784 protein-coding genes, 11 tRNA genes, 1 other RNA gene, 7 pseudogenes and 2 riboswitches are annotated in these 911,813 nt (G+C 72.2%); of the genes and pseudogenes, 388 read left to right on the top strand and 415 right to left on the bottom strand.

What is annotated here, in order from left to right:
• Positions 1-632: 632 nt before the first annotated feature.
• From whiA to uvrC, 4 genes are read right to left on the bottom strand one after another with little or no spacing between them, the layout of a single operon-like run.
• Positions 633-1,625, bottom strand: a complete 993-nt coding sequence (whiA, locus tag AMK11_RS00845; RefSeq protein WP_043374250.1) for a DNA-binding protein WhiA — start codon at positions 1,623-1,625, stop codon at positions 633-635.
• Positions 1,616-2,707: a gluconeogenesis factor YvcK family protein gene (locus tag AMK11_RS00850; RefSeq protein ID WP_073721665.1), complete on the bottom strand. Its 1,092-nt coding sequence runs from the start codon at positions 2,705-2,707 to the stop codon at positions 1,616-1,618. The genes whiA and AMK11_RS00850 overlap by 10 nt, the downstream gene beginning before the upstream one ends.
• Positions 2,704-3,720 (bottom strand): RNase adapter RapZ, encoded by a 1,017-nt coding sequence (rapZ, locus tag AMK11_RS00855; protein ID WP_073721667.1) that lies wholly within the window; start codon positions 3,718-3,720, stop codon positions 2,704-2,706. The genes AMK11_RS00850 and rapZ overlap by 4 nt, the downstream gene beginning before the upstream one ends.
• On the bottom strand, positions 3,717-5,864 hold the full coding sequence (uvrC, locus tag AMK11_RS00860) for an excinuclease ABC subunit UvrC (RefSeq protein ID WP_073721669.1): 2,148 nt from the start codon (positions 5,862-5,864) through the stop codon (positions 3,717-3,719). The genes rapZ and uvrC overlap by 4 nt, the downstream gene beginning before the upstream one ends.
• 396 nt (positions 5,865-6,260) lie before the next feature.
• On the opposite strand from uvrC, the gene AMK11_RS00865 reads away from it, so the two are divergent.
• A complete protein-coding gene (locus AMK11_RS00865) occupies positions 6,261-7,211 on the top strand; it encodes a hypothetical protein (protein WP_073721671.1) in 951 nt (316 codons plus the stop codon).
• 24 nt (positions 7,212-7,235) lie between these two features.
• On the opposite strand, the gene AMK11_RS00870 is transcribed toward AMK11_RS00865, so the two are convergent.
• A complete protein-coding gene (locus AMK11_RS00870) occupies positions 7,236-7,661 on the bottom strand; it encodes a Rieske (2Fe-2S) protein (protein ID WP_073721673.1) in 426 nt (141 codons plus the stop codon).
• A gap of 231 nt (positions 7,662-7,892) precedes the next feature.
• Here AMK11_RS00870 and AMK11_RS00875 point away from each other — a divergent pair, with 231 nt between their 5' ends.
• The gene (locus AMK11_RS00875; RefSeq protein WP_073721675.1) at positions 7,893-8,957 is read left to right on the top strand and encodes a LacI family DNA-binding transcriptional regulator; all 1,065 of its coding nucleotides are present in this window, start codon (positions 7,893-7,895) and stop codon (positions 8,955-8,957) included.
• On the top strand, positions 8,954-9,862 hold the full coding sequence (locus AMK11_RS00880) for a carbohydrate kinase family protein (protein ID WP_073721676.1): 909 nt from the start codon (positions 8,954-8,956) through the stop codon (positions 9,860-9,862). The genes AMK11_RS00875 and AMK11_RS00880 overlap by 4 nt, the downstream gene beginning before the upstream one ends.
• A gap of 289 nt (positions 9,863-10,151) precedes the next feature.
• On the opposite strand, the gene uvrA is transcribed toward AMK11_RS00880, so the two are convergent.
• Positions 10,152-13,193 carry an excinuclease ABC subunit UvrA gene (gene uvrA / locus AMK11_RS00885; RefSeq protein WP_073721704.1) on the bottom strand — a complete coding sequence of 1,014 codons (3,042 nt, stop codon included), beginning with the start codon at positions 13,191-13,193 and terminating at the stop codon, positions 10,152-10,154.
• A 223-nt stretch (positions 13,194-13,416) separates the two neighbouring features.
• Between uvrA and AMK11_RS00890 the strand changes: the two genes are divergently transcribed.
• Together AMK11_RS00890 and AMK11_RS00895 are read left to right on the top strand one after the other, a co-directional pair.
• Positions 13,417-14,103, top strand: a complete 687-nt coding sequence (locus AMK11_RS00890) for a maleylpyruvate isomerase family mycothiol-dependent enzyme (protein ID WP_073721706.1) — start codon at positions 13,417-13,419, stop codon at positions 14,101-14,103.
• Between the two features lie 54 nt (positions 14,104-14,157).
• Entirely contained in the window at positions 14,158-14,814 is a 657-nt protein-coding gene (locus AMK11_RS00895; RefSeq protein WP_073721708.1) for an MBL fold metallo-hydrolase, read from the top strand.
• A 34-nt stretch (positions 14,815-14,848) separates the two neighbouring features.
• On the opposite strand, the gene aroQ is transcribed toward AMK11_RS00895, so the two are convergent.
• Complete coding sequence (gene aroQ, locus AMK11_RS00900) at positions 14,849-15,322, bottom strand: type II 3-dehydroquinate dehydratase (RefSeq protein WP_073721710.1); 474 nt, start codon at positions 15,320-15,322, stop codon at positions 14,849-14,851.
• A 104-nt stretch (positions 15,323-15,426) separates the two neighbouring features.
• Here aroQ and AMK11_RS00905 point away from each other — a divergent pair, with 104 nt between their 5' ends.
• Complete coding sequence (locus AMK11_RS00905; protein ID WP_073721712.1) at positions 15,427-16,473, top strand: S66 family peptidase; 1,047 nt, start codon at positions 15,427-15,429, stop codon at positions 16,471-16,473.
• 30 nt (positions 16,474-16,503) lie between these two features.
• Here the strand turns inward: AMK11_RS00905 and AMK11_RS00910 are convergent, their stop codons facing one another.
• From AMK11_RS00910 to AMK11_RS00935, 6 genes are all read right to left on the bottom strand, one after another.
• A complete protein-coding gene (locus AMK11_RS00910) occupies positions 16,504-17,604 on the bottom strand; it encodes a calcium:proton antiporter (RefSeq protein ID WP_073721714.1) in 1,101 nt (366 codons plus the stop codon).
• 185 nt (positions 17,605-17,789) lie between these two features.
• Positions 17,790-18,791 carry a TerC family protein gene (locus AMK11_RS00915; protein ID WP_079187144.1) on the bottom strand — a complete coding sequence of 334 codons (1,002 nt, stop codon included), beginning with the start codon at positions 18,789-18,791 and terminating at the stop codon, positions 17,790-17,792.
• Between the two features lie 261 nt (positions 18,792-19,052).
• Positions 19,053-21,089, bottom strand: coding sequence for a TerD family protein (locus tag AMK11_RS00920; RefSeq protein ID WP_073721718.1), 2,037 nt, complete (start codon positions 21,087-21,089; stop codon positions 19,053-19,055).
• A 70-nt stretch (positions 21,090-21,159) separates the two neighbouring features.
• The gene (locus AMK11_RS00925; protein WP_073721720.1) at positions 21,160-21,738 is read right to left on the bottom strand and encodes a TerD family protein; all 579 of its coding nucleotides are present in this window, start codon (positions 21,736-21,738) and stop codon (positions 21,160-21,162) included.
• A 141-nt stretch (positions 21,739-21,879) separates the two neighbouring features.
• Entirely contained in the window at positions 21,880-24,024 is a 2,145-nt protein-coding gene (gene uvrB, locus AMK11_RS00930) for an excinuclease ABC subunit UvrB (protein ID WP_073721722.1), read from the bottom strand.
• 40 nt (positions 24,025-24,064) lie between these two features.
• The gene (locus tag AMK11_RS00935; protein ID WP_073721724.1) at positions 24,065-24,943 is read right to left on the bottom strand and encodes an MHYT domain-containing protein; all 879 of its coding nucleotides are present in this window, start codon (positions 24,941-24,943) and stop codon (positions 24,065-24,067) included.
• 290 nt (positions 24,944-25,233) lie between these two features.
• Here AMK11_RS00935 and AMK11_RS00940 point away from each other — a divergent pair, with 290 nt between their 5' ends.
• Both AMK11_RS00940 and AMK11_RS00945 read left to right on the top strand, forming a co-directional pair.
• Positions 25,234-26,142, top strand: a complete 909-nt coding sequence (locus AMK11_RS00940) for a glycerophosphodiester phosphodiesterase (RefSeq protein ID WP_073721726.1) — start codon at positions 25,234-25,236, stop codon at positions 26,140-26,142.
• Positions 26,143-26,176: 34 nt separating this feature from the next.
• Entirely contained in the window at positions 26,177-26,731 is a 555-nt protein-coding gene (locus AMK11_RS00945) for a methylated-DNA--[protein]-cysteine S-methyltransferase (RefSeq protein ID WP_073721728.1), read from the top strand.
• Positions 26,732-26,761: 30 nt separating this feature from the next.
• Here the strand turns inward: AMK11_RS00945 and AMK11_RS00950 are convergent, their stop codons facing one another.
• Complete coding sequence (locus AMK11_RS00950; RefSeq protein ID WP_073721730.1) at positions 26,762-27,190, bottom strand: VOC family protein; 429 nt, start codon at positions 27,188-27,190, stop codon at positions 26,762-26,764.
• A 157-nt stretch (positions 27,191-27,347) separates the two neighbouring features.
• Here AMK11_RS00950 and AMK11_RS00955 point away from each other — a divergent pair, with 157 nt between their 5' ends.
• Both AMK11_RS00955 and AMK11_RS00960 read left to right on the top strand, forming a co-directional pair.
• Positions 27,348-28,256 (top strand): pseudouridine-5'-phosphate glycosidase, encoded by a 909-nt coding sequence (locus tag AMK11_RS00955; protein ID WP_073721732.1) that lies wholly within the window; start codon positions 27,348-27,350, stop codon positions 28,254-28,256.
• Complete coding sequence (locus AMK11_RS00960) at positions 28,253-29,173, top strand: carbohydrate kinase family protein (protein ID WP_079187146.1); 921 nt, start codon at positions 28,253-28,255, stop codon at positions 29,171-29,173. The genes AMK11_RS00955 and AMK11_RS00960 overlap by 4 nt, the downstream gene beginning before the upstream one ends.
• 361 nt (positions 29,174-29,534) lie before the next feature.
• Here AMK11_RS00960 and AMK11_RS00965 read toward each other — a convergent pair whose 3' ends face one another.
• Positions 29,535-30,329, bottom strand: coding sequence for a methyltransferase domain-containing protein (locus tag AMK11_RS00965; RefSeq protein WP_073721734.1), 795 nt, complete (start codon positions 30,327-30,329; stop codon positions 29,535-29,537).
• Between the two features lie 220 nt (positions 30,330-30,549).
• On the opposite strand from AMK11_RS00965, the gene AMK11_RS00970 reads away from it, so the two are divergent.
• Entirely contained in the window at positions 30,550-31,677 is a 1,128-nt protein-coding gene (locus AMK11_RS00970) for a magnesium and cobalt transport protein CorA (RefSeq protein WP_073721736.1), read from the top strand.
• A 24-nt stretch (positions 31,678-31,701) separates the two neighbouring features.
• On the opposite strand, the gene AMK11_RS00975 is transcribed toward AMK11_RS00970, so the two are convergent.
• Entirely contained in the window at positions 31,702-32,334 is a 633-nt protein-coding gene (locus AMK11_RS00975; RefSeq protein ID WP_073721738.1) for a uridine kinase, read from the bottom strand.
• A 163-nt stretch (positions 32,335-32,497) separates the two neighbouring features.
• Between AMK11_RS00975 and AMK11_RS00980 the strand changes: the two genes are divergently transcribed.
• Together AMK11_RS00980 and AMK11_RS00985 are read left to right on the top strand one after the other, a co-directional pair.
• Positions 32,498-32,977: an anthrone oxygenase family protein gene (locus tag AMK11_RS00980; protein ID WP_073721740.1), complete on the top strand. Its 480-nt coding sequence runs from the start codon at positions 32,498-32,500 to the stop codon at positions 32,975-32,977.
• Positions 32,978-33,104: 127 nt separating this feature from the next.
• Positions 33,105-34,595, top strand: coding sequence for a glutamate synthase subunit beta (locus AMK11_RS00985; RefSeq protein WP_073721742.1), 1,491 nt, complete (start codon positions 33,105-33,107; stop codon positions 34,593-34,595).
• Positions 34,596-34,702: 107 nt separating this feature from the next.
• On the opposite strand, the gene AMK11_RS00990 is transcribed toward AMK11_RS00985, so the two are convergent.
• Together AMK11_RS00990 and AMK11_RS00995 are read right to left on the bottom strand one after the other, a co-directional pair.
• Entirely contained in the window at positions 34,703-34,978 is a 276-nt protein-coding gene (locus AMK11_RS00990) for a DUF397 domain-containing protein (protein WP_073721744.1), read from the bottom strand.
• Entirely contained in the window at positions 34,979-35,839 is an 861-nt protein-coding gene (locus AMK11_RS00995; RefSeq protein WP_073721746.1) for a helix-turn-helix domain-containing protein, read from the bottom strand.
• A gap of 224 nt (positions 35,840-36,063) precedes the next feature.
• Between AMK11_RS00995 and AMK11_RS01000 the strand changes: the two genes are divergently transcribed.
• From AMK11_RS01000 to AMK11_RS01010, 3 genes are all read left to right on the top strand, one after another.
• Positions 36,064-36,705 (top strand): ATP-binding protein, encoded by a 642-nt coding sequence (locus tag AMK11_RS01000; RefSeq protein WP_073721748.1) that lies wholly within the window; start codon positions 36,064-36,066, stop codon positions 36,703-36,705.
• Positions 36,696-37,136: a hypothetical protein gene (locus AMK11_RS01005; protein WP_073721750.1), complete on the top strand. Its 441-nt coding sequence runs from the start codon at positions 36,696-36,698 to the stop codon at positions 37,134-37,136. Before AMK11_RS01000 ends, AMK11_RS01005 begins: the two co-directional genes overlap by 10 nt.
• Before the next feature lie 280 nt (positions 37,137-37,416).
• The gene (locus tag AMK11_RS01010) at positions 37,417-39,282 is read left to right on the top strand and encodes an ABC transporter ATP-binding protein (protein ID WP_079187241.1); all 1,866 of its coding nucleotides are present in this window, start codon (positions 37,417-37,419) and stop codon (positions 39,280-39,282) included.
• A gap of 28 nt (positions 39,283-39,310) precedes the next feature.
• Here the strand turns inward: AMK11_RS01010 and AMK11_RS01015 are convergent, their stop codons facing one another.
• The 5 genes from AMK11_RS01015 to AMK11_RS01035 all read right to left on the bottom strand — a co-directional run bounded on the left by AMK11_RS01015 (position 39,311) and on the right by AMK11_RS01035 (position 43,947).
• Positions 39,311-39,499 carry a hypothetical protein gene (locus AMK11_RS01015; RefSeq protein ID WP_073721754.1) on the bottom strand — a complete coding sequence of 63 codons (189 nt, stop codon included), beginning with the start codon at positions 39,497-39,499 and terminating at the stop codon, positions 39,311-39,313.
• 155 nt (positions 39,500-39,654) lie between these two features.
• Positions 39,655-40,344 carry a DUF899 domain-containing protein gene (locus tag AMK11_RS01020; RefSeq protein ID WP_073721757.1) on the bottom strand — a complete coding sequence of 230 codons (690 nt, stop codon included), beginning with the start codon at positions 40,342-40,344 and terminating at the stop codon, positions 39,655-39,657.
• Between the two features lie 128 nt (positions 40,345-40,472).
• A complete protein-coding gene (locus tag AMK11_RS01025; protein ID WP_073721759.1) occupies positions 40,473-41,852 on the bottom strand; it encodes an amidohydrolase in 1,380 nt (459 codons plus the stop codon).
• On the bottom strand, positions 41,833-42,819 hold the full coding sequence (locus AMK11_RS01030) for a hypothetical protein (protein ID WP_073721761.1): 987 nt from the start codon (positions 42,817-42,819) through the stop codon (positions 41,833-41,835). The genes AMK11_RS01025 and AMK11_RS01030 overlap by 20 nt, the downstream gene beginning before the upstream one ends.
• Before the next feature lie 351 nt (positions 42,820-43,170).
• On the bottom strand, positions 43,171-43,947 hold the full coding sequence (locus AMK11_RS01035) for a nucleotidyltransferase domain-containing protein (protein ID WP_073721763.1): 777 nt from the start codon (positions 43,945-43,947) through the stop codon (positions 43,171-43,173).
• Between the two features lie 157 nt (positions 43,948-44,104).
• Between AMK11_RS01035 and AMK11_RS01040 the strand changes: the two genes are divergently transcribed.
• Complete coding sequence (locus AMK11_RS01040; protein ID WP_073721765.1) at positions 44,105-44,518, top strand: RidA family protein; 414 nt, start codon at positions 44,105-44,107, stop codon at positions 44,516-44,518.
• Here the strand turns inward: AMK11_RS01040 and pip are convergent.
• Both pip and AMK11_RS01050 read right to left on the bottom strand, forming a co-directional pair.
• Entirely contained in the window at positions 44,478-45,512 is a 1,035-nt protein-coding gene (gene pip, locus AMK11_RS01045; protein WP_073721767.1) for a prolyl aminopeptidase, read from the bottom strand. The two genes, AMK11_RS01040 and pip, sit on opposite strands and share 41 nt — an antisense overlap.
• Before the next feature lie 40 nt (positions 45,513-45,552).
• Entirely contained in the window at positions 45,553-46,266 is a 714-nt protein-coding gene (locus tag AMK11_RS01050; RefSeq protein WP_073721769.1) for a uracil-DNA glycosylase, read from the bottom strand.
• A gap of 74 nt (positions 46,267-46,340) precedes the next feature.
• Between AMK11_RS01050 and AMK11_RS01055 the strand changes: the two genes are divergently transcribed.
• Positions 46,341-46,898, top strand: a complete 558-nt coding sequence (locus AMK11_RS01055; RefSeq protein ID WP_073721771.1) for an RNA-binding S4 domain-containing protein — start codon at positions 46,341-46,343, stop codon at positions 46,896-46,898.
• A 31-nt stretch (positions 46,899-46,929) separates the two neighbouring features.
• Here the strand turns inward: AMK11_RS01055 and AMK11_RS01060 are convergent, their stop codons facing one another.
• The 5 genes from AMK11_RS01060 to rpsA form a co-directional block, all read right to left on the bottom strand.
• Positions 46,930-47,406 (bottom strand): DoxX family protein, encoded by a 477-nt coding sequence (locus AMK11_RS01060; RefSeq protein WP_073721773.1) that lies wholly within the window; start codon positions 47,404-47,406, stop codon positions 46,930-46,932.
• Between the two features lie 136 nt (positions 47,407-47,542).
• Positions 47,543-47,923, bottom strand: a complete 381-nt coding sequence (locus AMK11_RS01065; protein ID WP_073721775.1) for a tetratricopeptide repeat protein — start codon at positions 47,921-47,923, stop codon at positions 47,543-47,545.
• Positions 47,924-47,973: 50 nt separating this feature from the next.
• Entirely contained in the window at positions 47,974-48,600 is a 627-nt protein-coding gene (gene coaE, locus AMK11_RS01070; RefSeq protein WP_073721777.1) for a dephospho-CoA kinase, read from the bottom strand.
• A gap of 45 nt (positions 48,601-48,645) precedes the next feature.
• Positions 48,646-49,584 carry a PAC2 family protein gene (locus AMK11_RS01075; RefSeq protein ID WP_073721804.1) on the bottom strand — a complete coding sequence of 313 codons (939 nt, stop codon included), beginning with the start codon at positions 49,582-49,584 and terminating at the stop codon, positions 48,646-48,648.
• A gap of 197 nt (positions 49,585-49,781) precedes the next feature.
• Positions 49,782-51,284, bottom strand: a complete 1,503-nt coding sequence (rpsA, locus tag AMK11_RS01080) for a 30S ribosomal protein S1 (protein ID WP_073721806.1) — start codon at positions 51,282-51,284, stop codon at positions 49,782-49,784.
• A gap of 302 nt (positions 51,285-51,586) precedes the next feature.
• Between rpsA and AMK11_RS01085 the strand changes: the two genes are divergently transcribed.
• Both AMK11_RS01085 and AMK11_RS01090 read left to right on the top strand, forming a co-directional pair.
• Positions 51,587-52,501, top strand: coding sequence for a class I SAM-dependent methyltransferase (locus AMK11_RS01085; RefSeq protein ID WP_073721808.1), 915 nt, complete (start codon positions 51,587-51,589; stop codon positions 52,499-52,501).
• A 61-nt stretch (positions 52,502-52,562) separates the two neighbouring features.
• Positions 52,563-55,199: an ATP-dependent RNA helicase gene (locus tag AMK11_RS01090; RefSeq protein ID WP_073721810.1), complete on the top strand. Its 2,637-nt coding sequence runs from the start codon at positions 52,563-52,565 to the stop codon at positions 55,197-55,199.
• Positions 55,200-55,277: 78 nt separating this feature from the next.
• On the opposite strand, the gene AMK11_RS01095 is transcribed toward AMK11_RS01090, so the two are convergent.
• Positions 55,278-57,107 (bottom strand): lytic transglycosylase domain-containing protein, encoded by a 1,830-nt coding sequence (locus AMK11_RS01095; protein ID WP_073721812.1) that lies wholly within the window; start codon positions 57,105-57,107, stop codon positions 55,278-55,280.
• 237 nt (positions 57,108-57,344) lie between these two features.
• Here AMK11_RS01095 and AMK11_RS01100 point away from each other — a divergent pair, with 237 nt between their 5' ends.
• On the top strand, positions 57,345-58,199 hold the full coding sequence (locus AMK11_RS01100) for a DUF4184 family protein (RefSeq protein WP_073721814.1): 855 nt from the start codon (positions 57,345-57,347) through the stop codon (positions 58,197-58,199).
• A gap of 793 nt (positions 58,200-58,992) precedes the next feature.
• On the opposite strand, the gene polA is transcribed toward AMK11_RS01100, so the two are convergent.
• Positions 58,993-61,719, bottom strand: coding sequence for a DNA polymerase I (gene polA / locus AMK11_RS01110; RefSeq protein ID WP_073721816.1), 2,727 nt, complete (start codon positions 61,717-61,719; stop codon positions 58,993-58,995).
• Between the two features lie 132 nt (positions 61,720-61,851).
• On the opposite strand from polA, the gene AMK11_RS01115 reads away from it, so the two are divergent.
• From AMK11_RS01115 to AMK11_RS01155, 9 genes are all read left to right on the top strand, one after another.
• Complete coding sequence (locus tag AMK11_RS01115; protein WP_073721818.1) at positions 61,852-64,131, top strand: FdhF/YdeP family oxidoreductase; 2,280 nt, start codon at positions 61,852-61,854, stop codon at positions 64,129-64,131.
• 84 nt (positions 64,132-64,215) lie between these two features.
• Positions 64,216-64,704 (top strand): PaaI family thioesterase, encoded by a 489-nt coding sequence (locus tag AMK11_RS01120; RefSeq protein WP_073721820.1) that lies wholly within the window; start codon positions 64,216-64,218, stop codon positions 64,702-64,704.
• 106 nt (positions 64,705-64,810) lie between these two features.
• Positions 64,811-65,422 (top strand): hypothetical protein, encoded by a 612-nt coding sequence (locus AMK11_RS01125; RefSeq protein ID WP_241846878.1) that lies wholly within the window; start codon positions 64,811-64,813, stop codon positions 65,420-65,422.
• Entirely contained in the window at positions 65,419-66,030 is a 612-nt protein-coding gene (locus tag AMK11_RS01130) for a Tat pathway signal sequence domain protein (protein ID WP_073721822.1), read from the top strand. The genes AMK11_RS01125 and AMK11_RS01130 overlap by 4 nt, the downstream gene beginning before the upstream one ends.
• A gap of 287 nt (positions 66,031-66,317) precedes the next feature.
• Positions 66,318-67,559, top strand: a complete 1,242-nt coding sequence (locus tag AMK11_RS01135; RefSeq protein WP_073721824.1) for a branched-chain amino acid ABC transporter substrate-binding protein — start codon at positions 66,318-66,320, stop codon at positions 67,557-67,559.
• A gap of 120 nt (positions 67,560-67,679) precedes the next feature.
• Positions 67,680-68,612, top strand: a complete 933-nt coding sequence (locus AMK11_RS01140) for a branched-chain amino acid ABC transporter permease (protein ID WP_073721826.1) — start codon at positions 67,680-67,682, stop codon at positions 68,610-68,612.
• Positions 68,613-68,617: 5 nt separating this feature from the next.
• Complete coding sequence (locus AMK11_RS01145; protein ID WP_073721828.1) at positions 68,618-70,444, top strand: branched-chain amino acid ABC transporter permease; 1,827 nt, start codon at positions 68,618-68,620, stop codon at positions 70,442-70,444.
• Positions 70,445-70,448: 4 nt separating this feature from the next.
• Entirely contained in the window at positions 70,449-71,366 is a 918-nt protein-coding gene (locus AMK11_RS01150) for an ABC transporter ATP-binding protein (protein WP_073721830.1), read from the top strand.
• Positions 71,363-72,079: an ABC transporter ATP-binding protein gene (locus AMK11_RS01155; RefSeq protein ID WP_073721832.1), complete on the top strand. Its 717-nt coding sequence runs from the start codon at positions 71,363-71,365 to the stop codon at positions 72,077-72,079. The genes AMK11_RS01150 and AMK11_RS01155 overlap by 4 nt, the downstream gene beginning before the upstream one ends.
• Before the next feature lie 65 nt (positions 72,080-72,144).
• Here AMK11_RS01155 and AMK11_RS01160 read toward each other — a convergent pair whose 3' ends face one another.
• Positions 72,145-72,801 (bottom strand): ANTAR domain-containing response regulator, encoded by a 657-nt coding sequence (locus AMK11_RS01160; RefSeq protein ID WP_073721833.1) that lies wholly within the window; start codon positions 72,799-72,801, stop codon positions 72,145-72,147.
• Between the two features lie 98 nt (positions 72,802-72,899).
• On the opposite strand from AMK11_RS01160, the gene AMK11_RS01165 reads away from it, so the two are divergent.
• Positions 72,900-72,983: transfer RNA gene (locus tag AMK11_RS01165), tRNA-Leu, on the top strand.
• Positions 72,984-73,069: 86 nt separating this feature from the next.
• A complete protein-coding gene (locus tag AMK11_RS01170; protein WP_073721834.1) occupies positions 73,070-73,849 on the top strand; it encodes a hypothetical protein in 780 nt (259 codons plus the stop codon).
• Positions 73,850-73,851: 2 nt separating this feature from the next.
• On the opposite strand, the gene pyk is transcribed toward AMK11_RS01170, so the two are convergent.
• The gene (gene pyk / locus AMK11_RS01175; RefSeq protein WP_073721836.1) at positions 73,852-75,288 is read right to left on the bottom strand and encodes a pyruvate kinase; all 1,437 of its coding nucleotides are present in this window, start codon (positions 75,286-75,288) and stop codon (positions 73,852-73,854) included.
• 220 nt (positions 75,289-75,508) lie between these two features.
• Here pyk and AMK11_RS01180 point away from each other — a divergent pair, with 220 nt between their 5' ends.
• Positions 75,509-77,323 (top strand): bifunctional metallophosphatase/5'-nucleotidase, encoded by a 1,815-nt coding sequence (locus tag AMK11_RS01180; RefSeq protein WP_073721838.1) that lies wholly within the window; start codon positions 75,509-75,511, stop codon positions 77,321-77,323.
• Between the two features lie 28 nt (positions 77,324-77,351).
• Here AMK11_RS01180 and AMK11_RS01185 read toward each other — a convergent pair whose 3' ends face one another.
• The 4 genes from AMK11_RS01185 to AMK11_RS01200 all read right to left on the bottom strand — a co-directional run bounded on the left by AMK11_RS01185 (position 77,352) and on the right by AMK11_RS01200 (position 83,271).
• On the bottom strand, positions 77,352-78,764 hold the full coding sequence (locus AMK11_RS01185) for a lysine N(6)-hydroxylase/L-ornithine N(5)-oxygenase family protein (protein ID WP_073721840.1): 1,413 nt from the start codon (positions 78,762-78,764) through the stop codon (positions 77,352-77,354).
• Positions 78,761-80,131, bottom strand: coding sequence for a pyridoxal phosphate-dependent decarboxylase family protein (locus AMK11_RS01190; protein WP_073721842.1), 1,371 nt, complete (start codon positions 80,129-80,131; stop codon positions 78,761-78,763). Before AMK11_RS01190 ends, AMK11_RS01185 begins: the two co-directional genes overlap by 4 nt.
• Positions 80,132-80,304: 173 nt before the next feature.
• On the bottom strand, positions 80,305-82,803 hold the full coding sequence (gene pepN / locus AMK11_RS01195) for an aminopeptidase N (RefSeq protein WP_073723822.1): 2,499 nt from the start codon (positions 82,801-82,803) through the stop codon (positions 80,305-80,307).
• A gap of 129 nt (positions 82,804-82,932) precedes the next feature.
• Positions 82,933-83,271, bottom strand: coding sequence for a chorismate mutase (locus AMK11_RS01200; RefSeq protein ID WP_073721844.1), 339 nt, complete (start codon positions 83,269-83,271; stop codon positions 82,933-82,935).
• Between the two features lie 113 nt (positions 83,272-83,384).
• Between AMK11_RS01200 and AMK11_RS01205 the strand changes: the two genes are divergently transcribed.
• A complete protein-coding gene (locus AMK11_RS01205; RefSeq protein ID WP_073721846.1) occupies positions 83,385-84,284 on the top strand; it encodes a hypothetical protein in 900 nt (299 codons plus the stop codon).
• Positions 84,285-84,314: 30 nt separating this feature from the next.
• Here AMK11_RS01205 and AMK11_RS01210 read toward each other — a convergent pair whose 3' ends face one another.
• Entirely contained in the window at positions 84,315-85,037 is a 723-nt protein-coding gene (locus AMK11_RS01210; protein ID WP_073721848.1) for a vWA domain-containing protein, read from the bottom strand.
• Positions 85,038-85,190: 153 nt separating this feature from the next.
• Here AMK11_RS01210 and AMK11_RS01215 point away from each other — a divergent pair, with 153 nt between their 5' ends.
• Together AMK11_RS01215 and AMK11_RS01220 are read left to right on the top strand one after the other, a co-directional pair.
• A complete protein-coding gene (locus AMK11_RS01215; RefSeq protein WP_073721850.1) occupies positions 85,191-86,126 on the top strand; it encodes a rhomboid family intramembrane serine protease in 936 nt (311 codons plus the stop codon).
• A gap of 13 nt (positions 86,127-86,139) precedes the next feature.
• The gene (locus AMK11_RS01220) at positions 86,140-87,042 is read left to right on the top strand and encodes a chitosanase (RefSeq protein ID WP_073721852.1); all 903 of its coding nucleotides are present in this window, start codon (positions 86,140-86,142) and stop codon (positions 87,040-87,042) included.
• Positions 87,043-87,155: 113 nt separating this feature from the next.
• Here AMK11_RS01220 and AMK11_RS01225 read toward each other — a convergent pair whose 3' ends face one another.
• From AMK11_RS01225 to AMK11_RS01235, 3 genes are all read right to left on the bottom strand, one after another.
• Positions 87,156-88,619, bottom strand: a complete 1,464-nt coding sequence (locus AMK11_RS01225; protein ID WP_073721854.1) for a glutamate synthase subunit beta — start codon at positions 88,617-88,619, stop codon at positions 87,156-87,158.
• The gene (gltB, locus tag AMK11_RS01230; RefSeq protein ID WP_073723824.1) at positions 88,612-93,150 is read right to left on the bottom strand and encodes a glutamate synthase large subunit; all 4,539 of its coding nucleotides are present in this window, start codon (positions 93,148-93,150) and stop codon (positions 88,612-88,614) included. The genes AMK11_RS01225 and gltB overlap by 8 nt, the downstream gene beginning before the upstream one ends.
• A gap of 436 nt (positions 93,151-93,586) precedes the next feature.
• The gene (locus AMK11_RS01235) at positions 93,587-94,318 is read right to left on the bottom strand and encodes a VIT1/CCC1 transporter family protein (protein WP_073721856.1); all 732 of its coding nucleotides are present in this window, start codon (positions 94,316-94,318) and stop codon (positions 93,587-93,589) included.
• 233 nt (positions 94,319-94,551) lie between these two features.
• Between AMK11_RS01235 and AMK11_RS01240 the strand changes: the two are divergent.
• From AMK11_RS01240 to AMK11_RS01265, 6 genes and pseudogenes are all read left to right on the top strand, one after another.
• Positions 94,552-95,538, top strand: a pseudogene (locus AMK11_RS01240) (ADP-ribosylglycohydrolase family protein); the annotation flags it as partial.
• A 506-nt stretch (positions 95,539-96,044) separates the two neighbouring features.
• The gene (locus tag AMK11_RS01245) at positions 96,045-97,310 is read left to right on the top strand and encodes an ADP-ribosylglycohydrolase family protein (protein WP_073721873.1); all 1,266 of its coding nucleotides are present in this window, start codon (positions 96,045-96,047) and stop codon (positions 97,308-97,310) included.
• Entirely contained in the window at positions 97,307-98,488 is a 1,182-nt protein-coding gene (locus AMK11_RS01250) for an ADP-ribosylglycohydrolase family protein (RefSeq protein ID WP_198941281.1), read from the top strand. The genes AMK11_RS01245 and AMK11_RS01250 overlap by 4 nt, the downstream gene beginning before the upstream one ends.
• Positions 98,476-99,855 (top strand): ADP-ribosylglycohydrolase family protein, encoded by a 1,380-nt coding sequence (locus AMK11_RS01255; protein WP_073721875.1) that lies wholly within the window; start codon positions 98,476-98,478, stop codon positions 99,853-99,855. The genes AMK11_RS01250 and AMK11_RS01255 overlap by 13 nt, the downstream gene beginning before the upstream one ends.
• The gene (locus AMK11_RS01260; RefSeq protein ID WP_073721877.1) at positions 99,837-101,066 is read left to right on the top strand and encodes a CaiB/BaiF CoA transferase family protein; all 1,230 of its coding nucleotides are present in this window, start codon (positions 99,837-99,839) and stop codon (positions 101,064-101,066) included. Before AMK11_RS01255 ends, AMK11_RS01260 begins: the two co-directional genes overlap by 19 nt.
• Positions 101,063-101,887, top strand: coding sequence for an HpcH/HpaI aldolase/citrate lyase family protein (locus AMK11_RS01265; RefSeq protein WP_073721879.1), 825 nt, complete (start codon positions 101,063-101,065; stop codon positions 101,885-101,887). Before AMK11_RS01260 ends, AMK11_RS01265 begins: the two co-directional genes overlap by 4 nt.
• Positions 101,888-101,905: 18 nt before the next feature.
• Here AMK11_RS01265 and lgt read toward each other — a convergent pair whose 3' ends face one another.
• From lgt to hisI, 11 genes are all read right to left on the bottom strand, one after another.
• Entirely contained in the window at positions 101,906-102,922 is a 1,017-nt protein-coding gene (gene lgt, locus AMK11_RS01270; RefSeq protein WP_073721881.1) for a prolipoprotein diacylglyceryl transferase, read from the bottom strand.
• Between the two features lie 73 nt (positions 102,923-102,995).
• Complete coding sequence (locus AMK11_RS01275; protein WP_073721883.1) at positions 102,996-103,766, bottom strand: DsbA family protein; 771 nt, start codon at positions 103,764-103,766, stop codon at positions 102,996-102,998.
• A gap of 86 nt (positions 103,767-103,852) precedes the next feature.
• Positions 103,853-104,668 carry a tryptophan synthase subunit alpha gene (gene trpA, locus AMK11_RS01280; RefSeq protein ID WP_073721885.1) on the bottom strand — a complete coding sequence of 272 codons (816 nt, stop codon included), beginning with the start codon at positions 104,666-104,668 and terminating at the stop codon, positions 103,853-103,855.
• Entirely contained in the window at positions 104,665-105,948 is a 1,284-nt protein-coding gene (gene trpB, locus AMK11_RS01285; protein ID WP_073721887.1) for a tryptophan synthase subunit beta, read from the bottom strand. Before trpB ends, trpA begins: the two co-directional genes overlap by 4 nt.
• A gap of 106 nt (positions 105,949-106,054) precedes the next feature.
• The gene (gene trpM / locus AMK11_RS39185; protein ID WP_079187153.1) at positions 106,055-106,231 is read right to left on the bottom strand and encodes a tryptophan biosynthesis modulator TrpM; all 177 of its coding nucleotides are present in this window, start codon (positions 106,229-106,231) and stop codon (positions 106,055-106,057) included.
• Positions 106,232-106,253: 22 nt separating this feature from the next.
• On the bottom strand, positions 106,254-107,063 hold the full coding sequence (trpC, locus tag AMK11_RS01290) for an indole-3-glycerol phosphate synthase TrpC (RefSeq protein ID WP_073721889.1): 810 nt from the start codon (positions 107,061-107,063) through the stop codon (positions 106,254-106,256).
• 127 nt (positions 107,064-107,190) lie between these two features.
• Positions 107,191-107,631 carry a DUF2752 domain-containing protein gene (locus AMK11_RS01295; RefSeq protein ID WP_073723828.1) on the bottom strand — a complete coding sequence of 147 codons (441 nt, stop codon included), beginning with the start codon at positions 107,629-107,631 and terminating at the stop codon, positions 107,191-107,193.
• 152 nt (positions 107,632-107,783) lie between these two features.
• Entirely contained in the window at positions 107,784-108,035 is a 252-nt protein-coding gene (locus tag AMK11_RS01300) for an HGxxPAAW family protein (RefSeq protein WP_073721891.1), read from the bottom strand.
• Positions 108,036-108,189: 154 nt separating this feature from the next.
• Positions 108,190-108,831 (bottom strand): TIGR02234 family membrane protein, encoded by a 642-nt coding sequence (locus tag AMK11_RS01305; protein ID WP_073721893.1) that lies wholly within the window; start codon positions 108,829-108,831, stop codon positions 108,190-108,192.
• A 62-nt stretch (positions 108,832-108,893) separates the two neighbouring features.
• Complete coding sequence (locus AMK11_RS01310; RefSeq protein ID WP_073723830.1) at positions 108,894-110,384, bottom strand: anthranilate synthase component I; 1,491 nt, start codon at positions 110,382-110,384, stop codon at positions 108,894-108,896.
• Between the two features lie 20 nt (positions 110,385-110,404).
• On the bottom strand, positions 110,405-110,803 hold the full coding sequence (gene hisI, locus AMK11_RS01315) for a phosphoribosyl-AMP cyclohydrolase (RefSeq protein ID WP_073723832.1): 399 nt from the start codon (positions 110,801-110,803) through the stop codon (positions 110,405-110,407).
• Between the two features lie 82 nt (positions 110,804-110,885).
• Between hisI and AMK11_RS01320 the strand changes: the two genes are divergently transcribed.
• On the top strand, positions 110,886-111,521 hold the full coding sequence (locus tag AMK11_RS01320; RefSeq protein ID WP_073721895.1) for a TIGR03085 family metal-binding protein: 636 nt from the start codon (positions 110,886-110,888) through the stop codon (positions 111,519-111,521).
• A 380-nt stretch (positions 111,522-111,901) separates the two neighbouring features.
• Here AMK11_RS01320 and AMK11_RS01325 read toward each other — a convergent pair whose 3' ends face one another.
• The 11 genes from AMK11_RS01325 to hisD form a co-directional block, all read right to left on the bottom strand.
• The gene (locus tag AMK11_RS01325; protein ID WP_073721897.1) at positions 111,902-113,173 is read right to left on the bottom strand and encodes an MFS transporter; all 1,272 of its coding nucleotides are present in this window, start codon (positions 113,171-113,173) and stop codon (positions 111,902-111,904) included.
• The gene (locus tag AMK11_RS01330; protein ID WP_073721898.1) at positions 113,166-113,753 is read right to left on the bottom strand and encodes an ArsR/SmtB family transcription factor; all 588 of its coding nucleotides are present in this window, start codon (positions 113,751-113,753) and stop codon (positions 113,166-113,168) included. The genes AMK11_RS01325 and AMK11_RS01330 overlap by 8 nt, the downstream gene beginning before the upstream one ends.
• Positions 113,754-113,812: 59 nt before the next feature.
• Complete coding sequence (locus AMK11_RS37900; RefSeq protein WP_158070962.1) at positions 113,813-113,965, bottom strand: hypothetical protein; 153 nt, start codon at positions 113,963-113,965, stop codon at positions 113,813-113,815.
• Positions 113,966-114,030: 65 nt separating this feature from the next.
• Positions 114,031-114,786 carry an imidazole glycerol phosphate synthase subunit HisF gene (gene hisF, locus AMK11_RS01335; RefSeq protein WP_073721899.1) on the bottom strand — a complete coding sequence of 252 codons (756 nt, stop codon included), beginning with the start codon at positions 114,784-114,786 and terminating at the stop codon, positions 114,031-114,033.
• Positions 114,783-115,187, bottom strand: coding sequence for a RidA family protein (locus AMK11_RS01340; RefSeq protein ID WP_073721900.1), 405 nt, complete (start codon positions 115,185-115,187; stop codon positions 114,783-114,785). Before AMK11_RS01340 ends, hisF begins: the two co-directional genes overlap by 4 nt.
• Positions 115,184-115,909, bottom strand: coding sequence for a bifunctional 1-(5-phosphoribosyl)-5-((5-phosphoribosylamino)methylideneamino)imidazole-4-carboxamide isomerase/phosphoribosylanthranilate isomerase PriA (gene priA / locus AMK11_RS01345; RefSeq protein WP_073721901.1), 726 nt, complete (start codon positions 115,907-115,909; stop codon positions 115,184-115,186). Before priA ends, AMK11_RS01340 begins: the two co-directional genes overlap by 4 nt.
• Before the next feature lie 17 nt (positions 115,910-115,926).
• Positions 115,927-116,580, bottom strand: coding sequence for an imidazole glycerol phosphate synthase subunit HisH (hisH, locus tag AMK11_RS01350; RefSeq protein ID WP_073721902.1), 654 nt, complete (start codon positions 116,578-116,580; stop codon positions 115,927-115,929).
• Positions 116,571-116,735 carry a hypothetical protein gene (locus tag AMK11_RS38090; protein ID WP_198941282.1) on the bottom strand — a complete coding sequence of 55 codons (165 nt, stop codon included), beginning with the start codon at positions 116,733-116,735 and terminating at the stop codon, positions 116,571-116,573. The genes hisH and AMK11_RS38090 overlap by 10 nt, the downstream gene beginning before the upstream one ends.
• Positions 116,736-116,738: 3 nt before the next feature.
• On the bottom strand, positions 116,739-117,332 hold the full coding sequence (gene hisB, locus AMK11_RS01355) for an imidazoleglycerol-phosphate dehydratase HisB (protein WP_073721903.1): 594 nt from the start codon (positions 117,330-117,332) through the stop codon (positions 116,739-116,741).
• The gene (locus AMK11_RS01360; protein ID WP_073721904.1) at positions 117,329-118,438 is read right to left on the bottom strand and encodes a histidinol-phosphate transaminase; all 1,110 of its coding nucleotides are present in this window, start codon (positions 118,436-118,438) and stop codon (positions 117,329-117,331) included. The genes hisB and AMK11_RS01360 overlap by 4 nt, the downstream gene beginning before the upstream one ends.
• Positions 118,435-119,778, bottom strand: coding sequence for a histidinol dehydrogenase (hisD, locus tag AMK11_RS01365; protein WP_073721905.1), 1,344 nt, complete (start codon positions 119,776-119,778; stop codon positions 118,435-118,437). The genes AMK11_RS01360 and hisD overlap by 4 nt, the downstream gene beginning before the upstream one ends.
• A gap of 200 nt (positions 119,779-119,978) precedes the next feature.
• On the opposite strand from hisD, the gene AMK11_RS01370 reads away from it, so the two are divergent.
• The 4 genes from AMK11_RS01370 (at position 119,979) to ybaK (ending at position 124,284) form a co-directional block, all read left to right on the top strand.
• A complete protein-coding gene (locus AMK11_RS01370; protein ID WP_073721906.1) occupies positions 119,979-121,556 on the top strand; it encodes an oxidoreductase in 1,578 nt (525 codons plus the stop codon).
• Between the two features lie 433 nt (positions 121,557-121,989).
• A complete protein-coding gene (locus AMK11_RS01375) occupies positions 121,990-123,015 on the top strand; it encodes a hypothetical protein (RefSeq protein ID WP_073721907.1) in 1,026 nt (341 codons plus the stop codon).
• An 11-nt stretch (positions 123,016-123,026) separates the two neighbouring features.
• On the top strand, positions 123,027-123,767 hold the full coding sequence (locus AMK11_RS01380; RefSeq protein WP_073721908.1) for an LON peptidase substrate-binding domain-containing protein: 741 nt from the start codon (positions 123,027-123,029) through the stop codon (positions 123,765-123,767).
• A gap of 13 nt (positions 123,768-123,780) precedes the next feature.
• Entirely contained in the window at positions 123,781-124,284 is a 504-nt protein-coding gene (ybaK, locus tag AMK11_RS01385) for a Cys-tRNA(Pro) deacylase (RefSeq protein ID WP_073721909.1), read from the top strand.
• A gap of 572 nt (positions 124,285-124,856) precedes the next feature.
• On the opposite strand, the gene AMK11_RS01390 is transcribed toward ybaK, so the two are convergent.
• From AMK11_RS01390 to AMK11_RS01405, 4 genes are all read right to left on the bottom strand, one after another.
• Complete coding sequence (locus AMK11_RS01390) at positions 124,857-125,552, bottom strand: AAA family ATPase (RefSeq protein ID WP_073721910.1); 696 nt, start codon at positions 125,550-125,552, stop codon at positions 124,857-124,859.
• 34 nt (positions 125,553-125,586) lie between these two features.
• A complete protein-coding gene (locus tag AMK11_RS01395) occupies positions 125,587-126,411 on the bottom strand; it encodes an ABC transporter permease (RefSeq protein ID WP_073721912.1) in 825 nt (274 codons plus the stop codon).
• Between the two features lie 133 nt (positions 126,412-126,544).
• On the bottom strand, positions 126,545-127,519 hold the full coding sequence (locus AMK11_RS01400; RefSeq protein WP_073721914.1) for an ABC transporter ATP-binding protein: 975 nt from the start codon (positions 127,517-127,519) through the stop codon (positions 126,545-126,547).
• A 144-nt stretch (positions 127,520-127,663) separates the two neighbouring features.
• Positions 127,664-128,881, bottom strand: a complete 1,218-nt coding sequence (locus tag AMK11_RS01405; RefSeq protein ID WP_073723834.1) for an NYN domain-containing protein — start codon at positions 128,879-128,881, stop codon at positions 127,664-127,666.
• Positions 128,882-129,116: 235 nt separating this feature from the next.
• Between AMK11_RS01405 and AMK11_RS36625 the strand changes: the two genes are divergently transcribed.
• A complete protein-coding gene (locus AMK11_RS36625) occupies positions 129,117-129,284 on the top strand; it encodes a hypothetical protein (RefSeq protein WP_079187155.1) in 168 nt (55 codons plus the stop codon).
• A gap of 91 nt (positions 129,285-129,375) precedes the next feature.
• Here AMK11_RS36625 and dnaE read toward each other — a convergent pair whose 3' ends face one another.
• On the bottom strand, positions 129,376-132,915 hold the full coding sequence (gene dnaE / locus AMK11_RS01410; RefSeq protein WP_073721916.1) for a DNA polymerase III subunit alpha: 3,540 nt from the start codon (positions 132,913-132,915) through the stop codon (positions 129,376-129,378).
• A gap of 246 nt (positions 132,916-133,161) precedes the next feature.
• On the opposite strand from dnaE, the gene AMK11_RS01415 reads away from it, so the two are divergent.
• The 4 genes from AMK11_RS01415 (at position 133,162) to AMK11_RS01430 (ending at position 137,974) form a co-directional block, all read left to right on the top strand.
• The gene (locus tag AMK11_RS01415; protein WP_073721918.1) at positions 133,162-134,502 is read left to right on the top strand and encodes a DUF2252 domain-containing protein; all 1,341 of its coding nucleotides are present in this window, start codon (positions 133,162-133,164) and stop codon (positions 134,500-134,502) included.
• A gap of 86 nt (positions 134,503-134,588) precedes the next feature.
• Positions 134,589-135,296, top strand: coding sequence for a hypothetical protein (locus tag AMK11_RS01420; protein WP_073721920.1), 708 nt, complete (start codon positions 134,589-134,591; stop codon positions 135,294-135,296).
• A gap of 88 nt (positions 135,297-135,384) precedes the next feature.
• Positions 135,385-136,185 carry a DsbA family protein gene (locus tag AMK11_RS01425; protein ID WP_073723836.1) on the top strand — a complete coding sequence of 267 codons (801 nt, stop codon included), beginning with the start codon at positions 135,385-135,387 and terminating at the stop codon, positions 136,183-136,185.
• Between the two features lie 103 nt (positions 136,186-136,288).
• Positions 136,289-137,974: an alkaline phosphatase D family protein gene (locus tag AMK11_RS01430; RefSeq protein WP_073721922.1), complete on the top strand. Its 1,686-nt coding sequence runs from the start codon at positions 136,289-136,291 to the stop codon at positions 137,972-137,974.
• On the opposite strand, the gene AMK11_RS01435 is transcribed toward AMK11_RS01430, so the two are convergent.
• The gene (locus AMK11_RS01435) at positions 137,959-138,612 is read right to left on the bottom strand and encodes a dienelactone hydrolase family protein (RefSeq protein WP_073721924.1); all 654 of its coding nucleotides are present in this window, start codon (positions 138,610-138,612) and stop codon (positions 137,959-137,961) included. The genes AMK11_RS01430 and AMK11_RS01435 overlap by 16 nt on opposite strands.
• 60 nt (positions 138,613-138,672) lie before the next feature.
• On the opposite strand from AMK11_RS01435, the gene AMK11_RS01440 reads away from it, so the two are divergent.
• Positions 138,673-139,797, top strand: a complete 1,125-nt coding sequence (locus tag AMK11_RS01440) for a mechanosensitive ion channel family protein (protein ID WP_073721926.1) — start codon at positions 138,673-138,675, stop codon at positions 139,795-139,797.
• Between the two features lie 321 nt (positions 139,798-140,118).
• Here the strand turns inward: AMK11_RS01440 and AMK11_RS01445 are convergent, their stop codons facing one another.
• From AMK11_RS01445 to AMK11_RS01465, 5 genes are all read right to left on the bottom strand, one after another.
• Positions 140,119-141,705 carry a Na+/H+ antiporter gene (locus tag AMK11_RS01445; protein ID WP_073723838.1) on the bottom strand — a complete coding sequence of 529 codons (1,587 nt, stop codon included), beginning with the start codon at positions 141,703-141,705 and terminating at the stop codon, positions 140,119-140,121.
• Between the two features lie 89 nt (positions 141,706-141,794).
• Positions 141,795-142,277, bottom strand: coding sequence for a GNAT family N-acetyltransferase (locus tag AMK11_RS01450; protein WP_073721928.1), 483 nt, complete (start codon positions 142,275-142,277; stop codon positions 141,795-141,797).
• A complete protein-coding gene (locus tag AMK11_RS01455; protein ID WP_073723840.1) occupies positions 142,274-143,218 on the bottom strand; it encodes an RluA family pseudouridine synthase in 945 nt (314 codons plus the stop codon). The genes AMK11_RS01450 and AMK11_RS01455 overlap by 4 nt, the downstream gene beginning before the upstream one ends.
• A 44-nt stretch (positions 143,219-143,262) precedes the next feature.
• Positions 143,263-143,859, bottom strand: coding sequence for a signal peptidase II (lspA, locus tag AMK11_RS01460; protein ID WP_073721930.1), 597 nt, complete (start codon positions 143,857-143,859; stop codon positions 143,263-143,265).
• 90 nt (positions 143,860-143,949) lie between these two features.
• Positions 143,950-144,663, bottom strand: a complete 714-nt coding sequence (locus AMK11_RS01465) for a TraR/DksA family transcriptional regulator (RefSeq protein ID WP_073721932.1) — start codon at positions 144,661-144,663, stop codon at positions 143,950-143,952.
• Between the two features lie 559 nt (positions 144,664-145,222).
• Between AMK11_RS01465 and ileS the strand changes: the two genes are divergently transcribed.
• Positions 145,223-148,369 (top strand): isoleucine--tRNA ligase, encoded by a 3,147-nt coding sequence (gene ileS / locus AMK11_RS01475; RefSeq protein WP_073721964.1) that lies wholly within the window; start codon positions 145,223-145,225, stop codon positions 148,367-148,369.
• Positions 148,370-148,638: 269 nt separating this feature from the next.
• Here ileS and divIVA read toward each other — a convergent pair whose 3' ends face one another.
• The 16 genes from divIVA to rsmH all read right to left on the bottom strand — a co-directional run bounded on the left by divIVA (position 148,639) and on the right by rsmH (position 166,496).
• Positions 148,639-149,820 carry an apical growth/hyphal branching protein DivIVA gene (gene divIVA, locus AMK11_RS01480; RefSeq protein WP_073721966.1) on the bottom strand — a complete coding sequence of 394 codons (1,182 nt, stop codon included), beginning with the start codon at positions 149,818-149,820 and terminating at the stop codon, positions 148,639-148,641.
• A gap of 55 nt (positions 149,821-149,875) precedes the next feature.
• Positions 149,876-150,160, bottom strand: coding sequence for a YggT family protein (locus AMK11_RS01485; protein WP_019328007.1), 285 nt, complete (start codon positions 150,158-150,160; stop codon positions 149,876-149,878).
• Positions 150,161-150,240: 80 nt separating this feature from the next.
• The gene (gene sepF / locus AMK11_RS01490; protein ID WP_073721968.1) at positions 150,241-150,882 is read right to left on the bottom strand and encodes a cell division protein SepF; all 642 of its coding nucleotides are present in this window, start codon (positions 150,880-150,882) and stop codon (positions 150,241-150,243) included.
• 129 nt (positions 150,883-151,011) lie between these two features.
• Complete coding sequence (locus AMK11_RS01495; RefSeq protein ID WP_073721970.1) at positions 151,012-151,731, bottom strand: YggS family pyridoxal phosphate-dependent enzyme; 720 nt, start codon at positions 151,729-151,731, stop codon at positions 151,012-151,014.
• A 6-nt stretch (positions 151,732-151,737) separates the two neighbouring features.
• Positions 151,738-152,466 carry a peptidoglycan editing factor PgeF gene (gene pgeF / locus AMK11_RS01500; protein ID WP_073721972.1) on the bottom strand — a complete coding sequence of 243 codons (729 nt, stop codon included), beginning with the start codon at positions 152,464-152,466 and terminating at the stop codon, positions 151,738-151,740.
• Positions 152,463-153,671: a cell division protein FtsZ gene (gene ftsZ, locus AMK11_RS01505; protein ID WP_043373968.1), complete on the bottom strand. Its 1,209-nt coding sequence runs from the start codon at positions 153,669-153,671 to the stop codon at positions 152,463-152,465. Before ftsZ ends, pgeF begins: the two co-directional genes overlap by 4 nt.
• Before the next feature lie 287 nt (positions 153,672-153,958).
• Positions 153,959-154,753 (bottom strand): cell division protein FtsQ, encoded by a 795-nt coding sequence (gene ftsQ / locus AMK11_RS01515; RefSeq protein WP_073721976.1) that lies wholly within the window; start codon positions 154,751-154,753, stop codon positions 153,959-153,961.
• 25 nt (positions 154,754-154,778) lie between these two features.
• A complete protein-coding gene (gene murG / locus AMK11_RS01520) occupies positions 154,779-155,873 on the bottom strand; it encodes an undecaprenyldiphospho-muramoylpentapeptide beta-N-acetylglucosaminyltransferase (protein ID WP_073721978.1) in 1,095 nt (364 codons plus the stop codon).
• A gap of 6 nt (positions 155,874-155,879) precedes the next feature.
• Complete coding sequence (ftsW, locus tag AMK11_RS01525) at positions 155,880-157,250, bottom strand: putative lipid II flippase FtsW (protein WP_073721980.1); 1,371 nt, start codon at positions 157,248-157,250, stop codon at positions 155,880-155,882.
• Positions 157,251-157,327: 77 nt separating this feature from the next.
• Positions 157,328-158,734: a UDP-N-acetylmuramoyl-L-alanine--D-glutamate ligase gene (gene murD / locus AMK11_RS01530; protein WP_079187244.1), complete on the bottom strand. Its 1,407-nt coding sequence runs from the start codon at positions 158,732-158,734 to the stop codon at positions 157,328-157,330.
• 11 nt (positions 158,735-158,745) lie between these two features.
• On the bottom strand, positions 158,746-159,837 hold the full coding sequence (gene mraY / locus AMK11_RS01535) for a phospho-N-acetylmuramoyl-pentapeptide-transferase (protein WP_073723842.1): 1,092 nt from the start codon (positions 159,835-159,837) through the stop codon (positions 158,746-158,748).
• Positions 159,837-161,252: a UDP-N-acetylmuramoyl-tripeptide--D-alanyl-D-alanine ligase gene (locus AMK11_RS01540; RefSeq protein WP_073721984.1), complete on the bottom strand. Its 1,416-nt coding sequence runs from the start codon at positions 161,250-161,252 to the stop codon at positions 159,837-159,839. The genes mraY and AMK11_RS01540 overlap by 1 nt, the downstream gene beginning before the upstream one ends.
• A 49-nt stretch (positions 161,253-161,301) precedes the next feature.
• Entirely contained in the window at positions 161,302-162,822 is a 1,521-nt protein-coding gene (locus AMK11_RS01545; protein WP_073721986.1) for a UDP-N-acetylmuramoyl-L-alanyl-D-glutamate--2,6-diaminopimelate ligase, read from the bottom strand.
• A gap of 194 nt (positions 162,823-163,016) precedes the next feature.
• Complete coding sequence (locus AMK11_RS01550) at positions 163,017-164,984, bottom strand: peptidoglycan D,D-transpeptidase FtsI family protein (RefSeq protein ID WP_079187156.1); 1,968 nt, start codon at positions 164,982-164,984, stop codon at positions 163,017-163,019.
• Complete coding sequence (locus AMK11_RS01555) at positions 164,981-165,514, bottom strand: septum formation initiator family protein (protein WP_073721988.1); 534 nt, start codon at positions 165,512-165,514, stop codon at positions 164,981-164,983. Before AMK11_RS01555 ends, AMK11_RS01550 begins: the two co-directional genes overlap by 4 nt.
• 25 nt (positions 165,515-165,539) lie before the next feature.
• On the bottom strand, positions 165,540-166,496 hold the full coding sequence (gene rsmH, locus AMK11_RS01560) for a 16S rRNA (cytosine(1402)-N(4))-methyltransferase RsmH (RefSeq protein ID WP_073721990.1): 957 nt from the start codon (positions 166,494-166,496) through the stop codon (positions 165,540-165,542).
• Between the two features lie 428 nt (positions 166,497-166,924).
• On the opposite strand from rsmH, the gene AMK11_RS01565 reads away from it, so the two are divergent.
• The 4 genes from AMK11_RS01565 to AMK11_RS01580 all read left to right on the top strand — a co-directional run bounded on the left by AMK11_RS01565 (position 166,925) and on the right by AMK11_RS01580 (position 172,683).
• The gene (locus AMK11_RS01565) at positions 166,925-167,473 is read left to right on the top strand and encodes a beta-class carbonic anhydrase (RefSeq protein ID WP_079187157.1); all 549 of its coding nucleotides are present in this window, start codon (positions 166,925-166,927) and stop codon (positions 167,471-167,473) included.
• Between the two features lie 248 nt (positions 167,474-167,721).
• Complete coding sequence (locus AMK11_RS01570) at positions 167,722-168,762, top strand: AAA family ATPase (RefSeq protein WP_073721994.1); 1,041 nt, start codon at positions 167,722-167,724, stop codon at positions 168,760-168,762.
• Positions 168,762-170,129 carry a DUF58 domain-containing protein gene (locus AMK11_RS01575; RefSeq protein ID WP_073721996.1) on the top strand — a complete coding sequence of 456 codons (1,368 nt, stop codon included), beginning with the start codon at positions 168,762-168,764 and terminating at the stop codon, positions 170,127-170,129. The genes AMK11_RS01570 and AMK11_RS01575 overlap by 1 nt, the downstream gene beginning before the upstream one ends.
• Positions 170,130-170,292: 163 nt before the next feature.
• Positions 170,293-172,683 (top strand): transglutaminase family protein, encoded by a 2,391-nt coding sequence (locus AMK11_RS01580; RefSeq protein WP_073721998.1) that lies wholly within the window; start codon positions 170,293-170,295, stop codon positions 172,681-172,683.
• A 134-nt stretch (positions 172,684-172,817) separates the two neighbouring features.
• Here AMK11_RS01580 and AMK11_RS01585 read toward each other — a convergent pair whose 3' ends face one another.
• The 3 genes from AMK11_RS01585 to AMK11_RS01595 all read right to left on the bottom strand — a co-directional run bounded on the left by AMK11_RS01585 (position 172,818) and on the right by AMK11_RS01595 (position 175,327).
• The gene (locus AMK11_RS01585; protein ID WP_073722000.1) at positions 172,818-173,219 is read right to left on the bottom strand and encodes a spore wall synthesis complex protein; all 402 of its coding nucleotides are present in this window, start codon (positions 173,217-173,219) and stop codon (positions 172,818-172,820) included.
• Between the two features lie 278 nt (positions 173,220-173,497).
• The gene (locus AMK11_RS01590) at positions 173,498-174,325 is read right to left on the bottom strand and encodes a class I SAM-dependent methyltransferase (RefSeq protein ID WP_073722002.1); all 828 of its coding nucleotides are present in this window, start codon (positions 174,323-174,325) and stop codon (positions 173,498-173,500) included.
• A gap of 369 nt (positions 174,326-174,694) precedes the next feature.
• Positions 174,695-175,327, bottom strand: a complete 633-nt coding sequence (locus tag AMK11_RS01595) for an SAV_6107 family HEPN domain-containing protein (protein ID WP_073722004.1) — start codon at positions 175,325-175,327, stop codon at positions 174,695-174,697.
• Positions 175,328-175,502: 175 nt separating this feature from the next.
• On the opposite strand from AMK11_RS01595, the gene AMK11_RS01600 reads away from it, so the two are divergent.
• From AMK11_RS01600 to AMK11_RS01615, 4 genes are all read left to right on the top strand, one after another.
• Positions 175,503-176,297, top strand: coding sequence for an ATP-binding cassette domain-containing protein (locus AMK11_RS01600; RefSeq protein ID WP_073722006.1), 795 nt, complete (start codon positions 175,503-175,505; stop codon positions 176,295-176,297).
• Complete coding sequence (locus AMK11_RS01605) at positions 176,269-178,353, top strand: YhgE/Pip family protein (protein WP_073722008.1); 2,085 nt, start codon at positions 176,269-176,271, stop codon at positions 178,351-178,353. Before AMK11_RS01600 ends, AMK11_RS01605 begins: the two co-directional genes overlap by 29 nt.
• Positions 178,354-178,408: 55 nt before the next feature.
• Positions 178,409-179,038, top strand: coding sequence for a TetR/AcrR family transcriptional regulator (locus AMK11_RS01610; RefSeq protein ID WP_073722010.1), 630 nt, complete (start codon positions 178,409-178,411; stop codon positions 179,036-179,038).
• Between the two features lie 466 nt (positions 179,039-179,504).
• Positions 179,505-181,013, top strand: coding sequence for a phytoene desaturase family protein (locus AMK11_RS01615; RefSeq protein WP_073722012.1), 1,509 nt, complete (start codon positions 179,505-179,507; stop codon positions 181,011-181,013).
• 37 nt (positions 181,014-181,050) lie between these two features.
• Here the strand turns inward: AMK11_RS01615 and AMK11_RS01620 are convergent, their stop codons facing one another.
• From AMK11_RS01620 to AMK11_RS01645, 6 genes are all read right to left on the bottom strand, one after another.
• A complete protein-coding gene (locus AMK11_RS01620; protein WP_073722014.1) occupies positions 181,051-182,031 on the bottom strand; it encodes an SCO2102 family sporulation regulator in 981 nt (326 codons plus the stop codon).
• Positions 182,032-182,087: 56 nt separating this feature from the next.
• Positions 182,088-183,011 (bottom strand): methylenetetrahydrofolate reductase [NAD(P)H], encoded by a 924-nt coding sequence (gene metF, locus AMK11_RS01625; protein ID WP_073722016.1) that lies wholly within the window; start codon positions 183,009-183,011, stop codon positions 182,088-182,090.
• Positions 183,012-183,122: 111 nt separating this feature from the next.
• Positions 183,123-183,779, bottom strand: a complete 657-nt coding sequence (thiE, locus tag AMK11_RS01630; RefSeq protein WP_073722018.1) for a thiamine phosphate synthase — start codon at positions 183,777-183,779, stop codon at positions 183,123-183,125.
• A gap of 174 nt (positions 183,780-183,953) precedes the next feature.
• Positions 183,954-184,319: an Rv2175c family DNA-binding protein gene (locus AMK11_RS01635; RefSeq protein WP_073722049.1), complete on the bottom strand. Its 366-nt coding sequence runs from the start codon at positions 184,317-184,319 to the stop codon at positions 183,954-183,956.
• Between the two features lie 41 nt (positions 184,320-184,360).
• On the bottom strand, positions 184,361-185,620 hold the full coding sequence (locus tag AMK11_RS01640; RefSeq protein WP_073722051.1) for an NAD(P)/FAD-dependent oxidoreductase: 1,260 nt from the start codon (positions 185,618-185,620) through the stop codon (positions 184,361-184,363).
• A 32-nt stretch (positions 185,621-185,652) separates the two neighbouring features.
• Positions 185,653-186,003 (bottom strand): hypothetical protein, encoded by a 351-nt coding sequence (locus AMK11_RS01645; protein ID WP_073722053.1) that lies wholly within the window; start codon positions 186,001-186,003, stop codon positions 185,653-185,655.
• 52 nt (positions 186,004-186,055) lie between these two features.
• A riboswitch (TPP riboswitch) is annotated at positions 186,056-186,167 on the top strand.
• On the opposite strand from AMK11_RS01645, the gene thiO reads away from it, so the two are divergent.
• The 5 genes from thiO (at position 186,165) to AMK11_RS01670 (ending at position 191,480) form a co-directional block, all read left to right on the top strand.
• Positions 186,165-187,373 (top strand): glycine oxidase ThiO, encoded by a 1,209-nt coding sequence (gene thiO, locus AMK11_RS01650; RefSeq protein WP_073722055.1) that lies wholly within the window; start codon positions 186,165-186,167, stop codon positions 187,371-187,373. (Overlaps the previous riboswitch by 3 nt.)
• Positions 187,370-187,570 (top strand): sulfur carrier protein ThiS, encoded by a 201-nt coding sequence (thiS, locus tag AMK11_RS01655; RefSeq protein WP_073722057.1) that lies wholly within the window; start codon positions 187,370-187,372, stop codon positions 187,568-187,570. The genes thiO and thiS overlap by 4 nt, the downstream gene beginning before the upstream one ends.
• 2 nt (positions 187,571-187,572) lie before the next feature.
• Positions 187,573-188,370: a thiazole synthase gene (locus AMK11_RS01660; RefSeq protein WP_073722059.1), complete on the top strand. Its 798-nt coding sequence runs from the start codon at positions 187,573-187,575 to the stop codon at positions 188,368-188,370.
• Positions 188,371-188,572: 202 nt separating this feature from the next.
• Positions 188,573-190,543 carry a Stk1 family PASTA domain-containing Ser/Thr kinase gene (gene pknB, locus AMK11_RS01665; protein ID WP_073722061.1) on the top strand — a complete coding sequence of 657 codons (1,971 nt, stop codon included), beginning with the start codon at positions 188,573-188,575 and terminating at the stop codon, positions 190,541-190,543.
• A 46-nt stretch (positions 190,544-190,589) separates the two neighbouring features.
• Positions 190,590-191,480: a deoxyribonuclease IV gene (locus tag AMK11_RS01670; RefSeq protein ID WP_073722063.1), complete on the top strand. Its 891-nt coding sequence runs from the start codon at positions 190,590-190,592 to the stop codon at positions 191,478-191,480.
• Positions 191,481-191,498: 18 nt separating this feature from the next.
• On the opposite strand, the gene AMK11_RS01675 is transcribed toward AMK11_RS01670, so the two are convergent.
• Positions 191,499-192,146: a sulfite oxidase-like oxidoreductase gene (locus tag AMK11_RS01675; RefSeq protein WP_073722065.1), complete on the bottom strand. Its 648-nt coding sequence runs from the start codon at positions 192,144-192,146 to the stop codon at positions 191,499-191,501.
• 182 nt (positions 192,147-192,328) lie between these two features.
• Between AMK11_RS01675 and bfr the strand changes: the two genes are divergently transcribed.
• Positions 192,329-192,832 carry a bacterioferritin gene (bfr, locus tag AMK11_RS01680; protein WP_073722067.1) on the top strand — a complete coding sequence of 168 codons (504 nt, stop codon included), beginning with the start codon at positions 192,329-192,331 and terminating at the stop codon, positions 192,830-192,832.
• Here the strand turns inward: bfr and AMK11_RS01685 are convergent, their stop codons facing one another.
• Positions 192,833-193,066: a (2Fe-2S)-binding protein gene (locus AMK11_RS01685; protein ID WP_073723846.1), complete on the bottom strand. Its 234-nt coding sequence runs from the start codon at positions 193,064-193,066 to the stop codon at positions 192,833-192,835.
• Between the two features lie 170 nt (positions 193,067-193,236).
• The gene (locus AMK11_RS01690; protein WP_073722069.1) at positions 193,237-194,589 is read right to left on the bottom strand and encodes a class II 3-deoxy-7-phosphoheptulonate synthase; all 1,353 of its coding nucleotides are present in this window, start codon (positions 194,587-194,589) and stop codon (positions 193,237-193,239) included.
• Between the two features lie 105 nt (positions 194,590-194,694).
• Between AMK11_RS01690 and AMK11_RS39190 the strand changes: the two genes are divergently transcribed.
• Together AMK11_RS39190 and AMK11_RS01700 are read left to right on the top strand one after the other, a co-directional pair.
• On the top strand, positions 194,695-194,751 hold the full coding sequence (locus AMK11_RS39190) for a trp operon leader peptide (protein ID WP_073723848.1): 57 nt from the start codon (positions 194,695-194,697) through the stop codon (positions 194,749-194,751).
• Between the two features lie 106 nt (positions 194,752-194,857).
• Positions 194,858-196,741 (top strand): anthranilate synthase family protein, encoded by a 1,884-nt coding sequence (locus tag AMK11_RS01700; protein WP_073722071.1) that lies wholly within the window; start codon positions 194,858-194,860, stop codon positions 196,739-196,741.
• On the opposite strand, the gene AMK11_RS01705 is transcribed toward AMK11_RS01700, so the two are convergent.
• The 5 genes from AMK11_RS01705 to AMK11_RS01725 all read right to left on the bottom strand — a co-directional run bounded on the left by AMK11_RS01705 (position 196,693) and on the right by AMK11_RS01725 (position 201,630).
• Positions 196,693-197,688 (bottom strand): 2-hydroxyacid dehydrogenase, encoded by a 996-nt coding sequence (locus tag AMK11_RS01705; RefSeq protein ID WP_073722073.1) that lies wholly within the window; start codon positions 197,686-197,688, stop codon positions 196,693-196,695. The two genes, AMK11_RS01700 and AMK11_RS01705, sit on opposite strands and share 49 nt — an antisense overlap.
• Positions 197,689-197,783: 95 nt before the next feature.
• The gene (locus AMK11_RS01710; RefSeq protein WP_073722075.1) at positions 197,784-198,812 is read right to left on the bottom strand and encodes a 6-phosphofructokinase; all 1,029 of its coding nucleotides are present in this window, start codon (positions 198,810-198,812) and stop codon (positions 197,784-197,786) included.
• A gap of 57 nt (positions 198,813-198,869) precedes the next feature.
• The gene (locus AMK11_RS01715; protein WP_073723850.1) at positions 198,870-199,517 is read right to left on the bottom strand and encodes a response regulator; all 648 of its coding nucleotides are present in this window, start codon (positions 199,515-199,517) and stop codon (positions 198,870-198,872) included.
• Between the two features lie 22 nt (positions 199,518-199,539).
• Positions 199,540-200,781, bottom strand: coding sequence for a MacS family sensor histidine kinase (macS, locus tag AMK11_RS01720; RefSeq protein WP_073722077.1), 1,242 nt, complete (start codon positions 200,779-200,781; stop codon positions 199,540-199,542).
• 63 nt (positions 200,782-200,844) lie between these two features.
• Positions 200,845-201,630 carry a lysophospholipid acyltransferase family protein gene (locus AMK11_RS01725; protein ID WP_073723852.1) on the bottom strand — a complete coding sequence of 262 codons (786 nt, stop codon included), beginning with the start codon at positions 201,628-201,630 and terminating at the stop codon, positions 200,845-200,847.
• Between the two features lie 192 nt (positions 201,631-201,822).
• Between AMK11_RS01725 and AMK11_RS01730 the strand changes: the two genes are divergently transcribed.
• Together AMK11_RS01730 and AMK11_RS01735 are read left to right on the top strand one after the other, a co-directional pair.
• Complete coding sequence (locus AMK11_RS01730) at positions 201,823-202,626, top strand: alpha/beta hydrolase (RefSeq protein WP_073722079.1); 804 nt, start codon at positions 201,823-201,825, stop codon at positions 202,624-202,626.
• Entirely contained in the window at positions 202,619-203,278 is a 660-nt protein-coding gene (locus AMK11_RS01735) for a hypothetical protein (protein ID WP_073722081.1), read from the top strand. Before AMK11_RS01730 ends, AMK11_RS01735 begins: the two co-directional genes overlap by 8 nt.
• A 14-nt stretch (positions 203,279-203,292) precedes the next feature.
• On the opposite strand, the gene AMK11_RS01740 is transcribed toward AMK11_RS01735, so the two are convergent.
• From AMK11_RS01740 to AMK11_RS01765, 6 genes are all read right to left on the bottom strand, one after another.
• Entirely contained in the window at positions 203,293-204,045 is a 753-nt protein-coding gene (locus AMK11_RS01740; protein WP_073722083.1) for an endonuclease/exonuclease/phosphatase family protein, read from the bottom strand.
• A 128-nt stretch (positions 204,046-204,173) separates the two neighbouring features.
• Positions 204,174-205,127 carry an ROK family glucokinase gene (locus tag AMK11_RS01745; protein WP_031035803.1) on the bottom strand — a complete coding sequence of 318 codons (954 nt, stop codon included), beginning with the start codon at positions 205,125-205,127 and terminating at the stop codon, positions 204,174-204,176.
• Positions 205,128-205,181: 54 nt separating this feature from the next.
• Positions 205,182-205,718, bottom strand: coding sequence for a DUF5304 domain-containing protein (locus AMK11_RS01750; protein WP_073722085.1), 537 nt, complete (start codon positions 205,716-205,718; stop codon positions 205,182-205,184).
• Positions 205,719-205,774: 56 nt separating this feature from the next.
• Positions 205,775-206,950 carry an ArsA family ATPase gene (locus AMK11_RS01755; RefSeq protein WP_073722087.1) on the bottom strand — a complete coding sequence of 392 codons (1,176 nt, stop codon included), beginning with the start codon at positions 206,948-206,950 and terminating at the stop codon, positions 205,775-205,777.
• Between the two features lie 159 nt (positions 206,951-207,109).
• A complete protein-coding gene (locus AMK11_RS01760; RefSeq protein ID WP_073722089.1) occupies positions 207,110-207,544 on the bottom strand; it encodes an SRPBCC family protein in 435 nt (144 codons plus the stop codon).
• Between the two features lie 139 nt (positions 207,545-207,683).
• The gene (locus AMK11_RS01765; protein ID WP_073722091.1) at positions 207,684-208,439 is read right to left on the bottom strand and encodes a metallophosphoesterase family protein; all 756 of its coding nucleotides are present in this window, start codon (positions 208,437-208,439) and stop codon (positions 207,684-207,686) included.
• Between the two features lie 364 nt (positions 208,440-208,803).
• Here AMK11_RS01765 and AMK11_RS01770 point away from each other — a divergent pair, with 364 nt between their 5' ends.
• Positions 208,804-210,600, top strand: coding sequence for an AMP-dependent synthetase/ligase (locus AMK11_RS01770; RefSeq protein WP_073722093.1), 1,797 nt, complete (start codon positions 208,804-208,806; stop codon positions 210,598-210,600).
• 145 nt (positions 210,601-210,745) lie between these two features.
• Here the strand turns inward: AMK11_RS01770 and AMK11_RS01775 are convergent, their stop codons facing one another.
• Complete coding sequence (locus AMK11_RS01775; RefSeq protein WP_073722095.1) at positions 210,746-211,888, bottom strand: glycosyltransferase family 4 protein; 1,143 nt, start codon at positions 211,886-211,888, stop codon at positions 210,746-210,748.
• Positions 211,889-212,018: 130 nt separating this feature from the next.
• Here AMK11_RS01775 and AMK11_RS01780 point away from each other — a divergent pair, with 130 nt between their 5' ends.
• Complete coding sequence (locus AMK11_RS01780; protein ID WP_073722097.1) at positions 212,019-213,260, top strand: glycosyltransferase family 87 protein; 1,242 nt, start codon at positions 212,019-212,021, stop codon at positions 213,258-213,260.
• Here AMK11_RS01780 and AMK11_RS01785 read toward each other — a convergent pair.
• The 5 genes from AMK11_RS01785 to AMK11_RS01805 all read right to left on the bottom strand — a co-directional run bounded on the left by AMK11_RS01785 (position 213,217) and on the right by AMK11_RS01805 (position 218,830).
• A complete protein-coding gene (locus tag AMK11_RS01785; protein ID WP_073722099.1) occupies positions 213,217-214,410 on the bottom strand; it encodes a hypothetical protein in 1,194 nt (397 codons plus the stop codon). The two genes, AMK11_RS01780 and AMK11_RS01785, sit on opposite strands and share 44 nt — an antisense overlap.
• A gap of 273 nt (positions 214,411-214,683) precedes the next feature.
• Positions 214,684-215,697, bottom strand: coding sequence for a C40 family peptidase (locus AMK11_RS01790; RefSeq protein WP_073722101.1), 1,014 nt, complete (start codon positions 215,695-215,697; stop codon positions 214,684-214,686).
• Positions 215,698-215,909: 212 nt separating this feature from the next.
• Positions 215,910-216,950 (bottom strand): C40 family peptidase, encoded by a 1,041-nt coding sequence (locus AMK11_RS01795; RefSeq protein ID WP_073723854.1) that lies wholly within the window; start codon positions 216,948-216,950, stop codon positions 215,910-215,912.
• 231 nt (positions 216,951-217,181) lie between these two features.
• Complete coding sequence (locus AMK11_RS01800) at positions 217,182-218,525, bottom strand: NYN domain-containing protein (RefSeq protein WP_073722103.1); 1,344 nt, start codon at positions 218,523-218,525, stop codon at positions 217,182-217,184.
• A gap of 65 nt (positions 218,526-218,590) precedes the next feature.
• Positions 218,591-218,830, bottom strand: a complete 240-nt coding sequence (locus tag AMK11_RS01805; RefSeq protein ID WP_019327945.1) for a hypothetical protein — start codon at positions 218,828-218,830, stop codon at positions 218,591-218,593.
• 159 nt (positions 218,831-218,989) lie between these two features.
• On the opposite strand from AMK11_RS01805, the gene AMK11_RS01810 reads away from it, so the two are divergent.
• From AMK11_RS01810 to AMK11_RS01840, 7 genes are all read left to right on the top strand, one after another.
• A complete protein-coding gene (locus AMK11_RS01810; RefSeq protein ID WP_073722105.1) occupies positions 218,990-219,760 on the top strand; it encodes a rhomboid family intramembrane serine protease in 771 nt (256 codons plus the stop codon).
• Positions 219,757-220,038: an Lrp/AsnC family transcriptional regulator gene (locus tag AMK11_RS01815; protein ID WP_073722107.1), complete on the top strand. Its 282-nt coding sequence runs from the start codon at positions 219,757-219,759 to the stop codon at positions 220,036-220,038. The genes AMK11_RS01810 and AMK11_RS01815 overlap by 4 nt, the downstream gene beginning before the upstream one ends.
• 77 nt (positions 220,039-220,115) lie before the next feature.
• On the top strand, positions 220,116-220,433 hold the full coding sequence (locus AMK11_RS01820; RefSeq protein ID WP_073722109.1) for a small secreted hydrophilic protein: 318 nt from the start codon (positions 220,116-220,118) through the stop codon (positions 220,431-220,433).
• Complete coding sequence (locus tag AMK11_RS01825) at positions 220,351-221,844, top strand: sensor histidine kinase (RefSeq protein ID WP_198941283.1); 1,494 nt, start codon at positions 220,351-220,353, stop codon at positions 221,842-221,844. Before AMK11_RS01820 ends, AMK11_RS01825 begins: the two co-directional genes overlap by 83 nt.
• Positions 221,845-221,863: 19 nt before the next feature.
• A complete protein-coding gene (locus tag AMK11_RS01830; protein WP_073722113.1) occupies positions 221,864-222,529 on the top strand; it encodes a response regulator transcription factor in 666 nt (221 codons plus the stop codon).
• Positions 222,530-222,586: 57 nt separating this feature from the next.
• On the top strand, positions 222,587-224,002 hold the full coding sequence (locus AMK11_RS01835; protein WP_073722115.1) for an SLC13 family permease: 1,416 nt from the start codon (positions 222,587-222,589) through the stop codon (positions 224,000-224,002).
• A gap of 28 nt (positions 224,003-224,030) precedes the next feature.
• Complete coding sequence (locus tag AMK11_RS01840) at positions 224,031-225,263, top strand: glycerate kinase (RefSeq protein WP_073723856.1); 1,233 nt, start codon at positions 224,031-224,033, stop codon at positions 225,261-225,263.
• Here the strand turns inward: AMK11_RS01840 and AMK11_RS01845 are convergent.
• The 6 genes from AMK11_RS01845 to ctaE all read right to left on the bottom strand — a co-directional run bounded on the left by AMK11_RS01845 (position 225,188) and on the right by ctaE (position 232,295).
• Complete coding sequence (locus AMK11_RS01845) at positions 225,188-226,570, bottom strand: aminotransferase class V-fold PLP-dependent enzyme (protein ID WP_073722117.1); 1,383 nt, start codon at positions 226,568-226,570, stop codon at positions 225,188-225,190. The genes AMK11_RS01840 and AMK11_RS01845 overlap by 76 nt on opposite strands.
• 146 nt (positions 226,571-226,716) lie before the next feature.
• A riboswitch (SAM riboswitch) is annotated at positions 226,717-226,833 on the bottom strand.
• A gap of 84 nt (positions 226,834-226,917) precedes the next feature.
• Positions 226,918-227,982: an anthranilate phosphoribosyltransferase gene (gene trpD / locus AMK11_RS01850; protein ID WP_073722119.1), complete on the bottom strand. Its 1,065-nt coding sequence runs from the start codon at positions 227,980-227,982 to the stop codon at positions 226,918-226,920.
• Positions 227,983-228,113: 131 nt separating this feature from the next.
• The gene (gene qcrB, locus AMK11_RS01855) at positions 228,114-229,751 is read right to left on the bottom strand and encodes a cytochrome bc1 complex cytochrome b subunit (protein ID WP_073722121.1); all 1,638 of its coding nucleotides are present in this window, start codon (positions 229,749-229,751) and stop codon (positions 228,114-228,116) included.
• On the bottom strand, positions 229,748-230,803 hold the full coding sequence (gene qcrA / locus AMK11_RS01860; RefSeq protein WP_073722123.1) for a cytochrome bc1 complex Rieske iron-sulfur subunit: 1,056 nt from the start codon (positions 230,801-230,803) through the stop codon (positions 229,748-229,750). The genes qcrB and qcrA overlap by 4 nt, the downstream gene beginning before the upstream one ends.
• Positions 230,800-231,609, bottom strand: coding sequence for a cytochrome bc1 complex diheme cytochrome c subunit (gene qcrC / locus AMK11_RS01865; RefSeq protein ID WP_073722154.1), 810 nt, complete (start codon positions 231,607-231,609; stop codon positions 230,800-230,802). The genes qcrA and qcrC overlap by 4 nt, the downstream gene beginning before the upstream one ends.
• 65 nt (positions 231,610-231,674) lie before the next feature.
• Positions 231,675-232,295: an aa3-type cytochrome oxidase subunit III gene (gene ctaE, locus AMK11_RS01870; RefSeq protein ID WP_029393865.1), complete on the bottom strand. Its 621-nt coding sequence runs from the start codon at positions 232,293-232,295 to the stop codon at positions 231,675-231,677.
• 188 nt (positions 232,296-232,483) lie between these two features.
• On the opposite strand from ctaE, the gene AMK11_RS01875 reads away from it, so the two are divergent.
• Complete coding sequence (locus AMK11_RS01875) at positions 232,484-232,885, top strand: response regulator transcription factor (protein WP_073722156.1); 402 nt, start codon at positions 232,484-232,486, stop codon at positions 232,883-232,885.
• A gap of 114 nt (positions 232,886-232,999) precedes the next feature.
• Here the strand turns inward: AMK11_RS01875 and AMK11_RS01880 are convergent, their stop codons facing one another.
• The 4 genes from AMK11_RS01880 to ctaC form a co-directional block, all read right to left on the bottom strand.
• Positions 233,000-234,277 (bottom strand): L,D-transpeptidase, encoded by a 1,278-nt coding sequence (locus AMK11_RS01880; protein WP_073722158.1) that lies wholly within the window; start codon positions 234,275-234,277, stop codon positions 233,000-233,002.
• Positions 234,278-234,407: 130 nt separating this feature from the next.
• Positions 234,408-234,806 carry a cytochrome c oxidase subunit 4 gene (locus AMK11_RS01885; RefSeq protein ID WP_073722160.1) on the bottom strand — a complete coding sequence of 133 codons (399 nt, stop codon included), beginning with the start codon at positions 234,804-234,806 and terminating at the stop codon, positions 234,408-234,410.
• Positions 234,803-236,536, bottom strand: coding sequence for an aa3-type cytochrome oxidase subunit I (gene ctaD, locus AMK11_RS01890; protein ID WP_073722162.1), 1,734 nt, complete (start codon positions 236,534-236,536; stop codon positions 234,803-234,805). The genes AMK11_RS01885 and ctaD overlap by 4 nt, the downstream gene beginning before the upstream one ends.
• Positions 236,533-237,492: an aa3-type cytochrome oxidase subunit II gene (gene ctaC / locus AMK11_RS01895; RefSeq protein WP_073722163.1), complete on the bottom strand. Its 960-nt coding sequence runs from the start codon at positions 237,490-237,492 to the stop codon at positions 236,533-236,535. The genes ctaD and ctaC overlap by 4 nt, the downstream gene beginning before the upstream one ends.
• Positions 237,493-237,796: 304 nt before the next feature.
• Here ctaC and AMK11_RS01900 point away from each other — a divergent pair, with 304 nt between their 5' ends.
• A complete protein-coding gene (locus AMK11_RS01900; protein ID WP_073722165.1) occupies positions 237,797-239,179 on the top strand; it encodes a cysteine desulfurase/sulfurtransferase TusA family protein in 1,383 nt (460 codons plus the stop codon).
• Positions 239,180-239,264: 85 nt separating this feature from the next.
• Here AMK11_RS01900 and AMK11_RS01905 read toward each other — a convergent pair whose 3' ends face one another.
• Entirely contained in the window at positions 239,265-240,239 is a 975-nt protein-coding gene (locus AMK11_RS01905) for a carbohydrate kinase family protein (RefSeq protein ID WP_073722167.1), read from the bottom strand.
• A 132-nt stretch (positions 240,240-240,371) separates the two neighbouring features.
• Between AMK11_RS01905 and AMK11_RS01910 the strand changes: the two genes are divergently transcribed.
• Together AMK11_RS01910 and AMK11_RS01915 are read left to right on the top strand one after the other, a co-directional pair.
• Positions 240,372-240,581, top strand: coding sequence for a hypothetical protein (locus AMK11_RS01910; protein ID WP_073722169.1), 210 nt, complete (start codon positions 240,372-240,374; stop codon positions 240,579-240,581).
• A gap of 70 nt (positions 240,582-240,651) precedes the next feature.
• Positions 240,652-242,163, top strand: a complete 1,512-nt coding sequence (locus AMK11_RS01915; protein ID WP_073722171.1) for a hypothetical protein — start codon at positions 240,652-240,654, stop codon at positions 242,161-242,163.
• A gap of 92 nt (positions 242,164-242,255) precedes the next feature.
• On the opposite strand, the gene AMK11_RS01920 is transcribed toward AMK11_RS01915, so the two are convergent.
• Complete coding sequence (locus AMK11_RS01920; protein WP_073722173.1) at positions 242,256-242,612, bottom strand: iron-sulfur cluster assembly accessory protein; 357 nt, start codon at positions 242,610-242,612, stop codon at positions 242,256-242,258.
• A 252-nt stretch (positions 242,613-242,864) separates the two neighbouring features.
• On the opposite strand from AMK11_RS01920, the gene nadA reads away from it, so the two are divergent.
• Together nadA and AMK11_RS01935 are read left to right on the top strand one after the other, a co-directional pair.
• Positions 242,865-244,049 (top strand): quinolinate synthase NadA, encoded by a 1,185-nt coding sequence (nadA, locus tag AMK11_RS01930; RefSeq protein ID WP_073722175.1) that lies wholly within the window; start codon positions 242,865-242,867, stop codon positions 244,047-244,049.
• Positions 244,050-244,152: 103 nt separating this feature from the next.
• Complete coding sequence (locus AMK11_RS01935; protein WP_073722177.1) at positions 244,153-245,667, top strand: DUF4246 domain-containing protein; 1,515 nt, start codon at positions 244,153-244,155, stop codon at positions 245,665-245,667.
• A 22-nt stretch (positions 245,668-245,689) separates the two neighbouring features.
• On the opposite strand, the gene AMK11_RS01940 is transcribed toward AMK11_RS01935, so the two are convergent.
• From AMK11_RS01940 to AMK11_RS01965, 6 genes are all read right to left on the bottom strand, one after another.
• Positions 245,690-246,487 carry an SMI1/KNR4 family protein gene (locus tag AMK11_RS01940; protein WP_073722179.1) on the bottom strand — a complete coding sequence of 266 codons (798 nt, stop codon included), beginning with the start codon at positions 246,485-246,487 and terminating at the stop codon, positions 245,690-245,692.
• 87 nt (positions 246,488-246,574) lie between these two features.
• Complete coding sequence (locus AMK11_RS01945; RefSeq protein ID WP_073722181.1) at positions 246,575-249,688, bottom strand: efflux RND transporter permease subunit; 3,114 nt, start codon at positions 249,686-249,688, stop codon at positions 246,575-246,577.
• A gap of 156 nt (positions 249,689-249,844) precedes the next feature.
• A complete protein-coding gene (locus AMK11_RS01950; RefSeq protein WP_073722183.1) occupies positions 249,845-250,531 on the bottom strand; it encodes a response regulator in 687 nt (228 codons plus the stop codon).
• Positions 250,528-251,769 carry a sensor histidine kinase gene (locus AMK11_RS01955; protein WP_073722185.1) on the bottom strand — a complete coding sequence of 414 codons (1,242 nt, stop codon included), beginning with the start codon at positions 251,767-251,769 and terminating at the stop codon, positions 250,528-250,530. Before AMK11_RS01955 ends, AMK11_RS01950 begins: the two co-directional genes overlap by 4 nt.
• Before the next feature lie 104 nt (positions 251,770-251,873).
• On the bottom strand, positions 251,874-252,158 hold the full coding sequence (gene pspAA / locus AMK11_RS01960) for a PspA-associated protein PspAA (RefSeq protein ID WP_073722187.1): 285 nt from the start codon (positions 252,156-252,158) through the stop codon (positions 251,874-251,876).
• Positions 252,159-252,178: 20 nt separating this feature from the next.
• The gene (locus AMK11_RS01965; protein ID WP_274535659.1) at positions 252,179-252,964 is read right to left on the bottom strand and encodes a PspA/IM30 family protein; all 786 of its coding nucleotides are present in this window, start codon (positions 252,962-252,964) and stop codon (positions 252,179-252,181) included.
• Between the two features lie 271 nt (positions 252,965-253,235).
• Between AMK11_RS01965 and AMK11_RS01970 the strand changes: the two genes are divergently transcribed.
• The 3 genes from AMK11_RS01970 (at position 253,236) to AMK11_RS01980 (ending at position 255,809) form a co-directional block, all read left to right on the top strand.
• Entirely contained in the window at positions 253,236-253,874 is a 639-nt protein-coding gene (locus AMK11_RS01970; RefSeq protein WP_073723858.1) for a DUF3043 domain-containing protein, read from the top strand.
• 83 nt (positions 253,875-253,957) lie between these two features.
• A complete protein-coding gene (locus AMK11_RS01975) occupies positions 253,958-254,659 on the top strand; it encodes a class I SAM-dependent methyltransferase (RefSeq protein ID WP_073722191.1) in 702 nt (233 codons plus the stop codon).
• Between the two features lie 73 nt (positions 254,660-254,732).
• Positions 254,733-255,809: a S1C family serine protease gene (locus AMK11_RS01980; RefSeq protein WP_073722193.1), complete on the top strand. Its 1,077-nt coding sequence runs from the start codon at positions 254,733-254,735 to the stop codon at positions 255,807-255,809.
• Between the two features lie 37 nt (positions 255,810-255,846).
• Here the strand turns inward: AMK11_RS01980 and AMK11_RS01985 are convergent, their stop codons facing one another.
• A complete protein-coding gene (locus AMK11_RS01985; protein ID WP_073723860.1) occupies positions 255,847-256,077 on the bottom strand; it encodes a hypothetical protein in 231 nt (76 codons plus the stop codon).
• 172 nt (positions 256,078-256,249) lie between these two features.
• Between AMK11_RS01985 and AMK11_RS01990 the strand changes: the two genes are divergently transcribed.
• The gene (locus AMK11_RS01990) at positions 256,250-257,449 is read left to right on the top strand and encodes a bifunctional adenosylcobinamide kinase/adenosylcobinamide-phosphate guanylyltransferase (RefSeq protein ID WP_073722195.1); all 1,200 of its coding nucleotides are present in this window, start codon (positions 256,250-256,252) and stop codon (positions 257,447-257,449) included.
• Here AMK11_RS01990 and AMK11_RS01995 read toward each other — a convergent pair.
• Positions 257,438-258,016 (bottom strand): class I SAM-dependent methyltransferase, encoded by a 579-nt coding sequence (locus AMK11_RS01995; protein ID WP_241846879.1) that lies wholly within the window; start codon positions 258,014-258,016, stop codon positions 257,438-257,440. The genes AMK11_RS01990 and AMK11_RS01995 overlap by 12 nt on opposite strands.
• 313 nt (positions 258,017-258,329) lie before the next feature.
• On the opposite strand from AMK11_RS01995, the gene cobT reads away from it, so the two are divergent.
• Complete coding sequence (gene cobT / locus AMK11_RS02000; protein ID WP_073722199.1) at positions 258,330-259,391, top strand: nicotinate-nucleotide--dimethylbenzimidazole phosphoribosyltransferase; 1,062 nt, start codon at positions 258,330-258,332, stop codon at positions 259,389-259,391.
• 57 nt (positions 259,392-259,448) lie between these two features.
• Here the strand turns inward: cobT and AMK11_RS02005 are convergent, their stop codons facing one another.
• Complete coding sequence (locus AMK11_RS02005; protein ID WP_073722201.1) at positions 259,449-260,186, bottom strand: hypothetical protein; 738 nt, start codon at positions 260,184-260,186, stop codon at positions 259,449-259,451.
• Positions 260,187-260,246: 60 nt separating this feature from the next.
• Here AMK11_RS02005 and AMK11_RS02010 point away from each other — a divergent pair, with 60 nt between their 5' ends.
• Entirely contained in the window at positions 260,247-261,032 is a 786-nt protein-coding gene (locus AMK11_RS02010) for an adenosylcobinamide-GDP ribazoletransferase (RefSeq protein ID WP_073722203.1), read from the top strand.
• Between the two features lie 2 nt (positions 261,033-261,034).
• Here AMK11_RS02010 and AMK11_RS02015 read toward each other — a convergent pair whose 3' ends face one another.
• Complete coding sequence (locus AMK11_RS02015) at positions 261,035-261,820, bottom strand: endo alpha-1,4 polygalactosaminidase (RefSeq protein WP_073722238.1); 786 nt, start codon at positions 261,818-261,820, stop codon at positions 261,035-261,037.
• A gap of 240 nt (positions 261,821-262,060) precedes the next feature.
• Between AMK11_RS02015 and AMK11_RS02020 the strand changes: the two genes are divergently transcribed.
• From AMK11_RS02020 to AMK11_RS02050, 7 genes are all read left to right on the top strand, one after another.
• Positions 262,061-263,587: a leucyl aminopeptidase gene (locus tag AMK11_RS02020; RefSeq protein ID WP_073722240.1), complete on the top strand. Its 1,527-nt coding sequence runs from the start codon at positions 262,061-262,063 to the stop codon at positions 263,585-263,587.
• A gap of 287 nt (positions 263,588-263,874) precedes the next feature.
• On the top strand, positions 263,875-265,263 hold the full coding sequence (gene lpdA / locus AMK11_RS02025) for a dihydrolipoyl dehydrogenase (protein WP_073722242.1): 1,389 nt from the start codon (positions 263,875-263,877) through the stop codon (positions 265,261-265,263).
• A 64-nt stretch (positions 265,264-265,327) separates the two neighbouring features.
• A complete protein-coding gene (gene sucB / locus AMK11_RS02030) occupies positions 265,328-267,109 on the top strand; it encodes a 2-oxoglutarate dehydrogenase, E2 component, dihydrolipoamide succinyltransferase (RefSeq protein ID WP_073722244.1) in 1,782 nt (593 codons plus the stop codon).
• A 208-nt stretch (positions 267,110-267,317) separates the two neighbouring features.
• Positions 267,318-267,941 (top strand): GntR family transcriptional regulator, encoded by a 624-nt coding sequence (locus AMK11_RS02035; RefSeq protein ID WP_073722246.1) that lies wholly within the window; start codon positions 267,318-267,320, stop codon positions 267,939-267,941.
• A gap of 374 nt (positions 267,942-268,315) precedes the next feature.
• Positions 268,316-271,018, top strand: a complete 2,703-nt coding sequence (gene aceE, locus AMK11_RS02040) for a pyruvate dehydrogenase (acetyl-transferring), homodimeric type (RefSeq protein ID WP_073722248.1) — start codon at positions 268,316-268,318, stop codon at positions 271,016-271,018.
• A gap of 74 nt (positions 271,019-271,092) precedes the next feature.
• Positions 271,093-272,088 (top strand): helix-turn-helix transcriptional regulator, encoded by a 996-nt coding sequence (locus tag AMK11_RS02045; protein ID WP_073722250.1) that lies wholly within the window; start codon positions 271,093-271,095, stop codon positions 272,086-272,088.
• Between the two features lie 263 nt (positions 272,089-272,351).
• Positions 272,352-272,873, top strand: coding sequence for a DUF4240 domain-containing protein (locus AMK11_RS02050; protein WP_073722252.1), 522 nt, complete (start codon positions 272,352-272,354; stop codon positions 272,871-272,873).
• On the opposite strand, the gene AMK11_RS02055 is transcribed toward AMK11_RS02050, so the two are convergent.
• Complete coding sequence (locus AMK11_RS02055; protein WP_073723862.1) at positions 272,874-273,608, bottom strand: peptidoglycan recognition protein family protein; 735 nt, start codon at positions 273,606-273,608, stop codon at positions 272,874-272,876.
• Between the two features lie 275 nt (positions 273,609-273,883).
• Between AMK11_RS02055 and AMK11_RS02060 the strand changes: the two genes are divergently transcribed.
• Positions 273,884-275,068 carry a MarP family serine protease gene (locus tag AMK11_RS02060; RefSeq protein WP_073722255.1) on the top strand — a complete coding sequence of 395 codons (1,185 nt, stop codon included), beginning with the start codon at positions 273,884-273,886 and terminating at the stop codon, positions 275,066-275,068.
• 21 nt (positions 275,069-275,089) lie between these two features.
• Here AMK11_RS02060 and AMK11_RS02065 read toward each other — a convergent pair whose 3' ends face one another.
• Positions 275,090-275,584 (bottom strand): GNAT family N-acetyltransferase, encoded by a 495-nt coding sequence (locus tag AMK11_RS02065; protein WP_073723864.1) that lies wholly within the window; start codon positions 275,582-275,584, stop codon positions 275,090-275,092.
• Between the two features lie 71 nt (positions 275,585-275,655).
• Here AMK11_RS02065 and AMK11_RS02070 point away from each other — a divergent pair, with 71 nt between their 5' ends.
• On the top strand, positions 275,656-276,573 hold the full coding sequence (locus AMK11_RS02070; protein ID WP_073722257.1) for a TIGR01777 family oxidoreductase: 918 nt from the start codon (positions 275,656-275,658) through the stop codon (positions 276,571-276,573).
• A gap of 223 nt (positions 276,574-276,796) precedes the next feature.
• Positions 276,797-278,200: an NAD(P)/FAD-dependent oxidoreductase gene (locus AMK11_RS02075; RefSeq protein WP_073722259.1), complete on the top strand. Its 1,404-nt coding sequence runs from the start codon at positions 276,797-276,799 to the stop codon at positions 278,198-278,200.
• Positions 278,201-278,287: 87 nt separating this feature from the next.
• Here AMK11_RS02075 and AMK11_RS02080 read toward each other — a convergent pair whose 3' ends face one another.
• Together AMK11_RS02080 and AMK11_RS36630 are read right to left on the bottom strand one after the other, a co-directional pair.
• Entirely contained in the window at positions 278,288-278,653 is a 366-nt protein-coding gene (locus AMK11_RS02080) for a hypothetical protein (RefSeq protein WP_143194557.1), read from the bottom strand.
• The gene (locus AMK11_RS36630) at positions 278,640-282,128 is read right to left on the bottom strand and encodes an ALF repeat-containing protein (RefSeq protein ID WP_158070963.1); all 3,489 of its coding nucleotides are present in this window, start codon (positions 282,126-282,128) and stop codon (positions 278,640-278,642) included. The genes AMK11_RS02080 and AMK11_RS36630 overlap by 14 nt, the downstream gene beginning before the upstream one ends.
• A 264-nt stretch (positions 282,129-282,392) precedes the next feature.
• On the opposite strand from AMK11_RS36630, the gene AMK11_RS02130 reads away from it, so the two are divergent.
• Positions 282,393-282,905, top strand: coding sequence for a hypothetical protein (locus tag AMK11_RS02130; RefSeq protein WP_241846880.1), 513 nt, complete (start codon positions 282,393-282,395; stop codon positions 282,903-282,905).
• A gap of 79 nt (positions 282,906-282,984) precedes the next feature.
• Positions 282,985-285,099: an FG-GAP-like repeat-containing protein gene (locus tag AMK11_RS02135; RefSeq protein WP_073722263.1), complete on the top strand. Its 2,115-nt coding sequence runs from the start codon at positions 282,985-282,987 to the stop codon at positions 285,097-285,099.
• Positions 285,100-285,214: 115 nt separating this feature from the next.
• Here AMK11_RS02135 and AMK11_RS02140 read toward each other — a convergent pair whose 3' ends face one another.
• A complete protein-coding gene (locus AMK11_RS02140) occupies positions 285,215-286,681 on the bottom strand; it encodes a regulator (RefSeq protein ID WP_073722265.1) in 1,467 nt (488 codons plus the stop codon).
• 234 nt (positions 286,682-286,915) lie between these two features.
• Between AMK11_RS02140 and lipB the strand changes: the two genes are divergently transcribed.
• The 4 genes from lipB to AMK11_RS02160 all read left to right on the top strand — a co-directional run bounded on the left by lipB (position 286,916) and on the right by AMK11_RS02160 (position 290,151).
• Entirely contained in the window at positions 286,916-287,716 is an 801-nt protein-coding gene (gene lipB / locus AMK11_RS02145) for a lipoyl(octanoyl) transferase LipB (protein WP_073722267.1), read from the top strand.
• Between the two features lie 212 nt (positions 287,717-287,928).
• Complete coding sequence (lipA, locus tag AMK11_RS02150) at positions 287,929-288,882, top strand: lipoyl synthase (RefSeq protein ID WP_073722269.1); 954 nt, start codon at positions 287,929-287,931, stop codon at positions 288,880-288,882.
• A 267-nt stretch (positions 288,883-289,149) separates the two neighbouring features.
• The gene (locus tag AMK11_RS02155) at positions 289,150-289,365 is read left to right on the top strand and encodes an SCO2195 family GlnR-regulated protein (RefSeq protein ID WP_073722271.1); all 216 of its coding nucleotides are present in this window, start codon (positions 289,150-289,152) and stop codon (positions 289,363-289,365) included.
• An 81-nt stretch (positions 289,366-289,446) separates the two neighbouring features.
• The gene (locus AMK11_RS02160) at positions 289,447-290,151 is read left to right on the top strand and encodes a DUF4191 domain-containing protein (RefSeq protein ID WP_073722273.1); all 705 of its coding nucleotides are present in this window, start codon (positions 289,447-289,449) and stop codon (positions 290,149-290,151) included.
• A 90-nt stretch (positions 290,152-290,241) separates the two neighbouring features.
• Here AMK11_RS02160 and AMK11_RS02165 read toward each other — a convergent pair whose 3' ends face one another.
• Positions 290,242-290,709 (bottom strand): RDD family protein, encoded by a 468-nt coding sequence (locus AMK11_RS02165; RefSeq protein WP_073722275.1) that lies wholly within the window; start codon positions 290,707-290,709, stop codon positions 290,242-290,244.
• A gap of 254 nt (positions 290,710-290,963) precedes the next feature.
• Between AMK11_RS02165 and glnA (AMK11_RS02170) the strand changes: the two genes are divergently transcribed.
• Together glnA (AMK11_RS02170) and AMK11_RS02175 are read left to right on the top strand one after the other, a co-directional pair.
• Positions 290,964-292,373, top strand: a complete 1,410-nt coding sequence (gene glnA, locus AMK11_RS02170; protein WP_073722277.1) for a type I glutamate--ammonia ligase — start codon at positions 290,964-290,966, stop codon at positions 292,371-292,373.
• Between the two features lie 173 nt (positions 292,374-292,546).
• Positions 292,547-292,807, top strand: a complete 261-nt coding sequence (locus AMK11_RS02175; protein WP_073722279.1) for an SCO2583/SCO2584 N-terminal domain-containing protein — start codon at positions 292,547-292,549, stop codon at positions 292,805-292,807.
• Positions 292,808-292,828: 21 nt separating this feature from the next.
• On the opposite strand, the gene AMK11_RS02180 is transcribed toward AMK11_RS02175, so the two are convergent.
• Complete coding sequence (locus tag AMK11_RS02180; protein ID WP_073722281.1) at positions 292,829-293,668, bottom strand: SDR family oxidoreductase; 840 nt, start codon at positions 293,666-293,668, stop codon at positions 292,829-292,831.
• 93 nt (positions 293,669-293,761) lie between these two features.
• Between AMK11_RS02180 and AMK11_RS02185 the strand changes: the two genes are divergently transcribed.
• Together AMK11_RS02185 and AMK11_RS02190 are read left to right on the top strand one after the other, a co-directional pair.
• Positions 293,762-294,133 carry a winged helix-turn-helix transcriptional regulator gene (locus AMK11_RS02185; RefSeq protein WP_073722283.1) on the top strand — a complete coding sequence of 124 codons (372 nt, stop codon included), beginning with the start codon at positions 293,762-293,764 and terminating at the stop codon, positions 294,131-294,133.
• A gap of 92 nt (positions 294,134-294,225) precedes the next feature.
• The gene (locus tag AMK11_RS02190) at positions 294,226-295,422 is read left to right on the top strand and encodes a winged helix DNA-binding domain-containing protein (RefSeq protein ID WP_073722285.1); all 1,197 of its coding nucleotides are present in this window, start codon (positions 294,226-294,228) and stop codon (positions 295,420-295,422) included.
• 58 nt (positions 295,423-295,480) lie between these two features.
• Here the strand turns inward: AMK11_RS02190 and AMK11_RS02195 are convergent, their stop codons facing one another.
• The gene (locus AMK11_RS02195) at positions 295,481-295,795 is read right to left on the bottom strand and encodes a hypothetical protein (protein ID WP_073723868.1); all 315 of its coding nucleotides are present in this window, start codon (positions 295,793-295,795) and stop codon (positions 295,481-295,483) included.
• A 175-nt stretch (positions 295,796-295,970) separates the two neighbouring features.
• On the opposite strand from AMK11_RS02195, the gene AMK11_RS02200 reads away from it, so the two are divergent.
• From AMK11_RS02200 to AMK11_RS02235, 8 genes are all read left to right on the top strand, one after another.
• Positions 295,971-296,330, top strand: a complete 360-nt coding sequence (locus AMK11_RS02200; RefSeq protein ID WP_073722287.1) for an arsenate reductase family protein — start codon at positions 295,971-295,973, stop codon at positions 296,328-296,330.
• 102 nt (positions 296,331-296,432) lie between these two features.
• Positions 296,433-297,062: a hypothetical protein gene (locus AMK11_RS02205; protein WP_073722289.1), complete on the top strand. Its 630-nt coding sequence runs from the start codon at positions 296,433-296,435 to the stop codon at positions 297,060-297,062.
• Positions 297,063-297,285: 223 nt separating this feature from the next.
• A complete protein-coding gene (glnII, locus tag AMK11_RS02210; RefSeq protein WP_073722291.1) occupies positions 297,286-298,326 on the top strand; it encodes a glutamine synthetase in 1,041 nt (346 codons plus the stop codon).
• Positions 298,327-298,438: 112 nt separating this feature from the next.
• Positions 298,439-299,368 carry a DUF6891 domain-containing protein gene (locus tag AMK11_RS02215; protein WP_073722293.1) on the top strand — a complete coding sequence of 310 codons (930 nt, stop codon included), beginning with the start codon at positions 298,439-298,441 and terminating at the stop codon, positions 299,366-299,368.
• Between the two features lie 266 nt (positions 299,369-299,634).
• Positions 299,635-300,639 carry an SDR family oxidoreductase gene (locus AMK11_RS02220; protein WP_073722295.1) on the top strand — a complete coding sequence of 335 codons (1,005 nt, stop codon included), beginning with the start codon at positions 299,635-299,637 and terminating at the stop codon, positions 300,637-300,639.
• Positions 300,640-300,764: 125 nt separating this feature from the next.
• Positions 300,765-302,039: a sensor histidine kinase gene (locus AMK11_RS02225; protein ID WP_073722297.1), complete on the top strand. Its 1,275-nt coding sequence runs from the start codon at positions 300,765-300,767 to the stop codon at positions 302,037-302,039.
• Entirely contained in the window at positions 302,024-302,677 is a 654-nt protein-coding gene (locus AMK11_RS02230; RefSeq protein ID WP_073722299.1) for a LuxR C-terminal-related transcriptional regulator, read from the top strand. The genes AMK11_RS02225 and AMK11_RS02230 overlap by 16 nt, the downstream gene beginning before the upstream one ends.
• Positions 302,678-302,811: 134 nt before the next feature.
• On the top strand, positions 302,812-304,320 hold the full coding sequence (locus tag AMK11_RS02235; protein ID WP_073722301.1) for a DUF1996 domain-containing protein: 1,509 nt from the start codon (positions 302,812-302,814) through the stop codon (positions 304,318-304,320).
• A gap of 84 nt (positions 304,321-304,404) precedes the next feature.
• Here the strand turns inward: AMK11_RS02235 and AMK11_RS02240 are convergent, their stop codons facing one another.
• Positions 304,405-304,833, bottom strand: coding sequence for a hypothetical protein (locus AMK11_RS02240; protein ID WP_073722303.1), 429 nt, complete (start codon positions 304,831-304,833; stop codon positions 304,405-304,407).
• Positions 304,834-304,994: 161 nt separating this feature from the next.
• Here AMK11_RS02240 and AMK11_RS02245 point away from each other — a divergent pair, with 161 nt between their 5' ends.
• The 3 genes from AMK11_RS02245 (at position 304,995) to AMK11_RS02255 (ending at position 308,226) form a co-directional block, all read left to right on the top strand.
• Positions 304,995-305,480, top strand: a complete 486-nt coding sequence (locus AMK11_RS02245) for a tetratricopeptide repeat protein (protein ID WP_241846881.1) — start codon at positions 304,995-304,997, stop codon at positions 305,478-305,480.
• A gap of 44 nt (positions 305,481-305,524) precedes the next feature.
• Positions 305,525-307,456 carry a hypothetical protein gene (locus tag AMK11_RS02250; RefSeq protein WP_073722307.1) on the top strand — a complete coding sequence of 644 codons (1,932 nt, stop codon included), beginning with the start codon at positions 305,525-305,527 and terminating at the stop codon, positions 307,454-307,456.
• Between the two features lie 80 nt (positions 307,457-307,536).
• The gene (locus AMK11_RS02255; protein ID WP_073722309.1) at positions 307,537-308,226 is read left to right on the top strand and encodes a TetR/AcrR family transcriptional regulator; all 690 of its coding nucleotides are present in this window, start codon (positions 307,537-307,539) and stop codon (positions 308,224-308,226) included.
• Here AMK11_RS02255 and AMK11_RS02260 read toward each other — a convergent pair.
• From AMK11_RS02260 to AMK11_RS02270, 3 genes are all read right to left on the bottom strand, one after another.
• The gene (locus AMK11_RS02260) at positions 308,223-308,579 is read right to left on the bottom strand and encodes a 5-carboxymethyl-2-hydroxymuconate Delta-isomerase (RefSeq protein ID WP_073722311.1); all 357 of its coding nucleotides are present in this window, start codon (positions 308,577-308,579) and stop codon (positions 308,223-308,225) included. The two genes, AMK11_RS02255 and AMK11_RS02260, sit on opposite strands and share 4 nt — an antisense overlap.
• A 232-nt stretch (positions 308,580-308,811) precedes the next feature.
• Positions 308,812-314,229 carry a pullulanase-type alpha-1,6-glucosidase gene (gene pulA, locus AMK11_RS02265; RefSeq protein ID WP_073722313.1) on the bottom strand — a complete coding sequence of 1,806 codons (5,418 nt, stop codon included), beginning with the start codon at positions 314,227-314,229 and terminating at the stop codon, positions 308,812-308,814.
• A 142-nt stretch (positions 314,230-314,371) separates the two neighbouring features.
• A complete protein-coding gene (locus AMK11_RS02270; protein ID WP_079187168.1) occupies positions 314,372-315,745 on the bottom strand; it encodes an alpha-amylase in 1,374 nt (457 codons plus the stop codon).
• A gap of 191 nt (positions 315,746-315,936) precedes the next feature.
• Here AMK11_RS02270 and AMK11_RS02275 point away from each other — a divergent pair, with 191 nt between their 5' ends.
• Entirely contained in the window at positions 315,937-316,953 is a 1,017-nt protein-coding gene (locus AMK11_RS02275; protein ID WP_073722315.1) for a hypothetical protein, read from the top strand.
• Between the two features lie 43 nt (positions 316,954-316,996).
• Here the strand turns inward: AMK11_RS02275 and AMK11_RS02280 are convergent, their stop codons facing one another.
• From AMK11_RS02280 to AMK11_RS02295, 4 genes are all read right to left on the bottom strand, one after another.
• A complete protein-coding gene (locus AMK11_RS02280; protein WP_073722346.1) occupies positions 316,997-318,685 on the bottom strand; it encodes a glycoside hydrolase family 13 protein in 1,689 nt (562 codons plus the stop codon).
• Positions 318,686-318,799: 114 nt separating this feature from the next.
• Positions 318,800-319,714, bottom strand: a complete 915-nt coding sequence (locus AMK11_RS02285) for a sugar ABC transporter permease (protein ID WP_073722348.1) — start codon at positions 319,712-319,714, stop codon at positions 318,800-318,802.
• A 13-nt stretch (positions 319,715-319,727) separates the two neighbouring features.
• Positions 319,728-320,732: a carbohydrate ABC transporter permease gene (locus AMK11_RS02290; protein ID WP_073722350.1), complete on the bottom strand. Its 1,005-nt coding sequence runs from the start codon at positions 320,730-320,732 to the stop codon at positions 319,728-319,730.
• Positions 320,733-320,850: 118 nt separating this feature from the next.
• Positions 320,851-322,122, bottom strand: coding sequence for an extracellular solute-binding protein (locus tag AMK11_RS02295; RefSeq protein ID WP_073722352.1), 1,272 nt, complete (start codon positions 322,120-322,122; stop codon positions 320,851-320,853).
• Positions 322,123-322,534: 412 nt separating this feature from the next.
• On the opposite strand from AMK11_RS02295, the gene AMK11_RS02300 reads away from it, so the two are divergent.
• Positions 322,535-323,569 carry a LacI family DNA-binding transcriptional regulator gene (locus AMK11_RS02300; protein WP_073722354.1) on the top strand — a complete coding sequence of 345 codons (1,035 nt, stop codon included), beginning with the start codon at positions 322,535-322,537 and terminating at the stop codon, positions 323,567-323,569.
• Between the two features lie 95 nt (positions 323,570-323,664).
• Positions 323,665-324,528, top strand: a complete 864-nt coding sequence (locus tag AMK11_RS02305; RefSeq protein WP_073722356.1) for a phosphatase PAP2 family protein — start codon at positions 323,665-323,667, stop codon at positions 324,526-324,528.
• 10 nt (positions 324,529-324,538) lie between these two features.
• On the opposite strand, the gene AMK11_RS02310 is transcribed toward AMK11_RS02305, so the two are convergent.
• A complete protein-coding gene (locus AMK11_RS02310; protein WP_073722358.1) occupies positions 324,539-327,541 on the bottom strand; it encodes a bifunctional [glutamine synthetase] adenylyltransferase/[glutamine synthetase]-adenylyl-L-tyrosine phosphorylase in 3,003 nt (1,000 codons plus the stop codon).
• A 136-nt stretch (positions 327,542-327,677) separates the two neighbouring features.
• On the opposite strand from AMK11_RS02310, the gene AMK11_RS02320 reads away from it, so the two are divergent.
• From AMK11_RS02320 to AMK11_RS02330, 3 genes are read left to right on the top strand one after another with little or no spacing between them, the layout of a single operon-like run.
• Positions 327,678-327,941: a type II toxin-antitoxin system Phd/YefM family antitoxin gene (locus tag AMK11_RS02320; protein WP_043373664.1), complete on the top strand. Its 264-nt coding sequence runs from the start codon at positions 327,678-327,680 to the stop codon at positions 327,939-327,941.
• On the top strand, positions 327,938-328,192 hold the full coding sequence (locus AMK11_RS02325; RefSeq protein WP_073722360.1) for a Txe/YoeB family addiction module toxin: 255 nt from the start codon (positions 327,938-327,940) through the stop codon (positions 328,190-328,192). The genes AMK11_RS02320 and AMK11_RS02325 overlap by 4 nt, the downstream gene beginning before the upstream one ends.
• A gap of 52 nt (positions 328,193-328,244) precedes the next feature.
• Positions 328,245-328,691 carry a VOC family protein gene (locus tag AMK11_RS02330; protein ID WP_073722362.1) on the top strand — a complete coding sequence of 149 codons (447 nt, stop codon included), beginning with the start codon at positions 328,245-328,247 and terminating at the stop codon, positions 328,689-328,691.
• A 4-nt stretch (positions 328,692-328,695) separates the two neighbouring features.
• Here AMK11_RS02330 and AMK11_RS02335 read toward each other — a convergent pair whose 3' ends face one another.
• From AMK11_RS02335 to AMK11_RS02345, 3 genes are all read right to left on the bottom strand, one after another.
• Positions 328,696-330,450, bottom strand: a complete 1,755-nt coding sequence (locus AMK11_RS02335; RefSeq protein ID WP_073722364.1) for an NAD+ synthase — start codon at positions 330,448-330,450, stop codon at positions 328,696-328,698.
• A 69-nt stretch (positions 330,451-330,519) separates the two neighbouring features.
• The gene (locus tag AMK11_RS02340) at positions 330,520-331,146 is read right to left on the bottom strand and encodes a DUF305 domain-containing protein (RefSeq protein ID WP_073722366.1); all 627 of its coding nucleotides are present in this window, start codon (positions 331,144-331,146) and stop codon (positions 330,520-330,522) included.
• Positions 331,143-331,817, bottom strand: coding sequence for a DUF3105 domain-containing protein (locus AMK11_RS02345; protein WP_073722368.1), 675 nt, complete (start codon positions 331,815-331,817; stop codon positions 331,143-331,145). The genes AMK11_RS02340 and AMK11_RS02345 overlap by 4 nt, the downstream gene beginning before the upstream one ends.
• A 287-nt stretch (positions 331,818-332,104) precedes the next feature.
• On the opposite strand from AMK11_RS02345, the gene glnA (AMK11_RS02350) reads away from it, so the two are divergent.
• Positions 332,105-333,466 carry a type I glutamate--ammonia ligase gene (glnA, locus tag AMK11_RS02350; RefSeq protein ID WP_073723872.1) on the top strand — a complete coding sequence of 454 codons (1,362 nt, stop codon included), beginning with the start codon at positions 332,105-332,107 and terminating at the stop codon, positions 333,464-333,466.
• Between the two features lie 499 nt (positions 333,467-333,965).
• Here glnA (AMK11_RS02350) and AMK11_RS02355 read toward each other — a convergent pair whose 3' ends face one another.
• From AMK11_RS02355 to AMK11_RS02365, 3 genes and pseudogenes are all read right to left on the bottom strand, one after another.
• Entirely contained in the window at positions 333,966-334,511 is a 546-nt protein-coding gene (locus tag AMK11_RS02355; RefSeq protein WP_073722370.1) for a hypothetical protein, read from the bottom strand.
• A 23-nt stretch (positions 334,512-334,534) separates the two neighbouring features.
• Entirely contained in the window at positions 334,535-335,827 is a 1,293-nt protein-coding gene (locus AMK11_RS36635; RefSeq protein ID WP_158070964.1) for a HEPN-associated N-terminal domain-containing protein, read from the bottom strand.
• Between the two features lie 281 nt (positions 335,828-336,108).
• Positions 336,109-337,149 (bottom strand): annotated as a pseudogene (locus AMK11_RS02365) (tyrosine-type recombinase/integrase); the annotation flags it as partial.
• A 98-nt stretch (positions 337,150-337,247) separates the two neighbouring features.
• On the opposite strand from AMK11_RS02365, the pseudogene AMK11_RS02370 reads away from it, so the two are divergent.
• Positions 337,248-337,996 (top strand): annotated as a pseudogene (locus AMK11_RS02370) (transposase).
• Positions 337,997-338,002: 6 nt separating this feature from the next.
• Here AMK11_RS02370 and AMK11_RS02375 read toward each other — a convergent pair.
• Positions 338,003-338,716 (bottom strand): NUDIX domain-containing protein, encoded by a 714-nt coding sequence (locus AMK11_RS02375; RefSeq protein WP_079187171.1) that lies wholly within the window; start codon positions 338,714-338,716, stop codon positions 338,003-338,005.
• 53 nt (positions 338,717-338,769) lie between these two features.
• Entirely contained in the window at positions 338,770-339,840 is a 1,071-nt protein-coding gene (locus AMK11_RS02380) for a DNA cytosine methyltransferase (protein WP_073722376.1), read from the bottom strand.
• A 143-nt stretch (positions 339,841-339,983) separates the two neighbouring features.
• Here AMK11_RS02380 and AMK11_RS02385 point away from each other — a divergent pair, with 143 nt between their 5' ends.
• From AMK11_RS02385 to AMK11_RS02400, 4 genes and pseudogenes are all read left to right on the top strand, one after another.
• The gene (locus AMK11_RS02385) at positions 339,984-342,080 is read left to right on the top strand and encodes an ATP-binding protein (protein ID WP_107429629.1); all 2,097 of its coding nucleotides are present in this window, start codon (positions 339,984-339,986) and stop codon (positions 342,078-342,080) included.
• Between the two features lie 372 nt (positions 342,081-342,452).
• Positions 342,453-342,539: pseudogene (locus AMK11_RS39195) on the top strand (glutamine synthetase); the annotation flags it as partial.
• Positions 342,540-342,703: 164 nt separating this feature from the next.
• Entirely contained in the window at positions 342,704-342,856 is a 153-nt protein-coding gene (locus AMK11_RS37905; RefSeq protein WP_158070965.1) for a hypothetical protein, read from the top strand.
• A 397-nt stretch (positions 342,857-343,253) separates the two neighbouring features.
• Positions 343,254-343,487 (top strand): hypothetical protein, encoded by a 234-nt coding sequence (locus tag AMK11_RS02400; protein WP_073722380.1) that lies wholly within the window; start codon positions 343,254-343,256, stop codon positions 343,485-343,487.
• 118 nt (positions 343,488-343,605) lie between these two features.
• Here AMK11_RS02400 and AMK11_RS02405 read toward each other — a convergent pair whose 3' ends face one another.
• Together AMK11_RS02405 and AMK11_RS02410 are read right to left on the bottom strand one after the other, a co-directional pair.
• Positions 343,606-344,424, bottom strand: a complete 819-nt coding sequence (locus AMK11_RS02405) for a class I SAM-dependent methyltransferase (protein ID WP_073722382.1) — start codon at positions 344,422-344,424, stop codon at positions 343,606-343,608.
• Positions 344,421-345,758 carry a helix-turn-helix domain-containing protein gene (locus tag AMK11_RS02410; protein ID WP_073723876.1) on the bottom strand — a complete coding sequence of 446 codons (1,338 nt, stop codon included), beginning with the start codon at positions 345,756-345,758 and terminating at the stop codon, positions 344,421-344,423. The genes AMK11_RS02405 and AMK11_RS02410 overlap by 4 nt, the downstream gene beginning before the upstream one ends.
• Before the next feature lie 104 nt (positions 345,759-345,862).
• Here AMK11_RS02410 and AMK11_RS02415 point away from each other — a divergent pair, with 104 nt between their 5' ends.
• Genes AMK11_RS02415 through AMK11_RS02425 form a run of 3 tightly spaced genes read left to right on the top strand, consistent with a single transcriptional unit; the run spans position 345,863 to position 347,825 of the window.
• Positions 345,863-346,363: an ATP-binding protein gene (locus AMK11_RS02415; protein ID WP_073723878.1), complete on the top strand. Its 501-nt coding sequence runs from the start codon at positions 345,863-345,865 to the stop codon at positions 346,361-346,363.
• On the top strand, positions 346,360-347,475 hold the full coding sequence (locus AMK11_RS02420) for a hypothetical protein (RefSeq protein WP_073722384.1): 1,116 nt from the start codon (positions 346,360-346,362) through the stop codon (positions 347,473-347,475). The genes AMK11_RS02415 and AMK11_RS02420 overlap by 4 nt, the downstream gene beginning before the upstream one ends.
• Positions 347,472-347,825: an ASCH domain-containing protein gene (locus AMK11_RS02425; protein ID WP_073722386.1), complete on the top strand. Its 354-nt coding sequence runs from the start codon at positions 347,472-347,474 to the stop codon at positions 347,823-347,825. Before AMK11_RS02420 ends, AMK11_RS02425 begins: the two co-directional genes overlap by 4 nt.
• A 51-nt stretch (positions 347,826-347,876) precedes the next feature.
• Here the strand turns inward: AMK11_RS02425 and AMK11_RS02430 are convergent, their stop codons facing one another.
• The 3 genes from AMK11_RS02430 to AMK11_RS02440 all read right to left on the bottom strand — a co-directional run bounded on the left by AMK11_RS02430 (position 347,877) and on the right by AMK11_RS02440 (position 351,266).
• Positions 347,877-348,779 carry an alpha/beta fold hydrolase gene (locus tag AMK11_RS02430; RefSeq protein WP_073722388.1) on the bottom strand — a complete coding sequence of 301 codons (903 nt, stop codon included), beginning with the start codon at positions 348,777-348,779 and terminating at the stop codon, positions 347,877-347,879.
• 96 nt (positions 348,780-348,875) lie between these two features.
• A complete protein-coding gene (locus AMK11_RS02435) occupies positions 348,876-350,102 on the bottom strand; it encodes an MFS transporter (protein WP_073722390.1) in 1,227 nt (408 codons plus the stop codon).
• Between the two features lie 111 nt (positions 350,103-350,213).
• Entirely contained in the window at positions 350,214-351,266 is a 1,053-nt protein-coding gene (locus tag AMK11_RS02440; RefSeq protein WP_079187172.1) for an endonuclease/exonuclease/phosphatase family protein, read from the bottom strand.
• A gap of 315 nt (positions 351,267-351,581) precedes the next feature.
• Here AMK11_RS02440 and panB point away from each other — a divergent pair, with 315 nt between their 5' ends.
• The 3 genes from panB (at position 351,582) to AMK11_RS02455 (ending at position 354,534) form a co-directional block, all read left to right on the top strand.
• Positions 351,582-352,457 (top strand): 3-methyl-2-oxobutanoate hydroxymethyltransferase, encoded by an 876-nt coding sequence (gene panB / locus AMK11_RS02445; protein ID WP_073722392.1) that lies wholly within the window; start codon positions 351,582-351,584, stop codon positions 352,455-352,457.
• Between the two features lie 215 nt (positions 352,458-352,672).
• A complete protein-coding gene (locus AMK11_RS02450) occupies positions 352,673-353,707 on the top strand; it encodes an ATP-binding cassette domain-containing protein (RefSeq protein WP_073722394.1) in 1,035 nt (344 codons plus the stop codon).
• Positions 353,704-354,534, top strand: coding sequence for an ABC transporter permease (locus AMK11_RS02455; RefSeq protein WP_073722396.1), 831 nt, complete (start codon positions 353,704-353,706; stop codon positions 354,532-354,534). The genes AMK11_RS02450 and AMK11_RS02455 overlap by 4 nt, the downstream gene beginning before the upstream one ends.
• Positions 354,535-354,561: 27 nt before the next feature.
• Here AMK11_RS02455 and AMK11_RS02460 read toward each other — a convergent pair whose 3' ends face one another.
• A complete protein-coding gene (locus AMK11_RS02460; protein WP_073722430.1) occupies positions 354,562-358,236 on the bottom strand; it encodes an AfsR/SARP family transcriptional regulator in 3,675 nt (1,224 codons plus the stop codon).
• Positions 358,237-358,396: 160 nt separating this feature from the next.
• Here AMK11_RS02460 and AMK11_RS02465 point away from each other — a divergent pair, with 160 nt between their 5' ends.
• Positions 358,397-359,194 (top strand): site-2 protease family protein, encoded by a 798-nt coding sequence (locus AMK11_RS02465; RefSeq protein WP_073722432.1) that lies wholly within the window; start codon positions 358,397-358,399, stop codon positions 359,192-359,194.
• Here AMK11_RS02465 and AMK11_RS02470 read toward each other — a convergent pair.
• Both AMK11_RS02470 and npdG read right to left on the bottom strand, forming a co-directional pair.
• Positions 359,184-359,375: a hypothetical protein gene (locus tag AMK11_RS02470; protein WP_073722434.1), complete on the bottom strand. Its 192-nt coding sequence runs from the start codon at positions 359,373-359,375 to the stop codon at positions 359,184-359,186. The genes AMK11_RS02465 and AMK11_RS02470 overlap by 11 nt on opposite strands.
• 76 nt (positions 359,376-359,451) lie before the next feature.
• Positions 359,452-360,159, bottom strand: coding sequence for an NADPH-dependent F420 reductase (gene npdG, locus AMK11_RS02475; RefSeq protein ID WP_073722436.1), 708 nt, complete (start codon positions 360,157-360,159; stop codon positions 359,452-359,454).
• A gap of 163 nt (positions 360,160-360,322) precedes the next feature.
• Between npdG and AMK11_RS02480 the strand changes: the two genes are divergently transcribed.
• Positions 360,323-360,925 carry a hypothetical protein gene (locus AMK11_RS02480; protein ID WP_073722438.1) on the top strand — a complete coding sequence of 201 codons (603 nt, stop codon included), beginning with the start codon at positions 360,323-360,325 and terminating at the stop codon, positions 360,923-360,925.
• 33 nt (positions 360,926-360,958) lie between these two features.
• Here the strand turns inward: AMK11_RS02480 and AMK11_RS02485 are convergent, their stop codons facing one another.
• A complete protein-coding gene (locus AMK11_RS02485) occupies positions 360,959-361,189 on the bottom strand; it encodes a hypothetical protein (RefSeq protein WP_073722440.1) in 231 nt (76 codons plus the stop codon).
• Positions 361,190-361,247: 58 nt separating this feature from the next.
• Here AMK11_RS02485 and map point away from each other — a divergent pair, with 58 nt between their 5' ends.
• Positions 361,248-362,108 carry a type I methionyl aminopeptidase gene (map, locus tag AMK11_RS02490; RefSeq protein ID WP_073722442.1) on the top strand — a complete coding sequence of 287 codons (861 nt, stop codon included), beginning with the start codon at positions 361,248-361,250 and terminating at the stop codon, positions 362,106-362,108.
• Between the two features lie 131 nt (positions 362,109-362,239).
• A complete protein-coding gene (locus AMK11_RS02495) occupies positions 362,240-362,887 on the top strand; it encodes a biliverdin-producing heme oxygenase (RefSeq protein ID WP_073723882.1) in 648 nt (215 codons plus the stop codon).
• 82 nt (positions 362,888-362,969) lie between these two features.
• On the opposite strand, the gene AMK11_RS02500 is transcribed toward AMK11_RS02495, so the two are convergent.
• The 4 genes from AMK11_RS02500 to AMK11_RS02515 form a co-directional block, all read right to left on the bottom strand.
• Positions 362,970-363,185 (bottom strand): hypothetical protein, encoded by a 216-nt coding sequence (locus AMK11_RS02500; RefSeq protein WP_073722444.1) that lies wholly within the window; start codon positions 363,183-363,185, stop codon positions 362,970-362,972.
• Between the two features lie 98 nt (positions 363,186-363,283).
• Positions 363,284-363,928 carry a PhzF family phenazine biosynthesis protein gene (locus AMK11_RS02505; RefSeq protein WP_073722446.1) on the bottom strand — a complete coding sequence of 215 codons (645 nt, stop codon included), beginning with the start codon at positions 363,926-363,928 and terminating at the stop codon, positions 363,284-363,286.
• A gap of 182 nt (positions 363,929-364,110) precedes the next feature.
• Complete coding sequence (locus AMK11_RS02510) at positions 364,111-365,670, bottom strand: HtaA domain-containing protein (RefSeq protein WP_073722448.1); 1,560 nt, start codon at positions 365,668-365,670, stop codon at positions 364,111-364,113.
• Between the two features lie 52 nt (positions 365,671-365,722).
• The gene (locus tag AMK11_RS02515) at positions 365,723-367,171 is read right to left on the bottom strand and encodes an HtaA domain-containing protein (protein WP_073722450.1); all 1,449 of its coding nucleotides are present in this window, start codon (positions 367,169-367,171) and stop codon (positions 365,723-365,725) included.
• A 102-nt stretch (positions 367,172-367,273) separates the two neighbouring features.
• Here AMK11_RS02515 and AMK11_RS02520 point away from each other — a divergent pair, with 102 nt between their 5' ends.
• From AMK11_RS02520 to AMK11_RS02535, 4 genes are all read left to right on the top strand, one after another.
• Positions 367,274-368,296: a heme/hemin ABC transporter substrate-binding protein gene (locus AMK11_RS02520; protein WP_073722452.1), complete on the top strand. Its 1,023-nt coding sequence runs from the start codon at positions 367,274-367,276 to the stop codon at positions 368,294-368,296.
• Positions 368,293-369,384, top strand: coding sequence for a FecCD family ABC transporter permease (locus AMK11_RS02525; RefSeq protein WP_073722454.1), 1,092 nt, complete (start codon positions 368,293-368,295; stop codon positions 369,382-369,384). The genes AMK11_RS02520 and AMK11_RS02525 overlap by 4 nt, the downstream gene beginning before the upstream one ends.
• Positions 369,381-370,259 (top strand): heme ABC transporter ATP-binding protein, encoded by an 879-nt coding sequence (locus tag AMK11_RS02530; protein WP_079187174.1) that lies wholly within the window; start codon positions 369,381-369,383, stop codon positions 370,257-370,259. The genes AMK11_RS02525 and AMK11_RS02530 overlap by 4 nt, the downstream gene beginning before the upstream one ends.
• A gap of 100 nt (positions 370,260-370,359) precedes the next feature.
• Positions 370,360-371,349 carry a hypothetical protein gene (locus AMK11_RS02535; RefSeq protein ID WP_073722456.1) on the top strand — a complete coding sequence of 330 codons (990 nt, stop codon included), beginning with the start codon at positions 370,360-370,362 and terminating at the stop codon, positions 371,347-371,349.
• Positions 371,350-371,361: 12 nt separating this feature from the next.
• Here AMK11_RS02535 and AMK11_RS02540 read toward each other — a convergent pair whose 3' ends face one another.
• Both AMK11_RS02540 and AMK11_RS02545 read right to left on the bottom strand, forming a co-directional pair.
• A complete protein-coding gene (locus AMK11_RS02540) occupies positions 371,362-372,093 on the bottom strand; it encodes a bifunctional DNA primase/polymerase (protein ID WP_073722458.1) in 732 nt (243 codons plus the stop codon).
• Positions 372,094-372,212: 119 nt separating this feature from the next.
• Complete coding sequence (locus AMK11_RS02545) at positions 372,213-372,854, bottom strand: TetR/AcrR family transcriptional regulator (RefSeq protein WP_073722460.1); 642 nt, start codon at positions 372,852-372,854, stop codon at positions 372,213-372,215.
• A 114-nt stretch (positions 372,855-372,968) separates the two neighbouring features.
• Here AMK11_RS02545 and AMK11_RS02550 point away from each other — a divergent pair, with 114 nt between their 5' ends.
• Positions 372,969-373,178, top strand: coding sequence for a DUF6243 family protein (locus AMK11_RS02550; protein WP_198941284.1), 210 nt, complete (start codon positions 372,969-372,971; stop codon positions 373,176-373,178).
• An 85-nt stretch (positions 373,179-373,263) separates the two neighbouring features.
• Here AMK11_RS02550 and AMK11_RS02555 read toward each other — a convergent pair whose 3' ends face one another.
• From AMK11_RS02555 to AMK11_RS02565, 3 genes are all read right to left on the bottom strand, one after another.
• Positions 373,264-374,250, bottom strand: coding sequence for a small ribosomal subunit Rsm22 family protein (locus tag AMK11_RS02555; RefSeq protein WP_073722464.1), 987 nt, complete (start codon positions 374,248-374,250; stop codon positions 373,264-373,266).
• Between the two features lie 383 nt (positions 374,251-374,633).
• The gene (locus AMK11_RS02560) at positions 374,634-375,803 is read right to left on the bottom strand and encodes a serine hydrolase domain-containing protein (protein WP_198941285.1); all 1,170 of its coding nucleotides are present in this window, start codon (positions 375,801-375,803) and stop codon (positions 374,634-374,636) included.
• A complete protein-coding gene (locus AMK11_RS02565; protein ID WP_073722466.1) occupies positions 375,770-377,077 on the bottom strand; it encodes a multidrug effflux MFS transporter in 1,308 nt (435 codons plus the stop codon). The genes AMK11_RS02560 and AMK11_RS02565 overlap by 34 nt, the downstream gene beginning before the upstream one ends.
• A 116-nt stretch (positions 377,078-377,193) precedes the next feature.
• Between AMK11_RS02565 and AMK11_RS02570 the strand changes: the two genes are divergently transcribed.
• Entirely contained in the window at positions 377,194-378,216 is a 1,023-nt protein-coding gene (locus AMK11_RS02570; RefSeq protein ID WP_073722468.1) for a Gfo/Idh/MocA family protein, read from the top strand.
• Here AMK11_RS02570 and AMK11_RS02575 read toward each other — a convergent pair.
• On the bottom strand, positions 378,203-379,858 hold the full coding sequence (locus AMK11_RS02575) for an alkaline phosphatase D family protein (RefSeq protein ID WP_073722470.1): 1,656 nt from the start codon (positions 379,856-379,858) through the stop codon (positions 378,203-378,205). The genes AMK11_RS02570 and AMK11_RS02575 overlap by 14 nt on opposite strands.
• Positions 379,859-379,990: 132 nt before the next feature.
• Here AMK11_RS02575 and AMK11_RS02580 point away from each other — a divergent pair, with 132 nt between their 5' ends.
• Positions 379,991-380,782, top strand: a complete 792-nt coding sequence (locus tag AMK11_RS02580; RefSeq protein WP_073722472.1) for an SDR family oxidoreductase — start codon at positions 379,991-379,993, stop codon at positions 380,780-380,782.
• Between the two features lie 255 nt (positions 380,783-381,037).
• Here the strand turns inward: AMK11_RS02580 and AMK11_RS02585 are convergent, their stop codons facing one another.
• The gene (locus tag AMK11_RS02585) at positions 381,038-381,364 is read right to left on the bottom strand and encodes a nuclear transport factor 2 family protein (protein WP_073723888.1); all 327 of its coding nucleotides are present in this window, start codon (positions 381,362-381,364) and stop codon (positions 381,038-381,040) included.
• Between the two features lie 183 nt (positions 381,365-381,547).
• On the opposite strand from AMK11_RS02585, the gene AMK11_RS02590 reads away from it, so the two are divergent.
• Genes AMK11_RS02590 through AMK11_RS02600 form a run of 3 tightly spaced genes read left to right on the top strand, consistent with a single transcriptional unit; the run spans position 381,548 to position 383,663 of the window.
• Positions 381,548-382,090: a DoxX family protein gene (locus tag AMK11_RS02590; protein ID WP_073722474.1), complete on the top strand. Its 543-nt coding sequence runs from the start codon at positions 381,548-381,550 to the stop codon at positions 382,088-382,090.
• A 39-nt stretch (positions 382,091-382,129) separates the two neighbouring features.
• A complete protein-coding gene (locus AMK11_RS02595; RefSeq protein WP_079187177.1) occupies positions 382,130-382,546 on the top strand; it encodes a MazG-like family protein in 417 nt (138 codons plus the stop codon).
• 25 nt (positions 382,547-382,571) lie between these two features.
• Positions 382,572-383,663, top strand: a complete 1,092-nt coding sequence (locus AMK11_RS02600) for a PASTA domain-containing protein (RefSeq protein ID WP_143194560.1) — start codon at positions 382,572-382,574, stop codon at positions 383,661-383,663.
• Positions 383,664-383,742: 79 nt separating this feature from the next.
• Here the strand turns inward: AMK11_RS02600 and AMK11_RS02605 are convergent, their stop codons facing one another.
• Positions 383,743-384,726: a polysaccharide deacetylase family protein gene (locus AMK11_RS02605; protein ID WP_073722478.1), complete on the bottom strand. Its 984-nt coding sequence runs from the start codon at positions 384,724-384,726 to the stop codon at positions 383,743-383,745.
• Between the two features lie 34 nt (positions 384,727-384,760).
• Positions 384,761-385,759 carry a glycoside hydrolase family 11 protein gene (locus tag AMK11_RS02610; RefSeq protein ID WP_073722480.1) on the bottom strand — a complete coding sequence of 333 codons (999 nt, stop codon included), beginning with the start codon at positions 385,757-385,759 and terminating at the stop codon, positions 384,761-384,763.
• Positions 385,760-386,091: 332 nt separating this feature from the next.
• Here AMK11_RS02610 and AMK11_RS02615 point away from each other — a divergent pair, with 332 nt between their 5' ends.
• The gene (locus AMK11_RS02615; protein WP_073722482.1) at positions 386,092-387,141 is read left to right on the top strand and encodes an LLM class flavin-dependent oxidoreductase; all 1,050 of its coding nucleotides are present in this window, start codon (positions 386,092-386,094) and stop codon (positions 387,139-387,141) included.
• 117 nt (positions 387,142-387,258) lie between these two features.
• Here the strand turns inward: AMK11_RS02615 and rnpB are convergent.
• Positions 387,259-387,662, bottom strand: an RNA gene (rnpB, locus tag AMK11_RS02620) — RNase P RNA component class A.
• 60 nt (positions 387,663-387,722) lie between these two features.
• Positions 387,723-388,289, bottom strand: a complete 567-nt coding sequence (locus tag AMK11_RS02625; protein WP_073722484.1) for a Uma2 family endonuclease — start codon at positions 388,287-388,289, stop codon at positions 387,723-387,725.
• Between the two features lie 177 nt (positions 388,290-388,466).
• On the opposite strand from AMK11_RS02625, the gene AMK11_RS02630 reads away from it, so the two are divergent.
• The 4 genes from AMK11_RS02630 to eda all read left to right on the top strand — a co-directional run bounded on the left by AMK11_RS02630 (position 388,467) and on the right by eda (position 391,408).
• Positions 388,467-389,228: a MerR family transcriptional regulator gene (locus tag AMK11_RS02630; protein WP_073722486.1), complete on the top strand. Its 762-nt coding sequence runs from the start codon at positions 388,467-388,469 to the stop codon at positions 389,226-389,228.
• Positions 389,225-389,851 (top strand): hypothetical protein, encoded by a 627-nt coding sequence (locus AMK11_RS02635; protein ID WP_073722488.1) that lies wholly within the window; start codon positions 389,225-389,227, stop codon positions 389,849-389,851. The genes AMK11_RS02630 and AMK11_RS02635 overlap by 4 nt, the downstream gene beginning before the upstream one ends.
• A gap of 35 nt (positions 389,852-389,886) precedes the next feature.
• Complete coding sequence (yaaA, locus tag AMK11_RS02640) at positions 389,887-390,669, top strand: peroxide stress protein YaaA (RefSeq protein WP_073722490.1); 783 nt, start codon at positions 389,887-389,889, stop codon at positions 390,667-390,669.
• Positions 390,670-390,742: 73 nt separating this feature from the next.
• Positions 390,743-391,408, top strand: coding sequence for a bifunctional 4-hydroxy-2-oxoglutarate aldolase/2-dehydro-3-deoxy-phosphogluconate aldolase (eda, locus tag AMK11_RS02645; protein WP_073722492.1), 666 nt, complete (start codon positions 390,743-390,745; stop codon positions 391,406-391,408).
• Here eda and AMK11_RS02650 read toward each other — a convergent pair.
• From AMK11_RS02650 to AMK11_RS02660, 3 genes are read right to left on the bottom strand one after another with little or no spacing between them, the layout of a single operon-like run.
• On the bottom strand, positions 391,383-392,732 hold the full coding sequence (locus AMK11_RS02650) for a bifunctional RNase H/acid phosphatase (protein ID WP_073723890.1): 1,350 nt from the start codon (positions 392,730-392,732) through the stop codon (positions 391,383-391,385). The two genes, eda and AMK11_RS02650, sit on opposite strands and share 26 nt — an antisense overlap.
• A gap of 47 nt (positions 392,733-392,779) precedes the next feature.
• Positions 392,780-393,523 (bottom strand): zinc ribbon domain-containing protein, encoded by a 744-nt coding sequence (locus AMK11_RS02655; protein WP_073723892.1) that lies wholly within the window; start codon positions 393,521-393,523, stop codon positions 392,780-392,782.
• Positions 393,520-394,386, bottom strand: a complete 867-nt coding sequence (locus AMK11_RS02660; protein ID WP_073722494.1) for a Nif3-like dinuclear metal center hexameric protein — start codon at positions 394,384-394,386, stop codon at positions 393,520-393,522. Before AMK11_RS02660 ends, AMK11_RS02655 begins: the two co-directional genes overlap by 4 nt.
• 201 nt (positions 394,387-394,587) lie before the next feature.
• On the opposite strand from AMK11_RS02660, the gene AMK11_RS02665 reads away from it, so the two are divergent.
• A complete protein-coding gene (locus AMK11_RS02665; protein ID WP_073722496.1) occupies positions 394,588-395,823 on the top strand; it encodes a hypothetical protein in 1,236 nt (411 codons plus the stop codon).
• Between the two features lie 97 nt (positions 395,824-395,920).
• The gene (locus AMK11_RS36645) at positions 395,921-396,088 is read left to right on the top strand and encodes a hypothetical protein (protein ID WP_079187178.1); all 168 of its coding nucleotides are present in this window, start codon (positions 395,921-395,923) and stop codon (positions 396,086-396,088) included.
• Positions 396,089-396,160: 72 nt separating this feature from the next.
• Here AMK11_RS36645 and AMK11_RS02670 read toward each other — a convergent pair whose 3' ends face one another.
• Entirely contained in the window at positions 396,161-397,039 is an 879-nt protein-coding gene (locus AMK11_RS02670; protein WP_073722498.1) for a MaoC/PaaZ C-terminal domain-containing protein, read from the bottom strand.
• Positions 397,040-397,201: 162 nt separating this feature from the next.
• Between AMK11_RS02670 and AMK11_RS02675 the strand changes: the two genes are divergently transcribed.
• The 4 genes from AMK11_RS02675 to AMK11_RS02690 all read left to right on the top strand — a co-directional run bounded on the left by AMK11_RS02675 (position 397,202) and on the right by AMK11_RS02690 (position 401,377).
• Positions 397,202-398,149, top strand: coding sequence for an ABC transporter ATP-binding protein (locus tag AMK11_RS02675; RefSeq protein WP_073722500.1), 948 nt, complete (start codon positions 397,202-397,204; stop codon positions 398,147-398,149).
• Positions 398,146-398,865 carry an ABC transporter permease gene (locus tag AMK11_RS02680; RefSeq protein ID WP_073722502.1) on the top strand — a complete coding sequence of 240 codons (720 nt, stop codon included), beginning with the start codon at positions 398,146-398,148 and terminating at the stop codon, positions 398,863-398,865. Before AMK11_RS02675 ends, AMK11_RS02680 begins: the two co-directional genes overlap by 4 nt.
• A 28-nt stretch (positions 398,866-398,893) precedes the next feature.
• Positions 398,894-400,102, top strand: a complete 1,209-nt coding sequence (locus tag AMK11_RS02685; protein ID WP_073722504.1) for a sensor histidine kinase — start codon at positions 398,894-398,896, stop codon at positions 400,100-400,102.
• Positions 400,103-400,804: 702 nt separating this feature from the next.
• Positions 400,805-401,377: a response regulator gene (locus tag AMK11_RS02690; protein WP_241846901.1), complete on the top strand. Its 573-nt coding sequence runs from the start codon at positions 400,805-400,807 to the stop codon at positions 401,375-401,377.
• 7 nt (positions 401,378-401,384) lie between these two features.
• Here the strand turns inward: AMK11_RS02690 and AMK11_RS02695 are convergent, their stop codons facing one another.
• Positions 401,385-402,827 (bottom strand): MFS transporter, encoded by a 1,443-nt coding sequence (locus AMK11_RS02695; RefSeq protein WP_073722583.1) that lies wholly within the window; start codon positions 402,825-402,827, stop codon positions 401,385-401,387.
• A gap of 229 nt (positions 402,828-403,056) precedes the next feature.
• Between AMK11_RS02695 and AMK11_RS02700 the strand changes: the two genes are divergently transcribed.
• From AMK11_RS02700 to AMK11_RS02720, 5 genes are all read left to right on the top strand, one after another.
• Complete coding sequence (locus AMK11_RS02700; protein WP_073722585.1) at positions 403,057-404,823, top strand: MFS transporter; 1,767 nt, start codon at positions 403,057-403,059, stop codon at positions 404,821-404,823.
• A 107-nt stretch (positions 404,824-404,930) separates the two neighbouring features.
• The gene (locus AMK11_RS02705; protein ID WP_073722587.1) at positions 404,931-405,596 is read left to right on the top strand and encodes a class I SAM-dependent methyltransferase; all 666 of its coding nucleotides are present in this window, start codon (positions 404,931-404,933) and stop codon (positions 405,594-405,596) included.
• A gap of 22 nt (positions 405,597-405,618) precedes the next feature.
• A complete protein-coding gene (locus AMK11_RS02710; protein ID WP_073722589.1) occupies positions 405,619-406,623 on the top strand; it encodes an N-acetylmuramoyl-L-alanine amidase in 1,005 nt (334 codons plus the stop codon).
• Between the two features lie 158 nt (positions 406,624-406,781).
• Positions 406,782-407,654, top strand: a complete 873-nt coding sequence (locus AMK11_RS02715) for a DUF5336 domain-containing protein (protein WP_073722591.1) — start codon at positions 406,782-406,784, stop codon at positions 407,652-407,654.
• Between the two features lie 99 nt (positions 407,655-407,753).
• Positions 407,754-408,044, top strand: a complete 291-nt coding sequence (locus AMK11_RS02720; RefSeq protein ID WP_073722593.1) for a hypothetical protein — start codon at positions 407,754-407,756, stop codon at positions 408,042-408,044.
• 4 nt (positions 408,045-408,048) lie between these two features.
• On the opposite strand, the gene AMK11_RS02725 is transcribed toward AMK11_RS02720, so the two are convergent.
• Genes AMK11_RS02725 through AMK11_RS02735 form a run of 3 tightly spaced genes read right to left on the bottom strand, consistent with a single transcriptional unit; the run spans position 408,049 to position 411,232 of the window.
• Complete coding sequence (locus tag AMK11_RS02725; protein ID WP_073722595.1) at positions 408,049-409,137, bottom strand: prenyltransferase/squalene oxidase repeat-containing protein; 1,089 nt, start codon at positions 409,135-409,137, stop codon at positions 408,049-408,051.
• Positions 409,134-409,868 carry a class I SAM-dependent methyltransferase gene (locus AMK11_RS02730; RefSeq protein ID WP_073722597.1) on the bottom strand — a complete coding sequence of 245 codons (735 nt, stop codon included), beginning with the start codon at positions 409,866-409,868 and terminating at the stop codon, positions 409,134-409,136. Before AMK11_RS02730 ends, AMK11_RS02725 begins: the two co-directional genes overlap by 4 nt.
• Complete coding sequence (locus tag AMK11_RS02735; RefSeq protein ID WP_241846882.1) at positions 409,862-411,232, bottom strand: glycosyltransferase family 4 protein; 1,371 nt, start codon at positions 411,230-411,232, stop codon at positions 409,862-409,864. The genes AMK11_RS02730 and AMK11_RS02735 overlap by 7 nt, the downstream gene beginning before the upstream one ends.
• A 181-nt stretch (positions 411,233-411,413) precedes the next feature.
• Between AMK11_RS02735 and AMK11_RS02740 the strand changes: the two genes are divergently transcribed.
• The 7 genes from AMK11_RS02740 (at position 411,414) to AMK11_RS02770 (ending at position 418,588) form a co-directional block, all read left to right on the top strand.
• Positions 411,414-412,142: a TetR family transcriptional regulator gene (locus tag AMK11_RS02740; protein WP_073722601.1), complete on the top strand. Its 729-nt coding sequence runs from the start codon at positions 411,414-411,416 to the stop codon at positions 412,140-412,142.
• 234 nt (positions 412,143-412,376) lie between these two features.
• Complete coding sequence (locus tag AMK11_RS02745; RefSeq protein ID WP_073722603.1) at positions 412,377-413,636, top strand: prenyltransferase/squalene oxidase repeat-containing protein; 1,260 nt, start codon at positions 412,377-412,379, stop codon at positions 413,634-413,636.
• A complete protein-coding gene (locus AMK11_RS02750) occupies positions 413,633-414,289 on the top strand; it encodes an SCO2322 family protein (protein WP_073722605.1) in 657 nt (218 codons plus the stop codon). The genes AMK11_RS02745 and AMK11_RS02750 overlap by 4 nt, the downstream gene beginning before the upstream one ends.
• A complete protein-coding gene (locus AMK11_RS02755) occupies positions 414,276-415,442 on the top strand; it encodes an energy-coupling factor transporter transmembrane component T (protein WP_073722607.1) in 1,167 nt (388 codons plus the stop codon). The genes AMK11_RS02750 and AMK11_RS02755 overlap by 14 nt, the downstream gene beginning before the upstream one ends.
• Entirely contained in the window at positions 415,439-417,130 is a 1,692-nt protein-coding gene (locus AMK11_RS02760; RefSeq protein WP_073722609.1) for an ABC transporter ATP-binding protein, read from the top strand. Before AMK11_RS02755 ends, AMK11_RS02760 begins: the two co-directional genes overlap by 4 nt.
• Complete coding sequence (locus tag AMK11_RS02765) at positions 417,127-417,978, top strand: ECF transporter S component (RefSeq protein WP_073722611.1); 852 nt, start codon at positions 417,127-417,129, stop codon at positions 417,976-417,978. Before AMK11_RS02760 ends, AMK11_RS02765 begins: the two co-directional genes overlap by 4 nt.
• Before the next feature lie 196 nt (positions 417,979-418,174).
• On the top strand, positions 418,175-418,588 hold the full coding sequence (locus tag AMK11_RS02770; RefSeq protein ID WP_073722612.1) for a transglycosylase SLT domain-containing protein: 414 nt from the start codon (positions 418,175-418,177) through the stop codon (positions 418,586-418,588).
• Positions 418,589-418,691: 103 nt separating this feature from the next.
• Here AMK11_RS02770 and AMK11_RS02775 read toward each other — a convergent pair whose 3' ends face one another.
• Genes AMK11_RS02775 through AMK11_RS02785 form a run of 3 tightly spaced genes read right to left on the bottom strand, consistent with a single transcriptional unit; the run spans position 418,692 to position 420,414 of the window.
• The gene (locus AMK11_RS02775) at positions 418,692-419,078 is read right to left on the bottom strand and encodes a hypothetical protein (protein ID WP_073722614.1); all 387 of its coding nucleotides are present in this window, start codon (positions 419,076-419,078) and stop codon (positions 418,692-418,694) included.
• Entirely contained in the window at positions 419,075-419,338 is a 264-nt protein-coding gene (locus AMK11_RS02780; protein ID WP_073722616.1) for a hypothetical protein, read from the bottom strand. Before AMK11_RS02780 ends, AMK11_RS02775 begins: the two co-directional genes overlap by 4 nt.
• 56 nt (positions 419,339-419,394) lie before the next feature.
• On the bottom strand, positions 419,395-420,414 hold the full coding sequence (locus tag AMK11_RS02785; protein WP_073722618.1) for a GlxA family transcriptional regulator: 1,020 nt from the start codon (positions 420,412-420,414) through the stop codon (positions 419,395-419,397).
• Between the two features lie 147 nt (positions 420,415-420,561).
• Between AMK11_RS02785 and AMK11_RS02790 the strand changes: the two genes are divergently transcribed.
• From AMK11_RS02790 to AMK11_RS02800, 3 genes are all read left to right on the top strand, one after another.
• Complete coding sequence (locus AMK11_RS02790) at positions 420,562-421,152, top strand: cysteine hydrolase family protein (protein WP_073722620.1); 591 nt, start codon at positions 420,562-420,564, stop codon at positions 421,150-421,152.
• The gene (locus AMK11_RS02795) at positions 421,152-421,838 is read left to right on the top strand and encodes a cysteine hydrolase family protein (protein WP_079187181.1); all 687 of its coding nucleotides are present in this window, start codon (positions 421,152-421,154) and stop codon (positions 421,836-421,838) included. Before AMK11_RS02790 ends, AMK11_RS02795 begins: the two co-directional genes overlap by 1 nt.
• 95 nt (positions 421,839-421,933) lie before the next feature.
• Positions 421,934-423,571: a hypothetical protein gene (locus AMK11_RS02800; protein ID WP_073722622.1), complete on the top strand. Its 1,638-nt coding sequence runs from the start codon at positions 421,934-421,936 to the stop codon at positions 423,569-423,571.
• Here AMK11_RS02800 and AMK11_RS02805 read toward each other — a convergent pair.
• Entirely contained in the window at positions 423,525-425,684 is a 2,160-nt protein-coding gene (locus AMK11_RS02805) for a bifunctional glycosyltransferase 87/phosphatase PAP2 family protein (protein ID WP_073722624.1), read from the bottom strand. The two genes, AMK11_RS02800 and AMK11_RS02805, sit on opposite strands and share 47 nt — an antisense overlap.
• Positions 425,685-426,104: 420 nt before the next feature.
• Here AMK11_RS02805 and proP point away from each other — a divergent pair, with 420 nt between their 5' ends.
• Both proP and AMK11_RS02815 read left to right on the top strand, forming a co-directional pair.
• On the top strand, positions 426,105-427,541 hold the full coding sequence (gene proP / locus AMK11_RS02810) for a glycine betaine/L-proline transporter ProP (RefSeq protein ID WP_073722626.1): 1,437 nt from the start codon (positions 426,105-426,107) through the stop codon (positions 427,539-427,541).
• A 456-nt stretch (positions 427,542-427,997) separates the two neighbouring features.
• Positions 427,998-428,669 carry an O-methyltransferase gene (locus AMK11_RS02815; RefSeq protein WP_073722628.1) on the top strand — a complete coding sequence of 224 codons (672 nt, stop codon included), beginning with the start codon at positions 427,998-428,000 and terminating at the stop codon, positions 428,667-428,669.
• Positions 428,670-428,696: 27 nt separating this feature from the next.
• Here the strand turns inward: AMK11_RS02815 and AMK11_RS02820 are convergent, their stop codons facing one another.
• Positions 428,697-429,089 (bottom strand): FHA domain-containing protein, encoded by a 393-nt coding sequence (locus AMK11_RS02820; protein WP_073722630.1) that lies wholly within the window; start codon positions 429,087-429,089, stop codon positions 428,697-428,699.
• An 87-nt stretch (positions 429,090-429,176) separates the two neighbouring features.
• Between AMK11_RS02820 and AMK11_RS02825 the strand changes: the two genes are divergently transcribed.
• Positions 429,177-429,584, top strand: a complete 408-nt coding sequence (locus AMK11_RS02825) for a J-domain-containing protein (protein WP_073722632.1) — start codon at positions 429,177-429,179, stop codon at positions 429,582-429,584.
• 10 nt (positions 429,585-429,594) lie between these two features.
• On the opposite strand, the gene AMK11_RS02830 is transcribed toward AMK11_RS02825, so the two are convergent.
• Together AMK11_RS02830 and AMK11_RS02835 are read right to left on the bottom strand one after the other, a co-directional pair.
• Entirely contained in the window at positions 429,595-430,080 is a 486-nt protein-coding gene (locus AMK11_RS02830) for a hypothetical protein (RefSeq protein WP_073722663.1), read from the bottom strand.
• A gap of 5 nt (positions 430,081-430,085) precedes the next feature.
• Positions 430,086-430,757, bottom strand: coding sequence for a hypothetical protein (locus AMK11_RS02835; RefSeq protein ID WP_073722665.1), 672 nt, complete (start codon positions 430,755-430,757; stop codon positions 430,086-430,088).
• A gap of 163 nt (positions 430,758-430,920) precedes the next feature.
• On the opposite strand from AMK11_RS02835, the gene AMK11_RS02840 reads away from it, so the two are divergent.
• Together AMK11_RS02840 and AMK11_RS02845 are read left to right on the top strand one after the other, a co-directional pair.
• A complete protein-coding gene (locus AMK11_RS02840; protein WP_073722667.1) occupies positions 430,921-431,418 on the top strand; it encodes a GNAT family N-acetyltransferase in 498 nt (165 codons plus the stop codon).
• A gap of 125 nt (positions 431,419-431,543) precedes the next feature.
• Positions 431,544-432,749, top strand: a complete 1,206-nt coding sequence (locus tag AMK11_RS02845) for a peptidoglycan-binding domain-containing protein (protein WP_073722669.1) — start codon at positions 431,544-431,546, stop codon at positions 432,747-432,749.
• Positions 432,750-433,145: 396 nt separating this feature from the next.
• Here the strand turns inward: AMK11_RS02845 and AMK11_RS02850 are convergent, their stop codons facing one another.
• Entirely contained in the window at positions 433,146-433,811 is a 666-nt protein-coding gene (locus AMK11_RS02850) for an HAD-IA family hydrolase (RefSeq protein WP_073722671.1), read from the bottom strand.
• A 142-nt stretch (positions 433,812-433,953) separates the two neighbouring features.
• Positions 433,954-434,535 carry a TMEM165/GDT1 family protein gene (locus AMK11_RS02855; protein WP_073722673.1) on the bottom strand — a complete coding sequence of 194 codons (582 nt, stop codon included), beginning with the start codon at positions 434,533-434,535 and terminating at the stop codon, positions 433,954-433,956.
• A gap of 433 nt (positions 434,536-434,968) precedes the next feature.
• Between AMK11_RS02855 and AMK11_RS02860 the strand changes: the two genes are divergently transcribed.
• The 4 genes from AMK11_RS02860 (at position 434,969) to AMK11_RS02875 (ending at position 438,930) form a co-directional block, all read left to right on the top strand.
• The gene (locus tag AMK11_RS02860) at positions 434,969-435,613 is read left to right on the top strand and encodes an HNH endonuclease family protein (RefSeq protein WP_073722675.1); all 645 of its coding nucleotides are present in this window, start codon (positions 434,969-434,971) and stop codon (positions 435,611-435,613) included.
• A gap of 97 nt (positions 435,614-435,710) precedes the next feature.
• The gene (locus AMK11_RS02865) at positions 435,711-437,405 is read left to right on the top strand and encodes an alkaline phosphatase D family protein (RefSeq protein WP_073722677.1); all 1,695 of its coding nucleotides are present in this window, start codon (positions 435,711-435,713) and stop codon (positions 437,403-437,405) included.
• A 236-nt stretch (positions 437,406-437,641) separates the two neighbouring features.
• Complete coding sequence (locus tag AMK11_RS02870; protein WP_073722679.1) at positions 437,642-438,097, top strand: DoxX family protein; 456 nt, start codon at positions 437,642-437,644, stop codon at positions 438,095-438,097.
• A gap of 194 nt (positions 438,098-438,291) precedes the next feature.
• Positions 438,292-438,930, top strand: coding sequence for a DedA family protein (locus AMK11_RS02875; RefSeq protein ID WP_073723896.1), 639 nt, complete (start codon positions 438,292-438,294; stop codon positions 438,928-438,930).
• Positions 438,931-439,020: 90 nt separating this feature from the next.
• On the opposite strand, the gene AMK11_RS02880 is transcribed toward AMK11_RS02875, so the two are convergent.
• Both AMK11_RS02880 and AMK11_RS02885 read right to left on the bottom strand, forming a co-directional pair.
• Positions 439,021-439,254 carry a DUF2277 domain-containing protein gene (locus tag AMK11_RS02880; RefSeq protein WP_073722681.1) on the bottom strand — a complete coding sequence of 78 codons (234 nt, stop codon included), beginning with the start codon at positions 439,252-439,254 and terminating at the stop codon, positions 439,021-439,023.
• 4 nt (positions 439,255-439,258) lie between these two features.
• The gene (locus tag AMK11_RS02885; protein WP_073722683.1) at positions 439,259-439,792 is read right to left on the bottom strand and encodes a GNAT family N-acetyltransferase; all 534 of its coding nucleotides are present in this window, start codon (positions 439,790-439,792) and stop codon (positions 439,259-439,261) included.
• Positions 439,793-439,908: 116 nt separating this feature from the next.
• On the opposite strand from AMK11_RS02885, the gene AMK11_RS02890 reads away from it, so the two are divergent.
• Positions 439,909-440,265, top strand: coding sequence for a hypothetical protein (locus AMK11_RS02890; protein WP_073722685.1), 357 nt, complete (start codon positions 439,909-439,911; stop codon positions 440,263-440,265).
• 124 nt (positions 440,266-440,389) lie between these two features.
• Here AMK11_RS02890 and AMK11_RS02895 read toward each other — a convergent pair.
• A tRNA-Val gene (locus AMK11_RS02895) sits at positions 440,390-440,464 on the bottom strand.
• A gap of 224 nt (positions 440,465-440,688) precedes the next feature.
• Here AMK11_RS02895 and AMK11_RS02900 point away from each other — a divergent pair.
• The 3 genes from AMK11_RS02900 (at position 440,689) to AMK11_RS02910 (ending at position 443,296) form a co-directional block, all read left to right on the top strand.
• Positions 440,689-441,483 carry a DUF4097 family beta strand repeat-containing protein gene (locus tag AMK11_RS02900; protein ID WP_073722687.1) on the top strand — a complete coding sequence of 265 codons (795 nt, stop codon included), beginning with the start codon at positions 440,689-440,691 and terminating at the stop codon, positions 441,481-441,483.
• 71 nt (positions 441,484-441,554) lie between these two features.
• Positions 441,555-442,961 (top strand): hypothetical protein, encoded by a 1,407-nt coding sequence (locus AMK11_RS02905; protein ID WP_073722689.1) that lies wholly within the window; start codon positions 441,555-441,557, stop codon positions 442,959-442,961.
• Positions 442,962-443,071: 110 nt separating this feature from the next.
• Complete coding sequence (locus AMK11_RS02910; RefSeq protein ID WP_073723898.1) at positions 443,072-443,296, top strand: FmdB family zinc ribbon protein; 225 nt, start codon at positions 443,072-443,074, stop codon at positions 443,294-443,296.
• Positions 443,297-443,385: 89 nt separating this feature from the next.
• Here AMK11_RS02910 and AMK11_RS02915 read toward each other — a convergent pair whose 3' ends face one another.
• Positions 443,386-444,030: a response regulator transcription factor gene (locus AMK11_RS02915; RefSeq protein WP_073722691.1), complete on the bottom strand. Its 645-nt coding sequence runs from the start codon at positions 444,028-444,030 to the stop codon at positions 443,386-443,388.
• Positions 444,021-445,163 (bottom strand): sensor histidine kinase, encoded by a 1,143-nt coding sequence (locus AMK11_RS02920; protein ID WP_198941286.1) that lies wholly within the window; start codon positions 445,161-445,163, stop codon positions 444,021-444,023. The genes AMK11_RS02915 and AMK11_RS02920 overlap by 10 nt, the downstream gene beginning before the upstream one ends.
• Before the next feature lie 132 nt (positions 445,164-445,295).
• Between AMK11_RS02920 and AMK11_RS02925 the strand changes: the two genes are divergently transcribed.
• Positions 445,296-446,126 (top strand): DedA family protein, encoded by an 831-nt coding sequence (locus AMK11_RS02925; RefSeq protein ID WP_073722695.1) that lies wholly within the window; start codon positions 445,296-445,298, stop codon positions 446,124-446,126.
• Here AMK11_RS02925 and AMK11_RS02930 read toward each other — a convergent pair.
• The 3 genes from AMK11_RS02930 to AMK11_RS02940 all read right to left on the bottom strand — a co-directional run bounded on the left by AMK11_RS02930 (position 446,044) and on the right by AMK11_RS02940 (position 450,743).
• Positions 446,044-446,856 (bottom strand): HAD family hydrolase, encoded by an 813-nt coding sequence (locus AMK11_RS02930; RefSeq protein WP_073722697.1) that lies wholly within the window; start codon positions 446,854-446,856, stop codon positions 446,044-446,046. The genes AMK11_RS02925 and AMK11_RS02930 overlap by 83 nt on opposite strands.
• Positions 446,856-449,480, bottom strand: coding sequence for a phosphoribosyltransferase (locus tag AMK11_RS02935; protein WP_073723900.1), 2,625 nt, complete (start codon positions 449,478-449,480; stop codon positions 446,856-446,858). The genes AMK11_RS02930 and AMK11_RS02935 overlap by 1 nt, the downstream gene beginning before the upstream one ends.
• A gap of 96 nt (positions 449,481-449,576) precedes the next feature.
• Positions 449,577-450,743 (bottom strand): HpcH/HpaI aldolase/citrate lyase family protein, encoded by a 1,167-nt coding sequence (locus tag AMK11_RS02940; RefSeq protein WP_073722699.1) that lies wholly within the window; start codon positions 450,741-450,743, stop codon positions 449,577-449,579.
• 207 nt (positions 450,744-450,950) lie between these two features.
• Between AMK11_RS02940 and AMK11_RS02945 the strand changes: the two genes are divergently transcribed.
• Entirely contained in the window at positions 450,951-451,859 is a 909-nt protein-coding gene (locus tag AMK11_RS02945; RefSeq protein ID WP_073722701.1) for a TerD family protein, read from the top strand.
• A 48-nt stretch (positions 451,860-451,907) separates the two neighbouring features.
• Here the strand turns inward: AMK11_RS02945 and AMK11_RS02950 are convergent, their stop codons facing one another.
• The 6 genes from AMK11_RS02950 to AMK11_RS02975 all read right to left on the bottom strand — a co-directional run bounded on the left by AMK11_RS02950 (position 451,908) and on the right by AMK11_RS02975 (position 456,454).
• Positions 451,908-452,645, bottom strand: coding sequence for a TerD family protein (locus tag AMK11_RS02950; protein WP_073722703.1), 738 nt, complete (start codon positions 452,643-452,645; stop codon positions 451,908-451,910).
• A gap of 164 nt (positions 452,646-452,809) precedes the next feature.
• A complete protein-coding gene (locus AMK11_RS02955) occupies positions 452,810-453,952 on the bottom strand; it encodes a DUF475 domain-containing protein (RefSeq protein ID WP_031020227.1) in 1,143 nt (380 codons plus the stop codon).
• Positions 453,953-454,001: 49 nt separating this feature from the next.
• Positions 454,002-454,577 carry a TerD family protein gene (locus AMK11_RS02960; RefSeq protein WP_073722705.1) on the bottom strand — a complete coding sequence of 192 codons (576 nt, stop codon included), beginning with the start codon at positions 454,575-454,577 and terminating at the stop codon, positions 454,002-454,004.
• Positions 454,578-454,689: 112 nt separating this feature from the next.
• Positions 454,690-455,265 carry a calcium homeostasis/redox stress adaptation protein gene (locus AMK11_RS02965; protein WP_053130137.1) on the bottom strand — a complete coding sequence of 192 codons (576 nt, stop codon included), beginning with the start codon at positions 455,263-455,265 and terminating at the stop codon, positions 454,690-454,692.
• Positions 455,266-455,420: 155 nt separating this feature from the next.
• Positions 455,421-455,879 (bottom strand): peroxiredoxin, encoded by a 459-nt coding sequence (locus AMK11_RS02970; protein WP_073722707.1) that lies wholly within the window; start codon positions 455,877-455,879, stop codon positions 455,421-455,423.
• A gap of 137 nt (positions 455,880-456,016) precedes the next feature.
• Complete coding sequence (locus AMK11_RS02975) at positions 456,017-456,454, bottom strand: DUF3052 domain-containing protein (protein WP_007449195.1); 438 nt, start codon at positions 456,452-456,454, stop codon at positions 456,017-456,019.
• 411 nt (positions 456,455-456,865) lie between these two features.
• Between AMK11_RS02975 and aceE (AMK11_RS02985) the strand changes: the two genes are divergently transcribed.
• Positions 456,866-459,622, top strand: coding sequence for a pyruvate dehydrogenase (acetyl-transferring), homodimeric type (gene aceE / locus AMK11_RS02985; RefSeq protein WP_073722711.1), 2,757 nt, complete (start codon positions 456,866-456,868; stop codon positions 459,620-459,622).
• 464 nt (positions 459,623-460,086) lie between these two features.
• On the opposite strand, the gene AMK11_RS02990 is transcribed toward aceE (AMK11_RS02985), so the two are convergent.
• Positions 460,087-461,703, bottom strand: a complete 1,617-nt coding sequence (locus tag AMK11_RS02990) for an MFS transporter (RefSeq protein WP_073722713.1) — start codon at positions 461,701-461,703, stop codon at positions 460,087-460,089.
• A 155-nt stretch (positions 461,704-461,858) separates the two neighbouring features.
• Here AMK11_RS02990 and AMK11_RS02995 point away from each other — a divergent pair, with 155 nt between their 5' ends.
• The 3 genes from AMK11_RS02995 (at position 461,859) to AMK11_RS03005 (ending at position 464,760) form a co-directional block, all read left to right on the top strand.
• Entirely contained in the window at positions 461,859-462,512 is a 654-nt protein-coding gene (locus AMK11_RS02995) for a TetR family transcriptional regulator (RefSeq protein WP_107429647.1), read from the top strand.
• 94 nt (positions 462,513-462,606) lie between these two features.
• Positions 462,607-463,815 carry an alpha/beta hydrolase gene (locus AMK11_RS03000; RefSeq protein WP_073722717.1) on the top strand — a complete coding sequence of 403 codons (1,209 nt, stop codon included), beginning with the start codon at positions 462,607-462,609 and terminating at the stop codon, positions 463,813-463,815.
• A 75-nt stretch (positions 463,816-463,890) separates the two neighbouring features.
• Positions 463,891-464,760 (top strand): DUF4429 domain-containing protein, encoded by an 870-nt coding sequence (locus AMK11_RS03005; RefSeq protein WP_073722719.1) that lies wholly within the window; start codon positions 463,891-463,893, stop codon positions 464,758-464,760.
• A gap of 104 nt (positions 464,761-464,864) precedes the next feature.
• Here the strand turns inward: AMK11_RS03005 and AMK11_RS03010 are convergent, their stop codons facing one another.
• Both AMK11_RS03010 and AMK11_RS03015 read right to left on the bottom strand, forming a co-directional pair.
• On the bottom strand, positions 464,865-465,881 hold the full coding sequence (locus AMK11_RS03010) for an aldo/keto reductase (protein WP_073722721.1): 1,017 nt from the start codon (positions 465,879-465,881) through the stop codon (positions 464,865-464,867).
• Entirely contained in the window at positions 465,878-466,363 is a 486-nt protein-coding gene (locus tag AMK11_RS03015; RefSeq protein ID WP_073723904.1) for a MerR family transcriptional regulator, read from the bottom strand. Before AMK11_RS03015 ends, AMK11_RS03010 begins: the two co-directional genes overlap by 4 nt.
• A 97-nt stretch (positions 466,364-466,460) precedes the next feature.
• On the opposite strand from AMK11_RS03015, the gene AMK11_RS03020 reads away from it, so the two are divergent.
• From AMK11_RS03020 to AMK11_RS03030, 3 genes are read left to right on the top strand one after another with little or no spacing between them, the layout of a single operon-like run.
• Positions 466,461-466,931 (top strand): GNAT family N-acetyltransferase, encoded by a 471-nt coding sequence (locus tag AMK11_RS03020; RefSeq protein WP_073723902.1) that lies wholly within the window; start codon positions 466,461-466,463, stop codon positions 466,929-466,931.
• Positions 466,932-466,949: 18 nt separating this feature from the next.
• Positions 466,950-467,771: a serine hydrolase domain-containing protein gene (locus tag AMK11_RS03025; RefSeq protein WP_073722723.1), complete on the top strand. Its 822-nt coding sequence runs from the start codon at positions 466,950-466,952 to the stop codon at positions 467,769-467,771.
• A 1-nt stretch (position 467,772) separates the two neighbouring features.
• Positions 467,773-468,183 carry a hypothetical protein gene (locus tag AMK11_RS03030; protein WP_073722725.1) on the top strand — a complete coding sequence of 137 codons (411 nt, stop codon included), beginning with the start codon at positions 467,773-467,775 and terminating at the stop codon, positions 468,181-468,183.
• A gap of 4 nt (positions 468,184-468,187) precedes the next feature.
• Here AMK11_RS03030 and AMK11_RS03035 read toward each other — a convergent pair whose 3' ends face one another.
• Entirely contained in the window at positions 468,188-468,850 is a 663-nt protein-coding gene (locus tag AMK11_RS03035) for a pirin family protein (protein ID WP_079187255.1), read from the bottom strand.
• 62 nt (positions 468,851-468,912) lie between these two features.
• Here AMK11_RS03035 and fasR point away from each other — a divergent pair, with 62 nt between their 5' ends.
• From fasR to AMK11_RS03060, 5 genes are all read left to right on the top strand, one after another.
• Positions 468,913-470,118: a fatty acid biosynthesis transcriptional regulator FasR gene (gene fasR / locus AMK11_RS03040; protein WP_073722727.1), complete on the top strand. Its 1,206-nt coding sequence runs from the start codon at positions 468,913-468,915 to the stop codon at positions 470,116-470,118.
• Positions 470,119-470,207: 89 nt separating this feature from the next.
• The gene (locus AMK11_RS03045) at positions 470,208-471,146 is read left to right on the top strand and encodes an ACP S-malonyltransferase (RefSeq protein ID WP_073722729.1); all 939 of its coding nucleotides are present in this window, start codon (positions 470,208-470,210) and stop codon (positions 471,144-471,146) included.
• Between the two features lie 16 nt (positions 471,147-471,162).
• A complete protein-coding gene (locus AMK11_RS03050; RefSeq protein WP_073722731.1) occupies positions 471,163-472,194 on the top strand; it encodes a ketoacyl-ACP synthase III in 1,032 nt (343 codons plus the stop codon).
• A gap of 79 nt (positions 472,195-472,273) precedes the next feature.
• Complete coding sequence (locus AMK11_RS03055; protein WP_019326292.1) at positions 472,274-472,522, top strand: acyl carrier protein; 249 nt, start codon at positions 472,274-472,276, stop codon at positions 472,520-472,522.
• Between the two features lie 87 nt (positions 472,523-472,609).
• Entirely contained in the window at positions 472,610-473,899 is a 1,290-nt protein-coding gene (locus AMK11_RS03060) for a beta-ketoacyl-[acyl-carrier-protein] synthase family protein (protein WP_073722733.1), read from the top strand.
• Between the two features lie 87 nt (positions 473,900-473,986).
• Here AMK11_RS03060 and AMK11_RS03065 read toward each other — a convergent pair whose 3' ends face one another.
• The gene (locus tag AMK11_RS03065; protein ID WP_073722735.1) at positions 473,987-474,481 is read right to left on the bottom strand and encodes a DUF3145 domain-containing protein; all 495 of its coding nucleotides are present in this window, start codon (positions 474,479-474,481) and stop codon (positions 473,987-473,989) included.
• A 257-nt stretch (positions 474,482-474,738) separates the two neighbouring features.
• On the opposite strand from AMK11_RS03065, the gene AMK11_RS03070 reads away from it, so the two are divergent.
• The 3 genes from AMK11_RS03070 to AMK11_RS03080 all read left to right on the top strand — a co-directional run bounded on the left by AMK11_RS03070 (position 474,739) and on the right by AMK11_RS03080 (position 478,436).
• Entirely contained in the window at positions 474,739-475,665 is a 927-nt protein-coding gene (locus tag AMK11_RS03070; protein ID WP_073722737.1) for an SGNH/GDSL hydrolase family protein, read from the top strand.
• A 227-nt stretch (positions 475,666-475,892) separates the two neighbouring features.
• Positions 475,893-476,870 carry an aldose epimerase family protein gene (locus AMK11_RS03075; protein WP_073722738.1) on the top strand — a complete coding sequence of 326 codons (978 nt, stop codon included), beginning with the start codon at positions 475,893-475,895 and terminating at the stop codon, positions 476,868-476,870.
• Positions 476,871-477,149: 279 nt separating this feature from the next.
• Positions 477,150-478,436 carry a pyroglutamyl peptidase gene (locus AMK11_RS03080; RefSeq protein ID WP_198941287.1) on the top strand — a complete coding sequence of 429 codons (1,287 nt, stop codon included), beginning with the start codon at positions 477,150-477,152 and terminating at the stop codon, positions 478,434-478,436.
• Here AMK11_RS03080 and AMK11_RS03085 read toward each other — a convergent pair.
• The 3 genes from AMK11_RS03085 to AMK11_RS03095 all read right to left on the bottom strand — a co-directional run bounded on the left by AMK11_RS03085 (position 478,408) and on the right by AMK11_RS03095 (position 480,866).
• Positions 478,408-479,211: an EI24 domain-containing protein gene (locus tag AMK11_RS03085; RefSeq protein WP_073722754.1), complete on the bottom strand. Its 804-nt coding sequence runs from the start codon at positions 479,209-479,211 to the stop codon at positions 478,408-478,410. The two genes, AMK11_RS03080 and AMK11_RS03085, sit on opposite strands and share 29 nt — an antisense overlap.
• Positions 479,212-479,324: 113 nt before the next feature.
• Positions 479,325-479,744: an organic hydroperoxide resistance protein gene (locus AMK11_RS03090; protein WP_073722756.1), complete on the bottom strand. Its 420-nt coding sequence runs from the start codon at positions 479,742-479,744 to the stop codon at positions 479,325-479,327.
• A 99-nt stretch (positions 479,745-479,843) separates the two neighbouring features.
• A complete protein-coding gene (locus tag AMK11_RS03095; RefSeq protein WP_073722757.1) occupies positions 479,844-480,866 on the bottom strand; it encodes an NADP-dependent oxidoreductase in 1,023 nt (340 codons plus the stop codon).
• A gap of 104 nt (positions 480,867-480,970) precedes the next feature.
• On the opposite strand from AMK11_RS03095, the gene AMK11_RS03100 reads away from it, so the two are divergent.
• Positions 480,971-481,411, top strand: coding sequence for a MarR family winged helix-turn-helix transcriptional regulator (locus AMK11_RS03100; protein WP_073722759.1), 441 nt, complete (start codon positions 480,971-480,973; stop codon positions 481,409-481,411).
• A gap of 51 nt (positions 481,412-481,462) precedes the next feature.
• Here the strand turns inward: AMK11_RS03100 and AMK11_RS37285 are convergent, their stop codons facing one another.
• The gene (locus AMK11_RS37285) at positions 481,463-482,191 is read right to left on the bottom strand and encodes an SCO2400 family protein (protein WP_073722761.1); all 729 of its coding nucleotides are present in this window, start codon (positions 482,189-482,191) and stop codon (positions 481,463-481,465) included.
• A gap of 214 nt (positions 482,192-482,405) precedes the next feature.
• On the opposite strand from AMK11_RS37285, the gene AMK11_RS03110 reads away from it, so the two are divergent.
• The 8 genes from AMK11_RS03110 (at position 482,406) to AMK11_RS03145 (ending at position 492,738) form a co-directional block, all read left to right on the top strand.
• Positions 482,406-483,572: a mandelate racemase/muconate lactonizing enzyme family protein gene (locus AMK11_RS03110; protein WP_073722763.1), complete on the top strand. Its 1,167-nt coding sequence runs from the start codon at positions 482,406-482,408 to the stop codon at positions 483,570-483,572.
• A complete protein-coding gene (locus AMK11_RS03115) occupies positions 483,569-484,573 on the top strand; it encodes a zinc-dependent alcohol dehydrogenase (protein ID WP_073722765.1) in 1,005 nt (334 codons plus the stop codon). The genes AMK11_RS03110 and AMK11_RS03115 overlap by 4 nt, the downstream gene beginning before the upstream one ends.
• Positions 484,574-484,738: 165 nt before the next feature.
• Entirely contained in the window at positions 484,739-485,710 is a 972-nt protein-coding gene (locus AMK11_RS03120) for a hypothetical protein (protein ID WP_073722767.1), read from the top strand.
• Between the two features lie 95 nt (positions 485,711-485,805).
• Positions 485,806-486,918: a multiple monosaccharide ABC transporter substrate-binding protein gene (gene chvE / locus AMK11_RS03125; protein WP_073722769.1), complete on the top strand. Its 1,113-nt coding sequence runs from the start codon at positions 485,806-485,808 to the stop codon at positions 486,916-486,918.
• 32 nt (positions 486,919-486,950) lie between these two features.
• Positions 486,951-488,510: a multiple monosaccharide ABC transporter ATP-binding protein gene (gene mmsA / locus AMK11_RS03130; protein ID WP_073722771.1), complete on the top strand. Its 1,560-nt coding sequence runs from the start codon at positions 486,951-486,953 to the stop codon at positions 488,508-488,510.
• Entirely contained in the window at positions 488,507-489,748 is a 1,242-nt protein-coding gene (mmsB, locus tag AMK11_RS03135; protein WP_073722773.1) for a multiple monosaccharide ABC transporter permease, read from the top strand. Before mmsA (AMK11_RS03130) ends, mmsB begins: the two co-directional genes overlap by 4 nt.
• 65 nt (positions 489,749-489,813) lie before the next feature.
• Positions 489,814-490,962 carry an aldose epimerase family protein gene (locus AMK11_RS03140; RefSeq protein WP_073722774.1) on the top strand — a complete coding sequence of 383 codons (1,149 nt, stop codon included), beginning with the start codon at positions 489,814-489,816 and terminating at the stop codon, positions 490,960-490,962.
• 102 nt (positions 490,963-491,064) lie between these two features.
• Positions 491,065-492,738, top strand: a complete 1,674-nt coding sequence (locus AMK11_RS03145; protein ID WP_073722776.1) for a pyridoxal phosphate-dependent aminotransferase — start codon at positions 491,065-491,067, stop codon at positions 492,736-492,738.
• A 36-nt stretch (positions 492,739-492,774) separates the two neighbouring features.
• On the opposite strand, the gene AMK11_RS03150 is transcribed toward AMK11_RS03145, so the two are convergent.
• Entirely contained in the window at positions 492,775-493,743 is a 969-nt protein-coding gene (locus AMK11_RS03150; RefSeq protein WP_073722778.1) for an arabinan endo-1,5-alpha-L-arabinosidase, read from the bottom strand.
• 243 nt (positions 493,744-493,986) lie between these two features.
• On the opposite strand from AMK11_RS03150, the gene AMK11_RS03155 reads away from it, so the two are divergent.
• On the top strand, positions 493,987-495,552 hold the full coding sequence (locus AMK11_RS03155; protein ID WP_073722780.1) for a substrate-binding domain-containing protein: 1,566 nt from the start codon (positions 493,987-493,989) through the stop codon (positions 495,550-495,552).
• A 24-nt stretch (positions 495,553-495,576) separates the two neighbouring features.
• On the opposite strand, the gene AMK11_RS03160 is transcribed toward AMK11_RS03155, so the two are convergent.
• Positions 495,577-496,230 carry a DUF4360 domain-containing protein gene (locus AMK11_RS03160; RefSeq protein ID WP_073722782.1) on the bottom strand — a complete coding sequence of 218 codons (654 nt, stop codon included), beginning with the start codon at positions 496,228-496,230 and terminating at the stop codon, positions 495,577-495,579.
• 206 nt (positions 496,231-496,436) lie between these two features.
• Here AMK11_RS03160 and AMK11_RS03165 point away from each other — a divergent pair, with 206 nt between their 5' ends.
• Positions 496,437-499,163, top strand: a complete 2,727-nt coding sequence (locus AMK11_RS03165; RefSeq protein WP_073722784.1) for a beta-galactosidase — start codon at positions 496,437-496,439, stop codon at positions 499,161-499,163.
• Between the two features lie 11 nt (positions 499,164-499,174).
• On the opposite strand, the gene arfA is transcribed toward AMK11_RS03165, so the two are convergent.
• Genes arfA through AMK11_RS03190 form a run of 5 tightly spaced genes read right to left on the bottom strand, consistent with a single transcriptional unit; the run spans position 499,175 to position 504,857 of the window.
• Positions 499,175-500,680, bottom strand: coding sequence for an arabinosylfuranosidase ArfA (arfA, locus tag AMK11_RS03170; RefSeq protein ID WP_073722786.1), 1,506 nt, complete (start codon positions 500,678-500,680; stop codon positions 499,175-499,177).
• Between the two features lie 49 nt (positions 500,681-500,729).
• Positions 500,730-501,704: an arabinan endo-1,5-alpha-L-arabinosidase gene (locus tag AMK11_RS03175; protein ID WP_443333920.1), complete on the bottom strand. Its 975-nt coding sequence runs from the start codon at positions 501,702-501,704 to the stop codon at positions 500,730-500,732.
• Entirely contained in the window at positions 501,701-502,564 is an 864-nt protein-coding gene (locus AMK11_RS03180) for a carbohydrate ABC transporter permease (protein WP_073722788.1), read from the bottom strand. Before AMK11_RS03180 ends, AMK11_RS03175 begins: the two co-directional genes overlap by 4 nt.
• A complete protein-coding gene (locus AMK11_RS03185; protein WP_073722790.1) occupies positions 502,561-503,502 on the bottom strand; it encodes a carbohydrate ABC transporter permease in 942 nt (313 codons plus the stop codon). Before AMK11_RS03185 ends, AMK11_RS03180 begins: the two co-directional genes overlap by 4 nt.
• A gap of 2 nt (positions 503,503-503,504) precedes the next feature.
• Positions 503,505-504,857, bottom strand: a complete 1,353-nt coding sequence (locus AMK11_RS03190) for an extracellular solute-binding protein (RefSeq protein ID WP_073722792.1) — start codon at positions 504,855-504,857, stop codon at positions 503,505-503,507.
• 237 nt (positions 504,858-505,094) lie between these two features.
• On the opposite strand from AMK11_RS03190, the gene AMK11_RS03195 reads away from it, so the two are divergent.
• The 3 genes from AMK11_RS03195 to AMK11_RS03205 are packed head-to-tail and all read left to right on the top strand — an operon-like array spanning position 505,095 to position 508,311.
• Positions 505,095-505,697 carry a toxin-antitoxin system, toxin component family protein gene (locus AMK11_RS03195; protein WP_073722794.1) on the top strand — a complete coding sequence of 201 codons (603 nt, stop codon included), beginning with the start codon at positions 505,095-505,097 and terminating at the stop codon, positions 505,695-505,697.
• Positions 505,694-506,920 (top strand): MAB_1171c family putative transporter, encoded by a 1,227-nt coding sequence (locus tag AMK11_RS03200; RefSeq protein WP_073722796.1) that lies wholly within the window; start codon positions 505,694-505,696, stop codon positions 506,918-506,920. The genes AMK11_RS03195 and AMK11_RS03200 overlap by 4 nt, the downstream gene beginning before the upstream one ends.
• Positions 506,917-508,311, top strand: coding sequence for an FAD-dependent oxidoreductase (locus tag AMK11_RS03205; protein ID WP_079187184.1), 1,395 nt, complete (start codon positions 506,917-506,919; stop codon positions 508,309-508,311). The genes AMK11_RS03200 and AMK11_RS03205 overlap by 4 nt, the downstream gene beginning before the upstream one ends.
• 595 nt (positions 508,312-508,906) lie before the next feature.
• Here AMK11_RS03205 and AMK11_RS03210 read toward each other — a convergent pair.
• Both AMK11_RS03210 and AMK11_RS03215 read right to left on the bottom strand, forming a co-directional pair.
• A complete protein-coding gene (locus AMK11_RS03210; RefSeq protein WP_073722798.1) occupies positions 508,907-509,764 on the bottom strand; it encodes an SMP-30/gluconolactonase/LRE family protein in 858 nt (285 codons plus the stop codon).
• Positions 509,761-510,534, bottom strand: coding sequence for an IclR family transcriptional regulator (locus AMK11_RS03215; RefSeq protein WP_073722800.1), 774 nt, complete (start codon positions 510,532-510,534; stop codon positions 509,761-509,763). The genes AMK11_RS03210 and AMK11_RS03215 overlap by 4 nt, the downstream gene beginning before the upstream one ends.
• Positions 510,535-510,692: 158 nt before the next feature.
• On the opposite strand from AMK11_RS03215, the gene AMK11_RS03220 reads away from it, so the two are divergent.
• Entirely contained in the window at positions 510,693-511,286 is a 594-nt protein-coding gene (locus AMK11_RS03220; protein ID WP_079187185.1) for a hypothetical protein, read from the top strand.
• Here the strand turns inward: AMK11_RS03220 and AMK11_RS03225 are convergent.
• Complete coding sequence (locus AMK11_RS03225) at positions 511,283-512,152, bottom strand: ATP-grasp domain-containing protein (protein WP_073722804.1); 870 nt, start codon at positions 512,150-512,152, stop codon at positions 511,283-511,285. The genes AMK11_RS03220 and AMK11_RS03225 overlap by 4 nt on opposite strands.
• 4 nt (positions 512,153-512,156) lie before the next feature.
• Positions 512,157-512,864 carry a FadR/GntR family transcriptional regulator gene (locus AMK11_RS03230; RefSeq protein WP_073722806.1) on the bottom strand — a complete coding sequence of 236 codons (708 nt, stop codon included), beginning with the start codon at positions 512,862-512,864 and terminating at the stop codon, positions 512,157-512,159.
• A gap of 197 nt (positions 512,865-513,061) precedes the next feature.
• On the opposite strand from AMK11_RS03230, the gene AMK11_RS03235 reads away from it, so the two are divergent.
• From AMK11_RS03235 to AMK11_RS03245, 3 genes are all read left to right on the top strand, one after another.
• Complete coding sequence (locus AMK11_RS03235; RefSeq protein WP_073722808.1) at positions 513,062-514,414, top strand: SLC13 family permease; 1,353 nt, start codon at positions 513,062-513,064, stop codon at positions 514,412-514,414.
• 62 nt (positions 514,415-514,476) lie between these two features.
• The gene (locus tag AMK11_RS03240) at positions 514,477-515,934 is read left to right on the top strand and encodes an acyl-CoA synthetase (RefSeq protein WP_073722810.1); all 1,458 of its coding nucleotides are present in this window, start codon (positions 514,477-514,479) and stop codon (positions 515,932-515,934) included.
• Positions 515,927-517,300, top strand: coding sequence for a carboxyl transferase domain-containing protein (locus tag AMK11_RS03245; protein ID WP_073722812.1), 1,374 nt, complete (start codon positions 515,927-515,929; stop codon positions 517,298-517,300). Before AMK11_RS03240 ends, AMK11_RS03245 begins: the two co-directional genes overlap by 8 nt.
• 236 nt (positions 517,301-517,536) lie before the next feature.
• Here the strand turns inward: AMK11_RS03245 and AMK11_RS03250 are convergent, their stop codons facing one another.
• The gene (locus AMK11_RS03250; protein ID WP_073722814.1) at positions 517,537-521,211 is read right to left on the bottom strand and encodes a S8 family serine peptidase; all 3,675 of its coding nucleotides are present in this window, start codon (positions 521,209-521,211) and stop codon (positions 517,537-517,539) included.
• Between the two features lie 226 nt (positions 521,212-521,437).
• On the opposite strand from AMK11_RS03250, the gene AMK11_RS03255 reads away from it, so the two are divergent.
• The 8 genes from AMK11_RS03255 to AMK11_RS38095 all read left to right on the top strand — a co-directional run bounded on the left by AMK11_RS03255 (position 521,438) and on the right by AMK11_RS38095 (position 532,268).
• Positions 521,438-521,824, top strand: a complete 387-nt coding sequence (locus AMK11_RS03255) for a CU044_2847 family protein (RefSeq protein WP_073723914.1) — start codon at positions 521,438-521,440, stop codon at positions 521,822-521,824.
• Positions 521,821-523,482 carry a VMAP-C domain-containing protein gene (locus tag AMK11_RS03260; RefSeq protein ID WP_073722816.1) on the top strand — a complete coding sequence of 554 codons (1,662 nt, stop codon included), beginning with the start codon at positions 521,821-521,823 and terminating at the stop codon, positions 523,480-523,482. The genes AMK11_RS03255 and AMK11_RS03260 overlap by 4 nt, the downstream gene beginning before the upstream one ends.
• A gap of 70 nt (positions 523,483-523,552) precedes the next feature.
• Positions 523,553-524,578 carry an AAA family ATPase gene (locus tag AMK11_RS03265; protein ID WP_073722818.1) on the top strand — a complete coding sequence of 342 codons (1,026 nt, stop codon included), beginning with the start codon at positions 523,553-523,555 and terminating at the stop codon, positions 524,576-524,578.
• The gene (locus AMK11_RS38945) at positions 524,578-528,513 is read left to right on the top strand and encodes an SAV_2336 N-terminal domain-related protein (RefSeq protein WP_073722820.1); all 3,936 of its coding nucleotides are present in this window, start codon (positions 524,578-524,580) and stop codon (positions 528,511-528,513) included. Before AMK11_RS03265 ends, AMK11_RS38945 begins: the two co-directional genes overlap by 1 nt.
• Positions 528,514-528,644: 131 nt before the next feature.
• Positions 528,645-529,694 carry a rod shape-determining protein gene (locus tag AMK11_RS03275; RefSeq protein WP_073722822.1) on the top strand — a complete coding sequence of 350 codons (1,050 nt, stop codon included), beginning with the start codon at positions 528,645-528,647 and terminating at the stop codon, positions 529,692-529,694.
• Between the two features lie 79 nt (positions 529,695-529,773).
• Positions 529,774-531,201, top strand: coding sequence for a GAF domain-containing sensor histidine kinase (locus AMK11_RS03280; protein WP_073722824.1), 1,428 nt, complete (start codon positions 529,774-529,776; stop codon positions 531,199-531,201).
• A 176-nt stretch (positions 531,202-531,377) separates the two neighbouring features.
• A complete protein-coding gene (locus AMK11_RS03285) occupies positions 531,378-532,046 on the top strand; it encodes an ANTAR domain-containing protein (protein WP_073722826.1) in 669 nt (222 codons plus the stop codon).
• Positions 532,047-532,124: 78 nt separating this feature from the next.
• Complete coding sequence (locus tag AMK11_RS38095) at positions 532,125-532,268, top strand: hypothetical protein (protein ID WP_198941288.1); 144 nt, start codon at positions 532,125-532,127, stop codon at positions 532,266-532,268.
• 55 nt (positions 532,269-532,323) lie between these two features.
• Here AMK11_RS38095 and AMK11_RS03290 read toward each other — a convergent pair.
• From AMK11_RS03290 to AMK11_RS03300, 3 genes are all read right to left on the bottom strand, one after another.
• Positions 532,324-532,397 (bottom strand) — tRNA-Ile (locus AMK11_RS03290).
• 189 nt (positions 532,398-532,586) lie between these two features.
• Positions 532,587-532,659: transfer RNA gene (locus tag AMK11_RS03295), tRNA-Asn, on the bottom strand.
• A 5-nt stretch (positions 532,660-532,664) separates the two neighbouring features.
• A tRNA-Asn gene (locus tag AMK11_RS03300) sits at positions 532,665-532,737 on the bottom strand.
• 150 nt (positions 532,738-532,887) lie between these two features.
• Between AMK11_RS03300 and AMK11_RS03305 the strand changes: the two genes are divergently transcribed.
• The 5 genes from AMK11_RS03305 to AMK11_RS03325 all read left to right on the top strand — a co-directional run bounded on the left by AMK11_RS03305 (position 532,888) and on the right by AMK11_RS03325 (position 538,800).
• Positions 532,888-533,187, top strand: coding sequence for a hypothetical protein (locus tag AMK11_RS03305; protein ID WP_073722828.1), 300 nt, complete (start codon positions 532,888-532,890; stop codon positions 533,185-533,187).
• Between the two features lie 55 nt (positions 533,188-533,242).
• The gene (locus AMK11_RS03310) at positions 533,243-534,697 is read left to right on the top strand and encodes a xylulokinase (protein WP_073722830.1); all 1,455 of its coding nucleotides are present in this window, start codon (positions 533,243-533,245) and stop codon (positions 534,695-534,697) included.
• 141 nt (positions 534,698-534,838) lie between these two features.
• On the top strand, positions 534,839-536,572 hold the full coding sequence (locus AMK11_RS03315) for an ABC transporter ATP-binding protein (RefSeq protein WP_073722832.1): 1,734 nt from the start codon (positions 534,839-534,841) through the stop codon (positions 536,570-536,572).
• The gene (locus AMK11_RS03320; protein ID WP_073722834.1) at positions 536,572-538,500 is read left to right on the top strand and encodes an ABC transporter ATP-binding protein; all 1,929 of its coding nucleotides are present in this window, start codon (positions 536,572-536,574) and stop codon (positions 538,498-538,500) included. The genes AMK11_RS03315 and AMK11_RS03320 overlap by 1 nt, the downstream gene beginning before the upstream one ends.
• 36 nt (positions 538,501-538,536) lie before the next feature.
• Positions 538,537-538,800, top strand: a complete 264-nt coding sequence (locus tag AMK11_RS03325; protein ID WP_073722836.1) for a hypothetical protein — start codon at positions 538,537-538,539, stop codon at positions 538,798-538,800.
• Between the two features lie 10 nt (positions 538,801-538,810).
• Here the strand turns inward: AMK11_RS03325 and AMK11_RS03330 are convergent, their stop codons facing one another.
• From AMK11_RS03330 to AMK11_RS03350, 5 genes are all read right to left on the bottom strand, one after another.
• Positions 538,811-539,920 (bottom strand): RNA polymerase sigma factor, encoded by a 1,110-nt coding sequence (locus tag AMK11_RS03330; RefSeq protein ID WP_107429634.1) that lies wholly within the window; start codon positions 539,918-539,920, stop codon positions 538,811-538,813.
• 244 nt (positions 539,921-540,164) lie between these two features.
• Entirely contained in the window at positions 540,165-542,108 is a 1,944-nt protein-coding gene (gene dnaG / locus AMK11_RS03335) for a DNA primase (protein ID WP_073722838.1), read from the bottom strand.
• Between the two features lie 29 nt (positions 542,109-542,137).
• Entirely contained in the window at positions 542,138-543,403 is a 1,266-nt protein-coding gene (locus AMK11_RS03340) for an NAD(P)/FAD-dependent oxidoreductase (RefSeq protein ID WP_073722840.1), read from the bottom strand.
• 145 nt (positions 543,404-543,548) lie between these two features.
• Positions 543,549-544,823: a deoxyguanosinetriphosphate triphosphohydrolase gene (locus AMK11_RS03345; protein WP_073722842.1), complete on the bottom strand. Its 1,275-nt coding sequence runs from the start codon at positions 544,821-544,823 to the stop codon at positions 543,549-543,551.
• Positions 544,824-544,937: 114 nt separating this feature from the next.
• Positions 544,938-545,717, bottom strand: coding sequence for a sirohydrochlorin chelatase (locus tag AMK11_RS03350; protein WP_073722844.1), 780 nt, complete (start codon positions 545,715-545,717; stop codon positions 544,938-544,940).
• Positions 545,718-545,883: 166 nt separating this feature from the next.
• On the opposite strand from AMK11_RS03350, the gene AMK11_RS03355 reads away from it, so the two are divergent.
• From AMK11_RS03355 to AMK11_RS03365, 3 genes are all read left to right on the top strand, one after another.
• Positions 545,884-546,570, top strand: coding sequence for a SanA/YdcF family protein (locus AMK11_RS03355; RefSeq protein WP_073722846.1), 687 nt, complete (start codon positions 545,884-545,886; stop codon positions 546,568-546,570).
• Positions 546,571-546,677: 107 nt separating this feature from the next.
• Entirely contained in the window at positions 546,678-547,055 is a 378-nt protein-coding gene (locus AMK11_RS03360) for a hypothetical protein (protein WP_143194561.1), read from the top strand.
• A gap of 202 nt (positions 547,056-547,257) precedes the next feature.
• Positions 547,258-549,558, top strand: a complete 2,301-nt coding sequence (locus AMK11_RS03365; RefSeq protein WP_073722849.1) for a molybdopterin oxidoreductase family protein — start codon at positions 547,258-547,260, stop codon at positions 549,556-549,558.
• Here AMK11_RS03365 and AMK11_RS03370 read toward each other — a convergent pair.
• Positions 549,515-549,961, bottom strand: a complete 447-nt coding sequence (locus AMK11_RS03370) for a gamma-glutamylcyclotransferase family protein (protein WP_073722851.1) — start codon at positions 549,959-549,961, stop codon at positions 549,515-549,517. The genes AMK11_RS03365 and AMK11_RS03370 overlap by 44 nt on opposite strands.
• 132 nt (positions 549,962-550,093) lie before the next feature.
• Between AMK11_RS03370 and AMK11_RS03375 the strand changes: the two genes are divergently transcribed.
• From AMK11_RS03375 to AMK11_RS03385, 3 genes are all read left to right on the top strand, one after another.
• A complete protein-coding gene (locus AMK11_RS03375; protein ID WP_073722853.1) occupies positions 550,094-551,740 on the top strand; it encodes a M4 family metallopeptidase in 1,647 nt (548 codons plus the stop codon).
• Between the two features lie 248 nt (positions 551,741-551,988).
• Positions 551,989-552,522, top strand: a complete 534-nt coding sequence (locus tag AMK11_RS03380; RefSeq protein ID WP_073722855.1) for a hypothetical protein — start codon at positions 551,989-551,991, stop codon at positions 552,520-552,522.
• Between the two features lie 122 nt (positions 552,523-552,644).
• Positions 552,645-553,274: a class F sortase gene (locus AMK11_RS03385; RefSeq protein WP_073722857.1), complete on the top strand. Its 630-nt coding sequence runs from the start codon at positions 552,645-552,647 to the stop codon at positions 553,272-553,274.
• A gap of 19 nt (positions 553,275-553,293) precedes the next feature.
• Here AMK11_RS03385 and AMK11_RS03390 read toward each other — a convergent pair whose 3' ends face one another.
• Positions 553,294-554,076 carry a sulfite exporter TauE/SafE family protein gene (locus AMK11_RS03390; protein ID WP_073722859.1) on the bottom strand — a complete coding sequence of 261 codons (783 nt, stop codon included), beginning with the start codon at positions 554,074-554,076 and terminating at the stop codon, positions 553,294-553,296.
• 165 nt (positions 554,077-554,241) lie between these two features.
• On the opposite strand from AMK11_RS03390, the gene AMK11_RS03395 reads away from it, so the two are divergent.
• The 5 genes from AMK11_RS03395 to AMK11_RS03415 all read left to right on the top strand — a co-directional run bounded on the left by AMK11_RS03395 (position 554,242) and on the right by AMK11_RS03415 (position 560,130).
• Positions 554,242-555,483, top strand: a complete 1,242-nt coding sequence (locus AMK11_RS03395; protein ID WP_073722861.1) for an NAD(P)/FAD-dependent oxidoreductase — start codon at positions 554,242-554,244, stop codon at positions 555,481-555,483.
• Entirely contained in the window at positions 555,483-558,095 is a 2,613-nt protein-coding gene (gene nirB, locus AMK11_RS03400) for a nitrite reductase large subunit NirB (protein ID WP_073722863.1), read from the top strand. Before AMK11_RS03395 ends, nirB begins: the two co-directional genes overlap by 1 nt.
• Positions 558,092-558,457, top strand: a complete 366-nt coding sequence (gene nirD / locus AMK11_RS03405; protein ID WP_073722865.1) for a nitrite reductase small subunit NirD — start codon at positions 558,092-558,094, stop codon at positions 558,455-558,457. The genes nirB and nirD overlap by 4 nt, the downstream gene beginning before the upstream one ends.
• A gap of 106 nt (positions 558,458-558,563) precedes the next feature.
• Positions 558,564-559,511: an SMP-30/gluconolactonase/LRE family protein gene (locus tag AMK11_RS03410; protein ID WP_073722867.1), complete on the top strand. Its 948-nt coding sequence runs from the start codon at positions 558,564-558,566 to the stop codon at positions 559,509-559,511.
• A 154-nt stretch (positions 559,512-559,665) separates the two neighbouring features.
• Positions 559,666-560,130, top strand: a complete 465-nt coding sequence (locus AMK11_RS03415) for an excalibur calcium-binding domain-containing protein (RefSeq protein WP_073722869.1) — start codon at positions 559,666-559,668, stop codon at positions 560,128-560,130.
• 143 nt (positions 560,131-560,273) lie between these two features.
• On the opposite strand, the gene ppdK is transcribed toward AMK11_RS03415, so the two are convergent.
• Complete coding sequence (ppdK, locus tag AMK11_RS03420; RefSeq protein ID WP_073722871.1) at positions 560,274-563,003, bottom strand: pyruvate, phosphate dikinase; 2,730 nt, start codon at positions 563,001-563,003, stop codon at positions 560,274-560,276.
• A 495-nt stretch (positions 563,004-563,498) separates the two neighbouring features.
• On the opposite strand from ppdK, the gene AMK11_RS03425 reads away from it, so the two are divergent.
• Positions 563,499-565,274, top strand: a complete 1,776-nt coding sequence (locus AMK11_RS03425) for a CDP-alcohol phosphatidyltransferase (RefSeq protein WP_073722873.1) — start codon at positions 563,499-563,501, stop codon at positions 565,272-565,274.
• Here AMK11_RS03425 and dusB read toward each other — a convergent pair whose 3' ends face one another.
• From dusB to AMK11_RS38345, 3 genes are all read right to left on the bottom strand, one after another.
• Positions 565,275-566,441, bottom strand: a complete 1,167-nt coding sequence (dusB, locus tag AMK11_RS03430) for a tRNA dihydrouridine synthase DusB (protein WP_073722875.1) — start codon at positions 566,439-566,441, stop codon at positions 565,275-565,277.
• Positions 566,442-566,522: 81 nt separating this feature from the next.
• On the bottom strand, positions 566,523-570,887 hold the full coding sequence (locus AMK11_RS03435; protein WP_073722877.1) for a cation-translocating P-type ATPase: 4,365 nt from the start codon (positions 570,885-570,887) through the stop codon (positions 566,523-566,525).
• 9 nt (positions 570,888-570,896) lie between these two features.
• Positions 570,897-571,616, bottom strand: coding sequence for a hypothetical protein (locus AMK11_RS38345; protein ID WP_241846883.1), 720 nt, complete (start codon positions 571,614-571,616; stop codon positions 570,897-570,899).
• A gap of 201 nt (positions 571,617-571,817) precedes the next feature.
• Here AMK11_RS38345 and AMK11_RS37910 point away from each other — a divergent pair, with 201 nt between their 5' ends.
• Both AMK11_RS37910 and AMK11_RS03445 read left to right on the top strand, forming a co-directional pair.
• Positions 571,818-571,976: a hypothetical protein gene (locus tag AMK11_RS37910; protein ID WP_158070966.1), complete on the top strand. Its 159-nt coding sequence runs from the start codon at positions 571,818-571,820 to the stop codon at positions 571,974-571,976.
• 119 nt (positions 571,977-572,095) lie between these two features.
• A complete protein-coding gene (locus AMK11_RS03445; protein ID WP_073722879.1) occupies positions 572,096-573,160 on the top strand; it encodes a chitinase in 1,065 nt (354 codons plus the stop codon).
• Positions 573,161-573,166: 6 nt separating this feature from the next.
• Here AMK11_RS03445 and AMK11_RS03450 read toward each other — a convergent pair whose 3' ends face one another.
• Together AMK11_RS03450 and AMK11_RS03455 are read right to left on the bottom strand one after the other, a co-directional pair.
• Positions 573,167-573,784 (bottom strand): LysE family translocator, encoded by a 618-nt coding sequence (locus AMK11_RS03450; protein ID WP_073722881.1) that lies wholly within the window; start codon positions 573,782-573,784, stop codon positions 573,167-573,169.
• A gap of 209 nt (positions 573,785-573,993) precedes the next feature.
• Positions 573,994-575,376, bottom strand: coding sequence for a glycine--tRNA ligase (locus AMK11_RS03455; protein WP_073722883.1), 1,383 nt, complete (start codon positions 575,374-575,376; stop codon positions 573,994-573,996).
• Positions 575,377-575,545: 169 nt separating this feature from the next.
• Here AMK11_RS03455 and AMK11_RS03460 point away from each other — a divergent pair, with 169 nt between their 5' ends.
• Genes AMK11_RS03460 through AMK11_RS03475 form a run of 4 tightly spaced genes read left to right on the top strand, consistent with a single transcriptional unit; the run spans position 575,546 to position 578,740 of the window.
• The gene (locus AMK11_RS03460) at positions 575,546-576,547 is read left to right on the top strand and encodes a zinc ABC transporter substrate-binding protein (protein ID WP_073722885.1); all 1,002 of its coding nucleotides are present in this window, start codon (positions 575,546-575,548) and stop codon (positions 576,545-576,547) included.
• Between the two features lie 37 nt (positions 576,548-576,584).
• Complete coding sequence (locus tag AMK11_RS03465) at positions 576,585-577,355, top strand: metal ABC transporter ATP-binding protein (RefSeq protein WP_073722887.1); 771 nt, start codon at positions 576,585-576,587, stop codon at positions 577,353-577,355.
• Positions 577,355-578,257, top strand: coding sequence for a metal ABC transporter permease (locus AMK11_RS03470; protein ID WP_073722889.1), 903 nt, complete (start codon positions 577,355-577,357; stop codon positions 578,255-578,257). The genes AMK11_RS03465 and AMK11_RS03470 overlap by 1 nt, the downstream gene beginning before the upstream one ends.
• A 60-nt stretch (positions 578,258-578,317) precedes the next feature.
• A complete protein-coding gene (locus tag AMK11_RS03475; protein ID WP_073722891.1) occupies positions 578,318-578,740 on the top strand; it encodes a Fur family transcriptional regulator in 423 nt (140 codons plus the stop codon).
• On the opposite strand, the gene AMK11_RS03480 is transcribed toward AMK11_RS03475, so the two are convergent.
• The 5 genes from AMK11_RS03480 to AMK11_RS38350 all read right to left on the bottom strand — a co-directional run bounded on the left by AMK11_RS03480 (position 578,737) and on the right by AMK11_RS38350 (position 581,610).
• Positions 578,737-579,468 (bottom strand): YoaK family protein, encoded by a 732-nt coding sequence (locus AMK11_RS03480; protein ID WP_073722893.1) that lies wholly within the window; start codon positions 579,466-579,468, stop codon positions 578,737-578,739. The genes AMK11_RS03475 and AMK11_RS03480 overlap by 4 nt on opposite strands.
• A 90-nt stretch (positions 579,469-579,558) precedes the next feature.
• Positions 579,559-580,389 carry an isoprenyl transferase gene (locus tag AMK11_RS03485; RefSeq protein ID WP_073722895.1) on the bottom strand — a complete coding sequence of 277 codons (831 nt, stop codon included), beginning with the start codon at positions 580,387-580,389 and terminating at the stop codon, positions 579,559-579,561.
• Between the two features lie 18 nt (positions 580,390-580,407).
• On the bottom strand, positions 580,408-581,154 hold the full coding sequence (recO, locus tag AMK11_RS03490) for a DNA repair protein RecO (RefSeq protein ID WP_073723916.1): 747 nt from the start codon (positions 581,152-581,154) through the stop codon (positions 580,408-580,410).
• Positions 581,155-581,176: 22 nt separating this feature from the next.
• A complete protein-coding gene (locus tag AMK11_RS03495; protein WP_073722897.1) occupies positions 581,177-581,407 on the bottom strand; it encodes a hypothetical protein in 231 nt (76 codons plus the stop codon).
• Positions 581,404-581,610 carry a hypothetical protein gene (locus tag AMK11_RS38350; protein WP_073722899.1) on the bottom strand — a complete coding sequence of 69 codons (207 nt, stop codon included), beginning with the start codon at positions 581,608-581,610 and terminating at the stop codon, positions 581,404-581,406. The genes AMK11_RS03495 and AMK11_RS38350 overlap by 4 nt, the downstream gene beginning before the upstream one ends.
• Positions 581,611-581,725: 115 nt before the next feature.
• Here AMK11_RS38350 and AMK11_RS03505 point away from each other — a divergent pair, with 115 nt between their 5' ends.
• From AMK11_RS03505 to AMK11_RS03520, 4 genes are all read left to right on the top strand, one after another.
• Entirely contained in the window at positions 581,726-582,559 is an 834-nt protein-coding gene (locus AMK11_RS03505; protein ID WP_073723918.1) for a helix-turn-helix domain-containing protein, read from the top strand.
• On the top strand, positions 582,541-582,738 hold the full coding sequence (locus tag AMK11_RS03510) for a DUF397 domain-containing protein (RefSeq protein ID WP_073722901.1): 198 nt from the start codon (positions 582,541-582,543) through the stop codon (positions 582,736-582,738). The genes AMK11_RS03505 and AMK11_RS03510 overlap by 19 nt, the downstream gene beginning before the upstream one ends.
• Positions 582,739-582,753: 15 nt before the next feature.
• Positions 582,754-583,233, top strand: a complete 480-nt coding sequence (locus AMK11_RS03515) for a cupin domain-containing protein (RefSeq protein WP_073722903.1) — start codon at positions 582,754-582,756, stop codon at positions 583,231-583,233.
• A gap of 104 nt (positions 583,234-583,337) precedes the next feature.
• Complete coding sequence (locus AMK11_RS03520) at positions 583,338-584,819, top strand: alpha/beta hydrolase (RefSeq protein WP_073722905.1); 1,482 nt, start codon at positions 583,338-583,340, stop codon at positions 584,817-584,819.
• Here the strand turns inward: AMK11_RS03520 and AMK11_RS03525 are convergent.
• The 9 genes from AMK11_RS03525 to AMK11_RS03565 form a co-directional block, all read right to left on the bottom strand.
• Complete coding sequence (locus tag AMK11_RS03525) at positions 584,807-585,484, bottom strand: response regulator transcription factor (protein ID WP_073722907.1); 678 nt, start codon at positions 585,482-585,484, stop codon at positions 584,807-584,809. The genes AMK11_RS03520 and AMK11_RS03525 overlap by 13 nt on opposite strands.
• Positions 585,481-586,758, bottom strand: a complete 1,278-nt coding sequence (locus AMK11_RS03530) for a sensor histidine kinase (protein ID WP_073722909.1) — start codon at positions 586,756-586,758, stop codon at positions 585,481-585,483. Before AMK11_RS03530 ends, AMK11_RS03525 begins: the two co-directional genes overlap by 4 nt.
• A 70-nt stretch (positions 586,759-586,828) precedes the next feature.
• Complete coding sequence (locus AMK11_RS03535; RefSeq protein ID WP_079187186.1) at positions 586,829-588,931, bottom strand: MMPL family transporter; 2,103 nt, start codon at positions 588,929-588,931, stop codon at positions 586,829-586,831.
• Between the two features lie 152 nt (positions 588,932-589,083).
• On the bottom strand, positions 589,084-590,199 hold the full coding sequence (locus AMK11_RS03540) for a hypothetical protein (RefSeq protein WP_073722913.1): 1,116 nt from the start codon (positions 590,197-590,199) through the stop codon (positions 589,084-589,086).
• 91 nt (positions 590,200-590,290) lie between these two features.
• A complete protein-coding gene (locus AMK11_RS03545) occupies positions 590,291-591,271 on the bottom strand; it encodes an SCO2521 family protein (RefSeq protein WP_073722915.1) in 981 nt (326 codons plus the stop codon).
• A 1-nt stretch (position 591,272) separates the two neighbouring features.
• The gene (locus tag AMK11_RS03550) at positions 591,273-592,238 is read right to left on the bottom strand and encodes an SCO2522 family protein (protein ID WP_073722917.1); all 966 of its coding nucleotides are present in this window, start codon (positions 592,236-592,238) and stop codon (positions 591,273-591,275) included.
• Positions 592,235-593,152, bottom strand: a complete 918-nt coding sequence (locus AMK11_RS03555) for an SCO2523 family variant P-loop protein (RefSeq protein ID WP_073722919.1) — start codon at positions 593,150-593,152, stop codon at positions 592,235-592,237. Before AMK11_RS03555 ends, AMK11_RS03550 begins: the two co-directional genes overlap by 4 nt.
• Before the next feature lie 2 nt (positions 593,153-593,154).
• On the bottom strand, positions 593,155-594,999 hold the full coding sequence (locus AMK11_RS03560; RefSeq protein ID WP_073722921.1) for an SCO2524 family protein: 1,845 nt from the start codon (positions 594,997-594,999) through the stop codon (positions 593,155-593,157).
• A 54-nt stretch (positions 595,000-595,053) separates the two neighbouring features.
• The gene (locus AMK11_RS03565; RefSeq protein ID WP_073722923.1) at positions 595,054-595,824 is read right to left on the bottom strand and encodes an SCO2525 family SAM-dependent methyltransferase; all 771 of its coding nucleotides are present in this window, start codon (positions 595,822-595,824) and stop codon (positions 595,054-595,056) included.
• 274 nt (positions 595,825-596,098) lie between these two features.
• Here AMK11_RS03565 and AMK11_RS03570 point away from each other — a divergent pair, with 274 nt between their 5' ends.
• The gene (locus AMK11_RS03570; protein ID WP_073722925.1) at positions 596,099-596,662 is read left to right on the top strand and encodes a GNAT family N-acetyltransferase; all 564 of its coding nucleotides are present in this window, start codon (positions 596,099-596,101) and stop codon (positions 596,660-596,662) included.
• On the opposite strand, the gene AMK11_RS03575 is transcribed toward AMK11_RS03570, so the two are convergent.
• Both AMK11_RS03575 and leuA read right to left on the bottom strand, forming a co-directional pair.
• Positions 596,659-597,354 carry a TerB family tellurite resistance protein gene (locus AMK11_RS03575; RefSeq protein ID WP_073722927.1) on the bottom strand — a complete coding sequence of 232 codons (696 nt, stop codon included), beginning with the start codon at positions 597,352-597,354 and terminating at the stop codon, positions 596,659-596,661. The two genes, AMK11_RS03570 and AMK11_RS03575, sit on opposite strands and share 4 nt — an antisense overlap.
• Before the next feature lie 184 nt (positions 597,355-597,538).
• Positions 597,539-599,260, bottom strand: coding sequence for a 2-isopropylmalate synthase (leuA, locus tag AMK11_RS03580; protein ID WP_073722929.1), 1,722 nt, complete (start codon positions 599,258-599,260; stop codon positions 597,539-597,541).
• 334 nt (positions 599,261-599,594) lie between these two features.
• Between leuA and AMK11_RS03585 the strand changes: the two genes are divergently transcribed.
• The 9 genes from AMK11_RS03585 to era all read left to right on the top strand — a co-directional run bounded on the left by AMK11_RS03585 (position 599,595) and on the right by era (position 607,128).
• On the top strand, positions 599,595-600,671 hold the full coding sequence (locus AMK11_RS03585) for a M4 family metallopeptidase (protein ID WP_073722931.1): 1,077 nt from the start codon (positions 599,595-599,597) through the stop codon (positions 600,669-600,671).
• A 21-nt stretch (positions 600,672-600,692) separates the two neighbouring features.
• Positions 600,693-600,959: a protealysin inhibitor emfourin gene (locus AMK11_RS03590; RefSeq protein ID WP_073722933.1), complete on the top strand. Its 267-nt coding sequence runs from the start codon at positions 600,693-600,695 to the stop codon at positions 600,957-600,959.
• A gap of 57 nt (positions 600,960-601,016) precedes the next feature.
• Positions 601,017-602,333 carry a GH1 family beta-glucosidase gene (locus tag AMK11_RS03595; RefSeq protein ID WP_073722935.1) on the top strand — a complete coding sequence of 439 codons (1,317 nt, stop codon included), beginning with the start codon at positions 601,017-601,019 and terminating at the stop codon, positions 602,331-602,333.
• Between the two features lie 121 nt (positions 602,334-602,454).
• Entirely contained in the window at positions 602,455-603,534 is a 1,080-nt protein-coding gene (locus AMK11_RS03600; RefSeq protein WP_073722937.1) for a PhoH family protein, read from the top strand.
• A 12-nt stretch (positions 603,535-603,546) separates the two neighbouring features.
• Positions 603,547-604,044 (top strand): rRNA maturation RNase YbeY, encoded by a 498-nt coding sequence (ybeY, locus tag AMK11_RS03605; protein ID WP_073722939.1) that lies wholly within the window; start codon positions 603,547-603,549, stop codon positions 604,042-604,044.
• A complete protein-coding gene (locus AMK11_RS03610) occupies positions 604,041-605,345 on the top strand; it encodes a hemolysin family protein (RefSeq protein WP_073722941.1) in 1,305 nt (434 codons plus the stop codon). Before ybeY ends, AMK11_RS03610 begins: the two co-directional genes overlap by 4 nt.
• Positions 605,342-605,713 (top strand): MmcQ/YjbR family DNA-binding protein, encoded by a 372-nt coding sequence (locus AMK11_RS03615; RefSeq protein WP_073722943.1) that lies wholly within the window; start codon positions 605,342-605,344, stop codon positions 605,711-605,713. The genes AMK11_RS03610 and AMK11_RS03615 overlap by 4 nt, the downstream gene beginning before the upstream one ends.
• A gap of 37 nt (positions 605,714-605,750) precedes the next feature.
• Positions 605,751-606,104, top strand: coding sequence for a cytidine deaminase (locus AMK11_RS03620; RefSeq protein WP_073722945.1), 354 nt, complete (start codon positions 605,751-605,753; stop codon positions 606,102-606,104).
• Between the two features lie 70 nt (positions 606,105-606,174).
• Positions 606,175-607,128: a GTPase Era gene (gene era, locus AMK11_RS03625; RefSeq protein ID WP_073723920.1), complete on the top strand. Its 954-nt coding sequence runs from the start codon at positions 606,175-606,177 to the stop codon at positions 607,126-607,128.
• A 34-nt stretch (positions 607,129-607,162) separates the two neighbouring features.
• On the opposite strand, the gene AMK11_RS03630 is transcribed toward era, so the two are convergent.
• Positions 607,163-608,299, bottom strand: coding sequence for a carbohydrate kinase family protein (locus tag AMK11_RS03630; RefSeq protein WP_073723922.1), 1,137 nt, complete (start codon positions 608,297-608,299; stop codon positions 607,163-607,165).
• A gap of 349 nt (positions 608,300-608,648) precedes the next feature.
• On the opposite strand from AMK11_RS03630, the gene AMK11_RS03635 reads away from it, so the two are divergent.
• Positions 608,649-610,001 (top strand): MFS transporter, encoded by a 1,353-nt coding sequence (locus AMK11_RS03635; RefSeq protein WP_073722947.1) that lies wholly within the window; start codon positions 608,649-608,651, stop codon positions 609,999-610,001.
• Between the two features lie 3 nt (positions 610,002-610,004).
• Here the strand turns inward: AMK11_RS03635 and AMK11_RS03640 are convergent, their stop codons facing one another.
• The 5 genes from AMK11_RS03640 to AMK11_RS03660 are packed head-to-tail and all read right to left on the bottom strand — an operon-like array spanning position 610,005 to position 616,086.
• The gene (locus tag AMK11_RS03640; RefSeq protein WP_073722949.1) at positions 610,005-611,003 is read right to left on the bottom strand and encodes an adenosine deaminase; all 999 of its coding nucleotides are present in this window, start codon (positions 611,001-611,003) and stop codon (positions 610,005-610,007) included.
• A gap of 20 nt (positions 611,004-611,023) precedes the next feature.
• Positions 611,024-611,929 carry a ribonuclease Z gene (locus AMK11_RS03645; protein ID WP_073722951.1) on the bottom strand — a complete coding sequence of 302 codons (906 nt, stop codon included), beginning with the start codon at positions 611,927-611,929 and terminating at the stop codon, positions 611,024-611,026.
• A gap of 23 nt (positions 611,930-611,952) precedes the next feature.
• Positions 611,953-612,306, bottom strand: a complete 354-nt coding sequence (locus AMK11_RS03650) for a histidine triad nucleotide-binding protein (protein ID WP_073722953.1) — start codon at positions 612,304-612,306, stop codon at positions 611,953-611,955.
• A 54-nt stretch (positions 612,307-612,360) separates the two neighbouring features.
• Complete coding sequence (locus AMK11_RS03655; RefSeq protein WP_073722955.1) at positions 612,361-615,558, bottom strand: S41 family peptidase; 3,198 nt, start codon at positions 615,556-615,558, stop codon at positions 612,361-612,363.
• Positions 615,559-615,603: 45 nt separating this feature from the next.
• Positions 615,604-616,086, bottom strand: a complete 483-nt coding sequence (locus tag AMK11_RS03660; protein WP_073722957.1) for a hypothetical protein — start codon at positions 616,084-616,086, stop codon at positions 615,604-615,606.
• 98 nt (positions 616,087-616,184) lie between these two features.
• On the opposite strand from AMK11_RS03660, the gene AMK11_RS03665 reads away from it, so the two are divergent.
• Positions 616,185-616,556, top strand: coding sequence for a hypothetical protein (locus tag AMK11_RS03665; protein WP_073722958.1), 372 nt, complete (start codon positions 616,185-616,187; stop codon positions 616,554-616,556).
• 9 nt (positions 616,557-616,565) lie between these two features.
• Here AMK11_RS03665 and AMK11_RS03670 read toward each other — a convergent pair whose 3' ends face one another.
• From AMK11_RS03670 to hrcA, 4 genes are all read right to left on the bottom strand, one after another.
• Positions 616,566-617,315, bottom strand: a complete 750-nt coding sequence (locus AMK11_RS03670) for a 16S rRNA (uracil(1498)-N(3))-methyltransferase (RefSeq protein WP_073722959.1) — start codon at positions 617,313-617,315, stop codon at positions 616,566-616,568.
• Positions 617,312-618,397, bottom strand: a complete 1,086-nt coding sequence (locus AMK11_RS03675; protein WP_073722960.1) for a nitronate monooxygenase — start codon at positions 618,395-618,397, stop codon at positions 617,312-617,314. Before AMK11_RS03675 ends, AMK11_RS03670 begins: the two co-directional genes overlap by 4 nt.
• A 259-nt stretch (positions 618,398-618,656) precedes the next feature.
• Positions 618,657-619,793: a molecular chaperone DnaJ gene (dnaJ, locus tag AMK11_RS03680; protein ID WP_073722961.1), complete on the bottom strand. Its 1,137-nt coding sequence runs from the start codon at positions 619,791-619,793 to the stop codon at positions 618,657-618,659.
• Entirely contained in the window at positions 619,794-620,810 is a 1,017-nt protein-coding gene (gene hrcA / locus AMK11_RS03685) for a heat-inducible transcriptional repressor HrcA (RefSeq protein ID WP_073722962.1), read from the bottom strand.
• Positions 620,811-621,004: 194 nt separating this feature from the next.
• Here hrcA and AMK11_RS03690 point away from each other — a divergent pair, with 194 nt between their 5' ends.
• Together AMK11_RS03690 and AMK11_RS03695 are read left to right on the top strand one after the other, a co-directional pair.
• Positions 621,005-621,739: an MBL fold metallo-hydrolase gene (locus tag AMK11_RS03690; protein WP_073722963.1), complete on the top strand. Its 735-nt coding sequence runs from the start codon at positions 621,005-621,007 to the stop codon at positions 621,737-621,739.
• Between the two features lie 34 nt (positions 621,740-621,773).
• Positions 621,774-622,592 (top strand): DUF3097 domain-containing protein, encoded by an 819-nt coding sequence (locus tag AMK11_RS03695; RefSeq protein WP_073722964.1) that lies wholly within the window; start codon positions 621,774-621,776, stop codon positions 622,590-622,592.
• Here AMK11_RS03695 and AMK11_RS03700 read toward each other — a convergent pair.
• The 5 genes and pseudogenes from AMK11_RS03700 to lepA all read right to left on the bottom strand — a co-directional run bounded on the left by AMK11_RS03700 (position 622,570) and on the right by lepA (position 630,668).
• Positions 622,570-622,978, bottom strand: a pseudogene (locus AMK11_RS03700) (Uma2 family endonuclease). The gene AMK11_RS03695 and the pseudogene AMK11_RS03700 overlap by 23 nt on opposite strands.
• Before the next feature lie 76 nt (positions 622,979-623,054).
• Positions 623,055-624,287, bottom strand: coding sequence for a radical SAM family heme chaperone HemW (gene hemW / locus AMK11_RS03705; protein ID WP_073723924.1), 1,233 nt, complete (start codon positions 624,285-624,287; stop codon positions 623,055-623,057).
• Between the two features lie 43 nt (positions 624,288-624,330).
• Entirely contained in the window at positions 624,331-626,412 is a 2,082-nt protein-coding gene (locus AMK11_RS03710; RefSeq protein WP_073722965.1) for a SpoIIE family protein phosphatase, read from the bottom strand.
• A 195-nt stretch (positions 626,413-626,607) separates the two neighbouring features.
• A complete protein-coding gene (locus tag AMK11_RS03715; RefSeq protein ID WP_073722966.1) occupies positions 626,608-628,485 on the bottom strand; it encodes an AMP-dependent synthetase/ligase in 1,878 nt (625 codons plus the stop codon).
• Between the two features lie 314 nt (positions 628,486-628,799).
• On the bottom strand, positions 628,800-630,668 hold the full coding sequence (gene lepA / locus AMK11_RS03720; RefSeq protein ID WP_073722967.1) for a translation elongation factor 4: 1,869 nt from the start codon (positions 630,666-630,668) through the stop codon (positions 628,800-628,802).
• A 252-nt stretch (positions 630,669-630,920) separates the two neighbouring features.
• Between lepA and rpsT the strand changes: the two genes are divergently transcribed.
• Positions 630,921-631,187, top strand: a complete 267-nt coding sequence (gene rpsT, locus AMK11_RS03725) for a 30S ribosomal protein S20 (protein ID WP_073722968.1) — start codon at positions 630,921-630,923, stop codon at positions 631,185-631,187.
• A 220-nt stretch (positions 631,188-631,407) separates the two neighbouring features.
• Here the strand turns inward: rpsT and holA are convergent, their stop codons facing one another.
• The 4 genes from holA to AMK11_RS03745 all read right to left on the bottom strand — a co-directional run bounded on the left by holA (position 631,408) and on the right by AMK11_RS03745 (position 634,550).
• Complete coding sequence (gene holA / locus AMK11_RS03730) at positions 631,408-632,397, bottom strand: DNA polymerase III subunit delta (protein ID WP_198941289.1); 990 nt, start codon at positions 632,395-632,397, stop codon at positions 631,408-631,410.
• Between the two features lie 42 nt (positions 632,398-632,439).
• Complete coding sequence (locus AMK11_RS03735; RefSeq protein WP_073723928.1) at positions 632,440-632,685, bottom strand: hypothetical protein; 246 nt, start codon at positions 632,683-632,685, stop codon at positions 632,440-632,442.
• A gap of 15 nt (positions 632,686-632,700) precedes the next feature.
• Positions 632,701-633,582: a YceI family protein gene (locus AMK11_RS03740; RefSeq protein ID WP_079187193.1), complete on the bottom strand. Its 882-nt coding sequence runs from the start codon at positions 633,580-633,582 to the stop codon at positions 632,701-632,703.
• A 146-nt stretch (positions 633,583-633,728) separates the two neighbouring features.
• Positions 633,729-634,550, bottom strand: a complete 822-nt coding sequence (locus AMK11_RS03745; protein ID WP_073722970.1) for an arylamine N-acetyltransferase family protein — start codon at positions 634,548-634,550, stop codon at positions 633,729-633,731.
• Between the two features lie 98 nt (positions 634,551-634,648).
• On the opposite strand from AMK11_RS03745, the gene AMK11_RS03750 reads away from it, so the two are divergent.
• Entirely contained in the window at positions 634,649-635,272 is a 624-nt protein-coding gene (locus AMK11_RS03750) for a histidine phosphatase family protein (RefSeq protein WP_073722971.1), read from the top strand.
• Between the two features lie 43 nt (positions 635,273-635,315).
• On the opposite strand, the gene AMK11_RS03755 is transcribed toward AMK11_RS03750, so the two are convergent.
• The 5 genes from AMK11_RS03755 to leuS form a co-directional block, all read right to left on the bottom strand.
• Positions 635,316-637,904 carry a ComEC/Rec2 family competence protein gene (locus AMK11_RS03755; RefSeq protein ID WP_079187194.1) on the bottom strand — a complete coding sequence of 863 codons (2,589 nt, stop codon included), beginning with the start codon at positions 637,902-637,904 and terminating at the stop codon, positions 635,316-635,318.
• Complete coding sequence (locus tag AMK11_RS03760) at positions 637,901-638,941, bottom strand: ComEA family DNA-binding protein (RefSeq protein WP_073722972.1); 1,041 nt, start codon at positions 638,939-638,941, stop codon at positions 637,901-637,903. Before AMK11_RS03760 ends, AMK11_RS03755 begins: the two co-directional genes overlap by 4 nt.
• Before the next feature lie 126 nt (positions 638,942-639,067).
• Entirely contained in the window at positions 639,068-639,913 is an 846-nt protein-coding gene (locus tag AMK11_RS03765; RefSeq protein WP_073722973.1) for a DegV family protein, read from the bottom strand.
• A 72-nt stretch (positions 639,914-639,985) separates the two neighbouring features.
• The gene (locus AMK11_RS03770) at positions 639,986-640,744 is read right to left on the bottom strand and encodes a hypothetical protein (RefSeq protein ID WP_073722974.1); all 759 of its coding nucleotides are present in this window, start codon (positions 640,742-640,744) and stop codon (positions 639,986-639,988) included.
• Positions 640,745-640,948: 204 nt separating this feature from the next.
• The gene (leuS, locus tag AMK11_RS03775; RefSeq protein WP_073722975.1) at positions 640,949-643,834 is read right to left on the bottom strand and encodes a leucine--tRNA ligase; all 2,886 of its coding nucleotides are present in this window, start codon (positions 643,832-643,834) and stop codon (positions 640,949-640,951) included.
• A gap of 494 nt (positions 643,835-644,328) precedes the next feature.
• Between leuS and AMK11_RS03780 the strand changes: the two genes are divergently transcribed.
• Together AMK11_RS03780 and AMK11_RS03785 are read left to right on the top strand one after the other, a co-directional pair.
• Positions 644,329-645,594: a ferric reductase-like transmembrane domain-containing protein gene (locus tag AMK11_RS03780; RefSeq protein ID WP_073722976.1), complete on the top strand. Its 1,266-nt coding sequence runs from the start codon at positions 644,329-644,331 to the stop codon at positions 645,592-645,594.
• Complete coding sequence (locus AMK11_RS03785) at positions 645,591-647,204, top strand: NADH-quinone oxidoreductase subunit NuoF family protein (RefSeq protein ID WP_073722977.1); 1,614 nt, start codon at positions 645,591-645,593, stop codon at positions 647,202-647,204. The genes AMK11_RS03780 and AMK11_RS03785 overlap by 4 nt, the downstream gene beginning before the upstream one ends.
• A gap of 74 nt (positions 647,205-647,278) precedes the next feature.
• On the opposite strand, the gene AMK11_RS03790 is transcribed toward AMK11_RS03785, so the two are convergent.
• The 10 genes from AMK11_RS03790 to AMK11_RS36680 form a co-directional block, all read right to left on the bottom strand.
• A tRNA-Ala gene (locus AMK11_RS03790) sits at positions 647,279-647,351 on the bottom strand.
• Positions 647,352-647,478: 127 nt separating this feature from the next.
• Positions 647,479-647,712 (bottom strand): hypothetical protein, encoded by a 234-nt coding sequence (locus AMK11_RS03795; protein ID WP_003976229.1) that lies wholly within the window; start codon positions 647,710-647,712, stop codon positions 647,479-647,481.
• Positions 647,713-647,715: 3 nt separating this feature from the next.
• A complete protein-coding gene (locus AMK11_RS37300) occupies positions 647,716-647,889 on the bottom strand; it encodes a hypothetical protein (protein WP_107429636.1) in 174 nt (57 codons plus the stop codon).
• Between the two features lie 201 nt (positions 647,890-648,090).
• Positions 648,091-648,163: transfer RNA gene (locus tag AMK11_RS03800), tRNA-Ala, on the bottom strand.
• A 145-nt stretch (positions 648,164-648,308) separates the two neighbouring features.
• Positions 648,309-648,980, bottom strand: a complete 672-nt coding sequence (locus AMK11_RS03805; RefSeq protein WP_073722978.1) for a histidine phosphatase family protein — start codon at positions 648,978-648,980, stop codon at positions 648,309-648,311.
• Entirely contained in the window at positions 648,977-649,423 is a 447-nt protein-coding gene (gene rsfS / locus AMK11_RS03810; protein WP_073722979.1) for a ribosome silencing factor, read from the bottom strand. The genes AMK11_RS03805 and rsfS overlap by 4 nt, the downstream gene beginning before the upstream one ends.
• 81 nt (positions 649,424-649,504) lie before the next feature.
• Positions 649,505-651,271 carry an LCP family protein gene (locus AMK11_RS03815; RefSeq protein ID WP_073722980.1) on the bottom strand — a complete coding sequence of 589 codons (1,767 nt, stop codon included), beginning with the start codon at positions 651,269-651,271 and terminating at the stop codon, positions 649,505-649,507.
• A gap of 17 nt (positions 651,272-651,288) precedes the next feature.
• Positions 651,289-651,999 (bottom strand): nicotinate-nucleotide adenylyltransferase, encoded by a 711-nt coding sequence (gene nadD, locus AMK11_RS03820; protein WP_073722981.1) that lies wholly within the window; start codon positions 651,997-651,999, stop codon positions 651,289-651,291.
• 74 nt (positions 652,000-652,073) lie between these two features.
• Positions 652,074-652,241, bottom strand: a complete 168-nt coding sequence (locus AMK11_RS36675; RefSeq protein WP_079187195.1) for a hypothetical protein — start codon at positions 652,239-652,241, stop codon at positions 652,074-652,076.
• 152 nt (positions 652,242-652,393) lie between these two features.
• A complete protein-coding gene (locus AMK11_RS36680) occupies positions 652,394-652,555 on the bottom strand; it encodes a hypothetical protein (RefSeq protein WP_079187196.1) in 162 nt (53 codons plus the stop codon).
• Positions 652,556-652,697: 142 nt separating this feature from the next.
• On the opposite strand from AMK11_RS36680, the gene AMK11_RS03825 reads away from it, so the two are divergent.
• Positions 652,698-653,864 carry a M48 family metallopeptidase gene (locus AMK11_RS03825; protein ID WP_073722982.1) on the top strand — a complete coding sequence of 389 codons (1,167 nt, stop codon included), beginning with the start codon at positions 652,698-652,700 and terminating at the stop codon, positions 653,862-653,864.
• A gap of 49 nt (positions 653,865-653,913) precedes the next feature.
• Here the strand turns inward: AMK11_RS03825 and AMK11_RS03830 are convergent, their stop codons facing one another.
• The 5 genes from AMK11_RS03830 to proB form a co-directional block, all read right to left on the bottom strand.
• Positions 653,914-654,984, bottom strand: coding sequence for an SCO2583 family membrane protein (locus tag AMK11_RS03830; RefSeq protein ID WP_073722983.1), 1,071 nt, complete (start codon positions 654,982-654,984; stop codon positions 653,914-653,916).
• An 86-nt stretch (positions 654,985-655,070) separates the two neighbouring features.
• Entirely contained in the window at positions 655,071-655,649 is a 579-nt protein-coding gene (locus AMK11_RS03835; protein ID WP_073722984.1) for an SCO2584 family spore wall biosynthesis protein, read from the bottom strand.
• A gap of 133 nt (positions 655,650-655,782) precedes the next feature.
• The gene (locus tag AMK11_RS03840) at positions 655,783-657,069 is read right to left on the bottom strand and encodes a glutamate-5-semialdehyde dehydrogenase (RefSeq protein WP_073722985.1); all 1,287 of its coding nucleotides are present in this window, start codon (positions 657,067-657,069) and stop codon (positions 655,783-655,785) included.
• Positions 657,070-657,907: 838 nt separating this feature from the next.
• Entirely contained in the window at positions 657,908-658,384 is a 477-nt protein-coding gene (locus tag AMK11_RS03845; protein WP_241846903.1) for a hypothetical protein, read from the bottom strand.
• A 145-nt stretch (positions 658,385-658,529) separates the two neighbouring features.
• Positions 658,530-659,636, bottom strand: coding sequence for a glutamate 5-kinase (gene proB / locus AMK11_RS03850; RefSeq protein WP_073722987.1), 1,107 nt, complete (start codon positions 659,634-659,636; stop codon positions 658,530-658,532).
• A gap of 478 nt (positions 659,637-660,114) precedes the next feature.
• On the opposite strand from proB, the gene AMK11_RS03855 reads away from it, so the two are divergent.
• Positions 660,115-662,157 (top strand): hypothetical protein, encoded by a 2,043-nt coding sequence (locus AMK11_RS03855; protein ID WP_073722988.1) that lies wholly within the window; start codon positions 660,115-660,117, stop codon positions 662,155-662,157.
• 42 nt (positions 662,158-662,199) lie between these two features.
• Here AMK11_RS03855 and galE read toward each other — a convergent pair whose 3' ends face one another.
• A complete protein-coding gene (gene galE, locus AMK11_RS03860; protein WP_073722990.1) occupies positions 662,200-663,171 on the bottom strand; it encodes a UDP-glucose 4-epimerase GalE in 972 nt (323 codons plus the stop codon).
• Between the two features lie 263 nt (positions 663,172-663,434).
• Here galE and AMK11_RS03865 point away from each other — a divergent pair, with 263 nt between their 5' ends.
• The 5 genes and pseudogenes from AMK11_RS03865 (at position 663,435) to AMK11_RS38360 (ending at position 670,861) form a co-directional block, all read left to right on the top strand.
• Positions 663,435-665,684 (top strand): bifunctional glycosyltransferase/CDP-glycerol:glycerophosphate glycerophosphotransferase, encoded by a 2,250-nt coding sequence (locus tag AMK11_RS03865; RefSeq protein ID WP_073722992.1) that lies wholly within the window; start codon positions 663,435-663,437, stop codon positions 665,682-665,684.
• A 19-nt stretch (positions 665,685-665,703) separates the two neighbouring features.
• A complete protein-coding gene (locus AMK11_RS03870) occupies positions 665,704-668,583 on the top strand; it encodes a bifunctional glycosyltransferase/CDP-glycerol:glycerophosphate glycerophosphotransferase (protein WP_073722994.1) in 2,880 nt (959 codons plus the stop codon).
• Positions 668,580-669,725: a glycosyltransferase family 4 protein gene (locus tag AMK11_RS03875; protein ID WP_073722996.1), complete on the top strand. Its 1,146-nt coding sequence runs from the start codon at positions 668,580-668,582 to the stop codon at positions 669,723-669,725. Before AMK11_RS03870 ends, AMK11_RS03875 begins: the two co-directional genes overlap by 4 nt.
• Before the next feature lie 151 nt (positions 669,726-669,876).
• Positions 669,877-670,638 (top strand): annotated as a pseudogene (locus AMK11_RS39085) (acyltransferase family protein); the annotation flags it as partial.
• A 61-nt stretch (positions 670,639-670,699) separates the two neighbouring features.
• Positions 670,700-670,861 (top strand): hypothetical protein, encoded by a 162-nt coding sequence (locus AMK11_RS38360; protein ID WP_241846908.1) that lies wholly within the window; start codon positions 670,700-670,702, stop codon positions 670,859-670,861.
• Between the two features lie 54 nt (positions 670,862-670,915).
• Here the strand turns inward: AMK11_RS38360 and obgE are convergent, their stop codons facing one another.
• From obgE to AMK11_RS03970, 17 genes are all read right to left on the bottom strand, one after another.
• Positions 670,916-672,352: a GTPase ObgE gene (gene obgE / locus AMK11_RS03885; RefSeq protein ID WP_073723000.1), complete on the bottom strand. Its 1,437-nt coding sequence runs from the start codon at positions 672,350-672,352 to the stop codon at positions 670,916-670,918.
• A 116-nt stretch (positions 672,353-672,468) separates the two neighbouring features.
• Positions 672,469-672,723, bottom strand: coding sequence for a 50S ribosomal protein L27 (gene rpmA / locus AMK11_RS03890; protein WP_003976205.1), 255 nt, complete (start codon positions 672,721-672,723; stop codon positions 672,469-672,471).
• 14 nt (positions 672,724-672,737) lie between these two features.
• Positions 672,738-673,058, bottom strand: coding sequence for a 50S ribosomal protein L21 (gene rplU / locus AMK11_RS03895; protein WP_007449531.1), 321 nt, complete (start codon positions 673,056-673,058; stop codon positions 672,738-672,740).
• A 214-nt stretch (positions 673,059-673,272) separates the two neighbouring features.
• On the bottom strand, positions 673,273-674,334 hold the full coding sequence (locus tag AMK11_RS03900; protein ID WP_073723002.1) for an iron-containing alcohol dehydrogenase family protein: 1,062 nt from the start codon (positions 674,332-674,334) through the stop codon (positions 673,273-673,275).
• A gap of 151 nt (positions 674,335-674,485) precedes the next feature.
• Positions 674,486-678,649 (bottom strand): ribonuclease E/G, encoded by a 4,164-nt coding sequence (locus AMK11_RS03905; protein WP_073723003.1) that lies wholly within the window; start codon positions 678,647-678,649, stop codon positions 674,486-674,488.
• Between the two features lie 273 nt (positions 678,650-678,922).
• Positions 678,923-679,699: a TIGR03936 family radical SAM-associated protein gene (locus tag AMK11_RS03910; RefSeq protein ID WP_073723005.1), complete on the bottom strand. Its 777-nt coding sequence runs from the start codon at positions 679,697-679,699 to the stop codon at positions 678,923-678,925.
• Between the two features lie 428 nt (positions 679,700-680,127).
• Positions 680,128-681,687: a trypsin-like serine protease gene (locus AMK11_RS03920; RefSeq protein ID WP_073723009.1), complete on the bottom strand. Its 1,560-nt coding sequence runs from the start codon at positions 681,685-681,687 to the stop codon at positions 680,128-680,130.
• 220 nt (positions 681,688-681,907) lie between these two features.
• On the bottom strand, positions 681,908-683,866 hold the full coding sequence (locus AMK11_RS03925) for a TIGR03960 family B12-binding radical SAM protein (protein ID WP_073723011.1): 1,959 nt from the start codon (positions 683,864-683,866) through the stop codon (positions 681,908-681,910).
• Positions 683,867-683,953: 87 nt separating this feature from the next.
• Positions 683,954-685,153 (bottom strand): rod shape-determining protein RodA, encoded by a 1,200-nt coding sequence (rodA, locus tag AMK11_RS03930; RefSeq protein ID WP_073723013.1) that lies wholly within the window; start codon positions 685,151-685,153, stop codon positions 683,954-683,956.
• Positions 685,150-687,465, bottom strand: coding sequence for a penicillin-binding protein 2 (gene mrdA, locus AMK11_RS03935; protein ID WP_073723015.1), 2,316 nt, complete (start codon positions 687,463-687,465; stop codon positions 685,150-685,152). Before mrdA ends, rodA begins: the two co-directional genes overlap by 4 nt.
• 52 nt (positions 687,466-687,517) lie before the next feature.
• Positions 687,518-688,189: a rod shape-determining protein MreD gene (gene mreD / locus AMK11_RS03940; protein ID WP_073723017.1), complete on the bottom strand. Its 672-nt coding sequence runs from the start codon at positions 688,187-688,189 to the stop codon at positions 687,518-687,520.
• 13 nt (positions 688,190-688,202) lie between these two features.
• On the bottom strand, positions 688,203-689,180 hold the full coding sequence (gene mreC, locus AMK11_RS03945; RefSeq protein ID WP_073723019.1) for a rod shape-determining protein MreC: 978 nt from the start codon (positions 689,178-689,180) through the stop codon (positions 688,203-688,205).
• Positions 689,181-689,346: 166 nt separating this feature from the next.
• A complete protein-coding gene (locus AMK11_RS03950) occupies positions 689,347-690,366 on the bottom strand; it encodes a rod shape-determining protein (protein ID WP_030381728.1) in 1,020 nt (339 codons plus the stop codon).
• Between the two features lie 339 nt (positions 690,367-690,705).
• Positions 690,706-691,119 carry a nucleoside-diphosphate kinase gene (gene ndk / locus AMK11_RS03955; protein WP_073723036.1) on the bottom strand — a complete coding sequence of 138 codons (414 nt, stop codon included), beginning with the start codon at positions 691,117-691,119 and terminating at the stop codon, positions 690,706-690,708.
• Positions 691,120-691,200: 81 nt separating this feature from the next.
• On the bottom strand, positions 691,201-691,557 hold the full coding sequence (locus AMK11_RS03960) for a DUF4233 domain-containing protein (RefSeq protein ID WP_073723038.1): 357 nt from the start codon (positions 691,555-691,557) through the stop codon (positions 691,201-691,203).
• Positions 691,558-691,565: 8 nt separating this feature from the next.
• Positions 691,566-693,089, bottom strand: coding sequence for a bifunctional tetrahydrofolate synthase/dihydrofolate synthase (gene folC / locus AMK11_RS03965; RefSeq protein ID WP_073723040.1), 1,524 nt, complete (start codon positions 693,087-693,089; stop codon positions 691,566-691,568).
• Between the two features lie 158 nt (positions 693,090-693,247).
• Complete coding sequence (locus AMK11_RS03970) at positions 693,248-695,899, bottom strand: valine--tRNA ligase (RefSeq protein WP_073723042.1); 2,652 nt, start codon at positions 695,897-695,899, stop codon at positions 693,248-693,250.
• A gap of 137 nt (positions 695,900-696,036) precedes the next feature.
• Here AMK11_RS03970 and AMK11_RS03975 point away from each other — a divergent pair, with 137 nt between their 5' ends.
• Entirely contained in the window at positions 696,037-696,990 is a 954-nt protein-coding gene (locus tag AMK11_RS03975; RefSeq protein WP_073723044.1) for a hypothetical protein, read from the top strand.
• Positions 696,991-697,060: 70 nt separating this feature from the next.
• On the opposite strand, the gene clpX is transcribed toward AMK11_RS03975, so the two are convergent.
• From clpX to AMK11_RS04000, 5 genes are all read right to left on the bottom strand, one after another.
• A complete protein-coding gene (gene clpX, locus AMK11_RS03980) occupies positions 697,061-698,347 on the bottom strand; it encodes an ATP-dependent Clp protease ATP-binding subunit ClpX (RefSeq protein ID WP_073723047.1) in 1,287 nt (428 codons plus the stop codon).
• Positions 698,348-698,539: 192 nt separating this feature from the next.
• Positions 698,540-699,220 carry an ATP-dependent Clp protease proteolytic subunit gene (locus AMK11_RS03985; RefSeq protein WP_073723049.1) on the bottom strand — a complete coding sequence of 227 codons (681 nt, stop codon included), beginning with the start codon at positions 699,218-699,220 and terminating at the stop codon, positions 698,540-698,542.
• Between the two features lie 83 nt (positions 699,221-699,303).
• Entirely contained in the window at positions 699,304-699,909 is a 606-nt protein-coding gene (locus AMK11_RS03990; RefSeq protein ID WP_073723932.1) for an ATP-dependent Clp protease proteolytic subunit, read from the bottom strand.
• Between the two features lie 360 nt (positions 699,910-700,269).
• Positions 700,270-701,664, bottom strand: a complete 1,395-nt coding sequence (tig, locus tag AMK11_RS03995; protein ID WP_073723051.1) for a trigger factor — start codon at positions 701,662-701,664, stop codon at positions 700,270-700,272.
• 168 nt (positions 701,665-701,832) lie between these two features.
• Positions 701,833-701,909 (bottom strand) — tRNA-Pro (locus tag AMK11_RS04000).
• Positions 701,910-702,082: 173 nt separating this feature from the next.
• Between AMK11_RS04000 and AMK11_RS04005 the strand changes: the two genes are divergently transcribed.
• A tRNA-Gly gene (locus AMK11_RS04005) sits at positions 702,083-702,153 on the top strand.
• Positions 702,154-702,240: 87 nt separating this feature from the next.
• Here AMK11_RS04005 and AMK11_RS04010 read toward each other — a convergent pair.
• Entirely contained in the window at positions 702,241-702,435 is a 195-nt protein-coding gene (locus AMK11_RS04010) for a hypothetical protein (RefSeq protein WP_073723053.1), read from the bottom strand.
• Positions 702,436-703,098: 663 nt separating this feature from the next.
• Here AMK11_RS04010 and AMK11_RS04015 point away from each other — a divergent pair.
• A complete protein-coding gene (locus tag AMK11_RS04015; RefSeq protein ID WP_073723055.1) occupies positions 703,099-704,283 on the top strand; it encodes an acyltransferase family protein in 1,185 nt (394 codons plus the stop codon).
• 36 nt (positions 704,284-704,319) lie between these two features.
• On the opposite strand, the gene AMK11_RS04020 is transcribed toward AMK11_RS04015, so the two are convergent.
• Positions 704,320-704,748, bottom strand: a complete 429-nt coding sequence (locus tag AMK11_RS04020; RefSeq protein WP_198941304.1) for an HD domain-containing protein — start codon at positions 704,746-704,748, stop codon at positions 704,320-704,322.
• 90 nt (positions 704,749-704,838) lie between these two features.
• A complete protein-coding gene (locus AMK11_RS04025) occupies positions 704,839-706,086 on the bottom strand; it encodes a PP2C family protein-serine/threonine phosphatase (RefSeq protein ID WP_073723057.1) in 1,248 nt (415 codons plus the stop codon).
• A gap of 162 nt (positions 706,087-706,248) precedes the next feature.
• Between AMK11_RS04025 and AMK11_RS04030 the strand changes: the two genes are divergently transcribed.
• Positions 706,249-707,502: a GNAT family N-acetyltransferase gene (locus AMK11_RS04030; protein WP_073723059.1), complete on the top strand. Its 1,254-nt coding sequence runs from the start codon at positions 706,249-706,251 to the stop codon at positions 707,500-707,502.
• 16 nt (positions 707,503-707,518) lie between these two features.
• Here AMK11_RS04030 and AMK11_RS04035 read toward each other — a convergent pair whose 3' ends face one another.
• Positions 707,519-708,337 (bottom strand): Fpg/Nei family DNA glycosylase, encoded by an 819-nt coding sequence (locus tag AMK11_RS04035; RefSeq protein ID WP_073723061.1) that lies wholly within the window; start codon positions 708,335-708,337, stop codon positions 707,519-707,521.
• 79 nt (positions 708,338-708,416) lie between these two features.
• Entirely contained in the window at positions 708,417-708,902 is a 486-nt protein-coding gene (locus AMK11_RS04040) for a ribose-5-phosphate isomerase (protein WP_073723063.1), read from the bottom strand.
• A gap of 205 nt (positions 708,903-709,107) precedes the next feature.
• Between AMK11_RS04040 and AMK11_RS04045 the strand changes: the two genes are divergently transcribed.
• Entirely contained in the window at positions 709,108-710,550 is a 1,443-nt protein-coding gene (locus AMK11_RS04045) for an amino acid permease (RefSeq protein ID WP_073723065.1), read from the top strand.
• Between the two features lie 83 nt (positions 710,551-710,633).
• Here the strand turns inward: AMK11_RS04045 and AMK11_RS04050 are convergent, their stop codons facing one another.
• The gene (locus AMK11_RS04050; protein WP_073723067.1) at positions 710,634-711,215 is read right to left on the bottom strand and encodes a biotin transporter BioY; all 582 of its coding nucleotides are present in this window, start codon (positions 711,213-711,215) and stop codon (positions 710,634-710,636) included.
• A 332-nt stretch (positions 711,216-711,547) separates the two neighbouring features.
• On the opposite strand from AMK11_RS04050, the gene AMK11_RS04055 reads away from it, so the two are divergent.
• On the top strand, positions 711,548-712,933 hold the full coding sequence (locus tag AMK11_RS04055; RefSeq protein WP_073723069.1) for an amino acid permease: 1,386 nt from the start codon (positions 711,548-711,550) through the stop codon (positions 712,931-712,933).
• A 115-nt stretch (positions 712,934-713,048) separates the two neighbouring features.
• On the opposite strand, the gene AMK11_RS04060 is transcribed toward AMK11_RS04055, so the two are convergent.
• From AMK11_RS04060 to AMK11_RS04075, 4 genes are all read right to left on the bottom strand, one after another.
• Complete coding sequence (locus AMK11_RS04060; protein WP_073723071.1) at positions 713,049-715,256, bottom strand: S1 family peptidase; 2,208 nt, start codon at positions 715,254-715,256, stop codon at positions 713,049-713,051.
• 34 nt (positions 715,257-715,290) lie between these two features.
• Positions 715,291-715,794 (bottom strand): hypothetical protein, encoded by a 504-nt coding sequence (locus AMK11_RS04065; protein WP_073723073.1) that lies wholly within the window; start codon positions 715,792-715,794, stop codon positions 715,291-715,293.
• Positions 715,795-716,060: 266 nt separating this feature from the next.
• Positions 716,061-716,447 carry a hypothetical protein gene (locus tag AMK11_RS04070; RefSeq protein ID WP_073723075.1) on the bottom strand — a complete coding sequence of 129 codons (387 nt, stop codon included), beginning with the start codon at positions 716,445-716,447 and terminating at the stop codon, positions 716,061-716,063.
• Positions 716,447-719,875: an ALF repeat-containing protein gene (locus tag AMK11_RS04075; RefSeq protein WP_241846884.1), complete on the bottom strand. Its 3,429-nt coding sequence runs from the start codon at positions 719,873-719,875 to the stop codon at positions 716,447-716,449. Before AMK11_RS04075 ends, AMK11_RS04070 begins: the two co-directional genes overlap by 1 nt.
• Before the next feature lie 389 nt (positions 719,876-720,264).
• Between AMK11_RS04075 and AMK11_RS04080 the strand changes: the two genes are divergently transcribed.
• Positions 720,265-720,906 (top strand): superoxide dismutase, encoded by a 642-nt coding sequence (locus AMK11_RS04080; RefSeq protein WP_073723077.1) that lies wholly within the window; start codon positions 720,265-720,267, stop codon positions 720,904-720,906.
• A gap of 117 nt (positions 720,907-721,023) precedes the next feature.
• On the opposite strand, the gene AMK11_RS04085 is transcribed toward AMK11_RS04080, so the two are convergent.
• Positions 721,024-721,809 (bottom strand): SAM-dependent methyltransferase, encoded by a 786-nt coding sequence (locus AMK11_RS04085; protein ID WP_073723079.1) that lies wholly within the window; start codon positions 721,807-721,809, stop codon positions 721,024-721,026.
• Positions 721,810-721,920: 111 nt separating this feature from the next.
• Entirely contained in the window at positions 721,921-722,559 is a 639-nt protein-coding gene (locus tag AMK11_RS04090; RefSeq protein ID WP_073723081.1) for a mycothiol-dependent nitroreductase Rv2466c family protein, read from the bottom strand.
• Positions 722,560-722,704: 145 nt separating this feature from the next.
• On the opposite strand from AMK11_RS04090, the gene pepN (AMK11_RS04095) reads away from it, so the two are divergent.
• Complete coding sequence (gene pepN, locus AMK11_RS04095) at positions 722,705-725,287, top strand: aminopeptidase N (protein WP_073723083.1); 2,583 nt, start codon at positions 722,705-722,707, stop codon at positions 725,285-725,287.
• A 206-nt stretch (positions 725,288-725,493) separates the two neighbouring features.
• On the top strand, positions 725,494-726,558 hold the full coding sequence (locus tag AMK11_RS04100) for a hypothetical protein (protein ID WP_073723085.1): 1,065 nt from the start codon (positions 725,494-725,496) through the stop codon (positions 726,556-726,558).
• Positions 726,559-726,681: 123 nt separating this feature from the next.
• Here the strand turns inward: AMK11_RS04100 and AMK11_RS04105 are convergent, their stop codons facing one another.
• Together AMK11_RS04105 and AMK11_RS04110 are read right to left on the bottom strand one after the other, a co-directional pair.
• Positions 726,682-727,833, bottom strand: coding sequence for a serine hydrolase domain-containing protein (locus AMK11_RS04105; RefSeq protein WP_198941290.1), 1,152 nt, complete (start codon positions 727,831-727,833; stop codon positions 726,682-726,684).
• Between the two features lie 100 nt (positions 727,834-727,933).
• Positions 727,934-728,401 carry an NUDIX hydrolase gene (locus AMK11_RS04110; protein WP_073723940.1) on the bottom strand — a complete coding sequence of 156 codons (468 nt, stop codon included), beginning with the start codon at positions 728,399-728,401 and terminating at the stop codon, positions 727,934-727,936.
• 267 nt (positions 728,402-728,668) lie between these two features.
• Here AMK11_RS04110 and AMK11_RS04115 point away from each other — a divergent pair, with 267 nt between their 5' ends.
• Positions 728,669-731,965: a S8 family serine peptidase gene (locus AMK11_RS04115; protein WP_073723087.1), complete on the top strand. Its 3,297-nt coding sequence runs from the start codon at positions 728,669-728,671 to the stop codon at positions 731,963-731,965.
• A 67-nt stretch (positions 731,966-732,032) separates the two neighbouring features.
• Here the strand turns inward: AMK11_RS04115 and AMK11_RS38365 are convergent, their stop codons facing one another.
• Together AMK11_RS38365 and AMK11_RS04125 are read right to left on the bottom strand one after the other, a co-directional pair.
• On the bottom strand, positions 732,033-733,229 hold the full coding sequence (locus AMK11_RS38365; protein WP_241846886.1) for a hypothetical protein: 1,197 nt from the start codon (positions 733,227-733,229) through the stop codon (positions 732,033-732,035).
• A gap of 1 nt (position 733,230) precedes the next feature.
• Positions 733,231-733,767, bottom strand: a complete 537-nt coding sequence (locus tag AMK11_RS04125; protein ID WP_198941291.1) for an RNA polymerase sigma factor — start codon at positions 733,765-733,767, stop codon at positions 733,231-733,233.
• A gap of 349 nt (positions 733,768-734,116) precedes the next feature.
• Here AMK11_RS04125 and AMK11_RS04130 point away from each other — a divergent pair, with 349 nt between their 5' ends.
• Complete coding sequence (locus AMK11_RS04130) at positions 734,117-735,133, top strand: aspartate-semialdehyde dehydrogenase (RefSeq protein WP_073723089.1); 1,017 nt, start codon at positions 734,117-734,119, stop codon at positions 735,131-735,133.
• Here the strand turns inward: AMK11_RS04130 and AMK11_RS04135 are convergent, their stop codons facing one another.
• The gene (locus AMK11_RS04135) at positions 735,134-735,610 is read right to left on the bottom strand and encodes a DUF1203 domain-containing protein (RefSeq protein WP_073723091.1); all 477 of its coding nucleotides are present in this window, start codon (positions 735,608-735,610) and stop codon (positions 735,134-735,136) included. It abuts the gene before it with no gap.
• Positions 735,611-735,723: 113 nt separating this feature from the next.
• Between AMK11_RS04135 and pepN (AMK11_RS04140) the strand changes: the two genes are divergently transcribed.
• Positions 735,724-738,312, top strand: a complete 2,589-nt coding sequence (gene pepN, locus AMK11_RS04140) for an aminopeptidase N (protein ID WP_073723093.1) — start codon at positions 735,724-735,726, stop codon at positions 738,310-738,312.
• 55 nt (positions 738,313-738,367) lie between these two features.
• Here pepN (AMK11_RS04140) and AMK11_RS04145 read toward each other — a convergent pair whose 3' ends face one another.
• Entirely contained in the window at positions 738,368-739,291 is a 924-nt protein-coding gene (locus tag AMK11_RS04145; protein WP_073723095.1) for a LysR family transcriptional regulator, read from the bottom strand.
• 277 nt (positions 739,292-739,568) lie between these two features.
• Between AMK11_RS04145 and AMK11_RS04150 the strand changes: the two genes are divergently transcribed.
• Both AMK11_RS04150 and AMK11_RS04155 read left to right on the top strand, forming a co-directional pair.
• On the top strand, positions 739,569-741,098 hold the full coding sequence (locus AMK11_RS04150; protein ID WP_073723097.1) for an FG-GAP-like repeat-containing protein: 1,530 nt from the start codon (positions 739,569-739,571) through the stop codon (positions 741,096-741,098).
• A 107-nt stretch (positions 741,099-741,205) separates the two neighbouring features.
• Entirely contained in the window at positions 741,206-742,546 is a 1,341-nt protein-coding gene (locus AMK11_RS04155) for a hypothetical protein (protein WP_143194562.1), read from the top strand.
• A gap of 48 nt (positions 742,547-742,594) precedes the next feature.
• Here AMK11_RS04155 and AMK11_RS04160 read toward each other — a convergent pair whose 3' ends face one another.
• Together AMK11_RS04160 and AMK11_RS04165 are read right to left on the bottom strand one after the other, a co-directional pair.
• The gene (locus AMK11_RS04160) at positions 742,595-743,521 is read right to left on the bottom strand and encodes a DMT family transporter (RefSeq protein ID WP_073723101.1); all 927 of its coding nucleotides are present in this window, start codon (positions 743,519-743,521) and stop codon (positions 742,595-742,597) included.
• 36 nt (positions 743,522-743,557) lie between these two features.
• Complete coding sequence (locus AMK11_RS04165; RefSeq protein ID WP_073723944.1) at positions 743,558-744,523, bottom strand: EamA family transporter; 966 nt, start codon at positions 744,521-744,523, stop codon at positions 743,558-743,560.
• A gap of 104 nt (positions 744,524-744,627) precedes the next feature.
• On the opposite strand from AMK11_RS04165, the gene AMK11_RS04170 reads away from it, so the two are divergent.
• Complete coding sequence (locus tag AMK11_RS04170) at positions 744,628-745,140, top strand: MarR family winged helix-turn-helix transcriptional regulator (RefSeq protein WP_073723103.1); 513 nt, start codon at positions 744,628-744,630, stop codon at positions 745,138-745,140.
• A gap of 88 nt (positions 745,141-745,228) precedes the next feature.
• On the opposite strand, the gene AMK11_RS04175 is transcribed toward AMK11_RS04170, so the two are convergent.
• From AMK11_RS04175 to AMK11_RS04185, 3 genes are read right to left on the bottom strand one after another with little or no spacing between them, the layout of a single operon-like run.
• A complete protein-coding gene (locus AMK11_RS04175; protein ID WP_073723105.1) occupies positions 745,229-745,510 on the bottom strand; it encodes a hypothetical protein in 282 nt (93 codons plus the stop codon).
• Positions 745,511-745,533: 23 nt separating this feature from the next.
• The gene (gene malQ, locus AMK11_RS04180; protein WP_073723107.1) at positions 745,534-747,846 is read right to left on the bottom strand and encodes a 4-alpha-glucanotransferase; all 2,313 of its coding nucleotides are present in this window, start codon (positions 747,844-747,846) and stop codon (positions 745,534-745,536) included.
• A gap of 9 nt (positions 747,847-747,855) precedes the next feature.
• A complete protein-coding gene (locus AMK11_RS04185; RefSeq protein ID WP_043372889.1) occupies positions 747,856-748,161 on the bottom strand; it encodes a hypothetical protein in 306 nt (101 codons plus the stop codon).
• Between the two features lie 230 nt (positions 748,162-748,391).
• Between AMK11_RS04185 and AMK11_RS04190 the strand changes: the two genes are divergently transcribed.
• The 3 genes from AMK11_RS04190 (at position 748,392) to AMK11_RS04200 (ending at position 750,021) form a co-directional block, all read left to right on the top strand.
• The gene (locus AMK11_RS04190) at positions 748,392-748,925 is read left to right on the top strand and encodes a PadR family transcriptional regulator (protein WP_073723108.1); all 534 of its coding nucleotides are present in this window, start codon (positions 748,392-748,394) and stop codon (positions 748,923-748,925) included.
• Positions 748,926-749,071: 146 nt separating this feature from the next.
• Complete coding sequence (locus AMK11_RS04195) at positions 749,072-749,803, top strand: class I SAM-dependent methyltransferase (protein WP_079187264.1); 732 nt, start codon at positions 749,072-749,074, stop codon at positions 749,801-749,803.
• A complete protein-coding gene (locus tag AMK11_RS04200) occupies positions 749,800-750,021 on the top strand; it encodes a hypothetical protein (protein ID WP_073723110.1) in 222 nt (73 codons plus the stop codon). Before AMK11_RS04195 ends, AMK11_RS04200 begins: the two co-directional genes overlap by 4 nt.
• Before the next feature lie 99 nt (positions 750,022-750,120).
• Here AMK11_RS04200 and AMK11_RS04205 read toward each other — a convergent pair whose 3' ends face one another.
• Positions 750,121-750,657, bottom strand: a complete 537-nt coding sequence (locus AMK11_RS04205; protein ID WP_019325428.1) for an HNH endonuclease — start codon at positions 750,655-750,657, stop codon at positions 750,121-750,123.
• Positions 750,658-750,966: 309 nt separating this feature from the next.
• On the opposite strand from AMK11_RS04205, the gene AMK11_RS04210 reads away from it, so the two are divergent.
• The 14 genes from AMK11_RS04210 to AMK11_RS04275 all read left to right on the top strand — a co-directional run bounded on the left by AMK11_RS04210 (position 750,967) and on the right by AMK11_RS04275 (position 770,565).
• A complete protein-coding gene (locus AMK11_RS04210) occupies positions 750,967-752,064 on the top strand; it encodes a mechanosensitive ion channel family protein (protein ID WP_107429637.1) in 1,098 nt (365 codons plus the stop codon).
• A gap of 203 nt (positions 752,065-752,267) precedes the next feature.
• A complete protein-coding gene (locus tag AMK11_RS04215) occupies positions 752,268-753,482 on the top strand; it encodes an ROK family transcriptional regulator (RefSeq protein ID WP_073723112.1) in 1,215 nt (404 codons plus the stop codon).
• A 62-nt stretch (positions 753,483-753,544) separates the two neighbouring features.
• Entirely contained in the window at positions 753,545-754,882 is a 1,338-nt protein-coding gene (locus tag AMK11_RS04220; protein WP_073723114.1) for an ABC transporter substrate-binding protein, read from the top strand.
• 6 nt (positions 754,883-754,888) lie between these two features.
• Positions 754,889-755,833, top strand: coding sequence for a carbohydrate ABC transporter permease (locus tag AMK11_RS04225; RefSeq protein WP_073723116.1), 945 nt, complete (start codon positions 754,889-754,891; stop codon positions 755,831-755,833).
• The gene (locus AMK11_RS04230; protein ID WP_073723118.1) at positions 755,830-756,720 is read left to right on the top strand and encodes a carbohydrate ABC transporter permease; all 891 of its coding nucleotides are present in this window, start codon (positions 755,830-755,832) and stop codon (positions 756,718-756,720) included. The genes AMK11_RS04225 and AMK11_RS04230 overlap by 4 nt, the downstream gene beginning before the upstream one ends.
• A gap of 7 nt (positions 756,721-756,727) precedes the next feature.
• Positions 756,728-757,993: a 6-phospho-beta-glucosidase gene (locus tag AMK11_RS04235; RefSeq protein ID WP_073723120.1), complete on the top strand. Its 1,266-nt coding sequence runs from the start codon at positions 756,728-756,730 to the stop codon at positions 757,991-757,993.
• Positions 757,984-758,955, top strand: coding sequence for an N-acetylglucosamine kinase (locus tag AMK11_RS04240; protein ID WP_073723122.1), 972 nt, complete (start codon positions 757,984-757,986; stop codon positions 758,953-758,955). The genes AMK11_RS04235 and AMK11_RS04240 overlap by 10 nt, the downstream gene beginning before the upstream one ends.
• A gap of 213 nt (positions 758,956-759,168) precedes the next feature.
• Positions 759,169-760,635 carry a hypothetical protein gene (locus tag AMK11_RS04245; RefSeq protein ID WP_073723124.1) on the top strand — a complete coding sequence of 489 codons (1,467 nt, stop codon included), beginning with the start codon at positions 759,169-759,171 and terminating at the stop codon, positions 760,633-760,635.
• Positions 760,636-760,694: 59 nt separating this feature from the next.
• Positions 760,695-761,744: a glutamate ABC transporter substrate-binding protein gene (locus tag AMK11_RS04250; RefSeq protein ID WP_073723126.1), complete on the top strand. Its 1,050-nt coding sequence runs from the start codon at positions 760,695-760,697 to the stop codon at positions 761,742-761,744.
• Between the two features lie 52 nt (positions 761,745-761,796).
• On the top strand, positions 761,797-763,134 hold the full coding sequence (locus AMK11_RS04255; RefSeq protein ID WP_073723128.1) for a hypothetical protein: 1,338 nt from the start codon (positions 761,797-761,799) through the stop codon (positions 763,132-763,134).
• Between the two features lie 22 nt (positions 763,135-763,156).
• On the top strand, positions 763,157-765,829 hold the full coding sequence (locus AMK11_RS04260; protein ID WP_073723130.1) for a serine/threonine-protein kinase: 2,673 nt from the start codon (positions 763,157-763,159) through the stop codon (positions 765,827-765,829).
• A gap of 3 nt (positions 765,830-765,832) precedes the next feature.
• Positions 765,833-767,182 (top strand): PP2C family serine/threonine-protein phosphatase, encoded by a 1,350-nt coding sequence (locus AMK11_RS04265; RefSeq protein WP_073723948.1) that lies wholly within the window; start codon positions 765,833-765,835, stop codon positions 767,180-767,182.
• Between the two features lie 113 nt (positions 767,183-767,295).
• Positions 767,296-768,642, top strand: coding sequence for a vWA domain-containing protein (locus AMK11_RS04270; RefSeq protein WP_073723132.1), 1,347 nt, complete (start codon positions 767,296-767,298; stop codon positions 768,640-768,642).
• Positions 768,643-768,690: 48 nt separating this feature from the next.
• Positions 768,691-770,565, top strand: coding sequence for an FHA domain-containing protein (locus tag AMK11_RS04275; protein WP_073723134.1), 1,875 nt, complete (start codon positions 768,691-768,693; stop codon positions 770,563-770,565).
• Between the two features lie 25 nt (positions 770,566-770,590).
• Here AMK11_RS04275 and AMK11_RS04280 read toward each other — a convergent pair whose 3' ends face one another.
• Positions 770,591-771,568: a methyltransferase domain-containing protein gene (locus AMK11_RS04280; protein WP_073723136.1), complete on the bottom strand. Its 978-nt coding sequence runs from the start codon at positions 771,566-771,568 to the stop codon at positions 770,591-770,593.
• 63 nt (positions 771,569-771,631) lie between these two features.
• Here AMK11_RS04280 and AMK11_RS04285 point away from each other — a divergent pair, with 63 nt between their 5' ends.
• The 4 genes from AMK11_RS04285 to AMK11_RS04300 all read left to right on the top strand — a co-directional run bounded on the left by AMK11_RS04285 (position 771,632) and on the right by AMK11_RS04300 (position 779,487).
• On the top strand, positions 771,632-772,045 hold the full coding sequence (locus AMK11_RS04285; RefSeq protein WP_073723138.1) for a globin: 414 nt from the start codon (positions 771,632-771,634) through the stop codon (positions 772,043-772,045).
• A 164-nt stretch (positions 772,046-772,209) separates the two neighbouring features.
• Positions 772,210-775,611 (top strand): ABC transporter permease, encoded by a 3,402-nt coding sequence (locus tag AMK11_RS04290; protein WP_079187206.1) that lies wholly within the window; start codon positions 772,210-772,212, stop codon positions 775,609-775,611.
• Between the two features lie 77 nt (positions 775,612-775,688).
• Entirely contained in the window at positions 775,689-778,418 is a 2,730-nt protein-coding gene (locus AMK11_RS04295; RefSeq protein WP_073723952.1) for an FtsX-like permease family protein, read from the top strand.
• A 109-nt stretch (positions 778,419-778,527) separates the two neighbouring features.
• Positions 778,528-779,487, top strand: coding sequence for an ABC transporter ATP-binding protein (locus AMK11_RS04300; protein ID WP_073723954.1), 960 nt, complete (start codon positions 778,528-778,530; stop codon positions 779,485-779,487).
• 35 nt (positions 779,488-779,522) lie between these two features.
• Here AMK11_RS04300 and AMK11_RS04305 read toward each other — a convergent pair whose 3' ends face one another.
• Genes AMK11_RS04305 through ettA form a run of 3 tightly spaced genes read right to left on the bottom strand, consistent with a single transcriptional unit; the run spans position 779,523 to position 782,289 of the window.
• The gene (locus tag AMK11_RS04305) at positions 779,523-780,203 is read right to left on the bottom strand and encodes a hypothetical protein (protein WP_073723140.1); all 681 of its coding nucleotides are present in this window, start codon (positions 780,201-780,203) and stop codon (positions 779,523-779,525) included.
• Entirely contained in the window at positions 780,200-780,622 is a 423-nt protein-coding gene (locus tag AMK11_RS04310) for an acyl-CoA thioesterase (protein WP_073723142.1), read from the bottom strand. Before AMK11_RS04310 ends, AMK11_RS04305 begins: the two co-directional genes overlap by 4 nt.
• 2 nt (positions 780,623-780,624) lie before the next feature.
• Entirely contained in the window at positions 780,625-782,289 is a 1,665-nt protein-coding gene (ettA, locus tag AMK11_RS04315; protein WP_073723144.1) for an energy-dependent translational throttle protein EttA, read from the bottom strand.
• A gap of 216 nt (positions 782,290-782,505) precedes the next feature.
• On the opposite strand from ettA, the gene AMK11_RS04320 reads away from it, so the two are divergent.
• Positions 782,506-783,276, top strand: a complete 771-nt coding sequence (locus AMK11_RS04320; protein ID WP_073723956.1) for a hypothetical protein — start codon at positions 782,506-782,508, stop codon at positions 783,274-783,276.
• Between the two features lie 33 nt (positions 783,277-783,309).
• Here the strand turns inward: AMK11_RS04320 and AMK11_RS04325 are convergent, their stop codons facing one another.
• The 4 genes from AMK11_RS04325 to AMK11_RS04340 form a co-directional block, all read right to left on the bottom strand.
• Positions 783,310-784,728: a Cys-Gln thioester bond-forming surface protein gene (locus tag AMK11_RS04325; protein WP_073723146.1), complete on the bottom strand. Its 1,419-nt coding sequence runs from the start codon at positions 784,726-784,728 to the stop codon at positions 783,310-783,312.
• Between the two features lie 262 nt (positions 784,729-784,990).
• Positions 784,991-785,470, bottom strand: coding sequence for a single-stranded DNA-binding protein (locus tag AMK11_RS04330; protein WP_073723148.1), 480 nt, complete (start codon positions 785,468-785,470; stop codon positions 784,991-784,993).
• 277 nt (positions 785,471-785,747) lie between these two features.
• Positions 785,748-787,955 carry a YfjP family GTPase gene (locus tag AMK11_RS04335; protein WP_073723150.1) on the bottom strand — a complete coding sequence of 736 codons (2,208 nt, stop codon included), beginning with the start codon at positions 787,953-787,955 and terminating at the stop codon, positions 785,748-785,750.
• 3 nt (positions 787,956-787,958) lie between these two features.
• Positions 787,959-789,566 carry a dynamin family protein gene (locus AMK11_RS04340; protein ID WP_073723152.1) on the bottom strand — a complete coding sequence of 536 codons (1,608 nt, stop codon included), beginning with the start codon at positions 789,564-789,566 and terminating at the stop codon, positions 787,959-787,961.
• A 321-nt stretch (positions 789,567-789,887) separates the two neighbouring features.
• On the opposite strand from AMK11_RS04340, the gene AMK11_RS04345 reads away from it, so the two are divergent.
• Positions 789,888-789,963, top strand: a tRNA-Arg gene (locus tag AMK11_RS04345).
• Between the two features lie 37 nt (positions 789,964-790,000).
• Positions 790,001-791,011, top strand: a complete 1,011-nt coding sequence (locus AMK11_RS04350) for a D-2-hydroxyacid dehydrogenase family protein (protein WP_073723154.1) — start codon at positions 790,001-790,003, stop codon at positions 791,009-791,011.
• On the opposite strand, the gene AMK11_RS04355 is transcribed toward AMK11_RS04350, so the two are convergent.
• Entirely contained in the window at positions 790,984-791,592 is a 609-nt protein-coding gene (locus tag AMK11_RS04355) for a DUF2087 domain-containing protein (protein WP_073723156.1), read from the bottom strand. The genes AMK11_RS04350 and AMK11_RS04355 overlap by 28 nt on opposite strands.
• Before the next feature lie 202 nt (positions 791,593-791,794).
• Here AMK11_RS04355 and AMK11_RS04360 point away from each other — a divergent pair, with 202 nt between their 5' ends.
• Positions 791,795-792,100 carry a chaplin gene (locus AMK11_RS04360; RefSeq protein ID WP_073723158.1) on the top strand — a complete coding sequence of 102 codons (306 nt, stop codon included), beginning with the start codon at positions 791,795-791,797 and terminating at the stop codon, positions 792,098-792,100.
• 70 nt (positions 792,101-792,170) lie between these two features.
• Here AMK11_RS04360 and AMK11_RS04365 read toward each other — a convergent pair whose 3' ends face one another.
• From AMK11_RS04365 to chpG, 6 genes are all read right to left on the bottom strand, one after another.
• Complete coding sequence (locus AMK11_RS04365; protein ID WP_073723160.1) at positions 792,171-793,037, bottom strand: tyrosinase family protein; 867 nt, start codon at positions 793,035-793,037, stop codon at positions 792,171-792,173.
• The gene (locus tag AMK11_RS04370; protein ID WP_079187207.1) at positions 793,021-793,635 is read right to left on the bottom strand and encodes a tyrosinase family oxidase copper chaperone; all 615 of its coding nucleotides are present in this window, start codon (positions 793,633-793,635) and stop codon (positions 793,021-793,023) included. Before AMK11_RS04370 ends, AMK11_RS04365 begins: the two co-directional genes overlap by 17 nt.
• 104 nt (positions 793,636-793,739) lie before the next feature.
• Positions 793,740-794,252: a hypothetical protein gene (locus AMK11_RS04375; RefSeq protein WP_073723164.1), complete on the bottom strand. Its 513-nt coding sequence runs from the start codon at positions 794,250-794,252 to the stop codon at positions 793,740-793,742.
• A gap of 101 nt (positions 794,253-794,353) precedes the next feature.
• Positions 794,354-794,635 (bottom strand): hypothetical protein, encoded by a 282-nt coding sequence (locus AMK11_RS04380; protein WP_073723166.1) that lies wholly within the window; start codon positions 794,633-794,635, stop codon positions 794,354-794,356.
• 241 nt (positions 794,636-794,876) lie between these two features.
• Complete coding sequence (locus AMK11_RS04385; RefSeq protein ID WP_073723168.1) at positions 794,877-795,638, bottom strand: hypothetical protein; 762 nt, start codon at positions 795,636-795,638, stop codon at positions 794,877-794,879.
• Positions 795,639-795,912: 274 nt separating this feature from the next.
• Positions 795,913-796,152: a chaplin ChpG gene (gene chpG, locus AMK11_RS04390; protein WP_073723170.1), complete on the bottom strand. Its 240-nt coding sequence runs from the start codon at positions 796,150-796,152 to the stop codon at positions 795,913-795,915.
• A 328-nt stretch (positions 796,153-796,480) separates the two neighbouring features.
• Between chpG and AMK11_RS04395 the strand changes: the two genes are divergently transcribed.
• The 8 genes and pseudogenes from AMK11_RS04395 to AMK11_RS04430 all read left to right on the top strand — a co-directional run bounded on the left by AMK11_RS04395 (position 796,481) and on the right by AMK11_RS04430 (position 806,635).
• Complete coding sequence (locus tag AMK11_RS04395; protein WP_073723172.1) at positions 796,481-797,755, top strand: glycosyltransferase; 1,275 nt, start codon at positions 796,481-796,483, stop codon at positions 797,753-797,755.
• Positions 797,752-799,200 (top strand): exopolysaccharide biosynthesis polyprenyl glycosylphosphotransferase, encoded by a 1,449-nt coding sequence (locus AMK11_RS04400; RefSeq protein WP_073723174.1) that lies wholly within the window; start codon positions 797,752-797,754, stop codon positions 799,198-799,200. The genes AMK11_RS04395 and AMK11_RS04400 overlap by 4 nt, the downstream gene beginning before the upstream one ends.
• Positions 799,197-800,522, top strand: a pseudogene (locus AMK11_RS04405) (O-antigen ligase family protein); the annotation flags it as partial. The gene AMK11_RS04400 and the pseudogene AMK11_RS04405, both read left to right, overlap by 4 nt.
• 473 nt (positions 800,523-800,995) lie before the next feature.
• Positions 800,996-802,789: a murein biosynthesis integral membrane protein MurJ gene (murJ, locus tag AMK11_RS04410; RefSeq protein WP_383581357.1), complete on the top strand. Its 1,794-nt coding sequence runs from the start codon at positions 800,996-800,998 to the stop codon at positions 802,787-802,789.
• Between the two features lie 91 nt (positions 802,790-802,880).
• Positions 802,881-803,570: a polysaccharide deacetylase family protein gene (locus tag AMK11_RS04415; RefSeq protein ID WP_073723960.1), complete on the top strand. Its 690-nt coding sequence runs from the start codon at positions 802,881-802,883 to the stop codon at positions 803,568-803,570.
• Between the two features lies 1 nt (position 803,571).
• The gene (locus tag AMK11_RS04420) at positions 803,572-804,732 is read left to right on the top strand and encodes a glycosyltransferase (protein WP_073723176.1); all 1,161 of its coding nucleotides are present in this window, start codon (positions 803,572-803,574) and stop codon (positions 804,730-804,732) included.
• Entirely contained in the window at positions 804,729-805,460 is a 732-nt protein-coding gene (locus AMK11_RS04425) for a lipopolysaccharide biosynthesis protein (protein WP_241846887.1), read from the top strand. Before AMK11_RS04420 ends, AMK11_RS04425 begins: the two co-directional genes overlap by 4 nt.
• Positions 805,461-805,507: 47 nt before the next feature.
• A complete protein-coding gene (locus AMK11_RS04430; protein ID WP_073723178.1) occupies positions 805,508-806,635 on the top strand; it encodes a GNAT family N-acetyltransferase in 1,128 nt (375 codons plus the stop codon).
• A gap of 28 nt (positions 806,636-806,663) precedes the next feature.
• Here the strand turns inward: AMK11_RS04430 and AMK11_RS04435 are convergent, their stop codons facing one another.
• Entirely contained in the window at positions 806,664-807,872 is a 1,209-nt protein-coding gene (locus AMK11_RS04435; protein ID WP_073723180.1) for a glycoside hydrolase family 26 protein, read from the bottom strand.
• Positions 807,873-808,013: 141 nt separating this feature from the next.
• Between AMK11_RS04435 and AMK11_RS04440 the strand changes: the two genes are divergently transcribed.
• The gene (locus AMK11_RS04440; RefSeq protein WP_073723182.1) at positions 808,014-809,306 is read left to right on the top strand and encodes a carboxylate--amine ligase; all 1,293 of its coding nucleotides are present in this window, start codon (positions 808,014-808,016) and stop codon (positions 809,304-809,306) included.
• A gap of 84 nt (positions 809,307-809,390) precedes the next feature.
• Here AMK11_RS04440 and AMK11_RS04445 read toward each other — a convergent pair whose 3' ends face one another.
• The 3 genes from AMK11_RS04445 to rdlA all read right to left on the bottom strand — a co-directional run bounded on the left by AMK11_RS04445 (position 809,391) and on the right by rdlA (position 811,225).
• A complete protein-coding gene (locus tag AMK11_RS04445) occupies positions 809,391-810,179 on the bottom strand; it encodes a chaplin (protein WP_073723184.1) in 789 nt (262 codons plus the stop codon).
• A 135-nt stretch (positions 810,180-810,314) separates the two neighbouring features.
• Complete coding sequence (gene chpD / locus AMK11_RS04450; protein WP_073723186.1) at positions 810,315-810,542, bottom strand: chaplin ChpD; 228 nt, start codon at positions 810,540-810,542, stop codon at positions 810,315-810,317.
• Between the two features lie 290 nt (positions 810,543-810,832).
• Entirely contained in the window at positions 810,833-811,225 is a 393-nt protein-coding gene (gene rdlA / locus AMK11_RS04455; RefSeq protein ID WP_073723188.1) for a rodlin RdlA, read from the bottom strand.
• Positions 811,226-811,487: 262 nt separating this feature from the next.
• Between rdlA and rdlB the strand changes: the two genes are divergently transcribed.
• Positions 811,488-811,880 (top strand): rodlin RdlB, encoded by a 393-nt coding sequence (rdlB, locus tag AMK11_RS04460; RefSeq protein WP_073723190.1) that lies wholly within the window; start codon positions 811,488-811,490, stop codon positions 811,878-811,880.
• An 84-nt stretch (positions 811,881-811,964) separates the two neighbouring features.
• On the opposite strand, the gene AMK11_RS04465 is transcribed toward rdlB, so the two are convergent.
• The 4 genes from AMK11_RS04465 to AMK11_RS04480 all read right to left on the bottom strand — a co-directional run bounded on the left by AMK11_RS04465 (position 811,965) and on the right by AMK11_RS04480 (position 819,327).
• Positions 811,965-813,893 carry an AMP-dependent synthetase/ligase gene (locus tag AMK11_RS04465; RefSeq protein ID WP_073723192.1) on the bottom strand — a complete coding sequence of 643 codons (1,929 nt, stop codon included), beginning with the start codon at positions 813,891-813,893 and terminating at the stop codon, positions 811,965-811,967.
• A gap of 144 nt (positions 813,894-814,037) precedes the next feature.
• Positions 814,038-815,606: a vWA domain-containing protein gene (locus AMK11_RS04470; protein WP_073723194.1), complete on the bottom strand. Its 1,569-nt coding sequence runs from the start codon at positions 815,604-815,606 to the stop codon at positions 814,038-814,040.
• Positions 815,607-815,797: 191 nt separating this feature from the next.
• The gene (locus AMK11_RS04475) at positions 815,798-816,679 is read right to left on the bottom strand and encodes an ABC transporter permease (RefSeq protein WP_073723196.1); all 882 of its coding nucleotides are present in this window, start codon (positions 816,677-816,679) and stop codon (positions 815,798-815,800) included.
• 2 nt (positions 816,680-816,681) lie between these two features.
• The gene (locus AMK11_RS04480) at positions 816,682-819,327 is read right to left on the bottom strand and encodes an alpha/beta fold hydrolase (protein ID WP_073723198.1); all 2,646 of its coding nucleotides are present in this window, start codon (positions 819,325-819,327) and stop codon (positions 816,682-816,684) included.
• Between the two features lie 207 nt (positions 819,328-819,534).
• Here AMK11_RS04480 and AMK11_RS04485 point away from each other — a divergent pair, with 207 nt between their 5' ends.
• A complete protein-coding gene (locus AMK11_RS04485; protein WP_073723200.1) occupies positions 819,535-820,395 on the top strand; it encodes a hypothetical protein in 861 nt (286 codons plus the stop codon).
• A 64-nt stretch (positions 820,396-820,459) separates the two neighbouring features.
• On the opposite strand, the gene mmsA (AMK11_RS04490) is transcribed toward AMK11_RS04485, so the two are convergent.
• Positions 820,460-821,962, bottom strand: a complete 1,503-nt coding sequence (gene mmsA / locus AMK11_RS04490) for a CoA-acylating methylmalonate-semialdehyde dehydrogenase (RefSeq protein WP_073723202.1) — start codon at positions 821,960-821,962, stop codon at positions 820,460-820,462.
• A 758-nt stretch (positions 821,963-822,720) separates the two neighbouring features.
• On the opposite strand from mmsA (AMK11_RS04490), the gene AMK11_RS04500 reads away from it, so the two are divergent.
• Complete coding sequence (locus AMK11_RS04500) at positions 822,721-822,912, top strand: helix-turn-helix transcriptional regulator (protein ID WP_073723204.1); 192 nt, start codon at positions 822,721-822,723, stop codon at positions 822,910-822,912.
• A 50-nt stretch (positions 822,913-822,962) separates the two neighbouring features.
• Positions 822,963-823,544 (top strand): GNAT family N-acetyltransferase, encoded by a 582-nt coding sequence (locus AMK11_RS04505; protein WP_073723206.1) that lies wholly within the window; start codon positions 822,963-822,965, stop codon positions 823,542-823,544.
• Here AMK11_RS04505 and AMK11_RS04510 read toward each other — a convergent pair.
• Complete coding sequence (locus AMK11_RS04510) at positions 823,531-824,568, bottom strand: zinc-dependent alcohol dehydrogenase family protein (protein ID WP_073723208.1); 1,038 nt, start codon at positions 824,566-824,568, stop codon at positions 823,531-823,533. The genes AMK11_RS04505 and AMK11_RS04510 overlap by 14 nt on opposite strands.
• 187 nt (positions 824,569-824,755) lie before the next feature.
• Between AMK11_RS04510 and AMK11_RS04515 the strand changes: the two genes are divergently transcribed.
• Together AMK11_RS04515 and AMK11_RS04520 are read left to right on the top strand one after the other, a co-directional pair.
• The gene (locus AMK11_RS04515) at positions 824,756-824,995 is read left to right on the top strand and encodes a heavy-metal-associated domain-containing protein (RefSeq protein WP_073723210.1); all 240 of its coding nucleotides are present in this window, start codon (positions 824,756-824,758) and stop codon (positions 824,993-824,995) included.
• 34 nt (positions 824,996-825,029) lie between these two features.
• Complete coding sequence (locus AMK11_RS04520) at positions 825,030-827,306, top strand: heavy metal translocating P-type ATPase (protein WP_073723212.1); 2,277 nt, start codon at positions 825,030-825,032, stop codon at positions 827,304-827,306.
• Positions 827,307-827,904: 598 nt separating this feature from the next.
• On the opposite strand, the gene AMK11_RS04525 is transcribed toward AMK11_RS04520, so the two are convergent.
• Together AMK11_RS04525 and recD2 are read right to left on the bottom strand one after the other, a co-directional pair.
• On the bottom strand, positions 827,905-829,194 hold the full coding sequence (locus AMK11_RS04525) for a citrate synthase (protein WP_073723214.1): 1,290 nt from the start codon (positions 829,192-829,194) through the stop codon (positions 827,905-827,907).
• Positions 829,195-829,438: 244 nt separating this feature from the next.
• Positions 829,439-831,694 (bottom strand): SF1B family DNA helicase RecD2, encoded by a 2,256-nt coding sequence (recD2, locus tag AMK11_RS04530; protein WP_073723216.1) that lies wholly within the window; start codon positions 831,692-831,694, stop codon positions 829,439-829,441.
• 66 nt (positions 831,695-831,760) lie between these two features.
• Between recD2 and AMK11_RS04535 the strand changes: the two genes are divergently transcribed.
• The gene (locus AMK11_RS04535; RefSeq protein WP_073723218.1) at positions 831,761-832,333 is read left to right on the top strand and encodes a Uma2 family endonuclease; all 573 of its coding nucleotides are present in this window, start codon (positions 831,761-831,763) and stop codon (positions 832,331-832,333) included.
• 27 nt (positions 832,334-832,360) lie between these two features.
• Positions 832,361-833,002 carry a hypothetical protein gene (locus AMK11_RS04540; protein WP_073723220.1) on the top strand — a complete coding sequence of 214 codons (642 nt, stop codon included), beginning with the start codon at positions 832,361-832,363 and terminating at the stop codon, positions 833,000-833,002.
• Here AMK11_RS04540 and AMK11_RS04545 read toward each other — a convergent pair.
• The gene (locus tag AMK11_RS04545; protein ID WP_073723964.1) at positions 832,956-833,153 is read right to left on the bottom strand and encodes a DUF397 domain-containing protein; all 198 of its coding nucleotides are present in this window, start codon (positions 833,151-833,153) and stop codon (positions 832,956-832,958) included. The two genes, AMK11_RS04540 and AMK11_RS04545, sit on opposite strands and share 47 nt — an antisense overlap.
• Positions 833,154-833,158: 5 nt before the next feature.
• Positions 833,159-833,995: a helix-turn-helix domain-containing protein gene (locus tag AMK11_RS04550; protein ID WP_073723222.1), complete on the bottom strand. Its 837-nt coding sequence runs from the start codon at positions 833,993-833,995 to the stop codon at positions 833,159-833,161.
• A gap of 218 nt (positions 833,996-834,213) precedes the next feature.
• Here AMK11_RS04550 and AMK11_RS04555 point away from each other — a divergent pair, with 218 nt between their 5' ends.
• Complete coding sequence (locus AMK11_RS04555) at positions 834,214-834,624, top strand: ATP-binding protein (RefSeq protein ID WP_073723224.1); 411 nt, start codon at positions 834,214-834,216, stop codon at positions 834,622-834,624.
• 56 nt (positions 834,625-834,680) lie between these two features.
• Positions 834,681-836,051: a HEAT repeat domain-containing protein gene (locus AMK11_RS04560; protein WP_073723226.1), complete on the top strand. Its 1,371-nt coding sequence runs from the start codon at positions 834,681-834,683 to the stop codon at positions 836,049-836,051.
• Between the two features lie 18 nt (positions 836,052-836,069).
• On the opposite strand, the gene AMK11_RS04565 is transcribed toward AMK11_RS04560, so the two are convergent.
• Positions 836,070-836,687 (bottom strand): TOPRIM nucleotidyl transferase/hydrolase domain-containing protein, encoded by a 618-nt coding sequence (locus tag AMK11_RS04565; protein ID WP_073723228.1) that lies wholly within the window; start codon positions 836,685-836,687, stop codon positions 836,070-836,072.
• Between the two features lie 126 nt (positions 836,688-836,813).
• On the opposite strand from AMK11_RS04565, the gene AMK11_RS04570 reads away from it, so the two are divergent.
• Entirely contained in the window at positions 836,814-837,617 is an 804-nt protein-coding gene (locus AMK11_RS04570) for an ArsR/SmtB family transcription factor (RefSeq protein WP_073723230.1), read from the top strand.
• Positions 837,618-837,630: 13 nt separating this feature from the next.
• On the opposite strand, the gene AMK11_RS04575 is transcribed toward AMK11_RS04570, so the two are convergent.
• The gene (locus AMK11_RS04575) at positions 837,631-838,563 is read right to left on the bottom strand and encodes an RNA polymerase sigma-70 factor (protein WP_107429649.1); all 933 of its coding nucleotides are present in this window, start codon (positions 838,561-838,563) and stop codon (positions 837,631-837,633) included.
• Positions 838,564-838,740: 177 nt separating this feature from the next.
• On the opposite strand from AMK11_RS04575, the gene AMK11_RS04580 reads away from it, so the two are divergent.
• The 6 genes from AMK11_RS04580 to rbsD all read left to right on the top strand — a co-directional run bounded on the left by AMK11_RS04580 (position 838,741) and on the right by rbsD (position 845,318).
• On the top strand, positions 838,741-839,244 hold the full coding sequence (locus AMK11_RS04580) for a carboxymuconolactone decarboxylase family protein (protein WP_073723234.1): 504 nt from the start codon (positions 838,741-838,743) through the stop codon (positions 839,242-839,244).
• Positions 839,245-839,453: 209 nt separating this feature from the next.
• Positions 839,454-840,500, top strand: coding sequence for a LacI family DNA-binding transcriptional regulator (locus AMK11_RS04585; protein WP_073723236.1), 1,047 nt, complete (start codon positions 839,454-839,456; stop codon positions 840,498-840,500).
• The gene (locus tag AMK11_RS04590) at positions 840,497-842,032 is read left to right on the top strand and encodes a sugar ABC transporter ATP-binding protein (protein WP_073723238.1); all 1,536 of its coding nucleotides are present in this window, start codon (positions 840,497-840,499) and stop codon (positions 842,030-842,032) included. Before AMK11_RS04585 ends, AMK11_RS04590 begins: the two co-directional genes overlap by 4 nt.
• Positions 842,022-843,980, top strand: coding sequence for an ABC transporter permease/substrate-binding protein (locus AMK11_RS04595; RefSeq protein WP_073723240.1), 1,959 nt, complete (start codon positions 842,022-842,024; stop codon positions 843,978-843,980). The genes AMK11_RS04590 and AMK11_RS04595 overlap by 11 nt, the downstream gene beginning before the upstream one ends.
• Positions 843,981-844,029: 49 nt before the next feature.
• On the top strand, positions 844,030-844,932 hold the full coding sequence (locus tag AMK11_RS04600) for a ribokinase (RefSeq protein WP_073723242.1): 903 nt from the start codon (positions 844,030-844,032) through the stop codon (positions 844,930-844,932).
• Positions 844,929-845,318, top strand: a complete 390-nt coding sequence (rbsD, locus tag AMK11_RS04605) for a D-ribose pyranase (protein ID WP_073723244.1) — start codon at positions 844,929-844,931, stop codon at positions 845,316-845,318. Before AMK11_RS04600 ends, rbsD begins: the two co-directional genes overlap by 4 nt.
• 196 nt (positions 845,319-845,514) lie before the next feature.
• Here the strand turns inward: rbsD and AMK11_RS04610 are convergent, their stop codons facing one another.
• Genes AMK11_RS04610 through AMK11_RS04620 form a run of 3 tightly spaced genes read right to left on the bottom strand, consistent with a single transcriptional unit; the run spans position 845,515 to position 848,659 of the window.
• The gene (locus AMK11_RS04610; RefSeq protein WP_073723246.1) at positions 845,515-846,363 is read right to left on the bottom strand and encodes a sugar phosphate isomerase/epimerase family protein; all 849 of its coding nucleotides are present in this window, start codon (positions 846,361-846,363) and stop codon (positions 845,515-845,517) included.
• Positions 846,360-847,511: a dihydrodipicolinate synthase family protein gene (locus AMK11_RS04615; RefSeq protein WP_073723248.1), complete on the bottom strand. Its 1,152-nt coding sequence runs from the start codon at positions 847,509-847,511 to the stop codon at positions 846,360-846,362. Before AMK11_RS04615 ends, AMK11_RS04610 begins: the two co-directional genes overlap by 4 nt.
• Positions 847,508-848,659 (bottom strand): Gfo/Idh/MocA family protein, encoded by a 1,152-nt coding sequence (locus tag AMK11_RS04620; protein WP_073723250.1) that lies wholly within the window; start codon positions 848,657-848,659, stop codon positions 847,508-847,510. The genes AMK11_RS04615 and AMK11_RS04620 overlap by 4 nt, the downstream gene beginning before the upstream one ends.
• 223 nt (positions 848,660-848,882) lie before the next feature.
• On the opposite strand from AMK11_RS04620, the gene AMK11_RS04625 reads away from it, so the two are divergent.
• Both AMK11_RS04625 and AMK11_RS04630 read left to right on the top strand, forming a co-directional pair.
• On the top strand, positions 848,883-849,929 hold the full coding sequence (locus tag AMK11_RS04625; protein ID WP_073723252.1) for a LacI family DNA-binding transcriptional regulator: 1,047 nt from the start codon (positions 848,883-848,885) through the stop codon (positions 849,927-849,929).
• Between the two features lie 173 nt (positions 849,930-850,102).
• The gene (locus tag AMK11_RS04630) at positions 850,103-850,903 is read left to right on the top strand and encodes a sugar phosphate isomerase/epimerase family protein (protein WP_073723254.1); all 801 of its coding nucleotides are present in this window, start codon (positions 850,103-850,105) and stop codon (positions 850,901-850,903) included.
• Between the two features lie 12 nt (positions 850,904-850,915).
• On the opposite strand, the gene abc-f is transcribed toward AMK11_RS04630, so the two are convergent.
• The gene (gene abc-f / locus AMK11_RS04635) at positions 850,916-852,550 is read right to left on the bottom strand and encodes a ribosomal protection-like ABC-F family protein (protein WP_073723256.1); all 1,635 of its coding nucleotides are present in this window, start codon (positions 852,548-852,550) and stop codon (positions 850,916-850,918) included.
• A gap of 559 nt (positions 852,551-853,109) precedes the next feature.
• Between abc-f and AMK11_RS04640 the strand changes: the two genes are divergently transcribed.
• Together AMK11_RS04640 and AMK11_RS04645 are read left to right on the top strand one after the other, a co-directional pair.
• Complete coding sequence (locus AMK11_RS04640; protein ID WP_073723258.1) at positions 853,110-854,957, top strand: glycoside hydrolase family 3 protein; 1,848 nt, start codon at positions 853,110-853,112, stop codon at positions 854,955-854,957.
• Between the two features lie 142 nt (positions 854,958-855,099).
• Complete coding sequence (locus tag AMK11_RS04645; protein ID WP_073723966.1) at positions 855,100-855,753, top strand: hypothetical protein; 654 nt, start codon at positions 855,100-855,102, stop codon at positions 855,751-855,753.
• Positions 855,754-855,807: 54 nt separating this feature from the next.
• Here the strand turns inward: AMK11_RS04645 and AMK11_RS04650 are convergent, their stop codons facing one another.
• The 4 genes from AMK11_RS04650 to AMK11_RS04665 form a co-directional block, all read right to left on the bottom strand.
• Positions 855,808-857,232 (bottom strand): S28 family serine protease, encoded by a 1,425-nt coding sequence (locus tag AMK11_RS04650; RefSeq protein WP_073723260.1) that lies wholly within the window; start codon positions 857,230-857,232, stop codon positions 855,808-855,810.
• Between the two features lie 118 nt (positions 857,233-857,350).
• Entirely contained in the window at positions 857,351-857,743 is a 393-nt protein-coding gene (locus tag AMK11_RS04655; protein ID WP_079187211.1) for a hypothetical protein, read from the bottom strand.
• Positions 857,744-857,835: 92 nt separating this feature from the next.
• Complete coding sequence (locus tag AMK11_RS04660) at positions 857,836-861,579, bottom strand: ABC transporter ATP-binding protein (RefSeq protein ID WP_073723262.1); 3,744 nt, start codon at positions 861,577-861,579, stop codon at positions 857,836-857,838.
• Between the two features lie 96 nt (positions 861,580-861,675).
• The gene (locus AMK11_RS04665; RefSeq protein ID WP_073723264.1) at positions 861,676-862,686 is read right to left on the bottom strand and encodes an esterase-like activity of phytase family protein; all 1,011 of its coding nucleotides are present in this window, start codon (positions 862,684-862,686) and stop codon (positions 861,676-861,678) included.
• A gap of 90 nt (positions 862,687-862,776) precedes the next feature.
• On the opposite strand from AMK11_RS04665, the gene AMK11_RS04670 reads away from it, so the two are divergent.
• The 3 genes from AMK11_RS04670 to AMK11_RS04680 all read left to right on the top strand — a co-directional run bounded on the left by AMK11_RS04670 (position 862,777) and on the right by AMK11_RS04680 (position 866,313).
• Positions 862,777-863,148 carry a hypothetical protein gene (locus AMK11_RS04670; protein ID WP_073723266.1) on the top strand — a complete coding sequence of 124 codons (372 nt, stop codon included), beginning with the start codon at positions 862,777-862,779 and terminating at the stop codon, positions 863,146-863,148.
• Between the two features lie 86 nt (positions 863,149-863,234).
• The gene (locus AMK11_RS04675) at positions 863,235-865,352 is read left to right on the top strand and encodes an ArnT family glycosyltransferase (protein ID WP_073723268.1); all 2,118 of its coding nucleotides are present in this window, start codon (positions 863,235-863,237) and stop codon (positions 865,350-865,352) included.
• Positions 865,353-865,500: 148 nt separating this feature from the next.
• Positions 865,501-866,313 carry an endonuclease I family protein gene (locus AMK11_RS04680; RefSeq protein ID WP_073723270.1) on the top strand — a complete coding sequence of 271 codons (813 nt, stop codon included), beginning with the start codon at positions 865,501-865,503 and terminating at the stop codon, positions 866,311-866,313.
• A gap of 12 nt (positions 866,314-866,325) precedes the next feature.
• Here AMK11_RS04680 and AMK11_RS04685 read toward each other — a convergent pair whose 3' ends face one another.
• The 3 genes from AMK11_RS04685 to AMK11_RS04695 are packed head-to-tail and all read right to left on the bottom strand — an operon-like array spanning position 866,326 to position 870,504.
• Positions 866,326-868,011 (bottom strand): thiamine pyrophosphate-binding protein, encoded by a 1,686-nt coding sequence (locus tag AMK11_RS04685; RefSeq protein ID WP_073723272.1) that lies wholly within the window; start codon positions 868,009-868,011, stop codon positions 866,326-866,328.
• On the bottom strand, positions 868,008-868,976 hold the full coding sequence (speB, locus tag AMK11_RS04690) for an agmatinase (protein ID WP_073723274.1): 969 nt from the start codon (positions 868,974-868,976) through the stop codon (positions 868,008-868,010). The genes AMK11_RS04685 and speB overlap by 4 nt, the downstream gene beginning before the upstream one ends.
• 52 nt (positions 868,977-869,028) lie before the next feature.
• A complete protein-coding gene (locus AMK11_RS04695; protein WP_073723276.1) occupies positions 869,029-870,504 on the bottom strand; it encodes a sodium:solute symporter in 1,476 nt (491 codons plus the stop codon).
• 194 nt (positions 870,505-870,698) lie between these two features.
• On the opposite strand from AMK11_RS04695, the gene AMK11_RS04700 reads away from it, so the two are divergent.
• Positions 870,699-872,204, top strand: coding sequence for a PucR family transcriptional regulator (locus tag AMK11_RS04700; RefSeq protein ID WP_073723278.1), 1,506 nt, complete (start codon positions 870,699-870,701; stop codon positions 872,202-872,204).
• A 35-nt stretch (positions 872,205-872,239) separates the two neighbouring features.
• Here AMK11_RS04700 and AMK11_RS04705 read toward each other — a convergent pair whose 3' ends face one another.
• Complete coding sequence (locus AMK11_RS04705; RefSeq protein ID WP_073723280.1) at positions 872,240-873,463, bottom strand: RNA-guided endonuclease InsQ/TnpB family protein; 1,224 nt, start codon at positions 873,461-873,463, stop codon at positions 872,240-872,242.
• Positions 873,464-873,799: 336 nt separating this feature from the next.
• Here AMK11_RS04705 and AMK11_RS04710 point away from each other — a divergent pair, with 336 nt between their 5' ends.
• Positions 873,800-874,597: a phosphatase gene (locus tag AMK11_RS04710; protein ID WP_073723282.1), complete on the top strand. Its 798-nt coding sequence runs from the start codon at positions 873,800-873,802 to the stop codon at positions 874,595-874,597.
• On the opposite strand, the gene AMK11_RS04715 is transcribed toward AMK11_RS04710, so the two are convergent.
• The 4 genes from AMK11_RS04715 to AMK11_RS04730 all read right to left on the bottom strand — a co-directional run bounded on the left by AMK11_RS04715 (position 874,581) and on the right by AMK11_RS04730 (position 878,337).
• Positions 874,581-875,555, bottom strand: coding sequence for a cation diffusion facilitator family transporter (locus AMK11_RS04715; RefSeq protein WP_073723284.1), 975 nt, complete (start codon positions 875,553-875,555; stop codon positions 874,581-874,583). The genes AMK11_RS04710 and AMK11_RS04715 overlap by 17 nt on opposite strands.
• A 5-nt stretch (positions 875,556-875,560) precedes the next feature.
• The gene (locus AMK11_RS04720; RefSeq protein ID WP_073723286.1) at positions 875,561-876,433 is read right to left on the bottom strand and encodes an acyl-CoA thioesterase; all 873 of its coding nucleotides are present in this window, start codon (positions 876,431-876,433) and stop codon (positions 875,561-875,563) included.
• A gap of 19 nt (positions 876,434-876,452) precedes the next feature.
• A complete protein-coding gene (locus tag AMK11_RS04725) occupies positions 876,453-877,610 on the bottom strand; it encodes an acyl-CoA dehydrogenase family protein (protein WP_073723288.1) in 1,158 nt (385 codons plus the stop codon).
• Between the two features lie 112 nt (positions 877,611-877,722).
• Complete coding sequence (locus tag AMK11_RS04730; RefSeq protein WP_073723290.1) at positions 877,723-878,337, bottom strand: SACE_7040 family transcriptional regulator; 615 nt, start codon at positions 878,335-878,337, stop codon at positions 877,723-877,725.
• Positions 878,338-878,443: 106 nt separating this feature from the next.
• On the opposite strand from AMK11_RS04730, the gene AMK11_RS04735 reads away from it, so the two are divergent.
• From AMK11_RS04735 to glmS, 13 genes are all read left to right on the top strand, one after another.
• Entirely contained in the window at positions 878,444-880,060 is a 1,617-nt protein-coding gene (locus AMK11_RS04735) for a carboxyl transferase domain-containing protein (RefSeq protein WP_073723292.1), read from the top strand.
• Positions 880,061-880,097: 37 nt separating this feature from the next.
• Positions 880,098-882,029, top strand: a complete 1,932-nt coding sequence (locus tag AMK11_RS04740) for an acetyl-CoA carboxylase biotin carboxylase subunit (protein ID WP_073723294.1) — start codon at positions 880,098-880,100, stop codon at positions 882,027-882,029.
• Positions 882,026-882,994 (top strand): hydroxymethylglutaryl-CoA lyase, encoded by a 969-nt coding sequence (locus AMK11_RS04745; protein ID WP_079187212.1) that lies wholly within the window; start codon positions 882,026-882,028, stop codon positions 882,992-882,994. Before AMK11_RS04740 ends, AMK11_RS04745 begins: the two co-directional genes overlap by 4 nt.
• 5 nt (positions 882,995-882,999) lie before the next feature.
• Positions 883,000-884,160 (top strand): acyl-CoA dehydrogenase family protein, encoded by a 1,161-nt coding sequence (locus AMK11_RS04750; RefSeq protein ID WP_073723296.1) that lies wholly within the window; start codon positions 883,000-883,002, stop codon positions 884,158-884,160.
• A gap of 120 nt (positions 884,161-884,280) precedes the next feature.
• Entirely contained in the window at positions 884,281-885,327 is a 1,047-nt protein-coding gene (locus AMK11_RS04755; protein WP_073723298.1) for an ABC transporter substrate-binding protein, read from the top strand.
• Between the two features lie 34 nt (positions 885,328-885,361).
• Positions 885,362-886,222, top strand: a complete 861-nt coding sequence (locus AMK11_RS04760; protein WP_073723300.1) for a siderophore-interacting protein — start codon at positions 885,362-885,364, stop codon at positions 886,220-886,222.
• A gap of 188 nt (positions 886,223-886,410) precedes the next feature.
• Positions 886,411-887,853 carry a lysine decarboxylase DesA gene (gene desA / locus AMK11_RS04765; RefSeq protein WP_073723302.1) on the top strand — a complete coding sequence of 481 codons (1,443 nt, stop codon included), beginning with the start codon at positions 886,411-886,413 and terminating at the stop codon, positions 887,851-887,853.
• Entirely contained in the window at positions 887,837-889,120 is a 1,284-nt protein-coding gene (locus tag AMK11_RS04770) for a lysine N(6)-hydroxylase/L-ornithine N(5)-oxygenase family protein (RefSeq protein ID WP_073723304.1), read from the top strand. The genes desA and AMK11_RS04770 overlap by 17 nt, the downstream gene beginning before the upstream one ends.
• A complete protein-coding gene (locus AMK11_RS04775; RefSeq protein ID WP_073723306.1) occupies positions 889,117-889,671 on the top strand; it encodes a GNAT family N-acetyltransferase in 555 nt (184 codons plus the stop codon). Before AMK11_RS04770 ends, AMK11_RS04775 begins: the two co-directional genes overlap by 4 nt.
• Positions 889,668-891,440 (top strand): IucA/IucC family protein, encoded by a 1,773-nt coding sequence (locus AMK11_RS04780; RefSeq protein WP_073723308.1) that lies wholly within the window; start codon positions 889,668-889,670, stop codon positions 891,438-891,440. Before AMK11_RS04775 ends, AMK11_RS04780 begins: the two co-directional genes overlap by 4 nt.
• 100 nt (positions 891,441-891,540) lie before the next feature.
• Positions 891,541-892,422 carry a DUF4429 domain-containing protein gene (locus tag AMK11_RS04785; protein ID WP_073723310.1) on the top strand — a complete coding sequence of 294 codons (882 nt, stop codon included), beginning with the start codon at positions 891,541-891,543 and terminating at the stop codon, positions 892,420-892,422.
• Positions 892,423-892,498: 76 nt separating this feature from the next.
• Complete coding sequence (locus AMK11_RS04790; protein WP_073723312.1) at positions 892,499-892,756, top strand: hypothetical protein; 258 nt, start codon at positions 892,499-892,501, stop codon at positions 892,754-892,756.
• 54 nt (positions 892,757-892,810) lie between these two features.
• Positions 892,811-894,628 carry a glutamine--fructose-6-phosphate transaminase (isomerizing) gene (glmS, locus tag AMK11_RS04795; RefSeq protein WP_073723314.1) on the top strand — a complete coding sequence of 606 codons (1,818 nt, stop codon included), beginning with the start codon at positions 892,811-892,813 and terminating at the stop codon, positions 894,626-894,628.
• A 125-nt stretch (positions 894,629-894,753) separates the two neighbouring features.
• Here glmS and AMK11_RS04800 read toward each other — a convergent pair whose 3' ends face one another.
• Complete coding sequence (locus AMK11_RS04800) at positions 894,754-895,314, bottom strand: GPR1/FUN34/YaaH family transporter (RefSeq protein WP_073723316.1); 561 nt, start codon at positions 895,312-895,314, stop codon at positions 894,754-894,756.
• A gap of 130 nt (positions 895,315-895,444) precedes the next feature.
• Positions 895,445-895,972 carry a universal stress protein gene (locus AMK11_RS04805; protein WP_073723318.1) on the bottom strand — a complete coding sequence of 176 codons (528 nt, stop codon included), beginning with the start codon at positions 895,970-895,972 and terminating at the stop codon, positions 895,445-895,447.
• Between the two features lie 322 nt (positions 895,973-896,294).
• On the opposite strand from AMK11_RS04805, the gene AMK11_RS04810 reads away from it, so the two are divergent.
• The 4 genes from AMK11_RS04810 to AMK11_RS04825 all read left to right on the top strand — a co-directional run bounded on the left by AMK11_RS04810 (position 896,295) and on the right by AMK11_RS04825 (position 899,113).
• A complete protein-coding gene (locus AMK11_RS04810; RefSeq protein ID WP_073723320.1) occupies positions 896,295-896,645 on the top strand; it encodes a hypothetical protein in 351 nt (116 codons plus the stop codon).
• 387 nt (positions 896,646-897,032) lie between these two features.
• On the top strand, positions 897,033-898,220 hold the full coding sequence (locus AMK11_RS04815; protein ID WP_073723322.1) for a helix-turn-helix domain-containing protein: 1,188 nt from the start codon (positions 897,033-897,035) through the stop codon (positions 898,218-898,220).
• A 110-nt stretch (positions 898,221-898,330) separates the two neighbouring features.
• On the top strand, positions 898,331-898,933 hold the full coding sequence (gene orn, locus AMK11_RS04820) for an oligoribonuclease (RefSeq protein ID WP_073723324.1): 603 nt from the start codon (positions 898,331-898,333) through the stop codon (positions 898,931-898,933).
• 107 nt (positions 898,934-899,040) lie between these two features.
• Positions 899,041-899,113 (top strand) — tRNA-His (locus AMK11_RS04825).
• 149 nt (positions 899,114-899,262) lie between these two features.
• Here AMK11_RS04825 and AMK11_RS04830 read toward each other — a convergent pair.
• Positions 899,263-900,318: a LacI family DNA-binding transcriptional regulator gene (locus tag AMK11_RS04830; RefSeq protein WP_073723326.1), complete on the bottom strand. Its 1,056-nt coding sequence runs from the start codon at positions 900,316-900,318 to the stop codon at positions 899,263-899,265.
• 364 nt (positions 900,319-900,682) lie between these two features.
• Here AMK11_RS04830 and AMK11_RS04835 point away from each other — a divergent pair, with 364 nt between their 5' ends.
• From AMK11_RS04835 to AMK11_RS04850, 4 genes are all read left to right on the top strand, one after another.
• Positions 900,683-902,008, top strand: coding sequence for an ABC transporter substrate-binding protein (locus AMK11_RS04835; protein ID WP_073723328.1), 1,326 nt, complete (start codon positions 900,683-900,685; stop codon positions 902,006-902,008).
• Between the two features lie 5 nt (positions 902,009-902,013).
• Complete coding sequence (locus AMK11_RS04840; RefSeq protein ID WP_073723330.1) at positions 902,014-903,024, top strand: carbohydrate ABC transporter permease; 1,011 nt, start codon at positions 902,014-902,016, stop codon at positions 903,022-903,024.
• Positions 903,025-903,036: 12 nt separating this feature from the next.
• On the top strand, positions 903,037-903,948 hold the full coding sequence (locus AMK11_RS04845; protein WP_073723332.1) for a carbohydrate ABC transporter permease: 912 nt from the start codon (positions 903,037-903,039) through the stop codon (positions 903,946-903,948).
• Between the two features lie 189 nt (positions 903,949-904,137).
• Positions 904,138-905,577: a GH1 family beta-glucosidase gene (locus tag AMK11_RS04850; protein WP_073723334.1), complete on the top strand. Its 1,440-nt coding sequence runs from the start codon at positions 904,138-904,140 to the stop codon at positions 905,575-905,577.
• Positions 905,578-905,648: 71 nt separating this feature from the next.
• On the opposite strand, the gene AMK11_RS04855 is transcribed toward AMK11_RS04850, so the two are convergent.
• Entirely contained in the window at positions 905,649-907,061 is a 1,413-nt protein-coding gene (locus AMK11_RS04855; RefSeq protein ID WP_073723336.1) for a sensor histidine kinase, read from the bottom strand.
• Positions 907,058-907,777: a response regulator transcription factor gene (locus AMK11_RS04860; RefSeq protein ID WP_073723338.1), complete on the bottom strand. Its 720-nt coding sequence runs from the start codon at positions 907,775-907,777 to the stop codon at positions 907,058-907,060. The genes AMK11_RS04855 and AMK11_RS04860 overlap by 4 nt, the downstream gene beginning before the upstream one ends.
• A 119-nt stretch (positions 907,778-907,896) precedes the next feature.
• On the opposite strand from AMK11_RS04860, the gene AMK11_RS04865 reads away from it, so the two are divergent.
• Positions 907,897-908,469: a hypothetical protein gene (locus AMK11_RS04865; protein WP_073723972.1), complete on the top strand. Its 573-nt coding sequence runs from the start codon at positions 907,897-907,899 to the stop codon at positions 908,467-908,469.
• Positions 908,470-908,506: 37 nt separating this feature from the next.
• On the opposite strand, the gene AMK11_RS04870 is transcribed toward AMK11_RS04865, so the two are convergent.
• Positions 908,507-909,376: a spermidine synthase gene (locus tag AMK11_RS04870; RefSeq protein ID WP_073723340.1), complete on the bottom strand. Its 870-nt coding sequence runs from the start codon at positions 909,374-909,376 to the stop codon at positions 908,507-908,509.
• 79 nt (positions 909,377-909,455) lie between these two features.
• Complete coding sequence (locus AMK11_RS04875; RefSeq protein WP_073723974.1) at positions 909,456-909,839, bottom strand: hypothetical protein; 384 nt, start codon at positions 909,837-909,839, stop codon at positions 909,456-909,458.
• A gap of 298 nt (positions 909,840-910,137) precedes the next feature.
• On the opposite strand from AMK11_RS04875, the gene AMK11_RS04880 reads away from it, so the two are divergent.
• Positions 910,138-911,559 carry a hypothetical protein gene (locus AMK11_RS04880; RefSeq protein WP_073723342.1) on the top strand — a complete coding sequence of 474 codons (1,422 nt, stop codon included), beginning with the start codon at positions 910,138-910,140 and terminating at the stop codon, positions 911,557-911,559.
• Positions 911,560-911,813 lie beyond the last annotated feature (254 nt).

Below are 911,813 nucleotides of genomic sequence, written 5' to 3' on the forward strand. Positions count from 1 at the left end.
GTGCGGTGGGGGCGGGCCCTGTGGGGCGAGGTCGGCCCATGTGTGGCAGGGGCCCGTGTGTGTCGGGGGGGGGAGGGCGCGTGCGGTGGGCCGTCGTGTGTTCGGTCGCGCGACGAGCTCGGCTGTCCGGTCGGGCGAGGGGCTTGCCTGCCAGGTCGGCTGATGGGCTTGCGGGCCCGGTCAGCCGACGGACTTGCGGGGCCGGTCGGCCGCGACGGACCTGCGTGCCCCGTGAGGCGACTGGCTTCCGTGCCCCGTGCGGCGGCCGGTTTGCGGACCCGGTCGGCCGACGAGCTTGCGCGCCCGAAAGCCAACCAGCCTGGCTGCCCAATCGACCGACCGGCTAACAGACCCCGCAAGCCGACCAACGTGCAGACCCCGACAACCGACGCACTCCACGCGCCCGAAAGCCGACCAGCCTGCCTGCCCAATCGACCGACCGGCTAACAGACCCCGCAAGCCGACCAACGTGCAGACCCCGACAACCGACGCACTCCACGCGCCCGAAAGCCGACCAGCCTGCCTGCCCAATCGACCGACCGGCTAACAGACCCCGCGAGGCGGCCGGCTTGCAGACCCGGACAGGCGGTGGGCTGCGCGCACCCGGCGGCCGACAGGCTCTGCGCGTTCGGTCAGCCGACGAGGTTGTCGGCCAGCTCCTCCTCGCCGAGGTTGGCGTCGGTGCCGGGGATGCCGAGGTCCGAGGCCCGCTTGTCGGCCATGGCCAGCAGGCGGCGGATGCGGCCGGCGACCGCGTCCTTGGTCAGCGGCGGGTCGGCGAGGGCGCCCAGCTCCTCCAGCGAGGCCTGCTTGTGCTCCATCCGCAGCCGGCCCGCGGCGGCGAGGTGCTCCGGGACGTCGTCGGCGAGAATCTCCAGGGCCCGCTGGACCCGGGCCCCGGCGGCGACGGCCGCACGGGCGGAGCGACGCAGGTTGGCGTCGTCGAAGTTGGCGAGGCGGTTGGCGGTGGCCCGGACCTCGCGGCGCATCCGCCGCTCCTCCCAGGCCAGCACCGAGTCGTGGGCGCCGAGCCGGGTGAGCAGGGCGCCGATCGCGTCGCCGTCGCGGACGACCACCCGGTCCACACCGCGCACCTCGCGGGCCTTGGCGGCGATCGACAGCCGGCGGGCGGCGCCGACCAGGGCGAGCGCGGCCTCGGGGCCCGGGCAGGTGACCTCCAGGGAGGAGGACCGGCCGGGCTCGGTGAGCGAACCGTGCGCCAGGAACGCGCCACGCCAGGCGGCCTCCGCGTCGCAGGTGGCCCCCGAGACCACCTGCGGCGGCAGACCGCGGATCGGCCGGCCCCGCCCGTCGACCAGGCCGGTCTGCCGGGCGAGCTGGTCACCGCCCGCGACCACCCGAACGACGTAACGCGAGCCGCGGCGCAGCCCGCCCGGCGCCATCACGATCAGCTCGGAACTGTGCCCGAAGATCTCCAGAATGTCCCGCTTGAGCCGGCGCGCCGCGTTCGCCGTGTCCAGCTCCGCCTCGATCACGATGCGCCCGCTCACCAGGTGAAGGCCGCCGGCGAACCGCAGGACGGCGGAGACCTCCGCCTTTCTGCAGCAGGTCCGGGTGACGGGGAGCCGGGAGATCTCGTCCTTCACCGCTGCCGTCATCGCCATGGGCCGATCCTTCCATGCATCCGAAAAATACGGTCGTACGCGGCGGCCAGCAGCTCCGGGTCGTGCCTCGGGGTCCCGTCGGTCCGGGCGACCGGAGCCAGCTCGACCGCGGCGCCGAACCGTTTCGCGGCATCGGTGAGCGAGTCACGGTCGGGCACGGCGGCCTCGTCGGCCAGCACCACGTCCAGGGCGAGTTTAGGGGCGTGTCGTCCCAAAACCTCCAAATGACGCTGCGGTGAGAAGCCCTCGGTTTCCCCGGGCTGCGGCGCGAGGTTCAGGGAGAGCACCCGGCGCGCCTTGGTCTCGACGAGCGCGTCCAGCAGGTCGGGTACGAGCAGGTGCGGGATGACCGAGGAGAACCAGGAGCCGGGGCCCAGCACCACCCAGTCCGCGTCCAGGACGGCGTCCACCGCCTCGGGGACGGCCGGCGGGTCGTTCGGCACCAGGTGCACGGACTGCACCTCACCCGGGGTGAGGGCCACGGTCGCCTGCCCGCGCACGGTGTCCACCTCGTCGGGCCGCTCCGGGTCGTGCCCCTTGACCAGGGCCTGGAGCTCCAGCGGCACCGCGGACATGGGCAGTACCCGCCCGTGCGCGCCGAGCAGCTTGCCGACCAGGTCGAGGGCCTGGACATGGTCGCCGAGCTGCTCCCACAGGGCGACGATCAGCAGATTGCCGACCGCGTGTTCGTGCAGGTCGCCCTGGGACTGGAAGCGGTGCTGGATGACGCGGGCCCAGGTCTGGCCCCAGTCGTCGTCGCCGCACAGCGCGGCCAGCGCCTTGCGCAGGTCGCCGGGCGGCAGCACACCGAGCTCGTCACGGAGGCGCCCGCTGGAACCGCCGTCGTCGGCCACGGTGACGACGGCGGTGAGGTCGCCGGTGATCCGGCGCAGTGCGGCCAGTGAGGCGGACAGGCCCATGCCGCCGCCGAGGGCGACGACCTTGGGCTGGGTGCCCCGGCGGCGCGGCTTGCCGCCGCGCGCCTGCTCGGGCCGGGCGGCGCGGGCCTCGGCGGGTCTGCCGCCGCGCCCTTCGGGCACCACCCGGCGCAGCCTGCTCAGCCGCGGAGTACGTCCTGTCATTCCCGTCCCATGTCCCGGTGGACGACCACCGTCTCCACGCCCTCGGCGGCGAGCCGGGCGGCGAGCTTCTCCGACATGGCCACGGACCGGTGCTTGCCGCCGGTGCATCCGACGGCGACGGTCACATAGCGCTTGCCCTCCCGACGGTAACCCGCGGCGATCATCTGGAGCAGCTCGGTGTAGCGGTCGAGGAACTCCTTGGCCCCCGGCCGGCTGAGGACGTAGGAGGACACCTCCTCGTTCAGGCCGGTGAACGGGCGCAGCTCCGGGACCCAGTGCGGGTTGGGCAGGAAGCGCATGTCCACGACCAGGTCGGCGTCGACCGGGAGGCCGTACTTGAAGCCGAAGGACATGACGGTGGCCCGCAGCTCGGGCTCCTCGTCGCCGGCGAACTGGGCGTCCATCTTGGCGCGCAGCTCGTGCACGTTGAGGCTGGAGGTGTCGATCACCAGGTCGGCGTCGCCGCGCAGCTCGCGCAGCAGCTCCCGCTCGGCGGCGATGCCGTCCACGATCCGGCCGTCGCCCTGGAGGGGGTGCGGGCGGCGCACCGACTCGAAGCGGCGGACCAGGGCGTCGTCGGAGGACTCCAGGAAGACGATCCTGCGGGTGACACCGCGGGCGTCGAGGTCGGCGAGCGATTCGCGCAGGTTGTCGAAGAAGCGCCGGCCGCGGACGTCGACGACGACGGCGATGCGCGCCACGTTGCCCTGCGAGCGGGCGCCGAGCTCCACCATGGTGGGGATCAGCGCGGGCGGCAAATTGTCGACGACGAACCAGCCGAGGTCCTCCAGACACTTGGCGGCCGTCGAGCGGCCGGCCCCGGACATGCCGGAGATGATCACCAGCTCGGGGATGGCCGCCTCGTGCGCCCCGGCTGTTTCCTTGCCCGTACTCACCTGTGCTCCGTCGTTCTGGCGCGGGCCCGGTCCGGCCGTCCGCGGGTCCGCGTCCTCGCCGGCCGTGCCGTGGGCCTGTTCTCGTCCCGCTGTGGGCTGTGCCTCGTGCTCGGTCATCTCTCCTGCCCCCGTCGTTCGTCCGGGGTGCCCGCGGGCACGGGCTCCCCCGGGGCATCCGCCGTCGTCTCGGGTGCCCCGTCCTCGTCATCCATGATCTCCCCGGTCGCCGTGTTCACGGCGGGTGCGGCCGGAGTGGCCCGCGCGAGGGCCACCGCGACGGTCTCCGCCGTCTTGCGGCCTATGCCGGGCACCTCGCAGATCTGGTCGATCGTCGCCGACCTGAGCTTCTTCACCGAACCGAAGTGCTTGATCAGCGCCTGCTTGCGGGTCTCCCCCAGTCCGGGCACGTCGTCCAGGGGGCTCGACCGGAAGCGCTTGGCGCGCTTGGCGCGCTGGTAGGTGATCGCGAAGCGGTGGGCCTCGTCCCGGACCCGCTGGAGCAGGTACAGGCCCTCGCTGGTGCGGGGCAGGACGACCGGGTCGTCGTCACCGGGCAGCCACACCTCCTCCAGGCGCTTGGCGAGGCCACAGACGGCGATGTCGTCGATCCCCAGCTCGTCCAGTGCCCGCTGGGCCGCCGCGACCTGCGGCTGCCCGCCGTCGACGACGACGAGCTGGGGCGGGTAGGCGAAGCGCTTGGGGCGGCCGTCGTCGTCCTTGAGGGCGGGGCCGTCCACGAGGGCCTCGCCGTCGTCCTGGGCGGCCCGGCCGTCCGTGAGCGGCCGGCCGTCGGCGCGCCGCTCGGCACCGTCTGCTTCCGCCGCATCGGGGTCCGGGCCATCGGCCCACTCGCCGGTCTTCTCCTTCTCGGCGAGGTAGCGGCGGAAGCGGCGGGTGATGACCTCGTGCATGGAACGGACGTCGTCCTGTCCCGCGAAGCCCTTGATCTGGAACCGGCGGTATTCGCTCTTCCGGGCCAGCCCGTCCTCGAAGACGACCATGGAGGCCACGACGTCGTCGCCCTGGAGGTGCGAGATGTCGTAGCACTCGATGCGCAGCGGGGCACTGTCCAGGTCCAGGGCCTCGGCGATCTCCTCCAGCGCGCGCGAGCGCGTGGTCAGGTCGGAGGCGCGCTTGGTCTTGTGCAGGACCAGCGCCTGCTGGGCATTGCGCTGGACGGTCTCCATCAGTGCCTTCTTGTCGCCGCGCTGCGGGATGCGCAGCGACACGCCCGATCCCCGGCGCCCGGTCAGCCACTGCTGGACCGGCTCCACCGGGTCGGGCAGGGCGGGGACCAGGACCTCCTTGGGAACGGCGTCCCCGGTCTCCTCGCCGTACAGCTGCTGGAGGGCGTGCTCGACCAGGGCGCCGGTGGTGATCTCCTCCACCTTGTCGGTGACCCAGCCGCGCTGACCGCGCACCCGTCCGCCACGCACGTGGAAGATCTGGACGGCCGCCTCCAGCTCGTCCTCGGCGACCGCGATCAGGTCGGCGTCGGTCGCGTCGGAGAGCACGACCGCGCTCTTCTCCATGGCCTTCTTCAGGGCTCCGATGTCGTCGCGCAGGCGTGCCGCCCGCTCGTACTCCATGTCCTCGGCCGCGTCGGCCATCTGCCGCTCCAGACGGCGCAGATAGGTGCCGGTGCGGCCCGCCATGAAGTCGCAGAACTCCTCGGCGAGCTCCTGGTGGTCCTCGGGGGAGATCCGCTCCACACAGGGCGCGGAGCACTTGCCGATGTAACCGAGCAGGCAGGGGCGGCCGGTGCGGGCCGCGTTCTTGAAGACGCCGGCGGAGCAGGTGCGCACCGGGAAGACGCGCAGCAGGAGGTCGACCGTGTCGCGGATCGCCCAGGCGTGTCCGTACGGCCCGAAGTAGCGCACGCCCTTCTTCTTGTGGCCGCGCATCACCTGCACGCGCGGGAACTGCTCGTTCATCGTCACCGCGAGGTACGGGTAGCTCTTGTCGTCGCGGTACTTGACGTTGAACCGGGGGTCGTACTCCTTGATCCAGGAGTACTCCAGCTGCAGCGCCTCGACCTCCGTGGACACCACCGTCCACTCCACGGAGGCGGCCGTGGTGACCATGGTGCGGGTGCGGGGGTGCAGGTTCGCCAGGTCCTGGAAGTAGTTCGCCAGGCGCTGGCGCAGGCTCTTCGCCTTTCCGACGTAGATCACCCGGCGGTGCTCGTCACGGAACCTGTACACCCCCGGGGAGTCCGGGATCTCACCCGGCCTGGGGCGGTAGCTGGAGGGGTCGGCCATGACTCACACCCTACTGGCGGGGACCGACACCGCGGCGGGGCTGTGGACGATGGGCCGGGGCCCCTGTGGACAACCCTCCGCCAGGGCCTGTGGCCACCGGTCGCGCGGGCTTGTGGAGGCCCCGGCGGGCGGCCGGGGAGAGACGGTCCGGGGCCAGCCGGTCACGCCGGGTGCCCTTGGGACGCCCGGCCCGTGCGTTCTCGGCCAGGAGCGCGTCACGGTCGGGCTTCAGGTGTTGTCGGGGCCAGGCCAACACGCTTCAATGCGGGGGGACTCGGGGCCCTGAAGCGCGGCGTACGGATGTGCAGACCCCTGCGCCGCGACCGGGGGCGGCCCCGGTCGATCCGCGCCGAACGGTCTGACCAGCCGTCGTGTCCTTCACAGAAAGGCCCCTGCATGCCGCACGCCACCCAGCACCTGGACGTCGCCACCGCGGAACTCGACTCGGCCCTGCGCGGTGGCCCCTTCCACGTGGCCCTGCGCGCCGCGATCGCCGCTCGCGGACTGCCGCTGCAGCGCGTGCAGCACCATCTGTCGCGCCACGGGGTGAAGGTGGGCGTCACGAGCCTCAGCTACTGGCAGCAGGGCGCCCGGCGCCCCCAGCGCCCGGAGTCGCTGCGGGCCGTGCGGGCCCTGGAGGAGATACTCCAGCTGCCCGAGGAGTCGCTGATACGTCTGCTGGCCGAGGCCGGGGAGGACCCCTCGGACCGGCGGCCCGCCGCCCGCTCCTACCGCGCCCACGTGGAGGCCTCCGGCGTCTTGGAGCGGCTGCTGGCCGAGCTGGACCATCCCTCGTCGGACGGCGGGGTGCACGTCCTCGGGCACCACGAACGGATCCGGATCGGAGCCCGCCGCGAGCTCGCCGCCCGCGAGTCGCATCACATCGTCCGCGCCCACCGCGACGGCGTCGACCGCTTCGTCGCCGTCCACCACGGCGACCCGGGCTGCGCTCCCGCGCGGATGACCGTCCACGCGCTGGAGAACTGCCGCACGGGACGGGTCCGCACCCATCACGACACCGGTGTGCTGGTGACCGAGCTGCTCTTCGACACGCGTCTGCGGACCGGCGACACCCACCTCTTCCGCTACGGCGTCGAGGACGGCACGGCGGGCGTGAGCCGCGAGTACACCCGTGGGTTCGGCGCGGCGGGCGGGCAGTACGCCCTCCAGGTGCGCTTCGACGCGGCGGCCCTGCCGGTGCGCTGCCACCGGTTCACGCAGCACTCGCCGGCGGCTCCGCGCGGCGGCCGGCAGGAGCTCGTCCTCAGCGGGCAGCACCACTCGGTGCACCTCGTGGAACCGCGGATGCGGTCGGGGATGCTGGGGATCGGGTGGGACTGGGAGTGAGCGGGCGGTTGCGGTCCGGGCCGGTCAGGTCCCGGGGCTCGCGACGATCCGGCCCTGCTTGACCTCGACCGGCAGCTCGATGAGCGGCACGGTCGCCGGGGCGTGCAGCACCTCACCGGTCCGGGCGTCGAACTCGCTGCCGTGACAGGGGCAGACGAGTTTCGTTCCCTGCAGCTTCCTGATGGGGCACCCCGCGTGCGTGCAGACCGTGCTGAACGCCTTCAGGGAGCCGTCGTCTGCCCGGCTGACCACGACGTTGTGGTCGCGGTCCAGCTTCGTCGCCCCCTTGGCGACAGTCCCGTCCGCGCCGAGGTCGACGGGTGCGGTCGGCCGGGCGGGCGCGGCACCGTCGTCGCCCGGTGAGCAGGCGGCCGCACCGAGTCCGGCGACGGGCGTGAGGGCCGCCGTACGCAGGACGGTACGGCGGCTCGGGGCGGGACGGCCAGGCATGGGGGCTCCACTGGTCAAGAGGGGGTACGGGCCGACGATATCCGGCTGCCGGAGCCGCTCCGCGGGGTGGGTCGGCGTGGACGCGTAGACGTGCGGAAGGCATACGAGAGGGGTGCGTAAACGCTTGCGCAAGCGTTTACGCACCCGCAGGGGATGGGGTACGGTCCCGCCACCGGCCACGCGCGTGCCGTACCGAGGCCGACGCGCGGCAGCACACGAGGGGAGCCGCCGATGGCCACCATGGCCGATGTCGCGCGAAGCGCCGGTGTCTCCGTGGCGACCGTCTCGCACGTGCTCAACGACACCCGTCCGGTGCTCCCGCGCACCCGGCAGGCCGTGCTGGACGCCATCGAGGAACTCGGCTACACCCCGAACACCCTCGCCCGCTCCCTGGTGACCTCCCGCACCCGTTCCATCGGGCTCGCGGTGTCGGCGATCAGCAACCCGTACTTCACGGAGATCCTCCAGGGCGTCGAGGCCGCCGCCCTGGAACACGGTTACGGCCTGCTCATCGCCGACCCGCACGACGATCCCGGACACGAGCGCAAGGTGGTCCGGCTGCTGCACGAGCGGCGCGTGGACGGCATGATCGTCGCGCCCTCCGCCGACCCGCGCGCGCTCGTCGCGTATCTCGGCCGCCACCGCGTTCCCGCCGTGTTCCTCGACCGGGTCGTGGACGTCCCGGACGGCGACGGTACTCCGCGCTTCGACCAGGTCTGTGCCGAGGGCGCCGAGCCGACGGCCCTGCTGGTCACCCATCTCGCCGGGCTCGGCCACCGCAGGATCGGCCTGGTCGCCGGCCGGCCGGGGCTCAGCACGACGCGCGAGCGGATCACCGGCTACCGGCACGGCCTCGCCGCCGCCGGGTTGCCCTTCGACGAACGGTTCCTGGTCCACGGCGACTCCGAGGCGGCCGGCGGGGAACGGGCCGCAGCGGCCCTGCTGTCCCTGGCGGTGCCGCCCACCGCGCTGGTCACCGCCAACAACGCGATGACCATCGGAGCGCTGCGCGCCGTACGGGACCGTGGGCTGTCCGTGCCCGGCGACCTCGCACTGTGCTGCTTCGACGACTTTCCCTGGGCGGACCTCTTCTCCCCCCGGCTCACGGCCGTGGCGCAGCCCAGCAGGGAGCTCGGCGCCCGGGCCGTCCGGCTGCTGCTGGAACGCCTCGCCGAGCCGGACCGGCCCGCCCGGACGGTGCGGTTGCCGTGCGCCTTCGTGCACCGCACCTCGTGCGGCTGCCCCGAGCAGTCCGAGCAAGTTCCCGTAATGGTTCACGAAAGGACGCTCCCGTGATCGTCGTCGCCGGTGAGGCCCTGATCGACCTGGTCCCGCAGGGGACGGGAGCCCTGGCCGCACTGCGGCCGGCGCTCGGCGGCGGGCCGTACAACACGGCCGTCGCGCTCGGCCGCCTCGGCTCCCCCGCCGCTTTCTGCTCCCGGGTGTCGTACGACGCCTTCGGCGAGGCCCTGCTGGAGCGGCTGCGCGAGACGGGCGTGGACGTGTCCCCTGTGCAGCGCGGGACCGAGCCGACGACGCTCGCCGTGGCCTCGGTGGACGCGGACGGGTCCGCCGCGTACTCCTTCTACGTGGACGGGACGGCGGACCGGTTGTTCGCTGTGCCCGCCGCGCTGCCGTCCGGTACCCGGGCGGTGTCCTTCGGCACCTGCTCGCTGGTGCTGGAGCCGGGCGCGAGCGCCTACGAGGAACTGTTGCGCGAGACGGCCGCGCGGGGCCTGTTCACGGCGCTGGATCCCAACATCCGGGCCGGCCTGATCCCCGACCCCGACGCCTACCGGGCCCGGTTCAAGAGCTGGCTGCCGTCCGTGGCCCTGCTGAAGCTGTCCACCGAGGACGCCGAATGGCTCGGCGGCACGCCCCGGGAATGGCTGGCGGCCGGCCCGGCGGCGGTCGTGGTCACCCGGGGCGGTGCCGGACTGACGGCGTACACCCGTGACGGGGGCGAGTACACGGTGCCCGGCGAGCGGGTCGACGTGGTGGACACGATCGGCGCGGGCGACACGGTGAACGCGGCGCTGCTGCACGGCCTCGCGGTCCGGGACGCCCTCAGCGCGGAGGCGGTGTCCGCACTGGGCGCGGAGGGCTGGGCCGGGCTGCTGGGCTTCGCCGCCCGCGCGGCGGCGGTCACCTGCTCGCGGGCGGGCGCGGAGCCGCCGTACGCCCACGAGGTGGCCGGCTGAACGCCGAGAACCTACCCCTCGACCAGGGTGTCGGGCCAGGGGCGGGGACTGGACCATGGAGGGCGAGCTGACCCGTCCGGTGACGTGCGCCGTGGAGTCGACGGGCTGGGTGCCATGTCCGTCGGTGGGGACGGGCGGCACGCCGGGTCCGAGACGACGGGTGAGATCCGGCAGGGCGACTTCGGTCTGGTCTTCGCTCCGGGCGCCGGCGGGTACCTGAGCGGCCAGGTCGGGCGAGCGCCGAGCCGGGCTCCACGGGATCGTCCGTGGAGCCCGGCTCGGCTCCGGTTCAGGCCTTGCTCGTCCGCGCCGTCTTCTTCGCGGCGGGCTTCGCGGCCGTCTTGGCGGTCTTGGCCGGCTTGGTGGCGGGCTTCTTCGCCGCCGTGCCGGTGACCGCCTTGGTGGTGGTCTTCGTGGCGGACGCCTTGGCCGCCACCGTCTTCGCCGCCGCCTTGCGCGGGGCCTTCACCGGGGCCGCGTCGCTGATGCGGTCCGCGCCGAGGATGTCCCGCAGGAACTTGCCGGTGTGGCTGGCGGGCACGGCGGCGACCTGCTCGGGCGTGCCCTCGGCGACCACCAGGCCACCGCCGGCGCCGCCCTCGGGGCCCATGTCGACGACCCAGTCGGCGGTCTTGATCACGTCGAGGTTGTGCTCGATGACGATGACCGAGTTGCCCTTGTCGACGAGGCCGGACAGGACGGTGAGCAGCTTGCTGATGTCCTCGAAGTGCAGACCGGTGGTCGGCTCGTCCAGGACGTAGACCGTGCGCCCGGTGGAGCGGCGCTGCAGCTCGCTGGCGAGCTTGACGCGCTGAGCCTCACCGCCGGAGAGGGTGGTCGCGGACTGGCCGAGCCTGACGTAGCCGAGGCCGACGTCCTTGAGGGTCTTCATGTGCCGGGAGATCGCGGGGACCGCCTCGAAGAACTCCGTGGCCTCCTCGATCGGCATGTTGAGCACGTCGGCGATGGACTTGCCCTTGTAGTGGACCTCCAGGGTCTCCCGGTTGTACCGGGCGCCGTGGCAGACCTCGCACGGGACGTAGACGTCCGGGAGGAAGTTCATCTCGATCTTGATGGTGCCGTCGCCCGCGCAGTTCTCGCAGCGGCCGCCCTTGACGTTGAAGGAGAAGCGGCCGGGCAGGTAGCCGCGGACCTTCGCCTCGGTGGTCTCGGCGAACAGTTTGCGGATGTGGTCGAAGACGCCGGTGTACGTCGCCGGGTTGGACCGCGGGGTGCGGCCGATGGGCGACTGGTCGACGTGCACGACCTTGTCGACGAGGTCGTCGCCGTCCACGCGCGTGTGCCGGCCGGGCACGTTGCGCGCGCCGTTCAGTTCGCGGGCCAGGTGGGTGTACAGGATGTCGTTGACCAGCGTCGACTTGCCGGAGCCGGAGACGCCGGTGACGGCCGTGAAGACACCGAGCGGGAAGGAGACGTCGATGTCCTGGAGGTTGTTCTCGCGGGCGCCGTGCACGGTGAGCTGCCGGGCCGGGTCGCGGGGGCGCCGGATGTCGGGCAGCGGGACGGCCTTGCGGCCGGACAGGTAGAGGCCGGTCTGCGACTCGGCGTTGTCCAGCAGCTCCTTCAGGGAGCCGCTGTGGACCACCTTGCCGCCGTGCTCGCCGGCGCCGGGGCCGATGTCGACGATCCAGTCGGCGACCTTGATGGTGTCCTCGTCGTGCTCGACGACGATGAGGGTGTTGCCCATGTCGCGTAGCCGGACGAGGGTCTCGATCAGCCGGTGGTTGTCGCGCTGGTGCAGGCCGATGGACGGCTCGTCGAGGACGTAGAGCACGCCGACGAGGCCGGAGCCGATCTGGGTGGCCAGGCGGATGCGCTGGGCCTCGCCGCCGGAGAGGGTGCCGGCCGCGCGGTTCAGCGAGAGGTAGTCCAGGCCGACGTCGACCAGGAACCGCAGCCGCTCGTTGACCTCCTTCAGGACGCGCTCGGCGATCTTCTTGTCGCGGGCGTTGAGCTTCAGCTCGCCCAGGAAGTCGGCGCAGTCGCTGATGGACATCGCCGAGACCTCGGCGATCGACTTGCCCATGACGGTGACCGCGAGGACGAGCGGCTTGAGGCGCGTGCCCGCACAGGTGGGGCAGGGCACCTCGCGCATGTAGCCCTCGAAGCGCTCGCGGCTGGCGTCGCTCTCGGCCTCGCTGTGCCGGCGCTTGACGAAGGGGATCGCGCCCTCGAAGGCCGTGGTGTAGCGGCGCTCGCGCCCGTACCGGTTGCGGTAGCGGACCTCGACCTGGGTCTTGTGGCCGTTGAGCAGGGCCTTGCGGGCGCGCAGCGGCAGACCGGCGAAGGGGATGTCGGTCCGGAAGCCGAGGGCGTCCGCGAGGGCACCGATCAGGCGGCCGAAGTAGTCCTTGGTGTGCCCGTGCGACCAGGGGTGGATGGCGCCCTGGTCGAGGGACTTCTCCTCGTCGGGGACGATCAGCTCCGGGTCGACCTCCATGCGCGTGCCGATGCCGGAGCAGTCAGGGCAGGCGCCGAAGGGCGAGTTGAAGGAGAAGGAGCGGGGCTCCAGCTCCTCGAAGGACAGGTCGTCGTACGGGCAGTACAGGTGCTCGGAGTACATGCGCTCGCGCTCGGGGTCGTCCTCGGGGAGGTCGACGAAGTCGAGCACGACCATGCCGCCGGACAGGCCGAGCGCGGTCTCCACGGAGTCGGTGAGCCGGCGCTTGGCGGAGTCCTTCACCGTGAGGCGGTCGACGACCACCTCGATGGTGTGCTTCTCCTGCTTCTTGAGCGTGGGCGGATTCGAGAGCTGGATCGTCTCGCCGTCCACCCGCGCGCGGGAGTAGCCCTTGGTCTGGAGGTCGGAGAAGAGGTCGACGAACTCGCCCTTGCGCTCGCGCACCAGCGGCGAGAGCACCTGGAAGCGGCTGCCCTCCGGCAGCTCCAGGACCTTGTCGACGATGGCCTGCGGCGACTGGCGCGAGATCGGCCGGGAGCACTGAGGGCAGTGCGGCTTGCCGATGCGCGCGAAGAGCAGGCGCAGGTAGTCGTAGACCTCGGTGATGGTGCCGACCGTGGAGCGCGGGTTGCGGGAGGTCGACTTCTGGTCGATGGAGACCGCCGGGGAGAGTCCCTCGATGAAGTCGACGTCCGGCTTGTCCATCTGGCCGAGGAACTGCCGGGCGTAGGAGGAGAGCGACTCCACGTAGCGCCGCTGGCCCTCGGCGAAGATGGTGTCGAAGGCCAGGGAGGACTTGCCCGACCCGGACAGGCCCGTGAAGACGATGAGCGAGTCACGAGGCAGGTCGAGCGAGACGTTCTTCAGGTTGTGCTCGCGCGCGCCACGGACGATGAGACGGTCGGCCACGCCGGTCCGCACCTTTCTTGAGAGAAGTGACAGGGGCGAGGCCCCCGTCTTTCTCAGACTAGGGGGAGCCACTGACAACGCCGGTCGGATTCACCGGTTGTCAACAAACCCCGACTTCCCAGCATGCCCGACGCCGCTTCCGACCATATAGCACGTGCATTCGAATTGCGGGGGTCGTCCACAACCTTCACCCGAAGGTGTGGCGCGGTCTAGGGTCAGCATCATGATTGATCACGCTCATGACCTGGAGTCTGTACGTGACGCTACCGAGCGGCTGCTCGGCGCGGTCGGGAAACTGGACAACGCGTCCGTGACGGAGTCGTCACGGCTTCCCGGCTGGAGCCGTGGCCACGTCCTCGCCCACCTCGCCCGCAACGCGGACGCCCTTGTGAACGTCCTCGAAGGACGCCCCATGTACGTCTCCGGCGAGTCCCGGGACGCCGACATCGAACGGGACGCGCCGCGCCCCCTCGACGCCCAGCTCGCCGACGTGCGCGAGAGCGCGGCCCGCTTCCAGGACGCCGCCGCCGTTCCCGCGGACTGGTCGCGCACGGTGGAGCTGCGCAACGGGATCACCGACTCGGCGTCCCGGCTGCCGTTCCGGCGCTGGGTCGAGATCGAACTGCACCACGTGGACCTGGGCATCGGGTACGAGCTGGAGGATCTTCCGGCGGAGTTCACGGAGCGGGAGACCGACTTCCTCGCCGCACGGTTCGCCGGACACCCGGACGTGGTGCCCACCCGGCTCACCGACGGCACGCGCGCGTGGCGCACGGGCCGGGAGGCGGAGGCTCCCGAGGTGACCGTCACCGGACGCCCGGCCGACCTGCTCGGCTGGCTCGCCGGACGCCGCGCGGGCTCCGCGCTGACGGTGGAGGGCGGCCCGCTGCCGGCGCTGCCTCCGTTGTAGCGCCGCCCCCGGGAGGCGGTCTGCGGGCCACCTCCCGGCGCTAGGCTGGCTTTCATGACGTACAGCGGAGAGGTCAGGGTCGGCGGACCCGCCGACGTGCACGAACTCAAAGACCTGATGATCACCAAGGTCGCGGTCGGCCCGATGGACAACAACGCCTATCTGCTGCGCTGCCGGGCCACCGACGAGCAGGTGCTGATCGACGCCGCCAACGACGCGCGCACGCTGCTCGGCACGATCGGTGACGACGGCATCGCCTCCGTCGTCACCACCCACCGGCACGGCGACCACTGGCAGGCGCTCGCCGAGGTCGTCGCGGCCACTGGGGCCCGCACCCACGCCGGCCGGCACGACGCCGAGGGCATCCCCGTGCCGACCGACGTCCTCCTCGACGACGGCGACACGGTCCGGGTGGGGCAGGTGGAGCTCACGGCACGCCACCTGGCCGGACACACTCCGGGCTCCGTCGTCCTGGTGTACGACGACCCGCACGGGCATCCCCATGTGTTCACCGGGGACTGTCTCTTTCCGGGTGGTGTGGGCAACACCCATGACGATCCCAAGGCGTTCGCGAGCCTGATCCACGACGTGGAGACCAAGGTCTTCGATGTGCTCCCGGACGAGACGTGGGTCTATCCCGGGCACGGCAAGGACACCACGCTCGGCGCGGAACGGCCGCACCTGCCGGAGTGGCACGCGCGCGGCTGGTGAGCCCGCGCGGCACGCAGGGGCAGCTCCCGGCGCCTCAGGCCCGGGCCGTTCCCGCCCCGGCCAGCACCGCGATCCGCTCCACACCGAACACGTACCCCTGCACACCGCACCCCGCGATCACCCCGTCCGCGCGCTGCGACACGTAGGAGTGGTGCCGGAACGACTCACGCTGGTGAATGTTGGAGATGTGGACCTCCACCACCGGCAGGCCGTCGCAGGTGTTGAGCGCATCCAGGATCGCGACGGAGGTGTGCGAGTAGGCTGCGGGATTGATCACGATCCCGCAGTGGTTCAGCCGGGCCTCGTGGATCCAGTCGACCAGTTCGCCCTCGTGGTTGGACTGCCGGAAGTCCACCGTGCCGCCGTGTGCCGCCGCCGCCTTCACGCACCGCGCCTCGACGTCGGCGAGGGTGTCGGAGCCGTAGATCTCCGGCTGGCGCTGGCCCAGCAGGTTCAGGTTGGGGCCGTTGAGGATCATGATCGGGGCGTTGGCCAGGGTGCGGGGCACGGTTCCTCCGGTCCGTTCGGGTGCGGCGGTCCCCGTACGGGCCGCCGCTCGGACCCCGGTTTATCACGGTGCGCCGGCTGCCCGGCCGGCCCTACCCTCCGTCCATGACGATGATCGAGTATCCGCCCAAGCCGTCGCCCGGCGACCGCGTCGCGGTGATATCGCCCTCCTCCGGGCTGCCGGGGCTCTTCCCGCTCCCCTACGAGCTGGGCCTGGAGCGGCTGCGCAAGGAGTTCGGTCTGGAGCCCGTCGAGTATCCGGCGACGCGGAGGATGGGTTCGACGCCGGCCGAGCGGGCCGCCGACGTCCACGCCGCCTTCGCCGATCCGGAGATCAAGGCCGTCATCGCGTCGATCGGCGGTGACGACCAGATCACCGTCCTGCCACTGCTGGACCGGGAACTGATCCGGGCCAACCCGAAGCCCTTTTTCGGCTTGAGCGACAACACCAACCTGCTCGCCTACCTGCGCAACACGGGCATCGTCGGTTACCACGGCGCGAGCGTCATGGTGGAGCTGGGACGTCCCGTCGCCATGCACCCGCAGACCGCCGACTCGCTGCGCGCGGCGCTTTTCACCTCCGGCCCGTACGAGTTTCGGCCCGCCGAGCACGTCAACGACGTCAACCGCGACTGGGCCGACCCGGCCACCTTCGAGGCGGAGCCGTCGATGCGGCCCGGTTCGGGCTGGTCCTGGGTGAACGCCGGCCGGGTGGTCGAGGGACGGACCTGGGGCGGCTGCCTGGAGATCCTGGCCTGGCTGCTGATGGCCGACCGGGAGATCGCCCGCGACCCGGCGGAGTACGAGGGCGGCGTGCTGCTCCTGGAGACCTCGGAGGAGATGCCGAGCGCGACGGAGGTCTTCCGCACCCTGCGCAACATGGGCGAGCGCGGGCTGCTCGGCCGCTTCTCCGCGCTCTTGATGGCCCGCCCGAAGACCTGGTCCTTCGAACGCCCCAACAGCCCCGAGGAGGGCGAACGGTACGCGGCTCAGCAGCGCGAGGCGGTGCTGCGGGCGATGCGGGTCTACGCCCCCGAGGCCACGATCGTCTTCGACGTGGACTTCGGCCACACCGATCCGCAGGTCGTCGTCCCGTACGGGGGGACCGTGCGGGTCGACGGGCCCGCGCGGCGCATCACCGTCACGTACTGACGCTCCCCGCGTTCTGGGGACCGGCCGGTGCTAGGGATTAATCGCCAACTCCAGGTACGCCGCGAACAGCACCAGGTGGACGCCTCCCTGCAAGGGCGTGGCACGGCCCGGGACGACCGTCAGCGAGGCCACCACCACGGTCAGGGCGAGCAGCACCATGTGGACCGCTCCGAGCCCGAGGACCAGCGGCCCGGAGAGCCACAGGGAGGCGAGGGCGACGGCCGGGATGGTCAGGCCGATGCTGGCCATGGCCGAACCGAGGGCCAGGTTCAGGCTGGTCTGCACCCGGTCGCGGCGCGCGGAGCGCACCGCGGCGATGGTCTCGGGGAGCAGGACGAGCAGGGCGATGACGACGCCGACGACGGCGTGGTGCAGCCCGGCGGCCTCCACCCCGTCCTCGATGGTGGGCGACACCCCTTTGGCCAGGCCGACCACGCCGATCAGAGCCAGGGCGAGCAGCACCAGGCTGATCAGCGCGGTGCGGGCGGACGGCGCGTGGGCGTGGTTCTCGACGGTGATCACCTCGCCCTGCCGGGTGATCGGCAGGAAGTAGTCGCGGTGCCGCACGGTCAGGGTCGCGATGAACAGGCCGTAGAGGACGAGTGAGGAGAGCGCCGCGAAGGTCAGCTGCACGGTGGAGAACTCGGGGCCGGGCGCACTCGTGGTGAACGTCGGCAGCACCAGACTGAGCGTGGCCAGGGTCGCGACGGTCGCGAGGGCGGCGCCGGTGCCCTCCGGGTTGAAGACCGCGGTGCCGTGCCGCAGGGAGGCGACCAGGAGGCTGAGGCCGACCACACCGTTGCAGGTGATCATCACGGCCGCGAAGACGGTGTCCCTGGCCAGGGACGCGCTCTTGTCTCCGCCGTCGGCCATCAGGGTCACGATGAGCGCGACCTCGATGACCGTGACGGCGACGGCGAGGACCAGGGACCCGAAGGGCTCACCGACCCGGTGGGCGACCACCTCTGCGTGATGGACGGCGGCGAGGACGGAGACGGCGAGGACGATCGTCAGCAGGGCGACGACGGCCCCGGGCAGATCGCGTCCCCAGGTAAAGACCAGCAGTACGACCGCGACCACGGGCGTGACGGCCGTCCATTGGGTGAGGAACTCCCTGGGACGAGTGATCATGACGCGATCGTCGCAGAGGGCGACGGCCCCGGCATGCGCTGTGACGCGGACCGGGCCAACGAGCCGGGCCGACCACAGCAGCTTCGAGGGCTCCTCACGGCCCTGACGGAAGAGCGGCGGGCGGCTCCTCGCCGCCCGCCGCTTTCGGTGGTCACTCCCGCCCGTGGTGAGGCGGGTGTTTCCGGTCAGGCCTCGATGCTGTCCTTCGGGGCGTCGTCGCTCTTGCTCTCCGCGGCCTCCGCCTCGGCCTGCTTCTTGGAGGCTCGCAGGCTGGTGATCGTGGTGACGATCAGGACGGAGCAGATCACGCCGAGCGAGACCGGGATGCTGATCTCGGGGACGTGGACCCCGGACTCGTGCAGGGCGTGCAGCACCAGCTTGACGCCGATGAAGCCCAGGATGACCGACAGGCCGTAGGAGAGGTGCACCAGCTTCCTCAGCAGACCGCCGAGGAGGAAGTACAGCTGTCGCAGACCCATCAGGGCGAACGCGTTGGCCGTGAACACGATGTACGGGTCCTGGGTCAGGCCGAAGATCGCCGGGATGGAGTCGAGTGCGAAGAGCACGTCGGTGGTGCCGATCGCGAGCATCACGACCAGCATCGGGGTCATGACGCGCTTGCCGTTCTCCTCGATCCACAGCTTGGTGCCGTGGTAGCGGTCGGCGACACCGAAGCGGCGCTCGGCCGCCTTGAGCAGCTTGTTCTCCTCGAACTCCTCGTCCTCCTCGTCGGCACGGGCCTCCTGGATGAGCTTCCAGGCCGTGTAGATGAGGAAGGCGCCGAAGATGTAGAAGACCCAGGCGAAGTTGGCGATGATCGCGGCACCCGCCGCGATGAAGACGGCCCTGAGGACCAGGGCTATGAGGACACCGATGAGGAGCACTCGCTGCTGGTACTGCGAGGGCACCGCGAACTTCGCCATGATCAGGATGAAGACGAAGAGGTTGTCCACGCTCAGGGACTTCTCGGTGATGAAGCCCGCGAAGAACTCGCCGGCGGGCTGGCCGCCGCCGAAGATGAGCAAGCCGACTCCGAAGAGGCCCGCCAGGGCGATCCAGACGGCCGTCCAGATGCCGGCTTCCTTGATCGATACGTCGTGCGGCTTGCGGCCGATGAAGAAGTCGGCCCCGATCAGGAGGGCGAGGCCCACCACGGTCAGGACCCACAGGGTCATGGAAACTTCCACTACTACGCCTCCGGCAGTACGTCACACGGCAGATGTCAGCGTCGTCGCTGCCGGAGGTCTCTTCCACCCCGGGTGCCCGGGACGCGTGACGCGTCCGGAACCCACGGGCCGACGCCCCGGGATCTGGCCTGATCCGTATTGACGGGTACGCCGCAGTAGTTGGCAGGGAGTACTCCCCTCCGTACGGACGACAGTACCCCATTCCCCAAGGGAAGGTAAAGAGATTCGCAAATAAAGCCCAAAAGGGCAGCTCAGAACCCTTTACCTAGGCCACGAACGGCGGGCTGCGGCGACCTGGCCGAGCACCTGCCGGAGCACCTGGCTGCCGGGCGGGACGAGCGAGGGCTCGTACGTCCAGGCGTGCCCCACCCACGGGTCGGCGAGGTGGTCGTCGGCGACGGGCGTCAGCCGGAGCAGCGAACGCCACAGCGGGTCGAGCAGCGGTCCGTACCCGGCGGAGTCCTCACGGTCGGCGACCAGCATCAGGTGGACGCCGACGGCCGGTCCCTCGTCGGCGAGGTAGCGCAGCTGGTTCACCGCCCGGTCGTCGAAGCCGTGCGGGAATTCGTTGACGATCAGGAGCTGCTGGGAGGTGTCCAGACCGGGCGGGAGCGCGTCGGGAGCGCCGCCGCGCAACGCCATCTGCACCAGGTCGACGCGCTGGGTCAGGCGCGCGAGCACGTCCGCGGTCCCGGCGGCGCCCAGGGCCGGCGGGGCGTCGAGCACCCCGGACTGCACCAGGGGTGCCAGCGGCTGCGTCCCCGATCCGGCCGGGTCGACGACGTGCACGGTGAACTCGCCCGCCGGGTAGACGGCGAGCAGCCGGGCCGCGTGTGCGACCGCGGTCTCCAGACCCAGGCGCCGCGTCTCGTGCGGGTCGGTGTACGAGCCGTCCAGCGAGGCCGCACGTCCGCTGTCGATCCACAGGCCGCGCTCCAGCGGCAGCCGGACCAGCATCGGAATGCGTATGCGGTCCGCCTCGGACAGATGGAGGTCGCCCAGCCTGACGGCCATGGGGATCTCCATGGGCACGCGGTAGGCGTGCCAGACGGGGCTGTCCCAGCGCGCGTAGGCCGTCGGCAGGGCCGGCTCGACGACCTCTGCCTCGGCCGCGAGCTGGGCCACGTCCCGGTCCAGGGCCTCCCCGGCCTGTGTCACGAGCTGCTCGTGCCGGGCGCGGGCCGCGTCCCGGGCGGCGTCGCCCTGACCGCCGATCCGGTTGCGCGGGTCGGAAAGGACCTGGTCGAGCTCCTTCTCCATGCGTGAGTCCGCGAAGTCCACGGCGCTGCGGTAGGCGGCAGTCGTGCGGGCCAGGTCCTCGAACATGCCCCAGACCTGGTTGTAGAGCCGCTCCTCCATGGACCAGCCGGTGGCGTCACCCGCGACTGGTGGTGCGGGCTGCCCGGGTGCGGGCGGCGGCGCGGCCGGCGGAGGCGGGGGCGGAGCGCCGTGCTGCCGGCGGGGGTGGCTGTAGTCGATCGGGCCACCGCCGGTGGCCGCGGACTGCTGGCGGGTCGCGGAGGGATCCGCCGTGGTGCCCGGGTACGGCTGTGGCGTGGCGTGCTGTCCCGGGGCCGCGGGCGTCTGTCGTGCCGGCGGGCCTTGGGGGTCGGTCTGCGGCGTGGGTGGCACGCCGCCGGTGGCGCCGTGGGCCGCGGCCGTGCCGGGATCGTGCGCCGAGGCGGTGGCGGGCCGGGAGCGGTCCCCGTCGGGCATGCGGGGCGGGGGTGCCGGCACGGAACGGGCCAGACCGCGGGCCACCGCGTCCTGGATGTCGCCGGCGAGGCGGTGGGCCTCGGGCAGGTTCTGGTCGGTGAACAGCTCGGCGAGCCCGCCCGCGTAGCCCTGGCCGACGGCGCGCACCTTCCAGGCGCCCTGGCGTCGGTAGAGCTCCAGCGCGACGACGGCCGACTCGGCCTCCAGGCCGGTGAGGGTGTAACTGGCGACCTCGTCGCCGTCGAGGCCCGTGACGGCGACGAAGGGGGCGGCCACGGCTCCGAAGCGGGCAGGTCCCTGGCCGCCGTCGGGCAGGGCGAGCAGCACGCTGACACGGTGCACGGCGTCCGGCACCGCGTCCAGGTCGACCGCGAGGCGGTGGTCGGCGGCGGCCTGCCGGGAGACCTCCAGCCCCGGCAGGGTGGGCGTGCCCGGGTGTGCCACCCGTTCGACGCCGTGGACCTCGCCGTTCTCGTCGCCGAGCGTGGCTCCTGCCACGACCGGCGTGCCGGCCGAGACCCGGATCTCCAGGCGAGCCCGGGGAAGCGGGTGGTTCTGTCCCCGCGTCAGCTCGGCCGTCATCGCCTTTCCCCCTGTGTCACTCGTGCTCACTCGTGCGTCTGTGTCACGCGCGGCGCCCGTGCTGCGTCCGTTACAGGACCGGCAGGATCGCCGGCATCAGGTCCTGGAAGGTGCGGCCGTTGGCCGGGGAGCCGATGGCGGTCATCGACCAGCCCTGCCCCACCCGGTGCACCTTCGCCATGATCTGGGCCGTGAAGGCGCCGCCGCCGGCCAGCGTGTAGCGGGCGAGCTCCTGCCCGTTGGTCTCGTCGACCAGGCGGCAGAACGCGTTCTGCACTTCCTGGAAGGTCTGGCCCGTGAAGGAGTTCACGGTGAAGACGATCTGGTCGATGTGGACCGGAACGCGCTGCAGGTCGACGAGGATCGCCTCGTCGTCACCGCCCTGGCCGACGCCGCCGACGAGGTTGTCCCCGGTGTGGCGCACCGAGCCGTCGTCGCTCACGAGGTGGCGGAAGAAGACGACGTCCACGGGCTGCTTGTCCGCGAACAGGACGGCGGAGGCGTCCAGGTCGATCTCCCGCGTGCGGGAACCGAACAGGCCGCGCCGGGGAGCCGCCTGCCAGCCGAGACCCATGCGCACCGACGTCAGGCTGCCGCCGTCGTCCTTCTGCAGACTGATGGCCTGACCCTTGGTCATATTGACGGTCACGCGCTGATCCCCTCTCGAGCTGTCCCCTGTTGCCGCGGCGCCCGCGGTTGACCAGAACCCTACGCAGGGGCACTGACAGCGCCCCACCCAGGACCGCACTTTGTGTCGGTCTTGCAACACAGTGCGTGCCCGGGTGGGCCGTCAGGCCAGGCCTGCCTCCTTCATCTGGCGCAGCTCCTTCTTCATCTCGGAGACCTCGTCGCGCAGCCGGGCCGCGATCTCGAACTGGAGGTCCGCGGCGGCGGCCCGCATACGGGTGGTGAGGTCCTCGATCTGTGCGGCCAGCTCGGCCGCCGGACGGTCGGTCACCGGCGTCTCCTTGGCCTTCCCCCTGCCCTTGGCCGCCTTGCCGCCGGTTGCCGCCTCGCCGCCGAGGGAGGGGACGGGGGCCTTGGCTCCCTTGCCCTCCTTGACCTGCCGATAGCCCGAGCCGAGCAGTTGCTCGGTGTCGATGTCCTCGCGGGCGATCTGCGCGACGATGTCGTTGATCTTCTTGCGGAGGGGCTGCGGGTCGATACCGTTCGCCTGGTTGAACGCGACCTGCTTCTCGCGGCGGCGGTTGGTCTCGTCGATCGCCTTCTCCATCGCCGGCGTGATCTTGTCGGCGTACATGTGGACCTGGCCCGACACATTGCGCGCGGCACGGCCGATGGTCTGGATCAACGAGGTGCCGGAGCGCAGGAAGCCCTCCTTGTCGGCGTCCAGGATCGCCACCAGGGAGACCTCCGGCAGGTCGAGGCCCTCCCTGAGCAGGTTGATGCCGACCAGGACGTCGTACTCGCCGGCGCGCAGCTCACGCAGCAGCTCGACGCGGCGCAGGGTGTCGACGTCGCTGTGCAGGTAGCGGACCTGGATGCCGAGCTCCAGGAAGTAGTCGGTGAGGTCCTCGGCCATCTTCTTGGTGAGCGTGGTGACCAGGACGCGCTCGTCCTTCTCGGTCCGCGTGCGGATCTCGTGCACCAGGTCGTCGATCTGGCCCTCGGTGGGCTTGACGACGACCTCCGGGTCGACGAGGCCCGTGGGGCGGATGATCTGCTCGACGGCGCCGTCCGAACGGGAGAGCTCGTAGGCGCCCGGGGTGGCCGACAGGTACACGGTCTGCCCGATGCGCTCCTGGAACTCCTCCCACTTCAGCGGGCGGTTGTCGAGGGCGGAGGGCAGCCGGAAGCCGTGGTCGACCAGGGTCCGCTTGCGGGAGGCGTCGCCCTCGTACATGGCGCCGATCTGCGGCACGGTGACGTGCGACTCGTCGATGACGAGGAGGAAGTCGTCCGGGAAGTAGTCCAGCAGGGTGTTCGGCGGGGAGCCGGGCGAGCGGCCGTCGAAGTGCATCGAGTAGTTCTCCACGCCGGAGCAGGAGCCGATCTGGCGGAGCATCTCGATGTCGTACGTGGTGCGCATCCGCAGCCGCTGCGCCTCCAGGAGCCTGCCCTGCTTCTCCAGCTCGGTCAGGCGCTCGGCGAGCTCCTTCTCGATGTCGTTGACGGCCCGCTCCAGGCGCTCGGGGCCCGCGACGTAGTGGGAGGCCGGGAAGACGTAGAGCTGCTGGTCGTCGCTGATGATCTCGCCGGTGACCGGGTGGAGGGTGGACAGGGCCTCGATCTCGTCGCCGAACATCTCGATGCGGACGGCGAGCTCCTCGTAGACCGGGAAGATCTCGATGGTGTCGCCGCGCACCCGGAAGGTGCCGCGGGTGAAGGCCATGTCGTTGCGCGTGTACTGGATGTCCACGAAGCGGCGCAGCAGCTCGTCCCGGTCGTACTCCTCGCCGACCCGGAGGGGGACCATGCGGTCCACGTACTCCTGCGGGGTGCCGAGGCCGTAGATGCAGGAGACGGAGGCGACCACGACGACGTCACGGCGGGTGAGCAGCGAGTTGGTCGCGGAGTGGCGCAGCCGCTCCACCTCCTCGTTGATCGAGGAGTCCTTCTCGATGTAGGTGTCCGACTGGGGGACGTAGGCCTCGGGCTGGTAGTAGTCGTAGTACGAGACGAAGTATTCGACGGCGTTGTTCGGCAGGAGCTCGCGGAACTCGTTCGCCAGCTGGGCGGCCAGGGTCTTGTTCGGCGCCATCACGAGGGTGGGGCGCTGGAGCTTCTCGATCATCCACGCGGTGGTGGCGGACTTGCCGGTGCCGGTGGCGCCGAGCAGGACGACGTCCTTCTCGCCCGCCTGGACACGCCGCGCCAGCTCGGCGATGGCCGCCGGCTGGTCGCCGTTGGGCTGGTAGGGGCTGACGACCTCGAAGGGCGCCACCGTGCGTTCGATCTGGGAAACGGGCCGCATGGGTTCCACGGTACGGCCACCCACTGACAACCGGCCCGGATCAGCGGTTCTGCGGGGTGCGGGAGCGGCGGTGCGCGAGGGGGCGGCGGGTGCGGAGCGCGGGACGGTGCGCCGGGCGGGGGACCGTGCGCGGGGCCGCGGAGTGGGCGGGGATGCCGGGCTTCCGCTCGACGGGGACCCCGGCGGGCTTCCCCGTGACCATCAGCGGATCGAACATCACCACCACGGCGGCGAGGAGGAGGAAGGCGAGGGGGCCGATCAGCATCGGGGCGAGCAGTTCGGCGGGCGACCCGCCGGTGCCGGGGTCGGACGTACCGTGGACGTGGACCTCCAGGGCGGCCATGCCGGTGTAGTGCATGCCGGTGACGGCCAGCCCCATGACGAGGCTGGCTCCGACGCTCCACAGGAAGCCCCGGACCTGTCCGGCCGCCCACAGGGCGGCGGTAGCGGCGGCCATGGCTATGACGACGGACACGGCCACGGTGAAGTTGTTGTAAGTCAGCTGCCCGTCCAGGCGCATGCCCGCCATGCCCAGGTAGTGCATCGAGGCGATACCCAGGCCGGTGATGGTGCCGCCGGTGAACAGGGCCGTTCCCCGCGCCCCCCGGTAGCCGACGATGAAGACGCCCACGCCCACCATGACGATGGCGACGGCCAGGCTGGCGAAGGTCATCAGCCAGTCGTAGCGGACCGGCGTGTGTTCGATCGTGAACCCCATCATCGCGATGAAGTGCATGGTCCAGATTCCGGAGCCGATCGCCGCCGAGCCGAGGGCGAGCCATCCGGGACGCCAGGAGCGGGTGACCCGCAGGGATCTGGTGGTGCAGCGCAGCCCGAGGGCACCGCCGAGGCAGGCCATGAGGTAGGCCACCAGCGGTGTGACCAGTCCGTAACTGAATCCGTCGACCGTGCCTTGCATCTGCGGCCGCCCTTCCGCGTTCCTGCTGCCCGGATACACCCCGGATTGTCCCGATGTACACCCCCTCCCAGAGCCGAATGAACGGCCAGGGTCGAGGCAGAGAGTATGACGCCCACCGGAATGGTCGAACGATTCTCCTGCAAAGAATCACGGCCCTGCCCCACTTGTGCCGCCCCGGTGAGCGGAGTTGAGCATCTCCATTCAGCCCGCGGCCACTCCGCACCCCTCTTCCGTTGACTCTCTGATGTCACAGTGATGCTGTCCGTGATCGCTCGACGCGAGGAGCACGCATGTACGCACGCGCAGTCGCCGTGACGACCACCGCGTTCCTGGGGGTCGCCCTGCTGACTCCCCTCTCCCACGCCCGGGCCCCCCAGAGCGGTGAGGACGACGGGCCCGTGGTCGTCGCCCACCGGGGCGCTTCGGGGTACGCGCCGGAGAACACGCTGGCCGCCGTGGACCGGGCCGCCGAGCTGGGCATCCGCTGGGTCGAGAACGACGTCCAGCGCACCAGGGACGGCGAACTCGTGGTCCTCCACGACGACAGCCTGCGGCGCACGACCGACGTGGAGGAGGTCTTCCCCGACCGCTCTCCGTGGAAGGTGAAGGACTTCACCGCCGCGGAGATCGCCAGGCTGGACGCGGGGAGCTGGTTCGGTCCCGAGTACGCGGGCGCGCGCGTGCCGACGCTGGAGCAGTACGTGGAGCGGGTGGAGGACAACCACCAGAAACTGCTCCTGGAGCTGAAGAATCCGGAGCTGTACCCGGGCATCGAGGAGCAGACCCTCAAGGTGCTCGCCAACGAGGGCTGGCTCGACCGGCGGCACGTGGCGGGCCGGCTGGTCGTGCAGAGCTTCAGCGCGGACAGCGTCCGGACCGTCCACGAGCTCAAGCCGGCCGTCAAGACCGGATTCCTCGGCACGCCGTCCGTGTCGGACCTGCCCGAGTACGCGGAGTTCGCCGACCAGATCAACCCCTCGCACGGCTCGCTCTCCATGAGCTACGTCTCCTCGGTCCACGCGTTCACGGGACCGCACGGCCGTCCGCTGGAGGTCCTCACCTGGACGGTCGACGACGCGGCCACCGCCCGGCGGGTCGCCGGGTACGACGTCGACGGCATCATCACCAACAAACCCGACGTGGTGCGCGAGGCCGTGGGTGAGGACGAGGACCGGGGCGGTCTCCTCACCGGTTGGTGACCCGTTGTCAGTGGCCGGCTTTACCGTTGGGCGCATGGACAGCAATGGGCAGTACGAGCAGCGGATCGTGTGGACCGTCGTCGACACCGGCATCGGTCCACTGCTGCTGGCCGCCACGCGCGACGGCCTGGTCAACGTCGTGTTCCACGCCACCGGCGCCGTGCGCGGCAAGGCCCTCGAAAGACTGGCGGCCCGGCTGGGCACGGAGCCCGTCGAGGCGCCCGGCTCCCCTCTGCTGACCGAGGCGATACGGCAGGTGGAGGCCTACTTCGCGGGTCGGCGTCGTGATTTCGACCTGCCGCTGGACTGGTCGCTGATCTCGGGCTTCAACCGGGAGGTGCTGCGCGCGCTGGCGTCCGGCGTCCCGTACGGCTCGGTCGTCGGTTACGGCGACCTCGCCGGCCGGGTCGGCCAGCCGGGCGCCGCTCAGGCGGTGGGCACGGCCATGGGGGCCAATCCGCTGCCGGTCGTGGTGCCGTGCCACCGGGTCGTCGGGAGTGACGGCGGCATCGGCGGGTTCGGGGGCGGCGTGGACACCAAGCGGCAGTTGCTCGCGCTGGAGGGTGTGCTGCCCGAGCCGCTGTTCTGAACGACCGCCCGGCGTGCTGGTGGGCGGGGGCTACTCGTAGTGCCGCGCCTCGATGATGTTGCCGTCCGGATCTCCGAAGTAGAAGCTGCGCTTCGCCAGGCCGCGTGCGCCGTAGGAGTCGTGCGACAGCTCGGACACCGGAACGGACTGCTCCGTCAGGCGGGCGCGGAGTGCGTCGAAGTCGTGCGGTGACAGGGAGACGCAGATGTGGTTGACGGGGTGGCCCGCGCTCGTGTCGGCGCCGGGGATCATTCGCATCCGGTCCGCCATGGAGCGGGGCGCGAGATCGAGGATGGTCTCCTCGTTGAGGCGCACGGAGGGAAAGCTCGCGGTTCCCGCGGCGTACTCGGTGATCCGCAGGGGCTCCGTCCCCAGGGTCTTCTCGTAGAACCCGGCCGAGGCGACCGGGTCGCGCACCCAGAGGACTATGTGGTCGAGGCGTGTCGTGTGGTCCGTCATGCGCTCAGACGTCATGCGCCCAGACTCCTTTCCTCCCGGGCGAGCCGCAAGAGGCCGCTCGTGGAGCGGGGAAAGTCCGGCCCGCGCCCGGGTGCGGGTTTGGCCCGCTCCCGCGCCCGCCAGGGATGAGGAAGGACCGACGACAGGAGGCGGGCGCGTGACCCTGGTGGTGTCGGAAGAGGTACGGGCGGCGATCGGCGCGCGGCGCCCCGTGGTGGCCCTGGAGTCCACGATCATCGCGCACGGGTTGCCACGCCCGCGCAATCTGCGGGTGGCACGGGAACTGGAGGAGGCGGTCAGGGAGGAGGGCGCGGTACCGGCGACGATCGCCGTGCTGGACGGACGGCCTCACGTCGGCCTGGACAAGCAGCAGTTGGAGCGGGTCGCGAACGAGGACGGCATCCGCAAGCTGGGCCACCGGGACCTGCCGCTCGCGGTGGCCACCGGCGCGAGCGGAGCGACCACCGTGTCGGCGACCGCCCTGCTGGCGGAGCTGGCCGGGGTGCGGGTGTTCGCGACCGGCGGTCTCGGCGGCGTGCACCGGGAGTGGACGGCCACCCAGGACGAGTCCGCCGACCTGGGCCTGCTGGCCCGCACCCGGATCACGGTGGTCTGCGCGGGGGTGAAGTCCATCCTGGACGTACCGGCGACACTGCAGCGGCTGGAGACGCTGGGCGTCGCGGTCGCCGGATACGGTACGGACCGCTTCCCCGGCTTCTACCTGTCCGACTCGGGACACCCGGTGGACTGGACGCTGGACACCCCGGCACAGGTGGCGGCCGTCATGCGGGCCCAGGACTCGCTGCGCGGCCCGCGGTCCGCGCTCGTGGTCGCCAACCCCGTTTCCGAGGAGGAGCAACTGGATCCCGCGCTCCACGCGCGGGTGCTCGCCGACGCGCTGCGGGCGTGCGACGCGGAGGGGATCACGGGCCAGGCGGTCACCCCCTTCCTCCTCGCCCACCTGGTACGGCACACCGACGGGGCCTCATTGGAGGCCAATCTGGCGGCGGTGCGCGGGAACGTGCGGCTGGCGGCACGCGTCGCGGCGGCCTGGGCCGGGGCATGACCGGGGCGGGACGGGGCGGCGCGCTGCTGGTCGTCGGGGACGTGGTGACGGACGTCGTCGCCCGGCACCGGGGACCGTTGACCGCCGGCACGGACACGGCCGCCGCGATCCGCCGACTGCCCGGCGGGGCGGGTGCCAACGTGGCCTGCTGGGCCGCGTACGCCGGGTGCCGGGACGTCCGGCTGCTGGGACGGGTCGGTTCGGACGCGGCGGGCTGGCACCGGCGGGAGCTGACGGCCCACGGCGTGCGTCCCCATCTGGTCGTCGACTCGAGCGCACCGACGGGGACGGTGATCTGCCTGGTCGACACGGGCGCCGCGGCCGAGCGGACGTTCCTGACGGACAGCGGGGCGTCCCTGCGGCTGGACCCCGGTGACTGGTCGGACGCGCTGCTCGACGGTGCCGCCCGGCTGCACCTGTCGGGCTACCTCCTGTTCTCGGAGCCGAGTCGCGCCCTGGTGCCGGTCGCCCTGGCCGCCGCGCACGCGCGTGGGGTGCCGGTGAGTCTGGACCCGGCGTCGGCGGGGTTCCTCACCGAGCTGGGCGTCGACCGGTTCCTCGACCTGGTCGAGGGAGTGGGCATCCTGCTCCCCAGCCGTGACGAGGCGTGCCTGCTGACCGGGTTGCCCGACCCGGTCGACGCCGCGGCGAAGCTGAGCCGGCACGTTCCGTTGGTGATCGTCAAGCAGGGCGCGGAGGGAGCCCTGGTCGCCCGGTCCGGCACCGTGTGCGCGCGGGTCCCCGCCGTCCCGGCGTCGCCACGGGACAGTACCGGCGCCGGCGACGCCTTCACCGGCGCGTTCCTCGCCGCCCTCCTCACGGGCGCGACACCGGAGGAAGCGGCCACCGCGGGGTGCCGAGCCGGGGCGAAGGCGGTCGAGCGCGTGGGGGCGAGACCTCCGGGAGCGGTGGGCTGAGGACCGACGGCACGGCCTCGGGCAAGGGGCTCGCGAGTGGCTTCCGTGGGCCGCCGGCGCGCCCGTGCCCAGCGCATACCGCACCGTCCGGGAAGGCCGGGAGTCCCACGGACCGCTGACGGCTCGCGGCACACGTCGTACGGGCCTACGACAGCCGCCGACCAGGGCGAAAGCGGTCGAGCGGATAGGGGCCAGACCTCCGGAAGCGGTGGGCTGAGGACCGACGGCACGGCTCCGGGCAAGGGGCTCGCGAGTGGCTTCCGTGGGCCGCCGGCGCGCCCGAACCGTTCAGGAGGGCCCCGTTGACGGCGCACGTCGCATGTGGCCGACGACAGCCGTCGGCCGGCCCGGGTCCGCTCCCCTATGCCTTGCGTCCCCACGCGGAGATCATCGGCGCCATCGCCAGGTCCATGCTGCCCGACGCCACGTTCGCGAGGTGCCGGTCGATGTCGTCGTGGGTGGCCGCACCCGCGGCGACCAGTTGGTCGCGGACCTGACGGACCGTCGCGGACTCCAGAGCGGCGCACGCGGGCGAGGTGACCGGGAAGTAGGCGTCGGCCTCCACGCGGCGCAGCCCTGCCTCCCGGAGCAGACGCGGGATGCGGCGGCCGTAGGACAGGTCGGCCCCGCGACGGGCCAGCAGCTGGCGGAAGCCGTGCCGCAGCCGGTTGGCCAACTGCTGCTCGGGACCGTGCTCGTCGGGACAGAGCAGGGGCTGCAGCGCGGGGTCGGCGTCCTCGACCAGGAGCCGGCCACCCGGCCGCAGGGCCCTGATCATGGACCGCAACGCCCGATCGCGGTCCGGCACATGGACCAGGACGAGTCGGGCGTGCACCAGGTCGAAGCCCTCACCCGGCGGTTCCTCCGCGCCCACGTCGTGCACGCGCACCTCGACGGGATGGCGACCGGCCGGTGCGACCCGCGAGGTGTCGATGTCCGTGGCGAGGACCCTGCCGGTCGGCCCCACCCTCTTGGCCAGCCAGGACACCACGGAGGTGCCTCCGGCCCCGACCTCCCAGCAGCGCCACCCGGGCCCCACGCCGAGCGCTTGGAGGTGTCGGAAGGTCGTGGGGTCGAAGAGGGTGGCGAAGGCGTCGAAACGCTCCGCCGCCTCGGTCTGCCGGTTGTCGAGGAGGTACCCGTCGGTTCGCGTCATGCGGCGATCATCCCAGTTGTCCCGCTTGCCCGAAGTGGTCGACGCTCCGACCGCGGAGCAGGAGGGGGCTGGACGGGGTTCCGAACCACCCGTCCACAGCCGGGAACAAAGCGGAATGCTCCCTTTCCACAGGCCCGTCCGCCGTCCGCGCCGGCCTGGCAGACTGGCGCGCCAAGGCGCGGGAAGCACGGCGCGAGGGGACCCACGCGGGGAGACACGGATGACGATGGCAGGGAATCTGCGGAAGGTCACGGGCCTGGGACGGACCGGCGGCCTCCGCAAGGTGGCACGGCTGGCCCGACGGCGCCCGCGGGTGGACCTGAGCCACCCGGCCCGCTCGCCGCTGGGTTCCTCGGTGGTGAACTGCGTGACCTACCGGGACGGTGTCCGCACCCCTGAGGGCGGCGACCCGGTCCGGGTTGTGGAGCGGATGCGCAGGCGGGGAGACGGTTTCGTCTGGCTGGGTCTGCACGAGCCGACGGACCAGGAGTTCGCGGGCGTGGCGGACCTCTTCGACCTGCATCCACTGGCGGTCGAGGACGCGATCGAGGCCCACCAGCGCCCGAAGGTGGAGGGGTACGGCGAGACGCTCTTCGCCGTGTTCAAGACCGTCTGCTACGTGGAGCACGAACAGCTCACGGCCACGAGCGAGGTGGTGAGCACCGGCGAGATCATGGTCTTCGTCGGCCGGGACTTCGTGATCACCGTGCGGCACGGGCGGCACGGCTCACTGGGCCCCCTCCGGGAGGGGCTGGAGTCCGACCCGGTGCAGCTCGCCAAGGGGCCGTCGGCGGTGCTGCACGCGATCGCGGACCACGTGGTGGACGACTTCCTCAGTGTCATCGAGGCGTTCCAGGCGGACATCGACCATGTCGAGACGGAGGTGTTCGCGGAGCACGGCGCACGAGTCGACCCGGGCCGGATCTACCAGCTCAAACGGGAACTCCTGGAGCTGCGGCGGGCCGTGGTGCCGCTCGGCCGACCGCTGGACGAGCTGGCCACGCGGCCGGTCCGGGTGGTCGAGCCGGAGATACAGGCGTACTTCCGGGACGTCGCCGACCATCTCCTGCGGGCCGCGGAGCAGATCGCGGCGTTCGACGAACTGCTCAACTCCATCCTCCAGGCGCACCTCGCCCGGGTGACGGTCGCGCAGAACGAGGACATGCGGAAGATCACCGCCTGGGCCGCGATCATCGCCGTGCCCACGATGGTCTGCGGGGTGTACGGCATGAACTTCGACCACATGCCGGAACTCGGCTGGCGGTACGGCTACGGCATGGTCATCGCCGTCATAGCCGTCGCCTGCGTGACGCTGCACCGTGGGTTCAGGCGCAACGGCTGGCTCTGAGCGGGGGCGGAACCGGCCGGCGGCTCAGCCGTTCCACGCGGGATGCCGCGGATCGTCGGTGCGCACCAGGACGTCGGCGGCGGCCGAGGGGTCGGTCTCCTCCTCGTAGCGCTCGAAGGCGGGAAGGGTCCAGTGCTCGGAGTCGGGGGTGCGGCGGCGCAGGGCTTTGGGGGTGAGGACGAGGTGGACGCTGAGGTCGAGGGGGAACCAGTGACGCAGCAGGAAGGGGCCGTGCAGCAGCAGCGCGCCACCGGACGGGAGGTGGACGTAGGGGCTGCGGGTGGCGCGGTCGGTGACCGGGTCCCACAGGTCCGGCAGCACACGTCCGTCGCCGCCGGGTCCGAGCGGGTCGAAGACCTCCCGCCACAGGGCACCGGTGTCGTACCAGCCGCTGTAGTAGGACTCCGCGTCCTGGCGCCCGTACTCCAGCCGGACCGAGGCGGGACGCAGGAAGCCCTCCGTCCCGACGACGAGGGAGGGGCGGCCGCGGATCCGCAGCGCTTCGGACACCCGCTGGGCGAGTTCGCCGGGGCGGGCGGCGGGGGCGCCGTCGAAGGCGACGCGTGGCCGGTCGCCGCCGTCGGCGGGCTCGAGGTCGAGCAGGCGCTCGGCGAGCAGGTCGCCGAGCCTGTCCCAGGTGATCGCTTCCAGTCGCACCCGCCCATGATGCTCCGCCCACCCGTCCGCCCGCGTGGACGCTCGCACATGCGCCCGCGTCGACCGGCCATGGTCACCATGGCCGCACCGAGGTTGACTTGGGGTCGTCGACGGCCGCCGGTACCGCGCGGGCATCGACTCGACGGGTGGGAGCTGACAGGACATGATCGACGGACCGTACCTCGTGCTGACGGTGCTGGGCGTGCTCGGCGCCGGCCTGACGGCAGGCGTCTTCTGCGCCTTCTCGACGTTCGTGATGCGGGGGCTCGCGGCGCTCCCTCCAATGCAGGGGGTCGCCGCTATGAACGCGATCAACACGGCCGCGGTGAGGCCGCCCTTCATGCTCGTGTTCCTCGGGACGGCGGTACTGGCCGCGGTGATCGCCGTGGTGACGTTCGTGCTGTGGCCGGACGGGGCAGCGGTGGAGCTGCTGCTGGGCAGCGTGCTCTACCTGCTCGGGTCGTTCGGGGTGACCGCGGCCGCCAATGTGCCACGCAACACCGCGCTGCTGCGGCTGGAGCCGGGCACCGCGGAGGCGGCCGGTCAGTGGCCCACGTACGTTCGTCGGTGGACGGCGTGGAACCACGTTCGCACGGTCGCCTCCGCCGCTGCCGCGGTGGCGTACGTGCTTGCCCTCGTCTGAGGGGGCGCGCGCCACCGGCGAGAGCCACCGGGCACGCTGCGCACGGAGCCGGCGGGCCGTATCGTGGCCGCAGGAGCGAACACCGCCCCGACGCGCACGGCCGGCCCCGCAGGCAAGGAAGACGGTCATGGCCGATCCCAAGGGTTTCCTGACCACGCCCCGCCAGGAGTGGCCCCGGAGGCCGGTCGGAGAGCGGGTGGGGGACTGGGACGAGGTGTACGTCCCGGGGGCCCTGCTGCCGATCGTCGGCCCGCAGGCCGACCGCTGCATGGACTGCGGCGTCCCCTTCTGCCACGAGGCGTGCCCGCTGGGGAACCTGATCCCGGAGTGGAACGACCTGGTCTCCCGTTCGGACTGGCGGGCGGCGAGCGACCGGCTGCACGCCACGAACAACTTCCCCGAGTTCACCGGCCGGCTCTGCCCGGCGCCGTGCGAAGCGGGCTGTGTGCTCGCCATCAACCAGCCGGCCGTCACGATCAAGAACGTCGAGTGCGCGATCGCCGACAAGGCATGGGAGGAGGGGTTCACCCCGCCGCGGCCGCCGGACCGGCTGTCCGGCAGGACGGTGGCGGTGATCGGGTCGGGGCCCACCGGACTCGCGGCGGCACAGCAGCTGACCCGGGCCGGCCACACGGTCGCCGTCTACGAGCGGGACGACAGGATCGGCGGGCTGATGCGGTACGGCATCCCCGAGTTCAAGATGGAGAAGCACCATCTGGAGCGGCGCATCGGGCAGATGCGGGCCGAGGGGACGCGGTTCCGCACGTCGACGGTGGTCGGACGGGACGTGGACGCCGCCGGACTGCGGGCCCGCTACGACGCGGTGGTGATCGCCACCGGGGCGACCGCGTGGCGCGAACTGGCCGTGCCCGGCCGGGAGCTGGCAGGTGTCCACCAGGCGATGGAGTACCTGCCCCTGGCCAACCGGGTGTGCGAGGGCGATCTGGAGCGCTCTCCGCTGTGCGCCGCCGGGAAGCACGTCGTCATCGTGGGCGGTGGTGACACGGGCGCGGACTGTCTCGGCACGGCGGTGCGGGAGGGGGCCGCCTCCGTGACCCAGCTGGACATCTACGCGCGACCGGGCCCGGAGCGCGACGAGGGGGCCGAGCCGTGGCCGACCTATCCACGGCTGTACCGGCTGTCGGCCGCCCACGAGGAGGCACGGGACCTGCGGTACGCACCGGCGGCGGACGCGGACGCGCGGCTGTTCGCGGCGTCCACGCTCCGTTTCACCGGTGACGCCGAGGGACGTGTGCGGTCGCTGCACCTGGTCGCCGTGGACGCCGGCCGCCGGCCGCTGCCCGGAACCGAACGCTCACTCCCCGCCGACCTGGTCCTCCTCGCCCTGGGCTTCTCGGGCCCGGACCGGGAGGACGGGCTGGTCGGCGGACTGGGGCTGGAGATGGAGCCCCGGGGCACGATCGCCCGGGACCGGGGGTTCGCGACCAACGTCCCGGGCGTGTTCGCGGCCGGGGACGCGGCGCGCGGGCAGTCGCTCGTCGTGTGGGCGATCGCGGAGGGGCGGGCGGTGGCGGCGGCCGTCGACCGCCACCTGTCCGGCGGCAGTACCCGGCTGCCGGCACCGGTCGGCCCGTACGACCGGCCGATGACGGCTTGAGCACTCCGCGAAAGCCCCTCCGACAAGATGTCGAGTTTTCCCTTGAGTCCTGCTGGACCAGTACAAACAGATTTAGAACAGGCAGAACAAGCAGCAACAGAGCACGTTCAGGAGAGCAGGAAGTCCGCCTCTCCCGCCTTCGCTCCCTCGATGAAGGCCGTCATCTCGTCGGAGGTGTAGATCAGCGCGGGGCCGTCGGGGTCGGTGGACTGCCGTACGGCGATCCGGCCGTCGGAGAGCTTCATGGCCTCCAGGCAGTTCCCTCCGTTGCCGCCGCTCCACGGTTTGTGCCAGCCTTCGCTGCCCAGCTCACGGGCGGGCATGCCGTTGTAGATCCGCTCGCTGCGGTTGCGTGGCGAGCGCTGGGGTTTGATGTGACTCATTCACAGCTCCTTGCGGAGGTCCCGGAGGATCTCCTTCGTGCGGTGTGCCGTGGCGGCCTGCGCCGCCATGCGGTCCATGACCTCGAGGTGGGTCGCCACCTCCGCGCGCGCGTCGAGGTAGACGGCGCCGGTCAGGTACTCGCTGTAGACCATGTCCGGCAGTTCCGGCATGGCGAATCGGAAGAGGACGAAGGGGCCGTACGTTCCCGGGTGCGGCCCGTTGGAGAACGGGGCGATTTGCAGCGTCACGTTGGACAGCTCCGTCGCCTCCAGCAGTCTGTCGATCTGGGCCCGCATCACCTCCGGCCCGCCGACGGGGCGGCGCAGCGTCGTCTCGTCCATCACGGCCCAGAACCTGGGTGCGTCCTTGCGGGTGAGCAGTCCCTGGCGCTGCATGCGCAGGTCGACGTGGCGTTCGATGTCGTCGGGCCGGGTCTGCCCGATCGCTCCGGAGCGGAGCACCCCGCGCGCGTAGTCCTCGGTCTGCAGCACCCCGGGGACGAAGTGGGGCTCGTAGGAGCGGATCAGGGAGGCCGCGCCCTCCAGGCTGACGTACATCGAGAACCAGCCCGGCAGGATGTCGTGGAAGCGCTGCCACCATCCGGGTCTGTTGGCGTCCTCGGCCAGCTGGACGAAGGCGTCGGCCTCCTCGTCGCCGATGCCGTAGGCCTTCAGCAGGAGCTGGAGGTACGGGATCTTGAGGGCCACCTCGGCCATCTCCATCCGACGTACCGTGGCAGGGGCGACGCGCAGGACGCGGGCGGCTTCCTCGCGCTTGAGACCGGCGCGTTCGCGCAGGTCCAGCAGGCGCCGGCCGAGGACGACCTGGCCGACCGTCGGCGCCGACCGGGGCTCGCTCACCGCCCACCTCCTGAAGATCCCGAAGAGCCCGTTGCGTCTTGGTGCCGCACAGCCCGGCGGCGCCATTCGAAGACCTTTTCGAAAGCCCGTGCAGACCTTCGGTGACCTGAAGTGGCGCCGCTCGACGTGCTGTTGCGAGCAGTGTGCCACGGCCTTGCAGACCGTCACACCGCACTCTGCATTTTTCAGAGTGACACTTGCCAAGTGTTCACGACGGGGCGATAGTGGCAAGCGTGATTCCGTCCGCGCCCTTAGGAACAGAGGCCACCGCGGGCTCCCTGGGCCTCGCCGCCGCCGTGGGAGCCGGCCCTTCGGGGGCCACCGCCGCCGAGCGCCGGTTCCGGTTCGAGCTGGCCGCACATCCAGGGTCGCCCGCGCAGGCCAGACGCCTGACACGCGCCCGGCTGAACGGCTGGTCGGTGTGCGAGGACACCTGCGACACCGCGGCCCTGGTCGTCTCCGAGCTGGTCACCAACGCGATCGTGCACACCGCGAGCCGGCACATAGTGTGCGAGCTGCACGACGGTGCCGACCTGGTGCGCATAGCCGTACGTGACGAGGGGTGCGCCCCCGGTCAGCCACACCCGCAGGCCGGTCAGCAGCCCGAGGACGAGCACGGCCGGGGCCTGCTCCTCGTCGACGCCCTGTGCGACGCGTGGGGCGCCCACGAGCACGGGCCCGGACTTCTGGTCTGGGCGGAGCTGCCACGCAAGGCCGACGGCCCGCGCGACCCGGCGGAGCCCCACAACGACCTGGGCTGGGGCGCCCGCCCCAAGCCCGGCCCGGCCGACGGCACGGGCGACGACGGCGAGGCGGAGGGACGCCACCCGCAGGCCCGCCGCGGAACGGGGACCGCATGGCTGTGAGGGCTGCGTCCGGCATCCGGCCACTCGGCCTCGACACACTGGTCCGCCTCCAGCGGCGGCTGGACGCCCCCGGGACGCCCCGGCGGCTGCTCGTACCGGACGGAATGACGGCCCCACTGGGCTGCGACGCGGTGGCGGTGCCCGCCCGTTTCGGCCCCCTGGTGATGCCCCGGCTGCCGCGCGTGGGCTGCGTCTACGCCGACGACGCGCACTGGTGGTGGATCGTCCCGTCCGACTCCGACTACGCCCTGGAGTGGCCCGCCCCCGCGCGGTACGCCACCGGCGCGGTCGTCCCCGACTCCCCGGACGTCCCCGGGCTCATCCACCGGCCGGACGGCACGGTTCCGTACACCCCGCCCATCCCGCTGTACCTGGCGCTGTGCCGGCTGACGAACACGACGCCGACCTGGTCGCGTCCGGTGAGCGCATAGCGCTGCCGCGCGCCGGGGCGGGCAGGCTTCTGGGGTCCACCCCCGCCCCCCCCCCGGCCCACCCCCGCACGCCCCCTTCCGGCGCGCCCGGGCCGGGAGTGCGCCCGCGCGCTCCAGGCTCCCCCCCGCCCGCGCCCTGCCCGCAGGCGCCCCCGCCCCGCGATAGTGGCCGTCCGTCCACGATCGGGGGAGGCAGACGGTGCGCAGGAAGGACGGCACGGAAGCGGCGGGGGTGTCGGAGTCGGAGCGGCTGCTCTTCGGCGGCCCGCTGCGCTACGACATGGGCTGGAACCAGCACGCGGACGCCTTCCTGGAGCTGGGTTTCCGGGCGATGCTGACCAGGCTGCCGTCCCTGCTGGCGTCCAGCCTGCGGCTCGCCCGGCAGGCCGACCCGCAGGCCGCGCGGACGGTACTGGCGGCCGAGGTGGGCCGGGGTGTGGCGCAGGCGGTCAGTCTGCTCGCGGTCAACAGCGTGCTGGCCGGACTGATGGCCGACGGGCCGATCGAGGACCGGCTGCGCGGGGCCGCCCCGGCGCTGGTCACGGTGGCCGTGGTGATGCTGGTCGCGGCATTGCTGCGGGCGGCGTCGACGTACGCGACCGGGCGGCTCGAGCCCAAGGTGGAGCGGGTGGCCACCGAGCGGTACCTGGAGCGGGCGGCGGCCGTGGAGCTGTCCGCGATCGAGGATCACGCCTTCCACAAGCTGCTGGACACCGCCCAGTACGGTGCCGCCTCCGCGCGACGCATGATCTCGTACGGCACGCGCGTGGTGAACGCGATGATCTCGCTGATCGCGGCGGCGGGCGTGCTGGCCGTGCTGCACCCGGTCCTGCTGCCGCTGCTGCTCACGATGACGCTGCCGAGCGCCTGGAGCGCGCTGACCCTCGCCCGCCGCCGGTACGAGTCCTTCCACGCCTGGGTGCAGCACGAGCGGGCGGGCCGGCTGCTGGCGAGTCTCCTGATCGAACCGGCCGCCGCCCCCGAGATCCGGGTGCACGGAGTCGGCCCGTTCCTGCTGCGCCACTTCCGGGCCATGTCGGAGACCGCTGAGGCTGAGCAGGCGCGGCTGGCCCGGCTGGCCGCCCGTACGGGGCTGATCGCGGCGGCGTGGACGGGGCTGGCGACGGCGGCGACGTACGCGACGCTCGGCGGGCTGCTGCTGGGCGGCGCGATGGCCCTGTCGGTGGCGGGCACGGCCGTGATCGCGATCCGCACCGGCTCGCAGAGCCTCGGCACCCTGGTCGTGGAGGTCAACGCGCTCCACGAGGAGGCCCTGTTCGTCGGCGACCTGGAACGGCTGCACGTGGAGGCGGCCGACCGGGCCATCCCGGTGGGCGGCGCCGCGCTGCCCGAGGACCCGAAGGAGATCCGCTTCGAGAACGTCACGTTCCGCTACCCGGGCGACGCGGCCCGCCCGGCCCTCGACGACGTGACGCTCTCCCTGCCGCTGGGCCGCATCGTGGCGCTCGTCGGGGAGAACGGCTCGGGCAAGACGACCCTCGTCAAGCTGCTGGCCGGGCTGTACACGCCGGACGCGGGCCGCGTCACGTGGGACGGCGTCGACGTGTCGACGGCGGACCGGCACGCGCTCGCCGAGCGGGTCGCGATGGTGGCGCAGGACTTCAAACGGTGGCCGTTCACCGCGCGGGTGAACGTCGCGGTGGGCCGCTCCTCCGTGCCGCTCGGCGAGGAACGCGTGACCGCGGCGGTCGCCGAGGCCGGGGCCGAGGAGGTGGTCGCGGACCTGCCGCGCGGCCTGGACACCCTGCTGGCCCGGAACTTCAGCGGCGGTCACGAGTTGTCCGGCGGTCAGTGGCAGCGGGTCGGGATCGCGCGGGCGGCGTACCGGCAGGGCAGCATCCTCATCGTGGACGAGCCGACGGCGGCCCTGGACGCACGGGCCGAGCTGGAGGTCTTCGAGAAGATCCGCGCCCTGGCCGCCAGCGGGCAGACGGTCGTGCTGATCACCCACCGGCTGGCGTCCGTGCGCCATGCCGATCTCGTCCACGTCCTCGACCAGGGCCGGCTGGTGGAGTCCGGGACACCGGACGAACTGCTGGCGGCCGGCGGGGTCTACGCGGAGCTGTACTCACTGCAGGCGGAGCAGTTCACCAGCCGGCCGGTGCCCGCCCCGCGGGCCGGCTGACGGGAGCCGCCTCCCGGATGTCCGCGGGTCAGGCGGCCACGCCGGCCACGGTGTCGCCGCCGCGCACGATGACCAGGAACGTGTCCGTGGCGAGATCCATGACGACCTCGGCGGGCAGGCCCTCCAGACGGCGGGCCTGCGCGAACTCCTCAGCCGGCCATGATCCTCGCGGTCCGCCGGCGGGAAAGCGTTCGAGCACCGTTCGCCCGTTCACCATCCTGCACCTCCATGTAGCGCTGTACTCGTAGAGTTAAACGCCAACCATGGAGCGAAAGCCTCGCGCGGTGATGGTACTGAGACATAGTTGACACTCGTTCACCGCAAAGTGTGAGCGGCGCCTCATCCATTTGACTCGAACCGCTACCGTGCGTGTCAGTCCTCGTACTCGTCGTGGTACCGGATTCCCTCACTGCCCGCAGGCGCCCCGAGAGCCGACGCACGTCCCTCGGGTTTCTCCCACTGCTCGCGCCGGCCGAGCGCGGTCAGGTCGAGGAGGCTGGTGGTCGAGCCGAGCCCGTCGAGACCCCGCTCGTACGTCGAGTAGGTGTGGAAGACCCGCTCGCGGTCCCGCAGGAAGCAGCTGAGCCCGGGGCGCTCGACGAGCTCGCCCTCGTGCTCCAGGGTCACCTCGAAGTCGGTGTTGAAGTCGCAGACGTACGACGAGTACCAGGGCAGGGTCCAGCCCATCCGCGCTTTGAACGGCAGGATCTTCGGGTACGGCGCCCGGGAGACTGCCGCGAACGACGTGCCGCGGGCCCGCAGGTGCGCGAGGTGCCCGAGCTGGTCCAGGAAGGCGGAGCAGCTGCGGCAGCCGGCGTCCCACTCCGGCGCGAACATGAAGTGGTAGACGACGAGCTGGTCGCGGCCCTCGAAGAGGTCGAGCAGCGTGGCCTTGCCGTCGCCGCCCTCGAACACGTACTCCTTGTCGACCTCCACCATGGGCAGCCCGCGCCGCTCGGCGTTGAGCGCGTCGCGCGCGCGTGTGGCCGCCTTCTCCTTGGCCAGTAAGGCCTCGCGCGCCGCGCGCCAGTCCGCGCGGCTGACGATCTCGGGCAGCGACATGGGCTCCAGCTCCTCCTGTGCGACAAGCGACGGTCCGTCGGGGTGGTGACCGTCGCACGGAGCGGAACTCATCGCCGCCCGGCGACATTTTTTTCGCGGCGGCGCCCGTAACCCGCTGACCTCGCCTTTCAGGTGTCGTACTCCTGGATGCGGCGGCCGTGGCGGCGGTCGGTCAGCGCGGGCAGCCGCTCCCCCAGTTCGCGCACCACCGCGGGGACGTCCAGGGTCAGCAGCTCGCGGTCCCGCATGAGGACCCGCCCGTCGACGATCGTCGTGCGCACGTCGGCGGAGCGCGCGCTGTGCACGAGGGTGGCGGCGAGATCGTGCACGGGCTGCGTGTGCGGGCCGGTGAGGTCGACGAGGACGAGGTCGGCCCGCCGCCCCGGCGCGATGCTTCCGACGCTGTCGCCGAGCCCGACCGCGCGGGCGCTCTGCAGCGTGGCGTGGTGCAGGGCCTGGCGGGAGGTGAGCCAGCGGGGGTCGCCCTCGGTGGACTTCTGGACGAGGGACGTCAGCGCCATCGACTCCCACACGTCCAGGGAGTTGTTGGAGGCGGCGCCGTCCGTGGCGAGTCCGACCGGGACGCCGATGTCACGCAGGGCGCGCACGGGTGTGGTGGTGGGCCAGGCGAACTTCAGGTAGCCGCGCGGGGCGGTGGCCACGGCCGTACGGCCGCTCGCGCGCGCGAGGAGCGGGAGGTCGTCCTCGGTGATGCCGGTGCCGTGGGCGATGAGCACGTCGGTGTCGAGGATGCCGGTGCGCTCCAGGACCGCGATCGGGGTGGCGCCGTGCCGGGCGAGGCTGGTGTCGGTCTGGTCGCGGTTCTCGGCGGCGTGCAGGTGCACGGGCAGGCCGTGGTCGCGGGCGAGGCCGGCGGTGGCCGCGAGGTCGGCGTCGGTCACCGTGTAGGGGGCGTGCGGGGCGAGGGCGGTCGCGATCCGGCCGCCGGCAAAGCCCCGGTGCCGCAGCGCGAACTCCAGTGACGCCTCCCGCCCTTCGGGTCCCTGCGAGGAGAAGTACGCCTGCCCCAGCAGCGCCCGCATTCCGCACTCGGCGACCACCGCGGCGACGGTGTCCATGGCGAAGTAGTGGTCCGCGAACGTCGTCACTCCCGCCCGGATCATCTCGGCGCAGGCGAGCCGGGCGCCCAGTTCCACGTCCCGTTCGCCGAGGTTGGACTCGACCGGCCAGACGACGTCGTTGAACCACTCCTCGGTGGGCAGGTCCTCGGCGAGGCCGCGCAGGGCGACCATCGGCGCGTGCGTGTGGCAGTTGATCAGCCCGGGGAGGGCGACCTGACCGCGGGCGTCGATGCGCTCGGCGGCGGGCAGGCCGTCCACCGCGGCGGCGGTGGTCACGGAGTCGATCACTCCGTCCCGTACGACGACGGCCGCGTCCTCCGCGAAGCCGATCCGTTCCCGCTCGTCGTGGACGAGGACGGTGCATCCGGTGACGATCAGGTCGGCGGGCGTCTCGCGGGGGCGCTTCTCATGGGAAGGAGGCGTCATCACGCCAACGTACGGGAGCGGCCCGCCCGGCCTCACGCCGCTGCGGAGTCGTTCTTCTCTTCCGTGGGCTTCGCCTCACAATGTCGGCGAGATCGGCTTCAGCAACGGTCCCCTGCCAGGCATTCTTGCTGAACCAGGCCGCCCCCACCGTTGTGGGTGTGATGTCATGATGCTTCGCGTACAGGGCGAGGTAGCACCCGACGCAAGGCCGTTTGACACCTGCGGTGTTGTCGGGTCTGACCATCGGCCGGTCCTCATCCTGATGCTTTTTGGCAAAGTGCTCATCGATGCGCCGTACCGCGTGGTGGCCGTCGTCCTCGTGAGGATCGGGCACATGCACGGTGCGTCCCCGGAGATCGGCGAGTTCCGGAAAGCGCTCCGCCGCCTTCTTGGCCGCGTACTCAGGGTCGTCCTTCGACACAACCTCCGGTTTCGCCAACCGCTCACGAGCCTGGCTCTCGTGACGCTCCTCGCGATCACTCCCCGGCTTGCCCGCCTCCATCTTCAGCAGCGCCCCCACGAATTCGCGGACGGTCCGGTGCTCGGCGGCCAGTTTCGTCAGCTCGGCATTGACCGAGTTGACGTTCGACGAAATCCAGAGCTTTCCGTTTTCGGCAAGACTCGCCTGAACCTCGACACCCCCGGCATGACGACGGAGTGCCGTCGTGGCGATCCACCGGACAGCCCGCAGCGGCTTGTTCTCGAAAACCCTCGACGGACGTTCGTTGGATTTCCCGCCGTAGATCTTCTCCGCGGCCGGAGAGAGCTTCTGCTTGGAAGCGGCACCCTCCTTCTCGACGGGCAGATGCAGCGTGAGGCTCGCGTTGGCGCCGTAATTCCTCCACCCGTACTCGTCCACCAGGATCCTGACGACCGGGCTCATGAGCGCGTAGGGGAGGATGTCCTCGTTGAAACCGCCCTTCGAGGAAGGGGCGGTCTTCTGCTTCTTCGTCTTGGCGCGCTGCACGGTCGGCTGCCCGACGCGGAGCCGGCACCGTGCCGGTGCTGTCCATGCGCCCATGGGTGGCCGCCCTGGCGGAGCATCCGGGCGAAGCCGCGTTGCCCGCGCTGCGTTGCAGCGGAAGCGGTCCCTGCGGCGCGGAGGGTTCCGGCCGCCGCTGCACGGGCGCCGCCCGAACGGCCCGGACCTGCTCCGACTCCTCCCCCTTGCCCCGTCCGCCGTTCGTGGACATCCGCACGAGCAACCTCTCTCACCTGGCCGTCTGCCTGACGTTCCTCTCTATCCGAGCCCGGCGCGTGAGCAGGCCCCTGAGGGCAACTGTGGCCCCCTTCAGGGCAGAAAGGGCGCGGCGTCGCGTCACCCGTGCCGGGCTGTCTGTACTGCCCGGCCGAGCAGCGTCTCGCAGTCGCCGATCGCCCGCGCCAGGCTCATCGGTTCCGGCGTCAGGTCCGCCACCAGCGCGTCGACGCCCTCCAGCCCGGCGCGCCCGGTCAGCCCCTTCTCGTTCGTCACCCACTCCCCCCGCGCCGCCAGCACCGCGTGTGCCGTCTGGGCGGTGGCGAGGGCGATCGCGCCGGCGACCTGGGTGAGGGCGCCCTTGGGCGCGTGGCCCGCCTTGGCGTAGGCAAGGGTGGCGGCGGCCGCACCGTGCCAGCGGTCGGGGGCGGTGGTCCGGAGGGCCTCGGGGTAGGCGGGGCGGGGCAGTTCGCCGCGCAACACCTCGTTGATGGCCAGTTCCGCGACCACGAGGTACGTCGGGATGCCGGCGAGGTGGAACATCAGCGGCTCGATGCGGAAGCGACCCGCCTCCGCCTCCGCCGTCTCATGTTCGACCGCGTCGAGATCGCGGTAGTGCAGGTCGACCCGGCGGTCGTCGATCGTCAGCCAGGCGCCGCCGTTGAAGACTCCGCCGCCCCAGGCGCCGATCTCGGAGACCTCGCCGGCCCAACCGAGGGCGCGGACGTCGTCGGGGTCGAAGGCGCCCCGGTAGTAGACCGCCAGGTCCCAGTCGCTGCCGGGCCCGTGGGTGCCCTGGGCCCGGGAGCCGCCCAGGGTGACCGCCCGGACGGCGGGCAGGGCGGCGAGCCGGTCTGCGGTCGTGTCGAGGAAGGCCTGGTCCGGGAGGGAGGGCACTGCGGAGGGCTCCTGGTGGTTGGGGCCGGCGTGGTGAGCGGGGTGGGAGTCGGCAGCATAGGCGGCCCGAGCGCGGGGAGCGAGGGAAATTCGGGTGCGGCGGGGGCGGGGTGAGCGGACGATCGGGGCGTTGTCCGTTCGTCTCCCTGGAGCCCGCATGATTCAGCGCGTCACCGTACCGGGTCTGTTTCCGCCGCCCGCCTACTCCCACGCCTCCGTCGTCGAGGCGGGGACGAAGCTCGCCTTTCTCGCCGGGGCGGTTCCGCTCGACGCCGAGGGAAAGCTGGTCGGTGAGGGCGATCCGGTCCGGCAGGCGGAGCAGGTGATCGCGAACCTCACCGAGCAGCTGCACGCCGTGGGCAGCGGGCCGGAGCACGTCCTGTCGACCGACGTGTACGTCGTGAGCACCGAGACCGCCGCGCTGTCCGCCGTGTGGGAGGTCGTCGAGGCGTCCGGGCTCAGTACCGGGCCGCATTCCTCGACGCTGCTCGGGGTCGCCTGCCTCGGGTACCCGGGGCAGCTGGTGGAGATCACGGCGACGGCGGTCGTGCCGGAACGGACGACTCCGTGAGCCAGGGGGAAGGGCCGGTGCTCTGGGCCCCGGCCCGGGCGTACTTGTCGGTCGCCGCCCGCAGCGCCTCGTCACCGACCGCTCCGGCGTCGTGTCCGGCCTCGTCCACGACCACCAGCTCGCTGTCCGGCCAGGCGTGGTGGAGCCTCCATACGATGCCGAGGAGGTTGCCGAAGTCCAGGCTACCCTGCACCAGGGTGCCCGGGATGCCCTTCAGCAGGTGCGCGTCCCTCAGGACCACGCCCTCGTCTTCGCCCTCGCCCTCGCCGAGGAAGTGATCGTTGCCCCAGTAGTGCGTGACCGTGCGGGCGAAACCCCTGCGGAACTCCGGGTCCTGGAACCGGGCGACCGAACCGGGCGGTGCCGGGATCGTCGCCGTCTCCCAGTCGGTCCAGGCACGCGCCGCCCGGTCGCGCACCGCGGCCTCGGGCGACTCCAGGAGACGGTTGTACGCGGCGGCCAGGTTGCCGTCGCGGTCCTTGGGGGGCAGCTCGGCGAGGAACCGTTCGTGGGCGTCGGGGAAGATCTTGCCCAAGCCGCGCGTCAGCAGGTCCACCTCGGCTCGGGAACCGGTCGCGACCCCGGTCAGCACCAGCTCGGACACCACTCCCGGGTGGGTCTGCGCGTACCGCAGGCCCAGCACCGAGCCCCACGAGACGCCCCACACCAGCCACCGTTCGATGCCCAGGTGGGCGCGCAGCCGCTCCAGGTCGGCCAGGAGGTGGGCGGTCGTGTTGACGCTCATGTCGGTGTCGTGGGCGCTCGCGCGGGGCAGCGACCGTCCGGCGCCGCGCTGGTCGAGCAGGACGATCCGGTAGGCGGCGGGGTCGAAGTACCGCCTGAGATTCGGGCTCGTCCGGCTTCCCGGTCCTCCGTGCAGGACCAGCGCGGGCTTGCCGTGCGGGTTCCCGCTGGTCTCCCAGTAGACGTGGTTGCCGTCGCCCACGTCGAGCATGCCGTTGTCATACGGTTCGATCACCGGATAGAGGCCCATCTGAGCACCGTAGCCCGGCGACCGGAACCGCTCATCCTCTTTACCGGGCGGTCAGCCCTGCCGTCCGGGCCGCCGTGCGCAGCACCTCCCGGAGCATCTCGGGGGTGAGCCGGCCGGTGAACGTGTTGCGCTGGCTGACGTGGAAGCAACCGAAGAGGTGCAGCGCGGGCCCGTCGGCGGCGTCCAGCGTGACCTGCCCCCCGTGCGCGAAGGCGGGGCGTGGCCGGGGCACGGTCCAGCCGGCCCCGGCGAACGCCGGCAGCGCGGCCTGCCAGCCGAAGGCGCCGAGTACGACCACGGCGCGCAGCGTCGGCCGCAGCAGTCCCAGCTCCTGGACGAGCCAGGAACGGCAGGTGTCCCGTTCGGTGGGGGTGGGCTTGTTGGCGGGCGGAGCGCAGTGCACCGGCGAGGTGATGCGCACGCCGTACAGCTCCAGGCCGTCGTCGGCGGCGACCGCGGTGGGCTGTGAGGCGAGGCCCACGTCGTACAACGCCTGGTACAGCACGTCCCCGGAGCGGTCACCGGTGAACATCCGGCCGGTGCGGTTGCCGCCGTGGGCCGCGGGGGCCAGGCCGATGATCAGCAGCCGCGCGTCCGGCGGGCCGAAGCCCGGCACCGGCCGGCCCCAGTAGGTCCAGTCGGCGAAGGCCGCCCGTTTGGTACGGGCCACCTCCTCCCGCCAGTCGACCAACCGTGGGCAGGCCCGGCACCCGGCGATCCGCCGGTCGAGTACGGAGAGGCCGCTGGTGTCCATGCCTCCACCGTAGGTCCAACCCGCCCCCGGAAATGGCGGCCCCTCCCGGTGGGCCGGGCGGTTAAGGTCGAGGCATGGCTTCCGAGCATGACGAGGGCAGGAACGGCGGGACGGCCGGAACCGGTACGGGCGACGGCGGTGCCGCCACGTCCGGGGCCCCGCTCCCTGACCCGGACCCGAAGACCGCCGCCGCGATCGCCGCCGCCGAGGCGGCCGGGCCGCAGAGCGGCGAGAGCGTCCGCGTGGACAGCTGGATCTGGGCCGTCCGGCTCATCAAGACCCGTTCCCTCGGCGCGACCGCCTGCCGAGGCGGCCATGTCCGGGTGAACGGCGAGCGTGTGAAACCCGCGTACTCACTGCGCGTCGGGGACGAGGTCCGCCTGCGCCACGAGGGCAGGGAACGCGTCGTCGTCGTGAAGCGGCTGATCCGCAAGCGCGTCGGTGCACCGGTCGCCGTCCAGTGCTATCTCGACAACTCCCCTCCGCCCCCGCCCCGCGAGGCCGTCGCCCCGGCCGGCATCCGCGACCGGGGCGCCGGCCGCCCGACCAAGCGCGACCGCCGCGAGCTGGAACGGCTGCGCGGGCTGGAGAGCCTGAACCAGGCCCGCAGGGAGGCCCGGACCAAGCCCTGAGAGCGTGCGGCCGCGCACGTGCCCGGCCGGCTCAGGCGCGCCGTGTCCGTACCCGTCGGAGAAGGTCCTCGTTGTGTCCGCGGCGGGCCCAGGCGATGATCAGGAGCGGCACCATGAGGATGACGGGTGTCGCGGCGTTGGCTCCGTCGAAGTAGGTGAGCTGGACGACGAACGCGCCGGCCATCAGAGCGCTGAGGGCCGTCGCGGCCACCGACTGGAGTACGGGGACCAACAGGGCGATCGCGCCCGCCAGTTCGAGCGCGCCGATGGTGAACATGCCCGCGTTGCCCCAGCCCATGTCGGCGAAGATGTCGGCCGCCGAGGAGTGCGCGATCAGCTTGGGCAGGGCACTCGCCACGGCGAAGAACACCGCGAGGAGCACCTGCACCGCACGCAGGACGATCCGGGCGCCCCGCCCACGGCCCGGTGCGGCGGACGTCGCCGAGGCCGCGGAAGCGGCAGGGCCCGCGGGGGTGGTGGGGACGGTGGAGGCGACGGGCTGAGACATGGGGCTCTCCTGGTGAGCGGTCCGTGATGCTGTCGGAATGTAGACCGCCCGCCGGCCCGGAACTCATCGCTCGCCTCGCGTGCGGTCTCGCATCGCGACCGCACCGGTAGGCCGGCGCGGACCCGCCCCCGGCCCGTCAGGAGTCGAAGCGCGCCTGCTGCAGGTACTCCGGGTTCGGGTCCAGTGCCGCCGCCAGCCGGAAGTGGCGGCGTGCCTGCTCGCCGCACCCCCGGCGTTCGTAGGTGCGGGCGAGGGCGAAGTGGGCGAAGGCGTTGTCCGGTTCGCGCTCCAGGACGATGGTGAACTCCAGCTCGGCCGGTCTCAGCTGGGCCGCCGCGAAGAAGGCACGCGCGCGCAGCAGCCGCGCGGCCGTGTTCTCGGGATGGGCGCCGATGACCCCGTCGAGCAGTTTCACCGCGCCCCGCGGGTCCCGCGCCGCGAGCAGTTGCTCGGCCGCGCGGAAGTCGATGACATCGGTCTCGGGCGTACGTCCGGTCGATCCGCTGGTGTCGGGCACGGCAGAAGTCCTTCCCTCGCTGGAAGGGATCAACGCCCGTGTGGCTGCCGCTATTCCTGGCCCCGGGGTGACCGGCGCGGCTCGTGCGCCCTGCGGGTCAGCTCGGCCCACACCTCGTCCACGCGGCTCCGCAGCCGGTCCAGCGGTACATCGTTGTCGATGATCACGTCGGCGATCTCCCGGCGCTGCTCGCGCGTCGCCTGGGCGGCCATGCGGGCCCGTGCGTCCTGCTCGGTCATGCCCCGCAGCCTTACCAGCCGGTCGAGCTGGGTGGCGGGGTCGGCGTCGACGACGACCACCAGGTCGTACAGCGGGGCCAGGCCGTTCTCGGTGAGCAGGGGCACGTCGTGGACGACGACGGCGTCCTCGGCGGCGGCCTCCTCCAGGGCCCTGGAGCGGTCGCCGACCAGAGGGTGCACGATCGAGTTGAGCGTGGCCAGCCTCTCCGGGTCCGCGAACACGATCGAGCCGAGTTTCGGCCGGTCCAGGCCGCCGTCCTCGGCCAGCACCTCCTCGCCGAAGGCCGCCACCACCGCGTCGAGCCCCGGGGTGCCCGGGGCGACGACCTCGCGTGCGATCCGGTCCGCGTCGATCAGTACGGCACCGTGCTCGACGAGCAGCCGCGACACCTCGCTCTTGCCGGCGCCGATTCCGCCGGTCAGGCCAACCTTCAGCATGAGCGGAAGCTTAGGGCCTGCCCGTGACGGCCCGGCCGAGGGGAGTCAGTTGTCGCCCTCCCGTTCCGCCAGGAACCGTTCGAACTCGCGGCCGATCTCGTCCGCCGAGGGGATCTCGACGGGCTCGGCGAGCATGTTGCCGCGCGTCTCGGCACCCGCGGCGGCGTCGTACTGGTGCTCCAGGCCCTGGACGAGGGCGGTGAGCTCCTCGTCGCCCTCCTGGATCTGCCGGTCGATCTCGGTCTGGGTGCGGTGGGCCTGCGTGCGCAGGGAGTGCGCGATGCCCGGCAGGACCAGGCCCGTCGCCCCGGTGATCGCTTCCAGGACGGTCAGCGCCGCGTCGGGGTACGGGGAGCGGGCGATGTAGTGCGGGACGTGCGCGGCGACGCCCAGCACCTCGTGGCCGGCCTGCATGAGGCGGTACTCGACGAGTGCCTCGGCGCTGCCGGGGACCTGTGCCTCCTCGAAGGGGCTGGAGTGGCCGGGGACCAGGTCGGTGCGGGTGCCGTGCGGGGTGATGCCCACGGGGCGGGTGTGCGGGACGCCCATGGGGATGCCGTGGAAGTTCACCGACAGACGGACGCCGAGCCGCTCCACGATCTGGCCCACGGCCGCGGCGAAGCGCTCCCACTCCACGTCCGGCTCGGGGCCCGACAGCAGCAGGAAGGGCGCTCCGGTGGCGTCCTGGACGAGCCGCACCTCGAGAGTGGGCTCCTCGTAGTCCGTCCAGGTGTCCCGCTTGAAGGTCAGCAGCGGCCGGCGCGCCCGGTAGTCCACAAGCCGGTCGTGGTCGAAGCGGGCGACGACCTGGTGGGGCAGCGAGTCGAGCACCTGGTCGACGATCTGGTCGCCGGTCTCGCCGGCGTCGATGTATCCGTCGAAGTGGTAGAGCATGACCAGTCCGGCCGACTCCTGGGCGAGTGCCATGTCGACGACGGCCAGGCCCTTCGGCTCCCATGCGTACAAACCCTGCGGATCAAGCACAGTGACCGCTCCCCTCCTCGTGTTCCTACGTCACAACGTCCGCGCGGGGACCGGCATTCCCGGTCGGGCCGGATCCAATCTCGCCGGCGTGCGGGCAAGGCTGAGACAAGGCAGAGACGAGACAAGGCTGAGGGGCCGCACCTCGAAAGGTACGGCCCCTCAGTCAACGGTCAGGCCTCAGCGGCCTCCGCCTGCGTTCAGCTCTGGCCGCCGGCCAGCTTCTCGCGCAGGGCGGCCAGCGCCTCGTCCGACGCCAGGGCGCCGGAGTTGTCGCCACCCTCGGAGGAGTACGAGCCGCCGCCACCGGACGCGACCGGAGCCGCACCCGCGGTGTCGCCACCCTCGGCAGCGGCCTTCTCGTCCGCCTCGCGGGACTTGATGACCTGCGCCTGGTGCTGCTCGAAGCGCTGCTGCGCCTCGGCGTACTGGGTCTCCCAGGCCTCGCGCTGGGTCTCGTAGCCCTCGAGCCAGTCGTTGGTCTCGGGGTCGAAGCCCTCGGGGTAGATGTAGTTGCCCTGGTCGTCGTAGGACGCGGCCATGCCGTACAGGGTCGGGTCGAACTCGACCGCCGTCGGGTCGGCACCGAAGGACTCGTTGGCCTGCTTCAGCGAGAGGCTGATGCGACGGCGCTCGAGGTCGATGTCGATGACCTTGACGAAGATCTCGTCGTTGACCTGGACGACCTGCTCCGGGATCTCCACGTGGCGCTCGGCCAGCTCGGAGATGTGGACCAGACCCTCGATGCCCTCGTCCACGCGGACGAACGCACCGAACGGAACCAGCTTCGTGACCTTGCCGGGCACGACCTGGCCGATCTGGTGGGTGCGGGCGAACTGCTGCCACGGGTCTTCCTGGGTCGCCTTCAGCGACAGGGAGACGCGCTCGCGGTCCATGTCCACGTCGAGGACCTCGACGGTGACTTCCTGGCCGACCTCGACGACCTCGGACGGGTGGTCGATGTGCTTCCAGGACAGCTCGGAGACGTGGACCAGACCGTCGACGCCACCCAGGTCCACGAAGGCACCGAAGTTGACGATCGAGGAGACGACGCCGGACCGCACCTGACCCTTCTGGAGGGTGGTGAGGAAGGTCTGGCGGACCTCGGACTGGGTCTGCTCCAGCCAGGCACGGCGGGACAGGACCACGTTGTTGCGGTTCTTGTCCAGCTCGATGATCTTCGCCTCGAGCTCCTTGCCCACGTAGGGCTGGAGGTCGCGGACACGGCGCATCTCGACCAGGGAGGCCGGGAGGAAGCCGCGGAGGCCGATGTCGAGGATGAGACCACCCTTGACGACCTCGATGACGGTACCGGTGACGATGCCGTCCTCTTCCTTGATCTTCTCGATGGTGCCCCAGGCACGCTCGTACTGGGCGCGCTTCTTCGAGAGGATCAGGCGGCCTTCCTTGTCCTCCTTCTGAAGGACCAGGGCCTCGATCTCGTCGCCGACGGCAACGACCTCGTTCGGGTCGACGTCGTGCTTGATCGAGAGCTCGCGGCTCGGGATGACACCTTCGGTCTTGTAACCGATGTCGAGCAGGACCTCGTCCCGGTCGACCTTCACGATGACGCCGTCGACGATGTCGCCGTCGTTGAAGTACTTGATCGTCTCGTCGATCGCGGCGAGGAAGGCTTCCTCGTTACCGATGTCGTTGACCGCTACCTGCGGGGTGGTGGCGGTGGTCTCGGTGCTGCTCGTCATGTGGGAAAGGGCTCCGGTACGGACATTGAGTCGTAGGTACTGCTTACGCCGGGAGCCCGTTTCGCTCTGCAGAAGCCGGACAGCCAAGTAAGCGTCACCGAAAACCGCTGGTGACGCCTCGAGAACCGAGGGGACATACAACAGATGCGAGCGCGACCTGCTACGTCTGAGGTGCGCAGGCCCGCAGCGCAACTTGTAGCATACGGGGGCAGCCGGGCAGGGTCAATGCGCGAAGCCGCACACCCGGGGCGGATCGCCCCATTCCCGGCACAATTGCCGCCCCCCGAGGCCACACGGACCCCTTGGGCGCGCCTCGCGACACGCGGGGCCGGCGGCGCGGAAGCCCGCAGACTAGTACGAGGGAGCCGGTCATCCAAGAGCCCGTAGTGTCCGAGGCAGCGTCCGAAGCCGGAGCCGGCGGACCCGCCGAGCCCGAGGCCACCCGGCGTGCCGCCGGTGTGACGGAGAGCGCCCGCGCCAACCGCGGCTGGTGGGACCGCAACGCGGACGAGTACCAGGTCGAGCACGGCACGTTCCTCGGCGACGAACGCTTCGTGTGGTGCCCCGAAGGGCTGGACGAGGTGGAGGCCGAGCTGCTCGGCCCGCCGGAGGAGCTCAGGGGCAAGGACGTACTGGAGATCGGTGCCGGCGCCGCCCAGTGCTCGCGCTGGCTGACCGCCCAGGGCGCCCGTCCGGTGGCGCTGGACCTCTCGCACCGCCAGCTCCAGCACGCGCTGCGCATCGGCTCCTCCTTCCCCCTGGTCTGCGCGGACGCCGCGGTGCTGCCCTTCGCGGACGGCTCCTTCGACCTGGCGTGCTCGGCGTACGGGGCGCTGCCCTTCGTCGCCGATCCGCGGCTGGTGCTGCGGGAGGTGCGCCGGGTGCTGCGGCCCGGGGGCCGCTTCGTCTTCTCGGTGACGCACCCGCTGCGCTGGGCGTTCCCGGACGAGCCGGGCCCCGAGGGGCTGTCGGTGTCCGCCTCGTACTTCGACCGCACGCCGTACGTCGAGCAGGACGACGAGGGCGGCGCGGTGTACGTCGAGCACCACCGGACGCTCGGCGACCGGGTGCGGGACGTGGTGACGTCCGGGTTCCGGCTGGTGGACCTCGTCGAACCGGAGTGGCCGGACTGGAACACCTCCGAGTGGGGCGGCTGGTCGCCGCTGCGCGGTCACCTGATCCCCGGGACGGCGATCTTCGTCTGCGAGCGGGACTGAGCCACCGTCGCCCGGCACGCGCGCGTGGAGGGCGGTTTCGCCGGCGTACGACACTGGGGACGTGATCCGTTACGACGCCCTGGCCGCCCTGCCCGTACGCGGTGCCCTGCCCGCCCTGCACGACGCCCTGGAGGGGCACGGCACCGCGGTGCTGGTCGCGCCGCCCGGCACCGGCAAGACGACGCTGGTGCCGCTCGCGCTGGCGGGGCTGCTGGACGAGGGGCCCGCGCGGCGCGTGGTGGTGGCCGAGCCGCGGCGGATCGCGGCGCGGGCTGCGGCCCGGCGGATGGCGTGGCTGCTGGGCGAGAAGCCCGGCGGGAGTGTCGGGTACACCGTGCGCGGCGAGCGGGTCGTCGGGCGCCACGCGCGCGTGGAGGTCGTCACGACCGGTGTGCTGCTGCAGCGGCTCCAGCGGGATCAGGAGCTGACGGGCGTCGACGTGGTGGTGCTCGACGAGTGCCACGAGCGGCATCTGGACGCGGACACCACGGCGGCGTTCCTGTGGGACGTGCGGCAGACGCTGCGGCCGGAGCTGCGTCTGGTGGCCGCCTCGGCGACGACCGACGCGGAGGGCTGGGCCCGGCTGCTGGGCGGCGCGCCGGTCGTCGAGGCCCAGGGCGCGTCGTACCCCGTGGAGGTCGTGTGGGCGCCCCCGGTCCGCCCGGTCCGGCCGCCGCACGGCATGCGGGTGGACCCGGCGCTGCTCGCGCACGTGGCGTCGGTGGTGCGCCGGGCGCTGGCCGAGCGGGCCGGGGACGTGCTGTGCTTCCTGCCCGGGGTCGGGGAGATCGCCCGGGTCGCCGGACAACTGACGGGTCTCGGGGACGTCGACGTGCTCCAGGTGCACGGGCGGGCGCCGGCGGCCGTGCAGGACGCGGTGCTGGCCCCCGGGGCACGGCGCCGGGTGGTGCTGGCGACCGCGGTGGCCGAGTCGTCGCTGACGGTCCCGGGCGTGCGGGTGGTCGTGGACGCGGGGCTGGCCCGGGAGCCTCGGGTGGACCACGCGCGGGGGCTGAGCGCGCTCACGACGGTACGTGCCTCGCGCGCCGCCGGGCGGCAGCGGGCGGGGCGTGCCGGGCGTGAGGCGCCGGGCACGGTGTACCGCTGCTGGGCGGAGGCCGAGGACGCCCGTCTGCCGCGCTTCCCCGCGCCGGAGATCAAGGTGGCCGACCTGACGGCGTTCGCGTTGCAGGCGGCCTGCTGGGGCGACCCGGACGCGTCCGGGCTGGCGCTGCTCGATCCGCCGCCGGGCGGGGCGATGGAGGCGGCCCGGTCGGTACTGACGGCCGTGGGCGCGGTGGACACCACCGGTCGCGCCACCGGGCGGGGAGCACGACTGTCCCGCCTCGGGCTGCATCCCCGGCTGGGGCGGGCGTTGCTCGACGCGGAAGGTGCGGGAGCGGACACGGGCTCGGGAACGGACACCGGGCTTCCCACGGGCACGAGCACCAGTGCAACGGCCGCCGAGGGTGCGGGTGACCGGGGCTCGGACGCTCGCGTCGCCGGCAGTCAGGGGGCCGACTCCGTCGTCCCAGGGGACCGCGTGGCCGAGGTGGTGGCGCTGCTCAGTGAGGAGCCTCCACGGGAGTACGGGGACGATCTGGTGGCCGCGCTGCGCGCCGCTCGGCGTGGGGGCGACGCGTACGGGGCGCGGTGGCGGAGCGAGGTCCGACGGCTGCGGACCGCCGGGCGGGGCTCCGGCCCCGGCGTGGCCCGGGACGTCACCGACGACACCGTCGCCGGGTTGGTGACCGCGCTGGCGTTTCCGGAGCGGGTGGCCAGGAAGGACGGCGGTTCGTACCTCATGGTGTCCGGCACCCGGGCCGAGCTCCCGGAGACGTCGGCACTGCGCGGGGCCCCCTGGATCGCCGTGGCCGTGGCCGACCGGCCCGTGGGGAAGGGGCACGCGCGCGTACAGCTCGGCGCGGTCGTCGACGAGGCGACGGCCCGGCTGGCGGCGGGGGCGCTGCTGGAGGAGCGGGACGAGGTCCACTGGGCCGGCGGCGACGTCGTGGCGCGGCGGGTCGAACGGCTCGGGGCGGTGGAGCTCACGGCGCGGCCACTCGCCGCCCCCGACTCCTCCCTCGTACGGGACGCGCTGCTGGAGGGGCTGCGGCGGGAGGGGCTCGGCCTGCTGCGTTGGCCGGCCGACGCGGAGGTGCTGCGGCAGCGGCTCGCCTTCCTGCGGCGACGGCTCGGCGACCCCTGGCCGGACGTCTCGGACGACGCGCTGCACGCGCGCGTGGACGAGTGGCTGGAGCCCGAGCTGAGCCGGGCCCGGCGACGGGCCGACCTGGCGCGGATCGACGCCGGGCAGGCACTGGCGCGGCTGCTGCCCTGGGCCTCGGGCGAGGCGGCACGGCTCGACGAGCTGGCACCGGAGCGGATCACCGTCCCCAGCGGGTCCAGGATCAGGATCGACTACGGCGACCCCGCGCGGCCGGTCCTCGCGGTGAAGTTGCAGGAGATGTTCGGGCTGGAGCAGTCGCCCGAGGTCGCCGGGGTGCCGCTCCTCGTCCGTCTCCTCTCCCCCGCCGGCCGCCCGGCCGCGGTCACCGCCGACCTGGCCTCCTTCTGGAGGGACGGCTACAACGGCGTACGGGCGGAGCTCCGCGGCCGCTACCCGAAGCATCCGTGGCCCGAGGACCCGGCCACGGCGGAGCCGACGCGGCACACCAAGGCCCGGCTCGGGAAGTGAGCGGACGACGACGTGCCCGAGGGGCGCCCCCGCCGAAGCGGAGGGCGCCCCTCGGTCGTGCGCGCGGGAGCCGCGCGCCTACGCGTCCGGCTCGGTCGACGGCTCGGTGGAGGGGCTGGGCGAGGCGTCGGGCGACTCGGGCGACGGGCTCGGCGTCGGCTTCGCCTCGGCCACCTTCAGCTGGACGTCGAGCGTGGCGCCGCCCGCGGTGGTCAGGCGCAGCACGTACGTGCCGGCGGTGTCGTCCGCGTACAGCTTCGGCAGTGTCAGCAGGCCCTTGGCGTCGGTCTTCAGGCCGGTCAGGGTGCGGACGGTCTTGCCGTCGGCGTCCTTGAAGTAGGGGCCCTTGTCGTTCTCGGCCGGGTTGAGCGCCGACTTGATGAGCGTGGCGGTGACGGCGACCTTGTCCGCGGCGGCGCCCTTGTACGTGGCCTTGACCCCGACCCGGTCCGCGAACTCGCCGCCGGGCGTGCAGGTCAGCTCGGTCGCGTCGGTGCGCGCGAGGGCGTCGGCGACGCGCTCGGTGACGGTCGCCTTGTAGTCGACGCCGGGGACCATCCGGCCGGCGACGGCGGCCCGCACCGTGAAGGCACCGGTCTTCTCGCCCGCCACCAGCGCGGGTGCGACCGCCACACCGGAGGCGTCGGTGGTGGCCACGGCCACCTTTTCGCCGCCGGTGAAGGTGGCGTCCGTGTCGCCCAGGATCGTGAAGCGGATCCGTACCTTGCCGACGGTCTTTCCGGCCCTGGTCTCGGCGCGGGTGCTGATCTTCTCGGCGAAGGTGTCGCCGGCGATGGCGGTGAGCCCGGTGGTGCCCGCGTTCTCCAGGTGGTGCACCGTGTCGGTGGGGGTCTGGTTGTCGGGCGGGGTCTCGGGGTCGGTCGGGTCCGGCGTCTCCGGACCCGGGGAGCCGGTGCCGGGGTCTGCCGGGTCCGAAGGGTTGGTGGGGTTCGTGGGCTTGCCGGACCCGGTGGAACCGCCCGGCCTGTCCGGGCTGGGCGACGGCGTGCCGGGGGGCGTGGGGCGTGTGCTCGGGCCCGTACCGCTCGGCGACGGGTCGGGCCTGTTCGCCGCGCCGTCGTCGCTGCGGTTCCCGGGCAGGGCGCCGGTGCCGTCCGGGATCTCGTGGGTGCCCTTGCGGTAGTGCTCCAGCCAGGACAGGACCGTGTGCAGGTAGTCCCGCGAGTTGTTGTAGCTGAGGATCGCGCGGTCGAGGTCGGCCTGGTCGGACAGGTCCCAGCCGTTGCGGCACAGGTAGTGACCGGCGGCGAGCGCGGCGTCGTAGATGTTGTTGGGGTCTTCCTTGCCGTCACCGTTGCCGTCGCGGGCCGCCCAGGCCCAGGTGGACGGGATGAACTGCATGGGGCCGACGGCGTTGTCGTAGGCGCTGTTGCCGTCGTAGACGCCGTTGTCGGTGTCCTTGATGAGCGCGAAGCCGTTGCCGTCGAGCTGCGGGCCGATGATCGGACTGGTCGTGGTGCCGTCGGCGGTGACGCGGCCGCCGCGGGCCTGTCCCGACTCCACCCTGCCGATGGCGGCGAGGAGTTGCCAGGGCAGGTTGCAGCCGGGCTTGGACCGGCGCAGCGCCGACTCGGCCTTCTTGTAGGCGTCGAGGACGGTGGCGGGGATACCCCCCTCGGACGGTGTCCGGGCCGCGGGGGTGCCGATGGTCGGCGCGGGGCTCGGGCTGTTCAGCGGCGGCAGGTCCGTGTAGTACGGCGAGTTGCCGGTCGCGCTCTCCTCGGCGGGCGTGTCGGAGGCCGGCACGTTGTCGGAGGTGGTCTGTCTGCCGTTGGCGTCGGTCGTCACGTTGGGCGCCTGGGACGCGGACAGGGCCGCGACCGCGACCGCCGCGACGGTGGTGGTGACCGCCGCCTTGCGGAGCCTCCTGTCGAAATGCGCCGCCATAGAGTGAACCCCTCCCGTGGACGCCCGCGCGTCCGTCCGTCTTCGGCTGTCGTACTCGCCCGTCGTACCCGTCCTGTTGCGACGACCGGTGCGCGCCGGTGGTTGCGCCGCAACTTTCCCCGCGCGGTGCTCGTCTGTTCGATCAGCACGGTGCCGCAGGCGACCCTACGACAACTTGCTTTGCACGGGGACCCGTTCGTGCCCGATATTCACCAGTTGGCCATAAGAGGAGTTTCGTTGCCGTTCACCCTCAGTCACGCCGCCGCCGTCCTGCCCGCGCTCCGGGGGGACGGGACCGGGCGGGGGCGGCTAGTGCCGGCCGCGCTGGTGGCGGGGACGTTTGCGCCCGACATGACCTACTACGCGGCGAGTTTCCTGTCCGGGGCGATGGAGTTCGGGGACGTCACGCACTCCTTCCCGGGTGTGTTCACCGTCGATGTGGTCATCGCCTGGGCGCTGGTGGGGCTGTGGCTGGTCGTGCGGGAGCCCCTGGTGGCCCTGCTGCCGCCGTCCCGGCAGGGGCGGGTCGCCGCCCTGCTGCGGTGCGGGGCGCCGCGCGCGCGTGTGCGGCCGTCGCTGCTGGTGTGGTGGTACGTGTCGGCGGTGCTGGGGGCGTCGACCCATGTGGTGTGGGACGCGTTCACGCACCTCGACCGGTGGGGGATGAAGGTGTTCCCCACCCTCGGCCGGGAGATCGCGGGCTCTCCGCTGTACTGGTACCTCCAGTACGGGGGTTCCGCCGTGGCGGCCGTCGTGCTCGCCGTGTTCCTGGCGCGGGCGCTGCGCCGGACGCCCCGGACCGGCGCGTCGCACGTTCCGGTGCTCCTGGTGCGGGACCGGTGGTGGGCCGGGGCGGTGCTCGGCGGTTGTGCGGTGGCCGGGGCGGTGCGGCGGGCCGTCCGGTGGTGGGACTACTGGGGTGATGTCGCGAAGCCCTGGGAGCTGATCCCCACGGTGTGCTTCGGGGCGGGCGCGGGGCTCCTCCCGGGGCTGCTGCTGTACGCCGTGGCGGTCAGGGTGTGGCGTCCGGCCCAGGTCCCCGCCGTCCCGGCAGGCGCCGGTACCGAACCGGACCGCCGGGTCGCGCCCTGAGCGTGTCGGTGCTCGCGACGAACACGGTGAAGGTGTGCGCGGGCCGGGTCCGCGGCAGCAGGGTGAGGGCGAGCGCCACGTAGCCGCGGGCGAGGTCCGCCCACAGGCGCCAGGCGGGCGTCTCGCGCGGGGACGCGGCGGCCCGGTCCCGGCGGAGGAGCCCGCGGCGGAGGTCTGCCGTGGTGCGGCGCAGGGCCGTCGTGAGGGTGGTGGGGGTGCGGCCGGTACTCGCGCCCGGTGCGAAGACCGGGACCGGCAGGAGTGGCACGCGGGCGGGTCGGTCTGTGCTTGCCCGTCCCGGTGCGGTCCGGTGGTGGAGCATGCGTATACCCATGCCCGCATCCTCACGGGAGCCGGGGGCGGGGGGCGCTTTCGCGGGGGCCACCTGAGTGACGGGCCCTGCCGGGCGGGCGGGCGTTCCCCTCCGGGTCGGTGGGCGACCGCGCATGTGCCGGGCGCGGGGGCGCCGGTGAACTGCGTTCCCTCCCGGGCAAAGGACGGCGGTGTACGTGCCGGGCCTGGTCGGCGACGGTTCCGGGCTTCGGCGAGGGCGATGACGCGGCGATGTCAGCGAGCGACGGCGTACGGGCCGGGCGCGGTCGCCGGGCTTGGGCGAGGGCGATGTCAGCGGCGCGGGACGGTGAGCTGGAGGCGTTCGCCGCGAGCGCGCAGCCCCGCGCCGCTCCCCCGCCTCCCTGCCGACCGACCCCGTCCGCCGGCCACCCGCCCACCGTCCGTCCGCCGTGCCCCGGCGAGCGGCGACCGGCGACCGGCGACCGGCGACCGGCGCAGGCTAGTGCGCTGCCGACTCCCAGTCCGGGCCCGCGCCCACCGAGACGCCCAGGGGGACCCTGAGCTGCACGGCGTCGGCCATTTCGCGGCGGACGAGTTCCTCCGCCGCCGCGCGCTCGCCGGGGGCGATCTCCAGGACGATTTCGTCGTGGACCTGGAGCAGCATGCGGGAGGTGAGGCCGGCCTCGCGCAGCGCCTTGTCCACATTGAGCATGGCGATCTTGACGATGTCGGCTGCCGTGCCCTGGATCGGCGCGTTCAGCGCCATGCGTTCGGCCGCCTCGCGGCGCTGGCGGTTGTCGCTGTTGAGGTCGGGCAGGTAGCGGCGGCGGCCGAAGAGCGTCGCCGTGTAGCCCGTCGCCCGTGCCTCGTCGACGACCCGGCGCAGATAGTCCCGCACGCCGCCGAACCGCTCGAAGTAGGCGTCCATCAGGCCGCGGGCCTCGGCCGCCTCGATGTTCAGCTGCTGGGAGAGACCGAAGGCCGACAGACCGTACGCCAGTCCGTACGACATGGCCTTGATCTTGCGGCGCATCTCCGCGTCGACCGCGGACTGCTCGACGGAGAAGACCTGCGCGGCGGCGGTGGTGTGCAGGTCCTCGCCGGAGGTGAAGGCCTCGATCAGGCCGGCGTCCTCGGAGAGGTGCGCCATCACGCGCAGCTCGATCTGGCTGTAGTCGGCCGTCATCAGCGACTCGAAGCCCTCGCCGACGACGAAGCCGCGGCGGATCGCCCGGCCCTCGTCGGTACGGACCGGGATGTTCTGCAGGTTCGGGTCCGTGGAGGAGAGGCGGCCGGTCGCGGCGACCGTCTGGTTGAACGTGGTGTGGATGCGGCCGTCGGCGGCGATCGTCTTGATCAGGCCCTCGACCGTGACCCGCAGCTTGGCCTGCTCCCGGTGGCGGAGCATGATGACCGGCAGTTCGTTCTCGGTCTGCGCCGCGAGCCACGCCAGGGCGTCCGCGTCCGTGGTGTAGCCGGTCTTGGTCTTCTTGGTCTTCGGCAGGTTCAGCTCGCCGAAGAGGACTTCCTGGAGCTGCTTGGGCGAGCCGAGGTTGAACTCGTGCCCGGCCGCCGCGTGCGCCTCCTTCACCGCCTGCTGCACGGCGCCGGCGAACATCTGCTCCATGGCCTGGAGGTGCTCCCGGTCGGCCGCGATACCGTGCCGCTCCATGCGGGCCAGCAGGGCGGACGTGGGCAGCTCCACGTCGCGCAACAGGTCGGCGGCGCCGACGTCCGCCAGGCGGCCCTCGAAGGCCTCGCCCAGGTCGAGGATCGCGCGGGCCTGCACCATCAGGGCCTCGGCCTCCGCGCCGTCGTCCGCGCCGAAGGCGAGCTGGCCGTCGGCCGCGGCGGCGGGCGCCAGCTCGCGGTGCAGGTACTCCAGGGAGAGCGCGTCCAGGTCGAAGGAGCGGCGGCCCGGCTTGACCAGGTAGGCGGCGAGCGCGGTGTCCATGCCGACGCCGGCGACGCTCCAGCCGTGCTCGGCGAAGACGCGCATCGCGCCCTTGGCGTTGTGGAAGACCTTGGGCCGGTCCGGGTCGGACAGCCAGGCCGCGAACGCCGCCTCGTCGGCCTCGTCCAGCTCCGTCGGGTCGAACCAGGCGGCCTTCCCGTCGGCCGCGGCGAGCGCGACCTCGGCGACCGAGCCGGTGCCCAGCGCCCAGGTGTCGACCGTGGCGACGCCGAGGGGCTGCGTGCCGTGCCCGGCGAGCCAGCCGGCCACCTCGCCGGTGCCCAGCACGGTGCCGTCTAGCTCCACGCCGTCCGCCACGACCGGGGTCGCCTCGGCCTCCTCGGCGCCCGGGTCGACGGCGTACAGCCGCTCCCGCAGGGACGGGTTGCGGATCTCCAGGGTGTCCAGGATCACCGCGACGCCCTTGCGGTCGTACGCAGTCCGCTCCAGGTCGGTGACCGTCTTCGGCAGCTCGACCCGCCGCTCCAGCTCGGTGAGCCGGCGGTTGAGCTTCACGGACTCCAGGTGGTCGCGCAGATTCTGCCCGGCCTTGCCCTTGACCTCCTCGACGCGCTCCACCAGCTCCGCGAAGGACCCGAACTGGTTGATCCACTTCGCGGCCGTCTTCTCGCCGACGCCCGGAATGCCCGGCAGGTTGTCGGACGGGTCGCCGCGCAGGGCCGCGAAGTCGGGGTACTGGGCGGGGGTCAGCCCGTACTTCTCGAAAACCTTCTCCGGCGTGAAACGGGTCAGCTCGGAGACACCCTTGGTCGGATACAGCACCGTGGTGTGCTCGCTGACCAGCTGGAAGGAGTCCCGGTCGCCGGTGACGATCAGGACGTCGAAGCCCTCGGCCTCGGCCTGCGTGGCGAGCGTGGCGATGACGTCGTCGGCCTCGAAGCCCTCGACGGCGAAGCGCTGCACGTGCATGGCGTCGAGCAGCTCGCCGATCAGCTCGACCTGCCCCTTGAACTCGTCCGGGGTCTTGGAGCGGTTCGCCTTGTACTCGGTGAACTCCTGCGACCGCCAGGTCTTGCGGGAGACGTCGAACGCCACCGCGAAGTGGGTCGGCGCCTCGTCACGCAACGTGTTGGCCAGCATCGACGCGAAGCCGTAGATCGCGTTGGTCGGCTGGCCCGTCGCGGTCGTGAAATTCTCCGCGGGCAGCGCGAAGAACGCGCGGTACGCCAGCGAGTGCCCGTCCATGAGCATCAGGCGCGGACGGTCGCCGCCGGAGGTGTTGTCGGTCTTCTTCGCTGCTGTCTCTGCCACGTCCCCGATCCTGCCACGGACCACTGACACTCGGCCCCGCGCTCGCCGTCGGCACGGCCGGGCTCCCTCACTGTCACAGGGACGTGCGAGGATCGGAGACGTACCTCACACGCGTAAGCGAAGGAGCGCGCGATGGCCACCAAGCCGCCCACGGGTGATCCGGTCCAGGACGCCCCGCAGGTCACCGAACCCCAGCACGCGGCGGCGGGCATCCCGGCCATCGGCCACACCCTGCGGATCGCGCAGCGGCAGATGGGCGTGAAGCGCACCGCGCTGACGCTGCTGAGCGTCAACCAGAAGGACGGCTTCGACTGCCCGGGCTGCGCCTGGCCCGAGCCGGACCACCGGCACAAGGCGGAGTTCTGCGAGAACGGCGCGAAGGCCGTCGCCGAGGAGGCCACCCTGCGCCGGGTCACCCCGGAGTTCTTCGCCGCGCACCCCGTGGCCGACCTCGCCACCCGCAGCGGGTACTGGCTGGGCCAGCAGGGACGGCTCACGCACCCGGTGTACCTGCCGGAGGGCGGCGAGCGCTACGAGCCGGTGACCTGGGAGCGCGCCTTCGACATCGTGGCGGAGGAGATCGCCGCCCTGGACTCGCCCGACGAGGCCGTCTTCTACACCTCCGGACGCACCAGCAACGAGGCCGCGTTCCTCTACCAGCTCTTCGCCCGTGAGCTCGGCACCAACAACCTGCCCGACTGCTCCAACATGTGCCACGAGTCGTCCGGCTCGGCCCTGTCCGAGACCATCGGCGTCGGCAAGGGCAGCGTCCTGCTCGAGGACCTCTACAAGTCGGACCTGATCATCGTGGCCGGCCAGAACCCGGGCACCAACCACCCGCGCATGCTCTCCGCCCTGGAGAAGGCCAAGGCCAACGGCGCGAAGATCATCAGCGTCAACCCGCTGCCCGAGGCGGGGCTGGAGCGCTTCAAGAACCCGCAGACCCCCAAGGGGCTCACCGCGGGCGCCGCGCTCACCGACCTGTTCCTGCAGATCCGCATCGGCGGCGACCAGGCCCTGTTCCGCCTCCTCAACAAGCTGATCCTGGAGACCGACGGCGCGGTCGACGAGGCGTTCGTCGAGCAGCACACCCACGGGTACGAGGAGTTCGCCGAGGCCACCCGCGCCGCCGACTGGGAGGCGACGCTCACGGCGACCGGCCTCACCCGCGCGGAGATCGAGGAAGCCCTGCGCATGGTGCTCGCCTCGAAGCGCACCATCGTGTGCTGGGCGATGGGCCTGACCCAGCACAAGCACTCCGTGCCCACCATCCGCGAGGTCGTCAACTTCCTCCTGCTGCGCGGCAACATCGGCCGTCCGGGCGCCGGCGTCTGCCCGGTGCGCGGCCACTCCAACGTGCAGGGCGACCGCACCATGGGCATCTTCGAACGCCCGGCGCCCGCCTTCCTGGACGCCCTGGAGAAGGAGTTCGGCTTCGCCCCGCCGCGCGAGCACGGCTACGACGTCGTACGCGCCATCCGCGCGATGCGCGACGGCGAGGCGAAGGTGTTCTTCGCCATGGGCGGCAACTTCGTCTCCGCCTCCCCCGACACGGAGGTCACCGAGGCGGCGATGCGCCGGGCCCGGCTCACCGTGCACGTGTCGACGAAACTCAACCGCTCGCACGCCGTCACGGGCGCCCGCGCCCTGATCCTGCCGACGCTCGGCCGCACCGAGCGGGACCTCCAGGGCGGCGGCGAGCAGTTCGTCACCGTCGAGGACTCCATGGGCATGGTGCACGCCTCCCGCGGCCGGCTGGAACCGGCGAGCGCCCACCTGCAGTCCGAGCCGGCCATCGTGTGCCGGCTGGCCCGCCGGGTGCTGGGCGAGCGCAGTGCCACGCCCTGGGCGGAGTTCGAGAAGGACTACGCGACGATCCGCGACCGCATCGGGCGCGTGATCCCCGGCTTCGAGGACTTCAACGCGCGCGTGGCCCGCCCCGGCGGCTTCGCCCTGCCGCATGCCCCGCGCGACGAGCGCCGCTTCCCGACGGCGACCGGCAAGGCCAACTTCACCGCGGCACCGGTCGAGTACCCCGAGCTGCCCGAGGGCCGGCTGCTGCTGCAGACGCTGCGCTCGCACGACCAGTACAACACCACGATCTACGGCCTGGACGACCGCTACCGGGGGATCAGGAACGGCCGCCGGGTCGTCCTGGTCAATCCGGAGGACGCCCGCGGGCTCGGCGTCCGGGACGGCGCGTACGTCGACCTGGTCGGCGAGTGGAAGGACGGTGTGGAGCGGCGGGCGCCCGGCTTCCGCGTCGTGCACTACCCGACGGCCCGGGGCTGCGCGGCGGCGTACTACCCGGAGACCAACGTCCTGGTGCCCCTGGACGCCACCGCGGACACCAGTAACACCCCGGCCAGCAAGTCCGTCGTCGTCCGTCTGGAACAATCGGCGACCGACTGAGCGTTTGCTCAGAGGTGTCGGCGGTCCGCCCCACGGGCCGCCCGGCGCCCACCGCAGATCGAGCGACGAAACGGAGCCGGGCCCATGGGCGAGCAGCAGCAGGTGCAGTTCCCGCAGGAGGTCATCGACGAGTACGCCGTGCTCGGCGTCGACCTGCCCGCACTCTTCTCCGCCGGGCACCTCGGGACGCGCATGGGCGTCCAGATCCTCGAAGCGTCGGCCGACCGGGTCGTCGGCACCATGCCGGTCGAGGGCAACACCCAGCCGTACGGGCTGCTGCACGGCGGCGCCTCGGCGGTGCTGGCCGAGACGCTGGGGTCGGTCGGCTCGATGCTGCACGGCGGCGCCTCCAAGATCGCCGTCGGCGTCGACCTGAACTGCACCCACCACCGCGGGGCCCGCTCCGGTCTGGTCACCGGGGTGGCCACGCCGGTGCACCGGGGCCGGTCTACCGCGACGTACGAGATCGTGATCAGCGACGAGCAGGACCGCCGCGTGTGCACCGCCCGGCTGACCTGCCTGCTGCGGGACGTGAAGCCGGGCGACGGGGCGCAGGCCGGCGCGAGGGCCTGAGCGGCGCGACGGCCCGACGGGCGCACGGCCCGACGTGTGCACGGCCCGGTCGGCGCTTCGCGCGCACGGCATTGCTCCCGGCCACCCGGCGCCCTAACTTCGGGGCATGGGACGGGGAGAGGCCCCCTGGCCGGGGGCGACGGCTCGGCGGTTCCGCTTCGCCTCCGCACGGACCCCGTCCACGCGGATCACGTCCACGGCACGCGTGCCCCGACGGCGCGCGCCCGCGCGGCTCGCGCCCGGACGCCCGGTCCCCCCACGGCCGACTTCCCGGCGCACCGGGCCCTTCCGGGTCATCCCCGCCCTGCTCGCACTGGCGCTGAGCCTGCCGACCGGCGCCCTGGCCACCGCCTGCGGCAACTCCCGCACCACCGGGACCCCTTCCGCCGTCGCCACGGAAGCGACCGCGCCACTGCCCGCATCCGCATCGGCATCCACATCGGCTCGGCGCAGCCTCTCCCCCACGGAGTTGTGCACGACCGCCGTCCGTTACTGGGCCCGCCGGGCCCTCGACGGTGCCACCCCCTACGGCGACTACCAGTCGATGGGCCTGTCCAACCGTCAGTACGGCATCCTGCGCGAGGTCGTGGACGCCGCGCAGGCCGCGAAGCGCGACCGGGGAAGCGGAGCCGCACAGACACTGATCGACCGTCAGGCCCAAGCCGGGTGCGCCGAGCAGTACCGCGACGGCGTCCCGGCCGACGGACCGTGGCAATGACCGGCACCGGCCCCGTGGAGCCGGGCGAGGGCACCCGCGCCCGGGACGCCGCCGACGCTCCCCGGCCACCCGCCCGGCCGCGTGGACGCCTGGCCCGGCGCTACGCCGACCACCGCCGGGCCGTCCTCGCCACCGCCGCGATCCTCGCCGTACTGGCGGGCAGCGGTTACCTGTACGCGAGCCGGCCACGGCAGCCGGCCCCTCCCCCGCCGCCGTACCCGGTCCACGCGGTGGACCTCGTCTACCTGGACGCGGTGCCCGGCCCGGGCGGCGCCGATCCCGGCGCCTTGAGCTTCGCGGTACGGCTGAGCGTGCGGTCCGGCCCGCCCGTCACCGTGACGCGTCTGGACCAGCCCTACGAGGGCCTGTCGATCACTTCGTCGCCCGCGGCACCTTTCCAGACAAAGTCGCATTCGGCCCGCAAGATCATTGTCACGCTGAGGGTGACGGAATGCGAAAAAGCACCCCGGAACCTCGGCTTCCCTTTCCTGGATGTAACACTGCGTAATACGCGCGCAATCCAGGCCCACAGTTTCATCCTCGGATCAGACTATGCACAGGACCTCTCCGAGGCCCTCCGGATCGCCTGCAGCAACGAATCCAGGTAATCACCAAAACGCCCCAGACACCTGAACTCGCCCGGCCAGTCCTGCGGGTTCTCATCATGCGGACAGGGCGAATCGGCCGGAATTCCGCCCTTCTTCCCAGCCAGTACCGCTCTGCATTACCCCGTGTCATAACAAGAGCGTCACAGCCTGAGTCAGACCCTCCTCCACGTTCCCCACACACGCTTAGAGTCACGGCCAGTCACCGCGCAGTCGGATTGTCACTTCGGCCCAGCGTTCGACTCGGCCGCTTCCACGGGGACGCGGCTGCGCCAGGGAAAGGACTGATCGTGCGTCAACGTTCGCTCATCGCCATCACCGCCGCTCTGGCAGCGGGAGCGCTCACCCTCACCGCCTGCGGCTCGCGCGACGACGACGGCGGCTCGGACTCCGGCAACGGCGGCAGCGGTGGCGGCACCACCGTCGTCATCGGCGTCGACGCCCCGCTGACCGGCGACCTGTCCGCCATGGGCCTCGGCATCAAGAACTCCGCCGACCTCGCCGCGAAGACCGCCAACGAGGAGAAGTACGTCGACGGCATCACCTTCAAGGTCGAAGCCCTCGACGACCAGGCCCAGCCCTCCGTCGGCCAGCAGAACGCCACCCAGTTCGTCGCCAACGACGAAGTCCTCGGCGTCGTCGGCCCGCTGAACTCCTCCGTCGGCGAATCCATGCAGAAGGTGTTCGACACCGCCAAACTGGTCCAGGTGTCCCCGGCCAACACCGGCCCTTCCCTCACCCAGGGCCCCGACTGGCGCACCAAGAAGGAACGGCAGTACGACTCGTACTTCCGCACCGCCACCACCGACGCCATCCAGGGCCCGTTCGCCGCGCAGTACGTCTACAACGACTTCAAGAAGAAGAAGGTCTTCGTCATCGACGACAAGAAGACCTACGGCGCCGGCCTCGCCGCCACCTTCACCGACGAGTTCAAGAAACTCGGCGGCCAGGTCGTCGGCACCGAACACATCAACCCGGACACCAAGGACTACTCCGCGGTCGCCACCAAGGTCAAGAACTCCGGCGCCGACGTCGTCTACTACGGCGGCGAATACCCGCAGGCCGGCCCGCTCAGCAAGCAGATCAAGGCCACCGGCGCCAAGATTCCCCTGGTCGGCGGCGACGGCATCAAGAGCGCCGACTTCATCAAGCTCGCCGGCGCCTCCGGCGTGGGCGACCTCGCCACCTCCGTCGGCGCCCCCGTCGAAGACCTCCCGTCCGCCAAGGAATTCGTCGCCAATTACAAGGAAGCCGGCTACAAGGAGCCCTTCGAGGCCTACGGCGGCTACTCCTACGACTCCGCCTGGGCGATCATCGAAGCCGTCAAGACAGTCGTGGAGAAGAACGACGGCAAGCTCCCCGACGACGCCCGCACCAAGGTCATGCAGGCCATGCAGAACGTCTCCTTCGACGGTGTGACCGGCAAGGTCTCCTTCGACGAATTCGGTGACACCACCAACAAGCAGCTCACCGTCTACGCCGTCAAGAACGGCACCTGGAGCCCCGTCAAGTCCGGCACCTACACCGGCTGACCAACCGGCACGACGCCCGCACCACCGAAGAGCCGCGCGGGGCGCTGCACCACTGGCGCCCCGCGCACTCACGCATCCGGCCACATCCGTCGAACATCCGAAAGTCTCGGAGGACATGCGGTGAACGAACTGCCGCAGCAGCTGGTCAACGGCCTGCTACTGGGATCCATGTACGGGCTGGTCGCCATCGGCTACACAATGGTCTACGGCATTGTCCAGCTCATCAACTTCGCCCACGGCGAGATCTTCATGACCGGCGCCTTCGGCGCACTCACGGTCTACGTGTACATCCTGCCCGACGGCACCTCCATGCTGATCGCCCTGCCCCTGATGATCATCGGCGCCGTCATCGTCTCCGTGACCGTCGCCGTCGGGGCGGAACGGTTCGCCTACCGCCCGCTGCGCGGCGCACCCCGGCTCGCCCCCCTCATCACCGCCATCGGCCTCTCCCTCGCCCTCCAGCAGGCGATCTGGGCCTGGTACCCCGAAGCCAAATCCGCCCGCACCTTCCCCCAGATCGACGGCGGCCCCTTCCACATCGGCAACGTCACCCTCCAGACCGGCGACATCTTCGTCTTCACCGCCGCCCCCATCAGCATGGCCATCCTCGCCTACTTCGTCATGCGCACCCGCACCGGACGCGGCATGCAGGCCACCGCCCAAGACCCCGACACCGCCAAACTCATGGGCGTCAACACCGACCGCATCATCGTCATCGCGTTCGCCCTGGGCGCCGTCTTCGCCGCCGTCGGAGGCGTCGCATACGGCCTCGAATACGGCCAGATCGACTTCAAGATGGGCTTCATCCTCGGCCTCAAAGCCTTCACCGCCGCCGTCCTCGGCGGCATCGGCAACATCTACGGCGCCATGATCGGCGGCCTCGTCCTCGGCGTCGCCGAAACCCTCGCCACCGCCTACATCGCCGACGTACCCGGCCTCGACCAGTTCGGCAGCCAGTCCTGGGCAGACGTCTGGGCCTTCATCCTCCTCATCCTCGTACTGCTGTTCAGGCCACAAGGACTGCTCGGCGAACGCGTTGCGGACAGGGCGTGACACCAATGACCACACAGACCACCGCACCCAAGACCACCGACGCGTCCGCCGCCCGCGACACCACCGGCCTCATCGGCATACCCCCGCACATAGGACGAGCCCTCGCCACCGGCGGCGGCGCCCTCACCGCCGCCTCCACCTTCCTCGCCTGGACCTGGACCGCCGAATTCCCCGGCGACCTCACCGTCTACGGCTACCCCGGCGGCCTCCAAGTCCTCGTACTGATCGCCGGCGCCCTCACCGCCCTGTTCGGCCTCGCGTCGTACGACATCAAGGGACTGCGCTGGCTCGTACCCGCCGGCGCCGACGCCGCCCTCAAATTCGCCGCCCTCGCCGCCTTCGCGACCACCTGGTACACAGTCATCGCGATCAGCGCCCAACTCGGCGGCCTCGTCAACCTCGAACCCGGCGGCTACATCGCCGCAGCCGTCACCCTCACCACCCTCCTCGGCGCACTCGCCCTCCCCTTCGAACGCCCCGCACCCGACCCCTTCGACCCCGACGACACCGGCTGGGAACAGTTCAAACACACCACCTCCCAGAACTGGCAGACCATCAGGGCAGCCTTCACCACCGGCACCCCCCGCCCCGCCCGCCCCCTGCCCTCCTACGCCGAAATCCTCATCATCGTCGGCATCCTCGCCGCCGCCCTGACCGTCTTCACCTACGGCATCGGCACCGAATACGACGAACTCTTCATCGGCTTCCTCATCGTCGCCGGCCTCGGCTTCACCGCCCTCCACCGCGCCGGCCTCATCGCCCAAGCCACCGAAATCACCGCCCGACACCAGTCCATCACCATCTGCGGCGCCTTCATCGCAGCCGCCTGCTTCCCCTTCACCCAGTCCGACGACCGCTACGCCACCCTCGGCGTCTACATCCTGATCTTCGCCACCGTCGCCCTCGGCCTCAACATCGTCGTCGGCCTCGCCGGCCTCCTCGACCTCGGATACGTCGCCTTCCTCGGCGTCGGCGCCTACGCCGCCTCCATGGTCTCCGGCTCCCCCAGCTCCCCCTTCGACCTCCACCTCCCCTTCTGGGCAGCCGTCCTCGTCGGCGCCGCCGCCTCACTGATCTTCGGCGTCCTCATCGGCGCACCCACCCTGCGCCTCCGCGGCGACTACCTCGCCATCGTCACCCTCGGCTTCGGCGAAATCTTCCGCATCACCGCCAACAACCTCGACGGCACCTCAGGCCCCGACGTCACCAACGGCTCCAACGGCATCTCCTCCATCCCCGACCTCAACGTCCTCGGCTTCGACATGGGGACCTCACACGACATCGGCGGCTTCACCATCGGCCGATTCGCCAACTACTTCTTCCTGATGCTCATCATCACGGCCGTCGTCGTCCTCGTCTTCCGACGCAGCGGCGACTCCCGCATCGGCCGCGCCTGGGTCGCCATCCGCGAAGACGAAACCGCCGCCCTCGCCATGGGCATCAACGGCTTCCGCGTCAAACTCATCGCCTTCGCCGTCGGCGCCTCCCTCGCCGGACTCGCCGGCACCGTCCAAGCCCACGTGACCTACACCGTCACCCCCGAGCAATACCTCTTCGCCGGCACCACCCCACCCAACTCCGCCTTCCTCCTCGCCGCAGTCGTCCTCGGCGGCATGGGCACCATCGCCGGCCCCCTCATCGGCGCCGCACTGCTCTTCCTCATCCCCAACAAACTCCAGTTCCTCGACGACTACCAGCTCTTCGCCTTCGGACTCGCACTCGTCCTGCTCATGCGCTTCCGCCCCGAAGGCCTCGTCGCCAACCGACGCCGCAAGCTGGAATTCCACGAAGAAGCCGACGCGCCCACCACCCTGAGCAAGACAGGGGCCTGACCACATGACCACCGACACCACCACCAAGGACACCAACCCGGGCACACCCGCCCCCGGCACCACCGTCCTCGACGCACGCGGCGTCACCATGCGCTTCGGCGGCCTCACCGCCGTCAACAACGTCGACCTCACCGTCAACAGCGGCGAAATCGTCGGCCTCATCGGCCCCAACGGCGCCGGCAAAACCACCTTCTTCAACTGCCTCACCGGCCTCTACATCCCCACCGAAGGCGAAGTCCGCTACAAGGGCACCGTCCTGCCCGCCAAATCCTTCAAGGTCACCGCAGCAGGCATCGCCCGCACCTTCCAGAACATCCGCCTCTTCGCCAACATGACGGTCCTCGAAAACGTCCTCGTCGGCCGCCACACCCGCACCAAAGAAGGCTTCTGGTCCGCCGTCCTGCGCGGCCCCGGCTTCCACAAGGCCGAAGCCCACTCCCGCGAACGCGCCACCGAACTCCTCGAGTTCGTCGGCCTCGCCGACAAGGCCGACCACCTCGCCCGCAACCTCCCCTACGGCGAACAACGCAAGCTCGAAATCGCCCGCGCCCTCGCCAGCGAACCCGGCCTCCTGCTCCTCGACGAGCCCACAGCCGGCATGAACCCCCAGGAAACCCGCGCCACCGAAGAACTCGTCTTCGCCATCCGCGACAAGGGCATCGCCGTCCTCGTCATCGAGCACGACATGCGCTTCATCTTCAACCTCTGCGACCGCGTCGCCGTCCTCGTCCAAGGCGAGAAACTCGTCGAAGGCGACAGCGCCACCGTCCAGGGCGACGAACGCGTCATCGCCGCCTACCTCGGCGAACCCCTCGCCAACGACCCCGGCGCCGCCGAAGCAGCCGAAGTCGAAGCCGCCGAGGCCCACGCCCAGGCCGACACCACCACGGACACCGCGGCCGGCAAGGAGAACGACCGATGACCGCACTCCTCGAGGTCGAAGACCTCCGCGTCGCCTACGGCAAGATCGAAGCCGTCAAAGGCATCACCTTCAAGGTCGACGCAGGCGAAGTCGTCACCCTCATCGGCACCAACGGCGCCGGCAAGACCACCACCCTGCGCACCCTCTCCGGCCTCCTCAAGCCGGTCGGCGGACAGATCAAATTCGGCGGCAAGTCCCTCAAGAAGGTCCCCGCCCACCAGATCGTCTCCCTCGGCCTCGCCCACTCCCCCGAGGGCCGGCACATCTTCCCCCGCATGACCATCGAGGACAACCTCCGCCTCGGCGCCTTCCTCCGCAACGACAAACCAGGCATCGAAAAAGACATCCAGCGCGCCTACGACCTCTTCCCCATCCTCGGCGAACGCCGCAAACAAGCCGCCGGCACCCTCTCCGGCGGCGAACAGCAAATGCTCGCCATGGGCCGCGCCCTCATGTCCCAGCCGAAGCTCCTCATGCTCGACGAACCCTCCATGGGCCTCTCACCGATCATGATGCAGAAGATCATGCAGACCATCGCCGAACTGAAATCCCAGGGCACCACCATCCTGCTCGTCGAACAGAACGCCCAGGCCGCGCTCTCCCTGGCCGACCAGGGCCACGTCATGGAAGTCGGCAACATCGTCCTCTCCGGCAGCGGACAAGACCTCCTCCATGACGAATCCGTCCGCAAGGCCTACCTCGGCGAAGACTGAACCCACCCGGACACGGCAGAGGCCCGCGCCCCCACACCGGGGACGCGGGCCTCAACCGTACGCACTCAGCCCTTCGACGCCTTCTTCTCCTCAGCGTCCTGAATGACCGCCTCAGCAACCTGCTGCATCGACATCCGCCGATCCATCGACGTCTTCTGAATCCACCGGAACGCCGCCGGCTCCGTCAGCCCGTACTCCGTCTGCAACACCGACTTCGCCCGGTCCACCAGCTTCCGAGTCTCCAACCGCAGACTGAGGTCGGCGACCTCCTTCTCCAGCGCCTTCAACTCCGTGAACCGCGAGACGGCCATCTCGATCGCCGGAACGACATCACTCTTGCTGAACGGCTTCACCAAGTACGCCATCGCACCGGCGTCCCGCGCCCGCTCCACCAGGTCACGCTGCGAGAACGCCGTCAGCATCAGCACCGGCGCGATGCTCTCCTCGGCGATCTTCTCCGCCGCGGAGATGCCGTCCAGCTTCGGCATCTTCACGTCCAGGATCACGAGGTCGGGCTTGTGCTCACGGGCCAGCTCCACGGCCTCCTCACCGTCACCGGCCTCGCCTACGACGGAGTAGCCCTCCTCCTCCAGCATCTCTTTGAGATCCAGTCGGATGAGCGCCTCGTCCTCGGCGATGACGACACGGGTCGTCAGCGGAGGCACGTGCGACTTGTCGTCGTCGTTCACGTCGGCGGGCTGGGGCGACTCGGGGGCGGTCACGTGGGCGCTCCTTGTTCCGGGGCAGGCGGTACTGCTTCCAAGAGCCTACCTAGCTGCGGCTGACGAGGGTGAACCGGTACACTCCTGATGGCTGACCAGCCGGGTTGGCGGAACTGGCATACGCGGATGTCTCAAACACATCTGTTCGAAAGGACATACGGGTTCGAGTCCCGTACCCGGCACAGACATCAAAAAGCGGAAGGTCACGTTCGCGTGATCTTCCGCTTTTTGATACCCCGAGTGACTGCAGTTAACTCAGTGTGTCCCCATGGAACAGCACAGTCCTTCGATCCGCGCACACGCTGTCGCGCTCATGAACCAGGGAATCCCCAACCACGTTGTTGCCGCACGGCTCAAGATCCCACGGGGCACCGTGAGCTGGTGGCGCAGCGAGGACCGCAGAGCGCGCGGCGAGGCGTATAGGCAACCAACCGATTGCCCTCGGTGCACAGGTCGCCAGTTCGACGAGGTTGCGTACGCCTACCTACTGGGCCTGTACCTGGGCGACGGTCACATCGTCTCGAAGCCCAGCCAGCATCACCTGTCGATCTTCTGCGACGCTACACAGACCGGTCTGATCGAAGCAGCGGCAGACGCCATGCGCAAGGTCATGCCACTACCCAGCGTTCGTCCACGCCGGAAACCTGGGTGCGTGGAGGTCAAGTCGTACACGAAGCATTGGTGCTGCATGTTCCCTCAGCACGGCCCCGGAAAGAAGCACGAGCGCACGATCGCCCTTGAGGCGTGGCAACAGATCATCGTTGACGCGCACCCTTGGGAGTTCATCCGGGGCCTCATCCACTCTGACGGCTGCCGTATTACCAACTGGACTACGAAGACCGTCGGCGGCGTTCTCAAGCGCTACGAGTACACGCGCTACTTCTTCAGCAATAAGTCGGACGACATCCGCGGGCTGTTCACCAGCGCCCTAGCCACGGTCGGCGTCGAGTGGACCACCCTCGCCCGAGGCAGCGACCCCTTCAACATCTCCGTAGCCCGCAAAGCCTCCGTAGCCCTCATGGACGCCCACGTCGGCCCCAAGTACTGAACCTACTTGGGACTGTCGTCCTCGCCGATGTGGTGCACCCGCACCAGATTGGTCGTGCCCGACACCCCCGGCGGTGAGCCGGCCGTGATGACCACGACGTCGCCCTTCTCGCAGCGCCCGTAGCGCAGGAGCAGCTCGTCCACCTGGTCGACCATCGCGTCCGTGGAGTCGGCGTGAGGGCCGAGGAAGGTTTCCACGCCCCAGGTCAGGCTGAGCTGGGAGCGGGTCGCCGGTTCGGGGGTGAAGGCGAGGAGGGGGATGGGTGAGCGGTAGCGGGAGAGGCGGCGGACGGTGTCGCCGGACTGGGTGAAGGCGACGAGGAACTTGGCGTCGAGGAAGTCGCCGATCTCAGCGGCCGCGCGGGCGACGGCGCCGCCCTGGGTGCGGGGCTTGTTGCGTTCGGTGAGGGGTGGCAGGCCCTTGGCGAGGATGTCCTCCTCGGCCGCTGCGACGATCTTGGCCATGGTGCGGACCGTGTCGACAGCGTGCTTGCCGACGCTGGTCTCGCCGGAGAGCATCACCGCGTCGGTGCCGTCGATGACGGCGTTGGCGACGTCGGAGGCTTCGGCGCGGGTGGGGCGGGCGTTGTCGATCATGGAGTCGAGCATTTGGGTGGCGACGATGACGGGCTTGGCGTTGCGCTTGGCCAGTTTGATGGCGCGCTTTTGGACGATGGGGACCTGTTCGAGGGGCATTTCGACGCCGAGGTCGCCGCGGGCGACCATGATGCCGTCGAAGGCGGCGACGATGTCGTCGATGTTCTCGACGGCCTGGGGTTTTTCGACCTTGGCGATGACGGGGAGGCGGCGGCCTTCTTCGTCCATGATGCGGTGGACGTCGAGGACGTCGCGTCCGCTGCGGACGAAGGACAGGGCGATGACGTCGAAGCCGGCCCGGAGGGCCCAGCGGAGGTCGTCCTCGTCCTTTTTGGAGAGGGCTGGGACGGAGACGGCGACGCCGGGGAGGTTGAGGCCCTTGTGGTCGGAGACCATGCCCCCTTCGATCACCTTGGTGTGGACGCGGGGGCCGTCGATGTCGGTGACCTCGAGGCAGACCTTGCCGTCGTCGACGAGTACGCGCTCACCCGGCGTGACGTCGGCGGCGAGGCCGGCGTAGGTGGTGCCGCAGGTGTGGCGGTCGCCCTCCACGCCCTCCTCGACGGTGATGGTGAAGGTGTCGCCGCGTTCAAGGAGTACGGGTCCTTCGGTGAAGTGGCCGAGTCTGATCTTCGGGCCCTGAAGGTCGGCGAGGGCGCCGACGCTGCGGCCGGTTTCGTCGGCCGCTTTTCGGACACGCCGATAGCGCTCTTCGTGTTCGGCGTGGGTGCCGTGGCTGAAATTGAAGCGGGCGATGTCCATTCCGGCGTCGACCAGGGCTTTGATCTGGTCGTACGAGTCGGTGGCGGGCCCCAGGGTACAAACGATCTTTGCTCGGCGCATGTGTCGAGCCTATGACTTACTGCCGGGTAGCGAATTGGCCACGCATGACCACTCAACAACCGTTGAGTAAAGGGTTATTGACAAGTGTTGAATTGTGCGGCCGTCCGCTCCGATGAGCACGTGACCTGGCCTCCACCCCCTTGACAGGGGGCATGTTCAGGACAGAATCTACGCGCGTTGCCGACTCGTGCACGGGTCACTGAACCGAGGAGAGCCAGCCATGCCGTTGAACCGCCGGAAGTTCCTGAGCAGGTCCGCAGTGACGGGGGCGGGTGTCGCGCTGGCCGGTGCGGCGGCGGCTCCGGCGGCCGAGGCGGCCCCGGTCGACAAGGGTCACAAGGGCCGTCGGAAGCCGAAGCGCTACGCCCTGACGATCCTCGGCACCACCGACCTGCACGGGCACGTCTTCAACTGGGACTACTTCAAGGACGCCGAGTACGCCGACTCGGCGGGCAACGCGCAGGGCCTGGCGCGTGTCTCGACGCTGGTGAACCAGGTCCGGGAGGAGAAGGGCCGCGGCAACACGCTGCTGCTGGACGCGGGTGACACCATCCAGGGCACCCCGCTGACGTACTACTACGCCAAGGTCGATCCGATCACCGCGAAGGGTGGTCCGGTGCATCCGATGGCGCAGGCGATGAACGCGATCGGGTACGACGCGGTGGCGCTCGGGAATCACGAGTTCAACTACGGCATCGAGACGCTGCGCAAGTTCGAGGAGCAGTGCGATTTCCCGCTGCTGGGTGCGAACGCGGTGGACGCGAAGACGCTGCGGCCGGCTTTTCCGCCGTACTTCATGAAGACGTTCCGGGTGAAGGGGGCGCCGCCGGTGAAGGTGGCGGTGCTGGGGTTGACGAATCCGGGTATCGCGATCTGGGACAAGGCGTACGTGCAGGGGAAGCTGGCGTTCCCGGGTCTTGAGGAGCAGGCGGCCAAGTGGGTGCCGAAGCTGCGTTCGATGGGTGCGGACGTGGTGGTGGTGTCGGCGCACTCGGGGTCGTCGGGTACGTCGTCGTACGGTGATCAGCTTCCGTATGTGGAGAACGCGGCGGCGAATGTGGCGCGGCTGGTGCCGGGGATCGACGCGATCCTCGTCGGGCACGCGCACCAGGAGATCGCGGAGCTGAAGGTCGTCAACGAGGAGACCGGGAAGACGGTGGTGCTGTCGGAGCCACTGTGTTACGCCGAGCGGCTGACTCTGTTCGATGTCGAGTTGTTCTTCGAGCGGGGCCGGTGGCAGGTGGAGTCGGTGCGGGCGTCGCTGCGGGATTCGGCCACGGTCGAGGACGATCCCGCGATCACGAGACTGCTGACGGACGAGCACGAGAAGGTCGTGGCGTACGTCAATCAGGTGGTCGGTACGGCGACGGAGACGTTGACGACGGTGGAGGCGCGGTACAAGGACGCGCCGATCATCGATCTGATCACCAAGGTGCAGGAGGACGTGGTCAGGGAGGCGCTGGCGGGTACGGAGTTTGCGTCGCTGCCGGTTCTCGCGCAGGCGTCGCCGTTCTCGCGGACTTCGGAGATTCCGGCGGGTGAGGTGACGATCCGGGATCTGTCGAGTCTGTACGTGTACGACAACACGCTGGTGGCGAAGTTGATGACGGGTGCGCAGTTGCGGGCGTACCTGGAGTATTCGGCGGAGTACTACGTGCGGACGGCGGCGGGGGCGCCGGTGGACGTGGCGAAGCTGACGAATGCGAACGGTCGTCCGGACTACAACTACGACTATGTGTCGGGGCTGACGTACGAGATCGATGTCGCGCAGGCGCCCGGTTCGCGGATCAGGAATCTGGCGTACGGGGGTGTGCCGTTGGTGGACGGCGCGGAGTTCGTGCTGGCGGTGAACAACTACCGGGCCAACGGTGGTGGTGCGTTTCCGCATGTGGCGTCGGCCCGGGAGTTGTGGTCGGAGTCGACGGAGATCCGTACGCGGATCGCCGAGTGGGTGACGGCGAAGGGTGTGCTGGATCCGGCGGACTTCGCGTCGGTGGACTGGCGGTTGACGCGGGAGGGTGTGCCGGTGTTCTGAGTTCGGTGTTTCTGGGGGTGGTGCGGCCTCAGATTCCTTCCACCAGCGGGGTGAGTGTCCGGTGGTCGCGTGCGGAGGGGATCTGGGGCTGTGCGTTTTCCAGGCCGAAGGTGGTGAAGGCGGTGCGGGTGGGGAGGGGGTAGGGGTTTCGGCCGGTGAGGTCGTTGAGGATGGTGGCGCTGCGCCAGGCGGCGAGGCCGAGGTCGGGTGTGCCGACGCCGTGGGTGTGGGTTTCGGCGTTCTGGCAGTAGACGTGGCCGGTGACGGAGGGGTCGAGGCGGAGTCGGAAGCGTTCGTCGATGCGGGGGCGTTCGTGGCTGTCGCGGCGCATGTAGGGGTCGAGTCCGGCGAGGATGCGGCTGAGGGGGCGTTCGCGGTAGCCGGTGGCGAGGACGACGGCGTCGGTGGTGAGGCGGGTGCGGGTTTTCTGCTGGTCGTGTTCGAGGTGGAGTTCGATTTTGGTGGTGGCGATGCGTCCGGCGGTGCGGACGTGGACGCCGGGGGTGAGGACGGTGTCGGGCCAGCCGCCGTCGAGGGTGCGGCGGTAGAGCTCGTCGTGGATGGCGGCGGTGGTGTCGGCGTCGATGCCTTTGTGGAGTTGCCATTGGGAGGCGATGAGGCGGTCGCGGACGGGTTCGGTGAGGGCGTGGAAGTAGCGGGTGTAGTCGGGGGTGAAGTGTTCGAGGCCGAGTTTGGAGTACTCCATGGGGGCGAGGGCTTCGGTGCGGCCCAGCCAGTGGAGTTGTTCGCGGCCGGCGGGGCGGTGGCGTAGGAGGTCGAGGAAGATTTCGGCGCCTGACTGGCCGGTGCCGATGACGGTGACGTGTCCGGCGGTGAGGAGGGTGTCGCGGTGCTGTAGGTAGTCGGCGGCGTGGAGGACGGGGACGCCGGGGGTGTCGACGAGGGGTCTGAGGGGGTCGGGGACGTGGGGTTCGGTGCCGATGCCGAGGACGACGTTGCGGGTGTGGGTGCGGCCGAGGGCTTCGGCTTCGCCGTCGGTGCCGAGTTGGGTGTAGTCGACTTCGAAGAGGTGTCGTTCGGGGTTCCAGCGGACGGCGTCGACCTGGTGGTGGAAGTGGAGGGTGGGGAGGTTGTCGGCGACCCAGCGGCAGTAGGCGTCGTATTCGGCGCGCTGGATGTGGAAGCGCTCGGCGAAGTAGAAGGGGAAGAGGCGTTCGCGGGTTTTGAGGTGGTTGAGGAAGGTCCAGGGGCTGGCGGGGTCGGCGAGGGTGACGAGGTCGGCGAGGAAGGGGACTTGGATGCGGGCGCCGTCGATGAGGAGGCCGGGGTGCCAGTGGAAGGTGGGGCGCTGGTCGTAGAAGGCGGTGTCGAGTTCGGTGAGGGGGTCGGCGAGGGCGGCGAGGGAGAGGTTGAAGGGGCCGATGCCGATGCCGACGAGGTCGCGGGGGGTTTCGGGGGTGTGGTGGGTGGGGGTGGTCATCGCTCGGTGGGTCCTTCCAGGGCGTTTTCGACGTGGGTGAGGAGGGTGGTGAGGTCGTCGGGCCGGGTGTGGGGGTTGAGGAGGGTGGCTTTGAGCCAGAGGCGGCCGTCGGTGCGGGCGCGGCCGAGGACGGCGGTGCCGGTGGTGAGGAGGGTGCGGCGGGCGGCGGCGACGGTGGTGTCGGTGGCGTGGGCGGGCCGGAACAGGACGGTGCTGATGGTGGGTGGGGCGTGCAGTTCGAACCGGGGGTGGGTGTCGACGAGGGTGGCGAAGTCCTGGGCGAGGGCGCAGACCTGGTCGATGAGCGCGCCGAGTCCGCTGCGGCCGAGGGTGCGCAGGGTGACGGCGATTTTGAGGATGTCGGGGCGGCGGCTGGTGCGGGTTGAGCGGCTGAGGAGGTCGGGGAGGCCTGCGTCGGTGTCGTCGTCGGCGTTGAGGTAGTCGGCGTGGTGGTGGAGGGCGGTGAGGTCGTCGGGGTTCTTGATGGTGAGGAGGCCGGCGGCGATGGGTTGCCAGCCGAGTTTGTGGAGGTCGAGGGCGGTGGTGTCGGCGGCTTCGAGTCCGGTGAGTTTGGTGCGGTGCCGTTCGCTGAAGAGGAGTGCTCCGCCGTAGGCGGCGTCGATGTGGAGGCGGGCGTGGTGGGCGGTGCAGCGGGCGGCGATGTCGGGGAGTGGGTCGATGAGGCCGGTGTCGGTGGTGCCGGCGGTGGCGACGACGAGGTGGGGTCCGGGGATGTGGGTGAGGGCTTCGTCGAGGGCGGCGGGGTCGAGGGTGCCGTTCGGGGCGGGGACGGTGACGGGGTCGGGGAGGCCGAGGAGCCAGGCGGCGCGGGGTACGGAGTGGTGGGCGTTGGCGCCGTGGACGAGGCGTAGGCCGGCGCCGTGTCGCTCGCGGGCGAGGAGGGCGGCGAGCTGGTTGGACTCGGTGCCGCCGGTGGTGACCAGGGCGTCGGTGGCGCCGGTTTCGTGGGCGAGGGCGCGGGTGACGAGGGCTTCGAGGGCGGTGGCGGCGGGGGCCTGGTCCCAGGAGTCGAGGGAGGGGTTGAGGGCGCTGGCGGCGAGGTCGGCGGCGGTGGCGACGGCGAGGGGTGGGCCGTGGAGGTGGGCGGCGCAGTGGGGGTGGGCGGGGTCTGCGGTGCCTTCGGCGAGTGCGGTGACGAGGGTGTGGAGGGCGTGGGGGTCGCCGTGGTCGGGGAGGATGTGACCGGCTGCGGCGGTGATGCGGGCGGTGACGGTGTCGGGGCCGCCGGTGGGCAGGGGGCCGCGGCGTGCGGCGGTGCCGGTGCGCAGGGCGTCGAGCACGGTGTCGAGCAGGGGCCGCAGGGTGTCGGGGCCGTGCGGGCCCGAGGCGAGGGGCGGCTGGCCCATGGGCTGTCCTCCGGGCGCGGGGACTGGGGGTTACAGCTTGGACGTGGTGGCGTCCGTGCGCCCGGACAGCTCAACGATCACAACCCGAAAGGGGTATTCGTGGGGCCGGTTCCCGTGTCGCGGGGTGGGGAACCGGCCGTGTCCGTCGTCAGTCGGCCGTCAGTCAGCGGTCGTCAGTCGGCGGCCGATTCCCGTACGCGCAGTGCGCGGGCGAGGTCGTCGAGCTGGTCGGTGAGTTTGCGGCGCAGGGCGGGGATGGGGTCGGCGTCGTCGAGGCATTCCTGGCCGAGGCGCAGGGTGTCGGGGTCGATGGCGTGGGCGGGGAAGGCCCAGCGGCCGGCGGCGTCGGCGATGGCGGGGCCGCGGCGGGCGGCGACGGCGACTGCTTCGGCGTAGTAGCGGGGGACGTAGTCGTGTACGAGGTCGGTCTGTTCGGGTTGCCAGAAGCCTTGGGCGGTGGCGGTGAACAGGTAGTTGGAGAGGTCGTCGGTGGCGAACATCGCTTCCCAGGCGCGCTGTTTGGCTTCGGGGTCGGGGAGGGCGGCGCGGCAGCGGGCGGCGCCTTCCTGGCCGGTGGCGCTGGGGTCGGTGGCGAGTTCGGCGGCGATGGCGGTTTCGTCGGTGGCGCCGAGGACGGCGAGGCGGGTGAGGATGCGCCAGCGCAGTTCGGGGTCGAGTTCGGGGCCGCCGGGGACGGTGCCGTCGGCGAGCCAGGCGGCGATGGTGTCGGGGTGGGCGGCGGTGGCGATGCGGTGGCGTACGGCGATGAGGCGCAGGCCGGGGTGGTCGCCGTCCTCGGTGCGGCGGATGAGGTCGCGGCAGAGGTCGGTGAGGGTGGTGAGGGCGGCGGGCCGCTGTTGGGGGGTGACGTAGCGGTCGGCGACCTGGGTGCCGGCGAAGGTGAGGACGCCGTCGACGAGGGCGAGGTCGGTTTCGTGGGGGAGGTGGGTGCGGGCGATGTCGAGGTAGTCGGTGGGGGCGAGTTCGCCGTCGCGTACGGCGTCGCGCAGGGCGTTCCAGACGACGGCGCGGGTGAGGGGGTCGGGGAGGCCGGAGAGTCCGGTGCGCAGGGTGTGGAAGGAGTCGGTGTCGAAGCGGATCTTGGCGTAGGTGAGGTCGCCGTCGTTGAGGACGGTGAGGGCGGGGCGTTTGCCGATGGGCAGGGGTTGGTTCTGCGGGATGTCGATGTCGAGGCGGCGGCGGAGGGTGAGGCGGCCTTCGTCGGTGAGGTCGCGGTCGTAGAGGCCGGCGGCGATGCGGTGGGGGCGGCTGCCGGTGTGGTCGACGGTGAGGGCGCGGTCGCCGTTGTCGCCGGTGATGCGGGGGGTGAGGGTGTCGACGCCGGTGGTGCGCAGCCAGGCGTCGGCCCAGGCGTGGACGTCGCGGTCGGTGGCGGCGGCGAGGGAGTCGATGAAGTCGGCGAGGGTGGCGTTGGCGAACTTGTGGCGTTCGAAGTGGGTGTTGATGCCGGCGAGGAAGTCTTTCTCGCCGAGCCAGGTGACGAGTTGGCGCAGGGCGGAGGCGCCCTTGGCGTAGGAGATGCCGTCGAAGTTGAGGAGGGCGGAGGCGGTGTCGGGGACGTTTTCGGGGGCGACGGGGTGGGTGGAGGGGCGCTGGTCGGCGTCGTAGCCCCAGGGTTTGCGGGTGACGCCGAAGTCGGTCCAGGTGTGGGTGAAGCGGGTGGCTTCGGCGGTGGTCTGGTAGCCCATGTATTCGGCGAAGGACTCGTTGAGCCAGATGTCGTCCCACCACTTGAGGGTGACGAGGTCGCCGAACCACATGTGGGCCATTTCGTGGGCGATGACCATGGCGCGGGTCTGGCGCTGGGTGTCGGTGACGGCGGAGCGGAAGACGAATTCGTCGCGGAAGGTGACGAGGCCGGGGTTCTCCATGGCGCCGGCGTTGAATTCGGGGACGAACGCCTGGTCGTAGGAGTCGAAGGGGTAGGGCTCGGTGAACTTTTCGTGGTAGCGGTCGTAGCAGCTGCGGGTGATGTCGAGGAGTTCGTCGGCGTCGGCGTCGAGGTGGGGGGCGAGGGAGCGGCGGCAGTGGATGCCGAAGGGCAGGCCGCGGTGTTCGGTGCGTACGGAGTGCCAGGGGCCGGCGGCGACGGCGACGAGGTAGGTGGAGATGCGGGGGGTGGTGGCAGCTTTCCAGTGGCCGTCGCCGGTGTGTTCGGTGGTGCCGTTGGCGAGGACGGTCCAGCCTACGGGGGCGGTGACGGTGAGGTCGAAGGCGGCTTTGAGGTCGGGCTGGTCGAAGGCGGCGAAGACGCGCTGGACGTCGTCGAGGAAGAGCTGGGTGTAGACGTAGGTCTCGCCGTCGGCGGGGTCGGTGAAGCGGTGCATGCCTTCGCCGGTGCGGGAGTAGCGCATGGCGGCGTCGACGCGCAGTTCGTGCTCGCCGGGGGTGAGGTCCTTGAGGGCGAGCCGGTTGTCGTCGAGGGCGGCGGGGTCGAGGGGGTGTCCGTCCAGGGTGACGGTGCGCAGCTCGGCGGGCTTGACCTCGACGAAGGTGTCCGTGGTGGGGGTCGCGTCGCGCACGGTGAAGCGGATGACGGTGCGGGAGTCGAAGGTGTCGTCGCCACGGGTCAGATCGAGGTCGATCGTGTAGTGGTGGACGTCGAGGAGGCTGGCACGGGTCTGCGCTTCGTCGCGCGTGAGTACGGACATGGACGCCATGCTGCCTGATGGTGTGGGCAGGGCACAGGGGCGGTTCGGTACGCGGGGTATGTCCGGTCCGTTGTGGGGGTGCCGCGCTCCCCGGCGTGCGCCCCCGAGGGGGCGCCGGGGTCGGGGTGGTCAGGCGGGGGTGTTGCCGTTGTGTTCGGCGATGCGCTCGTGGTGGTGGATGACCTCGGCGATGATGAAGTTGAGGAACTTCTCGGCGAACGCCGGGTCCAGTTTGGCGCTCTCGGCGAGGGCGCGCAGGCGGGCGATCTGCTTGGCCTCGCGGGCCGGGTCGGCGGGTGGCAGCTGGTGGCGGGCTTTGAGGTGGCCGACCTGCTGGGTGCACTTGAAGCGCTCGGCGAGCATGTGGACGACGGCCGCGTCGATGTTGTCGATGCTGTCCCGCAGCCGGGCCAGTTCCTCGCGGACGGCGGGGTCGACGGCACCGGTACCGGTGTTGCTGGTGGTCATGGGGGCTCAGCCTACGGGCGGACGCCGGGCTGTCGCAGGCCGTCTCAGGCGCCGAGAACCGGGGTGCTGCTCGTACAGTGGTGTGGAGGGTTCAGGCGTCTTGGGGGTCGGGCGTGGCGAACGGTGGACCGGTCGAGCACGGTTTTCCGCATCTGGAGACGGTGCGGGCCGCCGTCACCGCGCTGTACCGGCGGCTGTCGTACGACACCGTCCGGACGTTCTCGGCGAGCGTGCCGCCGGCCGATGTGGCGTTCTGCGACACGGATGATCTGTATCTGGGTACGCAGCGGGTGGCTCATGAGCTGGTGCGGCACTACCGTCTCCCGGACGCCCGGATGATCGTCTCCTTCCGGGAGATGACGCATGCGGCGCATGTCGAGCTGACGGCGGGGCCTGAGTACTTCATCGAGCTGAACGCCCGTTTCCGCACTCATCGCCGGGACATCGGGGCGGCGCTGGCGCACGAGGTGATGCACGTGTACCTGCACCGTCTGGACCTGTCCTTCCCGGGGACGCGGGACAACGAGATCCTCACGGACACGGCGACGACGTATCTGGGTGCCGGGTGGCTGCTGCTGGACGCGTACCGGGAGGACGGGGCGTCGTCGCAGAAGCTGGGGTATCTGACGCCGGAGGAGTTCGGGTACGTGCTGGCCAAGCGGGCGCTGGTGTTCGGTGAGGATCCGTCGGTGTGGTTCACCAGTGCGCAGGCGTACTCGGCGTACGTCAAGGGCATGGCGCGGGCGCGTCGGGACGAGCGGCAGCCGCCGCTGACGGCGGCCGGCTGGGCGGGCCGCCGCCGGTATGCGCGGGATCGCCGGCACGCGCAGGATCCGCACGCCTCGTCCGTTCCGCCGGGGGACGGCCCGTACGCGTTCACTTCGCAGGGGCGCGGGGCGCTGCGGGTGTCGTTCCCGTGTCCGACCTGTCACCAGCGGATCAGGGTGCCGGTGCGGGGGCGGGTGCGGGCGCGGTGCGGGTTGTGCCGGACGGTGCTGGAGTGCGATACGTGACCCGGGCGCCGGGGCGTTCCCGGGCGGCTCCTATGTCCGTACGATGCCCTGCGCCCGTGCGGCCAGCAGCCACTGGGGGAACTCGCCCACCAGGTGGTCGTACAGTTCGGTGTCGGTGAGCTTCTGGGGGTCGTGGCCGGCGTGGAAGAAGCCGGCGTTGTCGACGATCCGCTTGGTCGGCACCGCCAGTTCGTCGAGTTTGCGCAGGTACTCGAACTGGCGGCTGCCCGGGTCGCCGAAGCCGACGAACTGCCAGAACAGCGGGAGCGGTGCCGCCTTGCACAGGTACCGTTCGGCGGCGAGCCGGTTGACGGGGCCGCCGTCGGTCTGGAAGACGACGAGGGCGGGGTGGTGGGCGCCGCTGTCGAGGTAGTGGTCGATGACGGCGTCCATGGCCAGGTGGTAGCTGGTCTTGCCCATGTGTCCGAGGCCGGCGACGATCCGCTCGATCCGTCCGTGGTGGTCGGCGAGGGCGATCTCGGTGACGGCGTCGACGTCGGTGGAGAAGAACACCACGGGTACGGTGCCGTCGTCGTCGAGGTGGGCGGACAGTCCGAGCACGCGGTCGGCGAGGGCCTGGACGCTGCCGTCCTTGTAGTAGGGCTTCATGGAGCCGGAGTAGTCGACGACGAGGTAGACGGCGGCCCGGGTTCCGTCGAGGCCGTGTTTGGTCAGGGACACTCCGGCGCTCTTGTACAGGTCGACCAGTGCGGGCGCTGTCTCCCGCACCTTGGTGAGACTGATCGCGGCCATGTGGTTTCCCCCGTCGTCCCCGGACTCTTGGCGTGTGGCTGCCGAGGTTACGGCACGGCGCACCCCGCCTCTCAGCTTGTCCACAGGCGTTCGCTATTTTGTTCGCCGCCGTCCCCACCGGCTCACCGTCCGTCCCGCCCCGAGGAGCCGGCCGTGGATTCCGAGTCCACCGTCACGACCTGTTACCGCCATCCCGCGGTGGAGTGTCATGTCCGCTGCACCCGTTGCGAGCGGTTCATCTGTCCCGACTGCATGCGCGAGGCACCCGTCGGTCACCAGTGCCCCGAGTGTGTGAAGGAGGGGGCGCGGTCGGTCCGGCAGGCCCGGACCATCGCGGGCGGCCGGGTCTCGGCGACGCCCGTGGTGACGTACGTGCTGTTCGCGCTGAACGTGCTGGTGTACCTGGCGGAGGTGGTGCGGCCGGAGATCGTGGACCGGTTCTCGATGGTCGGTGCGCGGCTGGTCGGCCCGGAGGGTGGTCACCTGACCGCCGACGGGGCGTACTTCGTCTTCGGGACGCTCCGGACGGAGGGTGTGGCCGGTGGTGAGTGGGAGAGGATGCTCACCAGCGCCTTCCTCCACGTGTCGCCGTTCGAGGGCGCGTTCGGGATCCTGCACATCACCATGAACATGGTGGCGCTGTGGCAGTTGGGGCGGGTGGTGGAGCTGATGCTCGGCCGGCTCCGCTTCGTGGTCCTGTACGTGTTGTCGGCGCTGGGCGGTTCCGTCCTGCAGCTGGTCCTGGCCGATCCCGGGCAGTCCTCGGTCGGGGCGTCGGGCGCGGTGTTCGGCGTGGGGGCCGCGTACTACGTTCTGCACCGCCGGCTGGGCGCGGACATGGCGGCGGTCAACCGTTTCATGGTGCTCCTGCTGCTGTGGCTGGTGGTCTCGGCCGGGTTCACCTCCTGGCAGGGGCACCTGGGCGGTCTGCTGGCGGGCGGCGCGGTGGCTATGGCCTTCCCCTACGCGCCCCGGGACGGACGCCGGGCCTTCGTGCAGACGGGGGCGTGCGTGGCGCTGCTGGCGCTGCTGGCGGTCGCGGCGGTGAGCAGGGTGACGGAACTGACAGGCCAAGGCATTCCCCTATGAGAGGTATTCCCCGATGAAACGTGCCGGTGTGCTGCTCCTCGCGGCCGTTCCCGTGATCGCCACGGGGGTGTACTTCGTGATGCCGACGGACTCGGCCGACGCCCCGGTGACGCCTCCGGTCGCCTCCGCCCAGTCGTCCCGGCAGGACGCCAAGAGCCGGGCGGAGCAGGAGCGGGAGGCGGACGACGCGCTGATCGCCGGCCTGCCGCCGGGGCTGGCCGACCCCGCGAAGAAGGAGCTGGCCCAGCAGCTGGTGTCCAGTGCCGAGAACTCGACGACGAAGTGGCGCACCTCGTACGGGACGATCGAGGACCTGGGCGACGGGTGCGGTTACACGGCGGGCATCATCGGTTTCTGCACCGGCACGCACGACCTGCTGACGCTGGTGGAGCGCTACACGAAGGCGCACCCGGGCAACGGACTGGCGGCGTACCTGCCCGCCCTGCGCGAGGTGGACGGGACCGACTCCCACGAGGGTCTGGACCCGGGCTTCCCGGACGCCTGGCGGGCGGAGGCCGGGAAGCCGGAGTTCCGGAAGGCGCAGGAGGAGGAGCGCGACCGGGTCTACTTCGAGCCGGCGGTGCGCCTCGCCAAGCTGGACGGTCTCGGCACGCTCGGCCAGTTCGTGTACTTCGACGCGATGGTCTTCCACGGTCCCGACACGGACGCCGAGGGGTTCTACGGGTTGCGCGAGCGGGCCATGGAGAAGGCGAAGACGCCGGCCCGGGCCGGTTCCGAGAAGGCGTACCTCAAGGCGTTCCTGGACGTCCGCCGCGAGGCCATGCTGGCCAGGCGTCCGGGCAGCGACACGTCCCGCGTCGACACCGCGCAGCGCCGGTGGCTGCGGGAGGGGAACCTGGACCTGGACGTGCCGCTGGTGTGGGAGATGTACGGGGACACGTACCGGCTGCCGTAGGCGTCGGCGGGCGCATGCGACGGCGCCTGCCCCTTTGTCCGGTCGGGGACAGGGCAGGCGCCATCAGTGTTCCGTACGCCTTTGTACGGGACGTTCTTCGGTTGTTCCGTCCGTCAGACCGCGAGGGCGCGGTCGGTCGGCCGGATCGGGGCCGGCAGTTCGCTGGCCCCGGTCAGGAAGCGGTCGGCGCCGCGGGCGGCGGAGCGGCCCTCGGCGATCGCCCAGACGATGAGCGACTGGCCGCGGCCGGCGTCACCGGCGACGAACACACCCGGCACGTTGGTCTGGAAGTCGGCGTCCCGGGCGATGTTACCCCGTTCGTCGAGCTCCAGGCCGAACTGGTCGACCAGGCCGTTGTCCCGGTCGGTGCCGGTGAAGCCCATGGCGAGGGTGACGAGCTGGGCGGGGATCTTGCGCTCGGTGCCCGGCTTCGCGGTGAGCTTGCCGTCGACGAACTCGACCTCGCTCATGTGCAGCCACTGGACGTTGCCGTCCTCGTCGCCCTCGAAGTGGGTGGTGGAGACGGCGTAGACCCGCTCGCCACCCTCCTCGTGGGCGCTGGTGACCTTGTAGAGCATCGGGAAGGTCGGCCAGGGCTGGCGCACCGCGTCCCGTTCCTCACCCGGCCGGGGCATGATCTCCAGCTGGGTGACGGAGGCGGCACCCTGGCGGTGGGCGGTGCCCACGCAGTCGGCGCCGGTGTCGCCGCCGCCGATGACGACGACGTGCTTGCCCTCGGCCGTGATCGGGGGCGCCACGTAGTCGCCCTCCTGGACCTTGTTGGCCAGGGGCAGGTACTCCATCGCCTGGTGGATGCCGTTCAGCTCGCGGCCGGGGACCGGCAGGTCGCGGGCGGTGGTGGCGCCGGCGGCGATGACGACGGCGTCGTAGCGCTTCTTCAGGTCGGTCGCCTTGAGGTCGCGGCCGATCTCGACGCCGGTGCGGAAGCGGGTGCCCTCCGCGCGCATCTGCTCGATGCGGCGGTTGATGTGCCGCTTCTCCATCTTGAACTCGGGGATGCCGTAGCGCAGCAGGCCGCCGACGCGGTCGGCGCGCTCGTAGACGGCGACGGTGTGGCCGGCCCGGGTGAGCTGCTGGGCGGCGGCCAGGCCCGCGGGGCCGGAGCCGATGACGGCGACGGTCTTGCCGGACAGGCGCTCGGGGATCTGCGGGGCGACGTCCCCGGTCTCCCACGCCTTGTCGATGATGGAGACCTCGACGTTCTTGATGGTGACCGGCGGCTGGTTGATGCCGAGCACGCACGCCGACTCGCAGGGGGCCGGGCACAGGCGGCCGGTGAACTCCGGGAAGTTGTTGGTGGCGTGCAGGCGTTCCTGCGCGGCCTGCCAGTCCTCGCGGTAGGCGTAGTCGTTCCACTCGGGGATCAGGTTCCCGAGCGGGCAGCCGTTGTGGCAGAACGGGATGCCACAGTCCATGCAGCGGCTGGCCTGCTTGCTGATGATCGGCAGCAGGGAGCCGGGGACGTAGACCTCGTTCCAGTCCTTGACGCGCTCCGGGACCGGGCGGGTCTGGGCGACCTCGCGCCCGTGGTTCAGAAAGCCCTTGGGATCAGCCATTGGTCGCCGCCTCCATCATCTTCTCGGTGATCTCGGTCTCGGAGAGACCGGCTCGCTCGGCGGCGTCCTTGGCGGCGAGCACTGCCTTGTACGTGCTGGGGATGATCTTGCTGAAGCGCTCCACGGAGTTGTCCCACTCGGCGAGCAGCTTCGCGGCGACAGTGGAGCCCGTCTCCTCCTGGTGCCGGCGCACGACGTCGTGCAGCCATGCGCGGTCGGCGTCGTCCAGCGCCTCGACGGCGCCCACGTTGCCGGAGTTGACGTTGTCGCGGTCCAGGTCGACGACGTAGGCGATGCCGCCGGACATGCCGGCCGCGAAGTTGCGCCCGGTCTCGCCGAGGACGACCGCGTGGCCGCCGGTCATGTACTCGCAGCCGTGGTCGCCGACGCCCTCGGAGACGACCGTCGCGCCGGAGTTGCGGACGCAGAAGCGCTCGCCGACCTTGCCGCGCAGGAACATCTCGCCGCCGGTGGCGCCGTAGCCGATGGTGTTGCCGGCGATGGTGGAGTACTCGGCGAGGTGGTCGGCGCCCCGGTCCGGGCGGACGACGATCCGGCCGCCGGAGAGGCCCTTGCCGACGTAGTCGTTGGCGTCGCCCTCCAGGCGCAGCGTGATGCCGCGCGGGACGAAGGCGCCGAAGGACTGGCCGGCGGAGCCGGTGAAGGTGATGTCGACGGTGTCGTCGGGCAGGCCCCCGCCGCCGAACTTCTTGGTCACCTCGTGGCCGAGCATGGTGCCGACCGTGCGGTTGATGTTGCGGATGGCGACCTGGGCGCGCACCGGCGCGGCGTCGGTGGCGTCCGTGGCACCGAGCGCGTCGGAGGCGAGCTTGATCAGCTGGTTGTCGAGGGCCTTCTCCAGGCCGTGGTCCTGGACGATCGCCTGGTGGCGCAGGGCGCCCTCGGGCAGTTCGGGCACGTGGAACAGCGGCTCCAGGTCCAGTCCCTGTGCCTTCCAGTGGTCGACGGCGCGGGTGACGTCGAGGGTTTCGGCGTGGCCGACGGCCTCCTCGATGGAGCGGAAGCCCAGCTCGGCGAGGATCTCGCGGACCTCTTCGGCGATGAACTGGAAGAAGTTCACCACGTACTCGGCCTTGCCGGAGAACCGGTCGCGCAGCACCGGGTTCTGGGTGGCGATGCCGACCGGGCAGGTGTCGAGGTGGCAGACGCGCATCATGACGCAGCCGGAGACGACGAGCGGGGCGGTCGCGAAACCGAACTCCTCGGCGCCGAGCAGCGCGGCGATGACGACGTCGCGGCCGGTCTTGAGCTGGCCGTCGGTCTGGACGACGATCCGGTCGCGCAGGCCGTTGAGCAGCAGGGTCTGCTGGGTCTCGGCGAGGCCCAGCTCCCAGGGTCCGCCCGCGTGCTTGAGCGACGTCAGCGGGGAGGCGCCGGTGCCGCCGTCGTGGCCCGAGATGAGGACGACGTCCGCGTGCGCCTTCGACACACCCGCCGCGACCGTGCCGACGCCGACCTCGGAGACCAGCTTGACGTGAATCCGCGCCTGCGGGTTCGCGTTCTTCAGGTCGTGGATCAGCTGGGCCAGGTCCTCGATGGAGTAGATGTCGTGGTGCGGTGGCGGGGAGATCAGGCCCACGCCGGGCGTCGAGTGCCGGGTCTTGGCGACCCACGGGTAGACCTTGTGGCCGGGCAGCTGGCCGCCCTCGCCGGGCTTGGCGCCCTGGGCCATCTTGATCTGGATGTCGTCGGCGTTGACCAGGTACTCGGAGGTCACGCCGAAGCGGCCGGAGGCGACCTGCTTGATCGACGAACGGCGCGCCGGGTCGTACAGGCGCTCCGGGTCCTCGCCGCCCTCACCGGTGTTGGACTTGCCGCCCAGCTGGTTCATGGCGATGGCGAGGGTCTCGTGCGCCTCCTGGGAGATGGAGCCGTACGACATGGCGCCGGTGGAGAAGCGCTTGACGATCTCGGAGACGGGCTCGACCTCGTCGACGGAGATCGGCTGCCGGTCCGACTTGAAGCCGAACAGGCCGCGCAGCGTCATCAGCCGCTCGGACTGCTCGTTCACGCGCTCGGTGTACTTCTTGAAGATGTCGTACTTGCCGGATCGCGTGGAGTGCTGGAGGCGGAAGACCGTCTCCGGGTCGAACAGGTGCGGCTCGCCCTCGCGGCGCCACTGGTACTCGCCGCCGATGTCCAGGGCGCGGTGGGCGGGCGCGATGCCGCTGGCCGGGTACGCCTTGGCGTGGCGGGCGGCGACCTCCTCGGCGACGACGTCGATGCCGATGCCGCCGATCTTGGTGGCGGTGCCGTTGAAGTACTTCTCGACGAACGCCTCGTCCAGGCCGACGGCCTCGAAGACCTGGGCGCCGCGGTAGGAGGCGACGGTGGAGATGCCCATCTTGGACATGACCTTGAGGACGCCCTTGCCGAGGGCGTAGATCAGGTTCCGGATGGCCTGCTCGGACTCCATGCCGGGCAGGAAGGTGCCCGCGCGGACCAGGTCCTCGACGGACTCCATGGCCAGGTACGGGTTGACCGCGGCGGCGCCGTAGCCGATGAGCAGGGCGACGTGGTGGACCTCGCGGACGTCGCCGGCCTCGACCAGCAGGCCCACCTCGGTGCGCTGCTTGGTGCGGATGAGGTGGTGGTGGACGGCGGCGGTGAGCAGCAGCGACGGGATCGGGGCGTGCTCGGCGTCCGAGTGGCGGTCGGAGAGGACGATGAGCCGGGCGCCGTTCTCGATGGCGGCGTCGGTCTCGGCGCAGATCTCCTCTATGCGCGCGGCGAGCGTGTCGCCGCCGCCGTGCACCCGGTAGAGGCCGGAGAGGGTCGCGGCCTTGAAGCCGGGCATGTCGCCGTCGGCGTTGATGTGGATGAGCTTGGCCAGCTCGTCGTTGTCGATGACCGGGAAGGGCAGCAGGACGCTGCGGCAGGAGGCGGCCGTCGGGTCGAGCAGGTTGCCCTGGGGGCCCAGCGAGGAGCGCAGGGAGGTGACCAGTTCCTCGCGGATGGCGTCCAGCGGCGGGTTGGTGACCTGCGCGAAGAGCTGGGTGAAGTAGTCGAAGAGCAGCCGGGGCCGGTCGGAGAGCGCGGCGATGGGCGAGTCGGTGCCCATGGAGCCGATCGGTTCGGCGCCGGCCTTGGCCATCGGCGCGAGGATGACGCGCAGCTCCTCCTCGGTGTACCCGAAGGTCTGCTGGCGGCGGGTGACCGAGGCGTGGGTGTGGACGATGTGCTCGCGCTCGGGCAGGTCGGACAGCTCGATCTCGCCGGCTTCCATCCACTCGCCGTAGGGCTGCTCGGCGGCGAGCTGGGCCTTGATCTCGTCGTCCTCGATGATGCGGTGCTCGGCGGTGTCCACGAGGAACATGCGGCCGGGCTGCAGGCGGCCCTTGCGGACGACCTTCGCGGGGTCGATGTCGAGGACGCCGACCTCGGAGCCGAGGACGACGAGGCCGTCGTCGGTGACCCAGTAGCGGCCGGGGCGCAGACCGTTGCGGTCGAGGACGGCGCCGACCTGGGTGCCGTCGGTGAAGGTGACGCAGGCGGGGCCGTCCCAGGGTTCCATCATCGTGGAGTGGAACTGGTAGAAGGCGCGCCGGGCCGGGTCCATGGAGTCGTGGTTCTCCCACGCCTCCGGGATCATCATCAGCACCGAGTGCGGCAGGGAGCGCCCGCCGAGGTGCAGCAGCTCCAGCACCTCGTCGAAGGAGGCCGAGTCGGAGGCGTCCGGCGTGCAGACCGGGAAGAGCCGGTCCAGGTCGGAGGAGGCCCCGAAGACGTCGGAGACGAGCTGGGACTCGCGGGCGCGCATCCAGTTGCGGTTGCCCTTGACCGTGTTGATCTCGCCGTTGTGCGCGACGAAGCGGTACGGGTGGGCGAGCGGCCAGCTCGGGAAGGTGTTGGTGGAGAACCGGGAGTGCACGAGCGCGATCGCGGAGGCGAAGCGGCGGTCGGACAGGTCCGGGAAGAAGGGCTCGAGCTGGCCGGTGGTCAGCATGCCCTTGTAGACGATGGTCCGCGCGGACAGCGACGGGAAGTAGACCCCGGCCTCGCGCTCGGCGCGCTTGCGCAGCGCGAAGGCTCGGCGGTCGAGGTCGATGCCCTGCGAGGCGCCGTCGGCCACGAAGATCTGGCGGAAGACCGGCATGGTGGAGCGGGCGGTGGCGCCGAGCAGCTGCGGGGCGACCGGGACCTCGCGCCAGCCGAGGACGCTCAGGCCCTCCTCGCCGGCGATCGTCTCGATGCGCGAGACGGCGTCCTCGGTGCCGTCGACCGGCAGGAAGGCGATGCCGACGGCGTACGCCCCGGCCTCGGGCAGTTCGAATCCGGCCACCTCGCGGAAGAAGGCGTCGGGCACCTGGGAGAGGATGCCGGCGCCGTCGCCCGAGTCGGGCTCGGAGCCGGTGGCGCCGCGGTGCTCGAGGTTGCGCAGCACGGTGAGTGCCTGGTCGACCAGGTTGTGCGATGCCTCGCCGGTGAGAGTGGCGACGAAACCGACGCCGCAGGCGTCGTGCTCGTTGCGGGGGTCGTACATACCCTGCGCAGCAGGGCGAGCATCCATGAAGGACCAGTTCTGGCCATTCGCGGAGTGCTGGGACGGCTGGCGCGGCGTACGCATCGGCTCTCCCGTCGTCGTCATCTGGCATGTGCAAGTGCCGAGGGACGACGTTGGCCCTCTGCGTGGGATCAAAATTTGGTGCAGGTTACATGATGGGGCGGTTCTCGGGAAGCGGGATAATCCGTTCCACCATGCGGACACCGGGGGTTGCGGAGGGGGTTCCGTACCCGGCGGTGGAGGCTTTGGGGACCGAGGCGGACAGATCGGTGTCCGTCGGCCCGAGGGCGCGGAGGGAGCTTCGTCGCCCACTCCGCGGGTGCGCGGTGGGCCTCGTTGCTCACAGCGCTTTCGGCTCATGCCCGGGGATCACGCGCTCGAAACCAGCGAGTAGCAACTTCTGCGACTACTTATGCGGTCCGTCGCATAAGTCCGAGCCGGGCTATCCTACGGCCGTTCCGAACAGGCTGCCCAGGGCGTACGTCACACCGGCCGCGGCGCCACCGAGGGCGAGCTGCCGCAGACCGCTGTACCACCAGCTGCGCGCCGTCACCTTGGCGACCACCGCGCCACACAGGAACAGACCGGCCAGCGCGAGCAGGACGGCGGGCCACAGCGCACTGGCGCCGAGCAGGAACGGCAGGACGGGAAGCAGCGCGCCGAGCGCGAAGGATCCGAACGAGGACACGGCCGCGACCAGCGGGGACGGCAGGTCGGAGGGGTCGATGCCCAGCTCCTCGCGGGCGTGTATCTCCAGCGCCTGCTCGGGGTCCCGGGACAGCTGCCGGGCGACCTCGCGGGCGAGGCCGGCGTCCACGCCCCGCGCCTCGTAGAGCGCCGCGAGCTCGGCCTCCTCGTCCGCCGGGTGCTTGCGCAGCTCGCGGCGCTCGACGTCCAGCTCGGCCTCGACGAGCTCGCGCTGCGAGGCGACGGAGGTGTACTCGCCGGCCGCCATGGAGAAGGCGCCGGCGGCGAGGCCCGCGAGTCCGCTGATCACCACGGTCTGCTGACTCGCCGTACCGCCGGCGACACCGGCCATCAGGGCGAGGTTGGAGACCAGGCCGTCCATGGCGCCGAAGACGGCGGGGCGCAGCCAGCCGCCGTTCACGTCGCGGTGGGTGTGGTTGTCGCGGTGCGCCTCGTGCAGCGGCGCCTCGGTCTCGATGATGGCCATGCGGGCCCCCCGGAGAACTAGTTTGGACTGGGTCTACTTTTTAACAACACCCAATCTACGCCGCTCATTTCCGCTCCGCCAGCAAGGAAAGGCTGGGCTTACCTGCGGTTTTACCCTTTCTCGCTCATCCGTGATCTTGCCTGCACAGATGTCGTCCGGGTGACGCTCGGGCCCGCGAGGCTGCGACGCGCGCGGCGCCGGGGACACATCCGCAAAGGGAGAGGAGAGGCCGCATGGCATCCACCGCCTGCATTCCCCCGGCCCCCGCGCCCGGGGACGCCGTCGGACTCCGTGAGCGGGCCCGGGGCGCGCTGCTGGGCCTGGCCGTCGGGGACGCCCTCGGAGCGCCGGCCGAGAACATGAAGCCCTCCGAGATCCGCGCCCGCTGGGGACGCATCACGGGCTACGTGGCCCGCGAGCCGGCCGGCACCGACGACACCGAGTACGCGATCTTCTCCGGTCTGCTGCTGGCCCGGTACGGCGCCGCGCTCACCCCGGCCCATGTGGAGGCGGCCTGGCACGAGTGGATCGCGGACCGGGAGGAGGGCCCGTTCCGGGGCGCGGGCTTCAGCGAACGCGGCACCCTGGAGAACCTGCGCCGCGGGCTGGCCGCGCCCATCTCCGCGCAGCACCGCCACGCGTGGAGCGACGGGCTCGCGATGCGAGCCGCGCCGCACGGCGTGTTCGCGGCGGGCCGTCCCGCCGAGGCCGCCCGGCTGGTGGCGATCGACGGCTCGGTCAGCCACGACGGCGAGGGCATCTACGGTGGCCAGGCGGTGGCGGCGGGGGTCGCGGCGGCGATGGCGGGGGCGCCGACCGACGCGGTGGTGGCCTCCGCGCTGGCCGTCGTCCCGGAGGACTCCTGGACGGCCCGCTGTCTGCGCCGGGCGATGACCGCGGCCCACCTCGGCGAACGCGCCGTCCGCTCCGCGGTGGTCATCGGCGGTTACCCCTGGACCGACCTGGCCCCCGAGGCGGTCGCCCTCGCCTTCGGCGCGTACGCGGCGGCCGACGGCGACTTCACGGACGCGGTACTGACGGCCGTCAACATGGGGCGCGACGCCGACACCACGGCGGCGGTGGCGGGCGCCCTGGCCGGCGCGACCCGGGGCGCCGCCGCGATCCCGGCCGAGTGGGCGTCGGCGATCGGCCCGGCCCGCGGCAGCTGCCTGCCGGCGATGGCGGGGCACCATGTGCTGGAGGTGGCGGACCTGCTGACGCGGGCGGCGGCTCCCGCGGGGGCCGCCGGGGCCCTCACGGCGGGCGAGGACGGCGTACCGGACGGGTACGGCGCGCCCTCCGGCACCCCGGGCGACGGCCCCGCGCCGGGTGGCCCGCCGGAGATCACCGCCCCCGTACACCCTGTACCGGCCGGGCCTCCGGGCCGCGCCCCCGCGCGGACCACACCACCAAGCCCCCACGCGAACGCCGCCCGGCGCCAGGCGAGCACCGACATCACACGGACCGTCCCACCCACCGCCACCGCCACCGCCACCGCCACCGCCACCGCCACACCGATCGAGCCACCCACCGCGGCACACAACGCCGTATCCACCGACGGAGACCCGTCGTCGGCCGGCACCCCCAGTACGGGCGGCCGAGGCGTGCGGGACGCGGAAGCACTCACCGTCGGACGGACCGCCGTACCCGCCGGCACAGCCGACCCGGCCCCGGAACGGGCCCTGCGCGCGCACCCCGGTGACGAGGTCGCGGCGGAGGCGGCAACATGAGCAGGGGGCGACCCGGCGGGGAGGAACCGGTCACCACCGCGTACGTCGCCACGGCCGACGCGCCGGACGCGTCCCCGCCCGCCGGGAGCGGGCACCGGCCGGTGTCCGAGGCCGCCGCCCCGGCGACCCGCGCCGCCGGTGACCGCGTCGAGGGCCTCCTCCTCGGGCTGGCCGCCGGAGACGCCGCCGGGTGGCCCGCCGCCCGGCACCGGGCCGCGCGGATGCCCGAGTGGACCCGCCGCCTCACCCGCGAGCTGGACACCTTCGCCGAGCAGAACGCCACCACCACCCTCCCCGTGCCCATCGCCCTGAACCAGCCCCCGGAGCCGCTGCGCCTCGGCCCCTCCGACGACGCGGAGTGGGCGGCGTTCGCGGCGGAGGCGGTGCTGCGGGCCGGGGACGACGGCGCGCTCGGGGACCTGAGCCGGGAACGGCGGATGCGGGCCGCGATCGACCTGACCTGGAACGCCGCCGCCAGCGAGGTGGCCGCGGCAACGGAACGCGCCCCGGAGCCGGAGTCGGCGGTACTGCCGCTGCGGGCCCGCATCTCGGTCCGGGCCGGGCTCGGCAACCTCGCCACCGGACTGCGCCCGCCCGCCACCGGCCACGACAACCCGCACTACTTCGACGACGCCGCCTGCGTCCGCGCCTGCGTCCTCGCCGTCGCCCACCCAGGCGACCCGCGGCCCGCCGCCGATCTGGCCGAGTTCGACGCCCGCTACACCCAGGACGGCGACGGGGTGCACGGCGCCCGCGCCATGGCGGCGGCACTGGCCCGCGCCCTCGGCGGCGGCGACGTACGCGCCTGCGTGACGGCCGCGCTCGCCGAACTGCCCCCGGAGACGGAGATCGGCCGCAACGCCCGCCAGGCACTGGCCCTCGCGGCGGACGCGGAGAGCACCTTCGCGCTGGTCCCGCTGCTGGAGCACCAGATCGTCGACCACGTCTACAGCTACGGCATCGCCGCCGCCGAGACCGTCCCGGTCGCCCTCGCCCTGACCGTCGCCGCCGAAGGCCGCATCGCGGAGGCGGTACCGGCGGCGGCCTGCCTCTCCCGGGTCGCGGACTCCGCCCCCGCACTGGCCGGCGCCCTCACCGGCGCGCTGGGCGGCGGCGCGGCGATCCCCGCCTCCTGGCGCGAGACCTGCCGCATCCTCCCCGGCTGCGTACTGCCCCGGCTCACCGGCACCGACCTGGTCGAACTCGCCGGACTCCTGCACGCACGCACCGGCCCCGATCGGAAAGGACCGCACCTGACATGAGGGACGACATGAGGACGCCCGGCTCCCCCACCGCGTCCCTGGAGGAACGCGTCACCGGCGCCCTCGTCGGCGCCGCCGTCGGTGACGCGCTCGGCGGCCCCGTCGAGGGCTACTCCCCCGCCCAGATCCTCGAACGCCACGGCGGCCGCGTGCACGGCGTCGTCGGCCCCTGGAACGGCGACGACTGGCGCACCGCCCGCCCCATCGCCCCGTACCACAAGGGCGACGGCCACGTCACCGACGACACCCTGATGACCCACGCGCTGGTCCGGGTGTACGGCACGGTCCGCGACCACCTCGACGCCCACGCCGTCGCCGAGCACCTGGTCCCGGACCTGATGACCAACCCGCGCTGGATCCCGGAGCTGGAGGCCGAGGCCCTCCCCCTCCAGCGGATCTTCCTGGCGGAGAAGTGGCTGGTGGCCCGGCTCCACTACGGCCACGTCGACCCGCGCGAGGCCGGCACCGGCAACATCGTCAACTGCGGTGCCGCGATGTACATGGCCCCGGTCGGACTGGTCAACGCCGCGAACCCGGCCGCCGCCTACGCCGAGGCGCTGGACGTCGCGGGCGCGCACCAGTCGTCGTACGGCCGTGAGGCGGCCGGTGTCCTCGCGGCGGCGGTGGCCGCGGCCTGTGTGCCCGGCGCGACGCCGGACTCGGTGGTGGCCGCCTGTCTGTCGCTGGCGAAGGACGGCACGCGGGCGGCGATCGAGGCGGTCTGCGAGGTGGCCGCGCGGTACTCGGACTTCGAGTCGGCGCTGACGCCGCTGCGGGAGGCGGTCGCCCCGTACGACACGGTCGGCCCGGACTACCGCGCACCCTCGCTCGGCGCCCGCCGCCCGTCCCGGCTGCACGCGATCGAGGAACTGCCCGTCGCCCTCGGCATGCTGGTCGTCTCCGGCGGCGACTGGCGGCACGCGGTCCTCGGCGCGGTGAACTACGGCCGCGACTGCGACTCCATCGCCACGATGGCGGGCGCGCTGGCCGGGGCGCTGGGCTCACCGGTGCCGGAGGACTGGGCGAAGACGGTGGCCGAGGCGAGCCGGCTCGACCTGTGGGAACCGGCGGCGACGCTCACCCACGTCGCCCGTGAGGTCTTCGAGCGCGACGTGCGGCGGCGCCGCGCCCACGAGGAGGCGTTCGCCGCGATCGGAGGCGCGGGATGCTCCGGCTGACCTGGGTCCAGCCCGAGGACCTGATCGGACACGAGCTGCGCCAGGCGCGGCTGGACGGCCGCAATCCCTCGGCGGTCGCGGCCCGCTGGCGGGCGGCGGGCGGCAGCGAGGCCCCGCCCCGGGCAGGCGCCGCCACCCGGCCGGCCTCCCGTTACCTCCGCCTCCTCGCGAACGACCTCCTGGACGAACTCGCCGACCTGCCCAGCCCCATGGCGGACACCGAGCCGACGGACCTCGACCGGATCAGGGCGCTGTGCCCCGACTGGCCGCCCCCCGCGACCGCTCCCGGGTCCGTGTCCCCGGCCCGGCTGGAAGCCGCCTGGCTCGGCCGGGCCGCTGGCTGCCTCCTGGGCAAACCCGTCGAGAAGCTCCCCCTGACCGGCATCCGCCTCCTCGGCCGGGCCGCCGGCAACTGGCCCCCGACCGGCTACTTCACCGCCCGGCAAGTCCCGGCCGGCCTCCTCGCCGCCCACCCCTGGAACCGCCGCTCGGCGCCCACGTCCCTGGCCGAGAACATCGACGGGATGCCCGAGGACGACGACCTCAACTACCCCCTCCTCAACCTGCGCCTCCTGCGACGCCACAGCCGGGCCTTCACCACCGCCGACGTCGCACGGGTCTGGCTCGACGAGCTGCCCGCCGGCCGCACCTTCACCGCCGAACGCGTCGCCTACCGCAATCTGCTCAGCGGCCTCGAACCCCCGCTCACCGCCCGCCACCGCAACCCGTTCCGCGAGTGGATCGGCGCCCTGATCCGCGCCGACGTGCACGGCTGGACCAACCCCGGCGACCCGGCCGCCGCCGCCGAACAGGCCCACCGGGACGCCGTCCTCACCCACACGGCCAACGGCGTGTACGCGGCCATGTTCGCGGCGGCCGTCCTCGCGACCGCCGCGACCGGCGCGCACGACGTCCACGCCTGTCTGCGCGCCGGCCTCGCGGTCGTACCGCCCGGCTCCCGCCTCGCCGAAGCCGTCCGTCACGCCGTCCACCTCGCCGGGACCCACTCCGACTTCGACACGGTCGTGGACGCCCTGCACGCCCGCCACTCCCCCACCCACCACTGGGTGCACGCCGTCCCCAACACCGCGCTGCTCGCCGCCGCCCTCACCCACGCGGACGGCGACTTCACCGGCTCGGTCTCCCGCGCGGTGTCCGGCGGCTGGGACACCGACTCCAACGGCGCCACCGCCGGCAGCGTCGCCGGACTCCTCGCCGGTTCGCCCGCCGCGCTGCCCGAGCACTGGACGGCCCCGCTGAAGAACCGCCTGGCCACCTCGGTCGGCGACTTCGACGGCATCGGCTTCGACACCCTCGCCCACCTCACCCACCGGGAGGCCACCCGCCCATGCCCGAGCCCCGCGTGACCGCCACCCCCGCCACCCCGGCCGCCGCACCACCGCTGAGCGGCCTGCGCGTCCTCGACCTCGCCACGCTCTTCGCGGGCCCGCTGGCCGCCACCATGCTCGGTGACTTCGGCGCCGAGGTGATCAAGGTGGAGCATCCGAGCCGCCCCGACCCGTCCCGGGGCCACGGCCCGTCCAAGGACGGCGTCGGCCTGTGGTGGAAGGTGCTGGGCCGCAACAAGCGCACCATCACCCTCGACCTGTCCAAGCCCGCCGGCCGCACCACCCTGCTCCGCCTCGCCGCGACCGCGGACGTCGTCGTCGAGAACTTCCGCCCCGGCACCCTGGAGAAGTGGGACCTGGGCTGGGACGAGCTGTCCGCCGTCAATCCGCGCCTCGTCCTCACCCGCGTCACCGGCTTCGGCCAGTTCGGCCCGTACGCGCGCCGCCCCGGCTTCGGCACCCTCGCCGAGGCCATGAGCGGTTTCGCCGCGATGACCGGCGAGCCCGACGCGCCCCCTACGCTGCCCCCGTTCGGCCTCGCCGACTCCATCGCCGCCCTGGCGACCGCGTACGCCGTGATGACGGCGCTGGCCGCCCGGGAGCGGACCGGCGAGGGTCAGGTGGTCGACATGGCGATCATCGAGCCGATCCTGACCGTGCTGGGCCCGCAGCCCACCTGGTACGACCAGCTCGGCCACGTCCAGCCCCGCACCGGCAACCGCTCCCAGAACAACGCCCCGCGCAACACCTACCGGACCGCCGACGGCACCTGGGTCGCCGTCTCCACCTCGGCCCAGTCGGTCGCCGAGCGCGTGATGCGCCTGGTGGGGCGGCCGGAGCTGATCGACGAGCCCTGGTTCGGGTCGGGCGCCGACCGGGCCCTGCACGCCGACGTGCTCGACGCGGCGGTCGGCGACTGGATCGCCCGGCACGGCCGTGCCGACGTGCTCGCCGCGTTCGAGAAGGCCGAGGCGGCCGTCGCCCCGGTGCAGGACGTGCGGGACGTGATGGCCGACCCGCAGTACCAGGCCCTGGACACCGTCACGACGGTCGACGATCCGGAGCTGGGTCCGCTGCGCATGCAGAACGTCCTCTTCCGGCTCTCCGCCACCCCGGGCGCGATCCGCTGGGCGGGCCGCCCGCACGGCGCGGACACCGAGGAGGTGCTGACCGGGCTGGGGCTGACCCCGGCGGACGTGAAGGAGCTGCGTGAGGAGGGCGTCGTATGACCGCACCCCCGCTGACCTGGCTGTACGCCCCCGGGGACCGGCCCCCGGTGGTCGCCAAGGCGCTGGCCGCGGGCGCCGACGTGGTGGTGATCGACCTGGAGGACGCGGTCGCCCCCGACCGCAAGGAGTACGCCCGCGGGGCCACCGCCGAACTGCTCACCGAGCCGCAGCCGGTGCCGGTGCACGTCCGCGTCAACGCCCTGGACGGCCCCTTGGCCGCGGCCGACCTGGCGGCGCTGGCCGCGCTGCCGGGGCTGTCCGGGCTGCGGCTGCCCAAGGTGACCTCCCCCGAGCAGGTCACCGGCGTCGCGGCGGCCACCGGCGGGCCGCCCCTGTACGCGCTGCTGGAGACGGCCCTGGGCGTGGAGCGGGCGTACCGGATCGCCGCCGCCCACCCGTCACTGCGCGGCATCGCGCTCGGGGAGGCCGATCTCCGCGCCGACCTGGGGGTACGCGGGGACACGGGGCTGGACTGGTCGCGTGCGCGGGTGGTCGTGGCCGCGCGGGCGGCAGGGCTGGCACCGCCGTCGCAGACGGTGCATCCGGACACCCGGGACCTGGAGGGTCTGGCGGCGTCCTGCGCGCACGGCCGGGCCCTGGGCTTCCTCGGCCGCGCGGCGATCCACCCCCGCCAGCTGCCGATCATCGAGCGGGCGTACCTGCCGACCGAGCGGGAGCTGGAGGAGGCGGAGACGATCGTGAAGGCGGCCACCGCGCAGCCGGGGGCGCTGGCGCTGCCGGACGGGCGGTTCGTGGACGCGGCGGTGGTGGCGACGGCCCAGCGCACGCTGTCACTGGCGCGGCGGCCCGCACTGTCGTGACAGACGTACGCTGCGCGGTCAGCCCTTCTTGGCGGAGTCGGCCCCGTCCTTCACGTCCTTGGCGGCGTCCTCGGTGTCACCGGCGGCCTCGGTGTCATCGACGTTCCTGGCGTCCTTGGCGTCCTTGGCGTCCGCCGATTCGCCGCCCTCGGTGTCGTCCTGGGGGTCCTTCGAGTCGGTGGCCGCGTCCGCCTCCACGGCGTCGCCGCCGGACGGTTCCGCGCCGGGCTCGACCACGGCCTCGCGACCCGGCCGCATCCGCGCCGAGAGCACGATGTAGACCACGGCGAGCAGGAAGACGAACAGCGCGGTCCAGTTGTTCAGCCGGAGGCCCAGGATGTGGTGGGCGTCGTCGACGCGCATGTACTCGATCCAGAAGCGGCCCGCGCAGTAGGCCGCGACGTACAGGGCGAACGCCCGTCCGTGGCCGAGCTTGAAGCGGCGGTCGGCCCAGATGACGAGCAGGGCGACGCCGATGCACCACAGGGACTCGTACAGGAAGGTCGGGTGGTACGTGCCGGGCACCCGTCCGTCGGCCGAGGAGGTGATCTCCACGGCCCAGGGCAGGTCGGTGGGCTTGCCGTAGAGCTCCTGGTTGAACCAGTTGCCCCAGCGGCCGAGGGCCTGCGCGAGGGCGATGCCGGGGGCGACGGCGTCGGCGTAGGCGGGCATCGGGATGCCCCGGCGCCGGGCGCCGATCCAGGCGCCCAGCGCACCGAAGGCGATCGCACCCCAGATGCCGAGTCCGCCCTCCCAGATCTTGAAGGCGTCGACCCAGTCACGGCCCTCGCTGAAGTACAGCTGGTAGTCCGTGATCACGTGGTAGAGCCGGCCGCCGATCAGACCGAAGGGAACGGCCCAGACAGCGATGTCGGCCACCGTGCCGGCCCGGCCGCCGCGGGCGATCCAGCGCTTGTTGCCGAGCCAGACGGCGACGAAGACACCGATGATGATGCAGAACGCGTAGCCGCGCAGCGGAACGGGGCCGAGGTACAGCACCCCGCTCGACGGGCTGGGAATGAAGGCAAGTTCCATGGCAGGGTCGACGCTACCGTGTCGGGCGGCACCCGCGTCGGGCAGCCCGGCTACGGGTCCGTAACACCGTCCCTCACTTGTTGGCGTCCGCCACCAGTCGCTTGAGCTTGGCGGGGGTCATGGAGCGGTCCTGGTAGATGTTCTTGCCGTCCAGGAGGACGGTGGGCGTGCCGCTGAAGCCGCCGGTGCGGAAGGCCTCGTTCGACTTCTCCACCCAGCTGTTGTGCGTGCCGTTCTTCACACACTTCTGGAAGAGGGCGGTGTCGAGGCCGTCGACCTTGCCCGCCAGGTCGATCAGCTTGTCCTCGTCGGCGTAGGCGTCGTCGGTCTCGGCGGGCTGGTTGGTGAACAGCACGTCGTGGTAGGCCGGGAACTTCCCGGCGTCCTGGGCGCAGGCCGCGGCGTTGGCGGCCTTGCGGGAGCCCGTGCCGCCCATGTTGCCGTCGATGATGGTCGCCAGGTGGTACTCGACTTTGAGCTGTCCGGCGTCGGTCAGCTCGTGGATCGTGTCGCGGTACGCCAGCTCGAAGGCCTTGCAGGCCGGGCAGCGGAAGTCCTCCCAGATGACGAGCGTCGACCCGGCGCTCTCCTTGCCGACCGGGATGGCGAGACTGTCCTTGCCCTGGGCGCCCGAGGGCGCCACGACCGGGCCGGAGGCCTCGCTGTCGTCCTGGCCCGTGTTGGCGGCGATCACGCCGACCACGGCCGCGAGCCCGAGGACGCCCACCACGCTCGCGCCGACGATCAGCGCGCGGCGGCGCTTGTCCCTGGACTTCTGCTTCTCGCGCTCGGCCGCAAGCTTCTGGCGGGCGGTGCGCTTTCCCTCTCGGTTCTTCTCGCTCACACCCCGCAGAACGAACCGGGGAGGCGCACCGCGCCTCCCCGGTCCCAGGTCCACCCGTACGAGGGACCCCTGTCACATGCGTGTCGTCACGCCTGTCCGCGCACGCCCTTCGCCAGGTCGGCGGCGAGCGCGCGGACGCCCTCCACGCCGGCCGCGTCGTCGGGGGCGTCCAGCATGCGCTTGACGAACGCCGAGCCGACGATCACTCCGTCGGCGAAGCGGGCGACCTCGGCGGCCTGGGCGGCGTTGGAGACGCCGAGCCCGACGCAGACCGGGGTGTCGGTGGTGGCGCGGGTGCGTCGCACCAGGTCCTCGGCCTGTGCGCCGACCGATTCGCGGGTGCCGGTGACGCCCATCAGGGAGGCGGCGTAGACGAAGCCGCTGCCGGCCGCGGTGATCTCGGCGAGTCGCTCGTCCTTGCTGCTGGGCGCGACCACGAAGACGGTGGCGAGCCCGTGCTTGTCCGCGTGCTCCCTCCACAGGGCCGACTCCTGGACCGGCAGGTCGGGCAGGATGCACCCGGCGCCGCCCGCCTCGGCCAGCTCGGCGGTGAAGCGCTCCACGCCGTAGCGGTCGATGGGGTTCCAGTACGTCATGACGAGGATCGGCTTGCCGGTGGCCGCGTGGGCCTCCCGGACCGTCCGCATCACGTCGGCGATCTTCACGCCGCCGCGCAGGGCGATGTCGTCGGCGGTCTGGATGACCGGGCCGTCGAGCACCGGGTCGCTGTGCGGCAGGCCCACCTCGACGACGTCGGCGCCGCCGTCGATCACGGCCTTGATCGCCGCGATGCCGCCGTCCACGGTCGGGAAGCCGGCCGGGAGGTAGGCGATGAGGGCGGAGCGGCCCTCGGCCTTCGCCGCGGCGAGGGTCTCGTCCAGCAGCCGTACGTTCCCGCTCACTTGGCGTCCCCCTCGATCTCGGCGGTGCCGGAGGCGTCCTCGGCGACCTCGGCGTCGGTGTCGTACAGCCCGAAGTAGCGGGCGGCGGTGTCCATGTCCTTGTCGCCGCGGCCGGACAGGTTGACGACGATCAGTCCGTCCTCGCCCAGCTCCCTGCCGACCTCCAGTGCACCGGCCAGCGCGTGGGCGCTCTCGATGGCCGGGATGATGCCCTCGGTGCGCGACAGCAGGCGCAGCGCCTGCATGGCGGCGTCGTCGGTGACCGCGCGGTACTCGCCGCGGCCGGAGTCCTTGAGGTGGGCGTGCTCGGGGCCGATGCCCGGGTAGTCCAGGCCGGCCGAGATCGAGTACGGCTCGGTGATCTGGCCCTCGTCGTCCTGGAGGACGTAGGACCGGGAGCCGTGCAGGATGCCGGGCTCGCCCGCGGTCAGGGTCGCCGCGTGCTCGCCGGTCTCCACGCCGTGTCCGGCGGGCTCGCAGCCGATGAGGCGGACGTCGGTGTCGGGGATGAAGGCGTGGAAGAGGCCGATGGCGTTGGAGCCGCCGCCGACGCAGGCGATCGCGGCGTCGGGGAGGCGTCCGGCCTGCTCCAGGAGCTGCCGGCGGGCCTCGACGCCGATGACGCGGTGGAAGTCGCGCACCATCGCCGGGAAGGGGTGGGGGCCGGCGACCGTGCCGAAGAGGTAGTGGGTGTGGTCGACGTTGGCGACCCAGTCGCGGAACGCCTCGTTGATCGCGTCCTTCAGCGTGCGGCTGCCGGACTTCACGGCGATGACCTCGGCGCCGAGCATGCGCATGCGGGCCACGTTGAGGGCCTGGCGGCGGGTGTCGATCTCGCCCATGTAGATCGTGCAGTCCAGGCCGAAGAGCGCGCAGGCGGTGGCGGTGGCCACGCCGTGCTGGCCGGCGCCGGTCTCGGCGATCACGCGGGTCTTGCCCATGCGCTTGGTGAGCAGGGCCTGGCCGAGCACGTTGTTGATCTTGTGCGAGCCGGTGTGGTTCAGGTCTTCGCGCTTGAGGAAGATCCTGGCTCCGCCGGCGTGCTCCGCGAAGCGGGGCACCTCGGTGAGGGAGGACGGGCGGCCGGTGTAGTGGACGAGGAGGTCGTCCAGTTCACGGGCGAACTCGGGGTCGGACTTGGCCTTGTCGTACTCGACGGCGACCTCGTCGACCGCGGCGACGAGGGCCTCCGGGATGAACTTGCCGCCGTACGCCCCGAAGTAGCCTTCGGGGCTGGGGGTTTGACCCTCGGGGTCGGGGATGAAGAAGTTGCTGGGCATGCGGGTACCTCACGGTGAGTGTCTGGTGGGGACTAATCGCCGTGGGGGCGGGGACTCGTTGTCGGCTGCCGGCCGTCGGTGGCTTGTCGCGCAGTTCCCCGCGCCCCTAAAAGACGGGGCGTTGCCATCGCTGTCCGTTTACCTGCCCAGGCTCGTCTCCGATGACGTACCGCACCCTGCGGCCGTGCACCCTGCGGGCGGGCGCGCGGCAGCCTCGGGGCCGGCAGCCGCGCGCGAGGCGGGCGTACGGGTCCCGGGCGGCCGGGGCGAGCGGAAGAGTCATCGGGAGCAAGCCTACCGGGATGTCAGCCCCGGCCGTGGCGGAGTGCCGGGTGTTCGCCGGCGGCGACCAGGTCGGCGACGGCGGTCTTGGGGTCGCGGCCGGTGACCAGGGACTCGCCGACCAGGACGGCGTCGGCGCCCTCGTTGGCGTAGGCGATGAGGTCGTGCGGGCCGCGGACGCCGGACTCGGCGACCTTGACGATGTGTGCGGGGATCTCCGGGGCGACCCGCTCGAAGGTGCCGCGGTCGACCTCCAGCGTCTTCAGGTTGCGCGCGTTGACGCCGATGACCTTGGCGCCGGCGTCCACCGCGCGCTCGACCTCGTCCTCGTCGTGGACCTCGACGAGCGGGGTCAGTCCGATGGACTCGGCGCGCTCGATCAGCGACTCCAGGGCCGGCTGCTCCAGGGCGGCGACGATCAGCAGCACCAGGTCGGCGCCGTGCGCGCGGGCCTCCCAGAGCTGGTACGAGGTGACGATGAAGTCCTTGCGCAGGACCGGGATGTCCACGCGGGCGCGGACGGCCTCCAGGTCGGCCAGCGAACCGCCGAAGCGGCGCTGCTCGGTCAGGACGGAGATGACGGCGGCGCCGCCCGCCTCGTAGTCCGCGGCGAGGCCGGCCGGGTCGGCGATGGCGGCCAGCGCGCCCTTGGACGGGCTGGAGCGCTTGACCTCGCAGATGACCTTGACGCCGTCGCCGCGCAGGGCGGACACGCCGTCCTTGGCGGGGCGTGCCTTGGCCGCGCGCTCCTTGAGCTCGTCGAGGCTGACGCGCGCCTGCCGCTCCGCGAGGTCGGCACGGACTCCGTCGATGATCTCGTCGAGCACACTCACGCGAGCGGCCCCCTTTCAGACGGCGGTACGTATCGGAACGTATGGTCACTGCGATGGTATCCGGAGCGGGGCGCCGGTCCCGCATCCGGTTGACCCGGGGTCCACTACCTGGACACCCGGCGGATGATCAAGGTCGGAGCCAGCCGCCGAACGGCAGGTTCCGGACAACCGTGAAGGCCAGCATCAGCGCGCCCGCCGCCCAGAGGTGGACCGGGCCGAGGTCGATCCGCATGGGCCGGCCGCGCGCCGCGCGGACCACCCAGACGGTCCAGAGCACGGCGAGGCCGACGTAGGCGAGGACGGCCGGGGCGTTGGCCTGCAGTGCGGTCGGCAGGTCTCCGTGGACGAACGCGTGGGCGCTGCGCAGGCCGCCGCAGCCGGGGCAGAGGACGCCCGTGAAGCGCAGCAGGGGGCAGACGGGGTAGTGGCCGGGTTCGTTGGGGTCCACGCTTCCGACGTAGGCGAAGGCGCCGGCCACGGTCGCGAGCACGGCGGCCGGGACGGCCAGGCGGCCGAGGAGGGCGGGTCCGCGAGTCGCCGCGGGGGGCACCGTCGTGTCCTGGGTCATGGTCGTGCCCTGGGTGAGGGTCCTGCTCGGCGTCGGTTTCCCGGTCTCGGCGTCCACCCTGCGCATTCTGCCTCCGGGCGGCCCCGCACGCACGCGAGGGGCGGACCGGCACGAGCGTGCCGGGCCGCCCCTCGGGAGGTGTCGTCGCCGGGTCAGCCCTTGGCGCCGACCGGCTTGCTGTCGCCGGTGACCTGGTGCACGGGGTGGGTGTGGCGCGGCTGGCCGAGGCCCATCATCCGCATGATGCCGCCCACGGCACCGCCGAGGAGCACGACCACCATGCCGGCCCAGAAGCCCACCGGCTGGGCCGCCACCATGAACACGCCCGCGATGCAGAAACCGATGAAGGCGATGATGACACCCGTCCAGGCGGCCGGGGTGTGACCGTGGCTGCTGCCCGCCATTGCTTGCTCCTCGTTGCTGTGTGCCAAGTCTGAGCAGGACGCTCGGGATCATTGTCCCGCACGGGCGCGCGCGCCGTGAGCGGGGGTGCTCCCCTCGCCTGCGTGGCGCCGGACCTCGTCCCGGGTGCCCAGGAGGGGGCGGGTGAACCGCGGGTCAGGCGCCGGTCGGGTCCTCGCCGCGGTCGAGGGCCTTCCAGAGGTCCTCGGGGCGGTCCGGATCGACGGTCTGCGGCTTGCGGCGCGGACGCGGCGTGCCGTCGCGCTCGTAGCGGCCGGACATCGCGGGCCACAGGCGTCCGTAGCGCAGGGCGAGCAGCCCGGCCAGCAGCAGCAGCGCGCCGCCGGCGGCCGCGACGTACGGCCAGGCGGTGTGCGTGAGGGCGTCCACGGTGGCCGAGGTGTCGCCGGCGGCCTCGGCGGCCTTGTCGTCCAGGGCGGAGCTGTCGGAGGCGCCGGCCAGGGCGGCGACGACGGTGCCGGCGCCGCTGAGCGCGAGCACGGCGGCGACCGCGAACCGGCCCGCGCGGCGCACGGCGAAGACGGCGACGAGCGCGGCGAGGCCGACTATGGCGAGCGCCGCGGGTACGCCCGTGACGTCGCTGCCCTTGGCGGTCAGCGGGAACGCGCCGCCGGCCACCGTCGCGGTGCCCTCCGACCACTCCTGCCGGGTGGCGAGCAGGGCGACGCCGGCGCCGAGCGCGCCGCACAGCAGGGCGACGGCGAGGCTCCGGCGGCCGGACCGGGCGGGTCCTGCGGCTGGGGTTCGGGGGTGAGGAACAGCTGTCACGTACTCCACTATCACCCGAACCCCGGGCGAACCGTCACCCGGGGTTCGGAATCCGTGGCGTGAGAATGGCCCTATCGCCCCAGCCGGTTGGCCGTGTGCACCGCGCGGAGCACCGCCGCGGCCTTGTTGCGGCACTCGGTGTCCTCGGCGACCGGGTCGGAGTCGGCGACGACGCCGGCGCCGGCCTGGACGTAGGCGGTGCCGTCGCGCAGCAGGGCGGTGCGGATGGCGATGGCGGTGTCGGAGTCGCCCGCGAAGTCGAGGTAGCCGACGCAGCCGCCGTACAGGCCGCGCCGGGACGGTTCGAGTTCGTCGATGATCTGCAGGGCGCGCGGCTTGGGGGCGCCGGAGAGGGTGCCGGCCGGGAAGCAGGCGGTGAGGACGTCGAAGGCGGTGCGGCCGGGGGCGACGCGGCCGGTGACCGTCGAGACGATGTGCATGACGTGCGAGTACCGCTCGACGGACATGAAGTCGACGACCTCCACCGAGCCCGGTTCGCAGACGCGCCCCAGGTCGTTGCGGCCGAGGTCGACGAGCATCAGGTGCTCGGCGCGCTCCTTGGGGTCGGCGAGCAGTTCCTCGGCGAGGGCCTGGTCCTCCTGCGGGGTGGCGCCCCGGGGGCGGGTCCCGGCGATGGGGTGGACCATGGCGCGCCCGTCCTCGACCTTGACCAGCGCCTCCGGCGACGATCCGACGACGTCGAAGCCGTCGAGGCGGAGCAGGTACATGTACGGGGAGGGGTTGGTGGCCCGCAGTACCCGGTACACGTCCAGGGCGCTCGCCGTGCACGGTGTCTCGAAGCGCTGGGAGGGGACCACCTGGAAGGCCTCGCCCGCGCGGATGCGCTCCTTGATGTCCTCGACGGCTTCCTGGAAGTCGGTGCCGCCCCACAGGGCGGTGTACTCGGGCAGCTCGGAGGGCGGGAGGGCGGCCGGGGGCTGGGCGACCGCGCGTGTGAGGTCGGCCTCCATGGCGTCCAGGCGGGCGACCGCGTCGGCGTAGGCCTCGTCAACGCCGGTCTCCAGGTCGTTGTGGTTGATCGCGTTGGCGATCAGCAGGACCGAGCCCTCCCAGTGGTCCATGACGGCGAGGTCGCTGGTGAGCAGCATGGTCAGCTCGGGGAGCTTCAGGTCGTCCCGCTCCCCGGGGCCGACCTTCTCCAGGCGGCGCACGATGTCGTAGCCGAGGTAGCCGACCATGCCGCCGGTGAAGGGGGGCAGCCCCAGGTCGTGCGCGAGGTCGCGCGGGGTGTGCAGGGTTTCGACGGTGGCGCGCAGGGCGGCGAGCGGGTCGCCGCCGGTGGGGACGCCGACGGGCGGGGTGCCCTGCCAGTGGGCTTCGCCGTCCTTCTCGGTGAGGGTGGCGGCGCTGCGGACGCCGACGAAGGAGTACCGGGACCAGGAACGGCCGTTCTCCGCGGACTCCAGGAGGAAGGTGCCGGGGCGTTCGGCGGCGAGCTTGCGGTAGAGCGCGACCGGGGTGTCGCCGTCGGCGAGGAGCTTGCGGCTGACCGGGATCACCCGGCGGTCGGCGGCCAGCTTGCGGAAGGTGTCGAGGTCCATGACGTCCATGGCGGCAGACCCTACTGATCCGCGCCGGGCGTCTCGGCACCCGCGCCGTCCCCGAGCAGGACATCGGCGTCGAAGCAGGTGCGGGCGCCGGTGTGGCAGGCGGCGCCGACCTGGTCGACCTTGACGAGGACGGTGTCGGCGTCGCAGTCCAGGGCGACCGACTTCACCCACTGGAAGTGCCCCGAGGTGTCGCCCTTGACCCAGTACTCCTGGCGGCTGCGCGACCAGTAGGTGCAGCGCCCGGTCGTCAGCGTGCGGTGCAGTGCCTCGTCGTCCATCCAGCCGAGCATCAGCACCTCCCCGGTGTCGTACTGCTGGGCGATGGCGGGCAGGAGGCCGTCGGCGCTGCGCTTGAGGCGGTCGGCGATCTCCGGGGCGAGCGGGCTGGGCCGCCGGGAGCTGCTGGTCATGGGCCCCATTGTGCCGCGCGGGACCGACACACCCCGGGGGCGTCCATTGGGCGGACCCGGCGGACGGCCGTAGGCTGACTCCATGTCGACTTTCGCCAAGCGTGAACGACTTCTGCTCGCGGACCTGTTGGAGACTGCGGGGCCGGACGCGCCCACGCTCTGCGAGGGCTGGCGCACCCGTGACCTCGCCGCCCACCTGGTGGTGCGCGAGCGCCGGCCGGACGCGGCCGGGGGCACCCTGATCAAGCAGCTGGCGTCCCGGCTGGACCGGGTCATGGACGAGTACGGCACGAAGCCGTACGAGGAGCTGATCCAGCTGATCCGCACGGGCCCGCCCCGCTTCTCCCCCTTCCAGCTCAAGCAGGTCGACGAGGCGGCGAACACGGTGGAGTTCTACGTCCACGCCGAGGACGTCCGCCGCGCCCAGCCGGACTGGTCGCCGCGCGAGCTGGACCCGGTCTTCCAGGACGCCCTGTGGTCCCGCCTGGAGCGCGCCGCGCGGCTGATGGGCCGGGGCATCCCGACCGGCCTGGTGCTGCGCCGCCCGAACGGCCAGACGACGGTCGCCCACCGGGGCACGCCGGTGGTGACGGCGACGGGTGAGCCGTCCGAGCTGCTGCTGTTCGCGTACGGGCGGCAGAGCGCGGCGAAGGTGGAGCTGGAGGGCGAGGAGGACGCGATCGCCAAGCTGCACGAGACGAAGCAGCTGGGGATCTGAGGCGACCGGGCGGGCGCCCGGCAGGCGGGGACCCTGGGCGCCGGGCGACTGCCCGGCCATCGGGAGCTGTGGCCGTCGGGTGGCTGGCCCGGAAATCGAGGGCCTGAGGCACCGGCCGACGGCCCCGGCAGCCGGGGATCTGAGGCGACCGGGCGGCTGGCCCGGCATCCCGGGACCCGAGGCCGCCCGGTGACTGCCCCAGCCCTCGGGAGCTGTAGCCGCCGGGTGGCTGGTCCGGAAATCAAGGGCCCGAGGCACCGGCCGACGGCCCCCGCAGCCGGGGATCTGAGGCGACCGGGCGGCTGGCCCGGCATCCCGGGACCCGAGGCCGCCCGGTGACTGCCCCGGCCCTCGGGGAGTCGGGGCCGGCCGCGCGGTGGCTACCCCGGCAGTTCGGCCCGCCGTACGCCCGGTGCGGCGAGGGCGACGACGCCGCCGAGCGCGCACACCGCGGCGCTGACGGCGAAGACCGGGCCGGTGCCCCAGACGCCGACGGCGGCGGCGGACAGCGGCATGCTCAGCGGTGCCACACCCAGGCTGACGATGCCGCCGACGGCGGTGACGCGGCCCAGGTAGGCGGGGTCGGACTGGGTCTGCAGCAGCGCCCCGCACATGGCGCCGCTGAGCCCGGTGAGCAGTCCGACGGCCACGGCGATGCCGACGGCCGCGGGGAGGCCGGGCGCGTGCGGCAGGGCACCGATCGCCGCCGCGCCGGGGACGAGGGCACCGGCGGCGACGCTCCCGGCGCGCGGCACGCGTCCCCGTACGGTCAGCAGCAGGGCGGCGACGCCGGCACCCGTCCCGAACCCCGCGAGCACCCAGCCCATCCCGGAGGCACCCCAGCCCCGCTCGTCGGCGAGCAGGGTGAGGCCGACGTTGAGGGGGCCGACGAAACCGAGGTCGCCGAGGGCGATGGCCACCATCAGCGGGCCGAGGACGCGGTGGCGGCGGACGTAGCGGAGCCCGCCCACCAGGTCCCGCCAGGCGGTGGTGTCCCGCGCGGCGGTCGTGTCGTCGGCCGGCAGCTCGCGCATCCGTACGGAGAGCAGCAGCGGCACGGACACGGCGATCAGCAGCCCCGCACCCGCGAAGGCCGCCGCCGCGCCGCCGACCGCCACGCCGAGCCCGCCCAGCGGGGCGCCCACGACGGCCGCGAACCGGATGGCGAGGCCGCGCATGCCCTGCACGCGGGCGAGCTGGTCCTTGCCGGTGATCCGCGCCGGGAGCGCCCCCACGGCGGGCATGAACACGGCATCCACGGCGCCGAAGACGACGGCGAGCAGGGCGAGGAGCCACAGCCCGGGGTCGGTCGCGAAGAGCACGGCGGCGACCGCCAGCACGGTGACGCACCGTACGGCGTCACTGCCGATGACGACCCGCCGGGGCCCGAACCGGTCGGCGACCACCCCGCCGCCCAGCATCAGCAGCGCCCGCGGCACCGCACTCACGGCGGTGACGATCCCCGCCTCGGCGGGACTGCCGTTCTGTACGGCGGCCCAGGACAGCGCCAGGTAGAAAACGGTGTCCCCGACCATCGAGGCGGTGTAGGCGGCGACCCAGCGCAGGACGTTGGGGTCGCGGTGGGCGGGCACGGAGAGGGGGACGGTGGCGGATATGTGTGCGTCCGACGCGGACGCGGTCGCCTCAGACACGGAACGGGAACCCGTACACGTGCAGCGCGACGTTCTCGCGCCCCTCGGTGTCGCCGGCGGCTTCTGCGACCCGGCCCTTCTCGTCGTACTTCTTCGCCAGGGCGAGTAGTTCGGCGCCCAGTTCGGCCAGTTCGGCCGGGGTCAGGCGGAGCAGGGACTCGTTGTCCGGGGCGGCGGAGTTCCACTCGGGTCCCCAGGTGGGGCGTTCGTCGAGGTAACGGCCGTACATCACGGCTCGCTGCTCGTGGAAGAGGCGGGTAGCGGCGAGGTGGGCGGCCGCCCGCTCGGGAGCGTCGCGGAAGTTCTCGTCGTGGATGCTCACGCTGCCCGAGGAGGGCTGCCACCAGCGTTCCCGTCCGTCCGCGCGCTGCGGCTCAGCCTCCTCGATCAGTCCGTGTTCGGCCAGTTTGCGCAGGTGGTAGCTGACCAGGGAGACAGCCTCGTCGACCTGCTCGGCGAGCTGCGAGGCGGTCGCCGTCCGCGCCACGCACAGCGACCGGTACAGCTGCATGCGCAGAGGGTGGGCCAGGGCCTTGAGGGTGCCCAGGTCGGTGATGGGGCGGTTCTCCTGGCGGGTCATGGCAGCACCGTAACCGCGAAAGAAAAACTGCGCAACGAATCTTGCGCAATTTTCCTTTCCTAACCTGCCGCGTTGCGCCGCTGCCGTCTGGCCATCACACCCTCGACCAGGACGTCGTGCGCGAGCCGCTCGACGGCGACACCCCGCCGCCGAGCCGCCGCTCGCAGCTCACTCAGCTCTTCCTCGGTGAAGTCGATCGTGATCTCAGCCATAAGGGCACGTCAGAAGCGGAACCACTCCTGGTCCCATGTCCGCCACCGACGGGCGACGCCCCGAACTACCGAACGGGATGCCCCGCCCCCCGCAGCGTCTCCTTCACCTGCCCGATCCGCAGGTCGCCGAAGTGGAAGACGGACGCCGCCAGGACCGCGTCCGCGCCCGCCTCGACCGCGGGGGCGAAGTGGGCGAGGGTGCCCGCGCCGCCCGAGGCGATGACCGGGACGGTCACGTGCTTACGGACCGCCGCCAGCATCTCCAGGTCGTAGCCGTCCTTCGTGCCGTCCGCGTCCATCGAGTTGAGCAGGATCTCGCCCGCGCCCAGTTCGGCGGCGCGGTGCGCCCACTCCACCGCGTCGATGCCGGTGCCGCGCCGGCCGCCGTGCGTGGTCACCTCGAAGGTGCCGGCCTCGGTGCGGCGGGCGTCGACCGACAGGACGAGGACCTGGCGGCCGAAACGCTCGGCGATCTCGCGGATCAGGTCGGGGCGGGCGATGGCGGCCGTGTTCACGCCCACCTTGTCCGCACCGGCCCGCAGCAGCTTGTCGACGTCCTCGGCGGTGCGCACCCCGCCGCCGACGGTCAGCGGGATGAACACCTGCTCGGCGGTGCGGCGCACCACGTCGTAGGTCGTCTCGCGGTCGCCCGACGAGGCGGTGATGTCCAGGAACGTCAGCTCGTCGGCGCCCTCGGCGTCGTACACCTTGGCCATCTCGACGGGGTCGCCCGCGTCGCGCAGGTTCTGGAAGTTGACGCCCTTGACGACCCGGCCGTTGTCCACGTCCAGGCAGGGGATGACTCGGACCGCCAGGGTCATGAATCCACGGCTCCTCTATACGCTTCCACTTCGACTGACACCAGAACCCGCGAGTCGATGAAGCCCTCCACGACCAGCAGGGTCGTGACCGGGCGTACGGAGTCGAACAGCTCCTTGTGGGCGCGGCCCACCTCATCGACGTCGCGCGAATGTGCCAGGTACATACGGGTCCGGACCACGGACTCGACACCGAGTCCGAATGCGCCGATCGCCTCGACCGCGGTACCGAAGGCCACCTTGGCCTGTTCGTACGGGTCGCCCTCGCCGTACAGCATGTCGCCCTTGAAGGCGGTCGTGCCCGCCACGACGACTCGGTCACCCGCCGCCACGGCACGTGCGAAACCGAAAGAATCTTCCCAGGGACTTCCGCTCTGCACGCGCCGTACGGCTTCGGATGTCATGGCGACACAGCCTCCAAGGCTTCTTCCAGGGTGAACGCCTTCGCGTACAGGGCCTTCCCGACGATGGCCCCCTCGACACCGGCCGGGACGAGGGAGGCGATCGCGCGCAGGTCGTCCAGGGACGACACGCCGCCCGACGCCACGACCGGACGGTCGGTGGCCGCGCAGACGTTCTTGAGGAGGTCCAGGTTGGGGCCCTGGAGGGTGCCGTCCTTGGCGATGTCGGTGACGACGTAGCGGGCGCAGCCCTCCTTGTTGAGGCGGTCCAGCGTCTCGTACAGGTCGCCGCCGTCGCGGGTCCAGCCGCGGCCCCGGAGCGTGGTGCCCCGTACGTCCAGGCCCACCGCGATCTTGTCGCCGTGCTCGGCGATGACCTTGGCGACCCACTCGGGGGTCTCCAGGGCGGCCGTGCCGAGGTTGACGCGGGTGCAGCCGGTGGCGAGGGCGGCGGCGAGGGTGTCGTCGTCGCGGATGCCGCCGGACAGCTCCACCTTGATGTCCATCGCCTTCGCGACCTCGGCGATCAGCTCGCGGTTGTCCCCGGTGCCGAAGGCGGCGTCCAGGTCGACCAGGTGCAGCCACTCGGCGCCGGAGCGCTGCCAGGCGAGGGCCGCGTCCAGCGGGGAGCCGTAGGAGGTCTCGGTGCCGGACTCGCCGTGCACCAGGCGGACGGCCTGGCCGTCGCGGACGTCGACGGCGGGGAGGAGTTCGAGCTTGCTCATCTCTACCGGGCTCATCTCTACAGGGTCTCGATCCAGTTGGTGAGGAGCTGGGCGCCGGCGTCGCCGGACTTCTCGGGGTGGAACTGGGTGGCCCACAGGGCGCCGTTCTCCACGGCGGCCACGAAGGGCTTGCCGTGGGTGGACCAGGTGACCTTGGGCGCGGCGATCAGCGGGTTGTGCGTCTCCAGGGACCAGTCGTGGACGGCGTAGGAGTGCACGAAGTAAAAGCGGGCGTCCGCGTCCAGGCCGGCGAAGAGCTGGGAGTCGGCCGGTGCCTCGACGGTGTTCCAGCCCATGTGGGGGACGACGTCGGCCTGGAGGGGGCCGACCGTGCCGGGCCATTCGTCCAGACCCTCGGCCTCGACGCCGTGCTCGATGCCGCGGGCGAACAGGATCTGCATGCCGACGCAGATGCCCATCACCGGACGCCCGCCGGCCAGCCGGCGCTCGACGACCCAGTCGCCGCGGGCGGCCCTCAGGCCGTCCATGCAGGCGGCGAAGGCGCCGACCCCGGGGACCAGCAGCCCGTCGGCGTTCATGGCCTTGTCGTAGTCACGGGTGATCTCGACGTCGGCTCCCGCGCGCGCGAGTGCGCGCTCGGCGGAGCGGACGTTGCCGAAGCCGTAGTCGAAGACGACGACCCGCTTGGAGTTCGCAGAGGTCAATTCCACACCTCCAGCCTCAGGACGCCGGCGAGGAGGCACATGCCGGCACCGATGGACAGCAGCACGATCAGGCCCTTGGGCATCTGCTGCTTGGCGAAGGAGATGATGCCGCCGATGAAGAACAGGCCGACGACGATCAGCGCGGTGGACGTGCCGTTCATGGGTTACAGCGCGCCCTTCGTGGAGGGCAGGATGCCGGCCGCGCGGGGGTCGCGCTCCGAGGCGTAGCGCAGGGCGCGGGCCAGCGCCTTGAACTGGCACTCCACGATGTGGTGCGCGTTGCGCCCGTAGGGCACGTGCACGTGGAGGGCGATCTGCGCCTGGGCGACGAAGGACTCCAGGATGTGCCGGGTCATCGTCACGTCGTACTCGCCGATCATCGGCGCCATGTTCTCGGGCTCGGTGTGCACGAGGTAGGGGCGGCCGGAGAGGTCGACGGTGACCTGGGCGAGGGACTCGTCCAGCGGGACCGTGCAGTTGCCGAAGCGGTAGATGCCCACCTTGTCGCCGTGGGCCTGCTTGAAGGCGGCGCCCAGCGCGAGGGCGGTGTCCTCGATGGTGTGGTGGGAGTCGATGTGCAGGTCGCCGTCGGTCTTCACGGTCAGGTCGAACAGACCGTGCCGGCCGAGCTGGTCGAGCATGTGGTCGTAGAAGCCGACGCCGGTGGCGATGTCGGTCTTGCCGGTGCCGTCGAGGTCGATCTCGACGAGGACCGAGGTCTCCTTGGTCGTGCGCTCCACGCGTCCCACGCGGCTCATGTGTTCTGCTCCTTCTTGACTTCACGGACCGCGTCGAGGAACGCGTCGTTCTCCTGCGGGGTGCCGGCGGTGACCCGCAGCCATCCCGGTACGCCGTTGTCCCGGACCAGTACGCCCCGATCCAGGATCCGCCGCCACGCCTCGTGGGAGTCCGCGAACCGTCCGAACTGGACGAAGTTGGCGTCGGACTCGGTCACCTCGTAGCCGATGGCGCGCAGTTCGGCGACCAGCCGGTCCCGCTCGGCCTTGAGCTGCTCGACGTACTTCAGCAGCGTGCCGGTGTGTTCCAGGGCGGCCAGCGCGGTCGCCTGGGTGACGGCGGACAGGTGGTACGGCAGCCGTACGAGCTGGACGGCGTCGACGACGGCCGGGTGCGCGGCGAGGTAGCCGAGGCGCAGGCCCGCCGCGCCGAACGCCTTCGACATGGTGCGGGAGACGACGAGGTTCGGGCGGCCGTCCAGCAGCGGCAGCAGCGAGGCGCCGTGGCTGAACTCGATGTAGGCCTCGTCGACCACGACCATGGAGGGCTTGGCGGCCTGTGCGGCCTCGTAGAGGGCGAGGACCGTCTCGGCCGGGACCGCGTTGCCCGTGGGGTTGTTGGGGGTGGTGATGAAGACGACGTCCGGGCGGTGCTCGGCGATCGCCTTCTCGGCGGCGGGCACGTCGACGGTGAAGTCCTCGTGGCGCGGGCCGGAGATCCAGCCGGTGCCGGTGCCGCGCGCGATGAGGCCGTGCATCGAGTACGACGGCTCGAAGCCGATCGCGGTGCGGCCGGGCCCGCCGAAGGTCTGGAGCAGCTGCTGAATGACCTCGTTGGAGCCGTTGGCCGCCCAGACGTTGGTCGCGTCGAGCGGGTGGCCGGAGGTCTCGGTCAGGTACCGGGCCAGCTCGGTGCGGAGCTCGACCGCGTCCCGGTCCGGGTAGCGGTTGAGGTGGCGGGCGGCCTCGCGGACGCGCTCGGTGATCCGCTCGACCAGCGCGTCGGGCAGCGGGTAGGGGTTCTCGTTGGTGTTCAGCCGTACCGGCACGTCCAGCTGGGGCGCGCCGTAGGGGGACTTGCCGCGCAGCTCGTCCCGTACGGGGAGGTCGTCGATGCCGAACGTCACTTGCTCTCCGGGACCTTCCACTCGAACCTCGCCTTGACCGCCGCACCGTGCGCGGGCAGGTCCTCGGCCTCCGCCAGCGTCACCACGTGGTGCGCGACCTCGGCGAGGGCGTCGCGCGTGTAGTCGACGATGTGGATGCCGCGCAGGAAGGATTGCACGGACAGGCCCGAGGAGTGGCAGGCGCAGCCGCCGGTGGGCAGGACGTGGTTGGACCCGGCCGCGTAGTCGCCGAGCGAGACGGGCGCCCAGGGGCCGACGAAGATCGCGCCGGCGTTGCGGACGCGGTCGGCGACGGCGGCGGCGTCGGCGGTCTGGATCTCCAGGTGCTCCGCGCCGTACGCGTCGACGACGCGCAGGCCTTCGTCCACGCCGTCGACCAGGACGATCGCGGACTGGCGGCCCTTCAGGGCCGGGACGATCCGGTCGTCGATGTGCTTGGTGGCGGCGACCTGGGGCGCCAGCTCCCGCTCGACCGCGTCCGCCAGCTCCGCGGAGTCGGTGACCAGGACGGCGGCGGCCAGCGGGTCGTGCTCGGCCTGGCTGATCAGGTCGGAGGCGACGTGCACCGGGTCGGCGGTGGAGTCGGCGAGGATCGCGATCTCGGTCGGGCCGGCCTCGGCGTCGATGCCGATCTTCCCGGTGAAGAAGCGCTTGGCGGCGGCGACCCAGATGTTGCCGGGGCCGGTGACCATGTTGGCGGGCGGGCAGGACTCGGTGCCGTACGCGAACATCGCGACGGCGGTGGCGCCGCCGGCCGCGTACACCTCGTCGACACCGAGCAGGGCGCAGGCGGCGAGGATCGTGGGGTGCGGGAGGCCACCGGCTGGGTCATTTTCAAAAGCGGGGGCCTGCGCCGGGGAGGCGAGGGCGATCGACTCGACGCCGGCCTCCTGCGCGGGCACCACGTTCATGATCACGGACGACGGGTAGACCGACCGGCCGCCGGGCGCGTACAGCCCGACCCGGTCGACCGGCACCCACTTCTCGGTGACCGAGCCGCCGGGGACGACCTGGGTGGTGTGCGTGGTGCGGCGCTGCTCGCGGTGGACGAGACGGGCGCGGCGGACGGACTCCTCCAGCGCGGCACGCACGGCCGGGTCGAGCTCCTCCAGCGCGCGCGTGAGCGCGGCGGCCGGGACCCGCACCTGGTCCAGCTTGACGCCGTCGAACTGCTCGGCGAAGTCGATCAGCGCCGCGTCGCCACGATGATGCACGGCCTCGCAGATCGGGCGCACCTTATCCAGGGCGGCCGCGACGTCGAAGTCGGCTCGGGGCAGCAGGTCGCGCAGGGCGGGACCCTCGGGGAGGGCATCGCCGCGCAGATCGATTCGGGAGATCACGGAACCAATTCTCTCAGACCCGCGTCGGACACCGTCCGCACGTATCAATGGCTGATACAGAACGCGACGGCCCGGCGCGGACCGTGGCGGGAACCGGCGGTTCGTACTCACTTTGAGTGTTCAGGTGGTCACCCAGTGGGCATGAACGGTTGTACGAAGGGTGAGCGACCGGCGAGTAGTTGGGGAGGGAGTGAAGCGCCGTGACCGAGGGGGCCGGCCACCGTGACGGAGAGCTGCCGGACGACCTGACGGCCGCCGAGGCGGGCATGTGGCAGGCCTTCCGCAACGGCAGCGTGTACGACCTGTCCAGCGGCGACGCGCTCGTGGACGACCCGCACGGCGGGCACCCCTGGGGGGCGGAGCGGACCGTGCGGGCCCGCATCCTGTGCTGGCTGCTCCTCGACGGTCCGCCCGCGCTCGCCGGCCGGGTCTCCTCGCTCCAGCTCGTGGGCGTGCGGATCAGCGACACGATGGACCTCGCGGGCGGCACGGTGGAGCCGTACGTCGAGCTGCGGGCGTGCCGTTTCGACCGGGAGGTGGTGCTGCCGGAGACCCGGTTCACGACGGTGCGGCTGGTGGACTGCTCGGTGCCGCGCCTGGAGGCGGCCCGGTTGCAGACCGAGGGCGACCTGCACCTGCCGCGCTGCCGGTTCCGCGGCGGCATCCGGCTCACCGACGCCCAGATAGGCACCGACCTGCTGCTCAACCAGGCGGTGGTGCACCGGGACCGCAGCGGCCGCGCGATAGCCGCGGACGGCATGACCGTCGGGCAGGACCTCCAGGCCGAGATGCTGGAGTCGCACGGCGAGGTGAGCCTGCGCAGCGCCCAGGTCGGCGTCTCACTGAGCCTGCGCGGCGCCCGGCTCCTCAACCCGTACACGCGGCACGCGCTGAACGCCCCGCAGCTGACGGTGGAACGCACGCTGTACATGACTCCGGCCGGGCTGGGCAGTCCGCTGCTGCGCGGCACCACCCCCGCCCAGGGCACCCGCATCCAGCGCTTCGAGTGCGAGGGCGGGGTGCGGCTGGACGACGGGCGGTTCGGCGACGCCGTCGACTTCGAGCACGCCCGGTTCACCTTCACCGACGACCAGGAGCTGTCACTGCGCCGGGTGCAGACGCCCGAGCTGCGCTTCCTCGGCGAGCGGCCGGCGCGCGGGCGGGTGGTGCTGTCGGGGGCGCGGGTGGTGAACCTGATGGACCGGGCGGACAGCTGGCCCGGCCCCGGCCGGCTGCACATGGGCGGCTTCGCCTACGAGAACCTGGTGCCGCGGGGGCCGTTCCCGCTGGAGAAGCGGCTGCGGTGGGTGGGCGCCGCGACCGCCGAGTACAACCCGGAGCCGTACGAGCGGCTGGCCGCCGTACTGCGGGCGGGCGGCGAGGACGAGGACGCCCGCGAGGTGCTGCTCGCCAAGCACCGCCGGCGCCGCGAGAGCCTGCCCGTCGCCGCGAAGCTCGTGGGGTACGCCCAGGACTGGACGGTCGCCTACGGCTACCGGCCCGGCCGGGCGGCGGTGTGGATGGCGGTGCTGTGGGCGGCGGGCTCGCTCGCCTTCGCCCGCGCGGACCCGCCCCCGCTGAAGGCCGGCGAGCACCCGGACTGGAACCCGGCCCTCTTCGCCCTGGACCTGCTCCTGCCGGTCATCGACCTGGGCCAGGTCGGCTTCTGGCAGCTCCGCGACGGCTGGCAGTGGCTGGCGACGGCCCTCATCCTGCTGGGCTGGATCCTGGCGACGACGGTGGCGGCGGGGGCGACACGGCTGCTGCGCAGGAGCTGAGCCCTCCGGGGGTGCGGCGTGGGCCTCCGCGGCCTCCGTAGGCGCCGGCGGGCCGTGGAGGGCTTCTCGTCAGCGGCGACCGTGGGCCATGCCGGCTCGCGGCCAGGGTGACGCGGTTCGCCGTTGAGGTAGCGGTTCCGTGTACCGCGCGGGGTGTGCGCCCTGGCAGAGCCGTCAGCGGCCGTCTGCACCGGCGGGACCACCCGCACCGCCACCAGCACCAGCACCAGCACCAGCACCAGCACCTTCTGCACCCGGCGCACCGCAGGCCATCAGCCGCACTGTCTGCACCTGACACACCACCCGCGCCGCGGGATGGCCGCGCCGCCCCATCCCGCGACGAAGGCCCCGCGCTGGTACGGGCCGCACCCGAACGGCCGAAGGCGGTGCACCACCGCACAACCATCGCGAACCGTCGGCCGTCGTACTGGCCATGCTGCGCGCGTTCCTCCGGACGGCGGCCCGGGCCCGTTCTCGGGCGTCCCGGCCCGCCCAAGACGACGACGTGCTCCTCGACGCCCCCGACGACCGTCTCGCCCCCGCCCTGGTCGCGGCGGCTCACGGTGAGCACGCCGCCGCGGCCGCTCTCCTCGCCGCCACCCGTGAGCGGGCCGAGTGGGAGCACCGGGACCGCTACGCGACCGGGCTCGCCGCCTTCGCCCGCTCCCGCACCGAGTGGCTGGAGAGCTGGCGCGCCGCCGCCCCGGGTGACCCCGACGCGCTGCTGGTCGAGGGCCGGCTGACAGTGGACCGCCACTGGGACTCGCCGGCCCGGGCGGAGCTGCTGCGCCAGGTGGCCCCCGAGGTCACGGCAGCCGCCGAGGCCGCCGGACCCGACCCGGTGCCGTGGCGGACCGCTCTGGACGCCGCGCGGGGCGCCCGCGCCGGACACGCGGAGTTCGAGCGGCTGTGGGCGCAGGCGGTACGCCGGGCCCCGCACCACTACGGCTGCCACGTGTCCGCCCTGGAGTACCTGGCCGCCGCCTCGCCGGGCGCGTACCGCGAGTGCCTGGACTTCGCCGAGACCGCCGCGCAGGACGCGCCGGGGGACTCGCTGTTGCGGGCGCTGCCCCTGCGTGCGGCCTTCGCCTGTCTCACCGCGGGCGGCGCCGACGACCCGGCCGGCGCGCACCGGGACCGCCTTGACGCGGCCGCCGACCGTGCCATCGCCCTCTCGGCGGCCCATCCGGCGGCCGACCCGTGGCCTGCCGGGCTGCGCAACCTCCTGGCGTACGTCCTGCTGCGCCTGGAGCGCCGCCAGGACGCCGCCGAACAACTGCGTCTGACCGGCCCGTACGTCACCTCCTTCCCCTGGGACCAGGACGCGGAGGACCCCCTCGGCCGCTTCCTCCAGGTGCGTGCGGACGTCCGCACGGCGGCGGCCTCCGCACCGGGTACGGCGGGTTCAGGTCATCCACGAAGTGGGCGCGGCGGGCGCGTCCGCGCGGACGACCATTAGGCTTCTGCGTCGTGACCACCGTCCGGCTTCCGCTCTTCCCCCTGAACTCGGTTCTGTTCCCGGGGCTGGTGCTCCCGCTCAACATCTTCGAGGAGCGCTATCGCGCCATGATGCGCGAGCTGCTGAAGACCCCCGAGGACGAACCGCGCCGGTTCGCCGTCGTGGCGATCCGCGACGGCCACGAGGTGGCCCGGACCGCGCCCGGCCTGCCCGATCCGACGGCGCTGCCCGAAGTCGGCCCGGCGGCCGGGTTCGGGCCGGACCCGCTCAAGGCGTTCCACAAGGTGGGCTGCATCGCGGACGCGGCGACGATCCGCGAGCGCGCCGACGGCACCTTCGAGGTGCTGGCCACCGGCACGACCCGGGTGCGGCTGCGCTCGGTGGAGGCCTCGGGCCCGTTCCTGACGGCCGAGCTGGAGCCGCTGGACGAGGAGCCCGGCGACGAGGCGGGCGCGCTGGCCGAAGGCGTGCTGCGGTCCTTCCGTCAGTACCAGAAGCGGCTGGCGGGGGCCCGCGAGCGGTCGCTGTCGACCGGCGCGGAGCTGCCGGACGAGCCGGGCGTGGTCTCCTACCTGGTCGCCGCCGCGATGATGCTGGACACCCCGACGAAGCAGCGCCTGCTCCAGGCCCCGGACACGGCCTCCCGCCTGCGTGACGAGCTGAAACTCCTTCGCTCGGAGACGGCGATCATCCGTACGCTGCCGTCGTTGCCGTCGTCGGACCTGACGCGCGGCCCGACGAGTCTCAACTGAGGTACTGGCCCGGATGGCGAAGAAGTCCAGGAAGCAGCAGCAGTCCGGTGGCACCCCGGCGACGGTGGCGCTGACGGCGGCCGGGGTGGCGTACACGGTCCACGCGTACGACCACGACCCCGCGCACCCGTCCTACGGCGAGGAGGCGGCCGAGGCGATGGGCGTCAGTCCGGAGCGGGTCTTCAAGACCCTGGTGGCGGACGTGGACGGCGCCCTGACCGTCGCGGTGGTGCCGGTGGCGGGCCAGCTGGACCTGAAGGCGCTGGCGGCCGCGGTGGGCGGCAAACGCGCGGCGATGGCCGACCCTGCCCTGGCCGAGCGGACCACGGGCTACGTGCGGGGCGGCATCTCGCCGCTGGGCCAGCGCAAGCGGCTGCCCACGGTTCTGGACGCGTCGGCGTCGGGCCACACCACGATCTGCGTCTCGGCGGGCCGCCGGGGACTGGAGGTCGAGCTCTCCCCCGAGGACCTGGCCGGGCTCACGAACGCGATCCTCGCCCCGATCGGCCGCGCGTAGCACTCGACGACCGCGCCCCCGGACGACGGACGCGCGGCCCGCATCACCATCGGCCGCAAGCGCTCCTTCGACGCGCACAGCACCCCTCACCCGAACGACCACGCACAACCCGTCGACAACGCGCGGCCCACACCACAATCGACCGCACACACCCCTCCGACCCTCACACGCCCCTCACGCGCACGACCCCGCCGGCGAGCACGCGATCCGCCCTCCGACCGTCCGCGCACACCCCTCGACGAACACGCGCCCCCGCCCCATCAACCGCACACAAGTCCGCCGGCAAGACGCGACCCGCTCTCCGACCGCCCGCGCACACCCCCACGACGAACACGCGCCCCCACCCGACCGCGCACAACCCATCTACGAACGCGCCCCCACCCCGATCGACCGCGCACAGCCCATCCACGAACGCGCGCCCCGCTCCCGACCGACCGCGCACACCCCCTCGACGGGCGCGCGGTTCTCCGCTAATCAGACAGGACATGTCGAAGCGAACGCGCAAACGGAAGTGGCGCACCAGGAAGGGCAGGGCCAACCACGGCCGCCGCCCCGCATGACAGGCGGTCCGCCTACGCGGACTTCTCCCCGTACGGCGCGGGCCACGGGTCGGGCTCCGGATCGCGGGGCCCGAACAGCCCGGTCAGGCCCAGGTGGACCACCAGCGCCGCGATCGGCCACGCCAGCAGCGCGCCCTCCGCCCCCAGCTTGAGCGGCGCCGGGAACGTCACGCCCTTGCCCACGTCCTTCGCGTGCGCGATGACGTCCTGGGTCGGCCCGAGCCAGAGCCCGAACCGCCAGGCCAGCACCGAGCCGAGCAGCCCGCCCGCGCCCAGCGCCACCACCAGCGGCACGCCCCCGCGCCGCCGCAGCAGGAACACGGCCACCGCGCTGAGCGCACCGAACGCGAGCGCGAGCAGCGTGAAGGTGCCGTCGACGCCGACCGACTGCTCGCCCTCGGACTCCTTGAGGTAGACCAGCCACCGGTCGCCGACCACTTCACCGACCAGCGGCACGCTCGGCGCCAGCTGCCACCACAGCACGCCCAGCAGCAGCCCGGAGAGGGTCACCGCCGCCACGGTCACGGCCGCCTGCCGTACTTCGCTCAGCATTCCGGGGCCGTCCTGTTCTCCGTGCTCGCCGTGCGTGCCGTACGGGGCGCCGGGCGGGGTGCCCACCGCGTGCGCACCGACGGGCGGCGGCACCGGGCCGCCCTGGTACGACGAGCGTTCGTTCGGGGGCGGTGGCGGAGTCAGAGGAGCGGTCACCCCGCCATCGTGCCAAACCCGCCTGTGCGGCGCTTCACCGGACGGCGGCCCGGCGGTACGCCCAGGTCGCGACGGCCAGCGAGATCACGCCGACCACGGCGCACACCGCGAGGTCGCCGAGGACGAAGGCCCAGTCCGGCCGGCCCCCGAACGTACGCGCGAAGGCCTCCACGCCGTACGTCGAGGGCAGCAGGTCCCGTGCGAGGCGGACCACCTCGGGCATCCGCTCGGCGGGCAGCACGCCCAGCAGCAGCGCCGCCGACATGCCCAGCTGACCGAGAAGGGTGGCGAACTCGGGCCGGGGCGCGAGCAGCCCCAGGGCCGCGCCCAGCCCGGCGAGCGCGGCGCCCGCCAGTGGGATCACGGCCACCAGCACCCACAGATGGGTCATCGGCAGCCCGAACAGCAGGCACCCGAACACCGCCGTCACCACGGTCCCCGGCACGGTGAAGGACGCGTACGCGCCCGCCGCGCCCAGCACCACCGCGGCCGGCGGCACCGGCAGCGTCGCGTAGTGGTCGAGGCCGCCGCTGGCGCGCAGCTGCCCGAAGTACTGGGCGAGGAGGTTCAGCGCGACGAAGGCCACGACGAGCACCGCCGATCCGGCGACCACGGCCCGCGCCTCGCCGCCGCCGTCCACGACGCCCCGCATCAGGATCATGATGCCGATCGACTGGAAGGTGGCCACGAACAGCAGCGGGATGCGCGCGACCCGGGCCCGGGACAGCTGCGCCCGGTACACGGCCACCAGGGAGGGCCACAGCCGCGCCTTGGGCCCGAGCTCGGCCGCGCCGACGGCGCCCTGCTCCTCGGCGGCCAGGGCACCGCCCGGCAGAACATCGGCGGGTACGACACTCACGTCGCGCTGCTCCCCTTCGTCGGGTCCTTCGAAGCTCGCTGGGGGTCGGGGTCGTCCGTCACGGCCGTCCCGGTGGGTACGGATGCGGCGGCCGGTGTGCTCACCCTGCCCCCGCTGCTCGCCGTCGGGGTGTTCACGCCCTCACCAGCCCCTGCCGCGCGGCGCCGCCCAGCGCCAGGTACACGTCCTCCAGGCTGGGCGTGGCGAGGGTGAAGTCGTCCAGGGCGGCGAAGGCGGCGCCGCCGGTGACGGTGGCGACGACCGCGCGGGCCTCCTCGGGGGCGAGCCGGAGCGTCCAGCGGCGTCCGGACTCGGCGGCGCGGTCGCGCAGGGCGGCGACCTCGGGGACGTTCAGCGGTGCGCTCTCGCGCCACACCAGGTCGACGCGGACCTCGCCGGCGACCCTCTCCTTGAGGCCGGAGGGCGTGTCGCAGGCGATCACGCGTCCCCGGTCGAGGACGGCGACCCGGTCGAGGACGGTCTCGGCCTCGATGACGTTGTGGGTGACGAGCAGGACGGTGCTGCCGGACTCGGCGCGCCGCCGGTCGACGGCCGCCCACACGGCGCGCCGGGCCACCGGGTCCATGCCGGTGGTCGGCTCGTCCAGGACGAGCAGCGGGCGCTCGCCCACCAGCGCGGCGGCGAAGCAGGCGAGGCGGCGCTGGCCGCCGGAGAGCTTCTTGATCGGGCGGGAGGCGAGCGGGGTGAGGCCCAGCTCGTCGAGGACCGCGTCCCGCTCGGCGCGCGCCTGCCGCACCTCCAGGCCGCGCAGCCGCCCGGTGGTCTCCGCGGCGAGCGACACGGTCAGCTCGTCCAGGGCGCTGGACTCCTGCCCGAGGTAGGCGAGGATGCGGGCGGCCCGCTCGGGGTGGCGCACGATGTCGTGGCCGAGGATCTCCACGCTGCCGCTGTCGGGCCGCATCAGGCCGGTGAGCTGGCGTACGAGGGTGGACTTGCCGGCGCCGTTCGGTCCGAGCAGGCCGAAGATCTCACCGCGGCGGATGTCCAGGGTCACGTCGTCGGTGGCGCGGACCTCGGGAGTGGCGGGAACGCCGCGCCGGCCGCGTACCGCCGGATAGGTCTTGGTCAGTCCGCGCACCGCGCACACGGCATCGCCACCGGGTCGAGGTGCCTGTGCCGCGCGCGTACTCACAAGGGACGAGACTACGGGGTCCGTCCCCCCGCCCCGCCCTCGGGTCCGCCCATAAGTGTCGATTCAGCCGCGGGAGGGCCGGACGGGCCCCGGAGGGCCTTACTCCGGCGCGGGGGTGCGCTCGGTCGCCGTACGGACGTCGACCTCGCGCCAGAAACCGGCCCGGATCGCGTACCGGTCGTGCTCGTCGATCTGGTCGTCCTTGTGGGCGAGCAGGCCGAAGCGGGCGGCGTAGCGCAGCAGCTCGCCGTCGACGCGGTGCGGGATGCGGGGGTACATCCCGGACAGCCGCTGCAGGTGGCCGTGGTCGCCGAGGCGCTCCAGCCAGCGGCGGGCGAAGACCTGGCCGACCTCGTAGGGGTCGCCGCCGACCGTGGTGATGTCCTCCTCGCGGTCGGCCCAGCGCTGCTCGGCCGTGGTGAGCTGGGCGAGCGTCGGCATGGAGGCGGCCTCGGCCGGTTCGGCGGCGGGCCGGTCGACCCAGCCCTTGTCGGAGGACCAGCGCAGGGTGGCGGAGGTCGGGGGGTGCGGGGCGGGGTGGGCGCCGGGGGCGCGCAGGGCGGCCAGGTCCTTGGGGGTGGGGACGCCCTTGGGGGGTGCCGCGCGCTCCTCGGTGCCGTTGCGCGCGGTGTCGGGCCGTACGGGGTGCTCGGGTTCCCGGGCGGGCCGCTCGGTGGTCGCGGAGAGGGCGGATTCGGGCAGCGGCGCGGAGAGGATCGCGGCGATCTCGGGGCGGGGCACGGGCGGCGGCGCGCAGATGCCGCCGAACTCCTTGGCGCGTACGGCCTTGGTGATCCACGCACGGTCCAGGACGCGGCGCTCGTCGGCCTCGGCGACCAGGTCCTCGGACTGGTTGTAGTCGCCGTCGGCGGCCTGGACGGCCCACAGGTGGACGGCGACGCCGTGCTCCTTGGCGGCCATCATGCCGGGCAGCAGGTCGCCGTCGCCGGTGACGAGGACGACGTCGGAGCAGGCGCGGTTGCGGGCCAGTTCGGTGAGCTCGGCGTGCATGGCGGCGTCCACGCCCTTCTGCGCCCAGCGCCCGTCGCTGCGGGTGAGGGCGCCGAGGCGGACGGTGACCCGGGGCATCACGCGCAGTCGGCGGTGCTCGGGCTGCGGGACGCGGTCGGGGGCACCGTCGAACCAGTAGATGCGCAGCAGAGGCTGCCGCGTGTCCGACTCGGCGCGGTCGCGCAGACCCTGGATGAGGGCGGCGTGATCGACGGTGATGCGGGAGCGTGAGGGCTCACCGGCGAGGAGACTGGCGGCGGCCCCCAGCAGATACCCGGCGTCCACCAGGACGATGCAGCGGTCCACGCGATCCACCCTCTTTCCGGGAGGTTTGCTTCGGGCTTCCTTCGAGTCTGCCCGACCACGCGGAGGTTAACGGCGCGAACTCGATCTTCGGCGTGGCGTTTCCGCACCCCGCCGCGGATTCGGCACCCTGACGGCCGCGTCACGCACGGTAATTGCCCGATATGCGTTCTTTGTTGGGCTGTGTGAATCTGAAATCGGCCCTGGCCCCTAGATCCCCCTCAGGAGGTAGATCACCATGGCCAAGAACAAGAACAACCGTGACCGTAAGCAGCCCCAGTCCGCGCGTACCCCGCAGTCCGCCGAGTCCGCCGTCATGGACCGCGAGGAGCAGCACTCCCCGCAGCTGACGACGCCCGGCGACGCCGCGTCCCGCAAGCGGCAGAAGCGCTTCGGCCACAACTGACACCCGTGCGACGGGCCGTGGCGGCCCCGCACCGACGAGGGGCGCACCCGGAGACCGGGGCGCCCCTCGCTCGTTGCGGCCGCCGTCCCGCTCAACCCGCCAGGCAGGACGGGCCCAGCAGCACCTTCAGGTCGCCGAACAGGGCCGGGTCGGGCTTGACCCGGTGCCGGTCCAGGCGCAGCACGGTCGTCTTCGTCGGCCCCTGGAGCTTGATCCGCACCTCGCTGTCGCCCCGGTGGTGGGTGAGGATCTCGCCGAGACGGCTGACCATCGGCGGGGTGACCCTGGTCGCCGGGATGGTGAGGACCACGGGCGCGTTGGTGCCCGCGTTGGACAGGTCGGGGACCATCAGTTCCATCGCGACCAGCCGCGGCACGTCCTCGCGCTTGTCCAGGCGCCCCTTGACGAACACCACGGCGTCCTCGACCAGTTGCGTGGACACCAGCTGGTAGGTCGCCGGGAAGAACATGCACTCAATGGAGCCGGCCAGGTCCTCGACGGTGGCGATGGCCCAGGCGTTGCCCTGCTTGGTCATCTTGCGCTGGAGGCCGGAGATGATGCCGCCGATGGTGACGACCGCGCCGTCGCCGAAGTCACCGCCGGTGAGCTGGGAGATGCCCGCGTCGGCCTTGTCGGACAGCACGTGCTCCAGGCCGAAGAGCGGGTGGTCGGAGACGTACAGGCCGAGCATCTCCCGCTCCTGGGCGAGGAGGTAGGTCTTGTCCCACTCGTCCTCGCCGAAGACCACGTCGAGTCCGAAGCCCGGTTCGTCGTTCGCCTCCTCGCCCATGCCGCCGAAGAGGTCGAACTGTCCCTCGGCCTCCTTGCGCTTGACCGCGACCACGTTGTCGATCATCGGCTCGTACTGGGCGGTGAGGCCCTTGCGGGTGTGGCCCATCTCGTCGAAGGCGCCGGCCTTGATCAGCGACTCGGTCGTGCGCTTGTTGCAGACGACCGCCTCCACCTTGTCCAGGTAGTCGGGGAAGGAGGCGTACTTCCCCTTGGCCTTGCGGCACCGGATGATCGACTCGACCACGTTGGTGCCGACGTTGCGCACGGCGGAGAGGCCGAAGAGGATCACGTCGTCGCCCTGCGCGGCGAAGTTCGACATCGACTCGTTGACGTTGGGCGGCAGCACCTTGATGCCCATCCGCCGGCACTCGTTGAGGTAGACGGCCGACTTGTCCTTGTCGTCCTTGACCGAGGTGAGCAGAGCGGCCATGTACTCGGCGGGGTGGTTCGCCTTGAGGTACGCCGTCCAGTAGGAGACCAGTCCGTACGCGGCCGAGTGCGCCTTGTTGAAGGCGTAGCCGGCGAAGGGGACCAGCACGTCCCACAGGGCCTGGATGGCCTCGTCGCTGTAGCCGTTCTTCCGGGCGCCGGCCTGGAAGATGACGAAGTTCTTCTCCAGTTCCTCGGGCTTCTTCTTGCCCATCACGCGGCGCAGGATGTCGGCCTCGCCGAGCGAGTAGCCCGCGATGATCTGGGCGGCCTTCTGCACCTGCTCCTGGTAGACGATCAGGCCGTAGGTGACCGCCAGGACCTCCTGGAGGGGCTCCTCCAGCTCCTTGTGGATCGGCGTGATCTCCTGGAGGCCGTTCTTGCGCAGCGCGTAGTTGGTGTGCGAGTCCATGCCCATCGGGCCGGGACGGTAGAGCGCGGAGACGGCGGAGATGTCCTCGAAGTTGTCGGGCTTCATCAGCCGCAGCAGGGACCGCATGGGGCCGCCGTCGAACTGGAAGACGCCGAGCGTGTCGCCGCGCTGGAGCAGTTCGAAGGTCGTCGGGTCGTCCAGCGGCAGCGACAGCAGGTCGAGGTCGATGCCCTTGTTGGACTTCACCATCTTGACGGCGTCGTCCATGATCGTGAGGTTGCGCAGGCCGAGGAAGTCCATCTTCAGCAGGCCGAGCGACTCGCACTGCGGGTAGTCCCACTGCGTGATGGTGACGCCGTCGGTGTGCCGGGTCCACAGCGGGGCGTGGTCGACGATCGGCTCGCTGGACATGATCACGCCGGCGGCGTGCACGCCCATCTGCCGCACCAGTCCCTCGACGCCCTTGGCGGTGTCGATGACCTTCTTGACGTCCGGCTCGTTCTCGTACATTCCGCGGATCTCGCCGGCCTCGCCGTAGCGCGGGTGGGCCGGGTCCGTGATGCCGCTGAGGTCGATGCCCTTGCCGAGGACGTCGGCGGGCATCGCCTTGGTGAGGCGGTCGCCCATCGCGTACGGGTAACCCAGCACGCGCGCGGAGTCCTTGATGGCGTTCTTCGCCTTGATCTTGCCGTACGTACCGATCATGGCGACCTTGTCGGCGCCGTACTTCTCCGTCACGTACCTGATCACCTCGACGCGCCGACGCTCGTCGAAGTCGATGTCGACGTCGGGCATGGAGACGCGCTCGGGGTTGAGGAACCGCTCGAAGATCAGGCCGTGCGGGATGGGGTCGAGGTCGGTGATGCCCATGGCGTACGCCACGATCGAGCCGGCCGCGGAGCCTCGGCCGGGGCCGACCGCGATGCCCTGGTTCTTCGCCCACATGATGAAGTCGGCGACCACGAGGAAGTAGCCGGGGAACCCCATCTGGATGATGACGTCCATCTCGTACTCGGCCTGCTTCTGGCGGTCCTCGGGGACCTGGCCCGAGAAGCGGCGCTCCATGCCGCGGCGGACCTCCTCCTGGAACCAGGTGATCTCCGTGAAGCCCTCGGGGATGTCGAACTTCGGCATGAGGTCGCGCTTCTCGAACATGCCGGTGGTGTCGATCATCTCGGCGATCAGGCGCGTGTTGGCGCAGCCCTCCTGCCAGGCGTCGGAGGAGTCGATGGCGTACATCTCGTCCGTCGTCTTCAGGTAGTAGCCGGTGCCGTCGAAGCGGAAGCGGTCCGGGTCGGAGAGGTTCTTGCCGGTCTGGATGCAGAGCAGGGCGTCGTGGGCGGTCGCCTCGTGCGCGTAGGTGTAGTGCGAGTCGTTGGTGACCAGCGGGGGGATGCCGAGCTTCTTGCCGATCCGCAGCAGGTCCTCGCGCACCCGGTGCTCGATGTCGATGCCGTGGTCCATCAGCTCCAGGAAGTACCGGTCCTTGCCGAAGATGTCCTGGTAGTCGGCGGCCGCCTTCACGGCCTCGTCGAAGTGGCCGAGGCGCAGCCGGGTCTGCACCTCGCCGGAAGGGCAGCCGGTGGAGGCGACGATGCCCTCCGACCACTGGGAGATGGTCTCCTTGTCCATCCGCGGCCACTTCTGCAGCCAGCCCTCGGCGTACGCGTCGGAGGAGAGGCGGAAGAGGTTGTGCAGTCCCGTGCTGTTCGTCGCCCACATGGTCTTGTGGGTGTAGCCGCCGGAACCCGAGACGTCGTCCCGCTTCTGGTGCGGCTGGCCCCACTGGATCTTGCGCTTGTTGCGGCGGGACTCGGGCGCCACGTACGCCTCGATGCCGATGATCGGGGTGACGCCGGCCTTCTGCGCGGAGTGGAAGAAGTCGTACGCCCCGTGCAGGTTGCCGTGGTCGGACATGGCGATGTGCGTCATGCCCATCTCATTGCAGGCGTTGAACATGTCCTTCAGCCGCGCGGCACCGTCCAGCAGCGAGTACTGGGTGTGGACGTGCAGGTGCGTGAACGGCGGCTTGGACACGTTCGGCCTCCTGGGAGAACTCTGGGCGACGGGCTGACGACGGGGTGCGGACAGTCCGGGGGTCAGCGTCGAAGTCTATGCCTCGCCACTGACACTCCGGGGACTTCCCCGCGTACCTTCGAGGGGCGGGTCCGCGCGTCGGTGCGGACACCCGGACGCGGGCACTCCCGCACCCCTTCGAACGTTGGTCCGAGTGGAGATCCGCTCCACCAGTCACAGCACCATCCGCACCAGGAGGCACCCGGCATGTCGGTCCCGCAGCTCAACGAGGAGCACCGCGGCGAGGAGATCCTCGCCGTCTTCGACGCCGCCTTCGGCCGGCTGCTGGCCGCGGATCCGGCGGCGTTCCGCGTGAAGTTCCGGAAGATGGCCGCCTCGGCCTTCGCGTTCTACCGCGGCACCGCATGCCTCTTTTACCACGATTTGACCGAGGACAAGGAGTTCGGCTCCCAGGCCGGCGGCCCCTACCTGGACGACCGGACCTCCCGGGTGTGGATCCACGGCGACCTGCACGCGGAGAACTTCGGCACGTACATGGACTCCACCGGCCGGCTGATCTTCAATGTCAACGACTTCGACGAGGCCTACGTCGGCCCCTTCACCTGGGACCTCAAGCGCTTCGCCGCCTCCGTCGCGCTGATCGGGTACGCGAAGGCGCTCAGCGACGAGCAGATCACCGAGCTGGTGCGGGTGTACGCGGAGGCGTACCGGGAGCGGATCCACGCCCTGGCCACCGGCGCCAAGAGCGACGAGGTGCCGCCCTTCACGCTGGACACCGCCGACGGGCCCCTGCTGGGCGCCCTGCGCGTCGCCCGGTCCCTGACCCGGTTCGGCCTGCTGGAGTCGATGACCGAGATCCGCGACTTCGAGCGCCGCTTCGCCCCGGGCGGCGGCTCCATCGAGCTGGACGCGGCCACCCGCTACAAGGTGCTTGCGGCCTTCGACGGCTACCTGGAAACCCTCCCGGAGTCCTCCCTGGCCCGCCCCGACTCCTACCGCGTCAAGGACGTCGTCGGCCGCCGCGGCATCGGCATCGGCTCGGCCGGCCTGCCCTCGTACAACATCCTCCTGGAGGGCAACAGCGACGCCCTGGAGAACGACGTCGTGATCTACATCAAGCAGGCCCAGACCCCGGCGGTCTCCCGGCACATCACCGACCAGGCGATCCGGGACTACTTCCAGCACGAGGGCCACCGCACGGTGATCTCCCAGCGCGCCCTCCAGGCGCACGCCGACCCGTGGCTGGGCTGGACCGAGCTGGACGGCGCGGGCCAGCTGGTCGCCGAGGTCTCGCCGTACGCCGTCGACCTGGACTGGGGCGACATCGACGACCCGGAGGAGATCTCCGAGGTCGTCGCCGACCTGGGCCGGGCCACGGCCGCCATGCACGCGGCGGCGGACGACCAGTCCGGGGAGTCCCTGGTGCCGTTCTCCACGGAGCGGGCCATCGACGCGGCGATCGCGGCGGACGAGGAGGGGTTCGTGCCCCTGCTCGTCGACTTCGCGCACCGGTACGGGGCACGCGCGCGTGCCGACCACCAGACCTTCGTGGACCTCTTCCGCAACGGCCGGATCCCGGGTCTGTGACCATTCCGGTTCGGTAACCGTCACCCTTCTCACAGGAATCCTTTAGGGGTCCCTTACCGGACCCCGTGACACACTCTTCTATCGCTATGGACATATCCGGAACCCCGCTCAGAGCCGTACGCGCGGCGCTGTTCACGGCACTCGTCGTGACGCTCAGCACCGCGTCGCACGTGCTGCTGTCCGGGGTTCCGCTGCCGCTGCCCACGGTGGCGGCCGTCGGCGCCGCCGTGTTCCTGATCGCGTACGCCCTGGCCGGGCGGCGCGAGCGCGGCTTCGGGCGGATCGCGGCCCTGCTGATCCCGCTGGAGCTGGCCGCCGACACGGTCTTCACCACCGGCCAGCACGTCTGCTACGGCAGGGCGGGCGGCCCGGTCGCGGGCCCGCTGCGCTCGGTCGGCTTCGACGTGCTGTGCGGCGACGGGACCGGCGTCCACGCCGGGGTCGCCGCCCCGCTGACCCGGGTGACCGGCGCCGAGACCGACCGGCTGGCGACCGCGCTCGCCGACGCCGACCCCCGGACCGCCTGGCTGCTGCTCGGCGCGCACGTCGGGGTCGGGCTGCTCGCGGCGGCCTGGCTGCGGCGCGGCGAGCGCGCGCTGGCCCAGCTGCTGAGCGCGGTGGCCGCGACCACCTTCCGGCCGCTGCTGCTGGCCGTCGCGGCGGTGAACGTCCGCCGGGCCCCGGCGGTGCGCCGCCCGGCGGCCCTGGCCCACCGCACCGCCGGCGCCCGCGAGGCGATCCTCACGCACTCCCTGGGACGGCGCGGACCGCCGTGCTCGGTCGCCTTCGTGTGACCCGTCACGCGAAGGCGACCGAGCACGAGCAGTCCCCCGTACACATCCCGCACACCCCCGTGTGCGCGTCCCCGGAGAGATCACCACCATGAGCAAGCGGAACAGTCAGGCGGCGAAGTCGGCGGCCCGTGAGCGGCTGCGCCTGGAGCGCGAGCGCCAGGCCAAGCGCGACAAGGTCAAGCGGCAGGTCATCGTGGCCTGCTCGATCGTCGGCGTGCTGGCGATAGCCGGCGGCATCAGCTACGCCGTCGTCCAGAGCAACCAGCCCTCGAAGTGGGAGGAGGCCGCCGACGCCAAGGTGGTGGCCCCGGCCAACACCTCCGGCAAGAACGGCACCACGGTCACCCTCGGCGAGTCCAAGAGCGACAACGTCGTCCACCTCTACGAGGACCCGCGCTGCCCGGGCTGCGCCAACTTCGAGCAGACCATCGGCGAGGCCGTCAACAAGGGCATGGAGGACGGCACCTACAAGCTTTCCTTCACCATCGGCACCTTCCTCGACGGCAACCTCGGCGGCGAGGGCTCCAAGAACGCCCTCAGCGCCCTCGGCGCCGCGCTGAACGTGTCCCCCGAGGCGTTCATCGACTACAAGACCGCGCTGTACTCCGCCGAGTACCACCCGTCGGAGTCGACGGACAAGTTCGCCAAGGACGACTACCTGATCAAGGTCGCCGACTCGGTCGACGCCCTGAAGGACAACAAGAAGTTCCAGGACGCCGTGGAGAAGGGCACCTACGACGCCTGGGCGATGAAGATGAGCGACGCCTTCCAGAAGGCCGAAGACGTCCAGTCGACCCCGACCGTCAAGATCAACGACAAGGTGATCGAGACGCCGGGCACGGACGCCGAGTGGCAGAAGGCGCTCAAGGACGCGGGCGTCACCAAGTAGGCAGCGTCAAGCGGCGGGCACCAGCCGTACGCACGTCGACGAGCGGGCGAACTTTTGCGAGTTCGCCCGCTCGGGCGCATACCGATCAGTAACCTGATCGTCCGTGACCAGTCGACACAGATCATCCGAGACCAACGTCCCGTCGTCCGCCGAACGCACGGGCACCCGTTCACCGAGCCGCCGTACGGTCGTCAAGGCCGCGGCGGCCGGCGCCGTTCTGGCGGCCCCGCTCGCCGCCGCCCTGCCGGCCGGTGCCGCCGGCGCCGCCCCCGCCTTCCTGCACGGCGTCGCCTCCGGCGATCCGCTGCCCGACGGCGTCCTGCTGTGGACCAGGGTGACGCCGGTCCCCGGGGCCGTGCCGGGCTCCGGAACCGGCCCCGACACCGAGGTGAGCTGGGTCGTCGCCGAGGACAAGGACTTCACGAACGTCGTCGCCAAGGGCTCGGTCACCGCGACGGCCGCCTCCGACCACACCGTGAAGGCCGACGTCCGGGGCCTGGCGCCCGCCACGGACTACTGGTTCCGCTTCTCCGCCGGCCCCACCGACTCCCCCGCCGCCCGCACCCGCACCGCCCCCGCGGCCGGCGCCGCGGTGCCGGGCCTGCGCTTCGGCGTGGTCTCCTGCGCCAACTGGGAGGCCGGCCACTTCTCCTCGTACCGCCATCTCGCGGCCCGCGGCGACCTGGACGCCTGGCTGCACCTGGGCGACTACATCTACGAGTACGGCACCGGCGAGTACGGCACCCGCGACACCGTCGTACGGCCGCACGCGCCCGCCCACGAGATCCTCACCCTCGCCGACTACCGCGTCCGGCACGGCCGTTACAAGACCGACCCCGACCTGCAGGCGCTGCACGCCGCCGCGCCGGTCGTGGCGATATGGGACGACCACGAGATCGCCAACGACACCTGGTCGGGCGGCGCCGAGAACCACACGGAGGGCGCCGAGGGGGCCTGGGCGGCACGCCGGGCCGCCGGCAAGCAGGCCTACTTCGAGTGGATGCCGGTCCGCCCCGCGATCGCCGGCACCACCTACCGCAAGCTGCGCTTCGGCAAGCTGGCCGACCTGTCGCTGCTGGACCTGCGCTCCTTCCGCTCCCAGCAGGTGGCGCTCGGCAACGGGGAGGTCGACGACCCGGACCGCAGCATCACTGGCCGCGCCCAGATGGACTGGCTGAAGTCCTCACTGGCCTCCTCCGACACCACCTGGCGGCTGGTGGGCAACCCGGTGATGATCTCGCCGTTCGCCATCGGCTCGATCCCCGCCTGGCTGCTGAAGCCGCTGGCCGAGCTGCTGGGGCTGCCCAAGGAGGGCCTGGCCCTCAACACCGACCAGTGGGACGGCTACACCGACGACCGCCGCGAGCTGCTGGCCCACCTGCGCGCGAACGCCGTCCGCAACACGGTCTTCCTGACCGGCGACATCCACATGTCCTGGGCCAACGACGTGCCGCACAACGCCGCCACATACCCGCTGTCCGCCTCGGCCGCCACGGAGTTCGTCGTCACCTCGGTGACCTCCGACAACCTCGACGACATCGTGAAGGTCCCCGAGGGCACCGTCTCGGCGGTCGCGGCGCCGGTGATCCGGGCCGCCAACCGGCACGTGCACTGGGTCGACACCGACCGGCACGGCTACGGCGTGCTGGACGTCACGGCGGAGCGGACGCAGATGGACTACTACGTCGTCTCCGACCGCACCGACCCGGACGCCACGTCGAAGTGGGCCCGTTCGTACCGCACGCGCAGCGGCACGCAGCGGGTGGAGCGGGTCTACTCGCCCGTCTGAGCCCCGGTCTCCGCCCCGGTCTCCTGGAGCGAGTCGAGGAAGCCGAGGGCCACCCGCCAGGTGGCCTCGGCGGCCTCCGCGTCGTAGTCCGGCAGCTCGGGGTCGGTGTAGAGGTGGCCTGCTCCGGCGTATCTGTGCACCTCGACGTCGGCGCCGATGCGGCCCATCTGGAGATACCAGGCGCTGAGCCAGTCGTCGGTCTCGAAGGCGTCCGGCTCGGCGACGTGCAGCTGGACCGGCAGCTCGTCGACCGAGGCATTGGGCGCGATGTCCGACGTGCCGTGCAGCAGGAGCAGGCCGCGCGCCCGGTGGTCGCCGAGGGCGAGGGTCTGGGCGATCGAGGCGCCGAGCGAGAAGCCCGCGTACACCAGTCCCCGCTCGGAGTAGGGCGCCGCGGCCAGCACCGCGCGCTTGAGCAGCTCCTCCCGGCCGATCCCGTCCTGGTGGGCCATGCCCTCCTCGACCGTGTCGAAGGTACGGCCCTCGAAGAGGTCCGGGGTCCACACCTGGTGCCCGGCGTCGCGCAGCCGGTCGGCGGCCTGCCGGACCGCGGGCCTCGGGCCGAGGGTCGAGTGAAAGAGCACGATGTTCATGAGGCCATGGTGCCAGCCGGGTGTGACAACGCGTTCGGCGGCGATGCCCGGGGCGGGACGGAAGTCACAGGTTCACCGCCCGGCGGGTCCGGTTACGTTCGAGGGATGGAGACGATACTCCGCCCGCTGACCGTGGTCGGCGGCTCGATCCTGCTGACCCTCGTCATCGGATGGGCCACCGACCTGCTGCTGCGCAAGGCCGACGCGCGGCATCCCGAGACGCCCCTGTGGGGGCTGCTGCGCCGTGCCCGCATCCCGTACCAGGTCATGCTGTGCGCCGCGCTGCTGAGAGGGTCGTACGTCGAGGCACAGGTGTTCCCCGAGCACCGGTCGGCGGTCGGCCGGGTGCTGACGCTGCTGCTGATCGGTTCGGTGGCCTGGCTGGTGACCCGGATCGCCGCCGCGGTCGTCGAGACGTCGTACTCCCGCTACGCCCACGCGCACGCCCAGCGCAACCCCGCCCGGGTGCGGCGGGTGCGGACCCAGGTGTCGCTGATCATGCGGGTGGTCACGGCGGTCGTCGGTGTGGTCGCCGTGTCGGCGATGCTGCTGACGTTCCCGGCGATGCGCGCGGCGGGTGCCTCGCTGCTGGCCTCGGCCGGCATCCTCGGCATCGTCGCCGGTGTGGCCGCCCAGTCCACGCTCAGCAACATGTTCGCCGGGTTCCAGATCGCCTTCGGCGACATGGTGCGCATGGGCGACACCGTGGTGGTGGACGGCGAGTGGGGCACGGTCGAGGAGATCACGCTCACGTTCCTGACCGTGCGGACCTGGGACGAACGGCGGATCACGATGCCGGTGTCGTACTTCACGTCCAAGCCGTTCGAGAACTGGTCGCGCGGCACCCCGCAGATGACCGGGACCGTCTACTGGCACCTGGACCACACGGCGCCCCTCGACGCGATGCGCGAGCGGCTGCGCGACATCCTGCGCGAGTGCCCCGCCTGGGACGGCCGCGACTACAACCTGACTGTCACGGACACCACCCCGAACACCATGCAGGTGCGGGCCCTGGTGACCGCGAAGGACGCGGACGACATCTGGACGGTACGGGTCACGGTGCGCGAGGGGATGATCCGCTGGCTGGCCGACGAGCACCCGTACGCGCTGCCCCGCATCAACACCTCCGACGCGGCCCTGCGCCCGTCCGCCGACGGCGTCCACCGCCCCCGCCGCTCCCCCGACGGCAGCCCCCGCCGCTTCCCGGAACAGCCGGCGAAAAGCCTGTGAACTCCGGCCCGGAGCGACGGGCCGCACCGGGCCCGCGGGTCACACCCGGACCGACGGAACGAGCCCCGGACCGACAGAACACACCGGACCGACGGACCGCACCAGACCGACGGGCCACGCCCGGGCCGGGCGTAACGGGCCCGGGGCCGACGGGCCGGGCCATGTCCGGCCCGGCGACACGGTCACCGGCCCGGCCCGGCTCGCCCCGCCCGAGGGCACAGGATCTACGGGCCCGGACACCACTGCCGCCCGGTCGCACGCCGCCTCCACTCCCGCCCTCCCGCCCGGCGCCCGCGGCGCCGCCGCCCGTGAGGACCGGCCTCACCTCATGCTGCGCACGTCCAGGTGGCGCAGTACCCGGTCGACGATCTCCGGGTCCGCGCCGGGTTCGCTGCGGGCGGCCAGCACCTCGTGGCGGGCCGCGCTCAGCATCTCGCCCTGGATGCGGCGGATCCGCTTCACCCGGCGGGCCCGCTGCTCCTGGGCCGCGCGCCGCTCCTCGTCGCCGACGTCGGGACTGATCCGCAGCCCGATGTCGAAGGCCCGCCGCAGCATCTGCTCGGACAGTTCCTCCGGCAGTTCCTCGACCGACTCGATCTCCCTGAGCCGTTGCCTGGCCGCCTTGGCCGCCCGGACGGCCAGTTCCTTCTCGTACCGCTTCTCCCGTTCGGTGTCCGCGCGGACCCCGAGGCGGCTCACCAGCCACGGCAGCGTCAGGCCCTGCAGCAGCAGCGTGACCATGATCACGCCGAAGGCGATGAAGACGATCTCCTCGCGGTGCGGGAAGGCGGAGCCGTCGTCCGTCTCCAGCGGGATCGCGAGCGCCAGCGCGACCGAGGCGACGCCGCGCATCCCCGACCACCACATGACGACGGTCTCCCGCCAGGAAGTGGGGATGTCCTCGTCCTGGTCGCGCCTGCGGTGCAGCCGCTGGGTCAGCCAGGTGGCCGGCAGCAGCCACAGCAGCCGTACGAGGATCACCACGCCCACGACGGCAGCGGACCAGCCGAGCAGTTCGGTCCAGCGTCCGGAGGCCGTGCGGAGGGCGTTGTGCAGTTCCAGGCCGACCAGTCCGAAGGCGACGCCGGTGACGAGCGTGTCGACGACGTCCCAGACGGTGTGTCCGGCGAGCCGGCTCATCACGTCGTCGGCGTCGAAGGCGTACTCGGCGAGGAACATCGCGGTGGTGAGCACCGCCAGCACCCCGGAGCCGTGCAGCTCCTCGGCCAGCACGTACGCCACGTAGGGCACCAGCAGCGTCATGCCGATCTGCAGCGTGGCGTCGCCCAGCAGGCTCAGCAGCTTGTTGGTGGCCCAGCCCAGCGCGAGGCCGACCGCGACGGCGACGACGGCGGACAGCACCAGGTCGAGCCCGGCCCGCCACGGCGAGAAGGTGCCGCCGACGGCGGCGGCGATGGCCACGTGGTAGAGGACGATGGCCGTCACGTCGTTGAACAGCCCCTCGCCCTCCAGGATGGACACCAGGCGGCGCGGCAGCCCCAGTTGGCCGGCGACTGCGGTGGCCGCGACCGGGTCGGGCGGCGCCACCAGCGCCCCCAGCGCGAAGGCGGCGGCGACGGGCAGGCCCGGCACGATCGCGTGGGCGACCGCGGCGACGCAGGTCATGGTGACGAAGACCAGCGCCACGGCCAGCAGGAAGATCGGCCGCTTGTTGGCCGCGAACTGCCGCCAGGACGTGCGCCGTACGGCCGCGTAGAGGAGCGGCGGCAGCAGCGCGGGCAGGATGAGCTCGGGCGGGATGTCGACGTTGGGCACGAAGTCGAGCAGCGCCAGGACGATCCCGAGGACCGTCATCAGCACCGGCGCCGGCAGCCCCAGGCGCGCGCCGAGCGGGACGCTCAGCAGGGCCCCGAGCAGCAGCACGAACAACAGGCCCAACTGATCCACGGTCACCGCTCCGGTGGGGTCTCGGCGTCACACGGCGGACCTCAAGCCTGTCACGTCACCGGCCCCGCCGGCCCGTACGGCACCTCCCGCTACAGGGCGCGCCGCATCGCGCGGTGGGGTATCCCGGCGTCGGCGAACTCGGGTCCGTACGCCTCGTACCCCAGTCGCTCGTAGAAACCCAGGGCGTGGGTCTGCGCGTGCAGGTCCACCGCGGTGAGTCCGCGCGCGCGGGCCGCCTCCTCGACGGCCCGCACCAGGGCGGCTCCGACGCCCAGGCCGCGGGCGTCCCGGGTCACCGCGAGCCGGCCCAGGGAGCCCACGGCCGCCTCGCCGCCGGTCTTCGCCGCGGCGGCCTCGCCGTGCAGCAGCCGGCCGGTGCCCAGCGGAACGCCGTCCGCCCGCACCGCGAGGACGTGCACGGCGACGGCGTCGTACGCGTCGTACTCGATGTCCTCGGGGACCTGCTGCTCGGCGACGAAGACCTCCTTGCGCACGGCGAAGCACATCTCGAGGTCGGCGGGGTCCTCGGCGACGCGTATCCCGTACGACGGCGGCTGCGACGTCGCGGTCATGCGTAGGTCTCCTCGCGGACCCGGTCCAGGGCCTGCTGGAGGTCCTCGGGGTAGTCGCTGGCGAACTCGGCCCAGTCACCGGTGCCGGGGTGCTCGAAGCCGAGGCGTACGGCGTGCAGCCACTGGCGGGTCAGCCGCAGGCGCTTGGCGAGGGTCGGGTCGGCGCCGTAGGTCAGGTCGCCGACGCAGGGGTGGCGGTGGGCGGCCATGTGGACGCGGATCTGGTGGGTGCGGCCGGTCTCCAGCTTCACGTCGAGCAGGGAGGCGGCGCGGAAGGCCTCGATCAGGTCGTAGTGCGTGACGGAGGGCTTGCCCTCGGCGGTCACGGCCCACTTGTAGTCGTGCTGCGGGTGGCGGCCGATGGGGGCGTCGATGGTGCCGCTGGTCGGGTCGGGGTGGCCCTGCACGAGCGTGTGGTAGCGCTTGTCGACCGTGCGCTCCTTGAACTGGCGCTTGAGCGAGGTGTACGCCCGCTCCGACTTGGCGACCACCATCAGGCCGGAGGTGCCCACGTCGAGGCGGTGCACGATGCCCTGGCGCTCGGCGGCGCCGGAGGTGGAGATGCGGTAGCCGGCGGCGGCGAGTCCGCCGATGACGGTCGGGCCGCTCCAGCCCGGCGACGGGTGGGCGGCGACGCCGACCGGCTTGACGATCACCACGACGTCCTCGTCGTCGTGCACGATCTCCATGCCCTCGACGGGCTCGGCGACCACCTGGACCGGCGCGGGCGCCTGCGGCATCTCGACCTCGAGCCAGGCGCCGCCGTGGACGCGCTCGGACTTGCCGACCACCGATCCGTCGACCTGCACCTTGCCCGCCGCGGCGAGCTCCGCGGCCTTGGTACGGGAGAAGCCGAACATGCGGGAGATGGCGGCGTCGACGCGCTCGCCCTCCAGGCCGTCGGGCACGGGCAGGGTACGGATCTCGGGAATCGTGCTCACCCCGTCGAGTATGCCGGACGGGTCCGACACTCCCGAACGCGCGCTCAGTCCTTGTGGACGGTCCCGTCCGGGTCCAGGCCCCGGAAGGACAGGATCACGATCAGGATGCCGCCGCACACGATCGCCGAGTCGGCGAGGTTGAAGACCGCGAAGTGCTTGGGCGCGATGAAGTCCACGACCGCGCCCTCGAAGACGCCGGGCGAGCGGAAGATCCGGTCGGTGAGGTTGCCGAGCGCGCCGCCGAGCAGCATGCCGAGCGCGATCGCCCACGGCAGGCTGTAGAGCTTGCGGGCGAGGCGTGCGATCACGACGATCACGATCGCCGCGATCACCGTGAAGATCACGGTGAAAGCCTCGCCGAAGCCGAACGCGGCGCCCGCGTTGCGGATCGCGACGAACCGCAGCCAGTCCCCGAAGATCTCGATCGGCTCCTGGTGCTCCAGTTCGGCGACCACGATCATCTTGCTGACCAGGTCGAGGAGGTACGCGAACGCGGCGACCGCGAACAGCACGGCGATCCGCCGCTTGCCCCGGGGACGCTCCGGGGCCGCCTGCTCCTGTTCGGCATCGGGCCGCTCCTGCCCGTCCCCCGCCGCGTCCGGGGTGTCCGGCGTACCGATGATGCGCTCCGCCTCTGCCACGTGAGTCCCTCAGCCTAGGTACCTGACTGAGGACGAGGGTACGGCACGCCTCGGCTCCCGGCTGCGGCTCAGTACCCGATCAGTGCCCGATCAGTACCGCCGCTCCTGCTTCTGCTTGCACTCGACGCACAGGGTCGCCCTCGGGAAGGCCTGCATGCGCGCCTTGCCGATGGGGTTGCCGCAGTTCTCGCACAGGCCGTAGGTGCCCGCGTCCAGGCGTTCCAGGGCGCGCTCGGTCTGGGTGAGCACCTCCCGCGCGGTGGCCGCCAGCGCCAGTTCGTGCTCGCGCGTGATGTTCTTGCTCCCGGTGTCCGCCTCGTCGTCGCCCGCGCCGTCGCCGGAGTCCCGCATCATGCCCTGGAGCGAGCGCTCGGAGGAGTCGATCTCGGTGCGCAGCCGGTCGGCCTCGGACTGGAGCTCCCCGCGCGCCTCCTCGACCTCTTCCGGGGTCCAGGGTTCCTCGCCGGGACGTACCGCGAGGTCGCCGGGGTCGGCGGCGGTGCCGCGCGCCTTGGGAACGGCGGTCTTGGCCGCCGTGGCCGTGCCAGGAGTCTTCTTCGCAACCACCGTCGTGGCTCCCGTCTGCTCCGCGGCCTGCGCCGCGCCCACCTTCTCGGACGTACTCTTCTTCGCCGCGGTCTTCTTCGCCGCGCTCTTCGTGCTCTTCTCGGCCGCGGCCTTCTTGGCCGTGCTCTTCTTGGCGGTCGTCTTCTCGGCGGCTGCCTTCTTGGCCGTCGTCTTCTTGGCGGCGGTCTTCTCCGCAGCCGGCTCCGGCTGCTCCTGGGCGGTCTTCTTCGCCACCATGGCCGCGGCCCCTTCACATATTGTGATCTTGCTCGCGAATCGTGCTGGGACGATAAATCGACTCGGGTCCCGCGGCAACGGGGCACGCCGCCCGATTCGCCCGCCCACCGCGCGCCGCGCGGCGAGCATGCATGCGTTGTGCCCAGCTCCCCGCCCGGTAATCCGCCGGACAGGGGCCCGGCCGGGCCCACGGGGACCGAACGCCCGGCGGCGGCATTCGGGTCACCGCCCTCCGTACGAAAACCGGTCGGCCGCTGTCCGCGGGGCGCCGTACACTGGGCGGAGCGAAAAGCTTGGATGGGGACGAGTAGCGGAGTAGGCAGCCCAGAGCGACCCGGGGACGGTGTGAGCCCGGGGGCGAGCGCGACGTGAAGATCACCCCGGAGCCGCCGGAAGAAAGCCCTGGCAGAAGCGCCAGGGCGAGTAGAACCGGCTCGCGACCCCAATGAGGGGGCCGGCCGGCGCACACGACGCACCGGGCGGCCAAGGAGGGTGGTACCGCGGGAGCACGGCTCTCGTCCCTCCGACGGAAGGCAGCACGTCCGCCGGAGGAAGCTCGTTGAATACGCAGCCGCAGTACCGCCAGGTGCCCGCCCAGGTCGACCTGCCCGCGCTCGAACACGCGGTGCTCGACTTCTGGCGTGAGCAGAAGATCTTCGCCAAGAGCCTGGAGCAGTCCGAGGGCCGCCCCGAGTGGGTGTTCTACGAGGGCCCGCCCACCGCCAACGGCATGCCCGGCGCCCACCACATCGAGGCGCGCGTCTTCAAGGACGTCTTCCCCCGCTTCCGCACCATGCGCGGCTACCACGTGGGCCGCAAGGCCGGCTGGGACTGCCACGGCCTCCCGGTCGAGCTGGCGGTGGAGAAGGAGCTGGGCTTCTCCGGCAAGCAGGACATCGAGGCGTACGGCATCGCCGAGTTCAACGCCAAGTGCCGCGAGTCGGTGACCCGCCACACGGACGCCTTCGAAGAGCTCACGACCCGCATGGGCTACTGGGCCGACCTGCAGAACCCGTACCGCACGATGGACCCGGAGTACATCGAGTCCGTCTGGTGGTCGCTGAAGGAGATCTTCGGCAAGGGCCTGCTGGTCCAGGACCACCGCGTCGCCCCCTGGTGCCCCCGCTGCGGCACCGGCCTGTCCGACCACGAGCTGGCCCAGGGCTACGAGACGGTCGTCGACCCGTCCGTCTACGTCCGCTTCCCGCTGACCTCCGGCCCGCTCGCCGGCGAGGCCGCGCTGCTGATCTGGACGACCACGCCCTGGACGCTGGTCTCCAACACGGCGGTGGCGGCCCATCCCGAGGTCACCTACGTCGTCGCCACGAACGGCGAGGAGAAGCTCGTCGTCGCCGAGCCGCTGGTGGAGAAGGCCCTCGGCGAGGGCTGGGAGACCACCGGCCAGTCCTTCACCGGCGCCGAGATGGAGCGCTGGACGTACCAGCGGCCCTTCGAGCTCGTCGAGTTCCCCGAGCCGGCGCACTACGTCGTCAACGCCGACTACGTCACCACCGAGGACGGCACCGGTCTGGTCCACCAGTCCCCCGCCTTCGGTGAGGACGACCTCAAGGTCTGCCGCTCCTACGGCCTGCCCGTGGTCAACCCGGTCCGCCCGGACGGCACCTTCGAGGAGGACCTTCCGCTGGTCGGCGGCGTCTTCTTCAAGAAGGCCGACGAGCAGCTGACCGAGGACCTGGACACCCGGGGCCTGCTCTTCAAGCACATCCCCTACGAGCACAGCTACCCGCACTGCTGGCGCTGCCACACCGCGCTGCTGTACTACGCGCAGCCGTCCTGGTACATCCGCACCACGGAGATCAAGGACCGCCTCCTCGCGGAGAACGAGGGCACCAACTGGTTCCCCGACTCGGTCAAGCACGGCCGGTACGGCGACTGGCTCAACAACAACATCGACTGGGCGCTCTCCCGAAACCGCTACTGGGGCACCCCGCTGCCGATCTGGCGCTGCGAGGACGACCACCTCACCTGCGTCGGCTCCCGCGCGGAGCTCACCGAGCTGTCCGGCACCGACCAGTCGGAGCTGGACCCGCACCGCCCGTACATCGACGACATCACCTTCACCTGCACCCACGAGGGCTGCTCCCTCGAAGCGGTGCGCGTGCCGGAGGTCATCGACGCCTGGTACGACTCGGGCTCGATGCCGTTCGCGCAGTGGGGCTACCCGTACAAGAACAAGGAGCTGTTCGAGGCCCGCTACCCGGCGCAGTTCATCTGCGAGGCCATCGACCAGACCCGCGGCTGGTTCTACACGCTGATGGCGGTCGGCACCCTGGTCTTCGACAAGTCGTCCTACGAGAACGTGGTCTGCCTCGGTCACATCCTCGCCGAGGACGGCCGCAAGATGTCCAAGCACCTGGGCAACATCCTGCAGCCGATCCCGCTGATGGACCAGCACGGCGCCGACGCCGTCCGCTGGTTCATGGCGGCCGGCGGTTCCCCGTGGGCGGCCCGCCGCGTCGGCCACGGCACCATCCAGGAGGTCGTCCGCAAGACGCTCCTCACCTACTGGAACACGGTCGCCTTCCAGGCCCTGTACGCCCGCACCACGGGCTGGGCGCCGAGCGCGGCCGACCCGGCCCCGGCCGACCGCCCGGTGCTGGACCGCTGGCTGCTGTCCGAGCTGCACGCGCTGACCGACCAGGTCACCCAGGCGCTGGACGCGTACGACACCCAGCGCGCCGGCAAGCTGCTGTCCGCGTTCGTCGACGACCTGTCCAACTGGTACGTCCGCCGCTCGCGCCGCCGCTTCTGGCAGGGCGACAAGGCCGCGCTGCGCACGCTGCACGAGGTCGTCGAGACGGTCACCAAGCTGATGGCCCCGCTGACGCCGTTCATCACCGAGCGGGTCTGGCAGGACCTGGTCGTGCCGGTCACCCCGGGCGCGCCGGAGTCGGTGCACCTGTCGTCGTGGCCGGAGGCCGACCTGTCGGCGATCGACCCCGAACTGTCCAAGCAGATGGTGCTGGTGCGCCGCCTGGTCGAGCTGGGCCGCGCCACGCGCGCCGAGTCGGGCGTCAAGACCCGCCAGCCGCTCAGCCGCGCGCTGATCGGCGTGACCGGCTTCGACGCCCTCTCCCCCGAGCTGCGCACGCAGATCACGGAGGAGCTGAACGTCGAGTCCCTCGCCTCGCTGAGCGAGGTCGGCGGCTCCCTGGTCGACACGACCGCGAAGGCCAACTTCCGGGCGCTGGGCAAGCGGTTCGGCAAGCGGGTCCAGGACGTGGCGAAGGCGGTCGCGGGCGCGGACGCCGCCTCGCTGTCCCTCGCGCTGCGCGAGGGCACGGCGTCGGTGGAGGTCGACGGTGAGACGATCACCCTCGCTCCGGACGAGGTGATCATCACGGAGACGCCGCGCGAGGGCTGGTCGGTCGCCTCCGACTCGGGCGCGACGGTGGCGCTGGACCTGGAGATCACGGAGGAGCTGCGCCGGGCCGGTCTGGCGCGGGACGCGATCCGGCTGATCCAGGAGGCCCGCAAGAACAGCGGACTGGACGTCGCGGACCGGATCGCGCTGCGATGGACGGCCACGGACGAGGCGACGGTCGCCGCGCTGACCGAGCACGCGGGTCTGATCTCCGACGAGGTCCTTGCGACGGACTTCGCGCGGGGCGAGGCGGACGACGCGTACGGAGAGCCGTTCACGGACGAGGGGCTGTCCCTGACGTTCCGGCTGCGCAAGCAGTAGCCCACGGAACAGCGATGAGGGGCCCGCATCCCTGGACGGGGATGCGGGCCCCTCTGCCGTAGCTGCGGGCAGTCGTGCCTCCCCCAGTGCCTGAACGGCCTGGGAGGTACCCCCAGGGGCGGCACGGGTGGGCGCAGCGGCACCCCGCAACGCCGGGCCGCGCCCCCTCGCCCAGCGCCAACAGCCCCGCACCGAACACAAGGGCGGGCCCCGGGTCAGAAACCCGGGGCCCGCCCTGAACGCTGCCGAAGGCTACGCCGTACTACAGATCAGTTGTCGTCCTCGTCGATCAGGAACCCGCGCATCGGCGACGGCGCCTGTCCCATCGGCGACGGCCCCTGCGGACGCACCGGCGCCATCGGCTGGGTCATCGCCGGCGACATCTGCTGCTGGCCGCCGTAGGACGGACCGTTCTGGCTCGGACCGCTGCCCATCGACTGGTTGCCGCCGTAGGACGGGGCGCTCGCGCCGGCCGGTGCCATCGAGGGCGCCGGGGACGGCGGAAGCGAGGCCGTCGCGGGCGTACGCGGCGGGGCGAGCGAGTCGTCCGCCTGGGTCTCCAGCTGACGCAGCTGCGACTCCAGGTACGACTTCAGTCGCGTCCGGTACTCGCGCTCGAAGCCGCGCAGGTCCTCGACCTTGCGCTCCAGCGTGGCGCGGGCGGACTCCAGGGAGCCCATCGCGACGCGGTGCTTCTCCTGCGCGTCCCGCTCCAGGGCGTCAGCCTTGGCACGGGCGTCCCGCTCCAGACCCTCGGCACGCGAACGCGCCTCGCCGACGATCTTGTTGGCCTCGGAACGAGCCTCGGCGATCGCCTGGTCGGCGGTCTGCTGGGCCAGTGAGAGGACACGCGCGGCGCTGTCGCCGCCGGGGCCGCCCTGACCGGGCATGCCGCCGGGACCACCAGGACCCTGCGGACCGCCCATGGGGCCGCCCATCGGGCCGCCGGGGCCCATCTGGCCCTGCATCGGACCGGGGCCGCCCTGGCCCATCGGTCCCGGACCCTGACCCATCGGGCCGGGGCCCTGCGGGCCACCCTGACCGCCGGGACCGGCGGGCAGCTGCGGGGCACCGCTCGGCAGCTGGGGCGGACCACCCATGGGGCCACCCATCTGCTGCTGCGGCGGGCCCGATATGCCGGCGGGCACCGGAGCGCCGGGACCTCGCATGCCCTGCTGGGGCATACCGCCCTGCTGCGGCGGGCCCTGCTGCTGCTGATGCTGCTGATCCTGCGGCGGTTCCGGTGGCTTGCGCATGTTCTGCTGGTTCTGCGCGGCCGCGCGCGTCGCCGCGGCCAGTTTGGCGCGCAGGTCCTCGTTCTCGCGGAGCAGTCGGGTCAGTTCGGCTTCGACCTCGTCGAGGAAGGCATCGACCTCGTCCTCGTCATAGCCTTCTCGGAGGCGGACGGTCGTGAACTGCTTGTTCCGCACGTCCTCGGGGGTCAACGGCATCTCTTCACCTCAACGTTGTCGTCGGCATTCGGCAAGCCCGTGTCTCTCTCATCGCTCACAGCCGGCTCACGATCGCGATCAGGATGTAGACGATGATCATCAGTACGAAGAAGGACAGGTCGAGCGCCACGCCCCCGAGACGCAGCGGCGGAATGAACCGCCGCAGAAGCTTCAGCGGTGGATCGGTGACAGTGTAGGTGGCCTCCAGAACGACCACCATCGCCTTGCCGGGTTGCCACGAGCGGGCGAACTGGAAGACGTAGTCCATGACCAACCGGAAGATGAGCACGATGAGGAAGCACATCAGCGCGATGTAGACGACATCCAGGACCACGCTCATGACCCTTGCTTCCCTCTCCCCTGAACCATCTCTCGGGCCCGTTGTCGGACCCGTGTCTTGCTCACTGCCGGTGTTGCGTCTCAGCTCTGGTTGAAGAACCCGCCCTCTGCGATGCGGGCCTTGTCCTCCGCCGTGACATCGACGTTAGCAGGAGACAGCAGGAACACCTTCTGCGTCACCCGCTCGATACTGCCGTGAAGACCAAACACCAAACCGGCCGCAAAGTCGACAAGTCGCTTCGCATCTGTGTCATCCATCTCAGTGAGATTCATGATCACCGGCGTGCCCTCACGGAAGTGTTCCCCGATGGTACGGGCCTCGTTGTAGGTCCGGGGGTGAAGTGTGGTGATCCGGTAGGGCTCTCGTTCGGACACGACCTTGGGCATGATGACCGGTGCGCTCTTTTCCAGGCTTGCGCGTTCTTGTGTGATGGATGCCACGGGCGCGATACGCGCCGGGCGGCCCGATTCCGCCCCGAGCGAAGCGGATCGGGAGACCGGCTCACGCGGCGCGGGCGGCTGGACGACTCGTACCTCTTCGTCCCTTTGGGGCTGATGTGAACCGTGCGGCTGGTGCGCCGGTTCGTGCCGCCGGTGGTCCCGCTCGGGCTCCGGGTCCAGTTCGGGTTCGAAGTCGTCGTCGGGGTCGAACCCCCGGCCGTCGTACCCATCGTCCTCCACGAGGCCGAGGTAGACCGCCATCTTGCGCATCGCGCCGGCCATGCTCTGAGTCCTCCGCTCTGTGGTGGATCGGCTGACGACTGCCAAGTGCCCGCCATCCACGAGGTCGTTGCGTCCGCCTTTCGGCGGTAATGACCATATTTTCTGCTGTGGTCCGACTTCTTGGCGACGTTACCCGAGCCTGGGGCGGACTCCGAGTACCGCAGTGCCGACGCGTACATGTGTCGCTCCGGCGGCCACGGCCTGTTCGAGGTCCGCACTCATCCCTGCGGAGACCATGTTCGCAGCCGGATGGGCTCGGCGCACGTAGGTCGACAAATCCATGAGGCGCTCGAACGCCGCCTGTTGGCGTCCCGCGTACTCCCCGGTGAGCGGCGCCACCGTCATCAGCCCGTCGAGCCGCAGCCCGTCGGCCCCGGCGACGAGGTCGGCCAACTCTTCGATTCCCCCGGGCGACACGCCGCCGCGGTCACCGCGCCCACCCTCCTCGGCGTCGAGGGCGACCTGGAGCAGGCAGCCCACCTCGCGCCCGGCCCGCACGGCCTCCTTCGACAGAGCTGTGACGAGCTTGGGACGGTCGACGGACTGCACGACATCCGCGTAACCGACCACCGAACGCACCTTGTTGGTCTGCAACTGACCCACGAAATGCCACGAAAGGGGCAGATCCGAGCATGCGGCGGCCTTGGGCGCGGCGTCCTGGTCACGGTTCTCGGCGACGTGGCGCACGCCGAGGTCCGCCAGGACGCGCACGTCGTCGGCGGGGTAGGTCTTGGTGACCACGATGAGGGTCACCTCGTCGCGGGGGCGGCCCGCGGCCGCACAGGCGGCGGCGATGCGCTCCTCCACTTTCGCCAGGTTTCCGGCGAGTTCCTGCTTACGGTCCGTCATGCCCCATCAGTCCAGCCAGACATAGCCCGCGAGCCGCCCGGTGGTGCGGTCGCGTCGGTACGAGAAGTGGTCCTTCGACTCCAGCGTGCACACCGGCGACTGCGCCCGGTCGCGCACCCCGAGGCGTTCGAGCTGTGCGTGCACCCCGGCGCTCACGTCGACCGCCGGTGTGCCCCAGCTCGTCTCGGCGTGCGCCGCCGGTTCGGCGGCGGCCACCTCGGCGCGCATCCGCTCGGGCACCTCGTAGCACCGGCCGCACACGGCGGGTCCGGTGCGGGCGGTGATGCGGGCGGGGTCGGCGCCGAGTTCGGTCATGGCGCGTACGGCGGCGGGTACGACCCCGGCGACCAGGCCGGGCCGGCCCGCGTGGGCCGCGGCGGCGACGCCGGCGACCGGGTCGGCCAGCAGGACGGGCACGCAGTCGGCGGTGAGGACGGCGAGGGCGAGACCGCGTTCGGCGGTGACGATCGCGTCGACCCGCGGGACCGGCGCGTCCCCCCAGGGACCGTCGACCACGGCGACGTCGGCGCCGTGCACCTGGTTCATCCAGACCACCCGGGCCGGGTCGACGCCCAGCGACTTGGCCGCGAGATCCCGGTTGGCCGTGACGGCGGCGGTGTCGTCACCGACCGCGCCGCCGAGGTTGAGCTCCTCGTACGGAACGGCGCTCACTCCGCCCCACCGGTCGGTGAAGCCGAAGTGCGCGCCGTTCACGGTGTCGCGCTGTCCTATCACTTCAAAAAGTCCGGCACGTCCAGTTCCTCGGCCGCGCTGTCCGAGTAGGTGCGGGACGGCGGGACCGGCGGCGGGGCGACCTGCGGCAGGTCGCTCACCGGCTCCGGCGCGGGGGCCGGCTCCGGCTCCTCCTTCGGCTTGACGCTGCCGAGCGAACCGAAGGACGGGCGGTTCTCGGGCTGCCGCACCGGGGTGGGCTCCTCGCGCTTGGCCGAGGAGGAGGCGCCGAGGACGTTGTCCCGCTGCTTGGACGGCGGCTGGCCCCCGTCGAAGCCGGCCGCGATCACGGTGACCCGCACCTCGTCGCCGAGGGCGTCGTCGATGACCGCGCCGAAGATGATGTTGGCCTCGGGGTGGGCGGCCTCGCTGACCAGCTGGGCGGCCTCGTTGATCTCGAACAGGCCGAGGTCGGAGCCGCCGGAGATCGAGAGCAGCACGCCCCGGGCACCGTCGATGGACGCCTCGAGCAGCGGCGAGGAGATCGCCATCTCGGCGGCGGCCACCGCGCGGTCGTCGCCGCGGGCCGAGCCGATGCCCATGAGGGCCGAACCGGCCTCGGACATGACCGACTTCACGTCCGCGAAGTCCAGGTTGATCAGGCCGGGAGTGGTGATGAGGTCGGTGATGCCCTGCACACCGGACAGCAGCACCTGGTCGGCGGACTTGAACGCGTCGAGCACGCTGACCTGGCGGTCCGAGATGGACAGCAGCCGGTCGTTGGGGATGACGATGAGGGTGTCGACCTCTTCGCGGAGCTCGGCGATGCCGTCCTCGGCCTGGTTGGCCCGGCGCCGTCCCTCGAAGGTGAACGGGCGGGTGACCACGCCGATGGTGAGGGCGCCGAGCGAGCGGGCGATGTTGGCCACGACGGGCGCGCCGCCGGTGCCGGTGCCGCCGCCTTCACCGGCTGTCACGAAGACCATGTCGGCCCCCTTGAGGACCTCCTCGATCTCCTCGCGGTGGTCCTCGGCGGCCTTGCGGCCGACGGCCGGGTTGGCTCCGGCGCCGAGTCCGCGGGTGAGTTCGCGGCCGACGTCGAGCTTGACGTCGGCGTCGCTCATCAACAGCGCCTGCGCGTCGGTGTTGATGGCGATGAACTCGACGCCCTTGAGACCGACCTCGATCATCCGGTTGATGGCATTGACACCACCGCCGCCGACACCGATGACTTTGATGACTGCGAGGTAGTTCTGCGGTGCTGCCACGTCGAAGGCCTCTCGCCTCGAGTTACGTGTCGCCGGCCACCGAGGCACTGATGCCCCCGCGACCCGACGACTGATGCCGATTGGGACGGTCCGTAGTGCCGACCCGAACCCTAACGCTGAAGTTTAGGGTTACCAGTGTGTCTGTTCCTTGGAGTCTTCTGAACAGGACACTAAGTCGACAAGTGGCGCACGTTCAACGAACACGCCGAACCTCCCGTTTTTCTTTTCACCCTATGTGATCAGCCGTAGCGCTGCCCAACCAGGGTGCTGGCCTGCACGTATACCCGTCAACTCCCTGATGACGCTGGCGCGGTGGGAACGCTCACGTCGAAGTGCCGCGCGTCGGGGGCCGCTTTCATCAGCGCGGTGAGCGCCCGGGCTTTCCGTTCGCCCTGCTCTCCACTGCCCCAGGCCACCGTCCGGTCGCCGCTCAGCTCGAGCGAGATGGCGTCGTAGGAACGGACCTTGACGGTCCGTACGTCCTCGGCGACCGCGTCCGGGAGACGGCCGGCCACCCCTACCGCCGCGCGCACCAGGCGGTCCTCGTCGAAGCGGCGCAGGCTCGCCGCGGCGTTGCCGGAACGGGCTAGGTCCAATTCCAGCTCGGGCACGCCTTTCGGGGCGCGGGAAACCGTGGCGAAACGGACGCCTTCATCGTCCACTTCCACGAACTTTCCGCCCTTTTGGACAATCAGAACCGGGGTACGCTCCGTCACTTTCAGCCCGATTCCGTGCGGCCAGGAACGCTCTACGCGAACTTCGTCGATGCGGGGCAATTCCCGGGCGAGCCGCGCCTCGATCGCCGCGGTGTCGACGGAGACGAGCGGGTCCCCGACCGGCACGTCGGCGGCCGCACGCACCTGCCCTGGCGTCAGAACACGGGTTCCGGAGACCGCCACGCGTTCCACGCGCGTCCAGTTCGAGCCGTAGAGCAGCCAGACGGTGCCGCCCGTGAGGAGTACCAGGACGACGGCCGCGACGACGACCGTGCGGAGGCGGGGCGGGCGCAGCCGCCGGGTCCGGGGCGGGCCGGACGACTCCTGCTGGCGTTCACCGCGTTCGGCGGTGGTCGGTCCGGCCACGCTCCCTGCCCTCCGTCAGACGTGTCTAGCGGTGTGCACGGGCGGCGATCGCCTCGTACACCATGCCGACGAGCAGGTCGTCGGCGTCCCGGCGGCCGAACTCGGCGGCGGCGCGGGACATCTCGTACAGCTTGTGCGGGTCGGCGAGCACGGGCAGGACGTCGTGCTGCACCCACTCGGGGGTGAGGTCCGCGTCGTCGACCAGCAGGCCGCCGCCGGCCTTGACCACCGGCTGGGCGTTGAGCCGCTGTTCGCCGTTGCCGATGGGCAGCGGGACGTAGGCGGCCGGGAGTCCGACGGCGGAGAGTTCGGCGACGGTCATCGCGCCCGCGCGGCAGAGCATCATGTCGGCAGCGGCGTACGCGAGGTCCATCCGGTCCAGGTAACTTACCGGGATGTACGGGGGCATACCCGGCATCTGCTGGACCTGCGGCAGTTCGTTCTTGGGGCCTACCGCGTGCAGGATCTGGATGCCGGCCTGCTGGAGCCGGGGCGCGACCTGCTGGATCACCTCGTTGAGGCGGCGGGCGCCCTGTGAGCCGCCGGTGACCAGCAGCGTGGGCAGGTTGGGGTCGAGCCCGAACATCGCGCGGGCCTCGGGGCGGGCGGCGGCCCGGTCGAGGGTGGCGATGGAGCGGCGCAGCGGGATGCCGATGTAGCGGGAGTTGCGCAGCTTGCTGTCGGGCGTGGACACGGCGACCTGGGCCGCGTACCGCGAACCGATCTTGTTGGCCAGGCCGGGGCGGGCGTTGGCCTCGTGGACGACGATCGGCACGCCGAGCCGCTTGGCAGCGAGGTAGCCGGGCAGGGCCACGTAGCCGCCGAAACCGACGACGGCGTCCGCCTTGGTGCGCTCCAGGATCTGCTCGGTCGCCTTGATGGTGCCGCGCAGCCGGCCCGGGACGGTGATCAGCTCGGGGGTGGGCTTGCGTGGCAGCGGTACGGCCGGGATCAGCGCCAGTTCGTACCCGCGCTCGGGTACGAGGCGGGTCTCGAGGCCGCGTTCCGTGCCCAGGGCCGTGATGCCCACGGTCGGATCCTGCCTGCGCAGGGCGTCCGCGAGGGCGAGCGCGGGCTCGATGTGGCCCGCGGTTCCTCCGCCGGCGAGTACGACATGCACCGAAATTCACCGCTCTCCGGACGAGCGCGCCTTCGAGGCACGCCGTCGCATCGTGTTCCAACTCCGGGGGTTCCGCTTGGACCCGGGACCCCTGGCCCCCCGCTTTCTACCAAAGCGGGGTTGCCGCAGCGCAAGCGCCGCCCGCGCACCGGGTTCGTCACGCGCGAAGGCGATCAGCAGACCGATGGCGAACATGGTCGGCAGCAGGGCGGAACCGCCGTAGGAGAACAGCGGGAGCGGAACACCGGCGATCGGGAGCAGCCCGAGGACCGCACCGATGTTGATCACGGCCTGGGCCGTGATCCAGGTGGTCACGCCTCCCGCGGCATACCTCACGAACGGGTCCTCCGTGCGTCCGGCCACGCGGATACCCGCATAGCCTAGAGCCGCGAAGAGGGCGAGCACCGACAGCGTCCCCGCCAGGCCCAGCTCCTCACCGGTGACGGCGAAGATGAAGTCCGTGTGCGCTTCGGGGAGTTGGCCCCATTTCTCCACACTGGCACCGAGCCCGGATCCGAACAGTCCGCCCGAGGCGAGGGCGTAGATACCGTGCACCGCCTGCCAGCACGCGTCGCCTGGGCCGGGGTCGGTGGCGCCGAGGCAGCCCAGCCGGGCCATGCGGTTGGGGCTGGTCTTGATGAGGATGAAGCCGAGCAGCACGGCGATCGACAGCACACCGGCGAACAGCCGGGTGGGCGCGCCCGCCAGCCACAGCAGGCCGAACAGGATCGCGGTCAGGATGATCGCCGTGCCCATGTCGCCGCCGATCATGATCAGCCCGAGCAGCATGAACGCGGCCGGCACCAGCGGCACCAGCATGTGCTTCCACTGGGTCAGCAGCTTCTTGTCCTGCTTGCGGGCGAGCAGGTCCGCGCCCCACAGTACGAGGGCGAGCTTGCCGAACTCGCTGGGCTGGATCTGGAAGGAGCCGCCGAGCGCGATCCAGTTCTGGTTGCCGTTGACCGCGACTCCTATCCCGGGGACCTGCACCAGGATCATCAGGACGACGGCACCGGCGAGGATCGGGTAGGCCAGCGCCCGGTGCAGCTTCACCGGCATCTTCATCGCGGCCACCAGCAGCCCGGCGCCGATCAGGGCGGCCAGGGCCTGCTTGCGGAAGAAGTACGACCCCGGCAGCGAGAGCTGGAGCGCGGTGATCTGGGAGGCCGAGTAGACCATGATCAGGCCGAGCACGGTGATCAGCGCACCGGCGCCGGAGATCAGGTAGTAGGCGGTCAGCGGCCGGTCCCAGGCGCGGCGCAGGCGTCGGTGGACGCGGAGCACGGGGTTGTCGCGCGGCTGCTTCGGGGCGGGAGGCCGTCCGGTGGCCCGCTGCACGGGCGGACGCCCGGTACGGCTCTGGGGACTACCGGGCATCACGGCCTCCGCTGTACGTCGGCATGGACCGTCCCACGCGTCCCTCCCGAGATCACCCGGCGCAGGAGACGGCCGGGTCAGGCGCCGAGTTCGCGAACGGCCTGTGCGAACGCGTCGCCGCGCTTGTTGTAGTTGGTGAACATGTCCATGGAGGCACAGGCCGGGGCCAGCAGCACCGTGTCGCCGGGCCGGGCGAGTCGCTGCGCCTCCTGGACTGCCTGGAGCATCGCACCAGTGTCGGTCCGGTCGAGGTCGACCACGGGTACCTCGGGGGCGTGTCGCGCCAGGGCTTCGCGGATCAGCGCGCGGTCGGCGCCGATGAGTACGGCACCGCGCAGCCGCTTCGCCGCACCCGCGACCAGCTCGTCGAAGGTGGCGCCCTTGGCCAGTCCGCCCGCGATCCAGACGATCGACTCGTAGGCGGCCAGGGACGCCTCGGTGGCGTGGGTGTTGGTGGCCTTGGAGTCGTCCACGTACGCCACGCCGTCGACGTCGGCGACGTGGGCGATGCGGTGGGCGTCGGGGGTGAAGGCGCGCAGCCCGTCCCGTACGGCCGCGGCGGGGACGCCGAAGGCGCGGGCGAGGGCGGCGGCGGCGAGCGCGTTGGCGATGTTGTGCGGGGCCGGCGGGTTGACGTCGGAGACCTCGGCGAGCTCCTGGGCGTTCTTGTGCCGGTCCTCGACGAAGGCGCGGTCGACCAGGATGCCGTCCACGACGCCGAGTTGGGAGGGCGCCGGGGAGCCGAGGGTGAAGCCGATCGCCCGGCAGCCCTCCTCGACGTCCGCCTCGCGGACCAGGTCCTCGGTGGCCTTGTCGGCGACGTTGTAGACGCAGGCCACGCGATTGCCCTCGTAGATACGGCCCTTGTCGGCGGCGTACGCCTCCATGGAGCCGTGCCAGTCGAGGTGGTCGGGGGCGAGGTTGAGGACGGCGGCCGAGTGGGCGCGCAGGGAGGGCGCCCAGTGGAGCTGGTAGCTGGACAGCTCCACGGCGAGGACGTCGTACTGCTCGTCGCCGGTGACCGCGTCCAGCAGGGAGACGCCGATGTTGCCGACGGCGGCGGTGCGCAGACCGGCCGCCTTCAGGATCGACGCGAGCATCTGGACGGTGGTGGTCTTGCCGTTGGTGCCGGTGACGGCCAGCCACGGCGCGGAGTCCGGGCGGCGCAGGCGCCAGGCCAGTTCGACGTCGCCCCAGACCGGGACGCCGGCCTGACCGGCCGCCGTGAACAGCGGCTTGGTGGGCTTCCAGCCGGGGGCGGTGACGATCAGCTCGGTGCCGTCGGGCAGCGTGTCCCCGTCGCCGAGGCGCACGGTGATGCCGAGCGCCTCCAACTCGGCCGCCTGCGCCCGCGCGCGCTCGTCCGCGCCGTCGTTGACGACGGTCACGCGCGCGCCGAGGCCGTGCAGGACCTTGGCCGCCGGAACACCGGAGACGCCGAGTCCGGCGACGGTGACGTGCTTGCCCTGGAATTCGAAAGGCACCGAGGAGTCGGTCACTTGTCCGCTGCCCATCCCGCGTAGAAGAGGCCCAGTCCGACGATCACACAGATGCCCTGAATGATCCAGAAACGGACCACGACAAGGACCTCGGACCAGCCTTTGAGTTCGAAGTGGTGCTGGAGTGGCGCCATTCTGAAGACGCGCTTGCCGGTGAGGCGGAAGGAGCCGACCTGGATGACCACCGACATGGTGATCAGGACGAACAGGCCGCCGAGGATGGCCATCAGCAGCTCGGTGCGCGAGCAGATCGCCAGACCCGCGAGCACACCGCCGAGCGCGAGCGAACCGGTGTCGCCCATGAAGATCTTGGCCGGCGAGGTGTTCCACCACAGGAAGCCGAGGCAGGCGCCCATCAGGGCCGAGGAGACCACCGCGAGGTCGAGAGGGTCTCTCACCTCGTAGCAGGCGCCCGGGTTGGTCAGGGTCAGCGCGTTGGCGCAGGACTCCTGGAACTGCCAGACGCCGATGAAAGTGTAGGCGCCGAAGACCAGGACGGAGGCGCCGGTGGCCAGGCCGTCGAGGCCGTCGGTCAGGTTCACGCCGTTCGACATCGCGAGGATCATGAACAGCGCCCAGATGACGAACAGCACCGGGCCGATCGACCAGCCGAAGTCGGTGATGAACGACAGCTTGGTGGACGCGGGCGTGTTGCCGCGGTTGTCCGCGAACTGAAGCGAGAGCACGGCGAAGGCGATGCCGACGATGAGCTGGCCGGCCATCTTCGCCTTGGCCCGCAGACCCAGCGAACGCCTCTTGACGATCTTGATGTAGTCGTCGAGGAAGCCGACCAGGCCCATGCCCACCATCAGGCCGAGCACCAGCAGACCGGAGAAGGTCGGCGCCGCGTCCGCCTTCGGGTCCAGGTAGCTGGTGATGACCTTGGCGAGGAAGTAGGCGGCGACCGTCGCCAGGATGAAGGCGATACCACCCATGGTCGGCGTACCGCGCTTGCTGGCGTGCTCGCGCGGTCCGTCGTCGCGGATGTACTGGCCGTAGCCCTTGCGGGCCAGCAGCTTGATCAGCAGCGGGGTGCCGACCAGCGTCAGGAACAGGCCGATGACGCCCGCGAACAGGATCTGCTTCATCATCGGGCGGCAACCTCACCCTCGGCGCCGGTCTCGAGCAGCGCCGCGGCGACGCTCTCCAGACCCACCGAACGGGACGCCTTCACGAGCACGACGTCCCCCGGGCGCAGCTCGCTGCGCAACAGGTCGACCGCCGCCTGTGCGTCGGACACGTGCACCGACTCCTCACCCCACGAACCCTCGTTATATGCGCCCAGTTGCAGCCATCGGGCTTCCCTGCCCCCGACCGCGACGAGCTTGCTGACGTTGAGCCGGACGGCGAGCCGTCCGACCGCGTCGTGCTCGGCGAGCGCCTCGTCCCCGAGCTCGGCCATCTTGCCGAGCACCGCCCACGTACGACGCCCCTTCCCCATGGCGACGAGCGCACGCAGCGCGGCCTTCATGGACTCGGGGTTCGCGTTGTAGGCGTCGTTGACGACCGTCACGCCGTCCGGGCGCTCGGTGACCTCCATCCGCCAGCGGGAGAGGGAGCCCGCCTCGGAGAGCGCGGTGGCGATCTCGTCTGCGGACATGCCCAACTCGTGGGCGACGGCGGCCGCGGCGAGCGCGTTCGACACGTGGTGCTCACCGTACAGGCGCATGGTCACATCGCTTGCACCGGAGGGTGTGTGAAGCCTGAAGGAGGGCTGTCCGCTGTCCGTGAGTCGCACGTTCTCGGCGCGAACGTCCGCTTCGTCGGACTCTCCGAAAAGGATCACCTTCGCCTTCGTTCGGGAGGCCATGGCCCGTACCAATGCGTCGTCCGCGTTGAGGATCGCGGTGCCGCCCTCCTCGGCCGGCGGCAGCGCCTCGACGAGTTCGCCCTTGGCCTGGGCGATCTGCTCGCGGCCGCCGAACTCCCCGATGTGCGCGGAGCCGACGTTGAGGACGAGGCCGATCCGCGGTGGGGTCAGTTCGCAGAGGTACCGGATGTGGCCGATGCCGCGGGCGCCCATCTCCAGGACCAGGAACCTGGTCTCCTCGGTGGCGGTGAGCGCGGTGAGCGGCAGCCCGACCTCGTTGTTCATGGAGCCGGGTGTGAAGACCGTGGGCGCCTTGCGGCGCAGCACCTGGGCGATCAGGTCCTTGGTGCTGGTCTTGCCGGCGGACCCGGTGAGGGCCACGAGGGTGGCGCCGAGGCGTCGTACGACGTGCCGGGCGAGGGCACCGAGGGCGGCCTGGACGTCGTCCACGACGATCGCGGGCACGCCGACGGGGCGGGAGCCGAGCACGGCCACCGCGCCCGCCTCGACGACCGCCGGCGCGTAGTCGTGGCCGTCCACCCGCTCGCCGACGAAGGCGACGAAGAGGCAGCCGGGCCCCGCTTCCCGCGAGTCCCGGACGACCGGCCCGGTGACCTGCGCGGACGCGTCCGGTATGTCGTGCATCCGCCCGCCGACGACTTCTGCGATCTCGGCGAGAGAGAGGGTGATCACAAGTTCGTCCCCTGGATCAGGATCAGGATCGGCTGGATCATTCGGGATCTCATCCCTGGGCTTTCTGGATGGCTTCGCGCAGCACCTGGCGGTCGTCGAAGGGACGGACCACTCCGGCGATGTCCTGGCCCTGCTCGTGGCCCTTGCCCGCGACCAGCACGGTGTCGCCGGGCCGGGCCCGGGCGACGGCGGCGGCGATGGCGGCGGCCCGGTCCTCGAAGACCTGGACCTCGCCGCGCTCGTGAGCGGGCACGGACGCCGCGCCCTGGAGCATGGTGGCGAGGATCGCGAGGGGGTCCTCGGAGCGGGGGTTGTCGGAGGTCAGTACGGCGGTGTCGGCGAACCGGGCCACGGCGGCGCCCATCGGCTCCCGCTTGGTGGTGTCCCGGTCGCCGCCGCAGCCGAGCACGGCGTGCAGCTTGCCCTCGGTGACCTTGCGCAGGGCGCGCAGGACGGACTCGACGGCGTCGGTCTTGTGGGCGTAGTCGACCACCGCGAGGTACGGCTGGCCCTCGTCCACGCGCTCCAGGCGGCCCGGCACGCCGGGGACGGCGGCGATGCCGTCGGCGGCGGTCTGCGGGTCGAGGCCGGCAGCGGCGAGGGAGACGATCGCGGCGAGGGTGTTCGCCACGTTGAACGGTCCGGCCAGCGGCGACTTGGCGGCGATCCGCTCGCCCTTCGGCCCGAGCACGGTGAACGTCGAGTCCAGCGGCCCGACCTCGACCTCGTCGGCGCGCCAGTCGGCGTCCGGGTGGCCCTCAGCGGAGTAGGTGACGACCGGGACGGTGGCCTCGTTCGCGAGGCGGCGCCCGTACTCGTCGTCCACGTTGACCACGCCGAGCTTGCTGCGCCGCGGCGTGAAGAGCTGCGCCTTGGCCTGGAAGTAGTCCTCCATGCCGGAGTGGAACTCCATGTGCTCCGGGCTGAGGTTGGTGAAGACCGCGATGTCGAAGACGCAGGCGTCGACGCGGCCGAGCACCAGGGCGTGGCTGGAGACCTCCATGGCGACCGCGTCGGTGCCGCGCTCGCGCATCACCGCGAACAGCGCCTGGAGGTCGGTGGCCTCGGGCGTGGTGCGCTCGGACTTGATGCGCTCGTCGCCGATGCGCATCTCGACCGTGCCGATCAGGCCGGTGGACTTCGCCGTGCGCAGGCCGCCCTCGACGAGGTAGGCGGTGGTGGTCTTGCCGGAGGTGCCGGTGATGCCGATCTGGAGGAGGTCCCGGCCCGGGTGGCCGTAGATCGTGGCCGCCAGCTCGCCCATCCGCGCGCGCGGGCTGTCGACGACCAGCGCCGGCAGACCGGCGGCGGCGACGCGCTCGGCGCCGGACGGGTCGGTGAGCACGGCGACGGCGCCGAGGCCGGCGGCCTGGGTGGCGAAGTCGGCGCCGTGGAGGCGCGCTCCGGGCAGGGCGGCGTACAGGTCACCGGGGCGGACGGCGCGCGAGTCGTGGGTGATGCCCGTGACCCCGGCGGTGCTGTCCGGTGCGGTGACACCCAGCTGGTCGGCGAGTTCCGCGAGGGGTGTGGCGGAGATCCGCACCGGCCTGGGCGGTCCCGGGTAGGTCACGGGGTGGCCCTTCTGGGTGGTTTGGGACTGATCAGCGTGTGGCACGGCGGTGAGCGTACCGGGCGTACCCGCTTGCGGGCGAAGTGAGGTGGGGGCGCTGCTCTGGTTCCCGGGATCGGGGGTGATCGTTGTCACGGGTGGTTCCTGGTGGCTCGGTACTGCGTCGGCGCCGGCTCGGTGGGGGCCCGGCGGGGTCAGGGTTTGAAGGTGACCGGGAGGTTCGCCGGGGCGGCCCCGGTCGGCGGGACCTGGAGGGTCTTCAGGGCGAACTCCATGACCTGCTTGTAGATGGGGCCGCAGATCTGACCGCCGAAGTAGCTGCCCTCCGTGGCGTTCTGGATGGCGCAGTAGACGGTGACCCGCGGCTTGTCGGCGGGGGCGAACCCGGCGAACGACGACGTGTAGCCGTGGTACTTGCCGGTGGCCGGATCCACTCGGTTGGCCGTTCCGGTCTTGCCCGCGACGCGGTAGCCGGGGATCTGCGCCTTGTTGCCGGTGCCTTCCTCGTCGTCGACCACGGACTCCAGCATCCGCGCGAGGGTCTTCGCGGTCTTCTCGCTGATCACGCGGGTCTTCTCTGGCTCGGGGGCCGGGGTGAAGCGGCCGTCCTCCCCCTTGGTGCCGCGCACGAGCGTGGGGTCGACGCGGACGCCGCCGTTGGCGACGGTCGAGTAGATGGAGGCCGCCTGGAGCGCGTTGATGGAGACGCCCTGGCCGAAAGGAATCGTGTACTGCTGCGAGGTCGACCACTGGTCCGGCGGCGCGAGGATGCCCTTGGTCTCACCGGGGAAGCCGAGCCCGCTGTAGCTGCCGAGGCCGAACTTGCGCATGTAGGAGTAGAGGACCTTGTTCGCCTCGGCCTGCGTCTTGCCGAGCTCGCCGGTGGCCATGATGGTGCCGATGTTGCTGGACTTGGCGAGCACACCGTTGAGCGTGAGGTACCAGGTCGGGTGGTCGACGTCGTCTTTGAAGAGCCGGTCGCCGCGCTTGAGCCGGTTGGGCACGGTGATGTGGGTCATCGGCGTGGCCGCGTTCTCCTCCAGCACCGCCGCCATCGACAGCACCTTGGCGGTGGAGCCCGGTTCGAAGGCGTCCTGGAGGGCGGCGTTGCCCAGCGCGTCCGGGTCGGCGTGGGCGAGGTCGCCCGGGTCGAAGCCGGGCGAGTTGGCCATGGCGAGGATCTCGCCGGTGGCGGTGTCCTGGACGATGACGTAGCCGCCGTCCGCCTTGGACTTCTCCACCTGCTCGCTGATGGCGTGCTGCGCGGCCCACTGGATGTCGCGGTCGATGGTGAGCTCGACGTCCTTGCCGGGCACGGCGGGCGTCTCGGTGGAACCGGCGGTGGGCACCTGGCGGCCACCGGACTGGGCGTAGCGGATCTTGCCGTCCTCGCCGGCCAGCGTCTTGTTCAGCTTCCGCTCCAGGCCGCCGCCGCCCTTGCCGTCGGCGCCGACCCAGCCGAGGATGCCGGCGGCGAGGTCGCCGCCCGGGTACACGCGCTTGCTGCTGGGATCGGCGAAGACGCCCGCGAGGACGTTGACCACGGACTTGTCCGTCTCCGCCTTCTTGGCGAGCGCGGTCTTCAGGTCCTTGATCTGGTTCCAGACCTGCGGGGTCTCCCGCCGGGCGAGACGGACGTAGCGCAGCTCCTTGTTCTCCGGGCGGAGCTGTTCGGCCAGGTCCTTCTGCTCCTCGCCGAGGATCGGCGCGAGGAGCGCCGCGGCCTGCTCGGGACCGTCGCCTACCTTCAGCTGCTCGCGGGTGAACATCGTGGGGTCGGCGGTGATGTCGTAGGCGTCCACGGTGGTCGCGAGGGCCACGCCGTTGCGGTCGGTGATGCCGCCGCGCTCGGCGGGCAGGGTGTGGACGACGTAGCGGTTCTGCTCGGCCTTGGCGGTGTACGTGCCGGCGTCGACGGCCTGCACCTGGAGCAGCCGTACGACGAAGGCCGTCATCACCAGGGTCAGCGCGAGGCCGATCATGCGCAGACGCGGGCGGGGGCTGCCCAGCCGGATGGTGCTGGGCGCGGCCGGCCGGGGCGGTCCGGGCCTGCGGGCGGGCCGGGCGCCGGGGCCGGGCTGCCGTCGCGCGCCGGGGCGGACGGGCCTGGCGGGTCCGGGCACGCGGCGGCGCGGCGGTTCCCTGTCGGACACTTCCGTCACCTGCCGGGGGTCGGGGTCGGGGTGGGCGTCGCCGCGGCGGTGGGGGTGGCCGCTGGGGTGGGGGTGGTGGGGGCCGGGCCGGACGGCTCGCTGCCGGGAGAGGCGGTGGTGGGCGGCGCGGTCAGCGCCTCGGGGGCGATGACCAGCGGGGTGGCCGGGGTGGGCGCGGGGCTGGGCGAGCCCTTGACGGTGCCGTCGGGGGCGAGGAAGGCGGGGTCGCCGCCGGGCACCATGCCCAGCTCGCGGGCGCGGCGCTGCAGGGCGCGGGGGGCGGAGTAGGCGTCGATGTCCCGCTGGAGCGCCTGTTCCTCGTCGGTGAGCTCCTTGGTCTGCTGCTTCAGGTCGTCCAGCTGGAACGAGCCCTCGCTCAGCGCGGAGTTGAGGACGAGGAGCCCGATGAGCCCGCCGCCGAGGAGGACGACCACCAGGAGGACGAAGGGAGCCCGGGCGGCCCGGCCGCGTCTGGTCCCGGGCGGGAAGAGCTTGGCCAGCCGGGCCGCCCTCCCCTTCAGTTCGGGTTTACGGCTCATCGGCCCTCCCCCTGCCTCACTCGTTTCACCCGATGGACTCCCTGATGCGCTCGGCTCCGCGCAGCCGCGCGGGTGCCGCTCGCCGGTTCTCGGCGATCTCCTCCTCGGTGGGAAGTTCGGCACCGCGCGTGAGCAGCTTGAGCCGGGGCGCGTAGCGTTCGGGGACGACCGGGAGTCCGGGCGGCGCGGTGTTGGCGGCGCCGGCCGCGAACACCTGCTTGACCAGGCGGTCCTCCAGGGAGTGGTACGACAGCACGGCGATCCGTCCACCCACGCCGAGCGCCTCCACGGCGGCCGGGATCGCCCGCTCCAGGACGGACAGCTCGCCGTTGACCTCGATCCGCAGGGCCTGGAAGGTGCGCTTGGCCGGGTTGCCGCCGGTGCGCTTGGCGGCCTGCGGCAGCGCCGCGCGGATCAGCTCCACGAGCCGGGCGCTGTTGCTGAACGGCTCCTTCTCGCGTTCCCGGACGATCGCGGACACGATCCGCTTGGCCTGCTTCTCCTCGCCGTACGCCCGCAGGATGCGGACCAGTTCGCCCGGCGGGTAGGTGTTGAGGACCTCGGCGGCGCTCATGCCGGTCGTCTGGTCCATGCGCATGTCGAGCGGGGCGTCCTGGGCGTAGGCGAAGCCGCGGTCGGCCTCGTCGAGCTGCATGGAGGAGACGCCGAGGTCGAAGAGGACGCCCTGGACGCGGGGGACGCCGAGCCGGTCGAGTACGTCGGGCAGCTCGTCGTAGACGGCGTGCACCAGGGTGGCGCGCTCACCGTACGGGGCGAGCCGCTCGCCGGACAGGCGCAGGGCCTCCTTGTCCCGGTCGAGGGCGACCAGCCGGGCCTCGGGGAAGCGGGCGAGGAGCGCCTCGCTGTGCCCGCCGAGTCCGAGCGTGCAGTCGACGACCACGGCGCCCGGCTCCTTCAGGGCGGGCGCCAGCAGGTCCAGGCACCGCTGGAGCATCACCGGGACGTGTCGACTCTGGCTCAAGTGGGACGGCCTCTCAGGTCCGGCACGGCGTCACGCACCGCCGGGTCCCCTCCCGCTCGCTCGTGAAGGGGAGTCCTGCCGGCGCCGGAAGCGTCGGCCGGCCGGGAGCGGGAGGAGGCCGAGCCGTACGTACGCGCCGCGCACGTGGGGAGAACTGGCGGGACTTCGCCCAGGTCTCCGGGGTTTTCAGTCCAGCAGGGAGAGCCTCGCCTCCCGCTTCGCGTCACTTTAGTCCACCCTGTCGCCCGGTCAATCAACCGGCCTGCGCGTCGCGGAGGCCGGCGCCCACGAATCGTCGCGGGAGGGTACTTCACCCGTGTGGAGGCGGCCGTGCGGGTCTGTGGAGTGGCTCACAACAAGCCGCGATGGCGTTCTTTGTCCGCCTTCCCGAGGGGTCCGGCGCGACGGTGACCAGTAACGTCATGGTTATGACGACTTCTGCATCGGCTCCCACAGACTCCGGGTCCACCGCCGCCGGCGACGGTTCCGTCACCGACCGGCTCGTCGAGGCGAACGGGCGCTACGCCGACGCGTTCTCCGACCCCGGGATGGACGCCCGCCCCGTCCAGCGCGTCGCCGTAGTGGCCTGCATGGACGCCCGTCTCGACCTGCACCGCGCCCTCGGTCTGAACCTGGGTGACTGCCACACCATCCGCAACGCGGGCGGTGTCGTCACCGACGACGTGATCCGCTCGCTCACCATCAGCCAGCGGGCGCTCGGCACGCGCAGCGTGGTCCTCATCCACCACACCAACTGCGGCATGGAGTCCCTCACCGAGGACTTCCGGCACGACCTGGAGCTGGAGGTCGGCCAGCGTCCCGCGTGGGCGGTCGAGTCCTTCCGGGACGTCGACCAGGACGTCCGGCAGTCGATCGAGCGGGTGCGCACCTCGCCGTTCCTGCTGCACATCGAGGACGTGCGCGGCTTCGTCTTCGACGTGAAGACGGGCCGGCTGCGCGAGGTCACCCCCGCCTGACCCCGGGCACCGTTGCCGCGCGCAAGCTCCGCAAAGGCCGTAAGGCGCGACATATCGCGGCCAGTTGTCCACAGGCGAGTGACACGAATCGGTAACGGCGGCAAGAATGCGGGAAGTGGTGTCGTGCGGAACCTTTTCCGCACGGCGTCCGTGATGAGGGGTGGGCCGGTCCGCGGATACGGGCCGGCCCGGCAAGCTGGGGTACCCCCGCTTCCCAGGGAGCGCGGGGAAAGGCCGAGGAGGGCCGGGTGACGACCTATGACGATCGAGCGAGCCTCACTGACATGACCGCGGTGGTCGAGCGCGTACGCGGTTCGGTGGAGGACGTGATCGAGGGCAAGCCCGAGGTCGTACGGCTCTCGCTGACCGTGCTGCTCGCCGAGGGACACCTGCTGATCGAGGACGTCCCGGGAGTCGGCAAGACCATGCTGGCCAAGGCGCTGGCGCGGTCCATCGACTGCTCCGTGCGCCGGATCCAGTTCACGCCGGACCTGTTGCCCTCGGACATCACCGGGGTGTCCATCTGGGACCAGCAGCGCCGGGACTTCGAGTTCAAGCCGGGCGCGATCTTCGCCCAGGTGGTGATCGGCGACGAGATCAACCGCGCCTCGCCGAAGACGCAGTCGGCGCTGCTGGAGTCGATGGAGGAGCGCCAGGTCACCATCGACGGGCAGACCTACGAGCTGCCCAGCCCCTTCATGGTGGTGGCGACGCAGAACCCGGTCGAGATGGAGGGCACGTACCCGCTGCCGGAGGCCCAGCGCGACCGCTTCATGGCGCGGGTCTCCATCGGTTACCCCAGCGCGGACGCCGAGCTGCGGATGCTCGACGTGCACGGCGGTGTGAACCCGCTGGACGACCTGCAGCCGGTGGCGCACGCGGACGAGATCCTCAAGCTGATCGAGGCGGTCCGGCGCGTCCACGTCGCGGAGCCGGTCCGGCGGTACGCCGTCGACCTGGTCGCCGCCACCCGCACCCACCCGGACCTCAGACTCGGCGCCTCGCCGCGCGCCACGCTGCATCTGCTGCGCGCGGCGAAGGCGTCCGCCGCGCTGAGCGGCCGGGAGTACGCGCTGCCGGACGATGTGCAGGCCCTCGCGGTGGCCGTCCTGGCCCACCGCCTGCTGCCCACCGCCCAGGCACAGCTGGGCCGCCGCACCTCCGAGCAGGTCGTGCAGGAGATCCTGCAGCGCACCCCGGTGCCCGCGGCGCCCCAGCAGCAGACGGGTGGCTACGGCATGGGCCACGGCATGCCGGCGTACGGTCAGCAGCCGCCGCGGAGGCTGTGATGGAGGCCGGGGGGACGGACCGGCCGGAGGACGACCGGGACGGGGGCGGCGGCATCCGCACCGCCCTGACGGGCCTGACCACTCGTGGGCGCTCCTTCCTGGCCGCCGGCATCGCCGCCGCGGTCTGCGCGTACGTCCTCGGGCAGAGCGATCTGCTCCGCGTCGGTCTGCTGCTGGGCGTGCTGCCCCTGGTCTGCGCGACGGTGCTCTACCGCACGCGCTACCGGGTGGCGGGCAGCCGCCGGCTGTCCCCCGCGCGGGTGCCCGCGGGCAGCGAGGCCCGGGTCCACCTGCGCGTCGACAACGTCTCGCGGCTGCCCACCGGCCTGCTGATGCTCCAGGACCGGGTGCCGTACGTACTCGGCCCGCGCCCCCGCTTCGTCCTCGACCGGGTCGAGCCGGGCGGCCGCCGCGAGGTGTCCTACCGGGTCCGCTCGGACCTGCGCGGCCGCTATCCGCTGGGTCCGCTGCAACTGCGCCTGACCGACCCGTTCGGCCTGTGCGAGCTGACCCGCTCCTTCTCGACGTACGACACCCTGACCGTGACCCCGCGGGTGGAGGCGTTGCCTCCGGTGCGGCTGAGCGGGGAGGCGAAAGGGTACGGCGAGGGGCGGCAGCGCTCGCTCGCCCTCGCCGGCGACGACGACGTGATCCCGCGCGGGTACCGGTACGGCGACGACCTGCGCCGCGTGCACTGGCGGTCCACCGCGCGGTACGGCGAGCTGATGGTGCGCCGCGAGGAGCAGCCGCAGCGCGCCCGCTGCACGGTGCTGCTGGACACCCGGGGTGGCGCCTTCGACGGCGCGGGCCCCGATTCGGCCTTCGAGTGGGCGGTGTCGGGAGCGGCGTCCGTGCTGGTGCACATGCTGGAGCGAGGTTTCTCCGTCCGGCTGCTCACGGACACCGGCGACTCGGTGCCCGGCGAGGGCGCCGACGGTTTCGCGGGCGCGAGCCAGGGCACGGCCGACGCGGCGGGGCTGATGATGGACTCCCTCGCGGTGATCGACCACTCCGACGGCACGGGCCTGTCCCTGGCGTACGACGTGCTGCGCGGTGGGAACGAGGGGCTGCTGGTGGCGTTCTTCGGCGACCTGGACGAGGAGCAGGCGACGGTGGTCGCCAGGATGCGGCAGCGCAGCGGCGGCGCGGTCGCCTTCGTCCTGGCCCCCCAGAGCTGGGCCCGGGAACCGGTCGGCGCACCCGGTCCGTTGGACAGGAGCGAGGAACGGCTGCGGATGCTCCGCGAGGCCGGCTGGACCGCCGTGCACGTCCCCCGGGGCGCCTCCCTGGAGGACCTGTGGCGCCTGGCGGACCGCGAGCGCACCGGCCTGGCGACGGCGAGCGGCGGGGAGGGGGCGGCGCGATGAGCGGACAGGCACGGGGAAGCCGGCCAGCGTGGAGGCCACCGCTCCCCGACGGCGACGAGCGGACACGGGCGGTGCTATGCGACGCGCCGACCGGACGACACCACCACCCGGCGGACCGCGGGCGCGCCGCCGCGGTGACGGCGGGCGGCAGGGAGGGGGCGCGATGAGTGGGCGGGCGCGAGTGGCGCTGTGTGCGTGGGCGGCCACCCTGATGACGGCGTGCGCGTTGCTGCCCCTGGTCGATCCGGCCACCTGGATCCTGCAGGCCGCGTTCCTGCTGGCGGTCCAGTCCGGGGTGGGCGCGGCCGCCCGCCGGGTGCCGCTGGCCCGGCCGCTGACCATCGCCGCGCAGGCCCTGGTCACGCTGGTGCTCCTGACCCTGGTCTTCGCCCGGCAGCAGGCGTTCGCCGGGCTGGTCCCCGGCCCGCAGGCCTTCCAGCGCTTCGCCGACCTGCTGCAACAGGGCGGCGACGACATCGCCCGGTACGCGATCCCGGCCCCGCTGGAGTCGGACGGCATCCGGCTGATGCTGGTCGGCGGTGTCCTCGTGATCGGGCTGCTGGTGGACACGCTGGCGGTGACCTTCCGCAGCGCCGCACCGGCCGGACTGCCGCTGCTCGCCCTCTACTCGGTGGCCGCGGGGCTGTCCGAGGGCGGCGCCGACTGGCTGTGGTTCCTGGTCGCCGCGGTCGGCTATCTGATGCTGCTGCTGGCCGAGGGGCGTGACCGGCTCTCCCAGTGGGGCAGAGTCTTCGCCGGCGCACCACGCGGCCCGGGCGCGGAGCAGGGCGGCGCGGTCGCCCCGGTCCGCACCGGGCGGCGTATCGGCGCGTTCGCGCTGGGCATCGCCCTGGTGGCACCGCTCGCCCTGCCCACGATGAACGGCGGGCTGCTGGACAGCTCCAACACGGGCGTCGGCTCCGGCACCGGGGGCGGCGGCACGATCTCCGCGGTGAACCCCCTCGTCTCCCTGCGCGACAGCCTCAACGTCGACGAGAACCGGCAGGTCCTCTCCCTCGAGACCGACTCGGGCGACATATCGAACCTGTACCTGCGCATCGTGTCCCTGGACGACTTCGACGGCACCACCTGGAAGCCGTCCAAGCGGCACATCACGGCGGTGCCGGACGGCACGTTCCCGACCCCGGTCGGCCTCGGCCCGGACACCAGGCGCACGGAGACCCGGACCACGATCACGGCCGCCGACTGGTACGCCCAGGACTGGCTGCCGATGCCGTATCCGCCGAGCGGCGTCCGCGTCCCCGGCAACTGGCGCTACGAACCCGTGGGCATGACCCTGGTCGGCGACCACGGCCAGAACACGCGCGGGCTCACCTATCAGGTGCGGAGTCTCGACGTGCAGCCGACGGCGGAACAGCTCGCCGCGGCACCGCCGCCGTCGGCGGCCCTGAAGCGGGAGTACACGGAACTGCCGGACTCACTGCCCGACGTGGTCTCCCAGACCGCCCGCGACGTCACCGCCGGCGCGGCGAACCCCTACGAGCAGGCGGTCCGGCTCCAGGAGTACTTCGCGGTCAACGGCGGTTTCGAGTACGACACCCAGGTGGAGGTCGGCAGCGGCTCGCGGGCGATCGCCCGGTTCCTGAAGGACAAGGAGGGCTTCTGCGTCCACTTCTCCTTCGCCATGGCGGCGATGGCCCGCTCCCTGGACATTCCGGCCAGGGTCGCGGTCGGCTTCGCACCGGGCACCCCGCAGGCGGACGGTTCGGTGTCGGTGGGGCTGCGGGACGCGCACGCCTGGCCGGAGGTCTACTTCGAGGGCGTGGGCTGGACCCGCTTCGAGCCGACGCCGACGCGCGGCTCGACGCCGTCGTACACCGTGACCGACACGCCGGGCAGCTCGGTGCCCGACCCGGCGCTGCCGTCCCGGAACCCGCAGACGGAGCCGTCGGCGGCCCCCTCGGTCAGCGAGAGCTGCTCGGCCGAGCTGAAGAGGGTGCAGGGGTGCGCGAGCGAGTCCGCCGCCGCCGCGCCGGTCACGGGCGGCAACGGCACGAAGTGGTACACGGTCCTCGCCTGGGCCGTCGGCGGCCTGGCGGTCCTGCTGGCCCCGCTCGCCCCGCTGCTGTGGCGACTGCGCATCCGGTCGGTGCGGCTGGGGGCGCACGGCCGCGCCGAGGCGGACGCGGGACCGCACACCCTGGCGGTCTGGCAGGAACTGACCGACACGGCGTGGGACCTCGGGATCCTGCCGGACGATTCGCAGACCCCGCGCAAGGCGGCGGCCCGGATCGTGCGGCTCGGACACCTCGACCCGGCGGCGGCCGCTGCGGTGCACCGGGTGGCGGACGCGGTGGAGCAGGTCCTCTACGCTCCCCGCCCGCGCCTGACGGCGGGCCTCACGGAGGACGTCCTCCGGGCGAGCGCCGGTCTCCGGGCCGGGGTCGGGCGCCGCACGCGGTTGCGCGCACGGTTCGCCCCTCGTTCGACCGTACGGGTGGCCTGGGCGGTGTCGGCCCGGTGGGCGGCCGCGAAGCGGCGGGTCGTGGCGGCCCGGCCGACGTTGCGGAAGACCTCGGGGCAGCAGAGCTGAGCCGGCGGGTCAGGCGGCAAGGGCACCAACATGCGAGGCGGGGCCGGGGCACCGGCCCAGACGTGCGTGTGAGGGGGGACCACCGGTCGGTGGTCCCCCCTCACACGGATGTCCTGGTGAGCGGTTGCCCGCGGCTACTGGCCGCCCTGCTGCTCATCCCGGCGCCGCTGCCAGCGCTCGTCGATGCGATCCATCATGGAACGCTTCTGTTTTCCCTGGTGGCGCGCCTGCGGGCCGGTGCCCGCAGCCGGTTGCTCGCCCGGCTTCGGGGCCTTGCGCCAGCCGGTCACGGCGAGAACCGCACAGCCCAGCATGACCAGGAAGCCCACCACACTGAGCCAGACCTGCTGGGCGACCATACCGGCCATGAGGAGCGCAATACCTACGAGGAAGCCCGCGACCGCCTGGTAGACCCGTCGCCGGGTGTACGTACGCAGCCCGCTTCCCTCGAGCGCTGTCGCGAACTTGGGATCTTCGGCGTACAGCGCTCGCTCCATTTGCTCGAGCATGCGCTGCTCGTGCTCCGAGAGCGGCACGGAGTCCTCCTCATCGTGCAGTCGCCGGGGCGACCCGGGGGGGTCCCTTCAGGATAGGCAGGGAATCGCCCCCGTGAAACCCGCCCCTCTACGCCAATTGGCCAACCGGTCTCCGTCATGGCCGTGCCGGCTCGCTGAAGTTCCCATTCCCCAGCGGCCGACCCGTCATGCCGGGCGGTCTCCCTCGATCATACGGCGACTGGCCCCCGTTCGGGGGGCCTGTGGCGTACTCCATGTGCAGTCGCGCCCCTGATCAGCGCCGTACCCCACCGGGCGGCTCAGTCCTCCTGGGCCCCTCGCGTCTCACCGAGCACGTGGAGCTGGGTGGCCACGGAGTGGAAGGCGGCGAGTTCGGCGGCCGCGGCCTCCAGTTCCAGCAGTGCGTCGATGGCACCCGGCTCGGTGTCCACCAGGACTCCGGGCACGAGGTCGGCGAAGACACGGACACCGTGCACGGCGCCCACCCGGAGCCCCGCGGCCTCGACCAGGCCGGTGAGCTGTCCGGCGGTGAACCGGCGCGGCACGGGGTCGCCCTCGCCCCAGCGGCCGTCCGGGTCACCGAGGGCCTGCCGGGCCTCCGTGAAGTGGCCCGCGAGGGCACGCGCCAGCACGGCTCCGCCGAGACCCGCGGCGAGCAGGCTGAGGACGCCCTCGGGACGCAGCGCCGCGACCACGTTGCGCACGCCCTCGGCGGGGTCGTCCACGTACTCCAGGACGCCGTGACAGAGCACGACGTCGTAGCCGCCGCGCTCGACCACGTCGAAGAGGCCGCGGGCGTCTCCCTGGACACCTCGCACACGGTCGGCGACGTCGGCCTCGGCGGCCCGGCGTTCCAGGGCGAACAGGGCGTTGGGGCTCGGGTCGACGACGGTGACGCGGTGGCCGAGGCGGGCCGCGGGCACCGCGAAGTTGCCGCTGCCGCCACCGGTGTCCAGGACGTCCAGCGCCTGGCGGCCCGTGGCCTTGACCCGGCGGTCCAGGGCCGCTCGGAGGACGTCCCAGACCACGGCGGTCCTCAGGGCGGCGCGGGAACGGGAGGGCTCGGAGCGCGGCGACGCCGTGTGGGGGCGGTGGGGGGAGACGGGCGGGCGCATCGGGTCCGACACGGCAGTTGACTCCTCGGCGCGGCACCGCCTCGGCACGGGCGGAGCGAACGGGCTGCCGCCCCGGCGCGGGAGCGGTACGGGGCAGGCTTCAGGCGTCTCCCACCCTATTGCCTCCGGTACGGCGACCGGTCACCCCGTACCGCCCACGGCCTCGCGGACGGGCACGCGGGGCATGCGGGCAGGGGAGGCCCGGCGGACCGTGCCCCCGACGGACGCACCCGACGCGGGCCGGCGGTGCTCACTCCGCGAGCCGATCCACCAGCCCAGGCCTGCCCGGTCCCCGGCCCGGACACGGACCCGTGCGCCCGGCGGCCGCACGCGCCGGGCGCCGCGGCCCGGCGGGTGCGGCCGGTGTGGGCCGGGGAATGCTCAGCCCGCGTCCGGCAGGGGGCGGCCCGGCCCGGCGTTCCCGGCGCGGGACGGGGGGCCGGAACCCGGCCGGTCCGGACCGGGGGCGTCGGGACCGGTGCCGTCCGGGCCGGGGCCATCCGTGTCGGGGCGGGGCTGGGGCAGTACCGGCTGGAGGGCCAGCATCCGCTCCACCAGGCGCAGGAACATCGCGGCGTCGCGTATCAGGTCGTCGGCGTCCCGGCTGCCCGCCGCGCCCTGGATGCCCGCCTCGGCCCGCGCCCGGCGTGCGGCGCCGGAGGCGAACAGCGCGCTCCAGTCGGCGAGCTCGGGCGCGATCTCGGGCAGCACTTCCCAGGCGCTGCGGATGCGGGCCCGGGCCCGCGGGGTGGTCTCGGGCCGGCCCCGGGCGGCGAGCACGGCGGCTGCCGTGCGCAGGGCGGCGAGGTGGGCGGTCGCATAGCGCTCGTTCGGTGTCTCGAGGACGGTGGCTTCCTCGAGGCCGGCCCGCGCCTGGGCGAGCAGGCCGAGGGCGGCGGGCGGGGCGGTCGTCCGGCGGAGCACGGGGTGCACGTCGCTCGCCGGGCCGGTCAGTGAGGGTGCAGGGCCGGCTGTGCGGGGCCGCCGGGCGGCGGCTGCGGACGAGTGGGCCATGACGATCCTCCTGTCGTCTCCGTGACGGCACGCTCTGTAACGAGGTGCCGTATGTGCCCATCGTGAGGTATGCCACTGACAATCCGTTCTGACCTGCACTTTTGCCTCGATCGTAGGTTCGGGTTAGTTTTTGCACTGACCAGTCAGTTCAAAAGATGGCAAGGGGTGAGGCGGCGTGGACGGTCCGCACGGGCTCGCGGTGGAGGCCCGCGACTTCGGGCTGAGGGGACCACGCGGCTGGGTGTTCCGCGGCGTCCGCGTCGAGGCGGAGCCCGGCGCGCTGATCGCGGTGGAGGGGCCGTCCGGGTCGGGCCGCACCTGCCTGCTGCTCGCGCTCACCGGACGGATGAGGCCGACCGGCGGCACGGCGGTCGTGGGCGGGCTGCGGCTGCCCCGGCAGATGTCCGCCCTGCGCCGGACCAGCGCCCTCGCGCACGTACCGGGTGTCACCGATCTGGAGCCGTCCCTGACCGTCGCCGAGCACCTGCGCGAGCGGGCGCTGCTGCAGCGCCGCTTCGGCGACTCGGTGCGCGGCCTGCTGCTCCCGCGCGCGGAGCGGGCGGCGAAGGCACGGCTCCTGACCGACGCGGCACTGGAGGCGGCCGGTCTCGACCTGGAGACGCTGCCCAAGGGACCCCGTACCGCCGTACGGGACCTGGAGCGCACGGAGGCACTGCGGCTGTCGATCGCCCTCGCCTTGATCGGCCGCCCCCGGCTGCTCGGTGTCGACGACGCCGATCTCAAGCTGTCAGCCGCGGAGCGGGGCGAGATCTGGTCCCTGCTGGCGTCGGTCGCCGCGTCGGGCACGACGGTCGTCGCGGTGTGCAGCGAGGCACCCGCGGACGCGGTGACCGTCTCCACCGGCCCGGACACCGAGGCGGACGACGACACCGAGTCGGACGGCCCCGGAACTGACGACGACGCGACGAAGGAGGACGCCGATGCGCTCGCCGAAGCTGGCCGCGCTTGAGCTCAGGCGCTTCGGGCGCGGACGGCTGCCGCGGGCCGCCCTGGTGGCCCTGCTGTTGCTGCCCCTGCTCTACGGCGCCCTGTACCTGTGGTCGTTCTGGGACCCGTACGGCCGTCTGGACCGCATCCCCGTGGCGCTGGTCAACGACGACCGGGGAGCCACCGCTGACGGCCGCAGGCTCACGGCGGGCGACGACATCACCGCGGGGTTGCGCGAGAGCGAGGTCTTCGACTGGCACGAGGTGAGCGCCGTCGAGGCCCGGCGCGGCGTCGAGGACGGCACCTACTACCTGTCGCTCACCATGCCCGCGGACTTCAGCCGCCGCATCGCCTCCAGCGCGGGCGACTCGCCCGAGACCGGCGCTCTCCAGGTCCGTACGAACGACGCCAACAACTACATCGTCGGGCAGATCTCCCGGACGGTCTTCGCCGAGGTGCGCGAGGCGGCGTCCAGCAAGGCGTCGCGGTCGTTCCTCGACCGGATCTTCATCTCCTTCTCCGACATCCACGGGGAGACCGTGAAGGCGGCCAAGGGCGCGGACGAGCTCAAGGGCGGCATCGGCAAGGCGGAGAAGGGCGCCCGGGACCTCGCCGACGGGCTGAAGGACGCCGAGGACGGCAGCGGCGACCTGTCCAAGGGCCTGAAGAAGCTCGACACCAAGGCGGGCGACCTGGAGAAGGGCGCCAAGCAGGTCGCGGACGGCACCGGGAAGCTCGCCGAGAAGGTCAACGGCGCGGCCGGCCGGGTGGGCCCCTTCCTGGAGGACAACGAGAAGACCATCGGCGAGACCGCCCGGTTCGTCGCCGACTCCTCCGGCGCGCTCCGCGAGAACCTGGACGCCCTGGTCGAGAAGGCCCCCGCCGCGGCGAAGGACGCCCGCGCGGAGGCCGACACGCTGGCCGAGGTGTACCGGACGCGCTGCGAGGACCCGGCGCTCCCCGACGCCGCCTGCCCCGACCTCAAGAAGGCCAGGGACGCGGCGGCCGCCGTGGCGACGGTCGCCGAGGACGTCAGCGGCCTGGTCACCGACCGCGAGGAGGAGCTGAAGAAGCTCGACGGGAACCTGTCCGCCCTCGAGAAGCAGGCCCAGGCCCTCGCCGAGCGCGCCCCGAACCTCTCCGAGGACCTCGACGACGCCGTCAAGAAGGTCAACGACCTGAACACGGGCGCGGGAAAGGTCGCCGACGGCGCCGAGAAGCTCCACAAGGGCATCGGCACGGCCAAGACCGGCGCGAAGGACCTGGACGAGGGCGTCGGCAAGCTCCGCACCGGTGCCGACGACCTGAACGGCGGCATGTTCAAGCTGGCCGACGGCTCCGAGAAGCTCGCCGGCGGCCTGCACGACGGGGCCGGGCGGATCCCCGACTACGACGAGAAGGAGCGCGACGAGCGCACCGGGGTGATGGCGGACCCGGTCCGGCTGGCCTCCGATTCCCTGCACCGGGCGCCGAACTACGGCACCGGTTTCGCCCCGTACTTCATCCCGCTGTCCCTGTGGGTGGGCGCCATGGTGGCGTACATGCTGATCGCGCCGATGAACCGGCGGGCGCTCGCCGCGGGGGCGTCGGCCTGGCGGATCGCCCTGGCGGGCTGGCTGCCGGTGGTGGCGCTCGGCGTGCTCCAGACGGCGGCCCTGATGTCGGTGCTGCACTGGGCGGTCGGGCTGGAGATGGCCCGGGCGGCCGGGACGGTGGGCTTCCTGTTCCTGGTGACGGCGTGCTTCGCGGCGATCGTGCAGTGGCTGAACGCGCGCTTCGGGGCGGCGGGCCGCATCCTGGTGCTCGCGCTGCTCATGCTCCAGCTGACGTCCGCGGGCGGCACGTACCCCGTGCAGACCAGTCCGGGCTTCTTCAACGCGCTGCACCCCTTCCTGCCGATGAGCTACGTCGTCGAGGCCCTCAGGAGGCTCATCACGGGCGGCGGTCTCGAACCGGTGTGGCACGCGTGCGTGGTGCTCGCCGCGTTCACCGCGGCGGCCCTCGCGCTGACCGCCCTGTCGGCCCGCCGCCGGCAGGTGTGGACCGTCGACCGGCTGCACCCGGAGCTGACCCTGTGACCCCGGCGGGCCCTGCGGTGACGTACCGGGGGCGGGTGCTGTGACAATCGGGACCATGGAAAGCAGCAGCGCCACCTCGCACGGCAGCGGCCGCCGCGAGGCCACCCGGCAGAAGCTCTACGAGGCGGCCGTCACCCTCATCGCCGAGCAGGGCTTCTCCGCCACCACCGTGGACGAGATCGCCGAACGCGCCGGGGTCGCGAAGGGCACGGTGTACTACAACTTCGCCAGCAAGTCCGTCCTCTTCGAGGAGCTGCTGCGGCACGGTGTCGGTCTGCTGACCGCATCGCTGCGGGAGGCGGCCGAGCAGGCGGCGCGCGAGGGGCGGAGCCGGGTCGACGCCCTGGACGCGATGATCCGCGCGGGGCTCGTCTTCATCGACCGCTACCCGGCCTTCACCCAGCTGTACGTGGCCGAGCTGTGGCGCACCAACCGGGCCTGGCAGTCCACCCTGCTGGTGGTCCGCCAGGAGGCCGTCGCGGTGGTGGAGGGCGTGCTGCGCGACGGCGTGGCGGGCGGAGAGTTCAGCGACGAGATCGACGTGCCGCTGACCGCGGCCGCCCTGGTCGGCATGGTTCTGGTGGCCGCGCTGGACTGGAAGTCGTTCCAGCCGGAGCGTTCCCTGGACGACGTGCACTCGGCCCTGTCCCGGCTGCTCCAGGGGCGGGTGAGCGGCCGCCCCTGAGGCGCCGCGCACGAAGGCGCCGGTCCGGGACGGCCGCGTCCCCCGCGGGCCGCCGTCGGACCGGCGCCTTCTCGTACTCCCCCGTACGTCCCCCCGTGGGGACCCCCGTTCTCGGTCGTTCCCCCGGGCTCCCCCGTGCCTCGCTCCCGCCGACCGCGGCCGGCGGAAGGAGCGGATCGCGGGCCCGGCTCCGTTCCGGCACCCCGTGTCGCCGGTGCCGGAGCCGTGCCCCTCTCCGTGCCTCCACTCTCTCGTTCACGCAGGCCGGCCCCCATCCGCGCGCGTACTCATCTGAGGGAGTAGGTACGGGTACTCAGGCGTGCGCACCCCGGCTCATCACGGCGGCCGGCCGGCCGGGCACGCCCGCGCCCGTCGCGGTACTCAGCTCCGGCCCGGCACCCGTCGTCGCCGCAGGGCGCGGACCCTCGGGCCGGGATTGTCGGTGGCGGCGGATAAAGTCGCCGGCATGGCACGGATTGCGGTGATCGGCGCCGGGATGGGCGCGATGGCGGCCGCCGCCCGGCTGGCCGTCGCGGGCCACCGGGTGGCGGTGTACGAGCGGACGGCGACGTACGGAGGTGCGCTGCGCCGCTTCGAACGGGACGGGTTCTCCTTCGACACCGGCCCCGGTCTGCTGCCGCTGCCCGCGGTCTGGCGCGATCTGTTCGTCAAGACGGGCAAGGAGCCGCTGGAGTCCTGCGTCGAACTGGTCCAGGTCGACCCGTCCGCCCGCCACGTCTTCGCGGACGGCACGGACGTCTCCCTGCCGAACGCCTCGCGGGCCGGTGTCCTCGCGGCCCTGGACGCCGCGCTCGGCCCGGACGCCGGGCGGCGCTGGGGCGACTTCCTGGTGCGGGCCCGGGAGACCTGGGACCGCACGCGCCGCCCGCTCCTGGAGGAGCCGCTCTGGCCGAACTGGGAGGTGCTGGCCGAGCGCGAGCCCTACCCCGCGGTCCCGCACAAACGGCTGCTGCGCACCCGCCGGGCCGGCACCCTCGCCGAGGTCGGTGCCTGGGAGCTGCGGGACGCGCGGCTCGCCGCCCTGTTGGAGAGTCACGCCCTCGCCCGCGGCCTGGACCCCCGGACCGCGCCGGCCAACACCGCGGTGCTGCCGTACATGGAGTACGCGTTCGGCATGTGGTACGTGCGCGGTGGCGGTCTGCGGGAGCTGGCGCGGGCGGTGTACGAGCGGTGTCTGGCCCGCCGCGTCGAGTTCCGCTTCGGTACCGAGGTCACCGGAGTCGTCGAGAAGGACGGCCGGGCGGCGGGCGTGGAGCTGGCCGAAGGCGGCGTGGCGGAGGCGGAGTTCGTGGTCGCCGGGGTGGCGCCCGGGGTACTGGACCGCCTGTGCGGGGGCTCGCCGGTGCGGGGTGACGGGGAGGTGCCGGCGCAGCGCGGCGGGGCGAGCCGGCTGACGGTCCTGCTGGCGCTGCGGGGCGGCCGCCCCGAGGGGACGGCGCACCGGACGGTGGTGCACACGCCCGACCGCGAGGCCGAGTTGGAGGCGCTGTTCGGCACCACGCCCGGTATGACCGCGCGGCCGACGGTCACCGTCCTGCGGCCGGACGATCCGGCGCTGGTCCCGGGCCCGGACCACGAGGCGGTCATCCTGACCTCGGTGGTGCCCTCGGGCAGTGGGGCGGACGCGGGCAGGCACCAGGAGCACGCCGAGCGCCTCGTCCAGGCCGCCGAGCGTGCGATACCGGACCTGCGCGACCGTCTCCTGTGGCGCGAGGTGCGCACCCCGGCCGACGTGGCTGCGGCCACCGGGGAGACGGACGGCGCGGTGCCGGTGCCGTCCCTGGCGGGCACCGGCGGGCGCCTGCTGCACCCGGCGAACAGCACGCGCACCGAGGGGCTGTTCACGGTCGGCGGCTGGTCGCACCCCGGCGGCGGTCTGCCGCACGCGGGCATGTCGGGCGCGCTGGTCGCCGGACTCGTCGTGGAGGGACCGGAGTTCCGGGGCTCCCAGTGAGCGGCGGGCGCCCGGTCACCGGGCGCCGGAGGCACCGTCAGAAGCGGTACTGCTCGTCGTAGCCCTGGCTCTGCCCCTGCGGCCGGCCGTCGCCCTGGTAGGGGTACGTCTGCTCCGGGGGGAGTTCACCGCCGTAGGGGTCGTCGGTGCTGCGCTGCTGCGGCACCCAGACTCCGCCGGCCGGGGTCTCGCCGCCGTAGCCGCCGGCCGTGCCGGTGGCGTACGGGTCCTGCCCGTAGCCCTGCTGGCCGTACTGCTGCCCGCCCGACGTGTCGTAGCCGCCGGTGTCGTACGACGCCCCGCCGTAGGTGGGGGTGCCGATGTACGGGTCGGAGTAGGCGGCGTACTGCTGCTGGCCGCCGGTGTCGTACCCGTACCCCTGCTGGGTGTTGCCCGAGTAGTCGTAGGCGTAGGACGGGTCGGCGCCGTGCGCGGCGGCGGCCGGGGTCTGCTGGTCGGGACCGTAGCCGGTGTCGCCGTACACGCCGTAGGAACCGGTGTCGTCCGGCATGGGCAGCGGCTCGTAGACGGCGGTGGTCTCCGCCGCGCCCGGGTCGGCGGAGCGGGCCGGGGTGAAGACGTCGTCGCGCTCGTAGTCGTCGTGGCCGTACGAGGGGCCGCCGTCGCCCTGCGCTTGGTCGTCGTAGGTGTCACGGTCGCCGTAGGCCTCGTGTCCGGGGCCGGCCGCCTCGAGGCCGGAGACCTCCAACGTCGGTTCCTGGCGGCCGCGTTCGGGACGGGCGCGCCTGCCGACCAGGCTCGCCGGGGCGTTGACCGCCCAGCCGGCCTCGAAGCCGCGACGGAAGGACAGCGTCACGTAGGTCTGGCCGACCGCGAAGGCGGCGGCGCCGAGACCGATCACGATCACGTTGGACAGCAGCACACCGGCGACGACGCCGACGAAGCCGCCGAAGGCGAGCAGCCGCCAGCGCAGCCGCGCCTTGTACTGCAGCAGCACCTCACCGAGCAGCCACAGCGCGACGATGCCGAACGCGATGTAGAGGACCGTCCAGCCCATGTACGCCCCTCTCCCAGTGGCCGCAAGGCAGTGTGTCGTAAGTATGTGCGGCCGGTCTAGGCCCGCGGTGGGTGGTGCAGGCCCAGGTTCTCGTAGATTTCCAGCGTCGCCGTGGAGTTGTTGAGCGTGATGAAGTGCAGTCCGGGGACACCCTCGGCCAGCAGCCGCGCGCAGAACTCCGTGGCGAAGTCGATCCCGATCGAGCGTACAGCCGCCGGATCGTCCTTGGCCGCGAGGATCCGCTCTTTCAGCTCGGCCGGGAACGAGGCGTTGCTGAGCTTTGGCAACCTTTCCAGCATCTTCACACTGGTCACCGGCATGATCTCCGGGATGACCGGGGTGTCGCAGCCGGCCGCGGCAACGCGGTCACGCAGGCGCAGGTACGACTCGGGCTGGAAGAACATCTGGGTGATCGCGTAGTCGGCGCCGGCCCGGCACTTGTCGACGAAGTGCGCCACGTCCGCGTCCCAGTCGGCGGAGCGCGGGTGCATCTCCGGGAAGGCCGCGACGCCGACGCAGAAGTCGCCGGACTCCTTGATGAGTTCGACGAGTTCGGCCGCGTAGGTCAGGCCCTCGGGGTGCGGGACCCACTCGCCCATCGGGTCGCCGGGCGGGTCTCCGCGCACGGCCAGCATGTTGCGGATCCCGGCGTCGGCGTACTGGCCGATGATGTTGCGCAGCTCCGCGATGGAGTGGTTGACCGCCGTGAGGTGGGCGACGGGGGTCAGCGTGGTGTCGGCGACGATCTGCTGGGTCTCCTTGACCGTGCCCGCGCGCGTGGAGCCGCCGGCGCCGTAGGTGACGGAGACGAAGTCCGGGGCGACCGCCTCGACCCGCCTCAGCGCGCTCCACAGGTTCTTCTCGCCCTTGGGCGTCTTCGGTGCCGAGAACTCGAACGAGTACGTCGTCTTGCCGGTGGCAAGGATGTCACGCACGGTGCGTGCGCGATCAGTCCTGGTGGATGCGGTTCCGAGGGCCATACGGGCAGGTTAGCCAGGGGGTGGCGGTCACCCAACCGGATGCGGGATATTTGTCCGCATTGTCGAGTTGTTGTCCACCCCTTGGACACATGCCCGCGGCACCCACAGGGCCTAGGCCTCCCGCAGCCGCTTCGCGAACTCGGCCGCCGCCGCGCCCGGGTCGTCCGCCGCGGTGATGGCCCGGACGACGACGACGCGGCGGGCACCGGCCTCCAGCACCTCGTCGAGGTTGCCGAGGTCGATGCCGCCGATGGCGAACCAGGGGCGGTCGGTGCCCAGGGACGCGGTGTACCGGACCAGGCCGAGGCCGGGTGCGTGGCGGCCGGGCTTGGTGGGGGTCGGCCAGCACGGGCCGGTGCAGAAGTAGTCCACGCCGTCCTGGGCGGCCGCGGCGGCGGCCTCGGACTCGGCGTGGGTGGAGCGGCCGACGAGCACGTCGTCGCCGAGGATCGCGCGGGCGGCGGGCACCGGGAGGTCGCCCTGCCCGAGGTGCAGTACGTCGGCGCGGGCGGCGTGGGCGACGTCCGCCCGGTCGTTGACCGCGAGGAGCTTGCCGTGGCGGGCGCAGGCGTCGGCGAAGACCTTCAGGTGCTCCAGCTCCTCGGCCGCCTCCATGCCCTTGTCGCGCAGCTGCACGATGTCGACGCCGCCGGCCAGCACCGCGTCGAGGAACTCGGGCAGGTCGCCCTGGTCGCGGCGGGCGTCCGTGCACAGGTAGAGCCGGGCGTCGGCGAGCCGGGCGCGTGCGGTCGCGGCGGTGTCGGGCATGCGGGTGTCCCCCCAAGTGTGCGGTGTGCGGCCCGCGGTGGGCCGCACACCTCGGCTAACGGACTGCGGCGCGCCCACGCGGCCCTCGGACGGAGGATCGCGGGGTGCGCCGCCCAAGGTACGACGCGACGGTGGCACCGCCGTGAGCGGACCCCCGCCGCCCCGGGGATCAGGTCAGACGGCGAGCGCCTGGGCGCGGCGCTTCACCTCCGTGCCACGGTTCTCGCTCAGCGCCTGCGCGGGGGTGCCGGGCAGGGACTCGTCGGGCGTGAAGAGCCACTCCAGCATCTCCTCGGCCGTGAAGCCGTCGTCCCGCAGCAGCGTCAGGGTGCCGACCAGGCCCTTGACGACCTTGTCCCCGTCGATGAAGGCCGCCGGGATGTGCAGTGCGCGGTTCTCGCCGCGGCGTACGGCGATGAGCTGGCCTTCCTTGATCAGCTGGCGCACGCGGGTCACCTCGACGCCGAGCATCTCGGCGATGTCGGGAACGGTGAGCCAGGCAGGCACGAGAGCATCGATCTTTGCGTCAATCTCGGTCACGCCTCAAGCCTGCCATCTGGCACTGACAGTCGGAAACCGGACTACGCCGTGGCCGCCTTCAGCGGCTTCGCCGGGTCGGCCAGCAGCCGCGGGTCCATCGCCGTGCCCGCCTGGATCAGCCTCCTGCCCTGCGCCAGGTCCCGGGGGCGGCCCACCGCCAGCAGGGCGACCAGGCGGTCATCCCGCAGCCAGCAGACCGTCCAGGCGGCGGACGCCGGGTCGCCGCGCCACAGGGTCGTGTCGGCGGCCGTGTGGTGACCGGCGTACTGCACGAAGCGGCCGAACTGCTCGGACCAGAAGTACGGCACCGGGTCGTAGGCCTCGGGGACCTCGCCGGCGGCGGCGCCGACGATGTCGGCGGCGACCGTGCGCGGGCCCTGGAGGGCGTTGTCCCAGTGGTGCACCATCAGCCGCTCCGCGTAGCGGCCGGAGGGGAAGGACGCGCAGTCGCCGACCGCGTACACGTCCGTGGCGGACGTGCGCAGGCGGTCGTCGGCCAGAACCTCACGGTGCGCGCCGAGGGCGATGCCGGAGCCGGCCAGCCAGGCGGTGGCGGGCCGGGCGCCGATGCCGACGACGACCGCGCCGGCGGGCAGCCGCGAACCGTCGTCCAGGACGACCACGTGGCCGGGCTCCCCGGACCCCTCGCCGGGCTCGACGCGCTGCACGCGCGCGTGCGTGCGCAGGACGGCGCCGGCTTCCTCGTACCACCGCACCATGGGGGCGGCGACCTCGGCGGGCAGTGCGCCGGCCAGCGGCCGGTCGGCGGCCTCCACCACGGTCACCGCGCAGCCCGCCTCCCGCGCGGCGGTCGCGAACTCGGCGCCGATCCAGCCCGCGCCGACGACCACGACGTCGTGCTGCCGCGCGAGCACCGGGCGCAGCCGTTCGGCGTCGTCCAGGGTGCGCAGCAGGTGTACCCCGGGCACGCCCTCGGTGCCGGGCAGCCGCAGCGGTTCCGCGCCGGTAGCCAGGACCAGGCAGTCGTACGGCACCGGTCCCTCGGACGTGTCGAGGACGTGCTCGGCGGGGCGGACGCCCAGGGCCTCGCAGCCGAGCCGCAGGGTGATGCCGAGCGCCTCGAAGTCGACGTCGAAGGCGGAGCCCTCGGCGGTCCCGAGCAGGACGGCCTTGGACAGCGGGGGACGGTCGTAGGGCTGGTGCGGCTCGGCGCCGATCAGCGTGACGGGGCCGGTGAAGCCCTGCTCGCGCAGGGCGACCGCGGTCTGCACGCCCGCCATGCCCGCGCCGACGACGACCACGCGGCGCTCGGGGGCCCGCTCCTGCGTCTGCTCGCTCACCTGATCACCTTAGACACCCCGCGCACCGCCGGTCAGCGCCCGTGCGCGGTGACCTGCTCCACAACGCTCGTCCCGCTGCCCCGCTGAGACTCCCACTCCCAGGTCTCGTCCAGCCGGACCCGCCCGTCCGGCAGCTCCACGACGGCCGACACGCAGTGCCCCGACGACGTGCTGCCGTCGGTCTTGAGCTGCACGTACCGGAAGTCCAGGCGGTCGCCCTCCCGGGTGCCCACCAGGTGGCCGCGCACGACGTCACCGCCCGCGTACTCGGCCCACACGGCGCCGTCCTGCTCGTGGTAGGTGAAGCGGGTCCGGGTGCCCACCTGGCCGGGCGCCTGGTCGGCGACGGGGGCGAGGACGAGACCGTCGAGCGAGCGTGCCACGGGCGGAGGCTCCCTTACGAGTGCGATGTGCTGCGGGCTAGGGTGGCCAACGTAAGGCACTCGCGGGAGCCCGGACGCACCGGGCTGAGAGGGAGGCTGGCGGCCTCCGACCGTACGAACCTGATCCGGGTCATGCCGGCGAAGGGAGGGGCTGGACGCCCATGTCGTCACCACCGCACACGTCGTCCCGTACACCCGACGTCCTCGTCGTCGGGGGTGGGATCATCGGCCTGGTCACGGCGTGGCGGGCCGCGCAGCGCGGGCTCGCCACGGCCCTGGTGGACCCCGAACCGGGCGGTGGCGCCGCCCAGGTGGCGGCCGGGATGCTGGCCGCCGTCACGGAACTGCACTACGGCGAGGAGACGCTGCTCGCGCTGAACCTCGCCTCGGCCCGCCGCTACCCGGAGTTCGCCGCCGAGCTGGCGGACGTCACGGGCCACGACCTCGGTTACCGCCGCTGCGGCACCCTCGCCGTGGCGCTGGACGCCGACGACCGCGCCCACCTGCGCGAACTGCACGCGCTCCAGCAGCGTTCGGGCCTGGAGTCCGAGTGGCTGTCGGGGCGTGAGTGCCGACGCCTGGAGCCGATGCTCGCGCCGGGCGTGCGCGGCGGGCTCCGGGTGGACGGCGACCACCAGATCGACCCGCGGCGCCTGGCCGCCGCGCTGGTCGCCGCCTGCGAACGCGCGGGCGTTGTCCTCCACCGGGTCTGGGCAGACCGGCTGGCCGTCGGCCACGGCGGCGAGCGGGCCACGGGGATCGTCACCGCCGACGGCACCGTGCTGGAGGCCGGGCAGGTGGTGCTGGCGGGCGGCAGCCTGAGCGGACGGCTCACGGGCGTGCCCCAGGACGTGCTGCCGCCGGTGCGGCCGGTGAAGGGGCAGGTGCTGCGGCTGACGATGCCGCGGGCGCACGGGCCGCTGCTGAACCGGACGGTGCGTGCCGTGGTGCGCGGCAACGCCGTCTACCTGGTGCCCCGGGAGAGCGGCGAGCTGGTCGTCGGCGCCACCAGCGAGGAGCTGGGCTGGGACACGACGGTCACCGCGGGCGGCGTCTACGAGCTGCTGCGCGACGCCCACGAGCTGGTCCCCGGCATCACCGAGCTGCCCCTGACGGAGACCCGGGCGGGCCTGCGTCCCGGCTCCCCGGACAACGCCCCGCTACTCGGCCCGACCGGTCTGGACGGCCTGCTGCTGGCCACGGGGCACTACCGCAACGGCGTGCTGCTGACTCCCGTCACCGGCGACGTCATGGCGCACGCCCTGACCACCGGGGAGCTGCCTGAGGAGGGCCGTCCCTTCACGCCCCGCCGCTTCGGCGCCGCCCCCGCGCTTTCTCCACTCCCGCGACTCTCGGAGCAGTCCGCATGAACGTCTCCGTCAACGGCGAGCCGCGCGAGGTGGCTCCCGGCACGGCCCTGGACACCCTGGTGCGCACGCTCACCACGGCGCCGTCCGGAGTGGCCGCCGCCCTCAACGAGACCGTCGTCCCGCGCGCGCGGTGGGCCGCCACCGCGCTGGCCGACGGCGACCGCGTCGAAGTCCTCACCGCCGTCCAAGGAGGCTGACCATGGCCGACGATCCCTTCGTCCTCGGCGGTACGTCCTACGGGTCCCGCCTGATCATGGGTACGGGCGGGGCGCCCAGCCTCGACGTCCTGGAGCGGGCGCTGGTGGCGTCCGGTACGGAACTGACGACCGTCGCGATGCGGCGCGTGAACGCCTCGGTGCACGGGTCGGTGCTGTCGGTGCTGGAGCGGCTCGGCATCCGGGTGCTGCCGAACACGGCCGGCTGCTTCACCGCCGGGGAGGCCGTGCTCACCGCGCGGCTCGCGCGCGAAGCGCTCGGGACCGACCTGGTGAAGCTGGAGGTCATCGCCGACGAGCGCACCCTGCTGCCGGACCCGATCGAGCTGCTGGACGCGGCGGAGACGCTGGTCGACGACGGGTTCACGGTGCTGCCGTACACCAACGACGACCCGGTCCTCGCGCGGAAGCTGGAGGACGTCGGGTGCGCGGCGGTCATGCCGCTCGGGTCGCCGATCGGGTCGGGGCTGGGTATCCGCAACCCGCACAACTTCGAGCTGATCGTGGAGCACGCGCGCGTGCCGGTGATCCTGGACGCGGGGGCGGGTACGGCGTCGGACGTGGCGCTGGCGATGGAGCTGGGGTGTGCGGGGGTGATGCTGGCGTCGGCGGTGACGCGGGCGCAGGAGCCGGTGCTGATGGCGGAGGGGATGCGGTTCGCCGTGGAGGCGGGGCGCTGCGCGCGGCGGGCGGGGCGGATTCCGCGGCGGCGGTTCGCCGAGGCGTCGTCTCCTGCGGAGGGCTTGGCGGTGTTTGATCCGGAGCGGCCCGCTTTCCAGTGAGCCTGCGCTGTCCTGACGTCTTGGTCTCCCACCCGCGCACCACCCGTTTCCAGTCGGACAAGAGGTGGGCCTTGCCCGTGGGGCTCGATCGCCGTCGGCGGCCGACCGTGACTGCGTGGGAAGCGTCACAGGTGCGCTGCAGTACCGGGGTCGATCGGCGACAGCGGCGTCGGGTGTCCGTGGTGGCTCGTAGACTCGCTGCGTGGACACGACCCTCCAGGACCCTCTCGTCGGGCAGGTGCTCGACGGCCGGTACCGCGTAGAGGCGCGGATCGCGGTCGGCGGGATGGCCACGGTCTACCGGGCCGTGGACACCCGCCTGGACCGCGTGCTCGCGCTGAAGGTGATGCACCCGACGCTCGCGACCGACGCCACCTTCGTGGAGCGCTTCATCCGCGAGGCGAAGTCGGTGGCCCGGCTGGACCATCCCAATGTCGTACAGGTGTTCGATCAGGGGGCCGAGGGGGCGTACGTCTACCTGGCGATGGAGTACATCGCCGGCTGCACCCTGCGTGACGTGCTGCGCGAGCGCGGGGCGCTCGGGCCGCGGGCCGCGCTGGACATCCTGGAGCCGGTGCTGGCCGCACTGGGCGCCGCGCACCGGGCCGGTTTCGTGCACCGGGACATGAAGCCGGAGAACGTGCTGATAGGGGACGACGGCCGGGTCAAGGTCGCCGACTTCGGACTGGTCCGGGCCGTGGACACGGTCACCAACACCACCGGCGCCGTCCTCGGCACCGTCTCCTACCTGGCGCCCGAGCAGATCGAGCAGGGCACGGCCGACCCCCGGGTCGACGTGTACGCGTGCGGCGTCGTGCTGTACGAGATGCTGACCGGCGGCAAGCCGCACGAGGGCGACTCCCCGGCCCAGATCCTCTACAAGCACCTGCACGAGGACGTGCCGCCGCCGTCGGCCGCGGTACCGGGTATGGCGTACGAGCTGGACGAGCTGGTCGCCTCGGCGACCGCGCGCAACCCCGAGATCCGGCCGCACGACGCCGTGGCGCTGCTCGCGCAGACCCGTGAGGCCCGCGCCGCGCTCACGGAGGAGCAGCTGGACGCGGTGCCGCCGCAGGCGCTCCCTGGCGAGCACGACAACGCGGACGACCGCACGAGCGTGATCCCCCGCGCGCTGACGATGCCCCGGCCACTGCCCGTCAACGAGGACGAGGACGACGGTCCGGACGGCGCCTTCCCCGCGAACGGCGCCTCCCCGTCGGACGGGGTGCACCGCACCAGCCGGCTGACCGCTCCCCCGTCGGCCCCGCCCCCCAGCCGGCGGCCCCGGCTTCGACGCGGTCCGCTGGCGGTCGTCGTGGCCGTCCTGCTGGTGCTCGGCGTCGGCACGGGCGTCTGGTACATCAACTCCGGCCAGTTCACGAAGGTGCCGGCGCTGCTGTCCAAGACCGAGGAGCAGGCCCGGGACCGGCTGGCGGATGCCGGGCTGGACGTCGGCAAGGTCAACCACGCCTACAGCGACACCGTCGAGCGCGGCAAGGTCATCAGCACCGACCCGGGTGTGGGCACCCGCATCCGCAAGAACGACTCGGTGTCGCTCACGGTCTCCGACGGCCCCGACACCGTGAAGCTGCCGGACGTCGAGGGCTACAAGCTGGACCGGGCGCGGACCGTGCTGAAGGACGAGGGGCTGGAGCCGGGCATGGTGACCCGGGCGTTCAGCGAGGAGGTGCCGAAGGGCTTCGTGATCTCCACGAAGCCGAAGACGGGCACCACGGTGCGCGCGGGCTCCGCGGTCGCGCTGGTCGTCAGCAAGGGCAGCCCGATCGACGTCCCGGACGTCACCGGCGACGACCTGGCCGGCGCGCGGGCCGAGCTGACCGAGGCCGGGCTGAAGGTGAAGGTCGCCGACGAGCAGGTGAACTCGGAGTACGACAAGGGCCGGGTCGCCCGCCAGACGCCGGGTTCGGGCAGCCGGGCGGCCGAGGGCGACACGGTGACCCTGACGGTCTCCAAGGGTCCCGAGATGATCGAGGTCCCGGACGTGGTCGGCGACAGCGTGGACGACGCCAAGCGGAAGCTGAAGGACGCGGGCTTCGAGGTGGACGAGGACCGCGGCCTGCTCGGGCTGTTCGGCGACACCGTGAAGGAGCAGTCCGTGGAGGGCGGGGACACGGCCCCCAAGGGGTCGACCATCAAGATCACCATCAGGTGACGGCACTCACGGTCCGGACGCTGACCAGTCATGACACCCTGAATGGGTGAACAGTCAACAGTCCGCCCTCTCCGCCGCGCTTCCCCGCAATCCCGTCGGCGGTCACGTCCCCGTGGCCGGCGGCCTGCACTCGGTCGGCCTGTCCTACGCCCGTGACCTGAAGGCCGAGACCGTGCAGGTCTTCGTGGCCAACCCGCGCGGCTGGGCCACGCCGCCCGGCAACCCGAAGCAGGACGAGGCGTTCCGGGAGGCCTGCGCGGCCGGGTCGATCCCGGCGTACGTGCACGCTCCGTACCTGATCAACTTCGGATCGCACACCGAGGCGACGGTGGAGCGGTCGGTCGAGTCGCTGCGGCACTCGCTGCGGCGCGGGCGGGCGATCGGGGCGCTCGGCGTGGTCGTGCACACGGGCAGCGCGACCGGCGGCCGGGACCGTTCGGTGGCGCTGAAGCAGGTGCGGGAGCACATGCTGCCGCTGCTCGACGAGCTGACCCACGACGACGACCCGTACCTGCTGCTGGAGTCGACGGCGGGCCAGGGCGCATCCCTGTGCTCGCGGACCTGGGACTTCGGGCCGTACTTCGAGGCGCTGGACGCCCACCCGAAGCTGGGCGTGTGCCTGGACACCTGCCACATCTTCGCGGCCGGGCACGACCTGACCGGGCCGTCCGGCATGCACCAGACCCTGGATCTGCTGGTGGACACGGTCGGCGAGGGCCGGCTGAAGCTGATCCACGCCAACGACTCCAAGGACGTGGCCGGCGCACACAAGGACCGGCACGAGAACATCGGCGCCGGACACATCGGCGAGGACCCGTTCCGGGCGCTGATGACCCACCCGGCGACCGAGGGCGTGCCGCTGGTCATCGAGACCCCGGGCGGCAAGGAGGGGCACGCGGCGGACGTGGAGCGGCTGAAGAAGCTGCGCGACGGCTGACCGGGGAAGGCCGGCCGGTCAGAGCCCGGGGCCGTCCCCCGGCTCCTCCTGGTAGGAGTAGCGCTGCTCCTTCCAGGGGTCGCCGATGTTGTGGTAGCCGCGCTCCTCCCAGAAGCCGCGGCGGTCGGCGGTCATGTACTCGATGCCGCGGACCCACTTCGGGCCCTTCCAGGCGTACAGGTGCGGCACGACCAGCCGCAGCGGGAAGCCGTGCTCGGCGGTGAGCAGCTCGCCGTCCTTGTGGGTGGCGAAGAGGGTGCGCTCCGCGGCGAAGTCGGACAGCCGGAGGTTGGAGCTGAAGCCGTACTCGGCCCACACCATCACATGGGTGACGGCCCGCCCGGGCGGCGCCAGGTCCAGGATCGTGGCCGCCGGGACGCCGCCCCACTCGGAGCCGAGCATGCTGAACTTGGTGACGCAGTGCAGGTCGGCGACGACCGTGGTGTACGGCAGAGCGGTGAACTCGTCGTGGGTCCAGCCGTGCTTCTCACCGTCGGCGGTGGTCCCGAAGACCCGGAACTCCCAGCGCTCGGGGCGGAACTTGGGGACCGGTCCGTAGTGCGTGACCGGCCAGCCGCGCTGCAGTCGCTGTCCCGGCGGGAGCTCGAACCGCGGCGCTCCTCGCGAACCGCCTTCTCCCGATCCGTGTTCCACCGGCTGACCCATGCCTCCATCCTGACAGACCCGGACCGATGCCCCGGACCCGCCCCACTTACATTCGGTCAAGCAGCAACAAAATGGACTAAGCCTGTACTTACTTACTAAGTCTAGACTTACTGGACGATCTTGGAAGCCGGTGCAATCATGCGGCGCAACACGCCAGTTCCCGTTCGAAGGAGCGTCAAGCGATGCAGGGCGACCCCGAGGTCATCGAGTTCCTGAATGAGCAGCTCACCGCCGAGCTCACGGCGATCAACCAGTACTTCCTGCACGCGAAGCTGCAGGACCACAAGGGCTGGACCAAGCTCGCGAAGTACACGCGCGCGGAGTCCTTCGACGAGATGCGCCACGCCGAGGTGCTCACCGACCGCATCCTGCTCCTGGACGGCCTGCCGAACTACCAGCGGCTCTTCCACGTGCGGGTCGGCCAGAGCGTGACCGAGATGTTCCAGGCCGACCGGGAGATCGAGGTCGAGGCCATCGACCGGCTGCGCCGGGGCATCGAGGTGATGCGGGCCAAGAACGACATCACGTCGGCGAACGTCTTCGAGGCGATCCTCGCCGACGAGGAGCACCACATCGACTACCTGGACACCCAGCTGGAGCTGATCGAGAAGCTGGGCGAGTCGCTGTACCTGTCCACGGTGATCGAGCAGTCCCAGCCGGACGCGTCCGGCCCCGGCTCGCTGTAGTCAGGCGGCCTCGGGAAGCTCCGCGAGGACCGGCTCCCCCTGGTCGGCCAGCTGACGGCGGGGGCAGGCACCCCGGCCGAGCAGTGCCTGGATGCGGCGTACGCAGCCGCCGCAGTCGGTGCCGGCCTTGCAGGCGGACGCGATCTGCCGGGGCGTGCAGGCGCCGGCCTCCGCGTGACTCTTCACCTGTTCCTCGGTGACACCGAAGCAGCTGCAGACGAACACGCGGTTCACCTCCCGGGCGGGGTACAAGGTCGTGCCGTACCGACGACGACCGGAGGCCCGACTGATCGGTGAGGCAAACCTAACCTTACCCATCACGCAAGATCGACAAAAGGGAAGGGGGCGCGGATCGTGTGTGACCCGCGCCCCATTCACCGAGCGACCCCTCGCGGGGCCCTCCGTCACTGGTCCCGGTACATCTCCGCCACCAGGAACGCCAGGTCGAGCGACTGGCTGCGGTTGAGCCGCGGGTCGCAGGCCGTCTCGTAGCGCTGGTGCAGGTCGTCGACGAAGATCTCGTCGCCGCCGCCCACGCACTCGGTGACGTCGTCGCCGGTCAGCTCCACGTGGATGCCGCCCGGGTGGGTGCCGAGCGCCTTGTGGACCTCGAAGAAGCCCTTGACCTCGTCGAGCACGTCGTCGAAGCGGCGGGTCTTGTGCCCCGAGGCCGCCTCGTAGGTGTTGCCGTGCATCGGGTCGGTGATCCAGGCGACGGTGGCGCCGGAGGCGGTGACCTTCTCCACCAGCTCCGGGAGCTTGTCGCGGATCTTGTCCGCGCCCATGCGGACGATGAAGGTCAGCCGGCCCGGCTCGCGCTCCGGGTCCAGGCGCTCGATGTACTGCAGCGCCTCCTCGGCCGTCGTCGTCGGGCCGAGCTTGATACCGATCGGGTTGCGGATGCGCGAGGCGAACTCGACGTGCGCGTGGTCCAGCTGCCGGGTGCGCTCACCGATCCACACCATGTGCCCGGAGACGTCGTACAGCTGCCCCGTGCGCGAGTCCACGCGGGTGAGCGCCGACTCGTAGTCGAGCAGCAGCGCCTCGTGGGAGGAGAAGAACTCGACGGTCTTGAACTCCTCCGGGTCGGTGCCGCAGGCCCGCATGAAGTTCAGCGCGTTGTCGATCTCCCGGGCGAGCTGCTCGTAGCGCTGGCCCGACGGGGACGACTTCACGAAGTCCTGGTTCCAGGCGTGCACCTGGCGCAGGTCGGCGTAACCGCCGGTGGTGAAGGCGCGCACCAGGTTCAGCGTGGACGCCGACGCGTGGTACATGCGCTTGAGCCGCTCGGGGTCCGGGATCCGGGCCTCTTCGGTGAAGTCGAAGCCGTTGACGGAGTCGCCGCGGTAGGTCGGCAGGGTCACGCCGTCGCGGGTCTCGGTCGGCTTGGAGCGCGGCTTGGAGTACTGGCCGGCGATCCGGCCCACCTTCACCACGGGCACGGACGCGGCGTACGTCAGCACGGCGCCCATCTGGAGGAGGGTCTTGAGCTTGTTGCGGATGTGGTCCGCGGACACCGCGTCGAAGGCCTCGGCGCAGTCGCCGCCCTGGAGGAGGAACGCCTCTCCCTTGGCGACGGCCGCCATCCGGGCGCGCAGCTGGTCGCACTCGCCCGCGAAGACGAGCGGCGGATACGACTCGAGGTCCGCGATCACTGCGCGCAGAGCCTCGGTGTCGGGGTACTCGGGCTGCTGCGCCGCGGGCAGGTCTCGCCAGGTGTTGCCAGCGCTCGGGCTGGTCTTAGCGTTCACGGTCACGGCCCCAACATTACGGGGTCGGACCGGGGCCCCCGCCCCGTGCCCAGGGAATGAGACGCACGGAATGCTCCGTGGACACCGGGACGGTGGGGTACGCTGCGCCGTATGTTCGCGCATTCGACCCAGACCTGGTGGTGGACCGCTCATCCGGCGGCCCACTGACTGCGCGTACGCAAGACTTCGCGAAGGCCGCCCGAGGGGCGGCCTTCGGCGTTTGTGCGACCGGGACCGTTCCTCTCCGACGAACCGAGAAGGACACGGATCACCCATGACACCGCTCGACGGCCTCCTGGCCGACTCCCGCCCGTTCGCCCTGCTGCGCCGCCGCACCCCGGGCCGCGGTCACGACACCGTGGAACTGCTGCTCGGCCCGGTGACCGAGCACGACAGACTGGCAGACCTGCCGGGCGAGGGGCTGGCCCTGGTCCCCTTCCGGCAGATCCGCGAGCGCGGCTTCGACGTCCGCGACGACGGCACGCCGCTGCTGGTGCTGACCCCCGAGGAGCGGTACGACGTGCCGCTCGCCGACGTCCTCGCCGCCCTCCCCGCGCACGACGTCCGCGTCGAGGGCGGCGGCTTCGACGTCGGTGACGAGGAGTACGCCCAGATCGTCGGGCGGGTGCTGGACGAGGAGATCGGGGCCGGCGAGGGCGCCAACTTCGTGATCCGGCGGACGTACGAGGGCGTGGTCCCCGGGTTCGGGCGGGCCGACGCGCTGGCGCTGTTCCGGCGCCTGCTGGAGGGCGAGCGGGGCGCGTACTGGACGTTCGTCGTGCACACCGGGGACCGGACGCTGGTCGGGGCGAGCCCCGAGGTGCACGTGCGGATGTCCGGCGGGACGGTGGTGATGAACCCGATCAGCGGGACGTACCGCTATCCCGCCGAGGGGCCGACCCCGGAGCACCTGCTGGGATTCCTCGCCGACGGCAAGGAGATCGAGGAGCTGTCGATGGTGGTCGACGAGGAGCTCAAGATGATGTGCACCGTCGGCGACATGGGCGGTGTCGTCGTCGGGCCCCGGCTGAAGGAGATGGCGCACCTCGCACACACCGAGTACGAGCTGCGCGGCAGGTCCTCGCTGGACGTGCGGGAGGTGCTGAAGGAGACGATGTTCGCGGCGACGGTCACCGGGTCGCCGGTGCAGAACGCCTGCCGGGTCATCGAGCGGCACGAGACCGGCGGGCGCGGCTACTACGCGGGCGCGCTGGCGCTGCTGGGGCGGGACGCGGGCGGTGCCCAGACCCTCGACTCCCCCATCCTCATCCGTACCGCCGACATCGACGCGGGCGGGCGGCTGCGGGTGCCGGTCGGCGCCACGCTGGTGCGGGGCTCGGACCCGGCGGGCGAGGTCGCCGAGACCCACGCCAAGGCGGCCGGGGTGCTGGCGGCCCTCGGCGTACGTCCCGCCCGGCCGCGTACGGAGGCAGGGCGGCCGAGGCTGGCCGACGATCCCCGGGTGCGGGCGGCGCTGGACGGCCGCCGGTCCTCGCTGGCGCCGTTCTGGCTGCGGATGCAGGAGCCCTCCGACGCGCTCACCGGGCACGCCCTGGTGGTCGACGCCGAGGACACCTTCACGGCGATGCTCGCGCACGTACTGCGCTCTTCGGGGCTGGCGGTGAGCGTGCGCCGGTACGACGCGGAGGGGCTGCGCGAGGCGGTGCTCGGGCACGAGGGTCCGGTGGTGCTGGGCCCCGGCCCCGGTGATCCGTCCGACCCCGCCGACCCCAAGATGCGTTTCCTGCGCGCCCTGACCGCCGACGTGATCCGGGAGCACCGGCACGGCGTCCTCGGTGTCTGCCTCGGGCACGAGCTGATCGCGGCGGAGCTGGGAATGGACGTCGTCCGCAAGGAGGTGCCGTACCAGGGGGCGCAGACGGAGATCGACCTCTTCGGGCGGCGCGAGACCGTCGGCTTCTACAACAGCTTCACGGCGTGCTGCGACGACGAGGCGGCCCTGGAGCTGGCCGCGCACGGTGTCGAGGTGAGCCGCGCCGCGAACGGTGAGGTGCACGCGCTGCGCGGCGCGGGTTTCGCCGGGGTGCAGTTCCACCCCGAGTCCGTGCTGACGCTGAACGGCGCCGCGATCGTGCGGGAGCTGGTCGGTCAGCTGCGGGGCACGAGCACGTTCTCCGAGCGGCGGCCCTCCAGGTAGTCGAGGACGTTCTTCGCCGTGGCCTCGACGATCTGGCCGACGGCGTCCTCGGTGTAGTACGCCTGGTGGGAGCTGACCAGGACGTTCGGGAAGGTGACGAGGCGGGCCAGGGTGTCGTCGGCGATGGCCTCCAGGGACTTGTCGAGGAAGAACAGGCCCGCCTCCGCCTCGTACACGTCCAGGCCGACGCCGGTGAAGCGGCCCGCGCGCAGCTCGGTGACCAGCGCGGCGGTGTCGATGAGGCCGCCGCGGCTGGAGTTGACCAGGATCGCGTCGTCCCGCATCGACTTCAGGGCGGGCGCGTCGATCAGGTGCCGGGTCTCGGGCATCAGGGGGACGTGCAGGGTGACCAGGTCGGAGCGGGCGAGCAGCTCGTCCTTGGGGACGTAGCGCATGCCCAGTTCCATGCAGGCGGGGTTCTCGGCGACGTCCCAGCCCAGCAGCCGCATGCCGAAGCCGTGGGCGATGCGGGCGAAGGCCTCGCCGATCTTGCCGGTGCCGAGGACGCCGGCGGTGCGGCCGTGCATGTCCCGGCCCATCAGGCCGTCCAGGCGGAAGTCGAAGTCGCGGGTGCGGGTGGAGGCGCGCACGATCCGCCGGTTGACGGCCATGGCGAGGGTCCAGGCGAACTCCGCGACCGAGTACGGCGAGTAGTACGACACCCGGGCGACGGTCATGCCGAGCCGCCCGGCCGTGTCGAGGTCGATGTTGTTGAAGCCGGTGGAGCGCTGGGCCACCATCCGGGTGCCGCCGGCCGCGAGGATCTCCAGGACGGCCGCGCCGAGGTCGGCGTTGACGGACGTGGAGACGATCTCGTGGCCGGCCGCGATGGGGGCGGTGTCCTCGTTGAGGAAGACGTCCAGGCAGCGGATCTCGTCGTGGCCGTGGAAGGCCCGCTCGATCAGGGGCCGCTCGTCGGCCTGGACGCCGAAGGCCAGGATCTCCATGACCGCTCCCGTTCTGCCGCACTCGGGCTGCCGCCGCGCTCGGGCCGTAGCCGGACTCCGGGCCGAATATACGGCGCGGGGCCCACGGCCGCCGGTCAGCCGAAGAAGACCCCGGCCTCCTCGTACAGCGCCGGGTCGACCGTCTTCAGCCGGGCCGTGGCGTCGGCGATCGGGACGCGGACGACGTCCGTGCCGCGCAGGGCGACCATCTTGCCGAAGTCGCCGTCGCGGACGCAGTCGATGGCGTGCAGCCCGAAGCGGGTGGCGAGCCAGCGGTCGAAGGCACTGGGGGTGCCCCCGCGCTGGACGTGGCCGAGGACCGTCGTCCGGGCCTCGTTGCCGGTGCGTTTCTCGATCTCCTTCGCCAGCCACTCCCCCACGCCGGACAGCCGGACGTGCCCGTAGGAGTCCAGCGTCTGGTCCTTGAGCACCATCTCGCCGTCCTTCGGCATCGCCCCCTCGGCGACGACCACGATCGGCGCGTACGACGCCCGGAACCGGGAGGTCACCCAGGCGCACACCTGCTCGGTGTCGAAGCGCTGCTCGGGGATGAGGATGACGTTGGCGCCGCCGGCCAGTCCCGAGTGCAGCGCGATCCAGCCGGCGTGCCGGCCCATGACCTCCACGACCAGCACCCGCATGTGGGACTCGGCGGTGGTGTGCAGCCGGTCGATGGCCTCGGTGGCGATGCCGACGGCGGTGTCGAAGCCGAAGGTGTAGTCGGTGGCGGACAGGTCGTTGTCGATGGTCTTGGGGACGCCGACGCAGGGCACGCCGTACTCGTCGGCGAGGCGGGTGGCGACGCCGAGGGTGTCCTCGCCGCCGATGGTGATGAGGGCCTCGACGCCGAGCTTCGCGAGGTTCTCCTTGATGCGCCGGATGCCGTGCTCGTGCCGGAGCGGGTTGGTGCGCGAGGAGCCGAGGACGGTGCCGCCGCGGGGCAGGATGCCGCGGACGGCCGGGATGTCGAGCGGGACGGTGTCGCCCTCCAGCGGACCGCGCCAGCCGTCCCGGAAGCCGACGAATCCGTAGCCGTACTCCTGTACGCCCTTGCGGACGACGGCCCGGATGACGGCGTTGAGCCCGGGGCAGTCACCGCCTCCGGTCAGTACTCCGACCTTCATCGCGAACTCCCTTGCCACAGCGGGTGGTTCAGGCCACCGCCACTGTCCCGCGCGGGGTCACGCGTCGTCCAGACCCCGTTCTATCGCGTACCGCACCAGTTCCACCCTGTTGTGCAGCTGGAGCTTGCCGAGGGTGTTCTGGACGTGGTTCTGCACGGTGCGGTGGGAGATGACGAGGCGTTCGGCGATCTGCTTGTAGCTCAGGCCCTTGGCGACCAGGCGCAGCACCTCGGTCTCGCGGTCGGTGAGCCGGGGCGCCCCGGGGTCGCCGGTCTCCGCCGCGGGCGCCGGCTCGGAGGCGAGGCGGCGGTACTCGCCGAGGACCAGTCCGGCCAGCCCGGGGGTGAACACCGGGTCGCCGGCGGCCGTGCGGCGCACCGCGTCCTGCAACTCCTCCGTCGAGGCCGACTTCAGCAGGTAGCCGGTCGCGCCGGACTTCACCGCCTCCAGGACGTCGGCGTGCTCGCCGCTCGCGGAGAGCACGAGGACGCGCAGCTTGGGATCGGCGCCGACGACCTCCTTGCAGACCTGGACGCCGGGCTTGCCGGGCAGGTTCAGGTCGAGGACGAGGACGTCGGGGGCGGCGGCCCGGGCGCGGCGTACGGCCTGGTCGCCGTCGCCGGCGGTGGCGACCACGTCGAACCCGGATTCGGCGAGGTCCCGGGCGACGGCGTCGCGCCACATGGGGTGGTCGTCGACCACCATGACCTTGATCGGGTCCTGTCGTTCACTCACGGTCGGCCGCCTTCCCCCGTGCGGCGGTGCCGCCGGTTTCCTTCGGTGTCCTCAGTTCGACCTCGGTGCCCTGCCCGGGCACCGAGATCAGTTCGGCCGTGCCGCCGAGGTCGCGCAGCCGGCCCCGGATCGACAGGGCCACGCCGAGCCGTCCCTCGCCCTCGGCCTCGGCGAGCCGCCCCTCGGGGATGCCGGGGCCCTCGTCGCGGACGGTGACGACCACCTCGCCGGGTTCGTCCTCGACGAGGATCCACGCGCGGGCGTCGGCGCCGACGTGCTTGCGCACGTTGTCCAGCGCGGCCCCCACCGCGGCCGCCAGCTCCCGGGCCGCGGGCGGCGCCAGCAGCACCGGGGCGCCCGGCTCGGCGAGGTTCACCAGGGAGCCGGCGTACGGGGCGAGCAGGGCGCGCAGGTCGACGGGGCCGTCGGGGTCCGTCCCCTCCGGTTCGTCCACCGCGCGGACGAGCGCTCCCTCGGCGGCGTCCTCCGACACGCGGGAGACGGGCACCAGGCCGCCGGAGACCAGGGTGCGCAGGGCGATCTCCTGCTCGCCGGCCAGCCGGCCCAGTTCGGCCGCCTCGCCGCCGATCACGGCGCCGCGCCGCTGCACCATGGCGAGCACCTGGAGCACGCTGTCGTGGATGTCCCGGGCGAGCCGCTCCCGTTCCCTGGTCGCCGCCTCGATCTCCAGGGCGCGGGCGAGGGTGCGCTCGGAGGCGCGGGCGACCTCGACGACGTAGCCGATGGCGATGGAGGCGACCCAGACCAGGATGACGTTGTGGACGGTGTCCCGGGCCGGGGTGCCGCGTTCGATGAGATTGGCGACGGCGACGAGGGTGGAGGCGACGGCCGCCCAGCGCCAGCCGCCCTTGATGGCGAAGGCCAGGACGGAACCGGCGGTCCATATGGACGGCAGGGTCGGGCCGCCGTCCGCGACCCGTTCTGGCGCGTCGGCGAGCGGGGTGATCAGGATTCCGGTGAGCGCGATGGTGAGGTCGGCGGTGAGGAAGCGCTTGGTGCAGCTCGCCGCGCCGGAGACCTTGGGCAGGGTGGCCAGGGTCCAGACGAAGAGGACGGCGTAGTAGGCGACGGCCAGCCAGGGGCGCACGAAGCCGGAGTACGCGGTGGTGAAGAAGCCGATCGCGTACAGCATGGTGAGCACGCGGTAGCCGGCGAGCGCGCGCCACAGCGGCTGCTCGACCGACATCCTCATGACTCTCTCGCGCCTGGCCATGTCCCCCCGTCCCCGGCCCGTACGTCCCGTCCTGCGGACCGCCCTCGCCGGCCGGTCCGGCCGTTACCGGTCTTCGGTCCGGTCCTGCTCGGCCGCCGCCTTCTCCTTGGCGGCCTGTTCCTTCTCCGCCTGGGCGAGCGCGGCCTTCGCCGCCTTGCCCGCCTCCTTCTCGGCCTTCGCCGCCTCCGCGATCTGCCGCTTCATGGCGGTCGCGTACATGTCGACGTACTCCTGGCCGGAGAGCTTCATGATCTCGTACATGACCTCGTCGGTCACCGCGCGGAGCACGAAGCGGTCGTGCTCCATGCCCTGGTAGCGGGTGAAGTCCAGGGGCTCGCCGATGCGGATGCCGGGCCGCATCAGCTTCGGCATCACCTGGCCGGGCGGCTGGATCTTCTCGGTGTCGATCATGGCGACCGGGATGACGGGCGCGCCGGTGGCGAGCGCCACGCGCGCGAGGCCGCCGGGCTTGCCGCGGTAGAGCCGGCCGTCCGGGGAGCGGGTGCCCTCCGGATAGATGCCGAACAGCTCACCGCGCTCCAGGACCTCTATGCCGCTCTTGATGGCCGCCTCACCCGCGCCGCGCGCGCCGGAGCGGTCCACCGGGAGCTGGCCGACGCCCTTGAAGAAGGCCGCGGTGAGCCGCCCCTTCACGCCTGGCGTGTTGAAGTACTCGGCCTTGGCGATGAAGGTCACCTTGCGGTCGAGGACGGCCGGCAGGAAGAACGAGTCGGAGAACGACAGGTGGTTGCTCGCCAGAATGGCGGGGCCGTCGGCCGGAATGTGCTCCAGGCCTTCCACCCAGGGCCGGAAGGCGAGCTTCAGCGAACCCCCGACGGTGACCTTCATCGCGCCGTACAACAACCGAGTGCCTCCTGTGTCTGTGCTGAGACCTTAACCCGGGGCACCGTCAATGGCCCCGACGGCCCTGGTCGGTGTCAGTGCGGTCGCGTACGGTGAAGTACCCGCGAGTACCGCACACGCATCCATCGCATACGACGGTCCGGCTGTGCCGGCCCCCTGACGACAGGAGACCGAGACGTGCCGGTCCTGCCCGGAGCCGAGCCGTTCCGCCATGAGGGCGGGGAGGTCGGCGTCCTCCTCTGTCACGGCTTCACCGGTTCCCCGCAGTCCCTGCGCCCCTGGGCCCGCCACCTCGCCGAGCACGGTCTGACCGTCGCGCTGCCGCTGCTGCCCGGGCACGGCACCCGCTGGCAGGACATGCAGGTCACCGGCTGGCAGGACTGGTACGCGGAGGTGGACCGCGAGCTGCGTGCCCTGCGGGAGCGCTGCGCGCGCGTCTTCGTGGCCGGCCTGTCGATGGGCGGCGCGCTGGCCCTGCGGCTCGCCGCCAGGCACGGGGACGCGGTGTCGGGCGTCATGGTCGTCAACCCGGCGAACCGGATGCACGGCGTGGCCCAGCACGCCCTGCCGGTCCTGCGCCACCTCGTGCCCGCGACGAAGGGCATCGCCAGCGACATCGCCAAGCCGCTCAGCACCGAGCTGGGGTACGACAGGGTGCCGCTGCACGCGGCGCACTCGCTGCGCGCGTTCTTCCGGCTGGCCGACCGGGATCTGCCGCAGGTGACGCAGCCGCTGCTGCTGCTGCGCAGTCCGCAGGACCACGTGGTGCCGCCGGCCGACTCGGCCCGCATCCTCGGCCGCGTCTCGTCGACGGACGTGACGGAGGTCCTGCTGGAACAGAGCTACCACGTGGCGACGTTGGACCACGACGCGGACCGGATCTTCGCTCAGAGCGTCGCGTTCATCGGCCGGCTCGCGCCCGGCTCCGTCGGGGAGCCGGAACCCGGTCTCGGCAAGGAAGGGACGACCACAGGTGGCTGAGCACGAGTCCGGCCGCGCGGACCGCGAGGAGCACGGCGAGCGCGAGGACCGGGACCTGGAGCGGACGCCGGGGCACGAGGAGGGGCGGGAGCGCGCGGCCGAGCGCACCCCCGCGGACGCGGCCGTCCCCCTGGACGAGGACGCCGCCTGGGCCGCGATCGTCGCCGGGTACGGGGACGAGCCGCCGGACCCGCCGGGCGCGAAGCCGTTCAAGTCGGTGGAGGACCTGGCGCTGCTGGAGGCCGAGACCAACGACGACCGGCCCGAGACCGACCGGACCACGCCGGACCAGCCCGCCTCGGCCCGGCCGCTGGGCAGCTCCGTCGCCTTCGCCCCCGGAGTGGCCGGCCCGCGCGACCACAGCCTGTCCGAGCCCTCGGAGGACGATCTCGGCGAGGACGACGAGGGCCACTTCGTACCGCCGGAGCCGCCGCCGCTGCCCGAGGGCGACACCACCGCGAAGTTCGCCTGGCTGGGTGTGCTCGGCGGGCCGGTGCTGCTCCTGCTGGCGGTGGTGCTGGGCTGGGACATGACCTGGTGGCTGACGACGGTGAGCGTCGGCGGCTTCCTCGGCGGCTTCGCCACGCTGGTGACGCGGATGCGCACGGGGGACGAGGACGACGACGATCCAGGGCGGGGTGCGGTGGTCTAGCTGCCGCTGGCTGGTCAGGCCTCGGACGCCGGTACGCGGAGGGCGGTCAGGACCGGGAGGTGGTCCGTGGCCGCCCTCAGGTCGTGCTCGGCGACCCCGGGCAGGCCCAGCGGCACTCCGCAGCCCAGCACCTCGATGCCCTCCGTGACGAAGACCGCGTCGATGCGCCGGTCGGGGCCGGTGGCGGGGAAGGTGCACTCGCTGCCCCAGGGCGCGGCCGTCCAGCAGTCCCGCAGCCCGTCGCCGAGCCGCCGGAAGGTACGGCCGCCCGGACGCTCGTTCAGGTCGCCGCCGGCCACGGCGTGGGTCACGCCCATCCCGGCCAGTCGGCCGAGGAGCAGGCCGGCCTGCTCGTTCCGCTCTTCCGCCTCCAGGGAGAGGTGGCAGCTCAGGACGCCGATGCGGGCCCCGCCGATCCGCACGACGGCGGTGGCGAGGCCGCGGCGGTGCCGGCCGGGGGTGAGCGGGAGCAGCACGTCCTCGGTGCGCTCGACGGTGGCGCGCAGGGAGCACAGCAGCGCGGGGCCGGCGGCGGTGGCGCCGCCGGAGAGGTGTACGAGGTCGGCGGCGCGGGCGAGACGGGTGAGCTTCTTGCGCCAGCGGAAGAAGCGGGGGGCTTCCTGGAGGAGGACGAGGTCGGGGTCGCAGGCGGCGATGACGCGGGCGAGGGCGGCGGTGTCGTCGCGCATCGAGCGGATGTTGTAGCTGAGGACCCGGATGACGGCGGAACCGTCGGGTTCCGTGCGGGAGTTGGGGAGCGGCTCCATGTGGATCAATGTACGCCCAAGAGCTCGGGGCGCGGGGAGCGTGGGCGACTGCCGGTTCGTCGTGGCTTGTCGCGCAGTTCCCCGCGCCCCTTGAGGTCGGCGCAGTCCCCAGTACCGGGGAGTGATCGTCACATGATGGGGTCGGGTTCCCTGGCCAGGTCTGCGGCGCCGACGAGGCCGGCCTTGTTGCCGAGCTGGGCGGCGACGACGTCGGCGACCGGGCGCCAGTTGCCGCCGACCAGCCACCGCTTGTAGGACTTGCGGATCGGGTCGAGGACCAGGTCGCCCTCGTCGGAGAGGCCGCCGCCGACGATGAAGGCGGACGGGTCGAAGAGCGAGGCCAGGTCGGCGAGTCCGGCGCCGGCCCAGCGGGCCAGCTCGCGGTAGGAGTCGACGGCGACCGGGCAGCCCTGGCGGGCGGCGACGGAGATGTGCTTGCCCTCGATGCCGTCGGGGGTGCCGTCGCCGAGCGCGAGCAGCACCTCGGCACGCTCCGGGGTGGCGTTGGCGCGCTGCTTGGCGTACCTGACCAGCGCCCGGCCCGACGCGTACTGCTCCCAGCAGCCCTGCGAGCCGCAGCCGCACAGCAGGCCGTCCGGCACCATGCGGATGTGGCCGAACTCGGCGGCCACACCGAAGTGGCCGCGGCGCAGCTTGTTGCCGATGATGATGCCGCCGCCGAGGCCGGTGCCGAGGGTGATGCAGATGACGTTGCGGTGGCCCTTGCCGCCGCCGAACTTGTACTCGCCCCAGGCCGCGGCGTTGGCGTCGTTCTCCACGACGACCGGGAGGCCGACGCGGGCCTCGACCTTCTCCTTCAGCGGCTCCTGGCGCCAGTCGATGTTGGGCGCGAAGTAGACCGTGGAGCGCTGGCGGTTGACGTATCCGGCGGCACCGATGCCCACGCCGACGATCTCGTGCCCCACGCGCGCGCCCTCCACCGCCGAGGCGATGGCGTCCACGATGGCCTCGGGCGTGGTGGGGGTCGGCACCTTGTGGGTCGAGAGGATGTTGCCTTCCTCGTCGACCACGCCGGCCGCGATCTTCGTGCCGCCGATGTCGACGCCGATGGTGAGTCCCATGAATCCCTCAGTTCGGTCGAGCCCCGCTATGGCCAACCGTACCCGAGGCAGGGCTCAGTCCAGGTCGATGCGCTGTCCCGGGCCGGTGCCCTCGTCGCCGTCGTCCCGGCCGTCGTCGCCGCGTCCGTCCTGGTCGCGGGGGTCGCTCGGGTCCTTGGACGCGGTGTCCCGGGCGGTCCAGCGGCGCTCCTGGTTCTGGACGGCGGAGCGGTAGGCGGCGAGGAGTTCACCGCCGGCGGCCGCGAGGTGGTCGAAGACGTCCGGGTTGCGCTCGATGACCGGTTCGACGGCGGCCTTCGCCTGCTGGACGACCTGCCGGACCACCTGCTGGGCGGCGGGGCCGGCGACCTGGCCGAGCAGGGGGCTCTGGAGGCCGGACAGCTTGTCCGCGACGGTGTCGACGAGCCGGCGCAGTTCCTCGGCGGCCGAGCCGGGGGGCGGGCCGTACTCGGCGCGGCGGCGGGTCTTCTCCGCCTCCAGGTCCTCGGCGCACGCCGTCGCCCAGGCGTCGGCGTCGGTGGCCCGCACCTCGTCGACCGCGTCGGCCTCGTCGGGGCGGGCGGCCTCGGACGGGGGGAGCTCTTCGCTCATGACGGACTCCTGACTACGGTTCGTCCTTACGACGTTACCCGAACGGGCGAGGCGGATCAGCGTCCCTGCGGCCACAGCCGCGGGTCCGGCGCGAACCGTACGGCGAGGGTGCCCTCCCGCAGGGCGGCGCCGTCGACGGTGCAGCGGCGCAGCGCCGACGGCAGCGGGACGATCCGGCGGAACGGTCCGGCGGTGACGACCAGTTCGTCGCCGCGGCGGACCAGGTCGAGTTCGTCGCGTACGGCGCCGGACAGCGGGATGTGCCAGACGAGGAAGCCGTCGTCGGCCAGCCGGTCGGTGACGGGCCACTCGACCGGGGCGGCGTCCGCGTTGACGGCGGGGGCGTCGAGCGCGGCGAGGTCGTCCGTGCCGCGCGGGTCGCGTCCCAGGTGGGCGACGGTGCGGACGTCGTACGTGCCCTGCCACTCCGCCAGCGTCTTGCGCTGCTGGGCGAGGGGGCCGGCGAGCCAGCTGCCGGCCGGTGCCTCCTCCTCGGGCAGGGCCCGGTTGGCGACCAGCAGGTCGGGGCGCAGGCCGCGCAGGGCGAGGCCGAGGGCGGCGGTGCGGACGGCGTCGGCACCAGCGGGGCCGGGCTCGGCGACCAGTCGTACGACGGTGTTCCGGTCGGCGACGACGGCGTCGGCGGCGGCGAGTTCCAGGTCCCAGCGGGCGGCGGCCTCGTACAGCGCCTCGGCGGGCATGGGGACGCCGGCCAGCCGGCCGAGGACGGGGCGCAGGGCGCGGGCGGCCTGCCGCTCGGGCGGGAGCAGGCGGCGCAGGTAGCGGCGCAGTTCCTCGGGGAGGGCGAGCAGGGCGAGGGCCCGGGGCGCGGGCGGGAGGTCGACGACGAGGAGGTCGCGGGCCTCGGCGAGGGCGGCGTCGCGCAGGGCGCGCAGCAGGGCGAGTTCGTCGGCGCCGGGCAGGGGGGTCAGCTCTTCGGGGTCGAGGCGGGACGCGCCCAGCAGGCCGAGGGCGGAGGCGGCGCGGTCCTGGAGGTTGGCGAGGTCGTCGCGGAAGCCCTGGGCCGGGTCGGGTCGGCGGACGGTGAGGCCGGGTTCGACGGTGACCGGTTCCGGGCCGGTGCGCACCCCGAGCGCGGCGCCGAGGGTGTCGTCGCGGTCGGCGCCGAGGAGGAGCGTGCGGGTGCCCTGGCGGGCGGCGGCGAGCGCGGTGGCGGCGGCGACGGTGGTACGGCCACTGCCGCCGGGGCCGGTGATCAGGATGGTGCGCATGGGGGTGAACGGTACCTGGGGGCTCCGCCGGTTGGGCTCGTTGACCGGGTAAGTGCGCGGCCCGGCGCTACGGGGTGCCGCTGCGCCCACCCGTGCCGCCCTGGGGGTACCTCCCAGGCCGTTCAGGCACTGGGGGAGGCACGATTGCCCGCAGCTGGGTTACTTCGACTCCACGCGCTTCTTCAGGCCCGCCAGGGCGCGGTCGATGATGACCTTTTCCGCCTTGCGCTTGATCATGCCGAGCATCGGGATCTTGACGTCGACCGTGAGGCGGTAGGTGACCTCCGTGCCCGTGCCCGCCGACTTGAGCAGGTAGGAGCCGTCGAGGGAGCGCAGCATCTGGGACTTGACCAGGGTCCAGGAGACCTCGTGCTCACCGGTCCAGGTGTAGGCGAGGGTCTGGTCGTCCTTGATCGCCCCGGCGTCCATGACGAGCCGGACCTGCTCGGCACGCCCCTGCGCGTCGGAGGCGAGCACCTCGGCCTCCTTCACCTCGCCGGTCCAGTCCGGGTAGCGGGCGAAGTCGGCGATCACCGACATGACGTCGGCCGGTGCCGCCTCGATGGTGATGCTCGAGCTGGTGTGTTCCGCCATCGCCGTGGCTCCTGTCGGATGCGGGCCGCTACTGAGGTCGTCGTGCGCCCGTGGCGCGCACGTGTGTGCCGCGTGAAGGCTATCGCGCACGGACGGCGCGGTTGTCACCACCTGCCCGCGCACCGCTGGTCACGGGCCCTCACCACTCCAGCGCCCACGGCCTCCCCGTCGAGGCGAAGTGCCCGACGTTCACGCACTCGGTCGACCCGATCCGCATCCGCCGCACCAGCGGTTGGTGCACGTGCCCGAAGAGGGCGTAACGGGGCCGGGTGCGCCGGATCGCGTCCAGCAGCGCGCGGCTGCCGCGCTCGAAGCGCCGCGCCACCGTGTCGTAGACCAGTTCCGGGACCTCCGGCGGGATGTGGGTGCACAGCACGTCCACCTCGCCGACGGCCTCTACCTTGGCGGCGTACTCCTCGTCGCTGATCTCGAACGGCGTCCGCATCGGGGTGCGCAGTCCGCCGCCGACGAAGCCGAAGACCCGGCCGCCGATCTCGACCCGCTCCCCGTCGAGCACGGTGGTGCCGGGCCCGGCGTACTCGGGCCACAGGCCCGGCATGTCGACGTTGCCGTAGGTGGCGTACGTCGGTGTGGGGAACGCGGCGAACATCTCGGCGTACTGCCGGCGCACCGCCTCCTCGATCAGCGCCGCCCGGTCCCCGCCGACGCCGGCCCACAGCCGCGCCCCGAGCTCCCGTGCCTCGGCGAAGCGGCGGGCGGTGCGCAGCTCGACGATGCGGTCGGCGTTCGCGACGCCGAAGAGGTCGGGGAAGATGCCGCGCGAGTGGTCGGCGTAGTCGAGGAAGAGGACGAGGTCGCCGAGGCAGATGACGGCGTCGGCGCCGTCGCCGGCCCTGGCCAGGTCGCGGGCGTTGCCGTGGACGTCGCTGACCACGTGGACGCGTGTCCTCGTGTTACCGGGCGGTGTGGGTGCCATGACGATCAAGCGTAAGCAGCGCGTGCCTCTTGTGAACAGTGGCGGTCGGACCTGCGGTTACTGGCTGGTCGGTCGGTATGTCGACTACTGTGCGCGAAGGAAACCCCATCCGTGTGACGCAGCGAACATCTCGCGGGGACCCCCTGTCGGAGAGGCCATACCGGCGGGTAACGTCCGGGCAGTCCAGTCGTGCTCTGGATTTCAACATGTGAATTCCGCAAGGAATCCCGCATGAGTCGTCCGGAGCGCTTGCCCGAGCCTTGGACCGCACCGTCGCATCACACAGTGTCGTGGCGCCGGCGCCCTATGAGGAGCAGCAGTCTTGCGCGAGTTCAGCCTTCCGGCTTTGTACGAGGTCCCTTCGGACGGAAACCTGACCGACATCGTCCGCCGAAACGCCGCGCAGCACCCGGACGTCGCCGTCATCTCCCGCAAGGCGGGCGGCGCCTGGCAGGACGTGACCGCCCGCGCCTTCCTCGCCGAGGTGCAGTCCGCCGCGAAGGGCCTCATCGCCTCCGGCGTGCAGCCGGGCGACCGGGTCGGGCTGATGTCCCGTACGCGCTACGAGTGGACGCTGCTGGACTTCGCGATCTGGAGCGCGGGCGCGATCACCGTGCCGGTGTACGAGACCAGCTCGCCCGAGCAGGTGCAGTGGATCCTCAGCGACTCGGGCGCCACCGCGTGCGTCGTGGAGTCCGCCGGGCACGCCGCCTCCGTCGAGTCGGTGCGCGAGCAGCTGCCCGCCCTCAAGAACGTCTGGCAGATCGACGCCGGTGCCGTGGAGGAGCTGGGACGCCTGGGCCAGGACGTCACGGACCAGGCCGTCGAGGAGCGCGGCTCGATCGCCAAGGCCGACGACCCGGCGACCATCGTCTACACCTCCGGCACCACCGGCCGCCCCAAGGGCTGCGTGCTCACCCACCGCAGCTTCTTCGCCGAGTGCGGGAACGTGGTGGAGCGGCTGCGTCCGCTCTTCCGCACCGGTGAGTGCTCGGTCCTGCTCTTCCTCCCGCTCGCCCACGTCTTCGGCCGCCTCGTCCAGGTCGCGCCGATGATCGCGCCGATCAAGCTGGGCTGCGTCCCGGACATCAAGAACCTCACCGACGAGCTGGCCGCCTTCCGGCCGACGCTGATCCTCGGGGTGCCGCGCGTCTTCGAGAAGGTCTACAACTCGGCGCGCGCCAAGGCGCAGGCCGACGGCAAGGGCAAGATCTTCGACAAGGCCGCGGACACGGCGATCGCGTACAGCAAGGCGCTGGACACGCCGTCCGGCCCGTCCCTCGGGCTGAAGATCAAGCACAAGGTCTTCGACAAGCTCGTCTACGGCAAGCTCCGCACGGTCCTCGGCGGGCGCGGCGAGTACGCCATCTCCGGCGGCGCCCCGCTCGGCGAGCGGCTCGGTCACTTCTTCCGCGGCATCGGCTTCACGGTGCTGGAGGGCTACGGCCTGACCGAGTCCTGCGCGGCCACCGCCTTCAACCCCTGGGACCGGCAGAAGATCGGCACGGTCGGCCAGCCGCTGCCGGGCTCCGTGGTGCGCATCGCGGACGACGGGGAGGTGCTGCTGCACGGCGAGCACCTGTTCAAGGAGTACTGGAACAACCCGGGTGCGACCGCCGAGGCGCTGGCGGACGGCTGGTTCCACACCGGGGACATCGGCACCCTCGACGAGGACGGCTACCTGCGGATCACGGGCCGCAAGAAGGAGATCATCGTCACCGCGGGCGGCAAGAACGTCGCCCCGGCCGTGATCGAGGACCGCATCCGCGCGCACGCGCTGGTCGCGGAGTGCATGGTCGTCGGCGACGGGCGGCCGTTCGTGGGTGCGCTGGTCACCATCGACGAGGAGTTCCTCGGCCGCTGGTGCGCGGACCACGGGAAGCCGGCCGGCTCGACCGCGGTGTCGCTGCGCCAGGACGCGGATCTGCTCGCGGCGATCCAGGACGCGATCGACGACGGGAACTCGGCGGTGTCCAAGGCGGAGTCGGTGCGGAAGTTCCGGGTGCTGTCGGCTCAGTTCACCGAGGAGTCGGGGCACTTGACGCCTTCGCTGAAATTGAAGCGGAGTGTTGTGGCGAAGGATTACGCGGACGAGATCGAGGCGATTTACGCCAAGTAGGGGCGCCTTCTGGGGTGCCGGGTGCGGTTCGTCGGCGGCTTTCCGTCCGTCGTGGCTGGTCGCGCCCACGCGGCGGAGCCGCACAATGTCACAGCCCCGCGCCCCTGGGCGGCATGCCCTCCCCGGCCCTGCGAAGGCACCTTCGTTACAGCAGCGCCTTCAGGTGCTCCGCCAGCAGGTCCCAGCGCCACTTCTCCTCGACCCAGGCGCGGCCGCGCTCGCCCATCCTGCGTCGCAGCTCCGGGTCGGCGAGGAGGGTGGTGACGCGGTCGGCGGTCTGCTCCTCGGAGTCACCGCGCACCACCCACCCGGTCTCGCCGTCGAGCACCGCGTCGGGGGCGCCGCCCGAGTCGCCGGCGACGACGGGCAGGCCGGTCGCGGAGGCCTCCAGGTAGACGATGCCCAGGCCCTCCACGTCGAGGCCGTTCCGGCGGGTGCGGCAGGGCATGGCGAAGACGTCCCCGGCGCCGTAGTGCGCGGGGAGTTCGGACCAGGGGACGGCGCCGGTGAAGTGGACGGAGGCGGCGACGCCGGTGTCCTCGGCGAGGCGGCGCAGGTCCTTCTCGTAGGGGCCGCCGCCGACGATCAGCAGGACGGCGTCCGGCTCGGCGGCGAGGATGCGCGGCATCGACCGGATCAGCGTGTCCTGGCCCTTGCGGGGCACCAGCCGCGAGACGCAGACGACGACCGGGCGGTCGGTCAGGCCCAGCCGGGCCCGGACCTCGTCGCCGCCGCTGGCGGGGTGGAAGGTCTTCTCGTCCACGCCGGGCGGCAGCTGCACCATCCGTGCGGCCGCCTCGGGCGTGAGCGCGCCCGCGATCCGGGAGCGCGTGTACTCGCCGAGGTAGGTGATCGTGTCCGTGGACTCCCCGATCCGGCGCAGCAGTTGCCGGGCGGCGGGCAGCTGGGCCCAGCCCGCCTCGTGGCCGTGGGTGGTGGCGACGAGGCGTTCGGCGCCCGCCTTGCGCAGTGCCGGGGCCATCAGACCGAGGGGCGCGGCCGCACCGAACCACACCGAGGTGCACCCGTGCTCGCGCAGCAGCCGGACGGCCGTACGGGTCGCGCCCGGCGTGGGCAGCAGCATCGTGGTGCGGTCGCGTACGACGGTGAAGGGCTGCTCGGCGTCGAAGGCGGCGGTGGCCTCGACGCCCTCGCGGCTCCGCTTCCAGGTGGAGGCGTAGACGACGAGCCGCTCGGGGTCCAGCCGTAGCGCCATGTTGTGCAGGAAGGCCTGGATGCCGCCCGGCCGGGGCGGGAAGTCGTTCGTCACGATCAAGGTCTTGCGCACGCCGCCGACCCTACCGAACCGCCCGAGCGGGCCCGGGCCCGGCCGCGTACTGTGGCATCCGCACAGGTGTCCGGGTCATCATGGCCGCACGGCAGGGCACGCGGAGGACCGGGGACCGGGCAGGGAGCACGTGGAGACGACGGATGCGAGGCGGCCCGCGGTGTGGCTGCTCACGGCCTGGGGCGCCACGCGGCTGGTCCTGCTGCTGTTCGTGCTGAAGGTGTGGGTCTTCCCGGGGCCGGACGTCACCAGTGACGTGTCCGTCATCTACTGGAACTGGTACGAGATCCTGCGTACCGGAACGTTTCCTCTGGACGACGTCACCTGGCAGTACCCGCCGGTCGCGGCCCTCGCGATCCTCTCCCCCGCGCTGCTGCCCTTCCTGGAGTACGCGACGGCCTTCTTCGTCCTGGCCTGCCTCGCCGACCTGGCCGTGCTCGCCCTGCTGTGGCACGCGGGCCGTGGGTCCGGGCGTTCGCCGCGCGGGGCGTGGGTGTGGGTGGTGGGCGTACCACTGCTCGGTCCGACGGTGTACGCCCGCTACGACGTGATGGTGACGGCCGTCGCGGTGGCGGCGCTGCTGGCCGCGGGCCGGCATCCGCGGGCTGCGGGTGTCCTGGTGGGGCTGGGGGCGATGCTGAAGGTGTGGCCGGCGCTGGTGCTGCTCGGGATGCGCGGGCGTGCGCGCTGGGCCGCCGCGGCGCTGAGCGCGGCCGGGCTGGCGGTGGTGTTCGCCGTGTCGATGCCGGGGGCGTTCGCGTTCGTCACGTTCCAGCGCGACCGGGGCACCGAGGTGGAGTCGCTGGGCGCGCTGGTCTTCCACGTGGCCCGGCAGTTCGGCTGGGACGGCGAGGTGCTGCTGAACTACGGCTCGGTCGAGTTCCTGGGGCCGTACGTGGGCACGGTGAGCAAGGTGGCGCTGGCGCTGACCGCCCTGGCGTTCGGCTGGCTGCTGCTGTGGCGGCTGGCGGCCTCCCGGTTCGCGGCGCACACGGCGGCGGACGCGGCGTTCGTGGCGGTGCTGATGTTCACGGTCACCAGCCGGGTGATAAGCCCGCAGTACATGGTGTGGCTGATCGGCCTGGCGGCGGTCTGCCTGTGCTTCCGGGCGAGCCGGATGCGCCTGCCGGTCGTCATGGTGCTGGTGGCGAGCCTGGTGACGGTGCTGGAGTTCCCGCTGTACTTCGCGGAGGTCGTGGCGAGCGATCCGCTCGGCGTCACGCTGCTGTTCGTCCGCAACGGCCTGCTGGTGGCCGCCGCGCTCCTCGCGGCCCGCGTCCTGTGGCGCGACACGGTCTCGCGCGGGCGGGCCAAGAAGCGGGGCCGGCTCAGCCCAGCTCCGTCCGCAGATACTCCCGCCACCGCGCCGTGAACTCCTCGGGCGCCGTGCCGAGCACCTCGCGCATCGCGTCCTCCACGGCGCCCGCCCGCCGGTCGTGCGCGCCGACGGCGCGGTAGAAGGCGTCCAGCCGGTCCTCGCCCCACTGGTCGGCGATCATCAGGCAGGCCAGCCAGCCGCTCTCGTAGGCGCGGGCCAGTCGGTCGGCGTCGGCGGTGAAGCCGAAGTCATCGTCGGCCGGCAGGTCCGCGGGCATCCGTCCCTCGGACACCGCGCGGGCCAGTTCGGGGGCGGCCTGGGCGGGGGTGCGGCCGCTGTCGCGGTAGCCGGCCCAGTCGGCGTAGCCCTCGGAGAGCCACAGCGGGGTGGCGGCGGTGGTGTCGGCGCGGGTGGCGACGTGGGTGGTCTCGTGGGTGAGGACGACCTGTTTGCCGAGGGTGCCGAGGAGCCCGTACGCGTCGGGGTTGACGATGATCCGGTCGGCGGGGGCGCGCTCCCGGCCGCCGGTCTCGCCGGTGGTGACCGCGGCGATGCCCCGGTAGGAGGAGGCCGGTGAGCCGAGCAGGCCGGCCATCGCCTCCAGCGACTCGGGGACGAGTACGACGACCCGCCGGGCCCAGTCGCCGTCCCAGGCGTCCGACACGGCCGGCACCGCCCGGTCGGCCAGGTCCGCGAAGCCACGCAGCGCCTCGGTGGACTGGCCCACGCCGAGCACGAGGCTGTGGGTGCCCCGCACGACCCGGACCGCCCCCTGGTCCCACGGCTGCTGGCCGGACTTCTCCGCGGGCCGGTCGGACTCGACGGACCACCGGCCGTCCGCGCCGTCCCGGTCCAGCCGCACCGTGCGCCGGGTGGTGACGGGGCCCCGGTCGTAGCCGTCGAGCTGGTAGTTCAGCTCGACGTCCGCGGTGGCCGTGTCGCCGGTGCGGTCCACGTCGGTGACGCGGTACGACCACGCGGTCAGCGGTACCGCGGCGAGGTTGTCGAAGGAGTCCGTGTCGCCGGTACGGGCGTACGCGGACCGGTCGTGGCCGAGGACGGCGGCGGCCCGCCGGTCCAGCACCCGCTGCACCTCGGTGCGGACCGGGTCGGCGGTGGTCCGGCCGCCGCAGGCCACGAGGGACACGAGCAGGAGGCACAGCGCCACCACCGAGGAACCCGACACCCGCCTACGACCAGCCACCTTCCCGATCGTACGGGCGCCGGGCCGCGGGGGACGGTGGACGGGAGAACCCGAAGGAGAACCAGGGAGAACCGGAAGAGCCGCAGGCACACGCCCCGACACCTCCGTCAGCGGCCCGCTCGCCGGTGCGCCAAGACCGACAGCCCGCCCGCCGGACCGCGCGACACCACCGACAGGGCATGCCCGCCACTCGCACCCGCGCCCCGCCGGCACCATCCGGCAGCCGACGAACCGCCCCCGGCGACCGGGGTCGCCCGTGCCCGGCCGGATCGGTCAGACCCGCGTCACCGACGACACCGGCATCATGCCCACCGGGTCGTAGCGGACGGGGGCGCCGGGGTAGGGCGCGTGGATGACCTGGCCGTTGCCGACGTACATGCCGATGTGGCTGGCGTCGTCCCGGTAGGCGACGAGGTCGCCGGGGCGGGCCTCGGACAGGGAGACGCGCTGTCCGGCCCCCGACTGGGCCTGCGAGGTGCGCGGCAGGCCGACGCCCGCCTGGGCGTACGACCACTGGGTCAGGCCGGAGCAGTCGAAGCCGCCGGGACCGTTGGCGCCCCAGACGTACGGCTTGCCGAGGGCGGAGCGGGCGGCGGCGAGGGCGGCTGCCGCGCGGCCGGAGGCGGGGGCGGCGCCGCCGAGGACGGCCAGGTCGGTGCGGCCGGAGCGGGAGCCGCGGTCGTGGGCGGCGCGCTCCTCGTCGGGGAGGGAGTTGAGCAGCTCGCGGGCCTCGGCGAGCTTCTTCTCCACCGTCTTCTTGTGGGCGGCCACGGCCTTGCGGCCCTTCTCCAGCTCGGCGAGCTTGCCGGCGGCCTCGGCGCGGTCCTGGGCGAGGTCGCGCATGGCCTGCTGGAGCTCCTTCAGCCGGCCCGCCTGGTGCGTGGTGACCCGGTCGAGCGCGGAGGCCTTGTCCAGGTAGTCGTCCGGGTCCGCGGAGAGCAGCAGCGCCAGTGACGGGTCGATGCCGCCGGAGCGGTACTGGGCGCCGGCCAGCGAACCCAGCGCGTCCCGCATGGTGTTGATCCGCCCCTGCTTGCGGGCGATGGCGTCCTGCGCCGTGCTCACCTGCTCGCGCAGCGCGTCGGTGCGCGCGTCGGCCTTGTTGTAGGCCTCGGTCGCCCGCTCCGCCTCCGTGTGGAGCCGGTCCACCTCCGCCCGCCGGTCGTCCTGCGGGGCGGCCGTGGCCGGTACGGCGCCCAGGAGCGCGGCGGCGACGGAGAACAGGCCGACGGCGGCGGTGGCGCCACGGTCGAACCCGGATGGTGCAAGGCGGCGATGGGACCCCACGGGAAGCCGCACTCCTTCCGCTGGCGGACAGGGAAACGCGGCAGACAGTAACCCCGTGGCGGGGCGCCGACCAACGACCGTGAAGGGGCGCGCGACGCCGAACCCCGCCGCTGACGCAGGTCACCGGCGGGGCGGGGTTCAGAACGCGGTCCCGTGATTCGCCCGAACGGGCGGCACGGCGAGGGTCTCTGGGGGAAGGTGCGGGGCCTCGGTCAGACCCGCACGCCGAACATGAACGGGCCGCCGATGGTGCCCATCGACTCGTAGCGGACGTTCGTGCCGGTGCGCGGCGCGTGCAGGACCTGGCCGTTGCCGGCGTAGAGGCCGACGTGGTGCAGGTCGCTGAAGAAGAAGACCAGGTCGCCGACCTGGAGGTCGCTCATCGAGGAGATGCGGGTGCCCGCGCCGGTCTGCGCCTGGGAGGTGCGCGGGATGCCGACGCCCGCCTGGGCGTAGGCCCACGACGTCAGGCCCGAGCAGTCGAAGGACGAGGGACCGGTGGCGCCGTAGACGTAAGGCGTGCCGATCTTGCTCTGGGCGGCGGCGAAGGCGGCGGCGGCCCGGCCGGAGGCGGGGGTGGAAGTGCCCGAGAGGACCTGGCGCTCGCTGCTGCGGGTGGCGCGCTGTTCCTCGGCCTGGAGGGCGGCCTTCTCCTGGGCGGTGAGTGAGTTGAGCAGCTTCTGCGCGGAGGAGAGCTTGCCCTGGACTTCCTTCTTCTTCTTGCCCAGTTCGGTGCGGGTGGCGGAGAGGTCCTTGAGCTTCTCGGACGCCTCGGCGCGCTGCTGGGCGAGGTCGCGCTGCTTCTCCTGGACCTTCTTCAGCGTCTCGACCTGCTGACCGCTGAGCTGGTCGAGGGTGGAGGCCTTGTCCAGGTAGTTGTCCGGGTCGGCGGACAGGAACAGCTGGAGGGAGGGGTCTATCCCGCCGGAGCGGTACTGGGAGCTGGCCATCGAACCGAGGCCGTCGCGCAGCTCGTTGAGCTCCTCCTGGCCGCGGGCGACGTTGTCCTGGATGGTGGAGATCTCCTTCTGGAGCTTCTCCTGCTTCTCCTTGGCCCCGTTGTACTTCTCGGTGGCCTGCTCCGCCTCCTGGTAGAGCTTGTCGACCTTGGCCTTGACCTCGTCCTTGCTCGGCTTCTCGCTCGGGGCGGCGTTGGCGGCCTGGGAGCTGAGAGCGACAGCGGCGGCGGCAGCGGTGGTGAGCACGGTCACGCGCGTGCGGCTCGGCTGCTTGGGACGACGGTGGGACGCCACGGAGACGAGCTCCTTCTTGAGAGGGATCACCCGTGCGAGGGTTCGATGGGTGACCCTAGTGACCCACTCGTGATCAGTTCAAATCCTCCACCCGAAAAACCCTGTTACTCACCGCATTCTTTGCCACAACTCACCTGGCGTGACTCCATGTTGACGCTACGTTGCGTGACGGTTCCGTCAATACGGGCATACAACTCCGACGTTACGGTTGGCACGAAAGTGGCGCAGGGGCTAGGAAAGCCGCTTCAGGAGCACCACGGACGCCACCGGGCGTGCGCCGGCGCGCGCGACCCCGTCGGCCACCTCGCGGTCGGTGGAGACGACGATGACCGGACGGCCCGGCGGTTCGGCCCGCACCAGCTGGCGGATCAGCTCGTCGGCGGTGACGCCGGGCTTGGAGAACAGCACCCGGACACCGCGCGGCGGCGCGAGCAGCACCGGCGCCGCCAGTTCGGCCCCGTCGAAGACGCAGGTGGTCTCCGCGCCGGTCTGGGCGGCGAGTTGGGAGAGCTGGCCGAGCAGGCGCAGCCGCTGCTTCTCCAGCGGCATCTGGGGATAGCCGGTCTTGGTGACGTTGTAGCCGTCGACGACGAGGTGTGCCTGCGGCAGCGCGAGCAACTGGTCGAGGATGGCGGGGTCGTGCTCGGACAGGGCGCGGTTGGCGATGTCCTTGGGCGTCATCCGGCCGGGCTCGACGGCGTCCACCGTCTCGGCGGGCCGCACGGACACCGGCGGCAGGGCCAGCTCGCGGCGCAGCCCCTGGGTGGCGTCGAGCAGGGTGTCCAGCAGCAGCCGCACCCGCATGTCCTCGACGCTGCGTCCCTCGCGGGCCGCCTTGCGGGTGGCCTCCAGCGCGGCCTCGGCCTCGCCGAGCCGGGCCTTGAGCCGACGGGTCTCGCTCTCGGCGGCGGACACCTGGGCGTGCCCCTCGGCGCGGACGGCGTCGATCTCGGCCTGGACCTTGCGCAGCGCCGCCTCGCCGCGCTTGACGTCACTGAGGGCGGAGCGCAGCTTGCGGTGGAGCGACTCGGTCTCCCGCCTGGCCGCGTCCAGCTCGGCGCGCAGCCGCTCGGTGTCGGCCCTGGTGTGTTCGCGGGCCCGGGCCAGCTCCTCGTGCAGCCGCTCCAGCTCCGCGCGGCTCTCCTCGTCGGCGCGCTCGGCGTCCGCGCGCTGCGCCTCCTCGCCGGCGGCGGTCACCAGCTTCACCCAGCCGTGCGGCCGCAGCACGTAGGCCGCCGCCGCCACGTCGAGCGGGTCGGCGGCCGGGGGCGGGGAGCCCGCCTCCAGGGCACCGGCCAGCTCCGGCTGGGCCTCGCGGAACTTCTCGCCGATACGCTGGCGGAACAGGGCGTCGGTCTCGACGGCGGCGGCCATGGCGTTGCCGGCGAACTTGGTCCTGCGGTTGGGGGCGAACCGGGCGTACTGTCTCAGCTGGGCGGGCAGTTCGCCGAGGGTGAGCCCGCCGAAGCCGTCGGAGACGATCTGCACGACCCTGCGGCGCACGCCGTCGGGCAGCGGGCGGTCGAGCACCTCGGCGGTGCCGTCGCCCGGCCCCCCGCCCTGTGTCTCCGCCATCCGTCACCCCAATGCCTGTGCGTGATCCCGTGCGGGATCACCTCATGCGGGGGCCGCTCCCGTGATCAGGAGTCGGCACCCGGCCTGTCCACGAGTTCCACCTGGTCCACGGCGTTGCACCAGCGGCACCGCACCGACTCGATGGTCTCACTGAGCACCTCGCGCTCCTCGACCTTCGGCTCACCGGCCAGATCGAGGTGCACGTACTCGACGACCTTGGAGGCCCGGGTGACGTCGAAGCGGGTGAGGTTGCCGCACAGGGTGCAGCGCCACCGCGTCGTCTCGGTCGGCAGGGGAACCGTCATCGTGGCTGTTCGCTCTCTTCCAGTGTCGGTGACGCGCCGGGCTCCGCCCCGGTGCGTGTGGCTCGTAACCCTACGGCCTGGCGGGTACCCGACGCCCGCGTGTCCACGGCGGCGAGGCGACCTGGGTGGTTGCGTCCCGTTACGTCATGCTCTGTAGCCATGATCCACAACTGGCGCACGGCGGTCCGCAGAACGGTCTCGGCGGTCAGGGCGCCCGGCACGGCCCGCACCGCCCGGGGCCGGGCCGCGCCCGTGACGTACGCGCTGATCACGATGTGCTGTCTGTTGTTCCTGGTCAGCCCGGCGGCGGGACTGAACCCGGGGTACGGCACCGGCGAGGAGCTGCTCGCCGCGCAGCGCGCCCACTTCCGGCGCTGGGGAGTGATCCCCGCAGAACTGTTCGAGGACTCCCCCGGCTCCGCGCTCACGCCCGCCACGGCGCTGTTCGTCCACGGCAGCTGGGTGCACCTGCTGGGGAACATGCTCTTCCTGTACGTCTTCGGCGCGCTGACCGAGGAACGGATGGGCCGGCTCCAGTTCGCCCTGTTCTACCTCGGCTGCGGCTGCCTGGCGCTGCTCGGCTACGCGGGCGCCAACGCCCACTCCCAGCAGTCGCTGGTCGGCGCCTCCGGGGCGATCTCCGCGGTCCTCGGCGCGTTCCTCTTCCTGTTTCCCCGGGCCCGGGTGACCAGTCTGCTGCCCTTCCTCTTCTTCCTGCCGCTGCGCTTCCCCGCCTGGATCGTGCTGCCGTTCTGGGTGTGGCTGCAGTGGACGGCGGCGGGCCGGGCCGGCGACGGGCCGGGGGTGGCGTACCTCGCGCACCTGGTGGGCTTCGGGCTGGGCTTCGTCTTCGCGTGGGTGCGGTTCGGGCGTACGACTACAGTTGGGAGCGTTCCAGTGGCGGCGCCCGAGGGAGAGAACCAGCCGTGATCAGCGCGATCGTCCTCATCAAGACCAGCGTGGACCGCATCCCCGAGATCGCGGAGCAGATCGCCGCGCTGGAGAGTGTCAGCGAGGTCTTCTCCGTCACCGGCACCTACGACCTGATCGCGATGGTGCGGGTGAATCAGCACGAGGACCTGGCCGAGGTCATCCCCGGCCGGATCAGCAAGATCCCCGGCGTGGAGGGCACGGACACGCACGTGGCGTTCCGGACCTACTCGCAGCACGACCTGGAGGCGGCGTTCGCCATCGGGCTGGACAACTGAGGTGCCGGGTCCCGGATGAAGGGTTCTTCATCCCGGGCTCATCGTGAGTGCCCGCTAGGGGGCGCAGTATCGAAGGCATGGTCTTCTCACGCCGGATGGCGGCCCTCGCGGCCGTCGTCCTGATCCCGCTCGGCATCGCCGCGACGAGCTTCGCGCTCACCGACAGTCCGCAGGAACCGAAGGTTCCGACCAAGGTGGAGCTGGAGAGCGGCTCCCCCACCCCGACGCCCACCTCCTCCTCGCCCGAGCCGACGCCCAGTGACCAGGTGGTGACCCGGCCGCCGGTGACCGACAGCCCCGCGGATGACGACGATGACGACGACCGAGGCCAGGGAACCGGGGACGACTCGGGCGCCGACGGATCAGCCGACGACGGACCCGGCGACGACGGCTGACCATGAGCGCCGCCGGATCTCGGCCCGCGTCCGCATCCTGCTGTGGCTGCTGCTCGTGATGGCGGTCGCCCTCGCCTCGGTGGCCACGACCACCCGCTCGATCCTGCTGCACGACACCGACCAGCGGATCAACGGACTGCTCGCGCAGGAGGCCGGGGAGTTCGCCAACTTCGAGGAGCAGGGCTTCGACCCGGAGACCGGCCTGCCCTTCACCGACCCGGAGCGGCTGCTGGAGGTCTTCCTGCAACGGCAGTACGCCGACCTGGACGAGGAACTGATCGGCCTGGTGGGCAAGGTGGGGGACCGGCCGGCCAAGTTCTTCCAGCAGCGCGAGATCCCGGTCGCCCTGCCCCTGCACAAGGACGGCGACGCCCTGCGCGACATCTACGCCTCGCCCGACTCCACCGGCACCCTGCACCGGCCCGAGGGTGAGGTCCGCTGGGCCAAGGTCACCGTCGCCCGGTACGGTGGCGAACCGGCGGCGGCGTTCGTGGTCGCCTTCCACCCGGGGCGGGAGCAGGAGCGCGCCGACGAGGTGTTCCGCGTGCTGCTCGCCATCTCGGGCGTCGCCCTGCTGATGACGACGGGCATCGCCTGGGTCGTCGCGGGCCGCATCCTCAAGCCGGTGCGACTGGTGCGCACGACCGCCGCTCAGCTCACCGAGCAGGACCTGACCCGGCGCATCCCGGTGCACGGCAACGACGACGTGGCCGCGCTCGCCGAGACGTTCAACGCCATGCTCGACCGGCTGGAGCGCGCCTTCGCCGCCCAGCGCCGCTTCGTCGACGACGCGGGCCACGAGCTGCGCACCCCGATCACCATCGTGCGCGGTCACCTGGAACTGATGGGCGACGACCCGGCGGAACGGGAGGAGACCGTCCGCCTGGTCACCGACGAACTGGACCGGATGAGCCGCATCGTCGAGGACCTGCTGCTGCTCGCCAAGACCGAACGCCCCGACTTCGTCACCCCCGAGCCGGTGCAGCTCGCCGAACTCACCGCCGACGTCTACGTCAAGGCCCGCACCCTCGGCGACCGGACCTGGGTACTGGACCAGGTCGCCGACCGCGAGGTCCGCCTGGACCCCCAGCGCATCACGCAGGCCATGGTGCAGCTCGCGCAGAACGCCGTGCAGCACACCACCACCGGCCAGACCATCCGCATCGGCTCCCGCGCCGACGGCGCCCGTATCGAGCTGTACGTCGCCGACTCCGGCCCCGGGGTGCAGGCGCAGGACGCCGAGGTGATCTTCGAGCGCTTCCGGCGCGGCACGGCCCGGCGCGGGGTGCGCGGGACCGGCGCCGGGCTCGGGCTGTCGATCGTGAAGGCGATCGCCGAGGGCCACGGCGGACGGGTCGGCCTGCGCACCACCGAGGGCGGCGGCGCCACCTTCGTACTCACACTGGACTGATTCCGGAAGAGGCACGTCCATGAACCGCATCCTCATCGTCGAGGACGAGGAGCGCATCGCCTCCTTCGTCGAGAAGGGCCTGCGCGCCAACGGTTTCACCACCACCGCCGTCGCCGACGGCGACTCCGCCTACGAGTACGCCCTCACCGGCGGCTTCGACCTGGTCGTCCTGGACATCGGGCTGCCCGGCCGGGACGGCTTCACGGTCCTGCGCGAGCTGCGCGAGTCCCGGGTGACGACCCCCGTGATCGTGCTGACCGCCCGGGACTCCGTACGGGACACGGTGGCCGGTCTGGAGGGCGGCGCCGACGACTGGATGACCAAACCGTTCCGCTTCGAGGAACTGCTCGCCCGGGTGCGGCTGCGGCTGCGTACGGCGGCCAGGGCGCCCGAGGTGACGGTGCTGAAGTCGGGGGCGCTCAGCCTGGACCTGCGCACCCGCCGGGCCCGCGCCGGGGAACGCACCGTCGACCTGACGGCCCGTGAATTCGTACTGCTGGAGCTGTTCCTGCGCCACCCGGGGCAGGTACTGTCCCGCGAGCAGATCCTGTCGCACGTGTGGGGCTACGACTTCGACCCCGGTTCGAACATCGTGGACGTGTACGTGCGGGCGCTGCGCAAGAAGCTCGGGGCGCAGCAGGTCGAGACCGTGCGCGGGATGGGATACCGGCTGCCGGCCTGGTGAAGTTTCCTTCATGTGACGCTCATCGATGGCTCACCGCCCCCGTGAATCCTCGATGACGTGACGTTGAACCTCCGCCTCGCGGCGGCCCTCTGCGTGGCGCTGTCCCTGTGCGCGCTGCTGGCGGTACCCGGCAACTTCCCGGCCCTCGGCGGCGACGCGCGCCTCACCCTCGCCGTGTTCGCGCTGGCGACCTGCGCCTGGATCGGCACGCCGATCGACGACACGTACATCGCGCTGGGTGCCGGACTCGCGCTGACCGCGACCGGTGTGATCAGCAGCGACACCCTCTTCGGCACCCTCGGCGACGACACGGTGTGGCTGCTGATCTGCGCCTTCGTGCTGGCGGCGGCGGTGGCCCGGACCGGGCTCGCCGGGCGGGCGGCGGCCTTCCTGGTCGGCGGGGCGCGCAGCGTACGGCAGTTGACGCACCTGACGACGGCCGCGCTGGTCGTCACCGCGTTCGCGGTGCCGGCCACGTCGGGGCGGGCGGCGCTCGCGCTGCCGGTGTTCCTCGCCCTGGCCAAGGCCCTCGCGGACCGCAGGCGGCTGGTGGTGATGCTGGCGCTGCTGTTCCCGACGGTGATCCTGCTGTCGGCGGTGGCGACCCTGATCGGCGCGGGCGCGCACCTGATCACCGTGTCGGTGCTGTGGGAGGCGACCGGGGACCGGATCGGCTTCACCCAGTGGCTGCTGCTCGGGCTGCCGCTGGCGGTGGCCTCCTCCCATCTGGCCGCCGAGACCGTGCTGCTGACGACCACTCGGCGGGCGGACCGCAAGGGCCCGGTGCACATCACCGCCGAGGAGATACAGCGGCACGCCGAGAACCCGGTCACCGGTCCCTGGACCCAGGCGGAGAAGCGCTGCGCCCTGCTGCTGGCCACGGTGGTGGCGCTGTGGTGCAGCGAGCCCCTGCATCACGTGCCGCCCGCGGTGGTGGCGCTGATCGGCGCCGTCGTCGCCTCCTCCCCCGCGCTGGGCACCGTACGTCTCAAGGACGCGCTGAAGACCGTGCCGTGGTCGCTGCTGCTGTTCATGGCGGCGACCATGGCGATGGGCGTCGCGCTCGCCGACTCCGGGGCGGCGAAGTGGCTGGTGTCCGGGCTGCCCGCGGACGTGACGCCGGCCGTCTTCCTCGGGGTCGTGGTCGCGGTGAGCACGGCGGCCCACCTGGTCCTCCAGTCCCGCTCGGCCCGCTCCTCGGTCCTGGTGCCGCTGGTGATCGCCGCGGCCGTGGGCGCGGGCGTCAACCCGGTCGCCGCCGCGCTCGCCTCCACCGCCGCGGCCGGCTTCTGCCACACGCTCCCGGCCTCCGCCAAGCCGGTCACGCTCTTCTCCGACATCCCCGGCACCCCCACCTACACCCCGCGCGACCTGCTGCGGCTGTCCGCCGTCCTGGCACCGCTGACCGCCGCGCTCGTGCTGTTCTTCGCCGCCGCCGTCTGGCCGCTGCTCGGCGTACCCGTGACCCGTTAAGGAGCCTGCTGTGCCGAACGTACCGAACATCCTGAACCGGGTCGCCGTGGCGCCCAGCGGCTTCAAGGAGTCCCTGTCCGCCCAGGCCGCCGCCGACGCGATCGCGGCGGGCGTCCGCCGGGTGCTGCCGGACGCCGAGATCGACCGCATCCCGCTCGTCGACGGCGGCGAGGGCACCGCCTGCGCGCTGGCCGCCGCGACCGGCGGGCGGCTGGTCGCGCTGGCCGCCACCGGCCCGGTCGGCGAGCCCGTCGGCACCCACTTCGCGCTGCTCGGCGGCCAGGACACGGCGGTGGTGGAGATGGCGGCCGTCGCGGGACTGTCCCTGGTCCCCCGCGCCCTGCGCGATCCGGGCGCCACGACCACGTACGGCGTCGGCGAGCTGATCCGCGCCGCGCTCGACACCGGCGTGCGGCGGGTCCTGGTCGGCTGCGGCGACTCGGGTACGTCCGACGGGGGCGCTGGGGCGCTCCAGGCGCTCGGTGCCCGGCTGCTGGACGCGGACGGCTTCGAACTCCCGCACGGCGGGCGGGAACTGGTCCGCCTCGCCCGCATCGATCCGGCGGGCCTCGACCCCCGGCTGAAGGACACCGAGCTGCTGGTCGCCTGCAACCCCTTCAACGTGCTGTGCGGGGAGCGCGGGGTGGCGCGGGTGTTCGGCCCGCAGAAGGGGGCGACGCCCGCGCAGGTCGAGGAGTTGTCGGCGGGACTGGAGAACTGGGCGCGCGTCCTCACCCGCGACCTGGGCGTGATCGGCGCCGACCTGCGCACGGGCCCCGGCACCGGTGCCTCCGGCGGGCTGGGCGCGGGGCTGGCCGCCGTCGGGGCCCGGCTGCTGCCCCGCTTCGACGTCCTCCTCGACCACCTCGACCTGGACGCCCGCCTGGCCCGCGCCGACCTGGTGCTCACCGCCGAGGGCGCCCTGGACCACCAGACGCCGCGCGGCAAGGTCCCGGCCGAGGTGGCCCGGCGCGCCAAGCTGCACGGGCGTCCCGTCCTGGCGCTGGCCGGCACGCTGGGCGAGGGCGCGCACGAGGTGCCGGGGGTGGACGCCTTCCACGGCATCATGCCGGCGCCGATGGCGCTGGCGGACGCGCTGGTGCGCGCGGCCGAGCTGCTCACGGACGCCACCGAGCGGGCGTTGCGGATGGTCCTGCTCGGCTCGCGGCTGCCGGGCCGGGCGGCTCAGACCGTGGAGATCCCGGCGGCGGTGTCCGCGGCGGACGTGTCGGGCACGCAACGACCGTCTTCCGTGCGGTAGTTCCAGCGGGCGCCGTCCCTCACCAGCTCCTTGACGGCGTCCACGAACCGCTCGACGTGCTCGTCCGGGGTGCCGGCGCCGAAGCTGACGCGGATGGCGTTGAGGGACTTCTCGCCGGGCGCCGCCTCGGGGGCGCCGCACTCGCCCTGCGTCTCGGGGTCGCTGCCCAGCAGGGTGCGCACCAGCGGGTGGGCGCAGAACAGTCCGTCGCGGACGCCGATGCCGTACTCGGCGGAGAGGGCGGCGGCGAAGTGGGAGCTGTTCCAGCCCTCGACGACGAAGGACAGCACACCGACGCGGGGGGCCTCGTCGCCGAAGAGGGACAGCACCCGCACCTCGGGGACCTCCGCGAGCCCCTCCCGCACCTTCCCGATCAGGTACTCCTCGCGGGCGACCAGCGTGTCGAAGCCGGCCTCGGTGAGCGCCTTGCAGGCGGAGGCGATCGCGTAGGCGCCGATGACGTTGGGCGAGCCCGCCTCGTGCCGGGCGGCGCTGTCGTGCCACCGCACGTCCACGCCGCCGTCCGCGCGCCGGGAGACGCTGCGGCTGGCGCCGCCGCCCGCGAGGTACGGCTCGGCCTCGCGCAGCCAGTCGGCGCGGCCGGCCAGCACGCCGGTACCGAAGGGGGCGTACAGCTTGTGCCCGGAGAAGGCGACCCAGTCGACGTCCAGGTCGCTCACGGAGACGGGGTGGTGCGGGGCGAGCTGGGCGGCGTCCAGGACGATCCGGGCGCCGTGCGCGTGCGCGGCGGCGGCCAGTTCCCGCACCGGCCACAGTTCGCCGGTGACGTTGGAGGCGCCGGTGACGCAGACCAGGGCGGGCCCGTACGGCTCGCGGGCGGCGAGGGCCCGCTCCAGGGTCTCGACGGCCTGCGCCGGGGTGCGCGGCGCGTCGAGGTAGGTCACGTCCGCGTCGCGCCAGGGCAGCAGCGAGGCGTGGTGCTCGGTCTCGAAGACGAAGACCCGGCAGCCGGCCGGCAGCGCGGCGGCGAGCAGGTTGAGGGAATCGGTGGTGGACCGGGTGAAGACCACCTGGTCGGTGTCCCGACACCCGAGGAACGCGGCGACGGTCCTGCGGGCGTTCTCGAACAGGTCGGTCGACAGCTGCGACAGGTACCCGGCCCCGCGGTGCACGCTGCCGTAGTAGGGCGCGTAGGCCGCCACGTCGTCCCAGACCCGCTGGAGGGCGGGCGCGCTGGCGGCGTAGTCGAGCGCGGCGTAGGTGACCTCTCCGCCGGTGACGAGCGGAACGGTGACGTCCCGGCCGAGGACGGGCAGCGGGGTGGCGACAGCGGTGGGTACGGACATGGCGGACTCCCGTGAAAGAGCAGCGCGAGGAAGGGCGCTGTGAAAGAGAAAGAGAGATGTGCGGAGGCGGGGCTCTGCGGCCCTATCGCATTCGCTGGTTCACGGAAGACTCCCTCGGACGACCCAGGACCCCTGGTTCCGCGAGGGGTCCGCGCTTGCCGTGAACCTTGCTGTCCACGACCTGGTCTTCACCCGGGGCACCCCGCCACGGACGGAGGGTTGCCGGACAGTCGGCCGGGGCCTCATGACTGTCACTCATGACCTGTCGAAAAACCTATGGGAAGTGATCGGCGCCCCGCAACCCGAGTCCGGATCGCGGGACGCACGTCACACGGGCGGGAGGGCGGCTACGCGTGGGTCGCCGCGACCCAGCGCTCCAGGGCCCGCCTGGCGGCGCCCGAGTCGATCGACTCGGCGGCCCGGTCCATGCCGGCCCGGATCTGGTCGGTGAGCGGTCCGTCGCCGGGCTCCAGGGCCACCAGGGCCGCCGCGGAGTTCAGCAGCACCGCGTCCCGCACGGGGCCCCTCTCGCCGGCCAGCAGACGGCGGGCGACGTCGGCGTTGTAGGAGGCGTCGGCGCCGCGCAGCGCCTCGACCGGGACGAGTTCGAGGCCGACGTCCCGCGGGTCGAAGGTCTCCTCGGTCACCCGGCCGTCGCGCACGACCCAGACGCGTGAGGTGGCGGTCGTGGTCAGCTCGTCGAGACCGTCGTCTCCCCGGAAGACCAAGGACGAGTGACCGCGTTCGGCGAAGACACCGGCGATGATCGGCGCCATCCGGGCGTGCGCGACCCCGATCGCCTGGGACTTCACCTTGGCCGGGTTGGTCAGCGGGCCCAGGAAGTTGAACACCGTGCGGATGCCGAGCTGGCCGCGGGCCGCCGCCACGTGGCGCAGCGCGGGGTGGAACTTCACGGCGAAGCAGAAGGTGATGCCGGCCTCCTCGGCGACCTCCGCCACCCGCTTCGGCGTCAGCTCCAGATTGACGCCCAGCTTCTCCAGGACGTCGGAGGCTCCGGAGGCCGAGGAGGCGGCCCGGTTGCCGTGCTTGACGACCTTGGCGCCGGTGCCGGCCACCACGATCGCCGACATGGTGGAGATGTTGACGGTCTTCGCGCCGTCGCCGCCGGTGCCGACGATGTCGACCGTCCGCCCCGGGACCTCGATCACGTTGGCGTGCGCGTACATGGTGCGGACGAGACCGGAGATCTCCTCGACGGTCTCCCCCTTGAACCTGAGGCCGACCGCGAAGCCGGCGATCTGCGCGTCGGTCGCCTCGCCGCGCATGATCACGTCCAGCGCCCAGGCGGTCTCGTCGGCGGTCAGGTCCCGGCCGTCCGCCAGTCCGTTCAGCAGCGCGGGCCAGGAGCGGCCCGCCGCGGTGTCGCCTCCAGCGGGGGTCAAAGCGCTCATGTGCCGCTCCTGAATCGTGTGCATGACGGAAAGAAGGTGTGCTCCCACCCTATCCAGCCCCGGGCACGGCGAAGGGCCCCGTCCGCGGAACGGACGGGGCCCTTCGACCGTGGTGTGGCGACGCTGGAGGGTCAGTGGTGGCCGTGGCCGCTCGTGATCTCCTTGTACTCCTCGACGGTCGGCTTCGGAATCTGCGACTCCTCGCCGTAGTACGACTTGCTGAGCTTGGCGCGCAGCTTGTCCGTGCGCTTCACCTTGCGCTGGACGCCGTTCTCGTCGACCGTCGGGCCGATCTCGGCCGGCTTGTACTGCTCGTGGGCCGTGAGCGTGTGCAGCTGCTCCTGGCTGAGCGGCTCGTGCACCTCGATGAACTCACCGTGCGGCAGGCGCTTGATGATGCCGGACTCGCGTCCGTGCAGCACCTTCTCCTTGTCCCGGCGCTGGAGGCCGAGGCAGATCCGCTTGGTGATCACGAAGGCGATGACCGGGCCGGCGAAGAACCCGATGCGGACGAACCAGGTGACCGCGTTGATCGACAGGTGGAAGTGCGTGGCGACGATGTCGTTGCCACCACCGATCAGCATGATCATGTACGCCGTGACCCAGGCGACACCGAAGGCCGTACGGGTCGGGGCGTTGCGCGGCCGGTCCAGGATGTGGTGCTCGCGCTTGTCCCCGGTCACCCACGACTCGATGAACGGGTAGAGGGCGATGACCGCGAGGAAGATGCCGAAGATCACCAATGGGATGAACACACCCAGGACCAGTGTGTGGCCCCAGAAGTTGATCTCCCAGCCCGGCATGGCGCGGACCAGACCCTCGGCGAAGCCCATGTACCAGTCCGGCTGGGCGCCGGTGGACACCATGTCCGGCCGGTAGGGGCCGATGCTCCAGATCGGGTTGACCGAGGCGATGCCGGCGATGGCCGCGATGACACCGAAGACCAGGAAGAAGAAGCCTCCCGCCTTCGCCATGTACACCGGCAGCAGCGGCATGCCGACCACGTTCTTGTTGGTCTTGCCGGGACCCGCGAACTGCGTGTGCTTGTGGTAGAAGACCAGGATCAGGTGGCCGACCACGAGACCGAGCATGATGCCCGGCAGCAGCAGGATGTGGATCGAGTAGAACCGGGCGACGAAGTCAGTCCCCGGGAACTCCCCGCCGAACAGGAACATCGAGATGTACGTGCCGACGATCGGCACGGACAGGATCGCGCCCTGGGTGAAGCGGACACCGGTGCCGGAGAGCAGGTCGTCCGGGAGCGAGTAACCGGTGAAGCCGGTGAACATGCCGAGGACGAACAGCAGGAAGCCGAACAGCCAGTTGATCTCACGCGGCTTGCGGAACGCGCCGGTGAAGAAGACGCGCATCATGTGCACGAACATGCCGGCGAGGAAGATGATCGCCGCCCAGTGGTGGATCTGCCGGATCAGCAGACCGCCGCGCACCTCGAAGCTGATGTCGAGCGTCGACTTGTACGCCTCACTCATCAGCTGTCCCTGCATCGGGACGTACGCGCCGTGGTACTCCACCTCGTTCATCGACGGGTGGAAGAACAGCGTCAGGTACACACCCGTGAGGATGATGATGATGAAGCTGTAGAGGCAGATCTCACCGAGCATGAAGGACCAGTGGTCCGGGAAGATCTTGCGCATGTTGGCCTTGGCCAGGGAGTAGATCCCGAGCCGGCCGTCGGCCCAGTCGGCGACGCGTTCGCCGGCCGGGGCCTTCCCGCGAGAGCGGGGTGATTCGTTGGCTGCAGTACTCATCCGCGCTCCCAGAATGCAGGACCGACGGGCTCCGCGAAGTCACTGAGGGCCTCGAGGTAGCCCTCGTCGTTCACGCCGATGCGCAGCTGCGGCAGGGCGTGACCGGCGGGACCGAAGATCACCCGGGCACCGTCGGCGAGGTCGAAGGTGGACTGGTGGCAGGGGCACAGCGCGTGGTGCGTCTGCTGCTCGTACAGGGAGATCGGGCAACCCACGTGGGTGCAGATCTTCGAGTACGCCACGATGCCCTCGTGGGACCACTCGAGCTCCTGCTTGTCCTTGATGGCCTCCGGCTCCAGCCGGATGAGCATCAGGGCCGCCTTGGCGATCTCGTTCTGGAAGCCGTGGTCGTGCTCGTCCAGGCCCTCGGGCTTGGCGAAGGTGAGCGAACCGACCGCGATGTCCGACGGACGCATCGGCTCGTTCGTGTTCATGTTGACGATCAGCTTGCCCTTGGACCACAGCGTGTGGCGCAGCTTGGTCCCGGGCAGCGGGCCGAGGTCGCGCAGCAGGACGACGCCGGAGAGCGGCACCAAGGTGAGCGCGCCCAGCATCGTGTTGCGGATCAGCTTGCGCCGGCCGATCACCGACTCCTTGGCGCCCTGCTTGAAGTCCGCGTGGACCTTGGCACGGGTCTCGGGAGACGCCTCGATCGGGTGCCGCTCGTCGGCGACCTCCTCGTCGGACATCAGGGTGCGCGCCCAGTGGACGGCGCCCGCGCCGATGGCGAACAGCGCCACGCCCAGGGTCAGGCCCAGCGCGAGGTTCATCGCGTTGATGTGCCCGATCGGCCAGACGTAGATCGACTTGTCGTGCGGGATCGCGACGAACGAGGCGATGAAGCCGATGGTCGCCAGCATCGAGACCGTGAACATCAGGGCGACCGTGCGCTCGGACCGCTTGGCGGCCCGCTCGTCGATGTCCTGGATGCGGTGCTCGTGGGGCGGCAGGCCCGGGTCCGCGAACGGGTTCTTGTCGTCCGCGGGCTTGGGCGCGTGGGCGCCGCCGTGCTCGGCGGGCAGGTTCTCTTCTGGAATGTCTTGGCTACTCATGACTTCTTGGCCTTTGCGGTCCGGGCGGCGACCCACACGGCGACGGCGATGCAGCCACCGAGGCCGAAGATCCAGCCGAAGAGGCCCTCACTGACCGGTCCGAGACCGCCGAGCGAGAGACCGCCGGGGTTCACGGTGTCGTCCGAGTTGACCGCGTCCAGGTAGGCGATGATGTCCTTCTTGTTCTGCTCCGTCAGCGTGCTGTCGGGGAAGGAGGGCATGTTCTGCGGGCCGGTCTGCATGGCCTCGTAGATGTGCTTGGGATCGACGTCCTCGAGGCTCGGCGCGTACTTGCCGTGCGTCAGCGCGCCGCCCTTGCCGGTGAAGTTGTGGCACTGCGCGCAGTTGTTGCGGAACAGCTCACCGCCCTTGGCGATGTCCGCGCCCTGCGGGCCGTACTTCTCCTCCGACGGGATGGCCGGACCGGCACCCAGCGAGGCGACGAAGGCCGCGAGCTGGTCGATCTCCGCCTGGGAGTAGATCACCTTCTTGCGCGGGACCTGCGCGCCCGGCTGCTGGGCCGGCATGCGGCCGGTGCCCACCTGGAAGTCGACGGCCGCGGCGCCCACGCCGACCAGGCTCGGACCGTCGGTGGTGCCCTGACCTCCGGTGCCGTGGCAGCTGGCACAGCCGACGGCGTAGAGCTTCTTGCCCTCTTCGATGGCGAGGGACTGGGCGGTTTCATCGGCCTGCGCCTTGTCCGCGGGTGCGAACGCGGCGTACAGCCCCCCTGTGCATGCCAGCGCGAGGAGTAGGACGACGAGCGCCGCCAGCGGGTGGCGTCGTCGTGCGGAGAGCTTTTTCACGGATTACCCCGGTGTCAGGATCTTCTGCGTCGATGCTTCTGGTATTGCGCGGGTGCGTGCCGCGACTACTTGATCATGTAGATCGTGGCGAAGAGGCCGATCCAGACGACATCGACGAAGTGCCAGTAGTAGGACACGACGATGGCGGCGGTCGCCTGCTCGTGAGTGAACCTCCGGGCCGCGTAGGTGCGGCCGAGGACCAGCAGGAAGGCGATGAGGCCGCCCGTCACGTGCAGTCCGTGGAAGCCGGTGGTCAGGTAGAACACCGAGCCGTACGGGTCCGACGAGAGCGAGAGGCCCTCGTGCTTGACCAGCTCGGTGTATTCGAACACCTGACCGCCGATGAAGATCGCACCCATCACGAAGGTGACGATGAACCACATCCTGAGCTTCTTCACGTCACCGCGCTCGGCCGCGAACACGCCGAGCTGGCAGGTGAGGGAGGAGAGCACCAGGATCGTGGTGTTCGTCGCGGAGAACGGGAAGTTCAGCGCGTCGGCCTTCTCGGACCAGAAGTCCGGGCCGGTCACCGATCGCAGGGTGAAGTACATCGCGAAGAGGGCCGCGAAGAACATCAGCTCGGAACTCAACCAGATGATGGTTCCGACGCTGGTGAGGTTCGGCCGGTTGACCGACGGGTGCGCGTGCCCGGTTTCTACTGTCGTTGCTGTCGCCACGACCGACATTATGTCGGTCGCTTATCCCGCCCTCACCCCGGGGGGTGCCGTTCGGTGTGTTCCCCCTGTCTGTACTGCCCGTATGGCCCATCGAACGGCCCGTCGAAGCCGTGTCCGAACCAGTGTTGACGGGCAGTGGGAGGGAGTAGCATCCGGCGCGACGGGCTACGACTGTTTCACTGCGTATCGGAGGAAGCATGCAGCCGACCGCCACGGTGCTGGTCTACAGCGACGACTCCAACACCCGCGAGCAGGTGCGGCTGGCGACCGGTCGCCGGCCCGCCCCGGACGTGCCCGTGGTCGAGTTCGTGGAGTGCGCGACTCCGGCCGCCGTGATCAAGGAGCTGGACAAGGGCGGGATCGACGTCTGCGTGCTGGACGGCGAGGCCGTGCCGATGGGCGGCATGGGGCTGTGCCGGCAGATCAAGGACGAGGTGTTCCGGTGCCCGCCGGTGCTGCTGCTGATCGCTCGGCCGCAGGATGCGTGGCTGGCGACCTGGAGCCGGGCGGAGGGGGCTGTGGCGTTGCCTGTGGAGCCGGTGGAGTTCGCGGGTGCGCTGGCCGCTCTGCTGCGGCAGAGGAGGCTGCAGGGCGTTTAGGGCGCCTACTGGGTGGGGGCTGCGCGTCGTGTGGCGGGTGCGGCTTGGTTGTGGCTGGTCGCGCCCACGCGGCGGAGCCGCACATCGATACAGCCCCGCGCCCCTGACGGGGCGCTACACCACCGTGGGGCGCAACCTGGCCGTGTCCTGGTTGGTGGCGTTGCCCGTGCCGCCCGTGAGGGCGCTTCCGGTGGTCCACTTGGTCCAGTCCAGGTTCCAGTCGCCGAAGCCGTTGCCGAAGGGTTCCATCATGTCGCCGCCCGAGTTCACGACCTCGACTAGGTCGCCCTCCTGGACGGCGCCGAAGAACCACTCCGCGTTGGCGGTGCTCATGCCGACGCAGCCGTGGCTGACGTTGGCGGAGCCCTGGGAGCCGACCGACCAGGGGGCGGCGTGCACGTACTCGCCGCTCCAGGTGACCCGGGTGGCGAAGTAGACGGGCAGGTCGTACGACTCCGAGGAGCCCTCGGCGATGCCGACGGTGCTGCTGCGCATGCGTACGAAGGGTTCCTTGGCCAGGACGACCTTGACGCCGTTGCGGGTCTCGAAGCCGGGCTTGCCGGTGGTGACGGGGATCTGCCGGACCGCCTCGCCGTCCCGGTAGACCGTCAGCGTGTGGGCGGCGGCGTCGGTGACGGCCACCACGCGGTCGTCCGTGGTGATGGTCAGGGGCTTCGCGGTGCCGCCCCACATCCGGTCGCCGATCTTGATGCCGTCGAGGGTGCTGCTGACCTGGATGGTGGCGTGGGCGGGCCAGTACTCCTTGGGCCGGTAGTGGAGCTTCTTGTCGTCCACCCAGTACCAGGCGCCCTCCACCGCGGGCGTGGAGCGCACCTTCAGGGCGCGTTCCACTATGGCCCGCTGGGCCGGGTCCGCGACCGGCTGGCTCAGCTCCGCGGTGACGGGCTGGCCGACGCCGTACGCGCCCGCCTGCGGCCCGAAGGAGACGTCCAGGGTCTTCTTGGCGCTGGGCCTGCCGGTCTCGAAGGTGAGGACCTTGCGGCCGGGCGCGCCGTCGCTGTCCTCGGTGCTCACGCGGACCGTGTAGCGGGCGTTGGCGGCCAGCGGTGAGGTGCTGTGCCAGCGGGTCCCGTCGGCGGAGAGTTCACCCGCCACGTAGCGTCCCGCCGCGTCCACGGCCGTGACGTCCGTGATGCGCCCGTCGGCGCCCTCGGCGACGACCTCCAGGGGCTTGTCCGGGTCGGCCTTCTTCCCGGCGTCCGTGGGGCCGTTGAAGGAGATCTGGCCGGCCGCGTCGTAGGGCGCGGCGGACAGGGGGTGGTCGTCGCCGCCGCTGGTGCAGGCGGTGACGCTCGCGCCGAGGGCGATCACCAGCAGGGTGCAGCCGACGACCCTACGCCCCCGCGCCTGGAAGTGAACCGGGTTGCTCATGTCCTCACGCTAGGGAGCAACGTCAACGGCGGCACGGTGGGTAAGCCGGACGAGTGAGGCGGGGTGCGGCAGACGAAGGGGCCCGGACGCTCCTGACGGAGTGTCCGGGCCCCTCGGCGCGCGGCGCGTGCTACTGGGTGCGGTTCTCACCGCGGTAGTACTCGAAGACCCAGCCGAACAGGCCGATGAGGATGACCGGGGCCGAGAAGTACATCAGCCACCAGCCCAGCGCGATGCTCAGGAAGGCGAGCGCCCCGCCGATGCCGAGCGCCAGCGGCTGCCAGCTGTGCGGGCTGAAGAACCCGACCTCGCCGGCGTCGTCCGCGACGTCCGCTTCCTTGTTGTCCTGGGCACCGGCGTCGACCCGCTTGGCCGTGAAGGCCAGGTAGAAGCCGATCATGAGGGCCAGGCCGAAGGCCAGGAAGAGGGCCGTGGTGCCGGCCGGCTCCATCGACCAGTAGCCGTAGACGATCGCGACGGCCAGGATGAAGACGCTCAGCCAGATGAAGAGCTGTCCCTGGATCTTCACTTGCCGGCCTCCTTGCCGCCGGCGAGGGTCTTCTCACCGTGACCGACGTTCTCGAGCTGGTCGATCGCCGAGACCTCCGGGTGGTGCAGGTCGAAGGCGGGGGATTCACTGCGGATGCGCGGCAGGGTGAGGAAGTTGTGCCGCGGCGGCGGGCAGGAGGTCGCCCACTCCAGCGAACGGCCGTAGCCCCACGGGTCGTCGACGTTGACCGGCTTGCCGTACTTGGCCGTCTTCCAGATGTTGTAGAAGAACGGCAGCAGGGACATGCCGAGCAGGAACGAGCTGATCGTCGAGATCGTGTTCAGGGCGGTGAAGCCGTCGGCGTCCAGGTAGTCGGCGTACCGGCGCGGCATGCCCTCGGCGCCCAGCCAGTGCTGGACCAGGAAGGTGCCGTGGAAGCCGATGAACAGCGTCCAGAAGGTGATCTTGCCGAGGCGCTCGTCCAGCAGCTTGCCGGTGAACTTCGGCCACCAGAAGTGGAAGCCGGCGAACATCGCGAACACCACGGTGCCGAACACCACGTAGTGGAAGTGCGCCACCACGAAGTACGAGTCCGAGACATGGAAGTCCAGCGGCGGCGAGGCCAGGATGACACCGGTCAGACCACCGAAGAGGAAGGTGATCAGGAAGCCGGTGGACCACAGCATCGGTGTCTCGAAGCTGAGTGATCCCTTCCACATGGTGCCGATCCAGTTGAAGAACTTCACACCGGTCGGGACCGCGATCAGGAAGGTCATGAAGGAGAAGAACGGCAACAGCACGCCGCCCGTGACGTACATGTGGTGCGCCCACACCGTCACCGACAGACCGGCGATGGCGATCGTCGCGGCGATCAGACCCATGTAGCCGAAGATCGGCTTCCGGGAGAACACCGGGATGATCTCACTGACGATGCCGAAGAACGGCAGCGCGATGATGTACACCTCTGGGTGTCCGAAGAACCAGAAGAGGTGCTGCCACAGCAGTGCTCCGCCGTTGGCCGGGTCGAAGATGTGCGCACCGAACTTGCGGTCCGCCTCCAGCGCGAACAGGGCCGCGGCCAGGACCGGGAAGGCCAGCAGGACCAGCACACCGGTCAGCAGCACGTTCCAGGTGAAGATCGGCATGCGGAACATGGTCATGCCGGGCGCGCGCATGCAGATGATCGTGGTGATGAAGTTGACCGAGCCGAGGATCGTGCCGAAGCCGGAGAAGGCCAGACCCATGATCCACAGGTCACCGCCGATGCCCGGCGAGTGCACCGCGTCGGACAGCGGCGAGTAGGCGAACCAGCCGAAGTCGGCCGCGCCCTGCGGGGTGAGGAAGCCGCCCACCGCGATCAGCGAGCCGAACAGGTACAGCCAGTAGGCGAACATGTTCAGCCGCGGGAAGGCCACGTCCGGCGCGCCGATCTGCAGCGGCATGATCCAGTTCGCGAAGCCGGAGAACAGCGGCGTCGCGAACATCAGCAGCATGATCGTGCCGTGCATCGTGAACGACTGGTTGAACTGCTCGTTCGACATGATCTGCAGGCCCGGACGGGCCAGCTCGGCGCGCATGAGCAGCGCCATCACGCCGCCGATCACGAAGAACGCGAACGACGTCACCAGGTACAGCGTGCCGATCGTCTTGTGGTCGGTGGTCGTCAGCCACTTCACCACGATCTCGCCACGCCTCTGGCGCCGGACCGGCAGTTCGTCCTCGTAGTGGGACCCTGCCGCGGCACCCTGGGGTTCATTGAGGATGCTCACAGGTTGTTCGTCTCCCGGTTCTTCTCGTGGCTCGTCTGAGCGATGCCCGCGGGAACGTAACCGGTCTGCCCCTTCTTCGCGAGGTCCTGGAGGTGCTGCTCGTAGCGCTCCGGGGAGACGACCTTGACGTTGAACAGCATCCGGGAGTGGTCGACGCCGCACAGCTCGGCGCACTTGCCCAGGAAGGTGCCCTCCTTGTTGGGGGTCACCTCGAAGGCGTTGGTGTGGCCCGGGATGACGTCCTGCTTCATGAGGAACGGCACCACCCAGAAGGAGTGGATGACGTCACGCGAGGTCAGGACGAAGCGGACCTTCTTGCCCTTGGGGAGCCAGAGGGTCGGGCCGGGGTTGTTGGTCTGCGGGTTCCGCGTGCCCGGGACACCGCAGTCGTAGGCACCGCCGGCGTTCGCGGGGAAGTCCTCCTTGAACCGGTCCGGGATCGCGGCCAGTTCCTTGGACTTCTTGGCGTCGCCGGTGGAACCCTCGACGTTCTCGACGTAGTTGAAGCACCAGCTCCACTGGAAGCCGACCACGTTGACCGTGACGTCGGGCTTCTTCTCGAGGCTCATGAGCTCGGACTCGTCACGCGCGGTGAAGTAGAACAGCACCGAGACGATGACGAGCGGAACGATGGTGTACAGCGCCTCGATGGGCAGGTTGTACCTGTTCTGCGGAGGAACCTCGACCTTGGTGCGGCTGCGCCGGTGGAAGAAGCAACTCCACAGGATCAGGCCCCACACCAGCACGCCGGTGGCCAGCGCGGCTGCCCAGGAGCCCTGCCACAGGGAGAGGATCCGCGGAGCCTCTTCCGTGGTTGGGGTGGGCATGCCGAGGCGGGGGAAGTCCTCGTATGTGCAACCGGTGGCGGTCGCCAGGACCAGGCCCGCGGTCAGTGCCTGCAGCAGCTTCCGCCGCATCGGGCGCCGCGGCGAGCGGTCGGAGCCGTTGGGACTCACGTAGCGCCTTCCCGAGAGTCTCGCCCGCGCGGTTGGCTGCGGCCTGCCTTCTCGCTGGTCGGTCGCCGCCCTGCGTCGGGCAGGGGTTTGATGTTTATGCGGACCAAACCCTAGCCGACGCTCTTCGAGGGGTCGCGGGGAGGGTGGCATACGCGCCGGGGGGCACCCTGAAAGGGTGGGACGGGGCGCCTACGGGGGGTGCGAGCTGGGGGTTCGGCGGCGGCTGACGGTTCGTTGTGGCTGGTCGCGCAGTTCCCCGCGCCCCTTGGGGGCGATTCCTTGCCGGACGTTTTAGCGTTACTGCGTGTCCTACTTCGATGCAGCCTCCGCCACTCCCCTTCACCCTGTCGCCCGGCAGGCGCTGTTGGCCTCGCTCGATGAAGGGTGGGCCGATCCCGCGCGGCTGTACCGGGAAGGGCGGCGGGCGCGGATGCTGCTCGACGCTGCCCGGGAGGCGGCCGCGGAGGCCGTGGGGTGCCGGGCGGACGAGTTGGTGTTCACCCCTTCGGGGACGCGGGCGGTCCATTCGGGGGTGGCCGGGGCGCTGGCCGGGCGGCGTCGTACCGGGTCTCACCTGATCGTGTCAGCGGTCGAACACTCCTCCGTACTGCACGCGGCCGAGGCGCACGAGGCCGGCGGCGGGTCGGTCACCCGGGTTCCCGTGGACCGGACGGGCGCCGTGGACCCGGCGGTGTACGCGGACGCCCTGCGCGACGGCACCGCGCTGGCCTGCCTCCAGTCGGCCAACCACGAGGTGGGCACCGAGCAGCCGGTGGCGGAGGTGGCCGAGGCGTGCCGGGCGGCGGGCGTACCGCTGCTGGTGGACGCGGCGCAGTCGCTGGGGTGGGGGAAGGTCGCGGGTGACTGGTCGCTGCTCGCGGGCAGCGCGCACAAGTGGGGCGGGCCGTCCGGGGTCGGGCTGCTCGTCGTACGGAAGGGGGTGCGGTTCGCGCCGCAAGGGCCCGGGGACGAGCGGGAGTCGGGGCGGGCGCCCGGTTTCGAGAACCTGCCGGCGATCGTGGCCGCGGCGGCGTCGCTGCGGGCGGTGCGCGCCGAGGCGGCCGCGGAGGCGGTCCGGCTGCGGGAACTGACGGAGCGGATCCGGGCCCGGGTGCCGGGTCTGGTGCCGGACGTGGAGGTGGTCGGCGATCCGGAGCGCCGGCTGCCCGGCGTGGTCACCTTCTCCTGTCTCTATGTCGACGGGGAGACCCTGTTGCACGAGCTCGACCGTGCGGGCTTCTCGGTCTCCTCCGGGTCGTCCTGCACCAGCAGCACCCTGGCGCCGAGCCACGTCCTGAAGGCCATGGGAGTACTCAGCGAGGGCAACGTCCGGGTGTCCCTGCCGCCGGGGACACCGGCCGAGGACGTCGAGCGGTTCCTGGAGGTGCTGCCGGGCACGGTGGCCGCCGTGCGGGAGAAGCTGGGGGCGCCGGCGGCCACGGAGGCCGCCCCGCGGACCGGGGGCGACCTCGTCGTGGACGCGATCGGCCGGCGCTGCCCCATTCCGGTGATCGAACTCGCCAAGGTCATCGGCGACGTCCCCGTCGGCGCCACGGTCCGCGTCCTCTCCGACGACGAGGCGGCCCGCCTGGACATCCCGGCCTGGTGCGAGATGCGGGGGCAGGAGTACCGGGGAGAGGAGCCGGCGGCTCAGGGCACGGCCTACTTGGTCCGCCGGGTCAGCTGACGCGCCTCACGGGGCGCGGGGCTGTGTCGATTTGCGGCTCCGCCGCGTGGGCGCGACCAGCCCCCACGCACCCGCACCCGACGACTCAGCCCAGGTGCGCCTGAACCTCCCCGGCCGCCTCATCCCCGTACGCCTTCGTGAACCGCTCCATGAAGTGCCCGCGCCGCAACTGGTACTCCTGCGTCCCCACCGTCTCGATGACGAGAGTCGCCAGCATGCAGCCCACCTGCGCGGCCCGCTCCAGCGAGACGCCCCACGCCAGTCCGGACATGAACCCCGCCCGGAAGGCGTCGCCGACGCCCGTGGGGTCGGCCTTGCGCTCCTCGTCGGGGACGCCGACCTCGATGGTCGGCTCGCCGACCCGCTCGATCCGCACGCCCCGCGCGCCGAGGGTGGTGACGCGGTGGCCGACGCGGGCGAGGATCTCCTCGTCCGTCCAGCCGGTCTTGGTCTCGATGAGCCCCTTCTCGTACTCGTTGGAGAAGAGGTAGGTCGCGCCGTCCAGCAGTATCCGGATCTCGTCGCCGTTCATCCGGGCGATCTGCTGGGAGAAGTCCGCGGCGAAGGGGATGGACCGCGTCCTGCACTCCTCGGTGTGCCGGAGCATCGCCTCGGGGTCGTCGGCGCCGATGGAGACCAGGTCCAGGCCGCCCACGCGGTCGGCGACGGTCTTGAGCTCGATCAGGCGGGCCTCGCTCATCGCACCGGTGTAGAAGGAGCCGATCTGGTTGTGGTCGGCGTCGGTGGTGCAGACGAAGCGGGCGGTGTGCAGGGTCTCGGAGATGCGGACCGAGCCGGTGTCGACGCCGTGCCGGTCCAGCCAGGCCCGGTACTCGGCGAAGTCGGAGCCGGCCGCGCCGACCAGGATCGGCCGGGTGCCGAGCTGGCCCATGCCGAAGGCGATGTTCGCGGCGACGCCGCCTCGGCGCACGTCGAGCTGGTCGACCAGGAAGGAGAGCGAGACCGTGTGCAACTGGTCCGCGACGAGCTGGTCGGAGAATCGGCCGGGGAAGGTCATGAGGTGGTCGGTGGCGATGGAGCCGGTGACTGCGATGCGCACGGCGTGGACTCTCTCCTGAGGGGAGGCGGGTTGACAGTTCACGCTACCCGGGACTGCCGTCTGGCCGAAGCAGGCGAAACTACCCGGTAGTACAACTTTCTCCGCGGTCCCGGACGTGCCTACGGTTCTCTTATGACGAACCTGAGGACCGCCGACCCCGCCCCGGCCGACCTGGACGGCGACCTGGCGTCGCTGCGCGGTGACTGCGCCCGGATGGCCCCGCGCTGGGAGGCTCCGGTCGAGGTGTCCACCCGTCCGGTCCCCCTCTCGCTGATCCACGGCGTGCGGGTGCCGCGGACGTCGGCCAGGCTGCTGGACGCGATGTCCGACTACGGCGACTGAGGACCGGGAACCGGATCCTCCTCCACCGCGTCCCATCGCTGTCCCCAGTAACAGCCGAAGGAGCGATGCGGTGAACACCGAGCGACCCGACAACGACGACGCCACCGCCGCCGACGAGGCCGGCACCGGGCGTCCCGCGCGGCGGCGGCCCCCGGCCCTCGCCGTCGCGTCCGTCGCCGCCGCCGTGCTGTTGGTCGGGACCGGCGGGGCGTACCTGGCGACGTCCGCGTCCGGGGGAGGTCAGGACGGTGGCGGCACGTCGTCGGGCGCGTCGGGCGACGACACTCCCCCGCCCCTCGCCCTGGACGGCTACGGCGCGGCTTCCCCGGGCGGCCAGGACGGTACGAACGGCATCGCGCCCGGTGAGCCGAACCCGTACGGCGTCACCTACCGCGCCGACGGTCCGCTCCCCGAAGGACCCGGCTCGGCGCCCGTCTACCGGGCCGAGGGCGAGGTCACCGAGGAGGAGGTGGCCCGCCTGGCGAAGGCGCTCGGCGTCGAGGGGGCGCCGCGGGTGCAGGGCGACGCGTGGAAGGCCGGCAACGCCGGGGACGGTTCCGGGCCGCTGCTCACGGTGAGCAGGCAGGCCCCGGGCACCTGGACCTTCCACCGCTACACACCGGGCACGGACAACTGCAAGAAGGGCGCCGTGTGCAAGGCCCCGTCCGCCGACGGGGCGGGCGACCCGGTGAGCGAGGCGGCGGCGAGGAAGGCGGCGGCGCCGGTGCTGAAGGCGCTGGGCCAGGACGACGCCAAGCTGGACGCCGGCCAGGTCATGGGTGCCCGGCGGGCCGTGAACGCCGAACCCGAGGTCGGCGGGCTGCCCACGTACGGCTGGACGACCGGTGTGGTCGTCGGGGCGCGGGGCGACGTGGTCGGCGGCAGTGGGCAGGTGAAGGAGCCGGTCAAGGGGGACACGTACCCCGTCCTGGGTGCCGAGGAGACGCTGGCGCTGCTGAACGCGCCGGGCAGCGCTCCCGGCATCGGGGGCTGCGCGAGCCCCGTACCGCACGCGGACGGCGCGGACACGCCCTGCGAGCTGCCGACGGGCACGCCCGGGAAGCCGGAGAAGCAGGCGGTGACGGTCGAGGAGGCGGTGTTCGGGCTGGCCGCGCACCCGGTCGAGGGGCGGCAGACGCTGGTGCCGTCCTGGCTCTTCGAGGTCAAGGCGCCGGGTGCGGACGACGCCGTCACGGTCACCTACCCGGCGGTCGACCCCAAGTACCTGACCAACGCGGCCCCCGCCCCGTCCGACGAGCCGTCCTCGGCGCCGGGCGGTGAGCAGCGGGACGTGGAGGTGCGGGGCTACACGGCCGCGGACGGGGAGCTGACCGTGCACTTCACGGGCGGGGTCTGCTCCGACTACGAGGCGACGGCCAAGGAGAGCGAGGGGAAGGTGACGGTCACCGTGACGGAGACACCGCACCCGGAGAAGGTCTGCATCCTGATCGCCAAGGAGTACGAGCGGACGGTGCCGCTCGACGAGCCGCTGGGCGACCGGAAGGTCGTGGGGTCGGACGGCGAGGAGATCCCGGTGCACAAGCCGGGCGCACGGCTGCCGGCGCCGTCCGGGGGCCGGTGAGGCCGGAGAGGTGAAGAGGGCGGCGGCCCGGGGTGTCCCGGGCCGCCGCCCTCTTCGTACGCCTCGTACGCCGTCGGCCGGCGCCGCGCGGCTCAGCTGAAGGAGTCGCCGCAGGCGCAGGAGCCCGTCGCGTTCGGGTTGTCGATCGTGAAGCCCTGCTTCTCGATCGTGTCCACGAAGTCGATGGTGGCGCCGCCCAGGTACGGGGCGCTCATGCGGTCGGTGGTGACCTTGACGCCGCCGAAGTCCTTCACCACGTCGCCGTCGAGCGAGCGCTCGTCGAAGAAGAGCTGGTAGCGCAGGCCGGAGCAGCCGCCGGGCTGGACGGCGACGCGCAGCGCCAGGTCGTCACGGCCTTCCTGGTCGAGCAGCGCCTTGACCTTGGCCGCGGCGGCGTCGGTCACGATGATGCCGTCGGTGACGGTGGTGGACTCGTCCGATACGGACATCTACATCTCTCCCGGGTTGTACGGAGACTGCTTGCCGACGGTTCCAACCGACGGGGCCGCGTATTCATTCCGGGCCGGGGCCGTGTCTTTCTCCTCGGCTCGTCCCTTCATGCTCGCACACGCCCCGGGGAGCGGTCAGCGGCTCGGGCGCCGGGATTCACGTCACACCGACACAATGGGCATCGTCAAAGTGACGTGAACGGGTTATGATATATAGCGTCAGTTCGACGAAAAGTAGAAAGGGTGCGTGTCGTGACCACCGCCCAAACCCAGGAGCTCGACGTACAGCCGACGCCCCTCGCCCTGCTGCTGCTCGGCCGCGAGGCCGACCCGACGAGCGAGCGCGGCGTGGACTGCCCCGGCGACCTGCCCTCGCCCTCCGACCCGGACCTGGTGGCGCGTGCCCGCGCGGCCAAGGAGAAGCTCGGGGACAAGGTCTTCGTGCTCGGTCACCACTACCAGCGCGACGAGGTCATCCAGTTCGCCGACGTCACGGGTGACTCCTTCAAGCTGGCCCGGGACGCGGCCGCGCGCCCGGAGGCCGAGTACATCGTCTTCTGCGGTGTGCACTTCATGGCGGAGTCGGCCGACATCCTGACCTCGGACGACCAGAAGGTGGTCCTGCCCGACCTGGCGGCCGGCTGCTCCATGGCGGACATGGCGACGGCCGAGCAGGTCGCCGAGTGCTGGGACGTGCTGACCGAGGCCGGGATCGCCGAGCAGGTCGTGCCCGTCTCGTACATGAACTCCTCCGCGGACATCAAGGCGTTCACCGGCAAGCACGGCGGCACCATCTGCACCTCGTCCAACGCCAAGCGCGCCCTGGACTGGGCCTTCGAGCAGGGCGAGAAGGTGCTCTTCCTGCCCGACCAGCACCTGGGCCGCAACACCGCGGTGCGGGACATGGGCATGACGCTGGAGGACTGCGTCGTCTACAACCCGCACCGGCCGAACGGCGGGCTGACGGCGGAGGAGCTGCGCGGCGCGAAGATGATCCTGTGGCGCGGGCACTGCTCGGTGCACGGCCGCTTCAGCCTCGACTCGGTCAACGACGTGCGTGCGCGCATACCGGGCGTGAACGTCCTGGTGCACCCCGAGTGCAAGCACGAGGTCGTCGCGGCGGCGGACTACGTCGGCTCGACCGAGTACATCATCAAGGCCCTGGAGGCGGCCCCGGCCGGTTCCAAGTGGGCCATCGGCACCGAGCTGAACCTCGTCCGCCGACTGGCGAACCGTTTCGCCGCGGAGGACAAGGAGATCGTCTTCCTCGACAAGACGGTCTGCTTCTGCTCGACGATGAACCGCATCGACCTCCCGCACCTGGTCTGGGCGCTGGAGTCGCTGGCCGAGGGCACCCTCGTCAACCGCATCGAGGTGGACAAGGAGACGGAGGCGTTCGCGAAGCTGGCGCTGGAGCGGATGCTGGCGCTGCCGTAACCGGGTCGGTCCGGGCGGGCGGGCGGAAGCCCACGGTCGCGGTGTCAGTGCGCTGCCGTAGGCTTCCCGCCGCCCGCACACCGACTGACGAGGACTCAGAGCATTGACCGGCCTGCCCGCTTTCCCCCTGCCCTTCAACTCGACCCGCTCCATAGCGTCCGCGAAACCCCGGACGCTCCGGGAACTCGAGATGATCCGGTGCAGCGCCCACATCCGGTCGAAGCCGGGGTGGTTCGACAAGATGAACGACCCCGACATCGTCGCCAGGTGGGCGAGGGAAGCGGCGGCCCAGGGCCTGACCGAGGCGCAGGTCCGTTACGTGCTCGCCGAACTCGCGCACTACGCCGCGCTGCGGGACGCACCGACCGGCGTCGAGGTGTCCGCCGTCGACGGGGTGTGGCAGTCGGACACACTGATCGACGACAGGCTCCGCTCCCGGCTGGCCGAGGCGGTCCGGGTCCTGGAGGAGGCCCCCGAGGAGGAGCGGGACTGGCATCCCGGGTCCGACGGCCAGGTACTGGACCTGGTCCACCCCTCCCTGTTCTGCCTGGTGCGGGAGGTGAGCGGCGGGCCCGAGCGGGCCTGGCGGAACCCGACGGACCGCTACTCGAAGTACGAGTTCTCGGAGAAGTTCCAGTGGCTGCCCACGGACGTGGACGTCAGCGACGACGGCGACGTCAGCTTCCGTTCGTACGTCAACAACGTCCACCCCGAGGACCATCGCGAACTGGCGTCCGTCCTGCCCGACCTGTTCGCGCGCATGCGCCCGCTGCTGGAGAACGTACTCACCGACCTGCGCCATCCGCGTCCCCTGCGGATCGAGGCCGACCCCTACGGGTGGTACGACGAGTCGCAGGAGCCGGAGGAACCCGACGAGGACTCCTTCAGCGACGAGGCGGCCTACGAAGAGGCCATGCAGGCCTGGGAGGAGGCCAGCGACGACTGGTGGGAGAACCGCCGGCCGACGGTCCCGGACGCCCCGGAGTTCACCGCGCCCGAGGCGCCCGACGACACCGCGCGCGTCGACCTGCGCGGCCGCCGGCTCCAGGTCGTCGTCAAGCTCGCCACCATCCACCTCACCCCGGACCGGCCCGAGTACGCCGGCGGCTCCTGGCACGTCGAGGGCATGCTGAACGAGCGGATCGTCTCGACCGGCATCTACTACTGGGACAGCGAGAACATCACCGAGAGCCGGCTGAGCTTCCGGACGGCACTCGACGACCCGCACTACGAGCAGAGCGACGACAACGGCATGCGCGAGGTCTACGGCCTGGAGAACGAGGACGCGCTGAACCAGGTGCTGGGGTCGGCCTCGACCCCGGCGGGCCGTTGCCTGGCGTTCCCGAACGTCCTGCAGCACCGCGTCGGTGAGTTCCGCCTCGCGGACGCCACACGCCCGGGCCACCGCAAGATCCTCGCGTTCTTCCTGATCGACCCGTCGGAGCGGATCGTCTCGACCTCCGACGTGCCGCCGCAGCAGCCCTGGGCCGACACCTCGACCATGACGCTCGAAGAGGCCAAGGGCCACCGCGAAGAGCTGATGCGGGAGCGCAAGTTCTTCGTCGACGAGCACAACGAGCAGCTCTACGAGCGGGAGTTCTCCCTCTGCGAGCACTGAGGAGCCGCACGGCGGGGTCCGGTCAGCCGGCGTCCCGGTAGTTCATGAACCAGTGGGTGTCGAAATAGCGGGCCATCGTGTACGGGTGGTGGGGGTCGACGAGGACGCGGCAGACGAACTCCGCGGCCCCGCAGTCGAAGACGAGGTCCTCGCCGTCGAAGGACCGGACCAGGACGGGCCAGCGGTCGGGGTCGTCGCCGTCGGCCCTCCAGCCGTACTGGTCCTCGTGCTCGGTGCCCGCCCAGACGATCAGGCCGGCGTCCTCGCGGTCCGCCCACGGCTCCTGGTAGAGGTCCAGATATCCGTCGAAGGCACCGTCGCCGAACGTCTCGACCATGCGCTTGTAGTCGGCCGGAAGCGCGGTGCCCCGGCGTGACTCGGTCTCCGTCCAGTCGGTGTCCGGCCACCGGGCGGGCCGGGCCCAGCCGGTGATCGCCACCAGCCGCTCCACCCAGTCGACGTCCTCGCCCGGAGCGACGGCCAGGGGCTGCGGCACCCGTCGGCGGGCGACCGCCAGCACCGGTCGCTCGACCCCCTCGGCGTCCCGCGCCGTACCCGCGCCGACCCACTGGTCGCCGTACGCCCACGCCCGTATCGTCACCGCCCGGCCGTCGAAGGGGACGAGGAGTCCCGCGCCCGACGACTCGTCGGCGGCCGGATCGGCGCGGCCGTCGAGGACGAGGGTGCGCGGGGCGCCGAACCGGTCGCCGAGGAGGTCGGTCAGGTCCTGCGGGTCGAGTTCATCCGGCAGGCGGAGATGCCTGGGCCCCGGGCCGAGCCGGGTCAGCAGGTCGTTGACGGTCGCTTGCGTGAGCTCCATGGCCATCAGTGAAGCGCACGGCACTGACAAAACGGGGCGCCCCCGCGGTGAATCCACGGGAGCGCCCCTTGGCCGTACCGGCGGGTGTCAGACCTGGGCCGGCTCCGGTTCCTCCGAGGGCTTCGGCTGCTCGGGCAGGCCCTTCTTCGCCGCCCGCTTCTTCGCGCGCCGCTCCTTGCGGAGCTCCAGCATCGCGTAGAGCGTCGGGACGAGGAGCAGCGTCAGCAGCGTCGAGGTGATCAGACCGCCGATCACCACCACCGCGAGCGGCTGGGCGATGAAGCCGCCCTCGCCGGTGACGCCCAGCGCCATCGGGAGGAGGGCGAAGATCGTCGCCATCGCCGTCATGAGGATCGGGCGCAGGCGGTGCCGGCCACCCTCGATCACGGCCTCCACGACGCCGTAGCCCTGCCTCCGGTACTGGTTGATCAGGTCGATCAGCACGATCGCGTTGGTGACCACGATGCCGATCAGCATCAGCATGCCGATCATCGCCGGGACGCCCATCGGGGTGCCGGTGGCGAGCAGCAGGCCGATCGCGCCGGTCGCCGCGAACGGGACGGACACCAGCAGGATCAGCGGCTGGGCCAGCGACCGGAAGGTGCCGACCAGCAGCATGAACACGATCGCGATCGCCGCGAGCATGGCCAGGCCCAGGTTGACGAACGCCTCGTCCTGGTCGGCGGTGACGCCGCCGATCTCGGCCGTGGCGCCGGCCGGCAGGTCCAGCCCGTTGATCCTCGACTGGAGTTCCGTGCCCACCGCGCCGGTGTTGTCGCCGGTCGGCTTGGCGGTGATGGTCGCCGCGCGCTGCCCGTCGATGCGGGTCATCGAGACCGGGCCGTCCACGAGCTGCACCGTGGCGATGTCACCCAGCTTGACCGGGCCGAGGTTCAGGGCCTTCAGCTCGGCCATCGTCGTGGCCGGCTGAGCGGAGCGGATGACGACGTCGCGCTCGGTGTCGTCCAGCGTCGCCTTGGCGGCCGGGGTGCCGCGCACCGCCTGGGCGACGGCCGCGCCGAGCGTCTGGTCGTTGAAGCCGGCCTCGGCGGCACGCGCGTTGGCCTTGACCGAGATGCGCGGCACGCTCTGCGCCAGGTCGCTGGTGACGTCGGTGACGTCGTCGAGCCCGGCGACGGTCTTGCGGACCTCCTCGGACGCCTCGCGCAGCACGTCCGCGTCGGCGGCCTTCACGACGACGCTCAGGTCCTGGGAGGCGAAGCCGTCACCGGCGGCGACGGTGGTGGTGCCGATGCCGTCGAGCTTCGCGAGCCCGTCCTCGAGGTGGTCCTGGACGTCCTCGGCGTCGGCCGAGTCCTCCAGCATGATCTGGTACGAGGCCTGATTGGTGTCCGTGCCGCCGCCGAAGGCGGCCATGAAGCCGGACGAGCCGATGGTGACCTGGAAGTCCTTGACGCCCTCGGTGTCGCCGAGCAGCTTCTCGACCTTCTCGGCCTGCGCGTTCGTCGCGCCCAGGCTGGTGCCGGGCTCCAGCTCCTGCTTGATGCTGAGGACCTTCTGCTCGCCCTGGTCGAAGAAGTTGGTCTTCAGCAGCGGCGCCATGCCGAACGTGCCGAGCAGCACGACGACCGCGATGGCCAGGCTGGTGACGCGGCGGCGGGTGGCGAAGCGCAGGACGGGGACGTAGAAGCGCTGGAGGCGGCTCCTGGCCTCCTTCTCCTCGGCCAGGCGGCGGGCCTCGACCGCGTCCTCGGGGGTGCCCTTCGGCGGGCGCAGGAACCAGTACGACAGCACCGGGACGACCGTGAGCGACACCAGCAGGGAGGCCAGCAGCGCCGCGGTGACGGTCAGGCTGAAGGAGCCGAACAGCTCGCCGACCATGCCGCCGACCAGACCGATCGGCAGGAAGACGGCGACCGTGGTGAGCGTCGAGGAGGTGACCGCGCCGGCGACCTCGCGGACGGCCTTGAGGATGGCCTCCTGGCGCTCCTCGCCGTAGCCGAGGTGCCGCTTGACGTTCTCCAGGACCACGATCGAGTCGTCGACGACCCGGCCGATGGCGATGGTGAGCGCGCCCAGGGTCAGCATGTTCAGCGACAGGTCGCGCGTCCACAGCACGATCAGCGCCAGCACCACCGACAGCGGGATGGAGACCGCGGTGACCAGGGTGGAGCGGATGGACGCCAGGAAGACCAGGATGATCACGACGGCGAAGACCAGACCGAGGGCGCCCTCGGTGGTCAGGCCCTCGATGGCCTTGGAGACCGCCGGGCCCTGATCGCTGACGACGGTGAGCGTCGCGCCGGAACCGAGCTGCTCGCGCAGTTCGGGCAGCTTGTCCTCGACGGCGTCGGAGATGGCGACCGCGCTGCCGTCGTGGTCCATGGTGACGGCGACGGCCAGGCTCGGCTCGCCGTTGGTGCGGGTGAGGGAGTCGGCCTTGGCCTCCTCCTCCTCGACGGTGGCGACGTCGGCGAGACGGACGGGCTTGTCGACGCCCTCGCCGGTGACCATGAGGTCCTGGATCTGCTTCAGCGATGTGTAGCCGCCCCCGACCTGCACGGTGCGGTTGGCGCCGGCCTCGTCGAAGGAGCCCGCCGGGACGGTCGCGCCGCCGGCCTGGAGGGACTGGGCGAGGGCCTGCGGGGTGACGCCGGCCCTGGCGAGCTTCGCCGGGTCCGGGGTGACGGTGACCTGGACGTCGCGGACGCCGTCGACCATCACCTGGGCGACGCCGTCGATGTCCTTCAGTTCGGTGACGACCGTCTTGTCGAGCTGGTCGGCCAGGGCCTGCTGGTCCTTGTCCGAGGTGACGGCGAGGACGACGGTCGGGATGTCGTCCGTCGAGCCGGAGACGACCTGCGGGTCCACGTCGTCCGGGAGCTGGGCGCGGGCCCGGTTGACGGCCTGCTGGACGTCGGCGACGAGCTGCTGGGTGCCGTTGCCGTAGTCGAAGGACGCCATGATGACGGCGTTGCCCTCACTGGCCGTCGCGGTGATGCCGGAGATCCCGTCGACCGCTTCGAGGCTGTCCTCGATCGGCTCGACGACCTGCTTCTCGACCACGTCCGGCGAGGCGCCCTGGTACGGCGCGAGCACGGAGACCATGGGCAGTTCGATGGTGGGCAGCAGCTGCTGCTTGAGCTGGGGGATGGCGATCGCGCCGAAGACGAGCGCGACGATCGACATCAGGCCTATCAGGGCCCTTTGCGCGAGGCTGAATCTCGACAGCCAGGACATGGATCAGGGTCTCTCTTCTGTGGCCGAGCGGTGGGGACGGGGCACATCGGTACGCCCACCCCAACACCCTGGTCCATGGGTGACCCCGGTTCCCTAGGTCCCAGGTCCATTTCCTTATCCCGCGCCTACTCCGGCCGCAGTACGCCCGGCTCCGGGTCACTCCACCCTTGGACGTACCAGCCCTGACTCGTAGGCGATGACGACGAGCTGGGCGCGGTCGCGGGCGCCCAGTTTGGCCATCGCCCGGTTCACGTGCGTCTTCACGGTGAGCGGGCTGACCTCCAGCCGCTCGGCGATCTCGTCGTTGGACAGGCCCCCGGCGACCTGGACCAGCACCTCGCGCTCGCGCACGGTCAGCGACTCCAGCCGCTCGGCGCGGGCCGGGTCGCGTTCCGCGCCGTCCCCGGTGCCCTCCTGGGCGAGGAAGCGGGCGATCAGTCCCTTGGTGGCGGTCGGGGACAGCAGCGCCTCGCCGCCGGCCGCGACCCGGATCGCGCTGAGCAGCTCGTCGGGTTCGGAGCCCTTGCCGAGGAAGCCGGAGGCGCCCGCGCGCAGCGACTGCACCACGTAGTCGTCGACCTCGAAAGTGGTCAGTATGACCACGCGGACGTGGGCGAGGGAGGGGTCGGCGCTGATCATGCGGGTGGCGGCCAGGCCGTCCGTGCCCGGCATCCGGATGTCCATCAGCACCACGTCGGCCCGCCGTTCGGCGGCCAGCCGGGCCGCCTCCGCGCCGTCGGACGCCTCCCCCACCACCTCCATGTCGGGCTCGGAGTCGACCAGCACCCTGAAGGCGCTGCGCAGCAGTGCCTGGTCGTCGGCGAGCAGGACACGGATCGTCATGCGGGGTCCTTTGCTGCATCGGTGGCGGCGTCGGTGCGGTTCTTGACCGGAAGGATCGCATGGACCCGGAAACCGCCCCCGTACCGGGGACCGGTGGTGAGGGTGCCGCGCACGGCGGTGACGCGCTCGCGCATGCCGAGCAGGCCGTGCCCGCCACCGGTCGGCGCGGCGGTCTCGGCGGTACTGCCGCCGGCCCCGTCGTCGAGCACGGTGACCTCGATGTTCGGTCCCACCCGCACGACGCTGACCTCGGCCTTCGCCCGCGTCCCCGCGTGCTTCTGCACGTTGGTCAGCGCCTCCTGGATGATGCGGTACGCGGCCAGGTCCACGGCGGTGGGCAGGTCGATGCCCTGGTCGGTGCGGGCCACCTCCACGTGCAGTCCGGCGTGGTGGAAGGTGGCGACGAGTTCGTCGAGGCGGTCCAGACCGGGGGCCGGCTCGGTCGGGGCCTCCGGGTCGCCGGACTGGCGGAGCAGGCCGACGGTGGCGCGCAGCTCGTCGAGTGCGGAGCGGCTGGCCGTCCGTACGTGGGCCAGGGCCTCCTTGGCCTGGTCGGGCCGCTTGTCCATGACGTGCGCGGCGACCCCGGCCTGCACGTTGACCAGGGCGATGTGGTGGGCGACCACGTCGTGCAGGTCGCGGGCGATGCGCAGCCGCTCCTCGGCGACCCGGCGGCGGGCCTCCTCCTCCCGGGTGCGCTCGGCCTTCTCGGCCCGGTCCCGGATGGCCTGGACGAAGGCACGCCGGCTGCGGACCGCGTCCCCGGCGCTGGCACCGATGCCGGTCCAGGCGAAGACGGCGAGGTTCTCCTGCGCGTACCAGGGCAGCGGTCCGGCCAGCATGGCGGCGCCGGTCAGCATGGTCATGGTGAGCAGGCCGACCCGCCACGTGGTGGGGCGGTCGGTGGAGGCGGCGACCGTGTAGAGGGCGAGGACGGCGGACATGACGACGGGGGCGCGGGGGTCGCCGGTGACGCTCTCGACCACGGAGACGCAGCCGGTGACCGCGAGGACCACCAGTGGGGCCCGGCGCCGGAAGACCAGCGCGGCGGCACCGACGGCCATGAGGGCGAGGCTGAGCGCGTCGGGGGTGCGCAGGGCCCAGCTGACGCCCTCGGGCCCGTGCGGGTCCACGAAGGAGCCGGCGACCATGCACACCAGGACGGCCGCCGCGAGGGCGGCGTCCAGTGCGGAGGGGTGGGCGCCCAGGGTGCAGCGGGCTCGGGCGAGGGTGCGCATGGTTTTTTACGGTAGCCGGAGTGGGCGCGACTTATGAGGGGGCCTGCGTGCGGTGGGCGTCGGCTGGGGGCCGCGCCCCCGGGCCCCCGCTTCGCCCGGAGAAACTACCCACCGTCCGGAATGAGGCCGTCGTCGCTCAGCAGCTCCCGGACCTCCTCCAGCGTCGCGTCCGGGGACGGGAGGATGAGGTCGGACGGCTCCAGGAAGTCGTCCGGGACGGGCTCCCCCAGCTCCCGCACCTTGGCCAGGAGGGCCTGGAGGGTCGCGCGGAAACCGGGGCCGTCGCCGCCCTCCATCTCGGCCTGGAGTTCGTCGTCCAGCTTGTTCAGCTCGGCGAGCCGGCCGTCGGCCAGCGTCAGCTGTCCCTCCCCCATGATCCGTACGATCATGTCGCCCTCCTAGGCGTGGCCTACTGCTTGTCGAAGCGCGGGGTGTCCTGCGGCTGCTGCTGGGACTGCTGCTGGCCCTGGCCTCCCTCGAGCGCCTGGCGGTCGGACGTGCTGCCGCCGGCCAGCTCGGCCTTCATCCGCTGCAGCTCCAGCTCTACATCCGTACCACCGGAGAGCCGGTCCAGCTCGGCCTGGATGTCGTCCTTGTGCATGCCGGACTGGTCGTCCAGGGCACCGGAGGCGAGCAGTTCGTCGATGGCGCCGGCCCGGGCCTGGAGCTGGGCGGTCTTGTCCTCGGCGCGCTGGATGGCCAGGCCCACGTCGCCCATCTCCTCGGAGATGCCGGAGAACGCCTCGCCGATGCGGGTCTGCGCCTGGGCGGCGGTGTAGGTGGCCTTGATGGTCTCCTTCTTGGTGCGGAAGGCGTCCACCTTGGCCTGGAGCCGCTGGGCCGCAAGGGTGAGCTTCTCCTCCTCGCCCTGGAGGGTGGCGTGCTGGGTCTCCAGGTCGGTCACCTGCTGCTGGAGCGCCGCGCGGCGGGAGAGCGCCTCGCGGGCCAGGTCCTCGCGGCCCAGCGCGAGCGCCTTGCGGCCCTGGTCCTCCAGCTTCGACGACTGGGACTGGAGCTGGTTGAGCTGGAGCTCCAGCCGCTTGCGGCTGGTCGCCACGTCGGCGACGCCGCGGCGCACCTTCTGCAGCAGCTCCAGCTGCTTCTGGTACGAGTAATCGAGGGTCTCGCGCGGGTCCTCGGCCCGGTCCAGGGCCTTGTTGGCCTTCGCGCGGAAGATCATCCCCATACGCTTCATGACACCGCTCATGGGCTTCGCGCGCCCCCTTCTGACCGACTCCAGCTCCAGCACCTGCGACAGAACCCACAGTACGGGCCCTGCATCCATTACCGCACTGTTCGGGGACGGATGCGCTCATCCCCAAGGACGACTGCGTACTCCTCCGGTCCGGCGTAGGGAGTAGGTGCTCCCCGGGGTTGTCCGTAATGCCCCGCTGTCCGGGGCGGTACGCAACGTCCCCTCTGTCCCTTTACAGACGACCGGCGTTGCCGGATCGTTCCCCACCGGACTGGGGTCCACACCCCCGTACCCCGTACCCTTGGGTTTTGTGTTCCGTAGCCGTGCCAAGGATGAGAAGGCCCAGAGCGCCGTCAGCGCGCCGGTGACCGACTCCAATCAGCCCCGTGACCCGCAGGCCCCCAAGGGCAGGCCGACGCCCAAGCGCAGCGTGGCCCAGTCCCAGCGCCGCAGCGTGTCGAATACGCCGATGACGCGCAAGGAGGCCGCCAAGCGCCAGCGCGAGGAGCGCCGGACCGCGCTGGCCAAGCAGCGCGAGGCGCTGGCCAGCGGCGACGAGCGGTACCTGCCGGCCCGCGACAAGGGCCCGGTCCGCAAGTTCGCGCGCGACTTCATCGACTCGCGGTTCAACATCGCGGAGTACTTCCTGCCGATGGCCGTGATCATCCTCGTGCTGAGCATGATCCGGGTACCCGCGCTGCAGAACGCCGCGCTGCTGATGTGGCTGGTCGTGATCGTGCTGATCGTGCTCGACTCGCTCGTCACCGGCTTCCGGCTGAAGAAGCGCCTCGCCGAGCGCTTCCCCGACGACCGCAGGCGCGGCGCGGTGGCCTACGCGCTGATGCGCTCGCTCCAGATGCGCCGGCTCCGGCTGCCCAAGCCCCAGGTCAAGCGCGGGGAGCGGCCCTGAGCACGACGCCGTTCGCCGGGGACGCGGCGGATGCCTGGCTGGACAGGCTGGGGGCTCTGCGGGACGTCGTACGGCAGGAGCTGGTGGCCCGGCAGCTCGACGAGCAGATAGTCGGCCGCTTCCCGGTGGGCAAGCGGCTGCGGGTCCTCGACGTCGGGATGGGCCAGGGCACCCAGGCGCTGCGGCTGGCACGGGCCGGGCACCAGGTGACCGGCGTGGAGCGGGACGCGACCATGATCGCCGCGGCACGGGACGCGCTGGCCGGGCAGCCGGAGGGCATCCGGGAGCGGATGCGGATCGTCGAGGGCGACGGCCGGGACACCGGCGTCCACTTCCTGCCCGGCAGCTTCGACGTGGTGCTGTGCCACGGCGTGCTCATGTACGTCGAGGAGCCCGACCCGCTGCTCGCGGGGCTGGCCCGGATGCTCGCCCCGGGCGGACTGCTGTCCCTCCTGGTGCGCAACGGCGACGCGCTCGCGCTGCGCCCCGGCCTGTACGGCGACTGGGCGGGCGCCCTGGCCGCCTTCGACACCGTCGAGTACACCAACCGCCTCGGCCTGCACGTCCGCGCGGACCGGCTGGCGACACTGACGGCGAAGCTCGCCGGCATCGGCGCCCCGCTGCACACCTGGTACGGCGTCCGGGTCTTCACGGACACGGCCCCCGACGGCGCCACACCCCCGTCCGACCTGGACACGCTGCTGGCCGCGGAGGAGCGGGCGGGCCGTACCGACCCGTACCGCGGCGTCGCGGCGCTGCTGCACCTGTGCGGGGTGCGGGGCTAGGGCCTGTTGCCGGGGGCGCCCGTTCGGGTGTCCTCCGGGAGCCGGGGCGCCGTCGCGGGACGAGACTCGGGGCATGGACGCTTCCCGCACCCGCCCGCCCAGGCTGCTCGCCCCGGCCGCCCTACTGGCCTGCGCGTTGCTGTTCGTCACCGGCTGCACGGGCTCCGCCCCCGCCTCTCCCGGCGGGCAGGAGGGCGACACGGCGCAGGCCGCCGCGCAGACCGCGGCCAACGACCTGCAGGCCGACTACCAGCGGGTGATCGAGGACGTCCTCCCGTCGGTCGTGCAGATCCAGGCGGGCGACTCCCTGGGCTCCGGCGTGGTGTACGACGACAAGGGGCACATCGTCACCAACGCGCACGTCGTCGGGGACGACAGGACCTTCCGGGTGACGACCGCCCGCACCGAGGAGGCACTCGCCGCCGAGCTGGTCTCCTCCTACCCCGAGCAGGACCTCGCCGTCATCAAGCTGGACCGGCTGCCCGAGGGCATGAAAGCGGCCCGCTTCGGCGACTCCTCGAAGGCGGCGGTCGGGCAGATCGTGCTGGCGATGGGCTCGCCGCTGGGGCTGTCCTCCAGCGTGACGCAGGGCATCGTGTCGGCGGTCGGACGGACCGTCACCGAGGGCCGCCAGGGCGGCGGCACGGGCGCGACGATCGGCAACATGGTGCAGACGTCGGCGGCCATCAACCCCGGCAACAGCGGCGGCGCCCTGGTGAACCTCGACAGCGAGGTGATCGGCATCCCGACGCTGGCCGCGACCGACCCGGGCATGAGCGACAGCGCGGCGCCCGGCATCGGGTTCGCCATCCCGTCGTCGATGGTGAAGACGGTCGCCGACCAGATCATCGAGGACGGCCGGGTGACCGACTCGGGCCGCGCGGCGCTCGGCATCACCGCCCGTACGGTCGTCGACGACGGCTACCGGCCCGCGGGCGTGGCCGTCGTCGAGGTGAACGACGGCGGGGCCGCCGACGACGCGGGGCTGCGGCCCGGCGACGTCATCGTCCGGCTGGGCGACACGGACATCACCACGATCACCTCGCTGGCCGAGGCGCTCGCGTCGATGCAGCCGGGCGACCGGACGAAGGTGACGTACACCCGCGACGGCGACGAGCGCACCGCCGAGGTGACCCTGGGCGAGCAGTGAGGGGCGGGGCCGGCCGGACCGGGCCCCGCCCCACCGCTCAGCCCTCCGCCGACTCCTGGGCGTCTTCGGCGTGCAGGCTCATCGGCCCGTAGATCTCCGTGGAGTCCTCGAACAGCCGCACCTGGTCCGTGCCGCCCTCCTGGAGTTCCTTCCAGTGCTCCCCGATCCAGGACTCGGCGTCCCCTTGCGTGGTGAACTCCTCGGGCTGCACCGCGGGCTGGACCTCAGTCCCGCCGGCCGTCTCGAACCGCCACGTCCATGCCGCCATGTACGCCTCCAAGATGTGAGCACATGCAGAGCGGAAGCCGGATCTTGGTCCGGCCTCCGCCCGCAGCCTATGCGCTGAGCCGACCGCGTCGTAGCGGGCCCGGAAGACAGGCCCCGCCCCCTTAGGCGGCCTCGGGCGCGCACCCCGCCGCCCCACCGGGGAAAATCGAGGCGTGGACGTGACTCTGCTCGGCACCGGTGCCCCCGCGGGCCTGCCCCGCCCCGACTGCCCCTGCGCGGCCTGTGCCGCCGCCCAGGGCGAGAACGCGCGCGCGGCGACCGCGCTGCTGGTGGACGGGGCCCTGCTGCTCGACCTCACCCCGGGCGCCGCGTTCGCCGCCGCACGCGCCGGGCACTCCCTGACCGGCGTACGCCAGGTGCTGCTGTCGCACCCGCACGACGGTCCGGCGCTGGAGGTGCCCGCCGGGCTGCCGCAGCCGGGCCGGGTGCCGGACGGCCGGGAGCTGGCGCTGCTGACCGGGCACCGGGTGCGGGCGGTGGCGATGGACGCGCCGGGCACCGGGTACGCCGTGACGGGCCCGGACGGACAGCGGCTGCTCTACCTGCCGCCGGGCGGCGCTCCGGCGGGCCTGGAGGAGCCCGCCGAGCCGTACGACATGGTCCTCGTGGACGTCGTGGGCCGCCCGGACGCCCTGGCGAGGCTGCGCGCGGTGGGCGCGGTCGGCGCGACCACGGACGTCGTCGCCGTCCACCTGGACCACGACGTGCCGCCGGGCCGGGAACTCGCCCGCCGTCTCGCGGCGGCCGGGGCACGGGCCGTACGGGACGGCACCACGCTGGTGGTGGGCGCCTACGAGGACGTACCCGACGTACCGCGCCGCACCCTCGTGCTGGGCGGCGCCCGCTCGGGCAAGTCGGTGGAGGCCGAGCGCCGGCTGGAGTCCTTCCCGGAGGTGCTGTACGTCGCGACGGGCGGCTCCCGCAACGGGGACACGGAGTGGGCGGCCCGGGTCTGCGCGCACCGCGAGCGGCGCCCCGGCTCCTGGCGCACGGTCGAGACCTGCGACCTGGTTCCCCTCCTCAAGGACGACGGAGCGCCCCTCCTCATCGACTGTCTGTCCCTGTGGCTGACGGACGCGATGGACGCCGTGGGGGCCTGGGACGACGCGGAGTGGGCCGACGGCGGCGAACGGGCCCTGCGCGACCGGGTACGGGACCTGACGGAGGCGGTGCGCACCACCCGCCGCACGGTCGTCGCCGTGTCGAACGAGGTCGGCTCGGGCATCGTCCCGGCCACCGCCTCCGGCCGCCGCTACCGGGACGAACTCGGCCGCCTGAACGCCGCCCTCGCGCACGAGTGCGAGCAGGTACTGCTGGTGGTGGCGGGCCAGGCCCTCGTCCTACGCGGCTGAGACGGCGCCCTTGCGCGCGATGACGCGCCGGCTCCGCACGCCGGTGAGCACCGTGCAGCCCAGCCCGGCCAGTTCACGGCGCAGGGCCGCCGGGGGGACGGGCAGCCGACGCGGGTCCGCCACGTCGACGAGCAGATGACCGCCGGGCCGCAGCACGTGCAGCGCGGCCCGCAGTTCGGCACGCGGGTCGGGCACCCGCTCCAGCTGCTGAAAGAGGCTCACCACGTCATAGCGGCCCCGCAGCCGCGCCTGGACGTGCGGGTCCGTCAGCCTGCCGACGAACGCCTCCTCGACCCGTTCGACGGCACGGGCCCGCAGCACCCGGTGCGTGGAGTCCAGGCCGTCGAATGACGTGTACGGGAACCAGGCCCGTGCGGCGTGGGGGAAGCCGGCGTCGCCGGTGCCCACGTCCAGCCAGCTCTCGGGCTCCGGACAGCGGCGGAACACCGCGCGGGCGGCCGCCCCGTACCGGAGGCGGACGCCGGCCCGGACGACCGGGTGCCCGAGCCCCGGCTCGAGCGGCGGATTGCGGAATCCGTGCCCGCACGCCAGACAGCGTTCGAGCACGCAGCGACCGGGTGCGGCCCGCCGCGGACCCTGACCGAACAGGCGGGAGCGCAGCCGCCGGGACCCGCACCAGGGGCAGTCCGCACGGTGCGGCCCGTAACCGGGGAAGGGAGGAACCGGGGGCACGGGAGGCGGCGCCGAGGGGACGGGCGGTGCGGACATGGGCGGCTCCCGACGCGCGTGGAAGAGAACGAACGACAATCCAGGCAAAACGTTACGTAGGTGATCGTCGTCGGGCGGGGAACGACGCCGCCCGGGCGCGGTGTGGACGGGCCCGCCGTCGTGTTCGACCCAGGCCGGTACTGTTCGGCGAATGAGCTCGCTGAATCTCGACGACTTCACCGATCTGATCGAGCGCCCCGACGGTGGGGTGCGCCGCGACGCCGAGGCGCGCCGGGAGCGCCAGGTCGTGCCGCCCGGATCGCTGGGCCGCCTGGACGAACTGGGCGAGTGGCTGGCCGCGGCGCGGTCCGCCGTGCCGGTGCGGCCGGTCGAACAGCCCCGGGTGGTGCTCTTCGCCGGTGACCACAAGGTCGCCGAACTGGGGGTGTCGGCACGGCCCGCGGGCGGTGCGGGCGAGCTGGTGCGCGAGGTGCTGGAGGGCGGCCGGCCCGTGTCCGTACTGGCCCGTCGCCTCGGCGTACCGGTGCGCGTGGTCGACATGTCCCTGGACTGCGACCCTCAGACGCTGCCCGCCGACGTTTCGGCGCACCGGGTGCGACGCGCGGGCGGACGCATCGACATCGAGGACGCGCTGACCCTGGAGGAGGCGGAGGCCGCCTTCCGGGCCGGGATGGCGGTGGCCGACGAGGAGGCCGACTCCGGTACGGACCTGGTGGTGCTGGGCGACGTGAGCGTGGGCGGCACCACGGCGGCGGGCGTGCTGGTCGCCGCGCTGTGCGGCACCGACGCGTCGGTCGTCACCGGGCGGGGTGGGCTGCCCATCGACGACCTGGCCTGGATGCGCAAGTGCGCGGCGATCCGCGACGCACTGCGCCGCGCGCGGCCGGTCCTCGGGGACCAGCTGCGGCTCCTCGCGACGGTGGGCGGGGCCGACCTGGCCGCGATGACGGGCTTCCTGCTGCAGAGCGCGGTGCGGAAGACGCCGGTGATCCTGGACGGCGTGGTGACGGCCGCGTGCGCGCTGGTCGGGCAGCGGGTCGCCTTCCGGGCGCCGGACTGGTGGCTGGCGGCGCACGACAGCGGGGAGCCGGGCCAGGCCAAGGCGCTGGACCGGATGGCCCTGGAGCCGCTGCTCTCCCAGGGCGTGACGGTGGGCGAGGGGGCGGGGGGCCTGCTGGCGCTTCCCCTGGTGCAGGCCGCGGCGGCGCTGGCGGCAGAACTGCCGGTCGTCTCCGACGGGGAGGCCGAGTAACCGCGCACCCCCCGAAGCCGCAGCGGCGCCGCAGGCACCCGTTGAACCGCCGGAGGCCTACACATCCGGCCGCCCCCCGATCCAGTCCTGCACCGCCCGGCGCGGACCGGACCAGCGGCGGTCGTGGCGGTAGGCCCGCAGGTGGGACTTGGCGCGGGCCTGCGGCCGGCGGGCGTAGAAGCGGCGGGCCCACAGCGAGCCGGGCCGCGCCAGGCGGACCGCGCCGATCAGGGCGACGAGCGGCACGATCACCCCGAAGACCGCGAGCCGCGCCTTGCCCTTGGCCAGGGCCAGGAGGGAGAAGAAGAAGTTCCCCGCGACGGTCGCGATGACGTTCGCACGGTCCTGCAACTCGTCCTGGGACATGCCGTCGACACCGAACGGCGTGAACCCGGCGAGGACCAGCCCCACCAGCGCCGCCGTGAGCACCACGGCCTCCACGCTCTTGCGCCCCGCCTCGCTCCAGTACACGTCGTCGAGATGCAGGATCAGCGCGAACTCGTCCAGCACCAGCCCCGCCCCGACCCCGAAGACGACCGCCGCCAGCGCGGAGCCGAACCCGTGTCGGCCCCCGGCGACGGCGGCGAAACCGCCGACCACGGTGAGGACGACCCCCGGAACGACGTGATGCACGTGCACCCCGCCCGCCTCGACGTTGCCGAAGGGGCCCTTGCCCGCCCGGATGAGCCGGGTGATCACCCGCGTGATCAGGAACGTCAGCACAAAGGCACCCAGGGCGAGGAGCAGCGGCAGCTTCCCGGGTTCCATGATGTTGCGCTGCCACCAATCTCCCATATGCGCACTTTATCCCCGGTCGGCGCCGACGCCCTCCCGACCGCCGGGTAGTCTGCGCCGGTGCTCAGGACCCCCTCCCCCGACGGCCTCCGCTTCGCCTTCGGCACCCTCACCGTGTTCCCGGTCGAGGTGACCCGCTGGGACCGCGAGGCGGCCCGCGCCGGCATGCTGTGCGCGCCGCTGGCCGGCCTGGCCGTCGGCGTCACGGCCGCCGCGGCCGGGCTCCTGCTGCTGCTCCTCGGCGCGGGCACCCTGCTCGCCGCCGTCGCCACCGCCGCCGTACCCGCCGTGCTCACCCGCGGCCTGCACCTGGACGGACTGGCCGACACCGCGGACGGACTCGGCAGCGGCAAGCCCGCCGAGGACGCGCTGCGGATCATGAAGCAGTCGGACATCGGCCCGTTCGGCGTGCTCACGCTGCTCTTCGTGCTGCTGGCCCAGGTGGCCGCGCTGACGCAGGCCTACGACGCGTCCTGGGCGCACGGCGCGCTCGCCGCCGTGGTCTCCGCGACCGCCGCCCGGCTGGCGCTGACCCTCGCCGCCCGCACCGGCGTGCCCGCCGCCCGCCCCGAGGGCCTGGGCGCGGCGGTCGCGGGGGCGGTGCCGCCGGGTGGCGCGCTCGCGGCCACCGCCGCCGTCACGGCGGCCTCAGCGGCGGCGGCCGGCGCGCTCTCCGGCCCGTACGACGCGGTCCGTGCGGCGCTCGCCGTACTGTGCGCCGGCGCCGTCGCGGAACTCCTCCTGCGCCACTGCGTCCGCCGCTTCGGCGGGGTCACCGGCGACGTCTTCGGCGCGGTCGCGGAGACGGCGGCCACCACCGCCCTCGTCGTACTGGTCCTCGGCTGACCTCAGCAGGCCTCCCGCCACACCCCCAGCTCGTACTTCTTCGGCATCGAACTCAGCCCCAGCTCCCGCGACCCGGCGCAGAACCGCTCCGTCGGCAGCTCGTACTCGACGTGGAAGACCGCCTTGTCCGCGTCGACGAACGGCTTGTTGTCGGCGCACTCGCCGTACTGGGCGCACTGCTCGTTGACCGCGAAGTCGAAGTCGTCGACCAGCTCGGGGATCTGGTCCAGGTCGTTCTTCAGGCCGACGGCCATGCCCCGCTCGTGGGCGAGCTTCGCGATCAGCCGGTTGTAGCGGAGCTGGTCGTCGGCGGTGAGCGGGAAGCCGGTGTCGTTCTTGTAGCCGTCCATGTTGTCCGGCTCGACCGCGTCGAAGCCCTTGTCGCGGCACATGTCGATCCGCTCGGCCATCAGCGGTTCGAGGACGTCGGTCTCACGGATGTCCAGCCACCGCTCGCCCTCCCAGCCGTTGCCCTCGCCCAGCACCGACTCCGGGAACTTCCCGGCGTCCGGGCGGAAATCCTCCCAGGCGCCGGTGGAGAGGTAGCAGATGACCTTGCGGCCGTCGTCGTGCAGCCCGGCGACCGTGGCCCCGGTGTGGTCGAAGCCGTCGATGTCGTAGACCGGTACGTCGACGGAGGTGTCCAGCTTGCCGCTGAGCTGCCACTGCCAGGCGGTGCCGGGACGCGGCTGCCAGTGACCGGCGTCGTCCCGCCCGCCGTCGGGGGACGCCGAGGAGCAGCCCGCGAGCAGCAGGAGAAGGGCCGACAGCAGGACCGGGCGTCTCATGGCGCGTGCTCCAGGGGTGGGGGTGGCGTGGCCAGTAATGATCGCGTACGCCCCGGCGGCACGGGAAACGCGGGGCGCGGGAGGGAGCGGACGCGGGCGCGAGCGTAGGCTCGTGCCGGGTGTTTGCCTGCCCAGGTAAGGACCGCATCGCAGGAGGGATCTAGGGTCGGTTGTCGGGCCCGGTCGACCCACCCGCATTCGGCCGCACAGGACTTCATACGGAAGCGAGAATTCACCACCGTGACTGCTCTCACTCTCTCCACCGCCGCGGCGCCCGGCCTGCGGGCCGACGCGATCGTGATCGGTGTCGCCAAGGGCGCCAAGGGACCGGTCGTCGCACCGGGCGCCGAGGCCGTGGACAAGGCGTACGACGGCCGGCTCGCCGGCGTCCTGGAGACCCTCGGTGCCTCGGGCGCCGAGGGCGAGGTGACGAAGCTGCCCGCGCCGTCCGGCTTCAAGGCACCCGTCGTGGTGGCGGTGGGCCTGGGCGCCGAGCCCGAGAAGGACGCCGGGTTCGACGCCGAGGCGCTGCGCCGGGCCGCCGGTGTGGCCGCCCGCGCGCTCGCCGGCTCCAAGAAGGCCGCCTTCGCCCTGCCGCTCACCGAGGCCGCCGACGCCGGCGCCGTCGGTGAGGGCGTGCTGCTCGGCGCGTACTCCTTCGACGCCTACAAGGAGACCGGCAAGGACGCGAAGGCCAAGAACGGCAAGGCCCCGCTGGCGGAGGCGGCGCTGCTGGGCGGCAAGCCCCGCGACAAGGCGTACAAGGCGGCGATCGAGCGTGCCGCGGCCGTCTCCGAGGAGCTGAACCGCGCCCGCGACCTGATCAACACGCCGCCGAACGACCTCAACCCCGAGGCGTTCGCCGCGGTGGCGCAGGCCGCCGCGAAGGAGCACGGCATCAAGGTGCAGGTGCTCGACGAGAAGGCGCTCACCAAGGGCGGCTACGGCGGCATCCTCGGCGTCGGCGCCGGTTCGGCGGCCGGCCCGCGGCTGGTGAAGCTGTCGTACACCTCGGCCAAGGCGACGAAGTCGCTCGCCTTCGTCGGCAAGGGCATCACCTACGACTCGGGCGGCATCTCGCTGAAGCCGGCCGGTCACAACGAGACGATGAAGTGCGACATGAGCGGTGCCGCCGCCGTGTTCGCCGCGGTCGTCGCCGCCGCGCGCCTGGGCCTGGAGGTCAACGTGACCGGCTGGCTGGCGCTGGCCGAGAACATGCCGTCGGGCTCCGCCACCCGCCCGGGTGACGTGCTGCGCATGTACAGCGGCAAGACGGTGGAGGTGCTCAACACCGACGCCGAGGGCCGGCTCGTGCTCGCCGACGCGCTGTGGGCGGCCTCGCAGGATAAGCCGGACGCGATCATCGACGTGGCGACGCTGACCGGCGCGATGATGCTGGCGCTGGGCAGCCGGACGTACGGGATCATGGCGAACGACGACGCGTTCCGCTCCGCGGTGCACGAGGCGTCGGAGGAGGTCGGCGAGCCGGCGTGGCCGATGCCGCTCCCGGAGCACCTGCGCAAGGGCATGGACTCGCCGACCGCGGACATCGCCAACATGGGCGAGCGGATGGGCGGCGGTCTGGTGGCCGGTCTGTTCCTGCGCGAGTTCGTGGGCGAGGGCATCGCGTGGGCGCACCTGGACATCGCGGGTCCGGCGTTCAACGAGGGCGGGCCGTTCGGGTACACGCCGAAGGGCGGTACGGGGACGGCCGTGCGGACGCTGGTGCGGGTTGCCGAGCTGGCGGCCGCGGGTGATTTGGGCTAGGGGCGCCTGATGGGTCGGGGGTGCGGGTGGTTTGTGCGGCTGCGGGTCCGTTGTGGCTGGTCGCGCAGTTCCCCGCGCCCCTGACGGCGTCTCCGCTCCCTTCGCTACAAGTGAACGTGGGGCGTCTCACACACCGGCCCCACGTCTCGTCGGCCCCCTACAAGTGCGAAGATGGGGCTCGGCAGGACAGGGCCCCCACCTAAGGGCCGAGAACAAAGAGCGGCCGGACACCAGCCGCCGACCGGTCACTGGAGACCGGCGTGGCGCACATGCATGGAGGACGTGACGTGGCGAACGACGCCAGCACCGTTTTCGACCTAGTGATCCTCGGCGGTGGCAGCGGTGGTTACGCCGCGGCCCTGCGCGGGGCGCAGCTGGGCCTGGACGTCGCCCTGATCGAGAAGGACAAGGTCGGCGGTACCTGCCTGCACAAGGGGTGCATCCCCACCAAGGCCCTGCTGCACGCGGGCGAGATCGCCGACCAGGCCCGCGAGAGCGAGCAGTTCGGCGTGAAGGCCACGTTCGAGGGCATCGACGTGGCCGCCGTGCACAAGTACAAGGACGACGTGATCTCGGGCCTGTACAAGGGCCTGCAGGGTCTGATCGCCTCGCGCAAGGTGACCTACATCGAGGGTGAGGGCCGCCTGTCCTCCCCGACCTCCGTGGATGTGAACGGTCAGCGCGTCCAGGGCCGCCACATCCTGCTGGCGACCGGCTCCGTGCCGAAGTCGCTGCCGGGCCTGGAGATCGACGGCGACCGGATCATCTCCTCCGACCACGCCCTCAAGCTCGACCGCGTGCCGAAGTCCGCGATCGTCCTGGGCGGCGGCGTCATCGGCGTCGAGTTCGCCTCCGCGTGGAAGTCCTTCGGCACCGACGTCACGATCGTCGAGGGCCTCAAGCACCTCGTGCCGGTCGAGGACGAGAACAGCTCCAAGCTGCTGGAGCGCGCCTTCCGCAAGCGGGGCATCAAGTTCAACCTGGGCACCTTCTTCGAGAAGGCCGAGTACACCCAGGACGGCGTCAAGGTCACCCTGGCCGACGGCAAGTCCTTCGAGGCCGAGGTCCTGCTCGTCGCCATCGGCCGCGGCCCGGTCTCGCAGGGCCTGGGCTACGAGGAGGCCGGGGTCGCCATGGACCGCGGTTTCGTCCTCGTCGACGAGTACATGCGGACCAACGTCCCGACGATCTCCGCCGTCGGTGACCTCGTCCCGACCCTCCAGCTCGCGCACGTCGGCTTCGCCGAGGGCATGCTGGTGGCGGAGCGGCTGGCCGGCCTGAAGACCGTCCCGGTCGACTACGACGGCGTGCCGCGGGTGACGTACTGCCACCCCGAGGTCGCCTCCGTGGGCATCACCGAGGCCAAGGCCAAGGAGATCTACGGTGCGGACAAGGTCGTCGCCCTGAAGTACAACCTGGCGGGCAACGGCAAGAGCAAGATCCTGAAGACCACGGGCGAGATCAAGCTCGTCCAGGTCAAGGACGGTGCCGTGGTCGGCGTCCACATGGTCGGCGACCGCATGGGCGAGCAGGTCGGCGAGGCCCAGCTGATCTACAACTGGGAGGCGCTGCCGGCCGAGGTGGCCCAGCTGGTGCACGCCCACCCGACGCAGAACGAGGCGATGGGCGAGGCGCACCTGGCGCTGGCCGGCAAGCCGCTGCACTCCCACGACTGACCTCCCTCGGTCACTGGGCGCGACGACACAGACTTCCGCAATTTCGTAAGGAGCAACCGAAACCATGGCGGTTTCCGTAACCCTTCCGGCGCTCGGCGAGAGCGTCACCGAGGGCACCGTCACCCGTTGGCTGAAGGCCGAGGGTGAGCGTGTCGAGGCCGACGAGCCGTTGCTCGAGGTCTCGACCGACAAGGTCGACACCGAGATCCCGGCGCCCGCCTCCGGCGTGCTGTCCTCCATCAAGGTCGCCGAGGACGAGACCGTCGAGGTCGGCGCCGAGCTGGCGCTGATCGACGACGGCACCGGCGCCCCGGCCGCCGAGCAGGCCCCGCAGGCCGAGCAGGTCGCCGAGCCGGCCCCCGAGCCCGCCCCGGCCGCCCCGTCCACCGAGCAGGCCGCCCCGGCGCCCGCTCCCACCGCCGAGGCCGCCGCCGGCGGCTCCGCCGAGGGCACGGACGTGGTCCTGCCCGCGCTCGGCGAGTCCGTCACCGAGGGCACCGTCACCCGCTGGCTGAAGTCGGTCGGCGACTCGGTCGAGGCCGACGAGCCGCTGCTGGAGGTGTCCACCGACAAGGTCGACACCGAGATCCCCGCCCCGGCCTCCGGCACCCTGCTGGAGATCGTGGTCGGCGAGGACGAGACCGCCGAGGTCGGCGCCAAGCTCGCTGTCATCGGCGAGGCCGGTGCCGCTCCGGCCCCCGCCCCCGCGCAGGAGGCCCCGGCCGCCCCGGCCCAGCCCGAGCCCACCCCGGCCCCGGCCCCGGCCGCTCCCGCCGCTCCGGCTCCGCAGGCCCCCACGGCCCCGGCTCCGCAGCAGCAGACCACCCCGGCGCCCGACCCGGTCCCGTCCGCCCCGGCACCCGCGCCGGCCCCGGCCGCCGCCCCGGCAGCCCCGGCCGCCGCCCAGCCGGTGGACGACGGCGCCTACGTCACCCCGCTGGTGCGCAAGCTCGCCGCCGAGAACGGCGTCGACCTGTCCACCGTCAAGGGCACCGGCGTCGGCGGCCGCATCCGCAAGCAGGACGTCGTCGCCGCCGCCGAGGCCGCGAAGGCCGCCGCGCCGGCTCCGGCCGCCGCCGCCCCGGCCGCCGCCGCGAAGAAGGCCCCCACCCTGGAGGCCTCCCCGCTCCGCGGCCAGACCGTGAAGATGCCGCGCATCCGCAAGGTCATCGGCGACAACATGGTCAAGGCCCTGCACGAGCAGGCCCAGCTGTCGTCGGTCGTCGAGGTCGACGTCACCCGCCTGATGAAGCTGCGCGCCCGCGCCAAGGACGCGTTCGCGGCGCGTGAGGGCGTCAAGCTCTCGCCGATGCCGTTCTTCGTCAAGGCCGCGGCCCAGGCGCTGAAGGCGCACGCGCCGGTCAACGCCAAGATCAACGAGGCCGAGGGGACCATCACCTACTTCGACACCGAGAACATCGGTATCGCGGTGGACTCCGAGAAGGGCCTGATGACCCCGGTCATCAAGAACGCCGGTGACCTCAACCTGGCCGGCATCGCCAAGGCGACCGCCGACCTGGCGGGCAAGGTCCGGGCCAGCAAGATCAGCCCGGACGAGCTGGCCGGCGCGACCTTCACCATCTCCAACACCGGTTCGCGCGGCGCGCTGTTCGACACGATCATCGTGCCGCCGGGCCAGGTCGCCATCCTCGGCATCGGTGCCACGGTCAAGCGTCCGGCCGTCATCGAGACGGAGGACGGCCCGGTCATCGGCGTCCGCGACATGACGTACCTGACCCTGTCCTACGACCACCGCCTGGTGGACGGCGCCGACGCCGCCCGCTACCTGACGGCGGTCAAGGCGATCCTGGAGGCGGGCGAGTTCGAGGTCGAGCTCGGCCTGTAATTCCCCTGCCAGTGGGCCTGTACGGTGCCCCCGCCCGGAGCTCTCCGGACGGGGGCACCGTCGCGTTCCGGCGTCGGCACGCTGTGTAAGTCTCGTCTCACCTGCGTAAAAGCGCCCCCGTGCGCCCTTCCCGCCGGCCCCGTCAGCCGTATTGTCTAAGCGTCAAACGCCCCCGGGGTCCGAAGGGGACCCTCCCGAAGGAGCTCTCATGACCGCGCCCGTCGTCCACTCGCTGCGCGAACAGATCCGCGAGCACATCCTGGAAGGGATCATCAGCGGACGCTGGCAGCCGGGCGAGCGGATCGTGGAGCGGCGGATCGCCACGGAGCTGGAGGTCAGCCAGACGCCGGTGCGCGAGGCGCTGCGCGAGCTGGAGTCGCTGCGGCTGATCGAGTCGGCGCCGAACAAGGGCGTGCGGGTGCGGAACCTGACCGCGGCGGACCTGGAGGAGAGCTACCCCGTCCGGGCCGGCCTGGAGGCGATCGCGGCGGAGCTGGCGGCGGACCGGCTGGCGGTGGACTGCTCGGCCCTCGACCCGCACGTCGCCGCGCTGTACGAGGCCGACCGGGCCTCCGACGGGACGGCGCAGGTACGGCACACGGTGGGCTTCCACCGGGAGCTGGTGCGGGCGGCGGGCAACTCGGTGCTGCTGCACACCTGGGAGGGGCTGGGCATCGAGGTGTTCACGGCGCTGTCGATACGGTGGCTGGGGACGGTGCAGCAGTCGTACGCGGAGGAGCACGAGGAGCTGGTCGCGGCGTTCCGCCGCCGGGACCCTCGGATTCCGGAGATCGTGAAGGCCCACGTCCTGGGCTGCGCGCCCCGGGCCTGACCCCCGTTCGCGCAGTTCCCCGCGCCCCTGAAGGGGCGCGGGGCTGTATCGATATGCGGCTCCGCCGCGTGGGCGCGATCAGCCACGACGCACCCGCACCCGCCAGACACCCCGCAACCACCCGAGCTCCACCGCGCTCACCTGCACAAACCCCCAACTTCAAGGTCACTCCGTGCCATCGCCGAAGGCACCCCGTGCCGACTTTCTCGTAATCAAGAGGTTTTGCCCCTCAACCCTTTGATCGATCATCGATCAGGGAGTTACAGTCACGGACGGGCTTGCACCCAAGCCCAGCCCTGTCCTGCCAAAGACCAAGGGCACCCCCGATCCCCTTACCGATGAGGGAACCCCCTTCGACTGAGGAAGGCGGCGACATGACCGACCCCAAAGCCATCCAGCCGAGCGAGCTCGACCAGCTCCCGGACCGCGACCCTGAGGAGACCGCCGAATGGCAGGCCTCCCTGGACGCCGTCACCAAGGCGGCCGGGCCGCACCGTGCCGCGTACCTGATGCGCCGCACACTGGAGCGCGCCGAGGGCGCCGGCCTCGCCCTGCCGAAGCTCCTCGAGACGGACTACGTCAACACCATCCCCACCTCCGCCGAACCCGCCGTTGACGGCGACGAGGCGATGGAGCAGCGGATCACCGCCTGGAACCGCTGGAACGCGGCGGCGATGGTCACCCGCGGCAGCAAGTACGGCGTCGGCGGCCACATCGCCACCTTCGCCTCCGCGGCCTGGCTGTACGAGACCGGCTTCAACCACTTCTTCAAGGGCAAGGAGGGTGACGGCTCCGGCGACCAGCTCTACGTCCAGGGCCACGCCTCCCCCGGCATCTACGCCCGCGCCTTCCTCGACGGCCGCCTGAACGAGGAGCAGCTCGACAACTTCCGCCGCGAGTCCGGCGGCAACGGCCTGCCCTCCTACCCGCACCCGCGCCGTCTGCCCTGGCTGTGGGAGTTCCCCACCGTCTCCATGGGCCTCGGCCCGATCTCCGCGATCTACCAGGCGCGCTTCAACCGCTACCTGACCAGCCGCGGCATCAAGGACCTGAGCAACTCCCACGTGTGGGCGTTCCTCGGCGACGGCGAGATGGACGAGCCGGAGTCCACCACCGCGCTCACCCTCGCCTCCCGCGAGGGCCTGGACAACCTGACCTTCGTCATCAACTGCAACCTGCAGCGCCTCGACGGTCCGGTCCGCGCCAACTTCAAGATCGTGCAGGAGCTGGAGGCCCAGTTCCGCGGCGCCGGCTGGAACGTCGTGAAGTCGCTGTGGGGCACCGCCTGGGACGAGCTGTTCCAGCTCGACACCACCGGCGCCCTCGTACGCCGCCTGCGCGAGGTACCCGACGCGCAGGTCCAGACGTACCAGACCCGCGACGCCGCCTACATCCGCGAGGACTTCTTCAACAAGGACCCGCAGCTCGCCGAGATGGCGAAGCTGCTGTCCGACGACAAGATCCTCGAGTGCTTCCACTACTCGCGCGGCGGTCACGAGTCCCGCAAGGTCTACGCCGCCTACCGCGCCGCGCTCGCCCACAAGGGCGCGCCGACCGTGATCCTGGCCCAGACGGTCAAGGGCCACACCCTCGGCACCGGCTTCGCGTCCAAGAACGCCAACCACCAGATGAAGAAGCTCTCGGTGGACGAGTTCAAGGACATGCGCGACCTGCTCGGCCTGCCGATCAAGGACAGCGACTTCACCGACGGCGTGGTCCCCTACGGCCACCCGGGCGCCGACTCCCCCGAGGTCCGCTACCTCCAGGAGCGCCGGGCGGCCCTCGGCGGTCCCGCCCCGGCCCGCCGCGTGCACCCCCTCGCGCCGCTGCCCGCGCCCGCCGAGAAGGCGTTCGCCTCCTTCGACAAGGGTTCCGGCTCGCAGAGCGTGGCCACCACCATGGCCTTCGTCCGCCTCGTCAAGGACCTGGTCCGCGACAAGGAGACGGGCAAGCGCTGGGTGCCGATCGTCCCCGACGAGGCGCGCACCTTCGGCATGGAGAGCCTCTTCCCGTCCCTGGGCATCTACTCGCCCAAGGGCCAGACGTACGAGCCGGTCGACCGCGACCAGCTGATGTACTACAAGGAAGCCAAGAACGGCCAGATCCTCAACGAGGGCATCACCGAGGCCGGCTCGATGGCCGACTTCATCGCCGCGTCCACCGCGTACGCGACGCACGGCGAGGCGATGATCCCGTTCTACATCTTCTACTCGATGTTCGGCTGGCAGCGCACGGCCGACCAGATGTGGCAGCTCGGCGACCAGCTCGGCCGCGGCTTCCTGGTCGGTGCCACCGCGGGCCGCACCACGCTGACCGGTGAGGGCCTCCAGCACGCGGACGGCCACTCCCCCGCCATCGCGGCGACCAACCCGGCCGCTCTGACGTACGACCCGGCCTTCGCCTACGAGGTCGCGGCGATCGTCAAGGACGGTCTGCGCCGGATGTACGGCGAGGCCGCCCCGGGCGAGGACCCGAACGTCTTCTACTACCTGACGGTCTACAACGAGCCGATGCCGCAGCCGGCCAAGCCGTCCGGCCTCGGTATCGACGAGGGCATCGTCAAGGGCCTGTACCGCTTCAACACGGCGGAGTCCGCGGGCCTGACCCCGGCCGCGAACGCCCCGCGCATCCAGCTGCTGGGCTCCGGCACGGCGATCCACTGGGCGCTGAAGGCGCAGAAGCTGCTCACCGAGGAGTGGGGTGTGGCCGCCGACGTGTGGTCCGCGACCTCCTGGACGGAGCTGCGCCGGGACGCCATGGACGCCGACGCGGCACTGCTGCGCGGCGAGGAGCGGGTGCCGTACGTCCGCCAGGCGCTCCAGGGCGCCGAGGGCCCGGTCCTCGCGGTCTCCGACTACATGCGCCAGGTCCCGGACCAGATCGCGCAGTGGGTCGAGCAGGACTACTCGTCGCTCGGCGCCGACGGCTTCGGCCTGTCGGACACCCGTGAGGCCGCCCGCCGCCACTTCGGCGTCGACGCCGAGTCCATCGTGGTCGCGGCCCTGGCCCAGCTCGCCAAGCGCGGCGAGGTCAAGGCGACGGCCGTGAAGGAGGCGCGCGAGCGCTACGGCCTGTGAGCCCCAGGCACTGAGGAGGCAGGCCCCCGCCACCCACGGCGGGGGCCTGCCTCCTTCTCCTGCATCATGTGGGGATGCGCGCTGCCCGCCTCATCAAGATGGTGCTGCTCCTCCAGTCCCGCCCCACCATGACCGCGGCCGAACTGGCCCGCGAGCTGGAGGTGTCGGAGCGCACCGTGACCCGGGACGCGCAGGCGCTGTCGGAGGCGGGCGTGCCGGTGTACGCCGAGCGGGGCCGGGCCGGCGGCTACCGGCTGATCGGCGGCTACCGCACCCGGCTGACCGGCCTCGCCCGAGGCGAGGCGGAAGCCCTCTTCCTGTCCGGGGTGCCGGGGGCGCTGCGCGAGATGGGCCTGGAGGACGCCGCCTCGGCGGCCCGCCTGAAGGTGTCGGCGGCCCTGCTCCCCTCCCTGAGGGACGCCTCCCGCACAGCGGCCCAGCGGTTCCACCTGGACGCGCCCAACTGGTTCCGGGAGCCCCGGACACCCGAGCTGCTGCCGGCGGTCGCGGACGCGGTCTGGGACGACCGGCGGATCACCGCGCGCTACCGGCGCGGGGAGGACGAGGTCGCCCGCGAGCTGGAGCCGTACGGTCTCGTACTGAAGGCCGGGGCCTGGTACCTGTGCGCGCGGATCGCGCGGACGACGGGCGACGGGCCGTTCCGCGTCTACCGCATCGACCGCTTCACGGCCGCGGAGGCGAGCGAGGAGCGCTTCGAACGGGACGAGTCCTTCGACCTGCCCGCGTTCTGGGCGGAGCGGGCGGAGCAGTTCGCGCGGTCGATCCTGCGGGCCGAGGTCGTACTGCGGCTGTCGCCCCGGGCCGTACGGGCCCTGCCGCACGCCGTCGACGCGCTGTCCGCCCGGGAGGCGCTGGAGACCGCGGGGGCACCCGACGCGGACGGATGGGTGACGGTGACGCTGCCGGTGGAGTCGGAGGAGGTCGCGCACACGCAGCTCCGGGGACTCGGCCCGGAGGCGGAAGTACTGGCGCCGAGTGCGCTGCGGGAACGGTTCGCCCAGGACGCACAACGGTGGGCGAGGTTGTACACACCCCGCACGGACGGCTAGCCGCGTAAGGCTGTCCGCCCGCAGCGGTTGGCGCGTCAACACCGCCCACCCCCGTACCCGACCGATTCCGCGCAGTTCCGAGGACGGCCCCCTCCCCCCGGCGTGGCCCCGACCCACACACAACCGAACGCGCTACCCGCACCCCCACCGAACCCGCGCAGGCGCCGCAGGCACCCCGCACCCACCGCCGGAGGCCCCGGCACATAACGATCCGCCACACTCCACGTGCGCCGCCCCCGCCCAGGCCCGATGCTGGACCCGTGATGGACGAGACGGAGTTCTGGGAGCTGATCGACGCCACCCGGCAGGGCGCCGACGGCGATCCCGAGGACCAGGCCGACCTGCTCGTGGAGCGGCTCCTCGGGCTGGACCCGGACCTGGTGCTGGACTTCGCCCGCCATTTCGAGGCCCGCTACAACCGCGCCTGCACCTGGGACGTGTGGGGCGCCGCGTGGGTGCTGCTCGGCGGCGCGAGCGACGACGCCTTCGACTACTTCCGCTGCTGGCTGATCGGCCAGGGCCGCGAGGTGTACGAGGGCGCGGTGCACGAGCCCGACTCGCTCGCCGAGCTGCTGGACGACTTCGACGAGGAGCTGGACGGCGACGGTGAGGAGCTGGGTTACGCGGCCGACGAGGCGTACGAGCAGCTCACCGGCACCGTCGCCCCCGACCTGGGCATCGCGCCCGCCCCGGCGGAGCCGCGTGGCACCCCGGTCGACCTGGAGGACGACCGGGCCGTGGCCGCCCGGTTCCCGCGCCTGTGGGAGCGGTTCGGTCAGGACTGATCAGCCGGGCCGGCCCTGGAGCCGGGCCGCGGTTTCCCTGATGTCCGGGAGGCGCGCCGTCAGCGCCGCGCCCGGGCAACTGGTCTGGTAGCCCTCGTCGTGGCCGGCGACGGCGGGCAGGGTGGCGGTGGCGCCGGCGGCGTACCGGCTGAGGCCGTTGCTGGAGACCAGGCGGACCTTGCCGCGGGGGTCGCTGCCGGTCCCGCCGAGTTTCCAGGCGGCCAGCGCGGCGATCGCGTCGGTCAGCGCGTCGGGCACGGGCACGCCGGCGGTGAAGGTGCCGAGGGCGGCGATGCCGGTGGTGCGGTGGTTGAAACCCTGGGTGTGGGCGCCGGTGACGGCGCGGTCGATGCCTCCGGCGCGACCCTCGTAGATGGTGCCGCAGCGGTCGACGACGAAGTTGTAGCCGATGTCGTCCCAGTCCCGCCCGCCCGTCTGGCCGGAGTACACGCCGCGGAGGATGGCCGGCACGTCGGCGCAGTCGTAGCCGTTCGGCGTGTCCGTGTGGTGGACGAAGACGGCGAGGACCTTGTCGTCGTAGCGCGGCGGCGGCTGTGCGCGGGCGGCTTCGCCCAGCCAGACCGAGCGGGGCACGACGGGTGGCCGGGGCGCGGTGTACGGGTCGGCGGCGGCCGGCCGGGGGCCCGTGGCGGCGGCCCGTTCCACCCCGTTCGCGCACAGCGCCAGCGCGACGACGGCGGCGAGGCCGGGAAGGCACGCGAGCAGCGCCGGCACCGGGCCCGGCAGAGCCGCCCCGCGCGCCACGCGGGCCACGCCGGGTATGGGAGCCCCACGCCGCCGTCGCCCGGTCCCGCGCCGTCCTCGGATGACACGCATGGTCCCACTGTCCGGCGCATCGGGTCCGCCCGCGACGTGTGCTGTGCCACCTGGTGGAACCATCGTCCCGGTCCCCGACGTTTTCCGGTTGACCCCAGCTGATCACGGGGCCCGTCCGGCACGTACTCAGGGTTCCGGGACCCGGCCGAGGGTCCGGCAGAAAGGCGGCTCGCGTGGACCTGCTCGACATCGTGCTGGTGCTGGTGGTGCTGGCCTACGCGGCCTCCGGCTACCGGCGCGGACTGGTGGCCGGCTGTGTCTCGCTGGCCGGTTTCGTGGGCGGCGCGGTGGTCGGCGTGTGGATCCTGCCGTGGGTGATGGACCTGGTGTCGCCGGGCTCGACGGCGGCGACGGTGACGGCCGTGATCACGGTGCTGCTGCCGGCGGCGGCGGGGCACGAGCTGGCGGGACGGCTGGCGTTGCGGCTGCGCCGGGAGCTGGACGCCGGTCCGTTGCGGGTGGCCGACGGGGTCGGCGGTGCGCTGGCCAACGCCGCGGCCGCGCTGATCGTGGCGTGGGTGGCGGCGAGCGTCCTGGCGGCGTCCTCGTCCTCGCTGCTGACCTCGGCGATCCGTGACTCGACGCTGCTGGGCGCGGTGCACCGGGCGATGCCGGACACCACTCCGGCATGGTTCTCCAGGGCGACGTCCGCGCTGACGGAGGCGGGGTTCCCGCAGGTCTTCAACCCCTTCGAGAACGAGTCGACCGCCCAGGTCGCCGAACCCTCCGGCGACAGTGTCACCGCCGCGGCCACCAACGCGGCCAAGCTCAGCACGGTGAAGGTGGAGGGCGTCGCCGGCAGCCAGGGCCGGGAGGGCAGCGGCTTCGTCTACGCACCCCGGCACGTGATGACCAACGCCCACGTGGTGGCCGGCATCGACGACCCGACCGTTCGCGTCGGCGGGGTGGGACCGGCGTACGAGGCGCGGGTGGTGCTCTTCGACCCGGCCGAGGACGTGGCCGTGCTGTACGTGCCGGACCTGTCCGCGCCCGCGCTGCGGTTCGACGACGACGCGGAGCGCGGCGACGCGGCGGTGGTCGCCGGGTATCCGCAGGACGGCGACCTGGACCTGCGCGCGGCGACGGTGGCGAACCGGATCCGGGCGACCGGCCAGAACATCTACAGCGACGCGAACGTCACCCGCGAGATCTACTCGATCCGCTCCACGGTCCGCCCCGGCAACTCGGGCGGCCCGCTGCTCACCACCGACGGCCGGGTGTACGGCGTGGTCTTCGCCCGCTCCACCTCCGACGCCCGGACCGGGTACGTGCTGACGGCGGACGAGGTGGCCGACGAGGCCCGGCGCGCGGCGGAGGCGACGGAGGCGGTGGACACGGGCGAGCCGGTCTCGTCCTGACCCGCCGCGGGGGGTGGACGCTCAGACCCCGGTCAGCATCTGCCCCATCAGCACGTCGTCGACGTACTGACCGTCGAGGTGGAACTCCTCGGGCTGCACGCCTTCGACGACGAAGCCCTCCGACTCGTAGAGCTTGCGGGCGGCCGTGTTGTGGCCGAGGACCCGCAGGGTGATGCGGCGGAAGCCCTTCTCGCGGGCCTCCTCGACGGCGGCCCGGACCAGGCCCCGTCCCACGCCGTGGCCGCGGGCCACGCCGGCGACGGCGAGGCCGCGGATCTGGCGGACGTGAGTGTTGGAGGCCAGCTCCGTGGGGAGGCCGAGGCGGACGTAGCCGGCGACGGCGCCGTCGAGTTCGGCGACCAGGTGGGCCTCGGGCCCGCAGGTGTCGCGGAAGAAGGGGTCCTCCGGTCCCGGCGGGGGCGAGACGGCGTGCAGGTGGGACCAGGTCTCGAGGTCGATCCGGCGCAGCGGCTGCTCGTCGTCGGACCTGGCGCGGCGTATGTGCGGGGCTGGCATGACGGTCACTGTACGACGCGGGCGCGCGGCCCGGTCCAGCGATTTCCGGGGCCGCCCGGCAGGATGGGCGCATGGACGATGGACGCAAGGACGCGGGGCGTTCCCGGGTCGCGGTGGCCGGCGCGTCCGGCCTGATCGGCGGCGCGCTGGTGCGGTCCCTGACCGCGGACGGCCACGAGGTGGTACGCCTGGTACGGCGGCCGCCCCGGGGCGCGGCCGAGGTGCGCTGGGACCCGGAGGGCGGACGCGTGGACACGGCCGGGCTCGCCGGGTGCGACGCCGTGGTCAACCTGGCCGGCGCCGGGGTGGGCGACCGCCGCTGGACCGACGCGTACAAGACGCGTATCCGCAGCAGCCGGGTGCACGGCACGACGGCGCTGGCCGAGGCCGTCGCCTCGATGGAGCAGCCGCCGCGGGTCTTCCTGAACGGCAGCGGGATCGGCTTCTACGGGGAGACCGGCGACCGGCCGGTGGACGAGGACGCGCCCGCGGGAGAGGGTTTTCTGCCGTCCCTGTGCGTGGAGTGGGAGGCCGCCGCGGCGCCCGCCCGGCACGCGGGCGTACGGACGGTGTTCGCCCGGACCGGTCTGGTCGTCTCCCGCCGGGGCGGGGCGTGGGGCCGGCTCTTCCCGCTCTTCCGGGCGGGGCTCGGCGGGCGGCTGGGCGACGGCTCCCAGTACTGGTCCTTCGTGTCCCTGCACGACGAGGTGGCGGCGCTGCGGCACCTGCTGGACCGGGACGACCTGTCCGGCCCGTTCAATCTGACGGCTCCGCGTCCGGTGACGAACCGTGAGGTCACCGTGGCGATGGGGCGGGTGCTGCACCGCCCGGCGCCGTTCGCGGTGCCGTCGCCGGTGCTGCGCGCGGTGCTGGGCGAGCTGGCGGGCGACGTCCTGGGCAGCGCGCGGGTCCTGCCGAACCGTCTGCTGGCGTCGGGCTTCCGCTTCGCGTTCCCGGAGATCGACGGGGCGATCCGGGCGGCGGTGTGAGCGCCGGCCGCCGCGCACGAGACCGCGAGAGACCACTCACGACCGTGTGAGCCCGTTCGAGCACCATTTGGCCGCCACATGCGACCAGTGTGCGACCGTGCCCTACCCCTGTGCGATTCCCGTTGTCCGTTTCCGGTCCTAACCTCGTGTCGAACTCGGGTATCCCTCAAGCCGGTTGGGGGCATGACGTCTCCAGCGGCCGCGCAACCTCGAGGAGGGGCACGTGCTTGAGCCCGCGTACCAGGCGGACGTCGTCGTCGTGGGGGCCGGGATCGCCGGACTCGCCGCGGCGCATCGGCTGACCAGTGCAGGAGTGACGACCACGGTCCTGGAGGCCGCCCATGCGGTGGGCGGCAGGATGGCGACGGAGAAGGTCGACGGCTTCCGGCTCGACAGAATCGGGCAGTTGCTGCCGACGGCGTGCCCCGAACTGCGGCTCACCCCCGGGCTGGACGGCCTCGCGCTGCTGCCCTTCACCCCCGGGGTGCTGCTGCACAGCGAGGGCCGCCACCACCGGGCGGGCGTCCCCGCGGGGGCCCGGGGCGCAAGGGGCGCACTCCACGCCGTGCGCGCCCTGGCGAGCGCCCCCCGCTCGGTTCCCGCGCCCCGGCGCCCGGTCTCCGCGGTCCGCACTCCCGGAAGGCCCGCCGCCGTTTCCCGCGCCCGGGCGGGCGCCCCGCTGGGCACGGCCGTCGACCAGGCCCGCCTCGGTGCGGCGCTGACCCGCCTGGCCGCCACCCCCGTCGAACGGCTGCTGGCCCGTCCGGAGCTGTCCGCGGCCCAGGCCCTGGCGGTCCGCGGACTGCCGCCCCGCACGATCGACGGCTTCCTGCGCCCGCTGCTCGCCGCCCTGCTGTCCGACCCGGACCTGACCACCTCCAGCCGGTGCGCCGACCTCGTGCTGCGGCAGTTCGCGGGCGGGCGGCTGGGGCTGCCCGAGGGCGGCGCGGAGGCGCTCCCGGAGCTGCTGGCGCGGCGGCTGCCGGCGGGCACCGTGCGCACCGGGGTGCGGGTCACCTCGGTGGCCACGAACGCCGTCACCACCGCCGAGCACGGCGTCATCCGCTGCCGGGCCGTCCTGGTGGCGACCGACGCGCGGGCGGCGGCCGAGCTGCTGCCGGGCCTGAGGGTGCCGGACTTCCACCCGGTGACGGTGGTGCACCACACCACGGACGAGCCGCCGGCGACCGGCGCCGCCCTGCTGCTCGACGCGGACCGCGGGGGCCCGGTCGCCCACACGGCGGTGGTCAGCCACGTGGACCCGTCCCGCGCACCGGTCGGACGGACCCTGGTCTCGTCGACGGTCCTCGGCCCCCGCCCGCCCGACGTCGACACCGCCGTACGCATCCACCTCGCCCGCCTCTACGGCACCCCGACCACCCGCTGGGAGACCCTCGCCGTGTACCACACGCCCGAGGCGGTACCCGCGATGCGCCCGCCGCACGACCCGCGCAGGCCGGTACGGCTGCTGGCCGGCCTGTACGTGTGCGGCGACCACCGCGACTCGAGTGGCGTCCAGGGCGCCCTCCACTCGGGCCACCGGGCCTCGGCGGCGATCCTGACGGACCTGGGGGCGGGGCGGCCGATGCACTCGGCGGAGGCGGTGAGGACGGCGCGGGCGGCGTAGGTCTCCGGGAGACCGGGTGCGGTGCACGACGCCGCCTTGAGCGCGGTGGGCCCTCGCGCACTGCGGAGCGAGGGCCCACCCCGGCCGTCAGGAAACCTGGTCGGCCGTGAACCAGCAGATGTCGATGAAATCGATGGGATCCTCGTGATCCCTCATCTCGAGGGCGACCCGGTCCAGTGCCTCCTGTTTGGAGACGCCCCAGGGGATGACCTCCTCCCCATCCCGCGGACTCATGTCACCGATCCGCACTCCCCGGTCAAGCATGTCGCTGATCAGCTGGAGGGTGACTTCCTGAATCTCGGCCTCACCGCTGCCTTCTCCCGCTGCCTTCTCCGCCGCGTCACGCAGCGGGACGAAGTACATGGGTGACATACGGGCATAGCGCACGAGGTAATCGAGCTCTTTCGCGTAACGAGTGCGCTCCGGCACAGTCGCCACCTCAACCTTTCGCATGGTACCTCTTGAGCCCGAGCTCCTGTTCCAGCTCCTTGGTGAAATCAATCGTCCAGTCTCCGGCGCCGCCACTCGAACTGAAATTGCGGTAATTGATGTTTCCCTGGTCGAGTTTCCACACCTCCACCGCCCCCTTTCCGGGCACGGGCTTCACGAGGTCCGGCTCGCCCAATTCGTCACGGATCTTCGCGGCTACTGCCCTGAGCTCGTCCGGACTGGTCAGGTAGACACCGGCAGAGTCTTCCACACCGATGGGCTTTCCGTCCTTCAGAGCCGCACCCTTGACCTTTCCAAGCCTACCCAGCCGGGAAACGGTGACGGCATCCTGGACTTCTTCCAAGCCCTCCTTAAGGAGCTTTCCGCCCTTCACCACGGGAATGGGCACGATGGCCATCGCGAACATGGTGCACTTGCCGAGCGTGGGGTCCTTGGCGCAGTCCTTCGCGTCATTGAGCCCAGTGACGCTCCAAACCATTTCCTTGATCGTGGGGTCTACCGGGGGGAGCTGGACGGACTCCCCGCGGGAAGCGGCCCCGTACGCGCAGGGTGGCAGGCTGTCCCGGGTGGGGTAGAGGTAGCAGGTGCTCTCGGGCTCCGGCTCCTTCTCCCTTTCCGCCCTGCGCCGCTCCTCGGCCTCCTGCCGAGCTCGGGTCTCCTCGGCCTCACGCAGCTCGACCACTCGGGACCACGCGCCGACCGCGGCGGCCTCCGCCTCGTCGGCGCTCTTGTCCGCGGCGAGAGCCGAGGCGCGTGCCGTGTCAGCCGCCTCGTCCGCCATGGCCGCGGAGGACCGGGCGTAACGGGCGGAGAATTCCGCCTGGGCGGCGGACTCAGCAGCGGCGACGGCGTCCCGTTCGGCCCGGTCGGCCGCCGCGCGCGCGGTGGTGGCCGACTGCCTGGCCTTGGCAGCGCTGCTGGCCGCGGCGTCGGCCGCCTCGTCGGCGTCCACGGCGTACCCCGCGGCCTGGTCGGCGCTCTCCTGCGCCTGCGCCGCGGCCTGGTCCGCTTCCGCGGAGGACTGGTTGGCCTCCGCCGCGGCCTTGGCGGCGAGCCAGCGGTTCTGCTGAGCCTGGGCGGCGATGACGCCGCCCTCGGCGAGCAGTCGCTGGACCTGTGCGACGTGGGTACTCGCGAGCTGGTCCTTGCGGTCGGCCATGTGCTGGCCGACGACGACGAAGTCGTGCAGCTGGTTCGCCGGCCCGGACAGGGCGATCTTCGCCGCCGACTGGACTTCGGGACCCCCGGTGTTGACCAGCTGGCTCGCGGTGACGCGTTCGTCCGCGTTGAGCGCGGTGTACTGCCCTCCGTCGATGAAGTCGAGCAGAGCCCCTGCGCTGCCGTCGGCCAACGCCTTCTCGGCGGCCTCCTTGACCCCTGGGCCGCCGGTGTTGTGGATCCGGGAGACCTCGACCCGGTAGTCCGCGAGCCCGGACTCGTACCGACCGGTCGTGTAGAAGTCGCGGATCTCCTGTTCGGTGCCCGCCAGTGCCTCGGTGGCAGCGGTACGTACCGAGCTGTAGGGGCTGTTGGACGCCAGGTGGGCGACCTGTTGACGGACCTCGTTCCGGTCTGCTTCCTTCCAGCCGGTGCGCAGGTACTCCAGTACGTCGCTGTCGGTGCCGGAGAGTGCCTCGGCCGCGGCCTGCTGGCGCCACGTGCCGAAGTACTTCATGGCGCGAAGTGCCACGGCGCGGCCTTTTCGGGCGAGCGCGGCGGTGTCGGCGTCCGGCCGGGCCGCCTCGGCAGCCAGGGCGGCGGTGTCCTCCGCAATGGCGTGGCCCTCGATCACACTGGCGGACGCTTCGACGGTGAAGACGTCGGTGGTCGCCTTCCTCGTCTTCGCCCTTTCGATCGCGGCGGCGGTCCGTGTGGCGAGGTCTTCGGCCTCGACCTCACGGGCGAGGGCGAACGTCTCCCGTGCGGTGGTCACCGCGGCGGTGGCCGCTTCGGCGGCGACCTTCGCGGCGTTGGCCTGTTTTGTCGCCTCGGCGGCGGCGTCCTGCGCCTCGCCGGCGTGCTTGGCCGCCTCTTCCGCGGCGGTGGCGGCGTTGTTGGCATGGACTGCGGCGGAGTTCGCCGCGTCACGCGCCTCGGCTGCGGCGGTTGCCGACTTGCGGGCCAGCGTCTCGGCCGCGGTGGCGGCACGGTTGGCCTCGGCCGCGTGGCGGCGTGTCTCCGCGGCCGCGGCCCTCGCCTGGGCCGATGAGGCGCCCGCTGCGGCGGCGTAATCGGCCGCGTCGTCGGCCGCGTCTGCGGCGGCGTCCGCGTTGCTGCCCGCACTCTTCGCTGCGACGACCGCGTTGGCGGCGGCCAGCGACGCCTTGCTGGCCTGGTCGGCCGCCTTGCCCGACTCGATCGCCAGATTGGCGGCCGCCCGTGCGGCCTTTGCCATGTCGGCGGCGTGCTGAGCCTTGTTCTTGTCCTTGCCCGCGGCGATCGCCGCGTTGTAGGCGCGGGTCGCGGCGTCGGCGGCGGCGGCCGCGGCGTTGGCGGTCTGGGCGGCGGCCAGAGCCGCGATGCGCGCGGACCGGTTGGCGGCGTTAGCCGCCTCGATCGCCGTCTGCGCGGCGTCGGCGGCGGCGCGCGCGGCGGCGGCGGCCTGCTTGGCCTTCACCGCGGCACGGCCCGCGTCGTCCTTGGCCGCCGCGGTTTCCTCGGCCGCCTTCTGCGCGGCCTGCTTGGCGAGCTCGGACGCGGCGTCGGCCTTGGCAGCCGCTTCCACGGCAGCTTTCGTCGCGTCCTCGGCCTCCTTGCCCGCCTGCTTGGCCTGCTCGGTCAGCTGCGCGATGGTGGCGTGTTCCTGGTCGCGGTTGCGGGCGACGAACTGACCCACTTCGAGGAACTCGACGACATCTCCGTAGGAGCCCTGCAGCGCGAGCTTGGCGGCCGCCTTCACATTCGGACCGCCGCTGTTGTACAGCTTCGAGACCCGTACCCGGTCATCGGCCTGGCGGGCCTCGTACTGCGTCTCCCCGAGGAACTCCTCGACGTCCTCGGCCGTGCCCTGCAGCGCGGACTTGCCGGCCTCCCGCACACCGGGGCCGCCCAGATTGATGACCCGTGAGGCCTCGACTCGCCGGTCCTGCTGATGCGGGGCCTTCCAGCCGCCCTTCAGGAACGCGCGCAGGTCCTCCGGTGTACCCGCCAGTGCCTTCTTGGCCGCCTCCCGCACCGCCGGACCGCCCGCATTGAGAATGCGACTCGTGTCCACCTTGTCGTCGGCCAGTTGCAGGGTGGGCTTGTCGGCGAGGAACTGCTCGACATCCGCCGCGGACCCGACGAGCGCCCGTTCAGCCGCCTCGCGCACACCGGCGCCACCGAAGGTCCAGGCGTGGACGGTCAGCGCGCGAGCGGAATCTGTTGTTCCCGATTCGGTCGCCGCATGCGCGGGGGACGACCCCAGCAGGCCGGCCCCGACCGTACCGACGAGCAGGAGGGCACCAGCTCTCCGGAGCACACTTGCCCGCACCGGCACGCCTCTCGGTCTCATGCCTGCCCGTATGGGACTACTCAATATTTTCACTTACTTCTTCCCGTTTGACTGAAATGCGGCCGCGTCCTGCAGCCAGTGGAGGCAACTGACGTAGTGGAATCACGCGTTGGCATGCGCACTCGCCATGTCGCGGCTACAGAACTGCACTTCACGGCACGTATGCAAGATTCTTACATGTGCTTTACTTCTCCGATGCGGAAGCGAACGGCCGTTCAGCAGACGGGCGTTCATCGAGGAAGGAAACACATGCTGATACCGCGGAACCGCCGAGGGACCATGCCGGGAGCGGCCGGCGTCCTGTTGCTGGGCCTCGGAGGCGTGGCAGTGGCCACCGCGGCGCAGGCGGCACCCCGGTCGGCCGAGTCCGCGGCCCCGGCCGCTACGGACATGCCTTACGCGGTCGAAGACTTCAACTACCCCGGCGCCGACCGAATCCTTGAGGAGCGCGGCATCACCCTGAAGCGGGGTGACGGCCACATCACCCTGGTGCCGTGTACCGACGCCTGGAACATCAAGATCGAGTCGCGTCTGGACAACGGCGGCTACTGCTTCCGCGCGACCGCCAAGTCGGCGTATCTGTCACTCGAGTTGCCCGACGCGTACGGCGTCTGGACCGAGGAGCACCCGGTCGAGGCGACACTGACCGCCGACGGGAAGGAATCCGTCGTCAACGTACCCAGCAATGAGTACCAACCGGTCGGTGAGTCCGGCGACACCGGGCTGCGCTCCGTTCTGGTCGAACTCCGTGTCACCGGCTGACCACACCGGTTGCTCGCTGACGGGCCGACAGGCCCACCAGTGACGCCCTTGCCCACTTGCGAATGATCAGGGAGTCATCGTGCGCCACTTGCGCGCCCGCACGACATTGACCAGTACGCTGCTTGCGACCGCGGTCGTCGGCGGTGTACTTGCCAGTACGAGTGTTCAGGCCGCCACCGGCCCCGCCGTCACCGATGGCGGCTTCGAGTTCGCCGCCCGTCTGCAGATAGGCGACGACCAGCGGGGCTGCTCCGCGGTGCTGATAGCCCCGCAGTGGCTGGCCACCGCCGCGAGCTGCTTCGCCGACGACCTCGGCGCCGGCCAGGTATCGGCAGGCAAGCCCCAGTGGAAGACGACGGCCGTCCTCGGCCCCGCCCCGGGCACCAACAAGCCCGTCGACGTCGTCGAGCTCGTGCCGCGCACCGACCGGGACATGGTGCTGGCCCGGCTCGCCACGCCCGCCACCGGCATCACCCCCGTCCCCCTCGCCACCACCGCGCCCGTCGCGGGCGAGGAACTGACGGTCGTCGGGTACGGGCGGACCAAGGACGAGTGGGCGCCGCTCGCCCGGCACACGGCCGCCTTCACCGTCCAGTCGGTGACCGGCACCACCCTCGCGCTCGACGGCAAGACCGACGACGACGCCATCTGCGCCGGCGACGCCGGCGGCCCCCTGGTGCGGCAGAAAGACGGCAAGTTCGAGCTGGTCGCGCTCGCCAGCCAGTCCTGGCAGGGCGGCTGCTTCGGCTCCGACCCGGCCGAGACCCGCAACGAGGCCGTCTCCCCGCGCCTGGACAACATCAACGGCGGCAACACCCTCACCCCCGGCTCCGTGATGCGGGCCGGTGACAGCCTCGTCTCCAACGCCGCCCGCCTGACCCTGCGGGCCGACGGCGATCTGGTCGTCGTCTCCAACGCGGGCCAGACGCTGTGGTCGACCGGCACCGCGGGCCACCCCGGCGCCACCGCCCGCTTCACCGGCACCGGAAACCTCACCGTCGTCGACGCCGACGGCAGCACCGTGCTGTGGGAGTCGAAGACCACCGCCGCCGGCGGCAAGGCCGTTCTCCAGGACCGCGGCAACTTCGTCGTCCACGACGCCCAGGGCGCCTCCCAGTGGGCCGCCGGCACCGTCGTCCGCCACGACTACAACGGCGACGGCCGCAGCGACCTGGCCAACTGGTACGACTACGGCGACGGCCACGACGAGATCCACGCCTTCCTCGCCAAGGCCGACGGCGGCTTCGACAGCCCGGTGCACGGCTGGGAGACCGCGGCCGGCAACTACTGGGCCGAGAACATGAAGCGCTTCACCGGCGACTTCAACGGCGACGGCCGCGGCGACGTCGCCGCCTTCTACGGCTACAGCAACGGCGACGTCGGCCTGATCACCTGGCTCGGCCAGGACGGCGGCCACTTCGGCGGCTCGCTGCACTCCTGGAAGGACACCGACGGCTGGAACTTCGACCGCATGACCGTCAACTCCGGTGACTTCGACGGCGACGGCCGCGACGACGTCGCCGTCTGGTACGACTACGCCGACGGCAGCGACAAGCTCCACACCTTCCTCGCCAAGGCCGACGGCGGCTTCGCCAGCCCCTTCTCGTCCTTCACCCGGACCGAGGGCTGGACGGCCTCCAGCATGAAGTTCGCCACCGGCGACTACAACGGAGACGGCCGCGACGACCTCGCCGCCCTCTACGGCTACTCCACCGGTGAGGTCAAGCTCATCACCTTCCCGACCACGCCCGACGGCGGCTTCGACAACACGGCCGTCCACGGCTGGAGCAGCACCGGCTGGAACTTCGACGCCGCCAGCGTCCACTCCGGCGACTTCGACGGCGACGGCCGCGACGACCTGGCCGCCTGGTACGACTACGGCGACGGCCACGACGCCGTGATCGGCTTCACCGCCGACGCCGCCGGCAAGTTCGGCAACCGTACCGAGCTGTGGAACACCGCGGCCGGGAACTACACACGCGACCAGATGAAGATCGTCACCGGTGACTACGACGGCGACGGCCGCGACGACCTCGCCACCCTCTACGGCTACTCGGACGGCCGGGTGAAGACCATCACCTGGACCGCCAAGGCCGACGGCACCCTCAACTCCCCGCTGCACAGCTGGGAGGCCACGGACGGCTGGAACTTCGACCGCATGCACGCGATCGAGCGCTACAACAACCCTGCCTGATCCCATTCGAGCGGCCCGTGGGCCCGCTGCCCCGCCGCCCCCGGCGGAGCAGCGGGCCCGCGGGCGTTGCGGCCGGTGTGCGGCCGGTGTGCGGCCGGTGTGCGGCCGCCCAGCTCTACCCCAGCGCCGCGACCTTGTCGCGGTACCCCCGTACCGGTGCCGCGTCCCTGTACGGCTCCAGCCGCCGTTCGAAGTCGCGGACGTACTCCGCCGCCCGCGCCGACCTCATCTCGGCCGCCTGTCCGGCCGCCTCGGCGGCCAGCTGGCAGGCCTGGTCGAGTTCGCCCAGGCCGAGGCGGGCCGTGGCGAGGACCACCCGGCAGAAGAGCCTGCTGCGCGCGTACACGGGGGCGCGCAGCAGCAGCGAGCGTTCCGCGTACTGGGCGGCGGCCCGGAACTGCTGGAGGTCGCGGTGGCAGTGCCCGAACTCGTCGGCGAGCTGCGCCTCGTCGAAGAAGCGGGCCCAGTGCGGCACCTCGTCGCCGGGCCGGGCGGCCTCCAGGGCACGCTCGGCCCGGACCAGCGAGGCGGTGCAGGCCCGCACCTCGCCGAGGACGCCGTGCGCCCGTGCCTCGGCGGCGTGCAGCAGCGTCTGCACGACCGGCGGCGCGGAGGTCCCGACCCCCTGCTGCGCCACCCGCGCGAGCTGCACGGCCTCGCGCCCGTGCCCCAGGTAGACGGCCTGGCGGCTCATGGTCACCAGCACGTACGAGCCGTACGCCCGGTCCCCGGCCGCCTGCGCGAGCCGCAGCGCCTGGACGAAGTAGCGCTGGGCGAGGCCGTGCGCGGCGATGTCGTACGACGTCCAGCCCGCGAGCCGGGTCAGGTCGGCGGCGGCGGCGAACAGCCGGCGGCCGGTCTGCTCGCCGTAGGTGCCGCGCAGCATCGGCTCCAGCTCGTGCTCCAGGTACCGCACCAGGGCCTGCCGGGCGTGCCCGCCGCCGTACCGGTCGTCCAGGCTGCGGAACAGCTCGCCGACCGAGCGCAGCGCGGCGAGGTCGCCGCCGGTGACCTTCTGGCCGGGGCCGCGGTCGGCGGACGGCGCGCGCCTGCGGGCCGGGTCGAGCGGCACGGGCCCCCTGGGCATCGCGGGGCGGCCCTGTGCGGGGATGCGGACGGGCACCTCGGCGCGGGCCACCTTCTCGTCGGCCCGCCCGATCAGCCAGTCCCGGCTGGGCACGACCAGCCCGGCCGGCGTGAAGGCGATCTTGCGCAGCTCGGCGTGGCTGCCGGAGTCCTTGCGCCACAGCCCGCCGACGATGTCGACGGCCTCCTCCGGGGTGGCGGCGAACTCCAGCCCCGCGTAGACGGGCGCGCAGGCGTCGAGGCCGAGGTCCTGCGCGCTGAGGCGTCGGCCGAGGCGCCGGGTGAAGACCTCGGCGATCAGCGCCGGGGTGGTGCCGCGGGGCTGCTGGCCGCGCAGCCACCGGGTGACGGACGTCTTGTCGTATCTCAGGTCCAGGCCGTGTTCGAGTCCCAGCTGGTCGACGCGACGCGCGAGACCCGCGTTCGAGAACCCCGCTTCGGCGATGAGCGCGGCGAGCTGGCGGTTGGGGGTGCGCTGCGCGGGTCGTTCCGTCATGGTGCGGTGCGGTCTCCTGCCTTCCGGGCGTTCGATGTGCCCGGAGCGCCTGTGAGCAGCCCTTATGGCCTCGTGAACGGCGCGAATGTAGCGGAGAGTAAGCACCCGATCGCACACTTCGACCGGCATTCATCCGATCGTGTGAGGATTGCCCGCCCGGCTGACGACGCATGGACGGTCGTACAGTGGCGTGGGCACGCTTCGTGCCTTACGACCTTCCGGGGAGGCATTGCCGTGAGTGAGCTGCGGTTCGTCCGAATGGGGTTCGGTGCCGATCGCGTCGAGTACCAGGAGGCGTGGGACGAGCAGCGCCGGGTGCACGCCGCGCGGTTCGCCGACGAGCTCCCCGACACCGTGCTGCTCCTCGAACACCCGCCGGTCTACACCGCCGGCCGGCGCACCGAGGACAGCGAGCGTCCGCTGGACGGCACGCCGGTGATCGACGTGGACCGCGGCGGCAAGATCACCTGGCACGGGCCGGGCCAGCTGGTGGGCTACCCGATCCAGAAGCTCCCGCGCCCGGTGGACGTGGTGGCGCACGTGCGGCGGCTGGAGGACGCCCTGATCCGCACCTGCGCGGAGTTCGGCGTGGAGACCAGCCGGGTGGAGGGCCGCAGCGGGGTGTGGATCCTCGGCGACCCGGTCGAGCGGCGCCCCGCGCTCGGCGGACTCTCCCTGGACTTCGACCCGCGCCTGACGGACGAGGAGTTCGACCCCCGTCTGAACGGCCCCGACTACGCCCCGTCCAACGCCGGCCAGCGCCGCGAGGACCGGAAGATCGCCGCGATCGGCATCCGGGTGGCGAAGGGCGTCACCATGCACGGCTTCGCCCTGAACGTGAACCCGGACAACAAGTGGTTCGACCGGATCATCCCCTGCGGCATCCGTGACGCGGGCGTCGCCTCGCTGGCGGGCGAGCTGGGCCGCGACGTGACCATCGAGGAGGTCCTGCCGGTGGCGGAGCGCCACCTGCGGGACGTTCTGGAGAACGCGGAACTGAAGCCGCGGGTGATCGAGAAGGCCCCGGCGGCATGAATGCAGCGCCGGGGGCATAAACCCAGCCCGTCCTGGGGGTCCCCCCGCTCGAGCGAAGCCGAGAGTGGGGGAGTTTGAGGACGAGGCCCGTTCAGGGCCGAAGCGGGGGCCTGGGGGCGGCAGCCCCCAGCAAGGCCAGCACCCTCGCCGGGCATCAAAACAACGGGCGTACCCTGAAGGTCGCCGAAGAATCAATCGCTAGGGAGCCGGTCGTGTCCGCAGTCGCACCCGACGGACGCAAGATGCTGCGCCTGGAGGTCCGCAACAGCCAGACCCCCATCGAGCGCAAGCCCGAGTGGATCAAGACCCGGGCGAAAATGGGCCCCGAGTACACCAAGATGCAGAACCTCGTGAAGAGCGAGGGCCTGCACACGGTCTGCCAGGAAGCGGGCTGTCCCAACATCTACGAGTGCTGGGAGGACCGCGAGGCGACCTTCCTCATCGGCGGCGACCAGTGCACCCGGCGCTGCGACTTCTGCCAGATCGACACCGGCAAGCCCGAGGCGCTCGACCGCGACGAGCCCCGCCGCGTCGGCGAGTCCGTGGTCACCATGGACCTGAACTACGCCACCATCACCGGCGTCGCCCGCGACGACCTCCCGGACGGCGGCGCCTGGCTGTACGCGGAGACGGTGCGCCAGATCCACCAGCAGACGGCGGACCGCGAGGCCGGCCGGACCAAGGTGGAGCTGCTCGCCCCCGACTTCAACGCGGTACCGGAGCTCCTGCGGGAGGTCTTCGACTCCCGCCCCGAGGTCTTCGCGCACAACGTCGAGACGGTCCCGCGCATCTTCAAGCGCATCCGCCCCGGCTTCCGCTACGAGCGCTCGCTGAAGGTCATCACGGACGCCCGCGACTACGGCCTGGTCACCAAGTCCAACCTGATCCTCGGCATGGGCGAGACCCGCGAGGAGATCAGCGAGGCCCTGAAGGAACTGCACGAGGCCGGCTGCGAGCTGATCACCATCACGCAGTACCTGCGCCCGTCCGTGCGCCACCACCCCGTGGAGCGCTGGGTCAAGCCGCAGGAGTTCGTGGAGCTGAAGGAGGAGGCCGAGCAGATCGGCTTCTCCGGCGTGATGTCGGGCCCGCTGGTGCGATCCTCGTACCGCGCCGGGCGGCTCTACCAGATGGCCATGGAGCAGCGCCGGACCGCCACCGTCTGATCCGCCCGCCGGACCGCCGTCCGGCGACCGTGTGAATTCACGCACAAGCTGCTACTGGCCAGTAATGGCCGATATTCCGCGGCCCCGACCGTCCTCGCAGATGAGGGCACCGGTCGGGGCCGCGGCGTCGTCGAGGCTCCCGGCATCGCGGCTTCATGTCCGTTTGACCGGCGGGTCACGCCCTGGTAACACCAATCAGTGACCCTGGTATCACGCCACGTACACCCGTCTCCGTACCCGGAGCCGTACCGAGGGGGGACCTCCACGATGCAGGCCGCGCCCGTTCGCGCCACCGTCGTCCGCGCCACCGCCATCCCGTCGTTCACCACCGCCCTGCGGGCCGTCGAGTCGCTGCTGATGAGCGGCGGTCAGCGCACTGCCCGGCGCAACGCGTGGACCTCCGTGCTGGAGGACCGCCGCCGCGCCAAGGACCGGATCGAGACGGAGCGCGTACTGCGGCAGTCCGTCGCCGGCCGCCCCTGATCCAGGCCCCGGCCGTCCCGCCCACCCGCACGCCGGGCACTGCCGTCGTCGGCGCTCGGCGGGGCACGTAGACTTCGTGCCATGGCGAGGAAGGAACCTGCAGCGGACGCTGCGAACCCCGGGCGACTGAAGCAGATCGCTCTGACCTACAAGATGACCCGCAAGGCCGACAAGAAGATCGGTCTTGTACTCGCGGGTGTCGGCATCGTCGTCTTCGGTGTCCTCCTCGCGATCGGTTTCCTGGTCGGTCACCCCATCTATCTCGGCATCCTGGGCGTGCTGCTCGCCTTCCTCGCGACGGCGATCGTCTTCGGGCGCCGGGCCGAGCGGGCGGCCTTCGGCCAGATGGAGGGCCAGCCCGGCGCGGCCGCGGCCGTACTGGACAACGTCGGCCGGGGCTGGACGACGACGCCCGCGGTGGCGATGAACCGCAACCAGGACGTGGTGCACCGCGCGGTGGGCAAGGCCGGCATCGTGCTGGTCGCGGAGGGCAACCCGAACCGGGTGAAGTCCCTCCTCGCCGCCGAGAAGAAGAAGATGAACCGCATCGTCTCCGACGTGCCCGTGCACGACCTGATCGTGGGCACCGGCGAGGGCCAGGTCGAGCTGAAGAAGCTGCGCACGACCATGCTCAAGCTCCCCCGCGTGCTGTCCGGCCCGCAGGTCACCGTGACCAACGACCGGCTGCGCGCCCTGGGCGACCTGATGAGCAACATGCCGCTCCCCAAGGGCCCGATGCCGAAGGGTATGCGCATGCCCAAGGGCGGCAACCCCAGACAGCGCTGACCTCGCGACCCACGGCAACGCGCCGGTACGGCGATGGGGGCACCCGGACTGATCCGGGTGCCCCCATCGCCGTACCGGCGTCGTCGTGCCTCAGACTCGTACTTCCACGGTGCGCGCCACCCGGTCGTGCAGGCCGCGACCGTCGCGGTCCCAGATCAGGGCCGGGACGGCGACGCAGAGCAGGACCGAGCGCAGCAGGGCGCGCAGCGGGCTCGGGCGGCCCGTGCTCAGCTCGACCACGCGCAGGCCGAACAGGCGCTTGCCCGGGGTGAAGCCGATCGTGCCGACGGTCAGCACGCTCAGCACGAAGAAGATCAGCAGGGCCCAGTTGCTGGTCGCCTGGCCGTAGCCGTCCGTGATCAGGCCGTATGCGATCAGGAGGCACAGGGCCCAGTCGACGGCCAGGGCGCCGATCCGCCGGCCGGGGCGGGCGATCGAGCCCGGGCCCTCCTCGGGCAGACCGAGCTGTTCGCCCCGGTACCCGAGGTCCGCGCCGGACTCCTCGATGGCGGCACGCGGCCCGGAAAGCCACGATCCGATTGCTTGCCTGTTGTCCACCCGTCCACGGTACTGCGCCCCTGGACGCCCCACGGACGGAGGGTGCGCGAAGGGCGGCCGGGAGGGGCGCACGGCGGGGTGTGCCGGGCCCGCATGAGGCCTACGCTGGAACGGAGCCGGTTAACTTCTGCGAAACAAATGGGTCACGCCCGAGAAATCACCCGTCCCTAGGGTCGAGGAAGCGTGTGCCACCCGCACTGGCCGCACGAACGATCTACCACCCCGGCGGGACGGTCGGGAGTAGGAGGAGCTGGATGTTCCAGAACGCCGACGACGCCAAGAAGTACATCGCGGACGAGGACGTCAAGTTCGTCGACGTCCGGTTCTGCGACCTGCCGGGCGTCATGCAGCACTTCACGTTGCCCGCCGCGGCGTTCGACCCCGACGACGAGCAGGCCTTCGACGGCTCCTCGATCCGCGGCTTCCAGGCCATCCACGAGTCGGACATGTCCCTGCGCCCCGACCTGTCGACCGCGCGCATCGACCCGTTCCGCCGGGACAAGACCCTCAACATCAACTTCTTCATCCACGACCCGATCACGGGCGAGCAGTACTCCCGCGACCCGCGGAACGTGGCGAAGAAGGCCGAGGCCTACCTCGCCTCCACCGGCATCGCCGACACGGCGTTCTTCGGCCCGGAGGCGGAGTTCTACGTCTTCGACTCCGTCCGCTTCTCCACCAGCGCGAACGAGTCCTTCTACCACATCGACTCCGAGGCCGGCGCCTGGAACACCGGTGCGCTGGAGGACAACCGCGGCTACAAGGTCCGCTACAAGGGCGGCTACTTCCCGGTCCCGCCGGTCGACCACTTCGCCGACCTGCGCGCCGAGATCTCCCTGGAGCTGGAGCGGTCCGGCCTCCAGGTCGAGCGCCAGCACCACGAGGTGGGCACCGCCGGCCAGGCCGAGATCAACTACAAGTTCAACACGCTGCTCGCCGCGGCCGACGACCTCCAGCTCTTCAAGTACATCGTGAAGAACGTGGCCTGGAAGAACGGCAAGACCGCGACCTTCATGCCGAAGCCGATCTTCGGCGACAACGGCTCGGGCATGCACGTCCACCAGTCGCTGTGGTCGGGCGGCGAGCCGCTCTTCTACGACGAGCAGGGCTACGCCGGCCTGTCGGACACCGCGCGCTACTACATCGGCGGCATCCTCAAGCACGCCCCGTCGCTGCTGGCCTTCACCAACCCGACGGTGAACTCCTACCACCGCCTGGTCCCGGGCTTCGAGGCGCCGATCAACCTGGTGTACTCGCAGCGCAACCGTTCCGCCGCGATGCGCATCCCGATCACCGGGTCGAACCCGAAGGCCAAGCGCGTCGAGTTCCGCGCGCCGGACGCCTCCGGCAACCCGTACCTGGCCTTCTCGGCCCTGCTCCTGGCGGGCCTGGACGGCATCAAGAACAAGATCGAGCCGGCCGAGCCGATCGACAAGGACCTCTACGAGCTCGCTCCCGAGGAGCACGCCAACGTGGCCCAGGTCCCGACCTCCCTCGGTGCCGTCCTCGACCGCCTGGAGAGCGACCACGAGTTCCTCCTCCAGGGCGACGTGTTCACGCCGGACCTGATCGAGACGTGGATCGACTTCAAGCGCGCGAACGAGATCGCGCCGCTGCAGCTGCGTCCGCACCCGCACGAGTTCGAGATGTACTTCGACGTGTGATCGTCCTCGACCGCCCCGCGGTCCGTCCGGCGCCCCTCGTCCCCGTTCCCGGGGGCGGGGGGCGCCGTCGTCGGACCGGTCGTTGGCCGAAAAGCTTCACAGGGGAGACCCGGCCCGGGATCATAGACACTGAGACTGTTGTTCGAGTCAGGGGACGGGGAGAGGCACCGGACATGTCCGAGCGGGACGACGAGGAACGCGAGTTCGACATCAAGTGGGCGGACGGCGCCGAGCACAAGGAGCCCTCCGCACGTGCCCGGATGCTCGCCGCGCGCTGGAAGGAGAACCCTCCCGGCCCGGTCCCCTTCCGCGCCGACCCCGACCACGTGGGCTCACGGCGCCGGTCGTCGTGGGTGTCCACCGCCGTGGTCCTCGGCTGCGTCGCCGCGGTGATCGTGCTGCTCGGCTACATCAACTTCCGGGCGCCCTACTAGGACAGCCCTCGGCCGTCGGTCTCAGCGGAACGCGGCGACGTTGCGGGCGGCCCAGTCGGCGAAGGGGCGTGGGGCGCGGCCGAGGACGCGCTCGACGTCCGGGCTGACGCGCAGTTCGGCCGGGCTCGGGTTGCCGACGATGTCCAGGGTGTCGTCGGCGAGTTCCGCCGGCATGCTTTGGGCCATGGCGGTCCTGGCCTCGTCGCGGGTCAGCTCGTGGAACGCCACGGGTTCGCCCAGCGCTGCCGCGAGGGCCTCCGTCTGCCCGCGCGGAGTGATCACCTCCGGGCCGGTCAACTCGTATGCGCCGCCGGTGTACCGGTCCTCCAGCAGGCAGGCCGCCGCCACTGCCGCGATGTCGTCCGGGTCGATCACCGGCACCCCGGTGTCGCCGAAGGGCGCCGCGACGACCCGCCGCGCACGGACGGACTCGGCCCACCACAAGGCGTTGGAGGCGAAGCCGCCCGGTCGCAGCACGGCCCACTCCAGGCCGGACTCCCGCACCGTGTCCTCCAGCTCGCGCATCGCGATCCGCGTCGCCCCGAAGGGCCTGGTCACCACGCCGAGCGTGGAGAGCAGGACGATGCGGCGGACCCCGCTGTCCACGGCCTCGGCGACGATGTCGGCGGGGTGGGCGCCGAGGGCGTGCAGATCGCCGGAGAGCAGCAGGAACAGTGACTTCGCCCCGGCCAGCGCGGGCCGCAGGCCGGCCGGCTCGGCGAGGTCGGCCACCTGGTGGCGGACGCCGTCCGGCACCGCCGCCGGGTGCCGGGACACCGCCGTCACCTGCTCGCCCGCCTCCGCCAGCGCCCGCGTCAGCGGCCGGCCGATGTTCCCGGTCGCCCCGGTCACCACGATCATGATCAGCTCCTTGTCGGATGTGCTCTGAGGGCGCTCACGCTAGGAGCGGTAGCTAACTTCTGGTAAGGGCATACCTGGAGGTAAGCTCATGACATGACGGAAGGCGCGCAGCACAGGCGGGTCGAGACCGGCAAGCGGTATGACGTGTTTCACACCGACTGCCTGGCGCGGGACGTGGTCGACCACGTGACCAGCAGGTGGGGCGTCTGGGTGCTGATCTCCCTGCGCCACAACGACCTCCGGTTCTACGAGCTGCGCGAGAGCATCCAGGGCATCAGCGAGAAGATGCTGGCCCAGACCCTGCGCGCGCTGGTCGAGGACGGCCTGGTCTGGCGAAAGGTCGAGCCGACGACGCCGCCGCAGGTCACGTACGGGCTGACCGAGTTCGGCCGGGACGTCGGCGAGCCGCTGACGGAGCTGTTCGACCGGATCACCCGGCGGCTGTCGGCGCTCGACACCGCCTAGCCTCCGCTGTCAGTGGTGTCGGGCACCATGTCCCCACCGAGATAGGCACCGAGATACGCACCGAGGACGCTGCGAGTGGGCGGAGGGCCTGCATGGGTGACGGCGGACGACGGCACATCGGGGCGGCCGAGCGGCGGGAGCGGCTGGCCCTGCGACAGCGGCTGGCCGGGGCCGCGCGGGCGGCAGAACCGGAGGAGGTCGCCGGATCACTGGTCGCGCTGCACGGCACCGACCCGGCGACGGTGTACCTGGCCGTGGGCGCGCGGCTGGCCGACGCGGCGAAGACCGTGGGCGCGACCGAGCGGGCGCTGTACGAGGACGGCTCCCTGGTCCGGATGCACGGCATGCGGCACACCGTCTTCGTGTTCCCGAGGGAACTGACCGCGGTGGTGCACGCCTCGACCGGACTCACGGTCGCCGCGCGGGAGCGGGCCGCGCTGATCAAGAGCATGGCGGACGCCGGAGCCCCGGACGCGGCCTGGCTCGCGGAGGTCGAGGAGTCGGCGCTGGCCGCGCTGGCCCGGCGCGGCCAGGCGACGGCCGCCGAGCTTGCCCGGGACGAGCCGCGCCTGAAGGAGCAGTTCGTCTACGCCGCCGGGAAGAGCTACGAGGGCGTGCACACCGTCTCCACCCGGCTGCTGAAGGTGCTGGGTGTGGAGGGCAAGGTCGTACGGGGCCGGCCCCTGGGCTCGTGGACGTCCAGCCAGTTCCGCTGGGCGCCGGCGCCCGACCATCCCGAGCTGGACGCGGGCGAGGCGCAGGCGGAGCTGCTGCGGAGGTGGCTGACCGCGTGCGGGCCGGCCACCGAGGACGACCTGAAGTGGTGGACGGGATGGCGGGTGACCGAGGTGCGCCGGGCGCTGGCCGCGATCGGCGCGGAGGCGGTGTCGCTGGACGAGGGCACCGGGTACGTCGTCGCCGGGGACGCCGGTGACTCGGGTTCGGTGACCGGGGTGACGGAGCCGTGGGCGGCGCTGCTGCCCGCCCTCGACCCGACGGCGATGGGCTGGCGGCACCGGGACTGGTACCTCGCCCCCGAGCTGCGGCCGGTGCTCTTCGACCGCAGCGGGAACGTCGGGCCGACGGTGTGGTGGAACGGCCGCGTCGTCGGCGGCTGGGCCCAGCGGGCCGACGGCCGGATCGTCTGGCGGGTCCTGGACGGCGAGGGCACCGGCCGTGCGGCCGAGGCCGCGATCGCCGCGGAGGCGGAGCGGCTGGCGTCCTGGGTGGGGACGACGCGGGTGACTCCGCGGTTCCGGACGCCCCTGGAGCGGGAGTTGTCGGCGTGAACAGCCGGTCAGCGGCGCCGGGCACCCCGCGAGACGAACGGCACCCGGCGCCACCGCTTCACCGCGAGTACCGCATCAACGCCCGCACCATGTGGCACGTGGTGTCCGACGGCGGGTGGACGCCGATGGTCAGCGCGGCGCTCCGTATCCTCTCGTTGCGCGCCTGGTCGGCCAGGTAGACGCCGGAGTCGAGCAGGGCGATGGCGAGCCGCATCGCCTTGAGCCGGCGGTTGTGCGTGATGTACCACTCGCGGGGACGGCCCGCCGGCAGCGGACGCTTCTCCACGGGCTCGTAGGGCAGGTCGAGCAGGACGGGCCGCTTGGCGGTGGACTGGGTGGGCAACGGCTTCGGCTTCAGTGCGGCAGCGGGCACGGGCATCCTCCTGTCGCGGTCAGGGCGCCGTCCGGACCTCCCGGCGACACCCTCGAACACTGCTTCCATTTTACCGCCCACCACTGACAAAAGCCCCTGGCCACAAGGGCTTTCGGGGGTGCTGTGACGCACGGGGTGAACGAGTTTCCGCACCCCTCGGGCTACCGTGTGCGGCATGGAGATCTGGATCAACCCGGCCTGCTCGAAGTGCCGCAGCGCGATCAGCCTGCTCGACGCGGAGGGCGCCGACTACACCGTCCGCCGCTACCTGGAGGACGTCCCGAGCGAGGACGAGATCCGGGAGGTGCTCACCCGGCTGGGCCTCGAACCCTGGGACATCACCCGCACCCAGGAGGCCGCCGCGAAGGAACTGGGCATGAAGGACTGGCCCCGCGACGAGGCGTCACGCGACCGGTGGGTCACGGCACTCGCCGGGCACCCGAAGCTGATCCAGCGTCCGATCATCACGGCGGACGACGGAACGGCCGTCGTGGGCCGCACGGACGAGGCGGTCCGGGACGCCCTGTCCCGGTAGGGCGCGCAGATCCTCGCGCGTAGGGGGCGTCCTCGCTGAGCAACTCCGTTCGGTATTCCGTACATAGCGGCGTACGCTCCCCTACCTCTTCAGGAGGCGCGCATGTCGCGCAGGAGAACTCTCGGTACGAAGAAGAAGATCGCACTCCTGGTCAGTGCCGCGACGGTGGCGGGCGGTGGGGCCTTCGTGATGGCGAACGCCTCGAACGCCGCACAGACCGACCAGAACGCGCGGACCAGGGCGGCCCAGGACTCCTCCGTCTGCCAGGGTCTGGCCACCGCGCTGGGCAACAACCAGCGTTTCATCGAGGGCCAGCGGGCCGATCCCGACGCGCAGTCGGAGGCCAGGATCGCCAACCGCGAGGCCGTCATCGCGGAGATCGAGCGCAAGCAGGAGGCGTCCGGGTGCGCGGTCGGGGAGTCGGCTCAGGGCTCCCAGTCCGCACAGCCGCCGCAGGACGGCCAGGAAGCCGGGCAGGCCGCCGGTGAGCAGGTGTGCAACGGCTCCACCGTCACCCTCTCCGGCGAGGGCGGCGCTCCCGCCGCGTCCAGCAACCAGTTCCCCGTGGGCACCCGGCTCAAGGTGACCAACCTCGACAACGCCAAGTCCACGACGGTGGAGGTCTCCTCGGTGTCGGGCAGCTGCGTGCTGCTCAACAACGCGGCGTTCGAGCAGGTCCGGGAGGAGGGCAAGTTCCTGATCCGGCGGGCGCTGATCGAGAAGGTCGGGTGAGATCCGGTCACGGACAGGCCGGCGACCGTGCGGGGGTGGCGGTCGCCGGCCGGGGGCGGTGAGAAACGCGCCACACCGCACCCGGGTAACACGGGGTTCACAAACGGGCAACGGACGGGAAATCGCCGGTTGGCACGCTGCACGGCAGTAGGAGCGGCGCACCGGTGCCGCAGCGCCGCAGCACCCGCAGTGCGCCCAGACCCACCCCGAAGGATGTGTCCCCGTGACCTTCAAGGCCGAGTACATCTGGATCGACGGCACCGAGCCGACGGCCAAGCTCCGTTCCAAGACGAAGATCATCACGGATGCCCCCGCGGGCGTGGACGCCCTGCCGATCTGGGGTTTCGACGGCTCCTCCACCAACCAGGCCGAGGGCAGCTCCTCGGACTGCGTGCTCAAGCCGGTCTTCTCCTGCCCCGACCCGATCCGCGGCGGCGACGACATCCTGGTGCTGTGCGAGGTCCTCGACACGGACATGGCGCCGCACCCGAGCAACACCCGCGCCGCGCTGGCCGAGGTCGCCGGGCGGTTCGCCGCGCAGGAGCCGATCTTCGGCATCGAGCAGGAGTACACCTTCTTCAAGGGCGCCCGCCCGCTCGGCTTCCCCGAGGGCGGCTTCCCGGCCGCGCAGGGCGGCTACTACTGCGGTGTCGGCTCGGACGAGATCTTCGGCCGCGACGTCGTCGAGGCCCACCTGGAGAACTGCCTGAAGGCCGGTCTCGGCATCTCCGGCATCAACGCCGAGGTGATGCCGGGCCAGTGGGAGTTCCAGGTCGGCCCGCTGTCCCCGCTGGAGGTCTCCGACCAGCTGTGGGTGGCCCGCTGGCTGCTCTACCGCACCGCCGAGGACTTCGAGGTCTCCGCGACCCTGGACCCCAAGCCGGTCAAGGGCGACTGGAACGGCGCGGGCGCGCACACCAACTTCTCCACCAAGGCGATGCGCGAAGGACCTGAGGGGTATGCGGCGATCATCACCGCCTGCGAGTCGCTCGGTGAGGGCTCCAAGCCGATGGACCACGTCAAGAACTACGGCGCCGGCATCGACGACCGCCTGACCGGCCTGCACGAGACCGCCCCGTGGAACGAGTACTCCTACGGCGTCTCGGACCGCGGCGCCTCGGTGCGCATCCCGTGGCAGGTCGAGAAGGACGGCAAGGGCTACATCGAGGACCGCCGTCCCAACGCCAACGTCGACCCGTACGTGGTGACCCGCCTGCTCGTGGACACCTGCTGCGCGGCGCTGGAGAAGGCCGGTCAGGTCTGATCCGGCCGCCGACCGCCTGAAGGGGGCGTCCACCGCGACGGTGGGCGCCTCTTCGCGCTGCCCGCGACCGTTCGGTGGTCGCGTTGTCAGTGGTGCGTGGCACTGTGGGGGCATGGAGATCGACGGGGACCTCGCCATCAGGGCCGAGACGGAGAACTGGCAGACGCACGCCCGGATTCCGGCGTCCCGGCTGCGTGAGCTGGTGGCGCGGATCGGGGGCACCGGCGACCGGTTCCTGGTCGTCCAGCGGATACCGGACATCCCGGACGTGTTCGTGCAGGTGTGGCACGAGGAGGGCGGGAACTACCGGCTGGAGCACCGGGCCGCCGGGCACCAGTTCTTCGGAACGGACCTCGACGACCCCGACCGGGTGGCGGACCTCATGACCGGCTGGGCGCGACAGGAGCCAGGCTGGGACACCGGCGTCGACTGGGCCCCGATCGACCTGGGGCCGGAGGAGGAGGTTCCCGAACTGCCGGACGAGGTGCGCGAGGACGTCGAGCGGCTGCTGCGGGAGCGGCTGCGCTGCGGGTACGACAGCCGGAAGGCCCTGGTCGAGATCGCCGAGGAGTACCGGGCCGCGGACGCCGAGGACGAGCGGCCGGTGTCCAGGGCCCAGGCCTGGCAGCTGGTGGACCGGCTGTGGCTGGAGCGGCTGGCGCAGCAGGAGGAGTGGGGCGACGAGACCACCGACCCCGACCGGCTCACCCGCGTCTTCGGGACGCTGGACGCGGCCGGCGTCACCGCCCGGGAGAACTTCACCTGCTGCCGCAACTGCGGCATGTCCGAGATAGGCGCGGAGCGCGAGGGGGCGCGCGGCTTCGTCTTCTTCCACCGGCAGAGCACCGAGGCCGCGGCCGAGGGATACGGAGTGACCCTCCACTACGGCGGTTTCGACGGCTCCGAGGAGACCACCACCGCGGTCGGGCACGAGGTCGTGGCGGCCTTCACGGCCGCCGGGCTGTCCACGGAGTGGAACGGCGATCCGGGCAGAGCCATCACCGTCACGCCCCTGGACTGGCGCAGACGCCTGGTGGGGTGACCGGTACGGCGTCGGCTTCGTGCCACGGTCCGTGTCCCGTGGCCCCTTCCCGACGAACCTCTCGCGCGAAGAGCTTACGTCTCATGGCGCCCCCCGTTCCCTGACCACCGTCACCCTCGACTCCCCCGAGCCGGCGGACATCGCCGGCGGACGATCCAGACCGTGCGGTGCGTCGGCTACACGTACGCGCCGCCCACCGGAGGCCGAGCTCTGCCCTCGGCAGAAAGGCGTTCCCCGGACGGTCTCCGGCGGGCACAGTGGCCGGCATGAGGCTACTGGTGCTGGGCGGTACGGAGTTCGTGGGGCGGGCCGTGGTGGAGGGTGCGCTCGGGCGCGGCTGGGAGGTGACCGTCCTGCACCGCGGACGGCACGCCCCGCCGCCCGGGGTGCGCGCGCTGCACGGCGACCGCACCGCACCGGACGGGCTCGCCGCCCTGGCCGGCGACGGCACGTGGGACGCCGTCGTCGACACCTGGTCGGCGGCGCCCCGCGCGGTGCGGGACTCGGCGCGGCTGCTGCGGGACCGCGCCGCGCGGTACGTGTACGTGTCGAGCTGCTCGGTGTACGCCTGGGCGCCGCCCGCCGGGTACACCGAGGACGCCCCGCTGGTCGAGGGCGCCTCGGCGGACGCCGGGCAGAGCGACTACGCGCGCGACAAGCGGGGTGCCGAGCTGGCCGTCCTGGACGCCTTCGGCGCGGACCGTTCGGTGCTCGTCCGGTCCGGGCTGATCCTCGGCCCGTACGAGAACATCGGGCGGCTGCCGTGGTGGCTGAACCGCGTCGCGCGCGGCGGCCCGGTGCTCGCGCCGGGCCCGCGCGACCTCCCCCTCCAGTACATCGACGTACGCGACCTCGCCGACTGGGTCCTCGGGGCGGTGGAGCGGGAGCTGAGCGGGCCGTACAACCTGGTCTCCCCGCCGGGGCACACCACCATGGGCGCCCTGCTCGAAGCCTGCGTGAGGGCCACGGGCGGCGCGGCCGAGCTGCGCTGGACCGCCCCGGACGCCGTCCTGGCCGCCGGAATCGCACCGTGGACGCAGCTGCCCGTGTGGACACCGCCCGGCAGCGACCTGCACGAGGCGCTGCACACGGCCGACGTCTCCCGGGCCCTGGCCACCGGCCTGAGCTGCCGCCCGGCCGACGACACGGTCACCGACACCTGGACCTGGCTGCGGAGCATCGGCGGCACGGCTCCGCGGCGCCCGGACCGGCCGCCGGTCGGCCTGGACCCGGAGACGGAGGCGAAGCTGCTCGCGGCGGACGGGGGCTGAGACCGCACGTCTCGGGCGCCCCCGGCACGGGCGGGCCCGTCCCGCACCGAGGTGTACCTGGCAACACCCCGGACCAGGGGGGTCGGCCCCGTGACCGGGTCCGTCGGCTCGGCCAGACTGACGGCATGGACATCGAGACGAAGAACGACGGCCGCGGGACCCGGCCGAACCGGACGCGGACCATGGCCCTGTCGGCCGTGCGGGGACTGGCGCTGACCTTCATCACCCTGCCCGGCGCGGTGCTCTGCTTCTGCCTGACCCTGGTGTCCATCGCGCTGATCCCGATCGGGATCGGCATCGTCACCACGCCGTGGGTGCTGACCGGCGTGCGGATGTTCGCGGACTGGCGGCGGGTGCTCGCCGCCGAATGGGGCGGGGTGCGGATCCAGCGGGCGTACCGGCCGATGCCCGAGGGCGCCAACCCGTGGGCGCGCACTTTCGGGATGCTCGCCGACCCGGCGACCTGGCGGGACTTCATCTGGCTCCCGGTCGACATGACGGCGGGCTTCGTCACCGCGCTGCTGGCCGTCGCGCTGCCGGTCTACCCGCTGGAGGGGTTCGCGATCGCGGCCGGGCTGTGGCGGCTCTGGGACGACACCTACTGGTACGGCTTCGTGCCCGTCACCGACCAGACCACCGCGCTCTACGCCGCCGCCCTCGGCGCCGTCCTCCTCGCCGCCGCCGCCTGGCTCACCCCGCTCCTGCTGAAGGCCCACTTCCGGCTCACCGGCGCGGTCCTCGGCTCGGGCCAGGCCGAGCTCGCCGAGCGGGTGCGCGTGCTGACCGAGACCCGGCAGGACGCCGTCGACACCTCCGCCGCCGAACTGCGCCGCATCGAACGCGACCTGCACGACGGGGCGCAGGCCCGGCTGGTCGCCATGGGCATGGACCTCGGCACCATCGAGGCGCTGCTGGAGAAGAACCCGGCGAAGGCCCGGGAGCTGCTCGCCCAGGCCCGGCAGTCCTCCGCCGACGCCCTGACCGAGCTGCGCGAACTCGTGCGCGGCATCCACCCCCCGGTCCTCGCCGAACGCGGTCTGGGCGACGCCGTACGGGCGCTGGCGCTGCGGCTGCCCGTCACCGTGGAGACCGACGTGGAGCTGCCCGGCCGCGCGGAGGCGCCCGTGGAGTCCGCCGCGTACTTCGCCGTCAGCGAGATCCTCACCAACGCCGTCAAGCACTCCGGCGCCGACCGGATCTGGATCGACATGCACCACGCCGAGGGCCGGCTGCGCGTCAGCGTCACCGACAACGGCAAGGGCGGCGCGGTGATCGGCGCGGGGACGGGGCTGGCCGGCGTCGAGCGGCGACTCGGTACATTCGACGGCGTCCTGGCCGTCAGCTCCCCAGCGGGCGGTCCCACCATGGTCACCGTGGAGATCCCTTGCGCGTTGTCCTAGCCGAAGACCTGTTCCTGCTGCGCGACGGACTGGTCCGGCTCCTCGAGGCCCACGACTTCGAGATCGCCGCGGCCGTCGAGACCGGCCCCGAGCTGTCCCGCGCGCTGGCCGAGCTGGAGCCCGACGTCGCCGTCGTCGACGTACGCCTGCCGCCCACGCTCACCGACGAGGGGTTGCAGTGCGCCCTGGAGGCCCGGCGCAAGCGGCCGGGGCTGCCGGTGCTGGTCCTGTCCCAGCACGTGGAGCAGCTGTACGCGCGCGAACTGCTCGCCGACGGCACCGGCGGGGTCGGGTACCTGCTCAAGGACCGGGTGTTCGACGCGGAGCAGTTCGTGGACGCCGTACGGCGGGTGGCGGCGGGCGGTACCGCGATGGACCCGCAGGTCATCCAGCAGCTGCTCAGCCGGCGGGCGGCGGCGGACCGGCCGCTGGAGCGGCTCACGCCCCGGGAGCTGGAGGTGCTGGAGCTGATGGCGCAGGGCCGGACCAACGCGGCGATCGCCGGGAAACTGGTCGTCACGGAGCGGGCGATCGCGAAGCACACGGCGAACATCTTCGCCAAGCTGAGCCTCGAGGTCTCCGACGACGACAACCGGCGTGTACTGGCGGTTCTGGCCTATCTGGACCGCGGTCACTGACCTCATCCGCCGCACAGGACCCATCAGTTCCGCAGACGACTGAACACCCCTGGGACGGCCTCCGTATGGAAGGGAGCCGCTTCACTCCTGTCGGGCGCCCTCGATGCCCCGCAAGGAAGTCAAAGAGGAGTTCCATGGGACGCAACACGAGAAAACGCCGTACGCCGCTGGCCACCAAGGTCGTAGCCGGGGCGGCGGCCCTGGCGGTCGGCGGGGGCGGGCTGGTCTGGGCCAACTTCTACGCCTCGGCGCACGAGGAGAATCCGGCGCACAACCGGACGAGGTCGGCCGCGGCGCAGGTCGCGACGATCGACTGTCCCGACGTCGGCCAGGAGCTGTCCGACGTGCCGGACCGCGCGCGGGGGGAGGTCGACGGCGAGCTGGCCACGATGGACAGCCAGATCACCGAGGCCTACAAGCGCCTCGCCACCACGCGGCGCGCGCAGGCGGGTGACCCGCGGTTCGTCGAGAACACCATCCTCGGACCGCTCAAGGACCGGCGGAAGGCGATCATCGACCGGATCCAGCTGGAGATCAACCGGGCCGGCGGCCGGGCCGACGACGACCTGGACCGCCTGGCCGGCTGCCAGGGACAGCCCGCGGAACAGCCGCAGAACGGCGACGGCCAGAACGACGGCGGCCAGAACGGCGACGGTCAGAACGGGGACGGCCAGGGCCAGGACGACGGTCAGAACCAGGACGACAACGGCAACGGCGCCGCGGGCCCGGTCGCCGACGACTTCATCGACATCAACGACGTCGAGCCGGACTCCCGCGACAGCGAGAACGGTCTGGCCGCCGACGGCGACGGCGGTTCCACGGGCACCTTCACCACGGACTGCGGTGTCAACGAGAACAACCTGTTCAACAGCGACAACCTGATCGCCGCCCCCGGCGTCGACAACGGCGCGCACCACGTGCACGACTACGTCGGCAACCAGGACAACGACGCCTTCTCCAGTGACGAGGACCTGGCGAACGCCGACACCTCGTGCCAGAACCAGGGCGACAAGTCGACGTACTACTGGCCGGTGCTGCGGCTCCAGGACGGCACCGAGGAGTTCGACGCGAACGACCTGGGCGGTGGCGCGGACGGCAACGTCGGCAAGATCCTCAAGCCGGCGCAGGCCGAGCTGAAGTTCGTCGGCAACAAGCAGAGCGACGTGGTCGCCATGCCGAAGTTCCTGCGGATCATCACCGGTGACGCCAAGTCCTTCACCAACGGCGACGCCAACGCCAACAGTTCGTGGAGCTGCACCGGCTTCGAGGACCGCCAGGTCACCGACAAGTACCCGCTCTGCCCCGACGGCAGCCAGGTGGTGCGCACGTCGAACTTCCAGAGCTGCTGGGACGGCGAGAACATCGACAGCGCCAACCACCGCGACCACATGGCCTTCGTGCAGGAGGACGGCGGCTGCCCGAACGGCTTCCAGGCCATTCCCCAGCTGCAGGTCCGCCTGGTGTACGACATCCCCACCCCGACCGTCGAGAACGGTCAGGTGCGGAACCCGTACGCCGTGGACAGCTTCCCGGAGCAGCTGCACAAGCCGATCACCGATCACAACGACTTCATCAACGTCATGGACGAGGACCTGATGAACGAGGTGGTCGACTGCATCAACAGCGGCGAGGACTGCCAGTAGTCCCTCCCCTGGCTTCCCGCCACAGCACTTACGGGGCCGGTGACGTGCAACCGTCACCGGCCCCTCGCGCGTCCCCGTCCGAGGTCAGCCGCCGTGCCCGCCGTGCCCCGCCGGATGGCTGCCGCCGCCGTGCCGGGTGCCCTGCTCCAGGGTGCCGCCGAGCCGGCCGCGCAGGTCCGCCACGACGTCCTCGTGGCCGACGGCGACCCACTTGCGGCCGACGAGGTAGTAGCCGCCGTAGTCCTTGGCCGTGTTGATCCACTCGCGCTGCCCGCGGTCGGTGGCGAAGGTGGCGAGGACGTACTTCTCGTCGCCCGTCCCGCAGAGGGCCTGGCGGATGGTGTCGGCGTCGGTCTGCATGTCGGGCTCGCACTTCACCTCGGCGGCCAGGTGCTCCAGGCTGCCGGTCGCGGTCTCGGGCACGGCCGCCTCGCCGTCCCCGTCGGAGCCGCAGCCGGTCAGCACCAGTACCGCCGCCGCGGCCGGCGCGAGCATCGGTCGGGTCAGCCTCATCTGTTCCTCCGGTCCGTTCCGGCGACATGCCGTGCGGAGCCCCCTGCGAGGGGCTCTCGCCATCGATACGGCCGCGGGGCGCGAACCATTCAGAAACCCCGGTGTCGTTCCGGGGGTACCCGTGCGAGAGTGGCGCTGTGGACCAGGACTGGGAAGACCGTGTGACCGCCGCGTGGGCGACGGCCGACGACTACGCCGAGGACGGTGCCGCCGACTTCCGCGCGGTGATCGACGCCCTCGCCGACGAGTTGCCGGCGGACAGTCCGCTCGGCCTGTTCGAGCGGGCCTGCGCCTGGGACTCCACCGGCCACTCGGACCGGGCGGTGCCGCTGTACCGCGAGGCGCTGGAGCGCGGGCTGGGCGAGGTCAGCCGCTACAAGGGGCGCCGGGCGAAGATCCAGCTCTCCAGCTCGCTGCGGAACATCGGTGAGCCGGAGGAGGGCGTCAAGCTGCTGTCGCCGGAACTGCTCGCGCCGTCGGACGAGTTGGACGACGCCGTGCGCGCCACGCTCGCCCTGTGCCTGTCGAGCATGGGCCGCGACCGAGAAGGACTGTCGCTGGCGCTCGGCGCGCTCGCGCCCCATCTGCCGCGCTACCAGCGGTCGATGGCCGCCTACGCGCGCGCCTTGGTGGAACCCGAGGACTGACCTGGGCATGGTGACCATCCACCCATTCGCTCGTTCTGCTGAACGTGCAGTCACAGGATGTCGCCCCGCGCCCCGCACCGTCCTCCGCCTCCCCGGCCGACCCGGTCGTCGACGTCGAGCAGGCCGAGGCCGCGCTCGTCGAGCACTACCCGCGCCTGGCCCGGCTCGCCTACCTGGTGCTGCCGCCGGGCCTGGGCCGGGGCCGCCGCGTCCTGTCCGCGCACTCCCTCACCCAGCGTGCCCTGCCCCGGAACCGGACGACGGCTCCCGTGATCCCGGCCCAGTCGACCGGCCGGGAGGTGGATCCCGGGTACGCGCTGGTCCGCCTCCGCGTGGTCCGTGCGGCGCTGGAGGCCGCCCGCCCGCTCAAGCGGCGTGCGTGGCCCAAGCGCTCCCAGCTGCCGCCCCTGCTGCCCCAGGTGCGCGGGCTCAAGCTCTTCCCGCGCTCCGGCGGGGCCGACGAACTCTCCCTCGACCAGCGGCTGTCCGCCCTCTCCGCGCCCGGCCGTGCGGCCTACGTCCTGCGGGGCCTGGAGCAGCTCCCCGACCCGGACGTGCGGCAGCTGCTCGAAGCCGCCGGGGTCGCCGACGCGGACGCCGCGCTGCGGGAGGCCGACGAGGTACCCGCGCAGTACACGCTGCTCACCTCCTCCGAGTACGACCCCTGCTCGCTGCAGGCCCGGCCGACCGACCTGATGCGCCGCCGCCAGCACACGCGGGCGGCGCTGGTCGCCGGGGCGGCCCTGGTGGTGTGCGGGACGCTGCTGGGCATGCCCGGCGACGGCTGGGGGCCGGACGGCGCCGCCGCCCCGTCGTACGCGCAGAACCCGGCGGCCGAGGCGGCCCTGGACCCGGCCGAGCTGACGAAGGCCGCCCCGGCCGCCTGGGAGACCTCCGCGCGCACCGACTTCTCGGTGTGGCCGGCGCGCGGCGACCTCACCGGCGACGAGGAACTGCTGCGCCGGGCCCTCGCCGTGTGGGCGCGGCCCGGCGAGAGCGTGGGCGTCTCGGCGACGCCCGGCACCCCGACCGGCGGCCCCTCCGGCCCGCCCCAGCTGCTGTACGCCGGGACCGTCGACAACGCGCGCGTGGTGATCCTGCACGACGGACTGCGCCTCGCCCGGTACGCCGAGCCGAAGGACGGCACGGCGGGCGCCGCCCTGGACTTCGCGCGCACCGACGGCGCCGGCCGGGCCGAGGCCACCGCGGTGGTCCTGGGCCGTGCCGACGGCAACGTCCGCTATCTGACGGCGCCGTGGGTGACGAAGGCCGCCGTGCGCGACCTCGCCGACCCGGACTCCGACGCCCGTGCCCTGACGCTGACCGACGGGGTGACCTCGCCGCTGGCCAGCCCGGTGCAGCGGCAGTCCGGGGCGTGTACGTCCTGGAACGTGCTGGAGCTGACCGACGGCTCGGCCACCCGGCTGGCGACCGACCTCGGCGAGCTGGTCCCGGCCCGCCTCACCACCGGCCGCCCCGGTGCGGCGAAGGACGTCTCCGGGGCCGGGGCCCGAGCCGACTGGGCGCCGTACGCGTGCTCGCTCGGCGCGGTGCGCGGACAGGGCGTGCGGTCGGTGAACGCCTGGCAGTTCGCCGCGCAGCCGCTGCCCGACGCCAGCGGCTCGGGCGACTGGGTGTGTACTCGGGCCGAGACCTGGCGGGGCGAGGGGGCCGGGGTGCTGGCGCAGTTCCGCACACCGGGCGGGGCCCAGGGCGCGGTGGCGGCGAAGGCGCAGGACGTGCCGGCGTGCGGTGAGCGCGACCCGCACGTGCTGGCCGGGGTGCTGTGGAAGTCGGAGGGCGGGCACTGGTACCTGCTCGCCGCCGGCGACCGCGACACGCGGTCGGTCGAGGCGACGGGCGGCATCAGCGACTCGGCCGAAGGCAACCTGCTGACGGCGAAGGGCGAGCAGGGCGCGCAGGCGGAGCTGAAGGGCACCCTGGACAGCGGCCGGACGATCAGCGGACTGCGGTAACCCCACCGGTACGGGCCAACGGAACACCTGTGTCTGATCCGGGCCGTTCGAAGGCTGAATTCGATCGGTAAGGTGTTCGTATGACTACCGGGGTACGCCGCAGAATGGGCGTCGAGGAACGGCGGCAGCAACTGATCGGCGTCGCCCTCGATCTGTTCAGCCGCCGCTCGCCCGACGAGGTCTCCATCGACGAGATAGCGTCGGCCGCGGGTATCTCCCGCCCGCTGGTCTACCACTACTTCCCCGGCAAACTCAGCCTGTACGAGGCCGCGTTGCAGCGGGCCGCGGACGATCTGGCGGCCCGGTTCGTGGAGCCGGCGGAAGGTCCGCTGGGCGCGCGGCTGCTGCGCGTCATGGGCCGCTACTTCGACTTCGTGGACGAGCACGGCCCCGGTTTCTCGGCGCTGATGCGCGGCGGCCCGGCGGTCGGCTCCTCGCGGACGAACGCGCTCGTGGACTCCGTACGGCAGGCCGCGTACGACCAGATCCTTTCGCATCTGGGTGTCACCGACCCGCCCGCCCGCCTGGAACTGGTCGTGCGCTCCTGGATCTCGCTGGCCGAGTCGACGGCCCTGATCTGGCTGGACGGGCGCCGCATCCCGCGCGCCGAGCTGGAGGTCCAGCTCGTGCACGACTTCGCCGCGCTGACGGCGGTGAGCGCCGCCCACGACGAGGAGATGGCCGCCCTGCTGCGCCACGTCGTCGCGAACGAGCCGGCCGACGGCCCCTTCGGGGACCTGGCCGGCCGGCTCACCTCGCTCGTGGGCTAACTCTCGAACTTCCGGTACGACGGATCGAGGTCTCGGACCTCCGCCGAGGCGTGCAGGGCGAGGCCGTCGCCCGGCTTCACGTGCTGCCGCAGCAGCTCCAGCACGGCCTCGGTCAGACGCGCCTTGGTCTCGTCCGTGCGCCCCGCGAGCAGCCCCAGGGTGACGTGCACGACGGCGTGCCCGTCGGTGTCGGGGCCGACCGTGGTGTCCTCGGCGCGGCGGAACTGCGTCTTGCACGCCGGCGGCCTGGCGGCCGCGATCTCCACGACGGCGCCGTGCAGGGCCCGCGCGAACGCGGGCCGGTCGAAGTCGTCCGCGAGCGAGGCGGAGTAGTCGACGGTGATCTGCGGCATGAGCCCTCCCGTTGCTTGAACCCTCCCCCAGCCGAAGCAGGGGAATTCCTGGCTCAGGAGGCCCCGCAGATCAACGACCGGCAGGGACTTACTCCATCAACACCAGCCGGGACGGAACCTGCCCGGTTCGGTACTGCAAGCAAAGATGATGCTGTGTCGGCTTGGTTCTCGCTCGGCACGATGTGCGCGCTTGGTTCTCGCAACGCACGTCGAGCAGCTTACCCGATCACGCTCAGCCGGCTCGCCGGAACACAGAAACCGTCCGGGCGGGCACGGTGAACGTGCCGGTCTTCGCCGCGTACGCGGACTTCTTCACCACCGGGTCCGCGCCCGCCGCCTGCACCGGGTGCAGCCGGTAGCCGGTCCCGGCCGCCGCCTCGATCCGCTGCTCCTGCGCCTCGGGGGTGGCGTTGAAGACGACCACCAGGTCACCGAGGCGCATGGTGATCACTCCGGGTGTCTCGTGCTTCCCGGAGAGCGGGAAGGTGAGCCGGGACTGCACCTGCTCCGCCGTGGCGAGGGAGAAGTCCCGCTCGCCCGTACGGATCTTCAACAGGTCCCGGTACGCCGCCGAGGCGCCGGTGATCTGCGGGCAGCCGACCTGCACCGAGCCGAGCAGGGGCTTGGCGTAGGGCCACTTGTCCTGGTTGTCGGCGGCCGGGGGCAGACCGCGGCCGAAGCCGTTGCCGTCGGCGCAGTTCCAGTGGATGGCGTTGAACCAGTCGCCGCTGTCGTAGGAGTTGCGGTCCAGCGACTTGGAGCGCAGCAGGTCGGTGCCGGCCTGGGAGAGCGCCGGTCCCTGGGAGAGGGCGGCGGTGGCCATGGCGAGGACCTGCATGCGGGCCCGGTCGTCCGCGTTCACCGAAGTCGGCAGCTTGAAGGCGAGCGCGTCGAACAGGGACTCGTTGTCGTGCGCGTCGGCGTAGGCGAGGGCGTCGCCCGGGGCCTCGGCGTATCCGGCGGGGGCGCCGTTGTAGTCGACCTCGGAGCCCTTGACCTCCTTGCCGTCGGTGTCCGTGAAGGTGTAGTCGGCGAGGTTGCCGGTCAGGCCGACCTTGATCAGGTCCTGGTAGTGCAGGAGCCGGGCCTTCTGCTCGGCCTCGGTGCCGTTGGCCTCCGAGCCGTTGGGCTCGGTGTAGAGGCCGGAGGCGAAGCCCTGCACGCCGGGGTCCTCGTCGAAGGGGCCGCCGCCGCGCACGGCGTCGCGGGCGCGGTCGGAGAAGGTCGCGATGCCGGTGCCGGCCATGTTCTTCTGCGTGGCCTGCGTGAAGCGGGCGTCGTCGGCGACCTCGCCGAAGTTCCAGCCCTCGCCGTACAGGATGATCTTCTTGCCGTCGACGCCGTCCTTCTTCAGGGTCAGCGCGTCCAGCGCCTCGCGGACGGCGAGGATGTTCTCCTTCGGGTGGTGGCCCATGAGGTCGAAGCGGAAGCCGTCGACCTTGTACTCCTTGGCCCAGGTGACGACCGAGTCGACGACGAGCTTGCCCATCATGGCGTTCTCGGTGGCGGTGTTGGCGCAGCAGGTGCTGTTGGCCACCGAGCCGTCGGGCAGGAGCCGCTGGTAGTAGCCGGGGACGATCCGGTCGAGGACGCTGGTCCTCGCCTGGCCGCTCGCCGCCGTGTGGTTGTAGACGACGTCCATGACGACCCGCAGGCCGTCCTCGTTGAGCGCCTTGACCATCTCGCGGAACTCGACCGTGCGGGCGGTGCCGTCCGGGTCGGTGGCGTAGGAGCCCTCGGGGACCGTGTAGTGGTACGGGTCGTAGCCCCAGTTGTAGGCGTCCTTCGCCGCCGCCTTCGCCACGCACTCCTGCTGCTTGTCGGAGTCGGCGGGGAGCGCGGCGAGGTCGCAGTCGACGGTGGCCTGGTCGGACTTCTTCTCGGGGATGGTGGCGATGTCGAAGGCGGGCAGCAGGTGCACGTACGACGTGCCGGCCTCCGCCAGCTCGCGCAGGTGCTTCGAGCCGTCGCTCCCGTCGTCGGTGAAGGCGAGGTAGGTGCCCCGGTGGTCCGGGTCCGCCGTGCGGTCCGCGACGGAGAAGTCGCGGATGTGCAGCTCCTGGATCTGGGCGTCCCTGAGCGGCACGGCCTCGGGCTTGTCGTAGCTGTGCCAGCCGCGCGGGGCGAGTCTCCGGTCGTCCAGGTCGACGACGAGGCTGCGCTCGGAGTCGGTGGTCAGGGCGAGGGAGTACGGGTCGGTGACCTTGTTGGTGACGACCTTCCCGGCCTCGGGCGCCCACACCTTGACGGCGTAGCGGTAGGACTCGCCCTTCCAGGAACGCGGGCCGCGCACGGACCAGACGCCGGTGGCGTCGTCGCGCCGCATGCGGACCGTGCGGTCGCCGATCTCCAGCCGTACGTCCTGTGCGGTCGGTGCCCACAGGGAGAGGGTGGGGCGGCCGTGGCGGAAGACGGGGCCGAGGCCGGCCTTGGTCGCCTCGGCCGCGTAGAGGTCGTCCAGGACGCCGGCGATCTGCACGCCGGTCGCCGCGAGGACAGCGCCGTTGGCGGCGCGCTGGGTGGCGACGACCTGGCCGCGCAGGGCCGTGCGGACCCGGTCGCGGTCGCGCGGGTCGACGGACCAGGCGGTGTACTCCCTCAGGTGCGGGAACTCGGCCTTCTGGGCGTCCGTGAGGGCCGTCTTCGTGAGGCGGAGCCAGCTCGTCCCGTCGTCGGCGGTGAGGGTGCCGTCCTCGGCCTTGATGCCGCCGGTGCGGGAGGCGAGCAGCTGGGTGGAGGCGGCGCCCGCGGAGCCGTTCCAGGCGACGGTGTTCCGGTCGATCCAGACGGCCTTGGCGGTGCCGAGGTCGACGGCGGCCGCGGAGCCGGCCGGCTGCGGCAGCAGGTACTCCTCCTCGCCGCTCACCAGCCACACCTCGTGCCCCTTGGCCCTGAGGTCCAGGGCCTGGTCGGTGGGCAGGTCCTTCTCGTCGCCCTTGTGGACGATGTAGCCGATGCTGGTGGCACCCTCGGTGAGGGGTACTTCGAAGACCGCGCCATAGGAGTCAGTCTTGACCGGCGTCAGCGGCTTCGACCAGTCGGTGGGGTTCGCGGCGCCGCCCCAGACGTGCAGGCCCCAGCCGTCGTAGTCGCCGTCGGCACGGTGGTAGTGCAGGACGGCCTTGCTGGTGTCCTGGGCCGGGTAGTCGGGCCGCTCGGTGACGACCTGTTCCTTGCCCTGCTCGATCCACACCTCACCGGTCTGCGTGACGTCGATGGTGCGGTCGGCGGAGACGTCCTTGTTGCCGTCCTTGTCGATGACGAGGAAGCCGACGTTCGAGGCGCCGGGCTTGAGCTTGACGTAGGCGAAGGCGCCGTAGGCGTCGCGGCCGGTGAAGGGGTGGCTCTTCGGCCATTCGGTGGCCTCGCCCTCGGCGAGGTCGCCCCAGGCGTACAGGCCCCAGTCGTCGTAGTTCCCGTCCTCGCGCTTGTAGTGGACGATCGCGTAGTCGCGGGAGGCGGCGGTGGGCGGCGTTTCGACGGGCGGGGTGCCGGTCGTCGAAGCGGCCGTGGCGCTCGCCGTACGGCCCGCCGAGTCGATCACGACGGCCTTGTAGCGCAGGGCGGTGCCGGCCGGGGTGTCCTCGGGGACGGAGTCCGTGACCTTGTAGGGGGCGTGGTCGGCGGAGCCGAGGGTGCGCCACTCGCCGTCGCCGGTCTGGGCGGCGAATACGACGCGGTTGAGCCGTCCGCCGGTGACGTCGGCCGTCAGCTCGACGGTGCCGGTGGCGCCGGGCTCGGGGGCCTTCAGGGTGACGCCGGGCTCGGTGGCGGGCTCGGCGAGGCGGCCCGCCGCCTTCAGGACGACGGCCGATCCGGCCGGGACGGTGACCGTGACCTTCTTGTCGGCGCCGGACTTCACGTCCTCGTCGGTGCCGTAGATGCCCTGGAAGGCCATGTGCGCGGAGCCGGTCGCGAAGGTCACCGTCCTCGCCTCGTCGGCGTTGTTGAAGGCGACGACGTACTCGGTGCCGCGTGCGGCGTCGGTGCGGGAGAAGGCGTAGACGCCGGCGCCGTCGGCCGCGTAGCGCTCGGTCTGGACCCCGTCGGCGAGGGCGGGATGGGCCTTGCGGAGCTCGGCGAGGTCGCTGATCTGCCGGTACAGGGGCGCGCCCGTGTCGTAGGCGTCCTCGGCGTGGGTGCGGTCGGTGCCGAGCTGGTCGTCGTCGAGGTAGTCGGCGGTGCGGGAGGCGAACATGGTCTGGCGGGCGTCCTTGTCGCCGCCCGCGCCGGTGAAGCCCTGCTCGTCGCCGTAGTAGATCACCGGGTTGCCGCGGCCGAGGAACATCAGTTCGTTGGCGAGCCTGGCCTTCTTCAGCAGTTCGGCGTCGGTGGCCCCGGGGTCGTCCTGCTTGAGGAAGGTGCCGATGCGGCCCATGTCGTGGTTGCCGAGGAAGGTGACCTGTTCGTAGGCGTTGGCCTTGTCGGTCGTGTACTTCCAGTCGTCGCCGTAGACGGCGGCGAGCTTCTGGGCGCTGCCGCCCTGGGAGGCGTAGGCGCGGGCCGCGTCCTGGAAGGGGAAGTCGAGGGTGGAGTCCAGGCGGCCCTCGGTGACGTACGGGGAGGTGACGGCGGTGTCGGCGGAGTAGACCTCGCCGAACATGAAGAAGTCGTCCCGGCCCTTCTTCGCCGCGTAGGCGTCGAGGGCGGTGGCCCACTGGGTCCAGAACTCCATGTTGACGTGCTTCACGGTGTCGATCCGGAAGCCGTCGATGTCGAAGTCCTTGACCCACCGCTGGTAGATCTTCTCCATGCCGCTGACGACCTCGGGACGTTCGGTCCACAGGTCGTCGAGGCCGGAGAAGTCGCCGTACGTGGTGGACTCGCCGGCCCAGGTGGAGTCGCCGCGGTTGTGGTACATCGCGGGGTCGTTGAGCCAGGACGGGACCTTGAGCCGGCGCTTGTCGGCGGGGACGGTGGGCGTGCGCGGGAAGGCGCCGGAGTCGGTACGGGGGAAGCGGCGCTCGCCGTCCGCGTAGTCGGCGTCGTCGAAGGGCTCGCCGTCCTCGGTCAGGTAGGGGAAGGCGCCCTTGGAGAGGTAGTCGTAGGACTTCTCCTCGTAGTCGACGACGTCGGCGGTGTGGTTGGTGATGACGTCGAAGAAGACCTTCATGCCCTTGGAATGGGCCTTGGAGATGAGGTTCTTCAGGTCCTGGTTGGTGCCGAAGTGCGGGTCGACCTGGGTGAAGTCGGTGATCCAGTAGCCGTGGTAGCCGGCCGAGGCGTTGTCCCCGGTGCCCTGCACGGGCTGGTTCTTGAAGATGGGCGCCATCCAGATGGCGGTGGTGCCCAGGCCCTTGATGTAGTCGAGCTTCTGGGTGATGCCCTTGAGGTCGCCGCCCTGGTAGAAGCCCTTGTCGGTGGGGTCGTAGCCGGTGGTGAGGCGGCTTCCGGTCAGTCCGCCCCTGTCGTTGCGGGTGTCGCCGTTGGCGAAGCGGTCCGGCAGGACGAAGTAGAACTGCTCGCGGGTGAGGTCGTGCCGGGCGTCGGCCTTGGCGAGCTTCGCGTCGGACGGTGGCCTCGGCGGGGCGTCGGCCCGCGCGGCGAGGGGTGGGAGGAGGGCTGCGGCGAGCGCGGCCACGGTGACGGCCGCGACCCGTCTCGCTCGTGCGGTGCGGCGCGCGACAGGCACCGGCCTTCTCGGTATCACGGCGTGAGCTCCTTGCGATGACGGCTCGATCGGGTCCGACCCCGGCGAGACGGTAGCGCCGACGCAAGACTTGCGGCAAGGGTCGTGAAAGCAACGGAAAGAACTTTCACGAACTCTCACGACCCCTGCCCGGTCGGCCCGTTCAGCAGGAGGACTTCCCGGCGTACAGCGCGAGCGCCGTGTTGGCGCCGAGCGTCGCGGTGAACTGTCCGGAGCCGTTCACGGTCACCGGCTTGCCGCTCTGGACGTCGCAGTACGTCCCCGCCGGCAGCGAGGTCTGGTAGGTGCGGGTCAGGGCGCCCGGCTCGTGGTTGACGGCGACGTAGCCCTTGTTCCCGCGCCCGAAGGCGATGGCGTCGTTGCCGTTGTCCCACCAGTTCGTGACGGCCTGTCCGCGGGTGGCGTTGCGGAAGGCGACCATCGACTTGATCTCCGGCCAGGCGTGCTGGCACTTCCAGCCGTCCTGCCAGCAGGCGTTGACCTGACCGCCGTTCGGCGGTCCGGCGTCGTGGTTGGACCACTCGTAGCCGGAGTTGATGTCGGGGGCGCCGTAGGGCCAGGCCAGCATGAAGACGTTGGCCAGGGTGTAGTTGGCGTTGTCCTTGTAGTTGAGGGTGGAGCCGTTGCGCTCGGTGTCGTGGTTGTCGACGAAGACGCCGGCCACACCGCTGCCCATGTAACCCCAGCCCTCGCCGTAGTTCCTCAGGTAGGCGAGCTTCTCGTTGTTGAAGACACGCTTGAGGTCGTACGCGTACCGGAACTCCTGCACGTCACCGCTGCCGGTGTACTCGGTCGGCTGGACGGCCTCGCCCGCCCCGTAGATGACCTCGTGCTTCCAGTACACCCCCGGATCGGTCAGCCGGGACTTGATGTTCGCGAGGTCGGCGGCCGGGATGTGCTTGGCGGCGTCGATGCGGAAGCCGTCGACGCCGAGGGAGAGCAGGTCGTTCAGGTACCCGGCGATCCTGCCGCGGACGTACTCCTCGCCGGTGTCGAGGTCGGCGAGGCCGACCAGTTCGCAGTGCTGGACGTTGTACCGGTCCCGGTAGTTGTTGATCTCGGAGCGGCAGTCGTCGAAGTCGTACGAGGAGTAGATGCCGGGGTAGTCGTACTTGCCGTACGAGGAGCCGCCGGTGCCCGTGCCGCTGCCCGCCGACATGTGGTTGACCACGGCGTCGGCGACGACCTTCACCCCGGCCGCGTGGCAGGTGTCCACCATGTTCTTGAAGGCGGTGCGGTCGCCGAGCCGGCCGGCGATCTTGTAGCTGACCGGCTGGTAGGAGGTCCACCACTGCCCGCCCTGTATGTGCTCGGCGGGCGGGGAGACCTGGACGTACCCGTAGCCGGCGGGGCCGAGGGTGTTCGTGCACTCCCTGGCCACGGAGGCGAAGTTCCACTCGAAGAGGACGGCGGTGACGTCCTTGGCGCCGGGCGGGGAGGCCTGCGCGTTCGTCGGGGTCATGACAACGGAAGCTGCCGCGAGTGCGACGGCCGCCGTGAGGGCTCTGCGTGCCATGTGGGGTCTTCCTTCATCGTCGAAGGCGTTGTGGGGAGCCGCAGGGCCCAGAAGGTCCACTTGAAGACTCTTGCTGAAACCTTCAGAAACCTTGCGGTGACGGAGATGTTAAGGGTTCATCGACCGAAAGGGCAGTGGTCGGTGCGAAGTCGGCGCCGGGGACTGTCAGTACCCGGTCGCATACTGCACCCATGCAGATCACCGAGGACGCACTCAAGCAGGCCTGGCACCGGCTGGCCGCAGGCTCCGACCTGCTCGACGACGCCGAGTTCCCGCCCACCGGCACGTCGTACGAGCAGTACGAGGACCACGCGGAGGACGGGTACGCCGGCCTGTACCTCGTCCTGGAAGAGGACGGCTCGGTGTGCGGCTACCACGGCCCTCACGACAACGCCTTCATCGCCCGGGACCTCGACGAGACGCTGTACTTCCTCGCCGAGGAGGCCGTCCGCGGGCTCGACGCGACCATCGCCGGGCAGGCCGCGCTGATGGACCGGATAGACCCCGCCTGGGGCCGCAGCTTCCGCGGTGGCGGCCCGGACGGTACGGAACCGGCGCCGCCCTGCGGACGCGACCCGCTGGAGGGCTTCGCCTGGATCGCCGGCTCGTGGCGCGAGCAGGCCCCCTACACATCCCTGGAGTTCTTCCGCGGCGAGAACGTCAGCGCCGAGCGGATCGCCCTGCTGTATGGAGCCGACCCGGAACACGTCGCCGCCGGGACCCGCCTGTCGGACCTGAGCGAGGGGAACGGCGGCTCATACGGCAACTGGCCCACCGACTGGCAGAGCTACTGCTTCGGACAGAGCGGCGACTGGACGTTCCTGCTGTACCACGAGACGGCGCCCGGCACCCGGGCCGACGCGGCCGCGTTCGCCGAGCTGGGTGTGACGGAGACCGTGGAACTGAGCGCCTGCCTCGGCAAGGCCATCTACACGTTCGACTACGTGCGCGACGGCCGCCGCCTCGACGACGACGGCATCATCGAGCTGATCTACTACGACCGGGGCCGCACCCCGTACGTCCGCGGCGGGCAACTCGACTTCCTCAACCGGGCCCTGCGCCGCGCCGAACTGGACCACCCCGAGCTGACCGACGAGTTCACCTTGTACTTCCACGCCCTGGAGACGTCGCTGGGACTGGGCCTGCCCCGCGAGGAGATAGAGGGCGGGACGGTCCGGGCCGCCCGGTGGGCCCGGCGCGACGGATGACGCCGGGAGGGGCCCGCGGTGGCGGACCCCTCCCGGCGGGCGGTCAGGCCCGCGTCCACCACACCGTCGTGTCCGCCGGCACCTTCGCCTCGCCGTCCACCTCGGTCACCTCACCGCTGGCCAGCAGCAGGCGGCCGTACGACGGCATGACCACTGACTCGCCGCCCGTGTTGGCCACGCACACGAACTCCCCGCGCCGGAAGGCGAGGACACCCTCGGATGCGCGCAGCCACTCCACGGCGTCGCCCGCGCCCAGGTCGGCCTGTTCGCGGCGGACCGCCAGCGCGGCGCGGTACAGCTCCAGGGTCGAGCCGGGCTCGCCGGTCTGGGCCTCGACGCTCAGCTCGCCCCAGGTCGCCGGCTGCGGCAGCCAGCTGCCGCCGTCGCCGAAGCCGTACGAGGAGCCCTCGCGGGTCCACGGGATCGGCACCCGGCAGCCGTCGCGGTAACCGTCCTGGCCGGCACCCCGGAAGTACGCGGGGTCCTGGCGCACCTCGTCCGGCAGGTCGACGACGTCCGGGAGGCCCAGCTCCTCGCCCTGGTAGACGTAGGCCGAGCCGGGCAGCGCCAGCATGAGGAGGGTGGCCGCCCGTGCCCTGCGCAGGCCCAGTTCGCGGTCGCCGGCCAGGCGGATCTGGGTGCCGAGGCCGGCCGGGTTGGCGAAGCGGGTGGCGTGCCGGGTGACGTCGTGGTTGGACAGGACCCAGGTCGCCGGGGCACCGACCGGGCGCATGGCGTCCAGCGTGCGATCGATGACGGTACGCAGCTCCTCGGCGTCCCAGTGGGTGCCCAGGTACTGGAAGTTGAAGGCCTGGTGCAGTTCGTCGGGGCGGACGTAGTTGGCGGTGCGCTCGACGGTCGGGGTCCACGCCTCGGCGACGAAGATCCGCTCGCCGCTGTACTCGTCGAGGATGCGCCGCCACTGGCGGTAGATGTCGTGAACGCCGTCCTGGTCGAAGAACGGCGTGACATCGTTGCCCAGCATCCGCAGTTCCTCGTGGGATCCGAGGTCCGGCAGCCCCTCGGCCTTCACCATGCCGTGCGCGACGTCGATGCGGAAGCCGTCCACGCCCATGTCCAGCCAGAAGCGCAGGATGGAGCGGAACTCGTCGCCGACGGCCGGGTGCTCCCAGTTGAAGTCGGGCTGCTCGGGGGCGAAGAGGTGCAGGTACCACTCCCCCGGCGTCCCGTCCGGCTCGGTGACCCGGGTCCAGGCGGGGCCGCCGAAGATGGACTCCCAGTCGTTGGGCGGCAGCTCGCCGTTCGCGCCCTTGCCGGGACGGAAGTGGTAGCGGTCGCGGGCCGGGGAGCCGGGGCCCTCGGCGAGGGCCCGCCTGAACCACTCGTACTGGTCGGAGGAGTGGTTGGGGACCAGGTCGACGATGATGCGCAGGCCCAGCGCGTGCGCGTCGCGGATCAGCGCGTCGGCGTCCAGCAGGTTGCCGAACATGGGGTCGACGGCCCGGTAGTCGGCGACGTCGTAGCCGGCGTCGGCCTGCGGGGAGGCGTAGAAGGGGCTGAGCCACACGGCGTCCACGCCCAGGTCGCGCAGGTACGGCAGACGGGTGCGGACACCCTCCAGGTCGCCCATGCCGTCGCCGTTGCTGTCGGCGAAGCTGCGCGGGTACACCTGGTAGATCACCGCGTCCCGCCACCAGTCGCGGCGCCGCGCGACGGTCGCGGTGGCGGAGGTGGGGGTGGAGGCCGGTGCGGCGGAAGGCTGCTGGCTCATGTCGTCCTTGGGATGAGACGGAGTTCTGGTCATCGAGGCATGGGTGGGGGGCGGCCGGCCGCGGTGCTGCGGGGTCGGATGGGCACCGCGGCCGGACGTTTTCCCGGCCGGGCGTCAGCCCTTGGTGCCGCCGGCGGTGAGGCCGGTCACCAGGTTCTTCTGCACGAGGTAGAAGAACGCGGAGACGGGTATCGCGACGAGCACGGCGGTGGCCGCCATCAGGTGACGCTGCGCGTCGTGCTCGCTGATGAAGCTCTGCAGTCCGACCGCGAAGGTGTACTTCGTGTCGCTCAGCATGAACGTCGAGGCGAAGGCGACCTCGCCGAAGGCCGTGATGAAGCTGTAGAAGCCGGCCACCGCCAGGCCCGGCCGGGCCAGCGGCAGGATCAGCCGGAAGAAGGTGCCGAAGGGGGTCAGTCCGTCGACGCGTCCGGCCTCGTCGATCTCGAACGGGATGGTGTCGAAGTAGCCCTTGAGCAGCCACGCGCAGTACGGCACCGCGGTCGAGCAGTAGACGAGGATCAGGCCGAAGTAGCTGTCGACGAGCCGGAGCTGCGACAGGATCTGGTACATGGGCACGATCAGCACGGCGATGGGGAACATCTGGGTGACCAGGAGGACCCACATGAGCTTGCGGTAGCCCGGGAAGCGCATCCGCGAGACCGCGTAGCCGGTGGTGGCGGCGACCATGACGCCGATGACCGTGGTGCCCAGCGAGACGATCAGCGAGCTCTTCAGCCACTCGAAGAAGTTGGTCTCCTGGAGCACGAAGACGTAGTTGTCGAAGGTCATCTTCGACCAGATGCGCTCGGGGTGCAGGTAGTCGTTCTTGTCCGGGCCGAGGGACAGGTAGACCAGCCAGGCGACCGGGAAGAGGGCGACGAGGCTCGCCACGGTCAGGATGCCGTGCGAGGCCAGGGAGGCGACGCGGCTGCGCTCGCCGCGGGAGCGCACCTTGCGCGGCGGGGCGGCGGGCGCGGTGCCGGCCTGCTCGGCCGGAGCGGACGCCGGAACGGTCGTAGTGCTCATGGTGGCTCCTGCCTCAGATCGCGAGCTGCTGCTCATTGCGGTTCAGCCAGCGGCGGTAGAAGGAGGTGAAGACGATCAGGATGGCCAGCAGCAGGATGCCGTAGGCCGCGGACTGCGCGAAGTCGCGCGGCTGCTGTCCGAAGCCGAGCTGGTACGCCCAGGTGACGAGGATCTGCGCCTCGGGGGCGGTGTTGCCGAACAGCAGGAAGATCACGGCGAACTGGTTGAAGGTCCAGATGACACCGAGCAGGACGACCGTGGAGCTGACCGACCTGAGGCCGGGCAGGGTGACGTAGCGGAACCGCTGCCAGGCGTTGGCGCCGTCCATCTCGGCGGCCTCGTAGAGACTGTTGTCGATGGACTGCAGGCCGCCGAGGAGCGAGACCATCATGAAGGGCACGCCGCACCAGGTGTTCACCATGATCGCGGAGAACCGCTGCCAGAAGGTGTCCTCCAGCCACGCGGGCGTGGGCAGGTGCAGCCAGTCCAGGCCGGAGTTGATGATGCCCTGGTCGGCGAGCATGAAGCGCCAGCCGAAGACGGTGACGAAGGTGGGCACGGCCCACGGCAGGACCAGGATCAGCCGGTAGAAGGTGCGGCCGCGCAGCTTCTGGTTGAGCAGCAGGGCGAGGCCGAGGCCGATGAAGAAGTGCAGGCCGACGCAGACCGCCGTCCACACGATGGTCCAGATGAAGTGGGACCAGAACCGGTCGTACGCCGTCGGGCCCCACAGGATGTCGGCGTAGTTGTCCAGGCCGACGAACTGGTAGGTGGCCTCGATCTCGTTGACGCCGATGGTGCGCGCGCTGTTGAGGCTGTTGGCGTCGGTGAGGGTGAGGTAGAGGCCGTAGCCCAGCGGGTACAGCACGAGGACGCCGATCACGACGGCCACCGGCGCGATCATGGCGTAGGCGTACCAGTGCTTCTGGTAGCCGTCTTTCAGACGCCGGCCGAGGCCGGGCCGCGGGGTGCGGTCACCGCGGCGCTTGCCGGTCGCGCGGTCGATGGCGACTGTCATGGTTCGACACCTTCGGGAGCATCGGGAAGGTCAGCAGGTCAGCAGGTCGGGGGTGCGGCGCACGGCCGGTGGCCGCCGGGTCCCTCCCCTCCGGTGGGGACCCGGCGGCCACGCGGACTCACTTGCTGAAGTCCGGCACCAGCTTGGCGATCGCGGTCTCGGCGTCGCCCAGCCCCTCGTCCAGGGACTTCTTGCCGCCGGCGATCTGCGGCAGCTCGTCGTCCAGCGGGGTCAGCAGGGAGCTGTACTCCGGCAGCGACGGGCGCGGCTGGGCGGCGGGCAGGACCGTCTGGAAGCCTGCGATGCCCGGGTCGGCCTTGACCTCGGCGGTGTAGGCGTCGTCGCGGGTGGGCAGCGTGGAGTTCTTCAGGGCGACGGTCTCCTGGGACTTCGCCGAGGTCATGAACTTCACGAACTTCAGCGCCGCCTCCTGGTGGGCCTTGTCCGAGCCGGCGTAGACCGAGAGGTTGTGGCCGCCGGTCGGGGCGCCCGCCTTGCCGGTGGAGCCGGCCGGGACGGTGGCGATGCCGAGGTTGTTCTTGTCCTTGAACGCCGAGCCCTTGTAGAAGTTGGTGATCTCCCACGGGCCCTGGATGATCGAGGCGACCTTGCCGCTGACGAACGCCTCCTGGATGTGGGCGTAGGCGTCGGCGGTGGTGTCGGCCTTGTGCAGGCCCTTGCCGTCGAAGAGGCTCAGCCAGGTGCCGTACGCCTTCTTCGCCTCGGGCGAGTTGACGGTGATCTTCTTGGCCTCGACGTCGACCGTGTCGGTGCCTTCGCCGTAGAGGAACGGCTGCGCGTAGTAGCCGGCGGTGGAGGCCCAGTAGCCGTCGACGCCGGTCTTGTCCTTGATGGTGGCGGCGGCCTTCTTCAGCTCGTCCCAGTTCTTGGGGACCTCGACGCCGGCCTTCTCGAACAGTGCCTTGTTGTAGACGAAGGCGAGGGTGTCGGTGACCAGCGGGACGCCGTAGGTCTTGCCCTCGTACTTGGCCTGCTCGATCAGCTTGGGCTGGAACTTGTCCTGCTCGGCGAGGGCCTCGGTGCCGTCCAGCGGCAGGAAGAAGCCCTTCTTGGCGAAGGCGGCGGTCCAGCCGACGTCCGTGCGCAGCACGTCCGGGGCGCCCGAGGCACCGGCGGCGGTGTCGAACTTGTTCTGCGCCTGGTCGAAGGGCACGTTGACGAAGTTGACCTTGATGCCCTTGTTGGCGGCCTCGAACTCCTTGACCAGGGCCTTGTAGGTCGGCGCCTCGTTGGTCGCGTTGGAGGTGTCCCAGTAGGTGATGGTGACCGGTCCGCCGGACTCGCTGTCGCTGTCGCCGTCCCCGCCGCACGCCGTCGCCGCGAGGGCGAGGGACGCCACCAGAGCGGTGGCCGCTATGCCACGCCGCATGAGTTCTCCTTGAGGGTGAAAGCCCGTGTGGTGCAGGGTGCGGGCCCGTCCGCCGCTCCTGCCGACACCGACCGCGTCGTTGGCGCCGTCGGGCGACGTGAACGTAACAGCGTTGAAAGCGACGCGAAAGGTCTTGCAGCAAAAAAGTGCAAGAGATCTCCGAAGTTATTCGGGCGTGACCTCCTGGCGACCGCCGTGAGACGCTTGCTTACAGGGCGAGAGCGGTTTGTTACGGGGGTCGAGCGGCGTCCAGGCCGGTTGTGCAAGACTCTGCAAGCTCTTGCCATCACTTTCTCGAGGGAGCGCGATGACGCAGCAGCCCGCGCCGGGCCGTCCGACGGGCCGTCCAACAGGCCGCCCACGGCGCCCGATCGGTGTGCAAGGGGGCGGCCGACAGGTACAGTCCACCCCTGTGACCACACGGCTTGCCGACATCGCCGCCCAGGCGGGGGTGAGCGAAGCGACGGTCAGCCGGGTCCTCAACGGGAAGCCGGGCGTCGCCGCCACCACTCGCCAGTCCGTACTGGCCGCCCTCGACGTGCTCGGCTACGAGCGGCCCGTCAGGCTGCGGCAGCGCAGCGAGGGCCTGGTCGGTCTGATCACCCCGGAGCTGGAGAACCCGATATTCCCGGCGCTCGCCCAGGTCATCGGGCAGGCGCTGACCCGGCAGGGGTACACCCCGGTGCTCGCCACCCAGACCCCGGGCGGCTCCACCGAGGACGAGCTGACCGAGATGCTGGTCGACCGGGGCGTCGCCGGCATCATCTACGTCTCCGGTCTGCACGCCGACACCACCGCCGACATGCAGCGCTACGAGCGGCTGCGCGCGCAGGGCGTGCCCTTCGTCCTCGTCGACGGCTTCTCCTCGAAGGTGCAGGCGCCGTTCATCTCCCCCGACGACCGCGCCGCGATGAGCCTGGCGGTCACGCACCTGGTCTCGCTCGGCCACACCCGGATCGGGCTGGCCCTCGGACCGCAGCGGTTCGTGCCGGTGCAGCGCAAGATCGAGGGGTTCGTCCGCACGGTCCAGGAACAGCTGGACCTGAACGCCGAGACGGTGCGCAAGGAACTCGTCCAGCACTCCCTGTACACCCTGGAGGGCGGCCAGGCGGCGGCCACCGCCCTCATGGACCGCGACTGCACGGCCGTGGTCTGCGCCAGCGACATGATGGCGCTGGGCGCGATACGGGCGGCCCGGCAGCGCGGGCTGGACGTGCCCAAGGACATCTCGGTCGTCGGCTTCGACGACTCGCCGCTGATCGCCTTCACCGACCCGCCGCTGACGACCGTCCGCAAGCCGGTGCCCGCGATGGGACAGGCGGCGGTGCGCACGCTGCTGGAGGAGATCGGCGGGACGCCCGCGCCGCACAGCGAGTTCGTGTTCATGCCGGAGCTGGTGGTGCGCGGTTCGACGGCGTCGGCGCCGGGCGACCGGAGCCGGCCCTGACGTCCGTCACGCCCGTCCCGTAGTGGCCGGATGCGGCCCGGATCCTCCCGGGGGATGATCGGTGGGACAGGGCTTTTCTGGCAGACTTCATGCCTATGGGTGACGTGACCGTGAGGACTCCGGAACGCCGGGAACCAGGCGTTCCGCACCCCGTCACGGAGGAGACGGGGCGGGGCCTCCTGCGCCGTCTCCGCGCCCCGCGCCGGCCCCGCCTGTGGTTCGAGATCCTGCTGATCGCGATCAGTTACTGGACGTACTCGCTCATCCGCAACGCGGTGCCCGAGCAGCGGGGCCAGGCGCTGCGCAACGCCGACTGGATCTGGCACGTCGAGCAGCAACTGGGCATCGCCGTCGAGCAGTCGGTCAACCACGCCGTGAACTCGGTGACCTGGCTGGTCGTCGGCATGAACTACTACTACGCGACGCTGCACTTCGTGGTGACGCTGGGTGTCCTGGTGTGGCTCTACCGCAGCCATCCCGGGCGCTACGCGGCGACCCGGCTGGTCCTCTTCGCGACGACGGGCGTCGCCCTGGTCGGTTACTACCTGTATCCGCTCGCCCCGCCGCGGCTGATGAACGGCGGGAACTTCATCGACACCGTGCTGGTCCACGACACGTGGGGCTCGATGGCGTCCGGCGACCTGAAGAACATGTCCAACCAGTACGCGGCGATGCCGTCGATGCACATCGGGTGGTCGGTGTGGAGCGGGCTGACGATCTTCGCGCTGGCCTCGGTGCCGTGGGTGCGGGTGCTGGGTCTGGTGTACCCGGCCCTGACGCTGGTGGTGATCGTGGCGACCGCCAACCACTTCTGGCTGGACGCGGTGGGGGGCGTGCTGTGTCTGGGGTTCGGGTACGCGGTGGCCTTCGCCTGGTACGGGGCGCTGCCGCACGCGTTGCCGAGGGACGTGCCGCGGGTGGGTGCGCGGCGCGGGGCGTGGTCGCCCATGCGCGCGTAGCGCGGGGCGGCTACTCGTAGAACAGCTCCTCCACCACCACCCGCGCCCTCCGCGCCGTACGCCGGTACTCGTCCAGCATGTCTCCCGCGTGCCCGGAGCCGTGCCCCAGGTACCGCCCCACCGCCGCCAGCTCCCGCGGATCGGTCGGGAAGGTGTCCCCCGCCCTCCCCCGCACCAGCATCACCGCGTTGCGCACCCGCGTCGCCAGCACCCAGGCCTCGTCGAGCGTCGCCGCGTGCTCCTCGGAGACGAGGCCGGCCTCGCACGCCGCCGCCAGTGCCGCCCGCGTCCGGGTGGTCCGCAGCCCGGCCTCCGCGTGCCCGTGCCGCAGCTGCATCAGCTGCACCGTCCACTCGACGTCGGAGAGCCCGCCCGGCCCGAGTTTCGCGTGCAGCTTGGGGTCCGCGCCGCGCGGCAGCCGCTCGGACTCCATCCGGGCCTTGAGCCGCCGGATCTCCCGCACCGCGTCGTCACCGAGCCCGTCCGCCGGGTACCGCAACGGGTCGACCAGCTCGGTGAACCGGCGCCCCAGATCCTCGTCCCCGGCCACGAACTCGGCCCGCAGCAGCGCGTGCCGCTCCCACACCAGCGACCAGCGCCGGTAGTACGCCTCGTACGACTTGAGCGTGCGCACCAGCGGCCCGGACTTGCCCTCGGGCCGCAGGTCGGCGTCGATCAGCAGCGGCGGGTCGGCGCTGGGCACCTGGAGCAGGCGCCGCATCTCGGCGACGACCTTGTTGGCCGCGTCCGCCGCCTCCCGTTCGTCGACCCCGTCCTGCGGTTCGTGGACGAAGAGCACGTCCGCGTCCGAGCCGTAGCCCAGTTCGTGCCCGCCGAAGCGGCCCATGCCGATGATCGTGAACCGGGTCGGCAGGGTGTCGCCCCAGCCCTCCCGCACGACCGCCCTCAGCGTGCCCGCCAGCGTCGCCGCCGTCAGGTCGGACACGGCGCCGCCGACCCGGTCCACCAGGGCGCCCTGGTCGGCCTCGACGGGCTGCGCCTCGGTGCCGTAGGAGCCGACGATGTCCGCGGCGGCCGTACGGAACAGCTCCCGGCGGCGTACCCCGCGCACCGCGGTGACCGCCTGGACGGCGCCGTCGGCGCGGCGGACCGCGGCGAGCGTCTCCTGCTCCAGCTGGGCCCGGCCGCGCGGCGCCAGCCCCCCGGAGTTGCCGTCGCCGAGCAGCGCGACCGCCTCCGGTGCCCGCATCAGCAGGTCGGGGGCGAGCCGACCGGCGGAGAGCACGCGGGCGAGGTTCTCGGCGGCGGCGCCCTCGTCCCGCAGCAGCCGCAGGTACCAGGGCGTGTTGCCGAGCGCGTCGGAGACCTTGCGGAAGTTGAGCAGGCCGGTGTCCGGGTCGGCGGAGTCCGCGAACCAGCCCAGCAGCACCGGCAGCAGCGTCCGCTGGATGGCCGCCTTGCGGGTGACGCCCGACGCCAGCGCCTCCAGGTGCCGCAGGGCGGCGGCCGGGTCGGCGTACCCGAGGGCGACCAGGCGTTCGCGGGCCGCCTCCGCGCTGAGCCGGACCTCCCCCGGCGCGAGCTGGGCCACCGCGTCGAGCAGCGGCCGGTAGAACAGCTTCTCGTGCAGCCGCCGTACGACGGAGGCGTGCCGTTTCCAGGCGCGCAGCAGGCCGGGCACCGGGTCGGTGCGCAGGCCGAGGGAGCGGCCGAGGCGGCGCAGGTCGGCCTCGTCCTCGGGCACAAGGTGGGTGCGCCGCAGCCGGTGCAGCTGGATGCGGTGCTCCATGGAGCGCAGGAAGCGGTACGCCTCGTCGAGCTGGGCGGCGTCCGCCCGGCCCACGTACCCGCCCGCGGCCAGCGCCTCCAGCGCGTCCAGCGTCGTACCGCTGTGCAGGGAGGTGTCGGCCCGGCCGTGCACCAGCTGGAGCAGCTGCACGGCGAACTCGACGTCCCTGAGGCCGCCCGGGCCGAGCTTGAGCTGGCGGTCGACCTCGGCGGCCGGGATGTTCTCCACCACCCGGCGGCGCATCTTCTGCACGTCCGGCACGAAGTTCTCGCGGTCGGCGGCCTGCCACACCAGGGGCTGGAGGGCGGCGACGTACTCGGCGCCGAGGCCGGGGTCGCCGGCCACCGGGCGGGCCTTGAGCAGCGCCTGGAACTCCCAGGTCTTGGCCCAGCGCTGGTAGTAGGCGACATGGCTGCTGAGGGTGCGCACCAGCGGGCCGTTGCGGCCCTCGGGGCGGAGGTTGGCGTCGACGGGCCAGATGGAGCCCTCGACGGTGGTCTCGGAGCAGATCCGCATCATGTGCGAGGCGAGCGAGGTCGCGGCGCGCAGCGCCTTGGTCTCGTCGGCGTCGGGGCCGCCGTCCGCCGCCTCTCCGACGAAGATGACATCCACGTCGGAGACGTAGTTCAGCTCGTGTCCGCCGCACTTGCCCATCGCGATCACCGCCAGCCGGCACAGCGCGGCGTCCTCGGGCGCGGCGGCCTCGGCGAGGGCGAGGGCGGCGCGCAGGGTGGCGGTGGCGAGGTCGGCCAGTTCGGCGGCGGTCTCGGCGACGTCGATGGTGCCGCACACGTCGCGGGCGGCGATGGACAGCAGGCAGCGCCGGTAGGCGACGCGCAGCGAGACCGGGTCGTCGGCCTCGGCGAGACCCCGCTCGAAGTCGTCCACGCCGCGGTGCAGGTCACGGGGTTCGTAGGTGACGAGTGCCTGCCAGTCGCCGGCGTGCCGGGCGAGGTGGTCGGCGAGCGCCTCGGAGGCGCCGAGCACACCGAGGAGACGGTCCCGCAGGGGCTTGGCCGCTATCAGGGTGTCCAGCAGCTCCCGGCGGGCGGTGGGGTCGGGCTGCGCCTCCAGGAGCCGGACCAGGCCGTGCAGGGCGAGGTCGGGGTCGGCGGTGGCGCCGAGGGCTTCCAGCAGCACGGGGTCGTTGCGGACCGGCGCCAGCTCCGCGCCGTCCAGGAGCCGCTCGGCGGCCGAGGGATGGGTGAAGCCGTGCCGCAGCAGCCGCGTGAAGGTACTGCTCCTGCGCCCCGGCGCCGTCATCTCGGCCTCCTTGTCGGACCTGTGGGATCAAGGGGGTGGTGAAGGGGGTGGTACAGAGCTGAGCGTATCCGGGCTTCCGGTGGCCCGCTCCGGACTCGTACGATATCTTGTACAAGCCGCGAAGGGAGGCACCGGTATGTCCATCACCGCCAGCGAAGCCCGTCAGAACCTGTTCCCGCTGATAGAGCAGGTCAACGAGGACCATGCCCCGGTGCACATCACCTCCCGCAAGGGGAACGCCGTGCTGATGTCCGAGGAGGACTTCACGGCGTGGACGGAGACCGTGCACCTGCTGCGGTCGCCGAGGAACGCCCGCCGTCTGCTCGACTCGATCGCGGAGGCCGAGGCCGGCGAGGCACGGCACCGCGAGCTGATCGACCCGGACGCGGAGCGGGCGTGAGGATCGCTTTCACGTCGCACGGCTGGGAGGACTACGTCCACTGGGCCGAGAGCGACCGGAAGATGACCAGACGGATCAACAGACTGCTCGCCGACACCGCCCGCGACCCGTTCAAGGGCATCGGCAAGCCGGAGCCGCTGAAGGGCGACCTGTCCGGCTACTGGTCACGGCGCATCGACGACACGCACCGCCTGGTGTACAAGCCGGGCGACGACGAGCTGATCGTCGTCCAGGCGCGGTACCACTACTGAAACCGACACCGTGCTCGACAAGGACGTCGATGGACGTCGAAGGAGTCACGCCATGGACTTCACCCTCGAAGTGATCCCGCTGCCCGTCACCGACATCGACCGCTCCCGGGACTTCTACCGGGACAAGGTCGGCTTCCACGTCGACATCGACCAGGAGGTCATGCCGGGCATGCGCATCGTCCAGCTCACGCCCCCGGGCTCGGGCTGCTCGATCGCCCTCGGCGAGGCGATCTGGGACATGGCGCAGGGCCAGACCAAGCCGGAACCGGGTTCCTACCAGGGCCTCCAGCTCTGCGTCGCCGACATCAAGGCGGCCCACGCGGAGCTGGTGGGGCGCGGCCTGGACGTCTCCGAGCCCGTCCAGTACGCCCCGGACGACGGCGCCACCTTCATGTACTTCAAGGACCCCGACGGCAACGGCTGGGCGATCCAGGAGTACCGCCGCCGGGAGGCGGAGCCGCTGCACAAGGTGCTGTCGGACCTGAAGCGGCAGGGCTAGCCGGTCAGCCGCGCTCCCGCCACCGGTTGGTGACCGGGAGCCGGCGGTCCTTGCCGAAGCCCTTCGGGGAGATCTTGGTGCCCGGCGGGTACTGGCGCCGCTTGTACTCGGCGGTGTCGACCATGCGCAGCGTCTTCGTCACCAGCTCCCGGTCGTACCCGGCGGCCACGATCTCGTCCGCGCCCCGGTCCCGGTCGACGTACAGCTCGAGGATCGCGTCCAGGACCGGGTAGTCCGGCAGGGAGTCCGTGTCGACCTGGCCCGGGCGCAGTTCGGCGCTGGGCGGCTTGGTGATCGAGTTCTCGGGGATCGGCGGGGCCTGCCCACGCTCCTTCGCCGCGCGGTTGCGCCACTCGGCGAGACGGAAGACGGACGTCTTGTACACGTCCTTGATGGGCCCGTACGCGCCCACCGAGTCGCCGTACAGCGTCGAGTACCCGACCGCCAGCTCCGACTTGTTGCCGGGGGCCAGGACCAGGTGGCCCTCCTGGTTGGAGACGGCCATCAGCAGTGTGCCGCGCAGCCGCGACTGGAGGTTCTCCTCGGCCAGACCGGTCAGCTCCAGCGCCCCCGTGTACGCGTCGAACATCGGCTCGATCGGCACGGTGCGGTAGTGGAGCCCGGTGCGCCGGGCCAGCTCCGCCGCGTCGTCCTTGGAGTGCTCGGAGGAGTACTTGGAGGGCATGGAGACGCCGTGGACGTTCTCCGCGCCGACCGCGTCGCAGGCGATGGCCGCGACGAGGGCGGAGTCGATGCCGCCGGACAGGCCGACGAGCACCGACCGGAAGCCGTTCTTGGCGACGTACGCGCGCAGCCCGACGACGAGGGCCGAGTAGACCTCCTCGTCGTCGTCCAGCCGCTCGGCGACCCCGCCGGACAGCCACTCACCCACGGCGGGCACCGGCTCCTCGGACAGCACGGCCCGGTCGATCCGCAGCCCGTCGTCCACGACGCCCGTGGGGGCGTCCGCGTCGGCGGCGGGCAGGTCGAGGTCCAGCACCACGCACCCCTCGGTGAACTGCGGCGCCCGCGCCAGCACCGCCCCGTCCCGGTCGACCACGATCGAGTCGCCGTCGAAGACCAGCTCGTCCTGCCCACCGGTCATGGCGAGGTACGCGGTCGTGCAGCCCGCCTCCTGGGCACGCTTGCGCACCAGCTCCAGCCGGGTGTCGTCCTTGTCCCGCTCGTACGGCGAGGCGTTGACGGACAGCAGCAGCCCGGCCCGCGCCGAACGCGCCGCCGGCACCCGTCCGCCGTCCTGCCACAGGTCCTCGCAGACGGCCAGCGCGACATCCACGCCGCGCACCCGCACCACCGGCAGGGTGTCGCCCGGTACGAAGTGGCGGAACTCGTCGAAGACGCCGTAGTTCGGCAGGTGGTGCTTGGCGAGGCTCAGGGCCACCTCGCCGCCGTACAGCACGGCCGCCGCGTTCTGCGGGGCGCCGGCCGGCTGGCCGTACCTCGGCTGGGCGGTCGCGGAGCGGTCGAGGTACCCGACGACCACCGGCAGGCCGCCGAGGCCCTCGTCGGCGAGGCGCGCGGCGAGGGAGCGCAGGGCGGCGCGGGAGGCCTCGACGAAGGACGGCCTGAGGGCCAGGTCCTCGACCGGATACCCGGTCAGCACCATCTCCGGGAACGCCACCAGGTGCGCTCCCTGCCCGGCCGAGTGCCGGGTCCAGCGGACGACCGACTCGGCGTTGCCGTCGATGTCGCCGACGGTGGAGTCGATCTGGTTCAGGGCGAGTCGTAGGCGGGGCACGGCGGCCAGTGTAATCGTCAGAACGACACAATGGGGTGTCGTACCGGTTTCCGCCTCATGTCCGAAGCCTCACGCGGGTGGCTTCGCACCCCGCTCGACGAGCAGGTCCGCCATCAGCCGCAGCTCCGACTCCTGCGACTCCACCATCCCCTGGGCCAGCCGCTTCTCCACCCCCACCGTGCACTTCTCGGCGCACCCCTCGGCCATGTGGACGCCGCCCTTGTGGTGCTCGGTCATGAGCTGGAGGTAGTAGACCTCGGCCTGCCTGCCGCTGAGGGTGCCGAGCTTCTCCATCTCGGCGTCGGTGGCCATGCCCGGCATCAGCGAGCCCTCGCCCGCCGACGGCATGTCCCCCATCCCCATCCAGGTCATCGGCGGATCGGACGACACCTTCGGCAGCCCCCACAGGTCCAGCCAGCCGATCATCATGCCGCGCTGGTTGGCCTGGGTCTGCGCGATGTCGTACGCGAGCCGCCGCACCTCCTCGTCGTCGGTGCGGTCGCGCACGATGTACGACATCTCCACGGCCTGCTGGTGGTGCACGGCCATGTCCCGCGCGAACCCGGCGTCGGCGGAGTCTGCCGTCGGGATGCGGCTCGCGCCGTCGTCCCCGGCGACCGCGTAGGTGATGCCGCCGGCCGCGACGAGGGCAGCGGCGGCGGCCCCCGCGATCCAGCCGGCCCGCCTCGGGGTCACTGCGGCAGCCCGTTGGTGCACGCGGCCCCCGGCTCGGGGGTCTGCGCACCCTGGACGAACTTCTCGAAGAACTTGTCGACGTTCGGATCGTCGGCGCCCGTCACGGTGCGCTGGTGGCCCCAGGCGGTCAGCATGATCGGGTCCTTCTGCTTGTCGTTGGGGCTCATCAGCGAGTACGGCGTCTTCTTCACCTTCTCCGCCAGCTTCTCGACCTCGGCCTTCGGGGCCTTGTCGGTGTACGTCACCCACACGGCGCCGTGCTCCAGCGAGTGCACGGCGTTCTCGTTGTTCAGCGGCTCGGAGTAGACGTCGCCGTCGCAGTTCATCCAGACCTGGTTGTGGTCGCCGCCGACGGGGGGCTCGGCGGGGTAGGACACCTTCTTGGTGACGTGGTTGCGGCCCAGGTTCCCCTCCCAGGTCCGCACCCCGTCCTCGCCGGTGACGAACTTGCCGGAGGTCTTCGACCCGTCGCCGTTCGAGGCCATGCTGTCCGAGTCGTCGGACTGCGACCGGATGAGGAAGACGCCGCCGACCACGAGACCGGCGACGACCACGGCGCTGACCCCGATGGTCAGGATCCGGTTCCGGCGCTCGCGGGCCTCCTCGGCGCGTCGCATCTCGGCTATGCGGGCCTGTCGCGCCTGGTTGCTGCTCTTCTTGGCGGAACCCATGGGGTGTGCCCTTCTGGGGAAACGTCATCGGAAAGGGAGCTGTGAGGTGCGCTGATCGTAATGCCGACGAGGCCGTCGTTCGAAGGGAGATCACAGGATCTGTCCCGGCCGCATCCCCGGAATGGCCCGATCGAACAGGTGGCCTCTACGCTGCGGGGAGGACAGGTGGGCCGACCGAGGTCCGCAACGCGTACGAAACCGTGCTGTGGTGTGATGCTCACGTGCCCGACCGCCTCCCGCCGTACCGGAGACAGGCGGCCTGACCAGCGAGGATGGGGAAGCGGAAGATGGACAAGCAGCAGGAGTTCGTGATCCGGACGCTGGAGGAGCGCGACATCCGGTTCGTACGCCTGTGGTTCACGGACGTGCTGGGCTTCCTGAAGTCCGTGGCCGTGGCCCCGGCCGAGCTGGAGCAGGCCTTCGACGAGGGCATCGGCTTCGACGGCTCGGCGATCGAGGGCTTCGCCCGGGTCTACGAGTCCGACATGATCGCCAAGCCGGACCCCTCCACCTTCCAGGTCCTGCCCTGGCGCGCGGAGGCCCCCGGCACGGCCCGCATGTTCTGCGACATCCTGATGCCGGACGGCTCCCCGTCCTTCGCGGACCCGCGCTACGTCCTCAAGCGCGCCCTGGCCCGCACCTCCGACCTGGGCTTCACCTTCTACACCCACCCGGAGATCGAGTTCTTCCTGCTGAAGAACAAGCCGGTCGACGGCACGGTCCCCACCCCCGCCGACAACTCCGGCTACTTCGACCACACCCCGCAGAACATCGGCATGGACTTCCGCCGCCAGGCGATCACCATGCTGGAGTCGATGGGCATCTCGGTGGAGTTCTCCCACCACGAGGGCGCACCCGGCCAGCAGGAGATCGACCTCCGCTACGCCGACGCCCTCTCCACGGCCGACAACATCATGACGTTCCGTCTGGTCATGAAGCAGGTCGCCCTCGAACAGGGCCTCCAGGCCACCTTCATGCCGAAGCCGTTCTCGGAGTTCCCCGGCTCGGGCATGCACTCCCACCTGTCCCTCTTCGAGGGCGACCGCAACGCGTTCTACGAGTCGGGCGCCGAGTACCAGCTCTCCAAGGTCGGCCGCTCCTTCATCGCGGGCCTGCTGCGGCACGCGGCGGAGATCTCGGCGGTCACCAACCAGTGGGTGAACTCCTACAAGCGCATCTGGGGCGGCACCGAGCGCACGGCGGGCGCGGGCGGCGAGGCCCCCTCCTACATCTGCTGGGGCCACAACAACCGCTCGGCCCTGGTCCGCGTCCCCATGTACAAGCCCGGCAAGACCGGCTCGGCCCGCGTCGAGGTCCGCTCCATCGACTCCGGCGCCAACCCGTACCTCACCTACGCCGTCCTCCTCGCCGCCGGCCTCAAGGGCATCGAGGAGGGCTACGAACTCCCGCCGGGCGCCGAGGACGACGTCTGGGCCCTCTCCGACTCGGAACGCCGCGCGCTGGGCATCGAACCCCTCCCCCAGAACCTGGGCGAGGCCCTCGCCCTGATGGAACGCAGCGACCTGGTCGCCGAGACCCTGGGCGAGCACGTCTTCGACTTCTTCCTCCGGAACAAGCGGCAGGAGTGGGAGGAGTACCGGTCGCAGGTGACGGCGTTCGAGCTGCGGAAGAACTTGCCGGTGCTGTAGACGCAGGTCAGGCCGGGATCCCGGCGGAACGGTCCCCTTGGGGTCGACGGTCACGGACCGTCGACCCCAAGACCTTTCGCTGCCTCTGGGCCGTCTCTGGGCCGCCAGAGTCAATCTCAGACGCCCTGTAGCCACCCGTAGAGCTTGTTGCTCGATCAAGGCACCGGCCTCCGCTCCGCGTGGCGGTCCCGCCTCCCGTCCGCTCCGCGCGCTGTGCCGATAACGTGCCCCGCGCGGAGGCGGCCACGGGCCCTAAGCCGAGCCTCGAATAGAACGGCCGCGGTTCGAACGTGCCTCTGCGGCGCGCTCAGGCGTCAAGGTGGAAGGGGCGTCATCCATGAGTGCCGACCGGTGAGTGGCGTAAGCGGTCAAGCTCCTATCCCGCCTGACGTCGACCCAGTGATTCATGCGGGTGTTGCCGTTCGGCGGTTTACTGCCCGCTTCACCTCACTTACAGATGTAGTGCACGCCGATGGTTGACGGCTTTGATTGCTTCGTTTTATGGAGTGATCCCTAGATCGCGTCGCATGACAGTGCGCATCTCAGCCAATAGGTTCCAACTCTCCACCCGCATTTCCTCGGCGCCCTCAATGCTTTCGCCTGGCTCAGGACTTCCGAGATCGAGACGTCTCAATGTCCCATAGAGGTTGCTGAGATGGCTGTTCACAGTGCCGGCCGCAATCAATACAGGATCGGGAACCAGCATCTGCGCCTCTGCATGACGCGCCCTGTGGTCACGTCTCATCTCTTCGACATCGGTACGTATCTCATCGGTTGCGACACCAGCACGAACGGCAACAAAGTAGTTGGTCAGCGCTGTCTGATACAGGCGGGCGGCGATGTTAAGCGCGACGTAGCAGGTCCGTCGGCTCTCGATAGTCGCTTGCTCGGTTTGGTATGCACGCTCTTCCCGGCGTTGTCGGTCAGCCTGCTCAAGCTCTCGCATCTTGCTGCTGTTGGCACTCCGTTGGGTGAGGAGTGCCGAAGTGAGGGTGCCTGTGATGCCTAAGAGGGCAATAATCAGGGCGCTCGTGGACGTACTCAAATTCTCCTCCGAGAATCAACCAGTTACGCGAACGGGTCGTCGTTGACGGGCGGCAAAAGCTCGTACTCCCGCTTAATCTTGAACGTAGTCATTGACGCAGCGTCCATCTTCAAGTGAGGCTTATCATCTGCGAACCGCTCGATTTGGTCCTCCTGGTCAATACATCGCTTGTTGGGTACGTCTAGCACGATGCAGGTTTTGCCCGTCACGGCAGAGGTGTACATCAAGCCGCTCACGCCGCCATCCTCACGCTGATGCACTTTGAGGAGGTACTCAGTCAAGATCTGAGTCGGTACGTAGTCGATCTGTTCATAACTTTCCCTGATAGGCTTAGTCAGATCCTTGACGAAATCTCTGAGAAACAGAATCCCCTGTCGCTCTGCGAACCGATCTACATCGAATTCAGAGGGAAGCGAGGGAATCTTGCTTCCAGTCAGATCGATGAGAGTGAAGCACTGTGTTCCATGGAAAGCGGCAACACTGACGTGAGTGTCGGAGGTGCGCACGAGGCTCTCCCTCACCGCAGTGTCTTTGTCTTCGGCACCGTAGAACATTGGAATACCGGCAGGGCTCATCCGGTTCGCTTGCTTCGCGTGCTCTCGTCCGACTGTTCCCAGGTCTTTTGCGCCCCAGTAAACATTAGGGTCCGTGTGTGTACGGGCTCGCCAGAAAATTTCATCTACCTCGATGGTGCGGTACAAGTCGTGCTCTTCTATATATTCGCTCAACGCTTGCATGATCTTGGCCGGGTGGACACCGTCGACGTCGTAATCCTGGCTTTGCCAGTCCTTGCGCATCCAGAATACGTAGCGAGATTCGTACATTACGGCTTCGCGGAATCGCTCCCAGCCGGCGCTAAGCGCTTCACTTGGCGAGTTATACCAGTAATAATTGTCCTGCCATGTCTTCTCGACTATCGAGTCACGAACAGCCTCCAGCAGGCCCGGACCAGAGAAAATATACCCATATTCCCAGGTGACCAAATCCCAAGTGTCGATGGCATTGCCTAGATATTCACCCACTTCTGAGTCATAGCGGTGCTCGTTATCCGCGTCTTCGTAACGGAGAGTGATCCCGTTCATAAATGCGTCTATGAGGGTGTCCAGTTCGGCCGCTGGGCTTTCATCGCAGAAGCTGCATTGATTCTCAGTTTCAGACGCCTCTTTGACCTTGCTTGCGAGAAAAGGTTCATCCACGCATAGCTCACACACCCACTTGCCCGTGGGATGCCAGCCTTGGGCTTCTACTTCTTCCAAGTAGCGCTTAGCGAGCCCCATGCTTCCCCCGAAGGTTCGTGTCGACTTCTCGTGAGTCACGCAGTCGTCAGAGGGCGGAGAGGCCCCACTCAGACTATGCGTCCTACAGGATTGCATCGAAGTGCCCCGGACGGCGTAGGAACTGGGCACTCATGCGCGGCAACATGAACAGCGGCGGAAGACGGCACGAAGCACTGACGCCGGCAACCCGAGTAACGCAGGAAACTCCGAGCCCTGACGACGGGCTCGGAGTCACTTGCGGACACATCTCGGTGGCCGGGCCGTGGTCCGCGTACGACATCGCCTCTAGGGACTTTGACGTGCTCGGGAGACCGTGGCGATCACTCTGCCGATGATTCGCACGCAGGAGCCTCAGAAGCCACCAACGGGTGTTGGCCATCGGATCTAACAGCGGCTACAGGCGCACCGGAGTGGTTCGGCGTCAGAACCACACCTTCATACAGGCCGTCTACGGCCTTCCGGGCCCGTGCGTCGCTGCTCGGCATGAGGTGAGTGTAGACCCGGAGTGTGAACCCCGGATCGTTGTGTCCGAGGTAGCCGCTCAGCGCCTTGACGTTCTCGCCGGCGTCCAAGAGGACAGAGGCGTAGAAGTGCCTGAGAGCGTGCATGCCGTGTTCGCGGGCAGCCTGGTGACGCTCGCCCGGCTTCGGGGCGGGGATCACCCCAGCAGCCACGAGAGCAGGCTTCCACGCGCGGTCGTTAAAGTCGGTACGCCGAACCGCACCCGCGCCATCGAGACGCGTGAACAGCAGCCGCTTCGTGACAGGCGGACCATCCACCCGAAGCCACGGCAAGGTGATCTCTACCGGAGGGAACGCCTCCATGTGCTGCTTGAGGACGTGCGCCACACGGTCCGGCAAGGGAACGTCGCGGATCTTGTTCCGCTTCGGCGGGGCGAACACAAGACCCTCTTTCGTCACCTTCACCTGATTCACGATGTGCAGCCATCCGGAGTCGAAACCGATTGCATCGACGGGCAGCCCGAAGATCTCCCCTTGCCGGAGTCCGCATCCGCCTCCGAGGTCGACCGTCGCGCGGTAGCGCTCCGGCAGCGCCGCTCGTACAGCGAAGACGCGCTCTGCGCTCCACGGCACAACGCGGCCACTTCCCGCAGCAGGCGGACGCACCGATTGCGCGTGGCACGGGTTCTTGGACAGGTGACCGTCGTCCACCGCCGCGTTGAGGACCGTCGACACGTTGTTGTAGATCACACGCCGATACGACGACGCAGGGACATCCCGTTCCAATTCGCTGAGCCAATCCCGGATGTGTTCCGGCTTGAACGAGCCGAGCGGTCGCGGCCCCAGATAGGGGATCGCGTGGCCGCGAATCGCGGACTCCACTGAGCTTCTTCGAGTTGGTCTCCGATCGGGTGACGGGCCGTGAAGCGCAACGAGCGAGGCCCCCGGGCTGTTGATCGAGGTGTCTGACGTCTCAATCACGTTGCTCGGGGGCCTCGTTGGTCATGCATCCTGCCGCACTCGACCTGCCGCATGCACTCGTGGAGTGGGTCACCATGCTGATCGTCACCCGTGAGGGCGACCGGCGCTGCAAGCTCCGTCCGTCACAGCGAGCGATGGTGGCACTGGTGTACCTGCGCGAGCACATCACCCTGGCGAAGATCGCCGCCGGGTTCGGGATCAGCGAGTCCACCGCGCATGCCTACACCCGCGCGGTCGTCGACCTTCTCGCCGCCCGTGCACCGGGTCTGCTGAAGACGCTGCGCGACCACGATCCCGACTTGTCCTGCTTGACGGCACTCTCGCCGAATGCGACCGGGTCGGCGACGGCCGGGCCGACTACTCCCACAAGCACCGGCGCCACGGCGTGAACGTGCAGGTCGTCGCCGATCCCGGCGGCCGGCTGCTGTGGCTCTCGCCCGCCCTGCCGGGCCGCACCCACGATCTGACCGCTGCCCGCACTCACCGGATCATCCGGATCTGTGAGCGTCAGGGCGTTCCGATCGTGGCCGATCTCGCCTACCAGGGCGCCGGGCCGTGGCTGACCACGGGCATCAAACGCAGGCCCCTGAAGGAACTGACCCCTACCGAGAAGACCCGCAACCGTGCCCTGGCAGCCACACGAGCCCCCGTCGAACGTGCAGTCGCCCGCCTGAAGTCCTGGCAGATCTTCCGCAGGTCCCGCTGCAGCCCCAACCGCATGACGTCAATCGCCAAGGCGGTCCTCACCCTGGAGCTGCAACGCTGAAGGAGCTCACTGGGCGGTTGTGAGTCCTGGTGTGCGTCGAGCTGCAAGAATATGCAGCAGAGCTACCAGGGTGCCTGAGCCCAACAGCTGACCGCGGGCCATGAGTCCAGGAATGTCGGCCAACGGTACCCACTCGATGTGGCCAGCCTCTTCCAGATCCGTTGGCTCGCCGACCTTCTCAGCTCCGTGCCCTACGAAAATCTCGTGTGGCGAGTCGACCATTCCAACCATGGGCTGATAGCTCACGACGTGTTCCAGCGACTTGGGCCGCCATCCCGTCTCTTCGACGGTCTCCCGGAGTGCTGCATCTGCCGGATCTTCTCCCTCATCGACGATGCCGCCTGGGAGTTCCCAACCGAATTGCCGGGGAACGAACCGATAACGCCACATCATCAGCACCCGATCCTCCTCGTCGAGGACGGCCGTAATGGCTACGTGGTTGAGCCTCACGACGTGGTGCTCAAAAAGCTCCACGCCTGGCGGCTCCACGTCCCACAACTGGAGCTTCACCCAGCGATTGTCATAGAGGTTCCGCTCACCGTAGATCTTCCATGGCTCGAAGCCGTCCGGGGTCTGCACGCTCACCCCGCCGGGGACTCTGTATGAGCTCCTACCGCGAACCTCCAAAGCCCCTTCGGACACAAGCCGGGCAAGGACCTGCCGGAGCGCGGTTCGACCGATACCCAGTTCTTCCGTCAGCTTCCGCTCGGATGCGCCCATACGCCGAGCACTCTCCGTTCTAAGGTGGTGCGTACCAGCGTAACGCTCGACCGTCAGACTGTTGTGGGCCGTTCCACGGAAGACGTGGACGAGTGATCCAAAAGAGATCGAGCGATCAAACCCAGCCCTTTAGCCATCCGCACCGGTACTGCATTCCCGATTTGCCGCTCGATAGAACCGTACTGCCCGTGAAATTGGTAGTTTACCGGGAAAGACTGGAAGGTTGCGGCCTCCCTTAGCGTGAGCCCTCGGTTCTCAGTCGGGTGAACGAAGGTTCCGCACGCAGGTGTTGTACACCTGGTCGTCATAGTCGGTGCAGGTTCATCGAGCCTGATTCGTCCGTATGAGCCTGACGCTGAGCGATTCTTGAGCTTGCGATGACAGTCCAACTGATGTTCCTCCGGCAGGTCAAAACGGTTACCACCCACTGGAATCGCAGAAATTCTTGCCAGGACTGCTTCGCTACTGCGTCGATGACTCCCAAGTGGGTCATCCGGCTTGTTGTGGCGTGCGAGATGAGCAAGGGCTTGACGTGCCGTCTTCGGGGCCGTCAAGAACTTGCTCGGCAGATAGCTCAATAGGTCAGCGTCGGGTTCGAAATGCTGAATATCTGCTCGAACTCCCATCAAGATGAACCGCTTCCGTCGCTGCGGAACACCGAATTCAGTGGCGTCTAGCAAGGAGACCAAGAACGAATAACCGAGACGCTCCACCTCAGCGACCAATTGTGGGAGGCGGCGATCGCGCTTCAAACCGGGAACATTTTCAAGGAGGAGAATCTTGGGGAGAAAAGCTTCCACGAACCTGGCGACATCGAGCACCAAGTCGTTGCGATTCTGGTCGACTTCACCTTTTGCCAAGGATGAAAAACCCTGACAGGGCGGGCATGCTTTAAGAAGATCCAGTTCTCCCCGTTGCAGGCCAGCGTCTTCGGCAATGCGTTCGGCCGACACACTTCTGATGTCAGTCTCGTAGAGAAGGACTCGCGCATGATTCCTGCGGTAAGACTCCGCAGCTTCCGGGTCGTTCTCCACGGCGGCGAGCACGCGGAAGCCGGCATCCCGGAGCCCCCGCGTAGCGCCCCCGGCCCCGGCGAAGAGGTCGATGGCACTCGGTCTAGACATGGGGCGATCTTAGCCATGGAGCGCCCGCAAGGCACCAGGGTCATCTGGTACTTGCCCCGCTTCTCCACCCAAACTGGCCCCACGGTGGTGTTCTTGATGGCATCGTCATCTACTGAGTGACCGTCAGGGACAGGGGAGCCGTGATGACACAACAGGACGAGAACCGTGACAGCCGACCGGAAGCGCAGTCGTCAGACGCCCACTTCGGGTCTGTGCCGCGGCAGGTCGGCGGGGGGCACGACGAGGCCGCATCGGGCGCTGAGGGCGTAACCGGCAAACCCTATGTAATGAGGATCAGTCGCCTTACAGTCGACAAACTCGGCATCAAAATGTACGACCGCGTGTCAGCAGTACTTGCGGAAGTCATCGCAAACGCGTACGACGCGGACGCCGAGGAGGTGACCGTCGAGCTGCCGTGGGGGGTGTTTCTGGACAACCTCGGTGCGGCCTACGAGATCACGGTTTCGGATGACGGTCATGGGATGACCGCTAGCGAGGTGAACTCCCACTACCTGGCAGTGGGATCGGACCGTCGAAAGCGGTTCGGTAAGGACAAGTCCAAGGACAAGAATCGCCCGGTGATGGGGCGTAAGGGGATCGGAAAGCTAGCTCCCTTCGGGATTTGCGAGACGGTTGAGGTGATTACAGCCGGAGGGGAAAAGCTAGAGGGTGGCTACAAGGTCGCTCACCTGATTCTTTCTCTGAATGAAATTCTCGACGACACGGACGACGAGTACCGACCGACGCCAGGCTCGCTCGACGGCACCTGGGCCCCTAAGCATGGCACCATCGTGAAACTCCGTGACTTCAGGCGGAAGCGCGTCCCTAGTGGCGTTGAACTGCATCGTCAACTGAGCGCACGGTTCGGCATTCGCCGCCCGGATTGGGACGTCGAAGTCATCAACACGGATAACACGCTGATCCCAGAGTCGTTCCATCTGGGCGAACTCAACATCGAGCTGATGCCTGACACTCGCATCGATTTGGCCGACCGCATGGTGGAGACCAGCTCGGGTGAGAAGCTGCCCATCTCGGGGTGGCTGGCCTACAGCAAAAAGCCGTACAGGGATGAGGCGATGGCGGGTGTGCGAATCTACTCGCGAGGCAAGATTGTTTCTTTGACTCGTGATTTCGGAATCACTTCGGGATTTCACGGCGAGTACAGCATCCGCTCGTACCTTGTAGGAGAAATTCACGCGGAGTGGCTGGACGAGGGCGAGGACCTTATTCGCTCCGATCGACAGGACATTATCTGGAGTTCTGACTATGGCGACGCGCTGAGGCAGTGGGGACACGCCGTGATGCGCGAGCTAGGCGCCCGAGGCAGAAACTCGATCAAGAAGGAGACGTGGAACGATTTCGAGCAGGCGTCTAACTTGCAATCGCGACTAGAAGCCGACGCACCTGGCGACAAGGCTTATCAGGAGTCTGTCAGGCAGGCTGCGAAGCTTTTGGTTAGCGACAAAGACCGGGAGTCCATTGCCGACCCCGAGCATCGGGAAAAGGTCTACCAGCTCGCAAAAACCATCGGTCCGCACAGGACGTTGCTCGATGCACTGCATCAGGTTGCCGAGGATGCCAGCAGTCCGCTCGACATCGTTCTTGGCCTCTTCCAAAAGGCACGCATTGCGGAGATGTACTCCCTGGGACAGGTCGCATCGGAGCGCATCGAAGTCCTCAATAAGCTGTCAGCTCTGATCGACGATGGCACGACCTTGGAACAGCCACTTCAAGAACTACTCGAACAGGCTCCCTGGCTACTGGCCCCGGAGTGGACTCCGTTGGGCATGAATGAGTCTCTGGAGAGGGTTCGCAAGTCCTTCGAATCTTGGTACTTCAAGAAACACAACGTCGCCCTGGTGACCTCGGCGATCAACCGGCAAAGCAAGCGACCTGATTTTGTACTGCTACACGATTCGGGAACCTTGTGGATCGTAGAGATCAAGCGGATGGATTACCATTTGACCGATGCGGAGTATTTGCGCGCGGTCAACTACCTGGCTGACCTAGATGAATTTTTGAATCAGGTTGATGCTCTCGGCAAACAGTTCCCTGTCCGTAGGCTCACGTTCATTGCGGACCATACGGACAAGCTGAGCAGCGTCTCCCTCTCGTCGGTGGCCAACGATGCTCGCATCCAGATTCGGGGATGGCATGACCTGCTAGACGACACCTTGCGAGCGCACCGCGACTTTTTGGCCCGTGTCGACGACATAAAGAACGACGGAAGCACGCCATAGCGCTTAGCTGTCTGCGGACAACGCCTGGATGCTCACTGCTGGCCTTGAGTAAGCCTCTGCCCGAGCACAGGACGAGCCCTGGCGGGGTGGTACCTGATGTGCAGACTGGGAGGCTGGCTGGGCGCAACGCCGGGCCGTCGCGGTCCGCCGCTGGAAGAGGGAGGCAGCGGTGGGGAGGATGGCCGTTGCTTCGGCGTACGGACGCGGAAGGGGTTACAGAAGGCGATCCCCTCGGGGATCGCCTTCCTGGGCCGTCTGTGGGCCGTCGAAGGGGGGCCTACAGCGACCAACGACGACGGACGACGGCCACCAGGTGGCAGGCCAGCACAGCTCAGTCATCGAACGCGTGAGGTCGCTCCGGGGTAGCGCCACTTCCTTAGGAACAAGCGGCAGGAGTGGGAGGAGTACCGGTCGCAGGTGACGGCGTTCGAGCTGCGGAAGTCGTTGCCGGTGCTGTAAGGGTACAAGTGCTGGTCGGAGGGAGAGGGAACACGTGGTTCCCCTCTCTCACGGGGTAGCCGGTCGCTATGACGGAGCCTCAGCGGACAGAGGACTCGGCCACACCTTCATGGCGCCGACGCCGGTTTGTGTACTGGCCGGCAGTGCTGGCCTACGTGCTTGCCGTGGCCGGACTCGCAGCGGCGTTCTGGCACTGGGTGAGGGGCAAGTCGTGGGACGACTCGCTGTCCTTCGCGCTGACGGTGACGATGACTGCGGTCGGCGGCCAGTGGGGAGCCGCGATCATCCGGCGGAAGGCCGGTCGTGGTGACGGTTGACCATCGGCCGTGGCAGTCCTCGCGCCCGGTCCTGCGGTACGACGCCGACCGGTGCCGAACCTCCCTCGGACCTGCACACCGTTCATCGCACGGTCGCGGGGGTGGGGCGTGCCGGAAGTCCGGAGGATGAACCGCGCGCGTCCCGGCCCGAGGGAGCCCCGAAACCGGCGGGAAGCGTGAAGACGCGGGCCCTTTCCGCGACCGCATGCGCACACTCATGAACTCGGGGACGCCTGAAGCAGCGCCGACAACGGTGCGCGGATGGTGGGCCGTTCACCCCCGTGCTTTGATCGGTGCGCGGCACGCCGGTGGCCGGTTCCGGGCCCTCACCTCGGAACGCGGGCGTGCGTGCCTCACCGCTCCCCCTTTTACGTCAGCACGAGAGGAAAGACCTGTCATGAACCTCGTCCCCCAGGTCGAAACGGCTGAGATCTCCGACGCGGACCTGGACCAGGTGGCCGGCGGCACCATCGGCATCGACGCCGGCGCCGCCGTCATCACCGCCGGTGGTGCGCTCGGCGCAGGTTTCCACGCGGAGGCCGGCCCGTTCTCGCTCACCGCCGGTCTGGGCGCCTCGGCGGCCTTCGGCGGCGCCTCGGCGCAGGGTCACGCGCAGACGACCATGCTCTGAGCCGCGCGCCTGAATGAGCGTGAGCCCCGGACCGCTGTGTCCGGGGCTCTCTCCTTGCCGTTGTCGGCCGACAACGTCGGTCACACGAGCACCTTGTAGCCGTCGAACAGAGGTGATCTCACCGCCGACAAACAAGGATGCCGCCGAGGCACGTGATCTCGTACGCACCGTGCCGGGCGATACAGTCGGCGACGATTGCACGCGCTCTGTCGATGGTCTCGTCGAAGGGGACGTCGTGCTGGTCCGCCCAGGCGCGATACGAAGCCATGTGGGCGATGACAGGCTCGGGATCACGAACAGTGATGGTTCCTGGCAGTTCGACGACCTCCACTCGGCTGAACTCGTTGCCAAGCAAGGCTGGAGCTTTCTCCAGGGAGAACCGAGCGCTGAGCGAGATTCGGGCCGGACCGCGGTCAATGCCGAGGACGTCTCCGGCGGCCCGCTGCCAGAGGTCGTCGAGTTCGGCCTTGTCGCGATCGCTGTTGGTGGAAGCGATGACCAATCCGTCACGGGCTACGACCCGGGCCAATTCTCTGATCGCCTGGGGGATGTCGGGCACGTGGTACAGCATGTGGAGCGCGAGAGCCGCGTCGACGCTCTTCGCGGCCAGCGGCAGCCTCGTGGCATCCGCCACGGCAACCGGGCCAGGGACGCTGGCGAGAATGCCCGGGGCGATGTCGAGACCGAGCAGAGACAGGTCCGGGCGGTCCTGACGAAGTCGCTGGATGAACTTGCCGTTGCCGCAACCGATGTCCACGACCCGGCCGCGTACGTCACCCAGCCGCTCGGCGACGAGGCCGGGGAGGTCGTACCGGGGTGTCTGCCACCGATAAAGCGACTGCCTGGCAGACAGGTCCCGGTCTCCGTTGTAGGCGCTGTCCGCCAGGCGGGTCCGGTCGGTGACGGCTGCGTCGTGGGCAGCGGGCAGGTCGGTCACGTCGGCAACTCCGGAGGGTGGGCGGCGGGCAAGGACGCACGGACGGCCGTGTGCTGGAGTCGTTCACGCAGGTGTACCGCCTGCGCAGCCCCACCGTACTGCGGCGCTCCCAGTTCCCGCCCGAGAGCGGTGAGCCGACGCACGATACTGGCCGACATCCGCTCCGGCGACGCCTCAAGAACGAAGCCGAGCTTCTCCGCCGTACCGTCCAGGTCGCCTAGGAGCAGGTGCCCGCGTGCGAGATCGAGGTGCGCGGCGAACAGGTCGCCTACCGACTGGTCGTCTCCGTCCGCGCTGCGGTAGAGGCGAATGGCCGTCTCGGCACTGACGATGGCCCGCTGGACCTGCTCCTGCCCGCCCACGGCCAGGAGGGTCGTCCCGGCGTACGCGAACTGCTTGGCCGCAGGGAAGTCGAATACTCCCCCTACCTCGTCCCGGCCCGTGATCGCCTCACGAGATCGTTCGGCATCCGCCAGGGCATCGAGCGCACGGCCCGAGTCGCCGCATATCGCCAACGCCCGCGCCTCCAGACTCGCAAGCCGTGCGCCGATGGTGCCGCTCGCCCTGTGGCACAGACCGGCCTGCGCCAGCCGGGCCGCCTGCTCGTGCCTTCCCATCCAGTACGCGATCAACGATTCCACCGCACGGACCCACGCGAACATCCCTTCGTGTCCGACCACCTCGGCACAAGCCCGGGCGGTGCGGGCGTGTGTGGCGGCGGAGTCGTAGTCTCCGAGGTCGAGACAGACGTGTGCGGACAGGCCGCAGAGGCGAGAGGCGGAGAGGTAGAGGTCGGTGGTCTGCCGGGGGTGTTGACGTCCGCGCAGCAGCTCGAACACTCCGTCCCGCAATCGCTTGATCTCCACGTACTGCTCCATCAGCGGATGGCTGACGTACGTACGAGCGAGGCGGCCGACGTCCGCCTCCAGTTGCTCTACGACGACCTCGTCGGCGTTGCGCTGCGCAATGAACCGGGCAAACTCGGCCGACCGCCACGCGTCCGCCGAGAGCGGCTCCGCCCGGGCATCGGAGTTTCGGACCGGCTGCGGAGAGGGTGCTTGCTCGACGCCAACTGCACCGGCCTCGTCACGCTGCCCCTTGCTTACGGCAACAGCTTGGTCGAGCGTGGCGACGTCCACACCGTAGGCCTGTGCCAGGTACTTGCGGGTGTATGGCACAGGGATCCGCGCTTCGCGCTCGTACCGCCCGATCTCCTTGCCGGTCTTCGCCGACCGCCCTTCCAGAGTGTTGTACTCGTCGGCGACCCTCTGCTGGCTCCAGCCGCGCGCTGTGCGCAGCCGGACGAGCAAGGCGCCGATTCCGGTGTCGCCCATGCCGTCCCCCAGGAACACGTGACCTCTGGCCCCCATAGTGGCCCCCGCGTTGGCCCCCGTGCTGGCTCCCGACCCAAATGGGTTAAGCCGCTTTGCTGTTGGCCATGGCAAGCAGACTCACCTCCGAGGTGGCCAACGCCCTGTCGGACCGCCTTCCGGGCAGGGACCGGCACCGCACCATGCTCTTCCCACGCCGCCGGACCGCGCCAGGTGCCGCTCGCGACTTCGTCGTCGCCACGCTGAGCGAGTGGGGCGAGAAGAGCCGCCTCGACGATATGCGGCTGTGTGCCTCGGAACTCGTCACCAACGCTGTGATTCACGGGGCGCCCGCAGGCCGGCTGGTCCTCGTGCGTGTCGACTCCCTGGACGACGGGTTGCGCCTTGAGGTCCACGACTCCGGCGACGACGCCCCGACCCAACGCATCCCCGAGGAGTCCGCCGTCGACGGTCGCGGCCTGCTGATCGTCTCCGCCACGGCGGACAGATGGGGCGTGCAGGAGAGGACCGGTCCCGGAAAGTGCGTCTGGGCCGCATTCGACCGCGACAAGAGCGAGGCGGCAGCACCGCCGTCCCGCGATACCGAACCGCAGGGGGACACGTCATGACCATGCACCCCGTCTCGCCGAACACCGTTCTCGCCAACGCTCTCCACCACGCCGAGGACGTTCTTGCCCCTCGCGTCATCGCCAACCCGCCCGAGCGAATCGTGCTGGTCGTCGGGACCCAGATCAACGGCGCCCCGCACATCGGAACCTCGCTCGTGCAGTCCCTGGCCTTCGCCTTGGCCGTCCGACTGCGTGACCGCTTCGACCTCCCCACCGAGGTGTTGTTCAGCGCCCTCGACAACGCCCCGTACGAACTGACCACCGACCCGGTCAGCGGTCACCGCTACCAGCGCGCCTATGCCCAAGCCATGGACGAGCGGGACCTGAACGACCTCATCACCGCTCTCTACCAGCCGCTCTTCACCACCCTGTCCAGGCGTCTGAGCATCCCGCACCACATCGAGACGTACTCGCAACAGCAGGCCGGTGAGCACTACCGTCGCACCTGGCTGCGCCTCCTCCCCCGCATCGACGCCGCCCGCTGGTGGCTAGCGCCTTCCACCGGCATCCCGCACCTCCGTGTCCCCTGCCCGCACACCGACTGCGGCTGGGCGGAGAAGCACGCCGAACGCACCCGGGTCGGCCGCATCGAAGCCAAGGCGGCGACGGTCTCCGCCGTCTGCTTGCACCACGGCCCGTACGAGACCAAGGTCATGCCCACCGCCGGCGCGTACCTGGACTTGGCCACGCTCTACCGCAACCTGGTCAAGGAACTCGCCCTGACCAGCCCCCAAGGCACGCTGCACGTCATGGTCAAGGGAGGTGACTGGGTCTTCGGCTCCCACCTCGTCGACGAGGCGCTGCATGCCGTGGGCCTCACCCGCGCACAGCTCCCGGCCCGGCTGTTCTGCCCTCAGGTCGTGTCCGACACCGGCGCCAAGCTGTCCAAATCCCTCGTACGAGAAGGCCGTGCCCCCTTGCCCGAGGGCGTCGCCCCTTGGATGCTCGACACCCGGCAGTGGCCCGGCACCGTCACCGAGTACGCGGACCAACTGCTCGGCATGACCGAAACTCTGCTCTCTGACCCCCGCCACTTCTTCCGTTCTTATTCGGTCGCTGAGATCAGCCGCCTGATCACCGCACCGTCCGCGAGGAGCGTTCCCACCCGATGACCGACCGCACAGCCCGCGTCCGCGAACTCAACCTCTATCGCCAGTACTTCGACCTCGTCGCAGCGGGCACCAAGACCATCGAGGTACGAGTCAAGTACCCGCACCTCGCCGACCTCGCCGTCGGCGACACCATCCGCTTCCGTATCAAGGACACCTGCGAGAGCTGCGACGTGATGGTCCTGCGGGTCACCGAGTACCCCGACTTCAATGCACTCCTCGACGGGGAAGGACCGTCCCACGTCAATCCGACTGTCACCCGCGACCAGCAACTCGCCAACATCCGATCCATCTACGGCCCCGAAAAGGAAGCCCTCGGCGCGCTGGCCATCGAGATCGAGCGCGTGCCTTGACCGTTTGCCGGGCGCTCCTGCCCGTCGACCGTCCAGGTGATGTACTCACGGTCAGCGAGGAGAGGGACCAGCAGAAACCGGCGGGGTGCCGCTGTCCAGCAGCGAGGCGAGGACCAGCTCCCCGTGGGTCCACAGCAGGGCACCCCCGATCCCCGGTACGACGTGGCGGCGGGCCCCGGGGATCCGCGTCGCGAGGAGGGCGCCGTTGTCCGGGGAGTGGCTGGTGTCGTGTTCGCCGTACCAGATGTCGACCGGGACGGTGAGCGCGTCGAGTGCGAAGGGCCAGCGGCCCATGGCGAGGACGGTGTCGCGGGCGTAGCCGGCCGCCGCGCCCTGGGCGAAGCCTTCCGCCAGGGCGCGGCGGTAGGCGGCCGAGAAGCCGTTCTCCCGGTACACGGCGAGGTCGCAGGCCGGGCTGCCGCCCATGACCATGTCCCACATCGCCTCCGCGTCGAAGCCCGCGAAGAACTCCTCGGCGCCGGACGGGTCCCGTACGGCCCGTTCGGTCAGCGCGCGCAGCTCGGCAGGCAGCGCGGCGGCGAACTCGGGGGCCGCCACCTCGTCGGCGGCCGATACGAGGGCCAGCGCGGAGGCGAGGCCCGCCTCGGCGCAGGCGAGGGCGAACGGGGCGCCCTGGGAGTTGCCGGCCACGGCCGGGCGGCCCAGGCCCCGCAGGGCGCACAGGGCGCGCACGTCGGCGGCGAAGTCGGTGAAGGTGCGGCCGGGGGCGGGGGTGGAGGCGCCCAGGCCGGGGCGGTCGACGGAGATCAGGCGGACGCCGAGCGCTTCCACGACGCCCGCGCCGAAGCCGAGCCGACGGCTCGTGGCCGCGCCGGGGCAGAGCAGGACCGGTACGCCGTCCTGCGGGCCCCACTCGGCCCAGCCGAGCAGGCGTCCGTCGGGGAGAGGGGTCTCACCGAGGCGGGCGGGGGCGGTGACGGGGACGGCGGTCATGTGGCGCATCCTCGCGCCGCGGGGCGCGGCCGCGCACGCGGTTTTCGGTGCCGCCGTACGGCCACACCCAGCCAGGCGCCCGCGGCACCCCCGCCGTCACCGCCGTACGGCTTCCGCCCCCTCCGGCACGTGCCCCGCGACCACCCGCTCGCGCCCGGCGGCCACAGCGGCGGCGCCCCGGCGCCGGTCCACCGCCCACGCCGCGCCCGCGACCGCCAGGCCGAGCACCGCGAGCCCCGCGCCCGCCGTCGCCGGGGAGGTGACGCCGAAGCCCGCGGCCAGGGCGAGGCCGCCGATCCAGGCGCCGCCGGCGTTGGCGAGGTTGAAGGCGGCCTGGTTGGCCGAGGAGGCGAGGGAGGGGGCCGCGGCGGCCTTCTCCATGACCATCAGCTGGAGGGGGGAGCCGGTGATGAAGGCGGCCATGCCGAGCAGGGCCACCGCGACGGCCGCCGTCACCGGGGTGCGCATCAGGAGCGGGAAGAGGGCGAGGACGACGACCAGGGAGGCGAGGCCGCCGAAGAGGGTGCCCCGCAGGGAGTGGTCGGCCAGGCGGCCGCCCAGCAGGTTGCCCGCGGTGGCGCCGACGCCGAACAGGGCGAGCAGCAGCGTCACACTGGCCTCGGCGAAGCCGGCGGCGTCCGTGAGCATCGGCGTGATGTAGCTGTACGCGGCGAAGAGCGCGCCGAAGCCCGCGACCGTGGTGCCGAGGGCCAGCCAGACGGGCACCGAGCGCAGGGCGGCCAGTTCGCCGCGCAGGCCGGTGGCGGGGGCGGGGGCGTGGTCGCGGGGTATCAGGGCGACCAGCGCCGCTATCGCCGCGACGCCGATCGCGCTGACGCCGAGGAAGGTCGCCCGCCAGCCGAGCTGCTGGCCCATGGCCGTGGCGGCGGGGACGCCGACGATGTTGGCGACGGTCAGGCCCAGGAACATCAGGGAGACGGACCGGGCCTTGCGTTCCGGCGCGACCATGCCGGTGGCGACCACCGCGCCGACGCCGAAGAAGGCGCCGTGCGGAAGGCCGCTGACGAAGCGGGCGGCGAGGAGGGAGACCTCGCCGGGAGCGACGGCGGACAGGGCGTTGCCGACCACGAACAGCGCCATCAGGGCGATCAGGACCGTGCGGCGGGACATCCGCGCGGTCGCCGCCGCGAGCAGCGGGGCGCCGATGACGACGCCGAGGGCGTACGCCGAGACCAGGTGGCCGGCGATGGGGATCGAGATGTCCAGGTCGTCCGCGACGTCGGGCAGCAGGCCCATCATCACGAACTCGGTGGTGCCGATGCCGAAGGCGCCCACGGCGAGGGCGAGCAGGGCCAGGGGCATGAGGGGTCTCGCCTTTCGAGAGCTTCGAGCGGAGCGCGTACGGGAAGGGGGACGTCGTTATGTTCCCGTACGGAACAAAGGCTCTCAGGGCAAGTATTCCGCCGACGAATCTCAGGAGGCGGTTGTGTCGACCTTCACACGCGCGGCGATCGGGAGGTGGTCGCTGCCGGTGGCCGGGAGGGTCCAGCTGGTCGTCGGTTCGACGCCGCTGACCAGGATCTGGTCGATGCGGGCCATCGGGAACGCCGCCGGCCAGCTGAAGCCGAAGCCGTCGCCCACCGCGCCCTGCGGGGAGCGCATCTGGGAGGTGATGGCGGTGAGGGCGCGGTCGTTCATGGTGCCGTTGAGGTCGCCGAGCAGGATCTTGCGGTCCAGCTTCTCGTCGGCGATGGCCTCGCCGAGGGCGTTGGCGCTCTTGTCCCGCTGCCGGGCGGTGAAGCCGGCCTCCAGCTTCACCCGGACGGAGGGCAGGTGGGCGACGTACACCGCGACCGGCCCGGCGGGCGTGGCGACGGTGGCGCGCATCGCGCGCTTCCAGCCGAGCTGGATGTCCACGGGCTTCACGTCGCTCAGCGGGTACTTGCTCCACAGCCCGACCGTGCCGACGACGGCGTGGTGCGGGTACTTCGCCTCCAGCGCCTTCTCGTACGTGGGCACCGCGGTCGCCTTCAGCTCCTCCAGGGCCATCACGTCCGCGCCGGCGGCGGCCACGGCGCGGGCGGTCCCAGCCGGGTCGGCGTTGTCGGCGTTGACGTTGTGCGTGGCGACGGTGAGGTCGCCGCCGGCGCCGGTCTTGTCGAAGAGGAGGCCGCCGAAGAGGTTGAACCACACGCTGACCGGCAGCACCAGCGCGATCAGCGCCGTCGCCGACTTGCGGGCCAGCGCGATCACCAGCAGGACGGGGATCAGCAGGCCGAACCACGGCAGGAAGGTCTCGGTGAGGCTGCCGAGGTTGCCGACGGCGTTCGGGATGTGGGAGTGGGCCGCCATGACGCCCGCCAGGACGATGGCCACCGCCGCGGTGATCAGCCCCCGGCGCCAGATCCGCCGGTCGCCGCGCCAGCCGGTGACCGCCCGGTCGTACAGGCGCCGAATCCGGGTCACCCGCGGCTCGGGCCCCGAGCCGCCGTCGTCCGTCTCCGTGATGTACGCCTGCTGCGCCATACCGTCGCCTCACTGCCTGCCGTGCACACCGTCGCCCCCCGTGACTCAGCACCCTAGGGGATGATCGGTTCCGTTCCTGCCGTCCCTCGACGGCCGTACGGGCACGAGGACGTGCGGGGCGGCGTCCGGAGTTCCGAACGCCGCCGCCGTGGGCGGCTCTGTGACAGAACGAGCACATTCGCCCCGCCCGGCACAGGGGGCGCTCAGGGCCCGTGGCGGGGGTCCACTAGCCGCCGGGGCGCGGGAAGTGCCACCATGGAAGGGATCCGGGGACGCCGTGAGGGCGCCTCGAGATGACATGAAGGAGCCGTTGCCATGACGCAGCTTTCGGCTGCCCAGACGCCGCAGAGCCGGCCCGCTGACGGGAACAAGGCGCTGTACGGGGGCAAGAGCAACCGTCGTATCACCGTCCGGGACATCGCCGCCGCCAAGGAGCGCGGCGAGAAGTGGCCCATGCTCACCGCCTACGACGCGATGACCGCGTCCGTCTTCGACGAGGCCGGCATCCCGGTCATGCTCGTCGGGGACTCCGCGGGCAACTGCCACCTCGGCTACGACACCACCGTGCCGGTCACCCTCGACGAGATGACCATGCTGTCCGCCGCGGTCGTACGGGGCACCTCGCGCGCCCTGATCGTCGGCGACCTGCCCTTCGGCTCCTACCAGGAGGGGCCGGTGCAGGCGCTGCGCTCGGCGACCCGGCTGGTGAAGGAGGCGGGCGTCGGCGCCGTGAAGCTGGAGGGCGGTGAGCGGTCGCACGAACAGATCCGGCTGCTGGTCGAGTCCGGCATCCCGGTGATGGCGCACATCGGCCTCACCCCGCAGTCCGTCAACGCCATGGGCTACCGGGTGCAGGGCCGGGGCGAGGAGGCGGCCCAGCAGCTGTTGCGCGACGCCAAGGCCGTGCAGGACGCGGGCGCCTTCGCGGTCGTCCTGGAGCTGGTGCCGGCCGAGCTGGCCGCCGAGGTGACGCGGTCGCTGCACATCCCGACGGTCGGCATCGGGGCCGGGCCCGGCACGGACGCCCAGGTACTGGTGTGGACCGACATGCTGGGGCTGACCGGCGGCCGGGTGCCGAAGTTCGTGAAGAAGTACGCCGACCTGCGCCAGGTCATCGGCGACGCGGCGAAGTCCTTCGCCGAGGACGTCGTCGGCGGAACGTTCCCGCAGGAGGAACACTCCGTCCACTGAGCCATCGCGGCACCACCGAACCGGCCCCGCCGATCTTCCCCCGTCGGCGGGGCCGGGGGGCTTCGCCCCCGCCCTTCTTGCGCCTGAACCGGCGCCGCTCTCGCGGAGCTGGTTGCTCGCCGTCGTGGTGCCTCAATTGATGGTTGCGGTGCTCGTCGGTGGTTTGTCGGTGGGCTGTCGGCGATATGTCGGCAGCCCCTGACATCGTCTGGGACATGAAGCGAATCGATGGCAACCCCCCGACCGTCGCGGGCAGCGCGGTCACCGTGCGGGGGCTGGTCAAGCACTACGGCGAGACCAAGGCACTGGACGGCGTCGACCTCGACGTGCGCGAGGGCACCGTGATGGGTGTGCTCGGGCCGAACGGGGCCGGCAAGACCACCCTCGTCCGCATCCTGTCCACCCTCATCACGCCCGACTCCGGCCAGGCGCACGTCGCCGGCTACGACGTCGTACGGCAGCCCCGGCAGCTGCGGCGGGCGATAGGGCTCACCGGGCAGTACGCGTCCGTGGACGAGAAGCTCCCCGGCTGGGAGAACCTCTACATGATCGGGCGCCTGCTCGACCTGTCCCGCAAGGACGCCCGCCGGCGGGCCGACGAACTGCTGGAGCGGTTCTCGCTCACCGAGGCCGCCAAGCGGCCCGCGTCCACCTACTCGGGCGGCATGCGGCGCCGCCTCGACCTGGCCGCCTCCATGATCGGGCACCCGGCGGTGCTGTACCTGGACGAGCCGACCACCGGACTGGACCCGCGAACCCGCAACGAGGTGTGGGACGAGGTCAAGCGCATGGTCGGCGACGGCGTCACCGTGCTGCTCACCACGCAGTACATGGAGGAGGCCGAGCAGCTCGCCTCCGAGCTGACCGTCGTGGACCGGGGCAAGGTCATCGCGAACGGCGGCATCGAGGACCTGAAGGCCAAGGTCGGCGGCCGCACCCTGCGCGTCCGCCCGGCCGACCCGCTCCAGCTGCGCCCGCTCGCCTCCTACCTGGACGAGCTGGGCATCACGGGGCTCGCCAGCTCCACCGTGGACACGGAGCGCGGTGCCGTCCTGGTGCCGATCCTCAGCGACGAGCAGCTGACCGCGGTGGTCGGCGCGGTCAGCGCGCGCGGGATCACCGTCTCCTCCGTCACCACCGAACTGCCCAGCCTGGACGAGGTCTTCCTGTCCCTCACCGGCCACCGCGCCAGTGCCCCGCAGGACCCCGCGCCCAGCACCGAAGACGCCCGCGAGGAGGTCGCCGTATGAGCGCCGCCACCGTCACCCCCACCCCCGCCCCCACTCAGGCTCCCGACGCCCGGATCTCGCTGCGCGGGCACGTGCGGCACACCGGGGCCCTGGTCCGCCGCAACCTGCTGTGGATCCGGCAGGACCCGGAGTCGATGTTCGACGCGCTGCTGATGCCGGTCGTCTTCACCCTGCTGTTCGTGTACGTCTTCGGCGGCTCGATCGGACAGGCCCTGGGCGGCGGCCAGGACGGCTATGTGCAGTACGTGATCCCCGGCATGATCGCGATGATGAGCATGACGCTCTCCCAGGGCGTCGGCACCGGCTTCAGCCAGGACTTCAACTCCGGTGTGATGGACCGCTTCCGGTCGCTGCCGATCGGGCGCGGCTCGGTGCTCTTCGCGAAGATCGCCGTGGAGATGCTGCGGATGCTGTTCGCGACGGCGGTGCTGATGATCGTCGCTGTCCTGGTCGGCTTCGACATCGAGAACTGGGCCGGTCTGTTCGCGGCCGTGGGCCTGTCGGCGGTGTTCGCCTCGTCGATCATGTGGGTGTTCATCACCCTGGGCGTGGTCCTGAAGAACGCCCAGTCCGTGCAGGCCATGGGCTTCCTGGTGCTGTTCCCGCTGCAGTTCGGCTCGTCGATCTTCGCGCCGACGCAGTCGATGCCGGGCTGGTTGCAGGCCTTCACCGACTACAACCCGCTGTCCACGCTCGCCGACGCGGCGCGCGGTCTGATGGTGGGCGGTCCGGTCGCGCACGACCTGTGGATCACGCTGGGCTGGTCGGTGGCGATCACGGCGGTGATGGCGCCGGTCGCGATCCACAAGTTCCGTACGAAGACGTGAGCCGTCCGCAGTGACGTGGTGTCCGGGTCAGACGAGGGCGACGGCCTCCCGCGGGGAGAGGGCGGCGCCCTCCGCGTACGCGGCCTCGTACGCCTCGGCGTCGAGCACCTCGCGCACCCGCGCGGTGGCCCGGACGCGCGCGTCCCGCTCCAGGCCCATCGAGACGTGCTCCGGCGGCAGCATCGCCTCGGCGGCGCCGATGCAGCGGGCGGCGTCGGCGGCCCGGCGCCCGCCGTCCACGCGGGCCAGCGCCATCGCGGCGATGGTCAGGTAGCCGGAGCGCATGTGCGGGGCGACGGCCGAGGACAGCGGGTCCTCGGCCTTCTCCAGCGCCTTGCGGACCTTGTCCAGGCACTCCTCGTGCCGGTCCTCCAGCGTGGCGATCCACGCCTCGGCGGCGAGGATGAAGGCGTCGAAGACGATGAAGTGGGAGATGGCGAAGTCCTCGCGCAGCAGCCGCAGCTGCACCCGGGCCTCGGCGGTCCGGCCGGTCATGCCGAGCCAGCCGGCGAGGAAGAGCCGGGCGGCCGGCATGGCACCGCTGTGCCCGGCCCCGTCGGCGCGGTCGATCACGGCGTACAGGATGCGCTCGCCCTCCTCGTTCTCGCCCTCCTCCAGCAGCACGCTGCCGAGGCGGGCCTCCAGGACGTCCACCTGCGCGTGCGCGCCGAGCCGTTCGGCGTGCCGGGCGGCCTCGCGGTAGTCGGCGGCGGCGAGCCGGAACTCGCCCTCGCGCTCCCGGGCCTCGGCACGGGCGGCCAGCGCCTCGGCGGTGCCCCAGGCGTCGCCGAGGCGGCGGTAGATCTCCAGTGCCTCGTCGGCGTCGCCGGCCGCGTCGCCCGCCCACTCCGTACGGTTGGCGAGGAAGTTGGCGCGCATCTGGAGGCTGCCGGCCAGCGCCCAGTCGTACCCCGGTGTCTCGCGGCAGGTGCGCACGGCGGCGTCCATGATCACGCGCAGGCGCTCCATGTCGCCGGAGAGCATCACGGCGAAGAACCAGAGCAGGCCGGGCGGGGCGCAGGTCTGGGGCATGCCGGGTTCGTACGTCTCGGAGATGACGCGCAGTTTCCGCTTGGCCGCCGGGTTCTGCCAGGCGTCCAGCTCGGTGTCCATGCAGGCGAGGTGGGCGAGGTGGACGCCGCGGCGGGCCTCGGCGAGGACTTCGCCGGTCATCGGGGGCGGGGCGGCCGTGCACCGCTCCCACACCGGCGCGGCGGGGCGCACCGGTTCGGCGAACGGGTCGGGGCCGAGGGTCATGACCTCGCTGAACCAGTTCCGGGCCTCGACCCGCAGGTCGCGCATCTGCCAGTACCAGACCAGCGACAGGGCCAGGCTCAGCGCCTCCTGCTCGTCGCGCTCGGCGATGGCGTGGCGGAGGGCGGTGCGCAGGTTCTCGTACTCGCGTTCCAGCCGCTCGATGGCGGTGAGCTGCCCGGGGCCGCGCAGCAACGGGTCGGTGGTGCGGGCGAGTTCGCGGTAGTACGTCAGGTGCGCGCGCTCGGCGGCGGCCCGGCCGCCGGTCTCGTCGAGGCGTTCGGCGGCGTACTCGGCGACGGTCTCCAGGAGCCGGTAGCGCATGCCGTCGCTCCCGGACGGCGCGGCCACGACCAGGGACTTGTCCACCAGGGAGCCCAGCGCCTCCAGGGCGGCGGGACCGCAGACGGCCTCGGCGGCGGCCAGGTCGCAGCCGCCGGCGAAGACGGACAGGCGGCGCAGCACGTCCCGCTCCTCGTCGTCCAGCAGCTCCCAGGACCAGTCGACGACGGCGCGCAGGGTCTGCTGGCGGGGCAGGACGGTGCGGCTGCCGGAGGTGAGCAGGCGGAAGCGGTCGTCGAGGCGGTCGGCGATCTGGCGGGGGGTCAGCATGCGCAGCCGGGCGGCGGCCAGTTCGATGGCCAGGGGCAGGCCGTCGAGGCGGCGGCAGATCTCGGCGCAGGCGTGCGCCGTCTCCTCGTCGGCGTCGGGGCGGAAGCCGGGGCGGGCGGCGGCTCCCCGGTCGGCGAGCAGGCGCAGCGCGGCCGGTTCGGGCAGCGGCTCCACCGGGCGCAGCAGCTCGCCGGGTACGCCGAGGGGTTCGCGGCTGGTGGCGAGGACGGTGAGGTTCGGGCAGCGGGCGAGCAGGTCCTCGGCGAGGCGGGCGGCGGCGTCGACGACGTGCTCGCAGTTGTCGAGGACGATCAGCATGCGGCGCCGGCCGCAGTGCTCGACGAGGCGCTCGACGGCGGTGGCCTGCCGGTCGGAGGCGGCGACGGCCCGCATCTCCTCGGCGCCGGCGCCGTACAGCACGGTCTCGCGGGCGCCCAGCGCGGTCAGCACGGCCTCCGGTACGGCGCCGGGGTCGTCGACGGGGGCGAGCTCGGCCAGCCAGGCCCCGTCCCGCGCCGGCTCCCCGGCCCCCTCGGCGGCCTCCTGCGACAGCCGGGTCTTGCCGGCACCGCCCGGCCCGAGGAGGGTGACCAGCCGCGTGGTCGCCAGGTCGGCGCGCAGAACGTCCAGGTCGGAGTCCCGGCCGACGAAGGAGGTGAGCCGGGCGCGGAGGTTGCCGCGGGGGCGGGGGGCTGACGCGCCGTCGGACCCACCGGTGCCGACGGGGGCCGCCGGGGCGGGGTGCGCGGTGGGGTCGGCGGGCGCGGTGGGGTCTGCGGGCGCCGCCGGGGCCGGGTACGCCGTGGAGTCGCCGGACGGCGCCGCGTGGGGCGAGGCGGGGGCGGCGGTCCCGGGGCGGGCCGGTGCCGCCGGGGCGGGATGCGCCGCCGGGTCTGCGGGTACGTCGGGGCGGGTCGCCGCTGGGGTGGCGGGTCCGGCAGGGTCGGCGGGTGCCTCGGTACGGGCGGGCGGAGCGGGCGCGGCCGGCGCACCCGGGCGCGCGGCGGATCCCGAGGGCCCGGCGGCCGGCGCACCCGGGCCTTCGGCGGACGTGGCGGGTCCGGTGACCGGCGCGCCCGGCCGCGTCGCGGACGACGGGTCGAACGCCCCCGGATCGAGCAACCGCGCGTGCAGCGCCCGCAGCTCGGGCCCCGGGTCGGCGCCGAGCCGGTCCGCGAGCAGGCGGCGTACGTCCTCGTAGGCGGCCAGCGCCTCGGCGGTGCGGCCGGTGTCGCGCAGGGCGCGCAGCCGCAGTGCCTGGAGGGACTCGTCCAGGGGGTGGCCGTCGCACAGCGCGGTCAGCTCCGGCAGGGAGTGCTCGGCCTGCCCCAGGTGCAGGGCGGCGGAGTGGCGGGCGCGCAGGGCGTCCAGGTGCCGCGCCTCCCAGCGGGCCGCCTCGGCGGTGCGGTCGGGCAGGTCGGCGAGGGCCGGGGCGTTCCACAGGCCGAGGGCGTCGTCGAGCACGACGGCCGCCTTGGCGGGGTCGCCGTCGGCGAGGGCGCGGGTGCCCTCGCCGGCCAGCCGGTCGAAACGGTGCAGGTCGATGTCGTCGGGGCCGGCGGTGAGCCGGTAGCCGCCGTCGGCGGAGGCCACCGCGTCCGCGCCGAGCGCCCGGCGCAGCCGTCCGACCAGCGCCTGGAGCGCACCCGGCGCGTCGGCGGGCGGGTCGCCCGCCCACACCTCCTCCACGAGCAGCCCCGCGGGCACGGTGCGGCCGGCCCGCAGGGCGAGCACGGTCAGCAGTGCGCGCAACCGCGCCCCGCCGACGGGGACGGCCGTGCCGTCGGGGCGGAGTGCCTGTGTGGTGCCGAGGATGCGATAGCGCACGGGCTCCATTGTCCCTGCTGCCATCGGAGCCGGTCACGGGGTTTTGCCGGTGCGGCGCGTCCCCGGCGCCCGGAACCTCCCGCCGACCGCGAGACGTTTCCCCGGTGCGCCCGGTACGGTCGGGCAGTCCTCGTCAGTCCCGCACCCGCCGAACAGTCCAGGGAGCCCCATGACCACCGCCCACCTCCGCCGGAGCGACCGGCGGATCAGTCCCGTCTTCCTCGGGATCGTCGCCGTCACCGCGGTCACGGGCTGGGCCACCTGGACCGGGTTCGCGGAGCAGCCGGGCGTGGCCGTGTTCCTGTTCGTGACGGGCGCCTGGGTCGTGTCGCTGTGCCTGCACGAGTACGCGCACGCGCGCACCGCCCTGCACAGCGGGGACATCTCGGTCGGCGCGAAGGGCTACCTCACGCTGAACCCGGTAAAGTACACGCACGCCCTGCTGAGCATCGTGCTGCCGGTGCTGTTCGTGATCATGGGCGGGATCGGTCTGCCGGGCGGTGCCGTCTTCATCGAGCGCGGGCGGATCCGGGGCCGCTGGCGGCACAGCCTGATTTCGGCGGCCGGCCCGCTGACGAACGTGCTGTTCGCGATCGTCTGCACGGCGCCATTCTGGCTGGACGCGCTGGACGGCGTGCCGCGCGACTTCCGGATCGCGCTGGCCTTCCTCGCGCTGCTCCAGGTCACGGCGGCGATCCTGAACTTCCTGCCGGTGCCGGGCCTGGACGGCTACGGGGTGATCGAGCCGTGGCTGTCGTACAACGTGCGGCGGCAGGTGGAGCCGCTGGCGCCGTTCGGGCTGCTGATCGTGTTCGCGCTGCTGTGGATCCCGGCGGTCAACGGCGTGTTCTTCGACGCGATCGACGCGATCCTGCGCTCCCTCGGGATCGGCGAGATCGACACCTACTGCGGCTTCGAGCTGTACCGCTTCTGGCAGACGGACGAGCTGTGCGCGGTCAGCCCGTGACGGAGGCGGCGCGCCGGGCGTCCCGGCCCCGCTTCACGTAGTACCAGCACATGTTGGACGACACACCGGACAGCAGCACCCACACGACGCCGATCACGACGCTGCCCTGCACGAAGGAGACGACGGCGGCGGCCACCGCGAGGACGCAGACGGCCAGGGCGTAGAGGGCGAGGCGGGGCATGGGGCGGGCTCCTGTCGGGGGACACGTGCGGGTACTGCGCCGGCGCGGCCGGCACCCACCAGTGTCCCCCATCGCCTCACACGTCCGTGACGCGGAGCCCGGCGTGTGCCTTGTAGCGGCGGTTGACGGAGATCAGGTTGGCGACGAGCGACTCGACCTGGTGGGCGTTGCGCAGCCGCCCGGCGAAGACGCCGCGCATGCCGGCGATGCGCCCGGCGAGGGCCTGGACGATCTCCACGTCGGCGCGGGCCTCGCCGAGCACCATCACGTCGGTGTCGATCTCGTCGATGGCGGGGTCCTGGAGGAGGACCGCCGACAGGTGGTGGAAGGCGGCGGTGACCCGGCTGTCCGGCAGCAGCGCGGCGGCCTGTTCGGCGGCGCTGCCCTCCTCGGGCTTGAGCGCGTAGGCGCCCTTCTTGTCGAAGCCGAGCGGGTTGACGCAGTCGACGACGAGCTTGCCGGCCAGTTCCGCGCGCAGGGACTCGAGTGTCTTCCCGTGGCCGTCCCACGGCACGGCGACGATCACGACGTCGCTGCGGCGGGCGGTCTCGGCGTTGTCGGCGCCCTCGACGCCGTGCCCGATCTCCTCGGCGGCGGCCTCGGCACGCTCGGCGGCGCGCGAGCCGACGATCACCTTCTGGCCCGCCTTGGCGAGGCGGTAGGCGAGGCCCTTGCCCTGGGGGCCGGTGCCACCGAGTACGCCGACGACCAGCCCGGAGACGTCGGGCAGGTCCCAGGGGTCCTTGGCGGGGGCCTTCTGTGCAGCACTGTCGGTAGAGGTCATGGGCCGACCCTACGTCCGTCCCGGCCGCCGCACGGGCTGAGGTCCCACCCGGCGCCGGAGACCGGCGCACCGGTCACCCGGCCGCCCCCGGCCGTCCCCGGACCGGGCGAACCGGGAGCGAACACCGGGTACCGGGGCGTCGGTTGCGGCAGGATGCGGGCGCATGGACGCCGTACGGGTCGCGCTGCTGCGGGAAGTGCTCGCCGGGACCGAGTGGCTGGGGGCCACCCGGAGGTTCGCGGGGGCGCTCAGGGGGTCGGTGGTGCCGCACGGGGGCGGGCTGCTGCTGGTCGGCACCGCCGGGTACGAGCCGTGGCACCTGGCGGCGCACCTGGTGGACGAGGCAGCCTGGTCCGGGACGCCGGAGCTGGCCCCCACCCTCGTACGGCACGACGCCCGCCCCTCGGACCCGGCGCACCTGGCCGTCGGCCTCGGCCGGCTGGCGGCGGCCCGGCGCGGGGAGACGCTGCTCGTGGTGACGCCCGACGACCCCGGCGCCCCGCTCCTGGAACGGGTGCACGACGCCCGCCGGGCCGGCGTCACGGTGCTGGCGCTGGGCAGCGGGGAGCGGGAGCTGACGGCCATGGCGCACGAGACGCTGACCGTGCCGGACGGCGCCGAGCTGGACCTGGACACGGTGCAGCACCTGGTCAGCGCGGCGGCCGGCGAGAACGCGGTACCGCCCCCGCGCGGCCCGCGCCGCTTCCGCGACCGCCTGTCCCGCCTGGCCGACCACCTGACGGCGCCGCCGCCGTCGCGCTGGTGACGGCCGGCACCGGGGTGTCCTCGGGACGGCCGGTCAGTCCTCGTCCGGCCGGCCGGCCGGGGCGTCGTGCCACTTCGGGTCGTTCTCCCACTCGAGGTTGCGCTCGCGGGCCGTCCGCATCGCGTGCTCGGCCTCGGTGCGGGAGGCGTACGGTCCGAAGCGGTCCTTTCCCGGGCAGTCCGGGCCCTCCTCGACCTTCTGGTGCTCCAGGCAGTAGTACCACTCGCCCGGTTTTCCGACCGTGCGCTTCTTGAACAGGGCCATGACCGGCTCCTTTCGCCAGGGACATGGTCTCGTATGCCCGCTGGTTAGACTCGCTGTCATGTCTTCTGGCCAGTCGCTGCTCGTACCTGGGGAGCTCTCTCCCACCCGTTCCGTACCCGGAAACATCCGGCGGCCCGAGTATGTCGGCAAGCCCGCGCCGACGCCGTACACCGGCCCGGAGGTGCAGACGCCCGAGACGATCGAGGCGATGCGCGTGGCCGGGCGGATCGCGGCGCGGGCCATGGAGGAGGCCGCGAAGCTCATCGCGCCCGGCGTGACCACGGACGAGCTGGACCGGGTGGCGCACGCGTACATGTGCGACCACGGCGCCTACCCGTCGACCCTGGGCTACCGCGGCTTCCCCAAGTCCCTGTGCAGCTCGGTCAACGAGGTCATCTGCCACGGCATCCCGGACTCGACGGTGCTGCGCGACGGCGACATCGTGAACCTGGACGTGACGGCGTACATCGGCGGCGTGCACGGCGACAACAACGCGACGTACCTGGTCGGCGACGTGGACGAGGAGAGCCGGCTGCTGGTCGAGCGGACCCGGGAGTCGCTGGCCCGCGCGATCAAGGCGGTCCGGCCGGGCCGGCAGATCAACATCATCGGCCGGGTCATCGAGTCGTACGCGAAGCGGTTCGGGTACGGGGTGGTGCGGGACTTCACCGGGCACGGGATCAACTCGTCGTTCCACTCGGGGCTCATCGTCCCGCACTACGACAGCCCGCACGCCACCACCGTCATCCAGCCCGGGATGACCTTCACGATCGAGCCGATGCTGACGCTCGGGACCCACGAGTACGACATGTGGGACGACGGCTGGACGGTCGTGACGAAGGACCGCAAGCGGACGGCGCAGTTCGAGCACACCCTGGTGGTGACCGACTCCGGCGCCGAGATCCTGACCCTTCCGTAGCCTCCCTGCACCCTCCACGGCCCGCTCTCCTCGGAGAGCGGGCCGTTTCGCGTCCCAGTGGGTACGCTTTTACCGACAGGCCGTCGGCAAGCTATTGACTTAGGTAAGCCTAACCATAGAAAATCATGCTCATGGACTCCTTCTCGACGCTCATCCGCACCGCCTCCCACGAGCAGCACGTGGAGGCGGAGACCTCGACGTTCATGAGCGACCTGCTGGGCGGGCGGCTCGGCGTCGACGCCTACGCGCGCTACACCGAGCAGCTGTGGTTCGTCTACGAGGCCCTGGAGGCCGGGGCGGGCCGGCTGGCGTCGGACCCGGTGGCCGGGCCGTTCGTCCGGCCTGAGCTGATGCGGCTGGCCTCCCTGGAGCGGGACCTGGCGCACCTGCGGGGCCCGGAGTGGCGCGCGGGGATGACCGCCCTGCCCCCGACCGAGGAGTACGCGGCCCGGGTCCGCGAGTGCGCCGGGAGCTGGCCGGCGGGGTACGTCGCCCACCACTACACCCGCTACCTCGGCGACCTGTCCGGCGGCCAGATCATCCGCGACAAGGCGGAGCGGACGTGGGGCTTCGCCAGGAAGGGCGACGGGGTCCGGTTCTACGTCTTCGAGGAGATCACCAACCCGGCCGCCTTCAAGCGCGAGTACCGGGAGCTGCTGGACGGCATCCGTGCGGACGACCTGGAGAAGCAGCGGGTCGTCGCCGAGTGCAAGCGGGCCTTCGCGCTGAACACGGGGGTCTTCCGGGCGCTGGGCGAGGAGTTCCCGCTCACCGCGTGAGCGACGCCGGCGCCCCCGCGGACGTGCCGGTCCCCCTCGGCCGCCTGGGCGGAGGGGGACCGGAAGCGAACGGCTCTGCGGCTCAGTTGTCGATGTCGTAGTCGTCGCTGCGGCAGTTGATGCCGCCGTAGGTCACGTCGCTGCCGGTGATCTCCGTGGAGACACTGCCGAAGTACGGGCTGCAGGTGGCGTCCTCGTCACCGTGCAGGGAGCCGTCGAAGGCGGTGGCCGTCGCGACGCCGCCGGCGGTCATGGCGGCGGTCAGCAGGACGGTGGCGAGCGCGGAGCGGATGCGCATGGATTTCCTCTCACAGGTGGACTTGAGGGAACGGTCACGCGAGAGGTAACCCCTCCCGCCCGCGCGCACACGCTGTTCCACCCGTACGGCGGCGCCTGTCACCGCTCCAGACGCACCCGTCCGCCGATCTCCACCCAGCCCTCGGGCTGCGGCGCGGTCAGGATCTGCGAACCGGCCCCCTGGGTGATGTTCAGGGCCCGGCCCAGCCGCTCGGTCAGCAGCAGCGCCGCCGCGCCCGTCGCCTCGTCCTCGTCGATGCCGTCGTCGCGACCCGGAAACGCACGCGCCCGCACCCGCCCGGCCGGCTCGTCCTCCCACGCCCAGGCGTAGAGCCACTCCCCCGGCGGCGGCACGGCCAGGTCGTCGACCTCGGCGGCGGAGGCGTACTGGCGCAGAGTGCGCGGCGGGGCCCACTCGGGGCGCGCCTCGATCCAGCTGAACTCGCCGTCCAGCCGGGCGCCCACCATCCCGGCCGGGGTGACGAGTTCGGGTACGTCGAGCAGCCAGGCCGTGCCGACGCAGGGATGTCCGGCGAACGGCAGCCGCAGGGTGGGCGTGTAGATGTCGACGACGCCGCGCTCGGGGTCGTCGACGAACACGGTCTCGCTGAAACCGAGTTTCGCGGCGAGCTCCTGCCGTCCGGCGGGGTCGGGCAGCACGGAACCGTCCCGGACCACGCCGAGCTCGTTGCCGTATCCGCCGTTCGGCGCGCAGAAGACGCGCAGTACGTCGTAGTCGGTCACCGGAGCATTCAAGCATCGCGCGCGGGCCGGGGCGGCCGCGGACGTCCAGGACCAGGGGTCCCGGTGTCCGTTCCCTCGCCGCCCGTCGCATGCGGACGGTACCGAGGGTGGGCCGCCCCGGCCCGCAACGCCTTTCCGTTCCTGCCTCCTGCCTTCTGCCGCCTGCCGCCTGCCGCCTGCCGCTACGCCTGCGTGCGCCGCTTGCGTGCCGCGAACACCGCGCCCGCGCCGATCGCGACGGCGACGCCGGCCGCGCCCGCGAGGGCCGGGCCCGGGATGTCCGAGCCGGTGGAGGCGAGGCTGCCGCTGCCGATGGCCGAGCCGCCCGTGGTGGAACCGGTGCCGCCGATGGTGGTCCCGGTGCCGCCGGCCGTCGAGCCCGTGCCGCCGCCGGTGCCACCGGTGGTGCCCGAACCGCCGCTGCCGCCCGTGCCGCCGCCCGACGGGAGCCGCGCGTCCTCGCTCAGCGCCACCGACAGGTCGACGGCGTCGAGGGCGGTGCCGGCGGTGTAGAAGTCGCCGAAGGCCTTCGCGCCGGCCTCGGTGAGCGTGGCGGCGACGCCGTCGACCGTGATGACGTCGTTCCGGGCGGTGAGGTCGGCGGACTTCGCCTTGAGATCGGCCAGGACGACACCCCTGGTCTGCGTGCCGAGGCTGTTCACGTCGGCGGTCAGCTTGCCGGTGCCGCCGTCGAGGGTGGCCTCGATGTTGCTCAGGGTCAGGTCGAGGCCGTAGGTGCCGTTCGTCTCGTGGCCCTTGAAGTTGACGGCGCCCTGGAAGGCGGCGGTCAGCTTGCCGGCGTCGGTGTCGTAGGTGCCGGTGGCGTCCTTGAAGGTGAAGGCGCCGTTGCCGGCCGCCTGGACGGCGCCGCCGGAGACGGTGACCTTCCCCTTGGCGACGGGACCGGTGACGTAGGAGCGGAAGGACTGCTTCACGCCCCAGCCGAGGGTGCCGTCGGCTATCTCGCCCTTGGCGGGAGCCTGCGTGGCGGAGGCGGACGGGGACGGGCCGGTGCCGTTCGTCCTCGACGGCGTCGGGTCCGGTGCCGGGGTCTCGGTCTTCGGCGGCGCGGTGGACGTGGTCTCGGTGGCCGACGGGGACGGCTCCGGCGACTGGGGCTCCTCGGTGGGGGACGGGGAGGCGGGCGGCGTGGTCGGCGTCTTCTCGACCACCGTCAGCGGGTCGCCCGCGGCGCCCGCGTAACCCGGGCTGCCGAGGAACTCCCCGGCCTCAGCCGTGAGGGTGGTCGCCATCTCCTTCATGTCGCGGGTCACGGCGACGGTGGCGAGGGGGACGTCGTCGCCCTCCGTGGTCTCGGGGGCGCCCTGGGAGGTGTCGACCTTCTTCACGTCGGCGGTGATCTCACCGGCCTTGCTGTCGAAGCGCACGTCGGTGAGGGTCACCTCGAAGCCGTGCGCCTCGGACGCGCTCACCAGGCCGCCCTTGAAGGCGAGTTCCACGGTGTGGCCGGTGGTGTCGTAGGTGCCGGCGCCGTCGACGAAGGTGAAGGCGCCGTTGCCGGCGGCCTGCGAGGCGCCGTCCGCCGTGGTGAAGCCGCCGAACATTCCCACGTAGGTGCGGTACGACTGCTTGATGCCCCAGGTCAGTTCGTAGTCCTTGAGGGGCATCTCGGCGGCCGAGGCGGTGGTCGTACCGACCGTGGCCAGCGCGGTCGCGCCGAGTGCGGCGGCCGTGGCCACGGCGGCGGCGAGTGCGGTGGAGCGGCGTCGTCTGACGGGCATGCTCGGTTCTCCTTGGGTGGCGGGCCGCCGGTGGGCGGCCGGTGTCGTCGGGTCAGCCGTGGTCCGCGTCCGAGGGGGACGCGGCGGGCCGGGCGCGGCGCCTGCGGACGGCGACGGCCACGAGGGCCGCGGCCACCAGCAGCAGGGCACCGGCCGTGAGGGAGACGGGGAGTGCGGGGAAGTCACCGTTGTCGCCGTTGTCACCGTCGCCGGCGGCGCCGGCGACGGGTTCGGCGGCGGGATTGTCCGGCCCGGTGGTCTTCTCCGGCTGCGGGCTCGCGCTCGCCGTCGGCGCGCTGCCCAGGTCGGGCAGGGCGGGCAGCTCGGCGTCGGCGGTGAGGGCGACGGCGAGGGACACCGGGTCCATCTCGGTGCCCGCCTGGTAGATGCCGCCGAAGGCCTCGGCGCCGCGCGCGGTGAGCTTCGCGGGGGCCTCGGTGACCTTCACCAGGCCGTCGGCGGGCTTCAGGTCCCCGGCGGTGAAGGTGACCAGGGGCACTTTCCGGCCGTTCAGGTCCGGGCTCTTCACGTCGGCGTAGAGCGTGCCCTCGCCGCCTTGGACCTCGGCCCGTACGCCGCTCAGGCTCAGGTCGAGGCCGTGCGCGCCGGTGAAGCGGACCGCGCCGTCGAAGGCCGCGGTGAGGGCGCCGTTCTCGTACGTGCCCTCGCCGCCGGGGAAGCGGAAGAGGGCGCCGCCGTCCTGGGCGCCCGCGGTCAGGGCCCACGTGCCGTCGGCGATGTCGCCGGTGACATACTCGCGGAAGGTGCGGCGCACGCCCCAGTCGACGGCGCCGTCCTCGATGGCGCCGTCTGGAGTCCGCCTGCTCTCCGGTGACTCGGCGGGCGTGCTCGACGGCTGCTTCTCCTGCCGCTGCCGGGCCGCCGCCTGCACGTCGGCGGACAGGCTCACCGGGTCCAGCGCGGTGCCGGCGGTGTAGTACCCGGCGAAGGACCGGGCGCCCTCGGCGGTGAGGGTGGCGGGCAGGTTGTTGAGGGCCACGGTGCTGCCGCCGCCTCGCATGTCGATGCCGCCGAGGGAGAGTGCGGCGAAGGGCACCTGACGGGACGTCGTGACCGTCCCGGTGTCCTTCGCCTTGCTGGTGACGTCCACGTAGAGCGTGCCGGTGGAGCCGGCGATGCTCACGGTGGGACGGCTGAGGGTGAGGTCGAGCTGGTGGGTGCCCGTGCCGGTGCGGTGGCCGAGGAAGTGGACGCCGCCGGAGAAGGCGGCGCGGAAGGCGCCGGTGTCGCCGTCGTAGGTGCCGGCCGCCGAGTGGAAGCGGAATGTGCTGCCGCCGACGGTGGCGGCTCCCCCGCTCAGGGAGTAACCGCCCTTCGCGACGGGCCCGGTGACGTAGCGCTGGAACGACGACTTGATGCCCCAGTCCAGCCGTCCGCCCCGCACGGTCCGGCTCTCGGCGTGCGCGGCGGCGGCGGGGAGCAGGGCCGAGAGAACCGCCGCGCACAACACGGTGACCAGGACGCGAAGACGGGCGGGCATGCGAAGTCCTCCGGATCGGGGGGCCGGTAGCGAACGAAGGTAAGGCTAACCTAAGCTCTAGTCGACTGATACTGGCGGTCGACGGAAAGGACGGACGGAACCGTGCGACGCTTGCGAAACCGACTGGCGGGAGCACTGCTGTCCGTGCTCGCCCTGACCCTGACCGCGACCGGATGCGGAGGTTCTTCCGAGGCCTCGTCCGGCACCGGGCCGGGGGCCGCTTCGGCGGCAGGGCCCGTCACCGACCGGGTGGAACCGCTCGCGGAGAGACCCGAGCCCAGACTCCCCGTGACCGTCCGCTCCGCCGACGGCGAGCAGGTGGAGGTCGAGCGGGCCGAACGGATCGTCCCCCTCTCCGGCAGCCTCAGCGAGATCGTGTTCACGCTCGGGCTCGGCGACCGGGTCGTCGCCCGGGACGTCACCGCCACCTTCGAACAGGCGGCGCAGCTCCCCGTGGTCACCCGGGGCCACGACGTCTCCGCCGAGAGCGTGCTGTCCCTGAAGCCGGACCTGGTGATCGCCGAGACCACCACCGGACCGGAGGAGGCCGTGGACCAGATCCGCGCCGCCGGAGTGCCGGTGCTGTTCGTGGAGGCGGCCAAGGGCCTGGACGACGTGGGCCCGCGCATCCAGGCGGTCGCCGACGCGCTCGGCGTACCGGCGGCCGGTGCGGAGCTGACCCGGCGTTCGGAGCAGCGGATCGAGGCCGTGCGAGAGGACGTCCCGCGAGGGGAGAAGCCCCGGGTCGCCTTCCTGTACCTGCGCGGCTCGGCCTCCGTGTACCTGATCGGCGGCGCGGACTCCGGTGCCGGTTCGCTGATCGAGGCGGCCGGCGCGGTGGACGCCGGGGCGGCCTCGGGCCTGGAGAAGGACTTCACCGCGATCACCAGCGAGGCACTGGTGAAGGCGGCGCCCGACGCGATCCTCGTGATGAGCAAGGGCCTGGAATCGGTCGGCGGCGTCGACGGGCTGGTCAAGATCCCCGGCATCGCCCAGACCCCGGCCGGGATGGACCGCCGTATCGTCTCCGTCGAGGACGGCGTGCTCCTCAACTACGGCCCGCGCACCGACCAGGTGCTCGAGTCGGTCGTGACCCAGCTGTACGGCGAGGACGGCGCCCGGTGACCGTACTGGACAAGCCCGCACGCCCCGAGGCGCCCGCCGCGGCGCCCCCGCCCCGCACCCGGCGCACCACCGCCTGGCTGCTGACGGCCGCCCTGACCGCCGGTCTCCTCCTCCTGGTCCCGGTCGCGGCCGGGACCGGCGCCTACCCGATCCCGGTCGCCGACGTACTGGGCTCGGTACTGCACCACACCGGCCTCGGCGGCACCGGGCTGGACCGGGTGGCCGACTCCGTGCTGTGGAACGTGCGGTTCCCGAGGATCGTGCTGGCGCTGCTGGTCGGCGCCTCGCTGGGCTGCGCGGGCGCGCTGATGCAGGGCGTGTTCGGCAACCCGCTCGCCGAGCCGGGTGTCATCGGCGTCTCCTCCGGCGCGGCGGTCGGCGCGGTCGCCGCCATCGCGTTCGGCCTGAACTTCCTCGGCAACTGGACGGTGTCCGTCTTCGCCTTCGTCTCCGGCCTGATCACCGTCCTGGTCGTCTACGCGATGTCCCGCTCGGGCGGCCGTACGGAGGTCGTGACGCTGATCCTGACCGGCATCGCGGTCAACGCCTTCGCGGGGGCGCTGATCGGCCTGTTCCTGTTCTTCGCGGACACGGCGGCGGTCAACCAGATCACCTTCTGGCAACTGGGCTCGCTCGCCCAGGCGACCTGGCCGAAGGTGCTGGCGGTGCTGCCGTGCGCGGCGCTCGGGCTCGGCGTCGCCCCGCTGTACGCCCGCCGCCTGGACCTCCTGGCCCTCGGTGAGCGTCCGGCCCGGCACCTGGGCGTGGACGTGGAGCGGCTGCGGATCGTCCTGGTCCTGGTGATCGCGCTGCTGACCGCGGCGGCGGTGAGCGTGGCCGGGGTCATCGGCTTCGTCGGCCTGGTCGTCCCGCACCTGCTGCGGATGGTGGCAGGCCCGGGGCACCGGTTCCTGATCCCGGGCAGCGCGCTGCTCGGCGCGCTGGTGCTGCTCGCCGCGGACCTGGCGGCCCGTACGGTCGCCGAGCCCGCCGAGCTGCCGCTCGGGGTACTGACGGCGCTGCTGGGCAGCCCGTTCTTCTTCTGGCTGCTGCGCCGCACCCGGCGCAGGCAAGGGGGTTGGGCATGAGGAGCACCGCGGGCACGCGGGGCACGAGGACCGCGCACGCCAGGGGGCTGCTGCGCCTCGTCCCGTCCCGTCCGGTGCCGCCACCCCCGGCCGCGCCCGGCGACGTGCTCGCCGAGGCGGAGGGCGTCCGCGTCCACCTCGGCGGCCGGCCGGTCCTGGACGGCGTGGACGTCACCGTCCGGGCGGGCGAGGTGCTCGCGCTGGTGGGCCCCAACGGCGCGGGCAAATCCACCCTGTTGGGGGCCCTGGCCGCCGACGTCCCGGCCGCCGAGGGTGTCGTACGGGTGCACGGCCGCCCGGCGACGGACTGGTCCGCGCCCGAACTCGCCCTGCGGCGGGCCGTGCTGCCCCAGTCGGCGTCGCTGTCCTTCCCGTTCCCGGTCGAGGAGGTGGTCCGGATGGGCCGGGCCCCGTGGGCGGGCACCGGCCTGGCGGACGAGGACGACGCGGCGGTGGCCGACGCGATGGGGCGCACCGAGGTCACCGGCTTCGCCGGGCGCCCGTTCTCGGCGCTCAGCGGCGGCGAGCGGGCCCGGGTGGCGCTGGCCCGGGTCCTCGCCCAACGCGCCCCGCTGCTCCTGCTGGACGAGCCGACGGCGGCGCTGGACCTGCGCCACCAGGAGCTGGTGCTGCGGCTGTGCCGGGAGCGGGCGCGGGCCGGGGACGCGGTGGCCGTCGTCCTGCACGACCTGGCGCTGGCGGCCGCGTACGCGGACCGGGTCGCGGTCCTGCGGGCCGGCCGGATCGCGGCCGACGGCCCCCCGGCGCGCGTCTTCTCCGAGGAACTGCTCTCCGAGGTCTACGACCAGCCGGTGGAGGTACTGCCGCACCCGCGCACCGGTGCCGTACTGGTCCTGCCGCGCCGCGATCCGTGAGCCGAGGTCACGGAGAGGCGGCGGTACCCGGTCCCGGCGTCCGGGCGCCACCTCGCCCCGGTAGGGTTCGCCTCCGGGAAGGGGAAGGTGAAGGAACCTGATGAGCAGGGATCGCGGCCCTCGTAGGCCCCGCAGGCTTGGCAAGCACGCGCTGGTGGCCGCCTCGGCGACCGCTTTGTCGTTGACGGCGAGCGGATGCGTGGTGGTGCACGGCGAGCGCGAGGTGCTGCCGTCGGCCACCCGGGCCGAGGCCGCGAAGGCGCTCCAGCAGTTCACCTCCGCGTACAACGCGGCCGACAAGGCGTACGACGCCTCCCTGGACGCCGAGCACACCACGGGCGCCCTCGCCGCCATCGACTCGGCGCGGCTGAAGGCGGGCCGGACCAACCACCCGGACGGCAACCCGTCGCACGCTCCGCTGGAGCTGACGGACGCCGAGTTCACCATCCCGAAGAAGGCGGGCTGGCCGCGCTGGTTCGTCGCGGACGCCAAGGGCAACAAGGGCGGCGAGGCGCACTGGCTGCTGGTGTTCACCAAGCACGGCCTGGACGAGACCTGGCAGGCGGCGTACCTGACGCTGGTCGCGCCGGACAAGGTCCCGGAGTTCAAGACGGACGCGGACGGCTGGGCCGAGGCCGTCCCCGCCGGCTCCACGGACGTGGCGATACCCCCCGCCGACCTGAGCAAGGGCTACACGACGTACCTGAAGGACGGCGGCGAGGCCTTCGGCGAAGGCGTCCACACCAGTTCCTGGCGCGAGCTGCGGCAGAAGCGGGCGACGCGCCCCGGACTGGCCACCCAGTACATCGACGAGCCGCTGACGAACGACGACTACGCGCCGCTGGCGCTGCGCACGAAGGACGGCGGGGCGGCGGTCTTCTTCAGTTCCCGCCACTACGAGAAGCAGACGGCGGCGCGGGGCGCGGCCGTGCCGACGCCGAACAAGGACGTGCTGGCGCTGACGGACGGCGAGATCAAGCAGTCGCTGACGATGGAGTTCGTCTCCAACCAGCTGGCCCTCGACCCGGCGGACGGACCGGTGACGATCCTGGGCCGGGTCCAGGGCCTGACGTCGGCGAAGGGCGAGTAGCCCCGGGCGCGGTCAGCGGCGCAGGGGCCAGACGGCGCCCGCGTGGTCGCCGTCCGCGCCGGCGTACCGGGCGCAGGCGTCGGTGAGGATCTCCAGCAGGGTCAGCGGGTCCGGCAGCGGGTGCTCGGGGCCGCGCACCCAGTGCACCGTACGGTCCTCGCCGGGCAGCCGGGCGGGCGGTACGAGCACGTAGGAGCCGCGGCAGTGCCAGCGCAGCCCCGGGTGCTCGTCCATCGTCTCGGGGTGGCAGTCCAGCTCGCAGGGCCACCACTCGTCCTCGTCCTCGGGGGTGCCGCGGGTGAGGGTGAACAGCAGCATGCGGCCGTCGTCGCTCTCGGCGACCGGACCGATCTCGACACCGGCCTCGAGGAGCCTCCGCAGCGCCTCACGACCGGCCTCCAAGGGCACGTCGAGGACGTCGTGCACCATGCCGGTCGCGGTGATGAAGTTGGCCTCCGGCTGGTGCCGGGCCCAGCGCTCGATCTGCGCGCGATCCGTCGTCGACTGGGTCTGCCAGGCGAACGACACCGGGTGCCGGGCGGGGGTGGGGCAGCCGACGCGCTCGCAGGAGCAGCGGTATCCGGCCGGGTGCGCGGCGGGCGCCAGCGGCAGTCCCGCACCGGCGGCGGCGAGCAGCAGATCCTCCCGGCCACCGTCACCGGCGGCCTCCTTGGGGCGGCGTCCGCGCAGCCACGAGGAGAGTTTGCCCTGCAGACCGCTCCGACCGCCGAACTCCGCGCTCATCAATCTCCTCGCCTCGCCGTCGTGCGCTCCAGCATGCCCTATCGTCGCACCATTGCGCGCTTCGGGGTCGGGAAGGGACAAACTTCCCTGGTCAGGCTGGATTGGCCGAAACCTTTCGATCAGCGCGGGGCGAGCCCGTGCAGGGCGTAGTCGACAAGCGTGTCGGTGTACTCGTGGGAGATCGGGGCCGTGCGCTGGAGCCAGCGCTGGGCGAGCGGGGAGACGAAGAGTTCGAGCGCGATGCGCGGGTCGAGATCCGCACGGACGTGGCCGGCGTCCTGGGCCGCGCGCAGCCGGTCGACGAACAGCTGGAGCGACGGGTCCAGGAGCTCGGTGAGGAACGTCCGCCCGAGCTGCTCGTTGACCACGCCCTCCGCGGCGAGGGCACGGTAGGGAGCCTCGAACCCGGGATCGCACAGTTCGTCGACGGTGGCACGCAGCACGCTCTTCAGGTCGGCGGCGAGGTCGCCGGTGTCGGGGATGCCCACGCCCTGCTCCCCTGCCTCCTGCACGGCCCGGTCGCCGAGGTCGAGGAAGGCCTCCAGCAGGACGTCCGCCTTGGAGGACCACCAGCGGTAGATCGTCTGCTTGCCGACGCCGGCACGGGCGGCGATGCCCTCGATCGTGGTCCTCGGGTAGCCGACCTCGGCGACCAGCGCGAGGGCCGCGTCGTAGATGGCACGGCGGGACCGCTGACTGCGGCGGCTGACGTCGGGGTGCGGCTTGTCGGGCGGGGCGGGGGTGGATTTCTCGTCGGCCATGGCTCGAACTTATCAGGTTGACAAGACGGTTCGTCTCGCCAGACAGTGGACCGTGACACAAACGAGACGAGCCGTATCGTCACGTTGACTTGCCGTCCGAGGAGAGGGAGCCCCATGACCCGAGGTGGAGCCGGAAGCATGCTGGGCGTCGGCGGCACCCGCCGCAAGCTCGGCCGCGACGCACTGCGCGGCGGCGACCGCAGCGGCCGGAACAGCGGTGGCCCGGACCCGCTGGCCGAGAAGCGGGAACTGCTGCGCAAGCTCCAGGAGCGCCGACGCGAACAACGACAACAGGAGGAGGCCACCGACGAGAAGACCTCATGACGAGCCACGCGGCGCTCATCCCGGCCCCAGGCCCGTCGCGCCCGCCAGGAACACCAGGGTGCCGGGCCGGGCCGGCCGGCACAGCTCACGAGTTGGCCTCCCCCGACGGCCAGGCATCGCCCCAGTCCGCGTCACGGGCCGCCTTGTACAGGTCGCCGTGGCGCTTGGTGACCGTCCGCCGGCGCAACTGCTCGTCGGGCTCGCACAGGTCGATCAGCACCTGACCCTTGCGGATCTGCGGACGCCGGACCACCCGGGACGGCGCGGGCTCGACGGGGAACCGGGCGGCCGCGACGTAGCTGAACTTCTCGTCCTCGTAGGCGAGGGAGCCGCCCTTGACCTGCCGGTGCAGGCTGGACCGGCTGACCCGCGCCGCGAAGTGGCACCAGTCCGTGCCGGGCACGATGGGGCAGGCGGCGCTGTGCGGACAGGGCGCGGCGACCCGGAACCCGGCGGCGACCAGCCGGTCGCGGGCCTCGATCACCCGGGCGTACCCGTCCGGCGTACCGGCCTCCACGATCACGACGGCCTGCGCGGCCGAGGCGGCGGCGTCGACGAGGGCGGCTCGGTCGGGGCCGGTCAGCTCGTTGAGCACGTAGGAGACGGTGACCAGGTCGGTGCCCGCCACGTCGAGCGCCGCTCCGATGCGGGCGCGCTGCCAGCGGACGTCACCCAGTTCCGGCAGGGCAGCGGCGATCTCCCGGCCGAGGGCGAGCGCGGGTTCGGCCCAGTCGAGCACGGTCACCGGTCGGGCGCCGGGCCAGGTGTCGTTGACGGCCCAGGTCGCGGCGCCGGTCCCGCCGCCCACGTCGGTGTGGCTGCCGGGCACCCACCCGGGCACGGCGTCCGCGAACGCCGCGAGCGCGGAGCGTACGGCGGCGAAGGTGGCGGGCATGCGGTAGGCGGCGTAGGCGACGACGTCCGCGCGGTCGCGCAGGATCGGGGCGTCGGTCGGGGTGGCCCCGCGGTAGTTGGCGATCAGCCGCTCCACGGCCTGCGCGGCCTGGCGGGGCGGCAGCCCGTCGACCAGCTCGGCGAGGGCGGCACGCAGGGTTTCGGCGGGGTCGTTCACTCGGCGAATTGTATGGGGCGGGGTGCCTGCGGCGTGGGGGTGGCTGCCGGGGGGGGTGCGCAACCCGGCGCGGCGGGGTGCCGCTGCGCCCACCCGTGCCGCCCTGGGGGTACCTCCCAGGCCGTTCAGGCACTGGGGGAGGCACGACTGCCCGCAGCAGGGGCGGGGCGGCGGGAGAGCCGCGTACGGCGGGAAGGAGACGTGTCGGGGGGTGTCCGCCCCCAGCGGTTGGCGCGTCCGCGCCCCGCACCTTTTCAAGTGACCGATTCCGCGCCGTTCCGAGGACGGACACCCCCCGGCGCGGCCCCGACCCACCACCGAACCACCCGCGCTACCCGCACCCCCACCGAACCCGCACAGGCCGCCGCAGGCACCCACCCCGCTCAACCGCCGGAGGCAACCCGTACGGCCCGAGCCACCCGAGTCCCCACCCCCGCCCGAGGCCCGTTGTCCGGTGCCCGCCGCCGCGGGTGGACCGTGTTGGCCAGCAGGATCGCGAACGTGTCCGTCGCCCGGTCGAGCACCAGCATCGTCCCCGTGAACCCGGTGTGCCCGGCCGCCCCCCGCCCCGCCAGCTCCCCCATGAACCACGGCTGGTCGAGGGCGAATCCCAGCCCCGGCCCGGTCAGCAGCAGCTCCACGAAGTCCGGCCCGAGGATCCGCGCCGGCCCGTACGAGCCCCCCGCCAGCAGCGCCCGGCAGAACACCGACAGGTCCCGCGCCGTCGAGAACAGCCCCGCATGGCCCGCCACCCCGCCCAGCGCCCACGCGTTCTCGTCGTGCACGACGCCCCGCAGCATCCCCCGGTCCGCCTTGGCCCACGGCCGCCGCTGGTCCTCCGTGGCCGCCGCCCCCGGGCACGGCCCGAACCGCGTCGCCGTCATGCCCAGTGGCCGGGTGATCCCGTCGCGGACGAGGACGTCGAGCGTCCGCCCGGTGATGCGCTCCAGGACCTGCTGGAGGAGCAGCATGTTCAGGTCGGAGTAGCAGTACGTCCCCGGCACCCCCACCGGCGGCTCCGCCCGCAGCCTCCGCAGCCGCTCCTCCCCGTCGGCGCAGTCGTACAGCGGCAGCTCCGGCCGCAGCCCCGACGTGTGCGTGAGGAGCTGCCGCACCGTGATCCCGTGCACCGCCGCCGCCCGGAAGTCCGGCAGGTACGCCCCGACCCGCGCGTCGATGCCGAGCGTGCCCCGCTCGATCTGCTGCACGGCGGCGACGGCGGTGAACACCTTCGTCAGGGAGGCCAGATCGAACGGCGTACCGGCGGTCATCGGCACCCGCGCCCCCTCGGCCAGCTCCACGCCCGCGTCGGCGCGCGCGTCGTAGGCCGAGTAGCGCACGGCCCACCCCGCCGCCTCCTCGACTGCGAGGACCGGCCCGCGCCCCACGGCGACGACGGCCCCCGCCGCCCAGGGCCGCTCCCCGACCGTAAGACCGTGCACCTCTTCCACGACAAGGCGGAGCTGCTCGGGGTCGAGCCCGGCCCGCTCCGGGGTGCCGTGACGCAGTCTCGGGGTGCTCAGCTCTCTTCTCCCTCCGCGGGACGACGGCACATACCGGCGAAGAAGGCGAGCGCCACCACCGCCGCGACGAGCTGCACCACGGCCATCGGCAGGGCGGTGTCCTCGCCCGCGATCCCGACCAGCGGCGAGGCGATGGCACCGATGAGGAAGGAGGACGTGCCGAGCAGCGCCGAGGCGGAGCCGGCCGACTTCTTGACCCGCATCAGCGCCAGCGCCTGGGTGTTGGGCAGGCTGATGCCCATCGCCGACATCAGCACGAACAGCGCGGCGGCGACCGGCACGAGCCCGACCTCGCCGAAGACGCCGAGGGACATCAGCAACAGGGCGGTCGCGGCGGCGATGACGATGAGGAGCCCGAGGACCAGCACCCGGTCCAGCCGCACCCGCCCGACGAGGATCTTGCCGTTGATCTGCCCCACCACGACCAGCCCGATCGAGTTGAGCCCGAACAGCAGGCTGAACGTCTGCGGCGAGGCCCCGTAGATCTCCTGGATGACGAACGGCGACGCGGAGATGTACGCGAACAGCGAGGCGAAGGCGAATCCGCCGGCGAGCATGTACCCGGTGAAGGCCCGGTCGGCGAGCAGCCCCCGCATGGCGCGCAGCGTGTCGCCGACCCCGCCCTCGTGCCGCTCCCCCTCCGGCAGCGTCTCGGGGAGCTTGGCCCACACGACGACGCCCAGCGCCACCCCCACCACCGTGAGCACGACGAAGACGCCCCGCCAGTCCGTCACCCGCAGGATCTGCCCGCCGATGAGCGGCGCGACGACGGGCGCGACCCCGGAGATCAGCATGAGGGTGGAGAAGAAGCGGGCCATGGCGACACCGTCGTAGAGGTCGCGTACGACGGCCCGGGCGATGACGATCGCGGCGGCCCCCGCGAGGCCCTGCGCCAGCCGGAAGGCGACCAGCAGTTCCACGGTGGGCGCGAGCGCGCACAGCGCGGTGGCGACGACGTAGACGGCGAGGCCGGTCAGCAGGGGACGCCGCCGCCCCCACTTGTCGCTCATCGGCCCGACCACGAGCTGCCCGAGCGCCATGCCGGCCAGGCAGGCGGTGAGCGTGAGCTGCACGGTGGCGGCGGGCGCGCCCAGGGCCCGGGTGACCTCCGGGAGCGCGGGGAGGTACATGTCCATCGCCAGCGGCGGCGTCGCGGTCAGCCCGCCGAGGAGCAGCGTGACGAGCAGCCCGGCACGGCGGGCCCCGCGGACGTCCCCGACGTCGCCGGCGTGCGGCGCTTCCGTGCGTGGGGTGATGGTCGGTTGTGGCGGTGTGTGCGGTATGGACGGCCCGCGCTCGGGCATGTGCCCCTCCCTCTTCGACAGATCCGGCACCTATGCTCTCAGCTCGTACGGTCTTGAACGAACACGGAACGAACAGACTCGAACGACCTGAGCGAGGGTGGGGCAGGGTGTCAGCGGTGACCGGGCAGAAGGTGCGCTGGGGGATTCTGGCGACCGGTGGGATGGCGGCGACGTTCACGGCGGATCTGGTCGATCTGCCGGACGCGGAGGTCGTGGCGGTGGCCTCGCGGACCGAGGCGTCGGCGAAAGCGTTCGCGGAGCGGTTCGGGATACCGCGGGCGTACGGCGACTGGGAGGCCCTCGCCCGGGACGAGGACGTGGACGTGGTGTACGTCGCCACGCCGCACTCCGCGCACCGCGCGGCGGCCGGCCTGTGCCTGGAGGCGGGCCGCAACGTGCTGTGCGAGAAGCCGTTCACGCTGAACGCGCGCGAGGCGTCGGAACTGGTCGCGCTCGCCCGCGCGAACGACCGCTTCCTGATGGAAGCGATGTGGATGTACTGCAACCCGCTGGTGCGGCGCCTGAAGGCGCTGGTCGACGACGGCGCGATCGGCGAGGTCCGCAGCGTCCAGGCGGACTTCGGGCTCGCCGGCCCCTTCCCTCCCAGCCACCGGCTGCGCGACCCGGCGCAGGGCGGCGGCGCGCTGCTCGACCTGGGCGTGTACCCGGTGTCGTTCGCGCAGTTGCTGCTCGGCGAGCCGTCGGACGTCGCCGCGCGGGCGGTGCTCTCCGAGGAGGGCGTGGACCTCCAGACGGGCGCCCTGCTCTCCTACGACAGCGGCGCGCTGGCCTCCGTGCACTGCTCCATCACCGGCGGCACGCCCAACTCCGCCTCGGTCACCGGGTCCCGGGGCCGCGTCGACGTGCCGTACGGCTTCTTCTTCCCGGACCACTTCGTGCTGCACCGCGACGGCAAGGAGCCCGAGGAGTTCCGGGCCGACCCGGCCGACGGGCCCCGGGCCAGCCTGGGGCACGAGGCCCGGGAGGTGATGCGGGCCCTGCGTGCCGGTGAGACCGAGTCCCCGCTGGTCCCGCTGGACGGCACGCTGGCCGTGATGCGGACGCTCGACGCGATCCGGGACCGCGTCGGCGTCCGCTACCCGGGAGAGACGGAGGCGCCGGTCGTCACGCCGGCTTGAGCCCCTGCTCCCCCACCTCCGTCACGAAGGACGCGGCGGTCGTGAGCGGCGCCCCCTCGGTGGTGACGTGGGAGACCGTCTTGAAGTCGGCGCGCGCCAGCTCGCGGCCGAGCGAGACGGTCGTGTAGCCGCGCAGCCCGCTGTAGAACTTCAGGTGCGGGTTGGCGGCCATGAGGGTGTCCCAGTTGGACGGCTTCTCGGAGCCGTCGCGCCCGCTGGTGACGGAGGTGGTGACGATCTCGGTGCCCAGGGTGCGGGAGCCGGGGTCGTCGAAGTCGCGCTTGATGTCGAAGCCGTAGTGGACGTGCACGTCGCCGGTGAGGACCATCAGGTTCTCGACGCCGGCGGCCTGCGCGCCGGCCAGCACCCGCTCGCGGGAGGCCGGGTAGCCGTCCCAGGAGTCCATGGAGACCTTGGACGGGGTGCTGGTCGAGTTGAACCGCTGCGAGAAGGTGACCTGCTGGGGCACCACGTTCCACAGGGCGTCGGACCGGTGCCAGCCGTTGATCAGCCAGCGTTCCTGGGCGTCGCCGGTCAGGGTGCGGCCCGGGTCCTCGGACTCGGGCCCGGGGAACTGCCAGCCGTCCCCGTACGCCTGGTTGGAGCGGTACTGGCGGGTGTCGAGCACGTCGAACTGGGCGAGCCGGCCCCAGTGCAGGCGGCGGTACAGCTTCAGGTCCGCCCCGTCGGGGAGCTGGGGCCGGCGCAGCGGCATGTTCTCCCAGTACGCCCGGTAGGCGGCGGCCCGCCGGATCAGGAACTCCTCCGGCGGCACGCTGTTCTCGGGCGTCTGGCCGGCGTAGTTGTTCTCGGTCTCGTGGTCGTCCCAGGTGACGACGAAGGGGTGCGCGGCGTGCGCGGCCCTGAGGTCGGGGTCGGACTTGTAGAGGGCGTACCGCAGGCGGTAGTCCTCCAGCGTCACCGTCTCGCGGTGGAAGAGGTCCGGCAGGGTGCCCGCGGGGTAGGCGCGGGAGCCCGCGCTGGAGTTGACGGCGTACTCGTACAGGTAGTCGCCGAGGTGGAGGACGACGTCCACGTCCTCCTGCGCCAGGTGCCGGTACGCGGTGTAGTGGCCCTGGTCGTAACGCTGGCAGGAGACCACGCCGAAGGTGAGCTCGGAGGCCCGGCTGCGCGGGGCGGGCGCGGTGCGGGTGCGGCCGGCCGGGCTGACGTACCGTCCGGCGCGGAAGCGGTAGTGGTAGACGTGGCCGGGGGCGAGGTGGTCGACCTCGACGTGCACGGTGTGGTGGAACTCGGGGTGCGCGGTGGCCCGGCCCCGTCTGACCACGCGGCGGAAGCGTTCGTCGAGCGCCAGCTCCCAGCTCACGTCGATCCGTTTCGCGGGCAGTCCGCTGTCGGCCTGGTACGGGACCGGGGCCAGGCGCGTCCACAGCAGGACGGAGCCGGGCTGCGGGTCGCCGGAGGCGACGCCGAGGGTGAAGGGGTCGTCGGTGAGCTGCGCCGCGTCGAGTTCGGCGGCGCTCGCGGTGCCGGCGGCCGGCAGGTTGACGGAGAAGGCGAGCGCCGCGGCGGCGCCGGTGACGGTCAGGAAGCGGCGGCGGCCCAGCTGCCGGGCGGCGGCGCGGAGTTCGGGGGCGTGCGAGGGCCCGTCGGTCCGGACCTGGTGGTTCGCGGGTGTCATCCGTTCCTCCCCTTGCGGTGGTTGCAGGGGGCATTCGAATGGCCGGGGACGACCCTGGCTTGGCGCGGACATGGCGAACCCATGTCGGACGGATGAGTTCCGCATGATCGGCCACGCGTACGCTGCCGACTCATGAACACCGTGAGAACCGCCGCCGAGGAGAACACCGGCGCGCAGAAGGTAGCCCTCGTCACGGGAGCCGGCTCCGGCATCGGCCGGGCGGTCACCGTCGAACTGCTCGCGGCCGGCTGGTCGGTGGCCCTGGCCGGCCGGCGCGTGGAGACGCTGGAGGAAACGGCCGCACAGGCCCCCGCCGACGGCGGGACGGCGCTCCCCGTCCGCGCCGACGTGTCACGCCCCGAGGACGTGGCCGCCCTGTTCGACGCCGTACGCGACCGCTTCGGGCGGCTCGACCTGCTGTTCAACAACGCGGGGACGTTCGGCCCCGGCGGGGTGCCGGTCGAGGAGCTGCCCTACGAGGCGTGGCGGCACGTGGTGGACACCAACCTCAACGGGGCGTTCCTGTGCGCGCAGGCGGCGTACCGGCAGATGAAGGAACAGGAGCCGCAGGGCGGCCGGATCATCAACAACGGCTCGATCTCGGCGCACACGCCGCGCCCGCACTCGGTGGCGTACACGGCGACGAAGCACGCGCTGACCGGCCTGACCAAGTCACTGTCCCTGGACGGCAGGCCCTACGGCATCGCGGTCGGCCAGATCGACATCGGCAACGCGGCGACCGACATGACGGCGGGGATGCAGACCGGCGCGCTCCAGGCCGACGGCCGGACGGCACCCGAGCCCGTGATGGACGTGGCCGACGTGGCGCGCACGGTGCGGCACATGGCCGAGCTGCCGCTGGAGGCGAACGTGCAGTTCGCGACGGTCATGGCGACGGCGATGCCGTACGTGGGCCGCGGCTGAGGAAGAACCTCTGGATCCACACAATCGGAATATCAAAGTCCGCAGTATTGCGGCCGGTGGCGGACTTATGCTCAACTCTCCTTCACTGGAGCTTCACACATGGAAGCCAGAACTTCCACGAAGCTCGGCGAGCCACACCGAGGGGGGAGGCGGCAGCCGTGCCGCCACACCGGTTGGGGGTGGATTCCGCGTGGAACCGCGGGAACACACCGGTGAGCGGCACGGCTGCCGCGTGTTCGTGCCTGCTTACGCCACTTACGCCTGACCGGTCTCGAACCGCGCGATCCGGCCGTCGTCGTCCACGGTGAAGTCCCACCGCGTACGCATCTCGCCCCAGGTGTCGTTGCGGTAGCGGGCGATGAGGGCGCGGCCGCCGTTCGACTCGTTCTCGACGTCCATGTGCCCGTTGGACGAGAAGATCTCGTGGTCGATCCACTGGGCGAGGTCCCGGTCGTCCCCGTCGTCGGCCATGGTGGCGTCCGGCGTGAGGATCGCGAGGAAGGCGTCGCGGTCGTGGGCGTTGACGGCGGCGACGAAGGCGCGGACGGCCGGGTCGCTCAGTCGCGTGGTCTGAATCGTCATGCCGGCCAGAGTCACACCGCCCGCGACACCCCGCCACCCGACCGTGGGCCCGCTCGCCCGCCGGGCCTGGCTCCGCTTCACCCGAACGGCGTCCGCGAAAGGTCCGCACGGCAGCGGCGAGCGACGGTGGGTGGTGAGTGATGAGTGGTGTGACGATCCACCGTCCGCGAGGGAGTCGACGACGTGAACTGTTATGACCGGCGTGATCTGGGCCTGCTGCTGCTCCGGCTGGGCACCGGCGGCGTCCTGGCCGCACACGGCGCGCAGAAGCTGCTCGGCTGGTTCGGCGGTGGCGGCATCGAGGGGACCGGCCAGGCCATGGAGGCCATGGGCTACGCGCCCGGCCGGGCCAGCGCCACCGCGGCGGGCCTCGCGGAGGCCGGCGGCGGAACGCTGCTGGCGCTGGGCCTGGCCACCCCGGCCGCGGGCGCGGCGGCGGCCGGCGCGATGGCGGGCGCCGCGGCGGTGCACGCCCCCAACGGCTTCTTCGCCCAGGCCGGCGGCTACGAGTACGCGGTCTCCCTCGGCCTGACGGCGGCGGGCCTCGCGGTCTCGGGCCCGGGCCGCTACTCCCTGGACCACGCCCTCGGCCACGCGGTCAACCGGAACTGGATGGTCCCGGCCGCGCTCGCGGCGACGGCGGCGGCCGCGGTGGCGGTCGTCGGGGCCCGGAACAAGCGGGTCCGGCGGGCGGCGGAGGGCGAGCAGGAACCCCTGTTCGACTGACGTACCGCTCGCTGGCCGTCCCGTGGCAGGCTGCCCGCCATGACCGACGACGACCACGGCACCCCCACCGATGTGTGGACCACCATCGACGCCCTGTGGAAGTGGCTGGAGGCGGACCAGCCCGTGAGCGGCAGGGAGGGCCTGCTGCTGCGGATGCTGAAGCTGTCCGAGGAGGTCGGCGAGGTCTCCGAGGCGGTGATCGGCGCGACCGGCCAGAACCCGCGCAAGGGCGTCACCCACACGTGGGACGACGTCGAGGCGGAACTGTGCGACGTCGTGATCACGGCGCTGGTGGCACTGCGCACGCTGACGCCCGACACACGCGCGGTGTTCGACCGCCATCTGGCGCGGGTGGCGAGCCGTTCCCTGGGAGCGCAGGACGGCTCCAGTCCCAGCGACTCTGTACGATGCGGTCGCTCGACAGACGGCCGGAGTGACCTCGCGGGTCCGTCATGACCCTGCTCCGCCGGAGGCCCCGCCCATGCACCGCCCGCCCACTTCTCCCACGCCCCCGCCGCCCCCCGGTCCGGGGGCTCCCGGTAATCGTTGGTGGCTGACCACCCCGGCCCGCGTCGGCTCCGTCCTCGCCGTGCCGTTGTTCGGCCTGGTCAACGAGTATCTGGGCTTCGTGGTCCTGATCGTCGCGATCGTCCTGGTATGGACGGACAGCCCCTGGCAGAAGGGCGTGACGGTGGCGGCCACCATCGGCGCCATGGCGCTGCTCGGCGCGGTTCTACCGGATCCGCCCGAGGACGGGGCGCCGAGCACGGTCGCGGAGGCGGACGGCAAGGGCACGGCGACGGGACGTGCGGCCGACGCCCTGACCTCGGCGTCGCCCTCACCAGCGGCGGGGGACGACGGCGAACCGGCCCCCAAGCCCCGCCCGAAGGCCGTGGACTACCGGGGCATGCCGTTGGACGAGGCACGGGAGGCTGCCGAGGCGGCCGGGTTCGGCGTCGACGAGCATGACGCGTCCGACCAGGACAAGAGCATCATGTTGCGGCTGAACTGGACCGTCTGCTTCCAGCGGACCGGCTGGACGTCGTCCGGCACGAAGACGATCGACTTCGGCGCGGTGCAGACCGGCGCCCCGTGCCCCGGGACGGACGGTGGAGCCATCCCCTGGCCGAAGATGCCTGACCTGGTCTGGAAGACCTGGAAGACGGCGCAGAAGGAAGTCGTGGATCTCGGGATCGTCCCGGCCGAGGACGTACGCGCGGACACGGCGTACCTCAACGACCAGCTGCCCGACGAGGGCGAGTACGACGACTGGCGGGTGTGCGCGACGGACCCGGCCGAGGGCGGCGACGTCACCGCCGACGACTGGGTGACGCTGGAACTGACCGACCCGGAGAACGGCTGCCCGGATCCGGACCGTGAGGACGGCGACGAGCCGAACCTGCCGGACCGGGACGACGACGGAGACCCGGACTACAGCGACCCGTTCCCCGCCGACCGGGACCGTAACAGCACCTTCCCGAACGGCCTTCCGGACGGCTCGGGCAGCTCCGGAGGCTCGTCCGGCTCAGGCGGCGGAGGCGGTTGGAACTGCCCCGGCACCCGCTGGTGCTGACGCGGCGTCCCACTCCGGCGTGACCGTGGGCCAAGGGGGCCCGGGAGCCCTACCCGCTCCCGGGCCCGTCCGACCGGGCTCAGCCCGTACTGCAGGAGACCGTCGGCCAGGTCCAGTTGCCGTTGGCCTGGATGGTGGCGCCCCAGTTGTCGCCGCTGCCGTTGGACTTGGCGGTCAGCACCTGGGCACTGGGGTAACTGGCGTTGACGTTCCAGGTCGACATGACCCGGGCCGGGGACGGCACGTTCATCGTCACGGTCCAGTCACTGGCACCGCTCACGGAGACGTTGAGGTTGTACCGGTCCCCCCACCGCTGCCCGGCGGACAGGGAGGCGGTACAACCACCGCCACCGCCTCCACCGTCATTGCCACCGCCGTCGGGAGCGACGGCACGTCCGGTCTGCGGCGAGATCATGCCGGAGCACAGGCCCTTGGCCGCCAGGGTCCGCGCGATGCGCGGGATCGCCGCGAGGGTGTTGGCGGGCCAGTCGTGCATGAGGACGACCTGGCCGTCGCCCGCCCGGGAGACGGCCTGCACGATCGCGTCGGTACTGGCGTTGTTCCAGTCCTGCGAGTCGACGTCCCAGATCACCTCGGTCAGCCCGTACTTGGCCTCGACCGACCGCAGCGTGGCGTCGGTCTCGCCGTACGGCGGACGGAAGAGCTTCGGCGTGCCGCCGCCCGCGTTCGCGATGGCCTGCTGGGTCCGGGAGATCTCCGAGTCCATCTGCGCCTGACTCAGCCGGGTCATGTGCGGATGGGTGTAGCTGTGGTTGGCGACCCACATGCCGGCGTCGACCTGGGCCCGGACCAGGGACGGGTTCTGGGCCGCGTACTGGCCCTGGTTGAACATGGTGGCCCGCAGCCCGTTCTGCCTGAGCGCGTTCAGCAGGGCCTGGGTGTTGCCGGACGGGCCGTCGTCGAAGGTGAGCCCGACGTAGCCGTCGCAGGCGGCGGCCCGCGCGGGCGCGGCGTCGGCGGCGACGGTGCCGGCGGCGGCCAGCACGGCGGCGGCGACGGCCGTGACGGCGGGACGCCAGGCCGGACGAGATCGCGTGCGCATCGGAGTGAGTCCTCCTTCCTCTCCCCCGGCGGTGTCAGCCCGCACTGCAGGAGACCGACGGCCAGGTCCAGTTGCCGTTGGCCTGGATGGTGGCGCCCCAGTTGTTCCCGTTGCCGTTGGGACGGGCGGTCAGCACCTGTGAACTGGGGTATGCGGCGTCGATGTTCCAGGTGGACATGACCTTCGCCGGGGACGGCACGTTCATCGTCACCGTCCAGTCACTGGCCCCGCTGACGGACACGTTGAGGTTGTACCGGTCGCCCCACTTCTCCCCGGCGGACACCGTCGCGGTGCACCCACCGCCGCCACCGCCCCCGCCGCCACCGCCGGAGCCGGTGCCTCCGACCGTGATGTTGGAACTGCCGCTGCTCTGATAGCCCTCGGTGGCCATGATCATGTAGTAGCTGAAGTTGCCCAGCGGCATCCCGGCCCGCGCCCAGGCGTCGAAGTGGTTGCCGGTGGTGATGGTGCCCCCGGTCCGCTTGGACTGCCGCACGCTCCAGTACTGGTCGAAGGTGCGGGTGCCTTCGACCGAGGGCGCGTTGTAGCGGGTCGTCTTGTAGATGTCGTAGGTGCCGCCGTCGGTGGTCACGGTGCCCTTGTGCTCGCCCGTGGGCCGGTAGGTGCCCCAGTTGTCGACGATGTAGTACTCGACGAGCGGGTTCGACGTCCACCCGTAGAGGGCCAGGTACGCGTTGCCGGACGGGTTGAAGGTGCCCGAGTACTGCACGGTCCGGCGTCCGCCGTTGCTCCAGCCCTTGCCGGCGACGAAGTTGCCGGTGTTGCGCCACGAGGTGCTGTACTGCCCGCCGGAGCCCATGTCCATGGAGACGGTGCCCTGGCTGTCGGTCCAGAACGAGTAGTAGTAGCCGTTGTTGGTGCCCTCCTGGTTGGTCGTGACGACCGTGCCGGCGTGGGCGGTGCCCGGCAGCATCATGGCGGCGAGAGCGGCCAGCGCGACGGCCCAGGCGCTCCTGACGAGAAGGGTGAGGGGGCCGCTTCTGCGACGCCTCGGTTGGACGAGCAGGTTCATGGGGGGGTGCTCCTCTCGTTCGGACAACGGCGCCAGTGTTGGCCTGCACTCGTCAAGCGTCAACAGTTTCGGTAAATATTTCGAAAGCTTCGGCGGGCCTCGCTCGGCCGCCAGCGCGGCAAAGGCACACGTCAGCCCCGCCTCAGCAACCTCAAAAACATTCCAGTGAAACCTCGGAGCGTACGAACCCATGAAACGACAAACAGCAACGCCGAAAGTTTCGACACGCCTCCCTCTGGACAACCACGGGCCGGAGCTCCGATCCTCGGTCGGTCAGAGCACGACACGGCCGCACGACGCACGCCCTTCACCGCCAACGGAAGGTGCCGCACGTGAAGTTCAGCTACGCCATGCTCCCCGACTACCCCCTGGCCGAGTCCCTGGCCTCCATCCGGCTCGCCGACGAACTCGGCTTCCACGCCTGCTACGCCGCCGACGAGACCTGGCACAAGGACCTGTGGCTGCTCTTCGCCGCGGCCGCCGACCGCACCAGCCGCATCCGCCTGGGCCCGAGCGTCTCCCCGGTGACCCTCCGCGAGCCGACCCTGATCGCCCAGGCCCTCGCCACCCTCGACGAACTCTCCGGCGGCCGCGCCGAAGGCGTCCTGTCCAGCGGCAACTTCGGCCTGCTCGCCCAGTACCGCATCGACTGGGCCCGCACCAGGCCACTCTCCCGCGTCAAGGAAGCCCTGCACGTGATGCGCACGTTCCTCGACGAGGGTGCCATCACGCACGACGGCGAGTTCTACTCCTACGACGGCCTGTTCACGTTCGCCCGCCCCGTGCAGGACCGGCTGCCGCTGAAGCTCGGCGCGATGCGGGGGCCGAAGTCCTTCGAGGCGGCCGGCGAGTTGTCGGACGGCTGCCACCACGCCCTGAGCTACACCCGCGAGGCCTACGACTACGCGGTGCGGCACATCCGGGCGGGCGCCGAGCGCGCCGGGAAGGACTGGCGCACGCTGGACATCGGCGCCTGGGTGGTCTTCGCGACGGGCCCCGACTCGGCGGCCGCGAAGGAGGCGGCCCGCAGCATGGTCGGCATCTACGCGTCGTCAATGCCGGAGGAACAGCTCCTCCGCAACGGCGTCGACCCCGCCGAGCTCAAGCCCGTCATCGACGCGATCGCCGCCGGCGACCTGGCCCGCGGCATCGAACTCACCACCCCGGAGATCGCCGACCGCCTCTCCGTCGCGGGCACGCCCGAGGAGTGCCGGGAGAAGATCGAACGGGACATCGCTCCGAGCGGCGTGAACCACATGATCTGCGCCATCACCGACCGCGCCCTGGTGAAGGCGTTCACGGGGCGGGACCTGCCGGAGGCGGCGGACGTGGACACGCAGCTGCGGCTCATCAGCGAGCGGGTGATGCCCGCGTTCGCATGAGGCGCGTTTCCCCTCCCTGCTCGGTGACCGCGCGCCGACGGTGGTGTGCTCCGACGCCGACGGCACCAGCCCGACCGCCGACGTGGCGGTCGGCTCCGGCGAAGCCGCAGGTGGCGGCAGACGAGTCGGGCTGTACGCCGGGTTCTGTTCCGGCGGGTCCTCGCGGGCCCGCCGGCGACGGCCATCCATCTAGGACCGGCGTTGCCACCGGCCTCCAGCGGTCTACCCGCGGACTCGGGCGGGCAGCCCTCGATCGTCCGCGCAGAGCGCTTTTCACGGCGCTCCTCTTGACCTTGCTCCGGGTGGGGTTTACCTAGCTGCCCAGGTCGCCCTGGGCACTGGTGGTCTCTTACACCACCGTTTCACCCTTACCGGGGGCCGAAGCCTCCGGCGGTCTGCTTTCTGTGGCACTGTCCCGCGGGTCACCCCGGGTGGCCGTTAGCCATCACCCTGCCCTGTGGAGCCCGGACGTTCCTCGGGAAGTCCCGCAAGGGACTCCACGCGGCCGCCCGCCCGGCTCGTCTGCCGTGTCGACCATGGTACCGGGCGGGTGGACGGCCTGCGGACGGGACCGGACGGGCTCAGAGGAAGTCGACCGTGTCCAGGTCGAAGGAGAAGGGGGCGGGCAGAGTCAGCGGCTTCCCGAAGGCGACGGTGCAGTGTTGTCGGTAGTCGTCGGGGCCCGGGTCGCTGAACAACGTGATCGACGACTCCTGACGGTCGACGAGCAGGTAGTACGGGATGCCGCCGCGCGCGTACGCATGTCGTTTGGCCTCGCGGTCGGCCTTGGGTTTGGTGGAGGTCACCTCCAGCACCAGTGATACACCGTCGCAGGGCATCCAGGGTTCGGCTCCGCGATAGAGCCTGGACTTCCTGGGCGCAAAGGTGCCGTCGGGGATCATGTGGTCCGCCACGAGGCCGTCAGCGTTCTTCAATTTGAGGCCCTTGTTGCCGGAGAACTGCATGCGAGTCACGGATCCCCGGTACATCTGGTCCACGATCAGCTCGATGCAGTCCTCGTGGTCCCCGTCCGGTGGCGGTGTCACGACGATCTCCCCTTCGATCAGCTCCGCCCGGAACCCCTCCGGGGTGTCCAGGTCGAGAAACCACTCCAGCAAGAGGTCCCGCGTGATCGGTTCGTGTGCCATGGCAGTCATGTCACGCCCCTCCTTCGGTCGCTCGCCAGACTGGGACATCGGCTGATCACCTGTCCGTGAGATCGGAAACCGTTCCCTCGATCGTGGCACAGGACCGGCGGCGCTGTCCGGAACCCGGCCCCGCGTCCCGCTTGACCCTGCCGCAACGTCAACGTCTCTACTGAAGCCATGCGGATCGGAGAACTCGCCGACGCCGTCGGCGTCACCACGCGGACTGTGCGGCACTACCACCATCAGGGCCTGCTGCCCGAACCGGAGCGGCTGGCCAACGGCTATCGGACGTACACCCTGCGGCACGTCGTCGTGCTGGCCCGGATCCGGCGGCTGACCGAGCTGGGGCTCGGGCTGGCGGAGGTGCGGGACGTGCTCGAAGACGAGGCAGGGAAGGATCTCGCCGAGGTGCTTCAGGAGCTGGACGCGGATCTGGCGCGGCAGGAGGCGGCGATCCGGGAGCGCCGGGCGCGGCTGCGGGCGCTGCTGGAGACGGAGGGCAGGCTGCCGGCCGAGGGGCCGGTCTCGCCGGAGCTGGCCGAGCTGTTCGCGGGGATGGGGGACGTCTCCGGTTCCCCCATGGCCGTACGGGACCGCGAGATGCTGGCGCTGCTGGAGAGCACGGTGGCGCCGGAGGACCGGGAGGGGCTGCTCGCCACGCTGCGCGGTGCGCTGGGGTCGCCGGAGGCGGTGGCGCGGGCGCACGAGGCGTATGCGCTGCTGGACGAGCTGGCGGACGCCGGCGTCGATGATCCGCGGGTGGCGGAGGCGGCCCGGGTGCTCGCCGGGTGCATGCCCGAGGGGCTGGTGCCCGAGGAGGGAGCAGAGCTCGATTCCGGTCACGGATTCCTGCGCGCCCTGTACGCCGACTTCGCGCCGGGGCAGGCGGAGGCGGTCCGGCTGGCGCTGGAGATCGCCTCGCGGGGGCGGCGGTCATGAGGGGCCCGGCGTTCGCCACGGTCCCGTACCTCATGGTCCGGCACGAGCTGTGGCTGCTGGTGAGTCTGTGGCTGTGGGCGGCCCGGCGGACCCACGGGGCGGTGGCCGGCGGGTCCGTCTTCGGGTACGCGCGGGGGCAGGGCGCGATGACGTCCGGGTTCGCGTTCGTGTGCGTGATCGAGTCCGTGATGATGTCCCTACTGCTGCGGGACTGGCCGGCCGTGCACCACGCGGTGCTGGTCCTGGACGTGTACACCGTCGTGATCGTGGTCGGGCTGCACGCCGCGTCCGTGGTCCGGCCCCACGTCCTGGACCCGGCCGCCGGGTCGCTGCGGATCCGCCGGGCCGTCCACGTCGACGTGCGGATACCGCTGGAGCGGATCGTGTCCGTGCGCCGGGAGCTGCGGACGACGCACGAGCGGGCGGAGGGTGAGCTGGACCTCGCCGTCGGCTCCCAGACGTCCGTGACCATCGAGCTCACCGAGCCCGTCACCCACGTCGCCTTCTTCGGGCGGCGGCGCCAGGTCCGCGTCGTGCGCTGTCACGCCGACGACCCCGGGGCGCTCGTAAGGGCCGTCGACCAGGCGCGGGAGGGGTTCGCCGGGCGGCACGCCGTACCCTGACCAGGGGCCTTGGAGCTCGATGTGAAGGAGTACGTGTGCTTGTCCTGCTGCCGCCGTCCGAGGGGAAGGCCGCGTCCGGCCGGGGCGCTCCGCTGAAGCCGGAGTCGCTGTCGCTGCCGGGGCTGGCCCCCGCCCGGGAGACCGTCCTCGGGGACCTGGTCGAGCTGTGCGCCGGGGACGAGGAGAAGGCGCGTGAGGTGCTCGGGCTGAGCGAGGGACTGCGCGGCGAGGTCGCCAAGAACGCGGAACTGCGGACGGCGGGAGCGCGTCCGGCCGGGGAGATCTACACCGGCGTGCTGTACGACGCCCTGGACCTGGCCTCCCTGGACGCGGCGGCCAGGAAGCGGGCCGCGCGGTGGCTGCTGGTGTTCTCCGGGCTGTGGGGTGCGGTGCGCGTGAACGACCGGATTCCTTCCTACCGGTGCTCGATGGGCGTGAAGCTGCCGGGTCTCGGGGCGCTGGGCGCGTACTGGCGGGCGCCGATGGCCGAGGTGCTGCCGGAGGCGGCCGGGAGCGGGCTGGTGCTCGACCTGCGTTCGGCGGCGTACGCGGCGGCGTGGAAGCCGAAGGGGGAGGTCGCCGGGCGGACGGCCACCGTGCGGGTGCTGCACGCGCCGACCCGCAAGGTCGTCAGCCACTTCAACAAGGCGACCAAGGGCCGGATCGTCCGGAGCCTGCTGACGTCCGGGAGTGCGCCGAAGGGGCCCGCCGAGCTGGTGGAGGCGCTGCGGGACCTCGGGTACGAGGTGGAGGCGGAGGCGCCCGCGAAGGCGGGGAAGGCGTGGTCGCTGGACGTGCTGGTGGCGGAGATCCACTGAGGCGATACCGCTATTCGTTGCACGTATCGCAACGTGCGTTGCGTGGGGTGCTCGGCGGCGGCACGATGAGGGCATGAGTTCACCGCTGCCCTCCTCCCCCGCCGCCTCCGCCTCGGTGCTGGACCTCGCCCCCGTCGTACCCGTGGTGGTCGTCGACGACCTCGCGGACGCCGTGCCGCTCGCCCGTGCGCTCGTCGCCGGCGGACTGCCCGCGATCGAGGTGACGCTGCGGACGCCGGTCGCGCTCGACGCGGTCCGGGCGATCGCCGCCGAGGTGCCGGACGCGGTCGTGGGCGCGGGCACGGTCATCACGGCGCGGCAGGTCGAGGAGGTCGTGGCGGCCGGGGCGCGGTTCCTGGTCAGCCCGGGGTGGACGGACACGCTGCTGGAGGCGATGCGGGCGTCCGGGGTGCCGTTCCTGCCGGGGGTGTCGACCACGTCCGAGGTGGTGGCGCTGCTGGAGCGCGGGGTGCGGGAGATGAAGTTCTTCCCCGCCGAGGCCGCGGGCGGCACCGCCTACCTCAAGGCGCTCGCCGCACCGCTGCCGCAGGCCCGCTTCTGCCCGACGGGCGGCATCACCCCGGCCCTGGCGCCAGAGTACCTGGCGCTGCCCAACGTCGGGTGTGTCGGGGGCAGCTGGATGCTTCCGAAGGACGCCGTGGCCGGCCGGGACTGGGAGCGCGTCGAGGCGCTGGCCCGCGAGGCGGCGGGGCTCAGCGCAGGTGGGACGTGTCGTTGAACAGGCGGACGCTCGCGCCGCCGTCCGCGTAGTACGCCACCGCCGACAGCGACGCCGCCGACAGTTCCATGCGGAACAGCGACTCGGGCGGGGCGCCCAGGGCGAGGCGCACGAACGTCTTGATCGGGGTCACGTGGGAGACCAGCAGGACCGTGCGGCCCGCGTACGCCGCGACCAGCCTGTCGCGGGTGGCGGCGACCCGGGCGCCGGTCGCCGCGAAGCTCTCGCCGCCGCCGGTCGGCTCCGCGTCCGGGGAGGACAGCCAGGCGTTCAGGTCGTCGGGGTGGCGCTCGCGCACCTCGCCGAAGGTCAGCCCCTCCCACGCCCCGAAGTCGGTCTCCCGCAGGCCTTCCTCGACCCTCACCTCCAGACCGAGGCGGGCGGCGACGATGCCGGCGGTCTCGCGGGTGCGGGCCAGCGGTGAGGCCACGATCGCCTGGACCGTGCCGCGCCGGGCGAGACTCTCGGCGACCTTCTCGGCCTGTTCACGGCCGGCGGCCGACAGGGACGGGTCGCTGCCGCCGCTCCCGGAGAAGCGCTTCTGCGGGGTCAGGGGCGTCTCGCCGTGCCGGAGCAGGACGAAGGTGGCGGGGGCGCCCATGTCGGGGGGTCCCCAGCCGGGCGAGGCGACGGTCTTCGCGGCGCGGACGTCGGCGGAGGCGGCGACTTCCGGCGCGGCGGCTCCCGACACGGAGACGTCCGGCGCGGCGGCTTCGGGCACTGCGGAGGCCTCGGCAGCGGGTGCGGCCGCTGCCGACACTGCCGGGCCGACGCCCGGTTCCGGCGCCGCCGGGCCGGCCGCTTCGGTTCCCTCCGCGCCGACGACGTCCACGCCGCCGCCCACCGAGCCCCGTCCACCCGCGGAGCGCCCCGCGTCCAGTTCCGCCGTCGACGCCGACGGCGACCACTGCTCGCCGCGCGCCCCCGCGTCCATCGCCTCGTTGGCCAGGCGGTCGGCGTGCTTGTTGCTGGCGCGCGGAACCCACTCGTACGTCACCCGCCCGGGCGGGAAGACCCGCGCGGCCTCGGCCGCCAGCGGCTTCATGTCGGGGTGCTTGATCTTCCAGCGGCCCGACATCTGCTCGACGACCAGCTTGGAGTCCATGCGGACGTGGACGGTGGCGTCCGGGTCCAGCTCCCGCGCCGCGCGGAGACCGGCCAGCAGGCCCCGGTACTCGGCCACGTTGTTCGTGACGACGCCCAGGTACTCGGCCGCCTCGGCCAGGGTCTGCCCCGTCGCCGCGTCCAGCACCACCGCGCCGTAGCCCGCGGGCCCCGGGTTGCCCCGTGACCCGCCGTCGGCCTCGACCACGAACTCCCGCACGGGGCCGGCGTCCGCCTCCGTCACCGGATCTGCCACCGGACCGGCCCCTACAGGCCGGAGTCCGCCGTGCGCACCAGGATGCGGCGGCAGTTCTCGCAGCGTACGACCGTGTCGGGCGCCGCCGAGCGGATCTCGCTCAGCTCGGTGATCGCCAGCTCCTGGCGGCAGCCCTGGCAGCTGCGCTGGTACAGCTTGGCCGCGCCGACGCCGCCCTGCTGCTCGCGCAGCTTGTCGTAGAGCTTGATCAGGTCGGCGGGGACGGAGGCGGCGACGACCTCGCGCTCCTTGGTCACCGAGGCCGCCTCGGCGTCCAGCTCGCCGACGGCCGTGTCCCGGCGCGCGGCGGCGTCGTCGAGCTTGCCCTGCACGGAGCCGACCCGCTCGGTCAGCTCGACGACCCGCTCCTGCGCGGACTCGCGGCGCTCCATCACCTCCAGGACGACGTCCTCGAGGTCGCCCTGCCGCTTGGCGAGGGAGACGATCTCCCGCTGGAGGTTCTCCAGGTCCTTCGGGGAGGTGACGGCGCCGGAGTCCAGGCGCTGCTGGTCGCGGCCGGCGCGCTGGCGCACCTGGTCCACGTCCTGCTCGGCCTTGGTCTGCTCGCGGGCGCAGTCGCTCTCCTCGGTCTGCGCGGCCACGAGCAGGTCGCGCAGCTGGGTGTGGTCCTTGGTCAGCGACTCGATCTCGGCGTGCTCGGGCAGGGACCTGCGCTTGTGCGCGAGCTGCTGGAGCCGGACGTCGAGGGCCTGGACGTCCAGGAGTCGGATCTGGTCGGCGGGCTCGGCTTTCAGTTGGGGGCTCCCATTGCTTCGGAGGTCGGGGCGGACGCCGCGTGGGCGGTCCAGGGGTCGGTGACCGTCTTGGAGACGTGGACCCTCAGGTCCCATCCCTCCCGGTCGGAGATCTCGTCGAGCTGGGCGGCGGCCAGCTCGCACCAGGGCCACTCGGTGGCCCAGTGCGCCGCGTCGAGCAGCGCGAGGGGACTGTGGGCGCGCTCCGCAGAAAACTCGGACACCGGGTGGTGGCGCAGGTCCGCGGTGAGGAAGGCGTCGACGCCGGCCGCCCGGACGTGGTCGAAGAGTCCGTCGCCGGAACCGCCGCTGACGGCGACCGTGCGGACGGTGGCCTCCGGGTCGCCGGCGACGCGGATGCCTTGCGCGGTGGCGGGCAGCCTCTCGGCGGCGCGGGCGGCGAGCTCGCGGACGGTCAGCGGATGCTCCAGCTCGCACACGCGGCCGAGGCCCCGACGTCCGTGCGGGTCGGCCGGGTCCGGCACCAGGGGCCGTACGACGCGCAGGTCGAGGGCGCCGGCCAGCGCGTCGGAGACGCCCGGGTCGGCGGTGTCGGCGTTGGTGTGGGCGACGTGCAGGGCGACGTCGTTCTTGATGAGCGTGTGCACCACGCGGCCCTTGAAGGTGGAGGCCGCGACCGTCGTCGTCCCGCGCAGGTACAGCGGGTGGTGGGTGACGAGCAGGCCGGCGCCCAGCTTCACCGCCTCGTCGGCGATCTCCTGGACCGGGTCGACGGCGAACAGGACCCGGGAGACCTCCTGGTCGGGGTCGCCCACGACGGTGCCGACCGCGTCCCAGGACTCGGCCCGCTCGGCGGGCCACAGGTTCTCCAGCGCGGCGATGACTTCTGACAGACGGGGCACGGGTGCAAGGCTACCTGCCTGTACTGCGCCGTCGTACCCGCGGCGCCCCCCCCCCGGCTCCGCTCCGGCCGGGCCCAGCACACACCCGGCCCGTCCCTCAGGCGAATCGTTCCTGTGCCACACGTACGTGTGATGCGGACTCTCGCCGGTCCCCCGCCCGCGCGTGCGAAAACTACCTTCGTCGCCGGAGGTGACCGAACGATGACAGCCTGTGCTATCGAGCCTTCGGCGGCGCCCGGGAACGACGGCCCGCCACCGGCGGGCTGCACCATCACCGCCGAGGGTGCCTACGCCGCGCGCCTGGCCCGTCGCGGGGACTCCTGGTACCCGGAGCGCTGGACCCTGGACGGCCCCGAACCGTACGCGGTGCCGCTGCCCGGCAACCAGCCGGAGGAGCCCGGCACCGAGGTGCAGCCGATGGGCGACGGGCGGGTCCTGGTCCACCGGGTGGCGGCCGGACGGCACTTCTTCTCCCTGCTGTACCCGACCGGCCCCGGCACCGGCGAGCAGCCGCTCGGCGCGGTCGAGTCCCCGGCGGGCACCGCCGGGCTGCGGCTGCTGCCCCCGGCCCCGGGCGGGGAGCGTGCGTACGCCCTCGCCGCCGGCCCGCGCTCGACGGTGCTGTGGCAGGTGGCGGGCGGCGCGTTCGGGCCCGAGCGGCTGGCCGAGATCCCCGGGCGCTGCTCGGGCGGGGCCTGGCTGGACCGCGCGGGCCGGATACTGGCCGTGGACCGGGAGACGGGCGGGCGCACCAAGGCGGTCGTACTGGACCTGGAGCGGGACGGCGAGGTGTCCCCGCTGCTCCAGATCGCCGCGGACAGCGACGACCGGATACTGCTGGCCGACCCGGACAGCGGGCTGGTGCTGATCCGCTCGGACGCGCCGTCACCCGGGCAGGAACGGTTGGGCTGGGGGGTGCTGGGCAGCACGCTGCCGGTGCGCTTCCCGGAGTGCCTGCGGCTGCCGGACCGTGTCGTGACGCCGTTCGCGATCCAGCCGGGACAGGCGCTGACGCCGGAACGGTGCGCGGTGGCGCTGCGGGTGGACGGCGCGCTCGGCACCTGGGTCGCGGTGTGGCGGCCCGCCGAACGCCGGGTGCGTCATCTTCCGGCGCCCGCGGGCTGGCTGACCGGTGCCGGGCTGTGGACCGCGGACGGGGAACTGCGGCTGCCGTGCGCCACGCCGCAGTCGCCGTGCGGGGTGGCGCGGCTGCCCGCACCACCGGAGGCGGACGGCGGGATGGAGACGGAGGAGGCCGGGGAGGCGGAGGCTCCCACTCCGACTCCCCCCGAGCCGCCCGCGTCCGCCCCGGAGGACACGCGGCACGCGTCGGAACCGGACGCGACGAAACCGGACGCCCCGGCTCCCTCCCCGCCACGCCCACCACGCCCCGTTCCGCTGCAACAGGCTCCGCTGGCACGGCTTGTAACGAAGTAGTGCCGGTTGGCGCGGCCGCCTGGATTCGCCCCGCGGGGTGCCGGTTAGACTCGCCCGGCTGTAGGAAAGATCATGTTGACGGGGTGAACTCCTTCCGATGAACGACGCCAGCACGACCCAGCCCACGCAGGCCGACGGCGCCGACGTATCCGAGATCGAGAGCGGCCACGGCAGGCACCGGGGACCGGTGTCCAGCCAGGACGGTGCCCAGGCGCCGCGGGGCCGCCACCGCAAGCCGGCCGAGGAGTCCGAAACGGCCGCCTGACGGCTCGGCGAGCACACACGGCAAGCGGCTCCGGCCCCCGTCCAGCGCACCATGGGACGGGGGCCGGAGCCGTCACACGTACCGCACCACCGTGTCGGCGAGCACGACCGCGTCGTCCCGCTCCCGCACCCCCACCTCCGCCCGCACGCTCCCGCCCCCTTCCGGCCCGGCGGCCGACCGCCACATCCGCACCCGCAGCGTCTCCCCGGGGTACACGACACCGGCGAACCGCGCCCCGTACTCCCGCACCCGGCCCGCGTCACCGTCGAGCAGCGTGTCCACGACCGCCTTGAGGGCGGCTCCGTAGGTGCACAGCCCGTGCAGGACGGGCCGCTCGTAGCCGGCCCGCGCGGCGAACTCCGGGTCGGCGTGCAGAGGGTTCCAGTCCCCGGAGAGCCGGTAGAGCAGCGCCTGGTCCTCGCGCACCGCCCGCTCGGCCACCTGGTCCGGCGCTCCCGCCGGCGCCGGTCCCGGACGGCCGGACGGCCCCCGCTCGCCGCCCCAGCCGCCCTCCCCGCGCACGAAGACCTCGGCCTCGTCCGTCCACAGCGGCCCGTCCGCGTCCGCGGCCTCGGTGCACAGAACGAGGACGGCGGCCGTGCCCTTGTCGTACACGGCGGTGATCCGCGCGGCCGCACGCGCCCGGCCGCGCACGGGGACCGGCCGGTGCACCCGCAGCCGCTGCCCTCCGTGCAGGACGCGGGCGAGGTCGACGTCGACGCCGGGCGCGGACAGCGCGCCGATCACGCCCGGGGGCCCGCCACCCGCGACCGTCGCGAAGCTCGGCAGCACACGCAGCCGGGACTCCAGGGTGTAGCGCAGTTCGCGGGGGTCGGTGGCGGGCGGGCCGGCGCCGATGCCGAGGTGGTAGAGCAGGACGTCCCTGTGGTCCCAGGCGATCTCACGGACGCGGGGTGCGGCGCCGAGCGCCCGGGCTGCGTCGATGGGCACGGCTCTGCTGCCCCCGTTCGAGAAGGCGATCACGGACTCCACGACCGTACGGGGCCGGGACGACCACCCGTGACAGCGGCCGGCCACCGGTGACATTTGTCCCGCCGAAGACCGGACAACCGCATCTGCCGCCCGCCCCGCCCCCTCCGTAGCGTCGCCCGTATGACACCCGGACCGACGACAGCACACCGCCGCATCACCGCCCCCGCCGTCTCCTTCTCCACGGCGGCCAAGGCGTACGGCGCCGTCCGCGCCGTCGACGGCGTCGACCTGGAGATCGCGCGGGGCGAGACGGTCGCGCTGCTCGGACGCAACGGCGCGGGGAAGTCGACGGCGATCGCGCTGCTGCTCGGCCTGTGCGAGCCGGACACCGGCACGGTGGAGCTCTTCGGCGGGCCTCCCGACGAGGCCGTACGGGCCGGCCGGGTGGGCGCCATGCTCCAGGAGGCACGGGCGGTCCCCCGGGTCACGGTGGGCGAACTGGTCACCTTCGTCGCGGGCCGCTACCCGGCCCCGCTGCCCGTCCCCCAAGCCCTGGAGCTGGCCGGGATCGCCCACCTGACCGGGCGCCGGGTGGACCGGCTGTCCGGCGGGCAGACCCAGCGCGTCCGGTTCGCGGTCGCGCTGGCCGGCAACCCCGACCTCCTCGTCCTGGACGAACCCACGGCGGCCCTCGACGTGGAGGCCCGGCACACCTTCTGGGAGTCGATGCGGACGTACGCCCGGCGCGGCAGCACGGTCCTCTTCTCCACCCACTACCTGGAGGAGGCCGAGGCGCACGCCGACCGCATCCTGGTCGTCGACCGGGGCCGGATCGTCGCGGACGGCACCGGCGAGGAACTGCGCCGGGCGGCCGGCGGCAGCCGCGTCTCCTTCGACCTGAACGGCCGCCCCACCGCGGACCTGACGCTGCTGCCGGGCGTACGCGCCCTGGACGTCCGGGGAGACCGCGCCCACCTGCGCACCGACGACTCCGACGCCACCGTGGTCGCCCTCGCGGAACTCGGCGCGATCCGCGGCCTGGAGGTCGCCCCGGCGTCGTTGGACGACGCGTTCCTGGCCCTGACGACGACCGCGTACACCCGCACGGAAACGGAGGCCGCACGATGAGGGACTACCTGCGCCTGGAGGTCCGCCGCACCCTGCGCGACCCCGGCTTCGTCGTGGGCGGCGTCGCGATGCCCGTCCTGATGTACCTGCTCTTCACCAACCTCGGGGACGGCGGCACGGGCGGCTGGAAGACCGCCGCGATGGTCGGCATGGCCGCCTACGGCGCGGTCGGTTCGGCCCTCAACACCGGCGGCGGGGTCGCCGAGGACCGGGCGATCGGCTGGCTGCGGCAGCTGCGCGTGACCCCGATGCGACCGCACCAGGTGGTGATGGGCCGGACCCTGACCGCCTCGGTCACCGTACTGCCCGCCATCGCCGCCGTACTCGCCGCCGGCGGCCTGCTCAACGGCGTACGGCTGGCCCCCTGGCAGTGGGCGGCGCTGGCCCTGCTCCTCTGGCTGGGTTCGCTCCCCTTCACCCTCCTCGGCCTCGGCAACGGCTACCGTCTGACCGGCCAGACCACGGGTGTGGTCAACATGGTGGCCAACCTGGGCCTGGCGGTCCTCGGCGGCCTGTGGTTCCCGCTCGCCCTGTTCCCCGAGTGGCTGCGCACGGTCTCGGCGTACACCCCGGCCAACCGCTTCGCCGAACTGGGCACGTCGGTCGCCACGGGGCACGCGCCGCCCCCGGCTGCGATGCTCGTACTGGCGGTGTGGCTCCTGGCGTTCGGGACGTACGCGGTCCTGTCCTACCGCCGCGCCACGGCAGACGACTGAGCGCTTCACCGGAAGGGAACCGACGGCCATGAGCGGGAAGCAAGGCCGGCTGCGCCGGATCTCGTGCCGCCTGGACGCGTGGCGACTGGCCCGGCAGTCCGACTGGTCCCCAGCCGGCGAAGACCCCGAGCGGATCGGCCCGCCTCCCACCGGCTTCACCCTCCTGCCCTGGCTGCTGCTGGGCCTGGGCAGCCTCGCCAGCATCCTCCAGGGCCGCACCTCCAACCCCTGGCTCGGCAGCCTGGGCCTGCTCGCCTTCAACACCCTCTACATCTACGTGGCCTTCCGCTCCTTCGACCAGGGACTGCGCACATCACCGCCCACCCGCCTGGCCCTCGCCGCCATGACCCTGCTGACCAGCGCGCTTTCCCTGGCCTACGGCGGCACCTGGCTGCTCTTCTTCCTCCTGCTCGGCCTGGCCGCGGGCGCGGTGCTGCGCGGCCGGTGGCTGGGCCGCTGGGGCGTTGCGCTGGCGGCACTGGCGGGCACGGTCGGCGGTCTCAAGGACGGCTGGACCGGCCTGAACATCGCCTACGGGACCTTCCTGTCCACGATGGTGACGGCCGCGATCCTGAGCCTGTCCGACGCGGTACGGCAACTGCGCGCCGCCCGCGAGGAACTGGCCACCCGCGCGGTCGCGGAGGAGCGGCTGCGTTTCTCCCGCGACCTGCACGACCTGCTGGGTCACACCCTGTCGGTGATCGTGGTCAAGTCGGAGGCGGCCCGGCGCCTCGCACCCCGCGACCTGGACGCGGCCCTGACCCAGATCACCGACATCGAGGCGGTCGGCCGCCAGGCGCTGACCGAGGTCCGCGAGGCGGTCACCGGCTACCGGGAGGGCAGCCTCGGCACGGAACTGGACCGGGCCCGCTCGGCGCTGAGCGCGGCCGGCGTGGAGCCGGTGGTCCACCGCTCCGGCCCACGTCTGCCGCCGCAGGCCGAGGCGCTGCTGGGCTGGGTGGTACGGGAGGCGGTCACCAACGTCGTACGGCACAGCGGGGCGCACCGGTGCGAGATCGCGGTGTCGGGCAGTGCGGAGCGGGTCCGGCTGACGGTGACGGACGACGGCGGTGGCGTCGGCGGCGCAACCTCCGGCCCCGGAACCGGGCTGGCCGGGCTGGCCGGGCTGACGGAACGGCTCGCCACGGCGGGCGGCTCGCTGACCGCCGGCGCGGGGGCGGGGACTGGCTTCTCGGTGACGGCGGTGCTGCCGGTCGTCTCCGACGGGGAGGGGTGACGGGGTTCGACGGCACCCCGGGGCGAGGGTGGGCGTCGGGGTACGTCGCGCGGCCCGGCGCTGACGGGGTACCGCCGCGCCCACCCGTGCCGCCCCAGCGGCACAACTGCCCACGGCTGGGGCGGGACGTGCCCGCAGCTGGGCGGGACGGTCGCCCACGGCTGGGGCGGCACAACTGCCCGCAGCGAGGGCGGGACGGCGGTCCACGGCCGGGGCGGGACGGCTGCCCGCAGCGGAGGCGGCACAACTGCCCACGGCTGGGGCGGGACGTGCCCGCAGCTGGGCGGGACGGTCGCCCACGGCTGGGGCGGCACGACTGCCCGCGGGACGTGCCCGCAGCTCGGTGGCGTGGCGGCCCGGCGCCCGCAGCCGGGCGCGATGGCGCGGCCCCACGCGGAGGCGGCGCGCCCGCGTGGACGGTTGGCCGCGTACGGCGGGAAGGGGACGTGTCGGGGGGTGTCCGCCCGCAGCGGTTGGCGCGTCCGCGCCGTTCAGCCCCGTAGCCGACCGATTCCGCGCCGTTCCGAGGACGGACACCCCCCGGCGCGGCCCCGACCCACAGACAACCGAACGCGCTACCCGCACCCCCACCGAACCCGCACAGGCCGCCGCAGGCATCCCCCCGCAGGCGTCCCCCTCTACCCTGACCCCGTGACCGACGCACCCCACCCCATCCGCGTCCTCCTCGCCGAGGACCAGGGCATGATGCGCGGCGCGCTCGCGCTGTTGCTCGGCATGGAGGAGGACATCGAGGTGGTCGCCCAGGTGTCGCGCGGCGACGAGATCGTCGGCGCCGCGCTCACGCACCGCCCGGACGTCGCCCTCCTCGACATCGAACTGCCGGGCGGCAACGGCCTCGACGCCGGCGCCGAACTGCGGGAGCGCGTCCCCGCCTGCCGGGTGCTGATCCTGACCACCTTCGGCCGCCCCGGCTACCTCCGGCGCGCCATGGAGGCCGGCGCCGCCGGTTTCCTGGTGAAGGACGGCCCCGTGGAGGAACTGGCCGGCGCGGTCCGCCGCGTCCTGGCCGGCGAGACGGTCGTCGACCCCACGCTCGCCGCCGCCGCGCTCAGCGCCGGCCCCAACCCGCTCACCGCCCGCGAGTGCGACGTACTCCGGGCCTCCGCCGACGGCGCGACCGTGGCCGACGTCGCCGGCGCCCTGCACCTGTCCGAGTCCACGGTCCGCAACTACCTCTCCTCGGCCATCGGCAAGACCGCCACCCGCAACCGCACGGAGGCGCTGCGCGAGGCCAGACGCCAGGGCTGGGTCTGACCCGGACTCACGCAGCCTTCTTCGCCCGCTCCCCCGCCGGCAGCCACGCCCACATCAGCGCCGCCCCCGCGACCAGCACCACCGCTCCCGTGCGGAACACCAGCGCGTATCCGTCCGTCAGCGCCACCGGCCCCGCGTCCTCGCCCCCGGACCGGGCCGCCGCGATCGTCGACATCACCGCGAGCCCCAGCGAACCCCCCATCGTCCGGGAGGTGTTGATCAGCCCGGAGACCAGCCCCGCGTCCCCGGCCCCCGCACCGGAGATGGCGAGCGACGCCAGCGGAGTCGCCGCCAGCCCCGCCCCCAGCATCATCAGCACCCCCGGGATCATGATCGCGGTCACGTACGCGCCGTCCGCGCTCATCGTCGACTGCCAGCCGAAGCCGGCCGCCGCCACCAGCGTGCCCAGCACGGCCACGTTCCGCGCCCCGATCACCGGCATGAACCGCGGCGCCAGCTTGGACCCGAGGACCACCGCCAGCGAGCTCGGCACCAGGGCGACGCCGGCCTCCAGCGGCGAGTACCCGAGCACGTTCTGCGCGTACAGGGTCATGAAGAACCACATGGCGAACATCGACGACCCGGACACCAGCATCGCCACGTTCGCCGACGCCACCGACCGCAGCCGCAGCAGCCCCGGCGGCATCAGCGGCGCCGCCGTCCGCGCCTCGACGAGGAGGAACAGTCCGAGCAGCAGGAGCCCGGCGAGCAGCGGCACGAGCGCGGCGGTCGCCGCCCATCCCTCGGACTCGGTCTGCGAGATGCCGTAGGCCAGCGTGGCCAGACCGGCGGTCACCAGCATCGCGCCCGGCAGGTCGAGGCGCCGCCGCTCGCCGGCCCGGCTCTCGGTCAGCCACAGCAGGGCACCGGCCAGCACCACCGCGCCCACCGGGACGTTGATCAACAGCACCCAGCGCCAGGACAGCCCGTCCACCAGGACGCCGCCCACCAGACCACCCGCCGCGCCACCGCCCGCGCCCACGGCGGTCCACGTCGCGATCGCCCGGGCCCGCGCCGCGCCCTCGGGCACCGCCGCGGTCAGGATCGTCAGCGTCGACGGCGCCAGCACGGCCGCGCCCAGCCCCTGCACGGCCCGGGCGAGCAGCAGCTGCCAGCCCTCCTGCGCGAACCCGCCGCCCAGCGAGGCGAGGGTGAACAGCCCGAGCCCGACGAGGAACATCCGCTTGCGCCCGTAGAGGTCTCCGGCCCGGCCGCCGAGCAGCATGAAGCCCGCGAAGGCGATGGCGTAGGCGTTGACCACCCACTGCAGGCCCTGCGCGCTCAGGCCGAGGTCGGCCCGCATCGAGGGCAGGGCGACGTTGACGACGGACACGTCGAGGACGACCAGGAACTGCCCGGCGCAGGCGAGCGCGACGACCAGCCAGGTGGGAGGAGGGCTGCGGCGGGCGGATATGCGGGCGGCGGCGGAGGCACCGGTGGCTTCGAGCATGGGTGTCATGGTCTCAATCCGGAAGCGCCCCTTGCATCGGTATTTCGGCCCCGGACCGGCCTAGGTCCAACGGCCTAGGAGACGCCGTCGCCCCAAGAGACGGTCAAGAATTCATTAGGCACTCGAAGCAACGGAATAGTTGCCCCGGCGCACGAGGTTCAACCTGCACACAACACGATCACGTCCGCGTCCGCGCTGTCCGCCGACTCCGGCCTGGAGGCCCCACCACATGTCCCACACGACGACCGACGAACCCGCCCGGCGAGCGACCGGGGCCACCGTCCCGGTGCTCGCCTTCGCGGGCATCGTCGTCGCGGTGATGCAGACCCTGCTCGTCCCGGTCATCAAGGACCTGCCCCGGCTCCTCGACACGTCGCCCAGCAGCGCCACCTGGGTCCTGACCTCCACGCTCCTGTCCGGAGCCGTGGCCACGCCGATCATGGGCCGGCTCGGCGACCTCTTCGGCAAGCGCCGCATGCTGATCGCCAGCCTGTCGGTGATGGTGGTGGGCGCGCTGGTCAGCGCCTTCACCGACGCGCTGCTTCCGATGATCGTCGGCCGCACCCTCCAGGGCTTCGCGATGGGTGCGATACCTCTCGGCATCGGCCTGATGCGCGACATGCTCCCCCGCGAGCGCCTCGGCTCGGCGATGGCGCTGATGAGCTCCTCGATCGGCGTCGGCGGCGGCCTGGCGCTGCCCGCCGCGGCGCTGGTCGCGCAGCACACCGACTGGCACGCCCTGTTCTACGGCGCCGCCGGCCTCGGCGTCCTCGCCATCGCCCTGACCCTCCTCGTCGTACCGGAGTCCCCGCTGCGCGCCAAGGGCTCCTTCGACCTGCCGGGCGCGCTGGGCCTCTCCGCCGGCCTGGTCCTCTTCCTGCTGCCCATCACCAAGGGCAGCGACTGGGGCTGGTCCTCGCCCACCACGCTGGGCCTGTTCGCGGCCGCGGCCGTGGTCCTGCTCCTGTGGGGCCTGATGGAGCTGCGCGTCGCCGCCCCGCTGGTCGACCTGCGCACCACGGCCCGCCGCGAGGTCCTGCTCACCAACCTCGCCTCGATCATGGTCGGCGTCTCCTTCTATGTCATCTCGCTCGTCCTGCCGCAGCTCCTCCAGCTCCCTGCGGAGACCGGCTACGGCCTCGGCCAGTCGATGGTCGTCGCCGGCCTGTGCGTGGCCCCGCTGGGCCTGACGATGATGTTCACCGCGCCGGTCTACGCCCGCCTCTCCGCCCGCTACGGCCCCCGCACCACCCTGATCGCCGGCCTGCTGATCATCGCGGTCGGCTACGGCGGCGGCCTCGGCCTGATGAACGCCGCCTGGCAGACCGTCGTCACCTCGGTGCTGATCGGCGCCGGCATCGGCCTCGCCTACTCGTCCCTCCCCGCGCTGATCATCGGCGCGGTCCCGGCCTCGGAGACGGGCGCGGCCAACGGCCTCAACACCCTGATGCGGTCCATCGGTACGTCGGTGTCGAGCGCCGTCATCGGCATGGTGCTGGCCAACACGGCGAACGACGTGGGCGGCGTCGCCGTCCCCACCATGCACGGCTTCCGCGTCTCGTTCCTGATCGCCACCGCCGCGGTCGCCGTGGGCCTGGCCCTGGCGTTCTTCCTCCCCCGCCGCAGCCCGGCGGCGACCACGCAGCTGCGCGCGAGCAGCGAGGAGGACGCGAACCTGGCCCGCGCCGAGCGGGCGCTGGCCGGTGAGTTCCCGTCCGACGCGGAGCTGTCCGGCTTCCGCGGCCGGGTGCTGACCGCCGACGGCGTCCCCGTCGCCCGTGCCAAGGTCACGCTGATCGACCGGCACGGCCGCCAGGCGGGCGCGACGCTCTCCGCCGGCGACGGCGGCTACGCCCTCGCCGTGCCCGCCTCGGGCCCGTACGTCCTGGCCGCCCGCGCCACGGGCCACGGCCCGCTCGCACGGTCGGCGACCCACACCGGCGAGCACCCGGTCGACCTGGACCTGTCCCTGCCGGGCGAGACGGTCTCCGCCTGACCCCGCCCTCCGGGCTCACGCACCCCCGTCGCACCACGCGGCAGGGGGTGCGGCAGCATGGGGCGCCGTACGCCATGCCTCGCACCCGCGCATCCGAAAGGCCCCCCATGCCCGCAGCCTCAGCGGCCCCTGGCCCGAGCCCCACCACCCTGGCCGCCTTCGAGGCCGCGAAGGGGTTCATGCCCGCGCACGAGGGCCTCGCGCTGTACTCGGCGGCCGTGGATGCCGGGGGGCTGGGGCTGCCGCTGCTGGAGGTCGGCACGTACTGCGGGCGCTCCACCGTCCTGCTCGCCGACGCCGCCCGCCGGGCCGGCGTGACCGCGCTCACCGTCGACCACCACCGGGGCAGCGAGGAGCAGCAGCCGGGCTGGGAGTACCACGACCCGGAGACGGTCGATCCCGAACTGGGCGTGATGGACACCCTCCCCGCCTTCCGCCGCACCCTCAACCGGGCCGGGCTGGAGGAGCACGTGGTGGCCCTGGTCGGCCGCTCGCCCCAGGTGGCGTCGGTCTGGAACTCGCCCCTCGGCCTCGTGTTCATCGACGGCGGCCACACCGACGAGCACGCGAACGCCGACTACGAGGGCTGGGCCCCGCACGTCGCCGACGGCGGTCTGCTGGTCATCCACGACGTCTTCCCGGACCCGGCCGACGAGTTCACCGGCCAGGCCCCGTACCGCGTGTATCTCAGGGCCCTGGCGTCCGGGGCGTTCACCGAGGTCTCCGTGACCGACTCGCTGCGCGTCCTGCGGCGAACGGGCGCGGGGATCTGAGGGCGCGGTTAGAGTCGCTGACGTGTCGTACACAGGCCCGGACTTCGAACCACCCCAGCCCCGCCGCTCCCCGCTGCGCCGCCCGCTGACCGTGGCGATCGCGGCGCTCGTGCCCGGGGCGCTGCTCGGATGGGGGGTGTACGCGGCGGTCGCCGGCCCGGACGACGGGAGCGGCGGCGGTGCGGACCGTGCTGCGGGCGGTGCCCGGACGTCGGCGACGCCGTCCCCCGGCGGTTCCGTGTCCGCGACCGACGATGCCAAGGAACCGGCGAGCACGTCCCCTTCACCCACCGTGAAGGAGCCGTCCGCCTCGGCGTCCGCGTCGAAGTCCGCACCCGCCGCCCCGGCGACCGGCCCCCTGAAGGAGAAGGTCGTCGTCATCGACCCGGGCCACAACCCCAGCAACTTCCGGCACGCCTCCGAGATCAACCGCAAGGTGAACGTCGGCACGCACTGGAAGGCGTGCGACACGACCGGCACGGCCACCAACGCGGGCTGGCCCGAGGCGAAGTTCACCCTGGACGTGGCCCACCGGCTGCGCACCCTCCTGGAGGAGCAGGGCGCGACCGTGAAGCTGACGCAGGACGACGACCGCCCGTACGGGCCCTGCGTGGACGAGCGCGCCCGGATCGGCAACGAGGCGAAGGCCGACGCCGCGATCTCGATCCACGCCGACGGGTCGGGAGCCGGCAACCGCGGCTTCCATGTGATCCTGCCGGGCTCCGTGCACGACGGCGAGGCCGACACCCGCGCCATCGTCGCCCCCTCCGCCGAACTCGGCGAGCGCATCGCGGGCAGCTTCGTCCGCGTCACGGGCAGCGCGCCCTCCAACTACGTCGGCGGCGGCACCGGACTGGTGACGCGCACGGACCTGGGCGGTCTCAATCTGTCAACGGTTCCCAAGGTGTTCATCGAGTGCGGCAACATGCGCGACGGTGAGGACGCGGCACTGCTGACCAGCGGCGAGTGGCGACAGAAGGCGGCGCAGGGAATGTCTGAGGGAATCGTGAGTTTCCTGCGCGGGTAGCGGTCGGCGCACCGATCCCCGGGGACAGGCCCGACGTGCGGACGATAGTGTCCTCCGTACGATGAGGGGCCACCCCCGCGCTTCACACCGGAACCTTTCGGCGACATCGTGACAGCGACGCCTCTACCGACGACGAGACGACCTACGAAGGACCTGAAGTGAATATCCGCTCCCTCACTCGAGGCGACGGCGTGGTGATCGGAGCAGCGGTGTTGCTGTTCATCGCGTCGTTCCTCGGCCTCTACTCCGTCGAAGACGCTCCCGACGGTCTCGAACTGCCCAACCTGTGGGGCAGCGGGCCGGTCGTACTCGGTGTCGTCCTGGCGGGCATCATCGGCGCCGCGCTCATCGTGGTGGCCCGGGGGTTGCCGCAGCCCAAGAAGGTCGCCGGCCTCGACCTCGGCCAGTTCGGCATCGCGTTCACGATCTTCGCCGCGTGGAGCGCCCTGGGCAACGTCTTCGACCCGGCGAGCGGTGTCGACAACGTCGGCGGTGGCTCCGACGGCCCGGATCTCGGCATGGGCCTGATCCTCGCCCTCATCGCCACCCTGATCATGGCCGCCGCGGCCGTCGCCACCCCGCTGGTCCCGGCGCTCAAGGGCTCCCTGATCCCCGCCGCCCGTCCGGCCGCGCCGCAGCCCTACGGCGGCCAGCCGCAGGGTGGTTACGGCTACCCGGGCGCGCAGCAGCAGCCGTACGGCGCCCAGCCGGGGCAGCCCGGTCAGCCGGGCCAGCCGGGTCAGTCCTTCGGTGGCGGCCAGCCCCAGCCGGGCCAGCCGCAGCCGCAGGCCCCGCAGCAGGCACAGGCGCCGCAGCAGGCGCAGCCGTCCGGGGACTTCTCTCCGTTCTGGTTCGCCGTGCCGGTGCCGCGTCCGCTGTTCGCGGAGGACGGCAACCCGACGCCGATCGCCGAACTGGCGCCGGGCACCTGGTACCTCGCGGTCGAGCAGCGCGGCGCCAACCTGGTCGCGCAGACGCAGGACGGCCGCCGCGGCGTCCTCCAGGACACCTCGGGCATCCAGCGCGGCTGACGTCAACGGCCCCTCGCCCACCGGTTCTTCCCGGGGCGAGGGGCCGTCGGCGTTTCTGCCGCCGGGTTTCAAACGGACGTCCGGGGCCAGACGGAAGTCATGTCCCCTCGAACTCGCAGTGGTTCCAGCGCCGGGACGGCCATCGCGGTGATCGCCGACATCATGGCCGTCATCCTCGGGCTGTGGATCCTCATGTACCTGTTGGACGCCAACCGGGCCAACGACCTGGTGCAGTTCGTCCACGAGGTGGCCAACGTGCTCGCCGGTTGGTCACGTGACCTGTTCACCTTCGACGAGGCGTGGGCCCGCGTCGTCGCCGGATACGGCCTGGCCGCCGTGGTCTACCTGCTCGTCGGCCACGCGATCGCGGGCCGCCTCGGCCGCCGCTGACCGCTCAGACGCAGCAGTCCGGGTCGAGGCCCTTCGGCAGGCGGTCGCCGGAGAAGATCTGGCAGGTCGCCTCGTGGCCGCCGAGCGCGGCGACGGCGAGGAGCAGCGAGCCGGCCGTCCAGGTGGTGAGTTCGCGCGGCCATACGGCGTCGTCGTCGAAGACGTAGCCCGTCCAGTACAGGCCGCTGTCCGCGTCGCGCAGGTGCTGGATCGACTGGAGGATCTCCAGCGCGTGGTCGGACTCGCCGACCGCCCACAGGGCGAGGGCGAGTTCGGCGGACTCGCCGCCCGTGACCCACGGGTTGGGCACGACGCAGCGCACGCCGAGGCCCGGGACCACGAAGCGGTCCCAGCTCTCGGTGATGCGGGACCTGGCCTCCGTGCCGGTCAGCGCGCCGCCCAGCACCGGGTAGTACCAGTCCATCGAGTAACGGCCCTTGTCCAGGAACCGCTCCGGGTGCCGGCGGATCGCGTGCCGCAGCGCGCCGGCCGCCAGCTCCCAGTCGGGCTGCGGCTCCTCACGCTGTTCGGCGATGGCGAGGGCGCAGCGCAGCGCGTGGTGGACGGACGAACTGCCGGTCAGCAGCGCGTCCGTGGTTCCGGTGCCGTCGTCGTCGCGGCGCCAGCCGATCTGTCCGCCGGGCTGCTGGAGGCGCAGCACGAACTCGACGGCCGCGTGGACGACGGGCCACATCCGGTCGAGGAAGGTGTCGTCGCCGGTCGAGAGGTGGTGGTGCCACACTCCGACGGCGACGTAGGCGACGAAGTTGGTCTCGCGGCCCCGGTCGGTGACGTCGTCGTGGGCGCCGTCGGCGTAGGCGGCGTACCAGGAGCCGTCCTGGTTCTGGTGCCGGGCCAGCCACTCGTAGGCGCGCTCGGCGGCCTCGTGCTCGCCGGCCGCGTCCAGGGCCATCGCCGCCTCGACGTGGTCCCAGGGGTCGAGGTGGTGCCCGCGGAACCACGGGATCGCGCCGTCCGGGCGCTGCACGGCGAGGATGCCGCGGACGGTGGCCGCGGCATCCTCGGCGGTGAGGACACCGGGCAGGACGAGGTGTTCGGTACGGGGGGTGCGGGGAGCCCGGGACGAGGTCACGCGGCGTCCACCGGCGGCAGGTGCGGCTTGGTGGCGTAGGCCACGAAGCTCTTGCCGATCAGCGGGTTCAGCGCCTGCTCGGCGACCCGGGTCGCCAGCGGCTTCTTCATGATGTCCCAGACCAGCAGCTTGTGGTACGCCCGCACCGGCAGCGCCTTGTCGTTGTCGACGCCGAAGGCGCACTTCAGCCACCAGTACGGCGAGTGCAGCGCGTGCGCGTGGTGGGTGCCGTAGGGCTTGAGGCCGGCCTCGCGGATGCGGGCGAGGAGCTGGTCGGCCTTGTAGATGCGGATGTGGCCGCCCTCGACCTCGTGGTAGGCGTCGGAGAGGGTCCAGCAGACCTTCTCGGGGCCGTAGCGCGGCACGGTGATCGCGATGCGTCCGCCGGGCCTGAGGACGCGGACCATCTCGGCGAGGACGCCCTTGTCGTCGTGGATGTGCTCCATCACCTCGGAGATGATGACGACGTCGAAGGACTCGTCCGGGAAGGGCAGGGCGAGCGCGTCGCCCTCCATGGCGGTGGCGGTGGCGTCGGCCGGGGCCTCGCCGGCCTCCTTCATCGCCGCGAACCACTTGGCGACCTCGCGGATCTCCTCGGCGTTCTGGTCCAGCGCGACGACCTGGGCGCCGCGCCGGTAGCACTCGAAGGCGTGCCGGCCGGCGCCGCAGCCGAGGTCCAGGACGCGGTCGCCGGGGGCGAGCGGGAACCGGGAGAAGTCGACGGTCAGCACGTGGCCCTGCTTTCGGGGTAGACGCCGGTGTCACTGGTCGCGCGGGGCGGGCTCGCGGGGACGGCCCTGGGGGTGGTCGCGGAGGGCCCGATGGCCTCGCGGTAGCGGGCCACCGTGCCCTCAGCGGCGCGGGCCCAGGTGAAGTGCCGCAGGACGCGTTCGCGTCCGGCCGCGCCGAGCCGGGCGCGCAGTTCACGGTCGCCGAGCAGCCGGTTCAGTCCGGCGGCCAGGGCGCCCGCGTCGCCCGGCGGCACCGCGAGGCAGGTCTCGCCGTCGGTTCCGGCGACCTCCGGGACGGCCCCGCCGGTGGTGGCCAGCAGCGCCGTGCCGGTCGCCATGGCTTCGGCGGCGGGGAGCGAGAACCCCTCGTACAGGGAGGGCACGCAGGCGACCTCGGCCGAGCGCACCAGGTCGACCAGTTCGGCGTCGGAGATGCCCTTGACGAAGTCGACGGCGCCTTCGAGGCCGTACCGCTCGATCGCCTGGGCGACCGGGCCCTCGGCGGGCCGCTTGCCGACGACGACGAGGTGGGCGCCGGGCTGCTCGGTCCGCACCTTCGCCAGTGCCTCGACGAGGAAGACCAGGCCCTTGAGGGGCACGTCCGCGCTGGACGTCGTCACGATCCGGCCCGGCACCTTCGGCACCGACGGGTCGGGCGAGAACAGGTCGGTGTCGGCGCCGATGTGGACGACGTGGATGCGGTCGCCGCGTACGCCGAGGTGGTCGACGATCTCCTGGCGGGAGGTGCCGGAGACGGTGAGCACGGAGGGCAGGCGGCGCGCGACGCGCTTCTGCATGCGGGTGAAGGCGTACCAGCGGCGCACCGAGTACCGCCGCTTCCAGCCGTCGGCGGCGTCGAGTTCGAGCTGCCGGTCGACGGTGATGGGGTGGTGGATGGTGGTGACGAGGGGCGCGCCCACGTCGCCGAGCAGCCCGTACCCCAGTGTCTGGTTGTCGTGGACGACGTCGAAGTCGCCGCGGCGGGCGCGCAGGTGGCGGCGGGCGCGCAGCGAGAAGGTCAGCGGCTCGGGGAAGCCGCCGGTCCACATGGTGCCGACCTCCAGCGCGTCGACCCAGTCGCGGTACTCGTCGCGCTTCGGGGTGCGGAAGGGGTCGGGCTGGCGGTAGAGGTCGAGGCTGGGCAGCTCGGTGAGGGAGAGCCGGTCCTCCGTGCCGTGCTCCGGGCCGTCGTCCAGCACGGGGTAGGGCTGGGAGCCGATGACCTCGACCTGGTGGCCGAGGCGGGCCAGTTCGCGTGAGAGGTGACGGACGTAGACGCCCTGTCCGCCGCAGAACGGGTTCCCCTTGTAGGTGAGGAGCGCGATGCGGAGCGGTCGCGATCCCCCACTGGCCTCAGCGGTCACCCTGGGCCCCCTTCTCACTGCACTTTCCCGCGACCCTATGCCGGGACGATAATCTAGAACAAGTTTCAGACTTGATCGTTCGGAGGCTCCGAATCTACCGGCAGGTAGGGAAGCTGTGACGAGTGGATCAGGTGATTCACGCCACGGCGCACCCCGGCGTCGGGCGGAGGACGGGGAGAAGGTGACCAAGGTGGACAACCCGGAAGTGGCCGGGTCCGCATCCGCGCACCGCTCCCCCGCCCCGCCCCTCACCGAGCGGCAGCGGGCACGCCGCCGCCGCATCCTGCACGCGACCGCCCGGCTCGCCTGCCGGGGCGGCTTCGAGGCGGTGCAGATGCGCGAGGTCGCGGAGTCCTCGCAGGTCGCCCTCGGCACGCTGTACCGCTACTTCCCCTCCAAGGTCCATCTGCTGGTCGCGACCATGCAGGACCAGTTGGAGCAGTTGCACGCCGCGCTGCGCAGGAACCCGCCGGCCGGCGAGGCGGCCGCCGACCGGGTCGCGCGGACCCTGATGCGGGCCTTCGAGGCCCTGCAGCGCGAACCACGGCTGGCCGAGGCGATGGCCCGCGCCCTGACCTTCGCCGACCGCAGCGTCTCCGCCGAGGTCGACCGGGTCTCCCGCCGGACCACGGCGATCATCCTGGACGCCGTGGGCGGCCTGGAGAACCCCACGGCCCAGCAGCTGTCGGCGGTCCGCGTCATCGAGCACACCTGGCACTCGACCCTGATCGCCTGGCTCTCCGGGCGCGCGTCGATCGCGCAGGTGGGGGTGGACATCGAGACGGTGTGCCGGCTGATCGAGGTGACGGGGGCCGGGAAGCCCGATGCGGCGGGACCCGGGGAGCCCCATGCGGCGCGAGCGGGGAAGCGTGAGCGGGCACACGGGTCCGGGCCGGTTGCCTCCGGGTAAAGTGGCCGCGTCGTCATCACACCCGTACGGGGGGAAGCCGGTGCAATTCCGGCGCTGACCCGCAACCGTGAGCCGCCCGTCCCGGGTGGTGAGCCGGACTGCCCCGCGCGGACGTGACCGGCTCACGTGCCCGGCACCCGCCGGCGCACGGGCACCGTCGAGGCATACGGGGCCGAGCCGCCCGGGGGTGCCCCGTGCTGTCCGGTCCCGCACAGGGAAAGGCACCCGCCGCTCATGAACGTCCGCCGTCGCAGCAGCGCCGCGGCTCTGGCCGCTATAGCCGTGATCGGCGCCGCCACCGCGCCCGCGGTCGCCGCCGACCCGTCGCCGTCCAAGCCGACCGGTACATCGGGCAAGTCCGGGCTGTACGGGTCCGCCGACCCCCAGTTCGACGGTGTCTGGCGCCAGTCCCTCGCACTGCTCGCCCAGGACACGGCGGGCGTCGTCCCGTCCTCGCAGGCCGTGAAGTGGCTCACGGACCAGCAGTGTGACAACGGCGCCTTCGCCCCCTTCCGCCCCGACCCGGCCAAGGCCTGCGACGCCAAGACCACGGTCGACACCAACAGCACGGCCGCCGCCGTCCAGGCGCTGTGGGCCGTCGGCGGGCACGGCGACGCCGTCAAGGACGCCCTCGACTGGCTGAAGTCGGTCCAGAACAAGGACGGCGGCTGGGGCTACACCCCCGGCAGCCCCAGCGAGGCCAACTCCACCTCCGTCGTCATCGGCGCCCTGACCGCCACGGAGACCGACCCGGAGACCGTGGAGAAGGGCGGCAAGTCCCCGTACGACGCCCTGCTGGCCGCCGCCCTGCCCTGCGCGGAGGACGGCGGCGCCTTCGGCTACCCGGACCAGGACGGCAAGCTGGTCGCCAACGCGGACGCGACCGCGGCCGGCGTCCTCGGCGTGCTCGGCACGGGCCTGGTCACCGAGGCCGGTGAGAAGACCGCCGACGCCGGCTGCACGACCGCGGACGAGCCCACCCGCGAGCAGGCCGCCGCGAACGGCGCCGCCTACCTCGCCGACGCCCTCGCGAAGGACGGCCACCTCACGTCGGCCCTCGGCGGCTCCGCCGAGCAGCCCGACTACGGCAACACCGCCGACGCGGTCGTCGCGCTCGCCGCGCAGGGCGGCGCGGACAAGGCGGCGAAGCCGCTGGCCTGGCTGGAGAAGAACGCCGCGAAGTGGGCGAAGGAGAGCGGCCCGGCCGCCTACGCCCAGCTGATCCTCGCCGCCCACGCCACGGGCACCGACCCGCGCGCCTTCGGCGGCACGGACCTGGTGGCGGCACTGAACACCACGGGCCCGGCCCCGCAGGGGATGGCCGCCAAGGACACGGCGACCGCGAGCAACGACGACGACGCGAAGGACGAGAAGGAGGACGGGAAGAAGGACGACTCCGGCTTCGGTGTCTGGTGGTTCGTCGGCGTCTGCCTGGTCTTCGGCATCGGCATCGGCTTCCTCCTCAGCGGCCGCAACAAGAAGCAGCAGCCGTGACCCGCCGCGCCGTACTCCTCTTCCTGGCCGCGTTCCTGCTGATCGGGACCGCGGGCCAGGCACAGGCCGCCGGTTACCGCTACTGGTCCTTCTGGGACCGCGACGGCGACAAGTGGGTCTACGCCACCCAGGGCCCGTCGCTCTCCCGCCCCTCCGACGGCGACGTCCAGGGCTTCCGCTTCGCGGTGAGCGCGAACTCGGGCGACGCGGCCCAGCCCCGCGGCACGGCGGACTTCGCGTCGATCTGCGCGAAGACACCGGCCGAGGACGGCACCAAGCGCGTCGCGCTGGTCCTGGACTTCGGCACCGCGTCCGACGCCCCGTCCGGCGAGACCCCGCCGGCCGCCCGGACGGCCTGCGCCCAGGTCTCCCCCGACGCGACGACGGCCGACGCCCTGGCCGCCGTGGCGGACCCGCTCCGCTACAGCAACAGCGCCCTGCTGTGCGCGATCGCGGGCTACCCGAAGTCGGGCTGCGGGGAGCAGGTGGCGGAGCAGGACCCGACGAGCACCCCGAAGCAGCAGCCCGCCGCGGACGCCGGCGACGAGGAGGACGGCCCGTCGGTCGGCCTCTACGCGGGCATCGCCGTCGTGGCGGCCCTGGCCGGAGCGGCGACCTGGCAGGCGAGGCGGCGCAGGAATGCGACGGACTGACCCTGCGAACTGTCGTGCCGCCGGAGCGGCGGGGAGGGCGGTCCCGGGCGGAGCCCTCCACCCCGGCGCCTGGTGGCTCTGGGCGCTTGCCCTCGGCACCGCCGCCACCCGCACCACCAACCCGCTCCTCCTCGCCCTCCTCATCGCCGTCTCCGCCTACGTGGTCGTCACCCGCCGCCCGCACGCCCCCTGGTCCCGCTCCTACGGCGCCTTCGTCAAACTCGCCCTCGCCGTCCTCCTCATCCGCCTCCTCTTCACCACGATCCTGGGCTCCCCCATCCCCGGCACCCACACCCTCCTCACCCTCCCCGAAGTCCCCCTTCCCGACTGGGCGCAGGGCATCCGCCTCGGCGGACGGGTCACCGCCGAGGGCCTCACCTTCGCCCTGTACGACGCGATGAAGCTGGCCACCCTCCTCATCTGCGTCGGCGCCGCGAACGCCCTCGCCAACCCCTCCCGCCTCCTCAAGTCCCTCCCCGGCGCCCTGTACGAGATGGGTGTCGCGGTCGTCGTCGCCCTCACCTTCGCCCCGAACCTCATCGCCGACGTCCAGCGCCTGCGCGCCGCCCGCCGCCTGCGCGGCCGCCCCGACCGCGGCGTACGGGGCCTGCTCCAGGTCGGGCTGCCAGTGCTGGAGGGCGCCCTGGAGCGCTCCGTCGCCCTCGCCGCCGCGATGGACGCCCGCGGCTACGGCCGTACCGCCCAGGTCCCGCCCGCCGTACGCCGTACCACCGCCGCGCTCACCCTCGCGGGCCTGCTCGGCGTCTGCGCGGGGACGTACGGGCTGCTGACCGCGGCGGGCGGCACATACGGCGTCCCGGTGCTGCTCATCGGTGTCGCGGCCGCCCTGGCCGGGCTGTGGCTCGGCGGCCGCAGGACGGTGCGCACCCGCTACCGCCCGGACCGCTGGGACACCCGCGCCTGGCTGGTCACCGCCTCCGGCGCGGTTGTCGCGGCGCTGATGTTCCTCGCCGCCGCCCGCGACCCGGCGGCACTGCACCCGGGCGTGGTCCCGCTGGAGGCTCCGGCCCTCCCCCTGTGGCCGGCGGCGGCCGTACTGATCGGCCTGCTCCCGGCGTTCGTCACTCCCGCCCCCGACCACCCCACACCCGCACCCGCACCCGCACCCGCACCCGCCAAGGAGCCGTCGTGATCCGCTTCGAGGACGTATCGGTCACGTACGACGGTGCGGCCGAACCCACCGTCCGGGGCATCGACTTCGAGGTCCCCGAGGGCGAACTCGTGCTGCTCGCCGGTCCGTCCGGCGTCGGCAAGTCCACCGTCCTCGGCGCGGTCAGCGGCCTCGTGCCGCACTTCACCGGCGGCACGCTGAGCGGCCGGGTCACGGTCGCCGGCCGCGACACCCGCGCCCACAAGCCACGCGAACTGGCCGACGTCGTCGGCACCGTCGGCCAGGACCCGCTGTCCCACTTCGTGACGGACACCGTCGAGGACGAACTCGCCTACGGCATGGAGTCCCTGGGCCTGCCCCCGGACGTGATGCGCCGCCGCGTCGAGGAGACCCTCGACCTGCTGGGCCTCTCCGACCTCCGTGCCCGCCCCATCGCCACGCTCTCCGGCGGCCAGCAGCAGCGGGTCGCCATCGGCTCGGTCCTCACCCCGCACCCAGACGTGCTGGTCCTGGACGAGCCGACCTCCGCCCTCGACCCGGCCGCCGCGGAAGAGGTCCTGGCGGTCCTCCAGCGCCTGGTCCACGACCTCGGGACGACGGTCCTGATGGCCGAACACCGCCTGGAACGGGTCATCCAGTACGCCGACCAGGTCGTCCTGCTCCCGGCCCCCGGCGCGCCGCCGCTCCTCGGCCCCCCGGCCGAGGTGATGGCCGTCTCCCCGGTGTACCCGCCGGTCGTGGACCTGGGCAGGCTGGCGGGCTGGTCGCCGCTGCCGCTGACGATCCGGGACGCCCGCCGCCGTGCGGCCCCGCTGCGGGACCGGCTCGCCGACCGGGAGATACCGGACCACACACCACCGGCAGCCTCGCTGCCGGCACCCCCCGCGCTCCGTCCCCCCGCCGCCCGCCGGTGGCGACGCGGAAAGCGGGTGGAAACGGCCGCCACCTCCACCACCCCCTACGCCGCCGAGGTCCGCTCTCTCGCCGTCCGCCGCGACCGCATCCGGGCCCTGCGCGGCGTCGACCTCACCGTCTCCCCCGGCGAGACGGTCGCCCTCATGGGCCGCAACGGCGCCGGGAAGTCCACCCTCCTCTCCGCGCTCGTCGGCCTGGTCGAACCGTCCGCCGGTTCGGTCCGCGCCGGTGACGCGGTACCGCACCGCACGGCCCCCCGCGACCTCGTACGCCGCGTCGGCCTGGTCCCGCAGGAGCCACGCGACCTGCTGTACGCCGACACGGTCGCCGCCGAGTGCGCGGCCGCCGACCGGGACGCGGAGGCAGCCCCCGGCACCTGCCGCGCCCTGCTCACCGGACTGCTCCCCGGCGTCGCCGACGACACCCACCCCCGCGACCTCTCCGAGGGCCAGCGCCTCACCCTCGCCCTCTCCGTCGTCCTGACCGCCCGCCCGCCCCTTCTCCTCCTGGACGAACCGACCCGCGGCCTGGACTACGCGGCGAAGGCCCGGCTGGCCGGCATCCTGCGCTCCCTTGCCGCCGAGGGGCACGCGATCGTGCTGGCCACGCACGACGTGGAACTGGCGGCCGAGCTGGCCCACCGGGTGGTGCTGCTCGCGGAGGGCGAGGTGATCGCCGACGGTCCGGCGGCGGACGTGGTGGTGGCCTCGCCGTCCTTCGCGCCGCAGGTCGCCAAGGTGCTGGCGCCGCGCAAGTGGCTCACGGTCGCGCAGGTCCGGGAGGCGCTGGCATGACCGGCGGCCCCCCTGCCCAGCGCCAGGCCCGAGCCGTCCGCCTCGGCCCCCGCTCGGTCGCCGCCCTCTTGCTGGTCAGCGCGGTCGGGGTGGTGGGCTTCGGCTGGCCCTTCCTGGCCCCGCCGGACGCCTCGCTGAACGCGCACGCGCAGGACGCGCCGTGGCTGTTCGCGGGCCTGCTGGTGCTGCTGGTGGCCGTGGTGGCGGCGACGATCTCGGAGTCGGGCCTCGGTCCCAAGGCGGTGGCGATGCTCGGCGTCCTGGCGGCGGCGGGCGCGGCGCTGCGCCCGATCGGCGCGGGGACGGCCGGCCTGGAGCCGATGTTCTTCCTCATGGTCCTCAGCGGCCGGGTCCTGGGCCCCGGCTTCGGCTTCGTCCTGGGCTCGGTCACGATGTTCGCGTCCGCGCTGCTCACGGGCGGAGTGGGGCCGTGGATGCCGTTCCAGATGCTGTCGATGGGCTGGTTCACGATGGGCGCGGGCCTGCTGCCGGGCCCCGACCGGCTGCGCGGCCGCGCGGAACTGCTCATGCTGGCCGCGTACGGCTTCCTGGCCGCGTTCGCGTACGGCACGGTCATGAATCTCGCGGGCTGGACCTTCATGAACACGCTCGCCTCGAACATCGCCTTCGATCCGGACGCGTCGATCCCCGACAATCTGGCCCGCTTCGTCGCCTACTGCCTGGCCACGTCCCTCGGCTGGGACGGGGGCCGCGCCGCCATGACGGTCGTACTGACCCTCACGCTCGGCACCCCCCTCCTCAAGGCGCTGCGCCGGGCGACCCGCCGGGCTGCCTTCGAGGCGCCGGTCACGTTCGAGAAGGCCGACGAGGTGAGCCGCCCCACGTGACGTGGTTCACCTACGAGGCGGCTTCGTAGCCGACGGCCGTGCGGCGAGCGGGCCGAGCGGCCCGACATGCCGCACCCTCCACCCCCGCCTACGACCGCGCTTAGCAAAAGGGACGATTGCGGACGACTGTCCCGCCTGCTTCTCTGAACCGGTCGCCAGGCAGCGACACTCCCCGTCCGCGACGAAAGGCCCTTCGTTGACCGCCGCCTCCCTCCTCCGCACCGTCGCCACCCCGAAGAAGGCCCTCGCGGGCGCCGCCCTGGCCGCGGCCACCTGCGGCTCGCTGATCGCCGCCGCGCCCGCGCAGGCCGCGACGCCGGCCTCCGCGGCGCAGGCGACCGCGAAGAAGATGATCGGCGACTCGGCCGAGTACCAGTGCTTCTCGAAGATCGTCGACCACGAGAGCGACTGGAACGTCAACGCCACCAACTCCTCCAGCGGCGCCTACGGCCTGGTCCAGGCCCTGCCGGGCTCGAAGATGGCCTCGGCCGGTTCCGACTGGAAGACCAACGCGGCCACCCAGATCGAGTGGGGCCTGGACTACATGAAGGACCGCTACGGCAGCGCCTGCGACGCGTGGAGCTTCTGGCAGTCCAACGGCTGGTACTGACCCGGCCGACACGACCGGCACCCCGCTCCCCCGTACCGAAGACGGCGACCCCTGATCCCCGGGGTCGCCGTCTTCGTGTGTCCGGTCGGCGGTGTTCCCGGCGTCAGCGGTTCAGGTCCAGCACGGGCAGGCCTCGCCCCTCGTACGCCTTCGGAGCCACCGTGGCGATCAGCGCGTCCGCACCCCACTCGGGCAGGTGACGAGCCGCATGGATGGCCGCCCCGATCCCCACGGGCACACCGTCGCGGCTCAGCTGTGCAACCGCGAGCACTGCGGGATAGTCGAGATCAACGGTGTGCACCACGTCCAGTTGTCCGACGTGCTCGGCAATGCCGAGAAGCTCGCTCTCCGCCTCCAGAACGGACAGGGTCGGCACCCACAGACGGGTCTCCGTCTCGAAGTAGGCCCGGTGGATCAGAGCGGATACCTGCCGATTACCCGACAGCGCCACCAGCGTGGGCGTGTCGAGGACCAAATGGTGCAGGATCACGCGGCCTCACCCTGCTGCCGGGCGAACGCCTCTCGCAGCCTGCGTCCCATCACCACACTCTCCTCGTCACCCACCTCGACTCCGAAGTTGTCGGCGAGATAGGCGCGCGCCCGCTCCGCCCGCTCCCGACGCTCCTCCTCCGTCAGCGTCGACTCGGCGAACTCCTGCACCAGGGACCGGATCGACGTCCCCCGCGCCTCTGCGATCACTGCCAGCCGGTCCCGCACCTCGGCCGGCACCCGGATCATCGCATCACTCATGCCCGCAGTATACGTCCGCGTATACGCCTGTACTCCTCATACCCTGCGGTGGTGGCTCACCCGCGCGGATCTCCGTCGGGTGTGAACGCCGGTACGGTCCGGAAGCGGCGGCGGTACTCGGTGGGGGTCGTGTCGAGTCGGCGACGGAAGGCCCTGACCAGCGTGTCGACGGTGCGGAATCCGCACGCGGAGGCGACGCGCTCCAGGGTCGCGTCGGTGGATTCGAGCTGGTGGCGGGCCACTTCCACGCGGGCCGACTCGATGTAGGCGTGCGGTGTCGTGCCGAGTTCGGTCTTGAAGATCCGGGTGAGCTGCCGGTCGCTGACGTGGGCATGGGCGGCGAGGGCGGCGACGGTGAGCGGATCGGCGATGTTGCGCATGATGTGGTGGCGCAGGTCCTCGATGCGGCGCGTCACGGAAACCTGCTCCAGGGGAACGCTGAACTGGCTCTGCCCGCTCGGCCGCTTCAGGTACATCACGAGCTGCCGGGCGACACGCAGCGCGACGGACTCCCCGAGGTCGTCGGCGATGAGGGCGAGGGATAGGTCGAGGCAGGCGCTGATCCCGGCGCCGGTCCACACGTCGCCCTCGCGGATGAAGATCGGGTCGGCGTCGACCTCGACGGCCGGGTGATCGGCGGCCAGTTGCTGCGCCGTCGACCAGTGGGTGGTGGCGCGCTTGCCGTCGAGGAGTCCGGCCGCGGCGAGGATGTGGGCTCCGACGCAGACGGAGGTGACCCGTCGGGTCCGCTCGGCCAGTTGCCCGACCCGGTCCACCACGGCCGGATCGATGCGCGGATGGACGCCGCGCTGACCGTCGACCTCCACCGCGCCGGGCACGATCAGGGTGTCGATGCTCCGCTCGGACAGTTCGTCGAAGGTGAGGTCGGGCAGGACCCGGACCCCCGCGCCGGTGGTGACCGGGTGCATGGTCTCCGCGGCTAGGACCACGTCGTAGCCCGCCGCCTCGTCCGTCTCACGTCGCGCGAGGGAGAAAACCTCCGGCGGTCCGGTGACGTCGAGCAGGTCGACGTCCTCGAAGAGGACGATGACGACCAGTCGGCTGACGGTGTGCAAGGGACCTCCCCACGCTCGGCGACACCGGTGTCGGTTTCTGCATGTTAGACGACATTGCCGACACCGCCGGTGATCCGTAGCGTCGTAGGCGCAGGTCACCGCGTCGGTGAACTGCTCTCCCCGATCAGCGACTTGAGGCGGTTTCCCATGCCCAGAACAACCCTGCGCCAGCTCAACGGTCTCGACGACACCCCAGCGAAGCTCGCCGGCTCGACCCTGGTCCTGATCGACTACCAGAACACCTACACGACCGGCGTCATGGAGCTGGACGGCTGGCAGGACGCGCTCGACGCCGGTGCCCGGCTGCTGGCGCGGGCCCGCCAGGAGGGTGCGAAGGCCGTCCACGTCGTCAACGACGGCGGCGAGGGCACTCCTTACGACATCCGCGCCGAGATCGGCTCGATCCACCCGAGCGTCGCACCGCTCGACGGTGAGCCCGTCGTCGTCAAGAAGGCCCCGAACGCGTTCGTCGGCACGGACCTCGACCAGCATGTCGACGCCGCCGGCAACACCGACCTCGTCCTCGCCGGCTTCATGACGCACATGTGCGTGGCCTTCACCGCCCAGGGCGCCTTCCTGCGCGGCAACCGCCCCACGGTCGTCGCCGACGCCTGCGCCACCCGCGCGCTGCCGGTCGCGGGCACCGAACTGGACGCCCGCCAGGTGCACCACAGCGCCCTCGCCACCATCGCCGACCTGTACGGGGTCGTCGTTCACTCGCAGAAGGAGATCTCCTGATGAAGCTGCTCCGTCCGACCGTCGCGCTCGCCGCCGCCGTCCTCTCGGTCACCGCCACCGCGTGCGGCGGTGACTCCGAGGCCGCCACCGCGACGAACGTCGCGAAGGACACGACGACGCTGCGCGAACTCAACAAACTCGGCGAGACCCCGGCCACGCTCTCCGACGCGACGCTCATCCTCGTCGACTACCAGAACACCTACACGGAAGGTGTGATGGAACTCGACGGCTGGAAGCCGGCGGTGGACAACGCCGAAGCACTGCTGAAGCGGGCCAGGGAGGCGGGCACGCCGGTCATCCATATCGTCGACAAGGGATACGACCTGAAGTCGAAGGCGGGCCAGATCATTCCGGCGCTGCAGCCGGTCAAGGGCGAGCCCGTCGTCGAGAAGAGCGTCCCCAACGCGTTCCACGGCACGGACCTCGCCGAGCAGGTCAAGAAGGCCGGCAACAAGAACGTCATCGTCGCCGGGTTCATGACGAACATGTGCACCTTGTTCACCGCCCAGGGCGCGTTCCTCAACGGCAACGCTCCGACCGTGGTCGCCGACGCCTCCGCGACCCGGCCGCTGCCCCTGAAGGGCAACCCGAACGGCATCCCGGCACAGCAGGTCCACGAGGCGGCTCTCGCCACGGTCCAGGACCTCTACGGGGTCGTCGTTCCGTCGCAGCGGTCCCTCACCTGACCCGGCCGGAACCCGATCAACGTTTCTGTTCGAATTATCGTCTTCGCACGTGCCCCAGCCGTGCACCCCGACCACGCCGAACGGAAACCCCGACCGTGCTCCCTGCCATACTCCCCCTCTCCCGACCCGAACGGCGCCGGGAGAGACGCCCCGGCGATGCCCTGCGTGCCTTCGGGCGCCGGCATCGCGTGGCCCTGCTCGCCACCCTGCCCACCATCCCGCTGTACGCGGTGTGGTGGGTGTTTCTCGCCACCGGCGGGGGCGACCTGGCGGCGCAGGAGGCATGGGCCGACTTCGTCTCGCGGCACGGCGCCTCGGCGTACGGGTTCTTCTGGTACGGCGGGGTGCACACCGCCAACTACAGCGTCATCTCGCCGTACCTGATGGCCGCACTGGGCGTGCGCACGGTGACCGCCCTGTCGGGGCTGGCGGCCTCCTGGCTGGCGGCGGTGCTGATCACGCGGACCGGTGTGCGCAAGCCGCTGTGGGTCGCCCTGCTCACCTCCCTCGCCCTGTGGTGCAACGTCGCCTCGGGGCGTACGACCTTCGCGCTCGGGGTCGCCTTCGGGCTGGCCGCGTGCGTGCACCTGGTGCGGGAGCGGCGGCTGGTGCTCGCCGCCGGGTACGCCGCGCTGGCCACCATGGCGTCGCCGGTGGCCGGGCTGTTCCTGGCCGTCGTGGGCGCCGGGTTCCTGCTGGTACGGGACCGGGGGCGGGCCCTCGTGCTCCTCGTGCCGCCCGCCGCGGTCGTCGGGCTGACCACGCTGTTCTTCCCCTTCAGCGGGGAGCAGCCGATGCCGGCGGCCCGCATATGGCCGCCGGTCGTGCTCGGTCTCGCCGTCACGGCGCTGGTCCCGCGCGACTGGCGGGTCGCCCGGTGGAGCGGTGTCGTGTACGCGCTCGGGACCGTGCTGACGTACCTCATACCCTCCGCCGTCGGCACCAACGTCGAGCGGTTCGCGGAGTACTTCGCGCCTCCCGTGCTGCTCGCGGCCCTGCTCGGTGCGGACCGGGCGCGGCGGGTCGCGCGCGGGCTGCTGGCCGTCGCCCTCGTCTTCTCCGTGGGGTGGATGGGGAAGAAGACCGCCGACGACCTGACGGAGTACACCGTGGTGCCCGCCTGGGCCAGGAAGACGGACGGTGTCGTGCGGGCACTGGACGGCCTCGGCGCCGACCGTACGCGGGTGGAGGTGGTGCCCGCCCGCGACCACCGCGAGGCCGCCTCGCTCGCCCCGCACGTCAACCTGGCCCGTGGCTGGAACCGGCAGCTCGACGTGGAACGCGCCCGTCTCTTCTACGACGGCACCTTCTCCGCTGCCGCCTACCGGGACTGGCTCGACCACTGGGCGGTCGGCTTCGTCGTGCTGCCGCTGGCCAAGCCGGACGGGCCCGCCAAGGCCGAGGCCGCGCTCGTGGGGGACCCGGAACGGCGGCCCGGCTGGCTGGAGCCCGTCTGGCAGGACGAGCACTGGAGGGTGTTCCGGGTGCGGGACGCCGTGCCGCTCGTCTCCGAGCCCGGCACCGTCGTGGCCGCCACCGGCGCCGAACTGGTGCTGCGCATGGACCGGCCCGGCGCGGTGACCGTGCGGGTCGCCTGGTCGCCGTGGCTGCGGGCCGACGGCGGGTGCCTCGCCCGGGACGGCGAGTTCACCCGCCTGACCGTCGAGGCACCCGGCGAGTACCGGATCAGCTCCCGGTACGGTCCTTCGCCGCAGGCGGAGGAGCGCTGCTGAGGCTCTCGGTCTCCTGGGACGGCGGCGGGACGGTTGCGGTCTCCTCGGTGCCAGTCGCCTTCTCGGTCCCGGCCCCCGGGGGCGCCCCGGCCACCGACGACGCCTCGGGCCCCGCCGTCACCCGCGCCCTCGGCCCCTGGAACAGGTACGCCAGTCCGAAGCCCGCCGCGACGACCGCCGCGCCGCCCACCGCGTCCAGCACCCAGTGGTTGCCGGTGGCCACGATCGCGGCGACGGTGAAGAGGGGGTGGAGGAGGCCGAGGGCCTTCATCCACAGCTTCGGGGCGATGATCGCGATCGCCACTCCGCACCACAGCGACCAGCCGAAGTGCAGCGACGGCATCGCCGCGTACTGGTTGGTGAGGTGCGTCAGCGTGCCGTAGTCCGGCTTGGAGAAGTCCTGCACGCCGTGCACCGTGTCGATGATCCCGAGCCCCGGCATCAGACGCGGCGGCGCCAGCGGGTACAGCCAGAAGCCGACCAGGGCGAGCAGCGTGGTGAAGCCGAGGGACGCGCGGGCCCAGCGGTAGTCGACCGGGCGGCGCCAGTACAGGACGCCGAGGACGGCCAGCGGCACGACGAAGTGGAACGACGTGTAGTAGAAGTCGAAAAAGTCCCGCAGCCAGCCGGTCTTCACCACTGCGTGGTTGATCGCGTGCTCGATGTCGAGGTGCAGGAAGCGCTCGATGTCGAGGATCTGCCAGCCGTGCTCCTCCGCCCGGGCCCGGCCCGCCGAGTTGCTGCCGCCGGTCGCCGCGAGGCGGACCTGGGAGTAGGCGGCGTAGGTGACCCGGATGAGGAGCAGCTCCAGGAGGAGGTTGGGGCGGGTGAGGACCCTGCGCAGGAAGGGCAGGAGGGGGACGTGCTTGAAGCGGGCCGGGACGGGCGGTGCGTAGCTCGTCGGGACCGGGTTGTCGAAGTACGGCGAGGTGCGGGGCAGGAAGGGCACGGCGACGGCCGCCGCCAGCGCCGCGAGGAGTACGACGTTGTCGCGCAGCGGGTACAGGGCCGCCATGTTCGGCAGCATCATCTTCGCGGGGAGCGTCATCACCAGGACGACGGCGACCGGCCACACCAGCCTGTCGGAGGCACGCTTGCCTACCCGGCCGACGACCGCGGGCAGCACCCACAGCAGCTGGTGCTGCCAGGTGGCCGGGGAGACGACGACGGCCGCGCAGCCGGTGATGGCGACGGCGAGCAGCAGCTGGCCGTCGCGGGCGTAGCGCACGGCGCGGCGCAGGGCGAGGACGGCGACGGCCGCACCGAGGAGGAGGAAGAGGGCGATCTCCAGGGGGCCGTTGAGGCCGAGTCGCAGCAGGGCGCCGTGCAGCGACTGGTTGGCGAGGTCGTCGGCCTCGCCGCCCAGGCCCACACCGGCCATGTGGTGGACCCAGTAGGTGTACGAGTCCTGCGCCATCGCCGCCCAGGCGACGGCGGTGCAGGCGAGGAACGTGACGCCGGTGGACACGGCGGCGCGTCTGCGGTCGGTGAACCAGAGGAGGGGCACGAAGAGGAGCACGGTCGGCTGGAAGGCGGCGGCCACGCCGATCAGTACGCCGCCGATCCGGTCGGCGTGTGCGCCGCGCACGGCGAAGCAGCCCAGCAGCACCAGGAGGACCGGGATGATGCTGGTCTGGCCGAGCCACAGGGCGTTGCGCACCGGCAGGGACAGCATCAGCAGGCTGATCGCGACGGGCGCCGCCAGCAGCGCCGTACGGCGGCCCACCGGCTGGGGCAGGGCGCGGGCGGCGACCAGGCCGAGGGCGACGACGAGCAGCAGCGACCCGAAGGTCCAGCCCCAGCCGAGAGCCTGCTCGGCGGCGCGGGTGAAGGGTTTGAGGACCAGCCCGACGAAGGGGGTGCCGGTGAACTGTGTGGACTCGTACAGCGAGCCCTCCACGTGCAGGACGCCGTGCTCACCGACCCAGGTCTCCAGGTCCGTGAGCCGTTCTCCGCTCGGGGTGCTGAGGACCGCGGCCAGTTGCCGGACGGCGAGGATGGCGGCGACCAGCCACAGGCCGAGGCGGGCTACGCGCAGCCGTGCCCTGGTCGCATCGACGGCCGGGGCTCCGAAAGCCTCCGCCGGTCGCCCACTGTGCTCCGCATTCGCCACGCCCCGTCGGCCTCCCGCCCCGTTCGTATCGCGCCCGTGCGCGATGTGTCCGTCCTTGCGAACCCTATGAGGCTCGCACCACCCCCGGAGGGAGACGCAGGCAACCCCCGCTCCACCTGACCGCCGCCCGCTTTTCGCCCGACGATAGTGCGGGAGCGGGCCGGTTGCCTCTCCCGGGAGCGAGAAGGATCACAGGTCACGGGCGCGCGGAGCGCTCCGTGGCGCGCGGATGTCCCTGCGTGTGCGCCCTTTTGGTGCAGTGTGCAACGAAAAGCATACCGGGCGTAAGCGGCACATCAGCGCCTATGGTCGCTTTTCTGCCCGTGGCCGAGTGGCCGCGGGTTCTTTCCGGCCCGGCGACAGTGCCGCCGTGCGGGTCGGGGCGTCCCTGTTCCCGTCGAAAGGTAGGCGAGCGGAGTTTTGTCGGCCGCCCCCGTCGTCGCTGATCCGTCCCGCACGACCCCCGCACCGTCCCCCTCGGGTGCCCCTTCGTCCCCCTCGGGTGCCTCTACGTCCCTCTCGGGTGCCTCCGGCGCCCCCACCGCCACCGATCCCGCGCTGGTCAGGCGTGCCGTCAAGGCGGCGGCGCTCGGCAACGCGATGGAGTGGTTCGACTTCGGCGTCTACAGCTACATCGCCGTGACGCTGGGCAAGGTCTTCTTCCCGTCGGGCAACCCGACCGCCCAGCTGCTCTCCACCTTCGGCGCCTTCGCGGCGGCGTTCCTGGTCCGGCCGCTGGGCGGCATGGTCTTCGGGCCGCTCGGCGACCGGGTCGGGCGGCAGAAGGTCCTCGCCCTGACGATGATCATGATGGCGGCGGGCACGTTCGCCATCGGCCTGATCCCCTCCTACGCGTCGATCGGCGTGTGGGCGCCGGTGCTGCTGCTGGTCGCACGGCTGGTGCAGGGTTTCTCCACCGGAGGTGAGTACGCGGGCGCGTCCACCTTCATCGCCGAGTACGCGCCGGACAAGCGGCGCGGGTTCCTGGGGAGCTGGCTGGAGTTCGGCACGCTGGCCGGGTACATCGGCGGCGCGGGGCTGGTGACGCTGATGACGGCGCTGCTGTCGGACGGCGACCTGACGTCCTGGGGCTGGCGGATCCCGTTCCTGATCGCCGGGCCGATGGGCATCATCGGGCTGTACCTGCGGATGCGGCTGGAGGAGACGCCGGCGTTCGCCGCCGAGGTCGAGAAGGCGGAGGCGGAACGGGTCAAGGTGCCGCTGAGGGAGATGGTCACCGGGCAGTGGAAGGCGCTGCTGCTCTGCGTCGGCCTGGTGCTGGTCTTCAACGTCACGGACTACATGCTGCTGTCGTACATGCCGAGCTACCTGACGAGCGAGCTCGAGTACGACGAGACACACGGGCTGCTCGTGGTGCTGGCCGTGATGGTGCTGATGATGGTCGTCCAGCCGTTCGCGGGCGCGCTGACCGACCGGGTCGGGCGGCGTCCGGTGATCGCGGCGGGCTGCGCCGGCTTCCTGCTGCTGTCGGTCCCGGCCCTGCTGCTGATCCGCGACGGCAGCCTGTGGGCGGTGGGCCTGGGCATGGCCGCGCTGGGTCTGCTGCTGGTCTGCTTCACGGCGTCGATGCCGTCCGCGCTGCCGGCGCTGTTCCCGACGCGGGTGCGGTACGGGTCGCTGTCGATCGGCTTCAACGTGTCCGTCTCCCTGTTCGGCGGGACGACGCCGCTGGTGGTGACGGCGCTGATCGGGGCGACGGGGAACATGATGATGCCCGCCTACTACATGATGGCCGCGGCCGTCGTCGGCGGCGTGGCGGTGTGGTTCATGTCGGAGTCGGCGGGCCGGCCACTACCGGGCTCGGCACCGGCGGTGGACGCGCGCGAGCGCGTTTGAGCGGGTGCCTGCGGCGCCTGTGCGGGTTCGGTGGGGGTGCGCGTAGCGCGTTCGGTGGTGTTGTGGGTCGGGGCCGCGCCGGGGGGTGTCCGTCCTCGGAACGGCGCGGAATCGGTCACTTGAAAAGGTGCGGGGCGTTGACGCGCCAACCGCTGCGGGCGGACACCCCCCGACACGTCCCCTTCCCGCCGTACGCGGCTGACCGTCCGTGCGGGGATCCCGCCCAGCTGCGGGCAGTCGTGCCGCTGGGGCGGCACGGGTGGGCGCAGCGGCACCCCGCTACGCCGGGCTGCGCACCGACCCCCGACGCCCACCCCCACGCCGGGCTCGCAGAAACCGGCGAGGCGACACGGCACCACCCCACCCGGCCACAACACGCCCCCGTTCACCCCACCCCGGGCTATCTTCGTTAGCACACCTACTTAGAAAAGCTAACGACGCATACGGGAGGCCCGCATGAGCGACTCGCAGCTCTGGGACGACGTCGACGCCTACTTCACCGCCCACCTCTCCCCCGCCGACGACGCCTTGGACGCCGCCCTGCGGGACAGCGACGCCGCCGGGCTGCCGCCGGTGAACGTCACCGCCGGCCAGGGAAAGCTCCTCCAGCTGCTCGCACAGCTCCAGGGCGCCCGCACCATCCTGGAGATCGGCACCCTCGGCGGCTACAGCACCATCTGGCTCGCCCGCGCCCTGCCCGCCGACGGCCGCCTGGTCACGCTGGAGTACAGCGCCCGGCACGCCGAGGTCGCCACCCGCAACATCGCCCGCGCCGGCCTCGACGCCCTCGTCGACGTACGCGTCGGCCCGGCCCTGGAGTCACTGCCGAAGCTCGCCGACGACAACCCGCCGCCGTTCGACCTGGTCTTCATCGACGCGGACAAGGGCAACAATCCGCACTACCTGGAGTGGGCCCTGAGGCTCACCAGCACCGGCAGCCTGATCGTCGTCGACAACGTGGTCCGCGGCGGCCGCGTGGCCGACGCGGGTGACACCGGCGACGACGTGCGCGGCACCCGCGCCGCGATCGAGATGATCGGCAGCCACCCGCGGCTCAGCGGTACGGCGATCCAGACGGTCGGCAGCAAGGGCTACGACGGTTTCGCGCTGGCCCGCGTGCTGGAGTGAGGGCGGCGCGGTGGCGGCGCGCCGCCCTCAGGCCTCGTGGTAGAAGCCGACGTTGACGCTGCGCGGCTGCGCGCGGTCCTGGACCACGATCTCGCCGCTGCCGCCCCTGGGCAGCGGCACGGCCTCGCCGTAGGACAGGGACCGGGCGTGAGGGCCGACGGTGAGCCGGACCTCCGAGGAGGGGTCCGGCTGGGAGCCGCGCAGCCACGTCAGCTGCCACGTGCCGTCGGGCCCGCAGCGGAACTCCAGGTGGACCCGGGAGACGAACAGCCAGTCGTCCGGCGTCGACAGCCGGCACACGGCCTTGTCCCTGCCCACCCGCAGCACCGCTCCCGGCTCGCTGGGCGCCTCGGCCATCTGCATGCCGGCCGTGGCACCCGCGTCCGCCGCGGTGACGGCGGCCATGGTGAGTTCGAGCACGTGCGCTCCTCCAGTGACGTCCCTCGTTGACGTACCGCCGCCGCATGATAAGTCGGCCGGTGGTGCGGTGTCCGGCACAATGGGGTCATGACCGAGCGAAAGCCACCCGGCGTCGACTTCGAGTCCTGGGTCGACAAACAGATCCGTGATGCGGACGCGCGCGGCGAGTTCGCCGAACTGCCCGGCGCGGGCAAGCCCCTGCCGAGCGAGGTGGACAGCACCTACGACGAACTGTGGTGGGTGAAGCGGAAGATGGCCCGCGAGGGCTTCTCCGTACTGCCGCCGACCCTCGCCCTGCGCAAGGAGGCGGAGGACGCCCTTCAGGCGGCGGCGGACGCCCCGTCGGAGCGGGTGGTGCGCCGCATCGTCGAGGAGATCAACGTCAAGATCCGCGAGGTGATGTTCAAGCCGCCGCCCGGCCCCCCGCTGGGTCTGAAGCCCTACGACGTCGAAGAGGTCGTACGGCGGTGGCGGGAGCGCCGGGCGGAGCGGTGACGCCCGTCGGTCACAGGCGCATCAGGCGGTCCGCCAGCTCGCGGTAGTCCCGCAGGGCCAGGCGGAGTTGTTCGGTGTCGGTGCTGGTCGCGCGGTCGTCCGGGTCCGTGTCGTGCCAGGACGTGCGCAGGGTGCTTCGGCGGTGCGCCACGGCGTCCGTGAAGCGCGCGGTGAGCTCCTCCAGGACGCGGTCGGCCTCCTCCACGGAGGCGCGCGGCGCGTCGACGAAGCCGGCCACCGCGTGCTGCAGCCGCTGCCCGAGCCTGTCGCACTCGTCGTGCGGGAGGAGTTCGCCCCCGTGGGCGGTGGCCGGGGTCGTGGTGGCCGCGGTCGTGGTGGCCGGGGCGGTGGCGCGGGTGGCGGTGCCATCCGCGGGCCGGGGGTGGGCCTCGCCGTCGGTCCACGGTCCAGGGACCGCCTCCGCACCGCGTGCGCCGGGTTCGGGTGTCTGGGCCCCGACGGGCGTGCCGTCGGGCTGCCGGGTCACGTCGGACATGTGCCTCAACTCTCCTTCGGCCGGCTCTTGCCGAGCGACCAGGTGTGGTGCGCGCGAGGGGCGGGCGCCGCTCCGTGGCCGTCCGTGCCGGCCCGGTGCCGGCCTCCGTCGTGGTGGCGGGCCGGGCGTACCAGGTCCTCGAAGAGCGCGCGGGCCGCGACCATGGACTCGCGCATCTCCTCCGTGCCCGTTCCGGCGTCGTGCGCGCCGTCCACCCTCGCGTGCGTCACGCGGTGCACGCGCCGGTAGCCGTCGACGTGGTGGGCGTGGTGGACGGACAGCGCGGCCAGCTGCTCCTCGTACTGTCCGCCGTCCGGGAAGCCGCGGGCGCCGGCCAGCTCCGCGAGCAGCCGGTCCGCCTCGCCGACCGCCTCCCGCGGGGAGTCGACGAAGCGCTCCTGGGCCGCCGTCCAGCGTGCCTCGAAGCGCTCGCGCTCGGCCGGTTCCAGCTCCCGTTCGCGCAGCGAGCCGTGCCGTTCCACGCGGTCGGCCAGCTCCCGCTCGGCCGCCTTGGTGTCGCCGTCGTGCCGGGCCACGGCCCGGTCGTACTCGGGCCCGAAGCGCCGCTTCAGGCTTCCGCCGTGCTGAGGGCCCCGTGCGCGCAGGGCCAGGACGGCCGCCACGACGAGCACGGCCGCCACGATCACGATCAACGCGATGATCACGCCTGTGGACATGAGTGCCTTCCGGGTTGTCGGCCCCACCGGCTCTCCTGGCGGGCCGGTTCGCCGTTCGGGTTGCCCCTCAGTTGCCGGTCAAACGGCGCACGGGGAGCGGGGGCGGCGCATCCGTGGGAAAATACGCTCGCGCGGCGGGCCGGCCCGTTCCGACAATGGCCGGATGACCTGGACCGTCGCCCCGGAGCCGTACGACTCCCCCGAGGCCGCCGCCCTGTGGCGCGCGTACTACACCGAAGTCAGCGACCGCTGGTACCTGTTGCACGAGGGGCGGCCCACCGACCCCGGCGAGCTGGAACGGGAGATCGCCGCCGAGTCCGGCGCCGACCTCGCCCCGCCCGGGGGCCGCCTGCTGGTCGCGCGGTACGGCGGCGAGGCGGCGGGCACGGCGGGGGTACGGCTGCTGGACGCCCGCACCGCGGAGCTGAAGCGGGTGTTCCTGTACGAGCGGATGCGCGGCCGGGGCGGCGCCGCGCTGCTCGTACGGGCCGCCGAGGACGCGGCGCGGGCGCTCGGGGCCTCGCGGATGGTGCTCGACACCCGTGGCGACCTCGTCGAGGCCCGTGCCCTGTACGCGCGCCTCGGCTACGCGGAGACCGAGCCGTACAACGACGGGCCGTACGCCGAGCACTGGTTCGCCAAGCCGCTGCCGCGATTGTGACCGGTTTTGGGCGGTTCGGGGCTGGGGGAAGCCGGGATTCCGGGGGCGAGCGCGCGGAAGTATGGAGAAGATCTGCATAATCTCTGGAGTTCGCGAGGGGAGTCGCGAGGGGAGGGACGAGCGCGTTGGAGCAGCGGGAACAGCCGGAAGGGCAGGGAGAGGCGTCGCCGGAGCGAGCCTCCTCCGGGCACTCGTGCCCGGAGTGCGGCACGCCCAGGGAGGCGGACAACACGCCCGCCTGCGCCTGCGGAACGCGAGCGTCCGACGCCCTGCGCGACGCTCGTACGGCACAGGCGGCAGCGGCGGAGGACTTCGATCCGCTGCGAATACGCCCGTACGTCGAGCTCGACGGCGCGGCCGGGTCGCCGCCGCGAGAGGCTGCTGCCGACGGGGCGCCGGAGGCCACGGTTCCGCAGGACGCGACGCCTCCGTCCGTACCCACGTCGCCCACCGCACCGACCGCGCCGGACCCCGACGCCACCATGACGCTGCGCGCCGTCGGTGCCGGGCAGCCGCCGGTCGCGGCCGCGGAAGCCGCCTCCGCGGCCACGGAGGCGACCTCCGTACTGCCTACACCGCTGGCACCCTCGACCGGCGTGCCCAACGCACACGACCTGCGCCTGTTCGAAACGTCGGCGGCCTCGGCCGCCCCGCCCGTCACGCCGGTGGAGCCCGGCGCGGACGGCACCGGCGGGCGGCGCGGGCGGCGCCGGGGCGTGCTGCTCAGTGCCGTGGGGGCGGTCGTGGTCGTGGTGGGCGCCGCCGGGTTCGCGAGCGGCCTGTTCGCCTACGAGTCGCCCTCGCGGGACGGCGCGCTGCCGGAGGAGGTCAGGGCGAGCGTGCCGGAGCCGTCGGCCAGTACGGCGTCCACCGCTCCCGCGTCGAGCTCGCCGTCCGCCTCCGAGACCTCCGCGTCGCCGTCCCCGTCCGCGTCGCCGTCCACGAGCACCAGTCCGTCGCCCTCGCCGACCGCGTCACAGTCGGCGTCCAGTGCCCCGCCGTCGCCGTCCCCGTCGGCCGAGACGTCACCGTCCGCCGCGACCACCCCTCCCGACGGGCCCACGCAGGAGTCCGAGGACGACGACCGTGACCAGGGCTACGGCGGCGGCCCCACACTGCACCGCGGTGACCGGGGCTCCGAGGTGGCCGAGCTGCAGCAGCGGCTGACCCAGCTGTACCTCTACAACGGCGACATCAACGGCAACTACAACCACCACGTCGAGGAGGCGGTCCGGAGATACCAGTGGGCCCGCGGCGTCCGCTCCGACGAGTTCGGCGTCTACGGGCAGGACACCCGGCGCATGCTGGAGTCGGAGACGCGCGAGCCGTAGCCCGCGTCCGGCCGGGCGCCGCGGGAACGGTCCGGCGACTCGCCCCGGGGACGCCGTACTCGCCGTACGGTAGCCGGGCTCGCCGTACGGACGTCGTGTGCTCGCCGTACGGACGTCGTGTGCTCGACGTACGGACGTCGTGCTCGCCGCACGGGAGGCCGTGCTCGCCGTCCAGCAGCCGGCGCTCGTCGTACGACGGCCGACTTGCCCATCGTGGGGCGGCAGACGGCCGCCCGGCTGTGCGGCACCCCCGATGCGCAGTCGCGGACGGGGGGCTGCCGCCGACCGCCACGGACGTGTGATCGGCCGTCGGCCGCGCACGGACGGGTGGCTGGCCGCCAGCTGTGCGGCCACCCGCCGATGACCAGCCGGGCTCAGCCGGTCCGCAGCCGGCCGTCAGCCGATGTGCAGCCGCAGCGAGCCGTCCGCGCCGGCCTCCACCCGTACCCGCGTCAGGTCCTCCACGACCACGTCCGGCCCGTGGAGCCCGGCGCGCGGGCCGACGCCCACGACCCGCATCCCGGCGGCGCGGGCGGCGGCGATGCCGGCGCCGGAGTCCTCGAAGGCGATGCAGTCGGCGGGCTCGACACCCAGCTCGGCGGCGCCCTTGAGGAAGCCCTCGGGGTCCGGCTTGCTGGCGCCGACCGACTCGGCGGTGACCCGGACGTCCGGCTGGGCGAGCCCGGCGGCGGCCATCCGCGCCGTGGACAGCGGCACGTCGGCCGAGGTGACCAGGGCGTGCGGCAGGCCGCGCAGCGAGGCCAGGAACTCCGGCGCGCCCGGGATGGCGACGACGCCCTCGGTGTCGGCGGTCTCGTCGGCGAGCATGCGGGCGTTGTCCGCGTGGTTCTGCTCCATGGGCCGGTCCGGCAGGAGCAGCGCCATGGAGGCGTAGCCCTGGCGGCCGTGGACGACCTTCATCACCTCGTCGCCGTCCAGCCCGTGCCGGCCGGCCCAGCGCCGCCAGACGCGCTCGACGGCGGCGTCCGAATTGACGAGGGTGCCGTCCATGTCCAGCAGCAGGGCACGGGTGGTGAGAACGGTGGTGGCGGTGGCCGTCATCGGCAGACTCCAAAGCGCGGGGAGGAAACAAGGCGGCCCCGCCCGCCGGTCAGGGAGAACGGGCGGGAGCCACTTTGTTTCTCCACGGTACAAAACGGGTCGGGGATCGCGCCACCGCCCCGCCGGAACGTTCACGAACCGTTCAGCCCGCGACCGCCTCCCACAGGCTCCACACGCCCAGCCCCAGCATGAGCAGCGCGGCGATCTTGGTGATCAGCGCCAGCGGCACCCGCTTCATCAGGGCCTTCCCGCCGACGATGCCGAGCCCGGCCACCGCCCACAGCGCGAGCACCGCGCCGAGGCCGACGGAGAGCGGGTCGTCGTAGCGGGCCGCGAGGTTCGCGGTCATGATCTGCGTGAGGTCGCCGAACTCCGCGACCAGGATGAGCATGAAGCCCGCGCCGGAGACCTTCCAGAAGGACTGGTCCTCGGGCTTGCGGATCTCCTCGTCCTCGTCGTCCTTCTTCATCAGCAGCACGGCGGCACCGCCGAGGAAGAGCACACCGGTGATCGCGTGCACGATCTGCTGCGGCAGCAGGGTCAGCACGCTGCCGGCCGCGACCGCGAGCACGACGTGCAGGAGGAAGGCGGCGGCCACGCCGGCGAAGACGTACGAGGCGCGGTAGCGGGTGCCGAGGACGAGGCCGGCGAGCGCGGTCTTGTCGGGCAGTTCGGCGAGGAAGACGACGCCGAAGACGACTGCCGTCACGGTCAGGCTGATCAAGGGATCCTCTATCGGTCGGGGCCGCCCCGCCGAGAGTGCTGGTCCTGACTGCTCCTGCGCTGCGGACACCTCGGCACGGCAGCACACGGATCGCCCCCGCCGTACGGCACGGGCGTGCACTGCTTGCCGAAGGTCTCGCTGGCCGGGCTCGCGCACGAGTCCTGCCTCCGGGCGCCGGCTCAGGCGAGCTGAGCAGTGTGTCGACGGTCCGGCGAAGAGCTACTCCCCTTCTGCGCCGTCCATAGTACGCGACGCCCGCGGGCGGGCCCGAGGGGCGAAAGTCCCGGGACGCTCCGTCACGACTCCTGTCGCACCCGTAGACGTGCCATGCACACGTCACTAGCTTCTTACCGGCCGCACACCTGTGCGCCATGCGGCGCCTGAGCATTCCCCTGCTCGCGTCCCGACACCCCCACACTCCAAGGGAGTTCGCATGCCGAAGTTCTACGCGCGTCGACGGCTCGGTTTCCTCGCCGCGTTCACCGGGCTCATAGCCTCGGCCGGGCTGCTCAACGGCCCGGCCGCCTCCGCCGCCCTCCCCTCCCCGGTCAGCGCCGCCACCGCCCGCACCTACCTCTCCTCCCTCACCGTGGAGAGCGAGAGCCGCACCGGCTACGACCGCGACCTCTTCCCGCACTGGATCAGCCAGTCCGGCAACTGCAACACCCGCGAGACCGTCCTCAAGCGCGACGGCTCGGGCGTCACCACCGACACCTCCTGCTACCCCACGCGCGGCAGCTGGTACTCCCCCTACGGCGGCGCCACCTGGTCCGCCGCCTCCGACGTCGACATCGACCACCTCGTCCCGCTCGCCGAGGCCTGGGACTCCGGCGCCGGCTCCTGGAGCACCTCCCGGCGCCAGTCCTTCGCCAACGACCTGACCCGCCCCCAGCTCCTCGCGGTCACCGACAACGTCAACCAGTCCAAGGGCGACCAGGACCCCGCCACCTGGATGCCCTCGCGCAGCGCCTACCGCTGCACCTACGTCCGCGCCTGGGTCCAGGTGAAGTACTACTACGACCTCTCGGTCGACTCCGCGGAGAAGTCGGCGCTGCGGGGCCACCTGGCGAACTGCTGAACCGCCGTCCGCCGCGTGTCCGGCGCGTTCGGCGCGGAACCTCCCCGCCGGCCTCCGTCGTTCCGTACCGTACGGGGCGACGGAGGAGGGGATCACCATGGCCGGACTGCGCCTGGGACCACTGCTGAGATACACCGACGGCTCGTGCGCGACCGTGTGGGTCGAGAGCGACCGGCCGTGCACCGCCGAGGTGCGCTGCGCCGACGGCGCCACGGGCACGAGCCGTACGTTCCAGATCGCGGGCCACCACTACGCGCTGGTCGCGGTGAGCGGCCTGACACCCGGCACGGCGACCGAGTACGAGGTGCTCCTCGACGGCGCGCGCGTGTGGCCCCCGCCCGACTCCCGCTTCCCGCCCTCCGTCATCGCCACGTCCCCGGCGGACGCGGGCACGCGCATCGCCTTCGGCTCCTGCCGCTGGGCCGCGCCCCCGGCCGGCGGCCACGATCCGGTGGGCCCGGACGCGCTGGACACCCTCTCCGCCCGCATCGCGGCCGACCCTCAGGCCGCGCGCCCCGACGTACTGCTCCTGCTCGGCGACCAGGTGTACGCCGACGAGATCTCCGACGCCACGCGCCGCTGGATCGCCGGCCGCCGCGGCCTCGCCGACCCTCCCGGCGACCAGGTCGCGGACTACGAGGAGTACACCCGCCTCTACTACGAGTCGTGGCTCGACCCCGAGGTGCGCTGGCTGCTGTCGACCGTGCCCAGCTGCATGATCTTCGACGACCACGACGTCATCGACGACTGGAACACCTCCGAGGCGTGGCTCGCCGACATGCGGGCCACCGACTGGTGGCGCGAGCGGCTGCTGAGCGGGCTGATGTCCTACTGGGTGTATCAGCAACTCGGCAACCTCTCCCCCGCGGAGCTGGCCGCCGACCCCCTCTACGCGGCCGTCCGCGACGTCCCCGACGGCACCGACGTGCTGCGCACGTTCGCCGCGCGCGCGGACGCGGACCCGGCCTCCGTCCGCTGGAGCTACCGGCGCGACTTCGGCCGCGTACGGCTGCTGATGGTGGACTCCCGCGCGGCCCGCGTCCTGAAGGAGGACCGCCGCGCGATGCTCGACCCGGGCGAGGCCGCCTGGCTGCGCGAGCAGGTCCTCTACGGACGGGGCGGCGGTGCGCAGGTGGGCACCAGCACCGAGGGGGCGCGCGTCGGTGCCGATCAGGAGGGCCCGTACGACCACCTCCTGATCGGCACCTCCCTGCCCTGGCTGCTGCCCCACCTGGTGCACGACGTGGAGGCGTGGAACGCCGCGATGTGCGCCGGTGAACGGGGCGCACGCTGGGCACGGCTCGGGGAGCGGATCCGGCGGGGCGCCGACCTGGAGCACTGGTCGGCCTTCCCGTCCTCCTTCGACGCCCTCGCGGACCTGATCGCCGAGGCCGGTACGGGGCCCGGGGCGCCCGCGACGGTGAGCGTGCTGTCGGGCGACGTCCACCACGCCTACGTGGCGGAACCGTCCTGGCCGGGGCGCGCACCCGACGCGCACGTCGCGCAGCTGACCTGCTCCCCCGTCCACAACTCCGTCCCGCTCTCCATCCGGCTCGGCTTCCGTTTCGGCTGGAGCGCCTTGGCGCGTGCCCTCGGGCGGCGCGTCGCCCGGCACGGACGCTGCGCGGAGCCGGCGGTCGGCTGGCGCAGAACCGGCGGCCCGTGGTTCGGCAACCAGATCATGACGCTGACGCTGCGGGGCCGGACGGCCCGGCTGCGGCTCGAACAGGCCCGGGCGGAACGCGACGGGACGACCGCCCTGCGGATGATCACGGACCGGGATCTGGCGTAGGCCGCCCGGGGCGGGGGCCGGGTATGGATTCAGTCATGCCGACAGGCCTCGGCCTGGCTGTGGGAGCGCTCCCACCTGCGGAGCGCGGCCGGACGGGACGGTGACCGCCCGCCACGTTATGGCCAAATGTTGAACTTGCAAGTACTCATTAGGCTCACCTAACGTGGGCAGCCCACTCGGTTCCGTCCCCACCGGCCCCTGTCCCGGGCCGGCCCGACCGAAGGAGCACCCCCCACATGTCCGGACGCCTCAACAGCGCCCAGCCCTATGCCCTCGGCCTGTTCCGCATGGTCGTCGGCCTGCTTTTCGCCTGCCACGGCGCCGCCTCCCTCTTCGGGGTCCTCGGCGGCGCGTCGGGCACCGGCGGCACGGTCGAGGCGGGCACCTGGCCCGGCTGGTACGCCGCCGCGATCCAGCTGGTCGGCGGCGGCCTCGTCCTGCTGGGACTCGGCACCCGCGCCGCCGCGCTCGTCTCCTCGGGCTCCATGGCCTACGCGTACTTCAAGGTGCACCAGCCGGGCGCCCTGTGGCCGATGGAGAACGGCGGCGAGGCCTCGGCCATGTTCTGCTGGGCCTTCCTGCTGCTGGTCTTCACCGGCTCCGGCGCCTTCGGCCTCGACCGGTTCTTCGCCCGGCGCGCGTCCGAGCCGGAGCAGGCGGCCACGGAGCGGCAGACCCCGGTCGCGGCCTGACCCGCCTCCGCGTCCCCGGAGGGTCCGGGGACGTGACGACCTCCGCCCGGTGAACGTTCCGTGCCGAACACCCAAGCCCCCTGTGAACCGCCTGTCACACCCCGGGCGTACGCTGTATGGCTGTCATCGGCCGCTCCTGCCGTCCCCGCGTCCTGCGGCATGGCCCGGCCCACGGGGGAGTAACGGGAGTTGTGGTGGTCGAGAGTCTCGGAAGCGTCGGTTCGCTGGTCAGCAGCCCATGGATCTATGTGCTGGTGGCCACTTCCGTACTCCTCGACATCTTCCTGCCGGTGCTGCCGAGCGGCGTCCTGGTGATCGCGGCGGCCACGGCGGCGGCAGCGGGCTCGGGCGCGGCGGCCGCCGGGCGGGTCCCACAGGACGTGCCCGACATCCTGGTCCTGATCCTTTGCGCGGCGACCGCCTCCGTCCTCGGCGACCTGGCGGTCTACCGCCTCGCCTGGCGCGGCGGGCCGCGCCTGGACCGGGCGATCGCCCGCTCCCGCCGGCTGACGACCGCGCAGGAACGTCTCGGCGGGGCGCTCGCCCGAGGGGGCGGTGCCCTCGTCGTACTGGCCCGTTTCGCCCCTGCCGGCCGCTCGGTCGTCTCCCTCGTCGCCGGCACCGCGCACCGCCGGATCCGCGAGTTCCTGCCCTGGTCCGCCCTCGCCGGACTCGCCTGGGCCCTGTACAGCGTGGCCCTCGGCTACTTCGGCAGCCAGTGGCTGGGCGCGACCTGGCTGGCGACGGGGGTGTCTCTGGCGGCGCTCTTCGGCGCGGGCGCGGGGGCGGCCTACCTGATGCGCCGCCAGCCCGGGGCGCATCGGGCGTCGTAACGGACGGAGGGCCCGGGGTCGCGACGACCCACGGGGCACACGTCCGGGTCACGGGTAAGGAGTCACGGGTAAGGAGTCACGGGGCGTGGGTCACGAGGCCCGCCGGGCACCGGCGCCTCCTCGTACCTCCAGGTCGGCGAGCAGCTCGGCCGTGGCGCCCGCGACGGCCTCCACGGCCCGTTCGAAAACCTCGCGGTTGTGCGCGGCCGGCGCGCGGAAACCGGAGACCTTGCGGACGTACTGCAGGGCGGCGGCCCTGATCTCGTCCTCGGTGGCCTCCTCGGGAAGCGCGGGCGGACGCAGTGTCTTGATGCTGCGGCACATGGCCTCAGTCTCCTCTCTTCAGGTCCACTCGCCAGTCGTTCGACGTGATCCAGTGGCCCTTCGGGTATTCGAAGCCGGCCTGGCCGAGCAGGGTGAAGCCGGCCCGTCGGCAGACCGCGTTGGAGGCGGCGTGGTCGATGCTCGGGAACGCGTGGAGATACCGGTGCGGACCGGCGTCGCGGGCGGCCTCCGCCACGGCACGGGCGGCCCGCGCGGCCAGCCCCCGCCCCTGGAACTCCGGCAGTACCGCCCACCCGGTCTCCCAGACCTCCGCGCCCCGCCAGGTCCGCTGCCAGTACCCGATCGAGCCGACGGTCTCGCCGCCGTCCGCCAGCGTGACCCGGTACATCCGCCCCGGCGCCGACCCCACGTAGCGCCGGTGCCGTACCGCGAGCTGCTCCTCGGTCTCCGGGCCGCCCAGGTGCACGGTCATCTCGGGGGCGTTGGTCCTGCGCAGCAGCCACAGATCCCCCTCCGCCCAGGGCACCAGGCACACCCGGTCCCCTGCACCACCGGCCCGCTCTTCCTCGCCGTCCATGTTCTTCACGGTAGGGCAGGGGTCTGACAGTCGACCCCGGCGGCGGGGGCCACCCTTTCGCGTGAACCAGTGAAGGGAACGCGCGCCTCAAAATCGAACAGGCGTATTATTGGATCGTGGCTACGACCTATGACTTCCCCAGTGACCTCCTCGCCGGCCAGGAGGAACTGCATCAGGTCCGGGCCGAGCTGTCGGCCCTGCTCAAGAGACTTCCCTGGTCCGTCGAACCACTCGACGGGTTCAGCGACGACAACGGCTGGCGCAAGGTCGAACGCCCGGCCTCGCCCGGCTGGTCCGCGGACGAACAGGCCGAGGTGGAGAAACTCCGACAGCGCGAGCGCGAACTCGCCGTGTTCGTCAGCACCCATCGCTACTGGTCGCAGATCACCGGCCCCGACCAGGTGACCGCCCGCTCGGAACTGAAACGCGCACACGCCGCCCCGGCCCCCGAGACCCCGCCCGAGGACGCCTGACGCGAAGACGCCCGAGCGGACCCCGCACCGGCAGGCATCGTGCGGAGCACGCCCAGCGGGCGCACGCGAAAGGCCCCCGGAGCATTCTCCGAGGGCCTCGCACCGACGACAGCGGCGCCGGTCCTGGTGGGCGCGGACGGTTTCGAACCGCCGACATCCTGCTTGTAAGGCAGGCGCTCTACCCCTGAGCTACGCACCCAGGACGAGTGGACAGCCTACATGGCACGGGGCACTGCTCGGCAATCGCGTTGACGCCGGCCTCCCGTCCCTCCCTGCCGGGGGTTAACCCCACCCCCGATCCGGGAGTGGCCCGGATCCCGGCGGGGCCCGCCGCTCCATACGCTCGAAGAGCCTCGCCGCGCCGGGCCCCGCTCCGCGGACCCACCCGGCGGCACCTCGTCGTCCGTCCTTGGGGGAACCGTCATGTCCCGCCGTATCCTTCCGACCCGCACGTCGGCCCGCGCATCGGTCCGCGCGCTCGCCGCCGCCGGTACCGTCGCCGTTCTCGTCGCGGGCCTCGGTGCCTGTACCTCCGCGGAGGACGACAAGGACCCCGACCACCGGACCTTCGCCTTCCGGGGCGACACCCTCACCATCGACGCCGACGACTCCGGTCTGGAGGTCGTCGCCGCCGACGGCAACGCCGCCGGCAAGGTCGAGGTGACGCGGTGGTTCCAGGGCTCGGTCGTCCTCGGCTCCGACCCCGAGGTCACCTGGAGCATGGAAGGCGACCGGCTCAAGCTCCGCACGCACTGCTCGGGCGTGGTCGCCGACTGTGCCAGCAAACACCGCGTGGAGGTGCCGCGAGGTGTCGCCGTCAAGGTGGAGTCCGACGACGGCAGCGTGCGGGCACAGGGCTTCCGGGACGCGCTGGAGATCCGTACGGCGGACGGGTCCGTCCGCGTCAGCGACACCACCGGGCCGCTGGAACTGCACAGCGACGACGGATCCCTGCGCGCGGACGTCTCCTCGCGCCGCGTCGAGGCGTCCACCAAGGACGGCTCGGTCCGCCTCGAGCTGCGCGCCGTGCCGGAGCTGGTGGAGACCCGCAGCGACGACGGCTCCGTGAGCGTCTCCCTGCCCCGCGACACGTACAAGGTGTCCGCCGAGAGCGACGACGGTTCGGTCGACGTGTCCGTGCCCCGGGACGACACCAGCGCCCACGTGGTGAACGCGCGGACCCAGGACGGCAAAGTCACGGTCCGAACCGCGAACTGACCGGCCCGTGTGTTCGTCCCTAACGGGTGGGAGAATGAACCCGGGCAGGACGGACGACACGGGAGAGGGATGTGACGGCGACACCATCGCAGCCGAACTCGCCGATGGTGCCGCGTGCGCGGCGCCTGCCTCACCGCTCCGCCCGCCGCCGCACACCGGCCGCGGTCCGTGACGTCCTCACCCTCGCGGGCCTGCCGGTCCTCGTCGCGCTCGCGCTGCCCGCCGCGTTCGCCGGAGGCGGCACGCGCCGCTGGTTCGGCGGGCGGGCCGAGAGCCAGCGGGCCGAGGCACAGGCCGCGAAGGACGACGCCGCGGCGGCCTTCTACGAGCTGGACACCGCGCAGCGGGACCTGCGGATCTCGGTGGAGACGATCGCGGCCGTCGACTCCTCCCCCGCGGCCCGGCGCGCGGTCGGCGACTTCGAGGCGCTCGGCCGGCGCATCGACGAGGTCAGCCACCAGTACATCAACGCCGTCGACGCCCACGACCTGGACCGGGACGACCTGGAGGCGTCGGCCGCCTCCCGCGCCCGCACCGAACTGACCGCCGCCAGGACCGAGCTCGGCCGCGTCAAACAGGAGCTGGACCGCTTCGCCCAAGGACTCGGCCCCCTGCTCGGCAAGGCCGAGACCCAACTGGCCCGGCTGGCGCCCGCCGTCGAGCGGGCCCGGCAGGCTCTGCTCGCCGCCTCCAACGCCCTGGACACGGCACGCGAGTCCCGGCTGAAAGCGGACGACCTCGCCGCCCGGCTCGCCGCCCTCGGCCCGGAGCTGACCCGGCTGAACCAGGGCGCCGGACAGCACGGCGTGCCCCAGACCCTGGAGCGGGCCGAGCGGGTCACCCGGGAGGCCGAGTCGGTCCGCGCGGAAGCCGAGCGGCTGCCCGAACGCGCCGCCGAGACCGGCCACCGGCTGGTCTCCCTGCGCACCCGCGCCCAGGCCCTGACCACCCGCACCGAGCAGGTCGAACCGGTACTGAGCGAGCTGCGACGACGCTTCACCGCCGCCTGCTGGCAGGACCTGCAGCAGGTACCCGACCAGGCCGCCGAGTCGGTCCGGCAGGCCGAACGGAAACTGGCCGAGGCCCAGAGTGCCCGCGACGAACAGCGCTGGCCGGACGCCACCGCCCTCCTGTCGACGGTACGGGCGCTGCTGAACACGACCGACGAGGCGGTCTCGGCCGCCGGCGACCGCCTGCGGCAGCTGAACGCCGTGCAGAAGGACCCCCAGCAGGAGATCGAGCGCACCCGTTTCGCCATCCGGGACGCCCAGCGCCTGGCCATGGCCGGCCGCAACACCCCGGACCCCCGGCACGCGCGCCCGCTGGACGACGCCGTGGCACGGCTGGAACGGGCGATCGCCACGCTGGAGGGCCGGCACCCCGACTACTGGCACTTCCTCACGGAGACCGAGGAGGTCCGGCAGACGGTGGCCCATGTGGTCTCCCAGATCCGCGAGGAGCGCGGCGGCGGTCACTGATCGCCAATCACCGATCACCGACCGGCTGCCGGTGACCGTGCACGGCTCCTCCCGACCGGATTCCCGGCTTCACCCGCGGCGCCTGCCGTCCGGCCGGTTAACCTGTGTCCATGCCTCGCTACGAGTACCGCTGCCGGAGCTGCGGCGACACCTTCGAACTGAGCCGCCCCATGGCCGAGTCCTCCGCTCCCGCCGCCTGCCCGGCGGGCCACGACGACACGGTGAAGCTGCTGTCGACGGTCGCGGTCGGCGGCTCCTCCACCGGGTCCGCTCCCGCGCCCGCGCCGGGTGGCGGAGGCGGTGGCGGCTGCTGCGGCGGAGGCTGCTGCGGCTGACCGGGCCGGATCGCGCCTCCCGGCGCGTGACTGGGCCGTCTCCCCGGACTGCCTGGGGCGGCCCGGTTTCGGGCTCCCGTCGGCCTCCTTCAGCTGCCCAGGTAACGCAGCACGGCCAGCACTCTGCGTGAATAGCCCTCCCCTCCGGTCAGTTCCAGCTTGTCGAAGATCGCGTTGGTGTGTTTCTCCACCGCGCTCTGCGAGATGTGCAGCCGCCGCGCGATCGCCGCGTTGGTGTGCCCCTGCGCCATCTCCGCCAGCACGTCCCGCTCCCGCGCGGTGAGCCGGGCGAGCAGGTCGGTGTGGGTCGTGCGGCCGAGCAGCTGCCGGACGACCTCCGGGTCGAAGGCCGCGCGTCCGGCGGCCACCCGCTCCAGCGCGTCCAGGAACTCGTCGATCTGGACCACCCGGTCCTTCAGCAGATACCCCACGCCTTCGGTGTCACCGGTGAGCAGCTCCGTCGCGTACCGCTTCTCGACGTACTGGGAGAGCACCAGGACCCCCACCTCGGGCCAGCGCTCGCGTATCTCCAGTGCGGCGCGCAGCCCCTCGTCCGTGTGCGTGGGCGGCATCCGGACATCGGCGACGACCACGTCCGGCGGGTCCTCGGCGACCGCCTTCAGCAGCAGCTCGGCATTGCCCACGGCCGCGAGCACCTGGTGTCCCTCCTCCATCAGCAGCCGCACCAGGCCCTCCCTCAGCAGGGTCGAGTCCTCGGCGAGGATCAACCGCATGGCAGCTCCGCGGCCACGAGGGTGGGCCCGCCCGGCGGGCTGACCACGCTGAGGCTGCCGTCGAGGGCCGCGACACGTCGGGCGAGCCCGAACAGTCCGCTGCCGGCGGCGTTCGCCCCGCCGCAGCCGTCGTCCTGGACGCTCACGTACATCCGTTGCTCCTCAGCTCTGACAGCGACGCTTATCCGGGTGGGCGCCGCGTGCTTGACGGCGTTCGTGACAGCCTCGCAGACGACGAAGTAGGCGACGGTCGCCACGGCCTGCTCGGGCTCCCCGGCCACGTCGTACTCCACCCCCACCGGCACGGACGCCCGCTCGGCGACCGTCTCCAGGGCCGCGCGCAGCCCCGCCTCGTCCAGCGTGGTCGGGTAGATCCGCCAGGCCACCTCGCGCAGCTCGTCCAGGGCGCGGCGGCTCTCGTCGTGGGCCTGGGCCAGGAGCCGGTCGCGCCGGTCGGCGTCCTGACTGCGGCGGGCACGGCCGAGCAGCATGCCGAGTGCGACGAGGCGCTGCTGCACACCGTCGTGCAGGTCACGCTCGATGCGTCGCCGTTCGTCGTTCACCGCGTCGACCACGGCGGCGCGGCTGGCGGACAGCTCGGCGATGCGCCGCTCCAGCTCCTCCTGGTGGCGGGGGCCGAGGAAGTGGCGCGCCAGCTGCCCCTCCAGTCCCACCACGCCGAATATTCCCTGCACGGCGAGGAACACGAGGAAGAAGCCGCCCAGACTGCCGAGGACGAACGAACCGGGGTTGCGTATGCCGTCCAGGAGGAGCCAGCCGTACATCCCGAAGGTGCCGTACCCGAGGCCGATCGCGGCCGTCAGCATCACCACGCCGCCCAGGACTCCCAGGGCCCAGTGGCAGGCCACGTACCGCAGGGCCCGCACGTCCTCGTGCGCGGGCGTGATGCGAAGGTTCAGCCACATCGCCAGCCGGGCCCGCTCCAGTCCCGCCAGTGTCCGCGCGCCCGCGAGGACCGGGCGCAGGACGGCACGGCGGGCGGTGGGCCAGGCCGCAACCGGCAGGAGTGCCGCGCCGGCCAGCAGGGCGAAGAGCAGCTCGACGGCGGCCGTGGCGGTCCCCATGATCAGGCCCACCCCGCACCGCACTACACGTCGCGCCATGACTCGCATGATCGCGAGGCTAGCCGGGCGCCGGCCCGGCGCACACTGCGGAAAACCGCAATGTCCGCCTGCGGTACACCGCAAACGATCGTGCGGACTTCCTCAGGGTCCCTTCAGCTGCGATTTTCTAGCGTGGTCGGCATGACAGCCATCGCAGCGCAGACGGCCGCGGACAGCGGTGCCGCACCGCAGTGGATCAACGACCTCATGGACGCGCTCGGCGCACCGGGCGCGGGCCTGGCCATCGCTCTGGAGAACCTCTTTCCTCCCCTGCCGAGCGAAGTGATCCTGCCCCTCGCCGGGTTCGCGGCGAGCTCCGGCCGGATGAACCTGATCGCCGTCCTGCTGTGGACGACGGCGGGTTCGGTCATCGGCGCGCTCGCCCTGTACGGGGTCGGCGCCCTGCTCGGCCGGGACCGCACGGTGGCGATAGCGGGCAAGCTGCCGCTGGTGAAGGTGTCGGACATAGAGAAGACGGAGGCGTGGTTCCAGAAGCACGGGACCAAGGCGGTCTTCTTCGGCCGGATGATCCCCATCTTCCGGAGTCTGATCTCCGTGCCGGCGGGCGTGGAGAGGATGCGGCTGCCCGTCTTCCTCGCTCTGACCACGCTGGGCAGCGCGATCTGGAACACGGTGTTCGTACTCGCGGGCTACGCGCTGGGTGACAACTGGTCCGAGGTGTCGGGCATCGCCTCCACCTATTCGAAGGTGATCCTCGCGCTTGCCGCCCTGGCGCTGCTGGTCTTCATAGGCATGCGTCTGATGCGGCCCGGCGGCGGACAGCGCAGGCGGGGCCGCGGACGCGACGGAGGACAGGAGATACGTCCGCCAGCCGACGACGACGGCCACCCCGGCACCGGAGGTGGTGCCGGGGGACGTGGCGGCGGGGTCAGCGAGCCGGATTCGCCGCGCGGAGGAATTCCCGGAGAATCCGCTCACCGGCCAGCACGCCGCGCTCGGGCAAGGCGCTGATCGCCGGAGCCGTCCAGTCGGAGTCGGCCAGCTCACCGTGGCCGGGGCGCCACCCCCGGTCGGCGGCGAGCAGCAGGTCGGCGTCGAGGAGGGAGTCGCCGGCGGCGAGGGTGAGGTCGGCGCCGGTGCGGCGGGCGACCTCGCGCACGGCGGCGCTCTTGGTGAGGGGCTTGGGGACGGCGTAGATCTTCCGGCCCTGGAGGGACACGGTCCAGCCCCGGTTCTCGGCCCACACGGCGAGTTCCTTCACCCAGTCCTCGGGCAGCAGCTCGCGCTCGACCACGAGGTAGGCGAAGAGGTCTTCGGCGACCCGGTGCTTGCGGACCCACAGAGGGTCGGCGGTGTTCGTCAGGTGGTCGCGGATCTCGGCCAGCGAGGCGCATTCGTCGGCCAGCCGTGCGGTCACCCGCGCGTGCCAGTCGGGGTCGGAGACGCCGTCCACCAGCAGGTGGCCGCCGTTGGCGCAGATCGCGTACCGGGCGGGCGGGCCGGGGAGGTTGATGCGCTGGTACTGCGCACGGGTGCGGGTGGTCGTCGGTACAAAGACCGCCGCGTCGCCGAGTTCGGTCAGCAGTCCGGCGGCCGTCTCGGTCATGTAGGAGAGGGGTTTGCTCTGGTAGACCTCGACGCACAGCAGCCGGGGTGCCCGCAGGTCGGGCATGGTCAGCCCGAGCGCGGCGGCGGAGTAGATGAGCGTGCGGTCGAGATCGCTCGCGACGAGCACCGGCATCAGAGCGCCACCGCCTTGCCGTCGGCGCCGGTCGCGCCCCGCGTGTACTTGGGGTGGATCAGACCGACGCAGGTGTAGGGGAGGTCGGTGACCTCCTCGACGGGTACGCCCCGCTGCTCCGCCAGGAGGCGTACGTGGTCCAGGTCGGCACCGGCGCCGGCTCGCGCGAGTACTTTCCACGGGACTCGGCGCAGCATGACGCGGGTGGTCTCTCCGACGCCGGGCTTGACGAGGTTGACGTCGTGGATGCCGTACTCCTCGCTGATCCGCTCGACGGCGGCCCAGCCCTCCCAGGTGGGGCTGCGGTCGGCGGACAGGAGGTCTTTGACCTGGGCGTCGACCGTGTCGGCGACGTCCGGGAAGCGGGCGGTGACGGCGTCGAGGAAGGCCGTCGACAGGTCGGCGCCGGCGAGTTCGCGGTAGAACTTCGCGCCGTGGAAGTCGTGCGGGCCGACGAGGTCGGCGCGGAGCACGGTGCGGGATATCAGGCCGGAGACGGTGGAGTTGAGGCACGCGGAGGGGATGAGGAAGTCGTCCCGGGTGCCGTAGGCGCGCACGCAGGAACCGGGATCGGCCAGCACCGCGATCTCGGGGTCGAAGCCGGTGATGCCGTCGGTGGACTCGAAGTCGCGCAGGGCGGCGGCGAGTTCTCGGGTGATGGCGCCCTTGCCGGTCCAGCCGTCGACGAAGACGACGTCGGCGGGGTCGTGGCGGTCGGCCAGCCAGCGCAGTGCGTTGGCGTCGATGCCCCGGCCCCGGACGATCGACACCGCGTAGTGAGGGAGGTCGAGACCATGGCGGTACTGCGCCCAGCGGCGCATCAGGATTCCGACGGGTGTGCCCGCGCGGGCGAGGGACACCAGGACGGGGCGGGGGGACCGCTCCGTGAGCACGATCTCGGTGACGGCGCCGACGGCTCGGGCCAGGCGGGCCGCGGACGTCTCCAGCGCCGCGTGGAACAACTCCTGGTACTCCTCGCTGGGCTGGTACTCCACCGGCAGCGACTCCGCGTAGTGGGCGCCGCCGCTCTGGATGGCCTCCTCGCGCTCCTCGGTCGGAGCCTCCAGCGTCACGTCCGAGAGGTCCTGGAGCAGCCAGCCGACCTCTTCGGGGTCGTACGAGGAGAAGTCGGGGCCGCGCAGGGGCTCGGGCAGCATGGGGGGCCTTTCGGGGGCGTGCGAGGCATGAGGGGCTTGCGGGACGTACGACGGGACCACGGCCAGCAGGACGTGCGGGGAGTGGGCGGCGAGCCGGGCCAGCAGCCCGTCGGGCGCGTGGAGTGCGGGGGTGTCGGCGGCCGAGTCGACGACGGCGACGACGGCGTCGAATCCGGCGCCCGCGACGTTGTAGGCGTAGCGCTCGCCCGGGCCGTCGGCCGGATCGTCGTGCGCGGGGAAGACCAGGCGGGTGCGTATCGCGTAGCCGGGGTCGTCCACCGCGAGGACGGGAGAGCGGGTGGTGGTCGAGTAGCGCACGTCGGCATCGACCGCCTGCTCGAGCTCGCGGGCCAGGCGCAGGGGGGCGTACATCAGCTCTTCGAAGCCGAGGACGAGCACGCGCCGGGCGCCGGCGGGCAGCGCTCCGGCGATCCGGTCGGCCATGCCGGGCAGCGCCGCCTCCAGCCGTTCCCGGTGGACGGGCGTGAACCCGTGCCGTCCGCCGTCCGGTACGCCCGCGGGCCAGTGCAGGTCGACCCGCGCGACGGTCCCGGCGGGAGACGTGGAGGCCGGGGCGGGCGTTTCCGGCCCGGCGGCTCCCTGCGCGGACGCTCCCGCACGGCCCGGATCGGGTGCGGTGGCGCCGGCGCCGGTGTCGGTCACCTCGTCGCGGGCGGACCACGCGAGCCCGGATATCTCGGCGCCCCGGCTTTCGCCGGCCGGCCCGGCGGCGAGCGCCTCGTACCGGGCGACCAGTTCCTGCCCCTGCTGGAGGACGTCGTCCGGCAGCCGGACCGTGCCGGAGGCGGCCGTCACCAGGTCCACGCGGGCGCCGATCTCCCGGGCGAAGTCCTCCAGCCGGCCCGCGTCGGCGGGCGAGCGCATGTCGACCAGGGCCACGACGACGTACCGCTTGCGGGGGTAGCGCTCGTGCAGGGCGCGGACGGTGTTGAGGACCGTGTTGCCGGTGGAGAACTCGTCGTCGACGAGGACCAGCGGCCCGTCCCCGGCGAGCAGCGCCGGGTCCTCGGGCAGCAGCAGGTGGGAGGTCGCGTGCGAGTGGGACTCCTCGAAGCCGCCCGCGCGCGCCGCCCCTGCGACCGGGCGGCGGGTGGAGTGCAGGTACGGGGCGGTGCCGAGACCGTCGGCGACCGAGTGGCCGAGGCCGGTGGCGGTCTCCGCGTAGCCGAGGACGACGGCGCGCCGGGCGGCCTCGGCACCGAGCAGGTCACGGACGCGGCGGCCGAGTGCGATGCCGTGGCCGTGCACGACGGAGGGCGACTGCGGGACGTGCTTGCCGAGCACGTTGGAGACGAGCAGGTGCGCCCGCTTGGGGTTGCGGCGCAGGGCGAGTCCCAGCAGGGCGGGCAGTGTGTCGTCGCCGGTCAGTTCGACGCCGAGCCGCTCGGCGACCCAGCTGCCGGACCAGACTCCGGTGCGCTCGTCGGCGTGCGCCCTCTCGGTCATGTACTCGTGCCTCCCGTTGTCCACCGCGGTGTGGGCCCTGGCGTCGGTCATGGATTCCTTGCGTTCGGTCGGACGGGTGTTCGATCGGGCCGGTGCTCAGTCGGACAGGCCGGCGGCGAGCAGTTCCACGAAGCCGATGTCCTCGTTGGCCACCCCGAAGACCTCGGCGCGCAGCAGCGTCCGCTCGGCCCAGGCGCGGTGGGGCTTCACCTCGTTCATCTTGTTGGTGTACGCCGACCTCAGTACACCCCCGCCGCAGCGTTCCGGCCGCAGGATGTCCTGGGCGTCGCTGAACTCCTCGTGGCTGACCACGGACAGCGCGTGCACGGGCAGGACGTGCGAGGGGTGGATGCAGGTCTTGCCGAGCAGTCCGTTGGCGCGGTCCAGGGAGATCTCCCGCAGCAGACCGTCCATGGCGTGTTCGATGAGCTTCGAGCGCAGTTCCACGGCCTGCACTTCGAGGAAGGGGCTCTGCCGCAGTTGAGGCTTGAACATCCTCTCCTGGACGCGGAAGTACTCCCACACCGGTCCGGTCACGGTGAATCCGGTGCCGTCGGCCCTGGCCAGCATGTTCACCACGTCGGCGATCACGGAGGCGACGATCTGGACGTCGTACGCCGTCATGTCGGGGCCCCTGCGCAGCCCGTAGGAGGAGCAGAAGTCGGTCACGCCGAGGCGCAGGGCGAGCACGCGGTCGCGGTACTTGTCGACCGCGCGGAAGATGCCTTCCAGGGTCTGCACGCGGGTCTCGCGGTACAGCAGGTCGGGCGACTCCAGCACGGGCATGGCGAAGAGCCGGTGCGCGGTGGCGGCCTCGGCGGCGGAGAGGGCCTCAAGGAAGGGCATGCCGCGCGTCTCGGTGAACTTCGGCAGTACGAATCCGGACAGCAGCCGGACCGCCGGACCGAGGCGCCGTACGAGGTCGGGTATCTGCTCAGGGGTGCGGACCCGGACGAACAGCAGGGGAACGTCGACGTCGGAACGTTTCGCCAGGTCGTTGAGCCGGCGGACGAGATTTTCCTCGCCGACCGGTACGTCGGCGTCGTCGATCGAGTCCTCCAGGCACAGCACCATGGACACCACGCCCCGAGCGGCCTGCTTGAGGATGTCCTCGTCGAGTCTGGGCCGGGTGGCCGGGCTGTAGAGCGTCGCACCCAGGGCCGTGGACAGCAGCCGGGCCGGGGAGTCCGCCGTGAAGGTGCAGGGCTCCTGATGAAAGAGGCGCTTCCGCACTTCAGGGGCGATCTGTCCGAAATGACGCATGAATACTCCCCCGCGGTGTCTGGGCGACCTGTGAACTGTCCAAGGTGGCCGGTAATAGTACGTACGTGACCATGTCGGCGGTTCCCACCGGGCATGAATTCCAGGTAACCCGGCCATGTCGACGGCGGCGACCCGGGCAGCGCGGACACGATCCGAGTACCCGCCCCCGCGTTGTCGTGACCAGGACCGAGAAGGCAGGATGACGGCATGACGCACGCGATGCTGAAGGGATCGAACGTCCCGCTGCAAGCCACCACGGTACGCGCCGTGCTGCGCTGGGCTCCCGGGCAGGGGGTCCCCGACGTCGACGCCTCCGCGCTGCTGCTGGGGCCCGACGACCGCGTGCGCTCCGACGAGGACTTCGTCTTCTACAACCAGCCCCGGCATCCCTCGGGCCAGGTCTGGCGGCTCGGCAAGAAGCGGGTCGCCGAGGGGCTGACCGACACGATCCAGACAGACCTGACCGGGGTCGAGGCCTCGGTGGGCCGGATCCTGCTGGTCGCCTCGGCCGACGGCGTCGCCTTCGACCGGGTCACCTCGCTGCGCATCCTGCTGTACGACGCCACGGCCGGCGACGCGGAGCCGCTGGCCCACTTCGACGTCAAGCCCGAGACGGGCCAGGAGACGGCGCTGATCTGCGGCGAGCTCTACCGGCGCGGGGAGGGGTGGAAGTTCCGGGCGCTGGGCGAGGGGTACTCGAACGGGCTCAAGGGCCTGGCGACCGACTTCGGCATCTCGGTGGACGAGTCGGAAGGGGCGGACGACCCCGTGTCGGCCCCCCGGCCGGAGTCGTCCACGCACACACCCGCCCAGCCGTCCGCTCCCGCTCCCGCGGCGCCGGCGGTCGGTTCCGAGGAGCCGACGACGGTCCAGCCCCTCCCGGAGGTCTCCCGCCCGCTGCCCCCGGAGCAGCCCACGGGGGTCCCGGCGCAGCCCGCGTACGGCTACCCGCAGCAGCCGCCGCCGGTTCAGCCCGCCTACGGGTACCCGCAGGCTCCCGCGGCGGCGGGGGTCACCGGCGCGCAGTCCGGCTACGGTTACCCGCCGCCGGTGTCCGGGACGCCCGACCCGGACTTCCGGCTGCCGCCGCAGGGGCCGCAGTTCGTCGGACGGTAGGCGGCCGTCCCACCGGTCACCTCACCGGCCCGTTCCGCAGCCGGTTTCCTACCGCTCCGCCTTGCTCTTGTGCCCCCGGCCCCACTGCAGTCCCCACCCGTAGAGCCGGTCCAGCTCCCCCTGGAAGCCGTACACGAACTTCACCTCGCGGCGGACGAAGATCTCGTCCTTGACGTTTTCGATCATCACCACGGCGCAGGACCGGGCCTGGGGGTGACGCTCGTCGAGGCCTATCTCGATGCGGGGCCCGTTGCTCGGGTAGAGCGTCACGATGGCGTGGGTGCGGTCGAAGGCCGGCGTCTGGTCGTAGATGTAGGCGAAGAGGAGCAGCCGCTTGATGGCGTCCTTGTGGTCCAGGTTGACGTAGATCGTCTCGCCGGATGCCGAGCCGAACCGGTCGTCGCCGCTGAGCTTGACGTACGGCGGCCCGTTGACGTCGCCCAGGAAGCCGCCGAGCGGCTGGACGACCCCGCGGGTGCCGTCCTGGAGCTCGTAGAGGCAGCCGAGGTCGAGGTCGACGTTGACCATGCTCTGGCTGTGGCCCACGACCTCGGGGGGCTTGAGCGCCTTGAAGGGGTGGCGCAGCAGGCTCTCGCGCTGGGCGCCCATGATGTCCGAGGTGCGCATCCGCCAGGAGAGGTTGATGCGGAGATTGCCGGTCGCCGCGCCCTGTTTGGTCAGGGAGACCTGGCTGTGCCGTTTGGTCAGCTGGATGGAGTTGGTCGCCGCGCTGCCCGAGTCGAACTCGGACTCGCGACCGCGCCACAGACCGTCCAAGAAGCCCATTCCCGCCCCCACGTTCACTCGCACCGGCCGCGGACCGCCGACGGGGCGGCCCCGAGGAGTCGTCCTCGTCGGCCGCCCCGTCGAGAGCGTTCCTCACCCGGGCCGTGTTCACACCAGAGGTGCGGGCGCACCGGGAGCGAACCCGGCCCGGGAACAGAAGGGTTTCACACCCCGGAGGAGACCTCCGCCTTCTCCTTGCCGCCTTCTCCCCCGGCTGCGGCGAGCCGCTTGTTGCGGCGCACGGAGGACCAGAAGGAGGCGCCGATGAGGACGACACCGATCATGCCGGTGATGAACTCGTTGATCTCGTACTGGATGGTCACCAGGAGGACGATCGCCAGGGCGCCGATGGCGTAGTGGGCGCCGTGCTCCAGGTAGACGTAGTCGTCGAGGGTGCCCTCGCGGACCAGGTAGACCGTGAGCGAACGGACGTACATGGCGCCGATGCCGAGGCCGAGGGCCATCAGGACGATGTCGTTGGTGATGGCGAAGGCGCCGATGACGCCGTCGAACGAGAACGACGCGTCCAGGACCTCCAGGTAGAGGAACATGAAGAACGCGGCCTTGCCGGCCAGCTTGACGGCGGACTTGGGCTTGCCCGCACGCTCGGCCGCCTCTTCCGCCTCGTGCTCGCGCTCTTCCTCTTCCTCGAGCTTGTCCTCGAAGAAGCCGGAGAGGCCGCCGACGACCAGGTAGGTGATCAGACCGGCGATGCCGGAGAGCAGGACCGTCTCCGCCTTGTCGGCGTGGGTGCCGCCGTGCTGGTGGGCGTGGGCGCCGAAGGTGATCGCGGAGATCAGCAGCACGATCAGGGCGATGCAGACCGACAGCATGTCGACCTTGCCGAGCTTGGCCAGCGGGCGCTCCAGCCAGCCGAGCCACTTGATGTCCCGGTCCTCGAAGATGAAGTCGAGGAAGATCATCAGGAGGAACATGCCACCGAACGCGGCGATCGACGGATGCGCGTCCGTCACCAGTTCCTGGTAGCGGTCCTTGTCGGTCAGGGCGAGGTCGACGGCCTCGATCGGGCCGAGGGACGCGCTGACCGCGACGATGACGACCGGGAAGACCAGGCGCATGCCGAAGACGGCGATCAGGATGCCGATGGTGAGGAAGATCTTCTGCCAGAAGGCATTCATCTTCTTCAGGATCCCGGCGTTGACCACCGCGTTGTCGAAGGACAGCGAGATCTCCAGGATGGAAAGGATCGCCACGACACCGAAGGCGGCCCACCCCCCGTAGAAGATCGCGGCCACCAGGCCGAGCGCGGTGACCGCGAACGACCACCCGAAGGTTTTCAGAACCACTGGCTACCCAATCGTGTTTGTACGGGGCTCCCCCGCGCCGTACGCGGCTTTACGAAACGTTGACTCCGAAGTCTAGGGCGATGCCGCGGAGCCCCGACGCGTACCCCTGCCCGACCGCACGGAACTTCCACTCGCCCTGGTAGCGGTAGAGCTCTCCGAAGATCATCGCGGTCTCCGTGGAGGCGTCCTCACTGAGGTCGTAGCGGGCCAGTTCCTGGCCGTCGGCCTGGTTGACGACCCGGATGAAGGCGTTGCTGACCTGGCCGAAGGTCTGGCCGCGCTCGTCGGCCATGTGGATCGAGACCGGGAAGACGATCTTGTCGCACCGGTCGGGCACCGTCGCGAGGTCGACGATCACCGACTCGTCGTCACCGTCGCCCTCGCCGGTGAGGTTGTCGCCGGTGTGTTCGATGGAGCCGTCCGGGCTCTTGAGCTGGTTGTAGAAGACGAACCACTCGTCGCCGAGCACCCGGCCGCTGCTGCACGCCAGCGCGCTGGCGTCGAGGTCGAAGGGTGCTCCGGTGGTGGAGCGCGCGTCCCAGCCGAGTCCGACCAGGACCTGTGTGAGGTTCGGTGCGGCCTTGGACAGGGAGACGTTGCCTCCCTTGGCAAGCGTGACGCCCATGTTGCTGTCCCCTCCCCGGGTGATGGTTCCTGGTGTTCCTGCGCGTCCGGCGCCGCACGCAAACCGTGCGGCGCCGGACGGTCGGGGCGCGGGCCCCGGCGGTTCAGGTCGCTCAGACGTTGACGCCGAAGTCCTGGGCGATGCCGCGCAGGCCCGAGGCGTAGCCCTGGCCGATGGCGCGGAACTTCCACTCGGCGCCGTGCCGGTACAGCTCGCCGAAGACCATGGCCGTCTCCGTGGAGGCGTCCTCACTGAGGTCGTAGCGGGCGATCTCGGCGCCGCCGGCCTGGTTGACGACGCGGATGAACGCGTTGCGGACCTGGCCGAAGGACTGCTGGCGGTTCTCGGCGTCGTAGATCGACACCGGGAAGGTGATCTTCTCGACGTCGGCGGGGACGGTGGCGAGGTCGATCTTGATCTGCTCGTCGTCGCCCTCGCCCTCACCGGTGAGGTTGTCACCGGTGTGCTCGACCGAGCCGTCCGGGCTCTTCAGGTTGTTGAAGAAGATGAAGTGCGCGTCGCTGGCGACCTTGCCGCCGCTGTTCAGCAGCAGCGCGCTGGCGTCGAGGTCGAAGTCGGTGCCGGTCGTGGTGCGGATGTCCCACCCCAGACCGACGATGACCGCGGTGAGGCCGGGGGCCTCCTTGGTCAGCGATACGTTGCCGCCCTTGCTGAGGCTGACTCCCACGAGTCCTCCATTGGTGTCCTGGGGCGGGGAGCCCCGTAGTGCGTGGATATCGGATCAACGATCCGATCCTAGTGACGGGTTCCCGCCCCCCGCAGGCCCTGCGGCCGACAAATCACATGGTGTCGGTTCACGCCGTGCCGGGCACGGGGCGACGGTCACAGGGTGTCGAGCGCCTTCACGTACTCGTCGAGGTCGCGGGCGTCCGGCAGGCCGTTGACGACGGTCCAGCGGACGACGCCCTCCCGGTCGATGATGAAGGTGCCGCGGACGGCGCAGCCCTTGTCCTCGTCGAAGACGCCGTAGTCGCGCGAGACGTTGCCGTGCGGCCAGAAGTCGGACAGCAGGGGGTACTCCAGGCCCTCCTGCTCGGCGAAGACGCGCAGGGTGTGGATGGAGTCGTTGGAGACGGCGAGCACCTGGGTGTCGCGGTCGGAGAACCGCGGCAGGTTGTCGCGCACCTCGCACAGCTCGCCCGTGCACACGCCGGTGAAGGCGAACGGGTAGAAGAGCAGCACGACGTTCTTCTGCCCGTGGAAGTCGGACAGCCGGACGGTCGCGCCGTGGTTGTCCTTGAGTTCGAAGTCGGGGGCCTTGTCGCCGACCTGGAGCGCCATGTCCTGTTCGTCCCTTCAGGGGGTGGTTCGCTGGAACCACCCTACGCAGGGCAGCCACGCAGGGATCATCGCGGACTCCCGGACGGGCCGACGGCGGCCGGCCCGTCCGGGAGCCCGGTGGTGCGGAGCCCGGTCGGCTACCGCTTGGACTTGGCCGCCTTGGGCGTCGCCAGCCGGCTGCCGCTCCAGTCCTTGCCGACGCTGACGCTCTTGGACGCCGTCAGTCCGGCGGTCGTCGAGGCCTCCGAGATGTCACTGGCCTCGACGTACCCGTCACGGCCGGTCTTCGGCGTGAGAAGGAGGATCGACCCGCCCTCTTCGATGTACGTGGTGGCATCCACCAGCGCATCCGTCAGGTCGCCGTCGTCGTCACGGAACCACAGCACGACGGCGTCGGCCACGTCCTCGTAGTCCTCGTCCACCAGCTCGCCCTCGACGGCGCCTTCGATGGCCTCGCGGAGCTCCTGGTCGACGTCGTCGTCGTAGCCGATCTCCTGGACCACCTGCCCGGGCTGGAAACCCAGCCTGGCGGCAGGGTTGGTCCGCTCCTCCGCGTGGTCCGCGGTCGCGCTCACGGGTTGCCTCCTGATCATGTTCGGTAGATGTCTTCAGCCACGCGCGTGCGCGAAGCTTGGCCGTAGTCCACACGGGCGGGACGGATCGCGCAAGTACCCGGCGACTGGGACCGCCGAAACGGTGACGATCCCGGCCGTGTCGCCGCAACTCCAGCCATGCCGTCCAGACCGAAGGTGACGTACACCACACCTATCTGCCCCGTTTGCGTATTTGGGAACCATGTGTGGGTACGAGACTCGAATGAACGTGCCCCCGATCCCCATGGGGGGACCGGTTACCCCACGGTACAGATGACGTTTCCCCCCGCGAGGTACACGATGGGGATCCGGCGGGGAATCGGCGCAGACACAGGCAGCATCCGGCATCAGGCAGCATCCGGCAAAGTGGCCCTCTGACAGCGAAGGAACAGCGTGGCTTCCGCATCCGACCGCAGTGATCGCAGCCCGATCATCATTGGCGGCCTTCCGAGTCAGGTTCCTGACTTCGATCCCGAGGAAACGCAGGAGTGGCTCGACTCCCTCGACGCCGCCGTCGACGCGCGCGGCCGGGAGCGGGCCCGCTATCTGATGCTGCGGCTGATCGAGCGGGCCCGCGAGAAGCGCGTGGCCGTGCCCGAGATGCGCAGCACGGACTACGTCAACACCATCCCGACCAAGAGCGAGCCGTTCTTCCCCGGCAACGAGGAGATCGAGCGCAGGATCCTCAACGCCACCCGGTGGAACGCCGCGGTGATGGTCTCGCGCGCGCAGCGGCCCGGCATCGGGGTCGGCGGCCACATCGCCACCTTCGCCTCCTCGGCGTCCCTGTACGACGTGGGCTTCAACCACTTCTTCCGGGGCAAGGACGAGGGCGACGGCGGCGACCAGGTCTTCTTCCAGGGCCACGCCTCCCCGGGCATCTACGCGCGCGCCTACCTGCTGGACCGGCTCAGCGAGCAGCACCTGGACGGCTTCCGGCAGGAGAAGTCCGCGGCGCCGAACGCGCTGTCGTCGTACCCGCACCCCCGCTCGATGCCGGACTTCTGGGAGTTCCCGACGGTCTCGATGGGCCTCGGCCCGATCGGCGCGATCTACCAGGCGCGGATGAACCGTTACATGCACGCGCGCGGGATCGCGGACACGTCGAAGTCGCACGTGTGGGCGTACCTGGGCGACGGCGAGATGGACGAGCCGGAGTCGCTGGGCCAGCTCTCCATCGCCGCCCGCGAGGGCCTGGACAACCTGACCTTCGTGGTCAACTGCAACCTCCAGCGCCTGGACGGCCCGGTGCGCGGCAACGGGAAGATCATCCAGGAGCTGGAGTCGGTCTTCCGGGGCGCCGGCTGGAACGTGATCAAGCTGGTGTGGGACCGCACCTGGGACCCGCTGCTCGCGCAGGACCGCGACGGCGTGCTGGTCAACCGCATGAACACCACCCCGGACGGCCAGTTCCAGACGTACGCCACCGAGTCCGGCGCCTACATCCGGGACCACTTCTTCGGCGACGACCACCGGCTGCGCGCGATGGTCGAGAACATGACCGACGACCAGATCCTGCACCTGGGGCGCGGCGGTCACGACCACCGGAAGATCTACGCGGCGTACAAGGCGGCGCTGGAGCACAAGGGCCAGCCCACCGTCATCCTGGCCAAGACGATCAAGGGCTGGACGCTGGGCCCGAACTTCGAGGGCCGCAACGCCACGCACCAGATGAAGAAGCTGACGGTCGACGACCTCAAGCGCTTCCGCGACCGGCTGCACCTGCCGATCTCCGACAAGGAGCTGGAGTCCGGCCCGCCGCCGTACTACCACCCGGGCCGGGACACGGAGGAGATGCAGTACATGCACGACCGCCGGCTCGGTCTCGGCGGCTATGTGCCGACCCGCGTCGTACGGTCGAAGCCGCTCGCCCTGCCGGACGACAAGACGTACGCGACCGTGAAGAAGGGGTCGGGTCAGCAGTCCATCGCGACGACGATGGCGTTCGTGCGACTGCTCAAGGACCTCATGCGGGACAAGGAGCTCGGCAAGCGGTTCGTGCTGATCGCGCCGGACGAGTACCGCACGTTCGGCATGGACTCGTTCTTCCCGAGTGCGAAGATCTACAACCCGTTGGGCCAGCAGTACGAGTCCGTGGACCGGGATCTGCTGCTCGCCTACAAGGAGGCGCCGAACGGGCAGATGCTGCACGACGGCATCTCGGAGGCGGGCTGCACGGCCTCGCTGATCGCGGCCGGATCGGCGTACGCCACGCACGGCGAGCCGCTCATCCCGGTCTACGTCTTCTACTCGATGTTCGGTTTCCAGCGCACCGGTGACCAGTTCTGGCAGATGGGTGACCAGCTGGCGCGCGGTTTCGTACTGGGCGCGACCGCTGGACGTACGACGCTGACCGGTGAGGGTCTGCAGCACGCGGACGGCCACTCGCAGCTGCTCGCCTCCACCAACCCGGCGTGCGTGGCCTACGACCCGGCCTTCGGGTTCGAGATCGCGCACATCGTCAAGGACGGCCTGCGCCGCATGTACGGCGCGGACGAGCAGCACCCGCACGGCGAGGACGTCTTCTACTACCTCACCGTCTACAACGAGCCGATCCAGCACCCGGCCGAGCCCGAGAACGTGGACGTGGAGGGCATCCTCAAGGGCGTCCACCGCTTCAGCGAGGGCACGGGCGGCTCGATCCCGGCGCAGATCATGGCGTCCGGGGTCGCGGTGCCGTGGGCGGTCGAGGCCCAGCGGATCCTCGCCGAGGAGTGGAACGTACGCGCCGACGTCTGGTCGGCGACCTCCTGGAACGAGCTGCGGCGCGAGGCGGTGGCCTGCGAGGAGCACAACCTGCTGCACCCCGAGGAGGAGCAGCAGGTGCCGTACGTGACGCGGAAGCTGGCCGGTGCGCAGGGGCCGTTCGTGGCCGTCTCCGACTGGATGCGGTCGGTGCCGGACCAGATCGCGCGCTGGGTACCGGGGACGTACCAGTCGCTGGGCGCGGACGGCTGGGGCTTCGCGGACACGCGCGGGGCGGCCCGGCGGTTCTTCCACATCGACGCGGAGTCGATCGTGGTGGCGGTGCTGAGCGAGCTGGCGCGGGAGGGGAAGGTCGACCGGTCGGTGCTGAAGCAGGCGATCGACCGGTACCGGCTGCTGGACGTGGCGGCGGCCGACCCCGGCGTCGCGGGCGGAGACGCGTAGGCGCGCGGGCGCGTATTCGGTGATGTGCGGGGCGGTGGGGCTTCGGCTCCGCCGCCCCGGCCCTCTTTTCCCGCCTCCGTACGATGCGGGCACGGCGTGCGCGGAAAGGGTCGGGGCACGGACGGCCGACGAGCCCGACGACGGCGAGGGTCGCGCGATCCGGCCCGGTCCGTAGCCACGTCCGGCCACGTGAGCGGGGGCACCCGCACGAGTCGGCCCGATGCTCGCCGTCATCAACTCGTTGAACCCCTCGTGGAGTTCGGGTACCCCCGCACGGCGGCTCATGCCTGCCCGGGGTGTGCTGCCTGCGCGCTGCCCCCCTCCAGCAGCGCGCCGCAGCCTCTCGCCCTCCGTGCCCTGCGGAGGACGTGACCCACTGTGACCTGCGAGGTCCGTCGGAGGGGAGGGTTCACCGGCCCTGTCACCCGGATAGGCGAACAGGGCCGGGTACGCACCGGACGTCCTCAGATGTGGCCCACGCCCGCACCGGCCTCCGCGTTCTCACCGCGCTTGGTGAGGAAGGCGACCAGCACGGCCACAGCGGCCACACCGGCGGCGACGAGCGACGCCAGGCTCATGCCGGAGATGAAGGTGTCGTGCGCGACGTCGGTGATCTTCGCGGCGATCTGCTCCGGGGTGCCCTCGGGCACCGGCGCGATGCCCTGCTGCACCGCCTGCGCCGTCAGCTCCTCCTGCTCCGGCGTGAGCGCGGGCAGCCCCGCGTCCGTCCAGTTGCCCGCGAGGTCGCTGTCGACCTTGGAGGCCATCACGGCACCCAGCACCGCCGTGCCGAGGCTGCCGCCGATCTGCATCGCCGCCTGCTGGAGACCGCCCGCGACACCCGACAGCTCCATCGGGGCGTTGCCCACGATGACCTCGGTGGCGCCCACCATGACCGGCGCGAGACCGAGGCCGAGCAGCGCGAACCAGACGGACATCGCGACGCTGCCGGTGTCCTTCTCCAGCGTGGACATGCCGTACATGGCGACCGCGGTGCACACCATGCCGCCCGCGAGCGGCACGCGCGGCCCGAACTTGGTGATCATCGCGCCGGCCAGCGGCGAGGCGACGATCATCATCGCGGTGAGCGGCAGCAGGTGCAGGCCGGCGTCGATGGGGCTCATGCCGTGCACGTTCTGGAGGTAGAACGTCACGAAGAACAGGCCGCCCATGAAGGCGATGGCCATCAGGACCATCAGGACGACACCCGCCGACAGCGGCACCGAGCGGAACATCGCCAGCGGGATCAGCGGCTCCCTCACCTTGGTCTCCCAGAAGGAGAAGGCGGCGAAGCCCACCACCGACACCGCGATGAACAGCCAGGTCTGGCCGGAGCCCCAGCCCCACTCGGGCGCCTTGATGAGTGCCCACACCAGGCAGAACATCGAGGCCGACAGCAGAACGATGCCGACGACGTCGAAGGAGCGCGGCGCGTTCTCGGCCCGGTGGTCCAGCAGGATCAGTACACCGAGCACCACGGCGAGGACGCCGACCGGCACGTTGATGAAGAACACCGACTGCCAGTTGACGTGCTCGACCAGCACGCCGCCCAGGATCGGGCCGCCCGCGGTGGAGGCGCCGATGACCATGCCCCAGATGCCGATGGCCATGTTGAGCTTCTCGGCCGGGAAGGTGGCCCGCAGCAGGCCGAGCGCGGCCGGCATCAGCAGGGCGCCGAACAGTCCCTGGAAGACACGGAAGACGATGACGGCGGCGATGCTGTCGGAGAGCCCGATGGCTCCCGAGGACGCGGCGAAGCCGGCCACGCCGATGAGGAAGGTCTGCCGGTGCCCGAAGCGGTCACCGAGCTTGCCCGCGGTGATCAGGGAGACCGCGAGGGCGAGGAAGTAGGCGTTGGTGATCCACTGCAGCTCGGACCAGCTGGCGCCCAGGTCCTTGCCGATGGCCGGGTTGGCGATGGCCACGATGGTGCCGTCGAGGGCCACCATCATGACCCCGACCGCGACGGTGATGAGGGTGACCCACGGGTGTCCGCGCAACCCCGAGGCCGGCGCCGGGCCCGACGGGGTGGACGGTCCGTCCCCCGGCCCCGTCTTGTCGATGGTGGTCTGACTAGTCATACCGGCGAGGCTAATGACAGCCGCTGACAGTTGACAAACGGTTTCACCGGTCGGTAACTGACAGGACATCTGCGGCTAGCCTGAACTGCGGAAACGACGCGAGAACAACAGCGCGGCGACACGCCGGAGCCGACCCGAGGAGCGACCTTTTGAAGATGGCGGAGACGGCGCCCCCGCTGGGTCTGCGCGAGCGGAAGAAACAGCGCACCCGGGACACCCTGCTGCGCTTTGCCCTCGAGCTGTTCACGGCGCGGGGCTACGAGGCGACGACCGTGGACGACATCGCGGAGGCGGCCGAGGTCTCGCAGCGCACCTTCTTCCGCTACTTCGCCAGCAAGGAGGAGGCGGCCTTCTTCGTGTCACGGCTCGCGGAGTCGCACTTCGTCGACGCCGTACGCCGCCGGCCGCCCGAGGAGGCGCCGCTGGACGCGCTGCGTCACGCCCTCGTGGAGAGCTGGGACACCATCGGGGAGGCCGTCGAGCAGCTGGTCCCGCTGGAGCTGCACATGCGGTTCTACCGGGTGATCGAGTCGACACCCGCCCTGCTCGCCGCCCACCTGCGGCGCGCCGCCGAGCTGGAGGAGGAGATCGCCCGCGTCGTCGCCGACCGCGAGCACCTCGACGTCGACACCGACCCCCGGCCCCGCGTCGTCGTGGCCGTCTTCGGGGCGGTCATGCGGGTCACCGAACGGATCTGGTCGACGCGGGACGACGCCGGCCTCGCGGCGCTGCGGGAGCTGACCTCCGCCTACCTCGACCAGGTCGAGCCCGCCCTCACGGGCGACTGGCGGAGCGGGAGAATCCCGTAGGAACGCCATAACAACTCCCTACCGGAAGACCAAAACGTGATCCGTGTCACTGGATTCACGCGAGACCGTCCCGTTCTCCTAGTGTGTCCTCCCAGTGACTTCCTTCGACACCTCCCCGCAACTCAATGCCTGGCGCGCACTGCTCGCCCTGGCCGTGGTGTTCGTGATGCTGGCGACCACCGGCTGGACCGCCCTGCGCAACCAGCGGGGACCCACGGCCCTGGAAGCGTCGGTCACGGCCTGGGAGCACGGCCGGATCGACGGACGCCGGCTGCCCGACGCGCAGTCGGCTCCCGCCCGGCTGGCCCGGTTCTTCGCCTCGCTCTCCGACTGGCAGCGGGGGAGCCTGGCCCGCCGCTACCCCCTCGCCGTCGGCAACATGAACGGCGCCCCCGTGGAGGTGCGCTACCTCGCCAACCGGGCGGCACTGCGCAAGGCACGCGCGGTGGAGCGACTACGGATGCACGACGACCGCCTGTCCCCGTCGGGGCAGCGCGAGGCGGGCCGGCGCGCACACCGCTACGACTCCCTGCTGGACCCCGACCGCCACATCCTCGCCTTCGACCCGGCGGGCTCGGGCAAGGTCGCCGAGGTCTTCGGGAACCTGAACCGCGCCGACCGGGTGTCCGTCGTCGTGCCCGGCGTGGACACCGATCTGCTCACCTTCCAGCGCACCGTCCGCAAGTACTCGGCGCCCGCGGGCATGGCCGAGTCGCTGTACGCGGCCGAGCACACGGTGAGCCCGGACACGCGCACCGCCGTGATCGCCTGGGCCGACTACACCTCGCCGAGCGGACTCGGCATGGAGGCGGCCACGGCGACCCGCGCCGAGGACGGCGCCGTCCGGCTGAACGCCCTGCTGCGGGCGTTGCCCGGCCGGGCCCCGGTCTCCCTCTTCTGCCACAGCTACGGCTCGGTGGTCTGCGGCCTCGCCGCCGGCCACCTGCCCGTGCGGGTGACCGACATAGCGGTGGCCGGCAGCCCCGGCATGCGGGTCGAGAAGGCCGCCCACCTGGGCACCTCCGCGCGCGTGTGGGCGATGCGGGACGCCGACGACTGGATCCAGGACGTGCCGTACATGGAGGTCGGCGGCCTCGGACACGGCGCGGATCCGGTGTCCGCGGCGTTCGGGGCGCGGGTGCTGTCCGCGCGGGGCGCCCAGGGACACAGCGGCTACTTCGTGCCGGGCACGGAGAGCCTGCGGAACTTCGCGGAGATCGGCGTTGGCGCATACCGCACGGTCGCCTGCGCCGGAGAGAACGGCACATGCCGGGCGGGTTTGTCCGAAGCGGTGGCCGCCTGACGCGCGTAGAGGTGCAGATACTCCGGTTTGCACGGGGAGGGGACGGAAGAGCTCGTGCCGCATACGATGAGCCGCATGGGTGACGTACTGGCCGGATTTCATGCCGCCTGGGAGTTCGAGTCCGACTCCGTGCTCATCCGCTACGAACGGGGGATTCGAACACCCAAGCTGTTCCAGGCCCTGGGGGAACGCCGGGTTCCCCTGGAGGCGATCGCCGGCGTGACGCTCACGCCCGGCAGGCGCGGCACCGTCGTGCTGCGCGTCGAGCCGCGCCCGGGCGCCGACCCGCTGATGGAGGCGGCGGCCGGGCAGCTGAAGGAAGGGTGCGACCCGTACCGGCTGGTGCTGCCCGCCGAACGGGAGGTACTCGCGGAGTACTACGCCGACGAGTTGCGCGGGCTGCTGACCGAGTCCGGCAAGACCGAGCGGTACCTGGTGGCGGCGCCCGAGGCGCCGCTGCACTTCAAGGCGTACGACGGGAAGGCGTCCTTCGACGGCACGTCGGTGTCCTTCCGGTGGTTCTGGACGGGCGCGTCGTCGGCGAAGTGGAAGGCCGGCGACCAGACGTTCCCGGTCGCCGGCCTGGGCGGGGTGGAGTGGCGCTCCCCCGAGCTGTTCGACGGGTACCTGCGGCTGCTGCCGCGGGACGCGTCCGCCACGGCCGCCGCGCCGGCCGTTCCGCAGGCCGACCAGGACCCCGCCACCGTCGTGTTCGGGCTCGGGTACGGGCCGGTGCACGAGTCACTGCCGTTCGCCGCGGCGGTGCTGGCGGCGGTGCGGGAGCGGGGCGCGGGCGCCCCGATGCCGGTGCCCGTGCCGGCGCCTCGGCGGGATCCGGCGGACATCGCCGAGCGGATACGGCATCTCGGGGAGCTGCATCAGGCGGGGCTGGTGACGGACGAGGAGTTCTCTTCGAAGAAGGCGGAGTTGTTGGCGGAGCTTTAGCGTCTGCGAGGTTCGGTTTCGTATTCGGGTGCGGGTCGGCTGTGGCTGGTCGCGCCCACGCGGCGGAGCCGCAGATCGAAACAGCCCCGCGCCCCTGGGTAACTTCACTCACGCCCGGCAGAAGTGAACGTCATGTCCGCGTAGCGGTCGCCTGCCACCTTTCCCGCGATCGGGTCCAGCAGGGCCAGCTCGGTGTCCGTCAGGACGATGCGGGTCGCCGCCGTGTTCTCCTCCACTCGGGCCGGCTTCCGCGTGCCCGGGATCGGGACCACCGGCAGGCCGTGCACCGCCGCTCGCTGCTGGGCCCACGCCAGGGCGATCTGGCCGAGGGTGGCGCCGTGGGCCTCGGCGACCGAGCGGACCGGGGCGAGGAGGGCCGCGTTGGCCGCCGCGTTGTCGCCGGTGAAGCGGGGCTGCTGACGGCGGAAGTCGCCGTCCGTGAGGTCCTGGCCGGCGTCGGCGAAGGCACCGGTGAGGAAGCCGCGGCCGAGCGGGGAGTACGGGACGAGGGCCACGCCCAGTTCGCGGGCGGCCGGCACCACGCCCGCCTCGATGTCCCGGCTGAACAGCGACCACTCCGACTGCACGGCGGCGATCGGGTGGACCGCCTGCGCGGCCCGCAGCTCGTCGCCCGTCACCTCGCTCAGCCCGAGGTGCTTGACCTTGCCCTCGCGCACGAGGTCGGCCATGACGGCGACGGTCTCCTCGATCGGCACGTTCACGTCGCGCCGGTGCATGTAATAGAGGTCGATGACGTCGACGCCCAGGCGCTCCAGGCTGCCCTCGACGGCCTGGCGGACGTACGGCGGGTCGTTGCGGATGATCCGCTTCGTCGGGTCGTCCGGCGGGATGGACAGGGCGAACTTGGTCGCGACGACGACCTCGTCGCGGTGGGCCCGGAAGAACGGCGCCAGGAACCGCTCGTTCTCGCCCGCCCCGTACGCGTCGGCCGTGTCGTACAGCGTGACGCCGAGTTCCAGCGCTCGCTCCAGGGTCGCCCGTGACGCGTCGGCGTCCGAGGGGCCGTATCCGAAGCTCATGCCCATGCAGCCCAGGCCCTGGACGCCCACCTCGGGGCCGCCGTCGCCGAGCCGCGTCGTCGGGATCCTGCTGTCGGTCATCGGGTGCTCTCCTTTTCACGGGCGCGTCCGGCGTCCCCGTAGAAGCTGATCTTCCGGTCGAGTACGGCGAGGGTGTCCTGGAGTTCGGCGATCCGCGTCAGCACGTCGCGGCGCGTGGACTCCAGCAGTTCCCGCCGGGCGGGGTAGGTGCTCTCGCCCTCGCGCACCAGCTCCGCGTACCGGACCATGTCGGCGACCGGCATGCCGGTCATGCGGAGCTTGCCGACGAGGTCGAGCCAGTCCAGGTCGCGGTTGCTGTAGCGGCGCTGCCCGGTGTGCGAGCGGTCGATGTGGGACATCAGGCCGATCCGCTCGTACCAGCGCAGGGTGTGGGCCGTCAGCCCGGTGAAGGCGGCGACCTCGCTGATGGTGTAGCGGTCCTGCCCCTCGGGGCGCGGGTGGCGCGGGGGCGGGGCGGAGCAGATGTCCGTGCTGGTGGAGTCCGGCGCGAGCGTCCCGGCCGTGGTCTGCATCACCGTCATGTGCCACACGCTATGACCTTGGAGTGCACTCCAAGCAAGCGCGTACGGCGGGAAAATGGCGGGATGGGCAGGCCCCCGGCTGATTAGCATGCCCGGCATGACCCTTGTCCGCCGTGCGCTGCCCGAGGACGCGGAGGAAGTGCTCCGGCTGCGTCAGGTGATGATCGATTCGCTGGCCCGGTCCGACCCGTCCACCGAGTGGCACGCCGAGTCCCTGCCGGTGCTGCGCGGCAGGCTGGCCGAGCCGGACGGCGACTTCGCCGCGTTCGTCGCGGACCACCCGGAGCGCCCGGGGGCGCTGGCCGCCCTGGTGGCCGGGACGCTCGACTACCGCATCGGCGGCGCGGGCAACCCGCGGGGCACGGACGGCTACGTCTTCAGCGTCGCCACCGACCCGGACGCACGCCGCCGCGGGTACGCGCGCGCCTGCATGGAGGCCCTGCTGGAGTGGTTCCGCGAGCGCGGCGCCCGACGGGTGCGCCTCACCGCGTCCGCGCAGGCCGAGCCCATGTACGTGTCGATGGGCTTCGCGCCCAAGCCGGACCCCTTGCTGGAGCTGAGGCTCTGAGCGCTTAGGCTCGACGCCATGTCCTTGCAGAGCTTCGCGTTGATCGAGAACTGGCCGGTTCCCTCCGCCGCGGCGGGCGTCGTGCGCGCCGACGGCACGGTCCTGGGCACGCACGGCCCGGTCTCGCACCGCTTCCCCCTCGCCTCGGTCACCAAGCCGCTCGCGGCGTACGCGGCGCTCGTGGCGTACGAGGAGGGCGCGATCGAGCTGGACGAGCCCGCGGGGCCGCCCGGGGCGACGGCCCGTCACCTGCTCGCCCACACCTCGGGGCTGGCCTTCGACGAACACAAGGTGACCGCCCCTCCCGGGGAGCGCCGGCTGTACTCCAACGCCGGTTTCGAGCAGCTCGGCGACCACATCGCGAAGGCGGCGGACATCCCGTTCGCCGAGTACGCGCGGCAGGCGGTGCTGGAGCCGCTGGGCATGACGGCGACCTCGCTGGAGGGTTCCCCGGCGAAGGACGGTGTCTCCACCGTCGAGGACCTGCTCCGCTTCGCCGCCGAGGTGCAGGCTCCGCGGCTGCTGGACCCGCGCACGGTCGCCGAGGCGATGACGGTCCAGTACCCGGGAACGAAGGGCATCCTGCCGGGCTACGGCCACCAGAACCCCAACGACTGGGGTCTCGGCTTCGAGATCCGGGACGGGAAATCCCCCCACTGGACGGGCGCGTCGTCCTCGCCGCGCACCTTCGGGCACTTCGGCCAGTCGGGCACGTTCCTGTGGGTCGACCCGGACGCCGGGCTCGCCTGCGTCGCCCTCACCGACCGCGCGTTCGGACCGTGGGCGGTCGAGGTGTGGCCGGCGTTCACGGACGCGGTGCTGGCGGAGGTACGCGGCTGAGGTGGGCTACTCCCTGGGCCTCTACCGGTTCTCCGACGGAGAGTTGGCCGACTTCGACATGGACCTGGTCCGGGCGGTCCTCTCGCCCGTCGCGGCCGTGCCGGAGGGGGTGATCGACGGGGCGACGGAGTACTGGATCCGCGCCACCGACGGCAGCGAGGCCGAGGTGAGCGTCTCCGGCGGCGAGATCAATGTGATACGCCCTCAGGTCGGTGACGTGTGGAAGATCATCATCGAACTGGCGGACCGGCTCCGCGCGGCGGTCCTCCTCCCCGACGGCAGGCTCCTGTGCCGGGAGGAGATGCGCGGACACCTCCCCGAGGGCATGGAGCACGATGCCGTTCTCGTCGCGGAGGTCACCCTCGCCGCCTTCGAGAGGGCGGCGGGCCCGTTCACGCACCCGCTGACCTGACGCGTCAGCGGGCCGTCATCTCCCACACCAGCAGCTCCGCGCCGGACGTCCCCCCCGCCACCGCGTCCAGCGCCCCGGCGTCCGTGACGCGGGCCGCGTCCCCCGCGGCCAGCGTCTCCCCGCCCAGCACCACCTCGCCCCGCACCACGTGCACGTACACGCACGCCCCGTCCGGCACCGCCGTCCGCTCCCCCGCCGACAGACGGCGTACGTGGAGCATCGCGCCGGCCTCCGGGACGGCGTACGGGGTGGAGTCGGCGATGCCGCGGACGATGTCGTAGGCGGGGTCGCCGCCGGGGGCGAGCGGGGCCAGCCACATCTGTACGAAGGTCAGGGGTGCCGGGCCGCCGTTGCGCTCGACGTGGCGTACGCCGGCCGCCGCGCTGAGGCGCTGGACGTCACCGGCCCGCACGACCGTCTCGTGGCCCGCGGTGTCCCGGTGGGTCAGCTCGCCCTCCACCACCCATGTGACGATCTCGGTGTGGCTGTGCGGGTGCTCGTCGAAGCCGGCGCCGGGGGCGAGGCGCTCCTCGTTGCAGGCGATCAGCGAGCCGAAGCGCAGGTTGCCGGGGTCGTAGTGGGGGCCGAAGGAGAAGGCGTGCCGTGTCTCGATCCCGGCCGCCGGGTCACCGCCCTGGTAGCGCTCGTCGGCGCGCCGTACGTCCATCACGCCGTCCACCGTAGCCCCGGCGGCACGGGCACCCGTCCCGATAAGGCAGTCTTGTCCCCGTGCCCGAACCCGAAACCAGCAAGCCAGAGCCCGCGGCGCGCGCCGTCCATCCGCACACCGCGACCCTGAAGCGGCTGGAGCAGTCCTCCGGATCGCTCGCCGCGCAGGCCATCGCGCGCATGGACGAGACCCTGCCGTGGTACCGGGCCATGCCACCGGAGAACCGTTCCTGGATCGGGCTGGTGGCCCAGGCGGGCATCGCCGCGTTCACCGAGTGGTTCCGGCGGCCGGACGCGCCCCAGGCCATCTCCACCGACGTCTTCGGCACCGCGCCGCGCGAGCTGACCCGGGCGATCACGCTGCGGCAGACCGTGGAGATGGTGCGGACCACCATCGAGGTGATGGAGTCCGCCATCGACGAGGTCGCCGCGCCCGGTGACGAGTCGGTGCTGCGCGAGGCGCTGCTCGTGTACGCCCGGGAGATCGCCTTCGCGACCGCCCAGGTGTACGCGCAGGCCGCCGAGGCACGGGGTGCCTGGGACGCGCGGCTGGAGTCGCTGGTGGTGAACGCCGTGCTCAGCGGGGAGGCCGACGAGGGGGCCGTGTCCCGGGCGGCCGCGCTGGGGTGGAACTCGCCCGAGCACGTCTGCGTCGTCCTCGGCACCGCGCCCGACGGGGACTCCGAGCTGACCGTGGAGGCGATCCGGAGGGCGGCGCGGCACGCCAAGCTCCAGGTGCTGACCGGGGTGCTCGGGGACCGGCTGGTGGTGATCGCGGGCGGCAGCGACAACCCGCTCGCCGTCGCCAAGTCGCTGATCGGGCCGTTCGCGCAAGGCGCGGTGGTGGCCGGCCCGGTGGTGCCCGACCTGCTGGCCGCGACCCGGTCCGCGCAGGCCGCCGCCGCCGGCCTCAAGGCCTGCACCGCCTGGCAGGACGCCCCGCGGCCGGTGCTGGCGGACGATCTGCTGCCGGAGCGCGCGATCGCCTCCGACCCCTCGGCCCGCGTGCAGTTGGTGGAGGAGATCTACAGACCACTGGAGGAAGCCGGGGCGGCGCTGCTGGAAACGCTCAGCGTCTATCTCGAACAGGCGAGCAGCCTCGAAGGGGCCGCCCGGATGCTCTTCGTTCACCCGAACACCGTGCGCTACCGGCTCCGACGTGTGACTGACGTCACCGGGTGGTCACCCTCTGATGTACGGTCTGCGTTCACACTGCGGATCGCGCTCATCCTGGGGCGTCTGGCCGATGGAGATCCGCAACTCTAAGCTTTTGTCGGGGGTCTACAAAACCCCCTCGTGTTCTATGTCCCTGTCCTCACGGGCGGCCGCGCCCGTCCTCAAGAGAGAGTGTGAGAGTGCTCGTACTCGTCGCTCCCGGCCAGGGCGCCCAGACGCCCGGCTTCCTGACTGACTGGCTCGCCCTTCCCGGCGCCGCCGACCGCGTCGCCGCATGGTCCGACGCCATCGGACTAGACCTCGCCCACTACGGCACCAAGGCCGACGCGGACGAGATCCGTGACACGTCCGTCGCGCAGCCGCTGCTGGTCGCCGCGGGCCTGCTGTCCGCCGCGGCACTCGGTGACATCGCGGAGATCGCGCCCGGCGCGGTCGCCGGCCACAGTGTCGGTGAGATCACCGCCGCCGCGTTCGCGGGTGTCCTCGACGACACCGCCGCGCTGGCCCTCGTACGCAAGCGGGGTCTGGCCATGGCGGAGGCCGCCGCGGTCACCGAGACCGGTATGTCGGCGCTGCTCGGCGGCGACCCCGAGGTGAGCGTCGCGCACCTGGAGAAGCTCGGCCTGACCCCGGCGAACGTGAACGGCGCCGGTCAGATCGTGGCGGCCGGCACCATGGAGCAGCTGGCCGCGCTGAACGAGGACAAGCCCGAGGGCGTGCGCAAGGTCGTCCCGCTGAAGGTGGCCGGCGCGTTCCACACGCACCACATGGCGCCCGCCGTGGACAGCCTCGCCGAGGCCGCGAAGGCGCTCGCGCCCGCCGACCCGAAGGTGACGTACGTCTCCAACAGGGACGGGCAGGCCGTCGCCTCCGGCGCCGAGGTGCTGGAGCGCCTGGTCGGGCAGGTCGCCAACCCGGTCCGCTGGGACCGGTGCATGGAGACGTTCAAGGAGCTCGGCGTCACCGCGCTGATCGAGGTGTGCCCCGGCGGCACCCTGACCGGCCTGGCCAAGCGTGCGCTGCCGGGTGTGAAGACCCTGGCCCTGAAGACCCCCGCCGACCTCGACGCGGCCCGCGAGCTCGTGGCCGAGCACGCCGGACACGCCGAGCAGGCCTGACAAGGAGCGCGAGAGCATGTCGAAGATCAAGCCCAGCAAGGGCGCCCCGTACGCGCGCATCCTCGGTGTCGGCGGCTACCGCCCCACCCGGGTCGTGCCGAACGAGGTGATCCTCGAGACGATCGACTCGTCCGACGAGTGGATCCGCTCGCGCTCCGGCATCGAGACCCGGCACTGGGCGGGTCCGGACGAGACCGTCGCCGCGATGTCGGTCGAGGCGTCCGGCAAGGCGATCGCGGACGCCGGCATCGACGCCGCGCAGATCGGCGCCGTGGTCGTCTCGACCGTGTCGCACTTCAGCCAGACCCCGGCCGTCGCGACGGAGATCGCCGACAAGCTGGGCACGGACAAGGCCGCCGCCTTCGACATCTCGGCGGGCTGTGCGGGCTTCGGCTACGGTCTGACGCTGGCCAAGGGCATGATCGTCGAGGGTTCGGCGGAGTACGTCCTGGTCATCGGCGTGGAGCGGCTGAGCGACCTGACCGACCTGGAGGACCGGGCCACGGCCTTCCTCTTCGGTGACGGTGCGGGCGCGGTCGTGGTCGGCCCCTCCCAGGAGCCGGCGATCGGCCCGACCGTCTGGGGCTCGGAGGGCGACAAGTCCGAGACGATCAAGCAGACGGTCCCCTGGGACCGCTTCCGGATCGGCGACGTCTCCGAGCTGCCCCTCGACTCCGAGGGCAACGTGAAGTTTCCTGCCATCACGCAGGAGGGCCAGGCGGTGTTCCGCTGGGCCGTGTTCGAGATGGCGAAGGTCGCGCAGCAGGCGCTGGACGCGGCCGGGATCAGCCCGGACGACCTGGACGTCTTCATCCCGCACCAGGCCAATGTGCGGATCATCGACTCGATGGTGAAGACACTGAAGCTGCCGGAGCACGTCATGGTCGCCCGTGACATCCGCACCACCGGCAACACCTCGGCCGCCTCGATCCCGCTCGCGATGGAGCGGCTCCTGGCGACCGGCGAGGCGAAGAGCGGCGACACCGCGCTCGTCATCGGCTTCGGGGCGGGTCTCGTCTACGCCGCGACGGTCGTTACCCTCCCCTAGGCACTCCGTGCCGGATCATGCGGTCCGGAGCGGAACACAAGAGCCACCCACTCTGGAACATCTACGAAGGAGCGCCATCATGGCCGCCACTCAGGAAGAGATCGTCGCCGGTCTCGCGGAGATCGTGAACGAGATCGCCGGCATCCCGGTTGAGGACGTCCAGACGGACAAGTCCTTCACCGACGACCTGGACGTCGACTCGCTGTCCATGGTCGAGGTCGTCGTCGCCGCCGAAGAGCGCTTCGACGTCAAGATCCCGGACGACGACGTCAAGAACCTCAAGACGGTCGGCGACGCGACCGAGTACATCCTCAAGCACCAGAGCTGATCACCCGATCACTGCCTCTGGGCTGACTGCCCCGCCACCCGGCGGTGGCGCCGTACGAATCCGTATCCCGTTGGAGAAAGAATTCCCGTGAGCTCGACCAAGCGCACCGTGGTCGTCACCGGTATCGGCGCAACCACACCGCTGGGTGGCGACGCAGCCTCGACCTGGGAGGGCCTGGTCGCCGGCAAGTCCGGCGTCAAGCCCCTGGAGCAGGACTGGGCCGCCGACCAGGCGGTCCGCATCGCCGCCCCCGTCGCCGTGGACCCCTCCGAGGTCATCCCGCGGCCGCAGGCCCGCCGCCTGGACCGCTCGGCGCAGTTCGCGCTGATCGCCGCACAGGAGGCCTGGAAGGACGCCGGTTTCACCGGCAAGGCCGGCGAGGCGACCGAACCCGGTGAGGGCGCCAGCGTCGACCCCGACCGGCTCGGCGCGGTCATCGCCTCCGGCATCGGCGGCGTGACGACCCTGCTCGGCCAGTACGACGTGCTCAAGGAGAAGGGCGTCCGCCGCGTCTCCCCGCACACCGTCCCCATGCTGATGCCGAACGGCCCCTCCGCCAACGTGGGCCTGGCCGTGGGCGCCCGCGCGGGCGTGCACACGCCGGTCTCCGCCTGCGCGTCGGGCGCCGAGGCCATCGGCTACGCCATCGAGATGATCCGCACCGGCCGCGCCGACGTCGTCGTCGCGGGTGGCACGGAGGCGGCGATCCACCCGCTGCCCATCGCCGCGTTCGGCAACATGATGGCGATGTCCAAGAACAACGACGACCCGCAGGGCGCCTCGCGTCCCTTCGACACGGGCCGTGACGGTTTCGTCCTCGGTGAGGGCGCCGGTGTCCTCGTCCTGGAGTCCGCCGAGCACGCCGCCGCGCGCGGCGCCCGCGTCTACGCGGAGGCGGTCGGTCAGGGCGTCTCCGCCGACAGCCACGACATCGTGCAGCCGGAGCCGGAGGGCCGCGGCATCTCGCACGCCCTGCAGAACCTGCTGGACCGCTCCGACCTGAACCCGGCCGAGATCGTGCACGTCAACGCGCACGCCACCTCGACGCCGGCCGGTGACATCGCCGAGCTGAAGGCGCTGCGCAAGGTCCTCGGCGACGACGTCGACCACATGGCGGTCTCCGGCACCAAGTCGATGACCGGTCACCTCCTCGGTGGCGCGGGCGGCGTGGAGTCCGTGGCGACCGTGCTCGCGCTGTACCACCGGGTGGCGCCGCCGACCATCAACGTCGAGAACCTCGACCCGGAGGCCGAGGCCAACGCGGACATCGTGCGCGGTGAGGCCCGGAAGCTGCCGGTCGAGGGCCGCATCGCCGCGCTGAACGACTCGTTCGGCTTCGGCGGCCACAATGTCGTACTCGCGTTCCGGACGGTCTGAGCGACTTCCGTGAGCGTGTGAAAGGGCCCCACCGGTCGGTGGGGCCCTTTCACATGTCCGTGTACGGGGAGGGCGGCGAGCCGGGACTCAGACCACCTGGTGCAGCCAGCGCACCGGGGCGCCTTCGCCGGCGTAGCGGAAGGGCTCCAGTTCGTCGTCCCAGGGCTTGCCGAGGAGCTTGGCGATGTCGGACTCCAGGTCGCTCTCGCCGTGCTGGGAGCGGGTCAGGGCGGCCCGCAGCCGGTCCTCGGGGACCAGGATGTCGCCGTGGATGCCGGTGACTGCGTGGAAGATACCGAGGTCGGGGGTGCAGCTGTAGCGTTCGCCCTCGGCGTTCGCGGACGGCTCCGCGGTGACCTCGAAGCGCAGCAGCTGCCAGCCCCGCAGCGCGGAGGCGAGCTTGGAGGCGGTGCCGGCCTGGCCCTGCCAGGAGAACTCCGAGCGCCAGGTGCCGGGCGCGGCGGGCTGCCGGATCCAGTCCAGGCTGACGCGCGTGCCGAGCACCCCGGCGACGGCCCACTCGACGTGCGGGCAGAGCGCGCGCGGCGCGGAGTGCACGTACAGAACTCCACGTGTCGTCACCGGAACCTCCGGGCTGAGCGGGACATCTCGGAACGGGTGGAACGGCCCGTGGCCGGGCGGGCCACGTTGATGGCGAGGCTACCGTGCGCCGGGGCGCGGAGTGTGACGTACCGTCGGTCCCGGTGCCGACAAACGTCCGCCATTCACCCGGCAGGACGCTTGTGCGGGTGTGAGACGCACCATCGCCGCCCCGGGAACCCTCGCGCGGTGTCATGGGTTGAGCACACTGGAGGCACCAGGCGAGGGACGGGAGCGGCATGGGGCAGGGCAGGGAGCGCGGGGCGCGGCGCGTCCGCCGCCGTTCGCGTGCCGCACTCGCCGTCCGCGCCGCGGCCGTGCTGACGGCGGCCGTCGTCGGCGCGACGAGCTGCGACGCGGTGGGCGGGGACTCCCCCGCCCCGTCCGGCTCCGCGTCGAAGAGCACGGAGCCCGCCCCGCTGTGGGACACCGGCCCCGAGTCGGTCGCCGCCGTGGGTGACTCCATCACGCGCGGCTTCGACGCGTGCACGGTCCTGTCGGACTGTCCCGAGGTCTCGTGGGCCACCGGCACCAGCGCCGAGGTCGACAGCCTGGCCGTACGGCTGCTGGGGCAGGCGCAGGCGGCGGAGAACAGCTGGAACTACGCGGTCACCGGCGCCCGGATGGCGGACCTGACGAGGCAGATGACGCGGGCGGCGGCACGGAAGCCGGAGCTGGTGGCGGTGATGGTGGGGGCCAATGACGCCTGCCGGGCCACGACCTCCGCGATGACGTCGGTGGCCGACTTCCGGGCGCAGTTCGAGGAGGCGATGGGCGCGCTGCGCGAGAAGCTGCCGAAGACGCAGGTGTACGTCGCGAGTATCCCGGACCTGAAGCGGCTGTGGTCCCAGGGGCGCACCAACCCGCTGGGCAAGCAGGTCTGGAAGCTGGGCATCTGCCCGTCGATGCTGGCGGACGCGGACGCGCTGGACTCGGCGGCGGTCTCGCGGCGCAACACGGTGCGGGACCGGGTGGAGGACTACAACGCGGTGCTGCGGGACGTCTGCGCGAAGGACCGGCGGTGCCGCACCGACGGCGGGGCGGTGCACGAGTTCCGGTTCGGCACGGACCAGTTGAGCCGCTGGGACTGGTTCCACCCGAGCGTGGACGGCCAGGCGCGGCTGGCGGAGATCGCCTACCGCGCGGTCACCGCGAAGCAGCCCTGACCTCGGGCCTGACCCGTTCTGACCTGGGAGGCGTGTCCTAGGCCCTGTCGTCAAATTCCCGCCTGCCCGGCGACGCCTGGCACGCACGCTCGCCGCGTTGCCGAACCGCCCACGTGGCTCCGCCACGAGGACGCTCCGGCGCCTTGCGATCGCACGCACCAGACGCCGCCGGGCCCGCCCTCCGGGCGGACGACGGGAATTTAACGACAGGGCCTAAAGTTCCGCACATGAACGAACTCTTCGGCACACTTCCCGACGGCACCCCCGTTCACCGCTGGACCCTTGAGCGGGCCGGCGTACGGGTACGGGTCCTGTCGTACGGCGGGATCGTGCAGTCGGCCGAGGTCCCGGACCGGGACGGGCACCGTGCCGACGTGGTGCTGGGGTTCGCCGGTCTGGACGGCTATCTGGCGCACCCGGAGCCCTACTTCGGTGCGCTCGTGGGCCGGTACGCCAACCGGATCGCGGGCGGCCGTTTCCCGCTGGACGGGCGGACGTACGCGCTGGCGCTCAACAACGGGCCGAACTCGCTGCACGGCGGCGAGCGCGGCTTCGACAAGCGGGTGTGGGACGTGGCGCCGGTGGCGGACGGTGTCCGGCTGAGCCGGGTCAGCCCGCACGGCGAGGAGGGCTTCCCGGGCCGGCTGGAGATGTCGGTGACGTACGCGCTGGACGCGTCGGGTGCGCTGCGGATCGGCTACGAGGCGGTCACCGACGCGCCGACCGTGCTGAACCCGACCAACCACAGCTACTTCAACCTGGGCGGGCCCGGGTCCGGGCACGCGGGCGGTCACGAGCTGCGGCTCGCCGCCTCCCGGTGCACACCGGTCGACGCCGACCTGATCCCGGCGGGCGCGCCCCGGGACGTGACGGACACGCGCTTCGACTTCCGGCTCCCGCGCAAGGTCGGCTCCGGCTACGACCACAACTTCGTCCTGGACAAGGGTGTGACGGACACCGCCGTCGAGGTCGCCGAGCTGTACGACCCGGCGTCGGGTCGGGTGCTGACCGTGTCGACGACCGAGCCTGGCCTCCAGCTGTACACCGCCGACCACCTGGGCGAGCCCTTCGCGCCCGGCGACGGCGTCGCCCTGGAGACGCAGCACTTCCCCGACTCCCCGAACCGCCCGGAGTTCCCCAGCACGGTGCTGCGGCCGGGCGAGGTGTTCCGCTCGGAGACGGTGTACGGCTTCTCGGTGCGGTAGCGGGCGCGTACACGGGGATCGGTCACGGTACTGAGCCCCGGCCCGGCCGTCAGGTCCCGGGCCGGGGCTGCTCGCGGGGGCGCGCCGTCGGGCGGCGGCCCGCCCCCGACGGTAATCGCCGCCGGGATCCGGTGACCGGTGATCGAGCGTCCGGACCGGAGTTCGTACGAACCCTTCACAAACGCCCATGAGCCGCTCGCCGTAGCGCGCGTCCCTTCCGTCACGCGATACTGCCGCCGTCCGCAGCGCACCCCACGGCGACGGAAGGCCTGGACTCCCTTGACACACATACGCGTTCGCACCGGCGTACTCGGACTGGCCCTGGTGGCGGGGCTGGTGGCCCCCGCGACGGCCACGGCGGCTCCCCCGGCCACCACCGCCACCGCACCCGCTCCCACCGTCGAGGAACGGCGGCTCGACGGCGAGGTGCCCCGGGAGATCCTGCGGCGCTCCGGGTTCGCCGGCGTGGCACCGGCGTTCGCCCGCGGACTCGGGCGGGCCGACTCCTACCAGGAGGCCCGCCGTCTCGTCGCGCGCGAGGGCTCGGCGTTGTGGCGGCGGGCGGTGGACCGGGCGCAGGGACGCGGGCCCGCCCGCGGGGACCTGGCGCGGGACGACGACCGGCCGCTGTACTGGGCCCGGCTCGGGATGACCCGGGAACTGCGCACCTGGAATGCGGGGTTCCGGCTGACGGAGCCGCAGCGGGACGCGCTGCTCGGCGTGCTGGAGCGCACCTCGCGCGGCCAGACCGACATCGACCTGCCCGGCGGGGAGGCGCGGGGCAAGGGCCTCAAGCGGGTCCTGCTGACCGGCTTCGACCCGTTCACCCTGGACCGCGACATCCGGATCTCCAACCCGTCCGGCGCCGTCGCGCTCGCGCTGGACGGCACGGTGATCCAGACGGCGGCGGGTCCGGCGCGGGTGGAGACGGCCGTGTTCCCGGTGCGGTGGCGGGACTTCACGCGGGGGGCGGTGGAGGAGGCGCTGCGGCCGTACCTGCCGCGGGCGGACCTGTTCACGACGGTGAGCCAGGGCCGCGTCGGGCGGTTCGACGTGGAGCGGACCAACGGGGCGTGGCGGGGCGGCTTCCCGGACAACGACAACGTCTCCCGTACGGAGACGGTGCCCGTGGCCGATCCGGCCTCGCAGCCGCAGTGGACGACCACGACGCTGCCGTACGAGGCGATCACGGCCGCGGACACCGGCCGGTTCCCCGTGTACGACAACACGAGCGTGACGGAGATCCCGGCGGGCGGCACGGAGGCGGTCGTACGGCCGGACGGGCCGACGCCCGGTTCGACGGCCCGCGCGGGCGGCGGCGGGGACTACCTCTCCAACGAGATCGCCTACCGGGCGACCCTGCTGCGGGACCGGCTCGGACTGCGCGGCACGCTGCCGGGCGGGCACGTCCACACACCGGTGCTGCGGTTCGGTTACGGGAACACCGACCCGGCGACGGGGACGGTCACCGACCCCGCGTTCGTGCGGAACCGGCTGGACATCGTGGCGCAGGTGCGGTCGATCGTGGCGGTGGCGGTCAGTGCGTCGGAGGGGGACCGGAGCTGACCGCCGGGTCTGCGGAGTCGCCGTCCCTGGTCTCCTCGCCCAGCAGTTCGCGGGCGAGGAGGGTGGCGCCGGCGACCGCGCCCGGCATCAGGAACACCGCGACGAAGGGCACCAGGAAGGACACGGCCAGCGGGGTGCCGTAGCCCCAGACCAGCGTCTTGCGTGAGCGCAGCAGGGCGAGCCGGTCGCGCAGCTCGACGCCGCGGCGCTGGAGGGCGACGGAGGTCAGCTCCTCGGTGAGGAAGAAGCCGGTGACGAAGAAGCCGGCCACCGGGACGACCGTCTGCCCGACGACCGGGATGAAGCCGAGCGCGAAGAGCAGTACGCCCCACAGGGCGGCGCGGACGAGGATGCGGAGGCTGTCGCGGCCCGAGATCCACAGCTCGCGCAGGAGCGGCAGGCCGGACTCGGGAGCGGTGCCGTCCGGGGAGACGTCCCGGTCGACGCGCTCGGAGAGGCTCTCGTAGAAGGGCTGGCCGATCAGGAGGGTGACCGCGGTGAAGGTGAGGACGGCCAGGAGCAGCGCGAGGGCGAAGAGGACGGCGGTGAGGAAGCCGCGGAAGAGGCCGGACCAGGGGCTCGACCAGTCGTCGGCGAAGGGGGTCGCCCAGGCGACGAAGTCCGTGCCCCACAGCGCCAGCGACACCAGCGCCGCCACGTACAGGACAAGGGTGATCAGGCCGGGGACCAGCCCGAAGCCGTAGCTCTTGCCGTGCCGGGCCACCCAGCGCTGGCCCTTCAGGAGATGACCGAATCCCGCCCCAAGATCGCGCATGGGCGGAACTCTACCGGGACCGTACCGGCCGGGCGTGGCTCGCCGGATCACGCCGGAGGCCGCACCCGTGTCTTCGGGTGCGGCCTCCTGCGGGTCCTGCGCTGCGGGCCCGGTCAGACGAGCGTCACGGTGATGTTGCCGCGGGTCGCCTTCGAGTACGGGCAGACCTGGTGGGCCTTCTCCACGAGCGAGCGCGCGGTGGCGGCGTCCACCGACGGGATCTCGGCGGAGATCTCGACGATGATGCCGAAGCCGTCGTCGTTCTTGCCGATGCCGACCTTCGCGGTGACGGTCGAACCGGACACGTCGGCACCCTCCTGGCGGGCCACGACGGCGAGCGCGCCCTGGAAGCAGGCGCTGTACCCGGCGGCGAACAGCTGCTCCGGGTTGGTGCCGGCGCCGCTGCCGCCCATCTCCTTGGGCGGGTTCACGACCAGGTCGAGCTTGCCGTCATCGGTGGCCACCCGTCCGTCGCGACCGTTCTCGGCGGTGGCTACGGCGGTGTAGAGGACCTCGGACTGCTGAATCGGCATTGCGGTGTCTTCCTCCTCGGTCCGCCGTGACTCGCGCCCACGATCACGACGGATTTCGGAAAGACGCTACCGCATGCCGGAAAGTCCGGGAAGCCACCCTTAGAGCTTGACGATCATCTTGCCGGTGTTGTCGCCGCGCAGGACGCCGAGGAACGCCTCCAGGTTGTTCTCGATGCCCTCGACGACCGTCTCGCGGTACTTCAGCTCGCCGGAGCGGACCCAGGGGCCGACCTCCTGGACGAACTGCGGCTGGAGGTCGTAGTGGTCGCCGACCAGGAAGCCCTCGATGCGGCCGCGGGTCTGGATCAGCCGGGCGAGGTTCTTCGGGCCGGGGGCGGGCTCGGTGTTGTTGTAGACGGAGATCGCGCCGCAGATGGCGATGCGGCCGTCCCGGTTGAGCGACCCGATGGCGGCCTCCAGGTGGTCGCCGCCCACGTTGTCGAAGTAGACGTCGACGCCGTCCGGGGCGGCGGCGCGCAGCTGCTCGCTCACCGGGCCGTCCTTGTAGTTGAAGGCGGCGTCGAAGCCGTACTCGTCGAGGAGCAGCTTGACCTTCTCGTCCGAGCCCGCCGAGCCGATGACGCGGGAGGCGCCCTTGAGCTTCGCGATCTGGCCGACCTGGCTGCCGACGGCACCCGCGGCACCGGAGACGAACACCGAGTCGCCCTCCTTGAAGGACGCGGTGCGCAGCAGCCCGGCGTAGGCGGTCAGGCCGGTCATGCCGAGCACGCCCAGGTACGTCGACAGCGGCGCCGCCTCCGGGTCGACCTTCACCGCGTTCTTCGCGTCCACGGCGGCGTACTCGCGCCAGCCGAAGAAGTGCAGGACGTGGTCGCCGACGGCGATGCCGTCGGCGTTGGAGGCGACGACCTCGCCGACGGCGCCGCCCTGCATGGCCTTGCCCAGCTCGTAGGGGGCGACGTAGGACTTGGCGGCGCTCATGCGGCCGCGCATGTAGGGGTCGACGGAGACGTACAGGTTGCGCACGAGCACCTGGCCGTCGCCCGGAGTGGGGAGCTCCGCCTCGACGAGCGAGAAGTCCTCGGGCTTGGGCCAGCCGACCGGGCGGCTGTCCAGGTGCCATTCGCGGTTGACGGCGGGGAGGGAGGGGGAGTCGGTCATGGCGCACCTTCCTGGTGGCGGGCGGTGAGAAAATGCTTCAGCCTCTGAAACAACCATGCGGCTGAACATTTCACATTGTCAAACAAATGGTTACCCTGGATTCCATGGCCACACCACGCGACACGACCCGCAGACCCGACGCACTCACCCTCGAAGTCGTCGAGCTGATCGGCGAGGTCGTGGCCCGCTTCCACGCCGACTACGAGGAGGCGGCCGCGGAGCGCGCCCTGACCGGCGCGCAGGCCAAGCTGCTCAGCCTGCTGTCGCTGGAGCCGCTGCCGATGCGGAAGCTGGCCCAGAAGCTGAAGTGCGAGCCGTCGAACGTGACCGGGATCGTGGACCGGCTGGAGGCGCGGGGGCTGGTCGAGCGCCGGCCAGATCCCGCCGACCGGCGGGTGAAGGTGGCGGCGGCGACGGACGAGGGGCGCCGGGTCGCGCGGGGGCTGCGGGAGTCGCTGCGGTTCGCACGGGAGCCGCTCGCCGGGCTGTCGGAGGGGGAGCGGGTGGCGCTGCGGGACGCGTTGCGGAGGATGCTCGGGGAGTGAGGCGGGGTGCGGCCGTACCCACCCGGGCCGTCCCGCGGCCTTGGGGACCGGTTACGTGCACCACCACAGGAAGCGGTCGCACGTCTCCGTGGGCGTGGGGTCCGGCGAGGCCGTAGGGGTCGGGGTGGTGGTCGGGGGCGGGTCGGTCGGGGATGTTGTCGGGCGGTCCGGGGTGCCGGGTGCGTCCGGTGCCGACTCCGGCAGGGACTGGGAGGGGTCTCCCTCCTCCTCGGCCGTCTCCTGGTTCTCCGCCTCCGGGGAGCCCGAGGCCGACGCGGACACCGACGCCGACGCCGAAGTCGACGTGGAGGCGTCCGGTGAGGGGGTGCCCGAGGTCGGGGCCGGGTCGGAGGTCGCGTCGGCCGGTGCGGCGGACGTCTGCCCCACCTGCCGTGTCGCCTCGCCGTCCGTGGACTCGCCGCCGGCCGCCGCCGGTTGCGGCGGAGAACCCGGGGCGTCCAGGCCGAGTTCCGCGAGGCTCAGTCCGCCGGCGGCCAGGACGAAACCGGCGGTGACGAACAGGGCCCGGCGGCGGCGCCTGCGGTGTGCGGCGGCCTTGCGGTCGCGGCGGCCGGCCCGGGCGCCGGGCGCGGCGTCGCCGGGACCCCCGTCGGCGTCCTCCTCGGGCGCGGTCACCTCTTCGGCGGACCACGGCGGACCTGTCGCCTCACTTGCCGTCAGGTTCGCGTCGGAGGCGTCGGGTTGACCGGCGGGGACGCCGCACCCCGGGCAGGCGAGGGCGCCGTTGAGGTGCCGTCGGCACGGGTGGCAGTAGTCCATGACGCGGGAAGGTTAAGTTCCGGGACGGGCGCCTTCCTAGAGGTCACTGTGAATGTTGTGTGGGGAAGCACCCGCCCAGGCTCGTCCCCTGCTCGGCAAACTGCCGAAACCGTTATGTGTCCGACCCATTGACACCCCCACCGCCCCCTCCTTACTGTCACGCCAGCATTTCGAACGAGTGACGAAATATCGAACACAGCGAAGGGCAACCGCCGTGCGCATCACCGGAATCAGCACACACGTGGTCGGGACGCCGTGGCGCAACCTGACGTACGTCCAGGTGCACACCGACGAGGGGATCACTGGAGTCGGCGAGACCCGGATGCTGGGGCACACCGACGCTCTCCTCGGCTACCTGAAGGAGGCCGAGGCCAACCACATTCTGGGCGCCGACCCGTTCGCAGTCGAGGACCTGGTGCGCCGTATGAAGTACGGCGACTACGGCCGCGCCGGCGAGATCGTGATGTCCGGCATCGCCGTCGTGGAGATGGCCTGCTGGGACATCAAGGGCAAGGCCCTCGGGGTCCCGGTCTGGCAGCTGCTGGGCGGCAAGGTCACCGACAAGGTGAAGGCGTACGCCAACGGGTGGTACACCACGGAGCGGACGCCGGAGGCGTACCACAAGGCCGCGCAGGGCGTCATGGAGCGCGGGTACCGGGCGCTGAAGATCGACCCGTTCGGCACGGGGCACTTCGAGCTGGACCAGCAGCAGACGAACTACGCCGTGTCGCTGATCGAGGCGGTGCGGGACGCGATCGGGCCGGACGCCGAGCTGATGCTGGAGATGCACGGCCGGTTCTCGCCCTCCACCGCCGTCCGGCTCGCGCGTGAACTCGCGCCGTTCAAGCCGGCCTGGCTGGAGGAGCCGGTCCCGCCGGAGAACCTCAAGGCGCTGAAAAAGGTCGCCGAGAAGGTCGACATCCCGGTCGCCACCGGTGAGCGCATCCACGACCGGATCGAGTTCCGCGAGCTGTTCGAGGACCAGTCGGTGGACGTCATCCAGCCCGACGTCGGTCACATCGGCGGCATCTGGGAGACGCGGAAGCTGGCCGCGACCGCCGAGACGCACTACACGCTGGTCGCGCCGCACAACGTGGGCGGATCCGTGCTGACCGCCGCTTCCCTCCAGGTCGGCTTCACCTCCCCGAACTTCAAGATCCTGGAGCACTTCAACGACTTCGCGGACGCGGAGATCAAGAAGGTCGTCAAGGGCGCGCCGGTGGTGGACCCGGAGGACGGCTGCTTCCACCTCTCCGACGCGCCCGGCCTCGGCGTCGAGCTGGACACCGACGCGGCGGCCGAGTTCCCCCAGCAGCAGGCGCGGTTCGACCTGTGGGCCGAGGGCTGGGAGCAGCGCAAGCCCAAGGGGACCGGGGCATGAGCGGCGCGGTCGTCGTCGAGGCGCCGGGCGCGTACCGGCTGGCGCCGCACGAGCCGCGCGAGCCCGGTCCCGGCGAGGCTCTGGTGCGGGTGCACGCGGCCGGGATCTGCGGCAGCGACCGCGAGGTCTGGCAGGGCAACCGGCCCGAGGGGTACGTGCGTTATCCGCTCACCCCGGGCCACGAGTGGTCGGGGACCGTGGAGCGGGTCGGCGCCGGGGTGCCGGACTCCCTCGCCGGACGCAAGGTGGTCGGTGAGGGCTTCCGCAACTGCCAGGTGTGCGACCGCTGCCACGCGGGCGAGACGACGCTGTGCACGGCCGGTTACGAGGAGACCGGGTTCACGCAGCCGGGGGCGATGGCGCCCACGCTGACCCTGCCCGCGCGGCTGCTGCACGTGCTGCCCGACGACGCCGACCTCACCGCGGCCGCCCTGCTGGAGCCCGCCGCCTGCATCGCCGCCGCCGCGCTCAAGGCGAACGCCCGCCCCGGCGAGCGGGTCGCCGTCGTCGGCACCGGGACGCTCGGCATGTTCGCCGTGCAGTTCCTGCGGGCCGCCTCGCCCGGCGAGCTGCTGGTCGTCGGCTCGCGCGGGGACCGGGAGGCGATGTCGAGGCAGTACGGGGCGACGGACTTCCGCACCAAGGACCAGCCGCTGCCGGACGACTTCGACGTCGTGATCGAGACCGCCGGGTCCGCCGATGCCGCCCGCACCGCCTCCGCACTGCTGCGCCGGGGCGGGCGCCTGGTCCTGACCGGTATCCCGGCGCCGGGTGCCGACGGGCTCGACCCCACCGACCTCGTGGTGCGTCAGCTGGAGGTGCAGACCGTCTTCGGTGCGGCACCGGACGCCTGGGCGCACACGGTGCGGGTCTTCGCGGCCGGTCTGCTGGACCCGCGGCCGCTGGTCACCCACGAGCTGCCGCTCGCCGAGTTCCCCGAGGCCATCGAGCTGGTGGGCTCGGGCGACCCGAAGGTCGGCAAAGTGCTGCTGCATCCCTGACCCCGCCCCTTGAGTCGTACGCCGGTACGGGGGCGACCTGACGGCCCCCGTACCGGCGTACCTCCACTTCGAGGCTCTTCGTACCTCACGTCGCGAACCTCGTCCGACATGTCGAACACGACCTGCCGGGTGCGGACTCCGGCGTACCGAACCTAAGGAACGCTTGTGACCGACGCTTCCGCCAAGGCCGCCGCACGCAGGCCCGGTGAGCAGGCGCTCACCGCGCTCGGCCTGGCCGCGCCCGCCCTCGACCCCGCCGACGCCTCGCCGCACTCCTTCCCGGGCGGCGGCCGCTGGCGCACCGAGATTCCCTCCTGCGAGGGTCCGGAGGCGCTGGGCGTGGTGCTGAAGGAGTCCTCGCGGCTGGACGTGCCGATCCACCGGATCAGCCAGGGCAGCGGGGTGTGGATGCTGACCGACGCCGAGATCACCGAGATGGTCGAGGCCACCGCCGAACGCGACATCGAGCTCTGCCTGTTCACCGGCCCGCGCGGCACCTGGGACATCGGCGGCTCCACCCGGACCGACTCCGGCGGCGCGGGCCTGCGCGCCCGCGGCCACGACGCCGTCGCCGGGTGCGTCGAGGACGCCGTCCGGGCGACCGAACTGGGCGTCCAGTGCCTGCTGGTCGCCGACGAGGGCGTGCTGTGGACGCTGCACCGGGCGCGGACGGCGGGCATCATCCCCGCCGGCACCACGCTGAAGCTCTCGGCGCTCGTCGGGCCGGTCAACCCGGCCTCGTACGCGGTCTACGAAGGGCTCGGCGCCGACTCCATCAACGTGCCCAGCGACCTGACACCGGATCACCTGACCGAAATACGGCGGGTTTCGGCCGCGCCGATGGACATGTACATCGAGGCTCCCGACGACCTGGGCGGCTACGTCCGGATGTACGAGATCGCCGAGCTGATCCGGCGCGGCGCCCCGCTGTACCTGAAGTTCGGCCTCTCCAAGGCGCCCGGGATCTACCCGTACGGCCATCACCTGCGGGAACTGACGCTGGCCACCGCCAAGGAGCGGGTGCGGCGCGGCCGGCTCGCGCTCGATCTGCTCGCCCGGCACGGGGCGGACGGGGAGATGGCGCCGCTCGGCTCGCGGCTGCCGGGCTCGCTCAACCGGTTCGAGATCTCGTCATAACGTTCCGGAAACTCCCTTCACAAAAGAAGACACGACCGCGCACAATCCCACACACCTGCGTCGCCGTTCCAGCCCTCACCTCAAGGATGATGACCATGCGCAACCGCAGAGCCGCACTCGCCTCGATAGCCTCCGCCGCCTCGCTCGCCCTGACGCTGACCGCCTGCGGCCAGAACAGTGAGGGCGGCAGCGAGGAGGACAAGGGAGGCAGCGACGGAGCCACCGTCGGCATCGCGATGCCGACCAAGTCCTCCGAGCGCTGGATCTCCGACGGCGCCAACGTCGAGAAGGAGCTGAAGGCCAAGGGCTACGAGACCAAGCTCGTCTACGGCGAGGACGACCCGGACCAGCAGGTCGCCCAGATCGAGAACATGATCACGCAGGGTGTGGACGCCCTGATCATCGCCGCGATCGACAACAAGTCCCTGGGCAACGTCCTCCGCCAGGCCAAGGACGCCGACATCCCCGTCATCTCCTACGACCGGCTGATCCTCGGCACGGAGAACGTCGACTACTACGCCTCGTTCGACAACAGCAAGGTCGGCGAGCTGCAGGGCACGTACATCGTCGAGAAGCTCGGTCTGAAGGACGGCTCCGAGAAGGGCCCGTTCAACATCGAGCTGTTCGCCGGCTCCAACGACGACAACAACACCAAGTACTTCTTCAACGGCGCGATGAGCGTCCTGAAACCGTACATGGACAAGGGCCAGCTCGTCGTCCGCTCCAAGCAGACCGACCTCAACCAGGTCACCACCCTGCGCTGGGACGGCGGCACCGCGCAGAAGCGCATGGACGACCTGCTCACCTCCAGCTACCGCGGCGCCCGTGTCGACGCGGTGCTCTCGCCCTACGACGGCATCTCCATCGGCATCCTCTCCGCCCTGAAGTCGGACGGCTACGGCTCCGCCAGCAAGCCCATGCCGGTCGTCACCGGCCAGGACGCCGAGATCGCCTCGGTGAAGTCGATCATCGCGGGCCAGCAGACCCAGACCGTCTTCAAGGACCTGCGCGAACTCGCCAAGGTCGCCGCGAACATGGTCGACGCGGTCCTGAACGACAAGAAGCCCGAGGTCAACGACACCAAGTCCTACGACAACGGTGCCAAGGCCGTGCCCTCCTACCTGCTGAAGCCGGTCAGCGTCGACAAGTCCAACTACAAGAAGATCCTCGTCGACGGCGGCTACTACACCGAGGACCAGCTCAACTAACCGGGTCCCTACAAGGATTGGAAGGCACGACCATGGCGGGACCCGTCCTGGAAATGCGCTCGATCGTCAAGACCTTTCCCGGTGTCAAAGCGCTGTCGGACGTCACGCTGACCGTCCGCCAGGGCGAGGTCCACGCCATCTGCGGGGAGAACGGCGCCGGCAAGTCGACCCTGATGAAGGTGCTCTCCGGCGTCCATCCGCACGGCAGTTACGAGGGGGACATCCTCTTCGAGGGCGAGACCTGCCGGTTCCGGGACATCCGGGCGAGCGAGCAGCGCGGCATCGTGATCATCCACCAGGAGCTGGCGCTGGTGCCGTACCTGTCGATCGCGGAGAACATCTTCCTCGGCAACGAGCACGCCAAGCGCGGCCTGATCGACTGGACCGAGACCCTCAGGCACGCCACCGAACTGCTGCGCCGGGTCGGCCTCGACGAGCACCCCGAGACCCGCGTCGCCGACATCGGCGTGGGCAAGCAGCAGCTGGTGGAGATCGCCAAGGCGCTGTCGAAGAAGGTGAAGCTGCTCATCCTCGACGAGCCGACGGCGGCGCTCAACGACGAGGACAGCGGCAAGCTCCTCGACCTGATCCTTCAGCTGAAGGAACAGGGAATGACGTCGATCATCATCTCGCACAAGCTGAACGAGATCCGCCGGGTCGCCGACTCGGTGACGATCATCCGCGACGGGCAGTCCATCGAGACGCTCGACGTGAAGGCGGCGGAGACCACCGAGGACCGGATCATCTCCGGGATGGTCGGCCGGGACCTGGAGAACCGCTTCCCGGAACGCACCCCGCACCACCCCGAGGAGGGCGCCGCGCCCGCCCTGGAGATCCGCAACTGGACCGTGCACCACCCCATCGACCAGCAGCGCAAGGTCGTGGACGACGTGTCGATCGAGGTGCGTCGCGGTGAGATCGTCGGCATCGCGGGACTGATGGGCGCGGGCCGTACCGAGCTGGCGATGAGCGTCTTCGGCCGCACCTACGGCCGGCACGCGGGCGGCACCGTCCTCAGGGACGGCACGGAGGTCCGCACGAAGACCGTCCCGGAGGCGGTCGGACACGGCATCGCCTACGTCACCGAGGACCGCAAGCACTACGGCCTCAACCTCATCGACACCATCAACCGGAACATCTCGCTGACCGCGCTGGGCAAGGTCGCCAAGCGGGGCGTGGTCGACGAGCACGGAGAGCGGCAGGTCGCCGAGGACTACCGGAAGGCCATGAACATCAAGGCGCCGACCGTCTTCGAACCCGTCGGCAGGTTGTCCGGCGGCAACCAGCAGAAGGTCGTCCTCAGCAAGTGGATCTTCGCCGGTCCCGAGGTGCTGATCCTGGACGAGCCCACCCGGGGAATCGACGTGGGCGCCAAGTACGAGATCTACACGGTCATCGACCAGCTGGCCGCCCAGGGCAAGGCGGTCGTCTTCATCTCCTCCGAACTGCCCGAGCTGCTCGGCATGTGCGACCGCATCTACACGATGGCCGCCGGCCGGCTGACGGGTGAGTTCTCACGGGCCGAGGCCTCGCAGGAAGCGCTGATGCGTCGGATGACGAAGGACACGAAGGACAAAGAGGTAACCCGATGAGCACGGACGTGACCGCGAAGACCCCGGCCCCGGCGCCGCCCGGCTCAGGCGGTCCGGCCGCCGGCGGCCTGTGGCAGCTGATGCTCGACGGGCTGCGCCGCAACATGCGGCAGTACGGCATGCTGATCGCCCTCGGCCTGATCGTGGCCCTGTTCGCCGTCTGGTCCGACGGCGACCTGCTGCTGCCGCGCAACGTCTCCAACCTGGTGCTGCAGAACAGCTACATCCTGATCCTCGCGATCGGCATGATGCTGGTCATCATCGCGGGCCACATCGACCTGTCGGTCGGCTCACTGACCGCGTTCACCGGCGCGATCGCCGCCGTACTGATGGTCAGGAACGACCTCCCCTGGCCGGTCGCCGTGCTGCTGTGCCTGGCCATCGGCGCCGCGGCGGGCGCCACCCAGGGGTTCTTCATCGCCTACCTCGGCATACCGTCGTTCATCGTGACCCTCGCGGGCATGCTGCTCTTCCGCGGTCTGACGGAGATCTTCCTGGAGGGCCAGACCCTCGGCCCGTTCCCCAGGGACCTGCAGAAGATAGCCAACGGCTTCCTGCCCGAGGTCGGCCCGGAGACCAACTACCACAACCTCACCCTGCTGCTGGGCTTCGCGCTGATCGCCTTCGTGGTCTACCAGGAGGTCCGCGACCGCAAGCGGCAGCAGGAGTTCGCGCTCGAGGTGCTGCCGGCCAAGCTGTTCTGGCTCAAGCTGGTCGCGCTGGTCTCCGCCGTCCTCGTGGTCACCCTGCTGCTCGCCAGCTACAAGGGCGCCCCGATCGTGCTGCTCATCCTGGGCGTGCTGGTCGTCGGGTTCGGCTACCTGATGCGCAACGCGATCATCGGCCGCCACATTTACGCCATCGGCGGCAACCTGCCCGCGGCCAAGCTGTCGGGCGTGAAGGACAAGAAGGTCACCTTCCTGGTCTTCCTGAACATGGGCATGCTCGCGGCCCTGGCGGGCCTGGTCTTCGCCGCCCGCTTCAACGCGGCCTCCCCCAAGGCCGGTCTCAACTTCGAGCTGGAGGCCATCGCCGCCTCGTTCATCGGCGGCGCGTCGATGAGCGGCGGCGTCGGCACGGTCCTCGGCGCGATCATCGGCGGTCTGGTCCTGGGCGTGCTGAACAACGGCATGAACCTCGTCGGCATCGGCACCGACTGGCAGCAGGTGATCAAGGGCGCCGTGCTGCTGGCGGCGGTCGGGTTCGACGTGTGGAACAAGCGCAGGGTCGGTTCGTAACGGATCTCGGGCCCCGCCGCTCACGGCGGGGCCCGCTTCTTCTCACGGAAGTACAGGAGCCGCACATGGAACTGAGCAGACGCACGGTCATCGCATCGGCGGCCGCCGCCGGCCTGACGGCCACCGCGGTCGGCGGCACGGCACACGCCACGGGAGGCAGGAAGCCGGTGAAGGAGCTCTTCGGCAGGCTCGCCGACGGCACGAAGGTGTACCGCTGGTCGCTGGAGAACGGCGGCACGCGGATGAGGGTGCTGTCGTACGGCGGCGTCGTCCAGTCCCTGGAGATCCCCGACCGCCGGGGCCGCTACGAGAACGTCTCGCTGGGCTTCGACAACCTCGACGACTACGTGGCCTCCAGCCCGTACTTCGGCGCGCTGATCGGCCGCTACGGCAACCGCATCGGCCAGGGCCGCTTCACCCTGGACGGCACGGCGTACCAGCTCTCCGTCAACGACGGGGAGCAGAGCCTGCACGGCGGCGCCCAGGGCTTCGACAAGCGGGTGTGGGACGTCGAACCGTTCCGCGAGGGCTCCGACGTGGGCCTGGTCCTGCACTACACCAGCGTCGACGGCGAGATGGGCTACCCCGGCACGCTCCGGGCGAAGGTGACCTACACCCTCACCCGGCGCGGCGAGTGGCGCATCGACTACGAGGCCACCACCGACAAGGCCACCGTCGTCAACCTCACCAGCCACGTCTACTGGAACCTGGCCGGCGAGGGCAGCGGCACCATCGAGGACCACGAACTGTCGATCGCCGCCTCCCGCTACACGCCCACCGACGCGGGCCTGATCCCGACGGGCGAGCTGGCGAAGGTGTCCGGCACGCCCTTCGACTTCCGGCGGGCCAAGCCGATCGGCCGGGACCTCCGCGACGCCCATCCGCAACTGGTCACCGCCAAGGGCTTCGACCACAACTGGGTGCTGGACAAGGGCGTCACCGACCGCCCCGAGCACATCGCCACCCTGCGCGAGAGCGCCTCGGGCCGCACCCTGCGCATCGCCACCGACCAGCCCGGTCTCCAGTTCTACTCGGGCAACTTCCTCGACGGCACGCTCACCGGCACCGGCGGCTCGCTCTACCGGCAGGGCGACGCCCTGTGCCTGGAGACGCAGCACTTCCCCGACTCGCCGAACCAGCCGGCGTTCCCGTCGACCGTGCTGCGGCCGGGGCAGACGTACCGGACGACGACGGTCCACTCGTTCGGCGCGTGAGGGCACACTTTCTTCACAGGCGTTGAACGGCGTCACTCGCCCCTCCGTATGTAAGGGCGGCCCGCGCTCCCCCGCGCGGGCCGTCCACAGACGGAGGTCCACTTGTCCGGCAACGTCACCTCGTTGTTCCGCAGCACCGCGGCGCACAGCCCGTCGATGGCGGCGCTGACGCGGGAGAGCGGTGGCGGGGCGGGCGCGGGGCCGGTGGACTTCTGCATCCCCTGCAACCCGTACTTCCCCACCCCGGCGATGTTCGACGAGCTGGCCGGCCGGCTGCGCGACATCATCACGTACTACCCGAGCGGTGCCGACACCATCACGGCCGAGCTGTGCGGCCTGCTGCGACTGCCCCCGCAGTGCGTGGCGATGGGCAACGGCTCCACCGAACTGATCACCTGGATCGACCACCTGCTGGTCCGCGAGTCCCTCGCCGTCCCGGTCCCCACCTTCGGCCGCTGGACCGACCAGCCGATGGAGACCGGCAAGCGCGTCGACATGTTCCCGCTCCAGGAGTCCGGCGGCTTCGCCCTCGACCTCGCGCGGTACGCCGAGTTCGTCCGGGCCCGCGGGACGCGGGCGGTGGTGATCTGCAACCCCAACAACCCCGACGGCGGCTATCTGCACAAGCAGGCGCTGGTGCAGTTCATGGACGCGATGGCCGACCGGGACCTGGTCGTGATCGACGAGTCCTTCCTGGAGTTCGCGGACGCGGAGGCGGAACCCAGCGTCGTGCAGGAGGCGATGCTGCGCCCCAACGTCGTCGTCCTGCGCAGCCTCGGCAAGAACTTCGGCCTGCACGGCATCCGCTTCGGCTACCTGGTCGCCAACCCGGCGCTGGCCGGCCGGGTGCGCGCCATGCTGCCGAAGTGGAACCTCAATTCCTTCGCGGAGCACGTGGTGTTCATGCTGCGCGACCACGGGCCGGAGTACGCGCAGAGCCTGCACCAGGTCCGCCGCGACCGCCTGGAGATGGCCAGTCAGCTCTCCGCGCTGCCCGGTCTGACCGTCTATCCCTCCCAGGGCAACTTCCTCTTCGTGCGCCTCCCCGTGGGCGCCGAGGGCACCGTCGTCCGGGACCGCATGCTCACCGAGCACCGGGTCCTGGTCCGTGAATGCGGCAACAAGATCGGTTCGTCCAGCCGCTTCCTGCGTCTCGTGGTGCGCCCCCAGGTGGACGTGCGTCGCCTGGTGTCCGGCCTGGAACAGGTGCTCTACGGGTCCAGGAGGGGAGCCGCCGTGCCCGAGCCCGCCACCGGGACCGGCTACAGCTCGGGCACGGCGGCGGTGGACCGCCTGGTGAGCGAGACCAACGGGGCGGGGATGCGGGCGATCGCCGACCGGCCGGCCGGCCCGCCCGGACTCCCCGCCGCCTCAGCCGCCGGCACCGGCATGCCGCTCCCCGCCGCGGTGCCCGTCGCCCCGGCGGCGGCCACCGCCGGCCCGATGCCGGTGCCGGCCCCGCCGGGACCCGCCTCGCAACCGGCGCCCGTCCCCCAGCCCGCGCCCGTCCCCCAGCCGGCGCCGTATCCCGGACCGGTGCCGGACCCCCACCCGGCACCGGTCCCACATCCCGTCCCCGCGCCGGCCCCGACGCCGTACCCCGCGCCCGCTCCCGCTCCCGCCCCGGCCCACTACGCGGTGCCCGCCGTCCCCACCCCGCCCGGCGTCCCGGCCCGCGGTGGCCTCACCGCGGCCCAGGTGAGGGGGACCGACGGACTGCGGACGGTCCCGGCGACGGGCTGGCCGGACCCGGCGGGCATGGGCCGGACGGGCTGACGGGCTGACGGACCGCGGCGCCCCCGCGACCGGCGCTCAGTAGGCGACGGGCCAGCCGCTGCTCCAGTCCAGGAGGTTGATGCCGAGCTTGGGTGTGCCGTTGTCGTTGCCGTCGTAGTAGTGGTAGACGAGCAGGTCACCGTCCACGTCCTTCATGACCGACTGCCCGCCGGGACCGATGACGCTGCCGTGCGACTCCAGCACGGGAGTGCCGCCGTTGTTCATCATCGAGACGCCGTTCCGGTCGCGGTAGGGCCCGGTGACGCTGGTGGCCCGGCCCACCTTGATCTTGTACGTGGAGCTGGTGCCGGCGCAGCAGGTGTCGTACGAGGCGAAGAGGTAGTAGTACCCGTTCCGCTTGACGATGTAGGGGGCCTCGACGGCCTTGGTGCCGGACGGCCGGGAGGCGAGGGAGCGCCGGGCGGTGTCGGAGGTGTGCTGCTTGCCGGTGGACGGGTCGATGCGGATCATCTTGATCCCGGTCCACCAACTGCCGAAGGACAGCCACCACTTGCCGTCGTCGTCGACGAAGAGGTTGGGGTCGATGGCGTTGAAGTCGCTGGAGGAACCGGAGGTGTAGACGATGCCGTAGTCGCTCCAGCTGCCCGGCTGCCCGGTGGTGGAGCCGGCGAGCCCGATGGCGGAGGTGTTGGAGCCGAACTTCGAGACGGAGTAGTACATCAGGTACTTGCCGCCGTGGTACGAGATGTCGGGCGCCCAGGCCTCCGGGACCGACGAGTAGCGCGACCACCAGCCGGGCCGGGAGCCGAAGGCGTCGGCGCCCGCCGCGAAGGCGGTGCGGTCGGAGGACGTCTTGCTGCTGATGCCTCCGCCGGTGGCGTAGAGCTGGTACTGCCCGGAGGCGGTGCGGATCATCGTCGGGTCGTGGGTGACGACGGAGCCGGTGACCCGGCCGGGGCCGGGGTACGCCGACGCCGTGGTGGGGACCAGCGAGAGCAGGGCGGCGGTGGGGAGGGCGAGGAGGGCGGTCCTTGTGCGCCTCATGGGGAACACTCCTGTTCCATATCTCGAACGCCGATCGGACTGTCGGACGGAACGTAAAATCGAACCCCTTGCGCGTCAACGGTCTGCGCAGCAAGGGCAACCAACGTCCGGAAAACACCCCGTGGCACAGGTGACACACCGGTGAATTCCTGACGGATCGTCGGCGCAACCGTGTTCGAGGACGGCTGCGCCCGGACAACATGGCCTCCCCATCCATGTGCGTGTCTGCGTCGGGAGTCGGTCATGAGCGGTGTCTCGTGGGAGTCGGTGATCGCGGTGTTCGGCCTCGCCGTGCCCGTGGTCGCCGCCCTCTGGGAGTTCGTCGTGGCGGGCCGCAAACGGCTGGGCTACCGCGTCCAGATGGACACCAGCGCCCGGGACTCGGGCACGTCCACGGGACCGCAGGCCAGAGTCCTCCAGCGCATGCAGTGGGACGGCGTCGACCTGGACGATCCCTCGGTCGTCCTGCTGCGCATCGAGAACGTCGGCTGGACCCCGATCGTCGAGGAGGACTACGTCGCCCGCATGGACGACCCGGTGGGCATACGCGCGGCGTTCCCGGGCCGCCGTGTGGTCGGCATGGTCGTGACGGAGTGCAGCCACCCCGTGCTGCGCGAGTTCTTCGAACCGGGCACGGCGGGCCTGGGAGCCACGGACGGCGTGATCACGCTGCCCAAGGTGAAGCTCAACCGCCGCGCCCACTACAAGGTCCTGGCGGTGCTGGACCGCCTCCCCGGCGCCACCGGGGACGACCTCCCCGGCCCGGAGATCAGCGCGGGCATCGTCGGCGGAGTGCGCGGCGGGACCATCAAGAGGACCGAGTACTACCCCTTCGCCTCCCGGCCGGTCCGCTGGCTCCTCGCCCTCCTCGTCCTGGTGAGCGTCGCCCAGTCCGTGTCCACCTTCGCCCGCGGCGAGGACGCGGTCGCCGCCCCGCTGGACTGCGCCGAGGGAACGCTGCACCTGTCGGGCTCCACCGCCTTCAAGGAAGTGCTGGAACAGGCCGCCGAGCAGTACACGAAGACCTGCCCCGGGGCCCGGATCCCGCTGACCGCCGACTCGTTCCGGGGCAGCGTCCCGGGCCTGGACACCCTCGCCGCGGCGGGCGAGAAGGCCGGGCCCGGCGAGGACGGCGGGCTGGGCGACCGGCTGGCCTTCAGCGACGGCCCCAAGTCCGACGGCCGCCCGCAACTGCTGCCCAGGCCGGTCGCCCTGTCGCTGTTCACCCTGGTCGTGAGCGAGGACACCGGGATACGGGACCTGTCCCTGAAGCAGGTGCGGGACATCTACGCCGGGCGGATCACCAACTGGAGCCAGGTCAAGGGCAACCCCCTGCCCATCCAGCTGGTCAGCCGGCACCCGGGCTCCGGCACCCGGACCGCCCTGGAGCGGCGGGTGCTGGACGGCGGCCCGCTGCCCGCGGTCACCACCAACGACTGCCGGAGCCTCGACACCGGCAGACCCGGCCGCTGCGAGGTCGGCGGCACCCGGGCCCTGCTGGACACCGTCGCCGCGACGCCCGGCGCCCTCGGCCACAGCGAGGTCGGCTCCGCCACCGCGCACGAAGGCGTGCGGCAGGTCCGCATCGACGGCTACCCGGCGACGCTGGAGGGCGCCGACCAGGGGGCGTACCCCTTCTGGGAGACCGAGATCGCCTACACCTACGGCGAGCCGCCGGCCGACTCGATCGCCGCGGGCTTCCTGCGCTACCTCGCCGACGAGGTCGGCAAGGACATCATCCGGTCCCAGGGGCACCGCCCCTGCTCGGAACTGGCCGAGCCGCTGGTGTGCCGCCCGGGCGGGGCGTGACCCGGGCGACCGAACCCCAGGCGGTCAGGAGGCGGGGCACTCCTTCCACGCCAGGTGGTACACCGTGCTGATGTCCCCGTCCGTCGAGTCCATCGTCATGAAGCTCACCTCGGCGGGGTCGGACGTCCCCGTGCTCACCCGCAGCTCCGTGTTGATGTTGAAGTTGCGCTGGACCCCGCAGGGCGCCCAGACCAGCTGGGCCCAGTCGGTGCTGTCGGTGGCCTGCCAGTTGTCGTTGAGGGGGCCGTCGAAGGGGTGGCTGCGGTACTCCGTGTTCGGGGAGCCCTGGAAGTAGTACGAGGCCCGCTGGGTGCCCTTCGCGCCGTCCTGGAGGGCGGCGAAGCCGCGGTAGTCCGCGCTGGCCACGGCGTAGGTGAAGCCCTGCGGGACGTGGACGAGCAGGTTGAGCTGGCAGTTCTTGCGGAAGGCCGTGGGCGGCGAGTCGCCGCCGGCCTGGGCGAGGTAGTCGCTGTAGGTCACGGTGAAGGCGGTGTTGTCCTCCGAAACGGCGACGGCCGCGGTGCCCTGCGGGCAGCCGGAGCCGTTCACCGTGGCGACCTTGATGACGATCTTGTCCGGCGGCGGGTCCTCGAACCCGCCGGAGGGCTGGTGCTGCGCGGGCAGCACGGAGGTGAGGAGCGCGGCGATCGTGCCGCTCAGGAGCAGGCCGGTGGCCATGGGTCTCCCATCCCGGTCGGTGGGGGGTGTAGTTGAATGCACTGCACACATGTTGTGCACATGTCACTCACGATGCGCTCGCATCGTATGTTCGTCCGCCGGACCCGGACAGGTCACACTTTGGCCATTTACCGCAGCACCGCTCCGGTTGTGCAGAATGGCCCGGCAGCGAAGCAGCGGAAGTACGGCAAACAGGAGAGGCTCCCTTGGAGCTCAGCAGGCTCAGCAGACGAGCGTTCAGCACCCTCGCGGGCACCACCGTCCTCGGTCTGGCGCTCGGCGGCAGCGTGAGCAGCCAGGCACTGCCCCGCTCCGGCGCCCGCGGCCCCGTGCCCACCGGCCCGCCGCCAGGCCCGCCCGCCGCCGACGGGCAGCGCCACCACGTCGCCCTGGACCGCCACTCCCTGCTGGTCGACGGCCGGCGGCTGGCCCTGTGGTCCGGCGAGATGCATCCCTTCCGGCTGCCGAGCCCGTCCCTGTGGCGGGACGTCCTGCAGAAAATGCACGCGTACGGCTACAACGCCGTCAGTGTCCGCGTCGCCTGGAACGCGCACTCCCCCGCCCCGGGCGAGTACGACTTCACCGGCGTCCGCGACCTGGACCTGTTCCTGCGCACGGCCGCCGAGACCCGGATGTACGTCGTCCTGGACCCGGGCCCGTACATCGGCGCGGACGTGGACGCCGGCGGTCTGCCCGGCTGGCTGACGGCCACCGGGGGCGAGGCCCGGACCACCGACCCCGCGTACCTGCGCCACGCCGACGAGTGGCTGGGCCGCGTCAACGCCGTCGCCGCCCGGCACCTGTACACCCGCGGCACCGGCACCGTCCTGCTCTACCGCCTCGACGCCCCGCAGCGCGCCCAGCTGTCCCACCTGCACGAGAAGGTCCGCGCCGACGGGATCGACGTACCCCTGCTGCACGCCGACACCCCCGTCGTCCCGGGCGAGCCCGAGCGCACCGGGAACGCCGGCGAGGCACGGCAGGTCCACCTCGCGCAGCTCGCGCGGGGCACCGCGCTGCACCACGTGCGCACCGCGTTCGGCGGCACCTCCTGGGGCTGGCTGCCCGCGCCGTCCGCGCCCGGCCCGGCGTACGACCCCACCGCCGGGATCGACGAGGCGCGGCGGCCGACGGAGAAGACGGCCCCGCTCCACCAGCTCGGGCAGCTCCTGCGCCACGTGTCCGACTTCACCCGGCTGGAGGAGGCCGCCGAGGTCCGGGCCGCCGACGCCCGCCTGCGGGTGCGGCACCTCGCCAACCCGGACACCGGCACCCACGCCTACGTCGTGCGCAACGACTCCGCCGCCGACGTCACGTCGAGGCTGCCGATGGGCGGGGCCGACGTGGAGGTCACCGTCCCCGGCCGGGACGCCAAGCTGTTCGCCACCGGGCTGCACCTGGGCGCGGGACGGAAACTGGCGTACGCCACCGTGCAGCCCATGCTCTCCATGAGCGTCGGGAAGCTGGACATCGCCGCCTTCGTGGGCCGGGCCGGCGAGAAGGCGCACCTGGTGCTGGACTGCCCGCACGAGCCGTGGCCGACCCGGCTGGACGAGGAGGCCGCCTGGACGTTCGTCCGCGGGAAGCTGCACGTCACCGTGGAGCTCAAGGAGGACCGGCTGACCCGGCTGCGGATCCGCAGCGGCAAGACCGACCGCACCATGATCCTGCTCCTCGCCGACGACGCCGCCTCCCTGAAGCTGTGGCCGTACGAGACCCCGTCGGGCCGGGTGCTGGTGTACGGCCCGGCGCTGCTGCGCGACGCCGCCCTGGACGGGGACACGATCCGGCTGACCGGTGACACCGTCGAGGAGTGCGGCCTGGAGGTGTGGGCGCCGCCGGGCATCACGGACGTGTCCTGGAACGGCGGCCGGGTCCGTACGCGGCTCGGCCGGGCCCACAGCCTGTACGCCACCCGGGCCCTGCCCGCCGTGCCGGAGCTGGTCCTGCCCGCGCTGGACGGCTGGCGGCGCCGCGACGAGAACCCGGAGTCCCGGCCCGGCTACGACGACTCGGGGTGGACGGCCGCCGACCGGAAGACGTCGTTCAGCACGACCCCCGTGCCCGAGGGGCAGCCCGTGCTCTTCGCCGACGACTACGGCTTCCACTACGGCGACGTCTGGTACCGGGGCCGGCTCACCGGCGTCGCGGGCCTGGAAGCGGTGTCGCTGTCCTACAGCACGGGCGCGCGGGGGCTGCTGATGGCCTGGCTGGACGGGGAGCCGCTGGGCACGCACCGCGTGGAGGGGGACGGCCGGCAGGGCACGTGGACCGCGACGGCGCGGTTCCGGCTGCCGGACGGGCTGCGGGCCGCGCTGCGGGAGCGGCCCGGCGCGGGTGGCCCGCCCGTGCTGTCGGTCCTGGTCCGGCGCACCCAGCACCCGCAGGACTACTACAAGGCGGCCCGCGGGCTGACCTCGGCCGCCTTCGAGGGGGCCTCGCCGAGGGTGCGCTGGCGGATCATGGGGGCCGCCCCGGCCGACCCGGTGCGCGGGCCGCTCAACAACGGCGGCCTGTACGGGGAGCGGCACGGCTGGCACCTGCCGGGGTACGACGGCGGCTGGGAGCCCGTCTCCTCCCCCGGCGACGGCGACCGGCGCCAGGGCGTGACCTGGTACCGGACCACCTTCCGGCTGGACGTCCCGCCGGACGTGGACGCCTCCGTCGGGCTGGTCCTCGACGGGCCGGGCCGCGGCCAGCTCTTCCTGAACGGCTGGAACATGGGCGAGTACGCGGGTGACGTGACGGGCGCACCGCACACCTTCGTCCTGCCCAACGGCATCCTGCGCACCCGCGCCGCCGCCAACACCCTGGCCCTCGCGGTGCTGTCCGACGGCGCGCCGGGGCCGGGGACGGTGCGGCTGGAACTGCTGGGCGGCGCGGCCGGAGGGGTCCCGGTGGACCCGGTCGCCTCCCCCGGCCGGCGCCGCTGACCCGGGCGCCCTCAGCGCAGCCGGATCACGTTCCAGGACAGCGGCTCCAGGACGGTGCTCAGCCTGCCGTCGCCCAGCGCCGTGCCGTCCACCGCGTGCGGGACGACCCGCTCGGGCTCGGCGAGGGTGTTGCGGGCGTCGGGGTCGGCGTCCGCGAGGGCGCTGTGCTCGACGACCTCGGTGAGGCCGAGGCCGCCGAGGGCGACGTCCAGCGGCAGCGGCTCGGTGCGCGAGCGGTTGACGGCGAAGACGGTGACCGAGCCGTCGCCGGCGCGCACGGCGGTGGCGTGCAGCAGGTCGGCCTCGCCGTACCTCTTCGTCTCGTACGTCGGTGAGTCCACCCGGACGTCGAGGACCTCGCCGCGGCCGTACTTCGAGGCCTGGGCGAAGGGGAAGAAGGTCGTCTGGCGCCAGGCGGGGCCGCCCGGCTCGGTCATGATCGGGGCGATGACGTTGACGAGCTGGGCGAGACAGGCGACGGTGACGCGGTCGGCGTGCCGGAGCAGGGCGATGAGGAGCGAGCCGAAGACGACCGCGTCGGTGACGCTGTAGTTGTCCTCCAGCAGGCGGGGGGCCTCGGGCCAGTCGAGGGCGCTCACCTCCGCCTGCGTCTTGGCCATGTACCAGACGTTCCACTCGTCGAAGGAGAGGTTGATCTTCTTCTTGGACTTGAGGCGGGCGCCCACGTGGTCGCAGGTGGCGACGACGTTCTCGATGAACGACTCCATGTCCACGGCGGAGGCGAGGAAGGAGTCGACGTCGCCGTCGTGCGGCTCGTAGTAGGCGTGCAGGGAGATGTGGTCGACCAGGTCGTAGGTCTCCTGGAGGACGGTCGCCTCCCACGCGGCGAAGGTCTCCATGGACTGGCCGGAGGAGCCGCAGGCGACCAGTTCGAGGTCCGGGTCGATCTGGCGCATGGCGCGGGCGGTCTCGGCGGCGACGCGGCCGTACTCCTCGGCGGTCTTGTGGCCGGTCTGCCAGGGGCCGTCCATCTCGTTGCCGAGGCACCAGAGCCTGATGCCGAAGGGGTCCTTGTCGCCGTGCTCGGCGCGCAGGTCGGAGAGGGCGGTGCCGGAGGGGTGGTTGGCGTACTCCTGGAGTTCGAGGGCCTCGGCGACGCCGCGGGTGCCGAGGTTGACCGCCATCATCGGCTCGGCCTGGGGGCCGATCTTCTTGAGGAAGGCGATGTACTCGGACAGGCCGAAGCGGTTGGACTCCGTGGTGCGCCAGGCCAGGTCGAGGCGGCGGGGGCGGTCCTCGGCCGGGCCGACCGAGTCCTCCCACTTGTAGCCGGAGACGAAGTTGCCGCCGGGGTAGCGGATGGCGGTCACGCCGAGTTCGCGGACCAGCTCCAGCACGTCGGTCCGTATGCCGTCGGCGTCGGCGGCGGGGTGGCCGGGTTCGAAGACGCCGGTGTAGACGCAGCGGCCGAGGTGTTCGACGAAGGAGCCGAAGAGGCGGGGGTTGACTTCGCCGACGGTGAAGGCGGGGTCGAGGGTGAAGCGGGCGGTTCGCATCGCTGCCTTTCGGAGTTTCGGTTTCGTCTGCGGGGAGCTGGGCGTGGGGTCAGCGGCCGACGGCCGGCCAGCCGTCCTTCGTCCAGGTCAGGGCGTTCAGGCCGAGCTTGGGCGTGCCCTCGTCCTGCGCGTCGTAGTAGTGGTACGCCAGCCAGTCGCGGCCCCGGTCGCGGAAGACCGACTGGCCGCCGGTGCCGATGTAGCGGCCGTGGCCTTCCAGGAGCAGGTCGCCGCCGCCCTCCAGCAGCGGCTTGCCCGTGCTGTCGACGTAGTGGCCCGTGATCGATGCCGACCTGCCGACCTTGATCTTGTACGTGCTGTTCACGCCGGAGCAGCAGGCGTCATGGGAGGCGAAGAGGTAGTAGTACCGGCCGTGCTTGACGATCTCCGGGCCCTCGACCGCGTACGGCTCGTCCGGCCGGGTCGCCAGGTGGTGCACCTGCGCACCGGGAACGGCCTTGCCCGTCTCCGGGTCCAGCTCGACCATGCGGATGCCGGACCAGTAGGAGCCGAAGGACATCCACAGCCTGCCGTCGGCGCGGACGACCGCCGGGTCGATGGCGTTCCAGGTGTCCGTGGTCTCGGAGGAGAAGACCTTGCCGTGGTCGGTCCAGGTGCCGGGCAGGCCCGTGGTGGAGGTGGCGACGCCGATCGCGGAGTGGTTGGTGCCCCAGGAGGAGACCGCGTAGTACAGCCAGTAGCGGCCGGCGCGGTAGGAGAGGTCGGGGGCCCACGGGTCGCCGGTGTCGTTGTACTCGTACCACCAGGCCGGGGGCTCGGCGAAGGCGTTGCCCGCGTCGTCCCAGTGCGTGCCGTCGTCGGAGAGGCGGGCGCCGATGACGCCGCCGGTGGAGTAGGCGACGTAGCCGCCGGACTTCAGGCGCAGGACGGTGGGGTCGTGGATGATCTCCTGGCCCGTGATGGGGCGCGGGTCGGGGTAGCTCTGCGCCGCCTGGGCCGTGTGGGGCAGCAGGGCCATCAGGGCCGCGGTCGCCGCCGCGGTGAGGATTCCGCGTACGGTCACTGTCCCGCCAATCCCGTGTGGGCGACGCCCGCCACGATCTGCCGCTGGAAGAAGACGAAGACGACGATCAGGGGCAGGCCGGCCATGAGGCCGCCGGCCATGAGCTGGGCCCACTGGATGCCGTAGGAGTTCATGACGGTCGCGATGCCGTTCGGCATGGTCATCAGGTCGGGGTTGTTGGTGACCATGTAGGGCCACAGGAAGTTGTTCCAGGAGCTGATGAAGGTGAAGATGCCGACCGCCGCGAGCGAGGGGCGGGAGAGCGGCACGATGATGGTGAAGAAGACCCGCCAGCGGCCGGCGCCGTCGATGAAGGCGGCCTCCTCCAGTTCGCGCGGGATGCCCTGGAAGAACTTGTAGAGGATGTAGACCATCGCGGCCGGCGCGCACTGCGGCAGGATCATGCCCCAGTAGGTGTCGACCATCCCCATCTGCTGGACGGTGGTGAACAGGGGCACGCCGAGCACGGCCGGGGAGATCATGAGGCCCGCCATCACCAGGGCCATCAGGGCGCCCTTGCCGCGGAACTCGGTGCGGGCGAAGCCGTAGCCGGCCAGCGCGCTCACCAGCAGGACCACCGTGGTGACGCAGACCGACACGACGAGGGAGTTGACGAACCAGTTGGTGATGTTGCCGGTCTCGAAGAGGGCCGTCCAGGCCTGGCCGGTCCAGTCCTCGGGCAGCCAGTGCGTGGGTACCTCGACGGCCTCGGTCTCCGACTTGAGGGAGGTGAACAGGGCCCAGGCGAGGGGGGCGAGGAAGACCGCGGAGACGGCGGTGCCGAGCAGCGTGAGCACGATCTGGCCGGGGGTCCAGGCCCGGCGGGGCCGGGTGCGGGCCGATGGTGCGGCGGTGGTCATCGGCCGCCCTCCTCACGGTTGCGCAGCAGCCACATCCGGGCGAGGGCGACGGCCGCGATGAGCACGAAGAAGATGATGGAGATCGCGGAGGCGTAGCCCACGCGGTAGCTGGTGAAGCCCTGTTCGAGGGTGTACTGCACGAAGGTGCGGGTCGATTCCTCCGGTCCCGGCCCGAAGTCCTGCATGACGACGGCCTGGTCGAAGACCTGGAGCGAGGCGAGGATCTGGAGCGCGACGACGAGGCCGGTGATGTTGCGCAGCATCGGCAGCGTGATGTGGAGCGTGCGGTGCCAGGCGTTCGCGCCGTCCAGCTTGGCGGCCTCGTAGAGGTGGGCGGGGATACCCTGGAGGGCGGCGAGGTAGAGCAGGAAGCTGAAGCCGACCGTCCACCACAGGGTGGCGATGACGACGGCGAGCAGCGCGTAGGACTTGTCGGTCAGCCAGGGCGTCTCCAGACCGAAGACGTGGTTGATCATTCCCGTGCCGGGGTTGAACAGCCACTGCCACAGGTTGGCGGCGACGGTGGACGGCAGCAGGAAGGGCAGGAAGAAGCACAGCCGCCACAGCCACTTGCCACGCTCGATGTGGTGGGCGAGCATCGCCAGCAGGAAGGCGAGGACCGTGATACAGGGCACGACGAGCAGCGTGAAGTAGGCGCTGTGGCCGAACGCGTCCCACATCAGGGGGTCCTGGAGGGCCTCGCGGTAGTTGTCGAGGCCGATGAAGCTCGCGCCGTCGCCGGAGATGTTGGCGTCGGTGAAGCTGAGGTACAGGCCGCGCAGCAGCGGCCAGATCACGAAGAGCGCGAACAGGGTGAGGAACGGGGCGACGAACCAGCCGCCGTGCTGGAAGCCCTGCCTGCGGCGGACGGTGGCGCCGGCCGCGGCGGTCCTCGCGCGCGCGGGGCGGACCATCGTCTCGGCGCTGGTGGTGGTCATGCTCAGGCACCTCCCTGCGCGGCGGTCCGGCCGTCCATGGGGTTCTTCATGGCGAGCAGTTCGGTCAGCGCGCCCTTCATCCGGCGGGCGGCGGCCTCGGGCTTGGTGGAGCCCATCGTGGAGGAGACGACGATCGGACCGACGCGCTGGGCGAGGATGCCGGTGGAGCCGGCGAACCACACCTTCGGTTCGGTGGCCTGGTGGTCCATGGCGTCGGCGTACTCGTTCTGCGGCTGGAGCTCCCGGTACGCGGCGGTGGACAGGGTGGGGGTGTAGGCGGGGATGTGGCCGCCGGCCGCCCACTGCCGGGCGTGCTTGACGACGTAGGCGGCGAGCCGGTGCGCGGCCTCGTTGGTGGCGCCGCCGCGGTCCGCCTGGTGCGGGAGTACGAAGGAGTGCGACTCGGCGTGGGTGGCCCGCTCGCCGAAGACGGGCGGCAGCGGGGTGGCGCCGTAGTCGAGCTCCGCCCCCGAGAAGACCGGCACCGACCAGTTGCCCTCCCAGGCGAAGGGGGCGCCGTTGACGAACTGTTCGGCGCCCGCGCCGCCGCCGAAGCCCGGGTCGGCGTACCCGTCGGCGATGTGCCGGCGCAGGAACTCCAGTACCCGGACGGCCTTGTCGGTGTCGAAGGTGACGTCGGTCTTCGCGTCGTCGAACCAGGTGCCGCCGAGCTGGGTGTAGAAGGCGACGAAGAACCACCACTGGAAGTTCTGGTCGTTGTGCCAGAAGCCCATGGTCTGCAGGCCCTTCGCGGTGGCCTTCTTGGCTTCCTTCAGCACGTCGAACCACTCGTCGACGGAGGTGACCGGGACCATCCGGCCGTCGTCGCCGAGCAGGCCCGCCTTCCTCAGCACGTCCTTGCGGTAGAAGCAGAGCTGGACGTGGATGTCGAGGGGGAGGGCGTAGAGCTTGCCGTCGATGACGGCGCGCCGCCACAGCTCGGGGTTGAAGTCGGCTTCCTTCACGCCGTACTTGGCGAGCAGGCCGGTGTCCCAGGGGTCCAGGAGGCGGCCGGGCGAGAAGCCGGTGACGCGGCCCAGGTGCATCACGCCGAGGTCCGGTGCGCGGTTGCCGGCGGCCGCCATGGCGAGCTTGGTGTAGAAGGGGCTGCCCCACTGGAGGGTCGAGTCCTTCACGTCGATGCCGGGGTTGTCCTTCCGGAAGGCGTCCAGCATCGCGATCATGTTGTATCCGTCGCCGCCGCTGAAGAGGTTCCAGTAGCGCACCCGGGTGTCCGCGTCGGAGGCCAGGGCGTCGGCGCCCGTGCCGAGGGCCGCGAAGCCGAAGCTTCCCGCGACCGTCAGGCCACCCGCCGCGGCCAGAAAGTGCCTGCGATTCAGGTCAGGTCGTCCCATGCCCTGCCCATCTGTCATGAAGCTGTTCGATATTTCGGCTGTTCGATATTTCGGATGACGCTCGTAACTTCGAACGGGACCGTAAGGTGGCACGCCGGGCGCGTCAATGGGTCGCGCAGGAATTCCCACGGCCGGGAGTCGTTCCGCGTTGAACAGATGTCCCTCGATCACATGACGCGAGCAGACGGGGACGCGTAATCTCGGAGGGCTTCGGACCGGCCGGGAGAAGGGGGAGACATGAACCTCGCGGGCGCGCGCGGGCGGGCCGTCCGGGCCGCCGCGGCACTCAGACGCTCGCGCGGCGGCTCCGCCGGCGCCCTGGCCGCCGACCTCGCCGCAGCGGCCCGCGCACGGGACCGGGCACCGCGCGACGTGCGGGAGCTGTGCCACACGCTGTGCGCCGAGATGGCCGCGCGCCGCGCCGGCCGACCGGTCGAGCTGCGCTTCGAACGGTTCCCGGACGAGCTGCTGGTCACCGGGGTGTGGGTGGAGTTCCACGACCGCGACCTGGTCATCATCGAGGAGCGGGCCGAGGCGGTGCAGCAACTGGTCATCCTCGGGCACGAGTTGTGGCACATGCACGCCGGGCACCGGCACCACCACGGCGCCGGCTCCACCGCCGTCCGCGCCCTGGCCGACCGGCCCGGCTGGACGGACGAGGCCCTGGCCGCGACCGCCCGCGACGGCTCCCGGCAGGACGACGAGGCCGAGGCCGACGACTTCGGTCACCGCCTCGCCGCCGCCTGCCGGCCCCTGCTGCCGGGGCGGACCGGCACCACGCCCCCCAGCCCCGTCCAGAGGTCGCTCGGCTACCGCGGGCGGGGAGGTGCGCCACGGTGACGACGGTGTCGGCACTCGAACCGGCCGACGTGCTCGGCGAGTTGTACATCTCCTTCTGGATACCGGCCGCGATCCTGACGGCCGCGTTCGCGATCAAACTGCCCACCGTCGTCCGGCTCTGGCGGGACCCGTTGCTGCGCGCGGTCGGCGGTCTGCTGCTGCTCGCCTGCGCGGTGTTCGTCTTCGCGGCCCCCTCGACCATCGCCTGGACCAACCGGGTCACGGGCGTCACCAACATCTCGGCGCCGTGGGTGTACTCCCTGCTGACCGCCTTCTGCGGCTCCTGTCTGCTGCTGATCATCACCTGGCGCAACGGGCCGTCCGAGCGCCCGGCGGCCACCCGCCGCGCCGTGCGCTGGGTGGTCGGCGTCTACTCGGGGGTGATCGCCGCCCTGTGGACGCTGTTCGCCCTCGCCGAGGCACCCGTGGAACGCCTGCGGGACCTGGACACGTACTACGCCACCACGCCGTTCATGCGCGAGCAGATCGTGCTCTACCTGCTCGCCCACACCGTGGCCGTCCTGATCACGTCGTGGCTCATCTGGAACTGGGTGCGCACCGACGGCCTCGACGCCTGGCTGCGCTGGGGACTGATGTTCCTCGGCGTCGGCTACGCGCTGAACCTGGTCTTCGACGCCGCCAAGCTCACCGCCGTCGTGGCCCGCTGGACGGGCCACGACGCGGACTGGCTGAGCACCGATCTGGCTCCGCCCGTCGCCTGCCTGTCCGCCATCGTGATCGCCCTCGGCTTCATCCTCCCGCACGCCGGCCAGTACCTGCACGAACGGCGGCTGATCCGGGCCGCCCACCGCGAGCTGCGGCCGCTGTACCAGTTGCTGCGGTCGGGAGAGGGCGCCGGTCTGCCGTTCGTCCTGCGCTCCACGCCGGAACTGCGCCTCGTCCGCCGCGAGACGTTCATCCGGGACGCGCTGCTCCCGCTGTCCCGGCACATCGACGAGGCGCGGCGCAGGCGGTCGTACGAGGCTGCCCTCACGCTCGGCTTCGCCCCGGAGCGGGCCAAGGCGCTGGCCGCCGCGGTGGTGGTGCTGGACGCCGTGGAGCACGGACGGCGAGCGCCGGAACGCGCGGACGGCACCGGCGAGGTGGACAGCACGGACCTCCTCCACGACATCGGGGCCATGTCCCGGGCGCTGCGCCGCCCCGACGAGATCGAGGCGGTACGCGCCCGTGCGGCCGCCCCCACAGAGAGCGCCCGCACATGAGCCATCGCACCACCGGAGCCGTCGTCCTCGGCGGCTCGCTCACCGGCATGCTCGCCGCCCGCGCCCTGGCGCCGTACGCGGGCCGGGTCACCGTGATCGAGCGCGACGCGCTGCCCGCGGGGCCCGGACCGCGCCGGGGACTGCCCCAGGCCCGGCACGCCCACCAGTTGTGGTCGGGCGGGACACGGGCGCTGGAGGCCCTCGTACCGGGCGTCACCGCCCGGCTCCGGCGGGCGGGGGCGCACCGGCTGCCCGTCACCACGGACATGGTGGTGCTCTCCCCCCGGGGCTGGTACCGGCGGTGGGACGAGTCCCACCAGATGCTGCTGTGCACCCGCGACCTGCTGGACGCCACCGTGCGGGAGCTGGTGTGCGCCGACGAACGGATCGAGGTCGTCGAGAACGCCGAGGCGCTGGGGCTCGACGGCTCGGGCGGCGCCGTGACGGGAGTGCGCGTACGGGTGGCCGGCGCAGGCGTGCGCACGCTGGGCGCCGGCCTGGTCGTCGACGCCACGGGGCGTGCGTCGCGCACCCCGCGGTGGCTGGCGGAACTCGGGCTGCCCGCGCCGAGGACACGGCGGGTCGACGCGGGGGTGCGGTACGCGAGCCGCCTGTACCGGGCCCCTCAGGACGCCCGCGAAGGCTTCCCGGTGGTCAACGTGCAGCCGGACCCGCGGTCCCCGGGGCCGGGACGGGGCGGGGTGCTGCTGCCCGTCGAGGACGGACGGTGGCTGGTCACGCTGTTCGGCACCCGCGGCGGCGAACCGTCCGCCGACGCCGGGGACTTCGAGCGGTACGCCCGCGAGGAGCTGCGGCACCCGCTGATCGGCGAGCTGCTGGCGGGGGCCGAGCCGCTGGGCGGCGTGTCGGCCACGCGGACCACGGCCAACCGGCGTCACTACTACGAGCGCATGCCCGTGTGGCCGGAGAACCTCGTCGTGCTCGGGGACGCGCTGGCCGCCCTCAACCCGGTCTACGGGCACGGGATGTCGGTGGCGGCGCAGAGCGCGCTGGCGCTCCGCTCGGTGCTCGGCCGGTCCGGCTGGGACGCGCCGGACCTGGCCCGGTCGGCCCAGCGCGCGGTGGCCCGTCCGGCGGGCGCCGCGTGGGAACTCGCGGTCGGACAGGACGTGTTCTTCCCCGGCGCCGCGCAGGGCGGGCCGTCGCTGCGGGAGCGGCTGTCGGCGGCCTACGTCGGGCGGCTCGCGTACACCGCCACGGGCAACGGGCGCGTCGCCCGCCGGGTGACGGACGTGATGGCCCTGGAGCGGGGCGCGCACGTACTGCTGGCGCCACGGGTACTGGTGGCCGCGGCGGCCGGCCCGCTCAAGCCGCAGCTGAGCGGACCGCCCCTGACGAAGCGCGAACGCGTAGCCGCCGGGCTGCTGTAGCCGTACGCCGGGACCCGCCCCCGAACCGGCAGCACCCGCCCCGGGGACGGGCCCCGCACGCCCCGGGACCCACAGCACACCTCCGCGGGCCGGCCCCACACGGCCCCGGACCGGCCGCACGCTCCAGTGCCGACCGCACACGCCGCGGACCGGCAGCACAGGCTCCGGCCCGCAGCACACGGCCCCAGACCCGCAGCCCACGCCGCCCAGACCCGCAGCACACGGCCCCAGACCCTCAGCACACGGCCCCAGACCGGCAGCGCAGGCTCCGGCCCGCAGCGCACGGCCCCGGACCGGCCGCACGCTCCAGTGCCGACCGCACACGCCGCGGACCGGCAGCACAGGCTCCGGCCCGCAGCACACGGCCCCAGCCCCTCAGCACACGGCCCCAGACCCGCAGCCCACGCCGCCCAGACCCTCAGCACACGGCCCCAGACCGGCAGCGCAGGCTCCGGCCCGCAGCGCACGGCCCCGGACCGGCCGCACACACCACGGACCCGCAGCACACGCGGCGGACCATCCGCACGGGCCCCGGAACCGCGGCACACGCACCGAACCCGCGTACCCGCCCCGGACCGGCGACCGCTACCCGTCCTCAGCCCGCGAACGCCGGCTGCGGCACCCCCCGCCCCGCATCCGGCACCACCAGCAGTGAACCCGCCAGCGGATGCGGGGCGGTGAGGCCGACGCGCGCCGTGGTGATGTACAGGTCGCTCAGGCCGGGGCCGCCGAACGCGCAGGCGGTGACCCGCGGCACCGGGAGGGGGACCACCCGGTCCAGATCGCCGGCCGGCGTGTAGCGGCGTACCGCACCGCCGTCCCACAGGGCGACCCACACGCACCCCTCGGCGTCGACGCACAGCCCGTCGGGGAAACCGGCGCCGTCCTCGATCGTGGCCAGCGGGCGGCGGCCCGTGATCCGGCCGTCGGAAGCGGCGACGTCGAAGACGTCGATGCGGCGGGTCGGCGTGTCGACGTAGTACATCAGCCGCCCGTCGGGGCTCCAGCCGGTGCCGTTGCTCACCGCGACGTCGTCCAGCACCGTCGTCACCGTGCCGTCCCCGGCGATCCGGGACAGCGTACCGCCGCCGGGTGCCTCGTCGTAGCGCATGGTGCCGGCCCACAGCGTGCCGTCGGGGGCGACGGCGGCGTCGTTGGCGCGGCGGCCGGGGACGGTCTCCCGGTGCAGCCAGCGGAAGGTGCCGTCGGGGTCGAGCAGGCCGACGCCGTCCCGCAGGTTGAGGACGAGCCCGCCGCCCGCACGGGGCTTGACCGCGCCCACGTGCTGCTCGGTGCGGCGCACCGTGCGCCGGCCGGTCGCCGGGTCGTACGTGTGGACGCGGCAGTTCAGGATGTCGATCCACAGGAGGCGGCCGGCCGCCGGGTCCCAGGTGGGTCCCTCGCCGAGGGCCGCCTCCGCCCGGACGGCCACCTCGTACGCCGCGCCCGTCATTCCGCGCTCCGGTGGCCGAGGCGCTCGGACAGGTCCGCGGCGCCCTTGACGGCCAGTTCCTCCAGCTCGCCGAGGCGGTCCTCGCTCCAGCGGATCATGGGCACGGAGATGGACAGCGCGGCGACGACCCGGCCGGTGCGGTCGCGGACCGGTGCGGCGACGCAGGAGACGTCCGGGTTGGACTCGCGGTTCTCCACCGCGGTGCCGCGCTCGCGGATGCCGGCCAGGGCCTCGCGCAGCGCGGCCGGGTCGGTGATGCTGTTCGGCGTCATCGCGGCCAGTTCGGTGCCGTCCGGGAAGCGGGCGGCGAGCTCCGGCTCGGGGAGGGAGGCCAGCAGCATCTTGCCGACGGAGGTGCAGTGGGCGGGCAGCTTCCGCCCGGCCGCCGACACCATGCGCACCGCGTGCGTGGAGTCGACCTTGGCGATGTAGATGACGTCGGTCTCCTCGAGGATCGCCACGTGCACCGTCTCGTCGCAGGTCTCGGCGACGGACCGGGCGACCTGCTGGCCCTCGGCGGCGAGGTCGAGGTGCTCGGCGTAGCGGGCGCCGAGCTGGTACGGACGCACACCGAGCCGGTACCGTCCGGGCTGCCCGGCCACGGGGACGATGTATTTGCGGGCGGCGAGCGTGGTGACCAGCTCGTGCACGGTGGTGCGCGGCAGCTGGAGCCGGCGCACGATGTCGGGGGCGGAGAGCGTGCCGTCCCCGTCGAGGAAGAGCTCGAGTATGTCGAGAGCCCGGGTCACGGCTGGTACGAGGCGCCCCATGTCCGGCCCCCTCCCTAAGTTGTTCGAGATTTCAAAAGGCGATCGGAATAACGAACACAGGCTACTCACATCGCGTTTGCCGGGGCAATGGGCGTGCGCCCCGCGTGCTTCCCGCACGCTCCCCACGTGCTCCCCGCCCCATGGGCCACGATGGACCCATGCCCACCGGAAAGCGGCCCTCCGGCCCGTTCACCCCGCGCGACTTCCAGCTCGTGCTGCTGCGCCGCATGGCCGACCACAATCCCGGCCCGGTGGAGGACGCCCGCCGCGAGCTGGGCGCCTCGATCGCGGACATGCGGGAGGCCAACCGCCGCTGGCAGGCGATGCTCCGTTCCCCGCACTCCCGCTCGGCGGCCTCCCGGTACCGCTCGGTCCTCGGCGAACCCGAGTCGGCGGCACCCCGCCGGATCGGCGACCTGGAGTGCGAGGCCCGGCAGTGGGCGCTGCCCCTCTGGCCCGACCTGCGCTTCGAGGTCCTCGTCGCCGACAAGGGCGTCGTCTGGAACGAGTGGCTGGTCCGCGCCCCGGGCGCCGAGGCGCCGCCGCTGCGCACCCTGGACGACCTCACGCCCTGGTCCTGCACGGTCGACGAGGCGGCCCGCGCCTTCGCACCCGCCCGCCCGCTCCAGGGCTCGGCCCCCACCCGGTGGGGCCTGGCCTTCACCGCCCCGGACGCGGACGGGCAACGGCACGAGGTCGTCGCCGAGTTCACCTGGGGCCTGCTCCAGCGGACAGCGGTCCAAGGCCGCTAGCGAGCCGCCTCCAGTACCGCCTCCACCACTCGCGGCAGGGACCGCTCGTGCAGCCACAGGAACAGGTTCGGCTCCACCAGTTCCAGTTCCATCACCCGCGGCCGCCCGTCGTCCCCGTCCACCAGGTCGACCCGGGCGTACATCAGCTCCGGAGCGTCCGGTACGGCGGCCAGGGCGCGTTCGGCGACGGCGAGTTCGGCCGGGGCGGGCGTCCAGGGCTCCAGACCGGGGTGGGCGACCTTGCGCTCGTCGTACGGCGTCCCGGGCGCGAGGACCGCGCCCTTGCGACTCGCGTGCAGCAGTCGCCCGCCGAAGAACTGAAGCGCCCGCTCCCCGGTGGTGTCGATGCCGCGCATGTACGGCTGCACCATCGCCGTGAAGCCCTCGGCGTGCATCCGCTCCACCTGGCGCAGGGCGGTGGCGTGCTCGCCCGGGGTGTAGCGGGCGGCGAAGCGGGCCCCGGCGCCGGAGGTCGGCTTGACGACGTACTCGTGGCCGTCGGGCAGGTCGGGCGTCTCACCGGGGGCCGCGTAGCTCGTGGGGACGGTGGGCACACCGGCGTCGGCGAGCCCGCCCAGGTAGCGCTTGTCGGTGTTCCAGCGCACCACGGGTGCCGGGTTCGCCAGCCGCGTCAGCTTCCCGCACTGTTCGGCCCAGGCCGTGAACTCGGCGGACCGCCAGCTGTAGTCCCAGGTCGAGCGGATGACGGCGAGGTCGAAGGCGCCCCAGTCGACGCCGTCGTCGTCCCACACCTCGGCGGACGCCGTCGCCCCGGCGTCCGCCAGGGCCCGCACGAGCACCGGCAGGTCCCGGTCGACGCTGACCCGCGGGCCGGGGCGGCAGGTGACGAGTGCTATTCGGGGCATGGTCCTATCGTTCCTCTCCCGGGTCCCAGTCCAGCAGGCGGACCTTGGCAACCGTACGGACGTGGCGGCGCATCGCGGCGGCGGCCTGCCCGGGGCGGCGTTCGGCGATCGCGTCGAGGATGGCCCGGTGCTGGGCCAGGGAGCGGCCGGGGCGGCCGGGCTGGCGCAGGGACTCGGTGCGGCTCTCGGCGATCTGGTGGGCGATCGAGCGCATGAACTCCGCGAGCAGGCTGCTGTGCGCCGCCGCCGTCACCGCCGCGTGGAACAGGCGGTCGCCCTCGACGCCGTGACCGCCCTCCTCGACCTCCTCGGCCATGACCGCGAGCGCCGACCGCATCGCCGCCAGGTCGTCCTCCGTGCGGCGCTCGGCGGCCAGTTCGGCGAGCTTGGTCTCCAGCGCCTCGCGGGCCTCCAGGACGTCCGGGAGCCGCCGCCGGCGTTCGACCATGTCCTCGACGGGTTCGACGTCGAGGCTGTCGCGCACCAGATACGTGCCGCCGCCGTGCCGCGCCTCCACCAGGCCCTGGACCTCCAGGACCACGATCGCCTGCTTCACCGAGGCCCGGCTGACACCGAGGCGCTGGGCGAGGTCCCGTTCGGGCGGAAGACGGTCGCCGGCCCGCAGGCCGCCGTCGGTGACGTACTGGCGCAGCCGCTCCAGCACCTGCTCGTACAGGCGCTGTCTGGTCATGGGGCGCAAGGCGTCGGTCACGGTTCCCCCTCTCGCCGGGAGCGTAACACCGGGCCGTCCGTGGCCGAGTGGCTGAGCCAATTCGCGCGCGACCCCTTGACGCGGGCCCGGAGCGGGCCCACGCTGACCGACCAGTCGACCAGTCGCATCGTCCAAGTGGCTCAGCCACTCTGCCAATCAGACCCCCTGTCCGTCAGGCCGGTCCTCGGGAGCCCCGCATGTCCCCCGAACTCGTCTCGATCCTCGTCCTCGTGGTGGTGTTCGTCATCGCCACCACCCGCTCCGTCAACATGGGCGCCCTCGCCTTCGCCGCCGCCTTCGGGGTGGGCACGCTCGTCGCGGACCTCGACGCGGACGGCATCTTCGCCGGTTTCCCCGGCGACCTGTTCGTCGTCCTCGTCGGTGTCACCTACCTGTTCGCGATCGCCCGCGCCAACGGCACCACCGACTGGCTGGTGCACGCCGCCGTCCGGCTGGTGCGGGGGCGGGTCGCGCTGATCCCGTGGGTGATGTTCGCGCTGACCGGTGCGCTCACGGCGATCGGCGCGGTGAGCCCGGCCGCGGTGGCGATCGTCGCGCCGATCGCGCTGAGCTTCGCCACCCGGTACGCGATCAGCCCGCTGCTCATGGGCACGATGGTGGTGCACGGGGCCCAGGCCGGCGGCTTCTCGCCGATCAGCATCTACGGCTCGATCGTCAACGGCATCGTGGAGCGCGAGGGCCTGCCGGGCAGCGAGGTCACCCTCTTCCTGGCCTCGCTGATCGCCAACCTGCTCATCGCGAGCGTGCTGTTCGCGCTGTTCGGCGGGCGGAAGCTGTGGGCGCGGGGGTCGGTACCGGCGGACGGCGCCGACGAGGCGGGTGCGCGGCCCGCGGGCAAGGAGAACCCCGGCGCCGGCCCCGCGGGCACCGCCCCCACCGCCGTGGCCGTCCGCCCCGACCAGGACACCGACGGCACGGGCGGTGCCACCCGCCTCACCCCCGCCCGGACCGCCACCCTCGTCGCCCTGGTCGCCCTCGTCGTGGCCGTCCTCGGTTTCGATCTGGACGCGGGACTGACCGCGGTCACCCTCGCCGTGGTGCTGAGCACCGCCTGGCCGGACGACAGCCGCCGCGCGGTCGGCGAGATCGCCTGGTCCACCGTGCTGCTGATCTGCGGTGTCCTGACGTACGTCGGTGTGCTGGAGGAGATGGGCACGATCAGCTGGGCCGGTGAGGGTGTCGGCGGGATCGGCGTCCCACTGCTGGCCGCCGTGCTGCTCTGCTACATCGGCGCGATCGTGTCGGCCTTCGCCTCCTCCGTGGGCATCATGGGCGCGTTGATCCCGCTGGCGGTGCCGTTCCTCGCGCAGGGCGAGATCGGGGCGGTCGGCATGGTGGCGGCGCTGGCGGTGTCGGCGACGGTCGTGGACGTCAGCCCGTTCTCCACGAACGGCGCGCTGGTGCTGGCCGCGGCCCCGGACGTCGACCGCGAGCGGTTCTTCCGGCAGTTGATGATCTACGGAGGCATCGTGGTGGCGGCCGTGCCCGCGCTGGCGTGGCTGGTGCTGGTCGTGCCCGGCTTCGGGTAGGTCCAGGCAGGAAACCGGCTGTCGCGAGCAGCGGCGAAACGACTGACTAAGGAGTACGACGCGTGTCCTCTCTCTTCCCGGCCCTCTCCCCGGCCCCGACCGGCGCTGCGGCCGACCGGCCCGCCCTGCGGTTCGGCGAGCGCTCCCTGACGTACGCGCAACTGGCCGCCGCGGCGGGCGGTACCGCCGGACGGGTCCGGGGGGCCGGCCGGGTCGCCGTCTGGGCCACCCCGGCGATGGAGACCGCCGTCGCCGTCGTCGCGGCACTGCTGGCCGGGGTCCCCGCCGTACCGCTCAACCCGAAGTCCGGCGACAAGGAACTGGCGCACATCCTGTCCGACAGCGAGCCGTCGCTGGTCCTCACTGCCCCGGGCGCCGAACTCCCGCCCGCGCTCGCCGCCCTGGAGCGGATCGACGTCGACGCGCACGCCGCCGGCCCCGTCCCCGAGGACCGCGCCGAGGACGGCGACCCCGCCCTCGTCGTCTACACCTCCGGCACCACCGGGCCGCCCAAGGGCGCGGTCATCCCGAGGCGTGCGCTGGCGACGACGCTGGACGCGCTCGCCGACGCCTGGCAGTGGACCGGCGACGACGTGCTGGTGCAGGGGCTGCCGCTGTTCCACGTGCACGGGCTGGTGCTGGGCGTCCTGGGGCCGCTGCGGCGCGGCGGGTCCGTGCGGCACCTGGGCAGGTTCTCCACCGAGGGCGCGGCCCGCGAGCTGAACGACGGCGCGACGATGCTGTTCGGCGTACCGACGATGTACCACCGGATCGCCGAGTCGCTGCCCGGCGACCCGGAGCTGGCGAAGGCGCTGGCCGGGGCCCGGCTGCTGGTCTCCGGGTCGGCCGCGCTGCCCGTGCACGACCACGAGCGGATCGCCGCCGCCACCGGACGGCGGGTGATCGAGCGGTACGGCATGACGGAGACGCTGATGAACACCAGCGTGCGGGCGGACGGCGAGCCGCGCGCCGGGACCGTGGGCGTGCCGCTGCCCGGCGTCGAGCTGCGGCTGGTGGAGGAGGACGGCACGCCGATCGCGGCCCTGGACGGGGAGAGCGTCGGCGAGATCCAGGTGCGCGGCCCGAACCTGTTCACCGAGTACCTGAACCGCCCCGACGCCACCGCCGCCGCCTTCACCCCCGACGGCTTCTTCCGCACCGGCGACATGGCGGTGCGCGACCCCGACGGCTATGTCCGCATCGTCGGCCGCAAGGCCACCGACCTGATCAAGAGCGGCGGGTACAAGATCGGGGCCGGCGAGATCGAGAACGCGCTCCTCGAACACCCGGAGGTGCGGGAGGCCGCCGTCACCGGGGAACCCGACCCGGACCTCGGTGAGCGGATCGTGGCGTGGATCGTGCCCGCCGATCCGGCCTCCCCGCCCGCCCTTCAGACGCTGGCCGACCACGTCGCCGGGCGCCTGGCCCCGCACAAGCGGCCCCGTGTCGTGCGGCACGTGGACGCACTGCCCCGCAACGACATGGGGAAGATCATGAAGCGGGCGCTGACCCATGGCTGACCGCCTGTCCGCGCGCGCGTTCCTCGCCCTGCTCACCGACGACTTCACCGAACTCCCCCGCCCGCCTTCCCTGCCGGAGCCGCCCGACGGCCCCCTCGGCTGGCACGGCTACGACGCCTCCCGCGCCCGCGCCGCCGAGCGCACCGGCGAGGAGGAGTCAGTGGTCTGCGGCACCGGGCGCGTCGAGGGCACCCCGGCCGTGCTGCTCGCCTTCGAGTTCGGCTTCCTCGGCGGCTCGCTGGGCCGGCGCACCGGCGACCGGCTGGAGGCCGCGTACGCGTACGCCCGTGCACACCGGCTGCCGGTAGTGCCGTTGGTCGCGACCGGCGGCAGCCGGATGCAGGAGGGGATGCTCGCGCTGACCCAGCTCCAGCGGGTGGCCCGGCAGTCGGCGCTCACCCGGGAGGCCGGGCTGCCGCAGATCGCCGTCCTGCGCGACCCGGCGACCGGCGGCGGCTGGGCGACCTTGGGCGCGGGAGCCGACGTGGTCCTCGCGCTGCCCGGCGCCCAGGTCGGTTTCGCCGGGTCCCGGGTCCGGCCGCCGGGCGCCGACCCGGCGGCGTACACGGCCGAGGCGCAGGTGGCGGCGGGCAGCGCGGACGCCGTGGTGCCGGCCGGGGAGCTGCGCGCGACGCTGGGGCGGTGGCTGCGGCTGCTGACGGCGCCGTCGGCCGAACCGGCGCCCGTGCCGGAGCCGCTGGGGGCGCGGGACCTGCCGGTGAGCGGCTGGGACGCGGTTCGGCGGGCCCGGTCGCCCGAACGCCCGCACGCCGGGGCGTACCTGGACGCCTACTTCACCCACCGCGTGGCCCTGTCCGGCGACCGCTGCGGCGGCACCGACCCGGACGGCATGCTCTGCGGCTTCGGCGAGCACGCGGGCCGGACGGTGGCGTACGCCGCCCAGACCGGGACGGCGACGCGTCCCGCCGGCTACCGCACCGCCGCCCGGCTGGTCCGGCTCGCGGACCGGCTCGGCGTCCCGGTGCTGACCCTGGTGGACACCCCGGGAGCGGCGGCCGACGCGGAGGCGGAACGACAGGGCGCGGGCCCGGCGATCGCCGACCTGTTCGCCGCGCTGGCGTCGGTGACGACGCCGGTGACGACGCTGCTGATCGGTGAGGGCGGCTCGGGCGGGGCGCTGGCACTGGCCGCGCCCGGCCGCACCTGGGCCACGCCGGACAGCTACTTCTCCGTCATCGCGCCGGAGCTCGCGGCGGCGATCCTGAAGCGGGGGCCGGAGGAGACCGAGGCGACGGCCGGTCAACTGCGGCTGTGCCCGCTGGACTTGGCGGAACTGGGAGTGATCCGAACAGGCGATCAGTTGTTCCCTGGAACAGGTGATCGTCGCTCTGAAGAGCGCATGTGACTGCAGAGACCAACGATACTTACGGTGTGCAAGCAACGGGCTGCAGACCGTAGTTGACGCACATGTCCCGAGCAGTACCAAGTCCCACACAGCACAGCGCAAGGAGCTGCACGATCATGAACCTTCTCACCGACATCCTCGCCGGCATCGTCCACTTCGTCGGCTGGCTGGTCTGACGGTCCGAGAAACCAGGCGGCGCCGCCTCCCCGTCCCAGGGAGGCGGCGCCGTCCGCGTGTCAGTGCACGGCCACGGCCCGCACGATCTCCTGCGTGACCGAGCCGCCCCGGTCGTCGCTCGCCGAGGCCCGCAGCGAGACGTGCTCCGCGTCGCGGGGCACCCTCAGCGTCCCGTGCCAGGACGCCTCCCCGTCACCGCCGCGCAGCCGGACCTGCTGCCAGGTCTTCCCGTCGTCGTACGACACCTCCAGCTTTCCGCCGCCGATCGTCCCGGTGTCCGGGGCACCGGCCACGTACTCGGCGCCGATCCCGACCCGCAGCTTCTTCCCGCCGCGCACCTTCCCCGCGAGGTCGGTGTCCACGTCGAAGGAGAGGTTGATCAGCGGGAGGTAGGTCCAGCGGTCCTCCGGGGTGGCGGCCGAGCGGAAGGTCCACTCCGCGCGGCCCTCGGTCGCCGGTGACCAGCGCCCGGCGTCGAGCGCGGTCTCGGTGACGAGCTTGTACGTGCGCTCGTCGGCCGGCGCGTCCCAGACGTACGCGGCGGAACTCGGCCCCTGGTCGACCAGTTCGCCGTCCAGGTACACGGACGTCGTCTGCGTCATCCCGCTGCCCTCGCTCCACACATCGCCGAAGCCGGTGTGGTCGGGGCCGGAGTCGCCCCAGCCGGGCGCGTTCAGCTGGATGCTGTTGCCCGCCCGCTGCTGGCCCCAGCCGAGACCGGTGCCGAGATAGGGATGCCACACCGGCTTGAACCAGTTCACTTCGGTGCGCGAGCCGCCCTCGTACCGGACCGTCCCCGACCGCTGCTCCAGCGCGCCGTCGGCGGTCGTCACGGACTCGTGCCACAGCTGGCCGGCCCCGGTCGACACGTACTCGGTGCGCTCGGCCGGGAAGTCGATCCGCTCCTTGAAGCCGAGGCCGATCGGGAAGGTGTCGGTGATGGAGTACCGGAACTCGCCGCCGCCCGCGGGCTCGGCCGCGTGGTATCTGGCCCGCAGCGTGGCCAGGTCACGGCGGCCCGGCTCGTAGGTGAGGTCCCGGTCCGGCACGGCACCGCGATGGCCCTCGGACAGGTCGTAGGTGTACGGCGTGTTGCGCGTCCCGGTCATGTCGACGCGCCCGGCGTCCCGCAGCCGCTCGGCGTCGGCCGCGCTCACCGTGGCGATCTGCAGCGGCCGGTCGGCGTTGTCGTCCGTGCCCCACCAGGACATCAGCCGCCCGGGGGTGTCGTCGGTGACGAACAGCGCCTTCACGCCCGCGTCCTGCGCGGCCTGCGCCAGCGCCGTCGGCTCGGTGTCCCCGGTCAGCTCGGCGAGGACCGCCTCGCCCCGCACGCCCTCGGGGAAGGGCCCGTCCCCGACGTCGGTCAGCGGCAGCCGGGTGCGGCCCTCGATCAGGGTGCCGCCCGACTGGACGACGGCCTCACCAATCCCGCGGACCTCCAGCAGCGGCTTGCCGAGCCGCCACACCGTCCGGTACTCGAAGCCGCCCTCGGTGACCTTCTCGCCGGTGGGCGCGGCGAAGACGCTGTCGTAGGTCAGGGGCACCTGGACCGCGCCGAACAGGTCGGAACCGTTCGCGCTGCGGTCGTACTCCATGATCAGTTGCCGGGTCTCGGTGCGCTTGCGGACGTCGGCGCTGATCTCGCGCAGCTCACGCCCGTCGAGGGTGATCTCGCGGTCCCGGTCGACGACGACCTCGGGGGCGGCGAGGAAGCCGAGCCCGAGCGAGTCGGCGCCGTGGCTGCCGCGCACGTCCAGGAAGGAGGTCAGGCTGTACGTCCCCGGCGCGAGGCGCAGTTCGAGGGTGCCGGAGTCGCCGACGTGCGCGGGGAAGGGGTCGACGCCCTCGGCGAGGCGCTGGACGGTCAGGTCGGCGGCGGTGGCGGCACCGTCACGGTCCTTGACGTGGACGGTGAGCGTGTACCGCTCCTCCTCCTTCACCAGTCCGAACGCCGTGTGCGCGACGGGCGTGCCGTCCGCGCCGGACGCCACGATCCGGCCGCTGGTCCGACCGACCGGGGCCTTGGCGCCGTCGCCGGTGACGGTGGTGGCGGCGGTGCCGTGGGCGGGCACGGTGAGGGTGGTGTCGGCGAGGGTGGCGACGCCCTCGGGGGCGCCCTCAACGGACAGTTTCAACTCGACGTCGGCGTCGGAGGAGTTGGTGTAGGTCACCGTGCGGGTGACCGGCTCGTTCGCGTCGTACGGCCAGGAGTAGAAGCCGAGGTCGGCGCTTCCGGTGGCGGTGACCTCGGCGCCGATGGCGTCCGGCACGCTGACCCGGCCCGCGCCCAGCTGGTAGGCGGAGGCGTCGAGTTGCTTCGAGGTGGACATCAGCGCGTCCTTGAGCCGGGCGCCGCTCCAGTCCGGGTGCTGCTCGGCGAGCAGGGCGGCCACGCCGGAGACGTGCGGCGTCGCCATCGACGTACCGTCCATGGAGGTGTAGTCGCCGCTGCCCTCGGCGAGCCGGGAGCGGGCGGCGAGGATGCCGACGCCCGGGGCGGACAGGTCGGGCTTGAGGGCGTTGTCCCCGTACCGGGGGCCGGCGCTGGTGAACCAGGCCGCCCGGTCGGCGGAGTCGACGGCGCCCACGGTCAGCGCGGCGTCGGCGGCGGCGGGCGAGCCGATGGAGGACGGGGCACCGGTGTTGCCCGCCGCGATGACGAACAGGGCACCGGTCTCGGCGGACAGGGTGTTGACGGCCTGCGCCATGGGGTCGGTGCCGTCGCTGGGTTCGGTGGAGCCGAGGCTCATGGAGACGATGTCGGCGTCCACGTCCCGGGCGGCCCACTCCATGCCGGCGATGATCTCGGACTCGCTGCCGAAGCCCTCGTCGGAGAGGACCTTGCCGACGGCCAGGGTGGCGCCGGGCGCGACACCCTTCTCCTTGCCGTCGGAGGCCGCGCCGCTGCCGCCGACGGTGGAGGCGACGTGCGTGCCGTGGCCGTGCCGGTCGGCGACCTCCTCGCCCGGTATGAAGCTGCGGCTCTCGGCGACGCGGCCCGCCAGGTCGGGGTGGCCGGCGTCCACGCCGCTGTCCAGCACGGCGACGGTGACGCCCTTGCCGGTGAGCCCGGCCTCCCAGGCCTCGGGCGTGCCGATCTGGGCGTTGGACTCGGCCATGGTGGCGGTGACCCGCCCGTCGAGCCACACTCCGTCGACGGCGGAGCCCCGACGGGTGAATTCCCGCCAGAATGTGCGCCCCTTGTCCGCCTCGACGGCGGCCCCGCGCACGCTGGGCAGCGACCGCGTCCGCTCGGTCCCCTTCAGGCCGGCGGCCCGCGCACCCTTCTCGTAGGTCACGATCAGCGGCAGCTCGCCGGTCTCGGTGTCGGCGAGCCCCTGCTCCAGCAGCGCCCCGACGTCGAAGAGCCGTGCGTCGAGGCTGCCGTCGCGCAGGTGGGGCAGCGCCTCGTCGGGCACGACCAGCGTCCGCCCGTCGCTGCTGCGGGTGTGCACCGCGCCGGTGGCGCCCTTCGGCCGCTCGACCGTGAAGGTCTTCCGGCCGGCGCCGAGGTCGCTGACGGTCACCCGGTCGCCGGTGACGAGGGTGACGGTACGGGCGCCATCACGGGCGGCGTTCGTGCGGGCGTCGGTGCGGGCGTCGGCGGCCTGGGTGCGGCCGGCCGCCGCTCCGGGCGGCTCCTGCGCCGCCGCCGCTCCGGCCGGCAGCAGCGCGATCACGAGCCCCGCCGACAGGAGGGTCGCCCCGCGTCTGACTGGTCCTGTGCTCATCCACGTCTCTCTTCGTGTCGTCGTAGAGTGCTGTGACGAGTGCTGAGAGCAGTCTCAGGGGGCTTGTGGGGCCCGGGAGTTGATCAGGGGTGGCGGTTTGGCGCCCTGGCGGGTTCCCGCCAGTCCCGCTCGGCACCGGCGACGGAGGACGGGACACCGTCAAGTACCGTCCGTCACAATGAGGTTCCGCACGGGTACGCACGGCGAACGGGGAGCGAACGGCGTCATGGACCGGTTGGTCGAGTTCAGCACCGAGGACGGTGCGCTGGTGGTCGTCGAGGGCGTCGAGGACGAGGACGGCGCGCGGCTGGTCTCGCGCGGCGACGGCCCGGCGCGGGCGGCCCGCACCTTCGAGGGGTCCCTGGAGGGCGTCCGGGCCGCCGCCGGGTCCGCGCTGCGGGTGTTCCGGGACGGCTCGCTCAGACCCGACTCGGTGGAGCTGGAGTTCGGGGTCAAGCTGACCGCGGAGACCGGCGCGGTCATCGCGAAGGGAGCGGCCGAGGGCCACCTGGTCGTGCGGCTGAGCTGGTCGCCCCGGCCCGCGGAGGATTCCGGCGGTGGTCCCGGGGGCTCGGGGGGCGCCGGTGGGCCGGACGCCGCCGGCCGGTCATGAGCGGTGCCGCGTGGCACGCCCGCGTCGAGTGCGGCAAGGAGGTCGGCGCCGGGTTCCTCGTGTCGGGGCGCCGGCTGCTCACCTGCGCCCACGTCGTCAGGTGGAGCGAGGAGGCCGCGGTCACGGTGACCTTCCCGGGCCACCGGGAGCTGGGCGAGCTGTCCGCGACGGTCGCCGTGCACGGCGGCTGGCGGGGCGGCGCCGCCGACCGGGGCGACCTGGCCGTACTCGAGCTGGAGCGCGAAGTGCCGCTCGCCCCGGCCGTCTTCGCCCGCCCCGGCGCGGAACGGGCCGCGCCCGCACCCGAGCTGGTCGCCTACGGCTTCCCGAAGGGGTACGACGAGGGCATGCTCGCCTCCTACCGTGCCCTGCCGGGCCCGCTCATCTCGGACGAGTGGGTCCAGCTGGAGGCGCTGACGGGGCACGGTCAGCCGCTGGCGGCCGGGTTCAGCGGGGCGGCGGTGACGCTGGCCGACGGGACGGTCGTCGGCATGGTCTCCGCGGTCGCGGGCGCCAGGGACGTGCGCGTCGGGCGGATGCTGCCGGTCGAGGTCATGGCTCGCTACTGGCCCGAGCTCGGCGAACTGGTCCCCACCCCGGGGCACCGGTCGGACGCGCGCCGGCGGCTGTACGCGCTGGTGCGCCGGGCCGAGGAGACGGGCCTGGTCTGCGATCCGAACCGGCTGTACGTCTCCGCCATGGACGCCTTCGCCCCGCCGCCCCCTCAGGGGGGTTTCGCGTCCCTGCGGGAGGCCGCCGCCTACGTCCAGTGGGAGGTGACGGAGCCGGACGCCGTGGCCCGGTTCGCCGACCGGCTGGAGCGGCGGCTGGCGGAGGGGCAGTCCCCGCCGGAGCGGGCCGCGACGTGGTCGCCCATCGTGGTGGAGATCGACCACAGCGGCGCCGGTGCCGACCAGGTCACCGTCGAGGTGTCCGCCTACCGGAACGGGCAGCGCCGCCCCGTGGCCTCGCGCCGGATGGCCCGGAGCGCGGTGCGGGCCTTCGTGCAGGAACGCATCGACGAGGCGTTCACCCAGCTCGACCCCGGCGCCGAGGAACTGCTCACCTTCGTCCTGCCGCGCGAGTGGCTGAACGAACCGGTCGCGCACTGGGCGTGCAGCGAGGACGATCCCACCCCGCTCGGCTGCGCCTACCCGCTGGTCGTCACCGACCGGTACCGCCACCGCAGTGGACGGCTGCGCCACCAGCTGCGCAAGAGGTGGCGCAAGCTCGCCGTCAGCCCGGGCGGCACGCTGCACCGTGTCGACTGCGGCACCCAGGAGCGGCCGGCCGGACTGCGCAGGCGGCTGCGGGACGACGCGGAACTGGCCGGTTTCGCCGCCCCGCCCACGACGGCCCGGGAGCACTTCGAGGTCGGCCTCAACCTGCCCGTGCCCGTACTGCTGTGGCCGCGCGCGGGCTGCCCCGGCGACGGGCACGACGGCGACTGCTCCGGCACCGCGTTCCTCGACGAACTCGCCGTGTCCGTGGCGGGCGTCCCGCCGTCCGAACTCCCCCGCCTGGTCATGGAACTGCGCGAGACGGCGGACGCGGCCGACGAACCGGACGAGCACTGGGCGAGGGACCTCCAGCTGCTGTGGGACGACCCCCGCTGCTTCGCCGAACCCGCCGCCCTGCTCCACTCACCCGTCGCCTGAAGCCGTCCGCCCTCTGAGAAACCCGCCCCCCCGAACCACCCACCGCACCGACCGCTCGGAGAGAAGAACCATGCCCCTGTGGCCCGTCTACACCGGCGCGCCGGACCCGCACGACGGCATCACCAGGCTGCCCCCGCCCCCGCCCTGGCGCGCCTTCGACGGCCACCCCGTGCTCGACCCGCCGGACGACGACGGCGACGCCCCGGCCACCTCTCCCGACCGCGCCCACCGGGCCGCGACCTACCAGGCCACCGAGCACACGGTGCAGTTGGTCAACGCGGCCCTGTACCTGCGGCGCCCGCTGCTGGTCACCGGCCCGCCCGGCACCGGGAAGTCGTCCCTCGCCTACGCGGTGGCGCGCGAGCTGCGGCTCGGCCCGGTCCTCAGGTGGAACATCACCAGCCGCAGCACCCTCCACGACGGCCTCTACGCCTACGACCCGCTCTCCCGCCTGTACGCGGCGCGCCAGGACGCCGAGAGCCCCGGCGACACGGCCGGCGGCACGGGCATCGAGGACCACCTGCGTCTCGGCCCGCTCGGCACCGCCCTCCTCCCCTACGCCCGTCCGCGCGCCCTGCTCATCGACGAGATCGACAAGAGCGACCTCGACCTGCCGAACGACCTGCTGCACGTCCTGGAGGAGGGCCAGTACGAGATCCCCGAACTCGTGCGCGCCTCGCGGGACACCCCGGGCGGACGCGCCGAGGTGCTGGTCGACGGCACCGACCAGCGGGTGCCGGTCGAGCGCGGCCGGGTCCGCTGCCGGGCCTTCCCGTTCGTCGTCCTCACCAGCAACGGCGAGCGCGAGTTCCCGCCCGCCTTCCTGCGCCGCTGCGTCTCGCTGCGGCTGCGGCAGCCCGACGACGCCCACCTCGCCGAGATCGTCCGCGCCCACCTGGGCGAGCCCGACGCATACGCCCAGCAGCTGATCGGCCGTTTCCTGTCCCGTGTGGGCAGCGGGGAACTCGCCACCGACCAGCTCCTCAACGCCATCTACCTGGCCCGCTCCTCCGGCCTGGGCACCGACTCCCTGGACGAGCTGGCGGAGCGGCTGATGCCGTACCTGGGCCGGTCCCCGCAGCCCGACGCCTTCTGATGCCCGCCGACCGCCCCGGCCCGCCGGACCCGCTGCCCCGCCTCGCCGACATCCTCGGCCGGGCGTCCTCGGGCCCCCGCCCGACCCCGCTGGAGCTCGCCGAACTCCTGTGGCTGGCGGGGCACATGGAGTACCCGGAGCAGAACCCGCCGGGCCCGTCGGCCGGTACGGAACCCGCGGCGCCCGAGCCCGCCCCCGCACCGCCGGCGGCCGACCGCCCCCGGGAGCCGCGGCGGCAGGACCGTCCGGCCGTCCCTCCTCCCGCGCCCGAGCCGGCCGCCCCCCGCAGCCCCCTGCGCCTGCCCGCCCCGGCGCGCGCCCCGGGGACGGCGGCGGCCGAACCGCACAGCGCCCTGCTGGCGCCCGCCCCGCCGATGCTGCGCCACCCCCTGGCGTTGCAGCGGTCGCTGCGCCCGCTCAAGCGCCGTGCCGACGCCCCGGTGGGCCGGGAGGTGGACGAGGCCGCGACCGCCGACCGCATCGCCCGGCTCGGTGCCGGCCCCGAGTGGTGGCTGCCGGTGCTGCGCCCCGTGCGGGAGCGGTGGCTGCGGCTGAACCTGGTGCACGACGCGGGCCCCACGATGCCCGTCTGGCAGCCCCTGGTGCGGGAACTGCACGCCGCGCTCGCCCAGTCGGGCGTCTTCCGCACGGTCACCCTGCACCGCGCGGAGGCCGCCGGCACGGTCCCCGGCGACGGCGCCCAGGCGCCCGCCGACGGCCGCACGGTCACCCTGCTGATCAGCGACTGCATGGGGCCGCAGTGGCGCGAGGGCCCGGCCGGCACCCGATGGTTCGCCACCCTGCGCCGCTGGGCGCACCGCACGCCCCTCGCCGTCCTCCAGCCGTTGCCCGAACAGCTGTGGCGGGACACCGCGCTGCCGCCGGTGCCCGGCCTGCTGTCCGCCCCGCACCGGGCCGCGCCCAGCGCCGCGCTCGACTTCACCCCGTACGACGGCACCGCGCCCCGGGCCCCCCGGGGCGCCGTGCACGTGCCGGTGCTGGAGCCGGGCCCCGAGTGGCTGGCGAACTGGGCGTCGCTGGTCGCGAGTCCGGGCGGCACCCGCTACCCGGGCGCGGCGGCCGTGCTGCACCGCCCCCTGCCCGCCGACGCCGACGACCGCGCCGACATCACGCGGCTGTCCGCCGAGGAGCTGGTCCTGCGCTTTCGCGCGGGCGCCTCCCCGCAGGCCTTCCGGCTGGCCGGCCACCTCGCGCTCGGACGCCCGGACCTGCCGGTGATGCGGCTGGTGCAGGCGGCCGTGGAGCCGGACCCGCTCCCGAGCCACCTGGCCGAGGTCATCCTCAGCGGCCTGCTCACCACCGTCCCCGGGCCGCCCGGCTCCTACGAGTTCCGCCCCGGCGTACGCGAGCTGCTCCTGCGCGGTCTGCCCCGCACCGCGCGCGCCCGCACCCACGAGCTGCTGCTGCGGACCGGCGGTCTGATCGACGAGCGGGCCGGGCGCTCGCCCGGCGAGTTCCGTGCGCTGATCCCCTCCCGGGACGGCACCGAACGCGCCGACGGGAAGGGGTCGTTCGCGGCGATCAGCCAGGAGAGCGCACGGCAGCTGTCCACGCCGCCGCGCCCGCCGGGCCCCTCACCCTTCCCGCCCGGGCTGCGTGCCCGCTACCGGCCGGTGCGGCGGCTCACACCGGCCGGGAGGATGTGGCTGGCCGAGGACACCGGAACCAACCGGACCGTGGCGGTCCGGCTGCACGACCCGCTCCCCGACGCCGCCTCGCGCCGGGCGTTCCTGAGGGACGCGCGCCGCCTGACCGAGTTCTCCCACCCGAACGTGGTGACCGTCCTCGACGGCGGCATCGAGGACGGCGTCCCGTACGTCGTCATGGAGCACCTCGACGGCATCGCCCTGAACGCGCTCGCCCGGTCCAACGGCCGGCGGCTGCCGCCGCCGCTGACGGTGTCGGTCGGGGCGCAGCTCGCCCGGGCCCTCGCCGCCCTGCACGAGGCGGGCGTCACGCACGGTGGCCTGGAGGCGTCCCGGGTGGTCCTGCTCCCGGACGGCACGGCCCGGCTCAGCCTCTTCGCACCGGGCCGCACCTCGGGCCCCGCCGGGCGCTCCGAGGACCTGCGGGCCCTGTGCGACGTCCTGCTGCTGCTGACGTCGGGGACCTCGCGCCTGACCGTCCCGATCGAGTCCCGCCGCCTGGACCGGCTGCCCGAGGCCCTGCGCATCCACTACGCGCACGCCTTCGACCAGCTGATGTTCCCGTCGCTGGAAACCCAGGTCCGGGGCCGGGACCTGCTCACCCACCCGGAGCTGCCGGCCAGGGCCCGGGAGGCGTACGAACCGCGCCGCTACCGCGCCCTGGGCCCGCTGCGGGTCGATCTCCCGGACGGCTCCCCCGTGCTGCCGCCCGCCGTCCGCGCGCTGCTCGCCACGCTGCTGCTCAAGCCCGGCCGCACGGTGACGCACGAGGAGCTGCGGTGGGGGCTGTGGGACCCGGGCGACGAGCCGGGCGACCCCCGGGGCGAGGTGACCAGGGCGGCCGGGGAGCTGGCCGCCCTGCTGGGTCCGGGCGTACTGGCGACGTCCGCCCACGGCTACGCCCTGCACACCAGCTGCGACCACGTGGACGTGGTGCACTGCGACGAGCTGGTGCGCCGGGCCGACGCGGCGCGGCTGGCGGGCGCGCTCGCCGAGGCCCGCGACCACGTCACCGGGGCGCTGGCGCTGTGGCGCGGCACGGAGCCCCTGGCGGACGTGCCCGGCCCCGGCGCCCGCACCGCCCGCACCCGCCTCACGCGGCTCCGCCTCGCCCTGCACACCAAGCTGGCCGAACTCGACCTGGCCCTGGGCGAGTACGACCGGGCCGCCGACGACCTGGCCGGCCTGCTGCGCGCGCACCCGCACCGGGAGGACTTCCGCCGCCTGTACCTGATCGCGCTGCGCCGCCAGGGCCGGGTCGAGGAGGCGCTGGAGGTGTACGGGGAGTACGAACTGTCCGGCGGGAGGAGCCCGGCGCTGGTGGCGCTGGGCCGGGAACTGCGCGAGGAGCACGCCGGGCCGGCGGACGACGCCCCCTGGGAGGAGTACGAGGGGGCGGCGGACCAGGACGGACCGGAGACCGTCGTGTCCGCGCCGGACGAACTCCCGGAGGGGCCCTTCCCCACGGAGGACGGTCTGTGGACGCCGCTGCTGGGCGAGGACGGGGGCGAGGAGGGCCGCCCCACCGAGCGGGAGGCGGAGGCTGCCGAGGAGATCGCCGTACGGGCCGGGGAGACGGAGACCGACGCTTCCCGCTTCCCCGTGGACATGTGGGAGATCCCGGTGGGAGAACCGGTGGGGGCCATGGCGGGGGGCGCGTGGGGCCCCGGTGCGGAACACACGGCGCACGACGCGGACGACGCCGACGCCGCCGACGACGACGCGGACATCGACACCGACTTCCACGACTGCGCCCGCTACACCTTCCCCGACGGCTCCCCGGACGGCGAAGCCCGCGCCGCCCTGCACCGCGTCGTCACCGACCTGCTCGCGGACAGCGGGCTGCACGGCGACGCGTACCAGCTCCTGGACGACCGGGCGGGCGACCTGCTCGTGCTGCTGGCGCCGCGAGTGGAGGCCTCCCCCCTGCTGCGGGCGACCGTCGAGGGTCTGCCCGGGCTGCTGGCGCACCTGGGCGGTCCGCGGCTGCTCGCGGAGTTCTGGCAGGTGGAGTTCCGGCTCGACGGCGCCGAGGAGCAGGTCTTCCGGGCCGACCCCCGGTCGGTCCGCGACGCCCTGGACTCCTCCGGCGCCCAGGCGCTCATCGCCCTCTCGGACTCCCTCTACTACGACGAGGTGTACGAGGAAGGGCAGGACGGCCCCGCCTTCCCCCCGGACACCTTCCGGCCGCTGGCCGACGACACCGGCTGGTACCGGCCGGTCGGGCGGGCCGCCGCCGGGGAGCCCGCGGCGCCGGCCGGCCGCTGACCGCGCCCCCCGTTCGGCGGCCCCCCGCCCGGCCCCCTCCAAGGCGCGCCCGTCCCTTGCCCCGCGCACGATGCCAAGGAGGCCGGCCACCCGCCGGCCCCGCACGGTCCGCGCTCTCGGGAGGATCCGCCATGACCGCCAGTACCGCCAGCCTGGAGGCGCTGCGCCGCTGCCACTTCGCCGTCGACCTGGGCGCGGCGCGGACCCGCGTGTACGTCAAGGGTGCCGGGCTCGTCGTCGACCAGCCGTCCGCCGCCGCGGTCAACACCCGCACCGGCGCGCTCATCGCGGTCGGTGAGTTCGCGGAGAAGATGACGGGCCGCACCCCCGGCTACATCCGCGTCGTACGGCCCGTGTCCGGCGGCACGGTCGTCGACATCGAGATGGCCCAGCGGATGCTGCGGCACCTGCTCGGCGACAAGATCCGCCGCGCACTGCGCCGCAAGCCCCGGCTGCGCGCCGCCGTGTGCACCCCGCACGACGCGGACCCCCTCTCCCAGCGGGCGGCGATCGAGACGCTGGTCGGGCTCGGCGCGCGCCGGGTGGAACTCGTCGACACGCTGATCGCCGCGGCGGTCGGCTGCGGGCTGCCGGTGGAACAGCCCGAGGCGACGATGATCATGGTGTGCGGTGCGCACGCCACGCAGGTCGCGGTGCTCTCCCTCGGCTCGATCGTGACCGCGGAGCGCATCCCGGTCGGCGGTGAGGCCGTCGACCACGCGATCGTGCAGCTCCTGCGCCACCAGCACGAACTGGTGCTGCCCAGCCAGTCCGTACGCCCGCTCCAGGTCGCCCTGTCCGGCAACGGGCTGACCCCGCAGGGCCCGGCGTCCACCGAGATCCACGGCCGGGACGTGGCGACCGGGCTGGCGCGCAGTGTGCGGGTCGACACCGCCGCCGTCCGCAACGCCATCCAGACGCCGCTGACGGGCGTGCTCGACGGGATCGGCAAGGTGCTGCGCGACTGCCCGCCGGACCTGGTCGCGGACCTCGCCGACCGCGGGATCATGATGGTCGGCGGCAGCGCGCTGCTCCCCGGCTTCGACCAGATGCTGCGTCAGGCGACCGGCATGCCGGTGCACATCGCGGAGCGTCCCGACGTGTGCGCGGTCCAGGGCCTCGGCACGATGCTGGAGGGCCGCATCGAGCCGCTGGCGCTGAACCCGACGTCGGCGGACTGAGGGCGGCGCGGGACAACCGAAGCCGGGAGCCGAACAGACCGAACAGAAGAGACCGACGAGACCGACGAGGCCGGACGGCATGAGCACCCAGCCCGCGCCCCGCCTGACCCGGCTGCTCGAAGCGGTCCTGGAGGTCGGCACCGACCTCGGCCTGCGCGACACGCTGCGGCACATCGTGGACGGCGCCGCCGAGTTGACCGGCGCCGCCTCGGCGGCGCTGACCATCGCCGACCCCGCCCGGGACGGGCTGACCGAGATCCGCACCCCGGGCCGGCCCGGCGAGTGCGACCCGGCACCCCGGCTCCGGATGCCGATCCACGTGCGCGACGAGGAGTTCGGCGAGCTGCGGCTGGCCGGGCGGCCCGGCGGGGAACCGTTCACGGCCGAGGACGAGCAGCTGCTGCGGGTCCTGGCCACGCAGGCCGGCATCGCGATCGGCAACGCCCGCCTGTACGAGGCGGCCCGGCAGCGCGAGCGCTGGATCGAGGGCGCGGCGGCCGTCACCAACGCGCTGCTCACCGAGGAGGGCGCGGGCGACGCGCTGACGACGGTCGCCGAACGCGCCCGGCTGCTCGCCGACGCCAGTGCCGGGGTGATCCTGCAGCCGACCGCCGAGGGCGGCATGGAGATCGTGACCGCCTCGACGCCCGAGGACCCGGACGGCATCGTCGGCGCGACGATCGCACCGGGCAGGCCGGTCCTGGAACAACTCCTGGGCGGGGAGCCCGTCTTCATCGCCGACTCGGCGACCGACCCGCGCATGACGACGCACGTGCGGCACCGCTTCGGGCCCAGCATGATGCTGCCCCTGCGGGCGGACGGCCGGCTGATCGGCACCCTCGCCCTGCCCCGCCGCCGCGGCGACCGCCCGTACACCTCCGTCGAGCGGCTGCTCGCGACGCAGTTCGCCTCGCAGGCCGCGCTCGCCCTGGTCCTCGCCGACGCCCGGCGCGGCCGGGAGCGTCTCGCCGTCTACGAGGACCGGGACCGCATCGCCCGGGACCTGCACGACCTGGTGGTGCAGCGGCTGTTCGCCACCGGTCTGATGCTGGAGTCCACGCAGCGGCGGCCGGGCGCGGACGACGTCCGGGACATCCTCGGCCGGGCGGTGGACGAGCTGCGGTCCACGGTCCAGGAGGTCCGTACGACGATCCTGGCACTGCGCCAGCCCCCGGCCGGCCCGCCCACCGGGCTGCGCGGCCGGGTGTTGCGGGAGACCGCGTCCGCCGCCGCCCGGCTCGGCTTCCCCCCGTCGACGCACTTCACCGGCGCCGTCGACACCCGCGTACCGGACGAGGTCGGGGACCGTCTGCTCACGGCGCTGCGCCGGGCCCTGGCCGACGCGGCCGGCCGCCCGGACGTGACCCGCGTCGAGGTCGCCGTCGGCACGACCGCCGCCCCACCGGACGGCCCGGGCGTACGACTGACGGTCTTCGACGACGGCGCGAGGCCCGGGGGTGAGGGCGACGGCGAGGGAACGACCGTCGCCTGGTGGTCACCGCTGTGATCGCCCCGAGAACGACACCGCGCGGCAGTGGACGGGCGGCGCCTTTACCCACCCATGGGCCGGTCATTCCCCGCGCCCGGGTGTACTCCCCCGCCCGGCGGGCAGGTGCACCGACGGGGACTGTGTGACGTTGCGAACGTCTGCCGGGGATCGACATGGACGGACAAGGCGGTGACATGACCTCAGCGGCACCACCACGTCTGGCGGGGAGGCCGGCCACCCTGGTCATCGACGGCCAGGTGCACGCCGGCCGGGCGCTGCTCCTGCCGCGGGGAGAACTCGTCCACGGGTGCGCGGACATCCTGGCTGAGGCGCTGGCCACGCTGCCCGACGGCGTCGGCCGGGTCGACCTGGACATGGGCGACGTGGTGTTCATGGACACGGCCGGACTGCAGTTCCTGGACCTGCTCGGCGGCTACAGCAACCGGCAGGCGGTGCCGGCGACGGCGACGAACTGGCACGGGCAGCCGCTGCGCGTCCTGGAGCTGGCCGGACTGGACCCCGCCGACCCCTTGTCCGCCACGGCCCACCGGCCGGAGCCCGCGACCGAGCCTGTCGCGCCCCCCGCCGAACGGCTGCACGTCCTCCAGGAAGAGGTGGAGCAGCTGCGCCGGGCGATCGCCTCCCGTCCGGTCATCGACCAGGCCAGGGGCGTCCTCATGGCGCTGCACGCCTGCACCTCGGACGAGGCGTGGCACATCCTGCGGGAGGCCTCCCAGCTGTCCAACACCAAGCTGCGCACCGTGGCCGCGGCGGTCACCGCCGGCGCCGAGAGCGACGGCCCGCCGCCGCCCGCGGAGGTGCGCGCGGCCCTGCGGACGGCGCTGGCCCGGCTGCGCCGCTGAAACCGCGTCCCGGGTGGTGCGGGCGGTGCGGGCGGGGTACCCGGTCCGCGACCCCGTCCGGCAGGAGGAGGGACCACGATGAGCGAGCCGACCCCGTCCCAGGCCGAGGGCGAACGCGACGACGAACGGGACGACGTCCCGGACGTGCCGCACACCACACCGTCCCAGGCGGAGGGTGAGCGGGACGACGAGGACGCCACGGAGACCAGGCCGGCCGGATAGGCCGACGCGCGGCCACCGTCCGTCCAGAAAAGGTTTCTGCAGAGGTGGCGCGGAGTGGGGCGGGTGGGACTCGAACCCACGGCCGACGGATTATGAGTCCGCTGCTCTAACCGGCTGAGCTACCGCCCCATAGCGGCGTGTCGCGTACATCTGTGCGCGCCGTCTGCCGCAGCATAGCCGCTCATACGATCTCCTGCCTCGGCTGGTCGGCTACGGCCGCGCCTTCATGACCTTGAGGACTCCGCAGCGTGCCGTGCGGTTCCCGGACATGGAGCAGGACATGAAAAAGGACCCCCTGCGGGGTCCTCGTTCACCATGCTCCCCCGACTGGACTCGAACCAGTAACCTGCCGGTTAACAGCCGGCTGCTCTGCCAATTGAGCTACGGAGGACCGAGCTCCCCGGACTGGACTCGAACCAGTAACCTGCCGGTTAACAGCCGGCTGCTCTGCCAATTGAGCTACCGAGGAAGGTCTCGTGTCGCATCGAACGCGTCGGCCTGGGTATTCGCCAGGGGGCGCGCGCTCGCTGCGACACATACATTAGCGCAAGCAGGGGGGTGCTCCGCCAATCGGTACTCCCCGGCACCTCGGAGCCAGAGCAAGGGAAGGGTGGCCGCCATGCGTTACAGGGTCACGTTCGTCGTCGGACTCGCCGTGGGTTACGTGCTGGGCACGAAGGCCGGGCGGGAACGTTACGAGCAGTTGCGGAAGTCCGCCCGGCAGGTCGCGCAGAACCCGGCCGTGCGCAACACCGCCGAGTCCGCGGCCCAGCAGGGCAGGCAGTTCGCGGACAAGGCGTACCACGTGGTGAGCGACCGGGTCGGGGACCGGATGCCCGACTCGGTGGCCCAGCGGGTGCGGTCGCTGCGCGAGCGCAGCGGCAGCGGCCCGGACGACTGGGGCACCAGCAACACCTGACGTCCGTGCCCCCACCGGGTACGGACACCTCTCCCGGTACGGCAGAATTTCGGGCATGGGGATAGTCGCCGGGTTGGACAGTTCGCCCGATTTCACTCGTATCGTCGTCTGCGATTCGGACACCGGTGCCGTGCTGCGGCAGGGTTACGCGCCTCACCCGGTGGAGAGCCCCGAGGGCGGGGGCCGGCCCGCCGACGTCGATCCGCAGGCCTGGCTGCTGTCCCTGGGCGAGGCGGCCGGCGGCGGGCTGCTGGAGGGCGTGCAGGCCATCGGCGTGTCCGCGCAGGCCAACTCGGTCGTGCCGCTGGACGCACAGGGCAACACGGTGCGCCCGGCCATGGTGGGCGGCGACAAGCGCTCGCAGGTGGCGGCGGCCGACCTGATCGACGCCTTCGGTGGGCGCGAGGCGTGGGCGCAGGCCGTGGGCTGCGTCCCGCAGGCCGCGCAGGCGGTGACGAAGCTGCGCTGGCTGGCGCGGAGCGAGCCGGAGGCCGCCGCGCGGACCGCGGCCCTGCTCCAGGCGCACGACTGGCTGGTGTGGCAGCTGCTCGGGCGGCCGGCGCGGCGGACCACGGACCGGGGCGGGGCGTCCGGCACCGGGTACTGGTCGGCGGCGACCGGCGGTTACCGGCCCGATCTGGTCGAGCTGGCGCTCGGGCACCAGGCGATGCTGCCGGAGGTGATCGGCCCCGCCGACGCGGCCGGTACGACGCCGGAGGGGCTGCTGATCTCCGCCGGGACCGGCGAGACCCAGGCCGCCGCCTTCGGGCTCGGCATCGGGCTGGGCGACGCGGTGGTGTCGCTGGGGGCCTCCGGGTCCGTGATGGCCGTGCACACCGAGCCGCTCGTCGACCAGTCCGGGATGATCACCGCCCTGGCGGACGCCACCGGCATGCACCTGCCCGTCGTCACCATCCTGAACGCCGTACGGACCCTGCGCGGCACCGCCGAACTGCTCGGCGCGGCGGACCTGGAGGGCCTGTCCGAGCTGGCGATGAAGTCGACGCCGGGCGCGCACGGGCTGGTGCTGCTGCCCTACCTGGAGGGCGAGCGCACACCGAATCTGCCGCACACGGCCGGGACGCTGGCGGGGCTCAGGCGCGAGTCGATGAAGCCGGAGCACCTGGCGCGGGCCGCGTTCGAGGGGATGCTGTGCGGTCTCGCGGACGCCCTGGACGTGCTGCGCGGCCGGGGCGTGGACGTGCGGCGGGTCTTCCTGCTGGGCGCGGCGGCCGAGCTGCCGGCGGTGCAGGCGGCGGCGCCCATGCTGTTCGGGACGCAGGTCGTCGTGCCGCAGCCCGCCGACTACGCCGCGATCGGCTCGGCCCGGCAGGCGGCCTGGGCCCTGGGCGTGTCCCAGGGCACGCTGGACCCGCGCACTCCCCCGGTCTGGCAGGGCGCGGTGGCCCAGGTGCTGGAGCCGGGCGACGAGCTGGCGGTGGGGCAGGCGGTGCGACAGCAGTTCGTGTCGGTGCGGGAGCAGACGCACCCGGGGGCGCTGCACGGGTGAACCGGAAGGCCCGGTACCGCTCGTAGGCCGGAATTTGCCGCGCTCTTGGGTTAATTCGGTTGAGGTAACGCGGGTGGAGTGTTCGACGATAGGGGCCAGGGGCAACCAACCGGCCCCGTCGCCGACTCCGAGAGACCCAGCGTGCTCATACGACTCCTGCGGGCCTACCTGAGGCCCTACCGGAAACCCATCGCCCTGCTGGTGGCGCTGCAGTTCGTGCAGACCTGCGCCAGCCTCTACCTGCCGACGCTGAACGCCGACATCATCGACAACGGTGTCGTCAAGGGCGACACCGGCTACATCCTGGGCTACGGCGCCCTCATGATCGCCATCTCGCTGGTGCAGGTGGTGGGCAACGTCGGTGCCGTCTACTTCGGTGCCCGCACCGCCGCCGCGCTCGGCCGGGACGTGCGCGGTGCCGTCTTCGACCGGGTGCAGTCCTTCTCGGCCCGCGAGGTCGGCGGCTTCGGCGCGCCCTCGCTGATCACCCGGACCACCAACGACGTGCAGCAGGTCCAGATGCTGGCCCTGATGACGTTCACGCTGATGGTGTCGGCACCGATCATGTGCGTGGGCGGCATCGTGATGGCCCTCGGCCTGGACGTGCCGCTGTCCGGGGTGCTGGTCGGGGTCGTGCCGGTGCTGGCGGTCTGCGTCACGCTGATCGTGCGCAGGCTGCGCCCGCTGTTCCGGGCGATGCAGGAGCGCCTCGACACGGTGAACCGGGTGCTGCGCGAGCAGATCACCGGCAACCGCGTCATCCGGGCCTTCGTGCGCGACGAGTACGAGCAACAGCGCTTCCGCAAGGCCAACGCCGACCTCACCGAGGTGTCCCTCGGCACCGGCAACCTGCTCGCGCTGATGTTCCCGGTGGTCATGACGGTGGTGAACCTGTCGTCGATCGCGGTGGTGTGGTTCGGCGCGCACCGCATCGAGAGCGGCGGGATGCAGATCGGCGACCTCACCGCGTTCCTCGCCTATCTCATGCAGATCGTCATGTCCGTGATGATGGCCACCTTCATGTTCATGATGGTGCCGCGCGCGGAGGTGTGCGCCGAGCGCATCCAGGAGGTGCTGGGCACCCAGAGCAGTGTGGTGCCGCCGTCGGCGCCGGTCACCGAGCTGCGGCGGCACGGGCACCTGGAGGTCCGGGGGGCCGGGTTCCGCTACCCGGGGGCCGAGGAGCCGGTGCTCAGGAACATCGAGCTGGTGGCGCGGCCGGGCGAGACGACCGCCGTCATCGGCTCGACCGGCAGCGGCAAGTCCACCCTGCTCAGCCTGGTCCCGCGGCTCGTCGACGCCACGGAGGGCGAGGTGCTGGTCGACGGGGTGGACGTACGGACCCTCGATCCGAAGGTGCTGGCCCGGGTCGTGGGGCTGGTGCCGCAGAAGCCGTACCTCTTCGCGGGCACGGTCGCCACCAACCTGCGCTACGGCAATCCGGACGCCACCGACGAGGAGCTGTGGCACGCGCTGGAGGTGGCGCAGGCCAGGGAGTTCGTCTCCGCGCTGGAGGGCGGGCTGGACGCGCCGGTCTCGCAGGGCGGCACCAACGTGTCGGGCGGCCAGCGGCAGCGGCTCGCCATCGCCCGGACCCTCGTACAGCGACCGGAGATCTACCTCTTCGACGACTCCTTCTCCGCCCTCGACTACGCGACCGACGCGGCGCTGCGGGCCGAGCTGGGCCGGGAGACGGCCGAGGCGACCGTGGTGATCGTGGCGCAGCGGGTGGCGACCATCCGGGAAGCGGACCGGATCATCGTGCTGGACGAGGGGCGGGTGGTCGGCGAGGGCCGGCACCACGAGCTGATGGCGGACAACGAGACCTACCGGGAGATCGTGCTCTCCCAGCTCACGGAAGCGGAGGCTGCCTGATGGCGGGGCCTGCGGGTCGCATGATGGCCGGGGGCGGCCCCGACCAGCGTTCGATGGACTTCAAGGGATCGGGCAAGCGGCTGATCGCCCAGTTCCGGCCGGAGCGGACGACCCTGTTCACGCTCCTGGCGTGCGTGGTCGTCAGCGTCGGCCTCAGCGTGGTCGGGCCGAAGATCCTCGGCCGGGCCACCGACCTGGTCTTCGCGGGCATCGTCGGGCGGGACATGCCGTCCGGGGCCACGAAGGAACAGGTCCTGGAGTCGATGCGGGAGCGCGGTGACGGCAACGTCGCCGACATGCTCCGCTCCACGGACTTCACGCCGGGCCAGGGCATCGACTTCGGCGCGGTGGGCGAGGTGCTGCTGCTGGCGCTGGCGGTGTTCGGCGCGGCGGGGCTGCTGATGGCGGTGGCGACGCGGCTGGTGAACCGGGCGGTGAACCGCACGATGTTCCGGCTGCGCGAGGACGTGCAGACGAAACTGTCGCGGCTGCCGCTGTCGTACTTCGACAAGCGGCAGCGCGGCGAGGTGCTGAGCCGGGCGACGAACGACATCGACAACATCCAGCAGACGCTGCAGCAGTCGATGGGACAGCTCATCAACTCCCTGCTGACGATCATCGGCGTGCTGGCGATGATGTTCTACGTCTCCTGGATCCTCGCCCTGGTGGCGCTGGTGACCGTGCCGCTGTCGTTCGTGGTGGCCACGCGGGTGGGCAAGCGGTCGCAGCCGCAGTTCGTGCAGCAGTGGCGCTCGACGGGCACGCTCAACGCGCACATCGAGGAGATGTACACCGGGCACACGCTGGTGAAGGTGTTCGGGCGCCAGGAGGAGTCCGCGAAGCAGTTCGCCGAGCAGAACGAGGCGCTGTACGAGGCCGGGTTCAAGGCGCAGTTCAACAGCGGGATCATGCAGCCGCTGATGATGTTCGTGTCCAACCTGAACTACGTGCTGGTCGCGGTGGTGGGCGGTCTGCGGGTGGCCTCGGGCACGCTCTCCATCGGTGACGTGCAGGCCTTCATCCAGTACTCCCGGCAGTTCTCGATGCCGCTGACGCAGGTCGCGTCGATGGCGAACCTGGTGCAGTCGGGCGTGGCGTCGGCGGAGCGGGTCTTCGAGCTGCTGGACGCCGAGGAGCAGTCGGCGGACCCGATCCCGGGTGTGCGGCCGGAGGATCTGCGCGGGCGGGTGGAGCTGGAGCACGTGTCGTTCCGCTACGACCCCGAGAAGCCGCTGATCGAGGACCTGTCGCTGAAGGTGGAGCCGGGCCACACGGTCGCCATCGTCGGCCCCACGGGCGCCGGCAAGACCACCCTGGTCAACCTGCTGATGCGGTTCTACGAGGTCTCCGGCGGCCGGATCACCCTGGACGGCGTGGACATCGCCAAGATGTCCCGGGACGAGCTGCGCTCCGGCATCGGCATGGTGCTCCAGGACACCTGGCTGTTCGGCGGCACCATCGCGGAGAACATCGCGTACGGCGCGTCGCGGAAGGTGACGCGCGGGGAGATCGAGGAAGCCGCGCGGGCCGCGCACGCCGACCGGTTCGTGCGGACGCTGCCCGACGGCTACGACACGGTGATCGACGACGAGGGCACGGGGGTGAGCGCGGGCGAGAAGCAGCTGATCACGATCGCGCGGGCGTTCCTGTCCGACCCGGTGATCCTGGTCCTGGACGAGGCGACGAGTTCCGTGGACACCCGTACCGAGGTGCTGATCCAGAAGGCGATGGCCAAGCTGGCGCACGGGCGGACGTCCTTCGTCATCGCGCACCGGCTGTCGACGATCCGCGACGCCGACGTGATCTTGGTGATGGAGAATGGGTCCATCATCGAACAGGGCACGCACGGCGAACTGCTGGCGGCCGGCGGCGGGTACGCGCGCCTGTACGCGGCGCAGTTCGCGCAGGCGGTCGCCGAGGTCGACTGACCGCGCGGCCACGGACACGAGGGGGAACGGGACACGATGGCGCACGAGGACGGGAACCCGGGACAGGGCCCCGGGCAGCCGGAGGCGAACGCGGCACCGGCCGAGTCCGGCGCCGGCACCGGACGCCGGTCGGACACGGCGCTGGGACTGTGGCTGCCGTTCGGGGTCGCCCTGGGCGTCAGTCTCGGGCAGCTCAGCGGCAACCTGGGCGCGGGCGTCGCGCTCGGCATCGGGTGCGGCGTGGCGATCGGCGCCGGCATCGACGCCCGGAAGCGGCGAGAGGCGGGCCCGGACGCCTGACCGGCCCGCCTCAGTCGAGGTACCCGCGCAGCTGGTCCGCGTAGGCGTGGTCCCGGAGCTTGTTGAGCGTCTTGGACTCGATCTGGCGTATCCGCTCGCGGGTGACCCCGAAGATGCGGCCTATCTCCTCGAGCGTACGGGGCCGGCCGTCGACCAGGCCGTACCGGAGCTGGACGACCTTGCGCTCGCGTTCGCCGAGGGTGGAGAGCACCGCCTCCAGGTGCTGGCGCAGCAGCAGGAACGCGGCGGACTCGACGGGGCTGGCGGCGTCGCCGTCCTCGATGAGGTCGCCGAGGGCGACGTCGTCCTCCTCCCCCACCGGGGCGTGCAGCGAGACCGGCTCCTGGGCGAGGCGCAGCACCTCGCCGACCCGTTCGGGGGCCAGGTCCAGGTGGGCGGCGACCTCCTGCGGCGTCGGCTCGTAGCCGCGTTCCTGGAGCATGCGGCGCTGGACGCGGACCACCCGGTTGATCAGTTCCACGACGTGGACGGGGACGCGGATGGTGCGCGCCTGGTCGGCCAGCGCCCGCGACATGGCCTGGCGGATCCACCAGGTGGCGTAGGTGGAGAACTTGAAGCCGCGGGCGTAGTCGAACTTCTCCACGGCCCGGATCAGCCCCAGGTTCCCCTCCTGGACCAGGTCCAGCATGGTCAGTCCGCGTCCGACGTACCGCTTGGCCACCGACACCACGAGCCGCAGGTTCGCCTCGATCAGGCGGCGCTTGGCCAGGCGCCCCATGACGACGAGCCGGTCGAGGTCCAGGGCGAGCCGGCTGTCCAGGTCCGGGGTGAGCCGCAGCTTCTCCTCGGCGAACAGCCCGGCCTCCACCCGCCGGGCGAGGTCGACCTCCTCGGCGGCGCTGAGCAGCGGGATCCGGCCGATCTCCCGCAGGTACTGGCGGAACAGGTCGGAGGAGGGCCCACCGCTCTCCGTGCGGGTGGGCGGCGGCGGTTCGACGGACACGACGGCGTCCGCGGAGGCGTCGTCCTCGACGGGCCGGTCGGCGGGGTGGTGCACGGCGCGGGGCTGCGGCGGCATCGCGACGAGGAAGCCGCCGGCCGGGTCCGGCTCCGCGCCGTCGGTACTGGTGTCGGTCTGGGTGAGGGTCTGGGTCTGCACGGGGGCGACCTCCAGGATGGACGCGGCCGGCGGGGGCCGACGGCGGTACTTCGGGGACGGAGCCGGCTCGCACGCCGCTGTCCGCCCCGTACGCGTGGGACGGAACCGCGGGGATCGGGGGACCCGGCCGCGCTCCGAGGACTCAGGCACCGCCCCCAGTGTGGGGTACGACACATCACCGCCACGAGGGGCGTGCGGTGACTTTTTGCGTCCGGGGCGTGACCGGTCGGTTACCCGGGGGCGTTCAGAGCGCGGCGGCGCCGTGTTCGCGCAGGGTCTGGTCGTACTGCTGGAGGACCCAGAGCTCGTTCTGCACGGCGGCCAGTTCGGCGGGGTCGCCGTGGCCGGTGAGGCGGGTGAGGCGGCCCGTGATGTCGCGGATGCGGCGTTCGACGGCGCGGCGGCGGACGGTGACCAGCTGGGCGCCCGCGTAGACCTCGTCGACGTCCTTGACGCCCCGGTGCAGCATGATCGCCTCGACGGCCAGCTCGGTGACCGTCGCGCGGACGGTGTCGTCCGGGGCGGCGTCCCGGACGCGGACCAGGTAGTCCTGCGGGTCCTGGACGCCGAACTCGGCGCCGCCCGCCTCCAGGATCGCCTGGCGCACGGCGGCGTAGGGCGCGGCGGTGAACTCGTCCACGCCGTACGCGTCGAAGGCCGGGGAGACCAGCTCGGGGCGCTGGAGGGCGAGCTTGAGCAGTTCGCGTTCGGTGGCGAAGACGGGGTTGCGGAGGTTGAGGGCCGGGCCGCCGCCGCGGGGGCCCGGCGCGGCGGCGGGCGCGTAGGCCTGCGGGCCGCCGCCGTTGCCGTGCTGCTGCCCCCGGTCGGGGCCGGCGGGGCCCTTGCCGCCGCGGTCGCGGGCCCAGCGGGCGAGCTGGGCGATCCGCTTGACCACGAACTGGGTATCGAGGATGCCGAGCATGCCGGCGAGCTGCACGGCGACCTCGTGCTGGGCGCCGCTGTTCTTGATGCGGGCGACGACCGGGGCGGCCTCGTCCAGGGCGGCGGCGCGGCCGGCCGGGGTGTCCAGGTCGTAGCGGGCCACGATCTGGCGGAGCGCGAACTCGAAGAGCGGGGTGCGCGGCTCCACCAGGTCGGCGACCGCCTCGTCGCCCTTGGCCAGACGCAGGTCGCAGGGGTCCATGCCGTCGGGGGCGATGGCGATGTAGGTCTCGGCGGCGAACTTCTGGTCGTCCTCGAAGGCGCGCAGGGCCGCCTTCTGGCCGGCCGCGTCGCCGTCGAAGGTGAAGATCACGCGGGCCGAGCCGTTGTCCATCAGCAGGCGGCGCAGGATCTTGATGTGGTCGCCGCCGAAGGCGGTGCCGCAGGTCGCGATGGCGGTCGTCACCCCGGCCAGGTGGCAGGCCATGACGTCGGTGTAGCCCTCGACGACGACCGCGCGGGAGGCCTTCGCGATGTCCTTCTTCGCCAGGTCGATGCCGTACAGCACCTGGGACTTGCGGTAGATCGGGGTCTCGGGGGTGTTCAGGTACTTCGGGCCGTTGTCCGCCTCGTAGAGCTTGCGGGCGCCGAAGCCGACGACGTCGCCGCCGATGTCGCGGATGGGCCACATCAGCCGGCCGCGGAAGCGGTCGATGGGGCCGCGGCGGCCCTCCTGGGAGAGCCCGGAGAGCAGCAGCTCCTTGTCGCTGAAGCCCTTGCCGCGCAGGAAGCGGGTGAGGTGGTCCCAGCCCTGGGGGCTGTAGCCGACGGAGAAGTGCTCGGCGGCGGCCTGGTCGAAGCCGCGCTCGGCGAGGAAGGCGCGGCCGGTGTCCGCCTCCGGACTGCTCGCCAGCTGCTCCGCGTACCACTGGGCGGCGATCTTGTGGGCCTCGACCAGGCGGATGCGTTCGCCGCGCTGGTGGGTCGGGTTGTACCCGCCCTCCTCGTAACGCAGGGTGATGCCGGCCTGGCCGGCCAGGCGCTCGACCGCCTCCGAGAAGGTGAGGTGGTCGACCTTCATCACGAACGTGATGGTGTCGCCGCCCTCCTGGCAGCCGAAGCAGTGGAAGAGACCCTTGCTCGGGCTGACCTGGAAGGACGGGGACTTCTCGTCGTGGAACGGGCACAGGCCCTTCAGATTGCCGCCGCCCGCGTTGCGTAGCTGGAGGTACTCCGAGACGACGGCGTCGATCGGGACCGCGTCCCGTACCGCCTTCACGTCCTCGTCGTTGATCCGTCCTGCCACGCGTGAATTCTACGGGGGCGGTCCGACAGTCACGGGACGAGGCTGTCCAGAGCGACGTGCGGGTCGGCCAGCGCCTCCGCGTCCACCTGGGCCTTCGAGCGGATCAGCTGCTGGATCGGCTCCGTGACGTCCCACACGTTGACGTTCATCCCGGCCAGCACCCGGCCGTCCTTCACCCAGAAGGCGATGAACTCGCGCTTGGCCGCGTCCCCGCGGATCACCACCTGGTCGTAGGAGCCGGGCGGCGCCCAGCCGGAGTACTCCATGCCCAGGTCGTACTGGTCGGTGAAGAAGTAGGGCACGCGGTCGTGGGCCGGCCCCCTGCCGAGCATCGCGCGGGCGGCCGCCGGGCCGCCGTTCAGGGCGCCCGCCCAGTGCTCGACGCGCAGGCGGGTGTCGAAGAGGGCGTGGTGGAAGGAGGCGACGTCACCGGCGGCGTGGATGTCGGGGTCGGAGGTGCGCAGGTCCGCGTCGACGACGATGCCGCCGCCGGCCGCGCGGTCGGCGATCTCCAGGCCCGCCGCCTGGGCCAGCGCGGTGCGCGGGGCGGCGCCGATCGCGGCGAGCACGTCGTGCGCGGGGTGCTCCTCGCCGTCGTCGGTGCGGGCGGCCAGCACCATGCCGTCCTGGCCGACGATCTCGGTCAGCCGCACACCGAAGCGGAAGCGGACGCCGTGCGCCTCGTGCAGTTCGGCGAAGACGGAGCCGAGCTCGGGGCCGAGGACGCCGTGCAGCGGGGTCGGTCCGGGCTCCACGACCGTGACCTCCGCCCCGTACTCGCGGGCCGCCGCCGCGACCTCCAGGCCGATCCAGCCGGCGCCGGCGATCACGAGGTGGCCGTTGTCCCGGCCGAGGGAGGCGAGGACGCCCTTGAGGCGTTCGGCGTGGGCGAGGCGGCGCAGGTGGTGGACGCCCGCGAGGCCGGTGCCGGGGACGTCGAGGCGGCGGGGCTCGGCGCCGGTCGCGAGGAGCAGCTTGTCGTACCTGACGTGGGTGCCGTCGTCGCCGTAGTGGACGGTCTTCGCGGCGCGGTCGATCGCGACGACGGTCTGGCCGAGGTGCAGCTCGATGTCGTGCTGGGCGTACCAGGCGGGCTCGTGGACGAAGACGCTGTCGCGTTCCTCCTTGCCGAGGAGGAAGCCCTTGGACAGCGGCGGACGCTCGTAGGGGTGGTCGCGTTCGTCGCAGACGAGGATCACCCGGCCGTTGAAGCCCTCCGTGCGGAGTGTCTCGGCCGCCTTCGCGCCGGCCAGGCCGCCTCCGACGATGACGAATGTCTGATCCGCGTCGACCACTTGTCTGCCTCCTCGTCAGGGTGCCGCCACATGCGAGCGTCCCGCACGTGGCGTGGCGCGGGAAGAGGGAGTGACCCGATCAGGCCACGGAGGACGCTGTTTCCGGCGCCTTCCGGTCTGTCGGGTCACTCCTGTCCCGTCAGTCTCATGGATGCCCCGTCAGGCGGGCGTGAAGCGAGCGGGCCGAGGCGTCGGTGAGGGAGGCGATCTGGTCGACGATCACCCGTTTGCGGGCCCGGTCGTCGGCGGCCGTGTCGAACAGTGCGCGGAACTGCGGGTCGAGCCCGTCCGGGGCGCGGGCGGTGAGCGCCTCGGCCAGCTCGGCGACCACGACGCGCTGGTCGGCGCGGAGCCGCTCCTGCTCGGTGCGCTGCATGACGTACCGGAAGGCGACCGCCTTGAGGACGGCGCACTCCATACGGGTGGCGCGGGGGACCACCAGTTCGGCGGTGTACCGGGTGAGCCGGCCGCCCCCGTACGCGGCCCGGGTGGCGGTCTCGGCGGCGAGGCAGAAGCGGCCGATGAGCTGGCTGGTGGCGTCCTTCAGCCGGGCCTGGGCGACGGCCGAGCCGTCGTAGCCGTGCGGCCACCAGTCCTGGGCGAGGAGGCGGTCGAGGGCGGCGGCGAGTTCGGCGTGGTCGGTGCCGTCCGGGACGTACCGCCCGACGGCCGCCTCGAAGACCGTCTCCCGCTCGGGGTCGGCGAGCAGGCAGTTCGGGTCGATGTGACCGGCGTGCAGGCCGTCCTCGACGTCGTGCACGGAGTACGCCACGTCGTCGGCCCAGTCCATGACCTGCGCCTCGAAGCAGGTGCGGGCGCCGGGGGCGTCCTCGCGGAGCCATGCGAAGACGGGCCGGTCGTCGTCGTAGACGCCGAACTTGGGGGACGCCGGGTCGGTGGGGTGGGCGCCCCGGGGCCACGGGTACTTGGTGGCGGCGTCGAGGGTGGCGCGGGTGAGGTTGAGGCCGACGGAGCCGGCCTCGGTGAACCGTTTGGGCTCGATGCGGGTCAGGAGCCGCAGCGACTGGGCGTTGCCCTCGAAGCCGCCGCAGTCCTCGGCGAAGTCGTTCAGCGCCTGTTCACCGTTGTGGCCGAAGGGCGGGTGGCCCAGGTCGTGGGCGAGGCAGGCGGCCTCGACGAGGTCGGGGTCGCAGCCGAGGGCGGCGCCGAGCTCGCGGCCCACCTGGGCGCACTCGAGGGAGTGGGTGAGGCGGGTGCGGGGGCTGGCGTCCCACATGGGGTTGCCTTCGCCCGGCGCGACGACCTGCGTCTTTCCGGCGAGGCGGCGCAGGGCGGCGGAGTGCAGGATGCGGGCGCGGTCGCGCTGGAAGGCGGTGCGGCCGGGGCGTTTGTCGGGTTCGGGGGCGTAGCGGGCCACTGACGTGGGGTCGTACGGGGGTGGGGGTGCGGTGCCTTCCATGTCATGAACAGTAAGGGGAAGGTGTGACAGTCGGGTCGCCTATGCGTCTGCCGGGTGCGGTCCGATTGCGTGTGCGGGACGCGTCGTGGCTGGTCGCGCAGTTCCCCGCGCCCCTCAGGACGTTGCCGGCACCCGGGACTTCAAACCGCTGTCGGCCTTCACCGCCTCGTCGTAGCGGTGGAGGAGGAGGTGGGGCATTGCCGGATGGGTGCCCAGAGGGGGCGACGCGATCCACGGGGCCGCTGCCGCGGACTCCGTCGCGAAGCGGCCCGGGGCCGTGAAGTACGAGGCGACGGCGACGTTGCGGTAGCCCCGGGTCTCCAGTGCCCGTACCGCTTCCGGCACCGTCGGGGCCGCCGCCGAGGCGTATGCCGGGAGGACCGGGACGCCGAGGCGGGCGGACAGGAGCGATGCCGCGCGGTCCGTGTCGGTCCTGGACTCCGGGTCGCGGGAGCCCGCCGCGGCGAGGACGACGGCGGCGTCCCGCGGGGCGTGGAGGGGCCAGCCTGCCTCCAGGAGGTTGTCGTGCAGGGCGTCCACGAGGAGGGGGTGCGGACCGAGCGGGGCGGCCACGCGGGTGCGGGCCGGGGCGGCCGCGGCCATCTCCGGGATGTCCCGTTTGACGTGGTGGCCGCGGCTGAGGAGGAGCGGGACGAGGACCGCATCCCCGTCACCGAGGGCGGTGAGCGTGTCGGGCAGCAGGGGCTCGTTCAGCTCGATGTGGCCGAGGTGCACCGGGAGGGCGGGGCGCAGGGCGCGGACCCGGTCGAGCAGGGCCCGTACGGTGCTCAGGGCGCGCGGGTCGCGGCTGCCGTGGGCGACGACGACCAGGGCGGGGGTGCCGCCGTGGGTCGCCGTGCCGGTCGTCCTGCCCATCAGTGTCGTCGCCGTCATGCGTCGAGGGTGGCGGCCGGACGTTGCCTCCCCGTTGCGCGGATGTCACGGGTGTTTTCCGTCGGTTCACGCGGCGCCGGGCGGTGTGTGTGAGCGGCGGGTGAACCGGCGGACGCGCCCGGGCGTCCCTGGGGGCAGGGGACGACCAGGGAGGGGACCGACACCGATGCGCCGCTGGAGACCTCGCAGACCGCGCTTTCCGCGCACCCGGAAGGGGCAGCGGCGGCTGGTGCGGGCGGTGGTGGCCGGGTGCGTGCTGGCGCTGCTGCCGAGCGCGTGGCTGCGTGTCGTGACGGACGGCCGGCTGGGTTCCGCCTCCGACGTGCCGCGTACCGACGTCGCGGTCGTGTTCGGTGCGGGACTGTGGGACGGGGAGCCGTCGCCGTACCTCGCGCACCGGCTGGACGCGGCGGCGGAGCTGTACCGCGCGGGCCGGGTCGAGGTGGTGCTCGTCACCGGGGACAACAGCCGCGAGGAGTACGACGAGCCGGACGCCATGCGCGCGTACCTGGTCCGGCACGGGGTGCCCGACGGGCGGATCGTCAGCGACTACGCGGGCTTCGACACCTGGGACTCCTGCGTCCGCGCGAAGAAGATCTTCGGTGTGGACCGGGCGGTGCTGATCAGCCAGGACTTCCACATCCGGCGGGCGGTGGCGCTGTGCCAGGAGGCGGGGGTGGCGTCGTACGGCGTCGGGGTCGACGAGGCGCGCGACGTGACCTGGTACTACGGGGGCGCCCGGGAGGTCCTGGCGGCGGGAAAGGCGGCGCTCGACGCGGTGTTCGAGCCCGATCCGAAGTTCCTGGGACCCGAGGAGCCGGGCGTGTCACGGGCGTTGGGCACGCCCGGCTGAGGCCGAATGCCTGAGCGGACGGATCCGGGCGTTCTCCCTGGATGAGTTTGTCGTGTGCGCTTCACTCAGCAGCGTGAAACCGACAGATGAACACTCACTGTGTGCGCGTGACTACACGTAGCTTCGTCGGTGTGCGGCAGCGGAACGGACCGACCGCCGCGCTCCTGGGGAAGGGACACCTGATGACCGGACTTCGCTCCACGTTCGTCACGGCTGTCGCCGCGGCGCTGTTCGCGCTGCCGGTGGCGGCCGGGACCGCCGCGGCCGACGACGGCGACGACGCACCGGTGATGGAGCCGGGCTGCGCCAAGCTCTACGACTACGGCTACGGCTGGGCCGACATCTACAACGCCTGCGGTCACACCATCTCCGCCAGCGTCGAGGTCGACGGGTGGGACCCGGACTGCATCCAGATCGCCCCGTACTCGGTCGGGACCATCGGTCTGGAGCCGGGCGACGAGCCGTACTACGCCTACGAGTGCTGACCCGGGCCGCCGCCTGAGCGGGGGCGGCCCGTGACGGGGCGGGAGCGGGACCGCGGCCCTGCTCCCGCCCCTTGCCGTGCCGGTGCCGGCGACGGCGCACGTGCACCCTCACGGCCGCCCGGGGCCGGCGGGGAGGTCCCCGTCCCGGCGGTGTAACAAGCGGCCGCCCGGACGCGTAACACGCACGTCGCACGCTGGCGGCATGCAGAACACCGCCGCGCCCACGCCCACCCACTGCCCGTACTGCGCGCTGCAGTGCGGGATGAATCTGACGCCCGCCGCCGACGGAACCGTCGAGGTGTCCGAGCGCGCGGACTTCCCGGTGAACCGGGGCGCGCTGTGCGGCAAGGGGCGGACGGCGCCGGCGGTGCTCTCGTCGGGGGTGCGACTGACCTCACCGCTGGTGCGGTCGGGCGACGGCGTGCTCGTGCCGGCGGGCTGGGACGAGGCGCTGGGGCGGATCGCCGGGAACCTGGCCCGTACGCGGGCGGAGTACGGCGCGGACGCGCTGGGGGTGTTCGGCGGGGGCGGGCTGACCAACGAGAAGGCGTACGCGCTGGGGAAGTTCGCGCGAGTGGTGCTGGGCACCTCGCAGATCGACTACAACGGGCGGTTCTGCATGTCGTCGGCGGCGGCGGCCGGCACGAAGGCGTTCGGGCTGGACCGTGGGCTGCCGTTCCCGCTGGAGGACATCCCGAGCACCGGGTGCGTGATCCTCGTCGGGTCGAACCCGGCGGATACCATGCCGCCGTCCCTGCGCTACTTCACCGAACTGCGTGAGAACGGCGGCACGCTGATCGTCGTCGACCCGCGCCGGACGAGGACCGCGGAACAGGCCGACCTGCACCTCGCGCCCCGGCCCGGCACGGACCTCGCGCTCGCGCTGGGCATGCTGCACCTGGTCGTCGCCGAGGGGCGGGTGGACGCGGAGTACGTCGAGGAGCGCACGGCGGGCTGGGAGGAGGCGCGGGCGGCGGCGATGGCGCACTGGCCGGAGTACGTGGAGCGGATCACGGGGGTGTCCGTCCCGGAACTGCGGGAGGCGGTGCGGCTGTTCTGCGCCCCGGACGCGGCGATGGTGCTGACCGCGCGCGGGCCCGAGCAGCAGGCCAAGGGGACGGACACGGTGGGCGCGTGGATCAACCTGTGCCTGGCGACCGGGCGGGCCGGGCGGCCGCTGTCGGGGTACGGCTGTCTGACCGGGCAGGGCAACGGGCAGGGTGGGCGCGAGCACGGGCAGAAGGCCGACCAGTTGCCGGGCTACCGCAAGCTGACCGACCCGGCGGCGCGGCGGCACGTGGCCGGGGTGTGGGGTGTGGACCCCGACTCGCTGCCGGGTCCGGGGCGCAGTGCGTACGAGCTGCTGGACGCGCTGGGCACGGACATCAGGTCGCTGCTGGTGATGGGGTCCAACCCGGTGGTGTCGGCGCCCCGCGCGGCGCATGTCGAGGGGCGGCTGCGGTCGCTGGACTTCCTGGCCGTGTGCGACGTGGTGCTCTCCGAGACGGCGGCGCTGGCGGACGTGGTCCTGCCGGTGACGCAGTGGGCGGAGGAGACGGGGACCACGACCAGCCTGGAGGGCAGGGTGCTGCTGCGGCGGCGGGCGATCACACCGCCGGACGGCGTCCGCAGCGACCTGGAGGTACTGCACGGGCTGGCCGGCCGGCTCGGCGTGGAGAAGGGCTTCCCTACCGAGCCAGAGGAGGTCTTCGAGGAACTGCGCCGGGCGAGCGCGGGCGGCCCGGCGGACTACTCGGGGATCGACTACCGACGGCTGGCGGAGGAGGACGGGGTGTTCTGGCCGTGTCCGGCGCCGGTGGAGACGGACGACGGCGACAGGACCACCGGGACGGGGCGGACCGCCGCGGGGGCCTGCGCGAGCACCCGGACCCCCGGGACCACCGGGACCGTCCGGACCGCCGGCACGGCCGAGACCGACCGGACGGCCGGGACCACCAGAGCCGACCGGACCACCGAGACCGCCGGGACGACCGGGGCCGACCCGACGGCCGGCGCCGCCACGACACCCGCCCCCCACCCGGGCACCCCCCGCCTCTTCCTCGACCGTTTCGCCACCGGCGACGGCCGGGCCCGGTTCGTTTCCGTCTCGTACCGGCCGAGTGCCGAGGAGCCGGACGACGAGTATCCGGTGCTGTTGACGACCGGCCGGGTCGTGGCGCAGTACCAGTCGGGGGCGCAGACCCGGCGGGTGGAGGAGCTGAACGCCGCCGCGCCCGGCCCCTTCGTGGAGCTGCACCCGCGGCTGGCGGCGCGGCTCGGGGCGGCCGAGGGCGATCCGGTGGCCGTCGTGTCGCGGCGGGGCCGGGCGGTGGCTCCGGCCCGCATCACCTCCGGCATCCGGCCCGACACAGTGTTCATGCCCTTCCACTGGCCGGGCGAGGGGCGCGCCAACACCCTGACCAACCCGGCCCTCGACCCGACCTCGCGGATGCCGGAGTTCAAGGTGTGCGCGGTGCGGGTGGAGGCGGTGGCGGGGCCGTAGGGCCCGCCGGCCGCCACTCCCCGCCCTCGATCGGCGTGGCGCGGACGGGCGAGCCGTCGGCGACCCGTACGACGTTCATCGCGACCCGGTCGTAGAGGTTGCGCGGGTCGCCCGGCGCGTACTCCTCCAGCCGGTCGAGGGTGGCGAGCAGGTCGGCGTACGTCTCCGGGCGGGCGGTGACGAGGTCGCCGGTCACCACTCCGGCGGGGTCCTCGACGGCGTAGGGGTAGCCGGGGCCGGGGTACAGGACGGCACCGGTGAGGCGGGCCGGTTCCTCGGCGCGGGTGCGGCCGTCGAGGAAACGGGCGTGGTTGGGGGCGCCGGGGCGGAGCGTGCCGTAGACGAAGAACGGCAGTCTCCCGGCGTCCGGCACGGCGTCCGGCACGGCATCCACGAGGGTCATTCTCTCCCCTCACGATCTCCACGTGCGCGCTATGGACATGACATGTCCGGGGGCCCTTGAATCCGAGTCAGCACTCCCCACCCCCCACTCCCCCACCCTCTGCGTCCCCACGCGCCTTCTCCGAGGAGACCGATGAGCCGAATACGGCCCGTCCGCGGTTCCCGCCTCACCGCCGCCGCCGTCACCGCCACCGCCGCTTCCCTCCTGGTCGCCGCGCTCGCCCCCACCGCCGGCGCCGCCGACCGCCCGACCCGGGCCGCCGCCCTCGACAACGCGGCGGCGGTCCTCGCGGACCGGGCCCCGGCCCTGGGCCTGACCCCGGCCCAGGACACGGAGGTCCGTGACGTCATCGTCGACGCCGACGGCACCCAGCACGTCCGCTACGACCGCACGTACCGCGGCCTGCCCGTCCTGGGCGGCGACTTCGTCGTCCACCTCGCCCCCGACGGCGACTACCGGGGCGCCGACCGCGCGACGAGAGCGGCGCTCTCCCTGCCCACCGTCGCCCCGAAGCTGTCCGCCCCCAGGGCCGCCGACCTCGCCGCGACCGCGCTGCGCGCCGCCAACCCGGGCCAGTTGCTCAAGCGGCTCACCGCCGAGCCCGAACTGGTCGTCGACGCCCTGCACGGCACCCCGAGGCTGGCCTGGCGGACGAACGCCGTCGCGCTCGACTCCCTCGGCAACCCGGTCGCGCGCACGGTGCTGACCGACGCGGCCACGGGCGCCCGGATCGACGCCTGGGACGCCCTGGAGTCGGCGGCCGAGGGCGACGGCAGGTCGCTGTACGGCGGGACGGTGCCGCTGCGGACCACGCCGTCCGGGTCGTCGTACCAGCTCAAGGACCCGACACGCGGCGGCACGTACACCGGCGACGCCGGGAACCAGACCGACCTGTGCATCCTCGGCGTCTGCCTGGTCCGGGCCCCCTCGACGGTCTTCACCGACGCCGACAACCACTGGGGCACCGGGACGGCCGACGACCGCGCCTCGGCCGCCGTGGACGCGCAGTACGGCACGGACGTCACCTGGGACTACTACGAGGACGTCCACGGCCGCAGCGGCATCGCGGGCGACGGAAAGGGCTCGTACAACCGCGTGCACTACGGCACCCGGTACAACAACGCCTTCTGGGACGACGGCTGCTTCTGCATGACGTACGGCAACGGTGACGGGACGACCTTCGGTCCGTTGGTCTCGCTGGACGTCGCCGCGCACGAGATGACGCACGGCGTGACGTCGTCGACGGCGGCGCTGACGTACTCGGGCGAGTCCGGCGGGCTGAACGAGGCGACCTCCGACATCTTCGGCGCGCTGGTGGAGTGGCACGCGGACAACGCCGCCGACCCCGGGGACTACCTGATCGGCGAGAAGGTCGTCCGGGACGGTTTCGGCCGGGACGCGCTGCGCCGCATGGACCGGCCCAGCCGGGACGGCAGTTCGGCCGACTGCTGGAGCACGACCACGGGCGACCTCGACGTCCACTACTCCTCCGGGATCGCCAACCACTTCGCCTACCTGCTGGCCGAGGGCAGCGGCGCGAAGACCGTGGGCGGCGTGCGCTACGACTCCCCCACCTGCGACGGCTCCACCGTCTCCGGTATCGGCCGGGAGAAGCTGGGCGACATCTGGTACCGGGCGCTGACGGTCTACATGACCTCGTCCACGGACTACGCGGGCGCCCGCACAGCCACCCTGAACGCGGCGAAGGACCTGTACGGCGTCGACAGCGCCGAGTACGCCGCGGTGGGCGCGGCGTGGAGCGCGGTGAACGTCGGCTGACGCGCGGCGCGGCCCGTTCGGCGGCACGGTCACCCGTTCACACGTGCGCCGCACGCACCGGCACAACTTTCCCCGGACGGGCCCCTCATAAGCCCGTGACCTGCCGGAACGGTGTCGCGCGCGGGGGCGCCGCGAGCGCGGGCGGCACCCGTTCATCCCATTCCCGGCGCGCTCTCGGGGAGCGGGCCGCGCCCGGTGCGACTTTCCTCGGTAGGGCAGGGGCCACCGAAGAGCTCGAAGGAGCACCGATGCGACGTACCGCCCGCCTGCTGACCGGCACCGCGCTCGCCGTCGCGGCCGCCGGCCTCGCCTCCCCGGCGCCCGCGTACGCCGGGGAGGCCCGGGTCACCGGTGGCCTGGAGGTGTATCCGTCCTCGGTCGTGCCGGGCGAACGGGCCACGGTGCGCACGGCGGCGTGCGGCGAGGACGGCGCGGCGGCGGGGGACGCCAGTGCGGTGGGCGCCGGGGAGTTCCCGCTGGCGCCGGGCTCGGGGGAGGGTGAGACGACGGGCGGGTTCCAGGTGCCGCCGAGCGCCCAGCCGGGGACGTACGAGATCGTCGCGACCTGTGGCGGGAGCGGCAAGCGGGTGGCGGGTGACCTGGTGGTCACGCTGACCTCGGCCCGTGAGCAGGTGTACCCCAGAGGAAGCGTGAAGACGGGGGTCGGTGGCGCTCTTGGCCCCGATCCCGTGCAGACCGCGGCCGGTGTTGCGGCTCTGGCCGTCGCCGCCGCGGGCGGTACCTGGCTCCTGCATCGCCGGGCGAGAGGCGACGGGATCTGACGGGCACCCTCCGCTGCCCGTCCGCCGGTACCGCACTTCCCCACCCCCTCCGGGTCCGATGCCCCTCGCGGCCCGGAGGGGGCAGGGGATCCACCGAGGGACCCGAGGGAGAGGGGCGCGTCATGCGCAGGATCGGCGACTGGGCGATAGCCGCGGTCACCGCGCTCGCCCTCTGTTCCGGGGCGTGGCTGCTGCTCGACCAGGCCGGCGCCGAGGCCCCGCCGCAGCCGTCGGCCGCGCAGGCCGCCCGCGCCGGCGCCGGGCAGGCGGGGCGGGCGCCCGCGGCACCGGCGCTGCCGCCCTCCCCTCCCGACCGCGTCCGCATCCCGGCGATCGGCGTGGACGCCCCCATGACGGGCCTCGGGCTGACGCCGTCCGGCAGTCTCGACGTACCGCCCGCCGAGGACGAGAACCTGGCCGGCTGGTACGAGGCCGGCACCACCCCCGGCGAGACGGGCACCGCGATCGTCGCCGGGCACGTCGACAACGCCGAGGGCCCCGCCGTCTTCTACCGGCTCGGCGCGCTGGAGAAGGGCGCGGTGATCGAGGTCGACCGGCTAGACGGCGGCGTCGCGGTGTTCACCGTGGACGCCGTCGAGGTGTACGAGGCCGAGGACTTCCCCGACGAGAAGGTGTACGGCGCGGCCGGCCGGCCCGAACTGCGCGTGATCACCTGCGGCGGCGACTACGCACGCGGCACCGGCTACCAGGGGAACGTGGTCGTCTTCGCCCACCTGACCGGCAGCCGCTGAGACGTCACCGAAGCCCGCCCTACGCGATCCACTGCTCGTACGCCAGGTTCGCCACCAGCGCGAACACCACCGTCAGCAGCACGATCCGCACGAAGCCGCTGCCCCGCTTCAGCGCCGTGTGCGCGCCGAGGGTGCCGCCCGCCAGGTTGAACACGGCCATCAGGGCCGCCAGCTGCCACAGCACCGCGCCCTGCCAGGCGAACATCGCGAGGGCGCCCGCGTTGGTGCAGCAGTTGACGATCTTCGCGGTGGCGGAGGCGGTCACCAGGTCCAGGTGGAGGACGGCGGTGAGGGCCAGCACCAGGAAGGTCCCGGTGCCGGGGCCGATGAGGCCGTCGTAGAAGCCGATGCCGAGGCCCGCGAGGCCGATCGCGGCGAGGGTCTGGCGGCGGGTGGCGGGGCCGGTCGCGGGGGCGGTGCCGAAGGCGGGGCGCAGGATCACGAAGGCCGCGACCGCCAGCAGCACCACCATGATGACGGGCTTGAGGACCTCGGTGCTCATCCCGGCCGCGAAGAAGGCCCCGCCCGACGATCCGGCCAGCGCCGCGAGGCCGATGCGTACGGCGGTGCCGACGTCCACGGGCGCCTTGCGGGCGTAGGTCACGGCCGCGCCCGTGGTGCCGACGATGGCGACCGCCTTGTTGGTGCCCAGCGCGTGCGCGGCCGGTGTCCCGGCGGGCAGGCCGAGCAGCAGCGCGGGCAGCAGCAGGAGCCCGCCGCCGCCCACCACGGCATCGATCCAGCCGGCCGCGAGCGCGGCGAGGCAGAGCAGGACGACCGTGGTCAGCGATATGTCGGGCATGATCGTGACCCTATGGACGGGACGGATGTGCCGTCCATCGAGATGAGGGTCTTCTGAGGTTCCCGCCCTCCTCACACGGGCCGGCCGCCCCCGCTGAGGGCAGCGTTCCTCCCGGGAAACAGTCGCGATGCCACCGGGTAACACCCGCACCGCACGCTCGGTGCCATGACCTCGAATACGCGTGTGGTGGTGATCGGCGCCGGGCTCGCGGGCGTCACCCTCGCCCGGCGGCTCGGTGAGCTCGGCACGCCCGCGCTGGTCGTCGGCGACGAGGAGCACCGCCCGTACAACCGGGTGCTGCTCGCCGAGGTGCTGGCCGGACGGTACAGCCCCGAGGTGGTCGCGCTGCCCGCGCCGGCCGGGCTGCTGCGCGGCCGGGTCACCGGCGTCGACCGGGCCGGACGCACCGTCCACTGCGCCGACGGCTCGGTGATCGCCTACGACACGCTGGTCCTCGCCACCGGCTCCAACGCCGTACTGCCGCCGCTGCGCGGCCTGTTCACCCCGGACCGGGAGCTGCCCGAGGGCGTGCACGCGTTCCGGACGATGGACGACTGCCTGGGACTGTCCAAGGCGCTCAGGCCGGGGGTGCGGGCGGTCGTCGTCGGGGGCGGGCTGCTCGGTGTGTCCGCCGCCCGCGCGCTGGCCGTGCGCGGCGCGCAGGTCGTCCTGGCCCAGCAGTCCGAGCGGCTCATGGAACGCCAGCTCGACCCGGCCGCCTCCGCCCTCGTCCGGCGCCATCTGGAGGACCTGGGTGTCGAGGTGCACACCGAGTGCCGGGTGCGGGACGTGCGGAGCGCCGGCGGGGCGGTGCGGTCGGTGGAGCTGGCCGACGGGTACGCACTGGGCGCCGACGTCGTCGTCCTCGCGTGCGGGGTCCGGCCGCGCGTCGGGCTGGCGCGGGCGGCCGGGCTGGAGGTCGCCGAGGGGGTGGTCGTCGACGACGAGCTGCGCACCAGTGACCCGCACATCCGCGCGATCGGCGACTGCGCCCAGCACGCGGGGCGCGTGTACGGGCTGGCCGCGCCGGCCCTCGAACAGGCCGGCGCGCTGGCCGAGCTGCTCGCGGGGGACGGCAGCACCGCCGCCCGCTACACCGGCACGCGCTCCCTGACCCGGCTCACCCTCACCGGGCCCGGCGGCCCCCTCGGGCCCGAGGGCTCCTTCGACCTCGCCGCGTTCGGCGAGACCGACCCCCGCCCCGGCGACGACGTCGTGCAGCTCGCCGACGCCACCCGGGGCACCTACCGCAAGGTCGTCGTCCGTGACGACCGGCTGGTCGGCGGGGTCCTGGTCGGCGAACTCGGCACCGTCGGCGCGCTCGCGCGCGCCTGGGAGGGAGCAGAGCCGCTCCCGTCCGACGGCGGCCCCCTGCTCCACCTGCTCACCCATGACGGAGGCTCCTGATGACCACCGACCCGGGGCCCGCCCCCACCATCGTCCTCGTCGGCCACGGCATGGTCGGCCAGCGTTTCCTGGAGGCGCTCGCCGATCGCGGCCTGACCGGCACGCACCGCGTGGTCGTCCTGTGCGAGGAGCCGCGCCCCGCCTACGACCGCGTCCAGCTCACCTCGTACTTCTCGGGGAAGACCCCCGAGGACCTGTCGATGACCGACCTCGCCTTCGTCGAGGAGCACGGCATCGAACTGCGCGTCGGCGACCCGGCGGTGAGCGTCGACCGTCAGGCGCGCACGGTGACCGCCCGCTCGGGGCTGGTCGTCGCGTACGACGTGCTGGTGCTGGCGACCGGCTCGTACCCGTTCGTGCCGCCCGTCCCCGGCAAGGACGCCGAGGGCTGCTTCGTCTACCGGACGATCGAGGACCTGCTCGCCATCGAGGCGTACGCGAAGACCGCGACGACCGGTGCGGTGGTCGGCGGCGGGCTGCTTGGGCTGGAGGCGGCCGGCGCCCTCAAGGGGCTCGGGCTCACCTCGCACATCGTGGAGTTCGCGCCCCGTCTGATGCCGGTCCAGGTCGACGAGGGCGGCGGCGCGGCGCTGCTGCGCACCATCGAGGAGATGGGCCTGTCCGTGCACACGGGCGTCGGCACGCAGGAGATCGTGACCGGCGCGGACGGCGCCGTCACCGGCATGAAGCTCTCCGACGGCTCCGAACTCGCCACCGACCTGGTGGTGTTCAGCGCCGGTGTCCGTCCCCGCGACCAGCTGGCCCGCGACTGCGGACTGGCGGTCGGCGAGCGCGGCGGCATCAGCGTCGACGAGCGGTGCCGGACGGTCACCGACGAGCGGGTGTTCGCGATCGGCGAGTGCGCGCTGGCCGCCGACGGGCGGGTGTACGGGCTGGTGGCGCCCGGGTACGAGCAGGCCGAGACGGCCGCCGCCACCATCGCCGCCCAGGAGGCGTCCTTCACCGGCGCCGACCTGTCCACCAAGCTGAAGCTGCTCGGCGTGGACGTGGCGTCCTTCGGCGACGCGCACGGCACCGCCGAGGACTGCCTGGACGTCGTCTACTCCGACTCCCGCGCGGGCCTCTACAAGAAGCTGGTCGTCGGCCGCGACGGCACGCTGCTCGGCGGCATCCTGGTCGGCGACGCGGAGGCGTACGGCACGCTGCGCGCGTTCACCGGCTCGGTCCCGCCGGTCTCCCCCGAGTCGCTCGTCCTGCCCGCCGGTGCCGGGGCCCCTGTCCAGCTCGGTCCGGCCGCGCTGCCCGACGACGCGGTGATCTGCTCCTGCCACAACGTCACCAAGGGCACGATCCGCGGCGCGGTGACCGAGCACTCCTGCACCACCGTGCCCGAGGTGAAGAAGTGCACCAAGGCCGGCACCGGCTGCGGCTCCTGCGTGAAGGTGCTCGGCCAGCTCGTCACCGCCGAGCTGGAGGCGAGCGGCGTGGAGATCGACAAGGGGCTGTGCGGCTGCTTCGCCCAGACCCGCGAGGAGCTGTACGAGATCGTCCTCGCGCTGCGGATCACCTCCTACCGGGAGCTGCTGGACCGGCACGGCCGCGAGGGCGCCCGGGGCGGTGAGGGCTGCGAGGTGTGCAAGCCGGCGGTCGGCTCGATCATCGCCTCCCTCGCCCCGGCGATCGGCGCCAGCGGCTACGTCCTGGACGGCGAGCAGGCCACCCTCCAGGACACCAACGACCACTTCCTGGCCAACCTCCAGCGGAACGGCTCGTACTCCGTCGTCCCGCGCATCCCCGGCGGCGAGATCGCGCCGGAGAAGCTGATCGTCATCGGCGAGATCGCCCGGGACTTCGGGCTCTACACGAAGATCACCGGCGGTCAGCGCATCGACATGTTCGGCGCCCGCGTCGAACAGCTGCCGGTGATCTGGGCGCGGCTGGTGGACGCCGGCTTCGAGTCCGGTCACGCGTACGGCAAGTCGCTGCGCACGGTGAAGTCCTGTGTCGGCCAGACCTGGTGCCGCTACGGCGTCCAGGACTCGGTGCGCATGGCGATCGACCTGGAGCTGCGCTACCGGGGGCTCAGGTCCCCGCACAAGCTGAAGTCGGCGGTATCCGGGTGTGCCCGCGAGTGCGCCGAGGCCCAGTCCAAGGACTTCGGCGTGATCGCCACCTCCAACGGCTGGAACCTCTACGTCGGCGGCAACGGCGGCGCCACCCCGCGCCACGCGGACCTGCTCGCGCAGGACCTCTCGGACGCCGAACTGGTCCGCCTGATCGACCGGTTCCTGATGTTCTACATCCGCACCGCCGACAAACTGGAGCGCACCTCCACCTGGCTGGAGCGCCTCCCCGGCGGCCTGGACCACGTACGGGACGTCGTCGTGCACGACTCGCTCGGCATCTGCGACGAACTGGAGTCCCTGATGCGCGCCCACGTCTCGCACTACCGCGACGAGTGGGCCGAGACCATCAACGACCCCGAGAAGCTGGCCCGGTTCGTGTCCTTCGTGAACGCGCCCGACACCCCCGACCCGGTCGTGGGCTTCGTGCCGGAACGCGACCAGATGAAGCCCGACCTGCCGCTGCTGGACATCGGCCTGCGGCGCCCCTCGGAAGACGACCTCCTGGAAGGAAGCACCCGGCGATGACCCTGGCACCCGAGTCCCTGGCACCCGAGACGACCGGCCTGAAGGTCCTGCTGCGGCTGACGGACGACTGGTTCGCGGCCTGCGACCTCGGCGCCCTGCTGCCCGGCCGGGGCGTCGCGGCCCTGCTGCCGGACGGCGGCCAGGTGGCCCTGTTCCGCGACCGGGACGGCGAGCTGTACGCCATCGGCAACCGGGACCCGTTCACCGGCGCGGCGGTCCTCTCCCGCGGCCTGACCGGCACCCACCGGGGCCGCCCCTTCGTCGCCTCTCCGCTGCTCAAGCAGCGCTTCGACCTGGCGACCGGGGTGTGCCTGGACGACGAGACGGTGCGGGTGGAGACGTACGAGGTGAAGGCGGCGTAGGCCCGCCGGGCTGTCGGTTTCCTGTCGAACCCGGCCGCCCGGGTCGAGTTCGGCGGTGCGGTCGGGTTTCATCGAGTCCCCGTCCTTCTCCCACGGAGGTCGCACCATGACTCGCAGCCTTTCCCGCCCGTCCCGGCGCACGGTGCTCGGCGGCGGAGCCGTCGCCGCGTTGGCGGCCGCCACGGGCGCCGCCCCGGCCGGGGCCACCGAACGTGGAGCCGCCTGGCCGACGGAGTTCCCGCTGCCCGACGGCTGGCTGCCCGAGGGCATCACCATCGGGCGCGGACCGTACGCCTACATGGGTTCGCGCGCCGACGGCGCCGTCTACCGCACCGACCTGCGCACCGGCGAGGGCCGGGTCGTCCACGAGGGCGGCACCGGCCTCGCGGCCATCGGCCTGAAGCTGGACCACGACGGACTGCTGTACGTCGCCGGGGGCGGCGGCGGTACCGCGCGGATCATCGATTCCCGCACCGGCGCGCTGCTGCGCACCCACCGGCTCACCGACCCCGCCGGCCACTTCGTCAACGACGTCGTCCTGCACGGCGACCGCGCCTGGTTCACCGTCTCCTGGGGGCCCGTCCTGTACGGCGTCCCGCGCGGCCGGCGCGGCGAGGTGCGCGCCCTGGAGCTGACCGGCGACTGGGAGCACACGCCGGACGTCATCAACGCCAACGGCGCCGTCTCCACCCCCGACGGGCGCGGACTGATCGTCGTCAAGATGGCGGCGGGCGAGCTGTACCGCGTCAGCCTCCGGACCGGCCGCGCCTCCCGGATCAGGCTGACCGGCGCGGACGACGTCGTCAACGGCGACGGCCTGGTCCGCGTCGGCCGCACCCTGTACGTCGTGCAGAACCGGGACAACCTGGTCAGCGTCTGGGACCTGGACGCCCGGTCGCGCACCGCGACCCTGCGCCGCACCATCACCGACCCCCGCTTCGACGTCCCCGCCACCGCCGCCCGCTTCGGCAACCGGCTCTACCTCGTCAACGCCCGCTTCACCAGCCCGCAGACCCCGGAGACGACGTTCACGGCGGTGGCGGTGCGGCGCTGAGCGGCTGAGCCGAACGATCGGTTCCGAGCGGAGAGCTACCGTCCGGTCACGTCACGTTCTCGTCACGGGTTCTTCATATCGCCACCGCATCTCCCGCACCTCAATAGCTTCGTCACCTCATATCCGCTCATCCACACCAGTCCCGGGAATCTCGATGAAGCTGCTCCGCAAGCCCGCCGCCGTCGCCTTGGCCGCGGTGGCCCTGGCCGCCCTGCCGACCCTCGCCGAGGCGCACGAAGGCACCCACCCGTTCAAGAACTGCACCGAGGCGTACAACGCCGGCTACTCCAACATCAAGGAGGGCGACGAGCACTACGGCGACCACCTCGACCGGGACCAGGACGGCGTGGGCTGCGACAAGCCGCCCGCGGGCTTCGTGCCCGCCGACGACAAGGACGACGACAAGGGCTCCGGCGACTCCGGGAGCAAGGACGACTCCGGGAGCAAGGACGACTCCGGCAGCGGCGAGCAGGCCGCTGGGGAGCAGGGCGCCGACCTCGCCGAGACCGGCGGCGACGACACCACGCCGTACATCGCGGCGGGCGGCGCGGCCGTCGTGCTCGCCGGCGGCGGACTGCTGCTGGCCTCGCGCCGCCGCCGGAGCAACGGCGCCGGCTGACCGGGAGCGCGCACCGGCCGACGCGAAAGGCGGCACCCCCGCACAGGGTGCCGCCTTTTCCCGTGGACCGGAGCCGCCGCCGATCGGTGAGGGTGGTCGGGTGACAGACGGCGGCTCCGGGGCATGAGGCCCCACTCAGGGGCTTACCGGTGGTCGCTGCCCTTCGACTGCGACGCCGCCCGGCCCGCCTCCAGCCGCGCCACCGGAATCCGGAACGGGGAGCAGGAGACGTAGTCCAGGCCCACCTCGTGGAAGAAGTGGACGGACTCGGGGTCGCCGCCGTGCTCGCCGCAGACGCCGAGCTTCAGGTCGGGGCGGGTCTCGCGGCCGGCCTTCGCGGCGGCGGCGACCAGGGAGCCGACACCGTCCTTGTCGATGGTCTCGAACGGGGAGACGCCGAAGATGCCCTTCTCCAGGTAGGCCGTGAAGAAGCTGGCCTCCACGTCGTCGCGGCTGAAGCCCCACACGGTCTGGGTGAGGTCGTTGGTGCCGAAGGAGAAGAACTCGGCGGCCTCGGCGATCTGACCGGCGGTCAGCGCGGCGCGCGGCAGCTCGATCATCGTGCCGATGGACAGCTTGAGCTTGGCGCCGGTGGCGGCCTCCACCTCGGCGATGACCTGGTCGGCCTCGTCGCGGACGAGTTCCAGCTCCTGGACGGTGCCGACGAGCGGGATCATGATCTCGGCGCGCGGGTCGCCCTTGGCCGCCTTGCGCTCGGCCGCCGCCTCGGCGATGGCCCGCACCTGCATCGTGAACAGGCCGGGGATGACCAGGCCCAGGCGGACGCCGCGCAGGCCCAGCATCGGGTTCTGCTCGTGCAGGCGGTGCACGGCCTGGAGCAGGCGCAGCTCGTTCTCGTGCGGCTCCTGGCGGGACTCGGCGAGCGCCACGCGCACGGACAGCTCGGTGATGTCGGGCAGGAACTCGTGCAGCGGCGGGTCCAGGAGGCGGACCGTGACCGGCAGGCCGTCCATCGACTCGAAGAGCTGGACGAAGTCCTGCTTCTGGAGCGGCAGCAGCTCCTTCAGTGACTCCTCGCGCTCGGCCTCGGTGTCGGCCAGGATCAGCCGCTCCACCAGCTCGCGCCGGTCGCCGAGGAACATGTGCTCGGTGCGGCACAGGCCGATGCCCTGGGCGCCGAAGCGGCGGGCGCGCAGCGCGTCCTCGGCGTTGTCGGCGTTGGCGCGCACCCGCAGCCGGCGCTTGCGGTCGGCGAAGGCCATGATGCGGTGCACGGCCTCGACCAGCTCGTCGGCGTCCTCGGCGCCCGCGTGCATGCGGCCCTCGAAGTACTCGACGACCGGCGACGGCACGACCGGCACCTCGCCCAGGTACACCTTGCCGGAGGAGCCGTCGATGGAGATGACGTCGCCCTCCTCGACGACGTGCCCGCCGGGGACGGTCATCCGGCGGCGCTTGGTGTCGACCTCCAGCTCCTCCGCACCGCAGACACAGGTCTTGCCCATGCCGCGCGCGACGACGGCCGCGTGCGAGGTCTTGCCGCCGCGCGAGGTCAGGATGCCCTCGGCGGCGATCATGCCGTCCAGGTCGTCGGGGTTGGTCTCGCGGCGCACCAGGATGACCTTCTCGCCCGAACGGGACCACTTGACGGCGGTGTACGAGTCGAAGACCGCCTTGCCGACCGCCGCGCCCGGCGAGGCCGCGATGCCCCGGCCGACCTTCTCGACCTTGGCGTCCTCGTCGAAGCGGGGGAACATCAGCTGGGCGAGCTGGGCACCGTTGACGCGCTGGAGGGCCTCGGCCTCGTCGATCAGGCCCTGGTCGACGAGCTGGGTGGCGATGCGGAAGGCCGCGCCCGCCGTGCGCTTGCCGACGCGGGTCTGGAGCATCCACAGCTGGCCGCGCTCGATGGTGAACTCGATGTCGCAGAGGTCCAGGTAGTGGTTCTCCAGCGTCTCCATGATCTGCATCAGCTGGTCGTACGACTTCTTGTCGATCTGCTCCAGCTCCGCCAGCGGCACCGTGTTGCGGATGCCGGCGACGACGTCCTCGCCCTGGGCGTTCTGGAGGTAGTCGCCGTAGACGCCCTGGTGGCCGGAGGCGGGGTCGCGGGTGAAGGCGACGCCGGTGCCCGAGTCGGGGCCCAGGTTGCCGAAGACCATGGAGCAGACGTTGACCGCCGTGCCGAGGTCGTGCGGGATGCGCTCCTGGCGGCGGTAGAGCTTGGCGCGCTCGCCGTTCCAGGAGTCGAAGACGGCCTTGATGGCGAGGTCCATCTGCTCGCGCGGGTCCTGCGGGAAGTCCCGGCCGGCCTCCGTCTTGACGATCTTCTTGAACTTGGTGACCAGCTTCTTGAGGTCGGCGGCCTCCAGCTCGGTGTCGACGCTGACCTTCTTGGCCGCCTTCGCCGCCTCCAGCGCCTCCTCGAAGAGGTCGCCGTCGACGCCGAGGACGGTCTTGCCGAACATCTGGATCAGGCGGCGGTAGGAGTCCCACGCGAAGCGGTCGTCGCCGGCCTGCTTGGCCAGGCCCTGCACCGACTTGTCGGAGAGGCCGATGTTGAGGACCGTGTCCATCATGCCGGGCATGGAGAACTTGGCTCCGGAGCGGACCGACACGAGGAGGGGGTTGTCGGCCTGGCCGAGCTTCTTGCCCATCTTCGCTTCGAGGGCGTCGAGGTGCGCACTGACCTCGTCACGCAGTGCCGTGGGCTCCTCACCGCTGTCGAGGTAGGTCTTGCAGGCCTCGGTGGTGATGGTGAAGCCGGGAGGAACCGGAAGACCCAGGTTGGTCATCTCGGCGAGGTTGGCGCCCTTGCCGCCGAGGAGGTCCTTGAGGTCCTTGTTGCCCTCGGTGAAGTCGTAAACGAACTTGGGTGCGTTCGTTACCTGAGGTTCTTTGTTTTCCGACACGGGTCTCGACTCCTCGAGGACGCGGTGGCTGCCCTGACGGCGAGGAATGTACCCAGATCGAAGGCACCTGGGTACGTCCACTTGCGCGACATGCGCCCGTAACCAGTCGTCCGCCAGCGGATCGAAAGTCAAGGCTTGGCAAGCGACCGGCGGCTAGTGTTTTCACTTCTTGAACGAATGAGCTCCCGAATCCCGCAGATCACGCTCACCTGAGCGCCATTCGCTACGTTTGAGTTCGATCGATGAACGATCATGGCATGGCACTCAGTGCCACCCCTTGGAAAAGTGGAATCGCCCAAGATCCGCTCATCTGAGCGTCACCCCTATCAGAGGTGGCGAGAATCACGCTGCCACAGGCCGCCGGATTTCACCATGCGGACCGGTGCACGGGACCGGTGAACGGACCGCTCGCGGCGCACGTACGACAGGGTGCGGCGGACCCGGCCCCCTCGCCGGGTCCGCCGACCACCGGGTTTCGTACGGAAGGACCTCCGGGTGCCTGTCAGCACGCCTTTCCGCCGGCCACCGCAGAGCGCCGACGCCCCCGCCACGCCCGACACACCCTCCCCCGCCGCACCTGAAACCCTCAGGGCCCGCCTGGCCCACTGGCGCGCCTGGCGCGCCCGGCACCCGCGCACCGCCCTCGTCGTCCGCCGCACCACCACCGTCCTCGCCGCCGCGCTCGTACTCGGCGCCCTGCTCCTGCCGAACACCTTCGCCGCCCTCGAACCCAACCGGTTCGCGCGCATCCCGGCGGAGGCCGTCGTCGGCGCGGTCCTGCTGCTCTGCCTGCCCCGCCCCGCGCGGCTGGCGGCATCGGCCCTCTTCGGCACCGTCCTCGGGGCGCTGACGGTGCTGAACCTGCTCGACATGGGCTTCACCGAGTACCTGGGGCGGGGCTTCAACGTCGTGCTGGACTGGGGCCTGCTGGACGACGCCCAGTCGTACGTGGCGGACTCGATGGGCGGTGCGGCGGCGACCTGGGCCACCGTGGGCGCGGTCGGGCTGGCCGTCGCGCTGCTGGTGGTGACGGCGCTGGCGGCGGTGCGGCTCGGCGAGCTGCTCGCCGCGCACCGGGAACGGGCGGCGCGGGGGGCCCTGATGGCGGCCACCGTGTGGATGACCTGCGTGGCACTGGGCGTGCAGACCTTCGGGACGCGGATCGCCACGACGAACGCGTCCGCCCTGCTCCAGGCGCAGGCGCACCGGGTGACGGACACGCTGCGGGACGAGGCGGCGTTCGCGAAGGAGGCGGAGTCGGACCGGTTCGGCGCGACGCCCGGCGACCAGCTCGTGCCGGACCTGCGGGGCAAGGACGTGATCTTCACGTTCATCGAGAGCTACGGCCGCAGCGCCGTCGAGGACCCGGTGACGGCGCCCGGCGTCGGCCGCGCTCTCGACACCGGCACGAAGGCGCTGGCCGAGGCGGGCTTCCGGGCGCGCAGCGGCTGGCTCACGTCCGCCACCTTCGGCGGCAGCAGCTGGCTCGGCCACTCCACCTTCATGTCGGGCCTGTGGGTGGACAACCAGCAGCGCTACCGCACCGTCACCGCGAGCGACCACCTCACCCTCACCAAGGCGTTCGAGAAGACGGGGCACTGGGACACGGTCGGCGTCATGCCGGGTGTGCAGAAGGCGTGGCCGGAGGCCGAGTGGTACGGGCTGGACAAGGTCTACGACGCGTTCGACGTCGGCTACCGGGGGCCGAAGTTCAGCTGGTCGACCATGCCGGACCAGTACGCGCTGGAGGCGTTCCAGCGCCTGGAGCACGGCAGGGAGCGGGAGAGGCCGCTGATGGCGGAGGTCATCCTGACCTCCAGTCACCAGCCGTGGGCGCCGATCCCGAGGATGGTCGGCTGGGACGAGATCGGCGACGGCTCGGTGTACGAGGGCATCGAGGCGTCGGGCGTGGAGGCGGCCGACATCATCGCCGACTCCACCCGGTCGAAGGAGGAGTACGGCAAGTCGGTCGAGTACTCGCTCACGAGCCTCACCCAGTGGCTGGAGCGCTACGGGACCGACGACACCGTCCTCGTCTTCCTCGGCGACCACCAGCCGCTCGCCCGGGTCAGCGGCGACAAGGCGAGCCGGGACGTCCCCGTCTCGATCGTCGCCAAGGACCCGGAGGTGCTCGACGCGATCGACGACTGGAACTGGACGGAGGGGATCAAGCCCGCCGAGGACGCCCCGGTGTGGAAGATGGACTCCTTCCGCGACCGCTTCCTGACGGCCTACGGCTCCACCCCGCACCCCACCGGCGCCGGCGACTGATCAGCCGCCGGAGGTGTCCAGCTCGGCGTCCTCGCCGACGCCCGCGCAGTCGTACGGGTCCTTCAGCCAGCCGTCGGGCAGGACCACGCGGTTGTTGCCGGAGGTGCGGCCGCGGGGACCGTCGGCGCCGGTGGGCCAGGGCTGGTCGAGGTCCAGCTCGTCCAGTCCGGCACGCAGTGCCTCCAGGGAGGAGGTGATCGCGAGCCGCTTGCGCATCTCGGAGCCCACCGCGAAGCCCTTGAGGTACCAGGCGACGTGCTTGCGGAAGTCGATGACGCCGCGCGCCTCGTCGCCGATCCACTCGCCGAGCAGCGTGGCGTGCCGCACCATCACCTCGGCGACCTCGCGCAGCGTGGGCCGCACGTAGTCGTCCGTACGCCCCTCGAAGGCGGCGACGAGATCGGCGAAGAGCCACGGCCGCCCCAGGCAGCCCCGCCCGACCACGACGCCGTCGCACCCGGTCTCCCGCACCATGCGCAGCGCGTCCTCGGCGGACCAGATGTCGCCGTTGCCGAGCACGGGGATCTCCGGGACGTGCTCCTTCAGGCGGGCGATGGCGTCCCAGTCGGCGGTGCCGCCGTAGTGCTGGGCGGTGGTGCGGCCGTGCAGGGCGATGGCGGTGACGCCCTCCTCCACGGCGATCCGCCCGGCGTCGAGGAAGGTCAGGTGGTCGTCGTCGATGCCCTTGCGCATCTTCATGGTGACGGGCAGGTCGCCGGCGCCGGTGACGGCCTCGCGGACGATGGCGCGCAGCAGGTTCCGCTTGTACGGGAGGGCGGAGCCGCCGCCCTTGCGGGTCACCTTGGGCACCGGGCAGCCGAAGTTCAGGTCGATGTGGTCGGCGAGCCCCTCCTCCGCGATCATGCGGACGGCCTTGCCGACGGTCGCCGGGTCGACGCCGTACAGCTGGATCGAGCGCGGCTTCTCGGTCGCGTCGAAGTGGATCAGCTGCATGGTCTTCTCGTTGCGCTCGACCAACGCCCGGGTCGTGATCATCTCGCTCACGAACAGGCCCTTGCCACCACTGAACTCCCTGCACAGCGTGCGGAAGGGCGCGTTGGTGATCCCGGCCATCGGCGCCAGCACGACGGGCGGCGCGACGGTGTGCGGGCCGATCTGCAACGGCCGGGCGGTGGTGCTGGGGGCGGGTGTGGTGGGCGTGGACATTCCTCCATTGTCACGCACGCGGGGTGGTGCTCGCGGTGCCTGTGGACAAAGATCATGTCGTTGAGCACCACCGGACCGGGTTCAGCGTACGAACTCCGGCAACCGTTCCGACACCTTCGGCCAGTACTTCACGACCGCCTCCTCCACCGTCGGCAGCGCCCGCTGTCCCGCCAGTGCCAGGACGATCGCCGCCGCCACGCCCGCCCAGGCCAGGGGCCCCAGCGGCGTGCAGCCGAAGAGCTGGCTGGCGCCCGGGGTCTGGACCAGGGCGACCAGCGCCGCGGCGGAGCCCAGCGAGGTGACCTGGACCAGGCGGCTGCCCCGGCGGTCGGCGAGGGTCTGGGCGAGCTGGGTGCCGACCACGGCGCACAGGGCCATCGTCGTGGAGCGACGCCCCGTGCCCGGCGTGAAGCGGCCGAAGAGCCAGGCCGCGGTCGCGCCGAGCGCCGTGGTCATCGCCCGGTGCCGGATCTGGCGGATCAGGGGCTCGCCCAGCACCGCCGTACCGAGCGGAGTCCCCGCGTCGTCCTCCTCCTGCTCGGCGTCGCCGGTCTCCGTGACCGCCACCGCCATCGCGGGGAACAGGTCCGTGAAGAGGTTGACCAGCAGCATCTGCCGGGTGGACAGCGGGGCGGAACCGCCCAGCACGGTGCCGAGGATGCCGAAGCCGACCTCGCCCGCGTTGCCGCCGATCAGGATGGCGATGGCGTCGGCGACGCTGTGCCACAGCGCCCGGCCCTCCCGCACCGCCTCCACCAGGACCAGCAGGTCGTCGCCCGTGACGACCAGGTCCGCGGCGTTGCGGGCGGCGGCCGAGCCGCGGGCGCTGATGCCGACGCCGATGTCGGCGGCGCGGATGGCGGCGGCGTCGTTGGCGCCGTCGCCGACCATGCCGACGACCCGCCCGGCGTCCCGCAGCGACTCGACGACCTGGAGCTTCTGCTCGGGCGCCACCCGGGCGACGACGTCCGCGTCGCGCAGCATCCGGGAGCGCGCCGTGCGGTCGGCGGCGGCGATCTCGTCGCCGGTGACGACGACCGCGTCCTCGGGCCAGCCCAGGTCGACGGCGATGGCGTGCGCGGTCTGCGGGTGGTCGCCGGTCAGCACCACGGGCCGTACGCCCGCCTCGCGCAGCCCGCGCACCAGCGCCGGGGACGTCTCGCGCGGCACGTCGGCCAGCCCCAGCATGCCCGTGAACTCCAGCTTCTCCGGGACCTGTTCGAGGACGTCGGCCGCCTTCTCGCCCCGGCGCAGGGGCCGGCTGGCCACCGCGATGATGCGCAGTCCGTCGCGGGCCATCCCGTGCGCCACCTCGGTGGCGTGCGCGGGCAGGTCGGCGCAGGCGGGCAGCACGGTCTCCGGGGCGCCCTTGACCACCAGCACCGGCGCCCCGTCACCGTCCCGTCCGACGGCGGCGGCGTAACCGCGCGAGGTCTCGAAGGGCAGGCCCTCCTCCTGCGCCCACTCCGGGTCGGGACCGGCGGCGTCGAGCACGGCCTCGTCGGTGGCGTGGGTGGGGCGGGCGCCGTCGCCGTTGAGGCGGGGGCAGGCCCGCGCGGCGATCCGTACGGCGTCGGCGGCGTCCGGGTCGCCCACCTTGCGGACCGTGCCGTCGGGGCCGGCGACGCGGGTCAGCCGCAGCCTGTTCTCGGTGAGCGTGCCGGTCTTGTCGAAGCAGATGGTGTCCATGCGGCCCAGCGCCTCCAGGGTGCGCGGGGTGCGCACGAGGACGCCGTGCCGGCTGAGCCTGCGGGCCGCCGCGAGCTGCGCCACCGTCGCCACCAGCGGCAGCCCCTCGGGCACGGCGGCCACCGCCACCGACACACCGCCGGAGACGGCCTGCCGGATCGGCGTCCCGCGCAGCAGCGAGAGACCGGTCACCGCGGCGCCGCCCGCCAGCGTCAGCGGCAGCGCCTTGCGGGTCAGCTCCTGGAGCCGGGCCTGCACACCGGCCGCCGAGGGCGTACGCGCCGCCAGCGAGACCGCCCGCGCGGCCTCGGTGTGCTCGCCGGTGTCCACGACGACGGCCTGGGCGCGTCCGGCCACCACGGTCGTGCCCTCGAAGACCATGCAGTGCCGCTCGGCCACGGGCGCGTTCGTCACCGCGTCCACGCTCTTGTCCACCGGCAGCGACTCGCCGGTCAGCGCGGACTCGTCGACCTCCAGGCCGTCCTCCCACAGCAGCCGGGCGTCGGCGGGCACGACGTCGTCGGCCTTGAGGTCGACGATGTGGCCCGGGTGGAGTTTGGCGGCGTCCACGACGCGCGGCTCGGCGGCCGGGTCGTGGGTCTCCTCGTCCGCGACCCGCGCCTTCTGCTTCTGCTGCGCGAGCAGCCCGGACAGCGCCCGTTCGGCCCGCAGCCGCTGGAAGCCGCCGACGAGCGCGTTCAGGTCGAGGGCGCCGACGACGAGCAGCGCGTCCATGACGGAGCCGAGGATCGCCTCGGCCGCCGAGCCGACCGCCAGCACCGGCGTGAGCGGATCGTCCAGCTCACCCCGTACCGCCTGCCCCAGCTGCCACGTCCACTTCACCGGCGCGAGCACGGGCACCCGGCCCGCCCGGTCGGCCGCCGCCCTCATCCGCGCCGTCAGCTGCTCGGCGAGGGACGGATCGGGCTCCTTCTCCCGTGCCAGGCGGTCCCGTACGCCCACGGGGTCCAGCGTGTGCCACGGCACCCGGGCCCGGGGGTGCGGGGCACGGGCCGCCGCCACGCCCAGCGCGGCGCGCGTACCGGAGAAGAGGGCCGCCGCCGCGCTCACGTCGACGGGCGCGTGCCGCAGCCCCGGCAACGAGGAACCCCCTCCCCCCTTCTTGCCCTTGCCGCGCGCCTCGCCGACCGCCACCAGCAGCCCGGAGAGCGCGGCCCCGGACCGGGCCAGCGTCTGCGACCGCCGCCCGACCCCGCGGGCCGCGGGCACCGCCCGCAGCAGCCGCCACACGTCCGGCAGCCCCTGCGGGGCGAGCACGTCCGCGCCCCAGGCCACCGGGGCGTCCCCGTCGGCCAGCGCGACGGCCACGTCCCCGCCGAGCAGCCCGGCCAGCACCGAGCCGTCGTCGCCGGGCCGGGGCCGTACGACGGTGATGACGCCGCCCTCGGCGCGCAGTTCGTCCACGACCTCCCGCAGCGGCCGCTTCCCGCTCACCACCTGGTCCGCGAGACCGGTGAAGTCGGCGAGCGCCGGGTCCTCCACCATCACCACGCGCAGGCCCGCGCGACGCGCCGCGTCCAGCACGTCCTCGGTCCACGGGTCCGCGCCCGCCTCGGGCGCCCGCAGCGCGCTGGGGTGCAGGACGACCGTGGCGGCCATCTCCAGTTGCCGCAGCCGCTCGGGGTCGCGCACGAGCACTCCGGTGCGGGACAGCGCGGCGCTCAGTACGGCGTGGAAGGCGGCGGGCCCGTAGCGGGCGGCCTTGGGCGACCCGGCGAGGACCGCCTCGGCGGCCTCCGCGACGTCGTGCTTGACCAGCAGCGTCGCCGCCGCGCCCGCGACGCTGCCGGTGGAGGCGTGGGCGGCGTAGTCCTGGGCCGGGGAGCTGCGCAGCGGCGGGCGCAGGGCGGGGTCGGCGGGCAGGCTGCCGCGCTCGGGGACGCACAGCCCGTCGTGCACCACCTCGAAGGCGGCCGTCCGGGTCACCGCCTCCGTCAGCTGACAGGTGCGCAGCGCCCCGTCGAGCCACAGCGAGGTGGGGCTCTGACCGGCGCCGTGGACGGCCGCGTTGGCGGCGGCCAGCGCCACGTCCATGCCGTGGGCGCCGAGGCGTGCGCGCAGCCAGGCGCGGAAGGTGGGGTTCTCGCGCAGCAGTGTCGCCACGGCCGTCACCAGGCGCGGCGAGGGCGGCAACCGCAGGCGGGCGCCGGTCATGGCGGCGGCGATGCCCAGCGCGTCGGCGCCGAGGGCGGTCGCCGCGACGCGCACGGAGGCCGGGTCGCCGGGGTGGGCGAGCTCCTCCACCGGATCGCCGGGGCCGGCCTGCTCCGTCCGGGTCAGTCCGTGCCGTTCGGCGAGTTCGGTGGCGCGGCCCACCACCCGGTCGGTGAGCGCGTCCTCGGTGGCGGTCACCACCAGGCGGGCCAGGCCGGTGTCCCAGTAGGCGAGTGCCACGTCCGGGTGCTCGGCCAGGGCCGCCGCGACCCGCCGCGCGACGCGTTCGGTGCCGCCCGCGCGGCGCACCTTCTCCGTCGCGGCCGGCCGCAGCGCGAGGTGCGCGCGGTTCCCGGCCCGCCATTCACGGGCGCTGGTGCCGCCGGGCAGCGCGGCGCGGGCGACCCGTGCCGCCCGCGCCGCGAAGTCCGCGCCGCGCACACCGGCCCGTGCGGTGCCCGCCACGGCGCCGGCCGCGGCTCCCACCGCGGGGGCGGTGCCGCGGGCGAGCAGCCGGGGTCCGGCCAGCACGAATCCGGTGACGGCGTCCTGGGACCGCGTCAGAAGTCCTGCACCGACCATCGTTGTCCCTCAGCCCGCCTTCCGCGTGGACGTCGTCGACTTCCGGCTCCGGGCGCCCCCGGAACCGGCGGACGCCTTCGCCTTGGAAGCCCCGGCCGTCGTCTTCTTGGCGGCCTTCTTGGCGGGGCTGGTGGCGGAGGCGCTCTTCTTGGCGGGCCGGCGGCCGGCCGTGCTCTTGGCGGCCGGCGTGCTCTTCCTGGCGGCGCTCTTCCTCGCGGTCCCGGCGGTGCTCTTCTTCGCCGCGGTCGTCTTCGCCGTGCTCTTCTTGGCGGTACTGGCCTTCGCGGCGCTCGTCCCGGACGTACCCGACTTGGAACCCGACTTGGCGGCACCCGACTTCGTGGCGGGGCTCTTCCGGGCGGCGGCCTGCGTGCCGGCGGTCTTCTTGGCGGTACTCCGCCGTGCGGGGGTCTTCTCCTCCCCGGCGGCCCCGTCCTGGAGCGTCCGAGCGGCGTCCGCCTCCGGCGACTCCTGCGGCCGCGGCCGGGTCAGCCACGCCACCGCGCCCGCGGTGACCGCCACCGGCCACTCCACCAGTCCGGCGATGCCCAGCACCCCGGCCCCCGTGTACACGACCGCGCGCCTGCCGCGCGGCGACACCGCGCCGATCCTGTCGAGGGCACCCTCGGCGGCCCTCCCGACCGTCCCGGCGCCCGGCACCTTCCGCAGCGCCGAGGCGGCCGCGTGCAACGGCCGCGGGAGCGTCTGCGCCGACTTCTGCTCAGCCATGACTGTTCGTCCTCGCCTGTGCGTGCTGTCGAAACCCTGGAACATCACCTTCCGCACATCTCCGGGTTCCCGCACTTCGAGCGCTCATCCCGGCGAAGTCGCTCCGCGCTCCGATGGGGCCCCACAGTCACGCAGGAAGCCCCTGAGGTTTCGTTGCCGAGGTCCACCACCGAGAGATCCGGAGATGCCGCGCCCCTGCCGATGAAGTTGGTCGCGATCACGCTCGGCTGCCCCGACTTCGCGGGGTTGAACGGCGAACACGGCCTGCTCCTCGGTTTCCAGCGTGATCACCAGCCCCACGGCGACAAGGCGCGGGTCCTCACCGATCCGGTCGGGCACCCCTTCTGCATCCTGCGCTGAGCACCGTTCCTGGTCCAGACCTCTTGACGAAAGGTCTGGACCAGACCATTGTCATGCCTACGACAGAACCCTTGCGTCACGACCCACGACACCTCACCGACCCCACCGGGAGGCCCCGCATGATCCGCCGCAAGATCCGCCTGCTCGCCACCGCGCTCGCGGCCACCGTCCTGACCTCGCTCGGCGTCACCACGGCGACCGCCGCACCCGCGCCCGCCCCCGCCGCCGACACGTGCGCGGTGAAGTCGAAGCCCGCCGGAAAGGTCCTCCAGGGCTACTGGGAGAACTGGGACGGCGCCGCCAACGGCGTCCACCCGCCCTTCGGCTGGACCCCGATCACCAACCCCCAGATCGGCGCCCACGGCTACAACGTGCTGAACGCGGCCTTCCCGGTGATCCTCCCCGACGGAACGGCCCTGTGGGAGGACGGCATGGACCGGGGCGTGAAGGTCGCGACGCCCGCGGAGATGTGCGCGGCCAAGGCGTCCGGGCAGACGATCCTGCTCTCGATCGGCGGCGCGACGGCCGGCATCGACCTCAACTCGACCGCCGTCGCCGACCGTTTCGTCGAGACGATCGTCCCGATCCTGAAGAAGTACAACTTCGACGGCATCGACATAGACATCGAGACCGGCCTGACCGGCAGCGGCAACATCAGCCAACTGTCCGCCTCCCAGGCCAACCTGATCCGCATCATCGACGGCGTCCTGGCCCGTATGCCCGCCAACTTCGGCCTCACCATGGCCCCGGAGACCGCCTACGTCACCGGCGGCAGTGTGGTCTACGGCTCGATCTGGGGCGCCTACCTGCCGATCATCAAGAAGTACGCCGACAACGGCCGCCTGTGGTGGCTGAACATGCAGTACTACAACGGCAGCATGTACGGCTGTTCCGGCGACTCCTACTCCGCCGGCACGGTGCGGGGCTTCACCGCCCAGACCGACTGCCTGGACAAGGGGCTGGTCATCCAGGGCACCACCATCCGCGTCCCCTACGACAAGCAGGTCCCCGGCCTGCCCGCCCAGCCCGGCGCGGGCGGCGGCCACATGTCCCCGGCCCTGGTCGCCCAGGCCTGGAACCACTACGACGGCGCGCTCAAGGGCCTGATGACCTGGTCCCTCAACTGGGACGGCTCGAAGAACTGGACCTTCGGCGACAACGTCAAGGCCCTCCAGGGCCGCTGACGCCCCTCACCGCGCCGTGAACGCCAGCTTCGCCCCCAGCGCCACGAACGACCCCGCGAAGCTCCGCCGCAGCCACGACATCACCCTCGGCCGGGAGATGACGTGGTTGCGCACGGACGCGGCCAGCACGCCGTACCCGGCGAACACGACGAACGTCACCAGCATGAACACGCCGCCCAGCAGCAGCATCCGCGGCAGGGCGCCGGCCTGCGCCGGGTCCACGAACTGTGGCAGGAAGGCGAAGAAGAACAAGGTCAGCTTCGGGTTCAGGATGTTGATCAGCACGCCGCGCAGGATCACCCGCCGAGCCGGAACGGCCCCGTCCCTCGCCTCGTCCGCCACCACGAGCGCCTCCTTGTCCCGGAGGGTGGCCCACGCCATGTACAGCAGGTAGGCCACACCGGCGTACTTGAGGACCTGGAAGGCGGTGGCACTGGCGTGCAGCACCGCCGCGACGCCGGTGACGGTGGCCACCAGGTGCGGCACGATCCCGAGCGCGCACCCGAGGGCGGCGACGACACTCGCACGGCGCCCGCGCGAGAGGGCTGCGGCGAGGGTGTAGACGACCCCGGTGCCGGGGGTCGCGACGACCACGAGGGTGGTCAGCAGAAAGGCGATGCTCATGGCTCACCACCCTGACAACACGACGGCCCCCGACACAGGACCACTGTGGGTCCCGTATGGGGGGCCAATCACGGGCGGCCGATGACGAGGGCCGCTCCCCTTCCCGACCGAGACGCCCACCCCTCTCCCAATCGAGTCGGGTGGTGGGTGGGCGAAGGCCCGGGCGGCCAGGGGGCGGAGCCCCCTGGTACCTCAACGCAAACGGACGTTCAGCAGCCCACGAGCCGAGAAGCCAGGTACCCCTCGATCTGGTCCAGCGACACCCGCTCCTGCTTCATGGTGTCCCGCTCCCGCACGGTCACCGCGTTGTCGTCCAGCGTGTCGAAGTCCACCGTCACGCAGAACGGCGTACCGATCTCGTCCTGACGCCGGTACCGGCGCCCGATCGCCCCGGCGTCGTCGAACTCGATGTTCCAGTTCTGCCGCAGCGCCTGCGCCAGCCCCTTCGCCTTCGGCGACAGCTCCGGGTTGCGGGACAGCGGCAGCACCGCGACCTTCACCGGCGACAGGCGCGGGTCCAGCCGCAGCACGGTCCGCTTCTCCAGCTTGCCCTTGGCGTTCGGCGCCTCGTCCTCGATGTACGCGTCGAGCAGGAAGGCGAGCATCGCGCGCCCGACACCGGCCGCCGGCTCGATGACGTACGGCGTCCAGCGCTCCCCGGCCTCCTGGTCGAAGTAGGAGAGGTCCTGGCCGGAGGCCTTGGCGTGCGAGGAGAGGTCGTAGTCGGTCCGGTTGGCGACACCCTCCAGCTCGCCCCACTCGCTGCCGCCGAAGGAGAAGCGGTACTCGATGTCGGCGGTGCGCTTGGAGTAGTGGGAGAGCTTCTCCGCCGGGTGCTCGTACCAGCGCATGTTCTCCTCACGGAGACCCAGGCCCGTGTACCAGTTCCAGCGCTGCTCCATCCAGTATTCCTGCCACTTCTCGTCCTCGCCCGGCTTGACGAAGAACTCCATCTCCATCTGCTCGAACTCGCGGGTGCGGAAGATGAAGTTGCCGGGCGTGATCTCGTTGCGGAAGGACTTGCCCATCTGGGCGATGCCGAACGGCGGCTTGCGGCGCGAGGTGGTCTGCACCTGGGCGAAGTTGGTGAAGATGCCCTGCGCGGTCTCGGGCCGCAGGTAGGCGACGGAGCCGCTGTCCTGGGTGGGGCCGAGGTGGGTGGAGAGCAGGCCGGAGAACTGCTTGGGCTCGGTGAAGGTGCCCTTGTTGCCGCAGTTGGGGCAGTTGAGGTCGGCGAGGCCGTTCTCCGGGGCCTTGCCCTTCTTCTCCTCGTACGCCTCTTCCAGGTGGTCCGCGCGGAACCGCTTGTGGCAGGAGGTGCACTCGGTCAGCGGGTCCGTGAAGGTGGCGACGTGACCGGAGGCCACCCAGACCTCGGGGGCCAGGATCACGGACGAGTCGAGACCGACGACGTCCTCGCGGGAGGTGACCATGTAGCGCCACCACTGGCGCTTGAGGTTCTCCTTGAGCTCGACACCCAGCGGTCCGTAGTCCCAGGCGGCCTTCTGACCGCCGTAGATCTCACTGCACGGGAATACGAAGCCACGGCGCTTGCTCAGGCTGACGATGGTGTCGATCTTGTCGGCGGCCACGGTGCTCTCTTCATTACGACGACGGGCGACGAAGCGAGATGCTTCCAGAGAATGCTTCAGGTTACCGGCGTGGGCCGCCCCTCGGCCAAATCGGGGCTCCCTTCGACGATCTCCCGACGTACCGGCCGTTAGTTGACAACGGTTTCCATATTTGTTGAAAATGAATCCCATGAACGTACGACGACGCCACATATCCGGCATAGCAGTCACCGCGGCCGCCGCCCTCGGCCTCGGAACTCTCTCGGCCTGCTCCAGCGACAGCGCGGCGGCGGGCAACACGGACAAGTTCGACGTCGTCGCGTCGTTCTACCCGATGCAGTTCCTCGCCGAGCAGATCGGCGGGGACCACGTGAACGTCACCACCCTCACCGAACCCGGCCAGGAGCCGCACGACCTGGAGCTGAGCGCCAAGCAGACCGCCCAGATGGGCGAGGCGGACGCGGTGCTCTACCTGAAGGCCCTCCAGCCCGCCGTGGACGAGGCGATCGCCCAGTCCGACGTGAAGACCAAGATCGACGCGGCCACGCTGACGACGCTCGAGGACCACGGGAACGTCGAGCACGACCACGGCCACGACCACGGCCACGAGGGCGAGGAGCACGCGGCCGAGGAGCACTCCGAGGAGGCGCACTCCGAAGAGGAGGAGCACGCCCGCGACCCGCACATCTGGCTGGACCCGGTGAAGTACGCCGAGGTCGCCGAGGGTGTCGCCAAGGCCTTCGAGAAGGCCGACCCGGACCACGCCGCCGACTACCGCAAGAACGCGGAGACGCTGGCCAAGAAGCTGGCCGACCTGAACACCTCGTTCAAGGACGGCCTGGCGAACACCGACACCAAGGTCTTCTTCACCAACCACGCCGCCTTCGGCTACCTCGCCGAGCGCTACGGCCTGACGCAGGAGGCCATCAACGGCCTGGACCCGGAGAGCGAGCCCAGCCCCGCCCGGATCAAGGAGCTCCAGGACGAGGCCAAGGCCGACGGCGTCACCACCGTCTTCTACGAGACACTGGTGTCCGGCAAGACCGCGAAGACCCTCGCCAAGGACGCCGGCCTGAAGACCGACGTGCTCGACCCGCTGGAGGGCATCACCGACAAGTCGAAGGGCGACGACTACTTCGAGGTCATGCAGTCCAACCTCAAGGCGCTCGAGGCCGCCCTCGGCGCCAAGTGAGCGCTCCGCTGAGCGTTCCGATCGTTACGGAGGCATCGTGAGCGACGAGCCTGTCATCTCCCTGCGCGGCGTCCGCGCCGAGCTGGGCTCACGCCCCGTCCTGCGCGGCATCGACCTCACCGTGGGCCGCGGCGAGGTCGTGGCGCTGCTCGGCGCCAACGGCTCGGGCAAGTCCACCGCCGTGCGCACGGTCATCGGCCAGGTGCCGGTGACGGCCGGCGAGGTCGACCTGTTCGGCACCCCGCGGCGCCGCTTCCGCGACTGGGCGCGGGTGGGCTACGTCCCGCAGCGCACCACGGCCGCGGGCGGCGTCCCCGCCACGGTGACCGAGGTGGTCTCCTCCGGCCGGCTCGCCCGCGCCCGCTTCGGCGTGCTGCGCAAGGCCGACCGCGAGGCCGTACGCCGCGCCCTCGACCTGGTCGGCATGGCGGACCGCGCCAAGGACTCGGTGAACGCCCTCTCCGGCGGCCAGCACCAGCGGGTGCTGATCGCCCGCGCGCTCGCCGCCGAACCCGAGCTGCTGATCATGGACGAGCCGATGGCCGGCGTCGACCTGGCCAGCCAGGAGGTCCTGGCCGACACCCTGCGCGACCAGGTCGCCGCGGGCACCACCGTCCTCCTCGTCCTGCACGAGCTGGGGCCGCTGGAGCCCCTGATCGACCGGGCGGTCGTCCTCCGCGACGGCTGCGTCCTGCACGACGGCCCGCCCCCGAAGGCCGTCGGCCAGCACGCGCTGCCCGGCCACGACCACGTACACCCGCACGCACCGGCGGGCGCCGAACCGATCCGCACGGGACTGCTGAGCTGATGGAAATCCTGAACTACGCCTTCATGCAGCGGGCGCTGCTGGCGGCCGTCCTGGTCGGCATCACCGCCCCCGCCGTCGGCATCTACCTGGTCCAGCGCCGCCAGGCCCTCATGGGCGACGGCATCGGCCACGTGGCGATGACCGGCGTCGGCCTGGGCTTCCTGCTCACCTGGTCCCCGGTGTGGATGGCGACCCTGGTCTCCGTCCTCGGCGCGGTCCTCATGGAGCTGATCCGCTGGTACGGCAAGACCCGCGGCGACATCGCCCTCGCCATGCTCTTCTACGGCGGCATGGCCGGCGGCGTGATGTTCATCAACCTGGCGCCGACGGGCTCCAACGCCAACCTCACCTCGTACCTCTTCGGCTCCCTGTCGACGGTGAGCGAGTCCGACGTCACCGCGATCTGTCTGCTGGCCGCCTTCGTGGTCCTGGTCACCCTCGGCCTGCGCCGCCAGCTGTTCGCGGTCAGCCAGGACGAGGAGTTCGCCCGGGTCACCGGCCTGCCGGTGCGCGCGCTGAACCTGCTCACCGCCGTCACCGCCGCCGTGACCGTGACGGTCGCGATGCGCGTCGTCGGGCTGCTCCTGGTGTCGGCTCTGATGGTCGTCCCGGTGGCCGCCGCCCAGCAGCTCACCCGCTCCTTCGCCGCCACCTTCGCGGTCTCCGTCGCCGTCGGCGTCACCGTGACGATCAGCGGCACGGTCACGTCGTACTACCAGGACGTGCCGCCCGGCGCGACGATCGTGCTGCTCACCATCGGCGCGTTCGTCCTGCTGACCGCGCTGGCCGCACCGCTGGCGCGGCGACGCGCGCGGGCCGCCACCGCGGCGGAGCCCACCGCCGATCCGGCGGAGTGCAAGATTCCGGCCACTCGGGGGGCCGGGGACGAGATCGGCGTCTGACTGCCGGCGGGCCGGGCTGGCACAATGGCCCGGCAAGCCGCAGATGTGAGGAGGAACCCGGTGACGACCGCTGGACCGCCCGTGAAGGGCCGCGCCACCCGGCAGCGGGCCGCCGTGTCGGCGGCGCTGCAGGAGGTCGAGGAGTTCCGCAGTGCGCAAGAGCTCCACGACATGCTCAAGCACAAGGGCGACTCGGTCGGGCTCACCACGGTCTACCGCACCCTGCAGTCCCTCGCCGACGCGGGTGAGGTCGACGTCCTGCGCACCGCCGAGGGCGAGTCCGTCTACCGCCGCTGCTCCACCGACGATCATCATCACCACCTGGTCTGCCGCACCTGCGGCAAGGCCGTCGAGGTCGAGGGCCCCGCGGTGGAGAAGTGGGCGGAGGCCATCGCCGCCGAACACGGCTACGTCAACGTGGCGCACACGGTGGAGATCTTCGGCACCTGCGCGGACTGCGCGGCCGCAGAGCGGAAGGCCTAGGACGCTACCGGCACCTTCCACGGTGCCGCCAGGCTCCCCGCCGCGAGCAGCAGCACCACCGCGGCGATCACGAGCAGTGCCCGTCCGGTGCCCAGCGGCACCAGCAGCAGGGTGCCCAGCACCCCTCCCGTGAAGATCCCGGCCACGGTGGCCGTCCACCGCGCTCTGGCGAGCCGCTGCGGCCCGGACATCCCGCGCAGCACCGCGCGCGGCCGCCGCAGCACGTCGTTGACCAGCTGCGCGATCGCGGTCTGGCTCAGCAGCGTCGGCATCCCCGGCACGTGTACGCGCAGCGCGGTGGAGGCGCGCAGTCCCATGGCGAGCGCGACCGTCCCGACGACCACGAGGTCCGCCCCGCCGGCCGCCGCGGGCCCGGTGCCGTGCCGCCCGAGGGCCACCGCACCGGCCAGGACCAGCAGCAGCCCCTCACCGGCCAGCCCGGCCGCGAACCAGGCCCGCCCGCGCCCCGCGAGCCACGCCAGCAGCACTGCACCCAGCGCGGCCCCCAGGACGAACGCGCCGATGGCCGTGGCGGGCCGCGCCACCGGCACGTCCCCCTCCCCCGCGAGCGCGAACGACAGGAACAGCACGTTGCCGGTCGCCAGCGCGCAGAAGACCTTGCCCATGGTCAGGAAGCTCACGGCGTCCACGGCGCCCGCGAGCACCGTGAGCACGGTCATGACCGCCGTACGCCGGACGTCGGGCGGGGCGGCGGAGGGCTCGGACATGGCGCCAGCATGAGCAGCACGCCCGGACGGCCACCGCACCCCGCACGTGACACGCCCCCGAAACACCCGGCCGCCGCACCGGAAAGGCCCCTAGGCCTGCTTGCCCTCCATGGCGAGCAGCTCCTCGTTCGGGATGGCCCCGCCGAACCGCCGGTCCCGGGAGGCGAACTCCAGGCAGGCCCGCCACAGGTCGCGCCGGTCGAAGTCGGGCCACAGCACGTCCTGGAACACCATCTCGGCGTACGCGCTCTGCCACAGCAGGTAGTTCGACGTCCGCTGCTCCCCGCTGGGCCGCAGGAAGAGATCCACGTCCGGCATGTCCGGGTAGTACAGGTACTTCGCGAGCGTCTTCTCGTTCACCTTCGACGGGTCGAGCCGCCCGGCCCGCACGTCCTCCGCGAGCGCCTGCGCCGCGTCGGCGATCTCGGCCCGCCCGCCGTAGTTCATGCAGAAGTACAGCGTGAGCCGGTCGTTCTCCTCGGTCTGCTCCTGCGCGACCTGCAGCTCCTTGGCCACCGACTTCCACAGCTTGGGCATCCGCCCTACCCAGCGCACGCGGATGCCCAGCTCGTCGAGCTGGTCCCGGGACTTACGGATGAAGTCCCGGTTGAAGTTCATCAGGAAGCGCACCTCGTCCGGCGACCGCTTCCAGTTCTCGGTGGAGAAGGCGTACAGCGAGATGTTCTTCACGCCCATCTCGATGCCGCCCTGGAGCACGTCCAGCACCCGCTCGGCGCCGACCTTGTGCCCCTCGGTGCGCGGCAGCCCGCGCTCCTTGGCCCAGCGCCCGTTGCCGTCCATGACGATCGCCACGTGCTCGGGGACCAGCTCGCCGAGTTTCGGAGGCCGCGCGCCGGACGGGTGCGGCTCCGGCGTCCTGTACTCCCGGCGCTGCCGCCCCAGGATCCCGCGTACGGCCATCTCAGTTCTCTCCTACTTCTACTTCTCGACGTACCGCAGGGAACGCAGTCCCCGCTCCAGGTGCCAGTGCAGGTAGGCGGAGACCAGTCCGCTCCCCTCCCGGACGTAGCGCGGCTCGGCCGCGTCCGCCGTGCCCCAGTCTCCCGCAAGCAGCGCGCCGAGCAGTTCCAGGGCTTGCGGCGAGGGTACGACGCTGCCGGGCACCCGGCAGTCGGCGCAGACCGAACCGCCCGATCCGACCGAGAAGAACCGGTTCGGACCGGGCAGACCGCACTTCGCACAGTCCCCGAAGGTCGGCGCGTAGCCGTTCACCGCCAGCGAGCGCAGCAGGAACGCGTCGAGCACCAGGTTCGGCGCGTGCTCGCCCCGGGCGAGGGTCCGCAGCCCGCCGACCAGCAGCAGGTACTGCTGCACCGCCGGCTCGCCCTCGTGGTCGGTGAACCGCTCGGCCGTCTCCAGCATGGCCGTCCCGGCGGTGTACCGCGCGTAGTCGCTCACGATCCCGCCGCCGTACGGCGCGATGGTCTCGCTCTGCGTGCACAGCGGCAGCCCGCGCCCGACCAGCTCGCTGCCCTTCGAGAAGAACTGCACGTCCACGTGCGAGAACGGTTCCAGCCGCGCCCCGAACTTCGACTTCGTCCGCCGCACCCCGCGCGCCACGGCGCGTACACGTCCGTGACCGCGCGTGAGCAGCGTGATGATCCGGTCCGCCTCACCCAGCTTCTGGGTGCGCAGCACGATGCCGTCGTCGCGGAACAGACTCATGCCGACCATTCTCGCCCATGCGTCAGGGCACCTCGCCCCGGCTTCTGGCGTTCGTGTACGCCGTCGCCGCGCTGAGGCGCTCCGCCGGGGTGGCGTGGCGTACGTCACCCGGCTCGGCGTCCCACTCCCGCCCGCCGCCGTACGGCCGCATCTGCACGTACGGTCCTTCGTGGCCCATGACGAGGCCGACGCGTCCGGTGCGGGTGTCGATGGCGTAGGCCCCGACGGGCGGGTGCGGGTACGGGTGTGTCATCGCAGCACCGCCGCGAGGCGCTGCGCGGTCTCGACGGAACACCGCCCCAATTCGACGAGTGGACACGGAGCCTCCCGCGCAAGACTCACCGGGTCCAGCCCGAGGGAGGGAAGAGTAATTCCGGCCTTCGCGAGCGCCGCGCGCAATTCTTTCACCGTGTCCTCCGCTTCTTCGACGCAGAGCGCCGAGTGTGGTGCCTTCACCGTGTTCCCCTTGCCTTTACGGTTTCACTCTTCGTGTCCCCAGAATGCCCTGTCGTGACTACACTCGGTCGGAGTCTCTGCACTACAAGTGCGGGTCAGCGCCAGGGGGTTGGTTATGGCCAATGGTTCACGGCAGGCGGCGTGGGAGTTCTTCGGGACGGAACTGAAACGCCGGCGCGAGGACGCGGGAATCACGCAAGTCGAGCTTGGGGCGCGGGTTTTCGTGTCCGGTGGGTACATCGGTCAGTTCGAACAGGCAATTCGCAAGCCGCAGCTGGATGTGGCCCAGCGGATTGACGAGGCGCTGCAAACCGACGGTATTTTCGAGCGGCTGTGCCGCAAGCTGATTGATGATCCGAGGTATGCGGATTACTTCGCCCACGTGGTGGAGTTGGAGCGACTGGCCACACGGATCTGTGAGTTCGCGCCGACGGTTGTGCCGGGCCTGCTCCAGACGCAGGAGTACGCACGCGCGGTCACCATCGCCGCCAACCCGTTCAAGTCCGACGCCTACGTCGACGAGATCGTCAGCGCCCGCCTGGAGCGGTCGCTGATCCTCGACGACGCTACACGGCCCGAGTATTGGGTGGCCCTGCACGAGACCGTGCTGCGCATGCCGGTGGGTGGCCCGCAGGTGATGGCGGCGCAACTGGAGCACATCGCGCGGCTGATGCGGGAGCGCACGGCGGTGGTGACGGTGCTCCCGTACGAGGCGGGTGCGCACGCGGCCATGACCGGAGATTTGAGGCTCATGGAGTTCGAGGATGCGCCCCCGGTCGCCTATACAGAGACATCGTTTTCGGGAACGCTGGTGGACGTCCCGGCCGTGGTGAAGCGGGCGCAGCGCGCATACGATCTGCTCAGGGTCGCCGCGCTGTCGCCGGAGGCGACCCTGGCCCTGATCGAGTCGGCGGCGGAGGACTTCAGACGATGCGCGAGTACGACCTGACCAATGCCCGCTGGACCAAGAGCACCTACAGCAACGGCGAGGGCGGCAACTGCGTCGAGGTCGCCGACGGAGTCCCCGGCGTCGTCCCCATCCGGGACAGCAAGGTGACCGGCGGCCCGGTGGTCGTCGTAGGGTCGGTGGCCTGGACGGAGTTCGTTCGCACCGTCGGCCGGCACTAACTCAAGGGGGCACCCATGTCGTACCCGGAGCCGCGCTACCTCGGCGAGAAGGGCGAGATCAACGCCGTGTTCAGGGCGGCCGACACCCCGCCCGACATCGTGGCCCCCAACGGCACGACCACCCACTACCTCGCGAGCCACGCCTCCACCGGAGGTGAGTTCGGGCTGTACAAGGTGGACATGGGCCCCAAGGCGCCCGGCGCCAAGACGCACTTCCACCGGAGCATCTCCGAGTCCTTCTACGTCCTGTCCGGCGAGGTGGAGCTCTACAACGGCGAGCGCTGGGTCACCGGACGGCAGGGAGACTTCCTGTACGTCCCGGTCGGCGGACTGCACGCCTTCAAGAACGACAGCGACGACCCCGTCTCGATGTTGATGCTCTTCTCGCCGGGCGCCCCGCGCGAGGAGTACTTCGAGCGCGTCGCCGAGTTCGCGCAGCGCGGCGGCGAGGAGCTGCGGGAGTTCCAGGTGAAGCACGACAGCTTCTTCGTCTGACGGGTTCGGGGTGGACCCTGACTCGAAGGACTGGGGTAACCCCCCGCACTTTTCCGGGAGTTCCCCGGATGGGGAGGGCGCCGGACATCCGCGAGGCTCGTCGCATGACGCAACGCACGCGACTCCTCCGCAACGCCGCCGTCGTCGGCGTGTCCACCGCCCTCCTCGGCATCACCGCACCCGCCGCGACCGCCGCCCCGGCCGAGCCCCTCGCCTGGGCGGACTGCGAGGGCGCCACCGTCGACCCCCGTCAGCAGTGCGCCACCCTTCAGGTCCCCACGGACTACGCCGATCCCGACAGCCCGCTCATCGACATCGCCGTCTCCCGCATCCCCGCCGAGGATCCGGCCGCCCGGCGCGGGGCCCTGTTCCTCATCGCGGGCGGACCGGGCGGCTCCAGCCTCAACGATCCGTCGGGCAAGGGACAGAAGCTGCCGCAGCGGGTCCGCGACACCCACGACCTCATCGGTTCCGCGCCGCGCGGGCTCGCCCCCTCCACCCCCGTCACCTGCGGGCTGAAGTACGGCGACCTCGCCACCTCCAAGCTCCGCCCCTGGCCCGCCCCCGACGGCTCCGTGGACGGGAACATGGCCACCGCCCGCCGCATGGCCGACGCCTGCGCACGCAACGGCGGTGAGCTGATCAAGCACCTCAGCACCGCCAACGAGGCCCGCGACATCGACCGCATCCGGGCCGCGCTCGGCGAGCGGAAGATCTCCGCGTGGGGAGTGTCGTACGGGACGTACGTCGGCGCGGTCTACTCGCAGCTCTTCGGGCACCGCACCGACCGGATCGTGCTGGACAGCGTCGACAACCCCGACCCCGCTCGCGTCAACCGCGCCTGGCTGGCCGCACACGAACAGGGGGTCGAGGACACGTTCCCGCACTTCGCCGCCTGGGCGTCGCAGCCCGGCAACCCGGACCGCCTGGCGCGCCGGGCCGCCGACGTACGGCCGCTGTTCCTGCGGCTCGCCGCCAGGCTCGACCGGGACCCCATCCCGTGGCCCGGGGCCAATCCCGAGGAGCTGAACGGCAACGTGCTGCGCCAGACCATGCTGGAGAGCTTCGCCTCCCCCAGCCGTTATCCGACGCTCGCCAGGCTGATGCGGGCCGCGGCGCAGGGCACCGTGCCGCCCGCGCCCCAGGCACCGCCCGAGGCCGTGCTGCAGAACGTGACCGCCGTGGGCGCCGGGACGCTCTGCAACGACGTGGCGTGGCCCGCTTCCCAGGCCGTGTACGAGAAGGGCGTCGCCGAGAGCCGCGCCGAGTACCCGCTCACCGCCGGCATGCCCCGCAACGCGATGCTCTGCGCCGCCTGGCCGTACCCGCCGCGCGAGGCGCCGGTACGGATCACCGACCGAGGGCCGTCCAACATCCTGCTCGTGCAGAACGCACGGGACGTCAACACGCCGCTCGCCGGCGCCCTGAAGATGCGGGAGGCACTCGGGCGGCGGGCGGTCATGGTCACCGTGGACTCCACCGGCCACGACGCCTACCTCGCCAACGGCAACGCGTGCGGCGACCGCGTCGTCTCCCGCTTCCTGGCGACCGGGGACCGGCCCGGCTCGGACGTCTACTGCCGCTGACCGGTGCCGGGTGTCACCAGGCCCGACTCGTAGGCCACGATGACCAGTTGGGCCCGGTCCCGGGTGCCCAGTTTCCCCATGATGCGGCTGACGTGGGTCTTCGCGGTGAGGGGGCTCAGGCCCAGGGATTCGGCGATCTCCGTGTTGTTGAGGCCCCGCGCGACCAGGGTGAGGACCTGCCGTTCGCGGTCCGACAGGCAGCCGGGGCCGTCACCGCCCGCCATCGGCATCGCGGGGCTGCGCAGGAAGCGTTCGATGAGGCGGGCCGTCGGGCCGGGTGACAGGAGCGCGTCGCCCGCCGTCACCGTGCGGATGGCGTCGAGGAGGTCGGCGGGCCTCGTGTCCTTGACCAGGAAGCCGGAGGCGCCCGCGCGCAGGGCGTCCACGATGTTCTCGTCCGTGTCGTAGGTGGTGAGGACGAGTACCTTCACGCCCGCCAGGTCCTCGTCGGCGGCGATGAGGCGGGTCGCCTCGATGCCGTCCAGGTCGGGCATGCGGATGTCCATGACGATCAGGTCGGCGCGTTCGCTGCGGGCCAGTTCGACGGCCTGGCGGCCGGTGCCCACCTCGCCGACGACCTCCATGTCGGGGGCCGAGGCGACGAGCAGGGCGAACGCGGCGCGGACGAGGTTCTGGTCGTCCGCGAGCAGTACGCGTATGGTCATCCGGCTCTCTCCGCGGTGATCGTCGTCGTGGTGGTCGTCGGCAGAGACTGGGCGGGCGCCGGCAGTACGGCCGTCACCTCGAAGCCGGTGCCCCCGCTCCGCGGTCCTGCGTCGAGTGTGCCGCCGACGCTGCGGGCCCGCTCGCGCATCCCGACCAGGCCGAAGCCCGGGTTGCCGGCCGGGTCGGGGCCGGTGCCGTCGTCGGTGACGGACAGGCGCAGGGCGCCCCGCTCGGCGCACACCTCGACGTGGACGGACGGTTCGGGTCCCGCGTGGCGTACGGCGTTGGTCAGCGCCTCCTGCACGATGCGGTAGGCGGCGGCGCCGACCGCCGGCGGTACGTCGTCCGCCCGTACCGACAGGTGCACGCTCGCTCCGGCCAGGCGCGCCGCCTCCGCCAGGTCGGGCAGGCCGTGCAGGTCCGGCAGCGCGCCGCGGGCGTCGGGCGCGTCCTGGGCGCGCAGGACCTCCAGGGTGGTGCGCAGTTCGCCGCGCGCCGACCGGCAGGTCTCCGCGATGTCGTCGAGGGCCTTGGCGACGGCGGCGCGGTCCAGGCGCTGGGGGTCGGCGGTCAGGACGTGGGCGGCGACGGAGGTCTGCACGCCGATCAGGGTGATGCTGTGCGCGAGCAGGTCGTGCAGGTCCCGGGCGACCCGCAGGCGTTCCTCGGCGACGCGGCGCCGGGCCTCCTCCTCGCGGGTGCGTTCGGCGCGTTCGGCGCGTTCGACGATGGAGGCGACGTACTGGCGGTAGTAGCGGACGTCGATGCCGCAGAACAGGACGGCGACGACCCAGCCGGTGATCCGGAGCAGCTCGATCATGCCCTCGGGGTTGGTGAGGGCGTTCATGACCAGCCCGAGGCCGATGACGGTGCCGCCGGTGGCCAGGGTGCGGCGCACGGTGCCGGTCGTGGCGATGGTGTAGAGCGCCACCATGGTCGCGGGGACGGGCGCGGAGTGGTTGTGGTCGAGGGCGTGGAAGGCGGCGATCGGGGCGGCCACCAGGCAGAAGTTCAGCATGGGGCGGCGCCTGCGCCGTGCCAGCGGCGCGTGGCCGGCGAGCAGGAGGGCCCAGCCCAGCGCGTCGGGACGGCGGCCGTCGTCGGTGAACAGGGCGATGCAGGCCGCCGCGGTGAACAGGACCGCGGCGAGGACGGTGTCGTTGCGGTCGGCGTGCGGGGCGGTCGACGGGTCGCGGTTGATCGCGGTCATGATCCGCTCGCCGACGCGGGGCCGGGACGGCGGTGGCGGGGTGGTGGGGGTGGTTGCCTGCACCCGCCCATCCTGCGCGAGGAGTGCGCCCCTCCGGGAGGGGAGGGGCGCACTCCGGTCGTGGGGTGGCGGTTCAGACACCGACGGGCTCCCGTTCGCCGGCCGGCGCCGGCTCCTCGGGTGCCCGGGAGAGGCGGCCCGGCCACCACACCCGGCGGTCCAGGGCGACGCTCGCGCTGGTGACCAGGTAGGTGCGGACGAGGAAGGTGTCGAGGAGGACGCCGACGGCGATGACGAAGCCCAGCTCGACGAGTTGCACCATCGGCATGCTGGTGAGCACCGCGAAGGTGGCCGCCAGCACCAGCCCGGCGGAGGCGATGACGCCGCCCGTGGTGCGCAGCGCGGTGAGGGCGGCCCGCGTCGGTGCGGCGCCGTGCAGGGACTCCTCGCGCATGCGGTGCATCAGGAAGATGCCGTAGTCGACGCCCAGGGCCACCAGGAAGACGAAGGACAGCAGGCCGAGGCCCGGGTCGGTGCCCTCGAAGCCGAAGAGCGGTTCGAAGACCAGGCCGCCGATGCCGAGGGCCGCGCCCCACACGGCGACCACGGCGGAGACCAGGATCAGCGGGGCGACCAGGGAGCGGAGCAGGACGACGAGGATCAGCAGGACCGACAGCAGCACGAGCGGGACGACGATGACGGTGTCCCGGGCGTTGGTGTCCTTCAGGTCGATCTGCTGGGCGCTGGGGCCGCCGACGTAGGAGCCGTCGAGCCGGTCGCGCAGGTCCTCGATGGTGGCGGTCTCGGCGGCCGACTGGGGCGGGGCGGAGGCCAGGACGGTCAGCTCCGTCCAGCCGTCGCCGCTGCGGCCGGCCTCGGCGCTCACCACCCCCTGTGTGTCGCGGGCCTCGGCGAGGGCGGCGTCGGCGCCGTCGGTGGGGGCGATGACGGTGATGGGCTGGGTGCCGCGCTCCGGGTAGGCGGTGGCGAGGGTCTCCATGGCGGCGATCGCCTCGGGCTTGGAGGTGAAGGAGTCCTCCTGCTTGAGGGAGCCGGGCAGGTTGAGGGAGCCGAGGGCGAGTGCGCCGAGCAGGAGGGCGCCGCCCACCAGGACCGCGCGGGGGCGGCGTTCGGCGGATCCGCCCATCGCCGTGAAGAGCGACTTGCGGGCCTTGGGCGTGCTGCCGTACCGGGGCACGAGGGGCCAGAAGACGCGGCGGCCCAGCAGGACCAGGATCGCGGGGAGCAGGGTGAGCATGGCGGCCAGCGCGCACAGTACGCCGACGGTGCCGAGGGGGCCCATGCCCCGGCTGGAGTTGAGGTCGGCGGCGAGCAGGCAGAGCAGGCCCGCGGCGACGGTGCCGGAGGAGGCGAGGACGGCGGGGCCGCAGCCGCGCAGGGCGGCGAGCATGGCGTCGTACGGCCGCTCGATGCGGCGCAGTTCCTCGCGGTAGCGGGAGACCAGCAGCAGCGCGTAGTCGGTGCCGACGCCGAAGACCAGGATGGTCATGATGCCGGAGCTCTGGCCGGAGACCGACGTGCCGAACCACTGGTTGAGGCCGTAGGCGACACCCATGGAGAGGTAGTCGGCGATACCGGCGACGGCGAGCGGGACCAGCCACAGGAAGGGGCTGCGGTAGATGAGGATGAGGAGGAGGGCGACGACGGCGGCGGTGGTGTAGAGGAGCGGGCCGTCGAGGGAGTTGTAGACCTCGGAGGCGTCGGTGGCGAGGGCGCCCGCGCCGCCGACCTCGGCGCTCAGTCCGTCGCCGCCCTCGGCGATCGCCCGCACGTCGTTGACGAGTGCGTCGCGGACCTCCTCGTCCTGGCCGGGTTCGGTGCTGGCGACCGGGTACATGAGGGTGGTGCCGTCCTCGGACGGGATGCCGGCCGGGCGGTCGGTGAGCGGGTGCGCGGACGCGATCTCGGCGATCTGGCCGGCGGCGGTGGCCTTGTCGGCGGCGGTCAGGCCGGTGTCGCGGTGGTAGACCACGACCATCTCGGTGGCCTCGCCGCCGGGCAGCCGGTCCTGGATCTTCGCCACCTGGGTCGAGTCGGCACTCGCCGGCAGGTAGTCGACGGCACGGTCGCGCTGCACGTCGGACAGTTGCGACGCGAACGGCGAGGCGATCGCCAGTACGGCGATCCACAGGCCGAGCACCAGCCAGGGCACGGCCCGGCGCCGCCCGCCGCGCCTCCCCGCGTCTGTCCCCCCGTGTGTCCTTGCTGGCCCCATGGGACGGTCTCCTCCGGTCGGATGTCTGGTTCGGTGTCTCCAGACTTCCGGCGGCGGGGCGCCGTCGCGTCGGGCCCGAGGGCGAGTCGGCGGCTACTGCCCCGGGTGACAGGCGGGGGCCCTTACTCCCCGGGGAGTAGCCGGGCGGCCGGTCAGGCCCGGTCGACCATCCAGTTGCCGTCCTCCTCGGCGTCCACCCGCACCTCCAGCTCGCGCAGGCCCATGCCCGCGTCCCAGAGTTCCCGGAAGCGTTTGAGCCGGTCCCGTACGTACTCCTGGCGGGCGGTGAGCCGGGTGCGGACGTTGACGTCGCGCAGGTCCTGCTCGATCTCGAAGGACACCTCCTCGTCGTAGAGGATGAAGTCGTTGGTGGTGCCGCGCTGGAGGTGCGGGGGCAGTTCGGGCAGGACGGCGGCGCGTACGTCGATGCGGCGCAGTTCCTGCTCCTCGCACAGGCGCAGCAGCCGGTCGTCGAGTTCCCGGGCGCTCTCCAGGAGGAACAGGCGGCGTACGGTCACGCCCTGTTCGTCGATCGCGGCCTGCTGGGCGTCGAGGTAGCGGCCGGCCGGTTCGCTGTTCCAGAACAGCCGGTCGACGGACGTGCTGGTGGCGCAGATCGAGTGCTCGGCGGCGCGGGTGAGGGTGAGCATCCAGTCGTGGTTCTCGCCGGGGCACTCGGCGCTGAGGTTGGTGAGGTCCGCCATGTGGCCGACGACCCGCGCCATCTCCATGTGGACGAAGGTGTGCAGGATGGACGGTTCCGGCAGCAGGACGTCGGCGAAGCCCTTGGCCAGGTCGGGCACGCTGTCGATGCGGACCGGGTCCAGGCGGCGGGGCTCGGCGGGCGCCGGTCCGTGGTCGACCTGGGTGACGTGGGTCTCGACGAGTTGCTTCACGTCCTCGGTGTGCCGGGTCAGGCCGGTCTTCAGTTCGTCGTCGTAGCGGGTCAGGCCCTCCCGTACGGCGGCGGTGTTCTCGGCGAGGGCGCCCTCCACCCGCCTGGTGTGTTCCTCCAGGCGTGCGTGTCCGGGGCGCGGGGCCAGGCCGGTGACGTACTGGACGAGCAGTGCCGCGCCCGCGCAGAGGACGGCGGCCGCGAACTGCCGCAGGGTGCCGTCGTCCGGGCTCAGCAGGGCCGTGACGCTCCAGAAGAGGCCGCCGACGACCAGGGCGGTCAGCAGCATGCGCGCCCAGGGGGACTCGCCCCTCAGGCCGGGCGGTCGGTTCGTGTCGTTGTCGTCGGGTCGGGGTGACTGTGCCGTGCTCATCTCGCTTCTCCCCCCGTTGGGATACGCGTCGGGTCGGGATGGACCGGGTGGCCCGGGTGCGGGGATGTGCGTGGGAGGCGCCGGCGGCCGGTCAGGTGACCGCTTCCACCTCCCGGTGCGGTGCGGGAATGGCGTGCAGGGTGAGCTGGTCGCGGATGCGCTGGACCAGCGTGCGCCACTGCCGGGTGAAGCCGGGGCGTTCCTCCAGCGGGTCCCACAGCGGGGCCAGTTCGGCGGAGACCCTGGCGCGCGGCATCCACAGGTGCAGCAGGTGGTCCACGGCCGGGCCCAGGGTGCGGACGACCGAGGTGGTGTCCCGGGCGGTGCCGGTGCCCAGGCGGACGCCGTCGAGCATGCGGACCACGGTGGTGAGCAGCCAGTCGTGCAGGGCGAGGTCCTCGCAGAGCGCGGCGAGGTCGGCGGCGGGGGTGTCCTCGGGGGCGCGGAGGCGGACGGCGCGCACTTCGTCCTCGGCGAGGGTGAAGCGTTCGAGGGCGGGGCCCTCGCCGGGGTGCGCGGGCAGGGCGGCCCAGCGCAGGCGGGTGGGGCGGGAGCGGAAGGGCGGGCTCTGGTCGAGCAGGGGGTGGCGCAGGAGGCGGGTGAGCAGGCCGTCGGCGATCAGTCCGGCGTCGAGGTCGCCGTGGCGCGGCCCGTCGAGCACGCCCCGCGCGACCGCCTCGTGGGGGAGCTTGCCGAGCGGTTCGACGACTGACGGGCGCACCAGGTACTCGCCCCAGGGGCGCCGCTGGTCGGGGCCGGCGGCGGGCAGCCGGAAGCGGGCGGAGGTCTGCAGGACGCGGCCCTCGGTGAGCGCGGCGCGGGCGGCGACGGTGCCGACGGCGCGGACGCGGGCGCCGTTGGCGCTGGGCAGCGGGCAGTCGACGCCGGTGAGGGTGTCGGGGGAACGCGCGTAGAGGCCGGGGCGCTCGGAGGTCAGGACGCGTTCGTCGGCGCGCAGGGCCAGGAGCTGGGCGGCGGCCCGGACGTCGAGGGCCTGCCGGGCGGGCAGCAGGCAGGTGCGGATCTCGCCGCAGGCGAGTACGGCGCGCGGGGTGCTCTGCCGCGGCGCCATGTCAGTGCCCCGGGTAGAAGACGTAGGAGACACGGTCGGCGACCGAGTCGGGGACGGGCGTGCGTTCGCGGCCGGAGCGCTCGGCGACCTGCTCCAGGGCCCCGGGGGCGACCTCGGTCTGGTCGAGGATCACGCGGACGGCGTGCTCGACGGGGAGGAAGCGGGTGGGCAGGACGGAGCAGGTGCGGTAGGCGGCGAAGGGGTCGGCGCGGTCGTTGAGCTTCAGCAGGGTGGGCAGCTCGTCCCACTGGTCGGGGAAGCCGGTGGTGGTGTGCGGCTGGGGGACGAGGACGGGTTCGCCGTCGTTGCGCAGGAGGCCGAGGCGGGCGAGTTGCCAGACGGCGGCGAGGAAGGGGCAGGACCAGGTGCGGTGCCCTTCGGTGTCGTCGCTCCACAGTTCGACGTCGAGGAAGACGGAGTGGCGGCGGGCGGCGGTCTCGTGCGGCGGCTGCCAGGGCACGGCCCGTTTCATGGCCTGCGGGGCGCGGGCGACGGGGCTGCGCTCGCCGTTGGCCAGCCAGCCGGTCTGCGCGGCGGGCGGGCGCAGGCCGTGGCTGCCGGGCGGCGGCGACTCGACGATGCGGCCGGCGACGGCCTCGGCGACGGGCACCTTCCCGGTGACGGCGCACCCGGACTCGCGGGCCAGGTAGTCGACGCTCAGCCCGGCCCGCTCGGCCTCGGCGAGGAGCATGGGGACGACCTCGGCGGGGGTGGAGAAGCGGGTGAAGTAGTCGTCGATGAGGAAGCAGGTGCTGATCCGGGCGCGTTTGCCGCCGGAGCGGGCGGTGGCGGCGGCGCGGGCCGCCTCCGCCCACGGGCGTACTTCGGCGAAGTGGCGGCGCAGGCGCTCCGGTCCGGCCTCGAAGTCCTCCATGTAGAGGTGGCCCAGCTCCAGGGAGAGGTGGGCCAGCGGCACCGACCGGTTGCGCGGCTCGGCGGCCGTCTCGCGGAAGACTGCGTCGGTCACGGCCGCCCCCAGTGCGCGTCGTCCGTCAGGCGCCGGGCGATCTCCTCCAGCGCCTCCAGGGTCTCCTTGTTGGCGATCTGGGTGGCGAGGACGTCCTCCTCGGTGATCAGCTGCTCGCGCCACTGGAGTATGGGTTCGAGGGGCACGGTGCCGAGGACCACGCTGTCGCCGATGCCCTGTTCGGCGGCGAGCCGGCGCAGCGCCTCGTCGCAGGCCTGCATCCAGGCGGCCTGGGCGGGCGAGCCCTGGGACCACAGCGGCGACTCGGGGTCGGGTACGGCCGCCCGCACGAAGCGGATCGCCGCCTGGAGGGTCGCCTTGTCGTGGCCGCGTTCGACGCCGCCGCCGACGATGCCGTGCGGGGCGTGGACCAGGCCGGAGGCGGCGATGACGTGCTGCCGCGTCCAGCGGTGGAAGACGAGCCAGCGGAAGGGGACGTTGCGCATCCGGGGGTGGGAGGTGGCCGCGAGGACCATGTCGACGGCGTAGCTGCGGCCGGCGCTGAGGTCGACGACGGTGACGTCGAACTCGCCGTTGAGCCGCAGCAGCAGGTCGATGCACCGCTGGAGCGACTCCTCGCCGATGGCGAACTCGCCGCCGCCCGCGTCGCCGGGCAGCAGGACCAGGCGGCCGGACTGGTTGGGGCGGGCGCGCAGCAGGGGGTGCTCGGTCTGCCGCCAGACGTCGATCCGCGCCGGTTCGGCGACCTCGCCCTCCAGGTAGGAGTGCAGGCCGTGTTCCTCGGTGCCGCGCATCGCGCCGGGCACGTCGAAGACGGCGGCGGCGGTGGGCGAGCCGAAGTCGAAGTCGACGTAGGCCACGTGGTCGCCGGTGAGGGCGCGCTGGTAGGCCAGGTTGGCGCTGGTCACCGAGCGTCCGGTGCCTCCCTTGTCGGAGGCCGCGAAGACGAGCACGCTCACACCTCCTGTGCGGCGGCGCCCCGGGCCTGGGCCAGGGTGTCGAGTTCCTGGAGGACGGGCAGGGCGAGGGCGAAGGCGGTGGCGGGTCTCTCGTCGACGAGGCCGCGGGCGTGGTCGAGGCGGTTCTCGATGCTGCGCATGGCCCGGGCTCTGCTGCCGTCGGCGGCGGCGGAGGCCTCCAGCTGTTCCTTGCCGAACAGGTGGGTGGCCTCGCTGAGCAGCTCCCGGGCGAGTTCGGCGAGTTCGGGGCTGCGGTTGGGCTGCTGTTCGTACAGGTTGCGGGCGGCGACCAGGCACTCGGTGACGCGCTCGGTCATGCTCCACGACATGCGCAGCTCGGCGTGGTGCGCGTCGGGGTAGACGGCCTGGACGTCGTCCCAGAGGCCGGCGCCGTCCTCGTCGTCGATCCGCCGGGCCCACAGGTGCTCGAAGGCCTGCTCGGCGAGGCGCAGCAGCCGGTCCTGCGCGCCGATGTTCCGGGAGAGTTCGGCGAGCTGGATGATCCGCTTGAGGAGCTGGGCGGAGAAGTCCCGCATCCGCCACATCAGTTGCCCGCCGCTGCGCTCGGACCCGGCGAGCGGCATGGTGACGCCCGGGTTGTGCAGCGTGATGGTGGGGTCGTTCCGGGTCATCCGGCTGGTGACCCGGCCGCGGTCGGCGAGGCGTTCCATGACGGCGACGGTGCGGGTGAGGTCGTCGTCGGTGGCCTTCCGGCGGACCAGGTCGTGGACGAGGATGGCGGCGACGGTGAGGGAGAAGTACTCGGACTCCAGTTGCAGTCCGGTGGTCTGCCAGGGCAGGTCCTCCAGGGGCCAGCGTTCGGTGCCGAAGCGGGCGATCGCGGACCAGTACTGCTGGCTGAGCTCCCAGCGCAGGCGCAGCATCTCGGCGAGCTTCTGCTGGTCCTCGTCGAGCAGGCCGAGGGTGAGGGTGCGCTCGGAGAACAGGTCCTGGATGCCGTCGAGGGCGACGACGGTGAAGTACACGTACGGCAGCCGGTCGGCGATCCCGGCGGGCTGGCCGGGGACCGGTGCGGTCAGGTGGGTGACCTCGGGGGCGTCCTGCACGATGCCCCAGGCCCAGCCGCACTCGAAGAGCTGGCTCTCGTCGCGGATGCCCTCGTCGACCTCGATGCCGCGCGAGAGGCTCTCGATGATGGTGGCGCGCAGGGGACGTAACCGGCGGGAGAACTGCTGGAGGACGGCCCGGTCGGACTGTCTGCCCTGGCCGACGACCTGGATCAGTCTCCTGCCCTGCTCGGACTCGGCGTCGAAGACGTTGACGGTGAAGGAGCGCAGCAGGCTGACCATGGCGGAGGTCAGCCGGGCGTTGGTGGCCTCGCGCAGCTCGGCGATCGACCGGTGCACCTCGGGGCGGGTGGTGGTGGTCTCGTAGACCTTGAGGAAGCCGAGGGTGGCGAGGCAGAGCGTGACGGACATGGAGTAGGAGTCGACCACGCCCAGCTGGGCCTGTTCGTGGGTGACCCGGCCGTCGGGTTCGGCGGGGCGGAAGTAGTGCCCGCCGGAGAAGGTGGGGCTGTCGTCCGTGCCGGTGTGGGTGCGCATGAACTGGGTCAGCGCGGTGATCAGGTTCGGCGGGATCTCCAGGCGGCTGCCGATCCGGTCGAGGGCGCGCAGCACGTCACGTTCGGTGGTGTCGGGCTGGTCGAGCCGGAAGGCGGGTACCTCGGTGGCCGGATAGAGCAGACACAGCAGGCGTTCGGCGTCCGCGACGCTGCTCAGCCCGTCGGTGTCCCCCCACACGAGCTTCCCGTCGTCGAACGAGTGACGAGCCATGGCCTGCCAGATGTCCAGCAGATGCTGGCGTGGCTTGATCTGCATCCCCGCACCCCTCGTACAGATCCGCTTGCCCTGTGTTCAGCATGGTCCCCGTTCCTACGGGGCGGCAACCACCGCATTGCGCCGTCCCAGGGCGAGGATCATTCCCTCGTGTCCCGGCCGCACCATGTGGTGCAGGTCGTGGATTTCCAGCTCTCCCGTGAACGGCTCCAGGCTCTCCCTGACCTGGTCCTCGTTCACCCGGTAGGCCGGGTAGTCGTGGTCTCCGACGCGGTAGCCGACCGATTCCTTCATGAAGGCGGTGGCGAACGGAGCGCCGTCGCTCAGCGCGTTCATGAAGCAGCGCACGCCCCGCTGGAACTCGTCGGCGCACTCGGACATCGAGTCGGCGACGAAGAACATCGTGCCGAGGTCCCAGCGGCGGCTGCCGTCCTCCAGGTCGAAGAGGTTGCCGCGTTCGACCCGGACGATCTCGCCGAACCGGCTCCTGGGCTCGGTCGCGGCGTACGCCGGGGCCTCGCGCAGCTCGTTCCAGAACGCGTCCCACGCCGTGTCGTAGCCGCCGGAGGAGGCCTGCCGCTCCAGGTACTCGACGTTGGGGCGCGCGTACTCCAGCAGCAGCACCTTCTCGCACCAGGGGAGCATGGCGAGCGCGGGGTACAGGTTGGCGCCGGCACCGACGTCGATGCCCCGGACGGCACCGGGGACGGCCGCGACCCCGCTGCCGGCTTCCGTGAAGCAGCGGCTGAACCAATCGCGCATCAGCCGGACGATGAGCAGGTCGACCTGGAGCGGCGTCCGGTAGTTGTTGTCGACGTACACCTCTGGATCGAACTTCGACCACGGTGCGTCGGCGTTGCGATCCATAGTCACCCTGCCGCATTTCTTCCGATTCCGGACAAGCCCCAGCGATGTGCAAGATAAGCCACCGGACATGCCGAGAAGCCTGAAACACGCGAGCCCTGTCCGCCGGGCGCACGTCGGGCGCATCGTCGCACACCCTAACTCGCCCTTGCACGGGGGAAGTTGGACGCTCACTGTAGCCAGAAGGAGTCTCCGGCCGCCAGACGAAGGCCCGTACTCCAACGTGTGAACAGCGCATCCGTCGAGTTGACCTCGCGTGTCCCGACTGGGGGGTTGCATGACCGCCGAACCGCTGGAACGTTCCCTCGACCACCACGACCGGCTCACGGACCCCGGTACTCACCGTCCGGACGATCCGCCCCTGGTCCTGCGCACGGCCAGCGAGGCAGACCTGCCCGAGCTGCGGCGGCTGGACGAGGAGGTCTTCCAGGAGTTCGCCTACCCCGGTTTCCTGCTGCGCCAGCTCTTCGACATGTACGAGGAGCACTTCCTGGTGCTGGACGACGGCACGGGCCGGCTGCGCGGCTACGTGCTGGCGGGCACCCGGGCACTGGGCGCGGACAGCTGGATACTCGGGCTGTGCGTGACGCCGGACCGCAGGCGCCACGGGCTGGGCCGGGAGCTGATGACGGAGGTGCTGGACCGGCTGCGCCGGGACGGCATACGGGTGGTGCGCCTGACCGTGGAGCCCGCCAACCTCGCGGCCATCTTCCTCTACCGGGGCCTCGGCTTCCGTCCGGAGGAGCCCGACGGCGGTCTGCGCCCGGACTACTTCGGGCCGGGGGCGCACCGCCAGATCATGCGGCTGGACCTCGATCTGGTCATGCCGGACAGGGCCTAGGAGGGCGTGCCCGCCGACTCCAGCAGGCGGGTCACGTCGTCGGAGCAGATGGTCAGGGCCGCGCCGACCGTCGCCAGGGCGTCGCGTTCGGCGGGGGTGTAGGGGCCGTCGGCGAGCGCGATGCGGGCGCCCTGGAGCAGGATCGACTCGCGGCCGACGGTGGCGAGGTGCGGGGCCAGCGGGTCCAGCGCCTCGTGCAGCTCTATGGCCAGGCCGGGCACGCAGGGCTCGCCGCGGACCCGGCCGGTGTCCGCCTCCAGCGCCTCCACCAGTGCGTTCAGCTGGTCCTCGTCGCAGTCCTCGAAGCCGGCCGCGCGCACCGCGACGGCGGCCGTCTCCAGCGAGGTGCGGGAGCAGGTGCCGCCCGCGGTGAGGACGGCGAGGGCGACGGTGTGCACGGCGTCGCGGAGCATGGCGGAGAAGCGGGTGGTGGTGGGGTGGTCGAGGACGTCGGTGCCGTAGTGGCCGCGGCAGGCGGCGCACTCGACGGTCGGCGCGGACTCGCCGCGCGGCAGCACGGGGACGCCGAGGAGGGTGAAGCGGCGGCGGCCGGTCAGGCGCTGGTAGTTGCGGTCGCCTCCGCAGCCGGGGCAGAAGAACTCGCCGTCGCCGACGGGCGTCCACGCGGTGCGGGTGCCCAGGATGCGTGGCAGCCGGGCAGCTCGGCCGTTTCGTCCCCGTCCTGGCAGCACGTCGCACCTCCGTAACCGCGCGACAGCATCGTCGCGCTGGCGTGATGTTAGCCACATCACCGACGTGGAGTCAGTACCCGGGAAGAGACCTTTCCGTGACCTGCGCGGGGAGATGGCCGGTATACGACGGGGCCCCGCCCGCCGATTTCCGGCGAGCGGGGCCTCGAACCATCGATTCGGCTGGTCAGCGGGTAGCGCGGTTGACGGCGGAGACGACCGCCTTCAGCGAGGCGCGCGTGGTGTTCGCGTCGATTCCGATGCCCCACAGCACCTTGTCGCCGATGGCGCACTCGATGTACGAGGCGGCCTGCGCGGAGGCGCCCTCGCTCATCGTGTGCTCCTGGTAGTCCAGCAGCCGTACGTCGATGCCGACGCCCTGCAGCGCGTGGAAGAACGCCGAGATCGGACCGTTGCCGGTGCCGACCAGGGTGGTCTCCGCGCCGTCGACCGTGGCGTCGACGGTGAGGGTGTCGACGCCGTCGCGGTCGGTCGTGGTCTGGCCGTTGGCGACCTGGATGCGGCCCCAGGGGTTGTCGGGGTTGGGCAGGTACTCGTCCTGGAAGACGTCCCAGATGGCGGTGGGCGTGATCTCGCCGCCCTCGGCGTCCGTCTTGGCCTGGATCAGCTTGGAGAACTCGATCTGCATCCGGCGCGGCAGGTCCAGCTTGTGGTCGTTCTTCAGGACATAGGCGATGCCGCCCTTGCCGGACTGCGAGTTGACGCGGATGACCGCCTCGTAGGAGCGGCCGACGTCCTTGGGGTCGATCGGCAGGTACGGAACGGCCCACTCGATGTCGTCGACCGTGACCCCGCGAGCCGCCGCGTCGGCCTCCATGGCGTCGAAGCCCTTCTTGATGGCGTCCTGGTGGGAGCCGGAGAAGGACGTGTAGACCAGGTCGCCCACGTACGGGTGGCGCGGGTGGACCTCCATCTGGTTGCAGTACTCCCACGTGCGGCGGATCTCGTCGATGTCGGAGAAGTCGATCTGCGGGTCGACGCCCTGGGAGAACAGGTTCATGCCCAGGGTGACCAGGTCGACGTTGCCGGTGCGCTCGCCCTGCCCGAACAGGCAGCCCTCGACGCGGTCGGCGCCGGCCATGACCGCGAGCTCGGCCGCCGCGACCGCCGTACCGCGGTCGTTGTGCGGGTGGACGGACAGGCAGACGTGCTCGCGGCGGGACAGGTTGCGGCCCATCCACTCGAAGCGGTCGGCGTGCGTGGACGGCGTGGAACGCTCCACGGTGGCGGGCAGGTTGAGGATGATCTCGCGGCCGGGGCCGGGCTGGTAGGTGTCCATCACCGCCTCGCAGACCTCCAGGGCGAAGTCCAGCTCGGTGTCGGTGAAGATCTCGGGGCTGTACTGGTAGCCGAACTCCGTCTCGGGGCCCAGCAGCTTCTCGGCGTACTCCATGACCAGGCGGGTGCCGTCGACCGCGATCTGCTTGATGTCGTCGCGCGAGCCGCGGAAGACGACCCGGCGGAAGACGGGTGCGGTCGCGTTGTACAGGTGGACGGTGGCCTTCCTGGCGCCCTTCAGGGACTCCACCGTGCGCTCGATCAGGTCCTCGCGGGCCTGGGTCAGTACGGAGATGGTGACGTCGTCCGGGATGGCGCCCGGCTCCTCGATGATGGAGCGTACGAAGTCGTAGTCGGTCTGGCCCGAGGCGGGGAAGCCGACCTCGATCTCCTTGTAGCCCATCTTGACCAGCAGGTCGAACATCGCGCGCTTGCGGGCGGGCGACATGGGGTCGATCAGCGCCTGGTTGCCGTCGCGCAGGTCGGTGGAGAGCCAGCGGGGAGCGGTGGTGATCCGCCGGTTCGGCCAGGTGCGGTCGGCGATGTCGACCTGCTCGTAGCCTCGGTACTTGCCGGTCGGCATGGGGCTGGGCTGCTGACGGTTGGCCATGATGGCGTGGGCTCCTCGTGATGTACGCGGTGTCCGCGTGTCCGGAAGGACGGCCGACGCGCACCACTCAGCACCGCGGGGAGGGAGTCGGCCTCTTACAGGCCCTCGCCGCGGCAGCTAAGGAGAAGCAGCCCGAAACGCATGGTGCCCAGCACCTTAGCCGAGTCACGCCGGTCACGCGGGTCCGTATCAGTATGCGGGACCACGGGGAGAACCGGGACAAAAAGTGCCCCATACCACTCAGACCTGGCTGGAGGGACGCCCGAGCGCCGGATTTCACCAATCGTGGTTGCGGGTCGTGACAGCGGTGTCACGCAGTGCAAGGGTGCCGGACATGACGACATACGGGGGCTTCGAGCCCGTCTTCTGCACCATCGTGCCGCCCCACGTCCTCGACAAGCTCGCCCAGCACGAGGACCCCGTACTCGCCGGACCCGCCCGCCGGACCCTCCAGCGCGACGCCTTCGAGCGCACCCACCGCTCGCTGACCACGGTCATCGGCGCCCCCACCGTCGCCCCGCGCCCCGGCGCCGGTGCCGAGGCCGGGCAGCCGCAGCGCACCGTCTTCGACGCCCGGCACGGCACCGACCTGCCGGGCAGGAAGGTCCGCGGCGAGGGCGAGGAGCCCGGCAAGGACGCCACCGTGAACCGCGCCTACGCGGGCCTGGGCGCCACCTTCGAGCACTTCCTGAAGGTGTACGGACGCGACTCCATCGACGGCGCCGGACTCCCGCTGGACGCCACGGTCCACTACGACCGCGAGTACAACAACGCCTTCTGGAACGGCGAGCAGATGGTCTTCGGTGACGGGGACGGGGAGATCTTCCTCGACTTCACCATCCCCCTCGACGTCATCGGCCACGAGCTGACCCACGGCGTCACCCAGCACACCGCCAACCTGACCTACTACGGCCAGCCGGGCGCCCTCAACGAGTCGGTGTCCGACGTCTTCGGCGCCCTCATCAAGCAGTACTCGCTCGGCCAGACCGCCGCCGAGGCCGACTGGCTGATCGGCGCCGGGCTGCTCGCCCCGCGCGTGACGGGTGTGGCGCTGCGCTCCATGAAGGAGCCTGGCACGGCCTACGACGACGACGTGCTGGGCAAGGACCCGCAGCCCGCGACGATGGACGACTTCGTGCGCACCGGCCGCGACAACGGCGGCGTCCACATCAACTCCGGCATCCCCAACCACGCCTTCTACCTCGTCGCCACCGCGCTCGGCGGGCACGCCTGGGAGCGGGCGGGACTGGTCTGGTACGACGTGCTGACCGGCGGCGAGCTGGCCCAGGACGCGCTGTTCGCGGACTTCGCGACGCTCACGGTGAAGGCGGCCCGGGAGCGGTACGGGGACGCGGAGGAGCTGGAGGCGGTGCGCAAGGCCTGGGAACAGGTCGGGGTGCGGACTCTGTAGTTCCGTACTAGACACGGGTCCATGCGGATTCAGGTGAGGCGCACAGGAGGCTTCGCGGGCATCGAACGCCACGCGGAGGTCGAGACCGCGGGCCGCCCCGACGCGGCGGAGTGGCACGCCCTGGCCGAGCGGGCGGTCGCCGACGCGCGGACCACGCGGCCCGTCGGGGTGCCCGACGGGTTCAGCTACCAGATCACCGTGGACGGCACGACGGTGTACGCCGCCGATCCCCGGCTGACCGAGGAGCAGCGGCGGCTGATCTCGCGGGTGCTGAAGGAGGGGGCGTAACCCCGTTCGTTCGCAGGGGCGTTGACTTCCCTCACCGGCGGTACGGATGATCCGCGCATGGCGACTGAGTCGGGCACGGACGCGATGCCGGGGTTCCCGGAAGGCTTCCTGTGGGGCGTGTCGACGTCCGCGCACCAGATCGAGGGCGCGGCCGGCCTGCGGGGGCCGTCCGTGTGGGACGCCTTCACGGCCGTGCCCGGGCGCGTGAAGGACGGCTCGACGGCGGCGGTGGCCTGCGACCACTACCACCGCTACCGCGAGGACGTGGCGCTGCTGGCGGACCTGGGCGTGGGCGCCTACCGCTTCTCGGTCTCCTGGCCGCGGGTGGACTCCCCCGGCGGCCTCGGCTTCTACGACCGCCTGGTGGACGAGCTGTGCGCGGCGGGCGTCCGTCCGGTGCCGACGCTCTTCCACTGGGACCTGCCGGCCGGGCTGGACTGGCGGGAGCGGGACACGGCGGCCCGGTTCGCCGAGTACGTGTCGGCCGTCGCGGACCGGCTCGGCGACCGCGTCGGCAAGTGGATCACCCTCAACGAGCCCGCCGAGCACACCCTGCTGGGACACGCGCTCGGTGTGCACGCGCCGGGCGAGCGGCTGCTGTTCGACGCCCTGCCCGTGGCCCACCACCAGCTCCTCGCGCACGGGCTGGCGGTACGGGCCCTGCGCGCGTGCGGCGCCACCGACGTCGGCATCGCCAACTCGCACGGGCCGACCTGGCCGGCCTCCGACGGGGCGGCCGACCGGGAGGCTGCGGAGTTCTACGACGTCCTGCTGAACCGGATGTTCGCCGACCCGGTGCTGACCGGCCGGTACCCGGAGGGCGTCGGGGAGCTGATGCCGGGGGACGTGCACGCCGACCTGGAGGTCATCGCCGAGCCGCTGGACTGGTACGGCGTGAACTACTACGCGCCGACGCGGGTGGCCGCCCCGCGGGGTGCGGAGATCGAGTTCGGGGGCGTGACGCTGCCCGCGGAGCTGCCGTTCTCGGTGGTCGCCGTCGAGGGCCGGCCGCTGACCGACTTCGGCTGGCCGGTCGTCCCCGAGGGCCTGACGGAGCTGCTGACCGGCTTCCGCGACCGCTACGGCGACCGGCTCCCGCCGGTCGTGATCACCGAGAACGGCTGCTCCTACGACGGGCTCGACGACCGCGCCCGGATCGCCTACCTCGACGGGCACGTGCGCGCCCTGCACCGGGCACTGGCGGCCGGGGTGGACGTGCGCGGCTACTTCGTGTGGTCGCTGCTGGACAACTTCGAGTGGGCCGAGGGGTACGCGCGCCGGTTCGGGCTGGTCCACGTGGACTTCACGACGCTGGAACGCACGCCCAAGGCGTCGTACGGCTGGTACCGGGACCTGGTGCGCGGCCGGCTGTGAACGTCAGTCCGATAAAAGCCCTCGGTGCTGTCGGCGGGGAGTCGTACGCTGGAGACAGCAGACACACCCGTCACGCGGCGGACGCCGCAGAGGAGGACGAGCAGGCCTAGAGCGCCGGCCCATGACTCAGACACCCTCAGCCCACACTCCCGCGCAGGGGCAGGCGAGAGCACAGATCACCGTCCCCGCCCAGCACCCCATGGTGACCGTACTGGGTTCCGGCGACTCCCTCCTGCGCGTGATCGAGAAGGCCTTCCCGGCGGCCGACATCCACGTCCGGGGAAACGAGATCAGCGCGGTCGGCGACGCCCACGACGTGGGCCTCGTCCAGCGCGTGTTCGACCAGATGATGCTGGTGCTCCGCACCGGGCAGCCGATGACGGAGGACGCAGTGGAACGCTCGATCGCCATGCTCAAGGCGAGCGAGAACGGGGAGAGCGACGGCCAGGAGACCCCGGCCGAGGTGCTCACGCAGAACATCCTGTCCTCGCGCGGCCGCACGATCCGCCCCAAGACGCTGAACCAGAAGCGGTACGTCGACGCGATCGACAAGCACACCATCGTCTTCGGCATCGGCCCCGCGGGCACCGGCAAGACCTACCTGGCGATGGCCAAGGCGGTGCAGGCCCTGCAGTCCAAGCAGGTCAACCGCATCATCCTGACCCGCCCGGCGGTCGAGGCCGGCGAGCGGCTCGGCTTCCTGCCGGGCACGCTCTACGAGAAGATCGACCCGTACCTGCGCCCGCTGTACGACGCGCTGCACGACATGCTCGACCCGGACTCGATCCCGCGGCTGATGGCGGCGGGGACGATCGAGGTCGCGCCCCTGGCGTACATGCGCGGCCGGACGCTGAACGACGCGTTCATCATCCTGGACGAGGCGCAGAACACCAGCCCCGAGCAGATGAAGATGTTCCTCACCCGGCTCGGCTTCGACTCGAAGATCGTGATCACGGGTGACGTGACGCAGGTCGACCTGCCCGGCGGCACCAAGTCGGGTCTGCGGCAGGTGCAGGAGATCCTGGAGGGTGTCGAGGACGTCCACTTCTCCCGGCTGTCGTCGCAGGACGTCGTCCGGCACCGGCTGGTGGGCCGTATCGTCGACGCCTACGAGAAGTACGACAGCGACCACGGCACCGAGAACGGCGCGCACAAGCCGCACGGCAGGGCGTCCGGTGCCAAGGGCACCAAGGGGAAGTAGACCAGCACCACCATGTCGATCGACGTCAACAACGAGTCCGGAACCGAGGTCGACGAGCAGGCGATCCTCGACATCGCCCGCTACGCGCTCGCGCGGATGCGCATCCACCCGCTCTCCGAGCTCTCGGTGATCGTCGTGGACGCCGACGCCATGGAGCAGCTGCACATCCAGTGGATGGACCTGCCGGGTCCGACGGACGTCATGTCCTTCCCGATGGACGAGCTGCGTCCGCCGGGCAAGGACGAGGACGAGCCGCCGCAGGGGCTGCTCGGTGACATCGTGCTCTGCCCGGAGGTCGCCGCCAAGCAGGGCACCGAGGCACCGACGGGGCACTCCATGGACGAGGAGCTCCAGTTGCTCACCGTCCACGGGGTGCTGCACCTGCTCGGCTACGACCATGAGGAGCCGGACGAGAAGGCCGAGATGTTCTCACTGCAGGCCGCCATCGTGGACGGCTGGCGTGCGGAGAAGGGTCTGACCGGCCCGTCCCCGGCACCGACCGTCTCATGAGCCTCCCCCTGGTCGCCGGCGCGGTCGCCCTGGTGGTGATCGCCTGGCTCGCCGCGTGCGCGGAGGCGGGGCTCGCGAGGGTCTCCAGCTTCCGCGCCGAGGAGGCCGTGCGGTCGGGGCGGCGCGGCGGCGCGAAGCTCGCCAAGGTCGCCGCCGACCCGACGCGCTATCTGAACGTGGCGCTGCTGGTCCGCGTGGCCTGCGAGATGGCGGCCGCGGCGCTGGTCACGTACGCCTGCCTCAAGGAGTTCGCCAACACCACCGAGGCCCTGCTCATCGCCATCGCGGTGATGGTGCTCGTCTCGTACGTCGCGGTAGGGGTCTCCCCGCGCACCATCGGTCGCCAGCATCCGATGAACACGGCGACGGCGGCGGCGTACGTGCTGGTGCCGCTGGCCCGGATCATGGGGCCCGTCCCGTCGCTGCTGATCCTCATCGGCAACGCGCTCACGCCCGGCAAGGGCTTCAGGCGCGGTCCCTTCGCCTCCGAGGCGGAGCTGCGGGCGCTGGTGGACTACGCGGAGAAGGAGTCGCTGATCGAGGCCGAGGAGCGCCGCATGGTGCACTCGGTGTTCGAGCTGGGCGACACCCTGGTGCGGGAGGTCATGGTCCCGCGGACCGACCTCGTCGTCATCGAGCGGTACAAGACCGTCCGCCAGGCGCTCACCCTGGCCCTGCGCTCCGGTTTCTCGCGCATTCCGGTCACCGGGGACAGCGAGGACGACGTCGTCGGCATCGTGTACCTGAAGGACCTGGCCCGCCGGACGCACATCAGCCGGGAGGCGGAGAGCGACCTGGTCTCCACGGCGATGCGCCCGGCGTCCTTCGTGCCCGACACCAAGAACGCCGGTGACCTGCTGCGCGAGATGCAGAAGGACCGCAACCACGTCGCCGTCGTCATCGACGAGTACGGCGGCACGGCCGGCATCGTCACCATCGAGGACATCCTGGAGGAGATCGTCGGCGAGATCACCGACGAGTACGACCGGGAGCTCCCGCCGGTCGAGGAGCTGGGCGAGAACCGCTTTCGGGTCACCGCCCGCCTCGACATCGGTGACGTGGGCGAGCTGTACGGCCTGGAGGAGTTCGACGACGAGGACGTGGAGACGGTGGGCGGTCTGCTCGCGAAGGCGCTGGGCCGGGTGCCGATCGCCGGTGCCTCCTCGATCGTGGAGCTGCCCGACGGGCGTGAGCTGCGCCTGACGGCGGAAGCCGCGGCGGGGCGCCGGAACAAGATCGTGACGGTGCTGGTGGAGCCGGTCAACGCGGCGAGGCCCGCGACGGAGGCCGCGTCCGAATGACCCCCGGGGAGCTGCGCGACTTCTGCCTGTCCTTCAACGCCGCCGTGGAGGACTTCCCCTTCGGCCCGGAGACCTCGGTCTTCAAGGTGCTGGGGAAGATGTTCGCGCTGTCCTTCCTGGACGGGGACTCGCTCACCGCCAACCTGAAGTGCGACCCGGACGACGCGATCCGCCTGCGCGCCGGTCACCCGGGGCTGATCGTCCCGGGCTGGCACATGAACAAACGCCACTGGAACACGGTGACCGTGGCCGGCGGACCCGGCGGCGGGCTCCCGGACCGTCTCGTCCGGGAGCTGGTCGAGGACTCGTACGACCTGGTCGTCGCGGGCCTGCCACGCGCCGACCGGCTCCGTCTCGACCGTCCCTGAGGGCTGGGTGGCCCGCGGTGCTACGTATGCTCACCCCATGACCGAGACTCCCGACCTCGACCCCGAGGACCGCAAGATCGTCACCCTGGCCCGCTCCGCCCGGGCCCGCAACGGCGTCCCCGAGGGCGCCGCCGTACGCGACGAGACCGGCCGCACCTACGTCGCCGGCACGGTAGCCCTGGATTCCCTCCAGCTCAGCGCCCTGCGCACGGCGGTGGCGATGGCGGTGGCGTCCGGCGCGAAGTCGCTGGAGGCGGCGGCGGTGGTGACGGAGGCGGAGACCGCCTCGGAGGAGGACCGGGCGGCCGTACGGGACCTGGGCGGTCCTGGGACGCCGGTGCTGGTGGCCGCGCCGGACGGGACGGTGCGGGAGACGGTCAGCGTGGGCTGACGGCGGTTCCGGGCCCGCGCGCCACGGAGGTGGTGCGGCGGGGCTCCGGGGATCAGGGACAATGGGCGCCATGAGCGTTCGTACCCAGTCATCCGAAGAACCGGCCGAGGCTGTTCACCGGGCCGGCTTCGCCTGCTTCGTGGGCCGCCCCAATGCGGGCAAGTCCACCCTCACGAACGCTCTGGTCGGGCAGAAGGTGGCGATCACCTCGAACCGTCCGCAGACCACCCGGCACACCGTGCGGGGCATCGTGCACCGGGAGGACGCCCAGCTGATCCTGGTGGACACCCCGGGGCTGCACAAGCCGCGCACGCTGCTGGGCGAGCGGCTCAACGACGTGGTGCGCACCACGTGGGCCGAGGTGGACGTCATCGGTTTCTGCCTGCCGGCCAACGAGAAGCTGGGCCCCGGCGACCGCTTCATCGCCAAGGAGCTTGCCGGGATCAAGAAGACCCCGAAGGTCGCGATCGTCACCAAGACGGACCTGGTGGACGGCAAGACACTGGCCGAGCAGCTGATCGCCATCGACCAGCTGGGCCAGGAGCTGGGCATCACCTGGGCGGAGATCGTCCCGGTGTCGGCCACGGGCAACAAGCAGGTGGACCTGCTCGCCGACCTGCTGACCCCGCTGCTGCCCGAGGGCCCCGCGCTCTACCCCGAGGGCGACCTGACCGACGAGCCCGAGCAGGTCATGGTCGCCGAGCTGATCCGGGAGGCCGCGCTGGAGGGCGTACGGGACGAGCTGCCGCACTCCATCGCGGTGGTCGTCGAGGAGATGCTCCCGCGCGAGGACCGTCCCGCCGACAAGCCGCTCCTGGACATCCACGCCAACGTTTTCATCGAACGCCCCAGCCAGAAGGGCATCATCATCGGCCCCAAGGGCAAGCGCCTGAAGGACGTCGGCATCAAGTCCCGCAAGCAGATCGAGGCGCTGCTCGGCACGCCGGTCTTCTTGGACCTGCACGTCAAGGTCGCCAAGGACTGGCAGCGCGACCCGAAGCAGCTGCGGCGGCTCGGGTTCTGAGCACGCCCGGGGCCCCCGGGGGCCCGTGCGGCGGTCAGGGCGTCGGGGGGCGGAAGCCGATGGTCGGGACCGCGCGGCGCAGGGGCCAGGGGGCCACCAGGTCGTCCGGGACCAGGCCGGCCAGGAAGGCGTAGCGGCTGAGGGCCGCCGGGTCCTGGTCCTCCAGCGACTGGACCTTGCGCCACCAGGTCGCGATCTCGCACCAGCCCGGCGCCGACAGCGAGCCGCCGAACTCCTGGACGGAGAGCGCGGCGGTCAGCCCGGCGAAGGCCAGGCGGTCGGCGAGCGGCCAGCCGGCCAGGGTGCCGGTGACGAACCCGGCGACGAACACGTCCCCGGCACCGGTCGGGTCCAGCGCCTCGACCTCGATCGCCGGGACCTCGGCGCTCTCCCCCGTGCGCCGGTCCACCGCGTAGGCGCCGTCCGCGCCGAGGGTGACCACGGCGAGCGGCACGTGCTCGGTCAGGGCGTGCGCGGCGGCGCGGGGGCAGCGGGCGCCGGTGTAGCGCATGGCCTCCTCCGCGTTCGGCAGGAACGCCTCGCAGTGCGCGAGGTCGGGCAGCGCGGCCAGGTCCCAGGCTCCGGTGTCGTCCCAGCCGACGTCGGCGAAGACCCGGGTGCCGCGGGCGGCGGCCCGGGCGATCCAGGGGGCGCTGACGCCGGGTGCGAGGGAGGCGACCGCGGCGCGGGCGCCGGGCGGGCAGTCGGGGGACGGCTCCTCCGGGGGCGGCTCGTGGCCGTGGGAGACCATCGTGCGCTCCCCCTCGTAGGCCATGGAGACCGTCACCGGCGAGTGCCAGCCGGGCACGGTGCGCGAGGGGCCCAGGTCGATGCCCTCGCCCTGGGCCAGGGCGTCCCAGCAGTAGTCGCCGTAGTGGTCGTCGCCGAAGGCCGCGGCCAGCGAGGTGCGCAGGCCGAGGCGGGCCAGCGCGGTCGCCATGTTGGCGATGCCGCCCGGGCTCGACCCCATCCCCCGGGCCCAGGACTCGGTCCCGCGCACGGGGGCGGAGTCGAGCCCGGTGAAGATCACGTCGAGGAAGACGGTGCCGGTCAGGTAGACGTCCCAGGGCGGGTCCTGCGGGGTGCGCAGGGCGGCGAGCGGATCGACCTGGGGCCGGTGGTGCGATCCCTCGGGCGGGGCGTGGCGGTGCGTCCTCTCGTCGGCCGGCATGACGGGCATGGCGGGCACGTCGGACGCGGTGGACACGGCGGACGCTGTCACGGTGCGCTCCCTGGCATGGTGCGGACCCCGCCAGTGTGCACCACGCCACCGACGGCGGGGCGGTGTCCGGCCCCGGCGTCACACCCCCACGCGACGCCGTCGCGGCCGCCCACACCGAGCCGGGCGGCAACTGTTACCCAGACTTGAAACTACCAAACTGTTCTGTGACTCAGATCACACACCCTCGCCTGTTTCCCGCCCGCCCGCGCTTGATACAAATTGCCCGCGCGTTCCGGTCAGTCGACGGTCGTCGCCCCCTCCCCTTCCCACCCTCCTTTCGCATGCCCTGGGAACGCCCGTGTTCGCCCCCCGCACCACTCCCTGGCCCCTCGTCGCCCTTTTCACGGCCGGGTACCTGCCCCCGTATCTGCTGCCCACCACCGTCGGCAGACTCGACACCAGCCTTCCGCTGACCACCACTCAGGCGGGCGCCGTCGGCAGCGTGCTGCTGCTGAGTTCGGCGAGCGCCGGCTTCCTGCTGGCCTCCCGGGTACAGCGGACCGGCGCCCGGACGCTGGCCCGCCTCGGTCTCGCCCTGGCCGTCGTCGGCTACGGCACCGCCTCGCTCACCACCGCCGTCCCCGCCGTCGTCGCCGGCGCGATGCTCGGCGGCTTCGGGTCGGGCACGGCCACCACGGTCGCCGCCACCCGGATCGCCGCCGAGAAGGACCCCCACCGCGCCTCCACCGCGGGCCTGCTGACCGTGTCCGCGCTGGCGGGCGCGGTGTACCTGACGGTGCCGCACCTCGGGCGGGCGCACGGGCTGCCGCTCGCCGCGATCGCGCTGACGGCGCTCGCGGTGTGGCCGCTGACCGGGCGGCTGCCGGGCGGAACCGCCGCCTCGCCGGCCGCGCACTCCGGGATCGGCACCGACACCCCGCTCCCCCGGCGCCGCTCGGGGCTGGTCCTCGCCGCCGCGGTGCTGTGCTGGTCCATGGCGCAGAACTCCCTGTGGGGCGTCAGCGGCCGGATCGGGTTGACGCAGGCCGGTCTGGGCGACGCCGCTCTGGGGGTCGTGTTCGCCGTCGCGCTGGGCGCGGGGCTGGTGGGTGTGCTGGTGGCCGGGGCGCTCGGGCCGCGGCTGGGGCGGGCGATGCCCATCGGGGCGGGGACCGTGGTCATCGCCGTCTGCATCGCCCTCACCGCGTCGGCGACCTCGCCCGCCGCCTTCGCGACCGGGGAGATCGCCTGGAACACGCTGTACCCGGTGGTGCTGTCGTACCTGATCGGCCTCGCCGCCTCGCTGGACGCGCGCGGCCGGTGGGCGGTGCTCGTCGGCTCGGCGTCCTCGCTGGGGACGGCGGCCGGGCCGCTGGCCGGCAGTGTGCTGTCGGCGCAGGCCGGTTACGCGGGCATGGGCCTGGTGCTGGCCGCCGGTCTGCTGCTGGTCGCCACGCCGATGACCGCCGTCGCCCTGCACACCGGCGGGCGCCCGCTGCTGCCCGGCGCGATCCGCCGCCGCGGCGGCACCCCGGCCGCGCTGGTCGCCGCCGCCACGGGTACGCCGAGCGGTGCCGTCCCGGAGGTCGGTGCGGTGGAGCAGCCGGTCGTGGAGATCGACGTGGACGCCCCGGCGGTGGCCGTCCAGCGCGCCTACGACACGGCGGGACCCCGGCAGGCCGCGGCCACACCGGGGTCCGGGACGGGCTGAGTCCTACGCCCCCGGGAACTCGTACGCGTCCACCTCCGCGAGGCAGCGCGCCCGCAGTTCCTCGTCGTCCTCCAGGAAGGAGGCGAGGAAGGAGTTGCGGGCCAGCTCCCGCAGCCGGTCCTCGGTGAGGCCGAGGGCCCGGCGCACGGCGTCGAAGTTGTCGCCGGCGTAGCCGCCGAAGTAGGCCGGGTCGTCGGAGTTGACCGTGCACATCAGCCCGGCGTCCAGCATCGCGGGCAGCGGGTGGTCGGCCAGGGTGTCGACCGTGCGCAGGCGGACGTTGGACAGGGGGCACAGGGTCAGCGGGACGCGGTCGCGGACCAGCCGCTCGACCAGTGCCGGGTCCTCCGTCGAGCGCAGGCCGTGGTCGATCCGCTCGGCGCCGAGGACGTCCAGGGCCTCGACGACGTACGCGGGCGGCCCCTCCTCGCCGGCGTGCGCGACGCGGCGCAGGCCGAGGGCGGCGGCGGCCTCGTACACCTCGCGGAACTTCACCGGCGGGTGGCCGACCTCCGCGGAGTCCAGGCCGACACCGGTGATGCGGTCGAGGTACGGCTTGGCGGCGTCCAGGGTCCGCATCGCCGACTCGGCGGACTCGTCGCGCAGGAAGCACATGATCAGGCGGGTCGAGACACCGTGGTTCGCGCGGCTGGCGCCCAGCGCACGCCACAGCCCCTCCACCACCGTGCCCATCTCCACGCCCCGGGCCAGGTGCGCCTGCGGGTCGAAGAAAATCTCCGCGTGCCGCACGCCCTGCGCGGCGGCGCGGGCCAGGTAGGCGTTGGTGAGGTCCTCGAAGTCCCGCTCGGTGCGCAGGACGGCCATCAGCTCGTAGTACAGGTTCAGGAAGGACTGGAGGTCCTCGAAGCGGTACGCCTCGCGCAGGGCGTCCTCGTCCGCGTAGGGCAGGGCCACGCCGTTGCGGGCGGCCAGTTCGAAGGCCAGCTCCGGTTCCAGGGTGCCTTCGATGTGGAGGTGCAGTTCAGCTTTGGGCAGGGGCATCAGAGCATCGTACGGCGGTCTCACCGACGTTTCGGAACGGGGACGCGGGTGAGGTCGCGGGCCACGGTCAGCTCGCCCTCGTAGCCGGCCGCCCGCGCCTGCCGCTCGAACTCCTCGGGCTCGGAGTAGCGCTGGCTGAAGTGGGTCAGGACCAGGTGGCGCACGCCCGCGTCCCGGGCGACGCGTGCGGCCTGGCCCGCGGTGAGGTGACCGTGGTCGGTGGCCAGGGTCTCGTCTTCGTCGAGGAACGTCGACTCGATGACCAGCAGGTCGCAGCCCTCGGCGAGCGCGTGCACGCCCTCGCACAGCCGGGTGTCCATGACGAACGCGAACCGCTGGCCGCGGCGGACCTCGCTGACCGCGTCCAGCGGTACGCCGTTCAGGGCGCCCTCGCGCTGGATGCGGCCGACGTCGGGGCCCTTGATGCCGTGCGCGGCCAGGCGGTCGGGCAGCATGCGGCGGCCGTCGGGCTCGGTGAGGCGGTAGCCGTAGGACTCGACGGGGTGGGAGAGCTTGCGGGCGTCGAGGGTGTAGGCGGGGGTGACGGCCAGGGGGCCGTCGGTGGCGACCGGGGTCTCGGTGAGGGCGACCGTCTCGCGGTAGGCGGTGGCGTAGCGCAGGCGGTCGAAGAAGCGCTGCCCGGAGCGCGGGTAGTGGGCGGTGACCTCGTGCGGGACCTGGTCGAGGTTGATGCGCTGGATGACGCCGGCCAGGCCGAGGCTGTGGTCGCCGTGGAAGTGGGTGACGCAGATCCGGTTCAGGTCGTGGGCGGCGACCCCGGCGCGCAGCATCTGGCGCTGCGTGCCCTCGCCGGGGTCGAACAGGATGCCCTCGCCGTCCCAGCGGAGCAGGTAGCCGTTGTGGTTGCGGTGCCGGGTCGGGACCTGGCTGGCGGTGCCGAGGACGACGAGTTCACGTACGGACATCGTGGGTTACCCGAGTCGGCCGGTTATCCGGGGGGCCATTCGAGGCCCCGGCCGCCGAGGACGTGGGCGTGGGTGTGCCAGACGGTCTGGCCCGCGCCGGTGCCGGTGTTGAAGATGGTGCGGTAGCTGTCCAGCTTCTCCTCGTCGGCGACCGCCTGGGTCTCGCGCAGGACGTCCGCGGCGAGTTCCGGGGCGCCGGCCGCGAGGGCCGCGGCGTCCCGGTAGTGGGCCTTGGGGATCACCAGGACGTGGGTGGGGGCCTGGGGGTTTATGTCGCGGAAGGCGACGGTCGTCTCCGTCTCGCGGACGATCGTCGCGGGGATCTGGCCTGCGACGATCTTGCAGAACAGGCAGTCGTCCTGTGGCTCGCCCGCCATGGGGGCCTCCTCACGCTGGTGATCTTGTCTCGGGCATCGTATCCAGCTGCGCGGCTACGGCAGGCTCGGCGGTGTCTTCGCCGGGGTCTCCTCCAGTGCCGCCAGCGCCAGCCGGACCGCCTCGTCCAGCTGGGGGTCGCGGCCCGCCGCGTGGTCCTGCGGGCGCTGCGGGACCTCCACGTCCGGGTCGACGCCGTGGTTCTCCACGCCCCACCCGTAGCCCTCCAGCCAGAACGCGTACTTGGGCTGCGTGATCAGCGTGCCGTCGACCAGCCGGTAGCGGCTGTCGATGCCGATGACGCCGCCCCAGGTGCGGGTGCCGACGACCGGGCCGATGCCGAGCGCCTTGATCGCCGCGTTGACGATGTCGCCGTCGGAGCCGGAGAACTCGTTGGCGACGGCGACGACCGGCCCGCGGGGCGCGTCCAGCGGGTAGCTGGCCGGCCGCATGCCGCGCGGCAGGTCCCAGCCGACGATCCGCCGGGCCAGCTTCTCCACGACCAGCTGGGAGGTGTGGCCGCCGCGGTTCTCGCGGACGTCGACGACCAGGCCCTCGCGGGCCACCTCGACGCGCAGGTCGCGGTGGAGCTGGGCCCAGCCGGCGCCCACCATGTCGGGGACGTGCAGGTAGCCGAGCCGGCCGCCGGACTTCTCGTGGACGTAGGCGCGGCGGTCGGCGACCCAGGCGTGGTAGCGCAGCGGCTCCTCGTCGGCGAGGGGGACGACGACGGCGTGCCGGGGTTCGCCGCCGCCGGACGGGGAGACGGTCAGCTCGACGGGCTTGCCCGCCGTGCCGACGAGCAGCGGGCCGGGCCCGGTGACCGGGTCCACGGGCTGACCGGCGACCGCGAGGATCGCGTCCCCGGCGCGCACGGCGACACCGGGCGCGGCGAGCGGGGAGCGCGCCTCGGGGTCGGAGGTCTCCGAGGGCAGGACGCGGTCGACGCGCCAGGTGCCGTCCTCGTGGCGGGAGAGGTCGGCGCCGAGCAGCCCCTGCCGGGCGCCGGAGCCGTGGCCGCCGCGCGGGGTGACGTAGGCGTGGGAGGTGCCGAGTTCGCCGTGCACCTCCCACAGGAGGTCGACGAGGTCGTCGTGGGTGGCGAGGCGGTCGAGCACGGGGCGGTAGCGGTCGAGTACGCCGTCCCAGTCGACGCCGTTCATGTCGGGCCGCCAGAAGTGGTCCCGCATGATGCGGCCGGTCTCGTCGAACATCTGGCGCCACTCGGCGGCCGGGGTGACGGTCTGCCGGACCCGGGCCAGGTCGACGGTGATGTTGGTGTCGCTGTCCTCGTCGCCGGAGGCCCGCCGGTCGCTGGGCACGACCTTGAGGCGTCCGTCGGTCCACAGCAGCACCCGCTTGCCGTCGCCGCTGACCTCGAAGTGGTCGGCGTCGGCCGCGAGGTGCTCGATCCGCTGCTGGGCGAGGTCATAGCGCTCCAGCTCCGTGTGCGGGTCGGGGTCGTCCGGGGTGGCGCGGGAGGCGCCGAGGACCCCGGTGACCGGGTGGCGCAGCCACAGCACGCCGTCCTTGGCCGCGCGCAGCCCGGAGTAGCGGGCGGCCTCCACCGGGAAGGGCACGATGCGGTCGGCGAGGCCCTCGATGTCGATCCGGGTGGTGGGGGTGCCCTCGCTGTCGGGGGTCTCCTCCCGGTCCGGGGTCTCGAAGGGGCGGCCGTGGCGCTGCGGGCCGAAGGGCGACGGAGTGGTCGCGGCGAGCGTGATCAGGTACGGGCGGGCGCCCTCGACGAAGGCCAGGTCGAAGACGTGCTCGTCGTAGACCGGGTCGAAGGAGCGGGTGGAGAGGAAGGCGAGGTGCTTGCCGTCCAGGGTGAAGGCCGGTGCGTAGTCCTTGAAGCGCAGCGGGGTCGCCTCGCTCACCGACAGGTCGGTGGTGTTGGCGAGCTTGAGCTGGCGCAGCGGGTCGGGGCCGGGGTGGGACCAGGCGAGCCAGGCGGAGTCGGGTGAGAAGACCAGGCCGGAGGCGTCGCCGTTGTCGCTGCGGTCGACCTCGCGGACCTCGCCGGTCTCGCGCTCGACGAGCAGGACGCGTCCGTCGTGCGAGGCGACGGCGGCGCGGCTCCCGTCGGGGGCCATGGCGAGGTTCAGGACGCGGCCGAGCTGCCCGGCGGCGATGCGGCGCGGGCTGCTGCCGGGGGCGAGTCCGGTGGCGGGCGCGAACTCCAGGGCGTCGTCGCCCTCGGCGTCCGTCACCCACACCACCCATTCCTCGCCGTCGGCGCGGAAGGTGCGCGGCAGGCGGGTGCGGACGCCGGGCGTCGCCGCGAGGGCGCGGGCGGGGCCGGAACGGTGGGTGACCCAGTGGACGCCGCCGCGTACGGCGACGGCGCTGCCGCGCGCGGTGTGGTCGGGGGAGGCGGAACCGAACCAGCGGGCGGCGTTGACCGGGTAGGCCTGGAGGTCGACGCGGGGGCCGCCGAGCCGGACGTCGAGGCGGCGGGGCTCGGCGCCGTCGAGGTCGTCCAGCGTCCACAGCTCACCGGCGCAGGAGTAGACGACGCGGGTGCCGTCGGTCGCCGCGTGCCGGGCGTAGAAGCCGTCGAGAGGGGTGTGGCGGCGCAGGTCGGAGCCGTCGGCGAGGGAGGAGTAGAGGGCACCGGTGCCCTCGTGGTCGGAGAGGAAGGCGATGCGGTCGCCGACCCAGAAGGGGTACTCGATGTTGCCGTCGAGGCCGTCGTGGAGGCGTACGAACTCGCCGTCGTCCTCGCGGTCGATCCACAGCTTGCCCGCCGTGCCGCCCCGGTAACGCTTCCACCAGGCGGCCTCGCGGCCCATCGGGGCGGACAGCAGCACGGTGTGCGGGCCGGCCGCGACGTCGCCGACGGGCCCGTACGGCAGGGTCTCGGCCGGTCCCCCGTCGAGCGGGACGGCACGGGCCCAGCTGCGGCGCAGGCTGGCCTGGCCGTGGGTGCTCAGGGCGAGGACCCGTCCGTCGGCGGTCCAGCCGCGTACCTGGGTGCGGACGCTGCCCCAGTGGGTGAGGCGCTTGGCGGGGCCGCCGTCGACGGGCGCGACGTGCACCTCGGGGGCGCCGTCGCGGGTGGAGGTCCAGGCGACGGTGGTGCCGTCGGGCGAGACGCGCGGGTGGTTGACCGGCACGTTGTCGGCGCTGACCCGCCAGGCCCGGCCGCCGTCGAGCGGGGCGAGCCACACGTCGTCCTCGGCGGTGAAGGCGACCAACTCGCCGTGCGGGTGCGGAAAGCGGAGGTAGGCAGACGCTGCGGGCTGTGTCACCCCCTCACCCTATGCAGCGGCGGCGCCCGCCGACAGAGGTTTGGATCACTTGCCGGCCACCGGGCGGCAGTGCGGGTCGTCCGGGCACCAGATGGTCCGGGTGACGGTCACGGTGGGTCCGGGCTGCTGCTGGGAAGGCAGGTTCGCGGGAGGGGCGCTGGTGGCGTCGCAGTCGCCCAGCCCGTCGACCCGGAACCACTGCTTGCCGTCCACCTTCGCGGTCAGCTCGCCCCGCACGCAGGCACCGTTGACGACGCGGGTGACCTTGCCGTCGACGGTGATGTCCTTGCCGTCGTCCGTCCTGCCGTCGCATTCGACGGACGCGACGGCGTTCTCGGAAGCACTGCTGCCCTTGTCGTCGTAGGAGGCGGTGCAGGTGATCCACCGGACCTCCGCCTTCCGCCGCTCCAGCTCACGGGTCACGGTCTGGTCGGTCGTGAACGCCACCGAGGCGGAGCTGAGTCCGCCCGGGTCGCACGCGGCGACACCGCCGACGGCGAGCACCGAACCGACGACCACCGGAGCCATACGCCGAATCCGCCTCAACGCCCCCATGAAGGGCAGCCTGCCACCGGTGCACGGGCGGCGGTAGGGCGCATACGGCCACTCCTCACTACCGTGGGCGGATGGGCAACGACCGCAGGCAGCGCAGGCTCGTCGTGGACGATCGGACGACGTACCTCTGGAGCCACCGGCAGAAACGGGGACGTGACGGCGTCTGGCGCGACGCCCTGACGCTCTACCGTGACGGGCTCCGCATCCGGTTCGTCTTCCTCTCGGGCGGCCCGGACTCGGGCCGGTACACCTCCGAGGGCGGCCACTGGTACGAGGGCTGCGTGGCGGACGGCCGCGGAAACCTGCTCAACCTGCGGGAACCCGGTGTCGTACGGCAGTTGGTGGACGAGGCCGGACGGCGCGGACTGCTGCCCGGGGCCGGGGACGGGCCCGTGGAGCTGGACGGCTGGGAACTGTTCCCCGCGTTGGCGCCGGCGGTCTGACCGGCGCCGTCAGGACCAGCGGCCGGTGCGGGCCAGGAGCATCGCCGTCGCCGCGGTGCCCGCCGTGGAGGTGCGCAGGACGCTGCGCCCCAGGCGGTAGGGCTTGGCGCCGGCCGCCGCGAAGAGCGCCAACTCCTCCGGAGACACGCCGCCTTCGGGGCCGACGACCAGCACGATGTCGCCGGTGGTGGGGAGTTCCGTGGCGGCCAGGGGTTGCTCGCCGCTCTCGTGGAGTACGGCGGCGAAGTCGGCGTCGGCCAGAAGTGAGGCAACCTGCTTGCTCGTCGCCGCGTCCGCGACCTCGGGGAAGCGGACCCGCCGGGACTGCTTGCCGGCCTCGCGGGCCGTCGCCCGCCACTTGCCGAGCGCCTTCACGCCGCGCTCGCCCTTCCACTGCGTGATGCAGCGGGACGCCGCCCACGGCACGATCGCGTCGACACCGACCTCGGTCATCGTCTCCACGGCCAGCTCGCCCCGGTCCCCCTTGGGCAGCGCCTGGACGACGGTGATGCGGGGCCGTTCCTCGGGCTCCTCGTGGACCGTCTCCAGGTCCGTGACGACGAGACGGTCCTTGCCCTCGGCGGCCTTCACCACGCCCTCGGCCCAGTGTCCGCGCCCGTCGGTGAGGACGACGTCCTCGCCGGGCCGCAGCCGCTTCACGGAGACGGCGTGCCGCCCCTCGGGGCCGTCCAGGACGTACTCCCCGCCGGGCAGGCCGCCCGGCCGGAGGGAGTCGACCACGAACACCGGTGCCGTCATCGGCCCGTACCTCCCGTCGCGAAACCTGACAACGCTGTCCCGGCGGAGGCGAGTTCGGCCACCAGGACCTCCACCAGCTGACCGGCGGGCAGCTCCCGCGCCATCCGGTGCCCCTGTCCCGCCCACAGGGCTATGCCCTGCGCGTCGCCCGCCTTGGCCGCGGCCTTGCGCAGGGGCGCGGTGAGGTGGTGCACCTCGGGGTAGGCGGCGGGGGCGTAGGGGCCGTGCTCACGCAGGAAGCGGTTGACCAGGCCGCGGGCCGGGCGGCCGGAGAAGGCGCGGGTCAGCTCGGTGCGCACGAACAGCGGGTTGGTCAGGGCCTGCTTGTGCAGGGCGTGGGCGCCTGACTCGGGGGTGGCGAGGAAGGCGGTGCCGAGCTGGGCCGCGCTCGCGCCGGCGGCGAGGACGGCGGCGATCTGGCCGCCGCGCATGATGCCGCCGGCGGCGACGATCGGCAGGTTCACCGCCTCGCGGATCTGGGCGACCAGCGACAGCAGTCCGGTGCCGGTGCCGCCGGTCTCCGGGTTGTCCCGGTGGGTGCCCTGATGTCCGCCGGCCTCGGTGCCCTGGGCGATCACCGCGTCGGCGCCGGACTGCTCGACGGCCCGGGCCTCGTCCGCGGTGGTCGCGGTGACCAGCGCGAAGGTGCCGACGCGGTGCAGGGAGTCGACGACCTCACGGCTGGGGACGCCGAAGTGGAACGACACCACCGGCACCGGGTTGTCCAGCAGCACCGCGAGCTTCGTCTCGTAGCCGTCGTCCCGGCCGCACTCGGGGTCGCCGAGCTCCGTCTCGTACCAGGCGGCCTCGCCGGCGAGCTGGTGGGCGTAGACGCCGACGGCGGCCGGGTCGGCCGTCTCGGGCTGCGGCATGAAGAGGTTGACGCCGAAGGGGCGGGCCGTCAGTCCCCGCAGCTGCTTGATCTCCTGGTACATCCCGTCCGCGGTCTTGTACCCGGCGGCGAGGAATCCCAGCCCTCCCGCGTCGCAGACCGCGGCGGCGAGCTGCGGCACGGAGACGCCGCCCGCCATGGGTGCCTGCACGATCGGGTAGGGGAAGAGATCGGTCAGCACGGAGGACATGAGCGCATGTTGTCACGTCCTCCGAACAAGTCCGAATCCGGGCTTCCGTTGGCATACGCCAAGAGCATCCGCATCGGAAAGCTCCTGGCGCCCTACCTCGCCACGTGCCCCTCAGCGCCCGTTGAAGGCGTCCTTGAGACGCGAGAACAGGCCCTGCTGACCAGGCTGACGGCGCCTGCCCGGGGGACAACCCCCGGATACCCGGCAGCCTCCCGGGCAGCACGCCGACAACCAGTTCCGGGCCACGCGCACGAACGCATCAGCGCCCGTTGAAGGCGTCCTTCAGACGGGAAAACAGGCCCTGCTGACCCGGCTGGAACTGCCCCTGCGGACGCTCCTCGCCGCGCATCTTGGCGAGCTCGCGCAGCACGCGTTCCTGTTCGGGGTCGAGCTTGGTCGGGGTGGTCACCTCGACGTGGACGATCAGGTCGCCCCGGCCGCCGCCGCGCAGGTGGGTGACGCCCCGGCCGTGCAGCGGGATCGACTGGCCGGACTGGGTGCCCGGGCGGATGTCGACCTCCTCCATGCCGTCGAGCGTCTCCAGCGGCACCTTGGTGCCGAGGGCCGCCGCCGTCATCGGGATGGTGACCGTGCAGTGCAGGTCGTCGCCGCGCCGCTGGAAGGTCGAGTGCGGCAGCTCGTGGATCTCGACGTACAGGTCGCCGGCGGGACCGCCGCCGGGGCCGACCTCGCCCTCGCCCGCGAGCTGGATGCGGGTGCCGTTGTCGACGCCCGCCGGGATCTTCACGGTGAGGGTGCGACGGGAGCGGATGCGGCCGTCGCCCGCGCACTCGGGGCACGGGGTCGGGACCACCGTGCCGAAGCCCTGGCACTGGGGGCAGGGCCGCGAGGTCATGACCTGGCCCAGGAAGGACCGGGTGACCTGCGAGACCTCGCCGCGGCCGCGGCACATGTCACACGTCTGGGCCGAGGTGCCCGGTGCGGCGCCCTCGCCGTTGCAGGTGTTGCAGACGACGGCCGTGTCGACCTGGATGTCCTTGGTCGTGCCGAAGGCCGCCTCGTCCAGCTCGACCTCGATGCGGATCATGGCGTCCTGGCCCCGGCGGGTGCGCGAGCGCGGTCCGCGCTGCGACGCCGTGCCGAAGAACGCGTCCATGATGTCCGAGAAGTTCCCGAAGCCGCCCGCGCCGAAGCCGCCGGCTCCGCCACCGCCCGCCTGGGACATCGGGTCTCCGCCGAGGTCGTAGACCTGCTTCTTCTGCGGGTCCGACAGCACCTCGTAGGCGGCGTTGATCTCCTTGAACCGCTCCTGGGTCTTCGGATCGGGGTTGACGTCCGGGTGCAGCTCGCGGGCGAGCCTCCGGAACGCCTTCTTGATCTCGTCCTGGGACGCGTCGCGGCGTACGCCGAGTACGGCGTAGTAGTCCGTGGCCACCTACGACTCCGCCAGGATCTGTCCGACGTACCGTGCCACTGCGCGTACCGCTCCCATCGTTCCCGGGTAGTCCATGCGGGTCGGTCCGACCACGCCGAGCTTGGCAACCGCCTCGCCGCCCGAACCGTAGCCCACCGACACGACGGACGTGGAGTTGAGTCCTTCGTGGGCGTTCTCATGACCGATACGGACGGTCACGCCCGGATCCTTCGCCTCGCCGAGCAGCTTGAGGAGCACGACCTGCTCCTCCAGTGCTTCGAGCACCGGCCGGATCACCAAGGGGAAGTCGTGCCCGAAGCGGGTGAGATTGGCGGTGCCGCCGATCATCAGCCGCTCCTCGTTATCCTCGACCAGCGTCTCCAGGAGAGTGGAGAGCACGGTGGAGACCGTACCCCGGTCCTCGGCCTCGAAGGCCTCCGGGAGTTCCTCCACCAGACCGGGCACGTCCGTGAACCGCCGCCCCGCCACCCGGCTGTTGAGCCGCGCCCGCAGATCGGCGAGGGACGCCTCGCCGAACGGCGCCGGGCAGTCGACCATGCGCTGCTCGACCCGCCCGGTGTCCGTGATCAGCACGAGCATCAGACGCGCGGGCGCGAGCGAGAGCAGCTCGACGTGGCGCACGGTCGAGCGGGTCAGCGACGGGTACTGCACGACGGCGACCTGCCGGGTGAGCTGCGCGAGCAGCCGCACCGTGCGGGCCACGACGTCGTCGAGGTCGACGGCGCCCTCCAGGAAATTCTGGATGGCGCGGCGTTCGGGCGCGGTCATCGGCTTGACGCCGGCCAGCTTGTCGACGAAGAGCCGGTAGCCCTTGTCGGTCGGGATGCGTCCCGCGCTGGTGTGCGGCTGGGCGATGAACCCCTCGTCCTCCAGTGCCGCCATGTCGTTGCGCACGGTGGCCGGGGAGACGCCGAGGTTGTGCCGCTCGGTGAGGGCCTTGGAACCGACGGGCTCCTCGGTGCCGACGTAGTCCTGGACGATGGCGCGCAGCACCTTCAGCCTGCGTTCACTGAGCATCGCGCGCACCTCCCGAAGTCGTCGGCCCGTTGTCCTGCCTGTCTGTCCTGGCACTCACGGTGCGCGAGTGCCAGACTTCCCCGGCCCAGTGTACGGCTGTGGGGTACACCCACGGCAAGGCCGGGCACCGGGCCGGTCACCGTCGCTACGGTGCCGCCGCGCCGGAGGGCGCGTGCCCCGATAGCGTCGCCGTCATGAGCGTGACTTGGGAAGAGCTGGGGTGGGAGCGGCTGGCCCCGGGCGTGGGGCGGTGCCGCCTGCCGGTGTGGGACTGCACTGCGGGGCTGGTCGTCGGCGCGGGCGCCGCGCTGCTCGTGGACGCCGGGTCGAGCCTCTCCGAGGGCTCCCGGTTGCGCGCGGCGGCGCAGGCGCTCGCCGGTCACCGTGTGACGCATCTCGCGCTGACCCACCCGCACTTCGACCACGTCTTCGGCGCGGCGGCGTTCGCGGGCGTGGAGGTGTACGGGGCGGTGGGCACCGGCGCGGTGTTCGCTCGGGGCGGACACGGACGGGAGGCGCTGCGCGCGGACGCGGAGGCGGAGGGGCTGGACGCGCGGTCGGCGGAGGAGGCGGCCGACGCGCTGGTCGGCGTCCGGCACGAGGTGTGCGGCGAGTGGACCCTCGACCTGGGCGGCGGCCGGCAGGTCCTGCTGGCCAACGTGGGTCCCGGGCACACCGGCCACGACCTCGCGGTGCTGGTGCCGGGCGAGGTGGAGGTCGTCTTCTGCGGCGACCTGGTCGAGGAGTCCGGCGAGCCGCAGGCGGGCTCCGACGCCCTGCCGTCCCGGTGGCCGGCCGCGCTGGACCGGCTGCTGGAGCTGGGCGGCGAGGACGCGCTGTACGTGCCGGGGCACGGCGCGGTGGTGGACGCGGCGTTCGTGCGGGCCCAACGGGACGCGCTGGCCGCGCGTTTCGGCGTGTCGCGCTGATCTTGGGGCCTGGGTTCCTCGTATCGTCGGCAGAATGCGCCAGTACTCCGCCGACCTGACCCCTCCGTGGAAGAAGCCGCAGCCGGTACCGGAGGTTCCGGCCGACCCCGGTCTGGTGGTCGAGGAGCCCGGCACCGGGTTCTGCGGCGCGGTGATCGGCTGCGAGGCCGGCACGGTGACCCTGGAGGACCGCTTCGGCAAGCACCGGGTCTTCCCGATGGAACCGCGCGGCTTCCTGCTGGAGGGGCGGGTGGTGACGCTGGTGCGGCCCTCGTCGTCCTCGGGTCCGGTGCGGCCCTCCCGTACGGCGTCGGGTTCGGTGGCGGTCCCGGGGGCCCGCGCGCGGGTGGCGCGCGCCGGGCGCATCTACGTCGAGGGGCGGCACGACGCCGAGCTGGTCGAGAAGGTCTGGGGCGACGACCTGCGCATCGAGGGCGTGGTGGTGGAGTACCTGGGAGGCGTGGACGACCTCCCGTCGATCGTCACCGAATTCGCGCCGGGCCCGGACGCGCGGCTCGGGGTCCTGGTGGACCACCTGGTGCCGGGGTCGAAGGAGTGGCGGATCGCGGAGTCCGTCACGAGCGAGCACGCGCTGGTCGTCGGCCATCCCTACATCGACATCTGGGAGGCGGTGAAGCCGTCGTCGCTGGGGATCGAGGGCTGGCCCCGGGTGCCGCGCGGTCAGGACTGGAAGACGGGGGTGTGCCGGGCGCTGGGGTGGCCGCCGGAGAACACGGGGGCGGTGTGGCAGGCGATCCTGGCGCGGGTGGGTTCGTACAAGGACCTGGAGCCGGCGCTGCTGGGGCGGGTGGAGGAGTTGATCGACTTCGTCACGGGTAGCGGTGGGGCTTGACGCCGGTGAAGGTGCCGAACTCGCTGGTGTCGAGGTCGAGCCCGAGCGTCTCCAGTGGCAAGGGATCACCGAACTTCACCGTCAGTTGCGCCTGGTACTCCGCGTCCTCTCCGTCCCCGGCGGGCAGCGTGAGCAGGACGCAGTGCGCCATGATCGGGTCGACTACCGGGTAGGCCGGGACCTTGCCCGCAGCGTAGATCGACCGCTTGCCTCGACCAACGTCTGCGCGGAATCTGGTCCAGTACGTCTTCCACGATCATGTTGTGGACCAGGTCAGGGCTGGCCGTCACCACGATTTCGCCCCGGAGAAGCTCGACCTCAAGCCCCTCGGGCGGCTCGAACCCCGCGAAGAACTCCGCGACTCCACGTTCGTCCACAGCCGTCATCTCCCTTTTGGCGGCAGCCTACGAAGCAGACTAGGGACCGACCTCCCGATCCGCACCGACTCACTCCCCCGAGCGATCAGTCCACCAGATCCCGCACCACCGCGTCCGCCAGCAACCGCCCGCGCAGCGTCAGCACCGCGCGCCCGTCCTCGTACGGCCCCTCCTGGAGGAGCCCCTCGCCCAGCGCCCGCCGCGACGCAGCGAGCCCCGACTCCCTCAGCAGGGACAGCGGGACGCCTTCCCGCAGCCGCAGCTCCAGCAGGATCCGCTCCACGCGCCGGTCCTCGTCCGACAGGACCTCACGCCCGGCGCCCGGGGACTTGCCCGCCGCCAGTGCGCCCGCGTACGCCCCCGGATGCTTCACGTTCCACCACCGCACGCCCCCCACATGGGAGTGGGCTCCCGGCCCCGCGCCCCACCAGTCGGCGCCCCGCCAGTACAGCTCGTTGTGCAGGCAGCGCCCGGCGTCGGAGGTGGCCCAGTTGGACACCTCGTACCAGTCGAAGCCCGCCGCGGCGAGGGTCTCCTCGGCGATCAGGTAGCGGTCGGCGTGGACGTCGTCGTCGGTCATGGGGACCTCGCCGCGCCGGATGCGGCGGGCGAGCTGGGTGCCCTCCTCGACGATCAGGGCGTACGCGGAGACGTGGTCGGGTCCGGCGCCGAGCGCGGCGTCCAGGGAGGCGCGCCAGTCGTCGTCGGTCTCGCCGGGGGTGCCGTAGATCAGGTCGAGGTTGACGTGGTCGAAGCCGGCCGCGCGGGCCTCGGCGACGCACGCCTCGGGGCGGCCGGGGGTGTGGGTGCGGTCCAGGATCTTCAGGACGTGCTGCTTCGCGCTCTGCATGCCGAAGGAGATCCGGTTGAAGCCGCCCTCGCGGAGGGTGGCCAGATAGGCCGGGTCGACGGACTCCGGGTTGGCCTCCGTCGTGATCTCCGCGTCCGGTGCGAGGCCGAACTCGTCGCGGATCGCGTGCAGCATCCGGACCAGGTCACCGGCGGCCAGCAGGGTCGGCGTACCGCCGCCGACGAAGACCGTGCGGACCTCGCGGGGATCGTCGCCGAGCACCTTGCGGGCGAGGCGGATCTCGTCGGTCAGGGTCTCGGCGTAGTTGTCGCGGGAGGCGAGGACGCCGCCGGTGCCGCGCAGCTCGGTCGCGGTGTAGGTGTTGAAATCGCAGTACCCGCAGCGGGTCGCGCAGTACGGGACGTGCAGGTAGAAGCCGAGGGGGCGGTCGGCGGCGCCGGCGAGCGCGGAGGCCGGGAGGGCGCCGTCGGCGGGGACGGGCTCGCCGTCGGGGAGTGCGGAGGGCATGCGTTCCATTGTCCCGTACGGCGGCTACTTCCCGGCCGCCCGGCTACTCGGCCTGGAGGACCAGCAGCGCCAGGTCGTCCTCGGGAGGCCTCGCCCCGAACTCGTGCACCAGCCGCCTGATCCGCTCCGCGACCAGTTCGGCGTCCAGGCCCGCGCACCCGGTGAGGGCCGTGGCGAGCCCGTCCCCGTCGTCGAACTGGCGGGAGCCGCTGCGCCGCTCGGTGACCCCGTCCGTGACGCACAGGAGGGTGTCGCCGGAGCACAGCTCGAAGGTCTCGCTCGTGTACGTGGCGTCCTCGACGACGCCGAGCAGGGTCTGCGGCTCGGCGACCGTGCGGACGGTTCCGTCGGGGCCGAGGAGGAGGGGCAGCGGGTGCCCGGCGGAGGCGAGGGTGCAGCGGACGCCGCCGTCGTGCGGGACCAGTTCGCCGTAGAGCAGGGACAGGAAACGGGTCTGCGGTCCGTCGCCCGGGGCAACCGGTGGGCCGCCCGCGGCGACCAGGGCGCGGGCGGCGGCGTCGGCGGCCTCGGTGGCGTCGTCGAGGAGGAGCTGGTTGAGGCGGTCGAGGACGTCGGGGACGCCGTACTCCTCGCGGGCCAGCAGCCGCAGCCAGGGCCGGGCGAGCCCGATGACCACGGCGGCCTCGGGACCCTTGCCCTGGACGTCGCCGAGGGCGAAGCACCAGCGGCCGTCGCCGGCCGGGAAGAGGTCGTAGAAGTCGCCGCTGGGGCCGCCCTTGTCGCGGGGTTCGTGGACGAGGGCGCTGCGCACGCCGGGGATCTCGGCGACGGCGCCGGGCAGCAGGCCGCGCTGGAGGACGGCGCTGATGGTGGCCTGGCGGGCGTACTGACGGGCGGCGCCGATGGCGAGTGCGACGCGGCGGCTGAGGTCCTCCACGAGGCCGGTGATCTCGTCGGGGAAGCCTGCGGGGCCGGCCCGGCCGATGACCAGGGTGCCGAGCGGCCGGCCCCCGGCGACCAGGCGGTAGGCGAGCGCGGTTCCGTGGGTGCCGTCCGGGCCCAGCGCCTCGCCGGGCCAGGGGTGGGCGACGGGGCCGGAACGCCAGGGGTCGCGCGGGCGGGGCGGGTCCTTCTCCAGGGCGCGGCGCAGCTCCTCGATGTGGCTCTCGCTGCCGTGCCAGACGCGGGCCAGCCGCGCCCCCACGACCGTCCCGGGGGCGTCGCTCCAGGCTCCCCGGCCCAGGGACTCGTCCTCCAGCCACACCGCGCACCAGTCGGCGAGCCGCGGCACGATCAGCTGGCCGGTGAGGGAGGCGACCAGGTCCTCGTCGAGCTGCCCGGCCAGCAGGTCGGATGCCTCGGCGAGGAAGGAGAGGGCGCCGTGGCCCAGCCACTCGCGGTCACGGAGACCGAGCCGGGCGGTGCCGTCCCGCCGGCCGGACCACTGCGGGGGATCGGAGCGGTCGGGGAACGCCGTGGGCCGTGAGTGCTCGGGTTCCGGGCCGTGGGGGGCGGTGGGTTCCGGGCGGCGCGGGCCGAGGGGTTCCGTGCGGTCCGGGGACGGGTGGCCGTCGGGGTCCGTGTCCGGCGTGAACGGCAGGTCCCGCCCGTCCGGGTACGCCTCGATCCGCTCGGCGGCTTCCGCCGCCTCCCCCGCCTCGGCACCCGCGGCCCGCAACCGCGCCCAGACCGTCTTGGTGCCCGGCCGGTAGGTGATGCCCCAGGCCTCCGCGAGCGCGGCGACGAGCCGCAGGCCCCGGCCGTACTCGGGGGTCTCGTGCGGCGTCTCCCGGTCGCCGCTCCTCGGCGCCCGGGAAGGGTGGTGGTCCGTGGCCTCGACGACGAGGGTGCCCGTCTCCTCCAGCCGGCAGACCACCTCCACGTCGGTGCCGGCGTGCACGACGGCGTTGGTGACCAGTTCGCTGACGGCCACCAGGGCGTCGGCGGCCAGGTGCTCGGTCAGCTGTTCCGTGCCGGGCAGGCCGAGCGCGGACCAGTCGGCCAGCGCGGCCCGCACCATCGCGCGGGCGGCGCCCGGCGCGAGCGAGCTGCCGAGCAGGGTCACGTGCGCCCGCGCGCACTCCTGGACGGACACGCCGGCAGGGTGCGCGGGCGCCCCTGTGGCGCGGGAGACGGTCTCCCGTTGCGTCGGAATGGCCCCCATGGACGGCTCCCCGGGCAGTGCGTGCGCATACTTCGCAGTCAATGCCGACAGAGTGACAGACCGGCCCCGCCCATAAGCGCGGAGTTACCGAAGTGGGCCGCCATGGGTGAGATCCGTGGTAGGCGAACGCCCGAAGACGGCCGGAATCCGGTCAGTTCCGGGCATTCGCCGTACGGATCACGACGCTCGCGCGCGCTACGCCTCGCGCGAGCCCTCGTACATCTCCTCGATCAGGTGCTTGTACTCCCGCTCCACGACCGGCCGCTTCAGCTTCAGGCTCGGCGTGATCTCGCCGTGCTCGACGTCGAGGTCGCGGGGCAGCAGGCGGAACTTCTTGATGGTCTGCCAGCGCTGGAGGCCCTCGTTGAGCTGCTTGACGTAGCCGTCGACCATCTCGACGGTGACGGGCGCCGCGACGATCTCCGCGTACGGCTTGCCCTCCAGGCCGTTCTCCTTCGCCCACTCGGTGATGGCGATCTCGTCGAGGGCGATGAGCGCGGTGCAGAAGTTCCGGTCGGCGCCGTGGACGAGGATGTTGGAGACGTAGGGGCAGATGGCCTTGAACTGGCCCTCGACCTCGGCGGGCGCGATGTACTTGCCGCCGGACGTCTTGATCAGGTCCTTCTTGCGGTCGGTGATGCGCAGGTAGCCGTCGGGCGAGAGTTCGCCGATGTCGCCGGTGTGGAACCAGCCGTCGGACTCCAGGACCTCGGCGGTCTTCTCGGGCAGCTTGTGGTAGCCCTCCATGATGCCGGGACCGCGCATCAGGACCTCGCCGTCTTCGGCGATGCGGACCTCGGTGCCGGGCAGCGGCTTGCCGACGGTGCCGGTGCGGTAGGCCTCGCCGGGGTTGACGAAGGAGGCGGCGGAGGACTCGGTGAGGCCGTAGCCCTCCAGGATGTGGATGCCGGCGCCGGCGAAGAAGTAGCCGATGTCGGGGGCGAGAGCGGCCGACCCGGAGATGCAGGCGCGCAGGTTGCCGCCGAAGGCCTCGCGGATCTTGGCGTAGACGAGCTTGTCGGCGACGGCGTGCTTGGTGCGCAGGCCGGCGGGGGCGCTCGCGGTGCCGGTGCGCTTCAAGTTGTCCTGGGTGACCTTGGCGTACTCGCGGGCGACCCCGGCCGCCCACTGGAAGATCTTGTACTTGGCCCCGCCGCCCGCGCGGGCCTTGGCGGCGACGCCGTTGTAGACCTTCTCGAAGATGCGGGGCACGGCCGCCATGTAGGTCGGCTGCACGACCGGCAGGTTCTCGATGATCTTGTCGACGCGGCCGTCGACGGCGGTGACGTGGCCGGCCTCGATCTGGCCGGAGGTGAGCACCTTGCCGAAGACGTGCGCGAGCGGCAGCCACAGGTACTGCACGTCACCCTCGGTGACCAGGCCGGTCGCCGCGATCGCCTTCGCCATGTACGACCAGTTGTCGTGCGGGAGGCGGACGCCCTTGGGCTTGCCGGTGGTGCCGGAGGTGTAGATGAGGGTGGCGAGCTGGTCCTTGGTGAGCGCGCCGACCCGCTTCTTGACCAGCTCGGGGTCCTGTTCCAGGCGGGCGGCGCCCCGGCGCTCCAGTTCGTCGAGGGTGAGGACCCAGTCCTCGGAGGTGTCAGCGCCGGCCGCGTCGACGACCACGACGTGGGTGAGTTCGGGCAGCTCGGCCCGCTTCTCCCTGGCCTTGGCCAGCTGGGCGGCGTCCTCCGCGATCAGCACCCGGCTCTCGGAGTCGGAGAGGATGTACGCCGACTCCTCCGCGTTGGTCTGCGGGTAGACGGTGGTCGTCGCGGCGCCGGCGCACATGATGCCGAGGTCGGCCAGGATCCACTCGATGCGGGTGGAGGAGGCCAGGGCCACGCGCTGCTCGGGCTGCACGCCGAGCTCGATGAGGCCGGCCGCGATCGCGTAGACGCGCTCGGCCGCCTGTGCCCAGGTCAGCGACTTCCAGTCGTCCGGGCCCTCACCCGACGCGGACGGCACCGGGTAGCGGTACGCCTCGGCGTCCGGCGTGGCCGCCACCCGCTCCAGGAAGAGCCCCGCCACGGAGGGCGGACGGTTCTCGATCAGTGTCTGTGTGTCGCTCACGACATCCTCCGTGGGCCCGCGACGGTGCGGCTTGCTCAGGTGCGGCTGGATTCACTCTCGGGCGGTGGTCGGGCAGGGGATCGGACAGTTCGCCCGGTCACTTGCCATCACTTGTTTAACTCACGAGTAACTACGGGGCAGGCATCAGAGTAAAGGGCGAGTGGCCTCGGCGTAAGAGTCCGCGCCCTGTCACTTCCTACAGATGCGCGCCCGTGACATGCGAAGGGACCCGCCGCACTTTCGTACGACGGGCCCCTTCGCATCCGTTTTGCCGGACTCGGCGTGCGGTGTGTGCGACGCGTGCGGCGTGGCGGCTACTTCTTGCCCTTGCCCGACCCCGCGCTGTCGTCGCTCGACAGCACCGCGATGAAGGCCTCCTGCGGAACCTCCACGGAGCCCACCATCTTCATCCGCTTCTTGCCCTCCTTCTGCTTCTCCAGCAGCTTCCGCTTGCGGGAGATGTCGCCGCCGTAGCACTTGGCGAGGACGTCCTTGCGGATGGCACGGATGGTCTCGCGGGCGATCACCCGGGAGCCGATGGCGGCCTGGACCGGCACCTCGAAGGCCTGGCGCGGGATGAGCTCCTTGAGCTTGGCGACGAGCCGGACGCCGTACGCGTACGCCTGGTCCTTGTGGGTGATCGCCGAGAAGGCGTCCACCTTGTCGCCGTGCAGCAGGATGTCGACCTTGACCAGGCTGGAGGTCTGCTCGCCGGTGGGCTCGTAGTCCAGGGAGGCGTAGCCGCGGGTCTTGGACTTCAGCTGGTCGAAGAAGTCGAAGACGATCTCCGCGAGCGGGAGGGTGTAGCGGATCTCCACCCGGTCCTCGGAGAGGTAGTCCATGCCGAGCAGGGTGCCGCGCCGGGTCTGGCACAGCTCCATGATGGCGCCGATGAACTCGGTCGGCGCCAGGATCGTGGCGCGCACGACCGGCTCGTAGACCTCGTTGATCTTGCCTTCGGGGAACTCGCTCGGGTTGGTGACCTCGACCTCGGTGCCGTCCTCCATGACCACGCGGTAGACCACGTTGGGCGCGGTGGCGATCAGGTCGAGGCCGAACTCGCGCTCCAGCCGCTCGCGGATCACGTCGAGGTGGAGCAGGCCGAGGAAGCCGACGCGGAAGCCGAAGCCGAGGGCGGCGGAGGTCTCCGGCTCGTAGACCAGCGCGGCGTCGTTGAGCTGGAGCTTGTCCAGGGCCTCGCGCAGCAGCGGGTAGTCGGAGCCGTCCAGCGGGTACAGGCCGGAGAAGACCATGGGCCTGGGGTCCTTGTAGCCGCCGAGCGGCTCCTCGGCGCCCTTGTGCTGGCTGGTGACGGTGTCACCGACCTTGGACTGGCGGACGTCCTTCACGCCGGTGATCAGGTAGCCCACCTCACCGACGCCGAGGCCGTCGGCGGCCAGCATCTCCGGCGAGTTGGTGCCGATCTCCAGCAGCTCGTGCGTGGCGCCGGTGGACATCATCCGGATGCGCTCGCGCTTGTTGAGCTGGCCGTCGATGACACGGACGTACGTCACGACACCGCGGTAGGAGTCGTAGACCGAGTCGAAGATCATCGCGCGGGCGGGGGCGTCCTTGACGCCGACCGGCGCGGGGACCTCGGCGACGACCTTGTCCAGCAGCGCGTCGACACCCATGCCGGTCTTGGCGGAGACCTTGAGCACGTCGTCGGGGTCGCAGCCGACCAGGTTGGCGAGCTCCTCGGAGAACTTCTCGGGCTGCGCGGCCGGCAGGTCGATCTTGTTCAGCACGGGGATGATCGTGAGGTCGTTCTCCATCGCCAGGTAGAGGTTGGCGAGGGTCTGGGCCTCGATGCCCTGGGCGGCGTCGACGAGGAGGATGGTGCCCTCGCAGGCGGCCAGCGACCGCGAGACCTCGTAGGTGAAGTCGACGTGACCCGGGGTGTCGATCATGTTGAGGATGTGCGTGTTGCCCTCGTCGTGGGACGGGGCCCACGGCAGTCGCACCGCCTGGGACTTGATCGTGATGCCGCGCTCGCGCTCGATGTCCATGCGGTCGAGGTACTGGGCGCGCATCTGCCGCTGCTCGACCACACCGGTCAGCTGGAGCATCCGGTCGGCGAGCGTGGACTTGCCGTGGTCGATGTGCGCGATGATGCAGAAATTGCGGATCAGCGCCGGGTCGGTACGGCTCGGCTCGGGCACATGGCTGGGGATCGCGGGCACGCAGGGTCCTGATTCTTGAGGCGTCCGCAGTGTCTGCGGTCTCGGGTCGGATCGATACGTAGCTTCTATCGTCCCACGGGTGGGGCTCCGGGATGGGTTCGGGAGGGGTAGAGGGCGGGTTTGGGCGGGCCGAGTGGCCGCTGGTAGTGTGGGTGGCTGTGTCTCATGCCCTCTCAGCGCGAGGCACTCCTTCAAGAAATCACCGGCACGGGACCCTCGCGGCCTCGTGCCTGAACCTGCAAAGGCTCATTCGTGGCGAACATCAAGTCCCAGATCAAGCGGAACAAGACCAACGAGAAGGCCCGGCTGCGCAACAAGGCCGTCAAGTCCTCTCTGAAGACCGCGATCCGCAAGGCTCGTGAGGCCGCTGCCGCGGGCGACGTCGAGAAGGCCACCGAGTACCAGCGCGTTGCCTCGCGCGAGCTCGACAAGGCCGTCTCCAAGGGCGTCATCCACAAGAACCAGGCCGCCAACAAGAAGTCGGCCCTGGCCCAGAAGGTCGGCGCCCTCAAGGGCTGAACCCCTTATCTGGTCTGATCGCCGGAAGGACCCAGGGCGGGCCCTCTCTCATCCGCCCCCGTCCGGCACCCAGGATCCATGCGCGGCCTGCGTTCGCCACGCGGGCATGGATCCGCGAGCTTGATCCGAAGGCCCCGGTGGCCGTCCTTCCCCAGGACGTGCGCCGGGGCCTTCGGTGTGGCGGCGGGACCTCCGGTGTTGGACGGCTGTCCGACCCGGGTTACGCGCGTCCCCGTGAACGCGCCGCCCGCGCGACGGTCACCACGCACTTCTCCAGGGCGTACTCGGGGTCGTCCCCGCTGCCCTTCACCCCCGCGTCCGCCTCGGCCACCGCGCGCAGGGCCACCGAGACGCCGTCCGGGGTCCAGCCGCGCATCTGCTGCCGGACGCGGTCGATCTTCCACGGCGGCATGCCCAGCTCGCGGGCGAGGTCGGCGGGGCGTCCACCGCGGGCGGAGGAGAGCTTGCCGATGGCCCGCACGCCCTGGGCGAGCGCGCTGGTGATCAGTACCGGCGCCACTCCGGTCGCCAGGGACCAGCGCAGCGCCTCCAGGGCCTCAGCCGCCCGTCCCTCGACCGCGCGGTCGGCGACGGTGAAGCTGGAGGCCTCGGCCCGCCCGGTGTAGTACCGGCCGACGACGGCCTCGTCGATCGTGCCCTCGATGTCGGCGGTCAGCTGGGAGACCGCCGAGGCCAGCTCCCGCAGGTCGCTGCCGATCGCGTCGACCAGCGCCTGGCACGCCTCGGGGGTGGCGGACCGCCCGGCGGTGCGGAATTCCGCCCGCACGAAGGCCAGCCGGTCGGCGGGCTTGGTCATCCGGGCGCACGCCACCTCGCGGGCGCCCGCCTTGCGCGCGGCGTCCAGCAGGCCCTTGCCCTTGGCGCCGCCCGCGTGCAGCAGCACGAGGGTGATCTCCTCGGCGGGCGCGCCGAGGTAGGCCTTGACGTCCTTGACCGTGTCGGCGGACAGGTCCTGCGCATTGCGTACGACGACGACCTTGCGCTCGGCGAAGAGCGAGGGGCTGGTGAGCTCGGCGAGCGTGCCGGGCTGCAGCTGGTCGGGGGTCAGGTCGCGTACGTCCGTGTCGGCGTCGGCGGCCTTCGCGGCGGCCGCCACCTCCTGCACGGCACGGTCGAGCAGGAGGTCCTCCTGGCCCACGGCAAGGGTCACCGGGGCGAGAGGGTCGTCATTCGCAGTCTTCCTGGCCATCGCGACAAGCATCGCACGCGCCACTGACAGCGGCGGCGTGCCCTACGGCTCCTCGCGCCAGCCTTCCCACTCCCCCGCGAACGCGTCCAGCTCGGCGGGGTCCAGGGCCTCCCGCTCGTCCCGCAGGACGACGAGCCACTGGGCGTCCTCGGCGTCGTCCTCGCCGGCCAGCGCGTCCCTCAGGATGCGCGGTTCCTCGTCGGTCCCGAACCGCTCCCCGAGCTCCTGGGCGAGCTCCTCCGCGGCGTCGCGGTCGGGCAGCACCAGTACATGTCTCACGTCACTCACGGGTGCCATTGTCGGTCAGGCCTTGGGCACGATCTGCACGTCGAGGTCGATGCGGATGCTGGGCCCGACGACGGCGATGCCGCGCGCCAGCATCGTCTGCCAGCTGACCGTGAAGTCGTCGCGGTGCAGCTCGGTGGTGGCGCGGCAGGCCGCCCGCGTCTCGCCCTCCATGCCGTTGCCGAGGCCGAGGTACTCGGCGTCCAGCGTGACCGTGCGCGTCACACCGTGCAGCGACAGCGCGCCGGTCACGGCCCAGCGGTTGCCGCCGCGGTGCGTGAACTTGTCTCCGTAGAACTCCAGCGTCGGATACCGCTGCACATCCAGGAAGTCCGCGGACCGCAGGTGGTCGTCGCGCATCTTCACGTTGGTGTCGATGGACGCCGCGTCCATCACCACGTGCATCGCCGACTGCTCCATGTCCTCGGCGATCCGCACCGCGCCGGCGAACGCGTTGAAGCGGCCGTGGATGCGGGCCAGACCGATGTGCCGCGCGGTGAACGCGATCGAGGAGTGCGTCGGCTCGATCTCCCAGTCGCCCGGCGTGGGCAGCTCCGGGGGCTGGGCCACCTGCAGCGTCACGTCGCCGAGCGACGCCAGCGCGTCCTCGGTGACCGTCGCGGACGCCCGGTAGGGCGTGTAGCCCTCGGCGGACACGGCGAGCCGGTACTCCCCCGCGGGCACCGTCGCCACGAACGACCCGAAGGGGTCGGTCCCGCCGCCGACCACCTTGCGCCCCATGGTGTCGCTGACCGCGAACTCCGCGTTCGCGACCGGCTCGTTGACGGGGTCGAGGACCCGGCAGCTGAGCACCCCCGCGTTCGGCGGCGTTGGCACCGCGGCCAGGGGTCCCGTCCGTTGCATCCGCCTCGTACGGTTCCCCAGCAAGCGGCCGATCATCTGCGACACCCTCTGCGTGACGTGAAAAATGGTTAACGAAGAAACATTCGATCACCATTGGGGCTTTCGAGGCAACACGGGGCCACATCGCGGGAAAGCGGCGCATGTGCCGCGAGTACGCACGAGTGGGCCCGTGTGGCCCGGTTTCAGCGCTCCCGGCGGGTTTCCTCACGAGCGGGCCCGGCGGGCCCGGCGGGCACCCGGTCGAGGCGGACACCGAAGAGGTCCCGGTACACCCCCAGCACCTCCTCGTCCGTCGTCACCTCACGCACCTCCCGTCCCCCGTCGGCGGCGGTCGTCGTGAGCCTGCGCCCGCTGAGCGTGACCCGCCCTCCGTCCTCCGTGAGCCGCGAGCACACCGGGGACTGGAGGAAGTGCGACCGGGGGGAGGTGCTGTGCCACCACGCACCGGCCACGAAGTCGCCGAGCACTCTCGGGCGCGGCTCCAGCCGGTACACGGGCTTCCCGTCGCACAGCACGTCCAGGTCGGCCGCGTCCGGCCCCGTCGCTGCGATCCGGAAGGTCCCTCCGGGGTCTTCCTGCTCGCCCCGCTCCCCGAACTCCAACGGGCCGTGACTGTGCGCCCCGAATCCGACGTCGGCCAGCCAGTCGCCCCCGTCCACCGTCCGCACCAGCAGCGCCATGTGGTCGTACGGGATCCCGAGCACGCCCCCGTCCCCGTACACCCGCGCCGCGAGCAGCGTGACCTCGTACCCGAGCGCGGACAGCAACGCACCGAAGAGGCCGTTGAGTTCGTAACAGAACCCGCCCCGCCGCGCGCCCACGACCTTCTCCAGCAGCCGCGCCTCCTCCAGCACGATCTCCTCGCCCAGGTGCACGGACAGGTTCTCGAACGGCACCGTCCGCAGATGGCGCAGATGCAGCTCGCGCAGGGCGTCGAGGGTGGGCCGGGCCGGAGAATCGGCTCCGAGCCGGCGGAGATAGGCGTCGACGTGTGATGTCTCCATGCCCTCAGTCTCCTGGAACGCGACTGGACGGAACCGGCGATGCGGGGCCAGGCGTCCATCGGTGCACAAGATCGCTGGTGAACGTGGAGGAGCATGCGATGACCGGCACAGCCACCCGATACCTCTGTCTGGCCCGGCACGGCGAGGCGTCGTCGGACGAGAGCGGGCTGACGGAGAACGGCCGCCGGCAAGCCGTGCTGCTCGGCCGGCGTCTCCGGGATCTCCCCCTGACGGCCGTTCACCACGGTCCGCTGCCCCGGGCCGAACAGACCGCACGCCTCATCGGTGACCAGTTGGAGAACGTGCCTCTCCACGCCTCGGAAGTCGCCGGTGACTACGTTCCCCACGTGCCGGACAGGCACGAGCTCCCGGTGGAATCGGCGGACTTCTTCCTCGCCTTCCTCGCCGGGGCCACCGAGGAGGAGCGGGAGCAGGGACCCGCGCTGGCCCGCCGGGCACTGGACATGTTCACCGGGCCGGTGGACGGTGAACAGGACCGTTACGAACTGGTCGTCACCCACAACTTCCTGATCGCCTGGCTCGTACGGGACGCCATGCACGCGCCGCCGTGGCGCTGGCTCGGCCTCAACCACTGCAACGCCGCACTCACGGTCATCCGCTACGCACCCGGCCGGCCCGCCTCCGTCCTCACCACCAACGACATGCGCCATCTGCCCACCGAGCTGCGCTGGACCGGATTTCCTCCCGAGGTGCGCGTCTGAGGGTGCCTGTAGCACGTGACGCTGTCCGGCAGCCGCCCATGCCTCAGTCACCCGCCACCCGCAGCGCCTCCCCCGTACCGGCGACCGCCAGCGCCCCGTCCCGGTCCGTGCGCAGCACCATCGCGCCCCGCGAGCGCAGCGCGGCGACGGTGGCCGGCGCGGGGTGGCCGTAGGTGTTGTCCTCACCGCAGCTGATGAGCGCCAGCCGCGGGGCCACCTTCCGTATGAGGCCGGGGTCCTGGTGGGCGGAGCCGTGGTGGGCGACCTTCAGTACGTCGACCTCCTCCAGGGCCGCGGCGGCCGGTGATCTCGCCAGGGCCTGCTGGGCCGGGGGCTCCAGGTCCCCGAGGAGCAGCAGGCGCAGGCCCGCCGCCCGCACCAGGAGGGTGACGCTGGCGTCGTTGGCGCCTTCCGCACTCGGCGGCGGGGGCGTGGGCGAACCCGGCGGCGCGGCGGCCGGTGGTGTGCTCGCGGGTGGCCACACCACCTCCCAGGACAGCGGGCCGGTCCGTCGCCGTTCCCCAGCGGTGGCGTGCCGCAGGGGGATCTGCCGGGCCGCCGCCTGTCTGCGCACGAACTCCGCCTGGTCGGCGGGTTCTTCCAGGGCCGTGGTCTCGATCGCGCCCACCGAGCGTCCCCGCAGTACCCCGGGCAGACCCGCCACGTGGTCGGCGTGGAAGTGGGTCAGCAGCACGAGTGGGATGCGGGTGATGCCGAGTGCGCGCAGGCAGTGGTCGACCAGCGCCGGGTCGGGTCCGGCGTCCACGACGACGGCCGTGTCGTCGCCCGCCGCGAGGACCAGGGCGTCGCCCTGTCCCACGTCGCACATCACCATCCGCCAGCCGGATGGGGGCCACCCGGCGATCACCCGGGTCAGCGGTGGCGGCTGCACCACCGCCAGCGCCAGCACCACCGCGCAGACACCGCACCACCAGGGGTGCTTCAGCAGCCGTCGGCCGAGGAACAGCACCGCCACCGTGGCGAGGGCGAGGAGCGCCGCGCCCGGCCAGCTGCCCGGCCAGTCCACACCCGCGCCGGGCAGCGCGGCGCCGGTGCGGGCGATCCCCGCGATCCACTCGGCCGGCCAGCCCCCGCACCAGGCCAGCGCCTTGGCCAACGGCATCGCCAGTGGTGCCGTCGCCAGGGCCGCGAAGCCCAGCACCGTGGCCGGTGCCACCGCGAACTCCGCGAGCAGGTTGCACGGCACCGCGACCAGACTCACCCGCGCCGACAGCACGGCGACGACCGGCGCGCACACGGCCTGCGCCGCGCCCGCGGCGGCCAGTGCCTCGGCGAGCCGGGGCGGGACGCCGCGTCGGCGCAGTGCCGCGCTCCAGCGCGGGGCGAACGTGAGCAGCGCGCCGGTGGCCAGCACGGAGAGCAGGAAGCCGTAACTGCGGGCCAGCCACGGGTCGTACAGCACCAGCAGCAGGACCGCCGTCGCCAGCGCCGGGAGCAGGGACCTGCGGCGTCCGGTGGCCAGGGCGAGGAGGGCGACGGTTCCGCAGGCGGCGGCACGCAGCACGCTCGGGTCGGGGCGGCACACCACGACGAAGGCCAGGGCGAGCACCCCGCCGAGCAGCGCGGTCGTCCGCAGGGAGATGCCGAGGTGTGGTGCCAGTCCCCGGCGTTCGCTGCGCTGGGCCAGTCCGGGAGGGCCGAGCAGCAGCGCCAGCACGATCGTGAAGTTGGCTCCGGACACGGCCAGCGTGTGCGCGAGGTCGGTCTCCTTGAACGCCTCCTCCAGCTCGGGCGTGATGCGCGAGGTGTCCCCGACGACCAGCCCCGGCAGCAGGGCTCGCGCGTCCGCGGACAGGCCGTCGGTGGCCTCCCGCAGACCGGCTCGCAGTCGTCCCGCGAGTCGTTGCGCGTCCGACGGGCCGGCCACCACCTGCGGGCCCGCGGGATCGTTCCGTAACCGCAGCACGGCGGCGACGCGGTCGCCGGGCGTCCTCGGGGGCGCCGTGCGAGCGGTGACGCGGAGCCGCGTGGTGGGCAGGAGCTCCAGCCAACGGGCGGTGCCGGCGCCTGCCTTGTCCGACTCGTCACTCCCGCCCACGTCGACGAGCATGAGCACCGGCGTCCGCGTCCGGACCTCCCGCCCGCCGGTCTCGGTCACCCGTCGTACGTCGCCCTCGATCAGCACGGTGCGCGGCACGGCACGGTTCCCCCGGGTTCTGGGCCGGGTGAGGCGGGGGTCGGCGGTGAGCTCGACCTCCGCGGTGACCGTGGCGTACTGCCGGGCCAGCGCCGGTACGGGCCCGCGCCGCAGGTCGGCGCCGTGCAGCGCGGCCGAGGCCGCGGAGGCGGCGACGCAGAGGAGGAGGGCGGCGACCGAGGCCCGGGACCGTCCTCGTGCGGGCCCGCGTTTGCGTGTCCTCAGCAGCAGGGCGGCGGCCACCGCCAGACCGACCGCCACCACGCCCACGGCCCACCCGGCCGGCGCGTCCAGCAGCAGTGCCGCCGTGCCCCAGGCGGCGAGCGCGGGCGGGACCAGCCGCAGGTCCGCGGGGCCCTCCTGCCGAGGGTGTGCGGCTCCGAGCCGGTGCCCGGAGGCGGCGTGCACGGGGGCGCGCGGAGATGCCGTGCCGTTGGCGGCGTTCGTCTGCGCGTCGTCCGACCCGGTGCTCATGGCCGCACGAGATTACGCAGGTCGGCGAAGCGGCGGTCGCCGATACCGTTGACCTCGCGCAGCTCGTCGACCGAGCGGAAACCGCCGTTCCGAGTGCGGTAGTCGATGATGTGCTGAGCCAGCACCGGGCCGACGCCCGGGAGGGTGTCGAGCTGGTCGGCGGTTGCCGTGTTGAGGGAAACCGGTGCCGCGGGAGCGGCCGGTCCCCCCGCCGCGCCGCTCGGGCCGGCACCTGCGGGCTGTGCCGGAGCGCCGACGATCACCTGCTCGCCGTCCACGAGGAAGCGGGCGCGGTTCAGGCCGTCGGTCTTCGTGCCGGACCGTACTCCCCCGGCGGCGCGCAGGGCGTCCTCGACCCGTGAACCGGCCGGGAGCCGGTGGACCCCGGGCTCGCGCACCTTGCCGCCGACGTCCACCACGATCTCGGCCCCGGCCGTCGCCGGCGCGGTGCCCGCGGGCGGGTCGGGGGCCGTCCGCCCGTCGGCCGCCTCGCTCTTCTCCCCGGCACCGTAGGCCGCCGCCTCCCGCACCACCTCGGGCGCGGAGACCGGCTGGGTGCGGCCGGTCCAGAAGTGCTGCACGGCGAAGACCGCGGCGACCACGAGCAGGACCGTGAGCGCGACCGCGCTGCGCCGCTCCACCCCGCACCGGGTCTGCAGCCACACCGGCACGCGCTCCCGCAGCGCCTGCCCGGCGCGTTCGCGCCAGGTGAGCGCGTCGGCGTCCGCGGCAGCCCCGGCGTCCGTGAGGGCGACCGGATCCGGTGCGGTCCCCGCCCTGCCCGGCTCCCGCTCCTGTTCCCCGTCCGGCGGTCCCTTCCCCGACTCCCCCCGCACACCGGCGCCTTCGCCGAAGATCGCCTCCGCGCGGAGACGGAGATCGTCCGGCGGCGGACGACGGCGCCCGTGCCGTGCGCCGCCGGGTGGACCGGGACGGGAGCGGAGTGCGCGACGGTGGCGGGAACGGCCGTCCGAGGCCGGCCCGCGTCCCGGGCCGCTGGTCGCGTGCGGTGTACGTGTGCGTGATCGAAGAGCCATGCGACGAGGATGGGGGCACCTCGCCACCTCGCGATGATCATGCTCGATTCCGGGGGACTACCGACAAGTTGTGGACAACTCAGGCCCTCACACGAGTGATAGGGCGCGTCCCGAGTGACCGACGCGTCACCGCGACGAGACCACGACCCCCAACAGCCCCGGCCCTGTGTGCGCCCCGATCACCGCGCCGACCTCGCTCACATGCAGGTCGGCCAGTGCCGGCACCCGCTCCCGCAGGCGCTCCCCCAGGGCCGACGCCCGGTCGGGCGCGGCGAGATGGTGGACGGCGATGTCGACGGGGGCACTGCCCGCGCGCTCGGCGACGATTTCCTCCAGCCGGGCGATGGCCCTGGACGCCGTACGGACCTTCTCCAGGGGCTCGATGCGTCCGTCGGCCAGCTGCAGCAGGGGTTTCACCGCGAGCGCGGAGCCGAACAGGGCCTGGGCGGCTCCGATCCGGCCGCCCCGGCGCAGGTAGTCCAGGGTGTCGACGTAGAAGTAGGCGGAGGTGCCCGCGGCCCGCTTCTCCGCGGCCGTGACCGCCTCGTCCACGGTGCCGCCCGTCTCCGCCGTCTCCGCCGCGGCGAGCGCGCAGAAGCCGAGGGCCATCGCGATCATGCCGGTGTCCACGACCCGCACCGGCACCGGCGCCTCCCGCGCGGCGACGACGGCCGCGTCGTGGGTGCCGGAGAGCTCCGCGGAGAGGTGGAGGGAGACGATGGCGTCGGCGCCGGAGTCGGCGATGCGGCGGTAGGTCTCGGCGAAGAGCTCGGGCGCGGGGCGGGAGGTGGTGACCGGGCGCCGTTTCTGCAGGGCCTGGGCCAGCGAACGGGTCGAGATCTCGGTGCCCTCTTCCAGCGCCCGGTCGCCGAGGACGACGGTCAGGGGTACCGCGGTGATGCCGTGCCGCTCCATCGTCCGGGCCGGGAGGTAGGCCGTTGAATCCGTGACGATCGCGACATGGCGGGACATGAGCTGGAGGTTACCTGCCGTAGCGCCCATACGGCAGCCCGGCCCCGGTGGCCGGCTCCCGGAGGGCTGTGATCAGGTCGTGTTCTCCGGGCGGGCCTGCTTCTGCCAGGGGTGGACGGGGCTCGGAGCGGGCGGGGTGATGGCGGGCCGCTCGGACTCTTCCGCGGGCTCCGGTCGCGGTTCCGACCGCGGTTCCGGCCGCGGTTCCTTCGGCCAGCTCTGCGGGGCGGGCGGGGCGTCGGTGGCCGGCGCCTCGGGCCAGGACGGCGGCGCGGCGGCGGGCTCCGTCTCGGTCCAGTGCCGCAGCGCACCGGCCTCGACGTCGATCTGGGCGCTGAGCGAGTCCAGGTCGTCGTCGGCGAAGCGGCGGGCCCGGTCACGGGCCGCCCAGCGCAGGGACTCCGCCGACCGGGCGATGCGCTCGGTGCGTTCCCGCAGCTCGGGCAGGCGCTGGGCGAGCGTGGCACGGTCGGGTTCGGACTCCAGGCGCCTGAGCTCCCCGTCCAGTTCGAATGCGTGCGCGCTGAGCCGCTCGAAGAGGCCCAGGGACTCCTTGAGGGACTCGTCCTCGGCGACGCCCGCGTGCAGGGCGTCCTGCGTGGCCCGCATCGAGGTGCGCAATGTCAGCCGCAGCTGGGCGAGCTCGGCGGCCGGGCCGACCTGGACGAGGGACTTGGCGCGCAGCGTGTGGTCCTCGACCGTGCGGCGGGCCTGGGTGATGCCGCGGTCCACGCTGCGCTTGGCGGCGCCGACGGCCTTCACCGTGGCGTAGACGCCCAGCACGACGGCGAGCAGGAAGAGCAGGGCGAAGACTGTGATGGCTGCTTCCACGAAGCTCCTCCTCCGAGCGTCCGGCCCACCGGACGGCAGACCGGCAGGCCGACCGGCCGACAGATCGACAGGCCGCGGCACTCTCCGCGCCGCTCTTCCACGGTAAACGCAGCGGGCAGGCCCCAGGTTCCGACGGAACCCCGAACCTGCCCGCACACATCCCTGAAACGGCCCGTAGGGGGCTGTCCTACCCGGCCGCCCGTCTCACGCCGGAACGATGTTCACCAGCTTCGGCGCTCGCACGATGACCTTCCGGATCCCGGCGCCGCCCAGCGCGGCCACGACCTTCTCGTCGGCCAGCGCCGCCTTCTCCAGGTCCTCGTCGGAGACGGACGGGGAGACCTCCAGACGCGCCTTGACCTTGCCCTTGATCTGGACGACGCAGGTCACGGTCTCGTCGACCACGTACGCCGGGTCGGCCACCGGGAAGTCCTGGTGGACCACCGAGGACTCGTGCCCCAGCTTGCGCCACAGTTCCTCGGCGACGTGCGGGGCCAGCGGCGCGACCAGCAGCACCAGGCGCTCGGCGACCGTGCGCGGGACGGGGCCGCCCACCTTGGTCAGGTGGTTGTTCAGCTCGGTGACCTTGGCGATCGCGGTGTTGAACCGCATGCCCTCCAGGTCCTGCCGCACTCCGTCGATGGCCTTGTGCAGGGCGCGCAGGGTGTCCTCGTCGGGCTCCGTGTCCGCCACCGTCACGTCACCGGTGGTCTCGTCCACGACGTTGCGCCACAGCCGCTGCAGCAGCCGGAACTGGCCGACCACCGCGCGGGTGTCCCAGGGGCGGGACACGTCCAGCGGGCCCATGGCCATCTCGTACAGGCGCAGGGTGTCGGCACCGTACTCGGCGCAGATCTCGTCGGGGGTGACGGCGTTCTTCAGGGACTTGCCCATCTTGCCCAGCAGCCGGGAGACCTTCTCGCCCTGGTAGAAGTACGCCCCGTCGCGCTCCTCGACCTCGGCGGCGGGTACGGCGATGCCGCGCGCGTCGCGGTAGACGTACGCCTGGATCATGCCCTGGTTGAACAGCTTGTGGAACGGTTCGGCGGAGGAGACGTGCCCCAGGTCGAACAGGACCTTGGACCAGAAGCGGGCGTACAGCAGGTGCAGCACGGCGTGCTCGGCGCCGCCGACGTACAGGTCGACGCCGCCGTGCGGCAGGCCCTCGCGCGGGCCCATCCAGTACTGCTCGATCTCGGGGTCGACCAGCTTCTCGCTGTTGTGCGGGTCCAGGTAGCGCAGCTCGTACCAGCAGGAGCCGGCCCAGTTGGGCATGGTGTTGGTCTCGCGCCGGTACTTGCGCGGGCCGCGGCCGTCGCCCAGGTCCAGGGTGACGTGGACCCAGTCCTCGTTGCGGGACAGCGGCGTCTCGGGCCGGGTGTCGGCGTCGTCGGGGTCGAAGGTGCGCGGGGAGTAGTCCTCGACCTCGGGCAGCTCCAGGGGCAGCATCGACTCGGGCAGGGCGTGGGCGATGCCGTCCTCGTCGTAGACGATCGGGAAGGGCTCGCCCCAGTAGCGCTGGCGGCTGAACAGCCAGTCGCGCAGACGGAAGTTGACGGTGCCGCGGCCGGCGCCGGAGCGCTCCAGCCACTCGGTGACGCGGGCCTTGGCCTCGACGACGCCCAGGCCGTCCAGGGAGACGTCCGCACCGGAGGAGTTCACGATCTTCGCGTCGTACGAGGCGAACGCCTCGTCCCAGGCCGACGTGTCCGTGCCCCGGCCGTCCGTCGGCTCGACGACGCAGCGGATCGGCAGCTCGAAGGCGCGCGCGAACTCGAAGTCACGGGTGTCGTGCGCCGGAACCGCCATGATCGCGCCGGTGCCGTACCCCATCAGCACGTAGTCGGCGATGAAGACCGGGACCCGCTCGCCGTTGACCGGGTTGGTCGCGTACGCGCCGATGAAGACGCCGGTCTTGTCCTTGGCCTCGGCCTGCCGCTCGACGTCGGACTTGGAGGCGGCCTGCGCGCGGTAGGCGGCGACGGCCTCGGTCGGGGTGGCGTGTGAGCCGGTCCACACGTCGTGGGTGCCCTCGGGCCAGGCGGCCGGGGTGAACTTCTCGACCAGCGGGTGCTCGGGCGCCAGCACCATGTAGGTGGCGCCGAACAGGGTGTCGGGGCGGGTGGTGAAGACGGTGATGTTCTCGCCGTCGATCGGGAAGTCGACGCGGGCGCCCTCGGAGCGGCCGATCCAGTTGCGCTGCTGCAGCTTGATGGCCTCGGGCCAGTCCAGCTCGTCCAGGTCGTCCAGCAGCCGGTCGGCGTAGGCGGTGATCCGCATGTTCCACTGGCGCAGCTTGGACTTGAAGACGGGGAAGTTGCCGCGCTCGGAGCGGCCGTCGGCGGTGACCTCCTCGTTGGCCAGCACGGTGCCCAGACCGGGGCACCAGTTGACGGGCGCGTCGGAGGCGTAGGCCAGGCGGTACTCGCCCAGCACGTCGGCGCGCTCGCCCTCGGTCAGCTCGTCCCAGGAGCGGTCGCCGCCGACGGCGCGCTCACCGGACTCGAACTGGGCGACCAGCTCGGCGATCGGGCGGGCCTTCCTCGCCACGTCGTCGTACCAGGAGTTGAAGATCTGCAGGAAGATCCACTGGGTCCACTTGTAGTACTCCGGGTCGATCGTGGCGAACGACCGGCGGTTGTCGTGGCCCAGGCCCAGCCGGCGCAGCTGGCTCTGCATGTTCTTGATGTTGGCCTCGGTGGACACGCGCGGGTGCGTGCCGGTCTGCACGGCGTACTGCTCGGCGGGCAGGCCGAAGGCGTCGAAGCCCAGGGTGTGCAGGACGTTGTGGCCGGTCATCCGCTGGAAGCGGGCGAAGACGTCGGTGGCGATGTACCCCAGGGGGTGGCCGACGTGCAGGCCCGCACCCGAGGGGTACGGGAACATGTCCATGATGAACTTCTTGGGCCTGGCGACCAGCTCCGGGTCACCCGCCAGGTCACCCTTGGGGTTCGGTGCGGCGTACGTCCCCTCGGCGTCCCAGAAGTCCTGCCAGCGTGCCTCGATCTCGGCGGCCACGGCCGCCGTGTAGCGGTGCGGCGCGGCGTCCGCCGTCACGGGGGCGGTCGCCGCGGGGTTCGTCTCGCTCATGATCCTCAAAGCTCCATCGATCGTCTCTGCCAGCGGCTGCGACCTTCAAGACCAGCGGCTGCGATTGCCGGGAAATGAAAAATCCCCTCGCACAGGAGGGGACGCCGCGCCGATTCCGACCGCCGGAACGGACCGGGGTCGGGACTGATCAGCGCGGCTCGCTAAGCAGAAGGCGTACGGCACGCATGGCGTCAGGGTACCGCAGTCGCCGCGCGGGCCGCGACGGGCTTCCTGCCGACTCGAACCTGAACCAAGGTCAAAGGTTACTTCGCGTAACGACAACTAAGGGGACAACACCACGAGTGCATTGTCGTTTGATAACAACGCAATAACTCAAACCTCGTACTCACGGGTATGGCGCCACTTAGAGTGCGGCAGCGGGACCGCTTTCCCGAACCGCTCGGAGTCGCCCCCATGAACCCTCCTCCCTTGATCCGCCCGGGCAGCGCCGGCTCGCCCCCTCCCCGCACCTCCCTGACGCGGGGTGGTCTGCCGTGGTGACGAACGACAGCACGGTGGACGACACCTTCGCCGAGTTCCTCAACTTCGGCGCCGGTGTCCTCTCTCTCGTCCTCCTCAGCTGCTCCGTCATCTGGGGGCTGGTCGCCCAGGACCGGGTCGTCCTCGACGCCCGCCGGCGCATCCTGGCCCAGGCGGTGCACCGGACCACCGCTGTCGCCTCGATGGTGTTCCTGCTGGTGCACATCGGGGTCAAGCTGGCCCTGGACCACACCACCTGGGTCGCCGCGGTGATCCCCTTCGGGCTGCTGGCCACGGACGACGAGGCGTTCGGGGGCCGGTCCGTGCTCATCGGCTTCGGCACCCTGGCCAGCATGCTCATGATCTTCGTGGGCGTCACCGGCGCCCTGCGCAACCGCTTCGCCGCCCCGGCGCCGGTCGCCTCGCGCTGGCGGGCCATGCACATGCTGGCCTACCCGGCGTGGTGCCTGGCCCTGCTGCACGGGCTCTACGCGGGTCGCGCGGCGAAACCGCTGTTCACGGTCCTGTACGCGCTGTCCGTACTCGGTGTCATGGCGGCCCTGGCGCTGCGCGCGGCGCCCCGCCCGGTCAAGCGCAGGGTCGCCGCCCGGATCGCCGCCCTCCTGGGCACCGAGGAGCGAGTGGCCCGCGAGGAACTGGAGGAGAGCCGGTCCCGGGCCACGGCCGCCGCGCTGCCCGGCTACGGGAGCCGGACGGCGCCCCGGCGGCGCGGCGGCGCCCCGTCCGCACCGCTGTACGAGCCCGCGGAACGCCTCACGGCACCGGAACCGGCGGGCGGCTTCGCGGCGGCCTACCGCGCGGTGTCCAACCCGCCGGGCGGACGCCGCCGGCCGCTGACGGCCGACACGGCCGCGTCCGACCGGCTGCCGCCGGACATGCGTGCCACCGAGGCGATGCCGCTGGTGGACGGCGGCGGCAGCACGTCGGGAAGCTGGCCGGTGCCCTCGCCGCCCCCGGTCGGGGAGGCGCCCCCGTCGGCGTACGACCCGCTCAACGACACCGGACACACCATCCCGGTCTACGACGGCCCGGACACCACCGGCCAGTCGTCGGGCTACGGCCACTCGTCGGGCTACGGCTCGAGTGACGTGTACGACACCGGTGAGACGAACGCCGTGTACGACACGTACTACCCCAACGACACGTACAACAGCGGTCCCGCAACCGAACCTAGCCCCGGTGCGCCCTCGTCGTCCCACGACTTCGACGCACCGGGTTCGGGCGAACCTTGGAACACGCCCTCCGGAGGCTTTAAGTGAACGAGGCCCTGCCCGACGTCCCCGAAGTCCGCGTGGTCGGTCTTCCCCAGCTCACGTCGGGCTTCGACCTTGTCGAGCGCCTGGATCTTCCCATGCACCTCAAGGTGCACGGGCCGCTCGAACCGATGGGCGGGGAGCAGCTCGCGCAGCTCTCCGAACGCATCAACCTGAAGGGCCGCGGCGGCGCGGGCTTCCCCTTCCACAAGAAGCTGCGCTCGGTCGCCGAGTCCGCCATCAAGCGCGGCGTGCGTCCGGTCGTGGTCGTCAACGGCAGCGAGGACGAACCGGCCTGCCGCAAGGACACGGTGCTGATCAACCGTGCCCCGCACCTGATCCTGGACGGCGCGCTGCTGTGCGCCGAGGCGATGGGCGCCCGCACCCTCGTCATCGGCGTCACCCGTGAGTCCACCCAGCGCTCCATGGAGGCGGCCCTCGCCGAACGCGGCCTGAGCAACGGACGCCGCTCCGCCCTGCGCGCACGCGTGCAGCGCAACCCGGTGCGCATGGTCACCGGCGCGGCGGCCTCGCTGATCCGCTCCATCGACGGCGGCCCGGCGATCCCGCCCGGCCGCAAGGTCAGCGCCTCGAAGAGCGGCGTGGGCGGCGCACCGACCCTGCTGTCCAACGCCGAGACCTTCGCGCAGCTCGCGATCGCGGCCCGCATCGGCCCGGAGCGCTACGGCAACACCGGCCTGTACGACGAGCCGGGCACCGTCATGCTCACCGTCTCCGGGGCGGTCGCCCGGCCGATGGTGATCGAGGTGCCGACGGGCGTGCCGCTGCGCTACGTCCTCCAGCTGGCGGGCGCCCCGCCGGTGCCGCAGGGGGTGCTGACGGGCGGCTACCACGGCAAGTGGATCGACGCGGCGACCGTCGGCGAGGCGATCGTCTCCCGCAACTCGCTGCAGCAGGTGGGCGGCTCGCTCGGCGCGGGCGCGATCCTGCCGATCGGTCAGGACACCTGCCCGCTGGGCGAGTCGCTGCGGGTGGCGCAGTGGCTGGCGCAGGAGAGCGCGGGCCAGTGCGGCCCCTGCTACCTCGGTCTGCCGGCCGCCGCGCGGGGCCTGGAGGACATCCTGAACGGCGGCGGCCCGGCCGCCCTGGAGGCGGTCAAGCAGGTCGCGCGGAACGTGAAGCGGCGCGGCGCCTGCTCGCACCCGGACGGCTCGGCGATGTTCCTGGAGTCGACGGTCAAGGCGTTCACGGACGACCTCGCCGCCCACGTCCTCGGCAACGGCTGCGGACGGCCCGTGGCGGGCGTCCTGCCCCTCCTGGAGGGTGGGGGGACCCCTACGGGCATCCCGGGCGGCGACGGGGAGAACGGGCCCAGCCGGCAGAAGATCTACGTGGACTGGACGCTGTGCCGGGGCCACGGGCTGTGCGCCGACGTCCTCCCGGAGGTCTTCCAGCTCGGCGCCGACGGCTTCCCGACCGTCGCACAGGCGGACGTACCGCGCTTCGCGGAGGCCAAGGCGGTGCGCGCGGTGCGCCGCTGCCCGGCGCTCGCGCTGCGCATCGAGGGGGACACCCGGGCACAGGCCGCCCCGTCCTCGCGGTCCAACCTGCCGGTCCTCTCCCCGGGCCGGGGCCGCCGGGCGCTGGGCCGCTGAACACGCTGCTGAACACGCTGCTGAACACGAGGAAACCCCCGGATCGGTGATCCGGGGGTTTCCCTGTCTTCCTGTGGAGCTAAGGAGAATTGAACTCCTGACCTCCTGCATGCCATGCAGGCGCTCTACCAACTGAGCTATAGCCCCTTGTTTCGTTCCGCCCGGTTTCCCCGGCGGCGACGCCAACATTACACGGTCCACCGGGCACAACACCAAATCGTTTCCGGTTCGCCCGATTTGCCCGCTTGCAGGGGTCGCTACGCAGGTCCGGCCGCTACGCCGTGACGAACGAGTAGAAGCGCTTGAGTGTGCAGTGCTCCTCCAGGAGCCGGCCGTAGATCGGCTCGCCCTCGAGTTCGCGGTACGTCTCGATCGGGTCGCCCTTTATGATCAGCGCCCGCGCGCACTCCTCGCACCAGTACTGGTAGTCCGGGTTGACCGGCTCCATGTCCCGCACGATCGGCGTGCCGCTGCCGCACCAGTCGCACTTCCGCCTGTGTGCACCCATCGATCAGCTCCAGCTGTGGCCGCAGGCCGTGCACACGTACGAGATTCCGCCGTTGTCCCCGAGGACCTGGGCCACGTGCCCGGAACCGCAGGAGGGGCAGAGGAGACGAGTGGCCGTGTTCCGTGTCACCGCCGAGCCGAGGAGGTGACCGACCTCCTCGATGACGCTCGCAGGCATCGCCACTCCCTCCCGTCGGGTCGCGGTCCCCTTCCGGCCGTTTGATTCTGCCACGAGCGGGCCAATACGGTCAGCGACGCCTCAGTACCAGTCCGGACACGGAGTTCCACCGAGGTATACGCCTGTGGGACGCGTGTTGCTCAAGCGGACGCAAACGAAAAATCCCGCCCCCCGAGGGGGACGGGATTCGTCCGTGGGCTGTGGAGCTAAGGAGAATTGAACTCCTGACCTCCTGCATGCCATGCAGGCGCTCTACCAACTGAGCTATAGCCCCTTGCTGCCACCCGGCCGGAGCCGTGTGGTGTTTCGTCCCGCTCGGCGGGGCGAACAAGAAGAACTTTAGCCTGCGACCTGCCGGAAAGTGAAATCCGGGTCCCGGGCCAGCCCGGAGCCCGCTCCCCGGCCACTCCCCCGGGCGCTCAGTCGTCGTCGCCGAGCACCGGTTCCGGCAGGGTGCCGGCGTTGTGCTCCAGCAGGCGCCAGCCCCGGGCGCCCTCGCCCAGGACGGACCAGCAGCAGTTGGTGAGGCCGCCAAGGCTCTCCCAGCTGTGCGGCTCCAGGCCGAGCAGACGGCCGATGGTGGTGCGGATGGTGCCGCCGTGGCTGACCACGACGAGGGTGCCGTCCTCGGCGAGCTTCTCGGCGTGCCGGAGCACGACGGGGGCAGCCCGGTCGGCGACCTCGGTCTCCAGCTCGCCGCCGCCGCGGCGGACCGGCTCGCCGCGCTTCCACGCCGCGTACTCCTCGCCGTGCCGGGCGATGATCTCGTCGTGGGTCAGGCCCTGCCAGACGCCCGCGTAGGTCTCCCGCAGGCCCTCCTCCAGCGTCACCTCGAGGCCGGTGAGGGCCGCCAGCTCCGCGGCCGTGTTCGCGGCGCGCGCGAGGTCGGAGGCGACGATCGCGTCGGGCTTCAGGTGCACCAGCAGCTGGGCGGCGCGACGGGCCTGGGCGACGCCGGTCCCGGTGAGCTCCACGTCGGTGGTGCCCTGGAAGCGGCGCTCCACGTTCCACGAGGTCTGGCCGTGCCGCCACAGGATGACGCGCCGGCCGCGGCCGGGCCGGCCGGCCGTCACCTCGCCGGTGGCGCTCACCGCCAGTCCCCGTCGGTCTCCGTCGCCTCCTCGGCGGCCTGGCGCTCGGCGTGCTCCTTGGCCTTGCCGCGCGTCTCCTTGGCGTCGGCGGGCAGCTCCAGCTCGGGGCAGTCCTTCCACAGCCGCTCCAGGGCGTAGAAGACGCGCTCCTCGCTGTGCTGGACGTGGACGACGATGTCGACGTAGTCGAGCAGGACCCAGCGGGCCTCGCGGTCGCCCTCGCGGCGCACCGGCTTGGCGCCCAGTTCCTTGTTGAGCCGTTCCTCGATCTCGTCGACGATCGACTTGACCTGGCGGTCGTTGGGCGCGGAGGCCAGCAGGAAGGCGTCCGTGATCGACAGCACGTCGCTGACGTCGTAGGCGATGACGTCGTGCGCGAGCTTGTCGGCTGCCGCCTGGGCGGCGGCGTTGATGAGTTCGATGGATCGGTCGGTCGCGGTCACTGCGTGGCTTTCGGTCGGCGGTCGTTTGACCTCAAGGGTCTCACGACCGCCGACGGCGGCCCACGTGATAAACGTCCGCCCCTACGACGCCGGGTCGTAGTCCTGGCCGAGCACCACCGAGACCCTGGCGTTGGCGGAGACCTCGCCCTGCTGCACGGCGTCGGCGGACAGGCCCAGGGTCTTGGCGACCTGGACGGCGCTCTCCTTGTCGGCGGCCTCGGCGTAGACGACCTCCGAGGTCGCCTCGGTGCCGGAGGCGGTGCCGCCGGACAGGAAGGTGAAGCCGCCGTTGAGGAGGGTGACGCGGGCCTTGGCGGTGCGCTCCTCGACGCCGGTGGCGTTACGGACCGAGACGCTGAGCGCCGCGTCCTTGTCGGGGCTCTTGGCGGTGCCGCCCAGGACGTCCTTGACGACGCCGTCGGCGGCCTCGGCGCTGAGCCTGCCGTCGTCCTGGACGGGCAGCAGCTCGGTCTTGAAGTCGCCGCCCTTGGCGAGGTCGGAGAGCCCGGCGAGGAAGGAGCCGAGGTCCTTCTCGGTCAGCGGCGGGTCGAGGATCAGCCCGAGGGTCTGGACGGTGGTCGTCGCGGCCTGCGGATCGGAGGAGAGCTTCCGCAGCACGCCCTGCATGACCTGCCCGAACCGCTGCAACTGGGCGTCGGCCGCCTCGCCTGAGCCTCGGTACGTGGCGTAGGCGACGGCCATCTTGCCGCTGAGGGTCTGGGCCTCGCCCTTGTGGACGAGGGGGGCGGCGCCCTTGTCCTTGGCGTCCGGGTCGGGGACGTCGGTGTCGGTGTCGACCTCGATGTTGCCGACCAGGTCGACCAGGATCTGGAGGTAGGGCGTGTCCAGGCGCCAGGTGCCCTCGATGTCGGTGCCGAGGACCGTGTCGAGCGCGGTGCGGGTCGCGTCGGGGCCGGCCTCGTCGACGGACTTCGCGAGCGTGGTCGCGGTGCCGTCGTCGGCGGTCAGGGCGAGGGTGTTGGGCAGCAGGACGGCGGTGCCCTGCTCGGCGGTGGTGTTGTCGACGAGCAGCGCGGTGGAGGTGCCGCCGCCGTCGGTGTCGTGCAGGTGGACGGCGATCACGTCGCGCTTCTGGGCGCCCGCCGCCGTCGTACCGCCCGTCTTGTCCTCCGAGGCGGACGTGCCGGGCAGCTTCCCGGCGTACCAGAGGTAGCCGACGCCGCCGACCGCGACCAGCGCCAGGACGACGACCAGGGCGACGATCCGCGTGCGGGCGCGGCGCCGGGCCTCCTCGCGGCGTTCGGTGCGGTTCTCCGTGAACTTCATCCAGTCGATGACGTCCTCGGAGTCGTCGGTGGGCTCCTCGACGAAGGCGAACTGCTCGGTGCGGTACTCCCGGTCGTCCCCGTCGGGTCCGGCGCCCTCGGCGGAGGGCTCCGGTTCGCCGGGCGGGCCCGCCTGCTGCGGGATGTGCGCGGTCTGCTCGGCGACCCGGGACTGCGGGGTGCCGGCGGCCGCCTGGCCGTAGGGGGCGTAAGGGCTGGGGGTGTTGTGGGGGTCGTACGGCTGCTGGCCGGTGTCCCAGCCCGGCTGGGAGCCGTAGGAGCCGTAGGCGTCGTAGGGCTGCTGACCGCCGCCCGCGTACGGGTCGTAGCCGTAGCCCGGATGGTTTTGGTGGTTCTGGTGGTTCTGGTGACTCTGCCGGTCCTGCCCGGCCTGGTGCTGCCCGTACGGGTCGTAGAGGTCGTACGGCTGCTGACCGCCGGCCTGGGAGGGGGCCTGGCCGTGGGCCTGGGCCTGGCGGTACACGGGCCGGCCGTACTCGTCGTAGCCGACGATCTCGTACTGGTCGCCGCCGCCGTATCCCGCGTCGTATCCGTCGTTCACCCGGTGCCCCTCTCGGCTCACTCGCCGCGGTACAGCTGGCGCTTGTCGATGTAGCGCACGACTCCGTCCGGCACCAGGTACCAGACGGGGTCGCCCTTGGCGACTCTCGCACGGCAGTCCGTGGAGGAGATGGCGAGGGCGGGAACCTCGACCAGCGAGACGCCGCCCTTGGGGAGTCCGGCGTCCGTCAGCGTGTGACCGGGCCGGGTGACGCCGATGAAGTGGGCGAGGGAGAACAGCTCCTCGCTGTCGCGCCAGGTCAGGATCTGGGCGAGGGCGTCGGCGCCGGTGATGAAGAACAGGTCGGCGTCCGGGTTGAGCGCGCGCAGGTCGCGCAGGGTGTCCACGGTGTAGGTGGGGCCGCCGCGGTCGATGTCGATGCGGCTCACGGAGAACTGCGGGTTCTCGACGGTCGCCACGACCGTCATCAGGTAGCGGTCCTCGGCGGCGGAGACCGTGCGGTGGCTCTTCTGCCAGGGCTGCCCGGTGGGCACGAACACCACCTCGTCGAGGTGGAACTGTGCGGCGACCTCGCTGGCCGCCACGAGGTGACCGTGGTGGATCGGGTCGAAGGTGCCGCCCATGACGCCGAGGCGGCGCTTGCCCGAGGGCGCCGGGCCGTTGCCCCGGCCGGTGGCGCGGACGGGCACCGCGCGGTTGTGCGTGCCGTGCGCCGGCGCGTGCGCCGTGTCGCGCGCCGGACCGGTAGGCATGTCCTGCTCTCCCATGCGTGCAGACCCTACCGGCCCGGCGTGACGGCTCCTGCCGGGCCCACTGCCTGGGGGCCCACGGCCCCCCGTCCTCAGCGGTCGCGGTTGAACCGGGTGGTGATCCACAGGAGGAGCATCAGGATGACGAACGCGCCGATGCCGGTGAGGTAGGGGCTGAGACTCTCGTGGTTGCCGCCGTGACCCTCGCCACCCTCGGAGGCGAGGGTCACGATCTGGGCAGCGGTGCTGTGGAAGCTCATCTTCGGCAGGACCTATCCGGTGTGGGCGGAATAAAGACGTCGCCTCATCGTATGCGGGCGCCTCGCGGGCGATCACGCCGACTCCGCCGTCGGGGAGGTCCGAGGGTGGTCCGGTGCGGGTCCGGTGCGGTCCGGGGAACCTTCGGGTGACGTCAGTCGTCCTTCCGGCTGTACCCCCGCAGCAGGAACCACGCGGTCAGCACACAGCCCACCACCATCACGATCAGCACGATCCGGAGCAGATTCCCCGGCCCCTGCTGCTCTGCCGCCGTCGCCGCGGCGGCGAGCCAGTCGGTGTGGGGGGTGTGCGCCATGACGGGACTCCTTCGCTGTACTGCCCGTCCACGGTATCTCCGCCTAGGCTGGGCTCGGCTTCGGGGGCGCAAAGGGCCGCACAAGGGTTAGTAAAGGCCCAGACATACGCACAGGCCACACACCACGCACATGGGGGAAGACATGTCCGACGGCCACCAGCACAACGGGCACGAGAACGTGCCGAGCAGGCAGCGCAGGCGCTTCCCCGGAATCTCCTCGCGTGCGTACGAGCACCCGGCCGACCGCAGCGCGCTGGTGGCGCTGCGCAGGCTGAGCGGCTTCGACACGGTGTTCAAGGCGCTGAGCGGCCTGCTGCCCGAGCGCAGCCTCAGGCTGCTGTTCCTGTCCGACTCGGTACGCGTCTCCGACCGGCAGTTCGCCCATCTGAACGTCATGCTGCGCGACGCCTGCTACATCCTGGACCTGGAGAAGGTCCCGGCGATGTACGTCAAGCAGGACCCGGCTCCGAACGCGATGTGCATCGGCCTGGACGAGCCGATCATCGTGGTCACCACGGGCCTGGTCGAGCTGCTGGACGAGGAGGAGATGCGGGCGGTCGTCGGGCACGAGGTCGGGCACGCGCTGTCCGGGCACGCGGTCTACCGGACCATCCTGCTCTTCCTGACCTCGCTCGCGGTCCGGGTCGCCTGGATCCCGCTGGGCAACGTGGCGATCATGGCGATCGTGACCGCGCTGCGCGAGTGGTTCCGCAAGTCGGAGCTGTCCGCCGACCGCGCGGGTCTGCTGGTCGGCCAGGACCTCCAGGCGTCCATGCGGGGCCTGATGAAGATCGCGGGCGGCAACCACCTGCACGAGATGAACGTGGACGCGTTCCTGGAGCAGGCCGACGAGTACGAGGCGGGCGGCGACCTGCGCGACTCCGTGCTGAAGATCCTCAACGTGCTGCCCCGTTCGCACCCCTTCACGACGGTGCGGGCCGCCGAGCTGAAGAAGTGGGCGGCCTCCCGGGACTACCAGCGGATCATGGACGGCCACTACCCGCGGCGCGACGAGGACAAGGACACCTCGGTGCGGGGTTCCTTCCGCGAGTCGGCGTCCAGCTACGCCACCCATGTGCGCGACTCCAAGGACCCGCTGATGAAGCTGGTGAACGACATCGCCGGCGGCGCCGGGGACCTCGGCGACCGGATGCGGCGCGGCTTCGGCGGCTTCACGTCCTCGCAGCGACCGCCCAAGGACGAGGACGGGAAGGACGGGAACGGGTCGTCGTCCGAGGGGCCGGGGCCGGAGGGGACGCCGGGCGGTTCCGAGAGGCCGGACGACCGTCCGCCGGGCGGCGGCGTCTGAGAGGCCGCGGGGGCGCCCGAGAGGCCGTGGGGGCTCCTGAGGACAGGCCCTACACCGTCGGCTGGGCGCTCGCCGCGAGCGTGCCGCACAGGGCCTTGGGGTTGTCCTCGGTGTAGGGGTCGGTGCCGGCCGGGAGTCCGGTCCCGGCCGTCTGGCCGGCGAGCAGCGGGCGCAGGTGGCCGGCCGGGTCGTGGGCGCAGGAGAGCGGTCCGGCCTGGACGTGGGAGGCGACGAGCTGTGTCTGCCGCAGGCGCAGGTCGTCCCGGTCGAAGCGGAAGTGCAGTTCGCGCCGGACGGTGAACAGGGACGTCTCCGCCCGGTCGTCGCCGGCGGGCCGCAGCGGATACACCATGGTGTGGTCGGCCGTGACCTCCAGCGTGGAGGCGTCGGTCTCCGTGAACCGCATGCTGCCGTGCACCCGGATCTCGGCGTCGGCCAGCTCGGTGCGGGCGGGATCGAAGCGCACCAGCCATCCGGTGGCCGCGTGCCGGCCGTCCGGGGTGGGCCTCTCGAAGCTCCGGTCGAACTGTTCCAGCTGGGCCGGGTCGAGCAGCACCCGTACCGACCGGACCTCCTCGCCGCCGAGCACGTCCGGGTCCAGCGCCGAGCGGACGATGTACTGCTTGGCGGTGGTCAGTGCGTTCATCACCTGGTCGTCCGAGAAGTGCGCGGTGCGGTGGTGGCCCGGCAGCGGGACGCCCTTCGCCGCGGTCCGGAACTCGGCGGCGGGGCTGTGCTCGTACAGGTGGGCGGCGTCGGCCGCGCCGGGCACCTCGCCCTGCGGGGCGAGCGGGACGACGGTCATCCGCACCGGCTCGGCGGGCCGCTGGGTGGCGGGGCTCTGGTACGGGTGCCGTACGCCCATGTAGAGGGCGGTGCCGACGGCGACGGCGACGAGGACGACGAGGATCAGGGCCTGCCGGGAGAGGCCGGCCCGACGCAGCGGGGTGCGGCGGCGTACGGCGTGCGCGTGGTCGGCCATGCGCTCCTGGGCGGAGAACTCCTCCAGCCGGGCAGCGCGGACGAACGACTCGTCGAAGACGACGGATCGGTATTCGTCCTCTCCGCCTCCGGGGGAGCCCTCGGGCGTCCCTCCGGGCGGGTCGCCAAGCCCTGCCATACCTTCAGGGTTGGTCTGCCCGGGGCCCGGTAAACGCGCCGCCGCGGGTCAAGTCGGGACAGCTTCCGAGCCGCCGGGCGAGCAGGTCAGGGGCTGTGCGGGATGACCGGGACGGCGGGCTGGGAGTAGTCGGCGGAGGCCGACGGCGTCACCTTGCCGCCCTGCTCGGGACCGGTGGAGGCGGGTGAGGCCGGTGGGGGCACCTGCTGGGTGCCGCTGCCCGATGAGGCGCCGCGGTAGACGGCCGCGAAGGCCAGCGCGACCATGCCGACGCCCATCACGACGGCGAGCATCCAGGCGACCGGCCGGTGCCAGCGGACCTGCTTGCCGGTGGCCGGCGGGGCGCCGTAGGGGCGGTCCAGGAGGTCGCGGTCGTCGTCCGGGTCGTCGAGGTCGGGATCATGGCCGAAATCGCCGTACCCGTCGTCGTAGCGCTCGGCTCTGCTGCGGCCGCGGCGGGCCGCTTCCGCCTCGGTGGCCTCGGCTCTGGCCTCGGCGGCGGCCAGGAGGCGTTCGACGGCGGACGGCTCGTGCACCGCGGCCGCCTGTACGAATGCCTCGTCGAAGACCACGGAGGCGAACTCTTCGTCCGACACCCCGTGGTCGTGGTCGTCGTCGGGCTCCCAGCCGTCAGGGAACGGCCTACCCCCCACGTCCTCCGGCACGGGTCCAGAGTAGACCTGGGGGGTCGATTTGGGCAGACGGCGGGGAAATTCATCCGGTGGGTGAGATGCCCCGATCGGGTCACGGGCGCGTGGCGTCCACTCTCGGCGTGCGCCGTGGGCGCGGCGCCGGCCGTCAGCGCCGTACGTGCCCGTCGCCGGTGACGATGTACTTGGTGCTGGTCAGCTCCGGCAGGCCCATCGGACCCCGGGCGTGGAGCTTCTGCGTGGAGATGCCGATCTCGGCGCCGAAGCCGAACTGGCCGCCGTCGGTGAAGCGCGTCGAGGCGTTCACGGCGACGGTGGTGGAGTCGACCAGCTGGGTGAAGCGGCGGGCGGCCTGCTGCGAGGTCGTCACGATCGCCTCGGTGTGGCCGGAGGTCCACAACCGGATGTGCTCGACGGCCTTGTCGAGGGAGTCGACGACGGCCGCGGCGATGTCGTACGACAGGTACTCGGTCTCCCAGTCCTCCGGCGTGGCCTCGACGGCCGTCACCTTCGAGTCCTCGGCGTACGCCATGACCCGCTCGTCGGCGTGCACGGTGACGCCGGCCTCGGCGAGGGCGTCCAGGGCGCGGGGCAGGAAGTCGGCGGCGATGTCCTGGTGGACCAGGAGGGTCTCGGCGGCGTTGCAGACGCCGACCCGCTGGGCCTTGGAGTTGACGAGGATGTCGACGGCCGTGTCGAGGTCGGCCTGGGCGTCGACGTAGACGTGGCAGTTGCCGGTGCCGGTCTCGATGACGGGGACGGTGGACTCCTGGACGACGGTGTTGATCAGCGAGGCGCCACCGCGCGGGATGAGCACGTCGACCAGGCCGCGGGCCCGCATCAGCTCGCGCACGCTCTCGCGGCTCTCGCCGGGCACCAGCTGCACGGCGTCGGCGGGCAGCCCGGCCCCGCCCACGGCGTCGCGGAGGACCCGGACGAGGGCGGTGTTGGACTGGTAGGCGGAGGAGGAACCGCGCAGCAGCACCGCGTTGCCGGACTTCAGACAGAGGGCGGCGGCGTCGACGGTGACGTTGGGCCGGCCCTCGTAGATGATGCCGACGACGCCGAGCGGCACGCGGACCTGGCGCAGGTCGATGCCGTTGGGGAGGGTGTTGCCGCGCACGACCTCGCCGACCGGGTCGGGCAGGGCGACGACGTCCCGCACGTCGGAGGCGATGGCACGGACCCGCTCCGGGGTCAGCGTCAGCCGGTCGACGATGGCCTCGCTGGTCCCGGCGGCGCGGGCCTTGGCCACGTCCTGGGCGTTGGCCTCGACGATCTCGCTGGTACGGACCTCCAGCGCGTCCGCGACGGCGAGCAGCGCGTCGTCCTTGGCGGCCCGCGGCAGCGGCGCGAGGTCGGCCGCGGCGGCCTTGGCCCGGTAGGCGGCCCGGGTGACCGGGGACATCGAGTCGTACGGCGAGAGCGTGGTCATGGGGGAAGCGTAGTAGCCCGGACGGGGCCGCCCACCGGTCGTCCCAAACCCCGAGACATGCGCCGGACGCGGCGAAAAGGGACGGACCGGGGCCCGTGTCCGGTTTCCGGTCGCGGCTCGGGGAGGCGAGCCCGGTGGCGCGGGGGCGGGGCCGGCGGCGGCGTGGGAGCACCCCCGGCGGCTCGGGACGGCCAAGCGGCCGGGGGCGGTCAGGCGGCGCGGCGGCGGTCAGGCGGCGCAGGGTGACGCGGGAGCGGCCCAGTGGCTCGGGGGCGGCCCGGCGGTCCGGCGGCCCGGCGGCCCGGCGGTCCGGCGGCCCGGCGGTCCGGCGGCCCGGCGGTCCGGCGGCGCGGGGACGGTCCGGCGGTGCGGGAGCGGCCCGGCGGCCGGGCGGCGCGGGAGCGCAGGGACGGCACGGGGCGAGGCGCGGGAGCAGCCCCGGCGGCTCGGAGGCGGCCCGGCGATCGCGGCGGCGCGGAGGCAACCCGGCGGCGCGGGGACGGTCCGGTGGCTCGGGGACGCGGGAGCGGCCCGCGACGTAGGGGCGGCCGGGGGGCTGATGCAGCGCTGGGATGGCGGGGGCGCTGAGGGGGGGGGCGGCGCGGCGGGCGTCCCGGGCGCCGGTCGGTGCCGCGCTTCGGGGTGGACCGCTGTCGGATATAGCCGGGCGCCACCGTGCGCCGGCCGGTCGTGGGATGCCCGGGGCCACCTGTGCCGAGCGTCCCCTGCCCACCTCGCACCACAGACACGGACCGGTGCCGTGGGACCTGCGAGCACAGACGCCGAGCGCTCCCGACGGGCCCCGCACGATGAACACGGAGCGAGCGCGGGCAGCCCCCTAGAACGGGTGGACCCCCACCGGTGTCGCCGGGGCCGGTCCGTAGCCGGCGGCGATGCGCTGATGGTAGGTGGCCCGGTCGATGACCTCGAGGCCGACGATCTCCCAGGGCGGCAGCCCCGCGGTCTGCCGGTGCTCTCCCCACAGGCGCAGGGCGACGGCGGCGGCGTCGTGCAGGTCGCGGGCCTCCTCCCAGTACCGGATCTCGGCATGGTCGTCGGCGTAGCGGCTGGTCAGCAGGAAGGGGTGGTCGTGGGCGAGCTGTTCCAGGGCTCGGCGGACCTCGGACAGCGGGGCGCGGGCGCCCGAGACGCTGAGCGTGACGTGCCACAGGCGCGGGGTGTGCTCGGGTTCGCCGCTCCGGAAGCGGTCACCGGCCGCAACGCTGGTCAGGGGGCGTTCCTCGCCGGCCGCGCGGGGTACCTTGCGGGCGCCGCCTCCCGGGCGGGCGCGGGACGCCGCCGTTCCAGGGCGCACTCCGCTCACGACGGCCTCCTTCACGCACACTGCTGAGCCCGGTGGTCGGCCGGGCCTGTCCGTGAAGGAAAGTTGAGCAGGCCTCGCAAGATCGCGGGGCGGTTTTGCGGAACGTACACCACCGATTCGGGGACGTTTCGGCCCATTACGGGTGCAGGATCACCAGATCGTCCCTGTGTACGACCTCACGCTCGTACGCCTGTCCGAGTTCGCGCGCCAGCTCCCGGGTGGAGCGGCCGAGCAGCCGGGGCAGCTCCTTGGCGTCGAAGTTGACCAGTCCCCGGGCGACCGCGCGGCCCGCCCCGTCCCGCAGTTCGACGGGCTCGCCCGCGGCGAAGTCGCCCTCGACGCCGGCGATGCCGGCCGGCAGCAGCGACTTGCGGCCCTCGACGACCGCGCGTACCGCCCCGTCGTCGAGGACCAGGGCGCCCTGCGGGGTGGAGGCGTGCTGGAGCCACAGCAGCCGGTCGGCGGAGCGTTTGCCGGTGGCGTGGAAGTAGGTGCCGGTGTCGCCGCCGGCCAGGGCGTCGGCGGCGTGGACGGCGCTGGTCAGCACCACTGGGATGCCGGCGGCGGCGGCGATCCGGGCCGCCTCGACCTTGGTGACCATGCCGCCGGTGCCGACGCCCGCCTTGCCGGCGCTGCCGATCTCGATGTCCGCGAGGTCGGCCGGTGCGCGCACCTCGGCGATCCGCGAGGTGCCGGGCCTGCTCGGGTCTCCGTCGTAGACGCCGTCCACGTCGGAGAGCAGCACCAGCAGGTCGGCGCGGACCAGGTGGGCGACGAGGGCGGCGAGCCGGTCGTTGTCGCCGAAGCGGATCTCGTCGGTGGCGACGGTGTCGTTCTCGTTGACGATCGGGAAGGCGCCCATCGCCAGCAGCTTGTCGAGGGTGCGGGAGGCGTTGCGGTGGTGGGCGCGGCGGCTCATGTCGTCGCTGGTCAGCAGCACCTGGCCGACGCGGACGCCGTAGCGGGCGAAGGAGGCGGTGTAGCGGGCGACCAGCAGGCCCTGGCCGACGCTGGCGGCGGCCTGCTGGCGGGCCAGGTCCGTCGGGCGGCGGCGCAGACCCAGCGGGGCGAGACCGGCGGCGATAGCGCCGGAGGAGACGAGGACGATCTCCCGCTCCCCGCCGCTGCGGACCTTCGCGAGGACGTCGACGAGCGCGTCGACCCGGTCGGCGTCCAGGCCGCCGGCCGCGGTGGTCAGCGAGGAGGAACCGACCTTGACGACGATCCTGCGGGCCTCGCCCACGGCCTGCCTTGCCCCAGCCACTGTTGCCGCCCGTCCTTCCCCGTCGACGCGCGCCCGTCCGGGCGCCCGCCAGGCAATCTACGCGAAGCGGATCGCGCCCCGCGCCGCGGTCCAGGCTGCGGACAGCTCGTCCGGCCAGGCTCCCGCACCGACCGCCGCGGGCGACCACACCGACCGCACCAACCGCCGGAGCGGTCCGCACCGACGACCACAGCCGACCCGCACCAGCCCGCCACAACGACCCGCGCCGACCGCCGGAGGCACCCCGCGCCAACGCCCCGGCCAACACGTGCGTGTCGTCGGGAGGTCGCCGTGCGTTAACCCGTATGTCCGATGCGCGACGAGCAAGCCTGGAGCGACCGCAGTGCCCCTATCCCTGCCCCGCCGCAGACTTCCCCGCCGTGTCCCCCGCCCGGGCCGCCCGCGCCGCCCGCGCCTCCGTGTCCCCGGCCTCGCCCTGCCGCGCCGCCGGACCGCCGTGAAGCTGCTCGTCCTCGCCGTGCTGGCCACCGCGCCGGTCGCGCAAGCCGTCGGCGCGCTGCTGCCGCACGTGCCGCTGCTGCTCGCCGCGACCGCCGGTTCGCTGGCCGCCGAGGGGGTGCTGTACCGGTGGCAGCGGGGCATGGTGTCGCTGTTCGCCAAGTCGCACGCCGACGTCACGGTGCGGCACGTGCTGCGGGACCTGCTGCTCGTGGTCGGCCTGCTGCGCCTCGGCGAGCAGCACCGGGAGCCCGCGTACGCCCCGCTGGTCGCCGCCCTGCTCGCCTTCTACGGGCTGCACTGGGCGATCCAGGCCGCCTCCGTGCTGGTCCGGCGCACCCGCACGCTGCCCGTGGTCACCCGGAACGTGGACGCCTCCGCGCTGCGCCTGTCCCCCGCCCCGCCCGCGCTGCTGCGCCGCCCCGGCCACCGGCTGGCGGTCCTCGGGCTGCCCGCGACGGCCGGACTGCTGGCCACGGCCGCCGCCGACGCGCCGGTGTACGGAGCGGCCGGCCTCGCCCTGTCGCTGGCCATGGCGCTGGCCGGCCTGGGCGTACTGCTGCTGCGGCTGCTGCCGGGGCGCCGGCCCGCGGGCGAGCAGGAGGTCCTGGACTGGTTCGACGCCTGGCTGGCGGAGTACCGGCCGACCGTCGGCCTGTACTTCTCGGGCGGGGCGTCCTCGGCGTACCAGGCCAACATGTGGCTGGAGCCACTGGCGCGGCTGGAGGGGCGGCCGGTGATCGTGCTGCGGGAGCGGCACATGATGCAGCGGATCGCGGCGACCGACATCCCCGTGGTGTGCCTGCCGAAGGTGTCCACGCTGATGCGGCTGGAGCACTCCACGCTCCGGGTCCTCCTGCACCCCTCCAACTCGGGCAAGACCTCGCAGGTCCTGCGCATTCCCACGATCAAGCACGCCTTCGTCAACCACGGGGAGAGCGACAAGCTGTCCTCCTGCAACCCGTACGCGAAGGCGTACGACGAGGTATGGGTGGCCGGTCCGGCGGCGCGCGAGCGGTACGCGCTGGCGGAGGTCGGCGTCGAGGACAAGGACGTGGTGGAGATTGGCCGCCCGCAGCTGGACGCCGTACGGCCGTACGCGGGGCCGCCCGCGCCCGGCGCCCGCACGACGGTCCTGTACGCGCCGACCTGGGAGGGCTGGGACGGCAACCCGGGCAACACGTCGGTGGTGGAGGCCGGCGAGAACCTGGTGCGAGCGCTGCTCGCGGACCCGGGCGTACGGCTGCTGTACAAGCCGCATCCGCTGACGGGGTCGGTGGACCCGCGGGCGCGCGCCGCCGACCTGCGCATCCGGGAGCTGGTGCGGGCCGCGAACCGGGAGCGGGGCGGGCCCCGGCCGGAGGCGTCGGCGGCGGCCGGGCTCGACCGGCGGACGGCGGAGCTGGACCGGCTGACGACGTCCGGATTCCGCTCCGCCGCCGACCAGGCGGAGAGGATGCTGCGGCAGCCGGTGCCCGAGCCGGGGCGGGCCACCGCGGTGGCGCGGGCGGCGGCCGCCTGGGAGGAGGCGTACTGGGCCTCGCTGCCCGAGTGGGAGCACCAGGTCGTCACCGACGCCCGACCGCCGCTGTACGCCTGTTTCAACCGGGCCGACCTGCTGATCAGCGATGTGTCGAGCGTCATCAGCGACTTCCTGGCGAGCGGCAAGCCGTACGCGGTGGCCAACACCAGCGGGCTGGCGGAGGACGGGTTCCGCAAGACGTTCCCGACGGTGGCGGCGGCGACCGTGCTGGCACCGGACGCGTCCGGGGTGCCCGCACTGCTGGACGCGGTCCGGCACCCCGAGCGCGACGAGCGGGCGGCGGAACGGGCCGGGCTGGCCCGGCACCTGCTGGGCCCCGCCGAACCGCCGTCCCAGGAGCGTTTCGCCGGGGCCGTGCGGGCGCTGTGCGCGGCGGCCGGTGAGCACCGGGCGCGGATGGCCGAGCGCCTGGCGGCCGAGGTCCCGCTCCCCGGGCCCCGGCGGCAGCCCGGCCCGCCGCCCGCCGTCAGCGCCCCGGGACCGCAGCGCCACGGCTGACCCGCCGCGTGCGGGCGGCTCCGGGGCCCGAAGCGGCGGGCGTCAGCCGTGCCGCCGGCGCCAGCCCTGCCAGGCCGACTCGATCATGTCGTCCAGGTCGTGGCGAGCCGACCAGCCGAGCTGCTCGCGGGCGCGGTCCGCGGAGGCGACGACGCGAGCCGGGTCACCGGGACGGCGTCCGGTCACCTGCGGGGCGACGTCCTGTCGGCCGGTGACCTTGAGGATGCGGTCGACCATCTCCCGGACCGAGCTGCCCTCCCCGCGTCCGATGTTGAGGGTGAGGGCGGTGCCCTCGGGGAAGTCCGCCAGGCGCTGGGCCGCCGCCAAGTGGGCGGACGCGATGTCCGCCACGTGGATGTAGTCCCGCACGCAGGTGCCGTCCGGGGTGGCGTAGTCGTCGCCGAAGACGCGCGGGGCCTCGCCCGCCTCCAGGCGCTCGAAGACCATCGGGATGAGGTTGAAGACACCGGAGTCGGACAGCTCGGGGGCCGCCGCGCCCGCGACGTTGAAGTAGCGCAGGGACGCGGCACGGATGCCGTGGGCCCGGGCGGCGGCGGCGATCAGCCACTCACCGACCAGTTTGGTCTCGCCGTACGGGCTCATCGGGAGGCAGGGCGTGTCCTCGGTGACGAGGTCGACGTCCGGCATGCCGTACACGGCGGCGGAGGAGGAGAAGACCAGCCGGCCGACGCCCGCGGACGCCATGGCCTCCAGGAGGGTCCGCAGACCCGTCACGTTCTCCCGGTAGTAGTGGAGCGGGCGCTCCACCGACTCCCCCACCTGCTTCTTGGCCGCGATGTGCACCACACCTGTCACAGCATTGTCACGAATCGCGGCATCCAGGGCGGAGCGGTCCAGCACGCTGCCGACCACCAGCGGCACACCCTCGGGGATGCGCTCGGCACTCCCGGTGGACAGGTCGTCGTACACGACCACGGACTGCCCGTCGGCGACCAGGGCACGCACCACGTGCGCACCGATGTACCCCGCGCCGCCTGTGACCAGCCAACTCATCCTCTTGCCTCCCAGATCTTCGTCACTGAGTGCAGAGTCGCCCGCAGGCCCCGGAAAATCGAGTCGGACATGTGGGGTGAACGGAAGAATAAGAACGGAACGGACGGGCGCGCGGAGCCCGCCGGGCCCGCCACCTCGCCCACGGAAACTTCACGTGAATCCTTTACGCTGATGCGGCGGCGCGCTCAGGCCCATCGGCACTCCGAGCGCACCCCGGCCCCCAGCGCGCGGTCCCTGGCCAGACTCGGAACAGGTTGTAAAGGATGCCCAAGCTCTCTCTCGTCGTCCCTGTGTACAACGTGCAGGGCTACCTGCACGAGTGCCTCGATTCCGTACTCGGACAGGACTACACGGACTTCGAGGTGATCGCGGTCGACGACCGCTCGCCGGACGGGTCGGGGGCCATTCTTGACGAGTACGCGGAGCGCGACGCACGCATTCATGTGATTCACCTCACGGAAAACGTCGGCCTGGGCCGCGCGCGAAACGCCGGACTCGAAAAGGCCCAGGGCGATTACGTGTTGTTCCTGGACAGTGACGACACGTTGTCCGAGGGTGCGCTGACGGCGATATCCGACCGCCTGGAATCCACCGGAAATCCCGAGGTCCTGGTCTACGACTACGCCCGCACCTACTGGTACGGCGCGGTCGAACGCAACCAGCTCGCACATCTCCTCGCACAGGACGCCGGCCCGGAGACCTTCTCCCTCGCCGCCCGGCCCGAACTGCTCGACCTGCTGCAGATCGTCTGGAACAAGGCCTACCGACGCGACTTCATCGACCGGGTCGGACTGACCTTCCCGCCCGGGTACTACGAGGACGCGCCCTGGACCTTCCTCTCGATGATCAGCGCCGAGCGGATCGCCGTACTGGACCGTGTCTGCGTCCTCTACCGCCAGCGCCGCGAGGGCGGCAACATCCTCAAGACGGTCAGCCGCAAGCACTTCGACGTCTTCGAGCAGTACGACCGGATCTTCGACCACCTCGACGCGCACGAGGAACTGTCCCGGTGGCGGGGTCCGGTCTTCCGCAAGATGGCCGACCACTACCTGACCGTGCTGGAACGTCCGGGCCGCCTGCCGCACAACGCCCGGGCCGAGTTCTTCCACCGGGCCTGTGCCGACTACCGGGCGCGCCTGCCCTTGGGCTTTCAGCGGCCGCCGGGCCGCAAGGGCCAGAAGTACGCGATGCTGCAGCGTGACGCGTACGCGGCCTGGGCGAGCGCGACGCGTGTGTCGAAGCTCCGCCAGCAGGCGCAGAAGCGCGCCCGCCGGGTCGTCAACCAGTCCAAGCGCCGGGCGATGGGCCTCTTCTACCGCTCGCAGCTGAGGCTGCCCCTCGACGAGAACCTGGCGGTGTTCTCCGCCTACTGGAGCCGTAGCGTCTCCTGCAACCCCGCGGCCATCGACGCGGCCCTGGCCTCCCTCGCGCCGCAGGTCCGCCGGGTGTGGGCGATCCGGCCGGACGCGGTGGACCAGGTGCCCGCGGGCGTGGACTACGTGCGCCTGGGCTCGCGGGAGTACTGGGCCGCCGTGGCGCGCGCCAAGTACCTCGTCAACAACGTGAACTTCCCCGACGGCGTGGTCAAGCGCGAGGGGCAGATCCATGTGCAGACGCACCACGGCACCCCGCTGAAGAGCATGGGGCTGGACCAGCAGAAGTACCCGGCCTCCACCAACATGAGCTTCCGCGCGCTGCTGAGGCGGTGCGACCGCTGGGACTACAGCGTCAGCTCCAACCGGTTCTCCACCTCGGTGTGGGAGCGGGTCTACCCCGCCTCGTTCGCGTCGCTGGACACCGGCTACCCGCGCAACGACATCCTGGTCACCGCGACGGCCAAGGACGTCCGCACGGCCCGTGCGGACCTCGGACTGCGCGAGGGCACCACGGCCTTCCTCTACATGCCCACCCACCGCGAGTACCAGCGCGGGTTCGTACCCCGTCTCGACCTGGAACAGCTGGCCGAACAGCTGGGACCCGACGTCACCCTGCTGGTGCGTGGCCACTACTTCTACGGCGCTTCCTCCCGCCTCGCGGACCTGCAGTCCGCCGGGCGCGTCGTCGACGTGTCGTCCCACCCTTCGGTGGAACGGCTCTACCTGGCCTCCGACGGTCTGATCACGGACTACTCGTCGGCCATGTTCGACTACGCCAACCTCGACCGCCCGATCGTGATCTTCGCCGACGACTGGGACACCTACTCCGTCGTCCGGGGAACGTACTTCGATGTCCTGCGGGAGGCGCCCGGGTCCGTGGCCACCACCCAGGAAGAACTGACCGAACTGCTCCGCTCCGGCCGGTGGCGCGACGACCGGGCGGCCGAGGCGCGCGCCCGGTTCCGGCGGCGTTTCTGTGATTTCGACGACGGACACGCAGCCGAACGGGTGGTCCGGCGCGTCTTCCTGGGTGAGCCGCTGGAGAAACTGCCGCCGATCGTGCCGTTGGACGAGCGGGTGCCTGCTCCGCCCCCCGGCCCAGGCATCGCCACGACAGACCCGATATCCGTTCTTTGAGCCAGAGGTAGCCGCTGCTGTGTCCCAGCACCACGACAGAACACCCGACATCAGCGTCGTTGTCATCGTCTTCAACGACGCCGATCGTCTGCCGACGGCGGTGCAGTCGGTTCTCGACCAGACGCTGCAGAACGTCGAGGTCATCGTCGCCGACGACCACTCCACCGACGGCTCCTTCCAGGTGGCCCAGCAGCTCGCGGCCTCCTCCGACCGGGTGCGGGCCATCCAGCTGGCCGAGAACAGCGGTGGCTGCGGCGAGCCGCGCAACCAGGGCATAGCCGTCGCCCGCGGCCGTTACGTGATGTTCCTCGACAGCGACGACACCCTTGAGGTGAACGCCTGCCGCAACATGCTGGACGCCGCCGAGCGCACCGGCGCCGACCTGGTCTCCGGCCTCTGCCTGCGCGTTCACACCGACAGCCGGTCGGGCAAGACGGCCAGGTGGTACCCGTGGCTGTACCGGCAGACCCGCACCTTCGACTCGATCGCGGAGATCCCGGACCTTCTCGTCTTCGACACCCTGTCGACCAACAAGTGCTACCGGCGCGAGTTCCTCGTCGACAGCGGCCTCACCTTCCCCCGCGGCATCCACTACGAGGACCTGCTGTTCTCGGCCCAGGCGTACCTGGCCGCGTCCAGGATCACGCTGATCCCCAACACGGTCTACCACTGGAACGTGGTCGAGAAGACCGAGGCGAAGTCGATCAGCAACCGCCGCCACGAGATCAACAACTTCGCCGACCGGCTGGAGATCCACCGCAGGATCGACCGCATCCTCGCCGAAGAGGGCCACGACGGGCTGAAGCTGCACAAGGACATCAAGTTCCTCAAGCACGACCTCGTCCTGTACCTCCGGGAGCTGCCCTTCCTGGACGACGAGTACCGCCACCTCTTCGCCGAGATGGCGGGCGGCTACATCAAGGACTTCCCCGACGAGGCGTACGCGGAGCTCTCCCCGATCCACCGGCTCTGCGCCTACCTGCTGCTGCGTGAGGACTGGGAGCACCTCATGCCGGCCATCGACACGCTCATCAACAAGAGCAAGGTCTCCAGCCCCCTGCTGGAGCGGGACGGCCGGGTCTACTGGTGCGCGGAGCACCTGGACGACCCGATGGGCCGGGCCGTGCTCGACGTGACCGACCTCGGCTACCACGCCAAGCCGGTGCAACGCCTCAACCTGCGCAACGCGGTGACCCGGTACACGGAGACCGCCGCGGGTGTCGTCCTCGCCGGTTCCGTGGTCAACCCCCTCGGGGTGATCACCCCCGGCGCGCGCCTCGAGGGCGAACTGGAGTTCCGCGCCCGCCGCAAGAGCCTGCAGTCGTTCCGCTTCCCGGTGACGGACATCCGGCACGAGGGCGAGGCCGTCACCTGGCAGGCGACGGCCGCGCTGGCGAGCCGGCTGCGCCCGGTCGGCCTCGTCGACGACGTCTGGGACGTGCGCCTGCACCTCACGGTGGACGGAGAGCACCGCACAACGAGCCGGCTCACCGTCGGACGCACCGACCTGGAGGGCGCCGGCGAGATCCGGATCCGGCCGCGGCTGGGCCGGATGATGGCCGACCGCATCCTGCCGCACGCCTCGGCCAACGGACACCTCGCCTTCCGGCTGACCCAGCACGGGAAGCTCGCGCAGCGCACGTCGTCGCTCGTGCAGCGCAACATCCAGAGCCCGCCCGCCCGCGTGGCGAAGAAGATGGTGCGCAAGGTCTACTCGGTACGCAAGGACCTGCACTCCGGCCCGCGCAAGATCGAGACGTTCGAGCGCATGATCCGGGTGCTGCCCGTACGCAAGGGCACCGTCGTCTTCGAGAGCCACCTCGGCAAGCAGTACAGCGACAGCCCCCGCGCCATCTACGAGGAGATGCGCCGGCGCGGTCTGCCGTTCAAGTACTACTGGTCGTACGCCGGCTCCCGCCCCGAGGGCTTCCCCGAGGACGTGGAGCTGGTGCGCCGCTGGTCCTGGCCGTACCTGAGGGCGCTGGCGCAGGCCGAGTTCTGGATCGACAACCAGGGCTTCCCGCTGAAGCTGCCCAAGCGGCCGGAGACGACCTACATCCAGACCTGGCACGGTTCCGCGCTCAAGCGCATGGGCTTCGACGAGCCGCACTACCGGATCATGCCCGAGCACGAGCAGCAGGCCTACCAGCGGTCCATCGACCGCTTCGACCACTTCGTGGTGCGCGGCGAGCACGACGAGAAGACGCTGGCCCGCGCCTACCGAATACCGGAGGAGAAGCTGCTGCGCACGGGTTACCCGCGCAACGACGCCCTGGTACGGGCGCGGGAGGCGGCGACCCCCGACCCGGCCGCGCGGGAACTGGCCGAGCGGCTGGGCATCCGCAGCGACCTCCCCGTCGTCCTGTACGCCCCCACCTTCCGGGCGCAGGCCAACGGCAAGGTACGCAAGTTCGAGTTCCCCTTCGACGTCGAGGAGTTCGCGGACCGCTTCGGCGACCGGTTCACGCTGCTGATCCGCACGCACTACCTCAACAACGTCACGCTGCCGCCGTCGGTCGCCGGCCGGGTGATCAACGTCAGCGAGGAACCCGACATCACCCCGGTGATGCTCCTCTCGGACGTCCTGGTCACCGACTACTCGTCCGTGATGTTCGACTACTCGCTGCTCCAGCGACCGATGGTGTTCTTCACCTACGACTGGGACGAGTACGCGGAGAACAGCCGCGGCACCTACTTCGACCTGTCCGAGCAGGCCCCCGGGCCGGTGGCCGTCACATCGGAGGAACTCTTCGAGGTGCTGTCGGACCTGGACGCCCTCGCGTCCGGCTGCGAAGGACGGATCAAGGAATTCATGAGCCAGTACGGCGAGTACGACCGCGGTGACGCGGCCGCCCGCATCGTGGACCGCTTCTTCGGTGCCGAGGGAGAAGCCCGATGACACAGCGCGACATCATCTTCGTGGCGAACGAGGTCAACGAACTGGGTGGCGTCGCTCGCTGGCAGGCGCTGATGGCCAGGCTCTTCGCCGAACGCGGCCACCGCGTGACCATAGTCGGCATCGCTCCGCCCGATGTCCCGATGGACCTGGGCGAGAACCCGCCCTTCGAGACCGTCACCCTCTACGACGAGCGCCCGCCCGGCCCCTGGCAGGCCCGCAGCCTCCGCGACCGGGCCAACGTGGCGGCCCGCCGGCGCGAGGCGGCCCGGGAGGCGGGCATGCGCGAGGCCGCCGAGCGGCTGTCGCGCCTCTTCCGCGGCGCCCGGCCCGGCGCCATGATCATCGTGACCCAGGTGTGGGCCATGGAGTGGGTGGCCGTCGCCGACACGGCCGGTCACCCGGTGATCGGCATGAGCCACGAGTCCTACGAGTACTCCAAGGGCTCCTCGCGCTTCCGGCGCGTCCAGCGGTACTACAAGGACATCGACCGGCTCCTGCTGCTGACCCAGGAGGACGCCGACCTCTGGGTCGGCCGCGGCCTCAACAACGTCGGGTTCATGCCGAACCCGTTGCCGATGATGCCGGAGGTCCCTTCCTCCCGCACCGAGAAGGTCGTCGCCAGCATCGGCCGTCTCGGTCACCAGAAGGGCATCGACATGCTCCTCGACACCTGGGCCGACACGGCACCCAGGCATCCCGGGTGGCGGCTGCGCATCTACGGCTCCGGGCCGGACGAGAGCGCGCTCAGGCAGCAGTGCACCCGGCTGGGCCTGGACGACTCGGTGGAGTGGGCGGGTCAGACCGACGACGTCGTGGGAGCGCTGCACGGTGCCTCCGTCTTCGTCCAGTCCTCCCGCGGTGAGGGCTTCCCGCTGGCCCTGCTCGAGGCGATGGCCTGTGCCGTGCCCTGCGCGGCCTTCGACTGCGCGCCCGGCGTCCGCCAGATCGTCCGGGACGAGGAGGACGGGCTTCTGGCCCGCCCGGGCAACACCATGGAACTCGCCCGCCAACTGGGCCGGTTGATGGAGGACCAGGAACTGCGGGACACGATGGGCGAGAAGGCACGCGCCAACGTGCAGCGGTACTCCCCGTCGGCCATCACCGACCAGTGGGAAGAGCTGTTCGCGTTCCTGGAACGCTGAGTCCCGCGTCCCGACGCCGGAGACGGCGCGGGCTCCCCGCCGCACGTGCCGACGTGCCGGAAGACACTGCTGCAACCATTCCCGCCGCTCGGCGGTCATGGACTCGCGCCCCGAGAACACTCATGCGCACCGAATGTCGCCGGAAAGGCAGATGGCTGTACCAGGCGGGGCACCCCTTGGCGTCGGCCCCCTCGACGCCAAGGGTGACCGAGGGACCGGCCGCCCCGGCCGTGCCCGCGCTGCGGTCCGCCGCGGAGGCGGAGGTGCCGCAGGCCGGGCCGGTGGTGCGCGGGAACCGCCTGGCCGCTCTGGACGGCCTGCGGTTCCTGGCGGCGCTGGCGGTGGTCCTCTTCCACTTCGTGGGCCAGACACCGGGCGGGCTGAGTTCGTCTGGGGCCGCCCGCCCGGTGAGCTGTTCCCCGACGCGCACCGCTACTTCGCCTTCGGCCGCCTCGGCGTCGACCTCTTCTTCCTCATCAGCGGCTTCGTCATCTGCATGAGCGCCTGGGGACGCACACCGCGCGACTTCTTCATCTCGCGGGCCACCCGGCTGCACCCGATGTACTGGGTGGCGATCATCGTGTCGGCGTCCGTGGTCTACCTCTTCGACACGCCGTTCGGCCACCCCAACCCGCGGGTGCTCTTCGCGAACTTCACGATGCTGCAGACGCCGCTCGGCGTCGACAACCTCGACTCGGTCTACTGGACGCTCTGGCCCGAGCTCTGCTTCTACCTCACCTTCGCGGTCGTGGTGTGGAAGGGCCTCACGTACCAGCGAGTGGTGGTCTTCTGCGGGTTGTGGACGGTCGCCGCGGTGCTCGCGCCCAGCGCCGGCATCCCGCTGCTCACCCTGCTAGTCAACCCGACGTCCGCGCCGTTCTTCATCGCGGGCATGGCCTTCTACCTCATGTACCGCTTCCGGCCGACGCCGCTGCTGTGGGGCATCATGGCCATGTCGTGGCTGCTGGCCCTGCGTGGATCCCTGGACGCTGGTCCTGGTCACCACCGGAGGTCTCATCGCGCTGTCGTACGTCGTTCAGCGGCTCGTGGAACGGCCGATCGCGCAGGCCATGCGGCGGCGGCTGAAGAGTGCCGAGTTCGGCTTCAAGGCGCCTGCGCCGCGTCGGCGGTCGTAACGTCCGCGGCGGCGGGGGAACGGCGACCGGTGCACGCCGTTCCCCCGCCGAGCGTCAGAACGGCTCGAAACCGTCGAACTCCCGCTGCGCCTCGTCCCGTTCGGCGTCCCGGTCCCGGCGCCGCTGGGCGGCGGGGCGGGACTCCTCGAGGCGGTGGTCCTCACCGCGGCGGCCGAGCATCTCGGCGCCGGCCGACACGGACGGCTCCCAGTCGAAGACGACCGCGTTGTCCTCGGGGCCGATGGCCACGCCGTCCCCGCCCCGGGCGCCGGCCTTCATCAGCTCGTCCTCGACACCGAGACGGTTGAGCCGGTCGGCGAGGTAGCCGACGGCCTCGTCGTTGTTGAAGTCGGTCTGGCGCACCCAGCGTTCGGGCTTCTCGCCGCGCACCCGGAACAGGCCGTCCTCCTCGCGGGTGACGGTGAAGCCCGCGTCGTCCACGGCCTTGGGCCGGATGACGATCCGCGTCGCCTCCTCCTTCGGCCGGGCGGCACGCGACGTGGCCACCAGGTCGGCCAGCGCGAACGACAGTTCCTTCAGGCCCATGTGGGCCACCGCAGACACCTCGAAGACGCGGTAGCCGCGCTCCTCGAGGTCCGGGCGGACCATCTCGGCGAGGTCCTTGCCGTCGGGCACGTCGATCTTGTTGAGGACGACGACGCGCGGCCGGTTGTCCAGGCCGCCGTACTCGCGCAGCTCCGCCTCGATGATGTCCAGGTCGGAGACCGGGTCGCGGTCGGACTCCAGCGTCGCCGTGTCCAGGACGTGCACCAGCACGCTGCACCGCTCCACGTGCCGCAGGAACTCCAGGCCGAGGCCCTTGCCCTGGCTCGCGCCGGGGATGAGGCCGGGGACGTCGGCGATGGTGTAGACGGTCTCACCGGCCGTCACCACGCCGAGGTTCGGGACGAGCGTCGTGAAGGGGTAGTCGGCGATCTTCGGCTTCGCCGCGCTCATCACGGAGATCAGCGAGGACTTGCCGGCGCTCGGGTAGCCGACCAGGGCCACGTCGGCGACTGTCTTCAGCTCCAGGACGACGTCCCCGAGGTCCCCCGGCTCGCCGAGCAGCGCGAAGCCCGGGGCCTTGCGGCGCGCGGACGCGAGGGCCGCGTTGCCGAGGCCGCCCCGGCCGCCCTGTGCGGCGACGTAGGAGGTGCCGTGCCCGACCAGGTCGGCGAGCACGTTGCCCGCCTTGTCGAGGACCACGGTGCCGTCGGGGACGGCGAGGACGAGGTCCTGGCCGTCCTTGCCGGAGCGGTTGCCGCCCTCGCCGGGCTTGCCGTTGGTGGCCTTGCGGTGCGGGGAGTGGTGGTATTCGAGGAGCGTGGTCACCGACTGGTCGACGGTGAGGATCACGTCGCCGCCGCGGCCGCCGTTGCCGCCGTCCGGGCCGCCGAGCGGCTTGAACTTCTCACGGTGGACGGAGGCACAGCCGTGGCCTCCGTTACCCGCGGCGACGTGCAGTTCGACGCGGTCCACGAAGGTGGTCATGGGATGTGCCTCCAGTTACCAGTTACTGCCTACTGCGGAATGTCTCTTGGGTAACACGCGAAAGGCGGACCCGCTTCCCCTCGGGGAAGTGAGGCCCGCCTCGCGAAAGTGTCCGGTCAGGCGACCGGGACGATGTTCACGACCTTGCGGCCACGGTGGGTGCCGAACTGCACCGCGCCGGCCTGCAGGGCGAACAGCGTGTCGTCGCCGCCACGGCCGACGCCCGCGCCCGGGTGGAAGTGGGTGCCGCGCTGGCGGACCAGGATCTCACCCGCGTTGACGGCCTGACCGCCGAAGCGCTTCACGCCGAGCCGCTGGGCATTGGAGTCGCGACCGTTCCGGGTGGACGATGCGCCCTTCTTGTGTGCCATGTCTCCTCAGTCCCTTACTTCGCAGCCGCGGGGATCTCAGTGACCTTGATCGCCGTGTACTGCTGGCGGTGGCCCTGACGGCGGCGGTAGCCGGTCTTGTTCTTGTAGCGCAGAATGTCGATCTTCTGGCCCTTGTGGTGGTCCACGACCTCGGCCTGGACCTTGATGCCGGCCAGCACCCACGGGTCGCTGGTCACAGCGTCGCCGTCGACGACGAGCAGGGTCGAGAGCTCGACCGTGTCGCCGACCTGGGCGGTGGAAATCTTGTCAACCTCAACGATGTCGCCGACAGCAACCTTGTGCTGGCGACCACCGCTGCGCACGATGGCGTACACGCGGATCTCACTCTCTCGCTCGGGAACGGCACCCCCGCAGTCCAGCCGCCCGGCGGCATACGCGGACGGCCTCTCCGAATCCCGGCCCGCGAGGGCCCGCACCCGGAGGGAATGAGGTTTACGGGGATGTGACGCGTCAGTCGACACGCCGACGGTCAAGATTACGGGGCCGGACCACAGGGGTCAAACCGGGCCCCGGGCACCCGGCGGCGCCTCAGCCGGCCACCGACGCGACGTACTCGGCGTACGCCTCCTTGGTCCGCTCCGGCGACATGTCGAGGTGCTCCAGGACCGTGTACCGGCCCGGCCGGGTCTGCGGCGCGAACTCCACGGCCCGCACGAACTCGTCGTCGCCGAACCCGATCTCCTCGGCCACCACCGGCAGCCCGTGCCGGCGCAGCGTCCGCGCCATCAGCAGCGCCCCCTCGCGGTCGCCGCGCAGGAACGTCGCGAAGGCCGCGCCGATGCCCACCTGCTCGCCGTGGGAGGCCGCCCGCCTCGGGTACAGCAGGTCGAGCGCGTGGCTGATCTCGTGGCAGGCACCGGACGAGGGCCGGGTGTGCCCAGCGATCGTCATGGCGATGCCGGACAGGACCAGGCCCTCGGTCAGCACCGTCAGGAAACCGTCGTCGCCGCAGCCGCCGGGATGGCGCAGCACCGCCTCGCCTGCCTGCCGGGCCAGGGCGGCGGCGAGGCCGTCGACCTTCTCGCCGTGGACCCGGTGCGCCAGCTCCCAGTCGGCGACCGCGGAGATGTTGGAGACCGCGTCACCGATCCCGGAGCGCACGAAGCGGATCGGCGCCTCACGGATCACCGCGAGGTCGACGACGAGCGCGATGGGCGTCGGCACGCCGTACGAACCGCGCCCCGCGTCGTTGTCCAGTATCGACACCGGCGAGCAGATGCCGTCGTGGGAGAGGTTGGTGGCCACGGCGACCATGGGCAGGCCCACCCGGGCCGCCGCGAACTTGGCGCAGTCGATGACCTTGCCGCCGCCGAGGCCGACGACCGCGTCGTAGCGGCCCGACTTCATCCCGTCGGCCAGCCGCACGGCGTCGTCGATCGTGCCGCCGCCGACCTCGAACCAGTCGGCGCCGGGCAGGGACGGCTCCAGTCGCCGGCGCAGCCGCGCCCCGGAGCCGTCACTGATCGCCACGGCGAGCCGGCCGGAGCGGGAGATCCGTTCGTCCTCGAGGACACTGGCCAGGTCGTCGAGTGCGCCCGGGCGGATGTCCACGGCGAGCGGCGAGGGAATGAGCCTCGTCAGTACCGGCACGTGATCTTCTCTCCTCGTCGGAACGGGGCAGTGGCCGCCCGGTGATGATGCGCCCGGAAGGCCGCCGGAAAACGTGTGGTCCCGCCCGAACGGATTCCGAACGGACAGGACCACACGTTTTGCGACAGGTACCGGGTCAGACGGTGCCGGTTCAGCCCTCGTCGGTGGCGGCCGTGACCGAGGACGGGCTCTGCTGAGCGGCCGCCGCGGTCTTCTTCGACGCCGTCTTCTTGGCCGTGGTCTTCGCCGTGGCCTTCTTGGCGGTCGTCGTCTTGGCCGCCTTCTTGGCGGTGGCCTTCTTGGCGGTCGTCGTCTTCTTGGCCGCCGTCTTCTTGGTGGCGGCCTTCTTCGCCGTCGCCTTCTTGGCCGTCTTGCGGGCCGCCGCCTTCTTGGCCGGGGCCGCCTCGGCGCCCTCCTCGGCCGCCTCGTCCGCCGGGGCCGACGGGACGACCACGACGGCCGTCTCCTCGGCCGCGGTCGGCGCGGTGGCCTTGCGCACGGCACGCCGGCGCGGGCGGGCCGGCGCGGCGCTCTCGGCGGGCTCCGCGGCCGCCGGGGCCTCGGGTGCCGCCTCGGCGGTCGCCTGCGGCTGCTCGGCCGGGGCCGTCTCGGTCACCGTCACGACGGCGGCCTCGGCACCCGCGGGCGAACCGGCCGGGGCGGACACCTTCCGGGTGGCCCGGCGGCGGATGCGGCCCTTGGGCGCGGCCTCCTCGGCGGCCGGGGCCTCGGGGGCCCGCACCTCGGGAGCCGGGGCGCCGGAGACCGCGTCCTCGACGGCGGCGGGCTCGGCCAGCACCTCGGCGGCGGGCTCCTGGACGACGGGACGCTCGGCCTCCTCGGCGGCCGTGACGTCCTGCGCGGTGGGCGCCCGGTCGGCGGCCGGGTTCTCGCCCTTGGCGGCCTTCGGGGCACCCGCCGGGGCCGACGCCCTACGGCTCGTGCGGCGCCGGCCGCGACCGCGCGTGGCGGCGGCCTCGGCCTCGGCGGCGCTGCTGTACAGCTCCTCGTCCGGCGTGAACTCGGGCGCCGGGAGGGCGACCGGCTCGGCCACCTCGGCGGCGACCTCGGCCTCGGACTCGGTGTCCGCCTCCTGCTCCGCCGTCGGGCCGGTCTCGACCCCGGCGACCGCCTCGTGCTCGTGCGGCTGCTCGGCGCCGGCCCGCGCCCGCTTGCGGCGCTTGCCACCGCCGCCACCGGCGGCGGACGTCGGCTGGTCGAGGTGGACGATGACGCCGCGGCCGTTGCAGTGGACGCAGGTCTCGGAGAACGACTCCAGCAGTCCCTGGCCGACCCGCTTGCGGGTCATCTGGACCAGACCCAGCGAGGTCACCTCGGCGACCTGGTGCTTCGTGCGGTCCCGGCCCAGGCACTCCAGCAGGCGCCGCAGCACCAGGTCCCGGTTGGACTCCAGCACCATGTCGATGAAGTCGATGACGATGATGCCGCCGAGGTCGCGCAGCCTGAGCTGGCGCACGATCTCCTCGGCCGCCTCCAGGTTGTTCCTGGTGACCGTCTCCTCGAGGTTGCCGCCCTGACCGGTGAACTTGCCGGTGTTGACGTCGATGACGACCATCGCCTCGGTCCGGTCGATCACCAGCGAACCGCCGCTGGGCAGCCAGACCTTGCGGTCCAGCGCCTTGGCGAGCTGCTCGTCGATCCGGTACGTGGCGAAGACGTCGACCTCGCTCGTCCACTTGGACAGCCGTTCGGCGAGGTCCGGTGCCACGTGCGACACGTAGCCGTGGATGGTCTGCCAGGCGTCGTCGCCGCTGACGACGACCTTGGAGAAGTCCTCGTTGAAGATGTCCCGCACGACCCGGACGGTCATGTCCGGCTCGCCGTACAGCAGGGTGGGGGCGCTGGAGCTGCCGCCCTTGGCCTTCTTCTGGATCTCCTCCCACTGCGCCTGGAGCCGCTCGACGTCGCGGCGCAGCTCCTCCTCGCTGGCGCCCTCGGCGGCGGTGCGCACGATGACGCCCGCGTCCTCGGGGACGATCTTCTTGAGGATGGTCTTGAGGCGGGAGCGCTCGGTGTCGGGCAGCTTGCGGCTGATACCGGTCATCGAGCCCTCGGGCACGTAGACCAGGTAGCGGCCGGGCAGCGAGACCTGGCTGGTCAGGCGGGCGCCCTTGTGGCCGATCGGGTCCTTGGTGACCTGCACGAGGACCGACTGGCCGGACTTCAGGGCGGACTCGATACGGCGCGGGCCGTTGGCCATGCCCAGCGCCTCGAAGTTGACCTCACCGGCGTACAGGACGGCGTTGCGGCCCTTGCCGATGTCGATGAAGGCGGCCTCCATCGACGGCAGCACGTTCTGCACCTTGCCGAGGTACACGTTGCCGACGTACGAGGTGGCCTGCTCCTTGTTGACGTAGTGCTCGACGAGCACCCCGTCCTCCAGGACGCCGATCTGGGTGCGCTCGCCGTGCTGGCGGACGACCATGACGCGCTCGACGGCCTCGCGGCGGGCCAGGAACTCGGCCTCGGTGATGATCGGCACGCGGCGGCGGCCCTGCTCGCGGCCCTCGCGGCGGCGCTGCTTCTTGGCCTCCAGACGCGTGGAGCCCTTGATGGACTGCACCTCGTCGGACGGCTCGGGCTTCGGGCGGGGCTCGCGGACCTTGACGACGGTGCGCTCGGGGTCGTCGGAGGAGGAGTCGGCCTCCCCGGAGCCGTCCCCGGCCCGGCGGCGACGGCGACGACGGCGACGGCTGCTGCTGGAGCCGCCGCTCTCGCCGGAGGGCTCGCCGTTCTCCTCGGCGTCCTCCTCCGCCTGCTCGGCGGTGTCCTCGGCGTCCTGCGCGGCCTGCTCGGCGGCGACGTGCTCGGTGTCCTCGGCGCCCTCGCCGTTCTCGCCCTCGGCGGCATCGCCGCGACGGCGGCGACGGCCGCCCCGCCGCCTGCGGCGGCGCGAGCCGGACTCCTCGGAGCCCTCGGCGTCGTCGTGGTCCTCGCCCGACTCGTCGGCTTCGGTGTCGACGTCGGTGTCGGCCCGGTCCTCCGGCTCGTCCTGCGCGGCGGCGGGGGCGGCGGCCCGCTCTTCGGTGCTCTCCTCGGCGGCGCCCCGGCGGCGACGACGGCGGCGCGACCCGGCGGACTGCTCCTCCGCGAGCTCCTCGGTCTCCTCGGCGTCCTGCGCCGGTGCGGCCCCGGCCGCTTCGGCGGCGGCCTCGGCCGCGGCCCGCTCGGGCGTCTGGAACTGGGGCTCGGCGAAGACGGGGGCCTGGAAGACGGCCACGGCCGGACGCGACGGCCGCTTGGGGGCGTCCGCCTCCTCGGCGGCCGCGGCGGCGCCCTGGGCGGGCGCGGCGAAACCGGTGGCGGCCTTGCGGGCGGACCGGCGGCGCGCACGGCGCGGGGCGGCGTCCTCGGCGGAGGCCTCGGGCGCCGGGGCGGCCTCTGCGGCGGGAGCGGGCTCGCTCACGTCGGCGCCTGCCTCGGCGGGGGCGGTGACGCGCCGCGTGGCACGACGCCGGGTACGACTGGGAGCGACGTCCTCGGCGGCTTCCGTCTGCGGGGCGGCGGTGGGCTCGGCATCCGTGGCCGGAGCGGCGGGCGCGGTCTCGGCGGCCTGCTCGGCGGGCGCCGTCACCGTACGCGTGGCACGACGGCGACCACGACGCGGCGCGGCGTCCTCGGCGGCCGGCTCCGACGCGGCAGCCGGCTCGGCCACGGCGGGCTGCTCCGGCTGCGCGGGGGCGTCGGCCACGGCGGGCGCGGTCTCGGCGGGCGCCGCCACCGTACGCGTGGCACGACGGCGACCACGACGCGGCGCGGCGTCCTCGGCGGCCGGCTCGGAGGCCGCGGGCTGCTCGGCCACGGCGGGCTGCTCCGGCTGCGCGGGGGCATCGGCCACGGCGGGCGCCGTCACCGTACGCGTGGCACGACGGCGACCACGACGCGGCGCGGCGTCCTCAGCGGCCGGCTCGGCCACGGCGGGCTGCTCGGGCTGTGCGGGGGTCTCTGGGGCGGGAGACGACGGGACGACGGTCTCGGCCGCCTCCGCCGACGCCGGGGCCCCGGCGGGCGAGGAGGCGCGGCGCACGGCACGGCGCCGCGGACGGCCCGCGGGCGCGGGCTCAGCAGCGGCCTCGGCCACACCACCGGCCTCGGTGACGGCCTCGGCGGCCGCCGGCGTCGCATCCGCCGGCGCGACGGTCTCCGCCGACGACGCGGAGGCGCCGGACGGCGGGCCGGCTGGACGGGACGCGGCCCTGCGCCGACGGCGCGGGGGCAGCGTGTCGCTGGGGGTGTTCGACTCGGTGTCCGTCGAGCTGGTCGCGGACCCGGTGGGTTCGGTCGGTTCGAGCATGCGGGGGTTTCTCCCGTCAGGCTCCCGGGCGCCGCGCCTGGTCCGGCGTCGACAGGTCGACCGCCGGTGACGTCCGCGGCTCGCGCTGGTGCGCGGTCGCCGCCGTCCGGGGCACGGGCGCCGCTCGGAAGCTCTCGTGTCTTGTCTCGCCGGTTCCGTACCCCTTGTCGTGCACGGCCTGGCGAAAGTCTTGTGGTCGGTGCGCTGCCCGACCCAGGTGGCTCCCGAGTTCGAGGGCGGCGCTACGACGTCCGTCCCTGAGCGGGACCTTCCTTACGCCGACGCCTTCGCGGCGGCGGAAGCGGCGGCCGGTTGCGGCTCGGGCGCTTCTGCCTCGCGGTCGGGCGCGAGCGGGTCGGTCACCGCACCGGTCTCTTCATCGAACAGCCCCTGCGCCAGCCTGGTCACCGCTGCGGGGACCGGCGGCGCCAGGTCGGCCACGGCGCGAAGACCGGACAGGACGTCGTCGGGTCGTACGGCAGGCGTCACGTGCCGAACAACCAGCCGCAGTATCGCACAGGGCTGGTCGGTCGGCCTATCAGCCGGCGAACCGTGCGTGGTGACGCTCTCGAGGTGCGCGACGGCGGGACGGGCGTCGAAGGTGCGGACGCCGTTCTTGGTCCGGCGCTGGACCTCCACCGCCGGAGCCGCGTTGAACGCCGCCACGGCGCGCTCGGCGTCCGCGGACTCCACACCGGCCAGCCGCAGCTCCCACACGGAGGCCGTCAGCCGGTCGGCGAGCCCGGAGGTCCGGGACTCGACCGCGTCGACGATGTCGAGCCCGGCGGGCAGGGACTCGTCGAGCAGTTCCCTGAGCCGCTGCGGGTCCCGCGCCTCGGTGAGCGCGATCTCCAGGTACTCCGCCTCACTGCCCGTGCCGGTGGGTGCGGCATTGGCGTACGACACCTTCGGGTGCGGGGTGAACCCCGCCGAGTACGCCATGGGCACCTCGGCGCGGCGCAGCGCACGCTCGAAGGCGCGCTGGAAGTCACGGTGGCTGGTGAACCGGAGGCGGCCGCGCTTGGTGTAACGCAGACGGATGCGCTGCACCGCGGGTACGGGCGGCGGGCCTTCGGGCTGTCGCTTGCCCAGGGGACTTCTCCTTGTGTACGGCGGTCGGGACCGCGACACATCCCCGCGGTGGCGGGATCATCCCCGCATCGGCGGGGAGGTTTCGCGTCCGGTCCTTGTCTCAAGGGTACGCGTTTGCGCGCCCAGGGGTTCCCGCCGGTCCGCCGGGCACCGCGCGCGGCGTCGGCGAGGGGCCGCAGGACGGTGTCCCGCACGGCGTGCCCCACCGGCGTCGGCACGCTCCGGAACACCCGCCGCGCCGGCTCGGCGAGCAGCGCGTTTCCCACACGAACACGGCCCGGCCCATCCGCACCGGCACGAGCAGCACCAGGACCACGATCCGCACCCGAACGCGGACCGCCGCGGCGACGCACCCTGCCGGGTCCGTGCGCCGCGGCGGCTCCGGGTCAGACGATGTCGCTGCTTTCCCACTTCCAGCTGATCGACCCCGCACTGTCCCACTTGCGCACCGGCCCACCGAACCCGGAGCCGTTGCTCGTCAGCGTCCACAGACCCGTGCGGTTGGTCCCGTCGGCCTGGCGGCCGTAGTCGTAGAGCACACCGACGTCGCTGCGGCCGTCACCGTTGAAGTCGCCGGCGAAGGGCTTGGAGTGGTTCCAGCTCCAGCTGCCACCCGTGGCGCTGTCCCACTTGCGCACCGGCCCACCGAAATCGGTACCGCTGCTGGTGAACGTCCACAAGGTGGTGTGATTGGCCCCGTCACTGCGCTGACCGTTGTTGTACAGCACACCCACGTCACTACGGCCGTCACCGGTGAAGTCGCCGGAGACCACCTTCGACCGGTCCCAGTCCCAGCTGGGGCCGTCGTCGGTGACGTTGTCCCAGACCTTGACCGGCTTGCCGAACCCGGAGCCGTTGCTCGTCAGCGTCCACAGACCGGTGTGATTGGTCCCGTCGGCCTCGGTGCCGTAGTCGTAGAGCACACCGACATCGCTGCGGCCGTCACCGTTGAAGTCACCGGAGAACGCCTTGGAGTGGTTCCAGCTCCAGCTGCCACCCGTGGCACTGTCCCACTCGCGCACCGGCCCACCGAAACCGGAACCGCTGCTGGTGAACGACCACAGGGTCGTGTGATTCGCCCCGTCACTGCGCTGACCGTTGTTGTACAGCACACCCACGTCACTACGGCCGTCACCGTCGAAGTCGGCGGCGGGGGTCCGCACCGCGTTCGCGGTGACCCAGTCGCGTATGTCGTCGACCCGGGCGGCGACGGCGCTGCTGGGCGTTCCCTCCGCGGAGTCGACGCCGAAGCAGCCCACGTGGTTCGAACGGCTGCTCACCGCGACGAGCTCCGGGCGGCCGTCGACGGTCCGCAGCACCGGGCCACCCGCGTCGCCCTGGCAGACCGAGGCTCCGTCCTTGCCGCCCATGACCAGGTCGGCGCCGTCGACGGCGGTGACGGAGAAGGTGCCGGTGTGCTGCTCGAGCGGCGCCCACTCCGTCGCCGTGCGGCCGTGACCGGCCACGGTGAGGTCCTGTCCGGCGGTGGGCCCCGAGGCGGCGAGGGCGACGGGCGCCACTCCCCGCACCGGCTGCGCCAGACGGGCCAGCACGAGGTCGCGCTCGCCGTGCGGGCGGAGCTCCACGACGTCCCGCGTGTCACCGCCCACGGTCGCGACGGTCTCCAGCCGGGGCGGGCCGGCGGGCACGGAGAGGTCGGCGGCCGGGTTGTCGGCGAAGCAGCTGGCGGTCGTGAGCACCCACTCGGGCGAGACCAGGGAACCGGAGCAGCCCCGCTGGTGGTCACCGACGATCAGCCGGGCGGTGAACCCGAGACCCGCGTCCGTCGCGGGTGCGCCGACCACCGCCTGCGCCGGCGCGCCGGTGAGGAGCAACAGCGGCGCCGCGCCGAGGAGCGCGACGGCCCTGACCGCGGCGGATCCTGAAACGCCGGCGTGTCTGAGCCGGTTCGGGCGTGAAGCGGTCGTCTTGCTGCGTGCGTTCATTGCAGTCCTAGGAGTCGATCTTGCTGAACAGGCTCGAAGGTTGCGGTACGCCGACTGCTTTTCACTTGTCGGTGGGTGTTCTTTCGCCAACTCTCCACGAGGAACACCCTGTCCCCGCCCCCCTCGGCCATCTAAGACCGAGCTCCATGATCTCGTCCACGGTTCAAACCGCCCAAACTGACAGTACGTCACGCGCGGAGCATGACGTACGTCACCTCTGTCAGCCGGCCGGAGCGGTGTTCTTGACCGTGAGCGGCAGCAGCTTCTTGCCGGTCGGGCCGACCTGGATCTCCGTGTCCATCGCGGGGCACACCCCGCAGTCGAAGCACGGCGTCCAGCGGCAGTCCTCGACCTCGGTCTCGTCGAGGGCGTCCTGCCAGTCCTCCCAGAGCCAGTCCTTGTCGAGGCCCGAGTCGAGGTGGTCCCAGGGCAGGACCTCCTCGTAGCCGCGCTCGCGCGTGGTGTACCAGTCGACGTCGACACCGAAGGGCGCGAGGGCCTTGTCGGCGCAGGCCATCCAGCGGTCGTAGGAGAAGTGCTCGCGCCAGCCGTCGAAGCGGCCGCCGTCGTCGTAGACGGCGCGGATGACGGCACCGGTGCGGCGGTCGCCGCGGGAGAGGAGGCCCTCGACGATGCCGGGCTTGCCGTCGTGGTAGCGGAAGCCGATGGAGCGGCCGTACTTCTTGTCGCCGCGGATCTTGTCGCGGAGCTTGGCCAGGCGCTCGTCCGTCTCCTGGGCCGAGAGCTGCGGCGCCCACTGGAAGGGGGTGTGGGGCTTGGGGACGAAGCCGCCGATGGAGACGGTGCAGCGGATGTCGCCGGAGCCGGAGACCTCGCGGCCCTTGGCGATGACGCGGGTGGCCATGTCGGCGATCTGGAGGACGTCGTCGTCGGTCTCGGTGGGCAGGCCGCACATGAAGTACAGCTTGACCTGGCGCCAGCCGTTGCCGTAGGCCGTGGCGACGGTCCGGATGAGGTCGTCTTCCGAGACCATCTTGTTGATGACCTTGCGGATGCGCTCGGAGCCGCCCTCGGGGGCGAAGGTGAGGCCGGAGCGGCGGCCGTTGCGGGTCAGCTCGTTGGCCAGGTCGATGTTGAAGGCGTCGACGCGGGTGGAGGGCAGGGAGAGGCCGATCTTGTCGTCCTCGTAGCGGTCGGCGAGGCCCTTGGCGACGTCGGCGATCTCCGAGTGGTCGGCGGAGGAGAGGGACAGGAGGCCGACCTCCTCGAAGCCGGTCGCCTTCAGGCCCTTGTCGACCATGTCGCCGATGCCGGTGATGGAGCGCTCGCGGACCGGGCGGGTGATCATGCCGGCCTGGCAGAAGCGGCAGCCGCGGGTGCAGCCGCGGAAGATCTCGACCGACATGCGCTCGTGGACGGTCTCGGCGAGCGGGACGAGGGGCTGCTTGGGGTAGGGCCACTCGTCGAGGTCCATGACCGTGTGCTTGCTCACCCGCCACGGAACACCGCTGCGGTTCGGTACGACGCGGGCGATGCGGCCGTCGGGGAGGTACTCGACGTCGTAGAAGCCGGGGACGTAGACGCCGCCGGTCTTGGCCAGGCGCAGGAGGAGTTCCTCGCGGCCGCCGGGGCGGCCCTCGGCCTTCCAGGCGCGGATGATCGCGGTGATCTCCAGGACGGCCTGCTCGCCGTCGCCGATGACCGCGCAGTCGATGAAGTCGGCGATCGGCTCGGGGTTGAAGGCGGCGTGGCCGCCGGCCAGGACGACCGGGTCGTCGATGCCGCGGTCCTTGGCCTCCAGCGGGATGCCCGCCAGGTCCAGGGCGGCCAGCATGTTGGTGTAGCCCAGCTCCGTGGAGAAGGAGAGGCCGAAGACGTCGAAGGCCTTCACCGGGCGGTGGCTGTCGACGGTGAACTGCGGGACGGAGTGCTCCCGCATCAGCGCCTCCAGGTCCGGCCAGACGCTGTAGGTGCGCTCGGCGAGGACGCCCTGCTGCTCGTTCAGCACCTCGTAGAGGATCATGACGCCCTGGTTGGGCAGGCCGACCTCGTAGGCGTCCGGGTACATCAGAGCCCAGCGGACGTCACAGGAGTCCCACTCCTTGACCGTGGAGTTGAGCTCTCCGCCGACGTACTGGATCGGCTTCTGCACATGCGGGAGCAGAGCTTCGAGCTGCGGAAAAACAGACTTCACAGACTCGGCGGCTTCGGCAGGCATCTCACGGAACCTTCGTGTGCTGACAAGGGGGACCATCCAGCCTAACCCGGCCCGGATGGTCCCCCGTACCGCCCTGCGCCGGCGCCGCTACGCCGACATCGGTTTCTGCACGGTGATCGACTGGAGGAGTCCGATCGCTATCCACACGGCGAACATCGACGAGCCGCCGTACGACACGAAGGGCAGCGGCAGGCCGGTGACCGGCATGATGCCGAGGGTCATGCCGATGTTCTCGAAGGTCTGGAAGGCGAACCAGGCGACGATCCCCGCGGCGACGATCGTGCCGTACAGGTCGGTGGTCTGGCGGGCGATCCGGCAGGCCCGCCAGAGGACGACGCCGAGCAGGGCGATGATGAGGCCGGCGCCGAGGAAGCCCAGCTCCTCGCCGGCGACCGTGAAGACGAAGTCGGTCTGCTGCTCCGGGACGAAGCGGCCGGTGGTCTGCGAGCCCTCGAAGAGGCCGGAGCCGGTCAGGCCGCCGGAGCCGATGGCGATGCGGGCCTGGTTGGTGTTGTAGCCGACGCCGGCGGGGTCGAGCTCCGGGTTGGCGAACGCGGCGAAGCGGGCGATCTGGTAGTCGTCCAGGATGCCGAGCTGCCAGACGGCGAGCGCGCCGGCGGTTCCGGCGCCCAGCAGTCCGAAGACCCAGCGGTTGGAGGCGCCGGAGGCGAGCAGCACGCCCAGCACGATGATGACCATGACCATGACCGACCCGAGGTCGGGCATGAGCATCACGATCAGCATGGGCACGGTGGCCAGGCCGAGGGCCTGGAGGACGGTGCGCTGGTCGGGGTGGGGCCGGTCTCCGGCGTCGACGCGTGCGGCGAGCAGCATCGCCATGCCGAGGATGATCGTGATCTTCACGAACTCCGAGGGCTGCACGGAGAAGCCGCCGGGGAGCTTGATCCAGGAGTGGGCGCCGTTGATGGTCGAGCCGAGCGGTGTGAGCACCAGCAGGATCAGGAACACGGAGGCGCCGTAGAGGACGGGCACGGCGGTGCGCAGGGCGCGGTGGCCGAGCCAGACGATGCCGACCATCATGACGATGCCGATGCCGGTGTTCAGCAGGTGGCGGGTGAGGAAGTAGTACTGGTCGCCCTGGTTGAGTTCGGTGCGGTTGCGGGTCGCGGAGTAGACGAGCAGGGAGCCCATCAGGGAGAGCGCGACGGAGGCCAGCAGTATCGGCCAGTCGAGCCGCCGTGCCATGCCGTCCCGGGCGAAGACCCGGGTCCAGCCGGCCTTCTCGGGTCCGTATCCGGAGACCTGGAAGCTGTTGGCGCCGGTCATGTGCGTGCCCTCCGGCTTCCGTTGCCGTCCGCCGGGCGCCGGCCGGGTCCGCGGCCGCGACCGCGTCCGCCGCCGCGTCGCCGGTGGCGGCGGGTGTCGCGGTTGTCGCCGTTCTGGGTCGGCGTCGTGGCGCCCTGCTGCTGTTCGTCGAGGGGGGCGTACTCCTCCTCCGGGGAGGCCTTCTCGTCGGGCAGGAGGTCCTTGACGATGTCCTTGCTGATCTTCGGTGCGGGGATGGTCCCGTCGGCCTTGATCGTCGGCAGTTTCGCCTGCGGCTTCGGCAGCAGCGCCTTCTTGGGGTCGATCTTCCCGTCGTCCGAGACGCCGTAGAGCGCGTCGTAGATGTTGCGGACGGCGGGGCCGGAGGCGCCGGAGCCGGTGCCGCCCTGGGAGATCGTCATGACGATCGCGTACTCGTCGGTGTAGGTGGCGAACCAGGAGGTGGTCTGCTTGCCGTGGACCTCGGCGGTACCGGTCTTGGCGTGCATCGGGATCTCGTCCTGGGGCCAGCCGACCTGGGCGAACCGCCAGGCGGCGGTGCCGCGCGTGGCGACGCCCGCGAGGGCGTCGTCCATCTGGGCGAGCGTGGTCTTGCTTATGGGCAGCTTGCCGTGCGCCTGGGGCGCGATCGCCTCGACGTCCTTGCCGTCGGGGCTGATGATCGCCTTGCCGATGGTGGGGTCGTAGAGGGTGCCGCCGTTGGAGATGGCCGCGTAGATGGTGGCCATCTGGATGGGGGTGGTGAGGGTGTCGCCCTGGCCGATGGAGTAGTTGATGGCGTCACCGGCGCGCATCTTGTTGCCCTCCAGGCAGCCCTCGTACGCGAGCCTCTCGACGTAGGAGCCGTCCTTCTTGCCGGACTTGCACCAGGCGTCCTTGTTGGCCTCCCAGTAGTCCTGCTTCCACTGGCGGTCGGGGACGCGGCCGCTGACCTCGTTGGGGAGGTCGATGCCGGTCTTCTCGCCGAGGCCGAACTCGTGGGCGGCCTTGTAGAAGTAGTCGTTGGGGTTCTTGGGGTTGTTGCCGCCGTCCTTCTTCCACTCCTGGTGGGCGAGGCGGTAGTAGACGGTGTCGCAGGAGAGTTCCAGGGCGCGGCCGAGGTCGATCGAGCCGTAGCTGGCGGACTCGTAGTTCTTGAAGACCTGGCCGCCGACGGAGTAGGAGCTGGAGCAGTCGTAGCCGCCGTTGAAGTCGTAGCCGGCCTCGACGGCGGCGGCGGTGGAGACCACCTTGAAGATGGAGCCGGGGGCGGCCTGGCCCTGGGTGGCCCGGTTGAGCAGCGGGTAGTTGGATTCCTTGCCGGTGAGCCTCTTGTAGTCCTTGGCGGAGATGCCGCCGACCCAGGCGTTGGGGTCGTACGTCGGGTTGGAGGCCATGGCGACGATGCGGCCGGTCTTGGCCTCCATCACGACGACGGCGCCGGCGTCGGCCTTGTAGTTCTCGCCGGTGTTGTCGTCGTAGACCTTGCGGGCTTCCTTCATCGCCTCGTTCAGCTCGTACTCGGCGACCCGCTGGACGCGGGCGTCGAGGCTGGTGACGAGGTTGGAGCCGGGCACTCCGGGGTCGGACTCGGCCTCGCCGATGACGCGGCCGAGGTTGTCGACCTCGTAGCGGGTGACGCCGGCCTTGCCGCGCAGCGCCTTGTCGTACTGGCGCTCCAGGCCGGAGCGGCCGACCTGGTCGGAGCGCAGGAACGGCGAGTCGGTGTCCTCGGCCTTCTTGATCTCCTCGTCGGTGACCGGGGAGAGGTAGCCGAGGACCTGGCCGGTGTTGGCCTTGCCGGGGGCGGCGTAGCGGCGTACGGCCATGGGCTCGGCGGTGATGCCGGGGAAGTCCTCGGCGCGTTCGCGGATCTGGAGGGCCTGCTTGGGGGTGGCCTCGTCGGTGACGGGGATCGGCTGGTAGGGCGAGCCGTTCCAGCAGGGCTGGGGGGTCTCGGCGTCGCAGAGCCGGACCTTGTCCATGACTTCTTTGGGCTCCATGCCGAGGACGCCGGCGAGCTTGGTGAGGACGGCCTTGCCGTCGTCCTTCATCTTCAGCAGGTCGGTGCGGGAGGCCGAGACGACCAGGCGTGCCTCGTTGTCGGCGAGGGCGACGCCGCGGGCGTCGAGGATCGAGCCGCGGGGTGCGGGCTGGACGACCTGCTGGACGTGGTTGCCGGACGCCTCCTCGGCGTACTCGTCGCCCTGGCGGATCTGGAGGTACCAGAGCCGGCCGCCGAGGGTGGCGAGGAGGGAGAGGACGAGGACCTGGATGACGACGAGCCGGGTCTGGACGCGTGTGCTGCGGCCGGTCTCGGGGATGTTGGTCACCGCGCCTGCCTTCCCCTGGTGAAGTGCGTGCTCCTTGTGTGCTGCCGCGTCGTCACAGCCGCTTGACCCCCTTGATGCGTCCGGCCCGGGCCACCCGGGCCCGCGCCGCCTTCACCCGCAGTCCGTTGCGCTGGCTGCCGATGCGCAGGCCGGTGCCGCCGGAGAGCCAGCCGGAGGAGATGTCGGGTTTCTGGCCGGCGGCGTTGGTGTCGGCCAGCGGGTCGTTCTCGGCGCGTCTGGCCAGCGCCATGATGCCGGGGACGACGAAGGGCGCGAGCAGCAGGTCGTAGAGGGCGGCGGTGAACAGCAGGCCGGGCAGGCCGACGTGGCGGGCGGCGGTGTCGCCGACGAGGGCGCCGACGCCGGCGTAGAGCAGGGTGGTGCCGAGGGCGGCGACGACCACGACGGCCATGGGTCCGGTGGCCGACCTGAGCCGGCCGTTCTCCGGTTTGGCGAGTCCGGCGAGGTAGCCGATGACGCAGAGCACGAGGGCGTAGCGGCCGGCGGCGTGGTCGGCGGGCGGGGCGAGGTCGGCGAGGAGTCCGGCGCCGAAGCCGACGAGGGCGCCGCCGACGTGGCCGTAGACCAGGGCGAGGCCGAGGACGGTGAGCAGCAGCAGGTCGGGGACGGCGCCGGGCAGGTGGAGGCGGGCGAGGACGCTCACCTGGATGACGAGGGCGACCACGACGAGGGAGGCGGAGAGCAGGATCCGGTTGACGCGCATGGGGTGAAAGCTCCTACTGCTCGTTCTGCTCGGACTGCTGGTTCTGCCCGGTCCCGCCGTCCTGGGCCTGGCCGTCGGGGTCGGCTCCGGGGGTCACGGTCACTGTGACGGTCGGCGTGGGCTTCGGCTGCTTCTTCTCCGGGAGCACCGTGTCGCGCGGGTCCTTCTGCGGGCCCTGGACGACGACGCCGATGATGTCGAGCTTGGTGAAGCTGACGAACGGTGTGACCTCGAGGGTGCGGGTCAGGTCGCCGCCGGAGGGGTCGACGCGGGAGACGGTGCCGACGGGCACGCCGGGGACGAACGGCTTGTCGGCCTGGGAGCCGAAGGTGACCAGGCGGTCGCCCTTCTTGACCTGGGCCTTGCCGTTGAGCAGCTCGACGCGCAGGGGGCGGCCGCCCTGCCCGGAGGCGAAGCCGAGTTCGTCGCTGCCCTCCATCCGGGTGCCCACGGTGAAGTCGGGGTCGTTGGCGAGCAGCACCGTGGCGGTGTTCGGGCCGACGGTGGTGACGCGGCCGACGAGACCGTCGCCGTTGAGGACGGTCATGTCGCGCTCGATGCCGTCATTGGCGCCCGCGTCGATGGTGACGGTCCAGGAGAAGCCCTGCGCGGCTCCTATGGCGATGACCTGGGCGCCCTTGATGCCGTACTGGCCGGCGCCGGCCAGCCCGAGCATCTTGTCGAACTGCTTCAGGCGGCTGCGGCCGCGCTCGTCGCTGCCGAGCTTCGCCTTCAGGGCCGCGTTCTCCGTCTCGAGCGCGGCGAGCCGGTCGTGGCGGTCGCCGGAGTCGCGGACGGCGGAGATCGCGTTGCCGATCGGGTCGACCGCGGACGACACCCCGTTCTCGATCGGACCGAAGACGCCGGCCGCGGCCTGCCGGGCACCGTCGACCGGTGAGTCCTCCCCGCCGCGGATGTCCACCGTGATCAGCGCGAACGCGATGGCGATCAGCAGCACCAGGAGCAGCCGGCTCTCTTTCGTGTCCCTCACGTGCGGCGGCCGTGCCTTCCTCATCGAATTCGACAATTACGTGGCGGTGTTCAGGAATTCAGGGGATTCGGTACCCGCGGTGCGAAACGCGCGGTACCAAGCCTCTATATCAACGATCCGCCGCACGAGAGGAGATCGTCTCGTACGGCGGAACCGAAGTGTTACGTCATCTGCGGGGCTGGGCGTCCAGCACCTGCTGGAGCGCCTCGAACTCCTCGACGCACTTGCCGGAGCCGAGCGCCACGCTGTCGAGCGGGTCCTCGGCGATGTGGATCGGCATCCCGGTCTCCCGGCGCAGCCGCTCGTCGAGCCCGCGCAGCAGCGCGCCGCCGCCGGTCAGAACGATGCCCCGGTCCATGATGTCGCCGGACAGCTCCGGCGGACACTTGTCGAGGGTCGTCTTGACGGCGTCGACGATCGCGTTGACCGGCTCCTCGATCGCCTTGCGCACTTCGGCGGCGGAGATGACGACGGTCTTGGGCAGCCCGGAGACGAGGTCCCGGCCGCGGATTTCGGTGTGCTCGTCGGAGTCGAGGTCGTACGCCGAACCGATCGTGATCTTGATCTGCTCGGCCGTGCGCTCACCCAGGAGAAGGCTGTACTCCTTCTTCACGTGCTGGATGATCGCGTTGTCCAGCTCGTCACCCGCGACGCGGATGGACTGGGCGGTGACGATGCCGCCGAGCGAGATGACCGCGACCTCCGTGGTGCCGCCGCCGATGTCGACCACCATGTTGCCCGTGGCCTCGTGGACCGGCAGGCCGGAGCCGATGGCCGCGGCCATGGGCTCCTCGATGATGTGCACCTGACGGGCGCCGGCCTGGGACGACGCCTCGATGACGGCGCGGCGCTCGACGCCGGTGATGCCCGAGGGCACACAGACGACGACCCGCGGACGAGCCAGATACCGCCGCTTGTGGATCTTCAGGATGAAGTAGCGGAGCATCCGCTCGGTGATCTCGAAGTCGGCGATGACGCCGTCCTTCAGCGGGCGCACGGCAACGATGTTGCCCGGCGTGCGCCCGATCATCTTCTTCGCTTCGGCGCCGACCGCGAGGATGCCACCGGTGTTGGTGTTGATCGCGACGACGGACGGCTCGTTGAGTACGATCCCGCGACCCCTGACGTACACCAGCGTGTTGGCGGTCCCGAGGTCGACAGCCATGTCACGGCCGATGAACGACATTGAGTTCCCCATCAGGATTCGACTGGCCTTCCCAGGAGCTTTTGAGGGCTTTTCAGGTAGGCGAAGTGGGTGCAGTGACGCGTGGAGGCTTCCATCGTAGACGCGCTTTCGCGAACACTGCGCGAGGGTCTTCGCCATTGTCAGCAGATGGCGCATCGCCTCGCTTGTGGAGACGGGCCAACGGAGGCATCCGTTCCCCCGAACAGGCGTGCATATGCCACAGGGCGGTCGCTTTTACGCGACCGCCCTGGTCCGCGGCGGGCCTGTACGGCTGACGTCGCGTCAGAAAAAAGTTGTGCTCGGCGTGTCCGGCGGGACCCGGTGAGGAGCCGGTAAGGCTCAGGCCCGGCCGGGGAAGAAGATCTTCAGCTCACGCTCGGCGGACTCCTCGGAGTCGGAGGCGTGGATCAGGTTCTCCCGGACGATGACGCCGAAGTCCCCGCGGATGGAGCCGGGGGCGGCGGCGATCGGGTCGGTGGGGCCGGCCAGCGCGCGCACGCCCTCGATGACCCGCTCGCCCTCGACGACCATGGCGACGACCGGACCGGACGACATGAACTCGACCAGCGGCTCGTAGAAGGGCTTGCCCTTGTGCTCGCCGTAGTGCTGCTCCAGCGTCTCGGTGTCCAGGGTGCGCAGTTCCAGGGCGGTGATCTGCCAGCCGGCCTTGCGTTCGATACGGCTGATGATCTCGCCGGTCAGGCCGCGACGGACGGCGTCGGGCTTGAGGAGGACGAGGCTGCGCTGGGTCACTACGGGCTCCCTGTGAGATGTGCTGTGGTACGAAGTGATGACTGAGGTTACCGGGCGTGTCGCGCGGGCCGTCACGCAGCGTCAGGCGGCATCGGGCGCGGCGGCCTCGGCCTGCGCGGCGAACCTCGCCTTCGCCTCGTCGATCTTCCGCCCGTAGTGCACGGAGGCCCACCACAGGGCAGCGAAGACCGCACCCAGGAAGAACATGGTCGGTACGACGAAACCGGACGCGATCAGGGCGATCTGCAGGGCCCAGCCGAAGGCGACGCCGCCCGGCCGGGTCACCGCGCCGCACAGCGCCACGCACAGGAACATCGCGATGCCGCTGACCGTCCACACCGTCCCCATGGACAGGTCCGGGTCCTTCATCGCGACCAGCCCGGCGAAGCCGATGACGAAGAACTCGCCGATCAAGGTCGAAGCACAGAGCGTACGCACGGAAATCCTCAGCCCTTCCCCAGCAGCAGCCGGGCCTCGCCGACGGTGATGACGGAACCGGTGACGAGTACGCCGCCGCCCGCGAACTCGCCCTCCTCCTCGGCCAGCGTGATCGCGGCCTCCAGGGCGTCCGGCAGCCGCGGCTCGACCTGGACCCGGTCCTCGCCGAACACCTCGACGGCGATCCCGGCCAGTTCGTCGGCGTCCATCGCGCGATGGCTGGAGTTCTGGGTGACGACGACCTCGGCGAAGACCGGCTCGAACGCCTCCAGCAGCCCCCGTACGTTCTTGTCGCCGCTCGCGCCGACCACGCCGATGAGCCGGCTGAACTGGAACGCCTCCCCCACCGCCTCGGCGGTCACCCGGGCGCCGGCCGGATTGTGCGCGGCGTCCAGCACCACGGTCGGCGAACGCCGCACCACCTCCATCCGCCCCGGCGAGGCGACGGCGGCGAAGGCCTTGCGCACGGTGTCGATGTCCAGCGGCTCGGGACGCTGCGAGCCGACGCCGAAGAACGCCTCGACGGCGGCGAGCGCCACGGCCGCGTTGTGCGCCTGGTGGGCGCCGTGCAGCGGCAGGTACACCTCGTCGTACTCACCGCCCAGCCCGCGCAGCGTCACCAGCTGCCCGCCGACGGCGACCTGCCGGGCGACGACCCCAAACTCCAGCCCCTCGCGCGCGACCGTGGCATTGACGTCCACGGCCTTCTTCAGCATGACCTGCGCGGCGTCCACCGGCTGCTGGGCGAGGATCAGGGTGGCGTCCTGCTTGACGATGCCGGCCTTCTCGGCCGCGATCTCGCCGGGCGTCTCACCGAGCCGGTCGGTGTGGTCCAGGTCGATGGGGGTGACGACGGCGACGTCCCCGTCGATGACGTTGGTGGCGTCCCAGGAGCCGCCCATCCCGACCTCGACGACGGCCACGTCCACGGGCGCGTCGGCGAAGGCGGCGTACGCCATGCCGGTCAGCACCTCGAAGAACGACAGCCGGTACTCCTGCTGCGCGTCGACCATCTCGACGTACGGCTTGACGTCCTGGTACGTCTCGATGAACCGCTCGGCCGAGATCGCGGCGCCGTCCAGGCTGATCCGCTCGGTGATCGACTGCACGTGCGGCGAGGTGTACCGGCCGGTGCGCAGCTCGAAGGCGCCGAGCAGGGCCTCGATCATGCGGGCGGTGGAGGTCTTGCCGTTCGTCCCCGTGATGTGGATCGAGGGGTACGACCGCTGCGGCTCCCCCAGCACGTCCATCAGCGCGGCGATGCGGGCGACGGACGGCTCCAGCTTGGTCTCGCCCCAGCGGGTGGCGAGCTCCGCCTCGACCTCGCGCAGGGCCTTGTCGACCTCGGGGTCCTCGGGACGCGTCGGCACGTCGGCCTCCGGCGGACCGCCCTGGGTGCGCAGGGTGCGGCTGCCGGCCTCGATGACGGCGAGGTCGGGGTCGCGGGTGGTCTCCGCCGCGATGATCTCGTCGAAGTCGTTGGTGGGGTCGGAGGGGTCGGGCTGGTCGTTCTGGCCGGGGATGTCGCTCACGGGGACCAGTCTACGGAGGTCTCCGACGGTGGGGCGGCTGAGGTCCTGGGGCTTGTGCGGGTCCGTCGTGGCTTGCCGCGCAGTTCCCCGCGCCCCTAGGTACATGAAGGCTCCCGGTGCTGACATGGAACCGGGAGCCTTCATCGACGTTACAAGCGCTACGCCTGCGGCAGCTTCTCCAGCTGGGCCTGGATACGGGCGATGTCCTCGTCCGCCTTGGCCAGGCGGCCGCGGATCTTGTCCACGACGTTGTCCGGCGCCTTGGCGAGGAACGCCTCGTTGCCGAGCTTGGCGTTCGCCTGGGCCTTCTCCTTCTCCGCCGCCGCGAGATCCTTCGCCAGCCGCTTGCGCTCCGCGGCGAAGTCGATGACACCGGAGAGGTCGAGGGCGACCTCCACGCCCGCCACCGGCAGCGTCGCCGTCGCCGTGAAGGCGTCGCCCTCCGGCTGGAGCCGCAGCAGCTGCCGGACGGCCGCCTCGTGCGCCGCGAGCGCGCTGCCCGCGAGGGTGAGCCGGGCCGGCACCCGCTGGCCGGGCTGGAGGCCCTGGTCGGCGCGGAAGCGGCGGACCTCGGTGATGACGGACTGGAGCGTCTCGATCTCCCGCTCGGCGTCGGCGTCCCGGAAGCCCCCCGGGGCGTCAGCCCCAGGAACGAACACAGCCGACGGCCACTGGGCGACGACGACCGACTCGCCACCGGTGAGCGTCGTCCACAGCGTCTCGGTGACGAAGGGGACGACCGGATGGAGGAGGCGCAGCGTGACGTCCAGGACCTCACCGAGGACCCGCTTGCTGACCTCGGCGGCCTCGCCGCCCGCCTGGAAGGTGGTCTTGGACAGCTCGACGTACCAGTCGAAGACCTCGTCCCAGGCGAAGTGGAACAGGGCGTCGGAGAGCTTCGCGAACTGGTAGTCCTCGTAGTACGCGTCGACCTCGGCGACGACCGAGTTGAGCCGGGACAGGATCCAGCGGTCGGTCGAGGACATCTTCGACGCGTCCGGCAGCGGTCCCTCGACCGTCGCGCCGTTCATCAGCGCGAAGCGGGTGGCGTTCCAGATCTTGTTGGCGAAGTTCCGGGAGCCCTGGACCCAGTCCTCGCCGATCGGGACGTCGACGCCCGGGTTGGCGCCGCGCGCGAGGGTGAAGCGGAGCGCGTCGGAGCCGTACTTGTCCATCCAGTCCAGCGGGTTGACCACGTTCCCGAAGGACTTGGACATCTTCTTGCCGTTCTGGTCACGGACCATGCCGTGCAGGGCGATGGTGTGGAACGGCGGGGTGCCGTCCATCGCGTAGAGGCCGAACATCATCATCCGGGCGACCCAGAAGAAGAGGATGTCGTAGCCGGTGACCAGGACGGAGTTCGGGTAGAACTTCGCGAGCGAGTCGGTCTGCTCGGGCCAGCCCAGCGTGGAGAACGGCCACAGGCCGGAGGAGAACCAGGTGTCGAGGACGTCGGAGTCCTGGTACCAGCCCTCACCGGTCGGCGGTTCCTCGTCGGGCCCGACGCAGACGACCTCACCCTCCGGCCCGTACCAGACCGGGATGCGGTGGCCCCACCACAGCTGGCGCGAGATGCACCAGTCGTGGAGGTTGTCGACCCAGTCGAAGTAGCGCTTCTCCATCTCCTGCGGGTGGATCTTGACCTTGCCGTCGCGGACGGCGTCACCGGCCGCCTTGGCGAGCGGGCCGACCTTGACCCACCACTGCATGGACAGGCGGGGCTCGATGGTGGTCTTGCAGCGCGAGCAGTGGCCGACGGAGTGGACGTAGGGCCGCTTCTCGGCGACGATCCGGCCCTCGGCGCGCAGCGCGGCGACGATGGCGGAGCGGGCCTCGAGGCGGTCCAGGCCCTGGAAGGGGCCGTGGGCGGTGATGATCGCGTGCTCGTCCATCACGGCGATGGCGGGCAGGTCGTGGCGCTGGCCGATCTCGAAGTCGTTCGGGTCGTGGGCGGGCGTCACCTTGACGGCGCCGGTGCCGAACTCGGGGTCGACGTGCTCGTCGGCGACGACCGGGATGGAGCGGTCGGTCAGCGGCAGCTTGATCAGCTTGCCGACGAGGTGCTTGTACCGCTCGTCCTCCGGGTGGACGGCGACGGCGGTGTCACCGAGCATCGTCTCGGCACGGGTGGTGGCGACGACGATGGTCTCGTCCCCGTCCCCGTACTTCATGGAGACGAGCTCGCCGTCGTCGTCCTGGTACTCGACCTCGATGTCCGAGATGGCCGTCAGGCACCTCGGGCACCAGTTGATGATGCGCTCGGCGCGGTAGATCAGCTCGTCGTCGTAGAGCCGCTTGAAGATGGTCTGGACGGCCTGGGACAGGCCCTCGTCCATGGTGAAGCGCTCACGCGACCAGGCGACACCGTCGCCGAGGCGGCGCATCTGCCCGCTGATCTGCCCGCCGGACTCGCCCTTCCACTGCCAGACGCGCTCGACGAACGCCTCGCGGCCGAGGTCGTGCCGGGACTTGCCCTCCTTGGCCAGCTCCCGCTCGACGACGTTCTGCGTGGCGATGCCGGCGTGGTCCATGCCGGGCTGCCACAGCGTCTCGAAGCCCTGCATCCGCTTGCGGCGGGTCAGGGCGTCGATGAGCGTGTGCTCGAAGGCGTGCCCGAGGTGCAGGCTGCCGGTGACGTTCGGCGGCGGGATGACGACGGTGTACGGCGGCTTGTCGCTGTCCGCGTCTGCCTCGAAGTAACCCCGTTCTACCCAGCGCTCATACAGCTTCCCCTCTACCTCGGCCGGCGTGTACTGGGTCGGCAGTTCGGTGGTGGGCGCGGGCTGCGGCTGCTGAGAGTTCTCGGTCACGGGGGTCAGTTTACGGGCGTCACGACCCTGTCCCGAAACGCGTTTCCTCTGTAACGGTGTGGCCCCCGGTGACCTGCGCAGGCCATCGCTGCGTCAGGATGTCAGCACCACGTAAGCATCTGGAGGGGAACCCAGTAATGAGTCACAACCAGCCGGGCCCGTACGGCGGGCAGCCCCAGCAGCCCGGACCGTACGGCCAGCCGGGACCGTACGGCCAGCAGCCGCCGCAGGCCCCCCAGCCCGGCTACGGCTACCCCCAGCAGACGCCTCCCCCGCAGCCGGGCTACGGCTACCCGCAGCAGCAGCCCCAGCAGGGCGGCGTCCCGCCGCAGCAGCCGCCGTACGGCCAGCAGGCGCCGTACGGTCAGCAGCCGTACGGGATGCCCCAGCCCCCGGCGCCGGGCGGCGGCAAGAAGAAGACAGGCCTGATCATCGGCGCGGTCGCCGTCGTGGCGGCGATCGGCGTGGGGGCGTACTTCGTGTTCGGCGGGGGCGGGGGTGCCGGCGGCTCGGACATCGCGGACGACGGGCCGCACAAGCTGACGACTCCGGCGACGGTGCTCGGTGAGTACAAGAAGGGCGAGAGCGACAGCGGCACCATGGACGCGAGCGACCTGAAGGACGCCGAGTCCTGGGGAGTGAAGGACGCCAAGGACGTCAGCGCCTCGTACTCGACCGAGAACAAGGACAACCCGCTGGCCAGCAAGCAGATGATGTTCGCCGGTGTCTACGGCACCATCGACGACCCCGAGGCGGCCGTCGACGCGATGTTCGCCCACATGAAGAAGGAGAGCGAGAAGGGCGGCAGCGACGAGGACATCACGATGCAGGGCGACCCGAAGGAGTACAAGCCGGACTCCCTGGAGGGCGCGATCATCAAGTGCCAGGAGGCGGAGGTCGACAACTCCAACGGCAGTGCGAACGAGCCCAAGAAGATGAACATGACGTACTGCATCTGGGGCGACCACAGCACGCTGGGCTGGGTCATGCCGATGGACATCCTCGACATCGCGGCCGGAAAGAAGCCCGACCCCGCCGCGTCCGCCGAGATTACCGCCAAGCTCCGCAAGGAGGTCCGCGTCAAGCTCTGACGCGGGCGCGTGAACGCATGCGGAAGGGGCCCGGTCGGTCGACCGGGCCCCTTCCGCATGGGCTTGTTGCCTACGCCGTCTTCTGCTCGCCCGAGCCCCGCCCCCGCGAATCCCGCGGAATCAGCGTCGGGTTGACGTTGGAGAGGACCACGTCCGCCGTGATGACTACGCGGGCGACGTCCTTGCGGGACGGGACCTCGTACATCACGCCCTGGAGGACTTCCTCCATGATGGCGCGCAGGCCACGCGCGCCGGTCTGGCGGAGGATGGCCTGGTCGGCGATGGCCTCCAGGGCCTCGCGCTCGAAGTCCAGCTCCACGCCGTCGAGTTCGAAGAGGCGCTCGTACTGCTTGACGAGGGCGTTGCGCGGCTCGACGAGGATCTGGAGGAGCGCCTCGCGGTCGAGGTTGTGGACCGAGGTGATGACCGGGAGGCGGCCGATGAACTCGGGGATCATGCCGAACTTGACCAGGTCCTCCGGCATGACCTGCTCGAACTGGTCCTTGGACTCGGTCTCCCGCTTGGAGCGGATCTGCGCGCCGAAGCCGATGCCCTTGGCGCCGGCCCGGCCCTCGATGATCTTCTCCAGACCCGCGAAGGCGCCGCCCACGATGAACAGGACGTTCGTCGTGTCGATCTGGATGAACTCCTGGTGCGGGTGCTTGCGGCCGCCCTGGGGCGGGACCGAGGCCGTGGTGCCCTCCAGGATCTTCAGCAGGGCCTGCTGGACGCCCTCGCCGCTGACGTCACGCGTGATCGACGGGTTCTCGCTCTTCCGCGCGACCTTGTCGATCTCGTCGATGTAGATGATCCCGGTCTCGGCCTTCTTGACGTCGTAATCGGCGGCCTGGATCAGCTTGAGCAGGATGTTCTCGACGTCCTCGCCGACGTACCCCGCCTCGGTGAGCGCCGTGGCGTCGGCGATCGCGAAGGGCACGTTCAGCATGCGGGCGAGGGTCTGGGCGAGGAGGGTCTTGCCGGAGCCCGTGGGGCCCAGCAGGAGGATGTTGGACTTCGCCAACTCGATGGCGTCGTCGCGGCCTTGGGCGCCGCCGTTCTCGCCGGCCTGGACCCGCTTGTAGTGGTTGTACACCGCGACGGACAGGGCCTTCTTGGCGGCTTCCTGGCCGACCACGTAGCCCTCGAGGAACTCGTAGATCTCGCGGGGCTTCGGGAGCTCCTCCCAGCGCACCTCGCTGGTCTCCGCCAGCTCTTCCTCGATGATCTCGTTGCAGAGGTCGATGCACTCGTCGCAGATGTACACACCGGGCCCTGCGATGAGCTTCTTGACCTGCTTCTGGCTCTTGCCGCAGAACGAGCACTTGAGCAGATCGCCGCCGTCACCGATGCGTGCCACGGTGTGCTTCCCCTTCGCCTGGGAGACGCCTGGCCGCCGACGTGACGTCAACGGCCGGCGGACTCCTGGTGCTGCCTTATGTCCGACGGTACCTTGCCGGGCCCCCCGTCCGGGCCCCCCTTGGCACGGTTCCCTTTGACGTGAACCGCGTCAAACCGTGCCAAGGAGCGGCAGACGATACAGCCTCCCGCCTCAGCGGAGGGAGGAGTTGTCCATCTTCCGGGTGGTGATGATCTGGTCGATCAGGCCGTAGCTCAGCGAGTCCTCGGCCGTGAGGATCTTGTCGCGCTCGATGTCCTCGCGGATCTTCTCGACCGGCGTGGTGGAGTGCTTGGCCAGCATCTCCTCCAGCTGCGAGCGCATCCGCAGGATCTCGTTGGCGGCGATCTCCAGGTCGGAGACCTGGCCGCGGCCGGTCTCGCTGTAGGGCTGGTGGATCAGGACGCGGGCGTTCGGCAGCGCCATGCGCTTGCCCGGCGTACCGGCGGCCAGCAGGACGGCGGCGGCGGAGGCGGCCTGGCCCATGCAGACCGTCTGGATGTCCGGCTTCACGTACTGCATCGTGTCGTAGATGGCCGTGAGCGCCGTGAAGGAGCCGCCGGGGCTGTTGATGTAGACCGAGATGTCCCGGTCGGGGTCCATCGACTCCAGGCACAGCAGCTGCGCCATGACGTCGTTGGCGGAGGCGTCGTCGATCTGGACGCCGAGGAAGATCACGCGCTCCTCGAAGAGCTTCGCGTACGGGTCGTACTCGCGCACGCCCTGCGAGGTGCGCTCGACGAAGCGCGGGATCACGTAGCGGGACTCGGCACTCGGGCCGGTGTACTCGGCGCGCGTGCGGTCGTACAGGCCGCTGCCGGGGAAGTCGTTCACAGTGTCTCCTGGAAAGGGGCTGAGGCGTCGGCTGGGGGCAGGCTGGGACACGCTCCTGGGCCCCGCTGGGGCCCGGGGAGGGCTCAGGCCCCGGTGCCGCCGCCGCCCGGCATACCGGCGGCCGTGGGGATGACGTCGTCGATGAGGCCGTACTCCTTGGCCTCGAAGGCGTCGAACCAGCGGTCGCGGTCCGAGTCGCGGGTGATCTGCTCGACCGTCTGGCCGGTGTGCTGCGAGGTGAGCTCGGCCATGCGCTTCTTGGTGTGCAGCAGCCGCTCGGCGTGGATCTTGATGTCCGAGGCCGAGCCGGCCAGGCCGGCGGAGGGCTGGTGGATCAGGATCTCGGCGTTCGGGAGCGCGAAGCGCTTGCCCGGGGTGCCGGCGCTGAGCAGGAACTGCCCCATGGAGGCCGCGAGACCCATGGCGATCGTCACCACGTCGTTCTTGATGAACTGCATGGTGTCGTAGATCGCCATGCCCGCCGTGATCGAACCGCCCGGGCTGTTGATGTACAGGAAGATGTCCTTGTCCGGGTCGGCGGCAAGGAGCAGCAGCTGTGCGGTGATCTTGTTGGCAATGTCGTCGTCGACCGGCTGGCCGAGGAAGATGATCCGCTCGTTGAGCAGCCGGTTGTAGACCTGGTCGCCGAGGCCACCACCGATGGAAGGCTCGCCGGCGGCGGAGGGCATCAGATTCGTCACGTAATCCACCTGCTCGTCTTACGACGGCGCCGGGCCGTCTCACGTTTCCCTGCGGGGCTGGAGCCGCTTTCGGGGACTCCCCTGCCCTCGTATTCATGGACCCTAACGCGCAGGGCCTGCGGCGCCATCCCGGTTCCGCGGGTGTTCGCCGGGGGCGTAGCGCTCCGCGGCGGTGCGGTTGCGGGATCGCGCCGTTGCGGTGCGTGTCCGTCGCCGGATGCGGGCCGTCTGTGGCTGGCCGCGCAGTTCCCCGCGCCCCCGGGTCGGCTGCCGGTCCGTACGCCGAAAGGGCCCCGGCGTCGGTCGCCCGGGGCCCTTCCTGCGTGCGTACGGTGAAGCCGCGGGTGGTCAGCCCTCGGTCTTCTCCTCGGCCTTGTCGTCACCGGACTCGGCGGACTCGGCGGCGGCCTCGGTGGCCTCCTCCGTCTCCTCCTCGTCGTCCAGGTCGACGACCTCGCCGTTGGTGTCCTTGACCGTGGCCTTCTCGACCACGACGGCCAGGGCCTTGCCGCGGGCGACCTCACCGACGAGGAGCGGGACCTGGCCCTGCTCGACGACGGCCTGGGCGAACTGGTCGGGGGACATGCCGGAGGAGGAGGCGCGGCGCATGAGGTGCTCGGTGAGCTCCTCCTGGCTGACGTTGAGCTTCTCCTGCTTGACCAGCTCGTCGAGGACGAACTGGGTCTTGATGCCCTTGACCGCGGCCTCGCGGGTCTCGGTGTCGAACTCCTCGGCGGTCTTGCCCTGGAGCTCGAGGTACTTCTCGAGGTCGAGGCCCATCTGGCCGAGCTGGTGGTGCTCGAGGTTGTGCTTACGGGTGTTGATCTCGTCCTCGAGGAGCTTCTCGGGGACCGGGACCTCGACCAGCTCGAGCAGCTTGTCCAGGACGCGCTCCTGGGCCTGCGTGGCCTGGTCGTACTGCTTCATGTTGGCGAGGCGCTTGCGGCTGTCGGCGCGCAGCTCCTCCAGGGTGTCGAACTCCGACGCGAGCTGCGCGAAGTCGTCGTCCAGCTCGGGCAGCTCACGCGCGGCGACCTGGGTGACCTTGACGGTGACCTCGGCCTCCTTGCCGGCCGCCGAGCCGCCCTTGAGCTCGGAGGTGAAGGTGGCCTCGCCACCGGCCTCCAGGCCCTTCACGGCGTCGTCGATGCCCTCCAGCAGCTCACCGGAGCCGATGGTGTAGGAGACGCCGTCGGCGACGCCGTCCTCGAGGACCTCGCCGTCGACCTTGGCCTGCAGGTCGATGGTGACCACGTCGCCGTCCTCGGCGGCACGCTCGACCGGGGAGGTGGAGGCGAAGCGCTCGCGCAGCTGCTCGACCGACTTCTCCACGTCCTCGTCGGTGACCTCGACGGCGTCGACCTCGACCTCGATGCCGGAGTAGTCCGGGATCTCGACGGTCGGGCGGACGTCGACCTCGGCGGTGAAGTTCAGCGTCTCGCCGTCCTTCAGCTCGGTGATGTCGACCTCGGGCTGACCCAGCGGGTTCAGGTCGGCCTCGTTGACCGCGTCGGTGTAGAACTTCGGGAGCGCGTCGTTGACGGCCTCCTCCAGAACGGCGCCACGACCGAACCGCTGGTCGATGACCCGGGCGGGGATCTTGCCCTTGCGGAAGCCCTTCACCGTGACCTGCTGGTTGATCTTCTTGTACGCCGCGTCGAGGCTGTCCTTGAGCTCCTCGAAGGGCACCTCGACAGTGAGCCGAACCCGGGTCGGGTTCAGGGTCTCCACGGCGCTCTTCACGGTTCGGTCTCCTTGGTGGCTGACTTCTTGGGTTCTGCCGGGGCCAGCGGGGCGTCCGGCGGATTCGCCGCCCGGAGACTTCAGACTCTGAGACACACGGGCGTGCAGCTTGCATAGTAACGGCAGCGACTACACCGCCCAAAAGGCGATCACCCGGTGATCGGTCGGTGGTCGGGGTGGCGGGATTTGAACCCACGGCCTTCCGCTCCCAAAGCGGACGCGCTACCAAGCTGCGCCACACCCCGTCTGGTGCGACACGTAGGGTACATGCCGCCAGGCGCCGGGCACGCGTGGTTTCCCGGGTACCCGCGCACGTGCCCGTGGACTTGGGCGCGGACCGGAAGGGGTGTGCGGGAAAGCGGTGCGACCCGCTACGATGCCTTCAGTGCCGCGGTCACCGACCTGCGGCGCGCGCTGTGCGGGCGTAGCTCAATGGTAGAGCCCTAGTCTTCCAAACTAGCTACGCGGGTTCGATTCCCGTCGCCCGCTCCGAGAGGCCTCCGGCCCGGTTCCTTCAGGGGACCGGGCCGGAGGCCTTTGTGCCGTCCGCCGGTCACCGGCGGCCGGCCGCTCCGGTCAGAACTGGATCGAGTTGATCGTGTCCGCTATCGAGTTCAGGAACCGCTGGATGTCGTCGGCCATGCCCGTCGAGGCCAGGAAGAAGCCGAAGAGGACCGCGACGACCGCCGGGCCCGCCTTGATGGAGCCCCCTCGCAGCAGCACCACCAGGATGATCGCCAACAGCAGCACCACTGACAGTGAAATGGCCACAACTGATCACACCCTCGATCGGTCCGCTCTCCCGGCCCGGAGGTGCGGCCGCGCACACCCCCGCCAGGACCATCGTGCCACCAACCGGGCTCCGTCATGCGGCAGGTGACGCATCGTCGGCCGGTTCCCGGGGTCCGGCACTGCCCCGCACACGCGGACCCACCCCATGATCCCACCCCGCACAAAATTTCGACATGACACCCGTGCGGGGAATTCCGGCCGCTTCGTTTCGATGTCCACACAACGCGTTCGCAGATATTTCGAATTACCTCGGGAACCACACCGACAGGCACATCACAGGGAGATCACAGGTTCACGTGGAGGCCCGGCCAGGCCATTGAAGCGGGCATTCGAGGGGAGTCACCCTCCGGCCTTATGCACTGTTTAGTCATGACGTGTCGTGACAAGTAGGGCGCACTGGATGCCCCTCAGGTGTCCGGCGGCTTTCCGCTCTGTGGCGGAGGTCATGCCGCCGCCCGGGACAAGTTCCCCGAATTGCGGGGTACTCGCCAGGCACTCGGGATCCGAATGCAGGAATGACGTCGAAGGTTTTACGGAATCCCACGAGAACGCTAGGGTGCCTCAGATGTTCTACGCTGCCTCGTCCCCCACCAGAGCAGCGAGGTCCTGTGACAACTCGCCGATTTCCCGGCGGGGGGTTGCATGACGAGCTCGCTGCGACCGCACGGCGACCGGAAGACGCCGTCCCCGCCGGATCAGCAGACTCGACCGAGCCGACAGCGCGACGCGTTCTTCGACAACGCCAAGTACCTGGCGATCGTGCTGGTCGGCGTCGGCCACGCCTGGGGTCAGCTCCTGGACGGCAACCGGACGGTGGAGGCCCTCTACCGGGCCCTGTACACGTTCCACATGCCGGCGTTCATCATCATCTCCGGCTACTTCTCGCGCAGTTTCGACCTGAGCCCCAAGCGCGTGAAGCGCCTGATCACCGGCGTCGCCGTCCCCTACGTCGTCTTCGAGATCGGCTACGCGCTGCACCGCCGCGTCAGCGAGGACCCGTCCAACGACCTCAGCCTGCTGGACCCCACCTACCTCCTGTGGTTCCTGTGCGCGCTGTTCATCTGGCGGCTGACCACCCCGATCTGGCAGACGGTCCGCTGGCCGCTGCCGATCGCCCTGGTGATCGCGGCGCTGGCCTCCGTGACGCCCAGCATCGGCAACGACCTGAACATGCAGCGGGTGCTGCAGTTCCTGCCGTGCTTCGTGCTGGGCCTGGTGCTGCGCCCCGAGCACTTCCAGCTGGTCCGGCGCCGCTCGGTGCGGATCGCCGCCGTGCCGGTGGTCGCGGTGGCGGTGGCCGTCGCCTGGTGGTCGGTGCCGCGCATGGAGACCGGCTGGTTCTACCGCAACGCCGCCGTGCAGTCCACGGACGCCCCCTGGTGGTCCGGTCCCGTTCTGACGCTCGCGCTCTTCGGCTGCTCGATCGTGCTGACCGCCTGCTTCTTCGCCTGGGTGCCGGGCCGGCGCATGTGGTTCACCGCGCTCGGCGCGGGCACGATCTACGGCTACCTGCTGCACGGCTTCGTGGTGAAGGAGGGCACCTTCGCGGGCTGGTTCCACGATCCCGCGTGGGACACCCCCGTCGGCGAGATCGGGATCACCGTCCTGGGAGCCACCCTCATCACCCTGCTGTGCACCAAGCCCGTCCAGCGGGTCCTGCGGTGTGTGGTGGAGCCGAAGATGGAGTGGGCCTTCAAGACGGGCGAGCGGGACTCCGGTGAGGCGGCCCGGGGCCGTGAGAAGCGGGGGCGGAAGGCAGAGGGACGCGAGACGGGCGCCGACGCGGCGCGCGCGTCCAGCGAGGCCGGCGAGAAGGTGTCCGTCTGACGACGTCCGTCCCCTGATGTTCTGGGGCTCTGCGGCCTAACGCCCGTTCGGCAGACCGAGGAGTGCGCGCATCCGCGTGTACTTCTCGGTCAGTCGTGTGCGCGTGGCGCCGTCGAGGACCGCGAGCCGTGCCGGGTCGGCGTTGTGTGCCAGGTCCGCCTCCTTGACCAGCGCTGCGCCGGGCGTGGCGAGGATGCGCGCCGCGTACTCCTCGGGCGGCTCCCCGGCCCGCTTGGTGAGGGCCAGGACGATGTCCTCGGTACGGCGGCTCAGCGCGGCCCCGCGCAGCCAGTCCTCGGACAGCGCGTCGTCCTCGACGGCGTCGTGCAGCCAGGCCGCCGCGATCTGCTCGTCGTCCCCGCCACGCAGCCGCACGCCCTCGGCGACGGCCCTCAAGTGCTCGGCGTAGGGCCGTCCCGCCTTGTCGGTCTGCCCGGCGTGGGCGGCGCGGGCGACGGCCTCCACCTCGGCCAGGGAGAGCCGGGCGCAGGGAGTGGGCGGCGTGGCGGGTGCGGGTGTGGGTGTGGGTGTGGTGTCGGACACCGGGCCAGTGTGTCAGTCCGCCGTCGCGGAGGGGCCGGTGGCCGTGATCCGGGCCGTGGCGATCTGGGCCGTCGAGGGCCGGGCCGTGGCGGTCTGGGCCGTCGGGCCCTCCCGGCAGATCAGCAGCAGGGCCCGGTCGTCGTTGACGTCCTTGGCCACCGCTTCGATCAGATGCCAGGCGGCGCCGTGGAAGCCGCCCGCGACGTAGCGGTCGGCTTCGCCGGTGAGGCGGTCGATGCCCTCGGCGATGTCCCGGTCCGAGGTCTCCACCAGTCCGTCCGTGAACAGCATCAGCACGTCTCCGGGGCGCAGCGAGCCCTTCACGGAGTCGAACTGCGCACCGTCGTACACACCCAGCAGCGGCCCCTCGGCCGACTTCTCCTCCCAGCGGCCGGTGCCGGCGCTGAGCTGGAGGCCCGGCGGATGTCCTGCCGAGTACAGCTCGTAGTCGCCGGAGTCGAGGTCCAGGACGAGGTGGATGGAGGTGGCGAAGCCCTCGTCCCAGTCCTGGCGGAGCAGGTAGCCGTTGGCGGCGGGCAGGAAGGCGTGCGGGGGCAGGCTGCCGAGCAGTCCGCCGAAGGCGCCCGACAGCAGCAGGGCACGCGAGCCCGCGTCCATGCCCTTGCCGGAGACGTCGGTGAGGACCACCTCCAGCGTCCGGCCGCCGTTGGTACGCGCCGCGACCACGAAGTCACCGGAGAAGGACTGGCCGCCGGCCGGGCGCAGCGCCATCTCGCGGTGCCAGCCCGGCGGCAGCCCCGGCAGCTTGCTCTGCACCCGGATGCGTTCGCGCAGGTCGAAGAGCATGGTTCCGCCGCGCCGCCAGGGCACGCCGACCCGGCTGCGGAACTGCGCGACCAGCAGCCCGAAGAAGCCGCAGGCCGCGACGACCAGGACCACGCCGGGGGTGACCCGCGAGGGCCCCTCGGTGTACGGGCCCAGCTGCACCGACTCCACGATCAGTGCCGTGGCCGCCGCCGCGTACAGGCCCAGCAGGCTCGCCGGGCGCAGCAGCAGGCCGCCCGCGACGATCGGCAGGACCAGTGCGGCGGGCGCGCACCACACCGAGTTGATCATCGTGGTGGCCGCGATGACGGGGATCGTCAGCAGCAGTCCGGCCAGCGCGATCCAGTCCGAGCCGTCGCCGCGGAAGTAGTCGACGGCGGATCTGCGCATGCCGACGCGGGCCCGGTGCCACTGCTTCTTCCACCGGGCCGTGAAGGTGTCGGCCGCCGCGCGCCGCTGTCGTCCTGCTGCCATTAGTTCGGGACCCTATCCATCGGACCGGGCGCTTGGCACGGGAGGTCCCGCTTGTCCCCCGTCCGAGGCCCGACTTCACAGTGAACTTCACGAACGGCCCTCGCGCGGCAACCTGACGGAAATTGCCTCGCCCGTCCTGCCCGCCCCTGGTACGCATGGCCCATGAGCGATGACAGCGGCGATCTGACGCGGACCGGCCTGCGGACACTGCGGCGCGGCGAGTGGGACACGTGGTACGGGACACTGGTCCGTGCCTTCGGCGGGGTTCCGGAGTCGGCCGAGGAACTGGAACTCTTCAGCTCGCTGACCGAGACCGACCGCTCGCTCGGCGTCTGGGACGGCGACGAGTGCGTGGGTACGGCGGGGTCGTTCAGCTTCCGGATGACCGTGCCCGGCGGTTCCGTCGTGCCCGTGGCGGGCGTCACGATGGTGGGCGTGGCCGCCACGCACCGGCGCCGGGGTGTGCTGACGTCGATGATGCGGCGGCAGCTGGACGACGTACGGTCCCTGGGCGAGCCGCTGGCCGTGCTGACGGCCTCCGAACCGGCGATCTACGGCCGGTTCGGGTACGGCGCCGCGACCTTCCAGGTCAACGCGGAGATCGACACCACCCGGGTCCGGCTGTCGGTGCCGGACGGCACGGATGACGTACGGCTGCGGTACGCGGCGCCCGGTGACGTGCTCGACGCGTGCGAGGCGGTCTACGCGCGGCTGGTGACGGGGCGGCCGGGCATGCTGGTCCGCCGGCCCGGCTGGGAGCGGCTCGGGCTGCTGGACCCGGAGAGCGACCGGGAGGGGGCGTCGCCGCTGCAGTGCGTCCTCGCCCGGCGGGGCGGTGAGGTGACCGGGTTTGCGCGGTTCCAGGTGCGGCCCGCCTGGCGCAGCGAGGGGCCCAGCGGCACGGTGGTCCTCAAGGACCTGGCCGGGCTGGACCCGGCGACCGAGGCGGCGCTGTGGCGTTTCCTGTTCGGCATCGACCTGACGTCGACGCTGGCGGTGCGGGGGCGGCCGGTGGACGAGGCGTGGCAGCACCAGGTGTCGGACCTGCGGCGGTGCGGGCCGGTGCTGCAGGACGGGCTGTACGTGCGGCTGGTGGACGTGGGGTCGGCGCTGGCGGCGCGCACGTACCAGGCGCCGGTGGACGTCGTGTTCGAGGTCGAGGACGCGTTCTGCCCCTGGAACGCGGGGCGTTGGCGGCTGAGCGGGGATGCGAAGGGGGCGTCCTGCGAGCGTACGTCCGACGCCGCGGACCTGGCGCTGTCGGTACGGGAGTTGGGCGCGGCGTATCTCGGGGGCGTGAGCCTGGCGTCGCTGGGCGCGGCCGGGCGGGTGCGTCAGGTGCGGCCCGGGGCGCTGGCGGAGGCGTCGGTGGGGTTCGGGTCGGACGTCGCGCCGTGGTTGCCGCACGGGTTCTGAGCGGGACCGACAGCGCCTAGGCGCGTCCTGGCTGGCAGGTCGGGCACCAGAAGAGGTTGCGGGCGGCCAGGTCCGCGGTGCGGACGGGGTCGCCGCAGAGGTGGCAGGGCTGGTTCGCGCGGCGGTAGACGTAGACCTCGCCGCCGTGGTCGTCGACGCGGGGCGGGCGGCCCATGGCCTCGGGGGTGTGCTCGGGGCGGACGGTGTCGATGCGGTTGTTCTTCACGCCCTCGCGCATGAGGGCGGTGAGGTCGTGCCAGATCGCGTCCCATTCGGCGGGCGTGAGGGACGTGCCGGGGCGGTACGGGTCGATGCCGTGCCGGAAGAGGACCTCGGCGCGGTAGACGTTGCCGACGCCGGCGATCACCTTCTGGTCCATGAGCAGGGCGGCGATGGTGGTGCGGCTGCGGGAGACGCGGCGGTAGGCCGCCCGCGGGTCGGCGTCCGGGCGCAGGGGGTCGGGACCGAGGCGGTCGTGTATCGCCTGCTTCTCCGGGTCCGTGATCAGGGCGCAGGCGGTGGGGCCGCGGAGGTCGACGTAGGCGGCGTCGTTCGCCAGGCGGAGCCGGACGGTGTCCGTGGGGGGCGGGGCCGGGGCCGGTCCGAAGGTGACCTTGCCGAAGAGGCCGAGGTGGATGTGGACCCAGTCGGCCGCGCCGAAGCCGAGGAAGAGGTGCTTGCCGTGGGCCTCGGTGCGGGTGAGGGGGGTGCCGGTGAGGAGGGCGGCGGCGTCGGAGAACTTGCCCTGGGGGCTGGTGACCCGCGGTGCCGTGCCGGCGGTGAAGGCGGCGGCGTAGTCCTTGGCCAGCCGGTGGATGGTGTGCCCCTCTGGCACGAAGGTGTCCTTTCGTTCTTCTTCGCCCGGACCCCACCCTCCCCGGTGCCCACGCACCGGGGAGGGCGCCGGTGTGCCGCTACTGCTGAGGGTGGTGGGCGGGGACCGGCGGGAGGTCGCCCGTCGTCTCGTAGGCGGTGAGCATGTCGATGCGGCGGACGTGGCGTTCGTCGCCGGAGAACGGGGTGGCGAGGAAGGTCTCGACGAACTTCGTCGCCTCCTCCTGCGTGTGCATACGGGCGCCGACCGCCACGACGTTGGCGTCGTTGTGCTGGCGGCCGAGCGACGCCGTCTCCTCGCTCCAGGCCAGCGCCGCGCGCACGCCCTTCACCTTGTTCGCCGCGATCTGCTCGCCGTTGCCGGAGCCGCCGATCACGATGCCGAGGGCGCCCTGGTCGGCGGCCGTGCGCTCCGCGGCGCGCAGGCAGAAGGGCGGGTAGTCGTCCTGGGCGTCGTAGATGTGCGGGCCGCAGTCGACGGGCTCGTGCCCTGCCGCCTTGAGCCACTCGACGAGGTGGTTCTTGAGTTCGTAGCCCGCATGGTCCGAGCCGAGATACACGCGCATGCGTCGAGTGTGACACGGGGGGTATGGGGCGGCCGCGCCGGGTGCGGGGTGTGAAAACACTGAGTGAAACTATGGAACCTCAGGAAAAGCTCAAGTAACGATCCGAAATCAAAGGTTCCTGAATTCGTTCACCTCCGTTTCACTGGTCCGGCTCGTACACCGCTTGTACGAGGAAGTGCACGACCGGCGCAAAGGAAACACCCCCATGACTTCGCAGCCGACCCTGACCAAGGCCGAGGACGGCCCCGGAAAGCCCGGCGAACCCGGGTCCGGGCTCCAGGCCGGGCTCAAGAACCGCCATCTGTCGATGATCGCGATCGGTGGTGTGATCGGGGCCGGGCTGTTCGTGGGCTCCAGTTCCGGCATCGCCACCGCCGGCCCCGGAATCCTGCTGTCGTACGCCCTCGTCGGCACGCTCGTGGTGCTGGTGATGCGGATGCTCGGCGAGATGTCCGCCGCCAACCCGACCTCGGGTTCCTTCTCCGCGCACGCCGACCGGGCGCTCGGGCCCTGGGCCGGGTTCTCCATCGGGTGGCTGTACTGGTTCTTCTGGGTCGTCGTGCTGGCCGTGGAGGCGACGGCCGGGGCGAAGATCCTGGAGGGCTGGATACCCGCCGTGCCGCAGTGGGGGTGGGCGCTGATCGTGATGGTGGTGCTGACCGCCACCAACCTCGCCTCGGTGGGGTCCTACGGGGAGTTCGAGTTCTGGTTCGCCGGGATCAAGGTCGTCGCGATCGCGGCGTTCATCGTGGTCGGCGGGCTGGCCGTCTTCGGGCTGCTGCCGGGCGTGGACAGCGAGCAGGCGGGGCTGGCCAATCTGACGGAGCACGGCGGTTTCCTGCCCCACGGGGCGGGCGCGATCCTGACCGGAGTACTGCTGGTCGTCTTCTCCTTCATGGGCAGCGAGATCCCCACCCTGGCCGCCGGTGAGTCCGAGGACCCGCAGCGGGCCGTCACCAAGGCGACCAACAGCATCATCTGGCGCATCGCCGTCTTCTACCTGGGCTCCATCTTCGTCGTGGTCGCGCTGCTGCCCTGGGACTCGCAGTCGATCATCGACAAGGGCTCGTACGTCGCCGCGCTGGACTCCCTCGGGATCGCCAACGCCGGTCAGATCATGAACTTCATCGTGCTGACGTCCGTGCTGTCCTGTCTGAACTCCGGGCTCTACACGGCCTCCCGCATGGCCTTCTCGCTCGGTCAGCGCGGTGACGCGCCGCGGGCGTTCGCCCGGACCACCGCGCGGGGCGTGCCGCGGACGGCGATCCTCGTCTCCGTGGTGTTCGGTTTCGTCGCCGTGTTCTTCAACTACGAGTTCCCGGACTCCGTCTTCCTCTTCCTCGTCAACTCCTCCGGCGCCGTGGCCCTCTTCGTGTGGCTGGTGATCTGCTTCTCGCAGCTGCGGATGCGGAAGATCATCCAGGCCGAGGCGCCGGAGAAGCTGGTGGTGCGGATGTGGCTGTTCCCGTACCTGACCTGGGCGGCCGCCGCCGTGATCGTCTTCGTGCTGGGCTACATGCTGACCGACACGGAGCACAACGGGCGTACGACCGTGCTGCTGTCGCTGCTCGTCGCGGCGCTGGTGCTCACCGTCGCGGTCGTCAAGCAGAAGGCCACCGCGCGGAAGGTCCTCGCCGGCGAGGACTGACCGCGGGTGTCGGCGCACGAGAAGGGGCCGGCCCGGTCGCGGAAGCGATCGGGCCGGCCCCTTCTCGTGTCCGTGCGGGCCGGCTACTTCTTGCCGGCCAGCTTCCAGGCGGTGGGCAGCACGCCCATCGCCAGCGCCGCCTTCAGCGCGTCGCCGATCAGGAACGGCGTCAGGCCGGCCGCGATCGCGGCGGTGAGGGACATGTCGGCGGCGAGAGCCAGGTACGGCACGCCGACGGCGTAGATGACGGCCTCGCCGAGCAGCATGGTGCCGGCCATGCGCAGCATCGAGCGGTCGGCGCCGCGGCGGGCCAGGGCGCCGACGACGGTGGCGGCGAGCAGCATGCCGAAGACGTAGCCGAGGGACGGGGCGCCGACGCCGGAGCCGCCCTCCGCGAACCACGGCACGCCCGCCATGCCGACCAGGGCGTACAGCGCGAGCGAGAGCAGGCCGCGCCCGGCGCCGAGGGACGTGCCGACGAGCAGCGCGGCGAAGGTCTGGCCGGTCACCGGGACCGGGGAGCCGGGGACGGGCACCGCGATCTGGGCCGCGACGCCGGTGAGCACGGCACCGCCGGCGACCAGCGCGACGTCCCGGACCCGGGAGGAGGGGATGAGGTCGGCGAGGACCTGGCCGGAGCGGGTGGGAAGGGCAGCGGTGCTCATGGGGGACTCCGCGGGTGGTGTGGACATGTCGGGACAGCGCGACGCTATCCCAGCGTGCCGGACCCGATCACCGGCAGCGCTCGACAAAGGGTCGATCGGCGCCTTGGTGGGCTCCCGACAAAGACGCGGCATACACGTGGTTGGGGGTGATATCGGTCACCGCGAGGGGGAGGCGGGCGTCACCCATAAGCGGAATTCCGCATTCGGACGATCACGTTCCGTGTCGGCGCCGTCCGTATCGTGGGCAACCGGTGTCGCCGACGGGCGCCACCCCGGAAACTGTGGGCGATTTTACCCTGCCCCCGCCCCCCACGCATTGGACGAGCCGCCCCATGTCCAACAGCACCACCACCAAGGCGCCGACCGAGTCGCACGACGACGCCTCCCTCTCCCACGGCCTCAAGCAGCGCCACCTGTCGATGATCGCCCTCGGCGGGGTGATCGGCGCCGGGCTGTTCGTCGGCTCGGGCGCCGGTATCGCCGCCGCCGGGCCCTCGATCGTCGTCGCCTACACCCTCTCCGGCCTCCTCGTGATGCTGGTGATGCGGATGCTGGGCGAGATGTCGGCCGCGTACCCGTCGTCGGGTTCCTTCTCGGCGCACGCCGAGCGGGCGATCGGGCCCTGGGCCGGCTTCACCGCGGGCTGGGCGTTCTGGGTACTGCTGTGCACCGCCGTCGGCCTGGAGGGCATCGGCGCGGCGGCGATCGTCCACGGCTGGCTGCCGGGCACGCCCGAGTGGGTGTGGGTGGCGCTGTTCATGGTGGTGTTCTGCGGGACGAACCTGGCCGCCGTGAAGAACTTCGGCGAGTTCGAGTTCTGGTTCGCCGCGCTCAAGGTCGGCGCGATCACCCTGTTCTTGGTGCTGGGCGTCCTGGCGATCGCCGGTGTCCTGCCCGGCACCGACTCCCCCGGCACCTCCCACCTGAGCGACTTCCTGCCCAACGGCGGCAACGGCCTGATCATCGGCCTGCTCGCCTCGGTCTTCGCATACGGCGGCCTGGAGACGGTGACCATCGCGGCGGCCGAGTCGGAGAACCCGGTCAAGGGCGTGGCGAGCGCCGTACGGACGGCGATGTGGCGGATCGCGCTGTTCTACATCGGCTCCATGGCGGTCATCGTGACCCTGGTCCCCTGGGACTCCCCCGAGGTCGTCGAGAAGGGCCCGTACGTCGCCGCCCTCGACGAGCTGGGCATCCCCGGCGCCGGTGAACTGATGAACGTCGTCGTGCTGGTCGCGCTGCTGAGCGCGATGAACGCCAACATCTACGGCGCCTCCCGCATCGGCTACTCGCTGGTCGAACGCGGGCAGGGCCCGAAGGCGCTGGGCCGGGTGTCGGGCGGGGTACCGCGGGTCGCGGTGCTGGTCTCGTCCCTCTTCGGCTTCGGCTGCGTACTGCTCAGCTACTGGCGGCCGGACGATGTCTTCGCCTGGCTGCTGAACATGATCGGCGCGGTCATCCTGGTCGTCTGGATCTTCATCGCCGTCTCCCAGCTGCGGCTGCGGCGTCGTCTGGAGCGGGAGGCGCCCGAGAAGCTGGTGGTGCGCATGTGGGCGTACCCGTGGCTGACGTGGGTGGCGCTGGCGGCCATGGCGGCGGTGTTCGTGCTGATGGCCCGCGAGCCCGACACCCGGGTGCAGCTGTACTCGACGGGCGGCATGACGCTGGTCCTGGCGGCCACCGGCTACGCCTGGCAGCGGCGGCGGGCGCGCGGTTAGCCGCCGCGGGCCCGTCCGGGGCCGCGCCCGCACCGGCCGCCCGCGGCACTCGGCCCCGCCGGGCCGGAGCCCGGCGGGGCCGAGAAGGTATTCCCCGCGATGACGGCGTCAGCCGTTACGCCGCCGAGTACCCGAAGTAGTTGCCGTTGGCCGGGAGTCCGCCCTGGCCCGGCTGGTACGTGGTCGCGGGCCTGCTCGTACCGCCCGCCACGGCGTTCGGGAACGGCAGGACGTGCAGGGCTCCGGTGGCGGTGGGCCCGTAGGGCATACCGGCGTAGAGGTTCCGCGGGGTGAAGTGGATGCTGGTGCCCAGCTTGTCGCCCTCACCCGGCGAACCGGGGATGCCGTCACCGTCGCCGGCCTCGACCCACAGGTCGTTGGCGCCCGCCGCGCCCATCAGCGAGAAGGTGTGGATGGCACCGGCGTCGGCGACGCCCGCGAGATCCTCACCGGGGACGCCCACGGCGACCTTCAGGGTGGCGGCGGAACCGACCTCCCGGGGCGCGGTGTTGACCGCGCTCAGGGCCGAACCCACGCCGTCACCGGCCTCGATCGTGCCGGAGCGGTCGTCGGTGCCCGTGCCCTGGTTGAGCGCGTGCATGTACTCCCAGGTGCCGTCGGCCTTGATGTGCACGAGCATCACGTTGCCCGCGCCGGCCCGCTGCGCGCCACCGGTCTCGGCGGGCAGGGCCTCGCCGGGCGAGCCGATCGCGAGGATCGAGTCGGTGGCCGTGGCCGCGCCGGACGGACGGTAGGCGACCAGCGCGAGGGCCTGGGCGAACTTGTCGCCGGCCTCGGCGCCGCCGCTGATCTTCTCGTTGTCCTGATCCATGCCCGTGACCACGGTGGGCCGGCCGTCGGCGTCCAGCTTGTGGCTGAGCACGGCCAGGTTGCCGGCGTTCGCGTCGCCGCCGATGGCGTCACCCGGAGCACCGATGGCGATGAAGTTGGCGTCGCCCGTGACGGACGTGCCGAAGGCGTCGCCGGCCTCGGACGCGCCGGGGACGTTCGCGGTGTCCTGGTTGATGTCGATGTTGGTGTCGCCGTGCACGTAGTAGGCGGCACCCGCCTTGGCGAGCGAGCCGAGCGCCTCACCCGGCGTGCCGATCAGGATCCACGGCTTGCCCTCGGCGGTGGTGCCGGCGGCGAGGGAGACGCCCATCCGGTCGCCGCTCTCGGGCGTGGAGTTGCCTATGGCGCCGTTGCCGGAGCCCTGCTCGAAGTGGCGGGCGGCGGGGCCGCTGCCGAGGCCGTCCTTGCCGCCGAACAGGATGTCGACGAAGCCGGCGTCGACCGCGCTGCCGACGTTCTCCTCGGAGGCGGTGACGACGAGGTCGGTGTAGCCGTCCTCGTTGTAGTCGACGGTCGCGAGGTGGCCGCCGAAGTGGTCGCCGGCCTCGGCGCCGCCGGGCACCCAGTCGAGGTCCTGGGTGATCTCGGCGATGCCCTTGCCGCCGCCGTGGACGACCCGGACGAGGCCCGCGGTGGTGTCGCCGCCGACCGTGGCCATCGGGTCGCCGATGGCGATGTCCTCGACGGCGTCGCCGTTGAAGTCGACGATGCGGGTGGCGCCGGCCTTCTCTTCGATCCAGGAGGCGAGGTCGTCGACGCGCGCGATGACGCCCGCGGTGGAGGTCTGGGTCTCGGCGGTGCCGAGGCAGCCGCCCTGGAAGGACTGGCTGTTGAGGCCGACGAGCTTGCCGCCCGAGACGACCGGGCCACCGGTGTCGCCCATGCAGGCGGCCGCGCCGTCCTTGCCGGTGACGCCCGCGGAGGTGGCGGCGGTGGAGTCGACGGTGTAGGTGCCGGTGTGCAGCTTCAGCGGTACCCACTCGGTCTTCGTACGGCCGTATCCGGCGAAGGTCAGCTCCGCACCGGTGGCGGGCGCGGTGGTGGCGAGCTGGGCCGGGGTCACGTTGGTGACGGGCCGGTTGAGGCGGGCCAGGACCACGTCGCGGTCCGTGCGCGGCACGATCTCGACGACGCGGCGCTCGGCGCCCTGCGTGCCGGAGAGGTCGGAGCGGCCGATGACGGCGGTGGTCGCCCTGGCGGGGACGCCGGCCGGGACGGCGAGCGAGGCGGCCGGGTTCTCGGCGAAGCAGCTGGCCGCGGTGAGCAGCCATTCGGCGTCGACGAGGACGGCGGAGCAGCCGCGGTCGTGGGCGCCGACGGTGATCTGCGCGGTGTAGGCGTGGGTGGTGTCCGAGTCGGCGACCGGCGTGCCGCCGGTGACGGCGACGGCGGGTGCCGCGGTCAGCGCGAGCGACCCGGCGGCCAGGACCGCGCCGAGCGCGGCCAGACGAGGACGTCTTATGGAAGACATACGAGTGGTTTCCCCAATCACAGAGTGATGTCGGTCAGTTGGTGACGCGGATCTCGACCAGGACGTGGTCCCGGCCGTCGACGGACTCGCCGACGCCCGCCCACGTGTCCGCCGGGATGTCGTACTCGACCTGGTCGCCCTCGGCGGTCATCTCCAGGTGGGTGTTGGCGGAGTCGTCCGTCTTCACCCCGTGCACCGCGGGGAGTTCGAGGGTCAGCCAGCCCTCGTCGGCGGTGACCTTGAAGCAGACATCGTCGTGGTCGCGCGCGAGGAACTGCAGGAGGTCGCCCCCGGCGGCGCAGTCGGCGAGCACGATGTGGCCGTCGCCGCGCTTGAGGACGATGTCCTGCTCGGCCAGGATCTTGTCGGCGTTCGGGTAGTTGTAGTCCTCGACGGCGTAGCCGGGCGCGGCCTCGGCGACGGTCTCGGTGGCGGGCCCGGCGGCACCCGCGCCGCCCTGGGCGAGCACGGCCCAGGTGAGGGCGCCGGCGGTGGCCGCGGCGCCCAGAATGCGCACGAGCGTATTGCGTGACTTCATCACAGTCCTAGAAACTCGACAGCTTTCCGGGGTCAAGCCCCTTATCGAAGCGGGCACTTGGCGAATACGTCCAATTCCTAAAACGGACAGAAATCGGGCAACCGGCGAGTTCGGGCCGTGATCCGTGTCACCCCGGAAAGGGTTGTAGTGATCTTGACAACGACTTCGTAACGGCTCGCTGTGCAAGCGGCCGAGAGGCGTCCGGAAAAGCGGTGAGGTCGCGGAGAAGAACTCCGCGACCTCACCACCCTGCGCCGTCAGGCCAGTCAGCTCGTCTTGTCGAGCTTCTGGGTGATCGGGCCGTCCGGATCGAAGTGGAAGTACAGCGTGTCCTGATCGTCCACGTAGAGCTGGATCCCGCCGGTCTTGCCGAGCCCGCCGTCCTCGATCAGCAAGTACACGAAATCGCTGTTGCTGGCCGGGTCCTCATACTCCCAGCTGCCGTGGAAATCGACCGGATCCGTGCCCTCGCGCAACGTCACACCGGTGGCCGAGAACGTGCCCTCCACCGACAGCTCGATCTGCCCGCCGTCGTCGCCGCGGTACACACCCGGCAGCTTCTCCGGGTCGACCGCCGCCGAGCACCCCGAGACGAGCACCGCCGAAGCGGCGAGCACGGCGAAGAGCCACCGCCCGCGCGATCCCTCGCGCATCACGGGCCCAGCGTGACGTTGAACTCGATCACCTGGGTCTTGGGCGACATCGGCCCCTCGTCACCGACGACCTTGTCGACGAACGCGCCCACGGTGTCGCTCCACCAGTCCGTGTACCCGATGACCGGCGGGTGCGTCGCCGACTCGATGTCCGACTCGTTGTACGCGGTGTAGCGCCAGGTGACCGACCCGTCCGGGTTCTCCCGGATGGGGGTCATGCGGACGTTGTGCGAGCCCATGAACGTGTACGCGAGGTTGCCGGTGAGCCCGGCCGTGGTGAGCGTCCCGTAGTCACTGATGTACTTGCCGGCGCCGCCGAAGCCGGCGAGCCGGTAGTCGTCCTCGTAGGTTCGGCCCAGCTCGTACTTCCCGGTGCGCTGCATGTTGAGGAAGTTTTCGAGGACTGCCTGCGTGTGCTCGTGCTCACGGTAGATGCGGGTGAACTCGTCGTCGGGGCCGAAACACTGCGAACTGGGGCCGGTACCGGTCAGCCAGCTCCACCCCAGTTCCCACGGGTTGTTGTTGTTCCTGTGCTCGATCGGATCGCCGAAGGGCGTGAGGCAGCTCTCGGCGCCGTCGGGCAGGCCGGTCTTGCCGTCGATCGGCACCTTGGAGTTGTCGATCGCGTTCTGAATCGCCTCCCGGACCGCGGCCTCGGCGACCTCGACCCACGCCGCGGTCGCGGCAACGGCCGCCTCGGCGTGCGACTTGCCTGCCGCGAGCTCTGCCTGCCGGGCCTTCGACGCGGAGGCCTGCGCGTCAGCGGCATAGGCCGCGGCAGTCGAGGCGGAGCGCACGGCCCGGTTGGCCGCGTCCCGCGCCACACTGCTCGCCTTGCGGGCCGCCGCGGCGGCGTTCTGCGCGGTCTGCGCGGATTTGGCGGCGGCGGCCGCGGAGGCTTCGGCGGCCGCCGCGTTCCGGCGGGCCTCCTCCGCGGAGGCCTTGGCGTCGGCCGCCCAGCCCTCGGCCTTGCTGGCCCACTCGGTGGCCTCCTCGGCGGCCTGCCGGGCGACGGCCGCGGCCTCGGAGGCGCGTGCCGCGTCCTCGAGCGCGTCCTCGGCGATCTTGGCGGCCCGTGCGATCGCCGCCCGGATCGCGCTGATGTGCGTGGCGTGATCGTGGTCGATGCGCGCGAACTCGTGCTGCGTCGTACCGATGAACTGGCGCAGCATGTGCGTGTCGCCTTCGAGCGCGACCTTCGCCGCGGCCTGTACGTACGGGCCGCCGCTCGCCAGGAGCGTGGTGGCCGCCACCCTGTCGTCCTCGCGGACGGCCGCGGCGCGCTCCACGTGCAGGAAGGTGTGCAGCGCCTCGGCAGAGCCGTCCGTAAGGGCGGCCTCGGCGGCACGCCGTACGGCGGTACCGGTGGAGGAGTCCGCGAGGAGCGTGGTGATCTCGACCTCGTTGTCGTCCCTGGCCGCCTCGACCGCGCCCTTCTCCAGGAAAGTCCTGATGGTCGCGGCGTCCTCGGTCCCCAGCGCCGCCGCGGCGGCCTCGGCCACGTTCTGCGTGGAGATCGCGGCGATGGCCGCGGCGTTCTCCGCGTTGTCCTGCTCCAGCGCGATGACCCGGTCGGCCTCGATCCAGCGCAGTACGTCCTCGTCGACGCCGGCCAGCGCGTACGCGGCGGCCTCCCGGGTCCAGGTACCCGACCCGTCGAGCAGCCGGACGGCGGCCTGCCGTCCCTTGCTCACGGCCTCTCCGGTCCGGCCGTCCTTGAGCGCCGCCTCCATCGCGGTGATCAGCGCGACGAGTTCCTCGGACAGCCGCGCCTCCTGCGTACGCTCCCGGTTGGCGCGCTCCAGGCGGTCGGTCTCCTCGCTCCGCAGCTGCTTGGCGACCTCGATCGCTTCCGCGGTCTCCTCGTTCAGCCGCGCGATCTCGGCGTCACGGGCTTCCTGCTCGACCTCCCTCGCCTCGGTGACGGCGTCGTACGCCTTGTTCGCCGCTTCGACAGCGGCGTTCGCGGCGATGGTGGAGCGGTTGGCGTAGTCCACGGCCTTGCCGGCGTTCCGGGCCGCCTCCTCGGCGGCGGCGGCCGCCTTCTCCGCGTGGTCGGCCGCGCTGTCGGCGGCGGCGGACGCGGTACGGGCGGCGGCGGCAGACCTGCGGGACAGCGCCGAGGCGCGGCTCGCGGCCGCCGTGGCCCGGCCGGCGGCGGCCTCGGCGATGGAGGCCTGGCGCTGCGCCTCGGCGGACTCGGCCCGCGCGGCACCGGAGGCCACGGCGGCGTCGGCGGAAGCGCGGGCTGCGGCGGCCGAGTTGACCGCGGCACCCGCGGCGGCGTCGCCCGCGGCCCTGGCCGCGTCGGAGGCGAAAGCCGCGAGCTTGGCCTTCGCGGCCACGGTGCGCACCCAGCCGACCATGGCCCGCGCGGCCTGCGCCGCCTGGTTGGCGGCCTCCGCCATGTTCGCGTTCTTGGAGGCGCTGATCGCGGCACGGTAGGCACGCGACGCGGCGCGCCCCGCCGCCGCGGCGGCGGCCGCGGCCGCGTTCGCCGCGGCCACCGAACGCCGGGCGGCGGCCTGCGCCGTACGCGAGGCGGACACCGCGGTGCTCGCGGCCGCCGCGGCGCCCTGGGCCGCGCGCGCGGCCTTGTTCGCCGCCCGGGCGGAACGCTGCACGTCCTGTTCGGCCGCCTGCGCCTCGGCCTTCGCCTCCAGCGCGGCCGCCTTGGCCTTGGCGGCGGCCTGGACCGCCTGCTCGGAGAGCTCGACCGCCTCGTCGGTCTTGCGCTCGGCGCGCCGTCCCTCCGACTCCACGATCTTGACCAGCTGCTGGATCTCCGCCGACTCCTCGTCCCGCGCCCGGGCGATGTACTGCCCCGTCGTCAGGAACCACTGGATGGCCCGCGGCGATCCGTCGTCGAGCGCCCGCTCCGCGTACTCCCGCACCTGCGGCGAGGCGGTCACGAGGATGGAGGTCACCTGGACGCGCTGGTCCTCGTCGTGCGCGTCGTACTGCCCGCTGCTGAGGAAGTCCCGCAGCGCGAAGTCCGTACCGGCTTCGAGCGCCTCGGCGGCATCGCGCTTGACGGCCCTGCCGCCGTGCGCGTTGACCGTGGTCACGGCCACCTGGAGGTCCTCGGACACGGCCGTCGCGAAGCCGCCCTCCAGATAGGCCGCGGCCGCCGCGTCCCCGCCGGACAGCGCCTGCCCGATCCCGGCACGCGTGGCCTTGCCCGCAGTGACCAGGGCCTTGGAGAGCGTGAACCGGTTGTCCTCGGCCGTGGCCGCCGGCAGCCTGTCGGCGAGGAACGTGGTCACGGCGTCCGCGTTGCCCACGAGCGCCGCCGCCGCGGCCGTGCGCACCGCGCGGCCGCCGGTCTTGTACGCGTGCACCACCTTGCCGCGGTCGGTGTCGGGCAGCCGTGTACCGCCGTCGGCCGCCGCCGTGCCCGCCGCGTACGCGGGCCGGGACCCGAACACTCCCAGAGGGAGTGCGGTACCTGCCGCGATCCCCCCGAAAATAGCCAGTGACTGGCGTCTGCTGAATATCTGCCGTGATGGTGACATCACGACTCCCTTCTCGTTTACGAGGGGAAATCTCGCCGCCCCCCTGCGGTACAAGTCCCTTATCGAAGCCGGGGCTTGGCGGACTCGTCCAATGCAGAAACCGGGCAGAAATCAGGTAATCACCGAATACCCATCGTGATGTACATCACAAGCCGAAAAGGTTGTAGTGATCTTGATAAAGAATTGATAGAGACCCCGGCGGCGACACGCCCGGCCACCCCCTCGGACACCCCCGGACCCGCCTGTTGCTGCTAGCGTGCACTTGCAAGTCTGTTGCAATAAGAGCTCGGAGGGGACCCGCCATGCCCGTCTACACGCTTCCTGAACTGCCGTACGACTACTCCGCGCTGGCGCCCGTGATCAGCCCCGAGATCATCGAGCTGCACCACGACAAGCACCACGCGGCCTACGTGAAGGGCGCCAACGACACCCTGGAGCAGCTCGCCGAGGCGCGCGACAAGGAGTCCTGGGGTTCGGTCAACGGCCTGGAGAAGAACCTGGCCTTCCACCTCTCCGGGCACATCCTGCACTCGATCTACTGGCACAACATGACCGGTGACGGCGGCGGCGAGCCGCTGGCCGCCGACGGTGTGGGCGACCTCGCCGACGCGATCGCCGAGTCCTTCGGCTCCTTCGCCGGTTTCAAGGCGCAGCTCACCAAGGCCGCCGCGACCACCCAGGGCTCCGGCTGGGGCGTGCTGGCGTACGAGCCGCTCAGCGGGCGGCTGATCGTCGAGCAGGTCTACGACCACCAGGGCAACGTCGGCCAGGGCGCCACCCCGATCCTGGTCTTCGACGCCTGGGAGCACGCCTTCTACCTCCAGTACAGGAACCAGAAGGTCGACTTCATCGACGCCATGTGGGCCGTCGTCAACTGGCAGGACGTGGCGAAGCGTTACGAGGCCGCCAAGTCCCGCGCGGACGTGCTGCTGCTGGCGCCGTGAGGCGTGCCTGAAGCGTCCTGCCTCGTGATCGTCTTCTCACCCTTCACGGCGGCAGGCGGAATGAGGGAAGCCCCCGCGAGGACGTGACTCGCGGGGGCTTTCTGTGTGACCGGCAGGTCAGGGTTTGCGGGCGAGGCCGCCGTGCTGGCCGATCGGCTGCGAGGCGGTGCCGTCCGGGGAGGGGTCCGGGCGCCACAGCGGGACGGAGACCACGCCGGGCTCGACCAGCTCCATGCCGTCGAAGTACGCCTCGATCTGCTCCGCCGGCCGCAGGAAGTAGGGGACGGCGCCGGTCTCGTTGTAGCCGTCCTGGGCCGCCTCGTAGGCCGGGTCGGTGCCGCGCGAGCCGTCGTTGACGCAGAGGTGACTGCCGGAGGGCAGGCCGGCCATCAGGCGGCGGACCAGGTCGCGGGCCCGGTCGTGGCCGTCGACGTGGCCGAGGATGCCGCTGAGGATCAGGGCGGTGGGGCGGGAAAGGTCGAGGGTGCGGGCGGCGGCCTGAAGGATCTTCTCCGGCTCGTACAGGCTCATGTCCTCGTAGGCGGTGACGCCCTCGGGGGTGGAGGTGAGCAGGGCGCGGGCGTGGGCGAGGACCAGCGGGTCGTTGTCGACGTAGACGATCCGCGCCTCGGGGGCGTGCCGCTGGGCGACCTCGTGGGTGTTGTCGACGGTCGGCAGTCCGGTGCCGACGTCCAGGAACTGGCGCACCCCCGCCTCCAGCACCAGGTACCGGATGGCCCGGCCGAGGAAGGCGCGGCTGCTGCGGGCGATGGTGACGATGCCGGGGAAGACCGCGGTGTAGGCGTCGCCGGCCGCCTCGTCCACGGGGTAGTTGTCCTTGCCGCCCAGCCAGTAGTTCCAGATCCGGGCCGAGTGCGGCACCGAGGTGTCGATCTCCGTCATGGGGTGGGACTCGCCTCCAGGGTCGGTGTTCGGCCCATGGTGCTACGCCCGGGCGGGCCCGCGTGGCACAACCGCCACGACGGACCCGCCCGCGGTCCGGGCGGAGCGTCCCTACAGGTTGCTGAAGTCCGGGCCCTTGGTGCGGGTGCGCTTGATCTCGTAGAAGCCGGGGACGGAGGCGACCGCGAGGGTGCCGTCCCAGAGCTTGGCGGCGTCCTCGCCCTTGGGGGCGGGGGTGACGACCGGGCCGAAGAAGGCGAGCTGTTCGCCGTCGGCGCCGGGGACGGCGATGACCGGGGTGCCGACCTCCTGGCCGACCTTGTCGATGCCCTCCTTGTGGGAGGCGCGCAGCTGGGGCTCGTACGGGGTGTCGTCCCAGTGGTCCATGAGGGACTCGGGCAGGCCGACGTCCTTCAGAGCGGCGGCCACCGTCGCCTTCTCCGGCCCCTCGCCCTGGTTGTGGAAGCGGGTGCCGAGCGCCGTGTAGAGGTCGCCGAGCACCTCGGCGCCGTGCTCCTCCTGGGCCGCGATGACGACGCGGACCGGGCCCCAGGCCTTGGTCTCGAGCAGCTCGCGGTACTCCTCGGGCAGCTCGTCGAGCTTGTCCTCGTTGAGGACGGCGAGGCTCATCAGGTGCCAGCGGACCTCGATGTCCCGGACCTTCTCCACCTCCAGGACCCAGCGGGAGGTCATCCAGGCCCACGGGCACAGCGGGTCGAACCAGAAGTCGACGGGGGTCTTCTCCGACATGTCTCTCCTCAGGAGGCAACAGGGCCGAGCTTTCCTCCTGGCAACCGGCCGGACGCCGTGGCCATTCCCGGCTGCCGCCCGTCAGGGGCACATGGCAGGATCGGTGCTGTCCGCATACTGAACACCACCCGAGGGAGTGCCGCCCGTGCCCGGTGAGAATCTGTCCCGCGACGAGGCCCGGGAGCGGGCCGCCCTGCTGTCCGTCGACGGGTACGAGGTGTCCCTCGACGTGCGCTCGGCCGCCGGTGAGGCTCAGGGCGAGGGTCCGCGCACCTTCCGCTCCGTGACCACGATCCGCTTCCGCTGCAACGAGCCCGGTGCGAGCAGCTTCGCCGACCTGATCGCGCCGAGCGTGACCGCCGTGTCCCTCAACGGCCGCGACCTCGACCCGAGCGAGGTCTTCGACGGCTCCCGCATCGCCCTGGAGGACCTGGCCGCCGACAACGAGCTGGTCGTCGACGCCCAGTGCGCCTACTCGCGCACCGGTGAGGGTCTGCACCGCTTCGTCGACCCGGAGGACGGCGAGGTCTACCTCTACACCCAGTACGAGCCGGCCGACTCCCGCCGGGTCTTCGCCAACTTCGAGCAGCCGAACCTCAAGGCGCCGTTCCGTTTCGAGGTGCGGGCGCCCGAGGAGTGGACGGTCTGGAGCAACGGCGCCGGGGAACGCGTCGACGGGGTGTGGCGGTTCGCGGAGACGAAGCCGATCTCGACGTACATCACCTGCGTGGTCGCGGGGCCGTACCACTACGTGACCGACTCCTACGAGCGCGTGTTCGAGGACGGGACGCGACTGGAGATCCCGCTCGGCGCCATGTGCCGCAAGGGCCTCGCGCCGCACTTCGACGCCGACGACGTCTTCCTGATCACCAAGCAGGGCCTGGACTTCTTCCACGACCGCTTCGACTTCCCGTACCCCTTCGGCAAGTACGACCAGGCGTTCGTGCCCGAGTACAACCTCGGCGCGATGGAGAACCCGGGGATGGTGACCTTCCGCGAGGAGTACATCTTCCGGGGCAAGGTGACGCAGGCGTCGTACGAGGGCCGCGCCAACACCATCCTGCACGAGATGGCGCACATGTGGTTCGGCGATCTGGTCACCATGGAGTGGTGGGACGACCTGTGGCTGAAGGAGTCCTTCGCCGACTTCATGGGCGCCTTCGCCAACGTCGGCGCGACCCGCTTCGAGGACGCCTGGATCACCTTCGCCAACCGCCGCAAGGCGTGGGCCTACCGCGCCGACCAGCTCCCCTCCACGCACCCGGTCACCGCCGACATCCGCGACCTCCAGGACGCCAAGCTCAACTTCGACGGCATCACCTACGCCAAGGGCGCCTCGGTGCTCAAGCAGCTGGTGGCGTACGTCGGCCAGGACGCGTTCCTGGAGGGCGCGCGGCGCTACTTCAAGCGGCACGCGTACGGCAACACGCGCCTCGGTGACCTGCTGTCGGTGCTGGAGGAGACCAGCGGGCGGGACATGGCGTCCTGGGCCCGGTCCTGGCTGCAGACGGCCGGCGTCAACTCGCTGACCCCGCAGGTGCTGCTGAGCGAGGCGGGCACGGTCGACGAGCTGGCGGTGGTGCAGGAGGCCGCGGAGTCGCACCCGGAACTGCGTCCGCACCGGGTGGCCGTGGGCCTGTACCGGCGTACGGCCGAGGGCGCGCTGGAGCGGTACGCGCGTGCCGAGGTGGACGTCGACGGGCCGCGCACCGTCGTGGCGGAGCTGGCCGGTGCCGAGGCGCCCGAGCTGGTCCTCGTCAACGACGACGACCTGACGTACTGCAAGACCCGCTTCGACGAGACCTCGCTGGCGACGCTGCGCGCGCACCTGGGTGCGCTGACCGACCCGCTGGCCCGTGCCCTGTGCTGGTCGGCGCTGTGGAACATGACCCGGGACGCGCTGCTGCCGGCGCGGGACTTCGTCGGCCTGGTGCTGCGGTTCGCGGGGCGCGAGTCGTCCATCGGGGTGCTCCAGATGCTGCACGCCTGGGCGGGCTCGGCGCTGGTGCACTACGTCGCCCCGGACGGGCGCGAGGCCTGCGGCCGGCTGCTGGGCGAGGGCGCGCTGCGGGAGCTGCGGGAGGCGGCGCCGGGCAGCGAGCAGCAGCTGGCGTGGGCGCGGTTCTTCGCGTCGGTGGCCTCCGGGGAGCCCGAGCTGCGGCTGCTGCGCGGGCTGCTGGAGGGCGCGGAGAAGATCGACGGCCTGGACGTGGACCAGGAGCTGCGCTGGGCGTTCCTGGAGCCGCTCGCCGCGCACGGCCAGGCCGACGAGAAGGTGCTCGCCGCCGAGCTGGCCCGCGACGACACGGCCTCCGGCAAGCGCCATCAGGTGCGCTGCCTGGCGGCCCGTCCGTCGGCGGCGGTGAAGGCGCAGGCCTGGGCGCAGGTCGTGGAGTCGGACGCGTTGTCGAACGCCCTGGTGGAAGCGACCATCGCGGGCTTCGCGCAGCCCTCTCAGCGGGAGCTGGTCGCACCGTACGCCGAGAAGTACTTCGCGGCGATCGAGCGGGTGTGGGACGAGCGGTCGATCCAGATCGGGATGGACGTGGTGCGGGGCCTGTTCCCGTCGCTGCGGGACTCCCAGGACACGCTGGAGGCGACGGACGCGTGGCTGTCCGCACACGAGGACGCGGCGCCGGCGCTGCGGCGGCTGGTGCTGGAGGCGCGGGACGACCTGGCGCGGGCGCTGCGGGGACAGGCGTGCGACGCGGCGGCGGAAAGCCGCTGAAGCACCCCAACCTCTGGCCAATGATTTGGCGCTCCGTCATCGTTACGGAATTCAGTCAATAGCAGCCGTAACCCCTGGTCCGCACCTTTGCCGACCAGGGGTTTTCGGCATCCGAACACCCGTCCTTTAGGGCGGGCTTGTCCGGATTGAGCGTCGGCCTTGTAACAGCGGTTAAGGGGCCGATCGGGCGCGGGAAATTGCCGGTCATGACGCACAACACCCCGCTCTCCCCGCGCCCCCTGCACCAGCTCGCCGACGGCCTGCGCCGGCTGATGACCACCGCTCAGCTGCGGGCGCACGGTGTCTCCGCCGCCGAGACCGACGAGCAGTGCCGGCCGGGCGGCTCCTGGCAGCGGCTGCTCCCGAACGTCGTCCTGCTCCACCCGGGCCCGCCCACCAGCGACGAGCGCCTGCACGCGGTACTGCTGTACGCGGCGCGCGAGCGGTCCGGCGGGCCGGGCCCCTCGGTCCCGGCGTCCGTGCCGCTCCAGCCGGGCGGGGAGGACACACCCTCGGTTCCGTACGCGGAGGCGATGGTCACGGGACCGGCCGCGCTGACGCTGCACGGCTTCTCGACCACTCCCCCGCTGTCTTCCCTGGAGGTCATCGACGTCCTGGTGCCGAGGCTGCGCCGGCTGCGCACGACGGGCTGCGCGCGCGTCGTCCGCACGACCGCGCTGCCCAACGCCGAGCTGGTCACCGGGGTTCCGGTGGCGCCGGTGGCGCGGGCGCTGGCGGACACGGTGGCGGAGCTGACGGACGCGGGCGTGGTCCGCCGGCTGCTGACGGAGGCGGTGCGCGGCGGGCACTGCGAACCGGCGGCGGTGGTACGCGAGCTGAACCGGGCCCGGCTGCTCAGCCGCCCGCACGTGGTGGACGCCGTGGACTCGCTGGTCGCCGAGGGGCGGGCGCTGGCCGAGCGGCGCCTGTACCGGATGGTGCGCGAACACGGTCTGCCGGAGCCGCTGTGGAACGTCGACCTGCGCCTGCCCGGCGGCCCGCACCTCGGCGGCGTGGACGCCTTCTGGCCCGAGCACGCGGTGGCGCTGGAGCTTGACACCCGTGCCCACCGGCAGCAGGAGGACGACGCGGTGTGGGCGGAACACGTGCGCAAGCGCGAGCACCTGGAGCGGCTGGGCGTCACGGTCGTGCACCTCACGCCGCGCAAGCTGCGGGACTCCCTGGAACACCAGGCGGCAGTGGTCCGGACGGCGTTGATGGCGGCGGGAGACCGGGAACCCGCCGCGTACGTCGTGGTACTGCCCCGGTAGTACCACGACGGCAGGAGGGGAGAGGAGGGGCCGCCGGGCACGACCGCCCGGCGGCCCCTCCTCACGTCCTTGCGCCGCTCGTCACTTGTCTCTCGTCACTTGTCTCCCGTCACTTGTCTCCCGTCACTTGGCGCAGAACTCCGCCTCGATCACCGCACCGCTGTCGCCCGACCAGTCGCCGTTGAAGTTGAAGGCGAGCGCGTGCCGGCCGTCCCTCGTCGTCACCGCCTCCGACGTCGAGCCGTGGATGCCGCCACCGTGGCCCCAGACGGTCACCCCGCAGTCGAGCTCCCGCTTGATCAGGCCGAGGCCGTAACCGGCTCCCTCCTCCACCTCGTCCACCGGAACGGTGGTCGTCATCTCGGCCAGCTGCTCGGCGGGCAGCAGCCGGCCCCGCAGGAGGGCGGTGTAGAAGCGGTTCAGGTCGGCGGAGCTGGAGACCATCTCGCCCGCCGCCCCGGCGATGGACGGGTTGAGCCGCGTGACGTCGTACGTCGGTCCCGTCGCCGTCCCGCCCAGCTTGGAGTAGGCGCGGCTGCTGGGCCGCGGCAGCCAGGCCCGGGTGCCGGGGACCGAGGTGGCGCGCAGCTTCAGCGGCTCGATGACGCGGCGGCGCACCTCCTCGCCGTACGGGCGTCCGGTGACCTCCTCGATCACCATGCCGGCCAGGACGTAGTTGGTGTTGGAGTAGTTCCAGTCGGTGCCGGGTTCGAAGTCGGGCTTGTGGGCCATGGCGACGGCGACCAGTTCCCGCGGCGTCACCGTGTCGTAGCGGTGCTCGAAGAAGCCGTCCTTGAGGAAGTGGGTGCGGCCGAAGTCCTCGTCGGCCGTGTAGTTGTAGACGCCGCTGGTGTGGTTGAGGAGTTGGCGCAAAGTGATGCGGCCGCCGTCGTGGCCGTTGCCCTCCACCACGCCCGGCAGCCAGTCGTCCACCGTGTCGTCCAGCGAGAGCCGGCCCTCGGCCTCCAGCTGGAGCAGGACGGTGGCGACGAAGGTCTTGGTGATGCTGCCGACGCGGTAGCGGTCCCGCTCCGAACGCGGCTCGCCGGTCCGCAGGTCGCCCACCCCGGCAGTCCCGGCCCAAGTGCGGTGGCCGTCGCGGGCGGCCGCGGTCACGCCGGGCACGCCGTCGGCGACCGCGGCCGCCATGGCGCGGCGGGTCGCTTCGTGGCCGTGGCCGCCGGTGGCGGGTGCCGCCACCACCGGGGCGGCCAGCGCCGCCGACAGTGCCACGGCGGTGGCCGCCACCAGGGTGGTCCGTACGCGTGCGCTCATGTCTTCCCCCATCGTCTGCGTCCTCGGTGTCGCTCGGTCGGCGGGAAGGACCGGGCGGCCGGCGTGAAGGTTGAGGCTCCCGGTGGTGGTTGGGCCGGTTTCAGCCCTCTTCCGGCGCGGACCGCCCGGCCCGCCCCGCCGGCGGCCGCTCCCGCCACAGCCGCAGCCCCGCGTCGACCAGCGGCACCCGGGTCAGGCCGGGCACGGCGTCCAGGTCCTGCCAGGCCGCCAGGTCGGTGGAGCCGCCGGCCTCGAACCGCAGGCCGCCACCGGTGACCCGGGCCTCGTAGACGAGCCGTACGCCGTGGTGGTCCACGGTCCGCCGCAGGAGGCGCCCCGGGCCGACGCGGCTCGGTCGGGTCAGCCGGTTGGAGTCGACGCCGAGCAGGGCGGTGGGCTCCACGCGGTAACCGGTCTCCTCCTCGACCTCGCGGACGACGGTGTCGTGGGGGTCCTCGCCGTGTTCCGTCCCGCCGCCCGGCAGCACCCACTCGGGGACCCCGCCGGGGCCCGGCGACCGGGCGAGCAGCACCTGTCCGTCGCGGACACATATGGCGTAGGCCGCCACCCTCAGTTTGCGCAGCACTCCGGGACGTTAACCCGCCCGGCCACGACCCGGGCCGGGCTCACAGGAATGTCACAGCCCGCCCCTTGTGTCCCCGGTGGCGTATGGCGGAAGTACGCCATGACTCCATCCCGCCCCGGACAACTCTCCCCAAACAATGATCCCTTGGGTAAAGCTGAGCGGTCGTCCGGGATCGAATTCCGGACGACCGCGGCCAGGACCGGTCGGCCCCGGTCGCACTCTCACGTTCCTTACCAACAAGGGATGCCGATGACCCACACCCCCCAGCGCGAACCGATACCGGGCGCCAGACGCGCGGCCCGCGTCGCCGTGGCCACGGGCCTCGCCGCCGCGCTCTGCGCCGTCGGGCCGATACCCCTGGCGTTCGCCGCCGACGGCCCCCAGGTCGTGCCGCCCGCCGACGCCTCCGTGAAGTCCGCGCACGACAAGCTCGGTTCGCACGACGCGGACCTGCTCGCCGAGGCCAAGACCGACGGCACGAAGAACGTCACGATGATGGTCGCCACCGCTCCCGGCAAGACCGAGCAGGTGGCGAAGGAACTGGACGCGGTCGGCGGCGGCAGCGTCGGCCGGACCTACGACGAACTCGGCTACGTCCGCGCCACCGTGCCCACCGGCAAGGCGGACGCGGCCATCGCCGCCGCCGCCAAGCTCTCCTCCGTGCACGGCATCGACCTGCGCGACGAGATCCCGCTGGACGACCCGACGCCGGCCGCCGACCGGGCGAAGGGCGGCGAGCACCACAAGGGCCGCACCTACCCGGGACCCGACCGCCGCACCCCCGCAGAGAACCCGTACAACCCGTCCTTCGAGACGGGCGCCGTCGACTTCGTGAAGAAGCACCCGAAGGCGGACGGCCGCGGCGTCACCATCGGCATCCTCGACTCGGGCGTCGACCTCGCCCACCCGGCGCTGCAGAAGACCACCACCGGCGAGCGCAAGATCGTCGACTGGGTCACCGCGACCGACCCGGTCGTCGACGGCGACCGGACCTGGCGTCCGATGACCACCTCCGTCTCCGGGCCGACCTTCACCTACGGCGGCGAGACGTGGACGGCGCCCGCGGGCTCGTACCAGGTCAGCACCTTCCTGGAGTCGTACACCACCGGTGGTGACGCGGGCGGCGACGCCAACCGGGACGGCGACACCACCGACTCCTGGGGCGTCCTGTACGACGCGCAGGCCGGCACGGTCCGCGTCGACCTGAACGACAACCACGACTTCGCCGACGACACCCCGATGAAGCCCTACAAGGACGGCTTCCAGATCGGATACTTCGGCACCGACGACCCGAAGACGGACGTGGCCGAGCGCCAGCCGTTCGTCGTCGAGATCCGCGAGGACGTCGTCTACAACGGGGCCGGCGCGAAGGCCGACTACGTCAACATCGGCGTCATCGAGGGCTCGCACGGCTCGCACGTGGCCGGACTCGCCGCCGCCAACGGCCTGTTCGGCGGCCGGATGGACGGTGCCGCGCCCGGCGCGAAGATCGTCTCGTCCCGCGCCTGCACCTGGAGCGGCGGCTGCACCAACGTCGCGCTCACCGAGGGCATGATCGACCTCGTCGTCAACCGCGGCGTCGACATCGTCAACATGTCGATCGGCGGCCTGCCCGCGCTCAACGACGGCAACAACGCGCGCGCCGAGCTGTACACGCGCCTCATCGACACCTACGGCGTCCAGCTCGTCATCTCCGCGGGCAACTCAGGCCCCGGCGCCAACACCATCGGCGACCCGTCGCTGGCGGACAAGGTGATCTCGGTCGGAGCGTCCATCTCCCGCGAGACCTGGGCCGCCAACTACGGCTCCGCGGTGAAGCGGAAGTACCAGATGATGCCGTTCTCCTCGCGCGGCCCGCGTGAGGACGGCGGCTTCACGCCGACGCTGACCGCGCCCGGCGCGGCCGTCAACACCATCCAGACCTGGGCGCCCGGCTCCCCGGTCCCCGAGGCGGGCTACGACCTGCCCGCCGGGTACGGCATGCTCCAGGGCACCTCGATGGCCTCCCCGCAGGCCGCGGGCGCCTCGGCGCTGCTGCTGTCGGCCGCGAAGCAGGCGGACATCGACCTGACCCCGGCGAAGCTGCGGACGGCGCTGACCTCGACCGCCGACCACATCAAGGGCGTGCAGGCGTACGAGGAGGGCGCGGGCCTGATCAACATCCCCGACGCCTGGAAGTCGATCCGGCGCGGCGCCACCGCCCACGAGTACACGGTCAAGGCGCCGGTCGACACCGCGATCGACCAGTTCCTCAAGACCCCGGGCTACGGCACCGGCCTCTACGACCGTGAGGGCGGCCTGGAGGCGGGCGAGCGCAAGACGTACGAGATCACGCTCACCCGCACCTCCGGCGCCGACCGGGCGATCCGGCACGAGCTGCACTTCGAGAACAACACCGACCGCACCTTCCGCATCGTCGGCTCCGACGAGGTGAGGCTGCCGCTCAACGAGCCGGTCACCGTCAAGGTGCAGGCCAAGCCGCGCTCCGAGGGCATCAAGAGCGCGATCCTCGAGGTCGACGACCCGCGCACCCAGGGCACCGACAAGCTGGTCCTGACCACGGTCGTGGCCTCGGCCCCGCTGGAGTACGACTTCTCCGCGAAGGACTCCGTGCAGCGCAACAGCACCGAGTCGTACTTCGTGACCGTCCCCGAGGGCGCGAAGACGCTCGAGGTGGCGATGAGCGGGCTGCGCGGCGGGAGCCAGACCCGGTTCATCGCCATCCACCCGTACGGCGTCCCGGTCGACAACACCTCCACGCCGTACTGCTACAACAACTACCTCGACGGCAACGGCTGCCGGCCCGACGTGCGCGCGTACGCCGACCCGCAGCCCGGCGTCTGGGAGATCGAGGTCGAGTCGCGGCGCACCTCGCCGCTGCTGGACAACCCGTACAAGCTGGACGTCACCGTCCTCGGCGCGGTGTTCGACCCGGAGGTCGTGACGGTGCCCGAGGCCAAGGTGGGCACCCCGGCCGACGCCTCCTGGAAGGTGACGAACCGGTACGGCCCGATCGACGGCAAGCTGGTCGGCGGCCCGCTCGGCTCGGCCGAGACGTCCCGCCCGTCGATCGCGCAGGGCGAGACGAAGCGGTCCACGGTGGAGGTGCCCGAGGGCGCCGAGTCGCTGGACGTGGCGATCGGCGGCGTCTCCGACGCGGCCTCCGACCTGGACCTGACGGTCTACGACAAGGACGGCAACGTCGTCGGCCAGTCCGCCGACGGCGACTCGGAGGAGTCGGTCTCCGTGCCGAAGCCGGCCGCCGGCGCCTACACCGTCGAGGTCGTGGGCTACTCGGTGCCGTCGGGCAGCACGGAGTACGACTACCGGGACGTGTACTTCGCCGCCACCCTCGGTTCCGTCACCGTGGACGGCTCGGCGCCGGTCAAGCTCGGCACGGGCGAGACGGCGACGGTCTCCGGCAGCGTCACGGCGCTGGCCGCCGCGCCTGAGGGCCGTGAGTTCTTCGGCCGGGTCCAGCTGGTGAACGCCCACGGCACGACCGCGGGCCTCGGCAGCGTGCGGATCGGCAAGGTCGTGCCGTAGTCCGGTGCGGCACGTGGGAGGGGCGGGCGCTCTTGCGGGCGCCCGCCCTTCGGCCTGCTCCGGGAGGTCAGCCGCAGGTGAGGGTGCGGGACTCGGGCAGGGAGGCGGTGATCCGGGCGCGGGCGGTGGCGATGTCCCGCTCGCCGGTGATCACGGTGTCCGCGCCGGCCCCGTCCCTCGGGACGCCGACCAGCACCCGGTCGCCGGGCCGGAGCCGGGCGGTGGCGTCGTCCAGGAGGAAGGTCACCGATTCGGCGCCCGTCCGCGACCCGGGACCGGACTCCGTCCCGGTACTCGCCGCCGGCCCGACGCCCGCCCCGGGCTCGGTCCCCGTCCCGGGCACGGTGCTCGCCGTCGTGCCTGTGCTCGTGCCGGGGCCGGTGCCCACCGCGGGCCCAGTGCTCGTCCCCGATCCCACGCTCGCCCCGGCCCCCGAGCCGCCCTCCAACCCGGTGCTCGACACCGGCCCAGTGCCCGCCCCGAGCCCGATACTCGACCCCGACCCCACGCTCGCCCCGGCCCCCGAGCCGCCCTCCAACCCGGTGCTCGACACCGGCCCAGTGCCCGCCCCGAGCCCGATACTCGACCCCGACCCCACGCTCGCCCCGGGCCCCGAGCCGCCCTCCAACCCGGTGCTCGACACCGGCCCAGTGCCCGCCCCCGACCCCGCGCCGCCCTCCGGCCCGGTGCTCGACGTCGGTCCGGTACTCGCCCCCGGGACGTACGACCGCGTCACCCGGAGGGTGATCCGGTGCCGGGCCTCCCCCGGGACCGGTCGGGCGCCGGTCACCGTGCCCTCGGCGACCAGGCGGGCGCAGGCGAGGTAGCGGGGGGTGCCGAAGACAAGTCCGGCGTCCTGGTCGGGGACGGACTGGTCCCGTTGGGCGTCGGACGCCGCCTGGCCGGCCGTGTCGTCCGTGCCGCCGCCGGTCTGCACCACGAGCCATCCCAGGCCCGTGACCACGACGCCCGCGCACGCCGCCGCGAGGACGCCCAGGGCGACGCGGAAGGGCCGGCGCCGGGGGCGGCTCACGGGCGTTGCCCGTACCGGCGCGGCGGCCCGCGGTTCGGGAGCCGGTCCGCCCAGGGCGCGCCCGAGGACGTCCAGCTGCTCCCGCAGCAGCGCCACGTCGGCCGCCGCCGACCGGTACTCGCCGTGGGCGTCCGCGCCCGCCCCGGGCGGCAGCGGCTCGCCCGTGATCGCGGCCATCAGCGCGTCGTGCCCGGCGGGGTGCTGCCCGGCGGAATTCTGTTCGGCGGCCATCTCACACCACCTCGTCCTCGTGCAGCCGGGCCCGCAGCGCCCGTACCGCCGTGTGCAGCCTGCTCTTGACCGTGCCCTCGGGGATGCCCAGCTCCTCGGCGATCCCGCGCACCGGCAGGTCGGCGTAGAAGCGCAGGACGACGACCTGCCGCTGGTTGTCGGGCAGCTCGTCCAGACCCTGCGCGACGGCGAGGGAGAGCAGGCTCGTCTCCTCGCCGGAGGGCTGGTCGGTCTGGCGCAGGGCGGCCAGGCGCTCGCCCAGCCGGGCCTGGCGGTGCCTGGCCCGGTGCCAGTCCATGGCCAGGTTGGAGGCGACGACCGCCGCCCACGCGGACACGTCGCGCGGCGCCTCCCGTCCGCTCGCCGTCCGCTCCAGCAGCCTGAGGCGGACCTGCTGCACCCCGTCCGGCAGGTCCGCCTGAGGCACGCCGCCGAGCGCGAGCACCGCCCGCACCCGCCGTTCCTGAGCCGCGTCCAGGGGATCGTCCGGTACGGCGTCCCCCTGGCCGCGGCGGGCCCTTCCGCGCAGCACGGCCACCCCTCCCCTCGCCGTGTTTCCCCTATGACGCCGCAGGGGCCCGAAACGTTCGCCGGACCGCGCCCGCCCCGGCACGAGGCATACGTCACATCGTCGTGTGGGGTGGAAAGGGATGGGCAGGGGCGGAACAGCACAGCTTGCGGCGCGGGGGCCGGTCGGCGGAATTTCTGCAGCTCAGCCGGGGTTTTCGCGCGAGGACCGCATCCGCCGCCCGAGCCGCCGCGTCCCACGGTGCGGGCACACCGCGCAAAGAATTGGACAGGCGGGCCGGGCCGCGCCGCATGATGGAAAAGTCTCGGCCGAGCAAAGCGCGCGTGAAGACACGCGCACAAACGGAGAAGGAGTCACCGTGAGGGTCGGAATCGTCGGAGCCACCGGTCAGGTCGGCACGGTCATGCGCAGGATCCTCACGGAACGGAACTTTCCGGTCACCGAGCTGAGGCTGTTCGCCTCCGCCCGCAGCGCCGGCAAGGACCTGGACGGCGTGACGGTGGAGGACGCGGCCACCGCCGACTACTCCGGCCTGGACATCGTGCTGTTCTCCGCGGGCGGCGCCACCTCCAAGGCGCTGGCCGAGAAGGTCGCCGCGCAGGGCCCGGTCGTGATCGACAACTCCTCCGCCTGGCGCCGCCACCCCGAGGTCCCGCTGGTGGTGTCCGAGGTCAACCCGCACGCGATCGCCGACCGCCCCAAGGGCATCATCGCCAACCCGAACTGCACGACGATGGCCGCGATGCCGGCCCTGCGTCCGCTGCACGCCGAGGCGGGCCTCGAAGCCCTGGTCGTCGCCACCTACCAGGCGGTGTCCGGTTCCGGCCTGGCCGGCGTGGACGAGCTGTTCGAGCAGGTCAAGAAGGTCGGCGACGACGCCCCGAAGCTCACCCACGACGGCTCGGCGGTGGAGTTCCCGAAGCCGGACAAGTACGTGGCGCCGATCGCGTACAACGTGCTGCCGCTGGCCGGTTCCATCGTGGACGACGGCCTGCACGAGACGGACGAGGAGCAGAAGCTCCGCCACGAGTCCCGCAAGATCCTGGAGATCCCTGAGCTGAAGGTCTCCGGCACCTGCGTGCGCGTGCCCGTCTTCAGCGGCCACTCCCTCCAGATCAACGCCCGCTTCGCCCGCCCGATCAGCGTGGAGCGCGCCAAGGAGCTGCTGGCCGGCGCCCCCGGCGTGGCGCTCGCCGAGGTGCCGACCCCGCTGCAGGCGGCCGGTCAGGACCCGTCGTACGTGGGCCGCATCCGCCAGGACGAGACCGTGGAGAACGGCCTGGCCCTGTTCGTCTCCAACGACAACCTGCGCAAGGGCGCGGCCCTGAACGCGGTGCAGATCGCGGAGCTGGTGGCGGCGGAGCTGAAGGGCTAGTCAGGGCCTGGGTACCTCGTAGAGGAAGCAGCCGTACTCGACGGCCCGGACGTGGACGAGCGCCACGGCCGGGTCGTCGAACGCTTCCCGGAGGGCGTACGCGAAGGCGCCGGGCTCCCCGATCAGGCGTCCGCCCAGGATGCGCCCGTCGGCGGAGTAGCGGCGCAGCGTGCGGTGCGAGTTGGTGAAGGGGAGGCGGTCCGCCTCCGGTCCCGCGCACTCATCGGCGTGGACGAAGACCGGCCCCTGCTCGTCGTACGGACCCGGGTCGGCGCCCGTGGCCGCCGCCCAGCGGCGCAGCGGGGCATAGGAGACGAGCGCGATCAGCTCACCCGCGCGGCTGTGGCGCAGACAGCAGCGCAGGGGTGCGCCGCCCTCGTCGTCGGTCGTGGGCACGGGGGTGCGGCCCGCGTCGTCGACGGCGCGCAGTTCCTCGAGGGTGACCGGTGGGATGGCGTGTGCGGTGTAGCCGTTCATGGGAACCAGGCTCGCGCGCGGGCGCGCCGCGCACCGGCGGGAAATGGACATCGCCTTCCGTCCCGGCCACGTGGAAGGATGGCGCAACCCACACATAACGAGGAGATGACCGCGTGCCTGGCACAAACCTGACTCGCGAAGAGGCGCAGCAGCGGGCGAAGCTGCTGACCGTTGACTCGTACGAGATCGATCTCGACCTCACCGGCGCGCAGGAGGGCGGCACCTACCGGTCCGTGACCACGGTGCGCTTCGACGTCGCGGAGACCGGCGACGAGAGCGGTGCCGCGTCCTTCATCGACCTGGTCGCGCCGACGGTCCACGAGGTGACGCTGAACGGCGACTCCCTCGACCCCGCCGAGGTGTTCCAGGACTCCCGCATCGCCCTGCCGGGGCTGCTGCCGGGCCGCAACATCCTGCGGGTGGCCGCCGACTGCGCGTACACCAACACCGGCGAGGGACTGCACCGCTTCGTCGACCCGGTCGACGACCAGGCGTACCTGTACACGCAGTTCGAGGTGCCGGACGCGCGCCGCGTCTTCGCGAGCTTCGAGCAGCCGGACCTCAAGGCGACCTTCCAGTTCACCGTCAAGGCGCCCGAGGGCTGGACGGTCATCTCCAACTCGCCCACCCCGGAGCCCCAGGACAACGTCTGGGCCTTCGAGCCGACCCCGCGCATCTCGTCGTACATCACGGCGCTGATCGTCGGCCCGTACCACTCCGTGCACAGCGTGTACGAGAAGGACGGCCAGACCGTCCCGCTCGGCATCTACTGCCGCCCCTCGCTCGCCGAGCACCTCGACGCGGACGCGATCTTCGACGTCACCCGGCAGGGCTTCGAGTGGTTCCAGGAGAAGTTCGACTACCAGTACCCGTTCGAGAAGTACGACCAGCTCTTCGTGCCGGAGTTCAACGCGGGCGCGATGGAGAACGCGGGCGCGGTGACCATCCGCGACCAGTACGTGTTCCGTTCGAAGGTGACGGACGCCGCGTACGAGGTGCGGGCGGCGACGATCCTGCACGAGCTGGCGCACATGTGGTTCGGCGACCTGGTCACCATGGAGTGGTGGAACGACCTGTGGCTGAACGAGTCGTTCGCCACCTACGCGGAGGCCGCCTGCCAGGCCGACGCGCCCGGCTCGAGGTGGCCGCACTCGTGGACGACGTTCGCCAACCAGATGAAGACCTGGGCGTACCGGCAGGACCAGCTGCCGTCCACGCACCCGATCATGGCGGACATCAGCGACCTGGACGACGTGCTCGTCAACTTCGACGGCATCACGTACGCCAAGGGCGCGAGCGTGCTCAAGCAGCTCGTCGCGTACGTCGGTGAGGACGCGTTCTTCCGGGGCGTGCAGGCGTACTTCAAGCGGCACGCGTTCGGCAACACGCGCCTGTCCGACCTGCTGGGCGCGCTGGAGGAGACCTCCGGCCGCGACCTGAAGACCTGGTCGAAGGCGTGGCTGGAGACGGCCGGCATCAACATCCTGCGCCCGGAGATCGAGACGGACGCCGACGGCGTCATCACCGCCTTCGCCATCCGCCAGGAGGCCCCGGCCCTGCCCGCCGGCGCCAAGGGCGAGCCCACCCTCCGCCCGCACCGCATCGCGATCGGCGCCTACGACCTCGACGGCGACGGCAAGCTGGTGCGCGGCGAGCGCGTCGAGCTGGACGTGGACGGCGAGCTGACGGCCGTACCGCAGCTGGTGGGCAAGCCCCGGCCGGCGGTACTGCTCCTGAACGACGACGACCTCTCGTACGCGAAGGTCCGCCTGGACGAGCAGTCCCTCGCCGTGGTCACCGAGCACCTCGGCGACTTCACCGAGTCGCTGCCGCGCGCGCTGTGCTGGGCGTCGGCCTGGGACATGACCCGGGACGCGGAGCTGGCGACCCGCGACTACCTCTCCCTGGTGCTGTCCGGCATCGGCAAGGAGTCCGACATCGGCGTGGTGCAGTCGCTGCACCGCCAGGTGAAGCTGGCCATCGACCAGTACGCCGACCCGAACGCCCGTGAGGCGCTGCTGACCCGCTGGACCGAGGCCACGCTGGCCCACCTGCGGGCCGCCGAGGCGGGCAGCGACCACCAGCTGGCGTGGGCGCGGGCGTTCGCGGCGACGGCCAGGACGCCGGAGCAGCTGGACCTGCTCGACGCGCTGCTCGACGGCACGCAGACCGTCGAGGGCCTGGCCGTCGACACCGAGCTGCGGTGGGCGTTCGTGCAGCGGCTGGCGGCGGTGGGCCGGTTCGGCGGCTCGGAGATCCAGAGCGAGTACGAGCGGGACAGGACGGCCGCCGGTGAGCGCCACGCGGCCACCGCGCGTGCCGCCCGTCCGACCGAGGCGGCCAAGGCGGAGGCCTGGGAGTCGGTCGTGGAGTCCGACAAGCTGCCGAACGCCGTGCAGGAGGCGGTCATCGCCGGCTTCGTCCAGACCGACCAGCGTGAGCTGCTGGCGTCGTACACGGAGCGGTACTTCGAGGTGCTGAAGGACGTCTGGGGGTCCCGTTCGCACGAGATGGCCCAGCAGATCGCGGTCGGCCTGTACCCGGCGGTGCAGGTGTCCCAGGACACCCTGGACCGCACGGACGCCTGGCTGTCCTCCGCCGAGCCCAACGCGGCCCTGCGCCGCCTGGTCTCGGAGTCCCGCTCGGGCGTCGAGCGCGCGCTGAAGGCCCAGGCCGCGGACGCGGCGGCCGCGTCCGCGTAGCGGCGGCACGCCCTTCGGGGGCGCCCGGCACGGTGCCGGGCGCCCCCTTGGCCGTTCAGCGGCGCGGTGCGGACTCGGCGAGGCGTGCTCGGGCCGCCGTGTGCAGGGCCGTCAGCACGGTGCCGACGGCCGCGCCCTCCCCGGCGCCCCTGCGCACGGCGGCGACGACGTGCCGGACGGGCCGGTCCGCGTGCAGTTCGCGCATCGCCACGCCCTCGCGCGACACGACCGCCGTGCGCGGGACCAGGGCCACGCCCATGCCCGCCCCGACCATCGCGAGGATCGCCGTCCAGCCGGCCGCCGTGTGGGCCTGGTACGGGCGGAAGCCGGCCGTCTCGCAGGCCGCGTGGGTGATGTCCGACCAGGGGCCGCTGCCGCCGAAGATCCACGGTTCGGCGGCGAGGTCGGCCAGGCGGAGCCCGTCCGTGCGGGCCAGCGGGTGGCCGGCGGGCAGCGCGACGTCCAGCGGGTCCGCGAGCAGCGGGACGCGGGTGAAACGCGGGTCGGCGGCGGTGGGTGCCTGTGCCGCCAGGGACAGGGCCACATCCACGTCCCCGGCCGCCAGCAGCTCGTACGCCTCCTGCGCCTCGGCCTCCCGCACCCGCACCGCCACCCCGGGGTGCGTGGCCCGCAGCGCGGTGACGGCCGGTACGACGAGGGCCGGTACGGCGGTGGAGAAGGCGCCGACCCGGACCTCGCCGGCCTCCCCGTGGACGTAGGCGGCGAGCTCCGCGTCGGCGCGTTCCAGCTGCTCGAAGACGGCCTCGGCGTGCCGCAGCACCAGCCGGGCCGCGTCCGTCAGTTCGACCCGTCTGCCCCGGGCCCGGAGCAGGTCCACGCCGAGCTGCCGGGAGAGGTTGGCCAGCTGCTGGGACACGGCGGACGGTGTCATGTTCAGCACCTCGGCCGTCGCCGTCACCGTGCCCCGCTCCCGCAGCGTGCGCAGGATCTGCAGCTTGCGGATCTCCCAGTCGGCCATGTCGGCAACCTATCCGCGGGGCGCGGCCGCCGTCTCTCCAGCTTCGGACACGGGACCACGCTCGCTCGGCGATTCTTTACCGATGTCAGTACAACCTTTTCACCTGTGATCCATGTCATGGTCACTATTCACCGGTAGTCCGCCTTCGCCCGATTCCGGTTGTAGACGCCTCGTCAAGTCCCGGCTTCGATAGAGATCTTGGGCCGAGGCGCGCCGGTGCACTGTCCCCGGCGCCCCGCCTGTCAGCCGTACAACCGAGGGAGGAAGCACGTTGCCCATGAGACGAATCGGCAGTCGGCGGGCTCGCGGCGCCCTGACCACCGGCGTCGCCCTGGCAGCCGCCGCCGGCCTGCTCACCGCAGCGCCAAACGCGCAGGCGGTCTCCGGTGCGCCCGCGGCCGCGGGGGCCCACGCCTTCACCGCCCGGCTCGTCATCGGCGCGGGCGACACCATGCGCGGCTGCTCCGCCGCGCTGGTGCACCAGCAGTGGCTGCTGACCGCCACGAGCTGCTTCGCCACCACTCCGGGGGCCGAGGTCGAGCCCGGCAAGCCCGCGCTGAAGTCCACGGCGACCGTGGGCGACAAGACCCTCGAGATAGTCGAGGTCGTTCCGCGCGACGACCGGGACGTGGCCATGGTCCGGCTCGCCGAGCCCGTCACCACGGTCCAGCCGGTGAAACTGGCCGCCGACGCCCCCGTGGCGGGTGAGACCCTGCTCGGCGCCGGATTCGGGCGGACCCGCACCGAGTGGGTCCCGAACCAGCCGCACACCGGCGAATTCCGGGTGGACTCCACCACCGCCACCACCGTGGCCCTGACCGGTCAGGACGGCGTCTCCGTCTGCAAGGGGGACACCGGCGGACCGGCCCTGCGCAGCACGGACAGCGGGGTCGAGCTGACGGCCGTTCACAGCCGCTCCTGGCAGGGCGGGTGCCTCGGCCAGACCGGGACCGAGACCCGGACCGGCGCGGTGGACGCCAGGGTCGACGGCCTCGCGGGCTGGGTGACGGACGTCCGCAACCGCGACCGGAGCTACTCGGCCGACATCGACGGCGACGGCAAGGACGACCTGGTCGTCCTCCGCTCAGACGGCTACGTCGTCGTGCACCGCAACCTGGGTGACACCTTCGCCCCCGGCCGGGTCATGTCCGGTGGCTGGGACCTCTTCGTCACCTGGAAGGACCTGGGCCGGCTGTACTTCGCCGACGTCAACGGCGACCGCAAGGCCGACATGATCGTCCACACCAACGACGGCAACATCGAGGTCCGCACCAACCACGGCACCTACTTCGACCACGGCACTCACTGGTCCGGCGGCTGGGATCTGTTCCTGGACGGCTCCGAGCTGGGCCGGCTGTACTTCGCCGACGTCAACGGCGACCGCAAGGCCGACATGATCGTCCACACCAGCGACGGCAACATCGAGGTCCGCACCAACCGCGGCACGTACTGGGACCAGGGCACCCACTGGTCCGGCGGCTGGGACCTCTTCCTGACCTGGCAGGACCTAGGCCGGCTGTACTTCGCCGACGTCAACGGCGACCGCAAGGCCGACATGATCGTCCACACCAGCGACGGCAACATCGCCGTGCGCACCAACCGCGGCACGTACTGGGACCAGGGCACCCACTGGTCCGGTGGCTGGGACCTCTTCATCGACGGCTCCGAGCTCGGGACCCTCAAATTCGGTGACGCCACCGGTGACGGCAAGGCCGACATGTTCGTCCACACCAAGGACGGCAGGGTCGCGGTCCGCACCAACCACGGCACCTATTGGGACAGCGGCAAGGTCATGATCAGGCTCTGACCGGAGCCCGTCCTTCCGACCCCGGCCGTTCGCCGACACAGTCCGTCGGCGAACGGCCGGCTCGTGTCCGACAGACCGGCCGGTGGCCGAGAGGTGGAGGCAGAGGAATGCCAGGAATCAGCCGACGAGGCCTGCTGCGCGGCAGCGTGGTGGCCGGGGCCGTCGCAATCGCGGGGAGCGCGACTTCGGCGGCCGGAGCCGACGCCGCGGGCATCAATCCGTCCGTCGCGGGCGAGGCGGCGCACGTCCGTGCGCTGCGCAAGGCGTTGGACGACGCGGCGGCGGGCGTCGTCGGCCCTCACGGCGTCGACGACAAGGGCCGGATCATCGTCAAGGCCGGATATGCGGGCGTTCCCACCTATACGCTGCTCAACACCTTGGTCATCGGCGGCGGCACGGTCCTGGACGCCACCGGCGCGCGATTCGTCGCCAAGTTCGGCACCGTCATGCGGAAGTACACGCTGGACCGGACGAATCAGCACTCCCCCACTCCCGAGTACACGACGGACAGTCAGGGGGCGTTCAGCGCGCCCGCGGTCAGCGGCGCGAGAGCCGCCACCATGCTGATCAACCATGTTCCCGCCGGCACGAAGGGCTACTCGGCCCCGGGCAACATCATGATCAAGGGCGGCGAATGGGACCCCATCTCCGCGTACGTGTGGAACGACTCCGGACCCGCGCGGGCACGTGCCGACAAGGCTCCGCCGATGAACGTGCTGACCTTCACCCACACCGAGGACGTGGAGGTCGAGGGCGTGACGGTGTGGAACGTCAAGTGGTGGCACGCGGTCGAACTCAACGCCGTGCGCCGGGGCGCGGTCCGGGACTGCTTCTTCAAGGGATGGGTCGAGAATCCGACGTGGGGCCTGTGGCAGGGCGAGGCCGTCCAACTGGACCTGCCTCTCTCCGGCAACACATGGGCCGGAGCCAGCGATGGCACTCCGACGGTGGATGTCCAGGTGCAGCGCAACTACGCGGGTGCCTCCGGGTCCCAGCCGTCCTGGGCGAAACTGGTCGGATCGCACACCGGCGGCGAGAAGGTCGGCCAGGTGCACGCGCGCGTGCTGATCGAGGGCAACGTCGTGGACGACGCCAAGTGGGACGCCATCGGCGCGATGAACACCACCGAGATCGTCGTCCGCGACAACACGATCAACAACAGCGTCGGTGGGGTCTACGTCAGTTCCATGTCGGCCAGGAGGTTCAGCCGACCGCCGGTGCAGGTGGGTGCGAATCCCATCTCCGGGGTCGAGATCGTCGGCAACCAGGTGACGGTGGCGGCGGGCGCCTCGGGGGCCTCGCGCAACGCGGTCCGGGTGAGCGCGGACACGGTCGGGTTCGTCTCGCCGGTCAGCGACGTCGTGGTCACCGGCAACCGGGTCAGCGGCGGAGGCTTCTACTACACCCCGTACGTGACGTTCCGCCCCGGCACCACACCACAGCGCTGAGCAGGTGCCGCAAGCACGACCCGGCGACGGTGGGCGTCCGTCCGGCCGCTACGTGCGCGACCCCGCACCCAGGACGACCCCGCCGAGGATCAGTGCCATGCAGCCGGCCTGCGCCCAGCCGGTCGGTTCGGCGAGCAGCGCCCAGGACAGCAGGGCGACGCACACCGGCTGGAGGTAGTAGACGATTCCGGCGCGGGTCGGGCCGATGAGGGAGATCGCCTTGTTCCAGGCGAAGAAGGCGAGGGCGGAGGAGGCGATGCCGACGTAGAGGAGGGGCAGGACGGTGCCGGGCGCCGGGGAGAAGCCGCCCTGGACGGCGACACTGGCCACGTGGGCGGGCAGCAGCATGAGGGTGCCGAAGAGGAAGGTCGTGAACAGGAAGCCGGCTCCGTCCAGACCGTCCGGCCTGCGGCGCAGCAGCGCGCTGTACGACCCGAAGCAGCAGGCGGCGGCGATCATCCACAGGTCGCCGGCCGAGAACGAGGTCCCGCCGCCGACCAGCAGCAGCACGCCCGCGCAGGCGATGAGCAGCCCGGCGACCCGGCGCGGGCCGAGCCGTACGCCGCCCGCGCGGTCCCAGAGCGCCATCAGCACCGGGGACGCGGCCATGATCATGCCCATGTTGGCGGCGGGTGTGGTGACTCCGGCCTGGTTGACGAGGGTGTTGTAGACGGTGACGCCGAGCAGGGAGGCGAGGAGGACGAAGCCGAGGTGGCGCCGGATCAGCGCGCGCTGCCGCCAGGCCCGCCGGGCGCCGAAGGGGGCGACGACCGCGAGGGCCACCACCCAGCGCCAGAAGGCGTGCTGGACGGGCGGGACGCTGTCGCCGAGGGCCCGGGAGGTGACGAAGCTGCCGGACCAGACGAGGGTGGCGAGGAGGGCGAGCCCGATGCCGAGGGCGACGGGGGCCGCCGGGCCCGGCCGGGCGGTGGCGGAAGGCGCCACGGTACTGGTCCGGCGTTCGGCTACGGCCACGGAGTTCCTTTTCACTGGTCGGCGAGGGCGGTGGCTCTACCGTCGCAGCGTCGTACCCGTCAGGTCCATCGAATCTTTTCGACCGTTCTTTGCAGGAGAACTGAAAGGTCGGGGGCTGAAAGGTCGGGGGCGCGCCGTGGTCCCGTCCCGCTTCGTGAGCTGTCCCGCGACCGTCGCCCCGAACGCCAGCGCCATGCCCGCCAACTGCACCGGCGTCAGCGCCTCGCCGAGCGCCGCCCAGCCGACGACGGCGGCGGTCAGCGGCGAGAGCGGGCCGAGGAAGGTGACCTGGGTGGCGGAGAGCCTGCCCATGCCGCGGAACCAGAGCCAGTACGCCACCGCGGTGTTGGCCAGCGCCAGGTAGAGGTAGCCGCCGACCGCCGGACCGTCCAGGGCGGGCGGGGCACCCTCGACCAGGAGGGCGAGCGGGGCGATGAGCAGGCCGCCCGCGGTGAGCTGCCATCCGGTCAGGGCGAGGGGGCCGACGCCGTCGGGGCGTCCCCAGCGCTTGGTGAGCACGGTGCCGGTGGACATGGAGGCGGTGGAAGCGAGGGCGGCCAGCGCGCCGAGCGGGTCCAGCGCCCCGGCCGCCTTCAGCACCACGAGGCTCACGCCGAACGCCGCCACCACGCCGGCGAGCACGGAGCGGGTGGTGGGCCGCTGCCCGAGCAGCAGCGCGGAGAGTCCGAGGACGAAGAGCGGGCCGACGGAGCTGACGACGGCGGCCATGCCGCCGGGAAGGCGGTAGGCGGAGAGGAAGAGGAGCGGGAAGAAGGCCCCGATGTTCAGCGCGCCCAGCACCGCCGCCTTCCACCACCAGGCGCCGCGCGGCAGCACCCGGGCGAGGGCGAGCAGCAGCAGACCGGCGGGCAGCGCGCGCATCAGCCCGGTGAACAGAGGCCGGTCCGGCGGCAGGAACTCGGTGGTGACGGCGTAGGTGGTGCCCCAGGAGACGGGGGCGAGGGCGGTCAGGGCGATGAGGGCTGGACGGTTCGCGGCCACGGAGGCCCCCTTCAAGTAGGTCGGCAATAAGTAGCTTACTCCTAAGCTACTTATTGACAAGCCACTTTCTTGCGGCCGAACTGACGGCCGTCGATACTCGTCCCATGAGTGAGCGCCCCGAGCAGCACAAGGACCCGGTCGACGCGATCATCGGCCAGTGGGCGGTGGTCCGGCCCGACCTCGACACCACCGCGATGGAGGTCTTCGGGCGCGTCAACCGGCTGTCACGCGCGATCGGCGAGCGGATGGACAGGGCCTACGCCGGGTTCGGCATCGCCCGCGGTGAGTTCGACGTCCTGGCGACGCTGCGCCGCTCCGGCGAGCCGTACGCGCTCTCGCCCCGGCAGCTCTCGGCGACGCTGATGCTCACCACGGGCGGCATGACGGGCCGGCTCGACAAACTGGAACGGGCCGGTCTGCTGCGCCGCTCCCCCGACCCGCACGACCGCCGGGGCCTCAGGGTCACGCTCACCGACAAGGGGCGGGAACTCGTCGACGAGGCGGTCGGCGCGGGTCTCGCCGTGCAGACGGAGGCCCTGTCCGCCGCCCTCGACGCCGGGCGGGCCGGACAGCTGGCCGACCTGCTGCGGGACCTGCTGTCGGCGACCGAGGGGTAGAGGGCATGCGGAAGGCGCCGGCCCCGCCCGCGCGGCTGCTTGCCGTGTGCGGGAGGACCGGCGCCCTCGGTACAGCTGAGGTGGGCCGTCAGGCCTTGGCGTCGGCCTTGGGCCGGGTCTTGATGTTGCGGGAGGTGACCCGGTGCTCCTCCTTGGACCTGTCCAGGACCATGACCAGGCCCGCGATGACCACGAACAGCGCGATCGGGGCCACGACGTAGAGGCCCAGCGTCTCGACGACGCTCAGGCCCGGGCCGGGGTCGTCGCCGTCGTCGCGGGTCAGCGCGAGCGCGGGGGACGACATGAGCAGCATCATCAGCGTCGTACCGGCTGCCAGGGCGCCGGCGCGCAGGGCGTTCTTCTTGTCCACGGTGCAAAGTTAGCGAACGGCCGTCAGGGGCGCGCGCCCGGGGTGCCGTACGGGGACCGGGCACCGCTCTCCCCGTGGTCGGCGCGCTCCCGTACGACGTCGATCAGGGCGTGCAGCCGCGGAGAGGCGGCCAGGTCCTCCAGGGTCACGGGGCGTCCCTCGGCGTCGGCGATCGGCAGGCGCCAGTTCGGGTACTGGTCCCAGGTGCCGGGCAGGTTCTGCGGGCGGCGGTCGCCGACGGCGTCCGGGAGCCAGACGCCGGCCATGCGGGCGGGGGTGCGCAGCAGGAAGCGGTGGACGGCCTGGATGCCCGCCTCCTCGGAGGGCGTTCCGGTGTCCCCTGCGGTGCCGTGGAGCAGGCCGAGCCGGGCCAGCGCGTCCAGCCACTCGGCCGTGTCCGCCGACGCCTCGGCCCGTTCCTCCTCCAGCGGGCGGGTGAGCAGGCCGAGCCGGTCGCGGAGTTCGACGTGTTCGCCGGTGAGGCGGGCGGCGGTGGAGGGCAGGTCGTGGGTGGTGGCGGTGGCCAGGCAGTCGGCACGCCACCGGTCGGGGGGCAGGGGGCGGCCGTCGCCCTCCCAGTCCCGCTCGAACCACAGCACCGAGGTGCCGAGCACGCCGCGTTCGCGCAGCGCCTCCCGCACGCCGGGCTCGACGGTGCCCAGGTCCTCGCCGATCACCACGGCACCGGCGCGGGACGCCTCCAGGACAAGGACGGCGAGCATGGCCTCGGCGTCGTAGCGGACGTAGGTGCCCTCGGTGGGCGGGTGGCCCTCGGGGACCCACCAGAGCCGGAACAGGCCCATGACGTGGTCGATGCGCAGGGCACCCGCGTAGCGGAACAGGCCGCGCAGCAGGCCGCGGAAGGGCGCGTAGCCGGACGCGGCGAGGCGGTCGGGGCGCCAGGGCGGCAGGCCCCAGTCCTGGCCGCGGGCGTTGAAGGCGTCGGGCGGGGCGCCCACCGACATACCGGCGGCGAAGCACTCCTGCTGGGCCCAGGAGTCGGCGCCGCGCGGGTGTACGCCCACGGCGAGGTCGTGGACGATCCCGACCGGCATGCCGGCCTCGCGGGCGCTGTGCTGGGCGGCCCTGAGCTGGGTGTCGGTGAGCCAGGCGAGGCGGGAGTGGAAGTCGACGCGGTCCATCAGGGCGGTGCGGGCGCGGTCGGTGTCGGCCGAGCGGGGGTCGCGCAGGCCCTCGGGCCAGCGGTGCCAGTCGGGGCCGTGGACCTCGGCGAGCGCGCACCAGGTGGCGTGGTCCTCCAGGGCGGTGCCCTGTTCGGCGAGGTAGTCGCAGTAGGCGGCCCGGCGGCCGGGGCCGAGGGGCACCTCGCGGAGCACTTCCAGCGCCTCGCGCTTGAGCTCCCACACGGCGTCCCGGTCGATGAGGGCGTCGTTCTCCAGCACGGCCCCGCGCAGCCGCGCCGCCCGCTCCCGCAGCGTCCGGGTGCGCTCGGGGTCGGCGACGTGCGCGAACTCGGGCACGTCCTCGATCCGCAGGTGTACGGGGTCGGGGAAGCGGCGCGAGGAGGGGCGGTACGGGGAGGGGTCGGTGGGCGCGCCGGGTACGGCGGCGTGCAGCGGGTTGACCTGCACGAAACCGGCGCCGAGGGCGCGTCCGGCCCAGGCGGCGAGTTCGCCGAGGTCGCCGAGGTCGCCCATGCCCCAGGAACGGCGGGAGAGGAGGGAGTAGAGCTGCACGAGGAGGCCGTAGGAGCGGGTGGCGGGGGCGGGCAGCCGGGCGGGCGCGACGATCAGGTGGGCGCGGGCACTGCGGCCGTCGGGGGCGGTGGCGGTCAGGCGGTGGACGCCGGGCGGGAGACCGGCGAGGACACCGCTCGCGGCGCCGTTGTCGGGCGAGGGGCGCACGACGCCGTCACGGATCGAAGTGCCCGGAACGCCGTCAGCGGCCCGGCGGGCCGCCTCGCCCCCAGCCGGAAGGTCCGGGCCACCGTCACCGGCCGCCCCGTCACCGGCCGGGAGGCCCACCGTGCCGTCGCGCCGCTCGCCCTGCTCGGTGTCGACACGCAGCCGGGTTCCCTCGGGCAGGGCGGCGAGGGCGGTCGGCGCGGGGGCGTCGTGCCAGGCGACCACGGTGGGCGGCAGCAGGCGTTCGCGCAGCTCGGTGTCGCGGGCGGCGAGCGCGGCACGCACGGCCTGCGGGGTGCTCGTGTCCACGCCGAGGGCGGCCAGGGCCGAGGTGACGGCGGTGGCCGAGGCCGCGACGGTGCGGTCCGGTGACGGGCGGTAGGAGGTGGCGACGCCGTGCAGGGCGGCGAGCCGGGTCAGATCCTCGGGAAGGTCCTCGGTGGGGGGCTCGGCCGGCCGGGCTGCTGGCATCTACGACCTCTATGACCTCGTGGGTTCCGGGACGGCGAAGGAGGGGCCGCCCTGCTCCGGCACGTCGGCCGTGAGTTCGGGCGAGGACTCGCTGGTCAGCGGTACGGCGTCGGCGAACGGCGACTCACTGGTGAGGGGCTCGGCGTCGGGCAGCGGCGGTTCGCTGGTGAGCGGGGTCTCGGCGCAGCTCCCGGTGGCGCCGAAGACGCAGTAGTGCGGGGTGTCGGAGGCGGCGGAGGGCTCCGCCCAGGGAGTGGACGGCTCCGCCACGGGTTTGGACGGGGCGGGGAGCAGCAGGGGTGCCAGTGCAGCCACGGGGGCCTCCTTGTTTCGCGCACGCTCGGCGGGTTACGGCAGCCCTACCCAGTCCGCGCGAGGACAGACGTCCCGACACCGACAACGTGACCCTGGTCACATGCTTCCCCCGCAAAATCTCTCAGAATCCGGGCAGCACAGTCACTTAACCCGTTCAGAGGCGACGCGGAGCGAAAAAACTTTCGTCAGCTATTCACTCAGTACATGTACTCGACGAATACTGATCCCCCATGAGCACCCGGCACATCCTCCTGGGGCTGCTCGCCTCGGGGCCGAGCCACGGCTACGACCTGAAGCGGCGCCACGACGAACGCTTCCCTCAGGCCCGGCCGCTGGCCTACGGGCAGGTCTATACGACCCTCCAGCGCCTGGTCCGGGACGGACTCGCGGAGGTGGACGGCACCGCGTCGGACGGCGGCCCCGAGCGGACCGCGTACCGCACGACCGAGGAGGGCGCGCGGGAACTGGCGCGCTGGGCGGGCGAGATCGCCCCGCCCGCCCCCTTCGTGACGAACGAGATCTTCGCCAAGGTCGTCGTCTCGATCCTCACCGGCGCCGACGCGGGCGCCTGTCTGCTGGCCCAGCGCACCGCCCACATGGACCGGATGCGGGAGCTCACGGCGGTGAAGACGGCTCCCGGCACGGACCTGACCACCGTCCTCTCGGCCGACTACGCCCTCAACCACCTCGACGCCGACCTCCGTTGGATGGCCACCACGGCGGCCCGGCTCACCCACCTGACCACGGAGGTCCGCACAGCATGACGAACGGGGACACGACCGGGAACGCGACGGGGCCGCTGCTCGCGGCACGCGACCTGGCGAAGGCACCCGTGGGGTAGCGTGCTCACGGTTTTCAGAGGACGTGGGGACCAGGGGCCGGGGTGGTCGTGAGGTACGGAAACAACCGCGTGCCACCGGCGCCGCACCGGCTCCTCCAGGCGCTCGACCGCTTCAACGCCGCCCGCCCCTGGGACCACAACGCCCACTACCACCGGTGGATCCTGCGCCGGCTCCCCCGCCGGTTCGGCAGCGCGCTGGACGTCGGCTCCGGCACCGGCGACCTGGCCCGGCTCCTCGCCGCCCGGGCCGACGAGGTCCGGGGCGTCGACTCCGACCCGGCGATCACCTCGCGGGCGCGCCTGCTGACCCCCGAGGCGACAACCGCGTCCTTCACGGTCTCGAACGCCCCGGCGGGGCTCCCCGCCGGCCCCTACGACGTCATCACCTGCGTCGCCACCCTCCACCACCTGCCGTTCACCGAGGCCCTCGCCGCCTTCCGTCGGCACCTGGCTCCCGGCGGCACCCTGGTGGTCGTCGGCCTCTACCGGCCGCGGACCGCCACGGACCACCTGCTCGGCGCGGCGGCCGTCCCCCTGAACGCCGCCACCGGCTGGCTCAAGAACGGGGGCAGGAGCGCCGCCCCGCCCCCCTCGATGTCCGCCCGGACCCGACCGGCCGACATGCCCTTCTCCGACATCCGCCGACAGGCCCGCGCGGTGCTGCCCGGCGCACGCCTGCGCCGCCGCCTCTTCTGGCGCTACACCCTCACGTGGCGGCACCCCAGGTCAGGGCCCGTCCAACAAGCCGAACTCCCCTACAGTGACGGTGTGGACCCCTGCGGCTCCGGAGGAGCCCTGTGACCCTGACCGCCGGTCGGCCCCACATGCTCGTCACCGGTCAGGGGCGCCCCAGCGGCAGGACACCGCCCGACGGCAACACCGCCCGCGCCCTGCAGTGGCTCACACGGGCCTGTGTGCGCGAGCGCTCCGAGCTGTGGCTGAACTCCCGGCAGGGCTTGGCCGTCGGCGCCCGCCGAGAGCGCCGCGCCCGCCCGGACGGCACCCTCGCCCCGTCGTAGGCCTTCGTCGGGATCACCCTCGACACCGAGCCGCTGAAGAACTGGGTGCGCTGACCCGTCCCGTCCCCGGCGGCCCGGCGTACGAGGAGGCCCGGACCGTCAGGCGGAAATGCCGTCGATCCGGGCCATGGCGTCCTCCGCGCCGTACGGTTGCAAGTACGGCAGCCAGCGCGGGTCCCGGTGCCCCGTGCCGATGATGCGCCAGGCCAGTCCGGTGGGCGGGGCGGGCTTGTGGCGCAGGCGCCAGCCGATCTCGCCGAGGTGGCGGTCGGCCTTGACGTGGTTGCAGCGGCGGCAGGAGGCCACCACGTTGTCCCACGCGTGCAGGCCACCGCGGCTGCGCGGGATGACGTGGTCGACGCTGGTGGCGACGGCGCCGCAGTACATGCAGCGGCCCCCGTCCCGGGCGAAGAGCGCCCGGCGGGTGAGCGGGACGGGCCCCCGGTAGGGCACCCGCACGAACCGCTTGAGCCGGACCACGCTGGGTGCGGGCACGGTGACGGTCGCGCTGTGCAGGTAGGCGCCGGACTCCTCGAGGCACACGGCCTTGTTCTCCAGGACGAGGACGAGCGCGCGGCGGAGCGGTACGACGCCGAGTGGCTCGTACGACGCGTTGAGGACCAGGACATGCGGCACGGGTGCCTCCTTGGGCGTCGGCGGCGCGTGGCTCGCGCCGGGACGATCTGCAGTCAGTCTCCCCTCATGGCTGGTGGAAGCGCCACCATGTCCCGGTAACGGGCTGGGAGTGTTTTCGACCACACGGGATGCATCCCCAGGACCGTGACCAGTTCAAGCGCGGGTGAGCGTGGTCTCGCCCGCGAACTTCGCGCCGTTCCGCACGTGGTGCCCCGTTAGTGTGGTGATTCCGTCCGTCCGGTGACCGTTCCGTGACCTTGATGCGACCCCCGCCGGGGGCGGGCGGCACCGTACCTGGAGGTATCCGTCGTGCCCCTGTCCGCCGCCGTCCCACTGGCCGCCGGTCCATCGCCGTCGCCGTCGCCCTCGGAGTCGTCGACACCGGCGGTGCCGTCGTTCCAGGACGCCCAGGAGAGCGCGTCGAACGCCGCCGGCTGGGTCGAGGAGAACTGGTCGACGTGGCTCGCGATCGGGCTGCGGGTGCTGCTGGTCGTGGTGATCGCGGTGGTGCTGCGCGCGGTGGTGCGGCGGGCGATCACCAAGCTGATAGAGCGGATGAACCGGCGGGCCGGGACGGGTGCCAGTACCGCGCTGAGCGGGCTGCTGGTCAACGCCGAGCGGCGGCGCCAGCGCTCCGAGGCCATCGGGTCCGTGCTGCGCTCGGTGGCCAGCTTCCTCATCCTCGGCACCGCGGCCCTGATGGTGCTGGGCACCTTCCAGATCAACCTGGCCCCGCTGCTGGCTTCCGCCGGTGTCGCGGGCGTCGCGATCGGCTTCGGCGCCCGCAACCTGGTCACCGACTTCCTCTCCGGCGTCTTCATGATCCTGGAGGACCAGTACGGCGTCGGTGACAGCATCGACGCGGGCGTGGCCTCCGGCGAGGTCATCGAGGTCGGGCTGCGGGTGACCAAGCTGCGCGGCGACAACGGCGAGATCTGGTACGTCCGCAACGGCGAGGTCAAGCGGATCGGCAACCTCTCCCAGGGCTGGTCGACGGCGGGCGTGGACGTGACCGTCCGCTCCGACGAGGACCTGGAGAAGGTGAAGGAGACCATCGCCGCGGTCGGCGGGCGGATGAGCAAGGAGGAACCCTGGAACGAGATGCTCTGGGGCCCGGTCGAGGTGCTCGGCCTGGACTCCGTCCTGCTGGACTCCATGGTGGTGCGGGTCTCCGCGAAGACCATGCCCGGCAAGTCCCTCACCGTCGAGCGCGAGCTGCGCTGGCGGGTCAAGCGGGCCTTCGACGCGGCCGGCATCCCGATCGTCGGCGGTCCGGAGGTGCCGGGGCAGCAGGCCGCGGCGCCCGATCCGACCGCGGGCATGGCGGCCCCCTCGGCCTATTCGAGCACCGTGTCCCCGCAGTCCATCGCGGCCTCCCCGATCCCGCCGCCGAGCACCACCAAGTAGCGGCACCACCCGCGCCCGACCCGCCCCCGAGGTGACGACCACGTCGCCCGGGGGCGGTCTCTTGACGGCTCCCGTACGGCGGGCCTACGTTTCTCCACCAACAGGAAACTTTCCTAACAGTAGCCCTCGACGGGGTGCGGCCGGTGGACTTGGCGGCCTCGCACTGAAAAGCTGAGCGGCCGAGAGGCAGGTGTGGACACGCAATGGCAGCAACCGCCGGCACGCCGGGCACCCCGCGCGTCCTGCGCGCCATGAACGACCGGGCCGCGCTCGACCTCCTGCTGGAGCACGGGCCGCTGTCCCGCACCCGGATCGGCAAGCTCACCGGCCTGTCCAAGCCGACCGCCTCGCAGCTGCTGGCCCGTCTGGAGGCGGCGGGGCTGGTGCTGGCCGGCGGTACGACCGAGGGGCGTCCCGGTCCCGGCGCCCAGCTCTACGAGGTGAACCCGGCCGCCGCGTACGCCGCCGGACTCGACGTCACCCCGGACCGCCTGCTCGCGGCGGTCGCCGACGTCACCGGGCGCACGGTCGGCCGGTACGAACTGCCCACCCCGGGCCGCCGCCCCGCCACCCCGGTCGTCCAGCAGGTCACCGACGCCCTCGACGGCGCCGTGAAGGCGGCCGGACTCGCCCGGGACGCCGTCCACCGCCTGGTCATCGGCACCCCGGGCGCCTTCGACCCGGGCACGGGACGGCTGCGCTACGCCTCCCACCTGCCCGGCTGGCACTCCCCCGCCCTCCTCGGCGAACTCGCCGCCGCGCTGCCGATGCCGGTCGAGTACGAGAACGACGTGAATCTCGCGGCCGTGGCGGAGCAGCGACTCGGTGCCGCCCGGGGGCACGGCGACTTCGTCCTGCTGTGGAACCAGGAGGGGCTGGGCGCCGCCCTGGTCCTCGGCGGCCGGCTGCACCGCGGCTGGACCGGCGGCGCCGGCGAGGTCGGGTTCCTGCCCGTGCCCGGCGCTCCGCTGGTCCGCAAGGTCAGCCGCACGGGCAGCGGCGGTTTCCAGGAGCTGGCCGGCGCGCAGGCCCTGCCGAAGCTGGCCCGCGAGCTGGGCGTCGAGCCGGTGCCGACCGGGCCGTACACCGAGTCGGCCGCCGCCCTCCTCACCGAGGCCGCCGAGCACCGAGACGACGGCCCCCACCACCGCCTGCTCCAGACCTACGCCACCCGCCTCGCGACCGGCCTCGCCTCCCTCGTCTCCGTCCTCGACCCCGAGCTGGTGGTGCTCAGCGGCACGGCGCTCACCGCGGGCGGCGAGCCGCTGCGCGCCCTGCTCCAGGACGAGCTGGAGGAACTGGCCGCGTCCCGGCCCCGCCTCGTCCTCGGCGGCGTGAGCGCCGACCCCGTACTGCGCGGCGCACTGGAGAGCGCGCTCGCGACCACCCGCGACGAGGTCTTCGACACCTCGCGCTGACTCCGCACCGCACGGCCCCGTACCGCCCGTCCCTCGCCCGCCCATGCCCTGGGAGCCCCGCCATGCCCGGAATATCCAGGAACATCACCCTCGCGATCGCCGCCTCCGCCTCCCTCGTCCTGCTCACCGGCGCCTGCACCGGACAGTCCGGGAGCGGCGCCACCGACGACCCGAACGCCGAGACGACCATCACCTTCTGGCACGGCTGGAGCGCCCCCGCCGAGGTGAAGGCCGTGCAGGCCAACGTGGACCGCTTCGAGAAGGCCCACCCGAACATCAAGGTGAAGGTCGTCGGCAACATCAACGACGACAAGCTCAACCAGGCCCTGCGCGCCGGCGGTTCGAACGGCCCGGACGTGGTGTCGTCGTTCACCACCTCCAACATCGGCAAGTTCTGCTCCTCGGGCGCCTTCCTCGACCTGAAGCCGTTCATCGAGAAGTCGAAGCTCGACCTCGACGCGACGATCCCGAAGCCGATGCTGGAGTACACCCAGTTCGAGGGGGTGCGCTGCGCCCTGCCGCTGCTCGGCGACGCCTACGGCCTCTACTACAACAAGGACGCCTTCGAGGCGGCCGGCATCAAGGCCCCGCCGAAGACCTGGTCCGAGTTCACCGAGGTGGCGAAGAAGCTCACCAGGTCCGAGGGCGACGGCTACGAGCAGCTCGGCTTCATGCCGAACTACCACGGCTACGAGACGGTCGTCGACCACTACATGTCCCAGTGGGACCACGCCTACTTCGACGAGAACGGCAAGTCCAACGTGGCCAAGGACCCGGCCTTCGCCGAGATGTTCACGTACCAGAAGAACCTCGTCGACGCCCTCGGCGGCTTCGAGAAGCTGGAGAAGTACCGCAACACCTTCGGCGACGAGTGGGGCGCCAAGCACCCCTTCCACACGGGCCAGGTGGCCATGCAGCTCGACGGCGAGTGGCGGCTCGGCATGGCGGAGGACGCCGGCGTGGACTTCGAGATCGGCACCGCGCCGATGCCCGTCGCCGACGACGAGGTGGACGAGTACGGCAAGGGCTTCCTCTCCGGCACGATCATGGGCATCGCCCCGCAGAGCGAGAAGCAGAACGCCGCGTGGGAGCTGGTGAAGTACATGACGACCGATACGGACGCGGTCGTCGCCTTCGCCAACGCCATCCGGAACGTGCCGTCCACGTTCGAGGCGCTGAAGTCCCCCGACCTGAAGACCGACCCGGCGTTCGAGACCTTCCTGGAGATCGCCCAGCACCCCGAGTCGAACACCCCGCCCGCCTCCGTCAACGGCTCCACGTACCAGCTGACGCTCCAGGACTTCGGCTACCAGTACGAGTCGGGCAAGGCGACGGACCTGAAGGCCGGGCTGGAGAAGACCGCCGAGCAGATCGACCGCGACATCGAGCAGGTGAAGTAGCGGTCCATGGCCACGAACACACTCCGCGCCAAGCGCCGTTCCTCGGCGCTTCGCACGGTGGCCTTCCTGTCACCGTGGCTCGTCGGGTTCGGCGTCTTCTTCGCCTATCCCATGGTGTCCACCGTGTACTTCTCGCTGATGAAGTACGACGGCTTCGGCGTCCCGGAGTTCCGGGGCCTGGAGAACTGGACGTACGTCTTCCAGGACTACCCGCTGTTCTGGCCCGCCCTGCGCAACACCCTCTGGCTGGTCCTGGTGATGGTGACCTGCCGGGTGGTGTTCGGACTCGGGGTCGGGCTGCTCGTCACGAAGATCAAGACGGGGGCCGGGGTCTTCCGCACCCTGTTCTACCTGCCCTACCTCGCCCCGCCGGTCGCCGCGACGCTGGCCTTCGTCTTCCTGCTCAATCCCGGCACCGGGCCGGTCAACTCCGTCCTGGAGGCCCTGGGCGTGCCGGCACCCGGCTGGTTCACGGACTCCGCCTGGTCCAAGCCCGCGCTGACCGCGCTCGCGCTGTGGGGCGTCGGCGACCTCATGGTCATCTTCATGGCCGCGCTGCTGGACGTGCCGAAGGAGCAGTACGAGGCGGCCGAGCTGGACGGGGCGTCGGCCTGGCAGCGGTTCCGGTTCGTGACGCTGCCGAACATCTCGCCGATCGTGCTGTTCGCCGTCGTCACGGGCGTGATCCAGACGATGCAGTACTACACGCAGCCGCTGGTCGCCGGGAAGGTGGCCTCCGGGATCATCGGCGGTTCGGGGCAGTCCTTCGAACCCGGCTACCCGGACAAGTCGACCCTGACCCTCCCCCAGCTCGTCTACAACCTCGGCTTCCAGCGCTTCGACTACGGCGCCGCCTGCGTGGTCGCCCTCGTGCTGTTCGCCCTGGCCATGACGTTCACGGCGCTTCTGATGCGCCGCCGGGGCGGTCTCCTCCAGGCAGGTGAACGATGACCCAGGTGATAGAACGTCCCGTGGTGGCCGGCACCCCGCCCACCGAACAGCGGGCCGCCCGCCGCCGCGTGGTGCTGGAGTGGATCGCCGTCCACTCCCTCGGCGTCGCCGTCGCCCTCTTCTTCACCCTGCCGTTCGTGTTCGTGGTCCTCACCTCGCTGATGAGCGACCAGCAGGCCCTCACCCGCGACCTGTGGCCGCACACCTGGGAGTGGGGCAACTACCGCACGGTCTGGGACACGCCCGGCTTCCTCACCTGGTGGCGGAACACGCTGCTCTACGCGGGGCTCGGCACCGCCCTGACGGTCGCCTCGTCGATTCCCGTGGCGTACGCGCTGGCCAAGTTCCGCTTCCGGGGCCGGCATCTGTCGCTGATGCTGGTGATCTCGATGATGATGCTGCCCCCGCAGGTGATCATCATCCCGATGTACCTGTTCTGGGCGAAGCAGCTGGACCTGTCCGGCACGCTGTGGCCGCTGATCATCCCGATGGCCTTCGGCGACGCCTTCTCCATCTTCCTGCTGCGCCAGTTCCTGCTGACCATTCCGGACGAGTACCTGGACGCGGCGAAGGTGGACGGCTGCGGGGAGCTGCGCACGCTGCTGAAGGTCGTCCTGCCGATGGCGAAGCCGGGCATCGCCGCCGTAGCCCTCTTCCAGTTCTTCTACGCCTGGAACGACTACTTCGGCCCCCAGATCTACGCCTCCGAGAACCCCGGCGCCTGGACCCTGTCCTACGGGCTGGAGTCCTTCAAGGGCGCCCACCACACCGACTGGAACCTCACCATGGCCGCGACCGTGCTGGTCATGGCCCCCGTGATCCTCGTGTTCTTCTTCGCGCAGAAGGCGTTCGTCGAGGGTGTCACACTGACCGGAGTAAAGGGTTGATGACTTCATGAAACTCACCGTGGTCGGCGGCGGTTCGACCTACACGCCCGAACTGGTCGACGGCTTCGCCCGGTTGCGGGACACGCTGCCCGTGGAGGAACTGGTCCTCGTCGACCCGGCGGCCGACCGGCTGGAGCTGGTCGGCGGCCTCGCCCGCCGCATCTTCGCCAAGCAGGGGCACCCCGGCCGCGTGGTCACCACCTCCGACCTGGACGCCGCCGTCGACGGCGCCGACGCCGTGCTGCTCCAGCTGCGTGTGGGCGGACAGGCCGCCCGCGAGCAGGACGAGACCTGGCCCCTGGAGTGCGGCTGCGTCGGCCAGGAGACGACCGGCGCGGGCGGCCTCGCCAAGGCGCTGCGCACGGTGCCCGTGGTGCTGGACATCGCCGAACGGGTCCGCCGTGCCAACCCCGACGCCTGGATCATCGACTTCACCAACCCGGTCGGCATCGTGACCCGCGCCCTGCTGCGGGCCGGGCACCGGGCGGTGGGCCTGTGCAACGTGGCGATCGGGCTGCAGCGCAAGTTCGCCGCCCTGCTCCAGGCCGAGCCCGCCGACGTCCACCTGGACCACGTCGGGCTCAACCACCTCACCTGGGAGACCGGCGTCCGCCTCGGCGGCCCCGAGGGCGAGGACGTGCTGCCCCGGCTGCTGGCCGAGCACGGGGACGCGGTCGCCGCCGACCTGCGGCTGCCCAGGCCCCTCCTGGACCGCCTGGGCGTCGTCCCCTCCTACTACCTGCGCTACTACTACGCCCACGACGAGGTCGTGGACGAGCTGCGCACCAAGCCGTCCCGGGCCGCCGAGGTGGCGGCGATGGAGCGGCAGCTGCTGGGGATGTACGGCGACCCGGCCCTGGACGAGAAGCCCGAGCTGCTCGCCAAGCGCGGCGGCGCCTACTACTCCGAGGCCGCCGTGGACCTCGCCGCCGCCCTGCTCGGCGGCGCGGGCTCCCCGTACCAGGTGGTGAACACCTACAACCGGGGCACGCTGCCCTTCCTGCCCGACGACGCCGTGATCGAGGTGCCGGCCGCGGTGGGCGGCAAGGGCGCCGCCCCGCTGCCGGTGCCGGCCGTGGACCCGCTGTACGCGGGGCTGATGGCGAGCGTGACGGCGTACGAGGACCTGGCCCTGGACGCGGCGCTGCGCGGCGGCCGGGACCGGGTCTTCCGGGCGTTGCTCGCCCACCCGCTCGTCGGCCAGTACGCGTACGCCGAGCAGCTCACCGACCGGCTGATCGCACACAACCGGGAGCACCTGGCGTGGGCCTGACCGGGAGTGTCCTCGCCGTCGACGCGGGGAACAGCAAGACCGACGTGGCCGTGGTGGCGGCCGGCGGGGAGGTGCTCGCCACGGCGCGGGGCGGCGCCTTCCGGCCGCCCGCGGTGGGCGTCGAACGGGCCGTGGACGCCCTGGCGGATGCGGTGGGGCGGGCCTTCGCGGCGGCCGGTGTCACCGCCGTCGACCATGTCTCGGCGTGTCTGGCCAACGCCGACCTGCCGGTGGAGGAGGAGCAGCTGGCCGCCGCGCTGCGGGCGCGGGGCTGGGGCGCGAGCGTGGACGTGCGCAACGACACGTTCGCGATCCTGCGGGCCGGCGTCGACGAGCCGCGCGGGGTCGCCGTGGTGTGCGGGGCGGGCGTCAACTGCGTCGGCATGCGTCCGGACGGGCGCACCGCCCGTTTCCCGGCCATCGGGCGGCTGTCCGGCGACTGGGGCGGCGGCTGGGGGCTGGCGGAGGAGGCGGTGTGGTACGCGGCGCGGGCGGAGGACGGGCGCGGGGAGCCCACGGAGCTGGCGCGGACGCTGCCGGGCCACTTCGGGCTCGGCTCGATGTACGCCCTCATCGAGGCCCTGCACCTGCGCCACGTCGAGCCCGTCCGGCGGCACGAGCTGACGCCCGTGCTGTTCGCGACGGCGGACGGCGGCGACCGGATCGCGCGGGCGATCGTCGACCGGCAGGCCGACGAGGTGGTCGCCATGGCCACGGTCGCGCTGACCCGGCTGGACCTGCTGGCCGAGCCGGCACCGGTGCTGCTGGGCGGCAGCGTCCTGGCGGCGCGTCACGCGCGGCTCGACGGCCGGATACGGGAGCTGCTGGCGACCCGCGCCCCCGAGGCCGTACCGCGCGTGGTGACGGCCCGGCCCGTGCTGGGCGCGGTGCTGCTGGGGCTGGACCGGACGGGGGCTGCGCCCGAGGCGCACGCGCGGGCGCGGGACCACTTCGGCGGCTGAGCCCCACCGCTCGCGGACGCCGCCGGAGCCGGCCCGGGGAACCGGACCGGTTCCGGCGGCGTATTCATGGGCAGGGGTGGTGCGTTGACCCGGATCGGCTTGCGCCCGGATCGGATTGCGCCCAGATCGGATCAAGATCGGGTGAAGGCCGGTGCGAATGCCGGTGCGGGCAGCGATACTTGCGGCGACGGATGACCATGGGGGAGGTCAGCAGTGAATCGACCGCCGAAGGGCAGCGCGGCGCCACCACCGGGCGCCGGCACGCCCACCGTGTCCACCGTGCCGCCGCAGTCCCCGCCGGTCCCGGCGCAGCGGCCGGGCGGCGGCGCTCCCGGCGCTTCTCCCCCTCCCCCGCCCGCGCCGCCCCGGCGCACCGCGTTCGCCGAGGGCGTGGACCGGCTGCGGGCGGCCGCCGTCACCGAGCCGGGGCGGCTGCGGATCATCGGCGCGCTGCTCGCCGCGCTGGTCGTCGCCTTCGGCACGGTCACCGCCTGGCAGATGCACGAGCGGTCCACGGCGGCCCACGACGTGCGGTACCGCAGTCAGCCGCTCACCTCCGACGCGGCCGACATCTACCGCTCCCTCGCCGAGGCCAACACCGCGGCCTCCAGCGGGTTCCTCGCCGGCGGCCAGGAGACCGAGGAGTCCCGGGACCGGTACGAGAAGGGCATCCGCACGGCCGCCGAGGGGCTGGTGACGGCCGCCGCGAACTCCGACGCCGACTCGCCCTCCGCGGACACCATCGCCGAGCTCAACCGCCTGCTGCCCGAGTACAAGGGCCTCATCGAGCGCGCCCGCACCTACAACAGGCAGGGCTTCCCGGTCGGCGGCGCCTATCTGCGCTACGCCAACGAGAAGATGCAGCAGGACATGCTCCCGGCGGCCGAGGACCTGTACGAGACGGAGAACCGGCGGCTGAGCGCCGACTACGGGGACGCCAAGTCCTACCCGTGGGCGGCGATCGCCCTCGGTGTGCTGGCGCTCGGCGCCCTGGCCTGGGCCCAGCACCGCAACTACCGCCGCACCAACCGGGTCTTCAACCACGGCCTGGTCACCGCCACGGCCACCACCGCCGTCGTCCTGCTCTGGCTGGTCGTCGGCCACAGCGTCGCGCGCTCGAACCTGGGCGACTCCCACGACCACGGCGTACGCTCGCTGAACGTGCTGCAGGACGCCCGCATCGCCTCCCTCAAGGCCCGGGGCAACGAGAACCTGACGCTGGTGGCGCGCGGCGCCCAGACGAAGAAGGTCGGCGGCGAGACGGTCGACGCCTACGACTTCGACTTCGGGAAGAACATGGACGCGCTCGGCAAGGGCCTTGCCGAGGCCGCGCGGCTCGCCGACGACGCCGCCGGTCAGCGCCCGGTCACCGCGGCGAACGGGAACATGGCGGAGTGGAAGGAGCGCCACGCCGCCGCCCGTGAGCAGGACGAGAACGGCAACTACCAGCAGGCGCTGGACCTGGTGATCGGCGGCGAGGGTGCCACCGTCGAGTGCTTCGACGGCGTCGACGCCTCGCTCGCCGCCGCGCTCGAGCACGAGGAACGGGAATTCGAGCAGGCGGCGGGCGACGGGCTGGACGCGATGGGCTACCTGCCGCAGGGCGCCGGTGTCCTCGCCGCCCTGGGCGTGGCCGGCGCGCTGCTGGGCATCGGGCGCAGGCTCTCGGAGTACCGGTGAGACGGGGCGTGGGTCCGGCGGACGGGCGGGAAGGGGAACCCGTGAAAGGAGGCGTGAGGATGCGCGCACGACGACTGCGGACCGGCCTGAAGGGCTGGGGCGGAGTGGGGGCGATGGCCTTCGCCTGCGCTCTCGCCGTGCTCTTCGCCCTGCTCCTGCCGGTGGTCCACTCCGACGGCGGCGGCACCGGCGCGGGCACCGGCGGCCACGGCGTCGCCCACGGCAGCCAGGCGCGCGCCGCCGAGGAGTGCACGGACCCGGAGAAGCAGACCCTGCCGCCGTCCGGGGACGACGGCCCCACCATCGACGAGATCCGCGGCCGCGAGGGCGAGAAGCGGAAGCTGATCGTCGGCGTCGACCAGAACAGCTACCACTGGGGCTACCGGGACCCGAACAGCGGCGGTGCCGCCGAGCTGGAGGGCTTCGACATCGACCTGGTGCGCCGCATCGCCGAGGACATCCTCGGCGACCGGAACGCCGTGCAGTTCAAGGCGATCCCCACCGACCAGCGCATACCCGCGATCCAGGACGGCCGGGTCGACATGGTGGTCCGCACGATGACCATCAACTGCGACCGCCTCACCGACGTCGCCTTCTCCGCCCCCTACTTCCGCACCGGCCAGCAGGTGCTGGCGCCCAAGTCGTCGGAGATCACCGGCTACGACGGCACGCTGGCCGGCAAGGAGATCTGCACGGCGGCGGGTTCGACCGCGCTGAGCACCCTCCAGCAGGACCGGAAGGACGGCCGGCTGGCCGAGGGCGTCGATCTGCGCACCACGGTGCCCAACCAGCTGGACTGCCTGGTGCGGCTCCAGCTCGGCGAGGTCGACGCGGTGGTCACCGACGGCGCGCTCGCCGCCGGCCAGGCCGCCCAGGACCCCACGGTGGAGCTGAAGGGCGACGCCTTCACCACCGAGTACTACGGCGTGGCGATGAAGAAGGACGCCGACGATCTGGTACGCCGGGTCAACCGCATCCTCGTCGAGTGGCGCACGGACGAGGCCGAGGGCTGGCAGCGCTCGTACGAACGGTGGCTGTCGGAGACCATGGGCGAGGACCCGGCGAAGTCGGAGCCACCGACCCCGCCGCAGTATCTGCGCGAGGACTGACGACCGCCGTAGACAAGAGAACGCACAAGTCCGCGACAGCGAGAGGTGATCGATGGGCGACACGGGACCCACCGGGCCGGTGATGGACCGGGACGAGGTGGACCGTGCGCTGGCGCGGCTCGGCGCGGAGCACGAGGCGATCGAGACCTCGCTCCTCGCCCTCCAGGACCACGCGGGCCGCAGACTCCTCGAGGGCGCCGAGCTGACCGGGACGACCGCCGGACGCTGGGCCGCCGCGGAGGCGTCGATCACGCTGCTGTGGACCTACTTCGACGCGTACACGGGAGCGCTGCGCACCGCGCGGGAGATCCGTGCCCGGCGCCGCTGGTCCAGCCGCGAGGACCTGGCGGAGCTGACCGAGCTGCTGCGCGGCGAGGCCGTCACGGTGGCGGGCGGGGCCGCCACCGCCGCGGCGCCCGCCCCGGACGGCGGTCCGGGGCGGCTGAGCGAACGGTACTCGCTGGGGACGCTGGTGGAGCGGATGAACCAGCTGTACGCGGCCTCCCTGGACATGGTGGTCGCCGCCGACGCGGTGTGGTCGGCGCTGCCCGCGCGGATCGATTTACTCGCCGCCGAGCTGAGACGCACCCGAGAGCTCGCGCACCCCGTGGGCGTCCGTCCCGGCGAGCACCCGGCCGGCGACGACCTGGAGCGGATCACCCGCAGCCTGACGAAGCTGCGCGAGCGGGTCGTCTCCGACCCGCTGGCCTTCTGGCAGCCCGCCGAGGGCAGTTCGGCGCCGGGCGGCGGACGGCCGGACACCACGGTCTACGACCGGGAGGCACGCGCCCTGGAGGACGTGCGGCGCGAGATCGACGCCGTGCTGGCCGTGCGCCAGGACGCGGAGCAGCGGATCGTACGCCTGCGGGACGTGCTCTCCCGCGCGGACCGCACCCTCGCCGAGGCCCGGACGGCGCGCGGCGAGGTGCTGGCGAAGATCGCGGCGACGGAGGTGCCGGTCGTCAGCGGACCGCCGACCGTGCTCCAGGAGCAGCTGGCGGCGGCCGCCGAGTACCGCAGGCACGCCCAGTGGCACCGCCTGTCGCCGCTGCTGGAGTCCCTGGAGGAGAAGGCCGAAGACGAACTGCTGCGCGCCCGCGAGTCGTTGACGGCGGTCACCGCGCCGCTCGCGGTCCGCGCGGAGCTGCGCGGCCGGCTCGACGCGTACAAGGCGAAGGTGGCCCGGCTCGGGTACGCCGAGGACCCGGAGCTGGCCGAGAAGTACGAGAAGGCGCGGCGCATGCTGTGGAGCGCGCCGTGCGACCTGCGCGTCGCCGAGCAGGCCGTGCTGCGCTACCAGCACGCGGCGGCCGAACTGCTCGGTTCGGTCCCGCGCGTGCCCGGTCAGGGCGGGCCGGTGGACCGGACGGGACGGGGGCCCGGCGCGTGAGCGACGAGGGGGAGGCAGCGTCATGAGTGAGGCGGGGCTGACGTGTCAGCGTCCCGGCTGCGGCGGGACGTACGAGGACGTGGGCGGCGGCGAGCTGTACTGCGACACATGCGGTCTCGCGCCGGTCGTCGCCGCGGGCGGCATGGTCGGCTCGTCGCCGACCGGCGTCACCGGGGGCGGGCGGGGCTCGCGCGGCTCCGCGGGCAGCGGGAGCTCCCGGGCCGGCGGGCGCGGTTCGCGTACGTCGTCGCAGTCCTCGAAGTCCCGGCGGTCGGTGTCGGGGCGGCTCTCGCGGTCGGTGTCGGGCCGGTCCACGGGGCGCTCGGTGTCGGTGCGCAGTTCGGGGTCGGGCGCCGGTGTCTCCGGGCGCGGGCGGCTCGGTGCCGGGCTGGTCGAGGTCCCGGCGATCCCGCGCCCCGACCCGCGCGCCATGGTCCTGGACAACCCGGAGGTGCCGGAGCGCAAGCGGTTCTGCTCCCGCTCGGACTGCGGGGCGCAGGTGGGGCGGGCGCGCGGGGAGCGGCCGGGGCGCACGGAGGGCTTCTGCACCAAGTGCGGCCACCCGTACTCGTTCGTGCCCAAGCTGCGGGCCGGGGACGTCGTGCACGGCCAGTACGAGGTGGTGGGCTGCCTGGCGCACGGCGGGCTGGGCTGGATCTACCTCGCCGTCGACAAGGCCGTCTCGGACCGCTGGGTGGTCCTCAAGGGCCTGCTGGACACCGGCGACCAGGACGCGATGGCGGCGGCGATCTCGGAGCGGCGCTTCCTCGCGGAGATCGAGCACGCCAACATCGTGCGGATCTACAACTTCGTCGAGCACCTCGACCAGCGGACGGGTTCGCTGGACGGGTACATCGTCATGGAGTACGTCGGCGGCAAGTCGCTGAAGGAGATCGCCAACGGCCGGCGCACTCCCGAGGGGCGGCGCGACCCGCTGCCGGTGGAGCAGGCCTGCGCGTACGGCATCGAGGCGCTGGAGGCGCTCGGTCACCTGCACAGCCGGAACCTGCTCTACTGCGACTTCAAGGTCGACAACGCCATCCAGTCCGAGGACCAGCTGAAGCTGATCGACATGGGCGCGGTGCGCCGGATGGACGACGAGGAGTCGGCCATCTACGGCACGGTCGGCTACCAGGCGCCGGAGGTCGCCGACGTCGGCCCGTCGGTGGCGTCCGACCTGTACACGGTCGGCCGCACGCTCGCCGTGCTGACGTTCGACTTCCAGGGTTACACGACCGTCTACGCCGACTCGCTGCCGGATCCCGACTCCATCGACGTGTTCCGGCGGTACGAGTCCTTCTACCGGCTGCTGGTGCGGGCCACCGACCCCGATCCGGCCCGCCGGTTCGCCTCGGCGCAGGAGATGGCGGAGCAGCTTACCGGCGTGCTGCGCGAAGTGGTGTCGCTCCAGACGGGCCGCGCCCGGCCCGCCGTCTCCACCCTGTTCGGGCCGGAGGTCAGGGTGACGGACACGGAGTTGTTCCCGCGACTGGACGGTGACGTGTCGCGGCTCGGGGCGCGGACGGGGCGGCGCGGCGGTGGTACGGCGGCGGCCGGACTGCCGGACGGGGCGGGTGCCGGCCCCGCGCTGCCGGGCGGGACGAGTGCGGCGGTCGGGGCGCCCGGCGGGGCGGGAGCGGTCGGCGTAGCGGGCGCCGTGCCACCCGCGGGCACGGGCGCTAGCGCCGGGCTGCCGGGTGCCGTGAGCACGGTCGGCGCGGGCAGCGACACCGGTGACACCGCTCCCGGGCTGGTCAAACCGGCCGACGCGCCCGCCGCGGCCCTCGCGCTGCCGGTGCCGCGGGTCGACGCCGGTGATCCCAACGCGGGTTTCCTGGCGGGCCTCATGGCGTCCGCGCCGGCCGAGCTGCTGACCGCGCTGGCCGCGGCACCCGCGCCGTCGACCGAGACGCGGCTGCGGCAGGTCCGGGCCCGCCTGGAGAGCGGCGACGCGCCCGGCGCCCTGGAGGGTCTGCGGACGCTGGAGGGCGAACGGCCCGACGACTGGCGGGTGGTCTGGTACCGGGGGCTGGCCGCGCTGGTGACCGGCGACCACGAGGGTGCCGCGCTGGCCTTCGACGCGATCTACGACGCCTTCCCGGGCGAGATCGCGCCCAAGCTGGCGCTCGGCCTGTGCGCGGAGGTGCTGGGCCAGCTCGACAACGCCGCCGAGTACTACCGTCTGGTGTGGGCGTCCGACCCGAGCCACGTCAGCGCGGCGTTCGCGCTGGCCCGGGTGCAGCTGGCCGGCGGCGACCGGGCCGGGGCCGTACGGACGCTGGAGTCGGTGCCGGAGTCGTCCGTGCACTGCACCGGCGCGCGGGTGGCGGCCGTACGGGCGCGGCTGCGGCAGCGCACCGCGGCGGCCGGCGACGTGGCGTTCCTGGACGATCTGACCGCCTCCGCGCGACAGGTCGAGGCGCTGGACGTGTACGGTCTGGACCCGGCGCGGCGCGAGCAGCTGTCGGCCGAGGTCCTCGGCTGCGCGCTGGACTGGGTACTCTCCGGAGGTCGGGGTTCCGTCCCTCCCGCCGCCGGGGGACGGACGCTGCTCGGCAGCGGCCTGGACGAACGCGGTCTGCGTTTCGGCCTGGAGCGTTCGTACCGCACGCTGGCCCGTCTGGCGCGGGGCGGCGAGGAGAGGATCGACCTGGTGGAACGTGCCAATCGTTACCGCCCCCGGACGTGGGTGTAGTTGATGTCGCAGATGCCCCAGCAGGCCGCTGTGCCGAAGTGCCCGAGCTGCGAGGAACCCCTCGAGCCGGGTGACCGTTTCTGCGGTGCGTGCGGATACGACCTGTCCGCCGTGCCCGCACGGCCCGACGACAGCCCGACGATCGCCATGAACGGCGCGGAAGGCGTGGACTGGCCCGTGGCCCGGGACTCGGACGGCTTCGGCCGGCCCGCCCCCGTGCACGCGGCGGCCGAGGTGCCGGGCACCGACTCGGGCGGCTCCCCGCTGCCGCCGCCCCCGCCGCCCCCGCCCACCGTGCCGCCGATGCCGTCGGCCGCGCCCGAACCGGCCGCGTCCGGGGTGCGGTTCGACCACCGGGCCGACGGGCGGGAGCCCGACGAGTACCCGTTGCAGGCGCCCGACCCCCGCTCGGCCGCCGCGCCCGCGCCGGCCACCTCCGAGAAGGTGTGCGTGGCCTGCCGCGCGGGCCGGGTCGACGACGACGGCTACTGCGAGAACTGCGGGCACGCCCAGCCCCGCGAACGCGACCACATGGAGCAGGAGTCCGGCCCGGTCGCCGCGGTGAGCGACCGCGGCCTGCGCCACCACCGCAACGAGGACGCGTTCTCCGTCGGCTGCACCGCCCTGCCCGACGGCGCCCCCGCGACTGTGGCGATCGTCTGCGACGGCGTCTCCTCGGCGACCCGTCCCGACGACGCGTCACTCGCCGCGTCCCGGGCGGCCGGTGAGTCCCTGCTCGCCGCCCTGCCGCGCGGAACGCACCCGCAGCAGGCCATGCACGACGCCATCCTCGCCGCCTCGCACGCCGTCAACGCGCTGGCCGAGGAGCCCCGGACGGCCCTGGAGCAGGCCCCGCACCAGAACGCGCCCGCCTGCACCCTGGTCGGCGCCGTGGTGGCCTCGGGCCTGCTGGTCGTCGGCTGGGTCGGCGACAGCCGCGTCTACTGGGTGCCCGTCGACCGGAGCACCCCGCCCGCCCGGCTCACCGAGGACGACTCGTGGGCCGCGCAGATGGTCGCCGCCGGCCTGATGAGCGAGGCCGAGGCCTACGCCGACGAGCGCGCCCACGCCATCACCGGCTGGCTCGGCGCCGACGCCTACGAACTGGAGCCGCACACCGCGTCGTTCAAGCCGGACCGCCCCGGTGTGGTCGTGGTCTGCACGGACGGCCTGTGGAACTACGCCGAGTCGGCCGACGAGATGGCCGACGCCGTACCCCCGGACGCCGCCGCGCGGCCCCTGCACAGCGCCCGCGTCCTGGTCGGCCACGCCCTGGACGGCGGGGGCCACGACAACGTAACAGTGGCCCTCCTGCCGTTCCCGGCACCGCCGCAGGGGGCAGGATCGGCCTGAGGCCCCCGCGGGGCGGGGACGCGCGCGGGCGGTCTCGCGGGCCGCAGGGGGCGGCCCGCGCCATCAGCCGTCACCCCACCGGTGTGGGGACGTAGAGGGGGATGCGATCGGGCATGGCCAATTTCTCGAAGTCGAACGTGCCGCAGTTCTCGGTGGACGTCTACCAGAACGAGTACCTGCCCGAGGGCGGCCGTGAGGTCAACGCCATCGTGACGGTCACCGCGACCGGCGGCGGCACCATCGGGAGCGCGGTCACCGCGCCCCACCTGTACTCGCCGGGCCAGGGCCCGTCCGCGGCGGTGGCGGTCATGGTCGACTGCTCGGGCTCGATGGACTACCCGCCCACCAAGATGCGCAACGCCCGCGACGCGACGGCCGCCGCGATCGACACCCTGCGCGACGGCGTGCACTTCACGGTCATCGGCGGCACCCACGTGGCCAAGGAGGTCTACCCGGGCGACGGCCTGCTCGCGGTCGCCGACGCCACCACCCGGGAGCAGGCCAAGCGTGCCCTGCGCGGCCTCAGCGCGGGCGGCGGCACCGCCATCGGCACCTGGCTGCGCCTGGCCGACCGGCTGCTGGCCACCGCGGACGTCGCCATCCGCCACGGCATCCTGCTCACGGACGGCCGCAACGAACACGAGTCACCGGACGACCTGAAGGCGGCGCTCGACGCCTGCGCCGGGCGCTTCACCTGCGACGCCCGGGGCGTGGGCACCGACTGGGAAGTGAAAGAAGTCACAGGGATCGCCTCCGCCCTGCTCGGCACCGCCGACATCGTCGCCGACCCGGCCTCTCTCGCCACGGACTTCACGCGGATGATGGAGACGGCCATGGGCAAGGAGGTCGCGGACGTCGCCCTGCGCCTGTGGACCCCCGTCGGCACCACTGTGAAGTTCGTCAAACAGGTCGCTCCCACGGTCGAGGAGCTGACCGGCCGCCGCGCCGATGCGGGCCCGCGCGCCGGGGACTACCCCACCGGTTCCTGGGGCGACGAGTCCCGCGACTACCACGTCTGCGTGGAGGTACCGGCCGCGAACCTCGGCCAGGAGATGCTGGCCGCCCGTGTCTCCCTGGTGATTCCGGAGCCCGGCGGCACGGTCCAGAACCTCGGCGCCCAGGGTCTGGTGCGCGCCGTGTGGACCGACGACATGGCCGCCTCCACGTCGATCAACCCTCAGGTCGCCCACTACACCGGGCAGGCCGAACTGGCACAAGCCATCCAGCAGGGGCTGGATCTGCGCAAAGCGGGAGATATCGACGGAGCAACGGCCAAACTGGGCCGCGCCGTTCAGCTCGCGGGGGCCTCCGGAAACGCGGATACGGCGAAACTGCTTGCGAAGGTGGTGGACGTGGTCGACGCGGCGGCAGGTACTGTGCGACTCAAAGCGAAGGTCGAGGAAGCCGACGAGATGACTCTCGAGACCCGGTCGACGAAGACTGTTCGTGTAAAGAAGTGACGCAGGACAACAGAGTCCAACAAGCCCGCAAGAGGGGGAAGCACCGACATGCCGACCTGCCCGAACGGACACCAGTCGGGTTCCGACGACTGGTGCGAGGTCTGCGGTCACCGCATGGCCGGTGCCGTGCCGCCCCCTCCCCCGCCGCCGCCCCCGGGCGGCGGCTACGGCTTCCCGCCGCCGGCCGGCCCCGGCGGACCAGGTGGTCCGGCGGGCGGTCCCGGTGCCGAGCCGCAGCTGTGCCCGCAGTGCCGCACGCCGCGTGAGGGCGGGGCGCCGTTCTGCGAGGAGTGCCGGTGGAACTTCCTCACCAACACCGCCACCTCCTACACGCCGGCCGCCCCGCGCCCGCCGGCGTCCGGTGGCCCGGGGCCGCGCTTCCCGCAGCCGCCGTCGGGCCCGTCGTACGGCGGCGGTGACTCGTACGACTACCAGGGCTCCCGCCCGTCCCAGATGAACCGTCCCGCGGAGCCGATCCCGCCGGGCCCGCCCTTCGGCGGCGACCCGTCGGGGCACGGCGGACCGGGCGGCGGACCGGGCAGCGGTCCTGGGGGGCCGGGTGGGCCCGGTGGTCCCAGTGGTCCCGGTGGACCTGGCGGTTTTGGCGGGCCTGGTGCTCCCGGTGGGCCCAACGGACCTGGCGGTCCGGGCGGTCCTGGTGGCCCCTTCGGCTCCGGGGGTCCGGGTGGGTCCAACGGTCCCGGTGGTCCCGGTGGTCCCGGTGGTCCCTTCGGCTCCGGCGGTCCAGGTGGGCCCAACGGTCCGGATGGGCCCAACGGTCCGGGTGGTCCCAACGGTCCGGGTGGTCCCGGTGGTCCCTTCGGCTCCGGGGGTCCGGGTGGTCCCGGTGGCCCTGGTGGTCCCAACGGACCCGGTGGTCCGGGTGGTCCCGGTGGTCCCTTCAGCTCCGGGGGTCCTGACGGTCCGGGCGGTCCGGGAGGCCCGTTCGGCTCCGGTGGACCTGGTGGGCCCGACGGTCCTGGCGGCCCCGGTGGTCCCTCCGGTCCCTTCGGCTCGGGCGGTCCGTCCGGACCTGGTGGTCCCGGCGGCCGCGGTCCCAACGGAACCGGTGGCCCGGGTGGCCCCGGAGGCCCCTTCGGCTCTGGTGGGCCCGACGGTCCCGGCGGTCCTGGTGGCCCCGGCGGACCCAACGGCCCGTCCGGGCCGCCCGCCCCGCCCGCCTTCGGTGCCGACCCGTCGCGGCCGGTGCCGCCGCCCGGTCCCGGTGGTCCGGGGGGCGCTCCGCAGGCGTACCAGCAGTCCGGTCCGCCGGCCCCGCCCGCCTTCCCGCAGGAGACCAACCGCCCGCAGCAGGGCGGCCCGTCCTTCGGCGGCGGGGACGACGACTGGGTGCTCTCCCCGCCGTCGTCCGGCGGCCCGAACGGTCCGGGTCAGGCACCGGGCGGTGGCTACGGCTACCCGCAGCCTGGCACGACCCAGGCCCCGCCGCCCCCGCCCGGCGGTGGCGGCTACGGGTTCCCGCAGCAGCCTCAGCAGCCGCAGCGGCCCCAGGGACCGGCGACGTGGACCGCGACCATCGGCCCGGACCGCGACTACTTCATGGCGATGATGCAGCGCTCCGGCCCCGAGGCCGCCGGCCTGAACCTGCCCGCGTACTCGCCCGAGCAGCAGCGCACGCTCACCGGCAACCAGATCACCATCGGCCGCCGCCGGCACTCCACCGGCGACACCCCGGACATCGACCTGGCCGTGCCGCCGGAGGACCCGGGCGTCTCGCACCAGCACGCGGTGCTCGTGCAGCAGCCGGACGGGAACTGGGCGGTCGTCGACCAGAACTCGACGAACGGCACGACGGTCAACGGCGGCGAGGAGCCGATCCAGCCCTTCGTGCCGGTGCCGCTCCAGGACGGCGACCGGGTGCACGTCGGCGCCTGGACGACGATCACGGTCCGCCGGGGCTGAGACGGGGCGGAGACGGGGCCCGTCGTCAGGCGAACGGCCAGGCGTACGGGCCCTCCGGGTCGTCCAGCCACGCCCAGGACCGTTCGCCGCTGACGGTGATGCCGTAGCGCTCGCGGCCCGGGGCGTCCTCGCGGGCCCACAGGGCGTACGCCTCCTGCGGGTCGAGGCTGCCCCGGCTCAGCGCCAGCAGGAAGCGGAAGAGGTCGTCCTCCCGGGCCCGGCGCGGCACCCCGCCCAGGCCCGGCGTCTGCGGCTCGCCCCGGTCCGGGCCGCCGCGCAACGGCACGAAGTACGCGGGCGTGTGCAGGAAGCGTCCCTCGGCGTGCCCGGCGTCGTGGACGGTGAGGACGACCAGGCCGGTGGCGAGCGGCGTCAGGACGCGGCCGCCGGGCCGGCACTGGGCCAGCCAGGCGCGCGGCACCGAGGGCAGCGCGCAGGTGGCGAGGACGCGGTCGTAGGGGGCGCGTTCGGGCACGCCACGGGCGCCGTCGCCGGTGACGACGGCCGGGTGGTACCCGGCGGCGGCCAGGTGCCGGCGGGCCGACTCCGTGATCTCCGGATCGAGGTCGACGGTGGTGACCAGGTCGTCGTCACCGAGCCGGTGGGCGAGCAGGGCGGCGTTGTACCCGGTGCCCGCGCCGATCTCCAGGACCCGGTCGCCGTCCGTCACGCCCAGCTCCACCAGCATCTCGGCCATCAGCGACGGCTGGCTGCTGGAGGAGAGCAGTTCGCCGTCGCGCAGCCGGGTGGCCAGCGGGGCGTCGGTGTACGCGCCGCGCAGCCAGCGCTCGCGGGCGTCGGGGTCGGGATGCTCGCCCCAGCGGCGTTCGTAGCCGCCCCGGACGCCCACGTAGTAGTACGGCACGAAAAGGTGGCGCGGCACCGCCGCGAAGGCCTCCCGCCAGACCGGGTCGGCCCTCCAGGCACCGCTCAGCTCGATCTCCCGCACCAGCTCCGCCCGCGCGGAGGCGGCGAGGCCGTCCAGGTCCGGGTGCCCGCCCATACCCCCACAGTAGGGCCCCGGCGGGTCCTAATCCTCAAGTCCTATGTCCACACGTCTGAGACCATGGACGGCGTGAATGAGATTCGGCGCGGCACGCTTCAGGAGCAGACCTTCTACGAGCAGGTCGGCGGGGAGGAGACCTTCCGCCGGCTCGTCCACCGTTTCTACCAAGGGGTCGCCGAGGATCCGATCCTGCGGCCGATGTACCCGGAGGAGGACCTCGGCCCCGCCGAGGAGCGTTTCGCGCTCTTCCTGATGCAGTACTGGGGCGGTCCGACGACGTACAGCGACAACCGCGGGCACCCGAGGCTGCGGATGCGCCACGCCCCGTTCGCCGTCGACCGGGCGGCGCACGACGCCTGGCTGAAGCACATGCGGGTCGCCGTCGACGAGCTGGGGCTCTCCGAGGAGCACGAGCAGACGCTGTGGAAGTACCTGACGTACGCGGCCGCCTCGATGATCAACACGCAGGGCTGAGCACGGCCCCTCCCCCGCGCGGGGGCCGATGAACGGATTCCGGTCGTTCGACGCCGGTATCCGGTCACGATCCGGTCAAGTCCGCCTTTCAAACGGTTACCAGCGGCCCTTCCCCTCTGACATCCTCGCCCGGAGGTCTGGACAACAGGTGGCGGGGGAGCCGAGTGGCGGGGTTCGGGGGACTGGCGGGGTTCGTGCTGCTCCGCGCGCGGGCGCACCGCCTGCTGCTGGCGGCGGCTCTGCTCACCGTCCTGCTGACGACGACGGTGCTGGCCACCCTCACCGCGTTCTCCGGCGCCATCGGGGACGCGGCCCTGCGGCACGCCCTGGCCGACCCTCGCAACGCCGCCGACGCCGCGCTGGTCGTGAAGGCGGACGTACCGGCCGACCGGCGCTCCGACGCGGACGCCACCGTGCGGGAGGGGGCCGCCAGGACCTTCGACGGCCTGCCGCACACGGTACGGACCCTGGTCCGCTCCGGCCCGTACGCGCTGCCGTCCTCCTCCGGGCCGCGGGCCGAGACGTCCGGCAACCCCGACCTGACGTACTTCGCGGCGCTCGACCCCACGCAGGTCCGGATCGACGAGGGCCGGATGCCCGGCGAGGCGGCGGGCGGCACCGTCGAGACCGCGCTGCCGGTGACCGCCGCCGAGCAGCTGGGCGTGCGGCCCGGCGACCGGCTCACGCTCACCGACCGACTCGACGGCCCCGACGTCCGGGTGGTGGTCACCGGCCTCTACCGCCCGGTCGATGACGGGGCACCGTACTGGCGGCTGGACGACCTGGACGGGCGCGGCGTCGAGCAGGGCGGTTTCACGACGTACGGACCGCTGCTCGCCCCGCCCGGCGTGCTGAGCGGCGGCAGGGTCAGCGCGGGCTCGTCGGGGTGGCTGGCGACGGCGGACTACTCGTCGCTGACGGTGGGCCGGACGGACGCCCTGCGCCAGGCGGCGCACGAGGGCACGGCGTGGCTGCGCGACAGGCCGGTGCTCAGCGGCACGACCGAAGCGGGGACCGGGCTGGCCGGAATCCTGGACCGCCTCGACCGCTCGCTGGTGGTCGCCCGGTCCACCGTCCTGGTCATCGCGCTCCAGCTCGCCCTGCTCGCGGGTGGCGCGCTGCTGCTGGTGGCCCGGCTGCTGAGCGTCGAACGCGCCGGTGAGCTGCGGCTGCTGCGGGCGCGCGGCGCCTCCCGGGCCCGGCTGGTGGGCGTCTCCGCCCTGGAGGCGCTGCTGCTGGCCGGACCCGCGCTGGTCTGTGCGCCGCTGCTCGCCGGGCCGCTGATCCGGCTGCTGGCCGGGCAGGGGCCGCTGGCCCGGATCGGGCTGCGGTGGGAGCCCGCGGCCGGCGGCAGCGGCGTGGTGTGGCTGGTGGCCGCCCTCGCGGCGCTCGGCTGCACCCTCGCCGTGACGCTGCCGGCGCTGACCCCGGCGACGGGTGCCGGCGGCCGGGCGAGGGCGCTGCCGGCCCCGCTGCGCGCGGGCGCCGACGTGGCACTGCTGGTGCTGGCCGGCGTCGCCTACTGGCAACTGGACCGGCAGACGTCCGGCACGGACCCGGGCACGGCCACGGGCACGGCTTCCGCGGCCGTGGCCGGTGCCGACACCACCAACGCCACCGCCACCGCCACCGGCGCGGACCCCGGCACGCTGGGCGTCGATCCGCTGCTCGTCGTGACGCCCGCGCTGGCCCTGCTGGCCGGGACGGTCCTCGCGTTGCGGCTGCTGCCGCTGGTGGCGCGGCTGGCCGAGCGGCGGGCGGCGAGCGGGCGCGGGCTGGCGGGGGCGCTGGCGGGCTGGCAGCTGAGCCGCCGCCCGATGCGCGGGGCGGGCCCGGTGCTGCTGCTGGTGCTCGCCGTGGCGCTCGGCACGATGGCGATCGGGCAGGGCGCCTCCTGGTCCCGCTCCCAGGACGACCAGGCCGACTTCGGTACCGGCGCGCCGGTACGTGTGACCGCCCCCGCCGAGTCGGTCCCCGGCCGCACCGACCGGTACGCGGCCGTGCCCGGCGTGGCCGAGGTGGCCCCGGCGGCCCGCACCACGCTGTCGCTGTCCGGCGACCGGACGGCCACCGTGCTGGCGCTGGACACCTCCCGCGCGGCGGACACGATGCTGCTGCGCTCCGACCTGGCCGACGAGCCGCTGCCGGAACTGCTGTCGGGCCTGGCACCCGGGCAGCCGTCCGCCGGCGCGCCGGTCCCCGCCGGGACGGCGACGCTGTCGCTGGCCGCGACCCTGTCCGGCTGGGACGTCGGCACCCCGCTCGGCGACCCCGGCGACACCGTGCCGGGCTCCGGCCGGTCCCCCGCCGGCATGGCGGCCGACGTGACGGTGACCGTCGAGGACCGCTGGGGAACCCCGTACCGGCTGCGGGCCGGCCGGCTGGCCGCCGACGGCCGGGAACACACCCTCACCATGGACGTGTCGGCCGGCCCGCTGACCCTGACCGGTGTGCAGCTGGTCATGACCCGGCCGACGGGTGAGGGCGAGCGGCACCGGCTGACCGTGCGCGAGGTGACCGCCACGTCCGCCGACGGCGCCGCACGGCAGGTCCGGCTGCCCGGTGACTGGACGGGGCGGTCGGAGGTCACCGGGCCGTCGCTCGGACCGGCCGACGGGGTCGCCTCGGCCTCGCCGCGGGTGCTGCCGACGGAGCCGTTCACGGTCGAGTACGCCACGGGCCACTCCGAGAACGACCCGACCCGCCCCCCGTCGGTCCTGACCCTCCGGCTGAGGGTGTCCGGACCGCAGCCGCCCGACGTGACCGCCGTCGCCACCGACCGCTTCCTGGAGTCGACGGGCGCCCGCGTCGGGCAGCGCGTCCACGTGAATCTCGGCGGCGAACGCGTACAGGTGCGGATCGTGCGCTCGGTGCGCGAGCTGCCGACCACCGCCCCTCAGGAGGCGGACCCGGCGCGGTTCGGCGGGGCCCTGCTGGTCGATCTGCGCACGGTGAACCAGGAGCTGCAGAGCGGGCACGGCACCGCGCTCCCGCCCACCGAGTGGTGGCTGCGGACCACGCCGGAGGAGGCCGACGGGGCCGTCGCGGCGCTGCGCGCCCTCCCGGACACGGCGCCGTCCCAGGTCATGGTGCGCGACGAGGTCGCCGAGCGGCTGCGCGACGACCCCTTCGGCGCTGGTCCCGGGGCCGCGTTCGCGGCGGCCGCCGGGGTCGCGGCGGCGCTGGCCGCGGTCGGGTTCGCGGTGAGCGCCGCGGGGTCGCTGCGCGAGCGGGGCACGGAGTTCGCGGTGCTGCGGGCCCTGGGCGCCTCGCGCGGGAGGCTGGCCCGCACGGTCGCCGTCGAGCAGGGCGTGCTGGTCGGCCTGGCGCTGCTGACGGGCGCCGCCCTGGGGGCGGTGCTGACCCGGGCGGTGATCCCGCTGACCGTGCTGACCCAGCAGGCCACCCGGCCCGTCCCCGGCGTGCACGTCACGCTGCCGTACGACCGGGTCGCCGTGCTGCTGGCCGCGACGGTCCTGGTCCCGCTGCTGGTGACGGCGGCACTGGCGCTGCGCCGGACGGACCCGACGGTGACGCTCAAGGAGCGCGGAGGTGACGGAAGGTGAACCCACCGAACCGGCCGGACCCGGCGAACTCGCCGAACCCGCCCGACCCGCCGAGCCGCGCGGCCCGAGCGAACCGGGTGAACCGGGCGATCCGGGTGCCCGCCCCCTGGATACGCACCCGGCTGCGGGCCGCCCCCGGCGCCGCGGGCGCGCTGGCGCTGCTGGTGGCGCTGACGGCGTGCCTCGCCGCCGCGTTCCCGCGGGCGCTGGACCGGTACGCGGACGCCGGTCTGAGCCGGGCCGTCGAGCAGGTCCACCCCGGGCAGAGCAGCCTCCAGATCAGCGCCGATCCCGGTCTGGGCAGGAAGACGGCGGACCAGGAGGACGCGCTGCGTCCCGAGAGCGTCGCCGGCTACTACAAGTCGATCGTGGACACCGTCGAGAGCCCGCTGGCCGTCGACGGCTCCCGGTCGGCGTACGGGGTGCGCAGCACGTCCGACCTGATCGCGGCGGAGGAGTGGCTGCCCCGGCCGGACGGGCTGCCCGCGCAGATGGTCCTCGCCGCCCCGAACGACCTCGCCGGCCACGCCCGCCTGCGCTCCGGCCGGCTGCCCAGGGTGACCGGCGGCCCGGTGACCGCCTCGACCGGCCGGGTGGAGGCGGCGGTGACCGAGGAGACGGCCCGCACGCTGCGCATCGAGGCGGGTTCGGTCATCCGCGTGCACGGCAGGGACGAGCTCGCCGTCCACGTCACCGGTGTCGTCGCGCCACGCGATCCCGACGGCGTCTACTGGTCGGTCTGGTCCGTCCTGCAGACCCCGTCCCTGGTGAGCGCGCCCGGCGGCGACCCGAACGCCCCGAGGTTCTGGCGCGGTGGCCTGCTGCTCCCGCCCGAGGCGGCGCCCGCGCTGCTGGGCACGGACGGCAGCCCCATGCGCTACTGGCACCTGGCGCCCGACACCGACGCGCTGCACGGCCGGGACCTCGACCGGCTCAGCGCCTCCGTGGCCTCACTGGAGTCCGGGCCGGGCACGGAGCAGCTGCGCTCGATGCTCAGCCCGTTCGCCGAGGTCGAGACCGGCCTCGACGCCGTGTTCACCACGTACGACCGGCTGCGCGGGGACATCGCTCCGCTGGTCGCCGTGGCCGCGTCGGGCGCCAGCACGGTCGCCGCCGTCGTCCTGCTGATGACGGGCGGTCTGGCCGCCGGGCGGCGCCGAGCCGAACTGGCGCTGCTCCGGGCCCGCGGCGCGTCCCTGAGGGGCGTGACGGGCCGGCTGCTGGCGGAGACGGCGGTGGTGGCGCTGCCCGCGGGCGCCCTCGGCCTCGCGGTGGCCGTCCTAGTCCTGCCCGGCGCCCGGCTGCTGCCCGCGCTGGGGGCCGCGGGGGCGGTCACCGCGGTGGCCTGCCTCGCGCTGCCGCTGCGGGCCGCCGCCGCGCACCGTGTCGTACGGGTGCACGGCGGCCGTCAGGACCTGGCGACCGCGCGCCCGTCCCGGCGCCGTACGGTCGCCGAGCTGACGGCCGTGGCGCTGGCGCTCGGCGCGGTCGAGCTGCTGCGCCGTCGCGGGACGACGGGCGGCTCCGGGGACCTGGTGTCCCTGGCGCCGGTGCTGGTGGGGGTGATCGCCGCGCTGGTGCTGGTCCGCCTCCATCCGCCGGCGCTGCGCCGCCTGGCCCGCCCCGCCGGACGGCTGCGCGGCGCGGTGGGTCATCTGGCGCTGGCCCGCGCGGGCCGTACGTCCGTCTCCGCCGTGCTGCCGCTCCTCGCGCTGCTGACCGCGTTCACCACCGCCGCGTTCGGCGGCTCGGTCCTGGCCGGTGTCTCGGACGCCCGGGACCGGGCCGCGGTGCTCGCCGTCGGAGCCGACGGCCGCGTCGAGGCGACGGCCGGACCGCTGCCGTCCGGCCTGCCCGGCCGCCTCGCGGACGCGCCCGGCGTGCGGGACCTCACCGAGGTGAGCATCGCCTACCAGGCCAAGACCTCGGACGGCCGCCAGTCGCTGCCGGTCGCGGGCGTGGACCCGGACGCCTACGCGGCGCTGGCGGCGCGGACGGGCCTCGGCGAGTTCGCGCCGGGTGAGCTGACGCGGCGGGACGGCTCCAAGGACGTGCTCCCGGCGCTGGCCTCGCCGATGGTCGCCGAACGGTTCGGCACCGCGCCCTTCCCGGTCCGGATGGAGGACGGCACCTTCGTCACCCTCCGGATCACCGTCGTCCGCGACCGCACGCCGGCCCTCTTCCGCGACGACTTCCTGGTCGTGGACCGGGCCGGGCTTTCCGCGCGGGCGGCCCGGCCGACCGTACTGCTGCTGACCGGCGACGGCCTGGACGCGGACGCCCTGCGGGCGACGGCGGGTGACGGCGCGTCCGTGCACCTGCGGTCCGAGGAGCGGGCCCGGTACGTCGACTCGCCCCTGCAGTCCGGCGCGGAGCGCGTCTACACGGCCGCCGTGGCGGCGGGCGCCGGCTACGCCGCCCTGGCCCTGCTGCTGTCCCTCGCCCGCGCGGCCCCCGAACGCGCCGCCCTCCTCGCCCGCCTGCGCACCATGGGCCTCACCCCGGCCCAGGGCCGCCGCCTGCTGGTCCTGGAGTCCCTGCCCCAGGCCGTACCGGCCGTCGCGGGCGGCGTCCTGACCGGCTGGGCGGCGATCCGGCTGCTCTCCCCCGGCATCGACCTGACCACGATCGCCCTGGCGGCCTCGTCGTCCTCGACGGTCCCGGCCCGGTTGCGCGCCGACCCGTGGTCGCTGGCCGTCCCGGCGGTCGCGGTGCTGGTGCTCACGGTCGGTGTGGCGGCCGGGCAGGCGTGGTGGTCGGGCCGGCGCGGCGCGGTCGCGGAGCTGCGGGCGGGGGACGCTCGGTGACGGCCCCGGTGCCGGTGCCGCCCGTCTGCGCGGGGTGCCGCCCGCGGCAGACGGCACCCGCCTGGAGGCGACGAAGCGACACGACGCGCAGGAGACGACGGAGGCCCCGATGACGACCACCAATCCCACCCTCGCCGAGCTGGCCGACCGCGCCACCGCGTCCCGCGACCGTCCCGCCTACGGCCACGACGCCCTGATCACCTGCGACCGCGTCGTGCGCATCTTCAGCACGGACGGCGTGGAGGTGCAGGCCCTCCAGGGCCTCGACCTGCTGGTCCGGGAGGGCGAGCTGATGGCGCTGGTGGGCGCCTCGGGCAGCGGCAAGTCGACGCTGATGAACATCCTGGCCGGCTTGGACACCCCCACCGCCGGCGCCGCCCGGGTGGCGGGCCGGGACCTGCTCGCGATGACGGCGAAGGACCGGCTGGCCTACCGCCGTACGGTGGTCGGCTTCGTCTGGCAGCAGACGTCGGGCAACCTGATGCCCTACCTGACGGCCGCGCAGAACGTGGCCCTGCCGATGCAGCTGGCGGGCACCGGAGGCCGGCGCGCGGCCCGCGCCGAACGGGCCCTGGAGCTCCTGGACCTGATGGGGATCGCCGAGTGCCGCGACCGCCGTCCGCACCAGATGTCGGGCGGGCAGCAGCAGCGGGTCGCCATCGCCGTGGCCCTGGCCAACGACCCCGCGGTGCTGCTCGCCGACGAGCCCACGGGCGAGCTGGACTCCCATACCGCGGAACAGATCTTCGCCGCCTTCCGCGCCGCGAACGAGCGGCTGGGCACCACCGTCGTCATCGTCACCCACGACCAGGCGGTGGCCGGCGAGGTCAGCCGCACGGTCGCCATCCGCGACGGCCGCACCTCCACGGAGGTCCTGCGCCGCAGCGAGGTGGACGCCGCGACCGGCGACGAGACGGTGGTGGCCCGGGAGTACGCGATGCTCGACCGCGCGGGCCGGCTCCAGCTGCCCGCCGAGTACACGCGTGCCCTGGACATGCGCGACCGCGTGGCCCTGGAACTGGAACCCGACCACATCGCCGTACGCCCGGACGACAGTGACGGCACCTGAGCGGCCGGGCGGAGCGCGCTCGCTCTCCGCCGGGCTCAGCGCACGCTGATGCCGAGCGCCCCGGTGCCGGCCCGCCGCAGGGCGACGGACCCGAAGGGCGTGCGCAGCCGCAGCCACGCTCCGGAGGAGAACAGCCCGGGCGCGTCGCCCCCGACCCCGGACGCCCGCAGGAAGCCGAGTGACTGGGCCGCGTGCACGGCCCGCACCGGCAGCCCGGTGTCCCCGACCGTCCGGGACCATATCTCCCGCCCGATCCGGTCCAGTTCGGCCCGCGTACGCTCCTCGGGCGCCAGCTCTGCCGTGCGCGCGCGGAACTCCGCCACCGCCGCGGCGACCAGCGCGCGCAGGGCGTCCGGCGCGGGCAGCCCCGGCTCGGGCCGCCAGCCGCCGCGCGGGGGCAGCACCCCGGCCCAGGGCGGCCCGGTCACCGTGCCCGGGACGGCCGCGGTGGCCGCCTGCTCGTCCACCGTCTCCAGCAGCTCACCGGCGGACACGGTCACGTCCAGCGTGACGTCGAGCCCGTTCTCGTACGGCTTGGCGAGCCGTACCGCGCGCACGGCGAGCACCTCGAAGGAGGGGGGCCGCCCGAAGACGGCGAGGGCCGTGCCGGCCGCCTGGAGGCGCACCGCGGCGGAACGGTCGTAGTGGAGCAGCCGGGAGAGGAAGGCCGCGAGATCCGCGGCCTCCCCCTCGTCGGCGAGGTGGAGGACCGTCATACGACGACGGCCTCCTCCTTGGCGCCCTCCTCGGCGTCCGTGTACTCCTCCAGGAACTCCCGCTCCTCGGCGGTGATCCGCCGGGGCCGCTGCGCCTCGAAGTCGAACGGCACGATCACCGTGGAGGCGCGGACGTAGACCACGTCCCCGTCCTTGACCTCGTAGGTGAGCGTGAAGGAGGCCGCCCTTATCTCCGTGACCCACAGCTCGATGTCGACCGGGTGATGCCGGTGGACGAGCTGCCGTTTGTAGTCGATCTCGTGGCGCGCCACCACCGACCCCTGCTTGAAGTCCTTCTCCGGGCGGAACAGGAAGTCGATACGGGCCTCCTCCAGGTAGCGGAGGAAGACCACGTTGTTGACGTGGCCGTACGCGTCCATGTCCGCCCAGCGCAGTGGGCAGCGGTAGATGTGCCGCAAGATCAGCCCCGGGTCAGCTTCTTGTAGGTGGCGCGGTGCGGACGCGCGGCGTCCGGGCCGAGCCGCTCGACCTTGTTCTTCTCGTACGACTCGAAGTTGCCCTCGAACCAGAACCACTTGGACTCGCCCTCGTAGGCGAGGATGTGCGTGGCCACTCGGTCCAGGAACCACCGGTCGTGGGAGACGACGACGGCACAGCCGGGGAACTCGAGCAGAGCGTTCTCGAGGCTGCTCAGGGTCTCGACGTCGAGGTCGTTGGTCGGCTCGTCGAGGAGCAGCAGGTTGCCGCCCTGCTTGAGGGTGAGCGCGAGGTTGAGGCGGTTGCGCTCACCGCCGGAGAGGACCCCGGCCGCCTTCTGCTGGTCCGGCCCCTTGAACCCGAAGGCGGAGACGTACGCGCGCGAGGGCATCTCCACCTGCCCCACGTTGATGTAGTCGAGCTCGTCGGAGACGACCGCCCACAGGGTCTTCTTCGGGTCGATGTGCTCGCGGCTCTGGTCGACGTAGGAGATCTTGACGGTGTCGCCGACCTTGATGTCGCCGGAGTCCGGCTCCTCGAGCCCCTGGATCATCTTGAACAGGGTCGTCTTGCCGGCGCCGTTGGGTCCGATGACCCCGACGATCCCGTTGCGCGGCAGCGTGAAGGACAGGTCGTCGATCAGCACCTTCTCCCCGAAGGCCTTGCTGAGGTTGTTCACCTCGACGACGACGTTGCCGAGTCGCGGGCCCGGCGGGATCTGGATCTCCTCGAAGTCCAGCTTCCGCATCTTGTCGGCCTCGGCGGCCATCTCCTCGTACCGCGCGAGGCGGGCCTTGGACTTGGCCTGCCGCCCCTTGGCGTTGGACCGCACCCACTCCAGCTCGTCCTTGAGGCGCTTCTGCCGCTTGGCGTCCTTCTGGCCCTCGACCTTGAGGCGGGTGGCCTTGGTCTCCAGGTACTTGGAGTAGTTGCCCTCGTAGCCGTGCAGGCGGCCGCGGTCGACCTCGCAGATCCAGCCGGCCACGTTGTCCAGGAAGTACCGGTCGTGGGTCACGGCCACGACGGTGCCCTCGTACTTGGCGAGGTGCTGCTCCAGCCAGTTGACGGACTCGGCGTCGAGGTGGTTCGTCGGCTCGTCGAGGAGCAGCAGGTCGGGCGCCTCCAGCAGCAGCTTGCACAGCGCCACACGCCGCTTCTCGCCACCGGAGAGGTTCACGACCGGCCAGTCGCCGGGCGGGCAGCCCAGCGCGTCCATGGCCTGCTCGAGCTGGGCGTCGAGGTCCCAGGCATTGGCGTGGTCGAGCTCCTCCTGGAGCTTGCCCATCTCCTCCAGCAGCGCGTCCGAGTAGTCGGTCGCCATCTGCTCGGCGATCTCGTTGAACCGGTCGAGCTTGCCCTTGACCTCGGCGACACCCTCCTGGACGTTCTCCAGGACGGTCTTCTCGTCGTTGAGCGGGGGCTCCTGGAGCAGGATGCCGACGGTGTAGCCCGGGGACAGGAACGCGTCTCCGTTCGAGGGCTGCTCCAGCCCCGCCATGATCTTCAGAACGGTCGACTTACCGGCACCGTTCGGTCCGACCACACCGATCTTCGCGCCGGGCAGGAAGCTCAGGGTGACGTCATCAAGGATCACCTTGTCGCCGTGCGCCTTGCGCGCCTTGCGCATGGTGTAAATGTACTCAGCCAAGAGAAACCGTCCGGCAGCTTGATCAGGCAGTGGGCAGATACACCCCATCTTGCCGCACCGCCACCCCTGGGAGGAAACGCGTTCCGGGCGGGGGCTCTGACCTGGGGTTTCCTGGATGCCGGCGGAGTCTCGTCCGTGACTGCCGGTCGCCGCGCGGGTAAGGTGGCGATCTTCGGTCGGCGGAGCCGGCCGGAGTCCTCGAAGGCCGGGCACATCATGCACCTCGCCGATCACCGTCCCGCGGGCCGCCGTCTCGCCGCCGCCCTGGACGGCCTCGCCGTCACCTTCCGCGGCATGACCGCGCGTCCGGACGAGTACAACTGCGACTGCCACTGGGGCAGCGCGGAGGAACTCGCCCTGCTGAAGACACCGGACGTGGAGCTGGATGCGGACCTCCTGCGCCGGACCTGGCAAGCGATCGACTGGACCGATCACGCGGCCGTGCTGCGCCGCGTCCTGCCCCAGTTCGCCAGGGTCCTGGTCGCCGGTCTCGCGGAGCCCCTGTTCGGGCTGGAAGAGGCCGGGTACTCCCTGGCCCGCGGCCGCTGGCAGCGGTGGCCCGACGATCACGCCGGTGCGGTGCGCGAGTTCCTGAGCGCCTGGTGGGTGCAGAGCCTCACCGATCCGGACGCGGCCGTACCGGCGCACCAGGTCTTCGCGCTGTGTGCCGAGGCGTCCGGGACGGTCGCCCCCTGGCTCGCCGAGTGGGAGCGGCAGACCGGGCCCCTCAGCGACCGGCGCCTCGCCGAAGCGGCGGCGGAATGGGAGTACGAGCTCCTGGGGGACAGCCTGCCGTGGTACGTCGACTGGTACGAGAACGACGAGGAACGGCTCCGTGCCGACCTGGTCTCCTGGCTCCTAAGCCACGGCGCGGCGCGGCTGCGCGCGTCGGGCGCTCCGGTGGACCTGCGGCACCGCATACGGCTGCTGTCGCTCACCGGCGAGGAGCGCTGGTCCGACCCGCACTGGCCCGGTCACCGCTACTGACGCCGCTGCCCGAGTGCCCCGACGGGCGGTGGGTCAGCGCTCCCCGCCCTCGTTGCGCCTGCGGACGAACAGCAGGACCGCGCCGCCGATCACGACGAGGCCGATGGCCGTGCCGCCTATCAGAGGGGTCACGCCGGAGCTTCCGGTGTCGGCGAGGTTGGTGTTCGGGGTGGGGGTGACGGCCGGCGTGGAGGGCGCCGGTTCGGTGAGGGTGCGGGTGGTGTCGTCGAGGGCGGCGGTCCGGGTGCGGCAGTCGAGGACGCCGGAGAAGCGCTGCTCGAAGCCGGCCGGGCCGCGGACGGTGAAGTCGTAGGGCCGGTCCTCCGGAAGCGGGACGGTCACCGTGCGGGACTCGCCGGCCGCGATGGTGTACTCGGTGTCCAGCAGCTCGAAGGTGAAGTCCTCGTCGCCCTTGTTGGAGGCGGTGATGTCCAGGGCGCCCTCGGCGCAGTTCTTCCTCGCGGACAGGGCGGGTATGGGGCCCTGGTCGGACCAGGTGGCGGTCGCCGTCGCCGTGACCGTCGACTCCGAGGAGCCGGCCAGGATCTGAGTCTGGCTGCGGCTCTCGGAGGCGAAGGCCCGGCCGACCGGCACGGTGGTCGAGGCCTGGACGGTCAGTCCGGCGGTGCCGGGGTCCGCTTCCTCCGGCACGTCGAAGAAGATCTGCGTGCCGTTGGTGACGGAGGTGACGGGGACGCCGGCCTTGTCGACGATCCGCACGCCGCCCGCGGTGGCGTCGACCGGCGGGGTCACCGTCGCGCCGTCGGCGTTGGTGCGGACCGTCACCGGGCCGAGCCGCTCACCGGGGCGGCCCGAGACCGCGGGCGGGTCCAGGGAGAGGGACGCGGTCGGCTCCGCGAGGTCGCGGGCGTTCTTCTCCAGGTAGTCGGCGAGCCGTTCGGCCTCGGGGTCGGTGGCCTCGACATCCGTGTCGTCCGAGTAGCGCCAGATGGCGACCTGCGTACCGGCCGCGGCGTCCTGCTCGGTGAGGCCGCCGCGGACGCCCGCCTTCTTCGCGAGCGCGGCCAGGTCGTTGACCTGGGGGTAGGAGTTCTGGAGGATCCAGCGGATGCGCCCGGCGTCGTCGTTGGTGCCCAGCGAGGTGCCGCTCCAGGGCGTCTCGCGGTACTTGGCGTCCTTCTGCGTGGGGTTCTGGACGTCGACGCAGTACGTCTGCAGCATGCCGCCGCCGTCGACGGACATCTCGAAGAGGCCAGCCGGCACCTCCTGGTCGCCGGCGGCCCCGTGGATGACCGCGGTGCCATGCGTCTTGAGGCCGCCTATGGTGGCCGTCGCCCCGCCCTGCCCCTGCGCCGCCCCGTCCCGCGCCGCTGCTGCCGGGCCCGCGCCGGTGACCACACCCGCGGCGGCGACCGCGGACACCAGTGCCGCGGCGGCGAGTCGCGCCGCTCCCCGGCCTGGCAGGGACAGCGCAGTGAACGAAGAAAACACCAAATTCCCCTTCGAGCAGGACCCGTTGACGTGGGGGGCAAGGTCCCACCAGCAGAATCAGCAGCCCCTCAGGGCTCGTTCGGCATCCTAAGGACATGACGCACCGTGTCCGCCGGTGATGTTGGTCCGCGAGGTGATCCGAATCGGAATCGTTATCGCCGACACGGTTGCGAGCAGGGCTTATCGACAAATCAACCCAGGGGCATCCAAGGCGTCTTCGCCGATAAGCCGCACTTCGGTCAGCCGCCGCAAGGCATCCGTGTCATGCCACGGCCGCGGGCTCCGGCCGCTGCCCGGTGGCCGGGTCGGCCGGAACGGCCGGGTCCGGGGCCGCTGTCTCCCAGTTGGGTTCCGGCTGCGGTGGGGAGGCGGCCGCCGTCTCGGGCCTGCCCGCGCGCCGGAACGCCGCCGTGCCGCGGGCCAGGTCGTGGCCGATCGCCACCGCGTCGATGTCCGCCGAGGTCCAGTTCTGCCCCTCGCGCACGTCCGTACGCACCTTCAGCCGCCCCTGGACCACGACCGGATCACCCACCGCCAGCGACGACGACGCGTTGGTGGCGAGCTGCCGGTTGGCCCACACCGTGAAGAAGTTGGTGTGCCCGTCCGTCCACGCGCTCTTCTCCCGGTCCCAGTAGCGCGCGGTGACCGCCAGCCGGAAGCGTGCCGACGGGCCGTTGGCCAGCTCCCGGTAGACCGGCTGCGTCGCCACGTTGCCCACCGCGCAGATCATCGTCTCGTTCATCGCGAGTCCTCCCTCCCCCGTACGGGCGCCTCCCGCACGGCTGCTCCGGCGCGGCGGGCACCACGTGTGCGTGGTCCCGCCGCCGCCTTTGCCGGTGCGACCGCGTCCGTCGCGACCGCCCGAGGTCAGACTGCCTCCGTCCACGCCGGCCCGCTGAGGGCTGTGGACCGCCCCCGGGTCTGTGGAAAACTCCGTCATCCGTTCGAGCGACACACCGCGACACCCCGCGACACCCCGCGCCACTCCGCGTCACACCGCGTGCGCCGCTGTCCCGGTCCTACCTCGCCGCCGCTCCCGCCCCCGTGACCCGCCCGTACTGCTCCCGCACCTCCCGGTACCGCAACAGCTCCGCCGCCAGCGGGTCCAGCACCCTGGCACGGCCGCACCCCGCGGCCGCCTCCCGCAGCAGGCGTTCCGCCTCGTGGCCGTAGCGCCGTGCCGGTCCGCGCGCCGCGACTCGGCAGCTCCACTCGATGAGGGGACCGCCGATGATTCCGGCCAGCATCAGCAGCACCGGCACGCCGAGGTTCGGCGGCACGAACCCGATGATCTGTCCCAGCAGCCAGAGCCCGCCCACCACCTGAAGCAGGGTCATCGTCGCCTGGGCCAGCACCGCCACCGGCCACCAGCCCGGCCGCGGCGGACGCCCCGGCGGCAGCCCCGTGCGCACCGCCAGCTCGTCCAGGGCCTCGGGCAGCCCCTGGGCGCCGCGGACCGCTGCCTCGCGCATCGCCTGCGCCCACGGCGCCGGCAGCCCGGCCGACGCCCGGTCGGAAACCGTGCGCACCGCCTGCTCGACGCGCTGGCGGGCCGTGGCCTCCTCGTCGGCCTGCGCGCGCAACGGCAGCCGCCCCGTCGGGGGCTCGCGCCGGTCGTGGTACCAGCGCCACAGCCGCAGCCAGGGTGTGCCGCACGCGCGGTTGGCGTTGCGCAGCCAGGCGCGTTCCGCCGCCTCGCCCGCGGCGGTGGCGCCCACCGCGTCCGCGAGCCGGTCGGCGAACTCCTCCCGCGCCTCCTCGCTGAGCCCGGTCCGCCGTCCGGTGACGTACACGGGCCGCAGCTCCCGCGCGGCGGCGTCCACGTCGGCCGCGATGCGGCGCGCCGGGGCCTGCCGTTCGGTGACGAACTGGCCGAGCGTCTCGCGCAGTTCGCCGATGCCCTCACCGGTCAGCGCGGACAGGGCGAGGACGGTCGCGCCTGGTTCGCCGTACTCCCCGAGCGCGATGCCGTCCTCGTCGAGCAGGCGCCGCAGGTCGTCGAGGACCTGTTCGGCGGCCTCGCCGGGCAGCCGGTCGACCTGGTTGAGGACGACGAAGGTGACCTCCGCGTGGCCGGCCATCGGCCGCAGGTAGCGCTCGTGGAGCACGGCGTCGGCGTACTTCTCCGGGTCGACGACCCAGATGACGGCGTCGACGAGCCGCAGGATGCGGTCCACCTGCTCCCGGTGCTGCACGGCCGCCGAGTCGTGGTCGGGCAGGTCGATCAGGACCAGCCCGCGCAGCGGCGACTCGGAGTCGGGGTGCTGGACCGGGCGGCGGCGCAGGCGGCCGGGGATGCTCAGCCGGTCCAGGAGGCTGGCCGCGCCGTCGCTCCAGCTGCAGGCGATGGGTGCCGCGGTGGTCGGGCGGCGCACGCCCGTCTCGGAGATCGTCACCCCGGCGAGCGTGTTGAACAGCTGCGACTTGCCGCTGCCGGTGGCACCCGCGATGGCCACCACGGTGTGCTGCCCGGAGAGCCTGCGCCGCGCGGCGGCCTCGTCCAGGACCCGGCCGGCCTCGGAGAGCGTGCTCGTGTCGAGCCGGGTGCGGGACAGGCCCACCAGTTCGCGCAGCGCGTCGAGCCGCGACCTGAGCTGTCCGTCGTACGCCAGTGGCATCAGGGCGGCCGAGGAACCGGCGGGCCTGCTCGGCACGACGAAGTACGGGTCCGGCCCGCTGTTCTTCTCGTCCACACGCCGCGCGATCAGCCCGTCGCCCCAGGCGCCGTCGCCGCCGTCCCCGGAACCGGGCGCTCCACCCGCGCCGTGCCCCGTGCCCGCGGGACGCTCCGTGCCCGCAGGACGCTCCATGCGCGCAGGACGCTCCGTACCCGCAGGGCGCTCCGCGGTCGTCCGGCGTGCCGAGTCCGCCCCACGCTCACCGGCGGACATGGCGGGCAAGGAGGCCCCGTGTTCCGCGGCGACAGCCGGACGCTCCAGGTCCGCCCCGCGGGTCCGCTCTCCGGGAGACTTCCCGCGCTCCGTACGACGTGACGCCGCCGCGTCCTTCACGCGCGCGTGGAACCCGCGGCGGCGGCGCTCGCCCTCGCGATCACGCTCGCGCCCGCGCTCGGCCTCGCCCTGCTCGGCGCCGCCCCCGGCGTCCTCCCGCGCCGCGGTGCCTTCCGCCGCGCCCGGACTCGACTCGACCGGCTGATCCGCCTGGCCTGCCTCCCCGGTCGTGTGGCCGGTGTGCTCGGTGGGGTCCTGGTCAGTGACGGCGGTCACCGGTCACCTCTCCTTCTGCAGTACGGACAGCGCGGCGATGAGTTCGGCCTGGGGCTCGGGATGGACGTCGAGCCCGTCGAGGGGTGCCAGCCGGCGTTCCCGCTCGACGTGCACGACCCGGTCCACGTGCTCGTCGAGCAGCCGCCCGCCCCGGTCGCGCAGCCGCAGCGCGCCGTGGGCGCCGATCCGCTCGGCGAGCCGTTCCCCGGCGCTGCGCCCGCGCCGCCCGCCCAGCAGCACGGTGGCGACCAGGGCGGCCACCACGGCGGGGTCCGGGGCCAGGTTCCGGTCGAGTTCGCGGACCTCGTCCTCGGCGTACTCCTCCAGCTCCCGGCGCCACCGCCGGACGGCCATCCCGATGCGGTGCTCGGCGCTCTCCGGCGCGGGGTCGCGGCCGGCGAGTTCCGGGGCGGTGGCCGCCGGTTCGCGCCGCCAGGCCTCGTCGACCCGTTCGTCGGCGGCCGTCACGGAGCACAGCAGCAGGGCGGTCAGGCTCTCCACCAGCGAGTCGAGGAGTTCCTCGGGGGTGCAGTCGAGCGGGAACGCCCGCCACCGCTTGAGCGCGTCCCCGGCGAGCACGGCCCCCGCCTGCAACCTGCCCCGCACGCGTGCGTGCTCGGCGTCGTAGGCGCCGTCGACGGCGGCGGTGAGCCGGAGCGCGGCGGCGTACTGCGCGGCGGTGGCGCCGGCCAGTTCGGGCATCCGGGACTTGAGGGAGTCCAGGATGCCGTGCGCCGTACGGGCCATGGCGTCGTGCCGGGCGCCGAGGTCCTGCGCCCGGTGCGCGAGCCAGGTCCGCAGCGGCGCCACGGCGCTGGCCGGCAGCAGCCCGCCGCCCCAGGCCGACTCGGGCAGCTCCGGGACGGTGAACCGGGGGACGTCGCCGAGTCCGGCCTTGGTGAGCAGCGCGGCGTACTGCCTCGACACCTCGGCCACCACCTGGTGGGGCACCCGGTCGAGCACGGTGACGAGGGTGGCGTCGTACTCCTTGGCGGTGCGCAGCAGATGCCACGGGACGGCGTCGGCGTACCGGGCGGCGGTGGTGACCATCACCCAGATGTCGGCGGCGCAGAGCAGCTCGGCCGCCAGGACGCGGTTGTCGGCGACGAGGGAGTCGATGTCGGGCGCGTCCAGGAGGGCGATGCCGGGCGGCAGGCTGTCGGCGGTCTCGACGCGCAGTACGCGCGCGGGGTTCTCGCCCGGCAGGAGCAGGTCGTCGTCGTGGTCCTGGTGGGGCACCCACACGCGCGTGAGGTCGGGCAGCACCCGCATGCCGCTGAACCAGTGGTGATCCTCCGGATGGCAGACCAGCACCGGCGTGCGGGTCGTGGGCCGCAGTACGCCCGCCTCGCTGACGCGGCGGCCCACCAGGGAGTTCACCAGCGTCGACTTCCCGGCGCCGGTGGAGCCGCCGACGACGGCCAGCAGGGGCGCTTCGGGCTCCTTCAGCCGGGGCACCAGGTAGTCGTCGAGCTGGGCGAGCAGTTCGTCGCGGTTGGCACGCGCGCGTGGGGCCCCCGCCAGGGGCAGCGGGAAGCGTGCGGCCGCGACACGGTCGCGCAGGGCGGAAAGTGCGTCGAGCAGCTGAGGCCGTACGTCCAAGGTCACCACATGTGAAGAATGCCCAATTTCAGGGGAATTCTGAAGCATATGAGTATGCCTGCGCGCCGACCGGACACTTCAGGCGGAAGGGATTACTGGGACGCGAGCACAGCCCAGGCATAACGAGTGCACAACACCCGATGCGTGAGACGCCAAAAGCGATGCACGATTCGTACCTGCCTGCGATTATCGGAACCGCTTCACCGAACCTCCACATCGAGCCACGGAGGAGAAGCATCAGGGACATGGAGCCGGGAGCCCTATCCTTGTCCCCGGCGACGTCACGGATCGGCCCACACCCGGGCACCACGACCGAGGCCACCACACCAGGCCCCCGTAGCTCAGTGGATAGAGCAGGCGCCTTCTAAGCGCTTGGCCGCAGGTTCGAGTCCTGCCGGGGGCGCCACTGCCCGTTTGGCGGAGGGACCGGAGGACCGTACGACGTGCGACTGCGCTGCGCGGTGCTCGACGACTTCCAGCAGGTGGCGACCGAGATCGCCGACTGGTCCCCGGTCGCCGGGGACGTGGACACCGTGTCCTTCGACACCCATTTCGACGACGAGGACTCCCTCGCCGTGGCGCTCGCCGACGTCGACATCGTGGTCACGCTGCGCGAACGCGTCCCCTTCCCGGCGTCACTGATCGCCCGGCTGCCGCGACTGAAACTGATCGTCGCCTCCGGCATGCGCAACAGCGTGATCGACTACGCCGCCGCCGAGGCGCAGGGCGTCACCGTGTGCGGTACGGCGTCCTCCTCGACCCCGCCCGTCGAACTGACCTGGGCCCTGCTGCTGGGCCTGGCCCGGGGCGTCGTCCAGGAGAGCAACGCGCTGCGCGCGGGCGGCCCCTGGCAGCAGACGGTCGGCGCCGACCTCCACGGGCGCCGGCTCGGACTGCTGGGCCTCGGGAAGATCGGCGGCCGGGTGGCCCAGGTCGGCCTCGCCTTCGGCATGCGCGTGAGCGCCTGGAGCCAGAACCTCACCCGGGAGCGCGCCGACGAGGTGGGCGTCGAACTCGCCCCCGCCAAGGAAGAGCTGCTCTCGACGGCCGACTTCGTCTCCGTCCACCTGGCCCTCGGTGACCGCACCCGCGGCCTGCTCGGCCCCGCCGAACTGGCCCTGCTCAAGCCGACCGCCTACCTGGTCAACACCTCGCGCGCGGCGATCGTCGACCAGGACGCCCTGCTCGCCGCCCTGCACGAGGGCCGGATCGCCGGGGCGGGCGTGGACGTCTTCGACACCGAACCGCTGCCCGCCGGCCACCCGATGCGCACCGCCCCGCGCCTGCTCGCGACGCCGCACCTGGGTTACGTCTCGCGCGCCAACTACGCCACGTACTACGGCCAGGCGGTCGAGGCGATCCGGGCCTACCTCGCGGGCTCCCCCGTACGCCGCCTGCCCGTGCCCCCGGCCCCGGCCCCGGCCTCTCAGGCGATCCCGGCCCGGACCGACTGACCCGGCCGCCAGTACGCTCCGTCGCTCCGGCGCAGGTGGTCCAGGTCCACCAGGTAGCGCCGGAGCGTCACATGGTCGACTTCGCCGTCGTCGCACCAGGCGCGCAGCTTCTCGTCGACGGCGCGCTCGGGGTACTCCACGCCGGGCGCGAAGGTCTGCTCGGCGATGTGCCGCAGCACCACCTTCTTGCGCGTCCAGCGCGCGGGGAGCCGGACCAGCCGTCCGTCCTTGACGAAGGTCCGCACGATCAGGCCGGCCCGGTCGTCGTCCGCCCCGGTGTGTCCGGCGGTCTCCGCGGCCGGGCGGCCCGCGCGGGCCAGTTCCACGAAGCGTTCGTGGGCGACGACAAGGCCGCCGCCGTCCCCGGACGTCACGACGCCCTGCTCCCGCAGCCGGCGCAGCGCGGCGGCGGTCTCCTTCGCGGACAGGCCTGCCGCCCGGGCCACGTCCTGCGCGCTGCCCGCCCCCAGGGCCACCGCCGCGAAGGCACGCACCCGGCCCTCGTCGGCGAACAGGCCGGGCAGCGCGGTCACGCCCGACCGGTCGGACGGGTCGGACTGGTGGGGTTGGTCGTTAACCATGCCGGGAGGCTAGTGGACGACCCGGCCCGGAGCGGAACGGTTTTCCGCCCCGCCCGCGCCCCGTACACCGCGGCCCCGCCCTCCTGTTCAAAAAGGGTGATCCTCACATTCCCCCCGTGTCCCCTCTCCGACCAGCGGCGTTGAACCGGAAGTGCGGTGGCGCGTCCTGCCGCCGTGCTCCCCGAGTCAGAAGGAGAACGTGATGTCTCGCATCGCGAAGGCCGCCGGTGTCGCGCTCGGCGCCGGTGCCGTGGTCCTCAGCGGCACCGGCCTGGCCATGGCGGACGCGGGCGCCCAGGGCGCGGCCATCGGCTCGCCCGGCGTCCTGTCCGGCAACATCGTCCAGGTCCCGGTCAACGTGCCGGTCAACGTCTGCGGCAACACGATCAACGTGATCGGTCTGCTCAACCCGGCCTTCGGCAACGCCTGCGAAAACGGCGACGACGAGAAGGACGAGAGCGACAAGCACGGCGAGGACGGCAAGAACGGCGGCGGCTACGGCGGCTGAGTCCCGTAGGCACCAGGAGAGCCCCGGCCTTCCCCGGCCGGGGCTCTTTCCACGTCCGCGCCGGGGGGGGTCAGGCGTACCGGTAGATCCGGCTGTGGTCCTCCAGCTCGTCCGGTGTCACGTCCCATGGCGGCAGCCTCTCGTGCCGCGCGACGACCCGGCCGTGCTGCGCGCTGCCCCGGCCGGGCGGCTCGGCGGGCAGATAGCGGGTGTTCTTGTGCCGGGCCTGCCAGCGGGACCACTGGAGGTCGACGAAGGCGTGGTGCAGCCAGAACACCGGGTCGTTGACGGAGGCGCCGCCGACCATGGCGCCGCCCACCCAGCGGTGCACGCGGTTGTGGTTGCGCCAGGAGACGCTGCCGCGTCCGGTGCCCCAGCCCTCCAGCTTGTTGCGGAAACCCTTGCGGACCGTGGAGTCCCAGGGCGCGGTGTCGTAGGCCGGGTCGTCGAGCGCCCACTCCAGGTCGCTCTTCGTGGGCAGGCCGATGGGGTCGGCGGCGCGGCCCAGGTCCCGCGTGAGGTACTCCGTGTCGGTGACGTTCTCCCTGAGCGTCCAGTTGCCCTCGGAGTGGGCGAACGGCCCGGTGGTCACCCGGTGGTCGGAGCGCCGCCCGGTGCCGCCGAGGAAGTCGGCCGTCCACGGCGCCGACCTGGTGGTGCGGTCCTTCGTCCAGTCCCAGTACGGCACGGTGACCGACGAGTCGACCCGGCGCAGCGCCTCCTCCAGGTCCAGCAGGAACCGGCGGTGCCAGGGCAGGAAGGACGGCGCCATGTGAGCGGTCCGCAGTCCGTCCTCGCCGTCGGAGACGTAGTACTCGATGTGGGTGCGCACGAACTCGTCGTACTCACCGCTCCGTTTGACCTCCAGCAGCGCCTTGACGAACCGCCGCTTCTCGGTGCGGGTCAGCGTGCCGGCGTCCTTACGCGTGTACGCCATGCCGCCCCCCGGGGTGGTGGCCGTGCCCCGCGGCGGCCGGCGTGTCGCGCAGGTGCTCGCCGGGGCCGAGTTCGTCGACGGCGCCGCGGGCCGCGGCGAGGGGGGTGGGGTACGACCGGTAGTGGTCGATCATGCTCAGCCAGCTGCCGTCGGCCCGGCGCATCAGGTGCAGCGGCCGGCCGTCCACGGTGACGTGCCAGGTCCCGGCGCCGACGGCGCGCCCCGCTGCGGACCGGATGCCGCGGATGCGGCGGCCTCGGTAGGTCTCGTCGAACGAGGTGCCCTCGGCCGGGACGTGCGCGTCGACGTGCGGTTCGGGACGGGCGGGGCGCGCGTCCGATCCGGTGGCGGCGGGCCGTGCGGGCCGGGAGGCTGCGACCAGCGGCGCCAGGGACACGGCGAGGGCGGGGGCGAGCAGCCCCCGCATCATCTGCCGCCGCGTCCCGAGCACCGCCGGTGCGCCCGCGGCCGGGCCCGCCGCCGTCCTCCCGGCACCGCCCTCCGCGCCGCTGACGGGCCGTCGCGGAGTCCCGTACGCCGGTCCGTCAGCCGGCCCGTCCGCTGTTCCGTCCACTGTTCTGTCCGCGTTGGCGCCCATGGCTCGCTCCTCGTCCGGTTCGGTGATCCGTACCGGTAACCGAGCGACGGGCCCCGCGGTCACCTAGCGCGGGGCCACACGGGTGCGGACGTGAGCGGTACGGGTTACAGCCCCGGTCCGACCCCCAGGTCGGCCGTCGGCACGGTCTGCACCACCGGCGTGAGCACACCCACCTGGGGCAGCTTGGGGGTCGGCAGGCCGAAGCCCCCACCGCCGGGGGCGCTGAGCGGGGCGTCCAGGGACAGTCCGGGCGCCAGCGTCCGCAGTTCGGCGGCGGGGGCGTCGACGGCGGCGTGGTCGAAGCCGTCGCCGAGGACCTGCGGCAGGGGCTGGCGCAGGTCGACGCCCGGCAGGCCGCTGCTGACCGGCAACTGCGGAAGGGTCCGCTCCGGCAGCAGCCGGCCCTCGACGTACCGCGGCCCCTCGGGGGCGCCCGGCGTCGGCACGGGCAGTTCGCCGGCCACCTCGGGCAGTTCCATGCCGAGGGCCGTCTCCGCGCCGCCCAGCGGCACCGGCACGGGGACCGCACCGGCCGCGGCGGGGCTCGCGGCCGCGCCCACGGCGGCAGCCACACCGGTGACGACGGCGGCCAGGGTTCGTCTGGTGGTCGACTTCATGTCAGGCACGGTCCCTTTCAGGAATGCGGGAGGGCTGGCGAATGCGGAGGGAGACTGACGGAAAGAGCGCGACGCGGTGAATTCGACGCCGGGTATCCGGTTCAGCGGCCCAGCGGAAGGCCGCCGAGCAGGCCGCCCTCGGAGTTCAGCTGCGTGGTCGCGCCCTTCACGGTGTGCAGCACGGAGTCCTTGTTCTCGGTGTCCAGGGCGTCCGACTGGTGCTTGAGCGGCATGACGTCGATGGGCTCCGCGGTGAGCGCGTTCACGGCGCCGTTGATGCTGGTGGGCGTGATGTCGGCGGGGTCGTAGGCGAACGCGGGGGCGGCGGAGCCGGCGGCGACCAGGGAACCGGCGACCACGGCGGCGGCCTTGAGGGACTTCATCGTGTTCCTTTCTTCGGCGACTCGACGCGTCACCCGAGGAAATGCTGACGCTCTGCCTAACGACCTGTGCCGGGCACGGAAACCCCGCGTCCGGAAGACATATGAGATCCCTTGATGACGGACTGCCCGGTGACGGGAACATGCTCGGCGGCGGAGCACGGTCGGTGGCGCAATGGGGAAAGGGCCGCCGCGCCACCCCGGAAAAGACGGGATGGCGCGGCGGCCCGGAACGCCGAGGGCGTCAGGAGGGGTTCGCCGGCAGCGGGGCGGCCGGGGCGGCGGCCTCCGGAGCGACAGCCTCCGGAGCGGCCGGCAGCGCGGGCAGTCCGGCCAGGTCCGCGGCGGGCAGCCCACTGCCCACCAGCGTGGCGGCGACGGCGTTGACGACGCCGGTCACCACGTCCTTGACGGCCGGGCTCACCTGTTCGGCGGTGCCGGAGGTGCTGGCCTTGATCAGGGCGTCGATCTGCTTCTGCAGTTCGGCGTAGGCGGAGGCGGTCAGGTCGGCCGCCGCCGCGGTCTCGTCGCTGTCCTGCGCCACGACGGGCGCCGGCAGCGTGACCGGGGTCTCGGCCTCCGGGGCGGTCACGACCGGCGGCTGGGCCGGGGTGCTCGTACCGGGGGTGGTGGTGCCGGGCGTCGTCGTGCCCGGCGTGGTCGTCGCCGTGTCGTCGGCGTCCGCGTCGGCCGCCTCGGCCTTGGCGAGGGCGTCCTTGACGGCGGCGGAGAGCTGGTCCGCGTCGGTGGCGGCGAGCTTGCCGGCGTCGGCCTTGAGTACGGCGTTGAGCAGGTCGGTCACCGGCGTCAGCACGCCGCCCAGGCCGGCCAGGCTGCCGACCTGGTTCTGCAGTTCGGCGGCGTCGGGCAGGGGTGCGTGGGACGCCGCGTGGGTGCGTTCCCGGACCGATTCGCCATCGGCCGCCATCACCGCCGGTCCGGAGAGACCGATCAGGAGGCCGGCGGTGAGGGCGGTGGTGGCGATTCGCCGTGCGGGCAGACGCATGAGGGGTTCCTTTCGGTGGTGCGTCGGATCTTGTGCCCACCGTGGGAGCGCCCGTGTCGCTCTGCAACCGAGCCGTGACCGTACGTCCGCATCCGCCTTTCCCCGCGTCGGCGTCCTGCCTGGTGGGGCGGCGTGTCAAGGTCCGCCCGCCGTGTCGGCGTACACACCCCCCATTCGGGGCAGCACACCGCCGTCCGTGCGGCAACGCGAACCGGCCGCCCGCTCGCGGAGGAACCGCGGTACGGACGGCCGGTGCAGGGGTTCGAGCCGAGGGTCAGTCGTTCTCGCACTCGTTGCCGAACGCCGGGTTCAGCAGGCCGATGATGTCGACCGTGTTGCCGCAGACGTTGACCGGGATGTGGACCGGGACCTGCACGACGTTGCCCGACAGGACGCCCGGGGAGTGAGCGGCGGCGGCCTGCGCGCCGGCGTCGGCAGCGGCGACACCGGCGGTGCCCGCCACCGCGGCGGCGGCGACGGAGGTCAGGGCCAGGCCCTTCGCGATACGCGACATGGAGAAGTGCTCCTTGGGGTTGACACAAACATCCGGGCGGGTGCCCGGCGCAGTGTCAACGCGTGGCACACGCGTGAGTTGTGCCGCCGAAAGGGTGATCTCGCGGAAAGTGACGTTCACGATTCCAACACACTTACCCGGTTTCACCGTATTAGTACGGATAGCGGCTAGAGTCCCACACCATCCGACGCATCCCTGGTGCACCCCTGCGGGGCATCGACCGAGGGCACTCTCCGAGAGCTCCGGACGTGGCGGTGACCAGCCGGTTTTCTGCGGTGAGGCGCGTTTCCGCCCGTCCCGAGCATGTTCCGTGAGCGAGGAAACGCGTATGCACCTGCCACCGACCGACTCCCGGTCACGGGTTCTGCACGTCACCCAGCCGGTGGACGGCGGGGTCGCCCGAGTCGTGGCCGACCTGACACGGGCTCAGCTCGCCGCGGGACTCCACGTCACGGTCGCCTGTCCGGACGGGGGCTCTCTCGCCGCCGGGCTCCGTTCGCTGGGCGCCGACGTGCGGCGCTGGCCGGCGACGCGGTCGCCGGGCCCGGCCCTGCCGGCGGAGGTACGGCGGCTCGCCCGCGTGATCGGGAACGTGCGGCCCGACCTGGTGCACGCGCACAGCGCGAAGGCCGGCCTCGCGGTGCGGCTCGCCGTACGGGGGCGGGTGCCGACGGTGTTCCAGCCGCACGCCTGGTCGTTCGAGGCGGTCGGCGGGGCCGCCGCGGCGCTCGCGCTCGGCTGGGAACGGTGGGGGGCGCGCTGGGCGACGCGCACGGTGTGCGTGAGCGAGGCGGAGCGGTCGCGCGGGGCGCGGGCCGGGATTCGCGGGCGGTGGGCGGTGATCCCGAACGGCGTCGACCCCGGCCGTTTCGGCGCCGTCCCCGCGCGGGAGGTGGACGCCGTCCGGCTGCGGTGCGGCGCCGGCCCGGACGCCCCGCTGGTGGTGTGCGTGGGCCGCCTGTGCCGGCAGAAGGGGCAGGACGTCCTCCTGGCCGCCTGGGAGTCGGTGCTCGCGCGGGTGCCGGGGGCCAGGCTGGTACTGGTCGGTGACGGCCCGGACCGCACCCGTCTCGCGGCACGCGCCTCGGCGTACGCATTCGGTGTCGCGGCAGTCCCCGGTGGCGGGGCACGGCCGGGTGAACCTGCCCCCGCCCCGGTGCTGTTCGCGGGTGCCGTCGCCGACGTCGCCCCCTGGTACCGGGCCGCCGACCTGGTCGTCCTGCCGTCGCGCTGGGAGGGCATGGCGCTGGCCCCGCTGGAGGCGATGGCCTGCGGCCGGCCCGTGGTGACGACCGGCGTGGACGGGGCCCGCGAGGTGCTGCCGCCCGCGCTCGTCCCGCACTGCCTGGTGCCGCCCGGGGACGCGGTGGCGCTGGCCGACGCCGTGAGCGGGCTGCTGCTCGACGCGCCGCTGCGCACGTCGCTGGGCCTGCGGGGGCGTGCGCACGTCCGGTCCGCGCACGACGTACGGCACACCGCCGCCGCGGTCGCCGCGGTGTACGCCGGCCTCCTCGGCGGGGCGGGAGCGGCGCGCGCCCTCCCCCGGCCCGTGGGCCGACCGGTCGTCGCGTCCACCGAGTACAGGGAGTCCACGCACCCGTGACCGCGGAAAGCACCGTCCCCACCCCCGCCGGCCAGCCGCGCGACCTCGGCGCCTCCCCCGTCTCGGTACTGCCGCCGCGCACCGGCGCCGCGGGCTTCCGGCTCCCCGCCGGGCGTCCCGCCCCGCGGCCGGTCTCCCCGCTTCCGCTGATCGTCGCGGACGGCACGGCGGCGCTGCCCGGTTCGCTGGTCCTCACCGGCGCCCCGCACCAGCCGTTGCTCGTGGCCCTGCTGGTCGCCGCCTCGCTGCTGCTGCGCCCGCGCCCCACCGCCCGGCGGCTGCCGGGCGCGCTGGACGACCTGCCCTCGTTGTGCGGCCGTGTCGCGGTGCTCTGGCTGTCGCTCGGGGCGCTCGTCGCGGCGTACGCCCCACCGCACGCCCTGTCCGCCCGCACCCTGCTCCTCGGCTTCCTCCTGCACGCGGCGACGGGCTGTGCGGGCCGGGGCGTCGTGCACCGGCGGCGCCGTACCGCGCTGCGGGCCCGCCCACGTACCGCCCTCGTCGTCGGCCCCGTCGCGACCGCGCAGCGCGTGGCCTCGGCCGTGCTGCGCGAGCCGCGCTGCGGGGTGCGCCCGGTCGGGCTCGTGGCCGACGAGCCCGACGGCACCCCCGGCGGCCTGCCCGTGCTGACCACGGGCGAGGAGGTGTGGCGGGCGGTCGTGCAGAACGGCGTACGGGACGTACTGGCCGTGCACCCGTCCGTGCGCGGCCGTCAGGGCGCGCTGCTGCGGGCGCTGGCCGAGTCGGGCTGCGTGGTGTGGGAGGTCGAGGCGGACGCCCCGTCCCGCGCCGACGCCCCCTCGTCCGCGGGCCGGGACCGGCTCGCCGGATTCGCCTGCCGGCGCCTGGAGCCGGACGTCCGGCGGCCGGGCGGCGCCGGCAAGCGGATGCTGGACGTGACGGTGTCCGGGGCGCTGTTGCTGCTGCTGAGCCCGCTGCTGCTGGCCTGCGCGGCCGTGCTGAGGGTGGTCGGCGGGCCGGGCGTGGTGTTCCGGCAGGAGCGCGTCGGCAAGGACGGCGCGCCGTTCACGCTGCTGAAGTTCCGCACCCACCGCCCGGCCGACGCGCACGAGTCGGCGACGCGGTGGAGCGTGGCGGACGAGCGGCGGATGCCCTGGTTCTGCCGCTTCCTGCGCCGCACCTCGCTCGACGAACTGCTCCAGCTGTGGAACGTCTTCCGGGGCGACATGAGCCTGGTCGGACCGCGCCCCGAACGCCCGTACTTCGTGGCGCGGTTCAGCCAGACCTACCCGGGCTACGCCGCCCGGCACCGGGTCCGGGCCGGCATCACGGGGCTGGCCCAGGTCAACGGGCTGCGCGGCGACACCTCCATCGAGGACCGGGCCCGCTTCGACAACGCCTACATCGACGACTGGTCGCTGTGGCAGGACGTCTGCATCCTGCTGCGCACGGCCGTCGCGCTCGTGCGTCCGACGGGGAGCTGAGCGAGGTGGCCCACGCCCTGCCCGCCCTGCCCCTGGCGTCCACGGCGCGCGTACGCCGGCGGCTGCCGCCCGTGCTGGCCGTGGTGGCGGTCGTCGTGCTGCTCGCCCTGCCGGTCGCGAGGGACGGCGCGGACGGCGCGCACCCGGCGGACGTGGTCTCGGGGCTGGCGGTGCTGTACTGCGCCGTCCGGCTGGTACGGGACCGGCGGCGCCCCCTGTCCGGCAGGGCGGCCGTGGTGCTGGGTCTGCCCGTGCTCGGTCTCGCCGTCGCCGCCGTGGGCGCGCTGTCACCGACGGCGGGACTCACCGGCCTCGGCCGCTACCTCCAGGTCTTCGTCCTCGTCCCCGCCGCCGTGCTGCTGCTGGTCCGCGACCGCGGTGACGTGCGGCTGCTCGCCTGGTCGATGGTGGGGCTGGCGGCGTGGCAGGGGGCGGTCGGCGTCCACCAGTACGTCACCGGGACCGGGGCCTCCTACCAGGGCGAGCAGGTCCGGGCCGTGGGCACCTTCGGGCCGCAGGACGTGATGGGCATGGCCACGGTGGTCTCCCTGGGCCTGGTCTGCGCGGTGGGGCTGGCGCTGGGCCGGACGCCGGCGCGGCAGCGGCTGCTCGCCGCGGGGTGCGCGCTCGCCCTGCTGCTGCCGCTGGCCCTGTCGTTCAGCCGCGGGGCGTGGATCGCGACGGCTCTGACGTGCGCGGCACAGCTGCTGCTCGCGGGGGTGCGCCGGGCGCTGGCGGTGGGGGCGGCCGCGGTGGCGGCGGGCGTGGTGCTGGTGGGCGGGTTCGGGGTGGGCACGGCGATGCTCCAGGAGCGGGTCGGCAGCATCACCCGGGTCGCCGACGCGCCCGACCAGTCGGTGACCGACCGGTACACCATGTGGGCGGCGGCCGTCGGCATGTGGCGCGAGCGGCCGCTGACGGGAGTTGGACTGAAGGGCTTCCCCGAGCACCGCGACGGGCACGCCTCGCTGGCGCTGTCCTCGGGCAGCGAGACCGACGGCGCCGGCGCGGGCTACCACAGGCAGCCGCTGCTGTCCCCGCACAACATGTACCTGCTGGTCCTGGCCGAGCAGGGGCTGACCGGGCTGCTCGCGCTCGCGGGGAGCTGGCTGGCGCTGCTCGTGCTCGGGCTGCGGAGGCTGCGTGCGGTGCGGCGTTCCGGGCGGGCGGGGCAGGACTGCGCGCTGGTCGCCTGCGGGTTGCTGGTCTGGCAGCTGACCGACTTCGCCTACGCCGACATCGGCGGGCCCTCGACCGTGCTGACGGCGGTGTGCTTCGGGGTGGCGGCGTGGTGGGCGCTGGGGGGCGGTGCGGGGGCCGCGGCCCGGGCGGGGACGCGGGCCGGCGCCGGGGACAGGGAGGGGGACGGGGAGGGGGACGGGGCAGGGAACTGGGCCAGAACCGCCGCGGACCCCGGGCTCGCGACGGGGCCGCGGCAGGCCTGTACCGAACGCGGACCGAGTCGGGAACACGGCCCGGGTACGGAACACGACCCGGGCGAGGAACGCGGTCCGGGTACGGGACGCGGCCCGGGTACGGAACACGACCCGGCCGAGGAACACGACCCGAGTACGGGACGCGGCCCGAGTACGGGACGTGACAGCCGCACACCGTCCACCCCGTGCACGGAGCCCGTGCCGCGCGTCGAAGCAGCGCCGTGCACCGGCCGCCGGCCCGGTGGGGAGCCCCGGTCGGGGCGGTGGCCCGGGGTGGGTGCGGCTCTCCGCACCGTGCTGGGACCGAGGGCCGGCGGGCGCCGCCGCCACCGCACCGGCCCCGGGGAGGCGACGACCCCGTGAGGACTCCCGCGGTACACGCCCCGGACGAGGCGGCGGTGCCCGCTGCCCGGACCGTCGACACTCAGGAGCAGGAGCCGGCAGCCGCCGCGCCCGCCGAGGGCCGGCCCTCCTCAGGCCTCCTCGCCCGTGCCGCGCTGCTCACGGCCGCGCTGTCGGTGGCCGGGTCGGTGCTCGGGCTGGTCCGGGACCAGGCGCTGGCCCGGCTGTTCGGGGCCGGTCGCGAGACGGACGCCTTCCTGGTGGCCTGGACGGTGCCGGAGTTCGCGGCGACGCTGCTCATCGAGGACGGGCTGGCCTTCGCGCTGGTGCCGATGTTCAGCCTCGCCCTGGCCCGCCGCGCACAGGGCACCGCCCCCGGCGACCCGGTCCGCGTCCTGGTCGCCTCCACCCTGCCCCGGCTGTCGCTGGCCTTCGCCGCGGCCGGAACGCTGGCCGTCGTCGCCGCGCCGGTGCTGGTGCGGGCCCTGGCTCCCGGGCTGCCCGACCACGCCCTGGCCGTCGACTGCACCCGCCTGACCGCCACCTGCGTCGTGAGCTTCGGGCTGGCCGGGTACTGCAGCGCCGCTCTGCGCGCGCACCGCCGGTTCCTGGCACCGGCGGCGATCTACGTCGCCTACAACACCGGCATCATCACCGCGATGTTCGTGCTCGGCGGACGCTGGGGGGTGCGTTCGGCGGCCGTCGGGGTCGCGGTCGGCGGCGTGCTGATGGTGGCGGCGCAACTGCCGTCGCTGCTCGGGCAGCTGCGCCACCGGCAGGACGGCGACAGCACGGCCCGGACCACGAGCACCGAAAGGGACGACGACCCGGCACGCCCCCTCGCGCTCGCCCTGTTCGGCACCGTCCTGCTCTTCGCCCTGTGCCGGCAGTCCCAGGTCGTCATCGAGCGTTTCCTCGCCTCCGGGCTCCCCTCCGGCGCCATCTCGCACCTGAACTACGCGCAGAAGGTGGCCCAGATCCCGATGACGCTGTCGCTGATGCTGTGCACGGTCACCTTCCCGGTGGTGGCGCGGGCGGTGGCCGACGGCGACACCGAGCGGGCCCGCGACCGGGTGGAGCGGGACGTGGCGCTGGCCGCCGGTGTGGTGCTGCTGGGCACGGCCACGGTCGTGGCCTGCGCACCGCAGATGATCCAGCTGCTCTTCCAGCGCGGCGCGTTCACGGCCGCCGACACGACGGCGACGGCGGGCGTGATGCGCGTGTACGCCCTCGGGCTGCTCGGCCAGACGGTGGTGGGCGCGCTGGCCCGCTCGTACTTCTCGGCGGGCCGCGCCAGCTGGTACCCGCTCGGCGCGATGGCCGCCGGCATCTCCGCCACCGCCGTGATCGGCGCCCTCACCGTCGGCCCGTGGGGCGTGTCCGGGATCGCCGCCGCCAACGCCGCCGGCATCACCGTCACCGCCGCCCTGCTGCTCGCCGGGATGGGCCCGCGCAGCGTCCCCGTGCGCGTGCCACGCGTCCTCGGCGACCTGGGCCGGCCGGTGCCGGCGGCGGTCGGGGCGACGGTCGTGGGCGCGCTGGTCGCGGACCGGTTCACCGGTCCCGGCGGCTCCCCCGCCGTCTCCCTCGCCGCCGGTGCCACGACCGTCGTCGGCGTCTTCGCCGTCCTCGGCCTGGCCCTGGGCGTCCAGGGCGTCGCTCCCGCCCTGGAGTCCGTCCGCCGTTCCCTCCGCCCCGTCACACGAAGGCTCCCGCATGGCCGCATCAGCTTCCGCTTCCGCATCCGCCTCCGTCCCGGCTTCCGCCTCCGTCCCGGCTCACGCCTCCGCCGTCTCCGCCGGCCCCGCTGACTTCCGCACCCGCCCCCGCGTCCTCCCCCGCCCCGGCCCCCGTACGCGCACCGGAGCCGCCGCCCGCCCCGGCACCGTTCCCTGGGTGGCGATGTACCACTCCGTCGGCGACGCCTCCGACGACCCGTACCGCGTCACGGTCACGCCCGAGCGGCTGGACGCGCAGCTCGGCTGGCTGCGCCGGCGCGGTCTGCGGGGGGTGTCCGTCGCCGAGTTGCTGGCGGCGCGGGCCCGCGGCGAGGGCCGGGGTCTGGTCGGGCTGACCTTCGACGACGGGTACGCCGACTTCGTCGAGCACGCGCTGCCCCGCCTGAGCCACCACGGCTGCGGGGCCACCCTGTTCGTACTGCCGGGGCGGCTCGGCGGCGACAACGCGTGGGACCCGCTGGGGCCGCGCAAGCCCCTGCTGACCGCCGACGGCATCCGGCACGCCGCGGCCCAGGGCGTCGAGATCGGCTCGCACGGCCTCACCCACGTCGACCTGACCGCCGCCGACGACGCCACGCTGACGGCCGAGACCACCGGGAGCCGGGCCCTGCTCACCGAGCTGACCGGCGCTCCGGTCACCGGCTTCTGCTACCCGTACGGCACGGTCGACGCCCGTGCCGCCGACGCCGTACGGGCCGCCGGGTACACGTACGCCTGCGCCATCGACCCCGGCCCGCTCACCGGCCCGCACGCGCTGCCCCGTGTGCACGTGGGGCAGCGGGACACGGCCGTACGGCTGCTGTTGAAGACCCGGCTGCACCGCCTGCGCCGCCGTGCCGCGACGGGGGTGTGACGTGAAGGCCCTGCACGTCATCACCGGCCTCGGCGTGGGCGGCGCCGAGCAGCAACTGCGGCTGCTCCTGCGCCACCTCCCCGTCGACTGCGACGTCGTGACGCTCACCAACCCGGGCCCGGTCGCCGACGGGCTGACGGCCGACGGCGTCGATGTCGTCCACCTCGGCATGGCCGGCAACCGCGACCTGGCCGCGCTGCCCCGCCTGACCCGGCTGATCCGCACCGGCGGCTACGACCTCGTGCACACCCACCTCTACCGGGCCTGCCTCTACGGCCGTCTCGCCGCCCGCCTGGCCGGCGTACGCGCCGTCGTGGCCACCGAACACTCCCTCGGCGACTCCCGGATGGAGGGCCGCCCGCTCACCTCCGGCGTCCGCGCGCTGTACCTGGCCGGGGAGCGGCTGGGCAGCGCCACGGTCGCCGTCTCGCCCACCGTCGCCGACCGGCTGAAGCGCTGGGGCGTGCCCGCGCCCCGCATCGAGGTCGTCCCCAACGGCATCGATCTGGCCCGCTTCCGCTTCGACCCGGTCGCCCGCCTGCGCACCCGCCGCCGCCTCGGTCTGCCCCAGGACGCGTACGTCGTCGGCGGCGTCGGCCGGCTCACCCCGGGCAAGCGGTTCGACGTGCTGGTCCGCGCGCTGGCCCGGCTCCCGGACGACTGCTGGCTGCTGCTGGTCGGCGGCGGCCCCGAGGAGCACGTCCTGCGCCGCACCGCCCGCGAGGCGGGGGTCGCCGACCGTGTCCTGCTCACCGGCGAACGCCCCTACGTCCCCGACGGCTCCCCCGGCCCCGACCTGCCCGCGCTCGCCTCGGCGATGGACGTGCTCGCCGCGCCGTCGGCCGAGGAGGCCTTCGGCCTGGCGGCCGTGGAGGGCCTGGCCTCGGGGCTGCCGGTCCTCTACGCCTCCTGCCCGGCGATCGAGGACCTGCCCCCGGACGCCGCGCCCACGGCCCGGCGGGTCACCGGCGGCGCGGAGGACTACGCCCGCGCGCTCGCCGAGGTCCGCGCCGCCGCCGAACCGGGCCCGGGGCCGCGTTCCGCGCCCGAGGCCGCCCGCCACTACTGCGTCACCCGCAGCGCCGCCCGGCTGATGGACGTGTACGCGGCCACCCTCACGCACCCGTTGTCCCCGGCACCCCAGGGAGTCAGTTCCGCATGAGCGAGTCAATGACCCGTCCCCCGGCCGAAGCCGCGGCGCCCGCGGCACCGGACGAGGAGGCCGCCCCGCCCTCCCGTCCCCGCCGCGCGCTCGCCGCCCTGCGTCCCGTCCTGCGCCGCGTCCGCGCCCTGCCGCCGTGGTCCGCGCTCGCGGCCGGGGTCCTCGCCGGCGGGCTGCTCGGCGCCGGCTACGGCCTCCTCACCACCGAGCGGTACTCGGCGACCAGTTACGTCGTCGCCGTCCCCGCCGACGCGTCCGACCCGGCGTCCGCGCTGGGCTTCGCGCAGGCCTACGGCCGGGTCGCCACGCAGCTCGCGGTGCTCGGGGACGCGCAGATGCACGCGGGGGTGCCGGTGGCGACCCTGGAGGAGAGCGTGCGCACCGCTACCTCGCCGGACGCGCCGATGGTCTCGGTGACGGCCACCTCCTCCCGTCCGGTGGAGGCCGCCGACATGGCCAACGCGGTCGCCCGCGCGCTGACCCGGCACGCGGCCGCGTCCGCCGACGACACCCACGTGGAGCTGCGCCAGTTCGCGCGGGCCACCGAGCCGACCGAGCCGTCGTCCGCGCCGACCGCGCTGACCGGGCTGGTCGGGGCGAGCGCGGGCGGGCTGCTGGGCGGTCTCGCACTGCTGGTCCGTCCGCGCCGCGCCGCGCGTGAGCCCGGCCGCGCGGCGGCGCCCGTGCCCGGCCCCGCCCCGGCCGCCGACGTCCGCGACCGGCTGTGACGACGTACCCGGCGACGCACCGGGCGCCGTGCCCGAGCGCGCACCCGGTGCCGTACCCGCCGCCGGCGTACACGACGGAACTGGTCACCGACGAGGGCCGCTTCGGCGCGCTGGCGGCGGACTGGGGCCGGCTGCACCGCCGGTGCGCGGCGGCGACCCCGTTCCAGAGCCACGCCTGGCTGCACGCGTGGTGGCGTTCGTACGGCGCGCCCGGCCGGCTGCGGGTGCTGCTGGTCCGCGACGGCCGGGAACTGGTCGCCGCCGCGCCGCTGACCCTCGTACGGCGTCCGGTCCCGGCGCTGGTGCCGCTGGGCGGGGCGATCTCCGACTACGGGGACGTGCTGCTGGACGACGGGCGCGGGGACGCCGCGGCGGCCGCGCTCACCGGGGCGCTGTCCCGGGCGGCCCGCACCGCGCTGATCGACCTGCGCGAGGTACGGCCGGGCGCCGCCGCCGAGCGGGTCTGGGACCGCTGGCGCGGGCCGCGGCACCGGGTGCCCGACTCGCTGTGCCTGGAACTGCCCGCCGCGCCCCTGCCCGAGCTGATCGCCCGGCTGCCCTCGGCCAAGTCCCAGCAGCGGGTCCGCGCCAAGCTGCGCAGGCTCGACGCGCTCGGCGTCGTCAGCCGCACCGTCCCGCCCGGCGAGGTGGACGCGGCGCTGCGCCGGCTGCTGGAGCTGCACCGGCTGCAGTGGCAGGGCCGGAAGGTGACCGGCGAGCACCTGCGGACCCGGTTCCGCGACCACCTGGTGCGGGCGGTGGGGCCGATGGTGCGCTCCGGGGACGCGGTGGTCACCGAGTTCCGGATGGACGGCGAGGTGGTGGCCGTGGACGTGACGCTGCTGGCGCGGCGGCTGGCCGGCGGCTATCTGTACGGCGCCCATCCTCGGCTGCGCGAACGGAAGGCGGACGTGGCCGTGATGCTGCTGGACGCGTGCGCGGAGCACGCCCGGGCGCCGGGGCGCGCCACGCTGAGCCTGCTGCGGGGCGACGAGCCGTACAAGCACCACTGGCGTCCGGAGCCGGTGGCGAACCAGCGGCTGCTGCTGGCCCGGCGGCGCACGGCCCCGCTGCTCACGGCGGCCCTGTGCGACGCGGCCGCGCGCCGGCGGGGCAAGGAACTGCTGCGGCGCCGGCGGGAGCGGAAGGAGCGCACTGGTGGCGACCGGACCTGACCGGCCCCGCCGCCACCGGTGCGGGCGGCTACTTGTGGCGCGAGTACCAGTCGAGGCGCATGCAGAGCTTCCCGCCGAGCCAGTACTCGACCCAGTCGCCGAGGTTCAGCGGCGAACAGTCGGCGGCGGGCTCGGGCACGGTGGGCACCGGGGGCACCGTGGGCGTGGTCGGCGTGGTCGGCTCCGGGACCTCGGGCGCGGGTTCGTCGGTGCGGCCGAAGAGCACGGACCGGTAGACGGCCGTGGAGCGGGGGTTGTCGTCGCACTGCCACACGCCGTGCGGGCAGTAGTCGGTGAGCGTGTTGTACACGGGTTTGTGCTCGTCCATCCAGGCGAGCATCCGCCGCATGTACTCGGCGTTGTCGCCGTTGCGGAACAGTCCCCATTCCGGATAGGAGATGGGCTTGCCGTGCGCCTTGGCGAAATCGACGTGGTCCTGGAGTCCGTAGGGTTCCGTCACCTGTTCGTCGAACGGCATTCCGCGCGGCTGGTCGTAGGAATCCATGCCGATGATGTCGACGGTGGCGTCCCCCGGATAGCACTCGGTCCAGGGAATGGCGTCCCGGCCGCGGCTCGGGGTGAAGTCGAAGCGGAACTTCTGTCCCGGCACCGCGCGCATGGTGGTGACGATCCTGTTCCAGTACGTCTTCCAGGCTTCGGGGTCCGGCCCGCAGCGGTGGCTGTACGTGGTGCCGTTCATCTCCCAGCCGAGCACGAGGACCGTGTCCGGCACGCCCAGTTCGACGAGCCGTTCGGCGAGGGCGCGGTAGTGGTGGTCGAAGCGTCCGGCGGCGCCCTGGCGCAGGAGGGCGCGCACCTCTTCGTCGTCGAGCCCTTCCTCGTTGCGCTCCATCATGGGCACGTTGAGGACGAGCATCCGGTCGGCCTCGCGGGTGCGCCAGTCGGCCCACACGTCGAGGAAACCGGGGGCGCCCGCGATGTTGCTCCAGCGGTCGCCGGGCAGGTAGGTGTGCCCGACGCTCAGTTCGGCGCCGCCCAGCCAGTGGCTCAGCTCGGCCATCCGGGCCACGCCGCGCGGGCCGTAGTCGAGGTAGGCGCCGAAGGCGGGGGCGGCGGCCGCCGCGGGTGCCTGGGCGGCCAGCGGGGCCGGTGCGGGCGGGGGCGGTGCTCCGGCGGCGACCTGGGGGCCCGCGGCCAGCAGGGCCGCCGCCGCGAGCGTCGCCGCCACCGCGTACGCCGGCCGCCCCGGCCGGGTCCGTGTCCGACGTACGGCCATGCCGGCTCCTTTCCTCGCCTTGATTGAACGCATTACTGACACTCAGTCATATGAAATGCCATCACGCCACCGCGGTTACGGCTTTCGAGTGGGCCGATCGCCCGCTCCGGTGACCCGGAACGAATACGAAGGAAGTCTCCCGTGTCGCTTTTCGACACCCGCGTCCCCGCCGTTCTGCTGCGGACCGACCGGAATCCCTTTCACCACGGAACGCTGGGTGCCGTGCGTTCGCTCGGCCGCGCGGGCATCGAGGTGCACCTGGTCGCCGACTGCGCCGGCAGTCCGGTCGGCGCCTCCCGCTACGTGAGCCGGCTGCACACTCCCCCGCCGCCCGGCGCGTCGCCCGCCGACGTCGTGGCGACGCTGCGCCGGGTCGCCGCGCGTATCGCCCGGCCCGCGGTGCTGATTCCGATGGACGACGCGTGCGCGGTCGCCGTGGGCCTGACGCGGGCCGAGCTGGCGCCCCTGTACCTGCTGCCGGACCTGCCCGGCGAGCTGGCCGGGCGGGTGGCCGACAAGGCGGAGCTGGCGGGTGTGTGCGCGGCGCTGGACGTCCCGCACCCCGAGACGCTGGTACCGGACGGACCGGACGACGCCGCCCGTGCCGCCTGGCGGCTGGGGCTGCCGGTGGTGGCGAAGTGGAGCCGGCCCTGGCTGGTGCCCCCGGGCGCCGGGCTGCGCAGCACCGCGCTGGTGCGGTCGGCACGGGAGGCGCGGGAGCTGTACGCACGGGCCGAGGAGGCCGGGAGCCGGCTGCTGCTCCAGGCGTTCCTGCCGCCGGGGCCGGACCGCGACTGGTTCTTCCACGGGTACGCCGACCGCTCGGGCGCGCTCCGCGCGGGCGGGCCCGGCCGCAAGACCCGCGCCAGGCCCCGGGGCGCCGGCCTGACGGCGGTCGGCCGCTGGACGCCGAACTCGCGGGTGCGGGCGCTCGCCGAGCGGATCACCGGCGAGCTGGGCTACCGGGGCATCCTCGACCTCGACTTCCGGCGCTGCGGGACGACGGGCCGCTACCACCTGCTCGACTTCAACCCCCGTCCGGGCGCCCAGTTCCGGCTGTTCACCGACACCGCCGGGCTGGACGTCGTACGCGCCCTGCACCTGGACCTGACCGACCGTCCGCTGCCGGACGGGGCGCCACGGCCGGGGCGGGCCTTCGTGGTGGAGAACTACGCGCCGCTGAGCGCCCTGCGTCCCGCCCCCGACGGACGCGAACTGGCCTGGCACGCCGCGGACGACCGGGCGCCCGGCCGGGCCCTGTGGACCCTGTGGGGGCGCCACGTGACCGCCCGCCTCCTGACCCGCCCGCACCGCCGGTCCCGCCCCCACCCGCGCACCCCGGCGCCGGCCCACCCACGCGTCGTACGCCAGGCCCCGGCGCCGTCCCCGGACCGCGCGGACCGTTCGGAGGAGGACCGGGCGGGCAGCCACTGACGGACGAGGCTTCCCGCGCGGCGCCCCGGACAGCACCGCGCCCCCGGTCGACCGTGCGGGGTCGGCCGGGGGCGGCGGGGCGGGTCAGCGGCGGGTGGCCGGGCGGCTGCGCCGGTACAGGATCGCGCCGGCGGCGATCAGCCCGGCGCTGGCGGCCGCCGTGCCCATCATGGCCTCGCTGCCGGTCTCCGCGAGGACCGGCGGCTGCTCCTCGTGCGGAGACGGCGGGGTCTCCTCCTCGCCCGCGGGCGGCGGGGTCTCCTCCTCGCCGGACGGCGGAGGCTCCTCTTCCTCGGCCGGGGGCGGCGGCTCCTCCTCGGTGGGCGGAGTCGTCGGGGGCGGCGGCTCCTCCTCGCCGTAGCCGGGCGGTTCCTCCTGCTGCTGGTCGCAGGAGTTGCCGAAGACCGGGTTGAGCGCCGCGATGACGTCGACGGTGTTGCCGCAGAGGTTCACCGGCACGTCGACCGGCACCTGCGCGGCGTTGCCGGAGCCGACGCCGGGCGAGCCCACGGCCTCGCCGTCCGCGACGGCTCCGGACGCGGTGTCGACGTCGTCGGCGTGCGATCCGCCGTACCCGCCGTTCTGGTCGTCCGAACCGTAGCCGGAGCCGGAGTCTCCGGTGTGCTCGTCCGAGGTGTTCTCGCACTCGTTGCCGAAGGCCGGGTTCAGCGCGGCGATCACGTCGACGGTGTTGCCGCAGGCGTTCACCGGCACGTCGACCGGCACCTGGACGGCGTTGCCGGACGCGACGCCCGGCGAGTTCTTGGCGGCCCCGTCCGCATGCGAGTCGGCAAGGGCGGGGCTGCCGCACAGGGAAAGGATGCCCGTCGCGGCGGCTGCCGCGACCATCCCCCTGCTCAGGGTCTGTCGCACTCTCGTTGTCTTCCTGCTGGTAGAGATGGCTGGAGTACCGGCTGCGGGCAGGCCGCAGAAAGGGGGAAAGCCGGCCCCGAACCAAACGAGTTGGTCAAGGCCGGCCGTGACGCAGCCGGTCGGTGCGGAACGACGTCAGTCGTTCTCGCACTCGTTGCCGAACGCCGGGTTCAGCAGACCGATCACGTTGATGGTGTTGCCGCACACGTTGACGGGCACGTGCACGGGGACCTGGACGACATTGCCGGACAGGACACCCGGGGAGCCGACGGCGGCACCCTCGGCACCGGCGTCGGCGAAGGCCGGGGCGGCCATGCCGAGGGCCATGATCGCGCCCGCGACGACAGCAGCGCTCTTCTTCATGAACTTTCCCTTCTCTGCGGTCATGACTGAATGACGGCCGAAACCGCGCGAGCACAGCATTGACGGCTCGCACCATGACCTGCAGCCTGCAAACGAGGAATTGACGGCCGGGGAAACTACCGAACGTGGGACACCGGGAAATTCACCCGGATGCATCACAACACGGCCCGGCCGTTCCCCCAGGAGAGCGACGACGTCATTCCGCTCGCCCGGCGAAAAGCCCGGCCCGGTCACGGCACGGGCGGCCCGCGGGGAAGTCAGCGGGCCGCCCGTGCCGGGCGGGATACGGCTCAGCCCTCGCTGTTCGCCGACAGCACCGACAGGTCCTCGAGGACGTGCGAGACCGCACCGTCCCGCTTGGCCTGCGTGGAGTTGTCGTCGCACTGCTGGTTCAGGTCGTCCGCCAGGACGTTGACGTCCTGGATCGGGACGATGTTGATGACGGCGACGTTGATGTCCTCGAGGCCGACGCACGGCTTGTTCAGCGTGCCCTCGACCAGCGACAGCTGGGGGCTCATGTCACCGTCGGTCGCCGAGTTGCCGAACGACGACGAGGCGCCGTTGCCGTTGGCCACGGCCGGTCCGTTGTCGTCCCCGATGGCCAGGGCCTGGGGGGCGGCAGCAGCGGACATGCCGATCACAGAAGCGGCAGCCGCCGCGGCGACCATTGCCTTCTTGAGCACTTCGCGTTCCTTTCGTCGTAGCGACGCACTGTCCTACGGCCTCATCAACCCGGTGCGGAGTGATTGGTTGCGGGCGTTCACCCGGTTGGCCCGCACGACATCTCGAAACACCTGGAAAAGACGCCGGGAAAGCGCGGGGAAGCACGGACCCGCACAGATTTCCCCCTGTCCGCCGACCGAGTGAACGGGAGAAACCCGGCCGCGTACACGGAGTTGACCAGAGCGCTCCGGTGGACGGGGTTTTTCAGAAAGGACTGGCCAAATGATCAAGAAGGTAGTCGCCTACGCGGCGATCGCCGCCTCCGTCATGGGCGCCTCCGCTGCCGCGGCCCCGCAGGCGATGGCGATCGGCGACGACAGCGGCCCCGTCTCCGCGAACGGCAACGGCGCCTCGCAGTACTTCGGCAACTCGGCGACCCACGGCAACATGAGCCCGCAGATGGCGCTCATCCAGGGCTCGTTCAACAAGCCGTGCATCGCGGTGAGCGAGATCCCGGTGAGCGTCATCGGGCTCGTCCCGATCCAGGACCTCAACGTCCTGTCGGACGACCTGAACCAGCAGTGCGCCGAGAACTCCACGCAGGCCAAGCGCGACGGCGCGCTGGCGCACCTGCTGGAGGACGTCTCGATCCTGTCCGGCAACGGCGAGGGCTGACACCGGCCGAGGGGCGGGCCGCCGAGCGCATCGGCGGCCCGCCCCTTTCGCGTGCCCGGGACCGGGCCATCAGGTGCCCCGGCATCAGCTCCCCGGCGCCGCGTACAGCGCCTCGATCTCGTCGGCGTAGGCGGTCACCGCGGCCTGCCGCTTCACCTTCAGGGACGGGGTGAGCAGCCCGTTCTCCTCGGTGAACTCGCCGTCGACGATGCGGAAGGCGCGGATGGACTCGGCGCGGGAGACGGCGGCGTTGGCGTGGTCGACTGCCTGCTGGACGTCGGCGCGCATCCGCTCGTCCCGGACCAGCTCCGACAGCGGGGTGCCGGCGGGGAGCTTCCGGACCGCCAGCCAGTGGGCGACGGCGTCCGGGTCGAGGGTGACCAGGGCGGCGACGAAGGGCCGGTTGTCGCCGACGACGAGGCACTGGGCGACGGGCGGGCGGCTGCGCAGGCGGTCCTCCAGGACGGCCGGGGAGACGTTCTTGCCGCCCGAGGTGACCAGGAGGTCCTTCTTGCGGCCGGTGATGGTGAGGTAGCCGTCGTCGTCGAGGGAGCCGAGGTCGCCGGTGGCGAACCAGCCGTCGGTGAGGGCGGCGTCGGTGGCCCCGGGGTTGTTCCGGTAGGCGCCGAAGACGATGCCGCCCTTGACCAGCACCTCGCCGTCGTCGGCGATGCGCACGGCCGTGCCGGGGATCGGCGGGCCGACGGTGCCCGGGCGCGGGCCGAGCGGCGGGACGATGGTGGCGGCGGCGGTGGTCTCGGTGAGGCCGTACCCCTCGTAGACCATGATTCCGGCGGCGTAGAAGAACAGGTTGAGGTCGCGCTCCAGCGGGGAGCCGCCGCTGATGGCGTAGCGCATCCGGCCGCCGAGCTCCGACCGGACCCGGCGGTAGACCAGCAGGTCGTACAGGGCCCAGCCGGCCCACAGGGCGGGGGCGGGGCCCTTGCCGCGGCCGAGGAAGCGTTCCAGGTGGGCCGCGCCGAAGCGGACGGCGAGGCGGTGGGCGCGTTCGAAGGAGGCGCCGCGGCCGATCTTCTCGGCGGTCGCGCGGCCCGTGTCGTGGATCTTCTCGAAGAGGTACGGGACGCCGACCAGGAAGGTCGGGCGGAACTGCTTGAGTGCCGGGCGGAGTTCGTCGGGCTTGATGCTCGGGAAGTGGCCGAGTTCGATGCGGGCCAGCAGACAGGCGATCTGGATGGTGCGGCCGAGGATGTGGGCGAGGGGGAGGAAGAGGAGGGTCGAGGCGGTCTGGCCGGTGACCTCCTTGAAGATCGGGTGCAGCAGCTCGACCGTGTTGGCGGCCTCGGCGTGCAGGTTGGCGTGGGTGAGGACGCAGCCCTTGGGGCGGCCGGTGGTGCCGGAGGTGTAGCAGACGGTCGCCACCGAGTCCGGGGTCAGGGCGGTGCGGCGCTTGGTGACCTCCTCGTCGGTGACGCCCAGGCCGAGGGCGGTGAGGTCGGCGAGGGCGCCGGCGTCCAGCTCCCAGGCGCGCGGGTGCTCGTCGTGACCGGACGTGCCGGCCACGACAGTCGCGGTGTTGGCCGCCGTCTCGGTGACGACGTGCCGGGCGCCGGAGTCGCGGACGATCCACTCGACCTGGTCGGCGGAGGAGGTCGGGTACACGGGGACGCTCTGGCCGCCGGCCGTCCAGATCGCGAAGTCCAGGACCGTCCACTCGTAGCGGGTGCGGGACATGACGGCGACCCGGCCGCCGGGTTCCAGACCGGCGGCGATCAGGCCCTTGGCCACGGCGGTCACCTCGCGGGCGAACTCCGCCGCGGTGACCGGCTCCCAGACGCCGTTCACCTCGCGGCGCAGGACGACGGCGCCGGGGGCCTCGGCCGCGTTGGTGAACGGGATGTCGGCGGTGCTGCCCGTGGTGGGGCGGGACGCCAAGGGCGCGGTGCGGGCCTCGCGGACGGTGCCGTGCGCGTCCCGGACGGTCTCGGTCCGCGTGCGGGAGACCAGGTCCCCGCGCCGCCTCGCCCGTTTCAGGTCCCTGCGTACGCCCATGTCGGCTCCCGGTCGCGGATCGGAGTGGTGTTGCGCTGCCTGTTCCCTTTACTTACTTGGGAGTAAACTTACTCATGCGTAAGGGGTCAAGGGCCGACGGGTGTGCGTGTCGACAGGCGCGTACGCCGACGGGCGCGTGCCGGATCAGGTCAGCCGGTCCGCCTGCCGGACGGCCGTGGCGAGCTGCCGGACGTCCGGGTCCTCCGTGCGGTCGGCCAGCGCGCCCGCGCGTTCGGCGAGTTCGCCGAGGCGGGGTGCCCCGGGCAGGGCGCCGTCGCCTTCGTACGGGGAGCGCAGGGCGTCGGCGAAGTAGGCGGCGGTCGCCGTCACTCGCAGGCCGCGGTCCGCCTCCCACACCGAGTCGCCGAGGTCACCGGTCTCCACGTCGCCGGACTCCTCGTGCGGGGCGCGGCTTTCGGGGTCGAGCCAGCGGACGGTGGCCGTGGCGAGGTGGCCGTCGGCGCCGGGCCGGACGCGGACGGCGTACAGGGCGGTGACGGTGTGGCCGGGGCCGACCTCGCCGCCGTCGACGCGGTCGTCGCGGAAGTCCTCGTCGGCGACGCGGCGGTTGTCGTAGCCGACGAGGCGGAACTCGGCGACCGTCTCCGGGTCGAAGGCGACCTGGGCCTTGGCGTCGCGGGCGGTCAGCTCGATGTGGCGCGGGAGCCGCTCGCAGAAGACCTCGCGGGCGTCCTCGGTGTTCGACACGTACGTGGTGTGGCCGTCGCCCTTGTCGGCGAGGCGTTCCATCAGGGCGTCGCCGTAGTCGCTGCCGACGCCGACGCCGAAGAGGGTGATGCCGTGCTCGCGGCGCTCGTCCGCGATGCGTTCGAGGATGGCGTCCGCGTCGGTGTCGCCGGTGTTGGCGAGTGCGTCGGAGACGAGGACGACGCGGTTGGTGGCGCCCTCGCGGCGGCCCTCGACGGCGGTGTCGTAACCGGTCTCGACGCCCGCGCCGAGGTTGGTGGACTGGGCGGGCTCCAGGCTGTCGATGGCGTCGTGGATCCGGCCGCGGCGTTCGCCGAGCCGGGTCATCGGCAGGACGGTCTCGGCCTCGTCGCTGAAGGTGACCAGCGCGACCGAGTCGTCGTCGCGCAGGCGGTCGGTCATCGTGCCGAGGGATTCCTTGGCGAGGTCGAGGCGGCCGGGTTCGGCCATGGAGCCGGAGACGTCGATGACGAAGGTCAGTGCGGCCGGCGGGCGGTCGCCCTCCTGCTCGGCGCCCCGGGTGGCCAGGCCCACACGGACCAGGGACCAGTCCTCCTCGTCGGTGCGGGCGCCGTCCACGGTCACCGTGAAGCCGTCGCCGTCGGGGCGGTCGTAGTCCTGGCGGAAGCTGTTGACGAACTCCTCGGGGCGGACCGTCGACGGGTCGGGCAGCCGGCCCTCGGACAGGGTGCGGCGGGCGTAGCCGTAGGAGGCGGTGTCGACGTCGAGGGCGAAGGTGGAGAGGTGGTCGGGTTCGGGGGCGATCTCCCGGGAGTCTCCCGTCCCGCCGGTGGTCGCGCCCCCGTCGTGGCGCTGTCCGCCCTCGCCGCGCGGTCGGTCGGGTGCGGGCATCGGCGCGGAGCCCCTGCCCCGGGAGTCCACCGCGGTGTCCGTCGCGCCCCGCGCCGCGTCGTCGCCTCCCCCGCAGCCGGTGAGCAGCAGGCCGCCCGCCGCCGTGAGCGCGAGCAGCGCGCCGATCGGCCTTCGCGTCCGGTGTCGCCTCATTTTCCGTGCCCCCTGATTCCTTTGACGCCGGTGTACGTGACTGTGACGTCGCGGGAGGGCGGAACGTGCGGCACGGGGCGTCACGGGTGCGTCTCGAAGTGGGCACGGGAGCGTGCCGCCGAGACCGGTGGGTGATCCTCCGGTGACCTCGCCGAGGTCTGCCCGGCTCCCCGGGGGCCTGGAGACGGGCCCTACGACACCACGTCCTTGCGGGCGAAGCCCCGGAAGGCCAGGGCGAAGAGGACCAGGGCGTACGTCACGGACAGGGACGTGCCCTGGATCAGGCGGGTCCAGTCCAGCTCGGGGCGGACCGTGTCGAGCCAGGCGTACTGCCAGTGCGCGGGCAGGAAGTCGCGCCAGCCGCCGAGAGCGGTCACCTCGTCCAGGACGTTGCCGATGATGGTGAGGCCGACGGCGCCGCCTACCGCGCCGAGCGGGGCGTCCGTCTTGGTGGACAGCCAGAACGCCAGCGCGGCGGTGACCAGTTGCGAGACGAAGACGTACGCCACCGTGATGGCCAGGCGCTCGGCCGCGGTGCCGGTGGACAGGCTGCCGCCGGTGGGCAGTTCCAGCGGGCCCCAGCCGTAGGCGGCCGTGCCCACGGCCAGCGCGGTCAGCGGCAGCAGCACGATCGCGGCCAGGCTGAGGGTGAGGGCGACGACCAGCTTGGACCACAGCAGGCGGGCGCGGGGCACCGGTGCCGCCAGCAGGTAGCGCAGGGAGGACCAGCCGGCCTCCGAGGCGACCGTGTCCCCGAAGAACAGGGCGACGGGCACGACGAGGAGGAAGCCGGCGGAGGCGAACAGGTTCACCGCGGCGAAGTTCGCCCCCGACGCGGTGGCCGAGTCCATCAGGCTGATCTGGTTGTTCGCCCCGCCCGGCTCGCCGCCGATCCGGAAGGCGACGAGCAGCACGAACGGCAGAGCGAACAGGATGCCGCCCATCACGAGCGTGCGCCGCCGCTTCAGCTGCCGGACCAGCTCCACCCGCACGGGCAGCGTGCGGCCCGCGCGGTAGCCCTCGGCGACCTCCCGGGGGCCGGGGGCCGCGGCGCGGTCGGCCAGCGTGCTCATGCTCAGTCTCCGATCAGGGTGAGGAAGGCGTCCTCGAGGCGCCGGTGGGGGCCCACCGACTCCACGGGCACGTCCAGGCGGACGAGTTCGGCGATCAGGTCCCGGGCGGTGCCGCCCGGTCCGAGGCGGACCAGCAGGCCGCCGTCGGCCGCCGCCGCCGAGGCCACGCCCGGCAGCGCGGCCACCTTCTCGACCAGGGGCGCGTCGACCGCCGCGAAGGTGCCCACCAGCAGCGTGTCGCCGGAGCCGATGATCTCGCCGACCGGGCCCGCCTGCACCAGCCGCCCGTGGTCCATGACCACCAGGTGGGTACAGCTCTGCTCGACCTCGGACAGCAGGTGGCTGGAGACGATCACCGTGCGGCCGGCCGCCGCGTAACGGATCATCACCTCGCGCATCTCGCGGATCTGCGGCGGGTCCAGGCCGTTGGTCGGCTCGTCCAGGATCAGCAGGTCGGGCAGGCCCAGCATGGCCTGGGCGATGGCCAGGCGCTGGCGCATGCCCTGGGAGTAGGTGCGCACCGCGCGGGCGAGCGCGTCGCCGAGCCCGGCGATCTCCAGGGCCTCGTCGAGGTGGGCGTCCCCGGGCGGGCGGCCGGTGGCGCGCCAGTACAGCTCCAGGTTCTCCCGGCCGGACAGGTGCGGCAGGAAACCCGCGCCCTCGACGAACGCGCCGACGCGGGAGAGCACCGGGGCGCCGGGCGCGATGGCGTGCCCGAAGACGCGGATCTCGCCGCCGTCCGGACCGATCAGGCCCATCAGCATGCGCAGGGTGGTCGTCTTGCCCGCGCCGTTCGGACCGAGCAGGCCGAGCACCTGGCCCTGCTCCACTCGGAAGGACAGGTCCCGCACCGCGTACCGGTCGCCGGACTTGCCGTACCGCTTGGTCAGGCCGGTGATCTGGAGCGGTACGCCGGACAGCGCGGGGTCGGGCGGCGGCGCGGTGGTGCGGCGGCGGGCGGTCAGCAGCAGGGCCGCGGCCACCGCCGCACCCGCGAGCGGCGCCCACCAGACCCAGGCGGGCAGCCCGGCCACCTGCCCGGTGTCGCCGAGTCCCGCCGGGACCGACAGGTCGCCCTTCAGGGCGACGGTGTACGTGGCGGGGGCGGCCGGGGAGGCGTAGCCGAGGTCGGTGGAGGACAGGACCAGGCGCAGACGGTGGCCGCGCTCCACCTCGTAATCGATCGCGGGCAGGGTCAGCTGCACGTCCCTGCCCTCGCCGATGTCGTCCACCCGGACGGGCGTGACCAGCTGGGAGGGGAGCACCGGCTGGGTGCCGCCGGGTCCGACGTCGTACACCTTGGCGAAGAGCACGGCTTCGTCCCCGGTGGACTCCACGTGCACGGTCGCGGTCGGCGAGCCGGTGATCCGGAGGTCCTCCTCCAGCGGCGCCGACTCGAAGGCGGCGTGCTGGCCGGGGAAGTCGAGGGAGACGCCGAGGCCGAGGGAGGAGAGCTGGGAGAGGCCGCCGGAGCCGCCGATGCCGGGGAGGGCGGAGACGGCGGGCGGGCTGGCGCCGGCCGGGTTGTCGAAGGACTGCTCGCGGCCGCGCAGTCCGATCTCGCGCGGCTCGCTCTCCAGGCCGGGGTAGGAGTCGGCGCTCACGCCCTCCAGGCGGGGCTCGCCGTCGCCGCTGCCGGTGCCGGCGGTGCGGGTGACGCGGAAGGCGGGACCGGTGCCGGCCGACTCGTCGTCCTTCAGATAGCGGTCGAACCACGCCCCGATACGGGCCTCGACGCGGTCCGTCTCCAGGTCGCCGCCGTCGTGCCCGCCCGCGATCCAGTCGACCGCCACCGGGGCGCCGTTGTCCCGGATCGCCTCGGCGGCCAGGTCGGCCTGGTCCAGCGGGAAGAGGGAGTCGGTCTGGCCCTGCACCAGGAGCGTGGGCACGGCGATGCGGTCGGCGACGGCCTGCGGGCTGCGCGCGTCGAGGAGGTCCGTGGCCTGGGCGTCCGGCTTCCCGGACTCGGCGACCCGCTGGTACATGCGGCACAGCTCGTCCTCGAACCGGTCGCAGCCGCCGCCCAGGTTGACGAAGATGCCGGCCCAGAGCTTCTTGAAGACGCCGTTCGGGAAGAGGGCGTCCGAGAGGTTCCAGTAGGTGACGGCCGGGGCGATCGCGTCGACCCGGTCGTCGTACCCGGCGGCCAGGAGCGAGACCGCGCCGCCGTACGAGCCGCCGGCCACGCCCACGCGTGGGTCGCCCTTCTCGTCCAGCCGGACCTCGGGCCGCCCGGCCAGCCAGTCGATCAGCCGGGAGACGTCGGCGACCTCGCCGTCCGGGGCGTTGAGCCCGATCTTCCCGGTGGATTCGCCGAAGCCGCGCGCCGACCAGGTCAGGACCGCGTACCCGTCGCGGGCCAGGTCCTCCGCCTGGCCCCGCACGTCGGCCTTGCTGCCGCCGAAGCCGTGCGCGAGCAGGACGGCCGGGCGGCGGCCGTCGGAGCCCGCCGTGAAGTACGAGGTGTCCAGGCGCACCCCGTCGCCCACGGCCACGACCCGGTCCGAGCGGTGCACCGGGGGCGGGTCGTCACCGGCGACGGCCGTCCAGGTCCCGGCGCCGGCGAGCACGACGACGGCGGCCGCGGCGGCGAGCATCCGCCGCGGCCCCCGTAGCAGCCCTCGCACGCGGGGCAGTCGAAGATCCATGTGTCAACGGTACGGGCCGCCGCCGACATCGGGGGCAGCCCCGGGGCCGAACCTCCGCCCCTCCCAGGGAAGTACGCGGCGGGCGTCGCGTACCACGGGTGCGGTAGGGAGAGGGGGAGGCGGGCCGCCGTCCGGGCGCTGTCGGTGGCTGCCGGTAGAGTCCTGGGCACAGGTGAATCACAGGAACACGGCAACGGGTGGGGACTCATGAAGCTGAGGTACACCGCGGCCTGGGTGGGGCTGACGGCGGCGGCGATGGTCACGGCGACCGCGTGCGGTTCGGAGGGCGCCAAGTCGGCGGCCGAGAGCGCCGAGAAGGCGGCCGACACGGCGGTGAGCAAGGCCGACACCATCATGGCGGCGCTCTCGCGGGCCACCGACCGGACCGAGGAGCTGGGCTCCGCCGAGGTCAGGACGACGACCGACCTGGGGACCGGCGAGCCGATCGCCATGGACGGCACGTACTCCTGGGGCGACGGCTACGCGCTCGACGTCGAGATGGACACCGAGGCCGTGCAGATGCAGGACCTCACGGACTCCCCGACCGTGCGCACCCTGTTCGTGGACGGCGCCTACTACTACGACGTCGACCCGCAGCCCGCCGGCCCGCTCGCGGGCAAGGAGTGGATGAAGATCGACGGGTCGGCGATCTTCGGCGAGTCCGGCGCCGCCGCGTTCAGCGGGGCCGGCGGCGGGGGCAGCCCGGCGGACTCCATGAAGGGTCTCAAGTACGCCAGCGACGTCGAGGACCTCGGCGAGGAGACCGTCAACGGCAAGCCCACCACGCACTACCGCGCGGTGCTCGACGGCGAGGACATGGGCAAGTTCAAGGACGCCCTCAGCGGCGCCGACAGCATGCTCAACTCCACCGGCAGCGACTCGATCACCATGGACATCTGGGTGGGCGAGAAGGACCTGCCGGTGCGCCTGACGCAGGAGTTCGGCGCCATGACGGTCACCATGGACTTCGACAAGTTCGGCGCCACGGAGGAGATCGTGGCCCCGCCCGCGCAGGAGGTCGGGGACCTCACCGAGGAAGTGAAGAACTCCGGGGCGATGGCCGGCTGAGACCGCGTGGCGGTGCCCCGGCCCGCACGGGTGGGCCGGGGCACCAGGACCTCGGTGGTGGCGGTCAGTGGTTGCGCGGGAAGCCCAGGTCCACGCCCGCCGGGGCGTCGGCCGGGTCCGGCCAGCGGGTGGTGACGACCTTGCCCCGGGTGTAGAAGTGCGTGCCGTCGTTGCCGTAGATGTGGTGGTCGCCGAAGAGCGAGTCCTTCCAGCCGCCGAAGGAGTGGTAGCCGACGGGGACCGGGATCGGCACGTTCACGCCGACCATGCCGGCCTCGACCTCCAGCTGGAAGCGGCGGGCCGCGCCGCCGTCCCGGGTGAAGATCGCGGTGCCGTTGCCGAAGGGCGAGGCGTTGATGAGGGCCAGGCCCTCCTCGTAGGTGTCCGCGCGCAGCACGCACAGCACCGGGCCGAAGATCTCGTCCTGGTACGCCTTCGCCGTGGTCGGCACCCGGTCCAGCAGCGAGATGCCGATCCAGTGGCCGTCCTCGTGGCCGTCGACCGTGTGTCCGGTGCCGTCGAGCACGACCTCGCAGCCCTCGGCCGCCGCGCCCTCGACGTAGGTCGCCACCTTGTCGCGGTGCGCCTTGGTGATGAGCGGACCCATCTCGGAGGTGGGGTCGTCGCCGGGGCCGATCTTGATCTTCTCGGCGCGCTCGCGGATCTTCTGGACCAGTTCGTCACCGATCGCGCCGACCGCCACGACCGCGGAGATCGCCATGCAGCGCTCGCCCGCGGAGCCGTAGGCCGCGGACACGGCGGCGTCGGCGGCCGCGTCGAGGTCGGCGTCGGGCAGCACCAGCATGTGGTTCTTGGCGCCGCCGAGTGCCTGGACGCGCTTGCCGTTCGCGGAGGCGGTGGTGTGGATGTAGCGGGCGATCGGGGTCGAGCCGACGAAGGAGACGGCCTTGACGTCCGGGTGCTCCAGGAGGCGGTCCACGGCCACCTTGTCGCCGTGGACGACGTTGAAGACGCCGTCCGGCAGGCCGGCCTCGGAGAGCAGCTCGGCGATCTTCACGGCGGCCGACGGGTCCTTCTCGCTCGGCTTGAGCACGAAGGTGTTGCCGCAGGCGATGGCGATGGGGAACATCCACATCGGCACCATCGCCGGGAAGTTGAACGGCGTGATGCCGGCGACGACGCCGAGCGGCTGCCGGATCGAGGACACATCCACGCGGGTGGCGACCTGCGTCGACAGCTCCCCCTTCAGCTGCACGTTGATGCCGCAGGCCAGGTCGACGATCTCCAGGCCGCGGGCGACCTCGCCGAGCGCGTCGGAGTGCACCTTGCCGTGTTCGGCGGTGATCAGGTCGGCGATCTCGTCGCGGTGGGCGTCCAGCAGCGCCCGGAACTTGAAGAGGACCGACGTCCGCTGCGCCAGCGAGGACTGACCCCAGGTCAGGTACGCCTCCTGGGCGGCGGCGACCGCGGCGTCCACCTCTTCGACCGAGGCGAAGGCGACCTTGGTGGTGACCGCGCCGGTCGCCGGGTTCGTCACCGGCCCGTACGTGCCCGAGGCGCCTTCGGCGGTCTTGCCGCCGATCCAGTGGTTGACGATGTTCGTCATGACCGAGAACTCCTTCACAGATGGCGGCGACGGGTCGAGACGTGCCGTTGGTCCAGCTCACGGGCGGTGACCGGCGACGATCGGGGCGCGGTCACTGCCATGGGTCCATCCCAGCAGCCGGGCGCTCCGGGCGCGCCCGACACTGTGTATGCGGTTTGGGCGTCCGCGTAGACACGTGGGGCAGTGTCGGCGCCCGGTGCCCCGACGGGCGGGAGAACCTCCGGCGCGGGGCCGGTGCGAGCGGGGAGTCGGCGCTCGCGCCTCGCTCCTGCCAGGGCGAGTCGGCCGTCCCGCGCCGGAGGCGTTCGGTGGGGGAACCGGCGACGGCGGGCGCGCGCTGCGGGCCCCCGGCGATCGGGTCGTGCGCCATCGCGTTCCCCTTCGTGCCCGCCGTTGTGTCTTCCCCGGTTTCTAGCCCCGCGGGTGCGGCCTGTCAATGTTTTGTCCGGACATTCGGACGACATGGTCCGGACAGTCGCCCGTCCGCCTCCACGGACCCCGCGCCGCACCGGGGAGTCAACGTGCCACGCCCGAACTCCGGCGTACGACTTCGTGGCACTCGTGTCACAAAAGGCCCGGCCCCGTCACAGGTGTCACGCGCGCACGGGTCTTCCGTCACATCCGGGAACGGCCCCTGACCGCCCGTCACCCGGCGTCGTTCACCCGTAACACGCTTGGTGATCGCCGACGCAGCACCCCGGCTCCCCCCGGCGACCGTCCCCGGTCGCCGCCGCGGTGCGCGCAGGGAGGTGTGACTGGTGACCGACCGAAGGCTCTGGTCCTACAAGGACATCGCGGCCCACATCCGGGTACAGCCGGACACCGTGCGGTCGTACCGCAAGCACGGGCTGCTGCCGCCGCCCGACCACGTGGAGGGCGGGAAGCCGTACTGGTACGCGGACACGGTCCGGGCCTGGGTGGCGTCCCGGCCGCGCAACCGGAAGCGGTAGGCCGGAAATCCGTTCGGAATCCCGTCGTCCCGTGGGGCATGGTTCCGCCCATGGACTTCTCCGTGAAACCCGTCCTGACCGGCGACAGGACCGTTCTGCGACCGTTCACCGAGGCGGACGCCGGGCGCATGTGGGACATCATCAACGACCCCGAGGTGCGGCACTTCACCGGCTCGCCGGGGCACGAACTCACGCCCGAGGTGCTGCGCACCTGGTACGGCTCGCGCGGCGACCGGCCCGACCGCCTCGACCTCGCCGTCACCGACCCCGCCGACGGGGAACTGCTCGGCGAGGTCGTGCTCCACGACTGGGTGCCCGAGGACCGCTCCTGCACCTTCCGCACCCTGATCGGCGCGCGCGGACGCGGCCGGGGCATCGGCACCGAGGCGACCCGGCTGATCGTCGGCCACGCCTTCGGGGAACTCGGCCTGCACCGCGTCCAGCTGGACGCCTACGCCCACAACCACCGGGCGCTGCGGGTCTACGAGAAGGTCGGGTTCGTGCGCGAGGGCGTGCGGCGCGAGGTGGAGCTGCGGGACGGCGTATGGGTGGACGAGGTGCTGATGGCCGTACTCGACCACGAGTGGGCCGTCCACCGAGGGCGCCCCGGCGCGGCCGTCACGGCTCGATGACCGTCACGCCCGCGCCGGGCGCCGTCCCCATCGCCGCGAGGGCCGCCGGGACCGCCTCCAGCCCGATGGTGGACGTCACCAGCAGGTCGGGCCGGAGCGCTCCGCGGCGGACCAGCTCCAGCATCGGCGGGTAGGTGTGCGCGGCCATCCCGTGGCTGCCGAGGAGTTCGAGCTCCAGGGCGACGGCGCGGGCCATCGGCACCGGTGTGGTGCCGTCCGCCGAGGGCAGCAGCCCGACCTGGACGTGCCGGCCGCGGCGGCGCAGGCCGGTCACGGACGCGGCGCAGGTGACGGGCGAGCCGAGGGCGTCGAGGGAGAGGTGGGCGCCGCCGCCGGTGAGGTCACGGACGGCCGCCGCCGTGTCCGGCGTCCGGGACGCGTCCACGCACTCCACCGCGCCGAAGGTACGGGCCAGCTCCAGCGCCCGCGCCGACACGTCCACGGCGACCACCCGGGCGCCCGAGGCCGCGGCGATCATCACGGCGGACAGGCCGACGCCCCCGCAGCCGTGCACCGCCACCCACTCCCCCGCCGCGACCCGGCCCTGCTGCACGACGGCCCGGAAGGCGGTGGCGAACCGGCAGCCGAGCGAGGCGGCGGTCGCGTACGACATGCCCTCGGGGACGGCGACGAGGTTGACGTCGGCGTGGTCGAGCGCCACGTACTCGGCGAAGGAGCCCCAGTGCGTGAAGCCCGGCTGGGTCTGGTGCTTGCACACCTGCTGGTCCCCCGCCGCGCACGCGGCGCAGCTCCCGCAGGCGCAGACGAAGGGCACGGTCACCCGGTCGCCGGGCCGCCACCCGGCCACCCGGTCGCCGACCGCCTCGACGACACCGGCGAGTTCGTGTCCGGGCACGTGCGGCAGCGTGATGTCCGGGTCGTGGCCCTGCCAGCCGTGCCAGTCGCTGCGGCACAGCCCGGTGGCCTCGACGCGCACCACGACGCCGTGCGGCGCGGGCTCCGGGTCGGCGACCTCCCGGACCTCGGCCGGCTCTCCGAAGCGCTCGAACACGACCGCACGCATCCGTCACCCTCACTTCCGTGCTTCCCGCACCCTTGCGGGGAGTTCCGTGGCGGAGTTTCCGCCTCCCGTCCCTCATCTCACGGCAGGCCCATCCGCAGTCATACCCCCTAGGGGTACAGTGGTAGCTGCGGGGTCCACGCCGGCCACGCACAGACCACCATGCACCGCCCCGACGAGGAGTAACGACATGACCGCCCAGACCGACACCCAGGGCTCCGTCACCACCGTCTACAAGGTGAGCGGAATGAGCTGCGGACACTGCGAGGGCGCCGTCTCCGGCGAGATCTCCGAGATCGCGGGCGTCGGCTCGGTGCAGGCGGTCGCCTCCACCGGCGTGGTCACCGTCGTCTCCGAGGCGCCCCTCGACGACGAGGCCGTGCGCGCCGCCGTGGACGAGGCCGGCTTCGAGCTGGCCGGCAGGGCCTGAGCGGCCCCGCCGGGGGCGGACGGGAGTTCGGACCATGACCAGCACCACCGCGGAGACGCCCGCGGACGCCACGGCCATCGGGCCGGAGCTCGCCGAGGTCGAGCTGATCGTCGGCGGGATGACCTGCGCCTCCTGCGCGGCCCGCGTCGAGAAGAAGCTCAACCGCATGGACGGCGTCACTGCCACGGTGAACTACGCGACGGAGAAGGCCCGGATCACCCACCCGGCGACCACCACCGTCGCCGACCTGATCGCCACCGTCGTCCGGACCGGCTACACCGCGGAGGAACCGGCGCCGCCGCCGGAGCCGGCCGACGATCCCGAGATCCCCGGCGCGCAGGCCCCCGGCGCGGACGACGACCCCGAGCTGTCCGCCCTGCGTCACCGCCTGCTCGTCTCCGCCCTCCTCGCCGCCCCCGTCGTGCTGCTCGCGATGGTCCCGGCGCTGCAGTTCGACAACTGGCAGTGGCTCTCGCTCACCCTGGCCGCCCCCGTGGTGGTCTGGGGCGGCCTCCCCTTCCACCGCGCCGCCTGGACCAACCTCCGGCACGGCGCCGCCACCATGGACACCCTGGTCTCGCTGGGCACCCTCGCGGCGTTCGGCTGGTCGCTGTGGGCGCTGTTCTTCGGGGACGCGGGCATGCCGGGCATGCGCCACGGCTTCGACCTCACCGTCTCCCGCGCCGACGGCGCCTCCGCGATCTACCTGGAGGCCGCCGCCGGAGTCACCGCCTTCCTCCTCCTCGGGCGCTGGCTGGAGGCCCGCTCCAAGCGCCGTGCCGGGGCCGCGCTGCGGGCGCTGATGGAGCTGGGCGCCAAGGACGTCGCGGTGCTGCGGGACGGGCGCGAGGTGCGGGTGCCGGTGGGCCGGCTGGCGGTCGGCGACCGGTTCGTCGTACGGCCCGGCGAGAAGATCGCCACCGACGGCACGGTGGTCGAGGGCGCCGGTGCCGTGGACGCCTCGATGCTGACCGGCGAGTCGGTCCCGGTGGACGTCGGGGCCGGCGACACCGTCACCGGCGCCACGGTCAACGCCGGGGGCCGGCTGGTGGTGGAGGCCACCCGGGTCGGCGCCGACACGCGGCTGGCGCGGATGGCGAAGCTGGTCGAGGACGCGCAGAGCGGCAAGGCCGAGGTGCAGCGGCTCGCCGACCGGATCTCCGGGGTCTTCGTGCCCGTCGTGCTGCTGATCGCCTTCGCGACCTTCGGCGGCTGGCTGGGCGCCACCGGGGACACGGTGGCCGCGTTCACCGCCGCCGTCGCCGTACTGATCATCGCCTGCCCGTGCGCGCTGGGCCTGGCGACGCCGACCGCGCTGCTGGTGGGCACGGGCCGCGGCGCCCAGCTCGGCATCCTGATCAAGGGCCCGGAGGTGCTGGAGTCCACCCGGCGCGTCGACACGGTCGTCCTGGACAAGACCGGCACCGTCACCACGGGCCGGATGACCCTGCACGAGGTGTACGCCGCCGAGGACACCGACGAGGCGGAGCTGCTGCGGCTCGCGGGCGCCGTCGAGCACGCCTCCGAGCATCCCGTGGCACGCGCGGTCGCCGCCGGCGCGGAGGAGCGAACCGGCACGCTGCCCGGCGTCGAGAACTTCGAGAGCATCCCCGGGCGGGGCGTACGCGGGCGCGTGGAGGGCCGCGAGGTGGCCGTGGGGCGCCTCTACGAGACTCTGCCGCCCGGGATTGCCCGCGCTCGCGACGAGGCCGTCAGGGAGGGCCGTACGGCTGTCGTGGTCGGCTGGGACGGCACCGCGCGCGGCGTCGTCGCGGTCGCGGACACGGTCCGGGAGACCAGCGCACAGGCGGTGACCGAGCTGCGCCTGCTGGGCCTGACCCCCGTACTGCTGACGGGCGACGACCGGCGGGTGGCCGAATCGGTCGCCCGTGCCGTCGGCGTCGACGAGGTGATCGCCGAGGTGCTGCCCGAGGAGAAGGTGGCCGTCGTGGAGCGGCTGCGGCGCGAGGGCCGTACGGTCGCCATGGTCGGCGACGGCGTCAACGACGCCGCCGCGCTCGCCACCGCCGACCTGGGCCTGGCGATGGGCACGGGGACGGACGCGGCCATCGAGGCGGGCGACCTGACGCTGGTGCGCGGAGACCTCCGGGTGGCCGCGGACGCGATCCGCCTCTCCCGGCGCACCCTGTCCACGATCAAGGGCAACCTGGTGTGGGCCTTCGGCTACAACGTGGCCGCGCTGCCGCTGGCCGCCGCCGGGCTGCTGAACCCGATGATCGCGGGGGCGGCGATGGCCTTCTCCTCGGTGTTCGTGGTGACCAACAGCCTGCGGCTGCGCGCGTTTCGCTGAGGTCTCGATGCCCGGAGACCTCTGGAGTCCGGCACGCGCCTCACATAAGCTCTTCACAAGGCTCGCGCATCTTCCTTACGCTTGGGTCCCGGTCGACGTATCGGGGCTCTTGCGCACCTAAGGGACATATGCAAGAGACGCAGATCACAGTGATGCGAACGTAACCATCGAAGGGGTTCGAAGGTCTAAGTTGGCGATGTCAGGCAGCGTCTTGGGGGGCGCCACCTGGCATCTGGGGATGTCTTGGGGGACTTTCCCAGAGCTGCGTTGCCGGGACACGTACACCGGGAAGCTTTGAGCGGCCCTCCCGGGTGCGCTGTCCCGGCAGACCGCACGACCGCACGACACGTACGGCGGGTTCGGCCCGTCGTGCTCATACACAGCGATTCAGGCGCTGTCCTCACAGACGCCCGGCCGGATCCCGTGGGGGGAATCCGCACCGGGACATGGGAAGGCGCCCTGGTTCGTCGGCCCGTGGGGGGACCGGCGCCAGGGCGCCTTCTGCTGTCTCACCCGTGCACGGCCCGGGAAAGGACGAGTCCCGTACCGCTCGGGCGGCACGGGACTCTTCGGATGCGCTGCGGGGGTGCCTGGCGGCTCAGCGCTCCTCGACCGGCACGAAGTCGCGCTCGACGACGCCGGTGTAGATCTGGCGCGGGCGGCCGATGCGGGAACCCGGCTCCTTGATCATCTCGTGCCACTGGGCGATCCAGCCCGGCAGGCGACCGAGGGCGAACAGGACCGTGAACATCTCGGTCGGGAAGCCCATGGCCCGGTAGATCAGACCGGTGTAGAAGTCGACGTTCGGGTAGAGGCTGCGCGAGACGAAGTAGTCGTCGGAGAGCGCGTGCTCCTCCAGCTTCAGGGCGATGTCCAGCAGCTCGTCGGACTTGCCGAGGGCGGAGAGCACGTCGTGCGCGGCGGCCTTGATGATCTTGGCGCGCGGGTCGAAGTTCTTGTAGACCCGGTGGCCGAAGCCCATCAGGCGGACGCCGTCCTCCTTGTTCTTCACCTTGCGGATGAAGGTGTCGACGTCGCCGCCGGAGTCGCGGATGCCCTCCAGCATCTCCAGCACCGACTGGTTGGCGCCGCCGTGCAGCGGGCCCCACAGGGCGTTAATGCCGGCCGAGATGGACGCGAACATGTTGGCCTGGGAGGAGCCGACCAGGCGGACCGTGGAGGTCGAGCAGTTCTGCTCGTGGTCCGCGTGCAGGATCAGCAGCTTGTCCAGCGCGGAGACGACGATCGGGTCGAGCTCGTACTCCTGGGCGGGGACCGAGAAGGTCATGCGCAGGAAGTTCTCGACGTAGCCGAGGTCGTTGCGCGGGTAGACGAACGGGTGACCGATCGACTTCTTGTACGCGTAGGCCGCGATCGTCGGGAGCTTGGCGAGCAGCCGGATCGTCGAGAGGTTGCGCTGACGCTCGTCGAACGGGTTGTGGCTGTCCTGGTAGAACGTCGACAGCGCGGAGACCACCGACGACAGCATGGCCATCGGGTGGGCGTCGCGCGGGAAGCCCTTGTAGAAGTTCTTGACGTCCTCGTGCAGCAGGGTGTGCTGCGTGATCTCGCCCTTGAAGGCGGCCAGCTGGTCGACGGTCGGCAGCTCGCCGTTGATCAGCAGGTAGGCGACCTCCACGAAGGAGGAGCGCTCGGCCAGCTGCTCGATCGGGTAGCCGCGGTACCGGAGGATGCCGGCTTCGCCATCCAGGTAGGTAACGGCGGATTTGTAGGCGGCGGTGTTGCCGTAACCGCTGTCCAGCGTCACCAGACCGGTCTGGGCGCGGAGCTTCCCGATGTCGAAGCCCTTGTCGCCGACGGTGCTGTCGATCACCGGGTAGGTGTACTCGCCATCGCCGTACCGCAGTACTACAGAGTTGTCGCTCACGTCTTCCCTCACCGACGTAGTGCCTCATCTTCGAGGTGCCCTGACTGTCTCTACCATCCCCCACTTGGCTCAGGAGAGTGCACTCGGGGTCGACCATCGGGCCTATCGGCGGCACTCAGTGCCGCCAACTAGCTCATCCTGCCCCCTCTTCTCCCCATCCGGAAGTGCTCTGTGACCTTCCCGACTCATTTGATCGATCATTTTTTTCACAGGGGCGGGGAGGTTTGCCGGAAGGTTTTCGGGGTCAGGGGCCCGCCAGCCGGAAGTCGAGCGCCGTGCAGCGCCGGCCGGCCGACACCGTGCGCACCGCCTGTCCGATCGCCTTGCGGGAACCGACGAGGACGACCAGCCGCTTGGCCCGGGTGACCGCCGTGTAGAGGAGATTCCGCTGGAGCATCATCCAGGCACCGGTGGTCACGGGAATCACGACCGCCGGATACTCACTCCCCTGGGACCGGTGGATGGTCACCGCGTAGGCGTGGGCCAGCTCGTCCAGTTCGTCGAATTCGTACGGAACCTCCTCGTCCTCGTCCGTCAGCACGGTGAGGCGCTGGTCCACCGGGTCGAGCGAGGTGACCACGCCGACGGTGCCGTTGAAGACACCGTTCTCACCCTTCTCGTAATTGTTGCGAATCTGAGTGACCTTGTCGCCGACCCGGAAAACACGGCCGCCGAACCTCTTCTCGGCGAGATCGGGGCGGCCGGGGGTGACGGCCTGCTGGAGCAGCCCGTTCAGCGTCCCGGCGCCGGCGGGTCCCCGGTGCATCGGCGCCAGCACCTGCACATCACGCCGCGGGTCGAGCCCGAACTTCGCCGGGATGCGCCGCGCGGCGACGTCGACGGTGAGCCGCCCCGCCTCCTCGGTGTCGTCCTCGACGAAGAGGAAGAAGTCCTTCATCCCGTCGGTGAGCGGGTGCTGCCCGGCGTTGATCCGGTGCGCGTTGGTCACCACACCCGACTGCTGGGCCTGCCGGAAGACCCGGGTGAGCCGGACGGCGGGGACGGGGCTGCCGGGGGCCAAAAGGTCCCTGAGCACCTCCCCGGCCCCGACACTGGGCAGCTGGTCGACGTCCCCGACGAAGAGCAGGTGGGCCCCCGGGGGCACGGCCTTGACCAGCTTGTTGGCGAGGAGCAGGTCCAGCATCGACGCCTCGTCCACGACGACGAGGTCGGCGTCGAGGGGCCGGTCCCGGTCGTAGGCGGCGTCACCGCCGGGCTTCAGCTCCAGCAACCGGTGGACCGTGGACGCCTCGGCACCGGTCAGCTCGGCGAGGCGCTTGGCCGCCCGCCCGGTGGGCGCGGCGAGCACCACCTTCGCCTTCTTCGCGCGCGCCAGCTCCACGACCGACCGCACGGTGAACGACTTGCCGCAGCCGGGCCCGCCGGTGAGGACGGCGACCTTCTCGGTGAGGGCGAGGCGTACGGCCGCCTCCTGCTCGGGCGCGAGATCGACGCCCGTGCGCTGCCCGAGCCACCCGAGCGCCTTGTCCCAGGCCACGCCCTGGAAGGCGGGCATCCGGTCCTCGTCAGCGCGCAGGAGGCGGCGAAGCTGGGCCGCGAGGGCGAGTTCGGCGCGGTGGAAGGGGACGAGGTAGACGGCGGTGACCGGGTCGCCGCCCTCCGGGCCGGGCACCTTCTCGCGCACGACGCCGGGGTCGTCGTCGGGGCTCTCGGGCTCGGCGGCCAGCTCTCCCAGACACTCGATGACGAGCCCGGTGTCCACCTGGAGCAGCTTCACCGCGTCGGCGATCAGCTTCTCCTCGGAGAGGTAGCAGTGCCCCTGGTCGGTGGCCTGCGACAGGGCGTACTGCAGCCCCGCCTTCACCCGCTCCGGGCTGTCGTGCGGGATGCCGACGGACTGGGCGATCTTGTCGGCGGTGAGGAAGCCGATGCCCCAGACGTCGGCGGCCAGGCGGTAGGGCTGGTTCTTCACGACGGAGATCGACGCGTCGCCGTACTTCTTGTAGATGCGCACGGCGATCGAGGTGGACACCTCGACGGTCTGGAGGAAGAGCATGACCTCCTTGATCGCCTTCTGCTCCTCCCAGGCGTCGGCGATCTTCTTCGTCCGCTTGGGACCGAGGCCGGGCACCTCGATGAGCCGCTTGGGCTCCTCCTCGATGACGGTGAGGGTGTCGATACCGAAGTGCTGCGTGATGCGGTCGGCGAAGATCGGCCCGATGCCCTTGACCAGGCCGGAGCCGAGATAGCGCCGGATGCCCTGGACGGTGGCGGGCAGGACGGTCGTGTAGTTCTCGACGTGGAACTGCTTGCCGTACTGCGGGTGCGACCCCCACCGCCCCTCCATCCGCAGCGACTCCCCGACCTGCGCGCCGAGCAGCGCGCCGACGACGGTCAGCAGGTCGCCGGCGCCTCTGCCGGTGTCGACGCGGGCGACGGTGTAGCCGTTCTCCTCGTTGGCGTACGTGACGCGCTCCAGGACGCCTTCGAGGGTGGCGAGCCGCCGCTCGCCGGGGGCCGCGGGGGGCTGGGTGGGCATGATCCGACGGTACCGGTGGGGACTGACACGGCGGTGGGAGAGTCGCCTTCTCAGTACCCTGAGCTCATGGACTACGCCAGGATGCGCGCCATCGCCGCAGAGCTCGGGGCCTACTCGGAGCAGCTCGAGGGGTCGTGGAGCGTCGAGATCGGGCCGTCCGGTCCGATACTGGCGATGATGTGCCCGTCGAAGCGACACGAGGGCACGGTCCGCCGCATCTGCAAGCAGCTGGACGCGCAACTGCCCCGCACCCACCCCGGCTACATCTGCGCGAACGGCCCCGAGATCGAGCATCCGGCCATCGGCCGCATGCGCCGCCCCGATGCCGTCGTGATCCCCGAAGCCACCCTCGACGAAGAAGGCCTCGCCGTCGACGCGACGCAGGTGCTGGCTGCCGTCGAGATCGTCTCACCGTCCAACCCGAGCAACGGCTACGACGAGAAGCTGACCGAATACCCGGCCATGGGCATCCCGCACTACATGATCGTCGACCCGCGCACCGGCACGATCGAGGTCCACTCCGACCCTTGCAAGGGCCGCTACAGCAGCAAGGAGCCGTACATCTTCGGTGACTCGGTGCCGTTCGGGCCATGGATGGTCGAGACGTCGGAGTTCCGCAGGTACGGCCGGGAGGGTTGAGGGTCGGGGACGGTATTGACTGGGTCCATGGGACTGATCTACGGCTATGACATCTACCTGCCCCCACGGAACGTCGCCAAGGCGCTGACCGCCGTGGCCGAGCTGGCGCCCCCGTCCCGTGACGTGCCGCCGCTCGATGTCACGCTGCCCGGCGGGGACCGGATCGTCCTCCCCTTCACGTCCGACTTCGGCAGCGAGCCGGTCGACTGTTCCATGGGCGGTCAGTTCCGCCTGGACACGTCCCTCATGTTCGGCGTCGACGAGGCGGTGCGCGCATACGCGGAGTCGTCCGGCCTGCCGGCCGAGGTGAACGGACGGGTCCGGATCGGGTACGTCTACCTGGCGGTGCGGTTCGAGTCCTTCCTGCACCCCGGTTACGCGTCACTGGAGTTCTGGGCCGCGGCGTCGCGGATGAGCCGCCTGTTCGCGCGGTCGGCGAGCATCAGGAAGACGTTCACCGACCTCACCGCCGCCGTCGGCGGTGTGTGCTGCCTGTTCGACACCGGTGACGGGGGTCCCGAGGAAGTGTGCTGGCTCAACGGGGAGGCGACGCGGGTGTGGGTCGGCAGCGCCCGGTTCCCGGACCAGCGGGCGCTGGTGGCGACTTGGCCCGACGCCGGGGTCACGGATTCCCTGCGGGCTCCTTCAGCGCCTGGAGGAAGTGGGTGAAGGCGGTGCGGGGGAAAGCGAGGGTGGCTCGGGCGGGGGCCTTGGAATCGCGCAAGGCTACGCGGGTGGATGAGTTCGCGACCTCCACGCAGCTGTTGCCGTCGCCCTCTCCGGAGTAGGAGGACTTGCGCCAATTGTCGAACGTAGTCATCAGTCTCACAGCTCTTTCGCAAGTTCGTGGATGAATGTGCGCGACCGGGCGGGTTCGAGCGATACAGCCGTCACCATACGGAAGTTCGTTCGGTAAGTACTCAGTTGTGCCTCTGCGTCTATGAAGACCACACCGTGGGGCGCGTCGCGCACCACGGTGTCCAGCCTGGGCATGGGACCGCCCGCGTAGGTCATAGCGCTCGATGCTTTGCCGAAGCCGTCCAGGTCGAACGGGACGACTCGCAAGGTGACGTGGTCCGCTTCGGAGCGCTCGAGCAGTTTCTCAAGTTGCCCGCGAGCGACTTTGCGGTCGCCCACCCTGATGCGCAGTGCAGCCTCGTGGATCACGACATCGTGCGGAACAGCAAGCTCTTGGCGAGCCAGACGGTGCTGAACGCGCAGATCGATCTCCTCCTCGGTCAGCCTGGGCAGGCGCGAGGAGAAGACGGCACGTGCGTAGTCCCCGGTCTGCAGGCGGCCCGGAACGTAGAGGATCGCGACGTCCCGCAGGAAGGTCGCATGGTGCTCAAGTTCCGACAGGTCGAGAAACGGCGTGGGCAATAGTCCGCGATACTCCTCCCACCAACCACGTGTCCGGTCGGTCGCCATAGAAGTCAGCGCCTCGATGAGATCCTCGTCCGTGCAGGCGTAGTGCGACTTCAAGCGGCGCAACCGCTGTTCACTCACGCCTGTCAGCCCGGATTCGATGTGGGTGATCTGGACCCTATTCGCACCGAGCAACGCTGCCGCCTCTGTGGCGGTGAGGCCGGCCGCTTCACGGAGTCGGCGCAGTTCGAGCCCGAGACGCCTCTGACGTGCGGTCGGCTCGCGCCTGAGAACCATGGTTCCTCTTTCAACCCGGCTGCTAAGAGAGCTCGTTCGGGGGTCAGATTACGCGATCGGCTTGCCCGGGATTACTAGTTAGCCTTACCGTCGGTGACGCGACGCACACCGTGCGAAACCGGGCCACCGGAAGCGCACCGCCCCGTCCTGCCATGACGGCTGCGGCATTGACACCTGGCCCGTCCTCAACCCACCACACCCGAAACGAGAGATCCCGCATGCCCGAAACCGACCCGTGGGAGTACTCCCTCTACATCCCCAACGACCTCCGCGCCGTCACCGTCAGCCGCCGCACCCTCCGTCTGGTCCTCACCATGCACGGCCTGATCCGCCTCGTAGACGTCGCCGAGCTGCTCGCGACGGAGCTGGTCTCCAACGCCGTACGGCACACCAAGGGCCCCGCCGCCCTCCGCATCCGCTGGTCGCCGCCGGGCACGCTGCGGATCGGGGCGTGGGACGCGGACCCCGAACCGCCCGAACCCCCGGCCGCCTTCGGGCGGGTGGAGGAGTCGGAGGCAGGGCGGGGGCTGGCGCTGGTGCGGGCCTGCGCCGACGTGTGGGGGTGGCATCCGCTGGCCAGACACGGCAATCGGGGCAAGTACGTATGGTGCGAGCTGTCGGCAGCCTGAAGGCCCGCCCGGACAATTCACTTGCCCCGACGGGGGATCTTCCGGAGGCTCGGCGCATGAGTGCGAGGCAACTCGATCGCCGGCTGGTCTCGGCGGTCCTGTCCGGTGACGCCGACGCGGTGCGGGACCTGCTGTACGAGGGGGCGGACCCGAACACGGTGGACGTCGACGGCAGGTTGCCGGTGCTGTGCACGGCCGTGGCGGCCTACGACGCCCCGGTCGCCGAGGCCCTGATGGACGGTGGGGCCGATCCTGATCGGGAGCTTCCGGACGGGAGTACGCCGTTGCTGCGGGCGCTCGACGGCGGGTCTCCGGCCGTCTTCTGCTCGGTACTCGGCAAGGACCCCCGGCTGCGGCTGCCGGAACGGGAGCGTGCGCGGCTGCTCGCCCGGGCCCGGAGCTGGTACGAGACGGGCGCGGTCGAGGAGTTGCGGCGCAGGACGGGGGCACGGGGCCCCGCCGTGTCGGAGCGGGTGACGGACGAGGGGCACGACTGGGTCGACCAGTACGCGCTCGGCGGTCTGGTCGTACGGGCCGGGCACGGGGCCGTCCTGACGTGGCTGGAGTCCCGTTTTCAGGTCCTGCCCCCCGTCGACGAACTGATCGACCGCGCCGTCGCCGTGGCGGACGAGGAGCACGTCGACTGGTGGGCAGTGTGCTACGCGCTTCTGGAGCGCCACCGCCAGGAGACCTGGTCGGCCGCGCTGGCCCACGGCGACCACCCCGATCCGGCACACCGCCGCTTCGTCGCGGACTACCTGCGGACGCGCGGGATCATCGCGTGCGACTCCCCCTTCGCGGAGCGGGAGAGCGAGTTCCTGGCCGCGTGGGCGACGCGGGAGACGGACGGTGCGGTGCTCGCGAAGGTACTGGAGGCCTTCGCCGAGTACGAGCATCCCCGCATGGGGGCGACGGGACTGTGTCACGCCGTGCACCCAGACCCCCGCGTGCGCCTGCGCGCGACCACCGTCCTCGCCGCGTCGGAGACCCGCTCGCCCGAGGCCGGCGCTGCCCTGCTCGTCCTCCTCGGCGATCCGGACGCCCGCGTACGGCTGGAGGCGTGCCGGGCGACCCTGAAGGACGACGCCCTTCTCGCGCAGGCCGCCGCTGAACTGGCCCGCCTGGCCGAGGGGCCGGAGCGGGAACTGCGCGGCGCGGTGGCGGAGGCGCTGACCGCCTCACCCGACCGTACGGCCGTCACCGCCGACGCCCTGGCCGCACTGCTCGGCGACGACAACCAGCTCGTACGCCTGGAGGCGGCCTACGGCCTCGTGCTGCGCGACGATCCACGCGCCGGGGAGGCCGTCGAGCGGGTCGGGCCGCTCGGCGGCGGGTTCGAGCACGACCACCGGGTTGACGCGCTGTGGGACTGGACGCGCCGGGAGCGCCGTCCGTGGCCGCTCGCGCCGGGACCCGGTGACGCGTAGGCCGACGGGGCGCCGGCGTCACAGTGCCGCGAACAGCCCGGCCAGCGGGGCGGGCGTGCGGGCCGGGTCCAGGGCCTCGACCAGCACACGACCGTAGTGGATCTTGCGGCCCTTCTTGGTGCCGAAGAAGCGGCGGAGTTGCTGGCGGGCCGTGCGGTCCTGCTGGGCGGGCTGGCGGAGGAAGGTCCGCAGGGGGCGGAGGTCGCCCTCCGCCTCGATCAGTTCCGTCACCCGGTCCTCGCCGAGCGCGCGGATCAGCTCGTCCTCCAGGTCGGCCGTGCAGACGAAGAGGTCGTCGGGGGAGGCGTGCGCGCGGTCCAGGGCGCGGACGTAGTAGCCGCGTTCCCGTTCGTCGCACAGGCCGGTGAGGCGCAGGTCCAGGCCGGTCGGGCCGAGGAGGCCCGCGAAGCGGCCGACGCTCATCGCGCCGCCCATCGACAGAACGCAGATCCCCTCCGTCGCGAGGTCCCGGCCGTGGTGCGCGGCCAGTGCGTCGACCGCCGCCGTGTCGCTCGGCCCTTCGAGCAGCACCGCCGTACGGACGGACAGGCGCCCGGCGAGTTCGCGTACGGGGTCTTCGGGACCGCCCGCCGCCCACGCCGTGACCGCGTCCCGGAACGATGCCATGTCCGCCATGGGTCGAGTCTCCGCCCTCGGCGGCCGGGGCGGTAGCGAATATCGCGAGCCTGTCCGTTTGACGTGCAGCCTGTCGGCTGCCTAACGTTATAGGCAGCCAATGGGCTGCATGTCAGAGGGGCGGAGATGGACGAGGTCTTCAAGGCGCTGGCCGACGGCAGCCGGCGGCGGCTGCTGGACAGCCTGAACGCGCGCAACGGGCAGAGCCTGCGCGAGCTGTGCGCCGGGCTGGACATGGCCCGGCAGTCGGTCAGCAAGCACCTGGCGGTGCTGGAGGCGGCCCACCTGGTCACCGCCGTCCGGCGGGGCCGGGAGAAGCTGCACTACCTCAACGCCGAGCCGATCAACGCCATCGCCGAACGCTGGATCAGCCGCTACGACCGGGATCGGGTGCGCGCACTCGCCGACCTCAAGCAGGCGCTGGAGGACACCGCCATGGACCGCACGGACAGCAACGCGTTCGTCTACACGACCTACATCAGGACCACGCCCGAGCAGCTGTGGCAAGGGCTGACCGAACCCGCCTTCACCCGGCGCTACTGGGGTGTCGAGTTCGGCACCGACTGGGCAGCCGGGTCGCCCGTGGTGTGGAAGGAGCGGGCGACGGAGACCGCCGACCCCGAGCAGGTCGTCCTCCAGTCCGAGCCCTTCCGGCGGCTGTCGTACACCTGGCACACCTTCACGCCCGAGTGGGCGAAGGCCAACGGGATCGACGACGAGACCCTCGCCAGGCTCTCCGCCGAGCGGCGGTCGAAGGTCACGTTCGAGATCGAGGACCTCGGCGAGGAACTGGTAAAACTGACCGTCGTCCACGACGGGTTCGAGCCCGGCAGCACCGTCCGCGGGATGATCCAGCACGGCTGGCCGGCCCTCCTGGCCGGCCTCAAGACGCTGCTGGAGACCGGCGAGACGCTGCCGGAGCCTCAGTGAGCCGGTCGGTCGTTCAGCGGCGCAGGGCCGTCTCCCGGTGCATGTGCGACAGCTTCTCCGGGTTGCGGACGGCGTAGAGGCCGCTGATGCGGCCCTCGTCGAAGCGGACCGCCACCACCGTGTCGAGCTCGCCGTCGACGTGGAGGACCAGCGCCGGGTAGCCGTTGACCTGGGCCGGTTCCATCGACAGCGCGACGGTGTGCTTGGCCAGTCCGCCGAGCATCAGGCGGGCCACCTTGTCGGCCCCCATGATGGGGCGCAGGACGGCCTGCTTGATGCCGCCGCCGTCGCCGAGCAGGACGACGTCCGGGGAGAGGATGTCGAGCAGGCCCTGGAGGTCGCCCGTCTCCACGGCCCGCTGGAAGGCCACGAGGGCCTTCTGGGACTCGGTCGCCGAGACCACACCGCGCGGGCGGCGGGCCGCGACGTGCGCGCGGGCCCGGTGGGCGATCTGCCGGACGGCGGCCGGGCTCTTCTCGACGGCGTCGGCGATCTCGTCGTAGCCGAGGTCGAACACCTCGCGCAGTACGAACACCGCCCGCTCGGTCGGCGACAGCGTCTCCAGCACCAGCATCATCGCCATCGACACGCTGTCGGCCAGTTCGACGTCCTCCGCCACGTCGGGGGTGGTCAGCAGCGGCTCGGGCAGCCAGGAGCCGACGTAGGACTCCTTGCGGCGGCCGAGGGTGCGGAGTCTGTTCAGGGCCTGGCGGGTGGTGATGCGGACGAGGTACGCGCGCCGGTCGCGTACGACGCCGAGGTCGACGTCCGCCCAGCGCAGCCAGGTCTCCTGGAGGACGTCCTCGGCGTCCGCCGCCGAGCCGAGCATCTCGTACGCGACCGTGAAGAGCAGGTTGCGGTGGGCGACGAAGGTCTCGGTGGCGGCGTCCTGGTCGCGTCCGCCGTTCTCGCTGGTCACCGGTTTCTCCCGTTCGTTCGGCTCGATCTTGTCGGTGTCGTCACGCGCACAGGACACCGGCCGACGGTGCGCTGTGACACCCGCCGCCGGTGGGCCACGTCACATCGGCATCCCGTCACAGGGAGCGGGCCGCCGGCGTCTCGTGTTCGTCACCGAGTCACCGAGACACCGAGACACCGAGACATCGAGAGCGAGGACGGGATCATGGACACCCGATTCAACCTGTTCGAGAACGAGTTCGCAGGCAGGTTCGCCAAGCGGTTCGCGGGCGCCGGGATGCTGGTCCACCAGTCGGCCCTGCCGAAGTCGACGCAGGAGCTGGTGTCGCTGCGGGCCAGCCAGATCAACGGCTGCGGGCACTGCGTCGACATGCACGTCAAGGAGGCGGCCGCCGCCGGCGAGAGCGCGGTGCGGCTGCACCTGGTCGCCGTCTGGCGCGAGTCCACCGTGTTCACCGAGGCCGAGCGGGCCGCGCTGGCGCTCGCCGAGGAGGGCACCCGGCTCGCCGACGCCCACCAGGGCGTGTCCGACGAGACCTGGGCGCAGGTGCGCAAGCACTACGACGACGACCAGACCGCCGCGCTGATCTGCCAGGTCGCCCTGATCAACGCGGCCAACCGGCTCGCCGTGATCACGCACCAGAAGGGCGGTTCCTACGAGGCGGGGATGTTCAAGGCCGCGGTCGGTGAGGCCGCGGCCGACGACTGAAGCGGCTGAAACGGCCGCAGCGGCCGCAACGGCCGCAACGGCTGCACCTCGCAACGACCGGCCCGGTCCGGGGCCTCCACACCCCCGGCCGGGCCGCCGCCATGTCGGTCACGATTGGGTTTCGGCTTCCGCTCACCCTCTTGTCGAACGCCCGTGTAATCGTTTCCAATCCTCCGTGTAATCGATTCCACGAGGAGGTGGAAACGGCGATGGCGAGCATCAAGGACGTCGCCGTCGAGGCGGGCGTGTCCGTCGCGACGGTCTCGCGCGTCCTCAACGGCCACCCGTCCGTCAGCCCCGGCGCCCGCACCCGCGTGCTGGCCGCCGTCGAGGCGCTGGGCTACCGCCCGAACGCCGTCGCCCGGTCGCTGCGTACCGATCAGACCCGCACCCTCGGCCTGGTCATCAGCGACGTGATGAACCCGTACTTCACCGAACTGGCCCGGTCCGTCGAGGAAGAGGCCCGCGCGCTCGGCTACAGCGTGATCATCGGCAACGCCGACGAGCGGCCCGACCTCCAGGACCACCACGTGACGACGCTGCTGGACCGCCGTATCGACGGGCTCCTCGTCTCCCCCACCGACGGCGGCTCCCCGCGCATGCTGGACGCCGCGCGGGCCGGGACGCCGATGGTGTTCGTCGACCGGTGGATCCCGGGCGTGGACGTGCCCGTCGTCCGGTCGGACGGGCGGGGCGCGGTGCGCGACCTCGTCGCCCACCTGCACGGGCTCGGACACCGGCGGCTCGCCATCATCGCCGGGCCCGCCGCCACCACGACCGGACGCGAGCGCGTCGACGCCTTCCGGGAGGCGCTCGCCGCGTACGGGCTTCCCCTCCCGGACGCGTACACCGGCCAGGGCGACTTCCAAGCGGAGAGCGGGCGCCGGGTCACCGAGGGCTTCCTCGACCTGCCCGAGCCGCCCGACGCCGTCTTCGCCGCCGACAACCTGATGGCGCTCGGCGCGCTGGACGCCGTACGCGCGCGCGGTCTGCGTGTCCCCGAGGACATCGCGCTCGCCGCGTTCGACGACATCCGCTGGTTCGTGCACACCGACCCGCCCGTCACCGCGATCGCCCAGCCCACGGGCGACCTCGGCCGGGCCGCCGTGCGCGCGCTCGTCGACCGGATCGAGGGGCGGACCGGCGAGTCCGTCACCCTGCCGGCGCGGCTCGTCGTGCGCCGCTCGTGCGGTGAGCCCACCCCCGCATCCGAACAACCCCCGTCCCCCTCCCCCGTACGAAGGAGTACGCCGTGAGCAGCCGCAGTCCGGACGACTTGCTGCGCATCGAGGGCATCCGCAAGACCTTCCCCGGCGTGGTCGCGCTCGACAGCGTCGACTTCGACCTGCGCCGGGGGGAGGTGCACGTGCTGCTCGGCGAGAACGGCGCGGGCAAGAGCACCCTCATCAAGATGCTCTCCGGCGCCTACACGCCCGACGCCGGGCGGATCCTGGCCGGCGGCGAGGAGGTGCGCATCCACGGTGCGCAGGACTCCGAGCGGCTCGGGATCGCCACCATCTACCAGGAGTTCAACCTCGTTCCCGATCTCACGGTCGCCGAGAACATCTTCCTGGGGCGCCAGCCCCGCCGGTTCGGGATGATCGACCGGAAGAAGATGGACGCGGACGCGGAGGTGCTGCTGGAGCGGGTGGGGGTCAAGGTGTCCCCGCGCGCGCGGGTGCGTGAACTCGGTATCGCGCGGCTCCAGATGGTCGAGATCGCCAAGGCGCTGAGCCTGGACGCGCGCGTGCTCATCATGGACGAGCCGACCGCCGTGCTCACCTCCGAGGAGGTCGACAAGCTGTTCGCGATCGTGCGGCGGCTGCGCGAGGACGGCGTCGGGATCGTCTTCATCACCCATCACCTGGAGGAGATCGCCGCCCTCGGCGACCGCGTCACCGTCATCCGGGACGGCAGGAGCGTCGGGCAGGTGCCCGCCTCCACCCCCGAGGACGAGTTGGTACGGCTCATGGTCGGGCGGTCGATCGAGCAGCAGTACCCGCGTGAACGCGCCGACGCCGGCGATGCCTTGCTCAAGGTGGAGGGGCTGACGCGGGACGGGGTCTTCCACGACGTCGGGTTCGAGGTGCGGGCCGGTGAGGTCGTCGGCATCGCCGGGCTCGTCGGGGCCGGGCGGACCGAGGTGGTGCGGGCCGTGTTCGGCGCCGACCCGTACGACTCCGGGAGCGTGCACGTGGCGGGCGCGCCGCTGCGGCGGCACGACGTCAACGCCGCCATGGCCGCCGGGATCGGGCTGGTGCCCGAGGACCGCAAGGGGCAGGGGCTCGTGCTCGACGCCTCCGTCGCGGAGAACCTCGGGCTGGTGACGCTGAAGTCGTCCGCCCGCGCGGGGCTCGTCGACCTCAAGGGGCAGCACGCGGCGGCCGAGCGGGTCGCCGGGCAGCTCGGCGTGCGGATGGCCGGGCTCGGGCAGCACGTGCGGACCCTGTCCGGCGGCAACCAGCAGAAGGTCGTCATCGGCAAGTGGCTGCTGGCGAACACCAAGGTGCTCATCCTCGACGAGCCGACGCGCGGCATCGACGTCGGCGCCAAGGTCGAGATCTACCAGCTGATCAACGAACTGACGGCGGCCGGTGCGGCCGTGCTCATGATCTCCAGCGACCTGCCCGAGGTGCTCGGCATGAGCGACCGGGTCGTCGTCATGGCGCAGGGCCGGGTCGCCGGTGAACTGCCCGCCGAGCGGGCCACCCAGGACGCCGTCATGGCGCTCGCCGTCAGCACCCCCCACACCAACGGAACCGGATCGGAGGCCTCCCGTGGCCACTGACACGCTCAAGAGCAAGCCGGGCGCGCAGGGCGGCGCCACGGGCGGCCTGCGCCGCCTGCTGCTCGACAACGGCGCCCTGACCGCGCTGATCGTCCTCGTCATCGCCATGTCGGCGCTGTCCGGGGACTTCCTGACCGCCGACAACCTGCTGAACGTCGGCGTCCAGGCCGCCGTCACCGCGATCCTCGCCTTCGGCGTCACCTTCGTCATCGTCTCGGCCGGCATCGACCTGTCGGTCGGCTCGGTCGCCGCGCTGTCGGCCACCGTGCTGGCGTGGAGCGCCACCGAGGCCGGGATGCCGGTCGTCCTCGCGGTGCTGCTGTCCGTCGCGACGGGCATCGCCTGCGGCCTGGTGAACGGTTTCCTCATCTCGTACGGGAAGCTGCCGCCGTTCATCGCGACGCTCGCCATGCTGTCGGTGGGGCGCGGTCTGTCGCTGGTCATCTCGCAGGGCTCGCCGATCGCCTTCCCCGACTCGGTCTCCCACCTCGGTGACACGCTCGGCGGGTGGCTGCCCGTGCCGGTGCTCGTGATGATCGTGATGGGACTGATCACGGCGTTCGTCCTCGGACGGACGTACATCGGCCGGTCCATGTACGCCATCGGCGGCAACGAGGAGGCCGCCCGGCTGTCCGGGCTGCGCGTGAAGCGGCAGAAGCTCGCCATCTACGCCTTCTCCGGCCTGTTCGCCGCCGCCGCGGGCATCGTGCTCGCCTCCCGGCTCTCCTCCGCGCAGCCGCAGGCCGCGCAGGGCTACGAACTCGACGCCATCGCCGCCGTCGTCATCGGCGGCGCCTCGCTCGCGGGCGGCACCGGCAAGGCGTCCGGCACCCTCATCGGCGCGCTGATCCTCGCGGTGCTGCGCAACGGCCTCAACCTGCTGTCCGTCTCCGCGTTCTGGCAGCAGGTCGTCATCGGTGTCGTCATCGCGCTGGCCGTGCTCTTCGACACGCTGCGGCGCAAGGCGGGCGCGACCACTCCGGCGGCCGGGGCGTCCGGCGGCGGGAACCGGGGCAAGCAGGCACTGACGTACGTCATCGCGGCCGTCGTCGCGATCGCCGTGGTCGGCGCGACCTCGCTGCTGCACAACGGGTCCTCGGACGGCAAGACGCAGAAGATCGGGCTGTCGCTGTCCACGCTCAACAACCCGTTCTTCGTGCAGATCCGCGCCGGTGCCGAGGAGCAGGCGAAGAAGCTGGGCGTGGACCTGACGGTCACCGACGCCCAGAACGACGCCTCCCAGCAGGCCAACCAGCTGCAGAACTTCGTCAGCGGCGGCCTGTCCTCGATCATCGTCAACCCGGTGGACTCCGACGCGGCCGGCCCCTCGGTGCGCTCGGCGAACAAGGACGACATCCCCGTCGTCGCCGTGGACCGCGGCGTCAACGAGGCGGAGACGGCCGCGCTGGTCGCCTCCGACAACGTCGAGGGCGGTGAGCTGGGCGCCAAGGCGCTCGCCGAGAAGCTCGGCGGCCAGGGCACGATCGTCATCCTCCAGGGCCAGGCCGGCACCTCCGCCAGCCGGGAGCGCGGGGCGGGCTTCGCGGCGGGGCTCAAGGAGTACCCGGGCATCAAGGTCGTCGCCAAGCAGCCCGCGGACTTCGACCGCACCAAGGGCCTGGACGTGATGACGAACCTGCTCCAGGCGCACCCCGACATCGACGGCGTCTTCGCGGAGAACGACGAGATGGCGCTCGGCGCGATCAAGGCGCTGGGCTCCAAGGCCGGGAAGTCCGTGCAGGTCGTCGGCTTCGACGGCACGCCGGACGGGCTGAAGGCGGTCCAGGAGGGCACGTTGTACGCCTCCGTGGCGCAGCAGCCCAGGGAACTGGGCAGGATCGCCGTGCAGAACGCGTTGCGCGCCGCCGACGGCGAGAAGACGGAGAAGATGGTGAAGGTGCCGGTGAAGGTGGTCACCAAGGAGAACGTGGCCGGCTTCGAGGGCTGACACGTTCACCGGGACTCACTCAGGGTTCATTGGGATCGGAGAGCGACTCATGTACGACTACGACCTCCTGGTCGTGGGATCGGCCAACGCCGACCTCGTGATCGGCGTCGAGCGGCGGCCGGGGGCCGGCGAGACGGTGCTCGGCACCGACCTGGCCGTCCACCCGGGCGGCAAGGGAGCCAACCAGGCGGTGGCCGCCGCCCGGCTCGGCGCCCGTACGGCGCTGCTGGCCCGGGTCGGCGACGACGACTACGGCCGGCTGCTCCTGGACTCGCAGCGGGCGGCCGGCGTCGACACGGTGGGCGTCCTGGTCGGCGGTGCCCCGACCGGCGTCGCGCTGATCACCGTGGACCCGTCCGGGGACAACAGCATCGTGGTCTCGCCGGGCGCCAACGGCCGGCTGGCACCCGGCGACGTCCGCGCCGCCGCGAGCCTCTTCCACGCCTCCCGCGTGGTCTCCACGCAGCTGGAGGTGCCGCTGGAGACGGTGGTGGAGGTGGTCCGGAGCCTGGCACCGGGCAGCCGGTTCGTGCTGAACCCGTCGCCGCCGCTGCCGCTGCCGCGGGAGGTGCTGGACGCCTGCGACCCGCTGATCGTCAACGAGCACGAGGCGAAGGTCGTCCTCGGCGACGCCCGCGTGAGCGACCGCCCCGAGGACTGGGCCCGCATCCTGCTGGCCAAGGGGCCGCGGTCGGTGGTCGTCACCCTGGGCGCGGAGGGCGCGCTGGTGGCGTCGGGGTCCCAGGTGTCCCGGGTGCCGTCCGTGAAGGTGGACGCCGTGGACACGACCGGCGCCGGTGACGCGTTCACCGCGGCGCTGGCCTGGCGGCTCGGCACCGGCGCGTCGCTCGCGGACGCGGCGGCGTACGCGGCCCGGGTGGGCGCGGCGGCGGTGACCCGGGCGGGCGCGCAGGCGTCGTACCCGACGGCGGCGGAGGTCGAGGCGCTGTGAAGAAGGCGGGGATACTCAACCGGCACCTGTCCGGCGCTCTGGCCGAACTCGGCCACGGGGACGGGGTCTTGGTGTGTGACGCGGGCATGCCCATACCGCACGGCCCGCGCGTCGTCGACCTGGCTTTCCGCGCCGGTGTTCCCTCCTTCGCCGAGGTGCTGGGCGGGCTGCTCGACGAGCTGGTGGTCGAGGGGGCGACGGCGGCGGAGGAGGTCCGTGGCGCCAACGCGGAGGCCGCGGCGCTGCTCGACGGGCACTTCCCCGGCCTCGAACTCGTCCCGCACGAGCGGCTGAAGCAGCTGTCGGCGGGGGCACGGCTGGTGGTGCGGACCGGGGAGGCCCGGCCGTACGCGAACGTGCTGCTGCGGTGCGGGGTCTTCTTCTGACGGAGGACCCCAACGATGACGGGGGGAAGGCCCGAAAACTTCGAGGGGGTCCGGTCGACGACCGGGCCCCCTCGGGTTTCCCTCCCCTTTTCCCTCCCCTTCAGAACCCCTCGGTCCCCCCCCGGGTCCCCCCTTCGGGGTTCTGATGACATGTACGACCCGCGGACCCGCGCAACGGTTGCACGGACCGCGGGACTTATTTTCCGGTGCCCCCGAGATCCACGTGCGCGGCGAACCGCTGTGCCGTCTCGGCCAGCACCTCCCGCCCATCCCGGGCCCACAGCCCCTCGTTGAACAGCTCGACCTCGATGGCGCCGGTGTAGCCGGCCGCCTCCACGTACCCCTGCCACTCGCGCATGTCGATCGCGCCGTCCCCGATCTGTCCGCGGCCGTTCAGGACGCCCTCGGGCAGCGGGGTGGTCCAGTCGGCGAGCTGGAAGGTGTGGATGCGGCCGCCCGCCCCGGCCCGGGCGATCTGCTCGGGCGCCCGGTCGTCCCACCAGATGTGGTACGTGTCGACGGTGACGCCGACCTGGTGGGCCGGGAAGCGTTCGGCGAGGTCCAGGGCCTGGGTGAGGGTGGAGACCACGCAGCGGTCGGAGGCGTACATGGGATGGAGCGGTTCGATGGCGAGGCGTACGCCGTGCCGCTCGGCGTACGGGCCCAGCTCGGCCAGCGCGTCCGCGATGCGCTCCCGGGCGGCGCGCAGGTCCTTGTCGCCGGGCGGGAGACCGCCCGAGACCAGGACCAGGGTGTCGGTGCCGAGGGTGGCGGCCTCGTCGACGGCGCGGCGGTTGTCCGCCAGGGCCCGCGCCCGCTCGTCCGCGCCGGTCGCCGTGAGGAAGCCGCCGCGGCACAGGGTGGTGACGGTCAGGCCCGCGTCGCGGACCAGCTTGGCCGCCGCCTCGACGCCGTACGCCTGGACCGGTTCGCGCCACAGGCCGACGTTGCCGACGCCCAGTTCGCGGCAGGCGGCGGTCAGTTCGGGCAGGGAGAGCTGCTTGACGGTCATCTGGTTGATGCTGAAACGCGCGAGATCGTTCACTGGTCCACTCCGTACAGCGACAGCAGGGTCCGCATCCGCTCCTCGGCCCGCTTCGGGTCCGGGAACAGGCCGAGTCCGTCGGCGAGTTCGTAGGCTCGGGCGAGATGCGGCAGCGAACGGGCCGACTGGAGGCCGCCGACCATCGTGAAGTGGCTCTGGTGGCCCGCGAGCCAGGCCAGGAACACCACTCCCGTCTTGTAGTAGCGGGTGGGGGTCTGGAAGAGGTGGCGGGAAAGGGCGACGGTGGGGTCGAGGAGGGCGCGGAAGCCCTCCGTGTTCCCCGTGTCGAGGACGCGGACCGCCTCCGCCGCCAGCGGGCCCAGCGGGTCGAAGATGCCGAGCAGGGCGTGGCTGAAGCCCTGGTCGTCGCCGGCGATCAGCTCCGGGTAGTGGAAGTCGTCGCCGGTGTAGCAGCGCACGCCCTGCGGGAGGCGGCGGCGCAGGTCGACCTCGCGCCGGGCGTCGAGCAGGGAGACCTTGATGCCGTCGACCTTGTCGGGGTGGGCGGCGATGACCTCCAGGAAGGTGCCGGTCGCCGCGTCGAGGTCGGACGAGCCCCAGTAGCCCTCCAGGGCCGGGTCGAACATCGGGCCCAGCCAGTGCAGGATCACCGGCTCGGTGGCCTGGCGCAGGAGGTGGCCGTAGACGTCCAGGTAGTCGTCCGGGCCCTGCGCGGTCGCGGCGAGGGCGCGGGAGGCCATCAGGATGGCCTGGGCGCCGGACTCCTCGACGACGGCGAGCTGTTCCTCGTAGGCCGCCCGGACCTCGGCGAGGGTGCCGGCGGTCAGCTGGTCGGTGCCCACGCCGCAGGCGACGCGGCCGCCGCACGCCTTCGCCTCGGCGGCGGAACGGCGGATCAGCTCGGCGGCGCCGGCCCAGTCCAGACCCATGCCGCGCTGCGCGGTGTCCATCGCCTCGGCGACGCCGAGACCGTGCGACCACAGGTGGCGGCGGAAGGCGAGGGTGGCGTCCCAGTCGACGGCGGCGGGGCCGTCGGGCGTGGTGTCCGCGTACGGGTCGGCGACGACGTGCGCGGCGGAGAAGACCGTACGGGAGGTGAAAGCGCTTCCCGTACTGAAGGCGACGGGGTCGGTGCGGGGCTCGTAGGTGCGTACGGTGCCGTCGGCGTTCGGCAGGTGGAGGGTCACAGCGCGACCTCCGGCACGTCGAGGCGGCGGCCCTCGGCCGAGGACCTCAGGCCCAGTTCGGCGAGCTGGACGCCGCGGGCTCCGGCCAGCAGGTCCCAGTGGTAGGGGGCGTCGGCGTAGACGTGCTTGAGGAACAGCTCCCACTGGGCCTTGAAGCCGTTGTCGAAGTCCTGGTTGTCGGGGACCTCCTGCCACTGGCCGCGGAAGGCCTCGGTGGCGGGGATGTCCGGGTTCCAGACCGGCTTGGGGGTGGCGGAACGGTGCTGGACGCGGCAGCCCCGCAGTCCCGCGACGGCGGAGCCCTCGGTGCCGTCGACCTGGAACTCGACCAGTTCGTCGCGGTTGACGCGGACCGCCCAGGAGGAGTTGATCTGGGCGATCGTGCCGCCGTCGAGTTCGAAGACGCCGTAGGCGGCGTCGTCGGCGGTGGCGTCGTAGGGCTTGCCGTTCTCGTCCCAGCGCTGCGGGATGTGGGTGGTGGCCAGGGCGTGGACGGACCTCACCCGGCCGAACAGCTCGTGCAGGACGTACTCCCAGTGCGGGAACATGTCGACGACGATGCCGCCGCCGTCCTCGGCGCGGTAGTTCCAGGAGGGGCGCTGGGCGTCCTGCCAGTCGCCCTCGAACACCCAGTAGCCGAACTCGCCGCGCACGGACAGGATGCGGCCGAAGAAGCCGCCGTCGATGAGGCGCTTGAGCTTGAGCAGGCCGGGGAGGAAGAGCTTGTCCTGCACGACGCCGTGCTTGATGCCGGCGGCGTTCGCCAGGCGGGCCAGCTCCAGTGCGCCGTCGAGGCCGGTGGCGGTGGGCTTCTCGGTGTAGACGTGCTTGCCCGCGGCGATCGCCTTCTTGATCGCCTCCTCGCGGGCCGAGGTGACCTGGGCGTCGAAGTAGATGTCCACGGACGGGTCGGCGAGGACCGCGTCCACGTCCGTGGAGACGTGCTCCAGGCCGTGCCGCTCGGCGAGCGCCTTCAGGGCGTGTTCGCGGCGGCCGACCAGGACCGGTTCCGGCCACAGCACGGTGCCGTCGCCGAGGTCGAGGCCGCCCTGTTCGCGGAGGGCCAGGATGGAGCGGACGAGGTGCTGGCGGTAGCCCATGCGCCCGGTCACACCGTTCATGGCGATTCGCACCGTCTTGCGTGTCACGTCGTTCCCTTCGTACGGGCGGTGAGGTGGAGGTCGTGCGGTACAGCAAGCGCTTTCTATGCCTTACGAAGCTAGCCTGTGGACGGTGGTCTGGACAAGACCGGGGCCCTGGCGAGTTGTTCGAGGGGACGAACAGCGGTGGGCCGTGGCCGTAAGGTCACCTGGGACGGGACGGCGGTGCACGGCCGGTGTACGGCACAGGCGCGAGGCGGAGGACTAGGACATGACGGTGACCCTGGCGGACGTGGCGGCCCGCGCCCAGGTCTCCCCCGCGACGGTGTCGCGCGTGCTGAACGGGAACTATCCCGTCGCCGCCTCCACCCGCGAGCGGGTGCTCAAGGCGGTCGACGAACTCGACTACGTCCTCAACGGCCCCGCGAGCGCGCTGGCGGCGGCCACCTCCGACCTGGTCGGCATCCTCGTCAACGACATCGCCGACCCCTTCTTCGGCATCATGGCCGGCGCGGTCCAGTCCGAGATCGGCGGGCCGGGCGGCAGAGCGGGCGGCGAGAGACTCGCCGTGGTCTGCAACACCGGCGGCACCCCGGAACGCGAGCTGACCTACCTCACCCTGCTCCAGCGCCAGCGCGCGGCGGCCGTCGTGCTGACCGGCGGCGCGATGGAGGACGCGGCGCACCAGGCGGCGGTGGCGGCGAAGCTGCGCAAGCTGACGGAGGCCGGGACGCGGGTGGTGCTGTGCGGGCGGCCGCCGGCGCCGCAGACCGGGGCGATCGCGCTGACCTTCGACAACCGCGGGGGCGGCCGGGAACTGACCGAGCACCTCATCGGCCTCGGCCACCGGCGGCTCGGCTACATCGCGGGCCCGGAGGAACGGACCACCACCCGGCACCGGCTGGAGGGCCACCGCGCGGCGCTCGCGGCGCACGGCGTCGAGGAGGACCCCCGCTGGACGGTCCACGGCCGCTACGACCGGCAGTCCGGCTACGAGGCGACGCTGGAGCTGCTGCGCCGGGACCCGACGCTGACCGCCGTCGTCGCCGCGAACGACACCGTCGCGCTGGGCGCGTGCGCGGCGCTGCGGGACTCGGGGCTGCGGATCCCTCAGGACGTGTCGGTGGCCGGCTTCGACGACCTGCCGTTCAGCATCGACGCGGTGCCCGCGCTGACGACGGTCCGGCTGCCGCTCGCGGAGGCGGGGGCGCGGGCGGGGCGGATCGCGATGGGGCGGGAGGAGGCGCCGATCGGGGGGATCGCCACGGTGCGGGGGGAACTGATGGTGCGGGGGTCCTCCGGGGTTCCTCGGGGTTGAGACGCGCGGTTGGTTTCGCGGTGACCCGCGTGGGTGCGGGCGTCGCTGGGGGCTGCCGCCCCCAGGCCCCCGCTTTCGGCCTGGACGGCCTCGTCCTCAAACGCCGGACGGGCTGAGAATGCCCGCCCGCGTCGCAGGAGTGGGCGCCGTGCGGGCGGGTACGCTCCGGCACCATGAAGCTGGCGTTCTCCACTCTCGGTGTCCCCGGTCTGCCCCTGCGCGACGTGCTGGCGCTCGCGACCGCGCACGGCTACCACGGTGTCGAACTGCGCGCCCACCCGGAGGAACCGGTGCACCCGGGCCTGACGCCCGACGAACGGGTCGCGGTCGTGGCCGAGTTCGAGGCAGCGGGCGTCGAGCCGCTGGGCGTGGCGGGGTACGCGCGGGTCGCCGCGCCGGGCGACGACGACGCCGTGCTCGCCGAGGTGCGCGGCCTGCTGGAACTGGCCCGCGATCTCGGTGCCCCGTACGTCCGGGTCTTCCCCGGCGGGGGCGGTGAGCAGAGCCCCGAGGAGGCGGACTCGACGGCCGCCCGGCGGTTGGGCACGGCCGCCGAGTACGCCGCCGACCTCGGCGTGCGCGTCCTCCTGGAAACCCACGACTCGCACCGTACGGGCGCCGACGCGATGCGCGTCCTCGGCCTGGTCGGGCACCGGCAGGTGGGGGCGCTGTGGGACGTGATGCACACCTGGCTGGGCGGCGAGGAACCGCCCGAGAGCTACCTGGCCCTCGCCCCGCACCTCGGGTACGTCCAGGTCAAGGACATCGCCTCCGCCGACGACACCACCCCGCTGCCGCTCGGCGCCGGTGTGCTGCCGCTGGGCGAGTGCGTGGAGGTGCTCTCCCGCGAGGGCTGGGACGGCTGGCTGTGCTGGGAGTACGAGAAGCGGTGGTACGAGGCGGCCGACCCGCTGCCCGGCCTGCTGGACGCGGGGCGTGAGCACCTGGTGCGGCTGCTCAACGAGTCGGCCTGACCAAGGCCGGGGTCACCGGGCGGGCGCCAGTTCGGTGACGGGCCCGTCGAAGGACGCGCGCAGGCGCCGGTCGTGGGAGACGACGACGAGGGTTCCCTCGTAGCAGGCCAGGGCGGCTTGGAGGTCTTCCATCAGGGCGGGCGAGAGGTGGTTCGTCGGCTCGTCGAGCAGCAGCAGGCCGTGCGGTTCGGCGACCAGGCGGGCCAGTTCCAGGCGGCGTCGCTGACCGGTGGAGAGGTCGCCGACGGGCCGGTCCAGGTCCGCCGCGCGGAACAGACCGAGGGCGAGCAGCGTATCGGCGCGGTCTTCCCCGAAGGCCGCTCGCACCGGCCGACGTGCCGCCTCGGCGGTCATGGGCGCGGCCACCTGGCGCAGGAGACCGGCCCGCTCGGGGCGTCGTACCGTCGCGCCGGGCTCGGGGGTCAGTTCACCCGCGAGGACCCGCAACAGGGTGGTCTTGCCCGCGCCGTTGGGGCCGGTGACCAGCAGCCGTCCGCCTGCCGGGACGCGCAGGGCGTCCAGGGCCAGACGGCCGGGCACCCGCACGTCGGCCAGTTCCACGCCGCCGTCGTCCGCCGTGCCCCTCAGTGCGGCGGTGAACCGCAGGGGTTCGGGCGGGGCGGGCGCCGGGTTCTCGGTGAGGCGGTGCAGGCGCTCGCGGGCGTTGCGGATGCGGCCCATCGCGCCGTGCGTCCGGGAGCGGGCCCGGAAGGCACCCGCGCCGCTGAACGCCCAGGGGCCCTTGCGCGGGATCGCGTCGAGGCGTCCGATGTGGGAGTCGGCGAGGCGGGACTGGCGGGTGACCTCGGCCCGCCACTCCTCGTACTCCCGTGCCGTACGGGCGCGTTCGGCGGCCTTCGCCGTGAGGTAACCCTCGTAGCCGTCGCCGTAGCGGCGTACCGAGCGGGTGTGGTCGTCGACCTCAAGGACCACGTCGGTGACCCGGTCGAGGAAGGCGCGGTCGTGGGTGACGGCGACGACGGTGCCCCGGTGTGCGCGCAGGCGTCCCTCGAGCCAGGCCACGGCCTCGTCGTCCAGGTCGTTGGTGGGCTCGTCGAGCAGCAGGAGCTCGGGCGCCGAGGCGAGGGTGGCGGCCAGGGCGAGCCGGGAGCGCCGGCCGCCGGAGAGGGTGCCGAGCCGCCGGGCGCGGTCCAGGCCGGCCGGCTCGCCGAGGTGGCGCAGGGCCACGTCGACCCGGCGGTCGGCGTCGTATCCGCCCCGGGCCTCGAACTCCGCGACGAGTGCGGCGTACCGCTCGTAGGCGGCCGGTTCGTCGCCGTCCAGGGCGGCGCCCGCCTCGCGGATGCGGCGTTCGAGGAGGCGCAGGCCGCTCAGGGCGAGGCCGACGGCGTCGCCGACGGTGGCCGAGCCGGGCAGGTCCAGGGTCTGCGCCAGGTGTCCGACGCCGCCCGGGGCGACGACGGTGACCTCCCCGTTGTCGGGGCGCTCGGCGCCGGCCAGGAGGCGGAGCAGGGTGGACTTGCCGGAGCCGTTGTCCCCGACGACGGCGACCTTCTCGCCGGGCCGGACGGTGAACGACACCCGGTCCAGGACCACGTGGTGGGTGTAGCGCTTGGTGACGTCGCTGACGGTCAGCTGGGAGGCGGCGGGGCGGGCGGCGGCGGGTACTGCGGCGCTTGGGAACAAGTGGGGCCCTTCGGTGGACTACCGGGTCATTGGACGAGACGTCTCGTCTTGTCAGCGACTCTACGCCGGGTGCGACCGGAACGCAAGACGCGGCGTCTCGTTGCGGACTCCGGCGGTGCAGTGGCGGCGGGAGCGGCGGCGGGGGCCGCACCCGACCGGGACCGTCCACGTGCTTCCGCTCCCCTTCCGCCCCACCCCTCCCCCACGCCCCGACTTCGGCAAGGACCGGTGCCGAGTGGGAACCCCGGGGCGGCCGGGCGCGTCCAATCCGCGCTGCCGGAAGAGTCTCCGTGGTGCGGTGTCGGCCTCGCTGCTGGCTGCGATCGCTGACCACCCTCTCCAGCCGTACCGCGGCCGGCAGCACGCCGCCGCCGGCGCGCCCCCCTCCCAAGCGCCGGCGGCGGCCCCTCCGGTCCACCGCCCGCCGCTTGTGGCGATGCCTGTGCGCTCCCTTGACTGGCAGAAACTTCCCGGATATTGGTGACTCCTTGGAAGTTTCCTTCAGCAGCCCTTCAGCGACTCCAGCGATTCCCAGCGGATCACTCCGGAAGGAGCGCACGTGCACCACAGCAGCACGGCCGGCACGGGAAGCACCGCACACCCCTCCAGACGTACCGTCCTCACCGCCACCGCGGTCGTCACCGCGGCCCTGGCCGCCGGCGGCGGCACCGCGTACGCCGACGCCCGCAGGCCCGACGACGACAAGCTGCGCGCCCTCATCTCCCGCATGACGCTGGAGGAGAAGGTCGGCCAGCTCTTCGTCATGCGCGTCTACGGCCACTCCGCCACCGACCCCGACCAGGCCGACATCGACGCCAACCTGAAGGAGATCGGCGTCCGCACCGCGGCCGAGCTGATCGCCGAGTACCGGGTCGGCGGCATCATCTACTTCGCCTGGGCGCACAACACCCGCGACCCGCACCAGATCGCCGGCCTGTCCAACGGCATCCAGAAGGCGTCGCTCGAACTGCCGCGCGGCCTTCCGGTCCTCATCTCCACCGACCAGGAGCACGGGATCGTGGCCCGCGTGGGCGAGCCGGCGACCCTCTTCCCCGGCGCGATGGCCGTCGGGGCCGGCGGGTCTCGGTCCGACGCCCGCACCCTCGGGCGGATCGCGGGCGCCGAGCTGCACGCCATGGGCATCCGCCAGGACTACTCCCCCGTCGCCGACGTGAACGTCAACCCGGCCAACCCGGTGATCGGCGTACGGTCCTTCGGCGCCGACCCGGACGCGGTGGCGGAGCTGGTAGCCGCCGAGGTGACGGGGTACCAGCGGTCCGGGGTCGCCGCGTGCGCCAAGCACTTCCCGGGGCACGGCGACACCGCCACCGACAGCCACACCGGATTCCCTGTCATCACCCACAGCCGCGAGCAGTGGGAGGAGCTGGACGCGCCGCCCTTCCGCGCCGCGATCGAGGCCGGCATCGACGCCATCATGACGGCCCACCTCATGGTCCCGGCGCTCGACGACTCCGGCGACCCCGCCACCCTCTCCCGCCCCATCCTCACCGGCATCCTGCGCGAGGAGCTGGGCTACGACGGGGTCGTGGTCACCGACTCCCTCGGCATGCAGGGCGTACGGACCAAGTACGGCGACGAACGGGTGCCGGTGCTGGCGCTGAAGGCCGGCGTCGACCAGTTGCTCAACCCGCCGGACCTGCCGCTCGCCTGGAACGCGGTCCTGACGGCCGTGCGCGAGGGCGAGCTCACCGAGGCGCGGCTCGACGAATCGATCCTGCGGGTGCTGCGGCTGAAGGCGAAGCTGGGGCTGTTCCGGGACGCGTACACCAGCCGCCGGGACGTCGACCGCACCGTCGGCACCCGCGGTCACCTGGCCGCCGCGGACCGGATCGCCGAACGGTCCACCACGCTCCTCGTCAACGAGGGCGGGCTGCTGCCGCTGTCGCGCCGGGAGCACCGCGAGGTGCTCGTCGTCGGCGCCGACCCCGCCTCCCCCTCGGGCACGACCGGCCCGCCGACCGGTGTCCTCGCGGGCGCGCTGACGGAGCTGGGCTTCGCCGCGACTGCCCTGTCCACCGGCACGGCGCCCTCCGCCGCCGTCATCGACCGCGCGGTCGCGGCGGCCGGGAACGCGGACGCGGTGGTGGTCGCGACGTACAACGTGACGGCGGGCAGCAGTCAGCGCACGCTGGTCGCGCGGCTGCTGGAGACCGGCAAGCCGGTCGTCGCGGTCGCCATCCGCAACCCGTACGACGTGGCCCAGCTCCCGGACGTCCCCGCCTTCCTCGCCGCCTACTCCTGGACGGACGTCGAGGTGCGGGCCGCCGCCCGGGTGATCGCCGGACGGGTACGGCCGCGGGGCAAGCTGCCGGTTCCGGTGGTGCGGGCGGACGATCCGGAGACGGTGCTGTACCCGCTCGGGCACGGGCTGTCGTACCGCTCGTAGGCGGTCGTGGCCGGTCGTCGACCGTAGTGCGCCTACGCCACGCGCCGGGGGCGCCCCCGTCACCCGTGCGCAATGCACCCCGCGCGTCTGGCGTGCCCCGCTGCGGCGGGTCACGCTGGACGGGGGATCCGGGGGGATGGCGATGCGTGGGAGATCGGCTGTGCGGGCGCTGGGCGCCCTGTCGGCGTGGTGCGCCGTGCTGCTGACGGGGTGCCAGAGCCCGACGGGCCTGGCGGGCGGCGGCGCCACGGACGACGGAACGTCCGCCGCCGCGAGTGCCTCGGGTCCGGCGGCCGTGCGGCCCTCCGGGTACGGGGCGGTGTTCCTCGCCATCGACGAGTGCAGTTCGTTCGGGACGGTCAGCTTCACCGAGGTGCCGTGCGCCAGTGAACGGGCGGCGGCGCGGGTCGTGGCCCGGGAGGACGGCCGGGCGGCCGACGGACCGGCGTGCCCCGCGACCACCGACTTCGTCCTGCACATCAGCGAGCAGCGCCCCTCCGCCGACGAGGACGGCGACGGGGCCGTGCCCCAGGGCTACGCCTGCATGCGCAGGCTCCAGCCCCCGCACCCCGGCGACCCGGGCGGCGGGGGCGGTCCGCGCACCATCGTCGGCGACTGCGTCTACGACGCCGGCGACGGCAAGGTCCGCGAGACCGCCTGCGACGGTTCGGAGAAGAAGAAGCCCCAGTTCAAGGTGGTCGAGGCGGTCGCCGCCCGGTCGGACTGCCCCGCCTCGACCGGGCTCTACGTCCGCCTCGGCGGCGAACGCCCAGTGGGCTGCGCCCGGCCGCTGTGAGCGCCTCAAGGGCTCACACCCGACCGGCCGGGCACAACCACCGTCCGCACCGCCCTACGGGCGCAGCGCCGGCTCCCGCTGGACGTCCCGCTTGTCCAGCTTGGCGTCGAACTTCGCCAGCGGCGCGGCCGCCGACGGGTTCTCGCGGACCTCGGCGGGGGCGACGTCCGCCCAGTCGAGGATGCGGGCCGTGGCGAGGGCCTTCTCCTCGGGCACCAGACCGGCGACGTTGGCGCCGTGGTTCATGCCGGGCGCGGTCATGACGTACGAGTCGCGCGCGCCGTGGCCCAGCCGGAAGGGCTCGGCACCCCACGGGTCGTTCTCGCCGTACACGAACAGCATGTGCCGGGCGTTGTGCCGCACCCAGCGGTCGACGTCCCGCATCGCCCACGGCTGGAACCGCATGTCGATGTCGCGCGGCACGAAGTTGCGCGGCGGCTGGTAGCCGTAGCGGATGTACTTCTTCTCGATGTGCGGGAAGTGGATCGTCGGCGCGCCCAGCTGCGTGCCCGCCTGGTAGTAGTACGGCGTGTACGGGGCGAGCCCCTGGTCCGTGTAGAAGGAGAAGCCGGAGATCGAGTCGACGGAGTTCCAGATCTCGTCGTCCGTCGCGTTCTTCGCGTCGGCCGGGATGTCCGCGCAGTCCTTCACGGTGCTGTACTGCCAGAAGCCCCAGACGTAGTCCAGGACGACGGCCTCGTAGGCGCGGTCGAGGCTGCCGATGGTGTCGAAGGTGTACCCGTTCTCGGCCGCGTACGCCTCGTACTTCTCCTTCAGCGGCGCCCGGCGCACCAGTGCCTCGCGCTGCACGCCGTTCAGCCGGTCGCGGCACTCCTCGGTGCCGACGCGGGCGAAGAAGCGGTCGTAGGCCGAGTCCTCGCGGTTGACGACGTCGTTGGGGGCGACGTAGGCGACGACGCCGTCCATGTCGCGCGGGTAGAAGCGCTCGTAGTAGGTGGCGGTCATGCCGCCCTTGGAGCCGCCCGTGGAGATCCAGTTCTCCGAGTAGACGGGCTTGAGCGCCTTGAAGATGCGGTGCTGGTCGCTGGCCGCCTGCCAGATGTCCAGCTTCGACCAGTCGGCCGGCTCGGGCCGGGACGGGGTGAAGTAGCGGTACTCCATGGAGACCTGGTTGCCGTCCACGATCTGGGTCGGCTCGCGGCGGCTGGGGTTGGTGGAGACGCTGTAGCCGCCGGTGTAGAAGACCGTCGGGCGGCTCACGTCCTTGTGCAGCACGGTGATCCGCTGCTGGAACGTGCCCTTGTACGGGCGCCGGTGGTCGACCGGCTGGGTGTAGTTGAGGACGAAGAAGCGGTAGCCGGTGTACGGCTTCTCCTCGATCAGGCTCATGCCCGGTATGGACAGGAGCCGGTCCTTGATGTCGACGGCCTTCGGCTCGGCGGCGGTGGCCGCGCCCGCCGTGCTGACGGTGCCTATGAGCACCACGAGCGCCAGCAGCCATCTGAGCGCCTTGCGCATGCACCCTCCCTGTGAAACAGATGTGCGCCGGAAGCTATCGGAGCAAGTCACCCGTACACCAGGGGAGATCGCGAAATGGCCGGCGGCGGTGGCCGCCGGGACGGCCCAGCGGTCGTGCTCAGCAGAGGATCCAGCCGGAGCTGACCGAGCGCCCGGACACCGTGCCCCGCACCCACACGCAGCGGTTCCCCACGTGTACGGTCACCGGCCCCGCCCGGTGGGCGAACCGCCCCGAGTCCACGACCGGCCGGCCGCCGCGCGCCTGCACACTGATGGACATCTGCCGTTTGGAGCCGGACTTCTTCGGGACGGTGACGGCGCAGACGTAGCCGCTGCGCTCGTACACGAGGACCGAACCGGTGGCGAACGGCAGCGTACGGACCTTGCGCCCCGGGCACGGCGCCGCGGCCTGCGCCTGCTGCGGCACCGCGACGGCGAGCAGCCCGGCCGCCGTCAGCACGGCCGTGCCGAGCGCCAGCCGCCGGCGTATGCCGGCACCACCCTGACCCACCGTGGTCCTCTCCGTCCCGTCCGTTCCCCTGTACGGCGATCACCGTCGTACGGGTGTACGGACGCACGGCACCGGTGGAAGGTTGCGCGAGGTCAGTGCAGCGCGCCGACCGGCTCCTCCGGTTCGGCGGCGCCGACGAACGTCCGCCACAGCCGGGCGTACCGCCCGTCGAGCGCCAGCAGTTCCTCGTGCGTGCCGTCCTCGGCGACCCGCCCGTGGTCCATGACGACGACGCGGTCCGCGCGGGCGGCCGTGGTCAGCCGGTGCGCGACGACGAGCGTGGTACGGCGGCCCGCGATGCGGTCGGTGGCCTGGTTGACCTGCGCCTCCGTGGCCAGGTCCAGGGCGGCCGTCGCCTCGTCGAGGAGCAGGACGTCCGGGTCGACCAGCTCGGCGCGGGCCAGCGCGATCAGCTGCCGCTGCCCGGCGGAGAGGTTGCGGCCCCGCTCGGCGACCTCGTGGAGGTAGCCGCCGGTGAGCCGGGCGATCATCTCGTGGGCGCCGACGGCCCGCGCCGCCGCCTCCACCTCGGCGTCGGTGGCGTCGGGGCGGCCGTAGGCGATGGCGTCGCGGACGGTGCCGGGGAACAGGTACGCCTCCTGCGGGACGACCCCGAGCCGGTGCCGGTAGGAGGTGAGGTCCAGGTCGCGCAGGTCCTGCCCGTCGGCGGTGACCCGGCCGCCGGTCGGGTCGTAGAACCGGGCCACCAGCTTCACCAGCGTCGACTTGCCCGCGCCGGTCTCGCCGACGAACGCGACGGTCTGCCCGGCCGGAATGCGCAGGTCGATGCCGGTGAGGGCTTCCTCGTCGTCCCCGTACCGGAAGCGCACGTCCTCGAAGGCGATCTCGCCGCGCAGGGACGTGACCCCGGCCGGCTTCTCGGCGGCCCGGGTGGAGGTCGGCTCCCGCAGCAGCTCCTGGATGCGGCCGAGGGAGACGGACGCCTGCTGGTAGCCGTCGAAGACCTGGGAGAGCTGCTGGACGGGCGCGAAGAACAGGTCGATGTAGAGCAGGTACGCCACCAGCGCGCCCGTCGTCAGCGTCGCGTTGTCGATCCGCACACCGCCGACGACCAGTACGGCCGCGGCCGCCCCCGACGCCAGCAGCTGCACGAACGGGAAGTAGACCGAGATCAGCCACTGGCCCCGGATGCGGGCCTGCCGGTAGCTGTCGCTGCGCTCGGCGAACCGCCGCCCGCCGTCGTGCTCGCGCCGGAACGCCTGCACGATCCGCAGCCCCGCCACCGACTCCTGGAGGTCGGCGTTGACCGTGGACACCCGCTCGCGGGCCAGCTCGTACGCCTTCACGCTGGCCCGGCGGAAGAAGTACGTGGCGATGATCAGCGGCGGCAGCGTCGCGAACACGACCAGCGCCAGCTGCACGTCGATCACCAGCAGGGCGACCATGATGCCGAAGAAGGTGACGACCGAGACGAAGGCGGTGACCAGTCCCGTCTGGAGGAACGTCGACAGCGCGTCCACGTCCGTCGTCATCCGGGTCATGATCCGGCCGGTCAGCTCGCGCTCGTAGTAGTCCAGGCCGAGCCGCTGGAGCTGGGCGAAGATCTTCAGCCGCAGCGAGTACAGGATGCGTTCGCCGGTCCGGCCGGTCATGCGGATCTCGCCGGTCTGCGCCGTCCACTGGGCGAGCACGGCCAGCAGCCCCAGCAGCGAGGCCGCCCAGACCGCGCCGAGCGCGAGCTGCGTGACGCCCTCGTCGATGCCGTGCCGGATCAGCACCGGCAGCAGCAGCCCCATGCCGGCGTCCACGGCCACCAGGGCGAGGCTGATCAGCAGCGGGGTGCGGAAGCCGCGCAGCAGCCGCCGCAGTCCGTACGACTCCTCCGGCTCGACCGCCCGTGCCTCGTCGACCTCCGGTTTCCCGTCGGCCGGGGGCAGCGCGTCGACCTGGGCGAGCAGCTCCGGGGTGGCCGGGGTGCCGGCCAGGGCGGCGTCCCGGGGTGTGCGGTCGCCGGTCCACAGGCGCGGAGTGACCCCGCGCTCGGCGTCGAACTCGGCGTCCAGCTCGTCGCGGACCGAGGTGTCCTCGGCGGGCGCGGCGGGCCGGGCGTGCCCCGGGGAGACCCCGCCCAGCTCGTCGGGGTCGGTCAGCAGCCGCCGGTAGAGGGCGGAGCGCTCCTGGAGCTCCTCGTGGGTGCCGAGGTCGGCGAGGCGGCCCCGGTCGAGTACGGCGATGCGGTCGGCGAGGCCGAGGGTGGAGCGGCGGTGGGCGATCAGGAGGGTGGTGCGGCCCCGCATGACCTCCTTCAGCGCCTCGTGGATCTCGTGCTCGACGCGGGCGTCCACGGCGGACGTGGCGTCGTCGAGGACCAGCAGCCTGGGGTCGGTGAGGATGGCGCGGGCGAGCGCGACGCGCTGGCGCTGGCCGCCGGAGAGGGTCAGGCCGTGCTCACCGACCGTGGTGCCGTAGCCGTCGGGCAGCTCGGTGATGAACCCGTGCGCCTGCGCGGCCCGGGCGGCGGCCTCGATCTCCTCGTCGGTGGCGTCGGGGCGGCCGTAGGCGATGTTGGCGCGCACGGTGTCCGAGAAGAGGAAGGAGTCCTCGGGCACCAGGGCGATGGCGGCCCGCAGCGAGTCGAGGGTCAGCTCGCGCACGTCGTGGCCGCCGACCAGGACGGCGCCGCGCGTCACGTCGTAGAAGCGCGGCAGGAGCAGGGAGACCGTGGACTTGCCGGAGCCGGAGGAGCCGACGACGGCGAGGGTCTCGCCGGGCCGGATCTCGAAGGACAGACCGTCTAGGACGGGCGTGCTCTGGCCGTCCCCGTCCCCGTCCCCGTCCCCGTAGGCGAAGGACACGTCGTCGAACTCGACGGTGGCGGGCGCGTCGGCGGGCAGCTCCTTGGTGCCGTCCTCGATCGCGGGTTCGGTGTCTATCAGGTCCAGCACCCGCTCGGTGCCGGCGCGGGCCTGCTGGCCGACGGTGAGGACCATGGCGAGCATGCGGACCGGGCCGACGAGCTGGGCCAGGTACGTGGAGAAGGCGACGAAGGTGCCGAGGGTGATGTTGCCGCGCACGGCCAGCCAGCCGCCGAGGGCGAGCATGGCGACCTGGCCGAGGGCCGGGACGGCCTGGAGGGCGGGCGTGTAGGTGGCGTTCAGCTTGATCGTCCGCAGCCGCCCGGCGAAGAGCCTGCGCCCGACCTCCCTGAGCTTGCCGGTCTCCTGCTCCTCCTGCCCGAAGCCCTTCACCACGCGTACGCCGCTCACCGAGCCGTCGACCACACCGGCCACGGCGGCGGCCTGCGCCTGCGCGTACCAGGTGGCCGGGTGCAGGCGGGTGCGGCTGCGGCGGGCGATGAACCACAGGGCGGGCGCCACGGCGAGCGCGACCAGGGTGAGCGGCGGGGACAGCCACGCCATGATCACGAGGGAGATCAGGAAGAGCAGGACGTTCCCGATGGTCATCGGGAGCATGAAGAGCAGGCTCTGGATCAGCTGGAGATCGCTGGTCGCCCGCCCGACCACCTGCCCGGTGGACAGTTCGTCCTGGCGCCGCCCGTCGAGCCGGGTGATCGTCCCGTACATGTCGGTGCGCAGGTCGTGCTGGACGTCGAGGGCGAGCCGGCCGCCGTAGTAGCGCCGGATGTAGGTCAGGACGTAGACGACGACCGCGGCGCCGATCAGCAGACCGGCCCAGACGGCCATGTCCCTGGTCTTCGCGCCGATCACGTCGTCGATGATGACCTTCGTGATCAGCGGGACCAGGGCCATGACGGCCATGCCGCCCAGCGAGGCGCCGAAGGCGAGGATCACGTCCTTGGGGTAGCGCCAGGCGTAGCCCGCCAGCCGTCGTGCCCATCCCCGTTGCGCGTCCACGCCGTGCCCTCCGGTCGTCCGTCGGTCGTCCTGCTCACCTGATCTACCGGAAGGCACCAACACGGGCGAGCGGGGATTTCATCCCGCGGCGACGTTTCAGGCCCGCACGCGGAGCTGGAGGAAGCGGGTCGTCTGTACGGAGTTCTGGTTGTCGTCGCTGACGATCAGGACGTCCAGGCGGCCCTTGCTCCGGCCGGTGACGGCCATCCCCTCGAAGTTGTCGAGGAGCGGGTTGGGCTGGGGCTGCTTCGCGGTGGCGCCGAGGGTGGGGCAGCCGGCCAGGTCGGCGAGGAGGGTCTTGCCGAGTGCGGTGCCGCCGCCGGGCCGGTCGGTCAGGTACAGGCGGACGGTGTTGCCGACGCCGGAGGTGAAGCCGCGTTCGAGCACGAGGAGGCGGCCGGAGGGGGTCGCGGTGACCTCGGAGACACCGAGGCCGCCGTCCGTCCGGTACGTGTACCGGGTGCCGGGCAGGAAGTCGCCGTGCCCGGTCCGCCGCCAGCTCTGGAGGCGGACGAGGCCGGCGGGGTCGCCGGCGAGCGGGTACTCCATGGCGGCGATCAGGGTCCGGCCGCCCGGCAGGAGGGTCAGCCCCTCGAAACTGCCGTTGGCCCGGGCGCGGCCCTCCGGGGCGGTGCGCAGGTCGTCCGGCACCGGGAGGCGGCCGAGGATCTCGCCGGTACGGGAGTAGCGGCGGACGGACGGCTCGGTCTCGGAGGAGACGAGGTAGGTGCCGTCCCGGTCGGCGACCAGTCCCTCGGCGTCGAGGGCGGCGCCGTTCTCGTCGGCGAGCGGTATCACGTCCCGTGGCTGGAGGGAGCGTGCGTCCAGCCGGAAGAGGGCGGAACGGTCGGAGAGGGCGGCGACGGTGCCCCGGCGGTCCCGGGCGAGCGCGGAGAGGTTGCCGACGTAGGTGCCGTCGTGGGTGGTCTTGTCCAGGGCGTCGGAGTAGCCGGTGAGGGAGACGCCGGGCGAGCAGGCGTGCCCGGGCGGCCTGTCGTGGGCGGCGGCGGGTCCGGCGGCGACGAGGCAGCCGGCCGCCGCGAGGCTCGCGGTGAGGGTGGCGAGGGAGGTGCGGAGCGTTCTCGGGCGGAGCGTTCTCGGGCGCATGGGCGAAACCCTGGGCCGGGGGAATGGCCAAGAGTTGGCCGCTTTTCGAAGGGCGGGGTTCGGCCGGTTACCGATGGCAAGTAATGAGCCATGCCGGAGCGGAGAGAGAGTGGCGAGAGGCTGGCCGGGCGGCTGTACGCGACGTTGCGAGTACTGAAGTTCCTCGCGGAACCCGGTGCCCCGAAGCCGACCGTCGAGGACGCCTTCACGACCAAGGACAGCCCGTACCAACGGATCCAGGCCCTGCGACTGGACCCTTTCAAAGCGCTGGTGGCCGCCGCCCACAAGAACAGGCACACCACGGCGACGGGCGAGGTCTTCCGTGCGCTGCCCGCCGTGGTGCCGCCGGAGGAGAGCGCCTACATGAACACCCTCAGCCCGGCGAGATTGGCGGAGTTCAACGCCGGTCACCGGGCCCAGCTCATGGATCTCGAGAAGTCCGTGCCCGACCTGCTGGGCTGACGGCCGCCTGAGGACGGCCCGGGATTCACAGCTCGCCCCAAGACGGAGCACAGCCCCCGCCCATCGCCGGCGGACACGGTGGCGTGGTGACATCAGCCACCGCTCCCCTGCAAGCGGCCCCCGAGCCGCCGCCCGCGCCGGCCCCCGCGCCCGGCACGCCACGCTGGTCCTGGCCGGCGCTGCTCGCCATTCTCGCCCTGGCGGCGGGGCTGTACTCCTGGAACCTGTCCGGGGCCGGCCTCAACGGCTACTACAGCGCCGCCGTGCTCAGCGGCACCGAGAGCTGGAAGGCGTGGTTCTTCGGCTCGCTCGACGCGGGGAACTTCCTGACCGTCGACAAGCCGCCCTTCGCCCTGATGGTCATGGGGCTGTCCTGCCGCCTCCTCGGCTACGGCACCTGGCAGATGATGCTGCCGCTGATCCTGGCCGCGCTGGCGACGATCTGGGTCCTGCACTCCTCGGTGAAGCGGGTGTGGGGCCACGGCGCGGCGACGATCGCGGCACTGGTGCTGGCGCTCACGCCGATCACGGTCGCCATCAACCGGGACAACAACCCGGACACGCTCCTGGTGTTCCTGATGGTGGGCGGGGCGGCCCTCGGCCTGCGCGCGGTCCGCGACGGGCGGCTGCTGCCCCTGCTCGGCTCGGCGGTCTGCTTCGGGCTCGCGTTCAACACGAAGATGCTCCAGGGGTACATCGCACTGCCGGCGGTCTTCGCCGTGTACGTGTACGCGACGGACCTGGGCCGGCCGAAGCGGATCAGGAACCTGGCGCTCGCCGCCGTCGCCCTGGCGGTCTCCAGCTTCTGGTGGGCGGCCGCGGTGTCCTTGGTCCCCGCGTCCGAGCGGCCGTACATCGGGGGTTCGACGGACGGCACGGCCTGGGACCTGATCATGGGCTACAACGGCCTCGGCCGGATCTTCGGCGGCGACGGCAACATGGGTGGCGGCGGTGGAGGCGGCGGGGGCGGCTTCTCCGGTGCGGCGGGCATCGGGCGGATGTTCAACGACGTCCTCGGCGGCCAGATCTCGTGGCTGCTCCCCTTCGCGGGCGTCGCGCTCGCCGGCGGCCTGGTGCTCTGCGGCCGTACTCCCCGCACCGACCTCAGGCGCGCCGCGCTCGTGCTGTGGGGCGGCTGGACGGTGCTGCACTACCTGACGTTCTCGATGGCCGAGGGCACCATGCACCCGTACTACACGACCGCGCTCGCCCCGGGCATCGCGGCGCTGTGCGGGGGCGGCGGTGTCATGCTGCTGCGCGCCTTCCGCGCCGACCGGCGCTGGGTGTGGGTGCTGCCGCTCGCCCTCGGTGTCACCGGTCTCTGGGCGATCGTCCTGCTGCGCCGCGCCTCCGGCTGGAACCCCTGGCTGTGGCCGACCGTCGCGGTGGTCATGACGGTGGCGATCGCAGGGCTGCTGGCCTTCCGTTCGGGGCGCCGGACGCGGCTGCTGGCGGTCTCCGTGGCGGCGGCCGTCGTCGCCGGGGTCGCGGGTCCGGCGGCGTACGCCTGGTCGGTGCCGTCCGGTTCGGGCGGCGGCATGGGCGGAACCAACCCGACCGCCGGCCCTTCGACGGGCGGCGGCATGGGCGGACCGGGCGGCGGCGACGGCGGGGGTGGGTTCCCGGGCGGCGGAGAGGGCGGGCCCGGCAGCGAGGCGTCCGGCGGGCAACCGCAGGCCGGCCGGCCAGGCCCCGGCGGTGGCGAGCAGGGCCGGGCTCCGGACAGCGCGACCGGCTCGGCCCCCAACGGAACACCGCCGGGGAACGGCACCCGGCGACCCGGTGGCGCGGGCGGATTCGGCGGAGGCGGCGGCATGGGCGTCGCGAGCACCGAACTGGTCGCCTACCTGAAGAAGCACCAGGACGGAGCCAAGTGGCTTGTCGCGGTGTCCGGTTCGCAGAGCGCCGCCCAGCTCATCCTCAGCAGCGGCGAACCGGTCATCTCCATGTGGGGATGGTCGGGCAGCGACAACGCGATGACCCTCGCCCGGCTCAAGGAGCTGGTGAAGAACGGCGAGTTGCACTACGTGCAGGCCGGCGGGGGCATGGGCGGCGGTTCCGGGACCGGTTCCGAGGTGACCCGGTGGGTTCAGGAGCACGGCACGGCCGTGGAGGCGAGCGAGTACGGTGCCTCGTCCACGTCGGAGTCCGCGTCGGAGTCCTCCTCGGGCCTCTACCGACTGGACCCCTCGGACGTCACCTGACGCCACCTCAGTCACACGACGGCCCTCGACCCCCCTGGTCGGGGGCCGTCGTCACGCAATCGCCACCCTCCGTACACCCCACCTCCCACATGTCCATGTCACGCTCGGATCACCGCTCCACTCCACACGCGTAGATCGGACACCCCACATGCTCGCGATACGCACGCGGCGCCGGAAGGTGACGGCCCTCGCCACGGCCGCCGTCCTCGCCGCCCTCGCCGCCCCCTCGCTGACCGCGACGTCGGCCACGGCAACCACGACCACGGCATCGGACTACGACTCGACGTACTACGAGGACGCGGTCGGGAAGACGGGCGACAGCCTCAAGTCCGCCCTGCACACCATCATCAGCGACCAGACCAAGCTCTCCTACTCGGCGGTCTGGGACGCACTGAAGGTCACCGACCAGGACCCGGCCGACAGCGGCAACGTCGTCCTCCTCTACTCGGGCATCTCCCGCAGCAAGTCGCTGAACGGCGGGGACACCGGCGACTGGAACCGCGAGCACGTATGGGCCAAGTCCCACGGCGACTTCGGCACCGCGACCGGGCCCGGCACGGACATCCACCACCTGCGTCCCGAGGACGTACGGGTCAACGGCGTCCGGGGCAACAAGGACTTCGACAACGGCGGCAGCGGCTTCACCGACAGCGGCGGCAGCCTCACCGACTCCGACTCCTTCGAGCCCCGCGACGCCGTCAAGGGCGACGTGGCCCGCATGATCTTCTACATGGCGGTCCGCTACGAGGGCGGCGACGGCTGGGCCGACCTCGAGGTCAACGGCAGCGTGGACAACGGCAGCAGCCCGTACATCGGCAGGCTCGACGTACTGAAGCAGTGGAACGCCGAGGACCCGCCGGACGCCTTCGAGGAGCGCCGCAACCAGGTCATCTACGACGACTACCAGCACAACCGCAACCCGTTCATCGACCACCCGGAGTGGGTCGAGGCGATCTGGTAGGGCCGGCCGCCCTCAGTCCAGGTGCGTCGGCGCGAACATGCGCAGGACGGCCGGGAGGACGACCACCGAGGGCCCCGGCGCGGCCAGGGCCTTCGCGAGGTCGGCCTCCAGGGTCTGTGGGGACGTCCGCACACCCGGCACCCCGAACGACTCGGCGAGGGCCACGTAGTCGGGGCGGGTCAGCTCCGTCGCCGTCGGCTCGCCGAAGGCGTCGGTCATGTACTCGCGCAGGATGCCGTAGCCGCCGTCGTCGACGATGAGCCAGGTGACGTTCAGGTCGTACTGGCGGGCGGTGGCCAGTTCGGCGATGGAGTACAGGGCGCCGCCGTCGCCGGAGACCGCCAGGACCGGGTGGGTGGGGTCGGCCGCCGCCGCACCGAGGGCCGCCGGGAAGCCGTAGCCGAGACCGCCGGCGCCCTGGGCGGAGTGCATGGTGTTCGGGGCCTTGGCGTCGAAGGCGGACCATGCCCAGTAGGCCAGGATGGTCATGTCCCAGAAGGACGGGGCGCCGGGCGGGAGGGCCCCCCGGACGGCGGCGAGGACGTCCTGTTCGAGGGTCAGCTCCTGGGACGCGATGCGTTCGCGCACCTTCTCCAGAACCGCCCGCACGCGCTCCGGGGCCGTCGGGTCCGTCCGCTCCCCCACCGTCTCCAGCAGCGCCTGGAGGGCGAGGCGGGCGTCGGCGTGGATGCCGAGGGCCGGGTGGTTGGATTCCAGTTTGCCGAGGTCGGCCTCGATCTGGATCACCCGGCCGCGCGGCGTGAAGGTGTGGTAGTTCGAGGAGAGTTCGCCGAGGCCGGAGCCGACGACGAGGAGTACGTCGGCGTCCTCCAGGAAGTCCGTGGTGTGGCGGTCCTCCAGCCAGGACTGGAGGGACAGGGGGTGCGTCCAGGGGAAGGCGCCCTTGCCGCCGAAGGTGGTGACGACGGGGGCCTGGAGGCGTTCCGCGAGCTGCCGGAGCTTCTTCGACGCGTCGGCCCGGACGACGCCGCCGCCCGCGATGACCGCGGGGCGCTCCGCGCGCGTCAGCAGGTCGGCGGCGACCGCCGTCAGTTCGGGGCGCGGGGGCAGTTCCTCGGGGAAGGTGTCGCCGCCGGTGACGACCGGGATGGGCGTCTCGGCCAGGAGGACGTCCTGCGGGATCTCCACCCACACGGGGCCGTGCGGGACGGTCAGCGCCGACGTCCAGGCCTCCGCGATCGCGGAGGGGATCTGGGACTGGGTGCGCACCGTGTGGACGGACTTCACCACGCCGCGGAAGGAGGCCGCCTGGTCGGGGAGTTCGTGCAGGTAGCCGTGGCGTCCGCCGCCGAGGCCGGCCGTCGGGACCTGGCTGCTGATCGCCAGTACGGGCGCGGAGGCCGCCCGCGCTTCCTGGAGGGCGGCCAGGGAGGTGAGGGCTCCCGGGCCGGTCGACAGCAGCAGCGGGGCGGCCTCGCCGGTGACGCGGCCGTAGGCGTCGGCGGCGAAACCGGCGTTGTTCTCCACCCGCAGGCCGATGTAGCGCAGGTCGGAGCGGCGCAGGGCGTCGAACATGCCGAGGGCGTGCTGGCCGGGCAGGCCGAAGACGGTGGTCGCGCCGAGCCCGGCCAGGGTCTCCACGACGAGGTCTCCGCCGTTGCGGCCGGGGGGAGGATTCAGTGCGGCCTCCGTCTGGGCGGCGGTCGGACGGAGCACCAGGTCGTGGTCGTGGGTCACTTCGCGCGGGCCTCTGCGATCTGGCGGGACATGATGGTGGTCAGTTCGTACGCGGTGTGGGAGGCCGCGACGGAGGTGATCTCGGCGTGGTCGTAGGCCGGGGCGACCTCGACGACGTCGGCCGACACCAGGTTGCAGGACGCCAGTCCGCGCAGGATCTCCAGCAGCTCGCGGGAGGTCATGCCGCCAGCCTCGGGGGTGCCGGTGCCGGGGGCGTGGGCGGGGTCCAGGCAGTCGATGTCGATGGAGATGTAGAGCGGGCGGTCGCCGATGCGCTGGCGGAGCTGGTCGGCGACCTCGTCGGCGCCGCGGCGGTAGACGTCGGCGGAGGTGACGATGCCGAAGCCCATCTTCTCGTCGTCGGTGAGGTCCTGCTTGCCGTACAGCGGGCCGCGGGTGCCGACGTGGGAGAGGGCGGAGGTGTCGAGGATGCCCTCCTCGACGGCGCGGCGGAACGGGGTGCCGTGGGTGTACTCGGCGCCGAAGTAGGTGTCCCAGGTGTCGAGGTGGGCGTCGAAGTGGAGCAGGGCGACCGGGCCGTGCTTCTTGGCGACCGAGCGCAGCAGCGGCAGGGCGATGGTGTGGTCGCCGCCCAGGGTCATCAGGCGGGCGCCGGTGCCCAGGAGGTCGTCGGCGGCGGCCTCGACGGTCTCGACGGCCTCGTTGATGTTGAAGGGGTTGACGGCTATGTCGCCGCCGTCGGCGACCTGGGCGAGGGCGAAGGGGGAGGCGTCCTGGGCCGGGTTGTACGGGCGCAGCAGGCGGGAGGCCTCGCGGATGGCGTTGCCGCCGAAGCGGGCGCCGGGCCGGTAGGAGACGCCCGAGTCGAACGGCACGCCCACGACGGCGACGTCGGCGGCGGTGACCTCGTCGAGGCGGGGCAGCCGGGCGAAGGTCGCGGGGCCCGCGTAGCGCGGGACGCGGGAGGAGTCGACGGGGCCGCGGGGCGTCTCGTTGCTGCTCATGTACTGCCTTCCTTCTTACGCTTCGTCGCGTATGTACTACTGCTGTCCGACTCTACTGGTGAGCCGGGACCGCCGGTTCGGACTCGGGTTCGGGGGCGCGGCCGGCGAGGCGTTCGCGCCAGGCGGTGAGGGTCGCCTCGTCGGTGGGGCGGGTCGCCAGGGAGACGGCGACGTAGGCGGCGAGCGAGGCCAGGAGGCCGTAGTAGACGGGCTCGTTGGCGAGGATGCCGTAGCCCGCCATCAGGCCGACGACGGCGAGACCGCCGACGGCGACCGCGGCGAGGGCGCCCGGTGCGGTGCCGCGCTTCCACAGCAGCCCGCCGAGGATGGGCACGAGGAGACCGCCGACGAGGAGGTTGTAGGCGACGGTGAGGGCCTCGACGACGTCGTTGAGGGCGATGGAGATGAGGATGACGGCGACGCCCATGGCGAGGATGAAGGCGCGGTTGCCCTTCACCTCGTCGTGCCCGTCCGCGCCCTCGCCCTCCGGTCCCCGGACCGCGCCGCGCAGCCGGGACCAGATGTCGTTGTTGGCGACGGTGGCGCAGGCGATGAGGGCGCCGGAGGAGGTGGACATCACGGCGGCCAGGGCGGCGGCCAGCACCAGTCCGCGCACGCCCATGGGCAGCTCGTCCTTGACGATGGTGGCGAAGGCGTCGTCGGGGCTGGCGAGCTTGGGGTAGAGCACCTTGGCGGCGGTGCCGATGATCGCGCCGGCGACGGCGTAGACGAGGCAGTAGGTGCCGGCGACGGTGCCGCCCCACTTGGCGGTGCGGTCGCTGCCGGCGGTGAAGACGCGCTGCCAGATGTCCTGCCCGATGAGCATGCCGAAGGTGTAGATCAGCACGTAGGTGAAGATGGTCTCGCCGCCGATGCCCAGCGGGTCGAAGTACTCGGTGGGCAGCTGGGCCTTCATCTCGCTGAAGCCGCCGGCCTTGACGACCGCGATGGGCAGCAGCAGGAGCAGTACGCCGATGGTCTTCACCACGAACTGCACCATGTCGGTGAGGGTGATGGACCACATGCCGCCGAGCGTGGAGTAGGCGACGACGATGGAGCCGCCGAGGACGATGGCGAGGGTGCGGTTCACGTCGAAGAGGACGTCGAAGATCGTGGCGTAGGCGATGGTGGAGGTGACGGCCAGCATCAGGGTGTACGCCCACATGACGACGCCGGAGATCACGCCGGCCCGGCCGCCGTAGCGCAGGTCGAGCATCTCGGAGACGGTGTAGACCTTCAGGCGGGCGATGCGCGCGGAGAAGAAGACGGAGAGCGCGAGGATGCCGAGGCCGATGGTGACGACCATCCAGGCGCCGGAGAGTCCGTACTGGTAGCCGAGGCCGACGCCGCCGATGGTGGAGGCGCCGCCGAGGACGATGGCCGCCATGGTGCCGGAGTACATGCCGGGGCCGAGGCGCCGTCCGGCGACGAGGAACTCGCTCTTGGACTTGGCGCGGCGCATGCCCCACCAGCCCATGGCCAGCATGCCGGCGAGGTAGACGACGATCACGATGTAGTCGACGGCCATGAGGGGCCCTCCTTCGCGCACTCTCGGTGGCGTGTCGTGCGATGGGTTTCTCCGGTGGCGCTACGGGGACATCCGCCCGTACCCGCGGCTGCCGGTGTGGATTCCGGTTCGGGTTGACATTAGGTGGCTGAAAAGCGGCTGCGAAGTGTACGTTTCATCCAGCGGGGGCCGCCGGAGTGGAGGAATCGTCCATCGTGCAGGAATCGTCCGTCGTGCAGGAACCGGCCGTCCCGCCCGTGCCGCCCACTCCCCCGGTCTCGCTGGCGGCCCTGCTCTCCCGGGACGACCTGGGCCTTCGCCAGATCACCGGGCCCCCGGCGGCGGACGTCACGGTCCACGGGGCGCACACCTCGGAGATGTCCGACCCCTACCCGTACCTGCTGGGCGGTGAGCTGCTGCTGACGGCGGGGGTGCACGTTCCGGATGCGGCGGGGGCGGGGACCGCGTACTTCGACGGCTACGTCGCCCGGATCGTGGCGGCGGGCGGCGCGGCCCTCGGCTTCGGGGTGGCACCGGTGCACGACACGGTGCCCGAGGCGCTGGTCGCGGCCTGCGAGGCGTACGGGCTGCCGTTGGTGGAGGTGCCGCCGCGGACGACGTTCTCGGGCGTGGCCCGCGCGGTGTGGCAGCTGATGGCGCGGGCCAGGCTGGCCGAGCTGCGCCGGATCTCGGAGGCCCAGCAGGGCCTGGCCGCGGCGGCCTCCCGTCCCGATCCGGTGCCGTCGGTGCTGCGCCGGCTGGCCGGCCGGCTGGAGGGGCGGGCGGTGCTGTACGGGCCGGAGGGCGCCGAGATCGCGGCGGCGGGGCGGGAGCCCGAGGACGAGGTGCGGCGGGCGCTGGCGGAGCTGGCCCGGTTCGTCACCGGCCGCGCCTCCAGCACCGCCACGGACACGGTCGCCGGCACCCGTCTCGCGGTGTACGCCCTCGGCACCGGGCAGGGCTTCGTCCTCGGCGTCGCCGCCCCGCACCGCGAGTCCGGCGACCACACCATCGCGTCGGTCGCCGCCGTGCTGCTCTCCCTGCTCACCGGCGAGCACCAGAGCGGCACGGGCGCGGCCCGCTCCTCGGCCCTGGTGCGGCTGCTGCTGGGCGCCGGGCGCGAGGAGGTCGCCCCGCTGCTGAGCGGCGGCGCCGTCACCCGCTGGTACGTCGTCCACGCCCGCCCGGACACCGGCACCCCCGACGCGGTCTCCGCCTCGGCCCTCGGCGCGGCTCTGGGCTCCCCCCTGGTCGACGCGGCGGACGACGTCGTACGGGTCCTGGTGCCGGCCGCGCCACAGGCGGAGGGGGGCGCGAACTCGCAGCCCGGCTGGACGATCGGTGTGAGCGCCCCCGTCGCCCCCGCCGAGTGGCCCGCCGCCGACGCCCAGGCGGCGCGGGCGCTGGCGCGGGCCAGGGCCGTCCGGGCGCCGCTGGTCCGGCATGCCGAGCGGCCGGCGTTCGCCGATCTCGTGCCGGCCGGTGAGGCCGAGGCGCACGCGCGGGCGCTGCTCGCGCCGATCGGCGGCGTTCCGGCGCTCGCCGAGACGCTGCGCGCCTGGCTGTCGCTGCACGGCAGCTGGGACCGCACCGCCGTCGCCCTGTCCGTGCACCGCAACACCGTCCGGCAGCGCGTCGCCCGCTGCGCCGCCCTGCTGGAGGCCGACCTCGACGACCCGGACGTACGGATGGAACTGTGGTTCGCGCTGCGGCACCTTTGAATCCTCCCCTCCCTGAAGGGGAGGGGATTCCTGGCTCAGGCTGCCTCCTGGAGCAACGCTCCAGGAGGTCTTGTGCCATCGGCACCAGCCGGGTTGAAACCAGCCCGGACGAGCATGACGTGTGCGGAGTTCTTGTCCCTGGGAGACACGGTTCCGCAGGCGGTGCAGGTGTAGGTACGTTCGGAGAGGGGCAGTGCGTGCTTGGTTCTCGCTCCGCACTGTGCGCGGTCCATGGTGGTGTGCGCGGGGTGGACCAGGCGCACATCCCGGCCGTGTTTGCGGCCCATCTCGATCAGAGCGGCCTTGGTGGCGCCGATGGCGGCATCCGCGGCCTTGCGGGCCATGGTGGTTTTGGCCAGGAACTTCGGGCGGAAGTCCTCGACGGCGATGGCGTCGTGGTCGCGGACGACCTTCTTGGCCCACTTGCGGCCACTGTCCGCGCGCTGCCGGGCGACCTTCTTGTACGCCTTCGCCCGTAGTCTGACCGCCTCCCGGTACCCCTTCGAACCCGGCCGCCCCTGCTTCGGTCTGCGGCGGGCCATCATCCGGTCGTACCGGGACAGCTTCGCCCGCGCCTTCCCGCCGTGCCCGGGGTGCGGCAGGTCGTGCGCGTCGGACGTGGTGGTCGCGGTCTCCCGCACCCCCCAGTCGACACCGAGGACGCGGCCGGTCTTAGGCAGGGGCTGGACCTGGGCGGGGACCACGAACGAGCAGTACCAGTGCCCGAGGGTGTCCTGATGGACGCGTACCGAGGACGGCTCACCGGGCAGGTCCCGCGACCACACCACCATCAGGACGATGCCGCCCGCCAGGTGCAGCCGGCCGTCCTTCAGCCGGAACCCGCGCCGCGTGTAGTTGAGGGACGGCAGCGCCTCGCGCCGGGTCTTCCACTTCGGCATCCCGGCCCGGCGCGCCACGGGCAGACCCGTCGCGATGTCCTTGTGTGCCTTGGCGCGGGAGCGGCCGAAGTCGCGGATGACCTGCTGCTGGACAACCGAGGAGCCCTCCCGCAGCCAGGGCGTGCGGGCGCGGGCCTCGGTCAGCATCCGGTCCAGCTGAGCGGGGCCGCACGTGGCCTTCTCGCCGGTCGCCTTGTTGTGCTGGTGTGCGGCCCGGGACTTGGCGACGCATTCGTTCCACACCCAGCGGCACCGGCCCCACTCCGCCACCAGAGCCGTGCCGGCTCCGGACGACACCCGCAACCGGTAGGTGTACCGGGCATGCCCCAGCCTCGCATCATCCGCTCCCACCCGCGCCATCCCACCCCCTGCACAGCCCCGGCCAGGACACGCTGCCCCGAACCCCGCAAAGGACCATACGTACGACAGCCGCACACACACCCACCGTTCCTTCACCCACCACCCCGACCAGCGATCACCGAAACGTGTGTTCGCACGCCTCGCCGCCACCGACGGCGGTACGGGCGCTTCGCGCCCTGAACCGGATACGGCGACGCTCCGCGTCGCGAGACACGGACGCGAGGCCTCCCCGGCGTGAACGCCGGGGCCTCCTCGCAAGAATCAGGTGAGGGTGACCCGCGTCCCAGCCTGCGGCATGCCGAAGACTCCCACAGGCGGCTGCTACACAATGGAGCCATGCCGATACCCGGGACACCCAGCCGCGCCGAACTGGCCGAACACCTCGTCAGAACCCGTATCGCGGGCGACGTCGCCACGCCCCGCGAGAACAACCTCTCCCACTACCGCAAACTGGCCAACGGCGACCGCGGCTTCTGGCTCGGTCTGGAGCTGGGCGACCGCTGGAGCGACGAGCAGGACGTGCTCGCGGTGATGGCGGAGCGGGTCGGTGTCAACGACGACCCGGAGTACCGGTACGGCCAGGACACCATCGACCCCGAGCTGACCGTGGCCGCGCTGGAGCGGATGGCCGGCCGGCTGCGCAAGGCGGCGGACGGCGGGCAGCGGGTGCTGTTCGCGACCGGTCACCCGGGCGGTCTGCTCGACGTGCACCGGGCCACCGCGGGCGCGCTGCGGGCGGCCGGCTGCGAGATCGTCGTCATCCCGGAGGGGCTGACGACGGAGGAGGGGTACGTCCAGCAGTTCGCGGACGTGGCGGTGCTGGAGCACGGCGCCTCCCTGTGGCACACCCATTCCGGTGAACCGATGAAGGCCATCCTGACCGGCCTGGAGCGCGAGGGCCGTCCGCTGCCCGACCTGGTGGTCGCCGACCACGGCTGGGCCGGATACGCCGCCCAGCACGGTGTCGACTCCGTGGGCTACGCCGACTGCAACGACCCGGCGCTCTTCCTCGCCGAGTCCGAGGGCACCCTCCAGGTCGCGGTGCCGCTGGACGACCACGTGGTCAGCCCGCGCTACTACGACCCGATGACGGCGTACCTGCTGACGGAGGCGGGACTCACGGCCAGGGGCTGAGCCCCTCCGAGCGGCGCTGCGCGAACCCGGGCGTCGGGTCCAGGTAGACCCGGCGGATCATCGGGAGCTCCTCGCGCAGCCGCTGCTCGGCCCGTTCGCTCGCCCACTCGATCTGCGCCGCCGTCGCCACGTCCCGGAAGTCGACCTTGGCGGCGACCAGCGCCTCGCGCGGCCCCTGCACGAGGGTGGTCAGCTCCAGTACGGCCTCGATGTGTTCGACGGCCACCAGTTCCGCCCGGATGCGCTCGCGCACGGTGCGGGGCAGCGGGCGGCCGATGAGGAACTCGGCGTTGGAGCGGCCCAGCACCCAGGCGACGTACAGCAGCAGGGCGCCGATACACAGAGAGGCGACGCCGTCCCAGACGCCGGAGCCGGTGAGCTGCCCGCCGAGCAGGCCGCCCGCGGCCAGCAGCAGGCCGGCCAGGGCGGCGGAGTCCTCCATGACGACGGCCTTGACGGCGGTGTCGGGGGTGCGGCGCAGGTAGCGGCCGAAGGGGACCTTGTAGCGGCGGGCCTCGCCGTGCGCCTGCTTGAGGCCGGTGCGCAGGGAGTAGCCCTCCAGGAGGAAGGCGACGGCGAGGACGAGGTAGGCGATCAGCGGGTCGCCCGGTTCCTCGCCGTGGGTGAGGGTGTGGACGCCGTCGTAGAGCGCGAAGACGGCGCCGCCGACGAAGGTGGCGACGGCGGCGAGCAGGGCCCAGATGTAGCGTTCGGGGCCGTGGCCGAGGGGGTGGTCCTCGTCGGCGGGGCGGACGCTGCGTTTGAGGGAGGTCAGCAGCAGGACCTCGGTGACGGTGTCGGCGACCGAGTGCGCGGCCTCCGACAGCATCGCGCTGGACCCGCTGACCACGCCGGCCACCGCCTTGGCGATCGCGATGCCGAGGTTGGCGAAGGCGGCGACCAGCACCGTGAAGGTGCTCTCGCCGCCGCCGGTCTGGTGCCGCTGAGGTTGCGCCATGCCCTTCAGTGTTCCCGAGGGACGCGCACCACGCCTTCCTGGATGACCGAGAGGGCGAGCCGCCCGTCCTGGGTGTAGATCCTCGCCTGACCGAGGCCACGGCCACCGGACGCGGACGGCGACTGCTGGTCGTACAGCAGCCACTCGTCGGCGCGGAACGGCCGGTGGAACCACATCGCGTGGTCCAGCGAGGCCCCGACGACGTCGCCGACGGCCCAGCCGCCGCGGCCGTGCGCGAGCAGGACCGAGTCGAGGAGGGTCATGTCGGAGACGTAGGTGGCGAGGACGACGTGCAGGAGGGGGTCGTCGGAGAGCTTGCCGTTGGTGCGGAACCACACCTGGGAGTGCGGCTCGCGGGGCGTGCCGAAGTCGCCGAAGGGCGGGTCGTCGACGTGGCGCAGGTCGACGGCGGCGCGGGCCTCCAGGAAGCGTTCCACCGTCTCGGCGGGCAGGTGCGGGTAGCTCCGCAGCCGTTCCTCTCCGGTGGGGAGGGTCGCCGGGTCGGGGGCGTGAGGCATCGGGGCCTGGTGGTCCAGGCCCTCCTCGTACGTCTGGAAGGACGCCGACAGGCCGAAGATCGGCTTGCCGTGCTGGACGGCGACGACGCGGCGGGTGGTGAAGGAGCGGCCGTCGCGCAGGCGGTCGACGTTGTAGACGATGGGGGCGCCGGGGTCGCCGGGGCGCAGGAAGTACGCGTGCAGGGAGTGCGCGCGCCGGTCGGCGGGGACCGTGCGCCCGGCGGCGACCAGGGCCTGGGCGGCCACCTGCCCGCCGAAGACCCGGGGGACGACGGCGGAGCGGGAGTGGCCGCGGTAGATGTCCTCCTCGATCCGCTCGAGGTCGAGCAGGTCGAGGAGGGACTGGAGTGCTTCGCTCATGGCCTGGGGACTCGGTGGTCTACAGGCCCATGTTCTTCGCGATGATCATCTTCATGACCTCGCTGGTGCCGCCGTAGATGCGGTTGACGCGGTTGTCGGCGTACAGGCGGGCGATCGGGTACTCGTTCATGTAGCCGTAGCCGCCGTGCAGCTGGAGGCAGCGGTCGATGACGCGGTGGGCGACCTCGGTGCAGAACAGCTTGGCGCTGGCGGCCTCGGCGGGGGTGAGCTCGCCGGCGTCCAGGGCCTCGGTGGCGCGGTCGGCGACGGCCTCGGCGGCGTCCACCTCGGCCTGGCAGGCGGCCAGCTCGAACTTGGTGTTCTGGAAGTGGGCGACCGGCTTGCCGAAGACGGTGCGCTCCTGCACGTACTGCGTGGCGAAGCGGACGGCGGCCTTGGCCTGCGCGTAGGCGCCGTAGGCGATGCCCCAGCGCTCGGAGGCCAGGTTGTGGCCGAGGTAGGAGAAGCCCTTGTTCTCCTCGCCGAGGAGGTCCTCGACGGGGACCTTGACGTCGACGAAGGCGAGCTCGGCGGTGTCGGAGGTGCGCAGGCCGAGCTTGTCGAGCTTGCGGCCGACCGAGTAGCCCTCGGACTTGGTGTCCACGGCGAACAGGGAGATGCCGTGGCGGCGGTCCTCGGCCGTGGGGGCGGCGGTGCGGGCGCAGACGATCACCTTGTCGGCGTGGACGCCGCCGGTGATGAAGGTCTTGGCGCCGTTGAGGACGTAGTGGGTGCCGTCCTCGGAGAGCTTGGCGGTGGACTTCATGCCCGCGAGGTCGGAACCGGTGCCCGGCTCCGTCATCGCGATGGCCCACATCTCCTCGCCGGTGACGAACTTCGGCAGGTAGCGCTTCTTCTGCTCGTCGGTGGCCAGCATGTTGATGTAGGGCAGGGCGAGCAGCACGTGGACGCCGGAGCCGCCGAACTGGACGCCGGCGCGGGCGGTCTCCTCGTAGAGGACGGCCTCGAACTTGTGGCTGTCCATGCCGGCGCCGCCGAACTCCTCGGGCACGTTGATGCCGAAGATGCCCAGCTCGCCGAGCTTGTAGTAGAAGTCGCGCGGCGCCTGGCCCGCGGCGAACCACTCGTCGTAGACGGGGACGACCTCGGCCTCGATGAAGGCGCGGAGGGTCTCCCGGAACGCCTCGTGGTCCTCGTTGAACACCGTACGGCGCACCGCGCCACCTCCAGGGTATGTATCTAAGCGCTTGCTCAGACTTCACCGTACCGGCGGGTAGGGACGAGCGTCCAGAGCGGGGCGTGGGTAACCCTCGTCACTCCCCCGCACCTCATCGGTCGGCGGCGACGGCCGCGAACGCCCCCCGCGCCATCCGGTGCAGCAGCCCCGCCGTCACCGCGCGGCCGGGGAGGGAGCCGGGGCGGCCCAGGTGGGGGGTGGAGTTCAGGAGGCCGAAGACCGAGTGGACGGCCGAGCGGGCGCTCGGTTCCGGGACCGCCGGGTAGACCTCGCGCAGCACGCCGACCCACAGCTCGACGTACTGCCGCTGGAGCTGGCGGACCATCTTGCGGTCGGCGTCCCGGAGGCGGTCCAGCTCGCGGTCGTGCAGGGTGATGAGCGGGCGGTCGTCGAGCGCGAAGTCGATGTGACCCTCGATGAGCGAGTCGAGGACCGCCTCGGGGCTCGTGCCGGAGCCGCTCACCCCGTCGGCCTCCGCCAGCCGCCGCTTCGCCCCGGTCAGCAGCGAGTCGCTGATCCCCACCAGCAGCTCGGCGAGCATCGCGTCCTTGCCGGCGAAGTGCCGGTAGAGACCGGGGCCGCTGATGCCGACCGCGGCCCCTATCTCGTCGACGCCGACGCCGTGGAAGCCGCGCTCGGCGAAGAGCCGGGCGGCCTCCTTGAGGATCTGCTCGCGGCGGGTGGGGGCGTCGGTTCTGGTGGCCATGGGATCAATTCTAGACAGGGCGGTTAGCGCTCGTTAACCTGGAGGGAAATGCGTTAACGCTCATTAACCGATCGACCGATCGACCATCGGGTGAGGGGACCGCGGGATGCACGAGGCACCGGAGCTGACGACGGCGGCGGATCCCGCCTCAGCGGCCTTTCGGGCCAACGAGGAGGCGCACCGCGTCCTCGTGGAGGAGCTGCGCGCCAAGCTGGCGGCGGCCAGGCTCGGCGGCGGGGAGCGGGCCCGGGCCCGGCACACCGCCCGCGGCAAGCTGCTGCCGCGCGACCGCGTGGACACGCTGCTCGATCCGGGTTCGCCGTTCCTGGAGCTGGCGCCGCTCGCGGCCGACGGGCTGTACGACGGACAGGCCCCGGCCGCCGGCGTCATCGCCGGGATCGGCCGGGTAGGCGGCCGGGAGTGCGTGGTCGTCGCCAACGACGCCACCGTCAAGGGCGGCACGTACTACCCGATGACGGTGAAGAAGCACCTGAGGGCGCAGGAGGTGGCGCTGGAGAACCGGCTGCCGTGCCTGTACCTGGTGGACTCGGGGGGCGCCTTCCTGCCGATGCAGGACGAGGTCTTCCCGGACCGCGAGCACTTCGGGCGGATCTTCTACAACCAGGCCCGGATGTCTGGCGCCGGCATCCCGCAGATCGCCGCCGTCCTCGGCTCCTGCACGGCGGGCGGGGCGTACGTCCCGGCGATGAGCGACGAGGCGGTGATCGTCCGCAATCAGGGCACGATCTTCCTGGGCGGTCCGCCGCTGGTGAAGGCGGCCACCGGCGAGGTGGTCACGGCGGAGGAGCTGGGCGGCGGCGAGGTCCACTCGCGGGTGTCGGGCGTGACCGACCACCTGGCGGAGGACGACGCGCACGCGCTCAGGATCGTGCGGCAGATCGTCTCCACGCTGCCCGAGCGCGGCCGGCTCCCCTGGGGCGTGGAGCCCGCCGTCGAGCCCAAGGTCGACCCGCAGGGAATGTCCGGCGCGGTCCCGGTCGACTCCCGCACCCCCTACGACGTGCGCGAGGTCATCGCGCGAGTGGTGGACGGCTCCCGGTTCGCCGAGTTCAAGTCCGAGTACGGGCAGACCCTCGTCACCGGCTTCGCCCGCATCCACGGCCACCCGGTCGGCATCGTCGCCAACAACGGCATCCTGTTCGCCGAGTCCGCCCAGAAGGGCGCCCACTTCATCGAGCTGTGCGACCAGCGCGGCATCCCGCTGGTGTTCCTGCAGAACATCTCCGGCTTCATGGTCGGCAAGGACTACGAGGCGGGCGGCATCGCCAAGCACGGCGCCAAGATGGTGACGGCGGTGGCGTGCACGCGGGTGCCGAAGCTGACGGTTGTGGTCGGCGGGTCCTACGGCGCCGGGAACTACTCGATGTGCGGGCGGGCGTATTCGCCGCGCTTCCTGTGGATGTGGCCCAACGCCAAGATCTCGGTGATGGGCGGCGAGCAGGCCGCGTCCGTGCTGGCCACGGTCAAGCGGGACCAGCTGGAGGCCCGGGGCGAGGCGTGGGCGGCCGAGGAGGAGGAGTCCTTCAAGGCGCCGATCCGTGCGCAGTACGAGCACCAGGGGAACGCTTACTACGCGACCGCCCGCCTGTGGGACGACGGGGTGATCGAGCCCGCGGACACCCGGCAGGTGCTGGGCCTGGCCCTGACCGCGTGTGCCAACGCGCCGCTGGGCGAGCCCCGGTTCGGCGTCTTCCGGATGTGAGGAGGGGACTTCGATGGGGAGCGCGATGGGGAGCTTGATGTTCGACACGGTACTGGTGGCCAACCGCGGTGAGATCGCGGTGCGGGTCGTCCGGACCCTGCGTTCGATGGGCGTGCGCTCGGTGGCGGTCTTCTCCGACGCCGACGCGGACGCGCGGCACGTGCGGGAGGCCGACGACGCGGTACGGATCGGCCCGGCGCCGGCGGCGGAGAGCTATCTGTCCGTCGAGCGGCTGCTGGAGGCGGCCGCCCGGACGGGGGCGCAGGCCGTCCACCCGGGGTACGGCTTCCTCGCCGAGAACGCCGGCTTCGCGCGGGCCTGCGAGGAGGCGGGGCTGGTCTTCATCGGTCCGCCCGCCGACGCGATCGCCCTGATGGGCGACAAGATCCGCGCCAAGGAGACGGTGAAGGCGGCCGGGGTGCCGGTGGTGCCCGGCTCCAGCGGCAGCGGCCTGACGGACGCGCAGCTCGCGGAGGCCGCCCGCGAGATCGGCACGCCGGTGCTGCTGAAGCCGTCGGCCGGCGGTGGCGGCAAGGGCATGCGGCTGGTGCGTGACGAGGCCGTGCTGGCCGAGGAGATCGCCGCCGCCCGCCGCGAGGCCCGCGCCTCCTTCGGCGACGACACGCTGCTGGTGGAGCGGTGGATCGACCGGCCCCGGCACATCGAGATCCAGGTCCTGGCCGACGGCCACGGGAACGTGGTGCACCTGGGCGAGCGCGAGTGCTCGTTGCAGCGCCGGCACCAGAAGGTCATCGAGGAGGCGCCGAGCGTCCTGCTCGACGAGGCGACCCGTGCCGCGATGGGCGAGGCGGCCGTGCAGGCGGCCCGCTCCTGCGGCTACCGGGGCGCGGGCACGGTGGAGTTCATCGTGCCGGGCGAGGACCCCTCGCAGTACTACTTCATGGAGATGAACACCCGCCTCCAGGTGGAGCACCCGGTGACCGAGCTGGTCACCGGCCTGGACCTGGTGGAGTGGCAGCTGCGGGTGGCGGCGGGCGAGGAGCTGGGCTTCGCCCAGGAGGACGTACGGCTGACCGGCCACGCGATCGAGGCCCGCCTGTGCGCCGAGGACCCCGCGCGCGGTTTTCTCCCGTCCGGCGGCACGGTGCTGCGCCTGCACGAGCCCGAGGGCGACGGCATCCGCACCGACTCCGGGCTCAGCGAGGGCACCGAGGTCGGCAGCCTCTACGACCCGATGCTGTCCAAGGTGATCGCGTACGGCCCCGACCGCGCCACCGCCCTGCGCAAACTCCGCGCGGCCCTGGCCCGGACGGTGACGCTGGGCGTGCAGACCAACGCCGGGTTCCTGCGCAGGCTGCTCGCGCACCCGGCGGTGGTGGCGGGCGAGCTGGACACGGGGCTGGTGGAGCGGGAGGTCGATTCCCTGGTCTCCACGGACGTGCCGGAGGAGGTGTACGAGGCGGCGGCGGCCGTACGGCTGGACGCGCTGCGTCCGCGCGGTGACGGCTGGACGGACCCGTTCTCGGTGCCGAACGGCTGGCGCATGGGCGGCGAGCCGAAGCCGGTCACCTTCCACCTGCGGGTCACGGACCCGGTGGAGCACACTCCGCGCGGCACGCACACGGTCGCCGAGGACCGTGTGTCGGTGACGGTGGACGGCGTCCGGCACACCTTCCACCGCGCCGCCGACTGGCTGGGCCGCGACGGCGACGCCTGGCACGTGCGCGACCACGACCCGGTCGCCGCCTCCCTGTCGGGCGCCGCCCACGCGGGCGCCGACTCGCTGACCGCGCCGATGCCGGGCACGGTGACGGTGGTGAAGGTGGCCGTCGGCGACGAGGTGAGCGCCGGGCAGAGCCTGCTGGTGGTGGAGGCGATGAAGATGGAGCACGTCATCTCCGCCCCGCACGCGGGCACGGTCGCCGAGCTGGACGTGGCGCCGGGCACGACCGTCGCCATGGACCAAGTACTGGCGGTCATCGCCCCGGCAGAGGAGGAGACGTCGTGAACGCCCCCGAACTGGGCCTGCCCATGACCGTCCCGGCGGACGGCCTGCCCGCCCGCGTCCGCATCCACGAGGTGGGCGCCCGCGACGGCCTGCAGAACGAGAAGGCGATCGTGCCGGTGGCGGTGAAGGCGGAGTTCGTCCGCCGCCTGGCCGGCACGGGCCTGACGACCATCGAGGCGACGAGCTTCGTGCACCCCAAGTGGGTGCCGCAGCTGGCGGACGCGGAGGAGCTGTTCCCGGCGGTCGCGGACCTGCCCGTCGAGCTGCCCGTCCTGGTGCCGAACGAACGCGGCCTCGACCGCGCCCTCGCGCTCGGCGCCCGCCGCGTCGCGGTCTTCGCCAGCGCCACGGAGTCCTTCGCCAAGGCCAACCTCAACCGCACGGTGGACGAGGCGCTGGCCATGTTCGAGCCGGTGGTGGCACGGGCGAAGGACGCGGACGGCGTTCACGTACGGGGCTACCTGTCGATGTGCTTCGGCGACCCGTGGGAGGGCGCGGTCCCCATCGGTCAGGTGGTGAAGGTGTGCCGGGCCCTCATGGACATGGGCTGCGACGAGCTGAGCCTCGGCGACACCATCGGGGTGGCGACCCCGGGCCACGTGGGCGCCCTGCTCACCTCCCTCACCGACGCCGGCGTTCCGGTGGACGCGCTCGGCGTGCACTTCCACGACACGTACGGCCAGGCCCTCGCCAACACGTACGAGGCCCTGCGGCACGGCGTGACGACCGTCGACGCCTCCGCCGGCGGCCTCGGCGGCTGCCCGTACGCGAAGTCCGCCACCGGCAACCTCGCCACCGAAGACCTCGTGTGGATGCTGCGCGGCCTCGGCATCGACACCGGGGTCGACCTCGGCTCTCTCGTCGCCACCAGCGTCTGGATGGCCGCCCACCTGGGCCGACCCAGCCCGTCCCGCACCGTCCGGGCCCTCGCCGGCCCGGCGGACGACTCCGACCAGGAGAAGTGACAGTCATGGACCACAAGCTCTCGCCCGAACTCGAGGAGCTCCGCCGCACGGTGGAGGAGTTCGCCCACGACGTCGTGGCGCCCAAGATCGGCGACTTCTACGAGCGGCACGAGTTCCCGTACGAGATCGTCCGGGAGATGGGCCGCATGGGGTTGTTCGGCCTGCCGTTCCCGGAGGAGTACGGCGGCATGGGCGGCGACTACCTGGCGCTCGGCATCGCGCTGGAGGAGCTGGCCCGCGTCGACTCGTCGGTGGCGATCACGCTGGAGGCGGGCGTCTCGCTGGGGGCCATGCCGGTCCACCTGTTCGGCACCGAGGAGCAGAAGCGCGAGTGGCTGCCCCGGCTGTGCTCCGGGGAGATCCTGGGCGCCTTCGGCCTGACCGAGCCGGACGGCGGCTCGGACGCGGGCGCGACGCGCACCACGGCCCGCCTGGACGAGGCGACCAACGAGTGGGTCATCAACGGCACCAAGTGCTTCATCACCAACTCCGGCACGGACATCACCGGTCTGGTGACGGTCACGGCGGTCACCGGCCGCAAGCCGGACGGCCGTCCGCGGATCTCGGCGATCATCGTCCCGTCCGGCACCCCGGGCTTCACGGTCGCCGCCCCCTACTCGAAGGTCGGCTGGAACGCGTCGGACACCCGTGAGCTGTCCTTCGCCGACGTCCGGGTCCCGGCGGCGAACCTGCTGGGCGAGGAAGGGCGCGGGTACGCGCAGTTCCTGCGCATCCTCGACGAGGGCCGGATCGCCATCGCCGCGCTGGGCACGGGTCTGGCACAGGGCTGTGTGGACGAGTCGGTGAAGTACGCGAAGGAACGTCACGCCTTCGGCAAGCCCATCGGCGCCAACCAGGCCATCCAGTTCAAGGTCGCCGACATGGAGATGAAGGCCCACACCTCCCGTCTCGCCTGGCGTGACGCGGCGTCCCGGCTGGTGGCGGGCGAGCCGTTCAAGAAGGAGGCGGCGCTGGCGAAGCTGTACTCGTCGACGGTGGCCGTGGACAACGCCCGGGAGGCGACGCAGATCCACGGCGGCTACGGCTTCATGAACGAGTACCCGGTGGCCCGCATGTGGCGGGACGCGAAGATCCTGGAGATCGGCGAGGGCACCAGCGAGGTCCAGCGGATGCTGATCGCGCGGGAGTTGGGCCTGGTGAGCTGAGGCGCCGGGCGTCCGGGCGGGGCAGATCACAGCCCCGCCCCCTGGACATGATCTGAGGTTAGGCTAACCTACCTTGGACTTGTCCCGCGGAGCTCCGCACCGTTCGAAAGCAGCCACGCCATGCCCAACGCCAGAGCTACCCACCTCACCCGCCGCGGAATCCTCGCCGCGGGCGGCGCACTCGGCCTCGGTGCCGCGCTCACGGCCTGCGGTGACGACGACGCGAAAAGCGGTGGCTCCGACGACGGGACGGCCGCCGCCAAGTCCGGCCCCTGGTCCTTCAAGGACGACCGCGGCAAGACCGTGGAGCTGGACAAGGTGCCGACGAACCTCGTCGCCTTCACCGGCGTCGCCGCCGCCCTCTGGGACTACGGCGTCCAGGTCAAGGGCGTCTTCGGCCCGACCACCACGAAGGACGGCAAGCCCGACGTCCAAGCCGGCGACCTCGACGTCGGCAAGGTCACCGTGCTCGGCAACGAGTGGGGCAAGCTCAACGTCGAGAAGTACGCCGCCCTCGCCCCCGAGCTGCTGATCACCACGACCTTCGACACCGCGGGCACCCTGTGGTCCGTTCCCGAGGAGTCCAAGGACAAGGTCGCCAAGCTCGCCCCGAGCGTCGCGATCTCCGTCTTCGACCGCCAGCTGACCCAGCCGCTCCAGCGCATGTGGGAGCTGGCCGAGTCCCTCGGCGCCGACATGAAGGCCAAGAAGGTCACCGACGCGAAGGCCGCCTTCGAGAAGGCCGCGGCCCGGCTGCGTGCCGCCGCGAAGGCCAAGCCCGAGATCAGGGTGCTGGCCGGTTCGGCGAGCGCCGAGCTGTTCTACGTCTCCGGCACCAACCTCTCCGTCGACCTGGAGTACTTCAAGGCCCTCGGCGTGAACTTCGTCGAGCCCTCGGAGGAGGCGAAGAAGGCGACCGGCGGCTGGTTCGAGTCCCTGAGCTGGGAGAACGTCGACAAGTACCCGGCCGACATCATCATCATGGACGACCGCGCCTCCACCATCCAGCCCACGGACATCACCGAGGGCACCTGGAAGCAGCTCCCCGCGGTCAAGGCCGGCCAGGTCATCGCCCGCTCCCCCGAGCCGATCCTGTCCTACGACAAGTGCACGCCGCTCCTGGACAACCTGGCCGAGGCGATCGAGAACGCCAAGAAGGTCGGCTGACCCTCCCCCTTCCCCTCTCCTTCCGGAGCCCTTCATGACGACGGCCGTGGCCGCCCCGTTCCGTTTCTTCTCCCTCCAGGTCGTACGGACGAGGCGGCTCGGCCCGTCTCTGGCCCGGATCACCTTCGCGGGCCCCGACCTGCACGCCTTCCACTCCGACGGGCAGGACCAGTCCCTGTCGCTGTTCCTGCCGCATCCGGGGCAGGAGGAGCCCGCCATCCCCGTCGAGCTGGGCGACGGCTGGTGGCAGGGGTGGCGTGAACTGCCGGACGACGTGCGGGCGGTGATGCGCTCGTACACGCTCCGGGCGCTGCGCCGGGACGCCGACGGCCACACCGCCGAGATCGACATCGACTTCGTGCTCCACGGCGTCGACCCCGGCTCGCCCGTCCAGGCGGGCCCCGCCGCCCGCTGGGCCGCCGACGCCGCCCCCGGCGACCGCGTCGTCCTGCTCGGCCCGGCGATCGCCGACAACCGGGCGATCCGCTTCCGGCCGCCCGAGGACACCGATCTGGTGGTCATCTGGGGCGACGAGACCGCCGTACCGGCCGCCTGCGCCATCGTCGAGGCCCTGCCCGCCGGCACCCGTGCCCGGGTCTGGCTGGAGGTGCCGCACGCCGAGGACGTACAGGACCTCCGCACGGCGGCGGAGGCCGAGGTCACCTGGCTGGTCAAGGACGCCGCCGCCGGCCCGGAGGCCACCCTCGCCACCCTTCGCGCGGCCCAACTGCCGCCCGCCGCGCATCCGTACGTCTGGATCGCCGGCGAGTCCGGCCGCGTCAAGCAGCTGCGCCGGCACTTCGTCGGCGAACGCGGCGTCGACCGCCGCCGTGTCACCTTCGTCGGCTACTGGCGCCAGGGCCTGACGGAGGAACAGCTCCGCGAGCAGGGCTGACGCTTCGCGTCCCCTCCCCCGCGACGCCTCAACTCACCCTCCGTGACGCACGGATGAGGCGAGAGTGACGGCAGTCACGTACCGGTACGCGTTTGATCGATCGAACTTAGGTTAGGCTAACCTAAGTCGAAGTCAGGGCTCCGCCCTCTCCCGTCCCTCTCGGACCGTCCCCACCGGAGGACCCCCACATGCGCTCGCACCTGCTCAACGACGCCACCGCGGAGCAGTACCGCCGCTCGGTGACCGAAGGAGTCGAGCGGGTGGCCGCCAAACTCGCCGCCACCGACCGTCCGTTCACCGGCGTCACGGTCGACGCCCTCTCCCCCCGCATCGACGAGATCGACCTCGACCAGCCGCTGCACGACACGGCCGCGGTCCTCGACGAACTGGAGGACGTCTACCTCCGCGACGCGGTCTATTTCCACCACCCCCGCTACCTCGCCCACCTCAACTGCCCGGTCGTCATCCCGGCCGTGCTCGGCGAGGCGGTGCTCTCCGCCGTCAACTCCTCCCTGGACACCTGGGACCAGTCGGCCGGCGGCACGCTCATCGAGCGCAAGCTCATCGACTGGACCTGCGCCCGCATCGGCCTCGGCCCGGCGGCCGACGGCGTGTTCACGTCCGGCGGCACCCAGTCCAACCTCCAGGCGCTGCTGCTGGCCCGCGAGGAGGCCAAGACCGACTCCTTCGCGAAACTCCGCATCTTCGCCTCCGAGGTCAGCCACTTCAGCGTCAAGAAGTCCGCGAAACTGCTCGGCCTCGGCCCGGACGCCGTCGTGTCGATCCCCGTCGACCACGACAAGCGCATGCAGACCGTCGCCCTCGCCCGCGAACTGGAGCGCTGCGCGAAGGACGGCCTCGTCCCCATGGCCGTCGTCGCCACCGGCGGCACCACCGACTTCGGCTCCATCGACCCGCTGCCGGAGATCGCCGGACTGTGCGAGCAGTACGGCGTGTGGATGCACGTGGACGCGGCCTACGGCTGCGGGCTGCTCGCCTCCCTGAAGTACCGGGACCGCATCGACGGCATCGAGCGGGCCGACTCGGTCACCGTGGACTACCACAAGTCCTTCTTCCAGCCGGTGAGTTCGTCCGCCGTCCTGGTCCGGGACGCGGCCACCCTGCGCCACGCCACCTACCACGCGGAGTACCTCAACCCGCGCCGCATGGTGCAGGAACGTATCCCCAATCAGGTGGACAAGTCTCTCCAGACCACCCGTCGCTTCGACGCGCTCAAGCTGTGGATGACGCTGCGCGTGATGGGCGCCGACGGCATCGGCGAGCTCTTCGACGAGGTGTGCGACCTGGCCGCCGAGGGCTGGAAACTGCTCGCCGCCGACCCGCGCTTCGACGTCGTGGTCCAGCCGTCGCTGTCCACGCTGGTCTTCCGCTACATACCGGCGGCCGTCACCGACCCCGCCGAGATCGACCGCGCCAACCTGTACGCCCGCAAGGCCCTGTTCGCCTCCGGCGACGCCGTGGTGGCGGGCACCAAGGTCGCCGGGCGCCACTACCTGAAGTTCACCCTGCTCAACCCCGAGACGACCACGGCCGACATCGCCGCCGTCCTCGACCTGATCGCCGGCCACGCCGAGCAGTACCTGGGAGAGTCCCTTGACCGCGCTTCCTGAAGCCACCATGAAGACCTACGACTTCGTGGGAATCGGCCTCGGCCCCTTCAACCTCGGCCTCGCCTGCCTCACCGAGCCCATCGCCGAGCTGAACGGCGTCTTCCTGGAGTCCAAGCCGGACTTCGAGTGGCACGCCGGCATGTTCCTGGACGGCGCCCACCTCCAGACCCCGTTCATGTCGGACCTGGTCACCCTCGCCGACCCGACGTCCCCGTACTCCTTCCTCAACTACCTGAAGGAGAAGGGCCGGCTCTACTCGTTCTACATCCGGGAGAATTTCTACCCGCTGCGCGTCGAGTACGACGACTACTGCCGCTGGGCCGCGAACAAACTGAGCAGCGTCCGCTTCTCCACCACCGTCACCGAGGTGACGTACGACGAGACGGAGGAGCTGTACGCCGTCGCCACCACCTCCGGCGACACCTACCGCGCCCGCCGCCTCGTCCTCGGCACCGGCACCCCGCCGCACGTCCCGGACGCCTGCCGGGGTCTGGCCGGCGACTTCATCCACAACTCCCGCTACGTGCAGCACCGGGCGGAGCTGGTGAAGAAGAAGTCGATCACGCTGGTCGGCAGCGGCCAGTCCGCCGCCGAGATCTACTACGACCTGCTCGGCGAGATCGACGTCCACGGCTACCAGCTGAACTGGGTGACCCGCTCCCCCCGCTTCTTCCCCCTCGAATACACCAAGCTCACGCTGGAGATGACCTCCCCGGAGTACGTGGACTACTACCACGCGCTTCCCGAGGACACCCGCTACCGCCTCACCGCCGAACAGAAGGGCCTGTTCAAGGGCATCGACGGCGACCTGATCAACGAGATCTTCGACCTGCTCTACCAGAAGAAACTCGGCGGCCCGGTCCCCACCCGTCTGCTCACCAACTCCGCGCTCACCGACGCCCGGTACGCCGACGGCACGTACACGCTGGGCTTCCGCCAGGAGGAGCAGGGCAGCGACTTCGAGGTCGACACCGAGGGCCTGATCCTGGCCACCGGCTACCGGTACACCGAGCCCGAGTTCCTCAAGCCCGTCCGGGACCGGCTGCGCTACGACTCCCGGGGCAACCTGGACGTCGCCCGCAACTACGCCGTCGACGTCACGGGCAACGGCGTGTTCCTGCAGAACGCGGGTGTCCACACGCACAGCATCACCAGTCCCGATCTGGGCATGGGTGCCTATCGCAACAGCTACATCGTCCGAGAGCTGCTCGGCACCGAGTACTACCCGGTCGAGAAGACGATCGCGTTTCAGGAGTTCAGCGCATGACCACCCCCACCACGGCCGCCGGCATCGGCGCCCTCACCCTCCGCCCCCTCGACCCCCTGAAGGACGCGGTACTGCTGCACAGCTGGGTCACGCACCCGAAGTCCGCGTTCTGGATGATGCAGGACGCGAAGCTGGTCGACGTCGAGCGCGCCTACATGGAGATAGCCGCCGACGAGCACCACCACGCCTACCTGGGCCTGCACGACGGCGTCCCCGCCTTCCTGATGGAGAAGTACGACCCCGCCCACCGCGAGCTGACCGGCCTGTACGAGCCCGAGCCGGGCGATGTCGGCATGCACTTCCTGGTCGCCCCCACCGACCGCCCGCTGCACGGCTTCACCCGCGCCGTGATCACCGCCGTGATGGCCGAGCTGTTCGCCGACCCGGCGACCGCCCGCGTCGTCGTCGAGCCGGACGTCGGCAACAAGGCCGTCCACGCCCTGAACGCAGCCGTCGGATTCGTGCCCGAGCGCGAGATCCAGAAGCCGGAGAAGAAGGCGTTGCTGAGCTTCTGCACCCGCGAGCAGTTCGAGAAGGCGGTGTCCGCATGAGCCTCGCCGACACGGTCGCCCACCTGTCCCCCGAGCGCTGGGAGGAGGCCAACCGCCTCCTGGTCCGCAAGGCGCTGGCCGAGTTCACGCACGAGCGGCTGATCACGCCGGAGCGGTCCGCGGACGGCGCGTACGTCGTCCGCTCCGACGACGGCAAGACGGAGTACCGCTTCACCGCCACCGTCCGGGCCCTGGACCACTGGCAGGTGGACGCCGGCTCGATCGCCCGCCACCGCGACGGCACCGAGCTGCCCCTCGCGGCGCTGGACTTCTTCATCGAGCTGAAGGAGTCGCTGGGCCTGAGCGACGAGATCCTGCCGGTCTACCTGGAGGAGATCTCCTCCACCCTCTCCGGCACCTGCTACAAGCTCACCAAGCCGAAGGTCACGTCGGCCGAGCTGGCCCGCGGCGGCTTCCAGGCTGTCGAGACCGGCATGACCGAGGGCCACCCCTGCTTCGTCGCCAACAACGGGCGGCTCGGCTTCGGCATCCACGAGTACCTGTCGTACGCCCCGGAGACCGCGAGCCCCGTCCGGCTGGTGTGGCTGGCCGCGCACCGCTCGCGGGCGGCGTTCACGGCCGGCGTCGGCATCGAGTACGAGTCCTTCGTGCGCGACGAGCTGGGCGAGGCGACCGTCGACCGGTTCCACGGCGTCCTGCGCGAGCGCGGCCTGGACCCGGCCGACTACCTCTTCATCCCGGTCCACCCCTGGCAGTGGTGGAACAAGCTGACCGTCACCTTCGCCGCCGAGGTGGCCCGCGGGCACCTGGTCTGCCTCGGCGAGGGCGACGACGAGTACCTGGCCCAGCAGTCCATCCGCACCTTCTTCAACACCAGCCACCCCGAGAAGCACTACGTGAAGACGGCCCTGTCCGTCCTCAACATGGGCTTCATGCGCGGCCTGTCGGCGGCGTACATGGAGGCCACGCCGGCCATCAACGACTGGCTGGCGCAGCTCATCGAGGGCGACCCGGTGCTGAAGTCGACGGGGCTGTCCATCATCCGGGAGCAGGCGGCCGTCGGCTACCGGCACCTGGAGTACGAGCAGGCCACCGACCGCTACTCGCCGTACCGCAAGATGCTGGCGGCGCTGTGGCGGGAGAGCCCCGTCCCGGCCCTCCAGGACGGCGAGACGCTCGCCACGATGGCCTCCCTCGTCCACGTCGACCACGAGGGCGCGTCCTTCGCGGGCGCGCTGATCGAGCGCTCCGGCCTCACGCCCACCGAGTGGCTGCGCCACTACCTGCGGGCCTACTTCGTCCCGCTGCTGCACAGCTTCTACGCCTACGACCTGGTCTACATGCCGCACGGCGAGAACGTGATCCTGGTCCTGGAGGACGGCGTGGTGCGGCGCGCGATCTACAAGGACATCGCCGAGGAGATCGCGGTGATGGACCCGGACGCGGTACTGCCGCCGGACGTCTCCCGCATCGCCGTCGAGGTCCCCGAGGACAAGAAGCTCCTGTCGATCTTCACGGACGTCTTCGACTGCTTCTTCCGCTTCCTCGCCGCGAACCTGGCGGAGGAGGGGATCGTCGAGGAGGACGGGTTCTGGCGGACGGTCGCGGAGGTCACCCGCGAGTACCAGGAGTCGGTGCCGGAGCTGGCCGACAAGTTCGCCCAGTACGACATGTTCGCGCCCGAGTTCGCGCTGTCCTGCCTCAACCGGCTCCAGCTGCGCGACAACAAGCAGATGGTGGACCTCGCCGACCCGTCCGGCGCGCTCCAGCTCATCGGCAGCCTGAAGAACCCCATCGCGGGCCGGTAGCCCCATCGCGGGCCTGAAGGCGAAGGCCCCCACGGACGGGCGGGCATCTCGGAGACGGTCCTCCGGGGTGCCCGTCGGGCGTCGGTGGAACAATCCCCGCATGGCGGAAATCATCCAGAAGGACGGAACGTGGGTCTTCGACGGCGACACCCTGCGGCTGACCCCCGGACGGGACAAGAACGTCAGCCTGCTCCGCAAGGAACTGGGTGAACTGCTCGTCCCCCTGGCGGCGTTGGCGGGCATATCGTTCGAGCAGGGCAAGAAGTCGGGGCGGCTGCGGCTGCGGCTGCGGGACGGCGCCGACCCGCTCCTCCAGGCATCCGGCGGCAGGCTGACCGAGCCGCACGACCCCTACCAGCTGACCGTGGAGCCCGACCGGTACGGCGTCGCCGAGTACGTCGTGGACGAGGTGCGCAACGCCCTGCTGCTGGACCAGGTCCCGTCCGGCCCGGTGGACGCGTACCTGCTGGCGGGGCCGTCCGTCCCGCTGTCGGTGTCCGCCGGGGACGGCGTCGCGAGCTTCGACGGCGAGCGGGTGCGCCTGGAGTGGAAGTGGCAGGCGGAGGACGCCAAGTCGGCCGCCGGTCCGCGCACCCTCCCCCTCGCCGACATCGTGGCGGTGGAGTGGCAGCCGACGGTCGGCCTGGAGAACGGTCACCTCCGCTTCACCGTGCGGGCGGCGCCGAGCAAGGTGCCGCCGAAGTACGACCCGAACGCGGTGGAGCTGTGGGGTTTCAAGCGGGACCCGCTGATGGCCCTGGTGGCGGCGGCCGTGCAGGCCAGGCTCCCGCATCCGTCCGCGCCGGCCGCCCTGGAGGACGCCCGGCCGGCCGAACAGGCACCCGCATCGGCGCCCGCCGCCGAGGACGACCACGACGCGCTGCTGCGGCGGCTGCGCGAGCTGGGCGACCTGCACCGCTCGGGGGTGCTGACCGACGAGGAGTTCACCCTGGCCAAGCAGGCGGTGCTGAAGCGGATGTAATCCCGACCCGCGACAGCTTGCCCGATATCGGGCAGGATTGTTGCGCAACTGCTTCCCGTACCCCAGGATCTACCGGGTGCACGACGAACTCGTTGATCATCTGACGCGGTCCACCCCCCTCAACCGGGGCGAGGCACTGCGCGTGATCCAGGACGTGCTCGCCTACTTCGACGAGACGACCGAGGAATTCGTCCGTCGCCGCCACCGCGAGCTCCAGGCCCAGGGCCAGGTGAACGCGACGATCTTCGAGCGGATCGAGGCGGAACTGAAGTACCGCGCGGTGGCTCCGCCGGAGCTGTCGCTCCGTCAGCTGCGCCGCATCGTCTACGGCTGAGAAGCCGTCGCCCACGGCTGGGAAGCCGGAGAGAGACACGAGGTCTACGTATACATGTGCGGAATCGTCGGATACATCGGCAAGCGTGACGTCGCGCCCCTGCTCCTGGAGGGCCTCCAGCGCCTGGAGTACCGCGGCTACGACTCGGCGGGCATCGTCGTCACGTCCCCGAAGGCGGCCGGCCTGAAGATGGTCAAGGCCAAGGGCCGGGTCCGCGACCTGGAGGCCAAGGTCCCGGCGCGCTTCAAGGGCACCACCGGCATCGCCCACACCCGCTGGGCCACCCACGGCGCCCCCTCCGACGTGAACGCCCACCCGCACATGTCGGCCGACAACAAGGTCGCAGTCGTCCACAACGGCATCATCGACAACGCCGCCGACCTGCGCCGCAAGCTGGAGGCGGACGGCGTCGAGTTCCTCTCCGAGACCGACACCGAGGTCCTGGTCCACCTCATCGCCCGTTCCGAGGCGGAGAAGCTGGAGGACAAGGTCCGCGAGACGCTCCGGGTGATCGAGGGCACGTACGGCATCGCCGTGATGCACGCCGACTTCCCCGAGCGCATCGTCGTCGCCCGCAACGGCTCGCCGGTCGTCCTCGGCATCGGCGAGAAGGAGATGTTCGTCGCCTCGGACATCGCCGCGCTGGTCACCCACACCCGCCAGATAGTCACCCTCGACGACGGCGAGATGGCCACCCTCAAGGCCGACGACTTCCGCACGTACACCACCGAGGGCACCCGGACCACCTCCGAGCCGACCACCGTGGAGTGGGAGGCCGCCTCCTACGACATGGGCGGCCACGACACCTACATGCACAAGGAGATCCACGAGCAGGCCGAGGCCGTGGACCGCGTGCTGCGCGGCCGGATCGACGACCGCTTCTCCACCGTGCACCTCGGCGGCCTCAACCTGGACGCCCGCGACGCGCGTGCCGTGCGCCGCGTGAAGATCCTCGGCTGCGGCACCTCGTACCACGCGGGCCAGATCGGCGCCCAGATGATCGAGGAGCTGGCCCGCATCCCCGCGGACGCCGAGCCCGCCTCCGAGTTCCGCTACCGCAACGCGGTCGTCGACCCCGACACCCTGTACATCGCCGTCTCCCAGTCCGGTGAGACGTACGACGTGCTCGCCGCCGTGCAGGAGCTCAAGCGCAAGGGCGCCCGCGTCCTCGGCATCGTCAACGTGGTCGGTTCCGCGATCGCGCGCGAGGCCGACGGCGGCATGTACGTGCACGCCGGCCCCGAGGTCTGCGTGGTGTCGACCAAGTGCTTCACCAACACCTGCGTCGCTTTCGCGCTGCTCGCCCTGCACCTGGGCCGCACCCGCGACCTCTCGGTCCGCGACGGCAAGCGGATCATCGAGGGCCTGCGCAAGCTGCCCGCGCAGATCGCCGAGATGCTGGAGCAGGAGGAGGACATCAAGAAGCTGGCCGCGCAGTACGCCGACGCCCGCTCGATGCTCTTCATCGGCCGCGTCCGGGGCTACCCGGTCGCCCGCGAGGCCTCCCTGAAGCTCAAGGAGGTCTCCTACATCCACGCCGAGGCCTACCCGGCCTCCGAGCTGAAGCACGGCCCGCTCGCCCTGATCGAGCCGGCCCTGCCGACGGTCGCGATCGTGCCGGACGACGACCTGCTGGAGAAGAACCGCGCCGCGATGGAGGAGATCAAGGCCCGCAGCGGCCAGATCCTCGCCGTGGCCCACCAGGAGCAGGAGAAGGCCGACCACACGATCGTCGTCCCGAAGAACGAGGACGAGCTGGACCCGATCCTGATGGGCATCCCCCTCCAGCTCCTCGCCTACCACACGGCCCTGGCCCTGGGCAGGGACATCGACAAGCCCCGCAACCTCGCCAAGTCGGTGACGGTGGAATAGATCTCTAGGGGCGCGACGCGCCTGTACAGGCAGAACAAACGGAAACGGCCCCCCACGTACGCCACCAATCACGTGGGGGGCCGCCCCGTCGCCGGGGAGCCGCCCAACCCCCCGGCCTGCGGCAGCTAAACCGTCACACCCCGCCCCGCAGCGCGCCGCGAGACACTCGTGGGCCAGTGGGCCACGACCGCCGTCGCCGCGTACCAGGCCACCGCCCCCGCCACGACGGCGAACCACCCGCCCGCCTTGCCCAGTACCTCGCTGTCGGCGAACGCACCGAGGGCGAGCAGCAGCAGGGAGACGGCGAACAGCCCGTACACGCCCTGCCCGAGCGTGTCGCCGCCGGCGAACGTGAGGGAGAGGGCGACGAGGGCGAACAGCAGCAGGAAGAGTCCCGCCGCGTTGGCGGAGACCTGGCCGCCGGCTGAGACGGCCCAGGTGAACCAGAGCGCGCCGAGCACGGTGAAGGCGGTGCCGGAGGCGTTGTCCCGCTCGCGCAGCGCCAGCAGCCCGGCGACGAAGAGCGCGACACCGCCGACGTACTGGGCGACGGTCACGGCGTCCGCCGCCGTCACGCCGTCGATCACACCGGTGTGACCGATGCCGAAGGCCAGCAGGGTGATGCCGAGCGCGAGTCGGCCGACGATCGTGGTGGTGGTGCTTCCCGCGGAGACGTCGTTGTCCACGGCGGGCTCCCTTCATGCATGTGCGATTGTGCGGTGACCGGTATATGCCCTTCACAAGGGCACAAACACCTCTACGCGTCGGTAGGTTCACGCAGCATGACGAAGAGGGAAGCCCGGTGGCGGGCGGTCGCTACGGGATGACGACGACGGGCCGCTGCGCCCGCTTGGCGAGCCGGCCGGCGACGGAGCCGAAGAGGCGGCCCACCAGTCCGTGACTGGAACCGACGACGATGGCGTCCGCCTCGTACTCCCGGCCCACCTCTTCGAGTTCGTGGCAGATGTCGCCGCCGCGCTCGACCAGGATCCAGGGCACCTCGGTGAGATAGTCCGCGCACGCCAGCTCCAGCCCCAGCACCTCGGTGCGGTGGTCCGGTACGTCCACGAAGACGGGAGGTTCGCAGCCCGCCCACACCGTGGTCGGCAGGCGGTTGGCGACGTGCACGATGACCAGGCCCGAGCCGAGCCGGCGTGCCATGCCGATCGCGTACGCGAGGGCGCGCTCACTGGAGGTGGAGCCGTCGAAGCCGACGACGACACCGTGCTTGAAGGCTGGGTCGCACGACTGGCGTGGCTCTTCGGCCGCCAGGGGCTCGGCCGCCGTCGGTTCGGCGACGGGCCGCTTGCGGTCCGCGGGTTCGAAGAATTCGTGACCGGCCATGGCTGTCTCGGCGTTTTTATCCTCTATGGGGGACAACAGTGTGCGACGGAGCTGCGTCCGGCGTGTGTGCGGTGTGTGTCCGGGAATGGTCTTCCCAACCCCATACCCCCAAGGGTACGGCGGCACGCCTCCTTCGCCCAGATCCCGCGCAGGGTCCGCCGCGGGGTTCACCGGAGCATGCACGAGGGGGCGCCCGTAACGCAATGGTTGCTGCGTTGTACAGGCGGTTTGCACGGGATTCAACTGTCCGTGACCGGTCGTGACCGACGCGCCGCCCGGGCGTTGATCTTCTTGCCGCCAGCCCGAGGAGCACGGAGCACCGATGTCCGGACCGCACCAGCACGCCCAGCCGCCGTCCGGTGCGTCCGGGGCCGGTCCGGCCGCACCGGCCCGCGACGGCGTCACCGAGCTCGTCCGCTGGGCGGCCTTCAGCGTCGTCCTGGTCCCCGTCGTCCTCCTCTATTACGGCACCTCGCTCGCCGGGACCGCCGGAACGGCCCTGGGCCTGGCCGCCGTCACCGGCGTCTGCCGCCTGCTGCTGCGCCGCTCCGAGCGCCTCGCGGGCCGTTCGCCCGGCGCACAGCACGCGGCGCCGGCCGGGCGCCGGCACCGGGCCGGCTCGCCACTTCACAGGGGCGGACGGCACACTGGGGAAAACACACCGGTCGACTGACCGGTTTCCGCGCACGCGCCCGTATCTTTTCGGCCAACTTCTCCGGGTGGCTCATCCCTGGCCTCCACCACCCCCAAACCCCCGTTCCACCTGCACGGAAAGGGTCTGGCGGGGCCCGCGCACCCTACGGGGATTGGCCACCGCGACAAGGCGCACTTCCCTGGGGCGCCCCGGAGTGCAACGCTTCGTGATCGACTGCTTCACGCCAAGTTGCCATGTCGACAATGTCCCAAGTGCCGAACCGGCCACCTCGGTGTGACGGGACACAGTAGATTCGATCTTGACTGTCTACGGCGGGGGACTCGTGCAGGACCGAGGGGAAACGTGTTGGAGCGACAGACCCGAAAGGATCAGGGCGCCGCGACCACCGAGGGGGGCTTAGCAGTTATGAGCCACGACACCGCTGCCGCGCCGGAAACCGCGGCCCGGAAGCTCTCCGGGCGACGCCGCAAGGAGATCGTCGCGGTGCTGCTGTTCAGTGGCGGCCCCATCTTCGAGAGTTCCATACCGCTGTCGGTGTTCGGGATCGACCGCCAGGACGCCGGCGTGCCGCGCTACCGCCTGCTGGTGTGTGCCGGCGAGGACGGCCCGCTGCGGACCACGGGAGGCCTGGAACTCACCGCGCCGCAGGGCCTGGAGGCGATCTCACGCGCGGGCACGGTCGTCGTGCCCGCCTGGCGGTCGATCACCTCTCCGCCACCGGAGGACGCGCTCGACGCCCTGCGCCGCGCGCACGAGGAGGGCGCCCGCATAGTCGGGCTGTGCACCGGCGCCTTCGTACTGGCGGCGGCGGGCCTGCTCGACGGCCGCCCCGCGACCACCCACTGGATGTACGCGCCGACCCTGGCCAAGCGCTATCCGTCGGTGCACGTCGATCCCCGCGAACTGTTCGTGGACGACGGCGACGTGCTGACGTCGGCGGGTACCGCGGCCGGCATCGACCTGTGCCTGCACATCGTGCGCACGGACCACGGCAACGAGGCGGCCGGCGCGCTGGCCCGCCGCCTGGTGGTCCCGCCGCGCCGCTCGGGCGGCCAGGAGCGCTACCTCGACAGGTCTTTACCGGAGGAGATCGGCGCCGACCCGCTCGCCGAGGTCGTCGCCTGGGCGCTGGAGCACCTGCACGAGCAGTTCGACGTGGAGACGCTGGCGGCCCGCGCCTACATGAGCCGCCGCACCTTCGACCGCCGGTTCCGCTCCCTGACGGGCAGCGCCCCGCTCCAGTGGCTGATCACCCAGCGGGTCCTCCAGGCGCAGCGCCTCCTGGAGACGTCCGACTACTCGGTGGACGAGGTCGCGGGCCGCTGCGGCTTCCGGTCGCCGGTGGCGCTGCGCGGCCACTTCCGCCGCCAGCTGGGTTCGTCGCCGGCCGCCTACCGTGCCGCGTACCGGGCCCGCCGTCCCCAGGGCGACCGTGCGATGGACCCGGAGTCGGCCGGTGGCCCACGGACCGGCGCACCGCTGGAGCCGGCCCCGCTGCCGGCGGACAACGCGGTCCCGTTCCAGTCCCGCCGCACGGCGGCACCACTGCCGGCCGCGGCGGCGAGCCTGCCGGGGCAGCGCAGCGCACCGTGAACCCGTGAACGCCGGGCGGGCACATTCAGCCCGTCCGGCGTTTGAGGACGAGGCCCGTTCGGGGCTGAAGCGGGGGACCGGAAAACAGGCACCCCCCGTAAAGTGGCCGCATGAACGATCGCATGGTGTGGATCGACTGCGAGATGACCGGCCTCTCGCTGTCCGACGACGCGCTCATCGAGGTTGCCGCCCTCGTCACCGACTCCGAGCTGAACGTCCTCGGCGAGGGCGTCGACATCGTCGTACGTCCGCCGGAGCGGGCCCTGGAGACGATGCCGGAGGTGGTGCGTCAGATGCACACCGCGTCCGGCCTGCTCGCCGAGCTCGACGGCGGCACGACGCTCGCCGACGCCGAGGCGCAGGTCCTGGCGTACGTGAGGGAGCACGTGAAGGAGCCCGGCAAGGCCCCGCTGTGCGGCAACTCCGTCGGCACCGACCGCGGCTTCCTGCTGCGGGACATGCCCACGCTGGAGGACTACCTCCACTACCGCATCGTCGACGTGTCCTCCATCAAGGAGCTGGCCCGCCGCTGGTACCCGCGGGCGTACTTCAACAGCCCCGAGAAGAACGGCAACCACCGCGCGCTCGCCGACATCCGCGAGTCCATCGCCGAGCTGCGCTACTACCGGGAGGCCGTCTTCGTACCGCAGCCCGGCCCCGACACCGACACCACGAGGAAGATCGCCGCCAAGCACGTCCTGCCCGCCGGCTAGGACGCGCGGCGCCGGAAAAGGCGTGCGCGAGCACCCCTTCGGACCCTGTACACTTTTTCTCAGCCGGTCGGGAAAACCCGCCTCGCGGGATTCCAGTACCGGCCTTGGTGGGTGTAGCTCAGTTGGTAGAGCACCTGGTTGTGGTCCAGGTGGCCGCGGGTTCAAGTCCCGTCACTCACCCTGAATGATCAAGGGCTGACCTGATAACGGGTCGGCCCTTGATCGCGTTCCAAGGCCTTCGGGAACAGTTCACCCAGTACGAGGGCCCGCACACGCTTGGGCTCCCTGATGGAACGATCAGGGAGCCCAAGCGTGTGCGGGCCGTCACGTCACGACGACGCCCGCTCCACCAGCTCCGTCGGCAGCACCACCTGGTGCCGGTCCAGGCCCCGGGAGGCCGCCGGGCGGCGGTCCGCGATCTCGGTCAGCAGGAGGTCTATCATCGCGCGGCCCATCTCCTCGATGGGCTGGCGGACGCTGGTGAGCGGCGGCTCCATGTGGCGGGCGATGGCCGAGTCGTCGTAGCCGACCAGTGCCACGTCGTCCGGGATGCTGCGGCCCGCCTCGCGCAGTACCTGGCGAGCGCCGGCCGCGGTGACGTCCGAACCGGCGAAGACCGCGTCCAGGTCGGGGCGGCGGCGCAGCAGTTCCGCCATGGCGCGGCGGCCGCCCTCCTCGGTGAAGTCGCCCGCCTCGATCAGCTGCTCGTCCTCCGCGTGGCCGGCGTCGCGCAGGGCCGCGCGGTAGCCGTCGACGCGCCGCTGGGCGCCGTAGACGTCGAGGCGGCCGGTGATGTGCGCGATGCTGCGGCATCCGCGGGAGAGCAGGTGCTCGACGGCGGAGCGGGCGCCGCCGAAGTTGTCCGAGTCCACCGACGCGAGCGTCTCCGCGGCCGAGCGCGGGCCGCTGATCACCGCCGGGATCTCCAGCTGGGACAGCATGTCGGGCAGCGGGTCGTCGGCGTGCACGGAGACCAGCAGGACGCCGTCCACGCGGTGCGCGGCCAGGTACTGGGCGAGGCGGCGCCGTTCGCGGTCGCTGCCCGCGAAGATCAGCAGCAGCTGCATCTCGGTTTCGGACAGCTCCGCGCCGACACCCTTGAGCATGTCCGAGAAGTACGGTTCCGCGAAGAAGCGGGTCTCCGGTTCGGGCACGACCAGCGCGATCGCGTCCGTGCGGTTGGCGGCCAGCGCGCGGGCCGCCGTGTTCGGGACGTAGCCGAGTTCCGCCACCGCCGCCTCGACCGCCGCCCGGGTCGCGTCGCTCACCCGGGGCGAGCCGTTGATCACCCGGGACACCGTGCCGCGGCCGACGCCCGCCCGTGCCGCCACCTCTTCGAGGGTGGGCCGGCCACCGCTCCGCCCACGCGCTCCGTGGCCTGCCATCGGCTCCGCCTCCCGTCGACACCCCCGCACTCTGCGGCTGGCCTGGAATTTAACAGGCCGGTCGGGTGTAATGACCGGCTCCGGACCGCCGCCCGCCGTACGGAGGGCCTTCCGCGCCGTTCCCGGCGTCCAGTTAACAGGCAGATAACTGAACGCAGTTCGTCGCGTCCGTTCCCTTGACACCCCCGCCCGGACCCGCGACTCTTCAAGACATCACTTGTGGGAGCGCTCCCACACTACCTGGCACTTACACATCCCGCACGTTCCCCGCCCGAGCCGCAGCGACGAACGAACGACATGAAGCAGCGGGTCCAACCATGGAGTTGGCCGGGGGGTCGGCACGTCAGGGCAACAGGAGGACGCAATGCGAGCAGCACGCAGAGGATCGGCCCGCAGGGCGGTGGTCGTGGCGGCCATCGCGTCGCTGGGCGCCGGGCTGCTGGCCGGCTGCGCCGACGACGGCACGGACGAGGACAGCACGTCGTCGGGCGACAGCAGCGGCAAGACCACCATCACCCTCGGCCTGTTCGGCACCATGGGCTTCAAGGAGGCCGGGCTCTACGAGGAGTACGAGAAGCTCAACCCGGACATCAACATCGAGGAGACGGTCACCGAGCGGAACGAGAACTACTACCCCGCTCTGGTCAACCACCTCACCACCGAGAGCGGCCTCCAGGACATCCAGGCCATCGAGGTCGGCAACATCGCCGAGGTCGTCGAGACCCAGGCCGACAAGTTCGTCGACATGGCCAAGGTCGAGGGTGTGCAGCCCAGCAGCTGGCTGGACTGGAAGTGGAAGCAGGGCGTCACCAAGGACGGCAAGGCGGTCGGTCTCGGCACCGACATCGGCCCGATGGCCATCTGCTACCGCAAGGACCTCTTCGAGAAGGCCGGCCTGCCGACCGACCGCGACGAGGTCAGCGCGCTGTGGGCGGGCGACTGGAACAAGTTCATCGAGGCCGGCGAGAAGTACAAGGAGGGCGCCGGCGAGGACACCTACTTCATGGACTCGCCCGGCGGTCTGATCAACGCCATCCTCAGCAGTGAGGAGGAGAAGTTCTACGACGCCTCCGGCAAGGTCATCTACAAGACCAACCCCGCCGTGAAGAAGGCCTTCGACCTGACCGCCGAGGCCGCCGAGAAGGACCTGGTCCAGGCGCAGACCCAGTTCCAGCCGGCCTGGGAACAGACCATCTCCAACAACCTCTTCGCCACCGTCGCCTGCCCGCCGTGGATGCTCGGCACCATCAAGGGCAAGTCCCAGCCCGAGGCGGCCGGCCAGTGGGACGTGGCCCAGGCGCCGAAGTCCGGCAACTGGGGCGGCTCCTTCCTGGGTGTGCCGAAGAGCGGCAAGAACGTCGAGGAGGCGCAGAAGTTCGTCGCCTGGCTGACCGCGCCGGAGCAGCAGGCCAAGCTGTTCGCCGTGCAGGGCAGCTTCCCGAGCGCGCCGGCCGCGTACAAGCTGCCGCAGGTGACGGACGCCAAGAACGAGATGACCGGTGACGCGCCGATCGGTGAGCTCTTCGCCAAGGCCGCCGAGTCCATCCCGGCGCAGGTGATCGGCCCGAAGGACCAGATCATCCAGCAGGGTCTGACCGACAACGGCGTCATCCTCGTCACCCAGGGCAAGTCGCCCGAGGAGGCCTGGGAGAACGCCACCAAGACCATCGACAACAACCTGGAGAAGTGACCGGAATGACCACCCGGCACGACACCGCCGCGCCCCCCGCGAAGGGGGGCGCGGCCCCGGGCCGAGGGCCCGGTGGCGCGGCCTCCCCCGGGCAGGCGAGGAAGCGGGCCCGGCTCTCCCGCCGCTGGCAGCGTGACCTGCGCTGGAGCCCGTACGCGTTCGTCTCCCCGTTCTTCCTGCTGTTCGCGGCCTTCGGCCTGTTCCCGCTGCTCTACACCGGCTGGGCCTCGCTGCACACGGTGGAGCTGACCGCACCCACCGAGATGGAGTGGGCGGGCCTGGACAACTTCACCAGGATCTTCGACGACGACTTCTTCTGGAACGCCGCGCAGAACACGCTGACCATCGGCATCATCTCCACGGTGCCGCAGCTGCTGATGGCGATGGGCCTAGCGCACATCCTCAACTACAAGCTGCGCGGCTCCACGTTCTACCGCGTCGTGATGCTCGCGCCGTACGCGACGTCGATCGCCGCCGCCTCGCTGGTCTTCGTCCTGCTCTTCGGCCGCGACTACGGCATGATCAACTGGGCCCTCGACCTGGTCGGCCTGGACAAGGTCGACTGGCAGAGCGACAAGTGGCCGTCCCAGATAGCCGTCTCGTCGATCGTCATCTGGCGGTGGACCGGCTACAACGCGCTGATCTACCTGGCGGCGATGCAGGCGATCCCGCAGGACCTGTACGAGTCGGCGGCGCTGGACGGTGCGAGCCGGTGGCGGCAGTTCATCCACGTCACGCTGCCCCAGCTGCGTCCCACGATCCTCTTCACGGTCGTCGTGTCGACCATCGGCGCCTCGCAGCTGTTCGGCGAGCCGCTGCTGTTCGACGCCAACAAGGGCGCCTCCGGCGGCTCCCAGCACCAGTTCCAGACGCTCGGCCTGTACCTGTACGAGCAGGGCTGGATCAACCAGCACCTGGGCCGCGCCTCCGCGATCGCCTGGACGATGTTCCTGATCCTCATCGTGATCGGGCTCGTCAACTACGTCATCTCGCGCCGGCTGCGCGCCAGTAGTTAAGGAGAACCGGCCGTGACGACGACCCTGACCAAACCCCCGGCCGAGCCGGTGCCCGAGCCGCCCCGGCGGGGCCGGCGCCGGCCGAAGTCGGCCCGCGCCGGCGGACAGATGCACGCCGGCCCCGTCGCGTACATCATCCTCGCCCTGTTCACCGTCGGCTCGCTGTTCCCGCTGGTGTGGACGGCGATCGCCGCCTCCCGGGACAACCAGCGCCTGGCCCAGACGCCGCCGCCGTTCTGGTTCGGCGGCAACCTCTTCGACAAGATCGAGATCGCCTGGACCGACGCCAACATGGGCGAGGCGATCCTCAACACCACGATCGTGGCGGGCATCTCGGCGGTCACCGTCGTCTTCCTGTCGACGATCGCCGGCTTCGCCTTCGCCAAGCTGAAGTTCCGGGGCCGCAACGCGCTGATGCTGATCGTGGTCGGCACGATGATGATCCCGCCGCAGCTGAGCATCATCCCGCTGTACATGATGGTGGCCAAGCTGGACTGGACCGACCAGCTCCAGGCGGTGATCTTCCCGTCGCTGGTCAGCGCGTTCGGTGTGTTCTTCATGCGCCAGTACCTGTTGCAGGCGCTGCCGGACGAGATCATCGAGGCCGCCCGCGTGGACGGCGCGAGCAGCTGGCGCGTGGTGTGGCACGTGGTCTTCCCGGCGGCCCGGCCCGCGATGGCCGTCCTCGGCATGCTGATCTTCGTGCAGGTGTGGAACGACTTCCTGTGGCCGTTCCTCGTGCTGACGCAGAACGGCAACCCGACCGTGCAGGTGGCGGTGGCGGGCCTCGGCCGCGGCTTCACCCCGGACCAGGCCCTGATCATGGGCGGCGCGCTGCTCGGCACGCTGCCCCTGCTGCTGGTCTTCGCGATCTTCGGCAAGCAGATCGTGGGCGGCATCATGCAGGGCGCCGTCAAGGGCTGACACCCGTCCGTCCGCCAAGGGCTGACACCGTCCCGGGGGCCGGGCCACCGCCGTCCCGGCCCCGCCTTCCCCCCTCGTACTTCCACCCGTCGGTCTTCCGTCCGTCTGGATTTCGACCCGTCGGCCTTCCACCCGCCGGTCTTCCACGACCCGGACGACCCGCCACCACCCCTCTATGGGAGCGCTTCCATGCTTGAGTCCGAAACGCCGGTGACCCCGGTGACCTTCCCCCCTGCCTTCCTCTGGGGCGCCGCCACCTCGGCGTACCAGATCGAAGGAGCGGTACGGGAGGACGGCCGCACCCCCTCGATCTGGGACACCTTCAGCCACACCCCGGGGAAGACGGCCGGCGGCGACACCGGTGACATCGCTGTCGACCACTACCACCGCTACCGCGACGACGTGGCGCTGATGAAGGAGCTGGGTCTCGGCGCCTACCGCTTCTCCATCTCCTGGCCCCGGGTGCAGCCGACCGGCCGCGGCCCCGCCGTCCAGCGCGGCCTGGACTTCTACCGCCGTCTGGTGGACGAGCTGCTGGCCGCCGGGATCAAGCCGGCCGTCACCCTCTACCACTGGGACCTGCCGCAGGAGCTGGAGGACGCCGGCGGCTGGCCCGAGCGGGACACGGCGTACCGGTTCGCCGAGTACGCGCAGATCGTCGGCGAGGCGCTCGGCGACCGCGTGGAGCAGTGGATCACGCTCAACGAGCCGTGGTGCGCAGCCTTCCTCGGTTACGCCTCCGGCGTGCACGCTCCCGGCCGCACCGACCCGGCGGCCGCGCTGCGCGCCGCGCACCACCAGAACCTGGCGCACGGCCTGGGCACCGTGGCCCTGCGTTCGGTGATGCCGGCCCGCAACTCGGTGGCGATCAGCCTCAACACCTCCGTGGTCCGGCCGCTGTCGCAGAGCCCGGCGGACCTGGCGGCCGCGCAGAAGATCGACGATCTGTCCGGCGGCATCTTCCACGGCCCGATCCTGCACGGCGCCTACCCGCGGACCCTGCTGGAGGCGACGGCACCGGTCACCGACTGGTCGTTCGTCCAGGACGGCGACCTGGGGCAGATCCGCCAGCCCATCGACGCCATCTGCCTCAACTACTACACGCCCACCGTCGTCTCGGCCGCCGACGCCGACTCGCGCGCCCCGCGCGCCGACGGCCACGGCGAGAGCGACCACTCCCCCTGGCCCGCCGCGGACGACGTGGCGTTCCACCAGCCGCCGGGCGAGCGTACGGAGATGGGCTGGAGCGTCGACCCGACCGGCCTGCACGAGCTGATCATGCGCTACCACCGGGAGGCGCCCGGCCTGCCGCTGTACATCAGCGAGAACGGCGCCGCCTACGACGACAAGCCCGGCGCCGACGGCACGGTGCACGACCCGGAGCGGGTCGCCTACCTGGACGGCCACCTCAGGGCCGTCCGCCGGGCCATCGCGGACGGCGCCGACGTGCGCGGCTACTACCTGTGGTCCCTGCTGGACAACTTCGAGTGGGCGTACGGCTACGAGAAGCGGTTCGGCGCGGTGTACGTCGACTACGTCTCCCAGCAGCGCACACCCAAGTCGAGCGCCCTGTGGTACGGGCGGGCGGCCCGCACGGGGGCGCTGCCGCCGGTGGAGTCGGCCGAGTAGGCCACTGCCCGGAGAACAACGGGGGCGCGGCGCCTTACGGGGGGATGCCGCGCCCTTTGTCCGGGGTGGGCTCACATGGGAGCTCTGGGCCGGTTGGGGGAGCCGGTCAGCCGGGGACCGCGGCGGCGCCGTACGTTCCCCCGGTGCCCGCTGCGCCGCTCCGGCGCCGCCCGCCCGTCCAGCTGGATCCAGATCCGCACCTCGGTGCCGCCCAGCACGGAGGAACCGATCCGTACGTCGCCGCCGGTCGACTCCGCCAGCCGGCGCACGATGTCCAGGCCGAGGCCGGTCGACCCGTCGCTGCCCGAACCCCGGCCGCGGGCCATCGCCCCCTCCGGGTCGGATATGCCGGGGCCCGCGTCCGACACGAGGACGATCACCGCGTCCTCGCCGTTGTGCAGGTCGACCGCGAAGGCCGTGCCCTCGGCGGTGTGCCGGAAGACGTTGCCGAGCAGGGCGTCCAGGGAGGCGGCCAGGTCGGCGCGGGCCACGGGTATCCGCACCGGCCGGTCGGCGCCGGCCACCCGCCATTTGCGGCCCTCGTCCTCGGCGAGCGCGGACCAGAAGACCATCCGCTCCCGGACCACCTCCGCCGCGTCGCACCCGGCGCCGGGACCGGCCGCGGCCGTCTGCGGCTTGGCGTCCCGGGCGGTGCGGATGATCGTGTCGACCTCGCGCTCCAGCTGCTCGACGGCGGCCCGGGTCTGGTCGGCGGCCGGCCCGTCGCCGAGCGAGGCCGCGTTGAGCCGCAGCACGGTCAGCGGGGTGCGCAGGCGGTGGGACAGGTCGGCGGCCAGCTCCCGTTCGTTGGCCAGCAGCTGGACCACCTGGTCGGCCATGGAGTTGAACGCGACGGCCGCGAGCCGCAGTTCGTTGGGCCCCTCCTCCGGCACCCGCGCGCCGAGCTTCCCCTCCCCCAGTTCGTGCGCGCCCTCGACCAGGCGCTGCGCGGGCTGCACCATCCGTACGCCCAGCCGGTCGGCGACCGCGACCGAGCCGACGATCAGGGCGGCGCCGACGGCGGCCAGCACCGCCCAGGCCGTGCCGACGCCGTTGGTGACCTCGGACTCGGGGACGTACACCTCGACGACGGCGATCTCGCCGGAGCTGAGCGCGACCGGCTGGAGCAGGGTGGAACCGCCCTCGACCTCCGTGGTGGAGGCGCGGCCCATCTCGCGCACGGCGGCGATGTCCTGGTCGGTGGCGCGCTGCCGGCCGATGTCGGTGGCGTCGGTCCGCGCGTCGAGTCCCGGTATGTGCACGGCCATTCCGGCGTCGGACCCCGCGGAGGCGACGACGCGCTCCAGCTGGTCGCGGTCGGTGGTGATGGACAGCGCGGGCGCGACGGCGGCGGCCTCGCGCTCGGCGTTGGAGAAGGCGCGGTCGCGGGCCATCTCGCGGATGACGAGTCCGAGCGGGACCGCGAAGGCGACCACGACCATCGCGGTGACCGCCAGCGACACCTTGACCAGGGCCCACCTCATCGTGGCGGCTCCGCACCGGGAGACGGGACGGCGGGCGGCTCCAGCTTCACGCCGACACCGCGCAGGGTGTGCAGATAGCGGGGCCGGGCCGCCGTCTCGCCCAGCTTGCGCCGCAGCCAGGACAGATGGACGTCGATGGTCTGGTCGTCGCCGTAGGACTGCTGCCAGACCTCGGCGAGCAGCTCCTTGCGCGGGACGACGACTCCCGGCCGTCCGGCCAGGAAGGCGAGCAGGTCGAACTCCCGGCGGGTCAGGTCGAGCCGGGCGCCGTCCAACTCGGCCTGCCGGCGCAGGGGGTCGACGGTGAGTCCGCCGACCCGGAGCACGGTCTCCGGCGCCGCCTCCGCGGGACCGGACCGGGCCCGGCGCAGTACGGCCGCCATCCGGGCCGACAGGTGCTCCACGGAGAACGGCTTGGTGAGGTAGTCGTCCGCGCCCGCGTTCAACAGCCGTACGACCTCCGCCTCGTCGTCCCGGGCGGTGGCGACGATCACGGGCACGTCGGTGATGCCGCGCAGCATCTTCAGCGCCTCGGAGCCGTCCAGGTCCGGCAGTCCGAGGTCCAGGATCACCACGTCGAAGCGGAAATGGGCGACCTCGCGCAGCGCCTCCAGTGCCGTACCGACGCTGCGCACGGTGTGCGAGGCGTCGGTCAGATGCCGGATGAGCGCCGAGCGTACGAACTGGTCGTCCTCGACCACGAGCACACTTGCCATGGGCGGCACCGTACGCCATGCGGAGAAGCCCGGTGCGGGCCTGTGGACAACTCCGCCCGGGCCCGCGTCACAGCACGTTCGCGCGACACGCGTGGGGCGTGTGAGGCAGTATGGCCGCGATGCGCAGAGGACTCGTCCACGTGATCGCCTGGCTGCTCGCCACCGGCGCCGCGGTCACCCTGTCGTGGTGGGGCGTCCACACGGTGATGGCGGGCACGGCCTACGACGCCCCCCGCGCGCTGCCCATCACGGCCGCCGACGCGAACGTCCGGGACGGGGAGGACGACGACGGCGAGGGTGACGGCGGGGACTCCCTGGCGTCGTCCACCAGCCGGCCGTCGCCCTCGCCGTCGGTCAGCGCGTCGCCGACGCCGAGCGGAACGCCCCGCGAGCCCGGCCCCGCCCCGTCGCGGACCGCGCCGGCCGCCACGCCGCCCGAGGAGCCGACGAGCCCCGCGCCCGCGACGTCCGGCCGGGTCAGGAGCTACGACACCGACGGGGGCCGGGCGGTCTTCGACCTCGGCACGTCGTCCGCGTCCCTGGTGTCGGCGACGCCGGGGGCGGGCTGGTCGATGCAGGTGTGGAAGACGGAGTCGTGGATCCGGGTGCAGTTCACCTCGGGCGCGGACCGGGTGTCGGTCTTCTGCACGTGGCACGACGGGCCGCCGAGGGTGGAGATCGGCAGCTACTGAAGGGCCTTTCGGCGCCTGTCCGGCCGGTTGGGCCGGTTCACTTGAACACGGAGTCCGGCGGGGCGGGCGAGTCCACCGCCGCCGCGTCCGTCACGGGTGCGGCGCCGCCGGTGAAGTCCCTCAGCGCGCGGCCGTGTTCCACGCGCGCGGTGTGCGGGTCGGAGGCGGCCCGCCGGGTGAGTTCGGCGACCGGCAGCGGGTGGTCGGCGGCGACGAGGACCGCGTTGCCGAAGCGTCTGCCGCGCAGGACGGCCGGGTCGGCGACGAGGGCGAGTTCGGGGAAGCGGGCGGCGGCGGTGGCGATCTGGCCGCGCAGGTGTGTGAGCGGCGGGCCGTCGGCGATGTTGGCGACGTAGACCCCGCCGGGCGCGAGCGCGCGGCGGACCTCGTCGAGGAACTCGGCGGACGTCAGGTGGGCCGGTGTGCGGGCCCCGCCGAACACGTCCGCGACGACCAGGTCCGCCCAGCCGTCGGGCACCTTGGCCAGCCCGGCGCGGGCGTCGGTGGAACGCACCCGGATCCGGGCGCCGGGGTCCAGTGGCAGCTCGCGGCGGACCAGCTGGACGAGACCGGCGTCGCGCTCGACGACCTGCTGGGTGGAGCGGGGGCGGGTGGCGGCGACGTAGCGGGCGAGGGTGAACGCGCCGCCGCCGAGGTGCACGGCGTGCACGGGTCTGCCGGGCGGGGCTGCCAGGTCGATGACGTGGCCGATACGGCGCTGGTACTCGAAGGACAGGTGCGCCGGGTCGTCGAGGTCGACGTGCGACTGCGGGGCGCCGTCGATCAGCAGCGTCCAGGCCCGGGGCCGCTCCCGGTCGGGGACCAGTTCGGCGCGCCCGCCGTCGACGTCCTCGACGACGGCTTCGACGACCGCGCGCCCTCGGCGGGTGTTCCTGGACCTTCCCATCGGCCCATTATCGGACGACGCGGGAGCGGGCCGGCGTCCGGCCGCGCGTGCGCCGGGCGAGGGCTGCCGTGGGTTCCGCTCAGCGGCAGCTGTCCGCGGCCTCGATCAGCCGGGCCGCCTCGCCCAGCGCGGCCCGCAGTACGGCGGGGTCGGTGGCCAGGTCCGCCTCACCGGGCGGCAGCAGCCAGTCCGAGCCCTCCACCGGAGGCTCCAGGACCGCGGCGAGGCGCAGTCCGCGGCCGTCCGTCTCCGTGCAGGTGCTGCCGGGTACGTCCCAGGCGGCGGCCGTGCCCGACGGCACCAGGAAGCCCAGGGTGTCGCAGCCGTCGTCGTGGATCACGGGGCCCACCCCGTCACCGGTGCCCCGTCTGAGGATGTCGACCGCCTCCAGGCCCTGCCGGGTCGGCACGGTGACGACGTCGCAGGCATCGCAGGCGGGTTCGCTGATCCGTCTGGTATCCATCCCGGCCTCCACCACGGAACTCCTCCTTGGACGAGCGGGTCGGGAGTCGGGGGCCTCCCGGTCCACCTGGTTCAACGCGGCGGAACGTCAACGGCTACGGCGCAAGTCAGCCGCAAAGGATGGCACTTCATGGCAGATCGTGGATGAGATATCCGGTTTGTAGCCAAACACCGCGTGGCCGTTCCGTCACAGCCGGTACGTTCTTGCTCGCCGGGAACAGGGCCGACGAACGGAGGAACGACCGCGCGTCGCCTGCCGCCCCGGCATGGTTCGACGGTTCGCACGAGAGGACCCGGCCATGGCGTCGTCAACGGTGACTTCCGACCGGCCCGACCGGCCATCGCGGCCCAACCTCGCCTTCCGGCGGCTGCGCGGGAAGCGCTCGCCGGCCGAGTTCGCGGCGGCGGTGCGCCGGGCCGCGCGCGAGATCGGCGAACGGGTCAGCTGTGACGCGCGCTACGTCGGGCGGGTCGAGGCGGGCGAGATCCGCTGCCCCAACTACGCGTACGAGCGGGTGTTCCTGCACATGTTCCCCGGCCGCACGCTCACCGACCTGGGGTTCGCGCCCCGCTCGTCGGTACGCGGGCGCCGGGCGCGCGCCGCGAGTGAGACGCGGGGGGCGCGGGAGCCGTATGACACGGAGGAGACGCGGGACACGCAGGACCGGCAGTACCCGTACGACACGCACGACAACAACGAGGAGAGCGACGTGCTGCGTCGCGCATTCATGACGAGCGGTGCCACGGTGGCCGCCGCCTCGCTGGGCCCCCTGGGGCTCGCCCACGACGCCGCGGCGGCCGGACGCCCCCCGCGCAGGGCCGGGGCGGGTCACGCGGGCGCGCTGGAAGAAGCCGTCCGCCGGATCAGGCTGCTCGACGACCGGCACGGCGCGGACGGCCTCTACCGGCGCGCGGCGGCCCCGCTGCGCACGGCGTACGCGCTGCTGGACGCCGGCGCGACCCGGCAGACGACGGCGGACCGGCTGTACGCGGGCGCGGGGGAGCTGGCGATCTCCGTGGGCTGGCTGGCGCACGACTCCGGGCGCTTCGACGACGCGCGCTCCCACTACGCGGAGGCCCTCGCCACCTCACGCATGACCGGCGATCCCGCGCTGGAGGCCCACGCCTTCTGCAACATGGCGTTCCTGGCCCGTGACGCCGGGCGTCCGCGCGAGGCGGTCCGGGCGGCCCAGGCCGCGCAGCGCGCCGCCCGCCCGCTGGGCTCGGCCCGGCTGATGTCGCTGCTCGCGCTGCGCGAGGCGGGCGGCTGGGCGGGGCTCGCCGACCGGGTGGGCTGCGAGCAGGCGCTGGCCCGGGCGCAGGCGCTGTTCGGGCGGGGCGACTCGGACGCCGACCCGGAGTGGATGAGTTTCTACGGCGAGGCGGAACTGGAAGGCCTGGAGGCCCAGTGCTGGTCGACCCTGGGCGACTGGCCCCGGGCGGCCCGGCACGCACGCCGGGCGGCCGGGCTGCAGGACCCGCACTTCACCCGGAACCTCGCGCTGTACTCGGCGGAACTCGCCGACGACCTGGCCCGCGGCGGCCGTCCCGACGAGGCGGCCGGGGCGGGGCTGCGGGTCCTGGACCTCTTGGGCGAGGTCCAGTCCTCCCGCATCCACACGATGCTGGCGGGCACGGCCCGGGTACTGCTCCCGCACCGGCGGGCGTCGGGGGTGTCGGCCTTCCTGGACCGCCACGGGGCGCTGCCGCGGTCCGCTTGAGCGAGACCCGCGTGAGCCCGGCCTGTGGTGAGCGTGGCCCGCGCCGGTAAGGCTCCCGTCGGTGCGACCCACTCCCGCGCGGCCAGCGCCGGGCATGGCCCGGGTACTGCTCCCACCGGCGGGCGTCGGGGGTGTCGGCCTTCCTGGACCGCCACGGGGCGCTGCCGCGGTCCGCTTGAGCGAGACCCGCGTGAGCGCGGCCCGCGTCGGTGCGGCCAGCGTCGAGTACGGCCCGGCGGGTGGGTGTCGCAGCC

The organism is Streptomyces sp. CB02414 (assembly GCF_001905385.1).
Lineage (GTDB): Bacteria > Actinomycetota > Actinomycetes > Streptomycetales > Streptomycetaceae > Streptomyces.

Excerpts from the sequence above, each read along its gene's own strand:
- whiA (WP_043374250.1), bottom strand. The coding sequence starts at position 1,625 with ATGGCGATGACGGCAGCGGTGAAGGACGAGATCTCCCGGCTCCCCGTC.
- AMK11_RS00850 (WP_073721665.1), bottom strand. The coding sequence starts at position 2,707 with ATGACAGGACGTACTCCGCGGCTGAGCAGGCTGCGCCGGGTGGTGCCC.
- rapZ (WP_073721667.1), bottom strand. The coding sequence starts at position 3,720 with ATGACCGAGCACGAGGCACAGCCCACAGCGGGACGAGAACAGGCCCAC.
- uvrC (WP_073721669.1), bottom strand. The coding sequence starts at position 5,864 with ATGGCCGACCCCTCCAGCTACCGCCCCAGGCCGGGTGAGATCCCGGAC.
- AMK11_RS00865 (WP_073721671.1), top strand. The coding sequence starts at position 6,261 with ATGCCGCACGCCACCCAGCACCTGGACGTCGCCACCGCGGAACTCGAC.
- AMK11_RS00870 (WP_073721673.1), bottom strand. The coding sequence starts at position 7,661 with ATGCCTGGCCGTCCCGCCCCGAGCCGCCGTACCGTCCTGCGTACGGCG.
- AMK11_RS00875 (WP_073721675.1), top strand. The coding sequence starts at position 7,893 with ATGGCCACCATGGCCGATGTCGCGCGAAGCGCCGGTGTCTCCGTGGCG.
- AMK11_RS00890 (WP_073721706.1), top strand. The coding sequence starts at position 13,417 with ATGATTGATCACGCTCATGACCTGGAGTCTGTACGTGACGCTACCGAG.
- AMK11_RS00895 (WP_073721708.1), top strand. The coding sequence starts at position 14,158 with ATGACGTACAGCGGAGAGGTCAGGGTCGGCGGACCCGCCGACGTGCAC.
- AMK11_RS00905 (WP_073721712.1), top strand. The coding sequence starts at position 15,427 with ATGACGATGATCGAGTATCCGCCCAAGCCGTCGCCCGGCGACCGCGTC.
- AMK11_RS00910 (WP_073721714.1), bottom strand. The coding sequence starts at position 17,604 with ATGATCACTCGTCCCAGGGAGTTCCTCACCCAATGGACGGCCGTCACG.
- AMK11_RS00920 (WP_073721718.1), bottom strand. The coding sequence starts at position 21,089 with ATGACGGCCGAGCTGACGCGGGGACAGAACCACCCGCTTCCCCGGGCT.
- uvrB (WP_073721722.1), bottom strand. The coding sequence starts at position 24,024 with ATGCGGCCCGTTTCCCAGATCGAACGCACGGTGGCGCCCTTCGAGGTC.
- AMK11_RS00935 (WP_073721724.1), bottom strand. The coding sequence starts at position 24,943 with ATGCAAGGCACGGTCGACGGATTCAGTTACGGACTGGTCACACCGCTG.
- AMK11_RS00940 (WP_073721726.1), top strand. The coding sequence starts at position 25,234 with ATGTACGCACGCGCAGTCGCCGTGACGACCACCGCGTTCCTGGGGGTC.
- AMK11_RS00945 (WP_073721728.1), top strand. The coding sequence starts at position 26,177 with ATGGACAGCAATGGGCAGTACGAGCAGCGGATCGTGTGGACCGTCGTC.
- AMK11_RS00950 (WP_073721730.1), bottom strand. The coding sequence starts at position 27,190 with ATGACGGACCACACGACACGCCTCGACCACATAGTCCTCTGGGTGCGC.
- AMK11_RS00960 (WP_079187146.1), top strand. The coding sequence starts at position 28,253 with ATGACCGGGGCGGGACGGGGCGGCGCGCTGCTGGTCGTCGGGGACGTG.
- AMK11_RS00965 (WP_073721734.1), bottom strand. The coding sequence starts at position 30,329 with ATGACGCGAACCGACGGGTACCTCCTCGACAACCGGCAGACCGAGGCG.
- AMK11_RS00970 (WP_073721736.1), top strand. The coding sequence starts at position 30,550 with ATGACGATGGCAGGGAATCTGCGGAAGGTCACGGGCCTGGGACGGACC.
- AMK11_RS00980 (WP_073721740.1), top strand. The coding sequence starts at position 32,498 with ATGATCGACGGACCGTACCTCGTGCTGACGGTGCTGGGCGTGCTCGGC.
- AMK11_RS00985 (WP_073721742.1), top strand. The coding sequence starts at position 33,105 with ATGGCCGATCCCAAGGGTTTCCTGACCACGCCCCGCCAGGAGTGGCCC.
- AMK11_RS00990 (WP_073721744.1), bottom strand. The coding sequence starts at position 34,978 with ATGAGTCACATCAAACCCCAGCGCTCGCCACGCAACCGCAGCGAGCGG.
- AMK11_RS01005 (WP_073721750.1), top strand. The coding sequence starts at position 36,696 with ATGGCTGTGAGGGCTGCGTCCGGCATCCGGCCACTCGGCCTCGACACA.
- AMK11_RS01010 (WP_079187241.1), top strand. The coding sequence starts at position 37,417 with ATGGGCTGGAACCAGCACGCGGACGCCTTCCTGGAGCTGGGTTTCCGG.
- AMK11_RS01015 (WP_073721754.1), bottom strand. The coding sequence starts at position 39,499 with ATGGTGAACGGGCGAACGGTGCTCGAACGCTTTCCCGCCGGCGGACCG.
- AMK11_RS01020 (WP_073721757.1), bottom strand. The coding sequence starts at position 40,344 with ATGTCGCTGCCCGAGATCGTCAGCCGCGCGGACTGGCGCGCGGCGCGC.
- AMK11_RS01025 (WP_073721759.1), bottom strand. The coding sequence starts at position 41,852 with ATGACGCCTCCTTCCCATGAGAAGCGCCCCCGCGAGACGCCCGCCGAC.
- AMK11_RS01040 (WP_073721765.1), top strand. The coding sequence starts at position 44,105 with ATGATTCAGCGCGTCACCGTACCGGGTCTGTTTCCGCCGCCCGCCTAC.
- pip (WP_073721767.1), bottom strand. The coding sequence starts at position 45,512 with ATGGGCCTCTATCCGGTGATCGAACCGTATGACAACGGCATGCTCGAC.
- AMK11_RS01050 (WP_073721769.1), bottom strand. The coding sequence starts at position 46,266 with ATGGACACCAGCGGCCTCTCCGTACTCGACCGGCGGATCGCCGGGTGC.
- AMK11_RS01055 (WP_073721771.1), top strand. The coding sequence starts at position 46,341 with ATGGCTTCCGAGCATGACGAGGGCAGGAACGGCGGGACGGCCGGAACC.
- AMK11_RS01060 (WP_073721773.1), bottom strand. The coding sequence starts at position 47,406 with ATGTCTCAGCCCGTCGCCTCCACCGTCCCCACCACCCCCGCGGGCCCT.
- coaE (WP_073721777.1), bottom strand. The coding sequence starts at position 48,600 with ATGCTGAAGGTTGGCCTGACCGGCGGAATCGGCGCCGGCAAGAGCGAG.
- rpsA (WP_073721806.1), bottom strand. The coding sequence starts at position 51,284 with ATGACGAGCAGCACCGAGACCACCGCCACCACCCCGCAGGTAGCGGTC.
- AMK11_RS01095 (WP_073721812.1), bottom strand. The coding sequence starts at position 57,107 with ATGGCGGCGCATTTCGACAGGAGGCTCCGCAAGGCGGCGGTCACCACC.
- AMK11_RS01115 (WP_073721818.1), top strand. The coding sequence starts at position 61,852 with ATGGCCACCAAGCCGCCCACGGGTGATCCGGTCCAGGACGCCCCGCAG.
- AMK11_RS01120 (WP_073721820.1), top strand. The coding sequence starts at position 64,216 with ATGGGCGAGCAGCAGCAGGTGCAGTTCCCGCAGGAGGTCATCGACGAG.
- AMK11_RS01125 (WP_241846878.1), top strand. The coding sequence starts at position 64,811 with ATGGGACGGGGAGAGGCCCCCTGGCCGGGGGCGACGGCTCGGCGGTTC.
- AMK11_RS01130 (WP_073721822.1), top strand. The coding sequence starts at position 65,419 with ATGACCGGCACCGGCCCCGTGGAGCCGGGCGAGGGCACCCGCGCCCGG.
- AMK11_RS01145 (WP_073721828.1), top strand. The coding sequence starts at position 68,618 with ATGACCACACAGACCACCGCACCCAAGACCACCGACGCGTCCGCCGCC.
- AMK11_RS01150 (WP_073721830.1), top strand. The coding sequence starts at position 70,449 with ATGACCACCGACACCACCACCAAGGACACCAACCCGGGCACACCCGCC.
- AMK11_RS01155 (WP_073721832.1), top strand. The coding sequence starts at position 71,363 with ATGACCGCACTCCTCGAGGTCGAAGACCTCCGCGTCGCCTACGGCAAG.
- AMK11_RS01170 (WP_073721834.1), top strand. The coding sequence starts at position 73,070 with ATGGAACAGCACAGTCCTTCGATCCGCGCACACGCTGTCGCGCTCATG.
- pyk (WP_073721836.1), bottom strand. The coding sequence starts at position 75,288 with ATGCGCCGAGCAAAGATCGTTTGTACCCTGGGGCCCGCCACCGACTCG.
- AMK11_RS01180 (WP_073721838.1), top strand. The coding sequence starts at position 75,509 with ATGCCGTTGAACCGCCGGAAGTTCCTGAGCAGGTCCGCAGTGACGGGG.
- AMK11_RS01185 (WP_073721840.1), bottom strand. The coding sequence starts at position 78,764 with ATGACCACCCCCACCCACCACACCCCCGAAACCCCCCGCGACCTCGTC.
- AMK11_RS01190 (WP_073721842.1), bottom strand. The coding sequence starts at position 80,131 with ATGGGCCAGCCGCCCCTCGCCTCGGGCCCGCACGGCCCCGACACCCTG.
- pepN (WP_073723822.1), bottom strand. The coding sequence starts at position 82,803 with ATGTCCGTACTCACGCGCGACGAAGCGCAGACCCGTGCCAGCCTCCTC.
- AMK11_RS01200 (WP_073721844.1), bottom strand. The coding sequence starts at position 83,271 with ATGACCACCAGCAACACCGGTACCGGTGCCGTCGACCCCGCCGTCCGC.
- AMK11_RS01210 (WP_073721848.1), bottom strand. The coding sequence starts at position 85,037 with ATGGCCGCGATCAGTCTCACCAAGGTGCGGGAGACAGCGCCCGCACTG.
- AMK11_RS01220 (WP_073721852.1), top strand. The coding sequence starts at position 86,140 with ATGAAACGTGCCGGTGTGCTGCTCCTCGCGGCCGTTCCCGTGATCGCC.
- AMK11_RS01225 (WP_073721854.1), bottom strand. The coding sequence starts at position 88,619 with ATGGCTGATCCCAAGGGCTTTCTGAACCACGGGCGCGAGGTCGCCCAG.
- gltB (WP_073723824.1), bottom strand. The coding sequence starts at position 93,150 with ATGGATGCTCGCCCTGCTGCGCAGGGTATGTACGACCCCCGCAACGAG.
- AMK11_RS01235 (WP_073721856.1), bottom strand. The coding sequence starts at position 94,318 with ATGGCCATCATCGAGACCGAGGCGCCGCTGCACGAGGCGCACCGCGAC.
- AMK11_RS01245 (WP_073721873.1), top strand. The coding sequence starts at position 96,045 with ATGAGCAGGGGGCGACCCGGCGGGGAGGAACCGGTCACCACCGCGTAC.
- AMK11_RS01250 (WP_198941281.1), top strand. The coding sequence starts at position 97,307 with ATGAGGGACGACATGAGGACGCCCGGCTCCCCCACCGCGTCCCTGGAG.
- AMK11_RS01255 (WP_073721875.1), top strand. The coding sequence starts at position 98,476 with ATGCTCCGGCTGACCTGGGTCCAGCCCGAGGACCTGATCGGACACGAG.
- AMK11_RS01260 (WP_073721877.1), top strand. The coding sequence starts at position 99,837 with ATGCCCGAGCCCCGCGTGACCGCCACCCCCGCCACCCCGGCCGCCGCA.
- AMK11_RS01265 (WP_073721879.1), top strand. The coding sequence starts at position 101,063 with ATGACCGCACCCCCGCTGACCTGGCTGTACGCCCCCGGGGACCGGCCC.
- lgt (WP_073721881.1), bottom strand. The coding sequence starts at position 102,922 with ATGGAACTTGCCTTCATTCCCAGCCCGTCGAGCGGGGTGCTGTACCTC.
- trpB (WP_073721887.1), bottom strand. The coding sequence starts at position 105,948 with ATGCCCAGCAACTTCTTCATCCCCGACCCCGAGGGTCAAACCCCCAGC.
- trpM (WP_079187153.1), bottom strand. The coding sequence starts at position 106,231 with ATGACTCTTCCGCTCGCCCCGGCCGCCCGGGACCCGTACGCCCGCCTC.
- AMK11_RS01295 (WP_073723828.1), bottom strand. The coding sequence starts at position 107,631 with ATGACCCAGGACACGACGGTGCCCCCCGCGGCGACTCGCGGACCCGCC.
- AMK11_RS01300 (WP_073721891.1), bottom strand. The coding sequence starts at position 108,035 with ATGGCGGGCAGCAGCCACGGTCACACCCCGGCCGCCTGGACGGGTGTC.
- AMK11_RS01310 (WP_073723830.1), bottom strand. The coding sequence starts at position 110,384 with ATGGACCTCGACACCTTCCGCAAGCTGGCCGCCGACCGCCGGGTGATC.
- hisI (WP_073723832.1), bottom strand. The coding sequence starts at position 110,803 with ATGACCAGCAGCTCCCGGCGGCCCAGCCCGCTCGCCCCGGAGATCGCC.
- AMK11_RS01320 (WP_073721895.1), top strand. The coding sequence starts at position 110,886 with ATGTCGACTTTCGCCAAGCGTGAACGACTTCTGCTCGCGGACCTGTTG.
- AMK11_RS01330 (WP_073721898.1), bottom strand. The coding sequence starts at position 113,753 with ATGACCCGCCAGGAGAACCGCCCCATCACCGACCTGGGCACCCTCAAG.
- AMK11_RS37900 (WP_158070962.1), bottom strand. The coding sequence starts at position 113,965 with ATGGCTGAGATCACGATCGACTTCACCGAGGAAGAGCTGAGTGAGCTG.
- hisF (WP_073721899.1), bottom strand. The coding sequence starts at position 114,786 with ATGACCCTGGCGGTCCGAGTCATCCCCTGCCTGGACGTGGACAACGGC.
- AMK11_RS01340 (WP_073721900.1), bottom strand. The coding sequence starts at position 115,187 with ATGACATCCGAAGCCGTACGGCGCGTGCAGAGCGGAAGTCCCTGGGAA.
- priA (WP_073721901.1), bottom strand. The coding sequence starts at position 115,909 with ATGAGCAAGCTCGAACTCCTCCCCGCCGTCGACGTCCGCGACGGCCAG.
- AMK11_RS38090 (WP_198941282.1), bottom strand. The coding sequence starts at position 116,735 with ATGAACGGCACGTCCACCGCGCTGATCGTCGTCGGCCTGTTCTTCATC.
- hisB (WP_073721903.1), bottom strand. The coding sequence starts at position 117,332 with ATGAGCCGCGTGGGACGCGTGGAGCGCACGACCAAGGAGACCTCGGTC.
- AMK11_RS01375 (WP_073721907.1), top strand. The coding sequence starts at position 121,990 with ATGCTGCGCGCGTTCCTCCGGACGGCGGCCCGGGCCCGTTCTCGGGCG.
- ybaK (WP_073721909.1), top strand. The coding sequence starts at position 123,781 with ATGGCGAAGAAGTCCAGGAAGCAGCAGCAGTCCGGTGGCACCCCGGCG.
- AMK11_RS36625 (WP_079187155.1), top strand. The coding sequence starts at position 129,117 with ATGGCCAAGAACAAGAACAACCGTGACCGTAAGCAGCCCCAGTCCGCG.
- AMK11_RS01415 (WP_073721918.1), top strand. The coding sequence starts at position 133,162 with ATGTCGGTCCCGCAGCTCAACGAGGAGCACCGCGGCGAGGAGATCCTC.
- AMK11_RS01420 (WP_073721920.1), top strand. The coding sequence starts at position 134,589 with ATGGACATATCCGGAACCCCGCTCAGAGCCGTACGCGCGGCGCTGTTC.
- AMK11_RS01425 (WP_073723836.1), top strand. The coding sequence starts at position 135,385 with ATGAGCAAGCGGAACAGTCAGGCGGCGAAGTCGGCGGCCCGTGAGCGG.
- AMK11_RS01440 (WP_073721926.1), top strand. The coding sequence starts at position 138,673 with ATGGAGACGATACTCCGCCCGCTGACCGTGGTCGGCGGCTCGATCCTG.
- AMK11_RS01450 (WP_073721928.1), bottom strand. The coding sequence starts at position 142,277 with ATGACCGCGACGTCGCAGCCGCCGTCGTACGGGATACGCGTCGCCGAG.
- AMK11_RS01465 (WP_073721932.1), bottom strand. The coding sequence starts at position 144,663 with ATGGTGGCGAAGAAGACCGCCCAGGAGCAGCCGGAGCCGGCTGCGGAG.
- divIVA (WP_073721966.1), bottom strand. The coding sequence starts at position 149,820 with ATGCCGTTGACCCCCGAGGACGTGCGGAACAAGCAGTTCACGACCGTC.
- AMK11_RS01485 (WP_019328007.1), bottom strand. The coding sequence starts at position 150,160 with ATGAGCGTGGTCCTGGATGTCGTCTACATCGCGCTGATGTGCTTCCTC.
- sepF (WP_073721968.1), bottom strand. The coding sequence starts at position 150,882 with ATGGCCGGCGCGATGCGCAAGATGGCGGTCTACCTCGGCCTCGTGGAG.
- AMK11_RS01495 (WP_073721970.1), bottom strand. The coding sequence starts at position 151,731 with ATGACGGACCGTAAGCAGGAACTCGCCGGAAACCTGGCGAAAGTGGAG.
- ftsW (WP_073721980.1), bottom strand. The coding sequence starts at position 157,250 with ATGCCCGGTAGTCCCCAGAGCCGTACCGGGCGTCCGCCCGTGCAGCGG.
- mraY (WP_073723842.1), bottom strand. The coding sequence starts at position 159,837 with ATGAAGCAGATCCTGTTCGCGGGCGTCATCGGCCTGTTCCTGACGCTG.
- AMK11_RS01555 (WP_073721988.1), bottom strand. The coding sequence starts at position 165,514 with ATGAGCCGTAAACCCGAACTGAAGGGGAGGGCGGCCCGGCTGGCCAAG.
- AMK11_RS01565 (WP_079187157.1), top strand. The coding sequence starts at position 166,925 with ATGACGACTTCTGCATCGGCTCCCACAGACTCCGGGTCCACCGCCGCC.
- AMK11_RS01575 (WP_073721996.1), top strand. The coding sequence starts at position 168,762 with ATGGAGGCCGGGGGGACGGACCGGCCGGAGGACGACCGGGACGGGGGC.
- AMK11_RS01580 (WP_073721998.1), top strand. The coding sequence starts at position 170,293 with ATGAGTGGGCGGGCGCGAGTGGCGCTGTGTGCGTGGGCGGCCACCCTG.
- AMK11_RS01595 (WP_073722004.1), bottom strand. The coding sequence starts at position 175,327 with ATGGCCCACTCGTCCGCAGCCGCCGCCCGGCGGCCCCGCACAGCCGGC.
- AMK11_RS01605 (WP_073722008.1), top strand. The coding sequence starts at position 176,269 with ATGCGCTCGCCGAAGCTGGCCGCGCTTGAGCTCAGGCGCTTCGGGCGC.
- AMK11_RS01610 (WP_073722010.1), top strand. The coding sequence starts at position 178,409 with ATGGAAAGCAGCAGCGCCACCTCGCACGGCAGCGGCCGCCGCGAGGCC.
- AMK11_RS01615 (WP_073722012.1), top strand. The coding sequence starts at position 179,505 with ATGGCACGGATTGCGGTGATCGGCGCCGGGATGGGCGCGATGGCGGCC.
- AMK11_RS01620 (WP_073722014.1), bottom strand. The coding sequence starts at position 182,031 with ATGGGCTGGACGGTCCTCTACATCGCGTTCGGCATCGTCGCGCTGTGG.
- metF (WP_073722016.1), bottom strand. The coding sequence starts at position 183,011 with ATGGCCCTCGGAACCGCATCCACCAGGACTGATCGCGCACGCACCGTG.
- thiE (WP_073722018.1), bottom strand. The coding sequence starts at position 183,779 with ATGCCCGACACCGCCGCGACCGCACGCGCCCGGCTCGCCGACGCCCGG.
- thiO (WP_073722055.1), top strand. The coding sequence starts at position 186,165 with ATGTCGTCACCACCGCACACGTCGTCCCGTACACCCGACGTCCTCGTC.
- thiS (WP_073722057.1), top strand. The coding sequence starts at position 187,370 with ATGAACGTCTCCGTCAACGGCGAGCCGCGCGAGGTGGCTCCCGGCACG.
- AMK11_RS01660 (WP_073722059.1), top strand. The coding sequence starts at position 187,573 with ATGGCCGACGATCCCTTCGTCCTCGGCGGTACGTCCTACGGGTCCCGC.
- AMK11_RS01675 (WP_073722065.1), bottom strand. The coding sequence starts at position 192,146 with ATGGGTCAGCCGGTGGAACACGGATCGGGAGAAGGCGGTTCGCGAGGA.
- bfr (WP_073722067.1), top strand. The coding sequence starts at position 192,329 with ATGCAGGGCGACCCCGAGGTCATCGAGTTCCTGAATGAGCAGCTCACC.
- AMK11_RS01700 (WP_073722071.1), top strand. The coding sequence starts at position 194,858 with ATGACACCGCTCGACGGCCTCCTGGCCGACTCCCGCCCGTTCGCCCTG.
- AMK11_RS01705 (WP_073722073.1), bottom strand. The coding sequence starts at position 197,688 with ATGGAGATCCTGGCCTTCGGCGTCCAGGCCGACGAGCGGCCCCTGATC.
- AMK11_RS01710 (WP_073722075.1), bottom strand. The coding sequence starts at position 198,812 with ATGAAGGTCGGAGTACTGACCGGAGGCGGTGACTGCCCCGGGCTCAAC.
- AMK11_RS01715 (WP_073723850.1), bottom strand. The coding sequence starts at position 199,517 with ATGGTGGTCGACGACCACCCCATGTGGCGCGACGCCGTCGCCCGGGAC.
- macS (WP_073722077.1), bottom strand. The coding sequence starts at position 200,781 with ATGGCCAGGCGCGAGAGAGTCATGAGGATGTCGGTCGAGCAGCCGCTG.
- AMK11_RS01725 (WP_073723852.1), bottom strand. The coding sequence starts at position 201,630 with ATGAAGGTCACCGTCGGGGGTTCGCTGAAGCTCGCCTTCCGGCCCTGG.
- AMK11_RS01740 (WP_073722083.1), bottom strand. The coding sequence starts at position 204,045 with ATGGAGCCGCTCCCCAACTCCCGCACGGAACCCGACGGTTCCGCCGTC.
- AMK11_RS01745 (WP_031035803.1), bottom strand. The coding sequence starts at position 205,127 with ATGGGACTCACCATCGGCGTCGACATCGGCGGCACGAAGATCGCGGCC.
- AMK11_RS01750 (WP_073722085.1), bottom strand. The coding sequence starts at position 205,718 with ATGAGCGAAGAGCTCCCCCCGTCCGAGGCCGCCCGCCCCGACGAGGCC.
- AMK11_RS01755 (WP_073722087.1), bottom strand. The coding sequence starts at position 206,950 with ATGCGCACCATCCTGATCACCGGCCCCGGCGGCAGTGGCCGTACCACC.
- AMK11_RS01760 (WP_073722089.1), bottom strand. The coding sequence starts at position 207,544 with ATGGCGGAACACACCAGCTCGAGCATCACCATCGAGGCGGCACCGGCC.
- AMK11_RS01800 (WP_073722103.1), bottom strand. The coding sequence starts at position 218,525 with ATGGCGGAGACACAGGGCGGGGGGCCGGGCGACGGCACCGCCGAGGTG.
- AMK11_RS01805 (WP_019327945.1), bottom strand. The coding sequence starts at position 218,830 with ATGACGGTTCCCCTGCCGACCGAGACGACGCGGTGGCGCTGCACCCTG.
- AMK11_RS01810 (WP_073722105.1), top strand. The coding sequence starts at position 218,990 with ATGATCCACAACTGGCGCACGGCGGTCCGCAGAACGGTCTCGGCGGTC.
- AMK11_RS01820 (WP_073722109.1), top strand. The coding sequence starts at position 220,116 with ATGGTCTTCTCACGCCGGATGGCGGCCCTCGCGGCCGTCGTCCTGATC.
- AMK11_RS01825 (WP_198941283.1), top strand. The coding sequence starts at position 220,351 with ATGACGACGACCGAGGCCAGGGAACCGGGGACGACTCGGGCGCCGACG.
- AMK11_RS01830 (WP_073722113.1), top strand. The coding sequence starts at position 221,864 with ATGAACCGCATCCTCATCGTCGAGGACGAGGAGCGCATCGCCTCCTTC.
- AMK11_RS01845 (WP_073722117.1), bottom strand. The coding sequence starts at position 226,570 with ATGTCCGTACCCACCGCTGTCGCCACCCCGCTGCCCGTCCTCGGCCGG.
- trpD (WP_073722119.1), bottom strand. The coding sequence starts at position 227,982 with ATGAGCGCTTTGACCCCCGCTGGAGGCGACACCGCGGCGGGCCGCTCC.
- qcrB (WP_073722121.1), bottom strand. The coding sequence starts at position 229,751 with ATGAGTACTGCAGCCAACGAATCACCCCGCTCTCGCGGGAAGGCCCCG.
- qcrA (WP_073722123.1), bottom strand. The coding sequence starts at position 230,803 with ATGAGTAGCCAAGACATTCCAGAAGAGAACCTGCCCGCCGAGCACGGC.
- ctaE (WP_029393865.1), bottom strand. The coding sequence starts at position 232,295 with ATGTCGGTCGTGGCGACAGCAACGACAGTAGAAACCGGGCACGCGCAC.
- AMK11_RS01875 (WP_073722156.1), top strand. The coding sequence starts at position 232,484 with ATGCAGCCGACCGCCACGGTGCTGGTCTACAGCGACGACTCCAACACC.
- AMK11_RS01880 (WP_073722158.1), bottom strand. The coding sequence starts at position 234,277 with ATGAGCAACCCGGTTCACTTCCAGGCGCGGGGGCGTAGGGTCGTCGGC.
- AMK11_RS01910 (WP_073722169.1), top strand. The coding sequence starts at position 240,372 with ATGACGAACCTGAGGACCGCCGACCCCGCCCCGGCCGACCTGGACGGC.
- AMK11_RS01920 (WP_073722173.1), bottom strand. The coding sequence starts at position 242,612 with ATGTCCGTATCGGACGAGTCCACCACCGTCACCGACGGCATCATCGTG.
- AMK11_RS01940 (WP_073722179.1), bottom strand. The coding sequence starts at position 246,487 with ATGGAGCTCACGCAAGCGACCGTCAACGACCTGCTGACCCGGCTCGGC.
- AMK11_RS01945 (WP_073722181.1), bottom strand. The coding sequence starts at position 249,688 with ATGTCCTGGCTGTCGAGATTCAGCCTCGCGCAAAGGGCCCTGATAGGC.
- AMK11_RS01950 (WP_073722183.1), bottom strand. The coding sequence starts at position 250,531 with ATGACGATCCGTGTCCTGCTCGCCGACGACCAGGCACTGCTGCGCAGC.
- AMK11_RS01955 (WP_073722185.1), bottom strand. The coding sequence starts at position 251,769 with ATGCGCACCCTCGCCCGAGCCCGCTGCACCCTGGGCGCCCACCCCTCC.
- pspAA (WP_073722187.1), bottom strand. The coding sequence starts at position 252,158 with ATGATCGTACGGATCATGGGGGAGGGACAGCTGACGCTGGCCGACGGC.
- AMK11_RS01965 (WP_274535659.1), bottom strand. The coding sequence starts at position 252,964 with ATGAAGCGTATGGGGATGATCTTCCGCGCGAAGGCCAACAAGGCCCTG.
- AMK11_RS01980 (WP_073722193.1), top strand. The coding sequence starts at position 254,733 with ATGGACGCTTCCCGCACCCGCCCGCCCAGGCTGCTCGCCCCGGCCGCC.
- AMK11_RS01985 (WP_073723860.1), bottom strand. The coding sequence starts at position 256,077 with ATGGCGGCATGGACGTGGCGGTTCGAGACGGCCGGCGGGACTGAGGTC.
- cobT (WP_073722199.1), top strand. The coding sequence starts at position 258,330 with ATGAGCTCGCTGAATCTCGACGACTTCACCGATCTGATCGAGCGCCCC.
- AMK11_RS02005 (WP_073722201.1), bottom strand. The coding sequence starts at position 260,186 with ATGGGAGATTGGTGGCAGCGCAACATCATGGAACCCGGGAAGCTGCCG.
- AMK11_RS02015 (WP_073722238.1), bottom strand. The coding sequence starts at position 261,820 with ATGAGACGCCCGGTCCTGCTGTCGGCCCTTCTCCTGCTGCTCGCGGGC.
- sucB (WP_073722244.1), top strand. The coding sequence starts at position 265,328 with ATGGCGGTTTCCGTAACCCTTCCGGCGCTCGGCGAGAGCGTCACCGAG.
- AMK11_RS02035 (WP_073722246.1), top strand. The coding sequence starts at position 267,318 with ATGACCGCGCCCGTCGTCCACTCGCTGCGCGAACAGATCCGCGAGCAC.
- aceE (WP_073722248.1), top strand. The coding sequence starts at position 268,316 with ATGACCGACCCCAAAGCCATCCAGCCGAGCGAGCTCGACCAGCTCCCG.
- AMK11_RS02045 (WP_073722250.1), top strand. The coding sequence starts at position 271,093 with ATGCGCGCTGCCCGCCTCATCAAGATGGTGCTGCTCCTCCAGTCCCGC.
- AMK11_RS02050 (WP_073722252.1), top strand. The coding sequence starts at position 272,352 with ATGGACGAGACGGAGTTCTGGGAGCTGATCGACGCCACCCGGCAGGGC.
- AMK11_RS02065 (WP_073723864.1), bottom strand. The coding sequence starts at position 275,584 with ATGCCAGCCCCGCACATACGCCGCGCCAGGTCCGACGACGAGCAGCCG.
- AMK11_RS02070 (WP_073722257.1), top strand. The coding sequence starts at position 275,656 with ATGGACGATGGACGCAAGGACGCGGGGCGTTCCCGGGTCGCGGTGGCC.
- AMK11_RS02080 (WP_143194557.1), bottom strand. The coding sequence starts at position 278,653 with ATGCGAAAGGTTGAGGTGGCGACTGTGCCGGAGCGCACTCGTTACGCG.
- AMK11_RS02130 (WP_241846880.1), top strand. The coding sequence starts at position 282,393 with ATGCTGATACCGCGGAACCGCCGAGGGACCATGCCGGGAGCGGCCGGC.
- AMK11_RS02140 (WP_073722265.1), bottom strand. The coding sequence starts at position 286,681 with ATGACGGAACGACCCGCGCAGCGCACCCCCAACCGCCAGCTCGCCGCG.
- AMK11_RS02155 (WP_073722271.1), top strand. The coding sequence starts at position 289,150 with ATGCAGGCCGCGCCCGTTCGCGCCACCGTCGTCCGCGCCACCGCCATC.
- AMK11_RS02160 (WP_073722273.1), top strand. The coding sequence starts at position 289,447 with ATGGCGAGGAAGGAACCTGCAGCGGACGCTGCGAACCCCGGGCGACTG.
- glnA (WP_073722277.1), top strand. The coding sequence starts at position 290,964 with ATGTTCCAGAACGCCGACGACGCCAAGAAGTACATCGCGGACGAGGAC.
- AMK11_RS02175 (WP_073722279.1), top strand. The coding sequence starts at position 292,547 with ATGTCCGAGCGGGACGACGAGGAACGCGAGTTCGACATCAAGTGGGCG.
- AMK11_RS02180 (WP_073722281.1), bottom strand. The coding sequence starts at position 293,668 with ATGATCGTGGTGACCGGGGCGACCGGGAACATCGGCCGGCCGCTGACG.
- AMK11_RS02185 (WP_073722283.1), top strand. The coding sequence starts at position 293,762 with ATGACGGAAGGCGCGCAGCACAGGCGGGTCGAGACCGGCAAGCGGTAT.
- AMK11_RS02190 (WP_073722285.1), top strand. The coding sequence starts at position 294,226 with ATGGGTGACGGCGGACGACGGCACATCGGGGCGGCCGAGCGGCGGGAG.
- AMK11_RS02200 (WP_073722287.1), top strand. The coding sequence starts at position 295,971 with ATGGAGATCTGGATCAACCCGGCCTGCTCGAAGTGCCGCAGCGCGATC.
- AMK11_RS02205 (WP_073722289.1), top strand. The coding sequence starts at position 296,433 with ATGTCGCGCAGGAGAACTCTCGGTACGAAGAAGAAGATCGCACTCCTG.
- AMK11_RS02215 (WP_073722293.1), top strand. The coding sequence starts at position 298,439 with ATGGAGATCGACGGGGACCTCGCCATCAGGGCCGAGACGGAGAACTGG.
- AMK11_RS02220 (WP_073722295.1), top strand. The coding sequence starts at position 299,635 with ATGAGGCTACTGGTGCTGGGCGGTACGGAGTTCGTGGGGCGGGCCGTG.
- AMK11_RS02225 (WP_073722297.1), top strand. The coding sequence starts at position 300,765 with ATGGACATCGAGACGAAGAACGACGGCCGCGGGACCCGGCCGAACCGG.
- AMK11_RS02235 (WP_073722301.1), top strand. The coding sequence starts at position 302,812 with ATGGGACGCAACACGAGAAAACGCCGTACGCCGCTGGCCACCAAGGTC.
- AMK11_RS02240 (WP_073722303.1), bottom strand. The coding sequence starts at position 304,833 with ATGAGGCTGACCCGACCGATGCTCGCGCCGGCCGCGGCGGCGGTACTG.
- AMK11_RS02255 (WP_073722309.1), top strand. The coding sequence starts at position 307,537 with ATGACTACCGGGGTACGCCGCAGAATGGGCGTCGAGGAACGGCGGCAG.
- AMK11_RS02260 (WP_073722311.1), bottom strand. The coding sequence starts at position 308,579 with ATGCCGCAGATCACCGTCGACTACTCCGCCTCGCTCGCGGACGACTTC.
- AMK11_RS02270 (WP_079187168.1), bottom strand. The coding sequence starts at position 315,745 with ATGGCACGCAGAGCCCTCACGGCGGCCGTCGCACTCGCGGCAGCTTCC.
- AMK11_RS02275 (WP_073722315.1), top strand. The coding sequence starts at position 315,937 with ATGCAGATCACCGAGGACGCACTCAAGCAGGCCTGGCACCGGCTGGCC.
- AMK11_RS02280 (WP_073722346.1), bottom strand. The coding sequence starts at position 318,685 with ATGAGCCAGCAGCCTTCCGCCGCACCGGCCTCCACCCCCACCTCCGCC.
- AMK11_RS02285 (WP_073722348.1), bottom strand. The coding sequence starts at position 319,714 with ATGAGCACTACGACCGTTCCGGCGTCCGCTCCGGCCGAGCAGGCCGGC.
- AMK11_RS02290 (WP_073722350.1), bottom strand. The coding sequence starts at position 320,732 with ATGACAGTCGCCATCGACCGCGCGACCGGCAAGCGCCGCGGTGACCGC.
- AMK11_RS02295 (WP_073722352.1), bottom strand. The coding sequence starts at position 322,122 with ATGCGGCGTGGCATAGCGGCCACCGCTCTGGTGGCGTCCCTCGCCCTC.
- AMK11_RS02305 (WP_073722356.1), top strand. The coding sequence starts at position 323,665 with ATGGGTGACGTGACCGTGAGGACTCCGGAACGCCGGGAACCAGGCGTT.
- AMK11_RS02310 (WP_073722358.1), bottom strand. The coding sequence starts at position 327,541 with ATGACGGCGCCGGGGCGCAGGAGCAGTACCTTCACGCGGCTGCTGCGG.
- AMK11_RS02320 (WP_043373664.1), top strand. The coding sequence starts at position 327,678 with ATGTCCATCACCGCCAGCGAAGCCCGTCAGAACCTGTTCCCGCTGATA.
- AMK11_RS02330 (WP_073722362.1), top strand. The coding sequence starts at position 328,245 with ATGGACTTCACCCTCGAAGTGATCCCGCTGCCCGTCACCGACATCGAC.
- AMK11_RS02345 (WP_073722368.1), bottom strand. The coding sequence starts at position 331,817 with ATGGGTTCCGCCAAGAAGAGCAGCAACCAGGCGCGACAGGCCCGCATA.
- glnA (WP_073723872.1), top strand. The coding sequence starts at position 332,105 with ATGGACAAGCAGCAGGAGTTCGTGATCCGGACGCTGGAGGAGCGCGAC.
- AMK11_RS02375 (WP_079187171.1), bottom strand. The coding sequence starts at position 338,716 with ATGGGCGCATCCGAGCGGAAGCTGACGGAAGAACTGGGTATCGGTCGA.
- AMK11_RS02380 (WP_073722376.1), bottom strand. The coding sequence starts at position 339,840 with ATGTCTAGACCGAGTGCCATCGACCTCTTCGCCGGGGCCGGGGGCGCT.
- AMK11_RS02385 (WP_107429629.1), top strand. The coding sequence starts at position 339,984 with ATGACACAACAGGACGAGAACCGTGACAGCCGACCGGAAGCGCAGTCG.
- AMK11_RS02400 (WP_073722380.1), top strand. The coding sequence starts at position 343,254 with ATGAACCTCGTCCCCCAGGTCGAAACGGCTGAGATCTCCGACGCGGAC.
- AMK11_RS02410 (WP_073723876.1), bottom strand. The coding sequence starts at position 345,758 with ATGGGCGACACCGGAATCGGCGCCTTGCTCGTCCGGCTGCGCACAGCG.
- AMK11_RS02415 (WP_073723878.1), top strand. The coding sequence starts at position 345,863 with ATGGCAAGCAGACTCACCTCCGAGGTGGCCAACGCCCTGTCGGACCGC.
- AMK11_RS02420 (WP_073722384.1), top strand. The coding sequence starts at position 346,360 with ATGACCATGCACCCCGTCTCGCCGAACACCGTTCTCGCCAACGCTCTC.
- AMK11_RS02425 (WP_073722386.1), top strand. The coding sequence starts at position 347,472 with ATGACCGACCGCACAGCCCGCGTCCGCGAACTCAACCTCTATCGCCAG.
- AMK11_RS02430 (WP_073722388.1), bottom strand. The coding sequence starts at position 348,779 with ATGACCGCCGTCCCCGTCACCGCCCCCGCCCGCCTCGGTGAGACCCCT.
- AMK11_RS02435 (WP_073722390.1), bottom strand. The coding sequence starts at position 350,102 with ATGCCCCTGGCCCTGCTCGCCCTCGCCGTGGGCGCCTTCGGCATCGGC.
- AMK11_RS02440 (WP_079187172.1), bottom strand. The coding sequence starts at position 351,266 with ATGGCGCAGCAGGCGTACATCACGGAGACGGACGACGGCGGCTCGGGG.
- panB (WP_073722392.1), top strand. The coding sequence starts at position 351,582 with ATGACGCAGCTTTCGGCTGCCCAGACGCCGCAGAGCCGGCCCGCTGAC.
- AMK11_RS02450 (WP_073722394.1), top strand. The coding sequence starts at position 352,673 with ATGAAGCGAATCGATGGCAACCCCCCGACCGTCGCGGGCAGCGCGGTC.
- AMK11_RS02455 (WP_073722396.1), top strand. The coding sequence starts at position 353,704 with ATGAGCGCCGCCACCGTCACCCCCACCCCCGCCCCCACTCAGGCTCCC.
- AMK11_RS02460 (WP_073722430.1), bottom strand. The coding sequence starts at position 358,236 with ATGGAGCCCGTGCGCTATCGCATCCTCGGCACCACACAGGCACTCCGC.
- AMK11_RS02465 (WP_073722432.1), top strand. The coding sequence starts at position 358,397 with ATGACCACCGCCCACCTCCGCCGGAGCGACCGGCGGATCAGTCCCGTC.
- AMK11_RS02470 (WP_073722434.1), bottom strand. The coding sequence starts at position 359,375 with ATGCCCCGCCTCGCCCTCTACGCCCTGGCCGTCTGCGTCCTCGCGGTG.
- npdG (WP_073722436.1), bottom strand. The coding sequence starts at position 360,159 with ATGACCTCTACCGACAGTGCTGCACAGAAGGCCCCCGCCAAGGACCCC.
- AMK11_RS02480 (WP_073722438.1), top strand. The coding sequence starts at position 360,323 with ATGGACGCCGTACGGGTCGCGCTGCTGCGGGAAGTGCTCGCCGGGACC.
- AMK11_RS02485 (WP_073722440.1), bottom strand. The coding sequence starts at position 361,189 with ATGGCCCTGTTCAAGAAGCGCACGGTCGGAAAACCGGGCGAGTGGTAC.
- map (WP_073722442.1), top strand. The coding sequence starts at position 361,248 with ATGTCTTCTGGCCAGTCGCTGCTCGTACCTGGGGAGCTCTCTCCCACC.
- AMK11_RS02495 (WP_073723882.1), top strand. The coding sequence starts at position 362,240 with ATGGACTCCTTCTCGACGCTCATCCGCACCGCCTCCCACGAGCAGCAC.
- AMK11_RS02500 (WP_073722444.1), bottom strand. The coding sequence starts at position 363,185 with ATGCGCATCCGCTCCGCGCTCGCCACCGTCCTGCTGACCGCCGCCATG.
- AMK11_RS02510 (WP_073722448.1), bottom strand. The coding sequence starts at position 365,670 with ATGCCCGTCAGACGACGCCGCTCCACCGCACTCGCCGCCGCCGTGGCC.
- AMK11_RS02515 (WP_073722450.1), bottom strand. The coding sequence starts at position 367,171 with ATGCCCGCCCGTCTTCGCGTCCTGGTCACCGTGTTGTGCGCGGCGGTT.
- AMK11_RS02530 (WP_079187174.1), top strand. The coding sequence starts at position 369,381 with ATGAGGAGCACCGCGGGCACGCGGGGCACGAGGACCGCGCACGCCAGG.
- AMK11_RS02535 (WP_073722456.1), top strand. The coding sequence starts at position 370,360 with ATGAGCAGGGATCGCGGCCCTCGTAGGCCCCGCAGGCTTGGCAAGCAC.
- AMK11_RS02540 (WP_073722458.1), bottom strand. The coding sequence starts at position 372,093 with ATGAGCGCGGAGTTCGGCGGTCGGAGCGGTCTGCAGGGCAAACTCTCC.
- AMK11_RS02545 (WP_073722460.1), bottom strand. The coding sequence starts at position 372,854 with ATGGCCGACGAGAAATCCACCCCCGCCCCGCCCGACAAGCCGCACCCC.
- AMK11_RS02550 (WP_198941284.1), top strand. The coding sequence starts at position 372,969 with ATGACCCGAGGTGGAGCCGGAAGCATGCTGGGCGTCGGCGGCACCCGC.
- AMK11_RS02565 (WP_073722466.1), bottom strand. The coding sequence starts at position 377,077 with ATGCCCGAGCGCGGGCCGTCCATACCGCACACACCGCCACAACCGACC.
- AMK11_RS02575 (WP_073722470.1), bottom strand. The coding sequence starts at position 379,858 with ATGACACCCGCGAACCACCAGGTCCGGACCGACGGGCCCTCGCACGCC.
- AMK11_RS02580 (WP_073722472.1), top strand. The coding sequence starts at position 379,991 with ATGAACACCGTGAGAACCGCCGCCGAGGAGAACACCGGCGCGCAGAAG.
- AMK11_RS02585 (WP_073723888.1), bottom strand. The coding sequence starts at position 381,364 with ATGACGATTCAGACCACGCGACTGAGCGACCCGGCCGTCCGCGCCTTC.
- AMK11_RS02595 (WP_079187177.1), top strand. The coding sequence starts at position 382,130 with ATGACCGACGACGACCACGGCACCCCCACCGATGTGTGGACCACCATC.
- AMK11_RS02600 (WP_143194560.1), top strand. The coding sequence starts at position 382,572 with ATGCACCGCCCGCCCACTTCTCCCACGCCCCCGCCGCCCCCCGGTCCG.
- AMK11_RS02605 (WP_073722478.1), bottom strand. The coding sequence starts at position 384,726 with ATGCGCACGCGATCTCGTCCGGCCTGGCGTCCCGCCGTCACGGCCGTC.
- AMK11_RS02610 (WP_073722480.1), bottom strand. The coding sequence starts at position 385,759 with ATGAACCTGCTCGTCCAACCGAGGCGTCGCAGAAGCGGCCCCCTCACC.
- AMK11_RS02625 (WP_073722484.1), bottom strand. The coding sequence starts at position 388,289 with ATGGCACACGAACCGATCACGCGGGACCTCTTGCTGGAGTGGTTTCTC.
- AMK11_RS02630 (WP_073722486.1), top strand. The coding sequence starts at position 388,467 with ATGCGGATCGGAGAACTCGCCGACGCCGTCGGCGTCACCACGCGGACT.
- AMK11_RS02635 (WP_073722488.1), top strand. The coding sequence starts at position 389,225 with ATGAGGGGCCCGGCGTTCGCCACGGTCCCGTACCTCATGGTCCGGCAC.
- eda (WP_073722492.1), top strand. The coding sequence starts at position 390,743 with ATGAGTTCACCGCTGCCCTCCTCCCCCGCCGCCTCCGCCTCGGTGCTG.
- AMK11_RS02665 (WP_073722496.1), top strand. The coding sequence starts at position 394,588 with ATGACAGCCTGTGCTATCGAGCCTTCGGCGGCGCCCGGGAACGACGGC.
- AMK11_RS36645 (WP_079187178.1), top strand. The coding sequence starts at position 395,921 with ATGAACGACGCCAGCACGACCCAGCCCACGCAGGCCGACGGCGCCGAC.
- AMK11_RS02675 (WP_073722500.1), top strand. The coding sequence starts at position 397,202 with ATGACACCCGGACCGACGACAGCACACCGCCGCATCACCGCCCCCGCC.
- AMK11_RS02680 (WP_073722502.1), top strand. The coding sequence starts at position 398,146 with ATGAGGGACTACCTGCGCCTGGAGGTCCGCCGCACCCTGCGCGACCCC.
- AMK11_RS02685 (WP_073722504.1), top strand. The coding sequence starts at position 398,894 with ATGAGCGGGAAGCAAGGCCGGCTGCGCCGGATCTCGTGCCGCCTGGAC.
- AMK11_RS02690 (WP_241846901.1), top strand. The coding sequence starts at position 400,805 with ATGATGCGCGGCGCGCTCGCGCTGTTGCTCGGCATGGAGGAGGACATC.
- AMK11_RS02695 (WP_073722583.1), bottom strand. The coding sequence starts at position 402,827 with ATGCTCGAAGCCACCGGTGCCTCCGCCGCCGCCCGCATATCCGCCCGC.
- AMK11_RS02700 (WP_073722585.1), top strand. The coding sequence starts at position 403,057 with ATGTCCCACACGACGACCGACGAACCCGCCCGGCGAGCGACCGGGGCC.
- AMK11_RS02705 (WP_073722587.1), top strand. The coding sequence starts at position 404,931 with ATGCCCGCAGCCTCAGCGGCCCCTGGCCCGAGCCCCACCACCCTGGCC.
- AMK11_RS02720 (WP_073722593.1), top strand. The coding sequence starts at position 407,754 with ATGTCCCCTCGAACTCGCAGTGGTTCCAGCGCCGGGACGGCCATCGCG.
- AMK11_RS02745 (WP_073722603.1), top strand. The coding sequence starts at position 412,377 with ATGAACGTCCGCCGTCGCAGCAGCGCCGCGGCTCTGGCCGCTATAGCC.
- AMK11_RS02755 (WP_073722607.1), top strand. The coding sequence starts at position 414,276 with ATGCGACGGACTGACCCTGCGAACTGTCGTGCCGCCGGAGCGGCGGGG.
- AMK11_RS02765 (WP_073722611.1), top strand. The coding sequence starts at position 417,127 with ATGACCGGCGGCCCCCCTGCCCAGCGCCAGGCCCGAGCCGTCCGCCTC.
- AMK11_RS02780 (WP_073722616.1), bottom strand. The coding sequence starts at position 419,338 with ATGAGTGATGCGATGATCCGGGTGCCGGCCGAGGTGCGGGACCGGCTG.
- AMK11_RS02790 (WP_073722620.1), top strand. The coding sequence starts at position 420,562 with ATGCCCAGAACAACCCTGCGCCAGCTCAACGGTCTCGACGACACCCCA.
- AMK11_RS02795 (WP_079187181.1), top strand. The coding sequence starts at position 421,152 with ATGAAGCTGCTCCGTCCGACCGTCGCGCTCGCCGCCGCCGTCCTCTCG.
- AMK11_RS02815 (WP_073722628.1), top strand. The coding sequence starts at position 427,998 with ATGAGCGACTCGCAGCTCTGGGACGACGTCGACGCCTACTTCACCGCC.
- AMK11_RS02825 (WP_073722632.1), top strand. The coding sequence starts at position 429,177 with ATGACCGAGCGAAAGCCACCCGGCGTCGACTTCGAGTCCTGGGTCGAC.
- AMK11_RS02830 (WP_073722663.1), bottom strand. The coding sequence starts at position 430,080 with ATGTCCGACGTGACCCGGCAGCCCGACGGCACGCCCGTCGGGGCCCAG.
- AMK11_RS02835 (WP_073722665.1), bottom strand. The coding sequence starts at position 430,757 with ATGTCCACAGGCGTGATCATCGCGTTGATCGTGATCGTGGCGGCCGTG.
- AMK11_RS02840 (WP_073722667.1), top strand. The coding sequence starts at position 430,921 with ATGACCTGGACCGTCGCCCCGGAGCCGTACGACTCCCCCGAGGCCGCC.
- AMK11_RS02850 (WP_073722671.1), bottom strand. The coding sequence starts at position 433,811 with ATGACGGCCACCGCCACCACCGTTCTCACCACCCGTGCCCTGCTGCTG.
- AMK11_RS02860 (WP_073722675.1), top strand. The coding sequence starts at position 434,969 with ATGCCGAAGTTCTACGCGCGTCGACGGCTCGGTTTCCTCGCCGCGTTC.
- AMK11_RS02865 (WP_073722677.1), top strand. The coding sequence starts at position 435,711 with ATGGCCGGACTGCGCCTGGGACCACTGCTGAGATACACCGACGGCTCG.
- AMK11_RS02870 (WP_073722679.1), top strand. The coding sequence starts at position 437,642 with ATGTCCGGACGCCTCAACAGCGCCCAGCCCTATGCCCTCGGCCTGTTC.
- AMK11_RS02880 (WP_073722681.1), bottom strand. The coding sequence starts at position 439,254 with ATGTGCCGCAGCATCAAGACACTGCGTCCGCCCGCGCTTCCCGAGGAG.
- AMK11_RS02885 (WP_073722683.1), bottom strand. The coding sequence starts at position 439,792 with ATGGACGGCGAGGAAGAGCGGGCCGGTGGTGCAGGGGACCGGGTGTGC.
- AMK11_RS02900 (WP_073722687.1), top strand. The coding sequence starts at position 440,689 with ATGTCCCGCCGTATCCTTCCGACCCGCACGTCGGCCCGCGCATCGGTC.
- AMK11_RS02910 (WP_073723898.1), top strand. The coding sequence starts at position 443,072 with ATGCCTCGCTACGAGTACCGCTGCCGGAGCTGCGGCGACACCTTCGAA.
- AMK11_RS02915 (WP_073722691.1), bottom strand. The coding sequence starts at position 444,030 with ATGCGGTTGATCCTCGCCGAGGACTCGACCCTGCTGAGGGAGGGCCTG.
- AMK11_RS02920 (WP_198941286.1), bottom strand. The coding sequence starts at position 445,163 with ATGCGAGTCATGGCGCGACGTGTAGTGCGGTGCGGGGTGGGCCTGATC.
- AMK11_RS02925 (WP_073722695.1), top strand. The coding sequence starts at position 445,296 with ATGACAGCCATCGCAGCGCAGACGGCCGCGGACAGCGGTGCCGCACCG.
- AMK11_RS02930 (WP_073722697.1), bottom strand. The coding sequence starts at position 446,856 with ATGCCGGTGCTCGTCGCGAGCGATCTCGACCGCACGCTCATCTACTCC.
- AMK11_RS02935 (WP_073723900.1), bottom strand. The coding sequence starts at position 449,480 with ATGACCGAGAGGGCGCACGCCGACGAGCGCACCGGAGTCTGGTCCGGC.
- AMK11_RS02940 (WP_073722699.1), bottom strand. The coding sequence starts at position 450,743 with ATGCGTCATTTCGGACAGATCGCCCCTGAAGTGCGGAAGCGCCTCTTT.
- AMK11_RS02945 (WP_073722701.1), top strand. The coding sequence starts at position 450,951 with ATGACGCACGCGATGCTGAAGGGATCGAACGTCCCGCTGCAAGCCACC.
- AMK11_RS02950 (WP_073722703.1), bottom strand. The coding sequence starts at position 452,645 with ATGGGCTTCTTGGACGGTCTGTGGCGCGGTCGCGAGTCCGAGTTCGAC.
- AMK11_RS02960 (WP_073722705.1), bottom strand. The coding sequence starts at position 454,577 with ATGGGCGTCACGCTTGCCAAGGGAGGCAACGTCTCCCTGTCCAAGGCC.
- AMK11_RS02970 (WP_073722707.1), bottom strand. The coding sequence starts at position 455,879 with ATGGCGCTCCAGGTCGGCGACAAGGCCCCCGACTTCGAACTCAAGGAC.
- AMK11_RS02990 (WP_073722713.1), bottom strand. The coding sequence starts at position 461,703 with ATGACTAGTCAGACCACCATCGACAAGACGGGGCCGGGGGACGGACCG.
- AMK11_RS02995 (WP_107429647.1), top strand. The coding sequence starts at position 461,859 with ATGGCGGAGACGGCGCCCCCGCTGGGTCTGCGCGAGCGGAAGAAACAG.
- AMK11_RS03005 (WP_073722719.1), top strand. The coding sequence starts at position 463,891 with ATGGGTGACGTACTGGCCGGATTTCATGCCGCCTGGGAGTTCGAGTCC.
- AMK11_RS03010 (WP_073722721.1), bottom strand. The coding sequence starts at position 465,881 with ATGACCGACAGCAGGATCCCGACGACGCGGCTCGGCGACGGCGGCCCC.
- AMK11_RS03015 (WP_073723904.1), bottom strand. The coding sequence starts at position 466,363 with ATGACGGTGATGCAGACCACGGCCGGGACGCTCGCGCCGGACTCCACC.
- AMK11_RS03020 (WP_073723902.1), top strand. The coding sequence starts at position 466,461 with ATGACCCTTGTCCGCCGTGCGCTGCCCGAGGACGCGGAGGAAGTGCTC.
- AMK11_RS03025 (WP_073722723.1), top strand. The coding sequence starts at position 466,950 with ATGTCCTTGCAGAGCTTCGCGTTGATCGAGAACTGGCCGGTTCCCTCC.
- AMK11_RS03035 (WP_079187255.1), bottom strand. The coding sequence starts at position 468,850 with ATGGACGTACGGCGCGCCGACGAGCGCTACCAGGGCGGTGACCCGGCG.
- AMK11_RS03050 (WP_073722731.1), top strand. The coding sequence starts at position 471,163 with ATGTCGAAGATCAAGCCCAGCAAGGGCGCCCCGTACGCGCGCATCCTC.
- AMK11_RS03055 (WP_019326292.1), top strand. The coding sequence starts at position 472,274 with ATGGCCGCCACTCAGGAAGAGATCGTCGCCGGTCTCGCGGAGATCGTG.
- AMK11_RS03070 (WP_073722737.1), top strand. The coding sequence starts at position 474,739 with ATGGGGCAGGGCAGGGAGCGCGGGGCGCGGCGCGTCCGCCGCCGTTCG.
- AMK11_RS03075 (WP_073722738.1), top strand. The coding sequence starts at position 475,893 with ATGAACGAACTCTTCGGCACACTTCCCGACGGCACCCCCGTTCACCGC.
- AMK11_RS03085 (WP_073722754.1), bottom strand. The coding sequence starts at position 479,211 with ATGCGCGATCTTGGGGCGGGATTCGGTCATCTCCTGAAGGGCCAGCGC.
- AMK11_RS03090 (WP_073722756.1), bottom strand. The coding sequence starts at position 479,744 with ATGCCGATTCAGCAGTCCGAGGTCCTCTACACCGCCGTAGCCACCGCC.
- AMK11_RS03095 (WP_073722757.1), bottom strand. The coding sequence starts at position 480,866 with ATGACCGACTCCCCCTCCCTCCCCGCCGTCAACCGCGAATGGCACCTG.
- AMK11_RS03100 (WP_073722759.1), top strand. The coding sequence starts at position 480,971 with ATGGCCACACCACGCGACACGACCCGCAGACCCGACGCACTCACCCTC.
- AMK11_RS37285 (WP_073722761.1), bottom strand. The coding sequence starts at position 482,191 with ATGGACTACTGCCACCCGTGCCGACGGCACCTCAACGGCGCCCTCGCC.
- AMK11_RS03115 (WP_073722765.1), top strand. The coding sequence starts at position 483,569 with ATGAGCGGCGCGGTCGTCGTCGAGGCGCCGGGCGCGTACCGGCTGGCG.
- chvE (WP_073722769.1), top strand. The coding sequence starts at position 485,806 with ATGCGCAACCGCAGAGCCGCACTCGCCTCGATAGCCTCCGCCGCCTCG.
- mmsA (WP_073722771.1), top strand. The coding sequence starts at position 486,951 with ATGGCGGGACCCGTCCTGGAAATGCGCTCGATCGTCAAGACCTTTCCC.
- mmsB (WP_073722773.1), top strand. The coding sequence starts at position 488,507 with ATGAGCACGGACGTGACCGCGAAGACCCCGGCCCCGGCGCCGCCCGGC.
- AMK11_RS03140 (WP_073722774.1), top strand. The coding sequence starts at position 489,814 with ATGGAACTGAGCAGACGCACGGTCATCGCATCGGCGGCCGCCGCCGGC.
- AMK11_RS03150 (WP_073722778.1), bottom strand. The coding sequence starts at position 493,743 with ATGAGGCGCACAAGGACCGCCCTCCTCGCCCTCCCCACCGCCGCCCTG.
- AMK11_RS03155 (WP_073722780.1), top strand. The coding sequence starts at position 493,987 with ATGAGCGGTGTCTCGTGGGAGTCGGTGATCGCGGTGTTCGGCCTCGCC.
- AMK11_RS03160 (WP_073722782.1), bottom strand. The coding sequence starts at position 496,230 with ATGGCCACCGGCCTGCTCCTGAGCGGCACGATCGCCGCGCTCCTCACC.
- arfA (WP_073722786.1), bottom strand. The coding sequence starts at position 500,680 with ATGCGAACCGCCCGCTTCACCCTCGACCCCGCCTTCACCGTCGGCGAA.
- AMK11_RS03180 (WP_073722788.1), bottom strand. The coding sequence starts at position 502,564 with ATGACCACCGCCGCACCATCGGCCCGCACCCGGCCCCGCCGGGCCTGG.
- AMK11_RS03185 (WP_073722790.1), bottom strand. The coding sequence starts at position 503,502 with ATGACCACCACCAGCGCCGAGACGATGGTCCGCCCCGCGCGCGCGAGG.
- AMK11_RS03190 (WP_073722792.1), bottom strand. The coding sequence starts at position 504,857 with ATGGGACGACCTGACCTGAATCGCAGGCACTTTCTGGCCGCGGCGGGT.
- AMK11_RS03195 (WP_073722794.1), top strand. The coding sequence starts at position 505,095 with ATGAACCTCGCGGGCGCGCGCGGGCGGGCCGTCCGGGCCGCCGCGGCA.
- AMK11_RS03205 (WP_079187184.1), top strand. The coding sequence starts at position 506,917 with ATGAGCCATCGCACCACCGGAGCCGTCGTCCTCGGCGGCTCGCTCACC.
- AMK11_RS03210 (WP_073722798.1), bottom strand. The coding sequence starts at position 509,764 with ATGACGGGCGCGGCGTACGAGGTGGCCGTCCGGGCGGAGGCGGCCCTC.
- AMK11_RS03215 (WP_073722800.1), bottom strand. The coding sequence starts at position 510,534 with ATGGGGCGCCTCGTACCAGCCGTGACCCGGGCTCTCGACATACTCGAG.
- AMK11_RS03220 (WP_079187185.1), top strand. The coding sequence starts at position 510,693 with ATGCCCACCGGAAAGCGGCCCTCCGGCCCGTTCACCCCGCGCGACTTC.
- AMK11_RS03225 (WP_073722804.1), bottom strand. The coding sequence starts at position 512,152 with ATGCCCCGAATAGCACTCGTCACCTGCCGCCCCGGCCCGCGGGTCAGC.
- AMK11_RS03235 (WP_073722808.1), top strand. The coding sequence starts at position 513,062 with ATGTCCCCCGAACTCGTCTCGATCCTCGTCCTCGTGGTGGTGTTCGTC.
- AMK11_RS03245 (WP_073722812.1), top strand. The coding sequence starts at position 515,927 with ATGGCTGACCGCCTGTCCGCGCGCGCGTTCCTCGCCCTGCTCACCGAC.
- AMK11_RS03250 (WP_073722814.1), bottom strand. The coding sequence starts at position 521,211 with ATGAGCACAGGACCAGTCAGACGCGGGGCGACCCTCCTGTCGGCGGGG.
- AMK11_RS03255 (WP_073723914.1), top strand. The coding sequence starts at position 521,438 with ATGGACCGGTTGGTCGAGTTCAGCACCGAGGACGGTGCGCTGGTGGTC.
- AMK11_RS03260 (WP_073722816.1), top strand. The coding sequence starts at position 521,821 with ATGAGCGGTGCCGCGTGGCACGCCCGCGTCGAGTGCGGCAAGGAGGTC.
- AMK11_RS03265 (WP_073722818.1), top strand. The coding sequence starts at position 523,553 with ATGCCCCTGTGGCCCGTCTACACCGGCGCGCCGGACCCGCACGACGGC.
- AMK11_RS38945 (WP_073722820.1), top strand. The coding sequence starts at position 524,578 with ATGCCCGCCGACCGCCCCGGCCCGCCGGACCCGCTGCCCCGCCTCGCC.
- AMK11_RS03275 (WP_073722822.1), top strand. The coding sequence starts at position 528,645 with ATGACCGCCAGTACCGCCAGCCTGGAGGCGCTGCGCCGCTGCCACTTC.
- AMK11_RS03280 (WP_073722824.1), top strand. The coding sequence starts at position 529,774 with ATGAGCACCCAGCCCGCGCCCCGCCTGACCCGGCTGCTCGAAGCGGTC.
- AMK11_RS03285 (WP_073722826.1), top strand. The coding sequence starts at position 531,378 with ATGACCTCAGCGGCACCACCACGTCTGGCGGGGAGGCCGGCCACCCTG.
- AMK11_RS38095 (WP_198941288.1), top strand. The coding sequence starts at position 532,125 with ATGAGCGAGCCGACCCCGTCCCAGGCCGAGGGCGAACGCGACGACGAA.
- AMK11_RS03305 (WP_073722828.1), top strand. The coding sequence starts at position 532,888 with ATGCGTTACAGGGTCACGTTCGTCGTCGGACTCGCCGTGGGTTACGTG.
- AMK11_RS03310 (WP_073722830.1), top strand. The coding sequence starts at position 533,243 with ATGGGGATAGTCGCCGGGTTGGACAGTTCGCCCGATTTCACTCGTATC.
- AMK11_RS03320 (WP_073722834.1), top strand. The coding sequence starts at position 536,572 with ATGGCGGGGCCTGCGGGTCGCATGATGGCCGGGGGCGGCCCCGACCAG.
- AMK11_RS03325 (WP_073722836.1), top strand. The coding sequence starts at position 538,537 with ATGGCGCACGAGGACGGGAACCCGGGACAGGGCCCCGGGCAGCCGGAG.
- AMK11_RS03345 (WP_073722842.1), bottom strand. The coding sequence starts at position 544,823 with ATGGAAGGCACCGCACCCCCACCCCCGTACGACCCCACGTCAGTGGCC.
- AMK11_RS03350 (WP_073722844.1), bottom strand. The coding sequence starts at position 545,717 with ATGACGGCGACGACACTGATGGGCAGGACGACCGGCACGGCGACCCAC.
- AMK11_RS03355 (WP_073722846.1), top strand. The coding sequence starts at position 545,884 with ATGCGCCGCTGGAGACCTCGCAGACCGCGCTTTCCGCGCACCCGGAAG.
- AMK11_RS03365 (WP_073722849.1), top strand. The coding sequence starts at position 547,258 with ATGCAGAACACCGCCGCGCCCACGCCCACCCACTGCCCGTACTGCGCG.
- AMK11_RS03370 (WP_073722851.1), bottom strand. The coding sequence starts at position 549,961 with ATGACCCTCGTGGATGCCGTGCCGGACGCCGTGCCGGACGCCGGGAGA.
- AMK11_RS03375 (WP_073722853.1), top strand. The coding sequence starts at position 550,094 with ATGAGCCGAATACGGCCCGTCCGCGGTTCCCGCCTCACCGCCGCCGCC.
- AMK11_RS03380 (WP_073722855.1), top strand. The coding sequence starts at position 551,989 with ATGCGACGTACCGCCCGCCTGCTGACCGGCACCGCGCTCGCCGTCGCG.
- AMK11_RS03385 (WP_073722857.1), top strand. The coding sequence starts at position 552,645 with ATGCGCAGGATCGGCGACTGGGCGATAGCCGCGGTCACCGCGCTCGCC.
- AMK11_RS03390 (WP_073722859.1), bottom strand. The coding sequence starts at position 554,076 with ATGCCCGACATATCGCTGACCACGGTCGTCCTGCTCTGCCTCGCCGCG.
- AMK11_RS03395 (WP_073722861.1), top strand. The coding sequence starts at position 554,242 with ATGACCTCGAATACGCGTGTGGTGGTGATCGGCGCCGGGCTCGCGGGC.
- nirB (WP_073722863.1), top strand. The coding sequence starts at position 555,483 with ATGACCACCGACCCGGGGCCCGCCCCCACCATCGTCCTCGTCGGCCAC.
- nirD (WP_073722865.1), top strand. The coding sequence starts at position 558,092 with ATGACCCTGGCACCCGAGTCCCTGGCACCCGAGACGACCGGCCTGAAG.
- AMK11_RS03410 (WP_073722867.1), top strand. The coding sequence starts at position 558,564 with ATGACTCGCAGCCTTTCCCGCCCGTCCCGGCGCACGGTGCTCGGCGGC.
- AMK11_RS03415 (WP_073722869.1), top strand. The coding sequence starts at position 559,666 with ATGAAGCTGCTCCGCAAGCCCGCCGCCGTCGCCTTGGCCGCGGTGGCC.
- dusB (WP_073722875.1), bottom strand. The coding sequence starts at position 566,441 with ATGTCCACGCCCACCACACCCGCCCCCAGCACCACCGCCCGGCCGTTG.
- AMK11_RS03435 (WP_073722877.1), bottom strand. The coding sequence starts at position 570,887 with ATGGTCGGTGCAGGACTTCTGACGCGGTCCCAGGACGCCGTCACCGGA.
- AMK11_RS38345 (WP_241846883.1), bottom strand. The coding sequence starts at position 571,616 with ATGGCTGAGCAGAAGTCGGCGCAGACGCTCCCGCGGCCGTTGCACGCG.
- AMK11_RS37910 (WP_158070966.1), top strand. The coding sequence starts at position 571,818 with ATGAAGTTGGTCGCGATCACGCTCGGCTGCCCCGACTTCGCGGGGTTG.
- AMK11_RS03445 (WP_073722879.1), top strand. The coding sequence starts at position 572,096 with ATGATCCGCCGCAAGATCCGCCTGCTCGCCACCGCGCTCGCGGCCACC.
- AMK11_RS03450 (WP_073722881.1), bottom strand. The coding sequence starts at position 573,784 with ATGAGCATCGCCTTTCTGCTGACCACCCTCGTGGTCGTCGCGACCCCC.
- AMK11_RS03460 (WP_073722885.1), top strand. The coding sequence starts at position 575,546 with ATGAACGTACGACGACGCCACATATCCGGCATAGCAGTCACCGCGGCC.
- AMK11_RS03470 (WP_073722889.1), top strand. The coding sequence starts at position 577,355 with ATGGAAATCCTGAACTACGCCTTCATGCAGCGGGCGCTGCTGGCGGCC.
- AMK11_RS03480 (WP_073722893.1), bottom strand. The coding sequence starts at position 579,468 with ATGTCCGAGCCCTCCGCCGCCCCGCCCGACGTCCGGCGTACGGCGGTC.
- AMK11_RS03485 (WP_073722895.1), bottom strand. The coding sequence starts at position 580,389 with ATGGCCGTACGCGGGATCCTGGGGCGGCAGCGCCGGGAGTACAGGACG.
- recO (WP_073723916.1), bottom strand. The coding sequence starts at position 581,154 with ATGAGTCTGTTCCGCGACGACGGCATCGTGCTGCGCACCCAGAAGCTG.
- AMK11_RS03495 (WP_073722897.1), bottom strand. The coding sequence starts at position 581,407 with ATGACACACCCGTACCCGCACCCGCCCGTCGGGGCCTACGCCATCGAC.
- AMK11_RS03505 (WP_073723918.1), top strand. The coding sequence starts at position 581,726 with ATGGCCAATGGTTCACGGCAGGCGGCGTGGGAGTTCTTCGGGACGGAA.
- AMK11_RS03510 (WP_073722901.1), top strand. The coding sequence starts at position 582,541 with ATGCGCGAGTACGACCTGACCAATGCCCGCTGGACCAAGAGCACCTAC.
- AMK11_RS03515 (WP_073722903.1), top strand. The coding sequence starts at position 582,754 with ATGTCGTACCCGGAGCCGCGCTACCTCGGCGAGAAGGGCGAGATCAAC.
- AMK11_RS03520 (WP_073722905.1), top strand. The coding sequence starts at position 583,338 with ATGACGCAACGCACGCGACTCCTCCGCAACGCCGCCGTCGTCGGCGTG.
- AMK11_RS03525 (WP_073722907.1), bottom strand. The coding sequence starts at position 585,484 with ATGACCATACGCGTACTGCTCGCGGACGACCAGAACCTCGTCCGCGCC.
- AMK11_RS03535 (WP_079187186.1), bottom strand. The coding sequence starts at position 588,931 with ATGGGGCCAGCAAGGACACACGGGGGGACAGACGCGGGGAGGCGCGGC.
- AMK11_RS03540 (WP_073722913.1), bottom strand. The coding sequence starts at position 590,199 with ATGAGCACGGCACAGTCACCCCGACCCGACGACAACGACACGAACCGA.
- AMK11_RS03545 (WP_073722915.1), bottom strand. The coding sequence starts at position 591,271 with ATGGCGCCGCGGCAGAGCACCCCGCGCGCCGTACTCGCCTGCGGCGAG.
- AMK11_RS03560 (WP_073722921.1), bottom strand. The coding sequence starts at position 594,999 with ATGCAGATCAAGCCACGCCAGCATCTGCTGGACATCTGGCAGGCCATG.
- AMK11_RS03565 (WP_073722923.1), bottom strand. The coding sequence starts at position 595,824 with ATGGATCGCAACGCCGACGCACCGTGGTCGAAGTTCGATCCAGAGGTG.
- AMK11_RS03570 (WP_073722925.1), top strand. The coding sequence starts at position 596,099 with ATGACCGCCGAACCGCTGGAACGTTCCCTCGACCACCACGACCGGCTC.
- leuA (WP_073722929.1), bottom strand. The coding sequence starts at position 599,260 with ATGGCCAACCGTCAGCAGCCCAGCCCCATGCCGACCGGCAAGTACCGA.
- AMK11_RS03585 (WP_073722931.1), top strand. The coding sequence starts at position 599,595 with ATGACGACATACGGGGGCTTCGAGCCCGTCTTCTGCACCATCGTGCCG.
- AMK11_RS03590 (WP_073722933.1), top strand. The coding sequence starts at position 600,693 with ATGCGGATTCAGGTGAGGCGCACAGGAGGCTTCGCGGGCATCGAACGC.
- AMK11_RS03595 (WP_073722935.1), top strand. The coding sequence starts at position 601,017 with ATGGCGACTGAGTCGGGCACGGACGCGATGCCGGGGTTCCCGGAAGGC.
- AMK11_RS03600 (WP_073722937.1), top strand. The coding sequence starts at position 602,455 with ATGACTCAGACACCCTCAGCCCACACTCCCGCGCAGGGGCAGGCGAGA.
- ybeY (WP_073722939.1), top strand. The coding sequence starts at position 603,547 with ATGTCGATCGACGTCAACAACGAGTCCGGAACCGAGGTCGACGAGCAG.
- AMK11_RS03610 (WP_073722941.1), top strand. The coding sequence starts at position 604,041 with ATGAGCCTCCCCCTGGTCGCCGGCGCGGTCGCCCTGGTGGTGATCGCC.
- AMK11_RS03615 (WP_073722943.1), top strand. The coding sequence starts at position 605,342 with ATGACCCCCGGGGAGCTGCGCGACTTCTGCCTGTCCTTCAACGCCGCC.
- AMK11_RS03620 (WP_073722945.1), top strand. The coding sequence starts at position 605,751 with ATGACCGAGACTCCCGACCTCGACCCCGAGGACCGCAAGATCGTCACC.
- era (WP_073723920.1), top strand. The coding sequence starts at position 606,175 with ATGAGCGTTCGTACCCAGTCATCCGAAGAACCGGCCGAGGCTGTTCAC.
- AMK11_RS03630 (WP_073723922.1), bottom strand. The coding sequence starts at position 608,299 with ATGCCGGCCGACGAGAGGACGCACCGCCACGCCCCGCCCGAGGGATCG.
- AMK11_RS03640 (WP_073722949.1), bottom strand. The coding sequence starts at position 611,003 with ATGCCCCTGCCCAAAGCTGAACTGCACCTCCACATCGAAGGCACCCTG.
- AMK11_RS03645 (WP_073722951.1), bottom strand. The coding sequence starts at position 611,929 with ATGTCCGTACGTGAACTCGTCGTCCTCGGCACCGCCAGCCAGGTCCCG.
- AMK11_RS03650 (WP_073722953.1), bottom strand. The coding sequence starts at position 612,306 with ATGGCGGGCGAGCCACAGGACGACTGCCTGTTCTGCAAGATCGTCGCA.
- AMK11_RS03660 (WP_073722957.1), bottom strand. The coding sequence starts at position 616,086 with ATGGCTCCGGTGGTCGTCGGTTCGGTGCTCGCCGTCGGCGGTGTCGCC.
- AMK11_RS03665 (WP_073722958.1), top strand. The coding sequence starts at position 616,185 with ATGGGCAACGACCGCAGGCAGCGCAGGCTCGTCGTGGACGATCGGACG.
- AMK11_RS03670 (WP_073722959.1), bottom strand. The coding sequence starts at position 617,315 with ATGACGGCACCGGTGTTCGTGGTCGACTCCCTCCGGCCGGGCGGCCTG.
- AMK11_RS03675 (WP_073722960.1), bottom strand. The coding sequence starts at position 618,397 with ATGTCCTCCGTGCTGACCGATCTCTTCCCCTACCCGATCGTGCAGGCA.
- hrcA (WP_073722962.1), bottom strand. The coding sequence starts at position 620,810 with ATGCTCAGTGAACGCAGGCTGAAGGTGCTGCGCGCCATCGTCCAGGAC.
- AMK11_RS03690 (WP_073722963.1), top strand. The coding sequence starts at position 621,005 with ATGAGCGTGACTTGGGAAGAGCTGGGGTGGGAGCGGCTGGCCCCGGGC.
- AMK11_RS03695 (WP_073722964.1), top strand. The coding sequence starts at position 621,774 with ATGCGCCAGTACTCCGCCGACCTGACCCCTCCGTGGAAGAAGCCGCAG.
- hemW (WP_073723924.1), bottom strand. The coding sequence starts at position 624,287 with ATGCCCTCCGCACTCCCCGACGGCGAGCCCGTCCCCGCCGACGGCGCC.
- AMK11_RS03710 (WP_073722965.1), bottom strand. The coding sequence starts at position 626,412 with ATGGGGGCCATTCCGACGCAACGGGAGACCGTCTCCCGCGCCACAGGG.
- holA (WP_198941289.1), bottom strand. The coding sequence starts at position 632,397 with ATGGCCAGGAAGACTGCGAATGACGACCCTCTCGCCCCGGTGACCCTT.
- AMK11_RS03740 (WP_079187193.1), bottom strand. The coding sequence starts at position 633,582 with ATGATCGGCCGCTTGCTGGGGAACCGTACGAGGCGGATGCAACGGACG.
- AMK11_RS03745 (WP_073722970.1), bottom strand. The coding sequence starts at position 634,550 with ATGGAGACATCACACGTCGACGCCTATCTCCGCCGGCTCGGAGCCGAT.
- AMK11_RS03750 (WP_073722971.1), top strand. The coding sequence starts at position 634,649 with ATGACCGGCACAGCCACCCGATACCTCTGTCTGGCCCGGCACGGCGAG.
- AMK11_RS03755 (WP_079187194.1), bottom strand. The coding sequence starts at position 637,904 with ATGAGCACCGGGTCGGACGACGCGCAGACGAACGCCGCCAACGGCACG.
- AMK11_RS03760 (WP_073722972.1), bottom strand. The coding sequence starts at position 638,941 with ATGGCTCTTCGATCACGCACACGTACACCGCACGCGACCAGCGGCCCG.
- AMK11_RS03765 (WP_073722973.1), bottom strand. The coding sequence starts at position 639,913 with ATGTCCCGCCATGTCGCGATCGTCACGGATTCAACGGCCTACCTCCCG.
- leuS (WP_073722975.1), bottom strand. The coding sequence starts at position 643,834 with ATGAGCGAGACGAACCCCGCGGCGACCGCCCCCGTGACGGCGGACGCC.
- AMK11_RS03795 (WP_003976229.1), bottom strand. The coding sequence starts at position 647,712 with ATGGGTGCACACAGGCGGAAGTGCGACTGGTGCGGCAGCGGCACGCCG.
- AMK11_RS37300 (WP_107429636.1), bottom strand. The coding sequence starts at position 647,889 with ATGCCTGCGAGCGTCATCGAGGAGGTCGGTCACCTCCTCGGCTCGGCG.
- nadD (WP_073722981.1), bottom strand. The coding sequence starts at position 651,999 with ATGGGAGAGCAGGACATGCCTACCGGTCCGGCGCGCGACACGGCGCAC.
- AMK11_RS36675 (WP_079187195.1), bottom strand. The coding sequence starts at position 652,241 with ATGAGCTTCCACAGCACCGCTGCCCAGATCGTGACCCTCGCCTCCGAG.
- AMK11_RS36680 (WP_079187196.1), bottom strand. The coding sequence starts at position 652,555 with ATGGCGCACACCCCCCACACCGACTGGCTCGCCGCCGCGGCGACGGCG.
- AMK11_RS03825 (WP_073722982.1), top strand. The coding sequence starts at position 652,698 with ATGTCCGACGGCCACCAGCACAACGGGCACGAGAACGTGCCGAGCAGG.
- AMK11_RS03830 (WP_073722983.1), bottom strand. The coding sequence starts at position 654,984 with ATGGCAGGGCTTGGCGACCCGCCCGGAGGGACGCCCGAGGGCTCCCCC.
- AMK11_RS03840 (WP_073722985.1), bottom strand. The coding sequence starts at position 657,069 with ATGACCACGCTCTCGCCGTACGACTCGATGTCCCCGGTCACCCGGGCC.
- galE (WP_073722990.1), bottom strand. The coding sequence starts at position 663,171 with ATGAGTTGGCTGGTCACAGGCGGCGCGGGGTACATCGGTGCGCACGTG.
- AMK11_RS03865 (WP_073722992.1), top strand. The coding sequence starts at position 663,435 with ATGCCCAAGCTCTCTCTCGTCGTCCCTGTGTACAACGTGCAGGGCTAC.
- AMK11_RS03875 (WP_073722996.1), top strand. The coding sequence starts at position 668,580 with ATGACACAGCGCGACATCATCTTCGTGGCGAACGAGGTCAACGAACTG.
- obgE (WP_073723000.1), bottom strand. The coding sequence starts at position 672,352 with ATGACCACCTTCGTGGACCGCGTCGAACTGCACGTCGCCGCGGGTAAC.
- rpmA (WP_003976205.1), bottom strand. The coding sequence starts at position 672,723 with ATGGCACACAAGAAGGGCGCATCGTCCACCCGGAACGGTCGCGACTCC.
- AMK11_RS03905 (WP_073723003.1), bottom strand. The coding sequence starts at position 678,649 with ATGCTCGAACCGACCGAACCCACCGGGTCCGCGACCAGCTCGACGGAC.
- AMK11_RS03920 (WP_073723009.1), bottom strand. The coding sequence starts at position 681,687 with ATGAACGCACGCAGCAAGACGACCGCTTCACGCCCGAACCGGCTCAGA.
- AMK11_RS03925 (WP_073723011.1), bottom strand. The coding sequence starts at position 683,866 with ATGCCTGCCGAAGCCGCCGAGTCTGTGAAGTCTGTTTTTCCGCAGCTC.
- rodA (WP_073723013.1), bottom strand. The coding sequence starts at position 685,153 with ATGACCGGCGCCAACAGCTTCCAGGTCTCCGGATACGGACCCGAGAAG.
- mreD (WP_073723017.1), bottom strand. The coding sequence starts at position 688,189 with ATGCGCGTCAACCGGATCCTGCTCTCCGCCTCCCTCGTCGTGGTCGCC.
- AMK11_RS03950 (WP_030381728.1), bottom strand. The coding sequence starts at position 690,366 with ATGTCGTTCATCGGCCGTGACATGGCTGTCGACCTCGGGACCGCCAAC.
- AMK11_RS03975 (WP_073723044.1), top strand. The coding sequence starts at position 696,037 with ATGAGTCACAACCAGCCGGGCCCGTACGGCGGGCAGCCCCAGCAGCCC.
- AMK11_RS03990 (WP_073723932.1), bottom strand. The coding sequence starts at position 699,909 with ATGCCCTCCGCCGCCGGCGAGCCTTCCATCGGTGGTGGCCTCGGCGAC.
- AMK11_RS04015 (WP_073723055.1), top strand. The coding sequence starts at position 703,099 with ATGACGAGCTCGCTGCGACCGCACGGCGACCGGAAGACGCCGTCCCCG.
- AMK11_RS04025 (WP_073723057.1), bottom strand. The coding sequence starts at position 706,086 with ATGGCAGCAGGACGACAGCGGCGCGCGGCGGCCGACACCTTCACGGCC.
- AMK11_RS04030 (WP_073723059.1), top strand. The coding sequence starts at position 706,249 with ATGAGCGATGACAGCGGCGATCTGACGCGGACCGGCCTGCGGACACTG.
- AMK11_RS04040 (WP_073723063.1), bottom strand. The coding sequence starts at position 708,902 with ATGCGCGTGTATCTCGGCTCGGACCATGCGGGCTACGAACTCAAGAAC.
- AMK11_RS04045 (WP_073723065.1), top strand. The coding sequence starts at position 709,108 with ATGACTTCGCAGCCGACCCTGACCAAGGCCGAGGACGGCCCCGGAAAG.
- AMK11_RS04050 (WP_073723067.1), bottom strand. The coding sequence starts at position 711,215 with ATGAGCACCGCTGCCCTTCCCACCCGCTCCGGCCAGGTCCTCGCCGAC.
- AMK11_RS04055 (WP_073723069.1), top strand. The coding sequence starts at position 711,548 with ATGTCCAACAGCACCACCACCAAGGCGCCGACCGAGTCGCACGACGAC.
- AMK11_RS04060 (WP_073723071.1), bottom strand. The coding sequence starts at position 715,256 with ATGTCTTCCATAAGACGTCCTCGTCTGGCCGCGCTCGGCGCGGTCCTG.
- AMK11_RS04065 (WP_073723073.1), bottom strand. The coding sequence starts at position 715,794 with ATGAAGTCACGCAATACGCTCGTGCGCATTCTGGGCGCCGCGGCCACC.
- AMK11_RS04070 (WP_073723075.1), bottom strand. The coding sequence starts at position 716,447 with ATGCGCGAGGGATCGCGCGGGCGGTGGCTCTTCGCCGTGCTCGCCGCT.
- AMK11_RS04080 (WP_073723077.1), top strand. The coding sequence starts at position 720,265 with ATGCCCGTCTACACGCTTCCTGAACTGCCGTACGACTACTCCGCGCTG.
- AMK11_RS04085 (WP_073723079.1), bottom strand. The coding sequence starts at position 721,809 with ATGACGGAGATCGACACCTCGGTGCCGCACTCGGCCCGGATCTGGAAC.
- AMK11_RS04090 (WP_073723081.1), bottom strand. The coding sequence starts at position 722,559 with ATGTCGGAGAAGACCCCCGTCGACTTCTGGTTCGACCCGCTGTGCCCG.
- AMK11_RS04100 (WP_073723085.1), top strand. The coding sequence starts at position 725,494 with ATGACGCACAACACCCCGCTCTCCCCGCGCCCCCTGCACCAGCTCGCC.
- AMK11_RS04105 (WP_198941290.1), bottom strand. The coding sequence starts at position 727,833 with ATGAGCGCACGCGTACGGACCACCCTGGTGGCGGCCACCGCCGTGGCA.
- AMK11_RS04115 (WP_073723087.1), top strand. The coding sequence starts at position 728,669 with ATGACCCACACCCCCCAGCGCGAACCGATACCGGGCGCCAGACGCGCG.
- AMK11_RS38365 (WP_241846886.1), bottom strand. The coding sequence starts at position 733,229 with ATGGCCGCCGAACAGAATTCCGCCGGGCAGCACCCCGCCGGGCACGAC.
- AMK11_RS04135 (WP_073723091.1), bottom strand. The coding sequence starts at position 735,610 with ATGAACGGCTACACCGCACACGCCATCCCACCGGTCACCCTCGAGGAA.
- AMK11_RS04145 (WP_073723095.1), bottom strand. The coding sequence starts at position 739,291 with ATGGCCGACTGGGAGATCCGCAAGCTGCAGATCCTGCGCACGCTGCGG.
- AMK11_RS04150 (WP_073723097.1), top strand. The coding sequence starts at position 739,569 with ATGAGACGAATCGGCAGTCGGCGGGCTCGCGGCGCCCTGACCACCGGC.
- AMK11_RS04155 (WP_143194562.1), top strand. The coding sequence starts at position 741,206 with ATGCCAGGAATCAGCCGACGAGGCCTGCTGCGCGGCAGCGTGGTGGCC.
- AMK11_RS04170 (WP_073723103.1), top strand. The coding sequence starts at position 744,628 with ATGAGTGAGCGCCCCGAGCAGCACAAGGACCCGGTCGACGCGATCATC.
- malQ (WP_073723107.1), bottom strand. The coding sequence starts at position 747,846 with ATGCCAGCAGCCCGGCCGGCCGAGCCCCCCACCGAGGACCTTCCCGAG.
- AMK11_RS04190 (WP_073723108.1), top strand. The coding sequence starts at position 748,392 with ATGAGCACCCGGCACATCCTCCTGGGGCTGCTCGCCTCGGGGCCGAGC.
- AMK11_RS04215 (WP_073723112.1), top strand. The coding sequence starts at position 752,268 with ATGGCAGCAACCGCCGGCACGCCGGGCACCCCGCGCGTCCTGCGCGCC.
- AMK11_RS04220 (WP_073723114.1), top strand. The coding sequence starts at position 753,545 with ATGCCCGGAATATCCAGGAACATCACCCTCGCGATCGCCGCCTCCGCC.
- AMK11_RS04225 (WP_073723116.1), top strand. The coding sequence starts at position 754,889 with ATGGCCACGAACACACTCCGCGCCAAGCGCCGTTCCTCGGCGCTTCGC.
- AMK11_RS04230 (WP_073723118.1), top strand. The coding sequence starts at position 755,830 with ATGACCCAGGTGATAGAACGTCCCGTGGTGGCCGGCACCCCGCCCACC.
- AMK11_RS04235 (WP_073723120.1), top strand. The coding sequence starts at position 756,728 with ATGAAACTCACCGTGGTCGGCGGCGGTTCGACCTACACGCCCGAACTG.
- AMK11_RS04250 (WP_073723126.1), top strand. The coding sequence starts at position 760,695 with ATGCGCGCACGACGACTGCGGACCGGCCTGAAGGGCTGGGGCGGAGTG.
- AMK11_RS04255 (WP_073723128.1), top strand. The coding sequence starts at position 761,797 with ATGGGCGACACGGGACCCACCGGGCCGGTGATGGACCGGGACGAGGTG.
- AMK11_RS04260 (WP_073723130.1), top strand. The coding sequence starts at position 763,157 with ATGAGTGAGGCGGGGCTGACGTGTCAGCGTCCCGGCTGCGGCGGGACG.
- AMK11_RS04265 (WP_073723948.1), top strand. The coding sequence starts at position 765,833 with ATGTCGCAGATGCCCCAGCAGGCCGCTGTGCCGAAGTGCCCGAGCTGC.
- AMK11_RS04270 (WP_073723132.1), top strand. The coding sequence starts at position 767,296 with ATGGCCAATTTCTCGAAGTCGAACGTGCCGCAGTTCTCGGTGGACGTC.
- AMK11_RS04275 (WP_073723134.1), top strand. The coding sequence starts at position 768,691 with ATGCCGACCTGCCCGAACGGACACCAGTCGGGTTCCGACGACTGGTGC.
- AMK11_RS04280 (WP_073723136.1), bottom strand. The coding sequence starts at position 771,568 with ATGGGCGGGCACCCGGACCTGGACGGCCTCGCCGCCTCCGCGCGGGCG.
- AMK11_RS04285 (WP_073723138.1), top strand. The coding sequence starts at position 771,632 with ATGGACGGCGTGAATGAGATTCGGCGCGGCACGCTTCAGGAGCAGACC.
- AMK11_RS04300 (WP_073723954.1), top strand. The coding sequence starts at position 778,528 with ATGACGACCACCAATCCCACCCTCGCCGAGCTGGCCGACCGCGCCACC.
- AMK11_RS04305 (WP_073723140.1), bottom strand. The coding sequence starts at position 780,203 with ATGACGGTCCTCCACCTCGCCGACGAGGGGGAGGCCGCGGATCTCGCG.
- AMK11_RS04320 (WP_073723956.1), top strand. The coding sequence starts at position 782,506 with ATGCACCTCGCCGATCACCGTCCCGCGGGCCGCCGTCTCGCCGCCGCC.
- AMK11_RS04330 (WP_073723148.1), bottom strand. The coding sequence starts at position 785,470 with ATGAACGAGACGATGATCTGCGCGGTGGGCAACGTGGCGACGCAGCCG.
- AMK11_RS04355 (WP_073723156.1), bottom strand. The coding sequence starts at position 791,592 with ATGGTTAACGACCAACCCCACCAGTCCGACCCGTCCGACCGGTCGGGC.
- AMK11_RS04360 (WP_073723158.1), top strand. The coding sequence starts at position 791,795 with ATGTCTCGCATCGCGAAGGCCGCCGGTGTCGCGCTCGGCGCCGGTGCC.
- AMK11_RS04365 (WP_073723160.1), bottom strand. The coding sequence starts at position 793,037 with ATGGCGTACACGCGTAAGGACGCCGGCACGCTGACCCGCACCGAGAAG.
- AMK11_RS04370 (WP_079187207.1), bottom strand. The coding sequence starts at position 793,635 with ATGGGCGCCAACGCGGACAGAACAGTGGACGGAACAGCGGACGGGCCG.
- AMK11_RS04375 (WP_073723164.1), bottom strand. The coding sequence starts at position 794,252 with ATGAAGTCGACCACCAGACGAACCCTGGCCGCCGTCGTCACCGGTGTG.
- AMK11_RS04380 (WP_073723166.1), bottom strand. The coding sequence starts at position 794,635 with ATGAAGTCCCTCAAGGCCGCCGCCGTGGTCGCCGGTTCCCTGGTCGCC.
- AMK11_RS04385 (WP_073723168.1), bottom strand. The coding sequence starts at position 795,638 with ATGCGTCTGCCCGCACGGCGAATCGCCACCACCGCCCTCACCGCCGGC.
- chpG (WP_073723170.1), bottom strand. The coding sequence starts at position 796,152 with ATGTCGCGTATCGCGAAGGGCCTGGCCCTGACCTCCGTCGCCGCCGCC.
- AMK11_RS04395 (WP_073723172.1), top strand. The coding sequence starts at position 796,481 with ATGCACCTGCCACCGACCGACTCCCGGTCACGGGTTCTGCACGTCACC.
- AMK11_RS04415 (WP_073723960.1), top strand. The coding sequence starts at position 802,881 with ATGTACCACTCCGTCGGCGACGCCTCCGACGACCCGTACCGCGTCACG.
- AMK11_RS04425 (WP_241846887.1), top strand. The coding sequence starts at position 804,729 with ATGAGCGAGTCAATGACCCGTCCCCCGGCCGAAGCCGCGGCGCCCGCG.
- AMK11_RS04435 (WP_073723180.1), bottom strand. The coding sequence starts at position 807,872 with ATGGCCGTACGTCGGACACGGACCCGGCCGGGGCGGCCGGCGTACGCG.
- chpD (WP_073723186.1), bottom strand. The coding sequence starts at position 810,542 with ATGAAGAAGAGCGCTGCTGTCGTCGCGGGCGCGATCATGGCCCTCGGC.
- rdlB (WP_073723190.1), top strand. The coding sequence starts at position 811,488 with ATGATCAAGAAGGTAGTCGCCTACGCGGCGATCGCCGCCTCCGTCATG.
- AMK11_RS04465 (WP_073723192.1), bottom strand. The coding sequence starts at position 813,893 with ATGGGCGTACGCAGGGACCTGAAACGGGCGAGGCGGCGCGGGGACCTG.
- AMK11_RS04470 (WP_073723194.1), bottom strand. The coding sequence starts at position 815,606 with ATGAGGCGACACCGGACGCGAAGGCCGATCGGCGCGCTGCTCGCGCTC.
- AMK11_RS04475 (WP_073723196.1), bottom strand. The coding sequence starts at position 816,679 with ATGAGCACGCTGGCCGACCGCGCCGCGGCCCCCGGCCCCCGGGAGGTC.
- AMK11_RS04480 (WP_073723198.1), bottom strand. The coding sequence starts at position 819,327 with ATGGATCTTCGACTGCCCCGCGTGCGAGGGCTGCTACGGGGGCCGCGG.
- AMK11_RS04485 (WP_073723200.1), top strand. The coding sequence starts at position 819,535 with ATGAAGCTGAGGTACACCGCGGCCTGGGTGGGGCTGACGGCGGCGGCG.
- mmsA (WP_073723202.1), bottom strand. The coding sequence starts at position 821,962 with ATGACGAACATCGTCAACCACTGGATCGGCGGCAAGACCGCCGAAGGC.
- AMK11_RS04505 (WP_073723206.1), top strand. The coding sequence starts at position 822,963 with ATGGACTTCTCCGTGAAACCCGTCCTGACCGGCGACAGGACCGTTCTG.
- AMK11_RS04510 (WP_073723208.1), bottom strand. The coding sequence starts at position 824,568 with ATGCGTGCGGTCGTGTTCGAGCGCTTCGGAGAGCCGGCCGAGGTCCGG.
- AMK11_RS04515 (WP_073723210.1), top strand. The coding sequence starts at position 824,756 with ATGACCGCCCAGACCGACACCCAGGGCTCCGTCACCACCGTCTACAAG.
- AMK11_RS04520 (WP_073723212.1), top strand. The coding sequence starts at position 825,030 with ATGACCAGCACCACCGCGGAGACGCCCGCGGACGCCACGGCCATCGGG.
- recD2 (WP_073723216.1), bottom strand. The coding sequence starts at position 831,694 with ATGCCCACCCAGCCCCCCGCGGCCCCCGGCGAGCGGCGGCTCGCCACC.
- AMK11_RS04535 (WP_073723218.1), top strand. The coding sequence starts at position 831,761 with ATGGACTACGCCAGGATGCGCGCCATCGCCGCAGAGCTCGGGGCCTAC.
- AMK11_RS04540 (WP_073723220.1), top strand. The coding sequence starts at position 832,361 with ATGGGACTGATCTACGGCTATGACATCTACCTGCCCCCACGGAACGTC.
- AMK11_RS04545 (WP_073723964.1), bottom strand. The coding sequence starts at position 833,153 with ATGACTACGTTCGACAATTGGCGCAAGTCCTCCTACTCCGGAGAGGGC.
- AMK11_RS04550 (WP_073723222.1), bottom strand. The coding sequence starts at position 833,995 with ATGGTTCTCAGGCGCGAGCCGACCGCACGTCAGAGGCGTCTCGGGCTC.
- AMK11_RS04555 (WP_073723224.1), top strand. The coding sequence starts at position 834,214 with ATGCCCGAAACCGACCCGTGGGAGTACTCCCTCTACATCCCCAACGAC.
- AMK11_RS04560 (WP_073723226.1), top strand. The coding sequence starts at position 834,681 with ATGAGTGCGAGGCAACTCGATCGCCGGCTGGTCTCGGCGGTCCTGTCC.
- AMK11_RS04565 (WP_073723228.1), bottom strand. The coding sequence starts at position 836,687 with ATGGCGGACATGGCATCGTTCCGGGACGCGGTCACGGCGTGGGCGGCG.
- AMK11_RS04570 (WP_073723230.1), top strand. The coding sequence starts at position 836,814 with ATGGACGAGGTCTTCAAGGCGCTGGCCGACGGCAGCCGGCGGCGGCTG.
- AMK11_RS04580 (WP_073723234.1), top strand. The coding sequence starts at position 838,741 with ATGGACACCCGATTCAACCTGTTCGAGAACGAGTTCGCAGGCAGGTTC.
- AMK11_RS04585 (WP_073723236.1), top strand. The coding sequence starts at position 839,454 with ATGGCGAGCATCAAGGACGTCGCCGTCGAGGCGGGCGTGTCCGTCGCG.
- AMK11_RS04600 (WP_073723242.1), top strand. The coding sequence starts at position 844,030 with ATGTACGACTACGACCTCCTGGTCGTGGGATCGGCCAACGCCGACCTC.
- AMK11_RS04625 (WP_073723252.1), top strand. The coding sequence starts at position 848,883 with ATGACGGTGACCCTGGCGGACGTGGCGGCCCGCGCCCAGGTCTCCCCC.
- AMK11_RS04630 (WP_073723254.1), top strand. The coding sequence starts at position 850,103 with ATGAAGCTGGCGTTCTCCACTCTCGGTGTCCCCGGTCTGCCCCTGCGC.
- AMK11_RS04645 (WP_073723966.1), top strand. The coding sequence starts at position 855,100 with ATGCGTGGGAGATCGGCTGTGCGGGCGCTGGGCGCCCTGTCGGCGTGG.
- AMK11_RS04650 (WP_073723260.1), bottom strand. The coding sequence starts at position 857,232 with ATGCGCAAGGCGCTCAGATGGCTGCTGGCGCTCGTGGTGCTCATAGGC.
- AMK11_RS04665 (WP_073723264.1), bottom strand. The coding sequence starts at position 862,686 with ATGCGCCCGAGAACGCTCCGCCCGAGAACGCTCCGCACCTCCCTCGCC.
- AMK11_RS04670 (WP_073723266.1), top strand. The coding sequence starts at position 862,777 with ATGCCGGAGCGGAGAGAGAGTGGCGAGAGGCTGGCCGGGCGGCTGTAC.
- AMK11_RS04680 (WP_073723270.1), top strand. The coding sequence starts at position 865,501 with ATGCTCGCGATACGCACGCGGCGCCGGAAGGTGACGGCCCTCGCCACG.
- speB (WP_073723274.1), bottom strand. The coding sequence starts at position 868,976 with ATGAGCAGCAACGAGACGCCCCGCGGCCCCGTCGACTCCTCCCGCGTC.
- AMK11_RS04695 (WP_073723276.1), bottom strand. The coding sequence starts at position 870,504 with ATGGCCGTCGACTACATCGTGATCGTCGTCTACCTCGCCGGCATGCTG.
- AMK11_RS04705 (WP_073723280.1), bottom strand. The coding sequence starts at position 873,463 with ATGGCGCGGGTGGGAGCGGATGATGCGAGGCTGGGGCATGCCCGGTAC.
- AMK11_RS04710 (WP_073723282.1), top strand. The coding sequence starts at position 873,800 with ATGCCGATACCCGGGACACCCAGCCGCGCCGAACTGGCCGAACACCTC.
- AMK11_RS04715 (WP_073723284.1), bottom strand. The coding sequence starts at position 875,555 with ATGGCGCAACCTCAGCGGCACCAGACCGGCGGCGGCGAGAGCACCTTC.
- AMK11_RS04720 (WP_073723286.1), bottom strand. The coding sequence starts at position 876,433 with ATGAGCGAAGCACTCCAGTCCCTCCTCGACCTGCTCGACCTCGAGCGG.
- AMK11_RS04730 (WP_073723290.1), bottom strand. The coding sequence starts at position 878,337 with ATGGCCACCAGAACCGACGCCCCCACCCGCCGCGAGCAGATCCTCAAG.
- AMK11_RS04735 (WP_073723292.1), top strand. The coding sequence starts at position 878,444 with ATGCACGAGGCACCGGAGCTGACGACGGCGGCGGATCCCGCCTCAGCG.
- AMK11_RS04740 (WP_073723294.1), top strand. The coding sequence starts at position 880,098 with ATGTTCGACACGGTACTGGTGGCCAACCGCGGTGAGATCGCGGTGCGG.
- AMK11_RS04750 (WP_073723296.1), top strand. The coding sequence starts at position 883,000 with ATGGACCACAAGCTCTCGCCCGAACTCGAGGAGCTCCGCCGCACGGTG.
- AMK11_RS04755 (WP_073723298.1), top strand. The coding sequence starts at position 884,281 with ATGCCCAACGCCAGAGCTACCCACCTCACCCGCCGCGGAATCCTCGCC.
- AMK11_RS04760 (WP_073723300.1), top strand. The coding sequence starts at position 885,362 with ATGACGACGGCCGTGGCCGCCCCGTTCCGTTTCTTCTCCCTCCAGGTC.
- desA (WP_073723302.1), top strand. The coding sequence starts at position 886,411 with ATGCGCTCGCACCTGCTCAACGACGCCACCGCGGAGCAGTACCGCCGC.
- AMK11_RS04775 (WP_073723306.1), top strand. The coding sequence starts at position 889,117 with ATGACCACCCCCACCACGGCCGCCGGCATCGGCGCCCTCACCCTCCGC.
- AMK11_RS04780 (WP_073723308.1), top strand. The coding sequence starts at position 889,668 with ATGAGCCTCGCCGACACGGTCGCCCACCTGTCCCCCGAGCGCTGGGAG.
- AMK11_RS04785 (WP_073723310.1), top strand. The coding sequence starts at position 891,541 with ATGGCGGAAATCATCCAGAAGGACGGAACGTGGGTCTTCGACGGCGAC.
- glmS (WP_073723314.1), top strand. The coding sequence starts at position 892,811 with ATGTGCGGAATCGTCGGATACATCGGCAAGCGTGACGTCGCGCCCCTG.
- AMK11_RS04805 (WP_073723318.1), bottom strand. The coding sequence starts at position 895,972 with ATGGCCGGTCACGAATTCTTCGAACCCGCGGACCGCAAGCGGCCCGTC.
- AMK11_RS04810 (WP_073723320.1), top strand. The coding sequence starts at position 896,295 with ATGTCCGGACCGCACCAGCACGCCCAGCCGCCGTCCGGTGCGTCCGGG.
- AMK11_RS04815 (WP_073723322.1), top strand. The coding sequence starts at position 897,033 with ATGAGCCACGACACCGCTGCCGCGCCGGAAACCGCGGCCCGGAAGCTC.
- orn (WP_073723324.1), top strand. The coding sequence starts at position 898,331 with ATGAACGATCGCATGGTGTGGATCGACTGCGAGATGACCGGCCTCTCG.
- AMK11_RS04830 (WP_073723326.1), bottom strand. The coding sequence starts at position 900,318 with ATGGCAGGCCACGGAGCGCGTGGGCGGAGCGGTGGCCGGCCCACCCTC.
- AMK11_RS04835 (WP_073723328.1), top strand. The coding sequence starts at position 900,683 with ATGCGAGCAGCACGCAGAGGATCGGCCCGCAGGGCGGTGGTCGTGGCG.
- AMK11_RS04840 (WP_073723330.1), top strand. The coding sequence starts at position 902,014 with ATGACCACCCGGCACGACACCGCCGCGCCCCCCGCGAAGGGGGGCGCG.
- AMK11_RS04850 (WP_073723334.1), top strand. The coding sequence starts at position 904,138 with ATGCTTGAGTCCGAAACGCCGGTGACCCCGGTGACCTTCCCCCCTGCC.
- AMK11_RS04855 (WP_073723336.1), bottom strand. The coding sequence starts at position 907,061 with ATGAGGTGGGCCCTGGTCAAGGTGTCGCTGGCGGTCACCGCGATGGTC.
- AMK11_RS04860 (WP_073723338.1), bottom strand. The coding sequence starts at position 907,777 with ATGGCAAGTGTGCTCGTGGTCGAGGACGACCAGTTCGTACGCTCGGCG.
- AMK11_RS04865 (WP_073723972.1), top strand. The coding sequence starts at position 907,897 with ATGCGCAGAGGACTCGTCCACGTGATCGCCTGGCTGCTCGCCACCGGC.
- AMK11_RS04870 (WP_073723340.1), bottom strand. The coding sequence starts at position 909,376 with ATGGGAAGGTCCAGGAACACCCGCCGAGGGCGCGCGGTCGTCGAAGCC.
- AMK11_RS04875 (WP_073723974.1), bottom strand. The coding sequence starts at position 909,839 with ATGGATACCAGACGGATCAGCGAACCCGCCTGCGATGCCTGCGACGTC.
- AMK11_RS04880 (WP_073723342.1), top strand. The coding sequence starts at position 910,138 with ATGGCGTCGTCAACGGTGACTTCCGACCGGCCCGACCGGCCATCGCGG.